The sequence below is a fragment of the Rhodococcus sp. 008 genome, assembly GCF_001682295.1.
Classification (GTDB): Bacteria; Actinomycetota; Actinomycetes; order Mycobacteriales; family Mycobacteriaceae; genus Rhodococcus_F; species Rhodococcus_F qingshengii.
The window spans coordinates 3,606,861-4,529,606 of sequence record NZ_CP012749.1 but is presented as its reverse complement, the minus strand read 5'-3'; the positions used below and the strand labels follow the sequence as shown (position 1 = coordinate 4,529,606).

Sequence of the window (922,746 nt, the reverse complement as noted above, 5' to 3'; positions counted from 1 at the left end):
GCGAAATCTACGGTGAGAAGATCGTCAAGGTCATGGACCTCGCGATCCGCACCGGACGGCCCCTCGTCGGCATCAACGAAGGTGCAGGCGCGCGCATTCAGGAAGGCGTCGTCTCGCTCGGCCTCTACGGCGAGATCTTCCACCGCAACGTCCAGGCCTCGGGTGTCATCCCCCAAATCTCACTGATCATGGGACCCGCCGCCGGCGGCCACGTGTACTCCCCCGCACTGACCGACTTCGTCGTGATGGTCGACGAGACCTCCCAGATGTTCGTCACCGGCCCCGACGTCATCAAGACGGTCACCGGTGAAGACGTCACGATGGAAGACCTCGGCGGCGCTCGCACCCACATGGTCAAGTCCGGCGTCGCCCACTACGTCGCTTCCGGCGAGCAGGACGCCCTCGACTACGTCAAGGACCTGCTCAGCTACCTGCCGTCCAACAACCAGGCAGCGGCTCCCCGCGGCGAGATCACCGACCCCATCGTCGGTTCGATCGAAGACAGCCTGACCGCCGAGGACATCGAACTCGACACCCTCATCCCGGACTCGGCCAACCAGCCGTACGACATGCACGAGGTCATCCGTCGCATCCTCGACGACGACGAGTTCCTCGAGGTCCAGGCCGAGCGCGCGATGAACATCATCGTCGGTTTCGGTCGCGTCGACGGACGCTCGGTCGGCATCGTCGCCAACCAGCCCACCCAGTTCGCGGGCTGCCTCGACATCGACGCCTCGGAGAAGGCCGCTCGCTTCGTGCGTACCTGCGACGCGTTCAACGTCCCGATCATCACGCTCGTCGACGTTCCCGGCTTCCTCCCCGGAACCGAGCAGGAATACAACGGCATCATCCGCCGCGGCGCGAAGCTCCTCTACGCATACGGAGAAGCAACGGTCGGCAAGATCACGGTCATCACCCGCAAGGCTTACGGCGGAGCGTACGACGTCATGGGCTCCAAGCACATGGGCGCCGACGTGAACCTGGCATGGCCGACCGCTCAGATCGCCGTCATGGGTGCATCCGGAGCAGTCGGATTCGTCTACCGCAAGCAGCTTCTCGAAGCCGCGAAGAACGGCGAAGACGTCGATGCATTGCGCCTCAAGCTGCAGAACGAGTACGAGGACACACTCGTCAACCCGTACGTCGCCGCTGAGCGCGGATACGTCGACGCTGTCATTCCTCCGTCGCACACCCGCGGACAAATCGTTTCCGCATTGCGACTGCTAGAGCGCAAGGCCGTTTCCCTTCCGCCCAAGAAGCATGGGAACATTCCCCTATGACCGCAACCACCGAGGACATTCTCAGCGAAGATGTCGCACTGGCGGAGACTGCACCGACCAACGGTGCGGTCGTCGAGGGAACCGCGACGGATGCTTCGCTCACGGAGCTGACCGAGACGTCGACCTCCGACGCGTCGGTCATCAAGATCGTCAAGGGTTCGCCCACGGACGTCGAGATCGCGGCACTGGTCAGCGTGCTTGCTGCGGCTGCCGGCAGCGGTCAAGCTCCCGAGTCGAACGTTCCCGCGGAGACCTGGGGCGATCCGACTCAGTTCCACCGCACGCGTGCGCCGTTCTCGCCGTACGCGTACCTGAACCCCGCGATCCGTCGCAGCTGACGATCACTCTGCTGACGTGACTCAACTGGTTCTAGCTTCAGCGTCCCCGGCTCGCCTCGCAGTTCTGCGGGCGGCCGGGGTTTCGCCGCTTGTGCGTGTCTCCGGCGTCGACGAGGACAAGATCGCCGACAATCTCGGACCCGACGCCGCCCCCGAAAAAGTCGTGACGGTACTGGCGGAGGCCAAGGCCGCCGAGATCGTTCCCGGTCTTGCCGCCGACAATCTCACCGACGTAGTCGTTGTCGGGTGCGATTCGATGCTCCTGATCGACGGGCAACTTCAAGGCAAGCCGGGCAGCGTCGATATCGCCCGAAAGCGATGGGCCGCAATGGCCGGACGCAGCGCCACTCTCTTGACCGGGCACTGTGTCCTACGCGTCGCCGACGGCCGCATCGTCCGCATGGCCTCGGATCACAGCGCAACAGTGGTTCATTTCGCGCAACCGTCCACCGAGGATCTCGAGGCATACCTGGCAACGGGCGAGCCGCTCCAAGTCGCCGGAGCATTCACGCTCGACAGTCTCGGCGGCTGGTTCGTGGAGAGGATCGAGGGTGATCCCTCGAGTGTCATCGGTATCGGATTACCTTTGGTACGAACACTTCTCGAGCGTGTCGGGGTTTCCGTCTCGGATCTCTGGCGCACGCAGAGCATCTTCTGACGCGTTTTCTCCAAGCACGTTTTCTCCAAGCACCAGTGACCAGCCCCGCATCGGGTCCATGCCGATGCGAAGCTGGTCGTTTTTGTTGTCACCGAAAAGGTTTGACCCTTCAGGTTTTGAAGGTGGTGTTCGCCGGCCTCGGTTGCTGTCCGGGGTCGATCGAGGGCGGCGGGACGAACCAGGGTTTGTTGTCGACTCCTATTCGGATTTCCCATTTCCCGACGAACCCGGATTTGAGGTGCATCAACCGATGGTGTGAACGGCACAGCAGGACCAGGTTGTTCATCACCGTCGGGCCACCGTTGGCCCAGTGCCGGATATGGTGCGCATCCGTCCACGCGGGCACGCATGTGCAGCCCGGGAAGGCGCAGCCTTTGTCTCGGGCGATGAGGGCGACGCGTTGTTCGGCGGTGACCAGCCTCTTTCCTGGTTTCGCATCCAAGGGCGCGCCGTGATCGTCGAGCAGGACGGTCGAGAGGAAACAATCACACCCGAGGAGCCTGGTCTGCGACACGGACAGCGGCCCCAGCCAGGGCATGTGCCCGACATCGAGATCCGACAGAGACTCTTCACCATCGGCGGGCGAGGCGGCGCAGTCCCGATGCTCAGCGAGATCACGCGCGTTGATGTGCACGTTCACGTGCGGTCGTTGACCACCATCTGTGCCAGTGTTGGCGCAGTCCAGGTAACGCCGGATCAGTTCGGTGAACCCGTCGGCAGTCCGCTTCGCTGCCGACCGAGCATCCGGCGTCCCGTCCGGTGCCTGGGTGGGCATCGTCAGATTCGACAGGGCCGAGAGCAGCATTTCTCCGGTGAGGGCGTCGAAATCCCCACGCACCACCACCCGACCATTGAGCGTCGACGCGATCCGCAACTCATTGAGATCGACATCTTCAGCGGGCGGAATCTCATCCGATTCGAACAACCGCTCCAACGTCGCGATCACGTTCCGCACCTTCGTCGTCGTCGCCTCCACACCCGACGCAGCAGCCAACAACAAATCGATACAGCGAGGGAGCGCCTCCTCCGGCATCCCCTTCGGCGGTGATTCACAGAACGCCACGATCAACACCGCGTGCTCGAACGAGCAATCCCCGCCATCGAACCGAGCCGCCACCGCCGGAAACGGCCGCAAAGCTGCACCGAGAGCGGCGATCTTTTTCCCGTCCCGAACCTGCAGCATCGTGTTGGCCGCCAACCACGCACCCACTCCGCGGCTGGCAATCACCTGATCATCCGGGCGCAACGACAACTCGTCCACCACCGCCACCCGCACAGCTTCCAGGCGCAGAATCTCCGCACTCGCCTCGACAGCAGCAGCACGCAACTCAGAAGCAGACAACCGCCACAACCGTCCGCGCAACCCCACCGCAGAACCAGACACCACATCCGACAACAAGACACTCATTGAATCCCCCGATCCCCTGCACACAGGGTACTCGAACACCCGTTCGAGTCAAGGGCAATTTTCAGACCGGCGAATTGACCCGCGGCAGAGCAGTCGACGCCAATCCGATACCGAGCGCAATTGCTGCGATGATCGCGAGCACACGGCGCTGCGCTTGGAGAAATGCTTCGCCGGCCGCCGCGCGAGTCGATGCGTACGCGGCATCAACTGCCACCTGAACGGATTGACCCCCGGCACCGGCGGAGCCGTCCCGGCGACATTCCGGCGCCACCTCCATCGGTGTTCCGGATGCCAATTGGCTTGTCGCGCAATCGACAAAGGCCTTTTCGGCGATGTCGATCAGACCGGGACCAACGCCGGCAGCTTCAAGGTTCGCAACGTACTCGGGCCGCTCCCCCTGCACTGCTTGCGGAGCTTGCCCCGCGACGAGCGAGAAGAACACCACTCCGATCAAGGCCAGTCCGATGGAGCTGCCAACCTGCTGAACGGTAGGAAGCAGTCCCGACACCGAACCCGCGTGCGCGGGTTCGACCGTCGCAAGGATCGCGGTTTGCAGTGGTGCCACGAACAGTCCGAGACCTGCGCCACCGAGAAGCAGCGGACCGGCGAGCGCGAGCCAGCGTGGATCGGTTCCTTCGCGTTCGAGGATGATCGACAGCGCGATCAGCGAGCCGGCAAAGACGACCATCCCCAGGATCAGAACACGGTTTCCGAGCATCCGGTACACCGCCGATGAGAGAACCGCCGCCACGCCCATTCCGACGGCCCACGGCAGCGTCATGACGCCCGCTCGCAATGCGGAGAACCCGAAGCCGAACTGAAGGGTGAGACTGATGGTGAAGATCAAGGAAGTCAGGGTTCCGAAGAAAACGAACGCAAGAACCGCGCCGATTGTGAAGGCTCGGTCGCGGAAAAGCTCGAGACGAAGGACCGGATCGCCGCCTCGTTTCGCCAAACGCGATTCGTAGAGCACAAACGCCACTGCCACCGGCGCCGACATCGCGAGCATTACGACAAGACCTGTGGGCCATCCGCGCGCCCTTCCCTCGGCCAGGGGAAGGATCAGCAGGAACAGCGCCAGTGATGACAGTGCGGCGCCGATGAGGTCCAGTGAGCGCACATGCTCAGCGCGAGCATCGACGAGATGGAAATATCCGAGAATCAAGGCGGCGATGCCGATCGGGATGTTGACGAAGAAGATCAGGCGCCAGCCCCAGTCGAACAGATTCCACTCGATCAGCAGCCCACCGATCAGAGGCCCGCTGACCGTTGCGAGCCCGATGGTCGCACCGTAGATCCCGAAGACTCGCGGATGCCTGGCCTTCGGAAACAGGCCCGAGATGATGGCAAACGTCTGGGCGGACATCGAACCGGCCGCCAATCCTTGCAGACCCCGGAAGACGATCAACATCGTCGCGCTCTGCGCGAGTCCGCACAGCAACGAGGCAACCACGAATACGGACAGGGCGGTCAGAAAAACAACTCTACGGCCGAACAGGTCCCCCAGCCGCGCTGCAGTGATCAACGAACACGCGAAAGCCAGGATGTACACGCTGACCATGAGCAACTGCGCCGATACGCCTGCTTGAAGATCGACGGCGATACTCGGAAGCGCGACGTTGACGATGGTCGCGTCGAGCAATTGCATGAATGCCGCCGCCAGACTCGTCGCCAACCCGAGCCAGGGCGTCAGAGAACCAGCTCGCCGCCCGCCCTTGTGGTCGGCGCCGACAGCGTCACCTAAAGGGTCCGGAAGCACCGAATGATCCTAATCGAACACAACGCTTCTAGAACCTGTTCTTGTTTAGATTGTAGTATTTCGGACAATTCAGTCCCCCAGATGGGATAGTTCGTCGTCTGCCCATTTTCAGAGCAGGCTTCTCGACGACACACGCAGGAGTTCTACTCGATGGATCTGAACTTGATCACCCATTGGCACCCGCTTCCTGGGCGGGTAATCGAATGGGGCGTCACGCATGCTTCCGCTCAACGAGCCGCCGAAGCCGAGATCGACCGAGAACTACCCCCGACCACGATGCAGGATCGCCACCTGCGACGCGCCCGCGTCACCGCAGAGAAGGGCGATCCGCAGTCTCCGTGGATCGGTATCGCCTTCGATTTCGCAGGAACACTGGACCGCGACGCCATGACGCGAGCACTTCAGCGCTACATCCGTCGCCACGACACGCTGCACAGCTGGTTCTCGTTCGACGAAGCAACCACCGACGCTGCGGACACCTCGTTCGAGGTCCGTCGACACGTGGTGCCGGTCGAAAGCATCGAACTCGAGTACCGCGTCGGCGACGACGTCTCCGAATCCGAGGCGATCCGCGCACTCGTCGCGACCAAGTTCGCCACCGAAACCAGCGCGCTGCAGTGGCCGGCATTCGTTTTCGGCGCCGTCGAGCACCACCATGCCGACCTCGAAGCCGATCCGAGCTTCACCCTGTTCCATGCAGTCGACCACGCCCATTCGGACATGAACTCGATGGTGTTGATGTACGCGGAATTGCGTCAGCTCTACGCCGCGGAAACGACCGGATCACATCCCGAACTGGGCCCCGCGGGAAGTTACGCGCAGTTCGGTCGCGTCGAGCGCGCACGGACAACCGAGCTGACGATGCAGTCACCCGAAGTGCACCAGTGGCTCGGTTACCTCATGCGTAGCGGCGGCTCGTTCCCCGGATTTCCGCTCCCTCTCGGGGCCGAAGACGCGCCCAAACCGGCTATCGGTTCACGCTTCGACCTGGCCGACGACATCGAGTGCGAGAAGTTCGGTGCGGTTTGTAAAGCTAATGGCGCCAACTTCATCGGTGGAATATTCACCGCGCTCGCGATTGCGGAATTCGAACTCGCCGGACGCGACAAGTACATCGCCCTCTCGCCGGTCAGCACACGAACCGAGGCCGACTCGTTTGCGCAGGGCTGGTACATCAACCTGATCCCGGTCGGCATCGACGTCGACGACAAGCGACGCTTCACCGAGTTGGCAAAGCTCGGGCAGCAGGGGTACCACGACGGCAAGGCACTCCTCGATGTCTCCGTGCAGCAGGTCATCGATCTGGTTCTGTCGAGCTTGGCCGAGTCGGATTCCGCACCCGGCGGACTGTCGAAGACGCTCACCCCGCCGCCGATCGTCTCGTACATCGACGGCCGACGCATGCCGGATCCATACAGTTACGCCGAGACGAAGGCAACGGGAATCGTCGGCGGCAAAGAGACTCAAATCGCGTCGATGTGGATCAACCGGATGCACACCGGAACCTGGATCGCCGTGTCTCACCCCGACACCCCCATTGCCCACGAATCGGCCACCCGCTTCGCCGAGCATGTCTCCAAGATCATCAAAACTGTTGCAGCTCAGGGCGACTACTCGTTCGCGGCACCAGAGGGAGCGGCCTGATGCATGTCACCTCGATCGATCGATACGGACTCGAGCCCGGAATCGTCACCGAATGGTCGCTCCAGCCCGCGGACGGCGCCGTCACCGAGTCGGAAGTACCACCGTCGTACAACCAGCATTTTCACCTCGAGACTGCGCGAACACACGGCATGGGCCGGAGTGTGTGGATGGCAGCCGCATTCGACCTTCCCGGAGAACTGAATCGGCCTGCACTCGATCTCGCGCTGCGCCTGTTCATCAGTCGCCATGACACTCTGCACACAGGATTCGAGGTGGGCGAGTTCACCACCACCCGAATGGGACTCGATCCAGACGGCACACACATCGAGACTTCGGAACCTCTGAAATTCGATTCGACCGAAGACCTCCGAGCGCATCTCAAGAAGCGATTCACGACGGTATGCGATCCACTGACCTTCCCTGCATACACGTTTGCCACGGTCGAACGCGAAGAGCATTACACGGTCCTGAGCGCGTTCGATCACACACTCGTCGACGGCTACTCGTTGGTCATCGCTCTCGGGGAACTGCGACAGATCTACGAGGGACTGATCGCCCTACCCGACCTGACCGACCACGAGGCCGTCGACGCAGTGATGAGCCGACTGGGTGACCCGGGAAGTTTCGTGCGGTACTGCGAACTGGAGGCAGACGCTCTGCTTCCCGTCGACAACGACCCTCGAATCCGAGAGTGGGCAAGGTTCTACGAGATCTGCGGTGGCACATCACCGAGTTTCCCCTTGGATCTCGGCGTCGAGGGCGGAAAGCCCGCGCCGCAGGGCGCCGATGTGCGCGTGCTGCTCGACGAGGAGTTGACGGCGACGTTCGACGAGATCTGCCTATCCGCCGGCGGTAGCGTGTTCACCGGAATCCTCACTGCGATGGGACTTTCCGTCCACTCGTACACCGGGCAGTCGACGCTTCCGCTGCAATTTCCGCTTCACATTCGCAAAGATCCGCGGTGGGCCGACGCGATCGGCTGGCTCACCACCAGCGCGCCGATCACGGTCCAGATCACTCCCGACGCGGATTTCGGTGCATCCCTTGCACATACGCACGCGTCGTTCCGAGTTGCGTTGACGCTCGAGGGCGTCACCATGGCCCAGGTTCGAGATGCTTTGGGCGACAAGATTCGACGCACGCGCACCGACGTCTTCATGGTGTCGTACATCGATTACCGCAAACTACCCGGCACAGACGATCATGATCTCCTCAACGCCCATCACATCAGCAATGTGACGGTCGCCGACGATGCCCAGTTCTGGATTTCGCGAACGAACCGTGGTCTCTCGCTGCGTTCACGCTTTCCCGATACCGAGACGGCAAACGAAACCATGGTGAATTTCCTCACCGAACTCGACCGGATTCTGAGAGAGGTCTGCGCCCGGGGCGTGACGCCGATCGGAAGTGTCACCGAACAATTGAGAGATTCGAGCGTCGGAGCAGGAACACCGAGGATTTAGGGTCGGCAACGGGCACGAGCAGGCAGAACCTGCTTCCGGGCGTCTCACCTTGCGCACAGCGCATAGAATCGATCAAGTCCGTGTTCGAACCGAACGATTCGTCTTCAGGAGTACGCCCGTGCCCGTTGCCCCCGATCCCTCAACCGCGTTTGCCGAGTTCGCGCATCCCGACCGGTTGGTCTCGACGGAATGGCTCTCGGCGAATCTCGGTGCGCCGGACCTCAAGGTTGTCGAATCCGACGAAGACGTGTTGTTGTACGACGTCGGCCACATCCCCGGAGCCGTGAAGATCGACTGGCATCTCGACCTCAACGATCCGGTCACCCGCGACTACATCGACGGTGCGAAGTTCGCAGAGTTGATGAACCGCAAGGGCATCGGCCGCGACGACACCGTGGTCATCTACGGCGACAAGAGCAACTGGTGGGCGGCCTACGCACTGTGGGTCTTCACTCTGTTCGGCCACGAGGACGTCCGTCTTCTCGACGGTGGCCGCGATGCGTGGATCGCCGAGAACCGCGACACCGCTTTCGACGTTCCCGACATCACGTCAACGGATTACCCGGTCGTCGAGCGCAACGACGCTCCCATCCGCGCATTCAAGGACGACGTTCTCGCGCACTTGGGCGACGGGCCGCTCATCGACGTGCGATCTCCGCAGGAGTACACCGGCGAGCGCACCCACATGCCCGACTACCCCGAAGAGGGTGCGTTGCGTGGTGGACACATTCCCAGCGCGCTCAGCATCCCGTGGGCGAAGGCAGCGGCACCGGACAGCCGCTTCCGCACCCGTACCGAACTCGGCGAGATCTACGGCGACCTGTCGGCCGACGACAACATCGTCGCGTACTGCCGCATCGGTGAGCGTTCCAGTCACACCTGGTTCGTGTTGACTCATCTTCTCGGCTACCCGAACGTTCGTAACTACGACGGTTCATGGACCGAGTGGGGCAATGCCGTGCGCGTCCCGATCGTCCAGGGCGAAGAGCCCGGAGCCGTTCCTTCCTCCGTATCGGCGTCATGAGCGCTCTTCCTTCGGCTCTGGCCGAGATCGTCGACGACTTCGCGGCCGTCGGCGCCTCGGACAAGCTCACCCTTCTTCTCGAGTTCAGCCGGGAGCTGCCGCCGTTGCCGGCGGAGCTCGAGCAGAGCGCGATGGAGCCGGTCCCCGAATGTCAGTCGCCGCTCTTCCTCTCGGTCGACGATTCGGATCGCGACAACGTTCGCCTGTACTTCAGCGCTCCCCCCGAGGCTCCCACGACGCGTGGTTTCGCATCGATCCTCGCGCAGGGGCTCGACGGCCACAGCGCCGACGAGATCCTCGGTGTACCCGACGACTTCTATTCGGCGCTCGGTCTCGCAGAAGCCGTGAGCCCGCTCCGTCTGCGCGGAATGTCGGCCATGCTCGCGCGCATCAAGCGGCACTTGCGGGGCTGAAAACATGGAGTTCACCGAACTGGCCGACTATGCGATTCCGGCCGGCGCACTCGTCGAATGGTTGCCGTGCGCAACCGGGCCCTGGGTTCCGGATCCGCGGCCCGTCTCCTACATTCACGAGGCACATCTCAACCGTTCCGCTGCAGGCGCAGGCGACACGTCTTGGCTGGGAACAGCTTTCGAGATTTCCGGCCCGCTCGACGTCGATGCGTTCCGAGTCGCTCTCGGCCGGTGGATCGACCGTCACGAAGTTCTGCGCTCGCATACCGTCCTCGAGCCCTCGAGCGGCGAGATCACCCGGCACACGGTCCCGCTCGGCGGAATCGACATCGGGGTCGTCAGCCACGGCTACGACGCGTCCAGCCAGGACAACTTCGACCACCTTCACCGCCTGTTCGACGATTACGCGTCCCCGCACAGTTGGCCGTCGTACGTCTTCGCGACGTTGACGCCCCGCGGTGGCGACGGTCCGTTCACCGTGTTCTTCGCGGCGGACCACTCGATCATCGACGGGTTCTCGATCGTGCTGGTCGCTCACGAGATCGCAGCTCTGTACCGCGAGGCCTCGACCGGTAGTGCTGCAAATCTGTTTCCGGTGGGCAGCTACGTCGATTTCGGTGCCGTCGAACGCGAGCAGATGGCCGACATGGAAGCCGAGAAGGCTGCGGTCGAGATCTGGCGAAAGGCTCTCGGCACGGACGGTCTACCCCAGTTCCCGCTACCAATCGGTGACCGTGGAACCGATTCTCAGAACGGCCTGTCGACCTGGCTGCTCGACGCCGACCAGTCCAAGGCCTTCAGTTCGACGTGTGCAGCCACCGGCGTGGGGTACTTCGCCGGACTTCTCGGCGGACTTGCCGCTGTAGGTCGCGAAGTCGCGGGATCCGATCGATTCGAGGTCGTGACGCCGGTTCACACCCGCAGCGCTCAGGAGTGGGCGGGCGCGCTCGGCTGGTTCGTCGGACTGTGCCCGGTCGAGTTCGCCGTTGGATCGGACTGTTCGTTCGGCGACCTCGCGACACGCGCCGCCGAATCCATCGCTTCGGTCAAGCCTGCCGCAGCTGTCCCGTTCGATCGGATCGGTGAGCACCTCGAAACCCCGATCCGACCGCGATTCGTCGTGTCCTACATGGACGTTCGCTTCGTGCCCGAAGCCGCACAATGGCCCGAATGGAACGCCAGAGCACTTCGAAGCAAGGCATATACGCACGACGTCTACATCTGGATCAACCGCACACCCCAGGGACTCAACCTCGCGGTCAGGTACCCAGGCAACGAGACGGCGAACGCCGCGGTTCACGCCTACGTGGCCGCACTGCGCCGGACCATCGAAGAAATCGTCACCGAACCGGACGCCGCCACCTCCGACAGCTACTCATCGGTAGTTTTCGAAACCGTTTCCTAAGCCGGAGTGGGCTTTAGCGATCCGGTTACAACCAGCGCCGAAGCGATGCATACACTCCGAAGTGATGCCAATCCCCCGATGGTGAAATCCCAGAGGAATACACCGCGGAGACAGACTATGCGAACCACAGGAGGCTCAGTGCCCAGTCATGCCAGCGCGCACATTACGAAGGTGCTTGTCGCGAACCGCGGTGAAATCGCGGTACGGGTCATCCGGGCGGCCAAGGATGCCGGCTACGGCAGCGTTGCCGTTTACGCCGAGCCCGATGCAGACGCGCAGTTCGTGAAGCTCGCAGACGAGGCATTTGCCCTCGGTGGACAGACGTCCGCCGAGTCCTACCTCGTGTTCGACAAGATCCTCGACGCAGCCAAGAAGTCCGGCGCCGACGCCATCCACCCCGGCTACGGTTTCCTCTCCGAGAACGCCGACTTCGCCCAGGCCGTCATCGACGCGAACCTCATCTGGATCGGTCCGTCACCGCAGTCCATCCGCGACCTCGGCGACAAGGTCACAGCACGCCATATCGCAGAACGCGCGAAGGCGCCGATGGCAGCCGGCACCAAGGATCCCGTCAAGGGCGCCGACGAGGTCGTCGCATTCGCCAAGGAATACGGCGTCCCGGTTGCGATCAAGGCTGCCTTCGGTGGCGGTGGACGCGGCATGAAGGTCGCCCAGACCATCGAGGAAATCCCCGAGCTGTTCGAGTCGGCCACCCGTGAGGCCATCGCAGCCTTCGGTCGCGGCGAGTGCTTCGTCGAGCAGTACCTGGACAAGGCCCGCCACGTCGAGGCTCAGGTCATCGCCGACCAGCACGGCAACGTCGTCGTCGCCGGTACCCGCGACTGCTCGCTGCAGCGTCGCTTCCAGAAGCTCGTCGAAGAGGCTCCCGCTCCCTTCCTGACGGACGACCAGCGTGCACGCATCCACGCATCCGCCAAGGCCATCTGCAAGGAAGCCGGCTACTACGGCGCCGGAACGGTCGAGTACCTGGTTCAGGGCGACACCATCTCCTTCCTCGAGGTCAACACCCGCCTGCAGGTCGAGCACCCCGTCACGGAAGAGACCGCGGGCATCGACCTCGTGCGTCAGCAGTTCCTCATCGCCAACGGCGAAGAACTCTCCATCAAGGAAGATCCCACCCCGCGTGGACACTCCTTCGAGTTCCGCATCAACGGCGAAGACGCCGGCCGCGGCTTCATGCCTGCCCCCGGCCCGGTCTCCGTCTACCGTGAGCCCACGGGCCCCGGCGTTCGCGTCGATTCCGGTGTCGTTGCCGGCGACGTCATCGGCGGACAGTTCGACTCCATGCTCGCCAAGCTCATCGTCACCGGCGCCACCCGCGAAGAAGCCCTCCAGCGGGCATCGCGCGCTCTGGCCGAGTTCGAGATCGACGGCCTCGCGACCGTTCTCCCGTTCCACCGCCACATCGTCGAGAACCCGGCGTTCATCGGTGACGGCGAGAAGTTCGACATCTACACCAAGTGGATCGAAACCGACTGGGTCAACCCCATCGAGCCGTACGCAGGCGCCGGTGCTCCCGTAGACGACGAGGACGAGGCTCTGCCGCGTCAGAACGTCGTCGTCGAGGTCGGTGGACGTCGCGTCGAGGTTTCCCTCCCGGGCCAGTTCTCGCTCGGCAACGGCGGCGGCGCTGCCTCCGGTGCGATCCGCAAGAAGCCGAAGGCGCGCAAGCGCGGCGGCGCCGGCGGAGGTGCAGCATCGGGTGACGCTGTCACGGCTCCGATGCAGGGCACCGTCGTCAAGGTTGCAGTGACCGAAGGCCAGGAAGTCGCAGAAGGCGATCTGATCGCCGTTCTCGAAGCCATGAAGATGGAAAACCCCGTCAACGCGCACAAGGCCGGTGTCGTCACCGGACTCTCCGTCGAGCCGGGTGCAGCAATCACGCAGGGAACGGTTCTCGCAGAACTGAAGTAGGGCCTCCGGCCCCGTGCGCCTTTCCGGTAGTCCCCACTACCGGAAAGGCGCACAGTCGTTTGAGTAGGCTGTAACGATGGCTGACGTCCCCGACATTCGCATCGGCACTGCAGAACGCGAGCAGGCACTCGATCTCCTGAGCGAGCACTTCGCCGCAGGCCGCCTCACCGTCACCGAGTTCGACGAGAGAAGCGGAATCGTCAGTGCCGCAACAACTCGCAGTGAACTCGTTCCGGTGTTCGCCGATCTTCCGGGCAACTACCAAGCCCCCGGCACCGCTCCCCTGTCTATGGTGACGCCTCCCGACGCACCGGCGGAGCGAGGCTTCAACCCCGACTGGTCCGGTCGCGTCATGGCCGTCGTCCCGATTCTCGCGGTGATCCTGTTCTTCGTCACCGGCACCTGGTTGTGGTTCCTCGCGATTCCCCTGGCCGGTGCACTGCTGTTCGGTACCGACCGGGAACGCAAAGCCAAGCGCCGCCGCGAGCGGGACTCCGACTGATGGAGCCGATCGAGATCAACGCAGGCGGCTGGTATCTACGCGCACTACGCGCAGACGAGCGTGTGGACGACCGCCCCGCCCTTGCCGATGGTGGTATCACCGACCCCGATTACGTGAGTCAGCGAAGCGCTCAGTGGCACGAAAACAGCGTCTACTCCTGGGCAGTGTGCCAACCCAACACCGGTGAGCTTCTCGCCGAGGTCGTTCTGACGCCTCTCGACTCCACCGCCCTGCTCACCGGCTGGGCCCGCGACGGGCACACCGAGGCGCTCACGACGGCCGCCGACGCCGTCACCAGATTCGCCGAAGGTGCACTCGGACTCGTCGTCGTCGAGGGGCAGACGAATTGAAGAACAACCGATACTGGCCGTTGGCGATCGCCGTGGTCATTGCCCTGATCATGCTCTTCTCCCCGGGTTCCACCGTGCCCTCGAGCCCGGAGAACACCGACAAGATCACTCACACGCTGATGTTCGCGGTATTGGCGATCACCTCGTTGCACGCGCGGATCCCGGTGTGGCTCACGGCTGTGTGGTTGTTGATCTTTGCCGCGACGTCCGAGGTTCTTCAAGCAGCGCTGCCCATTTCGCGTTCCGGTTCGATCTGGGACGGCAGCGCCGACCTGCTCGGCATCGCCATCGGGATCGGTATCGTCAGCCTCTTGACGAGGCGACGAACTTCCCGCCGAGACGAGCCGAGCAGGTCCTGATCAGCTGAGCAGGTTGCTCCGCAATTGGTCCTGGGTCGACGCGTCGATCTTCAAGCCGTCGGTGAAGTAGGCCTCGATGGATCCGTGTACCTGCGCGAGCTCTGCCATCGACGCCTCCAGGTACTCGCGCCTGACACCGAGGACACCCTCGAGCAGGGTCGGGTCGATCCCCTTGGCCTCGAATCGCTCGAGGAGCGGCGCGAACATCGGCAACAAAATCTTGTTGGTTTCGAGGTAGTCCGCGAAGACCGCGTCCTCGGAGGCACCCAGGAACAGCAGTAACGCGGCCGCTGCCCAACCCGTGCGATCCTTGCCCGTGGTGCAGTGAATGAGTGCCGGCGAGCTGGGCGGCTGCGCCAAGTCGACGAACAGTTGCCGGTACGACGCGACCGCACTCGGCAAGGTCACGAAATCGCGGTAACTTCCCTGAAAGTACTCGAGCGCCTGGCCGCTGCCCAACGCTTCGGCAGCAAACGCCGGGTCGGCGATCATCTGCTGCATCTGAGCCGGAATGGCGCGATACTGCTTGTCCGCCAATACGTCCAGGCCGATTTCTCGGATACCGTCCGGCGTCAGATCCGGTGCCGTCTCGCGTTCGGATTCGGTGCGCAGATCGTAGATCGTGACGATGCCCAGATCGGCGAGGGTCTGTGCGCCGTCCGCACTGAGCGATGCCAGATCGGTGGAACGAAACACGCTCCCGGTGCGGACGGTGCCACCGAAGCTCGATTCGGGGCCACCGATGTCTCGGAGGTTCGCCAGGGACGGTACGACGGAAGACAGCTTCGGAGTATCGGTCATACCTGAGAATGTATCGGTCGCCGAGAAACCGTGATCGGGGAAGAGCAGCCGGAGAAATAAGATCGAGACACATCATCTCCCGTAATTGCTGCGCTACAGATCCGTAACATGCTCAAGTAATCCTGTGGACATGCCTACAACGAATTCCAGTGGTCTCGGAGCCTTCGATGCGCTCGGTGACCACCAGGCAGTCGCGGCGCTGCTCGAGTGTTGCCATTCCGCCGTGTGGGCACAGGAAATCGCCTCGTCTCGCCCGTTCGCCGATCTGGAAGCTCTGTTCGACAAAGCAGATGCGGTGCTGGCCGAGCTTCCCGAGTCCGAGATCGACGACGCTCTCTCCGGCCACCCACGAATCGGTGAGCGAAGCGAGAGCGCGGCCTCTACCCGTGAACAGTCGGGAGTCTCGTCGGCGACAGAAGACGTACTCGCGGAACTTCGACGGAAGAACGCCGAGTACGAAGAGACATTCGGCCATGTCTACCTGGTCTGCGCGTCGGGGAAATCTGGAACGGAGCTCCTCGACATCCTTCGAGGTCGTCTCCGAAACGACCCGGCGACCGAGCGTTCCGTGCTTCGAACCGAATTGGCCGCCATCAATCGGATCAGACTCGCCCGTCTGATCGATGCACTCGCCGGAGGCACAGCATGAGCAAGACCCTCAGCACGCACGTTCTCGACGCGACGACGGGCAACCCCGCGGCGGGGATTCGCGTCGAACTTCGTGATCGAGACGGCGCCTCCGTCACCACTGCGGAGACCGACTCCGACGGCCGCATCCCCGAACTTGCTCCCGGTGGCCTGACCGCCGGTCACTACACCCTGACTTTCGACACCGGAACGTATTTCGAGACCAACGGACAAGAAAACTTCTACCCGGAAGTGACAGTGACCTTCCGGGTGGACGACACGGCACGGGGCTATCACGTCCCACTGTTGCTGTCTCCCTTTGCTTATTCCACCTATCGCGGGAGCTGAACACGTGACTACCGAAAACATCACGACCGGCAACATCACAACCGGCAGTACGAACACCGAACGGTTGAGCGGATCGATCGAACTATCGGGTCACCAGTACGGCAAAGCGGAAAATCGAGTAGTCCGAATCTATCGAGACACCCCCCGTCACGAAATTCACGACATCAACGTCTCCACCTGCCTGCGTGGAGATTTCGCCGACGCGTACCTCACCGGTGATCAATCGAAGGTTCTGCCGACCGACACGCAGAAACAAACGGCCTACTCCTACGCCAAGGAAAAGGGTCTGATCTCGATCGAGACGTACGGACTCGAACTCGCCCGTCATTTCGTCGACGACATCGAACCGGTCAGTGGCGCGCGGATCGAGATCGAGGAATACGCCTGGGAGCGTGCGATTGTCGACGGCAGCGAGCACGACTACACCTGGATTCGGAAGGGTCAGGAAGTTCGGACGGCGTCGATCACCATCGCCGATACCGGGACATGGGTGATCGGCGGCCTGAAGGACCTGGTGATCCTCAAATCGACCGGTAGTGAGTTCTCGGGTTTTCTCGAAGATCCGTACACCGTTCTCGAGCCGACCGACGACCGCGTCATGGCGACGACGTTGGTCGCCCAGTGGCGATTCGTCACCACCGACGTCGACTGGGAATCGGTCTACACGGGCATCAAGGCACAGATCGTCAAGCAGTTCGCACAGGTACATTCACTTGCCCTGCAGCAGACGCTCTTCCACATCGGCAAGGCAATCCTCGAGGAATTCCCGATCATCGCGGAGGTTCGACTGTCCGCACCCAACAAGCATCATTTCGAATATGCACTCGGCCGCTTCGGAGTGGAGAACGACAACGAGGTGTTCCACGCTGCAGATCGTCCGTACGGCCTGATCCAAGCTGCGGTCAGCCGATCCGACGCACCAGACGCGGGACCGTCGTGGACCACCTACGCCGGTTGGTTGTCGTGACCGAATCAGCTCTCGGGGCAACACTCGTCGTGGCGGGCGCTCATGTGGTCACGATGGACGGCGACCGCTCCGAGTACTCCGACGGCTATGTGGTGATCTCGGGCAACAAGATCGTCGACGTCGGCGCCGGAACGCCACCCGAATACCCGGGTGCGCAAGTGATCGACGGGAGTGGTTGCCTGATCACGCCGGGTCTGGTCAACACACATCATCATCTCTACCAATGGATCACCCGAGGCCTGGCCGCGGACTCGACGCTTTTCGAGTGGCTGACCACCCTGTACCCCGTCTGGGCGGGTATCGACGCCGACGCCGTCCACGTGGCGGCCACCGGCGGCCTCACGTGGTTGGCGAAAACCGGATGTACGACCACCACCGACCACCACTACGTCGTTCCCCGCGACGCCGGCGACGTTTTCGAGGCCGAGATCACCGCGGCTGCGCAGGTCGGCCTTCGATTCCACCCGTGCCGTGGGTCGATGGATCTCGGCCAGAGTTCCGGCGGCCTGCCACCGGATCACGTCGTGGAAAAACTCGATGACATCCTGACCGGCACGCAGTCGGTGATCGACCGTTGGCACGACCCGAATCCCGGATCGATGCTGCAGATCGCGGTAGCTCCCTGCTCACCCTTCTCGGTGACGGAGGCATTGCTCCGCGAGTCCGCGACGCTGGCCCGCGAAAACGGCGTGCGTATGCACACGCATCTGGCCGAGACACTGGACGAGGAGAGATTCTGCCGCGAGCATTTCGGTTGCACGCCGGTCGAATACATGGAACGAGTCGGCTGGGTGGGCCCGGACGTCTGGTACGCCCACGCAGTCCATCTCGACGACGCCGGTATCGAGACGATGGCGCGAACCGGAACTGCGGCGGCGCACTGCCCGACCTCCAATGCGCGCCTGGGAGCCGGTATCGCCCGTGCCGCCGATCTGGTGAACGGCGGGGTCACCGTGGGGCTCGGCGTGGACGGCGCGGCGAGCAATGAAGCTTGCAGCCTGATCGAGGAGTCTCGTCATGCACTTCTGTTTGCTCGCGCGAAGGGCGGACCGCAGACGATGACGGTGCGAAAAGCCTTGGAATTGGGAACGATCGACGGCGCACGAGTTCTGGGCCGCGAGGGCGAAATCGGATCGATCGAGGTCGAAAAACTTGCCGACCTGGCGGTGTGGAAACTCGACACCGTCGCGCATGCCGGCATCACCGATCCGGTGGCGGCGCTCGTACTCGGCTCGACTCCCCCGCTGAAGTTACTGCTCGTCAACGGGCGAATCGTAGTTGCCGACGGACGAGTCACCACCGTCGACGAGGACGTCGTGGCCTCGGATGTCGCACGCGCACACCGCGATCTACTCGGAAAGGCTTGAGGTCGCGATGGACCTGCACAGCGTCGACGAAGTTCTGGTGCCGCGGACCCGCGCCGAACTCCCCTGTGCGTCACCCGGCATCGGGTTCATCGGTGGCGGCACCTGGCTGTACTCGGAACCGCAGCCGCACCTGACCACCCTTGTCGACCTTGCGGGCTTCGACTGGGAAGCTGTGGCGGTCGGCGATCTCGGTCTCGAGATCGCGGCCACCTGCACCATCGAGGAACTGTGCCGCGCCGAACTTCCCGCATCCTGGCGCGCCGCAGCGCTGTTCCAACACTGCGCTGACGCACTGCTCGCATCGTGGAAGGTGTTGCGATACGCGACAGTCGGCGGCAACATCGCGCTCTCCTTCCCTGCCGGAGCGATGACGACTCTGTGTACCGCTCTCGATGCCGAACTGACGATCTGGCGTCCGGACGGTACCGAATACTCGTTCCCCGTAGTCGATTTCGTTATCGACGATTCTCGAAACGTACTCAGGTCCGGCGAGATCATCCGCAGTATTCGGATTCCCGTGCATGCATTGACTGCACGTACCGCGATGCGAAAGCTGGCTCAGACGTCACTCGGGCGATCGGCCGTAGCCGTGGCCGGACGCTGCGGCGCCGACGGTTTCACGCTGGCGATCACCGCCGCGACCCGCCGTCCGTACGCTCTCAAATTCGACGAACTCCCCGACGCCACTGCACTTGCGGATGCGTTGCGCAGCAGGATTCCGGAAGACGCCTACTTCACCGATGTCCATGGAACTGCGCCGTGGCGGAAGGCGATGACCGAGCTTCTTGCCGAAGAAATCCGAGGTGAACTGGAATGAAGTACTCGGTGGACGGAGTTCCGCGCGACGACCAGCCCCGCCCAGGACAGTGCCTGCGAACTTTCCTCCGCGAGCACGGAGCGAACTCCGTCAAGAAGGGGTGCGATGCCGGAGACTGCGGCGCCTGCTCGGTGCTGGTCGACGGACACCCCACCCATTCGTGCATATTTCCCGCCCATCGCATCGACGGCCGCGACGTCGTCACCGCCTCCGGTCTCGGAACACCGGAGAAACTTCACCCCATTCAACAGGCATTCGTGGACGCGGGCGGATTCCAATGCGGTTTCTGTACAGCGGGAATGGTAGTCACCGCATCAGCGTTGTCGGTCGAGCAAAAATCCGATCTCGCGTGCTCGATGAAAGGTAACCTGTGCCGCTGCACCGGTTATCGGTCCATTCGTGACGCTCTCGCCGGTACATCCAATACGGAGACTGCCAAAATAGGCGGGGCACAAGGGCGTTCGATCGCAGCACCGGCGTCCGCGCGCATCGTCACGGGAACCGAGCAGTACACCATGGACTTCTCCCCGGGTGAGAAGCCGGTCGACCTGCTTCACGTCGCAGTACTCGGCAGTCCGCACGCACACGCACACATAAGCCGGATAGACACGGCAGCAGCCGAAGCGGCGCCGGGCGTCACCGCGGTCCTCACTTTTCATGACAGTCCGGACGTGCTGTTCTCGACCGCCCGGCACGAGGACCGCAACGACGATCCGGACGACACGCGCGTGTTCGACAGCACCCTCCGTTTCCGCGGCCAGCGCGTAGCCGCGGTCATCGCCGAAACCCCGACGCAGGCGGAACGTGCACTCTCGCTGATCGAAGTCGACTATGAGGTACGCGACGCGGTATTCGAACCAGATCTGGCGCGTTCCCCCGGCGCTCCACTCCTGCACGGCGACAAGGACGAGAGCTCGCGGATCGCCGAGGCCCCCCGCAACGTGGTTGCCGCGCTTCACGATGGCGTCGGCGATCTGGACCGTGCGCTCGCAGATGCGACTGCAGTCGTCGAAGGTACGTGGAAAACTGCGCGAGTCCAGCACGTGGCCTTGGAAACTCACGGCGCAGTGGGGTGGCTCGACGAGGAGGGCCGTCTCGCCATCAGAAGCAGCACACAGGTGCCGTTTCTGGTTCGGGACGAATTGGCCCACATCTTCGATCTCGATCGCAGCCGAATCCGGGTGTTCGCAAAACGGGTAGGCGGGGGTTTCGGCGGGAAGCAGGAATTACTCACCGAGGATCTGGTCGCACTGGCCGTCTTGAAGACCGGCAAGCCCGTAGCCTACGAGTTCAGCCGAAGCGATCAGTTCACCATCGCACCGTCACGGCATCCGATGCGAGTATCGGTGCGTGCGGGAGCCGACGCCGACGGAACTCTCACTGCGCTCGCTATCGACGTGCTTTCCGACGCGGGGGCGTACGGGAACCATTCGATCGGAGTCATGTTCCATGGGTGCGCCGAATCCATGGCGGTCTATCGCGCTGCGACCAAACGCGTCGACGCCGAAGCGGTCTACACGAACAACGTTCCCTCCGGGGCCTTTCGTGGTTACGGGCTCGGCCAGATCATCTTCGCCGTCGAGTCGGCCATGGATCAGCTCGCGGATCGTCTCGGCATGGACCCCTTCGAGTTTCGGCGGCGCAACGTCGTCGTTCCCGGAGACGATTTTGTCGACTGGCACGTCGAGGACGGTGATCTCGAGTTCGGCAGCTATGGGCTGGACCAGTGCATCGACCTCGTCGACAGTGCACTGTCAAGCGGACGCGGAGAGGCTGCACCGACTGGGTCGCGTTGGCGGATCGGTCGGGGCATGGCAATTGCCATGATCGCGACGATCCCGCCGCGTGGTCACTTCTCCGACACCACCGTCGCGCTCGAGGCCGACGGTCGGTACGTCGTGAACATCGGCACCGCTGAGTTCGGCAACGGAACCACTACGATTCACCAACAGATCGCGGCCACCGAATTGCGGACGACAGTCGATCGCATCACGATTGTTCAATCCGACACCGATGCCGGCGGATACGACACCGGAGCGTTCGGGTCGACGGGAACGGTGGTCGCCGGAAAGGCGCTCCTGATCGCCTGCGAGCGCCTTCGCGAGCGGATACTGACCCGTGCGGTGCGATCGAGCGGTCGCGGCGCGCAGATCGACGACCTTTCGCCGGACGGTGTCGAAACGTCCCACGGTTTCCTCGATTTCGCGACGCTACTCGAAGGTGGCCCGCTCGCCGCTGACGGTCGCCACGACGGGACACCGCGCTCGGTCTCGTTCAACGTTCACGGTTTTCGCGTTGCCGTCGACACGAACACCGGCCGGGTGAAGATCCTGCAGTCGGTTCAGGCCGCCGATGCCGGCACCGTCATGAACCCGGCACAACTGCGAGGGCAGGTGGAAGGCGGTGTGGGACAAGCGCTCGGCGCTGCGCTGTCGGAGGAGATCGTCATCGAAGAAGGTCGGGTGATCAATCCGCAGTTGCGCAATTATCACGTTCCCCAGATCGGGGATCTGCCGATCACCGAAGTAATGTTTGCCGACACGTACGACAAGCTCGGGCCTTTCGGCGCGAAATCGATGAGTGAGGCCCCCTTCAATCCTGTAGCACCGGCGTTGGCAAACGCGATTGCCAACGCGTGTGGAGTGCGTATGTACTCCACACCGATGTCACCGGATCGAGTGTGGGAACAGCTGCAGAGGCCCTAGGTCTCGCGTGCGAGCACGCGCTCGACCGCGTCGACCGCGTCGTCCAGCTCACTGGTGGTCACCGTCAGCGCGGGCCGGAATCTGATTCCCCTCTTCCCGGTGGGCAGTATCATCACGTGCTCGTCTTCACGCAGTCGCTGTACGACGCGATCGCGAAGGTCACTGTCTTCCAGAGTGATCGCGCACATGAGGCCACGACCGCGCGGCTCGGTTGCCGCCGCGTACCGCCCGCAGACTTCGGTCAACCGGGCAAGGAGATGCGCACCCGTGAATCGCACGCGGTCGATCAGTCGGTCCTGCTCGACGACTTCGAGTATCCGCCGGGCACGAACCATGTCGGTGAGGTTGCCACCCCACGTCGAATTGATCCGAGAACTGACGTGAAACACGTTGTCATGCACTTCATCCACGCGCCCGCCGGCCATGATTCCGCACACCTGCGTTTTCTTGCCGAACGCCACCACATCCGGACTCAGACCCAATTGTTGGTAGGCCCAGGCAGTTCCGGTGATTCCGCAACCGGTCTGTACTTCGTCGAGAATGAAGAGGGCGTCGTTTTCGTGGCACAACTCCTGCATCGCCTGCAGAAATTCCGGCCTGAGGTGATGGTCGCCGCCCTCGCCCTGGATCGGTTCGGCGATAAAACAGGCAATGTCGTCGGGGTTGTCAGCAAAAGCTCGGCGCGCTTGATCGAGAGCTTGCCTCTCCGCAGCTTCGACATCGCGGCCGTCTGCCAGGTACGGCGAGTCGATACGTGGCCAGTCGAACTTGGGGAATCGCGCGACCTTGCCCGGTTCGGTGTTGGTGAGCGACATCGTGTAACCACTGCGGCCGTGAAAAGCCTCGGTCAGGTGCAGGACCTTTGTCCCCAGATCTGCTGACAACCCGCGGCTTTCGTTCCACCGACTCTTCCAGTCGAAGGCAACCTTGAGTGCATTTTCCACCGCCAGGGCTCCGCCGTCGACGAAGAACAAGTGTGGGAGTGCCGAATCCCCCAGTACCCGAGCGAAAGCCGCAACAAAGCGCGCCATGGGTTCGGTGTAGATGTCGGAGTTACTCGGCTTGTTGGAGGCCACGACAGCCAACTCCTGTTGAAACTCCTCGTCGCCTGCGATCGCAGGGTGATTCATACCCAGGGCCGAAGAGCCGAAGAAACCGAACATGTCCAGATACTCGGTTCCGTCTCGCAGGTCACGGAGATAGGAACCCCGCGACCCTTCGACGTCGAGAATCAGATCGAATCCGTCGACGAGGATGCTGGCCTTCAACACGTCGTAGACCGGAAAGAGCGCACTGTCACCGAAGTCTCGCATCGCAGTACTCATACGCGAAGGCTATGTCAATTTTCCGGGAGTGTCGATAGAGGACCGTAAAAGTTATTGAACAAGCGTCATTCGTCGTAAAAAGTTTGTAGGATGATGGTGCTTCGTGTGTTGACGTTGGCTGCCGTACGGATCTCCTGCAGCAATCGCTCCAACGCCCGAGGTGACGCCACCCGGACCAGGAGGACGTAGCTTTCGCTCCCGGCTACCGAGTGACACGAGACGACCGCCGGCAGATGACGCAAGCGGGCAGGCGCATCGTCGGGCTGCGAGGGATCGAGAGGAGTGATGGCGACAAATGCGGACAGATTGTGACCGAGTGCCTCCGGATCGATCTTCGCGGAGTACCCACGGATCACCTTGCGAGATTCCAAACGACGCACTCGCGACTGGACTGCGGAGATCGAGAGTCCAGCCTTCTCAGCAAGACTCGCGAGAGTGGCACGGCCGTCCAAGACCAATTCACGCATCAAGAGTCGATCGGTTTCGTCGACCGGAACACCGGCAACGTCACTGGTTTCTGTTTCTCGCACCTGCGCAGGCTAACGCAATCGGACATCCGTATGGTTGAAACCTGGGAGCTACGTGCACGGTTCGCAGCGGCCCTCGCCAAGATGTATGGCGACGAGGTCCCCGCTTACAACACCTTGGTAGATGTAACGATGCAGGTGAACCGTGATTTTGCCGCCGAACATCCGGATTCTGCGGAGCGCCTGGGCAGCCTGGCGAGAGTCAGCGCCGAGCGTCACGGCGCCATCAGACTGGGGACTCTCGACGAACTACGTGACGTAGCCACCGTCTTCGGCGGATTCGGTATGTTTCCGGTCGGCTATTACGACCTCCGGCTCACCGACTCCCCCATTCCCGTTGTCTCGACGGCATTTCGCCCCACCGATCCCGCCGAACTCGCCCAGAACCCGTTCCGCGTTTTCACCTCGGTGCTGACCAGTTCCGATTCCAGGTTCTTCGACACCGACCTCGAGCGTCGGATCACCAGGTTCCTGCGTCGCCGGACCCTGTTCTCTCCCGAACTTCTGCAGTGGGCACGGCAATCGAGTCGCGAGGGCGGGCTGACGGAGCCCGAGGCGACACAGTTCGTCGATGCAGCGACCTCGGCGTTTCGGCTCGGCACCGATCCCATCGACGCGGGCTGGTACCGCGAACTCGCCGCAATCTCGCCGGTCGCTGCAGACATTGCGGGGCAGGGCTCGACCCACGTCAATCACCTCACCCCGCGAGTGCTCGACATCGACGAGTTGTACCGCCGCATGACCGAGCGCGGTATCACCATGATCGACCGCATCCAAGGCCCGCCGAGATGGAGCGGACCACCACTACTTCTGCGGCAGACGTCGTTTCGTGCATTGGCCGAAGACAGACTCTTCCGTCAGCACGACGGATCGGTCACCACTGAGCCCGTCCGCGTCAGATTCGGCGAGGTGGAGGCACGCGGAATCGCGTTGACCCGCAGCGGGCGAGCGATCTACGACCGACTGATCGCCACGCCCGAGGACGCCGATTGGGACAGCGAATTTCCGCACTCCGAAAGCGAACTCGATGCCGCGGGGTTGGCGTACTTCACGTACCGAAACGAAGGAACTGTTGTCGTCCGCGACCCGATCGTCTACGAGGACTTCCTACCTGCCTCCGCGGCCGGGATCTTCGCATCCAATCTCGATTCCGTGACCGGATTCGTTTCCGATGCGCCCGGCGCCGAATACGGGCAGGATCGATTGGAGGGCGCCATCGACCGCACCATCGAAGATCCGTTCGAGCTGTACCGCGCACAACAAGAGGCGTCACGTGCCGTGCTGCCTCCCGCCCACAACAACAGAGGACTCCCCAGTGAACCTGCCTGATTCTTCGAGCCTCGCCGATCGCGCCGAAAGCGCCCTTGCCGCGTGCGGTGTCGAGTGGCCCGCCGGCGACCTGAGCGCACGAACCCCCATCACCGGTACGCAACTGCGTACCGTTCGGCAGCACTCCGGTAGAGAAGTCGACGACGCCGTCGACGCGGCGCATCGCGCGTTCCTCACCTGGCGCACCGTCCCCGCTCCGGCGCGCGGCGCGGTCGTGCGCCGGCTGGGCAGCCTACTGACCGAGCACAAGGATGACCTCGCGGAAATCGTGACGTTGGAGGCCGGGAAGGTCACCTCGGAGGCTCTCGGCGAGGTACAGGAGATGATCGACATCTGCGAGTTCGCCGTCGGTCTCTCCCGGCAGCTCTACGGACGCACCATGCCGTCCGAGCGTCCCGGACACCGGTTGACGGAAACGTGGCACCCTCTCGGCGTTGTCGGAGTCATCTCCGCGTTCAACTTTCCCGTCGCGGTGTGGTCGTGGAATACCGCCATTGCTCTCGTGTGCGGCGACGCCGTCGTCTGGAAGCCTTCGGAAACCACTCCGTTGACCGCGCTGGCATGTGACGCGCTCCTGCGACGCGCGCTCGCGGATTGTCAAGCACCGATCGACGTTCACCAGTTGGTCGTCGGCGGACGTGACGTCGGTGAGGCTCTCGTGGACAACCCACTCGTGGCCTTGGTCAGCGCCACCGGTTCCGTGAGGATGGGCCGCGCCGTGGCTCCGCGGGTCGCCGAGCGCTTCGGACGAAGTCTCCTGGAACTGGGTGGAAACAACGCCGCAGTCGTCACGCCGTCGGCGGATCTCGAGCTTGCCGTGCGCGGAATTGTCTTCTCCGCCGCTGGAACTGCCGGGCAGCGCTGCACCTCACTGCGCCGGCTCATCGTTCACGAGTCGATCGCCGACAACGTCGTCGACCGCGTTGCGTCCGCGTACGCGCAACTCCAGGTCGGTAGTCCCTTCGATTCCGGTGTTCTGGTCGGGCCGCTGATCAACGAAGCCGCGTTCGAGACGATGCAGAAATCGCTCTCGGCCGCACGCGCGGACGGCGGAACTGTGGTGTGTGGCGGGGACCGCGTCGGCGATTCCGGGTTCTACGTGACACCTGCCCTCGTTCGTATGCCCGCACAGACCGAGGTGGTGCGGGCGGAGACTTTTGCACCCATCCTCTACGTCTTGACCTACACCGACTTCGACGACGCCATTGCGCTGCACAACGGCGTACCTCAAGGACTTTCGTCCTCGATCTTCACACTCGACCAGCGAGAAGCAGAGCGCTTCCTCGCCGCCGACGGCTCCGATTGCGGCATCGCGAACGTGAACATCGGAACGTCCGGTGCGGAGATCGGCGGCGCATTCGGCGGGGAGAAGGAGACTGGCGGCGGACGCGAATCGGGTTCGGATTCGTGGAAGGCATACATGCGCCGAGCCACCAATACCGTCAATTACTCGGACCAGCTTCCGCTGGCTCAAGGGGTCGAGTTCGGCTGAACACCTGCCGGGCGAAATCGGTGATCGCGTCGATCAACTCCGGGAGCGCCGACAACTGCGGTGCATGGTCGGTGCCCAGGCTGACCACCTGGGCACCGGGGACAAGTCTCTGCATGGCGCGTTGAGCCTCGATCGGCACGGTTCGATCCAGCGTGCATTCGACATACAACCTCGGCACGGTTCCGAATCGCTCTTCCGTCCAGACCGGTGCCATCAGGCGGGCTGACTCCAGTTGTGGAACGAGCATGCGCGCGGCGAAGATCGCATCAGCCACCGGCGCTTCGTGGAAGAACACAGCGGCGCCGGCTTCGGGCGGTATCACCGTCGCATCCCCGTCGTCGGCGGGGACCAACCAACGTGAGATCCCGACCGGACTTTCCAGACCGAGTTCGATGCAGAGCATCCCGAAGTCCGTCTGCGATGGAAGCATCATCCCTGCGACGTACACAAGACCCGTTACCCGCGAAGGCAGCAACTCAGCCACCTGTGAGGCCACGATGCCACCGCCGGAGTGACCGACGAGGGCGCACTGCCCGTCCAAGGACTCGACAACTGCCACAACATGTTCGGCAACGACATCGAGATCGATCACGTCGTCTGAGTTCCAACTTCCCGAGCCGGGAAGCTCCACCACAACAGGATTGAAGCCGGCCGATTTCAGTGGGCCACACACACGATCCCAGACCCAACCGCCGGCCCATGCTCCGTGGATCAGGACGATGTTCCGTGCACTCACTGCTTGACCTCGAGCTCTGCAGCCGAAAGTACCCGAGCCGCCTCACGACCTGCGGCGGCGTTGGACTTCCCCTGCCTCGACCCGGCCAATTTGGCCTTGATGTGATCGCGAACGGTAATGGGTTCGTACTCCAAGCCGGAGTCGTCCTGAAAACTCGGCAAGGTCGCAATCACCGCGTCGACGTTTCCGTCATGGAAGAAGGCCGCCGATCGCCGGCGCTTGATGGTGCCGTTCACCACCGGAGGCGCAACTCGGTGCAGCGTGGACATCCACCTGTCGTTGGTCAGTCGCGCGGTGAGATCCCCGAGGTTGACCAGTAGCGCGCCGTCGTGCGGCCAGACATCGTGCCAGCGTCGGTCGCTCCCGAGTACTTGCAAACCTTCGACCTGATCCGCCCACAGCACGGTGACCAGCCCGAAATCGGTATGTTCGCCCATCCCCTTCAACTCACCGTCCAACGTCACCGTCCCTTCGGGTAACGCGTAGTTGTTCATCCGCAGTACGTCGATGGAGTGGTCGGTGATCGACTCGAAGAATCCTGGGGTCAGCCCGAGCGCGTCTTCGAAAATGGTGGTCAGTGTGCGTGCCACCCGCTCGCCATGGGCGTAGTAATTCTCCACCCGCGCCGTGAAACCAGACACTGCGGGCCACAGGTTGATTCCGTAATCGTCCTCCGACAGTTCGAGTTCGGTGAATGATCGGGCTTCGGTTCCGACGTTGAAGGCCTCGAAAAAGTCGTTCATTCTGGTCGCGGATTCGACGCCGAGGCTCAGGCTCAGCGACTCACTCTTGGGCGGGCTGTACCCACGATTCGCGCCCTCGATTCGGTAGCCCGACTTCGTCTCCATCGGCAGCCCGAAGAAGTCGTCCATCGCTTCGGCGAGGCCGGAAGAAACAGCGGCCGGAACACCGTGGCCCCGAATCTGCATGAAACCTACAGTCCGACAAGCATGGTCGACTTCGGCAGCCACTCGCGCCTTGTCCTGGTCGGCACCACCGAGCACGTAAGGCGAGATGTCGACGACGGGCACTTCGAAGGGATCAGACTGGGACTGTGACACTGGCGTCTCCTGCAGAGCTGGTGGCGGGTTCAGATTTTGCAGTGGCATGGAGGCTCTCTCGCGATCGCCTCGCGAGTTCACCGAGTCGGGTGTGATTGAACAGCAGATTGAGCGAAAAGGCCGAGGCCGCAGCCAAGGTGATGCCGCTACCGAGGAGGATCTGAGCCGAGGAGGGGAATCGCTCGAACATCCCTTCCGCAAATTCCGGAAGAATACCGATCCCCACCGATACAGCGGCGATCGTGGTGTTGATCGGGTCGCTGAGATCGACCTTGCGCAGCGTGTTGATTCCGACCACGGCGACAGTGGAGAACAAGATGATTCCGACGCCGCCGACCACCGGATCAGGCAGGGCTGCAACCACTTCACCCATTCGCGGGATGAGGCCGAGGACGATCAGAATGGCACCGCTGGTAGCGGTCACGTACCGGCTGTACACCCGGGTCGTGGCAACGGCGCCGACATTCTGCGAGAAAACGGTGTCGACAAAGGCATTGAAGATTCCGCCCAGAACTCCCGACATCCCGTCGGCCACCAGCCCTCGTGCGAGATCTGCTTTCTTCAAAGGCTTTCCGGTGATCTCGCTGACCGCCAGCATGCTCGCCGTCGACTCTGCGAAGACGACTGCCATGACGATACTCATCGCCACCACGGCGGTGACGGGAAACTCCGGAGCGCCGAAGTGGAACGGCATCGGGAAGCCCACCCAGGCCGAGCCGCCGACGCCACTCAGATCGATCAGGCCCATCGGGATGGCGATCACGGTGCCGATCACAAGCGCCATCAGTACACCGAGCTGCGTCCACATCCCGCGGCCGAGGCAGATGAAGGCCACCGCGACCACAACGACTGCGGCAGCCAGCGCCAGATTCTTCGGGTCGGCGAACGACGGGGAGGTGGGGTCGTTTCCGACGATCAGTCCTCCTGCGACACCGATCAACGAGATGCCGATCACTGTGAGGACGACGCCGGTAACCAGGGGTGGGAAGTATCGGACGATCTTGGCGAACGGCACGGCCAAGGCAATGCCGACTACGCCACCGACCAGCATGGACCCGTACACCGCCTGCAGGCCGTACTCCTTGGCGATCAGAATCATCGGCGTCAGCCCGGCGAAGGTCGCCCCGCAGACGATCGGCAGCCGGACACCGGCGACCTTCCCGACGCCCAGGCTCTGAATGATCGTGATGATGCCTGCAACGAGCAAGTCCGCGCTGATCAGCATCGCGACTGTGCTGCGGTCCAGCCCTACGGCGGCACCGAAAACCAGCGGAACCGTGATGCAGCCGGTGTACATGATGAGGACGTGCTGAAGAGCAAAAGCAGACTGGCGGGCAAATGGGAGCCGCTGGTCGACAGGATGGATGGCCATGCGCCGATCTCCGTCCGAAGCTGGAAGTGTTTCGTGTACGGGACTATTCAGCACGTCGATAATTTCTTACCGTGGTCGAATTTGTTTCGTCTGTGTAATCAAAACTTTCACCAGAGCACTGCTATCTTCGGCACATGGACGACGACCAGAAGGCGATAGCGACCGCAATCGGGGCTGCCGTGCGGACGGCGCGAAAAGAAGCCGGACTGACGTTGCGCGAGGTTGCCGTGAAGTCGGGCTTGTCCCAGCCCTTCCTGAGCCAGACCGAAAACGGCCACGCAGTACCCAGTGTCATGAACCTTCATCGCCTCGCGCAATCGCTCGGCACCACGGCGCACGCACTCTTGGCACAGGGTGAGCGAACTCCGTCCAGCCTCGTCCGCGCCGGCGAGGGGCGAACCTTCGAACTGGCACACGATTCGGTGATTCGATTCTGCTCCACCGGCTCACGGACCATGGAACCCAACGAGATCACGGCAGCACCTCATTCCGAGGCAGGTGAGCACACCGAGCACGCCGGCGAAGAGTTCATTCATGTTCTCGAAGGATCTGTCGAGGTCGAGGTGGGACTGGACGAGCATCACGTTCTCCACGTAGGCGACACCCTCCTCTACACCTCGACCATCCCGCACCGGTGGTTCAATCGCACCGATGCGGTCGCGAGGTTCCTCATCGTGAGTTCGCCGCCCTCGTTCTAGATGCGCGGCTGTAGTTCCACACCACAAACCCCGGCTCACGGCTTACCCTGACAGCGTGACCATGTGGCCGGAACTTGCGCGCGAAATCGCCGATACCGTTCTGTTTCCCGTCGCCGACAGCGTCGACGCCGACGGAGAAATCCCCAGCAGCCATTTCGACGCGCTCGCCGCCGACGGCTTCTACGGCATCGCTGCCCTCGGTGAGGGTGGCCCCAGCAGCGAAGAACTGGTCGAGGTCCTCGAAACCTTGTGCGGCGGTTGCCTCGCGACGACGTTCACCTGGATGCAGCATCACGGCGTCGTCGGAGCCCTGGCGGCGAGTCCCAATGCACCTCTGCGCGAACAATACTGGGACGGTCTGGTTTCCGGCACGATTCGCGGTGGGGTTGCCTATGCCGGCGCCATCCCCCGCCCACCGCTCCTGTGGGCGAAGCGGGTGAACGACGGCTACGTCCTCGACGGGATCGCACCCTTCGTCACCGGTTGGGGCATCGTCGATGTTCTCTTGGTGTCGGCGCGCGACGAGTTCGACAATTCCATCGTTCATTCCGTCGTACCGGTGGGCGAGGCCCCGGGTCTGACGATCGAGGAGCTTCCACTGATCGCGGCGCGCGGGAGCAACACCGTCCGAATCGTGTTCGACGCTTTCGAAATTCCCGATACCGACGTCTGTGCTGTCGTCAGCGACGAACAATTCCAGAGCACCCAGCTCCCCGGCTTGTGGCTCAACGGCGCGATGGCCATGGGCATCACCCGCCGTGCTGTCACCGAACTCGCGGATCTGGGAGTCGACACCGACGCGTTCGAGGAACAAGCCACCCGGGCGCGCGCCGATCTCGATGCAGCACTGCGCGACGGCGGCGACATGTCGGCCGCCCGCGCCCGAGCGTCGGAACTTGCGATACGCGCGTCGGCCGCACTCGTGACTGCGACCGGAAGCCGCGCTCTGGTCGGCAGCAACACCCCCGAGCGGCTCATGCGTGAAGCCACCTTCACTCTTGTCGCGGCTGGTCGCCCGGAGATCAAAACGGCTCTCGTGGAACGACTCACCGGATACTGAGTACGCAAGGTTGTACTCGATTACGCTGGGATTCATGACCAGTGGAGAACCAGTACTCATCCCGGCCGGAACCGTGTTCACGGCGGAGGACCTGACGTTCTATGCCGATCGTGACTCCCGCAGTCTCGACGACGCCATCGCCGACGCCGACCTTCTTGTCAGTTGCCCACACTCGGGTTCCGCGATTCCAGCAGAACTCTCACGCTTTCTCGCACCCGAGTTCACACAGCGGCTGCAGTTCGACTTCACCGACATGTCCACCAGTCCCATCGTGCGCCGTTGGGCCGAAATCGATTCGCGCATTGTGTACGTCGAGAATCCGCACCCTCGCATGATTCGCGATCCCAACCGTGCGAAGCCCGAAAACCTGGAAGCGTCACTGCGCGAGGCCTTCGCCCGCGTCCACGAGGCCGGTGCCGGCAACAAAGCGGACCTCGCCGGTGTCGACGCAGTTCGCCCTGTCACCTTCTCGTTCTACCCCCTGCTGCTCGAGCCTACCGACGACGCGGGTTGGAAGGACCTCGCCGAGACCTTCACCGAGACAGCTGAACACGGTTTGGGCGTCTACGAGAGAACTCGCGACGCACTGATCGAAGCCATGGTGGCGAAGAGCTTCGAACTCGGTCGATCGTTCACGACCTTGTCGTTCCACGACACGATGAACCACACCACCCGGCAGGACGGCGCCGTCAATGTCGAACGGCCGGAAGCAGATCGGCTCCCCGACGTCGTCGCGCTCTCCAATCGTGGCGACCACGACGGCAATCGACGCGGCGACAATCCCGTGACGATGGATCCGGAGCTCATACGCACACTTGCGATCTCACATCGCAAGGGATTTCAGGTCGATGATCCGGATGCCGTCGCTCTCAATCAGCCGTACCTCGGCAGTTTCGAAATCATTCGAGCCGGAGCCAGATTCGCCGAATTGAGCGCCCGCGCCGCCGAAGCCGGGATCACGTTGAGCGCGGTTCAGGCCGAATTCAAACGAGAATTCCTACTGGGAGACGAACTGGCCGCCTACATCATGGAACCCGGCGTCGACTGGCCGACACCCGACGCCGAACGGGTGGACCAGCTCGCCCACGCGTGCAAGGCGAGCTGGGACCACTACCGCAACAGCTGACTCAGCGCTGTCACTCAGGGCTGACTCAGCCGCAATACTCAACCGAGCACCACTCCGAACAACGCGCCGGCCGCAATCGTCGTGACGGCCAAGATGATGGTCGGCAGGAAGAACGAGTGGTCGACGAGCTTGGAACCGAGCTTCGTGCTGCCCGAGAGGTCGAAGTTCGCAGCCGCGATCTGCGAACCGTTTGTCGGCAACAGATAGACGCCGGCAAACGCTCCGGCCCACATTCCGCTCACCAGACCGGGTGCAATCCCGGCAGCGAGACCGATCGGCACGATGGTCCTCGTAGCGGTCGACTGACTGGTCGTCAGTACACAGACCAGGAAGACACCGAGCGCGAAGATCCACGGCGCGGCGTTGACCCAGTCGCCGACGGTGCTCGTGATCAGCTCGGAATGGGCGCTGATGAACGTGTCCGTCAGCCATGCCAGACCGAACAGCGCGATGGCCGAGACCATACCGGCACGGAACACCGTCGACGACGGCACGTCGGCGACATTCGGGCGGCACACCAGCAGGATCAACGTACCCACGACGAACATCAGCATTTCGATGATCGGTGTCATCCCCATCGGAGTACCGTCGGCAGCTTCGGGACGAATCCCCTTGAACAGGCCGAAGATCACGATAGCCAGGACGCCGGCCAGGAAGATCAGTGCCGCGTTTCGTCCGGTCTTCGTCGAGACGAGTTCGGTCTTGGAAGCTGCACCAGGTCCGGCCAATTCGCCCGACTTCATCTTCGCCTGTATCTCCGGGTCGTCGTCGAGATCTTTGCCGAGTCGGTTGACCGCGATTGAGGAAAGGACGATGCCGACAACAGCAGCCGGGAAGGTGATCTTGATGATGTCGATGAGTTCGAAATCGTAGGGCGGCACGTCGGTCAGCGTGACCATTGCCGCCATTGCCGCGGACACCGGACTACACGCCAGCGCCACACCGGTCGAGACAACTGACAGCGACAGCGGTCGTGACGGCCGCACACCGTTCTTGTACGAGACGTCGTAGATGACGGGGAGCAGCGGGTAGAGGATGTTGGACGTGCCGGCACCGACCGAGAACAGGAATGACACCAACGGCGCGATCAGCGTGATCTGTTTCGGGCGAGATTCGATCAACTTGGCCGCGATGGTGACCATCCAATCGATACCACCGGCCGCCTGCATCATCGACGACGCGAGGACGACGGACAGGACGATGAGGAGAGCGTCGACCGGCGGACTGCCGACGTCCTCTCCGAAGACGAACACGAGGACGGCAACACCTGCGCCGCCCCACAGACCGAGAGCGACACCGCTCGATCTGGTACCCATGACAATCGCCCCGAGCACTACCGCCAGCTCGAGGACAATCTTGACTGCTTCCATCAGGCACTCGCCTTCTCGATAACAAGAGAATCGCTATAACAGGGCAAATAGTATGCTCTGCGCTTCGGCTGCAGGCACGAACACGCTGTCGGTGGGAAGGGGCAATATGGTGGTCGTGACCAACGTCCTCGGTAGGTTCTCGCCCGCCACACGCGAGTGGTTCGGCGGCGCTTTCAGCGCTCCGACTGCTGCGCAGCTCGGCGCCTGGGAATCCATCGCGAGTGGCTCTCACACACTTGTCGTCGCACCCACCGGCTCCGGCAAGACATTGTCGGCGTTCCTGTGGGCCCTCGATCAACTCGCCGCCAAGGACGAAGGCGAACGCGCCACCAAAGTCCTCTACATTTCGCCGCTCAAAGCGCTGGGTGTGGACGTCGAGCGGAACCTTCGCGCGCCGCTGGTCGGCATCACGCAGACGGCGAAGCGTCTAGGCCTCACTCCGCCCGAGATCACCGTCGGTGTCCGTTCCGGTGATACGTCCCAGGCCGATCGGCGCTCGTTGATCAAACGACCCCCGGACATCCTGATCACCACGCCTGAGTCGTTGTTCCTGATGCTCACCTCCGCTGCCCGGGAAACACTGGTCGGTGTCGACACCGTGATCGTCGACGAGGTTCACGCGGTGGCGGGCACCAAGCGCGGCTCTCACCTCGCGCTCTCACTGGAACGCCTGGACGGCTTGCTCGAGCGTCCGGCGCAACGCATCGGATTGTCGGCCACTGTCCGTCCGCACGAGGAGATCGGGCGGTTCCTCGCCGGTTCGGCACCCATCCGGATCGTGGCACCGCCTGCCGCCAAGACCTTCGACCTCACGGTCCGTGTTCCCGTCGAGGACATGACCGAACTGGGGATCGCGACGCCGGACGACGGTTCCGAATCTCCCACCCCGCAAGCCGGTTCGATCTGGCCCCACGTCGAGGAACAGATCGTCGACCTCGTTCTCGACCACCGATCGTCCATCGTGTTCGCCAACTCTCGCCGCCTCGCCGAACGATTGACAGCCAGGCTCAACGAGATTCATGCAGAACGCATCGGTCTGGCCGTCGAGAAAACATCTCGCCCGCCCGCGCAGATCGGGGCTCCCACCGAGGTCAACTACGGCGCAGAACCCCTCCTTGCTCGCGCCCACCACGGATCGGTCAGCAAAGACCAGCGAGCCCTCATCGAAGACGACCTCAAATCGGGTCGATTGCGATGCGTCGTCGCCACCAGCAGTCTCGAACTCGGAATCGACATGGGCGCCGTCGACTTGGTCATCCAGGTGGAGGCACCGCCTTCGGTTGCCAGCGGCCTGCAACGTGTCGGCCGCGCCGGCCACCAGGTCGGTGAGATATCGCGAGGCGTCGTCTTCCCCAAGCATCGCACCGACCTGATTCATTGCGCGGTGACGGTCGAGCGCATGGTCGAAGGCAAGATCGAAGCGATGGCCGTTCCGGCCAATCCCCTCGACATCCTCGCTCAGCAAACTGTTGCGGCCACCGCTCTCGAACCGATCGACGTCGACGACTGGTTCGAGACCGTGCGCCGAAGCGGTTCCTTTGCAACGCTTCCCCGTTCGGCGTACGAATCGACTCTGGACTTGCTGGCGGGGCGGTACCCCTCGGACGAGTTCGCCGAATTACGTCCTCGCCTTGTCTGGGATCGTGAGTCCAACACGCTCACGGGCCGCCCGGGTTCGCAGCGTTTGGCCGTCACTTCCGGCGGCGCAATCCCCGACCGCGGCCTCTTCACCGTCTACATGGTTGGCGAGAAAGCGTCCCGCGTCGGCGAACTCGACGAGGAAATGGTCTACGAATCCCGGGTCGGCGACGTCTTCGCGCTCGGCGCCACCAGTTGGCGGATCGAGGAGATCACCTTCGATCGGGTTCTGGTCAGCCCCGCCTACGGCATGCCGGGTCGTTTGCCCTTCTGGCACGGCGACGGACTCGGTCGCCCCGCCGAACTCGGACAGGCGTTGGGGCAGTTCGTCCGCGAAACGGCTCTCGGCAACGAAGCCGACGTCGTCGAGCGTTGCCGCGTGGGCGGGCTCGATCACAACGCGACTACCAACCTGATCCAACTCGTCGGTGAGCAGAAGAATGCCACCGGGCAGGTGCCGTCGGATCGAACCCTGGTGGTCGAACGCTTCCGCGACGAACTCGGTGACTGGCGTCTGGTGCTGCATTCCCCGTACGGCCAACGGGTTCACGCACCGTGGGCCCTCGCCATCGGGGCGCGCCTGCAGGAACGATACGGCGTCGATTCCAGTCCGACGGCCTCCGACGACGGCATCATCATCCGTCTCCCCGACACCGAGAACGAACCTCCCGGCGCCGAACTGTTCACCTTCGACGTCGAGGACATCGAAGATCTGGTCACCCAAGAGGTGGGCGGCTCCGCGCTCTTCGCTTCCCGATTCCGCGAATGTGCCGCCCGCGCACTGCTTCTCCCCCGCCGCAATCCCGGAAAACGTGCACCACTGTGGCAGCAGCGTCAGCGGTCGGCGCAACTGCTGGACGTCGCCCGCAAGTTCCCGACCTTCCCGATCCTGCTCGAGACCGTACGCGAGTGCTTGCAGGACGTTTACGACCTGCCTGCACTGAAGGAATTGTTCGGCAAGATCGAGAAAAGGCAGATTCGAATCGTCGAGGTGGAGACGGCCTCTCCGTCTCCGTTCGCCAGTGCGCTCCTGTTCAACTACGTGGGTGCGTTCATGTACGAGGGCGACAGCCCCCTCGCCGAGCGACGCGCCGCCGCTTTGTCCTTGGACTCCACGCTGTTGGCCGAACTCCTCGGCCGCGTCGAACTGCGCGAGCTCCTCGACGCCGGAGTGATCGAGCAGGCCGAACGTGAACTGCAACGGCTCGTCCCTGACCGAAAGGCCAAGGACCTCGAGGGTGTTGCCGACCTCCTCCGCATGCTCGGCCCGCTGACCACCGAAGAAGTCACCGAACGCTGTCTCGAGGACCCGGTCTCATGGCTCGAGAAGTTGGTTACGGACAAACGCGCCCTCCACGTCTCGTATGCGGGCGAGAGCTGGTGGACCGTCGTCGAAGATGCAGCGCGGCTTCGCGATGGACTCGGCGTTCCCCTACCCATCGGCGTTCCGGCCGCGTTCATCGAGCCGGTCGATCAACCACTCGACGACCTCCTGAGCCGGTACGCCCGCACCCACGGTCCCTTCACTCTCGCCGACGCGGCTGCACGCTTCGGTCTCGGAGTATCAGTCGCGCGTGACGTTCTCGGTCGGCTCGCGCTCGAAAAGCGGGTCCTGGAAGGTGAATTCCGCCCGTCTGCAACCGGGAGCGAATGGTGCGACGCCGAGGTCCTGCGTCGCTTGCGGCGTCGCTCGCTCGCCGCGGCACGGCAGGAGGTCGAGCCGGTCAGCACCGCGACCCTCGGGCGATTCCTTCCCAGTTGGCAGCACGTGGGCGGCACGCTGCGAGGAATCGACGGTGTTGCAACGGTGGTCGATCAACTTGCCGGCGTTCCGATTCCGGCGTCCGCTCTCGAATCGTTGATCCTGCCGAGCCGAGTTGCCGACTACTCTCCCGCGATGTTGGACGAACTCACGTCGACGGGTGAAGTCCTGTGGTCCGGATCGGGAGCTATCTCGGGCAAGGACGGGTGGGTAGTGCTGCACCCCGCCGACCTGGCACCGATCACGCTCAATTCACCCGCCGACACCGACGTCTCGGAACTGCAGAAGCGCATCCTCGACCTGCTGTCCGGCGGCGGTGCCTACTTCTTCCGCCAGTTGGTCGACGCGTTGCGAACTACGGAGTCGGCTGCGGACACGGTCGACAGTGCGGTGACGACGGCGCTGTGGGAGTTGGTGTGGCTCGGACACATCGGTAACGACACCGTTGCACCGCTGCGCGCACTTCTCTCCGACACCACCAGAACAACAACCAGTCACCGATCACCTCGCCGTGTTCCGCGGGCCCGTCCGTACCGCGGAATGGCCCGCGCTTCCACGCCCGCGCGCACGGGACCGGCAACTGCCTCCGGTCGGTGGTTCCAGCTGCCAGGTATCGAACCTGACCCCACTATCCGGGCGCACGCCACGGCTGATCTGCTGCTCGAACGATACGGCGTCGTCACCCGCGGTTCGGTGATGAGCGAGAACGTGCCGGGCGGTTTCGCGTTGATCTACAAGGTACTGAGCACGTTCGAGGACAACGGGCGCGCTCGACGCGGATACTTCGTGGACACCCTGGGCGGCGCTCAATTCTCCACGCCTCCCGTGGTGGACCGCTTGCGGACGTTCGGTGATTCCATCGAGGGGCGCCACACCTCCTCGGCTGCAGTCACTCTCGCGGCGTGCGACCCGGCAAACCCGTACGGCGCGGCGCTGCCGTGGCCGGCGTCGGGGGGCGAAGAGTCACCAGGACACCGACCCGGACGAAAAGCCGGCGCACTGGTAGTTCTGGTGGAGGGTGAGTTGGTTCTGTTCGTCGAGCGCGGCGGTCGCACGATCCTGACATTCACCGACGACGGCGGAACGTTGCGCCTGGCAGCACTGTCACTTGCTCAGAAGGTGACTTCTCGCGCCATCGACAAGTTGGTAGTGGAGAAGGTCGACGGAGAGACCATCCACGGCAACGATTTTGCTCCGGTCCTGGTCGAAGCCGGCTTCGCGGCCACCCCTCGCGGATTCCGGTTGCGGTCATGAGGATTGGGGTCATGATGATTGAGATCGTGGAAGTTGAGATCCTGAAGTGTGGGTGCGGCGACCATGCCTGAGGGCGATACCGTGTGGCGGGCCGCCAATGAACTGCGCGCTGCCCTGGCCGAGAAGGTACTCACCACCTGCGACGTCCGCGTTCCTCGTTACGCCACGGTTGATCTCTCGGGCCACCGCGTGGATTCCGTCGCCAGCCGCGGAAAACATCTCCTGATCCGAGTGGGCGAAGCGTCCATTCACACGCATCTGAAGATGGAAGGTCAGTGGCAGATTTATCGCCCCGGCGAGCGCTGGCGCCGACCCGCCCATCAAGCGCGCATCATCTTGGCCACCGAAGACTCTGTAGCAGTTGGCTTTTCACTGGGAATCACCGAGATCCTCGAACTCGGGCAGGAACAGGAGGCCGTCGGACATCTCGGACCGGATCTGCTCGGGACCGATTGGGACAGTTCCGTGGCCGCCCGAAATCTACGGGCCGCCGACTCCGTACCGATCGGAATCGCGCTCCTGGATCAGCGGGTGATGGCCGGACTGGGCAACGTGTACCGAAACGAGATCTGCTTCCTACGAGGTATTCACCCGAAAACGCCGACACATCTCGCGGGGAATCTCGACGCGATAGTGGATCTGTCTTTTCGCACCATCAACGTCAACAAGTCACGTCGCATCCGGGTCACCACCGGCGACACCCGCCCCGGTAGGCAGACATGGGTGTACGGCAGACGCGGAAAACCATGCCGCCGTTGCGGAACTCGCATCAGAGAAGACACCCTCGGACCGGATCAGCTCACCGAGCGAAATATCTTCTTCTGCCCGGCCTGCCAGCCCTTCACGCCTGATTGGCGTTGATCAGCAGCCTGACGCAGTGGCGGACAAATCGATCACGGTCCACGACGATCGTGCCGTCCAGATAACCGATGAACAGTGTGAACAACGCCCCGACCAGTCCGACTGCCACCAGTTGCTTGTCCACGGGATCAGCGATCTCGGACAACTGGTCGTACACCAGGTCGACGAACGCCGGCATCGATTCGATACCGCGGCCGCTCAGGACGGGTTCCGAGAGCGGGGCGATCAGGAGCACTCTCCCCATCGCCGGATCGTCGACCATCAGCTTGACGAAAGCGTCGACCGCAGCGGTGGCGACGGCCTCGGATGTCGTCTCCGACTCCACTGCCGACGCAAGCGCCGACTGCGCGCGCTCGGCGACAAACGTGTGGACCGCGACAACGTACTGATCGCGATCGGTGAAGCTTTCGTAGAAGTACCGCTCGGTCAGACCGGCAGCCTTGCAGACCGCACGCACGTTGACGGCCGGACCGTCGACCGCACCGAGCAGTGTCACTCCGACGTCGAACAACGTCGCCTTTCGAGTGGCCCTGCGTTCTTCGATGCTCACAACTTCCCCACTTCGCCGACACTTGATCTTCAATGCACCCGGTATTCGATCCTTGACTACCGCTGTTGTCGATCCTAATCTGACAACATGCGTAGTCAACTTGACGACAGCAGCACCCCGGTTCCCCTCGGTCCGGATTCCCTGACGTGGAAGTATTTCGGCGACTGGCGCGGGATGCTGCAAGGCGTCTGGGCCGGTTCGATGCAGAACATGCACCCCGGCCTCGGCGCCGGAGTCGAGGAGCATTCGCAATTCTTCGACGAGCGGTGGGAACGGCTGTACCGCTCGCTGTATCCCATTGCAGGCGTGGTCTTCGACGGCGATCGCGCGCAGCAGACAGCCGAAGAAGTCCGCGGCTATCACACACGAATCAAGGGCGTCGACAAGTTGGGGCGTCGGTATCACGCACTTGATCCCGACACTTTCTACTGGGCGCACGCAACATTCTTCATGGGCACCATCGTCACTGCCGAGAACTTCTCCGGTGGCTTGACCGAGGCCCAGAAACGTCAGCTCTTCACCGAGCACATTCAGTGGTACCGCCTGTACGGGATGAGCATGCGCCCTGTTCCCGAGACCTGGGAAGCATTTCAGGAGTACTGGGACCACATGTGCCGCAACGTACTCGAAGACAACAAGGCGACCCGCGACGTCCTCGACCTGTCGGGACTCGGCAAGCCCCCGTACATGACGTGGCTACCCGATCCGTTGTGGCGGCTCGCCCGAATCCCCCTCGCCCGCGGATTCGTGTGGCTGACGGTCGGAATGTACGACCAACCGGTTCGAGACCTACTCGGCTACTCGTGGACCAGTCGCGATCAGAAAATTCACAACGCTGTCGGCCGCACCGTCAACGCCGTCTTCCGTCTGGTGCCGTGGCGATACCGGTATCAGCCACGTGCTCGCGCGGGATGGGATCGAGCTGACGGCCGAATCCCCGCCGATGCACCACTGGTCCACACACCGGCGCGCAACCTGCCCCCGCTCGAGCAGCGAGATAACCCGATGCACTACAGCCCCAGGGTCTGATCTGCCATGCTCTGAACATGGAGTGGGACCTGCGAACCCTGCTGAACCGTCCGATCACGTCTCACGGTGCGCCGCTGGGACAAGAACGTGTGGCGGCGAGGACCACCGCGTACATCTACGGCAACATTCTTGTCCTCGCCGCACTCATACCGGTGACGAAATCTCAGGAATCGCTCGGCGCCGCGATTGTGGTCGGCACGGCATTGTCGACATACATCGCCCACACATTTGCCGAGGGAGTCGGCGAGAGCATTCGCAACGATCGCCGACTGACGACCGCGGAGAGAATCGACTCTCTTCGCGATTCCGTCCCGATCCTCACCTCTGCGGTTGTTCCTGTCGTCATTCTCGCGACGGCGTGGTTCAACTTCCTGGAGCCACGGACGGCGCAGTTGATCGCGGAAATCGTCTTGATCCTGCGGATCGGTTCCACCAGTTACGTGATCAGCCGACTGCACGGCGAGAAAGTCAGTACGAACACACATCTGGCAGCCTTCGGCCTCGCTGCCGTCGCCACCCTCATAGTCGGCTTGAAGATAGTGCTCACTCATTGACGAGCCACAAGTGCAAAAGAAGTCAGACCGGTCGTATATAACTAAGACGGGCAATTCGCAGAAACCTAACAATCGGTAATTTCGATGTGCGGTGATCGACGACTAACTCGGCCCACTTCTATCAAGTAGGCAGAGGAGCAGCCCGCAATGACAACACCACAGTCGCCGTATCCCTGGAACAACGACCCCAACCACACGACACCTCTCCCTCCGCCCCCTCCTCCGCCGCCGGGCATCACACCCGGTCAGGCTCCGTACTCGGGACATCAGCCTGCTTACACCCCGCCCCGGCCCCCATACGGTCAAGGCACTGGATATTCGCCGATGCCTCCCCGCCCGCCGAAATCGTATGCATGGCTGTGGGTCCTACTGGGAGTTGTCACAGTCGCACTCGTCGCCGTCGTGGTCTACGTATGGGTTCTCCCTCTCGTCTTGAACAACAATTCCGACGAGAACACCGCACGCACGGAAACCGTGGTGATCACCTCACCTGCGGCCGCGCCGCAGAACGGCGTCGTCACACCCGCGCCCAACGAGTCGGTCCCTGCCAGCGCAGCGCGTTGTGGATCGGTGTTCTCGAACAACGAATTCACGACGTCCGCCGTCGGCACCAGCGTGACGTCCTGTGAGTTCGCCGAAGAAGTGCGCTACCAGTACGTGAGCCAGGGTCGACGCGGCGGCCCGGTCTCCATCAGCGCGGTCAGTCCGGTCACGGGAACTCGGTACTCGATGAACTGCGCCGGCAACAAAGTCGTCACGTGTACCGGCGGAAACAACGCGGTGGTCTATGTCTATTGAGCAGTGCGTCGAGGCTCGTAGCGGGACGCGCCGACGACTCCTGGCGGTTGCACTCGCCACTGCTTCTGCAGCAGCCCTCGCGGGCTGCACGATTCCGACGCGAGACGAGTCGTCGGAGAAGGTCGAGACGATCACCGAGATCGTCGTCGTTCCACCGGAGCCGACAGAGACTCCTGCCGCCCCGGGCAACGGTGTCGGCCCGCTCGCCGGATTCGAGGCCCTGGGCAACACCCTCGGCGGCGCCGTGGGTATCGCACTCGTGCCCGTCGGCGGAGGTCAGTCACTCGTTGCCGGCGAGTGGCAGAACGGAGTCGCCTGGTCCACCATCAAAGTCCCACTGTCCATCGCAGCCCTCCACGAACCCGACAACACAGAACTCACAACGGTCAAGCAGGCGATCACCACCTCCGACAACGAATCAGCCGAAGAACTGTGGCGAGGCCTCGGCGATCCGACCACTGCCGCAGCGAAGGTCGAGTCAGTCCTCGTGGCCTCCGGCGATATGTCCACCACCGTGGAATCACGCACGCTACGACCAGAATTCAGCTCGTTCGGTCAAACACAATGGCCACTTGCCGTCCAAGCGCAATTCGCCGCCACCCTGCCATGCCGGAGCGACGCCACCGAAGTCTTCGGGCTCATGGGCAGCATCAGCCCCGACCAACAGTGGGGCCTGGGAGTGATCCCAGCCGCTCGATTCAAAGGTGGGTGGGGGCCGGACGACGACGGCGGCTATCTGGTCCGCCAATTCGGGATCATCAGCAGCGGCACCGGACAACTCGCTGTCGCCATCGCAGCCAAGCCGGACTCGGGCACTTTCGCCGACGGTACTGCGATGCTCAGCGACATCGGCCGCTGGGTAGGCGAACGAGCGCAGGCTTTACCCATCGGCGGCACCTGCCACCCGAGCTGAAGTACTGCCGGTCGAGGGAGGTACTGCCGTTACCCGGCTGAGCAGTCACTCCCGCCGAACCCCCGGCCGCCGCTACCGTGGACGACATGAGCATCCCGAGTCTGAAACTGAACAACGGCGTCGACATCCCCGCGCTTGGCTTCGGGGTGTACCAGACGCCGCCGGACGAAACACTCGCCGCCGTCGAGTCCGCGCTGTCGACGGGTTATCGCCATATCGACACTGCCGCGGCCTACGGCAACGAGAAGGGAGTCGGTGAGGCGATCCGGCGATCCGGACTCGACCGCGCGGACATCTTCGTCGAGACGAAGGTCTGGATCACCGACTACGGATACGACGAGACTCTGCATGCCTTCGACAAGAGCGCAGGCAAACTCGGTGTCGAACAACTCGACCTCCTGATCCTCCACCAGGCGTTGCCGAGCGAGTTCGAGCGCACGATCGACGCGTACAGGGCGTTGGAAACGCTTCTGGACGACGGCAAGGTCCGCGCCATCGGAGTCAGTAACTTCATGCCGGATCACCTCACCCGACTCCTGGACGCAACGTCCGTGGTGCCGGCGGTCAACCAGATCGAGGTTCATCCGTACTTCAGGCAGTCGACTTTGCTCGAGGCCGACGCCGATCGCGGGATTCTGTCTCAGGCATGGTCACCGATCGGCGGAATCACGTTCTACCGCGACGGCTCCCACGGCTCGACCCTCGAGGACGCCACCATCGGCGCCATCGCGACCGCTCACGGCAAGTCGCCTGCACAGGTGATGCTGCGTTGGCACCTCCAGCAGGGCCGCCAGGTGATCCCCAAGTCGGTGACTCCCTCGCGGATCGCGGAGAACTTCGACGTGTTCGACTTCGAACTCACCGCCGAAGAACTCTCCGCAATCGACGCACTCGACACCGGAGTTCGCGGCGGTCCCGAACCCGAGGTCATCACCCGCGAGAAGTTCGGAATCGAGATTCCCGAAGCCTGAACCCGGCAGCTTGAACAACACAGCAGCCCCAGTGATCTAGCTGGCGCTCCACCCGCCGTCGATGGTGTACGAAGCCCCCGTCACCATCGACGCCTCGGGCGATGCCAGCCACCCCACCAGCGATGCCACTTCTGCGGGCTCGACCATCCGTTTGATCGCGCTCTCGGTGAGCATCACCTTCTCGACAACCTCGGATTCACTGATTCCGTGAACCTTTGCCTGGTCGGAGATCTGGGATCGCACGAGTGGTGTCAGGACGTAGCCCGGATTGACACAGTTGCTGGTGACACCGTGTGGGGCACCTTCGAGCGCAACAACTTTCGACAGCCCTTCGAGTCCGTGCTTTGCCGTGACGTACGCACTCTTGAATGCCGAAGCGCGGAGCCCGTGGACCGAGGAAATGTTGACGATGCGCCCGAATCCTTTGCGGTACATGTACGGCAGGGCCGCTCTGACCAGGAGGAACGGCGCTTCGACCATGAGGCGTTGAATCTTCCGGAAGTCCTCGACGTCGAAATCCTCGATGGGACTGACCCGTTGAATGCCGGCGTTGTTGACAAGTACGTCCGTCTCGAGTGCCAGATCCACGAGTTGGTCGGTGTCGAGGAGATCGACGGCCCACGCAGTGCCGTCGATCTCGTCGGCCAGCGCCTTCGCGGCGACGTCGTCGAGATCAGCGACGGTGACGTGGGCGCCGCGGGCGGCAAGGAGTCGAGCACACGCCTCGCCGATACCGCTGGCACCACCGGTGACCAGTGCCGTTTTGCCGGAGAGCGTCATGCGGAAACACCGGCCCGCTCGTCGGCGAGCACTCGTGCGTCGGCGGCATCGACGGACTCGAGCGAGATTCCCTTGGTCTCCCGCGCGAAAACGACTGCGACGATGGTGACCAGGGATGCCAACAGGAGATAGATCGCGATGGGGACCGAGGAGTCGAACTTGCTCAGCAGTCCGGTCGCGATGATCGGAGCCAGTGAACCTGCCACGATCGACGTGACCTGATATCCCAGGGAGACACCGGAATAGCGCATCCGGGTCGGGAACATCTCGGCCATGATCGCGGGTTGGCCGGCGTACATGAACGCGTGGAACACAAGCCCGATGATGATTGCCGACAAGATGACTGCATTGTGCCCGCTGTTCATCATCGGAAAGGCGAAGAATCCCCATGTTCCGGCGGTGACGGCGCCGATCATGTACACCGGGCGTCGACCGATCGTGTCGGACAGTTTGCCCACCAACGGAATCACTGCGAAGTGCACGGCATGTGCCATCAGCATCCACCAGAGGATGTGCGCCGTGTCCGCATGAACGACGACCTTGAGGTAGGTGATCGAGAAGGTCACCACGAGGTAGTACATGACGTTTTCGGCGAAACGCAGGCCCATCGCGGTCAACACTCCGCGCGGGTAACGCTTGACCACCTCGAAAACGCTGTACGAGGTTGCCTTGACCAGTTCTGCTTCCTTCTGCGCCGCAATGAAAATGGGAGCGTCGGTGACCTTGGTCCGAACGTAGTACCCGACCAGAACGATCACCGCGGAGAGCCAGAAGGCAACGCGCCAGCCCCAACTCATGAAGGATTCGTCCGAGAGCGTCGACGTCAGGATCAACAGCACGACAGTGGCCACCAGGTTGCCCATCGGCACGCCGGCCTGAGGCCAGGACGACCAGAACCCGCGAGATCGATTCGGGCTGTGCTCGGCGACAAGGAGTACCGCCCCACCCCATTCGCCGCCGACAGCAAATCCTTGGATGAAGCGCAGCGTGACCAGCAGTGCCGGCGCCCAGTAGCCGATCTGACCGTAGGTCGGTAGGCAGCCCATCAGGAAGGTCGCGGCACCGACCAGCAGCAAACTGAACTGCAACAACTGCTTCCGGCCGAACTTGTCTCCGAAATATCCGAAGACGATTCCGCCGAGTGGCCGGGCGGCGAATCCGACGGCGTAGGTGATGAAAGCCGCGATGATCGCATCCAGCTCGTTGCCGCCGCCAGGAAAGAAGACTTTGCTGAAGACCAGCGTGGCCGCCGTGCCGTACAGAAAGAACTCGTACCACTCGACCACGGTGCCCGCCATCGAGGCGCCGACCACCTTCTTCAGCCCCGATGGTGGGGCTTGGCTCTCGGGTTTCGGCATGTTGTCGACGCTCATCGTGGACTCCCTCGTCTTCAGTTCGCGATTCGCCTGCTCTTCACGATCAGGAATGTGACCGCTCGCACATTTTTTGTGACTCGATGAGTATCGGTGCAGATTCTTGGCACGACAATGACAAATCTCGCACCATACAGGTGCAAAAATGCAGATATGACACTCGGACTGAGCCCGGACGACCTACTGGTGCTTCTCGCGGTCGGTCGCACCGGCCGCTTCAACACCGCCGCCGACGACCTGGGCCTCAACCACACCACCATTTCGCGCCGCATCGCCTCGCTCGAGAAGAGCCTCGGCGGCCGTGTACTGGTCCGCTCGTCCGGCGGCTGGGAGTTGACCGACCTGGGCAGACAAGCCCTCAGCGCGGCCGAGCGCATCGAGGCCGCGGTGAACGAACTGGCACTCGACTCCACCGGTCAGCAGCAACTCGACGGCGTCGTGCGGGTCTCGGCCACCGACGGCTTCAGCGCATACATCGCGGCCCCCGCCGGCGCAGCGGTTCGCAGACGCCATCCTCGCGTGAGCGTGGAGATAGTCGTCGCGACCAGAAAGGCGTCGCAGATACGCTCGGGGCTCGACATCGAGGTTGTTGTCGGCAAACCTCAAGTTCACCGCGCCGAGGCCGTCCATCTGGCCGACTACGCGCTGGGTTTGTACGCCTCCCGAGAGTATCTACGTCAGAATGCTGTTCCCGAAAGTGCCGAAGAGCTGGCCGAACACTCGCTCGTGTATTTCATCGACTCGATGCTGCAGGTCGACGAACTCGATCTGGCTCGCAAGCTCACGGTTTCCATGCGCGAGGCCGTCACGTCCACCAACGTGTTCGTCCACATCGAGGCAACGCGCGCGGGTGCCGGCATCGGCTTGCTCCCCTGCTTCATGGCCGAGCAGCACGACGATCTGATTCGCGTGCTGCCGGCTCACATCGAAGTCAGACTTTCGTACTGGTTGGTGGCTCGTTCTGAATCCTTGCGCCGACCGGAAGTCGCAGCGGTGGTGACGGCACTTCGAGAGACGGTGGATCTCAAGCGATCTCAACTCCTCGGCTCGCCCGGGGCGAACGAAGCGCTCAGTCCAGAGTCGAACGATGCTGGACGATGACCTTGCGCGCCAACTCGGCGATCTTGACGTTCATGTTCTGCGAGGTTCGCACCAGAATGTCGAAGGCCTCGTCGTCGGACACCCGATGCAAAGCCATCAGCAGACCGACGGCCTGACCGATTTCGCGACTGCTCGCCAGGCCGCGCCGCAGCGAGTCGGCATCCTCTCCTCGGTTCAGCGCGGTGACGGCCACGGATGCAAACGATGCCAACATGATCGCGTGGTCGGCAACAGTTTCCGTGAATGCTCCCGGAGTGTCGGAGAAGAGGTTGAGGGCACCGAACTTCTGACGATCGACCATCAGTCGGAACCCCATCGAGCCACGAATGGGTGTCTCTGCCACGACTTTCCGAGCGAACTCGGGCCACTGATTCGGAGTGCGAAGATCTGACTCGAGCTGCGGCGCCTCCGTGTCGAGGGCGTCGATGCACGGCCCCTCGCCAGTCGCACGTTCGAGATCGTCTGCATACTCGGCGATCTCGTCGCTTGCCGCTACCGTGACGTTGGTGTTTCCCCGTCGCAGCATCAGGCTTGCGTGATCGCAACCGGGAATCAACTCGACAGCCGCCGAACAGATCGCGGAGTACACCTCGGCGCTGTCTGCTGCGGAGTAGAGGATCTCCGCCAACGCCGCGAACACTGCCGTGGGTTCTGTCAGTGCTTGGTCGCGCTCAGCCATCTCCATACACCTCGGGGTCTACCGTTCATCGAATTCTTCACCGAACGGTACAAACCTTACTTACTCGAGCGGATGGGGTCGCCGCCGCTCGCCGATTCCCGCCCGTCCGTCCCCTGAAAAGCTTCCGTGGCCGCGCGGTGATGCAGAGCCGTCACGGTGGTGATCTGCTTGGACACCAGGTCGTTGAGCTCGCGGTACTGCTCCTCCGTCTCCCCGGCCGGAATGTCTCTCAGGACCTCCCACATCGCACTCTTGCCGCACAGAGCGGTCCGCATGATCTCGAGAGTTGCCAGCTTCACGAGACGGTTGCGCCAGATGGCGTCGACATGGACGAGGCGCCTGATCCGATTGACCGTCGCGTCGATCTTGGAGTACCGCGGCAGAGATATGCCCTGGGTGTCCTCGATCAGTTGCAGCAGCTGCTCGATCTCGTACTCGAGCTCACCCGGCAACGAGTCCAGCTCACCGTCAGCCCAAGCGCCGTACGAGTCCGAGAGTGACCGCGAGAGTTGCAGCCCTACCATCGCTCCGCACAGGTGAGTGACCAGATAAGCAGTGGCTATGTGTTCCTCAGCAGATCTCGACCGACTACCGAACATTGGGATCCTCCTGGGCGACGCTCGACCGGTCTGTGCTGACACGGGTGGTGATTCGACATCCGCCTACCCGCGACAGACCGAGAACAAACGACGGGCGACTCAGACCCGATCCGGCACCACGACGACGGGTTCGAGGATCTCGGCCCGAGACTCCGGCGCTGCGGCGCGCAAGGCGTCGGCCGACTCGTCGTCCGGCTGGGTCTGCGACTCGATCTCCGCTTCGACGCGCGCTCGGTACGTGTCGACCTCGCGCTCGACGGTGGCGGCATCCCAACCGAGAATCGGGGCAACCAATCCGGCAACCTGTTGCGCACAGTTGACACCACGATGCGGGTACTCGATTGCGATGCGCATGCGGCGAGCCAGGATGTCGTCGAGGTGCAATGCACCCTCGGCCGCGGCGGCGTACACAGCCTCGACCTGAAGGTAATCGGGGGCATCTGTGATGGGCTGCAACAACTCCGGCGTCTGTCGGCCGAGTTCGAGGACCTCCGTGATGAGTGAACCATAGCGGTCGAGCAAGTGCTTGACGCGATACGGATGCAAGCCGTACTGCTCGCCCAGTTGCACAGTCTGATTGATCAACGCGAAGTATCCGTCGGCGCCGACGAGCGGCACCTTCTCCGTGATCGACGACGCCACTCGCGCCGGAATGTCTTCTGCTGCGACATCGACGGCGTCTTCCGCCATGACCCGATACGTCGTGTACTTTCCACCGGCGATGGCGACCAGGCCTGGAGCCACACGGGCAACGGCGTGCTCGCGCGAGAGCTTCGACGTCTCGTCGCTCTCACCGGCAAGCAGCGGACGCAGGCCTGCGTAGACACCGTCGATGTCGGCGTGCGTCAGCGGCGTGACCAGAACGGAGTTCACGTGGCCGAGGATGTAGTCGATATCTGCTTTGGTTGCCGCTGGGTGAGCGAGATCCAAGTTCCAGTCGGTGTCCGTGGTGCCGATGATCCAGTGACTGCCCCACGGAATGACGAACAGCACCGATTTCTCGGTACGCAGGATGATGGCGGCTTCACTGACGATGCGATCGCGCGGGACGACGATGTGTACGCCCTTCGACGCTCGCACCCGGAACCGTCCGCGCTGACGTGAGAGGGCCTGGATTTCGTCCGTCCAGACACCGGTTGCATTGATGACGACGTGACCCTTGACCTCCGCGGTACGGCCGTCTTCGCAGTCGCGAACACGAACTCCCGAGACCCGGTCCGCTTCACGCAGAAATCCCACGACCTGCGTCGACGTTCGGACAACCGCGCCGTAGTGGGCGGCGGTCCGTGCAACGGTCATGGTGTGCCGAGCGTCGTCGACGACGGTGTCGTAGTACTGGATGCCACCGGTCAGTGAACTGCGCTTGAGGCTCGGCGACATGCGCAGTGCGCCCGCCCGCGTCAAGTGCTTCTGGGAGGGGACCGATTTGGCGCCGCCCATCCGGTCGTAGAGGAAGATTCCCGCGGCCATGTACGGGCGTTCCCACACTCGGTGAGCCAAGGGGAACAGAAACTTCAGCGGCTTGACCAGGTGCGGAGCGAGCGTGGTCAGCGAGAGTTCGCGCTCACGCAACGCCTCACGAACGAGGCCGAATTCTAGTTGCTCGAGATAGCGGAGACCGCCGTGGAACATCTTCGACGAGCGACTGGACGTACCGGATGCGTAGTCACGGGCCTCGACCAACGCAACCTTCAGCCCGCGGGTGGCCGCATCGAGGGCCGCTCCGACACCGACGACACCACCGCCCACCACGACGACGTCGAATTGCTCGGTCTGAAGTTGTTCCCAAGCAGCTTCGCGCTGCTGCGGGCCGAGAAACTGCGCACCTTGCTGCTTACTCAACCCGGTCTCCTGTAAGTCGACGACGAATCCGTTTACAGGCTAGTAGCTTGATCCACATACTGCGACAGCGCACGGATTACTGCGAACACGCCCGAACCTAGGAGCACAGTGAATCAATACATCGCCGCCATCGACCAAGGCACGACGTCGAGCCGCTGCATGATCTTCGATCACGACGGCGCCGTGGTGAGCGTTGCACAGAAAGAACACGAGCAGATTTTCCCGCGAGCAGGTTGGGTCGAGCACGATCCGGCGGCGCTGTGGATCAACACTCGGGAGGTGGTGGCCGGCGCTCTCGCGAAGGTCGATCTCACGCGGGCCGACATCGCTGCCGTCGGAATCACGAATCAGCGTGAGACGACCGTCGTTTGGGAGCGTTCGACGGGTGAGCCGATCTACAACGCGATCGTGTGGCAGGACACGCGCACGGATCAACTGTGTGTCGAACTGGGCGGCGACGAGGGTCCGGACAAGTATCGAGACAAGACCGGACTACCACTCTCGACCTACTTCGCCGGGCCGAAGATCCGCTGGATTCTCGACAACGTCGACGGTGCGAAAGCAAAAGCGGAGGCCGGCGAATTGTGCTTCGGCACTGTCGACACGTGGATCGTGTGGAACCTGACCGAGGGCGTCCACGTGACAGATGTCACCAATGCGTCACGCACGATGCTGATGGATCTCGAGACCCTCCAGTGGGACGAATCGATCTGTGCGGACTTCGGAATCCCGATGTCGATGCTCCCGGAAATCCGTAGTTCCTCAGAGGTCTACGGCACAGGACGTCCACGCGGCAATCTCGCCGGTGTGCCGGTCGCCGGAATCCTCGGTGACCAGCAGGCAGCCACATTCGGCCAGGCCTGCCTCTCCGAGGGTGAAGCCAAGAACACCTACGGCACCGGCAATTTCATGCTTCTCAATACGGGCACGAAGCCGGTGCACAGCAAGCACGGACTACTGACGACCGTCTGCTACAAACTCGGCGAAGCCCCAGCCGTGTACGCACTCGAAGGTTCCGTCGCCGTGACGGGTTCCTTGGTCCAGTGGCTTCGAGACAATCTCGGAATCATTCAGAACGCCAAGGACATCGAGCCGCTCGCCGCAAGTGTCGACGACAACGGCGGCGCCTACTTCGTGCCCGCGTTCTCCGGGCTGTTCGCACCTCGGTGGCGACCGGATGCCCGGGGTGTCATCGTCGGTCTGACGCGGTTCGTCAACAAGGGACACCTGGCCCGCGCAGCGCTCGAGGCGACGGCATACCAGACCCGCGAGGTCATCGACGCCATGCGAGCGGATTCGGGAGTCGAACTGTCCGCACTGAAGGTCGACGGCGGCATGGTGGTCAACGAAACCCTGATGCAGTTCCAGTCGGACATCCTCGGAGTTCCCGTCATCCGCCCGGTGGTCAACGAAACGACAGCTCTCGGTGCTGCATACGCAGCGGGCCTCGCCATCGGTTATTGGGCCGACACCGAAGACATCCGCAACAACTGGGCCGTCGGCCAAACCTGGGAACCGGCGATGGACGAGTCCGAAAGGTCACGGCTGTACGCGGAGTGGAACAAGGCCGTCGAGCGGACGTACAACTGGTCCGAGTAATCACCCCGATCCTTCCATACCGGAAGAGCTGATCATGGTCGCCTATTGATACTCCTGAGGTATCAATAGGCGACCAAGTTGGTATTGGACGTGACCTACACCACTCTGCGAATCTCATTCAGGCACGCCACGTTTCGGCGCCGCGAATGTTGCAGAGAAAGGTCGCCACGCATGAGTTCACCCACTCGCAGTTCCGAGGAGATCAACGCCAAGGCGCGAAGAGCCGGTATCGCTTCGTTCATCGGAACCACTATCGAGTGGTACGACTTCTACATCTACGGCACTGCCGCTGCCCTGGTATTCGGCGACATCTTCTTCTCCGACACTCTCCCGAACGGAGTCGGAACTCTCCTCGCCTTCATCACACTCTGGGCAGGCTTCCTCGCCAGGCCGATCGGCGGGATCATCTTCGGTCACCTCGGCGACCGGATCGGACGCAAGAACACTCTCGTCATCACCTTGATGATGATGGGTGTCGCCACGGTAGGCATCGGACTCCTCCCCACCTACGCACAGGTCGGGATCTGGGCGCCGATCGGTCTGGTCACCCTTCGCGTCATCCAAGGAGTCGCGGTCGGTGGCGAGTGGGGCGGCGCAGTGCTCATTGCCAGCGAGAATGCACCGAAGGGCAAGAGCATCCTCTACTCCGCGTTCGCCCAACAGGGCTCACCCGCCGGAAATCTGTTGGCCACCATCGCGTTCTTCCTTCTGTCCTCGATGCCGACGCCGTCGTTCCTCCTGTACGGATGGCGCATCCCGTTCATCATCTCGGCGGTGCTGGTCATTCTCGGGATGATCATTCGCCTCAAACTCGAAGAGTCGGACGAGATGAAGGCCGTTCTCGCACGCAAGAAGGTCGTCAAGCTTCCGCTCGCCGAAGTCTTGCGCAAGCACTGGGTACTGGTTCTCCTCGGCGCCGGCGCACTCCCCCTCGCCCAGGTCACCTATTTCAAGAACACCTTCGCATTGTCCTGGGCTACAAAAGAACTCGGATACGATCGAGGAACCTTCCTGGCCGCCATCGCGATCGCGCTCGTCGTGCAGTTCATCGTCCAACCTTTCGGTGCCGTCCTGGTCTCCAAGATCGACATGCGAAAAGCCATGTGCCTGATGGTGATACCGGAGTTCGTCCTCATGCCCGCCATGTTCTTCGCGATCCGAACCGGGAACTTCACCATCGCAGTCGTCGCGATGTGTCTGGCCACGATCCCGCACTCGATGTTCTACGGCGCCATCGCCGGCGTTCTCGCTCGGGCCTTCCCCGCCAACATCCGTTACACCGGTCTGTCGACGGCGTACCAATTGTGTTCCCTTGTCGTCGGCGGCGGAACTCCCGTACTGGCGCAGTGGATGCTCAACACGTCAGGCAATATCGTCGGGGTCGCGATCGTATCCGGGCTGTACGCCCTTGTCTCACTGATCTGCACCCTGCTCCTGCTCCGACGTACAGGCTACAACGCGGGCGAACTCTCGACGGCCGAACAAGCGGACTACGACGAACTCGAACTCGAAAACACTCTTGTCGATATTGCGAACTCGCCGAAGTCCGAAGCGGGTGAGATTCCTACCGGTCGGGCAACCGTCTAGGCCAGGGACGGCAGCGCCTGCTCGGACAATTTCAACACTTCGAGAAGAGCAGGTCTGTCGTCTCCCTCTCGCCAGGCGATACGCAGTTGAAGAGGAGGAGGTGGGTCCATGACCGGAACAAAGACAACATCAGGATTCACGATGCTCTGGGCCACCGAGGAAATGGTCAACGAGCATCCGATTTCCGCGGACACCAGCGCGATCAACGACATCGAATCCGGTGCCGTCTGCACGATTCGAGCCAGGAACCCTGCGTTCTTCGAGGCAGTGAGCAGAGACTCCCGCAGAATCGAACCTGGCTCCGCCGGAAGCGTCACCCAATTCTCGGACTCCAATTCGATCAACCGAACCGAGTCCCTCGACGCCAACGGGTGGTCTTTGGACATGGCCACCAGAAAGTTCTCCTCGGCGATCAATCTCGACGTGATCCCGAGCGGCGGTACGGTCCACCGCACCATCCCGATGTCGAGTCGTCGATCGAGCAGCATCAACAACGCCTCGTTCGCGAAAGCAGAACTGTCGAGCACGAATTCGATACCGGGATTGGTCTTTCTCACCAATTTCGCCCACCGCCCGACGAGCAGATGCGAAGAAGTCCCCGCGAAACCCAGGCGAACGCGACCTGTCGTTCCCTTGCCTGCCGCAGAGACCGCGATCTCGGCCATCCGGCACGCGTCCAGAATCTCGCGCGCCGGAAGCAGCAGCGCTTCACCGGCAGCAGTGAGCCGCACAGTTCGAGTGCTCCGATCGAACAACGGCGAACCGAGCTGTTTCTCGAATTGCCTGATCGTTCGACTCAGCGGCGGTTGCGCAATCCGAAGCCGCTGCGCCGCACGGCCGAAATGTAGCTCCTCAGCCACCGCGAGAAAAGCGTTGATCTGATGAATTTCCACCCGACATTGTTGCGCCACACCGGCCGAACATGTCAAGTTCCGAAACCGACCGAGTGCGCGAAAGAACAAGAAGAGGTACACACGTGGACAAGACCCTCTCGATGAAAGAGGCCGTCGGCCGATACGTCGAAGACGGGATGACCGTTGCGCTGGAGGGATTTTCGCATCTCATTCCTTTTGCCGCGGCACACGAGATCATCCGGCAGGGCAGAAGGGACCTCACCCTCTGCCGGATGACGCCGGACATCGTTTCCGATCAACTCGTCGCCGCCGGCTGCGTCCGAAAGCTGGTTGCCTCGTTCTTCGCCAGCGGCTCCGCAGGTTCTCTGTACGAGTTACGCAGACGCATCGAGAACCAGGACCCGCTCCCCCTCGAAGTCGAGGAATACAGCCATTACGGCATGGTGTGCCGGTATCAGGCGGGAGCGGCCAGACTTCCCTTCTTCCCGCTGCGGTCGTACGCAGGTAGTGATCTACCCGCACTCAACCCACAACTGAGACTCGTCGAGGATCCGTACGGCGGCGGGAGCGTCTACGTTGTGCCGCCGTTGAATCCGGATGTGACGATCATCGGCGCACAGCGAGCGGACACGTCCGGGAACGCACAGATCTGGGGCATCGCCGGGGTGCAGCAAGAAGCCGTTTACGCCGCGGAGAAGGCGATCGTCGTTGTGGAAGAGCTGGTCGACGACGAGGTCATCAGGTCAGATCCGAGCCGAACTCTGATTCCCTCGCACGCCGTCGACGCGGTTGTCGTCTGCCCGCGCGGCGCGCACCCGTCGTACGCACAGGGATACTACGACCGCGATTGCGGCTTCTACCGACGCTGGACCGAGATTTCCAAAGACCCTTCGTTGCTGAGAAATTGGCTCGACGAATGGGTGTACACACTCGGCGATCACGACGAATATCTCGCCAAGCTCGGAGCTGACTACTGGTCGGATCTCAAGGTCGAATCAAAACTCTCCACACCTGTCGACTACGGGAGCAGACTGTGACCACCACGATTGTCAGCGGTAACACCACCTCCACCGAAACGATCGTCGCCGTCGCGGCACGCGAGTTGGCGGGTAAGCGCCGGGTTTTCGCCGGAGTCGGGCTCCCCACGCTCGCAGTCGATCTCGCGCGCCACACGTCGAATCCGGACGTAGAACTGATCTACGAATCCGGAGTGTGCGGCGCGCATCCGTCGGCGATGGCCGAAGGTATCGCCGACTCCGTCGTGGTCTCCGGCGCCGAATCCGTGCTCAGTATGGCCGCACTCTTCGGTTATGTCCTGCAAGGTGGCAACGTCGACGTCGGTTTTCTCGGGGCCGCTCAAATCGATCGAACGGGAAGCCTGAACACAAGTTTCATCGGTGACTGGAAGAACCCGACGGTCAGACTGCCCGGAGCAGGCGGGGCCGTCGAGATCATCGCGAACGCGGCCGAGATCTTCGTAGTGATGCGTCGCCACGACCTCAGTTCCTTTCCGGCCGCGCTCGACTTCTGCACCTCACCCAGCCCCGCCCGCGCCCACGCCAGCGGAAAGGGCATCATGCCGGCAGGTGCAGGAGTGACAAAGGTGTTCACCAACCTCGGTGTCCTGACACACCAGGGCCCCGGCGGCGAGTTGGAGCTGACCAGTGTCCACGAAGGCATCTCGGTCGATCAGGTGCGAGAGGCGACGGGATGGGATCTGGCCGTCGCCGACCACGTCACCGTCACCACCCCACCGTCCGGTACGGAGATCGATCTGCTCCGCAACACTATCGACAAAGTCAGGCTGTACCTGCGGTGACACTGTCCCGGAGCCTGCCGACGGCGTCGACCAGCACCGCTTCGGGATACGTCGCGAAACACAGTCGAGCGCTTCGACCAAGGTCCGCTTCGACCGCGAAGGCCGAACCTGGGACAAATGCCACGCCATGCGCGAGCGCGGCACCCAGGAGTTCGGTGGTGTCGACGTCGTCGAGGAAATCCATCCAACAGAACATCCCGCCGCGGACCTCGGAAAAGCGTGCACGCCCACTCAATTCCGTCTCGGCGGCCGTGACCAACGTCTTCGCCCTCGCGCCGTACCCCGCTCGAAGCACGTCGAGATGCGCGTCGAACCATTCGACGTCGGAGAAGAGGTCTGCGGCGATCTGCTGGGTGAGCGAAGACCCGCACAGGTCAGCGCCTTGCTTGATCAGTTCGACCGCCTCGCAGACCTTTCGGTCGCCGTGCAGCCAGCCGACGCGCAGCGCCGGTGCCAACACTTTGGAAGCACTGGACAGCCGAATCACCCTGTCCGACAACGCCGCCAGCGGTGCGGGCGGTTTCTCGCCGAAGTACAGTTCGCCGTACGGGTCGTCCTCGAGCACCCAGAACCCGTATCGGTCCGCCAGTGCCGCCAAGTGCGCTCGCCGCTGCGCCGAAAGCACCGCGCCGCGCGGGTTGTGGAAATTGCTCACGGTGTGAACAACTTTGGGCCGAAGACCGGCGTCGAGTTTCGTCTCGAGCGCGTCGGTGTCCATTCCGTCCTCGTCGAGCTGGACGGGAACGAGACGGGCCTGCGCCGTTCGAAAGACCTGCAGCGCACCGGTATATGCCGGTTCCTCCACGACCACGACGTCACCGGCGTCGAGGAGGACCTGCGCGAGCAAGCTCAAACCTTGCTGAGAACCGTGGGTGATCACGACTTCGGACACGTCGAGTGTCCGCCCGATCTTGGATGATTCGCGCTCGGCGATCACCTCACGGAGGCGCCGCAGGCCGGAGGTCTCGCCGTACTGAACGGACGAGGGGTCACCGAGTGCGTCGTGGGCTGCCTTCGAGATTCGCTCCCGCGGAATGAAATCGGGATCGGGCAGTCCGCCGGCCAAGCTGATGACGTCGGGCCGGGCAGTCAGGGTGAGCAGATCGCGAATTGCAGAACTACGGAGTCCGTCCATGCGAGCGGACAGCGCGGCGTGTGTCATATGAAGCTCCCAGGCACGCAGAATGAAGGTCAGAGGAAAAACACCCTGAGCCGTCCTGGGTCAACGGGGCGGGAGAGCGCCGAGATACCGACCCTTGATTCGGTCGGTATCTCGACTATCCCACCAATACTTCAGTATATGAAACAGAGTTCCCACATTGTAAGAAGACTCTGGTCGGTTGTCAGTCCAGGTCGTCGTGACGCATGAGCTGACGAGCAGCCTCGGTGATCGATCCGGTCAGCGACGGGTACACCGAGAACGTCTGCGCCAGGTCGTTGACCGTCAGGTTGTTCTGTACGGCGATCGCGATCGGCAGGATCAGTTCCGAAGCAGTGGGTGCGACCACAACACCGCCGATGACCACGCCGGTAGCCGGGCGGCAGAAAATCTTCACGAATCCGCGACGCAAACCGGACATCTTGGCGCGCGGGTTGGTGTTGAGCGGCAACATGACGGTGCGCGCAGGCACCTCTCCGTTGTCGATCGCTGCCTGCGAAACACCCACCGTTGCAATTTCGGGGCGTGTGAAGACGGCCGACGCGACGGTCTTCAACTTGATCGGGCTGACGCCTTCACCCAGTGCGTGGTACATCGCGATACGTCCCTGCATCGCAGCCACCGACGCGAGCGGGAGCAGTCCGGTGCAGTCACCGGCAGCGTAGATACCGGAAACCGTGGTGCGCGAGACCCGGTCGACACGCAGGTATCCACCCTTGTCCAACTCGATGCCGACCCGCTCCAGGCCGAGACCGTTGGTGTTGGGGACGGAACCGACGGTCATCAGAGCGTGGCTTCCTTCGACCGTGCGGCCGTCGGAGAGCTTGACGACGATGCCCTTCTCGGTGCGCTCGACGGCGTCCGCGCGGGCGTGCTTGACGAGGGTGACACCGCGCTCGGCGAGGGCGTCCTCGAGCACGAGCGCCGCATCGGCATCCTCGCCGGGCAGAACACGGTCGCGACTGGACACGAGCGTGACCTTGACGCCCATCTCGGTGTACGCGGAGACGAACTCGGCACCGGTGACACCGGAACCGACCACGACCAGGTGCTCGGGAAGCTCGTCCAAGTCGTAGAGTTGGCGCCACGTCATGATTCGCTCACCGTCGGGCTCGGCTCCCGGGATGATGCGGGGGCTGGCGCCGGTGGCGATCAACACGACGTCTGCGTCGATGGTCTTCTGCTCGCCGCTTCCGAGCGTCGCGCGAACCTGGTGTGCTGCCATGCCGAGGAGCGGATCGGTCAGTTCGGCGGTGCCGGAGAGAACCTCGACGCCTACCGTCTGCAACCGTGCGCGAATGTCCGAGGACTGGGACAATGCGAGACTCTTGACTCGGGAGTGGATCTTCGGCAGTGACACCGAAGCCTGCTCCGGATCCAGAGTGATGCCGAGGTCGGATGCACGACGCATGTCGGTGCGGATTCCGGTGGACGCGATGAACGTCTTCGACGGGACACAGTCGAACAGCACACACGCACCGCCGACGCCGTCCGAATCGACCAGGGTGACCGTGGCCCCGTGCTGCGCGGCTACCAGTGCCGCCTCGTAGCCGGCGGGTCCGCCACCGATGATCACGATCCGGGTCATGTGTCCTCCAAGTCCTCGCGTGGCCGGCAGGGGTCTCCCGTCGACCAGTGTCACGCTATTCGAGCACCACGTGTCGCGCAGTGCTTGTACCAGATTACTTGCGTCCGGTGGTCCGCTTCGCCACACCCTCGGACCACGGTTTAGGCTTGCGCCCGTGTCGATTTATGCCGCCTACGGTTCCAACATGCATCCCGAGCAGATGTTGTTGCGCTGCCCACACTCCCCCATGTCCGGGACAGGGTGGCTGCGAGGCTGGCGCCTGACCTTCAGCGGCGAGGACCTCGGCTGGGAGGGTGCTCTCGCCACCGTGGTCGAAGATCCCGATTCCAGTGTTTTCGTGGTGCTCTACGACGTCCCGGAAGAGGACGAAGTGAGTCTGGACCGCTGGGAAGGTGCCGAACTGGGTCTGCACCGCAAGATCCGCGTGCGGGTCGACACCGCCGGCGACGCGGTACTTGCGTGGCTCTACGTCATGGATGCGTACGAAGGCGGGCTGCCGTCGGCCCGCTACATCGGTGTGATGGCCGACGCTGCCGAGATTGCCGGAGCGCCGGCCGAGTACGTACGAGAGTTGCGGACGAGAAACAGCCGCAATGTCGGTCCGGGTAACGGTGTTACCGATTAGATAGCTGTCCTGCTCAAAGCAGCAGGAAATACGCGAGCACTGCCAGTGCTGCGAGCACCACCACAACCGTCACGCCGATGAGCACACGCTTGGAACCGCGCGACTCCGATTCGCCTGCGACAACTGCAGTTTCCGGCTCGGCGGTCGCCACCCCGGCAGCGGTTTCTGCCGCCACCTTCTCGCGTCCCAGGGTGTCGAATACCTCGGTCACGTCGTGTGAAGGCGGCAATCCGATCGGCACGATAGTGTGCGACGTCGAGGTGAATCCGGCAGCCAGAATTGCGGCTCCCAGCGCAGCCGACTGCTCAGGTCCGGGACCGAGTTCACATCTGACACCGAGCTTTTCGGCAATCCCGGCCGCTATGGACATCATGGCCGCTTTGTCTGTCGCCGGTTCGCCGTCACCGGTGACGACTACGGCGTCCAGGTTCTCCGGCATCCAACCGAACGCACCCAGAGCCGTCGCGAGGCGTGAACTCGGCGAACTCCCGTCGCCGGCAAAGCCGAATGCACGGCCGGCCGCGACACCAGAACGCACGAGGGTGACCGCTGCCCCGGTGTCGTCCACGTGATAGATGCCGATGAGCGTGCCGGCGAGTGCCGCGATTTCCGACTCGAACCACGCCGACACGGCCTCGGCATCCGAGACGAGTGTGACCCGTTCGAGGCCCGCGTAGACCAGCGAATCCTGCATGAGGGCCGCTGTCGACGAGTCCCAGCGTGACGGGTAGGTCGCGACGATGTCGGGCGCTCCCCCGCTTCGACCACCACGATCGGGCAGCGGCTCGCATTCCTGCAACAGACAGCGAATCGAGGTCGCCACCAAATCCTCGGCGCGGTAACGAGTATCGGCAGTTCCCGCGACGCCACTCGGGTCCCCGACGCGACCGACAAAGCCCGACCAGCTCTCGGCGAACTCACGGCCGGCACCCAGTTGCTCGGTGCCACCGAGCACCGTCGTTCCGTCCTTGCGTTGATTGAGGATCGTGTCCCGAACCAATACCACCGGATCGGCCGAACCCGGATCGTTCGACGCAACGACAGCCGTCGACACCAATGTGCCGATTCGCACTCCCACGCCTATGGACATGCCCGTACCTTCACTCGAACGACACGAAAAACGGTACCCCCGACGGGAACCGGAACTATCCCAGAACCAGGCTCGTCAGAACCTTCACACCGACGCCGAGTGCTCGCTCGTCGAGATCGAAAGTGGGTTGGTGGATGTCGAGCTGATCGCCCTCACCCGACCACACGCCGAGCCGCGCCATGGCACCCGGCACGGTTTCGAGGTACCACGAAAAGTCTTCGCCACCACCGGATTGCGGGGTGTCCGCCAAAGCATCTTGTCCGACGGTCGCGATGGCGTCCTCGAACATCCGAGTGGACACCTCGTCGTTGACGACCGGAGGCACTCCGCGACGATAGTTGAGTTGGTAGCGAACTCCGGTGGGTGCGAGCAGTCCGTGGACGATTTCTTCCACGAGCGGTTCGAGCAACTCCCAGGTGTCGTGATCGCCGGTACGTACCGTGCCCGTCATCATGCCGGTCTGCGGAATCGCGTTGGGCGCCTGACCTGCGCTGACCGCGCCCCACACCATGACGGTTCCGGTACGCGGATCGATACGACGGCTGAGCATTCCCGGCAGCCCGGTCACGACGGTGCCGAGCGCGTAGATCAGATCCGTGGTCAAATGCGGCCGCGACGTGTGCCCACCCGGAGAGTCGAGGACGACCTCGATCGTGTCGGCAGCAGAGGTGATCGCACCCAGGCGCATTCCCACCTGGCCTGCCTCGAGTCGCGGATCGCAGTGCAGAGCAAAGATTCTGGACACACCGTCGAGCGCGCCCGCGGCGATGACGTCGAGTGCTCCGCCAGGCATGACTTCCTCGGCGGGCTGGAATATCAGCCGAACCCCGACGGGAAGTTCGGGCAGCGTGGCCAGAGCCAGTCCGGCGCCGAGCAAGATGGTGGTGTGGGCGTCGTGCCCGCATGCATGGGACACACCGGGGACCGTGGACGAGTACGTCGCCCCGGTCGCTTCCTGCATCGGCAAAGCGTCCATGTCGGCGCGCAGTGCGATTCGTGGACCCTCCGGTCCGATATCGCACGTGAGACCGGTGCCACCGGGAAGGATCTTCGGCGACAATCCAGCGGCAGTGAGGCGGGTGGCGACGAATTCGGTGGTCGCGTATTCGCGGCGAGCCAACTCCGGGTTGGCATGGATGTGTCGACGCCACGCGACGAGGTCGTCGGTGTGCGCGTGAATCCACGTGTCGATTGCCGCGTTCACCGGCGATCTACCCCTTCCAACAGACGGGCGCGTTGTTCTGGATCGGACGCTACCCGGACAGCAGTGCGGGCCAACGCAATTGCACCGTCGACTACCGCTCGATCTGCGGAGGTGGTGATACACGCAGCCGCGAACTCCGGCTGATGTGTCACTGCCCCCGATGAATCCAAGCCTATGACCGGGTGAATTCCCGGAATCACATTGGTCACATTACCCATATCCGTACTACCCAGTGGACGGGAGCGCTCCCATTCCGCTGCCAGTGGCACCCGCCCGAGATCGACGATCTGTTCACGGTACGCCGCCGCCAGCCACGGATCGGGGGTCAGCTCGGTGTAGGTAGGCGATACCGTGCGGATTTCGTGGGTGCACCCGGTGCCGAGTGCACCCGAGGCGAAGCACGCGTCGGCACGCTCGGACAGATTGGCCAACGACGCGGCCGTTTCGGCACGCAGGTAGTAGAGCAATTCGGACCGAGCCGGAACGATGTTGGGAGCCGTGCCGCCGTCACTGACGATTCCGTGAATCTGCTGACCTGGCTGCAGGTGCTGACGCAACAGTCCGACCGCCACCTGAGCGAGCGTCGCTGCGTCGGCGGCGTTACGACCGAACTCCGGCGCAGCAGACGCATGCGCCTCGCGACCGTGATAACTCACGGCGATGTCCGCCAAGGCCAGCGAGGTCGCACCGATGATGTCGATCGGCCCTGGATGAACCATCATGGCCGCGCCGACGCCGTCGAATGCACCACGCTCGAGCATCAGGACTTTGCCGCCACCGGTTTCCTCCGCGGGAGTACCGATCACTCGGACGGTGATCCCCAGTTCGTCGGCCACGGTAGCCAACGCGATGCCGGCCCCGACCGCGGCGGCGGCAATGATGTTGTGCCCACAGGCATGACCGATCTCGGGCAGCGCGTCGTACTCGGCGCAGATCGCGATGACCAACTCTCCGCTGCCGTAGGTGGCATCGAAAGCTGTCGGCAGATCGACGATCCCGCGAGTGACCGCGAAACCGTGCTGCGCCAGCAGGTCCGACACTTTGGCAGCGCTGCGGAACTCCTCGAAGGCGAGTTCCGGGTCGCTGTGAATCGAATGCGACAGCGCGATCAGATCGGCCTCTACGGACCTGACTGCGCTGTCGACATTCTGGTTCACGCGATCATTGTCTCACCCGAAGGAGAAGTTGCTCTTGTCAGTCACCTGAGCGAGGTCTGCAAGAGCATCGCGGTGGATGCCTGCCTTGATTCCCGCCAAGTTCTTGCCGTGAGTCGACGTCAGTGCCGACGCCTTGGCCACAGCAGCGGCGAGTACTCCGTCGCCGTCGACCGTTTCCTGCACGATGCCGGCAGCGAGTGCGTCGGCGCCGCCGAAGCGACGCCCCGTCGTCATGGCATCGACTGCCGTCTGCTTGGGCAGACGACTGTTCAGCAGTGCAGACATCCCGACAGTGAACGGCATGTTCAGTCCCACCTCGGGCAGGCAGTAGAAGCCGCGGTCCGCGCGCATGATCTGGAAATCGTGCGAGGACGCGAGCATGGCGCCGGCGCCGAACGCGTGCCCCTGCACGGCCGCGACCGTGGCCATCGGGAAGGTCAGCAAACGGCTGTAGATGGTGTGGACCTTGTCCAGGTAGCCGGGGAGACCGTCGAGATTGCCGAAGATCCACGTCGTGTCCAGGCCGTTCGTGTAGAACTTGCCCGTCGCCGTCGTCACCAGGGCTGCGGGCCCCTCGTGCGCTTCGACCTCGTCCAACTTGCTGTGAACAGCGTCGATCCACTCAGGGCCGAAGCGGTTCTCGTTGTCCGTTTCGCCCTCGTTGCCGAGGTACAGGATGAATACGTCGCCGTCGCGTTCGAGATAAGGCATGGATGGGAGAGTAACGCCCGCCAACTCACCCGGCGAACCGACCCGACTCCTCAGTAGGGTTGCTCACATGGGAACGATCGCCGAGGCCGCCGCCGCTGCTCTGTCCGCCATGACTGGCTCTTCGTCACCGTCAGTCGCCATCGTGCTCGGGTCGGGGTGGACCGATGCCGCAGACGTGTTCGGCGACGCCGGTGCGGACGTGACAGCCGAAGTCTCGATGGCGGATCTTCCTGGCTTCGCCCCACCGTCCGCCCTCGGCCATGCGGGCACCATTCGTTCGGTGCGCGTCGGAAACACCGAAGTCCTGCTGCTGCTCGGGCGCGCGCACGCATACGAGGGCCACGATCTCGGTACCGTCGTCCACCCGGTCCGGACAGCCATTGCTGCCGGCGCCGACACCGTCATCCTCACCAATGCGGCCGGCGGTATCCGCGAGGACTACGCAGTGGGACAACCAGTGCTGATCAGTGACCACCTGAACCTGACGGCCCGCTCTCCCCTCGTCGGCGCAGAGTTCGTCGACCTGGTCGACGCCTACTCGCCGGAACTGCGGGCGCTGGCTCGCTCGATCGACCCGGACCTTGCCGAGGGTGTTTACGCCGGGCTTCCCGGTCCGCATTACGAGACTCCGGCCGAGATTCGAATGCTTCGTACACTCGGCGCCGATCTGGTCGGCATGTCGACGGTTCACGAGACCATCGCGGCCCGCGCGCTCGGCGCCCGCGTTCTCGGCATCTCCATGGTCACCAATCTGGCCGCCGGAATCACGGGCGCCCCACTGGACCATCAGGAGGTGCTGGCGGCAGGCAAAGCTTCGGCGGCCCGGATGGGAGTGCTGCTGCGCCAACTGGTCGAGCAGCTGTGACACCGCTGAACGTCACCGAGTGGATCGACGCCGATCCGGACCCAGTTACCCGCGCAGAATTAGCCGCCCTTTCCGAACATGAACTGGCCGAACGCTTTTCCTCACCGCTGACGTTCGGCACTGCTGGGCTTCGCGGGCCGGTACGCGGCGGACCCAACGGCATGAACCTCGCGGTCGTCATCCGGACCACGGCCGGTCTGGCGGCCTGGCTGACAGCTCGCTGCCAGGGCGGGTCCCGCGTTGTGGTCGGCCGCGACGCCCGGCTCGGTTCAGAGGCATTTGCTCTCGCCGCCGCCGAGGTCATGGCAGCGGCTGGGTTCGAGGTGACCCTGCTCCCCCGCCCACTGCCGACACCGCTGGTGGCGTTCGCGGTGCGCAGGCTCGGGGCAGCGGCAGGTATCCAGATCACCGCCTCCCACAATCCTGCCGCCGACAACGGTTACAAGGTGTATCTCTCGGGCGGAGCGCAACTCGTCTCCCCCGCCGATCGTGAAATCGAGAGCGAGATCGCCCGCATCGGTGGTGCCGCCGACGTCGCGCGGGCATCGGTGATTCCGGCCGACAACTCTCTGGTCGAGGAGTACATCGCCCGCATCGCGACCCTCCCGCACGGCGACGCACGCTCGATCCGGATTGCGCTCACGGCAATGCACGGCGTCGGCGGCGAGACTGCGGCCGCGACTCTGCGAGCAGCAGGATTCGAGGACCTGCACGTCGTGGCGGAGCAGTTCGATCCCGACCCCACGTTTCCGACCGTCGAGTTCCCCAATCCCGAAGAGCCCGGCGCCGCAGACCGCCTACTCGCCCTTGCCCGAAGTGTCGACGCGGATCTGGCGATCGCACTCGACCCGGATGCCGACCGCTGCGCCGTCGGAATTCGCGACGGTGATCAGTGGCGCATGTTGCGCGGCGACGAAACCGGGGTGCTCCTGGCCGACCACGTACTGAGCACGGCGCCCGAAGATTCGTTGGTGGCGACGACGATCGTCTCCTCGACCCTGCTCTCGAAGTTGGCGAAAGCCCGCGGAGCCAGGTTTGCGCAGACACTCACCGGATTCAAGTGGCTCACGCGCGCCGGCGACGGACTCGTCTACGCCTACGAGGAAGCGATCGGGCACTGCGTCGATCCGGATGTGGTGCTGGACAAGGACGGAATCTCGGCTGCCGTTCTGGTGGCCGACTTGGCTGCCACCCTCGCGGGCAGCAACAGAACCCTGTTGGACGTTCTAGGCGACTATGCCGTCGAATTCGGACTGCATTGCGGGGACCAAGTATCCCGCCGCGTCGAGGACTCGAGTGACATCGCGGAAATGATGAAACGGCTACGCGCCGATCCGCCAAGCCAACTCGCGGGCGAGCCGGTCACGACCGAGGACTTGTCCCTGGTTCGCGGTGGTATGCGCACCGACGCAGTGATATTCGACGGGCCGTCGATCCGCCTGGTGGTGCGACCGTCCGGAACCGAGCCCAAGCTCAAGTGCTATCTCGAAGTTGTCGTCCCGGTGGCGAACCGCGACGATCTCGCGAACGCAGTAGAGCAGGCGAAGGCCCGGCTGGCCGAACTCCGAAGCTTCGCCCTTTCGCTCTAGCGGGGTCCGAACTGCCGATCGCCGGCGTCACCGAGACCGGGGACGATGAAAGCGTTCTCGTCGAGTCCGTCGTCGATGCTCGCGATGACCAGACGAACCGGGTGGCCGGACGCTGCCAGCGCGTCGACGCCGGCCGGAGCGGCCACGACGCACACTGCCGTGACATCCGTCGCGCCACGCGCAACCAGCAAGTCGATGGTGTGCACCATCGAACCACCGGTGGCGAGCATCGGATCGAGCACGAACACCGGGATCCCGGACAGATCCGCCGGCAGGGATTCGAGGTACGGAACCGGCTGATGAGTCTCTTCGTCACGTGCCATTCCGACAAAGCCGACGCCGGCCGACGGAATCAGCGCACTCGCCTGTTCGACCATGCCCAGACCGGCCCGCAGCACGGGTACCAACAACGGCGGCTTCGCGAGCCGGATGCCCGTCGTCGCTGCCACCGGGGTGTCGACCGGGAACTCCTCGACCTCCGCGTCACGCATGGCCTCGTAGACCAGCATGTGCGTGAGCCTGCGAAGTGCGGAACGAAAAGTCGCGTTCTCACTGCGTGCATCACGCATTGTCGTCAAGAGGGCCGCCGCGAGCGGATGGTCGACTACGTGCGTTTGCATGACCATCAGAATAGTTCCTCGGGAACCGGAGCACCCCGCGCGGCGTCCAAGAAGGAGTAAGCGCAACGGGGGGAAGACAAGTTGACAAATCTGGATCTGGACACTGAAAGCATCGCGGAGTTCGCCACGCGGTTGGGCACTGTTGCCGACAACGTCGCGCAAGCTCGACAGGACGCAGCGGGTGGCGATCACATGGCTCTGTCCGCTGTGCTCGGGCTGATCGGCGGCGACTTCGTCGGCGTCGCGGGCCGGGCACAACAAGCGCACATCGACGACATCGATCGACTGTCCACTGTAATTTCCAGTGTCCGGTCGGCCGCCCTCGACGCTCATGCCGTCTATCTCGACTCCGAGGAATCGGTACGAAGGGCTCTCACCGAAGCCGCACGCTCATGATCGACGTCGACGCACTCGCACGACCGATCATCGATCTGGTCGACACTGTCGGGACTGGTGCCCCCAGCGCAAGTGGACCCGACGTCGGCATCCGAATCGCCACGGACGCCCTCGAGATCGCATACCAATTGGGAAGCGCTGCTCTGAGCGAACTGGCGTCCTCTCAGAGCTCGTCCACGGCACTCACCGCTGCGGTGACCAAAACCGAGCAGACGCAGACGTCGACGCGAAACCTCGCCGATCGTGGGACCGACATCGCCGGCGTCGTGGACGAAGCGACAACGTCCGTGTACGCGGGAATGACCGAACTCGGTGAGATTCTCCAGTCCTTTCTGACACTCGCGATCAAGGCCGGGCCGACGCTGATGACACCGACGGGCCAATTGATGTTGTTGTCGGCCGCGTTGGAGCACCTCGGACGCGCGGTATCGGTTATCGAGCGGGTACGCGGTGAGTTGGCCGGGTCGACCGACAAGATGTCCGCACTCGTCCCGTCCGTCCCGATACCCGATCCCGCACCTGGGGTCTCCGAGTCGGCGGGTGGTTCCGGTTCCGCAAGTGGTTCCGGTTCCGCAAGTGGTTCCGGTTCCGCAAGTGGTTCCGGTTCCGTCGGTGGCGTTGAGGTCGAACTTCCCGACGGCTCGATTGCCACCGCACCGAACGCCGAGGCCGCTGCTGCCGTACGCAACGCGCTCACTCAACAGGGTGTCCCGTACGCCTGGGGAGGCACGACGCCGGGAGTCGGTCTGGACTGCAGCGGGCTGACTCAATGGGCGTACGGCCAGGCCGGAGTCGATATTCCGAGGTTGGCTCAGGAACAGGGAATCGGGAACCAGGTCGATCAGAACAATCTGATGCCGGGCGACCTCGCGGTCTGGGACGGACACGTCGCCATGGTGATCGGCAACGGTCAGATGGTCGAAGCCGGCGATCCTGTCGAGATCAGCGCCATCCGAACCACGAACAGCGGCATGGGCTTTCACGGCTTCTACCGTCCGACGGAATGACAGGGAATCATGCCCGAGAACAAGCGCGAATCACCGCCGATCATCACAGCCGTAGCCGTCAACCGCGCCAGAACCATCGCGGTCCGCGCCACGGAGCACGCCGTGCCCGTGGACCTGCGGATCAGCCAGGACGAACTGCGGTACGGCGGGCAGCGGTTGGCGCAGCAGATACTCACGCTGTGCTCACATGCAGCAATCGAAGCCGGCGCCCGCCATCGTGTGGAGCTCGAGGAGACCGGAGTCCCGGCAGCGATCCTCGATCGGCTCGGTCTACCGACCCGAGACGAACTGGCCGATGTCGACGCCGCCGAGGGCCAGAACCTTCCGTCGAGCTGGATGCGTTCGATATGAGCGAGATTGATCGAATCATGGAGCTGGCGAAACACCGGACGGGACTCTTGCAGGACGCCGTCGACGGGGTCGGCGCTCTTCGGGTAGTCGTCTCGAGCGAGGGTGGGATAGTCACGGCGACTGTCGACGGGCTGGGCGCTCTGGTCGACCTACGGATCACCGACGCAATCACCGCGATGAATTCTCAGACGGTGGCCGCATTGACGGTGGCCACGATTCACCAGGCAGTTCAACAGTCCAACGACGAACGCGAGCGACTGGTCAGTGAGCTCCGAGTAGCCCTGAAACAAACGTGACGAACCCCCGCTATGCCTTTCGCGCTGCGGTGGATAGGCTTCCGCCCATGGCTGGAGACATCGTCCCTATCGAAATCGGACTCACCGACGGAGACCTCGTCACTTTGTGGGCACCTCGCTGGCGCGAGGGCGACGACGAGTGGGAAGCGTTTCTCGGCCATGAGGAAGACCTCTACGGGTTCTCCTCCGTCGCGGAACTCGCGGCCTTCATCCGAACGGACTCCGACAACGACCTGGTCGAGCATCCGGCGTGGGCCGTCGTCTCCGGACTGTCGGCAGCCGAGTTGGAACCGGAAGAGAACTTCACGTTCGACTTCGTCGGCGTGCCGGAACTGGCCGCAGGTGACCCTGAGGCATTGGTGGTCTCGGAACTCGAGGACACCCTGAACATGGCTCGCAACATCGGTGAGGTGTGCGAACTCGACGCGGTCATCCGCTTCTTCAGCGGCCATCCGGTACTCGGCGCGCTTGCCACCGGCGCCGGCACCTTCGAAGGCCGCGAAGGCCTGGAGCTGTGGGACCAGGTCGGCGCTGCGATCGTCAAGGACTGGGACGCCGTTCTCGACGCCATCGACAAGGTGGTCACCTCCCCGAAGGTCGATGCAGCTGCTGTGGCGGTCGCCGAAGCTGAACTGCTCGCTGCCGCCGAGAACACCGTCGACGCCGACGATGTCGCCGAGGAGGGCGAGGACGAGGAATTCGACGAAGACGACCTCGAAGAGGACGAAGACGAAGTCGAGACCTTCTGGGGTGAGGTCGGTGTCGACCCGATCCGCATCATCACCTCGGCCGAGACGTTCTACACTCTGCGCTGCTACATGGGAGATCAGGCGATCTTCCTCGGCAAGGACGGACTGATCACCGTCTTCCGTAGCGAGCGCGCACTCGCTCGCTACCTCGCCGACAACCACGAACACGATCTCTCGCAGGTCAGTACGTACGGCGAAATTCAGAATGCGGCCGTCGACGGTTCACTCGAAATCGAGGTCACGGACGAGAACGTCTACGTTCTGCCCGGTATCGCCGACGACCTCGCCCAGGGCCCGGACGTCGTAGATGCCGAGCAGCTGGAACTCGCAGTCGAATTGTTCACCGATGCAGCAGATTTCGCCGACGACGACTCCACCGAGGAGGCTCTGTCCGCGTCGAACGAGCTGGGTTGGTACGTCTCGTACCTCCTCAACCCCGATCCGTCGCGGATGGCTCCGAGTGCGCCGTTCACCAAGGAATCCGAGGCCTGGCGCGAACTCGAGCGCGAGTTCGAGGCCCGGCTTCGATCTGAGTAGTCGGGCGCACGTCATCTAGCCGATGAGCACGGCGTAGCCCGGCTTGATGACGTCGTCGATCAACGCGAGGCGCTCGTCGAACGGGATGAAGGCCGACTTCATCGCGTTGATGGTGAAGCGTTCGAGATCGGTCCATCCGTAACCGAAGGTCTCGACCAACGCGGCCATTTCCCGGCTCATGGTGGTGTCGCTCATCAGCCTGTTGTCGGTGTTGACGGTCACTCGGAAGCGCAAGTCCGCCAAGAGTCCGAACGGATGGTCCGCCAGGGCGGCTACGGCTCCGGTCTGCACGTTCGAACTCGGGCACAGTTCCAGGGGAATGCGCATGTCACGGACGTAGTTCGCGAGCCGACCCAACTCTGCCCCACCTTGCACGCCTACGTCGATGTCGTCCACGATCCGCACGCCGTGGCCCAACCGATCCGCTCCGCAGAAGGCGATGGCTTCGTGGATCGACGGCAACCCGAAAGCCTCACCCGCGTGAATCGTGAAGTGGGCGTTCGCGTCACGCATGTACTCGAACGCGTCGAGGTGCCGGCTCGGTGGGTTTCCGGCCTCGGCGCCGGCGATGTCGAACCCGACCACTCCGCGGTCCCGGAATCGCACCGCGAGTTCGGCGATCTCCCGCGACCGGGCGGCATGCCTCATCGCCGTCAGGAGACAGCCGATGCGGATCTCCCGTCCCGCGACCCTGGCAGCGGATTCGCCGGCCCGGAAACCTTCGAGAACGTGCTCGACGACCTCGTCCAAACTCAGGCCTTGTTCCAGGTGCTGCTCGGGCGCAAAACGGATCTCGGCATAGACGACGTTGTCGTCGGCCAGATCCTCGGCACACTCACGTGCCACCCGTGCGAGCCCTTCGGGGGTCTGCATCACGGCGACTGTGTGCGCGAACGTTTCGAGGTAGAGCTCGAGCGATCCACTGTCAGCGGCAGTTCGGAACCATTGCGCCAGTTCGGATGCCGTATTCGCCGGCAGCTCGTCGTAGCCACATTGCTCGGCCAGTTCGAGAACGGTCTCGGGTCGGAGTCCTCCGTCGAGATGATCGTGGAGAAGAACTTTGGGTGCGCTGCGGATCGTGGTCAACTCCGGTGCGTTCATTCGCCAACGCTAACGCGAATCACCCACAATTCGCTCGATGAGCAACGGTCGCGAAACGGTGTCGGAATCGGTCCCGATCGACCATCCACCGCCGAGGCTTCGTCGCGCTGCATCAAATCTCTCGGGAGTGTCGGTGTGCAATGTCATCAGCTTCTGCCCGGCACGGACCACGTCGCCAGGCTTTGCATGCATCTCGATGCCGGCACCGGCCTGAACGGCTTCGCCCTGCCGTTCGCGTCCGGCTCCCAGTTTCCAGGCCGCGATGCCCACCGCCATGGCGTCGAGTCGGGTCAGTACGCCGTCTCGGTCCGCGGTGACGACGTCGCTGTGCCGGGCCACCGGCAGCGTCGCGTGTGGGTCCCCACCTTGTGCGGCGATCATCGCGCGCCACCGGTCCATTGCCGTGCCGTCGGCCAGTTTGTCGGCGGGGTCGATACCGTCGATCCCAGCCGCGGACAGCATCTCCCGAGCCAGGACCAGGGTCAGCTCGACGACGTCCGACGGCCCGCCGCCTGCCAGCACCTCGACGGATTCACGTACCTCGAGGGCGTTGCCCGCCGTCAATCCGAGCGGGGTGTCCATCCCGGTGATGAGAGCGCTTGTACGCACGCCGGCGTCGTTGCCAAGCTCGACCATCGTGCGTGCCAACTCTCGCGCGTCGCCGAGGTCCTTCATGAACGCTCCGGAACCGACCTTGACGTCGAGCACCAGGGCGCCAGTTCCCTCGGCAATCTTCTTGCTCATGATCGAACTTGCGATCAGCGGAATGGATTCCACCGTTCCGGTCACGTCGCGCAGCGCGTAGAGCTTCTTGTCCGCGGGGGCCAGATTCGCTCCGGCAGCGCAGATCACCGCGCCGATTTTCGGATCCGAGAGAATGTCGACCATCTCCGTCGCCGTGAGCTCGGCTCGCCAACCTGGAATGGCCTCGAGCTTGTCGAGAGTTCCACCGGTGTGGCCGAGTCCGCGGCCCGACAACTGCGGGACTGCAAGACCACAGGCAGCGACGAGGGGTGCAAGCGGAAGGGTGATCTTGTCCCCCACTCCACCGGTCGAATGCTTGTCGACGGTGGGCAGCGGCAAGTCCGAAAAGTCCATCCTCCCGCCGGATTCGATCATGGCCTCGGTCCATCGGCCGGTCTCTGCTCGCGACATTCCGCGGAAGTAGATCGCCATCGCGAGCGCCGACATCTGCTCGTCGCCGACGATCCCCTGTGTGAACGCCTGAACTATCCAGTCGATCTCGGTTCCCGACAGCTCGCGGCCGTCACGCTTGGCGCCGATGATGGAAACTGCGTCAAACATGGCGGAGCCCCTCTGCTTGTTCCGGCCCGAAAGCATCAGGCAACAGCTCGCTCAGCGGCTTGAACCCACTGCTCGTGTCGACAAGCATCTCACCCCCGCCGTGCTCGAGGAGAAGCTGTCTGCACCGGCCGCACGGCATCAGAATCGAGCCCTTCGCGTCACAGCACGTGAAGGCAATCAGCCGGCCACCCCCGGTGGCGGCCAAGTTACCGACGAGTCCACATTCGGCGCACAGGCTCAAACCGTATGAGACATTTTCCACATTGCATCCTGAGACGATCCGACCATCGTCTACCAGGGCCGCTGCACCCACCGCGTACCCCGAGTACGGCGCATAGGCGTGCCGCATGACCACTTGCGCGTTGTGCCGCAACAACTTCCAGTCGATGTCACCCATGGTTCGTTATCCAATCACGCCGACTGAATGGATGCAGAAACCACGCCGAAACCGTCTCGGCGAGATTGGAAAGGCAAACCTTACAAAGAGTTTGGTACGCGTACGAATCCCGCATCTGATTAGTTCCCGGTTTCACATAGGTTTAGAGTCTGAGTCAAGTCGGTTCAGGATCCCGTCGAGCCCGGGCTGAGGTACATCGAAGCTCTCTGCAGGCTCGACGCGTCCACCAATGACGTTGGAGGCACAGCACTCGATGAGTACTACGACTGAAGCCGCTCCTCAGAAGGAGCGCACGAGGTCGCTTTACCGGGGCGACCCCGGAATGTGGTCCTGGGTTCTACACCGGATCACAGGCGTCGCTACTTTCTTCTTCCTATTCGTACACGTTCTCGATACGGCACTCGTTCGGGTCAATCCCGATACGTACGACGCCGTCATCGACACGTACAAGAACCCCCTCGTCGGCCTCATGGAGATCGGCCTCGTCGGCGTAGTCCTCTACCACGCCCTCAACGGCGTGCGCGTGATGTTGGTGGACTTCTGGTCGAAGGGCCCGAAGTACCAGCGCGTCATGCTCTGGACCATTCTGACGATCTGGTTCCTGGTGATGATCCCAGGCGCCGGACGCATCCTCATCAACATGTTTGCGGAGCACTGACATGGCGACTACTCACGGACCCGAAGCCAAGAGCCTGGGCACCTCATACGACCGTCCCGCAAGCCTGGACAACCCGCGGTCCCCGCGCGCGAAGGCTCGGAACAACTTCGAGTTGTACGCATGGCTCTTCATGCGCTTCTCCGGCGTCGCCCTGATCGTTCTGGTCCTGGGCCACATGTTCATCATGCTGATGCTCGACGGTGGCGTTCACCGTTTGAACTTCGCGTTCGTCGCAGGTCGCTGGTCCAGCCCGTTCTGGCAGTTCTGGGATCTGACGATGTTGTGGCTGGCACAGCTGCACGGCGGTAACGGTCTGCGCACGGTCATCGCGGACTACTCCCGCAAGGACTCCACGCGCTTCTGGCTGACCACGATCCTCGTTCTCTCGATGATCCTGATCATGGGCCTGGGCACGTACGTCATCTTCACCTTCGACCCCAATATCTCGGCGAGCTAGGGGAGCACAGACTTCATGCAGGAACATCGTTATGACGTGGTCATCGTCGGCGCCGGTGGCGCAGGCATGCGTGCGGCAATCGAAGCTGGCCCCCGTGCCCGCACGGCCGTACTGACCAAGCTCTACCCCACCCGCAGCCACACCGGCGCGGCCCAGGGCGGCATGTGTGCCGCACTGGCGAACGTGGAGGAAGACAACTGGGAGTGGCACACCTTCGACACCGTCAAGGGCGGCGACTACCTCGCCGACCAGGACGCCGTCGAGATCATGGCCAAGGAGGCCATCGATGCGGTGCTCGACCTCGAGAAGATGGGTCTGCCGTTCAACCGCACGCCCGAAGGCAAGATCGACCAGCGTCGATTCGGTGGCCACACACGCGACCACGGCAAGGCACCCGTCCGCCGTGCGTGTTACGCCGCCGACCGCACCGGTCACATGATCCTGCAGACGCTCTACCAGAACTGCGTCAAGCACGACGTCGAGTTCTTCAACGAGTTCTACGCGCTCGACATCGCCATCACCGAGACCGAGGACGGCCCGGTTGCCACCGGTGTCATCTGCTACGAGCTCTCGACCGGCGAGCTGCACATCTTCCACGCCAAGTCGATCGTCTTCGCGACCGGCGGCTCGGGACGCATGTACAAGACGACGTCCAACGCGCACACCCTCACCGGTGACGGCATGGGCATCATCTTCCGCAAGGGCCTGCCCCTCGAGGACATGGAGTTCCACCAGTTCCACCCGACAGGACTCGCCGGTCTCGGCATCCTGATCTCGGAAGCCGTCCGCGGTGAAGGTGGCATTCTCCGTAATGCCGACGGTGAACGCTTCATGGAGCGTTACGCACCCACCATCAAGGACCTCGCTCCTCGTGACATCGTGGCGCGTTCGATGGTCCTCGAGGTTCTCGAAGGCCGCGGCGCCGGCCCGAACAAGGACTACGTCTACATCGACGTGACGCACATCCCCGAGGAAGTTCTCGACGAGAAGCTCCCCGACATCATGGAGTTCTCGCGCACCTACCTCGGCGTGGACCCCGTCAAGGAGCCCGTGCCCGTCTACCCGACGTGCCACTACGTCATGGGCGGTATCCCCACCAAGATCAACGGTGAGGTGCTGCGCAACAACGACGAGATCGTGAAGGGTCTGTACGCGGCCGGCGAATGCGCCTGTGTCTCCGTACACGGTGCAAACCGTCTCGGTACCAACTCGCTCCTCGACATCAACGTGTTCGGCCGTCGCGCCGGCATCGCTGCCGCCGAGTACGCGAACTCCACCGAGTTCGTCGACATGCCGGAAACCCCGGCCGCGATGGTCGAAGACTGGGTCGGCGTCATCCTGTCCGATCACGGCCACGAGCGCGTTGCGGACATCCGCACCGAGCTGCAGCAGTCGATGGACAACAACGCCTCCGTCTTCCGCACCGAAGAGCGCCTCACCCAGGCTCTCAAGGATGTGCGTGCTCTCAAGGAGCGCTACAACCACATCACGGTCCAGGACAAGGGCAAGCGCTACAACAGCGACCTGCTCGAGGCCATCGAGCTGGGCTTCCTCCTCGAAATGGCAGAGGTCACCGTCGTCGGCGCCCTCAACCGCAAGGAATCGCGCGGCGGCCACGCTCGCGAGGACTTCCCGGATCGCAACGACGCCGAGTACATGAAGCACACGATGGCGTACAAGGAGGGTGACGGCCTGCTCTCCGACATCCGTCTGGACTACAAGCCGGTGATCCAGACCCGCTACGAGCCGATGGAGCGTAAGTACTGATGTCTGCGCCTGCTGTAGATGCACCCAAACTCCCCGCTGTTCCCGAGGGGGCCGTCATGGTCACTCTCAAGATCGCGCGGATGAATCCCGAATCGGGCGAGGGCCAGCACTGGGACAGTTTCCAGGTCCCGGCACTGCCCACCGACCGTCTGCTCAACCTGCTGCTGTACGTAAAGGGTTACCTCGACGGCACCCTCACGTTCCGTCGCAGCTGCGCACACGGTGTCTGTGGATCGGACGCCATGCGGATCAACGGTGTGAACCGTCTGGCCTGCAAGCTGCTGATGAAGGACATGCTGCCCAAGGACGGCAAGCCGGTCACCATCACGGTCGAGCCCATCAAGGGCCTGCCCGTCGAGAAGGACCTGGTTGTCGACATGGAGCCCTTCTTCGACGCATTCCGCGCCGTGAAGCCGTTCCTCATCACCAGTGGCAACGAGCCCACTCGTGAGCGCATCCAGAGCCAGCACGACCGTGCTCGTTTCGACGACACCACCAAGTGCATCCTCTGCGCATGCTGCACCACGTCGTGCCCCGTGTACTGGAGCGACGGCAGCTACTTCGGTCCCGCTGCCATCGTGAACGCACACCGGTTCATCTTCGACAGCCGTGACGAGGCCGCTTCCGAGCGTCTCGACATCCTGAACGACAAGGACGGCGTGTGGCGTTGCCGCACCACGTTCAACTGCACCGACGCGTGCCCCCGCGGCATCCAGGTGACAAAGGCTATTCAGGAAGTCAAGCGAGCACTGCTCTTCGCTCGATAGTCAGGCCTTCGGCCCTGTGCGCGGTTAGGGAGTCTCCGGACTCCTTAACCGCGCACAGCTATGTCGGGGGCATGTTGAGCGGTGTCACGACTTGAACCGGTGACGTCGTAAAGCCGAAGTGAGCGCCCATGGCGCCGTGTTCCTTCATGACCACCTGACAGGCAGTGCGAACATCCGCACGCAGATCGTGGTGGAGCACCGCTGATATTCGCCTCTCCCCCAGCAACTTTCGATTGTCACCGTCGAGATCGTGGGCGATGAAGACACTGCACTCCCGGTTCAGTTCGTCGAACGCGTCGACCGTGGCCAGGTTGCCACCACCGATCGAATACACGGCACGGATCTGCGGATCGGATTCGAGTGCCGCTCGCACCAGTTTCCTACTCGTCTGATCCAGACCGTCACTGTTCGGAATGTCGATCAACCGTCGATGCGGAGCTGAGACTCGCATGGCGGAGCGAAATCCCATCTCCCGTTCTTCCTCCCCGCGGAAGAACCCGCTGCTCATGATGACCAGCACGTTGCCTTCCCGATCCCCCAGCCACTGATCTATCAAGTACGCGGCGGTGGCCCCGGCGGCTCGGTTGTCGATGCCGATGTAGGCGGCTCGCCTGCTGCCGGCAACGTCGGTCACCAACGTGACGACCGGAATCCTTGCCGCCACCAACCGGTCGATCGCCGACACGACTTCCGGAGTGTCGGGAGCCTTGACGATGACTCCGTGGGAGCCGCGCCGGCGAATCTTGTCGAGCGTCGACGTCATCGCTTCTACCGAACCGGTTTCACGAAAGTGAAACCTGGAACGAACAACAGCGGGTGCAAGGGTGGGCAGTTCGGCCTCGAGCGCGTCACGGACGGCGTCGGAAAACCTTGCAGGAGTTTGCAACACGACGTCGACGACGAACGTGCGACCGACCAGTTTCAGTTGCGAGCGTTGACGTTCCAGGTCCGTGATCGCCTGGCGAACCTCCGATCGTGTGCCGTCGCGAACTCCAGGACGGTCGTTGAGCACCCGGTCGACGGTGGCCTCACTCAGGCCCGACTGCTGAGCGATCTCCCGTACTTTGAATCGATGCGCCACAACTACCTCACGATGATGGATATTTGATGGTTTTTTGCTGTTGCTCGAGGTCTTCGTCACAGCCAGACTAAACCCATGACTTCTACGCCGGGCGTAACCAGGCCCGCACTCCTGGCCGACACCGTCTTACTGGTCAGTGGCGGCTCGCAAGGCGTCGGCGCCGGAATCGTACGCGCCGCAGTCCGTGAGGGCGCTCAGGTGGCTTTCACCGGCCGACGCCCGGACGTCGGAAAGGCTCTCGAGACAGAACTTCCGGGAACTCACTTCATCGAAGCCGATGTGGCACAAACGGATTCCGCGCTCGACAGCGTGGCCGAGACGATCTCTCACTTCGGCCGCGTGGATGCTCTGGTCAATTCCGCCGGGCTCACTTCACGCGGAACGCTGCTCGACACCACCGAAGAACTCTTCGACCAGCACATCGCGGTGAACCTTCGCGGTCCGTTCTTCACGATGCAGGCAGCAGTCAAAGACATGCGCGAGCGTGCGGTCCCCGGGTCCATCGTCAACATCATCTCCACGTCCGAACTCGGCGGGCAGCCGTATCTCGCGCCGTACGTGGCAGCGAAGGCCGGGCTGGCGGGGCTGACCCGCAACGCCGCCCATGCGCATCGCTGGGATCGTATCCGGATCAACGGTCTCGACATCGGGTGGACACAGACCGAGGGTGAAGACCTCACGCAGAGAGCTTTTCACGACGCTGGTGACGACTGGCAGGAACGTGCGGGCAGCACCCTCCCCATGGGCAAGCTCGGACAGGTCGACGAAATCGCCGACTTCGTCGTCTTCCTGCTCTCCGATCGCAGCGGAGTCGTGACGGGTTCGATCATCGACTGGGACCAGAACGTCTTCGGAGGGCTGGACTGATGGGCGCTCGCATCGGAGTCGTCGGCCTCGGACGAATCGGCAGCTACCACGCCCGAAATCTACTGACGCTAAACGGCGTCGACGCACTGGTTGTCACCGATGTCGACGCACGTCGAACCTCGGACGTGGCAAGCGAACTCGACGTGGAGTCCGCTGCCGATCCCGACGCGCTTCTAGCGTCGGGCATCGACGGCGTTCTGATCGCCGCGTCGTCGAGTTCACATGCCGATTTGATCGAAGCCGCTGTCCGCCGAGACATCCCGACGTTCTGCGAAAAGCCGGTGGCAGACTCCATCGAATCCTCCGTTCGTGTACTCGCGACTGCCGAGCAGACGTCGGTGCCAGTCCAGATCGGATTTCAGCGCCGATTCGACCCGTCATTTGTGGCGGCGTACGACGCGGTTCGATCTGGAGAACTCGGTTGGATCCACACTCTCCGATCGACCACCCTCGACCCCGCTCCCCCGCCGATCTCGTACATCGAACACTCCGGCGGCATCTTCCGCGACTGCTCGATCCACGACTTCGACATCGTCCGGTGGATCAGCGGCCGCGAAGTCACCACTGTTTTTGCCACCGGCTCGAATCAGGGTGATCGCGGGATCGCCGATGCCGGTGACGTCGACACCGCCGCAACGGTTCTCACTTTCGAAGGCGGAACCATCGCGGTCGTGTCGAATACCCGCTACAACGGCCGCGGCTACGACTGCCGACTCGAGGTACTCGGCTCGGCGGACTCCGTCGTTGCCGGGCTGGACGACCGCTTGCCACTCCGCTCTCTCGACCCCGAAACATCGTTCCCCTCGAAGGAGCCGTACACGTTCTTCATGGACCGCTTCACGTCCGCCTACCGTGCGGAACTCGAAGCATTCCTCGGCGTTGTCGCCGGGCGTCGGGAATCACCGTGCACGCCCGCAGATGCGGTCGAGTCGGCCTGGATCTCCGAAGCTGCAACGCACTCTCTGCGCGAGGGTCGGCCCGTCACGATCACCGAAGTCAAAGATCTGTTCCTTCACGACAAGAATGAGGCACACACATGAGCACTCCTCGCATCGCCGGCGCACCGATCTCCTGGGGCGTGTGCGAAGTCCCGGGCTGGGGCTACCAGCTCGACCCTGCGCAAGTCCTCCGGGAAATGCGCGAAGTCGGTCTGGCGGCAACGGAAATCGGACCGGAGGGCTTTCTGCCGACTGCACCCGCCGAAATGGCCAAGGTGCTCGCGGATCACGATCTGAGCGCAGTCGGCGGGTTCGCACCGGTACTGCTGCATGATCGCGATCATGATCCGGTTCCCGGCATCTCCCCCATCCTCGATGGTTTCGTCGCCTCGGGTGCCGAAGTTTTGGTCCTGGCCGCCGCGACGGGTTCCGACGGCTACGATTCACGCCCGGAACTGGACGAGCAGAGTTGGAAAACCCTGCTGCACAATCTCGATCGCCTCACCGACGCCGCGGCCGAGCGCGGAATCAGGGCAGTTGTCCACCCTCACGTCGGAACGATGATCGAGCAGCGCGACGAGGTCCTGCGAGTGCTCGACGGCTCGGCCATCCCCCTGTGCCTGGACACCGGCCACCTGTTGATCGGCGGCACCGATCCGGTCGACCTGGCGCGTCAAGCTCCCGAGCGCATCACCCACGTGCATCTCAAGGACGTCGACGATGCCCTCGCATCACGCGTTCGCAGAGGTGAGCTCACCTACACCGACGGCGTGAAGGCGGGAATGTACCGTCCACTCGGTGGCGGCGACGTCGACATCGCCGGTGTCACAGCCATATTGCAGCGCCACGGTTTCGACGGGTGGTACGTGCTCGAGCAGGACACCATTCTGGCCGAAGCGCCGTCGGACGAGGGACCGGTGCGCGATGTGCGAGCGAGCGTCGAGTATCTGCGGTCGGTTCTGTGACACCTCCTACCCCGCTGCGGATAGGCATTCTGGGAGCCTCACGCATCGCCGAGAACGCGATGATCAAACCTGCAACGGCCACCGGGCACCGCCTGGTGGCCGTTGCCGCACGCGACCCCGAGCGGGCCAGAGCCTATGCGGCCCAGCATGGGATCGAACGGGTGGTCGGTTCGTACGCCGAGCTGATCTCGGATCCGGAGGTGGATGTCGTTTACAACGCGCTGCCCAACAGCCTGCACGGACCGTGGAATCTCGCCGCCGTTCAGGCCGGCAAGCACGTGCTGACGGAGAAACCGTTTTCGAGCAACGCGGTGGAAGCGCGTGCTGTAGCCGAGGCAGCACGCGTGAGCGGCGTGACGCTGCTCGAGGGGTTCCACTACCTCTTTCATCCGGTGAACCGGCGCCTGCTGGATCTGGTTCGAAGCGGCGCCGTCGGCGCGGTCACTCGGGTGGAAACCGTACTGCGGATGCCCACACCATCCGAGAACGACCCGCGGTGGGAGCTCGCCTTGGCAGGCGGGTCACTGATGGACCTGGGCTGCTACGGGTTACATGCTTCCCGGACGCTGAGTGACGTCTGTGGTGGTGCGCCAGTGGTGACCGAGACCCGCCACGAGGAATATGCTCCGAGGGTTGATTCGTGGTTCGACATCGAACTCGAATACCCCAGCGGCGCCACGGCATCCGTGGTGACCACGATGTTGGACGAGCGGTATCACTTCACCTTCCGAGTATTCGGCACTGAAGGAGACGTCCTGGTACACAACTTCCTGCAGCCGGACATCGACGACCGTGTCTCCGTCACGGCCGGTGGGCGCACGAGCGTCGAGCATCTGGGCACGAAGTCGTCGTACACCTATCAACTCGAAGCGTTCGCCGATCATCTGTCCGGGGTCTCGGCGCTGCCGATCGGGCCGGGCGACGCGGTAGCCAACATGACGATGATCGACGAGGCGTACATGCATTCCGGCCTCGGGGTTCGGCCGACGACCATCCTGTGACGAAACGACTACAGCCTCGGTTCGATTCGAACCGAGGCTGTAGTCGCGAGGTTTTGATCTAGCGGCGAAGCTCGTGGGTCAGCGTCTCGAGCTCGTCACCGCCCGCCATCTCCTTGGTCAGTTCTTCGAGTGAGATGTCGTCGTACTTGGCGTCGAGCTTCTGCCTGCCTCGGTTGAGGAGCACGAAGTGATCGCCGACCATGTACGCGTGGTGCGGATTGTGCGTGATGAAGATGACGCCGAATCCCTGTTCCTTGGCAGCGGTGATGTAGCGCAACACCATTCCCGACTGCTTGACGCCGAGCGCTGCTGTCGGCTCGTCGAGAATCAGCACGCGCGCGCCGAAGAAGATGGCGCGGGCGATGGCAACACACTGACGCTGACCGCCCGAGAGACTACCGATCGGTGCGTCGACGTCAGGTAGTTCGATGCCCATCTTCGACAGTTCCGAAAGAGTCGTCGCGCGCATGGCGTTGGCGTCGAGCGACTTGATCAGACCGCCCTTGCGCAGTTCCTGCCCGAGGAAGAAGTTGCGCCACACCGGCATCAACGCAACGACGGCGAGGTCCTGATAGACCGTCGCGATGCCTTTGCCGAGAGCTTCTTTCGGCGAGTGGAATGTTGTCGGTTCACCGTCGACGAGTAGTTCACCTTCGCTCTGTTGGTGCAGACCGGCGATGATCTTGATCAGCGTGGACTTGCCTGCGCCGTTGTCACCGAGCACGCCTGTTACTTCACCCGCACCGACGCGCAGGTTGATTCCCTTGAGCGCGATGATGTTTCCGTATTGCTTACCGACGTCCTTGAGCTCGATCAGTGGCACGTTGCCGCCCGAGTTCGAGAGAGCGGGAACTTCAGCTGTGGTACTCATGTGTCACCTTTTCGCAGCGTAGTTGCGGAATGCGTTGTTGGCGATGACCGCGAAGAGCAGCATGGCGCCGAGGAAGAACTTGAACCAGTCCGGGTTCCAGCCTGCGTAGACGATGCCCTGGTTGGTCATACCGAAGATGAATGCACCGATCGCAGCGCCGATCGCGGTTCCGTAACCACCGGTGAGCAGGCAACCGCCGATGACTGCGGCGATGATGTACAGGAACTCGTTACCGACACCCTGACCGGACTGAACGGTGTTGAACGAGAACAGCAGATGCATGCCCACGAACCAGGCAGCAAAGCCGACGGTCATGAACAAGCCGATCTTGACTGCGGTCACGGGCACACCGATCGCGCGGGCACTGTCCTGATTGCCGCCGACCGCGAAGATCCAGTTGCCGATCTTGGTCTTGAACAAAACAAATGTTGCAATCGCGGTGAACAGCAGCCACCACACGACCGTGATCTTGACGGACACCCCGAAGACCGAGAACGACGACGCGAATACCTTTTTGGCGGAATCGAATCCAGCCATGTCGGAGACGCTGGGTGTGGCCACCTGACCACTCACGAGCTTGGTGACGGCCAGGTTGATACCGGTCAACATCAGGAAAGAACTCAAGGTGATGAGAAAGCTGGGAATCTTCGTCTTCATGACGAGGTAGCCGTTGAAGAATCCGACGGCGAGCGAGACGACCAGCGCCAGAATCGCGCCCACCCACAGGTTGAGGTGCAGGTTGTAGGCGATCATCGACGCGGCGAGCGAGGACGTGGTGACTGCGACGCCGGCGGAGAGGTCGAACTCGCCGCCGATCATGAGCAGGGCGACCGCGCAAGCCATGATGCCGATCGTGGAGCTGGAGTAGAGCACTGTCGCAAGCGCTTCCGGCGTACGGAACGGTGCCGCGACGATACAGAAGAAGATGAAGATGGCGATGGCGCCGACAAGTGAACCCATCTCCGGGCGGAGCAGCAGACGCTGAATGCGCTTTTGCTCCTTCACCCGTTCATCGGTCACGACTTTATGGGCGGCAAGGTCGAGATCTGCCTGAGTGGACATGATTTCCCTTCCGTGCTGGACAGGCGCACGGAGGGCGGACTCTCAGCCCTCCGTGCGCCCGGATCAGCGAGTTCCGTTCTTGGCGTACTCGGCGACCGAGTCGATGTTGGTGTTGTCGATGAACGCGGGTCCGGTCAGGGTGGGCAAGCCACCACCGATCACGTTGCCGTTGTTGAGGTAAAGCCACAGCGAATCGATGGCGAGGTAGCCCTGCAGGAAGGGTTGCTGGTCCACTGCCCACTGCACGTCACCGGATTTGATGGCGTCGACGAGCGCCGCGTTGGTGTCGAAGGTGACGACCTTCGCCTTGCTGCCCGCATTGCCGACCGACGTCACGGACGTCAATGCGAACGGCGCACCGAGCGCGAGAACTCGATCGATTGCCGGGTCCTGTTGAAGTTTCGCGGTGATGGTCGACTCCACCGACGGCATGTCCTTGCCGTTGACGTTGAGAATCTCCGTCGTTCCCTTGAACGACTTCTTCACACCGGCACAACGTGATTCGAGGCTCACGTTGCCCTGCTCTTGAATGACGCACAGCACCTTGGTGGCTCCTTCGGTGTTGAGTCGCTCGCCCGCAGCTTCACCGGCAATCGACTCGTCCTGACCGAAGTACTCCTTGACGCCCATGTCCTTCCAGGTTTCGAGGCCCGAGTTGAGGGCGACCACCGGAATGCCCGCGGCGGTGGCACTTTGGACCGCGGCAACCATGGCGTCGGGCTTCGCGAGGGTAACGGCAATCCCGTCGACCTTGCTGTCGATCGCGCTCTGAACCAAGTTGGCCTGATTCGGTGCCTCGGGATCGGCGGAGTACCGAAGTTCGATGTTGTCCTTCGCCGCTGCGGTTTCGGCTCCCTTGCGCACCAGATCCCAGAACGTGTCACCGGGAACTTCGTGGGTGATCATCGCAATGGTGGCGCGGGGCGTGTCCGCCGTACCCGCGCCCATTCCGGATCCGGATGAATCCGGCTTACCGCCGGTGCTGGAACAGCCGGCCAGACCCAAGACCACGACTGAGGCTCCGGCCAGTACGGCAACGCTCTTGCGCCCCGTGAGAAACGACATGTGAACTCCCTCTCGACATCAACCAACGGCCCGCGAACGGATGGTGCTCGGTTGTATGTGAAAGATGTAATACCCGTCACAGTCGAATGTCAATAGTTTGTTCTGACATTAGGACTGCTTATCAAAGAACAGACAAACTGAAGGGAGTGGAAAGGCCAGGTCAACGCGCTGCAGGTCCAGTTGAACCTCGAACCACTAGTTGTGGTTGCGCGACTATGTCCTTGCCCAAGAGTCCACTTCCGGCGTCGAGACGTTCGGAGATTCGCTCCACCGCGGCGCCACCCAGAAACGCCGTGTCCTGCCCGACACTGGTCAGATCGATGTGCGCCAAACCTGCCAATGCACTGTTGTCGAATCCGATCACGGAGACGTCGCCGGGCACCGAGACTCCCGCACGCAAGAAGACGTCCAGGACTCCTAGCGCGCAACGATCATTGAAAGCGAAGACCGCACCGGGAATCCCTTGTTCGACCATCGACCGCGCGGCGTCCGCGCCGAACTCCTCCGTGAGGCCGCCGGGAAGTATCCGCGATTCCAGTCCGGCCGCCCGCATGGCCTTCCGGTAGCCCTGACGCCTCTCCTGGGCGCCCGGACCGCGTCCGCCGTCGACATGGACAATCGAGCGGTGCCCGAGTCCGACGAGATGATTCACGGCCATCACGGCGCCCGCCTCGTCGTCCGTGCGGACAACGTCCACCTGTGCTGAGGGCATCTTCCGGGCGAGCACGACGACGGGAACCTTGGCCGCCAGGTCGACGATCTCCGATTCCGGCGCCTGCGAACCCAACAGCAAGATCGCCTCGCATCGGTCGTCGAGCAGGGTGCGCACGGCGCGCGAGCCAGGCCTGCGGTCCGAGACGGCGCTGAGAACGACGTCGTAGCGCAAGCGTTCGGCTGCGTCGTAGATCTCGTCGAGCAGCTCCGCGTGAAAGGTTTGCGCGGCAACATAACTGACACCGATCAGGCGGCTGCGATGCTGGCGCAGCAGTCGCGCCGCGTTGTCGGGTCGATAGCCGAGTTCGTCCGCGGCCGCCTTGACCCGTACCCGCGTCGCATCGCTGGCACCCGGGACATCACGAATGACGATGGACACCAGTGCGCGTGACACACCGGCCAGGTCTGCTACGTCTTGCAAGGTGGGGCGTCGACTGTTCACCTCCACAGACTAGATCGTTCCAGCGAATACACGCCGAAACGTTGACGCACGAGGCAACCAGCGCTTTACTGACACGACTAGAACGATCTAGTTCCTCATCCTCACTCCGAACGGAGCCCCCATGTCTGCCTCTGTTGCAGTCGGTCTGATCGGCGCTGGATGGATCGGCCGTTTCCACGGCGAGTCCGTCGCGCTGCGTATCCCCGGCACCCGTCTCGTCGCCGTCGCCGATCCTGCGCCCGGCGCTGCGGCGTCGTTGATCGAACGTGTCAGTCCCGACGCCCGCGCGTACACCGACGCCCTTGAGCTGATTTCCGATCCGACCGTCGAAGCGGTGCTCATCAGTACGCCCGCATCAACTCACACCGATCTCGTGGTAGCAGCAGCGGAGGCCGGCAAGCATGTCTTCTGCGAAAAGCCGATGGCTTTGACACTCGAGGACGCCGATCGCGCAATCGGCGCATGCGCCGCGAACAATGTTGCGCTGCAGGTCGGTTTCAACCGGCGCTTCGCCGCCGACTTCGCCGCGGCACACGACGTGATCACCTCCGGTGGGATCGGGACACCGCAGCTACTTCGCTCTCTGACTCGCGATCCGGGAATCACCGCCGACGTCGCCTCTCGAGTCAAGCCGTGGACGATCTTCAACGAGACACTGATTCACGACTTCGACGCCCTGCTCTGGCTCAACCCGGGGGCACGCGTCGTCGAGGTGTTCGCGCAGGCCGATGCTCTCGTCCATCCGCAGTACAAGGAGCAGGGGTACCTCGATACGTCGATGGTTCAGTTGCGGTTCGACAACGGCGCCTTCGCGTCGGCCGAGGCCAACTTCCAGGCCACCTACGGTTACGACGTTCGCGGCGAGGTTTTCGGTTCCGGTGGAATGGTGAGTGCAGGCGAGGTCACGCGGACCGCGATGCGTCATTACAGCTCACCGGGCGTTCGGGCCGACACACCTCGGGTGAACATCGAACTGTTTCACGACGCCTATGTTGCCCAGCTAGCGCACTTCGCAGACTGCATCCGCTCCGGCAGCGCGCCGTCGGTCGACGGTCTCGATGCTCGCAACGCCCTGGAAATCGCACTGGCTGCAAAAGAATCCGTGGAAACCGGACTGCCCGTATCGCTGCTGTCGGTGCCGCAGTGAGCCCCTTCGATTTGGCAGTCTCTGCCGAGATGACGTTCACCGAACTCCCTGTCGTCGAACGCATTCGGCGGATCTCGGAGGCGGGGTTCGCAGCCGAGATCTGGAGTTGGCAAGACAAGGACCTCGATGCTCTGGTCGCCACCGGGGCTCGGTTCTCCTCGATGACCGGCTATCTTCACGGCGATTTGTTCGACGAAGCGGGCAGCGCCGAACTCGTACGTACAGCGGCGCTATGCCTCACGCCGGCAGCGAAACTCGGCGTTCCTCGGCTGAACTTCCATACCGGCGAGCTGATCGACGGACAGGCCGCGCGCCCGCAGTATCGAACTACGGGAGCGATGTGGCTGACGGCCCAACGCGCTCTCGAGAAGATCGCGCGACTGGGTGAAGACGCCGGAGTCGTCTTCTGCCTCGAGAATCTCAATACGATCGTCGATCACCCTGGCGTACCGATGGCCAGAGCCAAAGACACTCTGGCACTGGTGGAATCCGTCTCACACCCCAACCTCAAGATGATGCTCGACCTCTACCACGCACAGATCGGCGAAGGAAACCTCATCGAACTCGTGCGGCGTTGTGGTGACAACATCGGCGAGATTCAGGTGGCCGACGTACCCGGCCGATGCGAACCCGGAACCGGCGAGATCAACTACCCAGCCATCGCACGCGTTCTCGCCGAGCAGGGTTACACCGGCACGATCGGATTGGAGGGCTGGGCATCCGGAGACAGTGACACCGCACTCACTGCTTTCCGGAACGCCTTCACTCTCTAACTCTCACCCAGGAACGTGATCCCGTCGTAGCGCGCAGATCTTCCGTCACCGGTCGAGTCCACGGGGAGCGCTTCCTGAGGTCTTTTTGATGGATTTCAGGGGTAGTTTCGATGGCTTTTCCTTGGCAGTCTTTGAGTCACAGCACATCGTGAACTCCGCAGGAAGGCCCCCGAATGACTCCAGCACTGACCGACCACACCGTGCCGTTCGCGGGTAGATTGCACCGAGAAGATTGCAACATCGAAGACTTCGCCGCTCTGGTCGCACACGAGACAGACCCCGTCGATTACCCGTACGCCCATTCGGTGGCCGACGGCGTTCTTCTCTACCGCTCGGATGCTCTGGTCGACAAATTGTCGAATCCTGAAATCCGGGCCGAGATTCAGGACGAGATCGCCCGCGCGTTACTCACCGGTCCAGGCATCACGGTCTTCCAAGGCGCGTTCGACGCGGAGGTATTGGATCGCGCCAGTGCGGTCTTCCGCGAACTCATTGCGCGCCAACACGAATCCGGCGCGACGTCCGGGGATCACTTCGCCAAACCCGGAGCCAATGACCGGATCTGGGGAGCACAACTGAAGTTGGCGCTCGAAGATCCCAAGGCTTACGTCGACTACTACGCAAACAGCATTGTCGCTTTGGCTTCGGAAGCCTGGCTCGGCCCCATGTATCAGGTGACGTCGGACGTCAACGTCGTCAATCCCGGTGGCGCCGCACAGAATCCACATCGCGACTACCACCTCGGCTTCATGTCGAGCGACGTAGCTGCGAAGTTCCGGGCGCACGTTCATCGCTTGACCCCCGCCCTCACCTTGCAAGGTGCAGTCGCCCATGTGGACATGCCGGTCGAGACGGGCCCGACGAAATATCTGCCGTACTCCCAACAATTCGAATCCGGATACCTCGCGTTCGAGCGTCCCGAGTTCAAGGAGTTCTTCGAGGCCAATTACGTCCAATTACCTTTGGAGAAGGGAGATGCCGTCTTCTTCAACCCTGCACTGTTCCACGCCGCCGGCCACAACAAATCCGCCGACGTCCTGCGCATGGCAAATCTTCTTCAGGTGTCGTCAGCCTTCGGTCGCGCCCTCGGAACCATTGACCGGGACGCGCTCGTCAACGCGATCTATCCGGCACTGCTCGCCCTCAGCGAAGCAGGTTCCGACGAGTCCGTTCGCTGTGCCGTCGCCGCTTCCGCTGAGGGCTACGCCTTCCCGACCAATCTGGACCGAGACCAACCGATCGACGGCCTCGCGCCTCAGACGCAGGCCGAACTAGTGATGGAGGCGGTTCGCGAGCGGATCTCGCCTGACCATCTGGCCGAGTTGCTGAAGGCACAGTCCGAGAGACGAATGGCCTGAGGGACGACAGCGCTGACGAGACTCGGACCGCCCAATGCCGGTCAGTCGGTATGCTCGTGGCATGGGGTGGGACTTGTTAGTGCTGTTCGCCATGATCGGCCCGTTGGCGGTGTTCGGGTGGGCGGCTGTTCGGGCAAGGCGCCGCGGGCTTGGGGGGTCGTTCGTCGGGCCGTTTCAGGAGATGTTCGATCCCGGTGCGGCGCGAGCACAGACTGTCATCGAACAGATCGCGGAACTTCCGGATCCTGCGGACTCCGGCGACCCGGACAACGACGACGATGTGCCGTACACAGTCGCCTACGAGGGTGTTCGGCTCCACATCAACCCCGGTAAGGCTCGACAGCGCGGAGGCGACGGGACCACCAAGCGAGCTCAGTGAAAGTCGGACCGGATACAACGCGAGGGAGAACTGGTTCAGTCAGGGCCGGCGAAGTTGATAGGTGACACCGTTCTCCAACTCATCTGAGCTGAAGGACTCCGGAGAGAAGTGGCCCAAGCTCACCTCATAGTTTCTCTGGTTTGCGGGGACGGCATCAAAATGTGCGGTGTAGGAGCAGGTGCTCATTCCGTCGGGAAGTTGATCGATTGCCTCGACCTCGAGTGCCGACCTTGTGGATGCAGCGCCGCTGCCCCCGAAAATCTGAATCTGGTCGTTCGGAGCAACACGAATCATGTCGATCACGCACTCTCCAGAGACCGTCTCGGCCTGCTCTGCCTGACCGGTCACCGTTATCGTGGCGGCAAAGGTTTTCGGCACATCGACATTGGTCGTGCAGCTTGTCAGCATCAGCGCTCCCACAGAGCCCGCTGCCGCAGCCGCAACCTGTGCTGACCTTCGCCTCATAGTCGTCAACGGTAGTGCGTCCGAGTCGCCACGGTGCTCGGTTGCCGAATCCGAAGAGTCACACGGGGCCCGTCGCCGGCCGGCCGAACCACGTGGACAGCTGAGTATCCAACTCCGCCTGCGAATCCCCGACCCATGCCACATGACCGTCCGGCCGAAGCAGGACAGCCGGAGCGTCCAATTCAGTGCTTGTGTCAACGATGTGGTCGGCGCGATCGCTCCAACCATCGACGGACAGTTGGCCACCCTGGTCGAGAAGAAGTCCGCGGCCGGATCGCATCAGGTCGTACAGGTTGCCGCGCGTCAACGCGATGTTCCGCAGCCGCCGACCGAGTAGGTCGTCGCCTTCGCCGAAATCGTAGCGAATCGAGATCGCAGTGATCTTCTCGGTCAGATAGCGCTTGACGTCTTCGAATTCCATCAGCTCGGAGATCAAGCGCCGCACGGCTTGTGGACCGGCAGCGGTGGAGATCAGCTCCGCCTGCGCGCGCGTGTTGTCGAGAACGTCGGCAGCCACCGGACGCCGTTCCGATTCGTACGTGTCGAGCAGGACGTCCGGTGCCCAGCCGTTGATCTCGGCGGCGAGCTTCCAGCCGAGGTTGAAGGCATCTTGCACACCGAGATTGAGACCTTGACCGCCCATCGGTGGGTGGATGTGTGCGGCATCGCCGGCGAGGAACACCCGGTCGCGCCGGTAGTGCTCCGCTAGACGGGTGGCGTCGCCGAAGCGCGAGAGCCACCGCGGCGAGTGCACACCGAAGTCGGTACCCGCAATGGCCAGTAGCTGTTGTTTGATGTCGTCGAGGGTGGTCGGTGTTGCGCGACCGTCGGCAACTTCGGCCGCAGGGACCACGACACGAAAGCGCCGTTACCGGCGGGACCGACTCCGAATCGTTTGTGCGTTTCCCGGATTTCGGCGACAACGGCGGCCAGTTCATCAGCCGGCATGGTCACGTCCATTTCGCCGATCAACGTGTCGGCGCTCGACGGCTCGCCGGGAAACCCGACGTCGATCAGCTTCCGAACAGTGCTGCGGCCGCCGTCGCAGCCCACGAGATAACGCGCGTGAAGTGTTGTGCCGTCGGATAATTCCGCTGTGACGCTATCGGTATCTTGACGGATCGCGACGACGCGCTTCCCTCGCTGAATGTCCGCACCGACTTCGGTGGCATGTTCGGCAAGAATCCTGTCGATCTCGGGCTGAGGAATGCCCAGTACGTACCCGTGCGCAGTATCGAGGTGCGCCGGTGCCGGTTTGCTGATCCCCGCGAAGAATCCACCGAGCGAATACTTGCGGCCGTGCGCGAGGAACTTGTCCAGCAACCCGCGCTGCTCCATGATTTCGATGCTGCGCACATGGATGCCGAGGGCACGGACGAACTGAGTCGGCTCCTCGTCCTTGTCCACGACGACGACATCGACGCCCTGCAGCCGGAGCTCACCTGCCAGCATCAATCCAGTTGGTCCAGCACCGACAATGATGACGTCACTCATGCGATCCCCTCCTTCGGGCAAGGCTTTTGCTTGCTCGCAGCAGACGAGTGTGCACCATCACCGGGGCCTTGCCGCAAGCCCCGGGTCCCGCGTTATGATGAAGGTGGCGGAAGACGCTTCATCAGCGCACCAACACCACAGCACCCGTATCGCGTGGGAGCCGCCAACTCTCGATCACCGTCGGCACCAGCATGGCCCCGAGAACACCCAGCGTCAGAGAAAACGGCACTCCGCCGCTCAGATCCTCCGACTCCGCCAACGGTGTACAGAGCGTGATCACCAAAGCGGACAGTGCAATACCCAGACCGGACGCCAACTCTTGCAGCGTTGCATGCAGAGTATTGGCATCGGTCAGCTCACCCGAGTCGACGTCGGCGAACGCCAAGCTGTTGTACGCGGTGAACCCGATGGATCGCAACGCGCCACTGACAAACAGTGCGACAGCGATTACGACGTCCGGTGTCGTCGACGAGATCAGTACCAGCGCACCGAAGCACACCACCGACAGAACTCCGTTTCCCACCAGAACTAGTCTGATCCCGAACCTGCGCATGAGCGGAGTGGTGAGCGGTTTGATCGCGATATTCCCCGCGAACAGAGCCATCACCAGCAGACCGGCCTTGAACGCCGACATTTCGAATCCCACTTGGAACAACAACGGCAGCACAAACGGCACGCCCATGATCACGAGCCGGTACAGCGAGCCGCTCGACGCGACGAGCCGAAACGATCGAAGTCGGAGGACGCCGAGCGCGATGAGCGGATGATCCGACCGGACGAGGTGAATGACGGCCAAGCTCAACAAGATCAGAGCCGCAACGATCCCGAGGCCCACTCGTAGCCAGTCGGTTCCGGCACTGTGCACGCTGTCGAGCGCCACGACAAGCACTGCGACGCTTGCTCCGATCACCACCAATCCCAGCCAGTCGAGGCTCCGTTTCTGCGCCTCCCGAATGTCGGGCACCATGCGCAATGCCAGCAGAAACCCGACGATCCCGATCGGAACGTTGATCAGAAAGATCCAGCGCCACGAAGCGATCGACACGATGGCTCCACCCACAGCGGGCGCAAGAACCGGCGCTGTGAGCGCCGGCCACGTCAAGTAGGCGATAGCCCGTACGAGTTCCGCCTTCGACGTCACCCGCAATACTGCGAGCCGCCCTACCGGCACCATCATGGCGCCGCCTACCCCTTGTAAAGCACGCATTCCCACCAGCATCGGGAGGGAGGTGCTCAGTGCACATCCCACCGATGCCACCGCGAAAACAGCTATGGCAGAGATGAAGACACGTCGCGTTCCGAACCTGTCGGCCATCCATCCGCTCGCCGGGATCAGGACGGCCAACACCAGGAGGTACGAAGAAACGGCGACATTGACGTCGACGGCATCAACTCCGAAAGATTGGGCGATCGACGGCAGTGCCGTTGCGAGAATCGTCGCGTCCAGCATCTCCATGAACAGCGCTGCTGCCACGAGCAGCGCCAGTCCGCGGGGAAATGTCACTGCACCAGAGCCTTTCGGAGGAGCTGTGGATCAGCCGAGAGAAATCCAGCTGCCGGAGGTCACCGAGGCGACCATCGCGTCCAGGGCCTGTGCGGACGCGACTGCATCAGCGATGGTCGCGCCCTGCGGCGCTCCGTCCACGATCGAGGCGATGAAATTGCGAGCCTCGATCACTTTCAGGTCGTCGTAGCCCATCGCGTTGGCCGCGCCAGGCTGGAAGCGGCCGAACTCACCGGACTCGGGGCCGACCAGAACCGTCGTGACGGATTGGTCCTGATACTTCGAGCCGAGGCTGGTGCCCAGTTCACCCATCCGGCGGTAGTCCCAGAACACGGCACCCTTCGTGCCGTGAATCTCGAATCCGTAATTGTTCTGCTCTCCCACGGCGACGCGGCATGCTTCGAGGGTGCACCGGCCACCCGAGCCGAGGCGCAGCAGTGCGCTGACGAAGTCTTCGTTCTCAACAGCCCCCATCTCCCCACCGCTGGCCCGCGCATGTCCACTGGTAGCGGCGGACGGACGCGCACGCTCCGGGATGAAGATCGCAGTATCCGCAACGAGAGCGTCGACGTCACCGAGAAGATGACGAATCAGATCGATGCCGTGCGAGGCCAAGTCGCCCAGGACGCCGGCGCCGCCGCGCTCACGCTCGTATCGCCAACTCAAAGCACCTTCAGGGTGGGCCGCATAGTCGCTGAGGAAACGAAAACGCGAGTGCGTGATCGTGCCCAACTCCCCTGAGTCGATCAGGCTCTTTGCCAGGGCCACAGCCGGCGCGTTTCGGTAGTTGAAGCCGACGGTCGACTGCACACCGGCCTTCGAGACTGCTACGGCAACAGCTTTGGCGTCTTCCGTGGACAAGCCGACGGGCTTCTCGATCCAGATGTGTTTGCCGGCCTCTGCCATTGCGACGCCGATTTCACGGTGCAAGAAGTTCGGGGCCGTGATGCTCACCGCGTCGATGGCCGGATCGGCTGCGATATCGCGCCAATCCTGGGTGAAAGCTTCGAAACCGAATTGGTCCGCTGCTTCCTCCCCTCTGCCAGGCACCTCGTCGGCGACGGCGGCCAGGCGGATCACGGGAAGCTGCGGATAGTGCTGCCGCAGACGCAGATACGCCTGCGTGTGGACGCGGCCCATCCATCCGAATCCGGCAACTGCTACTGAAATGCCTGTCATGAGGCTCCGTTCGGGTCAAATGATCGAAGGATCGCAGAAATGCTGGGATCACAAATCACCCCCACTGACTCGGTCAGGCGGGTACTCGTGTCACCGGGATCGAGATCTAGCGGTCGACCACGGTGGTGTCGAAGTAGTAACGCGACGCTCGGTAGCAGTGGCTGCCGTACTCGACGGCGCTACCTGAATCGTCAAATGCAGTGCGGCTCATGGTCAAGAGGGCAGCACCCACTTTCTCGTCGAGCAATCCTGCTTCTTCGCGAGTCGCCGCCCGAGCGCCGATTCGCTGCCGCGCCACACGGATGTGAACGCCGCGAGTTCGCAAGGTTTGGTACAGCCCCTGCGTCTCCAACTCCTCGGGATCGGGTGCGATGTCCACCGGAATGTAGTTGGTCATCACGGCAAGCGGTTCGCCGTTGGTGCTTCGCAGACGCCTGATGGTGGCCACTTCGGCGTCAGGTTCGAGGTTGAGTTCCGCGGCAACGTCCTCGGCGGGAACTCCCACCGTGAACTCGAGCAGCTTGGTCGTCGGCGCCTGGCCGGCCCTCGCAAGGTCGTCGAACAGGCTGGTGAGCTCGACCGGGCGGTGCACCGGACTTTGCACCACCTGAGTTCCGACTCCCCGCTTACGAACAAGTAGTCCCTTGTCCACCAGCTCCTGGATCGCGCGTCGAGTGGTCGGACGTGAGAGATTGAGCCGTTTGGCCAACGCCAGTTCATTCTCGAAGCGATCACCTGGGGCAAGTTCGCCACCGAGAATAGCGCCCTCGATTGCCTGTGCCAGCTGAAAATACAGCGGCACCGGGCTCGAGCGGTCCAACTCGACGGCGAGTGCTGCGACCACGGCCAACTCCGATCTGTCTTGGGAAGGCGCCGTATCGACGCTACTTCTCTCGGCAGTGTATGCGAACACTAACATTCACTTGACCGCAAGTCATAATGTCCAGACAAACTATTGACAATCGCTGTGTCGCGGCGCACAGTTTCAGTCATACATCGGTGCCCTGCGTGGGCAACCCACCACGAACTCTCGGGAGTCAGTTTTGACAAGCATCAACACTCACCAGAGCGGGTCACACATCCCTGACGCACCCTTCGACGTGCTTGCCATCGGCCGATCGGGGGTGGACATCTACCCACTTCAGACCGGTGTCGGACTCGAGGACGTCGAGACGTTCGGCAAGTTCCTCGGCGGCAGCGCAGCCAATGTCTCGGTGGCGGCTGCACGCCTCGGCCGGCGAGCAGCACTGATCTCCGGCGTAGGCAGCGATCCTTTCGGGAAGTTCGTCACACGCGAGTTGGCACGTCTGGGCGTCGACAACAGGTTTGTCGTCACCAATTCCGAGTACCCGACACCGGTGACGTTCTGCGAGATCTTCCCTCCTGACGACTTTCCGCTGTACTTCTACCGCAAGCCGCACGCGCCCGATCTTCGGATCACCCCGGAAGACATCGACCTCGACGCCGTTCGAACAGCGTCCCTCTACTGGTCGACTGTGACGGGGCTGTCCGAAGAACCGAGTCGCAGTGCACACTTCGCGGCCTGGGAAGCCCGCGAACGACGCCCGCTGACGGTCCTCGATCTGGACTACCGCCCGATGTTCTGGTCGACGCCCCAAGAAGCAACCAATCAGGTGCAGCGCGCTCTGGCGCACGTGACAGTAGCCGTCGGAAACCGCGAAGAGTGCGAGATCGCGGTCGGTGAGACCAATCCGAACAAGGCCGCCGACGCGCTTCTCGACCTCGGCGTCGAACTGGCCATCGTGAAGCAGGGCCCGAAGGGCGTACTCGGCAAAACGCGAAAGCAGTCGATCACCGTGCCGCCCAACGCCGTCGACGTGGTCAACGGGCTGGGAGCAGGCGACAGCTTCGGCGGATCACTGTGCCACGGACTGTTGGCCGGGTGGCCGCTGGAGAAGGTACTGCGGTACGCCAACGCGGCCGGCGCGATAGTCGCATCTCGGCTCGAATGCTCCACTGCGATGCCGACCGCCGAAGAAGTCCACGATCTCGCCGAAGCCACAGCCACGGAGGCAGTCAATGTCTGACAAGCTCGCCGCCCGCCCCCTCGCCACCACCTACGCCGAAGTGACGGAACTGCGTGCGAGCGATCCGCAGATCATCGAAAAGGCCTGGGCAGCGCGAACTCCTCGCGCCACTGTTCGAGGCAATGGTCGACTGATGATCGTCGCTGCCGATCACCCGGCCCGTGGGGCACTGTCTGTCGGTGGCAAGCCGACAGCGATGAACAGTCGTACCGATCTGCTGGACCGGTTGCGCACTGCTCTCGACAATCCTGGAGTCGACGGCGTTCTCGGTACTGCGGACATTCTCGACGATCTGCTCCTCCTCGGCGCCCTCGACGACAAGGTCGTCTTCTCGTCGATGAACCGCGGCGGCCTGGCAGGCGCGAGCTTCGAACTCGACGACCGCATGACGGGATACACCGCGGCGGGCACCGCGAAGTTCGGAATGAACGGCGGAAAGATGCTGCTACGCATCGCACTCGACGACGCGGGCACACTGCCCACCATGACGGCATGTGCCGAAGCCGTGGACGAACTGGCCGCGGCCGGACTGATCGCGATGCTCGAGCCGTTTCTCTCCAGCCGCGTGAACGGCAAGGTCGTCAACGATCTCAGCCCCGACGCCGTCATCAAGTCCATCCACATCTCCCAAGGTCTCGGCTCCACCTCGGCGTACACGTGGATGAAACTGCCGGTCGTCGACGAGATGGAACGCGTCATGGATGCGACCACCCTCCCGACGCTCCTCCTGGGGGGAGATCCGCAGATCGCGCCGGAAGAAACGTACGCAAAGTGGGACGCTGCACTTCAGCTGCCGTCCGTGCGCGGACTGATCGTCGGACGCGCGCTGCTATACCCACCCGACGGCGACGTGACCGCGGCCGTCGACACCGCAGTCAAGCTCGTCCACTAGAACCGACCTGGCAGGAGCAAGATGTTCAGCAAGTACTACGTCCCCGCCGGATCGTCCGCCGACGGTGATTTCACGACAGTGGTCACGCCGGAGTCTGCCGGGTGGACCGAATCCAGCTTGTGGATACTCGAACTCGCCCCGGGTGCGAACGTCCACCTGCGGTCCGGCGAGAACGAAATCATCGTCGTTCCACTTGCGGGTTCGGCCGTGGTTGTTGCCGAGGGGACGGAGATTCCCCTCACTGGCCGCGCATCGGTTTTCGACGGCCCGAGCGATTTCGCGTACGTCGGTCGCGACGCCGACTACTCGGTCAGCAGCACGGGCGGAGGCCGCTTCGCCCTGTGCGGAGCGCGCGCCGGCGCCAAGCTCCCCCATCGCTACGGTCCGGCTTCAGGAGTTGCGGTCGAGCTCCGCGGCGCCGGGAACTGCAGCCGACAGGTTCACAACTTCGCCACTGCAGACACCTTCGAGGCCGACTCCATCATCGCGTGTGAGGTCATCACCCCCGGCGGGAACTGGTCGTCGTATCCCAGCCACAAACACGACGAGAACAGCGACGTCGAATCGGCCCTGGAAGAGATCTACTACTTCGAGATCGACAGAAGCCCCACCGGGACCGAAGGTTTCGGCTACCACCGCGTGTACGGAACCGCCGAGAGACCTATCGAGGTGCTCGAGGAAGTCTGCTCGGGCGACGTCGTCCTCGTGCCGCACGGCTATCACGGCCCGTCCATCGCAGCGCCGGGCCACCACATGTACTACCTCAATGTCATGGCAGGTTCGGGCGAGATCCGGGCGTGGAACATCTGTGACGATCCGCAACACACCTGGCTACGTGGAAGCTGGGATCACCAGGACATCGACCCTCGACTGCCGTTGCAGTCCCACAACTGACGGAAGTGAAAGCTGTGGCACCCACCAACAACGCAACCGGCAATCGTCTACCTCGCGACGAGCCGACCGTTCACCTCACCGTTTCTCAAGCTGTTGTCCGCTTCCTCGCCAACCAGTACACCGAACGCGACGGCCAGCGCACCAAGCTGTTTGCCGGCTGCTTCGGAATCTTCGGGCACGGGAACGTCGCCGGGTTGGGGCAGGCACTCTTGCAGGCCGAGATCCAGGATCTCGACGCCGGCCGTGAGCCGACACTCCCCTACGTGCTCGGCCGCAATGAACAGGCGATGGTGCACTCGGCTGTCGCGCACGCCCGCATGAAGGACCGCCTGCAGACGTGGGCGGTCTCGTCCAGCGTAGGCCCCGGTGCCACCAATATGATCACCGGCGCGGCACTGGCCACCATCAACCGTCTACCTGTATTACTCCTTCCCGCAGATACTTTCGCGACCCGCGCCAGTGCCCCCGTCTTACAGGAACTCGAACTCCCGTCGAGCGGCGACGTCACAGTCAACGACGCTTTCAAACCGGTCTCACGATACTTCGATCGGGTATGGCGCCCGGAGCAGTTGCCGAGCGCTCTGCTCGCCGGGATGCGCGTTCTCACTGATCCCGTCGAGACCGGCGCAGTCACCATCGCCATCCCGCAGGACGTGCAGGCCGAGGCTTTCGACTGGCCAGAGTCGTTCTTCGCCGAACGGGTGTGGCACGTGGCCCGCCCGCTCCCCGAGCGATCGGTGATCGAACGCGCCGCCGCGATCATCCGCTCGGCTCGCAAGCCACTGATCGTGGCCGGCGGCGGCGTGATCTACAGCCAGGCCAGCGACTCTCTATCAGCGTTCTGTGCGCAAACCGGAATCCCCGTGGGGCAGAGCCAGGCGGGGAAGGGTTCATTGGTCTACGACCATCCACAATCCGTCGGGGCGGTGGGGTCCACCGGCACTACGGCTGCAAACGCACTGGCCACCGAGGCTGACGTCGTCATCGGAATCGGTACGCGGTACAGCGATTTCACGAGCGCGTCCCGCACCGCGTTCACCAATCCCGACGTTCGCTTCGTCAACATCAACGTCGCATCACTGGACTCCGTGAAGCAGGGCGGAGTCAGCGTTGTCGCCGACGCACGTGAGGCACTCGACGCGCTGGCACTTGCACTGACCGACTACCGGGTGGACGACGAATACGCGTCCAGGATCGGTGACCTCGCTCGCGATTGGGATGCGATCGTCGAATCCGTCTACAACCCAGCTGAACCCGCTGCCGACAGGTCACTGAATCAAAATCAGGTGATCGGCCTGGTCAACACGCTGTCCGATCCACGTGACGTCGTGGTGTGCGCTGCCGGGTCCATGCCGGGTGACCTCCACAAGCTGTGGCGAACCCGTGATTCCAAGGGGTATCACGTCGAATACGGGTACTCGTGCATGGGATACGAAGTTGCCGGCGGTCTAGGCGTCCGCATGGCGTGCCCCGATCGCGACGTGTTCGTGATGGTCGGCGACGGTTCCTATCTGATGATGGCCACCGAATTGGTCACCGCCGTACAGGAACGCCTCAAGGTCATCGTCGTCCTGGTGCAGAATCACGGATTTGCCTCCATCGGTTCACTGTCCGAGTCGCTGGGTTCCCAACGCTTCGGCACGCAGTACCGCTACCGCTCGAATGACGGACGTCTCGACGGAGGGGTTCTCCCGGTCGATCTGGCCGCGAACGCCGCCAGCCTCGGTGTCGACGTCATCCGCGCCAACACCACTGCCGAGTTCGCCGACGCGATCAAGGTTGCCAAAGCAAGCGACACCAGCACCGTCATCCACGTCGAAACCGATCCGCTGATCGGCGCCCCGGACAGCGAATCCTGGTGGGATGTACCGGTATCGGCCACCTCCGAACTGGAGTCCACCAAGAAAGCACGGACAACGTACGAGTCCTGGAAGAAGATCCAGCGACCGTACCTCCGTCCATCCGAATGAAAATTCCGCACAACCACACCCCATAAAGCTTGCCCGCGAAAGGAATCTAGACATGAGCGCGATTCGCGTCGGATCAGCCCCCGACTCCTGGGGCGTGTGGTTTCCGGACGATCCACAGCAGACCCCTTACACACGATTCCTCGACGAGGTATCCGCGTCGGGATACGAATGGATCGAACTCGGCCCGTTCGGATACCTTCCGACCGATCCAGCCAAGTTGACGGACGAACTCGGCGCCCGCGGCCTGAAGCTTTCGGCCGGTACCGTTTTCGAACACCTGCACCAGGACGATTCCTGGGATGCCGTCTGGAATCAGATCAAGGACGTCGCCAAGTTGACCGCAGCCGTCGGCGGCAAGCACGTGGTGGTCATCCCTGAGATGTGGCGCGACCCTTCCACCGGAGCGGTACTCGAAGACCGCAATCTGACGCCCGAGCAGTGGCGTAAGAAAACCGACGGCATGAACGCTCTCGGGAAGGCAATGCTCGAGGAGTACGGCGTCATGGCGCAGTACCATCCTCATGCCGACAGTCACGTCGACATCGAAGACAACGTCTACAAGTTCCTCGAAGGGACCGACGAGCGTTTCGTGAATCTGTGTCTCGACACCGGCCACATCAGCTACTGCGGCGGCGACAATCTCGCAATTATCAACAAACATCCGGAGCGCATCGGGTACCTACACCTCAAACAGGTGGATCCGGCGATAGTCGCCAAGGTTGAGGCGGAGGACCTGCCGTTCGGTGAGGCCGTCAAACTCGGTGCCATGATCGAACCGCCGCGCGGAATCCCCGACATGCCGCCGCTTCTGGAGGCCATCGAGAAGCTCGGCATCGACGTGTTCGCGATCGTCGAGCAGGACATGTATCCCTGCCATCCCGACACACCGCTGCCCATCGCAGCGCGCACTCAGAAATACCTGTCCACCTGTGGCGTCCCCGCCGTCCGTTTCAACTGAGCAACACAATCGAGGAGTACCACCGCATGTCTGACAACCAGGATCTCCGGATCGCAGTGCTCGGCGTCGGCATCATGGGGGCCGATCACGTCGACCGCATCACCAACAAAATCGGCGGTGCCCGCGTCACCGTCGTCAACGACTACTCTCTCGCCCGCGCCGAGGAAATCGCAGCACTGACGCCAGGGGCGCGCGTCGTCGTCGATCCGTTCGATGCCATCGCAGCCGAGGACGTCGACGCCGTTGTTCTCGCAACCCCGGGCCCGACCCATGAGAAGCAGGTTCTTGCCTGCCTCGAAGCGGGCAAGCCTGTTCTCTGCGAAAAGCCGCTGACCACCGACGCGGACAGTTCGCTCACGATCGTCAAAGCCGAAGCAGCGCTGGGAAAAAGACTGATCCAGGTTGGTTTCATGCGCCGGTTCGACCACGAATACACCCAGCTCAAGGATTTGATCGACAGCGGCGATCTCGGTCGCCCTCTCGTTGTGCACTGCGCGCACCGCAATCCTGCGGTTCCGAACGGCTTCGACAGCGCGATGATCGTCAAGGACTCACTCGTCCACGAGGTCGACGTGACACGATTCCTGCTCGACGAAGAGATCACCTCGGTGCAGATCATCCGACCGGCCGCGAATTCGCTTGCTCCCGAGGGCATTCAAGACCCACAGATCGCGATATTCGAGACCGAGTCCGGCAGACACGTCGACGCCGAGGTGTTTGTCACCACCGGAGTTGCCTACGAGGTGCGCACCGAAGTTGTCGGCGAACTCGGAAGCGCGATGATCGGACTCGACGTGGGACTGATCCGAAAGACCAAGCCCGGCAACTGGGGTGGACAGATCACCCCAGGATTCCGCGAACGCTTCGGGCAGGCCTACGACACCGAGTTCGCCCGGTGGATCAAGGCAGTGAAGACGGGCGCCGGCACCGGCAACTACATCGACGGACCAGGTGCTTGGGACGGGTACGCCGCGGCCGCTGTCTGCGCCGCCGGTGTGAAGTCTCTGGAGACGGGTCAGCGCGTCGTCGTGGACATGGTTGCGCGCGACTCTGTGGCCGGAGCTTAGCGATGAAGGTCGCACTCGACCCCACACCTTTCCATCACGATTACTCACTACTCGAGCTACCTCAGGTTGTTGCCGATCTCGGGTACGAGTACCTGCAGCTCACACCGCACGTCGACATGATCCCGTTCTTCAATCACCCGAAAGCCGACGACGCGCTCGTCACCGAGTTCCGGAAGGCCTGCGCGAGTGCGGGAGTCGGCATCGCGTCGGTGCTTCCGGTCCTTCGGTGGTCCGGCCCGGACGAGGACGCTCGCGAAGCAGCCGTGCGCTACTGGAAGCGGGCCATCCAGATCACGGTCGATCTCGGTGTCAACGTCATGAACACCGAATTCTCCGGCCGCCCCGAAAAGGCCGAAGAGTCCGAGCGTGCGTTCTATCGTTCGATGGAGGAACTGGTTCCGATCATCGAACGCGAGGGAATCGACGTCCTGATCGACCCCCACCCGGACGATTTTGTCGAAGACGGACTAGCCGCGATCCGCACGATCCGTGGTGTGAACTCCAAGAACCTCGGCATGGTGATCGTGGCGTGCCACCAATTCCACATGGGTGGGGACCTTCCCGCCATCATGGAGGCCGCCGGCGACATGGTCCGACTCGTTCACGTGGCGGACACCATGGATCATCACCGTTCCCACGGACTGCGCTACATCACCAATCCGCCAGGCAATGCCGTTCGAGTGCATCAGCATCTCAAAATCGGTGACGGAGACGTCAACTGGGACGAATTCTTCGGCGGTCTCGGCAAACTCGGCTTCTACGAACGTGAGAACACCGTGATGGTGTCGAGCGTCTTCGCCGAGAACGAAAACGCGCACGAGGTTTCCCGGTACCAGCGCGAGACGATGAACGACTACGTCGCCAAGTACACCTCCCCGAACTCCTGAGTCACCAGACCACTAGGAAATACCATGACCAGCACTGATACTCGTGTCATCGCGCACTGGTTGGACGGCAAGCCGTTCGCCGGAACGTCCGAGGACACCGCCCCCGTCACCAACCCCGCCACCGGACAGATCACCGGCCGACTGGCCCTGGCGAACCTCGAGGACGCCCGCGCTGTCATCGACGCGGCTGCGGCGGCCTTCCCCGCCTGGCGTGACACCTCACTGGCCCGGCGCACACAGGTACTGTTCAGCTTCCGCGAACTCCTCAATGCTCGCAAAGGTGAACTCGCCGAGATCATCACAGCCGAGCACGGCAAGGTTCTCTCCGACGCCCTCGGCGAAATCAGCCGCGGGCAGGAAGTTGTCGAATTCGCTTGCGGAATACCGCATCTCCTCAAGGGCGGATACACCGAGAATGCATCGACCAAGGTCGACGTCTACTCCATCCGCCAACCCCTCGGCCCCGTCGGCATCATCTCGCCCTTCAACTTTCCCGCGATGGTCCCCATGTGGTTCTTCCCGGTCGCCATCGCCGCCGGGAACACCGTGATTCTCAAGCCCTCGGAGAAGGACCCCACCGCGGCGATCTGGCTCGCCGAACTCTGGGCCGAAGCCGGTCTGCCCCCCGGCGTCTTCAACGTCCTCCAAGGTGACAAGCTCGCCGTCGACGAACTTCTGGAAAACAAAGCAGTCAAAGCGATTTCGTATGTCGGATCCACCCCCATCGCCCAGTACGTCTATGCCACCGGCACCGCCAACGGCAAACGCGTGCAAGCACTCGGCGGCGCCAAGAACCACGCCATCGTTCTGCCGGACGCCGACCTCGACCTCGCCGCCGACGCAATGGTCAACGCGGGATTCGGCTCCGCGGGCGAACGATGCATGGCGATCTCCGCCCTGGTCGCAGTCGGCGACATCGCCGACGAACTGGTTGCCAAGATCGTCGAACGCACCACTCCCCTCGTCACCGGTGACGGCACCAAGAACTCCGACATGGGTCCGCTCGTCACCAAGGCCCATCGCGACAAGGTCGCGTCCTATGTCGATGCCGGCGAGAAGGACGGTGCCACGATCGTGGTCGACGGACGCACAGTTCAGGCCGATGGTGGACCGGACGGCTTCTGGCTCGGGCCCACCCTCATCGACCACGTCACCACCGACATGTCGATCTACACCGACGAAATCTTCGGACCTGTCCTGTCCGTCGTGCGTGTCGATACCTACGACCAAGCCCTCGAACTGATCAACAACAACCCGTACGGAAACGGCACCGCCATCTTCACCAACGACGGCGGCGCTGCCCGACGCTTCCAGAACGAGGTGGAGGTCGGAATGATCGGCATCAACGTCCCCATCCCGGTTCCCATGGCCTACTACAGCTTCGGCGGCTGGAAGAACAGCCTCTTCGGTGACACCCACGCTCACGGGACAGAAGGTGTTCATTTCTTCACGCGAGGTAAAGCCGTCACCAGTCGCTGGCTCGACCCCAGCCACGGCGGAATCAACCTCGGCTTCCCCGAGAACAGTTAGCCGGCAAGACATCTGTGGCCGAGACTCTCGAAGAGTCTCGGCCACAGATGTTTTCGAGAGGTCTACGTGACCGTGGGGTGGTACGTCAGTACTTGAACTCCGGATTCGTACCGACGATCGTCCTTCAACTCGAGGACGATCTTGTCGGCCGATTCGGGGAACACTCTCCCGCCGGACCCGAGAATGACCGGGAAGACCATCAGACGAAGCTCGTCGACCAGACCGGCCAGCAACAACGCGTGGACGAGCGTCCGACTTCCCGCGACCAGGATCTCGCCGTCGATCTGCTCCTTGAGCTTCGGGACAGATTCCTCGATGGGACCGTCGAGCGCCGTCGAGTTGTTCCATTCGAGCGGTTCGGTCGAACTCGTGACGACGTACTTGGGCATCTCGTTCATCTTGTCCGCAAAGCCTTGGTCGTCCTCGCGCTCAGGCCAGGCACCGGCGAAGCTCTCGTAGGTCCGCCGCCCGAGCAGAAGGACGTCCGCGGCGAGGGTTTCGTCGAGTTTGAACTTCATCTGATCGCCCTCCTGGTACGGAAAGACCCATCCAGTGTGCGCATAACCCGGTTCGCCACCGGGAGCTTCCATCACCATGTCCAAGGACACGAATTCTGTCACCACGATCTTGCCCATACCGATCCCCTGTCGTCAGTGCGTGTGCGCCATTCGAGTAGCCGACTACCCCACTGTTACAGACTCTGCGTGGTCGGGGAACTCATCGACGGCAATCGGCAACGTCAGCATCCGAAGACGTCAGCACACAACCCAGGCACCGTTCTCCTTGATCAACGTGATGTCCTCGCGCATCATCGCGGACGGATCCTCGGTGCTGTAATGACGAGTGTTGGCCGTCGCCGAATCCCCGTTCACCACGATGTTCTCCACTCCGTCCAGCCTCAGACTCGCAAGCGTGTCGTCGAACGGCGACTCCTCGGCCCGGGGGCTCTCGCTGCGCATCGAACTGCATTGAGTGCTGTCCACTGCCTCCCAGTCCCTTTCGGCCATGAATTCGAAACTCTGACCGACCACGGCAGAGATTTGGCTCTCGGCCGACGGTTCCGAATCGCCGGAGCATCCCACGACAGCGGCTGACGTTCCGATGAGTGTCACTGCGGCGAGCGTCAGGCGTCCACGCGTGCCTGCGAAGTTCATCCGTCCACTATGACCGATGTACAAACCGAATCGCCTGTTTTCGATCCCTCTGCTTGCGTGGCGATTCGGACGTTCCCTCACGTTCGCATACCCTCGTATATCGATGATGTGGCGTCGAAAGTGTGCAGTGGCAGTAGCCGGAACAGTGCTCTCAGGGAGCATTGCGTTTACCGGTGTCGTAGGGACCTCGGGAGTGGCCGGCGCCCAACCGGCCCCGCCGCCGCCCACCACCACCACCGAAGCGCCGTTCACAACACCCAACACCGACAGCTGCCCGTTCACGAGTAGCCCGGCACCGGCGATCGATCTCTCCGAAGCACCCGCGCCCGGATCCACGGCCCCGACTGCTGTCCCGATTCCGGAAAGCCCCGTCGGTGGAGACAAGCTCGGCGAGTGCGGTGTTGTGCTCCCTGACGGCGCTCCCCCGCTCCCGGCGGATATCGCGGCATCCGGATGGGTACTCGCGGACGCCGAAACCGGCGAGGTCCTCGCCGCCAAAGATCCGCACGGTCGCTACCGCCCGGCCAGCACCATCAAGATGCTGTTGGCTCTCGTCGCGCTCGACGAACTCGATCTCGACACCGAAATCACCGCAACGGCCGAAGACGCGGACGCTGAAGGTAGCGCTGTCGGCATCGGAAAGGGCGGCAAGTACACCAACCGGCAACTGATGCAGGGTCTGGTCATGGCGTCGGGAAACGATGCCGCGCATGCTCTCGCCCGCCAACTCGGCGGTGACGCTGCAGCCGTGTCGAAAATGAACGCGCTCGCGGCCGAACTCGGCGCCCTCGACACTCGCACGGCAACTCCATCCGGACTCGACGGCCCGGGGATGAGCAGCTCGCCGTACGACCTGGCCGTGATTTTCCATACCGCCCTGCAGAATCCGACGTTTGCCGGTCTGATCCATACCGAGACCGTCGAATTTCCCGGCTTCCCCAAGGATCCGACGATTCCCGACGATCAGGACCGCCCCGGATTCACTCTCGCCAACGACAATCAGCTGCTCTACAACTACGACGGCGCATTGGGCGGCAAGACCGGCTTCACCGACGACGCCCGCCACACGTATGTGGGTGGCGCGGAGCGTAACGGCCGGAAACTACTGGTGACATTGATGGGCGGCGAAGCCAAGCCGATCCGTCCGTGGGAACAAGCTGCCCGTCTACTCGACTACGGATATGCACTCCCCGCGAGCACAACCGTCGGCTCGTTGACGGACCGATCCACCGACGATGCCTCGCCCGAGGTCACTCGCACACCGTCTGCCGCTGCACCAGGCTCGATCTCGGCTGCACCCACCGCTACCGACGCCGAATCCGACACCACTGACCGCATACTCATCGGTGCGGTCGGCGGAGTAGTGGTGATCGCGCTGGTGGCGGGAGCCGTTGCCCTCAACCGTCGGAGGCGCTAGCGCGGCCGACGACGCATGAAGCCCGAAAGACCCAGGCCGGCAACCGCACCCGTGGCGATCAGCGCAGCCACGCGAGACGGTGAAGCACCGTCACTGACAACGATTCGCGGCGAGATCACTGCGGGATCCGGCGGCGGAACGAACGCCAGGGCCATACTTTCCTTGGTCGTCGCCGCCCACGCCGTGCAGAACAGCAGCATCCGTGACGCCGTGAACACGAACACGAGCAAACCGATGATCGGACCGAATGCCACGCCCGCTGGTCCGTTGGTGACGGCAGCGAGGTAGATCGCACCCACCTGCTTGAAGATCTCGAACACAATCGCGGCGATAACCGCTGCCTGCGCAGCGCTACGCAGCGTGACAGGCTCGCGCGGCAGCCGGGCGATCACCCACAGGAACACCGCCCACGTCGCCAGGAGTGAGAGCAACAGTGAAACAACTCTGAGCCCCACGCCGACACCGGTGATGTTCTCGAGGTTGAGCCATTTCACGATCTGAGTCGCAACCGGCCCACTGCTCAGCGCCGACATTCCCAGTGAGACGACCATGGCGAGAGCCAGACCGACGAGGGCCCCTGCGTCACCAAGTTTGGTACGTACGAACCCCTTGGGCTCGCGCTTGCTCTCCCACATCGCCGTCAGCGCGTCGCGAACATTTGCCATCCAACCGAGACCCGCGTACGCAGCACCCAGGAGGCCGAAGATTCCGACGCTCGCGCGCGAGTCGATGGCCGAATCGATCAGCGTGTTGATGGTGTCACCCAAGCTGCCCGGAATGCTCTTGGTGATCTGCTCCTGAATCGACTCCAGGTACTCGGGATGCCCGGCCAATACGAAACCGGCCACTGCAAACGCGACCATCATGATCGGAATCAACGCGAGAACGCTGAAGTACGTGATACCAGCAGCGTAATAGTCGCCTTTTTGCTCTTGAAACCGTCCGGCCGCGCGAACCAGATGATCGAGCCAGGGTCGCGCTGCCCGTTGCTTCTCGAGAAAGCTCGGTGCGTCGTCGTCCGTGTCAGCCATTGCCGTCCCCCTCATGTTCGGTCAGGCGTCGTGAGTCCGAACTCGCGTAAGTCAGCCCTTCGGTGCCAGGAATCCGACCTTGTCATAGACAGCGGCGAGAGTGCGTGAAGACACCTCACGGGCGCGGTGCGCTCCGGCCGCGATGATGCGATCCAGCTCTGCCTCGTCGGCGAGGTAACCGTCGACCTTCGCCTTGAGTGGGGTGACGAACTCGGTCAGCACGTCAGCGGTATCGGTCTTGAGGTCGCCGTACCCCTTGCCCTCGTAACCGGCCACCAGAGTCTCGATCGGTACTCCCGAGAGAGCCGACTGAATGGTGAGCAGGTTGCTGACGCCCGGCTTGGCCTGCGGGTCGAAACGAATCTCGCGCTCGTTGTCGGTGACGGCCGACTTGATCTTCTTCGCCGACACCTTCGGATCGTCGAGCAGATTGATCAGTCCGGCCGCACTGGCAGCGGACTTGCTCATCTTCGCGGTCGGATCCTGCAGGTCGTAGATCTTTGCCGTGCCCTTGATGATCTGCGGCTCGGGAACGACGAACGCCTTGCCGTAGCGGGTGTTGAACCGTCCGGCCAGATCGCGTGCGAGTTCGAGGTGCTGACGCTGATCCTCACCCACCGGAACTCGCTGCGGGCGGTACAGAAGGATGTCCGCGGCCATCAGAACCGGATACGTGAACAAGCCGACACTGGCGTTGTCGCTGCCTTGCTTGGCGGACTTGTCCTTGAACTGCGTCATACGGCTGGCTTCACCGAAACCGGTGATGCAGTTCAGGACCCACGCCAACTGTGCGTGCTCGGGAACCTGACTCTGTACGAACAGCGTCGCCCGATCCGGATCGATCCCCACCGCAAGGAGCTGAGCCACCGCAACCTTGGTGCGACGACGCAATTCCTTCGGGTCCTGCGTCACCGTGATGGCGTGAAGATCCGGAATGAAGTAGAAAGCGTCGAAATCGTCCTGCAACGGAACCCACTGCTGCAGCGCACCCAGGTAGTTGCCGAGGTGGAAAGAATCCGACGTCGGCTGGATTCCGGAAAGCACGCGAGGCTTTGCGGTGGGCTTCTGTTCTGCAGGGGTCGACATGGTTCCGATCTTTTCACGAGTGGAAATCAGTGCAGTGGCGTGGTGCCCGGGTAGTCGAGTTCGACGAGGTCTTCACCGTGGGCGGTGAGGTCCTCCGCACCGAACTGGTAGACGGTCCGGAAAACGACGGGTTCCCATTCTTCGGCGTAGAAGTCCATCGTTTCGCAGAACCACTCCAACTGATCCTGTTGCTCGGACAGTAGAGAACCCGCGCCTCGGACCACAACTACATATCCGGCGCCGAGTCCGAGGACGTCGTCGAGATCGCGCATGACATCGTCGAAAGCGTCTTTGTTTCGCCCGAAGTGGGACGGAAACTGGAAGGCTGCCGCAAACTCGTCGAAGACCTGCGCCGTTGTCCGCATGTTCTCTCCGCGAACCACCCGAACGACAAAATTCTCGGCACGGAGTTGACGTGCAAGATCATCTGCAACGGCCGGGTCGCTCTGCAGCGCCACCGAAGCCACATCCGAAGACGGATCCAGCCACTGCGCCACGCTGATCGTAGACGAATCGGACATCAGCGAATCCTCACAAACGTGTCGTAGTGATCGAGGGTGTACCACGCCGAACCGTCGTTGCCGGTGACGATTCGCTCGGCGTCGCGTCCTTGGCCGTTCTTCTTCGGGTTCACGTCCCATTCCTGATAGACGACACGTCCGCCACCGGCACCGACAGCGGGTAGACGTCCTTCGCTGTTGCGGAAGGTGATGCCGCCCTTGGTGCCCGGCGCATTGGCGGAATCCGGCCACCGTCCGGCGTCGATCTCCACCAGCGTGGCGAGCACTCGCGCCGGCGCATCGCTGTTCGTCTGCTGCGTTGGCTTGGCAGCGGAATTCGAGGGCGCGGAACTCGACGGCGAGGCCTTGGTGGTGGCGCCAGGCTTGGCTTGAACAGTCGAGGACTGGGCACTCGAGGACTTCGTCACCGACGACGCCGAACTGTCGGAGTCACGTGAAGAAAGGGTGACCGCCAGTACGAGCGCAACCACCGCCACCACGACGGTGATGATGGCGTTGCGCGTCTTTGCGCTCGGCATTTTCAGACCTTCAGACATACGCGTCTCTATCGGTACGAGACGGTGACAGGCGCATGATCCGACCAACGGAGGTCGTAGGACTCAGCGCGTTCCACGAGCGCGACCTTGGCCCTCTCGGCGTATCCGCGAGTGGCAACCTGGTAATCGATACGCCAACCCGAATCGTTGTCGAATGCCTTTCCGCGGTACGACCACCACGAGTACGGGCCGTCGACACCCGGATGGAGGGTGCGGAAGACGTCCACCCACGCGGAATCTTCGGCGAACAGCAGATCCATCCAGGCGCGCTCCTCGGGGAGGAATCCCGAGGACTTCTTGTTGGTCTTCCAGTTCTTGAGGTCGAGTTCGGTGTGCGCGATGTTCCAATCGCCGCTGACCACCACGTGACGATCGGCAGCCTCGGCCGCTGCAGCGGTGGAGGCGAGGTGAACTGCGAAGGATGCCATGAACCGCTCCTTCTCCTCCTGCTTCGGCGTGAGCGCCTCACCGGAGGGCAGGTACAGGCTCGCGACGGTCAGATCGGCGAAGTCGGCTTCGATGTATCGACCGGCGTCGAGAAACTCGTCGTCCCCGTGACCGATCCGCACCGCGTCAGGTTCCGTGCGTGAGAGCACCGCGACTCCGTTGCGTCCCTTCGCGGACGGCTCGGCGGAGACGAGGAACCATCCGTTGCCGAGTGCCGGCTCGAGGGTCTCGCGAAGCTGGTCGTCCGACGCACGCGTTTCCTGAAGGCAGATGAAATCCGCCGACGTCTTCTCCAGCCAGTCGAGCATGCCCTTGCGGGCAGCTGCTCGAACGCCGTTGACGTTCACGGACGTGATGGTGTGGGGCGCAAGAATGTGGGAGTCAGCAGTTTGTGGCACGGCAAGCACCGTAGCCGATTCCACCGACGCGGATGGGCGCCCAGGTCAGCGCGCGGCCCTACGCTGCAGAATCACCGCCACCGCCAGCACGACGAGACCCGCGACGGCCAGCAACGACCCCACCGCTGCCGGCGCGGTGTACCCGTAACCGGCTGCGATGACGACGCCGCCGATCCACGCTCCGAAGGCGTTGGCGATGTTGAGTGCGGCGTGATTGAGAGACGCGGCCAAGGTCTGAGCATCCTCGGCGACATCCATCAACCGTGCCTGGAGGCCAGGCACCATCGACGACCCGGCGAGCCCGATGAGGAAGACGAAGACGAGCGCCGTGTACGGATTGCGCACGGCGATAACGAAGACCGCGAGGATCACAACGAGGGATCCCATCGACAGGAACAAGCCCTTCATCAGTGCGCGATCCGCGAGGTATCCACCGACGAAGTTGCCGGCCACCATGCCCAGTCCGTACAGCATGAGTGCGAGGGGAATGAACGAAGCGCCAAGCCCGGACACGTCGGTGAGAGTCGTACTGATGTAGGTGTAGACGGCAAACATCCCGCCGAATCCGACCATGCCCACGATCAGGGTCATCCACACCTGAACGCGGCCCAGTGCCCCGAGTTCGGTGATCGGATTCGTCACCGGCATGCCGTCCAACCGCGGAATCCAGACGAAAAGCGAAGCAACCGTTGCCACTCCGATCACCGCAACCAAGGCGAAGGCGCTGCGCCAGCCGAGTGCCTGGCCGATCCAGGCCGCGACCGGTACCCCGATCACGTTGGCCACGGAAAGACCCATCATCACCATGGCGACGGCCTTCGCGCGTTTTCCCGGTTCGGCCAGGTGAGCTGCGACCAGTGCGGCGACTCCGAAATACGCGCCGTGCGGCAATCCGGCGACGAAGCGGGCCATCATCAGCGTCGTGTACGAGGGCGCGAAAACCGAGGCGGCATTGCCGACGGTGAACGCGACCATGAGTGCGATCAACAGGGTGCGGCGCGGTACTCGTGCGGTGAGTGCAGCGATCAGCGGAGCGCCGACGACAACTCCGAGCGCGTATGCGGAGATCACGTGACCCGCGACGGGTTCCGAGACGCCGAGTCCGGATGCCATTTCCGGGAGCAACCCCATGGCGACGAACTCGGTTGTGCCGATACCGAAACCACCGAGAGCGAGAGCGAGCATCGCCGGACCTCTGGCGGAACGAACCCCGGGTGTCGAGGTGTCAGAACGGGAGAGGGTAGACGAAGTCACTGATCAATTGTGGTCTCACACCTGGTTGAACTTCCAAGTGAGAGCGGGTGAGTTCACTCACGTGAGACCGCGAACACAAATGGGACGCCCGGTTTCCCAGACGTCCCATTTGACAGGTGAAGCGGTGAATCTACTTCGCGGCCATGGCCTTCTGCAGGTTCACGTCGAGCGCGCCGAGGAACTCCTCGGTGGTCAGGTAGCCCTGATCGCCGCCGACCAGCATCGAGAGGTCCTTGGTCATCTGGCCGCTTTCGACGGTCTTGATGACAACGTCTTCGAGCGCCTGCGCGAAGCCGATGACCTCAGGGGTGCTGTCGAGCTTGCCACGATGCTCGAGCCCGCGGGTCCACGCGAAGATGGACGCGATCGGGTTGGTCGAGGTGGGCTTGCCCTGCTGGTGCTGACGGTAGTGACGCGTCACGGTGCCGTGAGCAGCCTCTGCCTCACAGGTCTTTCCGTCCGGTGTCAGCAGAACCGACGTCATGAGGCCGAGCGAGCCGAAGCCCTGGGCCACGGTGTCGGACTGGACGTCGCCGTCGTAGTTCTTGCATGCCCAGACGTATCCGCCCTCCCACTTGAGTGCGGAAGCGACCATGTCGTCGATGAGGCGGTGCTCGTAGGTCAGACCTGCAGCATCGAACTCAGCCTTGAACTCGGTCTCGTAGACGTGCTGGAAGATGTCCTTGAAGGCACCGTCGTACGCCTTGAGAATGGTGTTCTTGGTGGACAGGTACACCGGGTAGTTCTGCTGCAGTCCGTAGGTGAGCGACGCGCGAGCGAAGTCACGGATGGACGTGGTGAAGTTGTACTGCCCCTGGACGACGCCGCCCTCTTCGGGGAAGTTGACCAGTTCGTGCTCGATCGGTGCGCTGCCGTCCTCAGGCGTGTAGGTGATCATCACCTTGCCGGGGCCGGGGACCTTGAAGTCTGTGGCGCGGTACTGGTCGCCGAATGCGTGACGGCCGATGATGATCGGCTTGGTCCAGCCCGGAACGAGTCGCGGAACGTTGGAGATGATGATCGGTGCGCGGAAGATCGTGCCGCCGAGAATGTTGCGGATCGTTCCGTTCGGGGAACGCCACATCTTCTTGAGACCGAATTCCTCGACACGTGCCTCGTCCGGCGTGATCGTGGCGCATTTGACGCCGACGCCGTGCTTCTGGATCGCGTGCGCTGCGTCGATGGTGACCTGGTCGTCGGTCTCGTCGCGGTACTCGATACCGAGGTCGTAGTACTCGAGGTTCACATCGAGATACGGATGGATCAACTTGTCTTTGATGAACTGCCAGATAATGCGCGTCATCTCATCGCCGTCGAGTTCGACGACGGTGCCCTCAACCTTGATTTTGGACATGGGTGCTTCGCGTCCTCCTAGGAAGTTTCCCTGGTTACACGGTTGCGGTCACACTTTGTGAGTGGGTCCGCGAACGGTTCGATTATCAAACCTAGACGGTGTGGACTGATCTCGGGAGATGAGTCCCAAACAAGACAAGCGTACTGCTAACCCGTGAGGCCGCAACCGGCAGGTCCACTCATCAGTCTCTACTCGCGAGTAACTTTTGCCTGCTAGTGGGCTGCGTCGCCCTGCCTCGCGTGCGGTTGCGGCTCACATTTCGCCCCGTGTCAGGACTGCGCTCACTTCCCGGTAGAATCCGACTTGGTCATGAGTGCCAGCGTCAAGCCCCGGCTCGCTGGACGGCAACCCTCCAACCGCGGTGGGGTGCCCCGGGTGATGACCAGGTTTCCCGACGTGGATCTGCTCGCGCAGTTCCACCGCAATTCGGGTGACAAGCGCGGGTCCGACAGGGACGGACCCCAGACCGGGCCGAGCCCCACGGAGGTATTTCAGTATGTGTCGCACTTGTAGATAGACCCCAGCACGGGGCGGCGATCATTCGCCCCCGTCCGACATCTATCCGTCAGACCACTGGAGTGAACAGATCATGACCGACAACACAGCCGACGCCGCAGCAACTTCGGATCCGACCGCCAACTGGTCGTTCGAGACCAAGCAGGTGCACGCCGGACAAACAGCGGACACCGCCACAAATGCGCGCGCTCTGCCGATCTACCAGACCACCAGCTACGTCTTCGACAGCACCGATCACGCTGCTGCACTGTTCGGCCTCGCCGAGCCGGGCAACATCTACACGCGGATCATGAATCCCACACAAGACGCCGTCGAGCAGCGCATCGCTGCCCTCGAAGGCGGAGTCGCCGCACTCCTCCTCTCCTCGGGTCAGGCCGCCGAGACCATCGCGATCCTCAACATCGCCGAGGCCGGCGACCACATCGTCTCCAGCCCGTACCTGTACGGCGGCACGTACAACCTCCTGCATTACACCCTTCGTAAGCTGGGCATCGAAGTCACGTTCGTCGAGGATCCCGACAATCTCGAGCAGTGGCGCGAAGCCATTCGCCCGAACACGAAGGCGTTCTACGGCGAAACGATCGCCAATCCGAAGAACCACATCCTCGACCTACCCGGTATCTCGTCACTGGCCCACGAGAACGGTCTTCCGTTGATCGTGGACAACACAGTCGCGACGCCGTACCTGCTTCGCCCACTCGAACACGGCGCCGACATCGTCGTTCACTCCGCCACCAAATACCTTGGTGGACACGGCACCGCGATCGCCGGCGTCATCGTCGACGGTGGCACTTTCGACTGGACGCAGGGTCGCCACACGAACTTCACGACGCCTGATCCCAGCTACCACGGCGTCACCTTCGCGGACCTCGGCGCGCCGGCGTTCGCACTCAAGGCCCGCGTCCAACTGCTGCGCGATCTCGGTTCCGCCGTGGCGCCGTTCAACGCGTTCCTCATCGCGCAGGGTATCGAAACCTTGAGCCTGCGCATCGAGCGCCACGTATCCAATGCACAGAAGGTCGCCGAATTCCTCGACGGTCACGTCGAGGTCGCCTCCGTTTCCTACGCGGGACTTCCCTCCTCGCCATGGTTCGAACGTGGAAAGCAGCTGACGCCCAAGGGAACCGGCGCAATCGTCACCTTCGAGCTGCCCGGCGGTATCGATGCGGGCAAGACGTTCGTCAACGCCCTGACGCTGCACAGCCACGTCGCCAACATCGGTGACGTTCGCTCACTCGTCATCCACCCCGCCTCGACGACACACTCGCAGCTCACCCCCGAAGAGCAGCTCGCCTCCGGTGTCACCCCCGGGCTCGTCCGCCTCGCGGTCGGCATCGAAGGAATCGACGACATCCTCGCCGATCTCACCGTCGGCCTGGCAGCGGTGGCAAACTCGTGACCGTGAACGAATTGGAGCCCAGGATCGACCTCCTGCCCCCACCCGACGGCCAGGTGGGGTTCGTCGACATCGGTGCCTTGGAACTCGAGAGCGGCGCGGCACTCCCATCGGTTTTGCTCGCCGTTCAGCGGTGGGGTGAGCTTTCCCCGAACCGCGACAACGTCGTACTCGTCGAGCACGCACTGACCGGAGACTCACACGTCACCGGACCGATCTCCGCGAATCAGCCCTCCCCCGGCTGGTGGAACGGGATGGTCGGCCCCGGCGAACCGATCGACACCGGCGAATGGTGCGTCATCGCAACCAATGTCCTCGGTGGTTGTCGCGGCACGACCGGTCCCAGTTCGCCGGCCGACGACGGCAAGCCGTGGGGCAGCAGGTTCCCGGAGATCTCCATCCGGGATCAGATCGCGGCGGAGAAGAAGCTCGTCGATCTCCTCGGGATCGACCAGTTGGCCTCGGTAGTCGGCGGATCCATGGGGGGCATGCGCACCCTCGAATGGGCAGTTACCTACCCGGACAGCATTCGCTCCGCGTTGGTTCTCGCAACCGGTTCACGGGCCACTGCAGATCAGATCGGCACCCAGACGACGCAGATCGCTGCCATCGTCTCCGATCCGGATTGGCAGGGCGGTGACTACCACGGAACGGGGCGGGCACCTCGCGCCGGACTCGGCATCGCCCGTCGCATCGCGCACCTCACGTACCGCACCGAGGCCGAACTGGACGCACGCTTCGAGAACTCCGCTCAGAACGACGAAAATCCTTGGAACGGTGGACGATACGCCGTACAGAGTTACCTGGAACATCAGGCAGACAAGCTGGTCGACCGCTTCGACCCGAGCACGTACGTCCTCCTGACCGAGGCCATGAACCGGCACGACATCGGTCGTGGACGCGGCGGTGTTGCGGCGGCGTTGGCATCGATCACGGCACCGGTCGTGGTGGGCGGCGTCGACTCGGATCGGCTGTATCCCCTTCGCTTGCAGGAGGAGATCGCCGACGGAATTTCCACGTGCAGCGGCCTCGAGATTCTCAAGTCCAAGGACGGCCACGACGGCTTCCTGACGGAGGCGGACGCCGTCGCCGGACTGCTTCGCCGAACGATGGAGTTCGCACGTACGGCTCGCTGATTCGGCACAGAGCCACGTTTTCAGGATTCGTCAATGTCGGGAAAACCACAGCTGATCTGCGGGTTTTCCCGACATTCTCATTGGCGAACGTGAGCCGGCGCGGCTAGCATCGGCGAACGTGAATCAGCCATGCTCGACGCGCCTGCAGGCTACGTACATTCCCGAGCACATGTCCTTCGCGTTCTGGGGTGACGCAGACCCGGCAGCGCGGCTGTCGGCACTGGGGATGCCGACCGGGTCGCCGGGCGTGTGCAGGCTTGCGATCCCGGTCGACGAGTCGATCACAGCAACCGACGTCGGAGCGCAACTGCTCGACCTCACCACCGCGATCGACGCGTTCCACAACCTCGATGCTGGTCGCGGCGACCTCGGATCGTCGCTGCTCGCGTGGAAGCGCGTCATCGACACCGGCGCACATGACATTCCGACCGCAGCGCATGCCGCTATCGAGCGCGACGACACGAAGATCCGAAGCGCCGCGTCCACGGTGCGGTTGTTCACGGAAGCGCGCGCGGCCATCGAGAGTCTTCGCCGAGCAAAGATTCAGGCGACTCTGCGCCCGTATCAAATGCAGGGAGTTGCCTGGCTGACGGCTCTGTCGGGTTCGGGTGGTGGGATCTTGGCCGACGAGATGGGTTTGGGTAAGACACTGCAAGCGATTTCGATGATCGCGATCCGCGCCGACGACGGTCCGCATCTGGTTGTGTGTCCCACCTCGGTGATAGGAAACTGGCGCCGCGAGATCGAGCGATTCGCTCCGCATCTGCCACTGCACGTTCATCACGGGGCCGCCCGTGCACTTCCCACTCGTATCCCCGCCGGCACTACGGTTCTGACCAGCTACAGCGTCTTGCGTTCCGACGCAGCCCAATTGGCCCCGGTTCATTGGAGTTCAGTGGTCTTCGACGAGGCGCAACAGATCAAGAACCCCGCTTCCCTCGCCGCGAAAGCAGCAATGCAGTTGTCGGCGGACGTCAAGGTAGCGATGACCGGCACGCCGGTGGAGAACCGCCTCGAAGAATTGTGGTCACTCTTTCGCGTCGCCAACCCCGACGTCCTCGGAACTCGCGCACGGTTTCGTCAACGCTTTGCCGTCCCGATCGAATCCGGTCGATCGGCCACCGCGGCGACCAGACTTGCCGCGGTGATCGATCCTTTCATTCTGCGCAGAACCAAAGACATAGTGGCCAAGGATCTTCCGCCCAAACAGTTCTCCACGGTCTCGTGCACTCTGACGTCGGAACAGGCGCGCATCTACCGGTCGGCAGTTGCCGATGCGTTCGACTCCGGATTGGGCACGGGAATTGCCCGGCGTGGCAACATCCTTGCGCTTCTGACCACTCTCAAGCAGGTATGCAATCACCCGGCGCAGGTCACCGGCGATACGGACGACCTCTACGGAAGATCCGGAAAGCTCGACCGCGCAACGGAAATGATCGCCGAGATCGTCGACGACGGCGATCGCGCGCTGATATTCACGCAGTACCGGACGATGGGCGAGATGCTCTCGCGACACCTGGGAGCCGAACTGGGAATCGGCGCCGTGCCTTTCCTCCACGGCGGCCTGAACACCGACAAACGAGACGCGATGGTCGACGCGTTCCAGAACGAGACGGATTCACCACCGGTTCTGATTCTGAGCTTGCGCGCCGCCGGCTTCGGCCTCAACCTCACGCGCGCAAGTCATGTCGTGCACTACGACCGGTGGTGGAACCCAGCCGTCGAGGATCAAGCAACCGACCGGGCACACCGCATCGGCCAGAAACGCACCGTCAACGTCCACACCTTGGTGACGGGCGGTACCGTGGAGGATCACATAGCAGCGATGCACGAGTCCAAACGAGTTGTGGCCGATGCTGTCTCCGGGAACGTCGAGGCCGCGCTGGCCGATCTCCCCGACACCGAACTGCGTGAACTTCTCGAACTCGACGGCGCAGTGATCATCTGATGGCCAACGAATTCGGCGTCACCGCTTGGGGTCGAGCGTGGCTGCGCACGGTGGAGCGGACCGCGGCGTCCGGTCCGAACCCGTCCCTGCCGACGGCTCGCACCCTGGCACGCAACGGTTCCGTGGAGTTCACCGTCGTCTCGTCGGGGACCGTCGTCGCCGAGGTGAGCACCAAGGCAAAAACTTCGTCAGTGACGATTGGTGTCCCGCTCTGGACCAAATCCGAGATCGCTGCAGTGAAGAGCCTTCTCCGTTCGGCTGGAAAGGCGAACAGATCCGTCTCCACCGGCGAACTGCCGGACAGCATCGTCACCGAACTGCAGGCTCGAAATATCGCAGTAGCCGTTGATCTTTCGGAGTGCACTGCCAGCTGCGACTGCTCAGGTCGACGCTCGCCGTGCGTTCACCATCTCGCCGCAATCTACGCCCTGGCCGGGCGAATCGACGAGGAACCGGTCCTCGCAGTGACGCTGCGAAGTGCACCGGACAAGGCCGGAAAGAAGTCGGCATCCACTCAGTCATCGGAGTGGATCCCCTTGAGCGACATCAACATCCGCTCGTTCTACGGGGACTGACCTTCTCAGTCGGTACCGAGCGGATCGATGGTCAGGGCGAGCGTCGCGATCAGCACACCCATAACGCCCATCGCCGCAGTGTCGAAGACCCTTCCACGCACCGCGAGCAACCCCACACGGTTCTCGGGAACGAACCACCGAGCGGCAGCTCCGATGATGACGGCAACACCGAAGACGAGGGCGCCGCGGCGCCACCGGTCGGCCAGCACGAGAACCACGGCCGCCGCGATCACGGCGAGGACCGCGAGCATGGGCAGATTCTTCTTCGCGAGGCCGACCAGTGAGGACATCGGACTCAGACTCCGGCCAGAACCCGCTCGGCGCGCTCGACCACGTTGGTGATCAGGAACGCGCGGGTCAGCGGTCCGACACCACCGGGGTTGGGTGAGACGAAGCCGGCGACCTCGCTGACGTCGGCTGCGACGTCGCCGCGCAGGCCGTCGTCGGTGCGACTGACGCCGACGTCGAGGACCGCTGCCCCGGGCTTGACCATGTCTGCGGTGATGAGGCCGGGAACGCCTGCGGCAGCGACGATGATGTCGGCGCGGCGAACCTCGGCCGCGAGATCGCGGGTACCGGTGTGGCAGAGCGTGACCGTCGCGTTCTCGCTACGACGCGTCAGCAGCAATCCGATCGGGCGACCGACTGTGACGCCTCGTCCGACTACCACCACGTGTGCGCCTGCAATAGGGACCTCGTAGCGGCGCAGGAGATGCAGGATTCCACGCGGGGTGCACGGCAGCGGGGCTTCCTTGCCCAACACCAGTCGACCGAGGTTGACCGGGTGCAAGCCGTCGGCGTCCTTGTCGGGGTCGATGCGCTCGAGGGCTGCGTTCTCGTCAAGGTGCTTGGGAAGCGGCAACTGCACGATGTAGCCGGTGCACTCGGGATTGGCATTGAGCTCGTCGATCGTCGCGTTGAGCTGCTCCTGCGTGATGTCGGCAGGCAGGTCGCGTCGCAAAGAATTGATACCGACCTTGGCGCAGTCGTTGTGCTTGCCGCGCACGTAAGCCGCGGATCCGGGGTCGTCGCCCACCAGGATGGTGCCCAAGCCGGGTGTGATGCCCTCTGCCTTCAGAGCGTTCACCCGCACCTTCAGGTCTTCGAAGATTTCGTCGCGGGTAGCTTTGCCGTCGAGGATCGTTGCAGTCACGGCGACCATTGTTCCAGGTTAGGGTCGATGAGTGACAACGGCTCCGGAACTACGCGGCCCGAGGGTGCTCCTCTCCCCCGTCGCGCCCGATCATCACGCCCGTCTGCGGGCAATTCACCTGCACCCGGACGTCGTGCACTGGTGGCAAAATCCCGACGACGACTGGCCTGCAGCGCCGGAGGCTGGCACCACGCGCTACAGCATCTTCCACGGCGACCACCTGATCGGCTTCATCCAGTGGTATGAGGCGGAGGACAACCCCGACTTCCGCCACGCCGGGCTCGACTTGTTCCTCGATCCCGACTTCCACGGCCGAGGGTTCGGTCGCGAATCGATTCGCGTGCTGTGTGCCCACCTGATCGACGACCTCGCATTCCACCGTCTGGTCATCGACCCGGAGGTCGACAACTCCGTCGCCATCGCGTGCTACCGATCGGTGGGGTTCAAAGACGTCGGGGTGATGCGCGAGTATTCGCGAGATCGCCATGGTGTGTGGAAGGACGGACTGCTGATGGATCTGCTCGCACGGGAATTCATCCGCTGATCGACTGGGACGAGTTCGAAAGGACCGACATCATGTTGCTGGACAAGGAATTCACGGCCACCCTGCAGAAGAGCGACGCCAAGGGCGGGTGGACTTATGTGATCTGGCCGGAGTCCGCCGAGTTCTTCGGCACCCGCGGCCTGGTCAAGGTACGCGGGACGATCGACGGACATCCGTTCCAGAGTTCGTTCATGGCGTTGGGAGACGGTAACCACAAGCTGCCGGTCAAAGCCGATCTTCGCAAAGCCATCGGCAAGGAGACCGGCGAGCTGGTGACGGTGCGCCTCGAGGAGCGCTTGGAGAGCTAGGCGCTGCTACTTCATGTCGACGACAAGACCGTGCGCCGACGCGTACGCCACCGCCTGCATCAACTCGATCTGCGCGTTTCCGACGGACGCGGACGTCCACAGGCTCGGATCGATCCGCGCACCGCGCAGATCTGCACCTTCGAGTTTGAGTCCACCCGTACGAGCACCGGACAGATCCGCCGACGCCAGCACCGCGCCCCGCATGTCGGCCCGAACCAGGTTCGCTTCACGGAATCGGCATGAGGTGAAGTCGATCTTCCTCAGGTCCGCCCCACCGAGTGAGGTCAACGAGAAGTCGACTTCGTCGAGCGTCAACGGCCGGATGCGGCAACCGTCGAACGTCGACCCGAGCAGACTGCAGTTTCGGAACGTGCTGTGCCACAGGCTGGTCCGAGCAAAATTGCACGAGCGAAACGCAGTTCCCGTGTGCACGGACTCCCCCAGATCGGTGCCGGTGAAATCACAGTCCGTGAACACCACCGACTCCGTCGTGAGTCCCGTGAGATCGGCATCTCGGAAATTGCAATTGGTGAAAGTGCGCTGACGCCACTTCTGCCCGGCCAGCCGCGCGTCTGAATAATCTTCGCCGACGACATCGTCGGATTCTTCGGGGAGCATGCCGTCCATACTGCCCCGCCGCACCGACACCGGTTCGATCGCCTAGGTCTCGCAGGCCACGCCGTCACCGTCACGATCAAGCTTGGACGAATAGCCGGGATCGCCGCGGTAGATCGGGGCAGCACCGGCCGCTCGCACGGCTGCACAGTTGGCGTAATACACCCCCGCGTCAGGCACCTTGGCCGGCGGCGGAACGTACGCCGGTTCTGTTGTCTTCGGCGGCGTGTAGGCCGGAGCGGGCGGAACGTACGGCGTTGTCGTGGTCTCCGGTACCTGAGGCACCAGCGGCACGATTGCCACGGTGGTTGTCGTCGGTGGCGGCACGATCGTTGTCGTCGTCGGCAAGAGGGACGAAGTCGTGGTCTTCGTCGTCGACGGGACAGTGCTCTTGGTTGTCGTCGCTGCAGCTGTCGTCGAAGAGGTCGCAGCAGGCGTCGTCGATTCTTCCGACTTGCCCGCTCCCGTCGCCGCGGCGATGGCAACCAGCCCCACGACTGCCGCGCCGGCGATCCACGGCCACTTACGCCGCGTCTTGCCTTCCTCGGCGTTAGTGTCCGGCACCGCCGATCCGGGTGCGCCGAAGACCTGCGTGGGAGTGCCGAAAGCCTGAGTGGGTGCGTCGACGCCCTTGGGCCGTGTCTGCGCGGTCCACTGCTGACCGTCCCAGTAACGGTCGATCGTGGGGTCGAAGGGGTCGGGGTTCCAACCGGCGGGAGGGTTCATGAAATGTCCGTTCTGAGAAGAGTACCGGAAATAGGTTCGCACGGACTGGCCGGTTTGTTACCAATTCGCCCACACTTCTCCACCGCTCTTCTCGCAGACGCGGGCACCGATATGCCGCCCGGTACAGTTCCTCGAGTGTTCCGAGTGATGTTCCACGAGCCCCGCATCCCACCCAACACCGGAAACGCGATCCGCATGGTCGCAGGCACCGGTTGCGAACTCCACCTGGTCAGCCCTCTCGGGTTCGACTTGTCGGAGCCGAAGCTCAAGCGCGCAGGCTTGGACTACCACGACCTGGCGACTGTCACGGTCCACGAAAACCTGACCGCTGCCTGGGAAGCCGTCACCCCCGCTCGCGTGTTCGCCTTCACCGCGCACGCGACCACGTCGTATGCCGATATCGCCTACCAACCCGGCGACGTCCTGCTGTTCGGGCCCGAACCCACCGGACTGTCCGAAGAAGTATTGGCGGACGAACACGTCACCGAGCGCCTGCGTATCCCGATGCTGCCCGGACGCCGGTCCCTCAACCTGTCCAACGCTGCCGCCCTCGTGACGTACGAGGCCTGGCGTCAGCACGGGTTCAAGGGCGCTGTCTGATCGACGTCAGTAGACGTCCCGGACATAGCGCTTCTCCGCCGAAAGAGCCTTCACGTACGCCTCGGCACTGCGAGGTGCCAGTTTTCCGTGCTGAGCGACCACCCCGTTGAGGGCACTGTCGACGTCCTTGGCCATCCGGTTGGCATCGCCGCAGACGTAGAAGTGCGCTCCCTTCTGCAACCATTCCCACAGCAGTGCACCCCGCTCACGCATCCGGTCCTGCACGTAGACCTTGTCGGCTTGATCCCGGGAAAACGCGAGGTCGAGTTCGGTGAGGAATCCGTCTTTCCGCAATTCTTCGATTTCTTCGCGGTAGTAGAAGTCGGTCGCGGCGTGCTGTTCTCCGAAGAACAGCCAGTTCGGACCCGTGTGCCCCAATGCCCGCCGCTCATGCAGGAAGGCACGGAACGGTGCAATGCCGGTCCCCGGACCGACCATGATCATCGGGGTCTCGGGATCGGAAGGTGGCCGGAAGTGGGTCGACTTCTGCACGTAGATACCGATGTCGTCATCGTGAGCGTGGTCGGCGAGGTAAGTCGAGCACACTCCACGCCGTGGGACACCCGCAACGTTGTATCGCACCGCGGACACCGTCAACTGCACTTCGCGTGGGTTCTCCTTCGGACTGGAAGATATCGAATACAGCCGCGGCTGAATCGGTTTGAGCAGCGAGAGCCATTCGTCTGTCGAGGCACGAACGGGCGACTGCGCAAGAATGTCGACGGACTGTCGTCCCCACGACCAGTCTTTGAACGTGGAGACATTCTCCGGCTTCAACAACTCGGCCAGGTCCGAATCGCGGGTTCGTTGATGCACGAATCGAATCATGTCGGTCGAGATTCGAGTGATCTCCAAGCGCTCGGTGAGCGCGGTACGCAGCGTCATTTCCCCGTACTGCCCCAGTTCGACGGTCTCGTCACCGTCGAGGCCGGTAAGGGTGAGCCACTCGTCGACAAACGGAGAGCTGTTTCGGGGCCAGACTCCGAGAGCGTCGCCGGCTTCGTAACTGACCGTGTCACCTGGAAGGTGAAAGCCCAACTGCCGCACGTCTTTGGAAGAACCCGGACGGTTGAGCACGACATTGCGCGTCAAGGCTGTGGTCAGTGGCGCCTTCTTGTTGTATCGCAGCGGCGGCGACATCGCCGGTGAAATCGGCGGGGTTGCAACGGTTGTCCCAGAATTCTTCTTTGCAACGAGGACGTCGGTCGTCTCGCCGGCCACCGAGCTCCGAAGCTCAGCCGTGACCGCCTCCAGCCATCCAGCAGCGGTGTCCTCGAAATCGGGCTCGCAGTCGGCGCGATCGACGATACGACTGGCTCCCAGTTCGGCAAGGCGGGCGTCGAGCTTTCGTCCGTGTCCACAGAAGTCGGCATAGTTCGAGTCGCCGAAAGCGATGACTGCATAACGTGTCTCGGACATGCGGGGCGCCGTGTCAGCAGACAACGCATCCCAGAAACCGCTGCCGTTGTCCGGGGATTCGCCGTCACCGGAGGTACTGGTGATCAGCAGGACCTCTCTGGTAGCTGCCAGGTCGGCGGCGGGGAACTCGTCCATCGCGTGCATCACCACGGGTAAGCCGATTCCCCCGAGACGAGTGGCGCACTCAGCAGCGAATTCTTCCGCGTTTCCGGTCTGCGATGCCCAGAGCACCACGATCGGCGCGCGCTCGGATCCAATACTCGGACTCGATGACAACGCAAGCCCGTCGGTGTCAGGAAGTGAGATCCGCGAGTACAGGCCGGCCAGAACACCGTCGACCCACATCCGCTTTTCGGCATCGAAGGGTGCCGTCGACGGCAAGGTAGGTACCCCGGCAGTGCGATCGGCGTCCGCACGCAACGCAGCGAGAAGGCCGGCCAGGTAGCTCTGTTGGAGCGGATCGAATACCACTGCAGGTGTTCCTGTTTGACCGAGGACGCCCGCGAGGACATCGGTTCGCGACAAAGCCCGATCAGCTGGCGCGGGAGCCACCAGCGCCGCCTCGGCGAGCACTGTTTCAGGTGTGTTCACGGCGACCTTCGTCATAGTGACAGCGCAGGCTTTGAACTCCGGTTGCTGCGAGGCAGGGTCGATGGCGTCGTTGGTGACGGCGTTGATGGACAGATATTCACCGAAGGCGTCGTTCCAGTGAAATGGGGCAAAGCAGTTCCCCGGACGCACTCGGTCGGTGACAACAGCCGGAAGCACAGCGCGACCTCGGCGTGAGGCAACCTCGATCGCATCCTGGTCGACGATGCCGAGCCTGGCGGCGTCGTCGGGATGGATCTCGACGAAGGGACCTGGGTTGAGCTTGTTCAACTTGGCCACCTTGCCGGTCTTGGTCATGGTGTGCCACTGGTGCGCCAGACGACCGGTGTTGAGCAGGAAGGGGTAGTCGTCGTCGGGCATTTCGGCGGGAAGCATGTGCGGCCGTGCGAAGAACATCGCACGGCCAGTGGCGGTGGGAAATGCGAGCCGCGGAGTGCTGCCGTCCTCGCGGATCAGGAGCCTTTGACTGACACCGTCATTGACGTATCGGATGGGATGACGGTCCTGATCACTGTCTGGCGGGCATGGCCACTGAATCGATGTCTTGCGGAGGCGCTCGTAGGTGACGCCGCGTAAGTCGTAGCCGGTCTTCGGATTCCAGAACTGCTTGATCTCTTCGAACACCTCTTCGGCACAGGTGTAGGTGAACGCTTCGGCGTACCCCATCTCGCAGGCGATCCGGGCGATGATCTGCCAATCAGGCAGCGCCTGCCCAACCGGATCCAGTGCCTGCTGAAAGAGCGTCAGGTTGCGTTCGGAATTGATCATCACTCCGTCGGACTCTGTCCACAGCGAAGCAGGCAGCAGAACATCGGCGTATTCGTTGGTCTCGGTGCCCAGGAAAGCATCCTGGGTGATGACGAGGTCGGCCTTCTCCAAGCCGTCGATGACGGTCTTGCGGTTGGCTACCGTCGCAACGGGATTGGTGCAGATGATCCAGCACGCTTTGATGTCGCCCGCCGCCATTCGGGAGAACATGTCGATGGTGCCACCGCCGATGTCGGTGCGCAGCGAGCCCTGCGGGATCCCCCATCGGTCCTCGACGAAGTCGCGATCGGCGTCGACCATCACGGCGCGCTGACCTGGCAAACCTGGCCCCATGTAGCCCATTTCACGCCCACCCATGGCGTTCGGCTGACCGGTCAACGAGAACGGACCGCTGCCGGGCTTGCAGATCGCACCGGTCGCAAGGTGAAGGTTGCAGATGGCGTTGGTGTTCCACGTGCCGTGGGTGCTCTGGTTCAAACCCATTGTCCAACAGCTCATCCAGTTGACGGCCTCACCGATCCACTGCGCTGCCGTGTGGATGTCGGCTTCGGAGATACCGGTGATCTCGCTGACCTTCGCAGGCGTGTACTCCGCGAGGAAACTGGGCATGACCTCCCAGCCTTCGGTGAAGTCGGCGATGAAGTCCGGATCTGTGTGGCCGTTTACGACGAGCAGGTGGAGTAGTCCGTTGAGTAGCGCGAGATCGGTGCCGGGAGCGATCTGCAGGAACAAGTTCGCCTTGTCGGCGGTGGCGGTGCGTCGAGGATCGACGACGATCAGCTTCGCGCCTGCCTTGACCCGCTCCTGCATTCGGAGGAAGAGGATCGGATGGCAGTCCGCCATGTTCGCGCCGGTCACGAAGAACACGTCGGCATGTTCGAAGTCCTGATAGGAACCGGGCGGTCCGTCAGCCCCGAGCGATTGCTTGTATCCGGTGCCGGCACTTGCCATGCACAGTCGGGAATTCGATTCGATCTGATTGGTCCCGATGAAGCCCTTGGCCAGTTTGTTCGACAGGTACTGAGCTTCGAGTGACATCTGCCCGGACACGTACAACGCAAACGCGTCGGGACCGTGCTCGTCGATTATTGCCCGCAGGCGCTGGGCGGTGTCAGTGATGACTGCGGCCATGTCCACCGCTTCGATCGCATCACCTCGGCGCGGACGGCGATATGCAGATTCCATGCGCCCCGGGCCGGCGAGCATGTCTGCGGTCGTGGTGCCTTTGGTGCACAGACGCCCGAAGTTGGTGGGATGTGTCTTCAGACCGGAAGACTTCGCAGCCTTCCGGCGTCCCGTCTCGGGATCGGTGATGATGTCGAGGACAAGACCACAGCCCACCCCGCAGTATGCGCAGAGTGTGTCGACACTGGTGGTGGTGAGTTGAGCGCCCATCGATTCATGCATCCCTTCGACCGAGGATCAAGGTCGACTTCTATCTTCGGATGCAGTTGTTTCGGGAGTTCATGCCCGATGTTGCGTATCAATCACTCTTTCCTCACCGCGACCTTCGGGCCGATGTGCGGTCCCGGGACCAGCGGTCGTCGACGTGCAGCTGTACGCGAATGCCCAGTTCTACGCTCTGCCGCCGAATCGAGCGATGTAGTGCCAAACCTTCTTGACGTCCTGCGGATCGAAGGATGCACCCCGTGCGAGCCCCAGTACGGCAGGCGTCAGCCGCCTGCCGTGCGCAATTTCTCGGGCAAGGTCGATCACGGCCGCTCCCCGGTATTCGGGATGTTCGGCTATCTCGTCGACATCGACCGCGTATCCCTCGTGCCACAGCACCGGGCACGTGAGCGAGTGCGCGATCTCTTCGATCAGTGTGCCCCGGTAACTCGGATCCAGAACGAGCGCCTCGACGTCCGTTCCGATGTCGACGGCGCCGTGGACGTGCGCCTCGATGTAGTGGTCGAGCGGATCGTCGAGCTCGGCAGCCCGTGCGGCGTCGACCAAGCTCATCGCTTCGGCCGTTCCGAAGAGATCAGGCTCGAAGACGCTGTCGGGAAAGCAGAAGGTGGTGCGGTCGAGTGTGTGCTCGGCAAGCCGGAAGTAGGACGAGCCGAACCGAGGGGATGCCCCGTAGGGATCGGCGGAGAAGTTCAACGCTCCGTACTTCGGCCGTTCCGAGGGCTCTCGCTCGTCGTAAGCTCCGCCGAATATCCGACTCTCCCAACGCCAACGATCGCCGCCGTGATGCGCCGTCAGTCCGCCGTTGCTCGTTCGAGTCTCGAACTGGGTCACATAGGTGCCTTGACGTGCGATCGAGGCCAGTGTCAGACCACGTTCAGACGGGAGGTCCGGATGAAAGTGCAACGTCACCCGGTGATTTCGATCCAACGGGCCGCCCTTCGAGAGACCGCTCACGTGCGCAATCGCGGCAGACCAAGGAGTGGAATCAACAGGCATTCGCCCATTATCCGGATATGGAAGCAGCGCCGGTGAAGAAATCGACCAGTGAATACGGTGTGCCTTCACCGAGGCAGAGATCAAGGATCACGTGCGAGTCCGCGGCCTCGGATGCGCTGCGCACGAACATCGCTTCTTCGTACTCGGCGAGTGCCCCTTCGATGTCGTCGGGGTGCGTGGCGATCGCCTTTCCCAGTTCGGCGCCGTCGAACATCGCCAAGTTCGCACCCTCACCGGACGGGGACATCAGGTGCGCCGCGTCACCGAGAAGCGTCACCCCAGGCACGCGATCCCATCGGTGCTCGTCGGGAAGTGCATGGATCGCGCGCGGAATCGGAGCGGTTTCACCATCGGTGATCAGCGCCGTGAGTTCCGGTGCCCAACCGTCGAACTCGGCCGCGACCCGCGCTGTCGCAGCGGCGGCGTCGGTGAAATCGATACCGGCAAACCACTCCGCCGGACGGTTCAGCTGAACGTAGGTGTGCACGATGTCTCCCGCCTCTCGATGCGCGGCGATCGCTTTTCCTGGTGCGGGCGCGTACATCGCCCCGTCCCCGACGGCTTCGGCTGCAGCCGAATGCTTCTCGTCGACGTCGTAGAGGTAGGTCTCGACGAACGTGGTGCCGACGTATTCCGGCTTCGCATCGGAGAGCAGCGGCCGGACCTTCGACCAGGCACCGTCTGCACCGACGAGAAAGTCGGTGGTCACTGTCGAACCGTCGACGAAGGTCAACTCGTGGCGATCATCTCCGAGCGAGCGCACAGTGTCGACTTTGCGTCCCCATTCGATCGTGTAGTCCGGAAGGGAATCAATCAGGATTCGACGGAGGTCGCCGCGCAGCACCTCGGGACGTGCTCCCGTGCCGTCGTCGGGTTCGTCGAGGAGCACGGCGGCGTGTTGATCGAGTACGCGCGACGCGGCGCCGCCCGCGTGGATGATCGCGCGGAACTCGTCGGTAAGGCCGGCAGCGTCGAGCGCGGCCTGACCGTTGTGTTCGTGGATGTCGAGTTGACCGCCCTGCGTGCGAGCTTCTGCCGACAGTTCCGCCTCGTAGATCTTCGACCGAATTCCATGAACGTGAAGGACACGCGCGAGGGTCAGACCGCCGAGGCCCGCCCCGATGATCGTTATCGAGTTGCTCATGTTTGTTTCCTTTCAGGCTTCGATTGGAACGTCGTTCCAATGACATCTTGGAACGGCGTTCCAGATATGTCAAGATGGTTCGCATGGCGACCAGGAATCAGCGGACCGAACGACGTACGGATGCGCTCTCGAAGGAGCGAATCGTCGAGGCTGCGATCGAGATCCTCGACGACGAGGGCGAAGCCGCGCTGACATTTCGCGCACTCTCCGCACGCCTGGCAACAGGTAGCGGGGCGATTTACTGGCACGTTGCCAACAAGAGCGAACTGCTCGCCGCGGCGACCGACGACGTCATCGCCCGCGTGACAACCGGTGCAACCGAAGGCGCAGCCCCACGGGAGGCGATCCGGACCATCACCCTCGGCGTGTTCGACGCGATCGACGCCCACCCCTGGGTCGGCACCCAACTCTCACGTGAACCGTGGCAATCAGCGGTGATGCAGATCTTCGAAAGTCTCGGCGAGCAACTCCAGGCGCTCGGCGTTCCCGAATCGGCACAGTTCGACTGCGCGTCCGCGCTCCTGAACTACGTGCTCGGTCTCGCCGGACAGTACGCCGCGGGCGCCCGTCTGCTCCCCCGTGAGACAGATCGGTCCGCTTTCCTCGCGGGCGTCGCCACGCGATGGGAAGAACTCGACTCTGCGAAGTACCCGTTCCTCAATCAGGTGACGGCGCAGTTGCGCGACCACGACGACCGAGAACAGTTTCTGGCAGGCATCGAGCTCATCCTCGCGGGGATCGACACCGTCCGATAGCGGCCGTAGCCGTCAGCGTGAATGAACAGCGGTGTTGGATCCGAGCGCTATATCGAGGAAATCTCTTGCCGCACCGCGCAATCCGCGATCGGGATCCCAGACGGCTTGGAGTCGACGCGGCATCCGCAAGCCGTCGACGTTGACCGCGACCAGTCGGCCGTCCGTCAGGTCGGCGGCAACTGCCAGCGACGACAGAACAGCCGGGGCGTTGCCTGCCACCACCGCAGCCTTGACAGCGGTACACGAGGTGAGCTCGAGCAGCGGCGGCACACAATCGGGAACAGCATTCTCGAGCGTCAGGCGCGTACCGGACCCTGATTCTCGCTGAATCAGCGGTGTGCGTGCGAGTTCCTCGACCGGAACGGGCACACCATTCGCCCAGTCGTGTCCCGGCGGCACAACCACGACGAGGTGATCACGCGCTACTTCGCACGACGCGAGCGCCGACGGCACATCCGGCCCTTCGACAAATCCGATATCGGCCTGGCCGGCCTGAACTTGAGCAGAGACGTCCGAGGAATTGTGCAAGCTCACCGACGCCACGACGTTGGGGAACTTGTGCCGCATCGCGACCGTCCATCCGGGAACCAGATACTCGGCGATGGTCATGCTGGCGGCAACCGTGACGGCAGCATCACGTTCACCGCGAAGTGCGGCAACTCCCGATGCCATTTCCTCGGCACTGACGAGGATGTGACTTGCCCACTCGAGAATCAGACCGCCCTCGGCGGTGGGACGAACACCGGTCGCCGCTCGATCGAACACCTTGATTCCGAGTTGGCGTTCGACCGAACGCACCCGGGCGCTGACCGCCTGCTGACTGAGTCCGTGCTCCCGGCCGGCAGCACCCATGCTGCCCAGACGCCCTACGGAAAGGAGGACGTCGAGGGCACTGAGTTCCGGCACCCGAGGAGACAACGACATAGTCCCAAGATTAGACCCACAAGGCGAGTTTGTGGGCATTCAAGAACAACCGGTCTACCGGTACGGACCGGATGAGACGACAGTGAAATACATGACCACCACAACGAGTTCCACCTTCGCCCACATCACTCCGAACTGGTTCGCGGCAGCGATGGGAACGGGAATCGTGTCGGTGGCCGCCGCTTCGCTCGAACCGGAGATCGAGGGCTTGAAACTGGTCTCCGAGATCTTCTGGGTTCTGGCGGTTCTCGTACTGTGCGCCTTGATCGGAGCATTTGCCACCCATTGGTCACAACATCGATGTCAGGCCCTCGCCTACCTGCACAGCCCCGCGATGTTCCCCTTCTACGGCGCCGTCGCAATGGCACTGCTGACCGTGGGATCCGCAACCGGCATCACCGGCCCGGACTTCCTCGGCCACGACGTGGCGATCACCGTGTCGCTGACACTGTGGACACTCGGCACGGCACTCGGCCTGGTCACCTACGTCGTGATGATGATTCGACTCGTTCGAGATGCCGGGATGGCGACGGCAATGCCGTTCTGGCTCATGCCCGTCGTACCTCCGATGGTCTCGGCCACCACCGGCGCAGCGGTCAGCACCCACATGCCCGAAGGCGCTCCACGCATCGCGGTACTGGTTTTCTGCTACATCCTGTTCGCTCTGGCGCTGACCGCCGCCATCGGCATTCTGGTAGCCGTCGCCAGGCAGTTCGCACGCAACCGTTCGGCCGGCGTCGACGTGATCCCGTTCAATGCCATTCCCTCACTGTGGATTCCGTTGGGCGTGATCGGACAGTCGATCGCGGCATCCAACCTGTTGGCCGCCGCCTCACGGCATGCACTCAGCCCCGAGCATGCCGACACCCTGCACGAATTCGGGATCGCCTACGGAACCGTCGTCGGAATCATCGGCGTGATCGCGTTTGTCACCGTCACCGTCGTCACCATCCACGCACTGCGCCGCGGCTTGGACTTCTCGCTCGGCTGGTGGAGCTTCACCTTCCCCATCGGAGCATGTGCCGTCGGAGCGAATGCCTTCGGAGTCGCCACCGGTTCCACCCTGATCCTGGGAATCGCACTTGCCCTGCTGACCGTACTGATCCCCATCTGGGCAACCGTCGCGGTCAGGACCGTCCGGTCGATCCGCAGTGGAGTTCTACCGGCGGCTGCATGAATTCGCACCGATGAGTTTTGGCTCGCCGTACGGTCTGTACTCACGTAGACCATTGTCGAGAGCAGGAGTACACGGTGAGTCAGTTATTGCGAGTGCAGAATTTCGGCGTTTCGAGTGACGGAATAGCCTGCGGTCCGGACCAGAGCTTCGAGAGCCCGTTCGGCCTGGACCACGGTGAAATGTTTGCGTGGGCAGGAGCTACGGCCAGCTGGCCCAATCGCACCGATCCCGGCGGCAGCCGAGGCCTCGACGACTATTTCACGCGGGACTTCTCCAACAACATCGGCGCCGAAATCATGGGCCGCAACAAATTCTCACCCTACCGCGGCCCTTGGGAGAATCTCGAGTGGCAGGGCTGGTGGGGCGACGAGCCACCGTTCCACACCCCGGTTTTTGTCTTGACCCACCACGTGCGGCCGTCGTTCACGCTATCGGACACGACATTCCACTTCGTCGACGCCGACCCCGCGACGGCCCTCGCGCAGGCACGTGAGGCAGCGCAGGGCAAGGACGTTCGACTCGGCGGCGGAGTCAGCACTATCCGTGAATTCCTCGACGCCGATCTGGTCGACACGATGCACATCGCTGTCTCCCCGATCGAATTCGGATCCGGTCTACGACTGTGGGAGACACCTGACGAGTTACTCGACCGCTTCAACCTCGACGTTGTGCCGAGCCCGAGCGGCGTGACGCACCACCTGTTCTGGCGGAAGTGACGTGTTGGGGCAGCTCCGTAAACGGGAGCTGCCCCAACAGTTACGCACTATTCGCCGGTTTCGACCTGGCGCCCCGACTGGTACCACGCCATCGTTCCACCGGCCACCGAAACGGCATTGATGCCGCGAGCCTGCAGATACTCAGCGGCTTGCAAGCTCCGACCACCGACGGCGCAGATGATGTACACCGTTTCCGCGTCCGGAATTTCACCCACGCGAGAGACGAATTCGCTGAGCGGAATGAGCGTCGCACCGGGAACTCGGACCTGAGCGAACTCGTCGGCCTCACGGACGTCGATCAACGGCTCACCCGCTGCCAAAGCCGTGTCCAGTGCATTCAAATCGACTTCCAACATTTCTTCTGCGCCTGCCTTCGTGTTCGCTGCTGTCCGAATAGACGGTACCCGGGCGTTTTCGTGCAGCTCCCTTTACGATCTGACAATGACCAATACGGTTCCCGAAAAGTCCGGTTTTTGGAGTCGCCCCACCGTGTGGAAAGTGCTCCTGCTGATCGTCGTCTACCTGGCGTTCTATCTTGCTGTCGGGCAGGTTACCTCCAGGGTTTTTGCAGACCAGATCGACACGGACAATGTCGTGGCAAGCGCCTCCAGCATCCTCCTCGGCGTCGCATTGCCCATCGCGATCGGCGGGATCGCCCTGCTGGTTTTCACGACAAAGGTCGGCTGGCTGCGCGGCGTCTTCGGCCCACAACCCATTCGTGGGCGGGGTTGGATGTGGATCGGTCCGATCATCGTGGTCGCCGCCATTGTTGCGCATCTGGCGGGAACCGATTGGAGCGCCTGGACCACCGGCGAGGTAATCGCCCTGCTGGTGCTCGGTGCGTGCGTCGGCCTGACCGAGGAATTGGCCACCCGTGGCCTGGCAGTGAAGATGTTGCGCGACGCCGGCCACCGGGAACGCTTTGTCGCCGTCGTGTCTTCACTGGTGTTTGCACTCATGCACACCGTCAACCTCATCGCCGGGATGAAGGCGTCAACCGTTCTGGTCACCGTGGTCTACACCTTCGGTTTCGGTATGTGCATGTACCTGACAATGCGTGTGACGGGCACGATCTGGGCCGCAATCGTGTTACACGGCCTCACCGACCCCACCACAATTCTCTCGACCGGCGGGCTGGACACTTCGGTGACCACGGAAGTGAGCGGCGCCGCCGCCATCACCTCTCTACTGACGGTCCTCTTGGTCGTCTTCGGGCTGATCGCCGTCTTCCTCATTCGAGATCGAATCGGCGAAGATCGGCACACACCCGTCTCGGCCTGACCGACCGCGACCGTACAAGACATACTTGTGCCCATGCCTTCTCGAACCACGTACTCGTTCGCCGTCGTGACTGCATCGTGTCTGCTGGCACTCTCCGGTGCCGTCACTCATGCCACCGCGGGGGTTCCGACAACTCCCGAAGTCGCGACCACCGAATCCATCGCGTCGGAATCGATCAGCGATCTGTATGCAGCCAAGGGTGCGCATGAAGTGGCTGCCGATTCAGTTCCCGGGTACCAACTGTTCTACCCAGCCGGCTTGTCGTCTGATGGCAATCGGCATCCCGTCGTCACCTTCGGCAACGGCAGCTATGCGACTTACGAAGAGTACGAAGCGCTCCTGCAGCATCTCGCTTCTTGGGGTTTTGTCGTTGTGGTGGCCGACAGCAGCGTCACCGGCGACGGGACGGAAATCTTGGGGGCTGCCCAGTACGTCGTCGATCAGAACACCAACGCTGAGAGCATTTTTCACCAGCGGATCGACACCGACAACATTGCCTCGGTCGGACACTCCCAGGGCGCCGGTGGCGCGATCAACGCGGCAACCCAGTCCGCGAATCTGATCACCGCCACGGCGGTACTCGATTTGCCTGACCCGTGGTGGGCCTCGCGACCTGTCGACGTGATCGACGTGGCCCAGTTGACCGGACCGACGTTCTTCATGACCGGCGCCGACGACCCGGTCTCCACCGCCGATCCGCAAGCTGAGTACTTCGACAAAACCGCCGGACCGGCGGTCCGCGGCAGACTGCTTGGCGTCGGCCACAATTGGGCCGCAGATGGCGAAGGATTCCGGGGCTACCTCACCGCGTGGCTGAGATTCACCCTGAGCGGCGACCAGACTGCCGCACGTGCATTTGTCGGCGACTCGGCGGAAATCCTCACCGATCCCCGTTGGGACCGGCAAGCGATCAAGGGTTTGTGATGACGATCTTGCCGTAGGCCTGCCCGGATTTCTGCTGCTCGAAAGCGTCAGCGAGGCGGTCGAGGCTGTAGGAAGAATCTATGACGGGACGAAGCGCCAGGCTCTCCAGCCCGGCGACCATCTCCTCCTGATGTGCACGACTGCCCACCAGAACACCTTCGATGGTGACCTGTTTGGTCAGTAGCGAAGTCAGGTCGATCGACGACGAGGGGCCGTTCATGATGCCAAGCGCGCAGATTCGCCCCCCTGGTCGGACTGCCGCCAGAGATTGGCCGAGGGTGGACGGCCCGCCGACGTCGAGGACGAGGTCGATCCCGCCGCTGAGCCGCATCGCTTCCGAACCCCAGTCCGGGCGCTCACGGTAGTTGACCACGTGATCGGCACCGAGCTCGACCAATCGTGCCATCTTGTCGGGGGCCGACGACGTTGCGATCACCTGAGCTCCAACAGCTTTGGCCAGCTGGACGGCAAACAGCGCCACCGTGCTGGTCCCAGGGATCAACACCGACGACCCTGGGATGATCGGGACTCCGGCAAATAGTGCGCGCCACGCTGACAAACCTGCGGTGGGCAAGGTAGCGGCTTCCTCGTAGGTGTAGTTTCGCGGCATCACTGTCACAGCAGATACCGGCACGGTGACGGTGTCGCGGGCGAACCCGTCGACACCGTCACCCGGCGAATTTCCGAATCCGTCGAAATCCGGTGTGCCGCTCCGCCAATGCGGCAAATAGGTGCTCATCACGCGATCTCCGACGCTGAACTGCGTTACGCCGTCTCCGACCGCAACGACCTCCCCGGCAGCATCGGACAACAGGATCCGCGGACCGTCGGTTGCTATCTCTCCGGTCGCCACGAGGTAGTCATGGTGGTTGAGCGAATTCGCGTGGATCGCGATCGTCACCTCACCCGCACCCGGGCCCGGGGTCTCGATCGTCCTCGATTCGAGGTTGTTCAATCCTCCAGGCGGGAGTACGTACACGGCGCGGTTGGTCATGGTGTGGATCCTCGCACGAATGGTGATCGGGTGACGTTCGGAAAGGGTTCTGCTGCTCAGAGGAGAGAAGCGGTGAACCCTCCGTCGAGAACCAGGCTGCTGCCGTTGCACCACGACGACTGGTCGCTCGCAAAGAACACTGCGGCGGCGGCAACTTCCTCGGTCCGGCCATAGCGCGTCTGCTTCGTGACCATCAAGTCGTCGAATCCCCCGGACTCGAGGCCGAGGGCATTCTCGAAATCCTGCTGGTGACTCTTGACCAGGTCGGTATCGATGAATCCGGGCAGCAATGCATTCGCGCGGATTCCGTGGAAGCGAAGTTCGGCTGACAGGGTTTCGGTGAGATTGCGAACTGCTGCTTTGGCGGCGGCATAGCTGCCGATCAAAGGCGAGCCGGTGGTCGACGAGATCGACGAGATGTTCACGATCGAACCGCCACCGGATGCGACGAGAGCGGGCAGCGAATGACGCACTGTCAAGAACACTCCATCGAGGTTGACCGACATCACTTTCCGCCAGTCCTCGAACGAGGTCTCGATCAGCGGGGTCGTGGTGGCGATACCGGCGTTGGGTACTACGACGTTCAGTCCGCCGAACTCTTCGACCGCTCTGGCGACGAGATCCTTGACCTGCTGTTCGTCGGTGACATCAGTTGTGACAGCGATAGCTCCGTCGATCGAGTCCGCCACTGCCTGTGCTGCGCCACCGTTGATGTCGGAGACCACGACCCTCGCGCCCTCCGCCCCGAACGCCCGGGCAATGGCGGCGCCGATTCCGGCACCTGCGCCGGTGACAATTGCAACTTTGTTCGCGAGAAGATCGGACATGTCAGCGTTCCCCTTCAATTCTCGGTCGGGACGTAGAAAAGCAATTCGGGTCCGGTGTCGCCGGTGGTCGCGATGGCCTCGGACATGTCGAGAGTTCCGTCGCCCAAAGCACTTCCCAACGCCTGCGCGGTGCCCGCGAGATCTTCCGTGTCGAGTTGATAGATGCTCAGGTAGCGGCGCGCGGGCAATGCATCCTCGGGCAGCAACTGCACATCCGCCAGGAAGAATCTGGAGGCGGAGACAACTCCGGGCACTCGTTCGACGACCTGCGGAATATGCACGTCGTCGTACCAGCGGTTGAACGCATCCTCCGAAGACGGATCGGCGGGGTGTACGTGTGCGACGAGAATCGCTGTGCTCATGAAGTTCCTCTTCGACTCGAAGTGCTTTTGGTTCAGCGCGTTTGGAAGGCGACGATATTCACGCGCAAGGCAACTGACCGCGGCTGCGTGTGGTGAATCGATCGCGCTCAAGCGACAACCCTAGGGAGCAAATGTGACCCGCACCATATGCTCGGAGGTCAGAGTTGAGCTCCACATTTGTCCTCTCGGCACAAAACTGTCTCTCGGCACTAACACGGTGGCCAGAATCAGGCGTTAACGGAAGTCTCGCGATTTGGCCGTGACTCGCAGATCCATCAGCTGCATCCGGTCTGCCACGACGGTGACAGCGCCTTCTGCATTCTGCACCTTCCCTCGAATAAGCAACGCCGGCGCCGTATTTGCCAATTTTCGGTACTTTGCCCACAACCCCACCGAACACACGACGTTGACCATGCCGGTTTCGTCCTCGAGGTTGATGAACGTGACGCCCGCAGCTGTGGCCGGACGCTGCCGGTGTGTGACTGCTCCCCCCACCAGCACACGGTCACCGTCCGGGATGTCGAGAAGTCTCGACGCCGGCACCACGCCGAGCGCGTCGAGCTGTGGGCGGAGGAATTGTGTCGGGTACGTGTCGGGAGATACTCCTGTCGCCCAGACATCCGCCGCCGCCAATTCGACGTCGCTCATGCCGGGCAAGGTGGGAGCTGTGACCGACGCACCGATACCGGGCAAGCGGTCGGGGCGCTCCCCCGCCGCAGCGCCCGCTGCCCACAGCGCTTCTCTACGCGAGATACCGAAGCTGGCTAGCGCACCGGCGGTCGCCAGCGATTCAGCTTGTGCGGTAGTCAGTTCCACCCGCCCGGTCAGATCGAGAAACGACGTGAACGGTCCACCGAGGTCGCGCTGTTCGACAATTTTCTCGGCGAGTGCATCGCCGATGTTGCGCACTTCCCCCAGCCCCAGCCGAACCTCGAATCCACCTGCCTCGACGGTGGCATGCGCGAGGCTGACATTGATGTCTGCACCGTGTACCTGCACTCCGTGCCGGCGCGCATCGGCAACCAAGGACTGCGGCGAGTAGAAACCCATGGGCTGCGCGCGCAGAAGTCCGGCGCAGAACGCAGCGGGATGATGAAGTTTGAACCACGAGGAGTAGAAGACCAGCGCGGCAAAACTCTGTGAATGGCTTTCCGGGAAACCGAAATTAGCGAATGCATACAGCTTTTCGTAGATCCGGTCGGCAACCTCGTCACCGATGCCGTGTAGGTCTCGCATGCCCTGATAGAACCTCGCGCGCAGTTGTTCCATCTTCTCGGTGGAGCGTTTCGATCCCATTGCCCGACGCAATTGATCGGCCTCGGACGGCGTGAAGCCCGCAACGTCGACGGCCATCTGCATCAACTGTTCCTGGAACAGCGGAACCCCCAACGTGCGTTCGAGTGCCTTCTCGAGCGACGGATGGTCGTAGGACACAGGTTCGAGTTTGTTGCGCCGACGAATGTACGGATGCACTGATCCGCCTTGAATCGGCCCCGGACGGATGAGCGCGACCTCGACTACCAGGTCGTAGAAGTTTCGAGGCTTCAGACGCGGCAGTGTCGCCATCTGCGCACGTGATTCCACTTGGAACACCCCCACCGAATCTGCCCGCTGCAGCATCTCGTACACCGCCGTTTCCGACAGATCGAGTTGCGCCAGATCGACTGTGATGCCTTTGTGTTCGGCCACCAGATCCATCATGTAGTGCAAAGCGGAGAGCATGCCGAGGCCGAGCAGATCGAATTTGACCAGCCCAGCGGCAGCGCAATCGTCCTTGTCCCATTGCAGGACACTACGATTGGCCATCCGCGCCCACTCCACCGGGCAGACGTCGGCGATGGGACGATCACAGATGACCATTCCGCCGGAGTGGATACCGAGGTGCCGCGGATAGCCTTCGATCTGCGCCGCCAGTTCGAGTACCGGACGCGGAATATCGGTATCCGCATTCTTGTCGATACCACCCCACCGGCCGACCTGCTTACTCCACGCATCTTGCTGGCCCTGCGAAAAGCCCAGCGCCCGAGCCATGTCCCGCACCGACGACTTTCCTCGATAGGTGATGACATTGGCTACCTGCGCGGCATACGTACGCCCGTACTTCGCGTACACGTGCTGGATCGCCTCTTCCCGGCGGTCGGACTCGATGTCCACGTCGATGTCCGGCGGGCCGTCACGTTCAGGCGCAAGAAACCTCTCGAACAGCAGTTTGTTGCGAACCGGATCGACATTGGTGATGCCGATCGCGTAACACACCGCCGAGTTCGCAGCGGAACCTCTTCCCTGACAGAGGATGTCGTTGTTCTTGCAGAACGACACGATGTCATGCACCACCAGGAAATATCCGGGAAAGTTCAATCCCTCGATGATGGCAAGTTCATGTTCGAGCTGTTCGTATGCCTTCGGTGCACCTTCCGGCGGTCCGTAGCGTTCCAGCGCCCCCACCATGGTGAGCTCACGCAACCACGACGCCTCGGTATGCCCGGCTGGCACGTCGAACGGTGGCAATTTGGGCGCGATGAGCTTGAGATCGAAAGCGCACTCACGACCAAGATCGGCGGCACCACTGACAGCCTCGGGATAGAGCGAGAACAGTGCCGCCATCTCCGCGCCGGACCGCAGGTGCGCTCCGCCGGTAGGGGCCAACCATCCTGCTGCCTCGTCCAAGCTTTGACGCGACCGCACAGCCGCCATTGCCATGGCGAGGCGTCGACGCGGAGGAGCGGCGAAGTGCGCGGCGGTGGTCGCCACCGTACGTAGTCCATGCTCTCTCGCCAATTCGGCCAGAACGGCATTGCGCTCGTCGTCCTCCGCCAACCCATGATGAGTGAGTTCCACCGACACTCGCTCCGCCCCGAAACGCTCGACCAGATCCCCCAAGGCATCCGCCGCTGCTTCGCGACCACCCGACGTCAAGGCTTGCCGCACATGACCTTTCCGGCACCCGGTCAGGATCTGCCAGTGGCCACCGGCCGCTTCGGTCAGCACGTCGTAGTCGTACTGCAGTTTGCCCTTCTCGCCGCCCGCCAGATGCGCGGCAGCGATCTCCCGCGAGAGCCGGCGATACCCTTCCTGCCCACGGGCAAGTACCAGGAGGTGCGTTCCACCGGGATCTGCCGTGCCGGTTCTGGGTACCGAATCCAGAGACAACTCGGCCCCGAACACGGTGCGCATTCCCCATTCACGTGCGGCTTCCGCAAACCTCACCACGCCGTAGAAGCCGTCGTGATCGGTGACGGCGATAGCTTCGAGCCCGAGACGCACTGCTTCCTCGACCAGCTCTTCCGGCGGTGATGCACCGTCGAGGAAACTGAAGGCCGAGTGAGCGTGCAGTTCTGCGTAAGGAATTACACCGGCACCACGGGTGAGCTCGCCCGCGTGGTACTCGCCGCGCTTTCTTGACCAGGCGGGGCTGTCGCTTCCATCGCCCGGAAACAAATCCTCATGTTCCACACGGCCGGGTCGTCCGGAAAGCACCCGTTCCATCTCGGACCACGTCGGCGGCCCATTTCCCCAACCCACGCTGACCTCGCACCTGATCGAGTCGGCCGTCAGGGACGACCGACTGCTCGAGGATGCCGAAAGGGAAGACGCACCACATGCATCGAACTGATGTTCGATGCAGATTCAGTCTGACAGGTCACTCACCCACAGTCAACAGAGCGAATCTCAACCCTCACCGTCTCGTCACATTCAGATGTACGCATGTCTGCACTCCGTTCACTTTCGCCCCAGATCATTAGCGGCGTTCATAATCTCCATCCATACTGTTTCCAGGAGTACTACTCGTATGTCGTTCTCGCGCAACACACGTAGGTTGACGGCCGTCGCCGGCGCCGTCGCCGTTCTGGCCGCTGCCGGCTGCAGCAGCAGCGCCGACGAGGCCACCGGCTCGAACGGCGCGACCGTCGATCGCGCCGCGACCGGCGAACTGTCCTCGAACGGTGGCGCTCGTCGCATCGACGGTGATCAGTCGGCCGCAGTGCGCGACGCCGTCAATGCCTCCGGCGCGAAGAACGTCATCCTCCTGATCGGGGACGGCATGGGCGACTCGGAGATCACCGCCGCACGCAACTACGCCGAAGGCGCTGCGGGCAGCTTCCCCGGCCTCGACGCCCTGCCGATCACCGGCCAGTACACGCACTACGCACTGACCAAGGACGGCAAGCCCGACTACGTCACCGACTCCGCAGCCAGCGGATCGGCATGGTCCACCGGCACCAAGACCTACAACGGCGCGATTTCCGTCGACATCAAGGGTCAGGCCCAGTCGACCGTCCTCGAGATCGCCAAGGCGAACGGCAAGGCCACCGGCAACGTCTCCACCGCCGAGGTGCAGGACGCCACCCCCGCAGTGCAGGTCGCGCACGTCAGTGGCCGCAAGTGCTACGGACCGGAGGCAACGTCCAAGTCCTGCCCGGAGAACGCCCTCGAGAACGGCGGCAAAGGGTCGATCAGCGAACAACTCCTCGACACCCGCGCCGACGTCACCTTCGCCGGCGGCGCCAAGTCCTTCGCTGAGACCGCGAAAGCCGGTGACTGGCAGGGCAAGACACTCAATGAGCAGGCCGCCGCCCGTGGCTACCAGCTGGTGAAGAACGCCGCCGAGATGAACGAGGTCGGCAAGGCCGATCAGGATGCACCCGTGCTCGGCTTGTTCGCCGACGGCAACATGCCCGTCCGCTGGGAAGGATCCGTCGCCACCCGCGACGGTTACCTGCAGCCCGCCGAAACCTGCGTCGACAACCCCAAGCGAACCTCCGACGTACCCAAGCTCGCGGACATGACTCAGAAGGCCATCGACCTACTGAAGGTCAACGACAACGGATTCTTCCTCCAGGTCGAAGGTGCCTCGATCGACAAGCAGGATCACGCAGCCAACGCATGCGGTCAGATCGGTGAAACCGTCGACCTCGACGAAGCTGTGCAGAAGGCACTCGAATTTGCGAAGACCGACGGAGAAACCCTGGTCATCGTCACAGCCGACCACGCTCACACCAGCCAGATCGTCACCAATGTCAGCGCCGACGACATCGCCACCATCGCCAAGGACCAGAACATCCCGGTCGAGCGCGCCCAGGAAATCGTCTACCCCGGACTGACCCGCAAGCTGACCACGAAGGACGGCTCGGAGATGACGATCAGCTACGGAACGTCCGAGGATCCGGCCGTCGAGTCCGAAGGACACACCGGAACTCAGTTGCGCGTAGCAGCTTTCGGCCCGCATGCGGCCAACGTCAGCGGTCTCACGGACCAGACCGACCTGTTCTTCACGATGACCGACGCGCTGGGACTCGACCGTTCCAAGGTCGCAGCTCACTGATCCGATAACACCTGAATCCGCCCACCCACAGTCACACCAGAGCAGCCAAGGCGCGCACCCGATCTTCGGGTGCGAGCTTCGGGCAACTGGTGCATTTGCCTTCACCGGGTACCTCGTAGATCAGGCAGCACGACGCCCGCTGCGTGAATCTGCGTCGCCCGAATGCCACCGGCGTCAATGGATTACTTACGCGCACAGCAGATTCTCCGCGATCCACGTCCACGAAACGCGGGACCGGAACGCCCGGGTTCTCACCGCGGAGAACTTCGATCAGACCGGCCGCAAATGCACTTCCGCGCTCCCCCGCATTACCGGCGGCATCGAGGCTGCGATTGGCGATGGAGTCCGTCGTGATCGCCCACAGCGCCTGCTGCCGAACGCCGGACACCTCGGCGAGTACCTCGATCACGGGATTGAGCGAGCGGAACATCGCGTGGCCCAACTCCGCCACACTCCGCGAGATCGGAATGACCGATCCGGCAGCAAAACCGCCCAGATAGCCGTTGTCACGCACGAAGATCCGCCCACCGTCCAACGATGGATCGGCCGCGAACCCGGTGACCATCCCGGTTCCGATCGGAATGCCGGTCAGCGTCGAGCTGGCCGAGTACCACCACAACGTGCCGTTCACTCGACTGTCCGCACTCCCCCATCGCTCTGCCGTATCGGCGACACGTGCTGCCAACCACTGGGGGTCGGTCATCAACACCGCGGGCACCGTATCCGGATACGCGCTCAGGTTGTCGAAGAACGGCACAGCTACTGCCATACGGGCGTAGATCCCGGCCACCGATTCCGTCATGCCAGCCCCAATATCTCCATCCGCGGACGTACTCCGCGTTCGACTCGCGCCCTGATGCCGAAAACCTCGGCCAACAACGGCTCGTCCAACACCTCGACCGTAGACCCACACGCGCGGAGTTCACCTTCGGTGAGCACGGCAAGGTTGTCGCAGTACTCGACTGCCAACCGTAGATCGTGCATCGTGACCACAACTGCGAGCCCCGCCGACGCAAGTTCGGTAAGCAGTTCCATCACGATCAACTGGTGACGAAGATCGAGATGATTGGTCGGCTCGTCCAACAACAGAACCTTGGGCTCCTGAGCCAATGCGCGAGCTATCGAGACACGTTGCCGCTCACCACCCGACAGGGTCGATACGTCTCGTCCGGCAAGCTCGACCAAACCGACCTGCTCGATGCACCGGTCCACGATGGCGGTATCGCGCTCCGTGCTTCGGTCCAACCAGCTGCGGTGCGGAGTTCGTCCGAGCGCGATCGATTCACGAACCGACAGTCCTGCCGAGACAGTGGGTTCTTGAACACTTGCCGAGACAGTTCGGGCGATGTCCTTACGCGAGAGCGTCGTCGAGTCGACTTGATCGATCAGAACTGCGCCACCTGTCGGCGTCAAAGCGTTGTAGCAGCAGCGCAGCGCCGTCGTCTTGCCACTGCCGTTCGGCCCGACCAAGCCCAATATTTCACCGGACTTGACTGCGAAAGTGATGCCGCGCAACACTTCGCGATTTCCGAGCCGCGCCCGGGTCTCGACGAGTTCGAGCAGGGGCGCAGTTTCGGAGTCTTTCGGGAGTGTCACTGTTCTGGCCTGTGTCACTGTTCGAGCCTCCGATACTGCCGGTAGAGCATCCAGACGAAGATCGGTGCACCCACGAGGGCCGTGATCACTCCGACCGGAACTTCAGTGGATTGTGCCACCGAGCGCGCAGCGGTATCCGCGGCAACCATCGCGACGGCGCCCAGCAGGGCTGCAGCAGGGAGCAGTCGAATTGCTCTGGTGCCGACGATGAAGCCGGCCAGATGCGGGATCAGCAGACCGATGAAACCGATTCCACCGGCAACGCTGACTGCTGCGCCCGCCAGTACGGAGACCGCGAGCAAGGACAACACACGGAACCGTCGGACGTTCATACCGAGTGCAGCAGCCCCGTCGTCACCGGTCTGCAAAACGTCCATCCATCGCGAACTGAACAGAAGGGCTGTGCCGACGACGGCCAGTGTGATCGTCGGGAAGATCAGCGTCGACCATCGTGCATCACCGAATCCGCCGGCGAGCCAATGCATAACTCCAGTGATGTGACGCTCGTCTGCAATCACCAAGAGACAAAAAGTGATCAATGCCGAAAATATCTGTCCGAGCGCAACACCCACAAGAATGATTGCAGTCGGCTGCGGATATCTACCACCAATCAGCAACGCGAGGAACAACGGAATCATCGCTCCGATGAACGCGGCAACAGGAATCGTGAATACGCCGAGCATTCCGGCTCCGATCCCCAGAACCGTAACCAAAACCACCATGAATCCTGCGCCCGACGAGACTCCGAGCAGATACGGATCGGCAAGCGGATTACGGGTGACAGCTTGAGCAACTGCACCTGCCATGGCCAACGAAGCACCCACTACCGCGGCAGTGAGTGCACGTGGCAGGCGGGAGTCGATCACGATCGACTCCCGCGCCGCGGTCCACCACGTCTCGAAAGTCCCTGGCGCCAAACGGGCTCCGACTATCGCCCAGACGTCACCGACGGGAATGCGAACCGATCCCAAGGAGACGGCCAACCCCAGGACGATCGCCAAGGCGACCGCCAAGCCGACAAGCAGGGCGCCGTACCCGTAACGCGTGCGGGTCACTTCGCCGCGTCAGCGCCTGGATGGAAGGCTGTTGCGATGGTCTGTGCCGAACGCACCAACCGTGAACTCTCGAACAGGTCAGCGAGAGGAACCACGACGAACCGGTTCTGCTGCACAGCAGGGGTGGTCGCCATCAACGGCTGGGCACGGAGGAAGTCGATCTTCTGCTCGGCGGTCTTGTCGCCGTAGTCGATGACCACGATTGCCTGGGGTGCACGCTCGGCAACAGCTTCCCACGATGCGTCGATGTAGGGCTTTGTCCCTTCGGCGAAGATGTTCGAGACGCCGGAGTATTCCGCGACCAATTGACCGACGCCGACTCCGCCGATGGTCGTCGGAACCTGGTCACCGCTGTCGTAGAAGAAGGTCGGTACCGGCGCCGCGTCTCCGACCGAAGCGCGGACGGAATCGAGACCATCGCTGATCTCCTCTGCGACCTCGCGGGCGGAATCTTCGACGCCCAGGACTCGACCGAGTTGCGTGTAGTCGTTCTCGAGCAATCCGATGTCGGGGAAACCGGTGCCACAGTATTCCGAGAAGAGGAAGGTGTTGATTCCGCGCTCGCCGAAAGCGTCTCGGGAACGGCCTTGCTTCTCGTTGAAGGCACTGGTCATTCCTCCGACCACGAAGTCCGGATCGACGTCGAGGACCTGCTCCATGCTGGGGAACGTATCGGAAAGGCTGGGAATCTTGTTGAATACATCGGCGGTCTCGGCAGTTGGCGGGTTGTCGCTGTACGCCCGCCCGACAATCCGATCACCCGCGCCGATCTCGATGAGGGCTTCGGTGACGTGTCCGTTCAAAGACACGATGCGCTGCGGCGGCGAATCGAAGGTCATCTCGCGATCGCAGTTGGTCACGGACACCGGCTGTGCGAAGGATTCCGCAGCAGACGCCGACTCTGATTCCTGACCTTTGGAACAACCTGCCGAAACCAAGGCGACCGCGATGAGAACAGCGGCGGCGCGGGACGGGGAGAACTGAAGTGACACGGGGACCTCGTAAGGGCTCTGAGCCACGAATGAGAATCCGACAGACAACTCCGCCCGCACGCTGATCCTCGGCCAGAGCTCCTGCTGGACTTCCTTTTCGTAGACCACGACGAATGGATGTCGCACACCGCGCGGCGGGTAATCGGGCTTGCCGACACTCGGTGACTACCGAGAATCGACCTACCGTTGCGGGTCAGCGCCGGATTCGGACCGGCTTCCCCCACACGCGTGGCTTGCAAGTGCTTCGAGCAGTATGCATGACGTTTCCGATTCAAGACCAAACGCCCACTACAGTCGATCTGGCCAGACGCCCCCACACACCGGAGTTGATACATGACACGCTGGGCCCAAACCGTCGTCGCCCGGAAATGGTGGGTACTGAGCCTGGCGGTTCTGATAGTTCTCATCAGTGGGGTGTGGGGACTCGGAGTGTTCGGCAAGCTCAGCCAGGGCGGCTTCATCGATCCGGGCAGCGACTCCGCGAAGGTCGCCGACATCATCGAAGACAATCTCGGACCGCAGACCCCGGACATCATCGCGATCTACTCGCCCACGGACGGCAAGACTCTGGACGACATCGGGCCGGCAGTGACAGCCGCCGTCGACCAGTTCAAAACCGAAGTGCCGACCGCTTCGGTGAAATCGTATTGGGGAACAGACGCCGCAGCGAAGGCCAGCCTGCTCTCGAACGACGGATCCATGGCGGCCGTTGCGATCACGTTGGCACCGGACTCGGGCGTCACGCCCGCCACTTTCGCCGATCTCCTGCCGAAGCTCGAAGTCGAAGGTGCCGAGGCACAATTCGCGGGTAACACCGTCGTCGGCGTCGCATTCAACACCAAGCTCGAGAAGGACCTGGTGGTCGCCGAAGCCATCGCCATTCCGATCACTCTGGTGCTGTTGGTCTTCATCTTCGGCGGCATCGTCGCTGCTGCCGTGCCCGTGTTCGTGGGTGTACTCAGTGTCCTGAGTGCTTTGGCGGTTCTGCGAATCCTCACGCTGATCACCGATGTGTCCTCGTTCTCGATCAACGTCGCTTCTCTTCTCGGGTTGGGACTGGCCATCGACTACGGACTGTTCGTGGTCGGTCGGTTCCGTGAAGAACTGAATTCGGGCTCGGACCCGGGAGCGGCTGCTCAGCGGACAGTTCTGACGGCGGGTCGCACCGTCATGTTCTCGGGTCTACTGCTGATCTGTGCGTTCAGCGGCATGCTCGTATTCCCCCAGGCCGTCATCCGGTCTCTGGGCTTCGGCGCGATCGCTGCGGTATTGAGCGCGGCCGTCCTGTCGCTGACCGCTGTGCCTGCGCTACTTGCCATTCTGGGGCATCGCATCAACGCCCTGACGTGGCGCAAGGATGCGGCGCAACGCGGCGAGGAACGCTCGCGCAAGTTCTGGGGCCGCGTCGTCACGTGGGTGATGAAGCGTCCGGTCGCAGTCTCGGTGACAATCGTGGCTGTGCTGCTCGTGATGGCCTCGCCGCTGCTCGGCGCCCGGCTGGGAGAGCTCTCGTACACCGCACTACCGGACAACGACCCCGCTCGCGTTGCAATGGACACGTTGGTCAACGACTTCCCGCAAACCGGAAACGGCGCAACGATGATCCTTCAGGCCGAGGACGGGAACACTCTCACCCCGGCCGAAGGTGCAGCGATCGCCGAGTCCGCCGGTCAAGTCGAGGGCATCGGTCAGGCGACCGTCGTCGCGAGCACCAATCAACTCGTCGCGGTTCAGGCTCTCTACAGCGAGGGCTCTACACCCCAATCACAGAGCGCCGCAGTGACAGATCTGCGTGCGATCTCCGCTCCCGACGGAACGGTGCTGCTTGTCGGCGGCGGTCAAGCCATGGTCGACGACGGCAACAACGCCGTCCTGCACTGGCTACCGGTGATGATCCTCATCATGGTCGGATCCACACTGATCCTGTTGTTCCTCGCGTTCGGTTCGGTGGTGCTGCCGATCAAGGCGGTGCTGATGGCAGCCCTGAGCCTCGCGACCACCTTCGGTGTCCTCACCTTCGTCTTCCAGGACGGACACGGCGTCGAACTCCTCGGGGTCAGTCAAACTCCGCTGGAGGCTACGTTTGTCGTGCTCATCCTGGCGGTGGTCTTCGGATTGTCCACGGACTACGAGGTTTTCCTGATGTCACGGATGGTCGAGGCCAAGAACGCGGGAGCGACGACAGAGGAAGCGGTCAAGTTCGGAACCGAGCGCACCGGCCGCATCGTGACGGCTGCCGCCTTACTCCTGATAGTGGTGACGGGGGCCTTCGCAATGTCAGGGCTGTCAGTGATGAAGTTCCTGGGCGTCGGCATGATCGTCGCGCTGATCGTCGATGCGACCATCATCCGCATGTTGCTCGTGCCCTCGCTCGTGAAGTTGATGGGCGAAGCGAACTGGTGGGCTCCTGTGTGGATGAAAAAGGTTCACGCGAAGGTCGGCATCGGCCACTGATCGCGACTGGATCATGTCGCTGAAGAGTGCCTGGGATCCTGCGGAGAGCCGTGTTTGACTAGGGGTCGTGGATGACTTACCTGAGAGTGTTGTGGTCGGCTCAGCAGTGTTTTCGCGTGTCGACTCGGACGATTCGTTGGCGTGCTGGACATCGATCATCGATGTCCAGGGGGTCGGTGACTCCAGGCCGGTGAGTCTGGTTATCGAGCCGGCCACCGTGCCGGAGTCTGCGGTGTGTGCGCTCGCTGCGACCGTGATGGCCCGGTTCGGTGAGTTTGCCGAAGTCGCCGCCGATTACCTGCGTCAACAGCTGCGTGGGCCACAGTTCGGCCTCCGCCACTCCGAACTCGTGGAGTTGGACGCCACGGAGTCACTGTTCGGCGAACCTGAGGCGGTGATCTGGGCTGACGGAACCTGGCTGCTGCGGTTCGCTGAGTCAAGGCTCGAGATGGCCGATCCTTTCGGGATCGGTGTTCTGTTCGAAGGAACGACCCCGTATGCGGTCGAGGACTTGTCGGGCGCTGAACCGGCCTAGGGTTTGCCGGCCTGGCCACTCCATCGCCTCGACGATGGTGCGCCGGTCTACTGGCGGACGGCGCATGGCCTTCACACCCTCGGAACAACGGCCGCCCACATCTCATCCGAAATCACGTCACGCGACGCAAGGACGAGCGCGCACCCCACTGCGCCCGAAACTCTTCAGCAACAGACCTAGTGGATTTCCCTGATCGGGCAGTCGTCCTCGAGGATGACTGCCCGATCGTCTAAATCGCTCCGCAGGGCGATGTTCTCCGAAGCTGATTTCGTCAGACTTGGAGCATGACAATTTTCGAATGGATCCTTGCAATCCCCGCTCTTGCGCTTGCCGTCGCGTTCTTGTTCTCCGGAATCATCTCCGCGGGCATCGACTTCGACGCCGAGGACGGGGTCATGACGCATTGATGTTCGTTTCCCTCTAGCCGCTGATCTTACTTTGGAGTAAGTTACCGACTATGGCCACATACATCGTCACTGGCGGTACCGGATTTCTCGGACGAGCTGCACTGCCACTCCTGCTCGAGCGTGATCAAACTGCTCAGATCCATGTGCTGGTCAGAGCCGGTTCTGTCGCCAAACTCGAAGAACAGGTGTCGGCAATTCCCGGCGGCGATCGCGTGCATCCGCTCATTGGAGATCTGACCGAGCCTGGGCTGGGCATCGATTCTCCCCCACCTGCCGACCACGTCCTTCACCTCGGCGCGATCTACGACATCACCGCCGGAGACGAGCAGGCTTCGACGAATGTCGAGGGCACACGCTCCGTGGTCGAACTTGCTGCGAAACTGGGAGCCACCCTTCATCACGTGTCATCGGTCGCAGTCGCAGGCGACTATCCGGGCACGTTCAGCGAGACCGATTTCGATTGCGGCCAAGGCTTTCCGACGCCCTACCACCGAACCAAGTTCGAGGCCGAGAAGCTCGTTCGAGAACGAGAAGGCCTCACCTGGCGTGTTTATCGGCCGTCTGCCGTGGTCGGCAACTCCGTCACCGGGGAGATGGACAAGATCGACGGTCCGTACTACTTGTTTCCAGGACTGGCGCTACTCGCGAAACTACCTGCAGCACTCCCCGTCCCGATCCCCAACCTCGGCGCAACCAATGTGGTGCCCGTCGATTACGTAGCCGCCGCCCTCGTCGAATTGATGCACGCGCCCGGCCACGACGGCGAAGCATTCCATCTCGTGAATCCGAAACCTCAACCGGTACGCGAAATCTATGCCGGACTCGCCAAGGCCGCCGGAGCGCCCCGGCCCGCACTCAGCCTGCCGGGCGTGATCGCCAAACCCTTTGTCTCGCCATTGCCGATGGATTCGGCAGAATCGGCGCGGAAGGTCTTCCTCGATCGCATCGGCATGCCTGCAGCATTCCTCGACAACATGACGATGGCGCCGACATTCACCTCCGCGAGAACCGTTGCCGCCCTGGCCGGATCAGGACTGGCGGTCCCCGAGTTCGGGTCGTACTCCACTGTGTTGTGGAAGTACTGGCGCGCAAACCTCGATCCCAATCGCGCACGACGTAACAGTCCCGAAGGACCACTCGTCGGTCGGATCGTTCTGATCACCGGAGGCTCTTCCGGAATCGGCAAGGCATCGGCCATTGCCGCCGCTCAGAAGGGCGCCACCGTTCTCCTGATCGCACGCCGCACCGACGAACTCGATGCCGCAGTACAGGAGATTCGATCAGCCGGAGGCAAGGCGTTCGGTTACCCCTGCGACATCACCGACGACGAGTCGGTCCAGCACACGATCAAAAGCATTCTGACAGAACACGATCACGTAGACATGTTGGTAAACAACGCCGGCCGATCCATCCGGCGCGGCATTTACCACTCCACTGATCGTTTCCACGACTACGAACGAACGATGGCCGTGAACTACTTCGGCGCTGTGCGATTGGTGCTCGCCTTGTTACCGACCATGCGTTCTCGCCGCTTCGGCCACATCGTGAACATCAGCAGCGCGGGAGTCCAGGCGGCAACGCCTAGATTCTCGGCCTACGTGGCGAGCAAGGCCGCCCTCGACGGTTTCTCGGACGTAGCCGCCTCTGAAACCCTGGCGGACGGAATCACTTTCACGACCATCCACATGCCCCTGGTCGAAACACCGATGATCGCTCCGACCGGCGAATACAACAACGGCCCGATCACCAGCCCGGAAAAGGCTGCGGCAATGGTGATCCGCGCGCTGATCGACCGCCCCAAACGCATCGACGTACCACTGGGAACCCTGGGTGATCTGGGAACCCTGTTCGCACCGCACACCAAGGACCGAATTCTCAACCAGATGTACCAGGCATTCCCCGACTCTCCGGCGGCAAAGGGTCAGGTAGACAAGGAAACTCCGGCAGACGCTCCGGCAACACCGACGCGACAGCACCACTCGCGCTCGCGCATCCGCAAACTCGGCCGTCGTGCCGCCCGACTCGTGCCCGGTACGCACTGGTGACCGGTGGTGTGACTTCGCCTCGGAGCGTTTCGGCAAGAGGAACGGATCTGTAGGTTCAGTCGGCGAATCCTCACCGGGTCACGCTGACAAAAGCAATCAACCGCCAGTTGCACAGGGTTCCGTATCGGTGCCTGACCCCGGGACCACCAGACCAGACTCGTAGGCGATGACGACAGCGTGCGTCCGATTCTGAGCACCGAGCTTTGCCAGCACGTTCCCGACATGCGTTTTCACTGTCTCCAGGCTCACAACCAGAACCTGAGCAATATCCGAGTTGCACAGCCCGGTGGCCATCAACCGCAATACCTCTTCCTCCTTTGCTGTCAGCGCTGCATTCGGGAACGCCTCAGCGGAGACCAACGGGCGGGGCGTAACCATCCGGCGTAGCGCGGCAGGGAACAGGATCACTTCGCCCGCCGCCACCACACGTACTGCCGCTGCGATCTGCGGGACTGGGAGCCGCTTCAGCACGAAGCCACTCGCGCCCGCACTGAGTGCGGCCGTGACGTAGCCATCGTTTTCGAAAGTGGTGATTACCAAGACTTTCGGCGGTTCGGTGCACTCGGCCTGGAGGTGCCGAGTTGCCTCTATTCCGTTGCGCAGCGGCATCCGCACGTCCATCAGCACCACATCCGGACGAAGTTGCCGCGAAAGCTCCACTGCTTCGATACCGTCGGAAGCCTCGCCGACGACCACAATCCCGGGCTGAGCTGCGAGCAGCATACGCAGGCCGCTGCGGGTAACGTCGTCGTCATCCGCAATCAGCAGGGTGACTGGCATGCTTGCAGGTTTGGCGGCGTCCTCACTCCAATTGGCTTCGGTCATCGTGCCACCCGTACCGGCAACTGAACACTCAATCGCCAGCCCTGGGCTCCGTCCGGTCCAGCCTTGAACTCACCGTTCAAGAGTCGCACGCGCTCGGCCAAACCTGCCAGGCCGCGCCCTGATCTTCGAACTACGTCTGCCTTTCCCCCGGTCACTGCCCCGATGCTGTTGACCACTCTGAGCTCGACGCTCTCCGAGCCGACTGCCACCGTGATTTCGATCGGCCCACTGTCCCCGTGCCGCAGAGCATTGGTCGTCCCCTCTTGCAGGATCCGGTACGCCGCGCGAGAGAGTGTCCCCTGGATCTGTGAAAGGTCACCCGACAGGTTCACCTCCACAACCGCCCCCGCATGCCGCAACCGATCAATTAACGCAGGCAAGTCCGACAGCGTCCGAGAAGGTACAGCCCCAGGCCTCTCCTCGCGAAGTACACCCAGTACGTAGTCCAGGTCCTCGAGCGCTGCCCGTGTCGACTCCTCGATGCTACGCATGGCGGCCCTCGCTGCGGCAGGATCGGAGGCAAGCACCTCGCCGGCCACCGCCGCCTGGATCGTGGCGGCGGTGAGCGTGTGTCCGATCGAGTCGTGCAACTCGTGAGCGACCCGATTACGTTCGGCCAGTTGCAGTTCACGTTCTTCCGCCAGCGCGAGCCGTTCAGCCGTGGACGGCCCCAACAGTCGTGGCGCCAGCCATCTCAGCAGTGTTGCCACCAGGACACAAATTCCTACCGCAAGCAGGAGGCAGCCGGCCGCCACGATCCAGGTCCATCCACCCGTCACGTCAACCGACGTATCGAACAGACTGATTCGCGCCGTGCCGCCGAGCCAGTTCCCCGGGAGCGAAATCCCCATGATGAAAAGGACGCTGGTCGCGAGCGCCGCCAGCCAACCCACCATGACATGCAGGACAATCCAGAGCGGGGCCCGCCAGCGATCAATCTCCGAGAGGTTAGGAGTACGGTGTCCGAGCGCTGGACTCGGCAGCGACACCTGCAGCAGTCGGCGGGCAGTAACGATGAGCGCGCGTCGCACAGGATGCACCAGGCCGAGTGCTCCTACCAAAGTCACCCATATGAGCAGGACCGAAAGCACCCGGACGAACTCGGGTGCGGATTGCCACGCGAGAGCAGGCAACATCGCAACCACCAGAAGTGGCAGGCTTGCCAACACACCACAAAAGGCGAAAAGTACAGCTGAGTATGTAGAGCCCCGCATCAGCGGTCGTAGTCCTGTGATCATGATTCGACAAGTATGACTGGGCCGCTCGGCGATGGCCTCCCCCGATCGAGGGAGATGGTTTTCCCGCGTCGGAGCGATGCGCGACCAATCCTCCAGCAGACAGGATCGTGTCCAGACCGATCAATCTCTCCAAGGAGTTCTACTGATGCGCCGCCACAGTCGACAGGGCCAACCTCCCTCACCCCAAAGACAAAGCCGGAAACGGCACCGCGCCCTCTGTTCCGTCGCAATGACTCTCAGCGTGGTCACCCTCGGTGCGTGCTCGTCGTCCGCCGATACCGTCGCTGCGCGGCACGATGCGGTTCAACACTCACTCGACGCACTGGTGAGCGAGGACGGACTAACCGCCGCCCTCGCAAGCATCCAAGACCGAAACGGCAACTCCCACAACTACACCGCAGGAGTCGGTGACCTGACCACCGGATCAGAGGTACCCCCCAACGGCCAGATACGAATCGGCAGCAACACCAAAACCTTCACCGCAGTAGTGGTCCTGCAACTGGTCGCCGAAGGAAAGATCGAACTCGACACCCCCATCGAGACCTACCTACCCGGACTCGTCCGCGGAGACGGGATCGACGGCCACAACATCACCATCCGCCAACTCCTCCAACACACCAGCGGACTCCCCAACTACAGCAACTACCTGGAAGACGAAGTCCGATACTACGACCCACGCGAACTTCTCGACATCGCGCTCGAACATCCTGCCGACTTCGCCCCCGGAACGAGTTGGAAGTACAGCAACACCAACTACGTCCTCGCTGGCCTACTCGTACAGAAGATCACTGAAAAACCCCTCGCCGAGGAGATGAACCGGCGAATCTTCGCGCCGATCGATCTGCAGCACACATACTTTCCTGAACCATACGACGAGAAGATCTCGGAACTTCACCCCCGCGGCTACTACCGGGAGTCATCGGACGCGCCTCCCGTCGACATCACAGAGATAGACCCCTCGTGGGGATGGGCCGCAGGGCAATTGATCTCCACCACCTCGGACCTCAACCAGTTTCTCCACGCACTCCTCGACGGACGACTGCTCCCCGCAGCCCAACTCGACCAGATGCGCACTACCGTCCCCGCGGAGGAAACCTTCGGACCCGATGCCCGCTACGGACTTGGATTGGTCAGCCGCCCGCTACCGTGTGGCGGCCTTTCCTGGAGCCACGGCGGCAGTTTCCCTGGATACGAGACACGCGGGGGCGCTACCGACGACGGACGCGAAGCGAACATCGCGGTCAGCATGCAAGTAGTCGACGACGCCACCCGGAGAAAACTCGAACACGCGGTGGATATCGCCCTTTGTCGCTGAGGCCTCCTGTCAATCACCAAAGGCCGCCTACTCCGAAATAGCTCGTCAAACCGACAGTATCGGCCGCGAGACGCCGGACTCCGAGGTGCAGCCGGCTACACCCCGTACGCTCCGGCACGCACCACCGAGAGACTGCACTTCGCACCATGGAGGACGCGTACGCACATCAATACTGTTCTCTGCATGTGGAACTCACCACGAGATTCGACGAACAGGAGACCACAACCAATGACCACCCTTCGACGTCGCCCCCTGCTCACCGTGCTTCCGGCAGTCACCGCTGCAGCCCTCATATTGGGCGTGAGCGGATGTGGTGACACCACTGACTCCACTGATTCCACTCGGCAAAGCGACGCTGCCGTGCAACAGGCGCTCGACGGCGTCATCGAGCAGGGGATCCCCGGCGCACAACTCGTGATCTCCGACCCGTCGCGGGGCACTCGCATCATTCGTGCAGGAATGGGAAACACCGCCACCGGCGAGCCTATCCCCGATGATGCGCGGGTCCGAATCGGCAGCAACACAAAGGCCTTCGTCTCGACCGTCGTCATGCAACTCGTCGACGACGGACTGCTCGACCTCGATATGAGCATCGAGCACTACCTGCCCGGAACGGTCGTAGGCAACGGGAACGACGGCAACCGAGTCACCATTCGAGATCTCTTGCAGCACACCAGTGGACTGACGGACTACCTCGCCGCCGGCGGAGCACGGCCGGAAGACATCAAGCCCGGCCAGCTGCTGGTGGGGACAAGCGCACAACCACCGGAGCACTTCTCCCCCACTGAACTGGTCGATATCGCGATGTCTCTTCCACCCGGCCCGGCAGCCAAAGACAAGGCTGTCTATTCGAACACGAACTACATTCTGCTCGGGATGCTCATCGAGAAGGTCACAGGACGCCCTGCCGCGCAGGAGATCACCACCCGCATAATCGATCCGCTCGGACTGATGGACACCTATTTTCCCGCCTCCCGCGAGACACAGATCCGCGGTTCTCATGCACAGGGCTATCACCCGATTGACGGCATTCAGGTCGATGTCACCGATGGCGACGTGTCGTGGGCCGACACCGCAGGTGCGATGGTCGCAACGGGCGCCGACCTCAACACTTTCTTCACGGCTTTGCTACGCGGCGATCTCGTCTCGAATGACAGGCTCGCCGAGATGAAACACACCGTGCCGTTCGACAGGAGCCCGCAGGACAGCTACGGACTCGGACTAGTCCGCGTGAACAGCTCCTGCGGGAAGGAGATCTGGGGTCACGGCGGCGGAATTCCCGGCTTCGGCACCTCGGGCGGAGTCGATACCACAGGACGCGCTGTGACTCTCACCCTCAATCACATCCCGATGAGCGAGGACGCCTTCGTAGCAGCACAGCGAGTTGTCGACGCAGCGATGTGCGAGAAGTGAAGGAAACATGTTCGTGCACGACTTCGCACGCAACATCGAACAACAATTCTTCCCGAGCGAACGATGTCCCGAACCTACCAATCCTCAGGAGTTCTACTGATGCGTAACAATATTCGAAAGGGCTTCCCTTCCTCAGATCGCCGGCAGGACCGCAAACGGCACCGGACCTTTTCGGTCGTTGCCGCGGCGGCCCTCGGTGCCATGACGCTGGCGTCCTGCTCGCCGTCATCCGCCCTCAGTCCCGATACCGTCGGTTCTTCCTCCACCGAGTCCGACGCGGTTCAACGCTCCCTCGACGCGCTGGTGAGCGAGGACGGACTACCCGCCGCCCTCGCAAGCATCCAAGACCGAAACGGCAACTCCCACAACTACACCGCAGGAGTCGGTGACCTGACCACCGGATCAGAGGTACCCCCCAACGGCCAGATACGAATCGGCAGCAACACCAAAACCTTCACCGCAGTAGTGGTCCTGCAACTGGTCGCCGAAGGAAAGATCGAACTCGACACCCCCATCGAGACCTACCTACCCGGACTCGTCCGCGGAGACGGGATCGACGGCCACAACATCACCATCCGCCAACTCCTCCAACACACCAGCGGACTCCCCGATTACGGAATACACGTCAATGACGAAGAGATCAGATACCGCTACGCCGACCCCCACGATTTGCTCGACGTCGCGTTCCAACACCCCGCCGGCGCACCGCCCGGAACGAGTTGGGGGTACAGCAACACCAACTACATTCTGGCCGGCCTACTCGTACAGAAGATCACTGAAAAACCCCTCGCCGAGGAGATGAATCGACGTATCTTCGCGCCGATCGGCCTGCGCGACACCTACTTCCCACCCCCGGGAGACATGACCATCCGGGGTCCCCATCCCAAGGGATACCACCGCACCGCACCAGACAGCCCACTGAGTGACGTCACAGAGATGGACCCGTCGTGGGGATGGGCCGCAGGGCAGCTGATCTCCACCACCTCGGACCTCAACCAGTTCCTCTACGCGCTACTCGACGGACGACTGCTCCCCGCAGCCGAACTCGACCAGATGCGTACCACCGTCCACGTCGGCGGGCCCACCGGACTCGAGTACGGCCTCGGCCTCACCAGCAGGACTCTCTCGTGCGGCGGGGTCTACTGGGGCCATGGCGGCGACATAGTCGGTTACGAGACCCGCGGCGGCATCACCGACAACGGGCGCGCCGTAAACCTTGCGGTGACTGCTCTTCCCACGACTGCGTCCGCCACGCAACACGTGGTAGACACCGTGGACAGAGCTTTGTGCAGTTAAAGCTCTGGTGACAGCGTCACCCGGAATCTCACCCGAGTGACGCTGTACCGCCCGACGAAACATTCGGTCGGTTATTGGCCGAACGGACCAATGCGGCCTACGTGTCCGCTGCCACACTTCATCAGTCCATGCGGCACAACGCAATTCAGGAGGCATGATGAAGTCGGAACGCGCCACAGTTGAGGAACCCTCGCATAGCGGCGGCAAGTCGATACAAAACATATTGGACAACAAGTCAATTCGTCGAACAACGACTATGACTGTTGGGCTGCTCAGTACGATCTGGATGATCGACATGATAGATCGCGTGATGATCGGGCTTGCACTGCCGATGATCGGAGACGAATTCTCCCTCAGTAATACGCAATTGGGCGGAGTCGTGTCGATCTTCGCCATCTTTTACATGCTCGGGCAGGTCCCCGGCGGCATGCTGGCCGACCGATTCGGACCCCGGCCACTGTTGATCGTTGCGTTGATCCTGTGGTCGGTGTTCACCGCACTGACAGGATTCGCCTGGGGACTCGTCTCGCTGATGGTCATGCGTGCGATGTTCGGGCTCAGCCAGGGTCTCTTCCCAGCAGCGTCGTTCAAAGCTCTGGCTGAGCGAACCCGTCCGAAAACTCGCGCCACGGCCATGGGCTTCATGATCGGTGCAAACAACCTGGGCCCCGGCATAGCACCATTGATCATCGCCCCAGTTCTCATGGCCGTCGGTTGGCGGGACGCATTTTGGCTGGTGGCCATAGTCGGCGCCGTGATCGGCACAGTCGTCTGGTTGGTGCTCCCGGCGCCGCTGGACACAGAGATCACGGAAGATCCGGAGGCCGCACTGCAACCGCTCGCCCGTGAACACTCACGCGCCGCGGTATTCAAGTCCGTTTCGGTCTGGAAGTTCGCACTTCTGTTCTGCCTGGCTAACATGGCCGGATATGGGCTGTTGACCTGGGTGCCGAGCTACCTCCTCAACGAAAAGGGGCTCTCGCTGATCGATACGGGAATCTTCGCGGCGATCCCGTTCATCGTCACGGCATTGGCCATCGTCGTCGGTGGACGTCTGGTGGACAAGTACTTTCACGACAGCGCGCGCATTCTGCTCGTTCCGTGCATGGCCACCTCCGCCATTCTGCTGTTCTTGATGACTACCACCGATACCGTCGCGATGTTCACGTTCTATCAAACCCTCGCGATGGGCGTCAGCGGACTGTGCTCGATGTCGATCTTCGCCCTCCCGTTGCGGGCATTGCCTGCCGAATTCCTCGGTTCCGGAATGGGTTTGATCAACGGTTGTGGACAGCTCGCCGGTTTCATCACCCCCCTCGTGATGGGATGGATGGTGGACCAGTTCTCGTACATGGCCGCGTTCGGAGTCCTGGTCGGCGCGACGGCTGCGGCGGCTCTGGTGGCCATGATCGTTCCGCAAACCCCGGCGAAATTCTGAGGGCTCTCAGGTGGTCCGGCGAAGTGGCCGCTGAAGGGTCGTTCCCGGCAGTGGCCGCTTCGCCGATCCGGAGCTGACCCCGGTGCCAGCTCGTCACCTCACTGCATCGAACCCGTTGCGCGAGCGCCGAAGTGCGCGCCCTGCAAGCATCCCCGTCGGCACCCCGTCCGACAGTGCCGGTTGCCCATTGACCACAACGTGCCGCATTCCGGTCGCATACACTCTTGGGTTGTCGTATGTCGCGAGATCCTCTACCTGCGAGGGGTCAAAGATCGCCAGATCGGCGTATCCCCCTGGCGCAATGTAGCCCCGCTTCGCCAAACCGAAGTTTTCAGCAGGAAGGCTGGTCATTCGGCGAACGCATTCCTCGACTGATTGCCCGCCAATGCCGCGGGTGTAGCGGCTCAGAATACGGGCGAAAGTTCCGAATGAACGGGGGTGGACGGGTTGCCCCGCGAAAAGGGTCTCCGTGCTTTGAGCATCGGCATCGGAACCAACCGAAACCCAGGGACGCTCGAAGGCAGTTCGCGTGTTGTCCTCCGACGCAATGAAATAGGCAGCCTCGGCTGTGGGGAGAGCGTCGAGAACAGCCAGTATGGTGTCTACCGGGTCGTGATGCCCCATCCTCCGAGCAATAGATCCCAGAGCTTCCCCCGCTCGGATCCCGAGTGCCGGTACCTCGGACAAGATCGTCACCCCATCGGCGCCTCCGGACGCAGCGTAGAGATTCTCCCAGTCCTCGTCCTCACGATGGATCCTCTCGCGGATCTGCTCTCGGACACCGATCGAGTTCAGGTGCGTGCGCCCGGCCGTCGTGTCACGACACCGAAACTCCGGTGGCAACGCGGCACTGAGCAGCGTGTTCCCCGCCTCGTACGGATATACGTCCGCGGTGATTCGCACACCGTCCTCGCGAGCCGACTCAACCAATTGCAAGGCCTCGGACATTTTGTGCCAGTGCGACTTACCAGCAACCTTGAGGTGGTAGATCTCCCCGCGCGCTCCTGTCGTTCGAGCGATATCGACCAGTTCCTCGATGCTTTCGAGAAACCTCTGCCCTTCGCTTCGGAGATGGCAGATATGGACGGCATCGTGTCTGGCGAGCACCTGCGAAAATGCTCGCAACTCGCCGGAATCCGCATAGCTTCCGGGTGGATAGATCAGAGCCGAACCCACTCCGAGAGCTCCATTTTCAAGCTCCTCGTCGAGCAGGGCACACGCTTCGGCCAGCTCTTGTTCACTCAACAGGCGATTGTCCACACCCGCAACCACCATGCGCAGATTCGCCGCGCCGACGAAGCTCGCCACGTTGAAACCGACGCCGTTCGTCTCCAAGGATTCGAGAAAATCATGCAACCTCGGCCAATGTGATTGCACCCCAGTTGGAATCGCGCCCAATCCGAGCATCGCCGGAGTCATCGAACCCGTGACCGGTCCGAGAGACACGCCTTCACCGAAGACCTGGGTTGTGACCCCCTGATACAAGTCCGACAATCCTCGTGGGTCTTGCTGCAGCGTGAGGTAACTATGGCTGAGCACATTCACAAAACCGGGAGCCACCATGCAACCGCGAGCATCGATGTCGATCGCCCCCGGCACAGCACCGATCGTTCCGACTTCCACGATCGTGTCACCGGAGATCGCAACATCCGCTTTCCTGGGCGGGCTCCCTCTACCATCGAGCACAGTCCCGTCCCGAACGACGATTGTCGGCAGCATCACGTCTCCTCCACGGTGGCCTTGCTGTCGCGAGATGCGACCCTGTTCACTTTGCTGAATCGTGGAAGCGAAATCTTGTTCCAGACACACATACGCGATGCAAAATTGGTGCCGCCCTACCAAACTGGCCCATGGTTCCGATCATGCCATCGGTCAGCCGACGACCCTGCGGATCTCATTCTCGGAGGCATTGGCGCCCGTGCAGACAACAGCAACGCGCTTGCCAGCGAAGGTGTTCGGATGCGCATAGACCGCAGCAAGTGCGGCCGCACCGGCGCCTTCGCTCAAAGTGTGAGCGTCGTAGAGCAACGCCCGCTGTGCGAGGGTGATGTCGTCATCCGTGACGAGCAGGAAGCCTCCTAGCCGTTCACGCAAAACACGTTGTGTCAGTGCGAACCCGGCACCGGTCGCAAGCCCCTCGACACGGGTGGTGTTCGGGCGCTCGACGCACGTGCCGGAACTCCACGAGTCATGTGCGGCTCGTGCGGCCTCAGACTGCACTGCGAACACCTCGAGGTGCGGTGCAAGCGCACTGGCGACGAGACACGCCGCCGCCGCACCGCTGCCGCCACCGACTGGGACCACCACCGCGTCCAGATCAGGTTGTTGTTCGAGGAGTTCGACGTAGGCCGTTGCAACACCGGCGAGGATTGCCGGCTCATTGGCGGCGCTCACGAGACGCAGGCCGTCACGTTCGCTGATGAAATCGGCATGAGCACGTGCCTCGTCGAAGTTCACACCGTGCTCGATGAGCTCGGCTCCGAGCATGCGGACAGCGTGAGCCTTGACTGGATTCGCCCCAACCGGCATGACGATCACACACCGCACGCCCGCACCCGCCGCGGCATACGCCAAGGATTGAGCATGGTTTCCGGTCGAGTAGCCGACAATCCCCCGCGCCCGCGTCGCCTCATCCAGTCCTGCCACCAGGTTCAGTCCGCCGCGAACCTTGAACGCACCCGTGGGGTGCACGTTCTCGTGTTTGACGAACAATTGGCTGCACGAGCCCGCACCCAAGGTCGGGTGCGATATCAGGGGCGTGACCGGTAGATGCCGACGGACGACCTGACTGGCACGCTCGATGTCTGCCCATACGGGTGGATGTAGCTGGTTTGATGCCGTGAGATCAGATGCCGGTGCCATGTGATTCACCCTGCCAAACACCGATTCATAGATCCAATACGTGTTTTCGTCCAAAGCATCGAAATCTTCTATGATTTTGGCATGCTCGATCCAATTCGGCTGAGGGTCCTGGTCGCTGTTGCACAGGAAGGGTCGGTGACAGCCGCCGCCGATTCTCTCGGTTACGCGCAGCCCTCCATCAGTCACCACCTTCGACAGCTCGAATCGGAAGTCGGGGTTCCACTGTTCCAGCGAGCGGGTCGTGGACTGCGCCTGACGGACGCCGGCGCAGTGCTGGTTCGGCGAGCCACCGAGATCCTCGGCCACGTCGACGCAGCGGTAGCCGAAGTCCAGACGTACGCAGGACTGAGGGCCGGGCGGGTACGACTGGCCGCATTCCCGTCAGCCCTGGCGAGTTTGATTCCGCAGGCGATGGCAGCGTTCACGTCCCAGTACCCCGATGTGTCCATCAGCCTCGTTGATGCAGAACCACCCAAAGCACTTGCACTGCTCCGTAACAACGATGTCGACGTAGCTGTTGTCTTCGCGCACGAGGACACCCCTGAAGTCGGGCTCAAGCATGTCGCGCAGACGGCTTTACTGGAAGATCCGTTGTACCTGATCACCTCTGCGCGGAATGCAGATGCCGCCAACGAGATCACGGACTACGCCGGTGAGACCTGGATTGCCGGTTGCCCGAGCTGCCGAGCCCACCTCCTCACCGCTTGCAATCGAGCTGGATTCATTCCGCGGATCGAGTTCGAGACCGACGACTACGTCGCCGTCCAAGCCCTGGTCGCCTCCGGAAGCGGGGTAAGCACCCTTCCGGCCCTCGCCCTCCAGGCACATCAGAACCCGAGTATCCGCGCACACCGCATTCCCGGCGAGCGACCCACTGTCTCCGTCGCAACCTACGGCAAACCTCCATTTGCTCCCGCGATCGACGCGTTCGTCAGAACTCTGACAGCGATATCCGAATCCATGCGTGAGCGCGTCGAATTGGATGGGCACCAAGATAACCGGTGACCTCAGGTCCGGCCGACCACCGCGACTATCAGTGCGGCAAGTTCGCTTCGAGCATCGTCGGGCGAGAGCGCTCCCGCTACCGCCGCATGCGAGAGTGCCTCTGCAGCACCGAATATTGCGGTCATCGAAGGTTGCGCAAGTCCTCCGCCCGCACCAAAGGGAGTCAGCACCTCCCGACATCGTTCGGAATAGGCGTGTTCCGATTCACGCTTGACCCGCTCCAGCTCGGGCGAACCCTCTAGCGCTGCAAGCACACCCGTCAGTTCACGCCCCTGCGCCAGCGAACATCCGACGTAGGAGTCGGCGATGGCATTCGCGCGTCCGTTCAGAGACTCATCCGCGGCATCGAGATACTCCTCGAGCATCACCGTCTGACGATCGTCGAATTCCTTGAAGAGGGCTGCCAACAACGCGGCGCGAGAGGCGAAATGGCTGTATACAACTGGCTTTGCAACGCCGGCACGTTCAGCCAACCGACCAAGGGTCAGCGCGTCCGCACCCTCCTCTCGCACCAACGCCCACGACACCTCCACGAGTTGTTCGTACCTGCCGGCTCGCGACAGTCTCGTACGTGCCATCGGACACCTCCTTGCGCTATATACCAATAGTAACCTACTCTTAGTACATAAGCGCACCATCTACCGAAGGACGCTCATGACCACACTCGTCGTAGTCTCCCACCCCGATCCCCAGTCACTTACCCAGCATGTCGCCCGTTCTACCGCCGACGCGATCCGCGACCTGGGCGGCGACGTCGACTTCGCGGACCTACATGCCGAGAATTTCGATCCCCGATTCGCCGAAGCCGATGTGAACCTGTTCCGCGGCAAAGGGACTCCCCCGGCCGACGTTGTAGCCGAGCAGGACCGAATCGATCGTGCAGACGATCTGATTCTCGTGTTTCCGATGTACTGGTGGTCGATGCCCGCACTACTCAAAGGTTGGATCGATCGAGTCTTCGTCAGCGGATGGGCGTACGAATTCACCCCGGGAAGCGAATTCGTGAAGAAACTGGACCGACTCACCGTCCACCTGATTCCAGTCGCAGGTGACGACGCCGAGAGTTTCGACCGACACGGCGTGTACGAGGCCTTCCGGACACAGATCGAACGCGGAATCATCGAATATTGCGGTGCCACACTGGGATCGACAACCTTCGTTCACGAGTCGGACACGAAGAGCCGAGACGTCCTCGCCGCAGAAATCCACGACCTCAGCGAAAGCATCGCGTCCCGTGTCGCCTACCCTGCGACCGCGACTTCCCGTTGACGGTCAAAAACGGTCAACTGGCGCTTGACCGGCCCGTGGCCGCCCAGTAGCGAAGCGTGTCTCCCGAATGGCCGAGGTTGCGCGACAACTGATCAGCTGGGCGCACGCTATCGAGAAGTCCCCCACACCCTTCGATAACATTACGCGAACCCGCGTTCGTTTCGTCGCAGGTAATCAGGACGCGACTGAGCCCCACCGGGTCGCCGGCATACGTGAGCACTTCCCGCAGAGCAGCCGACGCTATCCCTTTCCGCCGTTCCGACGGCCGAATCCCGTAGCCGATATGACCACCAAGATCAGCCAAGAACTCATTCAAGCTGTGCCGCAACTGGATAGCACCGAGATACCTGCCGTCTCGAACGATCCACCAGTTGGTTGCCGGGACAATGTCGGGCCCCGGCAACGCCTCGGGCTGCGCCAACAACTCCTGCACCCAGTGCCCGAACCCATCGCGGGAGGCAAGGTCGAGATCCAGACGTTGCGCAACTCCCAAGGCCGAGCCGGGCTGATCCGCCTGCGGTCCGCCCCACTCGTCACGCGACTCCAACCAGGACACCCACAAGGCCTCGTCAGGCGCAACCAAATCGACTGTCATAGCAGCGATGCTACGTCGCACCCGCAATGGTCGAGACTTCGCCTCAATCCATCGCAAAAGCACATAGTGTCGATGTATGAGTGGACGATTCACAGCTGGGGTCTTTATCGTCGTCGTCAGTGTCGTCGCCGTTGCGTTGGTTTGGACCGGCGTTCGAGACTATGAATCTTTCACTCCACCGGTCGCGACGGCGGTCGATCGGGCAGACTGCCTCGCCCCTGATATCACCGCCGCGCTCGTAGCCCCCGAGGCACGCGACAGCAGCATCGCACTTCGCCCCGAGGGAAGTGGTTACCCGCCTCCTGATTTCAGCCCCGTTGCCGTTGTTCGATGCGAACGCGGAGAAACGTCCGACGGTGGGTTGACCATCGACTCCATACGCCTCGAGGGGGACATCCACGCGGTGGACGATGCATTCCGCGAACAGTCTCGTCGATTTCCTGCCAACGTCCGGGCCGACTGCGCGTACCGTCTCGTCCCGCCAGCCGGTTTGTGGCTGGTAGACGAAGCAGGAGCAGCCATACGCCCTACCTGGCCGACCGCGCCCTGCGGACTGCAAGAGAAACCACACGCAGCCCTGAGCCAACTACATGAGATCAGCCGCGCGCAGCATCCGGTCGACGGCATCTCCTCCGATGACGCCGGAACCTGCGCGGAGTCGATCGGACAACCGTTCGCGACGACCACTGAAGCTGACATGAGTCGCATGGCAGAACACGAAGACACTCACGCGCGCCCACTGACGGAAACAGCTTTGGCTACACCGATTTCCGACGTCGGCAGACTACTGGTGTGCCGCTATTCCACCGAACCGCCGCTGCCCGAGTCCCGAATCCGCTTGTCACGCCAGCAGAGTACTGATCTGATGGAGGTTGCATCCACCGCGCCACCTGTAGGCCCATGCGATCTCGTCGCCCATCACATCGCTTCGATCGACGTACTTCGTCCCGACGGATCGGGCGGCACGCGGATGGCAGTCGAACTCGACGGATGCCAACGCGTAAACCTCCTCGGACAACGTCAATTACCGCCCGCAGTCATTGCGCTCCTGTTGCAGTAGCGATGACCCACACCCGAGTTCATCGAGACTGATCGTAGAAAACCGACGATGAAATCACAGGTCTCGAATCGACGTGACGACAACCGGCCTGACCGGCTTGGGCGCCGCGCCGCAACTCGGTGGACGCGGCGCGAGTTCGGAGACTGCAGTCTCCACGGCCCATTGCCGGCCGTCCACATGTGCGACGACGCATGTCCCGTCACTCGCCTGCTCGATGACAGCCAAGTCGTCGATTCCGCAGGTTATTTGCTGTCGCACAGCAATTTCCGAAGCCTGCCCCGCAGGAGACCAACAACTCCGTCCACGCAGGCCTGGCAAATGGACCTGATCTCGGGAAGCCACCTCCACGGCCGTGACACTCTCACTTGCCGACAGACGGCCGTACGTATTGCCGCTCGGCAACAGGATCATCGACGGCGCGAATCGGTGCCCGCCGGTATGCGAACACTCCCACACCTGGGGTCCGAAGGACGACATCAGCGCTGCGGCGATCGGCCTGCCGAATACAGCGCAGCACTGGTCGCGCTTGCCGTGTGCGCAAACCAATACGACTGGCTCGGTCACTTGCTCGCCCAGTCCTGGTGGCGGCCCATCCAACAAGAAGAAATCGACGTCGAGTAATTCCATCGGCGAATCGATGTGCAACCTTTCACACCATGAGTCGCTCGGATCGGAGCGCACAAGCAGGACGGTGTGTCCATCAGTCATCGGATCGGTGCGCCCGGGTCGCCGAACGAACATGATTCGTACGTTCGCTGCATCGGCTCGGCGGCTCAGCTCGGCGGCAAGCTCCTCCCCCAAGGCCGTACCGTCCAACACGTCACGACCCCACGCGGCATTGAATTCGAGGCATACCCAGCCCTGCACGACGGCAGCGCTGCCTGCCAGCGGCTCATCGACAGCAGACAGTGCGGAACAGGTTTCGGCTTCGATCACGAGGCCCATTGTGTCAGCCTCGCTGGGTGTCGATTCGCAAGTCCCTGTGGCCCAGTGACGCGGCAGCTCAATAGAACTTCTTGCCCTCCGCAAGCTGGTTCACGAACTTCTCGATCCGCCTGGCTCGCGTCTCCGGACGCTTTGCCTCCTGCAGTCGGTACGCGATGGTGAATCGGTTGGTGGAATTGAGCGTCGCGTAGAACTCACGAGCCTTCGGGTTTTCCGCGAGCGCATCGAGAAAGTCTTTCGGTACCTCGGCCTTGGCTGATCCCTCGTACGCGCGATCCCATCGACCGTCGGCCTTGGCCTTCTCGATCTCGGCGATGCCGGAAGGCTCGAGAAGTCCCGCAGCGTCGAGGCGGGCGACTATCTCGACGTTGCGTTTGGACCACGGACTCCGCGCGGTGCGTCGCGAAAACTTCTGTACGAAGAAATCGTCGTCGATTCGCCGTGCGAGGCTGTCGATCCAGCCGAAGCACAGGGCAACGTCCAACGCTTGGTCGTAGTCGATCGAACTGTGCGACGAGGTCTTCTTGGCCATTTTCAGCCAAAGGCCGGGGACCAACTCGTGGTTCTCGGACAGCCATCGACGGAACTCTTCTCCGTCAGCGAAGTATTCGGTGCCGAGTTCGACTGCCATCAGTGCTCCTCATTTTCGCGATACCCATACTCTGACAAAACCCTGCGACAAATATCCGAGAGTTCCGAGTGCGAGCACCCATTTGGCAATACTGACGGTCGAAGCGGCGCGAACCCTCGAGTCGGTGATCCTGTCGCGATGATCGAGGAAATGGAGTCCGACCACGTTCTCGACGTAGTCGCCGGCCGCCGATAGTACCGGCACTACGGCAAGGGCGCGCCGAGTTGCTGGGGAAAGGGGAACCCGCTCCCCGAGCCTCGTGCCCGCTGACCGCAAAGCCATCGCGTAGATCGCGGGATGTACGAAGTCGGGGTAGTAGTGACTACGAAATCGTGCCGTGGCCTCGTCGTCCATGGAGTCCAAGATCTCGACGTACCGGCGAGCGGAGAACGCCGTCTGCACTTCCAATACTTTGGGAGCCACCGGCCCGAGTAGGTGAGCAATATTCGCTTGTGAGACAACAAAAGCGGTGGTCCACAGTGCCATCGCCTTCGCAGGTCCAGTTGGTGCCATGCCACGATCGTGCCATCTTCGCACAACAGAACGGAACGGCCCGACGGAAGAGCTCGCCGAGAATGTGAATGAGGTTGTAAAAAGCGGGCATTCCGTATCGATCATCGGTCCGATAGCGGGGAGCGCGCATGTCGCCCAAGTCCAACCCGACTGTTCTGTTCATCCACGGACTTTGGATGCACCCGACCACCTGGGACCCCTGGGCGCAGGTTTTCAACGCGCAGGGATACCCCACGATGGCGCCGGGGTGGCCAGGGGACGCGTCGACCGTGGGTGAGACGCGTGAACACCCGGAAGACATCGCGGGACACGGCATCGAGGACGTGACGGATCACTACGCCAAGGTGATAGCCGATCTCGACGAACCACCGATCGTGGTGGGGCATTCGTTCGGAGGTTTGATCGCGCAGAAACTTCTGGGCCAGAAGCTGGCGACCGCGGCAATTGCCATCGACCCGGCTCAGCCCAAAGGGGTGTTGAAACTTCCCCTCGTTCAACTGGGCAGTGTTTTCCCGGTCCTGTCCAACCCCGGGAACTACCGGAAGGCGTACTCACACAACAGAGAGTCGTTCCACAAATCCTTTGCCAGCGCCGTGTCCAAGGACGAGTCCGACGCCTTGTTCGAGCAGTATGCGATTCCCGCCCCTGGTCGGCCCTTGTTCGAGGCAGCACTCGCCAACTTCGCGCCCCACAGCCCCGCTGCAGTAGATTTCAACGCCCGCCGCGGGCCACTCCTGATGATCGGCGGCGGCAAGGATCGCACAGTCCCGAAAGCCAGTTCGGACAGCTCGTTCAAGAAGTACGCCAAGGCCCCGACGATCAACGAATACAAGGTCTTCGGCGATCGAGGTCACTCGCTGACCATCGACCACGGCTGGCGTGAGATCGCGGACTACAGCCTTGCCTGGCTCGACAAGCAGGGCATGAGCCCGCCGCAAGGCAAGCACGAAAGTCAGTCTCAGCCGAAAGCTTGAAAACGACGGCGGTACACCTGCGGCGAGATTCCGAGATGCGTCGAAAATGCTCGTCGTAGGGATTCCGAACTGCCGAATCCCGCCAATTGCGCGGCTTCGGTCACCGAGTGGCCGGCATCGAGGAGCGCTTTCGCGGAGTCGAAACGGATCAACTCGACGTATTTGGCCGGCGTCGTACCGAGTTCTTCCCGAAAGAGCCTCGTCAGATGCCGTGGGCTCAGGTGCGCCAGGGCAGCCAGTTCGTCGACCGAGTACTCCCCCGCCGGATCGGCGGCCACCGCCTCGACCACTGCGCGAAGCGCGGGCACCCGGGGCCGCGGCCCGCTCAACGACGGCGAGAACTGTGACTGCCCACCTGGACGTTGGAGAAATACCACCAGAAGCTGTGCGACACGTCGGGCCATTTCTGCACCATGATCTCGCTCGAGCAATGCGAGCGCGAGGTCGATCCCGGCGGTCACACCCGCAGACGAGAACACCGTGCCGTCCTGGATGAAAATGGCGTCGGGAACTACCGTGATCTGCGGATAGGCGCGCGCCAGCGTTGCCGTGTGTTGCCAATGCGTCGTTGCGCGGCGTCCATCGAGCAGTCCACTCGCCGCCAGGATGAATGTCCCGGTACAGATCGAGGCAACCCGACCCGAACGTCCCGCAAGATCGCTCGCTGCCTCACGCAATTCCGGACTCACCGGCATCGACGGGAACACGTCGCCACCCATGACCAGCAACGTGTCGAAGGAACCGGAATCTGCGACGTCACAGTCGACCGGAATGCGCATGCCGGTCGACGAGTCGACATCGTGTCCACCCACCGAGCAGATCACCAACTCGTAGTTCGCTCCGCCGCGATTGGCCTCTGCGAACACCTCGCTCGGACCTGCGACGTCGAGCAGTTTGACGCCGTCGAACACCAGGACGGCAACTCGATGCACTGCGGTCACGATCGCTCCCCTTCGTCCTGATCTGTGGACAGTATGGCCGAGATCAGGGTGCGCCCGCGTGCGTGCTCGACCGACACTGGGACAGACCGAGAAATTCGCAGCAGCGACGAGCAGAGCAGGTACCGATGAACACGATCATTGCCGGTGTGAAAATCCCCGATTCGAAGATGGCTGCCGACGCCACCGAACTCGTCCGAGATACGGCGTCCGAGTTACTGTTTCACCACTCGCGACGCGTCTTCCTCTTCGGATCGCTGCAAGGCGCGCGTTTGGGACTGCACGCCGACCCTGAATTGCTATACGTCGGCGCCATGTTTCACGACCTGGGGCTCACCGAGAAATTCCGGGACAGTACGGCGCGATTCGAATTGGACAGCGCGGACGAAGCGCGGCGATTCCTCACCGGCTACGAAGTCGACGAAACCGACATCCGCAAAGTGTGGGAAGGCATCGCTCTACATACGACGCCCGAGGTCCCCTCGCGGCTGGAGCCCGAAATCGCCTTGGTGACAGCGGGTGTGGAGACCGATGTACTGGGAATCGGATACAGCGAACTCGACCGGGCCGACATCGACGCCGTCACCGCGGCCCACCCCCGTCCGGATTTCAAGAATCAGATCTTGAAGGCCTTCACCGACGGCTTCAAGCACCGTCCCGAAAGTACGTTCGGGACGGTGAACGCTGACGTACTCGAACATTTTGTGCCGGGATTTCGGCACATCGATTTTGTCGAGGTCATCCAGAACTCGGCTTGGCCCCAATAGAATTCGCAGTCATTTGGCCGCCTCACTCATCGCAGCGGCATCTTCTGCCCCGAACTTTTCCTCGAGGGTCTCCGGCGAATAGTCGAGGTCGATCTCGGCGACGTCGCGCCCGCGTGCAGACTCGACCGCCGAAAGTCGGCGCTGTGCACGGTCTGCGGCATACTCGAGGAACTCCTGATTGTCCAAACCGAACGGCTGCACCTCGAATTGATCGTTGACCCAGTTGATCATTCCGAGGGCCATGGGCATGAGTTCACCCATCCGCTGCTGGACGACGTCCCAGTTGTGATCGTCGGCGGCGACGTGCCTTCGGCAGGTGAACGTCCCCCAAGCCATGTGCCGTCGTTCGTCGTCACCGATCTTTCGCACCAATTGCTGCATGCCAGGGAGGATTCCGCGCGTCGCACAAACTTTCTGCCAGGCGTAGTAACCCGTCAGCGCCAGACTGCCCTCGATGACGTGGTTGTACGTGACGCTGGCACGCACCTGGTTGACCGGGCTGGGGTCTGTCTCGAGAATGCGTAGCGACGACGGCAGCTCCTCGTAGAACAGTTGCCGGTAGTACGGATTGTCAGCGACGTAGGAATGCAGGTCACTGGTCAATCCCACTTCGTCCATCCACAGCCGAAACACCTGGGTGTGCTTGGCTTCCTCGAAACAGAACTGCGTCAAGTACATCTCGTCGCCGAATCGTCCCTCGGTCGACATTGCTTTCATGAACGGTTGAATGTCTTCGGTGACGGCTTCTTCACCGGCGATGAACTGCGCACACAGGAAGGTGGCGCTGCGCTGTTGTTCGCTGGTCAGCTCCTGCCAGTCACGGGCATCCTGCGAAAAATCGAGGTCGGTTGGGTTCCAGAATTTGGCGTTTCCCTTGGTGAACAATCGGAGTGGGAACGAATCCCAGTTCAACCCTCCCGACCGAAGAGAACTGAAACCTTCTCGCCCCGGCGAGGTGACAGTCATGACATTCCTTCTTCCCGAACCGAAGACAGATGCCCCACCAGCATGCCCGCAGAACTGAAACGTGAATCAGTTTTGACGAAATTCGATCTATTCCTTCAGGGAAACACCCTTGGTCTCCATCACTGCGAAGAGCTTGGCGTTCATCTGAGCTGCCAGATCCGGCCGATACGAACCGATGTTGAGCGGATTGGCGAGATTGTTCAGTTCCAAGGGGTCGGCTTGTAAGTCGTACAGTTCGTATTGCGGCGCAGCAACTCCCGCAGGATCGAAGTACATCGTGTACTTCCAGCGGCTCTCGCGTATGCACCGAATGTGGTTGGGCTGCGTGACGATGTTCTGACCGTCGGGCGTCGCACAGTTCTGATCGTCGTAGGTGAACAGAATCGTGTCCTGAACCTGCGTGCTGGGACTTTGCGGATAAGCGGCAGCGTCGACGATGACCGGTGTCAGATCGGTACCCAGGAAGTTCCACGATTGACGCGCAGGCGCTTGGGCGAGCGTGGCGAGAGTGGGCATCACGTCGATCAACGACGCCAGGGCGTCGGTGCGAACGGGTTCGGGAAACAGCAAGGGGTTGCTGATGACCAGTGGAACGCGCAGTGTTTCCTCGTAGGCGTTGAACACTTTCTGCCGCAAACCTCCGTGGCTCATCCCCATCTCCCCGTGATCGGACATCCGAACGATCACCGTGTCGTCGAGCATCTGTGGAGTGGCTTCGATCGCGTCGAGCACGCTGCCGATGTGTTCGTCGACCACCTTGTGCATATAGGCGTAGAAGTTGATGTAGTTACGCGCCTGATCGGGTCCGAGCAGCGGCCCGAGCCCGGCTGCCAACAGCAGTTCCGACTGAACCTGGGCTGTCGGTTTGTGATTGAGCGCCAGGATCTCGTCGAAGGTGGGCGGCAAGTCGATACCCTGCTCGAAGGCGCCTGGCGCGTCCGATCCGTAGTTGTCGCACGTGCCGTTCATCGCGTTCCACGTCTGGGGGTACGCGAGGACATCGTGCGGGTTCACGAACGAGACGATCAGCGCCCAAGGCTGTCCGGATGCGACTGCGGGTCCGGAGAGAAACTCGACAGCTTCCTCGGCGACACGGCGATCATGGTCTGCGCACCCGCCACCGAAGTGATCCGGATTGGTGTCCTGGCCCGCGTCCGGCGGAATCCACCCCTCGAAGCCGAATCCTGCCACGTCCTCGCTTGTCGGATCACCACCCTCGACGCCTTTGCTCAGATGCCATTTCCCCCGGTACTGGACGTTGTAGCCGGCCGACGCCAGCAGCTTTGCCATGTTCTGTTCGGAGACCTGCAACTGTGGCTCGGTGGGTGAGACAGTGCCACCTTCGGTGAGCGTTCTGGTGACCCCGTGCTGCGCGGGGTAGAGGCCGGTGAAGAACGTACTGCGACTGGGCGAGCACATCGCGGTGTTGCACACTGCCTGGTCGAAACTCAGCCCGTGATCGGCAATCCTCTTGCGGTTGGGCAGATTCTGTTCAGCCCAGCCTTGTGGCCAGTACATCGGCCGGCGTTCCTGATCGGTGATGATGACAACGATGTTGGGTTTCTGCGGAAACCGATCGGCGGGTGCTGCTTGTACCGGCACCGCGCTCACCGCGCCGGCCGCGACGTCTGCCACTCCCGCGAGGACAAGGGCACCGACGCCACCTAGGAACGTCCGGCGCGGCAATGAATGACAATGCGGGGCTGGAACGTTCTCTGGGTTCACGGGCGTCGTCCTCTCGGAGGCGTTGTCGCCCCAGAGTTGACCGAATCACTCTTCGCTACACATGCTCGAGCAAACCGCCTGACTGATCAGCTCGATTACCCGATCCGCACAGCGCAGCGGATCCGGTGTCCGGCCGATGCCGAGAGTGTCGACTATCGAAATCGTCCTTCGCACATCAGCCTCCTCGACGCCCCACGACCAACCGAAGTCGTGATTCCAGAGCAGAACTGCGTTCTTCCCCGGATGGTTTCGGGCATGAACGGGGAGAACGATCACCGCATCCGTGCTCGGACCCTGCGGCCATCGAACTGTCTCACCGTGAACGGATCGTGCTACCGCGTCGACGTATTCGTGTGCGGACCAGTCGTTGCCGTTGGTATGCATGGAAGTACATTCGGTGCCACACACGTTTCGGATGGGTTCGTGGCATCACCGATCGAGTATTGCGCTTTCAGGAAATGAACGGCAACACAACGGATTCGAATTGGCGATGACCGTCGCGGTGGACACTGTGGCCGGTACGGAAAGAGACCAATTCGCAGCGTGCGACGGTGGCTGCAACAGCGTCGAGGCGAACAGGATCCACCATCCCGCCCAGACCTCCACGCAGGAACAACATGTCAGCCTCGATGAGCGGCAACCGATCCCACCACTGCGGATCCGGTCGGCGGAACTGCTCGAGCGCGGACCGCGTCATCGAGCGATCGAACGTCAACGCGGCTCGCGGATGCCGCACCAAACTTGTTGTGGCGTGCCACAGTTCTGGGACACTCGGCAATTTCCTCGCGAACACCTGTTCCGGGTCACCCGCGCGTAATGGTAACGGCGCTTCCTCGATGACCAACTTCCGCACCGCAGTGGGACGTTTCTGCGCGATCAACGACGCCGCGTGCCCGCCGAGCGAGTGGCCGACCAGATCCATCTGCTCGAGTTCGAGATGATCACACACGTCCATGACGTCGTCCGCGAACTCCTCGAACAGATACGACGACGCACGAGCGCTCCGGCCGTGGCCGCGAAGGTCGACCGAGACAACTCGCCGGTTGCGTGATCGCAAGGTCCGCGCGAACTTGTCCCAGGTACCGCTGTCGCCGCCCATCCCGTGCACGAGGACTACCGGAGGCAGATCGGCCACACTGGGATGCGAGCCGGAATCGCGGTAGCTGATCTGGACCCCGCCGGCACTTCGTACGTTAGCGACACTCACGAGTTCCCAGGATAGACCCGTCCTCGCGGATTGCTGACGCGGTCAGCCGAGGCTGCAACTCCCCTGGTCGCGTGACCTCGTCGTAGCGACCGAGTCCGATCCTCGCGATGTTTCGCAGCGACTCGCTTGCATCGGCGAAGTAGCCGCAATGCCCTCGAACGGCACCGGTACCGAAAACAATGGCTCCGTGCTGCGCCCGAACTGGAGACGGGCCGTGCCCGATGCGGCCGATCTTCACGCGTGGGAAGTAGCGGATCCAGTCCGACGGACCAAGCGCAGCCCAGAGATTTCCGGCAAAGCACAGGTCTTCGCGCGAACTGGTCCCCATCCCCGGACTACCCAGCACCACGCAATCGTCCACTCGCGCCGACGGGAGAGCGAGTCCGCACACCACGGCCCCGTAGCTGTGCCCGACGAGCGTCACATGCGCCGATCGCGGCAGGATACGAGTCAACCGCGCCAGATCTATCGCACCAACTTCTGCAAGTGTCCGGGAGAACGACTCGAGAAATCCCCACGGCGTCCGATAACCGACCCACACGATCACCGCGACGCGGTCGTTCGGCCCGAGCGTTCGGAGCATCCTTCCCAGTGTCCATCCGCTCGCGCGTGGTCCTGTCGGACGGTTCTCGTCGAAGTAGTTTCCCAGTCCGTTGTCGTTGCCTGGCACGAAGATCATGATGTGCTCGGCTGTGGCGACATCGCCGAACACCTCCACGATCCGGCCTTCGCCGGTCTCGTCGTACGCCAGAAGTTGTGCGTCGCGTAGCTCCATCGGCTCGTAGTGAAGTCGATCGGTTCCGGAAACGTCAGCTCGACCCGCCGTTTTCATGACACTCCTCGCGAAGAGTTGCAACGACGAGAATCATTGCAACAGTGAGTTTTTGAATGTCATCAACGCTAAGCGCCCGATGGCGTCAGTGCGATGGCGCCAGCGCCCCTACTGTTCGTACAGTCGACTCGACCATGTCCGGTACAGCTGGCTGTACCTGCGAGCTCATTCGTACACGCCCTCCACCGACCATCCACCGCCTTCACAGATCATCAGCAACGCCCGCGATTCCTCCAACAGCACCTGAGCCCGCGCGGCCGTGCGCGCCGAGGCTGCGTCCCACCATCGCTCGTCCACCGGCCAGGGCCCGGCCCATCCCTGCACTGCCCATTCCTTGCTCCCCCACTTCAGCCTTCCCGGCTGCGAGCTGAAGACACCGCGCTCAGTGACGTACACGGCGTTGCCGGCCACATCCTCCAGCCATACCTTGGGATTGTCGACGAAGATCGACCCCGGAGACGGCTGCGGCAGACGACCAGGCCACGGGGCTGTCGGATCATGAGCAGCTACCCGCTCGTCACCCAAGGGCAACAGGGTAATTCGCTCCGAGGGCCCTCGACCACCGCTCAGGACACCGACCTGAACCGATTCGCCGCCCAGAAGACCTTGCACGCGCACCAATGCTCGCCTGGCCCGCTCCTCCTCGTCGCCGACACCGCCCCACAGCCCCAACTGCAAAGCGCCGGCACTGACCACCTCCACCGGTTCCAGACGTAACACCGCTATGCCTGCGGTCGGCCGGGTCTCACTGCGCCCGGTGAGCCAGCCGTCCAGTTGCCATCGCACTCGATCGGCCGTTCCCTCCGGTGTCAGAGGTTCGGCGCAACGCCAAGTCCGAGAAAGATTTTCACCGTTACCCGTGCTGGCCGAAATCGACAGACGGGTGCACGCCACTGCGGCAGCCGACAATTTGTCGTGCAGGAGACTCGCCAAGGCGCGCCCGGCAAACGCTGCGGCATCCACCCGCTCGATCGACGGATCGTAATGCTGCTCCACTTCCAGATCCGGCGGAAGCGTCCGCGCCGACGGTGGCCGCTCGGGTTCACCGCGCGCCGCACGATGCGCGAGCACCGCATCGGCCCCGAAACGCGAAGCGACGTCCACTGCCGGTAAATCCGCGAAAGCACCGATGGTTCTGATCCCGAGCCTGCGCAGCAGATCCACCAACTCCCCGCGATGCGGCGCAGACAGACTGGGCTCGGCCGCCAACTCCGGCATGGGTAGCGGCGCCAGAAACCGTGCCCCCTCCCCCGGCGGCACCAGCGCTGCCCGGCGCGCGGCAATGACCGCTGTGGACAGTTGATCCGCCACACCCACCTGACTCTCGACGCCCGCAGCAGATGCCTGATCCACCAATCGTTCCGCCGCGGCTTCCTCCGAACCGAAGTACCGACTGACACCTCGCGCACTGAGCACCAACAAACCAGGACGAAGTACCTCGACGCCCGGTGCCACCGCATCGATGGCCGCGGCGACCGGCTCGAACAATCTGGCGTCGCGTTCCGGATCTGCCATCGCCACATACAGTTCCGGGCAGCGAGCCTGCGACTCGCGTCGGCGCAGGCCTCGTCGCACTCCCTCCGCGCGGGCCGTCGCCGAACATGCGATCACCCGATTACCCGAGGTGACCGCGACAGGATGCGTGGCAGGAAGATCGGCAAGCGCTGCCGCTGCCACCGCCGGCCAGTCCGGGCACCACAACGCCAGAACTCTGCTCACAGTGACACCACCCGCGACGACAACACCCGCGACGACACCACCTGCTCCGACACGGCCTCGACCGGCCGGGAAGGTACCCACTCGACCCGCCCGGCTGCACTGCAGATGTCCAGACGCGTGGTCCGGGGCTGGAACGAGCGCCCCCGAGCACGAACCGCGAGGCTCAGGGAACTGAGCCGACCACGCCCCAACTCACGGCCCTGACCGAACCCACCGTAACCATGAACCCGAGCGTCCAACCGAACTTCGGCCCCGTCCCAGTGACCTTCGGTGACAACAAGAGTCGAGCCCTTGCTCCGGGCGCGCGCCACCACCGCTCGCGCACGCGACGGGGATACCGACGCACCCGCCAATCCCAGAATCACCAGATCCATACCGTCGAGCAGCACAGCAGCGATCTCGACCGGATCCGGCCCAGGCGCCGGAATGAGCGCCAGACGTTCCAGTTGCGCACCCATCTCGTACGCCGCCAGCAATCCCAGTCGAGGTTGCCCGATGACTGCCACATGCCCCCCGGACGCCGTCACCGACGCGACCAATCCCAAGAGCAAGGAAGCAGCGCCCTCGACGGACACCACGGTTCCGCGCACCAAACCGCCCTGCGGTAGCAATGCCCCGATACCTTCCGGCACTGGGAGAACACCAGCCTTGTGCGCGCGGTTCACGACCGGTATGTCCCGGTCGGCAACACTCTCGAAGGCTGCTGCACTTGTCCCGGAAACACCAGCAACGGAAACACTCGGTCCCGAAAACGACGTATCGCCGCGAGAGGGAATGGACGCGATCTGTCGGCGGAGCTGTGCCAGCCGATCCTGACGGGACAACCCCGCCGCATCTGCCGACAGCTCCACCAACTCGGTCACCTCGGTCATCCCCATCCTCCGGAACACCGGAAAAACTCACTCGGCAGCAATCCATAACCAGCCGGCAAACCGCGGGGAAGTCGGGTCTGACATGCATCCAACGAACAGCAATTTCGAACATATTTTCGAACTGTTTTCAGTAAACCGTGTCACCCCCGACACGTCAAGCAGAGCAAAAAACCCAGTTCACAGGAGCCTCGAGCGTCACAGTGGCATCAATCCATTAACCTTGAGATGTGACAGCTCAGGAGCAGACCGGGAGGGGCATCGGGCCCGAATACCTGCTGGCGGGGCGGTACCGACTCCGCTCCAAGATCGGCGACGGAGGCATGGGCGCCGTCTGGCTGGCCCGCGACACCCTCCTCAGCCGTGACGTCGCGGTGAAACAGGTCACAAGCACGGAAGGCCTCGACACCGAAACGGCCGAAGAGGTCCGTGAACGTACATTGCGCGAAGGCAGGAACGCCGCAAAGCTCACCCACCCCCACTCCATCGCCATGTACGACGTCGCGATCGAGTCCGGTGAACCGTGGTTGGTCATGGAGTACTTCCCCGCCCGCAGCCTCGCCCAGGCGATGAACCTGGCCGACACGTTGCCACCGCTGGAGGTCGCGCAGATCGGCGCGCAGATCGCTGCGGCACTCACCGAGGCGCACGCCGCCGGCATCGTCCACCGCGACATCAAGCCCGGCAACATCCTGATCGCCGACCGAGGCAAGTCTCTCGGCACCGTCAAGATCAGTGACTTCGGCATCGCCCGCGCAAAGAGCGACGTATCCGACACCCAGGACGAGGTCATCACCGGCACTCCCGCGTACTTTGCACCCGAAGTTGCCCGCGGCGACGATCCCACCGAGGCCAGTGACGTCTTCTCACTCGGGTCGACGCTCTACACGGTGATCGAGGGTCAACCGCCCTTCGGCATCGACTCGGACGCCATCGCTCTACTGCATCGTGTCGCCAAGGCCGAGATCTACCGACCCACCAAGTCCGGACCGCTCACCGACGTTCTCCTTCAGCTCCTCGAGCCGGACCCCACCCGTCGGCCGACGATGGCTCAGGCACGCGACGCGCTCGCTGCAGCCGCGACGGGCGGTGGCACGATCGAGCAGTTGATCGACGCTCCCGTCTACTCGTCCGAAGGCGCCGTGCCGGCGTGGGCTCACCGCACCACACAACTCGCCGACCCACACCGCCGCAATCGCCTGACCGGCTCCACGATCACCGGACTGCCTGCAGTGCAACAGAACACGCCACTGCGGAACGTTCCCAGCCCCATGGACATGTTCTCCTGGCCGCCGCGGATACCGACCGGCCCCGCCGATGCCAGCACCCGCGACAAGGTAGTGGCTTGGGCTCCCCTCGCCATGACAGGCATGGTTGCCGTCATCATCTTGGCCGCACTGATCGTCGTCATCCTGGTGTTCACGGCCTGACCGGACGCTCTACGCGGGCAGAATGTTTGCGTTGAGGTGAAACACGTTGTCCGGGTCGTACTTCGCCTTGACGGCGGACAATCGCGCGTACTTCGCCGCACCGTAGGACGCTCGCACTCGGTCCTCGTCGACATCGGTCATGAAGTTGACGTACCCGCCTTGATTGGACGAGAACGGACGCAAGGCTTCCCAGGTCTCACGCACCCACGATCGATCCAATTCCAGTGTCCCGGCATCGGTGGCCGTAGCCGTCATGTTGCACACGTAATGTGGTGTGCGAGAACCACCGAACGCAGTGTCGTCCTCGCCGACGGAGGTGAAAGCTCCCTGCAGCGGAAAGATCGGCATGAAGGACATCGGCGACGATTTCTTGCCCGCTTGCTCGGTCAGAACATCGATCACGTCGTCGGAGAAATCCACCAGGTCCAAGGCCTTCTCATAGGCGTATGCACCCCATGGTTCCGATTCGTCGAGCATCGACTGTAAACCGATGTACGGGAGCGGGGTGACGAACTCGAACAGCGTCGGCACGCCCTCTCGAATCGGCGCAATCGCGTTCGAGTGTTCCTCTTCCGATCCGAAACCGGCTACCAGCAACGCGTATCCGGGCAGCAGGTGAAACTGATCCGGAACAAACGGTGCCGGAGGCGCGGACAAACCGACGGCAACCATCGCTCCGGCATTTCTCGGCAGGGCAGGCACCACTTCGCGGCACAGACGAAGCGCTGCGGGTCCGTCCTCCATCCCCCAGAAGAACAGTCCCAGATGCACTTCCGGACCGATCTCGCTCAGACGGTACTCGAACTCGGTGACCACTCCGAAGTTTCCGCCGCCGCCGCGCAGCGCCCAGAACAAGTCGCCGTGATCGTTCTCGGAGGCCCGCACGATCGAACCGTCGGCGAGCACCACCTCTGCCGACACCAGATTGTCGATCGCCAGTCCGAGCGTGCGCGTCAACCACCCCATGCCGCCGCCGAGGGTCAGGCCACCGACGCCGGTATCACTGATCACTCCACCGGTCACTGCCAATCCGTGTTCCTGCGTCGCGGCGTCGAGGTCGGCAATCGTCGCACCACCACCGACCCTGGCTCGCTTCGCGGACGGGGCGACACTGACTACGTTGATCGCACTGAGATCGATCATCACACCGCCTTCACACACCGATGTACCTCGGTAGGAATGCCCACCGCCTCTGACCGAAACCTCCAACGAATGGGCTCTGGCAAATGCAAGTGCCACAGACACATCCGACGCCGACCGGCACCTGGCGATCACCGCCGGACGATGATCGATCTGCCCGTTCCAGATCGACCTGGCGTCGTCGTACTCCGGATCTCGGGGGCTGAACACAGAACCCGTGATCGCCGATTTCAGTGGCGCGAACTCGACCGTCGTCATCATGCACCGCCCTCGTCGGGTGTCGCGGTGAGAAGCAGGTACTCCCACTCCATCACGAACGGCTCGCTTCCGCTGCCGTACTTCTTTGCCAACTCGAGCAGATCGCGATCGAGCGCCTGCGTGCGGTCAGGATCGCCGGCGATGTTCCGGTACACCGCGATGGTCGGGCCGTAATTCTTCTTGAAGAAATCGCGGAAATCTTCCGGCCCGCTGAATGTGTCCACACGAAGTACGTCTTTCCTCGCGGCAACATCGCCGAGCAGATCCCGAACATGGTTCTCGTCGCCCCACAAAGGCGCCGGCTGCGAACCAGGAGGCGGCGGCGGTGCATACGGCTTCATCGTTTTGAACATCTCGCCGATGAATCCCGTCGGAGTCCAACTCAGCACTCCGATCTTTCCGCCGGGTCGGCATACTCGCAAAAGTTCGTCCGCGGCGCGCTGATGATGCGGGGCAAACATCACACCGACGCACGAGAGCACTACGTCGAACTCGTTGTCGCCGAACGGAAGAGCCTCGGCATCGGCCTCCTGCCAATCGAGTTCGACACCCGCGAGCGCCGCGGCCTCCCGTCCTGCCATGAACAGTTCGGGAGCCAGGTCGGTGGCGATCACCTGCGCACCCAGCGCAGCCGCCGGAATGGCGGCGTTGCCGGACCCCGCCGCGACGTCGAGCACCCGATCTCCTTTCTGCACGCCGCATTCACGCACCAATACAGGTCCGAGTTCCGCGATGACCTGCGTCGCCACCGCCGGATAGTTACCGAGCCCCCACATTGCCCGGTGCTTGGCCTTCAGCTCCCGGTCCAACCCGAGAGTCCCCGTTGATTCACTCATTACCGTTCTCCTTCAATAATTTTCGTACTCGGAGCCTGACAGCGTTCATGCCGTTACTCCGACGCTACGACGACGGTTCGCTCCTCTCCAGTACGAAATCTGTACCGGAGCACCCCGGAGGCCTACGATCGAGAGATGGGGTCCTCGTACCACCAGTTCTGCCCCGTCGCCAAGGCGATGGAGCTACTCGACGAGCGGTGGACACTGCTTCTCCTCCGCGAACTGATCATGGGAAGCGAACATTTCAACGATCTCCGCCGCGGGCTGCCGCGAATGTCACCGACTCTGCTCTCGACCCGGCTTCACCAACTCGCGGTCGCCGGCATCGTGGAGCGAGAAGAAACCGACTGTGTCGTCAGCTATCGTCTGACCGACGCCGGCCGCGAACTGCGCCCTGTGGTCGAAGCTCTCGGCATCTGGGGTACCAGGTGGATCGGTGAACTGGGCGACGAAGATCTGGATCCGAAGCTGCTGCTGTGGGACATGCATCGCCGCGTGGATCATTCCGTGGTGCCTGAAGGCAAGACCGTGGTGCACTTCGCATTCTCCGGAGTACGTGGACATTCGCGGAACTGGTGGCTCGTCATCAATTCCGGTGAGGTGGACATGTGCGATATCGATCCGGGTTTCGACGTTGCAGTGTCGGTCTCTGCGGGCTTGCGACAGATGACCGAGATCTGGCGAGGTAACCTGACCTGGTCGGACGCCATACGGTCCGGTGACGTCACCATTTCTGGGCCTACTGCGTTGCGTCGTAGCTTGCCTTCGTGGTTCGAGCTGTCGACTTTCGCGTCGATCCCGCGCCCCGCGTAGCGCGCGCTCACCAGCCCCGTTCCGTCCTGTTACAGAGCTGTTGCAGACCGTGACACCGTCGACGAACGGTGACCACCTGCCGGTGACACTGACCGAGAAGTCTCTGTTGTATGCCCAGCCACCGCGGAATCATCCGCTTCGTCGCACTCGGTGCAGTCGTGCTCGGTGCGGTCGCGCTCAGCTCCTGCTCGTACACAGAAGAAGCACAACCGAAGAGCGGTAACTACCTTGCCACTCAGCCTGATTCAGGACCCTCAGGCGGCGAGATCGAGGACGGCATCAGCTTGCAGGACACTCATGTGCCCGCGCTTGCTCGTCTCGATTCCGCACTGCTCGCGGCGCTCCAGTCGGCAGCGGCCGACGCACAGGCATCCGGCGTGGACATGCACGTCACGTCGGGTTGGCGGTCCGCGGCATACCAGCAGCGACTGTTCGACGAAGCCGTCGTCAAGTACGGCAGCGTGGACGAAGCGTCCAAGTGGGTGCACTCGCCGAGCCTGTCCAAGCATGTCAGTGGACAGGCCGTCGACATCGGACCGACCGACGCCGATGACTGGCTCATTCAGCACGGCAGCGATTACGGCCTCTGCCAGACCTACGCCAACGAGATGTGGCATTTCGAATTGGCAACCACTCCTGGCGGGGAATGCCCGCCACAACTGAGCAACCCCTCGGACGAGAGAGCGGAAGGCTGATCATGACACGAGTCAAGCCAGCGAGACTGATTGCCGCACTGGCAGTCTTGATCCTCGGAGTCGTCGAATTCGAATTGGCGGTCAACACGACCGGTGGTCAGATCGTCGACCAACAACTCATGGTGGGCGCGGCCACCTCCGAACGCCTCAGCGTGTTCTCCGCCGAGTTCATCGGCCTCGTCACCCCGATACTGATAGTGGGAGGAGTGCTCGTGGCGCTCATGATCACATTGCGCAACAACCCGATTGCGCTAGCTTTACGCGTCGTCGTCGTGACCCTCGGCCCCATCACGACAGCCTGGGTTCTCAAACAATCGCTGAATCGACCGGACCTGAACGGCCTGGTGATGCACAATTCCTTCCCCAGCGGCACTTTGACGGCCATAGCTGCTCTGGTCTGCGCGATCGTGATCGTCACGCCCTCGAGGTGGCGGGCGGTCGTTGCGGTCAACGGTGCGCTGATCACCATCGGAACCGCGATCTCGGTAGTCGTGCTGCAATGGCACCGCCCGAGCGACGTGATCGGTGCACTACTGCTCGTCGGCTGCTACACCCTCGCTGTGTCGGCATTTCCCTTGAACACCAGCGTCGCCCGGCATGCGGTGCTGGCAGACTCAGGCAACGAGCGACTCTCGCGAGTGTGACCCCTGTACCCTTGACTGACCGAGATTTCTCCGACCGCAGAAGGCCCCTGATCATGGCGAGTCCAAGGTGAGCTCATGGTGAGCATTCTTTTCATAGAAGACGATCCAGCCGTGGCCGAGGCAATCACGTTGGGACTGAACCGACTCGGGCACGACGTCAGCCATCGCCCCGACGGTAACGGTGATTTCGACGACGCCCTGGGTGCCACGGACCTCGTCCTACTCGACCTCGGGCTGCCGGGTGCCGACGGTTACGAGATCTGCCGACGTATCCGCACACGAAGTTCGATCCCGATCATCATTCTGACCGCTCGATCCGACGACATCGACACCGTCGCCGGCCTGGAAGCCGGTGCCGACGACTACGTCGTCAAACCGGCCAGTCCGCGCGTCCTCGACGCTCGTATCAAAGCCGTCGTGCGGCGCTCGGCACCGGCAACGACGCGCCCGGATGCGACGCCGGGTGCAGAGACGTTCGGCGACCTGGAATTGGATCGGTCGTCGCTGCAGGTCTGCAAGGCCGGGATGCTGCTGACCCTCACCCCGACCGAACTCCGACTGATCCTGGCGCTGACCGAGAACCCCGGACAGGTCCTGAGCCGCCGACAGTTGTTGTCCGCAGCCTGGGACCAGGAGTATCTGGGTGATTCCAGAATCGTCGATGCAGCAGTGCAGCGGCTGCGCGGAAAGATCGAGGACGACCCGGCCGCACCGACCGTCATCGAAACGGTGCGCGGGTTCGGGTATCGCTTCAACACCAGCCCAGCCCGATGAGACCGACCTGGCTTCAGGTCGACGGTCTGCGAACCAGGCTCGTGCTCGTGTTCATCGCAATCGTCGTGATCATCGCCGGGGCAACCGCGGGTGTCGTCTCGTTCATGGCGCGGTCGTGGATCTATTCCAACGCTCAGGATGTCGCGACCGCACAATTTCGCGACGAACTGCAATACGTCAACGGAACACCGGTAGACGAGTTGACGCCTGCCAACCTCCAACAGATCTTCCAGTCCGACATGACGCTGATCGTCGACGGCGAAGTCATCCGTCAAGGATCCGTGGATGCGGCGACCATTCCGCCCAGCTTCGACGAAGGTTTGGACAGTCCGAAGCTGATCCGTTTCGAGAGGCTCGACTCCCAGCGCATCATGTTGGGAATGTCCGTCAATGTCGTGGACATGAGCGTGGACGACAGCTACGACAACGAGACATTGGTCAAAGCCGTCACCATCCGGCCGCTGGTAGGAGTGCAGGACAAGTTCGACGACCTGCTTCGAGCTGTCGGCCTCACCCTCGCCGCCGGTGTGTTGGTGAGCGGACTACTCGGGCTGTGGATCGCGTCGACGCTTGTCCGTCCGCTCAAACGCCTGGACAAGGCGGCCGCCCGTGCTGCCGACGGCGACCTCAGCGTCCGACTCCCCGAAGACGGAGTAGCCGAACTCGCCCAGGTCACAACAACGTTCAACAACATGGTCGCTCGCAACGAAGCGGTCATCCGAGGTCTGGAAGAATCGGAAGAGCAGTCGAGAAGGTTTGTCGCCGACGTCTCCCACGAGCTCCGGACGCCGCTCGCAGCACTGGTGCCGGTCAGTGAGATCCTCCGTGAAGAGATCCCCAATCTTCCGCCCGACGCCGCCGCTGCCGCGCGCATCGTGAGCAGTGAGATCGGCAAGCTCACTCGACTTGTCGAAGACCTCATCGAAATGTCTCGCCACGACTCTCAGCAAGCGCACCTCGTCCTCGACGACGTCGACCTCGTCGAATTGACCGAGCGCACACTCGAGAGCCGCGGATGGACAGATACCGTCGAACTGCGCGCACCCGAAAGTGTCAGCGCCAGAGTCGATTCGCGTCGGATCGACATTGTCGTCGCCAATCTCGTCGGCAATGCACTGCGCCACGGAGCGCCCCCGGTTCGCGTCGAGTTGAGCGTCGAATCCGGTTTCTCCGTCATCACCGTCGTCGACCACGGCCCCGGCATCTCACCCGAAGACCGGCAGGCGATCTTTCGGCGGTTCTACAAGGTCGACACCGCGCGCGGACGCAGCGAGGGCAGCGGACTCGGACTCTCGCTCGCCGTCGAGAACGTGCACTTGCACGGCGGCACCATCGGCGTGGACCAGGTGGATGGTCGCACGGTCTTCACGGTTCGCCTGCCCCGTCGCTGACCCCTTCCCGAGCGAACGTACCTTTCGGCGCACCCAAGGCGATCGTCGTACCGTTCGCTCGAAAAGGGGTGGGCACTTCGCACCCTGAACCGTCCGCGTTCGACCAAATAGTGGGATTCTGGTTTCAACATGTGAAACCACGCGAGTAGCGTCGGCATCGTCGAACAGCGTAGAGATCGGAGGGCACCATGACGCAGGCGTCGCGGCTGGAAAAGACGGCCGTCTCCCCGAAGGCGTGGACGATGCTCGGAATCGGCGTCGCAGCCCAGGCCGCAGGCACCGTCTTCGTCAGCACCCCCGCCTTTTTGATCCCGCTGCTGCATTCCGAGCACGGCCTCTCGTTGACGCAGGCCGGAACTCTGGCCGCTGCACCCACTTTCGGCATGGTTCTCACGCTGGTGGCGTGGGGAGCGATGGCTGACAGATTCGGCGAGAAATGGGTCATCTCCATCGGGCTCGGCCTGACGGCGATCGCCGCGCTGGCCGCGACCACCACCGACAACTACACCCTCCTCGGGATCGCATTTCTGCTGGGCGGAATGGCTGCGGCGAGCACCAACGCTGCCAGTGGACGTGTTGTGGTCGGCTGGTTTCCCAAGGATCGGCGCGGCCTCGCGATGGGAATCCGGCAGATGTCACAGCCCCTGGGCGTGACCATCGCGTCGCTGACCATCCCGACTCTCGCTGCGAACGTAGGAATCGGTTCGGCCGTCGGACTGTCGGTAGCTCTCAACGGCGTTCTCGCCCTGATCTGCGCCGTCGCATTGATCAATCCCCCGCGGCCGGCGGCGCGGCCCACAGACATCCCGGTCGAAACGGTAAATCCTTATCGCTCGAACTGGTTCCTATGGCGCATTCACGTCGTCTCGGCACTGCTGGTGTTTCCGCAGTTCACCCTCTCGACATTCGGTCTGGTCTGGCTGATCAGCGAGCAAGGATGGGACGCTGCGCCCGCTGGGCTCCTGATCGGGATCTCCCAGTTCGTGGGTGCACTCGGACGCATCGTTGTCGGCATCTGGAGTGATCGCGCCGGAAGCAGAGTAGGCCCGCTGCGGTTGGTTGCCGTCTCCGCGTCTGCGGTCATGTTGGCAATGGCGGCAGCCGGCGCAGCGCCTTGGGGCGTTCCCGCCTTGATCCTGCTGCTGGCAACCACTATCAGCGTCGCCGACAACGGTTTGGCATTCACTTCCGTGGCCGAAGCTGCCGGGCCGAAATGGCAAGGAAAAGCATTGGGCGCACAGAACACCGGGCAGTTCATTGCCGCGTCAGCAGTGGGCCCGGTGGTCGGTGCGCTGATCGGCGCGGTCGGCTACCCGCTCGCCTTCGCGATAGTCGCGGCATTTCCCGCCGCAGCAATTCCCTTGGTGCCCAGCCGCGATCGCGACATCAGCGTCTAGTCCCTCATCGGATTCGGTTGCACTGCAGGTCCCGTCAGATCACAATGCGGCTTGCAGGCAACCGAATCCGCTTCCTGAACAGGCTCTACTGTCGGAGTTCGGATCAGGGTCGCGGCGATCGCTGCACCGACCAACAGCAGTGCCACACAGATGTACATCGCGTACCGGAACCCGTCGGAGAAACTCGTCGGATCGACCAGACTTTCGGCGTCGATACCCACGAGGGCAGGCAAGGCCGCGACGGCAAGAAGTTGGCTCGTGCGAGCAACGGCATTGTTCACACCGGATGCGATTCCGGACTGCTCCACCGGTACCGAACCAAGCACCGCGGCGGTCAACGGCGCGACCATCACCGCCAGGCCGAGCCCGAACACCAGAACTCCCGGCAGCACGACGGTCAGGTACGACGCATCCGGGCCGATCCGCGTCATCAACACCAACCCCACCGCGGCAACGGCGGGCCCGACCGTCATCGGCAACCGCGGTCCGTGCGTCTGCGCGTAACTGCCCGCGCGCGAAGACAACAGCAGCAATGCCAAGGTGATCGGTACCGTTGCGACGCCGGCAGCCACCGGCGAGTACCCGGCAACCAATTGCAGTTGCAGCACGAGCAGGAAGAACACACCGCCCAGCGCCGCATAGACCGCAAGGGTCACCAGATTGGCCGCGACGAACATCCGCGAGCGGAACAGGGACGGCGGCACAAGGGCACTCGGTGAGCGTCGTTCCACCACAACGAACAGGCAGAGCGCAATCACTCCGATCAGCCCGACTATCGGGTTGACCTCGATCAGCCCGTACGTCAGTGCGCCGAGACCGACTACTGCGCAGGCAGATCCGACCACGTCCAGGTGCTCGGGCGGATGCGGGTCGCGGCTCTCCGGTACATGGCGCACCGCTGCCCACACCACGACGATCGCCAGCGGGATATTGAGCAGGAATACCGATCGCCATCCCGCCACTTCCACCAGCCAACCACCGAAAAGCGGTCCGATGGCGCCGGCAACACCACCTAAACCCGACCACAATCCGATTGCCGCGCCGCGGTCCTCCTCACGAAGTGACGCGGAGATGATGGCAAGGCTGCCAGGTGTCAAGAGCGCAGCTCCCACTCCCTGCAGGATTCGTGCAATCACCAGAAACGTGATGTCCGGTGCAATTCCGCAGAGCAACGACGCGACCGCGAACCAGACCGTCCCCCACACGAATACCCGTCGCCGACCCCAACGATCACCGAGGGCTCCCCCGAGCAGAATCAGCGACGCCAAGGCCAAGGTGTAACCGCTGAGCGTCCACTGCAGTCCGGCGACACCGGAACCCAGTTCTTCACCGATGTGAGGAAGAGCAATGTTGACGACGGTGCCGTCGAGGAGAGCCATGCTCGAGCCGAGAACGGTGGCGGCGACAACCCAACGCCCACGCTTCGACGCGAGCGCCAGTGGTTCCGTCATCGGTCCATGGTGCGCCTTCACACGCAATCGCGAAAGAGCGCGCGGGAATTCAGTCGATCTGGCGGCGATGTGCCCAACGCGTCAACGCATTGCGATTGGACTGCTGAGTCTTTCGCAGGACGTTCGATGCGTGAGTCTCGACCGTCTTCACGGAAATCACCAGGTCCTCGGCGATTTCACGGTAAGTGTACCCACGTGCCAGCAATCTAAGCACTTCGAGTTCTCGCGGAGTCAGCGAGTCGAGTTCCGGATCGAGTTGCGGCTCGGGTGCGTTGGAACGCCCGGTGAAGGAGTCCAGTACGAAGCCTGCCAGGCGAGGCCCGAACACTGCGTCACCACCGGCAACGCGTCGTACACCCTCGGCCAGTTCGGATCCCGAGATCGTCTTGGTCACGTACCCGCGCGCGCCGCCGCGGATCACCGCGATCACATCCTCGGCCGCATCGGAAACGCTGAGCGCCAAGCACACCGGGCCGGAATCGATTCCGCGCAGAACTGCCACTCCACCACCGTCAGGCATGTGGACATCGAGCAGAACGACATGCGGTTTCGTCGAGTTGATACCCGCGATCGCCTCAGCGACGCCACCGGCTTCACCGACTACGTCCATGTCTGCCTCGCGCGAGAGTTCCGCCCTCACCCCGGAGCGGAACACTGCATGATCGTCGACAAGAAATACGCGGTACGGGGGCGGCGCAAGCGAAGTCACTGGGGCTGTTCCTCGGGGTTGTCGACACGGTCAGCAGTCTGGTCCCACTTTAGAGCAGAGTCACCGAGCGGCATGTGCACGCGGATCTCGGTGCCCTTTCCGATGTCGGATCGAACCACGACGCGGCCACCCCGTCGCTCGATGCGACCACGAATCGACTTGGCCAAACCCTGACGGTCCTCCGGCACCGCATTGACGTCGAATCCAACTCCGCGATCACGAACGAACACACTGACCTGGTCGCCCTCGACCTCGGCGAAAAGATTGATTTCCTTCTCCCCCGAGTGCTTTGCCGAGTTCACGAGAGCTTCACGCGTCGCACCGAGGAGCGCGGTGAACGCTTCCTTGGGCAGACCGTTCTCGACGCCTTCGCCTTCGAGTTGTACGTCGCCGACCGTGACGGGGCGGACCGTGACGCCATGCTGGTCCTCCACTTCACCGGCGATGATCTTCAGACCTTCGGTCAGGCTCGTGTGGTCGATATCCCCGCCGCTGAACAACCACTTGCGCAGCTCGCGTTCCTGACCACGGGCCAGGCGCGCCACCTCTTGCGGATTGTCGGACTGCTTCTGAATCAGCGCCAACGTCTGAAGTACGGAGTCGTGCAGATGCGAGGCGATCTCTTCACGTTCGTCGTTGCGAATTCGGGCCGCACGCTCGGCGCCGAGAGCCCGCCACATCCGCAGCCACAGCGGCACCGTCAACAAACCGACACCGATCAGCGTCACAACCACGGCCAGCAGGGACGAGCGCAGTGCTTCGAGGTCGACCTGAGCGAGGACGACGACGCCGAGACCCAAGATGATCAACGTCGCTCCCCCGACCACCCGCGCCCACGTGAGAACGGTAGGCCGCTGCGGCAAGCCGATGACGGTCCGGGGACCGTCGGAGTCGAACTCGCGCCACACCAAAGCGGCACCGATCGCGACGACGAAGAACGGTGCGAGCACCGAACCCGCCGTGCCGCTGAACAGCCAGGACAACGCGGCTGCGCCGCCCAATCCGAGTGCGATCAAGCCGTACGCCCGCTGCCGCTCGGCCGCGGACGGCTTCTGGGTGTCCGTGCCGGCGGAGGTGAAGATCCAGAGGGCGCCGTAAATCACGATGCCGGATCCGGCCATCGCCGCCAGAATCGCGAAGGCGACTCGAACCTTCAGAACGTCGATCCCGAGATGATCGGCGATACCGCCTGCAACACCGGCGACGATGCGACCGCCGGAGCGCCGCTCCAGCTTTCGCAATGGAACACCGCCCGGAATGGGCACACCCTTCTTCATGGGTACGGCATGCACCGGTACCCCGTTGACGGGCGGGCCTCCCGTGAACCCGGGAGCGGGACCGCTCACGAACGGCGGATCTGACAGATATTGCACATAGTCGATACTGGCACGAACCACTCGCAGTCACATCAGGGTCCAACCCTGAATCAGGGCGGCGCCCCTGGCCCCGATCGTCACAAAGATCAGGGTTGGCCCTGATGCGCGGAGGCCGCCCCGGAAGCCAGGATTGATTCATGAACAATCCGACTTTCCAAGAACAGGTCCAGGATCTGTGGCGGACCCGCCCCGTGCGTCTGCCGGCACAAGGTCACGTGGCCGGGGTATGCGCCGGAATCGGATACCGGTACGGCATCGACCCCATTCTGGTACGTGTCGCGTTTGTGGCCTCCACTATTTTCGGCGGTTCAGGCATCCTTCTCTACCTCGCCGGGTGGTTGGTGCTCGCCCGCGCCGGTGACGGATCGTCCCCCGCACAGTCGCTGATGGGCCGCGGACACAGCTCCGATTCCAGTACCAAGACCATCGTCTTGTTGGTGGCTCTCGCCATCGCGGCTACGACCGTCGGGCCTGTCGGCGTCGGCCTGGGTGGTTCCGGTCTGATCGGGCTGATTCTGATGGTCGGAGGCCTGTGGCTGCTCTACCAACGAGCGCCGGTCCCGCCTGCGCTGCCGCAGAGCACGTCACCGTACGTCGGCGCGGGTACCGCGTATCCAGGCACGGGATTCACGCCCGGGCCGTTCACTCCCGGATACTTCGCACCCAATCAGCCGCCCGTGTACACGCCGTACACAAAACTCCCCGACACCTACGTGCCCGAGGAACGGCCGGCCGAACAGTCACCGCAATCTCAGGCCGATCATCCGACGATCAACCTGTCGAAGGACCCGAGCGCTTCAGCCGCCGCCAATCCGACCGAGGTGATCGGCGAGGCCGCCATCACACCGCCCTCCTGGGATCCGCTCGGTGTCGCTCCGTTCGCCTGGGATCTCCCGGACCCGGCAGTCAAAGCCACGCCGCTGCTGCCTTTGCCACCACGTAAGCGTCGCTCGCGATGGACGCTGACGGTGCTCGGACTCGCGATCATCGTCGCCGCCGTCACCGGGGCAGCGGGCGCGGCAACCGGCAACGAGTGGTTCACTCCCGGCCGAGTCGGTGCTGTCGGACTCGCCGTCATCGCGCTCGGCCTGATCCTCGGGGCATTCTTCCGCAAGGGGTACGGCCTGCTGGTCGTCACCGGACCGCTCGTGGGTTTCGTGCTTCTCGCCTCGTTGGTCTACCCGATTGATTTCGACGCCTCGGGTGAGCAAAGATGGACTCCGGCAACCGCTTCCGAGTTGGAGCCGTCGTACTCGGGAGCCTTCGGAAGCTTCACTCTCGACCTCAACGGGGTCAAGTTCACCGAGGACAAGACCATCGACGTCGCGGCGTCGTTCGGTGAGTTCGTCGTCATGGTGCCACCAACCGTCAACGTCAAGAACAGCTGCACCGTCGTCATGGGTGACGGATCCGGCTGCCTCGACGGCGGAGTACACCGGGGCCGCGAGGCGACACCGGATTCGCCCACACTGACCATCAACGCCAAAGCAACGTTCGGCAGTCTGAAGGTGACGCAATCATGAGCGAATACGACGAGACCACAGAGCACGACGAGACCCGAGAATCCAAGCGCCCCTCGGCACTTCTGCTGATCGCCGGACTGGCCGCACTTCTGGTCAGTGTGTGGGCGTTGGTCGGGCCGTTCTCCCTGGCGCCGGCAGCGAACATTCAATTCCGTTGGCTGTTCGTCGGTGCCGCCGTCGTGGCAGGACTACTGCTGGTGATTCTGCCGAATCGGCGCAACCGCAAGTAAAACTGCTGTGCGCCTTTATTAACCGCGGGGGGTTAATAAAGGCGCACAGTTGTTTTTACTCCCACTCGATAGTTCCCGGCGGCTTGCTCGTCACGTCGAGGACTACGCGGTTCACGTCCGCAACCTCGTTGGTGATTCGAGTCGAGATGCGCTCGAGGGTCTCGTACGGCAGACGCGTCCAGTCCGCGGTCATCGCGTCTTCACTCGAGACCGGACGCAGCACGATCGGATGACCGTACGTCCGGCCGTCACCCTGCACGCCCACGCTTCGGACGTCGGCGAGGAGAACGACCGGGCACTGCCAGATGGTTCCGTCCAATCCTGCAGACGTAAGCTCTTCGCGCGCAATGGAATCTGCCTGACGCAAGATCTCGAGGCGATCGCGGGTGACCTCACCGATGATGCGGATACCGAGTCCGGGACCGGGGAACGGCTGGCGTCCGACGATCTCTTCCGGCAGGCCGAGTTCGCGGCCCACTGCACGGACCTCGTCCTTGAACAGCAGACGCAACGGTTCGACCAACTTGAACTGCAGGTCTTCCGGCAGCCCGCCGACATTGTGGTGGCTCTTGATGTTTGCGGTTCCCGTGCCGCCGCCCGACTCCACGACGTCCGGGTAGAGCGTGCCCTGGACGAGGAAGTCGACGGTCGCACCATGAGATGCGTTCTCGCCCAGAACATCACTGACTGCGCCTTCGAAGCTGCGGATGAACTCGCGGCCGATGATCTTGCGCTTGGTCTCGGGATCGGTGACGCCGGCCAGCTCACCGATGAAGGTGTCCGCGGCATCCACGGTGATCAGACGAGCGCCGGTTGCCGCGACAAAATCCTGCTCGACCTGCGTGCGCTCACCGGCTCGCATCAAACCGTGATCGACGAAGACGCATGTCAACCGGTCGCCGATTGCGCGCTGAACCAAAGCCGCAGCGACAGCGGAGTCGACTCCACCGGACAGACCGCAGATGGCGTGTCCGTCTCCGACCTGCTCGCGAACCTGCTCGATCAGCGCATCGGCGATGTTCGACGCCGTCCACGCTGCCGGAATACCGGCAATCTCGTGCAGGAAGCGGCTCAGGACCTGCTGACCGTGCGGGGAATGCAGAACCTCAGGGTGGTACTGCACACCGGCGAGCTTGCGGGCGCGGTCCTCGAACGCCGCGACGGGAGCACCGTCGCTCGTCGCGGTCACCTCGAAGCCGGAAGGCGCTTCGGTGACGGCGTCACCGTGGCTCATCCATACCGGCTGCGTCGAGGGAAGACCGTCGTGGAGCAATCCGCCGGATACCGCGATATCGGTACGGCCGTATTCGCGGGTACCGGTCTCGGCGACGGTGCCGCCCAGGGCGCCTGCCATTGCCTGGAATCCGTAGCAGATTCCGAAAACCGGAATGTCGTGATCGAACAGTGCGGGATCAAGCTTGGGAGCACCGTCTGCGTAGACACTCGAGGGCCCACCCGAGAGCACAACAGCCAAGGGGTTCTTGGCCACGATCTCCTCGACGGTCGTGGTGTGCGGAATCACCTCCGAGTAGACCTTGGCTTCGCGAACTCGCCGTGCGATCAACTGCGCGTACTGCGCCCCGAAGTCGACGACAAGAACTGGTCTCTGCTGCTCGATATCTGCCACAGGTGCAGTCTAATCGCCGCAGCCAGCGCTTCTGCGCATGCATGGACTCAGCCCGCTACTCGGCCGAGCGAGCGCGAGGTACGTCACTACAAAGGCCGCCCCTCAGAACTGCGCGGCGACCTCGCGCGGATCTAGACCACCGTCCAGGTCAACGGCGCCCCAATCACCCGCACCTTAGCTTCGGCAATCAATTCGGCAGCATCATCGCAGGCCAGAGCCCGAAATGGACGAAGGGTGAATTTTCTGGACGTTTGACCGATTCGCCTGAACCAAACGTCCAGTAAAGGTAATCTCGCCCGTCAAGTGATCAGGATCACGATCGCAAACGGCCGGCGCCGCCGAACGGCGCTCACCTCGAGGAGGACCTGTGCGTCGATTCATACGACGACTCGCCATACCTGTCGCAGCTGTGACGGCTGCCGCCGGACTTCTAGTCCTCGGCACGCCGGCCACTGCTGACGAAGCCCCGCCGACCACTTTCACCGGCACGACCGACAACCTGATCTTCACGAAGAGTGTCATCGGGAACGCGGCAGTTCACCCAGGCGACACCGTCACGTACAAGACCGAGATCAAGCACAACGAAAGCGGCATCGAACGGTCGATCGCAAAGATCCGTGACATCCCGCCCGCAGGATTCGTCCTCGTGCCGGGCAGCGCCAAGGCCACCTACCTGGGGGTGACCAACCGGGCCACGATCAGCAACGAATCAGATGGCGGAGTCTCCGCGAAGTGCTCGAGCGGCTGCACCTTCCTGGTCGGTGGATTCGTCGTCAAGAAGAACCAACCCGTCACGCTGGAAGCGACCTACACGGTCCCCGTCGGCACAGCATTCGGGACGTACGACAGCGGCATGCTCTTCGACGTCAACGCCTTCAGCACACAGCAGGGTCTCAACCCGATCAACGTCAACGTCCAGGTAGTCGACCCGTCTGTCGCCACCGGAACCACACTGGTTGCACCGGCAACGGCGAAGGTCGGCACGCCGGTCGACCTGACCGCGACAGTTTCTCCGTCCGACGCGAGCGGCACCGTCCAGTTCAAGGACGGCGGCAACGACATCGGCTCGCCGGTCCCGGTCTCGGGCGGTAGCGCCACCCTCTCCCACACCTTCGACAGCGTCGGCGCCCACGACATCACCGCCGCGTACAACGCCGGTCCGGGATTCCACAGCTCGACCTCCGGAGTCCAGACCGTCGACGTCTCCGCGGACACCACCACCACGATCTCGGCCCCGAACGCCGCGCTGGTAGGTGACAGCATCACCGTGAGCGCTGTCGTCACACCGGCAAACGCCGTGGGCACGGTGCAGTTCAAAGACGGCGAGACCAACCTCGGCGCACCGGTGGCTGTAGTCAACGGGACGGCTTCCCTGACCCGCAGCTACGACGCTTCGGGCACCCACAGCTTCACCGCAGTGTTCACCGGCGAGGCCGGTTACGGCGATTCCGTCTCCACCGCAACCCAACTCGACGTCAGCGATCCCGACTGGGGAACCACGACCACAGTTGTCGAACCACTCACCGCTGTTGTCGGTGAACCGACCAACCTCTCGGCCACCGTCTCCCCCATCCCGAGCAGCGGAACCGTGACGTTCAAGGTCGACGGCGCCGAGGTCGGTACCGCACCGGTCGGCACGGGTGACGGCGTCGCGATCCTCCCGCACACCTTCGCATCAGCGGGCGCTGCAGCCGTGACGGCAGAGTTCTCCGGCGGAACCGGATTCATCGGCTCCACGTCCACGTCGTTCACTGTGAACGTGACCGATCCCGAACCCGCCCGCGCCGATACCACGACGTCTCTGACCGTCAGCGGCTCGGCTCAGGTCGGAAAGGCATTGCAGCTCAAGGCCACCGTCGCACCCGGAACAGCAAACGGAATGATCCAGTTCAAGTCCGGCACGACGCCCATCGGCGCACCCGTTGCCGTCGTCAACGGCGTCGCGACACTCACGCACACCTTCGACGACGAGGGAACGTTCGGCCTCACTGCCAACTTCGTCGGCGACGCCGGTTGGAAGAACTCCGTCTCCGGCCCGACCGTCGTGCAGGTCGGCACCGCACCGACCGACGGCGGCGGCACCGGAAGCGTGGACACCGGTTCGCTCAGCGGCCTCATCCCGCTCTTCGGAAGCTAGTCCCCCACATCAGCTTTGGACACCACTCCCGTACCCAGCTCAGGAGAATCCATGTTCGTGTACTCCAGACGTCGCATCGCGGCGCCGATCGCCGCCACGGCACTCGCCAGTGGCGTCATCCTCGCGGGAATCCCCGCATCAGCGGCCCCCGTGACAACAACCTTCGGCACGAGTTGCCTGGCAACCCCGTCCGCTGTCGCCGGTCCGACCACGCAGTCACAGTCCGGCTCGGTCATCGTCGACGCACCGGAATCCATCGGCGCCGGTGAAACCTTCGAAGTCACCATCCAACCCGGCCCGATCGCCTTTCCCGGCTCCGCTTCGGGGGCGACCGTCCAGAACGTCTCCCGCATCAAGGTCGACGTCGACGTTCCTGCGAACGCCACCCTGGTGGAAGCCACCATCGTCCCCGGCACTTCGGCGGGGCTCAGCGGTGTAGCGCCGAACATCCTGCGCGTCAACGAGAACGGCAACGTCGATCCCAACGGAACGATTCTGCGCCTCTCCGGAAACAACCAGGTCATCGGAAACAGCCCCAGCTCGAGCATCAACTCCGAGGGCGGCATCGTCGTCAAGGCGACCGGCAAGAACGTCGATGGTTCCAACAATGCCGACGGCTACACGCAGTTCCAGCTCCCCCAGGTCAAGGCAGTTCTCAAGGCCGGCGATTCAGGGGACGTCGCGATGAAGGTACGCACCGGCGGCAGCGCGGGAGCGTGGAACAACGATCGCAACTTCCTCACGTTCCTCCCCAAGGCCACCCTGGTCATCACCGCCTGGGCACCCACGCGATGCACCCCGCGTGACGCCGAGAACGGTCCGCTCAACAGCGGCGCAGGCCCCCTCGCCACGACGCGGATCATCGAGGCGGACAAGGCAACCACCACCACAGTCGTCGGACCGGCCAACGCCAAGAACGGAACTCCCGTCACCCTGTCAGCCAACGTGAGCGGCGGCGCAAACGGTGGAACCGTCCAGTTCTTCGACGGCGACAACCCACTCGAGGACGCCGTGCCGGTAACCGGAGGGTCGGCCAGCATCTCCCCGACCTTCACCGAGGACGGACCGCACTCCATCACCGCGAGCTACAGCGGAGCCCCCGGGTTCCTGGCGTCGACGTCGGCGTCGGCCAAGATCGTGACCGTCACGACCGATGCACCGCCGGACGCCGTGACCACTACCGCCACGGTGTCGCCGTCGACCGCGAAGGTCGGACAGGACGTCAACCTGACTGCCAAGGTCGATCCGCAGGGTACCGGCGGCACCGTCGATTTCATCGTCGACGGCACCGAAACGGTCAATGCTCCGGTCGGAACCGACGGAGTTGCCGTCGCTCCGTACACCTTCACCTCGACCGGAACGCACAAGGTTGTCGCGAAGTTCACGGGCTCACCAGGATTCGCGCCGTCCGCTGCCCCGGCATTCCCGGTCAGTGTGACGACGCCGGCTCCGGCTGACGTCGAGACGACCACGGTTCTCGACGCTGTCGGAACTGTTCAGAAGAACACCCCGGTGACGCTCAAGGCAACGGTCGATCCGTCCGGCGCCACGGGCAAGGTCCAGTTCAAGGTCGGTGACACCCTCATCGGTGGACCGGTCGACGTGGTCAACGGTGTCGCAACGGTACCGGCCACCTTCTACAACTCCGGGACCTACAGTGTCACCGCCGAATTCGTGGGCGCTTCGGGCTACACGGCCTCCGCATCCGCGCCGCAGACTCTGACCGTCCCCGGCGATACGGACGGCGGGCCCGGAGGCGGGACGGGCAGCCTCGACCTCGGCACTCTGTTCGGGTCACTAGGAGGCTGACACTCTGAAACAGAGATGGGGCGTGTCGTCGAATCCTCGACGACACGCCCCATCTTCGTTCGCGGCGAACTATCCGGCTGCCGGCTCCGCCGGAACAGCGGTAGCTGTCTTGCCGCCGGTGATCTTCACGATCGGCAGGACCAGCGCGGCCGGAGCCGACGCCGGCACCACAGGCGACTTGGGTGCAATCGGAGCCAAACGCTCGTAGCCGCTGCCCTGGGCGGGACGCAGGTCGGTCTCCCCCTTGTTCGGCCACAGCGAGGCGGAGCGCTCGGCCTGAGCGGCAATGGTCAGCGACGGATTAACTCCGAGATTGGCCGAGACCGCTGCGCCGTCGACGACGCTGAGCGTCGGGTAGCCGTACACGCGGTGGTACGGATCGATGACGCCGTGATCGGAATCCGACGCGATAGCGCAACCGCCGAGGAAGTGCGCCGTCAGTGGAACGTTGAAGATCTCGCCCCACGTGCCGCCCGCGACGCCGTCGATCTTCTCGGCAACTCGACGCGTCGCCTCGTTGCCTTCCGGGATCCACGTCGGGTTCGGCTGACCGTGGCCCTGCTTGCTGGTGACCTTGCGTCGACCGAACAGGCCCTTCTTCGTGTACGTGGTGATGGAGTTGTCGAGGTTCTGCATGACCAACGCGATGATCGTGCGCTCACTCCAGTCCTTGACCGTCAACATGCGCAACATCTGGTACGGATTCTTCGCAACCACACCGAGGAACTTGATCCATCGGGGCGTCTTGCCGCCGCCGTCCGTCATCAAGGTCTGCAACAGGCCCATCGCGTTCGATCCCTTGCCGTAGCGGACCGGCTCGATGTGGGTGTCGCTGCTCGGGTGGAACGACGAGGTGATCGCCACTCCGCGGGTCAGGTCGAGTGCGGGATCGACCTTGTACTTGCCTGCGCCGACAATGGATTCGGAGTTCGTTCGAGTCAGCTCGCCGAGCTTGTCGGAGAGCTTGGGCAGCGCTCCGGTGTCCTTCATGTCGAAGAGCAGATGCTGAGTGCCCCACGTTCCGGCCGCGAGAATGACGTTCGCAGCCGTGTAGGTGCGGCGGTTCTTTCGTCCGAATGCACCGGTTCGCTCGGTGAACACGTCCCACGAACCGTCGCGAGCCTCACGAAGCCCGGACACGGTGGTCATCGGAATGATCTCGGCGCCGGCTGTCTCGGCAAGGCCCAGATAGTTCTTGAGGAGCGTGTTCTTCGCTCCGTGACGGCAGCCCGTCATGCACTCGCCACACTCGATGCAACCGGTGCGCTCGGGTCCGACGCCGCCGAAGTACGGGTCCTTCGCCTTCTTGCCAGGTTCACCGAAGTAGACGCCGACGGGCGTCTGGATGAACGTGTCGCCGACACCCATGTCATCTGCGACGGACTTCATGATCTCGTCGGCGGGCGTCATGTGCGGATTCTGGACGACGCCGAGCATCTTCTGAGCCTGCTCGTAGTACGGCGTGAGCTCGCTGCGCCAGTCGGTGATGTGCGCCCACTGCTTGTCCTGGAAGAACGGCTCCGGCGGCTGGTACAGCGTGTTGGCGTAGTTCAACGACCCGCCGCCGACGCCTGCGCCCGCGAGAATGAGGCAGTCGCGCAACAGGTGCACGCGCTGAATGCCGAAGCACCCCAGCTTCGGAGCCCAGAGGAACTTCTTGAGATCCCAACTGGTCTTCGCGAAATCTTCGTCGGCATACCGTCGGCCGGCTTCGATGACGCCGACCTTGTAGCCCTTCTCCACGAGACGAAGCGCGCTCACGCTTCCGCCGAACCCGGATCCGACGATCAGTACGTCGTAGTCCGTTGCCCGTTGCTTGCCCATCAGGACACCTCCACCGTGAACCGTAGTTACCCGCCAGTATGCACCTATCCCTTGTGACTACCACCACAAGGGGCCCCATAAGCGTAACCGCAAGTATCAGGAACGGAAGAAAGTCCTGCACAACGAACTGTGGCCCCGGTTCACGAAGAACCGGGGCCACAGAAAGGTACAAACTACGCGCGGACTGTCAGCCCGACCTTCTGGAACTCCTTGAGATCGGAGTATCCGGCCTTCGCCATCGACCGACGGAGACCACCGACGAAGTTCAGCGAACCGTACGGATCGTCCGAAGGGCCGCTCAGAACCTGGTCCAGACTCGGACGCTCACCATAGGAAACCGGAAGAAGTGCTCCACGCGGTACCGAAGGATGAGCCGCAGCGGACGGCCAGTACCAGCCACCACCCGGCGCCTCGGCGGACACGGCCAGCGGCGTGCCCAGAACGGCAGCGTCGGCACCGCAGGCGATGGCCTTCGCCAGATCACCCGAAGTTGCGATGTCACCGTCGGCGATGACGTGGACGTAGCGTCCACCCGTCTCGTCGAGGTAGTCGCGCCTGGCTGCTGCAGCATCGGCAATGGCCGTGGCCATCGGAACGCCGATGCCCAGGACCTCACCGGTGGTGGTTGCACCCTCGGTAGACCCGTACCCGACGATGACACCGGCAGCGCCGGTACGCATCAGGTGCAGCGCGGTGCGGTGGTCACTGACCCCACCCGCGACAACCGGAACGTCGAGTTCCGAGATGAACGTCTTGAGGTTGAGCGGTTCCTGCTCGGTGTGCACGACGTGCTCGGCCGAGATGATCGTGCCGTGGACGACCAGGAGGTCGATTCCCGCCTTGATCAGCTCCGGCGTCAGTGCGCGCGCATTCTGCGGGCTGACGCGAACGGCAGTGGTGACCCCCGAATCACGGACCTGCGCCACCGCAGCTGCCAGAAGACCGGCCTGCAGCGGAGCCGCATGCAGCTCCTGCAGGTAGCGGATGGCCGCGTCGACGCCACCGTCCTTCTCGGCGATCTCGACGAGACGCCGGAGCTTCTCCTCGACATCGGGGTGACGGCCCCACAGGCCTTCACCGTTGATGACACCGAGGCCGCCGCGCTTACCCAACTCGATCGCGAAAGTCGGCGAGACCAACGCGTCGGTGGGATGTGCGAGGACAGGAATGTCGAACCTGTAAGCGTCGAGCTGCCAAGCAGTCGACACCTCCTTCGACGAACGAGTTCGCCGGGAGGGAACGATGTTCACATCGTCCAACTCGTAGGTACGTCGGGCCGTTCGACCCATGCCGATCTCAACGAGGTCGCGCACGCGCGCCCCTTTCTCGTGTACTGGTTGCTAACGAGCGGTGTAGTTGGGTGCTTCGACAGTCATCGTGATGTCGTGCGGATGGCTTTCCTTCAAACCGGCCGCCGTGATCTGGACGAACTGAGCGTTCTGCAGGTGCTCGATCGTCGCCGACCCCGTGTATCCCATGGCAGCGCGCAGACCACCGGTGAGCTGGTGCGTCACCTGCGAGAGCGGGCCACGGAACGGAACACGTCCTTCGATGCCTTCCGGAACCAACTTGTCCTCGGAAAGCACGTCGTCCTGGAAGTACCGGTCCTTGGAGTACGACTTGGCCTCGCCACGCGACTGCATCGCGCCGAGCGAACCCATTCCGCGGTAGCTCTTGAACTGCTTGCCGCCGACCAGAATCAGTTCGCCGGGCGATTCAGCGGTACCGGCCAGGAGTGAACCCAGCATGGCCGTCGACGCACCTGCGGCAAGAGCCTTCGCGATGTCACCGGAGAACTGGAGTCCACCGTCAGCGATGACGGGCACACCGAGAGGCTTGCACGCGGCAACCGCTTCCAGGATGGCCGTGACCTGAGGGGCACCGACACCGGCGATGACGCGGGTGGTGCAGATGGAACCAGGGCCGACTCCGACCTTGACGGCATCGACGCCGGCTTCGACCAGTGCCAGAGCACCCGCGCGCGTAGCGACGTTGCCACCGATGATCTGAACCCGCTCGCCCAGTTCACGCTTGAGCTTGGCGATCATGTCGAGAACGTTGGACGAATGCCCGTGCGCACTGTCCACCACGAGTACGTCCACACCGGCATCGGTGAGCGCCATCGCGCGCTGGAAGGCGTCATCGCCGGCACCGACTGCAGCGCCGACGAGCAGTCGACCGTCACGGTCCTTGGTGGCGTCGGGATGCTGCTCGGTCTTGACGAAGTCCTTGACCGTGATCAGACCGGTGAGCTTGCCGTTGCCGTCGACGATCGGCAGCTTCTCGATCTTGTGCCGACGAAGAAGACCCAGTGCCACGTCAGCGGTGACGCCTTCCTGAGCGGTGATCAGGGGCATCTTGGTCATGATCTCCGCGACCGGGCGGTTCTGGTCGACCTCGAAACGCATGTCCCGGTTGGTGACGATGCCAACCAGCTGGCCGGCGTCGTCGGTGACCGGCAGACCGGAGATGCGGAAACGAGCGCACTTCGCATCGACCTCACCCATCGTGTCGGTCGGCTTACACGTGACGGGATCGGTCACCATGCCGGCCTCGGAACGCTTGACCGTCTCGACCTGTCCTGCCTGGACCTCAACCGACGAGTTGCGGTGCAGAACACCCATGCCGCCGGCGCGTGCCATCGCAATTGCCATGCGCGACTCGGTGACGGTGTCCATCGCAGAACTGACCAACGGAATCCGCAGACGGATGTCGCGGGTCAGTTGACTGGACGTGTCGACCTGGCTCGGGATGACGTCGGACGCAGCCGGCAACAGCAGCACGTCGTCGTATGTCAGTCCCAGCATCGCGACCTTGTTGGGGTCGTCTCCTCCGGTGTGTACATGTCCTGCAGAACTACTCATGCGGTCAGGACCCTCCATGGACCTAGATTCGCCCAGGGCGACCGCTGTAGCAGCCGCCTCGAAACGGATTACGAAAGCTGGATATCGGATAGAAGGCGCCTGCACGGAAAGAAATTCCTGGCACCTTTTCCCGGCGTTGCACACCATGGTATCGGCTCACTCAAAGGTCCGAACCATCCCACCCACGCTGCGTGTACGCGTAACAAGTGGCGCTGACCCCCCTGACCTGCGTACCGTGGTGCTGTGCGTGATCAACTGCCCCCCGGTCTGCCGCCAGATCCCTTCGCCGGCGACCCAGCTGACCCCTCCGCGGCTCTCGATGCCATCGAGCCGGGCCAACCACTCGACCCCCACGAACGCCAAGCGGTCGAGGAGGATCTCGCTGACCTCGCTGTATACGAGGCACTCCTCGCTCACCGCGGTATCCGCGGTCTCGTAGTCTGCTGCGAGGACTGCCAACAGGATCACTACCACGACTGGGACATGCTGCGCGCAAACCTGCTGCAGCTGCTCGTGGACGGAACCGTCCGCCCCCACGAGCCTGCCTACGACCCGATGCCTGAGGCATATGTCACGTGGGACTACTGCCGTGGATACGCCGACGCGTCGATGAACGAGGCGATGCACGGCGACGGTTTCGACAGCTGAGCGAAACCTCACCCAAGCTCATACGAAAGTGGCCGACAAGCAATTGCTTGTCGGCCACTTTCGTATGAATTCAGATCGGAACGATGCCGATCAGAGCGGGTCTCAGGGCGGCGGAGACGAGAAATCACCGGACGGCGACGAGGCAGGCGCCAGAGACGTCGTCGTCGTGGTGGTGGTCGTTGTCGTCGTGGTTGTCGTCGGCAACGAGGTCGGAGGCGTCGAGGAAACCGACGTCGGCGGCAACTGCAGCTGCACTCCCGGATCTGGTTTGGTCGAACTTGTCGGTTCGCCAGGTCCCTGAGGATTGAGCGGTTTGACCGAGGAGCCCGGAATTGCCGTGATCGAAGTGGTCGGGCCGGCCGGCTGACCACTCGTCGGCGGCGGCGCTACGGGTGACGTGGTCTCCTGGACCTGCGTCATCAACTTGCCCCAACGCTCGACGAGGTCGGTCTTGTCCTGCGAGTCCTTGACCGCATCGGCACGGTGAGCTGCGTTGTCCAGCACCATCTTTGCCGCAGGAATGTCTCCGGCAGCCAACAGCCGCTCGGCCTTTTCCAGCTCGGAAGTCGTGTCGATCTTCGCAACTGTCGAGTTGGCCTCGTCGGCGAAGACGACCTGCTTGACGCCCCACAGGGCATCGCCGGGCTGGGCGTCGTACGCCATCGCCGTGGCGCCACCGAAGACCACTGCTGCAACTGCTGCAGCGGCGGCGATCGGACGAACCACACGCAATCGAGAACGGGAACGTGAACGCTGACGATCGGAGAAGCCGGACGGCGTCGCTGTGATTGCAGCGATGACATCGTCCAACAACGGACCCTCGGGCATCGGAGTCGCAACGACATCGTCACGCCATTGCGAGAGGATCAACGCAAGTTCGTACTGTTCGGTGCTATCGGTTGCTACCGGCCCACCATTCGAAATGGATTCGATCAGCGCATCGTCACGCCGAACCGCAGCCAAATCCACTGGCGTACCGTCGTCGGCGAGATCACCGAGATTCGAAGCGTCATGCCCCTCGTCTCTAGCCAAAGCTCTCACCTGCTTTCGTCACTTCTTTTTTCAGTTTCGCGATCGCTCTGTGCTGAGCGACTCGTACAGCTCCGGCGGTACTACCGACGGCGACGGCCGTTTCCTCGGCCGACATCCCGACCACCAGGCGAAGTATCAAGATTTCTCGATGCTTCTCCGGAAGTGTGCCGAGAAGTTCGTGCATCTGTCTGCTGGACTCCGAATCGAGAGCTCGCTGTTCGGGACCATCATCCAGTGCTATTACATCCGGTACTTCGGAAACGGGCTCCGACTTGTTACGGGCGGAGCTTCGATGTGCGTCCGCAACCTTGTGCGCGGCAATTCCGTACACAAAGGCCATGAACGGGCGTCCCTGGTCCTGATAACGCGGCAGCGCGGTCATCACGGCCAGACAGACTTCCTGTGCGACGTCGTCAGCGGACAGGTGTCCTCTCTCGGCCGCACCCACTCGACCGCGGCAGTAGCGCACCACCATCGGTCGGATGTTCTCCAGAACCAAAGCTAGAGCTGTACGGTCGCCCTGCGCAGCAGCGGCGACCGCGGTGTCCAACTCATCGCTCGTATTTGTCATCGTCAGCGAAAATCCTGGCGTTACAGTGGCACCTCCCGAGCGGGTGTGCTCCCGCTCTCAGCGGAACCCTCTAAGAGTAACCATCCGGACCGACTGGTCTCCGCATGCCTGCCCAGCAGTCGCGATATCGATACAGCTCCTTCTGGAATGTTCTCCGGAGACTTCGGTGGAGTGGTTACGACAAAGGTAGGAGTGATCCACCACGCATCGCAATCAGATCGCCGATCTCCCGGGCACTCGGTGAGGTTCTCTCACCGCTGACACCTTCGATCAACAGAGACGACGCCCAGGCCAGGGGCAGCAGACCGTATTGCCGGCACCGCGCGAACACATCTGCTGCCATCTTCACGGCTGCGCTCGCGTCTGTTCCGGTCAGCGCGGCGCTACGCAGCAGATCCGACTTCACGCGGTGCCGCACAGACTCCGATTCCGCTGACAATTCGACGGCGCGCTCTGCGTGTCTGCGGGCACGAGCGAAGTCGCCTCCCGCCAACGCCAATTCAGCAGAGACCCATTCGATCCGAATTTCCTGCCGCCACAGCCCGCCCTCGGCATCCAGACGCGCCCGACATTGCGCCAGCAGGCGCCAGCCGAGCGGGAGCCTGCCACAGCCGAGGGCGTCTGCGGCCAGACCGGTCAGAGCGTCACAGGCAGCCTCTGGATCGCCTGCCAGGCCGCCGACGATCGCCAGTGCGCGCCCGTCCCACGTGGACGCGAGTGCATGGCGTCCGCTCTGGCGAAGAAACGACGCCCTCGTGCTGGCAGACAGAGAGGCAAGAACCCGATCCGAGTGCGTCGAGAACCCGGCCGTGAGCCGATCGAGGACATCCAATGCAGCCCGCGCTCTTGCGTAGTGGCCCTGACCACCCAGCACTACTGCCGTTGTCCACCAATCTCGGGTAGAGCAAGGCGCCGGGAGGCGGTCGAGATCCGGATCCGCACCGAACGCGGCAGACTCGAGGGACCCTGGAAGTGCAGTTGTTTCGTTGGGCACAGGTGATTGAGGGCGCGCAGGTGTCGACACAGGTTGATCATCGCAGCAGCACGAGCAGACATTCGCACGACCGGCGTCACACCAACGATGCCAAAAGTCGCACGAAACACGAAAAGGCAAGTTTGTCGGAGTTAATCAGATATTCAACTGAGATTTGCCAAATGTACTCGTAATGATATTTAACGGGCATATATCCGTGACGTTAACTGCGCATTACTTATTGGACGGATGTCCTAGTTGAAACTTGGGCACTAAGTCCCGAAATGGAGTGCAACCCCGCCCACGCAATATCGGACAAATGACGCAAACCGAGCCGAATGACCGAGTGATTTCGCCGGGCGATCAGCCTCGAACATATCCCTGATCTGTGGGTTTCGCATCTCGAGCTGCCAGGCTTGCCGGCCGCCACCTCGATCGACCCAATTTCGACATCGGCGCAGAACAACGCACGAGGGGCCCGAAATGTAAATATATACTTCGTTAACTCTCGCATTTCGATATATGCCGATCGCCACTGAACGAGCCTATTGACGCGATTTACTCAGCACCCTTACGGTTAGCAAGCGTGAACGATTCAGAAGGCCCGGATAACCTCCGGGCAACTTGGTCCGCTCGTTGATCAACGCGAGCTTGCAGTAAGGAGTCAACATGCCTGCACCGAATCACCTTCCAGGCCCCAACGCAGACATCTGGGACTGGCAGATGCACGGTCTGTGCCGCGGAGTCGACTCCTCCATGTTCTTCCATCCCGATGGCGAACGCGGTAGAGCACGTGCCCAGCGCGAAACCCGCGCAAAAGAGATGTGCCGTCAGTGCCCGGTCCTGATGCAGTGCCGCAGCCACGCGCTGACCGTCGCCGAGCCGTACGGCATCTGGGGAGGAATGTCGGAAACCGAACGTGAACTACACGCGCGCCACCGTCGCACCACCCGCATAGCTTCCTGATACACGTAGGTAGAGCGCACTAGGCCCCCGAGAGTTTTCGGGGGCTTTTGCGTGTGGACGGGACACCGTCGAAAATGCGTGTGGACGGGACACCGTCGAAAATGCGTGTGGACGGGACACTGTCGAAAAGAATTTCCGACACGACCCATCCGACCGACGCCCGCCTCCGAATGCCTTCTGACAGTGCACCTCAGCACATCCCTTCAGGAAGGCAGACCCATGAACACCTCTACTCGAGTTCTGGCAGTCACCGCAGCAGCCTCTTTCGCCGTCTTCGGCGTGGTCGGTTGCTCCTCCGACGACAACGATTCGTCGACCGACACGTCCAGCGCCGCCATGACGTCTTCTGCCATGGGATCGAGCATGTCTCCCAGCAGCGCGATGGCGGAGCCTGCTTCCGATCTGGTCGGTGCCGGTTGTGCCGACTATGCAGCCGCAGTGCCGAGCGGCGCCGGATCGGTCAGCGGAATGGCCCAGGATCCGGTTGCCACAGCGGCGTCCAACAATCCGTTGCTCACCACCTTGACCGCGGCGGTCTCCGGCCAGCTCAACCCGGACGTCAACCTGGTCGACACTCTCAACGGTGGCGAGTTCACCGTCTTCGCACCGATCGACTCGGCATTCGCCAAGATCGACCCCGCCACGATCGACAGCCTCAAGACGGACAGCGCCACGCTGACCAAGATCCTCACCTACCACGTGGTTCCCGGCCAGATCGCCCCTGACGCGATCGACGGAACTCACCCCACCGCCGAGGGCGGAACGGTTACCGTCACCGGATCCGGTGACAACATCAAGGTCAACGACGCAACTGTCGTCTGCGGTGGAGTCAAGACCGCAAACGCCACCGTCTACCTCATCGATTCGGTGCTGATGCCGCAGTAGTCCCCACCTGCTGTGCGCCTTTATCAACCCCCCGCGGTTAATAAAGGCGCACAGCGGCCAACGGCGGGCCAAGAGAAAAGAACCGGACATGCACGCTACGGTTGTACGCGATGAAGCGAGACAACTCTTCGTGAGCGAGCCAGACCATGCGTCGGATGCGGCCGACGCATGCCCGACGGACAATTCTGCGGCCCGCACCGCGCGAATCGCGGAATCACGCGAGCTGGCAGTGATCCTCGCGAACGTCGCCGGTGGCGACCAGAGCGCCTTCGCCGAGTTCTACGACCGAACCAGCTCCCGTGTGTACGGCATGGTTCTTCGTGTACTCCGTGATCCAGGTTTCTCCGAGGAAGCGGTCCAAGAGGTCTACCTCCAAGCCTGGAAATCAGCCGACAGCTTCGACCCCGCCAAGGGGTCCGCGCTCTCCTGGCTCCTGACACTTGCCCACCGGCGCGCAGTGGATCGCGTGCGCTCCGAACAGTCGAGTTCGGATCGACAGGCTCTCTACGACACCACCAATGCCACTCCCGAATTCGACGTCGTCAGCGACGAAGTGACACGAAGAGACGAGCATCGTGCTGTCACCGACTGTCTCGAAACGCTGACGGACACTCAGCGCCAATCGGTGACTCTCGCCTATTACGGCGGCCGAACGTACCGCGAGGTGGCCGAAGATCTCGGCGTGGCGATTCCCACGATCAAGTCACGAATTCGCGACGGACTACTGCGCCTACGTGGATGTTTGGGGGTGATGTGAGATGGACGAAGAGCTGATCGACTACGCGTACGCCTACGCGATCGATGCGTTGGACCTCGACGAGCGCCGTGAGGTCGACAAACGACTTGCCGCTTCGGACTCCGCGACCCACGCCGAATTCGACGCCCAGGTCCGGCTCACCGCCGAAACCATGGCCGCGATGACCGTCGTCGACGCCGTCGAGCCCCCGCCGTCGCTGCGCAGCAGCGTCCTCGCCTCGATCGCAGAACAGACCGCGGCTCCCAACGCCCCGGTTTCGCTGGCCGAGCGTCGTAACCGTCGACGCCCGTGGACCATGGCTCTTGCGGCGGCCGCCGCAGTCGCAATCCTGGTCGGCGGCATCGGAATCGGACGCACGCTGTCCGACAACACGCCGCCGCAGAACGCCGCGTCCGAAATCATGGCAGCACCCGACGTTCATGCCACGACGCGTGAAATCCCGGGCGGCGGTAGTGCCACGACGCTGTTCTCGCCCTCCGAAGACGCCGCAGTCCTCGTGATGAACGATGTGACTCCCCCGAGTCCGGATACCGTCTACCAGATGTGGCTGGTGCCGGGCGACACCGACGACACCACGATGATCCCGATGGGGACGATGGCTCCGGGCGACGTCAAACCCACTACCCAGGTGGTGCTCGACGGCATCGGTCCGAATACGAAGTTGGCGTTCACTGTCGAACCGCCCGGCGGATCGCAGCAGCCGACGAGCGAGCCGTTCGCAACGATCCCGCTCATCTGATCGCCAGACGAAAAAAGATCCCCCACCGGAATCCGGTGGGGGATCTCTTCTTTGTCGAAACTACGAGCAGCGAGTCAGTGGCTGTGACCGTGTCCGGTGTCGGCAACTTCCTCGGTCGGCTTCTCGACGACGGCGCTCTCGGTCGTGAGGATCATGCGCGCGACGGAAGCGGCGTTGACCACTGCCGAGCGAGTGACCTTGACCGGGTCGACGACGCCGTCGGCAAGCAGGTTGCCGTAGGTGAGGGTGGCAGCGTTGAAGCCTTCGCCCTTGGTCATCTCGGCGACCTTGCTGACAACGACGGAACCGTCGATGCCTGCGTTGCTGGAGATCCAGAACAACGGGGCGTTGAGGGCTTCGCGGACCACGGCAACGCCGGTGGCCTCGTCACCCGTCAAGCCGAGGTTCCCGATCAGAGCCGTACCGGCTTGAACGAGAGCCGATCCGCCACCGGGGACGATGCCCTCGGAAACTGCTGCCTTGGCTGCGTTGACCGCATCCTCGACGCGGAACTTGCGTTCCTTCAGATCGGTTTCGGTGGCTGCGCCGACCTTGATGACGGCCACGCCGCCGGACAGCTTCGCCAGACGCTCTTCGAGCTTCTCGCGGTCCCAATCCGAATCGGTGTTCTCGATCTCGCGACGCAGCTGCGCAACGCGGGTCGCGATGTCGTCAGCGGTGCCTGCACCGTCGACGATGACCGTCTCGTCCTTGGTGACGACAACGCGGCGAGCGCTGCCGAGCAGGTCGAGGCCGGCTTCCTTGAGCGAGAGGCCGACGTCGGTGTTGATGACGGTGCCTGCCGTGACGACTGCGAGGTCGTCGAGGAATGCCTTGCGACGATCACCGAAGAACGGCGCCTTGACGGCGACGGCCTTGATGGTCTTGCGGATGGAGTTGACCACGAGGGTGGAGAGAACTTCACCCTCGACGTCCTCGGCGATGATCAAGAGCGGCTTGCCGGATTCGGCAACCTTCTCGAGCAGCGGAAGGAAGTCGGGAAGTGAGCTGATCTTCTCGCGGAAGAGCAGGATCAGCGCGTCTTCGTAGACGGCCTTCTGCGCATCGATGTCGGTGACGAAGTAGGGCGAGAGGTAGCCCTTGTCGAACTGAACACCTTCGGTGACAACGAGTTCGGTTGCAACGGTGGAGGATTCCTCGACCGTCACGACGCCGTCGGTTCCGACACGGGTGAGTGCCTCGCCGACGAGCTTGCCGATCTCTTCGTCACGTGAGGAGACGGTGGCGACCTGAGCGATCGACTTCTCGCCCTCGACGGGGGTGGCTGCGGCGAGCAGTTCCTCGACGACCTTGTCGGCTGCGGCGTTGATGCCGACGCCGAGAGCCATCGGGTTCGCGCCCGCTGCGATGTTCTTGAGTCCGCCGCGGACGATGGCCTGGGCCAGAACGGTCGCGGTGGTGGTGCCGTCGCCGGCAACATCGTTGGTCTTGGTGGCGACGCTCTTGACGAGCTGTGCGCCGAGGTTCTCGAAGGGATCTTCGAGCTCGATCTCACGGGCGATGCTCACACCGTCGTTGGTGACGGTGGGGCCGCCGAATGCCTTGGCGAGCACGACGTGGCGTCCACGCGGGCCCAAGGTCACCTTGACGGCGTCGGCAAGCTTGTCGACTCCGGCTTCGAGAGCGCGGCGTGCGGTCTCGTTGAACGCAATTTGCTTGGACATCTGTTCTGTCAGCTCCTGAATCTTCGGGGCGTGAACGCATTCCGCCCCGGGATCCTGTGTGGACTCCGGGGCGGATCACGTGTGTCTTACTTGGAGACGACAGCCAGCACGTCGCGTGCCGACAGGATCAGGTATTCCTGGCCGGCGTACTTGATCTCGGTTCCGCCGTACTTGGAGTAGATGACCGTGTCACCCTCCTTGACGTCGACCGGGATGCGGTTGCCCTGCTCGTTGACGCGGCCTTCGCCGACTGCAACGACGGTGCCCTCCTGGGGCTTTTCCTTGGCTGTGTCAGGAATGACCAGGCCGGAAGCCGTCGTCGTTTCAGCCTCGTTGGCCTGGACGAGGATCTTGTCCTCGAGCGGCTTGATGTTGACGCTCGCCACGATGAGCCCTCCACTTTGGGGTATGTGCGTCCGAGGCGATCCTCGGACAGCTGTTTGGGTATGCCGTTTACGGCGCGTCACTGCAGTCCCGTCGTCGCGGGTGCCGGAACTCGATCAGCGCCAATTGGCACTCTATACGTGAGAGTGCCAACCCTCAAGGACTGGGCGCATTTTTCTCTTCGTCCAGAGCGAAACAGGACAGCCGTCCACCACGTTCACCTATTGTTCACTTCGTGACGAACATCAATCGCCGTAGTTTTCTGACCTTCGCCGGACTCGGCGCCGTCGGCGCGGTCAGCCTTGGCAAGCCGTGGGGCCTGCAATATGCAGGCGCGTCGACCATTCCGACGTCAGGTCCTGGCACCACTCTCGAGTCCGTGTCCACCCCCGTCAGCAGCAGCGGCTACACCAAGCTCACCGCCGGACCCGGTTGGGCGAACATCGTGCGCAGCGAGTTGGCCGAGCCGAAGTCGGGACGCGAGGACCGACGCACCGCGCTCGCCTCACTCGTGCAGTTGACCGACGTCCACATCGTCGACGCCCAGTCCCCCATGCGATTCGAGTACGTCCACCAGATCACCGGCTCGGCGTTCCGTCCCCAGGAGACCCTGACAGCACACGGGCTGATTTCACTTGTCCGCCGGGTCAATTCGATCGGCAGTGGCCCGCACACGTCGCGACCCTTCGATGCCGTCATCACCACCGGCGACAACACGGACAACAAGGAATTCGCCGAACTCGACTGGTTCCTCACCTCACTCAACGGCGGAACCGTCGTCGCCAACACCGGTGCCAAGGACCGCTACGAGGGTGTACAGAACTCGGGTGCCGATCTCTACTGGAACCCCGAGTCACCGATGCTCGACATGTACAAGAAGGCCGGATTCCCGGAGATCCCCGATTTCTTCGGTGCCGCTTTCACGCCCGTGTCGAGCCCCGGCCTGAACACCCCTTGGTACTGCGTGTTCGGCAACCACGACGATTCGGTGTCCGGCACGGTGCCCAGCGGCATCCCGCCGCTCGAAGCGATGTACACGGGATCTCTCAAATTCGAGGTGCCCGGTTCACCGGAGCAGGCCAAGCAGATCGACGTCGCCACCAAGTTCGATCCCAGTGCGATACCCGGAATCCTGTCCGCCTTCACGACGCCGCCGCGCCAGGTCACCCCCGACCCGTCGCGCGCGCCGTTCACACCGCGACAGTTCATCGCCGCACATCTTGATCCCGCGCACACCGGTCCCGGCCCCGTCGGACACGGTTTCGCCCCCGACGCCGGCGACACCGGTATCGGTTACTACTCGTTCGAGATCGCACCGGGCGTCGTCGGCATCAGCATGGACTCCACCAACCGCGCGGGCCTCGTCGACGGTTCGCTGGGCGCCGCTCAGTTCCAGTGGATCGAGAACACCCTGCGCGCCGGCAGCAGCACCTACTACGACGCCGCGGGCTCTCGCGTCACCGAGTCGCGAGGTGACACGTATTTCGTGCTGTTCAGTCACCACACGAGCGACACGATGGACAATCTCATTCCCGACCCCGAGAACGTCCTCGAGCCACGCCTGCGCGGTTCACAGCTTCTCGACTTGCTGCATCGTTTCCCGAACGTACTTGCCTGGGTCAACGGACACACCCACGAGAACAAGATCACCCCGTGGCCCGGCGCGACCCCCGAGCAGGGCTTCTGGGAGATCAACACCGCCTCGCACATCGACTACCCGCAACTCGGACGCATCATCGAGATCGCGGACAACCATGACGGAACGGTGTCGTTGCTTGCGACGCTCTTCGAGGCGGAGAGTCCCAATTCCGTCGACTACAGCGACAAGTCGGCAGCCGGGCTCGCCTCGCTGTACCGCGAACTGTCGTACAACGACATCCACCGCGACCCGAAGCTGACGGGTACCGGCGTCGACCAGAACGTCGAATTGTTGGTCCACACCGGACGATGACTCCGATTGCCGCAGTGTCCTAGGTGATTTCAGGTCCGCTCGAAGGCGAGCGGTGCACTTTCGCCCACGACACTGCGGCAACGACGAATCGAACGCCGAATCCGATCAACACCAGATTGCAGACGATCTGAAGGCTCACGAGCCCCCGGGCAAGGTCCGTCTGCGCGGCGATGTCACCGAATCCGACTGTCGAGAAGACGGACAACGAAAAGTACAGCGCCGCCATACGCGACAGCGGTTCGGTGAAACTGCCAGGGCTTGCATGCTCGACCGAAAAATAAGTGATGGACACCAACAACAAGTACGTCGGCATCACCACCGCCACAGCTTCGACCGCCTGCAGAGATGGCACATCGGAACGCAGAATTCGCCACACCTGCCAGGTGGTCACGGCAAGTACCGCGGCGCCTCCACCGATCAAGAGGAAGATTGCACTGGCGGTATGTACATCGATCCACGGCAGAAAGAAATACGCGCATCCGAAGGCGATCACCGTCAGCGTGGGTCGAAGCACTGCACCACGGATCAGCGCGCGTCGTCGTTCCCGGTCGATGTGGGGAGAATCGCCTTTTTTCCGCATGAATCAATGATCGACAATTTCGCAGGTAAAACCACCCTTTCGGTCCGAAAAGGACGTCACGGAGACGAAAAGCACTGAGCAATCCTCACGAACCTTCTGTAACGTTCATATAACGGCGGTCGATTGAACATTGACCGGTATTGACTGTGAGGAGGTGTGCGATGAGTTGTTCACTGGGAATTTCCACTGGATCTTCCGGTGTCTATTCAGCACTCGTCGACACCGATACCAGCACAAACGCGCCAGGCGCCGTGCCTGCCGAGACTCGCTTCGTCTCGGCGGATCAGGCCAATTCCAACGTCGGTGACCTTGTCAGAGCATCCATCAAGCTGATGACGACGCAGGTAACGGACGGATCTGAAGCGCCGCGCTCGATCGGTGTCAGCTATCGCACGGACGATCAACTCGCGAGCATCAGGTCATCTCTTTCGCGCTCGCCGAAGCAGGTCCGTGCAATCCCCGAGCCTGCCGCCGTACACGCGTATCTCGCGGAGACAGGGAAAACCGAGCGGTACGACACGACAGCTCAGGTGGACGTCGGTGATCAAGGTCTGACGGTGTCCGTCGTCGACCACACCGGTGAAGTTCTGCACTCCGACCGTATCGACGCCCTCGCAGGGGCCGGAATCGACCGGGCATTGGTCGACTTCGTGACGGAGAAGGCTCCAGGGCACTTGCGCCGGTACACCGACGCGGAACTTCTTGCCGCCCGGTGCCATGTCGCCAAAGAGCAACTGTCCACGTCCACCAAGGTGACCGTCGACCTTCCGATCGACGCGATGGCGATCACGCGCGACGAGTTCGAGGCCATCATCGCCCCGGATATCGAGCGCGCCGTCACCTTCATCCGTGAAGTCGTGAAGGGCTCACCGCGGTCCGTCGGTGCCGTTGTACTCATCGGCGGTGGCGCACATATTCCGGCCGTGCGGTCCGCCGTCGCCGCTGCCGTCGACGTCCCCATGGTCGAGATCGTCGAGCCCGAGACTGCGGCAACCAAAGGTGCTGCACTCCTGGCAGATTCGATCACCGCAATTCGTTTCCCGCTGCTGGGCTCCGGAAGTGACCAGCGCTCCGGATCCACCGCCAAGGTATCGGGAGCGTTGATCGGTGCGCTCGTGGTCGGCGGACTGGTACTCGGTTACGGCGCAAAGGAATTGGTTCCGACCGACGACACCGCGGTCTCGCCCGTCGGAACCGGGTCGACCACGACGACGGTGAGCCCCGAAGCGACACCGAGCACCGGATCGACGATCATTCCGTCTCATGATCCTCTGCCTTCGGTAGCCGGCAGCACGTATCCTCGGTACGGGTATCCCACCACCCCGTTCGACTCGCAGCCTTACGACACGCACTCGTACACAACGCATCAGTACACACTTCCGCCTGCGCCGATCCCGGACACCTCGACGACAACCACGCCGCCGACCACGACAACGACCACTCCGAATTGGCCGACCATTCCCGGAATCACGCTGCCCGATCCACCGGCGTGGTGGCCGACGCTACCGGACACCGAGGCGACGCCCCCGGTCGATCCGACCGAGGCAAACCCCGGCGGCGGTCTCGGCCCGGGTGAGAGCGGCGGCGAGAACCCGACGACGCCGGAGACTCCTGGATCCGGTTCCACCGAAACCGAAATCACTACCCCTGGTGGTGGTGATCCGACGACGAAGCCCGGTGAACCGAATACCTCGATGCCCGAAAACGGTCCCGCGACCACACCGGATCGGGAACCGGCCCCGGTCGGCTGATTCTCAGTCGGCCGATTTTCAGTGCATCAGCTGGCTGACGGAGACCGACAGCCCCGGGTCCGTCGCAACACTCAATTCCGAAGGGCCTGCGCCGTTTCCGATCAGGTGAGCGGCCAACGATGCGATCATCACGCCGTTGTCCGTGCACAGTCGAGGTTTCGGAATGCGCAACGTGATGCCTGCTTCGGCGCAGCGCTGCTCGGCGAGTGAGCGGATGCGCGAATTGGCCGTGGCGCCGCCGCCGAGAACCAACGTGTCAACACCGACATCCTTGGCTGCACGCACTGCCTTCATCGTCAGGACGTCTGCAACCGCTTCCTGGAACGAGGCAGCGATGTCCGGGATCGAAAAGGTCTCGCCTGCGCGCTCTTTCGATTCGACATAGCGCGCGACGGACGTCTTGAGTCCCGAGAACGAGAAGTCGTGCCGCGAATCGCGCGGCCCCGTCATGCCGCGAGGGAAGGCGATTGCGTTCCGATCTCCCTCTTGCGCAGCAGCATCGAGTGCCGGTCCACCGGGAAAGCCGAGTCCGAGCAGTCTGGCCACCTTGTCGAAGGCCTCACCGGCGGCGTCGTCGACAGTCGTGCCCAGTTCGACAATGGGCTTGCCCAGATCTTCGACGTGAAGCAGGTGTGTGTGACCGCCGGAGACCAACAATGCGACGCACGAGGGCAACGGACCGTGCTCGAGAGTGTCCACCGAGACGTGACCGCCGAGATGATTGACCGCATAGAACGGGATGTTCCATGCTGCCGCATAGGCTTTCGCTGCGGCTACACCGACCAGCAGCGCGCCGGCCAGGCCGGGTCCGATGGTGACGGCCAGCGCGTCGGGCTTCTCGATACCGGCGGCAGCAAGGGCACGGCGCATCGTCGGCACGATCGCCTCGAGGTGAGCCCGCGAGGCCACTTCGGGAACCACTCCCCCGTACCTGGCGTGCTGATCCACGCTCGATGCCACCTCGTCGGCCAACAATTCGCAGGTTCCGTCACCGTTCCAGCGGACGATACCGACACCTGTTTCGTCGCAAGAACTTTCGACACCCATGACGATCATGCTTGCTGCTCCTCAATTTCGCGGACACCGAGCACGGCAGGCCGTCTCATCGTGTACGCATCTGCCCCACTGGGCTGGTAGTACTTCTTTCGTGTTCCGACGATCTCGAATCCTTCGCGCCGGTACAGCGCGATGGCAGGTTCGTTGTCGGTGCGCACTTCCAGGAACACCGGGCACTGCCGTGAATCCGCCAGAGTCAGAAGCGCATCGAGCAACGCGCCGCCGATTCCGAGTCGCTGAGCCGAGGGATCTGTACCGATGGTGTGAACCTCGGCCTCCATGTTGGGCGACGCCCCCAACAATGCGACTCCGGCGTAGCCGAGGACGTGACCGTCAGGCTCCCGGGCAACGAAGTAATGATTATGTGCGCCTGCAAGTTCCGAGACGAACGCTTGTGCGCTCCAGGGTCCGTCGCCTGCGAACAACGCGCGCTCCAACTCCGCGCACCGTTCGGCGTCATCGACGTTCATCGGCTCGATGCTGTACTTCATCTGCTCTGTCTCACTTGCCACGTTCTGCAAGGGTCTTCGCGTCCGGGCGTCGGAGGTACAGCGGCTCCAGCGGGGCCGGAACCGAGCCGGACAGGATCTCGCGAGCAGCGACTGTCACCAACCCGGCCGGTGAAGGTGTCTCCGCCGGGTCGACGGGTAGATCGAAGAAGTCCACGTGCGAAGCGGATCCGGCAATCAGCGTCGAAGGCGAAGGATCGACGTCGCCGGCGGAATTCACAGCCGGTCCTTCGACGCGCACTCCGCCGTCATAGCGCGCCCAGTAGATCTCGCGACGCCTCGCGTCAGTCACGACGAGCAGGCTCGGTGTGGTCGGTACCGCAGCCGCGATCGCATCGAGGCTGCACACGCCGTACACGGGAACACCGAGTGCGTCACCGAAGGCAGCGCCCGTCGCCATGCCGACACGCAGTCCGGTGTACGGCCCTGGCCCGACACCCACGACGACGGCGTTCAAGTCGGCCGGTGTGAGCCCTGCCTCGGCGAGGCATTCGAGGACGTGAGGGGTCAAGACCTCGGCGTGCGCACGAGGATTGACCGTGACACGCACGGCAAGCGTCTCCACTGTGTCCGGTGACTCTGTGTCCGGTGACACTGGGTCCGGTGACGAAGCCGACAGGGAGACAACTCCGGCAGTGACTGCCGGAGTGGAGGTGTCAATTGCGAGAACAAGCACGATTTCTCAGGGTACCCGCACGTGAAGAACTACTTCCGGCCCGGGAGGGTCACGACGTCTGTGACACCAAACTCCGTTTCACGACGTCCAGGACCAACTCGCAGTCCGCACATCCGATTCGGGTTCCCGATGAAGCTGCACTCGCAGGTGCCGTTCGACGAGCCTTTCCACGACGTCACCACCCCATTCGACCACCACTACTGCATCGGTGAGGTCGGTGTCGAGGTCGAGGGCATCGAGTTCGTCGAGCGCATGCGGTCCGCTGTCTCCCAGCCGGTATGCGTCGACGTGGATCATGCCGACGGGAACTCCGCCGCCGGGGCGGGTGCCCGGACGATGCTCACGAGCGATGACGAACGTCGGGGACGTCACCCGGCCCTGCACCCCGAGCCCGGCGCCGATTCCGCGCGTCAACGCGGTCTTGCCTGCCCCGAGTGGACCGTCCAGCACCACCAGGTCGCCGGCAACAAGTCCCGCCGCCAAGCGTCGGCCGAAAGCCTCGGTATCCTCGGCCGTTTCCAACGTGATCTGTCCGGACACGGGAAGTCCCGTGGAGTTCTCAGCCGACATCGGACCGCTCTTCTACCTGCGCTCGCTGCACCAACTTGTCGATTGCGTCCGTCACGATCGCCGGGAACTCGAGCTGCACCAGATGGCCGGCCCCGTGAACTCGCACGAGTTCGGATTCGGGGAGATCGGCGGCGAGACGCTTGGAGCTGATGAACGGAATCATCATGTCTTGATCGCCGCAGATCACGACTGCCGGTGTGTGCGCGAGGACCTCGAGAGAAGCGGACTCGTCGTGCAGTTCCAACGTCCGCAGGAAATTGACGATGGTCACAACCGAGGTGCGGTCGAGCATGCCGTCCGAGAGTTCATGCAGCCGTGGGCTGACATCGGTGCCGTACGAGGCCGCACGCAGGATCGGCGTGATCAATACTCGCGCAGCGCCCCGGGCATGCTGAACTACTCCTGGTGAGGTGCGCACTGCCAACCGGAATCCGTCGATGATCGGATTCTGCAGATTGCGGGTCAGGCCGGTCTCGGCCAGGCCTGCCGCCGTCGTCGCGACCAGCCCCACGCCGATGACTCGGCCCTCGAACCATTCGGGTCGCTGACCGGCGAGCGCGAGTACCGTCATGCCGCCCATCGAGTGACCGACCAGAACTATCGGTCCCTTGGGTACCTTGGCCTCGACGACGGTCGCGAGGTCGCGGCCGAGCTGAGAAACCGTACAACTCTTCGAACGCGGCATGCCCGAGTCTCCGTGTCCGCGCTGGTCGTAGAACACCATGCGAACCTTGTTGCCCCATCGCTCTTCGAGCTGGCGGCGCTGGAAATGCCAGGACAGCGCACTCAGGCAGTATCCGTGCACGAAAACGACTGTCAGCGGAGCGTCGTCCGGTCCCACTTCGCGAACTGCCAGCTCGACACCGTCCTCGGTGCGCACCGTGCTCTTGCGGTCGCGCGTCATGAGGTCGAAGTCCTCGTCCGCGTAGATTTCCCGGCCTGGACGCGTCGCGGTCTTGAATGCGTTCACGCCGGCCATCGAGCCGAGCGCCGCGGCGCTGAGCAGGCCACCGAGAATGCTCATCTTTCCTGCAGTCTTCATGACGTCTCTCCCCCGATGTACGTACGCACAGTGCGTCCACGTATCCCGGTCACGACCTCGTAGTGAATGGTGTCGAGTACGTCGGCCCAGGCCTGCGCGTTGGGTTCGCCGTGATCGCCGTTGCCGAAGAAGATCGCGGTGTCGCCTTCGCGAACTCCGTCACCGTCCGGACCCAGGTCCACCAATACCTGGTCCATGCAGATTCGCCCGACAGCCTGGCGACGCTTACCGCCCAACTGCACTTCGAACTTGCCACTCAGTGAGCGAGACAAACCGTCGGCGTAGCCGACGGGAAGCAGCGCAAGAGTGGTGTCGTGCGGTGCGACCCACTGATGCCCGTAGGAGACGCCCTCTCCGGCGGCTACCTTCTTCACCAGAATCACCTTCGCTCGCAGCGTCATCGCCGGTCGTAAACCGAAATCTCCGAGTTCGGGCACCGGAGACAATCCATATATCGCGATTCCGGGCCGAACCATGTCAAACCGCAGGTCAGGACGGGTGACTGTAGCAGCGGAGTTGGAAAGATGAACGACTTCGGGGTCGAATCCGCGAGCGCGGACGTCGGCAACCGCGTCGATCAAACGCTGCTTCTGCATGTCGATGACGTCGTGATGCGGTTCGTCCGAGTGTGCGAGGTGAGAGAACACTCCGCGCAGCCTGATCGTGCCCTCGTCCCGGGCAGTGGCGAGGTCGTCGAGCATCTGCGGCCACTCGGTTCTCGATACGCCGTTGCGATTGAGACCGGTGTCCACCTTGAGCGTCACCGTCGCCAGTTGTCCCAGAACCCGTGCCGCGTCGACGACAGCGGCCAGGTGTCGCGGGGAGGACACGCCGATCTCGACGTCCGATCTGATCGCCGAGGCGAAATCGGCGTCGACGCCGTGCAGCCAGGCAAGGACGGGAGCGGTGATGCCTGCCTCGCGAAGGACCAGTGCCTCCGCGATGGTGGTGACGCCGAGTTCCCGGGCTCCCGCCGAGAGCGCCGTCCGCGCCACCGCAACTGCGCCGTGGTTGTATCCGTCCGCCTTGATGACCGCCATCAACGCTGCATCCCCGGCAAATTCACGCAGAACACGCACGTTGTGCGCGATCGCGTCCAGATCGACGACTGCCTCCGTCTGCGGCCCTACGGCGTCGTCGAGTCGGCTCGCCTTCCCCTCCGCAGGCTCCTTCGGTGCTCTTCCCTGGGCAAGCGTCATGGCGACAATCCTGCCACCCACGCAGAATCGGACACGTGTTCGGGTTTGAACACCCTCAATCGAGGGCAAAAGAGCGAAGCACACGCACTGATTCCCGCAGACCTCCCAGCAGGGGTGAAGCCGAAATCGGTGCTCCGGCGACATCGCTCTGACCGCCGGCAGCGGCGATGTTCGCAGCCAACGCGTGAGCCCGCGCCCCGACGGCCCCGGCTTCGAGAGGGCTCAGACCCGCCGCCAGCAACGCACCGATCACACCGGAGAGGATGTCACCCGAACCTGCCGTCGATGCCCAGGAGCCGCCGGCGTCGTTGACCAGCACCTCACCGCCGGGATCCGAGATCACCGTCGTATGGCCCTTCAGCAGGACCGTGACTCCGAGGCGTGCGGCAAGAGCACGCGTGGCCGCGATCCTGTCGTCGCCAAGAGTTGTGAATCGAGCGAACTCGCCGGCGTGGGGCGTCAACAGTGTCGGCGCGGTCCGGGCTGCGACAAGTTCGGGACGCTGAGCGAGGAGGGTAAGTCCGTCCGCATCGACAACAACGGGTACATCAGTAGCCAGCACCGACGCCAGAAGTCGCGCGGCGTCGTCGTCGGTACCCATACCGGGGCCGACCACCCACGCCTGAACTCGCCCGGCGGCTTGGAAGGTCTCACTCGCAATCACCTCCGGGAACCGGGCGAGCACCTCGGTGGCGCCGTGCCCGGCGTAGCGGACCAGGCCGGCGGTCGCGGTAACCGCGGCACCGGTACAGAGCACGCCCGCGCCGGGATACTGCTCACTTCCCGCAACGATGCCCACCACACCCTGCGAATACTTGTCGTCCTCCGGACCGGGCACCGGCCACAGCGCACCGACCTCCGCCGGATCGAGCGAACCGAAGTCGGGTTCGCTGATGCTCAATCCGATGTCCACGAGTTCGACACGACCACACAGCGGAGCCGCGAGTACGTGTACCGGCTTGAGCGCACCGAATGTGACCGTCACATCAGCGGTCACCGACGGGCCGTCCACTGCGCCGGTGTTCGCGTCGACGCCGCTCGGAAGATCGACCGCCACGATCGGTGCATCCACCTGGCCGACGAGATCGGCCGCGTCAGGCCGTAGACCGCCGTGCCCGGAAATCCCGACGATGCCGTCGATCACCAGATCCGGCGACCCGACTTCGGCGGCGACTCGGCCGCCGGCCTTCAAGAGAGCATCGAGGCCCGCCCGATGAGCGCGCGCCGGATCGAGCAACACGGCCCGCACGCTCACACCTCGTTTGCGGAGCGACGCACCGGCCCACAGGGCATCACCGCCGTTGTCGCCCGTACCGACCAGCAGCGTCACCGACCGATGCGCGACCGACCCTGTACGGGAACGCAATTCGTCCGCGACTACTCGCGCAAGACCGTACGCCGCTCGACGCATCAGCACCCCGTCGGGCAGCTTGTCGAGCAGCGGCGCCTCAGCTGCTCGCACCTGATCGGCTGTGTAGTACCCACGCATGTCGGAACCCTTCAGTTGCCGTCGCTACCCTCGAAACCATGAAATCACGTCTTCGCCCGGCAATCGCGGGTCTCGTGCTCGCTCTCGGTCTGGTCGGGTGCAGTTCCGGCACCGACTCCACACCACCGGCTCCGGAAACGACGGCCAGCGGACCCGTGGTGACCATCTCCGGGATGGCGTACTCCCCCGCGTCCATCACCGTGAATGTCGGCGAGACGGTCACGTGGGTGTTCGACGACAACGGAATGGCCCACGACGTCAACGGCCTCGGGGACGCCAAGGGCAAACTCCGCAGTCCGCTCAAGAAATCGGGAACCTACACCTACACGTTCACCGAACCCGGAACCTACGACTACACCTGCACACCGCATCCCGAGATGCGCGGAACCGTCGTCGTCGAGACGCCGTAACGCGCTCGAGCCCCACAGTCTTGCGACTGCGGGGCCCGATTTTCTAGCGAAAGCTACTCGACCGTAACCGATTTCGCCAGGTTACGCGGCTTGTCGACGTCGTAGCCACGCGCCGCGGCAACCTCGGCCGCAAAGATCTGCAACGGAACCGTGGACAGCAACGGCTGCAGCAGAGTCGGTGACGCCGGAATCTCGATCAGGTGATCCGCGTGCGCCGCGGCGACGGTGTCGCCTTCCTCAGCGATGACGATAGTCGTCGCCCCGCGCGCCTTGATCTCCTGAATGTTGGACACCAACTTCGAGTGCAGGACAGCGCGGCCCTGCGGCGACGGCATGACGATGATGACCGGAAGGTCCTCCTCGATCAAGGCGATCGGGCCGTGCTTGAGCTCACCGGCGGCAAAGCCCTCGGCGTGCATGTACGCGAGCTCCTTGAGCTTGAGCGCACCCTCGAGCGCCACCGGGTAGCCGACGTGACGCCCCAGGAACAGCACGGTCGACGCGTGCGCGAACTGGCGCGCCAACGCGCGCACCGGTTCTGCCGTCTCGAGTACCTTGCTGACCAATGCGGGCATCGCTTCGAGGTCGGCGTACTCGCGGGCGACCTCGTCCGGATACTTGGTTCCGCGAGCCTGCGCCAAAGCCAAACCGACGAGGTAGTTCGCGGTCACCTGCGCCAGGAACGCCTTGGTGGAAGCGACCGCGATTTCCGGTCCTGCCCGGGTGTAGAGGACTGCGTCGGCTTCACGCGGGATCTGTGCACCGTTGGTGTTGCAGATCGCCAGGACGCGTGCCTTCTGGTCCTTGGCGTGCTTGACAGCCTCGAGCGTATCGGCCGTTTCCCCCGACTGCGAGATTGCGACAACAAGCGTCGAGCGATCGAGAACCGGGTCGCGGTAACGGAATTCGCTGGCGAGTTCGACCTCGACAGGTAGACGCGTCCAATGCTCGATCGCGTACTTCGCCAACAGACCGGAGTGGTAAGCGCTACCGCAAGCGACAACGAACACCTTGTCGACGTCGCGCAGTTCCTGATCGGACAACCGCTGCTCGTCGAGGACGATCTTCCCGTTCTCGAAGTGGCCGAGGAGCGTGTCGGCGACAGCGGTCGGCTGCTCTTCGATCTCCTTGAGCATGAAGTAATCGTGACCACCTTTTTCGGCGGCCGCGAGATCCCAGTCGATGCGGAACGGGCGTCCTTCTGCCTCGTTACCCGCGAAGTCGGAGATCCGGTAGCTGTCGGCAGTGATCACCACTGCCTGATCCTGTCCGAGTTCAACCGCATCGCGTGTGTGCTCGATGAATGCAGCGACGTCGGAGCCGAGGAACATCTCGCCCTCACCGACACCGACTACGAGCGGTGTCGAGCGGCGCGCGGCGACAATCGTGTCCGCGTGATCAGCGTGCGTGAAGACGAGCGTGAACGCACCTTCCAACCGACGAACCACCGACAGCGCACTCTCGATGAAATCACCTGCCGTCGGCCCCTGGGCGTACGCCCGGGCGACGAGGTGAACCGCGACCTCGGAATCCGTGTCGCTCTGCAGTTCGACGCCTGCAGCCTCGAGCTCCGCACGCAGCGGGGCAAAATTCTCGATGATTCCGTTGTGAACGACAGCCAGCTTGCCCGAGGCATCACGATGCGGGTGCGCATTGCGGTCCGTCGGACGCCCATGCGTCGCCCAACGGGTATGGCCCATACCGGACGTACCGACGAAGTGATCCGCACCGTACTCGCCGAGCTCCGCCTCGAGGTTGGCCAACTTACCGGCCTTACGCTCGATTTCGACCCCACCGGTTCCGTCGAGAATCGCGATTCCCGACGAGTCGTACCCGCGATACTCCATTCGTCGCAAAGCCTCCACCACAACGCCCAGAGCTGGGCGGTGGCCGACGTATCCCACGATTCCGCACATGGTGACTCAGGGTACTTGGACATCGGCGGTGGGCGCATTTTGCGGTTCCCGCACCTGGTTGCGGCGTCCGCTCCGCATACACGAGGCGGCTCATCGGATAACGTCTTCAACCGTGGCACCGAAACTGAAGACACTGACCCGTGAGCTGTCCAAGCGCGGCCCGCACCGAGTTCTCCGCGGCAACCTCGCCCTGGCCGGACAGCCGGGTGTCGTGTACACGCCGGAAACCGGTTTCAATCTCCCCGCCGTTGCCTTCGCGCACGGGTGGATGGTCGGGTCCCACAAGTACGAGCAGACACTCCAGCACCTCGCTTCCTGGGGAATTGTCGCAGCGGCGCCCGACAGCGAACGCGGTCCGGTCCCGTCACATCTCGGATTGGCTGCAGATCTTCGAGCGACGCTCGACATCTGCGTCGGCGTGCGACTCGGCCCCGGCCAGATCAGCGTCCAACCCGATCGGGTCGCCTTTGCCGGTCACGGCATGGGCGCGGGCGCGGCGGTACTGGCCGCAGCGCAGCGCGGGGATGTCGGTGCGGTAGCCGCACTGTTCCCGGCCCCGACAGCACCCAAGGCGGAGAACTACGCGTCGAAGATCACAGCGCCCGGATTGATCCTCGCCGGCGAAGACGACGTCGATTCCTTGACCAGCAATGCCCGGCCGCTGAGCGTGGAGTGGGGCGGTCCTGTCATCGCACGTACCGTGAACGACGCCCAAGACGCCGGACTGATCGAAGGCCGCCGACTCCTCGGCGCCCTGGGCCTCGGTGGATCCGAGCGCAAGACACAGGCCGCCACACGGTGCCTGCTCACGGGCTTCCTGTTGTTCCATCTGACCGGCGACAAGAAGTACAAGGATTTTGCTGATCCTGACGTCGAGATTCCGCACACGGCGCCGTTGCTGCCGGTCGAACCTCACTCCGACGCGCGGGCCAGCCAGCTGTTGCGTAAGTAGGGGTCCGTACTCGCCACCGACTCCGGCGGCGAGCACGGCGGCGTCGGCGTCGGCTCTGACGCGGATCGCAGATACGGGCCGGACCTGACCGGCCCATCCGTGTCATTCTCGGCGGATGTCGTTTCGGACGGCGGCTCCTGGCGCGATTCCGCGCTCGCTGCGGCCACTCTGCGCTCACGGAAGTCGTCGAGTTGAGAGTCGAGGGTTCGACGGATCGCTTCGAACGGCGCGTGAACGGACTTCACAGCGGACCAGCTCCGGCCAACTCAGCGCCCGTCTCTCCGTCGGGAGCCACGATCGACTCGTCGGGGACTGTGGAAGGCGGCTCCGGGTCCGGCGCGGGCGAGACTTCGGCGGTGGTTTCGACCGGCACCTCGTGCTCGCGAATCTCAGGGTCGGGAGTTTCGGGCTGGAGTGTCGCAGGCTGGGACGCTTCTTGCGGGCGCGCCTCGTGCAGCGACATCTCCGGATCGGCATCGAGCACTATTCTCGGCCAACCATTTTCGCTCAACTCCAGGGTGGCCGACACAGAGTTCCCGTCAGCACCTGCAACATCCAGACTCACCCCACGACCGTCGGACGCAATCGAGAAGCCCCAAGTGTTGCCGCCGATCGAGAAAGAGACAGGAGCGGCGGCGACACCGGATGCACTCGGCTCGGCGATCGGAAAGGTTGACGTGAACGCGTCTGTCACCCACTGGGTCGCGGCGTCAAAAGCATGACCAACCGCACTCGCGCACTCCGCACACGCCCTGTCGAATTCGTCGCGAGTATCCAGATACGCCGAACGAAAAACCGTGTCCAGCCATGGCGCCGAACCACGACCGGCGGAAGCGACGTGAGTCAGCTGGTCGATCTCCCCCGCACCCAGACCGCCGATCGTCGCCCGGTCGAGGCCGGCCACCTTGAAAGCCTTGTCTGCCAAAGCCGTTCGAACCGTCCGCGCGAATTCGTCGGCCAGCGTGATCAACAGTGGCGCCGAATCCGCATCGGACCGAGCTTCACGCCGCGCCGCGAAGGCCTGATCTACGACCGCACCCACGCCGGAAACATTCCACACTGCAGGAAGATTCTCCGCCAGGTGCGTCAGCATCGCGATCTCGGCGACCGAACCGTCCACCGCTGCGGCCATGTCCGACGCATCTCGCATTAGTGTCTCGAAATCGATACCAGCCTCCGCGCGATACGCATCCTCGTAGGACGTAAGCATCCGTTCTTCGAAGCCCAACCGAGAGGCCAGGTTGTGAAATCGATCGAAGAACTGCAATCCCCTCGCACCAGCATCCAGGATTTCGTCGGGATGCACGCGTGAATCACGCAGTGCAAGAATATCTTCGACGCACAAGGAGCCGTTTGGTACTGCCTGTGCGGTACCGCTCGTCGGTATCATGAGACCGACCCGCTGGAGTCGCGCAATCGCTGCGCACCCTGACCGTCCACCTCAGCGATCACCTCAGCCGAAGAGGAAAGCCGACGCGCCAACGCATCGAGAAGATCGGCACGGCCAGTCAAGCGAGAATTCAGGACCGCCAATGCCGACGCCAACGCGGCTCCATGCTCGGCGTAATCACGGCCCGAAACGGCACCGCTGAATCGCAAACGCCTGATCGGCTCGGCAGAATCGCGCAGAGCCTGGGCCACCGACACCGCTTGGCGTGCCAATTCATCTGTTCCAGCGCGGTCGACATCCACGAGCGCTCCCAAGTTTCAACGGAACCACTCGAACGTCGAGCGGCCTTTGACTCCTTGGACGCAGCAGGGCGCAATTACGTTCCCTCAAAACGCGAACGCGTAATGAGGGGCTAAACCGAACCGACGATCTCGGCCAACTCGTCGGCCAGCTTCTGCGCGAGCGGAAGTTCGGTGGCCTCGACCATGACGCGGACCAGTTGCTCTGTCCCGGACGGGCGCAGGAGCACGCGACCACCGTCACCGAGGACGCGCTCTGCGTCCGCGACTGCTGCGAGTACCGACGGCGATGCTGCGACTGTCGCCTTGTCCCCAACCTTCACGTTGATCAGAACTTGCGGGAGGGTTGTCATCGTTGCGGCCAGCGCGGATGCCGACTTACCCGTGCGAGCCATGCGTCCGAGCAGCCGGAGGCCGGTGAGAATCCCATCGCCCGTGGTGCCGAACGCCGGCAACACGACATGGCCTGACTGCTCGCCGCCGAGGCTGTATCCGCCCGCGCGCAGTTCCTCTAAGACGTAGCGGTCACCTACGGCAGCAGTCACGATGTTGATACCGGCCTCGCGCATCGCGATGTGCAAACCGAGATTGCTCATGACAGTCGCGACGAGAGTGTTCTCGACCAACTCGCCGGCGTCGTTCATCGCGATCGCCAGAACTGCCATGATCGCGTCACCGTCGACCACCGCTCCGGTCTCGTCGACGGCCAGGCAACGGTCGGCGTCGCCGTCGTGCGCGAGGCCTAGGTCCGCCCCGTGATCGACTACGGCTTTCTGAAGATTCTCCAGGTGCGTCGATCCGCAGCCGTCGTTGATGTTGAGGCCGTCGGGATCGGCGCTGATCGCGATGACGCGAGCGCCAGCTGCCGCGTAGGCAACCGGTGCGAGCGCGGAAGCAGCGCCGTTGGCGCAGTCGACCACAACGGTGAGTCCAGCGAGTGGCTCGCTCGCCGCGCTCGCCAGATGCGCAAGGTACAGCTGAGCGGCGTCGTCGACCGTACGGACGCGGCCGATCCCGGCACCTGTCGGTAGGACGGGCGGTGCAGTGCCGTCGAGTGCATCCTCGATCGCCACCTCGACAGCATCATCGAGCTTGTGTCCACCGGCTGCGAAAATCTTGATTCCGTTGTCCGGCATGGGATTATGCGATGCAGAGATCATGACACCGAGACTGGCGTCGAGCTTTGCCGTCAAGTATGCAACTGCCGGAGTCGGAAGAATACCCACGTCGAGCACGTCGACACCCGCGGAACTCAATCCTGCGGTCACCGCGGCTTGAAGCATCTCACCGCTGGCGCGAGGATCGCGGCCGATCACGGCGGTCGGACGTGCGTCCGAGGTGTCGGCTGTCAGTACGCTCGCCGCGGCAACTGCCAATCTCAATGCAAGATCTGCAGTCAGATCCGAATTGGCAAGTCCACGAACACCGTCAGTACCGAACAACCGACCCATAGAACGACTCCTGAATCCTGTGAACCTCGAGAAGGGAACTCGAGAAGGGAATTTCTCCGAGAAACACAAGAGCGAGCGTCCGGTAACGATGGACGCCCGCTCTTGTGGTGAACAGGTGCCGAAGCAGACCCGTCGGGTCAACCTCGGCAAAGCATCAGCGCTTGGAGTACTGCGATGCCTTACGGGCCTTCTTCAGGCCGTACTTCTTACGCTCGACCGCGCGGGCGTCACGCGTCAGGAAGCCTGCACGCTTGAGGGCCGGACGATCATCAGGGGTTACCTCGATGAGTGCGCGCGCGATAGCCAGACGCAGTGCGCCTGCCTGACCGGACGGGCCGCCACCGTGCAGCAGTGCAATGATGTCGAAAGACTCGGGACGCTCGACGAGCACCAGCGGAGCCTTGATCAGCTGCTGGTGAACCTTGTTGGGGAAGTAGTCCTCCAACGTACGACCGTTGAGCTTGAACTGACCGGTACCGGGAGCCATCCGGACGCGAACGACAGCCTCCTTGCGGCGACCGACGGTCTGGACCGGGCGATCGAGGACGATCGGTGCGAGCGTAGCTGCAGCAACCTCTTCGACGACCTCGACTGCGTCAGAGACAAGCTCTTCCACTGCTTCGATGTTCTCTTCGGACACGTTCTGCTCTTCCGGCGATGTCACTGTGCGACCTGCTTGATCTCGAACGGCACCGGCTGCTGCGCGGTGTGGGGGTGATTCGGGCCCGCGTAAACCTTGAGCTTGCTGCTCATTGCGCGGCCGAGCTTCGTCTTGGGGAGCATGCCGACAATGGCCTTCTCGACGAGACGATCGGGAGTCCTGTCGAGGACCTCACCGACAGTGCGGGACTTCAGGCCACCCGGGAATCCGGAGTGGTGGTAAACGTTCTTGCCCTGCAGCTTGTTGCCGCTGATGGCAACCTTCTCTGCGTTGATGATGACAACGAAGTCACCACCGTCGATGTGCGGCGCGTAGGTGGGCTTGTGCTTGCCACGCAGCAAGTTCGCTGCCTGAACGGCAAGACGGCCGAGCACCACGTCAGTGGCGTCGATGACGTGCCACGTGTGGGTCACATCTCCGGCCTTCGGGGTGTACGTAGACACAGATCTTCCTCGTCTTAATTCATTCCACTGCTGACCATGTGCGTATCGCGTAAACGATCCTCGGCGGCCAGTTGAGACCCGAGAACCGCCGGTCTCCACGCATTTCTGCCGGAGCCCTACGGCACGCCACCGATAGACGATACCGGTCTACCCGCTGCCAGGTCAAAGCGCAGCCATTCCTGCCAACAGCATCATCGTCCAGCACAGCGATGCGAGCGATCGACATGCGCCTGCCCCGGCAACCTGACGGTACCGGGGCAGGCGGGGTGTCATCACGGCATGGGATGTTGTCAGCGACCGAACCCGTTTGCGGCGATCCGATCAGCTTCCTGCATCTTCTCCGAGCCGCTCGCCGTCGCTCCGGCGATCTGCGCGAGAACCATGTTCAGTTCTTCGGAAGCCTGGGCCCAGCGACGCTGTGCGTCGTTCCACGCTTCGGAACCTGCCCCTTCCCAGCCTGCTTGCAGCTTGTCCACGACAACCTTGATGTCGCCCTGTTTGTCGTTGATCGCTTTGGCCTGCTGTTTCATCTGATCGGACAGCATTGCGAGGCCGCCGAAGTCGTACTTGATCCTGTCGGACATAACTGCTCCCGGTTCGGTGTGACTGGAGAGAACTTGTGAGAACTAACTTGTGAGAACTACTGGCTGAGGATTGCTTGATCGGACGATGAAGAGCTGGCGGTCAGGACATGTTCACCGTCGCGCCGCGAAGCGAGCTGACGTTGTCGTCTTCGGTCGAGTCGAAGGTTCCCGCGGCCTGTTTGATCTGCTCGCAGATGTCGGTCAGAGCTGTGTCCAACTTCAGGGCCGCGCTGTTGTATCGCTCCATGATTCCTGCGTATTCGACCTGCGCCGCACCGTTCCACGAATTGTGCGAAGCGTCGGCCTCCGACCGAACAGCGTTGACCAGCCCCCTGATGTCACCGAGATGTCCGTCGATGGTCCCCGCCGAATCGATCAATTCAGCGGTAGTTGCGGTAAAGCCCATGTCGTCCCCCTGGATTCGGTGAGTACCGTTCGGTATCGGCGATCACACACAACGGGCTTTGTCCGTCGGATGTGCACCGGGGTCGAGCGGAACTCCCTGATGTGCGCTACACATACTTTGACGCGACCTTCGTACCAACGGTTCCGGCCCGACCGAAGAATATTTTCAGAACCGACCGATCCGGTCACGGTGTGAATTCGACCGACTGCCACATCCGCAGGCAGTCCGCTTCGAGACTGCCCCACTCACCGACCAGATACTGGCAGCCGATACTCACTTGCCGTCCGTTGTCGACGTACACGCGCCAACGCACCTCGGAGAAATCGTCCGGAAACTCGACGTACACCACTGCCCGTTTTCCTGCGGCATCGTCGAGCACAGCAAACTCTGCGAACCGCAAGGGGTCCTCGAACGTCGAAAACTGCTGACGCAAAACAGCTTCGACGGAATCGAATCCCACACCTTCCGCAAGACGTTTCTCGATGACCACGATCTTGCGATCCGCACCCGAACCGGGTACCAAATCGGTACGCCCGCTCGAGGTCCCTCGCGACAGAAGCTTCCAATCGGAAGGCAATTCTGCCGCAACGCTTCCCACGTCCACACGAGTAAGTTCCGGCGTGGCCCCGGACTCGATCGACGAGATCGAAGTCTTCGGCGCAGGCGTTTCCTGCTCTTTCGACGCCTCCACGATCTCGACTTCGACTTCCGCCGTGGCTGCGACCGACCCCGCCAACCGAGAATCGCCTCGATCGCGAGTGGACACCACGACCGTTGCTGCGACCGCACCGGCGACGGCGACCACCGCAAGCGCCGCCGCGAACCATCGACGGCCTCTTCGCCGCCCGCCGACGCGACGCGGCGAAGAGGCATTCGAGTCCGCGCCAGAAATCGACTTCGCGCCATCCGTATCGCCTACCCACCCGGCGCCGAAAGCCGAATTGTCGACAATTCGTCCCGAACTGTCCCGCGCGGTTGTCTGGCGAACGAGCGTCTGAGGATCCACCAGAGACGCAGCCACCCGGCTCTCGTCCAGAATTCGGATGCTCGCGTGGCCGTGAACATTCGTCGACCCCCGTTCGAGCGAAGCCGCAACAGCATGAGAGCTCGGCCCGACCAACACCACAGCGTCCCGAACCGATAGATCCCCGATTGCGGAAAACAACCCCGCAACGTCTGCGATCTCCGAACTTTGTGTTCCGTCGATTCGGAGTTCACCGTCGACCTCAGCGACAACAGAAGCGACCACCGTTCCGCCTCGCAGTTCGAGGACGACACACCGCGATCGCCAAGCCGTATGAGCCGACCTCGCCGCCGCGATCGACGTCGGAACGAGTACGACGTCGTGCGCCACTCGACGTGCGGCATCGAGCAATCGCCGCCTGCGTGGGGCACCCCAATCCGAGGGATGACTGAGATGAAGAATGTCTGCGTCGACGATTCCGCACCCGTCCATCGCACTGGAGATCAGCCTGGCCACCTCCAAGACTGTCGGGACAACCCGACCATCCACGTCGACATAATCGTCGTCGATGTAATCGATCGCATTCTCGCCGGCCGCACCGGGGCCCGACGCCGGTTCGCGTCGGAGGTCTGCACTGCAACAGAATTCGCGTTGACCCGACACGACCCAGATATTCGATGCACCCCAATGTAACGAGACCGACACTGCGGACGGAGCGGTCACAGCGGTGGTATCCACGGAACTTGGACAAGTTGGGTTTGCGAGCGGGAAACGTAGACCCCACGGCCTGCCGGCATCGCCGACGCGCGGACAGTGCCGACGAGATTTCCCTCGTCACGGCTTCCGCTCATGATCAATCCGGCCGGCGCCATGTCGCGAATTCTCGCAATGACCGGCTCGTACAGTGCTCTGGCCGCACCACCGGAACGACGGGCAATAACCAGGTGCAAACCGATGTCCTTGGAGTGCGGAATGTACTCGAGCAACGGCGCCACCGGATTTCCACTCGGTGTGGCCACAAGGTCGTAGTCGTCGATCAGTACGTAAATCTCCGGCCCACTCCACCACGACCGTTCCCGCAATTGCTGCTGCGTTGTTTCGGCGTTCGGCATTCTGGCAGCGACGATCCGAGCCAAGTCGACCATCAACTCACCGAAGGTCGTCGACGACGCCGAGTACCCGCCGAGGTGATTCCCTTCGACCACGCCCAGCAGGGAATGCCTATAGTCACCGATGATCAGCTTGGCCTGGGCCGGTGTGTTCGACGCGATGATCCCTTCGGCTATTCCACGCAAGAGAGATGTCTTCCCACACGCGGTGTCGCCGAATATCAACAGGTGCGGGTGTTCCCGGAAGTCCATGTACACCGGGGCGAGGTCGGTCTCACAGAGCCCGATCGGCACGGTGAGGCACCGACCGTCGGCCGCACTCGGTGAGGGCCACCGGGTCCCGACAGCTTCGAGAAGTTCTGCGGCCGAGTAGGAATCCGGGAGCATCCGCACGGTGGGTGCCGGACGCGAATTCGACATGGCTGCAATACGTTCGACCGTCGCCACCACAGCCGTACTCGAGTTCTCACTACCCGGTAGGCCGTCGATTCGAGGTAGTCCGGTGAGAAGGTGGAGTCCGTCGCGAGTGATGCCACGACCCGGTCGACCTTCCGGCACCAGGCCGGCTTTCCGGCGACCCGCATCCGAATCTCCCGGATCACCCAAACGAAGTTCGATGCGAGTACCCAGTTGATCCTTGAGTGCCGGCCGGATCTCGGCCCACCTCGACGTCGTGACGATCACGTGTACACCGAAGGACAAACCTTGACCGGCGAGCATGTTGATCTGGGGCTCGAGTGATTCGAAATCCGAACGAACGCTTGGCCAACCGTCGACGACGAGGAAGACGTCACCGTACGGGTCCTCTCGGAGTCCCGCAGCCTCACCTTCCCCGGCGGGATCAACTGTTCGCAATCTACGGAAATCGGCCATCGATTCGATGCCGAGGTCACGAAACAGTCGCTCCCGTTTGGCGACCACACCGAGTACCTCGGCAACTGTGCGCCGGACGCGGTCGGAATCCAAGCGGTTTGCCACCGATCCGACGTGCGGCAGATCTTTCAATCCGAGGAGCGTTCCACCGCCGAAGTCGAGGCAGTAGAACTGAATCTGTTCCGGCGTGTGCGTCATGCTCAGAGACAAGATCAACGTGCGCAACGCCGTCGACTTTCCCGACTGCGGGCCGCCGACAATCGCGAGGTTGCCAGTCGATCCGTTGAGATCGGCGACGAGTAGATCGCGGCGCTGATCGAACGGCCTGTCGACTATGCCGAAGGGTGCGCTCAGATTTCCGCGAGGTTGATCACCGGTCGCCCACCGCGGCAACAACTGGTCAAGCGTCGGAGATGACTCGAGCGGCGGGAGCCACACTTCATGCGCACGTGGACCGTGACCGCGCATGCGGTCTACGAGGACTCCCATGAGAGTACGTGCATCGTCACCGATTTCACCCATGTCGACGACGTCGGGCTCGACGGGAACGACAACGGCCTCTGGTCCGATCACGGGCTTCGCGATAAACGGCAGCGGCGCCAGTTCGACGGGGGAATCGACCGAGAATCGAGTGGGCACGATCCGCTCGCCCTCGTACGGGCCTGACACGTACGCACCTTGGAAGCGAACGATCTCAGCAGAATCGGACTTCAGGTATCCCGCACCGGGTGTACCCGGAAGGTGATAAGCATCGGGAACGCCGAGGACGGAACGAGACTCGTTCGCCGAGAACGTTTTCAAACCGACACGATACGAAAGATGGCTGTCGAGACCCCGAAGCTTTCCTTCGTCGAGCCGCTGACTGGCCAGCAGCAGGTGAATGTGAAGTGACCTGCCCAATCGCCCGATGGCCACGAACAATTCGGCAAATTCCGGCTGCTGACTGAGCAGTTCGGAAAACTCGTCGACAACCACGAAGAGTGCCGGTAACGGATCGAGTGCAGCGCCGGCCAGCCTCGCCCTCTCGTAATCGGACACGTTTGCGAAGTTTCCTGCCGCACGCAACAGTTCTTGTCGACGATTCATTTCGCCGGCGAGCGCGTCCTTCATACGATCGACCATCGCCAATTCCTCGGCAAGGTTGGTGATGATCGCAGCAACATGCGGCGCCTCCTCGAGGCCGAGAAAGGTTGCACCACCTTTGAAGTCGATCAGGACGAGGTTCAGTGCGTTGGGAGAGTGGGTCGCGATCAGGCCGAGCACCAAGGTTCGCAGGAACTCCGACTTGCCAGAACCGGTGGCTCCGATACACAGCCCGTGCGGACCCATACCGTTCTCGGCCGACTCCTTCAGATCCAGTTCGACGGGGTTTCCGTCTTGTCCGACACCGATCGGCACACGGAGTCGGTCGCGCCCCTGACGTGGAAGCCAGCCATGCTCAGGATTGAACCTCGCAACGTTTCCTATCCCCAACATCTGGCTCCACGTCCGAATGGATCGGTCGTCGTCAGCTGCGTCGACGGCATTCTGCGATGCCGCACGGAACGGTGCGATGCGACGCCCGAACGCCTGCGCCAGGCTCGTCGTCGCAGCGTCGGGCCTCGCAAAGTTCTCAACTCCTGCGCTGCTCACCGCGCCGATCTGATCGCTACCGACGACCAGTCGCAACCCACGCGTCGCCACCAGCCGCGGGCAGAACCCGCACAGGTCGAGGACTGTCACCGAGTCGAGCCCGGATTCGGACAACAGGCCGGTGTCACCTTCGAGTAAGCCACCGTCCACGACCAGCACGAGATGCGGAACGCCCGCACTGGCTGGAGTGTTGCGAGCGAATCGAGCACGCATCGAAAGCGGTTCCCCGAGGGAACTTTCGAATTCGAGATACGAACCGAACACCATGCGTGCAGTGCCGGTGCCGTCCTGAGACTGCGGGTGTTGCACGTGTGGGAGCCACTTGACCCACTCCCACTCGGATTCGGTATCGGGACCGCACACCACCGCAACTTGGAGCGTGTCCGGACCGTGGAATGTGCACAGCTGCATCAACATCGAGCGGACAAGCGCACGAGCGGAATCTCTCTGCCCCTCGATGGACATCGCAGCAAATCCGCGAAGCGAGACGGCGGTCGGCAGGTCCTGCACAACCGAATGTGCACGGACGAATCGCCGAAGTGAGACAGCAGCGACGGGTTCGAGATCCTCGACCGGCCCGGTCTCCGGAGACACGAGTCTGGTGGCCAATCGCTGTGTACCCAGACCTACCCGAACGTGGCAGTAGTCCGAGTCGGTGATCTGACGCTCCCACATCCGCACAGTCCCGGCCAGTGTCCAGAGCAGCGACGGCTCGGGATTGCTCCACTCGAGAGCAGCACGCTGCGCACCAGTCGTCGCAGCAACATCACTACGCATCTGATCCAGGTACCGGAGGTAGTCCTTGCGGTCCTCGTTCGCTTCGGACGCTCTTGCTCCACCGCTACGACCGCCCCCGGCGAGCATTCCGAGCATCGACACCATCATCATGACCGGAAACAGCAGGGACATCGGATTGCGCGCCATGCCGGAAGAGAACATCAGCGCCACCATGCCGATCATGGCAACCACCATGATCACCGGAAGTAGTTTGGTCAGTAGGTTTCCCGGCGTGACGCGAGGTATCTCCGGTGGGGGCTGAAGCGTCACCTCGCCGCCCGGTGTGCGCGGCGATTCACGGCGTGCTCGACGCGCAAATCTGACAGTGCTCAATTCACCCACCCCCATCGGTGCTGCAGCTGTTGCCGCCAGACGCCTCGTCCGACTACCGCCGGCCCCCCAAGGCGTACTCGCGCAATTGCAAGAGAGTAGATCACAACACCGACACTCGGGTCGGTGCCACCTGTTGTCGGCGCTGTCTCCGATACAGGCGCGCAGTTCATGTCGTATTGTTCGGGTGAACTGGGGTGACGCGAAGGGGGAATCGCGTCATGGGAGGGGACAGATCTTGACCAGCACCACTACAACCAGCGCTGCGAACACCGGAAACGGACGAGGCGCGAGTCATTCTGCCGAACTGTGCAGGTTGACGGTACTTTCAGCCCATTCGCAGGTGGATCTTGCGGTGCCGCTTCGTGTTCCACTCACCGTGGTCATTCCGGGCATTGTGGACACAATTGTCAACCACAGCAATTTCAACGAGTTCGACCACACCACCGAACAATTCGAGCCCGTCGACTGGACTCTGTCGAAAGTCGGCAGGGCACCGCTGGCACCGACGCTGTCGCTGCACGAGCACGGAATCCGCGATGGAGAATTGCTCGTACTCGAGGCCTCGGACACCGCTGCCCCGCCCCCACTCTTCGACGACATCATGTACACCGTCGCGGCCACGGATGCGGACGTCTACCGACGCTGGACTCCGGTCACCGCGCGCATTGTCGGCTCGACCGCCGCCCTCGTCGCTGCGCTCGTCGCGGCCCTCGCCCTGGTCCTCGGCGACACGGGACTGATCGGCGCCGTCTGCGGCGGAGTGACGTCTTTGGTGCTCACCGTCGCCGCCGTCGTGGCAGCGCGGGTGTACGGAGACTCTGGAAGTTCCGTCACGCTCGGATGCGCTTCGGTGCCACTGGCGTTCGTCTCCGGCGCACTCTGCGTGCCCGGCACTGTTCTTTCGGCTCATCTGCTTCTCGGTTCGGCATTTGCCGCTGCGGTAACTCTGATCTGCTTCCGCTTGTGCGGCGCCGGATTAGCTGTCTTCACAGCACTTCTCGTCGTCCTTCTCGCGGCGGTGGGCACCTTTGCCGTCACTACCACGCTTCCCGAGGCGCGCACCGCGACCGTCAGCGGCGCGGTGATTGCCGCCGCATTGATCGTTCTCACGTTCACCGCTCGACTGTCGATGTTGTTCGCGCGACTACCGCTTCCTCCTGTTCCGACGCCGAGTAATCCCCTCGACGACGACCGCGACGGACTGCCCGAACCCGAACTACCCGGGCTGACCGAGTTGGCGGAAAGGGCAGGGCGGGCGCGTAGCTATCTGACCGGGCTGATCGTGGCCACGTCAGTGGTCGCGCTCGTCGCTGCCGTCGCACTCGCGTGGTCCTGGCCTGGTCAGGGGATCGTCTGGCCGAATCTTGCTCTCGCATTCGCGACGGCCGTCGTGCTGATGTTTCGCGGGCGCACCTACGCGGGCGCACAGCAGGCTGTGCCACTCATCGCGGCAGGCATCTCGGTGATTCTCGTTCTCCTGGGCGACATGGCATGGACCCATCGCGACCATGCATTGGTCGTCTTCGCCATCACGATGACCGTTCTCCTCCTGGCACTGGTTCTGGGAATCCTTGCCCCCCAGAACACATTCAGCCCCGTGATGCGACGCGCTGCCGAGCTGTTGGACCTCGCTGCGATTGCAGCAATCGTTCCGCTGATCTGCTGGGTCAGTGGCCTCTTCGCGCTCATGCGTGGCCTCTGAGCGATCGGTGATCGATGGTGATTCGACGGGCAACAAACATCTGCGCCAGTCTCGTGATCGTTGCCTTCAGCGTTCTCGCCGGGGCAGGTGGCGCATCGAGCGCGGTTCCCTCCCCCATCGATCCTGCAATGCTGCCCGAGGACGGTCCGCCTGCACCTCCACAACCCACCGAACAACGAACCCTGTGCGTCCCAGCCGTGGCAGGTGGTGACGGTGCGGACATTCCACGTTCTCAACGAGATCTGGGATTCGATTCTGTGTGGCCGATCACCAGAGGGGCAGGACAGCGAATTGCTGTCATCGACACCGGTGTCAGCAGACATCCCCGGCTGCCATCGCTCGACGGCGGCGGTGATTACGTCGGTACCTCCGACGGCACCGACGATTGTGACGCACACGGAACTGTCGTGGCCGGTCTCATCGCCGCCCAGCAAGTCGAGGGTTCCGGATTCTCCGGAGCTGCGCCTGACGCAAAGATAATTTCGATCAGGCAGTCCAGTGCCGCCTTCTCGGTGGCCGGCCAACGCGAAGACCCTGCTGTAGCCGAGAACTCATCCGGGTACGGAAACGTCGACACCATGGCATCGGCCGTCCGTCACGCTGCGGACATGGGTGCAAGCGTCATCAACATCTCCGAAGTCGCCTGCAAGCCTGCCGGGGACGGGATCAGCGACCAACGACTCGGCGCTGCAATCGAATACGCCACGATCGCGAAGAACGTCGTAGTCGTCGCAGCTGCAGGGAACGTCGGATCCGGAGGTTGCAAGAACCAGAATCCGCCGCCGGATCCCCTCAATCCCCTGGCCGATCCATGGAACTCGGTTGTGACGATTGCCAGTCCGGCTTGGTACGACGACTATGTCCTCACAGTGGGGTCGGTAGACCCCAATGGCGCCGCCAGTTCCTTCAGCCTCGGCGGTCCATGGGTCGACGTGGCGGCGCCCGGCACCGGAATCACCTCACTTCACCCGACGTCGCCCGGTCTGACCAACGGGGTGTACGGCTCCGACGGCGCCGTACAGTCGTTCAACGGGACCAGTTTCGCTGCGCCCCTTGTCGCGGCAACCGCCGCACTGGTCCGGTCGGTTCACCCGGAACTGACTGCGCTTCAGGTCATGCAACGTATCGAAGCCACCGCCCACGCTCCGGCGCAGGGTTGGAATCCCTACGTCGGTCACGGCGTCATCGATCCACTTGCGGCGGTGACGGGCGAATTGGCCCCAGGAGAACGCGTCAAGGTCAACCATCAGTCGGTGTCGATCGATCCCCTACCCACGCCGCCGACCCCCGACAACCGATCTCGCGACACGGCACTCGTCGGAGCCGGAACGGTCGGCACCCTCGCTCTACTGACGCTGTTGGCATCGATGCCTCTTCGTCGAGTAATTCGTCGGCATCTTCCCGAACGCCAGAACATCGATCCCTGAACCGTCAGCAGTGTTCAGTTCACCGGAGCGGCCGGCGCTGTATCGGGGGCGATTCCGTCGTGAGCTATCAGTGCATTGCTCTTCTCGAGCGCGGGGCCTGATGCAAGTAGGTCGAGCATCTGCCAAGGCGCGCGATCAGGCGTTCGCGTCAATCCGAGCGCGCGAGCGGAGATTTCGTCCGGTACGCCGTACTTCACACCGGTATCGGCTACGTAGAACACTCCGTCGCGCCTGGTGCTGTTCGTCTCGATTCCGGTCGCTTGAACAAATCCGCCGAATCCCTGTTCGACATGGACGTTGTCGAGATTGTCACCCGATCCGTCCGCCTGCGCCAAGGACACCAACTTGCCACCCTCCGGGATCGGAACCTGCAATCCAGCGACAAGTTTCAGCGTTGCAGAACTACTTTCGGCGCCCTCGACTGCAGGTGAGGGAGCCCATTCCAGACAGCCGACAGGTGCGCCGTGATCATCGACGATCTCCGGAACCACCCGCGGCAACAAGTCGACGGCCAGCTCACTCACCGAGGGAATACGACTGATGGCATCAGGGGTGACGCTCGCGATCCCGGTGGCGCCCTGCGAATCCGAGAAGTAGATCAGTTGGGCGAGCGCCGCACCGATCTTCTGGATCCCGTTCTCGAGTACCACGTAGTACTGCGGGTCTGCACCCACCGAAACCTGGATGACGGAGCCGACAGTCTTGTTCTGCAGAGGAAACCGGGGCGCCGATCCCAGTTGGCGGATTCGCGGAGCCTCGATGCGCGGAACTTCGGGAATCGAATTGAGGAATCCGATACTGATCGGTCGCGCCTGTGCTCCTTCCAGGCCCAAAGCCCGCATGATCGCCGGATCGTCCACATCGATTTCCGCTCGCTTCCCGTCGTACACGAGAAAGTGATCGGAACCCGACTTCACCAGGAATGCACGGTCATTCGTCAGATATGTCGTGTTTTCGCCGACATTGGACGAGCCGACCAGGACCGAAGTCGTCAACGATCTTCTCCCGTCGGATCCGACGGAATCGCACACCGTCCACGCGGCGTTGGTAGGGTCGGCCGATTCCGGCAGCGCGGACGGTGCGCCGGGAATGCCGACGAGCGCGCCCCGGGGTTTCGCCTCGACCTCGGATGCCTTGACTATTGCCGGTTTTCCTGGCGAACCCAGAATCAGTCGTGCGGAGGCCAAGTTCAGCACAGGGCGAAACGTACCCTCCATGGCGACGAACATCGCGCCCGATTCCTTTGCAACGACGATCTCTGCATCGCCGATTCTGTCCTGTGGCCGAAACAGAGCGAGTACAGCGCAACCCGCCAATCCCAGTGCAGCGAGGACTATTCCGACGGTGAACGCGCGCGACTGTGATCGCATCGGATCGTGAAGCATCCGCACGTCTCGTCTGACCAGCGCATGTTCCATCCGCCTGACCAAGAATCGGTACCCGTTGACCTGCCAGCGCGTGGTAGGTGTCGCAGCCATCATTCCCCCCGTGCCTTACATCCCCTTGCGAAGACACAGTACAGTTCCGCTGGGGCGGAAATTTTCGGGTAGTTCGCAGGTCAGGTATCGGGGAGGAACCGTGGACCGATCGCGGTTGAAGCATTGGCCGTCGTCACACAGGATTTCGACGCGCGAGTTCGTGCCGGCACAGATTTTCGGAATCGGTGCGGGCGGAATCGCGATGGCCAGTGGGCTCGATTGGTTCTGGGCGCTGGCAATCGGTTGTGTGGTTGCCGGATCAATGCTGCTTCATGTGGGCGGTTGGTCGGTAATGTCCTGGATTGTCAGGTACTTTCGCTATCTGCACCGCAAGGACGTCGACCGCAGCACGATCGTCAGTTTTCACACTCCCTCCGAGCAGTCCATCGGGCTCCGAGTGGACGGATCTTCGCTCGTCGCTGTCGTCGAGATCGCTCCCCCACGCGACTACCTGACCAGGATCGGCCGTCATTCGTTCGACGCTTCCCACCTTCTGCCCACGGCAGCCCTCGCCAATTGTCTCTATCAGCACGACATCTCACTCACCGGCATCGACATCGTCAGTCACGGATACCGCGCCGCGTCGGGAACGCCGGCCACCGAAGTCTACGAACGTCTCATCGGACCACTACCAGCCACCGCCACCAGAAGTGTTTGGCTTGCACTACGTTTCGACGCGCTGGAGGGTGGTGCAGCAGTCGAACGCCGGGGCGGGGGCGAACAGGGCGCCGGCCGCGCGATAGCTGTTGCCGCCAATCGTGTCATCCGGGTGCTCGATTCAGCGGGGTGCAAGGCGCGGATCCTGACCGCACCGGAGATCGCGTCGTCCACTGCCCAGGTGACAAGAGGAGTGGCCGGCCACGAGGTCACCGAAACGTGGCGAAGTACCCCCTTGCCTGGCGTGTCCAACGTCGGATTTGGGATCGAACCCCGTTTCATCACCACTGCGACCCTGACCCAAGTGTGGGCAGTGGCAACGGTCGGGACGTCCGTGACAATTCGGTTACGACCCACCGGACAACGCGGAGAGGCGAAGGTCAGTGCGACATGTCGCTTCACCACGCGCAATCCACCTGAGAACGCACCGCTGGCCGGTTTGGTCTCGCTACGTGGGCGCCAGCGCGACGGATTGCTGACCAATTTGCCAACCGCATTGGCCGCGCTGGACGGCATCACGCCGGGCGTTCGCATGGACGGGGGCACACTCGACTCACTCGCTCTACCCCTTGCCGGGTGCGGCCAACTCATCGGCTCGGACCGAAACGGGCACGGTGTCGCGGCCAGAATTTCGGGGCCGGGCGTCAACACCGTTCTTGTCGCCGGCGAACTCTATCTGGCTCAGCAGTTGATCTTTCGAGCCATCGCGACCGGCGCACTGGTACTCGTCCACACCGATCGACCGCAAGCGTGGACCGCGCTCACCGACTCGATGGGAGTGCCTGACCGACTCCGCGTGTCCGGGCAGGGCGGTGGGCCTGAGGGCGCCTTCAACACTGTCGTGTTCGACGGCGTCGAGGGGTTATCTCCGCGTGCCGACGTGACCGCAATCTATGTGTACGGACATCCACGCCAATGGCCTCGGGTCGACCCTGAAATCTCGATAGTCCAGCCATTCGCACTCGGTGACAAGATCACGGTCGAAACCGGCCGTACACGCGTCGACCTGACTCTGGTGACCATCGCTTCCGAGACATCGTTCATCGGCCGTCCACGAGCCGGCGACGCTCACCAGATGGCGTGATCGCGTATGTCCAAGATCAGCCGGGATAGGGATCACTTGCACGTTGCATCCGCAATCCGCTTCCCCACCAATCCAATTCACGAATCATCTTCTCGCTTGCATCGATCGCAATCGAATCGACGCCGTACGGCTCGTGTCCGAATTGCTTACGCACCCGGTGGATGGTCACGCTTTGACGCACCGAGACCATGTGCAACTCCGCCACCACTTGCCTCAGTTGCTCGACGGCCCGAACACCACCTGAAATCCCGCCGTAGGACACGAATCCGATCGGCTTGGCACGCCACTCGTGTTTCACCGAATCGAATGCGGTCTTGAGAGCAGCCGGATACCCGTGGTTGTATTCGGAGGTCACGGCGACAACAGCGTCGGCGCGCCCGATTCGCCGGCGGAAAACCTCCGTGGCAGGTGAATCCGAGAAATCCTGGGGCAACGACAGCTCTCTGAGGTCGATCACCGATACGTTCCACGACGGGTTCGCGGTTGCGCGCTCGACAAACCAGTCCGCCACTGCTCGTCCCATTCGCCCCTCGCGGACCGAACCTACGATGACTTCGACGTTCAAAGGTGCCATGAACGTCGATGCTAGCGACTGATCACGCAGTGATCCCGTCCGTGATAAGTGCTGCCAGTTCCCGATAAGCGCTGGCATCGTCCAGACCAGTTGCCCGGTAGACCGCGCGTTGCTGGATCCGAACCATCGTCGCCGCAGCGGCATCGGCGACAAATGATGCGTGTACCTGCCGGAATGCGCCCGAATCGACTCCCTCGACGATGAGCGATCGCACACGATCAGCAGCGATCGACGTGTTCTTCTCGTAGACCTGGCTCGCCGACACCGATTCGGCCAGGTCTTCCATGAACTGACTGGACGCCGCGGACAGCCGATCACCCACTGCTTCGAGATACACCGCGACTCGACGAGGCGGGGCCGTTTCGGCGGCGACTGCACTCTCCACTGCATCGGTCGCCGCCCGGAAGAAGTGCACTGTCACAGCCCGCACCAGATCCTCTTTGCCGGCCGCCACGGTGTACAAGGTGCTCTTGGAGCAGTGCAGACGAGCTGAGATCTCGTCGAGCGTGAGGTGGGCGAAACCCTCGCTCAAGAACAGTTCGACCAGTTGATCGAACAACTCTGCCCTGCGCGCAGTCGTCTTGTGAACCAGCCTTGCCATACCTACAACAGTACTGCAGTATCGTTCTCAGTACTATTACCTAGCTAGGAGCCGACCGTGCCCGTCGAACGCCTGATGCCCAGCCAAGAAGCTCGCGATCTCATCGAACTGACGCGTGATGTCGCGGACAAGGTACTCGCGCCCAAGGTCAACGAATACGAGAAGGCCGAGAAGTATCCAGACGGAGTGTTCCCCGCACTCGGACAGGCGGGTCTGCTGAGCCTTCCGTATCCCGAGGAGTTCGGCGGCGGCGATCAGCCGTACGAGGTGTATCTCCAAGTGCTCGAAGAGATCGCCTCACGCTGGGCAGCGGTTGCAGTGGCGGTGAGCGTGCACAGCCTGTCGTGCTTCCCGCTGTTCACCTTCGGCACCGACGAACAGAAGAACCGCTGGCTACCGGACATGCTGGGCGGCAACACCATCGGCGCGTACAGCCTTTCCGAAGCGCAGGCCGGATCCGACGCCGCCGCGTTGTCGTGCAAGGCGACGCCCACCGACGGTGGCTACCGCGTCAACGGTTCGAAAGCCTGGATCACCAACGGCGGCAAGGCGGACTTCTACAACCTCTTCGCACGCACCAGTGACGACGGTTCACGCGGCGTCTCCTGCCTCCTGGTGGACAAGGACACCGAAGGCCTCAGCTTCGGAAAACCCGAAGAGAAGATGGGGCTACGCGCGGTCCCCACTGCCTCCGCGAACTACGACGACGCCTTCATTCCTGAGGAGCGATTGATCGGTCAGCGCGGCCAGGGGCTGCCGATTGCCTTCAGCGCTCTCGACTCCGGCCGACTCGGAATCGCTGCCGTTGCCGTCGGAATCGCTCAAGGCGCGCTCGACGACGCGGTCGCTTACGCGAAGGAGCGCAAGGCATTCGGCAAGCGGATCATCGATCACCAGGGACTCGGTTTCGTGCTCGCGGACATGGCTGCCGCAGTCGACTCCGCGCGAGCCACCTACCTCGATGCAGCCCGCCGCCGCGACGCCGGAGTTCCGTATTCACGCAACGCGAGCGTCGCCAAGCTCGTGGCCACCGACGCGGCAATGAAGGTCACCACCGACGCCGTTCAGGTATTCGGTGGGTACGGATACACCCAGGACTTCCCCGTCGAGCGCTACATGCGCGAGGCCAAGATCACGCAGATCTTCGAGGGCACCAACCAGATTCAGCGATTGGTCATCGCGCGCCAACTGGCGGGATAGCCCCCCGATACGAATGCCCTCCCACACAGAGCGGGAGGGCATTTTGCATGGTGATGTTCAGTCGCCGCAGCATCCACCCGAAGACGGAATCTCGCGGGTCTCACGGGTAATCGCGTTGCGGGCAGCCAGTTCCGAGTAGTCGGGGTAGTCCACGCGGACCAACGAAAGTCCGTGCGCCGGCGCAACGAGGATGGAACTGGATCGCGACGTTTCGTCGAGCAACCCTGCCACCCAGGCGGCCGTGCGCCGTCCCTCACCGACGGAGAGGACTGCGCCGACGAGACTGCGAACCATCGACCAGCAGAATGCGTCAGCATTCACGTACGCCGTGAACACCGTGCCCTCTTGGGTCCAGTCGAAACGCTGCAGCTCCCGCACCGTCGTAGCGCCTTCTCGACGCTTGCAGAATGCCGCGAAGTTGTGCAGACCCAGCAGCCGATTCGACGCTTCCTGCATCGCTCCGAGATCGAGTGGTTTGGGATACGAGACGGTGTCGCGTGCGCGTAGTGGTTCCACTCCGAACGCCGCGTTGGTCACCCGGTACTCGTAATAACGTCGCATCGCGGAGAAGCGCGCATCGAAGTCACCCGGAACCACCGATATCTGTTTGACCCGAACGTCCTTGGGCAGAAATCGTGCAAGTCTGCGCACGAGTCGAGACGGATCGTCCGGGAGCAACTCTCCCGGAACGTCGACGTGCGCTACCTGACCGGTGGCGTGGACACCGGCGTCGGTTCGACCGGCAACGGTCAACTGAACCGGGCGTCGAAGCACCGTTCCCAACTTGTCTTCGATCTCACCGCACACGGTGCGCAGATCGGTCTGGCGGGCCCAACCCGAGAAGTCGGTGCCGTCGTAGGAGATGTCGAGCCGCAATCGAACGAGCCCGCCGTCCCCGATGGGGGCGGCGGGCTCGTTCGATTCAGCGTGTGCCGAAACCAAGGGAGACTAGTCCTTCTTGGCCTCTTCGGCCTCGGGAGCGTCGGCCGCAGTTGCGGTCTCGTTCTCGATGGCCTCGACGACTGCGTCAGCGTTCTCGACCTCAGCCTCGGTCGCGTCGGCCTCTACGGCCTCGACGACGTTCTCTGCGGCGGGAGCTTCCTGCGAGGACTTGACGCGACGAGCGCGGTCAGCCTCGGAGGTGACGGTCTTTTCCTTGACGAGCTCGATGATTGCCATCGGAGCGTTATCACCCTTGCGGGGGATCGTCTTGATGATGCGGGTGTATCCACCGTTACGGTCCGCGTAAAACGGGCCGATCTCGGCGAACAGGGTGTGAACGACATCCTTGTTGCGGATGACCTTCAGCACCTCACGACGGTGAGCCAGCGTGCCGGCCTTTGCGTGCGTGACGAGCTTCTCGGCGTAGGGGCGCAATGCCTTGGCCTTGGACTCGGTGGTGGTGATGCGACCGTGCTCGAAGAGCGCGGTAGCCAGATTGGCGAAAATCGCCTTCTGGTGGGAAGCCGACCCGCCGAAGCGGGCACCCTTCTTGGGCTTGGGCATGATGATCTCCTAGTAAAGGACCTGAGCTGCTACAGCTGTTCGGTCTCGGCGTAGTCCTCGGTACCTTCGGCATCGCCGAAGGAACCGGCATCAGTGTCACTCCACGTTCCGGTGGCGGCGTCGTAGCCGGCAACGGTGGTGGGATCGAAGGATGCGGGGCTGTCCTTGAGGGACAGGCCGAGCGAATGCAGCTTGACCTTGACCTCGTCGATGGACTTCTGTCCGAAGTTGCGGATGTCGAGCAGATCGGACTCGGTACGGCCGACAAGCTCACCGACGGTGTGAACACCTTCGCGCTTGAGGCAGTTGTAGGAGCGGACCGTGAGGTCCAGATCCTCGATGGGGAGTCCGAAGGAAGCGATGTGATCGGCCTCGGCAGGCGAGGGTCCGATCTCGATTCCTTCTGCTTCGACGTTCAGCTCACGGGCCAGGCCGAAGAGCTCAACCAGGGTCTTGCCCGCCGAAGCGAGCGCGTCCCGTGCGGTGATGGAGTTCTTCGTTTCCACGTCGAGAACGAGCCGATCGAAGTCGGTGCGCTGTTCGACGCGAGTGGCCTCCACCTTGTAGGTGACCTTGAGCACCGGCGAGTAGATCGAGTCGACCGGGATACGGCCGATCTCTGCGCCGGACGCCTTGTTCTGAACGGCGGGGACATAGCCACGACCGCGCTCGACTACGAGCTCGATCTCCAGCTTTCCCTTGTCGTTCAGGGTGGCGATGTGCAGATCAGGGTTGTTCACGGTGACGCCTGCCGGGGGCACGATGTCGCCCGCAGTAACAGCGCCGGGGCCCTGCTTGCGGACGTACATGGTGACCGGCTCGTCCTCTTCGGAGTTCACGACGAGGCCCTTGAGGTTCAGGATGATGTCGGTGACATCTTCCTTCACGCCCGGGACGGTGGTGAACTCGTGGAGAACGCCGTCGATACGGATGCTGGTGACAGCAGCGCCGGGGATCGACGAGAGCAGCGTGCGGCGCAGCGAATTGCCGAGCGTGTACCCGAAACCTGGCTCCAGGGGCTCGATGACGAACTTCGAGCGGTTATCAGCGATGACCTCTTCGGTCAGCGTGGGTCGCTGAGAAATGAGCATTGGTATTTCCTCCTGTACGGACGTCCACTATTTGACGCCCACGATGGGAAAGGGCCTGCGGCCCTGTGAGTGGTTGAGGAGTCCGGAGACTCCTCAACCACTCACGGGGTGCGAAGCGCCTTACTTCGAGTAGTACTCGACGATGAGCTGTTCCTGCAGAGCGATGTCGATCTGCGCGCGCTCGGGAAGCTGGTGAACCAGGATCCGCAGACGCGAGCCGACAACCTGCAGCCACCCGGGAACCGGGCGATCGCCGACGGTCTCACGCGCAACCTGGAACGGAAGCGTGGAGAGCGACTTCTCCTTGACATCGATGATGTCGTACTGCGAGACGCGGTAGCTCGGGATGTCGACCTTCTTGTTGTTCACGAGAAGGTGACCGTGCGTGACCAGCTGACGTGCCTGACGGCGCGTGCGAGCGAGGCCTGCGCGGTACACGACGTTGTCGAGACGCGACTCGAGGATGCGAAGCAGGTTCTCGCCGGTCTTGCCGGGGCGGTTGTTCGCCTCCTTGTAGTACAGGCGGAACTGCTTCTCCATGACGCCGTAGGTGAAGCGAGCCTTCTGCTTCTCCTGCAGCTGGAGCAGGTACTCGCTCTCCTTGATACGCGCGCGGCCGTGCTGTCCGGGCGGGTACGGGCGACGCTCGAATGCCTGGTCGCCTCCAACGAGGTCGACGCGCAGACGACGCGACTTGCGGGTGATGGGTCCGGTATAACGTGCCATTTTCTTCTACCTATCCTTCCCGCTATACCCGACGCCGCTTGGGCGGACGGCAGCCGTTGTGCGGCTGGGGGGTTACATCGGAAATGGTGCCGACCTCGAGGCCAGCGGCCTGGAGGGAACGGATTGCGGTCTCGCGACCGGATCCCGGTCCCTTGACGAAGACGTCAACCTTCTTGACACCGTGCTCCTGCGCCTTACGGGCAGCGCTCTCAGCAGCAAGCTGAGCGGCGAAGGGAGTCGACTTACGCGAACCCTTGAAGCCGACGTGTCCCGAAGACGCCCAGGAAATGACATTTCCGGCGGGGTCCGTGATGGACACGATGGTGTTGTTGAAGGTGCTCTTGATATGAGCGGCGCCGTGCGGGATGTTCTTCTTATCCCTGCGACGCGTCTTCTGGGTCTTCTTCGGACCGGTGCTACGTGACTTCGGGGGCATTACTTCGCCTTCTTCTTGCCGGCAATGGTGCGCTTCGGACCCTTACGGGTACGGGCGTTGGTCTTGGTGCGCTGACCACGCACGGGCAGACCACGACGGTGGCGCAGGCCCTGGTAGCAGCCGATCTCGATCTTGCGACGGATGTCGGCCTGAACCTCGCGGCGAAGGTCACCCTCGACCTTGAGCGACTCCTCGATGTACTCGCGGAGCTTTGCCAGGTCCTCGTCCGAGAGGTCCTTGCTCCGGAGATCCGGGCTGACGCCGGTGGCGTCAAGGATTTCCTTGGAGCGGGTACGGCCGATGCCGTAGATGTATGTCAGTGCGATCTCCATGCGCTTTTCGCGAGGAAGATCAACACCAGAGAGACGTGCCATGGTGGCATTTCCTTATCGGTGTGCGGAGGTCTGCTCCCAGCCCTTCCCCTGTGCCTCTTGCCGAGTACCGACGCCCGAAGGCGCAGATGATCTCATCAACTAACTCAGTGGGGCCCCGGCCTCCGTGCCGGGGGTGAACCATTGTCCGACCTTGGCGATCGGTGAACGATCGCGTGGGGTCTCGTCAACAATGGCTGGTACTGGGAGGTCTTCTTTGCTTGTTGCCAAGCAGATCTTCGAAAAGCTAGATCTAGCCCTGACGCTGCTTGTGACGCAGGTTCTCGCAGATCACCATGACTCGACCGTTACGGCGAATCACTTTGCACTTCTCGCAGATCTTCTTGACGCTCGGCTGAACCTTCACGTCTTCTGATCTCCTGTTTTGTCGCAGCCCGCCGCGATGAACCGCGGCAGACATACTTCTCCCTGACCCAGGTCAGGTCCGGGAAGTTCGTTACTTGTAGCGGTAAACGATGCGTCCGCGCGACAAATCGTAGGGCGAGAGCTCTACGACAACGCGATCTTCCGGGAGGATGCGAATGTAGTGCTGACGCATCTTTCCGCTGATGTGGGCGAGGACCTTGTGGCCATTCTCGAGCTCAATGCGGAACATCGCATTGGGCAGCGGCTCGACTACTCGTCCTTCGACCTCGATGGCCCCGTCTTTCTTAGCCATATCCTCCGCGATCCGTTTGGTTTGGCATGCTTCGTGCATCGGCTTCCGTTACATTGGCACGCGATGGAAAGATCGTCGGCAGTTCGAAAGCCCGATCCCGGAGCGATCCAGGCGTAGGCACACGAACTATCGACGCGCATAGCGCACCGCCTAGCCATGTTACGCGATGTAAACGACCAGGCCAAATGCGCCTCCGGTCAGGGTGACGACACACACCGCTCCCCCACCGAAAAAGTCCCAGCCTCGAAATGAGGCTGGGACTTCTCGAACATGAATCATGCTCGCTGCCAACACTTGTCAGCGACTGTGTCGACTACTCCGGCCGGAGTGTCAGAATCCGCGGACCGTCTTCGGTCACTGCGACAGTGTGTTCCCAGTGCGCCGCACGGGACCCGTCGGTCGTCACAACGGTCCAGTCGTCGTCGAGAATCACCGTGTCGGTGGTGCCGAGCGTGAGCATCGGCTCAATCGCCAGGCAAGATCCGACAACCAGTTCAGGACCCTTACCCGGGGCACCTTCATTGGCGAGGAACGGATCCATGTGCATTTCCCGGCCGATTCCGTGTCCGCCGTATCCGTCGACGATGCCGTAGGAACGACCGTGCAACTTCTCGGCGGCATGAGTACCGACCTCGATCGCGTGCGAAACATCCGTCAGACGGTTGCCGGCGATCATTGCCGCGATCCCGGCTTCCATGGAAAGCCGAGTGGCTTCGCTGAGCTCCTGATCGGCGACGCTGATCTCACCGACACCGAACGTCCAAGCGGAGTCACCGTGCCATCCGTCGAGGATCGCGCCACAGTCGATGGAAACCAGGTCGCCTTCAGCCAGGATGTCCTGAGCTGAAGGGATTCCGTGAACGACGCGATCGTTGACCGAAGAGCAGATCGAGCCGGTGAAGCCGTGGTACCCGAGGAACGAGGGCACGGCGCCGGCGTCACGAATGACGGATTCAGCGACCGCGTTCAATTCCAAAGTGCTGACACCGGGCTTCGCCGCAGCGCGAACCGCCACCAGCGCCGAACCCACGATCGCGCCGGCAGCAGCCATCGCGTCGAGTTCGCCCGCGGAGCGGAACGGAACAACCTTGCGTTTGCGCCCGAAGACCATTACTTACCCAACGCTGCCAGTGCGCGAGCGTTGACCTCTTCGACCTCGCCGATCGCGTCGACGGAGACGATGCTGTCCTTGTAGTAATCGAACAGCGGTGACGTCTCGTCGCGGTAGACCCGGAGTCGGTTGCGAATGACGTCCTCGGTGTCGTCTGCACGACCGCGGGCGAGCATACGCTCGACCACGATGTCCTCGTCGACGACGAAGGAGAGGACACCGTCGAGCTTGGTGTCGAGATCCTTCAAGATTCCCTCGAGTGCCTGAGCCTGTTCGACCGAGCGCGGAAATCCGTCGAGAAGGAAACCGTTTGCTGCGTCCGGTTCTGCGACGCGAGCCTTCACCATGTCGTTGGTGATCGAGCTCGGTACGAGTTCGCCGGCGTCGATGTACTTCTTTGCTTCCACACCGAGAGCGGTGGCCTGACCGATGTTCGCGCGGAAGAGATCACCCGTGGAGATATGGGGAACGCCGAACTTCTCGGACAAGATAGCGGCCTGGGTGCCCTTGCCGGCACCGGGAGGACCAAGGAGGACAAGTCTCACTTGAGGAACCCTTCATAGTTACGCTGCATTAGCTGACTCTCGATCTGCTTCACGGTGTCCAGGCCGACGCTGACCATGATCAGCACCGCGGTGCCACCGAACGGCAGGTTCTGCGCGCCGCCGCCATTCCCGATGTCGAGGAACAGGTTGGGCAGAACAGCAATGGTGCCGAGGTAAATCGCACCCGGAAGGGTGATGCGACTCAGCACGTAGTTGAGGTAGTCCGCGGTCGGCTGACCGGGTCGGATACCGGGGATGAAGCCGCCGAACTTCTTCATCTCGTCGGCGCGCTCTTCGGGATTGAAGGTGATGGCGACGTAGAAGTACGTGAAGAAGACGATCAGGCCGAAGTAGATCGCGATGTACACCGGGTTGGCCGGATTCACCAGGTAGGTGTTGATGAGGCGCTGCCACCAACTGGGGTCGACCGCTGTACTGGCCGAAGTCAGCTGTGCAATCAAGTTCGGGAGGTACAGCAGTGAAGACGCGAAGATCACCGGGATGACGCCGGCCTGGTTCACCTTCAGAGGCAGGTAAGTCGAGGATCCGCCGTACATCTTGCGTCCGACCATCCGCTTCGCGTACTGCACCGGGATACGACGCTGACCCTGCTCGACGAAGACGACACCGGCGATGATCAGCAGCGCTGCGAGGCAGACGAAGGCGAAGACCAGCGGACCACGGCTGTCGAGGATTGCCTTGCCCTCGCTCGGGATACGCGATGCGATACCGGCGAAGATGAGGAGGGACATACCGTTGCCGACGCCACGTTCGGTGATGACCTCGCCGAACCACATGACCATGGCAGCACCGGCAGTCATGACCAGCACGATGATGACAAGTCCGAAGATCGACTTGTCGGCGATGATGTCGTCACAGCCCTGGAGCAACTGTCCGCGTGCCGCAAGAGCGACGATGCCGGTCGACTGCAGGATTGCCAGAGCAATGGACAGGTAACGCGTGTACTGCGTCATCTTGGCCTGGCCGGACTGGCCTTCTTTCCGAAGTTCCTCGAACTTCGGAATCACCACGGTCAGGAGCTGCACGATGATGCTCGCCGTGATGTACGGCATGATGCCGATCGCAAAGATCGACATCTGCAGTAGAGCGCCGCCGGAGAACAGGTTGATCAGCGAGTAGATACCTGCTGAGTCACCGGAGTTGGCGATATCGATGCACTGACGCACACGGCCGTAGTCGACACCTGGGGACGGGATGAGAGCGCCGACCCGATACAGAGCCACCAAGCCGAGGGTGAAGAGGATCTTCCGCCTCAGGTCTGGGGTCCTGAGGGCCGAGACGAAGGCGGAAAGCAAAGATCCTCCTGGCACGACGGTAGGGAGACAGATCGTTTTGACCTGTCGAACTTTTGAACTCTAACAGTGAGCATTTGGGAACTAGGCGGGCAGACCACGAAAACCGGGTAAGCCGAAGATACATTTGCCACTCGGTGACCAGAATACTGGCCCGTCCGAGCATGCACGACCAATCTGTGACACGACCTCGTACCTGTGACACGACCTCGTAGACGCCGATGGCCGCACCGCAGCAAACGCTGCGCTGCGGCCATCGGACTAGCTACGCGTGATCACTCACAGCTCGGTGGCGGAACCACCGGCAGCAGCAATCTTTTCCTTGGCGGAACCGGTGAACTTGTCGACGGTCACCTGAACGGCAACTGTCAGTTCGCCGTCGCCCAGAACCTTGACGAGCTGGTTCTTGCGGACTGCGCCCTTGGCGACGAGATCCTCGACCGTGATTGCTCCACCTTCGGGGAACAGACGGGCGATGTCGCCGACATTGACGACCTGGTACTCGACGCGGAACGGGTTCGTGAAGCCCTTGAGCTTGGGCAGACGCATGTGAAGCGGCATCTGTCCACCCTCGAAGCCCACGCGCACGGTGTTACGTGCCTTGGTGCCCTTGGTACCGCGACCTGCGGTCTTACCACGCTTGCCGCCCTCACCGCGTCCAACACGAATCTTGTTGGACTTGGATCCCGGAGCGGGGCGCAGGTGGTGCAGTTTGATGGTCATGGTTAGACCTCCTCAACTGTTACGAGGTGGCGCACCACGTTGATCAGACCGCGGTTCTGTGCGTTGTCCTCACGAACAACGGTCTGACGGATGCCCTTGAGACCCAGCGTGCGCAGAGAATCCTTCTGGTTCTGCTTGGTCCCGATGATGCTCTTGATCTGAGTGACCTTGAGATCTGCCATTACTTCACACTCCCAGCAGCCTGTGCGCGAGCGCGAAGCATGCCGGCGGGTGCAACCTCTTCGAGGGTGAGGCCGCGGCGAGCCGCAACTTCCTCGGGACGCTGCAGACCCTTGAGCGCAGCAACGGTCGCATGCACGACGTTGATGGCGTTGTCGCTACCGAGCGACTTCGACAGGATGTCCGCGATACCAGCGCACTCCAGCACGGCGCGCACAGCGCCACCGGCGATAACACCGGTACCGGGGCTTGCCGGGCGAAGCATGACGATGCCGGCAGCAGCCTCACCCTGAACGGGGTGAGTGATGGTGTTGGCGATCATCGGGACGCGGAAGAAGCTCTTGCGAGCCTCCTCGACACCCTTCTGGATGGCCGCGGGAACTTCCTTGGCCTTTCCGTAGCCGACGCCGACCAGTCCGTTGCCGTCTCCGACGATCACCAGAGCGGTGAAGCTGAAGCGACGACCACCCTTGACGACCTTGGAAACGCGGTTGATCGTGACAACGCGCTCGATGAACTGTGACTTCTCCGCAGCGTTTCCGCCACGGCCACCGTCGCGACGGTCACGGCCGCCACCACGGTTGTCCCCACGAGCGTTGCTGTTGTCACCGCTGTTGGGGCCATTCTGTCCGGCGGGTCCGCTTCCGCCGTCACGCCTTTGACGTCCCGGCATCAGGCTGTCCTTCCGTTGAAAATGTTGGTCATCAGAACTTCAACCCGCCTTCGCGAGCCGCGTCTGCCAGGGCCGCGATGCGACCGTGGTAGCCGTGTCCGCCGTGGTCGAAGACAACTGCTTCCACGCCGGCAGCCTTGGCGCGCTCGGCGATCAGCTGACCGACCTTCGCGCTCGCAGCCTTCTTGTCGCCTTCTGCCACGCGCACGTCTGCTTCGATGGTCGACGCGGAGGCCAGGGTGTGGCCGGCCAGGTCGTCCACGAGCTGGACGTGGATGTGGCGCGAGGACCGGTTGACGACCAAGCGGGGACGCTCGGGCGTGCCGGAGACCTTCTTGCGGAGACGGAAGTGACGACGCGTCTTCGAGAGACGACGCTTGGTGGACGCATCCTTGCCCAGCGGAATCCGCTTGGCTTTCTGGTTTGCAGTCTGGCTCATATCACTTACCCGTCTTTCCGACCTTGCGGCGGATCTGCTCACCCTCGTAACGCACGCCCTTACCCTTGTACGGGTCCGGACGACGGAGACGACGGATGTTGGCCGAGATCTGCCCGACCTTCTGCTTGTCGATGCCGGACACCGAGAACCGGGTGGGCGACTCGACGACGAAGGTGATGCCTTCAGGAGCCTCGATCGGCACCGGGTGGCTGAAGCCGAGCGCGAACTCGAGGTCCTTGCCCTTCAGTGCCACACGGTAACCAACACCGTGGATCTCCATCTTCTTCGTGTAACCCTCGGTGACACCGGTGATGATGTTCGCAACCAGGGTCCGCGACAGACCGTGCAGCGCGCGGCTACGACGCTCGTCGTCGGGGCGCGTGACGCTCAGCGAGCCGTCCTCTGCCTTTTCGATTGCGATGGGCTCGGAGATGGTCAGCGCGAGGGTGCCCTTGGGACCCTTGACGGTGACATCCTGGCCGCTGATCGTGACGTCAACGCCCGCGGGGACGGTGACCGGAATCTTTCCAATACGCGACATTGTGGTGGCCTCCCTTACCAGACGTAGGCGAGGACTTCCCCGCCTACTCCTTGATTGGCCGCCTGGCGATCGGTGAGCAGACCGGACGACGTGGAGATGATGGCCACGCCGAGGCCTCCGAGGACCTTGGGCAGGTTGGTGGACTTCGCGTAAACCCGGAGACCGGGCTTGGAAACGCGACGCACGCCGGCGAGGCTACGCTCGCGGCTGGGACCGTACTTCAGATCGACGATGAGGGTCTTGCCGACCTCTGCGTCTTCGGTACGGAAATCGGAGATGTAGCCCTCGCGCTTGAGGATCTCGGCGATGTTCGCCTTGATCTTCGAGTGGGGAAGCTTCACCTCATCGTGGTACGCCGTGTTGGCGTTGCGCAGACGCGTCAAGAAGTCTGCGATGGGGTCAGTCATGGTCATAGGTCGACCTCGACACCTTTCTCGCTGTGGTTCCCATGCAACACCGGACGAATCCGATCGTGGGCCTCCAGCAATTCGGCTGGGCCGTCCGACTTGTGTCAGACGGCGTAAGTTACCGCACCGAGCTGAACGCATGCGTCAGCCACGGCAACCGCTCTAGTGTAGGGAACTTTGGCGCAAGTGTCCACCGGGATCCCATGTCGCCTCCCCCACTGCCGCCCGAAGGATGCGATCGGGAAGCTATCGACGCACCCCGAAATCTGAACTGCTCGTTCGGCACCGAAGAACGACACCGACGAACGATGATCGCTTTCAACCAGAGTCGCAGCGGGGCAGTTCTTTTCAGGATCGGCACGATTCACATCTCGATGAAAACCACGAATGGGCGTGGGTTCCAAAGGAACCCACGCCCATTCACATGCGTGGTGTGACGAAGCCCGAGGGCCTCAGATCACCAAGAGCTCTTGCGAACTCCGGGAAGCTCGCCGGCGTGAGCCATCTCGCGAACGCAGATACGGCACAAGCCGAACTTGCGGAACACCGAGTGCGGGCGACCGCACCGCTGGCAGCGGGTGTAGGCGCGAACCGCGAACTTGGGCTTCTTGTTGGCCTTGTTGACCAATGCCTTCTTAGCCATGCGCTCAGTTCTCCTTGAACGGGAAGCCGAGGTGCTTGAGCAGTGCACGGCCTTCTTCGTTGTTGGTTGCGGTGGTCACGACGGTGATGTCCATGCCGCGGGGGCGATCGATCTTGTCCACGTCGATCTCGTGGAACATCGACTGCTCGTTGAGGCCGAACGTGTAGTTGCCGTTGCCGTCGAACTGGTTGCCCGAGAGACCGCGGAAGTCGCGGATACGGGGCAGAGCGACAGACACGAGGCGGTCCAGGAACTCCCACATGCGGTCACCACGGAGGGTGACGCGTGCACCGATGGGCATACCTTCGCGGAGCTTGAACTGCGCGATGGACTTACGTGCCTTGCGGATCTCGGGCTTCTGGCCCGTGATCAGCGACAGGTCATGGACAGCGCCGTTGATCAGCTTGGCGTCACGGGCGGCGTCGCCGACGCCCATGTTGACGACAACCTTGACGACGCCGGGGATCTGCATGACGTTCGAGTAGTCGAACTCGCTGTTGAGCGCGTCCTTGATCTCAGCGCGGTAGCGTGCCTTGAGGCGCGGCTGGACCTTGTTTTCGGTGGAGGTCATGTCAGATGTCCTTCCCGTTCTTCCGGGAAATCCGAACGCGCTTGCCGGACTCTTCGTCGGTGCGGTAGCCCACGCGGGTGGGGTTTCCGTCCGAGTCGACGACTGCAACGTTGGAAACGTGGATCGGGGCTTCCTGCGTGACGATGCCGCCGGAGGATGCTCCGCGCTCGTTCGCGGAAACCGCGGTGTGCTTCTTGATTCGGTTCACGCCTTCGACGAGGACCTTGTCGGTCGCGGGGTAGGCCTGAATGACCTTGCCCTTCGCGCCCTTGTCCTTGCCGGCGATGACCAGAACGGTGTCACCCTTGTGCACCTTCATCACAGCACCTCCGGGGCAAGCGAAACGATCTTCATGAACTTCTTCTCGCGCAGCTCACGGCCGACGGGTCCGAAGATGCGGGTTCCACGGGGATCACTGTCAGCCTTGATGAGCACTGCAGCGTTCTCGTCGAACTTGATGTAGGAACCGTCCGGACGACGGCGCTCCTTGGTCGTGCGAACGATGACGGCCTTGACGACCTCACCCTTCTTGATGTTTCCACCGGGGATTGCGTCCTTGACGGTGGCGACGATGACGTCACCGATCCCGGCGTAGCGACGTGACGAACCGCCGAGAACGCGGATGCAAAGGATTTCCTTGGCACCCGTGTTATCAGCGACGCGAACTCGCGACTCCTGCTGAATCACTTGATCTCCCTAGACCTGGAATTTCGTGCGCAACGGATTACCGACCCGGTGCGCGCGGTCATTGTTGCCACCTGCGTCGTGTCTGAGCTGCAGTCCCACCGACTGACGTCGGGAGACGATCACTGCAAGCACCGTTCGAGCTGCGCACGTGAAGACACACCTCTGCCACAGGCAACCGTTCTATTGTAGGGAAGGGTTCGCCGAATACCAAATCAGCCGTACTCGACGCAACTCGAACCCTTCGCCCGGAAAGCCCCGAAAGCCCCCGGAAAGCCGAATGGCCCACTCCCCCAAGGGGAAGCGGGCCATTCGGTGATACTCGATCAGCTCGAGGATTCGATCAGGCTTACTTGGCCTTTTCGAGGACCTCGACCAGACGCCAGTGCTTCGTCGCGGACAGCGGACGGGTTTCCATCAGCTGAACGCGGTCGCCGACGCCGGCAACGCCGTTCTCGTCGTGCGCCTTCACCTTGGTCGTACGGCGGATGATCTTGCCGTAGAGCTTGTGCTTGACGCGGTCTTCGAGCTCGACCACGATCGTCTTTTCCATCTTGTCGGACACGACGTATCCGACACGGACCTTACGGCTCGCGCGCTCTTCTGTGCTCACTGCTTTTTCCTCACTCATGCCGCGTCACCTGCATCCGGACCCACAGCGAGTCCGAGCTCACGCTCACGCAGGACGGTGTAGATGCGCGCGATCTCGTGACGAACGGTGCGCAGTCGTCGGTTGTTGTCCATCTGGCCGGTAGCCATCTGGAAACGAAGGTTGAAAAGCTCTTCCTTCGACTCACGGAGCCGGGTGACCAGCTCGTCTTCACTGAGCTCGCGGAGCTCTGCTGCTGGGGTTCCAGTAGCCATCAGAACTGCTCCTCTCTGGTCACGATCCGGCACTTGCACGGGAGCTTGTGCATCGCGCGGCGCAGGGCCTCACGAGCAATCTCCTCGTTGGGGTATGTCATCTCGAACAGAACGCGTCCGGGCTTGACGTTGGCAATCCACCACTCGGGCGAACCCTTACCGGAACCCATTCGGGTTTCGGCCGGCTTCTTCGTGAGGGGGCGATCCGGGAAGATGTTGATCCAGATCTTGCCGCCACGCTTGATGTGCCGAGTCATGGCGATACGAGCGGACTCGATCTGCCGGTTGGTGATGTAGGCAGGCTCGAGAGCCTGGATGCCGTAGTCACCGAAGGTCACCTGGGTACCGCCCTTGGCGGCACCCGAACGGCTCGGGTGGTGCTGCTTGCGGTGCTTGACCCGCCGTGGGATCAACATGCGTCAGCCCTCCTGATTCTGTTCAGTTGCGGGAGCATCGGCGGTTGCGGTCGCTGCGCGGCCGGCCTCGGTGCTGGTCGCAGTGGTACCGGTGGCACCGGAACGACGCGGACGGCTCGGACGCTCACGACGCGGGCGATCCCCGGCCGGTGCGGCCGTGTTGGCGGCGAGCTCACGCTTGCCACCGACGATGTCGCCCTTGTAGATCCAGACCTTGACGCCGATGCGACCGAAGGTGGTCTTGGCCTCGTAGAGGCCGTAGTCGATGTCCGCACGAAGCGTGTGCAGCGGCACACGGCCTTCGCGGTAGAACTCCGACCGGGACATCTCGGCGCCGCCGAGACGACCGGAGCACTGAACGCGGATTCCCTTGACGTTGGGCTGACGCATGGCCGACTGGATGGCCTTGCGCATTGCACGACGGAAGGCAACGCGGTTCGAGAGCTGCTCGGCCACACCCTGTGCGACGAGCTGTGCTTCAGCTTCTGCGTTCTTGACCTCGAGGATGTTCAGCTGAACCTGCTTGCCGGTCAGCTTCTCGAGCTCGGAGCGGATGCGATCGGCTTCGGCGCCGCGGCGGCCGATGACGATGCCCGGACGTGCAGTGTGGATGTCCACGCGAACACGGTCACGGGTGCGCTCGATTTCGACCTTCGCGATTCCTGCGCGCTCCATGCCGGTGGCGAGGAGCTTACGGATCGCGACGTCTTCCTTGACGTACTCCGCGTACTGCTTGTCTGCGTACCAGCGAGACTTCCAGTCGGTGGTGATGCCGAGACGGAAGCCGTGCGGGTTGATTTTCTGGCCCACTACTGAGCACTTCCCTTCCGGCGATTACGGGTCGATGTTCCGGTCTTCGGCAGGCTCTCCACGATCACGGTGATGTGACTGGTGCGCTTGCGAATACGGAACGCACGTCCCTGTGCACGCGGCTGGAACCGCTTGAGGGTCGCGCCCTCGTCCACGAACGCCGTAGCAACGACAAGCGTGCTGGGGTCGAGGTCGAGGTTGTTCTCGGCGTTGGCTGCTGCGGAGGCGATCACCTTGGCGACCGGCTCGCTCGCTGCCTGCGGCGCGAACTTCAGGATGTTCAGGGCGTCTTCAACCGAGCGCCCGCGGACCAGGTCCACAACTCGACGTGCCTTCATCGGCGTAACGCGAACGTGCTTCGCTACAGCCTTGGCAGTCGGGTTGGCGGTTTCGGTGTTGCTCATCGCCTCTTCGCCTTCCGATCATCCTTGATGTGACCCTTGAACGTGCGGGTCGGTGCAAACTCTCCGAGCTTGTGTCCGACCATGGAGTCGGAAACGAACACGGGGACGTGCTTGCGGCCGTCGTGAACTGCAAACGTGTGGCCGATGAAGTCCGGGATGATTGTCGAACGACGGGACCAGGTCTTGATGACCTGCTTGGTTCCCTTTTCGTTCTGTACATCCACCTTCGCGAGGAGGTGGTCATCGACGAACGGGCCCTTCTTAAGGCTGCGTGGCATCCTTCACTCCCTCCTAGCGCTTGTTCTTGCCGGTGCGGCGGCGACGGACGATCATCTTGTCGCTTGCCTTGTTCTTGCGGGTACGGCCTTCAGGCTTACCCCACGGGCTGACCGGGTGGCGTCCACCTGAGGTCTTGCCCTCGCCGCCACCGTGCGGGTGGTCGACCGGGTTCATCACGACACCACGAACGGTCGGGCGCTTGCCCTTCCAACGCATACGGCCGGCCTTGCCCCAGTTGATGTTCGACTGCTCGGCGTTGCCGACCTCGCCGACGGATGCGCGGCAGCGCACGTCGACGCGACGGATTTCACCGGAAGGCATACGCAGCGTGGCGTAGCTGCCTTCCTTACCGAGGAGCTGGATACTGGCGCCTGCGGAACGAGCCATCTTGGCTCCGCCGCCGGGACGCAGTTCCACACCGTGGATGGTGGTACCAGTCGGGATGTTGCGCAGCGGCAGGTTGTTGCCCGGCTTGATGTCGGCGCCTGCACCGGACTCGACCGGTGAACCCTGCACCAGGCCCTTGGGGGCGATGATGTAGCGCTTCTCACCGTCTGCGTAATGCAGGAGTGCGATGTTTGCTGTGCGGTTGGGGTCGTACTCGATGTGAGCGACCTTTGCCGGGATGCCGTCCTTGTCGTTGCGACGGAAATCGATCAGTCGGTATGCACGCTTGTGTCCGCCACCCTTGTGACGGGTGGTGATACGACCGTGTGCGTTACGTCCACCGCGACCGTGCAGCGGGCGAACCAGCGACTTCTCGGGGGTCGACCGAGTGATCTCGGCGAAGTCCGAGACGCTCGAGCCACGACGGCCCGGTGTTGTCGGCTTGTACTTACGGATTGCCATGAGTCTTCTCGTCCTCTATGTCTCGTCAAGTCCCGGCGCTTACGCGACCGGTCCTCCGAAGATCTCGATGGGCTTGCTGTCAGCGGACAGGGTCACGAGCGCGCGCTTGGTGTCCTTGCGCTTGCCGTAACCGAATCGGGTCCGCTTACGCTTGCCCTGACGGTTGGCGGTGTTGACGCTGGTCACCTTGACGCCGAAGACCTTCTCGACGGCAATCTTGATCTGCGTCTTGTTCGAGTCCGGGTGCACCAGGAAGGTGTAGGTGCCTTCCTCGATCAGTCCGTAGGACTTCTCGGAGATGACCGGAGCGAGCAGGATGTCGCGGGGGTCAGCGATGGTGCTCACTTGGCGTCCTCCTTGTTCTGAGCGCTCTCTGCGGGCCCGTGGATGAACGCGTTGAGTGCCTCGACGCTGAACACGACATCGTCTGCATTGAGCACGTCGTAGGTGTTGAGCTGGTCGGGTGCAATGGGATGCACGCCTTCCAGGTTCTGCACGCTCTTCCAAGCGGCTACATCCTGGCGACCCACGACGAGCAGCAGCTTCTTGCGATCCGAAATCTCGCCGAGGAACGCGATTGCGCCCTTGGTCGAAGGCGTCTGCCCTGCAACCAGTTCGGTGATGACGTGGATGCGCTCGTTGCGTGCGCGGTCAGAGAGGGCTCCGCGAAGAGCGGCTGCCTTCATCTTCTTGGGGGTGCGCTGGCTGTAGTCACGCGGCTGCGGGCCGTGAACGGTTCCGCCGCCGACGAACTGCGGTGCGCGAGTCGAGCCCTGGCGTGCGCGGCCGGTGCCCTTCTGGCGGTACGGCTTCTTGCCACCGCCGCGGACGTCGCCGCGGGTCTTGGTGGAGTGGGTTCCCTGACGAGCAGCTGCGAGCTGCGCGACGACAACCTGATGGAGAAGCGCGATGTTGGCCGGAGCGTCGAAGATCTCAGCGGGGAGATCGACGGTGCCGTTGGTCTTGCCGCCGGCGACCTTGACGTCCAGGGTCAACTTGGTCTCGGTGCTGGTCATGCCCGTGCACCACCCTTCACTGCACTCTTGACGATCACGAGGCCGCCCTTGCGGCCGGGGATCGCACCCTTGATCAGCAGCAGGCCGTTCTCTGCATCCACCTTGTGGACCGAGAGGTTCTGCGTCGTGATGCGGTCGCTACCCATGCGTCCGGACATGCGCATGCCCTTGAACACGCGGCCGGGAGTTGCACAGCCACCGATGGAGCCCGGGCGGCGGTGAACAGCCTGGGTACCGTGCGACGCGCCCTGTCCCTTGAAGCCGTGACGCTTCATGGTTCCGGCGAAGCCCTTGCCCTTGCTGGTTCCGGTGACGTCGACGTATGCGCCGTCCTCGAAGACCTCGGCGGTGAGCTCCTGGCCGACCTCGTAGTCGGAGGTGTCCGCAACGCGGAGCTCCACTACGTGGCGACGCGGGGTCACACCAGCCTTGGTGAACTGGCCGGAAGTCGGCTTGTTCACCTTGCGCGGGTCGATGGCGCCGAACGCGAGCTGAACGGCGCTGTAGCCGTCACGCTCTTCGGTACGGATCTGGGTTACGACGTTCGGCCCAGCCTTCACGACGGTGACCGGGACAACCCGGTTGTTCTCGTCGAAGACCTGGGTCATGCCGAGCTTGGTGCCCAGGATTCCCTTGATCTTGGTATCAGTCATTGTTTTTGTCTCCGCCGTCACTGAATGTTCACGTCGACACTGGCCGGAAGGTCGATGCGCATGAGCGCGTCAACCGTCTTCGGCGTCGGGTCGAGAATGTCGATCAGCCGCTTGTGAGTACGCATCTCGAAGTGCTCGCGCGAGTCCTTGTACTTGTGCGGCGAGCGGATGACGCAATATACGTTCTTCTCGGTCGGCAACGGCACAGGTCCAACGACGCGGGCACCCGTACGGGTTACCGTCTCGACGATCTTGCGCGCTGACGCGTCGATCGCCTCGTGGTCGTAGGCCTTGAGCCTGATGCGGATCTTTTGTCCCGCCACGCTTAGTGTCCTTTTCTTGCCGCGTTTCGTAGCCCGCCTGGTCAGGCTCGAGCTACCTCGTCTGCACAGTCCTTGCCTGGACGATGACACGACGAACACTGAAGCGATCGGGACCAAGTCCAAGTTCTCGGGAGTACCGAGATTCGGATCGAGATCAGGATCTGCTGCCGCTGTTCGTTTGTCATTGTTCTCCGGTACACGCGGTCGGGCGTGTCGCCTTCTCACTCATCCTGCGCCGGACAATCTTTCGATTATCTGGCGCGTGATGCGTACCGGACGTGTTCGATGTCGAACACAAAGTAGGTACTGCTTCCGTCCTGCATTACTTCTCGTCTTGCATGGTCACAGTCGTTGACCCGATTACCCTGACGGGATCTGCGATCGATCGTCTGTGACGTCTTACCCTTACCCGATCACGGCCGCAATCGACCGCGTCCCGGACAAGGCAACCCGACCAGTATGCCGTACCTGGCCCAAATCCTCAACTCCCCCGAACTGCCTTTTCCGAGTGAGCTGCGCGACAACAACCTTACTCAGAAGTAAGATACGCCTATGACTACCTCCAGCCCTACCTATCGCGGATGGCAGAAATTGCCGGACAACGCCCTCGGACATGCAGTTTTCTCGGCGGCGATGTCCATTCGCGTGCCCTATTTCGCCTCTGTTCTCCCCCGGGTGACCAAGTTGGAACCAGGGCTCTGCGAGGTCCGCTCCCCCAAATGGTGGGGTGTCCACAATCATCTCGGCACTTTCCACGCGATCGCTGCCTGCAACCTCGCGGAGGTCGCGATGGGCATGCTGAGCGAAGCGACGGTTCCGAACTCCCACCGCTGGATCCCCAAGTCGATGAAGGTCGACTACCTCGCCAAGGCCGAGACCGGCCTGCGGGCGGTCGCCCGACTCGAGACTTTGCCGGACTTCGCGGCGATCGAGAGTGGCACGGAACTTCTCGTTCCCATCTCGATCTTCGACCGGGGCGGCAAGGAAGTAGTCCACGCCGAAATCACCACCTGGGTCTCCCCCAAGTAGGCACTCACGAACCCGCCTGCATCGCAACCTGATTCGCCCGCCAAACAGGTTTCGCAGAATTAGGCACCACCGCAGGTTTCGGCGAATGACGATCGTGGAACACCTCCCCGAACGGCGATGGTCGGTCGGGGTGCCGGTGTCCGGAGGTGGGTTGCGTTCCGGGCACCACATTGTCGACCTCGCGTCACGCCGAGCACCGGGAGGCCTCGTGGAAGAGTTCTTGACCACAACGAGTTCCGAAGCAGGCACGCAGACCTCGTCGTATCCGGACGAGGCCGAGGGATTGGACAGCTTCCGGCGCGACCTCGACGCCATCGACGCTCTACTTCTCGAGACGGTGCGGCAGCGGCTGGAACTCTGCCTGCGCATCGGCGAGTGGAAGCGCTCCCGCGAGGTTCCGATGATGCAACCCGGCCGCGTGCGCGTCGTGCAGGAGCGGGCGCGTGAATTCGCTCGTAGACACGACCTCTCTCCTGACTTCTTCAACGCCCTGTACGAGCTGATGATTGCCGAGACCTGTCGACTCGAAGACCTGGTGATCAACGCACCTGTTGAGGAGGAGGACACTGTTCGGGAATCCGTCGGACCGAGATCAGGATCATCGACATGAGTTCCCGCACCCTTCTGGTGGACAATTACGACTCGTTCACCTACAACCTGTTCACCCTGTTGACCGAGGTCAACGGGGTTGTGCCGATCGTGGTCCGCAACGACGCGGATTGGGATTCCCTCGATCTCGCGTCGTACGACAACGTGGTCATCTCCCCAGGTCCCGGCCGGCCGGATCGCGACCGTGATTTCGGAATCAGCCGCCGTTTCATCGAAGAAGCGCCTCTCCCACTTCTCGGTGTCTGTCTCGGCCACCAGGGCCTGTGCGAGTTGTTCGGCGCGGACGTGGTGGTTGCGCCCGTACCGATGCACGGCCGAATTTCGCTGATCGATCACGACGGCTCGGGCATTTTTGCCGGACTTCCGTCGCCGTTCCGAGCTGTTCGCTACCACTCGTTGACCGTCGAGAATCTGCCGAACGCCTTCGTTCGTACCGCGTGGACGTCCGACGGTCTGCTCATGGGTGTCCGGCACCGGACCAAGCCGATGTGGGGAGTTCAGTTCCATCCGGAGTCCATCAGCACCGAGTTCGGCATAGATTTGCTCGCGAACTTCCGCGATCTGTCCGTCGGACGCACTCTGGATTCGGTGATCCGACCCGAACCTGTTCCGCAAACACCCGACCTGCGGCCGGCGATCAACTACGACGTCGACGACGTGATTCTCGATTTTGCAGTGGACCCGTCGGCGGCCTATGCAGCACTGTTCGCCGACGGCCCGAACGCGTTCTGGCTGGACCGCGCGGCAACCGCAGAGCCGAGTGCGCGCTTTTCGATTCTCGGCGATTCGTCGGGGCCGCTGGCTGAGTTCATCACGTACGACGTGCAAGCCGAGGTACTGACTGTCAGCCGAAAAGGCTTGTCCGACGAGCACATTCGAGTTCCGTTCTTCGATTACTTGGACGCACAACTCGCGACGCGCTTCGTGCCCTCCCATCCGGAACTCGACTTCAACCTCGGCTACGTGGGCTACCTCGGCTACGAACTGAAAGCACAGACCGGAGGAAGGGCAGTCCATCCGGCACCCACTCCTGATGCTGCTCTGGTGTTTGCCGACCGCGCCGTCGTCATCGATCACACCGCGGGCCGCACTCACGTTTTGAGGTTGCGCGAGAAAGTCCGCGACGCCGGCTATGACGATTGGCTCGAATCGACCGTCGACACTTTGGCGCGGATCGGCGCGGACCTTCCGGAACGCACCCCGGTTCCGCTGATCAGCGACACCGTCTGGACGCAGGCTCGCCTTCGGCATGATCGCGATCAGTACCTGTCGTTGATCGGAACGGCCCTCTCGGAGATCCGGGCGGGTGAGTCCTACGAGGTGTGTCTGACCAACATGGCGAGCGTCGACGAGACGATCGATGCACAGCAGGCGTTCGAGTATCTGCGCTCGATCAATCCGACGCCGTACAGCGCACTTCTCGACTTCACCGGTATCTCGGTGGTCTCGGCCTCGCCTGAGCGGTTCCTTCGTGTCGACTCGGACGGCAACGTCGAGTCCAAGCCGATCAAAGGGACCCGCCCGCGCGGCGTCACCCGAGCGCGTGATGCTGCCCTACGGCAGGACCTGCTCGACAGCGAGAAGGACCGCGCCGAGAACCTGATGATCGTGGACCTCACCCGCAACGACCTCACCAAGGTCTGCGTTCCGGGAAGTGTCCACGTTCCGAGGCTGTTCGCGATCGAGTCGTACTCGTCCGTTCACCAAATGGTGTCGACGGTGCGCGGACACCTGAGTCCGGGGTCGTCGGCGGTGGACTGTGTGCGTGCCGCGTTCCCCGGTGGATCGATGACCGGCGCCCCGAAGGTACGGACGATGGAGATCATCGACCGTCTCGAATCCGGCCCACGTGGGGTCTACTCGGGATCGATCGGGTACTTCGCGCTCGGTGGCGCCGCGGACCTCTCGATCGTGATCCGGTCGCTGGTCTGCACCGAGAGCGGCGTGACCTTCGGAATCGGCGGTGCCATCACAGCGTTGTCCGATCCGGAAGAAGAATTCGACGAGACCACGGTCAAGGCGTCCACGCTGCTCCGTGCGCTCGATGCGGTGTCCTCGCGGGTCCTCGAGTACGGCGGGTAGATCCAGCCATGACGGCGGCATCAGGCACAGCGACGGTTGTCGGCGGGCTGGGTGCCGTCGGATCCATGTTCGTCGAACTGCTTCGCGCCGGGGGGTCGACCGTCACCGTCGTCGACCCAGCAGGCAGCGATCCCGACGGAGATGTAGTCGTCGGAGACATCACGAAACCCAGTGAGCAAGTCCTCGCGCACGTGGAGTCCTCGCGCATCATCGTGCTCGCGGTTCCCGAACGGGTCGCTCTAGCCGCACTACCGAGCCTTCGGACATCCGGCGCTCTCGTTGTGGACACGCTGTCGGTCAAATCGCGGATGGACGCAGCAATCGCCGACGCCGGCCGAGAAGGGGAGTTCCTCGGACTCAACCCCATGTTCCGTCCGTCGCTCGGGCCACGCGGTCGGGCCGTCATCGCAGTGCCGTACGTCGGCGGTCCGCAGTCCGACAGATTCCTCGACATCGTGCGCTCGTGGGGCGCGTCGGTCGCGGTGATGGACGCCGATCGTCACGACCGGTTGGCTGCGGCCACCCAGGTTCTGACACACGCGTCGGTGCTGGCTTTCGGCGTTGCCCTGGCTGAACTCCGAGTTTCCGCGGACGAACTCCTCGCGGTCGCCCCTCCCCCGCATCGGACCTTGCTCGCGCTCCTGGCGCGTGTAGCCGGCGGCGAGCCGGAGGTGTACTGGGACGTGCAAGCGGGCAATCCGTATGCAGGTGCGACACGAAAAGCACTGTTCGATGCCACCGCACAGGTGGACAGGGCGGCCGAAACCCTCGGCGACTTCACGACGCTGATGAAAACCGCCGACGCAGCGCTCGACAATCGCTCAGGCGAATTGAACGCGGAGTGCCAGAGCTTGTTCGATCGCATTGCCGAAGGGCACAGAGAGATCGCCGAAGGGCACAGAGAGTAGGGCACGATGAGACCTGGAGTGAGTCCGCCCAGCCTCCCGGAGTACGACGCCTCCGATCCGGTCGAGAGTGCAATCGTCCGCCGCCTTGCGAGCAATTGGGCGCGCCGGGCAACCGTGAAGAAGGCGGAACCGGAACTGGACGATCTCTTCGATTCGTCGCTGTCCGACTACCCCGAAGCACTTCTCCCGTTCGCGGAGCATCCGACCTACCTGGCATTGAGCCCCGAGCAGAAGCAACGCCTGCAAGCCTGGGCATGGATCGCGTTCAACAAGAACGTCATGGACATCGAGAAGTACGTCGTCAATCCCGGCTTCGACGTTCTCGCCGAAGACCGACTTAACGTCGGTCTCGGAGATTGGGCTGCAGTGGCGGTCAATCAGGCGATGGTCGACGAGCAATATCACACGCTCATGCACTTCAATGCCAGTTCAGCGACCCGTCGAGGCAGGGGCTGGGGGCTGCCGGCCAAGGCATTGCCCGACGTCCTGACGGTCCGCACGCGGGCGCAAGCCCTCGACGCAGCCGGTGATCCGCGCAAGATCGCGCTGACACAGTTGGCGTTCATGACCGTCGCCGAGGTGTCGATCACCGCATACCTCGACCTGATCTCGGACGATCCGGGCGTGCAGTCGATCAACCGCGCGACAATCCGGCTGCACGCTCGCGACGAGTACTGCCATGCCTCGATTGCCGGGGAATTGGCCGTCCTGGTCTGGGATTCCCTGGGTGGTGGAGATCGCAGCTATCTACTCGAAGGTTTCGAGGACGCAATGCGTGCGTTCAGCGGGACCGACTTCGGCGCGTGGCGAGCAATCATGGAAATTGAAGCCATACCTGGAGGACGGAAGATGCTCGACGATGTCGCATTGGAACCGCACAACGAACTGTTCGTGCAGGACTACAGTGGAATAACGTCCCTGCTCCAAAAGCTACAAGTTACACCAGAAGTAACAATCGCTGCAGATAAATATTCTGCCAGTTAATCCCGTGCAATAAAAGAAATAGTTCGCAACGAACGAGAACCAGCAATAGTCCGCAATTATCGGGCACTCCCGATTTTTCAGCTAGACACGAGCGTTCTCGAATCAATACCGGACGGATTTATCAAGAAAAGACGGGAAGATCCCGCGCCCGCTGCCTCCGACCCAAGACCCGAGACGAGAGTTGTCCGGAATCCTTGTCATAAATTCGATAAAGAGGCCACAAGATTGCATGCAGAATACTGTCTGCTGCAATCAAGAATGTTAACTTCCAATTCGATACACCATGATGCTCGAGGGTTTTCTTCGATGCTCGATTATATCGTGCATACACTCGCGGCGAACTAACTCCACGTCTACCCGAAACCTTTGCGGCCATGCTCGAGATCTGCCCCACTGCGCAACGAACATGCGCCATGCAGAGGGATAGATCGATATCCTCATGAATGTCGGTTCGATCGCTGACCGCACCCCTAACGGCCAACCAAGCCGACCGACGCATCGCCATGTTACTGCCTGGAACTGCAACAACGGGCCGAACCGCCCCCTGAGCCCCGCGACCGAGTCGCCAATTCGTCCATCGGCGCTGAAGGCCGGCGATCGGAGATTCATAAAGGTAAGTCAGGCCAGTTACGCCCGAGAAATCGTCGCGACGCTCGAAGAATTCGTGAACCGCAACGGCCCAGTCTTCCCCCACGATCGTATCCGCGTCGATACGTCCGATAATTTCTCCACTCGCCGCGTCAAACCCTTTGTTTCTCGCATGCACCACCCCGGGGCGGGATTCTTTGAGAAGCCGAACCTTGGGACAACTACTTTGATACTTCTCGATCAACTCGGAAGTGTTGTCCGAGGAATTATTGTCAACGATGATGATTTCGTCGACATATTCACCTTGAGCAATGAGCGCTTCGATGCACGTTTCGATGTATTCAGATTCATTAAAAGCCGGAACAACCACCGACAACGTCGCGTTCGCCATTTCCCAACGGTATCGCGAATCTCTCCACAAGACATCGAGCAGCGGGCCCAGGGGACCAACCGGAAGGAATCGGGGGACTTTCGTCACCGGTCAAATCAAAGACCTCCGGTCCGCGCAACCGAATACCCACCTGCGCAGATGCGCTGAAAATCTATTTGGTCATTCGTTCAATTAGAAGAGATCTTTACGTTACAAAGAATATTTGTGATTCTTGCCACAAGGTGAAATCGAAGGTGAGAGTTGCTGGCAGGAGCCACATACTCCCTCTCACGCGTCCGATTGCCCGAGTGTCGGTTTGACCCTCCGGTAACATCTGAGCGGAGATCACGGATAGAAGACAGAAGGCATCTGTGCGCCCGTCGGGAGCGCGTGCCCGTTCCGACAATGCAGACAGCGGAGTGTTGATGCCCTTTTCCACGGACGCAGCGGTACTAGTGGAGGACGTACACAAGTCCTTCAAGAACGTGCACGCGCTGCGAGGGATCAACTTCACCGCCCCACGTGGGACAGTGCTCGGCATCTTAGGTCCCAACGGCGCAGGCAAGACGACGACGGTGAAGGTCCTCTCCACGCTCATTCGTCCCACCAGTGGACGCGCGATGGTGGCTGGCTACGACGTAGTGCGCAATGCTCCCGAGGTTCGACGCTCCATCATGATGACCGGGCAGTTCGCCGCCCTGGACGATTCACTCACCGGCCGGGAGAACATCGAACTGTTCGGCAGGTTGATGGGTCTCGACCGAATGTCGGCGAAGGTGCGCGCTGCCGACCTGCTCTCTCAATTCGACCTCGTCGAAGCAGGATCTCGAGTAGTGAGGAACTACTCCGGCGGTATGCGCCGACGAATCGATATCGCGTGTGGCCTGGTTGTTCGCCCCGAGGTCGTTTTCCTCGACGAGCCGACCACCGGCTTGGATCCGCGCAGTCGGCAGAGCGTCTGGTCGCTGGTCCAGTCACTGAAGGAGCAGGGAATCACCGTGCTCCTGACAACTCAGTACCTCGAAGAGGCAGATTTACTGAGCGACAACATCATCGTCATCGACAAAGGCGCAGTCATTGCTGAGGGGACTGCTGACCAACTGAAGGCGCGAACCGGCGCAAGCTTCTGCGAGATTGTGCCCGCAGATCTCAAACAGCTGCCTCATGCGGTCCATGCCCTGGGCAATCTGGTCCCCCGCGACTTCAGATTCGATCTGGCACAAGAAAGCGGTCGCATCGCTATCCCCGCACCTGTCGGCGCAGGAACCCTCTCCGAAGCGCTGCGTCGTCTGGACCACGCACGGATTCCGCTTGCAGACATCGCGCTTCGTCGCCCGTCACTCGATGACGTCTTTCTTTCACTCACAGGTGAACAGCACGTAAGCGAGACGCCGTGACGACAACTACAAAATTCGGGGTCGATCAAGTGACTGTCCGCGGGGAAAGTCGCAGCAAGATTGCAGTCCCCGAGGCTTTAAGCGTTGGAAAGCACCGCCGACCGCATCCATCAGCGATCAATCAGTGGTGGGTGCTGACTGCACGCACCGTCAAATCGATGGTCAAGCGCTATGAGCTGCTCGTTGCAGTCATCGCACCGCTGATCTTCACGATCGGGTTCTACCTTCCCTTGAAGTTCGTCATGCAACTTCAAGGGATCAACTACGCGCAGTTCTTGATGCCGATCATTGTCCTGCAGGCGATGGCATTCACATCGATCTCGGCTGCTCAAATGTCTTCGACCGAATCGATCACCGGCTTCAGCAACCGGATGAAAACCATGCCGGTCGTCGGCCCGATCCCGCTGCTGTCCCGTCAATCCAGTGGGTTCGTCAGATCAACAGTCTCGCTTGCTGCCGCATTGGCGTTCGGCCACTTGATCGGTTTTCGATTCTCAGCCGGAGTCGGGCAGGCCGTCTTGTTCTGCGCTGTCGCCCTGGCGTTCAGCACCTGCCTGTCCTTCGCTGGTGACGCCATCGGCTCATTGTCGAAGAGCCCGCAGGCCACCAGTCAAGCGCTGACATTGCCACAGTTGATTCTGGGGATGTTGTCCTGCGGTTTTGCGCCCGAGACCGGCTTTCCCGAGTGGATTCGGCCGTTTGTACGCAATCAACCGGTATCGCAGTTTTCATTCGCCATGCGTGATCTTGCACAAGGCGGAGTCACCTGGAGCGTCCTGTTTCCCGTCGTTGCGTGGACTATCGGGTTGATCGTCGTGTTCGCGCCACTCGCGTTCTGGGCAAGTATGAGGCGGTCATGAACGAACCGACAGATCGATTCATGGCTGTAGTCCGCCCGGTCGAGGGGTTCAACTTCCCTTACCCGGATAAAGCGCTCCCCGAGAACTCGTTCAAGGCGCTGGTCGTGCACAGTGGGATTCAGGCTAAACGCCTGCTGCTCACCTGGCTGCGAGATCCGTCGACGGCCATTCAAGCCCTCATATACCCAGCATTCATGTTGCTCATGTTCCGGGTCGTATTGGGCAATTCGATTACAGCAGCAACCGGCCAGTCGAGTATTTTCGGGACAGTTCCACTGATCATCCTCGTAGGCGCTATGTTCGGGTCGATTGCGAGCGCCGTCGGCCTCAAAGGTGAACGCGCGTCCGGACTGCTGAGTCGATTCTGGACGCTCCCCGCGCATCGCGCCTCGAGTCTCGTCGGACGCATGATCGCAGAAGCAGTCCGAGTTCTTCTCACGTCAATCGTGATTCTCGGCGTCGGCTATCTGCTGGGGTTCCGATTCAATCAAGGTCCGCTGGCGGCCTTCGCGATCTTGGCGTTGCCCGTCATTTTCGGCGTCGGTTTTGCCATGATGGTGACGGCCCTGGCCACTGTCTCCGACAACTTGCCGCTCGTCGAAATCGTATCCATCTCGTGCACACTATTGATGTTCTTCAATTCCGGATTCGTCCCTGTGATGGCCTACCCGAAGTGGCTTCAACCAGTGGTGGCAGAGCAACCGATGTCCGTCGCTATCGACACGATGAGAGGGCTGTCGTTGGGCGGTCCTGTGGCGGAACCCCTCGTCAAGACGCTGATCTGGTCCATCGGCATGATTCTGGTCTTCGTCTACCCAGCAATTCGGGGATACCGACGCGCCGCGGCGATGTCGTAACGAATACAGACCGCAAACCGACTTCACAGTTCGAGAAACAAGTGGCACCAGGGATGAGCATCGATGTACCCGTGCCACGCAACGAGAGGTATCTAACTTGACGCGTACAAGGCAGTCCATGTGGAGGCGCGCTACCGGTGTCGCCGCGGTGACGATGGTGTGCGCTCTGGTTCCGGCCGGTATCGCAACTGCGTCGCCTGTCACTCACCAGGGCGGCGGAGATTCGGTGGAGCCCGTCACGAGTGGTTCTTACGTCGTCTCAGTCGAGCAAGTGAACGATCGCCAAAAGATCGTGAATGTATACGCGGCGTCGATGGACCGCGTTGTTCCAATTCAGGTCATCACTCCTGCCGATGACTCCGCGCCCCGTCCCATCCTGTACTTGCTCAACGGAGCCGGTGGTGGACAAGATTCCGCTACTTGGGAGTACCAGACCGATGTCGTCGACTTCTTCCAGGACAAGAACGTCAACGTCGCGACGCCAGTTGGTGGACGCCTGTCGTACTACACCGACTGGCAGAAGGAAGACCCGAAACTTGGTAAGAACATGTGGAGCACTTTTCTGGGTAAGGAGCTCCCCCCGTTGCTGAACAAGCAACTTGGCAGCAATGGCGAACAGTCGATTGCAGCAATCTCGATGTCGGGTACTTCTGTGCTCAACCTGGCGATCGAGTACCCAGGTTTTTACAACTCCGTTGCCGCATTCAGCGGGTGTGCTCAGACCAGCGATCCGCTCGGCCAGCAGTTCGTCAAGACCACCACGGAGTGGATCGGCGGCGTTGACGACGTGCAGAACATGTGGGGTCCGTTCGACGGCCCCGGTTGGCGGGAACACGACCCCCTTGTGAACGCTGAGAAGCTGCGTGGCACACAGATTTACATGAGCACCGGCAGCGGGCTCCCCGGTTTCCCCAATGACACCCCTGCTAATCCGCGCATCCAGGACGGCCGCGCTGCGATGTTCGACCAGATCGTTGTCGGCAGTCCGATCGAGCTTGCAACCAACCTGTGTACCTCCAACATGGCGAAGCGGCTCTTCGAACTGAATATTCCGGCAGTAGTGGATTTCCGACCAACAGGTACCCATTCATGGGGCTACTGGCAAGACGATCTACACAAGTCCTGGCCATTCATCGCACAGTCTCTGGGCGTCTGATTCAAGTGCCTCGTGCTGGCTTCAACTCCAGCACGAGGCACCGATTAGCTTCATAGGAGGAATCAGCGGTGCGGTTCATTCGGATCATGCTGGTCGTACTGGGAACGTGTTTCCTGCTGTCTGGCACCTCAGTTAGTGCCCTGGCGGATGATCGAGAACCCAGCCCTGGTTTCGCGACTATGGGTCCATCGCCGGCGGGCTCCAACAACTGGAATTGCGTTCCGAGCGCCGATCATCCTCGTCCGGTAGTTCTCATCCATGGAACAACCGCGAACATGGTTGATACCTGGGCTGAACTTTCCCCGCAACTTGCTGATCTCGGCTACTGCGTATTTGCTCTCAATTATGGAGGGGCACGGGAAATCTTCAATCCCAACGCTCTCCAATGGGGTATCAGGGACATTGCGACTTCAGCGAAAGAGCTTGCAACCTTCGTTGATTCAGTTCGCCGTCATACGGGTGCAGGCCAGGTGGATCTCGTAGGCCACTCCCAAGGGGGAGTCGTCGCTCGCCAGTACCTGAAGTTCGACGGTGGTTCGACTCCGGAAGATCCGTCGAAAAACGCCGTCCATTCTCTGGTCACCCTCGGCGCTACCAACCACGGAACGACCTTCGGCGGCTTGCAAGCAAACGCCAAACAACTCTCAGATATGGGGCTTCCTGGAGACCTCTTGGTTCAGGCGATTTGGGGACCAGCCGGTGTTCAACAACTTCAAGGGACACCGCTGTTGACTGAGCTCAATGCGGGCTCGGAAACCCAACCGGGAGTTACGTATACCGTAATCGCGACCGCTCACGACCAGATTTCAACCCCTCCGGAAGCTTCGTTCCTTACCGCAGGCCCCAATTCCGTTGTAAACAACGTCTGGGTCCAGGATGGATGCCCAGGCAACACTGCCTCGCATGCGGGGCTGGTTCGTGACGCGCATTCGTTGGACCTCGTAAAATCCGCGCTCGATCCGGAATTCACGCCGATCCCCTGCGCATAGCTGCCCCAGACGTCGAGATGGTCAGCCGCAGCGGTCGAAATCGCACGCTCGACAAACTCCGATCGACAAGCGTGCGCTGTCACGGGTGAACATGACCTCCTACAAGGCCAATCACGAAGAGCGAAGCATACGAGCCTGGCCGTCGCCCGACCAGGCTCGTATACGCCGGTTGATCAATCAGCGGCGCCACCGCGCAACACACGCTCAATGATCAGCCCGATAGCGCGAACGCCTTCAGGAGACATCATCTCCAGGTGGTGAACGTCGACCAATTCATCCGTCAGTTCTCCTTGCGCGTACGGACCCCAAACCTTATCGGCTTGCTTTGCGTCCGAACGATCCAACGAACTCACGAAGGTGATCGGCCCCCCGAACGACTGCGGCCGATGGGCGTTGATCAGCTTCGCCGAAATCGCAATGCTTGTGAGCAACCGCTTGATCGCAGACGCATCGAGTCCGATTCTCTCTCCGTCGACAGCCGTCAAGATCTCTGCAGACCTTTCGACCGACAATTCATCGAGCTCTTCGTTCTCGCCGAAGACAATCCCCATTGCAGCCAACTCAGCGCGCACCTGGACAGCGTGCTCTGATTCGTCGCGTGTTTCCGGCGAACCGTCCAGCAAGATCAACGCCTCAACGATCTCGCCTCGCTCCTCCATCTTCGCCGCAACCGCTTGAGCAATGATCGCGCCGAGCGACCAACCGAGAATTCGGTACGGGCCTGACTGCTGAACCCGGGTGATCTCATCCACGTAGCGATCCGCGTAATCGTCAAGGGATCGTCCTTGGAATGCCTCATCAGTCAGAACAGGGCTCTGCAATCCATAAAGCGGAATCGAACGGTCCACAACAGCCGCCAACGGCGCAAAAGGCCACGCCAGTCCAACGAGTGGATGAACACAGAACAACGGCACATCGCTCCCTGTCGTTCTCAGCGGCAGAAGCGTTCGTAGTGCATCATCGGTTTTCGCATCGAAGCCCACCCGAATTCCGAGTGCAATTCGTTCTGCAAGTTCGCTGACCGTCGAAGTAGCGAAGATGAGTCGCAGTGGGACCTCCACGGAAACTGCTGCGCTCAGCCGAGCAGCAACCCTCGCTGCGACCAATGAGTTGCCACCCAACTCGAAGAAGCTGTCGTCCGCTCCGATGTGCTCGACACCGAGAATCTCCGAAAAGACGCTTGCGACAAGTAATTCAGCTTCGGTAGTGGGAGCCCGGAACACCGCAACCTCGAACACCGGCTCCGGCAACAACTTCCGATCCAACTTCCCCGAAGCATTGAGCGGCAACGCATCCAACACCACAAACTGCGACGGCACCATATACGACGCCAACCGCTCCCCCACACCCACCTTCACCACATCAACATCAACCGAAGACCCCACCGCAGCAGTGACATACGCAACCAACTGATCACGCCACACCACCACCACAACAGAACCCACACCCACCTGATCCCGAACCGCAGCCTCGATCTCCCCCAACTCGATCCGCTGACCACGCAACTTCACCTGAAAATCACTACGACCGACATACTCGAGCTCACCCGACACACCGATCCACCGCACCACATCCCCCGTGCGATACATCCGCGAACCCACCCCACCGAACGGATTCGCCACAAACCGCTCCGCCGACAAATCCACCCGCCCGAAATACCCACGAGCGACCTGCACACCCGACAAATACAACTCACCCGCAACACCCACCGGCACCGGACGCAACCGCGAATCCAACACCAACACCGACGAATTCCACACCGGAGCACCCATCGGCACCACCACACCCACACCATCGAGCGGACCCGCCGCCGTCGCATGCACCGTGAACTCCGTCGGACCATACAAATTATGAACCTCAACCGACGGCAACACCGACAACACCCGACCCACCACCGACGCCGGCAACGCCTCACCCGCCGCGAAAATCACCCGCAACGAACCCAACCCACCACCACCGAGACGCGAAATCGTCGCCTCCGACGTGTCGACCAACTGATCGACGAACACCTCCAACATCGACGGCACAAACGAGACCATCGACACCGACTCCGCCGCCACCACCGACGCCAAATACCCCGGATCCCGATGACCGTCATGAGTAGCCACCACCAACCGAGCACCCACCGCCAACGGAACAAACAACTCCCACACCGACACATCGAACGTCACCGGAGTCTTGAACAACACCACATCAGAACCCGACACCGCATAACGCTCCGCCAACCACGACACCTGATTGACCACACTGCGATGACTGACCGCCACACCCTTCGGCCGACCCGTCGACCCCGACGTGAAAATCACATACGCCGTATTCCCCGACCGCAACGGCGAAACCCGATCCACATCCGAAACAGGAGCATCCGAAAAACCAGACACATCAACAACATCAACCTCGACCACCGGCACCACACCAGCATCGAAACCAACATCAGAAGTACTGACCACACACACCGGCGACGCCGCCGCCAACACATACCCATTACGCTCCGCAGGCTGATCCGGATCCACCGGAACATACCCACCACCAGCCCTGAGCACACCGTAAACCGCAACCAACAAATCAACCGACCGACGAACCGCAACACCCACCAACGACTCCGGCCCCACACCCACCGAAACCAAATACCTGGCAAAACGATTCACCCGAGCATCGAACTCCGCATACGACAGAGACACACCCTCGAACGAGAGCGCTACCGCATCCGGAGACGCCGCCACCTGCGCATCGAACCCGTCCAACACCGACACACCCGCAACCTCACGAGCCGTATCATTCCACCCCTCGAGCACCAACGAACGCTCAACAGAATCCAAAATATCAACGTCACCAACAATGGTTGACCGATCAGCAACGACGGCAGCCAGGATGCGTTCGAATCGGGTTGCCATCGAGGCCACCGTCGACTCGTCGAACAGATCCGTCGCGTACGTGAACGTCGCCGCCATCCCGGCCGGGGCACCGGACTCGTCGAACTGCTCGACCATGGTCAACTGCAGATCGAACTTCGCCGCCACCGCGCCGGTATCGACGCCCGCAACCGTCAGATCGCCCAACTGCAACCCGGTCTGGCGTGCGCTCTGGAACGAGAGCATCACCTGGAACAACGGATTACGCGCCTGCGACCGCGCCGGATTGAGCACCTCCACCAACCGCTCGAACGGCACATCCGCATGCGCAAACGCACCCAGATCACCCTCACGCACCCGACCCAACAACCCCGAGAACGACTCCGAAGAATCCACCTCCGTCCGCAACACCAACGTATTGACGAACATCCCGATCAAATCATCGAGAACCTGCTCACCACGACCCGCCACCGGAGTACCGATCGCAATATCGGACGTCCCCGACAACCGCGACAACAACACCGCCAACGCCGCATGCACCACCATGAACAACGACGAATTCGACTCACGCGCAGCGTCACTCAACGACACATGCACATCACGATCAATCACGAACGAATACGCAGCACCACGATTGGACGCCACCGCCGGCCGCGGACGATCAGCCGGCAAATCCAACTGATCCGGCAACCCCGCCAACGCCGACTCCCAGAACCCGATCTGACGCGAAATCAACGACCCCGCATCATCTTCCGACCCCAAAGTCTCCCGCTGCCACAACGCGTAATCCGCATACTGCACCGCCAAAGGCGCCCACCCCGGAACCTCACCCCGAGAACGAGCCTCGTACGCCACCATCACATCACGCGTCAACGGCCCCATCGACACACCATCACCACTGATGTGATGAACCACCATCGCCAACACGAACTCCGACTCCGACACCGCAAACAACCGCGCCCGAACCGGAACCTCCACCGCAACATCGAAACCAGCCGACAAGAACTCCGTCACCGCACCAACGACATCGGACTCCGACACCGCCACCGGCGACAAATCCAACCGCACCCGATCCGCAGACAACACCTCCTGGAACCCGACACCGTCGACCTCCGGATACACGGTCCGCAAAATCTCATGCCGACCAACAACATCCGACACCGCAGCATCCAACGCCGCCACATCCAACAACCCCGACAACCGAATCGCCACCGGAATATTGTCAACATTGGATCCCGGATCGAATCGGTTCAAGAACCACATCCGCTGCTGCGCCAACGACAACGGCACCCGCTCCGGACGCACCCGAGCAGTCAACGCCGCCCGCGCACCCGAACCAACCTCCGACTCCACCCGAGCAGCCAACAACTCCACCGACGACGCCTCGAACAACACCCGCACCGGAACCTGCGCATCGAGCGCCTGCCCCAACCGAGCCGCCACCCGAGTAGCAATCAAAGAATTACCACCCAAAGCAAAGAAATCATCATCCAACCCGACACGCTCGACCCCGAGAACATCCCCGAACACCGACGCGACGATCTCCTCCACCGCCGTCACCGGAGCCCGGAACACCGCAACCTCGAACACCGGCTCCGGCAACAACTTCCGATCCAACTTGCCGTTCGCATTCAGCGGCATCCGTTCGAGAGTGATCAATTTGGTAGGGACCATGTAGCGCGGTAGCCGCAACGAAAGATCCTGCAGGATCAATTCGGCGGATATTGAGGCAGAGTCGTCGCCGACCCCATACGCGACGAGGTGCGAGCCCCGATCTGCATCATCATGAAGTACAACCACGGCCTGGCGAACCCCTGGAATTTCAAGTAAGGCACGCTCGATCTCACCAAGTTCAATCCGGAGCCCGTGCAACTTCACCTGGAAGTCGCTACGTCCGATGTACTCCAACTCTCCCGACTTAGTCCATCGGGCAAGGTCACCAGATCTGTACATCCTCATGCCCGGCTGACTGAACGGATTGGCAACAAAGCGTTCGGAAGTCAGTTCACCCCTCGTCTCATACCCGCGGGCAAGCTGACCTCCGGCAAGGTACATCTCGCCCACTACACCAGATGGAACGAGTTGTAACTTATTGTCGAGCACATAGATATCGACACCGCCGGCGGGCGAGCCTATTGGAATACTCTGGTATTGCTCAGCTCTGACCGAATGACTGGATACCGAGACAGCCGACTCCGTCGGCCCATACTCGTTAAACAACTCTGCAAGACTCAAGTTACGGAAGCGATCCGCCAAATGCGGCGTAAGTGTCTCGCCACCGCAGAATACTTGACGAAGACTAACCAAGTCGTCCGGGCACGCTTGCTCCAGAATTTCGCCAAGAACTGATGGCACGAAATGGGCCGATGTAACTCGGTTTTCGCGGATCGCGCGAACCAAATAACCAGGATCACGGTGCCCATCAGCAGACGCAATCACCAATCGGGCACCAGACAACAGTGGCCACCAAAACTCGCGAACGGAAGCGTCAAAAGTGAAAGGGGTCTTCTGCAGTACAACATCTTCCGCGGTCAACCCATAGCGTTCCTGACGCCAATCCAAGGATCGCACTACAGATTGGTGTGGAACCGCCACGCCTTTCGGCCTTCCGGTCGAACCCGAAGTGAAGATGACGTACGCCGTATCTTCCGGATGAAGACTCCGGCCTCTTTCTCCCTGACGAACTGGAACCGACGAGTACCTATCGAGTTCGATCGAGTCCAGAAGAATTCTCGCGCCCCCGAAAGACTCGTCTAGATGGGTACCAGATGTCGTTAGGATACAAATTGGTGAGGATGTTTCGATGATGAACTGATTTCGATCAATCGGTTGATCCGGGTCCAATGGCACATAGGCTGCACCGCTCTTTGAAATCGCATACATTCCAACCACAAGTTCGATCGATCGCCGAACTGAGAGCACTACACTTGTACCGGGACCCGCGCCAATCTCGATTAGGAATCTTGCCAACCGATTTATGCGGCTATCCAACTCGCGATAGGTCAACGCGTTATCGCCGTCAGCTATGGCAATTAGATCAGGAGTCTTCGCAACCTGCCTATCGAATCGATCCGGTAGAAGATCCGCCGTCAACGGAGTTCGAACCGGCGCTTGGGACCAAGCCAGTATCGACTGTCTTTCAGCAGCACCAATGATGTCTATGTCGCCCAAACATATTGAATGATCGGCGACGACAGTACCGAGAATCCGTCCGAACCGAACCGCAAACCCTGCCACCGTCGACTCGTCGAACAGATCCGTCGCGTACGTGAACGTCGCCGCCATCCCGGCCGGGGCACCGGACTCGTCAAACTGCTCGACCATGGTCAACTGCAGATCGAACTTCGCCGCCACCGCGCCGGTATCGACGCCCGCAACCGTCAGATCGCCCAACTGCAACGCGGTCTGCTCCATGTTCTGGAACGAGAGCATCACCTGGAACAACGGATTACGAGCCTGCGACCGCGCCGGATTGAGCACCTCCACCAACCGCTCGAACGGCACATCCGCATGCGCAAACGCACCCAGATCACCCTCACGCACCCGACCCAACAACCCCGAGAACGACTCCGAAGAATCCACCTCCGTCCGCAACACCAACGTATTGACGAACATCCCGATCAAATCATCGAGAACCTGCTCACCACGACCCGCCACCGGAGTACCGATCGCAATATCGGACGTCCCCGACAACCGCGACAACAACACCGCCAACGCCGCATGCACCACCATGAACAACGACGAATTCGACTCACGCGCAGCGTCACTCAACGACACATGCACATCACGATCAATCACGAACGAATACGCAGCACCACGATTGGACGCCACCGCCGGCCGCGGACGATCAGCCGGCAAATCCAACTGATCCGGCAACCCCGCCAACGCCGACTCCCAGAACCCGATCTGACGCGAAATCAACGACCCCGCATCATCTTCCGATCCCAAAGTCTCCCGCTGCCACAACGCGTAATCCGCATACTGCACCGCCAAAGGCGCCCACCCCGGAACCTCACCCCGAGAACGAGCCTCGTACGCCACCATCACATCACGCGTCAACGGCCCCATCGACACACCATCACCACTGATGTGATGAACCACCATCGCCAACACGAACTCCGACTCCGACACCGCAAACAACCGCGCCCGAACCGGAACCTCCACCGCAACATCGAAACCAGCCGACAAGAACTCCGTCACCGCACCAACGACATCGGACTCCGACACCGCCACCGGCGACAAATCCAACCGCACCCGATCCGCAGACAACACCTCCTGGAACCCGACACCGTCGACCTCCGGATACACGGTCCGCAAAATCTCATGCCGACCAACAACATCCGACACCGCAGCATCCAACGCCGCCACATCCAACAACCCCGACAACCGAATCGCCACCGGAATATTGTCAACATTGGATCCCGGATCGAATCGGTTCAAGAACCACATCCGCTGCTGCGCCAACGACAACGGCACCCGCTCCGGACGCACCCGAGCAGTCAACGCCGCCCGCGCACCCGAACCAACCTCCGACTCCACCCGAGCAGCCAACAACTCCACCGACGACGCCTCGAACAACACCCGCACCGGAACCTGCGCATCGAGCGCCTGCCCCAACCGAGCCGCCACCCGAGTAGCAATCAAAGAATTACCACCCAAAGCAAAGAAATCATCATCCAACCCGACACGCTCGACCCCGAGAACATCCCCGAACACCGACGCGACGATCTCCTCCACCGCCGTCACCGGAGCCCGGAACACCGCAACCTCGAACACCGGCTCCGGCAACAACTTCCGATCCAACTTCCCCGACGCATTCAGCGGCAACGCATCCAACACCATGATCAACGACGGAACCATGTACGACGGCAACACCGCACGCAGCGAATCCGTAAGCGCTACAACATCAACCACCGCACCCGACGCCGGCACCACATACCCAACCAAGCTGTCACCCGACTTGGAGTCAGAGTGCATCACGACGACGGCGTCGTTGACGTTCTCATGCGTGAGCAGGGCTGATTCGATCTCACCCAGTTCGATCCGCTGACCACGCAACTTCACCTGGAAATCGCTACGGCCGATGTACTCCAGCTCCCCCGATTTGGTCCATCGAACCAAATCTCCGGTGCGGTACAACCTGGCGCCGGCTGATCCGAATGGATCGGCGACAAATCGCAGCGCCGTCATAGCAGGCTCACCGTGATATGCACGAGCCACCTGCGGTCCACCCAAATACAGTTCACCGGCCACACCCACCGGCACTGGCGCCAACCGGCCGTCAAGCACAACAGTGGACGCGTTAGCGACGGGCGTACCGATCGGGACGACCACCGCCTCAGGAGTCGCCTCCCAAGCTGTTACCACCTCGACCTCGGCAGGCCCGTACCAGTTGTGCAGGCTCGCCGAGGCGTACCCGCTGAATCGGCGTACGGTGTCGGCGCTCAACGCCTCTCCTGCGACAAAGACTCGACGCACCGATTCCGGCAGCGGCGCGGGCACCGCGGACATGAATGCGCTCAACATCGACGGAACGAAATGCACCGTCGTGACCCGCTCTTGAGCAATGGTTTTCGCAAGATAATCTGCGTCCCGGTGTCCATCGGGAACCGCGATGACCAGTTTCGCGCCAGTTTGGAGAGTCCAGAACAATTCCCAGACCGAAATGTCGAAGGTGATCGGCGTTTTGTGTAGTACCACATCCGAGCAATCAAGCCTGTAGGTCGCCTGAGCCCACACCAACTGGTTTACCGTTGCGCTGTGTGTAATGGCAACGCCCTTGGGTCGACCTGTCGAACCTGAAGTGAAGATCAGATACGCCGTGTTTTGCGATCGCAAAGGCGAATTGCGTTCAGAGTCGGCAATCCGGCGAGATGGGAACCCGTCCAAGTTCAGAGCCTCGACAGTCACCATCCGTCGACCCGTAGACGCGAACTGATCGCGAGCGGTAGTCAGAATCAGTACCGGATCCGCCGCCTCTACGACGTACTCGGTGCGTTCTGCTGGATGATCTGGATCGATAGGAACGTAGGCGCCCCCAGCCTTCAGAACGGCGTAGATCGCAACCACGAGGTCAATGCTCCGACGCATCGCCACACCGACCAACTGCTCAGGTCCGACTCCTTCGGAAATGAGGTGACGCGCGAGTTGATTGACCTTGGCATCGAACTCCGCATACGTAAGTTCAATTGCGTCCATGGCCAACGCGACAGAGTTAGGCGTCCGCGCAACCTGCTCGTCGAACAACGAGACCAGCGTCGCATTGTCCGAGCACAAAGATCCGGCCGAAACAGCTTGTGCCAGTACCTGTTCACTCTCGCTCTGTGAGAGTACGGGAATATCACCCACCAGTACGTCCGGAGTTGCGGACACTGTGCTCAGAATTCGCAACAGACGATCGACGAATTCCAGCACCGTTGATTCGTCGAACAGGTCGGTTGCGTAGTTGAACGACCCGTGTATCCCCGAGGGTTCTCCAGACTCGCTGATGACCTCGGACAGAGTGATCTGAAGGTCGTATTTCGCCGTTCCCGAGTCCGCTTCGATCCCGGAAATCGTGAGTTCTGGCAACACGAACTGCGTTTGCGCAAAGTTCTGGAACACCAACAAAACCTGGAACAGCGGTGAGTGCGCAGTAGAACGCACGGGGTCGATCTCATCCACCAACCACTCGAACGGCACATCCGCATTGGCAAACGCCGATAGATCGATTTCACGCACCTGCTCCAGGAACGAACCGAATCCCTCCGACGCTTCGACGTTCGTGCGTAAGACCAGCGTGTTGACGAACATACCAATCAGATCGTCGAGTTCGGCCTCCCCGCGTCCTGCGACAGGAGTACCAAGCACCACGTCCGTGGAACTGCTCAGTCTGGACATCAAAACAGCCACTGCCGCGTGAATGACCATGAAGACAGTGACGTTGTGACCCACTGCAAGCCTCGACAAGTCTGAATGAAGGCGTGCATCGATCGTGAAATTGACTGTCGCTCCGCGTAACGACTGAATCGCCGGCCTTGCACGATCCAAGGGGAGATTCAAAACGGGGGGGACGTCAGCCAACTGAGTTCGCCAATACGCAATTTGCTTCGACGCGATCGAGTCCGGGTCACCATCTGAGCCCAACATCTCGCGTTGCCACAACGCATAGTCCGCGTACTGCACTCCGAGAGGTGCCCACCCCGGAACCACGCCCCGAGATCGGGCCTCATACGCGACCATGACATCGCGCCCGAGTGGCCCGACTGAGGAACCGTCTCCGGCAACGTGGTGGATCACGACAACCAACACGTAGTCGCCAGAGCCAAGGCTGAACAGTTTCGCTCGAACGGGGACCTCAGCACCGACGTCGAATCCCTGTCCGACAACCTCTGCTACGCGCAGCATTACAGACTCGGCGTCGACCTCGACTGGACTCAAGTCCAGCACGACCTCTTCGGGTGGAACAATTACCTGCATTGGTCCATCTGGATCGCTTGGGTACAACGTTCTGAGCGACTCGTGCCGTGCCAGGACATCGGAAACAGCAGCTTTCAGCCCCGCCACGTCCAGCTTCCCTGAAAGCCGGATCGCGAGAGGAACATTGTAGACCGGCGACTCTGGGTCGAGTTGGTTCAGAAACCACATCCGTTGCTGTGCAAGGGACAACGGCACCCGCTCCGGGCGCACCCGAGCAGTCAACGCCGCCCGAGCACCCGAACCGATCTTGGTCTGAACCCGGGCAGCCACGCGCTCGACCGAGGACACCTCGAACAGCACCCGTACCGGAACCTGCGTATCGAGCGCCTGCCCAAGGCGGGCAACCATCCGAGTCGCAATCAGCGAATTGCCACCCAAAGCAAAGAAATCATCATCAAGCCCGACCCGATCCACACCCAACACCTCGGCGAAAACCGAGGCAACCGACTCCTCCACCGGAGTCACCGGAGCCCGGAACGCTGCAGCCTCGAACACCGGCTTCGGCAACAGCTTCCGATCCAACTTCCCCGAAGCATTCAGCGGGAACGCATCCAACACCATGATCTGCGACGGCACCATATACGACGGCAACACCGACCCCAACGAATCCACAAGCGCCGCAACATCAACCACCGCTCCCGACGTCGGCACCACATACCCCACCAACTGATCACCGGTCTTGGTCGACACCACCGCCACCGACGACACCGACACCGACACATCGGCCACCAGGGCCGACTCGATCTCCCCCAACTCGATCCGCTGACCCCGGAACTTCACTTGGAAATCAGTGCGCCCGATGTACTCGAGCTCCCCCGACCAGCCCCACCGCACCAAGTCCCCCGTGCGGTACATCCGATCGCCGACACTGCCATGAGTGAACGGATTCGCGACGAAGCGATCCGCCGACAAATCCGGACGAGAAACATACCCACGAGCCAACTGATCACCCGCAAGATACAACTCTCCCGCAACACCCGCCGGCACCGGACGCAATCGCGAATCCAAGACGAAAACCTGCGAATTCCACTGCGGCACACCAATAGAAGCCACACCACCGTGGACAGCATCCGTCACATCCGCGAACGTGATCGACACCGCGGCCTCGGTCGGACCATACAAGTTGTGAACCCGCGCGCTTGAAACAACACCGAAATCGCGCACCGTCTGCGCCGGCAACGCCTCACCGATGACGAACACATCACGTAGCGAATCCAACTGGCTGGCAGAGACTTCCCCCGCGAACACCGACAGCATCGTCGGCACGAAGTCCGTCACCGTCACGCGCTGATCAGCGATCACCGACGCCAAATACCCCGGATCCCGATGACCGTCATGAGTGGCCACCACCAACCGAGCACCCACCGCCAACGGCAGGAAGAACCCCCACAAAGACACGTCGAACGTCGTCGCAGTCTTCTGCAGATACACATCCGACCCGGTCAGAACATACTGCCCCTGCATCCACGCCATCTGATTGACGATCGCCGCATGCGAAACCGCCACACCCTTCGGCTTCCCCGTCGACCCCGACGTGAAAATCACATACGCAGCATTCGAAACACGCAACGGCGCAACACGATCCACATCAGAAACAGGCGCATCCGAGAATCCGGACACATCCAGCTCGTCTATCAACACCACATCGAATTTACTCGGCAACACCACACCGTCACCAGCAGTGGACAACACACAGACCGGTGCCGCGGTCTCGAGAATATGACCATTGCGCTCGACCGGATGATCCGGATCCAACGGCACATACGCCCCACCCGCAGCAACCACTGCATACATACCAACCACAAGGTCAACCGACCGGCGCATCGCCAACGCCACCAACGACTCCGGCCCCACGCCCACCGAAATCAGATACCGTGCAAGACGGTTCACCCGAGACCCGAACTCCGCATACGTCAGAGACTGCCCCTCGAACACCACCGCCACCGCATCCGGCGTCGCCGCCACCTGCGCAACAAACCCGTCGAGCAACAAAGCACCAACAGTCAACTCGTGAACAGTGTCATTGACCGCCACCAGCACCTGCGAACGCTCGCCCTCACCGAGCAACTCCACATCCCCGATAACCGAATCAGGCTCCGCCACCATTGCTTCCAGAACACGCACCAACCGCTCCGCAAACGAAACAACTGTCGACGCGTCGAACAGATCCGTCGCATACGTCAACGACATCGGCATCCCCACACCGACGCCGTCCTCCTCCAACGGCGTCACCGTCAACTGCAGATCGAACTTCGCGATCTCGACACCGGCGTCGAAACCGGCAATCGACAGTCCCGGCAACTCCACGACATCCTGCGCCATGTTCTGAAAGAACAACGCAACCTGGAACAACGGATGATGGGCCTGCGACCGCGCCGGATCAAGCACTTCCACCAAACGCTCGAACGGCACGTCCTCGTTGCCGAACGCCCCGAGATCGACCTCACGAACCCGACCCAATAACGCCGAGAAAGACTCCGAAGAATCCACCTCGGTCCGCAACACCAACGTATTGACGAACATACCAATCAGATCGTCCAGCTCCGGCTCACCCCGCCCTGCGATCGGAGAGCCCACCACAACGTCGTCACTACCGCTCAGCCGCGCCAACAACACCGCCAACGCCGCATGCACCACCATGAACAACGACACATTACGATCAAGCGCCAACTGCTCGAGCGCTCGATGTAACCGCGCGTCTATCGAAAACTGGTAACTCGCACCCTGATTGGATGCCACCAACGGCCGCGGGCGATCCGCCGGCAGCTCGATCCGCTCCGGCAACCCCGCCAACACCGACGTCCAATACCCCAACTGCTCAGACATCAACGACGACGGATCACCCTCGGACCCCAACACCTCACGCTGCCACAACGCGTAATCCGCATACTGCACCGCCAACGGCGCCCACCCCGGAACCTGTCCACCCGCACGCGCCACATACGCCATCGACACATCACGCACCAACGGACCCATCGACACACCGTCAGCAGCGATATGGTGAATCACCAACGCCAACACAAACTCCGACGAACCCGTCTGGAACAAACGAACCCGCAATGGCACCTCGACCGTGACATCGAACCCCTCTGCCACCACTGGCGTCAGCACACCGAGCAAGTCGGCCGCGTCGACAGTTTCGGGCAATACAGTTTCCACGAATTCGTCCACCGGAAGTACTTGTTGGAACCCGATGCCCTCGAATTCCGGATAGACGGTCCGCAACACCTCGTGCCGCGCAACAACATCCGACAGCGCTGCGGACAGTGCCGAAACATCGACGGCACCGGACAACCGCAACACGATCGGAATGTTGTTCACACCAGACACAGAGTCGAATCTCGACAAGAACCACATCCGCGACTGTGCAAGGGAAAGAGGTATCCGCTCCGGACGAGAGCGAGGGGCCAAGGCAATTCGCACACGCCCCGCTGAATCTGACAAAACAGATGCAAGACCGGAGACTGTCGAGTACTCGAAGAGCGTTTTGACCTGAACCCGCACATCGAAAGCCGCACTGAGACGCCCGGCCAATTTCGCAGCAATCAACGAGTTGCCGCCAAGTTCGAAGAAGTCGTCGTCAGCGCCGACTCGGTCCACCCCCAAGAGTTCTTCGAATATGCGCGCGACCACGACCTCACCATCGGAGGATGGCGCTACAAACTCTCGGGCCTCGAATACGGGATCAGGAAGTGCTGCTGAATCCAGCTTTCCTACTGGCGTCAAGGGGATCTCGTCGATGACAACGACAGCCGCCGGAATCATGTGACGGGGAAGATCCGTCTTGACCACTGCCAGGACGTCATCCCCGGACAGCACGGCTCCAACTGCAGGAAGCACATAAGAGATGAGAGCCGTTTCACCGCTGGGCAACACTCGCCCGAGCGTTGTCACGAACTCGACCCGTTCGTCGAGTGCGATGACCGCGTCGATTTCAGTCAACTCGATGCGGAAGCCACGGATCTTGACCTGGGAATCGGACCGTCCGACGTATTCGACGCTACGATCGCCGGCAGCACTTTCCGCCCACCGCACCACGTCCCCCGTGCGGTACATTCGTTCACCCTGTGCCCCAAAGGGATTCGCGATGAATCGATCGGCCGTCATACCTGCCAAATTGTGGTATCCGCGCGCAACCTGCGGCCCTGCAAGATAGAGCTCACCCGTAGTCCCCGTCGGTACAGGCTGCAAGCGGGCATCCAATACCAAAGACGCTGCACCACGAATCGGACCACCGATCGTGACGGGATCACCCGCGCCGAGTTCCGTCATGTTCGTGACGATCGTCATCTCGGTCGGGCCGTACGCGTTGACAAAGTGGCGTCCGGGCGCCCACTTCGCGACCAACTCTGGCGGACACGCTTCACCCGCGACCACGACGACAGCAACATCGTCGAGTCCAGATGGATCCACCGATGCGAGCACCGAAGGAGTAGCGCCGACATGCGTCACTCGCTCTGTCTTGATCAGCTCGGCTAGCTCGGGCCCACCGTAGATGCTCGATGGGGCAATCACCATGACGGCGCCCGCCCCGATCGTCTCGAGTAGTTCGAAGATCGATACGTCGAAGCTTGGAGTCGTGAAGTGCAAAACCCGCGAATTGCCGTCGAGCGACAGCATGCGAATTTGCTCTCGCTGCAGGACGGCTAGCCCCGAATGCGAAACAACAACACCCTTAGGTCTCCCTGTGGAGCCGGATGTGTAGATGACGTACGCGGCGTGCTGCTCACGCAGTGTCCTTACCCGCTCGTCATACGTCACTGGCGCGCCGGAGACAGCGGCCAACGACTCGACAGTGTCCGAAGCATCGATCGAGATCCACCCGACCGAGTCGGTTAACCCGGCGCGTGCACCCTCAGTGGTCAACCCGACCGAAACTCCAGAATCGCTGATCATGTAGGCCACGCGATCGGCTGGATAGTTCGGATCCACCGGGACGAAGGCGGCGCCGGACTTGGCGACTGCCCACAGTGCCAGAACGGACTCGATGGACCGCGGTATCGAAATTGCAACCCGATCCTCTGGCCCCATGCCGCCGGCGATCAACAATCTCGCCAAACGAGACGATTGCTCGTCCAACTCTGCGTATGACAGCGAACGTCCTTCGAACCGCAACGCCTCCCGCTCGGGCCCCAGCTCGACGGCCGCCGCCAGCAGTTGCGGAAGCAACGAGGTGCTGGCACGACGGCCGCGTGCCGGACGCTCTCGACGTGCCTTGCGAGCTACCGAAGTCCCTGGCGTCACACCATCGGAGCTCATGCGGTCACGACCTGCACTCGAACGGAATGCTGGAGGAACACGTGCTGCGTCAAGACAATTTCACCTTCGCTTTGGTACTGCAGTTCGATCAGTATTCGCAGGAATCCGATCACTTCCGAGGTTCTACCCTTGACCTGGGCAAATCGCGTTCGACGTCCCGGTAAAGCCCCAATAGTTGATCGGACACACCGAACCATTGTTACAGCTGTCGCGGAGTGGACATCATCGGACTGTTCGGGATATGGGAGTCCATCAACTTCGTGAACGGCGGCGTCAGCTCAGAGTCCACGTCGCGGGATCACACGCCAGGCGTAGATCTGGCAAAGCTCCTTCGACAACACCTGTGAAGACGTCTGTCGGACCAACCGCGTGCGAAACCCACTCCTCTGCAAGTAGCTCCTGTAACTCTGCGTCCTTCGCCGCTTCCGAGTACAGCAGTACGACGCCACCGACCGCTCCGCCAAGCAGAATAGTCAGAATCGATGTTTCGTCTTCCTCGGGACCGAAGTACATCAAACGCGATTCATAGTCGACATCGTGCTTCTGCGACATCGCGTCCAACTTCGCTGCGAGCTCTCCATGGGTGATCTGGCCAGGGTGCGAACCGGCAACCACGACCGCGATGTCGTCCGCGCTCAGCGGACGAAGCCGGTCCGTGTAGTTCACGGAACGACTCGAGTACGACGCCACCAACTCGATAACATCTGGCTGGTCCAAGTCGAGGCTCGTGTCCAGCGGTACGTCAGATTCGGCCTCACCCGAAATCAACGCCAAGGCCACACTCGGAGCCGTTTCTGTCCCACGTGCTGCTCCTGTAGCTCCTACCAGAGCTGCCGCGCCGGCTTTGGACAGCGCCCAGGCCGCCACCACCAGTTCGATGCCACGCAATCCTGTGATCCCCACCGTGTCGCCCGGACCGATCCCAAGATTGATCAGGTGGCGAGCGAGGCGAGATGATCGTGCATCGACCTCGTGGTAAGTCATTTCCTCCTCATCGCACACGACTGCGACAGCATCAGGATCAGCCTCTACGGAATTTGCCAATCGCTGTGGCACGAGTCGGCCCGTCGGAGCGCCAACGGCCGGGGGCGGCGTTGTGTCCACGGAGCCGAGGACTTCTGCTCGTTCGGAGTCGGTGAGCAGTCCGATGTCACCAATCGGACGTGAAGGATCCGAGGAGACCCGATCTAGAACGCGGACGAAGCGCTCGACATGTGCGTCGGCGGTTGCTTGGTCGAAAAGGTCCGCAGCGAAAACCAAATGGCCGAGCAACCCTCCCGTTACCGGATCTGAACTGAGATTGAGTTGGAGGTCGAACTTCGCAGTCGCCTCCACACCCTCGACAGCCGTGATCTTCAAATCCGGCAGACTGAACGAGGCTCCTGCCATCGGTTCGACCGACAGTGCAACCTGGAAGAGCTCGCTCGCTGACGCCGACAAGGCGCCGGTTACTTCCTCGAACGGGATGTCTCCGTTCGCAAATGCCTCGAGATCGACGTTTCGGACGAGCGAGACCAAGTCGCCGAATCCCGCTCCGAGATCCGGAGCGGTCCTGAGTGCAAGCGTGTTGACGAACATTCCGACTATGTCGTCCAGTTGCTGCTCACCTCGCCCGGCCACTACCGTTCCGATCGCGAAATCTCGGCTTCCACTCAACCGTGCGATGAGTACTGCAAGCGCAGCGTGCACAACCATGAACAATGTGGCGTTGTGTTCGCGCGCAATCTCGCTGAGCCGCGCCGCCGTCTCCGCGTTGACGGAGAACTCCGAGACACCGGCACGTGCAGACATCTGCGCGGGTCGCTGACGGTCGGAAGGCAATCCGGGCGTCGACGACACACCGTCCAACGTACGGCGCCAGAAGTCGAGTTGCCGTGCAGCCTGTGAGCCGACCTCGCCAGCGCTACCGAGTACTTCGCGCTGCCAGATCGCGAAGTCCGCGTACTGAACAGTCAACGGCGTCCACGACGGCGCGGTGCCGCGCACGCGAGCCTCGTAGGCGACCATCATGTCTCGGGCAAGAGGTCCCATCGATTCACCGTCAGCGGCGATGTGATGAGCGACCAAGACGAATATGAAGTCTGCCGGGCCCAACTCGAGCAACCCAGTGCGTACAGGTACCTCCTGAGCTACGTCGAATCCGGTCGTCACCAACTCCACGACGCGATTGAACGCCGCGGCCTCGTCGTCCACCTGAATCGTTTCGAGAGGCGAAAGGAGTTCGTCGATCGCGACGATTTTCTGAACCGGCCCTTCGATGTCACTCGGGTAGCTGGTCCGGAGCGACTCATGTCGAACCAAAACGTCGTGAAGAGCCTGGCGCAAAGCCGCGACATCCAAGTTCCCTGTCAATCGCAGAGCCAACGGAATGTTGTATGCCGCAGAACCGGGATCCATCTGGTTTACCAACCACATTCGCTGCTGGGCCAAGGACAGAGGAAGACGTTCTGGACGTTCCCGCGCCTCCAACTCCATCCTCGCACCGGAACCTGCGGTCTTTTGCGCTACTACAGCCAAACCTTCCACTGTCGAGTTCTCGAACAGCACGCGCACCGGGACCTGCGCATCGAGTGCCTGCCCCAATCTTGCTGCCAACCTGGTAGCGATCAACGAATTACCACCCAGCGCAAAGAAATCGTCATCCAGACCGACCCGCTCCGCGCCCAACACATCTCCGAACACCGACGCAACAATTTCCTGCACCGCTGTGACCGGCGCCCGAAACTCTGCTGCCTCGAATACCGGTGACGGGAGAGCCTTTCGATCCAATTTGCCCGACGCATTGAGTGGAAGCTCGTCGAGGACAAGAACCTTCGAGGGCACCATGTACGTCGGAAGCACGGCCCGGGCAGACTCCAGAACTTCCGACGCATCTACTGCAGTTCCCACGACATACCCGACCAGGCTGTCGCCGAACGTCGCATCGCTGTGCAGGACGACCACCGCATCTGAAACCGCCTCGTGCGAGATCAGAGCAGATTCGATCTCGCCGAGTTCGATACGCTGCCCCCGCAGTTTGACCTGGAAATCCGATCGGCCGATGTACTCGAGCTCGCCCCGACCGTTCCACCTGACGAGGTCGCCGGTTCGATACAACCTGCTGCCGCCATCTGAGGCGCCCCTTTCCCCGCCCGCAAAGGGGTTGGCGACGAAACGCTCCGCCGTCAACGCCGCTCGGTTTCCGTATCCGCGACCGACACCGACACCACCGACATACAACTCGCCGATCACGCCCGGCGGCACCATACCCAACGACCGATCCAGAACGAACAGATCCATGTTCGGCACCGGTGCACCGATCGGAACGCTGACGGTGTCATGCGCAGTCACCGCGTGGAACGAGACCACGTCCGACGCTTCCGTCGGGCCGTAACTGTTCACCACGCGTACTCCGCCTGACAACAAACTGCCAAGACGATTAAGCCGGATCGACTCGCCTCCAAGGAACACAACATCGAGAACGCTCAAAGCAGACTCCTCGTCGGAATCCACCACGGCTTCGAACGCGCTCGGCGACATGTTCGCCACTGCAACGTCACCGTGCCCGACGCGAGCAACGATCGCATCCGGATCGAAACCGTCCGAGGCAAGCACTACGCTCCGACCGCTGCTCAACGCTGCCCAGACGTTCTTCTGCGTCAAGTCGAAACTCGGTGACGACGCGATCAATAGACCACCAGTTTCGGGCAACTCGCTGCGGTACCAGGCCACCGTGTTCTCGATGCCGGCCATCGGCACCAACGTCGGCTTCGGACGACCCGTCGAACCGGATGTCGAAATGACATACCCCAAGCGGTCCCCCGCACCGAGTTCACGCCATCGATCCGTCGGCCTCTCCACCATCGGCGAATCGCGCATGATGCTGTCGAGGACGATCACGTCCACCGCCAGATCGAGAGTCGTCGTACTCACCGCGCATCGGGCACCGGTGTCGGCGATTATCGCTTCGATCCGATCCTGTGGGTACGACGGATCGATCGGCCCGTACGCAGCACCCGCCTTCCACGCCGCCAACATACCTACGACCCACTCGACCGACCTCGGCACGATCAACGCGACGACGTCATCCGGACCGACGCCGGCCGCCGTCAATCGCTCGGCCACCACGTTTGCGTAGGCGTCGAGCTGCCCATAGGTCAGCGCCTCGCCATCGCACTCGACGGCAAGAGAATCAGGCGTCCGCCCAACCTGTTCTTCGAACATCGCAGTCAAGGACGCGCCTGCCAACGCTGTGCGCCCACCAGCGGACCAGCTGAGAAGGTTGCTGCGCTCAGCAGCGGTAAGTACGTCGATATCACCCAACCGAACTGACGGATCAACAGTGATCTCAGCAAGGATGCGCCCGAACCTGCCGGCAAAGCCTGCCACCGTCGACTCGTCGAACAGATCCGTCGCGTACGTGAAATGCGCCGCCATCCCCGCCGGGGCACCCGCCTCGTCGAACTGCTCGACCATGGTCAGCTGCAGATCGAACTTGGCCGCCACCGTGTTGGCGTCGATTCCCGCAACTGTCAGATCGCCAAGTCGAAGCACCGACTGCTCCATGTTCTGGAACGACAGCATCACCTGGAACAACGGATTACGCGCCTGCGACCGCGCCGGATTGAGCACCTCCACCAACCGCTCGAACGGCAGATCTACGTGCGCAAACGCACCCAGATCGCCCTCACGAACCCGACCCAACAACCCCGAGAACGACTCCGAAGAATCCACCTCGGTCCGCAACACCAACGTATTGACGAACATCCCGATCAAATCATCGAGAACCTGCTCACCACGACCCGCCACCGGAGTACCGATCGCAATATCGGACGTCCCCGACAACCGCGACAACAACACCGCCAACGCCGCATGCACCACCATGAACAAGGACGAATTCGACTCACGGGCAATTTTTTTCAAAGAATGATGCTCTGGCGCGTCGATAACGAAAGCGTGTTTGGCGCCACGATTGGACGCCACCGCCGGCCGCGGACGATCAGCCGGCAAATCCAACTGATCCGGCAACCCCGCCAACGCCGACTCCCAGAACCCGATCTGACGCGAAATCAACGACGACGGATCATCTTCCGAACCGAGAGTCTCCCGCTGCCACAACGCGTAATCCGCATACTGCACCGCCAACGGCGTCCACCCCGGCACCTCACCCCGAGAACGAGCCTCGTACGCCACCATCACATCACGCGTCAACGGCCCCATCGACACACCATCACCACTGATGTGATGAACCACCATCGCCAACACGAACTCCGACTCCGACACCGCGAACAACCGCGCCCGAACCGGAACCTCCACCGCCACATCGAAACCAGCCGACAAGAACTCCGTCACCGCACCAACGACATCGGACTCCGACACCGCCACCGGCGACAAATCCAACCGCACCCGATCCGCAGACAACACCTCCTGGAACCCGACACCGTCGACCTCCGGATACACCGTCCGCAAAATCTCATGCCGCACAACAACATCCGACACCGCAGCGTCCAACGCCGCCACATCCAACAACCCCGACAACCGAATCGCCACCGGAATATTGTTCGCCGACGACAACGTATCGAAACGGTTCAAGAACCACATCCGCTGCTGCGCCAACGACAACGGCACCCGCTCCGGACGCACCCGAGCAGTCAACGCCGCCCGCGCACCCGAACCAATCTCCGACTCCATCCGCGCAGCCAACAACTCCACCGACGACGCCTCGAACAACACCCGCACCGGAACCTGTGCATCGAGCGCCTGCCCCAACCGAGCGGCCATTCGAGTAGCAATCAAAGAGTTTCCGCCGAGTGCGAAGAAGTCGTCATCCAGACCCACTCGCTCGACCCCGAGTACCGCCGAGAAAACAGAAGCGACAATTTGTTCTACCGGCGTGACCGGGGCCCGGAACACCGCAACCTCGAACACCGGCTCCGGCAACAACTTCCGATCCAACTTCCCAGACGAGTTCAGAGGCAACTCGTCCAAGACCATGATCGCGTTCGGAATCATGTAGACAGGTAGCGATTCAGGAAGCGCATTCCTCAAGACTTCTACGTCGATCACAGAATCCGGGACCGCGATCACATATGCGACCAGCTGATCGCCCATATCGGTGGATGCCACAGTGACCACACACTGAGCTACCGTCGAATGCGCCAGCAGAGCTGACTCGATCTCACCCAGTTCGATCCTCTGACCACGGAATTTGACCTGAAAATCGGTACGCCCGACATACTCGAGTTCGCCTGCGGTGTTCCACCACACCAGGTCCCCGGTGCGATACATCCGACTGACACCGGGATTGATTTCACCGTTCGTGTCGCTCGCCTCCACAAATGGGTTCGCGACAAAACGATCACTGGTGAGATCGGGTCGCGCGACGTAACCGCGCGCCAGTTGATCACCGGCCAGATACAGCTCACCTGCAACGCCTACCGGCACCGGCCGCAACCGACTGTCCAACACGTAGACCTGCGAGTTCCACTCGGGCACCCCGATCGGAATCCCTGTCGACTCCGATCCATCGACCTCGTAGTAGGTGATCGAGACCGCAGCCTCGGTTGGGCCGTACACATTGTGCAAGCTTGCAGACGACACCTGAGCGAATGCACGTACCGTCTCGACCGGCAACGCCTCACCGATCACGAAGACGTCCCTCAGCGACACCAATGCGCGCTCTGGAACCGAAGCCGCGAAGACGGTCAACATCGACGGAACGAAGTCCGTCAGCGTCACCCGATGATCTTCGATCAGACCAGCCAGATACGCGGGATCTCGATGTCCGTCGTGAGATGCCAGCACCACACTCGTACCGGACAGAAGCGCGGTGAAGTATCCCCACAACGAGACGTCGAACGTCGTTGCAGTCTTTTGCAGATAGACGTCTTCTGTGCCGATGGAGTACTGATCCTGCATCCACAGGACCTGGTTCACGATGGCGTGATGCGACACCGCAACGCCTTTGGGCTTGCCCGTGGAACCCGAGGTGAAGATCACGTAGGCGGCGTTCACATCATGCAGACGACCGCGACGATCAGCATCGGAAACGACTGAAGGCGAATAGCTCGAGAAATCAGCAGCGTCGATCAACAGCACGTCGGCGCCGTTCGGCGCTACGAAAGCGTCCCTCGTCGTCGACAGCACACAGACTGGATCGGCCGTCGTGAGGATGTGCCCGATTCGCTCGGCGGGGTGATCGGGATCCAAGGGCACGTAGGCTCCGCCCGCGGCGATCACCGCGTACATACCTACTACCAGATCGAGCGATCGACGCATCGCCAAGGCCACCAACGATTCGGGCCCGACACCATCTTCGATCAGCTTGCGTGCCAATTTGTTCACACGTTCCGACAACTCGCCATAGGTCAGCGACTGGCCGTCGAACACCACGGCAACAGCATCGGGTGCCAACGCAACGCGAGTGTCGAACAGCGAAGCCAATGTCTCACTGTTCCCGACGTCATGTGCGGTGGAGTTGCGCGCAGTCAACAGCGACTCGCGCTCGGCCTCGTCCAACAGCTCGATGTCACCCACGGTGATCGACGGATCCACGACCACCTGTTCGAGGATCCTGGTGAACCGATCGGCGAATCCACGAATCGTCGACTCGTCGAACAGATCTGTGGCGTATGCGAACTCGGCGAACATGCCGTCTTCGAGCGCATCTTCGACGCGGGGAGCGAGAGTAAGTTGAAGATCGAATTTCGCGATACCGGCATCGAACTCGACGCCTGAGACCTCCAATCCCGAAAGCTCCAAAGCATCCTGCGACATGTTCTGGAAGAACAACGCGACCTGGAACAGCGGGTGATGTGCCTGCGATCGGGTGGGATCGAGCACCTCGACCAGCCGCTCGAACGGAACATCGCCGTTGCCGAGCGCCTGAAGGTCTGTCCTCCGCGTTGCCGAGACGAGCGCACTGAACGAACTGGCGAGGTCAACAGGAGTCCGCAGGACCAGTGTATTCACGAACATACCGATCACATCGTCGAGCGCCTTTTCGCCTCGCCCTGCAACCGGAGTACCGATCACGATGTCACTGGTACCGGACAACCTTGCGAGAAGCACGGCGAGGGCCGAATGCACCACCATGAACAGCGATGCGTTCCGCTCGCGTGCGAGTGAGTCCAAGCTCGACCGAATCTCTTCGCTGACGGAGAAGCGATACGTAGCGCCACGATTCGAGGCGACGACCGGGCGGGATCGGTCAGCCGGTAACGCAAGCACTTCCGGAGAATCACGGAGGACGGAGCGCCAGTGGTCCAGCTGAGCCGAGATCAACGAATCCGGGTCGTCCTCGTCGCCGAGGACCTCCCGCTGCCAGAGTGCATAATCGGCGTACTGCACCTCGAGCGGAGTCCAATTCGGAACGCCGTTCGAAACCCGAGCGGTGTAGGCAACCATGACATCCCGAGTCAACGGGCGCATCGAGAAGCCGTCCGCTGCGATGTGGTGCACAACGAAGGCCAGAACGTACGAATCCTCTGCAAGTTCGAACAACCCGACTCGAACCGGAACGGTTGACGTCACGTCGAAACCCTGGAGCGCGAAACTCAGAAGTTCGTTGTGAATATGCGAGGCGTCGATGACCTTCGGTGTCAGTTCAACCGGCACCTCGGACGACGGGAGGACTACCTGGTGTCCTTGTCCACCTTGCTCCGGATAGACGGTCCGGAGCGACTCGTGGCGTTCGATTACATCAGAAATCGCATGCCTCAGCGCCGAAACATTCAGGACGCCTTTGATATTCAATGCGATTGGAATGTTGTTGACGGCAGAATCAGGATCGAAGCGGCTGAGGAACCACATTCGCTGCTGAGCTAGTGAGAGTGGGATCAACGCCGGCCGTGGGCGGGCCACTAGCGCGGTCCTCCCTCCTGCCCCTGCGATCAACTCAACCTGCGCTGCCAAACCTTCGACAGTCGAAGCATCGAACAACACCCTCACCGGAACCTGAGTGTCGAGCGCTTGACCTACGCGAGCCACCAACTGCGTTGCGACCAAAGAGTTTCCGCCGAGCTCGAAGAAGTCGTCATCCAGACCGACCTGTTCCAACCGGAGAACATCTCCGAAGACGCCGGCCACAGCGATTTCGGCGACACTCGACGGTGCCCGAAACTCGCGCGCCACGAACACCGGATCCGGAAGAAGCTTCCGATCCAACTTCCCCGACACACCCAACGGCAACTCTTCCAGCACCATCACCACCGCCGGCACCATGTAACCCGGCAGACGACCCGCAACAACTCTCTTCAACTCGTCAACGTCCACCACACCACCAGCGGCCGTAACGTACGCAACCAACACATCCTCACGCACAACCACAACTACCGACGACACCGACTCGTGCTCACGAATCACCGACTCGATCTCACCGAGCTCGATCCGCAAACCGTGCAACTTCACCTGAAAGTCACTACGCCCGATGTACTCCAACTCGCCCGACGCAGTCCACCGCACCACATCACCGGAGCGATACATCCGCCCACCATCACCCGAGAACGGATTCGCCACAAATCGATCCGACGACAAATCCGGCCGACCCACATACCCACGAGCCAGCTGAACACCCGCCAGATACAGCTCACCCGCAACACCTACCGGCACCGGACTCAATCGAGAGTCCAGAACAAACACCTGCGTATTCCATACCGGAGCACCGATCGGCACCCCCAGAACATCCGCCGGCACCACCTCGTGGAACGTCACATCCACCGCCGCCTCGGTCGGACCATACAAATTGTGCACCCCGACACCCGGCAACACAGCCCACACATCGGCAACAACACTCGCCGGCAACGCCTCACCTGACGCGAACACCCGAGTCAGCGAAACACACGCAGCCACAGACGAATCCGTCACGAAAACCTCGAGCATCGACGGCACGAAATGCACCGTCGTCACACCCTCCCCCACAATGACCGACGTCAAATACCGCGGGTCACGATGCCCATCCGGCACAGCCACCACCAACCGAGCACCAACCTGCAACGGCCAGAAAAGCTCCCACACCGACACATCGAACGTGAACGGCGTCTTCTGCAACACCACATCCGACGAATCCAACCCGTACTCGTCCTGCATCCACGCCAACCGATTCACAATCGCCGCATGCGAAACCGACACACCCTTCGGACGCCCCGTCGACCCCGACGTGAAAATCACATACGCCGCATTCCCCGACCGCAAAGGCGAGACCCGATCGATATCCGAAACAGGGTTATCCGAAAAACCAGACACATCAACGACATCAACCTCGACCACCGGTACCACACCGGCATCGAATCCAACGTCAGAGGTACTTATCACGCATACCGGCGACGCCGACTCCAACACGTACGCATTGCGCTCCGCAGGCTGATCCGGATCTACCGGAACATACCCACCGCCAGCCTTGAGCACGCCGTAAACCGCAACCAACAAATCAACCGACCGACGTACCGCCACACCCACCAACGACTCCGGTCCCACACCCACCGAAACCAGGTACCGGGCAAGACGATTCACCCGCGAATCGAACTCCGCATATGACAGCGAAACACCCTCGAACGACACAGCTACCGAATCCGGCGACGCCGCCACCTGAGCATCGAACACGTCCACCAACGACACATCCGCAACCTCATGCGCAGTGCCATTCCACGACTCGAGCACCAAAGATCGCTCACCCGAATCGAACATATCCACATCACCAACCCGAACCGAGGGATCGGCAACCATTGCTTCGAGAACTGAAATCAACCGCTTTCCGATTGATTTGGCAGACGACTCGTCGAACAGGTCGGTCGCATAGACCAGTGCGACGGTCAAACCACCGACCTTGTCCGCGGTATCAGATTCCCACACAGTGAATTGGAGGTCGAACTTCGCGGCCGACGACTCTACGTCCAGTCCGGAAATGCGCAGTCCCGGAACCTCCAGACTTTGCTGCATGCTCTGTCCCAGGTTCTGCAGCGAGAGCATCACCTGGAACAGCGGGTTCCGTGCCTGAGACCGGGCGGGGTTGAGTACCTCCACCAGTCGCTCGAATGGCACATCGGCGTGCCCGAAGCCGCTGAGGTCGGATTCGCGCGCCCGCGAAATCATGTCCCGTGCCGAAGCTTCGAGATCAACCTCCGTGCGGAGGACGAGTGTGTTGACGAACATTCCGATCAGGTCGTCGAGAGCTTGATCGCCTCGACCGGCGACCGGAGTGCCGATCACGATGTCCGAAGTCCCCGACAACCGCGCCAGCAGAATCGCCACGGCACTGTGCAACACCATGAACAGAGATGCGTTGTTGTCGAGCGCAATTCGATTGAGAGCCTGGTGAAGGTCAGGCTCGATCGTGAATGTGTGCCCGGCTCCCCGGTTCGACGCGACGCGCGGGCGCGGGCGGTCCGACGGAAGATCGAGCTGATCGGGAATACCGGCCAATGCGTGGCGCCAGTAGTCGACCTGGCGAGTGATCAGAGAATCCGGGTCGTCCTCACTGCCGAGAACCTCGCGCTGCCACAGTGCAAAGTCGGCGAACTGTACGGGCAGCGGAGCAAGATCGTGCGAAATTCCCTGTGTCCGAGACACATAAGACGAAACGATGTCCTTGGTCAACGGTCCCATGGAGAACCCGTCACCGCTGATGTGATGGACGACGAACACGAGGACGAATTCGTCGGCGGCGAATTGGAAGAGTGCCGCCCGAATCGGAACCTCGGTGGTCACGTCGAATCCCGGAGTCACGAAGTCGGTCACGCGCTCGACGATCGCCGACTCGTCCACCCGTATGGGAGTCAGGTTCGGTACCACGGCTGCAATGTCGACCAGGCGCTGATATCCGACGCCGTCGACCTCCGGGTACACAGTCCGAAGGATCTCGTGCCGCTCGATCAAATCCTCGAGTGCGCCTTGCAACGCATCGACATCGAGCGCTCCGCTGAGCCGCAGCGCGACCGGAATATGGTCGACTGCCGATTCTGGTTCGAATCGATTGAGGAACCACATGCGCTGCTGTGCCAAAGACAGCGGAACCAACTCGGGGCGCTCGCGAGGGATCAGGGGAACGTGAGCCTTGCGGTCTTCTGAGATTTTCGCTTCGTCGATGAAGACGGCAAGTTCTGCGGCGGTGGGTGCGTCGAAGAAGTTGCGCATGTCGATGGAGATGCCGTGTTCGGCATTGATCCGCGCAACCACGCGAGTGGCGAGCAACGAGTTGCCGCCCAGTTCGAAGAAGCCGTCATCTGCCCCTACCCGGTCCTGCCCGAGCAGATCGGCAAAGATCGCGACCACACCGGCTTCGGTGGGTGTCACGGGCTCGCGGTACTCAACCGTCTTCGACACGAATTCGGGTGTGGGCAAAGCCTTTCGATCCAGTTTGCCGCTGGCGTTGAGCGGAAACTCGTCCAGTTCGACGAACATGGCAGGGATCATGTAGTCGGGTAGCCGTTCGCCAAGCGACGACGTCAGATTCTCTGAATCGATACCCTCGGCGACGATGTAGGCCACCAAGTTGTCACCGATCGTTTCGTCCGAATGGACGATCACCACGGCTTGGGAAACACCTTCGCAATCGAGCAGTGCCGCCTCGATCTCACCGAGCTCGATGCGCAGACCGCGGAGCTTGACCTGAAAGTCGGTGCGACCGATGTATTCGAGCTGACGGTTCGCTCCGGCACCGCGCCAGCGCACCAGGTCTCCGGTTCGGTACATCCGGGATCCGTCAGTAGCGCCGGGCCGCGCCACGAAGCGGTCTGCCGTGAGATCGGGACGCGACACGTAACCCCTGGCCAGCTGAATCCCGGCAAGATAGAGCTCTCCTGCTACACCCGACGGCGAGGGCCGCAGCGCATCGTCGAGTACCAGGAGCTCGGTGTCCGCAACTGCTGCACCGATCGGCACCGACACCTGATCCTGCTCGCCGGTTTCGTAATAAGTCACGTCGACGGCGGCTTCGGTCGGGCCGTACAGGTTGTGGAGTCCAGCGCTGCTGACCTCGCGCAGACGTGCCGCCGTTCGAGCCGGCAACGCCTCACCGGAAGCGAACACGTAGCGAAGGGTTTTGACCTGCGCAACAAGGGGTTCGGCGACGAACACGGCGAGCATCGACGGCACGAAGTGCACCGCCGTCACTCCGCGCTCGATCATCGTGCGAGCCACGTACACCGGATCACGATGTCCGTCGGGTTCCGCGATCACCAGCGATGCACCGACCTGCAGCGGCCAGAAGAACTCCCACACGGACACATCGAAAGTGAAGGGTGTCTTCTGCAAGATCACGTCGTCGGCAGTGAATCCGTACTCGGTCTGACGCCATTGCAGGTTCGCGACGATGGCACGGTGAGAGACTGCAACGCCTTTGGGGCGTCCGGTCGATCCGGACGTGAAGATGACATACGCAGTGTTGGCCGCGCGCAGCGGCGTCAACCGGTCGGCGTCGGTGACAGTTGTCTCGGCACGACCCGACAAGTCGAGGGTGTCGACGTCGAGCGTGGGCGTACCGTGCGGCAGCACCACGGCATCGGACGTTCGTGTGAGCACAGCCGTGGGCTTCGCGATCTCGAGTACGTAAGCGAGACGGTCGGCAGGATGATCCGGGTCGAGTGGAACGTACGCGCCGCCGGCCTTGACGATCGCGTACATCGAGACGAGGAGATCGATCGATCGACGCATCGCGAGACCGACGAGGCTGTCCGGTCCGACACCTGCCGCGACGAGTTCACGGGCCAGGCGGTTCGCCCGCGCGTCGAACTGCGCGTAAGTGAGCTGCGTTCCGGCGTAATCCAGCGCGAGCGCATCCGGCGTCCGCTCGACCTGCTCGTCGAAGAGTCCTGCGAGGGTCACGTGTGCATCGGACTCCGACGCGACCTCCACGATCGAAGTGCCGTCGGTGATGAGACGGTCGACCACCGCGCCGAGACCGTCGGCCTCGCTGCCGATCAGCTCTGGCAGCACCGTGGAAACGACAACAGGAACCAGGGCATCCGCCCCCAATGCCCCACCCATCGCGGTGTCGAGAGTGACCAACTCGTCATTGAGTCGTCCGTAGCTGATTTCGGTTCCACCGTGGCTCAGAGCCACACGATCAGGATCTACCGCCGCAACTGCAGCCACCAACTTCGGCAGATCTTCGATCGTCAGCGACTGCGGTCCCGGAATACCGACGGACATCTACACTTCCTCCAACTGACTTTCGTGAAGTGCGCCCCGGTCGAGCACAGCGTTCTGCTCGGCCGGAGGCGTTCACTGGGCAAATACTGAATGTTACCCGGCCGTACCCCCACGGCCCGCTGACACCGACTGTGCGTCAGCTATCACCGAGCTCACAAGTGTGGCGAGACCGTCGACGCCAAGTGCCGGCAGGATGCCCGGAACAAGTCCGGCGAGCGACACAGAAACCAGAGCATCGGGGGCGAGAGCAGCCCCCATGGCGGTACGCATGGCAACGAGCTTGGTCGACAACTCACCGAAGGTGACAGCCTGATCACCGTGGGTGAACGCAATTGCCTCAGGATCGGCGGCCGCCGCTGCGGCTGCCAGTTCGGGTAGGTCTGCCGCGGACTTCGGCTCGGCAGCGCTCGCTTCCTCGCGTTCCTGCTCGGTCACGATGTCGATCGTGCGAATCACGACCCCGGGATCGGTCACCAGTTCTTCGAGCACCCGCCCGAATCGCGCCGCAAAAAGCGCGATGGTCGATTCGTCGAACAGGTCGGTCGCATAGGTGAAACGCATCCTCAGCCCGGACAGCACCCCGGCATCGTCGAATTGCTCGATACCGGTGAGCTGCAGATCGAACATCGCCTGGTCGAAACCGTTGTCGACCGCAGAGAGCTCGAGGCCCGGTAGCTGGAACGTACCGAGAGCCATGTTCTGGAAGGTGAGCATGACCTGGAAGAGCGGCGAGTATGCGTGAGAGCGCTCTCGCCCCAGTTCGTCGACCAACCGCTCGAACGGTACGTCGGCATTGGCGAATGCCGACAAGTCCTTGTCCTTCACGTGTGCCAGAACGTCGACGAACGTCGAAGCAGGCGCGATCTCCGTTCGCAAAACCAACGTGTTGACGAACATCCCGACAAGATCGTCAAGCGCCCGCTCACCTCGACCCGCGATCGGCGTACCGATTGCGATGTCGTTCGATCCACTCATCTTCGCCAACAGCACGGCCAGGGCAGTGTGAACCACCATGAAGACTGTCGAGTTCTGCTCCCGTGCGATCGTCGCGAGCCGGTCCGTGGTCTCGGAATCGACGGCAAACTCGAATTCCGCACCGCGCATGCTCGCCCGCGCCGGCCGCGGCCGGTCGGTCGGCAGTTCCAGAAGCTCCGGAGTGCCCTTGAGCTCGTTCACCCAGTACGCGAGTTGACGGCCCAGCTGACTGTCCGCGTCCTCCGGCGATCCGAGGACATCACGCTGCCACAGCGTGTAGTCGGCGTACTGCACCTCGAGCGGAGCCCACTCCGGCGTCTCCCCGCCGGTACGTGCGGTGTACGCAACCATGGTGTCTCTGATCAACGGAGCCATCGAGAAGCCGTCACCGCTGATGTGGTGAATGACAACGACGAGGACCCGCTCGGATTCGTCGACCTCGAAGAGACGGATTCGCAACGGAACGGCTGTCGTGACATCGAAGCCCTCGCGAACTGTGTCAGCCACCTGCTCGGCGACCGACGCTTCGTCGGTTGCGATCACCTCCAGTCCCACCGCCGCTGCGGAGCGAGGCAGGATCATCTGAACCGGTCCGTTGCCCTGGTCCGGGTATACCGTCCGGAGCACTTCGTGACGCTCGATCAGATCCGACACCGCTGAGTGAAGTGCGTCGACATCGAGTGCGCCGGACAGCCGGATCGCGACCGGGATGTTGTACGCACCCGAGGTCTTGTCGAACTGATTGAGCACCCACATACGTTGCTGCGCCAACGACAACGGAATCTCGTGCGGACGCACCTGAGCCACCAACGGTGGGCGGCCACCAGATCCCGCGTGTTCGAGAACCCTCGACGCCAATGCCCCGACAGTCGACGCCTCGAAGATCACGCGGACCGGAATCTGCGCGTCCAACGCCTCACCCAGCCTCGACACGACCTGCGTCGCGACGAGAGAGTTTCCGCCGAGCTCGAAGAAGTCGTCGTCGAGTCCGACCCTCGCCACACCGAGTACGTCAGCGAACACACCCGCCACGATCTCTTCGACGGGGTTGGTCGGCGCACGGAATTCGGTCGCCTCGAATTCGGGGTCGGGCAGGGCTTTGCGATCGACCTTGCCGTTGATGTTGAGCGGTAGTTCGTCCAAGACCATCAATGCCGCCGGCACCATGTAACTCGGCAACTCAGCCACAAGAGTCCGCTTCAAGGTTTCGACATCGATGCTTTCCCCGCTTTGAGGAACGACGTAGCCGACAAGTCGATCACCGGTACGCGCATCCGACTTGGCCACCACCACCGCGGAGTCCACGCTGGCCTGCTTGCGAAGAAGCGCTTCGATCTCACCGAGTTCGATGCGGTAGCCACGGATCTTGACCTGGAAGTCGGCGCGCTCCACGTAGTCGAGTTCGCCGTTCTCCGTCCACCGGACGAGGTCGCCCGTGCGGTACAACCGCGAACCCGCGTCACCGAAGACGTTGGCCACAAATCGTTCCGACGTCAGATCCGCGCGCCCGTGATAGCCGCGAGCAAGCTGGGCACCGGCGAGGTAAAGCTCCCCGGTGACTCCGACGGGGACCGGATGCAAACGTGTGTCGAGCACGAACACCTGCGTGTTCCATTCGGGGGCACCGATCGGCACCGAGGTCGTATCGTCCGAGCCGACGACGTGCGCTGTCACCGAGACTGCGGCCTCGGTCGGACCGTACAGATTCACCAACTGGGCGTCGCTGAGTTCTGCGAACTCGGTCGCGGTCGCGGCCGGCAACGCTTCACCGATCGCGAGCACCTGACGGAGGGATTCCGGAAGGCGATTTTCGGACGCCGACTGCAACATCGCGAGCATCGACGGCACCACGTGGAGCGTCGTGACCTTCTCCCGAGTCATCAGGTCGAGCAGGTAGCTCGGGTCCTTGTGACCTTCGGGTTCGGCGATGACCAGTCGTGCACCGGAAGTCAGTGCCGACCAGAACTCCCAGACCGAGAGGTCGAACGTTGCCGCGGTCTTGAGCACCATCGCATCGGATCGGTCCAGGCTGTACTGATCGCGCTTCCAGAGAATCTGGTTGACCACCGCCTGATGCGAGATCGCGACGCCCTTCGGTCGCCCCGTCGATCCCGACGTGAAGATCACGTAGGCGGTGTTGCCCACTCGCAGTGGAGCAATACGATCCGCATCGGTAACCGTCGCTCCCGGGTAGGACGCGAGATCGATCGTGTCCACTTCGATCACGGAATCACCGAACGCCGGATTCTTCGCAGTGGTCGAGGCAGTGAGGACGCAGACCGGATCTGCCATGGTCAACACGTACTCGATGCGGTCCGCCGGGTGGTTCGGATCGATCGGTACGTATCCACCACCTGCCTTCACCACCGCGTACATGGCGACCAGCAGTTCGACCGATCGCTCGATTGCCAACGCGACCAACGACTCCGGACCGACACCGGTTGCAATCAGATGGCGTGCGAGACGGTTGACACGTGCATCGAACTCGGCGTAGGTCAGCGACGTGTTCCCGGCGATCACTGCCACCGCACCCGGGTTCGAACCGACCTGCTCGTCGAACAGTTCGACCAGAGTGACTCCCGGGACGGAGTGATCGGTCTCGTTCCAGCGGTTCAGGATCCGGTCGCTCTCGGACGAATCCAGCAGCGCGAAGTCGCCGACGGTCAACGACGGATCGGACGCGATCTCCGCGAGCAATCGCACGAATCGATCGGCGAAGTCCTGCACGGTCGACTCGTCGAACAGATCATGCGCGTAGCTGAACATCGACGTGATGCCGGCTGCAGATCCGTTCGCGTCGTACCGATCACTGACGATCAACTGAAGATCGAACTGCGCGACCCCGTTGTCGATATCGACGCCCTTGACGGTGAGCCTCGGAAGCTCGAGCCCTCCGGTTTCCATGTTCTGGAAGAGGAAGCCGACCTGATAGAGCGGATGACGAGCGGTCGAACGCGGTGGGTTGAGCACCTCCACGAGTCGCTCGAAAGGAACGTCCGAATGTGCAAATGCTTGAAGGTCGGTCTCCCTGACACGTCCGAGCAGGTCGAGGAACGGCGCGCCGCTGTCGATCTGCGTACGGAACACCAAGGTGTTCACGAACATGCCGATGAGATCGTCGAGTGCCCGCTCACCACGTCCTGCAATGGGTGTACCCACCGCGATGTCCTCGGTTCCGGACAGTCGAGCCAACAACATCGCGAACGCAGTGTGCGTGAGCATGAACAGCGTCGAATTATTTGCCCTGGCAAGACCGCTCAACCGAGCATGCAACTCTGCATCGATATCGAAGTGCAGGTAACCGCCGCGGAAGGACTGCGTCGCGGGGCGCGGCCGGTCGGCGGGAAGTGCAAGCTGATCAGGCAGCCCGGCAAGAGCATTGCTCCAGTACGCAATCTGCTGCGAAGCAATAGATCCCGCGTCTTCCTCACTGCCCAGCACCTCTCGCTGCCACAGGCTGTAGTCGGCGTACTGAACGTCGAGAGGAGCCCAGGACGGTGTGTACCCGGCAACCCGCGAGGCGTATGCGGTCACGACATCCCGAGCGAACGGTGCCATCGAGGAACCGTCGGCGGAAATATGATGAATCGCGACACCGAGTACGTATTCGTCGGAAGCCAACTGGAACAACCGGATACGAATCGGAATCTCGCGTGTGACGTCGAAGCGCGTCGACGCCAGCGCGACCAACTCACCTTCGAGTTCGTCCACGCCAGTCGGTTCTGCGACGATTTCGTCCGACCAACTCGACACGGGCTTGACGACCTGCACCGGACCGTCTCCGATTTCCGGGTAGACGGTTCGAAGTGATTCGTGCCGCCCGATCACATCAGAAATCGCCGCGCTCAGCGCCGAGACGTCAAGATCGCCCTGAAGGCGCAGCGCCATCGGGATGTTGTATGCCGCTGCACTCCCGTCGAATCGGTTGAGGAACCACATACGCTGCTGCGCCAACGAAAGCGGAATCCGCTCTGGCCGCTCGACCGCGGTCAGCGCGACTCGCCCACCCGACCCGGTCCGGCTTTCGGCGTGCGCTGCGAGATCCTGCACCGTGGATGCTTCGAACAGAACTCGAACCGAAAGTTCGGTGTCGAGAGCATCGGCGATTCGTTTGATCGTGCGAGTGGCGTTGAGAGAGTTGCCGCCGAGCTCGAAGAAATCGTCATCGAGACCCACACGATCAACACCCAACACCTCGGCAAACACCGACGCAACGATCTCCTCCACCGCCGTCACCGGAGCCCTAAACACCGCAACCTCGAACACCGGCTCCGGCAACAACTTCCGATCCAACTTCCCCGAAGCATTGAGCGGCAACGCATCCAACACCACAAACTGCGACGGCACCATATACGACGCCAACCGCTCCCCCACACCCACCTTCACCACATCAACATCAACCGAAGACCCCACCGCAGCAGTGACATACGCAACCAACTGATCACGCCACACCACCACCACAACAGAACCCACACCCACCTGATCCCGAACCGCAGCCTCGATCTCCCCCAACTCGATCCGCTGACCACGCAACTTCACCTGAAAATCACTACGACCGACATACTTGAGCTCACCCGACACACCGATCCACCGCACCACATCCCCCGTGCGATACATCCGCGAACCCACCCCACCGAACGGATTCGCCACAAACCGCTCCGCCGACAAATCCACCCGCCCGAAATACCCACGAGCGACCTGCACACCCGACAAATACAACTCACCCGCAACACCCACCGGCACCGGACGCAACCGCGAATCCAACACCAACACCGACGAATTCCACACCGGAGCACCCATCGGCACCACCACACCCACACCATCGAGCGGACCCGCCGCCGTCGCATGCACCGTGAACTCCGTCGGACCATACAAATTATGAACCTCAACCGACGGCAACACCGACAACACCCGACCCACCACCGACGCCGGCAACGCCTCACCCGCCGCGAAAATCACCCGCAACGAACCCAACCCACCACCACCGAGACGCGAAATCGTCGCCTCCGACGCGTCGACCAACTGATCGACGAACACCTCCAACATCGACGGCACAAACGAGACCATCGACACCGACTCCGCCGCCACCACCGACGCCAAATACCCCGGATCCCGATGACCGTCATGAGTAGCCACCACCAACCGAGCACCCACCGCCAACGGAACAAACAACTCCCACACCGACACATCGAACGTCACCGGAGTCTTGAACAACACCACATCAGAACCCGACACCGCATAACGCTCCGCCAACCACGACACCTGATTGACCACACTGCGATGACTGACCGCCACACCCTTCGGCCGACCCGTCGACCCCGACGTGAAAATCACATACGCCGTATTCCCCGACCGCAACGGCGAAACCCGATCCACATCCGAAACAGGAGCATCCGAAAAACCAGACACATCAACAACATCAACCTCGACCACCGGCACCACACCAGCATCGAAACCAACATCAGAAGTACTGACCACACACACCGGCGACGCCGCCGCCAACACATACCCATTACGCTCCGCAGGCTGATCCGGATCCACCGGAACATACCCACCACCAGCCCTGAGCACACCGTAAACCGCAACCAACAAATCAACCGACCGACGAACCGCAACACCCACCAACGACTCCGGCCCCACACCCACCGAAACCAAATACCTGGCAAAACGATTCACCCGAGCATCGAACTCCGCATACGACAGAGACACACCCTCGAACGAGAGCGCTACCGCATCCGGAGACGCCGCCACCTGCGCAACAAACCCGTCCAACACCGACACACCCGCAACCTCACGAGCCGTGTCATTCCACCCCTCGAGCACCAACGAACGCTCAACAGAATCCAAAATATCAACGTCACCAACACGCACCGAAGGATCGGTGGCTACGGAGGAGAGCAGTCGAAGAACTCTGTCCAGCAACGCAGTTGCGTAGTCGGCATCGAAGAAGTCCGGTAGGTACCGCAGCGTCAAGTGCAACTGCTCGTCGAGTGCGATCAGCAGGGTCAACGGGTAGTTCGTGGAATCGTCCGAGGCGATGTCGTCGATCATCATTCCGTCGAGAACATCCGCCTGTGCGGCGAGGCCCTCACGGTCGACCGGGTACGACTCGAATACAACCAACGTGTCGAACAGTGTTCCGACGTCCGCTGCTTTCTGGACATCGGTCAAACCGAGATAGTGATGATCAAGCATTCTCGCCTGCTCGATCTGGACCCTGGCAACCAATTCTTCGACGGACTCCGCGGCGTCGAGGCGCACCCGCACGGGGAGGGTGTTGATGAACAACCCGACCATCGATTCGACGCCGGTGAGCGCCGGTGGCCGGCCGGACACTGTTGCACCGAAGACAACGTCGTCGGTTCCGGTCAACGCACCGAGGAGGACCGCCCACGCGCTCTGCACGATCGTGTTGGCGGTGACCCCGAGTCGTGCGGCCAGAGCGGTGAGCGCCGCGGTTGTCTCCGACGACATCGACACGTTCAGCTTCTGTGACAGCGCGGTGAATTCCTGTCCGCCTGTGACCTGAGCAAGCAGCGTCGGCTCTTCGACGCCGGAAAGCACATCCGCCCAGGTTGTGAGTGATCGATCACGATCCTGATCGACAAGCCACGCCAGGTAATTGCGATAGCTACGCACACGCGGAAGAACCGAGTCGTCACCACGCGTCGCGTACAGCGCCAACAGGTTCTGCAAGAGCAGTGGCACCGACCAACCGTCGAGAATAATGTGGTGATTCGCCACCACCAAGCGATAGTCCCCCTCCGCCATGGTGACGAAGGTGAACCGAATCAACGGCGGTGACGCCATGTCGAAGTGTGTCGCCTGGTCAGCCGTCAAAACTTCGTTCAGAGCTGCCTCACGGTCGACGGCCGCAATATCGCTGAGATCGATGTTCCGCCACGGGACTGGAACGTCTTCGAGGACTATCTGGACCGGCGTTCCGTCGTCGTCGGCCGTGAATGCCGTTCGCAGGTTCGCATAACGGTCGATGATTCCCTGTGCTGCAGTGCGCAAGCGGTCGGCATCCACCTTCCCGGACAGAGTGAGAATCATCTGCACCGAGTAGAGGTCGACGCTGGATTCTGCCAACATCGCGTGGAAGAGCAAACCGGACTGCAGCGGTGCCAGGGGCCAGATGTCGGTCACCGTACCGAATCGATTCTCGAAGCCGTCGATATCTCGTTGGCTCACGGAGACAAGCGGCACGTCGGACGGTGTGAGTCCACCGGCTCCGACGGAGCGAGAATGCTCCGCCAGGGCAGTCAGTGCTTCGACCCAAATCTGTGCAAATGTCTCGACACTCTCGCCGTCGATGGCACCGACGGGGTATGCGAAAGAGGCCTCCAGAACAGCACCGTCTGCGCCGTCGTTGACGATCGCATTGATGTCGACGACCTTGTTTGCGGGCATGTCGACGTCTTCGGGTGCCGACACGTTGGCGAAATCGCCGGCCGGCAGCCACCCGAGTCCCTCGACGCCTGCCGGAAGATCCTCGGCGACAACTCGTCCCAGGTAGTTGAAGCTGACCTGTCCCCCGGCGAAGCGAGAAAGCACTGCGCGCGTGTCTTCGTTCAGGTAGCGCAGCAGTCCGTACCCGACGCCCTTGTCCGGGATCGCCAGCAGCTGTTCCTTCACTGCTTTGATCGCGCGTCCCGCCGAATCACCTCCGGCGAAAGCGTCACCCAGATCTACCTCGGAAAGATCGAGACTGATCGGGAAGGCAGCGGTGAACCAGCCAACGGTCCTTGACAGATCCGCGCCAGGAATCACGGCTTCTTCGCGACCGTGGCCCTCGAGTTGCAGCAAAGCAGACGTCGAGTCGATTCCGGCTCGGCGACGCCACTCGATCAGCGCGAGTGCCAGTCCAGCGAGCAGGCCGTCGTTGGCGCCGCCGTTGAAAACCTCCGGCAGCGTGGTCAACAGAGTCTCCGTCACCTGAGTGGGAACCGTCACGCTTATCCGCTGAACCGTTGCCGCAACGTCGACGGCAGAGTCGTACGCCCTCTTACCCAGCACCGGGTCCGGTGTCTGCAACACCTTCCGCCACGTATCCAGCTCGGCCACACGCGAATCCCGATGGGCCTCTTCGGACAAAGCATGAGCCCAGCGTCGCATCGACGTACCGGTCGGCTCGAGAGCAACATCCCCCGTCGCTCCGCTCGCCCCGGCCATCTGAGCCGCAGCCGACACCAGATCCGGAACGATGATTCGCCAGGAAACCCCGTCGACGATCAGGTGATGTGCAGCAATGATCAAGCGCCCGGTGCGAGTGGGACCGAAGTCGACCCACACGAACTGAACCATTACGCCGTCCGCCGGATTCAACCGGCCGAGAGCCTCGTCGAGGCCCTTGGAAGCCGTGAGAACAATTGTCGACTCGTCCGCAGCCGCGTCGACATCGACGCGGCTGAGCAGCTCCTCGACGTCCACGGTTCCGGGCTCGGAGACCGACATCCCCCATCCGCGACCGTCGGAGATCAGCCGCGAGCGGAACATGTCGTGGTGGTCGACGACTGCAGCGAGTGTTCGCACGATGTCGGCTCGCTGCACTCCGAGTGGAAGCTCGAGAGTCATCGTCTGTGTGAATCGGTTGTAGCTGCCACCGCGCTCGACCATGAATCGTTCGATCGGCGTCAACGGCATCCAGCCGACTCCACCGCCCGGCAACTCCTCGAGCACCACCGTGGCCTCGACGTCGGCGGCATACTTCGCCACTTCGGCCAATGCCGCGACAGTCTTGCTCTCGAAGACGTCACTGGGTGCGAATACGACCCCACGTGCCTTCGCACGAGAGACGAGTTGGATGGACATGATCGAGTCGCCGCCCTGAGCGAAGAACGAGTCGTCGGTGCCGATGCGATCCAGGCCGAGAACGTCCGCGAAGATCTCGCTCAGGATTTGTTCCATCTCGGTGACCGGGGCGCGGAATTCCTTGGTCTCGAAAACCGGTGCTGGGAGCGCTTTTCGGTCCAGCTTGCCTGCCGGACTGAGCGGCATGTCCGAGGAGACCATGACCGAAGCCGGAACCATATGGGCCGGAAGGGTTCTGGAGACGAATTCGATCAATTCCGCCGAAGTGACCGAAGCGTGCTTTCCGGTGAACACGTACGACACCAGCGCCGGGGCACCCGACGGCAGGGTCGTACCCATCGTCGCAGCGAACTCGACCTCGGGGTGTGCCGTCAGCGATGCATCGATTTCGCCCAGTTCGATACGGAAACCGCGAATCTTGACCTGGAAATCGTTGCGGCCCACGTATTCCACGGCGTAGGTGGAGGGTGCCGTTCCAGCGACCCAGCGCACCACGTCACCGGTTCGGTACATTCGCTCGCCCGGATTACCGTGCGGGTTTGCCACGAATCGATCGGCACTCAAGCCTGGACGACGATGATAGCCGCGGGTCACCTGAGGACCGGACAGATACAGCTCGCCCGAGACTCCCAGTGGAACTGGATTGAGTCGTGTGTCCAGGACGAATGCTGCCATGTCACCGATCGTGGCGCCGATGTCCATTCGGTCACCGGGCAGAAGCGGAACGCTGACGTTCGTCACGATCGTCGTCTCGGTCGGGCCGTAGACATTCAGGAATGTCCTGGGAGCCGAAGCCGACGCGGCCGATCCGTCCCCTGTCGTCCACTTGCTGATCAGTTCCGGCGAATACGCTTCGCCACCCACGCCTACCACCGTCAGGTCGTCCAGGCCGCTCGGGTCCATCGACGCCAGGGCAGCGGGTGTGATGAACGCATGCGTGACTCGTTCGCTACGGAACACCTCAGCCAGTTCGTCGCCGCCGTACACGCCAGGCGGGACGATGACCATCGTCGCGCCGGTGGCCACCGCGAGGAACAATTCGAGCATCGACGCGTCGAAACTCGGTGACGCGAAGTGCAATGTCCGCGAGGTGGGCTTCACGAGGTAATGCGCGGCCTGCGTGACACTGAAGCTCGCCAGTCCCGCGTTGGTCGCGACAACGCCCTTCGGCAGTCCTGTCGTGCCGGAGGTGTAGATGACCCAAGCCGGATGAGCAGTCGTCAGTGGACGGACACGTTCCTCGGCATCTATTGGCGCTCCGGACACTCCGGCGATCATCTGTTCGCCGAGCGGTCCGTCCACGACCAACCACTCGACGTCGTCGGCGAGATTCGGACGTTCGACGTCGAGGGTCAGGCCAACCTTCGCACCCGAGTCGCTGAGCATGTGCGCGATACGGTCTGCCGGATAGTGCGGATCGATCGGAACGACCGCTGCCCCGGTCTTCGACACTGCCCAGACCGCGAGTACCGATTCGACGGATCTCGGAATCGACACCGCCACAAGATCTTCAGCCCCGAGACCACGGTTGATCAAAACGCGGGCCAGCCTCGACGACCACTCGTCGACCTCGCGATACGTCATGGACCTACCGGCCGCGGCCTGCGCCGTGCCGGGGTAGCGCAAAGCGACGTTGTCCGGGTAACGCGCAGCAGCGTCGGCAAGAATCTCGGCCAACGGCGCCTGCGCTACTCCTGACGAAGCCCTTTGACTCGTCAGAACCTCACGCTCGGACGCGTCGAGGATTTCGATGTCACCCACTGAAGTTGCGGGGTCCGTCGCAATTCCGTTCAGAATGCGCATCAATCGTGCGGCGAATCCGCGGACGGTCGATTCGTCGAACAGATCCGTCGCGTACGTGAACGTCGCCGACAGCCCTTCTGATACCTCACTGATCGTGAGCTGCAGGTCGAACTTGGCCACGGTCTCGTCGATTTCGAACTCGGCCGCCGTCAGACCGGGCAGAGCCAACGAGTTCTGCCCCAGGTTCTGAAATGCCAATGCCACCTGGAACAGCGGGTGATGTGCCCTCGACCGAACGGGATCCAGCACTTCCACGAGCCGCTCGAACGGAAGGTCCGAGTGCGCGAACGCCTGAAGGTCGGTTTCCCGAGCCGAGGCCAGAAGTGTTGTGAACGCCGCCGAAGGATCAACCTCGGTACGCAAAACCAGGGTGTTGACGAACATTCCGATCAAATCGTCGAGTTCGGATTCACCTCGCCCGGCCATCGGTGCACCGATGTTGATGTCCGTTGTTCCCGACAGACGAGCGAGAAGCGACGCCAGAGCCGCATGGACCACCATGAACATCGACGCATTGTGTTCCCGGCCCACGCTGATCAGCCGCTCATGCAATTCCTGACCGATCGAGAATTCGAATGTCGCTCCCTGACCGGAGAATACCGCCGGCCGAGCCCGATCCCCCGGAAGATTCAACTGTTCGGGCACGCCGTCCAGTGCTTGCGCCCAGTAAGTGATCTGTTGCGCGATGACGGACTGCGGATCGTCCTCGGACCCGAGAACCTCACGCTGCCACAACGAATAGTCGGCGTACTGCACCGGCAACGGCGTCCAGGTCGGAGCCTGGCCGTTGGTTCGGGCGTAGTAGGCGGTCATGACGTCGCGGGTCAACGGGCCCATCGAGAAGCCGTCGGTCGAGATGTGATGCACCACGAATACCAGAACGTGCTCGTCGGCCTTGATCTGGAAAAGCTTGGCGCGCAACGGCACCTCGGCCGTCACGTCGAAGCCTGCCGCTACGAAGTTCGTTACCTCGGAAACGATCTCCGAATCCGAGACCGAGGTTGCAGCGAGGTTCACGTCGACATCAGCCGGTGCAACGATCTTCTGGTAGCCGACGCCGTCGACCTCGGGGTAGACCGTGCGCAGAACCTCGTGACGGCCGATAACGTCGGCGACCGCTTGCTCCAGCCCCGAGACGTCCAGTTCTCCGGTGAGAGTTATCGCAACCGGGACGTTGTTCCCTGCCGAGCTCGTATCCAACTGGTTGAGGAACCACATGCGCTGCTGCGCCAACGACAACGGCACCCGAACCGGACGCACCTGCGCAGTCAACGCCGCACGTGAACCGCCACCGACATGAGAACCCAAACGAGCAGCCAACGCCTCCACCGTCGACGCCTCGAACAACTCCCGCACCGACACCGAAGCATCCAACGCCTGACCCAACCGAGACGTCACCTGCGTCGCAATCAGCGAATTACCACCGAGCGCGAAGAAATCATCATCCAAACCAACACGCTCGACGCCCAGAACATCCGCAAACGTCTGCGCAACAACCTCTTCCACCACCGACGTCGGAGCCCGGAACACCGCAACCTGCAACGACGGAACCGGCAACGCCCGACGATCCAACTTCCCGTTCACCGTCAACGGAATCGAATCCAACACCACAAACGCCGACGGCACCATGTACTCCGGCAACAACGAACCCACACCGGTGCGGACATCGTCGACCGAAACGCTCACACCCGCAGCCGGAACCACATACGCCACCAACCGCTGATCACCCGGAGAATCCTCACGAACAACCACCGCCGTCTGCGCCACCGACACATCCGCCAACACCGCAGACTCGATCTCACCGATCTCGATCCGGAAACCACGGATCTTCACCTGATCATCCGCGCGACCCAGATACTCCAAATCACCAGCACTGTTCCACGACGCGACGTCACCCGTGCGGTACAACACCTCGCCGGCATTGAACGGATTCGCCACAAACCGCGTCGACGTCAACCCCGCCTGACCCAGATAACCCCGAGCCAACTGAACACCAGAGACATACATCTCACCCGCGACACCAACAGGCACCGGAGCCAAACGCGTATCGAGCACGAACACCTGCAGACCCGAAATAGCCTGACCCACAACACTCGCCGACGCATCCGCCGCCAACGCACCATCCAACACACGATGGCTCACATGCACCGTCGTCTCCGTGATGCCGTACATGTTCACCAACGTCGGCGCGAAGTCACCGCGGCGGCCGTACCAATCCGACAAGCGACGCAGCTCGAGCGCCTCGCCGCCGAAAACAACCCACCGCAACGACAACTCAGCAGCCCGACCGGATTCCGACGCCAACCGATCAGCCTCGGCCAACTGATAGAACGCCGACGGCGTCTGATTGAGCACCGTCACCCGCTCAGCAGCAAGCAACTCCAAGAACTGCTCCGGCGACCGCGACGTCACATAATCCACAACCACCAACGTGCCGCCGTACAACAGCGGACCCCACAACTCCCACACCGAGAAGTCGAACGCATAACTGTGGAACATCGTCCACACATCGGATTCGTCGAACCCGTACACACCCTCGGTATTCGCAAACAACTTCGCCACCGTCGTGTGCGGAACCTGCACACCCTTCGGGCGACCCGTCGAACCCGACGTGTAAATCACATACGCAACATTCGACGACCGCAACGGCGCAACACGATCCGCATCCGAAACCACCGAACCATCGAACTCCGACACATCCACCGCGTCGATATCAACCACAGGCAAACCAGCGGGCAACACCAACTCACGCCCGGACCACGAAATCGCAGCCACCGGAGCAGCATCAGCCAACATGAACTCGACACGATCAGCCGGATACGACGGATCCACCGGCAAATACCCCGCACCGGACTTCACCACCGCCAACAACGCCACCACAAGATCCGCCGACCGCGGCAACGCCACCGCCACCAACGACTCCGGACCACAACCCTGAGCAATCAACCTGCGCGCCAAACGATTAGCCCGCACCGACAACTCACCATACGACAACGACTCGCCACCGAACCGCACCGCAACCCGATCACCAAACCGCGCAGCAGCATCATCGAACCACGCCGACAACGTCGAATCCACACCACTGTCGACACCCGTGTCGCTCCATGACAGAACGCGATCCAACTCACCGGCGGTCATAACATCCACGTCGCCAACGGCAGCGGCCGGATTCGCGACAACGCCACGGAGGACGGACACGAACCGATCAGCGAACTCGGCCGCTGTCGACGCGTCGAACAGATCCGTCGCGTAGGTCAGGGTGCCGGACATACCGGCGTCAGCGGCGTCTTCAAGTGTGAATTGCAGATCGAACTTGGCCAGTGCTGCGTCGAATTCCACAGCAGCGGCGGTGAGTCCGGGCAGTTCGAGAGCACTCTGTCCAAGGTTCTGGAACGTCAACGCCACCTGGAACAACGGATGACGAGCCTGCGAACGAACCGGATCGAGAACCTCCACCACACGCTCGAACGGAACATCCGCATGCGCGAACGCCTGCAAATCCACCTCACGCGCCGACGCCAACAACTCGGCAAACGACATCGACGGATCAACCTCGGTACGCAGCACCAAGGTATTGACGAACATACCGATCACGTCATCGAGCTCGGCTTCACCACGACCCGCGATCGGGGCACCGATCGCAATGTCGGTCGTCGCGGACAGTCGTGCCAACAGCACCGCCAGAGCCGAGTGAACAACCATGAACGGAGTTGCGTTCGTTGCCTTGCCCAGTTCGTCCAGCTCGGACCACAGCTGCGGTTCGATGGTGAAACTGTGATTGGCGCCGCGCCCTGAAGCAATCTCGGGACGCGGACGATCACCAGGCAGATCCAACTGCTCCGGAAGATCAGCCAACGCATCCGACCAGAACGCAATCTGCTTCGCGATCATGGACTGCGGATCGTCCTCGGACCCGAGAACCTCACGCTGCCACAACGAATAGTCGGCATACTGCACCGGCAACGGCGTCCAGGTCGGAGCCTGGCCGTTGGTTCGGGCGTAGTAGGCGGTCATGACGTCGCGGGTCAACGGGCCCATCGAGAAGCCGTCGGTCGAGATGTGATGCATCACGAACGACAACACGAAGTCGTCATCAGCGACCTGAAAAAGCTTGGCGCGCAACGGAACCTCGACAGTGACATCGAAGCCCTGGGCGAAGAACGAATACAGCTCCGCCTGGATTCGGTCGTCTGTGACGCGTTCTGCGCCGAGATCGATCGAGACATCTTCTACCGAGCAGATCTTCTGGTAGCCGACGCCGTCGACCTCGGGGTAGACCGTGCGCAGAACCTCGTGACGGCCGATAACGTCGTGAACTGCCGAATTCAGGGCCGCCAGATCGAGCGCACCCGTGAGCCGAACGGCAACAGGGACATTGTTGACAGCAGAATCGGTGTCGAATCGGTTGAGGAACCACATGCGCTGCTGCGCCAACGACAACGGCACCCGAACCGGACGCACCTGCGCAGTCAACGCCGCACGTGAACCGCCACCGACATGAGAACCCAAACGAGCAGCCAACGCCTCCACCGTCGACGCCTCGAACAACTCCCGCACCGACACCGAAGCATCCAACGCCTGACCCAACCGAGACGTCACCTGCGTCGCAATCAGCGAATTACCACCGAGCGCGAAGAAATCATCATCCAAACCAACACGCTCGACGCCCAGAACATCCGCAAACGTCTGCGCAACAACCTCTTCCACCACCGACGTCGGAGCCCGGAACACCGCAACCTGCAACGACGGAACCGGCAACGCCCGACGATCCAACTTCCCGTTCACCGTCAACGGAATCGAATCCAACACCACAAACGCCGACGGCACCATGTACTCCGGCAACAACGAACCCACACCGGTGCGGACATCGTCGACCGAAACGCTCACACCCGCAGCCGGAACCACATACGCCACCAACCGCTGATCACCCGGAGAATCCTCACGAACAACCACCGCCGTCTGCGCCACCGACACATCCGCCAACACCGCAGACTCGATCTCACCGATCTCGATCCGGAAACCACGGATCTTCACCTGATCATCCGCGCGACCCAGATACTCCAAATCACCAGCACTGTTCCACGACGCGACGTCACCCGTGCGGTACAACACCTCGCCGGCATTGAACGGATTCGCCACAAACCGCGTCGACGTCAACCCCGCCTGACCCAGATAACCCCGAGCCAACTGAACACCAGAGACATACATCTCACCCGCGACACCAACAGGCACCGGAGCCAAACGCGTATCGAGCACGAACACCTGCAGACCCGAAATAGCCTGACCCACAACACTCGCCGACGCATCCGCCGCCAACGCACCATCCAACACACGATGGCTCACATGCACCGTCGTCTCCGTGATGCCGTACATGTTCACCAACGTCGGCGCGAAGTCACCGCGGCGGCCGTACCAATCCGACAAGCGACGCAGCTCGAGCGCCTCGCCGCCGAAAACAACCCACCGCAACGACAACTCAGCAGCCCGACCGGATTCCGACGCCAACCGATCAGCCTCGGCCAACTGATAGAACGCCGACGGCGTCTGATTGAGCACCGTCACCCGCTCAGCAGCAAGCAACTCCAAGAACTGCTCCGGCGACCGCGACGTCACATAATCCACAACCACCAACGTGCCGCCGTACAACAGCGGACCCCACAACTCCCACACCGAGAAGTCGAACGCATAACTGTGGAACATCGTCCACACATCGGATTCGTCGAACCCGTACACACCCTCGGTATTCGCAAACAACTTCGCCACCGTCGTGTGCGGAACCTGCACACCCTTCGGGCGACCCGTCGAACCCGACGTGTAAATCACATACGCAACATTCGACGACCGCAACGGCGCAACACGATCCGCATCCGAAACCACCGAACCATCGAACTCCGACACATCCACCGCGTCGATATCAACCACAGGCAAACCAGCGGGCAACACCAACTCACGCCCGGACCACGAAATCGCAGCCACCGGAGCAGCATCAGCCAACATGAACTCGACACGATCAGCCGGATACGACGGATCCACCGGCAAATACCCCGCACCGGACTTCACCACCGCCAACAACGCCACCACAAGATCCGCCGACCGCGGCAACGCCACCGCCACCAACGACTCCGGACCACAACCCTGAGCAATCAACCTGCGCGCCAAACGATTAGCCCGCACCGACAACTCACCATACGACAACGACTCGCCACCGAACCGCACCGCAACCCGATCACCAAACCGCGCAGCAGCATCATCGAACCACGCCGACAACGTCGAATCCACACCACGATCGATCTGGCCGGCACTGAAGCGGGACAGCAGGTTTCGTTCTCCATCGACCAAGATGTCAACGTCACCCACCGCTACGGTGGGATCAGCAGTCACCGCACGGAAGGTCCTTACCAGCCGATCACCGAATTCCACAACGGTCGACTCGTCGAACAGATCCGTCGCATACGTCAAAGAGGCGGACATTCCGGCGGGTGCGCCGGCCTCGTCGGTTCGTTCGGTCAGGGTCAACTGGAGGTCGAATTTCGCCAGCGCAAGATCGGCACTTTCGATCGACACTTCGAGGTCGCCCAGTTCGAGCGTTGTCTGTTCGTGGTTCTGGAACGTCAATGCCACCTGGAACAGCGGATGACGAGCCTGCGAACGAACCGGATCGAGAACCTCCACCACACGCTCGAACGGAACATCCGCATGCGCGAACGCCTGTAGATCCACTTCACGCGCCGAAGCCAACAGATCCGTGAACGACATCGACGGATCAACCTCGGTACGCAACACCAAAGTGTTGACGAACATACCGATCAGATCGTCGAGCTGCGCCTCACCGCGACCCGCGATCGGTGTACCGATCGCGATGTCGGTCGTTGCGGACAAACGAGAAAGTACGACGGCGAGCGCTGCGTGAACAACCATGAATGGTGTCGAGTTACTGCTGTGCGCAATCGAATTGACAGCTTCGTGCAGGGTGGCGTCGATATCGAACTCGACCTCGGCTCCGCGCCCTGAAGCGACCTCGGGACGCGGACGATCGGCAGGCAGATCCAACTGCTCCGGAAGATCAGCCAACGCATCCGACCAGAACGCAATCTGCTTCGCGATCACGGACCGCGGATCGTCCTCGGACCCGAGAACCTCACGCTGCCACAACGAGTAATCGGCGTACTGCACCGGCAACGGCGTCCAAGCCGGCACCGACGCTCGTGTACGTGCTTCGTAGGCAACCATCACGTCACGGGTCAACGGACCCATCGAGAAACCGTCGGTCGAGATGTGATGCACGACGAACACCAGAACGTATTCGCTGTCGCCGACTTTGAAGAGCTTGGCGCGCAACGGGACTTCGGACGTCACGTCGAAGCCGACTGTCGCCAGCTCTGCGACGCCCGCAGCCAGGCGATCTTCCGTGATCGACACGGGGCTGAGATCGACGACAACGTCTTGGACGTCGAGGACGTCCTGATAGCCGACGCCGTCGACGTCTGGATACACAGTTCGCAGTGATTCGTGTCGGCCCACGACATCGATCACGGCGGCGTCAAGAGCTGCCACATCGAGGGCGCCCGAAATCCTGATCGCCGCCGGGACGTTGTTCACTGCCGACGCGGGTTCGAACCTGTTCAGGAACCACATGCGCTGCTGCGCCAACGAAAGTGGGATCCGAGCTGGCCGGGGCTGCTGCACCAGTGGGGCGGTGGCGCCCGAACCGGCGTGCAGCTCGAGCCGGACGGCGAGTGACTGCACGGTCGACGCTTCGAAGAGCGCACGAACCGGAACGCTTGTGTCGAGCGCCTCTCCCAGCCGAGCGGCGACACGGGTCGCGATCAACGAGTTGCCGCCGAGTTCGAAGAAATCGTCGTCGCGGCCAACCTGTGCGACTCCGAGAACTTCGGAGAACACCTGCGCGACAGTCTCTTCGACGGTCGTGATCGGCGCCTGGTACACCTTGGACTCGAACACGGGCGAGGGCAGAGCCTTGATGTCCGTCTTGCCCGCGGTGGTCAACGGAATCGAATCGAGTACCAGTACCGAGTCGGGGACCATGTAGCCGGTCAGGAACGTCGACACCGACTCGATGACCTGTGCGGGATCCACCTCGGCGCCGGCCTGCGGCACGACGTATGCAACGAGACGATCTCCGAAGTGATCGTCGGAACGAACGAGAGCAACAGCTTGCGCAACGCCCGCGCAACGGGTCAGCGCGGCCTCGATCTCGCCGAGTTCGATACGGAACCCACGGATCTTGACCTGGAAGTCACTGCGGCCCACGTACTCCACTGCGCCACCGTCGATCCACCGGACCACGTCACCCGTGCGGTACAACCGCTCTCCCGGCGCCCCGAACGGGTCTGCGACAAAACGACCCGCTGTCAATGCCGGCTGTCCCAGGTATCCACGAGCGACCTGAACACCCGACACGTACAACTCACCTGTGACACCAACCGGAACGGGCTGCAAGCGGCCGTCCAAGATCCGCGCGGCCATTCCCCGAATCGGGCCGCCGATGTTCATACGATCAAACGCGGTCAGCGTATCGCTGATGTTCGAGGCGACTGTCGACTCCGTCGGACCGTACGCATTGAAGAATCCACGCACACCGCCATCCGGAAGCGGCACCGCCCACTTGGCAACGAGAGACCGCGAACTGGCTTCGCCACCGACGACAACCACCCGCAACGCGTCGAGCCCGCTCGGATCCACTGATGCCAGCGCAGCGGGCGTCACGAACGCATGCGTCACGCCCTCCGAGCGCAAGATCTCGGCCAATTCCGCGCCGCCGTACACCGTCGTCGGCGCAATCACCATCGTCGATGCTGCGCCGAATGCCATCAGCAACTCGAGAACAGAAGCATCGAAACTCGGCGAGGCGAAATGCAGCGTTCGAGCATCCGCGGTCAGCGCATAGCGCTCGACCTGCTCGGCGCAGAAGTTCGCCACACCCGCATTGGTGACCACAACGCCCTTGGGCAGACCCGTGGTGCCAGAGGTGTAGATGACGTAAGCAGGCTGCCGCTCGTCGATCGCACTGCGTCGATCCGAATCACTCACCGGCGCGCAAGATTCTGCCGCGCACGCCGCCACTGTCTTCTCGTCGTCGAGAACAACCCACGTCAACGCCGACGGCAATCCTGCCTCGACGTCACTGAGCGCAAGACCCAGCACCGCACCGGAATCGGAGATCATGTGGGCGATACGGTCAACCGGATACGTCGGGTCGACGGGCACGAATGCAGCACCCGTTTTCACCACTGCCCACAGAGCGAGAACCGAATCGGCCGAACGCGGAATCGCGATCGCGACCCGATCCTCCGGCCCGACGCCCTTCGCAATCAGAACACGAGCGAGTCGCGACGACCGCTCGTCGAGTTCGCGGTAGCTGATCGACTGACCGTCGAAGCGAATCGCATCCGCCGACGGATCCACAGCGGCCGCCGCTGTGAGGATCTCGACCAGGGTTCCCGAGACCGACTGACCTCCATGAACATCGGCCAGCACACCCCGCTCGGCCGCATCGAGAATATCGATGTCACCGACGACAATCGAAGGAACCGACACGACAGTCTCGAGGATACGAACCAGACGCCGAGCAAACCCCTCGACCGTCGAAACGTCGAACAGATCTGCAGCAAACGTGAATTCGGCCGAGAGCCCTTGCTGGATCCCGTCTTCGCCGATCGACTCTGTTACTGCGAGTTCGAGGTCGAACTTGGCAGTGGTCGTGTCGATTTCGGCGGCCTTGATCGCCAGTCCCGGCAGTTCCAATGCCGTTTGCGCGAGATTCTGCAAGGACAGCACAACCTGGAAGAGCGGATGTCTGGCCTGCGACCGGGCGGGAGCCAAGACGTCCACCAACCGCTCGAAGGGCACGTCCGAATGAGCGAACGCTCCGAGCGCGGAATCACTCGCCGCAGCCAGCAGATCCGTGAATGCCTGGGCCTGGTCGACCTCGGTGCGCAGAACAAGCGTGTTGACGAACATACCGACGAGATCGTCGAGCGCCTCGTCCCCGCGACCGGCAACGGGAGTGCCCACGGCGATGTCCGAGGTCCCGCTCAGTCGGGCCATCAGAACGGCAAGCGCCGAGTGCAACGCCATGAAGAGCGTCGCGTTGTTCTCCCGTGCCAGCGCGTCCAATCGACGGTGCACATCCCCGGAGATCTCGAACGCAAATCGCTCGCCGCGCATCGACGCCACATCAGGCCGAGACCGGTCCGACGGAAGCTCGATCACATCCGGTAGGTCTGCCAGAGTCTCGGTCCAGTACGAGATCTGCTGCGAGATCAGTGATTCCGAGTCGTCTTCCGACCCCAGAACCTCACGCTGCCACAACGAATAGTCGGCGTACTGCACAGTCAACGGCTGCCACGCCGGCGCGGTCCCATCCTTGCGTGCCGAGTAGGCAATCATGACATCGCGAGCCAGGGGCGCCATCGACCAACCGTCAGCGGCGATGTGATGAACCACGATCGCGAGGGTGTGCTCGGTGTCGCTGACCGTCAACAGGCGGACACGGATCGGCACATCGACAGTGACGTCGATCGCTGAGGATCCGATTGCAGCGACTCGACTTTCGAGCTCGTCCGGATCCGAAACCGACTCCACGGTCAGCCCGCCGAACGCCTCCGAAAGCGACAGAATCGACTGCTTCGGTCCGGAAGCCCCGTCCGGATATACCGTTCGGAGCACCTCGTGCCGGGCCAGTACGTCCTCCAGCGCCATTTCCATCGCGGCAGTATCGAGATGACCAGTCAGGTGCAGAGCAAAAGTGATGTTGTAAGCAGCTGAGTCGGTGTCGAAGCGGTTCAGGAACCACATGCGCTGCTGCGCCAGCGACAACGGAATTTCCGCGGGACGCACCTGTGCGACGAGCGCCTTCTGCCCGCCGCTACCTACGTGCGACTCGATGTGTGCGGCGAGCGCCTCGACGGTGGAAACGTCGAATAGCGTTCGCACCGGCACCGTAGTGTCGAGCGCCCGCCCCAATCGGGAGGTGACCTGAGTGGCCACCAGGGAGTTGCCACCGAGTTCAAAGAAGTCGTCGTCGAGGCCGACTCGTTCCACTCCGAGAACATCCGCAATCACCTGCGCGACAATCTCTTCCACCGGCGTGGTGGGTGCACGAAACTCGCGGACCTCGAAAACAGGCTCCGGCAAAGCCCGGCGATCCAATTTGCCCACCGGGGTCAACGGAACCTCAGCGAGTTCCAAGATGACGGACGGAACCATGTAGCTCGGCAGAGCCTCCGCCACGAACGAGGCGAGCACGTCCCGATCGAAACTCGACCCGTCAGCCAGTTCGACGTAGGAAACGAGGGTTGTGACACCCGCCGCGCCTTCGCTTCCGACCGTCACCGCGAAGCGCACAGACTCGTGCGAGGACAGAACTGCGTCGATCTCACCGAGTTCGATACGGAATCCGCGAACCTTGACCTGGAAGTCACTGCGGCCGACGTATTCGAGAACCCCCGCGTCACCGCGCGCGTCTCCGCCGGTCCAGCGCACGACATCGCCGGTCCGGTACATTCGCTCGCCATCCGGCGAATACGGGTTGGCGACAAACCGTTCCGCAGAAAGGCCTCGCCGCTCATGGTAGCCGCGAGCCAATGCAGCGCCCGCAAAGTAGAGCTCTCCCCTGGTACCGACTGGAACAGGATGCAGACGCTCGTCGAGTACCAGTGCCGACATGCCCTCGACGGGACGCCCGATGTCGATCGATCGGCCGATCGCGAGATCGCCGAACGACGAGATGATAGTGGTCTCGGTCGGACCATACCCATTGAAGTAGGCGCGCCCTGGGGCCCATTTCGCCAGCAACTCGGGAGTGGTCACGTCACCGCCGACGGAGACGACTCGCAATTCAGGCAGCTCTGCCGGCTCCATGGTCCCGAGTACTGCGGGAGTGATGATCGCGTGTGTGACCTTCTCGGAATGAAGAAGATCCGACAACTCGTGTCCACCGATAATTGTCGACGGAACGATCACCAAAGTTGCACCCGCGGAGAAGGCGACCATCCATTCGAGTACCGACGGGTCGAAGCTCGGTGAACAGATATGGAGGAAGCGCGAGGACTGTTCTACCCCGTAGCGACGCTGTGCTGCGTCTCTGACGCCACGGAGTCCACCGTGAGTGACGCTGACACCCTTCGGTTTTCCCGTGGAACCGGATGTGTAAATGACATATGCAACGTGAGAACTGTGAATCGGAGCGATTCGGTCCTCGTCCGTGACCGGCGCTGAAGATTGCGCCGACAGTTCTCCGTTCAGCGCCTGGCCGTCAAGGACCAACCATTCTGTGACCGCAGGAAGCTGATCTACGAACTGTCCCGACGTGAGTCCGATCGCGGCCGAAGAATCGGCCAGCATGTGCCGGACACGATCTTCCGGATAACTCGGGTCGACTGGGACGTATGCCGCCCCTGACTTCGCCACCGCCCATACTGCACAGACCATCTCGTACGAGCGAGGAAAGGCGAGAGCAACAATGGTCTCGGGGCCGGCGCCACGTCCGATCAGAACCCGAGCGAGCTTCGACGACTGCTCATCGAGCTCTCGATAGGTGATCGATCGACCCTCGAAGCGCACAGCAACCGAATCCGCCTCAGCCGTGCCGGACAGGAAGATGTCGACGAGACTCTGCCGGGGCATCGTGTCATCCGCGGCTACGACCGTCAGATCGGTGCGCTCGGAGCGTGAGAGCAGTTCGATATCGCCGACGATCGTTTCAGGTCGGGTAGCCACGGCATCGAGGATGCGCACGAACCGAGTAGCGAAAGTGTTCACCGTGGCCGGATCGAACAGGTCCGTGGCATAGGTGAAGGTGGCGCTCAAGACGTCCGAGTCTTCGCTGCCTTCAGGATTCTCGGACACCATGAGCTCGAGATCGAATTTGGCGACCGGGACTTCCAATTCAGCTGCAACTGCTTTGACACCTGAGAATTCCAGTTCGCGTCGTCCACTGATCTCCGCAGTGAGCGCAACCTGGAACAGCGGGTGACGAGCCTGCGAACGCGCCGGACTCAGGACTTCGACCAACCGCTCGAACGGCACATCGGCATGCCCGTAGGCAGACAAGCCCGATTCCCTTACCCGAGCGAGCAACTCTTCGAATCGTTCGTTCGGATCGACCTCGGTGCGAAGCACCAGGGTGTTCACGAACATGCCGATCACGTCGTTGAGCGCTTGATCGCCTCGCCCGCCGATCGGGGCACCGATCGCGATGTCGGAGGTACCACTGAGCCGGCTCAACAGCGTTGCATATGCCGCCTGCAACACCATGAACAGCGAGACGCTCCTCGAGCGCGCCAACTCGTTCAACTTGCGCGTCGTGCGTTCGCTGATCTGAAAATGGTGCTTGGCACCGTGATTGGACGCGATGGCAGGACGAGGTCGGTCGGTCGGCAGATCCAACTGATCCGGCAGATCGGCAAGTGCCCGGCGCCAGAAGTTGATCTGGCGAGACGACTCCGAGCGCGGGTCTTCGTCGGATCCCAGTGCTTCGCGCTGCCACAGGGCGTAGTCGGCGTACTGAATCGGCAGCGGCGTCCACGCCGGCGCAGACTTCTCACTTCGCGCCGAGTAGGCGACGAGAAGGTCACGTGCGAGCGGACGGAACGACAGTCCGTCTGCAGCGATGTGATGGAGAACCATCACCAGGACGTAGTCCGTCGGAGACACCTCGAAGAGGGCAACCCGTACCGGGATTTCGAGCGTCACGTCGAAGCCGCGAGACGCCACGTCGAACAGCGCCGCGTCGAGATGCGAATTCCGAATCTTGACCGGATTCAACTCCACCGCGGCCCGGTCGACCGGCAGAACCAGCTGTTGCGCGGTTCCGTCGACATCAGGGTAGATCGTCCGCAAGGACTCGTGTCGCTCGAGAAGATCCATCACCGCGGCATGCAGGGCGGACGGGTCCACCGAACCGGTGAGCCGGACCGTGAACGGAAGATTGTAGGCGGGCGTCGACGGATCGAGACGGTTGATGAACCACATGCGCTGCTGCGCAAGCGAGAGCGGGACGACCTCGGGACGAGGCTTGGCGATCAGCGGGGTGAGCTGCCTGGCGTTGCCCGCCACCGACTCGGCGCGGGCCGCCAGGGTGGCGACCGTGGTGGATTCGAAGAGCTCTCGAACGCCGAGTTGCACTCCCAATGCCGAACCCACTCGCGTCACCAATTGTGTTGCAACCAGAGAGTTTCCACCGAGCTCGAAGAAGTCGTCATCGATACCGACGAGCTCGACACCGAGAACGTCGGCAAACACGTCCGCCACGATGCGTTCGATTTCGGTGCGGGGCTCGCGGTACTGCTTCGCACTCGCGAACACCGGCTCGGGCAACCCGGCACGATCCAATTTGCCACTCGTGTTGAGCGGCAACGCATCGAGCACCATCAACGCGGCCGGAACCATGTACGACGGGAGGCTTCGGCCGGCGAACTCACTGAGCACCGCAGCATCGATGTTTCGGCCTGGACCCGGCACGACGTAGCCGACCAATTGATCACCGGTCGGGGTGACGGTCACCAAAACGACAGCCTGCGAAACGTCGGGGTGTGCCAGAAGGACGGTCTCGATTTCGCCGAGCTCGATGCGCTGTCCACGGAACTTCACCTGGAAGTCGGTACGCCCGATGTAGTCGAGGTTTCCGTCCTCACGGCGGCGGACGAGGTCGCCGGTCCGGTACATACGCTCACCGGCCGTGCCGTACGGATTGGCTACGAACCGATCCGAGCTCAGGTCCGGTCGACCAACGTATCCGCGCGCGAGTTGAACGCCGGCGAGATAGAGCTCACCCGGCTGCCCGATGGGGGTCGGGCGAAGTTGTCCGTCCAGTACGTGCGCCTGAGTGTTCCACTGTGGCATACCGATCGGCACGGAAGTAGTGTCCGTGGCCACGGCCTCGTAGTACGTGACCGACACCGCGGCTTCGGTCGGACCATACAGGTTGTGCAGTCCGGCTCCACAGAGTTCGTGGAAGGCGGAAGACGTCTCGGGCGGTAGCGCCTCGCCGATGACGAACACGTGGCGCAACGAATCACAAGATCCGGCAGGTGCATTCGCAGTGAACAGCGTGAGCATGGATGGCACGAAGTCGGTGATCGTGACGCCGAGCTCCGCGATCTTGTTCGCCACGTAGATCGGGTCGCGATGACCGTCCGGAGTCGCGACGACGAGCGTGGCGCCGACCTGCAACGGCATGAAAAATCCCCACAGCGACACGTCGAATGTCGTAGCGGTCTTCTGCAGGTAGATGTCCGACGCCGAAAGCCCGTACTCGGCGTTCATCCACTGAAGCTGATTGTTGATCGCCGCGTGAGTGACCGCGACACCCTTGGGTCGACCGGTCGAACCCGAGGTGTAGATCACGTACGCAGTGTTCGAGAAATGCAAGGGAGACAGGCGATCCGCGTTGACGATCGGTCTGCTGTCGAGCTGCCCATAGTCCAGTGTGTCGATCTCGATGACCCGTGTGCCCGAGGGCAGATCCACGTCGTCCCGCGCAGTGGTCACAACACACGTGGGCTGCGCCGACTCGAGAATGTAGGCGGTGCGGTCGGCTGGGTGGTCGGGATCCACCGGTACCCAGGCTCCGCCGGCCTTGGCAATCGCGTACAGACCGACCATCAAGTCCAAAGACCTGCGGATCGACAGTCCTACAAGCGATTCGGGCCCAACACCCATGGCGATGAGTTGACGAGCCAAACCATTTGCGCGAGAGTCGAATTCGGCGTACGTGAGGCTGGCGCCTTCGAAAACGACAGCGGTGGCATCGGGAGTTCTCTCGACCTGACGCTCGAATGCTTCGGTGATGGTCTGCGAGGCAACGTGGAAGCCGGTGCGGTTCCACAAGGCAACCTTGTTTCGCTCCTCGTCGGTTGCGACAGGAAGATCCCAGACCTTGCGGCTCGTTTCGGCCGAGACGAACTTCTCGAGAAACTCCACGAACCGCGAGTGATTTCGCTGGGCGTCCGCGGGCGCATACAGATTGGGATTCGACTCGAAGTCGATGTGTGTGCGGGTATCGCCGACGCTCTGATACAGGTTGACACCGAGGTCTTCGATCAAACCCGTGGACAAGATGTGAAGTTCGCCGACGAGGGGCCCGAACGCCAACTCGGTGGAAAACATCATGATGTTGATCCAGGGGCCGAAGAATCCGCCCCGGCCCGGCCCGTCCCCGCCGCGAACCATGTCCTCGTGTCGGTATCGCTGGTGGCGCAGTGCGCCGGACATTTCGTTCCTGACATCGTCCAGAAGCTCCTGGACGGTGGTGTCCGCGGTGACGGTCAGGCGCAGCGGCACGACGTTGGAGACCATGCCTCCGGATCGACGCAGCACGGCTGTTGTTCGACCGGAAACGGGCAGACTCAGCGACACGTCCTCTCGTCCGGTCATCTGAGCGAGGTACGCCGCAAACGCCGCGACGACAGTGCCGGCAACAGTGGTCTTCTCGATGCGCTCGAGGAACCGCCCGAGCAGAGCCTCGACGTGGTTGGACAGCGCTGCACTGTCGATCCGACTGACTGGAGCCGGCGCGGCACTTCGACCCGCGAGGCTCGAGATCTCGTCGAGATTCTCGATCTTGTCTGCCCAGTACTTGCGATCGGTTTCGAAACGACTCGACTGGCGGTACTTGTTGTCCACCTCGTAGACGTTCCGGAGATCGGAGGCCTCACTCGGCTCCGGATCCCGGCCCTCCACGCGCGCCGAGTACAGCTCCGCCACACGAGTGACGAACGTCGACGCACCGAAACCGTCGAGAATTGTGTGATGGACCCGTGTGTACCAGTAGTAGCGATTCTCGCCGAGCCGCAGGATCGTGGCAGAGATCAAGCGGTCCGTGAGCATGTCGATCGGCCGGCTGCGATCTGCTCGCATCCACCGCATGGCAGCGTCGTGCGAGTCGTCTTCACTACGAAGGTCGACGTAACCGACCGAATCATCGAGTGTGGGGTCGATGATCTGGTAAGGCTGGGCGTCGATCTCGAAGATCCGGACGAAGGCCGACCCGATTTCGCGACCGGCGTCTGCGCAGGCCTGCCGAAGGGCGTCAAGTTCCAGAGCACCACGGAGTTCGACGTACTGAGCGATGTTGACCGGAACGGCGGGATCGAGGTGTTGCGCGAACCACATACCGAGCTGGGCCGCGGAAAGCGGGAATGCGTCGGATCGCTGAACGTCTTCCGGCGAGCTGCCGACCTCCGGCTTGCCGCTCCCCAGTTCTCCGTTACCCAGCGAATTCACGCCCACAGCCTCTCTTCCACACCATTGCGCACCCGTGCGAGCCGAACGTCCGATTCGCAGCAGCTACCGACCTCATCCAACCTCGACGAGCCAGAACCACCCATTGTCTCCGATACATAGGTGACAAGAGAAATCCATACCCCGGTGTATCGACGGTTTTGTTGCAATTCGTTACAAATCGCCCAGCTCATCTACCCCCCGATCGCATTGCCGAAACGCACCGTTCAGACGCGGCGCGCGACACCTCTCCCCCTGGGACAATCAATTGCAACCGACGATCTACACCCCAATCCACATCAGTCACCTCGGACAATTTACAGGGCCGCCGGGTACTGGGTGTCTGAGCTCGAACAAGATTCGACAGTCGCTGATCGAGACTATCGGTACTCGCCGACAGACCGACGAAAGAACGCGCCGACCAGCGGTCGGCGCGTTCTTCGATTTACGGTACGAAGCTTCAGGAAAAGCCCACACCAGTCACACTCTTCAGGTGCTCGCTGCTGACCCCTGGAGCCAGCTCCACAAGCTGCAGCCCGTCCGCGGTGACGTCCAGCACTGCCAGGTCGGTGATGATCCGGTTGACGACGCTCTGACCGGTAAGCGGCAGCGTGCAGGCCTCGACGATCTTGGGATTGCCGTCGCGGTCGGTGTGCTCCATCACGACGATGACGCGGCGGGCACCGTGGACCAGATCCATCGCCCCGCCCATACCCTTCACCATCTTGCCCGGCACCATCCAGTTGGCAAGGTCACCGGTCTTCGACACCTGCATCCCGCCGAGCACCGCGGTGTCGATGTGACCACCGCGGATCATGCCGAAGGAGAGAGCCGAGTCGAAGAACGCGGCGCCTGAATTGACGGTGACGGTTTCTTTACCGGCATTGATGAGGTCGGCATCGACCTGATCATCGGTCGGATACGGTCCGGTACCGAGGATGCCGTTCTCGCTGTGGAGGACCACCTTGACGCCCTCGGGCAGGTAACTGGGGATCAGAGTCGGCAGGCCGATGCCGAGGTTGACGTACTCCCCCGGCCGCATCTCGGCGGCAGCGCGAGCGGCCATCTCGTGGCGAGTCCAACCGATACGGGTTTCCTCTGCACTGGTCACTTGGTGCCTCCTGAGACGGTCCGCTTCTCGATCCGCTTCTCCTGTGGGCCTGTGTGCACGAGCCGCGCGACGAACACACCAGGTAGGTGCACGTGTGCGGGGTCGATGTCGCCCGGCTCGACGAGGTTCTCCACCTGCGCGATGGTGATCCGGCCGGCCATGGCAGCAAGCGGGTTGAAGTTCATCGCCGTCTTGTTGAAGACGAGATTTCCTTCGGTGTCGCCGTAGTCCGCGTGCACGAGCGCGAAGTCAGCCGTGATCGCCTCTTCCAATACATACGTGCGGCCACCGAACACTGCCGTCGCCTTCGGTGGCGACGCCACGGCGATCGAACCGTCCGCGTTGTATCGCCACGGCAAGCCGCCCTCGGCGATCGGGGTGCCGACGCCGGCCGGAGTGTAGAACGCCGGGATGCCGGTACCGCCAGCTCGCAGCCGCTCGGCCAGCGTCCCCTGCGGCGTCAACTCCACTTCGAGCTCACCGGCGAGATACTGGCGCGCGAACTCCTTGTTCTCCCCCACGTACGACGCCGTCACCCTGGCGATCCGGTGCGCGCCGAGCAGAATGCCGAGACCGTAGTCGTCGACACCGCAGTTGTTGGAGAACACCTCGAGATCGGTGGCGTCGCCGTCGGCGATCGCCGCGATCAGTGCGTCGGGAATACCGCACAGCCCGAAGCCGCCCACTGCGAGCCTGGATCCGCTCGCGATGTCGGCAACTGCCTCAGCTGCCGTATTCACGACTTTGCTCATCCGTTAGTTCTCCTTCTGCTGAAAGATTCCGGCTCGGTGAAGAAGCTTCTCGGCGTGACGGAGAACGGGAGCGTCGACCATCTTGCCCTCGAACGCGAACACACCACGTTCAGTAGACACCGCGGCAAGCACTCGTGTGGCCCAGTCGATCTCTTTTTCCGAAGGTGCGAAGGCCCCGCGGATGACCTCGACCTGACTCGGGTGGATCGCAACCTTCACGTCGAAGCCGACTGCGACGGCATCAGCGGACTCGACGCCCAGGCCGACGAGGTCCTTGATGTCGAGGTACACGGAATCGACAGCCAACCGGCCGTAGCTCTTCGCGGCCAGGAGAGACGTCGATCGGACATGCTTGGCAACGTCGCGGTACGAACCGTTCGGGTGCCTGCTCGAATTACCGCCGAGACCGGCCACAAGATCCTCGGCTCCCCACATGACACCGATGGCGTTCGCAGCAAGCGCGATGTCGGCCACGGCGAGGGCTCCTCGCGGGGACTCGACGAGCGCAACCACGTCCGCCGGTGCGAGCGAGAGGACGTCCTCGGCCGATTCGCACTTGGACAGCATGAGACGCGAATAGTGTGTGCCGTCCAGCGCGATCAGATCGAGTTCGTGATCAGGTGTACCGACCGGATTGACGCGCACGACCGTCCGCTCCGGATCGAGAGGCGTGTCGATCAGGGCTGCACGTGCGGCTTCCTTGTCGGCCGGAGCCACACCGTCTTCGAGATCGAGGATCACGACGTCGGCAACAGCCGCGGCCTTCGCATAGCGCTCGGGACGATCCGCCGGGCAGAACAACCACGCCGGCCCCGGCGGCGTCCACGTCATGAGGACACCTCTGCCGGACGCAGTTGCACCAGTGTCTTGCGCGTGGCCAGTGCGACGACGTCACCGTGCTGGTTACGCCCGGTGTGCACGAGCGTCACGATGCCTTCACCTGGACGGCTCTTCGATTCGCGCTTGTCCGCGATGAGCGTCTCGGCATACAAGGTGTCGCCGTGAAAGAGCGGCTTGGGGAAGCTGATCTCGGAGAAACCGAGGTTCGCCACGATGGTGCCCTGCGTCAACTGCGCGACGGACAGGCCGACGATGGTCGACAGGGTGAACATCGAATTGACCAGCCGCACACCGAATTGAGTGTCCTCGCTGTACGCGGCATCGAGATGCAACGCCTGCGTGTTCATCGTCAAAGTCGTGAACAGGACGTTGTCAGCCTCGGTCACCGTCCGGCCTGGGCGATGCTCGTAGATCGCGCCGACCTCGAACTCCTCGAACCAGAGCCCGCGCTGAGTGATCTTCTTGGGGTTCGTCACAGCCCTGCCTCACGAGCGATGAGCATCAACTGCACCTCGGTCGTTCCCTCACCGATTTCGAGGATCTTGCTGTCACGGTAGTGGCGCGCGACGGCGTACTCGTTCATGAAGCCGTATCCGCCGTGAATCTGCGTGGCGTCACGGGCGTTGTCCATGGCAGCTTCGGAGGAAATCAGCTTGGCGATAGACGCCTGCTTCTTGAACGGCTTGCCCGACAACATGAGTGCGGCCGCGTCGTAGTACGCGGTACGTGCGACGTGGGCACGAGCCTCCATACGCGCGATCTTGAACGCGATGGCCTGGTTGTGTCCGATGGGGCGACCGAACGCCTCGCGCTCCTTGGCGTACTTGATCGACTCGTCGACGCAGCCCTGGGCGGCACCGACGCTCAACGCGGAGATGGCGATGCGGCCTTCGTCGAGGATGCGCAGGAAGTTCGCGTAGCCGCGGCCGCGCTCACCGAGCAGATTCTCTTCGGGGACACGAACATCGGCGAACGTGAGCGGATGGGTGTCGGATGCGTTCCAACCGACTTTGTTGTACGCCGGTTCGGCCGTGAAGCCGGGCGTCGTGGTCGGCACGAGGATCGTCGAGATCTCCTTCTTGCCGCCGTCCTTGACACCCGTGACCGCGGTGACCGTCACGAGCTTGGTGATGTCGGTGCCCGAGTTGGTGATGAACTGCTTGTTGCCGTTGATGATCCACTCACCGCTGTCGAACTTCGCGGTGGTCTTGGTGCCGCCGGCGTCGCTACCCGCACCGGGTTCGGTCAGGCCGAAGGCAGCCAACGACTTGCCGCTGGTGAGCTGCGGAAGCCACTCCTGCTTCTGCGCCTCGTTACCGAAACGGTAGATCGGCATGGCACCAAGGGACACACCAGCTTCGAGAGTGATCGCGACGCTCTGGTCGACCTTGCCCAGCTCTTCGAGCGCCAGGCAGAGTGCGAAGTAGTCGCCGCCCATTCCGCCGTACTCCTCGGGAAACGGCAGGCCGAACAGTCCCATGTCAGCCATCCCGGCCACTACCTCGTACGGGAAGGTGTGGTTGGCGTCGTGCTCGGCAGCAACCGGTGCCACTACGGTCTTCGCGAAGTCCGCAACCGTCTTGGCGAGCTGCTGGTATTCGTCCGGAAGCGCTCCGGTGGCAAGGTAATCGGACATCAGGCGTCTTCCTTCTGCGTCGTATTCTCGGTCTTTACTTCTGCAGTCTCTTCGTCCGTGACAGGTACCACGCGGGCCAGAACCTGATCCACCATCACCTGATCGCCCTGACGGACAAGCACTTCCACGATCCCGTCGATCGGGGACGTCAAGGAGTGCTCCATCTTCATGGCCTCGACCACGACGAGTGGTTGTCCCGCGCTCACTGCCGCGCCGTTCTCGACGTTGACTGCGATGACGGCACCGGGCATGGGGCTGGCGATTTCGGCGTCACCGGCATGCTTGTCCTCACCGCGAACGCTGACTTCGGCTACCTCGCGCACGTGCCAGGTTCCGCCGCCTGCCAGCCACAGACCGCCATCGGTCTGGGCGACGACAAACGTGCGTCGACGTCCGTCGATCACCACCGCCAGTTCGGATCCCGTCAGGGTCGCGCTGAATGCGCGCGGCTGTGAACCTTCGACCTCGACCTTTGCATCCGCGGGAACGCCGACGATCGCAACGTGCGACGTTCGGGTGCCGGCGGCGAGCCTGATGCTGGTCGGAGCGGGAGTTCCGACGCGCCACCCACTCGGGACGTCCCAGGGATCAACGGATTCCGAAGTTGTCCATCGCGAGAGCCAGCGATACGCCGCGGCAGCAATGAGAACCTCGTCGGAGGCGTCGGCTGCGACAAAGTCTTCGACGCGACGATCGAGCAGACCGGTGTCGAGGTTGCCCGCGATCACATCCGGATCAGCGAGGAGGAACCGTGCGAATTCGATGTTGGTCACGACTCCGAGCACTGCGGTGTCACCGAGTGCGCGATCGAGCTTGCGCAGTGCGCCCGCGCGGTCGGGAGCGTGGGCGATGACCTTGCTGAGCATCGGGTCGTAGTCACTGCCGACGACGGTGCCCGCGAGCAGTCCGGAATCGACGCGCACGCCGGAACCTGACGGCTCGACCAGATCGACGACGCTGCCGCCGGTCGGCAGGAATCCACGGCCCGGATCCTCCGCGTACACACGAGCTTCGATGGCGTGCCCGGTCAGCGTGATGTCACTCTGGGAGAAGGCCAACTTCTCCCCTGCTGCCACACGGACCTGCCATTCGACCAGATCCAGTCCGGTCACCATTTCGGTGACGGGATGCTCGACCTGGAGGCGGGTGTTCATCTCCATGAAGAAGAACTCGTCCGGCTTGTCGGCGGAGACGATGAACTCCACGGTGCCGGCGCCGGTGTAATCGACGCTTCGAGCGGTGTTGCACGCTGCCGCGCCGATCCGGTCACGGGTCACCTGATCGAGCAGCGGCGAGGGAGCCTCTTCGATGACCTTCTGATGACGCCGCTGCAGGCTGCATTCGCGCTCACCGAGGTGAACGACGTTGCCGTGCTGGTCGGCGAGAACCTGGACCTCGATGTGCCGGGGCCGCAGGACGAATCGCTCGAGGAACAGGGTGTCGTCGCCGAACGACGACGCGGCCTCACGGCGGGCACTGCGAAGAGCCTCGGCCAGATTGGCCGGATCCTCGACCAGACGCATTCCCTTGCCGCCTCCGCCGGCCGAAGGCTTGACCAACACCGGGTAGCCGATGTCCTCGGCCGCTGCGATCAGTTCTTCGTCGGTCAGATTGGGGCGAGCGATACCCGGGACCACCGGCACGTCGAACGCGGCAACGGCGTTCTTCGCGGTGATCTTGTCACCCATCACCTCGATGGCGTGCTCGGAGGGGCCGAGGAAGGCGATTCCGGCAGCCGCACAGGCAGCCGAGAACGCCGAGTTCTCCGACAGGAAGCCGTAACCGGGGTGAATACCCTGAGCACCGGTGGACTTGGCAGCGTCGATGACCTTGTCGATGACGAGGTAGCTTTCACGCGCCGCGGCCGGTCCGATGTTGACGGCAGTGTCGGCCTCGCGGACGTGGCGAGCATTCGCGTCGGCGTCGCTGTAGACGGCGACGCTGCGAATTCCCAACTCACGCAACGTGCGGATCACGCGAACCGCGATCTCACCGCGGTTGGCCACGAGAACAGTATCGATAGTGCGCAACTCAGTCATTTCGCTCACATCCGGAAGACGCCGTAGGAGACCGGCTCGATCGGCGCGTTCGCGCACACCGAAAGGGCCAGGCCGAGAACAGTTCTGGTATCTGCGGGATCGATGACACCGTCATCCCACAGCCGCGCAGTGGAGTAGTACGGATTGCCCTGAGCCTCGTACTGCTCGCGGATCGGCGCCTTGAAGGATTCTTCGTCCTCGGCCGACCACGGATTACCCGCGCTGTCGAGCTGGTCACTACGAACCGTCGAGAGCACCGACGCGGCCTGCTCGCCGCCCATGACCGAGATGCGCGCGTTCGGCCACATCCACAGGAAGCGAGGTGAATACGCGCGTCCACACATGGAGTAGTTGCCGGCGCCGTACGAGCCGCCGATGACAACTGTCAGCTTGGGGACCCGTGCACACGCGACTGCCGTGACCATCTTGGCGCCATGCTTGGCGATGCCGCCGGCCTCGTAGTCGCGTCCTACCATGAAGCCTGCGATGTTCTGCAGGAACAGCAGCGGCACACTGCGCTTGTCACACAGTTCGATGAAATGTGCTCCCTTCATGGCGGATTCGCCGAAGAGCACGCCGTTGTTGGCGATGATGCCGACCGGGTGGCCCTCAATGTGCGCGAAACCGGTGACGAGCGTCTTGCCGTATTCAGCCTTGAACTCCTGGAACGCGCCACCGTCGACGAGCTTGGTGATGACCTCGTGCACGTCGTACGGAGTACGGGGATCAGTCGGAACGACGTCGTACAGCTCGCTCTGATCGGCGACGGGCGGAACCGTGGAGATGACGTCCCACGGGCGCTCGGAGCGGGGGCCGAGCGTGGCAATGATGTTGCGCACGATCCGAAGTGCGTCGCGGTCGTCCTCGGCCAGGTGGTCGGTGACGCCGGAAACCTTGGAGTGCAGGTCGCCGCCGCCGAGCTCTTCCGCCGTCACGATCTCACCGGTGGCAGCCTTCACGAGCGGCGGTCCGCCGAGGAAGATGGTGCCCTGGTTGCGGACGATCACTGCTTCGTCGCTCATCGCGGGCACGTAGGCGCCTCCCGCGGTGCACGAACCGAGAACTGCGGCGATCTGGGGAATCCCCTTGGCGCTCATGGTCGCCTGGTTGTAGAAGATCCGGCCGAAGTGCTCACGGTCCGGGAAGACCTCGTCCTGGCGCGGCAGGAAGGCGCCGCCGGAGTCGACGAGGTAGATGCAGGGAAGGTTGTTCTGCAGCGCAACTTCCTGCGCGCGCAGGTGCTTCTTCACCGTCATCGGGTAGTAGGTGCCGCCCTTGACCGTCGCGTCGTTGGCAACGATGACGCACTCGCGACCCGACACACGGCCGATACCGGTGATGACGCCGGCGCCCGGGCACTCGTCGTCGTACAGGCCGTTGGCCGCCAGTGGGGACAGCTCGAGGAACGGGCTGCCCTGGTCGAGCAGCGAGTCGACGCGATCTCGCGGCAGCAACTTCCCTCTGCTCACGTGGCGCTCGCGAGAGCGCTCGTTGCCACCCAGCGCTGCTTGCGCCAGTTTCTTCTTCAGTTCGTCCACCAGAACGGTGTGATCGGACCGGTAGCCCGATCCTTGCGTGATTCCACTGGGAGTCATCCCGCCGCCTTCGCCATGAGTTAATGCTCGATAACTGAAACTAGATTAACTATGATTAACTGAGTTGTCCAGAACACAAGCGAAGAAAGATCGAGAGAATGACCTCTGAGCAGGTAGCAGCTCCGACGCGACGCGATCAGATGAAGGCCGACCGTCGACGTCAACTCTTGGACGCCGCCGCACGGTTGATCGCCGAACGCGGATTCGTGAGTGTGCGACTCGAAGACCTCGGCGCGGCCGTCGGCATCAGCGGCCCGGCCGTGTACCGGCACTTTCCGAACAAGGACGCCGTCCTCGTGGAACTTCTCGTCGGCATCAGCACGCGCCTGCACGAAGGCGGCTCTGCGGCAGCGGAGGCAGCGGACTCACCGAGCGCCGCACTCGACGCACTGGTGGAGTTCCACCTCGACTTCGCGCTCGGCGAGCCGGACCTGATCCGCATCCAGGACCGCGACCTCGAAAGCCTGCCGGCCGACGCGCGTCGACAGGTACGCCAGACGCAGCGCAAGTACGTCGAGGTGTGGGTCGGGGTGCTCGAGCAACTCGATCCCCAACTCGATCAGGCGGACGCACGAATCAAAGCGCATGCCACCTTCGGTCTGATCAACTCGACCCCTCACAGCGCCAACCCCGCTTCGCCGGCACGCGCGCGTCGAGTCCTGCGGGATATGACGCTCGCCGCACTGCGCACCCACTGAAACCGGACACGGCACAATCGGTGGCAGACTGGTTACACCAGCTAACAGATGAGGGTGCCGAACGTGGAAGACAGCAGTGGGGTCAGCAGGGCCGATTTCGCCGAACTGCGGACCGAGTTCTCCCGCTTCATGATGTTGTACCAATTCGGAATCTCCGAACTGATGACCAAGGTGAACATCCTCAAGGACGAGTTCACTCACATCAATCAGTACAGCCCCATCGAACACGTCACGTCACGAGTCAAGTCACCGGACAGCATCCTGCGAAAGGCTCAACGCCTGAACGTCCCGCTGACGATCGACGACATCTCGAAGAACATCTTCGACATCGCTGGAGTACGAATCACCTGCAGCTTCATTTCCGACACGTACCGAATCGCCGAGATGCTCACCAGCCAGACGGACCTTCGGGTGATCGAGCGCGAGGACTACATCGCCGATCCGAAACCCAACGGCTACAAGAGCTTGCACTTGATCGTCGAGGTCCCGGTTTTCATGAGTGACCGCGTCAGGCACGTACCGATCGAACTTCAGATCCGCACGATCGCGATGGATTTCTGGGCGAGCCTCGAGCACAAGATCTACTACAAGTACAACCGCGAGGTTCCCGTCGAACTCCTCGACGAACTCACAGAGGCTGCAGCCGCGGCACACCGCCTCGACGTCAAGATGGAACGACTCAACGACGAGTTCGCGAAAATCAAAGCGCTGCCCCATCCTGATGACGAAATCCTCGAGCAGGATCTGCCGGCGCAGTTCCTCGAGGCGCTGCATCTTCAGCGACGGGCGCTCTGAATTCGGTCCCCTCCCCTGAGCGAACGCGCCTTTCGGCGCATCTGAGGCGACGAAAGTGCCGTTCGCTCACAACTGGGGTCGGACAACTAGGGCAAACCAAAAGTGCGCCCTCCCGAACTTCGGGAGGGCGCACTTCGCGAATTGCGTTGGCTTGCTATTTCTTGCCAGTGACGGCGCTGTAGCCGATCGAGAGCACGGCCGCCGCGGCGATGCTGATGATCCAGCGGATCCAGTCGATTCCACCCGTGTCGCCCTTGTCCGAGATCGCTCCCCAGACCCAGTACCCGATAAGCGCTCCGGCGATACCCAGCACGACGGTCACGATCATGCCGTACTGCTGCTTACCTGGCAGTACGAGACGAGCCAGGATTCCGATGACTGCGCCGAAAATGATGGTTCCGATAATTTGCCCCATGACAGCCCCTCTCACACGTCGTGCATGCACGCGGACGGAAGATCACCGCTCAGGGAAACAATAACCACAGTCACACACAACTGTCGCTTGTTGACCGAATTGTTGTCCGAGATGCAACCTCGACGCGTTACATCCACGACATTCGTGAGTTATTTTTTCGCAATCAAGCGGACCTACCGTTCCCATCCATGCCAACTTCCGTAAAACTGCCGAACAGCGAGCTCGCGCGACTCGCCAACAAGCCGCCCTGGTACCGATCACTGTTCGTGCAATTGATCGCCGCTATCGTCATCGGTGTTCTCATCGGCTGGTTGTGGCCGGAATTCGGCGCGAACCTCAAGCCCCTCGCCGACGGGTTCATCAAGCTGATCAAAATGCTGATCGCGCCGATCATCTTCTGCACCGTTGTGATCGGGATCGCCCACGTCGGGGATCTGAAGGCCGTGGGGCGTATCGGCGTCAAAGCACTCATCTACTTCGAGGTCGTGACCACCTTCGCTCTGTTGTTCGGGCTGCTCATCGGAAATCTGATGAAGCCGGGTGCGGGATTCGACATCGATCCGGAGACGCTGGCGAACGGTGCGGACGCCGTGGCAGCCAAGACCGGAAGTGGCGAACTTCCCCACACCGTCGAATTCCTGCTCAATATCATTCCGGTGTCGATAGTTTCGGCCTTCGCCGAGAACGCACTCCTCCAAGTCCTCTTCTTCGCCGTACTGTTCGGGCTCGCATTGGCCAAGGCGGGTGAGAGTGGACCACCGATCGTGTTCGAACTCGTCGATCGTCTGAGCCATCTGTTCTTCACGATCATCGGCTGGATCATGAGACTGGCGCCGTTGGGCGCTTTGGGCGCGATGGCGTACATCGTCGGTCAGTACGGGATCGCTTCGCTCGGAAGTTACGGAAAGCTGATCGCCGCATGCTATCTCGCCGCCGTCCTGTTCATCCTCATCCTGGCCGCGATAGTCAGGTACTTCGCGGGCGTGAACCTGTGGAAATTCGTCAAGTACATCAAGGACGAACTCTTCCTCGCTTTGGGAACGGCGTCGACCGAAGTAGTTCTGCCCCGAATCATGGTCAAGCTCACCAACGCCGGATGCTCGCGCACTACAACAGGATTGGTGGTGCCTACCGGCTACTCGTTCAATCTCGACGGCGCGACGCTGTACCTGTCGATCTGCATGCTGTTTCTGGCGCAGGCACTCGGCGTGGACCTGACACTCGGTGAACAGATCACTGCCGTCCTGGTTCTGATGCTCACCTCAAAGGGAATGGCCGGCGTGCCGGGATCGTCATTCCTGGCGCTGTCGGCCACCGTGGCCGCAATCGGTCACGGCGCAATTCCCGTCGCCGCAGTCGCTCTCCTACTGGGCGCCGATCGAATCATGGATTCGATGCGGGTGTCGGTGAACCTGCTCGGGAACTGTGTCGCAACCTTCGTGGTCGCCAATTGGGAGGGGCAGCTCGACAAGGAGCGCATGCGCCGAGTGCTCGACGGAGAAGACGTTCCACCGCTCGAGGAAGTCGATCCGATCGCGGGGAAAACCGTTCCGGCACCCGAAACCGAAAGCATCCTGACCCGATAGGTAGGTGCCGGCTGCTGTTTGCACATCGGAAATCGGTGCTGAAGAGTCGCGGGGGGCAGACTTCACTGGAAAATCCAGACCGACAGCTACAAAAGCAAATATTTGCAGATGGCGACAACCCGGCCGACGAGGGACCGTTGAATCTACAAATACGACGCTTGCGCTGCACTGACTCCACTTCACTGAAAAGCAACTTGCGACATCTAGATATTGCCCGGCGGTTGCCGCAGTGGCGATTCACAATTCAGCGAACGGGCAGCATTATATTTGCCGGAATTAGAAGGACTAAAGTCCGGTGTTCGACCGACGAATAGACTCGAGTGGGTAAAAATCAATCAGTTCCGAAAGCCTTATTCTGCATGCATTTACGCCGTGCCAGCTGCACTTATGCTGATAGTTTCCCGCAATAAGCTGTTGCGGGATTGATCATATGACCCTCGGTTCAAATTGTCCGAATGGTCACCTATTGCTATCGTAACCTTTGCGAAGGACTGGACCCGATTGCCCAGCAAAGGAATACAGTGACCGCATCCATGCAGGATATTGAACACTTGTCCACTAATCGACTTTCGGTGGTTGTTCCGGTATTCAACGAAGAGAACGCGGTTTCCGGCTGCATCGAGCGTCTACTGACCCAGTCGGAAATCGATGAGATTCTGATTGTCGACAACAACTCGACGGATGGTACTGCATCGATCATCCAGGAGTTCGCCGAGAAGTACGACAAAGTCAGATATGTCTTCGAGGCCCGCCAAGGCGTCGTACACGCCCGGAACGCGGGCTTCGACGCCTCGACCGGCAACATCATCGGTCGTATCGACGCGGACACACGGGTACAACCGGGATGGGCAGATGCGGTCAAGGGTTTCTTCCAACGCAGCACCGCTCATTCAGCAGTTGCCGGACTCACCTACCTCTTCGAATCGCCGTTTGCTCGAATCCACCGCTACGCACTGGACAGGCAGGTGAAGCAGGGGAAGTTCGATTGCGAACGTCAAGTACTCGCTGTCGCCGGAGCGAACATGGCGATCAGAAAAAGCGCATGGTTGTCGGTCCGCGAGCAAGTCAGTGACCGGCCGGACATCCACGAAGATATCGACCTTTCACTGTGCCTTCGGGAGGAAGGGATGACGATCGGTCAGATCGCCGACATGCGAGCAGAAACGTCCGGTCGACGCGGTGAAACCCCTCCGTTGGAGTACCTGAAGTACAACCAAGCATCCGAATCGGTTCTGCACCTTCACAACATCATGAATTGGCGCCTCAAACTGACCATCTGGGGCGACTCGATGCTCCACGCGCTCGTGTGGCCCGTCTACCGCATCTACAACTTCGAGCAGGAGCGCCTGGAGTTCAGGCGCTTGTTCGGCATGTCGAAAGGTCGAATCATGCCAGTTCACCAGTAAACCATCGAATTTCGCTAATCACCGAAGGTTCGCAGCCACCGAATTTCACGACAGTTTCAACGCCGTGATGCGGTCTTCACTGGAACGCAACAGCACCTTCTCCCCCGCCCACAGCTCGCGCGGCATCATCCAAGGCGTGAACTCGTCGTCCCCGTCCTGGACGACTTGGACCTCCCAACTACGTTGGCCGGTCCTGACATCTGTTCCGTAGACGTTTCCCTCGTCGATAACGACATCGCCGTGCCAGACAACCTCCCCGGCGCGCTCGGCGTTCGATCGCCACAGGACCTCACCGGTGAGCAGGTCCACGAACTGGACCTCGGGCTCGGAACCAGAACGGGTCACGGCAACCACGTTGCCGATCACCGCCAACGACTGTGCGGTGTCGAAGACTTCACTGTTGGACCACAACTTCTCACCCGAAGTCCGGTCGAAACCGCTGTGTCCCAGAATGATCGGAGTCGATCCTCCTGCGGGATCATCTCGGCTGTATCGCCCGCCGTAGTACGAGGACTCCGAGGGCAGTTCGTCTGTCCTGGCGAACTCGCGCCCGTTCTGATCGAGCGCGTACTCACTTGTCGGACGGCCATTGCCTTCGCAACCGCCATCCGACACCAATGTCACGCCGTCCGACGATGTGTGCGCGGTCGAGCAGGTGGAGTAACCGTGCACCCAGCGCTGTTCGCCCGTCTTCAGATCGAATCCCAGAGACTCGTCGAGAGTGATCACACCCAGATCGCCGTGCACCGACATCACCGGATCGACGTATCCGGCTTCCCACGATCCACCGACGTCGAACGCTTTGGACCAGTTCGCTTCCGGATCGTCGACGGTTCCGCTGTGCACGCGAACGTCGTTGCTCTCGATATCGCCCTCGAGCGCGAGGACCGTGTCACCCGAGACAACCGCGATGATCGGTGCCCACGGCGTCTTGATGTCTCGACGCTCTCCTGTCTCGATATCGAAAAGTGAGTACGAACCACCGGATACGTACGGCCCGGAGAAACACAGCACCGAACTGCCGAGCAGAGTCTCGGAGCAACCACCGATGTCGACCGCCGACGTGCGCCAACGAACTGTGCCATCTTCGGCGTCCAATCCGACCAATTCTGCGTCGTCCAACGAATACGCCTGACGATCCGGCATACCGATCATCGTGACCACGACTGATCCGGCGTCGATGAATCCGCCCATGTCCATGTTGAATTCGGTTCCAACAAGTGGGCTCCGGAAGATCGCGAACTCGCGCCCGAGAATCTCGGAGGCCTCGACGCTCCATAGCTGCGACGAGATCGCTGTCGGTTCGGAACTCGTCGACGTGACCACCGTGGCGATGGCGGCAGTGACGGTGACTACGGCTGCGGCGGCCGCGATCCGAAGGCGCGATTTCGGGGAGAATCTGGTGGTCATCGAATCTCCAAGCCTTCGGTCGTCGCGAGAAACTCCAACTGCTCGAACGTCATCGGCACGTTCGGGATCGCAGCCGACGACGAAACCGAGACTTGGGTCCCATTCGGGCGGCTGACGACCACCGACCTGCTCGTTTCCTGCGTCGATTCTGCTTTCGAGCCGTCATTTGTCATGGGTACGGTCGAGTAATCCCGTTCGTCTCGCTCGATCACGGATCCATCCGGTCGCGTCACGAACTCCAAGGGGTGCCCGTCGTAGGAAGGGTCGTATTTGTTGGGCTCCGTAGGGAGTGGTTGTCCGCCGGTAATTGTCATGTTGAGCGTCGATTCGCTGTCTCCCGTCCGGGTGAGAAGTCTCTGACATGCAGTGGACTTGTCATTCTCCGCCACCGTCAGAGTGCCCGGTCCGGTATCGAGAATCGGAAAACCCGGAGGTACAGCGCGCCATCTGACTTCGAGTACCGCGTTGAGACGTTCGATCGTCGCGCGATCGAGTTCGGCCACGTCGCCAGAGTCTCGGGGGATCCCGTGGCACCCGGGCGAAAGCGGTGCCGTACCCGGGGGAACTGGAGTAGTGATTCGCAGCTGTGGCATTTCGACAAGGGTTACAAGGTCGTCGAGCGTCAGTGGCACCGCGCCGGAACTCTCTGCGTCCCGACCTCCGTCGTTGTTAGTGTCGTTGACATACGCCTGAATACGGGTCCCGTCGACTCCGTACAACATCGCCGACCGACCAAGGGTGCGTACACCATTGGTTTCGCTCCACGTATCCTGCAGATCCACTACCGACTGGTCAGCCAGCACCCGACGTTCGACGAGCGACCCCGCAACACACGATGGGATCGGATCAGAACTCGAGTGCAGCATCAGGCTGAGCGCGCCGATCTTCCCGTCCCGAATCAGCGTCCCCGACGCAGTGGTGGACGCCAACTCCTCGAGCGAGAAACCCTCGGGCAGCCCATCTGTGTTCGAAGGTGCAGAGATCGGCCCGAACTGCAGCGAATTACCCGGGCTGGCGAACTTCAGCTCGACATCTTTCGGGAGCGCCTGCTTGACCGCTTCCGACATCGCGGCGGCCTTGACACTCGAGAACCACGGAAAGCGTGGATCGTCGTACGTATCAGATCCGTCGAGAATATAGGAGAAGAACGAATCCTCCTCCGGCGCTTCGACACTCTCACAACCCGGAATCGCGGTCGGGTACACCGCGCTCGGCGTGACGTACGAGAATTCAGGCACGTCCTCCGGCGAAATCTCCTCCGGTGTGGACGTAATGCTGATCGACGAAGTCGCAGCTACCGAGATGTCATCGGACGGCGAACTGCTCCACCGATCCACCAGCCCGGCAACCACTGTCCCACCGGCGATCAGGGAGACGACCGTCAGCGCGAAGGTCCACTTCTCGGCCCGCTTCAAATCGGTTTGCTCCTTCGACACGTACCCTCGCAGTCACCGTCACGGCTCGCCCCCGATGCGCGTCGCCTCTGGATGTCCTGTCGCGATCACAGCGATTTCTGTTACCAACCGGATGGTTTCCTATCGCGCGGGCTCCGTATGAACACAGAAGAACGGGGTGCCAGTTGCTGTGCAACCGGCACCCCGTTCTGACTGCCTGAGTGCTTACACCCTCACAGGCACCTGATTCGGGTCTGGATCGGAATCCGGATCCTGCTCGATCGGAATCCGCCGAATCGCTTCACCCTCGATGTCGACGTTCGGCAGGATCTTGTCGAGCCACGCGGGCAACTTCCACGCCGAATCACCGAGGATCGACATGACCGCAGGAATCACGATCATGCGGATGATGAAGGCGTCGAAGAAGACTGCAGCCGCGAGGCCGAAGCCCATCATCTTGCTTGTCGTCTCCGAGGACAGCATGAATGCGCCGAACACGGAGATCATGATGATGGCCGCCGACGCGACCACGCGAGCACCATGGGTGTAGCCGGAGATGATGGCGTCCTTGGCCGACAATCCGTGCACGTATTCCTCGCGCATTCGCGTCACGAGGAACACTTGATAGTCCATCGCCAACCCGAAGACCACACCGATCATGAAGATCGGCAGGAACGAGATGATGGGTTGTGTGTGCTCGATCAGCCCGAAGTCGCCCTCCTGGAAGATGGCCACCGTGGCGCCGAAGGTCGCACAGACGGAAAACAGGAATCCGAGAGTTGCGGTCAGCGGCACCAGGATCGAGCGGAAGACGACCATCATGATGATGAACGCCAGCCCCACAACCACGATGAGATACGGGATGAGCGCGGAACTGAGCTTCGACGACATGTCGGCTACGATCGCGGTTTGCCCCGCTACACCGAGTTCTGCGCCTTCCGATTTCACCGTCGATCCGTAATCCCGGATCTGATTCATCAGCTCGTGAGTTTCGGGGCCGCTCGGTGACATCTGCGGGGTGACCGCGATGAGCGCAGAGTTGGCGCCCGCCATCGGGTTTGCCGCGTCGGGTCCGTTTCCGACCCACATCAACTGATCCGGAGTTGCGACGTTGTCGAGGCCCTTGATGTGCGCGACAGTGCCTTCGGCAATCGCGGTGATATCGGTGCCGTCAGGCGCGTCGAGCACGACGAACAATTCGCCATTGACGCCTTCACCGAACCCACGTTGCAGCAGGGCAAGTGCCGGCCGCTCTTCGTCCTGAGTGAACGAGAGTCCGAGTTCGAGCTTCGTCATCGGAATAGCCGCGATCACCAGAAGCACCAGCGCAGCACCCGCGATCGGCCACGGGTACTTGGTGACTATCTTGGCCCAGCGATGTCCGTTGGATTCCATCGTCTCGGGCTCGTCACCGTGGCGAAGCCCGGGGATACGAGGCGAGAACGCGAATCTGCCGAAGATACCCAGGACAGCCGGGATCAACGTGATTGCGCCGAGGACGGCGATGATGACGGCAACCGCTGCAGAGATTCCCATCTGGGTGATCATCGGAACCCCGACCACCGCCAGGGCTGCCAGCGCGACCACAACCGTCAGGCCGGCGAAGACGACGGACGAACCGGCAGTACCCACTGCGCGCCCGGCAGCGGCTTCCCTCGTTCCGCCCAAATTGAGCTCACTGCGGTAGCGCGACACGATGAACAACGCGTAGTCGATCGAGACTGCGATGCCGATCATCGTGACGATTCCCGTGACGCCTTCGTTGATGTCGAAGAAGCCCGAACCGAGTGTGACCGTCAAAGTGGCCAGCGCAATTCCCAGAATTGCGGTGAACAGCGGAATAAAGGCCGCAATGAGCGCGCCGAACGCCACGATCATCACGATGAACGCCACCGCGAAGCCGAGCATCTCCGACAGACCACCTGCGGCCTGTACCTGCATCATCGAACCGGTGCCTTCGACTTGCAGGCCACCGGTGCGGAATTTTGCCATCAAGTCGAGGAACGCCGTCTTGTTGGCCTGTGTCTGATCCTCGATGCGAATCGACTGATTGAGCTGGATCAGCCCGACCTTGCCGTTGTCGCCGAGAACGGCCGACGCCACCGCCGGATTTGCCTCCGCGAGGGTCACCGGATTGACGATCTTCTCGGGATCGACGATATCCGGCAACGTCTTCGCCTGCGCGCTCAACTGGTCGATCTGATCGCTGTGTGCGGCAAGTCCGTCGTCTGCCGCGATGAGAATACTGGTCGACGCCTGAGTTTGCTGCTCCGCTGCAGCTGCAAAGTTCTCGTTCATCAACTCGGTCGCACGCTGTGAATCGGTGCCCGGAAGGTTGAATTCTTTGGAGAACGTCGGATTTGTGGCGCTGATAGCGCCCCCCACCACCGCGATCACGATAATCCACGCGGCCACCACAAGATACTTGTGGCGGAAAGCGAACTTCCCCAATCTGTAAAGATACGTAGCCAACGTAGGCCTCTCTCGCCGTGGACTGGTCTGTCCGAAGAACACGGAGTCTTTCGGTGCCAAGGTCATACGGTACGGACCGACCGGCTCGTTGGCACCTGGTATATCTGCGAAAACGGCATATCCGGCGCGCTCTCCGAGTCCTTTTCAGACCGCTCGGTACCGTGGACACGACACGGGCAGGCGCCTCACCAGAGCAGACGTCGCGTAGTACGAAAGGCAATCCCATGAATCACGGCCAGGCCGTCGATCGCGATCTCCTCCTTGCAGGCCAACAGCGACTCGACGCGCGGGGGCCACGATTGACGGGATCACCTTCACACCACGCGGTGGTGGAGGAAGTCGCGAACGAACTGACCGAACTGGGCCTCGAAGTCCGGCGTGATTCACACACTTTCGAACGCTGGGATCTGCCGGCGACACCTGACGGACTTCGCATCGAATTGCCCACGGGGCCGATCAAGGTTTCGTCCGCATTCCCCTACTCGGGATTGACCGGCCCTCAGGGAATCTCCGCTCCCCTGGTCCACGTCAGCGCGCGACGCCCCAAGTGGTCCTTGGCCAAGGGCGCGATCGCAGTGATCGAGGTCCCGCACATCGATCTTCCCCGCAAACTACTGGTCAGCGAGTGGGGTCCGATCGCCACCGACGAGACTCTTCGAAATCCGGTTCTCTCCGCGACTCTTCTTGGCCCGAAACTCGACAAGGCCCGCAAAGCCGGAGTGCTCGGCGTGATCGCGGTGTGGCGTGACATCGCTCCGGACAACGCGCTGGGACAATATCTTCCGTTCACGCAGCCGTACCACGACATCCCCGCCGTCTGGGTGGCCGGCGACGAGGGCAGGAAGGTTGTCGCTGCAGCTCGTTCCGGCCAGCGGGCCACTCTGGTTCTGGATGCAACTCTGCATCCGGACACCCGGACCGACACGGTGTGGGCGGTATCCCCGGGGACATCACCGGAAGAGACGATTCTGCTCATCACTCACAGCGACGGAACCAACGGCGTCGAGGAGAACGGGCATCTGGGCATGTTGGCCTTGGCGCGTCACGCCGTCGCGCAGCCGCATCGACGGTCGTACGTTTTTGTGCTGACGACCGGCCACCTTCGTATTCCAGCGGTGTCCAAGCACGGACAGGCAACGTCCACCTGGCTCGAAGCGCACCCCGAGATGTGGAACGGCGAAGACGGTCAGGCGCGCGCAGTAGCGGGGATCGCAATCGAACACCTCGGCGCACTGGGTGATACAGAGAACACCTCGACCGGCAGCTATTCGTTGGAGACCACTCCGGAACCGGAACTGCTCTACGCGACGAGTCGGGAAGTACACGACATCGTTGCACCGCTGTGGCGCGACATCGGGGCGGGCGATCGCCGAATCGTGGCGCCGGGACCGGTCATTCATTTCGGTGAGGGTGAACCATTGTTCGAGCGGAAGATACCGGCGGTCGCCTTGGTGACGGCGCCGCAGTACCTGCTCGCTCTGCGGGATGCCGCCGCCGTCACGCACGTCGATCTCGACGCGATGGTCAAACAGGTCGAAAGTTTCCGCGATCTGCTCGACGCCTTCGACGCAACCGACACCGCGGCTTTCGGTCCGGTGGTCTCGCGCTCGGTGTTCGCGAAGTTCTCGGCGCTACTTCAGTTGATGCAGATTTTGTCGAAAGCCAAGAAATAGTGCTGTGCGCCTTTATTAACCGCGGGCGGTTAATAAAGGCGCACAGCACTTGGGGTTACTTGTCGTGAATGATCACGCCACGGATGTTCTTGCCGTCACGTAGATCCTGGTAGCCCTTGTTGACGTCTTCGAGGCTGTAGGTGTTGGTGATCAGTTCGTCGAGCTTGAGCTGACCGGCATCGTAGAGACGCAGCAGTCGCACGATGTCGTACTGCGGATTCATGGACCCGAACAACGTGCCCTTGATCGTCTTCTGATTCAGCGTCAGGTCGGTACCCGACACGTGAACGGTCAGCTTGGCGGGGTCGGCGAGTCCCGTGATCACCACGGTGCCACCCTTGCCGATCACTGCCGTCGCTGCACTGACCACGTCCTCGTCGACGGTGCCGACAAGGATGAGCGCAGCGTCGGCACCCTGTCCCCACGTCAGCTCGTTGACCTTGGCAGCAGCGCTCTCGGCGTCTGCAAAGGCATGGGTTGCACCGAACTTCAGTGCGGTCTCACGCTTGAGAGCAACCGGATCGACCACAACGACGTACTTGCAGCCGGCCGAAACGGCGCCCTGGACGGCGTTGATGCCGAGACCACCGATGCCGTAGATCACAGCGGTGTCACCGGCGCGAAGGTTACCGGCATTTACTGCCGTTCCCCAACCCGAAGGCACGCCGCAGCCGACGACCACCGCTGTCTCCAAGGGAAGCCAGTCGTCGATCTTGACTACCGAGTGCTGAGAAATGGTGGCGCGCTCGGAGAACGTTCCCAACATGCACATTCCGCCGAAATCCATTCCGTTGCCGTGGAAACGGAAGGAACCGTCGGGCATCGAGCCTTCGAGGATGGTGGCACCCATGTCGCAGAGGTTCTGGCGACCGGTCGAGCAGTAGCGACAGGTGCCGCAGTTGGGGATGAAGCTACACACGACATGGTCGCCCGGCTTGACCTTCGTGACGCCTGGGCCGACCTCTTCGATGATGCCCGAGCCTTCGTGTCCGCCGACGATCGGGTAACGCGGCGGGAGATCACCGTCGGTCAGGTGCAGATCCGAATGGCACAGTCCGGCAGCGGTGTACTTGATCAGTACCTCACCCACACCCGGGCCGTCGAGGTCGAGTTCCATGATCTCGAAAGGCTTTCCGGGCTCGAGCAGTACAGCAGCTTTGGTCTTCACTGGTGATCTCCTTGATTGTCGGACGAGAGAATGAGCGATGGGGTCGGTCAGAGAGCGATGTTGACGGCCTTGGTCTGGGTGTAGAGATCGATAGCCGAAGCGCCGAGCTCGCGGCCCCAGCCGGACTGCTTGTATCCACCGAAGGGCATTGCAGTGTCGAAGCCGTTGTACTGGTTGATCCACACCGAACCGGCCTTCAAGCGCTTCGCCGTGCGGTGAGCCTTGGAAATGTCCCGGGTCCAGATGCCGGCGGCCAAGCCGTAGATGGAATCGTTTGCGGCAGTGATCGGTCCGTCGTCCGCGTTGAACGGCAGCGCCGCCACGACGGGTCCGAAGATCTCCTCCTGAACGATGGAGAATTCGGGCTTGACGTCAACGAAGACGGTCGGCTCGACGAAGTAGCCCTGATCGCCCCAGCGGTTGCCGCCCGTCAGTGCACGTGCGCCGTCGGCGATTCCCTCACGCAGGTAGCCGGTCACCTTGTCGAACTGCTCCTGCGAGACCAGCGGTCCGAGCTGGGTGGTGGGATCGAGGCCGGGTCCGATCTTGACCTGGCTCGCTGCGTGCGCGACGGCCTCGGTGAACTTCTCGAAGATGGTGTCCTCGACGTACAGACGAGTACCCGCAACGCAGCACTGTCCGTGGTTGAACAGCCACGCGTTGAGCGAACCCTCCACCGCGGAATCGAAATCGGCGTCGGCGAACACGATATTGGGGCTCTTGCCACCGAGCTCGAGCGTAACCTTCTTCAGATTGCCCTTGGCGGCGTCGACGATCTTCTTACCCACCTCGGTGGAACCGGTGAACGCAACCTTGTCCACGTCGTCGTGGCCGGACAGAGCAGCACCTGCATCGCCGAAGCCGGGAACGATGTTGACGACGCCGGGCGGGAAGCCTGCTTCTTCGAAGACCTCCGCGAGAAGCAGTGCGGTGAGCGGGGTCTGCTCAGCGGGCTTGAGGATCACCGTGTTGCCGGCGGCGAGCGCGGGGGCGAGCTTCCACGACGACATCAGCAGCGGGAAGTTCCACGGCACGATCAGTCCACAGACGCCGATTGCCTCACGCAGGGTGTAGGCGTGGAACTCGCCGCCCGGAGAGAAGGGCATCGACACGTTGACAGTGCTGCCTTCGATCTTGGTGGCCCAACCCGCGTAGTAGCGGAAAACGTCTGCGGCCCAAGCCACGTCGACGGCGGTGGCGATGGCAACGGACTTGCCGTTGTCGAGAGCTTCGAGCTGACCGAATTCCTCGGCACGAGCACTGAGAATGTCGCCGACGCGCCAGATCATCCGCTCGCGCTCGTTTGCCTTCATACGTGACCAGGGGCCGTCCTCGAAAGCCGTTCGAGCGGCCCGTACCGCGCGGTCGATGTCTTCAGCCTGGCCGTGTGCCACGTCTGCGAGCTTCTGTCCGTCAGCCGGGTTGTACGTCGCGAAGGTCTGACCCGAAGCGGCGTCGACGAATTCGCCGCCGATGTAGAGCTTCTTCGGTCCGTTCAGGAAACCCTGTACCGCGGAACTGATGGTGTGTTCGGCTACTGCCGTCATCGGAAACTCCCCTGAAGTAGTGAGGTGCGAATGTGATGCACGCCATACTTCCGCGCTTCCAGGGGTGCTAACTGTCCGAACTTTGTACAACTGAAGTCGGACAGCAAACTACACAGTAATGTCGAGCGCCCGCATCCGTGTATAGAGAGTGCTTCGGCTGATTCCGAGTTGCGCCGACGCGTGAACCTTGTTGCCGCCGCAGTCTTTCAACGCTCCGATGATCGCCTGGCGCTCGGCTTTCTCCCGCCCTGCCAACCGCGACACCTTGGTCGTGGTGCGATAGTCCTCGGGCAGATCAGCGACGTCGATGCGATTGCTCGAGCGTTCATCCGAAGCGCGATTCAACACGACGCGCAATTCGGCCAGGTTGCCCGGCCAGTTGGCCGCCGCGAGTGCTTCGGCAGCGCTGGCGGTCAACCTCAGTTCTGGCGAGATCCCCTCCAACATGACTTGTGCCAACTCGGCGATCTCAGCCTGTCGCTCGCGCAGTGGGGTGATGACAACCCGGGAGGCGCATCGTGAGAGCAGCGCGGCGATGGTCGGCGGAAGATCAACTGCCGCTCCGCTGGTCAGTACGATTTTCGGCCCCTCGGCGCTGGCGTCGATCAGGTCTGCGACCAGCGGCAACACCGAGTCAGGAAGGAGTTGTACCTGTTCGATCACGACCACGCCCGAACGCTTACGGGCTGCTCGCACGAGATCGGTGACCCACTGCTCACGGCCGTCGAACGCGATTCGCGTGGCATCGAGCCAACTCGCATCGACACTGCCGACGACATCCGATGCTGCCGAGGTTCGGCCGGATCCCGCTTCACCAGAGATCGCCACGGCGGCAGAGGTTGCCCGCGCCCGCATCAGGTCGCGCCGCAGTCGTTCGCCCGGAGACGGTGCCCGCTCGTGCGTTCTGCGGATCGGTGCCCGTTCCCGTTGGAGTGGTTCGACCAGGAAGAGCGCACCACCGTCAGCCCCGGAAATCCGGTCGGCTTGAACTCGCGCCAGAGCGCCGGACGCCAATTCGACTGTCACCAATCGTGATTGGTCCGGATTCAGGTCGGCAATCAAGGAACGGAGCGATACATGGTCTGCGGTGTCGAGCAAATCCAAAGCGGTTCGGTTGCTCAGCAGGATGTCGTCGCCGATGGCCGCGACGGCAATGTGGCGCTGATGTGAAACTCGCTGGAATGCGTCGACCAGCCGCTGCTCCGATGCTTTCGAGCCTTCGAGCAACCGTTTCTCGATGTCCGCTGCAGCACGCGCAAGGAAGGGCGCGAACAGTGGGTTGGCCTGCGAGACAACGCCGGTCATGTCGAGAATGCCCTCGACACGACGTGTGACGGGATGCAGGATCGGCTGTCCGTAGCAGCTCAAACCCTTGAGACTGTCGAGGAAATGCTCGTCACCGTGGATCACCACGCTTCGTCCGACCTCGAGGGGCGTACCAAGCGCGTTGGTGCCGGCGTGCTCTTCACCGAAGCGTGAACCGTTGACGACACCCAACCGCTCGATCGTTCGCTCGACGCGACTGTCGGAGTACACCGAAGCGACCACGCGGCATTCGCGATCAGCAAGCAGCACGCAGAAACCGGTGCCCGCGATCTGTTGCGAAACTTCGTCGAGCACGGGTGCGGCGGCCCGGAGCAGACGAGACTCACCGTCCTGCTCCTCGGTGTCCACGGCGATGGCCGACGACGGGTCGAGGCCACTGAGTCGAGAACGCTTCCAGGAGAGCGCGATCTCGGGGCGTACCGGCTCACGCTCCCCTGGGTTCGCGGACATACTCTCAGGCCTGACCGATCAATTCGATCGCCTGTTCTCGCATCGCGATCTTGCGGACCTTGCCCGTGACTGTCATCGGGAACTCGTCGACGACATGGACGTACCGCGGAATCTTGTAGTGCGCGAGCTTGCCGGTGCAGAACGCGCGGACCGAATCGGCGTCGAGATCGTCTGCACCTTCGCGCATCTGGACCCACACCATCAATTCCTCGCCGTACTTTGCGTCGGGTACGCCGATGACCTGCGCATCGAGAATGTCGGGGTGGGTGTAGAGAAACTCCTCGATCTCACGCGGATAGACGTTCTCGCCACCGCGGATGACCATGTCCTTGATGCGTCCCGTGATGGCGACGTATCCGGCCTCGTCCATGACTCCGATGTCTCCGGTGTGCATCCACCGGGCAGCGTCGATCGCCTCGGCGGTCTTCTCCGGGTTCTCCCAGTATCCGAGCATGACCGAGTAACCACGCGTGCACAGTTCACCCGGCTCGCCGCGGGGCACCGTCAATCCGGTTGCCGGATCGACGATCTTGATCTCGAGATGCGGCCCTACCCGGCCGACCGTTTCGGTGCGCTGCTCGATCGAATCGTCCGAGCGGGTCTGCAACGACACCGGCGAGGTCTCCGTCATGCCGTAGCAGATGGACACCTCCGACATGCCCATGCGATCGATGACCTGCTTCATCACCTCGACCGGGCAGGGCGAGCCCGCCATGATGCCGGTGCGAAGGGACGACAGATCGAAGCTGTCGAAGTCAGGCAACGCCAACTCCGCGATGAACATCGTCGGAACGCCGTAGAGGGACGTGCACTTTTCAGCCTGAACGGCTTCGAGCGAAGCACGCGGATCGAAAGCCGGACCCGGAATGACCATGGCAGCACCGTGACTGGTGCACGCAAGGTTGCCCATCACCATGCCGAAACAGTGGTAGAACGGCACCGGGATGCACACCCGATCGACCTCGCTGTAGTGGCACAACTCGCCGACGAAATAGCCGTTGTTGAGGATGTTGTGGTGACTGAGCGTCGCGCCCTTCGGGAAACCGGTAGTACCCGAGGTGTATTGGATGTTGATCGCGTCGTCGGCCGACAACGCGGCCTGGGCTGCGGCGAGCGGAGCCGGATCGCTTGCCTGCGCCGCCAAGCCGTCTGCAAGCACCGCGTCCCACTCGGGTGAACCGAGCAGGAGCACCGACGTCAGATCCGGGCACTGCGGCCGCACCGTCTCGATCATCGACGCGTAGTCCGAGGTCTTGAAGCTGGCCGCAGACACCAGCGTCGAGATCCCGGCCTGCTCGAGCACGTACTGCAACTCGTGCGAGCGGTACGCCGGATTGATGTTGACCAGGATCGCGCCGACCTTTGCCGTCGCGTATTGCGTGAACGTCCATTCCGGACAGTTGGGAGCCCAGATTCCTACCCGATCGCCCTTCCCCACACCACGGGAAAGTAGTCCGGCAGCGAGCCCGTTCACCTGCTCGGCGAACTCCCGGTACGTCCATCGTCGACCGCTGGCGTGGTCGATCAACGCATCGCGGTCGCCGTGTGCGGCAACCGTGCGATCGAGGTTGTCTCCGATGGTGTCGCCCAGCATCGGACCGTCCCATACTCCGGACGTATAGCTGGGCAGCGGCGTACTCATGTGTTCTGTCCTCTCCGGTTACCTGTTCAGGCACCTATGAGAGGGGCCGCCGCAGCGGACCCTCTCATCTACGAATTTACTCGATTCGGTGTGATGCACGACATACTTCCCGGTGCGGGGTGGCCGTAACTGTTCAGAGTCCGGACACCCCACCCGCCTGCTGTGCGCCTTTATTAACCGCCGGCGGTTAATAAAGGCGCACAGTGGTTACAGCGCGTGGTCCTTGGTCTCGACGAGCGCCCAGGTGCAGACCAGACTCACCACACCGAGGATTGCCAACATGATTCCGATGGCCATACTCCCGTAGGCCGAGGCCAGCGGTGCGGCGATCAGCGGCGGCACTGCGCCGCCGAGCACTCCGGCGAGGTTGTAGCCGAGGCCGGCACCGGTGTAGCGGTAGCGGGTCTGGAACATTTCCGGAAGTAGCGCACCGCAGGGGCCGTACGCGATTCCGAAGATCATCAGCGTGCCGAACATGCCGAGGATGAACGCGATCGGTGTTCCGGTGTCCAGGAGCGGGAACAGAATGAGCGCCCACACCACAGCCAGACCACAAGAGATCATGATGACCTTGCGACGCCCGATGCGGTCCGAGTACAGGGCGGAGACGATGATCGCGGCACCGAAGACGAAGGCGGAAGCGATACCGACCGACAGGACGAACGGGCGGGAGAAGCCGAGGGTCTTGGTTCCGTAGCTCGTGAGGAACGCCGTGCCCATGTAGAAGAACGCGAACAGGCAAGCGAGGGCGCCGGCCGAGAGGAGGATTTCCTTGGTCTGGAACCGCCAGGCATCCAGGAACGGGAGGGTGCGAGGTGCTTCGTTCTTCTGCTCTGCAACGCGCTCTGCCTGCTCCGCCTTGAAGACCGGGGTCTCCTCGATAGCGAGTCGCATGTAGAGGCCGATGCCGACCAACACGATGGAGAACAAGAACGGGATACGCCAGCCGTAGTCGAGGAAGGCCTGATTGGTGTCGCCGAGAACAGCGCCGGTGATGAGGAATGTACTGCTCGAGAGCACGAAGGCGATTGCGGGGCCGAGCTGCGGGAACATCGCATACAGACCACGTTTGCCCGGTGGGGCGTATTCCGCGGTGAGCAGAGTTGCGCCGGCCCATTCACCACCGACCGCGAAGCCTTGGCCGAATCGCAAGAGCACCAGGATGATCGGAGCCGCAACACCGATGGTTGCCGCACCGGGCAGCAAGCCGATCAGGAGCGTCGAGATACCCATGAGCAGGAGCGTCGAGATCAGCGTCTTCTTGCGACCGATGCGATCACCGAAGTGTCCGAACAACATTGCGCCGACGGGCCGGGCGATGAATGCGACTGCGAAAGTCGCAAACGATGCGACAGTTCCCGCAGTGGCACCGAGCGCGGGGAAGAACACCGTCGGAAAGACAAGTGCCGCAGCGGTTCCGTAGATGAAGAAGTCGTAGAACTCGATAGTCGTGCCGATACAACTCGCGATTGCGACGCGCCGCACACTGGTGGTGTTCTGCGGGGGCTGCGTCGCACCTGCGGCACTCGCACCCCCGGCGCCGGCGGCACTGGTGCCGCCTGTGGGAGAGACTGTGGTCACTCGATTCCTCCGTGGTCCCGTGGTGTCGCCCTGTGGGCATCACCGTCGATAGGAGGAAAGGTAGTGATGTGGCTCACCCCCGCACTACCCCCGAAAGGGGGTAGGAGTGATCTCGGTCACCACTTGTATGCAATGGTAACGAGTTTCACGACCCTCGACATGCCGCAGGCCGTCCGATTCGTTCTCACGAATCGGACGGCCCTCGAGAAACGGCGTCACGGTGCAACACTACGGATCAAGCCTTACCGGCAGCCCCGAACAGTTCCTGACGGATCTCGCCCCACACCGTGGCGTAGGAGTCGATGATCGGTTCGGAAATCCACTTGGACTCCCCGGCTTGCACTTTCGCGAGAGCATCCGAGAAGAGATCCTGGTAACGAGACAACCGCGGAACGAATGCCGACAGATCGTCGAACAGGTTTGCAGCCCGGCGATCCAACTCTGCAAGGGAATCCGAATCTGCGTCGTCGATGAGCGCGGCGAACTCCTCGTCCAAGGGAAGGAACGCCTCGTACACCTCAGCGATGGAGTCCTCGTCGATCGAGACGCGCTCGGCGTCCAACTGATCTTCGAGTTCTGCCAAACCTTTCTCGGTCAGGCTGATGGCGTTTTCCGCTTCGACCGCTTTGCCCTGCGCGACAAGTGCGTCGTACGCAGCTTGACCGGAAGCCGAGCTGACGCCCAGGTGCTCGGCCAGGACGACCGCTCCGACCCGCTCCTTGAGACGTACTGCTTGGAGCAGTGCCAACTCGTCCACATTGCCAGCGAAGGCCATCGATTTCTCCTACTCACGTGCCGCCTCTGCGGCTCCAGCATCACAGCGGACACCCGTGGGTTTCCGCAGCCCGACAAAGGGCTCGACAGAATCAGATCACACCCCGATCGATCGTTGTGAAGTCACCGCGACAAGTCGACCGTCACGCGACGGTATCGGCCTGATCGGGGATCACGCTGCCGTCTGCGCGAGTCACGGCACCTTTCTCCCCGGCCGCGTCGGTGTAAGCATCGGTCGAGCAGCGATAGGGAGCATCCGCCTGTGCTTTCGGTTCGATGAACATGGGGTTGACCAGCCATTTCCCGTCACTGTTGTCGTAGGCATTGCACATCAGTTCGGGATTGTTGCGGTTGATCACCAGGCGCGCGCCGGTCGCATCTCCGAGGAACGTCACGTCGGTGACAGAATCACCGGCAGCAAATACCTGACGTCGATCGGCGGCCAACTGCTCGAACGCCGTAGGCCCTTGAACCCCGTAGACAACCTCGTTGACCTGGCACCGTTTGCCGTCGATGTACGGAATGACCGAGTCGTCGCCGTCCGCAACGCCACCACACCCACGCAGGCGCCCGGTGAGAACCCCGCCCTCGACGATGGGCCGAACTCCCATCACGTGATCGGCGTCCAATCCCAGCTGTTCCGCCCAGACTCGAACGACCGGTTCGGCCGACGCGGAGATGATCCGCACGTCGAATCCATGAGCGCCGAGGGATTTCACCAAATCTTCGATTTGCGCGTAGTACCGCACCGAGCCGTCGACTTCCGTCGTACCGACGGTCTGATCGGATCCTTCTGCAGCAGCGAGATTCTCGGCACGCGCTGCGCGGGCGTACTCGGTGACCTCGTCCTCGGTGTGCCCTGCCATCAACTGCACGGCCCACGCGTATGCGGCTTTTGTCCGGCGGTGATCGTAACCGTCGAATGCGGCCTGCCCGTCGCGAGTCTTCTCTTCGAGTACCGCAACGATCTCGTCCGCGCAGTCCAAGTCGGTGCTGGTTGCCAACGGTTGCCCCGGCGCGGTCTCGGAGCCGCACGCGGCGGAAAGTGCGGCAGCGCCGGCTGGCGTCATGAAGCGGCTGGTGGTTGCCCAGTCCCCTCCGGCAGGCTGTAACACCTTGTTGTTCTTGATCATCCAGAATGCAGTGGCGCTTCCGATGTCGTTCTTGACAACTGTGTTGTCCCAGTCGAAGAGCGCCAACGGAGCTCCGTCATCGACATCACCTGCAGCTCCACACGTTCCGAACTCCGTCATCATGGCATCCAACGTCACACGGTTGTCGCCGTACCACGCAAGACTGGGATCCAACAACGCGCAGGATGAACCACTCTGCGCCACATCTTCTTTCGGGGCGCTCTCGGCCGAACTACATGCAGTTGCACTCAACAGGACACTACCTACCGCCAACGCGCACAGGGCGCGAGAATGCAGCGAACGGAACATCGATTCCCTCGTTTTCGTCGTGATTCGGGTACGACGGCATACCCGAGTGTCGATCGACCCGGGTATGCCGTGCAGTTGTCAATTAATCGAGCGTCAGCACTTCTCCCGACGCAACGGCGTCGGCGCGAGAGGTGTCCTTGAGGTCGACGCCGGAGCGGCCCAACTGGCGCGCTCCCGTCACCAATCCCAGGACGACACGAGCAGCCTGCTCGTATCCGAGGCCCTCGGGTGGGTGGACATTGGAAATGCAGTTTCGATCCGCGTCGGTACGACCGACGCGGGGAAGGTGAGTCAGATAAATCCCGACGCTGTCCGCAACGGAGAGCCCTGGACGTTCGCCGATCAGGACGATCGCCGTCTGCACTCCCATCGCGGCAGCAATGTGATCACCCAGTGCCACACGGGCATTCGTGGCGATCACGGGCGGCGCGATCGAGTACCGCTCCCCCAACACCGTGACCAACGCAGACAGTAATTGCTCGCCGTGGTCCATCAGTGCTCGCGGCGAGAGTCCGTCGGCGAGGATGAACCCGATTTCCTTGTCGGAACTCGCGATCGCACCCAGGTCAGCCGGTTGGCGCCCCAGGTCGGGTCTCCGGAGATACTCACTGCGGGTGGAGACGCTGCTCGCGACCACCACCGGCGCCCCGATGCCCACCCCTTCGACCCGACTGGCAAGCGTCTCGGAGTCGAGTGGCTCGTGGACCGCGTCGCGGGCTGCGGCGTGAGCTGCCTTGAATTCGAGAACCCGCTTGGTGGGCAACGAATCTCCGGCACGCCCCAGCCCGATACGCGATTGTGTGGTCTTGCGCAGTGGACCCCAGAAATCGAGGATCGGTGCCTGATCCTCGGTCATGAGTTCACCGTCAAAGCCCGCAACGGCGACATTTCGGCATCGATCGGAAGAACCCGACCGTTTGCGTCGGTCATCCCCAAGTTGTGGAGCCAGGTCTCGAACTCCGGGGCGGGCTGCAAACCGAGAACCTTACGCACATACAGCGCGTCGTGGAACGCCAGACTTTGATAGCCGAGCATCACGTCGTCGGCGCCGGGCACCGCGATCACGAACGCCGCGCCGGCGACGCCCAGCAAAGTGAGCAGGTTGTCCATGTCGTCTTGATCGGCTTCGGCGTGGTTGGTGTAGCAGACGTCCACTCCCATCGGCAGCCCGAGGAGTTTTCCGCAGAAGTGATCCTCCAAGCCCGCGCGAATGATCTGCTTGCCGTCGTAGAGATACTCGGGACCGATGAAGCCGACCACGGTGTTGACCAGCAGCGGTTCGAGATCACGTGCCACTGCGTATGCCCTGGTCTCGAGTGTCTGCTGATCGACCGGGGCTCCGCCGGTGCCGTAGTGGGCACCTGAGCTGAGGGCGGACCCCTGCCCCGTCTCCAGGTACATGACGTTGTTGCCGACCGTTCCGCGGTTCAAGGAGCGCCCGGCCTCGTTGCCCTCACGCAGGAGCGGAATGTTCACTCCGAAACCGGAATTGGCGCCTTCGGTACCGGCAATCGATTGGAAGACAAGATCGACCGGCACCCCCGATTCGATCAGTCCGATCGTGGTGGTCACGTGCGAGAGCACGCACGACTGAGTCGGGATCTCGAATCGCTGACGGATGTCGTCGAGCAGGTGGAGCAGATCCGAGGTGGCCTGGGGTGAGTCCGTCGCGGGGTTGATACCGATGACGGCGTCGCCACATCCCATCAGGAGACCGTCCAATGTGGCCGCCGCGATGCCGCGTGGATCGTCTGTCGGGTGGTTTGGTTGGAGTCGCGTGCTCAGCCGGCCGGGCAGTCCGATGGTCGTACGGAACCCCGCGGTCACGGTGATGGCCTTCGCGACGGCGATCAGGTCCTGATTGCGCATGATCTTGCTGACCGCCGCAACCATCTCGGGGGTGAGCCCGGGACTTACGGCGGACAACCGTGCGGAAGCTTCCGGCGCCGACGCGGTCTCGAGCAACCAGTCTCGTAGTCCGCCAACAGTCAGGTGGGCCACCGGCGCAAAGGCCAGGCGATCGTGGCTGTCGATGATGAGCCTGGTTACCTCGTCGTCCTCGTACGGAACCAACAGATCTTCGAGGAACACCGTCAACGGAAGATCAGCCAGAACCCATTGAGCAGCAGCACGTTCGGCGTCGGAGCTTGCCGCGCAACCGGCTAGTTCGTCACCCGACCGCAGTGGTGTCGCTTTTGCCATCAGATCGACGAGACCGTCGAACGAGTAGTTGGTTCCGGATACCTGCTGGTGATACTTGGCCATCCCGCGACTCATCCCAATTCTTCTTCCGCCTGTGCAAGTACAGCAAACTCCTCGTCCGGCGAGTTGGCAACAAGGTGGTGACGACTGTAGAGACCGAAGTACGCCATCAGAACTCCGAAGGCAACCAACGTCAGCAATGCCGCAACGGGATCGACCAGGAAGGTGGCCACCACCGACACTGCCGCGATCACGAGCGCAAACGAGGTGGTGGCGATACCGCCGGGCGTGCGGTACGGGCGCGGCATGTTCGGCTCACGCTTACGAAGAACGATGTGACTCACCATCATCAGGACGTAGCTTACTGCCGCGCCGAACACCGCCATGTTGAGCAACATTGCACCTTCACCGGTGAGTGAGAGCGCGAAGCCGATGATTCCGGGTACGACGAGCGCGAGAGTGGGGGCCTTGCGCTTGTTGGTCACCGACAGGTTCTTCGGCAGATAGCCGGCGCGGGAGAGCGCAAACGTCTGGCGTGAGTAGGCGTACATGATCGAGAAGAAGCTCGCGACCAGACCGGCAAGTCCGATGTAGTTGACGGCCTTTGCCGCTCCGCTGTCCCCCAGAGCCTCGACGAGCGGATTTCCGGAGGTGGACAGGGCGTCTGCGCCGAGCGCACCGGTGGCGAGGAAGAGAACCGTTGCGCCTGTGACGATCAGGATCAACATGCTGATGATGATGCCGCGGGGGACGTTCTTCTCCGGCTCACGTGCTTCCTCGGCGGCCAGCGGTACACCTTCGACCGCAAGGAAGAACCAGATCGCGAAGGGCACGGCGGCCCAGATTCCGAGCAGACCGAATGGCAGGAACGACGACGATCCGACTGCGCTGGTGTCGACGGCGATATCGGTGAGGTTGGACGAATCGAAAAGGCCGACAGCCGAAACCGCGAACACGACCAGGCCGACGAGTGCAATGGCGGTGATGATGAACATCGCCTTGAGTGCCTCACCGGCGCCGGTGAGGTGAATGCCGATGAAGATCGCGTACACCGCGAGGTACACCCACCAGCCGTCGGTGATCCCGAACAGGTTCAGGGACTCGACGTACGCACCGATGAAGGTCGCGATCGCTGCGGGTGCTATCGAGTACTCGATGAGAATTGCTGTGCCGGTGGCAAATCCGCCCCAGGGCCCTATGGCCCGTCTGGCAAACGTGTATCCACCACCAGCGGCAGGAAGTGCCGACGACATCTCGGCCATACCGAGCACCATCGCCAGGTACATACCCGCGATGACAACCGCCGCGATGAGAAGGCCACCGAAACCACCTTCGGCCAGACCGTTGTTCCAGCCGGCGTAGTCACCGGAAATCACATAGCTGACACCCAACCCCGCAAGCAGCACCCACCCTGCTGTTCCCTTTCGGAGTGTTCGTTTCTCCAGATACGAATTGTCTTCCGCATGGAAGTCTGCGCCGTCGTGGTGTGCACCCGCGGCACCGGCGTTTTTGCCGGTTGCGTGGTCGGAAAGAGACATGTCCATCCTCTGAATCGGTCAAGAATGAGACGACGCACGGTGGATGCGTCGCGTGAAATGAACGGTATGTGGGCGATGTACGGAGAAGGTCGCCTGGAGATGACCGTGCTGTTAACTGGCTGTCATGTGAGCGGCCCCGAGTCTGTTCAGATCTTCTTCAGGCTGCCGTTCTCAGGATCGGGCGGCCGCGCCCGGCACCGGGCAGGCGTCGACGGCCTCGGCGACCACCTGGGGAACCGTCGGGGGCAAAGGACGCACGCCCGCTTCCCAATCAGCGCCCACGAGAATGCTCGACGCGCCGAGTGCTTCGTTTTCGTCCGGTGTGAATGCCCTTGCTCGACTGAGGAATCTGAATCCTTCAGGAGACTCCAGGCTGAATCCACTGCCGCGGCCGGGCACGACGTCCAGTACCAACTGGGTGTGCTTCCAGGCTTCGAACTGTGATCCGGAAATCCAGACCTGTACAGCGTCGGTTCCGGTGGGAAGGTCTTCGGGAGTCTCTCCGACAGCAAGTCGGAGATCGACGATTCCGAGTAGTACGTCACGGTCCCCGACGATGAATTCGCCTGAGGGATAACACATCGGGGCCGAGCCGTCGCAGCATCCGCCGGATTGATGCATCATCAGTTCGCCGTGAGTCCCGCTGAGGCGGCGCAGGAGGTCAGCCGCCCCAGCGGTGGTCACCAACCGGGGTGGAACGGCGCCGGTATCGGGTGTGTCCGTGGCGCTCATTCCAACCTCCGTGTGTTTGTGCAGGTTTCGCGTGTTGCAGTCTTGCTCACCGGCACCCGCAGCGAGGGGCTCACGGGTGCCGGTGGGTAGATCAGAAGAAGCCCTGAGCCTTCTGGGCGTAGCTGACCAGGAGGTTCTTGGTCTGCTGGTAGTGCGAGAGCATCATCAGGTGGTTCTCGCGGCCGATGCCGGACTGCTTGTATCCACCGAAAGCTGCGTGTGCCGGGTACTGGTGGTACGTGTTGGTCCAGACGCGACCGGCTTGGATGTCGCGGCCTGCGCGGTAAGCAACTCCGCCGTCGCGGGACCAGACACCGGCGCCCAAACCGTAGAGCGTGTCGTTGGCGATTTCGATGGCCTCGTCGTAGTCCTTGAACGAGGTGACCGAGACGACGGGTCCGAAGATCTCTTCCTGGAAGATGCGCATCTTGTTGTTGCCGGTGAACACCGTCGGCTGGACGTAGTAGCCGCCGGACAGGTCTCCGCCAAGTTCGGCTCGCTCACCACCGGTGATGACCTTGGCGCCTTCGGCCTTGCCGATCTCGATGTACGAGAGGATCTTCTCGAGCTGATCGTTGCTGGCCTGGGCACCGATCATGGTGTCGGTGTCGAGCGGATCCCCTTGGCGCACAGCCTTGGTGCGGATGGCTGCCATCGCGAGGAACTCGTCGAAGATGTCTTCCTGGATCAGCGAACGTGACGGGCAGGTGCAGACCTCGCCCTGGTTGAGGGCGAACATCGTGAAGCCCTCGAGTGCCTTGTCCTGGTAGTCGTCGTTTGAGGCGAGAACGTCGGAGAAGAAGATGTTGGGGCTCTTGCCACCGAGTTCGAGGGTGACGGGGATAAGGTTCTGCGACGCGTACTGCATGATCAGGCGACCGGTGGTGGTCTCACCGGTGAACGCGATCTTCTTGATACGCGGGCTGGACGCGAGCGGCTTTCCGGCCTCGACGCCGAAGCCGTTGACGATGTTGAGAACACCGGCAGGCAGCAGGTCACCGATGATGCCGATGAGGTGCAGGATCGAGACTGGCGTCTGCTCGGCAGGCTTGAGCACGATGGCATTGCCGGCAGCGAGGGCGGGGGCAAGCTTCCACACGGCCATGAGGATCGGGAAGTTCCACGGAATGATCTGGCCGACTACGCCGAGCGGCTCGTGGAAGTGGTACGCCACGGTGTCGGAGTTGATCTCCGAGAGCGAACCTTCCTGTGCGCGAATAGCTCCCGCGAAGTATCGGAAGTGATCGATGGCGAGCGGAATGTCGGCGTTGAGGGTCTCGCGGATCGGCTTGCCGTTGTCCCACGACTCGGCGAGTGCGATGGATTCGAGGTTCTCCTCCATACGATCAGCGATCTTGTTCAAGATGATCGCGCGCTCGGCGACCGAGGTCTTGCCCCAGGCCGGAGCTGCTGCGTGCGCTGCGTCGAGAGCGAGTTCGATGTCTTCTGCGGTGGAACGAGCCACATCACAGAAATTCTGTCCGGTCACCGGTGTCGGGTTCTCGAAGTACTGACCCTTGACCGGAGCAACCCATTCGTTGCCGATCCAGTTGTCGTATCGAGACTGGAAGGACATGATCGCGTCGGCGGTACCTGGGCGGGCGTACACGGTCATTGCAAGCTCCTATGTAAACGTGTTCTTCCTGGGCGCACCCACCAAATCGGTGACTGCAATCCCACCCCCCGGTGGGGTGTGATTCACAACACTAGGAGTTGCAACGTTGCAAGTACGTTGCGTGCGAGAAACGCGGATGATTCTCAGATGCCCAATTGGCGGTCGAGGAGATCAATTCTTGCCTGGACCTGCGAATACAACGGAGATTGAGGATCCAACGTGGACAGGTAGGCCTCCCACACGACTGAGTCTTCGCGGCCGTGCACCGACGTGGTCCACCGGGCCAGAAGGTTGGCGTCACCTCCACGCAGCAGAGCTGCCTGGACCCTGGTGCGTAGTTCTTCCCGCACCTCTTCGATTCCCGGGGAGGCAGAGCCCGCCAGCACCGGGCCCGAATACAGTTTCATCGCCGTCGCTGCGTCGCCTCGGTCCAACGCTGCCCGCACATCGCCGACATCTGTCGTGAACTCCGTGATGATCCGATAGGGGCGCGAAGCCAGCCGGTCGGCGCCGAAAACCTTACGAAGCCGCGACATTTCCGCGCGAATGGTCACTGCGTCGAGTTCGCCCTCGTCGAGCAGGACCGCAAGGTGGTCGGAGCTGAGACCCTCCGGGTGTTCGGAAAGCAGAAGGAGAATCTCGGCGTGACGCTGCGAAATCGGGATGCGGTCACCGCCGCGAACCAGCGTCGGCCGGCCGGCACCGAATGTTTCGAGGCGCGGAGCCGTGGCACTGAGTGGGATGGGCGAGTTCAAGAGATGGAATCGCAATTCCGATTCGGCGGCCGCGACAGTTGCACGGATCAGTGACAGCACTTCGGGAACCGCAACCCTGGGACCACCGGTGATGTCGATGGCACCAAGGATTTGCCCAGTGGTGGGATCGTGGACGGGTGCGGCCGAACAACTCCAGTCGTGCACGGTTCGGTTGAAATGCTCGGATCCGAAAATCTGTACGGAGTGATCGAGAGCAAGCGCCGTTCCCGGCGCATTGGTGCCGACACGATCTTCGCTCCAATCGGCGCCTTCGACGAAGTTCATGGACAACGCCTTGTCCTTGGCCGAGTTGTCACCCTCCACCCAGAGCAATCGACCGTGTGCGTCACTGATCGCGATCAGTAGTCCGGTCTCGGCAGCATCTTCCACCAGGAGTTTCCGAATCACCGGACGGATCAGTGACATGGGATGCGCGGAGCGATATTTTTCGAGCTCCAACCCTTCGAGCATCTCAGGGTTGCCGACCACATCGGGATTTACCCCCTTGTTGCGGCTACGCATCCAGGACTCGAGTACGACCGAGCGGACATGGGAGTCGTCGGTCAGCCCCTGGCCGGGCACGCCGCGGGCATCGATGAACGACTGATGGGCAGACGAAAGTCGCCGCGCGAGTAACGCGACGTCATCGCCTGGCCTGACCGCCACCCACGGGTTGCCGGGCACAGCCTGTTCACGTGCCATATTTTGCGTTCCTCCGCTCCGTGGACCACTGTAACGCCGATCACAGCCCATAGGCGAGAACGACCATTCGGTATGACTGCCGACCCAGCCTGCTGCCCCTCGCGGTCACTCGTCGCCGAGCAGAATGGCGCTTGCTCGTTCCGCGACCATCACCGCGGTCGCATGCGGGCCGCGGGTCGGGATCGTCGGCAGGATTGACGTGTCAACAATACTGAGTCCTTGCGCGCCGATCACACGGCACCGACCGTCGACGACTGCGAACGGGTCCGCCTCGGCACCCATCACGCAACTACCGGACATATGCAGCGACGTTCCCAGGCGGGATTCGACCCACTCATCGGTGTACTCCATGACGGGGCGATCGATCAACCCCGTCTCGGCGATCGACTCGAGAAGATTCTCGGCGATCCGCATCCCTTCCCGAATGGCAGCTCGATCGTGCGCCGACGCGACGTAGTTGTACCGAATACGCGGCGCCCCAGCGGGATCCCCCGATGCCAGCTCGATGCTTCCCCGGCTGCGCGGCGCCATGAGGACCACTCCGACGCCGTGGTCCATGCGAGGCACACCGGGAACCAGGTCTGTGAAAGATGCGGTGTACGGACGGATTTCGATCTCAGCGAGGTTGAGGGCTGTCTCCAGCACCGGAGTCTGCGATCGAATCGTGCGGGGCTTCGAAAAATGGTACGGCAGCAGCACTTCCGGGTGGTCGACGAAGTTCTGTCCGACGCCCGGTCGATCGAGAACGACGGAAACTCCTTGCTCTACAAGTTGTTCCGCTGGACCAACACCGGAATTGAGGAGAATGTGCGGTGTCGCCACCGCACCCGAACACACGACCACATGGTCGGCACGAATGCGTCGGACATTGCCGTCGTCGAGAACGTCGACGCCGATCGCACGGGTACCCGAGAACGCGATACGAATGACGTTCACTCCGGATTCCACCCGCAGATTCGGCCGGTGCAGCGCCGGCATCAGATACCCGATCGCCGTACTGATCCGACGATGATCCGACACGTTCAGTGGCACTCGGCCCACCCCGAACGAGTCCGGCGCATTCTTGTCGACGTCGTCGGGAAAGCCTGCTCCGAGCGCTGCCGCATGAAACTCGCCGCTCAGTGGATGCAGTTGGTCCCACGCTCGACGCTCGACCGGGATCGGTCCGGCGGTCCCGTGGAACTCGCTCTCGAAATCACGATCCGTTTCGGACTTCTTGAAGTACGGCAAGACGTCGTCGTATCGCCATGAACTCGGCCAATTCTCGAAATCAGCACGGGTCGCGCGGGTGAAGTACGCACCGTTGACGGCTCCGGATCCACCGAGTGTCCGCCCCCGCGCAATTGTGGACGCCCGACGCGGCGTCAGTTCGACCGGATAGGTCCACGTGTATTCGCTCGCAGGTCCGACCGGCAGTCGGTACGGATCACCCAGGACGTCCGGGAGTTCGAGCGTCGATCGATATCCGCTTCCCGATTCGAGGAGCATCACCGTGGCGGATGGATCTTCACTGAGCCTGGCTGCGACCACGCAACCACACGTGCCACCACCGACAACCAGGAAATCTGCGTAGTCGGCTTCTGTCACTTGGTGATTCGAGGTTTCAGCGCCGCCCAGTCGCGGGCGTCGAAGGCGCCACGCCAGAGTCCGGCTCCATACGCGATGTCGTCGGCTCGTTTGAAGAAGACGTACCGAACCGGTCCCAGCCCGCCTGGCTCACGGTGGCGATACCAGTCCACCAAACCTTCGGTGACTGCTGCAGCGACGGCCAGCCGCCGAATTCGCCTGGAGGCGATCACCGCCAGGAGCGTCACGGGCCAGTAGTGACGACACATTGCCGAGGCGAGTTGCCAGAATCCGCCGACAACTCCCTGCGCGGTGAGGATCGCCGCGATCCGGGTGGGTTGACTCAGGCCGGTGAACATCTTTCGCAGCCGGTAAACGGTAAACAGCAAAGCGCCGAGTGCGCCGGCAAGACCGGAACGGGTCAGTGTTGCAGCGGCGATACACGCGAAGAGCGTCGAGAACGACATCGCCATCGGCGGAACCGAACCCTCGTGTCTTGCAGCCAACGGCGCCGCACCCGTGCCGTAGAACGCTCTCCTGGCGAACCACTTGTCGAACTGAACTCGATGATCGTGGGCGACATGCGCAACCGGTTCGTACCTCAGTCGCCAACCCGCAGCCTGCAGTCGCCAGCAGAAATCGACGTCCTCGGCTACTTCGAGACTCTCGTCGAAACCATTGCATTCGAGTGCCACGTCGCGCCGGACGATCACGGCGGCGCTGGGGACATAGGCGACCGGACTGCCCGACTTCACCGCAGCTTCCTTACGTCCGAGGTCGAGAGACGATCGCATGTTCTCGTACCGCGCCAGCGCCGTCCCGTACGGATCGAGGGCGACGATGCGGGGTGCAACAAGGGCAACCCCCGGATCGCTGAAGTGGCCCAACATCAACTCGAGCCAACCGGCACGCGGTATGACGTCGGAGTCCAGAAAAGCTACGAAACGTGTTTGGGCCGAACGCAATCCCGAGTTTCTCGCTGCCGAGGGTCCGCGGGCACTCTCGTGCCGGACCACTGTGATGGTGCCGGTGCCCGGGCAGGCGCGACGGGGCTCCACCGGCACTTCCGAACCGTCGTCGACAACGATGACGGTCAGATCCTTGAGGACGGGCAATAGGCGTTCGACGCCGGCCGGGTTGTCCTTGACCGGAATCACGACCGTGACATCGGCAGCGGACGGCGTCGACATCGGACGAGGATTCGCGACACCTGAATCGAGAAGGTGTCGCGCAACCGCAGCGCTCTGCTGATCGACCACCTCGAGGAAGCCGTCACCGATCATCGCCGCAGCCGTCGGCGCCAGCTTGAGCATCCGCGTCGGAGATCCGCCGATGAGTACCCGGCCACCCGAGTACGTGCGCACCTTGGGGTCCAACCGAATGCCGAAGCCGTCGGGGAGTCTTGCTGGTCGCATCAGATGATCGTAAGGGACGTAGCCCGTCGTGCTGCAACTCGTCGCAGCCTCGAAAGCCGTCGCAGGTGGACCGTCCGCCCCCACTCGGTCGTGGTCGTCACCGAAGCCTCCCATCTGGACCAGGCTCCCACCGGGCCAGTCCATCCGTCACGCGTCCTACCAACTCACCGAAGATGTATGCGCCGTCTTCGGCGGTAGCCCCGACTGGATTGCCGAGAACGCCGTTTTGCGACACAGCGACCATACCGCCCGAACGCATTCCTGGCATCAGGTCCGCGATAGGAGACAAATTTCCTGTCTCAGCAAGGCTCATGTGCACCAAATCGGGCGAAAGGTGCAGCAATAGGCTCGTTTCAGTGTGTCCGGCATGAGCGTCGGCACCCGCAACAGCGCACGGCACCCAAGCAGCATCACGCCCCTCATACCGCAGAAGTGCCACCGCTTTGGCCAATGCGGGACCATTTCCGCCGTGGCCGTTGACGAACAGCACCCGCTTCGTCCATCGGAACGCCGACCTTCCGTATTCGACGACGACGGTTTCCATGGCCTCGGCACCGATCGAAATCGTGCCGGCAAACCCTTCGTGTTCGCCGCTCGCCCCGTATTCGATGGCCGGGGCCACGACGACGTCGGGCAGAGCCTGTGCGACTGCTCTCGCGATCCGAGTGTCGGTATCGAGAGGCAGGTGCGGTCCGTGTTGTTCGAAAGAACCGACCGGGACCACGACGGTGAGCGCAGTGCCCTCGAGCGCAGGACTCGGGATGGCAGCAAGGTCACGCGGAGAACTCATCCCCCGATCGTATTGGTGCGGGCCCCTCCCACCGCAACACTGCATGCGGATACACCGGGGCATTGTTGTGCCCCGGCGTATTCGTCAGTTGTCGCGGTTCACGCCGCTGTCGGTGGGCTGTTCCCGCCGATCGGCTGTTGATACGGATCGATCGACATCGGTGGATAGAACACCGTTTTCCGATCCGGGCCGATCTCCACCCGCCACTCGGTGTGGTGCACCCACCGGAACGCCGTCCTCACGCTTGCCGTACTGCTTTCTCGATCCGCCGGATCGCCGCCCGCACCGCATCACAATCAGCGATGTTCTTCGACGCCAACCCCAACAGAATCCCGCGAGCCTTGTCCACATCCGCCAGGGTCATGTTCATCGGCGGATGCTGACAAAACGACGCCACCTGAAGGGCTTTCAACGCATCAACGTCACCGCGGTGAAACGCATCGCCGACAAGAGGTTCGAGCATCAACAACCGCGCCAACCCGACCAACAGACTGCACTCACCGATCTCCAAATTCGTCGAACCATTCAACCACTGCGCGATCGCCCGAAAACCCCTCCCGCCGAGAACCTCCCGGGAAAACATCTCCACGATCAACAACACCATCCGCGACTGCAACTCGTGCCGGACGCGCACCAGATCCAGAACCTCACCCTTGAGGCCCTCACCATCCAGCTGCCACGCATCCCGACTGTCCATGCTCAAAGTTTAATCGAACATACTTTCGATAACCAGAGACAAACCGGACGACTTATGTCGCCAACGCGGCCCGATGCCCCTCGATGACGGCCGCGTGCGAACGCCTCGGAGACAAGGCGTCACCGATGCGAAATTTCTCGAAACAGCTTCCCTGCAAGGTGTTCCACAACTCGTCGACAGGTTCCTGCTGTGTCGCGAAGACCACCCAGTCGACTGCAACTTCCTCGGTCACACCCGTCGGAAGGTGAACCAAGCTCACGAGCGGCGAGGCCCCAGCACTCACCGAAGTCACCATCAGATCTGTCCGTTGACCGATCGACTTCTCGAACGCCCGGCGGTTCCACCCCTCGAAATCCAGGGTGATGCTCAGGTCCTGCGCGACCACCATGCCGTTGGTCGCGATCGTGACGGCACAGCCTCGATCAGCGAGGAACTCAGCCACCGACGTACCTTGATGGAATCCCAGTTCGTCGTAGACGAGCACCGTTCCACTCGGCAGAATCTTGCCGTCGAGAACGTCTCGAACACCCACCACACGCTCTGATCCACCCGCCCACGCTGGGCGTAAAGGCCGCGCTCCGGTTGCAATCACGACCACCTCGGGCGCGCGCTCCTCCACGATCGCGAGATCAGCTCCAGCACCCAGCTCGATCGTCACACCGCTTCGGCGACACTCAGATTCGAGATTCCGGACGAGGTCGGCGAGCTCACGGCGAGCCGGTACCACCGAGGCGGTAAGAATCTGTCCCCCAAGTCTTCGTTCACGCTCGAACAGCGTCACCGCATGACCTAGCTGGGCCGCTGTAGCCGCAGCTTGCAGGCCGGCGGGGCCGCCACCGACCACCACCACCGTGCGGCCCCGTCGCCGCGGCATCGGCAGCGGTACCGATTCCCGACCGACGCGCGGATTTTCGGTGCACCCCAACCAACGTCCCAGACCCATCCGCCCGACGCATTCCTGGTTGCAGGACAGGCAGGTTCGCACCTGTACCGATTGACCAGCACGCGCCTTGTTCACAAAATCCGGATCGGCGATCTGCCCGCGAACTACTCCCACCAGATCGCATACACCGTCCTCGAGTGCGGCTTCGGCTTGCTCCGGCGTCTTGAAACGGCCGACTCCGACGACTGGAAGATCGACGACCTCCCTGATCGCAGACGGGACGAAGTTGGCGTAGCCGGTGGGTACAGCCATCGATGCTTCGACCAGATGCAGTGTTTCCGTGGCCATTCCGACGGTGGTATTGATGTAGTCGACGTGACCGTCAGCTTCGATGAGTTGAGCGGTGGCTACCGCGTCGGACAGTTCGATGCCACCCCGCGTTCCTTCGTATCCACTCAGGCGCACACCGAGGACACGATCCGGGCCGATGGCCTTACGCAGTACCCCGAGCACTTCGAGAAGGAACCGTGCACGATGTGCCACGCCCCCGCCGTAGCGATCAGTGCGCAGGTTGGTCGAGGGGGCGAGAAACGCGCGCACTATGGACGACTGCGACGCCTGCAATTCCACCCCGTCGAAGCCACCGGCAACGCAGTTGCGCGCAACAAGGGCGAACCCTGCGAGAATCTCGGCAATGTCCGCGTCGTCGACAGCCTTGGGCACCTCGCGGAACAACGGATCCGCAACGGCGCTCGGCGCCAACAGCGGCGATCGCGAATAGGTTCCAGCGCCCTGACCCCCATTGTGGTTGATCTGCGCGAGAATCGACGAACCATGCGCATGAACGGCGTCGGTGATCCGCCGGTATCCCTCGATCGCTTCCGGCCGATAGCCCGCAATCATCTTCTCGTACGGTCGATCCGAAGGATGCGTCGAGTGCTCCTCGGTGATGATCAGACCCGCACCGCCGCGTGCCCGCGCCTCGTAGTAGCTCGCGTGCTGCTCCGTCGGCAACCCGTTCTCCGCGTAATTGGTCAGGTGTGCGGAGAACACGACCCGATTGCGGAGTGTCAGGTTGCCCAGGCGCAGTGGCGCGAAGAGGCGCGGGTACGGCGTCATCAGACCTTGGAGTTTCCTTGATCGAGAGCGATATGACTTGCCGTGACGGTGCGGGAACCGTCACCGGCGAGCCACAGGACGGTATCGGCGATCTCGTCAGGTTCGGCGAAAGCGATGTCCGAGAGGATCGGAGTGAAGTTGGGAAGGTACTGCGGAAACTTTGCAAATACCTCGAGAGCGCCCTGGTCGACCCCCATCGGCGTATTCACTCCGTAAGGATGGATCGAGTTGACCCTGATCTTGTACTCCCCCAGTTCCTTTGCCGCGGCCTGCGTCAGACCGACGAGACCGAACTTGGCGCTCGCGTAGTGCGCCTGTCCGGGCAGCGCCTTGAGTCCGGCCACCGAACTGACCACGATGATCGATCCACCGCGCCCACCCTCGATGATCGCCGGCACCGAGGCCTTGAGGGTTTTCCAGACTCCGGTCAGGTTGATGTCGATCAGGGTTTCCCACTGCTCGTCCGACATTTCCCAGAATCGATTCCAGTTGCAGACCCCGGCGTTGGCGACCACGATGTCGAGACGTCCGAACTGTTCGACGCCGTCCTTGACCACCGCGGTGAGCGCTGCGCCGTCACGGACATCGACCTCACGGGCGAGGATCTTCCCGCCCTCCGCTTCCACCAGACGTATCGTCTCGGCAAAGTCCTCGGAAGTTGCTGCGTCGTAGGAATTGTCCGACGCCACCGACGCGCATACGTCGACCGCGATGATCGCTGCTCCCTCGCGCGCCATCTTGACCGCGTGCGCACGTCCTTGACCGCGCGCTGCGCCGGTGATGAAAGCAACGCGACCTTCGAGCGAACGAACTGAACCCTGTGTCATGAGATAGCCCTCTCTGCAGAATTGAAACTCGTTCTAGTAGTAAACCCTGCAAAGCGCCCTTCGCGGATGGATTCGAGAACAGTTCTCGGGGCAACCGAGTCGCCCACCTGAATGTCGGCCTCTTCCTTCAGCGTTTCGTTCGGCAGACGAGGCGAGCAGTCGATCACCACCTCGCACTCGAGCTGTGACCGCTCGCCGGTATGAATGTGTTCGACGCAGACGGCCCCTCGAGCGATTTCGGTGACACGTGACGCGAGCACCCTGGTGACCCCGGCCTGCTGGATGCGCGTGTTGGCGCCGACCAGATCCCCACTCGCACCGAGCCTCGAACCGACGATGCTGTCGGGAGTCACAATCGAGACGGAGATGCCATGGGCCGCGAGTGCTTCTGCGAGCGCCACCGCGATCGGTCCACCGAGGGGATCGATCAGCGCGACCGGACCCGGCCCCACGGTGCTCAACTTCTCGAAGGCTTCCGACGCATCCAACCATCGAACCGAATCGTCGACCGGATACGTCGGCGGCCTCGCAGCACTACCGGTGGCAACGACAACAAACTCGCCCCGGCTGCGTGCGTCACCCAGGTCTTGGGCGTCGAGCGCCGCCCCGGTCCGCATCGTCACGCCGCTACGACGGCATTCGTCCTCCAACCACTGCGCGAGGAGTGCGAACCGGCTACGGCCGTCACCTCGCGCAAAAGTTCGGATCATGCCGCCGAACTGCGATGAACTCTCGACGAGTGTGACCGAGTGCCCCGCCACCGCCGAGATCCGTGCGGCTTCCATCCCAGCGGGGCCACCCCCCACGACCAGCACGGCTCCCGGTGTCGAAATCTGCTCTCGCTCATCGGGGTCCACCGTCTCGAAACCCGCGCTCGGATTCCCGACGCACGTCACGACAGGATTGCGAGGATCACGCACGAGGCACGTCTGATTGCAGAGCACACACGGCCGGGGACGATCGCCGCGCGCGGCTTTCACAACCAGGTCCGGGTCTGCGATCTGGGCCCGGGTCATCTCGACGAACTCACCTACTTCCAGCGCCGCGTGAGCGTCGGCGATGTCCACGACGCTCCCCTGCACGACAACAGGAATCGACAGAGCGGCCTTGATCTCACGGCACAGATCGAGGTTGAAGTTCGGCGGGCAGTGAAAATCGGGGCGGTACCGGTCAGACGAATAGAGTCCGCCACGAACGACGACAAGGAGATCGAGGAACGGAGACACTTCACGCGCGATACCGATGGCAAGATCGGGCGTCAGACCCGCCCATGGAGCTTCCTCGTCACAGGACAACCGCAGGGAGACAACGTGATCCGACCCGACTTCCTCGCGCACTGCCGAGATGACCTCGCGAACAAGAGCAACGCGATCGCTACCGTATCGGTCTTGCCGAGTGTTGGTCAGACCCGAAAGGAATTGTCGCAGAATGCTTCGAGGACCGGCATCGAGTTCCACTCCGTCCATTCCCGAAGCGACGGCCAGCGCCGACGCCTCACGGAAGCCGACTATCAGCTGGTCGATTTCCGGCTGCCCCATTGCCATCGGCAACTCACGCGTCGCCGGGTCGGCCACTCTTGACGGTCCCCACAGCACCGACTGGGAGTATGCGCTCGATCCCTGCATGCCGGTATGACCGAGCCCGGCCAGAACCAGCGTTCCGTACGGAGCACATGCAGCCGCGATCGACTGCCACCCCGGGCCACATTGCGACGCCAACGGCGCCCGCTCGTACGGCCAGTCGTTCTCCGATACCGAGGCCACTTCGGTGACGACGATCCCGGTTCCGCCCTCGGCGCGGCGCTGGTAGTACGCACGGTGCCGATCGGAAAGCGAGCGTCCCACAGCAAGATTAGTCTCGTGCGGACCGAAAACAACCCTGGACCGGACGAGGCGTCCGGCCAGGGTCGTGTGTTCGTCGAGTGTCAACTCACAGCTCTATCGGAGCCGTAATCTCAGCTGGCACCCAATGTGCGTGTGAAGCCTTCCGGAATCACCAGGTCCGCCGGGCTCAGTTCGGTGATGGACGAGTGGCCGAGGCCCATCAGCCCCGAGTCGATGCCCATCCGCATGAGGTCGAGCACGTTCTCGACACCGGCCTGGCCGTTGGCCGAGAGGCCCCACAGGTAGGCGCGCCCGAGCATGACGGCCTTGGCTCCGAGTGCGAGCGCCTTGACGACGTCGCCGCCGCGTCGAATGCCGCCGTCGAGAACAACTTCCACCTGATCGCCCACGGCCTCGGCAATGCCCGGGAGCACACGGATCGGCGCCGGGGTGCCGTCGAGGTTGTTACCACCGTGGTTGGAGACCGAGATAGCGGAGACACCGGCGTCGACAGCTCGCTTGGCGTCGTCGATGCGCATGATGCCCTTGAGCATGAACGGTCCACCCCACTGCTCACGAAGCCAGGCGATGTCTTCCCACGTCGGAAGCGGAGTCTGCATCCACTCGCCGTATGCGCCGAAGAACGTCGGTGCAGGCAGGCCGGGAGCCGCGAGGTTGGGGGTGGTCAGGTCCGGGATCTTGCCGGTCTTGGCGAACTCGAGCAACCACTTCGGGCGCATGATTCCCTCGGGTGCGAACTGGAACATCGCCTTGAGGTCCATCTTTTCGGGGATGGACGGGCTGCCCCAGTCGCGACCGTACGAGAAGGACCAGTCGGTGGTGATGATCAGGCCCTTGGCACCGGCAGCGCGAGCGCGCTCCATACGCTGCAGGAGCACGTCGCGGCTGCCGACCCAATACATCTGGAAGAAGACCTGCGGGTTGGCCGCGGCAACTTCTTCGATGGACTTGCTGGCAAAAGAACTCAGTCCGATGGCTGTTCCCCGTGCTGCAGCCGCACGGGCTACCGCTACTTCACCGTCGGGGTGCACTGCCTGCACACCGGTCGGTGAAATCATGACGGGCAACGAAATGTCCTGGCCCATAATGGTGGTGGACATCTCGCGCTTGTCCGACAGCCCGGCAGCGTGGGGAGCGAAACCCAATTCGCTGAATGCCGCGACGTTGTCGTCGACCGTCAGCCCTTTCTCGGATCCCGCTACCAACGCCGCGTACACGGACTTGGGCAACCTCTTCTTCGCACGGCGCTGTGCTTCTGCCACCGTCTCGAAGAAAGCATTCTTAGCCATTGAACTGACCTCTCTGGGGTGCAGCTTTCGCCGCACTGTCGGTATCGCGCAGTAGTTACTGCATTCCCGCAAGCGGGTTTTCGTCACAAATCTTGGCGGGCGGACGCATCATCAGTGTCAGTGGCACCGATGCACGTGGGGTCTTACGTTGACCGGAACGGGAGTGGTCGACACTGGACTTCGGGACCTCTCCCGCCGACGCCAGTGCCATTTCACCGTTGCCGATGACGCACTCGGGGTCAGGTCCGTCCATCGGCAGTCCGGTGAAGAACTTGGCCGCCATGCAGCCGCCGCGGCAGGAGTCGTAGTGGTTGCACTTGCTGCAGGCGCCACCGGTTTGGGGCGATCGCAGCTCCTCGAACAGGTCCGAGTGCTGCCAGACTTCCTGGAATCCACCGTCTTTCACGATGTTTCCGGCGAGGAACTGCTCGTGAATCGCGAAGGGGCATGCGTACACGTCACCGACCGGGTCGATCAGGCACACGACGCGGCCCGCGCCACAGAGATTGAGACCGGGCAGTGCATCGCCGAAGGCGGAGAGGTGGAAGAACGAGTCGCCCGTCAGGACGCCTTCGCCATTGGCGACCAGCCAGTTGTAGAGCTCACGCTGCTGCTCCGGACGCGGGTGCAGGTCGTCCCACACGTCGGCGCCGCGGCCCGAAGGACGCAGTCGAGTGATGCGCAGGGTCGCGTCGTACTTGTCCGCGAGAGCCTTGAACTCGTCGAGCTGACTGACGTTGTGCCGCGTGACGACCACCGAAATCTTGGCGTCCTTGAAGCCGGCTTCCTTCAGGTTCGCGAGAGCGCGCTCGGCCATCGCGAACGAACCAGGCCCGCGCACAGCGTCATTGACCTCAGCGGTGGCACCGTCGATGGAAATCTGCACGTCGACGTAGTCACTGGCTGCGAGGCGCGCCGCGACCTTCTTGTCGATCTTCACGCCGTTGGTGGAGAACTTCACACCAACCTGGTGGTCGGTCGCGTAGTCGACGAGCTCCCAGAAGTCGGAGCGTACCGTCGGCTCGCCGCCACCGATGTTGACGTAGAAAACCTGCATACGCTGCAGCTCGTCGATGATGGACTTGCACTGTTCGGTGCTCAGCTCGTTGGGGTCACGACGACCCGACGACGAAAGGCAGTGCACGCAGGACAGGTTGCAGGCGTATGTGAGTTCCCACGTCAGGCAGATGGGGGCGTCGAGTCCGAGTTCGAACTGATCGACGAGGCGACCCACCTTGGCGGGCGGGGAGGGCTGTTCAAGAACTGAGGTCATGGCTGTGTCCTCGCGAAGAAATGAAGCGGGCGAACGTGCGGAAGGGCTGTTCCGCACGTGGGGGCGAGCGTCTGGCTCAGACAGGCACGATCATGTGCGAGTCGGCGAGAGTGCTCAGCGCGCGGGCATATTGGGGAGCCGCGTCATCTTCGATGCCTTGCGCACGTAGTGCGGACCGGACATCAGGATGGTCTGGCAACGCCTTGACCACCGCAACGATGGTCGTGTTCTTCAGGAACGACAGCTTGCGTGTTCCGAAGTGGTAGAGCAACGCCCCGAAAGGTTCGGGGCGAAGCGCTACCTGCGGGTGGAGTTTCCACCCCGCATCGAGATCCAAAGCAGACACGGTCAGTACACGCCGCACATGCCGTCGATGGAAACTTCCTCCACGAGGGATTCCTCGACGAGGTCGTTCTCGAGCGCCTTGTTGTCACGATCTGACATGGATTCCTCCTGCGGTCGCACTCCGTCTGGAAGTCTGTAGATCAGACTTCCAACCTGGGAGTTGGTGGTCACTAGTGGGACTTCACTGTGACTCGGTTCACCACTGTAATGGCATCGAGTGCAGAATGACACACATGGAGCGAAAAAAGTATGCGTAGCCGCAAGAAACCGTCCGCTCGGATAGGTCGTCGCCCCTCCACAACGAAGGAGGGAATCAGCACGATCGGGATCGAACTGTTCTCGACACTCGGCTTCAACGAGGTGAGCGTCGACCAGATAGCCGACGCCGCCGGCATCGCGCGTCGGACCTTCTTTCGCTACTTCCCGTCCAAGAACGCCGTCCCCTGGGGAGACTTCGACGGACATCTGGACGAGATGCGCGAGCACCTGGATTCACTGCCCGCTGATATTCCGTTGGTCGACGCACTCGAATCCGCATTGTTGACGTTCAACACCTTCCCACCGGAAGAGACTGCGGTACATCGCAAACGGATGGAATTGATCCTCGAAGTTCCGACGCTTCAGGCATACTCTGTGGTGATGTACGAAGGTTGGCGGCAGGTGGTCGCCGACTACGTCGCACGCCGAATGAATCTCGAGCCGACCGATCACGGCCCGCGCACGGTCGGCTATCTTCTGCTCGGGGTCGCGATGTCGGCGTACGAGCAGTGGCTCACCGACGATTCACTCGAGCTACCGGAACTCTTGAAAACAGGTACGCAGTCCCTGCGGACCGGTATCAGCACCTGAGAAAGCATCACCACCTGAGAAAGGCGATCATGTCCACCATCACGAACGAACCCGTCCTGGATTCCCTGGCGCCGTCGACGCCGGGCTTGTGGTCGTTCGGGCATGTCACCGTCGAACGCGTCGAGTCCGGTCCGATCTCGCTCGATCGCCGACGCGGTCGCCTCCACGTCAAGCACTCCCTCACTCCCGCCGATCTGAGTGAGCGACTCGTCGCCGGAGTCACCTCGTCGATCCAGGACGCGGAGTTCGGTCAGGACGAATTCGAGTTGACGATGGTCGGCCTGGTTCGCTCCACCGTGGACGGCGCTCTCGAATCCTGGACCACCTACTACCGGAACTCCCTTGCCGAACTACTGGACGGCACTGCAGATTTCGCGCCGATTCACGACAAAGCCGAAGAGCTGGTCCGCGGTTCCGTGCTCGATCTGGGTTCCTGCTTCGGTTTCCTGCCCCTGCGGCTCGCGCGCGCCGGAATGGACGTGACCGCCACGGACATCCTGCCCGGAACGATGATCCTGCTCGACGCGGTTGCCCCCGAACTCGGCATCACGATCGACACGGTGATCTGCGACGCGGGTGAAGTACCGGCACCGGACAACAGCGCCGACACCGTCACCGCGATTCATCTCCTCGAACACGTCGACGACGCAGTCGGCGAGGCCGTGATCGCGCAAGCACTCCGGATCGCGCGTCAACGGGTCGTCATTGCAGTCCCCTTCGAAGACGAAGCCACCGCGTGCCACGGCCACATCCGCACTTTCGATCTCGAGTCACTGCGTGCGGTCGGCCGGCAGAGCCGTGTGCCGTTCGAGGTATTCGAGCATCACGGCGGCTGGTTGGTGCTGGACGCATCGGCCGCCTGAAAAGAACTAGCCTTCTTTCAGTGTATGGGCGACAAGCGCATTCGCGTGCCCATGACCCATACCGTGCTCCGACTTCAACCAGTTGACCAATTCCATGTGCTTCGTGAGGTCTGAGCTTCTGATCAGCTCTTGCCATTCACCGATCGGCCGACCGTACTTCTTCTCGATCGACGGAAAATACGACGCCGGGCCTTTCACGGGTTCAGTCATGACCGGAATCTACCTCCACCGCCCGACAATATTCGCGCACCGGCGGCGCCCGCATGTCCGCACCTGCGGAATCGCTGGGTAGACACGCGACCATCGCATTATGGTCGAAGAACACCCACCCGAGAGCACAGGAGTTCAGCGATGCGACTGTCCACACGAAATCAACTCACCGGCACCATCACCGAGGTCAACCTCGGCACCGTCATGGCGACGGTCAAGGTGAAGTTGGACGGCGGGAATCAGATTGTGACCTCGTCGATCACCCGCGATGCCGCACTGGATCTCGATCTTGAACCAGGCCAAGCCGCAACGGTATTCGTGAAGTCCACCGAGGTGACGATCGGCGTCGAGTAACTGGCGAGCGATGTGATCAGGGCCGGGTGAGATGCGTGGTCATCGTGTAGTCCTTGCTCGGCCCCGTCACGGTCCAGACGACAGTCCAGGTCGATCGATCTCCGGCAGTGACGTCGATTCGCCCGCGGTAGGTATCCGCACCGCACAGGTGCTCGACTTCCTCCCCCGGCGCCCAGTCGTGGAACTCTCTGCCGTCTTCGAATGTCACGGCCCACTCGAGGCCGCGCTCGGCAATGAACAGAGTTCGGAACACGGGTAATTCCAGGTCGCCGTCACGCAGCGTGCCGCTCTCGTACCAGCGCATCAGACCGTCACCGGCGTCGGAGATAGTGGTCTCGCCGAATACATGCTTGGTGGAACCGGAAAGGCGGTCGACGATGTCCCGCTCGAAGTGCCACTTTCCTACCAGCGCCCTCGGCTCGATTTTCGCGTCGTCGACCATGTCGCGATTCTAGTGACCCTGCATTGCCCGACGACACCGGAGACCGACTCGAACACACTGCGAGAGTATGTTCCGAGTACACCCGGAACACGCAGGAGATTTTCACAACCATGAACGATTCGGCCGCCCTTCACAAACGCGCAGTGTTCGCCGAGGATCTCGAGATCGGCCAAGTGATCCCATTGGGTTCGTATTCGGTGACCGAAGAGGAAATCGTCGAGTTCGCAACTCAGTGGGATCCCCAGTGGTTTCACATCGACAAGGAAGCCGCCGAGTCCGGCGTCTTCGGCGGGTTGATCGCCAGCGGGCTGCACACCCTGTCGATCTGCCAGAAGTTGGTGGTCGCCAGTCTCTACGACCAGTGGAACGTGATCGCCGGGAAAACCATGCGCGACGTGAGCTTCCTCCGTCCGCTTCGCCCCGGTGACACCCTGAGCGGAAAGGTCACCGTCGACAACGTCGTGTTCGACAATCGCGCGCGAGGATTGGTGACCATCACAGCGAAATTGGTCGATGCGCATGGCAATCGCGTTCTCGACGTGGTCACTGACGCCTACCTGCACTGCCGCTCGACTCGCGGACAGTGAATTATCGGTAAATTTCGCACCACACTGTCCGAATTGCCGTACTTTCAGTGACGTTGCGACGCAACAATACCCATCCCTGCAATCAGGAGTTCCTCACACATGAGCAGCCTCGGCGAGATCAATCCTCTCGGCATTCTTCAGATCCTCATCTACATGCTCTTCGGTGGATCGTCCAGCACTCCCGAATAGACCCTAGCTTGCCATAGCCATAGTCAGCATCTAGGGTGCTGACTATGGCAATTACTAGTCAGGTATCAGTGGCGGCCGCGCCGTCGACCGACGCAGCGCGTCATCACACCGAATTCGACTCCAGTTGGCGGAGTTTCGACGGCATCCAGGGCGGACTCGCAATTGCACGGATGCTGCGAGTGGCGGCCGACGCGTCCGGAGCCGAACCGCTGGCAGTCACGGCGCACCTGGACCGCCCCGTTCCTCCTGGGCCGGCCGAGTTGACTGTCGGCGAGATGCGGGGCGGGCGGACCGTCAGTTGCCACGTCACGCTGACCGGTTCGGGATCCGCTCTCGTTCGGTTGGCCCGCGACATAGGAGCTACAACAATGTCCGCCCCTGTCGCCGAACCGGCTCCGGCCGACCCGTCAACCCTGCCGCCGCTGGAGATCCCGGTGGATTTTGTGCCGTTCGCCCAGCACCTCGACATCCGGCCGATCAATTCCGCGAGGCCGTTCGCCGGTGGCGACTCCCCTGAATTCGACGTCTGGATCCGCCTGCTCACAGACCTCGATTTCACGGCCCAAGAGCGTGCCGCGGTCCTTCTCGACGCGCTTCCGCCCGGACTGTTCGCGACACTGACGATGCCCGTGGCCATACCGACCATCGAGTTCACCGCGCATTTCACCCCGGAGCACCTCACGGCAGATCCCCGAACGCTGTCACCGTGGTATCGCCTACGCCACGGGACTGCCTGGGCGACGGACACTCTCTGTGTTGACGAATCCGAACTATTCGACTCGACCGGACGACTTGCTGCTCGGGCTCGCCAGCTTCGTCGAATTCTGAGTTGAGTTTCAGCTCTCCTACACCTGGAGGTCGCGAGCACGGAACGCAACAAGCGATGCTGTCGAAAGCACCACTGCCACAACGATCATTGCCAGCAGTGGCAGAACTGTCACCGGCTCGGCAGGGGCACCCGGCACGTGGGTGAAGGGCGACAGATCCAGCACTACCTGCGGAAGCTTCAGCAACGTGCCGAGTTGCCCGAGCACGATGCATGCCGCCAAGATTCCCCAGGAGAGCGCCGACGCGTACGTCGGAAACAGTCCGAAAGCCAACGACACCAACCCCACGACTACGAGCACCGCAGGCAGATAGGCCAACGCGGCGCCAGTCATGCGAAGTGTGTTGCCGCCGATGTCGTCCGTGACGAGCCCGAAGGCAAAACCGGTGAAGGCACCCATCAAGACGTGCGCGAGGATCACGCCGCCCACAACCACACCCAGGTGGGAAAGCATCCACCTCCACCGCGACAAAGACGTTGCCAGCAACGGTTCGAGCCGTCCCGATGTTTCCTCGCCCCGCATCCGGAGAAGACTCTGGACCGAATACGCCGCGATGACTATCGACGTGAGCCCCAGAGCAGTGGCCAAGTAGGAATCCACCAGATCCGATCCGCCGCCGCCAAGTTTCTCGAACATCTCCGCGGTCTGCTGCGACGATCCCACCATCGCGTCGATCTCGTTGCCCACAGCGCCGTACGCGAACCCGAGTATGACAACGGCAAAGATCCACCAGAACATCGTCATTCGCTGCATGCGCCACGCCAGGCCCCAAGCCGACGGTAGCCACGATGCCGCGACTGGCGGGCCGGGTCGGGGCTGAACGAGTCCCGCTCCCTGATCGCGATGGCCGATGAGAACAAAAGCCACCACCACGTGCACAGCCGCAAATCCGAGCAGCAACAACAGGATCCACCAGGCGTCGTCGTCGAAGGGTCGGATCTGTTGTGCCCACCCGATCGGCGAGAGCCACGACAACCAGCCACTGACCACGCGAGTTCCGTCGTCGACGACCGTACTGTTCACGTCGCCGATCGCCCGCAGCATGAAGGCAACGCCGATCGCGGCACCCGCCAGGCCGTTGGCCGTACGAGCACCGTCGGTGATCTGCGCCGTCACGGCTGCCACTCCGGCAAACGCGATTCCGGTCCCACCTATCGAGGCACCCAACGCGAACGAACCGACGACAGGCAAACCGACGGCGATCGATCCCAGTGCAATTCCCAGTGCCAGAACGACGTTCGCACCGACCGTTACGATCAGTGCGGAGGTCAGGAGCGCTCGTCTACCTACCACCGCTGCACCGATCATCTCGGCTCGGCCGGTCTCCTCGTTCTGTCGCGTATGGCGAACCACCGCGAGGGTGCTCATCAATGCGGCCACCAACGCGAACACGAGCACCGACTGGCTGGCGACTATCGCGCCCTGCGAATCACCGGACACGATCCCGTTGGTCGCCAGCGCGACCGGCGATACCGCGGAACTGACTGCGATGTTTCGTAATTCCTCGGGTGTCGAGTACAGCCCGGTCACACTGGCGACAACCAGCAGCATGAACAAGACGATGGAGATAACCCACACGGAGAGCTGAATTCGGTCCCGCCGCAAAGCCAGCCGAACCAGTCGGCGTGTGCCGGTAAATTGACTTGCCGAGGCCGGTACCGGTGGAGCGGCCTCGACAACAACGGTCACGGCCGTACTCCGGTCTCGGCTCGCAGGTGTACCGAAGTCTCCCTGGCCCGTTCGTCACCGTAATGCCGCAAGAAAAGTTCTTCGAGAGTCGGCGGAGTGGAAGTGAGCGCCACGATTCCGAATCCGACCAAGTACGTCATGAGTGGTCCGAGTTGCGCGCTGTCGACTTCGCAGGTGACGTGGTTACCGTCGATCACCGCGTCGTGGACACCGCCGAGTCCGTCGAGTCCACCGATCGGACGCTGCGTCTCCGCCGCGACGGACGTGCGCGTGAGATGCCTGAGTTCGGACAGTGTTCCCTCTTCCACCGTCCGCCCGTCGCGGATGATGCTCACACGATCGCACAGCGCTTCGACCTCGGCGAGGATATGGCTCGACAGCAGTACCGTCTTTCCGGCGTGAGCCACCTCCTCGACGCAGTCCTGGAATACCGCCTCCATCAACGGGTCGAGCCCCGATGTGGGTTCGTCGAGGACGTAAAGGTCGACGTCGGACGAGAACGCGGCCACGAGTGCAACCTTCTGCCGGTTACCTTTCGAGTACGTACGCGCCTTCTTGGTCGGGTCCAATTCGAAGCGATCGAGCAACTCGCTGCGGCGTTTTCGGTCCAAGCCACCGCGCAGGCCCGCCAACAGATCGATAGCCTCACCGCCGGTGAGGTTGGGCCACAGATTCACGTCGCCAGGCACATAGGCGAGACGTCGATGCAAAGTAACAGCGTCTCGCCACGGATCGCCGCCGAGAACGGTTGCGTCTCCGGAGTCCGAGCGGAGCAGGCCGAGGAGCACCCGAATAGTGGTGGACTTTCCGGAACCGTTCGGCCCCAGGAATCCGTGCACTTCACCCGTCGAGACGTCGAGGTCGAGGCCGTCCAGCGCGCGGGTGGTACCGAAGGTCTTGACGAGGCTTTTCACTGAAATTGCCGCACCCATGAATTTGACCGTACGCCGATTTCACAAATGTGTGAAGATAGAAAAGACGGAAAGATCGAAGGGTTCCGATGACCGACACCAGCCACACCGTTGCACCGGACGAGAGCCGACACTATGTCGAGCGACTCTCACTCGTACTGAGCGACATGGGTTTTCCGCCGATGCCCGCCCGCGTCTGGGCCGCGTTGATGACCAGCGAGACACCCTCGTCCACGCCAGGAGATCTCGGATCTCGGTTGGGAGTGAGCCCCGCCGCCATTTCCGGAGCCGTCCGATACCTCCAGCAAGTCGGATTGATCGAGCGTGTGGCCGTCCCCGGATCGCGGCGTCAGCACTACTGCGTCAGCGTCGACATGTGGGCCGACGCGTTTGTCACGAAACAGTCCTCGCTCTACCAGGTCTCGGCAGTTGCGGACGAGGGCATACGAGTCCTCGGTGAAGGAACAACCGCCGGCGATCGTATGGCAGATCTGCGCGACTTCTTCGACTTCATGGCCGCGGAAATGCCGCGAATGCTCGCGGACTGGCGCTCCCGGCGAAAAGACCGGACACCTGGCAGGTAACTTCAGGTTTACCCGCAATTTCGGCGGGGTACCTCAATTCTCGTTCCAGCATGGTCAGGTGCGGTGTAATCGAGGAGTTGCTGATGAAGCTGTCGATCAGGGGCGCGAACACTTCACCGACTCCACCCTTCGCGCGTACCGCTTCACCCGAAACCTGTGAACGATCGATTTCCCTGAATCGCACCGCCGCCGAGGCATTCGCCGGTGATCACCATGCACTGTCGAAACTACTGGCCCGGTTGCACCCTCGCGTCGTTCTCTACTATCGCGCCAGACTCCTCGGGACGCCCGTCGCGACATTCGCCGACGATCTCGCCCACCAATGCACCCTGGACGTCGTCACACGAATGTCCGACACGATCTCGGCCGACACACGCATCGAGACCTTCGCGTACGAGTTGGCCTCTCGACGAATTGCGTCAATTCCCCAGTCACGCAACATCGACGGACAATTCAAACGCCCGCGTCGCCTGACCGACGACCAACGTGAGGTTCTGGTACTACGAATCGCAGTGGGTCTGACTGCCGAGATGACCGCGTCGACTCTGCGCACAACTCGTTCGAGCGTGCTCCTCCTACAGCATCAAGCGCTGCGCGCCTGGACGGTCTCCGAGCAGAGCTAGATCAGACCTTGCTTACTCGCGGCATAGACGGCCTCTGCTCGACGGCTCACCTCGAGTTTGCGCATGATGTTGCTGACGTGAAACTTGACGGTGGTCGGTGAGATGAACAATCTCTCACCGATCTTGATGTTGGACAAGCCGTTTGCGAGGAGTCTGAGCACTTCGAGTTCGCGATCGGTCAATCGTTCTTTCGACGACGACTGCCCGTTGAGCGATCGCACGACAGCTGACGCGCTGCGCGAATCGAACGCACTCTCACCCCGCGAGACCGCCCTGATCGCACGCACCAATTCGGTGGTGTCGACGTCTTTGACGACATAGCCGCGAGCACCCGCGTGCACCGCTCGCACCACCAGTTGATCGTCGAGAAACGTGGTGAGAACCAACAGTCCGAGGCCGGGATGCGCCGAGGACAGCTGGCCACACAGGGTCAGTCCCTCGTAGTCCGAACTGGCGGAGAGTTTGAGATCCATCAGGACGATGTCCGGGCCGACCTTGTCGACCACGGCGAGTGCCTCGGCGAGGGACGACGCCTCCCCCACGATCTCGAGATCGCTTTCGCGCTCGAGAACCGAGCGGAGCCCTTGCCGCAGAATTGCATGGTCGTCGACCAGGACGATTCGAACCAATCCCAGAACCGGCGATGCTCCGCGGGTGATGACGGGACGCGCAGTAGTCATGATTCCTCGCTCTCGATTTCAGTGGTGGAGCAAAGGTTTTCCATGCCCGAGTCGAACGGCAGTGGTAGTCGCACGAGAATCTGAATCCCACCGATCCGCGCGCGCCGTACTTCGAGCGCACCACCCAACTCGAGTGTTCGCGCCTGCATGTTCGCGAGACCGCGATGGCGGCCGTCGACGTCGTTGGTGGCTGCGAGTTTGAGGATCAGACGCATTCGCGCAGGGTCGCCGTCACCGTCGTCGGAGACCGACAGCAACACGGAGTCCGCCCGATAGGTCAGACGAAGCACCGCCCGATTCGCGTGAGCATGGACCGCTGCATTGAAGAGCGCTTCCCCCGCGATCCGGAGAAGAGCGTGTTCGGCATCGCCCGGAAGTTCGGTCGGGGTACCGCCGACGCGAACGCTCACCGCCAACTCGTCCGGCATGTGAACCACGCCGAGCTGCTCGAGCATCTCGGGCAACGACGTCCGGTCCGCGTCCGACGAATGATTGAGCGCGTAGATCGCCGAACGAAGCTGCTCGACCGCCCTCCTGGTCAAATCCTTTGCCAAGTCCAGTCTTTCACTGCGTTCAGCCTCCGGGATGTCGCTCCGGCAGACCTCGATCTGCATGCCGGCCGACAACACCGCCTGTGTCACACTGTCGTGCAATTCGCGGGCGATCCGGTGACGTTCGTCGTCGACCACTTGGTGCCGGTGCGCCACTCCGAGTTGACGCTGAGTGGACTCCAATTCGCTGTTGCGCACCGCAAGGTCGGCTGCAGTACGATTGGCCTCCGCATACGCATCTTCGGCACGCTCGAGCAGTAGTTGTCCGCGCTGATAGAGCGCCGAATTCTGCAGAGCCACAGCAGTCTGGCTGGCCAGAATGCTGAGCACGGCTCCGTCCGTCGTGTCGAGGGTTCGGTTGGCCGGCGTCCAGGCTGCAAAGGCACCTACCACGCCGCCACCGAGCACGATCGGCACAAACGCGTAGTGCGCGTCGATCACCGAGTTGGATTCGATTCTTCCGTACCGGATGTCGTCGAGGCATTCGACGACATCCTCCGGAAGTGGCGGCCCCTCGACGTTGTCGACCAGAAAAGGGGTGGCGTCCGGGCCGAGAACCAGTCGCCGTGGTCCGGCGTCGGGCAAAGTTCCGTCAGCCAAGGCGAAGACTATCCAGTTGGCACTCAGATGCGCACGGGCAGCTTCCGCGACCGCGCAGACGAGGGTTTCCGGCCCCTCGACGGTGCGCACCAAAGCCCGCGAGATCAACTCCAAGGCATGCACGACGCGTTCGAGGCGCTCGGCCGCACCGCGATACTGCGGGTAGAACGAACTCTTACCCGATCGTAATCCGGTGAGCCGGGACAGGTCCGCGGTCATCGCCTGCACCAATTCACAGCGGCCCTCTTCACAGCGTCCATCTTCACAGCGTCCATCTTCACAAGGCACCTCGGAACAACGCCACCATCTGTTCCTGCGTCGCTTCCCTGGGATTGGTGGACATGCAGGCGTCGAGTAACGCGAAGCTGGCAAGTCGACTGAGGTCTTCCTCTCGAACACCCAACTCCCCCAGCCCCTTCGGCACACCGACCTCCCGGGCGAGACGTTCGACACGGTCGGCCACCGCCAGCGCTGCTTCCTCCGGGGTGCCGCGCTGCTCGGGAAGACTCAGTGCCGCAGCGATGGCGACAAAGGGGGCGGCGTCCGTGGTGGAATTGAACCGGATGACGTGGGGCAAGAGAATTCCGTTGATGACGCCGTGCGGAAGGTCGAGCATGCCGCCCACCTGATGGCTCATGGCGTGCGCGGCTCCGAGTATCGCGTTGGTGAACGCCAACCCGGCCTCGAGGCTCGCCTGCGCCATCACCGATCGAGCTTCCATCTCCATCGGGTCCTGGATCGTGTGCACCAGATTCTCGGTCACGAGGCCGACAGCGCGGAGCGCGTGATGATCGGTCAACGGATTGTGCGCCAGTGAGACGAAGGCTTCGATTCCGTGCGTCAGTGCGTCCAATCCTGTTGCCGCATTGAGCCACTCGGGCATCGTCGTGAGCAACCGCGGATCGATGACCGTCACATCTGGAACCAGCGCCCGGCCGATGATGGTGATCTTGGTGCCGCGGGTCGTGTCCGTGACGATGCAGAACTGCGACACGTCCGCGCCCGTGCCGGACGTGGTGGGAACCATCACCAACGGCGGGATCGGTTTGGTCGCCTGATCTACCCCCTCGTAGTCGAGTATGTTGCCACCGTTGGCAGCGAGGACGGCTACACCTTTAGCCGCGTCGATGACCGAACCGCCGCCGAGCGCGATGATGACGTCACACTCGCCTTCCTGGTACACCTCGAAACCGGCCGCGATCTCGAAGTCCTTGGGATTGGGCGTCAGCCCTGACCACACCGTCGCCGTCAATCCCTGCTCCGTGAGATGGTCTTCGAGTTCGCTGACCCACCCCGCGTCGATCAGACCGGGATCGGTGACCAGGAATGGCCGGAACCCGCCGAACCTCAGAGTCGCGTGTGCTGCCTCGACCAGGGAACCGATACCGAAGACGATCTCGGGGGCGTGAAATTTGACCAGTCGAGCAGCAGTGCCGCGGCGATGAACACCGTGGTTCACAGCATCCGGGTATGCCACGGACACGACCCCACTCTCCTCTCGCTGCTCTGAGATCTCCGGTCGGGATTTCGCATCCGTCGCTCTCAGCGCATCAACTCCCACGTGCACAAACTGGTGTGATCCACCTTACAATCGCTGGCCCCGAGCCTACGCGGACAGCAGTCGGGGCACACCCACCGAAGGAGAGGCGCTTACCTACCCGTTCGGGCAGGTAAGGCGTCTCGGGAAAATGAATGGCGCGGCGAGAAGGTCCCGCTGTACTTTCGGTTGCGGCCAGAGTGGCCCGTAGAACCGATTCAGAAGGTGTTTATGACCCAGCCCGCGCCGAGCGCGCCTCCCGCCCCTGCACTGCCGGCAACCTCGAGGGTCACATGCTGATCCTCGAAACGTCGGACTGACAGCCGCGAGGCCCCCTCGGCCTGCTCCTACTGCTTTGTTCACTCAGCTAGGAGTTCTCCAGTGCCTCAATCACACAATTCCATCTCGAAAACCGACACCTTCTCGTGCATTCAGTGCGGACTCACAGTCATGACCTACGGCCCCGATGGTGATCGCCGAAACCACTGCCCCAGTTGCCTGCATTCCCGACACCTGTTCGACCAGGTGGAAGGTGGACCGTCGGACTGCGGAATGCGGATGGCTCCCATTTCGATCGCAGTACTGCGCAGTGGCGATTGGATGATCATCCACCGCTGCGCACAGTGCCTCGAGCTCACCTCCAACCCCGTCAGCCGAGACGACAACCAGTTGTTGTTGATGAGAATGGCAGTGCGGCCGCTCGCGCAACCGCCCTTCCCGCTCGAAGCCTTCGGCGACTTGTGAAGGGGAATCAGATGCCACGTAGGAATCCCAGCACCCGCCCGCGGCGGGCACCGCAACGGGCCAAGCACGTACTGCACGGAATCGGCGGAGAACAAGGATCGAGCTTCCGTTGTCTCACATGCCGTTTAGACATCTCCACTGCGGCGCCGGGTACCGCTCATCGGAACCACTGCCCGAACTGTCTGGCCAGCCGCCACGTGGACGGTCGCGTTCCGGGCGACCGAGCACAACAGTGCCGAGGTGCCATGGCGGCGCTGTGCCTGTCGGTCCGGCAAGACGGTGAATGGATGCTCGTTCACCAGTGCGTCGAGTGCAATACGTTGAAAGTCAACAGGATTGCCGGCGACGACAACGTCTTGGTCCTGCTGCGCTTGGCGCTACGTCCGTTGGCAGACCCTCGCCTGCGCTCGCGCGCGTTGCTAGCGCTCTGATGATTCGTCCGGTGCAATCGTGCGGTTCTGCGCACGATTACACCGGACGAAGACCACGAACACGATCCCGGCGAGCAAGCCGACCACAGTCGGTCCGAGGACCAGTCCCGAGTACAACCACGGGGCAGGTTCTGCCGGAAAGAGGTCCATGAATATGGGTCCGGTGTATGTCGGTTCGGAAAACGGCTCCCGATAGGATCCTCCGGTGAGAATGTGCGGTGACGCCAACGACTTCCACCACCACTGAAACACGCCGAGCGCCACAACCCCACACACGGCGCCGAGCACTGTCAGCGCCGCGATCGGTCGCCAGATCGATCCCCTGATTTCGGACACGAGATCAAACTAGTTCACGACAGATCGCGCAGTGACATCGGTGAAGTGCACTGACATCAGCGAAGTGCGTGCCCCAGCTCGGCGGCCTTTGCCATCAGTTGCGCGGCATCTCGGGCAACAACAACCTCGTCGCAGATCTCCGAATACTCCGGCATCGCGCACGATGCCTGGTTCCAGTAACGCTGTGGTTCAGGCGTGATCCAGGCCAGACGGTGGACCTTTCGGCGGAGTTCCTCGAGCTTGTCCGCCTGCGGGGGCAACCCGTTGCACCGACCGTCGCCCACGATGATGACAGACGTCCGTGAGTTCAAGGTGTTTCCGTGCTCGTCCAACAATTCTGTGAGCACCCGCCCGTAATCGCTGCTGGCTTCCAGATCCAGAACCGGGTGCGCGAGTACCGCGGCCAGTGCGCCGTCACCACTACTGGCGAGAAGGGTGTCGGTCACGTCGACCGGACGATCGACGAAGGCGAGGACTTCACAACGATCTGCTCGGCGATGCATTGCCTGAGCCAAGCGCAGAGTGAACGCGGTGATGGGGCGCACGGACAGCGACACGTCGGCGATGAGAAGTAGTCGAACACGATCGGGGCGAGGAGCTTTCACGACGAGATGGAAGGGTATCCCGTCGGTGCGCAGGCTCGAACGCACCGTGCGCCGCATGTCGAGATGCCCACGAGAGCGCTCACGGGGCCGAGGTCTGGACGGTCCTCTCATCCGCCGAAGCACTTCGTGGCACGCGAGTTCGATGTCGTTGTGCGTTGCGCCCGCGGCAGATTCACTGTCGGGCGCATCGGGAGCGGTTTCGGCGAGTGCAGCTGCCGAGAGTGCTTGCACGAACGCTTCGACCGCCTCGACGAGCCGGTTCAATTGTGCTTGCGTCAACGGCCCGTCGTCGGAGACATCTGCATACGCTTTGCTCGGGTCGTAGGCATCCAACCAGGCGAGGATCGACGTCGGATCGTCCCAGGGCAGCGAGCCGACCACTGCTGCAGCAACACTGGTGCTCAGGTCACCGACCACCGCCGATGCTGCACGGTCCACGTCGACCGTGTAACTGACTCCGCGTCGACCGGTCTCCGAACCGGTATCGACCGACAGTTCGGCATCGCTCGACGTCATCGACACATCGTCGTCGTCCTTGTGCGGGTTGAAGCCCTTCTCCGCTTCCGGAGTGTCGAAGTAGTCGCCGACCTCGGCTGCACGCTCGTTGTACTCGGCGTACCGACCAACTTCTTGATCCTCGTCGATCCCCAGCGCGGTGGGCAGACCGTCCGCCACCTCGGCGCGCGACCCCATCCGCTCGCCGTGCGCTTTGCCTGCGGCCGGCCGGAACAGCGCGTCGAATGCCCGATCGAAACCGGCCTGCTCGTGAGAGTACTTGGCGCACACTGCCCGAAGACATGCTCGCAACGTCTCACGATCCGAAGCGCCGACCATCGCGAGAACACGCCGAACCTCGATGACCTCGGCCGGTGACGCGGAAACTCCGGCCGCCCTCAGCAATCGGCCGAAACTCGCGGACACCACGTCGAGAACAAACGACGGTTGCCACACGGCAAGGCCACCGAGCGTCGTCATCGCGTCGAACGGATTCCGCTGCCGCCGCGGATTCCCTGTTGATGAGGGTCACGTCCACCCGTGCCCCGGAACACGGCCGTCGTCGTGTTGGCGGGTTTGCTTGCCACCGTGGCCCGCTCGATCGGCTCGCCACCGTCACGCGACGATGATTCGAAACGCTTTCCGTCGAATCGTTCCTTGGCCAGCGTCACATCGGACGAGTACTTGAGCAACGCCGTGAGCAGGATGTCGCGCACCTTGGCGTCGGAAGCGGTGTCGAATCCGCCGGCCGCGAGCACTGTTGCCGCTCTGGCCGCGTCGATGACCTCCGAGATGGACGGGCTCTTGCGCAGCGGGAGATCACGCAAGATGCGAGCCAATTCGACGACCTCGGTGGCCGTAGCCGTATCCACCTCAGGCGCTCGGGCCGTGACGATCTCGCGTTCACGCTCCGATGTCGGATAGCCGAGATGGTAATGCAGACAACGACGCTTGAGCGCGGGTGAGAGCTCGCGGGTGTCGTTGGACGTCAGGATGACCCAGGGCTGCGAGCGGGCAACGAACGTACCGACCTCGGGAATGGTGATCTGCTGTTCGGCGAGAATCTCGAGGAGCAGTGCTTCCATCGATTCCTCGGTGCGATCTACCTCGTCGACCAGAAGCACTACCGGATCGGGTGAGAGGATTGCTTCGAGCAGCGGTCGTACGGACAGGAAGTTCTCGGAGTACAAACCGAAATCCTGATCGGCCAGAAACTTGGACGCTTCGGCGACGCTGTCGAATTCGGAAACCTGATCGCTGATCCGGTCGCGGAGCATCTGCACGTGCAGGAGTTGCTTCGCGTAGTCCCATTCGTACAGGGCGCGATTGTCGTCCAGCCCTTCGTAGCACTGCAATCGCACCAGTTTGCGGCCCCCGATCGCAGCCAGAGACTTAGCCAGTTCCGTCTTGCCGACACCGGCCGGCCCTTCGAGCAGGAGCGGACGCCCCAGCGCCGTCGCCAGATGAACGACTACCGCGAACTCGTCATCGGCAATGTAGTCCTGCTCTCGCAGAGCATCTTTCACTTCGATTCCGCTGGAGAAACTGCGACCGGGCATGGAACACCTTTCATGGGGGGGCAAGCCCCTGTGCGCCTTTTTGGTAGTGCGGGCTACCAAAAAGGCGCACGGGGCCGAAGGCCCTGCTAGAAGTACGACTTGTTGATCGCGTGATCGACAACCGGAATCATCGACTCCACGGTCACCTCACGGGGATTGCCCGGGGTGCACCAGTCGTCCTGAATGTGCTCGGAGATGGCGCGCACAGTCTTCTCGTCACCCTTGATGACATCACCACGGCCCTCGTACTTCTTGGTGTTCATCTGGTTCTTCGCGTACGAGTCGGTGCGAACCTGACCGAAGTTGTCGGGGATACCGACGTCCTTGGCCAGACGGATGGCAGCCTCGACGGCAGCATCTGCGGCCTGAACCGTGGTGAGGTTGCGAGTGTCGACACCGAGTGCGCCGGCCAACTGGGCGTAGCGCTCGTAGCGCGAAGGCAGGTTGTACTCCCACACACGCGGCAACGCGATGGCGTTGTTCAGACCGTGGTGGCTGTCGAAGAAGGCACTGACCGCGTGCGAGATCGAGTGAACGATGCCGAGGCCACCGGAGTTGAAGGCCTGCCCGGCAATGTACTGCGCGTTCATCATTCCCTCGCGGGCCTTGAGGTTGCGAGGCTCGAAGACGGCCTCGCGCAGGTTCTTCGCGACCAACTCGACCGAGTAGATCGCGTTACCGAGCGAAGGCGCGAAATCGAGACGAGACACGAAAGGCTCACTGCCGTGCGCGAGTACGTCGAAGCCGCAGTACGCGGTGAAATGCTGAGGGCAGGTGTAGTAGAGCAGCGGATCGTCGATCGCCAGGGTGACGATGGTCGCCTCGTCGAAGCCCACCCACTTGTGCGGGTTGTTCATGTCCGACGTGTCGGTGATGACGTACGCCCACGACGTCTCGGAACCCGTTCCGGCCGTGGTGGATACGGCGATATGGGGCGGGTTCTCCTTGTTGGTGGACTTGGCGAAGCCCTCGAACTCGTTGATGTTGCGACCGTCGTGTGCGATCACGACGCGAGCGCCCTTGGCGGCGTCGTGGCTCGAACCACCGCCGATCGAGATGATCGAGTCGCACTTCTCCTTCTGGTAGAGAGCCGCGGCCTCCATGACGTTGTAGTCCTTGGGATTCGACTCGACCTTGTCGTAGAGCACGACCTCGACACCCTGGTACTCGATCTTGCCGACGAGTTCCTCGATGATGCCCGAACCGCGCAGACCGGTCGTCATCAGAAGGGTGCGCTTGAAGCCGAGGTTCTTGGCCTCCACCCCGATGATGTCGTGAGCGCCCACACCCATCAGGGCGCGAGGGAAGGGGTGGAACTCCTTGATGGGAAAGTCCCAGATCTGGTTGAGCTCGATAGCCATCGGTATCTCCTCAGGGATGTGCACGAATGTGACTGCGGGACGGATTCGAGCCGAATCTTTGTGACCGGCGTCTCACCTGGTTCCCACTGTGTACCGACAAACAGCCCGTGCACAGACTTCGGCAGCTCAACCGCCCGGACGCCGCTCACGAACCGCCCGTTCGGGCAGGTCGACGCCACCCCGGACTGCCAGGACGGCTGGATCAGACCGCCGTGGTTCCCGCTGATCGGGAACGTGTTGCTCGGCGACTACGATCCCCAGTAGCTTTTCATCACTGCTAACATTGAACTAGAACACGTTCTAGATGTTGCACTTCACTGACCTGCGCTTTACCCAGCTTCACGAGAGGACTAGCTTCGCGATGACGACAGTCGAGGTACCGCACAGCTCGCGATCGGCGGTACTCACCGTGTCCGGAGTCATCGAAGAGACTTCCGACGCCCGGTCGCTGGTGTTCGAGATTCCCGCAGAACTGAAGGACAAGTTCGACTACAAGCCAGGTCAATTCCTGACCCTGCGCATCCCGAGTGATCAGACCGGCTCGGTCGCACGCTGCTACTCGCTGGCCAGTTCACCCTTCACCGACGACGCCCCCAAGGTGACCGTCAAGCGAACCGTCGACGGCTACGGCTCCAACTGGTTGTGCGACAAACTCCAGGTCGGCGACACCATCGAAGTGCTGCCGCCGTCAGGTGTCTTCACGCCCAAGTCGCTCGATCACGACTTCCTGCTCTTCGGTGCAGGCAGCGGTATCACTCCGGTGATCTCGATCCTCAAGTCCGCCCTCACGCAGGGCAGCGGCAACGTCGTGCTGATCTACGCGAATCGCGACGAGAAGTCCGTCATCTTCGGCGCCGAACTTCGCGAATTGGCAGCGCAACACCCCGGCCGCCTCACCGTTGTCCACTGGATCGAAACCGTGCAGGGACTCCCCGCCGTCTCACAGTTGGCGACACTGGCCAAGCCATTTGTCGCGTACGAGGCCTTCATGTGCGGTCCAGGACCCTTCATGGACGCCGTCCACAAGGCACTGGCAGAGGCCGGCATGCCCCGCACGCATGTTCACGCCGAGGTCTTCAATTCACTCGCGGGCGACCCGTTCCGTGACGTCGAGGTAGCCGAGGTCTCCGACGAGGAAGCAGCCGACGCCGCAACCGTCGAGGTCGAACTGGACGGTGAAACCCACACCCTCGTCTGGCCGCGCAAGCAGACGCTCGTCGACATCATGCTCGCCAAGGGCCTCGACGTGCCGTACTCCTGCCAGGAAGGCGAGTGCGGGTCGTGTGCCTGCACCGTCACCGAAGGCGAAGTTCAGATGGACAACTCCGAAATCCTCGACGCCGAGGACGTGGCGAACGGCTACATCCTCGGTTGCCAGGCGAAGCCGATCACCGATCACCTGAAGATCGAGTTCTGAACCCTGCTTCGATGCATGACGGCCCCTGATTCCCTGCGGAATCGGGGGCTTTGTCATGTTCGGAGTCTCCCGAGTCATCTTCCGAGTCCCGCCGCGAAACCCACACCGGCGCCGTTGTGGGCAACCGCCACAGCGCAAGAAACAGTGCGAGGGTCACGATCAGGAAACCCTCACGAAGGAGCAACCCGAACGGCAGCAGGAGCGGCGACGTCTCGATGAACTGCTGTCCCATACTCGGCCCGCAGTAGACGATGGCCAACCCCAGAGCGGCCGCACCGAACTGCAGCGGCGATCGAAGCCGAAAGAGAACCGTGACGGCAGCAGGCACGAGATACACCCAGTGGTGAATCCAGCTGATCGGCGAAAGAATCGGCGCGCTCAATCCGATCACCAACGCCGCATCGACCGCTCGCCCGACGCGATAGACATCTCGGGCGATCCATAGCGCTACCCCCGCGCACAGCACGGTCGACGGCATCGCCAGAGACGCTGTCCATGGGCCCAGCGCGGCAAGTCCGCCCTGCAGCGAACTGTTGCCGGCACTCGCGATCGCCTGCCCGCTCAAATCCACCCGGTCGCTGAGGTTCCAGACGACGTCCGACCAGAAGGTCCAGCTGACGGCCGGGTCCACCACTGCTGCGACGGCGGTCGCCGCGGCAAATCCGATCGAACTCCAGATCGCGAGTCGCCACTGCTTCGTGACGACGAAGTAGACGATGAAGAGAGCCGGAGTCAGCTTGATCGCGGCCGCGACGCCAATCAGCAGTCCTCGCGGAAACCACCGGCCGAATCTCGAATCCTCTCGGCGAGTCACGTCGAGCAGTACGAGCGCCATCAGCACCAAGTTCACCTGGCCGAATGAGATGTGCGCACTGACGATGGGAGTCACCGACACGGCCAGGACCAATGCCGCCATGACAAGCGGCCGCTTGGGGACGCGAGCGGGAGTGAACCTCGCAACCGTCCACACCAACGCCGCGATGCACAATCCCGACCACAGCAGATAGGCAGTCCACCAGTCGAAGAGGACAGTCGGCCAGAGGAAGATCACCGCGAATGGGGTGTAGGTGAACGGCATACCCTCTTCGACGATCAACGGGCCGGACAGATTGCCCTCGTAGATGTTCGATCCCGCTGCGAACGCCTGGGCAGCGTAGCGGTAGACGAGAAAATCAACGGGTTCGACGGCTCGAACGGAGTACACGAGATAACACAGAGCTGCGACGCCGGCAGCGATCAGTGAACCGATCGTCACAATTCGAGACGCCTCGACACGGGTGGCGGGCATACCGAGAATCGTCCCACAACCTACCGAGCGGTACTTCGCTAGCGGGCCGCCCGGAAGTGCGCTCGCTCGTCTGCGGTCAGGTGTTCGCACGCGTAGCTCAGTGCCGTGCGTCCCATGTCTGCTGCATTCTTCGCGAGGAAACCGGTCAACAAATCCCGGTCCACCCGCTTGCCCACCTCGCGGAGCATCCAGCCCATCGCTTTCTGGGTCAAGTCTCGTCGATCACCCAGCACCTGCGCGGCAAGCTCGAGCGTGGTCGACCCGTCGCCGCGAGTGATGAATCCGTACGTCGTCAGCAGCGCCACCCGTCGTCGCCACAGGTCACCCGAATCGGAAAGCTCGAAGATCAGCCGGCGATCTCGGTCGTACAGCCAGCCGCCGAGGATCTGTCCGGCGGACGAATCCACGAGATCCCAATTGTTCACCCGCCCGTCCTCGACAGCGCTGAGATAGAAGTCGGCGATGCGGGCGCGACTCTCGTCGTCGAAAAATTTTGGGCGACTGACCTTTTCGAATCGAGCAACCAGGATCAACAGACCGGCCAAGCGATGCTCGTGGACGTCGCTGTCGAGAAGGAGGCGTACCTGAGGCAACTCGAGACCGACATGCTTCTTCACCACCGAACGCGTCTTCGGTACTCGCACGCCGATGAAGACGTCACCCTCGCCGTACTCCCCCGGCGCTGTCTTGAAGAACTTCTGTAGCTGGACGGCATCCGCGGGATCCGCGAGGTCGGCCAACTGTTCGATCACGTCCTGAGCACTCGATTGCGTCACCCCAGAACCTTCTCACGGGTCGTCTGTGCGGACTCTTCGATTCTCTCAGCGTCCTCACACCGTGTGCCCTGCTCGGCCACAGGTCGGCAGACGACACTCGAGGACAGTCAGTGAAAGGACCACCCATGATCACCGCCGCTATCGCATTCACCACTCTCACCCTCATGGCACTCTCGGGACATATCGCGGCCAGCGCTCCGCGCGGGCTCGTGGCAATCCGGACGAATAGTCACAAATCTTGATATTCGAGCCTCCACATCGCCTCTAACTGCAACGCGAATGCAATTGGCGGAGAGTTGATCTCGATCTGCCGCGGGCGTGTACTACAGGTGGACACACTCTCGTCTTTGGAGGTCTCGTCATGAAGTCGTGGAATCGAATGCAAGATGCCGTCGCGGTGGTTCTCGGCGTCTTTGCGGCTCTCTCGCCGATGTGGCTCGACACCACCGATCGGGCAATGTGGTCACTCGTCGTCCTGGGTGTCCTGGTTGCACTGTCGGGTCTGGCGCACATGGCACGTCCGGACATGGCCATGGCGGATTACGCGATGGGCGTTTTCGGCGTCTTGATGTTCATTTCACCCTGGGTCATGAGCTTCGACGCTCTACGCGGTGCGTCGTGGACGGCCTGGGTGGTCGGGGTCCTGACCGTTGTGGTCGCGGTGAGTGCGATGCCGGTGATGAGTGCGCGGATGCATCACGGGGGTCACGGCGGAGTAGCCGCCCATTGACAGAGCGGAGTAGCCGCCCATTGACGGAGCGGAGTAGCTGCCCATTGATGAATGGCTGGCTGCAGGCTGGATCAGGCTTTGATCGCGCCCAACAACCGCCCGGCGTCGAAGGCTTCGGCGCTGGGCGGTAGCGCGCCCGGACGTCCACTCACGAAAACCTCGACGGTTCCCGATCCTTCACCCGCGTCACCGAGCCCGTCGATCCGCCGCAGGGTCTGTCGTGCAACGGCTTCGGCACTGTCGAAGAGTGTGACACCGGCGGGTAGCCGCGCTGCGATTTCGTCCGCGAGCAGTGGGTAGTGCGTGCAGCCGAGGACAACGCCGTTGACGTCGTCCGGCGTCCGGGCCACTGCGGATTCGATGGCTGCAAGTGCGGCTGCACGATCACCGAGGTCTATCGAATCGGCCAAGCCGTGGCACGGCACCCCGACGACTTTGGCGCCGTTGCCGAACTGTTCGATCAGATCGGCTTGGTACCGGCTGGCAGTCGTCGCGGCGGTAGCCCAGATCGCCACTGAATCGCACGCGGCGGCCGCGGGCTTGATCGCGGGCACCGTTCCGATGACCGGCACACCCGGTCCGACCAGTTCGCGGACGTGTGGGAGAGCGGTGACGCTCGCGGTATTGCATGGAAGAACGATGACCTGAGCCCCACGATCGAGGCTCCGCCGCACCGCACCGAGTACCCGGTCGACGACCCACGGCTCGGGCTTGGGCCCCCAAGGGGCGCCGTCCGGATCGAGGGACAGCACAAGATCGAGATCCGGGCGCAGGCGTCTGAGCCACGCAGAGGTAGGGAGCAGGCCCAGTCCCGAGTCGATGAGTGCAACGATCACCGCACAAATCTATCGCCTCGGAACCGGTCCTGCCTCATCCGTTCAGGCCGGTGTGGACTCCAACACGTCCGAGATGGGCGTGCCGGCTGCGATCTTCGCGCGCATCTTCATCACAGCTCCCGCGCTACCGCCGCCGACGACAGCTGCCAGCACACCGTCGCGCTCGTAGTAGGCGACGAACTTTCGGCCGTCGTCCTTCACGATGTGAACGGTGTCCGTGGGTGCGACGGTCCCCAATGCCTGGATCTTGACGTCGTACTGATCGCTCCAGAAGTACGGAACCTGCGCCGGCGCATCCGGATCACCCGTTCCGGTGATCGCTCCCGCCAGGATCTTGGCCTGGTCCCCAGCATTGGTCCAGTGTTCGACACGCTTGCGTCGATCTCCGATCTGCCAGGACGCGACGTCGCCGACCGCCCAGACGTGTTCGGTGCTGGTGCGGCCGACGCCGTCGCAGAGCACTCCGTTGTCGAGTTCGATCCCCGAACCGTCGAGCCATTCCGTGACCGGCACCGAACCGACTCCGATCGCGACCACGTCGACCGGGATTTCCGAACCGTCACTCAAGGTCGCAGCGGCAACCGCTCCGTCGCCGGACAACGAGGTCAAGCCCGTACCGACTCGGACGTCGATGCCCTCGTTCCGATGCAGACGTTCGACGAGGGCGCCGACGGTGGGGCCGAGCACCGACGCCAGCGGCGTCGGCTGGGGTTCGAGCAACACGACGTCGACGCCGTGAGACTTCATGCTCGCGGCCAGTTCGCAGCCGATGAAGCCGGCCCCGACGATCAGCGCACGCTTACCGGGAGCAAGGTCGGCGCGGAGGGCCAACGCTTCCTCGATGGAGCGCAGAACGTGCACTCCGGACAACTCCGGAAGGCCGGCGATGCGACGCGGAGTCAGTCCGGTCGCGATGACCAACTCGTCGTAGTCCAGGGTGGATCCGTCGGCGAACGCCACCGACTTGGCGACCGTGTCCACCGAGGTTGCCGGCGAACCGAGCTTGAGATCGACCTTGTTCTCGACGTAGAACTCGGCCGGACGCAAGGTCGTCTCGTCCTTGTCGCCGCGGATCACTTCCTTCGACAACGGAGGCCTGTCGTAGGGCAGATGCGTTTCCCCACCCGCGAGCGTCAATTCACCTTCGAAACCCGCTCGTCGCAGTTCCTCGACGGTCCGCAGTCCCGACAAACCCGCACCCACGATCACTATCCGTGCCACCACGTACCACCCTGTCCGACCCACGTCACTTGCAGCGCTCACTATGAACGCCGTCACTATTTGCCTCCGACTCTGCCATACCAAATGCCGGAGTAGGTGTGGTGCATCCCGCATGGTCACCTACCAGTCACTACAGTTGGAGGTACTTCAGACGCACGCACTGACACATGAGCAGGGAGCCCCCATGACCAGCGATTCCAGTGAAAAGAACAGCGTCCGATTCGGCGCCGACGGTGGCGCGGAACTAGTCAGCACCCAGGGTAAGACGATCATCGCCGACGCCGTGGTCGCCAAGATCGCCGGTATCGCGACCCGCGAGATCAACGGCGTGTACGACGTCGGCGGGGGCACAGCGCGTGCGGTGGGGGCACTTCGCGACCGCATACCGGGCGCCCGCGTCAACCATGCCCAGGGCGTGGCGGTGGAGGTAGGCGAGAAACAAGCCGCCATCGACATCGGCATTGTCGCCGAGTACGGCGTCGCACTCCACGAACTGGCGGTAGGTATCCGCCGCAACGTCATTGCCGCAGTGGAAAGCATGACGGGTCTCGAGGTCACCGAGGTCAACATCACCGTCTTCGACGTCATGCTCTTCGAGGATGCAGAGAGCGGCGGCAGTACCGATCCGGAAGCCAAGCCGAGGGTTCAGTGAGTACCGCCGACGCCGGCCGCGAGATCGACGCGGCCGAGGTAGTCGCCGACGCGGTTCTTGCCATCCCGGAAGTGGCAGATCTGCACGGAGGACAGTTCGGCGAAGTGGGAACCTACCTCCCCGGACGCCGCATCACCGGCGTCGTCGTCGACGAAAACTCCTGTGCTGTACACATTTCCGTTCACTATCCGGCAGACGTTCGCAGCGTCGCCGAACGCGTACGAGCGGTGGTGGCGAGATTGGTCGACGTACCGGTGAACGTGACCGTCGGCGACCTGTCGACAGCGGGATATCTACCCGTTGATTCCGAAAATGCAGTCACCGAGCCTGCCACCGTCACAGACATTGCACCGAACATTCGAGAAGGGAACTGACATGAACAGCACCACCGTCGGACTGCTGGTCGGTCTGCTCCTCGCACTCGCCGGAATCATGGGTGGGTTCAGCGGTTTCGTCTTCGCAGTCCTGCTCGGCGCCGCCGGTATGGCGATCGGAGCACACCGCGACGGACATCTCGACCTCGGCGCGATCCTCCGAAGCCGTGGCCGTGGCTGAGCCGTCCGATCCCAGCGCAGCGGACGATCCTGGCCTACGCGGCTCCTTGGTCATCAAGGACCGTGCGATGGCCAAGATCGCCACGGCCGCAGCGGTGAACGTCCCGGGGGTGGTCCGCCAGTCCGGTGGCTTGACTCGCCTGACCGGACGCGACCTTCCGCGAGCCGACATCTCGATGGGTAGCGACGCCGTCGCCATCAATCTCTTCCTCGCCGTGTCCTGGCCGTGTTCGGTCACCGAGTTGACCGGCCGGGTGCGAACGGAAGTCGGACGCAGCGTCGAATCGCTGACCGGGCTTCCACTCCACGACATGAACGTGATGATCGCGGCAACCGAGGGTTCTGACGACTCCTGTGTTTCCGGCGTCGAGATCGCGGAGGGCCCGGCACAGCAGGCACTCTCGGATCCGATTCCGCCGCGGGTCCCCTCTGCGAACCCGGCGGCCGCGGTTTCGGCCGTCGTCATCGCGTGTGGTCTACTCGCACTCGCCTTCGTCGTCTCGCGCGAATGGTTCATCAACCGTGGAACTTTCGAATCGGCACCCTGGATCCGAAATTCCGTGGAGTGGACGTCTCGTCTGCACTGGCAACCGTGGCTACTTCCGGTGGCGATCGCTGCCGTTGTCGCGGGTGTTGTCCTGATAATGTCGGCGATCAAACGCCGTGCGAAAACCCATGTCCCACTCGGGAACCCGAGCGCATCGACGGTGTGGATGCGGCCGACTGACATTGCACGTCTGTGCAGTAGCCACGCAGCGGTCGTTCCCGGCGTCGGCTCGGCTCACACCAGCGTCGACCGTAAACACGTCAAGGTCCACATCGAATCGACCGGTGGCGATCGAGCTGAACTTGCCGCAGCCGTCGACGCGGCGGTTCGGCCCCACCTCGCGATACTGCAGCGGCCACTGCAACTTTCGGTTGTCGTGCGAGAAACTGTAGTACGACGAAAGGACGCCTCGTGAACCGTTGGATCTCCGTGGTCGATCGGATCATCGTCCTCATCGTCGGAATCGCACTCCTCGCGGCGGGCGCATACGCCATCGCGTGGGACGCGGGCGCGTCGCTGATTCGAACCTGGGTGTCACGCCTCGATCGGGAGGTCCTCTTCGGCCTTCCGGAGGAGCCGTGGTGGCACTGGGTACTGTCGGGCACCTTCGTCCTCTGTGTCTTCGCCGGTTTCGGGCTGTTGTACCTGAACCTTCGCCGGCGCCGTACAAGCGCAGTCACATTGCGGCACAACGAATCCGGTACCGACGTCAGCGTGGATCTCGGACCCGTCGCAGACGGCGTAGCGGCCGAGCTCGCTCAGCTGACCGGCGTGCGGAGCACCAAGAGCAAAGCGACGGTCGATCGCGGATTGCCGACGCTGTCGATTGTCGTCACTGCAGATCCGTCGATCGACGTCGCCGGATTCACCGCTTCGGCCGAACGTATCGCCGGCGCAACCAGGCGCAGCCTCGACGGCTCAACCGTCGCAGTACAGGTTCTGCTGCACCTCGACCGGGTGGAAGCCAACAAGTAAGCAAGAACCACGCAGGCACCCGATCACCGAACACTCGATCACAGGCCAACCGATGGAAGACACAGAAAAGGCGCTCACTCCCCGAAGGGAATGAGCGCCTTTTTCAGTGCTGTGAATCAGCTAGCGAGACAAGAGTCTCACTTGATGATCTTGGCAACCTTGCCGGCGCCGACCGTACGGCCGCCTTCGCGAATTGCGAAGCGCAGGCCCTCGTCCATGGCGACAGGCTGGATCAGCTTGACGGACATCTCGGTGTTGTCACCGGGCATGACCATCTCGGTGCCCTCAGGCAGCGTCACGACGCCCGTAACGTCCGTGGTACGGAAGTAGAACTGCGGGCGGTAGTTGTTGAAGAACGGGGTGTGGCGGCCGCCCTCGTCCTTCGACAGGATGTATGCCTGGCCCTCGAACTCCGTGTGGGGAGTCGTGGTGCCCGGCTTGACGACAACCTGTCCACGCTCGACATCTTCGCGCTTGATGCCACGAACGAGCAGTCCGACGTTGTCGCCGGCCTGGCCCGAGTCGAGCAGCTTGCGGAACATCTCGATACCCGTGACCGTGGTCTTGGTCGAGGTTTCCTTGATGCCGACGATCTCGACCTCTTCGTTGACGTTGACAACGCCACGCTCGATACGACCGGTGACAACGGTGCCACGGCCGGTGATCGTGAAGACGTCCTCGACGGGCATGAGGAAGGGCTTCTCGGTCTCACGAATCGGGTCCGGGATGGACTCGTCGACAGCAGCCATCAGGTCGAGAATGGACTGCGTCCACTTCGGGTCACCCTCGAGTGCCTTGAGTGCCGAGATCGGAATGACGGGGGCTTCCTCGTCGAATTCCTGAGCGGCCAGCAGTTCGCGGACCTCCATCTCGACGAGCTCGAGGATCTCGTCGTCGTCAACCATGTCGGCCTTGTTCAGGGCGACGAGGATGTAAGGAACGCCAACCTGGCGAGCGAGCAGGACATGCTCGCGCGTCTGGGGCATCGGGCCGTCGGTAGCTGCGACGACGAGGATAGCGCCGTCCATCTGAGCTGCGCCGGTGATCATGTTCTTGATGTAGTCGGCGTGACCCGGTGCATCGACGTGCGCGTAGTGGCGCTTTTCCGTCTGGTACTCAACATGCGAGATGTTGATCGTGATGCCACGAGCCTTTTCCTCGGGAGCCTTGTCGATCTGATCGAAGGCCGAAGCCTCGTTCAGGTCGGGGAATGCATCCGCGAGAACCTTGGTGATGGCCGCCGTCGTCGTGGTCTTGCCGTGGTCGACGTGACCAATGGTGCCGATGTTCACGTGCGGCTTCGTCCGCTCGAACTTCGCCTTCGCCACTTTGTGTCCTCCTGGACTGTTGTTGCTTGCCGTATGCAGCAGTGCGGTTGGTTGTTACTAGGTCGTGCTTCGTGCCGGAAGAAACCGAGGTTACTTGCCGGCGCGGGCTGGGGAGCTCGCTGTGCTTACTCGCCCGTCGCCTTGGCGATGATTTCCTTCGAGACGTTCGCGGGAACCTCTGCGTAGGAATCGAACACCATGGAGAAGTTCGCTCGGCCCTGGGTCTTCGACCGCAGGTCACCGATGTAACCGAACATCTCCGAGAGCGGAACCAGCGCCTTCACGACACGGGCACCACTGCGTTCCTCCATGGCCTGGATCTGGCCACGGCGGGAGTTGAGGTCGCCGATCACGTCGCCCATGTACTCCTCGGGCGTTGTGACCTCGACAGCCATGAGCGGCTCGAGAATGACGGGGCCAGCCTTGCGGGCGGCTTCCTTCAGTGCCTGCGAACCGGCAACCTTGAACGCCATTTCCGAGGAGTCGACGTCGTGGTAAGCACCATCGAGCAGCGACAGCTTCAGGTTCACGAGCGGGTAGCCGGCGAGAACACCGTACTGCATCGCGTCCTGCGCACCGGCATCCACGGAGGGGATGTACTCGCGCGGGATACGTCCGCCGGAGACCTTGTTCTCGAACTCGTAGGTAGCACCGTCTTCGCCCACGAAAGGCTCCAGAGCGATGATGACCTTTGCGAACTGGCCCGAGCCACCCGTCTGCTTCTTGTGGGTGTAGTCGTGCTTCTCGACCTTCTTGGTGATGGTCTCGCGGTACGCAACCTGCGGCTTACCGACGTTCGCCTCGACCTTGAACTCGCGACGCATGCGGTCGACGAGGATGTCGAGGTGGAGCTCGCCCATACCGCCGATGACGGTCTGACCGGTCTCTTCGTCGAGCTCGACCGAGAAGGTCGGGTCCTCTTCGGCGAGCTTCTGGATCGCGACGCCCAGCTTTTCCTGGTCGGACTTGGTCTTGGGCTCGATGGAGACCTGGATGACCGGCGCGGGGAACGACATCGACTCGAGGACGATGGGGCTCGCCTGATCGCACAAGGTGTCACCGGTGGTGGTGTCCTTGAGGCCGATCATTGCGTAGATGTGGCCGGCTACGGCCTCGTCTACCGGGTTCTCCTTGTTGGCGTGCATCTGGAAGAGCTTTCCGATGCGCTCCTTCTTGCCCTTGGTTGCGTTGAGCACCTGAGCACCCGGATCGATACGACCCGAGTACACGCGGACGAAGGTCAGCTTGCCGAAGAACGGGTGAGCAGCGATCTTGAAGGCGAGAGCCGAGAACGGCTCGTCCTTGCTCGGCTTGCGAGTGATCTCTACTTCTTCGTCACCGAGCTTGTGGCCGATGACCTCGCCGATGTCCAGCGGGTTCGGAAGGTAGTCGATGACAGCGTCGAGCATGGGCTGAACGCCCTTGTTCTTGAACGCGGAGCCACAGAGAACCGGGTACAGCTCGGAGGCGACCGTCATCTTGCGGATGGCGCCCTTGATCTCCTCGATGGTGAGCTCTTCGCCGCCGAAGTACTTCTCCATGAGAGCTTCGTCGGACTCTGCAACCGTCTCGAGCAGCTTCTCGCGGTACTCGGCAGCCTTCTCGACGAGATCCGCGGGGATCTCCTCGATGGTCGGAGCGGTTCCCGTCGGGACCACGCCGCGCCAGGTGATGGCCTTCATCTCGACCAGGTCGACGACGCCGTCGAAGTCGTCCTCAGCGCCGATGGGCAGCTGGAGAACGAGCGGCTTCGCGCCCAAGCGGTCGATGATGGTCTGGACTGTGAAGTAGAAGTCCGCGCCCATCTTGTCCATCTTGTTGACGAAGCAGATGCGCGGAACGTCGTACTTGGCAGCCTGACGCCAAACCTGCTCGGACTGCGGCTCGACACCCTCTTTACCGTCGAAGACAGCAACTGCGCCGTCGAGCACGCGCAGCGACCGCTCCACCTCGACCGTGAAGTCGACGTGGCCGGGGGTGTCGATGATGTTGATCTGGTTGTTGTTCCAGAAGCAAGTCACGGCGGCAGACGTGATCGTGATGCCGCGTTCCTTCTCCTGCTCCATCCAGTCCGTCGTCGACGCACCGTCGTGCGTCTCACCGATCTTGTAATTGACACCGGTGTAGAACAGGATGCGCTCGGTGGTGGTGGTCTTGCCGGCATCGATGTGCGCCATGATGCCGATGTTGCGGACCTTGTTCAGGTCAGTCAGCACTTCCTGTGCCACAGGTTTCTTCCCCGCTCGTTGCTTGGTTTTCGGGTGTCGGCCTTATCGGTGTGTTCCACCGTCAGGGCCATGGTCTTTCAATTATGTCTCTGCCGAGGCGAACCTGGCCACCTGCGTCCGGAATCCGTCGCGATGATCAGGCCGCCAACGGCGACAAGCGTCGGAGCCCCACCCGATGGCAGTTGCTCCGACGCTTTACATCACCAGCGGTAGTGGGCGAATGCCTTGTTGGCTTCGGCCATCTTGTGAGTGTCTTCGCGACGCTTCACAGCTGCACCGAGGCCATTGCTGGCATCGAGGAGCTCGTTGGCGAGACGCTCGACCATGGTCTTCTCACGACGTGCACGCGAGAAGGTGACCAGCCAGCGCAGTGCCAGCGTGGTGGAACGACCGGGGCGAACCTCGACCGGCACCTGGTAGGTAGCGCCACCGACGCGGCGGCTACGAACCTCGAGTGCAGGCTTGACGTTGTCCAGGGCGCGCTTGAGGGTGACGACCGGATCGGTGCCGGTCTTCTCGCGTGCCTGCTCGAGAGCCTGGTACACGATTCGCTCTGCGGTGGACTTCTTGCCGTCCAGCAGGATCTTGTTGACGAGCTGCGTCACCAACGGGGAACCGTAAACCGGGTCGTTGATGAGCGGGCGCTTCGGAGCGGGGCCCTTACGTGGCATTAGCTCTTCTCCTTCTTGGCGCCGTAGCGGCTGCGTGCCTGCTTGCGACCCTTGACACCCTGGGTGTCGAGGGAGCCGCGGATGATCTTGTAACGGACACCCGGGAGGTCCTTCACACGACCGCCACGGACGAGCACCATGGAGTGCTCCTGAAGGTTGTGACCTTCACCGGGGATGTACGCGGTGACCTCGACCGAAGTCGTGAGGCGAACACGTGCGACCTTACGGAGCGCGGAGTTCGGCTTCTTGGGGGTGGTGGTGTACACGCGAGTGCACACGCCACGACGCTGCGGGCTGCCCTTGAGGGCTGCCGTCTTGACCTTGGCGGTCTTGTCGCGGCGACCCTTGCGGACCAGCTGGTTGATGGTTGGCATTTACCGGCTTTCTTGTGACGAACAGACTGCTCGAGCGAACTCGGGCCGTTCGAAAACGTGGCTGTTCTGAAATTAGGGATCTAGCAGTTGGAGCAAGAGAGCTGCTGCTCCTCACCCACCTCAGAGTCTGTACTCAGCACTTTCATGCCGCGCACTGCCCCCGAGGTCGGGCGTGTCGCATACCCCCACACAGGCAGCCGGATGCTCGTTCATCAGCAGTTTCTGCTCGAACGCGCGCACGGCAATACCTAGCTAGGCACACAGATCGGCCCGGGCATGCCGGACACGACCCATAACGATACCTGTCGGCGCGCCACGAGGTCAAAGCGAGGCCACGGTGATAGTGACCTCACGCTCTGACCAGAGACTCTGGCTGCACACTCAGACCACGCAGCCGGACCGGTCGCGATCAGATGCTGCGGTTCAACGTCAACGCGCCGAGCTTTGCCGCAGCCTCGCACGGATCCGCGCCGCCTTGCGGCTCGGTGACCCACCAACCGAACACTCCCCCGGCCGGTGCGCTCGCGCTCACCCCGCAGCTCTGCGGATCGGCCGGCTGGCGAACCTGGTACCCGCCACTGCCGTTGATGTCGATTTTCGCCACCACGTATCCCAGGTGCTCGAATGCAGCGCGCTCGTGATCGAGGGTGCCCGTCTCGAACCAGTTGAAGGTGATCTTGATCGGACCCGCGGCCCCGATGCCGTCCCAACGGCAGATGGCGCCGAAGAACCCACGCCCGACGGCGTCGGCACCCACCGCGCTGGCGATCTGCTCGTCGGTGACGGCTTCGCATTCTTGGAGGACGTTCGCGAATTCCTGGCTGTCACTACCGCCGTAGCTGCCCTCCGCACGAGGAGTCCCGGTGACCACGGAGCCGCACCCCGTGAGTAGAACCAGCGACCCAGCCAGGGCGAGCCCGATCCTTACGCGCTTCACGGCGCCCTCGAACTTCACTGTGCCCTCGAAACTGTTTTTTCCATCAGATCCCGCGCCACCGTGCATGGATCCGCGGTCGGTGGCAGCAAACCGTAGGTGATCGACCAGTGCACGAAGTCTCCGCCGAACGCGATACCCAACTCGCACAACGAACCTGCCGTGGACGCGATGAAGCCCTGGTGTCCACCGATCGTGATGTCGTCGGCAGGACGTCCGAGCAGGTCGGACCCGGCCCGTTCGCGGCCGATCGGGCTACCGCGGTACCAGGAGAAACTGACGCTCGGGCCGTTCGAACCGGCGACTTCCCACTGGCAACCGACGCCGTTGCGCGTCGTCGTCGCAAAAGCGCCGAGATTGAAGGCGTTGACAACTTCCTCGTCGGTCACCGAGCCGCATTCGGCGAACATCGGACCCGGATCCGTAGGTGCGAGTGCCTGCGAACCCGCACCGTCGCCCGGCTGATCGACGGACCCGTCGCCGGAGCTGCAGCCGACCACGGCCGAGAGCACGGCAGCCGAGACCAATACCGAAGTCCCGATCGAAGTGAGAGTGCGTGCGGCCATGGAGCCGACTGTACTTCTCGGTGGCCCCCGACACACGCCACGTGCGCGTCGAGAGCACCGGCGCCGGCCCCGCCGCTACCGATTCAGGGAGTTGCCACCGGTACCCGAACAAGCGTGGAATCCAATTGCGCCGCCCACTGTTTGACCACCTCGGTGCGTCGGCGCGAGTCGTCTGTCAAGACATCAGCCAGCCCCAGCCCGCGGGCCAGGTCCAGGGTCGCCTGTACCAAGCGGTGCGTCACCGGGTCGGAGTCGTCGACACCCAGACTCTCGACGGCCATGCGGTGCGCGATGCGCCCGAATCGTTCCTCGAGGGGCAGTACGCGGGCACGCAGGTCGGGGTCGGAGGCAGCGGCCGTCCACACCTGCAGTGCTGCTTTGAACAGAGTCCCGGTGTAGTACTCCACCAACCGCGAAATGATCGCCTCGGTTCGTCCGGCACCCACCGGAAGGTCGGTCGATTCCTTTCGTGCCTGATCCATCCGGGCGTCGAACATCACCTCGAGCGCCGCAGTGATGAGGTCCTCGCGGGTCGGGAAGTGATGCTGCATCGCGCCTCTGGACACCCCGGCACGCTGCGCGACGACGCTCATCGTCGTTGCGCTCCACCCGAGTTCGGCGAGACACTCCACAGTCACTTCGAGCAGGTGGGAGCGCGTGACTCGACTTCGGTCCTGCTTGGGCTCTCGAGTCATCGCGCCGCCATCCCTTCTACTTCTGTGTTCCAGCGCTTCTGTGTCCCAGCTGCGCAGTTTCTACTGCGCCCAGGCCGCTGGACGCTTCTGCAAGAAAGACATCATGCCCTCACGAGCCTCGTCAGAGGAAAACAGCCGAGCCGACTGCGCGATCATCTCCTCGCCGTCCCGGTCGAATCCAGCCAGGACCGAACGCGTCGTGATCCACTTCGATTCGGCAAGTCCCTGCGGTGAACATTGGCGCAAGGTGCCGAGCAGTTCGGTGATCGACTCCCCCGTGTCCTGCGACGCGGCGGTGACGAGTCCGATGGATTCGGCCTCGTGCTGGCCGAACTTCTCTCCGGTGAGCAGATAGCGGCTCGCAGATCGCTGGTCGAGCCTCGGCAGGACCGTGAGCGAAATGATGGACGCTGCCAAACCCAACCGTGATTCCGTCACCGCGAAGGTGCTCGCCGGTCCGGCGACGACGATGTCGCACGCCCCGACAAGACCCATGCCTCCGGCCCGGACGTGACCGTCGATCCGCCCGATCACCGGCTTGGGAAGCTCGAGAATGCTGCGCAAGAGTGTCAGCATCCCCCGTCCTCGCTCCTTGACGGCGTCCTCCGGTGATGCGGACGAACCGGAGGCCTCACTCAGATCGGCTCCCGCACAGAATGTTCCACCGGTGTGGGTGAGTACCACCGCTCGAACTGCCGGATCGGCGGCAGCCGCCGTCAACCCAGCCTGCAACTCCGTGACCAACCGCGTCGAAATCGCGTTGCGGTTGTGGGGTGAGTCGAGAGTGATCGTGGCAGCACCGCCCGATACTTCGTACCGTACGTATGGCTTGTCCTGATCCGTCATGAGTCGCCTCTTCCTAGTAGGACCGTGGCAGACCGAGGGAATGCTGTGAGACGAAGTTGAGGATCATCTCGCGGCTCACCGGCGCGACACGGGCGATACGAGCCGCACCGAGCATGGCGGCCAGTCCGTATTCCTTCGTCAGGCCGGCGCCGCCATGCGTCTGGATCGCCTGATCGAGCGCCTTGATGCTGGCTTCAGCGGCGGCGTACTTTGCCATGTTCGCGGCTTCGGCAGCACCGAAATCGTCACCGCTGTCGTAGAGCACCGCGGCCTTCTGCATCATCAGCTTGGCGAGCTCGAGTTCGATCTTCACCTGCGCGAGTGGATGCGAAATACCTTGGTGCGCACCGATCGGCGTCTTCCACACCGTGCGCTCGTTGGCGAACTTCACTGCGGCGTTCAGGGCGTAACGGCCCATGCCGATGGCCATCGACGCACCCAGGATGCGCTCGGGGTTGAGGCCGGCGAACAACTGCATCAAGGCGGCATCGGCTTCGCCGACCAGAGCGTCGGCCGGCAGACGGACGTCGTCGAGGAAGAGGATGAACTGGTGGTCCGGTTCGATGATGTCCATCTCCATCTGCGTCTTCACGAATCCCGGAGAATCCGTGGGGACGATGAACAGAGCGGGCTTGAGCTTGCCCGTCTTGGAGTCCTCGGTCCGCGCAACGACGAGGACCGCGTCAGCCTGATCGACACCCGAGATGTAGATCTTGTTGCCGCTCAGGATCCAGTCGTCGCCATCCCTGCGTGCCGTCGTGGTGATCTGATGAGAGTTGGAACCAGCGTCGGCCTCGGTGATTCCGAACGCCATGATCTTGGAGCCGTCGGCGAGGCTGGGTAGCCACTGCTGCTTCTGCTCCGCCGTGCCGTACTTGCCGATGATGGTGCCGCAGATGGCCGGGGATACGACAACCAGGAGCAGACCGGCACCCTGCGCCGCCAATTCCTCCTGCACCAGCGCGAGTTCGTAGATGCCTGCACCGCCGCCGCCGTATTCCTCCGGCAGGTTGACGCCCAGGAATCCGAGTTTGCCCGCCTCGTTCCACAATTCGGTGAGCGGCTCCCCCTTTCGCGCCTTGGGCAGCACGTAGTCGACGTAGTTGAAGCGCTCACCCAGTTTGGAAACGGATGCCCGCAGTTCCTTCTGCTCTTCGGTCTCGATGAAACTCATCATGCTTCCTCTTCTGTAGCGGGTTCTTCCACACGTGCGAGTACCGATCCGACCTCGACCTGCTGGCCGACGGCGACCGGAAGTTCCACCAGGACACCGGCAGTCGGCGCGGTGACGGTGTGTTCCATCTTCATGGCCTCCAGCCACAGAATCGGCTGGCCGGCGGTGACGGTGTCACCGAGTGCGGCACCGAGGCGGATGACCGATCCCGGCATCGGAGCGAGCAACGAACCGGCGGCGACTTCTGCCGACGGATCCACGAAGCGCGGTGCTGCCGTCAACGCGACGGGTCCGAGCGAGGAGTCGACAAAAATCTCACTCCCGTAGGCCGCAACGTCGAACGAGCGCTGTACTCCGCTCTGCTCGAGCACTACCCGGGTCGCAGTTGCCGATACCAGGCGCACGTCGTCGAAGCCTTCTGCACTCAGCACGCCGCTTCGGCTCAGGGAGTAGCGGACGTCGTAGTCGCCCGACGCAGTGGAATAGCTCTTGCTCTGCGGCTGCGACGGGAGGTTGCGCCACCCGCTGGGCAAGCGGCCGATGACGCGGGCCGACGCCCGGTTGTGCGCGGCATCGGCAAGTGCCGCCGCCAGCGCCGAGAGTTTTTCGGCGTCGGTATCGGCCAAGGGCGTAGACAGCTTCTCGAGGTCGTGAGTCTCGAAGAAGGCAGTGTCGGTGTCTCCGGCAATGAAGGCGGGGTGGGCCAGGACGTTGACGAGCAGGTCGCGGTTGGTGCGCAGCCCGTGAATCCTGGTGCGCGCCAGCGTCGATGCGAGCAGCCGGGCAGCTGCGGTCCGCGTCGGCGCGTACGAGATGACCTTGGCCAACATCGGGTCGTAGTGGACGCCGACAACACTGCCGTCGACGACGCCGGAGTCGAGGCGAACGCCCTGCTCACGCAGAACACTGAATTCTTGCGGGTCACCGGGCAACTCGATGTGGTGGACGGTTCCGCTCTGCGGCTGCCAGTTCTTGGCGGGGTCCTCGGCGTACAGGCGCACTTCGATCGAATGCCCACGGATCTCCGGCTGATCGTCCGGAAGTGCTTCACCTGAAGCGACCTGCAATTGCAGTTCCACCAGATCGAGTCCAGTGGTGCACTCGGTGACCGGATGCTCCACCTGCAAACGCGTGTTCATTTCCAGGAAGAAGAAGTCGCCTTTTTCGTCAGCCAGGAATTCAACGGTTCCTGCCCCCTCGTAACCGATGGCGTTGGCTGCGAGCCGCGAGGCGTCGAACAGCTTGTCGCGCATGGCGGGGATGCGTTGCACGAGCGGCGACGGGGCCTCTTCGACCACCTTCTGATGCCGACGCTGGATCGAGCACTCGCGCTCCCCCACCGCCCACACCGCACCGTGGCGGTCGGCCATGACCTGAACCTCGATGTGCCGACCGGTCTCGAGGTAACGCTCACAGAAGACTGTCGGGTCGCCGAAAGCGGACTGCGCCTCACGCCGCGCCGCTTCCAGTTCGCCGTCCAGCGCCGACAATTCACGAACGACACGCATTCCGCGTCCGCCGCCGCCCGCCGACGCCTTGATCAGCACCGGCAGATGAGCCTCGGTCACCGCGGCGGGATCGAGTTCGGAGAGCACCGGCACTCCGGCGGCGTCCATGATCTTCTTGGACTCGACCTTCGACCCCATGAGCTCGATGGATTCGACGGGCGGGCCGATCCACGTCAGTCCCGCGTCGATGACGCTGCGCGCGAACTCCGCGTTCTCGGAGAGGAATCCGTATCCGGGGTGAATCGCGTCGGCGCCCGAAGCCTTGGCGGCGGCGATGACGAGCTCACCCCGCAAGTAGGTCTCGGCAGGCGTGTTACCCGGCAGGCGAACCGAAGCATCGGCTTCGGCGACGTGCGGGCTGTCGGCATCTGCGTCGGAAAATACCGCGACCGTGCCGATTCCGTTCTTGCGGCAGGTTGCAAAGACACGGCGGGCGATTTCGCCACGATTGGCGACCAGTACTGAAGTGATTGTCACGGCGTGCCTCACATACGGAAGACGCCGAAGTTCTCGGTGCCTTCGATCGGGGCGGTGGCGATGGCCGACAGGCACATTCCCACCACGGTGCGGGTGTCTCGGGGATCGATGACGCCGTCGTCGTACAGACGACCCGACAGGAACATCGGAAGTGACTCGGCCTCGATCTGGTTCTCGATCATCGCGCGCATGCCGGCGTCGGCCTGCTCGTCGAAGACCTGGCCGCGGGCCTCGGCAGCAGCGCGTCCCACGATGGAGATGACGCCGGCGAGCTGCGCACCGCCCATGACGGCGGACTTGGAACTGGGCCACGCAAAGAGGAACCGCGGATCGAACGCGCGTCCGCACATACCGTAGTGACCGGCGCCGTACGACGCTCCGAGCAGGATCGAGATGTGCGGAACCTTGGAGTTGGCAACCGCATTGATCATCATCGATCCGTGCTTGATCATGCCGCCCTCCTCGTATTCCTTACCCACCATGTAGCCGGTGGTGTTGTGCAGGAACAGCAACGGCGTGTTGGAACGATTGGCGAGCTGGATGAACTGCGTGGCCTTCTGTGATTCCTCACTGAAGAGCACTCCACGTGCGTTCGCCAGGATGCCGATCGGGTAGCCGTTCAGCTCGGCCCACCCGGTCACGAGGGAGGAGCCGTAGAGCGGCTTGAACTCGTCGAAGTCGGAGCCGTCGACGATACGGGCGATGACCTCACGCGGATCGAACGGGATCTTCAGGTCGGCCGGAACGATGCCGAGCAACTCTTCCGGATCCTCGAGCGGTTCGATGATCTCCGCGCGCGGCGCCGGCCCCTTCTTGGTCCAGTTGAGCCGCTTGACGATCGAGCGCCCGATGCGGATCGCGTCCTGCTCGTCGGCGGCGAAGTAGTCGGCCAACCCGGACTTGCGAGCGTGCATTTCGGCGCCGCCGAGTGCCTCGTCGTCGGATTCCTCACCGGTGGCCATCTTGACCAGCGGCGGGCCTGCGAGGAACACCTTGGAGCGTTCCTTGATCATCACGACGTGATCGGACATGCCCGGGATGTACGCACCGCCGGCCGTCGAGTTACCGAAGACCAGTGCAATGGTGGGGATTCCGGCTGCGGACAGCTGAGTGAGGTCACGGAACATACGCCCGCCCGGGATGAACACCTCTTTCTGCGTCGGCAAGTCTGCGCCGCCGGACTCTACGAGGGAGATCACAGGGAGGCGGTTCTGCATGGCGATATCGTTGGCCCGGAAACCCTTACGCAGCGTCCACGGATTGCTGGTGCCGCCGCGCACGGTGGGATCGTTGGCGACGATCAGGCATTCGACACCTTCGACGACGCCGATACCGACCACGGTGCTGGCTCCGACCGGGAAGTCACTCCCCCACGCAGCGAGGGGACACAGTTCGAGGAACGGTGAATCCTGATCGAGCAGGAGTTCGATCCGCTCGCGTGCCAGGAGCTTTCCCCGCTTGTGGTGCCGCTCGGTGTACTTCTCGCCGCCACCCGCCAACGCCTTGGCGTGCTCGACCTCGATCTCGGCGAGCTTGGTGTTCATGGTCGATGTTGCGGTCTTGTACACCTCGGAATTGGTGTCCAGTGTTGACCGGATGACACTCATGACTGATACCCCAATCGCTTGGCCGCGAGGCCGGTGAGGATTTCGGTGGTTCCGCCACCGATTCCCAGAATTCGCATGTCCCGGTACTGCCTCTCCACTTCGCTTTCCTGCATGTATCCGAGGCCGCCGAACAGCTGAACAGCTTGGTTCGCAACCCATTCGCCCGTCTCGACTGCCGTGTTCTTCGCAAAGCACACCTCGGCGATCAGATCGCCGTCACCGGCCATGTACCGCTCGATCACCGAGTGCGTGTACACCTTGGCGACGTCGATCTTGCGGGCCATCTCGGTGACGGTGTTCTGGACGGCCTGCCGACTGATCAGGGGGCGACCGAAAGTCTCACGGGCGCGGCACCATTCGAGCGTCAGCTCCAGGCAACGTTCTGCACTGGCATACGCCTGCGCGGCGAGCGCTACCCGCTCGGAGACAAATGCCTGGGCGATCTGCGCGAAGCCGCTGTTCTCTGCACCGACCAGATTCTCCACCGGAACCCGGGCGTCGACAAAGGAGAGTTCCGCGGTATCGGATGCGCGCCAGCCCATCTTCTCGAGTTTGCGCGAGACGGTGAATCCCGGTGTGCCCTTCTCGATCACGAGCAGTGAGACACCACCCGCGCCGGGACCACCGGTGCGCACCGCTGTAACGACGAAGTCCGCTCGAACGCCGGAGGTGATGAACGTCTTGGCGCCGTTCACGACGTAATGATCGCCGTCGCGCTTGGCTGTAGTTGTCAGGTGCCCGACGTCGCTGCCTCCGCCGGGCTCGGTGATGGCGAGCGAGCCGATCTTGTCGCCGCGCAGGGTCGGCTTGACCCACTTCTCGATCTGCGCCTCGTCGCCGGCCGCGATCAGGTGCGGCACCGCGATGCCGCAGGTGAAGAGCGATGCGAACAGCCCGCCCGACGCACCTGCCTGATGCATCTCCTCACAGATCACGATGGAGTCGACGGCGTCGCCGCCCTCACCGCCGGCCGATTCGGGTGCGCTGGCCCCGAGGAGTCCGAGAGCGCCTGCCTTGCGGTGCAATTCGCGCGGAATCTCGCCGTCTCGCTCCCACTGCGTCAGATGCGGCAGAATCTCCTGGTTCACGAATCCGCGTACGGTCTCGCGAAGCGCAAGCCTTTCCGGTGTGGTCCACACGGTCACCGTGAATCCTCTTTCTCGTCAGTTACGGGGAGTAGCGAAATCGGGATGTCGATGTGGCGCGAACGCAGCCATTCACCAATTCCCTTGGCCTGCGGATCGAACCGCGCCTGCGAGGCGACACCCTGACCGAGAATTCCCTCGATCACGAAGTTGACGGCACGAAGGTGCGGAAGCTGGTAGCGAGTGACGTTCAGGTCTGCTGCTTCCGGTAGCAGTTCCTTGAGCATCTCGACGGTCAGTGTGTGCGCCAACCACTTCCACTGATCGTCCGTGCGAACCCAGACGCCGACGTTGGCATTTCCGCCCTTGTCGCCGCTACGGGCACCGGCGATCGTGCCGAGTGGTACTGAAAGCGACGTCTGTGGCGGCAACGGCTCCGGACGCTCCGGTTCGCCGACGGGTTCGAGGTCCTGCGTCAACGTGGACGGAGCGATGTCCACGCGCGTGCCGTCCGGCAGTACGGCCACGTGCGGCACCGATCCCGCGTCGACGTAGCCGGGGGTGAACACTCCGTACGGTTGGCCGTTGCTCGGCGGAGCCGTCAGCGAGAAGCCGGGGTAGCTGGCAAGTGCCATTTCCACCGCAACCGCGGAGAAAGGGCGACCGATCACCTTGGGGTCGGAATCGCGAACCACGCAGCGCAGCAACGCACTCGCGGTTTCCTCGGTGTCGGAATCCGGATGATCCGTGCGAGCGAGAGTCCAGACCAGTTCGGCGGGCTTCTTCGTCAGCCAGGATTCGAGCTGAGTCTTCGCCAGATCGGCCTTGGCCTCGATGTCGAGACCCGTGAGGATGAAGGTGGCCTCGTTACGGAACCCGGCCAGCGTGTTCAGGGAGACCTTGTACTGCGGCGGCGGAGCCTCGCCCGTGACGCCGCTGATCAACACCCGGTCCGGGCCTTCCTGGGTGAGCACTGCGTTGTCGATGCGGGTCGTCACGTCCGGGCCTGCATAGCGTCCACCGGTGATCTCGTACAGCAGCTGCGCCGTCACCGTGCCGACGCTCACCTCGCCGTCCGTTCCGGCGTGCTTGGTGATGACCGAGGTTCCGTCCGCGTTGATCTCGGCGATCGGGAAGCCAGGCCGGCCCAGATTGGGAATCTCTGTGAAGAACGCGTAGTTGCCGCCGGTGGCCTGGGTTCCGCACTCGATGACGTGGCCCGCCGCGACAGCACCGGCAAGCTGATCGAAATCATCTCGCTTCCAACCGAAATGGTGAGCGGCCGGACCGACGATCACCGACGCATCGGTGACCCGTCCGGTGACCACGACATCGGCGTCGGCCGACAATGCTTCGACGATGCCCCAGGCGCCGAGGTACGCATTGGCCGTCAGTGGGGAGCCGAGTCCGAGTTCGTCTGCCCGAGAGATCAAATCGTCGCCCTCGACGTGGGCGATCTTCGCGTTCAACCCCAGCTTGGTGTTGACCTCGCGCAACGCGTCGGCCAGTCCGGCGGGATTGAGACCGCCTGCATTCGCGACGATCTTCACCCCCTTGTCGAGCGCAAGGCCGAGCGTGTCCTCCACCTGCCGCAGGAACGTCTTCGCGTAGCCGAGCGACGGGTCCTTCATCCGATCCCGCCCGAGGATCAACATCGTCAGTTCGGCCAGGTAGTCGCCGGTCAGGTAGTCGAGTTCGCCGCCCTCGAGCATCTCGCGCATCGCCGAGACGCGGTCGCCGTAGAACCCGGAGCAGTTACCGATCCGTACCGAACTCATTTGCCCACCTTCGATGCTCGTCCCTCACCGCTGGATCCGACGGCGGCTCGTCCCTCACCGCTGGGTCCGGCAAAGGCCTGCGCGAACCCGAGCCACTCGTCCGCGTCGGCACCCACGGCGACCAGATCGAGATCGGCGCGATTGGCGCGCTGGGTGACCAGCAAGCAGAAGTCCAACGCCGGCCCGGTAACCTTCTGCGGCGCATCTTCCGGCCCCCAGGTCCAGAGCGACCCGTCCGGCGCGGTCAACTCAACCCGGAAATCGTCGGCGGGCGGCGTCTTCTCGTTGACCGAGTACGCGAAGTTTCGCGTCCGCACACCCAGGTGAGCGATGTTCTTGATGCGCGCCGTCGGAGCGCGTTCGACGCCGAGTGCGTCGGCAACGTCCTGCCCGTGCGCCCACGTCTCCATCAGTCGCGCGGTAGCCATGGAGACACCGCCCATGGGCGGGCCGTACCAGGGGAACTTGGTTCCGGCCAGGGCGGCGGTGAGCGCCTCGACGAGAGCGGTGCGCCCCGCTCGCCAATCGGCGAGCAACTCCGCCGGCTGGCGGGCCGCCTGTTCGGCAGCACCGTCGTCGACAAACCCTGCCGGGTTCACGAACGCCGCCTTCAACTGCTCCGCGAACCCGTCCGGGTCGGTGATCGCCAGGATCGCTGCACTGTCCGTCCAGTGCAGGTGCCCGATCTGATGTGCGATGGTCCACCCTTCCGCAGGCGTCATTGTCGCCCACTTCTCCTCGGGCAGATCCGCAACCAGGGCGTCGAGGCTCTCGCCTTCGGCCCGCAAGTCATCGATGAACGTCTGAAGTTCGGCCATGCGACCAGCATCACACTCACATCCATAAAAATCAAGCACGAATGATTGTTATTGCGAAATCCTGTGGTGAGAGACTGAGCTCAACTGCCATCGACAACCAGGAGCACCCATGAGCGACGCCGTACTGATCTCGCGAACCGGCGATGTGGTCACGTGGACCCTCAATCGCCCGGACACCCGCAATGCGATCTCCGAGATCGACATGATCGAGGCCCTCGAAGACGCAGTCACCGCGGTCAACCGAGATCAGAGTGTGCGCACGGTCATTCTGACGGGGGCCGGATCGGCCTTCTCCTCCGGCGGCAACGTCAAGCACATGCGAGACAAGGAGGGCATGTTCGGTGGCGCACCCGGCGAGATCCGCCAGGGCTACCGGCACGGCATCCAACGCATCCCGCTCGCGCTGTACACGTGTGAGGTGCCGACCATCGCGGCGGTCAACGGCCCGGCCATCGGAGCGGGCTGCGACCTCTCACTCATGTGCGACCTCCGTATCGCCTCGACCGCCGCGGTCTTCGCCGAGAGTTTCGTCAAGGTAGGACTCATCCCCGGCGACGGCGGAGCGTGGCTGCTCCCCCGCGCGATCGGCAACGCCCGCGCGGCCGAGATGGCGTTCACCGGTGAACCGATCGATGCTGCGAGAGCACTCGACTGGGGTCTGGTCTCGCAGGTGACCGAACCCGAGGAATTGCTTTCCGCAGCGCACGCTTTGGCAGCTCGAGTAGCCGCCAATCCCCCGCAGGTACTCCGCATGACCAAAAAGCTCCTCCGCGAGGGCCAGCACCAGAGCCTCGAGAGCCTGCTCGAACTCTCGGCCGCCATGCAGTCGATCGCCCACCACACCCGAGATCACCACGAAGCCGTCGCCGCGATGCTCGAGCGTCGAAGTCCCGAGTTCACCGGAGAATGAAGGCGGGCAGTCAGCTACTGCCGGTCGGAGCAGTCCTCACCTCGATACTGTCGCTCCAGTTCGGAGCGGCATTCGCGACGACATTGTTCTCGCAGATCGGGCCGGCCGGAGCCACGACGCTGCGGCTGACGATCGCCGCGATCATCCTCGGCGTCATCGTCCGCCCGCGATGGAGCAGATGGTCGAACCGGCAGCGCAAAGGCATCTTCGCACTGGGCATCGCCCTCGCCGTGATGAACGGCGCCTTCTACCTCGCCCTCGACACGGTGCCCATCGGAACGGCCGTCACCATCGAGTTCCTCGGACCGCTCACCCTGGCCGCAGTTCTGTCTCGTCGGTGGGCCGACGGAGCATGGGTGCTGCTCGCCTTCGGCGGAGTGTTGCTGCTCGGGTTGGGCGATCACGGCGAATCCGGTTTGGACCCGATCGGGGTGATGTTCGCGTTGATCGCCGCTACTGCGTGGGCCGGATACATCGTGGCCGGTTCCCACCTGGCCGCGACGCTCCCGAGCGCCGACGGGTTGGCAGGCGCAAGCATCGTCGCGGCCGTATTGACGCTGCCCTTCGGCGTCGTCTCGGGCGGAAGTGAACTGCTGGATCCGACGATGCTCGCCGCAGGCGCAGCCGTCGCCGTCCTCTCGTCCGTCATCCCGTACAGCTTGGAAATGTGGGCGCTGCGCTCTCTAGCCAAGAAAGTCTTTGCCGTCCTCATCGCCCTCGAACCCGCAGCGGCCGCACTGGCCGGAGTCCTCGTGATCGGGCAAACGCTCGACGCGTTCACACTCGTGGCCATCGCACTGGTGGTGGCCGCGGGCGTCGGCACAGTCGTCATGAATCGAAAACCCACAGCGAAGTAGTCCAGGTACCGTCAGAGCACGTCATTCCAACGCACAGGAGAACCATGACCAACCCGATCATCGCCACCGTTCTCGGTAACACCCCGCAGATCGACGAAAGTGCGTTCATCGCACCCAACGCCACCGTTGTCGGCGCGGTGACCATCGCTGCGGGAGCCAGCATCTGGTACGGCGCGGTTATCCGCGGCGACGCAGAATCGATCTCCATCGGCGCTGACACCAACATTCAGGACAACTGCACCGTGCACGCCGACCCGACGTTCCCCGCAGTGCTGGGCGAACGAATCTCGGTCGGCCACAACGCAGTGCTGCACGGGTGCACCGTCGAAGACGACGTTCTCGTCGGCATGGGTGCCGTGGTGCTCAACGGCGCACACATCGGCTCGGGGTCACTGATTGCAGCCGGCGCCGTCGTGTCTCAGGGGATGCAAATCCCGCCTGGATCACTGGTCGCCGGCGTGCCCGCCAAGGTCAAACGTGAACTCTCCGAAGGCGAAAAGGCCGGTATCACCGCCAACGGCGCCGGCTACATCATGCTCGCGAAGGCTCACCAGGACATCGAACAAGCCTGATCGAAACGACGCTCGCGGCCGGTAGCAGCAAGAGCAACGACTAGCCTCGGGGCCGCAACGTACTGTTCGGCAACTCGGGTGCCGGGAGCGCCGGACCGTCGTATCCCGGCACGACGCCGAAACGCCGGTCCGGGACGCTGCCGTTGAATCCGGAGGCAAGCTCGGCCTGCCACTTGCGTCGATACTCGACGATCTCTTCGTGTGTACGGCCCATGAAGTTCCACCACATGATGACCTGCTCGCCCAACGGTTTCCCGCCGAGAAGTAGCAGTCGAGCCGGTTCGGATCCCGGATTGCGCAAAGTCAGTTTTCCGAAACCCGGTGCTTGATAACCCAACTCGGCCCAGCCGACAGTGGTACCACGCAGAACAACCGATCCTTGATCGACGATCACGCCGTGCTCATGTGAACGATCGACATCGAGGGCGATCTCGGCCCCAGGATCGAGAATCACCTCGGCACCGAGTAATTCGGTGAAGGTAGACACCGGAGACGTTTCACCGGCGAGCGAACCGAGGAATACACTGAGCGTGACACCATCGGTGGTCACCGGCTCCGGTCGATAGTGAACGAACGCGGGTGCGGTATCGCGCGCCGCATCCGGCAGCGCCACCCACAACTGCATCCCGTGCAGAACCTTCGTATTCGGCGTCGACACCTCGGAGTGCGCGATCCCACTCCCGGCCGTCATCAGATTCAGTTCACCCGGCCTCACCATCGCATGGGAACCGATGCTGTCACGGTGCTCGATCTCTCCGGTGAACAGCCAACTCACCGTCTGCAAACCGGTATGCGGATGCGGCGGCACATGCATGCCCGGTCCTGAGCCGACGTCATCCGGACCGTAATGATCTGCAAAACACCATCCCCCGATCAGCGAACGCTCGCGTTGCGGGAGGGTGCGTCGCACTCGCATGGCCCGCGGGCCACCGAGCGGTACGTCGCGCGGGGTGAGGATCTGAATCTCGCTCTCCGCCGGATGGCCTTCGCATTCCTGCTCGACGGGCTGCGCTTCGAGGTTACTCATATCGTCCATCCTGCCTCCAGTCATGACTGCGCGAGACGCAGACGCGTGCACAATTCGGCCAACAGTCGAAGTTCATCAGCGTCCAGGGCCGGTCCGACGTGGCGGCGGATGCTCGCGGCATGACGGCGACCCACTGATTTCTGCAGCGCTGCACCCGTTTCGGTGAGTTGCACGATCGTCCCGCGGCGATCCTGTGGATCAACACTTCTCGTTACCAGACCTTCGCCCTCCAACCGTTCCACCAGGCGACTGAGCGAAGGCTGGCTCAGCAATATCTCCCGATTCAGGTCATGCAGGCGAAGGGAACTACTCGACGCAAGACTCAGCGTGAACAGCACGTCGTACTCGCGCATCGACACCTGATCCCAGACGTCGTCGGCAGAGAGCCGCCGCAGCACCGACACCTGGGCGCGAAACAAGGCTTCCCAGGCGTCGGTGGCGAGTTCGGTGGTGCTGACCGGAACCTCAGGCAGTTGCTCGTCAGGCAGTGACACTGCTTGCCTCACGAGCCGCCTTCATCGACGCGTGAGTGGGCGGGTTGTCCGGCACATGTGCTGGCCGCCTGGCCGCGAACTCACGGCGCAGAACCGGAACAACTTCCTCACCGAGCAGATCGAGCTGCTCGAGCACCGTCTTCAGCGGCAGTCCGGCGTGATCCATCAGGAACAGCTGGCGCTGGTAGTCACCGAAGAAATCGGCAAAAGCCAAGGTCTTCTCGATGACCTGTTCAGGGGAACCGACGGTCAGCGGCGTCTGCTCGGTGAACTCTTCGAGTGAGGGCCCGTGGCCGTACACCGGAGCATTGTCGAAATACGGACGGAACTCCTTGACCGCGTCCTGACTGTTCTTGCGCATGAAGACCTGACCGCCGAGGCCGACGATCGCCTGATCCGCGGACCCGTGGCCGTAGTGCTCGTAACGCCGGCGGTAGAGATTGATCAGCTCGATGTAGTGCTCTTTCGGCCAGAAGATGTTGTTCGCGAAGAATCCGTCACCGTGATACGCCGCGATCTCCGCGATCTCGGGGCTGCGGATCGACCCGTGCCACACGAACGGAGCGATGCCGTCCAGCGGGCGCGGAGTGGACGTGAATCCCTGGAGTGGTGTGCGGTACTCCCCTTGCCAGTTCACGACCTCCTCGTCCCACAGCCTGCGAAGAAGTTGATAGTTCTCGAGCGCCAACGGGATTCCGGCGCGAATGTCCTTGCCGAACCACGGGTACACCGGCGCGGTGTTTCCGCGTCCCATCATCAGGTCGACGCGCCCCTCGGCGAGGTGCTGGAGCATCGCGTAATCCTCGGCGATCTTCACCGGGTCGTTGGTGGTGATCAGCGTCGTGGACGTGGACAACGTGATCTTCTCGGTCTGAGCAGCGATGTATCCGAGCATCGTCGTCGGAGACGACGGAACGAACGGCTTGTTGTGATGCTCGCCGGTCGCGAAGACGTCGAGACCGACTTCCTCTGCATGCTTGGCGATGGTCGTCATGGCCTTGATGCGATCGTGCTCGGTGGGCGTGACCCCGGTCGTTGGATCAGTGGTGACGTCGCCGACCGTGAAGATTCCGAACTGCATGGTTGCTCCTCCGCGAACTAGATCCATGCGTTTGCATGTAACTGATCAAACATTCAACCATCCCGCTGTATTCCACGGCAAAAAGATGAGGGCGGCACACAAGATGTGTGCCGCCCTCACCTGGACAAACGATCTACTGAAAAGCGGTCAGTGCATAACGATCGGCGTTGCCGTCTCGCCCTCGGCCACCGGCCTGGTGGTCTTGCTACGCGGCAGGAAGAACGCCGGGATGAGGGTCAGGACGATCAGCACAGTGGCAACGAGGAAGGTGTTGCCGAAAGCGTCCGACGCCGCACTGAGAATCGAATTCGCAGCAGACTCCTGCGGACTTCCCGGCTCGGTCGGAATGTGCGACGCCGCACCGACCATCGTCGTATCGAGGCCACGATCGAGAAGCTGGTTGGTCAAGACCACCGACATCACGGCCGTACCGATCGAACCTGCGGTCTGCTGAACGATGTTCATCAGGGTGGAGCCGCGAGCGATCTGCTCGTTGGAGAGCGTCACGATAGCTGCGGTCATCAGCGGCATCATGGTGCAACCCATACCGAGGCCCATGACGAACAAGGCACCCATCAGCAGCCACGTCGGGGAATCAGAGGCAACCTGTGTGAACACACCCAAGCCGATCAGAATCAGCGGCAAACCGGTCAGGACGATCTTGCCCGGGCCGATCTTGTCGACCAGTCGACCAGCGATGGGCATGGTGACCATAGCGCCGAGACCCTGCGGAGCCATCAACAATCCGGCAGCGAGCGTGGTGTGACCGCCGACCTGGATGAAGTAGCTCGGGAACAGCAACCCGGCGCCCATGAACGCGACGATGAACAGCGACGTCGTGATGACGGCGGTGGTCAACTGACGGTTCTTGAACAGGTGCAGGTCGATCAGCGGGTGATCCTTGTTGAGCGCGTGGAACACGAAGGCGATGATCAGCGCCAGACCGATACCGGCCGACACCAGAACCCGAGCCGACGCGACGGTTCCCACCTCAGGGATGGACGACACACCGAACAGGAACAGCGCCAGGCCGGGCGACAGCAGGATCATGCCGAGGAAGTCGAAGGACTCCGAAGGCTTCGCCTTGTCGGACGGCAGAATGATGAACGCAGCAGCCAGAGCGATGATGCCGATCGGCAAGTTGATCAGGAAGATCCAGTGCCAGCTCGCGGCCTCGATCAGCCAACCACCGAGAATCGGGCCGCCGATAGGACCGAGCAGCATCGGGATACCGAGAACTGCCATGACACGACCGACACGGTCCGGACCGGCGGCCCGGGTCATGATCGTCATACCGAGCGGCATCAACATGCCGCCGCCGAGACCCTGGAGCACGCGGAAGCCGATGAGCGAGGTGATGTCCCACGCCATCGCACAAGCGACCGAACCGAGCACGAAGAGCACCAGGGCCGTCATGTAGAGGCGCTTGGTGCCGAAACGGTCGGCAGCCCAACCGGTAACCGGAATGACCGTCGCCAAAGCGAGGGTGTAGGCCGTCATCGTCCACGCGACGGTGGCGTACGAAGTTTCGAAGTCCTCGGCAAAGGTGGTGAGCGCGACGCTCACCACGGTTACGTCGAGAATCGACATGATGGCGCCGAGCACCACCACGGAAGCGATCTTGAGGACCGCCCCGTCAAGTTTGTCGGACGCCGGTGCCGGCGCGTTCGGCGATGTCATCGCGAAGTCTCCTGGTTAAGTGCTCGCAGATAGTCACCCGCGAGAATGGGCTTGAGAGCCTCGAACAAACGAATCCGCTCTGGCTCAGGAACACGCGACGCGAATTCGCGAAGCTGGCCGCGCTTGCACTCGATGTGGTTGGTCGTCACCTTACGACCGGCCTCCGACAAGGAAACCCGCTTGACGCGTCGGTCCCGCTCGTCTTCACGGCGATCGACCAGACCCATGTTCACGAGCTGATCGATGTTCCGCCCCGTAGCTGCCACCGAGAGCCGAAGCTCGTCGGCAACCTCGTTGATCGGGATCGCCGCATCACGTTGTGCAAGTACGAACAGCACACGCACCTGAGAGAACGAGAGATCCAGTTCGATCAACGCATCGATCGACTCCGAATCACCGGCGCTCATCAGGCGAGTGAACAACTCGTCGAGTGCTCCATACAGGTCATCAGAATCGGAAGCGATCACCTGGCAAATGGTAGTGCGGTTGCAACTATTGCCCAAATGAAAACATGTTGCAACTTATTATTTGGTGACCACCATCACGTTGCGAAGAATCATTCCTGCAGCAAGATGGCCTTTCCGAGAACTCTGCCGCTTTCGAGATCAGCCAGGGCAACTGCTGCGTCGGCAAGCGGATACCGTGCCTTGACCAGCGGACGCAAGCCGTTCCGGACGTGTTCTACCAGCGATGCGTGTACCTCGGCTACCGCCTCGGGATTGGTACGCGTGAACTCACCCCATGCCGCGCCGACAATGCTGATATTGCGAAACAGCACCCGGTTCACCTTTACCTCGGGAATACCGCCGCCGGCGAATCCGATCACCACGAGTCGTCCTTCGGGTGCCAGAACCCGGACCGCGTCGTCGAACGCATCGCCGCCCACCGGATCCACCACGATCTGAGCGCCGACGCCGTCCGTCAGTTCCCGAATCCGCTCTCCCCATCCCGGAGCCAGCGCGACCACCTCGTCGGCACCGAGCGCACGCAAGAAGTCATCGACGCCCTCGCGTCGTACCACGGCGATCACCCGGGCACCGTGCGCCTTGGCCAGCTGGATGGTTGCCGTTCCGACTCCGCCTGCAGCGCCCAGCACGACGACTGTCTCCCCCGCGACGATCTTCGCGCGACGAGCGAGCGCGAACTCCATCGTCTGATAGTTGATGATCAGCGAGGCCGCCTCGTCGAAGGCGAGTCCGTCCGGAATTCGGAGTACCTGCGCCGGGTTGACGGCAATCCGCTCTGCATACCCACCCAGATACGCGGCCGCCAGAACACGATCACCCGGAGCGAAACCCGACCCTTCCGGCGCGGAGACCACGACGCCCGATATCTCCGCTCCGGGAATGAACGGCGGTTCCGGGCGGATCTGATACTTGCCGTAGGTGATGAGCAGGTCCGGAAAGCAGACGCCACTTGCCTTCACATCGATGAGAACAAGACCTTCGGCTGCGGGCTCGGGAACCTCCTGCGCGACAATTCCTTCGGGACCGGACAGTTCCGTAACCACCATGGCGCGCACAGAAAGCTCCTCTTCGGGACATCTGAAGTCTGGACCGGTAACCCGGTTTTCTCGACTTTAACCCGGTACTCACGTCAGATCATCGTTCGCTCCCGATGTGCAGACGTTCGAGTCCGTCGAGAATCAGATCGAGACCGAAAGCGAATTCGGCGGCGTAGCTGTATCCCGGAGCAAGGACGTGCTCGGTGGTCAACTCGGCCAGGTGCGGATACTGACCGCTCTCGAACGAGCCCATGATCGCCTTCGCCAGTTCCGTCGTTTCCTGCGCTGTTTCGAACGGCAAGCTCACTTCTTGCAGCACGAAGCCGTAGATGTACGCATCCATGATCGAAAAGGCATGCGCAGCAAGGGCGACGGGAAAGTCGGCGGCGCGTAGCGTTCCGATGACGGCATCGTGGTGGCGCAGGGTCGCGGGACCAGGCGTCGTTCGGGACTCCATCAACGGAGTTGCCCACGGGTGCCTCCCCAACACTTCCCGCGTCGATACCGCTCGCACGTGAAGTTCCGTGCGCCACGGGCGTCCCGGCGTCGGCAGATCGATCTCCGCGAAGACCGCATCGACCATTCCGTCGAGCAGATCCCCTTTGTCCGAAACATGGTTGTACAGAGACATCGCTTCGACGCCCAGTTCGGTGCCCAGCTTCCGCATGGTCATCGAATCGATTCCGACGGAATCGGCAAGCGCGACAGCAGCGTGTACGACGTCGTCTCGGGTCAATCTTGCGCGCTTCTCCACGTTGACAGAACTTACACCGTAAGTGCAATACTTACGCTGTAAGTATTCGATGAACGGAGACTCGCATGCCGAAGGAACTGATGACCGCCGTCGTACAGGATCGCTACGGCGAGGCCGACATTCTCTACGTCGACCACATTCCGCGCCCCACTGTCGCCGACAACGAAGTGCTGATACGCGTCGAGGCCGCGTCCGTCGACCGCGGGGCATGGCATCTCATGGCCGGACTGCCATATCCGTTGCGCCTCGCGGGTTTCGGGCTGCGCAGACCTAGGAACCGAGTTCGCGGACTGGACGTGTCCGGCCGAGTCGAGGCCGTCGGCAGTTCGGTGACCCGCGTGGCAGTCGGCCAGGAGGTATACGGGATCGCGGTCGGTTCGTTCGCGGAGTACGCACGCGCACTCGAGACGAAGATTGCCGCAAAACCTGCCCGGTTGTCGTTCGCACAAGCAGCAGCGGTGCCGGTCTCCGCCCTCACAGCGTTGCAAGCCGTGCGCGACCACGGCCGCGTGCAGGCGGGCCAATCCGCCCTCGTACTCGGCGCATCCGGTGGCGTCGGGATCTACGCGGTGCAGGTGGCAAAAGCCATGGGCGCTCACGTCACCGGCGTGTGCAGCACCTCGAAAACCGATACCGTCCGCTCCATCGGTGCCGACGAGGTTCTCGACTACCGCGTCGACGACGCCACCGACGGATCGCATCGGTACGACGTCATCATCGACACCGGCGGCAACCGCCGACTGCGAGATCTTCGACGGGCGCTCACACGCACCGGAACGCTGGTGATCGTCGGCGGCGAGAACGGCGGACGGTGGCTCGGCGGAACCGATCGCCAGATACGCGCACAGTGCCTGTCTCCGTTCATATCTCAGAAAATGGGCACCTTCATCGCTTCGGAGAACGCCGACGATCTGGAGGTTCTGACGCAGATGATCAACGCAGGTGACATCACCCCGGTGATCGACTCCGTTCATCCCCTTGCCGACACCGCCGTCGCCGTGGCACGAATGGTCGACGGCTCCGGCTGCGGAAAGCAGATAATCGCCACTCGCTGAAAAGCCTGACAGAATCGGCTCACTCCAGCGAACAGGAATCTCACGTGAACCCAGATCTCACGCTCGCGCAACAGCCGGACCGAGGACCGATCTTCGTCAAGTCCCGCCCGGTCCGCACCGGCGACATCGACGTCGCCAAGCAGGTCAGGCTCGACGCCGTCGCCCGCTACCTGCAGGACATCGGCAACGACAACATCGAGGCCGCGGGAGCCATCGACACCCATCCGCTCTGGATAGTGCGTCGTACGGTCGTCGACATCGTACGCCCGGCGATCTGGCCGGAAGAGTTGACGATGACTCGCTGGTGCTCCGGCTTCTCCACGAGATGGGCGAACATGCGTGTGCGCTTCGACGGCAGCAACGGCGCGCTGATGGAAACCGAAGGCTTCTGGATCAACATCAGCGCCGAGTCAGGCATGCCCACCAGGATGAGCGACGACTTCATGCGGCCACTGGAGGAATCCACCGACGAGCATCGACTGAAGTGGAAGCGTGTCCTCGCCGAGAACGCACCGGAGGCAGACGACGCCGGTGTTCTGGACACGCCGTTCGCTCTGCGCGCCACGGATATCGACCCGTTCGACCACGTCAACAACGCCGTCTACTGGCAGGCAGTCGAAGAGGTCCTCAGCGCGCGCACCGAACTACGGACAGTTCCGCATCGAGCACTGATCGAGTACCTCTCCCCCATCGTCTCCAGCGACGACGTCGTCCTGCGCAGCCGCGTCGACGACAAGACCGTCACGGTCTGGTTCCTGGTCGGCGAAGCGCTCCGCGCAGTTGCGCAGGTGAGCGCCCTCTAACGCAGTTTCTGGGTCGCGACAGCCGCGACACCGAACACCAACGCAAGAAGAATCGCGGCCCAGAAACCGAAGAGCCACCACACCACGCCGAACACGACCACTGCCGGGGCAACGGTGATGAAAGCGATGGTGGGGCTTTCGCGTACCACCTCGAGTGCAGTACGGGCATTAGTTCGATCGAGCTTCTTACCGGCCATCGAAAACCTCCTTCAAGGTCCTGACCATCCAGAGTAACCGGACTGACGGGCACAAAGCGGATACCGTGAACGCATGGTCGACCACCGCACCCTCGTCCTCATGCGACACGGCAAGTCCAGCTACCCCGAGGGCATCCGTGATCACGAGCGTCCGCTCGCCGAACGGGGCCTACGCGAGGCCCGCATCGGCGGCGAATGGATCCGTGAAAACGTCCCGCCCGTCGACGCCGTTCTGTGCTCCACCTCCCGGCGGACCGTCGAAACCCTTGCCTCGACGGGAATCGAAGCTCCCGCCGGATTCGAGAAGTCCATCTACGGCGGCTCACCCGCAGACGTCATTGCAGCCGCGCGAACCACGTCCGACCACGTCAAGACGCTCCTGATCGTCGGACACGAACCCGGAATTCCCTGGACTGCACTCGATCTCGCATCGAACGAAAACTCCGAAGCGGCCCAACGTATCCGCGACAAGTTCCCCACTTCGGCGATCGCCGTCCTTTCCGTACCGGTACCGTGGACCGAACTCGACGACTCCGTCGCCACTCTGCTCGAGTTTCACGTGCCCCGTTAGATCAACCACACCGCTAAAGCACCTCACGTAGCAGGCGGTCCGAAAGTGTAAGCGCGTCACGGTCGTACGTCGATGTCGACGCCAGCACTTCGTCGGCACCGGTCCGCTCGGCGAGATCGTGAAGCTGTTGTTTCACCTCGACAGGTGTGCCGTGCAGCGCCGACGCCGTGAACGACTCGATACGCCTGGCATTTCGATCACTGCGCGGGGCGCGCCTGATCTCGTCCAGCGACGCGAGCGGCGGAAACTCCCCCGTCCGTGACGATTCTGCGAGCGCGTATGCCTCCGGGATCAGCAACTCACGCGCCGCGTCGGTGGAATCGGCAACCGCCACTTCGAGAGAAACCACCACATAGGGTTCGGGATGCGTGTCGGTGGGCCGGAAAGCTCGGCGGTACTCGTCCAACGCATCCACCCGGCCGGTACCCCCGATTCCGAGTATCGACCCACCCACGACCACCGGAAGCCCCAGTTGCGCTGCCACTTTCAGACCTGTGCGCGTCGCCAGCACGAAGATCGGGACTCCAGTCTGCGACGCCGGCCGTGCCGTCACTGCCGCGGATCCGTCCAGATAACGCCTCACCTCGTCCAGGTCCGACACAAACGTGTCCGGAGCGTCCTTGCTGCGTCGTAGTGCCTGACGTACGGGCTCCGTGAATCCCAGCGATCGGCCGAGGCCGAGATCGATTCGCCCCGGGTAGAGAGCCTCCAGCATCAGGAACTGCTCGGCGACGATCAGCGGTTGGTGATTCGGCAGCATGACCCCACCGCTGCCGAGTCTGATATCGCGCGTATGCGCGCCGATCGCGGCAAGCAGTACTGCCGGCGACCCGCTCCCGATCCCGGGCACCGCGTGATGCTCGGCGACCCAGAACCGGTGGTAGCCGAGAGCGTCGGCGTGCGCGGCACGTTCGACGGAATGCGTCAGAGCTGCGGAGTCGGGGTATCCGCTCCGGGTTCGGGATCGGTCGAGCAGTGAGAGAAGCACCCTCGGAGCAACAAGGAATTCGGAAAGTTTCATCCGGACGCCTAATGAGGACCGTTTCTGACCGCAATACCCGCAACACTGGACCTGTCGCCGGAATTCACCATCACATGAAGGGCACGTCATGGACATCAAGCTCGAACTGGTCGCCATTCCCGTCACCGACATCGACCGCGCCAAGGACTTCTACGTCCGCCTCGGATTCAATGCCGACCACGATCACACGGTCAGCGAAGACCTGCGATTCGTCCAGCTGACCCCTCCCGGTTCGGCCTGCTCGATCTGCATCGGCAAGGGAATCACCGACGCCGAGCCCGGCTCGGTCGTCGGCATGCAGGTAGTGGTCAAGGACATCGAAGAGGCTGAGCGCGAGTTCAAGAGCCGCGGCATCGACATCAGCCCGATCGACGACCAGGCCTGGGGGCGGTTCATCTACTTCGCCGACCCCGACGGGAACAAGTGGGCCGTCCAGGAGATCGTCATCCCGGACCTCAGCGGCAGCAACTCCTGAAAACGTCCCACTCCTGACATGAAAAATCCCCCCACCTCTTTCGAAGTGGGGGGATTTTCTACGAACTAACGCTTAGCGGTAGTCGTTGCTGAAGCCGTAGTCGTCCAGCGGAACTGCAGCACCGGTGTTCTGGCCGAAGCCGTCCGGGCTGTAGTACTGGTCGTCGTACGACGGCACTGCGTAAGCAGCGGCGCGTGCCTCTTCGGTGGGCTGAACCTGGATGTTGCGGTAACGGTTGATACCGGTACCGGCAGGGATCAGCTTGCCGATGATGACATTTTCCTTCAGACCGATCAGCTTGTCCGAGCGGCAGTTGATAGCCGCGTCGGTCAAGACACGAGTGGTCTCCTGGAACGATGCCGCGGACAGCCACGAATCCGTCGCGAGCGACGCCTTCGTGATACCCATGAGCACCGGACGGCCGGCTGCGGGCTCGCCACCCTCGGCGACAACGCGGCGGTTTGCCGACTCGAACTCGGCGCGCTCGGTGAGCGAACCGGGCAGGAACTCGGTGGCACCGGAATCGATGATCGTCACGCGACGAAGCATCTGGCGCACGATGACCTCGATGTGCTTGTCGTGGATCGACACACCCTGGCTCCGGTACACCTCCTGGACCTCGTTGACCAAGTGGATCTGAACCTGACGCGGACCCATGACTCGCAGGACCTCGTGGGGATCGGCAGCACCTTCCATGAGCTGCTGTCCGACCTCGACGTGGTCACCGTCAGCCAAGAGGCTTTCGCGACCGTCGGCATGCTTGAAGACGCGCAGACGCTGACGCTTGCTGAGCTTGTCGTAGACAACCTCTTCGCCGCCGTCGTCCGGAACGATGGTGATCTTGTAGAAACGATCGCCGTCTTCGAGCTGTACCCGACCGGTGACGTCCGCGATAGGAGCCTTGCCCTTGGGCACACGTGCCTCGAACAGCTCCTGGACACGCGGCAGACCGCCGGTGATGTCATCTCCTGCGACACCACCCTGGTGGAAGGTACGCATGGTCAGCTGGGTACCGGGCTCACCGATCGACTGTGCGGCGACGATACCGACAGCCTCACCGATGTCGACCAGCTTGCCGGTGGCCATCGAGCGGCCGTAGCAAGTGGCGCAAACGCCGGTGCCGGTGGTGCATGTCAGGACCGAGCGGACCTTGACCGTCGTGATGCCGGCTTCGAGCAGAGCATCGATCGCGGGGTCACCGAGATCGTGGCCACGCTCGACGATGACGGTGCCGTTCGCGTCGACTGCATCGGCCGCCAAGGTACGGGCGTACGTGCTGGTCTCCACGTGAGCATCGCGGATCATCGTGCCGTCGGCCTGCTTCTCGGCGATCGTGGTGACGATGCCGCGCTCTGTTCCACAGTCGACCTCGCGGACGATGACGTCCTGCGAAACGTCCACCAGACGACGGGTCAGGTAACCCGAGTCGGCGGTGCGGAGTGCGGTATCGGCCAGACCCTTACGAGCACCGTGCGTGTTGATGAAGTACTCGAGAACGGTCAGGCCTTCCTTGAAGGAAGACTTGATCGGACGCGGGATGAACTCACCCTTCGGGTTTGTCACCAGGCCCTTCATACCGGCGAGCGAGCGAACCTGAGTCATGTTGCCGGCTGCGCCGGACTTCACGATCATCGGGATCGGGTTGCTGTCGGGGAAGTGAGCCTCCATGGCCTTGCCGACCTTGTCGGTCGCTTCCTGCCAAATGGTGACCAGAGCGCTGTTGCGCTCCTTCTTGTCCAGAGCACCACGCTGGTACTGCTTCTCGATCTTGTCGGCCTGAGCCTCGAAGTCCTCGATGATGGCAGGCTTCTCCGGCGGCACGAGCACGTCGGAGATCGAGACCGTGACACCCGAACGGGTGGCCCAGTAGAACCCGACGTCCTTGAGCTTGTCGACGGTCTGAGCAACCACGATCATCGGGTACCGCTCGGCGAGATCGTTGATGATCGTCGCCTGGCGCTTCTTCGGCATCTGCTCGTTGACGAACGGGTAGTCCGCCGGAAGCAGCTCGTTGAAGAGCACACGGCCGAGTGTCGTGGTGGCGGTCCAGCCGTCACCGTAGTTCCAGCCCTCGGGGAACAGTTCGTTCTCGAGGTCGCGCGGCGGACGCTGCTGCGTCAGACGCACCTTGATCTGAGCCTGAACCGAGAGCGCGCCGCGGTCGACTGCCATCTGAGCCTCGGCGGGCGAGGAGTACACGCCCTGCTCTGCCTCGTCGTTGGTCGGAGCAACGAGCTCACCGGTGACACCCTCGTCGAGACGGGTCAGGTGGAACAGACCCGTGACCATGTCCAGACGCGGCATGGCGAGCGGGCGACCCGAAGCAGGCGAGAGGATGTTGTTCGAGGACAGCATCAGGATGCGTGCCTCGGCCTGAGCCTCTGCCGACAGCGGGAGGTGAACAGCCATCTGGTCACCGTCGAAGTCGGCGTTGAAGGCCTCACACACCAGCGGGTGGAGCTGAATGGCCTTGCCCTCGACGAGCTGCGGCTCGAATGCCTGGATACCCAGACGGTGCAGCGTAGGTGCACGGTTGAGCAGCACGGGGTGCTCGGCGATGACCTCTTCGAGGACGTCCCACACCTGGACGCGCTTGCGCTCGACCATGCGCTTGGCCGACTTGATGTTCTGCGCGTGGTTGAGATCGACCAGGCGCTTCATCACGAACGGCTTGAACAGCTCGAGAGCCATCAGCTTGGGCAGACCACACTGGTGCAGCTTGAGCTGAGGACCGACGACGATGACGGAACGACCCGAGTAGTCGACGCGCTTACCGAGCAGGTTCTGACGGAAGCGACCCTGCTTGCCCTTGAGCAGATCGCTCAGGGACTTCAGCGGGCGGTTACCCGGTCCGGTGACCGGACGTCCACGACGACCGTTGTCGAACAGGGCGTCGACCGACTCCTGCAGCATCCGCTTCTCGTTGTTGACGATGATCTCGGGAGCACCGAGGTCGATCAGTCGCTTGAGGCGGTTGTTGCGGTTGATGACGCGGCGGTACAGGTCGTTGAGGTCGGACGTCGCGAAACGTCCACCGTCGAGCTGAACCATCGGGCGAAGCTCCGGCGGGATCACCGGAACAGCGTTGAGGACCATGCCCATCGGCGAGTTGCCGTTGGTCTGGAATGCCGCAACCACCTTGAGGCGCTTGAGTGCACGCAGCTTCTTCTGGCCCTTGCCGCTGCGGATGGTCTCGCGGAGAGACTCTGCCTCGGCGTCGAGGTCGAAGTTCTGCATCAGGATCTGGATGGACTCTGCGCCCATCGCACCCGTGAAGTACTCGCCGTAACGGTCGACCAGCTCGCGGTACAGGAGCTCGTCGATGATGAGCTGCTTGACGCTCAGCTTGGTGAAGGTGGTCCAGATCTCGTCGAGACGATCCAGCTCACGCTGCGCGCGGTCACGGAGCTGACGCATTTCGCGCTCGCCGCCGTCCTTGACCTTGCGGCGGACATCGGACTTCGCGCCCTCTGCCTCGAGCTCGGCGATGTCGGCTTCGAGCTTCTGCGCACGTGCCTCGAGATCGGCGTCGCGCTGATCTGCGACGGTCTTCTTTTCGACCTGCATCTCGGCTTCGAGGGTGGACAGCTCGTTGTGACGGAGCTCCTCGTCGACACCGACGATGACGTAGGCAGCGAAGTAGATGATCTTTTCGAGATCCTTCGGAGCCAGGTCGAGCAGGTAACCGAGACGGCTCGGAACACCCTTGAAGTACCAGATGTGCGTGACCGGTGCGGCCAGTTCGATGTGACCCATGCGCTCACGACGAACCTTGGCGCGAGTGACCTCGACGCCACAGCGCTCACAGATGATGCCCTTGAAGCGGACACGCTTGTACTTACCGCAGTAGCACTCCCAGTCCCGAGTGGGGCCGAAGATCTTCTCGCAGAAGAGGCCGTCCTTCTCGGGCTTGAGCGTGCGGTAGTTGATGGTCTCCGGCTTCTTGACCTCGCCGTAGGACCAATTGCGGATGTCCTCTGCACTGGCCAAGCCAATGCGGAGTTCATCGAAGAAGTTGACGTCGAGCACGTAACTTCCTTTCCCCGTTGGGGTTACGGTTGCCGGTCACCCGGCAACCTGACTGCCAATTCAAATGTGAACTACGCCCCCGGGCCGCTCTCTCAAGAGCAACCCGGGGACCGAAACCTAGTTCGCGAGGTCGTCGACCGTCGCAGCTTCGTTCCTGGACAGGTTGATGCCCAGGTTCGCTGCGGCCCGCTCCAAGTCCTCGTCGTCGCCGTCCGCCATCGTGATGGCCGCGCCGTCCGAGGACAGCACCTCCACGTTGAGGCAGAGCGACTGGAGCTCCTTGAGGAGCACCTTGAACGACTCGGGGATGCCGGGTTCGGGGATGTTCTCGCCCTTGACGATGGCTTCGTACACCTTGACTCGACCGACCACGTCGTCAGACTTGATGGTCAGCAGTTCCTGCAGCGTGTAAGCCGCGCCGTAGGCCTGCATCGCCCAGCACTCCATCTCACCGAAGCGCTGGCCACCGAACTGGGCCTTACCACCGAGAGGCTGCTGCGTGATCATCGAGTACGGACCGGTCGAACGAGCGTGGATCTTGTCGTCGACCAAGTGGTGCAGCTTGATGATGTACATGTAACCGACCGAGACCGGGTACGGGAACGGCTCGCCGGAGCGGCCGTCGAACAAGGTGGCCTTTCCGTCGGGTCCGACCATCTGCTCGCCGTCACGGTTCGGCAGCGTCGCGCCGAGGAGACCGGTGAGCTCGTCTTCCTTCGCACCGTCGAACACCGGGGTGGCGATGTTCGAGTCGGCCGGAGCGGACAGCATCTCTTCCGGCAGGGTCGCAGCCCAGTCGGGACGAGAGCCGTCGGACGCGATCTGAACGTTCCAGCCGGTCTTGCCGATCCACCCGAGGTGGGTCTCCAAGACCTGACCGATGTTCATACGACGCGGGACGCCGTGCGTGTTCAAGATGATGTCGACAGGCGTGCCGTCCGAGAGGAACGGCATGTCTTCCTGCGGCAGGATCTTGCCGATGACGCCCTTGTTACCGTGGCGGCCGGCGAGCTTGTCGCCGTCCTGGATCTTGCGCTTCTGTGCCACGTAGACGCGGACCAACTCGTTGACACCGGGAGGCAGATCGTCGTCTTCGTCACGTGAGAACACGCGGATTCCGATGACCTTGCCGGTCTCACCGTGAGGAACCTTGAGGGACGTGTCACGAACCTCGCGAGCCTTCTCACCGAAGATGGCGCGAAGGAGGCGCTCTTCGGGGGTCAGCTCGGTCTCGCCCTTCGGCGTGACCTTTCCGACCAGCACGTCGCCGTCACGAACCTCGGCACCGATACGGATGATGCCGCGCTCGTCGAGGTCGGCGAGGACCTCGTCGGAGACGTTCGGGATGTCGCGAGTGATTTCCTCGGCACCGAGCTTGGTGTCGCGGGCATCGATCTCGTGCTCCTCGATGTGAATCGAGGTCAGGACGTCCTCTTCCACGAGACGCTGCGACAGAATGATCGCGTCCTCGTAGTTGTGGCCTTCCCACGGCATGATCGCGACGAGCAAGTTCTTGCCCAGCGCCATCTCACCGTTCTCGGTGCAAGGGCCGTCGGCCAGAACCTGGCCGGCCTCGACACGCTGTCCCTCGTCCACGATCGGACGCTGGTTGGCGCACGTGCCCTGGTTGGAACGCGCGAACTTGCGCATCCGGTACGTCTTGCGGCTTCCGTCGTCAGCCATCACCGTGACGTAGTCCGCGGAGATCTCCTCCACGACACCGGTCTTCTCGGTGATGATGACGTCGCCGGCATCCACAGCTGCACGCAGCTCCATGCCGGTACCGACGAGAGGTGCCTCGCTGCGAACCAGCGGGACAGCCTGACGCTGCATGTTCGCGCCCATCAGGGCACGGTTTGCATCGTCGTGCTCGAGGAACGGAATCATCGCGGTTGCGACGGACACCATCTGACGCGGCGAAACGTCCATGTAGTCGATGTCGGAGGACGCGACGAACTCGACCTCGCCACCCTTACGGCGGACGAGAATCTTCGAGTCGGTGAAGCGACCCTCGCGGTCGATGGCCGAGTTGGCCTGCGCGACTACGTGGCGGTCTTCTTCGTCAGCGGTCAGGTAGTCGACCTCGTCGGTCACCTGTCCGTCGACGACGCGACGGTACGGGGTCTCGATGAAACCGAACGGGTTGACGCGGGCGTAGACCGACAGCGAACCGATCAGGCCGATGTTCGGGCCTTCCGGGGTCTCGATCGGGCACATGCGGCCGTAGTGCGACGGGTGAACGTCGCGAACCTCGAGGCCGGCGCGCTCACGGGACAGACCACCCGGGCCGAGGGCGGACAGACGACGCTTGTGCGTCAGCCCCGACAGCGGGTTGTTCTGGTCCATGAACTGCGACAGCTGGGAGGTTCCGAAGAACTCCCTGATCGCAGCGACGACGGGACGGATGTTGATCAGCGTCTGAGGCGTGATTGCCTCGACGTCCTGCGTGGTCATGCGCTCACGAACCACACGCTCCATGCGGGACAGGCCCACGCGGATCTGGTTCTGGATGAGCTCGCCGACCGTACGCAGACGACGGTTGCCGAAGTGGTCGATGTCGTCGACCTCGACGGGAACCTCGACGCCGCCCGGAGCCGTCATCGAGGTGTCACCTGCGTGCAGACGCACGAGGTACTCGACGGTGGCGACGATGTCTTCTTCGGTGAGCGTGGATGCAACGATCGGCTGACCCGCGTTCAGGCCGAGCTTCTTGTTGATCTTGTAACGACCCACGCGAGCGAGGTCGTAGCGCTTGTCCTTGAAGAACAGGTTCTCCAGCAGGGTCTGCGCGCTCTCCTTGGTGGGGGGCTCGCCCGGACGCAGCTTGCGGTAGATGTCGAGCAACGCCTCATCGGTGCCGGCGGTGTTGTCCTTCTCCAGCGTGGCCATGAGGATCTCGGAGAAGCCGAAGCGCTCCGTGATCTGCTCGGTGGTCCAGCCGAGTGCCTTGAGCAGGACGGTGACAGGCTGACGACGCTTGCGGTCGATACGGACACCAACGGTGTCGCGCTTGTCGACGTCGAACTCGAGCCATGCGCCGCGACCCGGGATCACCTTGACGCTGTGCAGATCCTTCTCGGTGCTCTTGTCGACGCTCATGTCGAAGTACACACCGGGGGAACGCACGAGCTGCGAGACGACCACACGCTCGGTGCCGTTGATGATGAAGGTGCCCTTGTCGGTCATCATCGGGAAATCTCCCATGAAGACCGTCTGGCTCTTGATCTCACCAGTGTTGTTGTTGATGAACTCCGCGGTGACGAACAACGGCGCCGCGTAGGTCATGTCCTTGTCTTTGCACTCGTCCGTCGAGGCCTTGACCTCGTCGAATCGAGGGTCGGAGAAGGACAGCGACATAGTGCCGTTGAAATCCTCGATCGGAGAAAGCTCCGCGAGGATGTCCTCGAGACCACCGGACACTGCATTGTCGCCGAGTGCCGCTGCTCGTTCACGCCAACTCTGCGCGCCGATCAGCCACTCGAACGAATCTGTCTGTACGTCAAGAAGCCCGGGAACTTCGAGGGGTTCGCGAACTTTCGCGAACGAAACCCTCTTCGGGGCTCCGGGGATTCCGGAAACTGCCTTGGTCTGGCTAGAGACTGCCAAGATGCGTCCTTCCAGCACCTCACGCGGGCCGCTCCGTGCTGTTGCGACCGCCGCTGTATCTGCTTCGAATTTCGCTGGTTACAACCCGAACGAAACCCGTCGCAGAAAGCAAGAAGTACTTGACTTCGCAGCGGTTGAGACGAGGGGTGGACAGGAGGCAGCCAGCGCAACGTCCAAAAGTACACCCTTACTCTGGAAATGTCGAGTCGGGTGTAACTGAGGGTCGAATTCAGATACTGACGTGAGACTGCCGATCACTCGTCCGTGCATGTTCACCGATCAGAGTGGACCTTGCGGACCGCTCCGTCAAGGGCGAGAGCGCGTGTCGCAGCATTCGAACATTCGTGACGCGCATTCGAACACTGCCACCGGGAGTGTAGCCAGCAACGGCGTCACATACGAAAAATCTGGACCGACATCGTGCGTCGATCCAGATCTTCGCGCTGGTGCGCAGGTGCTACTGGTCGCGAATCTCCGAGCTACTGGTCGCGAATCTCCGAGATCAGCCAGTTTCCGTCCTGCTTCTCCAGACTCACGATGACCATTCCGGAGCGAGAGTCTGCCGCCACGCCGTTCTGCGTCGAGCTGACGTTCAGTTGGGCGAGCAACTGCGCCCGGTCCTTCTCTAGCCGTGTGATCCCGATCAGCGGGACATCAGCGGTCGTTGCCGTCTGGGTTTGTTCGACGCCGGCCTTCTGCGTGTCCTTGTACTGCGTCAGCTGATCGCGCATCGACTGGTTCAGGCCCTGGACACCCTTGTCGAAATCGGCGTCGAAGGTGTCGGGAGAAAACGTGAAGACTGCAGCCAACGCCGACGGCGTCACACGAAGAACTTCAGCCGTGGCGCCTTCGTCCACCCAGGCGATGTCGTCCGTCTTCGCGCCGACTTTGAAGAAGGCGATGCCGGCGAGGATCGCGACGATGACCGCTGCGGCCCCCAGGATCGCGACCAGGCGCCAACCGGCCTTGGATTGTGTAGGTGTTGTCGCCGACTCCCCCGCGCCCGTCTCCGGGGTAGCAGGGGCCTTGGGCTCGTCTGCGACGGTTTTCGCCGGTTTGGTCAGATCGGGGCCCGGTGTGGATTCCGGAGCGTCGGTTTCCGTCTTCGGCGGCTCGATTTCTCCGGACTCGGCCTTCGTGAGCGTCGGCTTCGCAACCTCCGGCTTCGCAACCTCCGGCTTCACAGCCTCCTGTGTTTCTTCTTCCGGCTGTTCGATCGTGGGCTCGACCGGATCCGAATCGGACGTCCCCGCGGGGACGTTGAGCGAGCGAGCGCTTCCCGCGATCTTCGGCCGACGGTTCTGCGGGGAGGACGGTCCGCCGGTACGACGTTTGGGTGGCATTACGCGCTTCTCCTTCGAGGGATGTCGGTGTGCAGGTTCGACGAACTACTGGCCACCGGAATCACCGCCCTCGGTTGTCGGTGCGGGAGCACCGGAGGCAGGTGCCTCGGTCCCCGAACCGGGTGCGGGCGTTGCGTCAGGAGCAGGCGTGGAGCCGTCGGTGGCCGGCAGGGTGCCGGAGCCGAGATCGAGCCGAGAGCCGATCGGATCAGCCGACTGAGCCTTCCAGACCCCGTCGACCTCGACCATGCCCAGCCGCATGCCGAGCTGATTCTTGACGAACTGGTTGCCCTGGGTCGTGGTGACTCGAACGACGACCAGTGCCGTGGCGGTCCGGTCATCGGTATTGAGCTCGGTCAGCGCGGACTGAACGACTTCGGTGTCAGCCTTCGAGCCCGAGTTACGCAACTCGTCTGTGATGGAATCCTGAACGGTCTGCAGATACGTCGTCATCTCGTCACCGGTCACCGAAGAACGCATGTTCTCGATCGACTGGTCGAGATTGGCCGAATCCGCGTTGTTGAGGTTGATCGCGACTTGCTGCGCACCGATCAACGCGTCGTCACGCATCTCGGCGGTGGTGCGGTCGGTGGTGAGCGCCCGAACGTACGGGACGCCGAACACACCGAGCGCAACCACTGCCGCCAGAAGCAAGACACCGACCGCAATCAGAGACGCTGTCAGCCCCTTCGGTCTACCGGTTGTCGGCGCTCCCGATTCGACTTGCTCGGGCCCGCCGGACTGCGGGGAACTGTTTCTCTGAATCACACTCACTACCCTACTTACCTGTTTTGCCCAGCCTCTGGCCGCGAATCGTCAACTGCCACAACTCAGTAGCCTGAACTGCACAAACTCGACCACATTCGGATCGGTCTACTTCGGTGTCACTCCGAGCAACGGCGCCAACTGCGTCGCGATCGGGTTGAGGTTCAACTTGTCCGGATCGACCTTCGGCTTGAAGTCCCAAGGCTGGATCGTGTCGGGATCGGCGTACACCACGCGGTTGGCACTGCGGACGCCCGTCTCGCTGCCCAGCGGCGTCTCACACGAGGCCGCGGTGTTGAGCGGGAAATCCTGCTGGGTGTCGTCGAAGTTGGGATTCTGACGCTTCATCTCGTCCAGGATCGCCATGGTGCCTTCGTAACCCACCGTGCACGAGAGCGGATTGTTGGTCTCGAGCACCAAGCCCTGATGGACCGTTCCGTCGCCGGGAGCAACCGTCGGTGCGGCAGCGGCCAGGCCGGGAAGGAAGATCAGGAACGGCTGCAGCGCGATCGTTCGGGGTGCAAGCGTCTTGGTGGTCGCGGCAAGATTGGTCAGGTCAGTCGTCAGGCTCGGGCCCGCCTCGTTGATGAGGGCACCGATCTGATCGCTGGCCGGGATGCCGTTGTCGATCAAGCGACGGATGTCCGGATCGCTGGTCCTCAACTGCGCCGTGACAGCATCGAGATCGGTACTGAACTGCTTGATCGCGGAGGACTGATCCGACTGCGTCGTCAGTACCGTCTCACTGTTCCGAATCAGCGCGAGCGTCTGAGGCAGAGTGTCGAGCCCGGACTGCGAGAGACCGGACAGCGAATCGGCCAGGACCTGAATGTCCTCGCCCTTGCCGTTGAACGCTGCACCGAGTTCGACGGCGACGGTGTGGAGCGCGTCGACGGGCACGGACTTGACCAAGCCGTTGGCACTGGTCAGCACATCCTCGATCGGGATCGGAGTTGTGGTGTCCCCCACCGCGATCACCGAGCCGTCCTCGAGGAACGGTCCCTGATCGGTATCGGGCTGAAGGTCGACGTACTGCTCACCGATGGCGGAGCGGTTGGCCACGACGGCACGGGCCGACGCGGGAATCTCCGGAGCACTGTTGTCGATCTTCAGGTCGACCTGAATTCCGTCCTCGGTCAACGACATGTCGCCCACTCGCCCGACCGGCACGCCGCGATACGTCACCTCGGCGTTGGTGAAAATTCCACCGGACGTGGCCAATTCGGTCTTGACCGTGTACTGACCGAACCCCATGAGGTTGTCCAGGCGCACGTACTTGGCGCCGACGTAGATGAGACCCAGGAGCGCAACCACGACAAAGCCGACGAGCTGCCATCTGACCAGAGCTGATCTCACTGTCCATCACCGCCGATTCCGAACTGTTCCAGCATTCCCTGGATGGGGTTGAGTGGGTTCGCCGCGGGCGCCGGCGTTGCCGGGTCACCCGCTGTTGTGGCGGGAAGGCCGGCGACAACGGGAACCTGCGGCAGGATCGGAGCGATCGGCAGCAGTGACACTGTCGGCCAGCCCGGTCGCGGTCCGTTGCCGTTGTAGTACGGGTTGGAGGGGTCGACCACCGGCTTGGGATTGCCGAACTTGGGCTGGCGGTATTCCGGTTCTCCCTGCCCGACACCGAGACCCGAGAGTGTATTGCCGATCTGCAGGTCGACACTCAGGAAGAGGTTGACGGAACCACCCTGTGCAATCTTCTCGACACCGTCCGGGAACGGGAACGTCGGAAGGAACGGAAGTGCCCCCACGAAGTCGTCACCGGAGTCTGCGAGCGCCTGCAGCGTCGGACGCAGAGCCTTAAGATCAGCGATCAGATCGTCCTTGGACTGTGTGAGGACGTCGGTTCCCACTGTTCCGAGTCGATCCACCTGAGCGAGCATCTGCGTCAGCTGCGGACGCTGCTCGTTGAGAACCTGTGTCGCAACGGGGAGTTCCTCGAGAATCTTCCCGATCTTCTCGTTCTGATCGTTGACGCGAGTCGAGAGCACATCCAGGCCGTCGAGCGCGCGTGTGATGTCGTCACGCTGCTCGTTGAGTCCACCGATGAGTGTGTTCGCCTGCTCCAGAAGACTTCTCGTCTTGCCTTCGCGACCGTCGAACGCGGCACCGAGTTCTTCGACGATGGGCTGCAACTGGCCCACACCGCCGCCATTGAGCAGCAGCGACAATGCGCCGAGAACCTGCTCGATCTCCGTGGCGTGGCGAGTGCGATCCAGCGGAATGAGATCACCGTCGGCCAGCTTCGTAGAGTCCGGTCCGGACGGCGGGGCCGACAGCTGGATGAACTTCTCGCCGAGCAGGTTGGTCTGCTCGACCGCGGCAATTGCGTTGGCGGGCAGATCAACCGACGAGTCGAGGATAATGCCGACATCCGCGGTCCATCCGTCCGGTCCGACCGACACGTCGTCGACGCGACCGACGGGAACGCCGTCGACCTTCACAGCGGACTGCGGAACCAAGTCGAGCACGTCGTCGAACTGAATGGTCAAGTGCATCGGATCGGAACCCACATCAGGACCGCCGGGAAGCGGGACAGCGTAGATCCCCTCGGACGAGCAGGCGGTTGCCGAGATCAGGACGGCGCACAATCCGGCGCCGACTATCAATGAACGCTTCACTCGCCCTCCCCGTTTCCACTGGTCAGTCGCGGTGACACGACGCCGGGCACAGTGCCCGGAACTACCTGCATCTGTCGTTCGGAACCGGCAAGGATGCCGAAGGGAAGGTTCAGGCCTGCAGCCTGATTGGCTGCGTCGGTCATCGCTGCGACGTTTGCGCACTGGTCGATAGCCGGTTGCATCTGCCTTCCCAATGCCTCGAACCGCGGATCACCGGGCAACAGCTTGCCGAGGTCCATCAACTTGCAGAGCACGCCGGCCGGGTTCTGAAGATCAGGGAACGCCAGACGTGAAGCCAGCACACCTGATTCGGCGTCGTACGAGTTGACCAAGTTGGAGATCGCCAGCGGAAGCATGGTGAGCGTGTTGGCCAGTGCTTCCTTGTTGTTCGCCAATGTCTGTGTCGGTTCGACGAGACCTTCGGTTGTCTGGACCAGTTGATCGCGGTTGTCGGCCACGAACTTCGCGACGTCGCCGAGCGCAATCGAGAGCTGGTTCAGAGCGGCACCGAGATCGTCGCGCTCACCTGCCAGGAATCCGGTCAGGTCCGACAACTGCGTGTTGAACTGGCGCACCTGCTGATCGTTGGCCGCGAGAGCGCCCACAAAAGTATCCAGGTTCTTGATGGTGAGCGAGATGTTGTCACGCGAATCGTTGAGCGTCCGTGCGGCATCCGAGAGGTTGGTGATGCTGTCTCCCAACGCTTCACCGTTGCCCTCGAGGTTGGCCGCACCTGTCTCGACGAAATCGGACAGTGCTCCGTTCTTGTTGGCACCTTCAGGACCGAGAGCCGACGCGAGTTCGTCGATGCTGGAGTACAACTGGTCGACCTCGACAGGCGTCGCCGTCTTCTCGATCGGAATTACTGCACCGCTGGCCATCTTGTCGCCGCCGGTGAAGACCGGTGTCAGCTGGATGTAGCGGTCGGCAACCACCGACGGCGTGATCTGAGCGGCACTGGCACCCGCGGGAATGTCGATCCCACGATCGACACGCAGCTCGACCTTGACCTGATCTCCCTGGGGTTCGACGGATTCGACGGTGCCGACCTTGACACCGAGGACACGAACGTCGGAACCGTCGTAGATACCCACCGACTTGTCGAAGTAAGCGGTGATCTTGGTGGTACCGGCGCGAGTGAACACCCACCACAGCGCGCCACCGATTACGAGTAACCCGATCAGAACAGCGGCGATGATCGCGACCGAGCGCTTCTTGGAGCCGCTTCCGGCTTCGGCAGTATCAGCCATCAGTTGCCTCCCAACGTACGAACGGGGTCACGGTAGCCCGGAATGTCCGGCAGACCCGGCGGAAGGAGGTTCACGACGACCTGGTCGAACCAACGGCCGTTGCCGACCACGTTGGCATACAAGCGAATGAAGGGTTCGTAGAGCTTCAGTGCCTTGTCCAGGTTCTCGTTGTTTGCCTTCAGGATGTCGATGACGCCGTTGAGCTGCGTCAGCGCCGGCCCGATTGCCGCCTCGTTGTCACGAACGAGACCGGTGAGCTGCTGAGAGACGCGCTGAGTTCCGGTGAGCAGCTGCGAAATCGCTTGCTGGCGATTGTTGAGCTCCTGCACCAGTAGTCCACCGTCTCGGATCAGCTGGGTGAATTCCTTGTTGCGGTCAGCAAGAATCTGCGACGTCTTCCCGGTGGCGGCGAAGAGCTTCTGCAAGTCCTGATCGCGGCTCGCGATCGTCTGCGACAGCCGACTGACACCGTCGAGCGAAGCGCGGACATCGCCAGGCGTCTCGGAGAATGCCTGGGACAACGTCTCCATGCTCTTCGCCAACTGGTCGGTGTCGATGTCGCCGACGGTGTCCGCCGCGGCCGAGAAGGCCTGAACGACGTCGTACGGAGAGGTGGTGCGCTCGAGCGGAATCCGATCCTTGGGATCGAGGTTGTCGGTTCCGCGCGGATCTAGTGCGAGGTACTTCTGTCCCAGAATGGTCTTGATCTGAATGGACGCAGAGGTTTGATCTCCCACCCACGCGTCACTGACCTTGAAGTCGACGAGAACACGGTCACCGTCGAGATCGACGGAAGTGACCTTGCCGACCTTCACGCCGGCGATACGAACCTCGTTACCAGGCTTGAGACCCGCGGCTTCGGAGAACTCGGCGGAGTAGGACGAGCCTGCTCCCACGAACGGAAGCGAATCGAGGAAGAACGCGGACAAAGTGGCCAGCAGCACCACGAAGATACCGATGGCTCCGGCCATTGCCGGACTGCGACGTTTACTCATCGACCTTGCAACTCCCTCATACCGTCTTGAGTGCATCGCGTGGCCGCGTTGGTGTAAATCGGCTGATTGACCGTCGGCAGGCCGGTGGGCAGATTCAGCGACGCAGACTGTCCTGGACCAGCAACGATGTCGATTCCGCACAGATAGAACTGGAACCAGGAACCGTAGCTCGCTACGCGTGCGAGCTTCTCGAGCTTGACCGGCAAGGTCTCGAGCACCGCGTTGACGTCGTCACTCCGACGATTGAGTGTGGTCGCCAGTGTGTTGAGCGCCGTGATCGAGCCCTGAATCGACGGCCGCGTCGGCTCGAGCAGGTCTGCCGTCGCGTCGGTCAGGCCGGCGAGTGAGGTGACGGCCGAACCGACCACCCCACGCTCGTTGGCCAACCCGGTGACGAGTTGCTGGGTGTTGACGATCAGTGAATCGAGGTTCTTGTCGTTCGCGTTGACGGTGTCGAGAACGTCGTTGAGGTTCTTGATCACCGCGCCGATGACCGCGTCCTTGTCCGCGACGGTGTTGGTCAGGCTCGCGGTGTTGCGCACGAGCTCACTGATGGTGCCCGATTCGCCTTGGAACACCTGGATGATCTGGTACGACAGCTTGTTGACGTCGTCCGCGCTCAGGGTGGTGAACAGCGGCTTGAAGCCGTTGAAGAGTGTCGTGAGGTTGACTGCCGGGCGCGTCTGAGACAGCGGCAGGGTATCGCCGCCGGTGATCTTCTTGCCTTGGCTGCCTTCACCTTGCGAGAGCGAGATGTACCGCTGCCCCACCAGGTTGCGGAACCGGATGGTGGCGATGGAACTGGCCGGCAACCAATCACGGTCGGATACCGAGAACTGGACCTCGGCCTGGTTGTCGTTGACGATGGCAATCTTCTCGACCTGGCCGACACGAACACCGGCAATGCGAACCTCGTCGCCCTCGTTCAACGAAGTGACGTCGGAGAAGACGGCGTTGAACTTGGTGCCGCCACCGCCGCCGAGGTTGGCGATACTGGCTGCCAGCAGTCCTGTCGCCAGGACCGTCACCACAACGAAGATGATGAGCTTTGTCAGCGGAGCTGCGAGTCCTCTCATTGGACGCTCACCTCCGCACCTGCGAATGCCGGAGCGCTGACCATCGTGGTCCACGCCGGAACATCGTCCGGCGCAACACCGTTGGCCTGTCCGTAGATCACCTTCAACGTATCCTCTTCGAGTTTCGAGCCCGCGTAGCCGGCCTGCTGAGCCGGACCGCTGTTGTTGGTCGAGAACAACTGAGGTCCGGAGCCCTCGGGTGCAGGCAGGAATTCCATGGTGGCGGGACCTGGATTGCGGGAAGGAACCTGGTAGGAACCGTCACCGTACGAACCGCCGGGGTACTGCGGGAACGGACGACCGGGCTCGGTGACGTTGTCGTAGCAAACCGGGCCGCGGTTATCGACGAGCCGTGGCTCGTCCTGGTTGGGCAGGTAGCGACCCTTGGGGTTCACGATCTGAATACTCGCACGCACACCAGGATTGGGCGCGTCGGTGGACAGGATCTTGGCAGCTTCCGGAGCGGTGTCCGAGAAGCCCTTGAACGTGCACCCGAAGGTCGGAGAGTACTGGGCCAGAAGCTGGAGAGCTTCCTTCGAATCCGCAGCGAGCGTGATGATCGAGGACGAGTTCGCTTCGAGGAAGGCTGCGGTGTCCGACGATGTCACGGTGAGCGACGCCAGCAGTGTCCGCAACTGGTCCTGCTTCTGCACCACCGTGTTACCCGTGGTCCGCAGATTGTCGAGAGCGTTGATCAGATCGGGCGCAGCGTCCGAGTACGTCTGGGAGAAGTCCGCGAACTTGCGCAGATCCTCTTGCACCGCGGGCAGTTCGGTATTGACGCCGCGGAAGATCTCCTCGAGACGATCGACCGTCAGACCGAGCTCGGCGCCGCGTCCCGTCAGACCCTGCGCGAGAGAACCGAGAGTGTTCGCCAGATCCTGCGGCGGAATCGCCTGCAGAAGTGGGAGCAGTCCGTCCAGAACGTCGCCGACCTCGACAGCATTGCCGCTCTTGTCCTGGTGGATCACCGTTCCCGCGGAAATCGGGGTCGCGGTGGTTCCCTCCGGAATGATCAGGGAGACGTAGCGCTCACCGAAAAGCGTCTTCGGGAGCAGACGCGCCGTGACGTTGGACGGAATGAGATCAGCCTTGTCCGGCTCGATCGCGAGGACCGAGGTGACCTGGCCGTCTTTCGTCGACGCGGATCGCACCTCGCCGACCAGCAGCCCACGGACCTTGACGTCCGCGTTGGGTGGCAACGCATTTCCGACTGTGTCGGTCACGAGGTCGATCTTCACGACGTCCTTGAACGTCTTGTTGAAGGTTCCGATGGTGAAGGCCAGGAACAATGCCAACACCACGAAGAACACGAGTCCGAGCACACGGCGGCGCAGGACTGACGGAGCCTCGATCATCCGGCCACCCTCACTGTCGTCGTGGTGCCCCAGATTGCGAGGCTGAGGAAGAAGTCGAGAACGGCGATCGTCACGATTGCGGCGCGAACAGCGCGGCCGACGGCCACACCGACACCTGCGGGACCACCTGAGGCATGGAACCCGTAGTAGCAGTGGATCAGGATCAGCACGAAGGCGAATACCAGGACTTTCGCAAACGAATACAGCACGTCCTGCGGTGGCAGGAACAGGTTGAAGTAGTGGTCGTAGGAACCCGTCGACTGCCCGTTGAAGACCGTGCTGATCACTCTCGAGGCGAGGTACGCCGCGAGTAGACCCACGATGTACAGCGGAATGACGGCGACGAAGCCGGCGATCATGCGCGTCGTGACCAGGAACGGCACCGACGGAACTGCCATGACCTCGAGCGCGTCGATCTCTTCGGAGATTCGCATGGCACCGAGTTGGGCGGTGAAGCCACAACCAACCGTGGCCGAGAGCGCAAGAGCCGCAACGATCGGAGCGATCTCACGGGTGTTGACGTATGCGGAGAGGAAGCCGGTCAGGACCGAGCTACCCAACTGCTCCAGAGCGGCGAAGCCCTGGAGGCCGACGACGACACCCGTGAATCCGGACATCATCGCGATGACGCCGATGGTTCCGCCGATCACTGCGAGCGCACCGCTACCGAAGGTCACTTCGGCGAGTAGTCGAAGCGTCTCCTTCCGGTACCGATGCAGGGTGCGCGGGGTCCACGCGATGGCGCGCGCGTAGAACGACATCTGCTCGCCCGCGCGGTCCAACGCGTTCACTGGAATTCTGGCTACTTTGCGACTCTTCAGCAGGAACTGATCGCCGCGGCCTCGTGCGATGGTCATTTAGGTCAAGATCCCTTCGCCGGCACGATCTGGAGGTACACCATCGTCAGAATCAGATTGGCGAAGAACAACAGCAGGAACGTGATGACGACAGCCTGGTTCACCGCCTCACCGACGCCCTTCGGGCCACCGGACGGGTGGAGTCCCTTGTACGCGGAGATCACACCAGCGATGACACCGAACACCGCGGCTTTGATCTCACCGCTCCAAATGTCCGGTAGCTGCGCAAAAGCTGAGAACGACGAGATGTAGGCACCGGGGTTACCGCCCTGCAGGATCACGTTGAAGAAGTAACCACCCGCGATACCGACGACGGACACCAGTCCGTTGAGCAGAACAGCGATCAGCACCATCGCGAGGACACGCGGAACCACCAGGCGCTGAATCGGATTGATTCCGAGGACTTCCATCGCGTCGATCTCTTCACGGATGGTTCGAGAACCGAGATCGGCCGTCACGGCCGATCCGGCCGCACCGGCGACCAGCAACGCTGTCACCAGGGGGCTACCCTGCTGGATCACCGCCAGGACGCTGGCAGCGCCAGTGAACGATTCTGCACCCAACTGCTTGATCAGCGAACCGGTCTGCAGTGAGACGACGGCGCCGAAAGGGATGGCTACCAATGCCGTCGGCAAAATTGTCACGCTGGCGATGAACCAGGCCTGCTCGATGAACTCACGGAACTGAAATGGACGCCGGAACGTATTCCTGACGACGTCGACAAACAGTTCGACGATGTTTCCGGCCTGAGTTAATGCTCCGTTGACCGGACTCAGAACCGAGTTGCGGGTAACCCCCATCCGATATGCCTACCCTTGCCCGTGTGTCGTGTTTCCGTAGGGATCGCCCTCGTATGCAGGAATGACCTGCGTGTCTTGCGAGTTGTCGTTCCACTCCCCCTGATAGCCGCTCGCTTCGGCGTACTGGGGATCGTACTGCCCAGTTCCGTCAACCTCGTCGAGGCTGTCCTGAATCGCCGCCTGTGCGTTAGCTGGGAGGGTGTGCATGATCTGACGGACGCGCTCCTGGCGACGACGAACAGCCTGACGCTCCGGGTTTCCGGGGGTGGCCTTCATCTGCGGCACGATGCCCTCGACGTCGTCGACACCACCGGCGTGGTGACCGGCGTCGACGAGCGCCTGCTCGTGCGCCATCTGAGCCTCGTCCTTCTCCTCCGACATACCGATCGGACCGATCATCGTTCCGTTGAGGAACTGCTTGACGACGGGCTCGTCCGAGGTGAGCAGCACCTCGCGAGGACCGAACATCACCAACTGACGACGGAAGAGCATGCCGATGTTGTCCGGCACCGTGCGTGCGAGGTTGATGTTGTGCGAGACGATCAGAATCGTCGCGTCCGACTGGGCGTTGATGTCGATCAGCGTTTGGCTGATGTACGTCGTACGCACCGGATCCAGACCGGAGTCGGGTTCGTCGACGAGGATGATCTCGGGATCGAGAACGAGTGCACGCGCCAGACCGGCACGCTTGCGCATACCGCCGGAGATCTCACCGGGAAGCTTGTCCTCGGCGCCGACCAGACCCGTGAGGTCCAACTTCTCCATCACGATCTTGCGGATATCGGATTCCGACTTCTTGGTGTGCTCACGAAGCGGGAAGGCGATGTTGTCGTACAAGTTCATCGAGCCGAACAGTGCGCCGTCCTGGAAGAGAACGCCGAACAGCTTGCGGATCTCGTAGAGCTCCTTGGAGGAGCACTGCAGGATGTCCGTGCCGTCGATGACGATGGAGCCTTGTTCAGGGCGGAGCAGTCCGATCAGGGACTTCAGGAACACCGACTTACCGGTACCCGAAGGCCCGAGCAGTGCGCTGACCTCACCCGCGGGAAGTGTCAACGACACGTCCTGCCAAATCCTCTGCGACCCGAAAGACTTTGTCAGTCCTTGTACCGCTACCTCGACTCCCACCATTACCTCCGCGACGTCCGTTGCATGCATGCACCCGTGTGGGTTGGGTCACTCTATCGCATGGGAGTGGTACCCGTGACTGCGAATACTACTAACGAGTAGGGAAGAAGCATAATTCAGATCACAGCCTAGTTCGGACACCCCTCCCACCTGCATGAATTCCGGCATATCACCCGCGAAAAAAGTTCAAAAAAAGAGGGCCACTCCCCGTGGGGAGTGGCCCTCTTCGTTACTACTCGCGAAGAGCAGCGGGAAAACCGTCTTACTTGATGACGATCTTTGCGCCGGCAGCTTCGAGCTTTTCCTTGGCAGCCTCTGCGGCGTCCTTGGCAACCTTCTCGAGGATGGCCTTCGGAGCGCTCTCGACGAGATCCTTGGCTTCCTTCAGGCCGAGGCCGGAAACGACCTCACGGACGACCTTGATGACCTGGATCTTCTTGTCGCCAGCCGACTCGAGGACGACGTCGAACTCGTCCTGCTCTTCAGCAGCTTCTGCGCCGGCAGCCGGTGCGCCTGCAGCGGCGACGGCGACGGGAGCAGCAGCGGTGACCTCGAAGGTCTCCTCGAATGCCTTAACGAACTCCGAGAGCTCGAGGAGGGTGAGCTCCTTGAACTGGTCCAACAACTCTTCGGTGCTGAGCTTCGCCATTGTGGCGGTCCTTCCTGTAAGTCCCATGTCGCTGATCCGCGACCGGGCGGGGTTATAGCAGTGATGCGCGGGTGCGGATCAGCTTTCGGCTTCGGCCTCGGCCGGAGCCTCGGTGGCAGCCTCTGCGGGGGCCTCTGCGGCTCCGCCTTCTGCAGCCTTCTTCTCCTGCAGGGCAGCGGCCAGACGGGCCATCTGCGAAGCGGGAGCATTGAACAGGCCTGCGGCCTTTGCCAAGTTGCCCTTCATCGCGCCGGCAAGCTTTGCCAACAGGATTTCGCGGGATTCGAGATCCGCGATCTTGTTGACCTCTTCCACGGACAGCGCAGCGCCGTCCATGTAGCCGCCCTTGATGATGAGCGCCTTGTTGTCCTTAGCGAAGTTCTTCAGAGCCTTCGCAGCGTCGACCGGTTCGCCCTTGATGAATGCAATGGCGGTCGGACCAACGAACAGGTCATCAAGGCCCTCGATGCCAGCCTCTGCGGCGGCACGCTTGACCAGGGTGTTCTTGGCGACGGAGTAGGTGGCACCTTCTCCGAGAGCGCGTCGCAGTGTCGTGATGTTGCCAACCGAAAGGCCACGGTATTCCGTGACCACAGCGGCGGTCGAACCCTTGAACTGCTCGGTGATTTCCGCAACTGCGGAAACCTTCTCAGGCTTTGCCATACTTCGCCTCCTCTCGTGACAGTCGTTGTCCCACTCAGGAACCGCTGCACCTCATCGGGGTGAACCCGAGAAGACACAGTCCGCGACATGCAAAACGCCCCGGCGCAAGCGCACGGGGCGTACAGAGGAAACATGAAGAAGAGGCTTACGAATCAGCGTAACGATGCAAAGCGAGGCAGTGCATAACCAGGCAAACTGTAGAACCACTACATCAAGCTATCCCCCTACCTCGTTCACCTACGTGGGCCGCCGGGCACTCCCGGACTTTCAACCACACCCATCACTGAGTGCAATCACCAACGGTCTTGGGTAGAACATGATTTTGGGGTGAAGTTCATATCCAGCACTGAACTCCGCCTCGAAGACTACCTGACTGCTCGCTGCACAACCAAATCGGGTTCGTCACGCACCCGATTCCTTCAAGCACCGATAGCCCTGGCGATCTTGTGTTCGATTGCTGCCCGAGCTCGGTCCGGCAACACCAGCAATCCATCGAGTTCCTTGTGGGCCTTCCGATACGCACTCTGACGTTCCTGTGGCGTCGCGCCCTCGTCCATGGCCAGTCGCAGCAGACGTTGCGCCCGTACCAGGCGTTCTTGTTCGTCGAGGGTGAATCCGCTCCGTCGGCGGCGCTTCGCCTCAGCTTCCGCGATTTCGAAGGCGATCGAGTAAGCGTGCACCGCCTCGCGGTACTCGGTTTGTGCCTGCTGGTTGCCGATCATCGTCTCCGGATTGCCTGGGCGAAGCAGATCGGCACGATATTTGGCTCGATGAAAATCGGCGGTCAAAGGCTCGCGCATGTCCGTCATCATCGGGGTGTCGAGCAGTGTGACCGGATCGAGTTCGTACGAGAACCATCGGGCGTCGACCGCATCGTGCTGCTCGATTGCCTTGGCCAGCTCTCGGCGCTGTGTTTCTTCGTCGGCGTGATGTTGTGCGTTGGCTTGCGCGATGGCGACCTTGGTCTGCTGCTTGAGCCGGAAGCGCTCTTGCCGGCGCTCGATCCGCCTTTCGTTGGCAACCGCGACACCCTTCAGCGCCCCACCGATGGTGCCGCCGAAAACGAAGATCAGCCACCAAAAGTTTCCGAGGAACTGGAACGCTTCGTGCATACCCCGATGATGCCACCGTTAGATCGATACCACCGTTGGACCGATACCACCGTTGGACCGATACCACCGGCAGGGATCACACTCTCCCGAAACGGCAAGAAGGCCGGCAGGGAGTGATCCCTGCCGGCCTTCTTGTTCGTATGCGGACTGCTTACGCGTCTGCAGCATCCTCGAGGAGGTTGCGAGTACGGTTCGGATCCACCGGGATGCCCGGACCGGTGGTGGTCGAGACCGTGATCTTCTTCACGTAGCGACCCTTGGCCGACGAGGGCTTCGCACGCAGGATCTCGTCCAGGGCTGCGCCGTAGTTCTCCACCAGCTTCTCATCGTCGAACGATGCCTTGCCGATGACGAAGTGCAGGTTGGCCTGCTTGTCGACGCGGAAGTTGATCTTTCCGCCCTTGATGTCGTTGACAGCCTTGGTGACATCCGCCGTGACGGTGCCCGTCTTCGGGTTCGGCATCAGGCCACGCGGTCCGAGGACACGGGCGATGCGGCCGACCTTGGCCATCTGATCAGGAGTCGCGATTGCGGCGTCGAAATCGACCCATCCACCCTGGATGCGCTCGATCAGGTCTTCTGCACCGACTACGTCAGCGCCTGCAGCCTCGGCTTCTGCTGCCTTCTCGCCAACAGCGAACACGATGACGCGAGCGGTCTTACCGGTGCCGTGGGGCAGGTTGACCGTTCCGCGGACCATCTGGTCAGCCTTACGGGGGTCGACGCCCAGACGAACTGCAACCTCAACGGTTGCATCCATCTTGGTGGACGACGTCTCCTTGGCGAGCTTTGCAGCCTGAAGCGGGCTGTAGAGCTTGTCTGCGTCGATCTTCTCAGCGGCGGCGAGGTACGCCTTGCTGCGCTTTGCCATTTGTTCTGTCCTTACTTGTCACTGCAGCGAATTACCTGTGCAGTGGTGAATGGTTCAGTTGTGGTCGGGGCCTGGCCGGCCCTCCCACGTAATGCTGTGGAGCGGACTATCAGCCCTGGACCGTGATGCCCATGGAACGAGCGGTGCCGGCGATGATCTTCGCGGCCTGCTCGATGTCATTGGCATTGAGGTCTTCAGCCTTGGTCTTCGCGATTTCGCGCACCTGATCCATGGTCACCGAGGCAACCTTGGTCTTGTGCGGTTCGCCGGAGCCCTTGGCGACGCCGGCTGCCTTGAGGAGCAGCTTGGCGGCGGGAGGGGTCTTCAGCTTGAAATCGAAGGTCCGGTCTTCGTAGACCGAGATCTCGACCGGCACAACGTTGCCGCGCTGGGACTCAGTCGCCGCGTTGTAGGCCTTGCAGAACTCCATGATGTTCACGCCGTGCTGACCGAGCGCGGGACCCACGGGAGGTGCAGGGTTAGCCTGACCTGCCTGGATCTGCAGCTTGATGAGCCCGGCGAGCTTCTTCTTCTTTGGGGGCATCTCTAGTTCCTAGTTTCTAGCTTGGGTGTGTGTCTTGCGTCGAACAAATTGCAAGTTTTGGGGTGGTCAGATCTTCGCGACCTGGTTGAAGTTGAGCTCAACCGGGGTTTCACGACCGAAGATCGACACGAGAACCTTGAGCTTCTGCTGCTCGCCGTTGACCTCGCTGATGCTGGCCGGAAGGGTTGCGAACGGGCCGTCCATGACGGTGACCGACTCGCCGACCTCGAAGTCGACCTCGATGAGGGGCTTGCCGAAGGACTCGGACGGTGCCTCGCCTGCTGCGACGGCGGCCGCTGCAGCCTGCTGCTTCTTCTGTTCCTGCTGCGGGAGCAGGAACTTGACGACCTCGTTGAGGGTCAGCGGCGAGGGACGCGACGTGGCACCGACAAAACCGGTGACACCAGGCGTGTTGCGCACGGCGCCCCACGACTCGTCGTTGAGCTCCATGCGAACGAGGATGTATCCGGGCAGAACCTTGCGGTTGACCTGCTTGCGCTGGCCGTTCTTGATCTCGGTGACCTCTTCGGTGGGAACTTCCACCTGGAAGATGTAGTCGCCGACATCGAGGTTCTGAACGCGAGTCTCGAGGTTGGTCTTGACCTTGTTCTCGTAACCGGCGTACGAGTGGATGACGTACCAGTCACCCGGGGCGCGGCGCAGCGCAGCCTTGAGTTCGGCAACGGGATCCTCGACCTCGAGCTCGGCGGCGGGAGCGGCCTCGTCGGAGTTCTCGGCATCGTCGGAGATGACGTCCTCGGTCGCTGCAGCGTCTGCATCAGTGCCTTCGGCAACGTCTGCATCGGTGCCTTCGGCAACCACGACGTCTACTTCGGCTGCCGCCTCGGCAGAAACACGCTCTTCGGCCAAAGCCTCATTCGTGTCGTTCTCGGGGGTGCTCACTGGGGCACTCGCTTCCTCTCGTTACTCGGACCCGGGTCGGGTCTTGTCGCGCTCGCAGGCAAAGACGCCCGACTGCTACGGCGATCAGCCGAACAGCCAGGTGACACCCTTGATCACAGCGATATCGACGCCGCTGATGAAAGCGACCATGAAGACCACGAACGTCAGCACGACGCTGGTGTAGGTGATCATCTGCTTGCGGTTCGGCCAGATGACCTTACGGAGTTCTGCGATGACCTCGCGGAAGAATTTGCGCAGGCGCTTGAAGATGTTGTCCTTCTTCGCCTTGGGCTTCTTGCCGGGGTTCGTTGCAGTCGGCTTGGCCGAAGATGTCCGGGATGCCGTCCGGGCCGGAGTCTTCACGGTGGACGCGCTGACCGAGGCGCCGCGTGCAGCGCGCTTGCCGGTCGGCTTGTTGGAAACCCCACTGGATGCGGAGGGAGCCTTCTCGGCACCGTCCTTGTCCAACGAAAGATCGGAACGCGTAGTCGCGTCAGCTGCAGTGTCGTCGACACCGGTCGAATCGGCAGACGGTGAAGTCTCCGCATCCGAAGTGTCGGCGTCGCGCTTGGCGCGCTCCTCGCTCACGTCGTTCCTCTCAGTCGCTGGCATCCGGGGGCAGGGGCGACAGGACTTGAACCTGCAACCTGCGGTTTTGGAGACCGCTGCTCTGCCAGTTGAGCTACGCCCCTTTGGTTGACCTCGACAGGTAGACCCTGCCTGAATCAACCGTTCTGCGATCACACAACATACGCGCTACCCGAGGTGAATGTCTTGCAACATTCAGGGCAGCGCGCAGCGCTGAGGAATCCCAGAAATCTCAGTGTACTTCAAAGCCCCGGAACAAACACAATCCGCCCTGCGATCAGGCTAGACGGACCGTGGCAGTGGCACGACCGAAGATCTTCTTACCTTCGGACTTGGCCACAATTGCCAGTACTGCGGTCTTGCTTTCTTCGTCGATCGACTTCACCTTGGCGGTGAACTCGATCTCGGCAGCCTTGTCGGCTGCCACGATCACCGGGCTCGTGAACCGTACGTTGTACTCGGTCACTGCGCCCGGATCTCCCAGCCATTCGGTGACGTAGCCGGCACCGATGCCCATGGAGAGCATGCCGTGCGCGACGACGTCCGGCAAGCCGGCAAGTCGTGCGACCTCGTCACTGAAGTGAATCGGATTGGGATCTCCCGAAACACCCGCGTAGTTGGCGAGGTTTCCACGCGTCAGGGTGACGGACTTCTCGGGGAGAAGTTCGCCGACACTCACGTCGGAAAATTTACGAAGCGACATGCATCATCACGTCCTTGACTGCGTGGGCGATGTTCTCGTCCACTTCCCCACCCGTTCGAGCAACAAGCGTCGTCCACGTGGTGACGACGGCTTCGTCGTTCTGATCGGTGATGATGTTCTTGGTCACGATGATGTCGCTACCTGCGGCCTGCCTGAACGAATCCAGGAAGACGTCGCAGAAGAGTCGGTCACCGACCTGCATGGGCTTGTGCAGCACCAAGCGCTGATCGGTCTGAAGAATCTGACTCAGGTCGTAGCCTGTGACGATCTCTTCGAACAGACGTCGCTGAGCAATGGCACCCACGATGGCGACGAACGTGATGGGAGCGATCAGGCCGTCATATCCGAGGCCCTTGGCTGCCGTCTCGTCGTAGTGCGCGGGATGGGCGTCCTGGACGGCGCGAGCGAACTCGCGTACCTTCTCGCGTCCGACCTCGTAGAAGTCTTCGACACGATAGTGGTGACCGACCATCTGGACGGCATGAGCGGCCGGGTCCGTAGGGACCTCGGCCGCTGCCTGGTTCTCTTGCAAATCTGTCACGCGGTGAGACTCTCTTCTAGCTAGGACCCGAAGACGCAGGCCCAGAGAGGGTCTTCCGCGAAAATCGTCGTCCTGTTAAGGACTTACTACTTCGACTCGCGATGCGACTGGTGGGTTCCGCAGTTGGGGCAGAACTTCTTGAGCTCCAGGCGATCGGGGTCGTTGCGCCGATTCTTCTTGGTGATGTAGTTGCGGTGCTTGCATACCTCGCAGGCCAAGGTGATCTTGGGCCGAACGTCGGTCGAGGAGGCCACGGGATGCCTTCTTTCGGGTGTATCTGATTACGAGCAATCAGGGTGGATCATGCATATTGTGTAGCGGTGACCGGACTTGAACCGGCGACGCAACGATTATGAGTCGTTTGCTCTACCAACTGAGCTACACCGCCTCGGTGTCGAGTGTCGCGCGGAAAGCACGGCACCACAATCCAGCGAGCCCCCTAACGGAATCGAACCGTTGACCTTTTCCTTACCATGGAAACGCTCTACCGACTGAGCTAAGGGGGCGTGGCTCAGGAGTGCGTTGCCGCTCTCTTGAAGCCTCCGAAAGATTACACACGAACGAGCGCCAGCACCAAATCCGCTGGTCATCGGGGCAAAAATGGTGCCGGAGCCCATTGTTGCACCGATCGGGGCCGCTGGCGAGGGCTTTGCGGGAACCAGCTCGACCCTGCACTCCCCCTGAAACCATCCCCCGGTGCCCATCCCGAGGCCCCTGAGCCCCCGACACCCCTGAGCCGAAGCCGGCGCCTGCGTCGCCAACGCGCGCTCGACCTCGGTACACGCACAAAAAAGTCAGCCCCGACTCTCGCGAAGAGAATCGGGGCTGACTTGGTGTGGCAGATGTAGGATTCGAACCTACGTAGGCATAAGCCGACGGATTTACAGTCCGCTCCCATTGGCCGCTCGGGCAATCTGCCGTGCTTGCACCAGGCTTCGATCCGGCGCATTCGCAAGTATATCGCGACGTGCGGCGGCCGAAAACGGCTTCCTCGGTGCGGTGAGAAGAATACAACGAACACACCCCCATTTTGCAAACCGGGTGGTAACGGGCGGTGCCGACCCGATAACGTCGAGGTGTCCACCGGTATGGAAGGTGGGCGGAACTCGATGTTCGTGAACTACCGGAAAGCGGGAGTGTGAAGTGGCTGATTCGTCCTTCGACGTGGTGAGCAAGGTTGACCGTCAAGAGGTGGACAACGCCCTGCATCAGGCTGCCAAGGAGTTGACCACGCGTTTCGACTTCCGAAACACGGGAGCGTCGATCGAGTGGTCTGGTGAAGAGACGATCACGTTGAACGCCGACACCGAGGAGCGACTGCTGGCCGCCCTCGACGTGTTCAAGGAGAAGTTGATCCGTCGCGACATCTCGCTGAAGGCATTCGATGCCGGCGAGCCGGCGCAGTCCGGAAAGATCTACAAGCTGTCCGGAACCTTGGTCCAGGGCATCAGCAGCGAGAACGCGAAGAAGATCACCAAGAAGATTCGCGACGAGGGCCCCAAGGGCGTCAAGGCGCAGATCCAGGGTGAGGAACTTCGTGTGAGCAGCAAGAAGCGCGACGACCTCCAGGGCGTCATCTCCCTGCTCAAGGGTGAGGACTTCGGGATCGCCCTGCAGTTCGTGAACTACCGGTAGTAGGGGCTGCGCCCCTGTGCGCCTTTTTGGTAGTTCCGACGACCAGAAAGGCTCACAGGGGCCGAAGGCCCCTACATCCCCGCCATCTTCTCCAAACGCTCGATCCGGTCCGCCATGGGCGGATGCGTCGAGAACAGCTTGCTGACCTTGTCCCCCGCTCTGAAGGGGTTGGCGATCATCAGGTGGGACTGCGCCGCGAGCTTGGGCTCAGGCGGCAACGGCGCGGCTGCGACGCCCGACTCGAGCTTGCGCAGCGCCGACGCCAACGCCAGCGGGTCACCGGTGAGCTCGGCTCCCGATTGATCCGCCTGGTACTCGCGAGAGCGCGAGACGGCCAGCTTGACCACGGTTGCCGCGATCGGTCCCAGTAGGGAGACGAGCAGCAGCGCGATCGGATTGCTTCCCTGCCCGTTCCCTCGGCCGCCGAAGATGCTCGCGTACATCGCGAAGTTGGCCAGGCCAGAGATGACGCTGGCCATCGCGCCGGCCACGGACGAGATCAAAATGTCCCGGTTGTAGACGTGGGAGAGTTCGTGCCCGAGCACGGCACGCAGTTCGCGTTCGTTCAGGATCTGCATGATGCCGCTGGTCACGCACACCGCGGCGTGCCGAGGGCTACGACCGGTGGCAAACGCGTTCGGGGCGTTCGTGGGGCTGACGTACAGCCTGGGCATCGGTTGGTGCGCCGTCGTGGCGAGTTCGCGCACGATCCGGTAGATCGCCGGTGCCTCGACCTCGGTGATGGGCTGGGCGCGCATCGATCGAAGCGCCAGCTTGTCGCTGTTGAAGTACACGTAGGCATTCATGCCGACGGCAAACAGAACGGATCCCCACAGAAGGAACGGGCTGTTGAACAGCGAGCCGATGAAGACGATCAGCGCCGACATCCCCACCAACAAGCCGAATGTCTTCGCACCGTTCGCGTAGCCGTGCAAACCGCTCACCTCTTGCCTCGCTGGAGCCGAAGGCTCACCCGAACTCCCCGGTGTATGCACCGGTTCTGTTAAGTCAACGAAGGACAGGGTCATCAGGGTTCCCACCCAGTGACTGTCGGGGTTTCCACCCGGTAGCCCCGATTCGCCGAGGTGTCAGCCGACTCGTTCGATCGTGTAATCGACGAGACGCACGAGCGCTTCGTTGGCCGGTCCCTGCGGGAGCTCAGCCAACTGTGCTTTCGCCGCGACGGCATACTCGCCCAGCTTTGCCTTCGCCTTGACCATGCCCGGCGAACGCTCGAGCAGTTCGAGGGCCTCTTCTACCAGGGCATCTTCGGTAACCGGGCCCGCGAGCAGCTCCCGCAGGCGATCTGCGTCGGCCCCTTCTTCGCGGAAGGCGTACAGGACGGGCAGGGTGTGGACTCCCTCGCGCAGGTCGGTGCCGGGCGTCTTGCCGGACTGCGCCGAGACGGACGAGATGTCGATGATGTCGTCGGAGATCTGGAACGCGGTGCCGACGGCGTCACCCAGGCGCTCGAGGCGCTCGATGTGAGCTGCGTCGGCGCCGGAGAAGGTGCCGCCGAAGCGTCCCGAAGCAGCGATCAGCGAACCGGTCTTCTCCCACACGACCTTGAGGTAGTGCTCGACCGGATCCTGCTCCTTCTTGACACCGATCGTCTCGCGCATCTGGCCGGTGACCAGTTCGGCGAATGTTTCGGCGATGATCCGAACGGCCTCGGGTCCGAGCGTCGACACCAGGCGTGATGCGTGCGCGAACAGATAGTCGCCGGCCAGGATCGCCACACTGTTTCCCCAGCGGGCGTTGGCGCTGGGTGCTCCGCGCCGCATGGACGCCTCGTCCATGACGTCGTCGTGATAGAGCGTCGCCAGGTGAACGAGTTCGGTGACAGTCGCTGCGGTAATGATCGACGGATCGTTCGGCACCGGTCCGAGTTGCGCGGTCAGGATCGTGAACAACGGACGGAAGCGCTTTCCACCAGCTCGCGCGAGATGCAGCGCGGCCTCGGTGAGGAAGTCTTCTCCGTCGGACAGCTCGCTGACCAACAACTCCTCGACATCGGAGAGTCCACCACGCACTACTGCGGCGAGCTGTTCGTCGCCCAGGTCGATGCCTGCAACGACGGTGCTCGATGCGGTTGCGTCGGCAGCAGTCTTTTCGGTGCTCACGATGTCAGTACCCATTCCTGTCGTCAGTGACGGCTCGGTTCCCACGGTAGTGAACCTAGCGGTTCGCACTCGGGACGGCCTCGCCACGGTGGCGATCGCGAGCCTGGGAAGATGTGAGTGTGTCCGTAGAAGAGCAGTCCCCCGTCGTCGATTCGCTTCCGAACGAAACCGACATTGTGGTCATCGGCGCAGGTCCCGCGGGTTCTTCGGCCGCGGCGTGGGCCGCCCGCAGCGGCCGAGACGTCGTGCTGGTGGACGCTGCCGTGTTCCCGCGAGACAAGACTTGTGGTGATGGACTCACTCCGCGCGCCGTGGCCGAACTGGATCGCCTCGGCCTCGGCGAGTGGGTTCGGTCACATACGACGAACAAGGGCCTGCGGTTGTCCGGCTTCGGACAAGAACTCGAACTCGAGTGGCCAGGGACGTCGTTCCCGCCGATCGGCAGTGCGATCCCTCGGACCGAACTCGACGACGCCATTCGCCGGTGCGCCGTCGAATCCGGCGCGGTCATGGTCGAGGGCACCAAGGCCGTCGACGTCGAACTCGACGGTGATCGAGTAGCCGCCGTCGTACTCGCCGGCCCCTCGGGACGAAGCACCCTTCGTTGTCGGACGCTGATCATCGCCGACGGCGTTCGCTCGACGCTCGGCAAGAAGCTGGGACGGCAGTGGCACCGGGACACTGCGTACGGCGTCGCGGCACGCGCGTATGTCGCGACGCCGCGCAGCGCCGACCCGTGGATCACCTCGCATCTGGAACTGCGGGACACCGAGGGCACGTTGCAGGCGGGGTACGGCTGGATCTTCCCGCTCGGTACCGGCGAGGTGAACATCGGCGTCGGGACACTGGCGACGTCCAAGCGCCCGGCACCAGGTGCCTTGCGACCCTTGCTGGACCTCTACACCGATCAGCGCCGAAGCGAGTGGCAGTGGAGCAGCGAAATACATTCCGTCGCTTCGGCTTTGCTACCCATGGGTGGAGCCGTTTCCAACATCGCCGGACGCAACTGGGCCGTGATCGGCGACGCCGCAGCGTGCGTGAACCCGCTCAACGGTGAGGGCATCGACTACGGCCTCGAAGGCGGACGTCTGGTGGTCGAACAGCTCGGCGCCGACGACCTCACGGAGCTGTGGCCGACCGTGCTTCGGGAGCATTACGGGCAGGCATTCTCGGTCGCGCGCCGGCTCGCAGGCCTGCTGACGGTTCCGCAATTCCTGCCCGCCTCGGGCCCGATTGCGATGCGCTCACGGGCACTGATGACGGTCGCCGTTCGGGTGATGGGGAACCTCGTCACCGACGCCGACGCCGATCTGACGGCGAAGGCATGGCGTGCGTCGGGGGCCGCGTCGAGAAAGATCGACTCCCGACCGCTGTTCGGTTGAGCAAGTGCTGTGCGCCTTTATTAACCGCCGGGGGTTGATAAAGGCGCACAGCAGTTCAGGCAGTGGCGTAATGCAGCGCCACGATGCCGCCGGTGAGGTTGCGCCACTTGACGTTCTTCCACCCGGCAGCCTCGATCTTGCGGGCCAACTCTTCCTGGGTCGGCCAGGCGCGGATCGATTCGGCGAGGTAGACGTAGGCGTCGGGGTTGCTGCTGACGGTGCGTGCGACCTGCGGGAGCGCCTTCATGAGGTATTCCATGTAGACCGTGCGGAAGGGCCCGAAGACGGGCGTCGAGAACTCGCTGACGACGAGACGTCCGCCCGGCTTGGTGACGCGGGCGATCTCACGCAGTCCGGCTTCGAAGTCGGAGACGTTGCGCAGACCGAAGGAAATCGTCGCGGCGTCGAACACGTTGTCGGCGTACGGCAGGTACATCGCGTCACCTGCGACCATCGGAACCTTGCGCGAGATTCCGGCCTTGAGCATTCCCTTGGAGAAGTCGGTGGCGACGCACCAGGCACCGGAGCGCCCCAGTTCGACGGTCGAGACTCCGGTTCCGGCGGCGAGGTCGAGTACCTTCTCGCCCGGCTTGAGGTCGAGGGCTTCGCGGGTGGCCTTGCGCCAACCCTTGTCCTGGCCGAAGGACAGCACGGTGTTGGTGAGGTCGTATCGCTCCGCGACGTCGTCGAACATCGACGCTACTTCGTGCGGTTGCTTCTCGAGAGTTGCTCGGGTTCCGTGTGTAGTGGCCACACCCGAAACGCTACCAACCCTCGGGCAGCGAGGGCGTTCAGGCTGCTCTGGCACCCGTTCGCCGCCCGAGGCCCTGCACATCCTCGTAGTGACGGAGCAACTCTTCGCAGATTGCCGGCCAGGTCCGGTGCAGCACCGAGCGCCTCGCCGCGGAGCCGAACTGCACCCGCAGATCACGCTGACGAAGAGCGTCCACGGCGCTTGGCAGGAGTTCGGTGAACCTGTCCGTCGGCAGGAGGTAGCCGTTGCGGCAATGCGAGATCAGGTCACGCGGTCCGCCGGCGTCCGGTCCGACGACAGGCACACCACTCGCGAGGGCTTCCTGAACCGCCTGGCAGAAGGTCTCGTGCTCGCCGGGGTGAACGAATACGTCCAGGCTCGCATAGGCGTCGGCCAGCGCGGTACCGCCCAGTTGTCCGGTGAAGATCGCGTCCGGCATCAGTCGTCGTAGGTTCTCGCGGTCCGGGCCGTCTCCGACGACGACGATCTGCACACTGGGATCGCCGGCCAGGGCCGCCAATCGTTCGACGTGCTTTTCGGGCGCGAGGCGACCGACGAAGCCGACCACCAACCGGTCGCTGTCGCCGATCCAGGACTGCCGCAACACCGAGCTACGACGCGAAGGCGCGAATCGTTGTGCGTCGACGCCGCGGGCCCATCGGTGCACGCGCGGAATGCCGTGCTCTTCGAGGGCGTCGACTGCCGACGTGGAGGGCGCGAGTGTCCTGTTGCAGCTCTTGTGGATTCGACGGGTCCACGCCCATGCGGCGCGGCTGGTGACGCCGAGCCCGTAGCTTTCGGCAAATCCGGCGACGTCGGTCTGGTAGACCGCGACGGTCGGGATCCCGAGCCGCTTCGCGACGGCCACTCCTCCGGCGCCGAGCAGGAACGGTGACGCCAGATGGACGACGTCGGGCGCGAAGGTCCGCACGGCCGTGGTCAATCGTGGTTGCGGCAGGCCGACGGGAAGTGAACTGACTTTGGGCACCATGACGGCTGGCACCCGAACCACCTGAACGCCTTCGTGTTCGGTGGCGGCAGAGGTGTCGGATCCGACAGTGTCCGGCGCAATGACCATGGCGTCGTGGCCAGTGCGATCGAGGTGTTCGAGCACGCGTAGTACCGAGTTGGTGACGCCGTTCATGTTGGGCAGGAATGACTCCGCAACGATGGCTACTCTCACACCGAGAACGGTGACAGGGCCAGGAAAAGTCCACGTCATGTTCGTGTGAAGTTCGGGCGAAGCGCGAACTAACTCGAGGCGACCGGCGCCGAACTTGCCGCCTGCGCTTCCCGCTTGCGCAGGTACCAGATCGACGGTCCAGCCAGGAGCCACGTCACGACGATCACCGATCCGGCCGGGATCAGTGCCACCGTCGCGTTACGTCCTGCTACCCGAACCAAATCGGGCTCGGTCTTGTAGTACTCCACCTCGATGCGCTGTCCCACAGTCAGATTGGTGGGGTAGAGAACGCCGAGTTCAGGGTTGTGATTCGCGCCGTCCGGTGTCACGAAGCTGATCGCCGAACGTAGCGAGCCCGCCGAGAGCACCTCGGCGGTTGCGGTCCCCATGTTCGATTCGATGGTCCGATCGTTGCGCCAGGCACCGAGAACCAGAATCACCGCGAGCACGGAAATGCCGACCGCAACCACCAGCACACCGATGCGGAGGCGACGCAGAACTGTTTGCGTCACAGCTGTGCCCGCACGGAAGCGTGGAGTTCGCGCAGCCCACTGCGATCCGTCGCGACCTCGAGCACACGAATGCCGTTGGCCGGTTGCGCCAGCGTCGTTGCCAGGGCGTCGACGGTGACCGCTGCGTGCGGCACGCGGTAGGCCGCGCACAGCGCAGCGAGGTCCATGCCGTGTGGTGTTCCGAACACTCGCTCGAAGACGCCGGCGTACTGCGGGTCGCCTTGTTCGAGGAGCTCGAAGATACCGCCGCCGTCGTCGTTGGCGACGACGATGGTGAGGTCGCTCGGCCTCGGCTCACCGGTCCCGATCAGCAGCCCGGAAGCGTCGTGCAGGAATGTCAGGTCACCCATGAGAGCGACGGTCCGGCCACCGTCGTACGCCAACGCAGCACCGACCGCCGCCGAGACGGTGCCGTCGATACCTGCGACGCCACGATTCGACAGCACCCGCACGGCGGGCTTGGGGTAGCTCACGAGGGCCGCGTCGCGAACAGGGTTGGATGCGCCGAGCAGAAGCTGGTCGCCGTCCGCGAGAGCATCCATCACAGCAGCGGCCACGTGCAGGCCGGTGGCCTTGGGGTGGGCGTCGAGTTGCTTGCGGACGGCAGTTTCGGCGTGTTCGGTCAGCGCGGCACATCGAGCGATCCAGGCGGGATCGGGAGTCCCGGTGACCACTGCTCTGGTTCCGGTGGCGAGTACGTTGCCGGATACGTCCGGCCAGCGCGGCCCGGTAGTCAGCGCGTAGACGTGGACGCCTGGGTCGGCCAGCACCTTCGAGACCTGACGATGCAACGTCGGGCGGCCGGTGATGATCGCCTGCTTGGGCTTGAGTTGCGAGAGCGCGAGTGGATGCAGTGCGATCCCGTGCATCGGAGCCGTCGGCTCGGCCACCGTCGGCAGGCCGGCCAGCTCAGGCCGAAGTGCGCTGCCGTGTCCGGAAATGACCACCGTATCTGCGGTCAGATCCAGATCGACGGGAACGTCGAGCGTCGCATTCTGGGTGGTGGTCCAGGCCGCACCGCCGGGACGGCCCTCCGGGACCGGTCCCTGCACGTGCACGTCCGGCACCAGCGGCTCACGAAGTGGAATGTCGAAATGCACCGGACCCGCGTTTCCGGATCGGGTTCCGCGGGCAGCGGCGAGGACCCGGCAGACCGCCGAGCGCCACTGGCTGTTCTGCGTCGAATCGTCCTCCGCCAGGCCCAGGCTGATGGTTGCGCGGACTTGACTGCCGAAGAGCCCGAGCTGCTCGACGGTCTGGTTGGCGCCGGTGCCGAGCATCTCGTACGGCCGGTTGGCGCTCAGGACCACCAGCGGCACTCGCGCGTAGTTGGCCTCGAGGACAGCGGGTCCGAGATTCGCGACGGCGGTCCCGGAAGTCATCACGATGGGGACCGGTCGTTTCCCGGCGATTGCCATTCCGAGTGCCAGAAAGCCTGCTGTCCGCTCGTCGATCCGCATGTGCAGACGCAACCGGCCGTCGAGATCGGCAGCCTGGAGGGCAAATGCGAGGGGCGCGTTGCGAGAGCCTGGACACAGCACGACTTCACGCACGCCACCACGAACCAGTTCGTCGACGACGGCTGTGGCTTGTGCAGTGGACGGATTCACGCCTTCAAGAGTGTCAGATGTTCGGGTGCAAGCATGCCCAGGGGCGGGGACAGCGGCATTATGTGTGGGTGCGCACACTCTTCGATCCAGCCGAGCTCGAACCCCGCCGGTTCTATCAGTTACTCACCGCTTCGGTGGTCCCCCGGCCGATTGCCTGGGTGTCCACCCTGTCGGCGGACGGCGTCGGCAATCTGGCTCCGTACAGCTTTTTCACCGTGGCAAGTTCGGCGCCGCCGATCGTGCAGTTCACGTCGGTCGGACGCAAGGACAGTCTGCGCAACATCGAAGCGACCGGCGAATTCGTGATCAACCTGGCGACTGCCAGGCTTGCCGACGTGGTGAACCAGAGTTCCGCCTTCTACGACGCCGAGGCCGACGAGTTTCTCGAGTTGAACATCCGTAGCGAGCCGAGCGAGCGGGTTCGCCCCGTCCGGGTCGCCGACTCCCCGATCGCCATCGAATGCACGCTCCACCAGGTCGTCGAGGTCGGCAATTCATTTGTCGTGATGGGAAATGTGGTGGCGGTCGCAGTACGTCCCGAGGCTGTCGCCGACGACGGCCTGCCGGACTTCGCGGCAATAGCACCGATGAGCCGACTTGGCCGAGCGCAGTGGGGTCTTCCTCCCGAAGTCGTCGAAAAGGACAGACCCACCACTCCACAGCTACCGTAAATCAGGTTAGGGTTACCTGATTAGGTACGAGTAACAGATAATCAGGGAGCAACCAGTCATGGCCAAGCGCGCCAAGTTCGTGAAACCGGCCTCACGCAGCATCGTGTCGGCGCAGGTCGTGGCGAACAAACGAATCAGCCCCAGCTTCATCCGGGTGACCATTGCCGGCGAAGAGCTGTCCACCATCGCTCCGATGGGTGCCGATCAGTGGTTCCGCATGTTCATCCCGCAGGTCGGCCAGAGTGAACTCCGGTTGCCGAGCGCGGCCAGCAATCTCTGGTATGCGCAGTACCTGTTGATGTCCAAGGACACGCGACCAGTCGTGCGCAACTACACGATTCGCGCCTACCGTGCTGCCGGATCCGGTCTCTTCGGCGAGACCACGGAGATCGACATCGACTTCGCTTATCACGGCGACATCGGCCCGGCATCCGCGTGGGCGGACACCGCGTCGGCCGGCGACGAGGTCGCCCTCTTGGACGAAGGCTGCATCTACAACCCCACACCCGAGGCCAAGTGGCAACTGCTCGTCGGCGACGAGAGTGCACTTCCCGCGATCATCGGCATTCTGGAATCCGCGCCCGCAGACCTGCGTGCCGAGGTCTTCGTCGAGATTCCGAACATCGAAGACAAGCAAGACATTCCGGAGTTGGCGAACGTCAACGTGCATTGGCTCGTTCGCGAGGACGAACACGCGACGCCGGGTGTTCTGACCCTCGAGACCGTCCGCGCCGCCGAACTGCCCGAGGGGCCGTCGTACACCTTTGTCGCCGGCGAACAGGCACTCACCACCGGGCTGCGTCGGCACCTCGTGAACGACCGGAAGTTCGCCAAAACCGACATCACCTTCACCGGCTTCTGGCGCCACGGACATTCGGCTCACTGACAAACGCACCGAAAACGACGAGTGGCCCGAGAGAAACTCCCGGGCCACTCGTCGTTTTACGTTCGCTTATGCAGCGTGCTTCTGGATCACATCGCCCAGACGCGGCAGAGCTGCAGTCACATGCTTCTTCGCCGAACCGCGCAGCTTCGAGTACATCGACTTGACGACGGCCTTGTCGCTACCTTCGATACGCTCGTCCGTCACCTCGAGGAGGGAATCGGCAACCGCGTCGCCGCGGGCGCTGATGAAATCGGCGAAGCTGCCTTCGCCGGAAGCCGAGAATTCCTGCCAGTACGGCTCGAGCTTTGCCACGAAAGCCGGCAGAAGCGCGGTGACGGCGTCCGGCACGATGGACGGGCTCACCTTCTTGACCGCGCCGTAGCCACCCTTGAGAGCCAGCCCTGAGGCCCCCGACTTATCCGAAACCTCTGCGTCGATCAAGGTCTGCACGTCCGCGACGACCGCGGGAACCCGTGATTCCTCGAGCAGGGTTTCGTTCAGAGCTGCAACCACTTTCGATCCCTTCATTCTTCACTGATGTTCATCAGGTCGCGCCCGAGACTATACGAAATTCGGCTGGTCCCTACTGCCGAGTATCCGATGGCAGCGCCTGGCCCTCTCCAACCACCAGTCGCGCCGGTCCGCGGGCGCGGCCAGCGTCTCGAGCAGAACCGGATCAGGCTCGACGGCACTCACCGACAAAGCACCGTCGACAGCTGCCCCGGTGACCGCGACATCCCGGACGAACAGGCCGCCCGTGCCGAGGCCGCAGGCAAACGGAAGCGAAGGCAACGCTGCCGCGGCCGCCAGTCCCGCGGACATCCCCACAGCCGTGTCCAGCGCACTCGAGACCACCACCGGCACCCCGTAGTCCGCCAGCTGCGCCGACAGCGCCACCACAGCACGCATTCCGCCCAGCGGGGGCACCTTCACGACGGCGACGTCCGCTCCCCCGGCTCGTACGACGCGCAGCGGGTCCTCGGCACGGCGAATGCTCTCGTCGGCAGCGATCCGCACACCGGTCCCCGCGGCGCGGACCCTGACCAGTTCCTCGACGCTTGCACACGGCTGCTCGGCGTATTCGAGTTCACCGGCATCGGTGATCGCTCGCAAGGCCGTGATCGCCTCGTCCACGCTCCACCCGCCGTTGGCGTCGACGCGCACGTTCGGGATGTGCCGACGCACCTCGTTCACCCGGGCGACGTCCTGCGCCAGCGACTGTCCCTTCTCGGCGACCTTGACCTTGGCTGTCCGGGCGCCGGGGAAGCGCTCCAGCAATTCCGGAACGGCAGACGCGTCGATCGCCGGCACGGTCGCGTTGACGGGAACTGCGTCACGAAGCGCAGGCGGCGGACCCAGCCACGCCGCTTCGATACCCGCGAGCAGCCACTGCGACGCCTCGTCGTCGTCGTACTCGACGAAGGGGGCGAATTCTCCCCACCCGGCCGGGCCGCGAACGAGCAGGGCCTCACGAGTCGTGATGCCGCGAAAGCGAACTCGCATCGGCAGCGCGAGAACCACGGCGTCCGCGATCAGATCGTCGAACGAGGGGAACATGTCAGGGCTGTCCCGGAAGCAGTTCGATCATGAGCGCCTCACCGTCGGCGAGGAGCTTGCCGTCGAGATCGGTCAGGCGCGCGCTGACAAAAGTCTTGCGACCCTCGACCCGATCCACCTGCCCCTCGATCACCAGTTGTTGATTGAGCGGAGTGATCGCGCGGTAATTGATGTGGAGGTAGCCGGTGCGGGAGATCGGACGGCCACCCGCGTGGACCGTCATCCCGAAGACGTCGTCGAACAGCAAGGGCAGGACACCGCCGTGAGCGGCGCCGTTGCCGCCCAGGTGGTAGCGACGGAAGACGCCGGTACTGCGGACTCCTTCGGTGTCGAACTTCTCGACCATCCACGGGAGCATGAGGAGGCTGCCGCGTCCGGGCAATTGGATGTTCGAGCCCGCGGGCGACTTGCCTTCCTGGACCTCGTACGGAGTCAACCGATCGGCAAGCTCCTCGGCTTGCGTAGCGATGTCTGCGAGTACGTCGTCGGGAACATTGGTCGAGACGGCAAGGTCCTGCAACCTGCGCATCGCTTCGACGAAGCGGCCGAAGTCCGGACCTGCGGGAGTGTGCCGGAACCGTGGAAATCCGCCCCGCTTCTCACCGTCTGTGACGATCTCCGTGCCGTCTGCGGTTTGTTCGCTCATGACCTGCACGTTAGCGCGCCCGGGAACGTGTTCTACCTCAGGTATCCGTTAGACGCGCGAGCCGTGCCTCTATCGTGGCTCAGGTGACCTTCAACCCGCAGCTCTGGCGCCCTGTCCCCGGATTCGAGAACCTCACCGACATCACCTACCACCGGCATGTCAGCCAAGGCACCGTTCGCGTCGCCTTCGACCGACCGGAAGTGCGTAATGCGTTCCGCCCGCACACCGTCGACGAGTTGTACCGCGCGCTCGATCACGCCCGGATGACCTCCGACGTGGGAGCGGTGCTCCTGACCGGCAACGGACCGAGCGAGAAGGACGGCGGTTGGGCGTTCTGCTCCGGCGGAGACCAGCGCATCCGTGGTCGCAGCGGCTACCAGTACGCCGAAGGAGAAACGGCGGACACCGTCGACAAAGCACGCGCCGGGCGCCTGCACATCCTCGAGGTCCAGCGCTTGATCCGCTTCATGCCGAAGGTCGTGATCTGCCTGGTCAACGGCTGGGCTGCGGGCGGCGGCCACAGCCTGCACGTGGTGTGCGACCTGACGCTCGCCAGCCGCGAGCACGCACGGTTCAAGCAGACCGACGCCGACGTCGGAAGCTTCGACGGCGGCTACGGCAGCGCCTATCTGGCAAAGATGGTGGGCCAGAAGTTCGCTCGCGAGATCTTCTTCCTGGGTGAGACGTACACCGCCGAGGAAATGCATCAGATGGGCGCGGTCAACAAGGTTGTCGACCACGCTGAACTCGAAAACGTCGCGATCGACTGGGCCGGCAAGATCAACGGCAAGTCGCCGCAGGCACAGCGGATGCTCAAGTACGCGTTCAACCTGCAGGACGACGGGTTGGTCGGCCAGCAGCTGTTCGCCGGTGAGGCAACACGTTTGGCGTACATGACCGACGAGGCCGTCGAGGGTCGTGACTCGTTCCTCGAAAAGCGTGATCCCGACTGGTCACCATATCCCTGGTATTTCTGACACAGTAGGTGCGAGAGGGAGGTCGGACGTGGAGATTCTGAGCAGTCGGACGATATTGCGCCCGAGCGAGTACGAACGAACGCTGAGCTTCTACCGAGACACCCTCGGTCTGGCGATCGCTCGTGAATATCCCGGCGGCACAGTCTTCTTCGCCGGCCAAGGGCTGATCGAAGTCGCTGCGCACGGCGGCACCGGCGAGGGCGGCTTTCGCGGCGCGATCTGGCTGCAGGTCCGGGACCTCACTGCCGTTCAGACCGAACTGGTTCTCGCCGGGGTCAAGATCGCGCGCGAGGCAAGACAGGAACCGTGGGGTCTACACGAGATGTGGATCGCCGACCCGGACGGGACACCGATCGTGATGGTGCAGATCCCGGAGGACCATCCCATCCGACGCGATTCCCGGCCACCGTCCGCGTAGTCGAGACACCGCTGTAGCCGAGCAATGACAGATGCCCGCCACGACTTTCGTGGCGGGCATCTGTCGGTTCTTCGCAGAGATCAGTTGCGCGTGCTCAGCGCCTGAGAGATCTGATCTGTCTGTGCCTGGCCCTCGAGCAGTTGGCGAACCAACCACAGCCGCAGCACCTTTGCCACCGATGCGGCCAGGAAGAGTGCGGCACCGACCACTGTCAGGGCGAGGAAAACCACGGTGAGGATCTGGTACGACACCAGATCCCGCAGGTCCGAGAGCGTCAGCGAAGAGATGTAGACGACGAAGGCGCCGACCACTCCGACGACCATGAGCACCAGGCCCGCGATGCGCGTCGCCGCGTCGCCGCCTGCCTGCTTCTTGTCCAGCTTCAACTCTGCGATGTTCTTCTTGAATTCCTCACGGCGATCTTCGGCGAGAGTAGTCATCGTCATCCTCCTAGATAACTGGTAGAAAGTTCGTTTTCGATGTCGTGTGGATCGCCGGTCTTGACGACGCGTCCCTGCAACATCAGTGCGGCCGAGGTCGCGATGGGCAGCACCGCTCGCGCGAACTGCTCGGCGACGAGAATGGAAATGCCTTCGGCTGCAAGCGAGCCGACGACGTCGTACATCTGCGAGACGATTCGAGGTGCGAGACCCATCGACAGCTCGTCGAGCAGGAGCACCGTCGGGTGAGTGCCGAGTGCCCGTGACAGCGCCAGCATCTGCTGCTCACCACCGGACATCGATCCGGCCAACTGTCCGCGCCGCTCCCCCAGGATCGGGAACCTGCCGTACGCAACCTCTTCGAGTTCGGCCAGCCCGACGCCCGTTCCGGTGGCGATCCACAGGTTTTCCCGCACAGTGAGGTTGGCGAAGATCCCGCGTCCTTCGGGGATGGAGCAGACCCCCAGCCGAGCCAACTCCGAAGGCTCGACTCCGTTCACGACCTGGCCCGCGAGCCGGAACTCGCCGCGGGTGACCGGAAGGACGCCCGAGCAGATCTTGAGCGTCGACGTCTTGCCGCCACCGTTGGGTCCGAGTAGCGCCACCACGGCGCCCGGTTCCAGAATCAGGTCCACCCCGTGCAGAACTTCGATGGATCCGTAACCGGCGCGGACACCGGACAGTTCGAGCAACGGTTCGGCGCGGTCGGGGCTGCGTATACCCTCGTCGATTTTCGCCTCGCCAATTTTCGCTGACGTCATACCGCCTCCTCCTCGGTCCCGATGTAGGCCGCGATCACTTCCGGATCCGTCCGGATCTTCTCCGGATCACCCGAGGCGAGGACTGCGCCGTAGTCGAGCACGTGGATGGTCGAGCACACTTTCATCACCAGCGGAATGTCGTGCTCCACCAGACAGATTCCGAGTCCACCCGCAGCAAGTTCGGTGAGCATCTCGGCAAAGACCTCGGTTTCCTGCTCGGTCTGACCCGAGGCCGGTTCGTCGAGCAGAAGCACTCGCGGGTCGGTCATGAGGGCTCGTGCAACTTCGACGACGCGAGCCCGTCCGGTGGGGATGTCCGCGACGTCCTTGTCCGCGACATCCGTGAGCCCGGTCAGCTCCAGCAGGCGATCGGTCTCGCCGTCCACGTCGATCTTGTTGCGGCCGTTCGCCTTGTGGATGTCTCCCGCGACGCGCAGGTTGTCTCGCACCGACAGCGAGACGAACAGTTCGAGCCGCTGGAAGGTACGTGCCAGCCCGCGCCCCGCCCGCTTGTGCGGCGGCAGCTTCGTCACGTCGACGCCACCGAGGAACACCTGACCGGAGGTGGGTTTCTGCAGCCCGGTGATTGTGTTGAAGAGCGTCGTCTTGCCGGCACCGTTCGGTCCGATGAGTCCTGTCACGGTGCCGGGTTGCACGGTGAGCGAAACGTCCTTGACCGCGACGTGTCCACCGAAACGAACGCTCACACCGCGCGTTTCGAGAAGTGGTGTATCAGACATGGACGGTCAACTCCTTCGGCGAGCCACCCTGGTACTGAGGAATCCCCAGTTCGCGGTCGATCTCGTCACGGATCTCGGGGCTGTACGGGACATCGATCCCGATGTCCTCGGGAACGACTGTCGCTTTGGCGGCCAGTTCCTCCGGAGTGAGAACCGCGCTGGGCATGACCATCTCACCGATCACCGGCAGCATGAACACCACCGCGATCGTGATGGACGCGAACCACCAGTTGCCGAGTACACCGGTCAGAGCAAGGACGTAGGTCAGCAGAACGACTGCGGCGCCGCCGATCAGAACAGGCTTGGCACCGGCGAGCCGTCGGTAGCCCTCGATCACGCTGTGGACCGTTCCGCTGGGGTTCGCGCCGACGCCGATACCGATCAGTGCCGGGCTGACTGCCGCGATGTTGCCGAAGAGCAGCCACATTCCCTCCAACTCCGGTTGCGCCGAAGCCAGATTGGTGAACGAGACCATGATGACCGCAAACCCGATTCCGGCCATCAGTCCACCGAACAGGGCGCCGGTGACGTATCCGATACCCGCGACGACGGTCAGCATGAGCAGCGAGAGGCTGACCATGATGGCAAAGCTCTCGCCCGAGACGGACCCCATGGCGCTCGACATCAGAATGCCGCCGAGACCGGCGATCCCCGAAGAGATCATGAAGACGCTCAGCTTGAGCCGAACCAGGCTCTGTCCGAGCATGGCCGAACCGGCCGGGCTGTCCTTCATCGCCGCGAGTCGGCGCCCGTAGCCGCTGTTACGCAACGCGATGACGCCGACGCCGAGTACCGAGAACAGCGCGGTCACGGTCATCAGGAACACCGTCTCGTTGCTCAGATCGAGCGGACCGATCTTCAGCGGAGGGAGGGCGATGTTCCCGTCCTTGAACAGCGAGTACTTCATGCCGAACATCTCGTGTTCGGTGGTGTCGCGAAGGACCATGTTGGAGAGGAACACTCCGAAGGCCATGGTTGCCAGCGCGAGATACAGCCCTCTCAGCCGCAGCGCCGGTAGGGCGACGAGGCCACCGATCACTGCGGTGACGAGGACTCCGACGACGATGCCCCACAGGTTGAGGTGCGCAGCCAACCCGGAACCGGAGATCCCGAAATGGAAGGCCACGATGGTCGCGATAGCGCCGAAAGACACCGGCGCCAAGTTCAATTCACCCGCGTAGCCGGTGAGGAGTGTGAGCGAGAGCGCGATGATCGCGAACGTCATTCCGATGGTCAGTGTGGTGACGGCGGAGGTCACCATCAGCAGACGGATCAGGTAGACGATGACGATCAGTGCCACGCCCCAGACGACGGCCTTGCGCACGCTCGGCACGTGGTAACGCTCGCGAGTACGGGTGACCGCTCCACGCAACCGGTCCTGTGGGAGCACGATCAGCACCACGAACAGCGCGATCATCGGCAGGGAGACACGGAAATTCGACGTCCAACTCCAACTCGTCGGGAAGTATGCCAATACGTACGTACCGGCAAGCCCGAGGACCACGGCGCCGACGAACGTGCGCGGAATGCTGCGCAACCGGCCGAACATGGCCGCGGCAAACGCGTCGATCACCAAGAGTGTCAACATGTTCGCCTCGAGTGTGCCGCCACTGATCGGGGTGATCAGGATGCCGGCCAGGACTGCGAGCGTCGAACCCATCGCCCAGGACAGTGCCGCAAGACGCTCCGGATTGTGGCCGTTGAGGCGCAACAGTTCCGGATCGTCGACGACGCCGCGCATCGCGACACCGGCGCGGGTGCGCGTGAACAGGATGCGCAGGCCGACGGCGATGGCGATCGCAACGAGGATGCAGATCAACTCGTGGTAGCGGATGCTCGCGCCGAACACCGTGATCTTGGACTGGTCGCCGAAGAACATCTGCATCGTCCGAGCGGTCTCGGGGTGCCAGAACCAGTGCGAGATCGAGAGCATTCCGAGCAGGATCGAGACCGTCACAACGATTTTGGTGACCTCGGCGGTATCGCGCAGACCCTTCATGATCAGGACGTAGAGGCCGAGGCCCATCAGTGGCCCGACCAGGACGAGTGAAATCAGCAAGGCGACGAAAGTGGGAAGTTCCCAGCCGTAGCGCAACTGCCAGTAGATGAACGCACCGAGCATTGCCTGTGCACCGTGCGCGAAGTTGAAGATGCCTGACGTGTTGTACGTGAGTACCAGCCCGGAGGCGGCGATCGCGTACACCGACCCCAGGACCAGGCCCAGGATCGTGAAAGTGACAAAAGTGTTCATGGCTGAACCCTCGTTAGGGACTCGGGCGGCGGTTGGCGCTCGCCGCCCGAGTCGGAAGAATCAGGACTGCGGCTTGATGACGTTGGCGTTCTGGTACTTCGTCGACACGCGGTCAGCGCCGAGTTCGGTTCCCCAGGTGCTCTTGTCGGTCGCGACGAGGTACTTGGGGTCACACTTGAATTCGCCCGCGGTGGACGGGAACGCCTGCGAGTAGGTACTGCCCTTCAGCGAGGTCATGAGTCCGCAGGTGGCCGGCATGTTCTTGCCGGGATCGGTGACGGCATGCAATCCGCCGCCGTCCCACTCGTGAATGTTCGAGAGTTCGTTCACCATGCACTGACGCGTCAGATCGCTACCGCACTCGTCCGCGGCGGCCGCCCACAGTAGGAACGACGACGCCGCCTGCATACCGAGGAGCGCGGTCTTGCCACCCTGCTCGGAGACCAGATCCACGTACTTCTTCACTGCGGGCACCTTGTCCGCGTTCTCGAGCATCTGGAAGGTCATGCCCGCGTTGAGGTTGTCGAGCAGTCCGGTGTCCTTGTTCCAATCGGAGACGGTCGCGCCGTACCAGGTGGCTTCACCGAAGAAGACGGGATCGATCCCGACCTGATCGAGCGCCTTCACGAAGTTCAGCTCCGACGGGCTTGCCGATCGTGACGTCCAGATCCCCTTCGCGCCGCACTCCTTGTACTTCTCGGCGAACGGCACATAGCTCGATTCCCCCTCGTAGTTGAGTGTGACGCCGCAATCCTTGAGCTTGAAGCCCGCAGCCTCGGCGATCGAGCGAATCTTCGTGGTGGAGCTGATGATCGTGGGCATCGTGCTGTTGACGACGTCGAAGTCGTTCACCAGATCGGGGTGCATCTCGGCCATCTGGAACCACTGCGAACCGTTCGCGTAGTCGACCGGGAACGGGACACCCTGGAATGTCATCGGTCCGTTGGCTGCGTCGGGTGACACGGTGAAGCCTGGCACGGACACCAGGTTGCACGCGACACGCGTCTGCTCGGCGGTCTGATCCATCGCGAAGCCGTAGCCGACCATCATGAACTGGCTCGCGCACGCTTCCTGCATGACCGAGTTGGCCTGCGTCATCGCGGCGTCGTAGTCGGTACCGACAACCTTGCGGCCGTTGATGCCGCCCTGATCGTTGCACCAAGAGATGAGCGCGTTCACCGCATCGCTCATTTCCTTGTTCAGCCCAGGAGACTTCACATAACCGCGGTCGTCACCGAACCCGATCTTGATCTCGGTGTCGCTGACGCCTTGATCGGTTGCGCCGGTGGCGTCGCCTTCACCACAGGGCGAATCGAGGGTGCCGAACTTCGCGTCGGATGTGCTCGACGCAAGGTCTGCGCTGACGCCGGGTCCGCCGACAGCGACGGCGTAGGGATCGTCACCACGATTCGATGCGCAGGCTGACGCCAGAACGGCGGTCGCGGCGAGTGCCACGATCAGCTTCGTGGACTTGTTGGGCTTCACGGTCGGAGCTCTCCTTCTCACTGACAGACACCGAGAAACAGGGGTGAAACCCCTGTTCCGGTGCGCTCGGTGCCCGTAGGTAATCAGCGTTTAAAACGGTCCGAATGTGCCTTCCCGGTGAGTGAGACCAAAAAGTGAGGTCCCACACAGGGTTCCGATTTCGTGGCGCTGAACACATCGCGAACGGCAGCGCCGCAGCCCACGCGCGGGGACGTACTCCGCGGAGCCCCTGTTCGCATCCCGTTCGCTGTACTTTTACGCGTTCGATACGCACAATTCACGTTGTGACCGCAGAGCTCGTAATCCTCCTGGTGGTAGTTGTCACCGCCCTCGCGTTCGATTTCACGAATGGTTTTCACGACACCGGTAACGCAATGGCCACCTCCATCGCGACCGGAGCACTCAAGCCCAAAGTTGCGGTCACACTTTCCGCGATCCTGAACCTGGTCGGTGCGTTCCTGTCCGTCGAGGTCGCTGCGACCGTGGCCAAAGGCGTCGTCAACCTCGGCGCGGTCAGTGGGCAGGATCTGCTGCTGATCGTCTTCGCCGGTCTCGTCGGCGGAATCATCTGGAATCTGGCGACCTGGCTGCTCGGATTGCCGTCGAGCTCCTCACACGCACTGTTCGGCGGATTGATCGGCGCCGCAATCGCCTCCATCGGTATGGGCGGCGTCGAGTGGGGTGGAGTTCTGACCAAGGTCGTCGTCCCCGCGATCCTCGCGCCGGTCGTCGCGGCCCTGGTCGCAGGCGTCGGTACCAAGCTCGTGTACCGAATCACCGCATCCGTCAAGGAAGACGAGCGTGAGCGCGGTTTCCGTTTCGGCCAGATCGGCACCGCCTCGCTGATCTCACTTGCGCATGGCACCAATGACGCCCAGAAGACTATGGGCGTCATCTTTTTGGCCCTGGTCGCTCACGGCACCATCACCGCCGAGACCGAGATGCCGTTCTGGGTGAAGTTCACCTGTGCCGTCGCGATCGCTCTCGGCACCTACCTTGGCGGTTGGCGCATCATCCGCACCCTGGGCAAGGGCCTTGTCGAGATCGCCGCGCCGCAGGGTCTGGCAGCCGAAGCGTCGTCCGCCGCCATCATTCTCACGTCGAGCCACCTCGGACTCCCCCTCTCGACCACCCACGTCGCCACCGGATCGATCCTCGGTACCGGCATCGGGCGCAAGGGCGCCGAGGTCCGCTGGGGCGTCGCAGGCCGGATGGCCGCCGCCTGGTTGATCACCTTGCCGTCGGCCGCAGTGGTCGGCGCCATCTGCTGGGCACTCGCGCATCTGATCGGCGGCCTGGCCGGCGTGCTCGTCGTCTTCGCTGCCCTCATCGCGTTCGCGATCTTCATGTACCTGCGTTCGCGTAAGGAACCCGTAGACGCCGCCAACGTGACCGCCGAATGGGACGAGAATCCGGATGCGACGGCTCGCGAGATTCCGACTGCTGATCCCACTCCGTCCACCGAACCCACTCGCAACTCCTGAAAGGGGCGCAAGAGAATGCATCTACTCACCGATACCCTCGATTCGCTCTGGCAGGTAGTGGCAGTCGGACTGCTCTTCGGAGCCGGACTGCCGGCGATCTTCGCCTTCGGCCTCAAGTCGCTGAGTCTGCCGAACGCCGACGGCACCGAAGGACCGTCCACCCTGGGTAAAATGGGTGCGTACCTCTGTTTTGCGGTCGTGCTCGTCACGATCTTCGCCGGAATACTGTTGTTGATGAAGAACTTCTTGGCCAGCACGTTCGGAATCCACGTCTTCTGAGTGGTCGTCGCGGCACACCACTGAAACCACCGAAACGAAAATGAGGCCGAGGATTTGAGCAAGTATTCATTGCGCAGCGTGCTCGACTGGCTGCGTGCCGGGTATCCCGAGGGCATCCCGGACAAGGATCATTTTGCGCTGCTCGCCGTTCTCCGTCGTCGTCTGACGGACGAGGAGATCGAGCAGGTCGTTTCGATGTCCATCGAGTCGGCACACGAAGTGCCGGACCGCCACGTCGACTACGACACCATCCGCGCCATCATCGAGGGAATCCTCAACGAGGAGCCGTCCGAGGACGACGTCGATCGTGTCACCGAAAGGCTGCGCGCAGGTGGGTGGCCGGTCATCGAAGACGTGGACACCGACAACGAAGTTCGAGACGTGAGCTGACGTCATGGCCCTTCCGCCCTTCCTCACGTCGATAGTCGGCTGGTTGCGGGCCGGCTATCCCAATGGCGTCCCCGAGCAGGACTACATCCCACTTTTCGCGCTCCTCACTCGCAGACTCTCCGAAACCGAGGTCGACGCCGTCGCCGACGCGTTGATCGAGGACGGCGATCTACCCATCGAGAAGACCGACATCCAGGTCCTCATCACGAAGATCACCAACGAGATGCCACTCGAAACCGACGTCGACCGCGTACGAAGCCATCTGGCTGCCGGTGGTTGGCCGCTGGCTGGACCGGACGTCCGGTGAAAGTTCTTCGCACACTGGCTGTTCCACAGGGTGAGGCGGTCTTCGAGGTACTGCCTGCCATCGCGCAGATCCTGGACGGCGTGCACGACGCCGTGCTTCCCGTCCCGGCGGCCGACGCACGCGAGACGGCCCGACTGAGCGACGCTCTGCACCCCGATCAGCCCATCGACGACGGCATCTCGCTGGTGGTCGCCACGTCGGGGACCACCGGAACCCCGAAGGGCGCGATGCTCACCGCGAGCGCACTGCGAGCCAGCGGCGACGCGACCCATGAACGCCTCGGCGGCACCGGATCCTGGTTGCTGGTTCTCCCCCCGCACCACATCGCCGGGATGCAAGTTCTGTTGCGCAGTGTCCTCGCCGAAACACAACCGGTGATCGTCGACGTCAGTGCGGGTTTCGACCCTGCCGCATTGCCGGGCGCTGTCGCCGCGATGAGCGGACCGCGCCGCTACACCTCGTTGGTGCCGACGCAGTTGGTCAAGGCACTCGGTGATCGCTCCGCGGTCGAGGCCCTGGCTTCGCTCGACGCGGTTCTGCTCGGCGGCGCTGCTACTCCCGCACCGGTACTCGCGCAGGCGACCGAAGCGGGCATCACCGTCGTCCGCACCTACGGGATGAGCGAAACGTCCGGCGGTTGCGTCTACGACGGAATCCCGTTGTCCGGAGCACAGATTCGTATCGACGACGGCCGAGTTCTGCTGGGCGGTCCGATGCTCGCGTCCGGGTACCGCGGGCTTCCCGACCACCCTGCCTTCGCCGAACCCGGATGGTTCCGGACCGACGACGCCGGATCAGTGGTCGACGGGGTCCTGCGCATCAGCGGCCGGTTGGACGAGGCAATCTCCACCGGTGGGCTGACCGTCGTACCGCAGGTGGTCGAGGCCGCGCTGGCCGATCACCCCGCCGTTCGCGAGTGCGCGGTGATCGGCATCAAGGACCCGCGGCTGGGGCAGCGGGTGGTGGCCGTGGTCGTACCCGAGGGCGAAGCTCCGACGCTCGACGAACTGCGCGCATATGCTCAGCGGACACTCGACGTCACCGCGGCGCCGCGGGAACTCTTCGTCGTGGACGCGCTCCCCCTGCGTGGACCGGGAAAGCTCGACCGCGCCGCCCTGGTGGCTCGGTTCAGCTAGCAGCCGCAGCACCGACCTCGCGCGCTGTGCAAGTAACCGCAAGTTCCACGCAAGGTCCATGCAAGATCGGTCTGCCAAGCTTCATCCCATGAACCACACAGCTTCGCCTCTTGCCATCGAGGCCGACGGACTCGTCAAGAAGTTCGGCGAGCACCGCGCGGTCGACGGCGTCAGCCTCACCGTCCCCACCGGCTCGGTGTTCGGCGTCCTCGGGCCGAACGGCGCCGGCAAGACCACCACCGTCCGCATGCTCGCCACTCTCCTTCGCCCCGACGGCGGTGAGGCGCGCATCTTCGGCCACGACGTCAGCCGTGAACCCACCGCGGTCCGATCCCTGATCGGCGTCACCGGTCAGTACGCCTCCGTCGACGAGGATCTGACGGCGACCGAGAACCTCGTGATCTTCTCGCGGCTGCTCGGCCTGAGCCGCCGCGATGCGCGCACCAAGTCCCTGGAACTCCTCGAGGAGTTCGATCTGGTCGAGGCCGCGACCAAACCGCTGAAGAACTTCTCCGGTGGCATGCGTCGACGCCTGGATCTGGCGGCAAGCCTGATCGCGCGCCCGCCGCTGCTGTTTCTCGACGAGCCCACCACCGGCCTCGATCCGCGCACCCGCGCCCAGATGTGGGTGACCATCCGGCGACTCGTCGCCGAGGGTTCGACGGTGTTGCTCACCACGCAGTACCTCGACGAAGCCGATCAACTGGCCGATCGCATCGCGGTGATCGACCGCGGCCGCGTGATCGCCAACGGCACCGCCGACGAACTCAAGGCTTCGGTCGGGATCTCCTCGCTCCAACTCAAGCTGGTCGATCGTGATCGCACCGAGGAGGCTCGCTCGCTCATCGCCGCTGCGCTGAGCGTCGAGGTGGGTGTCACTCCCGAGGTCGGGCGGATCACCGCACCACTGAGCGACCCATCGATCACGGCGGACCTGTTGATCCGTCTGCGTGAGCAAGGTATCGCCGTCGACGAGATCAACGTACAGAAACCCAGCCTGGACGAAGTGTTCCTGACCATCACCGGGCACCAGCCCGAAGACGGTGGACGCAACGACGCCCAGTCCGACAACGACTCCGATCGGAGCGTCGCATGACAACCACCCTCACCAAACCCCGGTCGCCGATAGCCCAGCCGGATGCCGCACCCCGCCGCATCAGCCTGCAGCAGAGCTTCGCGAACACGTTCACGATGGCGTACCGCGGAATTCTCAAGATCAAGCACAACCCCGAGCAACTGTTCGACGTCGTCATCCAGCCGATCATCTTCACGTTGATGTTCACCTACATCTTCGGCGGCGCGATCGCCGGTGACGTGACGGCATATCTGCCGACGATCATCCCCGGCATCCTCGTCCAGACCGTCATCACCGGTTCCATCGTCACGGGCACTCAGCTTCGTGAGGACATGGACAAGGGCGTGTTCGACCGCTTCAAGTCCCTTCCCATCGCTCGTATCGCCCCGCTGTCCGGTGCATTGCTCGCCGACGTCGTGCGCTACGGCATCGCCACGACCATCACGTTCATCGTCGGTTTCGCGATGGGTTACCGCCCCGCAGGCGGCGTGGTCGGCATTCTGTCTGCCGCGATCCTGGTCATGGTGTGCGCGTTCTCCATCAGCTGGATCTTCGCTCTCATGGGCGTGCTGATGAACAAAGCGTCCACGGTGCAGGGTGTTTCGATGCTCGTGCTGTTCCCGCTGACGTTCCTGTCGAATGCGTTCGTCGATCCTGCCACCATGCCGAGTTGGCTTCAGAAGTTCGTGAACGTCAATCCGGTCTCACACCTGGTGACCGCGGTTCGCGAGCTGGCCAACGACGGACACTTCGGTATCCACGTCGTATGGTCGCTGGTGGGCGCCGCGGTGATCGTTGCCGTCATGGCACCTTTGACCGTGCGGATGTACATGCGCAAGACATAAGTCCCGCACCATCGTCCAGACCTAGTCCAGCACCGGTCCGCGAAGCGCAGCCAACACTGCTTCGCGGACCGCTCTGCGTGAGTAACCCGATACCTTCTCGGTTTCCACAGACCACCTGTCGGCTCCGACCAGACCAACCGCGAAGTCGGAGAGGCGCGCGTGATGGAGCGAGACGAAGTCTTGTCTCCCCGGCATTTTCAACGACAAAGCCATCAGTTCGACTCCGCGTTCGATGTTGCCCGTGACAAGATCGAACGACCCGATCGCCGACGCCAACGAACCCGCGAGCGGCAGGTCCGCGTAACCGTTGGGATCGAGCTTGAGAGCACTCGACTCCTTCATCTGCAGAACGCGGCCCGCCACCAGTTCGTGCCGGCCGTGAACTGCGTGAGCGCACACAGCCGCGGCACCGAGCAGAACGACGAAGGGATCACCGAAGATGTTCTCGATCGCAGAACCCAACAGCTCCAGCGCTTCTCGATACCGAGCCAAGCCCTCGTCGATACGGCCGTCCGCGAGATCCGCCTCGGCGATACTCGCTATGAGCGCCGCGCGCCGTTGATCGGTTTCGATGGCCCCGGTCCCACCCGAATGCGCCAATGCCGGACGTGCACGATCGAGAAGCACCCGACCACCAGCGGTGTCACCGGCCGCGATCATTGCTCCGGCTTGAAAGCAGATGAGCTGCATCGCCTCGTCACGCGCACCGAGGCGTTCCATCGACGCCGCCGCGATCGCGTAGAACTCGATGGCCTCGCCATAGCGGGCGGATTGGCTGTGAACCGACCCGACATGTTGGGCCGCCATCGCCAGACCCCACTCGTCACCGATGCTGGTGGCGTAGTCGAACAGAGTCTCCCCGTCCAGCAACGCACCGCGCAGATCTCCGATGTTCTCCCGCATGTTCGAACGCGCGGACAGCGCCGCCATTCGGGTCTCGGGATCGGAACTGCGAACGCCTTCGGCCACCAACCGCGCAAGTTTGTGGTTGGCGATCCCACTCGTGGTCAGCTTGATCAGAAATGCGAACAACGGACCGAGATCATCGCGCTCACGCAACAGCTTTCGAAGTCGGATCCGCGCACGGGCATGGTTTCGATCGGCCTCTCCGAAGAAGAGATGCATCGCCACCAGGATGAACGTAGCGCCCACCAGTTCTGCATTCACGTCGCGCAGATCGTTGTCCGCGGTCGCCCCGACGATCTTCGACGCCCAGTTCGAGATTTCCGAGTTCGATCCTCGTACGGCCCACAGAATCGCAAGGACGGGGAAGACGTTGGCTACGGTCACCGCGTCGCCGCGTTCCACGGCCCAGCGAAGTACAGCCAGAAGGTTGTCGTGCTCGGCGTCGAGGTCGGCAATCAGACGGAGCTGATCCGTCCGTGCACGCACGACGGCATCCTCGGCGATCGCAATCGCCCAGTCGTCGAGGCGCCGAATCACTTCCGGTCCCTCCCCGGACGCGGCGAGTTGCTCCTCGCCGTATTCACGGACAGTCTCGAGCATGTAGTACCGAAGATCTCCCTGCCCGTCGCTGACGGAAAGAAGTGACTGATTCACCAGCGCTTCGACGGCACTTGCCACATCGGTCAACTCGCCCCACCCGGCAACGGCCTGCGCCGAAGAAAGGGTGAAGCCGGCCGGGAATCGGCACAATCGACGCAACGCAATCTGATCCCCGCTGCCCAACAGATTCCAGCTCCAGTCGATCACCGCGTGCAGGGTGCGATGCCGATCCGGAGACGTCGGATCATCGGAGCGCAACAACGCGAACCTGTCTCGCAGTCTCGAACCGATTTCGTCGACGCTCATGGTGCGGACCCGCGCGGCAGCGAGCTCGATCGCCAGCGGGAGTCCGTCGAGCGTCGTACACAGCTTGACTACCGCGTCGACGTCCAGATGAACAGACGGCCGCACCGCACGGGCTCTCGCCGAGAAGAGTTCGACTGCCGAGCCGGTTCCGTCTTCGATCGCCAACGGCGGCAACGGGTACACCGCCTCGGCACTGATCATGAGCGGAGAACGACTGGTGGTCAGAACCGTCAGCTGACGACCGGCCGCGATCATCTCGGCCACGATCTCCGAACACGCGCCGATCACGTGCTCACAATTGTCGAGGATGAGCAACATCGGACCGGCGGACAGCGCCTCTTTGAGTCGCTCTCTCGCCGAATGCGTTCGGCCGACGGTCAATTTGCCTGGCGCCAGATCGGATTCGCTGATTCCGAGGGTGCCTCCGATGGCCGCGATGACATCTTCGCTGCTGCGCAACGACGCCAACTCCACGAGGACCACCGAGACGCCCGGCTGGTTCACGGATCCGCGCAGGCCCAATTCGTGTGCGAGACGGGTCTTTCCGGCGCCACCAGGTCCGAGAATGGTGACGACGCGCGAGCGGGCGAGCAAGGATTCGATCTGGTCGATGTCGTTGTCGCGACCGAGCAAGGTGTTGGGGGCAGCGCGGAGACCGATCGCACGCGCGGCCCGCGGTGTAGCCGCAGGTGCCCCGAGAAGTTCCGCGTTGAGAGTCACCAGTGCGGGTGACGGATCAGCGCCCAGGCGATTGGCGAGGTGGTTGCGGAACTCCGCGAACACTTCGAGTGCCTCGTTGACTCGGCCTGCTCCGGCGAGTGCACGCATCAACGCCTCGGCCGCTGTGTCGTCGAATGGGCTCGCCAGATGGCGTCCGCGCACCAGGGGAATGGCTGCCGCGTACTCCCCCAATGTGAGCAACGCGTCGATCTGCGCCGTCTCCAGTTCGTCGTACACCCGGCCTGCGTCGAGCGCCAGACGATCTGCAACGTCGCCGACGACGTCACTCCCGGGGGTACCGCGCCACAGGCGCAATGACGCGGTCGTGACGGCGAGCGCTTCGGACGCTTCGGCGCCGACGGTGCGCAGACCACGGGCGGCGTCCGCTGCCCTGGCCAGGTCGACACGCTCCCGAGCGAGAGTGAGCCGGTATCCGGCCGCCGTGACTTCGAGGGCCCCGTCCGGGAGTGCAGATCGCAGGCGCGAGACCTGAGTGTGGAGGGCGTTCATCGGTGAGCGCGGCGGCTCCAGCCCCCAGACGTCGTCGATCAGGCTCTGCGCGGTACGTGGCTCACCCGGATTGCGAGCCAGCGCAACCAGCAGAGTTCGAGCTCGCGGACCCGGCAACGGAACCAGACGACCGCCCACTTTGGTCGAAACGGGTCCGAGCAAGGCAATGTCTGCCAGGTCTTCGCCCGACTGCGCGTACCTGGCGCGCTCACTCACGTCTCGAGTCATGTGCTGATCCACCGCGTTCGATCGTATTGCACAGTGCAAAGATCGTTGTATGGCAACAGCTGCTCAATGGATCGAAGGCGCGAGGCCGCGCACACTCCCGAACGCGATTGCGCCCGTGCTGGTCGGCACCGGAGCCGCGGCGTCCCTGGACCTCGCAGTGTGGTGGAAGGCGCTCCTGGCACTGATCGTCTCCTTGGCCTTGATCGTCGGGGTGAATTTCGCGAACGACTACTCCGACGGAATCCGCGGAACGGACGACGACCGCGTCGGGCCACTGCGCTTGGTCGGATCGAAGTTGGTCAGTCCCGGAGCCGTGAAGGCCGCGGCGATCAGCTGCTTCACCGTTGCCGCGGTAGCCGGGTTCGTTCTGGCGGCGACCACAGCCTGGTGGCTGGTTGCGGTCGGCGTGTTCTGCATCATCGGTGCCTGGTTCTACACCGGCGGCAAGAAGCCTTACGGATACAGCGGGTTCGGCGAGATCGCCGTGTTCATCTTCTTCGGACTGATTGCAGTGCTGGGAACTCAGTTCGTACAGGCCGAACGGGTGGATCTGGCCGGGCTGGCCGGCGCGATCGCCATCGGCTCGTTCTCGAGCGCGGTGCTCGTTGCCAACAATCTTCGAGACATCCCGACCGACACCGAGTCCGGAAAGATCACTCTCGCAGTCCGGCTCGGCGACGCCAAGACCCGCACACTGCACGTGATCCTGCTGGCCGTCCCGTTCGTCGCGACCCTGCTGCTGATCCTGCGCACTCCGTGGGCATTGCTCGGATTGCTGGCGTTGCCACTGGCAATCCGAGCCAACGCCCCACTGCGTTCGGGCGGGCAGGGTATGGCCCTGATCCCCGCGTTGCGCGACACCGGACTCGCCATGCTCGTCTGGGGTGCCGCGACCGCAGTTGCGCTCAGTCTCGCCTGAAAGTCGACGGACTCAACGGTTGTCCGGGACGAACGCGCTGAGCAGGAAGTTCACGATCGAGATGATCAGCGCGCCCCAGACTGCCGTCCAGAAGCCGTCGACCGTCAAGCCGTAGGACGTTCCGGACGAGATCCACGCCGTCAGCATCAGCATGAGGGCGTTGATCACGAGCGTGAACAATCCGAGAGTCAGGATGAGCAGCGGTAGCGAGAGAAGCTGCACTACCGGCTTGATGAACGCGTTGACCACCGTGAAGATCAAAGCGATCACCGCGATCACGAGAACCGTGCCCCAGGTGCCGTTGTCGTGGTTGGCGATCGTGATGCCGGTGACCCACGCCGACGCCAGCCAGATGGCTATGCCGTTGATGATGAGACGTGCCAGAAATGTCATGTCTGAATGCTGGCACATCCCGCCCCGTGCATGCGGAGCCGTGCCGAATCTAGGCGGCGCGATTCATCTTCGCTTCCAAGCGCTCACGGATCACCGACATCGTGACCTGCGTTTCGAGGGCCTGACGGCTAGGCCCGTCGGCGACACGCAGGATGCCGAGCAGGATGTGTTCGGCGCCGATGCGATTGTCCTTGTGCGCGAGCGCTTCACGGAGCGAGAGTTCCAACACCTTCTTGGAGTCCTTCTCGAATCGTGAACGAGGGAACCCGAATCGGCTCTTGCGAGAAGTGTCGACGCCGTCCGGCACAGGAGTCTCGTCCAGCACACCTTCGCCGAAGGACTGCTCGAGACTCTCCCGAACCGCATCGAGATCGATGCCGATCGACTTGAGTATCTCGGCGTCGTCGTCGAAATTGTTGGAGCTACCTTCGTTCGATCCGGCGCCGGCGTGGCGGATCACGTCGAGCGTGACACCAGACTCGGTGAGCACCTCGGTGGCGATGCCCCGATCAGAGGTGATCAGCGCGGTCAGAAGTTCCATCGGCGTGACAGGACCGGAGCCGGCGACAGCATCGACAACGACGCCTCGAGCCTGTGCGGAGAACCTTTCGAACATGGCAATTACCTGCCCTTCTCGCGCAGTGAACGCAGCATCGATTCCGACTGCGCGGACGCGTATTTCTTGTGGACGGCTTGACGGCTGACCTCGAGAGCTTCCGCGATCGCCTGCCAGGACCATCCGTGACGGCGCGCATTGGCGACCTGAATGGCCTCGAGTTTTTCGAGAAGACGACGCAGCGCTCGAACAGCACGCAATCCCTCGGTGGGATCCGGGCTACCGGCGGCAGCAGCGAGAGAGGTTGCTTCGGTCATGTTGTCAATTTAGGTTGACAACCGGAATTTGTCAACCAAAATTGACAGGCGCGCCTAGTACCCGGCGACGGCCCCGTCCACTGCCACCTGCAAGTCGGCCTGCACAGTTCGGGCGATATCCATCGGCTTGTCCGGAAGTTCGGTCACCGGCATTCCGACAAAGACACTCGCAGCCTTGACGTCGCCGGCCACTGGACCGTAATTGATGCCGATCGACACCAGTGCCGGTGAGCATCCCAACTTCTCGGCGCGCGCGACGATGTGGCCGATTCCGCTGTTGACGTGCTGCAGCCGCGTCGGATCTTCGGTGTTGCACGTCCCTTCCGGGAAAATCGCCAGACAGTCCCCGTTGCCCAGCCGCTCGGCCGCGACGTCCATCATCACTCGGCCGGCATCCGAAACTGCACGGAGGCCGTAGTTCTTGCTGCGAAAAACCGGGATGCTGCCCATCATGTCGACCTTCTTGCGCTGTGAAGGATCAACGAAGAGTTCGTCTTTGGCGAGGACCCGGGTCCGTCCGATCACTCGACGCAACGGAGTACGCCACGCGGTCGCGGCGAGCGTGAACTGGTCGCTCTCGGTCAGATGATTGACTGCCACGACCAACTGCGTCTTACGTTCCAGCAGAGTCTTCAGCGCACCTTCCGCACCCGGCGCGTACCTCACTCGCGGGCGGTACTTCAGCGCCAATGCGGCATAAGCGAGCTTCGCCACGAATCGGTTCTGCTGATGACTGCGGTAGTACTCGTACACAGCCTCGTAATTGTCGAGTGAAACTTCAGGATTGCCCATGATCCGCCCTCGCTGGAGAAGTGCCCCTTGACCAAACGATACACAACCTACGGTTGCGTAGGTTTGCGTTACAGAAGGCGTAGCGCTGGGAGAAACGCACTTCTCGAGGTAAAACGGTTTCTGTGATCCGCTCGGCCATATCCACCGACCTACCCGCACTGCAACAGATCGAGATCGCCGCGGGCGAACCGTTCCGAGACATCGGGATGGACGCCATCGCAGACGATCCACCGCCGACGCTCGACGAGTTGAACGATTTTCTCGCAGCCGAGCACATCTGGGTTCAGACCGACGCGAACGACGTACCCGTTGCGTACGCACTCGTCGAGATCGTGGACGGCGGCGCGCATATCGAACAGGTCTCCGTTCACCCCGATCATGCCCGGAAAGGCCTCGGAGCACAGCTGATCGACGCCGTCACCGAATGGGCGGCGGACCATCACCACGATCTCGTGACTCTGACGACGTTCGTCGACGTTCCGTGGAACGCGCCGTACTACGAGCGACTCGGGTTCGTGCGTCTGGCCGAGAACACGCTCTCCCCCGGCCTGATACGCATCAGAACGGACGAGCAGTCGTCCGGGTTGGACGCCTGGCCGCGCGTGACGATGAGCCGCCCGTCACACGGTCCGGCGCCGGCGATTCAGGAACTGGCCGTCCACGCACCCGAACGGACGAACTCGTCCAGCACTGTCGTCGGGCCGAGCAGGTCGATCCCTTCCGAAGCCACCCATTCGTCGTTGTAATACGTGCCTGAGTAACGCTCTCCGCCGTCGCACAGGAGGGTGACGACGCTGCCGCTGCGCCCGGCCGCCATCATTTCGGCAATCAACGCAAAAGCTCCCCACAGGTTCGTCCCCGTCGAGCCGCCCACTTTGCGCCCCAGGGCTGCGCTGGCGTGCCGGGCGGCCGCGATCGAGCCTGCGTCCGGCACCTTGATCATTCGGTCGACCACCTGACCGACAAACGACGGTTCGACGCGCGGACGGCCGATGCCCTCGATCCGGGAACCTCGAGTACCGACGATCGACGGATCGCTCGCTCGCCACGCGTCGAAAAACACGGAGTGCTCCGGGTCCACCACGCACAGCCCCGTGTCGAATTTCCGGTAACGAAGAAAGCGGCCGATCGTGGCACCGGTTCCGCCCGTCCCGGCTCCGACGACCACCCAGTCGGGAATCGGATGTTCCTCGTGTTCGAGCTGAGTGAAGATCGATTCGGCGATGTTGTTGTTTCCGCGCCAATCCGTCGCGCGCTCGGCGTGGGTGAACTGGTCCATGTAGTGACCGTTCAACTCACTCGCGAGCCGATGCGATTCCGAGTAGATCGACGACGGATCGCTCACGAAATGACAACGTCCCCCCTGCGCCTCGATCAACGCGATCTTGGCGGGACTCGTGCTCGCGGGCATCACCGCGACAAAATCCAGGCCCAGCAACTTCGCGAAATACGCCTCGCTGACAGCCGTCGATCCGGACGACGCTTCGATGACAGTGGTCTCTTCGGTAACCCAGCCGTTGCAGATCGCGTAGAGGAAAAGCGACCGTGCGAGTCGATGCTTGAGACTCCCCGTGATGTGGGTCGACTCGTCCTTCAGATAAAGCTGGACGGTCCAGTTACTCGGCAGCGGATAGCGCAGCAGGTGAGTGTCCGCGCTGCGTTGCGCGTCGGCTTCGATCAACCGCACCGCGTTGTCGACCCACTGGCGTGAGGTCCGACGGTCGACGTCGAGCGACCCCGTGGTCACCGCCCGTCTCCGCGCAGCTTGGAGCGAAGATCGTCACGATCGGACCGACGCTGGGCGTCGACCGCCGCAATGCCCGCATTAACACGCTTGCGCAGTTTCGCGAAGAGCAGCAACGACAGCGGCAGCGCGATCAGAACTGCGAACAGCGCCGCGACGATCAAGGGAACGTCCGTGCCGGCGAGCTTTCCGCCACCGATGATGACGGCACCGATCACGACGACAAGCAGCAGCCGAGCGACCGAGTACAGCACCACGTCGCGGGCTAGTTGACCCTTGGTCACCGGCCCGGAAGCCGACTTTGCTTGCCCAGAGTTTGCGGAAGGTTTACTGGCCTTGACCGGCTCAGAAGGAACATTTTCGGGGTTTTCAGACAACTGACTCACCCTCTCAGGTTACCCATTCCGAATACGGGTGGGACCGAGCCCGCTATATCCATTTTGTCCTTTACTTAAACATTACTTTTTCTTGAAAGATCGACTACCCGGCTATATCTGTGCAAACATTGCGCTACCACTCAGAAAACGGTCGAATGTGAGCGAAGGACTTCGAAACAAACTCGACGCAGGTTTTTGGCAACTGGTCGACACACCGGTTCGGAACCAAAGTTCGGAATCACTGCTCGGTTCGGAATCACTGTTCGTCAAACGTTCGACATCAACATGGAGGACCTCACAATGAGCGCACCAACCTTCAATACCGCCGCAGACGCACTCATGACGCCCGGACAGGTAGCGGCATTGTTTCATGTCGATCCCAAGACCGTGACCCGCTGGGCACACGCAGGACGACTGGGCTCGCTTCGCACGCCAGGAGGACATCGTCGATTCCGTGAGACCGAGGTCATGCAGCTTCTGCGCTCGCTGACCACCGAAGCAGACAACAACTGAGCAACTTCAGCTCACTTCGAAGCACTTTGCGGTACCCGAGAGATCTTGCAGTACCCGACAGATACAGCACTAGCGCACTGAGCCGAAACGCTTGTCCGCACCACTTCTGGTGAAGCGGGGCGGAGACTGAGTAGGCTCGACTTCAGTTCCCTGAGGAGGTGCGCCGTGTTGTATCTGTTGGCGTTGGTGGGTTTGGTGACATTGATCGTTCTGATGTGGAAGGCATTTGGGCCCGATCCGTCGACGCGCACCCCGGTGAGCGGTGTACGCGGGCCGGATGACGATCCCGAATTCCTGTGGAATGTGAACCAGCAAACACGACGCAAGCGCACGGAAGGTCCGGACGTACCGCCGACTGACGCGTCGACGTAGCGTCCGGGCTCACCCGGCTATCCGATTACCTCCCCGTCAACGCGAACGGGGAGGCCGGAAAGTCCTGGGCAACCACCGCAGCCAACTCCAGCACCGCTTCCCGAGTACCTGGACGCAGCCGGTCCAGATCGATTTCGGCGCCCTCTTCCAAATGCGGATCGAACGGAATCAGTTTCACCGCTCGACAGCGCTGCTCGAAGTGCTCGACGACCCGCGGCAGATCAACCTTGCCCGACCGAGACCGTACCGCGTTGATGACAGCTACGGACGTGGCGACCAGCCTGCTGTAACCGTGAGCGTCGAGCCAGTCAAGTGTTGCGGAGGCGCTACGTGCACCGTCGACGGAACCGGAACTGACGACGATCAACGAATCTGCACCTTCGAGAATGGCCTGCATCGCCGAGTGCATCAATCCGGTGCCGCAATCGGTCAGAACTATGCTGTAGAACTTCTCGAGCATGTCGACCGTGCGCGTGTAGTCCCCACCGCTGAAGGCCTCTGAAACTGCTGGATCGCTGTCGGAGGCAAGCACTTCGAGCCGGTGTCGATTTTGCGATGTGTAGCCACGGACGTCGCTGTACTTCTCGATGCTGTTCTCGTCGCGCAGCAGGTTTCGCACTGTTGCCGGAGTTTCGAGCGGGATCTTCTGGCTCAGCGTTCCCCGGTCGGGGTTTGCATCGACAGCGACGACGCGATCGCCGCGGATCGAGCCGAACATCGACCCCAGTGTCGCTGTGGTCGTGGTCTTTCCGACGCCGCCTTTGAGACTGAGCACCGCAACCTTGTAGCAGCCCTGCAGCGGCTGGTTGATCTGGCGCGTCAACTCGACGAGGTGCTGCTCTTTTGCACCGTTTCCGAGGTTCACCGATCGGCCGGACAACGTGTACAGCGCCTTGCGCCAGCCACCCACCGGGGCAGGCCGGACAGGCCGCTTGACGAGGAGCGCAGCCGAGAGATCTTGCGCAGTCATCGGGAGAGCGGACTCGAAGCGACTGTCCGGAGCCGAGGTGAGTCCGGTCTGCGGCATCGGAGCGCGAGTAGGTGGCGCCGTCGGCGGGGCCATCGGCACGGCCTGACCATTCTGGAGGGTGTGGCCGTTCTGCACCGGCGCAGCGCCGGGATGACCGAACTGCCGAATCGCGGGATTGGGCGGATGGACGCCGGGCGAAAAAGGTGCCTGCGGTTGCTGGAGCGGTCTCGGGGATGAATGCGCCGTCGGGCCGGGCTGCGAATTCTGAACAGGATGCAGGTTCTGAACAGGCTGCGAGTTCCGAACAGGCTGCGAATTCTGAACAGGCTGCGGAACGCCAGTTCGTGAATCCGGAAGCGACCCTCCACGATTCGTAGGTTCGTAGGTCTGCATCGGCATCGCAGGCGAGGTCGAGAACTGGCCGTTGATCGGGCCTGGCTGCGCTGCCGGATACTGGATGACCGGAGTCTTGGGACCTGGTACCGGAGCCGCTGGGGTCGTCGTCGGCGGCGGAGCGGCGGGTGCACTGGGCGCCTGGCCGGCGACTTGCTGGAGCGGCCCGGAGTCGACCGGGGCCACGAAGAGACTACGAACGTCGCTGGGAACCGAGTCCGATGACGGCTCGGGCGCGGATGCGCGCGGCTCGCGCCGCGTCGGCTCGGCAGGGCGCACCGGCTCCCACAATCCTGCTCCGGCGTCTTCAATCTTGTCGACCATCTCGCCGCTCCCCCTCGTCGATCCCACAGCTACCAGACAGCTAGTAATTCGCCAAGCTGCATCGTAACTGTTGCCCGCCCCTGACGTACCGACCGGTAATACCTACAGACCGGTCGGCAGCCACCCACGGTACCTCGAGAGGATCAGGTGAGTCCCGCGTAGGAGTGCAAGCCGGAGACGACCATGTTGATGATGAAGAGATTGAACAGCATCGCAACAAAACCGGCGATGTTGATCCAGGCGGCCTTCGTCTCCCGCCACCCGGACGTTGCCCTCGCATGCAGGTAGGCCGCGTAGATCACCCAGGCGATGAAGGACATCGTCTCCTTCGGATCCCAACCCCAGAAGCGTCCCCACGCAGCTTCCGCCCAGATGGCACCGAGGATGACGCCGGCGCCGAACAGCGGAAACGCGATGATCGTGCTCTTGTACGCCAAGCGGTCGAGAGTCTGGGCATCCGGCAGTCGCTCTGCGATCCGGCCACCGATGCTCGTGCCTTCCTCACCGGGCGGGAACTTCAGTCGCAGCAGGAACAGAAGGCTCGCGATACCGCCGATCATGAAGATTCCGGAGCCGACGCTGACGATCGTCACGTGAATCGGAAGCCAGTACGAGCGTAGCGCCGGCACCACGGGAGCCGCGTCGGCGTAGAGGACCGTGCCGGCGAGGAACATCAAGATCAGAACCGGCACCAGCAAGAAGACCCACATCGGACGGTACGCCGGCTTGATCAACAGGACGTGCCCGACCAGCAACGACGCCGCACACGCCATCGCCACGAATTCGTACATGTTGCCGAGCGGGAATCGTTCCGTCGCAAATCCGCGGAGCACGATCGACGCGATGATCAGCACCGTTCCGACGACCAGGACAGCTCGGCCCATTCCGCCGAATCGTTCCGAGAGCGACTTGCTCGGAGTCTCCGCGACCCTGCCAGGCACGGATGCGTCGACACCGCCGGCGGAGACCAGTTCCTTGTCCTGAACCGCCTTTGCTCTGGCCGACGCGTACTGCACGATGAGCAGCACAAACGCCAGCACGAGCACGGTGAAGGCGGACTTGAAGGCCCAGTCGCTGTACTGCGCGAGTGTCTCGTTCGTTGTCATCGGGCGTTCTCCTGCGCGTGCGGTTGGTTCACCGCGGTGGTCGGATTGCTTTTCAGCAAGCGGTCGGCGAGGCGGTCGAACTCGTCGCCCCAGCCTGCGTGGTCGGTGCGGGCAAGCCCACCAAGTTCTACTACAGTACGTCGTTCGTCATCTGGATAGATACGTGCCCAGACGCGGCGACGCTTGATCACGAGCGAGACGAGTAGGCCCGCCATCATGGTCAACGCCGAAACCAACACCCACACCTGAGCGGGATCGTGGGAGACCTGCAGGTTCACGAAGTCGACGGCACCATCGAATCGCACCTGGGTTCCGTCGGCAAGCGTCGCGCTCTCCCCCGGAAACAGATTGACTCGATCCTGCTTGACCAGTCGGCCCTGATTGATCAGTTCGGTGTTGAGTTCGAACAGCGATTGCGGGTTACCGGTATCGAGTCCGGTGTCGCCCTTGTAGATGTCGATGGCGACTGCCGGATCGTTCATCGCCGGGTAGCTCGACGACAGCAGGTTGCCGTGGAACAGCGCGGTGGGCGCGAACAATCCTTCGATGGCAATCTGATTCTTCCGACGCTCGTCCGCATCGGGATACATGCCGCCCGGCGGGTCGAAGCGCATCGCGCCACTGCTGAGGAACGTCGTGGCGTCGTCCGGACGCCACTGGAGCGTCTCGGTGCGGGTCTCACCGTTCGGGAACGTGACGGTGAATGTCGGCGCGTATCCGTGTCCCTGCAGGTACACACGATCGCCGGCGATCCGCAGTGGGTGGTTCACCTGGATGGTCGTGTCCCGCCAGGTATCGGACTCGAGGTCGTCGCCTGCCTGGTACGAGATGTCCGAGGTGAACATCTCGGCCTGACCGGTCTCGAGGTAGTCGGCCTGGAAATTCTTCACACGTACACACAGCGGGGTCATGCCGGTGCCGTCGAGGCTCAGACCGGCGACGAAGGAGTCGAACACTGCCGGCGAGGTCGTGCAGAACCCGGGGCCGTCGTTGGCGATGACGATGCGATTGCCCTCGTAGCCGAACAACTTGCCCGCGGCGATCGCGATCAACAATCCGACCAGCGAGAGGTGGAACACGAGGTTGCCGAACTCGCGGAGGTATCCCTTCTCCGCCGAGATGGTGATCTCGCCTTCGCGTCGTGATTTCGAATCGCCGCGACGCGTTTCGACGCGCCACCCGCGCAGTTCTTTCGACACCCGGGCAGCAAGTTCGTCAGGAGTCTCGCCGTCCACGACGCTCGTGGTGTGGTGCGGCAGGCGAGCAAGATTGCGCGGCGCATTCACCGGACGGGTGCGCAGCGCCTTCGCGTGCTCCACGCAACGCGGCAGGATGCAGCCGACCAGCGAGATGAAGAGCAATGCGTAGATCGCGGTGAACCAGAAACTGCTGAACACGTCGAACAATTCGAGGCGGTCCATCCACGGACCGAGCGTCGGACGCGCGGCGATGTAGTCGGTGACCTTGCCCTCGTTGAGGGTTCGCTGTGGCAGCAGGGCGCCGGGGATCGCAGCGAGCGCGAGGAGGAACAGCAGTACCAGCGCGGTCCGCATCGAGGTGAGCCCGCGCCAGGTGTTGCGCCCGAGTGCAACGACTCGACCGATCACCGACTGCTTCGGCAGCACGGGTTTCGGGTGGTCGTTATTGTCGTCAGCTGTCATATCGGCAGCGTCACCTCCGAGATAAATGCGTCGCGAACCCAGCCGACGAACTGGTCCCACGCGCCGGTGACGAGGGCGATTCCCACTGCCACCAACATGATTCCGCCGAAAATTTGAATGGTGCGTGCATTACGACGCAACCAGCCGACGCCGGTCAGCGCGCGCGCGGATCCCAGCGCCAAGATGATGAACGGCAGGCCGAGTCCGATGCAGTATGCGACGATCAACGTGACACCACGCGCGGCCGTCATCCCGTCGGTTCCCGCCGCTACGGACATCACGCCTGCCAATGTCGGACCGAGGCACGGCGTCCAGCCCAGAGCGAACACTCCCCCGAGCAGCGGCGCACCCACCAGTGACGACACGCGACGCGGTTCGAAACGAACGTCCTTCTGCAGCGCCGGAATCAGCCCGATGAAGACGAGACCCATTGCGATGGTGACGACACCGCCCACTCGCATCAGGACCTCGCGGTTGACGAGCAGCGTGGAGATTACGCCGAATACCGACGCGGTCGCGAGGACGAACACAACGGTGAAGCCCGCGACGAACAGTCCGGCCGCACCGGCCACCCTCAGTCGACTGCTCCGGGTGATCGTCCGCGTCTTCGCTTCTTCGGCGGTGATCGCGGGAGCGTCGGCACCGACGACGCCGGCCAGGTAGGACAGGTAGCCGGGAACGAGCGGCACGACGCACGGTGAAGCGAACGACACCAGACCGGCGAGCACACAGGCGCCGAGGGCGAGCAGAAGCGGACCGGACGACGCCGCGTTCTGAAACGCTTCGCCCACACCGGCACTCAATGTGTCGCTGCCGGCCAGCAGCGTAGTGGTCGTGGTTGTCATCTTTACTGCGCGTCTTCCTGAGCTACTCGCTGGACGACGGGCAGCAAATCCTCGGCGAGAAGTTCTTGGAGGAACACCGCGGCGACGCGATGCTGGCGGTCCAGGACGATCGTCGTCGGAATGACCGACGTGGGGTAGCCGTCACCGAGGGCGATCAGCGAACGCATCGACGGGTCGTAGATCGACGGGTACGAGACCTTGTTGTCGACCACGAAGTCCTGCGCTTTGTTCTTGGTGTCGTCGCGGACGTTGATGCCGAGGAACTGCACGCCCGAATCCTTGGTCTGCTCGTAGACCTGTTCCAGGTCGTCGGCTTCGGCGCGGCACGGTCCGCACCACTGACCCCAGACGTTGAGGACGACGACCTTGCCCTCGAAGTCCTCGACACCGACCTTCTGACCTTCGTTCATCAGATCGGGCCCGGAGAGCTTGCCGATGGTGCCTCGGTCGGACGGCGGATCGTAGAAGATCTTGGTTTGTCCGCCCGGTGAGACGAAGTCGAAAGTTCCGCCCTGTGCGACGGCGTCGTCGCCGGTCGCGCAGGACGAGAGAAGAAGCATCGCCGACGCAGCGGCTGCGAATGCTGCGGCGATGCGGCGCGAAATCATGCTCCTGTCACTCTCGGGTCGGAGGCGCCGGCAGGTTCGGAGTAGACGATGTCGACCAGGGTGTCGCCTTCGTAGACCAGTGACGTCAACGACGCCAGTCCACACTGACGGTGACGGGGATCGTGCCACAGACGCTCACCCTGCAGGAATCGACGCAGAGTCCAGACCGGAAGCTGATGGCTGACGACGACGGCTTCGTGTCCGACTGCCGCGACGCGTGCGGCATTGACGGCTGCGAGCATGCGATGCGCGATCTGCAGGTAGGGCTCGCCCCAGGACGGGGTGAACGGGTCACGCAGTTTCCACCAGTGACGCGGACGCGAGAGCGCACCGTCCCCGACGGCAACCTTGAGACCCTCGAACTCGTTGCCTGCCTCGATCAGGTTTTCGTCCGTGACGATGTCGAGCTTGTGTGCCTCGGCGATCGGAGTCGCGGTCTCTTGCGCCCGCTGCAGCGGCGACGCGACCACGTGGGTGATGTCGTGATCGGCGAGCACCGACGCGACCGCACGAGCCTGAGCTTCGCCCGCCACCGACAACCGGAAGCCCGGGAGCCGTCCGTAGAGGATCCCGCGCGGGTTGTGTACTTCGCCGTGGCGCAGGACGTGGACGATGGTGCGGGTGGACGTGTGGTCGGGGTGATCGGCGTCGGTCACAGTCGAGGGTCCTCGCTGAAGATGATGGATGTCGGAAGCGTGCGGGTGTTCTGGAATGGGAACTGGTCAGGGCTTGACGGCAGCAGCTGCGGCCTTGGCTGCGTGAGGCATGGCGTCGGCGATGATCGAGAAGGCTCGATCGTCGAGGGCTGCGGAGACGAACCACGCTTCGAACGCGCTCGGCGGCGGGTACACGCCGCGGGAGAGCAGTGCGTGGAAGAAGGCGGGGAATCGCCAGGTCTGCGCGGCTTTGGCTTCGTCGTAGTTGGTCACCGTGTTCTCGGTGAAGAACACGCTCACCAAGGTGCCTGCGTACTGCACTCGGTGTTCGACGCCTTCGGCGGTGAGTGCTTGGGTCATGAGGTCGCCGAGGGCGGTCGCGTTCCGGCCGAGCTTGGCGTACACCTCGGCGTCGGCGGCGCGCAGGCTCGCGAGTCCGGCGGCGACGGCTACGGGGTTACCCGAGAGGGTGCCTGCCTGGTAGACGGGACCGTCCGGTGCGAGGTGGCCCATGATGTCGGCGCGGCCGCCGAATGCTGCGGCAGGCAGGCCGCCGCTCATGACCTTGCCGAAGGTGTAGAGGTCGCCTGCGACGTTGTCGATGCCGTACCAACCCGAGGCACTGACGCGGAATCCGGTCATCACCTCGTCCATGATCAGGAGTGCGCCGTGCTCACGGGTGAGACGACGCAGACCCTCGTTGAAACCGGGAAGCGGTGCGACGGCGCCCATGTTTCCGGCGGCAGCTTCGGTGATGACGCACGCGATGGCGCCGGGATTGGCCGCGAAGGCCGCGGCCACCGCGTCGAGATCGTTGTAGCGCACGACGATGGTGTCTTCTGCTTGAGCGCCGGTCACGCCGGGAGAGGTCGGCAGCCCGAACGTCGCGAGGCCGGATCCGGCGTCGGCGAGAAGGGCGTCGACGTGGCCGTGGTAGCAACCGGAGAACTTGACGATCTTGGTCCGCCCGGTGAATCCGCGGGCGAGGCGGACTGCGCTCATCGTGGCTTCGGTTCCGGAGTTGACCAGGCGAACCTTTTCCACGGGCGCGACGCGGGCGACGATTTCCTCGGCGAGAGCGACTTCGCCTTCGGTCGGCGCACCGAAGGAGAGACCTCCGAGCGCGGCTTCGCGAACGGCTTCGACGACTGCCGGGTGAGCGTGCCCGAGAATCATCGGACCCCAGGACGACACCAGGTCGACGTAGTTGTTTCCGTCGACGTCGGTGAGGGTGTAGCCGGATGCTTCGCGAATGAATCGCGGTGTTCCGCCGACCGAACCGAACGCGCGGACGGGCGAGTTGACGCCACCCGGAATCACGTTGCCGGCACGTTCGAAGAGCCGAGCGGAGTTCGTTGCATGCACGTCGGGATCACCGGAAGACACAGTCACGGCTTCCAGTGTCCCAGTTCTGTCGAATCTGACAACGACAGGGTGTAGGACTTCGGTGCTCGAGGCGAGTTTTCCGGTCGAACCGGGCCCCGCGTGAGACGATTCCGGGCATGAAGCGACTGTTGACGACGCTGATGGTCTCGGCTGCGATTCTTCTCACATCGTGTGGTTCGGACGCTTCGAACGACGACAAGGCGACAGTTTCGTCGCCGCCGAGCGCCACCGACTCGGCTCGAACCACCGCGGCGACGAGCACCGACCCCGCGTTTCTCGGCGGGTGTTCGGCGGTGTCCGTCTACGTTCAGCAGCGTGTTCAGAGCGGCGACACGTCGACCCAGACGGCGGGCGCCGACTTCCTGAAGATCGTCGAGAACGACCCTTCGTACCAGGCTATGTCCGAGAGCGAGAAGGAACTCTTCCGCCAAGGAATCGAAGCGGGTGCCGCGGGCTCCTGCTGAATGTGAGGTTGGGATCGAACCGGGTTGCCCGCGGTGCGCTACGCGCTATCGTCGGTTCCATGGCCACCACAGCGGACCACCTCAGGACAACACTCGACGGACGCTGGCGGGAGGTGCGTGAGCGCGTTCGCGGCGAATTGAACGACGAACGTTTTGCTCCGCACTACACACCCAACACCGCCATTGCGCGCTCCAAGGCTCTCGAACAGATGCGGGTCCTCGCCGATCTCGGGTACGCCGCAAACGGTTTCGCCGTCTCTCACGGCGGAACGGGCGACGCGGGTGGCGCCGTCACCAGCATCGAGATGCTCGCGATGTCCGACCTCTCACTGATGGTCAAGGCCGGCGTCCAGTGGGGTCTGTTCGGCGGCGCCATCGAAAACCTCGGCACCGAGCGTCACCACCAGGCGTACGTCAAGCCGCTGATCGATCTGGACCTGCTCGGTTGCTTTGCGATGACCGAGACCGGTCACGGCAGCGACGTCCAGGAACTCGAAACCACGGCGACCTACGACGTCGAGACGGGCGAGTTCGTCGTCAACTCCCCCACTCCGTCCTCTCGCAAGGACTACATCGGCGGCGCTGCCCAGCACGCCACCGTCGCAGCGGTGTTCGCACAGCTGATCACCGGAGGCGAAAGTCAGGGCGTCCACTGCTTTGTCGTGCCGATTCGTGACGACGCCGGCAACGACCTCCCCGGCGTCACGACGTCCGACTGCGGGCTCAAGGGTGGACTGCCCGGAGTCGACAACGGCCGCATCGTCTTCGACCAGGTCCGCATCCCGCGTGAGAATCTACTCAACCGTTACGCCGACGTCGCCGAGGACGGCACGTACAGTTCGGCGATCGAGAACCCGAACCGTCGTTTCTTCACGATGGTCGGCACACTGGTTCGTGGACGTGTCACCGTCGGTGGTTCCGCGGCAGCGGCCGCCCGCGTCGGATTGGCCATCGCCGGTCGATATGCCCTGCAGCGCAGGCAGTTCAGTGCTCCGAAGAGTGACGACGAAGTCCTGATCATGGACTACCTCGTCCACCAGAAGCGCCTGCTACCGTTGATCGCCCGCTCGTACGCTCTGCAGTTCGCACAGAACGAACTCGTAGCCGCGATGCACGACATCCAGAGCAGCGACGACCCGGATCCGCAGGAGCAGCGCGAACTCGAAGGTCGCGCCGCCGGACTCAAGGCCGCCAACACCTGGCATGCCACTCGGGCCATCCAGGAGGCACGCGAAGCCTGCGGCGGCGCAGGCTATCTCGCCGAGAACCGCCTCACCGCACTCAAGGCGGACACCGACGTCTTCACCACGTTCGAGGGTGACAACCACGTTCTGACGCAGTTGGTCGCAAAAGAACTCCTCACCTCCTACGCCGACGAAGTCCGCGGCATGAGCCCTGTCGACTGGATGCGCTTCGCCGCTACGACGGTCTCCGACGTGGTCAAGAAACGCACGGCAGCGCAGCAGATCCTGCAGACGATCGTCGACACTCGCCAGGACAACGAAGAGGACGGCAGCCTCTTCAATCGCGGCACCCAGATGAAGATGTTCGAAGACCGCGAAGAGTACCTACTCGCCACTGCGGCAAGGCGATTGCAGGCAGCACAGAAGCGCGAGGAGAACCCGTTCGACGCGTTCAACTTCGTGCAGGACCACGTACTCAAAGCCGCTCAGGCGCACATCGAGCGCGTCATCCTGGAAGCATTCGTCGCCGGCATCGACTCGTGTGAGGACGAGACCGCAAAGGAACTCTTCGGCGAGGTGTGCGATCTCTACGCACTGTCCGTGATCGAAGAGGACAAGGCCTGGTTCATGGAGCACCGGCATCTGTCGGTGGAGCGTTCGAAGGCCGTGACGCGCGGAATCAACGAGCGTTGCCGCACCCTGCGCCCCCACGTCGAGACACTGATCGACGGGTTCGGCATTCCGGACATCCTGCTGGGGTCCGCGATGCTCGACGGACCGGGCACCGACGCGGTACGGCTGAAGTAAAGGGTTCGGGTGGGGTCGGCAATCGCCGGCCCCACCACACTCAGTGCGCTGCTGCCTTTTTCGACTGGCGAGAGGCGAGCAGTCCGGTCAGGCCGAGTGCCGCGACCAGCCAGATCCCCAGAACGAGCAGGTGCGGTCCGGCGCCGTTGCCACTGAAGTAGATGACGGAGCGGATGGGCTCCATGGCTGCCGATCCGAGCCAGAACGAATGGATGTGCTGCCAGAATCCCGGCAGGAACGACACCGGAATGGCACCACCCGAACTCGGGAAGTTGATGAAAACGAGCACCGTCAGCACCGCGAAGATCGCGGCTTGGCCGAGCAGTCGATTGAGCAGAATGCTCACCGCACCGACGGTGAACGTGTAAACCATCGAGATTCCCAGCAGTTGCAGGATCTGGCCGAACGACGCCCCGAAGGCGTGCATGAAGATGCTGGTGATGCCGAAGGCTATGAGCGGGGTGAGTATCGCCGCACCGGCCAGGATCGAATACTGCTCGCGCAACCGCATTCTCGGCGCAACCTGACTGAGCACCGTGATGGTCAGGTAGCCACCGAGGGTGCAGACGATCAGGAAGTAGAAGAGTCCGACAGTCGAGGAGTCGCGCGCCGTGACAGGCGCCGAGTCGATCACCGTGACCTGCTGCCCCGTCTGCTCCGCAACCGAATGCGCCAAGCTGCTCACCACGGAAACCGTCGAGGCGCCCGCGCCGGTGGCGATATGTGCGGTCACGGTGTCACCGATCTCGATGGCGCCGATCGCATCGCGGTTGTCGATCCGAGAGAGTGCGTCGGCGGCGTTGGCTGTGGCAACGATGTCGAACTTGTCACCCGTCGAAGCCTGGATTCCGTCGATCAGCGGGGCCGTGACGGACGGCGACCCGACCACCACGATCGGTGCCTGATTCGGCGTCGGCGCATGGAAGGCGCTGACGTAGCACAGGCAGAACATGATGACGAAGAACAACGGAAATGCGAGTCCACTGCCCACCATCTTCCAATTGGTCGGCGGATCGACAACTTCTTCGCTGGGTACTCGGACGTCGGTATCTGTCATATTCCACGCTCTCTTCACTAACCGCATCTAGCTGTCAACACCGTTGACAGACTCAACAGTCAACACCGTTGACACGTTATAGTCAACGCCGTTGACAACGCGGTCGGCGAGCGAGCACGGAGGTCGATGTCGTGACACCCACGAGGCACACGCCAGAGCAGGAGCAACCCTCGACATCCGAGGCGATTCGCGCGGCGGCGTTCCAACTGTTCGGCGAGCACGGGTTCGGCGGCACGTCAGTTCGCGCCATCGCCAAAGTTGCCGGAATCGATCCGGCCCTGGTCATCCGGCATTTCGGGTCCAAAGAAGCACTGTTCCTGGAAACCACGCCGGTTGCGGACTACTTCGAAGGCCAGTTCGACGGCCCACTCGACACCCTCGGTGAGCGAATCGCCGCCTTCGTCCTGGGCAAGGCCGACGCCCGGATGCTGTCGGTGTACACAGCGCTCATGCGAGCGTCGGACAGTCCACGCATCCGGGAGCGACTCAGAGACATGACCGGAGTATTCGCCACCAATCTCGCCGCTCGTCTAGACGGCGAAGACGCGTACACCCGCGCACTCCTGGTCTCCGCCCAGGTGTCCGGGCTGTTGAGCGTCCTCAGCGACGAGAGTATCCCCCAGTCCGCAGATCGCGACGAGTTGGCAAAACTCTACGGCCGGGCGATGCAGACGCTGATCGATCAGTACTGAGCGATGACCTCCTCGGCAAACCGCCGAACGGAGTCGAGTCGCCCCTGACGATCACCGGCGTCAACTCCGTAGCGATACCAGGGCAAAACTCTGATTTCCGTGACTCCGAGAGTCTCGAGTTCGCGATATCCGTCCAGATCACGAACATCCGTCGGCGAGACGTTGACGCCGAAAGGAACATCGGCACGACCGTACTCGACCCGCAATTCCGTGAGACAATCGATGGCGCAGGCTAATTCGGCTTTGGTCGTGTTCACCGACATCCAACCGTCAGCCAGCCTGGCTGCACGACGCAACCCCGGTTCGCTGTGCCCACCGATGTAGATCGGAACCGGAAGCTCCGGAGCAGGACTGATCATCAGAGCGTCGAAATCGTAGTGCTTGCCGTGGTATTCGACCCATTCCGGCCCACGTCCCGCACACACCGCCTTGATGATCTCGATGGCTTCGTCGGTACGCGCGCCGCGGGTGCGCATCTCGGTACCGGTGAAGGTGAATTCCTCGGGAATCCAGGACAAACCGACGCCGAGAGCGACGCGGTTCCTCGACATCACGGCCATGGTCGCGACCTGCTTGGCTGTCAACAGCGGATCGCGCAGTGGAAGTTTGAACACGTTGGTGTAGAACTGAATTCGCGATGTGACGGCCGCCATCGCCGCCATGGCAATGAACGGATCAGGCATCGGCGTCTCCGGCGCCCACATCCGCTTCCCGTCAGCAGTGTACGGGTACGGCGCCGACACCTGCTCCGGATAGAACACGGAATCCGGCATCGCGATTCCGTCGAACCCCACCTCTTCGGCGACCTGCGCCAACTCGCACAGTTCCAGGGCGTCGATCATCGCACCCGCCAAGGACCACTTCATCGTTCCACCGTTTCGCCGTTGGGCGAGATCCAAGCGCCGCCCAAGAACATGATGTCGGTGATGTTGCGTACGACGCCGTGAACGTTGCCGTCCCATGCGGTCAACACCGACGCCGGCCCCCAGATCACGTAAGGCACAGTCACGTTGGCGTACTCCTGCACCTTGCTGATCGCCTCACGGACAGCATCGTCCGTCGATGCCGTCTGCACAGCTGTGATCATCGCGTCCATCTCCGGGTCCGCGAAGCCGGACGGGTTGTTCTTCGAATCACTGGCCATACTGTTGTACAAATTGAGGTACGGCGCTTCTTCTCCGACCGGAGCGCCACCTCTGGTCATGTCGAAATCGTGGTCCTTGTATACCCGTCGAACCAGATCGGTCACATCGGTCGCGTAGTCGATGGTGACGTCGAAACCGATCGCGTTCAGCGACGCCTGAACCGTCAGTGCCGTCGCCTGTTGGCTCGGCTCCGAGGTGGTGAGGTAGCGGAGTTTCCCGTCGTACCCGTCGGACTTCGCTTGATCGAGCAGCGCCTTTGCCTTCACCTGATCGAACGGAATGCCTGCTGTGTTGTTGAACCAACGTGACGTCTGCGGGACCAGTTCGGAACTGGCGGTGCCCAATCCGTTGTTCGCCCGGGTATTGACCGCCGCCGGATCCACCCCGTAGGCGATCGCCTGACGGACGCGAACATCGGCCCCGGGCTTGCCCTCACGGTTGTTGATCGTGCCGATCCCGTTCTGTCCGGTCGGACTGAGGTAACCCGAGTATCCGTCGTCGAGAGCTTGTTCGATCACGGCCTCGTCGCGGAGAATGTACGTCATGTCGATCTGGCCGCTCTTCAACGATTCGTACTGAGACTGCGCACCCGACGTGGGAACAAACCGCACTGTGTCCAGTGGAGGTTTACCGCCCTGATAATCCGTGCGTGCGGCGAGTACCAGTTCTTCGTGCGGGGCGAACTTGGCCAAGGTGAACGGACCCGCCCCGATCGGTGTGAACGCTCTCTCCCCGGTTCCTGAAACCGACCCTGCCTCTCCCCCTGAACTTCGCGCAACGATCATTCCGGGCCCGAGCGACAACAGCGCCGGGAATTGACGCCAGGGCCGCTCGAGCACGAATTCGACTGTGGTGGCGTCGGGCGTCTCGATCCGATCCACGATGTTGAGCCAGGTCTGCGATACATCACCCTTGCCTGCCACGAATCGATCGATACTCCACTTCACCGCTTCCGCGTCGAGCGGACTTCCGTCGCTGAAGGTGAGGCCGTCAGCCAAAGTGACGGTGTACGAGGTGAAGTCGCTGTTGTTCGACAGTGTCTTCGCGAGTTGTGGCACGAAGCTCCCGTTTGTGGAGTCGCTGCGTACCAGCGTGTCGTAAATCGCGGCCATTTCGGTTCCGCCGGTCGAACCGGCGGCTTGCGTTCTCGTGGGGTCCAACGAGGAAGGGAACGAATAGGACCCGAAGGTGAGAACACCGCCGTCGATCCGCTCCCCCACATCTGGGGCGCCCACAAAACCAGCTGCGCCACTACTGCTCGGTGAAGCCGATCCCGAGTTGTCCCCACTGCTCGACGCGCAGCCGGCCAACATCAATGCACCGGCAAGCCCGAGCGCGACAAAGCGAGGGCCGAACCTAATCTTCCTGGTGTACATACGTTCCCAATCTCCGTCAGCGTGTCAGATCTTGACTACCTTCGACGTCGGGATCGGGTGCGAGTCCGCCTTGATCCAGCGCAGCGCCCATGTCCCCTCGGCATGCGAATCGGTGTCGATCCAGTTGCCATAACCCGGATCCTTCGCCGCCACGACGATTGTCATGGTGCCGTCGTCGTTGAGCTTCGCGGTGTGATTGTTGATGTAGATGTTCGTGCGGTTGTAGTCGAGGGACTCGACCCAGAAGTTCTGCAGCACGAAGTTGAAGTACTCGCAGTTCGGAACCTCGGTCTCGATGACCCACGCCTCGTCCTCGGCGAGCTTCCAGTAACCGTGGAAGTAGAAGATCGTCGGATCGCCGCCGGCATCCTGGAAGTAGTCCTGTCCCCAGTCGAAGATCTCGTTGGTGTGCGGCTGGAATTTGCGCGACCATTCCAGGAAGGTCTCCGCCATCCCCTTCACGATCCCGACGGACTTGGTGAGGCGCTCGCCGATCTCTTCCGGAGTCAACGGGACGAACTCCCCGTCCGGGTTCAGGCATTCGATGGTCAGATCACCGACAATCTCGTTGCGTCGATCCTGGTGAGTTTGCCGAACGGAGATGAGGTTGCTGTCGGGCGCCAAAGGCAGCCAAGCGCCCTCATCGGGCTTGTCGACGCTCGCGATGAACTCGAAACGGCCGTTCTCGTCGACCTCGAGGTCGTGGATATGCAGATCGCCGGTCTGCAGCATGGTGCCGTCGATGTGGTACCGATTTACGCGCGAGCCGAAGGTGATCAGCGGGACGGTGCCTCGGGTGCCGATGATCCGGTAGTTGTACTTACCGGAAATGTTGGCGCGCATGTAGACGTTGTCCGGGTTGTCGGCACCGATCTTCGTCATCATGTTCGGGTTCGGAGCCGACGAGAACTGCGGCCACCGTGGATCGGTGTACTCGACACAGTTGATCGTGCCGTACCGAAGCAACCGACTCAGGTAGCGGACGCCCTCGGCTTGAGTCAGCGGATCCTGAGGGACGATCTCGTCTTCCAGGACCTTTCCGACCTCGAGCAGATCTGCGCAGAACTTTTCCCAAACAGCATTCATGTGAATCTCCTTGTTTCGGTTGGGGCTTCGCCCTGTGCGCCTTTTTGGTAGTCGGCACTACCAAAAAGGCGCACAGGGCCGGAGGCCTTCAGGGTGTGGTGGAGAACTTCGCTTCGACGTCGGCAGCGCTCACGCCGAAATCCTCGAGCGAATAGCGATGCGACGGACGACGGTGCTCGGCAAGGCTGGCCTGATGCGACGCCTCCACCGCGGCGCGGGCGTCGTCTGTGAAGGGCAGGGCGAACTGTGCATAGATCTTCTCGACGGTGCCGACCGCATCGGCGATGAAGTCCTTGTAGTCGACGTCGATGAACTGATCGGGGTTGTAACGGCTACGGGCATTGTTGAAGTTCGCATTCCCTCGCGCCCACAACTCCAGTTGCGTGCGCCCGATGGCCGGACGATCGAAGGCCCTCGACATGTCGTGTCCGCCCTGCTCTACGAGGCTGAAGGTGGACGCCATCGATGTCAACGGGTCCCGGAAGGTCCGAACGAACAGTGCATCCGGATAGACCGACATGATCTCGTCGATCGCGAAGACATGGCTCGGGCTTTTGAGCACCCACCGTCTGTCCTGGTCGTGCAGCCCGATCAACTGCAGGTTCTTCTTGTGCCGCGCATATGTTTCGGTCCAGTCCTGCTCCGCCAGCCACCGGGTGTAACTCGGCACGTACGCCACCGTCTCGAACGCGGTCGAGAGCATCGTCTGCTGCAGCAGCCGCCAGCATTCCTCGACCTCCTCCGCCCCCATGAAATGAACCTTCATCAGGTCTGCCTCGTTACGCTGGCGAGCACGGTAGAAGGCGTCGGAGCGAACGTAATCTTCGTTCTCCGACCACTTGTCGCGCTCGGGGCGCGGCTGCGGCGTCTCGGCGAGCCACATCTCGGCGCCCTGATGCGCTGGGTCGGCACCGAGCAAACGGTGCAGCGCGGTGCTGCCGGTGCGGGTCAACCCGACCACGAAGATCGGGCGTTCGATCGGAACATCTACGTGCTCTGGATATTTCGCGAATCCGGCCTCACTGGTCAGGCGACCCGCGAGCGCTCCGACGATCATCTTGCGAGCGATCACCTTGCCGTGAGGAGTGAGGTCGGCCTCGTTCTGGAACGACTCGAGGAGAACTCGAAGTCCTTCGAGATAGCTTTCGCTGCCGAAGTTTTCGTACCCGGCCGCCTCGCGCGCAGCCTGGTGCAGGTCATCGATGGAACCGATGCCGTCGTAATCCTGTGTCATGGCTAGTCCTTGTATGAGTTGATCAGTGGTGCGTGTGACCGCAGTTGACGTCGAGACATTGCCCTGTGATGGCCCTCGCTGAATCGGACAGGAGGAAGACGACAGCGTTTGCGATGTCATCTGGCTCCGGCAATCGGCGCAGATCGGCGCCCGCTGCGATCTCGTCGTAGATCATCTTGGGGTCGACTCCTGCCGCCGCCGCCTTCTTCTCGAACATGTTCTTGACCGAGTCCGCCCAGATATAGCCGGGAGCAACCGAATTGACTCGAACGCCCTTGGGACCGAGATCGATCGACAAACTGCGTGCCATTGCCAGGAGCCCGGATTTCATGATGCGGTAGGCCCCGAACCCGGGAAGCTGGTTGCGCAACACCATGGACGTGACCATCACGACGGACCCGTGCGACTCGATCAATGCCGGAGCAAATTCTCTGGTGACGTTCAACGCCGCGAGCAAGTTGATGTCGATGCCCGACTGGATGGACACCACGTCGGCGTCCAGGAGCGGGACCTGCGCGGGTTGAACAAATGCGTTGTTCACCAAGCAATGCACCGCACCGAACTCAGCGACAGTTGTCTCCGCCAACGAAGCGATCGAATCGACGTCGGTGAGGTTCGTCGGGACGGCCAACGCGATTCCGCCGCGGTCTCGAATCTCCCTTGCCACCGATTCCAAGCGCTCGGGTGTGCGGGCAGCCAGAACAACCTTCGCTCCGGCCGCCGCACTCTGCAGCGCAATCGAACGACCCAGCGCCGGGCCCACTCCCGAGACGACGACAACCTTGCCTGCCAGCAGGCCCTGATGGGTCAGCACAGCGCCTGCGGATCGAGAACAACACTCAGGGAGATGATCTTGCCGTTCTCGTCGAACTCGAACACATCGGTGGCAGCGAAGTCAGGGATACCGGCGCGCTGCACCCGAAGCTGCATGGCTGCGTACTTTCCCGTCACCGAAATCGGACCGAGCAGGCTGACTGTGAAATCGACCTGCGCGTTCGCGGTATCGAATTCGCGAATCTCGTCGATTCCGCGGTAGGTCTGGACCCCCAGCGGTTCGTGTTGAACTGCGTCGAGCGCAAACAGCGCAACCAGTCCGTCGACGTCGTGACGTCCGAGACACTTGACGTAATCTTCTACGGCAGAAACTATTTCAGCCCTGTCAGGCATGGATGCTCCTCGTGTTCAGGCGGATCAAGAAATGGTTCCGCGGGCGCGGAGATGGTCGACGATCGCGATCGCAGCGTCCTCGGTCGTCGTGACACTGGTGTCGATGTGAATGTCAGGGTTCTGCGGCGGTTCGTACGGCGAATCGATGCCGGTGAAGTTCACCAACTCGCCCCGTCGAGCCTTCTTGTACAGCCCCTTGGGATCTCGCTCCTCTGCGACGGCAAGCGCGGTGTCGACGAAGATTTCGACGAACTGTTCGTCGCCGATCAATTCGCGGGCGGCATGACGCTCGGCCTCGAACGGTGAAATGAAGGACGCGAGCACGATCAGACCGGCGTCCGCCATCAGTCGGGTGACCTCGGTGACGCGACGGATGTTCTCGACGCGGTCGGCTTCGGTGAATCCGAGGTCTCGATTCAGCCCGTGACGGACGTTGTCTCCGTCGAGGAGGTAGGTGTGCGCGCCGAGTGCGTGCAGTTGACGCTCGACATCGTTCGCGATGGTCGACTTTCCCGAACCGGAGAGACCGGTGAACCACAGAACTGCGGGTTGATGTCCCTTGAGCCTGGTGTGCGCGGCCTCGTCGACGTCGACGGATTGCCAGTGAATGTTGTCCGATCGACGCAGCGAGTGCGTGATCATGCCCGCACCGACAGTGCCGTTGGTAAGGCGGTCGATGAGGATGAAGCTACCGGTGTCACGGTTGCCGACGTACGGGTCGAACGGGACCGGTCGATCGAAACTGAGGTTGCACACACCGATTTCGTTGAGCTCGAGAGTAGTCGTTGCGGTCTTCTCGAGAGTGTTGACGTTGATCTTGTGTTTCGGTTTGGTGATGCGCGCAGTGACTGTGACGGTACCGATCTGGCACAGGAACGGCCGTTCGGGCAGCATGGGAGCCTCACCCATCCAGACGATGCAGGCCTCGAACTGATCGGCTACGGCCGGCGGATTGTCGCCGATGGACAGCACATCACCGCGACTGATGTCGATCTCGTCGGCGAGCGTGATGGTGACCGAGCGGCCCGCACCGGCAACGTCGAGGTCGCCACCCATGGTCACGATGCGCTCGACTGTGGACGTCTTTCCACTGGGGAGCACGCGGATGGGATCTCCGGGAGATACGGTGCCGGAAACGATCTGGCCGGAGAATCCGCGGAAGTCGAGGTCCGGCCGGTTGACCCACTGCACCGGCATCCGGAACGGAGCCGCGGCGGCAGCATCGTCGATGTCCACGCTTTCGAGATGCTCGATCAGGCTTGGTCCGGAGTACCACGGGGTATTCGCACTGCGCTCGGTGAGATTGTCACCCATGTATGCCGACATCGGGATGGCGACGAACCCGTCCAGACCGATCTCGTGAGCGAACTCTGCGTAATCCGCGGTAATGGCATCGAAGACCTCTTGCGAGTAGTCGACGAGGTCGAGCTTGTTCACGGCAAGCACCACGTGCTTGATCCCCAGCAACGACACCAGATACGAGTGCCGGCGGGTCTGAGTCAGTATCCCCTTGCGGGAATCGACAAGGATCACAGCAAGATCGGCGGTCGACGCGCCCGTCACCATGTTTCGGGTGTACTGCTCGTGCCCCGGAGTATCGGCGACGACGAACTTGCGTCGCTCGGTCGTGAAGTAGCGGTAGGCGACGTCGATCGTGATGCCCTGCTCACGTTCGGCGGCGAGGCCGTCGACCAGGAGCGCGAAATCGAGCCCCTCCCCCTGGGTTCCGCTCTTGCGCGAATCGGCTTCGAGCGCCGTCAACTGGTCGTCGAAGACGAGTTTCGATTCGTAGAGCAGACGGCCGATCAAGGTGCTCTTGCCGTCGTCGACGCTGCCGCACGTGATGAATCGCAGCATGCTCTTGTTTGCATGACGTTCGAGGTACGCCTCGATGTCGTCAGCGATCAGATCCGAGGAAACAGTCATCAGAAGTACCCCTCTTGCTTCTTCTTTTCCATCGATGCGCTGGAGTCGTGGTCGATGACCCGTCCCTGGCGTTCGGAAGTGGTGGTGAGCAACATTTCCGAGATGATCTCGGTCAGGCTCGTTGCGGTCGATTCGACGGCTCCGGTCAGCGGGTAGCAGCCGAGGGTGCGGAAACGAACGCTCTTGAGTTCCGGGGTCTCTCCCGGCAGTAACGGCATCCGGTCGTCGTCGACCATGATCAGCGCACCGTCCCGCTCTACGACGGGCCGCTTGTCGGCGAAATACAGCGGAACGATCGGAATCTCTTCCTGGCGTATGTATTCCCACACATCCAGCTCGGTCCAGTTCGAGAGAGGGAAGACGCGCAGGCTCTCGCCCGGCGCTTTGCGGACGTTGTACATCCGCCACAGTTCCGGTCGCTGCCGCTTGGGATCCCAACGGTGCGCAGCTGATCGGATCGAGAAGATGCGTTCCTTGGCGCGGGATTTTTCTTCGTCACGGCGGGCGCCGCCGAATGCAGCGTCGAACTTGTAGTGATCGAGGGCTTGTTTGAGGCCTTCGGTCTTCCACATATCGGTATGGACAGCGCTGCCGTGCGTGAACGGGTTGATCCCCTGCTTCACGCAGTCCGGGTTGGTGTGGACGATCAGATCGAGATCGCCTGCAGCAGAGGTACTGTCACGAAGTTTGTACATTTCACGGAACTTCCACGTGGTATCGACGTGCAGAAGCGGAAACGGCAGCTTCGACGGATAGAAGGCCTTGCGCGCCAGATGCAGCATCACGGCGGAGTCCTTGCCCACCGAGTACAACATCACCGGGTTCTCGCTCTGGGCAACAGCTTCACGCATGATGTGAATGCTCTCGGCTTCGAGTCGTTCGAGGTGCGTCAGTGTCGCGGTCATCGGCCCAGTTCCTCCAGTGCTTTCGGGGCGAGTTCTGGTCGGCAGATCAGCAGATCCGGCAACCACGGGTTTTCCTGGTTGTAGCGCAGTTCGCTGCCATCGATACGCGAAACATGCAGTCCCGCAGCACGTGCGACAGCAACGGGCGCCGCCGAATCCCACTCGTACTGTCCGCCCGCATGTGCATAGATGTCTGCCTCACCCGAGACGACCGCCATTGCTTTGGCTCCGGCGGATCCCATTTCGATCAACTCCGCGCCCATCGAGTCGGCCATGCGCATGACCGGTTCCGGACGACGCGTCCGCGATACGACGACTCGAACCGGCGTCGCGGCATCCCGTTCGGTTCGATCATCGCTGCTCGAATAGGTGACGCCAAGGGCAGGCTTTGCGACCGCACCTGTTGTGAGGACACCGTTTTCGGTCAGTGCAACATGAACGGCCCAGTCCGATCGTCCGGCCTCGCCGTACTCACGGGTGCCGTCGAGAGGGTCGACGATCCACACCCGATCCGCAGCCAGCCTCGCGAGGTCGTCAGCCCCTTCCTCCGACAGCACTGCATCCGCAGGAAAGCGTCGGGCAAGTTCGGCGACGATGAATTCGTGACTGAGCCGATCGGCCGCGTTCTTGAAAGTCGCGACATCACCGTCGTTTTCGCCGAGGGATTTCCGATGGTCGAGCAGAAGTTCTCCAGCCGCAGCGGCGATGTCGATCGCCGCGCGTTCATCGTTAGTGCGTGTCATAGGTACTCCACAACTGTGTAGACCTCCCGATCGATACGGGAAGAAAGGTCAGGCCGACCGCAGAGTGTCCAGCACTTTGCACTGGCCTCGATGTGGTCTGCGCCATACCGTAACACCAGAATGAACGATGTTCATTCTATTTCGAACAATGTTCATTCTATGATCTGAGTCACATCGAATTCTGGACGGCGCTCGACAACGAACAGTGTTCGATGTGAATTGAGGATGCCGACCACCGCGACTACGGTGATCAAATGAGCAGTACCAGCAGCAAGTCGATCTACGGCGACGCCGAAGTGCGTCGACGCCGAACTCTCGACGCGGCGATCTCGCTTCTGGACGAAGGAGGCTACTCCGCGCTCACGATCCGCGCTGTCGCCAAACGAGCCGGCACCAGCACTGGCCTGATCTACCAGTACTTCGTCGACAAGCAGGACATCTTCGCCGCCCTCCTCAGCGAAAGTCAGCTGGAAATGGCGGACTTCGTGAACTCGCTCCCTCGCGAGCAGGGACTGAGCGCCTTACTCGAGTCCATGATTTCCGAGTTTGCTCGGCACTGGGCACGGGTGGGTCGACTCACCACCACTTGGCGCGACATCGAAGGCATGGCCGGGTCCGACCGAGAAAGCATGCGGGAACTTCACGCATCCGTAGCGGTCTACAACTCGGCATTGATTCGAGCGCTCACCGAATCTGCTGCAGCCGAAGGGAGCCGGTTGATCGACGACCCCGCGTTGATCCATCTCGTGCTCTCCGGACTCAAAGGCCTGTCGGACACCATCGTCATCAACATCGCCAAAGAAGTCACACCCGAGTACTTCGTGAGCTTCTCCGCCCGGGCGCTCGCGCGGTCCATCACGGAGTGACGGACCGACACCTTACGAACGAACGAGGCGAGCGATGGCCGCCTGAGCTTCCTTGATCTTGACGTCCGCTTCCGGACCACCCTGCTTGGCAGCTTCGACGACGCAACCCGCAAGGTGGGCGTCGAGAAGCTTCAGGGACACGGACTGCAACGCGCTCGTCGCGGCGGATACCTGGGTGAGCACGTCGATGCAGTACCGGTCGTCTGCGACCATGCGTGAAATTCCGGCTACCTGACCTTCGATACGACGAAGGCGCTTGAGCAGATCGTCCTGCTCGGGGCTGTAACTACTCATACCGCAACTATACCCCCTACCCGTATGAGGGCTACTGCGATGCGACGAAGCCCACCCGGACGCGGCGCACGACATCGATGGCCATCAGCCCCGCAACCAGAATCGACAACCCGGCGCCCGAGATCCAGAGACCGTCGTAGTGCGTGCTCTCGAACGGTGGAGCGCCCTCCAGTATCGGTCCGAAGTCGGACGTCGTCGTACCCGCTCGCCAGCACACGACCGCCAGAATCGTTGCGGCGACGATACCGAGTACACCGATCCACGTCTTCACGTCGACACGCGGGGATGGCTGTGGCTCAGTCATCGGCAGACCCGTCCGGTTCGACACCAACCACAACGACCTGACTCAACGCCTCGCGCAGTGCCTGATCGTCCTTTGCCCACGCCCGCACCAATCCCCCGGTGGTCAAACGTAAGCCGATACCGTGCCGACGCCTGGGCACTCCGGACAGCTCACCGAGCGCGCGTGCCGTTTCCCACGGTTCCATTTCGTCCTCGTAGGCAGCGTCGTCGGACTCCGGGAACACCTCGGCGATCTCGGTGATCGGCACCTCTTCGGTTCCCTGACGCAACGTGGTCGCGGTCAGAAGTACGCTCGCGTGCCGCCGTGCTGCGATCACCTGCACGTAGACCAATCCGGTGAGGATCACGGCGAACATCGCCAGACCGAACCAATGCACCACCGGGCCCGTGAACAGTTCGATGACCAAGGCGATCAGGCAGAAGATCGGACCGAACGCGATGGCCCACCACCGAGAACCCGGTTCGTAGTACAGAACGTCCGGGCCGATTTCCGGCGCGCGATCAGCCACGGGCAAACCAACTTCGGGTGGTGTCGCGGTAGATCGCGACGCAGGCACAGATCAGCATGACGGGAACAACCAGCGCGAGCACGGTACTGATCCCGGCGACGACCAGCGCGATCTGCAGCACCGCGAACACTCCGGACACGATCACCAGGATCCGTCGGCACAGCGCCCTTCCGGCGCGAGTGGGACCGGCGAGGCCGCCGATCGCGAGGCCGGTCAACAGCAGAACCAGCCCTGACACCCGCACGAAGGTGACGTAGATGTCGATGTTTCCGGCCGAAACGCCTTGATCGGTGAACTGCTCACGCAACGAATACGAAGCGCTGGTGACATTGATCAGGCCGAAGAGTATGAGCAGGAACGCGCTGGCGATCCACAGCCAGAATGCTGCCTCGACAGCCGTCGGGCGCCTGACCTTCGTAGAGATACTCACGGGTTCAAGTGTGCGCTATCCGCTGACGATGCCCGGAATCATGAGCATCAGGAGTGTCACCAGAACAGAGGCTCCGAGGATCGCGAACAAGATCACTTCGGTGCGTGAACCACGTTGGCGCAGTGGCGCGTCGTGGGTGCTTTCCGTACGCAGGGCTTCCTGAGAACTCATCGCGTCCGACCTCTCCCCTACTACTTCAGTGACCCGTTTCACAGTACCCCGAGCTACCTACCGGTTCCCCGCCGGGGGGAAACGAAGAAAGTACGGATTGGACTCTTTTCGGTGCATCATCACGATCGCCCCGACAGCAGCAACTGCCTGCAGGATTTCCGCTCCGCCGAACAGCAGAGTGGCCGCGCCGCCGTCTCCGCCGAGCCCGAAGATCACCGGGATCGCGGAGACCAGCATGAAGACGCCACAGAACGTCAGCAACATTCGAGCCCAGTTCTTGCCGCGACTCATCGCGCGCACGAACAGAAGGAACACCGCGGTGACGATCACGACCAAAACCGCAGAGAACACGATGACCAGTGGGAACATGCCCTCCACGTCGGAACGCGTCAGACCGGCGTCGACAGCTGCCTGATTTCTGAGCATCTCGTCGACGAACATCGACTTCTGCCCGAGCAGCATCCAGATCATCGCGCCGCCCTGGACCAACCCCAGCGCCGTCACAGCCCACCACAACTGAATCGCAGTCACGACGTCCGTCGGCGGCTCGGGTTTCGGCGCAGGTCCCGGGTATCCGTTGTAACCGGGGCCGTATCCCGGGATCTGACCCGTCGGCATCGGTCCGAGTTCGCGGTACGGCTGATTCTCGAACGGCTGGTTCTCGTAGGGAGGTTCCCGGCGGGGCGGTTCCTGGCGCGACGGCGGCCACTGCTCGGTCATGACACCAGCGTATCGGTCGATACCGGCGCAGCCACCATGCGTGACTCCGTCACAGCCATCCGGCAACTTCCGACGCCCAGTACGTGAGGACCACGTCGGCACCGGCGCGGCGAATGCTGATGAGCGATTCGAGAATCGCCGCGTCCCGATCGATCCACCCGTTCTGCGCGGCCGCAGTGATCATCGAGTACTCCCCCGAGATCTGGTACGCAGCGACCGGAACCGGGGACCGGTCGGCGGTCTCACGCAGAATGTCCAGGTAGGACATTGCAGGCTTGACCATCACCATGTCGGCGCCCTCGGCGACGTCGAGGTCTACCTCGCGCATCGACTCGCGGCGATTGGCGCCGTCCTGCTGATACGTACGACGGTCGCCTTGCAGTGAGGATCCGACGGCTTCACGGAACGGCCCGTAGAACGCTGACGCATATTTCGCGGCATAGGCGAGCTGGCCGACATCGACATACCCCGAAGCATCGAGTGCACCACGGATCGCAGCCACCTGACCGTCCATCATGCCGCTGGGTCCGAGCAGGTGCGCACCCGATTCAGCTTGCGCGAGAGCCATTTCGACGTATCGGATCAAGGTCGCGTCGTTGTCGACAGCGCCGCCGGCAGTCAACACGCCGCAGTGGCCGTGATCGGTGAACTCGTCGAGGCAGGTATCTGCCATGATGACCGTCGAATCGCCGAGTTCGTCTGCCAGAGCGCGCAATCCGACGTTGAGGATGCCGTCGGGATCGGAGGCACCGGACCCCTGGGGATCCTTGTCCTCCGCCTTCGGGACACCGAACAGCATCAGGCCACCGACGCCGGCTTCCACCGCTTCCACCGCTGCGGACCGCAGCGAATCGAGGGTGTGCTGGAAAACGCCTGGCATGGAACTGATCTCACGCGGTGCGTCGATGCCGTCGGCGACGAACATCGGCAAAACGAGGTGCCGGGGTTCGAGCGAGGTCTCTGCCACGAGTCGCCGGAGCGCAGGAGTGCGCCGGAGCCGGCGAGGGCGATGAGTAGGAAACACGAGAAGTAGCCCTCCTTCGTCGGAACCTGTGAGCGGTTGAGGAGTCCACAGACTCCTCAACCCCTCACGGGTGCGCTAGCGCCTTCGAGACTTCTTGCGCGGGGGCGGCAAAGCACCTTCGGCGCGCAGACGAGCAGCATGCTCGGCGAGAGCCTCCACCAGCGGTCCCACCTGCGAGGTCTCGGGCTGCACGTCGACGCGCAGACCGAACTCGATAGCGGTTTCGGCCGTCTTCGGGCCGATGCACGCGACCAACGTGCGGGCGTGCGGCTTGCCGGCGATGCCGACGAGGTTGCGCACGGTCGAGGACGAGGTGAAGCAGACGGCGTCGAATCCACCGGTCTTGATCATCTCGCGGGTCTCGGCCGGCGGCGGCGCTGCCCGGACGGTGCGGTAGGCGGTGACGTCGTCGATCTCCCAACCGCGTTCGCGCAGGCCCTCTGCGAGGGTTTCGGTCGCAATGTCCGCCCGCGGCAACAGAACCCGGTTGACCGGATCGAAAACGTCGTCGTACGGGGCGAATTCGGCCAACAGGCCCTCGCTGGACTGCTCACCGGTCGGGATCAGCTCGGGGTTGATGCCGAACGAGCGCACCTTGGCTGCGGTTGCTTCACCGATGCAGGCGATCTTCACACCGGAGAAGGCGCGAGCGTCGAGGCCGAACTCTTCGAACTTCTCCCACACTGCGCGAACAGCATTGGTGGAAGTGAAGACGACCCACTGGTAGCGACCGTCGACGAGTCCCTTGACCGAACGCTCCATCTGAGCCGGGCTGCGAGGCGGCTCGACGGCGATGGTCGGAACCTCGATCGGGATCGCTCCGTGAGTGACCAGACGGTCGCTCATCTCGCCGGCCTGATCCTTGGTGCGCGGCACGAGGACGGTCCAGCCGTACAGAGCGCGCGATTCCCACCACGACATCTTGTTGCGCTGCGCGACAACCTTGCCGACGGTGACGATGAGCGAGCCCACCAGTTCGGATCCGGCTTCGTTGAGCGTCGCGAGAGTTGCCTCGACGGTTCGCTGCTGACGAGTGGTACCGCGGACGGTGATCGCAGCAGGCGTCTGCGGGGCCAAGCCGTTCTCGACCAGCGCGCTGGCGGTCTCGGCGAGATGTCCGGACGTCGCGTGCAGGACAAGCGGTCCCGGTGCAGCGGCCAGAGCAGCCCAGTCGACTTCACCGCGAACGTCGGCCTCGGTGTGACCCGAGCCGAGCGCCATGCCGGCGTAGCTCGGCACAGCCGAACCCGAAGGCAGACCCGGGAGAACCTCGAACTGAACCTGCGTGCGGGCGACTGCGGTGACCTCTGCGATCACGGAATCCGTGGTCAGCGGGTCGCCGGAGACCAGACGCACGACGTCGTGACCGTTCTTGGCCTCGTGCACCAATGTCTTTGCAACCTCGGCAGGCTCGCCGAGTGCCGGACGCACGTCCGCGATCAGCTCGCCGGTCTCCTCGTCGCGGCCCATGTCGATGCCGACGAGTGCGACGACGCCCTTGTCGACATCCGGATCGGTGAATGCCATTGCGGCGCCGGTGAGGACGTCACGTGCGCGAACGGTGAGCAGGGCGGGGTCGCCCGGTCCCGATCCCACGAACAGGATCCGTCCGGGAGTGTTCTTTCGGACTCGGGTCATCGGTGATTCTCCAGTGCGCTGTATCGAAATGGGAACTTGGTGCAAGTGCAAAGTGCGGCGTCAAACATCGGCTGCCTCGCCTGTAGTCACGTTCATCAACTCGCGGGCGCCGAGTTCGAGTAACTCGCGCGCTACCGCTCGGCCGAGTTCCTCGGCCTTGTCCGGCGCACCCACGGCGCCGGTACGGATGACGTCCGAACCGTCGATCGCGGCTGCGCAGCCGCGTACCGACAGTTCGTCGAAGATTCTGCCGTCGTCGTCGAGGGATTCGACGATCTCCGCGATCGCTCCCACCGGAGCGGTGCAGCCGGCTTCCAACTCGGCGAGCAGGGCGCGCTCGGCAGTAACTGCCGCCCGGGTACCCGCGTCGTCGTGCTCGGCGAGGATCGCCGCCAATTCCGCATTGGCAGAAAGGCATTCGACGGCCAGGGCACCCTGCGCCGGAGCGGGGAGCATCTGCACGGGCTCGATATTCTCGGTGATGAGATCGAGCAGCCCGATACGGGACAGGCCGGCGCGAGCGAGGATCACGGCGTCGAGTTCACCGGATTCGACCTTGCCGAGACGGCGCTGCAGGTTGCCCCGCAACGGCACGATGTCGAGGCCGAGACCGAGTGCCTTCAGCTGCGAAACACGGCGCGGCGCGGAGGTTCCCACCTTGGAACCGGCCGGAAGCTCCCCGAGGACCAGACCGTCACGGGCGACGAGCGCGTCACGCGGATCTTCGCGTGGCGGAATCGCCGCGATGACGAAACGCGGGTCCTGCGCGGTCGGTAAGTCCTTGTAGGAATGCACCGCAACGTCGACGCGGTTGTCCAGCAAGGCTTCTCGAAGCTCTGCCGTGAACACTCCGACGCCGATCTGCTGGACGGGATCGGTGGACTGGTCGCCCTTGGTCTTGATGATGACCAACTCGGCGGGATGTCCGGCCGCAATGAGGGCATCGCGCACGGTACCGGCCTGCGTGGTCGCGAGAAGACTTCCGCGAGTGCCGATCCGCAGCGGGCTCCCCGATCGAGGGGTGGTGACGCTCATGCCTGCAGGTCCCTTCCAGTGCGGTCGCCGTCCACCAGATCGGTGGGTGTGGCCACGGCCGCGGGAGATCCGGGGCTGAGTTCGAAGAGTTCGCGCAGCGCTGCTGCGTAGGAGTCGCCGCCGGGGGCCGACGCCAGTTGCTTGACGCGCACGGTCGGGGCGTGGAGAAGCTTGTCCACGACGCGGCGCACGGTGCGCGCAACCTCGTCGCGCTGCGGATCGTCCAGGCCGGGCAGACGCGAATCGAGTCGCATCAGTTCGGCTTCGACGACGTCGGCGGCGCGCTGACGCAAAGCCGTGACGGTCGGAGTGACCTCGGCGAGACGCTGTCCCGCGAGGTACGTCGCAAGCTCACCGGCAACGATGGTGCGTGCGGCATCTGCGTCGGAAGCGGCGGCGCCTGCCGCTGGATCACGCTGCAGCGTCTCCATGTCGAGAACGGTCACACCCGGCAGGCCGGCGACGGCGGGATCGATGTCGCGCGGCAGCCCGAGGTCGCAGATGACGAGGTGCTTGGTGTTGTCGCGATCGGGCTCGGCGAGTGCGCGGTGCACATCCGCCAGGGTGACCACTGCCCCGACCGCGCCGGTACAGGTCACCATGACATCTGCCTGCGCCATCGCGGCCGAAAGCTGATCGAAGGCAACACCGTCGGCGTCGACGCCGTTGGAGCGTGCCGTCTCTGCCAGGTGCTCGGCGCGTTCCTGTGTCCGGTTGACGACGACGATGCGTGCGATTCCGGCGCGGGTGAGATGCGCAACCGACAGACCGCCCATCGATCCTGCCCCGACAACCACGGCAGTGCGGCCGACCAGGCCGCCCTCACCGATGATGCCCGCTGCACGATCGAGAGCCACGGACACGACTGATGCTCCGGCGGAGTCGATTCCGGTTTCGGAATGCACTCGCTTGCCGACGCGCAGTGCCTGCTGAGCCAGTTCGTGGACTACGCGTCCGGCGGCCTGCTGCGCATCCGAAGATGCGTAGGCCGAACGGATCTGGCCGAGGATCTGCTGTTCGCCGATCACCATGGAATCGAGGCCGCTGGCCACCGCGAAGAGGTGCTCGACGGCTGCTTCGCTGTAGCGGACGTACGCGTGAGCGTGCAGCGCTGTCAGGTCGAGACCCGAATGGTCGGCCAGGATTTCACCGACCTCGGTGAGTGCACCGTGGAACGCGTCCACCACCGCGTAGACCTCCACCCGGTTACAGGTGGAGACGATCATCGCTTCGGAGATGTGCGAAGACGCCAGAAGCTTGTCGATCAGCTTCGGACGATCGGTGTCGGTGACAGCTACTCGCTCGAGCACCGGGACGGGCGCGGTTCGATGCGAGACCCCGACAAGCAGAACACTCACGGCGCGATCACTGATCCGTTTCTTGTCGAACCTGCTCCGACCGGAGCGGGTGAACTGGTGGATGGGACTGACGAAGCGGATGCGGCGTGAGCCACTCGTACTCGCGGCGCGCTGGATGCCTGATCGGCATTGCGCGCACTGTTGAAGGAGAGAACCTGCATCTCGACGGCTAGATCTACACGTCGCAGTTCCACGTGATCGGGAACGTCGAGGGCGATCGGCGAAAAACTCATGATGCAGCGCAGCCCGGCGCTGACGAACTGGTCGCACACGCCCTGAGCTGCCTCGTCCGGTGTGGAGATGACGCCGATGGTCGCATTCAGTTCACGGCAGGCGACGGTCAGTTCCTCGGTGCTGCGCACGACGAGATCCCCGACTCTGCTTCCGATTCGATCTGCATCACTGTCGAAGAGTCCGACCATCTCGAAACCGCGGCGGCTGAATCCGCCGTAGCCGACCAGCGCCTTGCCGAGGTTTCCGACTCCGACGAGAACGACCTTGTGCCCACGATCGAGTCCGAGTGCACGCTCGATGCGGATGCGGAGCCTGTTGACGTCGTACCCGACGCCGCGGACACCGTTGGGTCCGAGGAACGACAGATCCTTACGCAACTTCGCTGATCCGACACCTGACGCCTGCGCGAGTTCCTCGCTCGAGACGATGGAGGTACCCCGGTCGGACATCACTCCGAGGACCCGCAGGTATGCGGCCAAGCGCGTCACCGTAGCCTGGGGGATGACGCGATCCTGAGCGATCGGGTCGGTAACCGAGGCGCTGGAAGCGTCGGTGACGGAAGAGCCCGCAGCGCCGGTGACGCGCTGAGCCACAGGCTCATGCGTCTGGTGCGGTTCGGTCACGTCGCTGGCTCCTCGTCCGGTCGACACGACTGTCGACCTCCACGATGCTCCGGGGGAATGTTCACACCACGGTAACCGCTTGTGAACCCATGCACAAAGTTGCTCGAGACGGGTTCGATGTGCCGTTCACCTGCAAAGCGGCTCCGCGGACAACTTTGAGGGTTGCCTTACTTGCGTAAATCGTCACGAAGGCGCTCCTCGTCGACTTCCCAGTAACCGTGCTCGCGTCCGTCGAGAAGAATGACGGGCAATCTGTCTCCGTACTCCGCTCTCAGCTCTGGATCCGTCGCGGCAGCTTCGTCCACGTCGATGCACGTCAATTCCAGCTCGAACTCGGAACAGACCCGTCGCAGGACCTCCGCCGCGCCGACGCAGGACGCGCATCCTGCGCGTGTCAACAGGGTCACTTCATGCGTAGCTGCAGTCATCGACGCATACCTTTCTTCTACGGGGACGCCATCTACTTGATCGGTCGAGTGTGCCTCCGGAGCCCCACTCGGTACCAAATCGGCGGAGAGGAACGTCACACACCACAGGGAAGGTCACCATCCAACCCATCGGGCCTCATCGCGGAGGATAGGCTGACTCGAAGAGTTCTCTGCTCGAGAATGCAACACGGGAGGTGCGGGTGCCTGCGCGATCACTACCGAACGGCTCCGGATTCGGATCAGGGCTTGCCGGGGTCATTCTCCCCGGACGTCGCCATGTGAAGAATCCGCTGGGCCCGAGTGAGTCGGAAGTTCGAGCCAATCTCGCCGGCGAGGCGAGCGCTGACGCAGCTCTGGCATTGCACGAAGCTGCCAACCCCACAGAACCGGAAACCGGCGAAGAGCCCCCGGCCGTTCCGCGCGACCTCACGGCCGCCGCATTCTTCGACGTCGACAACACCATGGTGCAGGGTGCGTCGATCATCCACTTCGCCCGTGGTCTCGCTGCACGAAAGTATCTCAAGACCTCGGATCTGGTGGATTTCGCGTGGAAGCAGATCAAGTTCCGAGTCACCGGCCGAGAAAGTAGCGACGACGTCGCCGAAGGCCGCGAGAAAGCACTGTCCTTCGTGGCCGGTCGATCCACCGCCGAACTCGCCCGCCTCGGCGAGGAGATCTACGACGAGGTCATCGCCGACAAGATCTGGCCAGGCACGAGGGCGTTGGCCCAGATGCACCTCGACGCCGGACAACAGGTGTGGTTGGTGACGGCAACTCCGGTCGAACTGGCTCAGGTCATCGCCGAGAAACTGGGATTGACCGGCGCCTTGGGCACTGTCGCCGAGAGTGAGGACGGCGTCTTCACCGGCCGACTCGTCGGCGACATCCTGCACGGCATGGGCAAGGCGCACGCCGTACGGACGTTGGCGGTGCGTGAAGGACTCAATCTCAAGCGCTGTTCCGCCTACTCCGACAGCCACAACGACGTTCCGATGCTCTCGTTGGTGGGGACACCGGTGGCGATCAATCCCGACGCAGATCTTCGTGAACTCGCGAAGAACCGCGGGTGGGAAGTTCGCGATTTCCGCACCGGACGAAAGGCCGCCAAGATCGGCGTACCGACGGCGCTGGTGCTCGGAGCGGTCGGCGGGGCGCTCGCGGCAATTCTCGCCAGGCGCAAAGAACAGAACGTCTGAGCGGGTTCGGTCCGGATCGAGCAGCGATCCGGACCGAACTCAGCCGAGAAAGACGTTGCGACGCTTGGCCAACAGTCGATACAGCGTCTGCTGAATGGTTTCCCGGACGTGGTCCGTGACCTCGAACAGGACCATCGGATCGTCGGCGGCACCGCTCTCGAAGGTGTCGGTGACGATGGGCTTTCCGAACTCGATGTACCACTTCGACGGCAACGGAACCAGGCCGAGCGGCCCGAAGTGTGGAAACAGCGGTGTCACCGGGAAATACGGAAGACCGAGAACGCGTGCGAGTGTGGTGAGATCACCGATTTTGGGATAGATCTCCTCCGAACCCACGATCGAGCACGGAATGATCGGAACACCGGTTCGCATTGCGGCCGACACGAAGCCACCGCGCCCGAACCGCTGCAACTTGTACCGCTCACTGAACGGTTTCCCGATGCCCTTGAATCCTTCCGGGAACACGGCCGCGACTTCACCGTCGTTGAGCAGACGCTCGGCGTCGGGGTTGCAGGCCAACGTATGGCCGGCTTTGCGCGCCAGTCCACCCACGACCGGCATCTCGAATGCCATGTCCGCAGCCAACATTCGCAGTGGGCGATGCGCTGGATGGTGATCGTGCACGGCAACCGACGTCATCAGTCCGTCGATCGGGATCACACCGGCGTGGTTGGCGACCACAAGCGCTCCCCCGGTGAGGGGAATGTTCTCGATCCCACTGACCTCGACGCGAAACCACTTCTCGAACAACGGGCGCAACATCGGCATGACGACGTTGTCCGCGAAATGCGGGTCGAACCCGAACTCGTCGACCTCGTAGTCGCCGGACACCCGACGTCGGAGGAATTCTGCTGCCGAGGCGATCTGGTCGACGATCGCCGACCTGGCCGAATCGACGAACGTGCTCTCACCGCCGTGGTCGGCCGCCGAGGACACTCCGGACGGATGCCGGCGCTCACTTTGTTCACGGATGTCACGCTCCGCACCGGTGACGGACTCACGCGAACGGGAAGTTGCCGACTTTCCGGTGTGAGTTGCGCTGGGCCGCAGGGGAATTACCTTCGCCACGTCAGTCACCCCTTCACCGCACTTCGTCCCGACAGCGGCATGTGCATCACGTCTGCACTTGTTGCCGCCGCGGCGGTGTCACCGCCGAGGATGGTGGTCAACGCATTCTCCGCCCGATCGATCCACTCGGACTTGATGATCCGGCGCGTCTGCATCGCACGCATGAAATCGTCGAGTGCTTGCATGGTGGTCCATCGCGGCTCGAACCCCAGCTCGCTGCGCATGCGAGTGGTGTCGAGTCCGCAGCCGAACCGGAAATACTCGAGTTGCTCGTCGGTGTACAGCCTCATGGACGACCCCACCAACGCGCTGCCGACACTACGGAACAGAGCGAGCGGCATCGGAACTTCCACCCTGCCTGCCCGGCGAATCGCCTGCGACATCATGACCACTCCGTCGCCGGCGATGTTGTACGTACCCGAAGCGTGTCCGATGGTCGCCTTCTCCAGCGCCGCGAGGGCATCCTCGACGTGGAGCAATTGCAGGCGCGCGTTGCGCCCGACGATGGTGGGCACGAGTGGGGCGGTGACGTAGTGCCCGACGGTTGCAGTCAGCTGAGGTCCGATCAACGGCGCCAACCGCAGAATCCCGACCGAGATGTCCGGGCGCCGACGCCCCATCCCGCGGAGGTATCCCTCGATCTCGAGGCTGTCGCGGGCATATCCGCCCGGCGGCCGGCGGCGCGCACTCATTTCTTCGGTGAACTGAGCGGGATCCTTGGCACTGCACCCGTAGACGACCGAAGCCGAACGCAGGACCACCTTGCGAACCGTCGGAGCTTTCTGGCAGACCGCGAACAGTTGCATGGCGCCGATGACGTTCATGTCCTTCATCGCGGCGCGGCTGCCGGCTTTGGGGGCTTTCTGAAGCGTCGACGCGTGCACGACGGTGTCGACCTCGGCGTTTCGGATCACTTTGCCGATCAGCGGATTGCGGATGTCTGCTCGCACGAATTCCGCGCGGCCCATTCTGCGCATCATGTCCTTGCTCGGACTGACGGCGTCGACGGCGATGACACGCTCGATCGACGGATTCTGCGCAAGCCTGGTCACCAGGTAGCCGCCGAGAAATCTGCTCGCCCCGGTCACCAGTACGACGCGAGGCGTCGTGCCCCCTGAAGTGTTGTCACCTTCAACCACCAAGTACCCCCATATCCAGTAGAAACGCGCTCTGCCGAAGCGTCCCTCCCGCGATTTTCCCCCACTTTACGGGCAGAGGGGGTCCCGCGCTGACTACCCAAATTTCGGCCATTCAAGACAAACCGCCCAGCCAATGAGACGTGGCACACATCGCTTCCCCCCGAATATGCTGATGCCCGCCACCCCGGAAGGGGTGGCGGGCATCAACAGGTACTGCTTATTTACCGAGTTTCCTGCGCTGTACTCGGGTACGACGAAGCAGCTTGCGGTGCTTCTTCTTCGACATGCGCTTGCGACGCTTCTTGATCACTGAACCCATAGCGGGTGTCCCTCACGTTCTTCTCTAGCGTTCCTGCGCACGCCGGTCACGTACGCCTGCGCCAAGCAATTGGCGCCTGGCCCTCGTTTTAACTAGCTCAGCGCCTTACGACACCAGCTTGCTGGTACGACAGTGACTCATCGTACCGGTGTGGAGTCACTCGGCATAAACCGAGCCTCCGGCACAGCAACCGCTGTGCCCGCGACTCGGCTCACGCCGAGGTCATCCTCTTCGAACCGGCTGGTCAGCCGGCATCGAAGTACGAGGTTTCGAGGTAATCGTGTACTGCCTTCGCATGTACACGGAACGAACGGCCCACTCGTACAGCAGGCAATTCGCCACTGTGTACCAACCGGTACACAGTCATTTTCGACACCCTCATCAAAGTTGCTACCTCAGCAACAGTGAGGAATTGCGTGCCGGCCACTGCCGGCTTTCCGTCGTGGGACGAACCCATGGACGGCTTGTTTGCAGACACCATTAATCCACATACCTCCAGCACGACTCGCGCCGCCGGCTTCCCCTCCGGCGGAACAGACACGTACGTACTAAGTCGAGCTTAGCTGTACTGGTGGGGTTAAAGCGACGGGTGTGGCTAAACGGACGACTAATCCGCAGCTGCACCCATCGCGGCCGAGCGCGACTTGGCGGCATCCAAGGCATCGAAGAACGCCGTCCGCAGGCCGCCCGCTTCGAGCTGACGCAGTGCCGCAGCCGTCGTTCCGCCCGGTGACGTCACCGCGGCGCGAAGATCCGTCGCGCTGTCGCCGGTGCGATCGAGCATCGCTGCGGAACCGACCATCGTCTGCACCACCAATTCGGTAGCGACCGGGCGCGTCAGGCCGAGACCGACTCCCGCGTCGATCATCGCTTCGGCGACCAGAAAGAAGTAGGCCGGGCCGGAACCGGAGACAGCCGTGACCGCGTCGATCTGCGATTCGGGAACCGTGACCACCTTGCCGACGCTGCCGAGGATGCCGCGTACGAGCTCGAGATGCTCGGCCTTGACGTGCCGTCCGGGCGAGAGCACGCTCACGCCCTCCCCGACCAACATGGGGGTGTTCGGCATGACGCGGATGACCGGGAACCCTGCGGGCAGACGCGTTTCGAAGAATCCCGTGGGGATTCCCGCCGCAAGGGAAACGATCAATTGTTCGAGGTCGCCGTCCAGATCGACCTTCGTCAACGCCGTGAGCGCTGGCTCGACGTCGTTCGGCTTCACCGCGATGACGATGACGTCCGCACCCTCGGCGGCATCGGCGACCGTGCTGACGCGGATGGAGTATTCGGCGATCAATTCGTCTGCGCGAGGCTGATATTGCTCGGCGACGACCAGATCCTTGATGGCGTGGCCGGCCTGCAACAGCCCGGAGATCAGCGCCTCGCCGATCTTGCCGCCACCGATAATCGCAATTCTTGTCATGGCGAACAGCCTGCCACGACCGCAGCGATCGACCCTAGCGGGGCATCATCGCCAATTGACGACTCTGGACGACGACTGCGCCCGTCGAATCGAGAACAGCATGATCCTCTTCGAACCACGTGCTGCCCAGAACATCCGAGCTCGCCCGCACGCGAAGCCATCCCGGCGTCGGCAGTCGGCGCAGGTACGTCGTCAACTGCACGGTCGGCGCCCACCCGAACAGGCCGCGGTTCATCGTCACCGGCGCGCTGATGTCACCCGCCATGATCGCGAACAGCACAGCGGTGTCGAGGTCGTTTTCGTCCTCGGGTCGAGGACGGACCCACATCCTGACCTCGGCCTCGCCTTGGCTGCCAGTCAGGAAGTGCGCCGAGGTGGTGTCGATTCGCATGTCGCAACCCTGACCGACATGCACGACCTGCGCCATCGGGTGATCGCCGATGACTGCCACCGCACTCTCCGGCGGTTCCGGTGACATGTCGTCGATCGACGAGGCCGTGACGAAGGTGGGGTCGCCGTCATCGGGGAATCCGAGCGTGACCGCCGCGCGAACAGCGCTGCGGCCCGCCTGGCTCAACTCGACGTCTAACAACGCGACCTGGCGTCCCTGCTTTCGGACGATCACCTCCAGTTCGACTTCACCCGGATCTGGGGCCGACAGATAGTTGGCGCTCACCGCGAGTGGCTGCATCTTCATAAGCGAGTCGTTCTCACCTGCGCCGTCTCGCAGACATCGACGCGCGGCAGCGGCGCACACAGCCATCATGGAACCGCCGTGCACTTTCGGCCCGATGGTCCAGATCGAATCGATCGTGCCGGTGTATCGCCCGTCGCCGAGCGAGGTGAGGCGATTGAGATCTTGAAAGGGACTGGTGCTCATCGATTTTCCTGTTCGGTGCTTTCTCGGTGTTGCGGGAAATGTCGTGCGGCCAAATCTTGGTGCGCCAGGCGTCGCAAAGCTGTCAGGACGGGTTCGTACATGGCGGTTCCGAGGACCGCATAGCGAATGCCGTCCTCGGTCGAACTGGTAGGCATCAGCTCGATTTCCACTTCGGCAATCCCTCGGATGTGGTCACCGTAGGCGCGCAGGCGCTCGTCCGAGAGACTCAGTCCGGCATCCTCGAGGCCGATCAGTGCCCGCTCGAGGTGCGCGACCGCCACGTACCTCGGCTCGAAAACCTGACCGAGAAACTCCAGAACCTTGCGAGCTCTGGGGAACTCTGGATCCGGTTCAGGTTCGACGTACGGGGGTAGTTGCGCGATTGCGCGGCCGAAAGTCTCGAATTCGGATCGCTCGTCAGTGTCCACCAGTTCGAGCACCGCGCGAATCCGTGGAATCGCGAGTCCCGCCCCGGCCAGGGCCCTGACCAACGCGAGTCGCCGGACGTGCTGTTCGCCGTACCTCGCTCCCGTTGCGCTGGTCGGCTCACCAGGCATCAGCAGACCTTCACGGAGGTAGTACTTGATAGTGGCCAGTGCAACGCCGGACTGTGCGGCCAGTTCGGAAACCTTCACCGCTCCTCCGTCCAACTCGCTCGACCCATTACTGGATAGTGATGCTATCCAATGATGGCCGAGCATCGGTAAGGAGGACACGCCTTGCGCTAGGGTTGAACCTTCTTTGCGCACATCACCAGAAATTTCCGAACGGAGCGAACAGGCGGAATGACGGATTTGCAGTCGGAGGCTCAGCCCGACGAACAGTGGCGCATCGTGGAACCACTGACGCTGACTCCCCTGCTCACCGCCGCACTCGAGGTGTTCCACGAACTCGGTTACCACGGAGCGTCGGTTCGTGACATCGCAAAACGTGCCGGTGTCACCGTGCCGACGCTGTATTACCACCACGGCAACAAACAGGGCATCCTCGTCGCGCTGATGGAACCGGGCATCGAGAACGTCACCGCACGCGCGAGCGCTGCGGTCGACGCTGCCGGACCGTCGCCGACGGCACAGTTCGGCAATCTCGTCGAGGCGTGTGTTCTGCACATGACCAGTCGCTCCGACATAGCCTTCCTCGATTCCGAACTGCGGTACCTCGAGGACGCGGAACGAAAGAGCTACGCCGCCAAGCGAAAGAAGCTCGAGAACCTACTCGTCGACGTACTGACGGCAGGCGTCGAGAGCGGTGAGTTCACGGTCCCGGACATCACCGGAACGGGCCGTGCACTACTGGGAATGTGTCAGTCCGTCGTCCTCTGGTATCGACTCGACGGGCCGCAGACTCCGCGCGAAGTCAGTGTTCTCTACCGCGAGATAGCCCTGAAAGCCGTCGGCGTCACTTCTTGAGCACTGAACTTCCCGGCATGTCCGATTAGCCCTTAACTGACGAACGTCACACCTGTCGGCTGACACCGAAACCGGGACGCGCCCACGGTCGCGGGTCCACACTTAGAAGCAGAGATGCGCGGGGTGGATCCGCAGACCGAGGGAGTTCTTGACGTATGGCCAACAGCAATCCATTTGTTCCTCCTAGCGCGGTCGACGTCGACCTTTCCGCGGTCGCCTGGGGGGCGAACCGCACGATGTCCGACTTCGAGACTGGAATGTGGCGGATGGAAGAGGCGCAGCCGCAACTGCGCTCACCGATCGTTGCGGTGGAGGTTCTCGATCGTGCCCCGGACTGGGATCGACTTCTCGACGCAGTCGAGTGGGCATCGCACGTGGTTCCGCGTATTCGTATGCGAGCAGTGGAACCGGCAATGCAGCTGGGCAATCCGGTGTGGTCCGTCGATCCCGAGTTCGACATCGGCTACCACCTACGACGCGTCCGCTTACCTGCACCGGCGGACTTCGATCACGCACTGCGCATGTGTCGTCACCTTGCGACGGAACCTTTCGACAAGGCTCGACCGCCGTGGAGCGCGCTGCTCATCGAAGGTCTCGACGACGGTCGCGCCGTGTTCGTGGTCAAGACTCACCACTCCATCACCGACGGCATGGGCGGCATCCAGATGATGACGCTCCTGCACAGCAGACGCCCGGACCCCACTCCGAACAAGCCCGACCGCACACCGCCTGCTCCTGAGCATCTGTCATCGGTGGGCGCCTTCGGCGAGGAGGTCGTCAGCGAGATCCGGCGTGCGCCCTCGCGTATCGCCAAGCTGGTCCGCGGTGCCACCAATGTTGCGACCACGGCGATCTCGAGTCCGATCACGACAGCTTCCGAGGTCCTCGGTTACGCCAATTCACTCCGCAAGATCGTCACTCCCCCAGCTCGTTCCGGTTCCCCTCTGCTCCACGATCGTGGTCTCGGACGATGGTTCGGAACTCTCGAGGTGGGTGTCCCCGAGCTCAAGGCCGGGGCGAAAGCTGCCGGTGGCTCACTCAACGACGCGTACGTCGCCGCTTTGCTCGGCGGCTTCCGTCGCTACCACGAAGCCTTCGGACAGTCCGTCGACAGCATTCCGATGGGTATGCCGATCAGCATGCGTACGGGCGCAGACGCCAACGGCGGCAACAGGTTTACAGCCGTTCGCTTCAACGGCCCGGTCTCCGAAACCGATCCGGCCAAACGCATCAGGCAGGTGCGAGAGATCGTACTGGGTCTCCGGGAGGAGCCCGCGTTGGACGCTCTCGACGTCGCCGCCCCGATCCTCGCCCGCCTGCCGAATTATCTACTCGCGAACTGGTATCTGTCACAGTCGACGGGTCTGGACCTGCAGGCCAGCAACGTCGCCGGCGTACCGGTACCGGTCTATCTCGCCGGAGCGAAGATCGAGCGGATGTTCCCGTTCGGCCCGGCGCCCGGTTGCGCGGCAATGGCGACACTGGTCTCCCACGTCGGGGTGTGCTGTATCGGAATCAATCTCGACACCGCCGCGATCACAAAACCCGCGCTGCTGATGCAGTGCTTGCAGGAGAGCCTGGACGAGATCGTCGCTCTCGGAGTCACAACGGAAGGTGCGTGAGTCATGAGCGAGAACACGACCAACCCGCGCGTGTACCTCACCGAAACCATGACAGAGGCCGAAGCCGGCGTGCTGCGAAAGTGGCTTGCCGACAAGGCAAGCTCATCCGAAACTCGGCCGGTCACCGTCAACATCACCGACAAGACCCTGGCAGAACTGGCGGCACGGACCGACGACCCGATGCTCGCACCGCTTCGCGTGGTGTGGATTCCGGACACCCACACCAAGCACAACGTCGCGGTGCGACTACGTGATGCGCTGGCACCACGCGATCCTCTCCACCCCGGACGCGGCGCACAACGCAGAACCCTGCGCACCGACCCCTCACGGTGCCAGGTCATCGAAGGTGAACCCGCACCACTGAGCGATCTCGAGCGTCGCCTCGAAAAGAGCGGTGGCGGTTCGCTACCGGAGTTCATCCGACGGCAGGCCGCTCTGGCACTCGAACGCGCCGAATTGGGCCTTCTGGGTGGCCAGTACAAGGTGTCACGGTTCGTCGTCGACGAGATCACCGACACCCGCCGATTCGCCACCGAGGTCATGGCTTTGGCCGACCGGTTGAACATCGCCGTCGCCGAAGTCGATCGCCGCGCACGTGAAGCTCTCGAAGAAATGGTTGCCACCCAGAGTCGCCAAGCCATCGCGGTGTGGGATCGCCTGGGCCGCTACTTCGCTCGCGCCTACAAGCTGGACGTGGACACGAGCCGCTTCGAGGAACTCCGTGAGCTGAACAAGGAACACTCACTGGTCTTCCTCCCGAGTCACCGTTCGTACCTCGATCCCCTCGTCCTGCGTCCGGCGTTGATCGCGAACGGCTTGCCGCTCAATCACGTCATGGGCGGCCTCAACATCAGCTTCTGGCCCATGGGCTCGATCCTCAAGCGCAGCGGCACCGTCTTCATTCGTCGAAGCATCGGCAACGACGAGGTCTACAAGTGGTCGATGCACGAGTACATGCGCTACCTGCTCACCAAACGCTTCAATCTGGAGTGGTACATCGAAGGTGGACGCGGGCGTACCGGGAAACTACGCCCACCGCGCTTCGGTCTCCTGACCTACCTGACCAAGGCCTTTCAGGTCAGCGGCGCATCCGACGTGTACCTCGTCCCCGTCGCGCTGAGCTACGACCAGCTCTACGAGGTCGGGGCAATGGCTGCCGAGGCACTCGGCGCCGAGAAGACACCGGAAGGCCTGCGCTGGATGGTGGGTTACGTACGCGCCCAGGGAAAACGCAACGGTGTCGCGCACGTGACCATCGGCCGGCCGCTCTCACTCGCGGACGCACTCAGCCAGGAAACCGATCAGCGCCTCGCCATTCAGAAGGCCGGCATCGAGGTGTGTCACCGCATCAACGAGGTCACCCCGGTGACCGTGTCTTCACTGGCGATGTTGGCGTTCCTCGGAATCGAAGACCGGGCGTTGACCGTTCGTGAACTCACCGCGATTCTCACGCCGCTGTTCGGCTACATCACCGCGCGAAATCTTCCGATCGCCGGCGACGTCGAACTGTCCGATCCGCGTGTCATCGAGAAGGCATTGCAGACACACGTCGATTCCGGGGTGCTCGAGCGCTTCGATCGGGGCGGCGAGCAGGTCTTCTACCTCGGCAAGGACCAGCATCTTGTCGCTGCCTTCTACCGCAACAACACGATTCACTTTCTCGTCGTGCGTGCCATCACCGAACTCGTACTTCAGGCAGCCGTCGAAGAGCGGTTCGAGGACCCCATCGGGGACGGGTGGGCAGAGGCCAAGCGCATCCGAGATTTGTTGAAATTCGAGTTCTTCTTCAGTGACCGGGACACGTTCGAGCAGGAGATGCGGACCGAGCTGACGCTGATCGACCCCGAGTGGGAAACCGTCATGGCCGACGACAAACGAACCGAGCACATGATCGAGACGGTTCGCCCGTACCTCGCGCACCGCGTGCTCCAACCGTTCCTCGAGGCGTACCAGGTTGTCGCCGATCAGCTTGTGCTCGCGCCGATTTCGACATCGTTCGACGAAAAGTCGTTCATCAGCAACTGCATCGACGTCGCACATCAGCGTCGACTGCGGCAGCAGATCGCCAGCAACGAATCCGTCTCCGGCGAATTATTCGCCACCGCACTGAATTTGGCGCGCAACCGTAACTTGATCGAAGTCGACGACGACGGAGTCCGGGCCCGGCGCCTGGCATTCGCTGCCGAGATCAAGGTTCAGGTCGAGCGCCTGCGTCACCTTCGCGCACTCGCGCATGCACGACTCGATCAGGTGGCGATGCCGGTACCGGACGCCGCTGCGGTAGTGACCATTCCAGAAGCAAACCGAGCGCCCGCCGCGAACGAGGAAGTAGGACTGTGACCGGACTCGAGCGTCTGCACTCCGCCATCGAAGCCGCCCCGCCCGGGCCCGAAACGATCGCCGCCTTCGACCTCGACGGCACCTTGATCAGCGGGTACTCGGCCAGCGTTGTGTACCGAGACCGCCTGCGACGCTTGGATATCAGCGTCGGCGAACTCTTGCGCACCACCGGTGCCGCGATCGACACCCAATTCCGCGGCGCTGACGTCGGAGCACTGATGGACATCGGCGTTCGAGCCTTGGGCGGCCGTACCGTCGAGGAACTCAACGACTGGGGCCGACGGCTGTTCAAGCAGGAGATCGCCGCGATGATCTACCCGGAAGCCCGCGGGCTACTGGCGGCACACCGGCGAGCCGGCCACACGATCGTGATGGCTACGTCGGCGACTCCGTTCCAGGCCAAGTACGTCGCCGAAGATCTCGACATCGAAGACGTGCTGTGCACCGAGCCCGAAGTCGTGGACGGCATGCTCACCGGCGAACTGTCTTCGCCCGCACTGTGGGGGCCGGCCAAGGCCAATGCCCTTGCAGGCTATGCCGAGAAGATGGGCGCCGATCTGAAGAACGCGTTTGCGTACTCCAACGGTGTCGAAGACGTCTTCATGCTCGAGGCTGTCGGGCGACCTGTCGCGTTGAATCCCGATCGTGGTCTGGCCAAGATCGCGTTGCGCAATCACTGGCCTTCGGTCAGCCTGCGTAAACCGCAACGAGGCGCAACACCGATCTCCACGATCCGAACGGCGACGGCCATGGGCGCGCTTGCTGCCACCGCCGCCCTCGGTGCGTCGGCAGGCATTGTCACCGGGAACCGTCAACTGGGTGCGAACCTGGTCGGCACGTACGGCCCCGACATCTCGCTCTCACTGCTGGGCATCGACGTCGAGATCGACGGCGAGCACAACGTGTGGGATCACCGCCCGGCGGTGTTCATGTTCAACCATCAGAGTTCCCTGGACATGTTGGTCCTGGGCACCGTGATCAAGCGTGACGTGACCGGCGTCGCGAAGAAGGAAGCGGCAAGCGATCCGCGGTTCATGCCCGTCGGTGCACTGCTCGACGTCGCCTACATCGACCGCACCGACACCACGAAGGCGAAGGCTGCACTGCAACCGGCAGTCGACAAGCTGAAGAATGGTGTCTCGATAGTCATAGCTCCGGAGGGCACCCGTTCTCCGACGCCACGTCTGGGCTCTTTCAAGAAGGGTGGATTCCACTTGGCGATCCAAGCCGGTGTGCCGATCGTGCCCGTGGTGATTCACAACGCGGGTGAACGGATGTGGCGCAATTCGCTTGTCGCCCATCCAGGCCCGGTCTATGTCTCGGTGCTCGATCCCATCTCGACCGAAGGCTGGGAGACCAAAGACCTCGACGCACACGTCGAGAAGGTACGCGCGCAGTTCGAAGCTGCGCTACTTGCCGGCCACCGCTGAGCGTGCCAGGTGCTCGCGTGCAAACGCGAGCGCCTGCGCCAGCATCGACGACCGCTCCCGCCGGGTGCGCGCGTTCTGCGTGTTGATCTCGATGACTGCCTGGCCGCTGAATTCGCTCGCAGCCAATTGCTGACACAACTCCGCGCACGGCTGTGAGCCGTGCCCCGGAATCAGGTGCTCGTCCATCGACGCCCCGCGACCGTCGGCCAGGTGCAGGTGCTCGAGCCCCTTGCCCATACGGGAGGCCAACTCCAGGGCATCCATGCCCGCCGTCGCGGTGTGCGACAGGTCGAGTGTGTAGTGAGCATGATCGGAATCGGTCGGGTCGTACGACGGACTGAACGCGGACAACGCTGCCCCTGGACCGCCACGTTTACGCAGACGCTCCGCGGACTTGTCCTTGCCGCCGAAGAAGCTGTCGGCGCGCATGGGGAACATGTTCTCCACCGCCACCACGACGCTGCTCTTCGATTCGAGATCGACAACCTGTTCCGCGAAGCCTTCGGCGTACTTGCGCTGCCACCGGAACGGCGGGTGGACGACCACCGTCGTCGCTCCCAAGGTTTCGGCGGTGCGCACCGAACGCTCGAGTTTCTCGACCGGATCGGAACCCCACACGCGCTGCGAAATCAGCAGACACGGCGCATGCACCGCCTGCACCGGAATGGCGTACTTGCGAACGAGGGCGGCAACAGCACCGACGTCCTGACTCACGGATTCGGCCCACACCATCAGTTCGACACCGTCGTATCCGAGATCAGCGGCGTAGCGAAATGCCGCTTCCGTGTTCTCCGGATACACCGAAGCCGTCGACAGGCCGACGGCTATCGGCCGACGAACCATGCGCTGCGATCCCCCGATCATCGTCCGATCAACCCGAGGTCAACAAGAACGCCAGTGGACCGAGCGTCACGATCATGCCGACGACCACCGCGATCACGAAACTCGTGATGTCGTCCGTCTTCCGCAGAACCCGCACGACGGCAACCAGGCCGACGATCACGATCAGCGCGAGCACCAACGCCACCCACGGCAGCATGTCCCACAGCTTCTCGAAGCCCTTGAACATCGCGCCGCCGACGATCAGTGCAACAACCACCTGACCGGCAAGCACTGCCCATTCACGGATCGAGTTACGCTCGCCTGCCTCTTCCGCTGCCGGTTCGGCTTCGACATCGGACTCCGCGGCGGCACTGGTCTTTTTTGCACCGTCATCGACAGCCGGCGCCTTGACCAGATCGACCACGGCGGTGGATTCGGCCTCGCCGGCATCCGCGTCTGCGATCTTGTCGATCAGTTCGGTGCTCTCTTCCGGCGCGGCCGGAGCAGGAGCAGTCGGTGCAGGTGCCTTCACGACTGGAGTGGGGACACGCGGCGGCAGGATCGGCGGACGCAACGACGGCGACTGCGTTGCGGCGCGCTCCTGACGCATCAGGTCGCCCGCCAGGGTCTGACCCGACAGCAGGGCTGGTTCCTGCGTTACCTGCGTCGGTGACGAGGAGTTGAGCGGTGCCCGGCTCACCCACTGCCCGGGCGAGGACTTCGAGGTCTGTCCCGGCGAAGGTGTGGAAGTCGGCTTCGGAGTGGTGACCGGCGGCGCAGCAACCGGCTTCGACTCGCCCTTGGGTGCCTGCGGCTCGTCATCGTCATCGTCGTCGTCGAACGAGACGGCGAAGGCTGCGGTGCGATCGGCGGGAACCTTCGGTGCCGGTTCGGCTGACTTGGCGGTTTCCGCGACAGCCTCGGCCGGCGCTGAAGGTGCAGAGTTTTCCGGCGCAGCGGCTTCGGGCTGGGCTGCTGGTTCGTCGGACTCGGGCTCGGCGGCCGCGCGCGATCCCGACTGGCGAACGATCGGGATCTCACCCGTCAGTTCGGCGACGGAGATGCCACCGGCTACGCCGCGCCGGCGTCGTCCACCTCGGGATTCGACGCTCTGACCGTTCCGCTTGAGCAGTTCCGCTACGGAAATCTGCTGACTGTCCTCGGTCATCAAGCACTCACCACCAATTCACCGCCCATTTCTGTGTCGAGCTTTCGCAGAATCAGACCCTCACGCAGTGCCCAGGGACAAATTTCCAGTTCGTCCACTCCGAGCGCCCGCATGGTTGCCTCTGCGATGAGCGCGCCGGCCACAATCTGCTGTGACCGATCCGAGCTCACTCCTTCCAATTCTGCACGGTCCGCCGCCGTCATCCTGGATATGAAGGCTATGAGTTGCCTGAGTCCGCTGGAAGTCAGGGTCCGTTTTGCCCGGGGGCCTGCGGCAGAAGGGGCCGCGCCGGTGAGCCGAGCCAACGATCGGAAGGTCTTCGAAGTCCCGACCGTGCGGTCCCAGTCGCCGGCGGCGCGCAGTTCCTTGGCTGGTCCGACCAACTCCGCGTCCAGCCAGTCACGCAATACAGCGACCCGGCGCTTGCCCGGCGGATCGGCCTGTAGCCAGTCGCGCGTCAACCGTCCGGCACCGAGTTGCAGTGAGAAGGCGACGTCCGGATCCTCGTCACCACCTGCTGTGAGTTCGAGCGAGCCGCCGCCGATGTCCAGGTTCAGGATGCGTCCGGCGCTCCAGCCGTACCAGCGGCGCACGGCCAGAAAGGTCAAGCGGGCTTCGTCGACCCCGGACAGAACCTCGAGGTTGACTCCGGTCTCGGCGCGGACGCGGGCGAGTACGGCTTCGGAATTGTTGGCGTCACGGACCGCGGAAGTGGCAAAAGCCATCATTTCCTCGCACCCGGACGTCTTGGCGATACCGGCGAATTCGGAAACCGTCGACACCAACCGATCGGCTCCTGACGTGGTGATATCGCCACGGTCGTCAGTGTTTTCTGCCAGCCTCAACGTGGACTTGGTCGAGCTCATGGGTGTTGGGTGGCCGCCCCGATGGGCGTCCACAACCAATAGATGGACGGTATTGCTTCCGACGTCGAGTACCCCTAGTCGCACATCGCCACGTTACTGGGTCTACGGTCGGCCCTTGTGACAGCAGGTAACCCAGACCGGTCCCACAAGATGACTCCGAGCCCCGAGGTCGATCTCGATTTCCCGCGCGAATGGGTCGAATTTGTCGATCCGGATAACTCCGAACACCTCATTTCCGCTGATATGACGTGGTTGCTCTCGCATTGGACCTGCGTGTTCGGCACGCCGGCGTGTCAGGGCATCATCGGAGACCGCCCGGACGACGGTTGCTGCTCGCACGGCGCTTTCCTCTCCGATCAGGAAGATCAGGACAAGCTCGATGCGTCAGTGAAAATGCTCACAGCCGAAGACTGGCAGTTCATGGAAAAGGGTCTCGGCAAGAAGGGCTACGTCGAAGAAGACGACCTCGAGGACGAGCCCGCGCTGCGCACCCGCCGCTACAAAGGAGCGTGCATCTTCCTCAACCGGCCGGGTTTTGCCGGGGGCGAGGGCTGCGCTCTGCATTCCATGGCGCTCAAGAAGGGCATCGAGCCGCTCGAGGTGAAACCGGACGTGTGCTGGCAGCTACCGATCCGCCGCACCCAGGACTGGGTCGACCGGCCGGACGGCGTCCAGATCCTCAAGACCACGATCACCGAGTACGACCGCCGCGGCTGGGGTGAGGGCGGCGACGACCTCGCCTGGTACTGCTCCGGCTCCCCCGACGCTCATGTCGGGGAGCGGCAGGTCTGGCAGTCCTACGGGCCCGAGTTGACGGAACTTCTCGGAAAGCGCGCGTACGACGAGCTGGCTCGCCTCTGCAGGCGTCGCGCGGGCCTCGGCCTCATCGCAGTCCATCCGGCGACCACGATCGCTCAGAACAAAGCTCAGGGCTGACTCCGCCTGAACAAAAAGAATTCAGCCGCTCACACGATCGTGTGAGCGGCTGAATTCTTCTCGACATTTCTTCTCGACGAGGTTCGATCACGCTTCGAGCTTGTAACCCAATCCACGGACCGTGACCAGATGTTCCGGCTTGGCCGGATCCGATTCGATCTTCGAACGCAACCGCTTCACGTGTACGTCAAGGGTTTTGGTGTCACCGACGTAGTCGGCGCCCCAGACGCGGTCGATCAACTGTCCGCGGGTCAGCACCCGACCGGAGTTGCGGAGCAGGTACTCGAGGAGATCGAACTCCTTGAGCGGCAACGTCACCGGGTTACCCGCGACCTGCACGACGTGGCGCTCGACGTCCATCCGTACCGGTCCGGCCTCGAGCACCCCGTTGTCGGAGGCGAGGTCCGCCTCGTTCTCCACCCCGCGGCGCAGCACCGCACGGATGCGAGCGATCAGCTCACGCGCCGAATACGGTTTGGTCACATAGTCGTCCGCACCGAGTTCCAGTCCGACGACCTTGTCGATCTCACTGTCACGCGCCGTCACCATGATGACGGGGACGCCGGAGCGCGACCGCAGCGCCTTGCAGACGTCCGTGCCACTCATGCCGGGCAGCATGAGGTCGAGCAGGACGATGTCCGCTCCGGAGCGATCGAATTCCGCCAACGCCGACGGTCCGTCGTTGACGATGGTGGTCTCGAAGCCTTCCTTGCGGAGCAGGAACGCCAGCGGGTCCGCCAAGGACTCCTCGTCCTCCACGATCAGCACACTCGTCATCGTTTGGCCTCCATGCCGTTTTCTCTACTGCCTTGTTCTCGTCTGCCGATCCGCGTGGAACCGGCGGTTCCCGCGTCGTCAGAGTCGATGTCGTCGTCCGACTCCACGTGTGCCGGTATCTGCAACGTGAAGGTAGACCCTGTACCCGGTTTGCTCCACAGTTCGATGGAGCCGTTGTGATTGGCCGCGACGTGTTTGACGATCGCCAGCCCCAGACCGGTTCCACCGGTCTGCCGTGACCGCGCCTTGTCCACGCGGAAGAATCTCTCGAACACTCGCTCCTGGTCCGCTTTCGCGATGCCTTCTCCTCGGTCGGTGACTGCGATCGCGACATTGTCGCCGCGTACCGACCGACTGACGGAAACCGGAGAACCCTTGGGCGAGTATGCAATAGCGTTCTCGATGAGGTTGGACAATGCCGTGACGAGGAGAGTCTGATCCCCGAGTACTTCCAGCCCACTCGGATGGTCGGTGGTGACCGTGATCCCGGCGGCCTCGGCCGACAGATTCGACCTCGACAGTGCTTCGGACACCACGGTGTCGACGTCGACCACGTCGAGATCCGGCAGCTTCTCGGCACCTTGCAGACGCGAGAGTGCGATCAACTCGGTGACCATCTTGCCCAGACGAATCGACTCACCGAGCACCCGTTCGCCGAAGTGGCGCACCGATTCCGGGTCGTCAGCGGACTCGAGCAGCGCCTCCGCGAGCAGGCTCATCGCACCGACCGGCGTCTTGAGTTCGTGGCTGACGTTCGCGACGAAATCGCGTCGGGTCGCCTCCATGCGGACCTGCTCGGAATCGTCGTCGGCGAACAGGACCACGAAGTTGCGATCGTCCTTGCTGAGCAACCGGGCCGTGCCACGTACCGCGATCTTGTCGCGGCCCCGCTGAGCGGTCTGCGCCGTCAGATCGACCTCGACGGGTTGACCCGTCCGCAGAACTTCCTGAGCAGCCCGCCAAGCTCGCTCGTCGACCAGACGATTCTTGACGAGACCGAGTTCCTCGGCGCGAGGATTGAAGAGCACGACGTCGTGAAAACCGTCGACGACGGCGATACCGCTTTCCGAAGCCAACACGATGAGGTCGAGAACCTGGGACATCGTGAGCCCGGTCTGTTCGTCCGAGCGCTGACTCTGGCGCGACGACAGCCTGGGTACCAGCACCCCGCCGACGAGGTAGCCGACCAAGCCGGCGACCACGACCAGCAGCACTGCAATCACGACACTCACGGCGCAATCGTACGTTCGCGCGAAGAGTCGGTTACGGCGGGTTCGGACGTTCCCACCCGTGTAATCCGCCAGGTGGACGGCGTTGGTTCGTCGTTCATCTGCTGTTGGCCGAGGCCCCCCGAAATCACTGTTCGGGGGGCCTCGACGCACATCATCGGGTTGCTACTTTCCGCCCTGATTCGCCACCGCGGCGGCGCCGGCAGCTGCGGCCTCCGGATCCAGGTAGGTGCCGCCGGGATTGAGCGGCTTCAGGTTCTCGTCGAGGTCGTAACGCAGCGGGATTCCGGTCGGGATGTTCAGGCCCGCGATGTCCTCGTCCGAGATGCCGTCGAGGTGCTTGACCAACGCACGCAGCGAGTTGCCGTGCGCGGTGACCAGCACGTTCCGACCGGCGAGCAGCTCCTGGGAGATGGTGTCCTCCCAGTACGGGATCAGACGCTTGACGACGTCGAGCAGGCACTCGGTCAAGGGAACCTCGTCGAGGTTCGCGTACCGGGGATCGGTGTCCTGGCTGTACTCGCTGCCGGCTTCGATGGCGGGCGGCGGGGTGTCGTAGCTACGACGCCAGAGCATGAACTGCTCGTTTCCGTACTCTTCCTTGGTCTGCGCCTTGTTCTTGCCCTGCAGAGCGCCGTAGTGACGCTCGTTGAGACGCCAGTCGCGCACTACCGGGATCCAGTGGCGATCGGCGGCGTCGAGCGCGAGGTTGGCGGTGCTGATCGCGCGGCGCAGCAGAGACGTGTAGAGAACGTCGGGCAACAGGCTGTGCTCGGCGAGCAGTTCGCCGGCGCGCTTGCCCTCGGCCATGCCCTTGTCTGTCAGGTGTACGTCCACCCAGCCGGTGAACAGATTGAGTGCATTCCATTCGCTCTCGCCGTGGCGGAGCAGGACCAGGGTTCCGATACTCATGGCGTTCATCCTGGCACGAGTACCAGAACCCTTCTTGATCAACCCTGTCCGGAAATCAGCTCGGGGCTACTTCCGCAGTTCGCAGATCCTTGCGGAGGATCTTTCCGGCCGCGGATTTCGGCACGGTGCTGATGAACGAAACCTGGCGAACCTTCTTGTGCGGCGAGACGCGCTCGGCGACGAAGGTGATCACGTCGTCTTCGGTCAACTCGGCGCCGTCCTGGAGCACGACGAATGCCTTCGGAACCTCTTCGCCCTCGGCGTCGAGCACACCGATCACTGCGGCGTCGGCGATCTGCGGATGGGTCAGCAGCAAGGCCTCGAGTTCCGCCGGGGGAACCTGGTAGCCCTTGTACTTGATCAGTTCCTTGAGGCGGTCGACGATCTTGACGACGCCGTCGCCGTCGACGGTCGCGATGTCACCGGTGTGCAGGTAACCGTCGTCGTCGAGGGTGTCCTTGGTGGCCTGGTCGTTGCCGAGGTAGCCGAGCATGATGTTCGGGCCCTTGCACCACAGTTCGCCGGGCTCGCTGACGCCGTCCGAGCCGAGAGCCGGGTACGCGACCTCTTCGCCCGTTCCGGGGTCGACGAGCTTGCATTCCATGTTGGCGATGGTCGGACCGCAGGTGTCGAGCGCGATGTCGTCGCGGTCGAACGGAATCGCGTGCGAGACCGGGCTCATCTCGGACATGCCGTAGCCCTGGCGGACGTGGCAGTTCAACCGGTCGGCGACGGCCTTGCCGAGCGCCGCGTCGAGCGGGGCCGCACCGGAGAAGATGGTGTGCACGCTCGAGAGGTCGTACTGATCGACGAGCGGATGCTTGGCCAGCGCGACGGCAACGGGCGGTGCGACGAAGATGTACGTCGACTTCTGCTCGGCGACGATCCGCAGGAACTCGACGAGATCGAACTTCGGCATCGTGATGAGGCTCGCGCGGCGATAGAGCGCAGCGTTGAGCAGGACAGTCATGCCGTAGATGTGGAAGAACGGCAGGACCGCGAGAATCTTGTCGTCGGTCTCGATGCCCATCCGCGGAATGATCTGGCAGACGTTGGCCACGAGGTTCCGATGGGTGAGCATGACCCCCTTGGGTCGGCCGGTGGTGCCCGAGGAGTACGGCAGCACCGCGAGTTGGGTGGCCGGATCGAAGGAGACCTCGGGCGCCGCTGCACCCTCGCCGAGCAGATCACGCAGCGAGAGGTGGCCTTCGGCCCCGTCGAGTACGAACACGTTCTCGGCCGGGATACCGACCAGGTCAGCAGCGGCCTTTGCCTGCGGCAGGAGCGGCGAGACGGTGAAGAGGAACTTGGCCTTGGAATCGGTGAGTTGCTTGGCGATGTCCTCGGCGGTGTAGAGCGCGTTGATCGTGGTCGCGACGCCACCGGCACGAAGGATGCCGTGGAAGACGGAACCGAAGGCCGGGACGTTGGGCGAATGCAGCCCGACCACGTCGCCGACGCTGAGTCCGCGCGCTGCGAGAGCGCCTGCAACGCCGTTGATCTGTGCGATCAGCGAAGCGTATGTGGTGACTGCGCCCGAACTGCCCTCGACGAATGCCGTCTTGTCGAGGTCTGCGGGGTCGGTGTTTCCGAACAGGAAGTCGTAGACGCTGAGGTTGGGGATTTCAACGTCGGGGAACGGACTCTTGAAGCTCACTGTGCTCCTCGAAAAGTTGCGCGGCGGGGTGGTGTGACCAACTTACTGTGACTCACGGGAACAGTATTATTCCGTGACGACAGTCACAAGTAAAGGTCACTTTACGTGACACATCCGCGATGTGTCTCACCCCGCTCGATCAGCTCTGCGCGGGCTCCTCCTCGATGAGGTGCTTGAACGGTTCGAGATTCGCCAGCGACTCGCCTCGCGACACCCGCCACGCCCACTCACGCTTGATGGACGAGGAGAAGCCGAGTTCGAGGATGACGTTGAAATCGCCGTCGGCGGCTTCGAGAACCTGACCGAGCACTCGGTCGAGTTCATCGCCGGTCACGGCATGCTCCGCGATCTTGCCGACCAGGTAGATGTCCCCGACCTTGTCGAGTGTGTACGCCACCCCGTACAGACGGCGGTTGCGCTTGAGCAGGAACTTGTAGACGCCTTCGAAGTTCTCGTCCACCTTGCGGCACACGAAGGCCTCGACCCGCACACCGTGATTGCCAACGGTGAGCAGAGTCGACGTCTTGAGTTTGTGTTCACCGGGAAGTTCGACGATGAAATGCGCGTCGTCTTTTCTGGTGAAGTCGAGTTCACGCTCGGTGAGGGCCTGCTCGATGGTGTCCGAAATGCTGCTCATGTACGCACTCCCCCGGTCCGGCGCAGACGCCACAGACCCCGCGCACGGCGGGGCGAGAAGTCGCTGGGACCGGTTCCGTTGTTGTAGTTGACTGCGGCTTTGCGATAGCTCTCGAGCAAACCGTCCGCGGTGTGTTCCCACGAGAAATTTTCGGCGTGACGCGGTGCCTGCGCGGCGAGTTCGGCCAAGCGCGTCGGTGCTGTCACCAAAGATTCGAGGGCGCCGGCCCAGTCTTCGGTGCGGTGTCCTTGAACCAGCAGGCCTGTCTCCCCGTTGCGTACGGCTACTCCCAGTCCGCCGACGTCGGCGGCGATCACGGGAGTTCCGCAGGCTTGAGCTTCGATGGCGACCAATCCGAAGGACTCCGAATAGCTCGGCACCGCAACCAGATCCGAGGCACGGTAGACATCGGCGAGACGCTCCGGTGCCTGCGGCGGCAAGAACGTCACCTGCGCTGTGATGCCGAGTGAGCGTGCCAGTTCGATCAGCACGTCCGGCCGCGCGAGGCCAGTTCCGGACGGCCCGCCGACGACGAGGATGCGCAACGGCAACTCGGGGCGACGGCTGATCACTTCGGCGGCAGCACGCAGCAGAACGTCCGGCGCTTTCAGAGGTTGGATCCGGCCGACGAAAGTCACGACGATCTCGCCCGGGTCCAACCCCAACGACGCGCGGGCGGAATCGCGATCGCCCGGTCGGTAGCGGGTGAGATCGGCGCCGGGAGCCACGACGTCGATACGCGTGGGGTCTGCGCCGTACAACTCGTGCAGCGCCTTGGCTTCGTCGGTGGTGTTGGCGACCAGGCGATCGGACTCGGCGACTACTTGCTGCTCGCCGATCTGACGTGCTGCCGGCTCCGGGGTGTCTCCCTCGGCAAGCGAAAGATTCTTCACCGCCGCGAGGGTGTGGGCGGTGTGTACGAGGGGCACGCCCCAGCGGTCGCGGGCCAGCCAGCCTACCTGACCGGACAACCAGTAGTGCGAGTGAATCAGGCTGTAGTACCCGGGCTCGTGGCGCGCTTCCTCCCGCAGAACTCCTGCGACGAAGGCACACAGTTGAGTCGGCAGATCCGCCTTGTCCAGCCCTTCGAAGGGACCAGCAGCAATGTTCCGAACCCGCACTCCGGGAGCGGCGTCCACCACGGGTGCGTCGGCCGAGGACGTCGCGCGGGTGAATATCTCCACCTCGACGCCACGTTTGGCGAGCTGAATGGCGGATTGCAGAACGTAGACGTTCATCCCACCCGCGTCACCGGTGCCGGGTTGTGCCAATGGCGAGGTGTGGACCGAGAGAACGGCCACCCGGCGAGGGCGCGAAATGTGCATGGGCGTCACGACTCCATACTGCCCCCTCACCGGGCGCGAACTCTAACCGAGGCTCGAGATGAAGGTTCGCACTTCGGACACGAATCGTGTCGGATCCTCCACGAACGGGCCGTGATTGCAGCCTTCCCAGTACGACGCCTGGGACTTGGGAATCAGTTCCTCGGCGTGCTTACCTGCGCTCACGTCGACGACGGAGTCGTCGGTTCCGTGCAGAACGAGGACCGGGATGTCCAGGTTGCGAAGCAACTCGTCGTGACCGACAGCACGGTTGAACAGTGCTGCGCGCACCCGCGGACGCGTCGAGAGGCTGTACCCGAACAAGGCCTGCGACGCTGCACCCTTGCCCTCGGGTGGGCCGGTGAGAGCATTGCCGAAAGCGCCGAGTGCACGGATCGCCTCGCGGGGATCTTCGGACATCGCGCCGGGAACTGCGCTACGCATCGCCGAGCCGACCTTGCCACCTTTTTCGCCGCGCCCGATGCTGGTGATCGCCCCGACCAGAACCGCGCCCGCCACCGCGCCGGTGCCGTGCGCTGCCAGGTAATCGCAGATCACCAGACCGCCGTACGACCAGCCGAGCAGGATCGCGTTCTCGGTGACGCCTTCGGCCGCAAGAACAGCCGCGACGTCGCCGGCCCAGTTCGCGGAATCGTCGTATCCGGATTCGGGCGCATCTGAGTAACCGTGGCCGCGCAGATCGACGGCGATCAGCCGATAGTCCGCGGCCAGGTCCGCGAGGACCTGCTCGCCCCAGCACTGCGAGGACTGAGCCCAGCCGTGCAGCAACACCAGCGGGGTCCCCGCCGAATTTCCGGTTACTCGATAGACGATGGACGTGCCGTCGACGCTGACGGCTTCACGAATAGACATGCCGTCACGATAGAGGCTGCGACTGCGGCGCCGACGGCGAGCATGTAGGCCGACGGGACGCCGTAGCGATCGATCAGCTGTCCGGCCAGCGCAGACCCGAGCGCCACGCCGACGCCGAGGCCGGTAACCGTCAGGGTCATTCCCTCGGTGAGCTTTTCCGGTGGGACGATCTGTTCGACCAGGGCTGTCGCGATGATGAGCGTCGGTGCGATGGTCGCGCCCGCCAGCACGTAGGCACCCGCAAGTGCGGCCACGTTTCCGACCAACAGAAGCGGGACGCTGAGAACGGCGACCGCCGAGGACGCGATCATCAACTGCCCGCGCAGCGATCGCGCCGGGTGCATCGACCCGAAGATCAGTCCCGCGATTCCCGAACCGCCGGCGAACAGCGCGAGGACCAGCGTCGCCGACCCCGGCGAATTCTGTTCCTTGGTGAACGCGATGGCGCCGACGTCGATGACGCCGAAGATCGTTCCGAGCATCACCATGATCACGATGACGATCCACATCACGTGGTTACCGAGAACCGATCGTCCGCGGCCGGGTCGACGCGGATGCACCTTCGGTTCGGTTCCGCGCTGTATGACCAGCAGCAGGGTTCCGGTGACCAGCAGGATCAACCCTGCCAGTGGTCCAGCCTCGGGGAAGAGCCCGATGCTCAGACCTACCGATATGACCGGGCCCGCCACGAAGCAGAGCTCGTCCACCACCGATTCGAAGGCGAAGGCGGTGCGCAGCTGAGGTTTTCCGACATAGATCGCCACCCACCTGGCGCGAATCATCGCGCCGATCGTCGGAGTGGCGCCGCCGGGGACGACCAGAACGAACAGCAGCCAGTCGGGAGCTTCCATCCGGACTGCGAGCAGGAGCGCCCCGATCGCGGTGACGCTCACGGCTGCGGCAATCGGCAGGACCGCTCGCTGTCCGAAGCGGTCGACCGCACGCGAGACCGCGGGCGCGATGATCGCCGACGAGAGCGCAAAAACCGCGGCGAGCGCGCCGGCGAGCGCGTAGTCACCACGAAGTTGCGAGATCATCGTCACGATTCCGATACCGATCATGGCGATCGGCAGCCTTGCGACAAATCCGGCGGCCGAGAAGGCGACCGATCCGGGGGCGGCAAAGATCTCGCGGTAGGCGCTCAGCAGGCCTTTGTTGGTGGATTCGCTCATGTCAGCTTCTCGTGCACTGAACAAGGTTCACAGAGCCGAGGCCGACTCGACAAATCGTTTTCACTGTGCGCTCGGGTTGACCTGTCGGTAACTTGCCTTACGATTGCGCGAATGAGTGTCCTGGTGTGTTTCCACGCCCATCCCGATGACGAAGTTTTCACTACGGGCGGCGTGATGAGAATGGCCGCCGACGCAGGTCACCGCGTCGTAGTCGTCACCGCTACCGACGGTGCTCTCGGTGAATTCCCCGACGGACTGTTGGACGAATACGAGACGTTGGCTCAGCGCCGCAGCCGTGAGCTCGAGGCGTCCACCGACGCGTTGGGTGCCAGTCGCGTCGTGTCCCTGCACTACCCGGATTCGGGGATGGTGGGTACGCCCGAGAACGAGAATCCGGAAGCGTTCTGCAACGTCGACGTCGAGAAGGCCGCCGAGCGTCTGGCCGAGGTTCTTCGTGAAGAGAACGCCGATGTCCTGACCATCTACGACCCCAACGGCGGATACGGCCACCCGGATCACATCCAGGTCCACCACGTCGGCGTTCGTGCTGCAGAACTCGCGGGCACGCCGTTCGTCTACGAGGCGTCCACCAACCGCGATCACATGAAGATGCTGATGCAGGCCAACCCCGAGTGGACCGAGGAGGCGCAGCCGCCGGACATCGAATCGTTCGGGCTTCCGGCTGACCAACTCACCACCGCGGTCGACGTCAGTTCGGTGATCTCGTCCAAGCGCGCGGCCATGTACGCGCACGCAACGCAGGTCGGCGATTTCGGCCCGTTCCTCGAAATGCCGACGGAGCAGCTCGCCGCGGCATTCGGCACCGAGTGGTTCCGTCGTCGCAACGCGCCGGAAGGGCTGTCGGAAACCGCCCTGCCCCTGTGAGTCACCGCCCTCGATAAACCGAAGTCCCGACGGAGGTTTCGGCGGCTCGTTAACATCGGTAGGCATGGACCTCGAACAACTTGTCGCGAGCATGCCTTTTGCAGTTCACACCGGAATTCAGTTGGACAGCGCGGCACCCGAACAGGTTGTCGGCCATCTGGATTGGGACAGCCACCGCACCACCGCCGGCAACGGAATGCACGGCGGCGCCTTGATGACGCTGGCAGACAGCGTCGGCGCCGTCTGTGCATTCCTCAATCTGCCGCCCGGCGCAAGTACGTCCACCACCAGTTCGTCGACCGTCTTCACTCGCGGCGTGCGCAAGGGCACGGTCACCGCCACCGCCCGGCCACTGCACGCGGGGCGCAGCACCGTCGCGGTGGTGACCGAGATCCGCGACGACGAGGGCCGCCTCGTCGCTCAGGTCACCGCATCACAGGCAGTACTGGGATCGTGAAGCTTCCCGCGTACCGCGCCTCGGGTGCCACCCTGCCGTACGGCAATCTGCTTGCCTCCCATGACGTTGCGATGGAGGGTTACTTCTGGCGATTCACGATGCCAGACAGCGGACGGGTGGTGATCGCGCTCGCCGGAATCAACAAGGCCGACGGCGGCAGCTGGTCGACGCTCGGTCTCGCGGCACACCCAGGCGGATTCCTCCGCACTGCTGAGCATCCGAATGGATCGGCCGATCCCCGTATCCTGGGGGCCTACGCCGACAACGCTTTCCGCGGCAATGCCGATCGACTCCAGGTCGATTTCGGCGACAGTCATCTCGACGTACGCATCAGCAATCAGCGATTCTGGCCGCACCGCCGCTTCGGGGGGTCGAGTTACTTCCAATCAGTTCCCGCACTCAATCAGTACTGGCATCCGTGGCTGCTCGGCGGCCGGGTCGAGGGAAGCGCCGTCATCGACGGACAGAGCTGGGATCTCACCGGAGCGCAGGTGTACGGCGAGAAGAACTGGGGAAAGGGAGGATTCCCGGAATCCTGGTGGTGGGGACAGGCACAGGGGTTCACCGATCCTCGAGCCTGCGTGGCGTTTGCCGGCGGACAGGTCAGCGCCGGACCTCTGCGCACCGAAGTCACCGCCGTCGTTGCCGCGCTACCGGACGGAACGGTGTTGCGGCTGGGTAATCCTCTGACGTCACAGGTGGAGACGACGGTGTCCGACGATCGCTGGACGCTTCGGGGTTACAGCCGGAAGTGGAGCGTCGACATCGACGGGACCGCACCCATCGCCGACGCACACATACTTCCTGTTCCGATACCTGCCGAGCGTCGAAACGTGCCAGGAGCGCTCGAGCATCTCGGTGGAACGATGTCGGTCATCGTCCGGCGACGCGGCACCATCGTCTGGAAGGACAGGTCGAGGTTGGCTGCTCTCGAGCACGGCGGATTGGATCGGGCGCAGGCCGAACTCACTCGGCGGGAACAGCTCTCGCAAGATCGATGAGAGCAGAGGCCGCCGGATTCTTGCCGCCCGACGAACGCCAGACCAATTCCAGCCGAGATCGTGCTTCCGGTTCGAGATCGATCCGATGCAACTCCCCCACTGTCGACTCCGGAAGCACGGCCATTCCCAGCCCCTGCGCTGCCAATGAAACGATGATGCCGAGGTTGCTTGCCTCGAGCGCAACCGTCGGCTTGGTGCCGGCTGCGGCGCACGCGAAGTCCAGACACGTTCTGATGCCGGTTCCCTCCGGCAGACAGATGACCGATTGCGTCGCGAGTTCGGCAAACGGCAGAGACGACACCTCGGCCAGCGGATGATCCGCCGCCACTCCGGCCACCAGTCGTTCGTCGGTGATCACCCTCGATTCGAGCCCTTCCGGCAGCTTGCCCGCCACCCCGATGACGGCTATGTCGAAGGTTCCGTCCGACACTCCGGCAAGCAGACTGCGCGAATCGTCCTCGGCCAGCGAAATGTCCAGTCCGGGGTGTTTGTTGTGCAACCGACTGAGCAGATCTGTGAGGTCGGCGGAAGCGCAGGCGGTAACCATCCCGACCGAAACGGAACCCCGAACCAGTCCGTTCAAGGCATCGACAGCGTCGCGGGTGCTCTGAACGGAAGCGAGTGCAGCGTAGGCGTGCGGGAGGACAGCTCGCCCGGCGTCGGTCAGACAAACGGTTCGACCACTACGATCGAGCAATTCCTGCCCCAACTCACGTTCCAGCCGTTTGACCTGCGCACTCACACCCGGTTGGGCTACGTGAAGCCGCTCGGCGGCGCGAGTGAAGTTGGCTTCCTCCACTACCGTGACAAAGTATTCGAGCTGCCGAAGTTCCATAACTGCTGATTCTAGCTGCGAGACAAACTAGATCTTGGACTTATCGCCGGAGTACTAGAACGATGGAAGCATGACAACAACAGATGACGTTCAGAAGGCCGGAACCCCGGAAGACATCGCGAAGCTTTTTGTGCAGTTCGCCAACGCTGGTGACGCAGACGCCGTCGCCGCACTTTACGAGGAGGATGCGGTGATGGCCTTCCCTCCCGGATCCCTCACCGTGGGCCGCCAAGCCATCCGCGAGGTGATCTCTCAGATGCTGGCAGCTGCACCGAGATTCACCGTCGAGGAATCTCTACCGACGGTGATCAGCGGCGACCTGGCCATGACCTCGACCAAACCTTCCGACGGAACCGGCGGGCGCACGCAGGTCGCGCGCCGCCAGCCCGACGGATCATGGTTGCTAGTCTTGGATCGACCGGAACTCTGACTGCCCTCTTCGCAGTCAGACGGCCGACGCGCGGCGCATAGCCGCAGCGGGATCAGCAAACAGTGAGCTCAGTGACACGACCGTGGAAGCGTATTCCTGAACCCGATTGCCGAAACCGGTAATTCGAATGTCCTTACGCTCCAAGGAGGATGCCGTCGAGAAAGCCTCGGCGACATGGGGCACCCCGGCCGGATAGTCGGTGAATGCCTGACCACCCAGAATCACACGATCCGGGTTGAACAGGTCACGCAGCATCGCCACTGTCCGGCCGAGGACGCGTGCTCGATCAACCAGAAGCTCGTGTGCCGGAATGGAACCCGACGACGCGGCCCGGTAGACGTCCGCGATCGTGACACGCTCGCTGCCCTGGATCACGGCGCCCGAAGACAAAGCCTGCGCGACTACGGCGCGGTCACTGATCGTCGCTTCAAGGCAACCCACGGCTCCGCAGGTGCACCGTGCGGACGAACCGGTGGGGAGGTGCGCGATCGAACCGGGTCCGCTGGACGGCGTGTGCACTCGCCCTTCGAAAGTGATTGCGATGCCGGCAGTTTCACGAGCGTAGAAGTACAGGCCGGTAGTGCCCGGCGTCGGGGCTTCGGCACGGTCGGTGCTGAGCAGTAGTTCCGACGCGGCCATCGCCTCGACGTGGGCGGCTACCGATACAGGGAGATCCAAGCCGGCTCCGATGATGGACCCGACCTTGGCGCCCTTCCATCCCAGACGCGGGTGATCGACGACTCCGGTCGCTGAATCGACGCGACCGCCGATGGCCACGCCGACGGCGAGCGGACGACGCTTGTGCCACCGCGAGGCAAAGGATTTGGCCGAGCGCGCAATGGTGGCAAGCGCGACAGCAGAATTGGTGGCAGGCGTCGGAATCTCGACGGCGCCGAGCACCTTTCCACGAATGTCGCTGGCGATGATGCTGGTGACGACGGCACCGATGTGGATGCCGACTGTCAGATAAGGCTCGTGGTTGACCTCGAACGGAACTCGCGGACGCCCGATTGCTCCGGAGGCCGTCAGGTCCGCGCGTTCGCGCAGGATCCCGAGGTCCAGCAGGCTCGTGACCTGCCGGTTCACGGTGGCGATGCTCAGCCCTGATGCCTTTGCCGCAGTGTCACGTGAGAGCGGCCCACGGGATCGAGCAATGCGCAACACAGTCGCGGACGGACCGTCGGCGATGCGTAGTTCGGGCGCAACTATCTGGGTACGGGTCCGGGTTCCCGAGAGCGCGGTTCGCGATCGGATGTTCGGAATGGCGGAGATTGTGGGTGTCGACATGGCTGTCCCTTGCAGAAGGAGGAGAAGGCGCATATCTCTGTCGACCGAGAAATCAGCGTTTCCACTGGTCACACGAAGAAATAGACAGAAAAGGCGCAGAAATTAGCTGCAGAAAGAACGGCGGCGACAACACAGCTCTCGCGCCAGAGGCAGACGCGAACCAAGCGCAGCGGTCACATAGGTGACCCGCAAAGCGGCAGGCTGGTCGGTCGACATGGCTCCAAAAGTAGCAGCTTCACCGAGATTCACAAATCAGGTGCGGTAACGATCACACTGAACGCAACCCTGTCGGGGCGAAATCTCGCGTGTTTGGGTGGGCACACTCCCCACGAAAGGTGCACCATGTCTACAGCTTTCGCCAAGCCGACCCTCACGAATTCGGCATCAACGAACGGAGCGGCCGTTGACGCCGCTCGCGGCACTGTCACCACCCTCGGCGCGCATATCGGCGCCCGAATCGACGGAATCACTCTCGGCGGGCATCTCGACCCGGCGACGATTTCCCTCATCCGGCAAGCACTTCTCGAACACAAGGTGATCTTCTTTCGCGGGCAAGACCACCTCGACAACGATTCGCAGTACGAGTTCGCCCAGCTGCTGGGTACCCCGACCACTGCCCACCCCACCGTGAAGTCGCACGGCGCAAAAGTTCTGCCCATCGACTCGGACCTGGGCAAGGCCAACAGCTGGCACACCGACGTCACCTTCGTCGACCGCATCCCCAAGGCTTCGATCCTGCGCGCGGTGCAGCTACCCGAATACGGCGGTTCCACGACGTGGGCGTCGGGGGTAGCCGCCTACAACGGACTGCCGGATCCGCTCAAGGCGCTCGCGGAGAACCTCTGGGCTCGCCACACGAACGTCTACGACTATGCGGCAACCAGCGCCGAGCGGCTCACCGAAGATCGCACGGCCGCCTACCGCGAGGAGTTCCAGTCCACGTACTTCGAGACGGAACACCCGGTGGTGCGGGTCCACCCCGAAACCGGAGAACGCACGCTCGTCCTCGGACATTTTGTCAAGAACTTCGTCGGGTTGAGCACCGAACAGTCGAACGGTGTATTCAAGCTCTTGCAGGATCACGCCATCAAGCTCGAGTACACGACGCGGTGGAACTGGGAAGCGGGTGACGTCGCGATCTGGGACAACCGCGCCACCCAACACTACGCGATCGCCGACTACGACGATCAGTACCGGCGTCTGGAGCGCATCACCCTTGCCGGCGACATCCCGGTCAACATCCACGGGGAACGAAGCCGCAGCATCGCCGGCGACGCTTCCGAATACTCGATCATCGAAGGCGCCTCGACTCTCCCATGACTTCACCGGATTCCGCCCCTCCTCCGCACGCCCGCGGATACGAAGGCTTCGAGGGTCGAATCGGCCGCACCGCAGCCGATTCGACCCCGTCGTGGCCCACCTCCACGACCCCGATTCCCGGATCACCCAACATCGTCGTGGTTCTGATCGACGACATGGGGTACAGCGACATCGGGCCGTTCGGCTCCGAGATCGAGACTCCCACCCTCGACCGCCTTGCCGCGCAGGGCATTCGGATGACCAACTACCACACGACGCCCCTCTGCTCGCCGTCGCGCGCAGCTCTTCTCACCGGCCTGAATCCGCACCGCGCCGGGTACGGTTTTGTCGCCAACGCCGATCCGGGCTACCCCGGACTGCGTCTGGAATTGGCCGACGACGTCCAGACACTCCCCGAAATCCTCCGCGGCGCGGGCTATGCGACCTATGCCGTCGGCAAGTGGCACCTCGTACGCGACGCCAACCTGGCCCCGGGACGAAGTCGTGACTCCTGGCCGACGCAGCGCGGTTTCGATCGCTACTACGGCTCACTCGAAGGCCTCAACTCCTTCTACTATCCCAATCAACTGATCTCCGACAATTCTGTGGTCGACGTGGACGAGTACCCCGAGGGGTACTACCTCACCGACGATCTGACCGACAAAGCGGTCGGGTACATCAAGGACCTCCGCGCCCACGATCAGGACAAGCCGTTCTTCCTCTACTTCGCACACGTCGCCATGCACGGACCGTTGCAGGCCAAGCCTGCCGACCAGGAAAAGTACCGCGGCCGCTACGACGAAGGGTGGGATCGAATCCGCGAGTCGCGGTTCGCCTCTCAGCTCGTGCAAGGCCTCTTTCCGGAAGGTACGCAACAAGCACCGCGAAACTCCGAACCCGGCTTCGACGTCCCCGAATGGGAATCACTCACGCCGGAAGTGCAGTCCAGGTTCGCCCGCTACATGGAGGTGTACGCGGCGATGGTCGACTCGATCGATCAGAGCGTCGGACGCATCGTCGACACCCTGGACGAACTCGGCGAGCTCGACAACACGATCATCGTCTTCACCTCCGACAACGGCGGCACCGCCGAGGGCGGTTCGGACGGGACCCGAAGCTACTTCGCACAGTTCGCGCATATTCAGGATCCGGACTGGGTGGGCGATGTCCCCCACGACGAATCCCTCATCGGCGGACCTGAATTGGGCGTCCACTATCCACGTGGATGGGGACAGACGTCCAACACCCCGTTCCGGTTCTACAAAGGGCAATCCTTTGCCGGCGGGATCCGTGTTCCTTTTCTCCTGTCCTGGCCCGCTGGATTGAAACCCGGAGCAGACGACAACGGGATTCGCGACCAGTTCGCGTACGTCACCGACCTGACCCCTACGCTGCTCGAACTGGCCGGAATCGACGCACCCAGTGTGCGAAACGGGCTCCCGGTGAAAGAGTTCGACGGGGTGTCTTCCGCGTCCGTTCTGCGTTCGTCTGCCGCTCCGAGCACTCACACCGAGCAGTACACCGAGATGACCGGCAACCGTGGCTACTACAAGGACGGCTGGAAACTGCTGGCTCTCACCCCGGCGGACATCGACAAACCGCACTGGCAGTTGTTCGACGTCCGCACCGACCCGACCGAGCTCGACGACCTGGCATCACGGTTTCCCGACAAGGTTCGCGAACTCGCCGAGGCCTGGGACCACTCGGCGTGGGCGAACACCGTGTTTCCTCTACTCGGCAATACCGTCGGCGCGGTTCGCCGTCCGGAGGAAGGAGCACTCTCACGCCCGGTGCGACTACTTGCCGGAACGCCCCCGCTGGAGCGCTACCGCTCATCCAAGCTGATCGGGTTCCGCGACTTCGACATCACGGTCGAACTCGACGGTTACCGCGAAGGTGACGCCGGTGTCCTTGTCGCCCATGGCGATCCGCAGGGTGGGTACCTTCTCTACGTCGAGGACGGGCACCAGCATCTCGGGTACAACGCGTTCGGTTCCTACTCCGTTGTCGACGCCGGACCGCTGGCGCTCGGCACCGAACGCATCGAGCTGTCGGTGACGGTGGTACCGCGGTTGCGTTGGGATCTCCACGTCAGCGTCGACGGCATTCACGCGGGCCAGCTGCTCGGGCAAGTACAACTGGTGGGAATGGCGCCGTGGACCGGTATCTCGGTCGGTGTCGACGCCAGGGGACCTGTGTCGTGGGAGGTACGACGACGCCATGGTCCCTTCCGGTACAGCGGCGCGCTGCGCGCCGTCACCTACACACCCGGTCGGATACAAGTACCGCGTCGTCACATCGAATCCATCGAACGGGAAGCAGAGTATGCCGCCGACTAGCCCTACGATTGCATCATGACCATTTCTTCCGATGCCCGCATCGCCGTAGTCACCGGAGCCAGCTCCGGAATCGGTGAGGCCACCGCCCGCACCCTGGCAGCTCAGGGATTCCACGTCGTGATCGGTGCTCGCCGCGTCGATCGTCTCGAGAAGATCGCCGAGGAAATCGGTGGTACCGCTCTCGAACTCGACGTCACCGACGAGGATTCCGTCGACGCGTTCGCGGCCGTGGTCCCCCGTGTCGACGTGTTGGTCAACAACGCGGGTGGTGCAAAGGGTCTGGCAACAGTCCTGGACGCCGATCTGGACGACTGGCGGTGGATGTGGGAGACCAATGTTCTGGGCACGTTGCGTGTGACGAAGGCACTGCTGCCCAAGCTGATCGATTCGGGTGACGGTCTGGTCGTGACCATCACCTCGGTGGCCGCGCTGGAGGCATACGACAACGGCTCGGGCTACACCACCGCCAAGCACGCTCAAGCCGTCCTTCATCGGACATTGCGTGGTGAACTGTTGGGCAAGCCCGTTCGACTGACCGAAATCGCGCCGGGAGCCGTCGAGACGGAGTTCTCACTCGTCCGGTTCGAGGGCGATCAGGACAAGGCCGACAAGGTGTACGAGGGAATCACACCGTTGGTGGCGCAGGACATCGCCGAGATCATCGGTTTTGTCGCGTCGCGGCCGTCACATGTGAACCTCGATCAGATCATCGTCAAGCCGAGGGATCAGGCAAGCCCCGGTCGGTTCCACCGCACCACCAGCTAGTTCGAATCGTTCTGACTAACCAGTGCGAATCACCCGGTGCAGGACGAGGCCGAGATTGCGTGCAATCTCGGCCTCCGTCATTTCCGTGGAAGCGCTACGGGCACTTACGGTTTCACCAGCGGTGACGATGTACCGACCATCTCCGGCATAGTCGTACCAGTGGAACGTTATTCCGTCGTCTGTCGGTCTGCTGTCCACCGCTCCTCCCGGGTATGTGGTGACTTCACCTATCGAGGTCCGCTCTCGGCCGAAGAATCTGCTCACTTCCTCGCTCCCGCGCGCACCGGCAGCACTGCTCAGAAAGCTCGCTCTACCGGAAGTTTTCGGCCTTTCGATGCTCACACCACGCTCCGATCCAGCGGGGCAGGTCGGCAGGTGATCGACGAGCATCCGTGGAATTGCCGATGGGCGTACCACGGTGAAAACCACGTCGGAGCCACAGTCGACAGTCCTGCCGGGCAGTTGAGTCAGGAGCACCCCCAGGTCGCCGGCAACAACGCCGTGCAATCGCGTCACCGTACTCATGTTCTGCCCGTGAAAACCGGAAACCTCCACGCGAGCATCAGGATTCGCAAGAGCACCGAGAACGTGATGCAGCCGATCGTCGAGCAACCAAGCCAGGTGTGCTCCCGCTCGACGTCGCTCTTCTGTCAGCTCGTTCATGGTTTCGGCCGTCGGACGAAACCGCAGCGGGTACGGGAGTCGGTCACGTCCGACCGCTTCCCAGAGAATCTGGAATTCGAGGCCGGTGAACTGCCACTGCATGGTGGTCATTCGCCCAGCACCGCCGGGGAGACCATCGGTAGGTCGCCGACCAGGGCATTGCCGTTCTCGACGGTGACGAGGTAGCCGGGGGTGTCGTGAACGTTGTCTTCGTCTTGCCCTTGCCCTCGTCCCGGTGCCATGCCGCCGACGCCACCCATCGCGCCCCGACCGCTCTGCGCGCCCGTCGCCGAGGTACCGCCAGTTCCGTTGACGCCCCCACGCCCGCCACCGGCGAGGCCACCGGTGCCGCCAGGGCCGAGGGCTCCGACTCCGGTTCCGCCTGGCCCGAAGCCTCCGGTACCGATTCCACCAGCAGGACCACCACCCGAACCGCTACCTACCAGGCCTGACGGCGTTCCGGAACCAAGCTGAGCGCCATTCGGAGTTGCACCTGCCAGGCCACCTGGCGCTGCACCGGCCGGCAGTGGGCCGGCATGTGCCGCCGTGGTCCCGGCCGGGTCGGAATCGGTTCCGGATCGAACTGCATCGACGTTCGGATTCCCTTGGGCATCAACGCCGCTACGGTTGTCACCATTTCCGGAATCGGTGCCGGATGGATTCTGACCGGAACCGTCTCCGGCCGGGTTTGCACCGCCGGAGTTTCCACCGTCCGCTCCCCCACCGACTCCGCCACCCGATGTAGATGGCGTGCCGAGCCCGTTTCCTGGACCCGAAAAGTTCCCGCCGTCGGCACCACCACCACCGAATGCACCGCCACTTCCAGCCCCGCCACTTCCAGCCCCTCCACCGCCGGTGACCGGATTGAATGCGGCCGGGAGGATCGGCACCTGATCGTCCGCACGCTTCATGGACGGCAGATACACGTCCTTCATCACCTGGCGCGCTTGACGTTCGGCTTCTTCCGCTTCGTATTGGGCCTGCTTCCATGTAGCCCCGGGAACCATGCTGAGAAACCTCTCGACCGTCGAGGCGCCGTCGGGTGCCGGAATCGAGCGTTTTGCCTCGTCGAGTGCGATCTTCGCCTCCTCGATCTTGTTCGAGATCAGATCGACCCGCACCTTCAGCTCACCCGCATCAGCCGAGTAGGCCAGCACTGCTTCCAGCGCAGCCGAGCCGCCGCGCCCCTGCCAGCCTTCGGTGATCGCACCGTTCACGTCGTTCTGGAACTTCCCGATGCCGGCTTCGACCCGGCCTGCAATGGCCTTCCAAGCCTCACCGATCGCACTCAGGGTTGCCGGATTCATCTCGTTGACGTGGTCGAAGATTTCGGAGTGCGACATCGCATCGAACGGATCGTCGTCCACGATTGCGTGTTCGCTGTACTCGAGCGACGACGTCTGAGCGGTGAGGGCATCGCGCTCACCCCAGGCTCGTGCGCGCTCCACATCGGCGTCGACGGTCGCAGCAGCCATCTCGTCGTCGAACGCGCCGCGGTCGTCGGTTATGGATTGCACCAGAGCAGATGTAGCGATTGCGCTCGCGATGGGAGTGCCGACAACTGGCAATGCCGCCACGCCAGGAGGCACGGCCTGCGTCGCATCGGAGATTCTTCCCAGCACGTCTTCCAGAAATGGAATGCCCACCGCTGTCCCCCTGAAGTCGAAAACCCCCGTCGGACTCCCCCGAGCCGACAGCACTTACCTGTACAGACGCAAGCAGAGCCCGGACGGTTCCCTCATCCACGGATTTACCGCAGTACAGAGTTACGGCAGTGCCGACATCGACTTCCAGGTCGGCAGATCGATTGCCCAGTCGTAGATGTCGCCGTCCGCAGGAGACAGGTCGATCGACGTGCCGGTCACCTCTACGGGGTCACCGTAGAGGGCGGTTCCGAAGTATTCCTGCGCGTCGGATGTCGACAGGTTGATGCAACCGTTCGTGACGTTCGACGAGCCCTGCACCCCGGTGGTCTCAGGATTGGCGTGGATGAATTCGCCGTTGTTGGAGATGCGCACCGCCCAACGCTCACGCACGTTCTCGTAGAACGGCGGATTGGACATCATGAAGTCTTCGTACTTCTCCGTCACCATGTGAATGCCGCTGCGCGTGACGTTTCGAGGTTCGTTTCCCTCGCCGTAGCTGACGGGAATGTCCATGATCGTCTGACCGTCGCGCACCACCTGCATGCGGTGGCTCGGCGCATTCGCCTTCACGATCTGGCTGCGACCGATCGTGAAGTCGAGCGTGAGATCCTGGTCGCCGAAGGCGCCACCGCCGTAGTTCAAGCCGTAGAGCTTGGCGTCCAGATGGACAGTCGTGCCCGGCACCCAGTAATCGGCCGGACGCCAATGGGCCCGCGATCCGCCGTTGTCGTCGGCCAGCCAAGCCCACGATCCGGCGGTGGGCGGCACGGTGGTCACGACAAGAGCCTTCTCGACGGCCGCCTTGTCGACGACGGAGTTGTCGAACTGCAACGTGATCGGTGCCGCGATACCAACTTCTTGGCCGTCGGCGATGTTGAGGGTGGCGCCGGTGGTCGACTCCGGGGCAACCGTCGTAAAGCTCCCTTGGACTGGCACGGATTTACCGTCGGTCCCGGTTGCCGAGCCCGACCACGAATACGTGGTGCCGTAGCCGAGTGCCTCACTGACGGTGAACGATGTCTTGTCAGGCGACAATTGTCCTGCAACGGCTTTACCGGCCGCATTGCTGAGGCTGACGTCGGACAGCGTTCCCTGGGTCACCGCCACCGAGACGGGGGCGACCGGGCTGACATCTTTGGTGCCGGGCGCCGGCGTCGACACCACGGTCGCCACCGGTGCTGGCTCGGCGGCCGCCGCGCCGCCCTGTCCGTCCTTGCCACCGATCGTGCAGCCGACGACGGCCACCATCAGAGCGAGCAATACAGCTACCAACGCAACAAGACGCGAACGACTTCTCCTACCACCCAGCTCATGCACTTCAACAGGCTACCTGCGGGCTCCGTCAGGAATCAGATGGTGCAGCCCACAGTTACCGGTTCCGGTTCCAGGTGGACACCGAACGCGGCCTCGACTCCGTCGCGCACTGCCCGCGCGAGCGAGACCACATCCGCACTCGTTGCGGACCCTCTGTTGGTCAACGCCAAGGTGTGTTTGGTCGACAGCCTGGCCGGTGCATCTTCGCCGGGATAACCCTTGGAGAATCCGGCCCGTTCGATCAACCATCCGGCCGAGAGCTTGGTTCCACCACTGCCGGGGAACTGCGGCACGGTGACGTCGCCGAGCTGTTCGGCGATGGCTGCGAGCACGGCAGGCAGCTTGTCGTCGGGCACCACGGGGTTGGTGAAGAAGGAACCCGCGCTCCAGGTGTCGTGGTCGTACGGATCGAGCACCATCGCCTTACCCGTCCGAAGTCCCAGAACTGCCTCGCGGACCTGCGACGCAGGTAACCGCTCGCCTTCTTCTGCCCCCAGTGCGGTGAACAGTTCGCGGTACGCGAGCGGGGCGCTCAATCCGTCGGTCGACGCGTCGAATTCGACGGCGAGAACCAGTGCTGCGTCCGAATGCTTGAGGACGCTCGACCGGTAACCCAATTCGAGTTTCGACGGTTCGACCCACGACACTTCGCCACTGCGCCGGTCGAGCAATTGAACCCGCCGGAGCCGCGAGCCCACCTCGACGCCGTACGCGCCGACGTTCTGCACCGGCGTCGCACCGGTCGAGCCCGGAATCCCGGACAGGCACTCGAGGCCACCCAGTTCCGCGGCGACGGATTGGCCGACTACTTCGTCCCACACCGCGCCCGCTTCGGCAACGACGCGGTCCGTGTCGAGGCTCACGGTGGTGTTGGCCACACGAACGACAACTCCGTCGAATCCCGAGTCGGAGATCACGAGATTGGATCCGCCGGCGAGAATCAGCGTCGGGATCTGCTCGCGATCGAGCAGCGTCACGACGTCGATCAACGACTGCGTCGTCGGGCATTCGGCGAGCAGCCGCGCCGGTCCCCCGATTCGGAGCGTCGTCAATCCTGACAAGTCAACGTTCTCGGACACGAAAGCGCCTGATTCCACGACGCGTCTGCCAATGGTTACGTCCCACACATCGATAAACGGTAGCCTCCACAATCGTGAGCCGTCGCATCGAGCATTCGTCGAAGTACACAGTCCCCGCCGAGAAGGTCCATGAGGCGGTGACCTCCGAGCAGTACTGGCGCGACCGAATCGTCGCTGTCGGTGGTCCCGGCGCGGCGATCGAAGAGCTGACCGTTCGCGACGAGACCGTCGCGGTCACGATGTCGCAGATCATTGCCGCAGAGCACCTCCCCAGCATGGTGTCGAAAGTCGTCAACGGCGACATCGTCATCAAGCGCAGTGAAACGATGGCGCCTTTCAAGGATGGCAAGGCCACCGGCACCTTCTCCGCCCACGTCGACGGCGTTCCCGCCCGTGTCGAGGGCACGCAGGTGCTGACAGGTGACGAGAACTCCGCCACTCTCGAGATCGACGGTGAGGTCGAGGTCAAGATCCCGTTCCTCGGCGGAAAGATCGAAAGTGCGATTGTCGACGAGGTTGTCCGGCTCATCCAGGCCGAACAGGACTTCACCCGGGAGTGGATCACGAAGTAAAATCCTGCGGGCGGCGATGGTTGTGGATACAGCCAATTTGGCTTGTCACAGCGCGTAACAGGTATTCTTTCCGATCATGGCTCGCCGCATCGACTACTCCGCCCGCTATCAGCACTCCCCCGAGCAGGTCTATGCGGCACTGGCGGACCGCTCGTACTGGGAGGCCCGTGTCGAGGAGATGCGCAAGCATTCCGAGAACCATGTGGAACATTTCGAGGTCACCGATTCCGGAATCGATCTCGTGCTGCACCACATTCTCCCGCGCACCGATTTGCCGGACATTGCTCAGACGGTGATGAAGAAGGATCTGGTCATCACTCGTAAGGAGTCGTACGGCGCCTTCGGTGACACCGTGACCGGAACGTACGAAGCGTCCATCCCGGCCGGGCCGGGGAGTTTGTCCGGCACCATGGAGTTGTTCGCGACCGATACCGGGTCCACGCTGCGAACCACGTCCGAGGCCAAGGTCTTCATACCGTTCATCGGCGCGAAGTTGGAGCAACTGATGCTCATCAACCTCGTAGATCTGTTCCGCACCGAAGCTCAGGTCACGGCGACCTGGCTCGCCGCACGCTGAAGCCGGCGTGAAGAAGGCTCCACCCCCGAAGATCGAGGGGGTCATCACCCGTGGCACGACGGGGATCAACAGACTGCGACGTAGTGACCGGTGGATCGTGCACAACCGCACTATCGCGCACGCCCTGAACAACGCGACCGATCCGTTGATCGTCGACCTCGGGTACGGGGCGAGGCCCGACACCACCTTCGAGATGGCAAGCCGCCTCACCGCTGTCCGGCGGGATCGACGCGTCATCGGGCTCGAGATCGACCCCGCCCGCGTGGTCGAGAGTCGTGACGGTGTCAGCTTCGCCCGTGGTGGATTCGAACTTGCCGGTCTCACACCCGTCTTCGTACGCGCCTTCAACGTGCTCCGGCAGTACCCGGAGGAGGCTGTGGACTCTGCGTGGTCACACATTCAGTCCGGTCTCGCACCGGGCGGGCTGCTACTCGACGGAACCTGCGACGAACTCGGAAGGCGTTGCGCTTGGGTGCTTCTCGACGCTGATCGTCCATTGACCCTGACACTGGCCTGGGACCCCTTCGACATCGAGCGTCCTTCCGACATCGCGGAACGTCTCCCGAAGGCTCTCATCCACCGCAACGTTCCCGGTGAGCCGATCCACGCGTTGCTCAGCGCGGCCGATCGAGCCTGGGCCACCGCCGCGCCGCACGCCTCGTTCGGACCTCGCCATCGTTGGGCTGCCGCATTGGAAATTCTTCGGGCGCAAGGAATTCCCGTGCAGCCCGCGCGGCGACGTCTTCGTGACTGCATCCTGACCGTGCCCTGGCACGTCGTAGCGCCGAATCCCTGAACTCATAGACGGGAAACGCCCTGCCGCGGAGGTGTTCTCCGCGGCGAGGCGTCTGTGTGCAGGCGTCGGGCTAGGACCCGAAGATGTTTTCCAGGCTTCCCAGTGAACCGGTCGAACTGCCGCCGTTGCCGGGATCCCCGCCGTCGGACGCTGCCGTTACCCTGACAGTGACTGCGGCCTGGGTCTCGGAACCGAGATAGCCGTCAGTTCCACTGAACACCGCGGTGATTCGGCGATCTCCGAGTTCGGTGAAGGTGTGCGAGAGCGTGGCCTTACCGTTCACCACGGCAACCGGTCCACCGATCGGGGTGGTTCCGTCCATGAACTGGACCGTTCCTGCGCTGAGCGTAGGTACCACTGCCGCAACGAGATCAACCTTCGCGCCCTTGACCGCTGACGCCGGAGCGCTCACGGTGATGGACGTTTCCTGATCCTCCGCGGCCGGAGCCGTGACCGAAACCGACTGAGCGGCCGAGGTAGAGGTGAGGAATCCTGTTGCACCCGAGTAGACGGCCGTGATGTCGTGCGTACCGACGCTCGCGAACTCGTGCATGATCGACGCCTTGCCCTCGACGACCGGCACCGGCGAGCCGAGATTGCCCGAGCCGTCCTTGAACTGCACTGTGCCGCCCACCGGCGTCGGCGTAACGGTTACGGACAGACCAACTGCCGTACCGGTTTTTGCATCCGCCGGAACGGTCAAGACCGTCTGGGTCTGCTGGTCGGTGGGAGCCGGCGCCTTGACGTTCACGGTCTGGGCGTTCGATGTCGAGCCCAGGTAGTTACCCGAACCCGAGAACACTGCGGTGATGCTGTACTCACCCGCCACGTTGAAGATCGGCGTGGTTGTCGCTTTTCCGGTTGCGTCCACGGGAATCGGGGAGCCCAGATCCCTGCCACTTTCCTTGAACTGCACGGTGCCACCTGCAACACCGGTCGAGACCGAGGCAGTGAACGACAATGTCTCTCCGGTCGAAGCGGTCGACGGGCCGACGAGGGTGGTCGTTGTGTTCTCCTCGACCACCACCGGAGCGACTGTCAGCGCATGCGGCGCTGACGTCGAAGTCTGGTAGACACCGGAACCGGAGTACACCGCCACGATCGAATGCGCTCCGACTGCATAGGAATTCGTCAGCGAGGCTTTGCCGTTGGCATCGACGGTAACGGCGCCGCCGAGGTCGGTTGCACCGTCTTTGAACTGCACCGTGCCACCCGCCGGAGTGGGCGACACCGTAGCCTCGACGGTCACGGACTCACCTGCAACTGCACTTGCGGGACCGGTGATCGCGGTTGCAGTGCTCTTGTCCGCTTCGGACACGACGACGTCGACAGCCGACGACGTGGAGGTCGCCACCTTTGCATTACCGAGATACTTGGCCGTCACGCTGTGGGTTCGGACGTCAGCCGGTGTCCAGGCAAGCGTTGCAACACCATTGGCGAGCGCGCCCGCACCGACCTTGGTGGCACCGTCGAAGAACTCCACCGAATCACCGTCGGCACCACCGGTCACCGTCGCGCTCAACGGAACAGGTTGTCCCAACTTCACGCCACTGGTCGGTGACAGCGTCGTCGTCGAGACGTTCTTCTGAACGTTGATCGACGGACCACGACCATTCGTCGTGTCGTCAACGAACACCGTGCCGTCGAAATGCACCGTCGTCGACAAATCAGTACCACGAGCACAATCCGCACCGACGCGATACTGGAATTCGAACGTCTTGACGTCACCACCCCACATCGGCCATTCCGTAGCACCCGCACTCAAACGAACAGAATCAGTAGCCACCTCGTTGACACGGAACGCACTACCGTTCACCGTCGCCGAACCATCGACATACGTCATACACGCCGGATGAAAATCGCGCACCGCATACAGATTGTGAACCGCGGCAGTTCGCTTGAACACCGTCTTCGACGTGATCACATCACCCTCGGACGGCGTCCCGTTACTGATCGTCCGAGTCACCTTGTACCCGTCGGAATTGAACTCCGCCGTCACCGGAGCCGCACCAGCAACCCCGACACCCGCAACCACCGCGAAACCCGCAGCAACAGCAAACACACTCAGACCTGCAACTGCACGACGTGCAGAACCTACAGACATAGATTTTCCTTCTCGAGAAGTGAGGGATATGGGTGATGCCCCACCACCTGAAGCGGGCGGGGCATCACCGGGTATCGATTGCTAGGAGCCGAAGATGTTGCCGAGGCTGCCGAGCGAACCGGTGCCGTTGCCTGGTTCTTCACCGTCGACGGGTGCGGCGATCTGGACGGAGACCTGATCGGACGATGCCGTCACCGTGCCGGCGCCCGAGTACTCCGCCGCGACAACTCGCTGCCCTTGAGTTGCGGGCTTCCACGAAAGGCTGGCCTTTCCGGATGAATCGACCGTGGCCGTGCCGATGACGGTCTCGCCGTCCTTGAAGGTGACTGTGCCACCCGCATTGGCGGGGCTGATTTGAGCGGAGATCGTCTGGGCAACGCCGACCTGGCCCGCTACTACGCTGAGATCTGTTGTGGAGCTTGTTGTTCCGGCGGGCTGTTCGGCGACTGTCACATTCGCGGTGGTACTCGACCCGGTGACACCGGATCGACCGGCGAATACGGCTTCCACCGTCTGTGCACCGGCGACCGTCGGAACCCAGGCATAGGTCGCTTCACCGTTGCCTGCCACCGGCACCGAAGCGAGCACCGTTCCGCCGACCTTGAACGTGACCGTTCCACCGGTGCCCGACGCGGACACAGTCGCTTTGAGATTGGTCGACTTGCCGACCTGCGCGCCCGAGATCGGCGCCAGAGTCGTGCTGGACTGAGCATCGGCCTGCGAAACGTTCACGATCAGCGCTGCCGAAGCGGAGCCGACGGCACGCGCCGTGTCGGCGAACTTCGCTGTGATCGAGTGGTCTCCACGGGTGGTCGGTGTCCAGGCAAGTGTTGCAACACCATTGGCGAGGGTACCCGCACCAATCTTGGTGGCGGCGTCGAAGAACTCCACCGAATCACCGTCGGCACCACCGGTCACCGTCGCGCTCAGCGTCACCGGTTGCCCCACCTGAGCGCCACCGACGGGCGCAAGTGCTGTCGTCGAGACGTTCTTCTGAATGTTGACCGAAGGACCACGACCATTTGTCGTGTCATTCACCCAAGCCGAACCGTCGAAATGCACTGTGCTTGCCAGATCGGTCCCGCGCTCACATCCTGCGCCGACCCGATACTGAAACTCGAACGACTTCGTATTGTTCTGATACAACGGCCAATCCGTGATGCTCGCGCTCACACGCACAGAATCAGCGCTCACCGGCGTTTCCGGGGAATAGGCCTTCCCGTTCACCTTCGCCGAGCCCTCGACATACGTCATGCACGACGGATGAAAATCCCGAACCGCGTAGAGGTAATTGACCACAAAGTCGGTCCGCTTGAACACTGTCGTAGAGGTGATCACATCACCTTCCGACGGCGTCGCGTTACTGATCGTTCGTGTGATCTTGTAACCACTCGAATTGAACTCCGCCGTCACCGGAGCCGCACCAGCAACCCCGACGCCCGCAACCACCGCGAAGCCCGCAGAAACAGCAAAAACACTCAACCCACCGACAACACGACGAACACCACTCACGGACATCCAGATCCCTCTCGACAACGGGGCAGACAGGCGTCCAGGACAAGCGTCCGTCTGCTTTCGATGCCGTGACGTTATCCCATTGACTGTAAAGTAACTACGCTTTTCGCAGATTTAGTTCATCGGCGACATCGCCGAACTGCAATAACAGTGGGCTGAACGTCCCGAACCGCACATCTGGATGCGTTCTTACCTGCGCTAAAGACAAAACAGTCGCCCGAAAATAGCGATTTACAAATCTCTGATATCGGCGTCATATTCGATTTCGGGCGTGATGCCAGAAGGTCGCAGGAGCCTCGAAGATCTCTCTCGGCTACAGGCTTGCGGCCAGAGCCAACTCGACCCGAACAGCAACGTCGACGCTCGCGTTCTCACACGAGAGATACAGCTCGTGCGCGTCCAGTCGACCTATCGCGACCGCATCGGCGACTACTTCGTTGAGCAGGACTTGAGAAATTCCACCGGAAGCGAGGTCGTGCACGGTACGCAAAGGCGTGGTGATGCGGATGGGCCCGATCTGTTCACACTCGTCGTCCGCGAGCGGCAGTCGGTGCAGCGCTACCTGGCGGGTCGGCGCCGCGAGAGGGTGCGCAACGGAGAGGTGAATGAAGCGAGGTTGCAGGTGCCCGAGGCCATGCAGATCTGCGGCACTGTAGTGCGAGACGGTGGCGCTACCGGCGAACCACGTGCACCACTTCGCGAACTCGTCCAAGGCGGTATGTCTGACGCGTTCGAGGCGAAAAAGCCCGCGGCACTCACATGTCCATGTTCCGGATTCCGTCATTTCTTCCATCAACGCCAGACCGAAACCCAGTTCGGATGCCTGGAGAGCCGTGACAAATCCGCACTGTCGCAGCGCCAGCAACTCGAGTGATTCGTAGTCCGAAGCCATGACCACCTCCGGTGACCGTCGAAAACGCCGTTTCGAACAGACTACGGGCGAGTGTGTCGCGCATCACAGGAATGAGGAAGTGCGTATTCACAGAGTTCGTTCAGACTCGTCGGGAAGAATCTGGCGAATGACTGTCGCAGCGAACAACCCTCGTCCGCGCAACCGAGTGCTCATCATCCTTCTCGTGGTGATCGCCGTACTCGTCGCGGCGCTCGTCGGTGGAGAACTGTACGTACGCAACCAGGTGAAGACCTGCATGGCCGATCAGTTCCAGAGCGAACTGGGATCCCAGGTCGACGTCGGGTTGAGCTGGAAGCCCGTACTCCTGCAGGCAGTCGACAAGAAGGTGCCGTACATCAGCATCGACAGTGACGACTCTTCGTTCGGCCCCGCAACGGGAATGCAGGTTCACGCGAAGGTGAACGACATCAACTTGCAGCCCTCGGCGGGCAACAGCGGCACCATCGGCAGCTCCAGCGCCGACGTCACCTGGTCTACCGCAGGCATTCTCGCCACCTTGCAGGAACAGACCTTCGGCGGGCTCGTCTCCGGCGTCACCGCCGACTCGAGCGCCGGCACACTCGCGTTCGACGTCGGTCCGGTCGGGCTCGCGAAGCTCACGGTCAAGCCCACCGTCACCAACGGTGTGGTCGACGTCCAGACCGTCGGCGCCGAGATTCTCGGATTGGGTCTGCCGACCGATCTGGTCGACGGCATCGTCCAGACACTCACCGACAGCCTGCAGACCTACCCGCTGGACATGAAGCCCACGAAGCTGACCGTCACCGACGACGCTATCCAGATCTCGTTGGAGGGCGGCGCTTACGCCATGCCCGTCGCCGACGCGAACAACCAGAACACCTCGGCGGTTCCGGACAGCTGCGGCCTGCTGACCTAGTCGGCCAGACCGTCCAATACTGCTCGACTTCCGGATAGTCCGAGGCGGGTGGCGCCGGCCGCGATCATGTCGAGCGCTGCCTGCGTCGTACGTATTCCGCCACTGGCCTTGACTCCCACGCCCGGGCCGACCGTCTGCGCCATCAGTGCGACGGCCTCAACCGTCGCTCCACCCGCGGGGTGGAAGCCGGTCGAGGTCTTGACGAAGTTCGCCCCGGCATGCACAGCTGCGCGGCAACATTCGACGATGGCCTCGTCGGACAGCGCTGCGGTTTCGAGGATCACTTTGAGGATCGCACTCTCCCCCATCGCCTCGCGGACGGTGAGGATATCGGCCAACACCGCGCTGTAGTCGCCGGCGACCGCCGCTCCTACGTCGATGACCATGTCGATCTCGGCTGCGCCTTGATCGACGGCCAGTCGCGCTTCAGCACCCTTGACCAGCGAATGATGTTTCCCCGACGGGAATCCGACGACGGCCGCCGTCACAAGTCCCTCGGCGCGAATCGGCAACATCGACGGCGAGACGCAGACAGCCAGCACACCGAGGCTGCGTGCTTCGTCGATCAGGGCGGTCACATCGGCCGCGGTGGCTTCGGGTTTGAGGAGAGTGTGGTCCACCATCGCGGCAACCTGGGAACGAGTGAGTGCAGCTTCAGACATGTTGGAAAGCTTGGCACACCACCACGCGACCGTCGCTGCAGCCGCACCTGAGAGACTAGGCCGCATGACCGCTGCACCATCGATCGATGATCGTCGCTATGTTCTGTCCCTCGGCTGCCCCGACACCACGGGCATCGTCGCACGCATCTCGACCTTTCTCACCGACGTCGGTGGATGGATCGTGGAGGCTGCATACCACGCCGATGCCGACACCGGATGGTTCTTCACGCGTCAGGCGGTCCGTGCATCGTCGGTGAGCATGAGCATCGACGAGCTTCGTGAACGGTTCAAAGCTGTTGCGGCCGAGATCGGTCCGGAAACCGAGTGGACTCTTCACGACTCCGGCGCACCCAAGAAGATCGTGTTGCTCGTGAGCAAGGAAGGTCACTGCTTGCATGACCTCCTTGGCCGCGCCGCGGGCGGGGAACTCCCGGCAGAAATCAGCGCCGTCATCGGAAACCACGAAGATCTGCGCAGTGTCACCGAGCGCCACGGGATCGACTTCCACCATGTTCCGTTCGCCAAGGACCCGGCAGAACGGGGACCGTCCTTCGAGAAGGTCCGCGCCCTGGTCGACGCTCACAATCCCGACGCCGTGGTGCTTGCCCGATTCATGCAGGTGCTGCCCGAATCACTGTGCGAGCACTGGGCCGGGCGCGCGATCAACATCCACCACAGCTTCTTGCCGTCGTTCATCGGTGCCCGCCCCTATCACCAGGCTTTCGCCCGCGGCGTGAAGTTGATCGGCGCCACCTGCCACTACGTGACCGCCGAACTCGATGCCGGTCCGATCATCGAGCAGGACGTGATCCGTGTGGACCACGCCGACGATGTCGCCGACATGGTCCGTCAGGGTCGAGACATCGAAAAGCTCGTACTCTCCCGCGGACTGCGCTGGCACCTCGAGGATCGTGTGCTGGTCCACGGGCGCAAGACGGTCGTCTTCAGCTAGAGCTGCGTTGCGCTAGAGATTGCGCAGTCGCACGATTTCCTTGTCGAACTCGTCGATGTTCTCGATCGACGACATGTGACCGACGCCCGGCAACACGATCAACCGTTCGAGGTTGCCGGCGTCGTCGAGGACCTGCGCAAGCTTGCGCGCATGGACCGGCGGAGTGAGCCGATCGAGCGAACCGACGAGCACGGTGGTCGGCACTTCGAGATTGTCGAGTCCCTCGTGAATGTCGAGGGTGCTCAGCGCTGCTCCCCAACCTCCACGGATGCGGGGCTTGCACTCACGAACGATGTTCTCGCAGAACTGAATCTCGGCCTTGGTCGCGTTCGGTGACATCGAGACGTACTGGATCGCCTTCGTCATGGCGCCCGAGGAGACGAACGGAACGGGCGAACTGAGGATGGCGCGGCCCACGGGGACCGGCACGCGAGGGAAACGATTGGGCAGTGGGATGACCGTGGTCTCGGCGATCAACCTTTCGCTCGCGGTGCTCGCGAGCATGACCGCCGACGCGTACTTCTTGACCTCGTCGGGGTGACGACCCGCCCAGGCGATGATGCTCATCCCGCCCATGCTGTGACCGACGATGACGGCCTTCTTGTCCTCGCGAACCGTGGCCGCCAGCACTGCAGAGAGATCGTCGGCAAGGACGTCCGGGCCGAGCGGAAGATTGCCGACGGTGCTGCGGCCATGACCGCGCTGATCGTAGGTGATGACGCGATATTCGCCGGCAAGCGCATTGACCTGCGGGTACCAGAATTCGGTGGAGCACGTCCAGCCGTGACTGAGAACGATCGGATCGCCGTCGACGGGACCGTAAGCCCGGACATTGATGATCGCACCGTCGTCGGTGGTCAGTTCGCTGATGTCAGCTTTGAGAGTCGGAGTCTTCAGGAGTGCATTGGGCTCGACGTCGCTCGAAAGAGTCAACCCACGCGTGGATCGCCGATGACGGATCCCAGCGACGGCCGCGACGAGTGCTCCCACTCCGACGGCGCCTGCCAGTACTCGAAGCTCTGTGGTGCGCGAACGACTGGACATGCATTTACCCCTGACTGCTGCTGACGACAGACGGATGCAATCTATGTGTGACTGCCGTTAACCGACACTATCACTCGAACAACGCCCGTTGTCAGCGTTGGAGAGAAGAGTGGGGCAGCACACCATGAGCCGGGAACCACGGCTCGGAATGAGCGGGAGTGCGGCAAACTACCAGCGAGAACCGCCGTGCTGAATGTCGTCCACCCGCGGGCGAACGTCGACGAGATACACGCACACTGCAACGACCGCGATGATGCCCAGGAGCCCGACAGGGGACGTCGCCAAGAGGATCAACGCCGCGACGATCAGAATTCCCAGCCAGATCGGCTTGGTCAATTTGTTGACCGCGGTGAAAGCGTCAGGACGCTGCCTGACGGCATGAACGATCGCGTAGACAGCACCCACCAATGCGAGCACTTTGAGTGCGAGAAAGATCAGACCGACTAGCCCATCGACTTGAGTCACAACTACATCCTAAGTTCTCATCCGGTTCCCGACGAACACGAAGGCTCCCACACTCGGCTGAGCGCGGGAGCCTTCGTCAGGTGGAGCTGGGCAAATCAGGCCTTCTTGGCCGGAGCAGCCTTCTTGGCCGGAGCCGGTGCGGTGGCCTTGGCCGGAGCAGCCTTGGCGGGTGCAGCCTTGGCCGGAGCGGCCTTCTTCGCGGCGGTGGTCGCGCGCTCCTGGACGTCGGAAGCAGCAGCGGTCACGCGAGCGGCAGCTTCCTTGGAAGCCTCGTCAGCCTGGTCACCGAGGTCGAGGACCTTCAGTGCAGCCTCGTCGCCTGCGTCGGCGATCTTCTCACCGGCGTCAGAGATCTTCTCGCCGACCTCTTCTGCGGTGTCGGAGATGCGTCCGGCAGCGCGGCCGGCCAGCTTGGCAGCCTGCTCGCCTACGGCGCGCGTCTGACGAGCAACGGTTCCGAGTGCGTCTTCGGTCAGCTCGACGGCGTCGCCGAGTGCCGACTCTGCAGCAGCGATGCCTTCTTCGACTGCGGGCTGCTTGCGGATGCGCTCGACTGCGTCTTCGCCACGTTCTGCGAGGGAGTTGTACAGATCTCCGGCAACCTTGAGGTATGCCTCGGCGACCTTGCGGAGTTCCTCGGGTGAGAACTTCTCGCGCAGCTCGGCGAGCTCTTCGGGCAGCTCGGACGGCAGGCCGGCGAGACGCTCGCGCAGCGCATCGACGCTCTCGGCAACGTCACCCTGGACGGAAGCGAGCTTCTCGCGAGCACCGTCGACACGGCCGTTGACATCGCCCTGGGTGTTCTCGGCGCGCTCACGAACCTGAGCAACTACATCGGCCACGGCCTGGACAACCAGGTCGCCTGCGCCGACGGCGGCGTAGAGCGAGGTCTTGACGCTGTCGATGGCGTTCTTGTCAGTCATCTTGTTCTCCTAGTGAAGTCTCGGTGTCTGGAATTGCGGCCGATTCAGCGAAATCGGGCGCTGCGGCTGGTCTTGACGACTCGTTCTCGCGACAGAACGAGTCGTAGATTTCGAGCAGTACTTGCTTCTGCCGTTCGTTGATGGCCGTCTCGGCCAACACCGCGTCCCTGATGGGACTGTGCGGGCGTTGCTCGAGATATCCCGCTTGGACGTACAGCACTTCTGATGAGACTCGAAGGCCCTTGGCGATTTGCGCCAGTACGTCCGCCGACGGTTTGCGCAATCCGCGTTCGATCTGACTCAGATACGGATTGCTGACGCCGGCGAGTTGAGCGAGTTGGCGCATCGAAACTTGGGCGGCTTCCCGCTGTGCACGAATGAACCCCCCGATGTCGTGTGCCGCAGAGCTGACGACGCGAGCTGCCAAGTCGCTTGCTCCGGCTGCGGCACCGGATGATTCACGATCTCCGTCATCGGAGTTCGTCGACTTCGCTGGCATTGCGTCCTCCCTTTCCAGTGGACATTTCCCAGGATAGGAGAGGGTGCTAACTATTGCAAGCACTACTGCTAGCACTCGTGGTGGACGTCACATACCGGACAGCTCAGCCGAAGATGAGCGTCGAAATCGTGTAGATCAGCAGTCCGGCGATCGAGCCCACAACGGTGCCGTTGATACGGATGAACTGAAGATCTCGACCGACCTGCAACTCGATCTTCTGGCTCGCTTCGTCGGCGTCCCACCGCTCGACGGTGTCACTGATGACTCCAGTGATCTCGTCGGTGTAGTTCTCCGCGATGTACTTGGTGCCCTGCACCAGCCAGCCGTCGACCTTCTCACGCATGGACTCGTCGTCACGCAGCCTGACTCCGAAGCCGGCGACGTTCTCGGCGACCTTGGTCCGCAGGGTGCTGTTCGGATCGTCGACGGACTCCATGATGAGCCGCTTGGCAACCTGCCATGTCGACGACGCCAGACCCGTCACTTCCTCGCGACCCATGATCTCGGCCTTGATCCCCTCGGCCTTCTTGATGGTCTCCGGGTCGTTCTGCAGATCATCGGCGAAGTCGATCAGGAAGCGGTTGGCGGCGAGGCGTACCTCGTGTTCGGGGTTGGAACGGACCTTCCAGGTGAACTCGACGAGTTCCTTGTAGATCTTCTCCCCCAGCATGGCGTCGACGAACTTCGGCGACCACGCGGGCGAATCGCGAACGATCACACGATCGATCGTCTCCTGGCTGCCGAGAGCCCACTGATGTGCCCGCTCGGCAAGCAATTCGATGATCGGCAGTTGCTTGTTGTCCTTGAGAAGTTCACCGAGCACTCGGCCGATCGGCGGTCCCCACATGGGCTCGGCCAGACGCTTCACGATCGTGTTGTCGATGATCTGGGCGATGTCCTCGTCGCGAAGAACCTCGACCATGCCACGCAAGACCGTCGACGTCTCGGCGGCGACGCGAGCGGCGTTGGCAGGTTCGGCCATCCACGTGCCGAGCCGCAGCGGAATCTGCGCCTGCTGCACCTTGGCCGACACAACCTCGGGAGCCAGGAAGTTTTGACCGACGAATGAGCTCAGGCTGGCTCCGAGCTGGTCTTTCTTACGCTTGATGATGGCAGTGTGCGGGATGGGAAGGCCCATCGGATGACGGAAGAGCGCGGTGACGGCAAACCAGTCGGCAAGCGCGCCGACCATGCCTGCCTCGGACGCGGCCCGGACGTACCCGACCCACTCTCCGGCGCCGCGGGATTCCTGCCACCGGCAGAAGATGTAGACCACCGTCGCGAAGCCCAGAAGGCCAGTAGCGAAGACCTTCATCTTGCGAAGGTCCCGACGCTTGGCGGCGTCGTCGAAGGCGGAGAGGCTCAGTTGCTGCACCCTCGCCATTGTGCCGAAAGGTGTGACGCGGCGTAGCGCGAGCGACACGAAGTCCGATTCTGCAGGACCTAATCCCCCGAACTGCGGATGTGAGTGCCCGAGATAAAGGCGCGGACATTAAGCTGGACCGGAAAGTAGACCGATCGGACGTGGCTCGCACCACAGATATGAGATGACTCGTGGCCAAGAATGCCGTGCAGGACAACGAGCAGGTAGACGGCCCAGTCGTTGCTGATGCGAAGCCCGAGAAATCCGACGGTCGTAAGCGTCGTTGGCGTGAGCACAAGATCGCTCGCCGCGAGGAACTCGTCGACGGCACCATCGCCGCCATCCGCGCGCGCGGCCGTGAGATCGGCATGGACGAGATCGCGTCCGAGATCGGTGTCTCCAAGACCGTGCTCTACCGATACTTCGCCGACAAGAGCGACCTCACCACCGCCACGATGATGCGGTACGTCGAGACCATCCTGTCGCCGCGTATCTACGAAGCGATCAGTGGCGATCTCGACGATTTCGAACTCACCCAGGCGAGCATCACCGCATACGTCGAGACGGTGGCATCCGACCCCGACATCTACCTCTACGTCATGGCCAACGGCGCCGGCGCCAACCGCGACGTCGTTGCCGATTCCGAGCGCATGATCGCCGAATTGCTCTCCACGGTGTTGGGCAATCGTCTTCGCGAGATGGAGATGGATTCCGGCGGTTCGCTGCCGTGGGCGTTCGGGATCGTGGGCGGAATTCAGCTCGCGACGCACTGGTGGATCTCCAACAAGTCGATGTCCGCGGAATCGCTGATCGACTACCTCACGATGATGACGTGGGGCGGCATCACCGGCATAGCTGCGGTCAACGGATCACCGGCCAAGTTCAAGTCGGTTCCGCATCCCCTCGTCAAGCCTGCCGAGGACTGACTCGCCCGAGACCGAACTTTCGGGCCACCGGGCGCGATCCTGTGGCACTCTTTCGGCATGGCACAAGACTCGCTGTGGGAAACACCGGCCGCCAAGACCCTGCGGGCGGAGCCCGGGTTCGAACTCGATCAACTCGATCGCAACAGCACTCCGGGATTCACCGGAAACAAAGCTGACGGCGAACGTCTGCTCGAGGAGCGCGGCGCGGTTCTGTCCGACCTGCAGGAGTTGCTGTACGCCAACGGCCGGTCCGGGGACAGTCGTTCAGTCCTGCTGGTTCTGCAAGGAATGGACACCGCAGGCAAGGGCGGCATGGTCCGACACGTGATCGGTCACGTGGATCCTTCGGGAGTTCAGCACGTGGCCTTCGGCGTCCCGACCGAAGAGGAAAAGCAACATCACTACCTTTGGCGGATCAAGAAGGAACTCCCCCGCGGCGGCTATCTCGGTGTGTTCGATCGCTCCCACTACGAGGACGTCCTGGTAGTGCGCGTCCACGATCTTGTCCCGGAGGATGTCTGGAGCAAGCGCTACGACGAGATCAACCGGTTCGAAAAGGAACTCGTCGACGCCGGAACCACCATCGTGAAGGTCGCGATGTTCGTCTCGCTCGACGAGCAGAAGAAGCGACTCGAAGAACGTCTCGACCGCCCGGACAAGTACTGGAAGTACAACCCCGGCGACGTGACCGAACGCGGTTTGTGGCCTGCATATCAACAGGCGTATCAGGCAATGCTCGACAAGACGTCGACCGAGCACGCGCCGTGGTACGTCGTGCCGTGTGATCGGAAGTGGTACAGCCGCATTGCGGTCACGGAGCTACTGATCGACGCTCTGGAAAAGCTCGATCTCGACTGGCCCCCTGCCGACTTCGACATCGAGGTGGAGAAGGCACGACTCGCACAGTCTTGATCAGAAGCAGGCCCGATCAGAACAGGTGTGGGGATTCGCGGTGCACTTTGTGATCGTGACGCACAGTACTGGCGTACAGGGCTACCGCGAGGCCGATGCACGCGACGCCGGCGAGGCCGGCGATCAATGCCCAACCACCCTGGCCTGAACCTGCCGCCACCAGAAAACTGCCGAGGCAGACCACTGTGGCCAGCACCAGGAAATACGACGCCCACGCTGCAAAGAGATTGAGCTTCATCGTTCGCTCCTCCGGTCGGATCTCTTTCGTTTCGACCGTACGCCGGAGCATGACGGTCGACAAGACACCGCCGTCGCGAGGTTTCCCGACGTCTACGCCGGGTAGCCGAATTACATGGACATCGGAACTCTTTATCGCGGAATCGAATCCGCTCGCGGACTGGACGGTCCGTCCACTGGCATCAGGCGCAGAATCCTCGAGATCACGGAGCGATCCGACCGATCGCGCACTGTCGCCGCACTTCTGCGCGGCGCCGCCGTCGGGCACCCCATCCATCCTGCACTCGTGACCATTCCCGCGGGCGCGTGGACGGCTTCGCTGATCTTCGATGTTCTAGGCGATCCGCAGACTGCACGACGGCTGATCGGGCTCGGATTGGTTTCGACTCCGCCGGCTTTGCTGACGGGATGGCTGGACTGGTCCGAACGTGGCGACGTCGCACGCCGAGTGGGGCTGGTGCACGCGGCGTCGAATGCAGTGGGGATCTGGTCTTTTGCGGCGTCGTACAGGCTACGCGGAAAGGACTCACTCGCGCTGGCGCGAGTGCTGTCGGTGCTGGGGCTCACCGCGGTCGGTGTCGGTGGCGCGCTCGGTGGTCACATCGTTTTCAAGCTCATGGACGATCCGGCCGTCGAGGCTGCAGCGACTCCGGTTCTCGATCCCATCCTGGATGTAGTCAACTGAGCCGATCGGACCTCGATACTGTTCAGGCGTAAGCACTTCCGGAGTAGCTCCGCAGTTCTCGCGCGGTCTCGTCCGAATCCGCCAATGGTCTGTTCATGACCCAGTGTGGGCTGCGCGTACCCAGTGTCGCGGCAAAATCGGCGACGGCGTCCGGGGTCGGCACTGCGTGTTCGCCCAGATATCCGAGAACGATGAGGTCCTCCCCTGATCTGGTCTCCACGGCCAGGGCCCAACCGCACGTCTCCTCCCACAGCAAAGCCACCTCGCGCCCGGGGAAACGCGGCACAGTTCGGTCCAATGCGATGTAAGCCTCCAGAGGGTGCTCGCGCCTGCAACACCACTGCTCGATGCCGGCCCCCACACCGACCGCCACCCGTTGTACGTACCGCTCGAACCCGAGTCCGACGGTTGCGTCGACCAGCATTTGTTCTGTCATCGAACCTCACTCCTCGCCATCGTGTTTGGAATGTGCCCAGCGCTGACCGCGTCGAAACCCGGTTCAGATCACGGACTCCGGGTATCCCCAGACGAACCGATCAAGTGGAGAGGGGACCCGATGAAGTACTCGCCCGCTATGGCTCCCGGACGAATGCTGAAGATCTCCATGGTGTCGGTGAACGCCGATCCACTCGCACCGGTGGGCTGCTCGGCAGCCGGTGCACAGAACCTGCACGTCGACGAACTGTCTGCCGCCTTGGTTCGTGCCGGACACGACGTCACCGTCTTCACCAGGCGTGCCCACGTCGGTGGGCCGGACCGCGTTCGCGCCCGCGCCGGGTACTCCGTCGACTATCTCGAGGCCGGCCCGACGCAGGCTCTCCCGGATGCCGACATCCTCCCTCACCTGGGAACCTTTGCCAGCATTCTGCGCGCTCAGTGGAGTACCGACCGACCCGATGTGGTGCACTCGCACTTCTGGATGTCCGGTGTGGCAACGGAACTCGCGACCCGATCGCTCGGCATCCCCGTACTCCAGACATTCCATTCCCTGGGATCTGCGGCGCACCGCCACCTCGGAGCAGCCGACGACAGCCCCTCGGAGCGGACTCACCTGGAACCGTTGATCGCCAGGGGCGCAACCCATGTCATCGCGACCAGTTCGGACGAAATCTTCGATCTGGTCCGGCAGGGATCACCACGATCACGGACCACGATGGTGCCCTCGGGCGTGGACACCGAAGCATTCACCCCGGAGGGACCCGCCGCGAAGAAAACCGCACCGCATCGATTGATCTGCGTCGGAAGACTGGTGGAGCAGAAGGGCTTCGATGTTGCCGTCGCCGCGCTGGCTTCGCTGCCGGATACGGAGTTGGTGGTGATCGGCGGGCCACCCGTCGCGCAACTGAGCACCGACGAAGTGGCGATCCGCTTGGTCAAGCTCGCCGAGCGCCTCGGCGTCGCAGATCGAGTCCAATTGTTGGGACGGGTTCCGCACCGCCAACTACCGAAACTGATGCGATCGGCCGACGCCCTCGTGTGCACCCCTCGATACGAACCGTTCGGAATCGCGGCACTGGAAGCAATGGCGTGCGGAGTTCCCGTAGTCGCGACTCCTGTTGGCGGACTGCGGGATACGGTGATCGACGGACTCACCGGGCGTCGGGTCCCGGTCAACAACCCGGTGGAAACCGCTCGCGCAGTCCGCCATCTTCTCGACGACGAGGACGAAGGCGCGGCGTTTGCACGGCAGAGCCGGGCCCGAGCGTGCGAATCGTATTCGTGGGATCACGTCGCCACCGAAGTGGTCCGCACCTACGGCCGCTGCGTCACAGCACCGCCGAGAGCCCGCCAACACAAGGGCACTCACCGAAGTGAAGTGCACTGACGCTGACGGGCTCTACGAAACTGAATTCACGAAGGTGATTTCACGAAGCTTGGACTGAAACTGCGTGATCAAGCGGGGAAACGTCGGGTCTCTTCGAGTCCGATTGCATGATCGAGCGACTCGTAGCAGGCAAACATCGACTCCTGACCAGCTGCTTTGAGCAACCTTTGCACCGGGCGGGCGCAGACGAGCGCGAGTGTGCCGCCCACGTCGCGTGATCGCGTCGACAGGACCGACAGTACGGACAAGCCGCACGTCCCCATGAATTCGAGTTCGGATAGATCGACGACCAGCGTCCGGTCCGCGGCCACGTGGTACGTCAAGAAGTCACGAAAAGCATTGGCGCTCATCAGATCGATCTCACCACGAACTTTGATCACAGCGGTGTTTGCACTGATGCGGTGCGCGTGAAACGATGCGGTCGCTGTCCCGGTCGCGGGAGGTCCGTAGTCTACCGATCCCTTCGCCGCGTTCGTAAAGCCTGAAATAGATGATCCTGGAACAACAGTCATGGTTCTCCCATCCCGCAACGGTTTACACTCTGCAAAAGAGAAGGGACCTCCGAAGGAGACGCACGATGAACGGGTCTCCAGAAATACGGATAAATCCCTCATCGGCTGTGTGCTCAACCTCGGTTTGAAACAGTACGCCAGCATGACGGACGTCACAAGTGCGTTGCGACCATTCGTTTCGGTGTTCCGAACAAAAATGTGGTTTGGTCTGCGGTTCCGCGAGGTAATCCGATGTTGCGATCGCCAACGGTCGTGAGCAGAATCGTGTCGTTTACCCCGGCACCACCATCGACCAAATTTCGTGTTCGGGGGCCACTGTGAAGGTCGGGATGGGTATCGTTCTCGGCACCAGACTTCACCGCGACCCCTGGTACGACGATCCGGAGAACTTATGGCACACCTCAGCGCACTCGAGCCCGATCAGGATCAGACTCAGCCAGTTGTGGAGTTGAGGATTCAAGCGACTCTCGATCAGCTGTCGATTTTGCGTGCACTGGCCGCCACCGTTGCCATTCAGGAAAACTTCGACCTCGACGCCATCGCCGACATCAAACTGGCCATGGACGAAATCTGTACGCATCTGATCGTTCGCGCTGCGCCTGATTCGGTTCTGGTGTGTCGGTTCGTCTTCACGCCGCCGCAATTGCACGTGTCCGTGTCCACGACGACCACGGAGTACGAGGACAGCAGTCAGCGTTCGTTCGGGTGGCACATCCTCACCGAACTCACCGATTCGATTTCGCTCGACCAGGAAGAGAACCTCGGCGGCGTCGGCTACATCACCACCATGAAGTTCACCAAGGCCCTCAGCGGGCGCCTGTGACCGCTTCCGCAGACGGCCCGTCACGCCCGCGTCGGCGGTCCACCGACGAATATCGGGACGTAATACCAGTTTTCGAGGAACTGCGGACCCTCGAGCCCCACAGCCCGGAGTACGAACGAGTGCGCACTGCACTCATCACCAGATGCCTACCGTTGGCCGAGCACATCGCCAGACGATTCGACGGTCGTGGCGAGGCACACGACGATCTGGTTCAGGTGGCGCGTCTCGGTCTGGTCAACGCCGTCGACCGTTTCGATTCCACGCGCGGATCCGATTTCGTCTCCTTCGCAGTTCCCACCGTGATGGGCGAGGTTCGACGACACTTCCGCGACACCGGTTGGGCATTGCGGGTTCCCCGCCGGATGAAGGAGTTGCACTTCCAACTCGGGCAGGCCATCAGCGAGCTGTCACAACAGCTCGGGCACGCGCCGACCGTCGACGAGTTGGCCGAGACGTTGGGGATCGAACGCGAAGAAGTTGCCCAGGCCTTGATCGCCGGCAACGCGTATCAGACGGTCTCGGTCGACGGTGCCGCGTCCAATCACACCGACGATCTCCCGCTCGTGGAAACACTCGGTGACTACGACGCAGCACTCGAGAACGTCGAGAATCACGAGGCGTTGCGTCCGCTTCTCGACAAGCTTCCCGAGCGAGAGCGGACGGTGTTGATGCTCAGATTCTTCGGAAACCTGACGCAGACACAGATCGCCGAGAAAGTCGGTGTGTCCCAGATGCACGTGTCGAGGTTGCTCGCGAAGACATTGAGTAATCTTCGCGAGCAACTCGACTGAGCTCCGCGAACAATTCGACTGAGCAGGACCGGGCGGGTCAGATCGTTGCGGTGTCGATCACGAATCGGTATCGGACGTCGCTCTTGATCACGCGCTCGTAAGCGTCGTTGATGTCGCTCGCCGGGATCAGTTCGATTTCTGCGCCGATGCCGTGCTCGGCGCAGAAGTCGAGCATCTCCTGTGTCTGCGGGATACCTCCGACCATGGAACCGGCGAGGCTACGACGGTTTGCGGCGAGCGAGAATGCTCGAACTTCGATCGGCTTCTCGGGCAGGCCGAGTTCGACGAGAGTGCCGTTGATGGCAAGCAAGGACATGTAGGCGTCGATGTCGAGGTTGACCGAGACCGTGTTGAGGATCAGGTCGAACTCGCCGCGAAGAGCCTTGAACGTCTCACGGTCGTTGGTCGCGTAGTAGTGATCGGCGCCGAGGCGAAGCCCGTCGTCTTTCTTGCCGAGCGTCTGGCTCAGGACGGTGACTTCCGCTCCGAGCGCCTTGGCGATCTTCACGCCGACGTGCCCGAGGCCGCCGAAACCGATGATGGCGACCTTCTTGCCGGGGCCGGCGTTCCAGTGCCGCAGCGGTGAGTACAAGGTGATGCCCGCGCACAGGAGCGGCGCTGCAACGTCGAGTTCGATGCCCTCCGGGATCGAGAGCACGAAGTGCTCGGTGACGACGATGTGCGTCGAGTAGCCACCCTGAGTGCGCTCGCCGTCGCGGCCGGTGGCGTTGTACGTACCCGTCACACCCTTGCGGCAGTACTGCTCTTCACCGGCGGTGCAGGCGTCGCACTCCCCGCACGAGTCGACGAAGCAGCCGACGCCCACGCGGTCGCCGACCTTGTGCTTGGTGACATCGGACCCCACGGCGGCGACGACGCCGGCGATTTCGTGTCCGGGGACGATCGGGTACTTGGCTCCGCCCCACTCGTTGCGAGCGGTGTGGATGTCGGAATGGCAGATGCCGGCAAATTTGATGTCGATGAGAATGTCCAGTGGACCGAGCTCGCGGCGTTCGACAGTGGTCTTCTCGAGGGGACCGTCAGCGGACGTCGCGGCATAAGCAGCAGCAGTAACCATGCACACATGCCTACCCGTGCATGGAGGGACCTGCAACTCGCAGGCCCCTCCATGACTTGTTCTTTACGTGACTTACCCGGCGTCGCGCTCGGCTTGCTCCGCCCGACGACGCAGGCGCCTCGCGGCCGCAACCATATTGCGCAGCGAAGGCTCGAGTTGCCACGGATGGCGGGTCTTGAGGCCGCCGTCCGGATTTGCCCACAAGCGATCGAGAGAGATCGATTCGCTTGCCTCGGTGAGCAATTCGTCGAGTTCGTCGATGTCGGGAATCCGAGCCGAGCGAGATTCGTAGACACCGGGGCCGACGCCGTGCGTGAGCGCGCCTTCCTTGAGTGCTTCGAGAACCCACGTGATGGAGCGGGTCGCGACGATAGCCGTCACATCGGCGTCCAACCGTTCGATGGCGTCGACCACCGACGACCGAGCGGAGTACGTCAGATGTGTGTGGATCTGTGTTTCCGGCTTCGCTCCACCTGTTGCCAGACGGAACGCGTCGACGGCCCACTCCAGGTAGGCCTCCCGGCCGTCCTCACGCAGTGGCAGCAGTTCACGAATTGCCGGTTCGTCCACCTGGATGATGGCGATTCCGGCAGCTTCGAGATCCGCGATTTCGTCTCGAATGACAAGTGCCAGTTGCTCTGCCGTTTCGTAGAGCGGCTGATCCTGGCGAACGAACGAACGGGCGATCATGGTGACCGGACCCGTCAGCATTCCCTTGACCGGCTTGTCGGTCAGCGACTGCGCGTACGCAATCCACTCGACCGTCATCGGCTTCGGACGTGCGATGTCGCCGTAGAGGATCGGCGGACGCGTGCAACGAGATCCGTAGGCCTGAACCCAACCGTTGTGCGTGAAGGCATAGCCCTCGAGCAGTTCGGCGAAGTACTGGACCATGTCGTTGCGCTCGTGCTCGCCGTGCACGAAAACATCGAGACCGATGTCCTCTTGCAGACGGATTGTGCGCTCGATCTCTTCCTGGATGCGCTTGTAGTAGTCGTCCCACTCCAAACGCCCCTGGCCGAGTTCGTAACGCGCCTGGCGAATCGCGTCGGTCTGCGGGAACGAACCCAGTGTCTGGGCCGGCACCAAGGGCAGATTCAACCGTTCCTGCTGAGCCTTACGACGCTCCTCGTACGGTGCACGCACACGATCTTCGGGCTTGATCGCGTTCACCCGAGCACGGACAGCGTGCTTGAGCTTGAAGTGCACCTTCGTCGGACGCTTACGCCACTTGTCCGAAGGACCTTCGGTGAGCGCCTTCGCCAGTGAGACGACTTCGCCGACCTTCTGCTTCGCAAAAGCCAGACGGTCTGCGACGTCTCCCGGAATGTCGTACTCGGAGAGCACGTCGTACGGCACGTGCAGCAGCGACGACGACGTGGAGACGACGAGGTCAGGCACAACGTCTTTGAGTTCGTTCAGGTACGTCAAGGTGTTGAACCTGTCGACGCGCCAGACGTTGCGACCGTCGACGACGCCCGCGTAGATGCGCTTGCGCTTGATGTTCGGCACCGCGGCCAGTTCCTCGGCCGTGATCTTGCCGTGCACCAGGTCCAGACCGAAGGCTTCGATCTTGGTGGGCGCCAAGATGTTGAGGGCTTCGCCGAACTTGCCGTACGGACCCGTCACCAACAGGCGCGGGCGCAGCGGGGCCGTCGAAAGCTTCTCGTACGCACGTCCCAGAGCGGCTAGCTCCTCGGGGGTGCGGTCCTCGGTGACCGAAGGCTCGTCCAACTGAACACAGGTCGCACCGGCCTTGGCGAGCTGCTCGAAGAGCTTCTCGTACTCGGGCAGGAGCGCGTCCAACAGGTCGAGCGGGGTGAAGTTCGGATCGGACTTCTCGGTGGCAGGTCCGACCTTCGAAAGCAGAAGCAGCGAGACGGGCCCCATGATGACGGGGCGCAATTCGATGCCGCGCGCCTTCGCACGTTCGAACTCGTCGAGAAGTGCATCCGAGTTGAGCGAGAACACTGTGTTCGCGTCGATCTCGGGCTGACGGTAGTAGTAGTTCGTACCGAAGAAGCGCACCAGCTCGAGAGGCGGGAAGTCCGGGCGGCCGCGGGCCATCGTGAAGTAGAAATCGAGCGGCTCGAGGGCGCCCTCGAGCGGCTTGAACCGCTCCGGCACTGCGCCGAAGAGCAGCGCATTGTCGAGCACGTGATCGTAGAAGGAGAAGGTGTTGCCGGGAACCTGGCTCAATCCCGTCGCAGCCAATTCGCTCCAGGTCGATTCCTGGAGTTCCTTGGCGACCGCGAGAAGTGCGTCCTTGTCCGAAGTGCCGTGCCAGTAGGACTCGAGGGCGCGCTTGAGCTCACGGCGCGGCCCGATGCGCGGATACCCCAGGACGCTGGAGCCGAATGCTGCAGTGCTGCTGGACATGCGGTCGACCTTTCTAACCGAGGGGCGCGAGCGCCCTGTGCGCCTTTGTGGTAGCCGGAACTACCAGAAAGGCGCACAGGGGCGTTGGGCCTTAGCTTGCCTGCTTGGTGGAGCGACCGTTGTCGGCGTACTCGTAGAAGCCCGCGCCGGACTTCTTGCCGGTCAAGCCGGCTTCGACCATACGCAGGAGCAGCGGCGGAGCGGAGTACAGCGGCTCCTTGAACTCTTCGTACATGGAGTCGGCGATGGACTTGACGGTGTCGAGTCCGACCAGGTCCGTCAGAGCCAGCGGACCCATGGGGTGCGCGAGGCCGAGAACCGTCGCCTTGTCGATGTCTTCCTTGGTCGCGAAGCCCGACTCGACCATGCGGATCGCCGAGAGCAGGTACGGCACCAGGAGTGCGTTGACGACGAAGCCGGAGCGGTCGGCACTGCGGACGACCTGCTTGCCGAGGATGTCGCTGGCAAAAGCCTCGGCGCGCTGCGAGACGGAGGCACTGGTCTTGAGCGTCGTCACCAATTCGACGAGCGGCAGAACCGGAACCGGGTTGAAGAAGTGCATGCCGATGACTCGCTCGGGACGCTTGGTCGAGATGCCGAGCTTCATGATCGGGATCGACGACGTGTTGGACGCGAGAACCGCATCCGGGTCCGTCACGACCGCGTCGAGCTCGGCGAAGATTTCGCTCTTGATCTTCTCGTCTTCGACGACGGCCTCCACGACGAGCTGGCGGTCCGCGAAATCTCCCAGATCGGAGGTGAAACGCAGACGCCATGCGGCCTGCTCACGCTCACGTTCTGTGATCTTTCCGCTGCTCACGCCGCGGTCGAGCGAACGCAGGATGCGTGAACGCCCGGCTGCTGCAAGCTCGCGAGTCTGCTCGAAGACCAGAACATCGACATGTGCGCGGGCGCACACCTCGGCGATTCCGGCACCCATGATTCCGGCGCCGATAACGCCGACGCGCTGAATTTTTTCGCTGGTCACGTCAGCTCCTTGTTTGTCTCGTGGAGTTTGTCTGGTGAAGGTGTTGCAAAACACGCACTTCGAACTGCGTCGACGCTGGTGGCCGACGCAATCGGAACTGCCTTGAAGACGAGAGAAAGTAGTGCGGTGATACAAGCAGGGGAGAGACCCGAAGCCGAGCCTCTCCCCCACCCGAAGTCAGTTCTTAGTGGAACTGTCCCTCTTCGGTGGAGCCCTTGAGAGCTGCCGTCGAGGTGTTGGGGTCAACGGTGGTGGCGATGGTGTCGAAGTAGCCGGCGCCAACCTCACGCTGGTGCTTGATGGCGGTGAAGCCACGCTCTTCGGCAGCCTTGAACTCGCGCTCCTGCAGGTCGACGAATGCCGTCATGCCTTCGCGGGCGTAGCCGTAGGCAAGGTCGAACATGCCGTAGTTGAGCGAGTGGAAGCCGGCCAGCGTGATGAACTGGAACTTGAAGCCCATTGCGCCGAGCTCCTTCTGGAACTTCGCGATGGTCGCGTCGTCCAGGTGCGCCTTCCAGTTGAAGGAAGGGGAGCAGTTGTAGGCCAGGAGCTGGTCCGGGAATTCGCTGCGAACGGACTCGGCGAACTTCTTTGCAACCTCGAGATCCGGCACGCCGGTCTCCATCCAGATGAGGTCTGCGTACGGTGCGTAAGCCTTGGCGCGAGCGATGCAGGGCTCGATGCCGTTCTTGACGCCGTAGAAGCCTTCAGCCGTGCGGGTTCCGTCGAGGAACGGGCGGTCACGCTCGTCTACGTCGGAGGTGATGAGGGTTGCGGCCTCAGCGTCGGTGCGGGCGATGATGACGGACGGAACGTCCGCGACGTCGGAAGCCAGGCGAGCCGAGGTCAGGGTGCGGATGTGCTGCTGCGTGGGGATGAGCACCTTGCCGCCGAGGTGGCCGCACTTCTTCTCCGAAGCGAGCTGATCCTCCCAGTGGACACCGGCAGCGCCGGCGCCGATCATGGCCTTCTGCAGCTCGTAAGCGTTGAGAGCGCCACCGAAGCCGGCTTCGGCGTCGGCAACGATCGGAGCGAGCCAGTTGCTGACGGAGGTGTCACCCTCGGTCTTGGCGATCTCGTCGGCGCGCAGCAGTGCGTTGTTGATGCGACGGACGACGGTCGGAACCGAGTTGGCCGGGTAGAGGCTCTGGTCCGGGTACGTGTGGCCCGAGAGGTTCGCATCGCCGGCAACCTGCCAACCGGAGAGGTAGATGGCCTTCAGGCCGGCGCGAACCTGCTGCACAGCCATGTTGCCGGTAAGTGCACCGAGGGAGTTGATGTAGTCCTCGTTGTTCACGAGATCCCACAGGATCTCGGATCCGCGACGAGCGAGGGTCTGCTCCTCGACGACGGTGCCCTGGAGCTTGACGACCTGATCGGCCGTGTAGTTACGAGTAACGCCCTTCCAGCGAGGGTTGGTGTCCCAATCCTGCTGGAGCTCAGCTGCGGTCTTCGGGGTGCCGGTGGTCGACATCAAGACTCCATCTCTTTGATCTGCTGGTCCGGCCTGTTGTGAGCAGTACGTGCGTACTACTTCACATACTTGCCAGGCCCTTCTTGTGTACTTACCGAGGATGGCACATCGAAAAAGTGCCGTCTACCTGTTGCTAATGCCAATCTTCGCTACCTTTTCAACACACTTTGCTAAGTCTGTGAAGATTCCTACGCGACTGGTACTACCCAATCGGACAGGTTCCGTACTGGCGAGTAGGAAAGAAACCGCAGGCTGTGAACGAAATGCACTCAACTCCGCCGCTTGCGAATTCCGGCAGTTCGCATGGAACTCGGAACAGGCCCTTCCGCTACTTCGGAGCCAACTTCGCTACCTGCGAGTGACCGCAATCACTCCCCGGCAACAGGCTTCGCTCGGGCAATTCCAGGGATCTACCCGCCAGAAAGCCACAGACAACCCGTTCGCCGGCCATATGCTGTCGAACCATGACTTGTCGTTCGACGCCCCCGACCGGGCGATAAAGCGGTGCCGGACAACTATCAGCGGCCACCGAACAACCAGGCATGGTCGCAATCCGGTCCACAGCCGCCGCAGTTGGGCTACCGAGCCGCGCCGCAGTCGTATCCCCCGCCCCAGGGATTCCCGCCTGCACCGCCACGTGGAAATCCGCCGCCGCGTCGGCCCGGCTGGGTGATTCCGGTATCCGTAATCGGAGTCATCACTGTGTTGGCTCTCTTCGGCGGGCTTGCCTGGGTCCTCTGGCCGAAGGACGTCCCCAACTCGGCCGCCGGTGGCGCCGCCCACACCACCATCGGCGCCGCGAACACACCCGGCACCACGACAACCGCTCCCAGCACGACATCCCCGACGACCACACGCGCCGCGAACTTCCCGGCCGGTGCGTCCGCCTGCCCCGGCGGGCAGCCGGCCGGAAGTTACAAGGAGTCCGCGACAAGTGGGGGCAAAACTTCATGTGAGTTTGCCGAGGCGGTTCGGATCGCCTACGGGAACTCCGGTGCAATCGGTGCATCCAGCACCGTGTCCGCACGTAGTCCGGTGACCGGCAAGGAGTACACGATGGCATGCAAGGTGACCTCCGGCATCGTCACCTGTACCGGCGGAGACAACGCGGTTGTGTACTTGCGCTGACGGGCGCAATTGCGGCATCGACAACCCGGTGCGTGTCGTTCCAGTGTCGCACTTACGGATCCTCCGATAGCGTGACCGCATGCCTCTGTACGAGTTTCGCTGTACCGGCTGCGGCCCGCTCGAGCGGTCGTTCGCGATGGCCGAAGTGCCCCAGTCGATTACTTGCCCCCAGTGCAGTCTCGAGTCCAAGCGGGTGGTCTCGTCTCCCCGGTTGAGTCACGCGTCGTCGGCCGCGATGGGTCTACTGGACAGCACTGCTCGATCGGCTCACGAGCCTGCCGTGGTCAGTGGGTCGCTACCCGGCCGCGGCCGGCAATCTGCGCCGACGACATCCAATCCGTTGCACCGCAAGCTACCTCGCCCCTGAGCGTCCTCACCGCGCGCCCTCGCCGTGAGTCCCGATCCGACACGAAAGTCCTGCCGCCACGAGTTTTCCGTTTCTTCGAGAATGAGGAGTGCATATGCCTGAACTGCTGTTTCCACTCGATTCCGCCAAGAAATTCACCGACCAGGCAATCGTCGGCCACAATCGGTGGCACCCGGACATCCCAGCGGCGGTGACAGTGAAACCCGGTGATGCGTTTCGTGTCCATTGCCGCGAATGGTTCGACGGCGCAATACACAACGACGACTCGGCCGACGACATTCTCAATGCACCACTGACCACGGTCCACACGCTGTCCGGCCCCTTTGCCGTCGAAGGCGCGAAGCCCGGCGACCTCTTGATCGTCGACATCTTGGATATCGGGCCTATCCCCCAAGAAGATTCGGGTCCGTTGGCCGGCCAAGGCTGGGGGTACACGGGCATCTTCCCTCGGAACAACGGCGGCGGCTTCCTCACCGAACAGTTCCCCGATGCGTACAAAGCCGTCTGGGATTTCTCCGGCCAAACGGCGACGTCGCGTCACATTCCGCACGTCTCGTTCACGGGCATCGTCCACCCGGGACTCATGGGCACGGCTCCGTCGGCAGCCTTGCTCGCCAAGTGGAATGCCCGCGAGGGCGCCCTCATTGCCACCGATCCCAATCGGGTTCCCCCGCTTGCACTTCCGCCCGAGCCCCGCGATGCAGTACTGGGAACCTTGACCGGTGACGAGTACACACGCGTGGCCGGCGAGGCGGCTCGTACCGCTCCCCCGCGTGAGAACGGCGGAAACCAGGACATCAAGAACCTCACCAAGGGCAGCCGAATCTTCTATCCGGTATTCGTGGACGGTGCGAATCTGTCGGTCGGCGATCTTCACTTCTCCCAGGGCGACGGAGAGATCACTTTCTGCGGTGCCATCGAGATGGGCGGCTTCATCGATCTTCGTGTGGACATCATCAAGGGCGGAATGGATACCTACGGTGTTTCCGAGAACGCCATCTTCATGCCGGGCAACACGGATCCGCAGTATTCCGAGTGGCTTGCGTTCTCGGGCACTTCCGTCACGTTGGACGGCGAACAGAAGTACCTGGATTCACATCTGTCCTACCAGCGTGCGTGCCTGCATGCGATCGAGTATCTGACCAAGTTCGGGTACGCGCCAGAGCAGGCGTACCTGCTACTCGGCGCGGCGCCGATCGAGGGCCGCCTGTCGGGTGTCGTGGATATCCCCAACTCGTGTTCGACGGTCTATCTCCCGACTGCGATCTTCGACTTCCCCCTTGCACCCTCGTCGAGCGGGCCGTTCCAGATCGATCCCGGAATCGGCGCCCCGCGTTCGGAGAACAGGGTCTAGGCCTCCGGCCCCGTGAGTGGTTAGGGAGTGCCGAGGCTCCTCAACCACTCACGGGGGCGGAGCCCCTGTGCGAAGACTGCGAACCCACCTTTGCGAAGCCGGACTGTCACTCGTATCCTGGGAAAATGTCGAAAACCTTTGTCGGTGTCCGGCTCCGCCAACTGCGGACCGAGCGCGGGTTGAGTCAGGCTTCGCTGGCCAAGACGCTCGAGATCTCGGCAAGCTATCTCAATCAGATCGAGCACGACGTCCGGCCACTCACCGTGCCGGTGCTCCTGCGAATCAGTGAAGTCTTCGGTGTCGACACCACCTTCTTCTCCCCGCAGGACGACACACGCCTGATCGCGGAAATGCGTGAAGTTGCCCTCGATCAAGAGATGGGTATCGACGCCGACGCCCACGAAATCGCGGAGATGGTCTCCACCCACCCGGGCCTGGCCAAGGCGATGGTGAACATGCATCGCCGCTTCCGGAACACGACGGCGCAGCTCGCCGCAGCCACGGAGGACCGTTTCTCCGACGGCAGCGGCAGCGGTTCGATCACCATGCCGCACGAGGAAGTGCGCGACTACTTCTATCAGCGACAGAACTACATCCACGATCTCGACACCGCGGCCGAAGAACTCACTGCCCGGATGCGCTTTCACCGTGGCGACGTCGCCGGCGAGATCGCCAGACGCCTCGAGTCCGTCCATGACGTGCAGATCGTTCGACGAGTCGACTTGGGCGAGAACATACTTCATCGCTACGACCCGGACACCAGGGTCCTGGAAATTTCCGCACGACTCTCCGGCGGGCAACAGGTCTTCAAGTTCGCGACAGAACTCGCATACCTCGAGCATGGCGACCTGCTCGACTCGTTGGTGGCCGAGGGCAACTTCACCAGCGAAGCGTCGGTTTCCCTGGCGAAGCTTGGTTTGGCCAACTATTTCGCCGCGGCCACCGTGCTGCCCTACAGCCAGTTTCACGAGGTTGCCGAGGACTTCCGGTACGACATCGAGCGTATGTCCGCCTTCTATTCCGCGAGCTACGAGACGATCTGCCACCGCCTCTCGACCCTGCAGCGCCCCAAACTTCGCGGGGTTCCGTTCATGTTCGTGCGTGTCGATCGTGCCGGAAACATGTCGAAGCGTCAGTCCGCCACCGGATTCCACTTCTCCACCAGCGGCGGTACGTGTCCGCTGTGGAACGTCTACGAGACGTTCTCGTATCCGGGCAAGATCATGCCTCAGATCGCACAGATGCCCGACGGCCGCCGATACCTATGGGTTGCTCGCACGGTCGAACGTCGAGCGGCTCGATACGGACAGCCCGCAAAGATCTTCGCCATCGGATTGGGATGCGAGATTCGACACGCCCACCGACTCGTCTACAGCGACGGTCTGGATCTGGACGAGTCGAATCCGGGAACGCCGATCGGCTCGGGCTGCCGTGTCTGCGAACGCCTCAATTGTCCGCAGCGTGCCTTCCCTCCGTTGGGTAAAGACCTCGACATCAGCGAGCACCGGAGTTCGATTTCGCCGTACGTGATTCGCTGACCGCGCTAACGCACGTGGTCGCGTAGGAACGCGACTGTGCGATCGAACGCGATCACCCCGTCGACGGTGTCGAGGTCGAACTGATATTCGTGGTCGAGTGCAGGCTCGTGATCGTCCGGGTAGAACAGTGCATCGACCTCGACGCCCAGATCGGCGAGCCGTTCTGCCATGGGTTTCGACTGGCTGGCGGTCAGTGGGTCGACATTTCCGCCGGTGATGAACGTCGCTGGAAAGTCCGAGGTCACATGACCCAGTGTCGACATCTGACGCACTGCAGTCGACCCGTCGAAGTCCCTCGTTCCGAGGTACCCCCACAGCGATTGCTTGTCGACGCCCCAACCGAAGTACTTCCCCTGTGACAGCAGCGGTTTCAGATCGAAGACCCCACAGTCGAGGACAACTCCGCGTATCTGCTCGGGACGTAATGCCGGCTCCACACCCATTTCCGACGCGTAGTCAGGGCTGGTCATGACGGTCGCCATCTGACTGGACAACTGCGCGCCTGCCGAATCTCCGGCAAGAAAGAGGTTGTTCGAATCGACATGCAACCTGTCCGCATGGCTCACGATAAATCGATACGCGTCGTTCAGCTGATTCACTGCGGTGGGGTAATACGCGTCCGGCCCCAGTGAATAGTCCACCGAAATCACAGTGAAACCTTGATTTGCCAACAGTTTGTAGTAACCGTCGGCATCAGTTCTCGACCCTGATATCCAGCCACCGCCGTGCACCCAGACCACCGTGGGTAGCGCCGAAGTGGACTCCGACGGGTAGTACACGTCGAGTTGTGCATCGTCGTCGCCTTCGCGGTACGACTGATCGAGAATCGAGACGATTCCTGACGGTGCATGCCTGTCGAGTTGTGCGTGAGTCGATTCGGAGCCACCCGCCGACATCCACCGTACGAGGAGAACTCCTGGCCACGGACTGACGAGTGCCGCGGTTACCCCGGACAGCAGAATGACGACGAATACCGCCGCGGTTCCGACAATGCGCCTTCGCCGTCTGTCGGGGGAAGACGCGCGCACAACAACTCCTGGGGTCGGATCGGATTCACCCAGGCTAGACCAAAAGGACTAGTTGAGAATTCCCTGGCAACGCACCCGCGGAGCTTTGTCCACAATGACCATTTTCGCAGTGGTTCACCACAATCCGACATTTAGCCGGTATGAGCCTCGAGAAACTGAACCGTGCGATCGAGCGCAGTGAGACCGTCGGCATTGTCCAGATCGAACTGATACTCGTGCCCGAGCGCCGGAACGTGATCGGCCGGATAGAACAGTGTGTCGACCGCAACTCCCAACCCGGTCAATTTGTCAGCCATCGGTTTCGACTGAGAATCCGTCAACGGATCGGCGTTGCCGCCGCTGATGTAGGCAGGCGGAAATCGATCGGTGACGTAGTTCAAGGTCGACATCTGATCCGCTGCGTCGGTACTCATGAAGTCACGCACGCCGGTATACGCCCAGAGGGACCGATCAACTCCCCAACCGATGATGCCGGGTCCGCCGACCATGTTCCCGACGTCGTAGATTCCACAGTTCAGGATTACTCCACGTAACTGATCCGGCCGCAGCGACGGGACCACGCCCACACGGTTCGCATAGGCGGGATCAGTGATGAGAGTGGCGAGCTGACTCGAGAGTTGCGCTCCCGCAGAATCACCGGCCAGAACGACCGTCGTCGGATCAACATGCAGCCGTTCCGCATTCGCGACGACGTACGCGTGAGCGTCGTTGAGCTGCCGCACTGCCGTCGGATAGTAGTGCTCGGGTCCGAGTGAGTAGTCCAGGGACACAACGGTGTAGCCACGCGAGGCCAGCAACTCGTAGTACGGCGCGTAGTTGGACTTGCTTCCCGAGATCCAGGCACCGCCATGAGTCCAGATCACCGTAGGCAATTCGGTCGTCGTCGCTGCGGGAAAGTAGACATCCAGGTATGCGTCGTCGTCATCGGCGCGGTACTGCTGGTCCTTGATCGAGTCGACGCCTTCGGGCGCGTGCTTCTCGAGCGCCTCGGTGACTTTCACCGCATCACGATCGAAGACCCATCGCACGGTGAGTGCGCCAGGTCTCGGGCTCAGAACGAAGGCCAGAACCACGGCTCCGACGAGAACGAACACAATTGCCAGAGCCCACAGCAAGCGCCTGCGCCACCGATGCGGTGAAGGGTTCGTCATCGGGTTTCCTTCACTCTCGGCACAATGTCCGGATCAGCGTAACGCGAAGCCGGTACCGCCAAGTGCGATCAGCCGAGTTCAGCGATCCGCCTCTGCGCGAGTGCCTTGACTTCACCCTTGGCTACTTTGCCGCCTGCCGCCATCGGCAATTCGGCGACCGTCATCACATACTCGGGTATGTACTCGCGGGTCACTCCTCGGCTCTGCAGCCAGGCGGTCAGATCCTCCGAACTCAGATCGTCATCGGCGGACACGACGACCGCACAGACCTTCTCACCGAACAGCGGATCGTCGACCCCGACCACGGCGACCAACTCCACCGAAGGGTGCGCGCGCACGTACTCCTCGACTTCGACCGCGGAGATGTTCTTGCCGCCACGAATGATGATGTCGGCCTTGCGCCCGACCACACGCACCCGTCCTGTCTCGTCGATCTCGACGATGTCGCCGAGAAGCATCCAACCGTCATCGGTGTACAACTCGTCGTTCGCATCGGTGTCCCCCCAATAGCCCTGACACATCAGCGGTCCGTTCACCCCAGGCTGACCGCGGCGGACGGAGCCGGTCATTTCCTTTGCCGCATCGTCGAATACACGAACTTGCATGCGATCGATGACGTGGCCGCACGTCTTCAGTCGGGTGTCGGAATCGTCCGAAACCGTCGTCACCGAGACGGCGCCGGTTTCGTTCGATCCGTAGAACTGCAGGACAGCCGCTCCGGTACGTTGTTCGAATGCCAGCGCCTCCGAATAGGGCACGGCTTCACCACCGGTGAACATGAAACGAAGTGACGAGAGATCGGCCGATTCCGCGGCCTCCGAACGCAACAGCATCTTGAATTGTGTACTCACACAATTCAAAGCAGTCACCCGTTCGCGCTCGATCAACTCGATCATCACCGAAACGTCGAAGCGTTCCATGACGACATTGCGAGCACCGAGTAGTGCCGGCAGGAAATGCGAAGTCCAGAGGCCGAATCCGAAAGGTGCTGGAACCGCGCCGAGGAACACCTCATCCGAACCGATCGCCGCCGCCTCGGCGGCAATCTCGGAGAAACCAACCCAACGATCCTCGGTTTGTGTGACCAGTTTGGGTAGGCCCGTTGTGCCGGAGGTCGAGTTCAGCATCGAAACGGCTGACGTGACAAAACACGGACTGGTTGCGGGGAACTGCTTTGGCTCGACCGGCAACGAGGTGAGTTCGCCGTTTGCGCTCACGCGTTCGAAACTCACGTCGGCGCGTTCGTCGGCGAAGACGACGTCCAGTCCGGGATGCTCTGCCCGCAGACTCGCCACGAGTTCGGCGGTATCGACGCCGCGCAGCGTGCGAGTGGTGACGAGTACGGAGGCTTCCGAGCGGGCGATCAGATGAGAGATCTCGCGAATGCCCGAGCGCGAACCGATTCCGACGGCGACGCGGCCGGTACGAAATGCTGCGCAGAGAGCCGCATGGAATACAGCGGTGTCGGGGAGCAACACGGCTACATGTCCGTATCCCTCACCAGCTAGATCCAGCGCCGACGCGATCGCATCGGCAGCCGCGTCGTACTGCTTCCACGACACCCTCGATTCCGGAGTGACAAAGGCGGTTTCGTCCGGGATGGTCTCAGACCAATGCCTGACCATTTCGCTGATGCTGACGCCGGCGAAGCGGTCCGGATTCGTGGCGAATTCACCGACGGTGAAGTCGAGTGTCTTCGTTTCAAGCATGATCGTCGATCATCTCCCGTCGGCGCTGAGGACGCCCATCGATTGTTTGTACGCGTTGTCCAGTGTCGCTGCGGAATCGCATTCGCGGACGAGTTCGCCGCGCTGCATGACATATCCGCGGTCGACAACCGATTTCAGTGCAGTAAGTGCCGGTTCCGTCACGATGACGGTCACACCCTCGGCGGCCAGACCCCCGACCAATGCTCGCAGCTCCGCGACGATTTTCGGTGCCAGTCCGGTCATCATCTCGTCGAGTAGCAACACCTTCGGGGTTTCCAGAAGGGCCCGCCCCAGAACCAACATCTGTTGCTCACCACCGCTGAGGACCCCGGCATAACTCTCCGAGCGTTCACGCAGGATCGGGAACCTCTCGAAAGCTGTTTCCACGGCTTCGGCTTTCAATCCCAGCAGGTCTGCGCCCACGCGTAGATTCTCGCGAACGGACATTCGCATGAACAGTTGCCTGCCTTGGGGAACGTAGGCAAATCCGCTGCGGACACGATCCAGTGCCGATAATTTCTGGATCTCTCGACCATCGAATTTCATTGTCCCGGTGGCGGGAACCGAGCCGTAGATGGATCCCGCCAAGCTGGTCTTGCCTGCACCGTTCGGCCCGACGATCGCTGTCACTTCACCGGCGGGAGCGGCAAGGGAGACTTCCCGGACGGCGACAGCGGATCCGTATCGAACTGTGACTCTGTCGAGTTCGAGCATGTCAGGCGCCTTCCTCGTATTCGGAACCGAAATAGACTTCTCGCATCGCGTCGCTGGCCAAGCACTCCTGCGGTGGTCCGTAGAACGCCACTGATCCGAAATTGAGCAGCACGATCTTGGTTGCGAGCGCCGCGATGAGATCGACGTTGTGATCAACCAGGACTACTCCTTTGCCCTGCGCGGCAATCGATCGCACGGCACCGGAGATGGCAGCGATGCCGTCGTGATCCGCGCCGGCAAACGGTTCGTCCAACAGGAGGACTTCGGGTTCGGTCGCCATCGCCCGCGCCACCTCGACCAGACGCTGCGCCCCCAAACTGAGATCCCCGCAAGCACTCTCGACGTCGGTGACCGAGTATCGCGCAGCAATCTCCCGGGCCCGCTGTGCTGTCCGGTCCCAGTTCTCGAAAGGTCCTTTGATCGCCCACCACAGCGAGTGCAGAGGTGAGGTGATCTTGTGCCCGTACAGTCCCGGGATGATGTTGTCGACGGCGTCGAGTTCCGCCGCGAGCTGCGGATGTTGAAACGTGCGCGAGAGCCCTTGCCGTGCACGGCGCTCCGACGGCCCGGTCAAGGGAGCACCCGCGAGCGCGACGGTTCCGGAGTCTGCTTGCTGAGTGCCGAAGATGCAGTCCACCAGTGTGGTCTTGCCTGCCCCGTTCGGGCCGACCAGTCCGATCACCTCTCCCGGTCCGACGCTGAACGAGACATCGTCGACAGCGCGGACGCCGCCGTAGGACTTGTGGAGCCCGCTCACTTCGAGTAGCCGAGTCATCGATTGCCACGCTCCTTGTACAGACGGTTCATTCGACCCAGAACGTTCTGACTCCACCCGATCACCCCACCAGGCGCGACGATGAGGATCACCAGGACGGCTCCGGCAAGCAGGAGTTCGCCACTTCCCTGGTACCCGGGCATGTTCAGCGTCACGATCACCACGATCAATGCACCGAGCGGAGCACCCCACGCCGAACTGCGACCGCCGATGATCGGCATGAAGATCGCAAGGAAAACAATACTGAGAGTGAAGGTTTCAGGAGTGACAGCTTGCACCGACACGGTGAACAGCGATCCGCCGGTCGACGCGATCGCGGCACCGATCGCCAGCGCCACAACGGTCAGGTGCGCAGGATTGACGCCGGAAGACCGTGCGACATTACGATTGTCGCGGGCAGCTTGCAACATCAGCCCCCACACCGATTTCCGGAGTCGATCGACAGCGACCGCGATCAGACACACGAACAAGATCGCGAACACGACCAATGCGTAGCGCGGTGGCTCCCAGCCGAACATCGTCACAGTCTCGACGCCCGAGATCCCGGCCGATCCGCCGGTGAAACTCGGCCCGTCGATCAACCAGTGCTCGAAAGCGATACCGAACAACAAGGTCACCGCGGCAAGGTAGAAGCCGGAGAGTTTCTGCGTTGCCAAGCTGAGGAGTACTGCAACCGCTGCAGCGGCGAGGGCGCCGAGAATCCATCCCCACCACATCGACAACCCGGTCCGAACCGAGATCAGCGCAACGGCATACGCGCCGATCGCCGCATACGCGCTGTACGCCATCGACAGTGATCCCGCGAGCACGAATGGCACGTACATGCCGAGTGCGATCAGCGAATACGTCGCAGCGAGGAACACCAGATCCTGCCGGTACAGACTCGGCCCCATCCACAGCAGCACGGCAGCAACCACGACCACGGTGATCAGCGCTTCTCGTGACAGGGCGAGCATCCTCGTCCGGGAACGGCCGGATGTAGCGGGCGGATTTGACGTCAGCGGACTGGTAGAAAGCGAGGCCATCAGACGCGAACCTTCCTCGAGAGCAAGCCTTCCGGACGGAAAGCGAAGAACACCAGGGCAATCAACAGAATCGCGGTTTGCGCAGCACTCGCACCGAAGTAGTACGGGGCGAATACCTGGACGACGCCCAACACCATTCCGCCGATCAGCGGAGCCCAACTCCGGCCGGTACCACCGATGACGAGTGCGATGAATGCCGTCAGCGTCCAGGACAGACCGCTCGTGAACTGAACACCGGCCTTGGGAGCGAACAGAAGTCCGGCGACGGCGGCGATCACACCCGCGAGGGTGAACGCGATGAGGCGTACCCGATCCACCGGCAAGCCCAGGACGCGGGCGGCATCCGGATTGTCGCCGACGGCGCGAAGCAGACGGCCCGAGGTGGACCGGTTCAGCCACAGTCCGATACCGACGAAGATCACGGCAGTTCCGACGACGAGTACAACGGTCGAACTGTCGACGGTGGCACCGAGCACCGATATCGGATCGAAGTCGAAGATCTTCTGTCCGGGAAGTGGTGTTCGGCCGAAGACCGTGCCGGCGAGCTGCTGGATCCCGAACAGTACTGCGGTCACCGCCACCAACGCCGGTAGTTCCCCACGACCCGAACGCTTCTGAACCTGTTTGACCACAAGCTTTTCCGTCAGGATCGACAGCGCCACCGCTACCGCGATCCCCAGCGGCATGGCAATCCAGAGAGCGAGCCCGTAATTGATCGCGACCCAACTCGACGCCATGGCCGCAGCCATCGCGTACGGGCCCATCGCAAAGTTGAAGAAATCGGCGCCGACCACCACGAGATACATTCCGAGGGCTATCAGTGAGAAGAATGCACCGATCTCGATGGCTGCGAGCCACAGTTGTGCGTCTGTCATGTCAAGGCTCCTCGGTTATCCGCACGGGGGTTGGTAGGAATCCCACGGATGGGCCGGCTTGTTGTCCTCACCGAATTCGACGAGCACCAGTCCGCAGAGGCTGTCAGGAGCCAGGTGATCCTGCGAAGAAAACGACAGTGTCAATCCGTCCTGGCCGAAGCTGGCGGGAAGTGCCGAAACCTGTTGAAGAGCATCACGAACGGCCGTCCGATCTCGGTGGTCGCCGGCAATTTCGATTGCCTCGGCCAACATCATGACGGCGTCGTACGCCTGTGCGTCGTAGGCGGTCAGTTGATAATCAGGCCCCTTCACCGCCTGCACCTTGCGACGCAGTTCGGCGGTTCTCGGGTTGTTCTCACTGAGCGAGCCCATGTACACCATGCCGCTCAACGCCTTCGAGTCCGCCAAAGCCCAAGATGCGGGCTGGTTTCCGATGGAAGCGAGTGAGAAGCGTTGCGTCTGCGGGGTGACCTTCGACAAGGTGTTGTGCGCGAGGATTTCGAAGTGCCCGCCGATACTGGCGACCAGAATCGCGTCCGGTTCGGTTTCCGCGAGACGTGAGACCTGTGCGGTGATGTCCGCGGCATCGACCGGCGCCTTTTCGACGCCCGTCACTCTCGCGCACTTCTCGAGCGCCGGCCGCAGGGTCTTGATGATTCCGTCGATGGACGCACTCGCGTCACCGAGAATTCCCAGGGACTTGTACCCCATCTTCTCGAAAGCCCCGCAGTACACCTGGGCGTACTGCTTCAACGAGTTCGGAATCATGAACGAGAAGTCGTTGTCGGGCGCCGAGGCAAAGGCGTCGCTGAGAACGACCGGAGCTATCGCAGGAATCTTCGACTGCTGGAGAATCGACTTGGCCTGCAGCACCGACCCGCTGCCCGTGGCGAGGATGACCGCACTGGACCCGTGATCGACCAACTTCCGAATGATCGACGGGGTCTTGGTGGGACTGCTCTCGTCGTTCTCGACAACCAATTCGACTTGCTTACCGTTGATTCCGCCCGCCTGGTTGATCAGGTCGACGGTCATCCGCACCGTCTTGCCGGCGATCGTGCTGTACGACGCACCGGGCCCGGTGGAGTCCTCGTCCAAACCGATGACGATGGTGTCTTCGGGAATGACACCGGCAGATGCGCACGCGCTCGCCCCGAGGACCACTGCCGCGCAGACGGCGATCGCCTTTCCGAGTCTCACATCGAACTCCCGTCCAAACTGTGCTTGGTAAATCAAACAAGCGCTTGATTTACGAGTGTGGACAGAAGTATGCACTGGGTCACACTGATAGTCAAAATCCGAACTACACGCGCAGGAACTGCGGTGTTACGGCTTCTGCAGCTGCCGGATCGACGAGCTGAGTTCGCGAATGACGGACTTCAATTCGTCGACATCAGAGCGGAGTTCGGCAAGGTCCGAGTCGGGAGATTCGGTCTGCGCTTCCTTCTTCGCCGTGCGCCGCGCAATGCGTGCCACCGGCTCGCCGTCGACGGAACGTGCGGCAAAGCCGTCCAGGAAAACCGAAATCAGATTGCGCTGCAGATCTTCGGCCAATTCGGAAAGCTGCGGGCGATACTGCGCGACGGTGGACCAGACGGATTCACGCAGGAGACGGTGAAACTGTTCGGGATCGATGTCTTCCCGAAACTCCGCGTCGGCAATTCCGCGAGCGATAGCCGATCGCCAGTAGCTGTGTGCCTTCTGAACCAGGATGGTGATGGGCGCGTCCGCCGGTTGCGACGAAAGTATGGCTTCTCCCTGATAGACCTCCGTGGCATACGGGTGATCCACCGCCGAGGCAAAAGAGACCGACACCATCGTGGCCAGGCGATTTCGAGCCGAACCTTCCGGTTCGATCGAGTCCTCGTACCGGACGTTGAGATCTTCGAGGAACCGGACGACGATCTCGTTGGCTATCGCATCCTTGGAGTCGAAGTAGTGATAGAGGCTGCCGGAGAGGATCCCGACTTCGTCGGCGATGTCTCGCACCGTCGTCGCGGCGATCCCCCGCTCACTGAACAGCTTGGCCGCATGAGCGAGTATTTCGTCCCGTCGGGTCGAGCGCATGAGAAGATCCTTCCGACGTTCCGATCGTCAAGCGAGTGCTTGATCAATTTCTCGTCGATGCTAACACCGCACCCTCGCTGACCTGCGGTGTGAGGTCCTGGACACCCAATCGAAACACCGGACACACACTTGTCACCGACAGTCATTCCACCGCAACAACTTCCACCTACTCTGTGCACTCGACGAATACAGCGTTGTATACGCACTCCGGATACAGATCTGTCAGAGCCATTGTCTGCCAGAGCCATCGACACGAAAGGCCCGTACATGCGAACCTTCTCGAAGCGCACCCTTGCCGCGCCGGCCGCTCTCGCCGCGCTGGGCTTGGTTCTCACCGGCTGCGGAAGCAAGGCAACAGACACCGCATCGGGAGATTCGACGGCTACGTCGTGCGTCGACACCTCGGGGGACACGATCAAGGTCGGTTCCCTGAATTCACTCTCGGGCACCATGGCCATCAGTGAAGTGACGGTCCGCGACTCCATCTCGTTGGCGGTGCAGGAGATCAACGATTCCGGCGGTGTACTGGGTAAGAAGATCCAGATCGTCGCAGAGGACGGTGCGTCGGAGCCGACAGTGTTCGCCGAGAAGGCCGAGAAACTGATCAGCAGCGATTGCGTCGCAGCAGTTTTCGGTGGCTGGACCTCCTCGAGCCGCAAGGCCATGCTGCCCGTGTTCGAGGACAACAACTCTTTGCTCTACTACCCGGTCCAGTACGAGGGACTGGAAGATTCGAAGAACATCTTCTACACGGGCGCAACGACCAACCAGCAGATCATCCCGGCGCTGGATTACCTGAAGGAGAAGGGCGTCAAGTCGCTGTATCTGGTCGGCAGCGACTACGTGTTCCCGCAGACCGCCAACCGCATCATCAAGGCGTACGCGGCAGCGAACGGCATCGAGATCAAGGGCGAGGATTACACGCCTCTGGGTTCGACCGACTTCTCCACCATCGTGAACAAGGTCCGCACAGCCGACGCCGATGCCGTGTTCAACACACTCAACGGCGATTCCAACGTTGCGTTCTTCCGTGAATACTCGAATGTCGGCCTGAAGCCCGCCGACATGCCCGTCGTCTCCGTCTCCATTGCGGAGGAAGAGGTCGGTGGTATCGGAGTCCAGAACGTCGAAGGCCAGCTGACGGCGTGGAACTACTACCAGACCATCGACTCCCCCGAGAACAAGAAGTTCGTCGCGGCGTACAAGGCGAAGTTCGGCCAGGACAAGCCCACGTCCGATCCGATGGAAGCGGCATACACCTCCGTCTACCTCTGGAAGAACACCGTCGAGAAGGCCAACTCGTTTGCGGTCAAGGATATTCAGGACAACGCCGACGGTGTGACCTTCCAGGCGCCCGAAGGACTCGTCACCATCGACGGCGACAACCACCACATCACCAAGACTGCCCGGATCGGCGAAATCCGTTCCGACGGACTGATCTACACGGTCTGGGATTCGGGACAGCCGATCGAGCCGGATCCGTACCTGAAGAACTACCCCTGGGCTGAGGGGCTCGGTAGCTGATCGACAAAAGGCGGAATTGACGGAATCGACGAGTAGAGAGGTGGAGCGTCTGTCATGGATGTTGTGATCGGGCAGTTGTTCACGGGTTTGAGTATCGGATCGATTCTCCTGTTGGCAGCGTTGGGGTTGTCTCTCACGTTCGGGCAGATGGGTGTCATCAACATGGCACACGGCGAGTTCATCATGGCCGGCTCGTACACCGCATACGTAGTGCAGCAGGTGATCTCGAATGCAACGGGATCGTTGATCATTTCTCTGCTCGTCGGTTTCGTCGTCGGCGGACTGATGGGTGTTGTGCTCGAAGTGGTCCTGGTATCGCGGATGTACCACCGACCCCTCGACACCCTGTTGGTGACATTCGGCGTCGGATTGATCCTTCAGCAGTTGGCGCGCGACATCTTCGGCGCGCCGGCAGTCAATGTTTCGGCGCCGAGCTGGCTTTCGGGCGGGGTCGATATTTTCGGCGCCGTGGTGCCGAAAACCCGCATCTTCATTCTGGTGTTGGCGATCGCAGCAGTGATCGCACTTTCGGTCGCACTGAAGCAGTCGTCGATGGGTAGACGCATCCGGGCCGTCGTCCAAAATCGCGATCTGGCCGAGACGAGCGGAATCTCCTCTCGTCGTACGGACATCACGACCTTCTTCCTCGGTTCCGGGCTCGCCGGCGTCGCGGGTGTCGCGTTGACGCTCATCGGTTCCACCAGCCCGACCATCGGCCAGTCCTATCTGATCGACGCCTTCCTGGTTGTTGTCGTCGGCGGTCTCGGTCAGATGAAGGGAGCCGTGATCGCAGCCTTCGCCCTCGGCATCTTGAACTCGTTCATCGAGTACTCGACGACAGCGTCGATCGCGAAGGTGATCGTGTTCGTCATCATCGTCGTCTTCCTTCAAGTTCGGCCGCAGGGCCTGTTCGCAGTCAAGACGAGGAGCCTCGTATGAGCATCCTGAACAATTCCCGAATTCGGGTGTGGGGCGGTTTTGCACTCGCCGCCATCGTGCTGTTCGCCGTCGCTCCGGCTGTGCTCTCGGACTTCAGGCTGTCACTGTTGGCCAAATTCCTGTGCTTCGCCATAGTCGCTGTCGGTATCGGTTTGGCTTGGGGCAGAGGCGGAATGCTCACGCTCGGCCAGGGGGTGTTCTTCGGGATCGGCGCATACGTGATGGCGATGCACCTCAAGATCGCCGATGCCGAACTCAAGGGTGACGCGGTCCCGGACTTCATGTCCATCGCCGGCAAGACCGAACTGCCGGGATACTGGCAACCGTTCGCCTCGCCATTCGTGGCGATCTTCGCCATCCTTTTCCTGCCGGCCGCTGTTGCCTTTCTCCTCGGACTCGGTGTGTTCAAGCGGAGAGTCAAGGGCGCGTACTTCGCGATCCTCTCGCAGGCACTCGCCGCGGCTTTCGCAATCCTCTTGATCGGCCAGCAGTCGATCGGTGGCAGCAACGGCCTCAACCGCTTTCGCACGTTCTTCGGTTTCAACCTCAACGATCCGGCGAACAAGCAGATGTTGTTCTTCATCGCCGCCGGAGTTCTTCTCGCATCGGTCGCTCTGATTCGCCAGCTGATGAACTCCCGATACGGCGAACTCCTCGTCGCCGTCCGTGATCAAGAGGAGCGAGTACGTTTCCTCGGATACGATCCGGCGAACATCAAACTGGTCGCCTACGTGACCGCGGCGTTCCTCGCCGGTATCGCCGGTGCGCTGTTCGTTCCGATCGTGGGCATCATCTCCCCCGCCGACGTCGGGATCGTTCCGTCAATCGCCTTTCTCATCGGGGTCGCGATCGGTGGCCGCGCAACGCTTCTCGGTCCGGTACTCGGTGCGATCGGCGTCGCGTGGGCGCAGTCGACATTCTCGGAGAAACTCCCTTCGGGATGGATCTACGCACAAGGGTTGATGTTCATCGTCGTGGTCGGGTTCTTCCCGGCAGGTGTGGCCGGATTGTTCGCCCTGATGCGCCACCGCAAGAAGCGTGAGGCCCCGGCCGACCCGCCGGTCAAGGTCTCCCAACCCGAACCAGTGGAGGTGTCGTCATGACCAACACAACCGCCACCAGCGAACCCACACCGGCACTGGGTGGCAACGCCGGAATGTCGTCCGAGTACCTCGAAGTACGAAATCTTTCGGTCAGCTTCGACGGTTTCAAGGCCGTCGACGGCGTCGACTTGACCCTCATGCAGGGCGACCTGAGGTTTCTCATCGGCCCGAACGGGGCTGGAAAGACAACGTTGGTCGACGCCATCACCGGACTCGTTCCCGCGACGGGTTCCATCACGAAGTCCGGCGAGCAACTGCTCGGCAAGAAGGTTCACAAGATCGCCCGCCTCGGCGTCGGGCGAACCTTCCAGACGGCAAGCGTCTTCGAAGAGCTCTCGGTGCTGCAGAATCTCGACATCGCGGCCGGAGCCGGCCGATCACCGTGGAACCTGCTCAGAAAACGCAAAGGTGTGCTTCCCGAGATCGAAGAGGCGCTGGAGACAACCGGGTTGGAGCACCTCAGGGACACCGCCGCAGGCATTCTGGCGCACGGACAGAAGCAGTGGCTCGAAATCGGAATGTTGTTGGTACAGAACTGTTCCGTGCTCCTGCTCGACGAGCCCGTCGCAGGCATGAGCCTCGAGGAGCGCGAGGAGACCGGGAACCTTCTGCGGCGCATCGGCGGTGCGCGAACCGTCGTCGTAGTCGAGCACGACATGGACTTCATGCGATCCTTCGCCACGTCCGTCACAGTGCTCGCCGCTGGGAAAGTGCTTGCCGAAGGAACTGTGGCGGAGGTCCAAGCCGACCCCAAGGTGCAAGAGGTCTACCTCGGCACCGCCGCTGCCGGAACCGATCTCGGCGCCGACACCGAACCGACCCCGGAGGACTGAATCATGCTCGAGCTCGTCGACATCCGCGCCGGCTACGGACGCACCGAAGTGATCCACGGCGTATCCCTGCTGGTTCCCAGCGACGGAGTTGCGGCAGTCATGGGTCACAACGGTGCGGGTAAAACCACCTTGCTGCGCGCCGCCGTCGGTCTGATCAAACCTACACGGGGAAAGGTACTTCTGAACGGTGAGGACATCACCGGTCTACGGCCGAGCGCCCGCGTCGCTCGCGGACTTGCCTACGTACCCCAGGGTCAGCAGTCGTTCGGACAACTGACAACTGCCGAGAATCTTCGGGTGGTCGCCGACGGGCGCAAACGCGGAAAGGCACTCATCGCAGAGGCATTGGATCTGTTTCCCGCACTCACCACGCTCCTCGACCGTCGCGCGGGACTTCTCTCCGGTGGGCAGCGACAACAGCTTGCCATCGCTCGCGCCCTGATCACCGAGCCCAAGATCCTCATTCTGGACGAACCAACCGAGGGCATTCAACCCAACGTGGTCGCCGAAATCGAAAGGACCGTCATGGAACTCACCGAACGCGGCGATCTCGGTGTCCTCCTCGTAGAGCAGCACATCGGTTTCGCGCTCCAATCTGCGCAGCATTACAGCATTCTCGCGGCGGGACACGTGACCTCGACCGGTGAGGGCGGCACCACGTCCACCGAGGCGGTTCGTCGAGCGATGGCAATCTGACATGAGTGTGCGGCCGCCGCTGCGCGAGCAGGTTTACCGGTCGATCCGGAACGATCTGATGTCCGGTCAGATCGCGCCATCCGAACGACTCGGCGAAGAACGGTTGGCTCATCTCTACGGTGTCTCGCGAACACCGGTGCGCGAAGCGCTCGCGAAGTTGGAATCCGACGGGCTGGTCGAGCGCGACGAACACGGCCTCTTTCCGTACCGACCGCACCTCGACGAGTTGGGTGGCCTCTACGAGCTGCGCATACTCCTCGAGGTACACGGACTTCGGCGGGTACTCGACGGTGAGGCCCCCGCTCATGATCGAGACGCGCTCGGTTCCGAACTCGACAAGTGGTACGCATTTCTCAAACAGATGCCGGTACCGGACGCCGGTTTCGTGACGCTCGACGAGGAGTTCCACATCGCGCTCCTCGCCTCGTCCGGAAACCACGCGTTGGTCGACGCTCTTCAGGCCGTCAACTCGAAGCTGCGCCCCGTGCGGATGTTCGACTACCTGACTCCCGACCGTATGAAGGCCACGGTGGAGGAACATATCTCCGTCGTCGAACTGGTGCTGGACGGCAAGATTCCGCAAGCACACGAGGCACTGGTGTCGCACATCGACATCTCTCGTGCGGTTGTCCTCGACCGCGCTCGGCAGGCCCTCTCGTTGGCCGCCATGGCCAACGCTGTGCGGAACTGATCAGCGTCGTGTCGCTGACTTCAGGGTGAAGACTTCGGTGACGTGGTCTCTCGTCAGGGGGATCCTGAGGTACTCCCCCGGTACGGTTGGCTTCGGGCCGAGTACAGAACCGGGCACCGTACCCGTTGTGCCGTCCGAGCATTCGACTGCAACTTCGCTCGTGTAGTCCGCATCAGGAGCAACCTCGCAGGAGAGTCCGGTATCCGTGGTGAAGGCGGAGATGCTCGAATCGGCAGGGCCGTGGATCGCTGTCCCGATTGGATCTGCCGGAGCCGGTGTGCTCGTAATTGGTGTGGCTGTCGTTGTCGGGGTGATTGCAGCCACACTGGTAGTTACAGCCGCGCTGGTCGTCATCCCTGCCGTGTTCTCAGCTGCCGTGGTCTCAGCTGCCGTGTTCTCAGCTGCCGTGTTCTCAGCTGCCGTGGTCTCAGCTGCCGTGGTCGAAGAAGTCGTCGATGACGGGGGTTCGCTCACCGAAGTAGACGTCGGGCTGACCGCACGCGCAGCAAATCCGGTTGGGAGGCTCAGCGGCGTGACCGGGTATGTCGCGCTGCCAATTCCGCATTGGGCCGTTACAAGATTGAATGTCACGTTTGTGGTGCCCAGTATCTGCGCCCCCAGAATCGCAAAAGCTGCCATCGAAAGACTCACGCTCAGCGTCGATTGCGCCGTTGTTGCCGTGGACGTTCGCGTGCTCACGAGCTTGATGTTCGTGTATTGAATCGTCGCCAAGCCAGCGGCGTTCACAGTGGCGTCCGCCCCTGTTACCGTCACCGATGCGTTCTCGGCAGGCTGTGGAATCGTGAGGACGCGAGATCCCACCGTCACCTGATTCGTGGGGCTAATCGCCGATACCGATGCCCTGTTCGAGGTATCGCACGCAGCCCCTGCCGTAATCGGCGATGCCACAGTGACTATCGGCGCACTGACCAGATCAACCCCCAGTAGAGACAGCAAGTTCACTGTCACGGTCATCGAGGTGAGTGTCGACGTCGCATCGGTATCCGAAACAATTGCCGACTGGCAGCGGCCGCTCGCTGGCTGCCCGACCGAGTAGGCAGCGCACGACGAGATCGATCCGGTCCGGGACAACGAGTTGACGCCCAGTAGCTTTGCAACCACCAGATTGGTTGTGTCTAGGTCCTTTCCAATCGTGTTCTGTTGTGAGACACCTTCGAACATCGAACTGCCGAAAAGATCTATCACGATTCCGCCACTGGACAACCCGAGCCCGCCGGCGCCTCTGCCGTACCCACTCGTCGTCCATGAACCGGTGGAAATCGGGCCGGTAACGTACTCGGAGTCTGTCCACGCCGCTTCTGTCTCTCCGAGGAGTGGGTGAGACGAGAAACCAGAGCCCAAAACAACCGCAACTGCCAATACGATGACTGAAAACAGGTGGCGACGCTTCATTGTCTACCGCCGTCTGGCGGTAGAAGAACCTGGATGGGTTCGGTTTTCGGGTCGTCCGAGTCGGCATCATCGTCGTCATCGGTATTGCGCGGCCAGAATACCGCGACCACCAAAGCGGCCATGGTCAGCGTGATCGCCCCCAGAACAAGAGGATTCGAGAAGTAGACGATCACCCGCGCCAATCCCGGAACGTGCCAGAGCACCTTTCGGACCGTGGTGACCTCGTATACCGCGGGATCAGCCGAAGCGTTGGCATCACCCTTGAGATCGAGAATCGTGATGCCGTTGTCCTGGGTACGAGCGGAGACGACCCGGTGGGTCACCGGCAGTTCGGACACTCCCCGATCGACGGTGACGACGTCGCCCACCTCGACGGAATCTGCCGGTACTTCCCGCACAACTGCCAGAGATCCGGTTGGAATGGTCGGCGACATCGATCCGGTCTTGAACATGATCAGTGTGATGTCGAAAACGAAGGCACAGATCACCAAAGCGATACAGATGACCCCACCGACTGCAAGAACCTGAAGGATGCAGTCCCCGATGATCGTGGGGACCGAACGCTTCTTCGTCCGGGCATGTGTTGCCCGGGCATGTGTTGGCATTGCAGCTCCTTCAGGGTGTTGCACTGAACTGCCAAGTGGGAGTTGCCGTTTTACCGGTCAGCGCCGAGTTGCTCCAATTAGCCGAGGTTGCGGGCAGCGAAATCTCGAAGCACAGCGCCACCGCGGCGCCCGGGGACGCTCCACCGGTGGGTAGCGCGATGGCCCCGACTGCGGAACCAGTTGAGAGCGACGGAAACACCGTCGCACTTCCCACCACGAATTGTGGTGTTCCCGTGGAGAAGGCCGACGCATCACAGGTCGTCGACTTGACCACCCGATACCGCAGCGCCGACGCCAGAGTGGAGTCGCCGGCAACCGTGGCCGCCTGCAGAGTGACGGATGCTGCCGGCGAGACCGGCACTGTTCGAAGAGATATCGGGCCGTACGAGAACGCACCGGGGCGAATCAGGAGCGCCGAGGGCGTGTACGTGAAAACGCCAGGGGCACTGGATGAATGCGACGACCATCCGCCGCCGACGTTCGACTCGATTCCGAATGTTCCGGTGCGAAACGATGCATCGCCCATCGTGCTGTCCACCCAACTGGCCGCCACGGTGGTTGCACCGATACCCAGGACGAGTCCCGAGGCCGCCAGTGCGTACACCTGACGCATTCGCCGTGTGACCACGCAGGCGTCAGGGGGTGGACTGGCCGGTGAACTGCCAGAGCAAGCGCCCGGTGTTCTTGCCCGACACGATCGAAGGGTCGACTCCGGCAGGCAGCGTGACCGCGAAGCACAGTTCCACCGGCACGCCCGTGCCTAGCAAGGTGACATCCGAACCCGAACCTGCCGTCAAGGCCACCGGACTGGCTGTCGTGCCTACCCATGCTGTTCCTGCTCCAATTCCCGCTGCCGTGCAGGTCGTGGAGGGGACACCTCGATACACCGAGTACCGCAGGGCGGGTTTGAGGTCGGTATCACCGCCCGTTGCACCGAGTAGTTGTACCGTCGCGCCGGAAGTGCTGGCCGTGGGACCGATCCGAAGCGCTACCGGCGCGTATACCGTCGTTCCGGGTGAGAGTGCGTCGAATCCCGTGCTGAATTGGAAGTGGCCGGCGGAAGCGTCCACTTGATACTCACCCCAGGTCGTCAGTCCGTCGAAGCTGCCCTGGAGATTCCAACTTCCCGTCTTGAACTGCGCGTCGCCGAAAACGTTGTCTGTCCACGCCGCCAAGGTGACAGCGGCGCCGATACCGAGGACAAGTCCTCCGGCAAGTAATGCACGTACTTTGCGCTTGTTTACAGCCTTCCGATCAGTGGCCATGCTGGTCTCGATTCACTTGGAATGCGAAAGAACCTCCGATTCGGGAAATCTAGCCCCCAATTTCATCCGAAATATCCGAAATGACCGAAATCGAGACAAGAACTTCACGCCTTGTCCGCCTCGCCACCATCCGTGGGCGCTGACCAGGCGGAAATAGGAAAGCCGGCCAGATGGTTGCACCTTCCAACGACGTTTGCGTTCTATTCGCTGAGAAAGGCACCACATTCATGGCCGTCCCACTTTCCATCCTCGATCTCGCCCACATCGGCGACAACGAAACCGCCAAAGACAGCTTCGACGCCAGCGTGACCTTGGCGCAGCGTGCCGAGGAGTGGGGTTACAAGCGAATCTGGTATGCCGAGCACCACAACATGGGTTCCATCGCGTCTTCGGCCACCAGCGTTCTGATCAGCCACGTCGCCGCGCACACCAGCAAAATCCGCCTCGGCGCCGGTGGAATCATGCTGCCCAACCACGCGCCGCTGACGATCGCCGAGCAGTTCGGCACCCTCGAGACTCTGCACCCGGGTCGCATCGATCTCGGTCTCGGTCGCGCGCCCGGTAGTGATCAGAAGACGATGCAGGCTTTGCGACGCGACCCGAGTTCTTCGGACAGCTTCCCGCAGGACGTACTCGAGCTTCAGGGCTACCTCGGCGACACTTCGCGCGTCCCCGGAATCAATGCCGTTCCCGGTAAGGGCACTCACGTTCCGCTCTACATTCTCGGATCGTCATTGTTCGGAGCCAAGCTCGCCGCGATGCTCGGCCTGCCGTATGCATTTGCCTCGCACTTCGCCCCCAACGCCCTGCGCGACGCCGTCGCGATCTATCGACGCGAGTTCAAGCCGTCGGAGCAGTTGGCGGAGCCGTACGTCATCGCGGGCGTCAACGTCATCGCCGCCGACACCCATGAGCAGGCTCAGCAGGACTTCCTCGCGGCCAAGCGTTCGCGCGTCAGCCTTCTTCTCGGACGCGGACGCAAGTTCACGGACGACGAAGCGGACATGCTGCTCGACTCCCCCGCGGGTCAGCAGGTTCTGCAGATGACCAAGTACAGCGCCATCGGCACGCCCACGGAGGTCCGCGCCTACCTCGACGAGTTCACCGAGCATGCACAGGCCGACGAGCTGATCACGGTGTCGACCGGCACCAACCGCGAGGCTTGGTTGCGCACGTTCGAACTCCTCGCCGACGTGAGCGATCTGGTACCCGCCTAAGCTGCCGGTATGGGCGATCCATCCCGTCGCGGGTTCATCTCGGTACTGGCAGTTCTACTTTCGACGGGTTGGGCCGCCAACCACTTTGCTTCGCTCATCCCGGTTCTCCGGGTGGACGAGGGTCTTTCGCATACCGTGCTCGACGGTGTTTTCGGTATCTACGCGCTCGGACTCCTACCCGGCCTGTTGACCGGTGGAGCACTGTCGGATCGCGTCGGCCGAGCTGTAGTCGTCCTGCCCGGAACGCTCATAGCCTCGCTCGGAACCTTGATTCTTCTTCTCTGGCACGACGCGCCCGGGCTCATGGTCGGGCGCCTCGTTGTCGGTATCGGTGCCGGTCTGGCAATCGGCGCCGGTACCGCGTGGGCGGCTGACCTTCGCGGCAAGTCCGGAACCGTGATGGCGGGCGTAGTACTCACCTCGGGTTTCGCACTGGGACCACTGTTTTCGGGTCTGTTGGCACAATTTGCCGCCTTCCCACTCGCTACGCCCTTTGTCGTCTCGGCCTTCTTGTCGGTGGGTTCGGTTACCGCGGCAGCTGTGTGGAGTCGTACACCTGTTTCCGTAGAAGCCGCGACCATCACACCCGTCCCAGACGGCGCGGAGCGCTCCGTCGCAAATGCGCCAGACGGCGCGGAGCGCTCCGTCGCAAATGCGCCAGACGGCGCGGAGCGCTCCGTCGCAAATGCGCTGCTCTGGGCACTTCCGTTGGCGCCGTGGGTGTTCGCCAGCGCAACAGTCTCTTTCGTGACCATGACGGCCAGGCTCGGGGACCGCTACTCAGGTCCTCTCCTTCCGGGTTTCGCGGCGGCGCTGACTCTGGGTGCTGGAATCCTGGTTCAAACCGCTGCGCGCCATCGCAATTGGGGTCCTCAGGCCGGCACGGTCGGCGCCGCACTGGCGGCGCTCGGATACTGCCTGGTCGCCGTCGGCGGCGCGCACCCCGCGCTCGGGTTGTTCATCGTCTGCGCGCTCGTCCTCGGTACGGCCTACGGACTGTGTCTACGCGAGGGACTGCTCGACCTCGAGTCGCTGGCTCCCCCCGCCTCGCGGGGCGCCCTGACCGGGATCTTCTACGTCGGCACCTATCTCGGATTCGGACTGCCGGTGCTACTGGTTGTCATCGAACCCACGATGGGTCCGTCGCTGCCGTTGGTGATCCTCGCCGCTGTTGCCGCCGTCGTTGCCGTGGTCCGATTCCGTCGATTGCGGTCGACCCAGGCTTCCTCGTCACATCCGCGTCTCGAAGCCGCATCGGTCTGAACACCCGTTCGGACGGAGTTGGCGGTACTTGCAGTCGCAGCTACCCGGCGGTGTTAGCGTCGGAGGACCAGAAGGTCACTGCGTAGGGACACAGCAATGGGCAAGAGCGAGGCGGGCAAGGCCGAATCGGCCAAGAGTAGTGCGGACGACCTGACGGGTCGGCGCATCCTGATCACCGGCGCTGCCCGCAATATCGGTTCTTCGCTGGCCAGACGCCTGTACGACCGTGGTGCGTCCGTGGGACTGCTCGGCCTCGAGCCGGAACTTCTCGAGCAAGTCGCTACTTCCTGCGGCCGCGCGCCCTGGCAGTTGTGCGATGTCGCCGACCTCGAGCAGGTATCTCGCGGCGTCGACTACATCGCTGAGAAGCTGGGAGGCATCGACGTCGTCGTCGCCAATGCCGGGGTCGAGGCGAACTCGTCGATCCTCGGCGGCGACCCTGCGGACATGCGCCGCGCCGTCGAAGTCAACCTCATGGGCACGTACTACACCCTGCGCGCAGCCGGTCCGCACATCAGTCACGAAAACGGTTACGCCCTGGTGGTCGCCTCGGCTCACGGCGCCGCCAAGCATCCGTTTCGCGGACCGTTCGGTGCTTCGCGCGCCGGCGTCGAAGCCTTGGGTGACGCGTTGCGCTTGGAAATGAAACACCTCGGCACCAAGGTGGGCGTCGCGTATATCGGCGACATCGACACCGATACCACCGCACTGTCGTTCGACGGAGCACGCGGAACCCTCGCCAGCGCCGGCACCACGACCGTCGCTGACGCCGTCGACGCGTTCGAGCGCGGTATCGTCGGCCGGAAGTCACGCGTACACGCGCCCCGCCGCAGCGCCGCGGTTCGCCACATCGCGCAACGAGCTATAGACCTCCGTCCCTCTCACATCCGTGGAGTCGCATGAACCCCCGCATCCCGCCCGGCCGATTCAAGGACCTCGGTCCGATCAACTGGGGAATCTGGCGTGTCCTGTCGAAGGCTGCCGGAGCACCCGATGCGCATCTGTTCAGCACCTTGGGGCGCACGGGTGGACTCTTCCGCGGTTGGCTGCACTACTCCGGCTCACTCATGCCCGGCGGCAAGATCTCTCGCCACGACACCGAACTGATCATCCTGCGGGTCGCGCACCTGCGGGACTGCGGTTACGAGATGGATCACCACATCAGGCTCGGCCGCAAAGCCGGAATCGACGCAGAAGAACTGGCCCGAATCATCGAGGGCCCTGGCGCTTCCGAGTTGAGTCCGCGTCACCGTGCGATCTTGACTGCGGTCGACGAGTTGGTCACCACCAAGGACGTCACCGACGACACGTGGGGAACGCTCTCGCAGCATCTCGACGATCGTCGGTTGATCGAATTCACCTTGTTGGTCACTCAGTACGACGGCCTGGCCACCACGATCGGAACCTTGCGGGTTCAGCGCGACTTCTCCTGAAGTTCCGCGGCGGCCGTAACTCAGCTCTAACCCGAAGACATCTGGACGAAACACCTGATCAATAGCGTATACAGGTATGTCGACAGGGATGAATACGGCGCCGGAGCCACTGCGTGAGGTGGTCTACCGGGAACTACGCACCGAACTGGTCAACGGGACTATCGGGTTCGATCAGCGCCTGACGGAACCGAAACTCTCCACGCGTTTCGGCATTTCTCGCACACCAGTACGGGAAGCGTTGACGATGCTGTGCGCCGATGGACTCCTGCGCCGGGAAGAGTACGGGTTCTCCGCCGTGCGCCCGAGTATCCCGCGGATCCGAGATCTGTATGAACTCCGAATCACTCTGGAACTACAAGGAATTACCCGGGCGATCGCAGATCCGACGATCCGGCACGACCGAACAATCCTCGACGACGAATTGGTGCGGTGGCGTGCCCTGGCTCTCGATCCGCCCGCTCAGGAACCGGGGTTCGTCGAACTGGACGAGGAATTCCACGTCGCCGTACTGAGGGCGTCGGGAAACAATGAACTGGTCGCGTCGCTGCTGTCGGTGAATTCCCGTATCCGGCACGTTCGGATGTACGACTTCATGGTCAACGGCCGCATCGACACCTCGATCGCGGAGCACATTCGAATCCTCGAAGAACTACGTGCCGGCAATCTGCCCGAGGCCCGCACGCTTTTGCACCAGCACATCGGCGAGTCTCTCGACGTCGTCCTCGACCGGGTGACCCGCGCGATCACCGCGCTCTCACTCGCCAACATCACGGACTGATCGGAGCAGTACACACCATGACCATCGCAGCAGAAGTTTTCACCCCGACAGCCCGGGTCGAGCAGGCATTCCAGCGGATCGAGGAAGTAGATCGCCCCGAAGTCTGGATCACGTTGCGCCGCAAGGAAGATGTGCTTGCCGATGCCGCTTCGGTCGAAGCCAGAATCGCCGCGGGCGAGCATCTTCCTCTGGCTGGGCGTCTGGTCGCCGTCAAGGACAACGTCGACGTCGCCGGTCTGCCGACCACAGCGGCGTGCCCCGAATTCGCGTATTCGCCGGACGAAACCGCCAGTGCCGTTGCGCGGTTGATCGAGCACGGGGCTGTTGTTCTGGGGAAGACCAATCTGGACCAGTTCGCCACCGGACTGGTCGGAACGCGCAGTCCGTACGGAGCCGTTCGCTGCGCCTGGGACGAAGAGTTGATCTCGGGCGGTAGTAGCTCCGGATCTGCCGTCGCTGTCGCGCTGGGAATTGCAGACATCGGAATCGGCACCGACACCGCCGGTTCCGGCCGGGTGCCGGCAGCGTTCCACGGGATCTACGGACTCAAGCTCTCGCTCGGCGTCATCCCAGCCCACGGAGTAGTGCCCGCCTGCGTCGACTACGACGCTCTGACGGTATTTGCCGACGACCTCGAATCGGCAACCGCGGCAGCGGCAATCATGATCGGCCACGAACCTCGAGATCCCCGCAGCCGCGTCTGGCCTTCCGACGTTCGTCTCGCGGCGGCGCCGAATCCCCGCGTCGCCGTCCCCCGAATCGAGGATCTCACTCAACTGAGCCCGTCGTATACAGCAGCATTTCAGGACACTGTGGCAGCTCTGGTAGCCGGCGGCGCCGAGACCGAGACCGTCGACATATCCGGACTGCTCGACGCGGCCCGATTGCTCTACGACGGCGCCGTAGTGGCGCAGCGGTACGCCGCTGCCGGCGAGTTCCTCGAAACTCGTCCTGCCGGAGCAGATCCCGCGGTGTCCGACATCGTGCTCGGTGCGAAGCACCCCACCGGATACCAGCTAGTCGACGATCTCGATGCTCTCACCCGCGCCAAGGCTGCCGCCCGGGAACTCCTCGCCGGGTTCGACGCCCTACTGCTTCCCACCACCACCGAACACCCGACGATTGCCGCCGTGACCGAGGATCCGTTCGGAATCAACCGCCGGATGGGAACTTTCACCAACTTCTGCAACCTGCTCGACATGGCGGCCGTCGCGGCGCCCGGACACCGCACTGCCGAAGATCACCCGTTCGGCGTCATGTTCGTCGTACCCGCTTTCGACGACCAGATCGCCATCGACCTCGCTGCGCGACTCGGCGGTGTGCCTTCACCCACCCTCGTCGATACAGGAATCGACCTCGCAGTATTCGGCGCTCACCTGCGCGGGCAACCCCTCAACACACAGTTGGTCGACCTCGGCGCGCGGTACGTCGAAACCGTCACGACCTCGGATGCCTACCGGCTCTTCGCTCTCGACACGACGCCACCGAAGCCCGGCCTGGTACGCCGTGGCCCTGGACTCGGCGCACCGGTCGTCGGCGAGATCTTCCGAATCTCACCGGCCGGGCTGGGAACGTTCCTCGCCGCCTTGCCTGCACCGATGGCGCTCACGAGCGTCGAGTTATCCGACGGCAGAACGACAGTCGGTTTCAGCTGCACTCATGACGCCGTAAACGGCGCAGCTGACATCACCGACTACGGCGGTTGGGCCGCGTACCTCTCTCGCTGACAGTCACGGCTTGCAGATTCGAGTGACGGCCTCGCGCACCACTTCACGGCGGCGCGCGATCTCGTCGGCGTCGACGTTCTGGTTGTCGGCCACACCGGGGGCCACCACCCAGCCGAACACGAGGCCGAACAGCATCGTGATCAGGTCCTGGGGGTCCCAGTGCTTCGAGATGAGGCCGTCTTCTTGAGCCTTGCGGATCGTGGCCATTCGCGGAACCCAGCTGGAATGTTCCTCGGCCAACTTCTTCATCCGTGGTGCCTCACCCTGCAATTGACCCCAGATCATCATCCGTTGAATCTGTGGTTTGCCGAGCATTGCGTCGAACAGTTCGACAGCATGCGCGGGCATGTCTTCACCGGTGAACTCGACGGATTCCATCGCCTGCTCGAAGTCGACGTCGAGCACCGCGTGGAACAACGCGACCTTGTCACCGAAATAGGCGTAGAGGCGCTCCTTACTGGCGTTTCCGTTCTTCGCAATCCGATCGATGCGCGCACCGGCAAGCCCGTAGGTGCCGAATTCTTCTTGCGCAGCGTCGAGGATTCGCTGTTTCGTCGCGGTCACGTCAGTGGGAGCCATAGTGATGATGGTAACCGAACGAACTATTTCGTTTGACTCACCCGAGAAGGCTGGAATACCTTTTTCCAATGACCACCACGTCCCACGTCGACGGCGGCACTCTGCCACCGATCCCGGCTGTCTCCGAGAATCCGAATCATCAACGTCGCTGGCTGGTGCTCTGCATCGTCGCGTTCGCTCAACTCATGGTGGTGCTCGACGGCACCATCGTCTCCATCGCCCTACCGGCAGCCCAGGAGGAACTGGGCATCAGCGACCTTGACCGCGCGTGGGTGGTCACGTCGTACGCCTTGGCGTTCGGTGCGCTGCTGCTCCTCGGCGGACGTATCGCGGACTACTGGGGCCGAAAGCGATCCTTCATCGTCGGCATGGCGGGCTTCGCGGTTGCCTCCGGCATCGGCGGCATCGCGCAGAGCGGTATCGAACTGTTCATCGCTCGCGCCGGCCAGGGCGTCTTCGCAGCACTGCTCGCGCCCGCTGCGCTGTCGATGCTCACCACCACCTTCATCGGAGAGAAGGAGCGCGCCAAGGCTTTTGCCGTCTACGGCGCGATCTCCGGCGGTGGCGCTGCCATCGGCCTGCTCCTCGGTGGAGTGCTGACGCAGTACGTCGACTGGCGTTGGTGCCTGCTCGTCAACATCCCGATCGCGCTGATAGCCATCGCTGCAGCCGTCCCGATCGTCAAGGAAACCAAAGCGCACGGCGACACGAGCTACGACCTTCCCGGCGCTGTCCTCATCGCCCTGGGGCTCGGCTCACTGGTCTACGGATTCACACGCGCCGAGCACGGCTGGGGTCAGGCGGACACTTTGCTGTTCATCGCACTGGGCCTGGTCTTCCTCGCCATCTTCGTGGTCGTCGAGAGCCGCAGCAAGAATCCGCTTCTACCGCTGAGCGTTCCGTGGCATCGTGATCGCGGCGCTGCTCTGATCGGCTCCATGCTGGTGGGCGCCGCCCTGCTCGGCGGCACGTTGTACCTGACGTTCTACCTGCAGATCGTGCTCGGATTCAGCCCGGTCATGGCCGGCGTCGGATCGCTGCCGATGGCGTTCTTCATCGTCTTGGCGTCGACCATCGCAGCGCAGTTGTCCACCAAGATCGGCCCCAAGCCGCTCATGGTCGCCGGCCCACTGGTGGCAGCGGTAGGACTGCTCATGCTGACCCAGATCGAGGTACACAGCTCCTACTGGACGCACGTGTTCCCCGGCCTCGCCATCTTCGGCTTCGGACTCGGTCTGCTGATGGTGCCGATGCAGAACCTCGCACTGATCGGTGTCCCCGACCACGACGCCGGCGCTGCCAGTGCCCTGGTCAACGCCACCCTGCAGATCGGCGGCGCACTCGGGACCGCACTGTTCACCACGATCTACGCTTCGGCAAAGTCGGCCTTCACCGCCGACAACGCGGCGCCGATCCCGCCGGAAGGCATTCCTGTCGACATGTCGAATGCGACCATCCCGACCGGCGATCAATTGGCACTACTCCCCCAGCCGGTGCAGGACTTCGTCGCCTCGATGACGGACTACTTCTTCGGCGCCGAGGTATCCGGATACTCGGCCGCATTCGGTTGGGCGGCAATCCTGTTGGCGATCATCGCACCGGTAGTGCTGGTTCTGGTCCGCGCCAAGAAGGGTGATCTGCCCGCCGAGGGTGCAGTCCACATGGGGTAACCCCTGTGCGCCTTTATTAACCGCCCGCGGTTAATAAAGGCGCACAGCAGGTCAGGCCTTCTTCAACACCTCAGTCACCGGAGTGCTGCTGCGGCCGATCAACTTCTGCAGGTCACCCGACTCGGTGTCCAACGCCCCCTTGGCAATTGCAGCATCGGAATCGGCGAGGATCTGCGCAACCGGTGCAGGCAGTCCGACGCTCTCGAGAATGCCTTCGTATGCCTCCGCGTCCACAAACTGGTACGCGACGGGCTTGCCGGCAAACTCGCTGATCTTCTCGGCCAATTCGGCATAGGTGAGCCTCTCGTCACCGCCCAACTCGTACACTGCACCTTCGTGGCCATCGGTGGTCGCGACTACTGCTGCGGCGTCGGCGTAATCCGCACGCGCCGCAGCCGCGATCTTGCCTTCCGCTCCCGCACCGACCAGTGCGCCGCGTTCGATCACACCGGCAAGGTCGTTGGTGAAGTTCTCCCAGTACCAACCGTTGCGCAACAGCGCGAACGGAATACCGCTCCGAGTGAGCACGTCCTCGGTCGCCTTGTGCTCGGCAGCAAGCTTCATCGGCGTGTCCTGAGCATTCAATATGCTCGTGTAGGCGATGAATCCGACGCCGGCAGCCTTCGCCGCGTCGATGATGTTGGTGTGTTGCGCGAGCCGTGACCCCACTTCACTTCCCGAGATCAGCACCAGCTTGTCGACGCCCGCCAATGCGGTTTCCAACGCCGAGGCATCGGCGTAGTCCGCTTGGCGTACAACTACTCCGCGGGCGGCGAGGCTTTCCGCCTTCTGTGGATTGCGGACCACTGCGACGATGTCGGACGCGGCGGCTCCCCGCTCGATCAACGACTCGACTACCAGTTGTCCGAGGTTTCCGGTTGCGCCGGTGACTGCAATGCTCATGCGAACTCCCGATCCAGGTTGAAGCGTAAATGCGTTCTGCAACCATCATGCACTTATTTTTCGTAAGTGCAACACGCCGAGTTAGCGCTATCGGATCGTGCAGTAGTAGCCTGGGTTCATGACCAGCACCGACTCACCTTCACGTGCTGCCCAGACTCCTGATCCGAATGCCGACGTCGTGGACCCAACCCTCGAGGCTGACGTCTTCGCTCGCGGGTGCAACTCTCGGGCGGCATTGCAGAATGCAACCGGACGCTGGGGCGCACTCGCACTGGCAGCACTGAACGAGGGTCCGTACCGGTTCAGTGCCCTGCGCCGACGCGTCGACGGAGTCAGCGAGCGCATGCTCTCGCAGACCCTGCAAACACTCGAGCGGGATGGCCTCGTGCACCGTGAGGTACTCGAAACCATCCCGCCCAAAGTGGAATACAGCCTGACCGAACTCGGCGCCGACGTCGCCGCAAAGATCACGGCCCTGATCGAACTACTCGAATCGCAGGTGCCGAAAATCGTTGCGTCACAAGCGTCGTACGACGCCCGGAATCAGCTCAACTTGTCCGAGAGCTGAGCGATGAACTCGTCGAATGCGTAGGGAACGCTCAGCACCGTCGGAGCGGACGTAGCCATCGCGTAGTCCATTCCGACCAGACGAACCAGACGGCCGTTCGACACCGAGGTCATGTTCGCGAACGGACCGAAGGACATCAGCTTGTCCAGGTTGGTGCCGTCGGCGTCGACGAGAATGAAGACGTCGGCGTCGAGTGTGTCGATGGATTCCATGCCCACGGACACCGAACTGTCGCCGGAAGTGCACACTGCGTCGACACCGGGCGAGGTCTTCACCCCGAGCTGGCCGAGAAGACGGATCCGCGGGTCGGTGCCGCAGAAGACGATCAGGCCCTCGTCGGTGCGCATTGCATACGTTGCGGTTTTGCCCTGGAACTGTGGGTGATCAGCGGCCTGCTTCTCGAAGTACGCCCCGGTCTCGTCGATCAGCGTCTGAGCCTGCTCCGGCTGTCCGAGCGCTGCACCGATCATGCTCATCTGCTTGTCCCACGCCGTATCCCACGGCTGGTCGGGGAACGCGACGGTCGGCGCGATGTCACTGAGACGCTTGTACTCGCCCTCGTCGATGCCGGAGTACACGGCGAGGATCACGTCGGGATCGAGCCCGAGGATCTGCTCGAACGGGATATCGGGATTGGTCGTCATGAGAACAGGCTTGGCACCGTTCAGACGCGAAGCGTCCCAGGGCAGGATGTTGTTCTCGATGCCGGCGCCGGAGAAGCTCTCCATGGCGACCGGAACCTTGTTCAGTGCGATCACCGCATCCTGGCCACTCCATCCGATGGTCACGATGCGCATAGGCTCCGCGTCGATCGTCGTCGAACCGTAGGCGTGGTCGACGGTCACGGGGAACGCCCCCGCCTCGGCGGCACCCGAAGCTTCGGCGTCCGATCCGGAGTCACCTGAGGTTCCACAGGCGGAGAGCGTCAGCGCGACGCAAGCCGCGAGCAGTACGGAACGAGTTTTCATGAGTGGTCCTTCGAAAGCCGAATGGTCGACTCGGGACGCTAATGCGTTGCGCGCCTACACCCCGACTCGAAGGCCTCAGATGGCGGTTTCGCAACACAACTCGACACAAAAGACGAAAAACCCCGTGTGCCTTTCCGGTAGTGCGAACTACCGAAAAGGCGCACGGGGCCGAAGGCCCTGCCGTCAGAGGTTGATCATGTGGCCGGCGAGGCCGTGGATCGCTTCCTGCAGTGCCTCACTGAGCGTGGGGTGGGTGTGGACGTTGCGTGCCAACTCGTTGACCGTGAGGTCCCACTTCTGGGCCAAGGTCAGCTCGGGCAGCAGTTCCGAAACGTCCGGTCCGATGAGGTGCCCGCCGAGCAGTTCGCCGTACTTCTTGTCGGCGATCAGCTTGACGAAACCGGTCGGGTCACCGAGACCGTGTGCCTTGCCGTTGGCAGCGAACGGGAAATTCGCGACCTTGACGTCGTAGCCCTCGGCCTTGGCCTGCTCCTCGGTCAAACCGAACGAGGCGACCTGCGGCTGGCAGAACGTCGCACGCGGCATCATCCGGTAGTCACCGAGTGTCTGCGTCTCCGCGCCGCCGATGGTCTCGGCAGCAACGACAGCCTGAGCTTCTGCGACGTGCGCGAGCTGCAGTTTGGCGGTGACGTCACCGATGGCGAAGATGTGCGGGACGTTGGTGCGCATGTAGTCGTCGATCGCGATGGCGCCGCGATCGGTCAACGCGACACCGGTGTTCTCGAGACCGAAGCCCTCCACGCGCGGTGCGAAGCCGACGGACTGCAGAACCTTGTCGACGACCACGGTCTCGATCTCGCCGGACTTGTTGTCCTTGATCGAGACGGTGACCTTGCTGCCGTCGTCGCTGATGGACTGCACAGCGGCACCGGTCTTGATGGTGACGCCGAGCTTCTTGTACTGCTTGGCGATTTCCTTCGAGACGTCGGCGTCCTCGTTGGGCAGTGCCCGATCGAGGAACTCGACGATCGTGACGTCGACGCCGTAGTTCTTGAGGACGTAACCGAACTCCATGCCGATCGCGCCGGCACCGACGATGAGGATCGAACCCGGAAGGTCACGGGTGAGGATCTGCTCTTCGTAGGTCACGACGTTCTCGCTCAGCGAGGTGCCGGGCAGCAACTTGGTGTACGAACCGGTCGCGATGATCGCGTTGTCGAACGTGATCGTCTCGGTGCCACCCTTGCTCAGCTCCACGCTGATGGTGTTGGCGTCGACGAACGTGCCCTTGCCGTCGTACTCCGGGATCTTGTTCTTCTTCATCAAGAAGTGAATGCCCTTGACTCGCCCGTCCGCGACCTTGCGGCTGCGATCGAAAGCGGAGCCGAAATCGAAGGACACGTCTCCGGACATGCCGAACGTCTTCGCTTCTTTCGTGAAGATGTGCGCGAGTTCGGCGTTACGGAGAAGCGCCTTGGACGGAATGCAGCCGACATTCAGGCATACACCGCCCCAGTACTTCTGCTCGATGATGGCGGTGCTCAGGCCCAGTTGTGCCGCGCGGATAGCAGCGACGTACCCACCGGGGCCGGCTCCGAGGACAACGACGTCATAGTGTGAGGTCACGATTCACCAGGGTAGTCCTGCATCGTTTCGCTGTCCCCAGATGGTCGTATTACCCGTCGGTAGCCCACACTTCTCGGGCAACTCGGGCGAAATTTCCGCCGTACACGGCCTCGATCGACGGCTCGTCGAAGCCCCGCTCACGCAATACCTGATCAAGTGTCAGCACCTCCTCCGGAGGAGTCCACTGCAGTGGCCCCCACGCGGTGTACGCCTCGGAGAACGACGACGGGTTCTGCTCGATCTCTTCGCGGAAGTCGTCGGCGTCGAAGGAGAAGTCGGAGCCGATCCCGACATGATCGATGCCGACGAGTCCCACAGCCTCTTCGATGTGGTCGGCCATCGCGGACAGCCGAGCCTGGTCGTCATCCGGTCCGTTGACGCCGAGGAATATGCCGACGCCGTTGATCCCGATGACGCCGCCAGTCTCCGCACACGCCCTGGCCTGATCGTCGGTGATGTTGCGCGGATGCTCCCACAACCTTCGGAGATTCGAGTGGCTGTAGATCATTGCTCGCTGGGTGATAGCTGAGATGTCCAACCCCGTCTGTACCGAACAATGTGAGCCGTCGACCGTCATTCCGACGCGATTCATCTCGGCAACCAGGTCACGGCCGTATCCACTCAACCCCGTGTCCGCCAGGTCCAAGCAGCCACAGCCGGCAGCGTTCATGTAGTTATACGTCGGCAACATCGAGCGGACTCCGAGGTCGCAGAAGTACGAGACGTTGGCCAGGTCTCCCTCCAGCGGATTCGAGTCTTCCAGGTCGAAGGCCAGGGCGATTCCGCCGGAGTCCTGAATCTCCACGACGCCGTCGACGCTGAAGACAGGGGTGATCTCCGGGAACTCGACCCGCGCCTGCCACGCGTAACTCTTGGCGATTGCCGTCGAGTCCGCGCGAGTCTGCGGCGAGTAACCGACGTTCACCGAAACGTAACTCCCCGCTGGGCGCTGATATCGGAGAAGATCTTCGACAGACGCGTTCGACTGCAGAGGTAGGCAACAATGTTGTTCCCATAGTGGATATGTCCGGTTCACTCACTAATCCCGTCGATGATCAGGGAAATTCACCTGAAACTGGTCGTACGTTCAGCAAATCTCTGGTTCACTGGCGGATAACGCACCGATGCGGTAGAACTTACAAGACTCACACGCCCTGTACCTATCGACAGAGCATGTACCCAGCATGAATTCCCGTACGGGAACAGCAACAAAGGACCGTTCACTCCTGGGCGGATTCGAAGGAATTTTAGGTGGAGGTTTCTGAACGTATGCGTGCTCGCACTTTCAAGCGTGGCCGTCTGGTCGCCGCTGTAGCCGCAGTATCCGTGCTGCCGATGCTGATCAGCCCTGCAGTGTCGTCCGCAGGCGGAGATCCGTCGACCACCACGGCAACTGTTGCCAAGGCAAACACAACGGGTTCCAAGCTCTCGAGCCGCACGGACAACGGGCGCATCGCCACCATCAAGGTGTACTCCCCTTCCATGGAACGCGATATTCCGCTCGAGGTCATCCTCCCGGCAGACGGCAGCGAACCCCGCCCGACCCTCTACCTGCTCAACGGTGCAGGCGGCGGCGAAGACCGGGCGACGTGGCAGCGCCAGACCGACGTCAACGAGTTCTTCGCTGACAAGAACGTCAACGTCGTCACCCCGCTCGAAGGTGCATTCAGCTACTACACCGACTGGGTGAACGACGACCCGTCCCTCGGCCGTCAGAAGTGGCAGACGTTCCTGACCCAGGAACTCCCGCCCGTCATCGACGCCGAGTTCAACACCAACGGCGTCCAGTCGATCTCCGCGATCTCGATGACCGCGACCTCGGTCCTCAACCTCGCCATCGCAGCTCCGGGCCTCTACAAGGGCGTCGGTGCATACAGCGGATGCGCCGAGACCAGCACACCGGTCGGCCAGTCCTCCATCGAACTGGTTGTGGGCATGCGCGGCGACGCTGACGTGACCAACATGTGGGGCCCCCTCGACGGCCAGGGCTGGATCGACAACGACCCCGTCGTCAACGCCGAGAAGCTCCGCGGCACCGAGCTCTTCATCTCCACCGGCTCCGGACTCCCCGGCCCGCACGACACCCTGAACAACGAGGCGATCAACGGACAGGTCGGCACACTCGCCAACCAGGTGATCGTCGGCGGCGTCATCGAGGCAGCAGTCAACTACTGCACCCACAACCTCGCCTACCGCCTCAACGATCTCAAGATCCCGGCCACCTTCGACTTCAAGCCGACCGGCACCCACTCGTGGGGCTACTGGGAAGACGATCTCCACAACTCCTGGCCGATGCTCGCTCGTTCGATGGGCATCTGACCGAAATCGTTCCGACTCGACCCCGCTCCCTGCACTTCCGGGAGCGGGGTCGAGTGCTTGTCTGGGCCGATTCGGGGGTTGATTCGGGGGTTAATTCCGGGGCCAATTCAATTGTCAGGCAATCGAATCGCGTCACTTTCTGCGCCCGCTCTGCTTTACTGACACATAACAAAAAGTGAACCTGTTCCGGTAAGGGCTCACAGGCACTTCGATCCGTTCCGGATCCGAAGACATTCAGGTGGAGGATCCGAACGTATGCGTGCTCGAATTTTCAAGCGTGGCAGTGTGATCGCAGCTCTCGCAGTGGCCACGGTGCTGCCGATGCTGATCAGTCCGGCGACAGCTTCTGCGGGCGGTGACACGTCCGGATCCCACGTCGTGAGCAACACCAAGACCGGCGACCGCAAGGTCACCATCTCGGTCTTCTCCCCGGCGATGGATCGCAACATCCCGCTCGAGGTCATCCTCCCCGCAGATGGCAGCGAACCCCGCCCGACGCTCTACCTGCTCAACGGTGCAGGCGGCGGCGAAGACTCGGCGACCTGGCAACGCAAGACCGACGTCATGAACTTCTTCCAGGACAAGAACGTCAACGTCGTCACTCCACTCGAAGGCGCGTTCAGCTATTACACCGACTGGGTGAACGACGATCCGGTTCTCGGTCGCCAGAAGTGGCAGACGTTCCTGACCAAGGAACTCCCGCCCGTCATCGACGCCGAGTTCAACACCAACAAGGTCCAGTCGATCTCCGCGATCTCCATGACCGCGACCTCGGTCCTCAACCTCGCCATCGCGGCTCCCGGCCTCTACAAGGGCGTCGGGGCGTACAGCGGATGCGCTGAGACCAGCACCCCCGTCGGTCAGAGTGCGATCGAACTTGTCACAGGTACCCGCGGCGGAGCTGACATCACCAACATGTGGGGCCCGCTCGACGGTCAGGGCTGGAAGGACAACGATCCGGTCCTCAACGCCGAGAAGCTCCGCGGCACCGAACTCTACGTCTCCACCGGCTCCGGACTCCCCGGCCCACACGACACTCTCGCCAATCCCGCGATCAACGGTCAGGTCGGTGCGCTCGCCAACCAGGCAATCGTCGGCGGCGTCATCGAGGCAGCGGTCAACTACTGCACCCACAACCTCGCCTACCGCCTGAGCGACCTGAAGATCCCGGCCACCTTCGACTTCAAGCCGACCGGCACCCACTCGTGGGGCTACTGGCAGGACGATCTCCACAACTCCTGGCCGATGCTCGCTCACTCCCTGGGCGTCTGACCCGATTCGTTCTCACTCGACCCCGCTCCAGTGTTTCGGGAGCGGGGTCGAGTGCTGTCGGGAGCGAGCAGTAAGAATGGACGTATGACTTCCGATCAGCAGCCCACCACCGGCGACGACCCCTACCTCTGGCTCGAAGACGTGACCGGTGAGTCTGCACTCGATTGGGTCCGTCAGCACAATGCCGTGACCGAGGAGCAGCTCACCGACAACGAGCGCTTCGATCGACTGCAGAGCGACGTGCGCGAGATCCTCGATACCGACGCGCGAATTCCCTACGTCCGCCGTCGAGGTGAGTTCCTCTACAACTTCTGGCGCGACAGCACCCACGTTCGCGGATTGTGGCGACGCACGACGTTCGATCAGTACTTCACCGACGACCCGGAATGGGACGTCCTCGTCGACCTCGACGCCCTGGCCGAGGCCGAGGGCGAGAACTGGGTCTGGAAGGGCACGCAACTTCTACGGCCACACCGCAACCGTGCATTGATCAGCCTCTCCCGCGGTGGGGCAGACGCGGCGGTCGTTCGCGAGTTCGACATCGACAAGCGCGAGTTCCTCGCTCCCGAGGGCGAGAATCCCGGCTTCTATCTTCCCGAGGCCAAGACCGACATCGACTGGATCGACATCGACACCGTCTACGTCGGAACGGATATCGGACCGGGGTCGCTCACCGATTCCGGATATCCCCGTCTGGCCCAGCGGTGGAAACGCGGCACTCCCCTCTCCAGCGCCGAGACCGTCTACGAGGGCCAGGCCACGGACGTGGCGATCTCGGCTTCGCACGATCCGACGCCCGGGTTCGAACGAGACTTCGTCACTCGCTCGGTCGATTTCTACAACTCTCAGCATTTCGAAGTTCGCCCCGACGGTGAACTGGTGCTCGTGGACGTCCCCGAGGACGCCGGGATCTCGATTCACCACGAGTGGTTGTTGATCCGCACCAAGTCCGTGTGGGCCGTCGAGGACACCGAATATCCGACCGGCGCACTGCTTGCCATCCGTTACGACGATTTCCTTGCCGGCTCACGAACACTGACATCGATCTTCGAACCCGACGCACATTCCTCGCTCGAGCACTACACCTGGACACGCGATCATCTGATTCTGGTGGTCCTGACCGACGTGCGCACGACGCTGCGAATCCTGACGCCGGGCGAAAACGGCTGGGAGGATCGACCTTTCGAAGGGCTTCCAGAACTGACCAGTATCGAAATTCTCGACACCGACCCTGATGTCAGCAACGAGTACTTCGTCAATTCGAGTGGATACACCTCCCCTGCAACTCTTTTGCACGGCGTGATCGGCGAAACCGAACCCACTGCCCTCAAGCAGGCTCCCGCGTTCTTCGACGCCGAGGGCATCACCACGGAGCAGTTCTTCGCCACCTCTGCCGACGGCACCCAAGTTCCGTACTTCGTGGTGCGCAGTCCGCGTAGCGAGCCCGGCCCTACCCTGCTCTACGGGTACGGCGGATTCGAGATCTCGCTGACACCGTCGTACAGCGGTTCTCTGGGCCGTGCCTGGCTGACGCAGGGCGGAACCTATGTGGTTGCGAACATTCGTGGTGGCGGCGAGTACGGACCCGGTTGGCACACACAGGTTCTCAAGGCCGGGCGCCACAAGGTGCACGAAGACTTCGCTGCCGTCGCGAGAGACCTCGTCGATCGCGGAATCACGACCCCGGATCTTCTGGCAGCTCAGGGCGGTAGCAACGGCGGCCTGCTGATGGGCATCATGCTGACCAAGTACCCCGAGCTCTTCGGCGCCATCGTCTGTCAGGTCCCGCTGCTGGACATGCGCCGATTCCATCTCCTGCTGGCCGGCGCTTCGTGGATGGCCGAATACGGTGACCCCGATGTCCCGGAGGAGTGGGCATTCATCTCGGAGTACTCGCCGTATCAGAACATCGACGCCGCCGCGTCGTACCCACCGATCCTGATCGCGACGTCCACCCGCGACGACCGCGTCCACCCCGCGCATGCCCGCAAGATGGCCGCACGGCTGGAAGAGCTGGGCAAGCCGGTGCTGTATTTCGAGAACATCGAGGGTGGCCACGGCGGCGCCGCGGACAATGCTCAGCTGGCCTTCAAGACTGCGCTGACCTACGAGTTCCTCTGGCAGAAACTCGCCTGATCTTTCAGCGGTCGCGCAACCACGCGACGACGCGCTCGCTCACAGCGGTGGGATTGCGTATCCAACCGTTGTGACCGAGTGGTTCGTCGATGTGCGTCATCGTCACTTGGGCCCCGGAGAGCTTGTCCACCAGGTTCTTTGCCGACCGGCGTGGAGCGAGATCGTCCCCTTCGATCGTGATCGACAGAACCGGCAAGGTCAGGCGAGCGATCCGCTCCTCGTAGTCGATATCCGCACCGACGGGTTCCATGCGACCGGTCCTGGCGAACCGGGCCCAATCGGTGATCAGTACTTTCGACTGTCGACCGAAGCCGCCGACGTTGACCCGGTCTCCAGGCCAGAAGCCGGCGATGTTGGCTGTCACCGACATCGCGGACGAACCCAGATAGAGTCCGGGCGCACGGATTCCGGGGAATCCGCGGTGATACGGCGATCCGGAGGCAACCAGGATCAGTCCGCCGAGCCGGCCCCGAATCCTCGACGCGTACATGACCCCGATCTGGCCGCCCATGCTGTGCCCCATCAGAAATGGTGTGCTGGCCGGAAACCGCTCACGCACCACCTCGAACGTCGCCGGACAATCGATCGAGACCAGTTCCTGATATCCGAAAACACTCGACGCGCTCGGGCGCGGTTTGCTGTCACCTTGGCCACGCAGTTCACCGATGGCCGCATTGAAGCCGGCTTCGACCAGGGCCTGCGCCACCGGATCGTAGAACCCGGCGGGAACTCCGAGCCCGGGCAACATCACCACCACGGGTGCGTCGTCGTTCGGTCCGGGAAACAGACGGATCGGGGTCACGGTGCCGTCGGGGAGTTGGATCGGTACGGTCTCCATTCAACTCACACTAACCACCCACGCCGCGGATGGGCAGAGCCCACGCGCCGACTATTCGAGGCTTCCCACGATCAGCGGATCCGGAGTACCCACGATCTCGTAATCCTTGTTGTCGTAATCGAACTGACTGAGCACGTGACGCATCGCGTTTATCCGTGCGCGTTTCTTGTCATTGCTCTTGATGACGGTCCACGGAGCGGTGTCGGTATCGGTGAACCGGATCATCTCTTCCTTCGCCGCCGTGTACGCATCCCACTTGTCCAGAGAAGCGATGTCCATCGGCGAAAGCTTCCACTGCCGCACGGGATCGACCTGTCTGATCGCGAACCGCGTGCGCTGCTCCAGCGGGGAAACCGAGAACCAGAACTTGATCAAGCTGATGCCGTCGTCGACGAGCATCTGCTCGAACAACGGCACCTGGCGCAGAAATCGCTCATGCTCCTCGTCGGTGCAGAAACCCATGACCCGCTCGACCCCGGCCCGGTTGTACCAAGATCGATCGAACATCACCAGTTCCCCGGCGGCGGGAAGGTGCTGCACGTAGCGCTGGAAGTACCACTGCGTCGACTCGCGAGCCGACGGCTTCTCCAGCGCGACGACGCGAGCGCCACGAGGATTGAGGTGCTCCATGAATCGTTTGATCGTTCCGCCCTTACCGGCAGCGTCGCGTCCTTCGAACACGATGGCGTGCCGTGCGCCGGTTTCTTTCGACCAGTTCTGCAGCTTGAGGAGTTCGATCTGCAGCAGACGCTTGGACATTTCGTACTCGTCCCGAGGCATCCGTGCGTCGTACGGGTAGCCCTCCCGCCAGGTGTCGACCTCGAAACCGTCCGGCGACGTCAGCAGCACCGGATCGTCGTCGTCATTGTCGTCGACGGTGAAGGCGGCGGTGTCGGCCAGATCGACGGCGGTCGAGAGATCCGCGAAGGCGCTGAGGAACGGTCGGCGTTCTGCTAAATCGGTCACCGCCGACAAGGTAGTCTCCCGCAGCAACCGTTCGGTGAAGCTGGGATGAACTACCGGGGTATGACACGACGGGCTCAAAAGATCAGGGTGCAGATGGGGGTCGTCCCCGATGGTGCCTGATGCGATCTCGCTTCAGAATTGAAGCATGACATTCGAAAGCAACACACCTCGCCCCTTCACCCGTTCCAACGACAAGAAAATGTTCGCCGGAGTGTGCGGCGGAATTGCAGATTACTTCGGCGCCGACGTAAATCTTGTCCGTCTACTCGCCGTTATCGCGGCTATTTGCACGGGTGGAACCGCGGCTTTGGTATATCTCGCCGCCTGGATGCTCATGCCGTTAGGTTGAGAATTCCGGCACTTGACATGGCGAGAATTACGCGCCGACAAAAGGTATTTCGGGGCCTACGCGCCAACACGAGCAGGCCCCGAAATCGACAATCTACTTGGCGGCCTTCAACTCTCCACCGCTGAGCGCAGCGAGGGCCTCGAGACCCTTGACGGCCAGGCCACTGACGCTGCCCAACCAAGATGTTCAGTGGTTCACTTGGGACGAGCAAATGACGCCGATCAGAAAACTCAGGGAACGACAGGCGGCGTAAAGCTGAGGTGTCGAGAGATTATCGTTCGACCAACTCACGATTTTGGTCGGAAACTGCCTGCAGAAGCGCCGTGAACCCCACCCGCAATAATTCGATGTAGTGCTCGATATCTGGCATCGTCTCTCGCGAGACAATGACATTGAGCGTCAGAGAACCTCCACGCGCAGCAATGAGGAAGTGGCGCAGAATGTCTCCGTCGACCGGCGCCTGCCCGCCGAGAACTGCCACCGCCGGCGCACCTTCGAAGACATTGCCGTCGACCGATACCGGGACATTGCTGATCGTCGTGTTCTGAATGACCTTGTGCGAAGGGTCAAGCTTGTTGATCCGACGCGAGAGACCGGTGAGTCTGAGCAGAGCCGCGGGCGACGTTTCGATGCGTGTGCCGTATCGACGGACGGCTGGGTGCAAACTCCGCCCCTTTGCCATCAGCGCCGAATCCCTGATTCGTGTCAGCCGCTCGACCGGATCTTCGACGTCCGTGTGCAGATCGACCGTCAACAGCGCCAGTTGGTTGGCCGATTCCCATTCGGCGATCTGCCGCATCGATCGGGGAACCATCGCCGCCAACCCACTGCCTGATTTCTCGCCCTTCTCCGACAGGTATGCGTCGAGAGCGCCGGCGACGACGGTCAGGAAGATGTCGTTGACCGTCACGTCCGGAACGGCCGCTCGGATCGCTTTGATGTCTGCGCCGTCCAGCGTCAGGAAATCGATCGTGATGTCTCCGCCCAGCATGCCGTTGAATCGGGTCGGCAGGCGGTCGGCCGAGTACGTAGGCAGCTCTCCGGCCTCTTCCGCCTCCCGAACCGTCTCGGCCGCAACCTTTGTCACGGACAGACCCCGGCCGAAACGGATCGCCTGGCCGGGCAAACCCACGACCGTGCGCCCGATCAAATTCAGCGACGAAAGCCCCGAACCGGCACGCTTCGTCTCCGGCTTCGGCGGACCGGAGAACAGAAGGTTGGTCAGATCGCGGATCGCCAGACCGTCACCGGCCCCGTGGTGGGTCTTGAGCATGATCAGCGTCAGATTGCCCGGTAGCTCGTCGATCCCGTGCACTCCGGTCATGACGTGCAACTCCCAGGGCGGCCGGGACAAGTCCATCGGCTCACCGAGCGAGCGCCCGAGCAATTCACGAACCGGCGCCCACCCGGCAACCGGGGCACGATGGACGTGCACGTGATCACCGACGTCGAAATCGGCCGGGACCCAATAGGGATAGTCCAGATCCAGCGGAACTCGCTGGAGTCGACTCGTGAACAGTGGCCAGTATCCGAATCTTTCGGTGATCCACCGAACCGCGTCGTCGTGCGTCATCTCTGCGAGCGGATGGCCCGTCGTGTCGAAGAAGTAGGCGCAGACCATGTGGCTCAGATGTCCGCCGGACTCGTTGTAGACGAACTCCGCGTCTCGCGGCCCCATCTGAGATACCGCGGCTGGCAACGAGTTCCGAAAGATCATGCATGCCCCTCAATTCCGACGCTGAACGAATGTCCGAATTGTAGCGAGCTGACATGCCGATCCTCTGGGTTCTGCTCGGAATCGTTGGGTATCACCGGATCCAGCAATCGGAAAAGGTGCCTGTGATTCCGATCGATCAGGAGGCAACCTCTTGGTTAGGTGAATCCGCAATCTGCATCGCGGCTGCCGCTGCCAAGTCATCGAAACTTGCCTCCCCCGCACGAGCAAAAGCCCGGCCCACCGAATGGTGGGCCGGGCTCTAGGAGCTAGGTGGAGATGGACTCAGAAGTCCATGCCGCCCATGCCGCCGGTCGGATCGCCTGCAGGCGCTCCGGCCTTCTCGGGCTTGTCAGCGACAACGGCTTCGGTCGTCAGGAACAGAGCCGCGATGGACGCTGCGTTCTGCAGTGCCGAGCGGGTGACCTTGACCGGGTCGTTGATGCCTGCAGCGAGCAGGTCGCCGTACTCGTTGGTCGCAGCGTTGAGGCCGTGACCTGCGGGCAGGTTGGAGACCTTGTCCGCAACAACGCCGGGCTCGAGGCCTGCGTTGAATGCGATCTGCTTGAGCGGAGCGGACAGTGCAACGCGAACGATGTTCGCGCCGGTTGCCTCGTCACCTTCGAGCTTGAGGTCGTCCAGTGCGGGAGCTGCCTGGAGAAGTGCAACGCCACCACCGGCGACGATGCCCTCTTCGACGGCTGCCTTTGCGTTACGCACTGCATCTTCGATGCGGTGCTTGCGCTCCTTGAGCTCGACCTCGGTAGCAGCGCCGGCCTTGATGACTGCAACGCCGCCGGCCAGCTTGGCCAGACGTTCCTGCAGCTTCTCACGGTCGTAATCCGAGTCGCTGTTCTCGATCTCGGCGCGGATCTGGCTGACACGACCGGCGATTGCGTCGGCGTCGCCGGCACCCTCGACGATGGTGGTCTCGTCCTTGGTGATGACGACCTTGCGTGCCTGGCCGAGGAGCTCGAGGCCTGCGGTCTCCAAGGAGAGTCCGACCTCTTCGCTGATGACCTCGCCACCGGTGAGGATGGCGATGTCGGCGAGCTGAGCCTTACGACGGTCACCGAAGCCGGGAGCCTTGACGGCAACAGACTTGAAGGTGCCACGGATCTTGTTGACCACGAGGGTGGAGAGAGCTTCGCCCTCGACGTCCTCGGCGATGATCAGGAGCGGCTTGCCGGACTGGATGACCTTCTCCAGCAGGGGCAGCAGGTCCTTGACCGTGGAGATCTTGGAGCTGACGAGCAGGATGTACGCGTCTTCGAGGACGGCTTCCTGACGCTCTGCATCGGTGGCGAAGTACGCCGAGATGTAGCCCTTGTCGAAGCGCATGCCCTCGGTGAGCTCGAGCTGCAGGCCGAAGGTGTTGGACTCCTCGACCGTGATGACGCCTTCCTTGCCGACCTTGTCCATAGCCTCGGCGATGAGCTCACCGATGGACGGGTCGCCGGCGGAAATACCGGCGGTAGCAGCGATCTGCTCCTTGGTGTCGATCTCCTTGGCGGTCTCGAGCAGGCGAGCTGTGACAGCCTCGACAGCCTTCTCGATGCCGCGCTTGAGGCCGAGCGGGTTCGCGCCGGCTGCGACGTTGCGCAGACCTTCACGGACCAGTGCCTGTGCGAGAACGGTAGCGGTGGTGGTGCCGTCGCCAGCGACGTCGTCAGTCTTCTTGGCGACCTCCTTGACGAGCTCGGCGCCGATCTTCTCGTACGGGTCGTCGAGTTCGATCTCCTTGGCGATGGAAACACCATCGTTGGTGATCGTGGGGGCGCCCCACTTCTTTTCGAGAACGACGTTGCGACCCTTGGGGCCCAACGTCACCTTGACAGCGTCGGCGAGGGCGTTGAGGCCTCGCTCGAGGCCACGACGTGCCTCTTCGTCGAACGCGATGATCTTTGCCATTGCGAAGTGATCCTCCGGATAGGGGGTGACACACAAGGTGACCGCTCGTCGGGTCACCTCATCGGCACAAGGCGACCGTTTGACCGGTCACCTCATTACACGGGCGACCGATTTGCCTGGTCACCCATCTACGCCTGTGGTCTAGTCAGTGCCCGCGACGGACGACCGGGGGTGTCTATGGTTCCCGGTCTCACTGCCTCGACCTGGCACTCACGGTTCGCGAGTGCCAACTGCATTTTTAGCACTCGAGCGTGCCGAGTGCAAGGTTGAGCCTCAGCCCGCGATGCAGAACTGTCCGTTACTCAAATTGACCGCGAACGAGAGCACTCCGACGCAGTCGACGCCATTGGCATCGGCTGTAGCGCCCGCCCCGTAACCGGCGATGGCGAAGGTGACATTTCCGTCAGCCGCCCCGGCCCGCGCGATACCGCCGCCGAGCGCGAATGCCTGCGCCTGACCGTTACCGCGAGACGCCCCCAGCGCGGTTCCGAAGCCGTTGGCATATGAATTGGAGTAGCCGTTGTCGGCGGCGACGCTCACTGCCGTACCGCTCTCGGCGGCACCGGCCTGCGCGCGGCCGGCTCCGACGGACTGCGCGCCGCAGCTCGCGGTCTCGGAGACCTGGATGTCATTTGCCGACGGCGGCGAGACACACGCGACGGGCGCCGCGGAAGCAGCTCCCGCACCGGTCAGCGCCAGCCCGGCGGCGAGCCCCATACCTACAGTCATCACAGCCCCTGTTCTCGCCAGGCGGCCCCCCAACCGACTACTGGAAATTCCGCTGACTCGAGAGTATGAGCGACGGAACCAGACTGACGAGATCAAGGGCATAGAAACTCCTTCGTGGAACAAGTTCATTGGATTCGGGCGCGAGAGTACCCGCTCGAGTGAAGTCCGTCACCCCCGCCTGGTCAAGCCTCGAGGACGACCCCGAGAAGGGCCGGGAGATCCGCGACCGAATCGATGACATGATCGGGCTTCTGAACCGAGAGGTCGAGCACTGTTTGCCGAAACTTGCCTGTGCGCACCAGAACTCCGGTCAGGCCGACCCGCTGCGAGGAGAGGACGTCCCCGATCAGATCGTCGCCGACCATCACCGTCGCCTCAGGTTCGACATGCATCAACTCCGTGGCTGTCAGGAACCCCGTGAGAGACGGTTTACCCACTGCGGCGATGTTTACACCCGCCACTTCCTCGAAGCCGGGCAAGTACGTTCCGGTGTCGATCCGAAGGCCGTCTACGGTCTCCCACATCATCCCGCGGTGCATCGCGACGACGGGCACTCCGGCGAGCAATAGTTCGAGCACTCGGCTCAGCGCCTCGTGGGTGAACTCCGGGCCGGCGCCGCCGAGAATCACGACCTCGGGATCGGCGTCGTCGAACTCGATTCCCTCGAGATCGGCGGACACGTCACCGTGATTGAGTACCCACGCCCTCGCGTCCGGGTACGTCGCCCGCACGTACTCCCCCGTGAGCCTGGCGGCAGTAACTATCTGGCTCGCCTCCACCTCGATACCGGCGTCGCACAACCCCTGCGCGATGAGTGTCGAACTGCGCGAGGTGGTGTTGGTCAGAAACCCACAGGCCAATCCGCGCCGCCGAACTTCGCGTACTGCTTCCCCTGCTCCCTCGATCGGCTGCCAGGACGTGAGCAGGACTCCGTCGATATCGAACAGAACACCTTCGATGTCGGCCATTGCACCAGCCTATATTCGCCATCGAGGTCCTGCCGAGGCGTCGAAACCCGAAATCCGTCCATCGCTCAGTAGGCTCCCACCCATGGACCTGCGCGACGACGACCTCTTCTCCGTTGCCGGTTCTCTGGCCGAATTGCTCGGCGCTCCCGTCACGATCGAGGACGAGAACTCGACGGTTCTCGCGTACTCCGGCGGCGAGCAGGCCGTAGACGAAGCTCGCATCGGCACGATCCTCGGTCGGCAGGTACCCAGCCGATTCCGCCAATTACTCTCCGATGCAGGAGTATTCGATCGGCTTCACCGAGAGAGCGATCCCATCTACGTCGACCTCGAAGACCCCGCGATCACGCCGCGACTGGTTATCGCAGTTCGCGAGAACGATCACCCCGTCGGCTCGATCTGGGTCGCACTGGCCGGAACACCGACGCCCACACAGGAATCGATACTTCGTTCCGCGGTATCTGTCGTGGCCGAGAGAATCGCCTCGGAGCGTGACCGGGTCGACAGCACACGTCGTCGCCAATCCCAGCGCGTCCAAGCACTGATCGGCGGTGGCGAACCCGCATTCCGCGCCGCCGACGACTTGCGGTTGGCAGGTCCGCTCACGGTGGTCGCGGTCGGAACCGTCACGGGACCACTGCCGGCGGGGTTGGTCGCCTCCTTGAGCTTGTACCTGGACACTCTGGCCGTCGACGCCGTGATCGCACAGTTGATCGACTCGACGTACCTTGTTGTCGGCGCTGACGAAGCGAACGCCCGCCGACTGTTGGAGGACTTCCTCAGCCGCGCCCGCACACGAGCACAACTTGCCGTTGCGGTGGGCCGCACCGTGAAATCAGCCAGCGAATGCCATTTGTCACGCGCCGACGCCGACCATGTTCTGGGCGCGCTGCGACACAACCGGTCCGGCGGGATTGTCGCGGGTATGAACGACACCTTGGCGTCGGTACTGGCCTTACATGTTGCCGACATATTCGACGGACTGAGCACCGCCACACCTATGCACGCCCTGGAAGGGTACGACCGTCGACATGGAAGCGAACTCGTCGCAACGGCCCACACCTTCCTCGACAAGGGCGGTGATGTCGCGAGTTCCTCCGCAGTATTGCATGTTCACCCCAACACTCTCCGCAATCGATTACGCCGCTGCAAGGAGATGTGCGGGGTTGACCTGAGCGACGCGGACACTCGACTGATCCTGATGCTTCAGTTCAAACTACGAAGTTCCTGAGCCGGCGAAGAAGGTATCGGAGCATCTCCCGTGCCGCTCCACTTTGGGGGGTATTCGACAAAATATCACCCAAAAGTATTAACGACCAGTCCGCCAAAAGTCATAATTACCGGCCACGATTCCCAAAACCCAGCAATTCGGCAATCATCAATCTTGCAATCTGGTTAGCGTTCCGCAAGATCTTCCTCTCACGGCCCAAATAGGCCATTTTGGTTGCCTGACCAGCACAAATGAAACACGTTTCAGTTTGGTTCTACAAATTCCTAGTCAAAGTGGACTTGCTCGAGCTAACCTCATTCCCGTCACGCCACATAAGACCCCGAACGCCACACGGATCTCTCAGCAGAACGATCGCAAGGGTCCGTGCACTAGTCGAACCTGCTCTTTGTGGAATGCAACAAGCATGCGCCGATGTACAAAAAGTCTTCCAGATCTATCGAAAGGATGGAACTTCATATGATCGCAATGTTCCTTCAAGCAACGGCTGCGTTGTTCACCGGATTACTGGACAATGTATGGAGCGGATCCCTAGTGCCCGGCATCGAGGGCGCCACCGGCTCGCTAGCCGGATTAATCGAGACCGGCTCATCGCAACCCTGATCCATTTCAGAACATCACCCAACGACAGGAGTAAACGATGGATCTAGGATCGATGGTGCCTTACCTCAAGGAACCGATAATTTTGCAGATCATTTCATTGCTCGTATACAGAGGCTCCATGGCGTCAGTCGACTTCGACTGGCAACCCCCACTCGGCTGACTTCAACAGAATTTCCTACCGTGATAAAAATCTACCGCAAGGAGCGTTAGCATAGTGGATACAGCAAGTATAATCGACGCAGTCACGAGCATTGATTCGCAATCATTGCTACCCCCGTTCGTTTATGTGCAGGCAATAGTCGACGGCATCTTCAAGTCTATCTCCGCAGCCATCAACCTAATGGCTAGCGGTTCTGCAGGTATTGGTGGAAGCATTCAGACCGCCCTCGGCTCGACCGTTGCCCCGTAGTCGGGAGAGGAGACAATAATGTTCGATCTTTCAATGAGCTATCTGTCGGATCTGGTGGGATTTGGCTCAATCGACCTAGTAGGTACGTTCGCGAAGTATCTCAACACCCTGTCCGCGTACACGCCGACGCCGCTCTAAGGAAAGGTGATTTACAATGCTGCAAAGATATATCACCAGTTTGATCGCCTGGGCTACTGGGACCATAGAGTTGACCGGCCTGGGAAGTACCATTCTGCAGAAGTAAATTCTCTGGTGCAACTTCTCTACTCTGAACTTCGATGATCCCCGAGGCTCCAATTCGCCTCGGGGGTCATTTCGCGTTCCAAGCACGAGAGTTTTCCAGGCACGAGAGTTCCGGGCCACGAGAGTTCCGGGGCACGGACACTTTGATCCGGCACCCGCCACGTGAGGAGTTCGACATGAGACTGCCCAACCTGCTGGATGCGGCTGTCACACAGGTGAATCCGCGAGACGCGGACTTCGTCTACAACGAGTCCGCCGGCCACCTGAAGCATCTGGTCGGCGTGTACTTCTTCGAAACATCTCAGCACCCAGCCGCAGAATTCACGCAGGCGCAAGCCGTCGATTGGGTCACCGCCAGGCTCGGACACAATCGCATGTTCACCCACCGAATCCAGCACACGCCACTGGGACTCGGCCATCCGTACTGGGTTCCAGACCCCAACCTGGATGTGGGCGACCACGTGCGGGTCAACGCGATTTCCGAGCCGGGTTGGGCACCATTTCAAGAAATGCTCAGCGCCCTGCTGACCTCGAGAATGGATCTCAGCCGCCCACCCTGGGAACTGCACTTTTTCACGGGGATCGAGGGGCTTGACGCTCTACCCGGCAGGCTGACGGCGGTTGTGCTCAAGTCTCATCACAGCGCGGCCGACGGAATCGCGATCCGAATGCTGGGTGAAGCCATATTTTCGGATGCGCAACGGCCGAGGAAATCAGCACCTGCAATACGGTTCCTACGGGGACGTCTCTTCACGCGATCAGTGCTGAGTTTCCCCGGCCAACTTATCCAGTTCGCCAAGAGCATTCCGGGCAATCGGGCTGCTGCCCGTGCGGTAGTCGAGGCGAAGAGTGCTGGAGAATGGGACGAGTGCATCTACGAAAGTACTAGCACCCGCTTCAACTGCAAGGTAAGCGGGTCGGCATTGGTGGAGCCGATCATCCTCGCAGGCAACGAGGTTCGGCATGTGAAGAACGCAGTCCCCGGAGCGACTGTCAACGACGTCCTTCTGGCTGTGGTCGGTTGCGCGATGGCGCGATACCTTACCGAGAAGAGCGAAGCGCCTCGAGGTTCTCTGTTCGCGATGGTTCCGCGGTCCATGCGCAAGCAAGAGGAGTGGGAGTCCGCAAACCAATTGGTGAATCTGTCCGTGAACATGCACACCACGATCACGGATCCGCTGAAGAGACTCGCTCTCATCGCAGAGTCTGCACGCTCGGAGAAGGCCCGTACGTCCCACACAGCGGTCCGGCGGATGAGCACAGTGTTGGAGACCCTACCCGCTCCGATAGCGCGGTTGATGGCATATTCACGTCACCATGACGACTACAAGCCGGATGGGCCGCGGTATCAGCACACGATGGTGAGTAACATTCCGCTCTCGGTCAACGGACTGACCCTGAACGGGGCATCTGGCACTGCCGTACTCGCTAATCAAGCACCGGTCGACGGTGACGGGCTGCGGCACTTCATGGTAGCTGCGAGTGGCGGCAACCTAACGCTCAACGTGATTGCAGACGCCGCAACGATGCCAGATCTAGGCCACTACCTGGAGTTGCTTCGCGCGAGTTTCGAGGAACTGAAGGAAGCCGCAAAGACGCGTGAGCTCGAGAGCAACTCGACCGTCATCGCATCCTGATCCCTTATTCACCAAGACATTACGAGCCCGGCCTACCACTGCGGTAGGTCGGGATTCTTGTCGAGCGGGTAATTCTGCACGTAACTCGCATCCACATGGTCTGGAAGCGCCTCCCGGCACACACTTCTGGCACTCACGCACAAGACTACGCAAAACAGCGCTGCCTGAGTGGGGTGTCAGGCAGCGCTGCTAATCACCGGGGTCCGGATTGACTATGGATGCAGAACGCCCGCACCCGAATTCAGTGCCGGGTAACTACCGGTCGCACCCACCGCATTGGCGGGAATGCATGAGGTCGGCGCACTGACTGTCCCGAAGATAGGCACTGACGCCTTCGATGTGAAACGGAAGTAATTCGCCGAGAAGTTATACATCTGGGCCGCGGTGCCCTGAGTGTCGAACTTCACGTCCAACGCACTGTTCCGAGTTTGGAAACTAATCTTCGGAAGCTGGTATGTCACGCCTACGCCGACATCCGCACCGTCCACGATCAGTTGCGATCCGGTATCGGTGAGAGTGACCGTGCCTGTGTAGCCCGAACCGGAACCGGCCACCAGTGCGGCCGATCCTGCGACGAACGTCGCTGGGTCATAGCGGTAGACAAGCCTGACGTCATCAATGCCGAGGAATGTGACACCCGAGACGCCAGAACTGCTGGGCGTCGTCGCTGAACCGGGCTGAAGGGTGTATGAATTTACCCCGGGCGTGGCATTCACAGTGACGTGGTTAGCCGTGACCGAGGTTGGAACTACCTGATCCACGGTCTGCCCAACACTTACAGCGCGGCACGCCTGGTTATAGCTCGTCACCGTCGTACCTGCAGTTGCCGACGCCGGTGCAACTGCTGCGAATACCATGCCCGCCGAAGCAGTTGCTACTGCTAGAGCGGCCACCGTACGTTTTGCCGTTGAAACATGCATATCTTCTACTCCTCATTCCCTTTCGGGATCGGTTTTTAGCGTTGATAGCACTTCCTGCCAAAACGCAGTTCGAGTAAAGTTGAACTACTGCATTGACAGCCTCCGCATCACCGGAATTTTCGCGGCGAAGGGGAAGTCTTTGAGGCCGTGCGCAGCACGATAGGATTTGTTCACTACCGATGCACGACCGAAATCTTGACAACGGAGATTAGCGATACGACATCACCCGGGAATCATGTCTCGATTCCGAAAAAGATGACGTCCGACCGTGAGAAACCACCTCCAATCAGCTGGTTTGGTAGCACCCATTCCACTGGATGCTCACACCGAGCGGTAAGTTGGAACAGCTGATCGACGATTGAAGGCCATTCACGATTTGCCGTTTATGTGATGACCGTCACCATACCTCAATTACTAGAACTTGTAACAGTTTTTGAAAGAAATCTCTCGACAACTTGAAATGGCGCCCCCACTTACATCCAGGATTTGCACGCGACTAATACCAAGGAACTAACATTCAGCGAAACATTAATACTAAAGTATTAACAACGCAGCTCATTCGAGAGATGGTTAATACTTTAGTATTAATTCAAAAGTTCCAGCGCATTTACGAACCGACTCACTGTGATTCGCTTCCCAAGCGAGGGCTGTGCACTCGCACAACGCATTCCCCGAAGCTGTGGCCGAACGGCCAGTCCTTTTGCCGCCCCCGCGATTCATGCTTGGGAGAAGAGCCGGATGTGACCGGCGTCTCGGTTCGAGCAGAGTCTGTAGAAGGAGTGCGTCATGGGAACTCGTCAAAGCCCCGATCGTGTGGTCGTGGTCGGTGCGGGTGTTGTCGGATTGTCGACGGCCTGGTTCTTGCAGGAACGTGGAGTCGAGGTCACCGTCGTCGATCGCGACGGCGTCGCAGCCGACGCGAGCTGGGGCAACGCCGGTTGGCTGGCCCCCGCATTGACGCTTCCGCTGCCCGAACCCGCAGTGCTCCAATACGGCTTGCGCGCGATGCTCAGCCCGTCGTCCCCGGTGTACGTGCCACTCACCACCGATCTGAAGCTGATTCGGTTCCTGGTCGGGTTCGCGCGCCACTGCACGCCGTCGAAGTGGCAGGAAGCGATGTCGGTCTACACCGAGGTCAACCGAACAGCCTTGGGCGCGTACGACGAACTCGCCGACGGTGGCGTCAAAGAGCTGACCCGCCTGGCCGATCCTTTCCTCGCCGCGTTTGCGTCCGAGAAGGACCGACAGACCTTGGTGGACGAGTTCCATCACGTCGAAGCTGCCGGCGGAGAAGTCGACTTCGACCTCCTCGACTACGACGCGATTCACTCGCTCGAGCCTTCACTCGGCCAGGGTGTGAAAGCCGGTTTGCGTCTGCGTAATCAGCGTTTCATCGATCCCCCGTTGTTCGTGAACTCGTTGGCGGACGCGGTTCGTGAACGCGGTGGAGAAATCGTCAGCGGTTTCGACGTCACGCAGATCGACGATCGGGTCGGCGGAGTCACTGTTCGCAGTGCACACGGTGATTCACGCGACGGCGACGCCGTGGTCATCTCGAGCGGTGCCCGCTTGAACAAGCTCGCAGCACCGTTCGGTGTGCGCAAACTGGTGCAGGCCGGACGCGGATACAGCTTCAGTGTCAAGCCCGAGCACCTCCCCAAGAACCCTGTGTATTTCCCCACCCAGCGCGTCGCATGCACTCCGTTGCACGATCGCTTCCGAGTGGCCGGAATGATGGAATTCCGCAGCCCTGACGCGCCGCTGGATCCGCGCCGCGTGCAGGCGATCATCGATGCGGCCAAGCCGATGCTCAGCGGCATCGACTGGACTGCGCGGGAAGAGGAGTGGGTGGGATCACGACCGTGCACTACCGACGGCTTGCCGTTGATCGGAGCCACGAAGTCGCCGCGGGTGCACGTCGCCGGTGGTCACGGGATGTGGGGAATCGCCCTGGGTCCGTTGACCGGAAAGATGGTGGCCGACTCGATGACCGGCGCTCAGACGCCGACCGTCATGCGCCACTTCGATCCGCTGCGCTGACAGCCGGTTTCACCCACTTGTAGTACGCGCCCGTCAGCAGAACCAGCCATCCGGCACCGACGAGCAAAGCAACTCGGGTATCGGCGATGACGCCGAGCAACACGATGACAAAAGCCAGGAACACGATCGCGAAGATCTGACCGTACGGCCACAGCGGCACTGGAAACTTCAGTGCCGCTGTTTCGTCTGCACTCATCTGAGCGCGGGAACGGAACTGCGAGAGCAGGATCATGATCCAGACGAAAATCGTGGCGAAGGTGGCCAGCGAGGCGATGACGAGGAACACCTGGTCCGGGATCAGGTAGTTGAGCAGGACTCCCACCAACAGGGCACCGGTCATGATGACAACGGTCATCCACGGAACACCGTTGGCGGAGACTCTCTTCATCACCTGCGGGGCCTGACCGGCATGCGACATTCCGAACATCATGCGACCCGCACCGAAAACGTCGCTGTTGATGGCCGACAGGGCTGCGGTGATGACGACGATGTTGAGGATCGAAGCGGCCGTTCCCAATCCGAGGTTCTCGAAGATCTGGACGAACGGGCTGTTGTCGGAGTTGATGGCCTGCCACGGAATGATCGCCATGATGACGGCGAGGGTGCAGATGTAGAAGAGAATGATGCGCACCGGCACCGTGTTGACGGCTTTCCTGATGGTCTGCGCCGGATCCTCGGCTTCGCCCGCGGTGATACCGATGATCTCGGTGCCGCCGAACGCGAACATGACGATCGCGAAACACGCGACGAATCCGCCGAAGCCCGTCGCGAAGAACCCGCCGTCCGACCAGAGGTGGCTGATTCCGGCATCGGTGTCGTGAACGCCGAATCCGAACACGATGATCGCGATGCCGCCGGCGATCATCGCGATGATGGCGGTGATCTTCACGAGCGTGAACCAGAATTCCAGTTCGCCGAACACCTTGACGCTCAACAGGTTTATCGCGCCGATGAAGAAGACGACAGCCAGAACCCAGATCCATCTCGGTACGTCCGGGAACCAGAACTGCATGTACAGGCCGAAGGCGGTGACGTCGGCGAGGCACACGATCACCATCTCGAACGTGTACGTCCACCCGGTCATGAAACCGGCGAGTGGTCCGAGGTGCTTGTTCGCGTACTCGCTGAACGAACCGGAAACCGGGTTACGGACCGCCATCTCGCCGAGCGCTCGCAACACCAGGTAGACCGCGATACCGCCGATCAGGTAGGCCAGGAGCACCGACGGGCCGGCTCGTTTGATGGCCTCGGCGCTGCCGTAGAACAGTCCGGTTCCGATGGCTGATCCGAGGGCGATGAAGCGGATATGGCGCGCTGTCAGCCCTCGCTTGAGGCCATCCTGCGTCGCTGCGTCGCTGTTCACTTCTCGGTACTCCAGTCGGATGGATCGTCATACGTGCGCGAACCATTGTCCGCTACCACCGCGCGTGTTCCCGCACGACCCTGTTGGACGGCCGTACAGTGACCTGACACACATGGTCCATTGACGGATCGCTTACGATCGACAAAAGTGTTTGTAACTTTACGTAGCATCAACTCGACTGGAGAGACTGTGTCCAACACCCTCGAAGCAAGCATCGACATCGACGCATCACCGCAGGATGTGTGGGCAATCGTCGCCGACCTGCAGCGCATGGGCGAATGGAGCCCCCAGTGCAAGGTCATGAAGGTGATCGGCGGGACCGTGCGTGAGGGTGCCAAGACGATCAACGTCAACCGCAAGGGCCTGCTGGTCTGGCCGACGTCGTCGAAGGTCGTTCGCTTCGAGCCCAACAAGTCGGTGGCGTTCCGCATCGCGGAGAACCGCACGATCTGGTCCTACGAACTCGAGCCGACCGCTACCGGCACCAAAGTGACCGAGCGTCGCGAGGCTCCCACCGGAACGTCGAAGGTCTCGCAGTTCCTCGTCAAGACCGTCCTGGGCGGAAACGCCGACTTCGAGGTCGAGCTCGTTGAAGGCATGAATGCCACCTTGAAGCGTGTGAAGAGCGAGGCCGAGGCGGCTGCACGCACCTCTGCTTGACCCTCGACCTGGTCGAGGCATCAGGATCCGTTCCATGGATCCCGTGATGACACAGATAGCGCAGGCACAAGAATTGGCGAGCTCCGGCGATCGAGCCGGGGCTCGCTCTGCGTTCGAGAAGGTGTGGGAAGAGATCAGCGCCGCCCCCGATGCGCTCCACATCCTCTCCCTCGCGCACTACATGGCCGACGTTCAAGACGATCCGGCTCAAGAGCTCTGCTGGGACCTGCGCGCCCTCGACGCTGCAGATTCGTTGACCGACGCGCGAGCCCAGGAACACCACGCATCGCTGCAGGTCGCCGGTTTCTATCCATCGCTGCACCTCAACCTGGCTGCCGACTACCGCAAACTCGGACGCGACACCGAGGCCGTCGAGCATCTGACGAAGGCCGAGGCGTCGGTCGGCACACTCGCCGACGACGGTTACGGCCGGATGATCAGGGGCGCCATCGAGCGACTGCGGGCAGAATTGATCCGTGACCACTAGTTCCGCCCTCTTGACGATCGGCGAGATGTCCAGGGCGTCGGCGCTCCCGATCAGCGCGCTGCGGTTCTACGACAAGGAAGGCGTGCTCGTCCCGCATTCCGTCGATCCGCACACCGGTTACCGCTGGTACACCGACGATCAGCTCCGCGACGCCCGCATGATCGCCGGTATGCGACGCGTCGGTGTTCCGATCCGCGACATGATGGCCGTCCTGACCGGGCCGGAACCGCATTCGTGCCTGGACGCCCATCTGCGCAACCTCGAGGACGGTCTCGCCGACGCCCGCGCCGAACTGGGGCGAATTCACCGGCTGATCGATTCGCTACCTGCCTCCGGCGGCGTGGACATCGACTCGTGGGATCTACGACGCGCACTCGACGCCGTGCTGTTCGCAGTGAACGAGGAATCGGAGTTCCCGATACTTCGCGGCGTCCACCTCGACATTCACGACGGCGTCGCTGCGTTTGTCACCACTGATCAGTTCCGGCTCGCGGTCGCCGAGGTGACAGTTCACTCCGCTCTGACGGTGTCCGCTGTCGTTCCCGTCACCTTCGCGCGATTGTTACGCGACGTCGCCGGCGTCGTGACGTTGACTTTCTCCGCGCGCACGGTGACTGCGTCGTATCCGGGAGGTGAGGTGTCCAGTCCCCTGATCGAGGACGGAGAGTTCCCTGATCACCGAATCCTGCGCGAGCACCACAACGCCGTCGAACTGAGCGGCGACCACCTTGCTGCCCTGCTCAACGGCACCGAGGACAGTGCCGTCGTCAGCGTCGGCGAAGACGGTGGTGCCCGGGTGGATCCGGGCGGAACAGATCCCCGTGAGAAGTTCCGAGTACTGGTCGACCGGCAGCGACTGCGCGACGCCGCCGCAGCCCAACCGGGGCGGCAACTGGTGATCCGAGTAAGCGGTGCGACGCTCCCGCTGGCGATACGCACCGGCGACTGTGTCGGGTACTACTCGTACTTGATGCCACTACAGCCTGTAGGAGAGAAGGCGTTCACGTAATCTATGGATGCTCTACCACCCCGTACTGTCAGTGCGACCAGCAGAAGACCTACCGAGTAGTTAGAGGAGCCTGTGGCACGCCGACCCACACCCCCCGGAACCCCGCAACCCACCGGGATCGGACATATCGTCGATCTGGTTCGCCATGCGATTCCGCCACTTCATCCCGCCGGCCTGCCGTTCGTGCTGGCCCCGCTGGGAGTTGCAGCTCTGGGCCGCAACCGTAAGTGGGTGCGCCGAGCCGGTCTGACCACCGCCGCCGCATGCGCCACGTTCTTCCGTCACCCGCACCGGGTGCCGCCCAACCGCATCGGCGTCGTCGTCGCACCCGCCGACGGCGAGGTGGCGTTGGTCGACAACGCCGTTCCGCCCGCCGAGCTCAATCTCGGAAGCGAGCCGCGCCCGCGCGTCAGCATCTTCCTGTCGGTTCTCGACGTGCATGTCCAGCGCAGCCCTGTCGGTGGAACGGTCAAAGAGGTCGTTCACCAGGCAGGCAAGTTCCTCTCCGCAGATCTCGCCGACGCCAGCGAGGTCAACGAGCGCAACAGCATGCTGATCGAAACCGCCGATGGTCACGACGTTGCGGTTGTCCAGATCGCGGGACTGCTTGCACGCCGCATCGTCTGCTACGCCGGTGTCGGTGACGTCCTGCCGATCGGCGACACGTACGGACTGATCCGTTTCGGCTCACGCGTCGACACCTATTTCCCCGCCGGAACCACACTCCTGGTCGAGCCGGGACAACGCACGATCGGTGCTGAAACAGTTATCGCGCAACTGCCGTGAAGACGCCGAAGATGAAGTCAGCCGTGAAGAAGCCGGGAGCAGCCCAACCCGGCGCGAAGATGCCCAAACGCACCCAGGCGGTGCGGTTGCTGCCGTCCGTCATCACCATCCTGGCGCTGTGCGCCGGGCTGTCCGCCGTCAAATTCGCTCTCGACGGACAACCCGGTACCTCGCTCGCGATGATCGGCGCCGCTGCCGTCCTCGATTCACTCGACGGCCGCATCGCGCGACTGCTCGACGCCACCAGCAAGATCGGCGCCGAACTCGACTCACTGGCCGACTCCATCTCCTTCGGCGTCGCCCCGGCCCTGGTCCTGTACGTGACCTTGCTGGACGGCACCAGCATCGGCTGGATCATCGCGTTGATCTACGCGGTCAGCATCGTGTTGCGACTCGCACGTTTCAACACTCTGCTCGACGACGACGACGTCCCCGCGTACGCACGTGAGTACTTCGTCGGCGTTCCGGCTCCGGCCGGCGCACTCATCGCCCTCACTCCCCTGGCCGCGACGGCTCAGTGGGGTGACGGCTGGTGGTCTTCGCACTTCGTCGTCATCGTGTGGACGCTCTTCTCGGCTGCACTGATCGTCAGCCGCATCCCGACGCTGGCGATGAAGTCGGTATCCGTGCCGCCGCACATGGCGGCCGGCCTGCTCGTCCTGGTGACGTTGGCTGCGGCCGCACTCATCACCTACCCGTACATCCTGCTGATCGTTCTCATCGCGATCTACCTGGTGCACATCCCGTTTGCCGTGCACTCGAAGCGGTGGGTGGCAGCACGTCCCGAAACCTGGGACATCAAGCCTTCCGAACGCCGCGCGATCCGACGCCAACCCAACGTCGGTGGTCGCCGCTCGGCCGCTCGTCTCGGATTGCGGCGACCCCGCTAGTCCACGACGTACTCTCGAGAGGTGACTTCGCCGGAACTCGCCCTCACCGTTCGACTCAACACCTCTGCCGCCGACCTACGCCGCGGGGTAGTGCGCTTGCACCCCGAAGCGTTGGCGGCGTTGGGCATCCGCGAATGGGATGCCATCGCACTCATGGGAGCCCGCGGCACCGCGACCGTCGCGGGCCGTGCGCCCACCGGAACCCCGGCAGGCACGATCCTTCTCGACGACGTCACCATGTCGAACGTCGGCCTGACCGAGAACTCATCCGTCGTGGTCGGTCCGGTGGCGGTGTACGGAGCGCGATCCGTCTCCGTCACCGGCTCGTCCATGGCGACAAATTCGATCAGCTCGACGGTTCTGCGACAAGCCCTTCTGGGCAAGGTCGTCAGCGTCGGCGACACGGTCTCGCTCCTCCCCCGCGATCTCGGTCCGGGTACGAGCACTTCCGAAGCCACCCAAGCGCTTTCCCGTACCTTCGGCGTCGCGTGGACATCCGAACTGCTCACCGTCACGGCCGTCGAACCTGCCGGTGGTCCGGTCAGCGTCCAGCCGAATTCGGCAGTCAACTGGGGTTCCGGCTCGGCGGGCACACTGACACCGAGTGCGCTTGTTTCCAGTCCGGCCGCCGTCGCGATCGAGCCTGCACCGTCGGTTCCGCTGGATCACCTCGTCGGCGCGCAAGCGCAGGCAGCCAAGCTGACCGAGTGGCTCGGCCTGGCACTCGACGAACCAGAACTGCTCCGTACGCTCGGCGCCTCACCGCACCTCGGCGTCCTCATCACGGGCCCCGCCGGCGTAGGCAAAGCCACGTTGGCCCGCTCGGTCCTGTCCTCGCGCAAACTGGTCGAACTCGACGGCCCGGGAGTCGGTGCCACCGAGGCGAATACCCGCCTGCAGCGAATCGTCGACGCCGTTGCTGCCGTGCGCGGCGGTGGCGTACTGCTGATCAGTGACATCGACGCTCTGCTTCCGGCCACCGCGGAACCGGTGTCCGCACTGATCCTCGAACAACTGCGCAGCGCCGTCGCAACCCCGGGCGTGGCATTCGTCGCGACCTCCGCCCATCCGGAGACCGTCGACGCGCGCCTTCGCGGCCAGGATCTCTGCGATCGAGAACTCGCACTTACCCTGCCGGACGGCGCAACTCGCAAGGCATTGCTCGAACTCCTGCTCCGCCGAGTGCCCACCGGAACCCTCGAACTCGACGCCATCGCCTCGCGCGCACCCGGATTCGTGGTCGCCGACCTCGCGGCGCTCTGCCGTGAAGCTGCCTTGCGAGCGGCGACGCGGGCGTCCAAATCCGGTGATTCTCCGGAGATCACGCAGGAAGATCTTGTCGGTGCCCTCGAAGTGATTCGGCCACTGTCCCGTTCGAGTACCGAAGAACTGTCGATCGGCAGCGTCACCCTCGACGACGTCGGCGACATGGTCGAAACCAAACAGGCGCTCACCGAGGCGGTGCTGTGGCCGCTACAGCACCCCGACTCCTTCGCACGCCTCGGTGTCGACCCACCCCGCGGCGTGCTCCTCTACGGCCCTCCCGGCTGCGGTAAGACGTATCTCGTTCGCGCCCTTGCCAGCTCGGGGCACCTCAGCGTTCATGCCGTGAAAGGCGCAGAGCTGATGGACAAGTGGGTCGGCGCCTCCGAAAAGGCCGTAAGAGAGTTGTTCCAGCGCGCACGCGATTCGGCGCCCTCGTTGATCTTCCTCGACGAAATCGACGCCCTTGCCCCGCGTCGTGGTCAAAGTTCCGACTCCGGGGTGTCGGATCGCGTCGTAGCCGCGTTGCTGACCGAACTCGACGGCGTCGAACCGCTACGCGACGTCGTGGTGTTGGGCGCCACCAACCGACCGGATCTGATCGACCCGGCTCTTCTGCGCCCCGGCAGACTCGAACGTCTCGTATTCGTACCGCCGCCGGATGCGGAGGCCCGCAAAGCGATTCTGCGTGCTTCCGGCAAGTCGGTACCGCTCGCCGAAGATGTCGATTTGGACATTCTGGCCGTCGATCTCGAGGGATACTCGGCAGCAGACTGCTCGGCTCTCCTGCGTGAGGCTGCACTCGCCGCCATGCGTCGGAGCATGGACGCGGCCGACGTGACGGCCGCGGACGTGGCAACCGCCCGTGAGAAGGTACGTCCCTCACTCGATCCCGAGCAGGTGGCACACCTACAGGCGTACGCGGACAACCGATAAGGACTGACCATGGCTGCTGATCTGGTTCTGTACGGCGACATCGTGACCATGCACGAGGAAGCACCACGCGCCCAGGCGCTCGCCGTGACGGGCGGCCGGATCACAGCCGTCGGCGCGCGCACGGACGTCGAGGAACTGGTGGGGCCGGATACCCGCGTCGTCGACGTCGGAGGTGCCACTGTTCTGCCGGGGTTCATCGAGCCACACGGTCACCCTTTGGAAGAAGCCATCGTGCTCGGGCCTGACGTCGTCGACATCCGGCCTGTCACGATCGCCGAGGCGGACGCCGTAGTTGCTGCCGTCGTCGACACTGTTCGTTCGCGAGGTGCTGCCGGCGCTTCTCTGAACGGTTGGGACCCGTTGCTGCAGAAGGGCCTACCCGACCCGACCATCGACTGGCTGGACTCCGTAGCGCCGGAGTACCCCCTCGTGATCATGCACAACTCGGGACACGTCGCGTATTTCAACACGGCGGCAGCAGTGCAGGCCGGCATCACCCGCGATACCCCCGATCCGATCGGCGGATCGTACGGCCACGACGCGACGGGCGCACTCGACGGAGCCGCGTACGAAATGCCTGCGGTGTTCGCAGTCGCGGGCCACGCAGTCACTATCGGTGACGACTTCCCCGCACTGGTGGCGGCCGAATGCGCCCGAATGAACGCCGCCGGAATCACCACCATCGCCGAATTGTCGTTCGACCCCAAGATGCGGCCCGCCCTGGCCGCAATAGCCGACGCCGGACTGCTCACCACCCGCCTGCGGCTCTACGAAATGTCCAACGACGCACGCACTACCGAGGCGTCGCCGGGCGACGGAAACGACCTGGTGCGCCAGATCGGCATCAAGGTCTGGTCCGACGGTTCGCCGTGGGTCGGCAACATCGCCACCAGTTTCCCGTATCTCGATACCGAAGCCACCCGTGCGCTCGGGATCGCCTGCACGCACGGGCATGCCAACTACACCGGCGAACAGATCCACGACATCAGTTCCGCTTACTTCGCCAAGGGGTGGCAGATGGCGTGCCACGCCCACGGCGACGACGCGATCACCATGGTTCTCGACGCGTGGGAGCAGCTTCTGAAGGAGCACCCCCGGCCCGATCACCGGTTGCGCCTCGAACATGTCGGCGCGATGCGTCCGGATCAGTTCGCCCGCGCAGCGGAACTGGGCGTCACGGTCAGCATCTTCATCGACCACTTGCACTACTGGGGTGACGTTCTGGTGGATGACCTGTTCGGCCCCGAATACGGATCCGTCTGGGCCGCAGCAGGATCTGCACTCGCGGCCGGGCAACGGTTCACCTTCCACAACGACGGTCCCGTCACCCCCGCCAATCCGCTACGGAATATGCAGGACGCCGTCACCAGACTTTCGCCCAGCGGCCGCGTCGTGGCACCCCAGGAACGGATCCCCGTGGACGCCGCCGTGCGCGCCCATACGGTCAACGCCGCTTGGCAGCTGTTCAGCGAAGATCACATCGGGTCCATCTTTCCCGGCGCCTACGCGGATTTGGTTGTGCTGTCGGCAAATCCCCTCGACGTCGAGCCGGCCGAGCTGGCCGACATCACGGTGCTCGCCACCGTCCTGGAGGGCCGGACGGTGTACGGGGACCTGAGCGCGATCGACTGATCGGTCGCCGCGGACAAGACTGTTGCCCTCCCTGCTCGAGTTCCAAGGATCGTTGCGAGAACGGAAACGACGCTGGGTGGTCTCAGAGTTCGGTGTGGACGTCGTCAACGACCTGGGCAATCGCATGTTTCGCCCAGGCCGTGATCTGCTCGTTCGTGTCGCGGTAGTACGGCAAGGCAACCAATGCAATCGACAGAGCCCATGCGCGGCCACGCGTCCAAGTGCCCTCGTCCACGTCAACATGAAGCCGGAATGTATGCCGAGTGCTCGGCGTCAGCAGAGTCCATGCAATGAGGTAGTCGAGATTGCCTGCCGCAAATCGAATGAAGATCCGAAAAGTCCCAAAAATCGGAATTGTCGAAAATTATTGCATAGGAACAGTTTTCGAGATTCAAGTCTTGTGTTCGAAACTTTGTTCGATTAGACTTTGAGCATGGACAGTCGGGAAGCGTGGCAGCTGGATGGTGAGGGCCTCAAGAGTGAGGTTCTGGATCTGGTGCGCGCCCGGCACGAGTTGCAGTCGCGGATGGTGTTGCTGATCGTCGAAATGTTTTCCCGGGACGTTCTCGGCGGGAAGGGTTTTCGGGCGATCGCACAGTGGTTGCACGGGTCGACGAATCTGGAGATCGGCGAATGCAGCCTGCTGGTCGGGTTGGCGCGGTTGCTGATGCTCGAACCCGTGGTGGGCGATGCGTTTCACCGCGGTGACGTTGATGCGTTGAAAGCCCGTCAGGTGGCGTCGTTTTGTCAGCATCCACCGAAGAACATGACGCCGGCGGATGTCGACAAGGCCCGCGGGATCTTGTTGGGGTTGGCGTCGAAGAACATCGTGGATTGCGATGCGGTGCGGGCGGCGATCCGGCGGATCGAGAAGCAGTACGGCAAGCGTGAGGACGGCGTTCCGGTGGGTGAGGATTCGGAGCGTAACGAGTTCTACGCCTCGAAAGGCTTGTACGGGCGGGTGACCGTGAAGGGTGATTTGGATGCGGTGAACGGGGCGCGTCTGATCACGTTGTTGTCGAGCCTGTCTGCGCCGATACCGGAGAAGGACGGCGTGAAGGACACCCGTACTCCGGCGCTGCGGCGTGCGGACGGGTTCTGCGAACTACTGCGGCGGTACGAGCGGGCGGGGTTGGGCCCGATCGAAGGCGGGGTGAAACCGCACATCACGGTCACCGCGTCCGCGAAAGACATGACGGATCTGCAGGCTTTGAAAGACCTCCTGCCGTCGACGGAGGAACTCGGGTTTGCGTGGGCGGATTGGGTGGGTCCGATCAGTATCGATACTGCGCGGATGTTGGCGTGCGACTGCACCGTGACGCGGATTTTGTTGGATGAGAATGGTGTTCCGCTCGACTGCGGTAAGGAAGCGAGAACAGCGACGGTGCCGCAGAGGCGGGCGTTGGCGGTTCGTGATGGTGGGTGTGCGTTTCCGGGGTGCGGAACGCCGTCGGGGTGGTGCGATGCTCATCATATTGTTCACTGGAACGATGGTGGCCCAACAGATCTCGACAATCTGATCTTGTTGTGCGGTCATCACCACCGGACACTGCACCACACCGAATGGCGGGTGGAGATCGGGCCGGATCGCAAAACGGTGTTCTACCCGCCGATGTCTGTTGATCCGTATCAGCAGCCGATCGGCGGGAACGGCCCACCGACAGCAGCCTGAAGTGAAACAACTCGAGACGCGAGCACCGGGGCACGATCATGCCCCGGTGCTCATGCTGCGTTCCGTCATCTTCGCGGAGACGTACGGCCTACCAGCGGTTCCGAACCTCCTCGGCAAATCCGAGGAGATCTCGAACCACCACGGAGGTACCGTCGTCGAGGATCACTGTGCCGGAGAACTTTCCGAACACCTGATGCTGAATCGAACGCAGCACCCCGACGTCGAAAGTCGCGGCACGGTCGATGATCGGCTCGAAAGTCATCTCGAAGCGACCATCGTTGCTCGAGAAGTTCCACGGAGCGCCGTCGTACGTTCCCTGCGGGATGCCGAAGTCGATCCTGTCCAGTTTGTGTGCCCGCCCTCCGACAAACACGATGTTCTCGCTGGCCGCCGTAGTATCGCCGAAGCCGTAACCGATGTTGAATCCGAACCGCTCGCCGTTCACCACTCCGGATGCAGAACCCCAGTACCAGGTGTTGTCGTAAGTCCAGACTCCCCTGCCCCAATCGAGAACGCCGAACGAGTCCTCCGAGCGAAATGTGAAGTCGTCGCTCCCGATTCGCACGGTCCCGGCAGCGGGCAGGCAGTTGATCTTCTGGTTGTAGTAAAACGATCGGGACGCCTTCGGAAACGGTGTGGCGATCACCATCCGGTCATCGGCAGGACTCGCCAGGAACAAATCGGCATGAAGACCTCGTCCACCGTCGAAAGCCGGGTAGTCGACGATCAGGTGGCGCCCACCGTCCACATGGCGAAACTCGAAGCGAGCTTTACCTTTCGACACCACCACATCACCGTCGTCCGCGCTTTCGGGCAGACCGAGCCTTCCCATCGGGAACGGCAGCATCACGTTTTCGGTAATCTCGTGTGGTGTTCGGAAATCGAGCCAGGAGACTCCGAGCAAGCCCATGTACCCGTTGTCGGCGACGGTCAACGCGATGCCGTAATCCGCAGTAAGAACGCAGTAGTAGTCCCACTCCTTGATCCGGAACTTCGGAGCGGCGATCGCAGAGCGTCGATACTTGCGAATCTCCGATGGGGCCCAACCCGTCTCGACCAAATGTCCGCCATCGTCGAGAAGCGGGCCGGGCGACATCAGTGTCTGCATTCTTACTTCCAGCGTCCCAAGATCTCGTTCGCACGGTTGGCCAATGCCATCTGGAAGAACGGACCGAAGCTCACACGTGCCACTCCGAGCGGACCGAAACTTGCCGGGTCGTCCTGATCCGGGATTCCGATCGCATTGATCGGAAGTGGAAGTTCGGACGTCAGGCGGCGCTGGGTCGCGTCGTCATGCCGCCCGACGGGGTAAAGAACGTCGGCGCCGGCGTCGGCCGCCAGCTTGAGGCGTGCGATGGCGCGATCGACGCGATCGGACTCGTCACCGACCTGCTTCACGAACAGGTCGGTGCGCGCGTTGACGACAACGTGAACTCCGGCTGCGTCGGCGGCCTGACGAAGCCCACCCACGAAGTCGGCGTGCTCCTGCGCCTCGCGCAAGCGTCCGCCTTCACTGTGAACGGTGTCCTCGATGTTGAGTCCGACAGCGCCGGCATCGATCAACCCGTCGATGAGAACTGCCGGCTCGAGCCCGTAACCACCCTCGATGTCCACCGAGATCGGGGCGTCGACCGCACCGGTGATCTGCTTGATCCGGTGCAGAAGTTCGTCGAAGGTGATGCCCTCGTTGTCCGGCTTGCCGATGGAATCGGAAACCGGGTGGCTGCCTACCGTCAGGGCTGCAAAACCTGCAGCCACCGCAAGATTCGCCGACCACGCGTCCCATACCGTCGGGAGAATGACCGGGTTGCCTGGCTGGTGCAACGCCAGTAGAGCTGTTGCCTTGTCGTTGATCGAAGTCATGCGGTGGCTCCTCGAGATCGTGGGGTGTACCTCTCACCTACCGACTCTAGTGAGCGACCGGGCAGCCTGTGCTCTTGTAATCGACCTGGAACTCCTTGATGCCGTTGATCCAACCCGAGCGCAGACGGCGCGGATCACCGATCTTGGTGATGTCCGGGACGTTGTCGGCGATCGCGTTGAACATCAAGTCGATCTCCATACGAGCGAGGTTGGCACCGATGCAGAAGTGCGCGCCCGTTCCGCCGAAGCCCAAGTGCGGATTGGGGTTACGAGTGATGTCGAACGTCATCGGGTTCTCGAAGACGTCCTCGTCGAAGTTCGCGGAGCTGTACAGCATCACCACGCGCTGCCCCTTCTTGATCGACACTCCTGCCAATTCCGTGTCCTCGAGCGCGGTGCGCTGGAAGGCGGTGACGGGTGTCGCCCAACGGACGATCTCGTCGGCCGTCGTCTTGGGACGTTCCTTCTTGTACAGCTCCCACTGCTCGGGGTTGTCCAGGAACGCGATCATTCCGTGCGTGATGGCGTTGCGGGTGGTCTCGTTTCCTGCGACCGCCAGGATGAGCACGAAGAACCCGAACTCCTCCGGGCTCAAGGAGTCGCCGTCGATGTCGGCCTGGACCAGAGTGGTGACGATGTCGTCTGCCGGGCAGGTACGACGTGCGTCTGCCATTTGGTACGCGTATCCGAGGACCTCGGTGGACGCGACTGCCGGATCACCCTGGTATTCCGGGTCGTCGTAGCCCATCATCTCGTTGGACCACTTGAACAGCTTGTCTCGATCGTCCTGCGGTACACCGATCAGATCCGCGATCGCCTGGAGCGGCAGCTCGCTGGCAACCTGCTTCACGAAGTCGCCCGGGCCTTCGCTCACAGCGGTGTCGACGATGCTCCGTGCACGACGATCCAATTCGTCGCGCATGCCGTTGATCGCGCGAGGCGTGAACAGCTTCGAAATCAGCTTGCGGAGCTTGGTGTGCTCCGGTGCATCCTTGTTGAGCAGAAGATGACGGAGCATCTCGACGGCCTCACGTGGCATGTCGTCGGCGAAACGCGCGATCGCGGTGTTCTCCCAGCTCGAGAACACATCGCTGCGCTGGCTGACCTCTTTGACGTCAGCGTGACGCGAGACCACCCAGTAGCCCTCGTCCTGGAATCCACCGACCGTCGGCGGCTGCTCACACCACCACACGGGTGCGTTGCGACGCAGTTCGGCGAATTCCTCGAAAGGGATCCGCTCCCCGAGGACAGCAGGATCGGTGACGTCGAATCCGGCCGGCAGGTCAGGCGTGCGTGTTGTGTCCGAGATGGTCATGGCGTCCTCTGATCGGTCGAATGTGCGCTACACCACAGAGTAGCTTTCACTAACGGACTGTCAAGTGAAAGACGGAGAGTCTCGTGCAACTGACCCGTGAGAGCCCCCGCGGCACTAGGATCCTGGTAATGACAGATACCTCCGGCAGACTGACGCTGCGAGAGAAGCAGAAGCAGCGAACCCGCGCAGACCTCGTGGATGCCGCCGGCGCGCTCTTCACCGAACGCGGATACGCGGCTGTCACCGTCGAGGACATCGCCGGCCGGGTCGGTTGCAGCCGAGCCACCTTCTACCTGCACTTTCCCGGAAAGATCGACATCCTCAAGGCGCTCGGCTCGAACACCGTCGTATCCAGCACCCTCGCCATATTCCAGGATCTCGACCACGTACTCGATTCCGGTTCGCGCGAAGAATTCGCCGGCTGGATCAACCGCGCTCTCGACTGGTGCCGCGATCACCACCACATGATGCGGGCGTGGGACGAGGCCATGGTCCTCGAACCCGAGTTCCGCACACTGGCCCGCGAAGGCATCTCTGCACTGCCCAACGCGATGCCGTCGTACCTCGCCCGTTGGCCGCAGAATCGACACGACGAGGCGAAACTCCGGGTCGAACTCCTGCTGACACAGGTCGAGCGCTTCTTCATTCGCTGGGCGGAACAGGGCGCGATCACCGCGGGTGCGGACGTCGCAGCAGACGTTCTCACCGACATCTGGTTTCCGGCACTCACGCCGCCCACGACCGATGTCGCGGCGCCGCGATAGGTTGGCCCGATGCCACTCGATCTTCGAGCGATCCTCACCACCGTCGCTGCGCTCCTGTCCGGGATACTCGCTGCGCTGGCCCTGACCAATCCGGTTCTCCGTGACTGGGCCATCGTGGCCTCTCCGTCGGAAGTAGATCGCTGGATCAGCAGTGGACCCACCGCTGTCGGGCTCGGCGCCGTGGTTGCCGTGCTTGCCTGCGCACTCTCACAGCGTCGCGGCTCCCGTCGGGCAGCCTGGATCGCGATCACCGTCGGGGTCGCCGTCATCGCGATCATTCGGGCAGTCGTGCCCGAGGTTGCGTCACTGGACCTGCTGATCGCCGTGATCATCGTCAAAAGTGTTGCAGCCGGTGCGATTCTGGGTTGTGTGGTTGCCGTCAGTTGGGATCGCACCGCCACGAAGAACGCCACCCTCCTCGGCGTGCTTGCCGCCTTCCTCACGGTTCGCACGTTCGCCGGCGGGACGGGCCGGATGAGTACGTCTTCGGTAGGTGAGCCGTCGTGGTGGCTGATCGGCGCCACGGCCGCAGCAGCAATCGCCTGTGCAGTGACCGCGCAATCCGGCTTCCGGATCCGCATGCCCGACGCGGGCGAAATCCGCATAGCGCTCGTGGTGATCGCCGCGCTGGCGATCGGGCATCGAGTGCTCGGCGCCGTGATCGATCGCCAGCAGTACGCGTCCGAGGCAACTGCCTGGATCGTCATGGTCTTGGCAGCGGGCGCTGCGCTCGCGTTGACATGGATCGCCGCCTACCGTCTCGGCGACACCTCCGGTGCTGGTGGCAAGTTCCTCTGGGCCGCAACCGCTCTGGCCGCTGCGTCGGCTCCGCTGTTCGTCGACATCGCGAAGGGTTCCGGCCACTGGGGAGACCTGAAGTCCCCCTGGGTACTGGTGCTTTTCGCAGCCCTGCCGGTCGCCGTCGGATTGCGACTGCACAAGCAGGTGCCAAACCTCGTTCCCATCGCCGTTCTCGTTGCGGTACCGCTGTCAGAACTACTGCCCTTCGACTCCGCGCACGGTGTCTGGTCAATCGCACTGAAGATCACCTCGCTGGGTCTCGCCGCCGGATTGCTGTTCGGTGCCCTGGCTCCCGGCAGCCTGGTCGACGCCACACTCGGACTCGCCATTCCCTTTGCCGCAATGACCTTCTCGTCGATCGCCATTCTCACCGATCAGCTCACCGCGCCGCCAGAGTTGACAGCGGCAGACATTCAGCGATTGATGGAACTTCCCATCCCGGCGCACGTCAGCGCCAACGGAGGACTATTCGGACGCGGAATAGGCATCACCATCGACTACGTCACCCCTCAGACCGTCGGCGCTGCAATCCTCTTCGCCTTGATCATCGGCTTCTGCGGTGCAGCGATCCTCCGACGATCCCATCCACCCGTCGACACCACGGAATCTCGGATCGAACCGGAGCCAGTCGACTGACACACCGTCACCGGACTGAGACCTGCTATTGCGGTGCAACTGGTACCGGATTGACTATTTTGGAGCAGTGCCCATCGCCCGCAGGACGCTGCTCGTCGCGCTGAGTGGTGTGACGGCATTCGTCGTCACCGTCGTCGCCTTGGCACCGTTCGTGAACAGCCAGTCGACGTCGATTTCGACGGGCGACCGATTCTGGTCCATCTCGACCATCGGCGCCGGCGTCTTGGCTGTCGTCGCGGTCGGGACAGCCGCGATGATGGCCCGCTGCCGGTTGCGGACCGCGGCCATGACGGTCTTCGGTGGACTCCTACTCGAACTGCCCGGGCTCTACGATCACAACTTCGAGGCACTCTCACCCGTCGGTGCGGGAGTCGCTGTCGGCGCGGTCACGGTTGCTGCCGCTCCCCGGGTCCGAGCCGCTTCCGTCGCGGGAACGATTGTTGCCGTGCATGTCTCGGATTCACTCCTCGACGAAGACGCTATTCCTCGGCGGTACGCAGACTACATCGCCGACAACACCAACCAGTTTCAACCACCAGTGTTGGGGGCAACACTGCTCGCGCTGGCATTGGCCGCCGCCTGCGTCGCCGCGTTCTGGTTCCACGACTTCGACAAGGACCACCCCAAAGAACGGATGGCCGTTCGACCGGTGACTATCGCGGCGGTGCTCACTCTCTTCGGGGTCGCTGCGAATTGGTGGTTCGAGATCACCACCGTCACGGCGGCGGTGCCTCTACTACTCGTCGCGCTGGTGATCACGGTGATCTGCGCGCGGGTGCTGGGCGACGGCAGTCGTATCCTGCTGATGTGTACCGCTGCCGTCGCAACTCTGGCGGCGGTCTCGGCGAACCGTCCCGCAACCGAAGCTATGGAATGGTCGAAAACCCCCGCCTCCACCGCCGTCGTGATCGGACTCGTCATCGTCGCCGCGGCAGCGATCGGCGCGATCGCTCCCTCGCGAGTCGTCGGCTACGGATTGCTCCTGACGGTCACGGTCGCCGGGATCGTCAGCTACGCCACGTCGCCGTCGCCGAAGATCGGTGACGTTCTCACGATCAGCGATCTTCTTGTCGCCTTCACCGCTGCGGTCGTCACATACGCGATCGCCAGCGCGATGTACCGAGAGCCACCGCGGACCGGAGCGTCGCGAGCACTCGTCGGACTCGGTGTCATCTTCGGCCCGACGGCGCTGGCCCTGCTCGTCTATCCGCAGTTCGACTACGGATGGACGGCGTACACGCCGCTCGACGAGAACAAGCCCTTCAACGGCATCACAACGGTCGGCCCGTTCGAAATCTCGACCGACATTCTGATACTCGACGCCGTGGCGCTGATCATCGTGGCCGTCTGCGCCTACGTGAGTCTCCGATTGGGGCGGATCAATCGATCCGTTCCTCCGCCGATCAGTCGATCAGATCCATCGACGCCAGGCGATGGAACACTTTGAGCGATCCGGGCGCCACCTCGTCCATCGCTGCGTACTCGGCGAGCGTGAAGTAGCGGAACTCGGCGATCTCGCTGGTCGGGTGCGGGTCTCCGGCCATCTCCGCCAGATAACAACTCATGTGCAGGCCCGTGTCCGCGGAATGTCCGAAAGCGTGAGCCTCGAAGACGTCGAGGAACGTGACCGTCCCGTCGACCAGATCGACGTCGAGTTCCTCCCGAATTTCGCGGTGCAGTGCCTGCTCGGGCGTCTCCCCCGGGTCGATCTTTCCGCCGGCCATGTAGAACGCCGTCTTGCCCACGGAGCGGGTCTGGATCAGCTTGCGGTCACGAATGTGTGCAAGGGCGGCGGTACGGATGATCGTGGTGGGTGTCGACGAATTCACGTCGTCCAACCTACGTGTATCAGCGAGTGCCGATGATGTCCGAATCGACTCGCTGCACATCGAAACTGCCACGCCCGGTAATATGTACGCAAAGACAACCTCTCCGACAAGGTGAATTGTCTCGTTAATCCGATAGGTTCGATTTTGTTCGGACACCCCGCCGCCCGCTGACAACACGACGGAGTGCCTTTTGCTCGCTATCTTGCTTGCCCATGCCGTTGCCGCCCTCTTGGCTCCGCTTGTGGTGCGCAGGTTAGGGCGAAACGGCTTCTTCCCCCTCGCGATAGTCCCCCTCGCCGGCCTCGGCTGGGTCATCGACAAATGGGGCACCGTCGAGACGCTGCACATCACCTGGGTTCCAGGGCTGTCGATGGACATCGACTTCAGGTTCGACGCGCTTTCGGCCATCATGGCCGTGCTCGTCCTGGGTGTCGGCACGCTCATCCTGGTCTACTGCGCCCGCTATTTCACCGACGACGAACCTCGACTCGGTATCTTCGCCGCCGAGATGGTCGCCTTCGCGGGTGCCATGTTCGGGCTAGTGACCAGCGACAACATGCTGCTTCTCTACGTGTTCTGGGAACTGACAACGGTCCTGTCGTTCCTGCTCGTGGGTCACTACGCCGAACGCGCCACCAGCCGCCGCGCCGCGACCCAGGCACTGCTGGTCACCACCGCGGGTGGTCTGGCGATGTTGGTCGGCATGATCATCCTCGGCCAGGTCGGCGGCAGCTACAACCTGTCCGAACTGGTCGCGAACCCGCCGACGGGGTGGCTCCCGTCCGTCGCGATCGTCCTGATCCTGATCGGTGCGCTCTCCAAATCGGCAATCGTGCCCCTGCACTTCTGGCTTCCCGGTGCAATGGCCGCGCCAACCCCTGTCAGCGGTTATCTTCACGCTGCTGCAATGGTCAAGGCCGGTATCTACCTCGTCGCGCGCCTGGCTCCCGGGTACGCCGATTCGCCGCCGTGGCGCATCACCATCATCAGTTTGGGTCTGCTGTCGATGATCCTCGCCGGTTGGCGAGCCATGCGCGCGTACGACCTCAAACTCGTCCTCGCCTTCGGAACCGTCAGCCAACTCGGCTTCATGATGGTCCTGGTCGGCATCGGCACGCGTGACGCCGCCCTGGCCGGCATGACGATGGTCGTGGCGCACGCGATGTTCAAGGCCGCACTCTTCATGGTCGTTGGCATCATCGATCACACGACCGGTACCCGTGACCTGCGCAAACTTGCTCACCTGGGTAAAGCGGCACCCGCTCTCGCGATCATCGCGAGCCTCGCTGCCGCCAGCATGGCCGGTCTGCCACCGCTACTCGGATTCGTCGGCAAGGAAGCCGCACTCGAATCGGTGCTCGAAACGAACGCGCTCGGCCACTGGTCGTCCATCGCCGTCGTCACGGTGATCGTGTTGGGCTCGATCCTCACCGTCGGCTACAGCGTCCGCTTCATCTGGGGCGCCTTCGGACGTAAGACCCTGAGCAAGCCCAGCCCAGCCGTGAGCAAGATGCACAAGCCGGGTTGGCTGTTCCTGTTCGCGCCCGGCCTGCTCGCTGTTCTCGGTCTGGCCGCCGGCATTCTCTCGCCCCAGCTCGAGAAGCTGCTGACCCCGTACTCCACCACACTGGCCCCCGGACCTCACGCCGACTACCACCTCGCGCTGTGGCACGGATTCAACACTCCGCTGCTGCTCACCTGCATCGTCATCGCCGGCGGCATCGCGCTCTACATCGCGCAGCGTCAGATCAGCCGACTGCACTTCGAGCACCCGCCGCTCGGCAACGCCGACCGTATCTACGACGCGACCCTGCGCGGCATGGACACCATCTCGATGCGCCTGACCGGTGCCACTCAGCGTGGTTCGCTCCCCCGCACACAGTCGACGATTCTCGCGACGCTGGTCGTTGTGCCGCTGTTCCTGCTGATCATCGACACCGATGGCGGCGGAGTCGACCTTCGGATGTGGGATTCACCCATCCAGTTCACTATCGCGCTGATGATGATCTCGGCCGCCATCGCCGCGACGCTGATGCGCAACCGACTCGCCAGCGTCATCCTCGTCGGACTCACCGGCTACGGCTGCGGCGTGTTGTTCGCGCTGCACGGCGCACCCGACCTCGCGCTGACCCAGTTCCTCGTCGAGACACTGACACTGGTGATCTTCGTGCTCGTGCTCCGGAAGTTCCCCGCCGAAGTCGACGAGAGCAAGGCGATCGGCTTCAAGTGGCCGCGTGCCGCACTCGCTGTCGCCGTCGGTATCACCGTCACCACCATCGCGGCCTTCGCGACCAATGCCCGAAACACTCGTCCGATCTACGAGCTGCTTCCCGACGCTGCCTACGACCTGGGCAACGGCAAGAACGTCGTCAACGTCCTACTCGTCGACATCCGCGCATGGGACACCCTCGGTGAGATCTCGGTGCTGCTGGTAGCTGCGACAGGCGTCGCCAGCCTCGTCTTCCGCAACCGCCGGTTCGGTATCGCGCCGCGCGTCGCGGACGCCCCCTCCGTCATCGTCGACAAGGCAGCTGCCAACTCGGACACGACGTGGTTGCGCGGCGGAGACCTCATCGATCCTCGACACCGTTCGCTGGTTCTCGAGGTCACCACGAGGTTGATCTTCCCGACCATCATGGTGTTGTCGATCTACTTCTTCTTCTCCGGTCACAATGCCCCCGGTGGCGGTTTCGCCGGAGGCCTGACGGCGGGCCTGGCGCTGGTACTTCGGTACCTCGCCGGCGGACGCTACGAACTCGGTGAAGCCGTACCCATCGACGCGGGCAAGATTCTCGGCCTCGGTTTGGCGCTGGCCGCGGGCACCGCCCTGGTGTCGCTGTTCCTCGGCGCCCCGGCGCTCTCGTCCGCCGTCTTCGAGTTCACACTCCCGCTCATCGGCCACGTCAAACTGGTCACCGCACTGTTCTTCGACCTGGGCGTCTACCTCATCGTGGTCGGCCTGGTCTTGGACGTACTCCGAAGTCTCGGCGCCCGCCTCGACGCAGAAATCGAGGTGAAAGCACCATGAGCGCAAATATCGGAATGCTGATCCTGATCGGCGTCCTCACGTCGGCCGGTGTCTACCTGCTGATCGAACGAAGCATCACCCGGATGCTCCTCGGACTGCTCCTGTTCGGCAACGCCATCAACCTCTTGATCCTCACTGTTGGTGGATCGGACGGGAATCCGCCCATCGTCGGCCGAGATTCGGTCCACGAGGAGATAGCGGATCCGCTCGCCCAGGGCATGATCCTGACGGCCATCGTGATCACGATGGGTATCGCCGGCTTCGTTCTGGCACTGGCGTACCGGTCTTACAAGATCAACACCGCCGACGCCGTCGAGGACGATCCCGAGGACACCAAGGTTCTCAAGCGTCGCCTGCCTGCCGACGCTCCCGACCACGACCGCTCCGACGACCCGGTCACCGGTGCCCCGAGCATCGGCGGCGACGCATTCGACAAGGACGGCAACCCTATTCCCCTCGAACAACTGGTCAACCTCGAGGACATCGAATGCTACGACGACCTCCACGACGGCGACTTCGAGGACGAACCGGTACCCGACTGGGCCACCGACCTTGCTCGTAAGAAGGAATCCGAGAAGCGGCGCAAAGACGCTCGCCAGACCAAGATCGAGGGAGGTGGAGGCGCATGACCATCTCGGACAACCTGATGGGAGCCCTTGCGCCCCTGCCCGTCTTGATCCCGATGCTGGCCGCAGCTGCGACGCTGGTCGTCGGCCGACGTCCTCGTTTTCAGCGCGTGATCACACTGATCGCGCTCGTCGGCGTCGTCGCGGTGTCGGGCTTGCTGCTCTACCTCGCCGACCGCGACGGTACGACGGCCGTTCAGGTCGGCGGCTGGGACTCCCCCATCGGCATCACACTCGTGGTCGACCGTCTCTCGGCGATGATGCTCGTGGTCTCGTCGGTGGTGTTGCTCGCCGTCATGATCTACGCGATCGGTCAGGGTATTCGCGACGGCAGCGAGGCCCAGCCGGTCTCGATCTTCCTGCCGACCTATCTCGCATTGACCGCCGGTATCTCCAACGCGTTCCTCGCCGGTGACCTCTTCAACCTCTACGTCGGATTCGAGGTTCTGCTCGCCGCGAGTTTCGTGCTCCTGACGCTCGGTGCCAGCGCCGACCGCGTCCGGGCCGGTGTCTCGTACGTGATGGTCTCGATGGTGTCCTCGCTGATCTTCCTGGCGGGCATCGCTTTCGCCTACGCGGCGACCGGCACCCTCAACATGGCCGACATGGCCCTGCGCTTCGACAACATTCCGCCGGGCACACGAACCGCCATCTTCGCTGTCCTGCTCGTGGCGTTCGGCATCAAGGCCGCGGTTTTCCCGCTGTCCGCGTGGCTACCGGACTCGTATCCGACCGCGCCCGCACCGATCACCGCCGTCTTCGCCGGGTTGCTCACCAAGGTCGGTGTGTACGCGATCATCCGCGCACACTCACTGCTGTTCCCGCAAGGAGAACTCGACAACGTACTGATGGTGTGCGGCCTGCTCACGATGGTGGTCGGCATCATGGGTGCCATCGCGCAGAGCGACATCAAACGTCTGCTCTCGTTCACACTGGTCAGCCATATCGGTTACATGATCTTCGGTATCGCACTGTCCACGACGTCCGGGCTGTCCGGCGCGATCTACTACGTCGCCCACCACATCATCGTGCAGACGACGCTCTTCCTCGTCGTGGGTCTGATCGAACGACAAGCCGGGTCGTCGTCGCTGCGCCGTCTCGGCGGTCTGGCGGCGGCCAGCCCGATCCTCGCGATCGTCTTCCTGATCCCGGCGCTGAATCTCGGTGGTATCCCGCCGTTCTCGGGCTTCATCGGCAAGGTCGCGCTCCTTCAGGCCGGTGCGGCCGACGCCAGCGCGTTGGCTTGGATCCTCGTTGCCGGCGGCACGATCACCAGCTTGCTGACGCTCTACGCCGTCGCCCGCGTGTGGACCAAGGCTTTCTGGCGAGCCCGGGCCGACGCGCCCGAAGGTGACCTCGCCGACGTCAGCCCGTCAGCGTTGATCGACGAGTCCGAAGAGGACATCGCGTTCGTCGACCGCGAGGATGTCGGCAAGATTCCGCTCTTCATGCTGATTCCGACGGTCGGACTTGTCATCGTCGGTCTGGCACTGACGGTGTTCGCGGGCCGGATCATCGACATCAGCGACAGAGCGGCGAAGGACCTGCAGGACCGGTCCATCTACATCGACGCGGTTCTCGGCAACCACCGGCCCGTGCCGGTCGACGAAGCTCCCGTCGCTGCAGACGACCCTGCTGTAGCTCCCAGTACCGATGTCCCGAATACCGAGGCCCCGAACACCGACGTCCCGAATACCGAGGAGGCTCCGCGATGAAACGCGAACAGGTACTCCGCGTCGGGATCCTGCTGTGGCTGATGGTCGTATGGATCCTGTTGTGGGGCAACATCAGTTTCGGCAACATCTTCGGCGGACTCGCCGTCGGCCTGATCATCATGGTCCTGCTTCCCCTCCCCCGCGTACCGGTCGAGGGTCGGGTACATCTGCTGTCGATTCTGCGTCTGTTGTGGATGATCGTGTACTACGCGATCCAGTCGAGTATCCAGGTCGCGTGGCTGGCGATCCGTCCGTCGCCGCCGCCGGTCACCGGAGTTCTGCGGTACCAACTCGGGATCAAGTCCGACCTGGTTCTCACGCTGTGCATCGACGTTCTCAACCTGATCCCCGGCACGATGGTTCTCGAGATCGACCAGAACCGACGCATCGTCTACGTCCACGTGCTCGACGTCGGCTCGCAGAAAGCCGTCAGCGCGTTCTACCGCTCGGTGGAGGACCTCGAGCGGTTGTTCATCGCGTCGTTCGAACGTGATTCGGACTGGCAACCCAGCCCATGGCACCAGCGCGACTACGAATTCGATGCACCCCGGCAGGAGGACCAACCATGAACGGGTTCATCACCACGATCTTGATCATTTCCGGAGTGATTCTGCTGATCGCCGCCGTACTGACCACGTTCCGATTGCTCGACGGTCCGAGCTCACTCGACCGCCTCGTCGCCCTGGACACGATCATCGCGGTCTCGATGTGTGGACTCGCGGTCTGGGCCGCGTACAGCAAAGACACGACCATCGTTCCCGCGATCGTCGCGCTGGCGCTGGTCGGCTTCATCGGTTCGGTGTCCGTCGCGCGCTTCCGGGTGAGTGACCAGTGATCGGCAACATCCTCGACACGATCGGGGCCATCTCCATCTTCCTCGGCGCGCTGCTCGCGCTGACCGCCGCGGTGGGAATCGTTCGCTTCCCCGACACTCTGCGTCGTATGCACGCGGCCACGAAACCTCAGGTGGTCGGACTGATCTTGGTCCTGATGGGCGCCGTGTTCCTGCTTCGTGGGAGCGTCGACATCTGGATGTTGGTCCTGGTGGGCATCTTCACGCTGCTGACGGCGCCCGTGATCGCGCACAGCGTCGGCCGAGTCGCCTACCGCGAACAGCGCGAAGAGGACGACCTCATGAAGATCAACGAGCTGGAAGACCCGGACTCTCTCCTGTAACGGCATCCCACTCGCCGTCGCGCTCGCCCCACACCGCAAGAGCAGTGCCGGGGCGGGCGAAGAAGGTGGCGAAGTACGCCACCGACATGAGAACCAGGACAGCCATCAGCAGCGGCCCGAAGATCGCCGGGTACTCGGCCATCTGCACCGCAGCGAACCGGTACGAGAGCAACAATCCCGCCAGGAGTGCCGAGCCACCGATCAACAGACGCACTCGGAACCACCCCCAGCCTCGCTCCGGATCCCGTAGCGCCGCATCGAGGGTCAAGCACAGGACGGCACCGGCAATGAGGTCGACGCCGTAGTGGAATCCGAAACCGAGCGTCGCGGTCAGGGTCGCAACGAGCCAGAACGATCCCAGGCTGCGAATCCACCACGGCCCGCTGCGCGAGTGGATAAACAATGCGACCGCCCACGCGGTGTGCAGGCTCGGCATGCAGTTTCGCGGTGCGGCGTCGTCGAACGGCAGCGACGACGGTGATGCGAAGTCGAAGTTGGGCACGATGTTCGGCCAGTAGTCACCGATCTGGAATCCGAACCCACGCGGACCGAAGGCGAACACCGGGCCGACCACCGGGAACAGGACGTAGAAGATCGGGCCGATCAGCCCGATGAGCAGGAACGTGCGCAGCAGGTGATGCGACGGCCATCCCTTACGTACTTGATAGAGAGCAACCACGATCACCGCGACCGGCAGTTCGACGTAGATCCAGTCGAGGGCTGCTGCACCGACGGGGCCCATGGCGTCGACGATCTGGCCCATCACCCACGACGGATTCCCGAGAGCCTGGTCGGCGAGGAACACGTACTCGTCCCACACGTCGGTGCCGACGAGAATGGTGATCTCCAGCCACGTCTCGGCAACCTTGGCCGCGATGATGAGCAACGCGCCCAGCGCGACGCCGTGCAGAACGCTGAGTCGACGCTCACCGGACAACTTCCACACCGCGTACACCGCGATGGCCGTCAGCACCCAGGTGCCGCCGGTGCCCATAGTCAGCGGTCCACCCGAGAACCAGCGGATCGCGCCGACGACCACGTCGATCACGACGGCCGCGGATACCGCGTAGATGCGTTCTTTGTTGTTCAGTCCGACGAGCGCGAGAGCGAGGCCCACCCAAGGCATGGTCGCGGAGCGGGGAACGAGGAAGTAGTCACCAAACAGGCTTTCCACCGGACCGAGATAGCCCTTGTACGACGCGAACGCCTGCACGCCCAGGACCAGCACGGTCAATGCTGCTGTGCCGATCAGAAGGAGTCGGTGAGAACTCGACCACGAACGGTCCGACTGTCCGGGTGCGCCCCCTCGTTGGGACCAACTGTCTATCAACACCGGACAATAGTAAACGGCGTGTGAACTGAATATGGACACCCACTGGACAAACGGTTGGTATGCCCGGATTTCCAGTCCGCGAAACAGCCATTCGCACTGTGAACCTGCTAGGTGCCCAACTCTGCGACCAAGGCGTCGACGACCGCAACCAGATCGCCGCCCGTCGCTTCCGCGACACGACGTTGCCGCTGGTAGGACGCGCCGCGACGGGGAATGTCCGCCACCGACGCCAACTCGTCCGCGCAGCCGAGTGAGACCGCAATCGGCGCCAAGTCGTCGAGCAGGCGATCCAGATCGTCAGTGACGAGGCACTCGTTTGCGTCGGAGTCGAGGATGATCTCGGCGTCCAGTCCGTATCTCGCTGCGCGCCACTTGTTTTCCTTGACGTGCCACGGCTGCATGTTCGGCAGAGTCTCACCGGCGCTCAGTCTGCGGTCCAGATCGACGATGAGGCAGTGGACCAGAGCAACGAGGGCACCCAGTTCGGCGCGTGTCGAGACGCCGTCGAACACCCGGACCTCGATGGTTCCCCACTTCGGCGCGGGACGGATGTCCCAGTGCATGCCACCGATCTTGGTGATCACACCGGTCTTCATCTGGTCGTCGATGAACGACTCGTATTCGGCCCAGTTCTCGAACTGGTACGGAAGACCTGCGGTGGGGAGCTGCTGGAACATCAACGCTCGATTGGACGCATAGCCGGTGTCGACACCGGCCCACATCGGCGAGGATGCCGACAGCGCCAGCAAATGCGGATAGCGCTGCAGCAGTGCGTTGATGATGGGGAAAACGCGGTCCGCGGACGAGACACCCACGTGGACATGCACGCCCCAGATCAGCATCTGCCGACCCCACCACTGCGTGCGTTCGATGAGCTCGTCGTAGTCGGGCGTCCGGGTGACCAACTGAGTCGACCATTGCGCGAACGGGTGCGTGCCCGCGCTGATGAGGTCGACGCCCAGCGGATTCGCAGCGCGACGCAGCAGATCCAGTGACCTGTCGAGATCACTCATCGCCTCGCCGACCGTCGAATGAATACCCGTGACGAGTTCGACGGTATTTCGCAGTAGTTCCTTGGTGATGTGCGGGGTTTCGGAGCCGGCAAGCTCTTCGACCGCCGAAAACACCTCGGCTGCTGTGTTGGAGAGATCTCTGGTCTTGCGATCGACCAGCGCGATCTCCCACTCCACGCCCAGCGTCGGGCGCGGCGAACCTGGAAATGGAACTACCACGCAGAGAATCCAATCACAGTGTCGGTAAAAACACCGTGCTGGCTACTGCGTGGTAGTCGCCGGAAGTGATGCAAAACTCAGGTGAGTTTGTCAGCTCTTGGTGATGACACCGCAAGCAACGCGTCCGCCTGCGTCACCGGTGTCGAGGGTCTGCTGGTCCGGTGCCGGCGCGTAACGCGTCGGGATGTTGCCGAAGTTGTCCGCTCCGGCGTGGATCATGACGGATGTTCCACCGTTTGCGACCAGTTCGTCGACGGTGAATGCATCGGTGGTGGTGACCAGCGTGGCGGTGCCGTCTTCGAGGACCTGAACCGAAGTGAGGTCGCCGCTCGCCGGGTGGCCCGTGTGACCCTCGGCCTGGAAGTGTCCGCCTGCCGAGAGGAAGTTACCCGGCTCTCCGCCGCTGGGGGCAACGGAATTGGTCTCGCACTTGGCGACCTGGTGGACGTGGAATCCGTGGAAGCCGGGGGTGAGGCCCTTGGCGTCGAGGGTGACCTTGACGTCGCTACCTTCCTGCGCGAACGTGACCGTTCCGACCTTGGCGCCGTCGGTGCCGTTCAGCGTTGCGGTGACCGTTTCGGCAGAAGCGCCGGCGTGAGCCGTCTCGGAACCGTGGCCGCCCGCGCTTTCGTGCGCGCTGGGATCGGCTGCACCGGTCCACACCGGAGGAGTCGTGCCGGGGACGCTGCTGGGCTCTTCGCTGTTACTGCAAGCGGTCAAGCCGAAAGCGGCAATCGCGACTACAGGGGCAACGACGCGCCAGGACATACGCCGGGTGCTGCTGGGGGCCATCGAACCGCTCCTTTGAGGTGGCGAGAAAGTGCTTCTGATCATAACGGCGCGTGTAGTAGCTGGAACCGACGGGTCAGTTCCACCTTCACGACCGGTCAGTTGGAGGTCACGATCACGATCACGCCAGGTGACGCGTTCGCGATGCCGGCGAATCGAGGCTCTGCGGAGACTCCGAGTTCAGCCGCGATCTTCTGCGCCGCTGCCTTCTCCGCCGCGGACGATCCGTAATACACCGTCGTCGTACTGACGGTGCCCTCGCTGTAGTTACCCGTCTCCTCGACGTTCCAACCTGCTGCCGTCAATTCCTCGGCGGTACCTGCTGCCAGACCCGAGACGGTGCTGTTGTTGAGAACTCGAACGCTGACATTCGACGTGTCGGTGCCGCTCGCGGAGCTGGAAGTCGTGGTCGTCGCAGTTCCCGAGGGACGCGAGGTAGTGGTGGTATCGCCCGAAGCGGGTTGCGTCGTCGCTGCCGGCTTGGAAGTGGCAGGTGCCGGCGCGGGGGCGCTCGTCGTGGCAGGCGCCGAGGATTCGGTCTGCTCTGCTGCGGTGTTCTCGTCGCTCGATCCACCGAGTGAGGCTGCTCCGAGACCGATGAACACGATCGCCAACGCGATCAACACCATGGCGATTGCGCGAAGCGGAGGTCCGGACGGCTGCTCTTTCGGGGTACTCACGATGTCGACCTTATCGCCAGTGCGTGGACAGCCCGATCATATGTACGCGTGATTCAGGTGACCTCGAAGCCGAGGCGACGCGCGGCCCTGGCCTTCTGACGGCTGGCGCGCAGACGACGCAGGCGCTTGACCAGCATGGGATCAGCCGCCAAGGATTCGGGGCGATCGACCAAGGCATTGAGAACCTGGTAGTAGCGGGTTGCCGACATGTCGAACAACTCCTTGATGGCTTCTTCCTTCGCACCGGCGTACTTCCACCACTGACGCTCGAAGGAGAGGATGTCGTGCTCCCGGCGGGTGAGGCCGTCTTCGCCGACCTCGTGCATGCCTGCTGTATCTACTACCGAATCGTCGGCGCCAGTGCCTTCGGACTGGTTCCGACTACGCGCGGTTGCGCCGTCCATGTCACTCCTCGACTGCTGTGCTCGGCGTCAGCGAGACTCGTATGCCCGGTGTTCTTTTCCGACCGATATTCTCGCGGCCGTGAGTTTCCCGGTCCCCTGGCCCGAAGGTAACTCACAATTTCCCCCGCGGCCCACGTTCCGACCGAGCAACGAATTACATCGCTGTTCTTCAGCAACCATTGAACCATGATCGAGTGTGCGGGCCGTGATAACTACGCGGGCGCGCCGCACTATCCTTGTCCGCATGGCTATCCTCCCCATCCGAATCGTCGGCGACCCGGTACTGCACAAGGCGACAGAGCCGGTCACTCAGTCCCCGGCCGAGATCGCCGAACTGGTCGCAGACATGTACGAGACGATGGACGCTGCCAACGGCGTCGGTCTGGCGGCCAATCAGGTCGGTGTTCCACTGCGAGTCTTCGTCTACGACTGCCCCGGCGACGACCGCAGCAGCGAGCGTCGACGCGGCGTCGTCGTGAACCCGGTACTCGAGACGTCCGAAATCCCCCAGACGATGCCCGACCCGGACGAAGACTTCGAGGGTTGCCTGTCCGTTCCGGGCGAGCAGTTCCCGACGGGTCGCGCCGATTGGGCGAAGGTCACCGGCACCGACGCCGACGGCAACCCGATCGAGGTCGAGGGCACCGGATTCTTCGCACGGATGCTCCAGCACGAGACCGGGCATCTCGACGGTTTCCTCTACACGGACGTACTCATCGGCCGCAACGCGCGTGCTGCCAAGAAGATCATCAAGCGTTCCGGTTGGGGCAAGCCCGGTCTGACCTGGACGCCGGGGACCGTCGACGATCCGTTCGGTCACGACGACGACGATTACGAAGACTGAGAATTCTGCTCTGAACGGCAACATTTCGATCGGTAGCCGGGTGGTTTTGCGATACAAGCTCCCACCCGGCTATTCGCATCCCATGACCGACGTCATCGGCATCCTCGAGGGCGCCGATCCCATCGCCGTCCGCGCCGGCGACGGTCGGCTGGTCCAGGTCTCCGCCGATCAGGTGATCGCGCTCAAGAGTCTCTCGGCCCGCCCGATTCGCATCGGCGAGATTCGAAACCTCGAAACGGCTGCTGCGGCGGCGTGGCCGGGTGTCGAGCAGGCGTGGATCGACGGTTGGTTGCTGCGCGCCGGTCACGGTGTCACCGGCCGCGCCAATTCGGCTTTGCCGCTCGGTGGTGCGGGGGCGGTTGCCGGCTTCGACGCGAGCACCATCGAGCGGATACGCCAGTGGTTCGGTGACCGCGGCCTGCCGACCCTGCTGCTCCTCCCCGATCGACTCGGCACCGCTCCGGACGGGTGGACCAGCAAGAAGGAAACCATCGTGATGGCCGCCGATCTGGACAATGTCACGCTGCCGCTCGGTCCTCCGGTCACCTCGTTCGCCGACCACCCCAACCACAACTGGCTGTCGATGTACGACGCCCACGGCGATCCGGCGTACGTCGAGGCGGTCCTCACGGCTGTCGTGGGCACTGCAACTTTCGGCGCGATCGGAAACACCGACACGACGCTTGCCATCGGGCGCGCTGCGCTCACCGAGGCGCCCGACCACAAACGCTGGGTAGGACTGACCGGCATTCACGTCGCCCCTGAACACCGTCGTCACGGAATCGGGTCGCTGATCTGCGGAGATCTACTCTCCTGGGGTCGTGAGAACGGTGCGACGCACGCGTACCTCCAGGTTTCGGCGGACAACTTCGCGGCGATCGCGCTCTACGAGCAGCTCGGATTCGTCGAACACCACCGCTACCGATACGCCACCGATCCTGTCGGCGGCTGACGCTAGGCTTGCCCTCGTGCGCATCGCTACCTGGAACGTCAACTCCGTCCGTGCCCGTACCGACAGGATCATCGACTGGCTCGGTCGATCCGACGTCGACGTCCTGGCAATGCAGGAAACCAAGTGCAAGGACGAGCAGTTTCCGTACGAACGCTTCAAGGAAATCGGCTACGAGGTCGCCCACGTCGGGTTGAGCCAGTGGAACGGTGTCGCCATCGCTTCCCGCGTCGGCTTGGACGACGTGCAGATCGGATTCGAGGATCAGCCCGGATTCGACAAGGATCCCGAGGCAGACCCGGTCCGCGAGGCACGTGCGATCGGTGCGACCTGCGGCGGTGTGCGGGTGTGGAGCCTGTACGTCCCCAACGGCCGTGAGCTGGAAGACCCGCATTACGCCTACAAGCTGGATTGGCTGGCCAAGCTGCGCGACGACGCGGAGGGCTGGCTCAAGCAGGATCCCGACGCGCAGATCGCCCTGGTCGGCGACTGGAACGTCGCTCCCACGGACGACGACGTGTGGGATCCCGCTTTCTTCGAGGGCAAGACCCACACGTCGGAGCCGGAACGAGCTGCGTTCACCGCCTTCACCGAGTCCGGGTTCGCGGACGTAGTTCGCCCGTACACACCCGGTCCCGGCGTGTACACGTACTGGGATTACACGCAGCTTCGCTTCCCGAAGAAGCAGGGCATGCGAATCGACTTCATCCTCGGCTCACCGGCATTCACAGCTCGCGTCGAGGCGGCCGAGATCGATCGAAACGAGCGAAAAGGCAAGGGCGCCAGCGATCACGCTCCGGTGATCGTGAATCTCGGGTGATCGTGAATCTCGGAGCCTGATCGTCTGTTTGCACCCTCGGGCTTCTAGTCCTCGACGAGCAGTTCCAGATACTCGGGATGCTCGCCGAGGTACCGCTGAACATAGGTACACACGGGCCGTACCGACCATTCACGTTCACGGGCGCAGTCCATTGCGAACTGCACGAGTACGGCTGCCAGTCCCTGCCCGCCGTACTCCTCTTTGACAACGGTATGCATGTACGCAACCACGTCGCCCGCTTCGGCTCCGCTCCCCGAAATCTCGTCTTCGTCGCGGTATCCGAGGATGCCGACCAACTCGTCGTCGGAGAGCAGTTCGAATCGTTCGTGCGACGGATTGTCCACGAGCGTGACTTCCGGTGAGGTTCCGGTTTTCGAATTTTCGATGTCGTTCATTGCGGCGACCTCCACGGCACGATGTGCACCTGCGCGATCGGCGACAGCTGCGTTCGCACGCTCTCCATAACTGTGATCCATGCCACTCATAGAATCAGCTACCGACGACGCTGTCCCGGGTTCGACCAATTTTTGCACCGGGAACGACCGGATCGCAATCGCAGTTCGCGCCGTCGTTCCCGCGAGAGGTGGGACCGAGCTGCCGTTTCCCCAGGTCCGATCGGTAGGCTCGTCGTCGTGAAGCTGCTGCCCCTGACCCCCGCCGGACAGACCCCGATTCGGGCATTGACCATCGCCGGAACCGACTCCGGTGGCGGAGCCGGCATTCAAGCCGATTCCCGCACGATGGCGATGTGCGGAGTGCACGCCTGCGTGGCCGTCGCCGCAGTGACGGTCCAGAATTCGGTGGGAGTCAGCGGATTCCACGAGATTCCGCCGGAGATCGTCGCCGACCAGGTGCGCGTCGTGGTCTCGGACATCGGCGTCGGTGCGGCGAAGACGGGAATGCTCGCGTCGACGACGATCATCGAAGCGGTGGCCGCGGTTGCCGCCGAGGTTGGGATCGGCCGCGACCGTCCGATTCCGCTCGTGGTCGACCCGGTGTGCGCGTCGATGCACGGCGATCCGCTGTTGCACGAAGAAGCTCTCGACGCGGTCCGCAACACCTTGATTCCGGCAGCCACGGTGGTCACTCCGAACCTCGACGAGGTTCGGTTGATCACCGGTATCGAGGTCGTCGACGACAAGAGCGCCCGCCAAGCGGCAGAAGCGCTGCATGCGCTCGGCGCTCAATGGTCCATCGTCAAGGGTGGCCACCTTCGTACTTCGGAGTTGTCTACCGACCTGTTGTTCGACGGCGACCGTTTCCTCGAATTCAGCAGTGCCCGGATCGACACCGGCAACGATCACGGCGGCGGAGACACGCTGGCTGCTGCGATCACTTGCGCTCTCGCACACGGCTATTCCGTTCCGGACGCGGTGGCGTTCGGCAAAGAGTGGGTGACCAAGTGTCTCGAGGCGTCGTACGACCTCGGCGCGGGACATGGTCCGGTGTCCCCGCTCTGGCGGCTCCAGGTTTAGTGCGCTAGTTCCGGCGCACGCGCCAGATTCCCAGGTCGACGGGAACTCCGTTGGGCGTGGTCGCGAAAAACCCTCGCCGCCATGGCCGGATCGTGAGATCGAGATCCTCGAGGGTGCCGGCTTCGAGTTCCTCGAGAGTTGTCGCCGACATCATGACGTTGCCGTCGCCGCCCAAGCCCATCATCCGGGCGGCGATGGTCACGTCGACGCCGAGCCAGTCGTCACCGATCTGACGCGGGGTACCCGTGTGTAGGCCGACGCGCATGCGCGGGGTGTATCCGTCGAGATCGACTTCCGCGAGCGCGTCCTGCGCGGTGAACACCGCCTTCAAAGCCGCATCCGGGCGAATGAACACTGCCATCAGACCGTCGCCCATCCGTTTGACGACGTGTCCGCCGTTGTCGGTGATCGGAGTTTCCACGGCCTGCGCCACCGCACGCAGAAGGGTCAGCGTCGCGCCGTCACCGGCTGCGAGCGACCAGGTGGAGAAGCCCACCAGATCGGTGAAGACGATGGTCAGTTCTTGATCCCCGCGGCCGCGGCCCATCTTTTCCAGCGCTGCCTGCCAGACCTGCAGTGCTCCGAGGCTCACTTCGCGAGTGGCTGCCGGTTTCTGATCGAGCAATCTGTCAGCGACGCGGGCCACGGCGCGGGCACCGCCAGGGCCGGCGAGCGAGAGCGGGTCCCCGAACCCGGGATCGCCGGGTAATGCCCGCCTGAGCCGCCGTAGCGCATCGATGAGCTGCTGTCGACGGTTCAGTTCTGCCGCAGAATTCAAGACGACGTCGACGACGCCTCGAACCGAGGAGGAAGAAGCACCTGTCGTGTCGGTGTTCTCCGGGGACAGATCAGCCATAACTCAAGCGTAACTCAGAGTTACAGACAGTGTGCTGCCGCGGTTCTCGCACAGTGGCCTCCTGGTCGCTCGCGCAGTCGATCATTCGGTCAGTCGATCATTCGGTCAGTCGATCATTCGGTTCTGGCCTGTGTCCGGGCATCGCCGACGGGAACTCCGTTCGGCCCGCTCAAATCCTGGGCATACGTCGCAACTCCGAAGGCTACTGCAGAAGCGTTGGCAGCGAGCGCTTCGCGATCGATGTTCGCGAGGTTGTCCTGGGCACTGTGGTAGTTCGGGTCGAAGGTCTCCTCCGCTTCTCCGCCCCACTTCTCGGCCTGTGCCGGCGTCTTGCGCTCGTCCGCGCCGCTGAACACTCCGCCCGCCGGGATTCCGATCTCGATGAACGGGCCGTAGTCGGAACGCCCGTCGAAGTCCGTTCCGTCCGCCGCAATCCCCCGATCGGCAAGGAAGTCGACGAAGGTGCGCTCGATGCCCGCCGACCCCTCGGGCCCGGGCCCCTCCCCCACGGCGTCCGAGTTGTCGCCGTCGTAAGCCAGGTATCCGGCGTTGGGCGAACCGAGCATGTCGAAATTCAGGTACAGGGCGATGTCGGCCCGTTCCTGATCGCTCAGACCCTCGACGTAGCGGGTGGAGCCGACCAATCCCACTTCTTCCGCTCCCCAGAAAGCGAAACGCACGGCATTTTCGATGCTCGGTGAGCTTCCCATCTGCAGCGCGGTTTCCAGCACGGCTGCGGTGCCGCTTCCGTTGTCGTTGATTCCGGGACCTTCCGGCACACTGTCCAGGTGGGCGCCCACGACAACCACGTTGTCGGTCGCGCCGGTCTTGGTCTGTGCAATCACGTTGCGCGACTTCGTCGTTTCCGTCGACGTGTCGAGAATCAGCGTGAGGTCTCCGGGCGCTGCGGCAAGAGCCTCGCCCGACGCCTTACTCACCCCGCCGGTCGGAATGCGGGCGTCTTCGGGTTCACCCAAGGTAGCCCCGCCCAGCATTGCGTCCTCGTTGTTGGCAACCAGCAACGCCGCCGCGCCGCGATCAGCGGCGATCTTCTGCTTGTCGCCGAACGGGCACACTCCACGGGTGACCAGCACGATGGCACCGTTCACGTCGCGGCCGTCGTAGTCGGTGGCCTCGCAACCGGGGGTCTCGTCGGCGGGAATCGCCACCAGACGCGCCGTGATTCCGGTCGGTCCCGTGGAGGTGGAATATGTCAGCGCCCGCACCGGAACATCGGAGCCGTCAGCGGCTTTCAGGGATTCGGTGCCGGGATCGAAGGAGCTGAAGTCGAATTCCGGGGTGCTGACCTCGAAACCCTTGTCTTCGAGCAGGTTTGCCACGTAGTCGACACTGGCGTCGTAGCCGGGGGTACCGGCCGATCGATTGCCCTCGTTGTTGGCGGCGATCTTCTCGAGTTGCTCCAGATGCCCGGTCACGGCGTCGACGGTGACGGTCTCGGAGAATGCAACCGGGTCTGTCGGGACGGCCGCTTCACTTCCCGACGAGCATCCACTCACCACGAGTGCTCCAGCCATTGCGACCACAACCACACCGAAGAGTCTCATCTTCGGAGGATATCGGCCGAAGCACAGGAAAGGGACCCAGTACGAATGGTTTTTCGTACTGGGTCCCTACTCTGCTGTCACTCCTGGTTCTCGGTAGGTCTCCCGACAACACCTACCGAGGGAGCGACAAGATCAGGCGTCGCGACGATTCACGATGACAATACTTGCTCCGAAAATCACCAGAACGAAGGCCGCGAAGTAGATCAGGCTGCCCCAGGGTCCCCAGTGGAAGTCGACGCCACCGCTGCTCGCACTGAGGAAGTGGTTTGCATTCGCGAACGGCAGGAACGGGGTGATCTTCTCGCCGAAGCTGCCGAACAGTCCGAACAGGCTCTCGATGAGCAGCGGCCAGAGCAGGAGCAACGCAATAGCGCCGGCCGACTGGCGAATGATCGATCCGACGCCGACAGCGAGAATCACGCACAGGAAGGCGTAGATCGGGATGCCGTAGATCGCGCGCCAGTCACTGCCGCTCGACAGGGTCAATCCGGCACTCGCCTCGGTACCGGCGATGGCCTTGGCCATGGCGTACGCGCCGAAGGCGAGAACAAATGTCAGTACAGCACCGAAAGCACCGATGAGGCCGGCTTTGGCGATCAGAACCGAGGCACGGTTCGGAACGGCCTGGAAGGTGGTGCGGATGGTCCCGAAGCGGTACTCACTGGTGACCGCGAGGGCCGCCATGATCATGAGAACCATGATTCCGAAACCCGAGATGCCGGCCGTGGCGACGGCGGTGTCGAGGTCGGGTGCTCCCTGGACGTCGGAGGACGTCAGAGCCGACTTGGCAACGGCGCCCATGATGGCCGCGAAGCCGAGCGCGAGCACGACGATGATGACCGAGCACCACAGCGGCGACTTGGTCGTGGTGATCTTGATACGTTCAGCACTGAGAACAGCCATTACAGTGCACCTCCCATAGCCTGCTGCGTGTTTGCCTGCTGTGTATTTGCGTGGTGGGCTCCGGCACCCGGATCGACACCGGATGCGTGGTACTGGACATCGTCCCCGGTCAACTTCATGAACGCATCCTCGAGCGACCCCTGCTGAGAAGCCAACTCGTACAACACGATCCCCTGCGAACCAGCCAAACCACCGATCACATCAGTGGTCGAATCCACCACCACCAAAGCCGGGGCAACACCGGAACCGTCCTCACGCACCGTCAACCCCTGCGAGAGCAACACACTGCGCAACGCATCGAGCTGAGGACTACGCACCCGCACCGTCGACTCCGACGAACGATCCACGAACTCCGCAACCGTCGAATCCGAAATCAACCGACCCCGACCGATCACCACCAACTGCTCCGCCGTGAGCGCCATCTCCGACAGAAGGTGACTCGACACCAACACCGTGCGGCCCTCGGCCGCCAACCGCTGCATGAACTTACGAATCCAGACGATGCCCTCCGGATCGAGACCGTTGACCGGCTCGTCGAACAACAACACCTTCGGATCCCCCAACAACGCACCCGCCAACCCCAGACGCTGCGACATACCCAGCGAGAACCCGCCGGCCTTCTTGCCCGCCACCTCGGACAACCCGACCAACCCGAGCACCTCGTCGACGCGGGACTTCGGGATCCCGTTCGAAGCAGCCATCCACTGCAGATGCGCACGCGCACTGCGATTGGGATGCACCCACTTCGCATCCAGCAACGCACCCACCGTCCGCAACGGCGTCTTGAGCTCTCGATACGGCTTGCCCTCGATCAACGCCGCACCCGACGTCGGCTGATCCAAACCCAGGATCATCCGCATCGTCGTCGACTTACCTGCACCGTTCGGGCCCAGAAAGCCCGTCACGATGCCCGGCTTGACCGTGAACGACAAATCGTCCACCGCTTTCGTCGGTCCGTAAACCTTGGTCAATCCCCTCAGTTCAATCATGAGGAGAACTTTGCCCTACCGGCAATGACCAGCACATCGGCCACAGGTCTAGTTCCGAGTGGTACTCAGGTAGGACACGAAGCCGGACAATCCGGGCGTAACCCTGAGAAAACACCCAGAAATGGTCCGTCAGGACGATGCTTGGGCCCAGAACCGCTTGGGAATCCGGCCGGCGTGACGCGCTTCGAAACCTGCTACCACTGCGTGCCGCATCGCCGACGCCATCAACGCGGGATTCTTGGCCCGCGTCACCGCTGTCGCAAGCAGGACGGCGTCGCAGCCCAACTCCATGGCAAGGGTGGCGTCGCTGGCCGTTCCGATTCCGGCGTCGAGGATGACGGGCACACCGGCGCGCTCGACGATCATCTCGATGTTGTGCGGATTCGCGATACCCAGCCCTGTCCCGATGGGTGAACCGAGCGGCATGACTGCCGCGCAGCCGACCTCTTCGAGGCGAAGCGCCAGCACCGGATCGTCCGTCGTGTACGGCAGGACGGTGAATCCGTCGTCCACCAATTGTTCTGCGGCGGAGACGAGTTCGATTGCGTCGGGCAGCAGAGTCCGCTCGTCGGCGATGACTTCGAGTTTGACCCAGTTCGTCTCGAGCGCTTCGCGTGCCAACTGCGCCGTCAGGACCGCTTCGGCGGCGCCTCGACACCCGGCGGTGTTCGGCAACGGTTCGATTCCGAGGCGACGAAGCAGGTCCAGAACGCCGGTGCCGCCGGCCGCGTCGACTCGCCGCATCGCGACGGTGGTCAGTTCGGTACCGGAGGCGACAAGCGCTTCCTCGAGCACCGCAAGGTTGGCGGCGCCGCCTGTCCCCGTGATGAGCCGGGAACCGAAACTGCGGCCCGCGATAGTGAGAAGGTCCTGCTCAGCCACCCTGCACCGCCGTGAGGATCTCGATTTCCCAACCACGTCCGACGGATTCGTCCCAACGCCCGCGAGGAAAGAGCGCACCGTCGACGGCGACGGCGATGCCTTTGCTCGGCAACTCGAGGTGCGTCAGAAGTTCGGTCACCGTGACTGCTCGATCGAACTCGAGATCTTCGCCGTTGACGGTGATCCCGATCGGGACCTGCTCACTCATGAATTTTCCTTAGCTACTGCGAACCGCTCGGGTTCGGTTCCTTTTACCTCGACCAAAGATGTGCCGTTCAGCAACGCGACCGTCGCATCGGCGGTGACGGGCGTCAGCAGGACTCCGTTGCGGCCGTGCCCGGTGGAGACGACAACACGATCGGACACGCGCCCGATCAACGGCAGGTTGTCCGGCGTCATCGGACGCAGACCTGCCGCGCACTCGTACAGTTCGTATTCGCCGATCGCCGGCATCAGGGCCTCGGCATCGTTGATCAAGTCCCGTACGCCGGCCATCGTGACCTGTGTGTCCTCACCAGACTCGTATTGTGTTGCGCCGACGACGATTCCGTCACCGCGCGGGACGAGGTAGGCGGGCCGCCCGTGGACGCTTCCGCGGATGGTGCGGCTGGGCGCCGGGGTGACTCCAGGCCTACTGCGCAAGCGAAGGATTTCGCCCTTGACCGGGCGTACCGGTAGCCCGGGCCACAGCTTGGGTGAGGCGATACCGGCGGTGAGCACTATCTGATCGGTATCGAGTTCGGCGAGGTCGTCGACGGCCCGCGCGATCAATTCGACGCCGGATTCCGCACAGGCCTTCTGCAACGCCGCCAGCAGAAGTCTGTTGTCGACGGCGGGCTCACCAACAGCCATCAACCCCGACCGGATGCCCCGGCCCAGCATCGGTTCGAGTTCACGGATGCGCGCGCGACCGAGAACTTCGAGTTCGTGCCCCTGCGAGCTCACCCACTCGGCGATGGTCTGCAGGTCCTGCGCGTCGGCAGCGTCGAGTGCAACCGTCAGCGAGCTGTCCGCGGTGAAGACCGATTGCCCGAATTTTCCGAGCTCCTCACCGAACGTCGGCCACCGTTCCAGGGACGCTGCACCGATTGTCAACGCGGTTTCTTCACCCGGCCAGCCTTCGGAAAGCGGGGCAAGCATTCCGCCCGCCACCCACGAAGCACCTGATCCAATGGACGGGTCGTACAACCGAACGGCCCACCCGTCGCGGGCTACTCGCCACGCGATAGCGAGACCGATGACACCGCCGCCGACAACCGACACCGTACGAGCGTGTGTACTCACGAAACTCCACCTCCACTTCCTGCGCCGGCATGATCCGGGTCAGGTCTGACGGTCGGGATCTGGTCGCGATCCCCTCTCAGCCCTACGAACCTCGCAGTCACGACAAAAAGTGACGACGACGTTTCAGGACTCCCGTGTCGAACCTTGCTCCCTAGAGGCTACCGTTTGCTCCGTGCACCCCACACATCCCAGTAACGACATCGACCGGCGCGAGCGCCTGGCAGCAGCACGGCTGTACCTGTGCACCGACGCGCGCCGCGAGAAAGGCGACCTCGCGCAGTTCGCCGAGGCAGCATTGTCCGGCGGAGTCGACATCATCCAATTGCGTGACAAAGGCTCTGCCGGTGAGCGCGAGTTCGGCCCGCTCGAGGCCAAGGACGAACTGGTGGCGCTGGGCATTCTCGCGACCGCAGCGCGACGCCACGGCGCATTGTTGGCCGTCAACGATCGCGCGGATCTCGCGATGGCTTCCGGCGCCGACATCCTCCACCTCGGCCAGAACGACATTCCCGTCCCCTACGCGCGAACCGTTGTCGGTGAAGACGTAGTCATCGGCCGTTCGACGAGCAGTCGCGCGCAGGCGAGTCTGGCCGCCATCGAAGAGGGCGTCGACTACTTCTGTACCGGGCCGGTCTGGGCGACACCGACCAAACCGAATCGAAGTGCGTCCGGTTTGGAACTGGTTCGATCGACCGCCGACGCCGCACCGCCGCGGCCCTGGTTCGCGATCGGCGGCATCGACGAGGAACGTCTGCCAGAGCTGCTCGACGCCGGCGCCACGCGCATCGTCGTCGTGCGTGCAATCACGCAAGCATCGGATCCCCAGGCGGCCGCGCAACGCCTCGCCGCAGCCGTCGCTGGGCGCTGAAAGCCGGTAACTGGCGTTCGTCAAGTGTTTGCCGGGCGATTTCCGCACAGTTACGGGTCAGCACGCCTGACTCGAATTATGAACGGAAGTTGTCCGATCAGACAACAAACTCCCAGTTCCTAGGTGCGATTGGATGTCCGAAAAGTCGGATTAAGTGATCTTACTCACAGCTGCTTCGATTGCGTGTCACATCCCATTCGGTTTGTTGTAGTTTACCTCCAGTTACTAACTGAACCTAGGAGCACTAAATGGGATCCCTCGACACCGGCTCGCTCAGCACCGAATCGCTCGAAGACCTGAACCTCGGCAAGATCAGCGAGCTGCTCAAGCTCGGTATCACCGCGGTCAGCTTCATCACGGCGCTGAACTCGCTCAGCTGAGCCTCGTTTCGGTCGACGACCGAAACACCGAAGGGCCGGACTCCCGCGGAGTCCGGCCCTTCTGCTGTGTATGAACTGTGAAGACTCGAGTGCTACGACTGCGTACTCGACGCCTCGGACAGGTTCTGGTCACTGCCTGACTGCTCACTGCCTTGGTGGGAACTACCCGACAACCATCCGAATCCGCCGTCCTCGAGCACGACGGTGTGCGGATCGCCGTCCACGGCCACAACAGGCTCGGTCCGGAGGTCGGGCCATGAGGAACCGAAGCCCGGATGCAGCGGCAGTGAGTCGACGTCGGCTTCGCGTACCCACCGCAACTCGGTGCTCTCACCATTGGCAACCGTCGACAGTGGATGCGCCGCGTCAGCCACGACGGTGGTGTAAGTCCACCCGCTCTCGGCGCGCATCGTCACTACTTCCCCGCGAACACGGACGGCGTCCTCGGCGATACCTGCTTCTTCGTGTGCTTCCCGGACGGCAGCGTGCGTCGTGCTCTCGTGTGAGTCCCGCGCACCGCCGGGCAGTGCCCACGTTCCGCCCTGATGGCTCCACGCCGCACGATGCTGCAGCAAGACCATGGGTGATCCGTCCGAATCGGGGGCACGCAGAAGCAGTCCTGCAGCTCCGTGTTTACCCCAATGCCGAGTACCGTCCGATCCGATGGACCAACCGTCACCGTCACCACGCATCGACTACCTCGCTCCGCCCGCTCTCGCCGTTGTCCCACACTAACCGTTTCAAACTGCTCCAGGTGTAGGTGATGCTTATATGCTCGCGAAGATGCCCTGAATCATTTCTCGGCGGCATCATTTCTCGGTAGCCCGCCTACAGCGAAGTGAGGTGCTCGATGGTCGACCGTGTCGTCCCGTCCATCGAACCCCGGTCGCTGCCGCCCTCCGAGGCCACATCAGTGTCGGCGGAGGACGAGCAGGCACTTCTGCGGCGCGAACTGCAGGCCTTCATGTCCTCGACGCCTGGCCGGTTGACCGTCGTCGGACTGATCCTGATCGCGATCACTTTGATCGCCGGACTCCTCGCCACCGCAGCGATCGAGAACCGCCAGGCGAACCTCGACCTCCTCCTCGTCGAAACCGAGCCTCTCGCCAACTCGGCCCAGAATCTCTACAGTGCGTTGTCCTTGGCAGACGCCGCCGCGGCCACCGCCTTCATCTCCGGCGGCCTCGAACCCGCCGAAGTCCGCGACCGATACACGCAGTCGATCGGTGAGGCCTCTGCGGAGATCGTCCAGGCGTCGGCCGGTCTCGACTCGACCGATCTTGCCGGTCACAGCGCGTTGACCACCATCTCGACCGACCTCTCGGTCTACACCGGGCTGGTCGAAACTGCACGGGCGAACAATCGCGTCGGAAACCCGGTCGGGGCAGCATATTTGAGCGAGGCCTCGCAGTTGATGCAGACCTCGCTGCTGCCGATGGCCCAGCAACTGCACGCCTCGCAGGAGACGCTGGTCTCCCAAGTACAGCGCGATTTCGAGACTCCACCGTGGTGGCCGATCGTGGCGTTCGTCTTCGTGCTGTGCGCGCTGGTGGCGACACAGATGTACTTCTCCCGCAAGAGTCGCCGACGCTTCAATCTCGGGTTGATCCTTGCCTCGCTCGCGGTCGCTGCAGCTCTGCTGTGGCTGCTCACGGTCGGACTGGTCTCCGCGCTGGCCACCGGGCGCGCGCTCGACGCCGGGGCCGAGCCACTGCACGAACTGACCGAGGCACGAATCATGGCGCAGCAAGCACGCACCGTGGAAACCCTCACGCTGGCGAGGCGGGATTCGACCGCCGAGGACAACGTGACGTTCACCCGCAAGGTCGATGCTCTGCGGGACATCCTCGAGGGCCTGCAAAGCGACGAACGCGCCCGAGTGAACAGCGAAGTGCTGACCGCCGCACTCGACTCGCGCCAGCAGTGGGTGGCTGCGCACACGCGCATGTACGACCGTCTCGGAAACGGCGACTTCACGTCCGCCGCAGCCATCACCATCGGCGCCGGAGAACAGGATTCGGCCGCGGAGTACGGAAAGCTCGATCACGAACTCTGGCAGGGAATCGTGGATTCGCGCACGAATCTTCGGTCCGACGTCTCGTACGCCTCCCGGGTGTTGGCTGCCTCTGCACCGGGCATGTCTGTATTGGCAGTTCTCGGAGTTGCCGGAATCTTCATCGGATTCTGGCCTCGACTGCGGGAGTATCAGTGACGGGAGTACCGGTGATGCGGAGGAAGAGCCCGGCCGTATGTGTCGCGGTTCTGGCAGCGGCCATGCTGGTGCTCGCCGGTTGCGGTGCGGATCGAGCCGAAGACTTGGACAACGCAGGCGCCACGTCGTACACGGAACCGCCGCTGCCGGCCGAGGCCACCATCGCTCCCAGCCCGACACCGACGACTACCGCGTCGTGCACCAACCTCACCGCGAGCCTGCGGCCCACCCCCGCAGACGCATCTCCGCAGCCACCCACGCCGAGCCTCGACGCCATCCGCGCCCGCGGGCGGCTGATCGTGGGCCTGGACACCGGTTCCAACCTCATGAGCTTTCGCGATCCGGCCACCGGGCGCCTCGAGGGTTTCGACGTGGACATCGCCCGCGAAATCGCCCGAGATCTGCTCGGTGACCCGGAGAAGATCGAGTACCGAATCCTGACGTCGGACGATCGGATCGCCGCACTCCAGGAATCGATGGTCGACGTGGTCGTCAAGACCATGACCATCACGTGCGAGCGGCGCGAGAAGGTCGACTTCTCGACGCAGTACTTCTCCGCTGAACAACGAATTCAGGTCTTGCAGGGGTCATCCGTCCGCGGCATCGACGACCTCGCAGGCAAGCGGGTCTGCGCGGCCCGGGGAACGACCTCGGCGACTCGAATCCAGCAACTCCAACCCGAAGCCACCGTCGTCACCGTCCCGATGTGGTCCGACTGCCTCGTCGTCCTCCAGCAGGGGCAGGTGGACGCGATCAGCACCGACGACACGATCCTCGCGGGCCTCGCCTCGCAAGACCCGTATCTGATGATGGTCGGTGGCTCACTGGGCGTCGAACCGTACGGAATCGGAGTGAACAAGGACAACCCCGACTTGGTCCGATTCGTCAACGGAACCCTGGATCGGATCCGGAGCGACGGGACCTGGAACCGTATCTACGACCGCTGGCTCAGCGTCCTCGGTCCTTCGCCCGGTCCCCCGCCGGCCGTCTACCGGGATTGAGGCTGACATGACCGAAGAAACCGGCCCCGAGCCCGACGCCACGCAGGCTTCCATGCGTCCCGAACCCGAAGCCACCGGCGCCTACGAGCGGCCCGAGCCCGAAGCCACCGGCGCCTACGAGCGTCTCGAGCCGACTTCAGCGCAGATACGGGGTACCACGCCCTCCGCATCCTCCTCCCCGACCGGCCGCTCCACTCGATCCCGCCGCAGCCGGTCGGGGCGAAAGCTACGTCTCGGCGGCGGCCTGGTCGAGGTTCCCCCCGTCCCGCAGATCGACCCCGCATCTGCGGTGATGAGTGACCCGACCGTCCCCGAGCGGAAACGGTTCTGTTGGAAATGCAACGAACCAGTCGGTCGTAAGAGCGCAAGCACCAAGGCAACTCAGCACGGCACCTGCCCCAAGTGCGGTTCCACTTTCGACTTCCGTCCACTCCTCGAAGAGGGCGAATTGGTGTCCGGTCAGTACGAGGTTCAAGGGCCCATCGCGCACGGCGGCCTGGGATGGATCTACCTCGCGATCGATCGCAATGTCAGCGACAGGTGGGTAGTTCTCAAGGGGCTCTTGCATTTCGGTGATTCCGAAGCGCAAGCCGTTGCGGTGGCCGAGCGTCAGTTCCTCGCCGAGGTCGCCAACCCCAGCATCGTCAAGATCTTCAACTTCGTCGAGCATCCGCGCCCGGACGGCACACCCATGGGGTACATCGTCATGGAGTACGTGGGTGGGCGATCATTGCGCGAGGTGCTGGCCGAATTCCCGGACGGCAAGCACATGCCGATCGAGCAGGCAATCGGCTACGTACTGGAAATCCTTCCGGCGCTGAGCTATCTGCATTCTACCGGCCTGGCCTACAACGACCTCAAACCCGAGAACGTGATGGTCACCGAGGATCAGTTGAAGCTGATCGATCTCGGCGCCGTGTCCGGAATCGAAGACTACGGGTACCTGTACGGTACCGCCGGCTATCAAGCACCCGAGATCATCGAGACCGGTCCGACCATCGCCTCCGACATCTTCACCGTCGGAAGAACACTCGCGGTTCTCACCCTCGACATGCCCTCGAAGCACGGACGGTACCTCGACGGCCTTCCCGAACCGGAGGACGAGCCACTATTGCGCGACCACGAGTTCTTTCACCGTCTACTGCTACGCGCCACCGACCCGGATCCGAAGAAGCGATTCCAGTCCGCCGAGGAAATCGCGGGACAACTCACCGGCGTTCTGCGAGAAATCCTCGCCGAGCAGACCGGGCAGGAGAATCCCGGACTCTCGCTCGTGTTCAGCAGGCAGCGAACGTCTTTCGGCACCGATGAATTGGTCGGGCAAACCGATGTGTACGTGGACGGTGTCAGCCACGACGCCGCTCTCGATCCGCGCGAAGTTGCGCACGCACTTCCCATTCCGTTGGTCGACCCCACCGATCCCAGCGCGCCGTTGCTGGCAGCGGCGGTGCACAGCGAACCGTCTCAGACTCTCGATGCTCTCAAGCATGCCCGCGAGAACGGAATCGACCGAATGTCAGGCACACCGGCGGCCGCCGTCTCGGGCGAAGTTCGACTGGCCGAGGCCAAAGCTCATCTCGATCTCGGTGATCCGGAAACCGCACTGACAGTTCTGGGCGAACTCCAGCAGAACATCGGGGACCACTGGAAGATCGAGTGGTATCGAGGACTTGCGGCGTTACAACTGGACCGATTCGAGCCCGCTTTCAGTCACTTCGAGACAGTTCTCACCGCACTGCCCGGCGAGGCTGCACCAAAGCTGGCGTTGGCAGCGACGGCAGAACTGATCCTCCAGCACTGGGAGAGCGACGACCCGGACCAATGGTGCCGCTTCTCCGAGAAGTACTACCGCACCGTCTGGCGGACCGAACGGAACTACGTCAGCGCAGCATTCGGGCTCGCCCGACAACTCGCCGATCACGGCAACAAGAAGGCAGCCATCGCCGCCCTCGACGAAGTACCCACGTCTTCCCGGCACTACAACGTCGCACGGATGTCCAGCGCTCTGACGATGCTGTCCGGCGTTCCGATCGCCGAACTCGACGAATCGACTCTGCGGGAAGCCGCCCGTCGTGTTCGGGCGCTGCCTGCTGAAGAGAGCCGAAGCCTGCAGATGCGAACCCTGGTGTTGGGCACGGCACTCGATTGGATTCGCTACGGCAATCGCTCGCACACCGAACTCGAACCCATCCTCGACCTGCCCTTCACCGAGCAAGGTCTGCGCACCGGAGCCGAAGCCTGCCTTCGCGCCCTCGCTCGCGCCACGACCTCCCGCACGCACCGCTACGCCCTCGTGGACCGGGCGAATGCGGTGCGTCCGCGCAGCAATTTCTGACGGACGCCCCGAGGTTTACAGTGCTGCAGAAACCTACAGTGCGGCCACCAAAGCCTTCGCCGCGCGGGCGATCGCCAACTCCTCGTTGGTGGGGACCACCAGCACCTCGACGGCCGACGAGGATGCGGAGATACGACGCTCGTCGCGACTCTTCGCCTCGTTGAGAGCCGGATCGACCTCGATACCGAGACGGGAAAGCCCGGCCAGGCTGTCGCGTCGTACGTCGATGTTGTTCTCGCCGACGCCACCGGTGAAGGTGATGACGTCGACGCCACCGAGTTGAACGATGAAGGCGCCGATGTACTTACGGAGCATGTGTACGTAAACGTCGTACGCAAGTTGTGCGTCTTGGTCGCCGCCCTCGATCAGTGCGAGCAGGGCACGGAAATCGTTGACTCCCGACAGTCCCTTCAAACCGGAGCGCCGGTTGAGGAGGTCGTCGATCTCGTCGACCTTCATTCCCGAGTTGCGGTTGAGGTGCAAGATGATGCCTGGGTCGATGTCGCCGCTGCGGGTGCCCATGACAAGACCCTCGAGCGGGGTGAGGCCCATCGTGGTGTCGATGGCCTTGCCGCTCTTGATTGCCGAGGCCGAAGCGCCGTTTCCGAGGTGCAGGACTATCTGATTCAGCTCGGCCGGATCCTTGCCGAGGAACTCCGCGACCCGTCCAGACACGTATTCGTGTGAGGTCCCGTGGAAACCGTACCGGCGAATCTGGTTGGCCTTGGCCACATCCCGATCGATCGCATAGGTGGACGCCGCCGCGGGCAGTGTGTGAAAGAAGGCAGTGTCGAACACTGCGACGTGCGGAACGTCGGGCAGTTCCTCGCCCGCCACCTCGATACCGATCACGTTGGCGGGATTGTGCAGCGGCGCAAGGTTCGACAGATCTTCGATGGCTTTCACGACGCCGTCGTCGATGAGAGTCGGCGAATAGAAGATGTCACCACCGTGCACGACTCGGTGACCGACTGCGATGATTCCGGCCTCACTCAGCGGCCGTCCGACCTCGGCGACGATGTCGAGCACCATCTTCAGACCTGCGCGGTGATCGGCGATCGGAAGGCTCCGGTCTTCGACTCCGGTGCGGTGGTTGTAGACGATGTGGCCGTCGGGCTCACCGATGCGCTCGATGAGACCGTGCGCCACCGATTCCGCCGTATCCGGATGCACGAGTTGAAATTTGATGGATGACGAGCCGGAATTGATGACCAGTACGGTGCCGTCGCTCACGCTTGCGCTCCCTGTGCCTGTATTGCCGTGATAGCCACGGTGTTGACGATGTCCTGGACCAACGCTCCACGCGAGAGGTCGTTGACCGGCTTGTTCAGTCCCTGCAGAACCGGCCCGACGGCGATAGCGCCGGCGCTACGCTGCACTGCCTTGTACGTGTTGTTGCCGGTGTTCAGGTCCGGGAACACGAACACCGTTGCTTTGCCCGCCACCAGAGAATCCGGCATCTTCTTGTCGGCGACACTCTGCTCGACGGCGGCGTCGTACTGAATGGGCCCTTCCACCAACAGATCCGGTCGACGCTCGCGCACCAAAGCGGTCGCGGTGCGAACCTTGTCGACGTCGGCTCCGCTGCCCGAATCCCCGGTGGAGTACGAGAGCATCGCGATGCGCGGATCGATCCCGAACTGCGACGCCGTCTGTGCGGACGAGATCGCGATGTCCGCCAACTGCTCCGACGTGGGGTCCGGAACCACGGCGCAGTCACCGTAGGAGAGAACGCGGTCGGCCAGGCACATCAGGAAGATGCTCGAGACCGTCGAGACACCGGGGGCGGTCTTGATGATCTCGAACGAGGGTCGAATCGTGTGAGCGGTGGTGTGCGCAGCGCCGGACACCATGCCGTCGGCAATTCCCAAGTGCACCATCATCGTTCCGAAGTACGAGATGTCGGCGATCACCTCGCGGGCCCGCTCGATGGTCATGCCCTTGTGAGCACGCAGCGCGGTGTATTCCTGTGCGAAGCGCTCGGTGTACTCGGACTGCGCGGGTGCGAGTACCTGCGCGCCACTGATGTCGACGCCGAGTTCCGCTGCGCGTCGACGCACACTGGGTTCGTCACCGAGGATCGTCAGGTCGGCAACCTGGCGCTGCAGCAACCGGCCGGCCGCGCGCAGGATCCGGTCGTCGTCACCCTCAGGCAGGACGATGTGCTTGCGATCGCGTCGAGCGCGGTCGATCAGCTTGTACTCGAACATCTGTGGGGTCACGACGGACGGGATCGGCAGTGCCAGTCGGTCCATCAGGACGTCGGCGTCGACGCGCTGTTCCATCAAGCTCAACGCGGTGTCCACCTTGCGCTGCGAACCGACTGCCACGCGTCCGCGGGTTTGGGCTGCGGCGCTTGCGGTGTCGAAGGTACCGAGGGTTGTCGTCAGGATCGGAAGACGCTGTTTGAGGCCGGCCATCAACGCTGCGATGGCTGGGTGCGGTGTGATTCCGCCGTTCATGATGATGCCCGCGAGCGACGGAAATCCTTCCGCCTCATGTGCATTGAGCAATGCGAGCAGTACGTCCGAGCGATCGCCCGGTGCGATGACGACCATGCCCTCGACCAGACGCTCGAGGATGTGCTCCGCGGTCATGCCGCCCACCATCACCTTGAGCGCTTCGCGGTGCAGCAGTTCCGGGTCACCCGAATACAACTCGCCGCCGGTGGCCTCCATCAACTCGGCCATCGTGGGCGAGACGAGCAACGGAATCTCCGGCAGGCTCCACGTCGGAACACCGATGTCGGACAGCGCTGCGGTGACCTCGTCGAGCTTGTCGGGATCGCAACGATTGGCGACGACCGCGAGCAGATGAGCGTGGTTGGCGGCCAACTCGGCGGCGCATAGATGCGCGAGCTGGGCGACCTCCTCGACACTGCGCCGAGCGCCTCGAACCGCCAGCAGAACCGGCGCGCCGAGGTTCACGGCGATGCGGGCGTTGAAGCTCAGCTCGCTCGGGCTTGCTACGTCGGTGTAGTCACTTCCGATGATGACGACGGCGTCGCACTGCTCGGCCACGGTGTGGTACTTCGCGACGATGTCGGCCAGCGCGGCTTCAGGATCGGCGTGAACCTGCTCGTAGGTGACGCCGAGTGCGTCGGCGTAGGAGAGATCGGCGGTGGTGTGCTCGAGCAGCAGTTCGAGGATGTAGTCGGTTTCCTCGGTAGAGCGGGCGATCGGGCGGAAGACACCGACCCGGGCGACGGTCGCGCACAGCATCTGCAGCACGCCAAGCGCGATGGTGGATTTTCCGGTGTCACCTTCAGGAGAGGCAACGTAGACACTCGACACGGCAGCGGGCGCTTCTGGCATGCCCAACAGCCTAGTGTGGGCCGCCGCCCACCTTGCCACTGATCGTGGTCACGCTCACGCTCGTGCCGACAACCGGCGGCTACGAGAAAGACGAACGGTGCCTGCCACACGTCGAGTGGCAGACACCGTTCAGTTGATCTCGAGGATCAGCCCAGAGCACGCAAGCGAGGCGCGAGGTCACGCTCGAACAGTTCGAGGAACCGGCGCTGATCATGGCCCGGTGCGTGGAACACCAGGTGATTGAGACCGGCATCGACGTAGGCCTTGACCTGCTCGACGGCGTCGTCCGGATCGGAAGCGACGATCCAGCGCTTGGCCACCTGCTCGATGGGCAGAGCGTCGGCAGCGGCTTCCATTTCGATCGGATCCTCGATGCTGTGCTTCTGCTCCGGCGTCAGGGACAGCGGAGCCCAGAAGCGGGTGTTCTCGAGTGCAGCCTCCGGATCGGTGTCGTAGCTGATCTTGATCTCGATCATCTTGTCGATGTCGGCGACGTCGCGCTCGGCTTTGGCTGCGCCCTCGGCAACGGCTGGAAGCAGCTTCTCGGTGTAGAGCTCCATGCCCTTTCCGGAGGTGCAGATGAAGCCGTCACCGGCGCGTCCCGCGTACCGGGCGACAACGGGTCCGCCGGCCGCGATGTACACGGGAATCCCACCCTCGGGAACGTCGTAGATCGACGCGCCACGAGTGGTGAAGTACTCGCCTTCGAAGTCGACACGATCGCCCAGCCACAGCTCACGCATCAACCGCACGGACTCACGCAGCCGCGCGAAGCGTTCCTTGAACTCGGGCCACTCGCCCTGGAAGCCGGTGGCGATCTCGTTGAGAGCCTCACCGCTGCCGACGCCGAGCATGATGCGTCCCGGGTAGAGACATCCCATCGTCGCGAACGCCTGAGCGATGACTGCCGGGTTGTAGCGGAACGTCGGCGTCATCACGGACGTGCCGATCTGCACGCGCTCGGTGCGCTCACCGACGGCGGTCATCCAGGCGAGCGAGAACGGTGCGTGGCCACCGTTGTGACGCCACGGCTGGAAATGATCGCTCACCGCAACGGAATCCATGCCGTGCTGCTCTGCCAGAACTGCCAGCTCTACCAGTTCGCGAGGGCCGAATTGCTCAGCCGATGCCTTGTATCCGAGCTTGAGTTCCTGCGCCACCGTGCACTCCCTTGTCGTCTGTTTCGTTTACTTCTCTGACATGCTTCACGTTCTTTGCAGACTATCCAGACACCGCTCGGACTTCTCTGCGTATCTCAGCGAGCGAGGCTGGTGACCACCGTTGCCACGCCGGCTGCGACGGCAACCCCGGCCAGTGCCAGTGCAAACAGCCACAAAGCGTGCGGTTCCGGCATCGCCGCTCCGTCCTCGAGCGCCTTCTTCACCTGTAGCCAGCGTCGCATACCTACCAGTGCGGCCGCCGCCGCGAGTGCGATCAGGGTCAGACCGAGAGTCGTGCGAACCCACCCTGTACTCCATTCCGGTACCAATTGGACGACGGCGATGCCTCCGGCCAGCAGGGCGAGTGAGCTACGCATCCAGGCGAGGAAGGTGCGCTCGCTGGCAAGGGTGAAGCGCTCGTCCGGGCGGTTCGGTTCACTCATGCGTGCTCACCTCCGTGCGGTGCCACCAGATCCGGGTCCTGACGCCAGTCGTAGACGACCTCGGTGCGCAGAACGATGTCCTGCAACGAACGTCGTCGTCGATCGACCGCCGACCACAGCAATCCGAAGGCGAAGAGCACGCAGAGCACCGCACGGATGAAGGCCAACGGCCAGCGCACGAGGCGATGCCCGGACGTGATCACCCGCAGCCCCATCACGAGGGACCCGACGGTCCGACCGGTGGTCGCCCAGCAGGCGGTCAGATACGCCACCGAGACACCGAGAAATGCCGTCGTGGACAGGAAGATTCCCGGTTCCGAGAAAGTGAAACTCTGTGGCGAGAAGAGCAGTCGGACGAAGGCGAAGCCCACGTACACGGAACCCATCAGGAGCAGGACGACGCCCAGGTCGATCAGTCCGGCGAGTCCACGGGTGACGATGCCGGCTGGGCCGGAACTCTCCTGGGCCACTAGCGTTCGCCTGCGTTCGTCTTCGGATCGGTCTCTATCGACGGTTTTTCTTGTGACGGTTTATCTGATGACGGTGCGTTGTCGCGGCCGAAGAGTCGCCCGACGAAGCCGGCGACAGCGTCGTCCGCCTGCATGCCCTGCACTCGAGCTCCGTGCACGGCTTCCGTGGAGAGTGAACCGGTCGATTCACGAATCATCTGGGGCAGGTCGACGCCCTCGATGACCTGGTCGGCGATCTTGACGAGGTCGATGCGGTTGACCTGGCGTTCGAGGTCGACCGTGTCGACTATCCCGTCGAGATCGAGGCGATCGATCACCGCTTTGACGTCGAGGCGGCTTGCGATCTCGTCCACGTCGACCCGGTCGATGATCGGTTCGAGCGAGACCCGTTCGGCAATCTTGTCCACGTCGATGTTCTCGGCGATCTTGTCGATGTCCACGTGGTCGACGACGATCTTGGTGATGTCGACTTCGGACAGAGCAGCGTCGACGACAGCTTTGATCACCGTCCGCAAGGTCGAGTCGGCGAACTCCACGGTCGAGTGCATCGCTTCCGTGCCGCGAGTGGTGACCTGGGTGATCGCGCCGTCGAGTGCGTCACCGACGACAGGGATCCGCTGCACGGAATCAAGTGCGAGACCAGCGGTTCTGCGCGCCGCACCAGCCGTGATCGCGGCCAGCCCGAAGGCCAGCCGAATCACGTCGGATTCGGGGTGGTGCGACTGCGATCCCACGCAATTGTCTCCATCTTCTTATACGACTGTTACCCGGACATTCGTCACTCCTCTTCGCATTGTGCCACTGTTGGAAGGCACAAATACGCTGTCCGGCTTGCGCCTGGGGGGGAAATATGAAGACACGTCGTTTCACGGTTCGGCTGACGATGGCGGTGGCCATGGCCGCCGGCTTTCTCGGCCTCAGCGCGCCGACCGCGAGCGCGGATTCCGTGGTCAGTCGCATCGACGTCTACTCCCCCTCGATGGACCGCTGGATCGCCAACGACGTGATTTCGCCGGCCGGAGGAGGCCCGGCCCCGACCTTCTATCTGTTGACCGGTGTCGGCGGCGGCGAGGACGGGATCTCGTGGTTCAACAACACCGGAGTTCGTGACTTCTTCGACGACAAACACGTCAACGTGGTCATGCCGGTCGGCGGCAAGTTCAGCATGTACACCGACTGGAACGCCGACGATCCGGTGCTGGGCCGTAACAAGTGGCAGACGTACCTCACCAAGGAACTACCGGCGGCGGTCAACGCTCGGTACAACACGACCGGTGTCAACGCACTCGGCGGTGTGTCGATGGCCGGCGGACCGGTTCTGGACCTCGCGATCCAGTCGCCGGGCACCTACCGCGCAGTCGGCTCGTACAGCGGCTGTCCGCGCGCCGGCGACCCGCTCGGCCAGGCAGCGGTGCGCTCGATGGTCGAGATACTCGGCGGCGGCAACGCGGCCAACATGTGGGGGCCGTGGGGTAGCCCGCAGTGGGCGGCGCACGACCCGTTGATCAACGCCGAGAAACTGCGTGGCACAGCGCTGTTCATCTCGACCGGCAACGGCCTCCCCGGCCCGGTGGACGGAATCAACTCGCTGGCTATGGCCGCCGGCGTCGTTCCCGGCGCGGTCCTCGAAGGCATCACCAACATGTGCACCGCTGCCCTGCAGGGGCGATTCGGTCAGCTCGGCATTCCCGCGACGTTCAGCTTCCGACCCGAAGGCACCCACACCTGGGGGCTCTTCGAAGCCGACATGCGCGCGTCGTGGCCGATGATCGCGGGCGCTATCGGGGCGTGAGCCTCACGGCCCTCCTTACAAGCCATGGCGTCAGGTGAGACTGCGCGCCCAGTCCCGCATCCCGGCGGGGCCAGTGCCGGTGGCGTATTCAGCGAACAGATTTCGCGCTTCGTCACGGCGGATGCCGCCGAGGACTTCACGCGGCTTACGGAAAAACGGAAGTTCCACAGGCGGCGCCCACAGCTGCACGAGTTCCGCCGCACCGTCGTTCGGGGATTCGAGAGCGAACCACACCCGGGTCACACCGAGCGTGATCGCGGCACCCATACACATGAGACATGGTTCGAGATTGACCGCCAATGTCAATTCACCGGACGCTCGAGTGAATCCGAGAGCCTCGTCGGCCTGCAAGAGCGCTTGAAGGTCCGCATGGACTACCCGTCGGCCGAGTGCCCGTTCTTGCGTATACGCCCGCCCGAGCACACGGTCGTCGTCGAACACGACTGCGCCGATCGGCATTTCCCCGAGCTCCATGCCCTCACGCGCTACGTCAAGAGCAACCGCAAGGGCATCTCGAGGTGAAAACATCACTCGACACTAATGGACCAAGGCAAACTCACGCTGCCAGTAGTGCGGGTAGTCCCCATTCCTTGGCAAGCAGCTCGTACGAGCGCAGACGATCCTCGTGCCGATGGGTCACCCCGGTGATTACCAATTCGTCCGCTCCGGTGAGCTTCTGCAAACTGTCGAGCCTGTCGGCGACGGTAGACGGTGAACCGACGAACTGCGTGATCAGCCGATCCTCCACCACTGCTTCGTCGGCGTCGGAAAGTGGGAGCGCTGTCGCGGGATCGGGGTACGGGATGGCGCCGTGCCCGCTGCGAATGCTGTGCGTCCAGTGCCCGAACGTAGACGCCAACTCTCTCGCCGTCGCATCGTCTTCCGCAGCAACAACATCCGCGGAGACGACGACATACGGCTCCGACAGGACGTCCGACGGACGGAATGCTGTGCGGTATGCCTCGACGGCATCGAGCGTACTCGACGGCGCCACATGGTAATTCGCACCGAACGGCAATCCGAGTCGTCCGGCGAGCTCGGCACTCGGGCCCGCACTGCTTCCGAACACCCACAGTTCGACGTCGGCATTCTCGCCGGGACTGGCGTGCAATTCGATGCCGTCGCGGGTTCTGTAGGTACCGTTCAGGAGCGAGCGTATGTCGTCGACCTGCTGCTCGAAATCGGGCGCCTGCGCGCCCGGAAACGCCAATGCCTCGAACGACGCCTGCAATCGCGGTGACGTGAGAAGACCGGTTGGATCGAAGGGCGCCGGGATCACGACGCCGTCGCGTACGACGTTCTCTCGCTTCGATTCTGTCGGCGCAGGCGTTCCGGCAGCGACCGCGCGAAGTGCCTCCACCCGACGCTGTCCGCTGCGCCCGATGCCGAGATCGATACGACCCGGATACAACGCTTCGACGGTACCGAAGGCCTCGACCACCTGAGCCGCCGTGTTGTTGCCCAGCAGCACGGCGGCCGAGCCGACGCGAATGGTGTTGGTTGCGGCCGCGATCAGCCCGACAAGCACTGCTGGCGACGAAGAGGCAACACCGACGAAGTGGTGTTCGGCGACCCAGTAACGCTTGTATCCCCACGCTTCGGCAGAACGAGCGAGGTCCAGCGAGTTCCGCAAAGCCTGGCGGGCCGTTCCGCCCTCACTGATCGGCGAGAGGTCGAGTACGGACAGCGGCGCGCTCACCTCGGTCCGCTTTCGGAGCGGGTGTCCGGTGTCTTCTCGCCGGCTTCCACCGCGAACGCCAGGCGGTTCTCGGCGGGGGCCACCGGGCACGTCGCGTAATCGGTGAACGCGCAGGGCAGGTTCGACGCCCGATTGAAATCGAGGACTACCGCGCCACCGGGTTCAGGTGCGCTCACGTGCAGCGAGCGGGCGGCCGGGTAGGTGGACACACCACTGGTCGCGTCGGTGAACAGGATGTGAAAGCCGTTGTCCCTGCCCGCGAACGCAATCAGCGTATGCGTTGCACCGTCGTGTTCGAAGCTGATGGTTCCGCGGGCGTCGTGATGATGCTCGAGGCGCTCGACGACCGCACCTGTCGTCACCGTGCGAGCCTCCTCGAAGGCTGTGAAGACACCCTCGATGCGCCACTGCGGGTTCGGCTCGAAGGTCGGGATACCACTGAATTGCGCCAATGCCGGGGCCGACGAATCGTGGATCCGCAGAGCGACCTCGCCGGTGCGGCGGATGACCTCGACCAACCGCGCGCCCTGCTTGACGATCAGTCCCGGCGCCCCCTCGATCGGATTCAGAGTGGCCGAACCGTCCACTGCGACGCCGTCGATCGAGAGGTCGTCTGCGGGCGTCGCGGTGACGACAACGGCATTCGCGTCGGCGCGCCATGCACCGGGCAGGTCCGCGAAGGTGGAATCGGTGTCCACCAGCCAATGCAACGCAGTCAGGCTCAGCCAGCCGAGGGGTTCGCCGAAGGTGGCGTCGCGCGAGGCGTGCCAGGCATTCCAATCGCCGGTGAAGGTGCTGGTGGAAGTGTCGGTAACGGTCATGATGCGCGGACTCCTTCAGCCTGCTCGTGCGGGTGACGCAGCCCGAGATGGCTGCGCAGGGTGGTTCCTGAGTACTCGGTCCGGAAACTGCCGCGGTCCTGTAGTTCCGGTACGACGGTGTCGATGAACTCGTCGAGGCCCGCGGGGGTGATGTGGGGAACGAGGATGAATCCGTCGCTTGCGTCGCCCTGGACGTAGCTGTCGATCTCGGCAGCGACCTCGGCGGCGCTACCCACGAACTGTTGGCGGGCAGTCACTTCGATGATGAGTTCACGGATGCTGAGGTTTTCGGCCTCGGCCTTGGCACGCCACTGATCTGCGACCGCTCGTGGATCCTTGACGTGGCGGACGCGTCCACGGGTGATGTTGACGTCGTCCGACGGATCTTCCTTCGGCAACGGGCCGTCGGCGTCGTACTGGGAAAGGTCTCTGCCCCAAACCTGTTCGAGAAAAGCGATGGCAGTCTGGGGTCCGACCTGCTGCCGCCGGATGTGATGTGCCTTCTCCTGTGCGTCCGCGGCGTTGTCACCGAGGACGAAGGTGGCGGCGGGGAGAATCTTGAGGTCTGCGTGCGTGCGTCCGTACTTGGCCAAGCGTCCCTTCACGTCGGCGTAGAACGCCTTGCCTGCTTCGAGCGTTCCGTGCCCGGTGAAGATGGCATCGGCCTTGGCCGCGCCGAACTCGCGTCCTTCGTCGGAGTCACCGGCCTGCAACAGAACTGGGTGCCCCTGCGGACTCCGTGGAACTTCGAAGCGTCCGGCGATGTCGAACTGCTTACCGGAGTGCTGGAACTGGCCGACCTGCTGGTCGGTGGCGAAAACACCGCGCTCACGGTCGACGATCGGACGGTCGACGCTCCAGCTGTCCCACAGCGTCCGTACTGCGTCGACCAACTCGTTGGCGCGTGCATACCGCTCGGAATGCTCCAGATAGCCACCGCGGCGGAAGTTCTCGCCGGTGAAGGCGTCCGAGGAGGTGACCAGGTTCCAGGCGGCGCGGCCGTCGGAGAGATGATCGAGCGTCGAGAACTGCTTGGCCAACTCGTACGGTTCGTTGAATGTGGTGTTGATCGTCCCGGCCAGGCCGAGATGCGTTGTCACACCGGCAACCGCATTGAGAATGCTGAAGGTGTCCGGGCGACCGACTACGTCGAGGTCGTGAATTTTGCCCTGATGCTCGCGTAGGCGCAAACCCTCTGCGAGGAAGAAGAAGTCGAACAATCCGCGTTCGGCACTGCGGGCGAGATGCTCGAACGAGCTGAACTCGATCTGACTCTTGGACGCCGGATCGGTCCACACCGTGGTGTTGTTCACGCCGGGAAAGTGAGCGCCCAGATGGACTTGCTTGCGAATCCTGTTCTGTGTCATCGGTGTTCCTGTTCTCTACTCGCGCTACGCGAACTGATTGACGGGCAACTGGAAGCCCAACCGCTCGCGCAGCGTCGGGGCGGTACTCGGTCGCGGATTGAGAGTTGGCACTACGTCCGTCGCGATCTTCTCCACGGCGGCGGCCAGCGCCAGTGGACGCAGAACCACACCGTCGATCCCGGCGAGCCCACCGATCTCACGCAGCAGCGCAGTCAAACCCGCGCTGTCACCGCGATAGAACAGCGAGTGCGGGGCATACGGCGCTCCCGCCCATTCCTCGAGTTCCGCCAAAGCGTCGTCGGCGGCACCGCGATCGGCGCCGAGGAGCACGTCGACGTCGAGGAGAACCCGCACGCTGCGCCCGAGGGCGGCGGCACTCGCGTGGACCAGCTTGGCCGTAGTTTTGGCCTCGGCGAGATCGGTTGCCGAGATCCGAATCAGATCTCCGCGCGCAACCGCGAGTTCGCGAGCCTCCGGCCTGCTCGCGTCGACGGCGATCAGCGGCTGCCCCTGCGGGGAGCGCGGCGTGATGGACGGGCCCTTGACGGAAAAGTTCTTTCCCTCGAAGTCGATGTAGTGCAGCTTGTCCCGATCGATGAATCGTCCGCTCGCAGCGTCACGTATCTCGGCGTCGTCCTCCCAGCTGTCCCACAGCCGACTGACCACCTCGACAGCCTCGGACGCTTCCTCCCACGCAGACTCAGGACCCTGCACTGTCTTTCGGCCGAACAACGCCGCCTGCTCGGCGGTGTCGGACACCGCGACCTGCCAACCGGCCCGCCCAGCAGACGAGTAGTCGATACTCGCGACGGCCTTGGAAATGTGGAACGGCTCGGTGTGCGTGACTGTCGCAGTGGGGATCAGACCGATGCGCGAGGTCACGGCACTCAGCCGCGCCGCAGTTGCCACCGCCTCCAATCTCCCGCGCACTGCGTGCCGGCCTTCGGATTGCAGTCCGAACGAGTCAGGGAGGAACGCCAGATCCACCCCACCCCGATCCGCGGTGGTCACCAGGTCCACCCAGTACGACGGTGTGAACAGATCTTCGGCGCGTGAGTCCTCGCGTCGCCAGGAGTACGGATGAGCTCCGGTGCCCTCGAATTCGAGACCGACCAGGAATGCTCCGGAACTACGCTCGGACATGTTCGGCCTTTCGTGTCGAATGATCCCGCCCGGGGATCGCCTCGAGAAGTGTGCGTGTGTACTCGTTTCGGGGATTGTCGAAAATCTCGGTGGTAGTGCCGATTTCGAGCAATCGCCCGGCCTGCATGACGCCGACGACGTCGCTGATCTGGCGAACAACCGCCAGATCGTGGGAAATGAAGAGATAGGTCAAGCCCAGTTCTCGCTGCAACTCGTCGAGTAGCGCCAGAATCTGCGCTTGCACCGAGACATCGAGAGCGGAGACGGGTTCGTCGAGAACGAGCAGATCCGGCTTCAACGCGAGCGCACGAGCGATCGCCACCCGTTGACGCTGGCCGCCCGAGAGTTCGGCCGGTTTGCGGCTCAGGAACTGCTCGGGAAGTGCAACCTGATCGAGCAACTCTGCCGCACGAGTCTGCTGCTGGCTGCGTCCACCAACCTTGAAGGCCCGCAGCGGCTCCGCAACGATGTCCTGGACCGACAATTTCGGGTCGAGGGATGCATAGGGGTTCTGATACACGAGCTGGATCCTTCGGCGCAGCTCACGCAGGTCGCTGCCCTTGACCTTCGTGATGTCCTGGCCGTCGAAGGTGATGGTGCCTGCGTCCGCCTGCTCCAATCGCACGACAATGCGTGCGGTGGTCGACTTGCCGGAGCCCGACTCCCCCACCAGCGACACCGTCTGACCCCTCGGAACGGTCAGCGATACCTCGTTCACCGCGGTGATCGAACTCCCGTGTCCGACGTTGAAACGCTTGGTGATTCCGGTCAACGTCAGCAGCGGGCTCGTATCCTGACGGACCGGCCGATCGACCGGTCCCGAGGACAGGCTCGGCGCAGAGCTCAGAAGTTTCTTCGTGTACTCGTCTCGCGGGTTGTCCAGAATATCCGCGGTGCGGCCGGATTCGACGATCCTGCCGCCCTGCATCACCAGGATCCGGTCCGCGCGGTCTGCGGCCACACCCAGGTCGTGCGTGATCAGGAGCACGGCGGCACCGGATTCGGCGATTCGCTCGTCCAAGTGGTCGAGGATGCGTCGTTGAACCGTGACGTCCAGAGCACTGGTCGGCTCGTCGGCGATGACGAGGGCCGGGTTCGCGACAAGCGCGATACCGATCAGAACTCGTTGCCGCATACCGCCGGAGAGCTCGTGTGGGTACTGGCGTGCTCGGATTTCCGGCCGGTCGATACCCGCACGCTCGAGCACCTCGACGGCGTCCAACCGGGCTTTGCGGCGGTCTGCGAGGCCGTGGATCCGCAGGACTTCTGCAACCTGGTCGCCGATCCGGGTCACCGGGTTGAGCGAGGTCGTCGGATCCTGCGGCACCAAACCGATACGCGCGCCGCGGATTCGCTGCCACGCACGGTCGGAATACGAGTCGATCTGTTCACCCTCGAACTCGACGGTCCCGCCGGTGACGTGGCCACTGCCGGCGAGCAGACCCAATATCGCGTGGGCCGTGGTCGACTTACCGGAACCCGATTCCCCGACCACCGCAACTACTTCGCCCCGACCGACGGTGAAGCTCACGCCGGATACCGCGGGCTCGGCGCCGTAGGCGATCTGTAAGTCGGTGACGGAAAGCAACTGTTCCTCGGTCGTGCTCATCGCCGGTTGTTCCTTTCGATCTCGTGGCCGATACGGTGTGCCGAGATGACCACGGCGACAATCGCGAGACCGGGAAGTGTGGTCATCCACCAGGCATTGGCGAGGAAATTACGTCCCTCGGATACCAGCGATCCCCATTCCGGGGTAGGCGGAACGGCGCCGAATCCCAAGAAGCTCAGAGCCGACACCGCCAGTACTGCCTGCCCGAACTCGACAGCGGACAGCGCGACCACCGGCGCGTAGGAGTTGGGAAGCACGTGCCGACGCAGGACACCGAGCCACCGCACACCCGAACCGAACGCGGCCTCGACGTACTGAGCGCCGCGCACCCGCATCACTTCGGCACGCATCACTCGCGCAAAGTTCGCGACCATGCTGACGCCGACCGCGATGGCGACGTTGATGGTGCCGAAGCCGAGTGCGGTCACCAGTGCCAACGAGAGCAGCAGCGCCGGAATGGACAGCAGCACGTCGACGATACGCATCAGCACGGCGTCGACGACGCCACCGACAAAGCCCGCGAGCAAACCGATTATCGATCCCGCCACCAATGCGATTCCGACCGCCACCAAGGTTGCGGTCAGGGACAGCGCGGCGCCGTGCACGAACCGTGTGTACAGGTCACGTCCGAGATTGTCGGTTCCGAACCAGTGAGCCAGGCTCGGGCCCTGCAGTTTGTCCGCCGGGACACCGGACAACGGATCGCCGCTGGCAAAGAATCCGGGTGCGACGGCAAAGCCGATGGCAAGCAACACGATCAACACCGGAATCACCAAGCCGGGCTTTCGGATCCAGCCGATGGCCGTGGACTTTCGGCGCGAAACAACAGGTGCCTTCGCCTCGACGCTCGGATCGAGGAGTAGGGGTTCGATCAATGTGTCAGACATGAGCCGGCTCCAGATCGGTCGAGCTTTCGGTATTCGACTTTTCGGTGTGACTCTTCTTCGTCTGGATGATCCGTGGATCTATCAAGGGGTAGAAGAGGTCGACCGCGAGGTTGACGAGCACGAACACGAGAGAGGCGAACACAACGACTCCCTGCACCACCGGGATGTCCTGCGCCATCACCGACGTCTGTGTCAGACGGCCGACGCCCGCGCGGGAGAACACCGTTTCCACAACCACCGAGCCCGCCAGCAGCGTGCCGACCAGCACACCGGCAATGGTGCATGCCGGAATGCTCGCCAGTCGCAACGCGTGACGGGTCTGCACGCGCCAACGGCTTGCGCCCTTGGCGTACGCAGTCTCCACGTGCGGCGAACGTAGCGTCGACTGCAGGCTGGTCGTGAGCACCTGCGCGATCACCGCGCCGGTCGGGATCGCCAAGGTGATCGCCGGAAGAATCACCGTTGCGAATCCCTTGTCTCCGAATGCCGGGAAGATGTGCAGACGGAACGAGAAGAGTTGCAGAAGAATCAGGCCCACCCAGAAAGTGGGCACTGCCACACCCAGCGGCGGCAGCGAGAACAACAGGTTCGCGAGCCACCGCCTGCGGGTGTAGGTAGCGAAGAACGCGATCGCCACTCCGAACAACACGGCCAGAACCAAAGCGGTGGTTGCCAAGACCAGAGTGCTCGGCAGCGCCGAGAAGATGGCATCCGTCACCGACTGACCGGTGGAGATGGACGTTCCGAAATCGCCGCGAAGAGCATTCGTCAGCGATGTCCAGTACTGCACCCACACCGACTGGTCCAAGCCGTACCGTGCCCGAAGCTGATCGAGCGCAGCCTGATCCACTGCAACACCCTGACCGGACGAGTCGGCAGCCATGCTGACGGGATCACTGGGCAGGAGGAACAGAATCACGAACGAGATGGTGAAGGCGGCCCACAGAACCACTGCGGCCTGGCCCAGTCGGGTGAGTACGTATCGAGTCATGATTACTTACCCGACAACCATGCGTCGTAGAACTGCAGGCGCGAGGAGGCTTCGAAGTTCAGGTCCTGCACACTCGATCCGGCGCCGATGGCCTGCGAGAGCTCGATGGTGGGGATGGAGAGTCCACGGTCGAGGATCAATTCCTGTGCGGTGGATACCAGTTCGCCGCGTTGGCCGTTGTCCGTGGCTGCAAGCTGGTCTGTGAGTACCTTGTCGAGCTCCGGATCTGCGCCGCGACGGTTCAGGTTGCGGCCTTCGGTGCTGAACGATGCCCGCAAGATGTCGGCGTCCGCGCGAGTGCTGTTGTAATACAGCGAATCGTAATCACCCGATACTCCCTTCTCGGTCCATTCACCGTTCGAGACCAGGTTGAGCTGCAGATCGACGCCGACCTTCTTGAGCTGCTGCTGCACGAGCTCGAGGATGGCCTGGTTACCCGAGAACACCGGACTGAAGGTGACGCTGAAAGTGAGCTTCTGCCCGTCCTTCTCGCGGATACCGTCGCTGCCGGTCTTCCAACCAGCCGCGTCGAGGAGTTTCGCCGACTTGTCGGCGTCGTACGTCACGACACTGGATTCGTCGCTGTAGAGCGGAGTGGTGTGAGCCAGCGGGCTCGTGGCCGGGAAGAACGACGGATCCAGAACGGTGTCGACGAGTTCTTGGCGGTTGATCGCGGGAATGATGGCCTGACGAACAGCCTGATCAGCGAGAACGCCGCGACTGACGTTGGGCTGGAAGAAGAAGCTCACACCCGGGTTCGGCCTTGTGAGGATTCGTCCACCCGCGCCCTCGATCTGCGGCGCATCCTGCGGAAGCGCATCGCTGACCGCATCGAGCTGGCCGGAGGCCACGCTGCCCGCCCGCACACCGGATTCGGGAACCACCGTGAAGTCGACGCCATCGAGGTACGCCTCGCCCTGATGCGCGACCGCATCCGAGGCCCAGTTGTATCCCGCACGCTTGGCGATCTTGACGCTCTTGTCCTGCTGCCAGTCGGTGTACACGAACGGTCCGGAGGCGATCACCGCTGCACCGGGGCAGCGCTGCTCGGATGCCAGCGCGGTGGTGGAATCGGCGAGGATTCCGAGCTGTGGCGTCGAAGTTGCTTGCAGGAACTGAACATTGGGTCCGGAGAAATTGATCTTCGCCGTGTGAGCATCTACGACGTCGGTACCGGTGTACGAGGACAGGTAACTCTTCGCCAACGACGCGTTCGGTCCCAGGTTCTTGACCGAGTCGAAGGTCTTCTTCACCGAATCCGCCGTCACCGGTGTGCCGTCACTGAAGGTGGCGTCGTCGCGAAGGACGAACGTGAAGCTCGCGGCGTCGGGGCTGATCTCCCAGCTCTTGGCGAGCCACGGGGTGATCTCTCCGGTGTCGGGATTTTGATCGGTAAGCGAATCCACCACTGTCCGAGTGACATACACGGTCTGGTTACTGCCGGCCTGGGCCGGATCGGCGCACGTCGGCGCCTGCGACAGACCGTAGCGAAGGGTTCCGCCGGACTGGGCGGGGCCTGCGTCGGCAGCACTGTCACTCCCGCTGCTGCAGCCGGCGAGGACGGTGCCGAGAACCGAGACAGCACCGATACCGGCGATTACGGTCGCGCGTTTGCGGGCACCGAATGAGGGCGAAGACACCAAGAACTCCTAAAGAGGCATGCCGAAGAGCGCACCCGTCGCCTGAGACGAGAAAGGCGATCGAGCACGAATCACTTGTGAGAGAAGAGAAAACAGACTTGTCGACGACTCGTCTGAGTGTGAATGACTGACCGAGGTCAGTTGGTACAGAAAGATCCCGCGGTGCGGCACAGGTCTACGTGACGACGCGACCAGGCGGTATCGAAACCGCCTTCGACTGCCTTCATTTCGTGTTCCTCCATCGGTCCTGGCGGTAGCACCCGCACCCGATCACTCGGGGGGTTGCTGCGACTTCAATGAGCCAGGTCTCTCGGTCGCTCTGGATGGTCGTTCGCAAGTCTACGAGGTTAAACCCGGGTGTTGTCAACCCGGTCGGTAGGAATTGCTGCTCGAGTCACATTTTCGAGGACCCGAAGTTGTTTCTCGAACGGGTGGATGCCCACCTCTTCGGGCGAGAGTGACGCGTCGTAAAGCGGTGTGTATCCACTGGACAGATACAGCGCGACGGCCTCGGGTTGCCGAGGACCCGTCGTGAGAAACACCCGGTTGTATCCACGAAGTTCGATCTCTCGTTCCAACTCGCGAACGACGGCCTTGCCGAGGCCGCGCTTCCGATGGTCGACCGATGTCCAGATTCTCTTCAGTTCGGCAGTGGTGGAATCGAATTGACGAAACGCACCACCGGCGATCGGCAGACCGTCGTGGGTGAGCACCAGAAGCGCACCCTGCGGGTAGGCAAATTCTTCTGCCGGATACGTCGTGAGATCCTCGAGCATCGCTTCGTGAGTCCCGCCGTAACGCGAACTGTATTCGAGTGCCAACTCCGCGATCAGTGGAGCTGCCAAGGGATCGTCCTGCGATACCGAATAGACCTCTACCGCTCCGACACCCTCGAGCTGTCGAGTTCCGAGCTCCAGTGCCACAACACTTTCCTCCATGAATCTGGTCAACGCTCCCCCAGCCTGAAAACTTCCGGAGCGAGGGTGGTTCCGTCGACGAGGTCCGCCACAAGTTCACCCAGGGCCGGACCGAACTTGAACCCATGCCCCGAGAATCCCGCTGCCACCGTGACGGCGCCGACTCGGTCGATGACGAAGTTACTGTCCGGCGTGCTCGTGTACAGGCAGGTGAGCGACTCGACACGGGTGGTGTCGACACCGGGTAACCACGACTCGGCGTACTCCACCAATCGCTGCTCTCCGTCGACACCAGGGGTGTAGTCACGGGTCTGCGGAGTCACCACCGGCCCGGTCGCGTGTTCGCCGATCTTGATCCCGTCCTCGGAACCGAGCCCGTAGATCCCCGCGGTCTCCAATTCTGCGCCGGTGTGGTGAACGAAACTCGGCCACTCGACTCCGGGATCGAGCGGTGCGAAGTGTGCCGGTTGTTCCTGTGTCGTGCGCAATGTCGGCAGTACGATCTCGGAGCCGAGACCGCTGTCTGCGATCAGATCTGCAGTCCACGCACCGGCCGCGATCACGACCTGACGAGCTGCGAGCGTTCCACTGTCCGTCACCACGTCCACGCCGTAGGACGCCCGCGCGAGTGCCAACACCCGAACATCGTGACGGACCTCGGCGCCCGCAAACACCGCTCCTGCCTTCAGAGCGGTCACTGCGCGGTCCGCGTGCAACCGGCCTGCGTCGGGATGATGGAGCACCGTGGTGTCGAATCGCAGCCCCGGCCAACGGGCGGACGCCTCGGCAGGAGTGAGGATCTCACCCTTGATGCCCGCCTCGCGAAGTATCTTCGCCTTGGACTGCACTGCCTGCGGCAGGCCGTGATCGACGGCACCGGTGAGTTCCAGGAACCCGATGTCCGTCGTGGTCTCCAACTCCCGCCACAGCGGCAGCGCGCCGGCCGCCAAACCTGTGTACAGGTGATTGTCGTACGCCTGCCGATAGATGCGCGAAGTACCGTGCGACGCACCGTGCTTGTGCCCCGGCCCGAACTGTTCCAGCTGAACGACGCTACGTCCGCGTGCCGCGAGCCGCCAGGCGGCGGAGGACCCGACGAGTCCTCCGCCGATGACGATCACATCGAAAATCTCACTCATGGACGAGAGCTCACTTGGTCTTCGGAAGGCCGGGCGGGTTGATCAGGGACGTGTCGACGGCTTCGCTGGTGATGTTCCAGCGCTCGAGGATCTGCTGGTACGTGCCGTTCTCGATCGTGTGGTTGATCGCGTCGTTGATCGCCTTGATCAGGCCGTTGTCCTTCTTCACCAGCACCGCGATCTGCCCCTGCAGGGTGTCGCCGGCCCCGGAGAACTCACCGACAACCTCGGTCTCCCCCGACTGCTTGGCGTGGAACTGCGACGACGGGTTCGGGCCGAAGTAGGCGTCGATCCGGCCGGACTGCAGCGGGAGGTAGTAGTCGGTGGTGTTCTGGTAGTAGGAGATGTCGGTAGGCGCCAGGCCGGCCGCGACGTTCTGCTCACTCCACTTGACCAGCAGCGCTTCCTGATTGGTGCCCGAGGAGACGGCGATCTTCTTGCCCGCGACGTCCTTGGGTTCCTTGATGGAGATTCCGGCACCCTTCTTGGCTTCGAAGGCGAGGGTGTCGAGACGGTAGGTCGCGAAGTCGTACTTCTCCTTACGCTCCTCTGTGACAGTCACATTGGAGAGGAAGGCGTCGGCCTCACCGGAGTCGATCCGGACGAAGTTCTGTGCCCAATCTGCTGTCTGCAGGTCGACCTTCAAGCCGAGAACGTCACCGATCAGATAGGCGAAGTCGGTCTCGGAACCGATGAGGGTGGTGTCGTCGTCGGCGTAGAAACGGAGCGGCGGAGCGGAACCGGCACTACCGGTGACGCGCAGCGTGCCACGATCGCGGATGTCCTGAGGTAGCTCGGCGGCGATTGAATCCACCTTGTCGGTGGTGATGCGGTTCTGATCGGCCGTGAGGTTGTAACCCGCAGCAGCGGTGACCTGGGCGCCGTCGGACTCGGCGTCCGCGCTGCTGCATGCAGCGCTGAGCAATCCGACGGTGGCAAGCGCCGAGATCAGAAAAGTCGCGCGACGGGATGTGGAGAACATCAATTTTTCCTTCCGGGAATGAGTCTGGGTCGCGTCAGAGGACGCGGGAGAGAAAGGCTTTGGTCCGTTCGTGGACCGGATTGTCGATCACCTGCGAAGGCGGGCCCTGTTCGACGATGACGCCGCCGTCCATGAAGACCGCAGTGTCCGCCACTTCCCGAGCAAATCCGACCTCGTGTGTGACGATCACCAAGGTGGCGCCGTCACGGGCCAGCTGAGCCAGGACTTCGAGAACCTCGCCCACCAGTTCCGGGTCGAGCGCCGACGTCGGCTCGTCGAAGAGAATGACCGCCGGCCGCAGTGCCAGCGCTCGCGCTATCGCGACGCGCTGTTGCTGGCCACCGGAGAGTTGGCGGGGATACTCGTCCGCCTTGTCCCCCACTCCCACTCGCTCGAGCAGTGCGCGGGCCTCGCGGTACACCTCGTCACGATCACGCTTCTGGGCCGAGAGCGGCGCTTCCACCACGTTTTCCAACGCGGTCAGGTGCGGAAACAGGTTGAAGTTCTGGAACACGAATCCGATGTGCGAACGCTGTTTCAGGATCTCGCGGTCACGCAGTTCGTGGAGCCGATTTCCCTTGCGCCGGTACCCGATCAGTTCTCCGTCGATCCGTACGGTCCCGCGGTCGACCTTCTCGAGGTGATTGAGGGTGCGCAGCAAGGTGGACTTACCGGAACCCGACGGACCGAGAATGACGGTCACTTCGCCCTTGCGAACCAGGAGATCAACGCCGGCAAGTACTTCCAAGGCACCGAAAGACTTGTGAATTCCGCGTGCTTCGACGGCATACACCGTATCTTCGGCCAGTTCTGCGGTCATCGGGTAGCACCTCTCGGAATATCGAGACGCGCATCGCGAATCTCTTCGAACTTCTTGCGCGCCTTCTGTACCGGAGTCAACGGAAGAGCACGAGCGGATCCTCGTGCATAGTGGCGCTCCACGTAGTACTGACCGATCGAGAGCAACGTCGTGAGGATGATGTACCAGATCGTGGCGACCATCAGCAGGGGCACGACTCGTCCGTTGCGGCCGAAGATGACCTGCACCTGGTAGAACAGTTCGGCGATTGCCATGGTGGAGACGATCGACGTTCCCTTGAAGAGTCCGATGACCTCGTTGGCGGCGTTGGGGAGGATCGCCCGCATTGCCTGCGGGAGAACGATCTTGAAGAACTGGCGACTGCGCGGAATACCGAGCGAGTGAGCAGCTTCGATCTGACCGTGATCCACCGAGATGATTCCGGAGCGAATGATCTCGGCCGAGTATGCAGCCTGGTGCAGCGCCAAACCGATGACTGCTGCGGTGAATCCGCCGATCACACCGCTGACCTGGAAGGTGAAGAACTCGGGACCGAAAGGTATTCCGAGAGAAAGCGTCTGGTACAGGTATGTGATGTTGAACCAGAAGAGCAGCTGCACGATGAGTGGAATCGAGCGGAAGGCCCAGATGTAGGTCCAGGCGATCACCTGCAGGACCGGATTCTTCGACAACCGACCGAGCGCCAGGAAGACACCGAGACCGAAACCGAGGATCGTCCCCCACAAGGTCAGTTTGATCGTCATCCACAGCGCGGCGAGCACTGATTTCGCGGTGAAGTACTGCGCGAACGTCGGCCAGTCCCAGCCGGGGTTGACGACGAGCCCGTGGATGAACTGAGCAAGCAGGACCAGCACGACCGCACTGATCACCCAGCGCAGCGGGTGCCAGGTGCGAGCGACGACAAGCTCCGAGTCGGGAAGTTGCGACTCGGACACCGACTTTTCGGGGCGGACATCGGTGGGCGCGCTCACGGCGCGCTACCTGACGGAGTGGACATCACGAATAGACCTTTCGGGGAAATGGGAACGCAGCTGTGTCCTCGAGTTGGTGCGCTCGAGTTGCGAAGACGACGAGAGTTCGGTCAGCGACAGTGACACGAAGCGGTGCGGCACAGATCGATGTGACGTCGCTTGTGCGCAGCGTGCGAAGTGGTACCCATGTGATGCCTTCCATCGGTCCTGGCGGTAGCACCCGCTCCCGATCACTCGGGGGGTTGCTGCGACGTCGACGAGCCAGGTCTCTCGGTCGCTCTGGATGGTGAGCAAAGACTAGACGCGAAATGTCGAGTCGTCAAATGTTGTATTTCCCTGCACTGCAAGGGAAATGAAGGGTCCACGATGTTGAAATCGCATTGATTCCAACGGTGTCCGAAGCCGCGTTCGGCGTGTTGAATGGAGCGTTCGAATGAAGACCGGGACCGCCGTCCGGACTGACTTTTCCTCTGCCGTACCGTCTGCGGAGTGAGTGGACTCGACGCTTTCTTCATCTTGTTGGCCGGTATCGGCGCGGGCGCGATCAACGCCGTGGTCGGCAGTGGAACGCTGATCACGTTTCCCACCCTGGTCGCCTTCGGCATGCCGCCCGTGACCGCAACCATGTCCAACGCGGTCGGGCTCGTCGCCGGCGGAGTTTCGGGTACCTGGGGCTACCGACGTGAGCTGTCCGGACAGTGGGACCGACTGAAGTGGCAGATTCCGGCGTCCCTCGCCGGAGCACTACTCGGTTCGTGGTTGCTCATGCACCTACCCGAGAAACTGTTCGAGACCATCGTTCCGGTGCTCTTGGTCCTCGCTCTCGCGCTCGTCCTCCTCCAACCACGCATCCAGGCGTGGGCCAAGAAGCGTTCCACCGAAGAAACGACGCTGTCCACCAAGAGGCTGATGCTCCTGACCGCCGGCACTTTTGCAGTCGGCATCTACGGCGGATACTTCACTGCCGCGCAGGGCATCCTTCTCATCGGTGTGATGGGTGCCATCCTCCCGGAAACCCTCCAGCGCATGAACGGCGCGAAGAACCTGCTGTCGCTGCTCGTCAACATCGTTGCAGCAGGGATGTACATCACTCTGGCATTCGATCAGATCAATTGGGCAGCAGCCGGTTTGATCGCCGTCGGCTCACTCGGTGGTGGCGTCCTCGGCGCCCGCTACGGACGGCGCCTGTCCCCCACTGCATTGCGCTACACGATTGTCGTCGTCGGCCTGATCGGCCTGTGGCGCCTTCTCGCTTGACCGCCCACATCGGGCGCCACCCGCACATACTGGAGTAATGACCAGTACAGAAGATCAGACCGGTTGGACCTACCTCATGGACATGGACGGGGTTCTCGTCCACGAGGAGCACTTGATACCTGGAGCGGACACGTTCCTGGCAGAGCTGGCGTCGAACGACATCCCGTACATGGTGCTCACCAACAACTCCATCCGCACCCCGCGTGACCTGCGAGCACGCCTGCTCAATTCGGGACTCGACATCCCGGAGAAGTCGATCTGGACGTCAGCGCTCGCAACCGCGACGTTCCTGGCCAACCAGCGGCCAGGCGGCAGCGCCTACGTGGTCGGCGAATCGGGCCTGACCACTGCCCTGCACGACATCGGTTACGTCCTGACGGACAGCGACCCCGACTACGTCGTCCTCGGCGAGACGCGAACGTACTCCTTCGAGGCAATCACCACCGCCATTCGCCTGGTCGAGCGTGGATCGCGGTTCATCGCCACCAACCCGGACGCCACCGGGCCGTCGCGTGACGGCTCGCTGCCGGCCACCGGCTCGGTCGCGGCACTCATCACCAAGGCAACCGGACGCGATCCCTACTACGTCGGCAAGCCCAACGCCTTGATGATGCGCTCAGCCCTGCGGTCCATCGGCGCTCATTCCGCCAATACGTTGATGATCGGCGACCGCATGGACACCGACATCGTCTGTGGCCTCGAAGCCGGACTGCAGACGATTCTGGTGATGACCGGGATCTCGACCCGCGCGTCGGTAGAGCTCTATCCCTACCGCCCGACCATCGTCCTCGAGTCGGTCGCCGATCTTGTGGGAACAACAACCGATCCATTCCGTAGCAACACAAACAATTGATTCAAATTGCAAGACAAAACCGAAACTCGGTAATTAACTGGTAAAAAACAGCAGATTTGCCAAGTTCCGACTCGTCCGCTTTGTCCAACTGAACAAACCAACGGTTTTATTCGCACCAAACTTACAAACGAGTAGTTAGACGCAGGTCAAAGATCATTTCGACACCGAGTGACAGTTGGACTCCAGTCGTAAAATTGATTTTTCGAAAAGTGGTAACGAATCGTTTGCCGTGTCTGATACTCATGTCTGAATGGCCCCATTTCGGGTCCCAGACATGAAATGAGATTTTCATGAAGAAGCAGACCAAGGGTGCGATCGCTGCTGCGGCGGCCGGTGCCCTCCTCCTCGGCGGTGCCGGCTCGCTCGCAGTCTGGAGCGATTCGGCCGACGTCAGTGGCGGCGGGCCCGTCACGTCCGGCGCCCTCGACCTGAGCTCTTGCGCACCGGTCGGTGGCGGGTGGAACTCCCTCAACCCGACGAAGACCGCGATCACCAACATCTCGGCTTACCGAATAGTCACCACCGAGAGCATCGAATACACCTGCGACGTCACTGTGACCGCAGTGGGCGATCGTCTCGCGGCTGTTCTGACCGCTGATACGGCCGGAATCGTTCCGGGTGCGAACAGCGCCGAGCTTGCCGCTGCTGTCGTGCCCGTGACGACAATCAAGGACACTGGCGGCAACCCGATTTCGCAGATCACCAAAGCCCAGAACGGAACGATCGTCCACGTCGGAGTCCGGCTGAACTTCAACGAGGTGGCCAATCAGGTCGCGCAGAACCAGTCGCTGAACTTGTCGGCGATGAAGTTGGTCGTCACTCAGACAGCACTGACACCGGCCCCGTAATTTCATGAGGAAAAAGGTCTGGGGAGCGATCGCAGTCGCGGTGGCTGCTGTAGCGGTGTTTGCATCGTCACAGCAGTCGCTCGCGCTGTGGTCCGATTCGGCGAGCGCGAATGGCGGTACGGCGACAGCCGCCAGCGTCAACCTCACGGTTGGTACAACTGCCGGAACCAGTGCGGCGTACACCCTGGCGAACTTGACGACGGCCGCGACGCCCGTTGTCCCGGGAAACACGGTGCAAGCACCGCTCACCGTCAAGAATTCGGGGACTGATCCTCTGCAATGGCGAATGCAGTCGACGACCGCACTTACGGGATTCACGTTGACCACGTACGGAGTCGCCAACGAAGGCGCCTGCCCGACCGGCGTGAACACGGCAGCTCCTGCCGTTCCATCCCTGATGTCAGCACCGATGACCGCGTCGCTGCAGCACCCGGTTTCACCGGCGTACATGCCGGATCCGCTCGTGCCTGGCGGCACCTACGTCTTGTGTCTGCGGCTCGCGGTGGACTCTGGTGCGGTCTCCGGTCAAACGAACAAGGCCACCTTCACGTTCCAGGCAGGTCCGGTATGACAAAACACTCGACCAAACGCGGTGAACGTACCGGCCCTCTGTGGTGGGTCACCTCGATTGTCAGCTGGACACTGCTGCTGGCAATTTCGGCAGTCATCGTCGCAACGATTGTCGTTCCCTTCTTTGCCGGAGCACAGCGCTTCACGATTCTGACCGGTTCGATGCGCCCGACGTACAACCCTGGATCACTGGTAGTGGTCAAACCTGTCGATCCGTCCGAACTGGGGATCGGTACACCTATTACGTACCAGCTGGAATCGGGTCAGCCGACCGTCGTCACGCACCGGATCATCGCCACAAGTGAAAACCAGAAGGGTGAAAGAACTTTCATCACCCAGGGCGATGCGAACGGTGAGCCTGACGAGAAGGAAGTGCGGCCGGTGCAGATCCGGGGAAAGGTCTGGTACAGCCTGCCTTATCTCGGTTACGTGAACACCTGGCTGACGGGAGAGCAGCGCACCGTGATCGTGGTGATCGTAGTGACCGCTCTACTGCTGTACGCGTCGTACATGATGATCAGCGGCATCCGTGACGGCCGGAAGGAGCGAGCTCGCGCCCGATTGGCTGCTGACCCTGCACCTTTCGAGCCCGCAGACAACGCCCAGATCGAGAAAGGCCAGCACGATGCCCTCGCGCCCTGACCGTCCGGCTCACCGGATTCGTCACCTGTTGACCAGCACGCGCTTTCGCGCGCTGCTCGCTTTGGGGATGGTACTGGGTGTCGGCGGCGTGACCACACTCGCGGCCTGGACGTCTTCCGCCACGGCAACCTCGGGCAACATCACGACGGGTTCCATCAATCTGCAGTTGAACAGCATTGCCCAGCCCATTCTGACCAGGTCTCTGAATTTCAGTGAGCTTGGCAAGTCCGGAATGATTCCCGGCGATTCGAATACCGCTCTGATCAAGGTCAACAACCTGGGCACAGGGACAACTGTCCCGCTGAAGTACACGATCACGTCTACGAGTAGTGGTGCGTTGACGACCTCTCTACGAATGACGGTTTCCTCCAACGGAACTGTTGCCAACAAGTGCACTGACGGCGCCAACGTTGTGTCCTCGCTCGCGCTGACACTCACCGCGAATCAAGCCATCGGTAGCCCCGACCGCCCACTGGCGGTCGGGGCTACCGAGAATTTATGTGTCTCGGTGCAGCTTCCGACAACACCGACACCGCCGACGAACAGCACGTCGAACATCGTCCTGACCTTCACGGCAAAGGTGTGATGGCAATGGCTCGACACACGAAAAAACATGCAAAGGCCTCGATGCCGAACCGGGTACGGGAAGTCCTGCTCAGTCTGGGAGCCCTCGCAGGCTTGGTATCCATCATCATTTTCATCGCCGGTCTGGCTTTCGGTATCACCCCGCTGATCTTTCGGAGTGGATCGATGTCACCCGCGATCGATACCGGTGCTCTCGCATTCGCGCGCACCGTGCCTGCTTCGGAAGTGCTGGTCGGTGACATCGTCAGCGTCTCCGACAGCCAAGGCACGCGCATCACCCATCGTGTGGAATCAATAGATCAGCAGGGCAACAACCTTGCCGTCGCACAACTACGTGGTGATGCAAATCCGATCGCCGATCCCGATCCCTACGTCATCACCGAAGCCGATCGCGTCTTCTTCAGCATCAACCGCCTCGGATACGTGGCAGTCTGGCTGTCCGGACCGAGTGGGCTTGTGCTTGGTGCGATTGCCGTCGGTGGGCTCCTGTACATCGCGTTCCGTCGACGTGAGGCTTCCGACGCGGAGGAACCTCAGCGGGATCGTCAGGACATACGCGGCGACTCCCATGCCCTCAAGGCCATCGTCGCCTTGGCTACGGTCGGTCTCACGATGGTCGGTGTGTCCCAGATCGGTGGTACCAAGGCGGGGTACACCGACACAGCCACGGCAACAAGCATTCAGTTCGGCACTGCTGCAACCTTTCCCACGTCTCCAAGCACAGCCAGTTGCGCAGTGAATTTTGCGGTCGCAGTAACGATCACTTGGCCAGCGACGGTCGGAAGCTCATACCGTCTCATTGCCCGCGATAGCAACGGATCCTTGTTGGGATCGAATGACTACACCGCAACGTCTACTACAGGCTCCATGAGATACGGCTCGGGCGGTACAACAGTCGCGTTCCCGCTCATCGTCGGCACCTACAACATCGAAATCCATGGACTGAGCGGCACGTCGGTCACGCCGTCGTACTCCGGCTACCAATTCAGCATTCTCGTCGGCCTGCTCTACTCGTGTGGCGGTCCGATCAGCGGGACATCTGCTCTCAGTCGATCGGCAGCGCCGGCACTGGCGGCAGACGCTCCGAGCACTCCTACCACGGCCGTCACTTCCACGGCCGTCACTTCCACGACCGCCTCATCCACCACGCCCACCACGACATTGGCGCCGGCTGTGACAACCACCAGCACAACTGCACCGTCGACAACCACCAGCACAACTGCACCGTCGACAACCACCTCGTCACCGGCTACAACTACGGCGCCCCAGACGACGACCGCTACAACGACAACGACAACGGTGCCACCAACTACGACCACCCCGAGCGAGGTTCCCGTCGACGCCCCGGTGACCACTACCGGTCACAGTGCACAGAAGCTCTCGACTTCCGCTGGAACCGTTGTGTCCGTGTCGAATTCATCAGGTACTGAAGTCTATCGAGGTACCGTCGACAGCGACGCTGTCCTGCATTGGCTCACCGGTACCGATCAGCTATACGTAATCACCCCTTCCGGAGTCACCGTCATCGACACGTCAACGGGAGTCTGGGCCGAATCTCCTGCCCCGAGCGAACTGCCGGACGAGATCAAGGCGCTGGTGCCGTGATGAGAAAGACAACGAAAGCTGCCATGGCAGTTGCCGCGGCCGGAGCCGTATTGCTCGGCGGTTCGGGCACATTGGCGAAGTGGACCGACAGTGCGACCCTGACAAGCGCCGCTGTCCAGTCCGGGACCCTGGATCTGGGAGCGTGCGTGACCACGAGCGGCGGGGGCTGGTATTCGCAGGTCTACGTCAACGCGCCCACCAATCCGAATCCACTCGTATATATCCCGGACATCACTACCTACCGGCTCAAGCCCGGATTCAACTACACGTATTTCTGCGATTCGAAGGTGATGACCACCGGCCCACGTCTGAAAGCGAACGTGACAGTCGACAAGACCAAGTTGAGCGGCGGGCTCGCGGCCGCCAACATCGACCTTCGCACGTACGTCACGGATCAGAGCAACAATCTGCTGTACGACAGCACAGCACCGACGCCGAACCTCATCGCGGTCACGTCGGCCCTGAACAACACCAATCTGACGGCGCAGGTGTTGTTCACGATCTACCCCACCGACACGACAAGCTCAGGTCTCACACTGAATACGACGGCGTTGACGATCGACGTCAAACAACTGGGTCTCACGCCCGCACCGTAGAACGCCTTGCCGTCGGAAGTTCGAGGCAAGGCGCTCCAGCGATTCAGCCGAGTGCTCGCTTCAGATCAGCCAACAGATCAGCCGTGTCTTCGAGACCGACGGACAGACGGACAACGCCGTCTGTAAGACCCACTGCTGCACGGCCTTCCGGACCCATGGCCCGGTGCGTCGTCGTGGCGGGGTGAGTGATCAACGACTTGGAATCTCCCAAGTTGTTGGAGATGTCGATGACGCGCAGACCGTTGAGAACCTCGAACGCCCGCTTCTTGCCCTCTCCGTCAGGCGCATCGAGCTCGAACGTGACAACCGTTCCGCCACCGCTCATCTGAGACTTCGCGAGCTCGTGCTGCGGATGCGACGTCAGGTACGGATACTTGACCCACTTGACGCCGGAGTGTCCTTCGAGGAATTCGGCGATCTCGAGTGCCGAAGCCACGGAGTGCCGAATACGGACCGGCATCGTCTCCAGGCCCTTGAGCAGAGTCCACGCATTGAATGGACTGAGCGCAGGACCGGTGTGCCGCATCAGTTCTCGAACGGGACCGCTGATGTATTCCTCGGTACCGAGGATCGCGCCACCAAGCACGCGGCCCTGACCGTCGATGTGCTTGGTGCCGGAGTACACCACGACGTCGGCACCCAGATCGAGGCTGCGCTGCAGAAGCGGCGTCGCGAAGACGTTGTCCAGCACTACCTTTGCACCGGCTGCATGAGCAAGCTCCGACACCCGTCGAACGTCGACGAGAGATTGCATCGGGTTGGACGGCGTCTCGAAGAACACTGCCGTGGTAGGCACGGACAGCGCCTCTTCCCACTGCGCGTTGTCCTCACCGTCGACGAAGACGACCTCGACTCCCCAGCGCGGAAGAATCTCGTTGCACACGACGAAGCAGGATCCGAAGAGGCTGCGCGCAGCCACCAATCGGTCGCCGTTGGCCAACAGTGCGCCCAACGCCGTGAAGACTGCCGACATTCCGCTGGCAGTCGCAAAGCAGGCTTCCGCGCCTTCGATGAGACGCAGACGCTCTTCGAACATCTTGACGGTCGGGTTGCCGTAGCGGGAGTAGACAAAATGATCCACCTCGCCGGTGAAGGCTTGTTCGGCGGCTTCTGCACTCTCGTAGACGAATCCGGAGTTGAGGAACAGCGCTTCGGAAGTCTCCTCGAACCCGGTACGCATCAGTCCGCCGCGAACACCGAGAGTGCCGAGACCGACGTCGTCCGGCAGCGCTCGTTGAAATGCGCCACCCTGGGGAATTCCGCTCACTGCTGCCTCCATGGCAAGCCGATGGCCCGCCAACCTACAAGTCCGCGATGTCCGTCGGCACCCAATGCGCCTTCGAACCCGTCGAGCACGTTGTACGACGGGCCGATGCCCGCCGCAGTCGCAGCTTCCGCCGCACCGATGGAACGCTGTCCGGATCGACACAGGAAAATCACCGGACGCTCCGACCCGGAGGAATCAGCAGTGATGCCGGCTTCCTTCAACTGGTCGACGAAGTTGTCATTGCGCGCGCCGGTCGGGTGGCTCACCCATTCGATCAGTGCGGCCTGCTTGCCGAGGGAGGACACATCGGGGACACCGACGTACTTCCACTCCGCATCGGTCCGCACGTCGACCAGCACGGCGTCGGGGTTTTCGCGGAGCAGCTCCCAGGCTTGCTCCGGCGTCAGATCGCCTGCGTAACTCACGTAGTCCATGTTTTCACAAGACTGCCGTGAGCGCCTGAGCGGGCCGTCAGTTGCAGACGACCCAACGGTTGCCGTCACGGGTCAGGGCCCAGGTCGAGACTCGCTCGCCCGCTCCGCCACCGGTGATCGTCACGTCGGCCCGGGCGCGATCGCCGTTGACCGCGACCCCGTCCACACCCTTCAGCTCGACCGTCCCGTCGACGCCGGCCATAGGACCGTTGCTCGAATTGAAGCTCGCGCAGGTCAGGGTCTTGATCGTCTCCGCGTCATTCCGATTCTCGGCATCGACGTAGTCGGTGACGGAGCGGCTCACGCGGTCCGACTCGGTGACGTTCTCCTCGGCCGGCGAGATCCACGATGCGACGAAGATTCCACCCAGGATCAAGGCGACGATGGCGACAGCCAAGAGGAACGGCCCCGCAGACGCCTTCTTGCCATCGATGTTGTCGGATTCGCGCAGCTCGTCACTCATAACGCCAATAGTCCCCCACAACTTGAAATTGTGGCCCGTCAAGGATCAGGCCCCTACCCCGGATACCCGAGACAACAGGAGAATGGGAGGAAAGAATAGGTTTACCCACAACCGATCGAGTGAGAGTGTGGATCCGTTCGGCCGCAACCGAGGCACTGTGCTTAGGTTCGGCTAAATTGGATACTTGTCGATATGTTGTCCGAACTTCGAAGAAGGTAGCTGTCCTCACGATGACTGACTCCAACCGCCCACTCCGGGTCGCGATCGTCGGCGCCGGCCCCGCCGGCATCTACGCCGCCGACGCCCTCATGAAATCCGACACCGCAGTTTCCGGCCGCGGCGTCAGCATCGACCTCTTCGAGCGCATGCCCGCGCCCTTCGGCCTGATTCGTTACGGCGTCGCGCCTGATCATCCGCGCATCAAGGGCATCATCACCGCCCTGCACAAGGTGCTCGACAAGCCTCAGGTACGCCTGCTCGGCAACATCGACTACGGCACCGACATCACCCTCGACGACCTGCAGTCGTTCTACGACGCGGTCATCTTCTCCACCGGCGCCAACGCCGACCGTGCGCTCGGCATCCCGGGCATCGAACTCGACGGCAGCTACGGCGCGGCCGACTTCGTCTCCTGGTACGACGGCCACCCCGACGTACCGCGTACGTGGCCGCTCGAAGCCGAGAAGGTCGCCGTCCTCGGCGTCGGCAACGTTGCCCTCGACATCGCCCGCGTTCTCGCCAAGACCGGCGACGAACTGCTGCCGACCGAGATCCCCGCCAACGTCTACGAGGGCCTCAAGAACAACAAGGCCGTCGAGGTTCACGTCTTCGGACGCCGCGGCCCGGCCCAGGCCAAGTTCACCCCTCTCGAACTGCGCGAACTCGACCACTCGCCGACCATCGAGGTCATCGTCGACCCCGAGGACATCGACTACGACGAGGGTTCCGAGCAGGCTCGCCGCAACTCCAAGCAGGTCGACATGGTTGCGAATACGCTGCAGGACTGGGCAATTCGCGACGTCGGAGCCCGTCCTCACAAGCTGTTCCTGCACTTCTTCGAATCTCCCACGGAGATCCTCGGTGAAGACGGTAAAGTCGTCGGCCTGCGCACCGAGCGCACTCAGCTCGACGGCACCGGCAACGTCAAGGGCACCGGCACGTACAAGGACTGGGATGTCCAGGCCGTGTACCGCGCCGTCGGTTACCTCTCGCAGAACATCACGCAGTTGCCGTTCGACGACCAGGCCGGCACCGTCCCCAACGACGCCGGACGCGTCGTCGCCGACGACAACGCCGAGGGCGCAGCCCGGTTCATGCCGGCCACCTACGTCACCGGCTGGATCAAGCGCGGCCCCGTCGGCCTCATCGGCCACACCAAGGGTGACGCCAACGAAACCGTCGCGAATCTTCTCGAGGATTCCGTCGACTTCGCGGGCGCCGCGAACCCCGACGAGAACGCAGTCATCGAGTTCCTCGAAGGCAAGCAGGTTCCGTACACGACCTGGCAGGGCTGGTACCGCCTCGACGCGCACGAGCGCAGCCTGGGCGAGCCCGAGGGCCGTGAGCGCATCAAGGTCGTCGAGCGTCACGACATGCTGAAGGCATCCGAGCCCGACCGCGCGAACTGAGTGCGCGGAAGTAACTGAACAGAAGCCCTCCACCGGCCCGACGCGACCCAGGTCACATCGGGCCGGTGGTGTGTGCAGGGACCCAGGGCAACAGGGCAAAATAGACCCCGTGTTTGACGCCCATGTGCATATCATCGACCCGCGCTTCCCGCTGGTCGAGAATCACGGGTACCTGCCTGAGCCCTTCACCGTGGCCGATTACCGGGCCCGGATTGCCTCGCTGAAGGGCCTCAGCGTTGACGGCGGCGCGGTGGTGACCGCGTCGTACCAGGGCAATGACCAGGAATACCTGAAAGCTGCCTTGTCCGAACTCGGTGAAGGCTGGGTGGGCGTCACTGCTTTGCCGCTCGATGCGACGGATGAAGACATCGTTGCTCTGGACGCACTGGGAGTACGTGCCGTCCGGTTCAACCTGCGCCGCGGCGCCACCGACCTGCGTCTGCTTGCCGATCTTGCCAACCGCGCATTCGATCTGGTCGGCTGGCACGCCGAGTTCTACGTCGATGCCACGCTGTTGCTGTCGTTGGAACCGGTCTTCGCCAAATTGCCCGCGGTGAGCATCGACCATTTGGGAATGTCCACCCGCGGACTGCCGTATCTCCTCAACCTCGTCGACCGCGGAGTGCGCGTCAAAGCCACCGGGTTCGGCCGCACAAGCATCTCCGACGTCAGCGATGTGCTGCGCCAGATCCACGCGGTCAATCCCGCTGCGCTGATGTTCGGCACCGATCTACCCGGTACACGGGCACGTCGAGCGTTCGAGGTCCACGACCTGGACGTGATCGCCGACGCTGTCGGCGACGACCTGCCCGCGGTCATGTGCGACAACGCCCGCTCCTGGTACCGCTGCGCTCAGGTGAACGCAACGGCTCCCAGCCACAGCCCCGCCGCGACCAGCGCTCCGAACAGTTCCACCAGCATGGACAATCCGACTGCCTTCACCGCGTGAAGCGTCGACGACCAAGCGATGTCGTAACGGCGCAGCCGCGCTAGTTCCGCGAAATACGTTCCGACGATGAATCCCAGGAACAAGCCCACGACCGGAATCACGAAGAACCCGATGATGCCGACGACGCCGCCGACCACCACCGACAGGTTGGGCACTCCCCCGGACTTCATCCGCTTGCCCGGCCACGTGTACTTCACGATCCCGGTGACCACCAGTGCCAGCGTGGACAGCGCGAACACCGTCCACGCCGTGGCACCACCGGTCATGATCGCCCACACCAGAATTGCACCGAAAACGAGAAGCGTCCCCGGGAGAATCGGAACGACGACACCGATCAGACCGACCAGGATGACCAGCCCGACGAGGACCTCGGCCGCTGGACTCATCCGACGGGACGCACCTTCGACGCAGCCTCGCGAGCACGGTCGCGTGCAGTAGGCACATCGGCGGCCGTCGACACTGCAACACCCATGCGACGACGCGTAAAGCTCTCCGGCTTGCCGAAGAGCCGCAGGTCCGTCTCGGGAACCGCGAGCGCCTCGGCGACGCCGTCGAATCCGATCCCCTTTGCCTCCACTCCGCCGTAGATCACTGCCGATGCTCCTGGAGACGTGAGCGTCGTGTCGACCGGCAAGCCCAGGATCGCGCGGGCATGCAGTTCGAACTCCGAAAGTCGCTGCGTCCGCAGAGTCACCAATCCGGTGTCGTGCGGCCGTGGGCTCACTTCGGAGAAGAAGACGTCGTCGCCCTTCACGAATAGCTCGACGCCGAAGATGCCTCGCCCGCCCAGAGCCGTGGTCACCTTCTCGGCGACGTCTCGGGCCGAGGCGAGGGCAACCGCGGACATCTGCTGCGGCTGCCACGATTCGATGTAGTCTCCGGCCTCCTGCAGGTGCCCGATCGGTTCGCAGAACGACGTCTCGACCTGACCGCTCTCACCGACGGCTCGAACTGTCAATTGCGTTATCTCGTAATCGAAATCGACAAAGCCTTCGACGATCACCCGGCCGTGATTCACACGACCTCCGGCCATCGCGTAATCCCATGCGGCGTCGAGATCTTCGGCGGATCGAACCGTCGACTGTCCCTTCCCCGACGAGGACATGACTGGCTTGATGACGCACGGGAAACCGATTCGGTCTGTCGCTGCCTGCACTTCGGCAAGCGAGTCCGCGAAGGCGTACGGCGAAGTGGGCAGGCCCAACTCCTCGGCCGCGAGCCGACGGATTCCCTCACGGTTCATCGTGAGCTGGGTGGCTCGGGCGGTCGGAATGACCACCGCACCCCCGCGTTCTTCGACGAGTGCAAGCGCATCCGTCGCGATGGCCTCGATCTCGGGAACCACGAAGTGAGGCTTTTCCAACTCGATGACGGCAAGCAGTGCTTCCGGATCGGTCATGTCGACGGTATGAGCACGATGAGCCACCTGGTGCCCAGGGGCATCGGGATACCGATCCACCGCAATCACTTCGACGCCCAGACGCTGCAGCGCGATGACAACTTCCTTACCCAACTCGCCTGATCCCAACATCATCACGCGGATGGAGTTCTCGGTCAGTGGGGTTCCGAATCGGAGCGGAAGCGTCGGCAGGGGCGAAGGCGTCGAATCAAGCTGCATGGGTGCGACTATATGCCAATCCCGATGCAGGTCAGCGCGGTTATCGGCCGTCCACCACACCTTCGCGGCCAAATCCTCGCCGGATCGTTCGGGGTAGCGCAGGTTTGCGATAGGTGCGGGTGGCAGTGTCCGGCTCGGAATTCCGTTGCGGCACGGTGTCGTTGCCGACGCGGTGCACTTTCACGAGGTTGCGCCCAGCACGCTTGGCGTCGTACAGAGCCTCGTCTGCGACGCTCATGAGGGTCGACAGCGCCGGCGTCGCATGATCGACCCACGCGACGCCGACGCTGACGGTGCTCGTCACATCTGATTCGGCCGAGTACTCGACTTGCGCGCCGCGGACCGCCTCGGCGACATCGATTGCTCGCGCGTAGCTGCAGTCCGGAAGCAGAACGGCGAACTCCTCGCCGCCGAGCCTTCCGATCAGATCGCCGTCCGACAATCGGTCAGCGGCCCGCTCGGCAAAGTTCGCGAGAACGCTGTCACCGGTCATATGTCCATGCGTGTCGTTGATGCTCTTGAAGTGGTCCAGGTCGAGCATCAGCAGGCCGACCGGAGATTGTGTGCGAGCCGCGTCGGCAAGTTCCGCTTCCGCGTGGCCGAGGAACGCACCGCGCGAGAGGACCCCGGTCAGATGGTCGAATTCGACGGCAAGGAAGAGCTCACGCTCGACAGCACGGCGTTCCTCGGTCGCACAGGCAACCGCTATCGGCCCCAACGCGATCAGCGTGACCGCTATGGATGTGATGACGTCCTCGTTCCACGTCGAGGCGGCTTGATCTCCGATGTCGAGTCGACCGCTACCCGCCATCATGAGTGACCACACCGACCAGACCACTGAAACGAAGGCAGTGCTCGGAACCGAGATGCGAGTGGCACACCAGAGGAGAGCTGGAATCGGCAAGACCAGCGCAATCGGCCCTTCGATACTGAGGGCGATCGGCACGCAGGCTGCAGTGGCGAGTAGCGGAACGCTCAGAGCGGCGACAGTTCTGGCGGTCAGTCTCCTGCGGAACTCGGCAAGGCTCGACGGGATGGTGAGAGTGAGAATGAGAGGAAGGACCAGCAGGTACGCCATGACCTCGGTGGCACCCCAGTGGAAAAACGTGTCGGCAAAGGACTGACCGCGTAAGAGCCGGTCCAAGGCGCCGGCCGTGGCCGCGGTACCAGTCGCCGCGACGAACGAAACGAAGACCATCCATACCAGCGACTGCGAATCGACCAATCGGAACGGTGTGCGCTTCAAGTAGTACAGAACGAGAACACCGAGCGTCACTCCGGCGAGGTTGGCCCCGTTCAGCTGCAGGGCAAGCGACAGCGAGTTGCCCGTAATCAGGTCAGCGCAGACGTATCCGACGGCCGCGGCGATCCACGTCCGCCATTCGATCAGGACCGGCCATCTGACCATCATTCCCAGCAGAATGGCGTTGGCGCACCAGAAAGTCGCGAGCAAACCTGGTGGGCGCGTGAGGATGCCGATCAACGATGCCGCAAGTACGACGGCCAGCACTAGGAGAAGGCGCAGAAAGCGACTCGTCCCTACCATGCGTCACCTCGCGGTCGGCTACCTCTGAATTCGGGAGCACCGGACGTCGCGGTGACCGTATGCCGATGTCGTCGAACCATCGTACGCAGGTGCTGCCACTCGCAGTTCTGTGTTCACATGCCAAAACGGCAGCTGCGACCATCTCCGCAAACGCGAGTGCCCTCCGGCCACGACAGTGGACAGAGGGCACCTGCATGCAATCCGATCGGCAGAGCCGAATGGACCTGCCGGAAGGGATGACTACTCGGCGGATCCGCTGGACAGACCCGAGAGTGAACCGGTGGACGAGCCCTCGCCCTTGCCGGACAGCGATTCGGTGGGAACGGACTTGAGGAAAGCTCCGAGCGCGGTGAGCAGGGGTCCGAGGGTGCTGAGTGATCCGAACATAGGAGGTTCTCCTGTATGTGAGGTGGTGTGATGTTCCAGCGCCATTCCGGCCGCAGGCGGTGGCCGAGATGGTTCGGGAACTTCTGCCGCACGGATGGCTGAACCGCCCCCCGAACAACATCCCGAGCTGTGATGTAGCGCACTTACTTGGCGCTGCCTGCATTTATAGACCGGCTTTCCACACTTGTCTAGCTACCTAATAGCTATCAATACGGACTTTCGGTCACACCTTTACGGATAATTGCAGTTCAAAGCGCAAATTCACCCTCTAGAATGTCCCATAATGTGATTTAGCTCACAGTGAAAAGCCGAAAAGTGTGACCCGCAGACAACTGCGAGCCACACTTTCGGACAAACTGGACTTACTTATCGGCCGCCGATCCCGTCCCAGGGGTGAGAGAGCCACCACCGAGTGCCGTGAACAGGTCCTTGAGCACCGGAATGAACGTCTTGACGACGCCGCTGAAGTCTTCGAATGAACCCATGTCGGGCCTCCTTTTGTCGGAATGCAGTTGAGATGAAGTGAGGACCGAGAACTACTCGGCGGCCGAACCGGCCGAACCCGAGCCGTCTGCCGATCCCGCGTTCAACTTGGTCACGAATGCAAGAACGCTCTTGAGGAAGGCGTCGAGATTCTGAATCGAGGTCATGCGACTACTCCTGTGTTGTTTCGGAAGATTTCTCGAGGTCGAACGTCAGGAGTTCGAGCTCGCGGTGTCCAGCCCCTGAAGGGTTTTGAGCATGTTGACCAGGGGCAGAAGCTGGAGAATGCCCCAGCCCATACCGTTGGCCTTGAGGAGGTTTCCGAGGGATCCCATATGTGACTCCTTGCATGAATATCTATGACGCGGCGCACGTTTTGTTCGCTGCACGTCTTTGTAGCCAAGCTAAATACGTACGTCCAGTTTGTTTCTGTCCAATCGAAAACGTGACACATTGGATGAATATGTAAACCTGCAGTTCAGGTGCTGTGACCTGAATCCAATCTCGAATTCGAGTGTGTTCGAGATCACAGTCAATTAGGACAAAAGGATGCAATCGTCAGAGTCGGTGCCAACCTCGACCGCGATCTGTCATACCGTGTGCGTGTGATCAATCGCGAACGAGCGGCAACCGAGGCAACTCACCGGGAACCGTCGTGCTAGCAAAACTCCTCAAGACGTACCTGCCGCCGTACCGCTGGTTGCTTGCCGGGGTCCTCGCACTGCAACTCTTCGGGGCCATCGCGTCGTTGGTCCTCCCCACACTCAACGCGCGGATCATCGACGACGGCGTCGCCCGAGGCGACACCGGATTCATCATGTCCACCGGCGGGATCATGCTCCTGGTCTCGCTTGCGTCGATCATCGCGTCGGTCGCATCGACCTATCTGGCTGCAAAATCGTCGATGGGCTTCGGCCACGACGTTCGAGGCGCCTTTTACAAGGCAGTCGGCAGTTTCTCGGATCGCGAATTCAACAGTTTCGGTGCGCCGACGCTGATCACACGCAACACCAACGACGTCCTGCAGATCCAGGCCCTGGTCATGCTGACGTCCTCGATGCTCGTCAGCGCCCCACTTATGTGCATCGGCGGCGTCATCATGGCTCTGCGCGAGAACCTGCAGATGTCCTGGCTCCTGACGATTTCGGTACCACTGCTCGGCATCACCGTCTCGGTCGTGGTGGCCAAGCTGATCCCGCATTTCCGGACGATGCAGACGCGGATCGACAACATCAATCGATCACTGCGCGAACAGCTCACCGGTATGCGTGTCATTCGCGCCTTCGTTCGCGAACCCGACGAAACGATCCGCTTCGACAAGGCCAACAAGGAACTGACCGACACTTCGCTCCTCATCGGCCGGTACCAGGCGGTTCTGCTGCCCACCGTCATGTTGATCGCCAACCTGTCGAGCGTGGCGGTCCTGTGGTTCGGCGCGCATCTGGTCGATACCGGAGACATGCAGATCGGACAGATCAGCGCCTTCCTCGCCTACGTCATGCAGATCCTGATGTCGGTGGTCATGGCGACCATGTTGGCCGTCGTGATCCCCCGCGCCGCCGTGTGCGCCGACCGCATCACCGAAGTACTCGACACCGAGGCGACCGTGCCCGCGCCGGCCCAGCCCCTTCGCCCGACCAGCCCATACGGCGTGGTCGAGTTCGGTGGAGCCGGATTCACGTATCCAGGAGCAGAAACGCCGGTTCTGTCGAATGTTTCGATGCGATGCATGCCAGGCACGGTCACCGCGATCGTCGGCAGTACGGGCAGTGGCAAATCGACCCTCGTCTCACTCATCCCCCGGCTCTTCGACGTCACAGCCGGCGCCGTCCTGGTCGACGGCTTGGACGTCCGTGGCTGGGATCAGGACGAACTCTTCGCCAACTTCGGATACGTGCCCCAGAAGGCCTATCTGTTCGCCGGCACGATCGCGAGCAATATCCGCTACGGAAACCCGACCGCCACCGACGACGACATCTGGGCAGCCCTCACCATCGCCCAGGCAGACGACTTCGTCCGGGAGCTGTCCGACGGTCTCGAGTCACCGATCGCCCAGGGCGGCGGCAATCTCTCGGGCGGACAAAAACAACGTCTCGCCATCGCCAGAGCGGTGGTCCGCAGACCCCGGATCTTCGTCTTCGACGATTCGTTCTCCGCTCTCGACATGCATACGGACGCCGCGGTCCGACGCGAACTCCGGACGGTTTCGACTCATTCGACGGTCATCATCGTGGCTCAGCGCGTCGCATCCATCATCGATGCCGACCAGATCATGGTCCTCGAAGACGGTGCGCCGGTCGGCCTCGGCGACCATCAGTTCCTTCTGGCCAACTGTCCGACGTACCAAGAGATCGTGGCTTCCCAGATTCCCGCGGAGATGAGCGCATGACCAGCCCGCAGGACCCGACATGGGGCGGCCCCAACAGCCAGTACTTCGACGATGCCCCGACGGTGGTGTTCGCCAAGATCCCGAGCGAACCTGAATCCGCGGACGGGGATGCGAAGTCGAGTAACCCCGAGACCCCCGACAAAGAGCCGAAGCCCGCGCTGACCGCGACGGACACAAAACCTCGCCACTTCAAGGCGACGATGAAGCGGCTTCTCTCGCTTCTGCAGCCGCACAAGTTTGCGGTCTTCTGTGTCGTCGTTGCGACGATCGCCAGCATCGCGCTGTCGGTCGCAGTGCCGAAAATCCTCGGTCACGCGACAGACCTCATCTTCGCCGGGTTCATCGGCAAGAGCCTGCCCGCCGGACTCACCCGCGAGCAGGCCGCAGACGCCATCCGGGCATCAGGGAATTCGACGTTCGCCGATCTTGTCGCCAACTCGACCGACGTCGTTCCCGGTGTGGGTCTGAACTTCGACGCCATCGGCAAGGTCGTCATGCTCGCGATCGGCGTGTACTTGCTCTCGTCGCTGCTTGCCTGGTTGGAAGCATTCCTCCTCAACATCATCGTCCAGAAGACCATCTACAACCTGCGTGCCTCGGTGGAGGCGAAGCTTCACCGTCTCCCCCTTCCGTATTTCGACAAGACACCGCGCGGCGAGATCCTCAGCCGCGTCACCAACGACATCGACAACATCTCGTCGACGCTGTCGTCGACGTTGACCTCGCTCCTGACGTCGGTGCTCACCGTCCTCGGCGTCCTGACGATGATGTTCGTCATCTCTCCGATGCTCGCCCTGATCGCACTGATCGCGGTGCCGGTATCGGTGCTCCTCGTTGCCAGGGTCGCCAAGCGAGCACAGGTGTTGTACAAGGCTCAGTGGACCGAGACGGGCAAGATCAACGCGCAGATCGAGGAGAACTACAGCGGTCGCGACCTGGTACGCGTGTACGGGCATCAGGCCGAAGCCGAGCGTGAATTCGCCGAGCAGAACAAGAAGCTCCTCGACGCGTCCTTCGGCGCACAGTTCCTCTCCAGCCTGATCATGCCGGTCATGAACTTCGTCGGAAACATCACCTACGTGCTGCTCGCTGTGGTCGGCGCTCTCAAGGTCGCCAGCGGCAACATGTCACTCGGTGACGTTCAGGCCTTCATCGTCTATTCGCGCCAGTTCAGCCAGCCACTGACGCAGATCGCGTCCATGTCGACCAGCCTGCAGTCCGGAGCCGCGTCGGCGGAGCGGGTCTTCGAGCTTCTCGACGAACCCGAGCAGTCGCCCGACATCGACGTGCCGCTTCTCCCCGAGCCCGCCGGACGTCATCGCAACGTCGGTCACATCGAGTTCGAGAACGTCTCGTTCCGGTACGAGCCGGACAAGCCGTTGATCGAGAACGTGTACCTCACGGCCCGGCCCGGGCAGATGGTCGCCATCGTCGGGCCCACCGGTGCCGGCAAGACCACCTTGGTCAACCTGCTCATGCGCTTCTACGAAGTCGACTCCGGCCGAATCACTCTCGACGACGTCGACATCTCGCAGATGCGCCGCTCCGACTTGCGCAAGCACGTCGGCATGGTTCTGCAGGACACCTGGCTCTTCGGCGGCACGATCCGCGACAACATCGCATACGGCCGACTCGACGCCAGCGAATACGAGATTCACGAAGCCGCACGCGCTGCCTTCGTCGACCGCTTCATCCACACGCTCCCGGACGGTTACGACACCGTGCTGGACGAGGAGGCGTCGAACATCAGCTCCGGCGAGAAGCAGCTCATCACGATTGCCCGAGCATTCCTGTCGGAGCCGTCGCTGCTGATTCTCGACGAGGCGACGAGCTCGGTCGACACACGTACGGAACAGCTTGTGCAGCAAGCAATGTCCGCGTTGCGCGTCGGGCGGACCAGCTTCATCATCGCGCACCGGCTCTCCACCATCCGTAACGCCGATCTGATCGTCGTGATGGAGTCGGGCAAGATCGTCGAGCAGGGCACACACGACGAACTCATCGCAGCGGCGGGCGCGTACTTCCGTCTCTACAACGCTCAGTTCGAGGGTGCCGCCGTCTAGTGATCGGCGCCTCCCTCGGTGGACACAGTGCCCCGGAGCACACCTGATCGATTCGACACGTTACCGTCGGGTCAGAAGTGTTGTCACCGTCTGAATTGGGAGTGCGTGTGTCTGCAGAAGCTGTGGAGAAGAAGGGCCCGCTCGCGGGCATTCGGATCGTGGAATTCGCTGGATTGGGACCGGGCCCGCACGCCGCGACACTGTTGGCGGACATGGGCGCCGACATCGTCATCGTGCAGCGCGCAGGGCAGATTCCGCAAGACTCGAACGCAACCGACCAGATCAAGCGCGGCCGCCGCATCGTCGAGGCCAACCTGAAGGACCCGGCCGACGTCGCGAAAGTGCTCGATCTCCTGGGCCGCGCCGACGTCCTCATAGAGGGTTTCCGCCCCGGCGTCATGGAACGCATGGGACTCGGACCCGACGTGGTCTCGGAGCGCAATCCGCGCCTCGTCTACGCCCGTATGACGGGCTGGGGACAGGAAGGACCGCTCGCCAACGCCGCCGGTCACGACATCAACTACATCTCACTGACCGGTGTCCTCAACGCCATCGGACGCAAGGGTGAACGTCCCGTCCCGCCGCTCAACATGGTCGGCGATTTCGGCGGCGGTTCCATGTTCCTGATCTTCGGCATTCTGTCGGCTCTCGTCGAGCGCTCGACGTCCGGTAAGGGCCAGGTCGTCGACGCGGCAATGGTTGACGGAACCCTCGCGCTCTCCCACATGATGTGGGCATTCCGCGGTCGCGGCGTCTGGTCCGACGAGCGCGGCGTCAATCTCCTCGACACCGGCGCTCCGTTCTACGACACCTACGAGACCTCCGACGGCAAGTACATGGCCGTCGGATCCATCGAACCCCAGTTCTACGCATTGCTGCTCGAGGGCCTCGAACTCGATCCCGCGACGCTCCCTCACCAGATGGACACGTCCAAGTGGGACGACATGAAGAAGCTCTTCACCGAAAAGTTCCTGTCCAAGACTCGCGACGAGTGGGCCAAGATCTTCCTCGGCACCGACGCCTGCGTCTCCCCTGTCCTGACTTTCGCCGAGGCTCCGTCCAACGAACACATCGCGGCTCGCGGTTCGCTCATCGAACTGGACGGCGTCACCCAGCATGCTCCCGCACCGCGCTTCTCGCGTACGCCCACCACGACGCCTGCTGCGCCGGCGCGTGAGGCGACGGATATCGATACGGTCTGGACCTAGGGCCTTCGGCCCCTGTGCGCCTTTTTGGTAGTTACTGCAACCAAAAAGGCGCACGGGGCGTCAGCCCAACCTGTAGAACCTGAACATCTCGTGCTCGATCGGCAGCACGTCCACCCGCTCGAAACCTGCCGCCTTGGCATAGCTTTCGAGTGTCGAGTGCCTCATCACCGTCCCGGTGGCAATGCTTCCCGGATGCGAAAGACTGTCCGGTAAGCAGCAGGTCAGCGAAAATCCGTACAGCAATTGCTCGATCGGACCCGCCTCGGGATCGAACTCATCCGCCGTTCGTTCGTCCATCACGATCACCGGAGCGCCCGGCTGGGCAATCGCCCGAGCCGTGGAAAGAAAACCCACCGGATCCGGAACGTCGTGAAGGCACTCGAAAGCGAAGACGGCGTCGTAGGTCCCGGCATCGGCTCGCCCGGCCTCAGGAGCCTGTCCGGCGACGTCGACCAACGAGAAATGCACGCGGTCGTCCACCCCCCGATCATGAGCGTTACGACGGGCAGCGTTCACCGACGCCGCGTCGACGTCGAAGCCGTGCACTTCGATCTTCGGGTATCCGAGGGCGAGCGCGATCGACGACCAGCCCTCCCCCATCCCGAGATCAGCGACCTGCCCGCCGTCCGAAAGTGTGGCGTGCAGGTCGGTGACTACCGGCAGAAACTGCTGACAGAGCTGATGGAGATACATCGGCCGATTCAGTAGCGCCTGACCCTCGCGAGCATCGGGGCCCATCGATTCCCACGTGACTCCCCCACCGTGACGATAAGCGTCGAGTAGACGTGGCATCGACGACGTCGTCGCGACGAACAGCCTCGCCAACGGCGCCAGGAAAAGAAGGTTCTCGTCGTCGACCAGAACATCGGCGTGGGCCTGCGGCAGGCTGTACCGGCGATCGGCATCCGAATTGACGTCCACATAACCGGCGACGGCCTGCTGCTCGAGCCACTCCCGCGCATATCTTTCGACGGTCCCTGTCCGGTCCGCCAGCTCCGTCGACGTGAGCGGGCCGTGATCGCTCAGCGCGCGGTACCAGCCCAACCGGTCGCCCAGATACACGGCCTGCAGCTCCGATGCCCCGAGCGTGGCCGCGAACAATCGTTCTGCGAGCGCTTCCGCCGCACTGGTTCCCGCTGCGCCTGTACCGTCTACCGCCGTCATGCCCTACCTCCTGGTTTCACACCACTTTCAGGGTGTGTACCCAGTTCTCAGACGACGACCATTCGTTGGTCTGCCGTGTCGCGATCCGTCGCGAGAGTGTCGTACGCAGCGGCGATGGATGCAACGCCGCGAATGAGGTCCTCGGGAGAACGTGCGTACGGCACGCGGATGAATCGTTCGAACGCACCTTCTACGCCGAAACGGGGGCCGGCGGCAAGGAGTACGCCGAAGTTGGGTGCCACCGCCGCCAACGCCGTCGAGACGGGCGCGGACATTCGCATCCAGACCGACATTCCGCCGGAACCGATGGTGGGACGCCAGTCCGGCAGATGCTCGGCCACCGCACCGAGGAGTACCGCACGCTGTTCTCGCAGAACTTCGCGACGCTGTTCGAGCAACGAGCGGTCGTCGGCGAGCAAGTAAGCGGCTGCCAACTGATCCATGACGGGAGTACCGAGGTCGACCGCGGCACGCGCCCCCACCAACTGGGTGATGAGCGCGGCATCGGCGCGAATCCAACCGACACGTAGCCCGCCCCACAGCGACTTCGCGGTCGAACCGAGCGTCACCACTTCGGTTTTCGCTGCGCCTCGCCCATGTGAGGCGACCGGCGCCGGCGGTGGTGCGTCGAGCCACAGATCCACCATCGTCTCGTCGACGACCAGAGTCATTCGCGTTTCGTGCGCAATCTTCGCAAGCTCGGCGCGGCCGGAAGAGTCCATGCAGAGGCCGGTCGGGTTGTGAAAGTCAGGGATCAGGTATGCCATTCTGGCTGCGGTTTGCCTTGCTGCACTTCGAATCCCGTCGAGATCCCAGGCTCCGGCTGCCGCGAACTCCGGTCGGACCGGAACCGGTACGGGCCGAGCGCCGTTTCGCCGAATCGCTTCCAGCGCATTGGGATACGTCGGATGATCGACCAGCACTCGCTCGCCGGGTGAGGTGAGCACCGACAGCAACAATCGAAGCGCGTGCTGCGCACCCGAGGTCACCATGATCTGTTCGGCGGTGGTGGGAAGACCCCGCGCCGTGTAGCGCTGCGCGATCACGTCACGCAAGTCGGCGATCCCGACCGGTTCCATCCCGTGTGTGGGAAGGAAGTTCGGAAGTTCCTGCAGCGCAGACGCATACGCCAGTTCGACCTGAGCGGCGGGAGCTGCCATCGCCGCGTAACTGAGGTCGACGACGGGTCCACTCGGCCCGGGTTGATGGGAGCGGAACATCAACCCGTTCGGCCGCGCGCCGGCAGGCAATGCCACGGTGCTTCGCGACCCCTGCCTGCTGATCAGGTACCCCTCGTCTCGCAGCACCGAGTACGACGACGTGATCGTGGTTCGACTGAGTTCGAGTACCGCCGCAAGTTCACGCTCACTCGGCAGTGCGACTCCCAGCGGAACGCGACCGTCGTGCACGAGCAGGCGGATACCGTCGGCAAGCGCACGGTACGCGGGCCTGCGTCCGGACTCTTCCTGCCAGGATCCCAGATCGCGAGCAAGCGAACGGGCACCGAGAACTCGAGTCATCATGCAGTCCAGTATCGACAACTTGGCTATGTAACTCAATACCAGTCGAGTTGATCATATGTCCATGACTACCTTCGCAACCCTGATCGGCATCGGACTCTTCGTGGCACTCGTCTACTTCTTCGCGCCCGCCGAAGGTGAAGGTACATACATTCGGTTGGAGCAGTTTCGCCTGGCAGCACCCCTCGGCGGCATCTTCCACGACAAGACTTCAGACCGCGAGAACGACGCTGTCAGACCCCCGTGCGATTGTGATCAGGGGGAAGAATTCACTGATCTCAGTCCAGTTGGGTAAAACTGGACTCTTTTCGCACTCAGAAAGTCTCCAGAGAGGGTTCCCATGCCGGCTTCCAAAAAGATTCTCTATATCGATCTCGACAACACCTTGGTCAACTTCCAGTCGGGCATCGATCGCCTGACCCACAGCGTCCGAGAGAAGTACCAGAACGACCTCGACGAAGCGCCGCACATCTTCTCTCGCATGGATCCTCTCGACGGCGCTATCGACGCCTACCACCAACTGGCACAGCAGTTCGACACCTACATCCTCTCGACAGCGCCGTGGAAGAACGCCACAGCCTGGCACGACAAGGTTCTGTGGGTCCAAGAGCACCTCGGAATGGAGGAAGGCAGCGTCGCATACAAACGTCTGATCCTCTCGCACCACAAACACCTCAATCGTGGCGACTACCTCGTCGACGACCGCGGAGCAAACGGAGCAGATCGATTCGAGGGCGAGTGGATCAAGTTCGGCAGCACCAAGTTTCCCGACTGGAAGACCGTCACCGCACACTTGTCGAAGCTGGCTTGAAACACGAAATCCCCGCTCATGCTTGCATGAGCGGGGATTTCGAGGGAACAAACTAGCGGACGATCTCGCGCCGGACGATCGTTTCGTCGCGGCCGGGGCCGACACCGATGCAGGAGATGAACGCACCCGAAAGCTCTTCGAGCCTAAGCACGTAGTTCTGCGCATTCTGCGGCAGTTCCTCGAAGGTGCGAGCCTCCGAGATGTCTTCCCACCAGCCGGGCATCTCTTCGTAGATGGGCTTGGCGTGGTGAATGTCGCTCTGTGACATCGGCATTTCGTCGTGGCGGACACCGTCCACCTCGTACGCGACACAGATCGGCACGGTGTCGAGGCTGCTCAGCACGTCCAGCTTGGTGAGGAAGTAGTCGGTGATGCCGTTGACGCGCGTCGCGTAACGCGCGATGACAGCGTCGAACCATCCCGTACGACGAGCGCGTCCGGTGGTGACACCGACCTCGCCGCCCTGCTTCGCCAGGTATGCGCCGTGATCGTCGAACAGCTCCGTCGGGAACGGACCGGAACCGACACGCGTCGTGTACGCCTTCAGGATGCCGAGCACTGTGGTGATCTTGGTGGGACCGATTCCCGAACCGACCGCCGCACCACCCGAAGTGGGGTTGGACGAGGTCACGTACGGGTACGTGCCGTGGTCGACGTCAAGCAGAGTGCCCTGCGAACCTTCGAGCAGAACGGTCTCGCCGCGCTCGAGGGCGAGGTTGAGTTCCAGGCGCGTGTCCGAGATGCGGTGCTTGAAACCCTCGGCCTGCGTCAGTACCTCTTCGACGACCTGCTGCGGGTCGAGTGCCTTGCGGTTGTAGATCTTGACCAGCACCTGGTTCTTGAATTCGAGTGCTGCTTCGACCTTCTGGGTCAGGATCTTCTCGTCAAGGACGTCCGCGGCACGGACACCGACACGGGCGATCTTGTCCTGGTAGCACGGGCCGATACCGCGGCCGGTCGTGCCGATCTTCTTCGCTCCCAGGAAGCGTTCGGTGACCTTGTCGATGGCCACGTGGTACGGCATGATCAGGTGCGCATCAGCAGAAAGCAGCAGGCGGGACGTGTCCACGCCGCGCTCTTCCAGGCCTGCCAATTCGGTCAACAACACACCCGGGTCGACGACGACACCGTTACCGATGACGTTGTTGACGGCGGGGGTGAGGATTCCGGACGGGATGAGGTGCAGTGCGAACTTGTCACCGTTCGGCAGAACCACGGTGTGTCCGGCGTTGTTACCGCCCTGGTATCGCACGACCCACTGAAGCTGCTCGCCCAGTAGATCTGTAGCTTTGCCCTTACCTTCGTCGCCCCACTGGGCGCCGATCAGGACGATTGCCGGCATGACGTTGTCTCCTACGGTCGACGTGCAGCAGTTGTCCCGCCGCATTGGTACTGCCTGGCTTCCGCGCACATGATGCAGCGCCGAACTGTTGCAGTGACCGAAGGAGCAGTCTAGCCCAGAGCATCAGACCAGACCTGACGGTCCAGAATTTGGCCGGTGACCATCACGATTGCGAGTCGACACAGACACTCGCACTAAGATCGTCGGCAGTGATTCGGACGGCCATTTCGGGGAAGGGTGGCGAGGTCCCACTACCCGTGAAGAAGTCTTGATCGAGCTAGGAGTGGCTTTGACCCCTGTGGTGCTCAAATGTGGCGATTCGCCGGTTCCACTCCCCCTGGGTGAACTCACGTCGTTCACCGTCCCTGAACTTCCGGAGAAGCAAGACTTCGACGAGGCCCTGTCCCAACTGCAGGTCGTCACGGAACCTCGCTTGATCGTCGTGGGTAACGACGGCGCGTTTGCCGCGGCATTGACGCGGTTGATGCGATTGGAGCGACTCAACGTCGAACTCGCCTACGTCACCGAGAACAGGTCCGACGCAACCGACGCGTACAAACTCGCGACCGGTGCAAGAGCTGCGCGCGCGGCCTTGAAAGGCACAGTCCACACCGTGCCGCTCATTCGCGACGACGCTGGAATCGCGCTGGTAGGCGCAGCAACTGTCACGGGTCCGGCGGATGCAGACGAACTGATCGGCGAGGCCTACGTCGACGACAACAAGCTGTTCTCCGGCACAGTCCCCGGCATCCGGATAGTGCCGAGCCCCAAGCTCCCCGGGATCAAGGCATCAGTCGACCGCAAGAGCCGCTGGAGCGGGCGACGCTGGCTGGAAGGCCGAGCCATTCAACTGGGCTCGCCGGCAGCGCGACTGGTTCGCGATGGGGTGGCCAACCCACGCGATCTCAAGCGTTCGACCTTCTACCGGCACGACAAGACTTGGTTGTTGGTCAGGTGAGAACCGGAGCAGCACGGTCGGCGGTTCGGCCGAGCCCTGTCTTCCTCGGCGTAGTTGCGATCACTGTCATCGCCGGAATCGTCGCTTGGAACTCGACGTGGGGTTCCATCGCGGGCCGCGCGGGTGTTTTTGTCCTCGTGGTTGCCGGCTGGGTGGTCACGCTCTGCTTGCACGAATTCGCGCATGCCTATCTGGCGTGGCGTCATGGAGACACCGACGTCGAGGCTCGTGGCTACCTGACGCTCAACCCGCTCAAGTACAGCCATCCGATGCTCTCGATCGGTCTGCCGGTGCTGTTCATCGCATTGGGCGGCATCGGGCTTCCCGGCGGCGCCGTGTACCTGCGCACCGGGATGTTCCCGCCCAAGGTGCAGGCCCGAATATCGCTCGCCGGTCCGTTCACGAATGCCGTCGCCGCCGTGATCCTCCTCGTCGTCATACGTACGTACGGCTCATCGGCCGAGCATCTGACGTTCTGGGCCGGCCTCAGTTTCCTGGCTTTCTTGCAGGTCATGGCAACAGTTTTGAACCTGCTCCCAGTCCCGGGTCTGGACGGTTACAACGCGCTGGAGCCCTACCTCGCACCCAATACACGGCACCAACTCGACCAGTTCAAGCCGTACGGACTGCTCCTGCTGGTTGCGCTCCTGTTCGTCCCACAGATCAATGTCGTCTTCTTCGACGCGATCTACTGGATCTTCGAATTGAGCGGTGTGTCCGACTACTACGCCATGCTCGGTAACGCCCTCATGCGTTTTTGGACGTGATCGAGTGCGCTGGAGGAGACTCGTGAGAGTCTGACATTTCAGACATTCATTCTTCTTCAGGGGAGCATCGATGATTGCGACGTCATTTCAGTCCGGCGGAGTGGAGTACACCCTCACGCGGGCCGAGATTCGACACGTGGAGGCACTGATCGACTTGCTCGCCGACGACCCGATCGGCAGCACCCGGGAGACGACCAACCCCGAAGCCCGAACGATCTACGAGGACGCGTTCAAGCGAATCGACGAGGATCCGGCTCAACTTCTCGTCACCGTTCTGGTCGGCGACGCGGTAATCGGCACAATGCAATTGACCTTCATTCCGGGTATGAGCCGGATGGGTGCCACGCGACTGCAGATCGAAGCTGTTCGCGTCCACGAGGACTACCGAAGTAAAGGCATCGGCAGTTCGATGATCCGATGGGCCTGCGAAGAAGGTGCCCGGCGCGGCGCGTTTCTGGCGCAGCTCACCTCGGATCAAACTCGCAAGGAAGCTCACGACTTCTACGAGCGACTCGGATTTGTGGCCTCCCATGTCGGGTTCAAGAAGTCACTGAGCTGACGCCCTGCCACAAAACTCCCAAACGCGGGGACTCCCAAACGCGAGCTCGAGCACCGGGGCGTAGAGGTGCCCCGGTGCTCACGTCTTCAGTTGTCGCGGTTCACGCCGCTGTGGGTGGGCTGTTCCCGCCGATCGGCTGTTGATACGGATCGATCGACATCGGTGGATAGAACACCGTTTTCCGATCCGGTCCGATCTCCACCCGCCATTCCGTGTGGTGCAGCGTCCGGTGGTGATGACCGCACAACAAGATCAGGTTGTCGAGATCCGTTGGGCCACCATCGTTCCAGTGAACAATATGATGGGCATCGCACCACCCCGACGGAGTTCCGCACCCCGGAAACGCACACCCACCATCCCGAACCGCAAGAGCCCGCCGCTGCGGCACCGTTGCTGTTCTCGCTTCCTTACCGCAGTCGAGCGGAACACCATTCTCATCCAACAAAATCCGCGTGATCGTGCAGTCGCACGCCAGCATCCGTGCGGTATCGATACTGATGGGGCCCACCCAATCCGTCCACGCGAAACCCAGTTCCTCGGTGGACGGCAGGAGGTCTTTCAACGCCTTGAGGTCTGTCATGTCTTTTGCGTTGGCGGTGACCGTGATGTGTGGTTTCACTCCGCCTTCGATCGGACCCAACCCCGCCCGCTCATACCGGCGCAACAACTCGCAGAAGCCGTCCGCCCGCCGCAGCGCCGGCGTACGCGTGTCCTTCACGCCGTCCTTCTCCGGCGTCGGAGCCGACAAACTCGACAACAACGTGATCAACCGGGCCCCGTTCACCGCATCCAAATCACCCTTCACCGACACCCGCCCGTACAAGCCTTTCGAGGCGTAGAACTCGTTACGCTCCGAATCCTCACCCACCGGAACGCCGTCCTCACGCTTGCCGTACTGCTTCTCGATCCGCCGAATCGCCGCCCGCACCGCATCACAATCGGCAATGTTCTGCGACGCCAACCCCAACAGAATCCCGCGAGCCTTGTCCACATCCGCCGGCGTCATGTTCTTGGGTGGATGCTGACAAAACGACGCCACCTGCCGCGCCTTCAACGCATCCACGTCACCACGATGAAACGCATCGCCCACCACGGGTTCGAGCATCAACAACCGCGCCAACCCGACCAACAGACTGCACTCACCGATCTCCAAATTCGTCGAACCATGCAACCACAGCGCGATCGCCCGAAAACCCTTCCCACCGAGAACCTCACGGGAAAACATCTCCACGATCAACAACACCATCCGCGACTGCAACTCGTGCCGGGCGCGCACCAGAACCAGAACCTCACTCTTGAGGTCCTCGCCATCCAGCTGCCACGCTCCCCGACTGTCCATGCTCAAAGTTTAATCGAACATACTTTCGATAACCAGAGACAAACCGGACAACTTCAAGAAGACCTACACTCGAGAGCTGTTGAGATGCATCGCTATTCGCGCAACCGCCGACGCGATTCGTTGACAGAGACTCGCAACTCCCCCAAAGGCACTTCACGACCCGACTCACTGCGCACCTCGACGCGAACGCGCTCACCAGTAGCGTCGTCGGCCACCTCCAACGGTCCACCTTTTCCGCCGTGCAGATACTTGTCGCCCCACTGCATCAGCGCGAGAACCGCCGGCAGCAGGTCACGGCCCTTCTCGGTGAGCACGTACTCGTGCCGCGTCCGCCTTCCAGGCTCCTTGTACGGCACACGCTCGAACAGTCCCGCCTCAGTGAGTTCTTTCAGCCTCGCCGACGCAACCGCCTCGGTGATGCCGACGCGCGACGCGAAGTCGTCGAAACGCGTTGTGCCGTAATAGGCCTCTCGCAGAATGAGTATCGCGGATCGAGTGCCGACCACTTCCATGGCCCGCCCGATCGAACAGTGCGTGGCCCGCCAGGCGTCGCGATCTTCGAGCACTCCGGTCAGTCGTACAGCGTCCATGCAATTCACCATACCCCCTGGCTTGCCATAACCATAGCCAGAGTCTAGATTGCTGACTATGGAACTTCATAGCCAGCCGGTGCGGACCGGACCCCTGCTCGCGATACTGTCGGGGGCGCCGTTTGTCGCCAGCCTCGATCTTTTTGTGGTCAACGTGGCCTTCGGCGACATCGCCAAGAGCTACCCGGGTCACTCGCTCGGCGAGTTCAGTTGGATCCTCAACAGCTACGCGATCGTCTACGCCGCACTGTTGATACCCCTCGGACGCTGGGCGGACAGGATCGGGCACAAGCGCGCCTTCATCGCCGGCCTCGCACTGTTCACCCTCGCCAGCGCCGCCTGTGCCTTCAGCCCGTCCTTGTGGGCACTGGTGGCCTTCCGTATCGTCCAGGCAGTCGGTGCCGCTGCGCTCACCCCGGCCAGTCTCGGGCTTCTGATCAATGCGCTTCCCGCCGCGAAACGTCAATCCGGCGTTCGCATCTGGGCAGCCGCCGGCGCTGCAGCAGCTGCATTCGGCCCTGTCGTGGGCGGCATCCTCGTAGAGGCCTCGTGGCGCTGGGTCTTCCTGATCAATGTTCCAGTGGGCATCGTGTTGCTCTACTTCGCAGTCCGACTCGTACCGGATACAACACACAAGGACCCCGATGCCGGTATCGACTTCGTCGGCGCTGCCCTCCTCACCGTCGGAATCGGCTCTCTCGCCCTGGCACTCGTCCAGGGTCCGGACTGGGGATGGACCGACAATCGCGTTCTGATCGCCTTCGCCGTGGCCGCCGTGACACTACTCTCGTTCTGGTGGAGCAACTCTCGTCACCGGACTCCGTTGATTGCTCCGGATCTTCTGAAGATCCGCTCGTTTGCCTGGTCCAACGTCACCGCCATCCTGTTCAGCGCAGCATTCGCCGCGGGTCTTCTCTCGAACATCCTGTGGCTCCAGGAAGCCTGGGGATACTCCGCTCTGCGAACCGGTTTCGCCGTCTCACCGGGTCCGCTTCTCGTTCCGCTGTTCGCCATCGCCGGCGGATCGCTGACGCGCAGGTACTCGGCGGGACGCGTCGCCGCACTCGGCAGCCTTCTGTGGGCAGTCGGAACCGTACTCGTTCTCGTCTCGGTTGATACGACGCCCAACTACGCGACCGGACTCCTACCAGGCTGGATCATCGCCGGGATCGGTGTCGGTCTTGCCCTGCCGACCATTCTGTCGCAGGCCACGGCGGATCTGGCACCTGCCAGATCGGCCACCGGTAGTGCAATCGTCAGCATGAGCCGACAGATCGGAACCGTTCTCGGCGTGAGCGTTCTGATCGCGGTTCTCGGCTCTGCTGTCGACTACGACACCTTCCGCCAGGCCTGGTGGGTGATCTTTGCCGTCGCGCTTGTGTCTGCCCTGGCATCACTGGGAATGACACCTGCGACCACACCCACCCCGGTTGTCCCTGTTGAATCCGCCATCCCTGAAAGGAATTTGTCATGAGAGACGCAGTTATCGTCGAAGCCGTTCGCACTCCGATCGGCAAGGGAAAGGCGAACGGCGCCCTGCACGGCATCAACGCCGTCGACCTCCTCGCCCACAGCCTCAAGGCGGTAGTCGAACGCACTGGAATCGATGCAGCACTGATCGACGACGTCATCGGTGGAGCGGTAAGCCAAGTCGGTGAACAGAGCCAGAATGTCACTCGCACTGCCCTTCTCGCCGCAGGCTACCCTGAGTCGGTACCGGGAACCACCGTCGACCGACAGTGTGGAAGTAGCCAACAAGCAGTTCATTTTGCCGCTCAGGGCGTCATTGCCGGTGCGTACGACATCGTTGTCGCTGCCGGAGTCGAGTCGATGAGCCGAGTCCCTATGGGCTCGAGCAGCATCGGGCGCGAATCACTCGGCGTGGGTTTCGAAGAGCGCTATCCGGACGGTCTGGTACCGCAGGGCATCAGCGCCGAATTGATCGCTGCCAAGTGGGGACTGAGCCGCACCCAACTCGACGAGTTCTCGGCGTCGAGCCATCGGAAAGCCGCGCTGGCAACCGAGAGTGGTTACTTCACCAAGGAACTCGCCACGCTCCCGCAGCTGTCGGTCGACGAGGCCATCCGCCCCGGCACCACGGTCGAGACCCTGGCCGGCCTACGGACCGCCTTCGAATCCGACTACTACGCACAGCGATTCCCACAGATCGACTGGTCCATCACCGCGGGCAACAGCAGCCCGCTTTCGGACGGCAGTTCGGCGGTGATGATCACGACCAGTGAGATCGCCGCGAAACTCGGCCTCACCCCGAAGGCACGATTGCACAGCTTCGCAGTTGCCGGCGACGATCCGCTCTACATGCTCACCGCGGTCATCCCGGCTACGCAGAAGGTCCTGGCCCGTGCGGGATTGACGGTCTCGGACATAGATCTGTTCGAGGTCAACGAGGCCTTTGCCCCCGTCGTCCTCTCGTGGGCAGCGGACACCGGCGTCGACCTGTCCAAGGTCAACGTCCACGGCGGCGCCATCGCGCTCGGCCACCCACTGGGCGGCAGCGGAACGCGGATCATGACCACCCTGGTCAACGCGATGGAGCAGCGCGGCGCGCGCTACGGACTCCAGACCATGTGTGAGGCAGGTGGGTTGGCCAACGCGACCATCCTGGAGCGCCTGGGCTGAGCAATCCCCGATGGACGGCATTCCGACATCAGTGACCGAGTGCCGTCCATTCGGGATCCGGCTTGCGCGCAACGACCCGAAACACGATTCCGCCCCGGCCGCTGCGCTGCACCTCGTCGATCAGGAAACCGGCGTTTTCGAGGTATTCAACCGGTTCACGGGTGAGATGATCGGCACCGAACCGAACAAAAAGCGGTTCGACGACCTTCATCAACGTACGAGCAACAACGTTCTTGCTCGGTCCGTGCTCGGCGAGGACGAATCGACCACCGGGTACCAGGACTCGAAATGCTTCGTTCGCAACTCGGTCCGGATCGGGGATCGTGCAAAAGGCGTAGGTCGAGACCAACGTGTCCACGCACTCGTCGGGAACATCGAGTGCTTGCACGTCTCCGAGTCGTAGGTCGACTTCGGTCTTCACTCCCTCGGAGACCTTGAGCCTGGCCTGATCGAGCATCGCAGTCGAGATGTCCACGCCGATGACGTAATCGACGTCGTCTCCGTAGAGAGGCAGGTTCAGTCCGGTACCCACGGCGATCTCGACCACGCGGCCATGCGCCTGGTCCACGGCCCATTTCCGGGCGTCACCGAGCACAAAGCGTTCGAAGCGCCCGATCTGTCGGTCGTAGTGCGCCGCCATTGCGTCGAAAGTCTTGGCGACCTGTGCAGTGTCTGGTTCACGCATAGTGCCCCGTTTCGATCGATCTTCTGTGCAGTCTTACACGCGAGCACCGGGTCGGGAAGACCTTTCGTGACGAAGGGCAACCGACCTCGCGAGGTCGTCCCTGACGGATGCCCCCGGTATCGTTCCAGGTGACCTGACCTCACCTACGACGATCATGGATAGAGACCTCGTGCGATCAAGTAACTGCGTCACCGGTTCGGTCCGGCCACCTTTTTCCACTGATTCCACTGGAGGTCTGTGATGGCCGGCGGACTCTTCGCCCTGCTCGACGACGTCGCAGCCCTGGCTCGTATGGCTGCCGCCTCGATCGACGACGTTGCCGCCGCAACCGGTAAGGCGACCGCCAAAGCGGCCGGCGTCGTCATCGACGACGCAGCCGTCACGCCGCAGTACGTCCGTGGGCTCGCAGCCGAACGCGAGTTGCCCATCATCAAGCGCATCGCCATCGGATCGCTGCGCAACAAGCTGCTGATCATCCTTCCGATCGCTCTGCTGCTGAGTCAGTTCCTCCCCTGGCTGCTGACGCCACTGTTGATGGTCGGCGGCTGTTACCTCAGCTACGAAGCGGTTCACAAGATCTGGGGTGCAATCTTCGGCCACGGTGACCACCACGAGGCCGCTGACGAGCATCCTCGCGACGAAGAAGCAGTGGTTTCGGGCGCCGTCCGCACCGACCTGATCCTGTCCGCCGAGATCATGGTGATCGCACTCAACACCATCGCAGGCGAAGGCTTCTGGAGCCGATTGGTGATCCTTGCCGTCGTGGCGGTCGTCATCACCGTGGTCGTCTACGGCGTCGTCGGACTGATCGTGAAGATGGACGACATCGGATTGAAGATCGCCGAGACGTCGTCTGGCTTCACCCACAAGGTCGGCCGAGGCCTCGTTCGCGGCATGCCTCACGTGATGTCAGTGCTCTCGGTCGTGGGTACCGCCGCGATGCTGTGGGTCGGTGGCCACATCCTGTTGGTCGGCATCGACGAACTGGGCTTCCACCCGCTCTACGACGCCGTTCATCACGGCGAAGAAGCAGTCAGTGACATCGCTGGAGTCGGTGGCGTGCTGGCGTGGATCGTCAACACACTTGCCTCGGCAGCACTGGGCCTGGTGGTTGGCGCCGTTATCGTCGCCGCTCAACTGGGTATCACCCGCATGCTCGCAAAGCGTTCTGCGACGGCTTAGCTGTCGTGCCCGTGGCGGAGCACCATCTGCTCCGCCACGGTGCGTATCCCTTCACGCAAAGACGAGGGTTCGAGCACCTCGACGTCGGCTCCCAGCCCGATCAACTGCGAGAGAGCGACAGCTTCGCTCTCGAGTTTCAGCTCGGCACTGACCCATCCGTCGTTGTCCTCTGGCCCCACTTCGACTGCAGCGGCAAGCTCGCCCACCACATCGGGGAGCCGGCGCCTGCCCTCTGGTGACAATCGCACGCGACACTCGAAGCGAAGCAGCGAACGGTCGAACTCGGCCATCGACGCCGCCCACCACGACGGCAGGTCGAAATCCACCGGCCGAGTGAACGAATCATCTTCTACCACGGCATTTTTGATGCGGCCGACTCGAAACGACAGCGTTCGACCGTTCATCCCCGCCACCAGATACCAAACACCGGCTTTGATGACCAGACCCAGCGGTTCGACCGTCCGCTCGCGATCGCGATAGACGAAGCGCAGTCGACGCGAGTCCAGCACAGCGGATGTGACGATCGGAAGCGCAGAGATGTCGTCGACGCCGCCGAACCAGCCCGGAACGTCCACGAGAATGCGGTCCTGCCACAGTCGTGCACTCTCGCGCAGGGGACCGGGCAGGGAGCGGAGCAGTTTGGCCCCCGCCGAACCGACGGCGTCGGATCGCCCGAGATCTGCAGCGATGGACGGCACGCCCAACAGCATGAGTGCGGACGTCTCGTCGTCGGTCATACCGGACAGCTTGGATTGCCAACCGTCGAGCAGACGGATGCCACCACCGGGGCCGCTCTCGGTCCAGATCGGCACACCGGCAGCCGACAACGAGGCCACGTCGCGGTAGATCGTCCGCACTGACACACCGAACTCGTCGGCCAACTGCTCGGCGACGACGCCGCGACTCCCCTGCAAACGCAGCATGAGTTGGAGTAACCGCGCGGATCTCATGGACCGAACATTACCGAGAATCACTGACAGAAGTTGTCAGGAATAGGGGTGCACAATGACCGTCATGGTCACCTGGAAGCAGTTCTCCGAAGAAGTACCCGCTCTTGCCGACGCGGTCCTAGCGCGGTTCAAAGCCCACAAGCATCACGTCCTCGCAACGCTGCGCAAGGACGGCTCACCACGGGTCAGCGGCACCGAAGTCGAAATCCTCGACGGGCGTCTGGTGCTCGGTTCGATGTTCGGCGCACTCAAGGCGAAGGATCTCATCCGTGACGGGCGCTACGCCCTCCACAGCAATCCCGGCGAGCACACCATGGAGGGCGGTGACGCGAAGATCGCCGGAATCGCACGCGAGGTGGCCGGCGACGAGTTCGAAGCCGTGCTCGCAAGCTACACCTACGAGGTTCCGAAACCCCTGCACCTCTTTGTGCTCGACATCGACGAGGTGGTGCACACGACGGTCGACGACGAGCACATGTACGTCGATCTCTGGAAGCCGGGCAAGGAGATCACCCGCTTCACCAAGTGACGTTCTTCTCGCAATGCTCGCCGTTGGCACACGATTCCACCTGAACGGTGGCGTGGGAAAGACCGTGACTCTCGAGGACGGTGCGCGCGGATTCCAGAACGTTCGACGAATTCGCGTCACTGGTCAGGTGGACCGTGGCGACATCCATGCCGGTGGTGAGAGTCCAGACATGTAGGTCGTGGACACCCATCACGCTCGGCAGCGCGGCCAGGTCGGCCTCGACTGCCTCGACGTCGACGTCGGCCGGCGAAGCCTGCGTCAGAATGCGCAGCGATGCTGCGGCCAGTTTGATCGCGCGCGGCACCACCCAGAGCGAGATGAGAACACCGACGACGACGTCTGCCCACGTCCAGTTGAACAGCAGGACAAGGCCACCGGCGATCAGAACGCCGACGCTACCGACGGCGTCGGCAAGCACTTCGAGGTAGGCACCACGCACGGCCAGGCTGTCCTTGGAATCGCCGCGCAGCATCAGCATCACGACGATGTTCGCGGCCAGGCCGGCGGCCGCCGTGATGATCAGGGCGCCGCCCGGGATCTCGGGTTCGTTACCGATGCGGCCGATTGCCTCGTAGAAGACCCAGGCGGCGACAGCCAGCAGCATCACCGCATTGGCCATGGCGGTCAGCACTTCGGCGCGGTGCCAACCGAAGGTCCTGGCCGCGGTGGTGCTGCCCCTCTTCGCGAGCAGCAGCGCCGTCAGTCCCATGGCCATACCCACCACGTCTGTGAGCATGTGACCGGCGTCGGCAAGCAGAGCCAACGAGTTGATCAGGATGCCGACCGTGGCCTCGAGTACGAGGAACGCAACGAGGATCGCAAGCGCGATCGCCATTTTTCTGATGCGTTGCGGTGACGGTCCTACGCCGACCGAATCTGCTGCCGAGTGGCCATGTGAATGACCGTGCCCTGCTCCCATTTGTCCTGTTCCCTCCCAAGTCCTTCTCAGAGCATATGCATACATTCGCATACATACAATGAGTTGCTCAGTGAGCGGGAAACGGCAGAGGTCAGTGATCCGGCTCGTAGGCGGGATGAGGCACGGTGGGCGGCAGAGTGGCGATCGACGAGATTCGCTTCATGCCCGCGACCTGCAACAGGTCGACGACCAGCGATCGAATCTGGGCGAACACCACCGTCGAGGACAGGCCCGCGTTCTCCACTATCGCCGGTTTCAGTTCCTTCGCGACCGAGCGCAGGACGCGCGCTGCTTCGGCCTGATCAGGCTGCTCCCCCGGCTCCGCCAGGATCATGTCCTCGAGAACTTCGACGGCTTTCGACAAGCGCTCGACCTGAGCCACCAGACGCGGATCGAGGATCTCGTCGTCCCTGACCAACGTCAACGAACGACGCGCGAGCACTCGAATGTTGCGCATCGCGTTGTCGATGGGATCGGCTGTCGCCATGAGCCTTTCGAGGCGAGGCCGACTGTTCCAGTACAGCGGGGAGATTCGGCTGATCTCGCGCCCGCCGAGAAGGTTACTGCGCAACCCGTCGATGGCACCCTGAGTTGCGCGCGCCTTCTGCAGTGCCTTCACGATCGGGTCCGGGTCATTCGCGACGAGGCCGTCTGCCACCAATTGCAGTACCTCGGAAGCGGTTCCGAGGATCGATGCGGCATCCTTGCGCGCGCGTCGTACCGGGTGGGTGGGGATGATCGCGACCACCGCGATACCCACCAGACCACCGACAAGGGCATCGATCATGCGATCGGGACCGCCGCTGCCGCCCGGCGGGATCAGCGTCGCCACCAGCACAGCCGAGTTTCCCGCCTGCATGGAGAAGATCGGCCCGCTGTTGAGAAGCACCGCGACGGACATCGCCAGCACGACAACCAAACTGATCTGCCACGGTCCGCTCCCGATACCGGAGATGATCAGATCACCGATTCCGATACCGACCGTGACTCCCGCAACCAACTCGAACGAGCGTCGTAGTCGTGCACCCAACGACAGACCGAGCGAGACCACAGCGGCAATCGGCGCGAAGAACGGCGCGTGGTGCCCGATCACCGTGGTGGCAACCCACCACGCCAATCCGGCCGCCAAGGCACATTGAATGATCGGTAGCGCCGACGTCTGAAGTCGACGCACCGATTTGCGAGCCCGGTCCTTGATGCCGGCCCGGCTCGGACGGAAACTGCTAACCGAGGCCAAGCGCTTCGGCGGCGTTGGGATCGCAGTCTTCGAGCAGATCGAGGCAACGCGCGTACTCGTCGGCTTCACCGATCGTCTTCGCGGCCTTGGCCAGGACTGCGACGCAACGCAGGAAACCACGGTTCGGTTCATGGCTGTAGGGCACGGGACCGAAACCCTTCCAACCGTTGCGACGCAGTTGGTCGAGTCCGCGGTGGTATCCGGTACGCGCGTAGGCGTAGGCCGTGATGGTTTCGCCCTTGTCCAGGGCAGCCTCGGCCAGGTAGGCCCACGCAATGGAGGCAGTGGGGTGGTCGGCCGCTACCTGGGCCGGTTCAGCGTGGTTGAGCAGTGCCGATTCCGCGTCGTCGTCGCCGGGAAGCAGAGTGGGCTTGGGTCCGAGCAGGTCACCGAATTGGGTCATGCGCTCATTGTGCCCGCTACGCCTTTCTGCCACAGGACCGCCTCGCCGACGGTCGGAGTTATGCAGGCTACATACCGGTCGTTACCCTGACATGGTCATTGCTGCATAAGACCGAAGGGTTACCCGTGCCGGACTCGAAAGACGACAACTCGAAAAAGAGCGCAGCACCGAAGGGTGCGCCCGAGAAGTCGGCCCCGACCGAACCTGCGACTGTGGCGATCCAGAAGACAGACAAGGCCTCGAAAACGGACGGCGACGCCAAAGCTGCCAGCGCACCAACCGTCGCGATCCCCAAGGCAACTCAGGCACCCACAGCAGCACCGACACCCCAGCCCAAGCCGGAGCCCGCCACCGTCGCGATTCCGAAAGCCACGCAGCCGACACCACCACCCCGGCAGGCTCCGACCCCACCACCACCGCAGCGCGCTGCGCCTCAACCGCAGCAGCGCGCCGCGCCTCAACGTGTGGGTGTCGCAGCGACCCCACCGCCGGCTCAGCCGATGCCGACTCGCATCGAGCCCGCCGCGCCGGAGAAGACCAAGCGCAGCGGCAAGGGCTGGTACATCGCGGCAGCAGCGGCCGGCGTCGCCGTCCTCGCGGCGATCGGCGTCGCCGTATTCGTCTCGTCCAACAGCGGTAGCGGTGAAAGCTCACCCGAAGCTCAGGTCCAGACCGCCATCTCGACGTACGTCGACGCTCTGCAGACCGGCGATCTGGCAACGCTGCGAACGTCGACCTGTGGGGCGTTGGGCGAGTACTACCGCACCATTCCCGACGCAGCGTTCGCGCAGGTCCACGACAATGCCGTCGCGCAGAAGACGATCCCGCAGGTCGGAGCCGTCGACGCGGTGCGCATCACCGACGACACCGCGATCGCTCAGGTCCAGGCGAGTTTGCCGAGCACGGGCGAGCAGTCGTGGCGCACGTTCGACCTCGAGCGCCAGGACGGCACGTGGAAGGTCTGCGATCCCAGCAAGTAGGTACCTGAACAGAAAATGCGCGCCGGCGAGAATTTCGCCGGCGCGCATTTTGTTCTGTGAAGCGCAGTTGTGAAACCGATCAGCCTGCCGACACCGAGCGTCCGGCCGACTTCAGGTCGTTGCACGCCTCGACGACGCGAGCCGTCATGCCGGCTTCGGCCTTCTTGAGGTAGCTGCGCGGGTCGTATGCCTTCTTGTTTCCGACCTCGCCGTCGACCTTGAGGACGCCGTCGTAGTTGGTGAAGAAGTGTCCGGCGATCGGACGGGAGAACGCGTACTGGGTGTCGGTGTCGACGTTCATCTTGACGACGCCGAAGTTCAGCGAGTCCTCGATCTCCGACTTCAACGATCCCGATCCACCGTGGAAGACGAAGTCGAAGGGCTGCGAACCGGAAGCCAGGCCGAGCTTGGCAGCGGCGACCTTCTGGCCCTCTTCGAGAACCTCGGGCTTGAGCTTGACGTTGCCCGGCTTGTAGACGCCGTGGACGTTGCCGAAGGTGGCGGCAAGGAGGTACTTGCCCTGTTCGCCGATGCCCAGAGCATCGACCGTCTTCTCGAAGTCTTCGCTCGAGGTGTAGAGCTTGTCGTTGATCTCGGCTTCGACGCCGTCTTCTTCACCGCCGACGACACCGATCTCGACCTCGAGGATGATGCGTGCAGCCTTCGAGAGGGCGAGCAGTTCCTTGGCGATGGCCAGGTTCTCGTCGATCGGGATAGCCGAGCCGTCCCACATGTGCGACTGGAACAGCGGGTTACGACCGGCGTCGACGCGCTCCTGCGAGATCGCGAGCAGCGGACGCACGTAGGTGTCCAGCTTGTCCTTCGGGCAGTGATCGGTGTGCAGCGCGATGGTGACGTCGTACTTTGCCGCGATCACGTGTGCGAACTCGGCGAGCGCAACAGCGCCGGTGACCATGTCCTTGACGCCCAAACCGGAACCGAACTCGGCGCCGCCCGTCGAGAACTGGATGATGCCGTCACTGCCGGCGTCCGCGAAGCCCTTGATGGCTGCGTTGATGGATTCGGAGCCGACACAGTTGATGGCGGGGAAGGCAAAGGAATGCTCCTTGGCCCGACCAAGCATCTCGGCATAGACCTCGGGAGTTGCGATAGGCACGGCGGGAGTCCTCCATATACGTGTCGTTCGGAGCGCTCGGCGATGTGAAAGCGCTTCGTGTGGTCCTAGCAGTATGGCAAGTCCGACTCGTCACGTCTCTTTGCGGTCTCGGCCCGCCGCCACCGACGCGATGACCTGCGGTGGTGGGAAACACTCAGATTCGGCCGGTACTCTGGCCACCGTGAATGTGCAGGCAGCAACTGAATCCGTGACGAACCTGGCCTTGCTGCCCGGCTTCCTCGATCCCGTGAACCTCTTGAATTCCTTCGGAACGTGGGTTCTGGTGGGATTGCTTCTGGTGGTCTTCATCGAATCAGGCCTGCTGTTTCCGCTCTTGCCCGGCGATTCGCTCCTCTTCACCGCAGGGCTGATCGCGGCGTCCAAGTCCACCGAGATCGAACCGTTCGCGCCGCTGTGGGTGCTCCTGGTGACCATTCCGATCGCCGCGATTCTGGGTGACCAAGTCGGGTTCTACATCGGCGCCAAGGGCGGAACTGCCCTGTTCAAGACGGACGACGCGCGGTTCTTCAAGAAGAAGTACATCGACGAGTCACACGCCTTCTTCGAAAAGCACGGCCCGATCACCATTATCCTGGCTCGGTTCGTGCCGATCGTGCGTACTTTTGCTCCGGTTGTCGCCGGCGCTTCGAAGATGAAGTACTCACTGTTCCTGACGTACAACATCGTCGGCGGCATCCTGTGGGGTGCCGGCGTGACTTTGCTCGGCTACCTCCTGGGGCAGATCGAATTCATCCGCGACAATGTCGACTACATCTTCATCTTGATCGTACTGGTGTCGGTTCTGCCGATCGTCTTCGAAATCGGGAAGCGAATTCTGGCGTCGAGACGTGGTGAAACGGCGAATACTTCCACTACGGACAATTCGACGGTGACAGTCCCCGAAGACCCCACCCCCTGATTGCAGAACGAGGCGAAGAACTGACGACGATGACGCTCGCATCCGGCAGTTTCTCCCCGCTCGAGACTGCCGGGCCTCTGTTGGTCTGGATCATCGTCGTCACGTTCGTCTTCATCGAGTGCGCGATCATCCTCGGGTTGTTTCTCCCCGGTGATTCGCTTCTGATCACAGCCGGAATCGTTCTTGCCGGCCACGAATCCGGCGCGGGCCACGTGTGGGCGTTGTCTGTCGGTGCGATGATCGCGGCCATTGCCGGCAACCAGGTCGGGTACGTCATCGGCCACCGGACCGGCAATCACATCAAAGCCCGTAAGGGCGGCAAGTACTTCACCGAGAAGAACCTGCATCGCGTGAACATCCTGTTGGAAAAACACGGGTTCTGGGCGGTCCTGATTGCTCGCTGGGTTCCGTGGGTGCGCACCCTGTGCCCGATGGTCGCGGGCGCAGCCAAGATGAACCACACGCGCTACACCATCGCGAGCACCATCGGCGCGATCATCTGGGCGCCCGTGCTCCTGCTACTCGGTTTCTACGGTGGCTCGTTCCTCGATCGCGTGCCATGGTTGCTGCCCGCCGTGCTGATCGTGATGATGGTCAGCTTGGTCATCGGTACTGCGCTGGGAATCTGGCAGTACCGCAAGGAGATGGCCCGACCGGCCGAAGACGTCGAGGTCGAAGAAGTCCTCGACTAGAAGCTGTCTGCTCAGTGCAGGTGGCTCTGGTCCCACGCCGGAAGCGGGTCCTCGTAGCGAGTCCAGGCCCGCGGACCTTCGCGTAGTTCGTCGTCGGTCAGCAGAGCCGGATCGAGGATTCGTGATGGCGCCGCCGGGTCGAGTTTCACTCCGATGAACACGATCTCCTGCCCTGGCACCTCCGCTGCCGACGCCCACAGTTGCGCCGGTTCGATGACGAGGTTGGGGCCTGCCTGCGACCAGATCGCGGCGAACTCGGGCCGACTGGCGATCCAGCAGAAGCCTTTGCTTCGCAAGAGTCCCGCGAACTGACCGAGCGCAGCCTCGAGTCGCGCCGGATGAAAGGGTCGCGAGGCTCGATACGTGACGCTGCGTATTCCGTATTCCTCGGTTTCCGGGGTGTGCCCGCCGGCCAGCTCCTCGTCCCAACCGGGTACTTGCGCAGCCAGTTCCGGGTTGTAGAGACCGGTTTCGAGGACGCGATCGAGGGTGACTTTTCCGTGGTCGGTCCGAATCAGCTGAGCAGTGGGGTTGAGCCTTCGAAGCGTCGCCTCGACGGTTCCCGCCGCCCGCGGGCTCACCAGGTCGGTTTTGTTCAGCAAGATGACGTCGGCGAACTCCACCTGATCGACCAGGAGATCGGAGATGCTGCGTCCGTCCCCCTCCCCGGCTTCGAGGTTGCGCTCGTCCAGTCGTTCGCCTTTTGCCAGTTCGCCGAGGAAGGTCGACGCGTCCACCACGGTCACCATGGTGTCGAGCTTCGCGAGCGAGCCGAGGCTGAATCCGTCCTCGAATTCCCAGTCGAAGGTGGCCGCCACCGGCATCGGTTCGGAGATGCCGGTGGACTCGATCACCAACTGATCGAACCGTCCTTCTCGCGCGAGAGCGCCGACGGCGTCGATCAGATCTTCACGCAGCGTGCAGCAGATGCATCCGTTGGTCAGCTCGACCAACTTCTCTTCCGTGCGGTCGAGATGACCCTGGCCCGCGACGAGGGCCGCGTCGATGTTGATCTCGCTCATGTCGTTGACGATGACGGCGACCCTCCGGCCATCGCGATTGGCGAGAATGTGGTTGAGGAGTGTGGTCTTGCCTGCGCCCAGAAATCCGGACAGCACGGTTACCGGTAGCTGCTTCATTCCTTAATGGTAACCATTGTCATTATCGACAACAGCGGGCGGGCCTACTGCACTGCAGAGGCACTACCCGAGAACTGGCTCTCGGGCCTCGGCAAACCGAAATGATCACGAAGGGTCGTACCCGAGTATTCGGTCCGGAAAAGACCGCGATCCTGCAGGATCGGGACCACACGCTCGGTGAAGATCTCGAGTCCACCCGGGTAGTACGGCGGCATGACGTTGAAGCCGTCAGCAGCACCGCTGGTGAACCATTCCTCGATCGTGTCAGCCACCTGCTCGGCGGTTCCAGCAAACACCCGGTGTCCGCGCGCACCCGCCAAACGATGAAGCAGTCCCCGAACCGTCGGACGCTCACGCTCGACTATGCCGGCGATCACCTGCAATCTGCTTTGCTTGTTGTCGGTGACATCACCTGCCGCCGCGAACAATTCGACAGGAACCGGTGCATCCAGTTCCAGATTCCGAACATCGGTCCCGGTGAGTGCACCGAGTTGCGCGAGCCCGTACTCCGGCGAAGTCAACTCGTTGAATTCTCGCTCGAGCGCCTTGGCTTGTTCCTCGGTGTCACCGATGAACGGGCTGATTCCGGGCAGGATCTTGACATGATCGGGGTTGCGCCCGAACTGAGCAGCCCTCGACTTGATGTCGGTGTAGAACGCCTGCGCATCGGAAAGTCTCTGGTGCGCTGTGAAAATCGCCTCCGCATACTGACCGGCAAACGCGCGACCGTCGTTGGACGCCCCGGCCTGCACCAGCACCGGGTATCCCTGCGGCGTTCGCGGTGCGTTGAACGGTCCCCGCACCCGAAGATGCCGGCCGACGTAGTTGATCTCGTGAATCTTGTTTCTGTCCGCGTAGATTCCGTTCTCCCGGTCCAGACTGATCGCGTCGTCCTCCCAGCTGTCCCACAACCGCACCACCGCGTCGACGAATTCCCTTGCACGCGAATACCGGTCGCCGTGGTCCGGATGCTTGGCCAGCCCGAAGTTCGCGGCAGCCAGATCCGTACCCGTGGTGACGATGTTCCACCCAGCACGTCCGTTCGAGATGTGGTCGAGCGAGGCGAACAGCCGAGCCAGGTTGTACGGCTCGTAGTACGTGGTCGACGCCGTCGCGATCAATCCGATCCGCTCGGTTGCCACTGCAATGGCCGTCAACAAGGTGATCGGCTCCAACGTTCCTGCAGGACCGTGCTCGACGTCGCTGCGCAACGCGGGACCGTCGGCGAAGAAGATTCCGTCGAACTTCGCCGCCTCAGCAGTGCGAGCGATCTCCTGGAAATACGTGACGTCGAACAGACGTTCCGGTGTTGTCCACGGATGACGCCACGCCGCTTCGTGATGACCGGCGGGGTGGATGAACGCGTTGAGGCTCAGTTGGCGCGGAGAATCAGACATGCCTGAATGCTGGCAACTGCCGCCGCAGTCCGACAGGGTTAGGGTTCGCGTGATTCCAACTCGGGGTTGGCAGCTCGGTATCGTCACATGGGTGAGCCGCGTAGTCGTAGCCGAGTTCGTACCGTCCGGATCGACAGCATCGGTTCTTCACCAGTGGTGTGAGGTCTTCGCCGAAGGCCAGCGTCACCTGTCCGGAACTGCGCCGACAGCGACGGCGCTGATGGAAATGATCGAGGCCGAGGACAATTCGGCCGATGTATGGCGTTGGATCGCACGCGACGGTGGAACGGACGAAGTCCTCGGCATCGCCCAGGCGCGACGCAACTCGGCGGAACCTGATCTCGCAGAGTTTCGGATGTACGTGACACCCCACGCGCAGCGACGAGGGGTAGGACGAGCGCTTGCCGAACTCGTCGAAGTCGACATCGCCGGGTTCGGCGTGCGAAGAATCAGAGTGACGGCGCTCGTCGGAAGCGCAGCCGAGCATTTCCTGCGATCGTTCGACGGTCACCGCGTGTTGCTTCGGTTGGCCAACCAGGTTCAGCACCTCAGCCCTCCCACCGCACACAGCACCCGCCCCGGCTATCGAATCGTCAGTTGGCGCAACCGAACCCCGGACGAGCTGGTCCACTCCTTCTCGGAGGCATTGAACCGACTCCTCGACGCGCCCGGCGCCGAACTGCAGATACCCGAACGTAATTGGGGAGCCGACGAGGTCAGATCGTGGGAACAGAAGATGACGGACGGCTCTCAAGTCCTCCTGGTGTGCTGCGCGGTCGACGACGGCATCGGCGAAGTAGCCGCAGCAACAGTGGTGACGGTGGACGAACATGACAGCACCCACGCATCGCAGCACGACACCGTGGTACTTCCGCAGCACCGCGGGCACGGTCTCGCTCAGTGGGTCAAGGAGCAACAAGCGTCTGTATTGGCAGCTGAATTTCCCTCCCTGCGAAAGATTTACACAACGGTGAACGCGGAGAATCACCCGATGCTGACCGTCAATCGGAGCCTGGGGTACCAGACCGTCGCGGAGCGGATCCTGGTGGAAATCAGGAGAGCCGAGAGTGCGCCGCACAAGCCTCGGTGACGATCTTCCTCCACAGGAGCGGGTGAGACTGCCAGAAGTTGTGCGCGACACCGTCGACGACCTCGAAACTACCGTTAGGCACGAGCTCGGCCAGTTGCTGCAACGGCCACGACGGGCGAATGTCGTCGGCCGCCGCGAGAAATGTCATGGGCACTGGTGAGTCGGCCAACTGCCGAAACAGCTGTGGTTCATGGATCCATTCGATGAACGATTCTTGAAGCGATTGCCAGACAACAGGTTCCCAAGGTATCTGCGGGTCCGGCTCGATTCCCGCTTCGTACTGCTTCGACCATGTCCGGTCCTTGTGGAGGCCGTGCCCCGCGATGCCGACGACGCCGGACACCGATTCCGGACAGTCGAGTGCGTACCGCACCGCCAAGTCGGATCCCCACGAGTGCCCCAGCACGACCCAACTGTCGATCTCGAACGTGCGTCGGACGAGTTCGAGGTCCGCAACCGCCTGCGCCATCGTATGAGCGCCGCCACCGGACCGGCCGACTCCGCGTGGCTCAGGGCACCACGCGCGCATTCCTTCCGGAACCAGCTCGTCGTGAGCAAGATAGTGAACGCATCCCGGGCCGCCGGAGAGAACCAGAACGTCCGCCCCTGCCCCACCGACATCGACGTGAAGACGTACGCCGTCCGTGTCGACCACGTACCGGGATTCCATGAGGAAAAAGCCTAACGCTTACGCGGGTATCCAGCCGCCGAGACGACAAAGGCCGCCTCCATGAGCATCCACCCACCCACCTGCACCGAGAGGTCTCGCTCGGGCACGCTCGACGAGCGCACCGTTCCGGCGGCGAAGGTGGCGATGTCGCCGGACAGACTCGGCAACTGAGCATCCTTGGTCCAGTCGTGCCCGAACAGCGGCAGGCCTTCGATCTGCAGTCTGTTGTTCCAGGCAGCTTCCGCGGAGGAGAGAACGATCTGCGCTGCGAGTTCGCGCGCTCGCAGGTCCTCGTGAGTCTCCCAGGACAGGTTCACCACCACGAACGCGAGGTAGCGAGCCAGGATTGCGTTGAACAGTCCGCCGTCGCCTCCGCCACCGCCCGTGATAACTCCGTACTCGGTCATGCCGTCGTACACGGCGTCGACGAGTTTGTGGACTCGCTCGCGGTGGCGCGGTTCGCCCAATCGTGTCGACAACTCGGTTTCCAACCCCAGCGTGACGCCCTGACAGTACGAATAGATCGCGCGCTCGAGGGTGCCGTCGCGGCGGATACCGTCGAAGATCAGTCCGGAGTCCGGATCCCGCAGCGTCTCGTCGATCCAGTCGGCCGTTGCCTGCGCACGCCAGAGTTTTCCGGTGCGCGCCAGCATGATTCCGGCGGGTCCGTTTGCCGGCGTGTTGTAGAAATCGGAGCCTTTGCACCACGGAATACCGCCGCCGTCGGCCGGGGACCACGAATCGAAGAGTTGCGATTCGAGCGCCTGAACCGCGGTTCGGTGATCGACCGAGAACATGCGTTGCGCACGTTCGAGCGAGAGGCCCAGCCACGCCATGTCGTCGTAGTAGTTGTTGGTCCACGCCGAGACGTTGCGGACCCGCACACTGCGGGCAACCTTCGCGACCCGGCGACGACGCTTGGGGGTCGGGTCACGTTCGAGTGCGTCGATCGCAGTATCGAGCAGGTGTGCTTGCCACCAGTAGTGCCACGGCTTGAACATCCGCTCGCGTCGAACAGCAGGCCAGGCAACCACGCCGAGTGCTGTCCGGGGCATTCCCCACAGGCGCCGAAGGTGACGACTGACTATCGCGCCCTCAGCCGCATCGGCCCGCTCTGCCCACACTTCCTGCATAACTACCTATCCTGTCTGGTCGAGGCGCTACACGCTAGCCGGAATTCGCGAGCGAGATCAGCGGGAATCGGCGAGATCGGCGTGCTCACGTACCCACGCGTGCATCGCGATGCCGGCCGCGACACCGGCGTTGATGCTGCGAGTCGAACCGAATTGTGCGATCGAGACCGTCATGGACGCAACCTCTTTCGCATGATCGGTCACTCCGGGGCCTTCTTGACCGAACAGCAGGATGCACTCCCGCGGCAGGCTTGCCGTTTCCAGCGGCACCGACCCCGGGGTGTTGTCGACGGCCACGATCGTGAGTGAATTCTCACGGGCGTACTCGACGAGTTCGCCGATGTCTGCATGGTGAACGATGTGTTGGTATCGATCGGTCACCATGGCGCCCCGCCGATTCCAGCGCCGACGCCCCACGATGTGGACCGCGGCCGCGGCAAACGCGTTGGCCGTGCGGACCACCGTGCCGATGTTGGCGTCGTGCGCGAAGTTCTCGATGGCGACATGCATCGTGTGACGGCGCGAGTCGATATCCGCGACTATCGCTTCCCGCGTCCAGTACCGATACTCGTCCAAGACGTTTCGACGATCACCCTCGGCCAGAAGTACCGGGTCGTAGCGCGCGTCGGTCGGCGGTTCCGTGTCGTGCTCCTCGGCCCAGGGTCCGACGCCGTTGGGATTCTCGCCCCACTCGGTGGGTCCCGGTTCACCGGCTCCGCCGGACACGTCGTCGGCTGCGACTTCGGTCATCAGAACACCTCGTTGGAATCTGCAGCCACGGTGAAGCCGTGCGTGGTCTGATCGTTGACACACGAGACGTCTGTCGCGGTGGTCGTACAGGTGAAACCCAGTTTGCTCAGCGGTTGACCGGCCGCCAGCACCGGATCGGCGTCGGGGCCGCCAGAGGTGTACACCTCTCCGCCCGAACACATGAAAGCACCCTCACCCTCGTCGGTGACGCGAATACCGTTGCCCCAGTTGACCATGCAGCTCTCCGGCCGCGGCGGAACGGGAGTGGTCGTTCCCTCGCACCCGGCTTCGATTCTGGTGGGCAACTTGATGATGCCGCACTGGAAGTTTCCGTCGGGAGTGGTGAAGTAGTACGACTCGTTGCGCTCGAACTGCACGTCCGTGAGTGTCGTCGTCGGTGGCAGCGTCGTGGTCGGTGGTTCGGTGGTCGTGGGGACGACGGGCGCGACGGTGGTGGTTGTCGTCGGCACTGCGGTAGTGGTGGACGAACTGGGCTGCGCCGCTACGGTCGGCGCTGAATCCGCCTCCCCGCTGCACCCTGCGAGCACGAGCGCCGACCCGACGCCCAACAAGACGAACCCCACCCGAACACGAACCACCCGACTACCTCCACACACGTCATCTTGGCCCAGCAACAGCCGACAGTGCACTCTATCGTGTGGTCGACTAAGTGCTGGTGACGCGCTTGTTCATCAGCCGTGAGAGCCACGCGGGCGAGAAGCGCGACGCGCTGAGGAAGAGCTTCGCCTGAGTTCCGACCGGGTAGTGAACCTTGTGCATCCGTCCGGCGCCGCGTGTGGCCGCCCACAGTTCCTGCGCGACGTCGGTTGCAGTCAGCTTGATACCCAACGATCTGGTGGCTCCGGTGTCCATTCCAGTGACCATCGCGGTCTGGACGAACAACGGCCAGAGCGCGAGAACACGGATGTCGTGCTGTGCCCATTCCAGATCGAGCGCCTCGGTCAGGCCGCGGATCGCGAACTTGGTTGCACCGTACGTCGCCAGTTCGGGCTGGCCGTAGATCGCCGAAGCGGAGCACAGATTGACCACCTGAGCGCCGACGGTATCGCGAAGGTACGGGAAAGCCGTGTGCGTGCCGTTGAGGGTGCCGGTGATGTTGATGTCGACCATTCGGCGATGCGCCGCAAGAGAAATATCCTCGAACCGTCCCGAGGAGAGCACGCCCGCATTGTTGATCAGGATGTCCAGACGCCCGGACTCCCCGGCAAAATCGGCCAGACACTGCGCCCATCCCGCCGGATCGGTGACATCCAGGACACCCGTCACGACGCTCCCACCGAAACCGTCGATCTCGGCCTTCAAGGAGGCAAGGCCGGCGTCGTCGATGTCGAACGCGCCGACGCGGTATCCGTTGCGCGCGAACAACAGCGACGTCTCCCGCCCGATTCCAGCCGCAGCACCGGTGATGAAGACGTTCGGTTCGCTCATCCGGTCAGGCTATCCTGGATGTGGAGGAAATCTGATGAATCACCGTCGCGTCGTACACACCGTGTGTTTCATCGCGGTGGGGTATCTGATCGTGCTCGCCGTGTGGCTCGGATGGCTGGTCGAGCACACCCCACCTGGCACGCTGCCCTATCAGATCGGCGGGCTGCTCGCCGCTTTCGGCTCGGTTCTCGGATTCGGAATGGCATGGGCCAACCGCCCGACCCGCGCCGAGCGCAAACTCGAAAAGCACGGCCTCGAAGGGTGGGCACGAATCGACACCGTCACACCCCTGCGCCGAACTGTCGACGGCGAATTGGCCAAGCTCGCACTCCACCTCACGGTTCCAGGTTCCGATTCGTACTCGGGCCGGATCGAGTACGAGATCCGACCCGAGTACAAAGACAAGATCACTCCCGGATCCACGGTCACCGTCATGGTGGACCCGAAGAACCGAGACCGAATCATGCTGTGCCCGTGAAAGACTAGACGCTCTTCTTGCGCCCCAGCGCCAACATGCCCTCCACCAGCATCAGCTGCGCTCCCGCGTACGACGCCAGGATCACACCCTCGGCAGCAGCGCGGCCGGCGGTCCCGCGGATGAACAGACGACGCACCACGATCAGTCCGTCGGATGCGGTGAAGAGCACTCCGCCCAATCCGAGCCAGGAGCGTCGATCCTTGTTCGGGACGACCACGTCGAGCACGGCCTTTGACTGCGGTGCCAGAGCGGGGTCCGCCGACAACGTCGAGGTGGTTCCCAACATCAATCCGTATCCGGTGAGCGGCGTCGACACGCTCGGGGCCTTGGCACGGAGCAGTCCGGACGCCGTCGACCAACCGCTGATGCGGGGCCGCAGGGCAGCGCGGGTCGGCCGAGCGCCGCGCCGCAGCAGGAGCGCCGAGTAACTGGCCTGCATCACCGCGAACGAGGACGCGCCCTTGATCAGACGAGCATCGTTGTCCGGGTCGATCATGAACACGTCGCCGACAGTTGCAGCGGCGAGACCGGCCAGAAGCAGTGCGGTATCGGCAGTTTCCGTCTCCGAGCGCTTGCGCAGCACTCGGGCGGCCAGAGCGGGTGCGATCAACGGCTTCGCGATCTGCTGAACCCGCTCGTTACCGACTACTGCCCCGAACACTGTCGCTGCCGTCGCCGCCGCAAAAACTGCGTGCTCGATGCCCCACTTGCCCGCCATCACAATCCTCCTGTTGGTTACACGTCCAACAGCGACCGTACTGGGTCACTCAGGCGGCATCGCCGGATTTGACGTCCGCGCCGTAGACATCGACGTATTCCTGCCCCGACTGGTCACAGAGCACTGCCATCAATTCGTCCGTCGCCGCACGCACGACGGCCTGGTAGCCACGAAGTTCGCGGTACCGAGAGAAGTCGATCGGCTCCCCTACCGTGATCCGGACCTTGCTGAAGCGCCACATCCGCGTACCCGGCGGGTTGACTGCGTCACCGCCGTGTACGACGACGGGAATGACCGGCGCCCCGGTTTCCAAGGCAACTCGAATCGCTCCGGTCTTTCCCTTGTACAGGCAACCGTCAGGTGATCGTGTTCCCTCGGGGTAGATCCCCCAGACACCACCCTTGTCGAGAATCCCGATGGCCGTGTCCAACGCCGCACGGGAGGCGTCGGCGCCGCTACGGTCGATCGGCACCTGACCGGCCCCACCGAAGAACCAGCGCTGCATCGCGCCCTTCACACCGGTCCCGGTGAAATATTCACTCTTCGCGACGAAGGTGATGCGTCGGCGCACCATGAGAACCAGGAAGAACGAGTCGACGACTGCCCGATGGTTGCCGGCGAGAATCACCGGCCCTTTCTTGGGGATGTGGTGCTGACCCTCGATCGTCGGCCGCCCGAACAGCCAGAGGACCGGGCCGATCAGGACGTATTTGAACAGCCAATAAAGCACAGGGCATCACCTTTTCCGTCTAGTAGACAGTGTCTACGACGAGAATAGTAGACACTGTCTTCCATGACTGTCAGCAGCCTTCGCGAAACACTCGTCGCCACCGGCGTCGAGATTCTCGATGCCGACGGCGCCACAGAACTGACGCTACGGGAGATAGCGCGTCGGGCGGGCGTGTCGCACGGCGCCCCGCGGAGATACTTTCCGACCCACAACAGCCTGCTAGCCGCAATTGCCTCACACGGCCTGCGCGATCTCGCCGACAGACTCGATCCCGTCCTCGCCGGCAAACAACCCGCTCGTAGCCGATTGATCTCGGCAGCAATCGAATACGTGTCATTCGCCCAGGAGCGACCGGCGATGTTCGAGTTGATGTTTCGCCACGACCTCCTCGAGGGCGCAGGCAGCAACCTCCGAGAGTCTTCTCTCCCACTCTTCGCCGCCCTGCAATCCCTGACCGAAGAGGCCGACGCCTCCGATCCCACCACATCTGCGTTGAACATCTGGACCGGAACCCACGGCATCGCAGTGCTGGCGGCAAATCGAAGCCTCACACTCGTCGCACCCGACCTCGATGTGCCGTCGCTGGTAGCCACCGCCGTGACGGACCACCTTCCACGGACTCGTTGATTTACATAGTTAACCTATGCAATAATATTCTTCGTGACAGACGAAGAACAGCAACTGCACGAACTACTCGTCGACCTCGTGAGCAATACGCACCGCTTCGCGAAGCTGGCAGGCTCCTTCGCGTCCGATCAGTACCCACGTGCCTGGCTGCGCGCACTCTCGTTACTCGAGGAATACGGCGAAATGCGGATCAGCGACTTCGCTCGACTCGACAGAAGCTCGCAGCCCTCTGCCACTGCACTACTGCGCAAACTCGGCGAGAACGGTTACGTCGAACGCCGCGCCGACCCCGAGGACGCCCGGGCAGTTCGAGTGGCCATGACGGACAAGGGACGAAAGATCTTGAACGACGGTCGAAACGAGATCGCCGACGCTCTAGTCCCCCACTTCGTCGAACTCGGGCCCGAGCAGATCAAGAAACTGGCCGACGGATTGGCCGAATTGCGGTCCATCATCAAGACTTCCGATCCCAGCTGAAACACCCACCACTGAAAAAGGAGGTGGCCGTGAGCAACACGACCGCGACATCAACGCACCAGAACGAGGCTCCGCCGAGCCTCCTGAAACAACCGAAAGCGGTGTGGGCGGTAGCCTTTGCCAGCGTCATCGCCTTCATGGGCATCGGATTGGTCGATCCGATCCTCAAACCGATCGGCGAACAACTCGACGCCACACCGTCGCAGGTTTCGCTGCTGTTCACCAGCTACATGCTCGTCACCGGCGTGGCCATGCTCATCACCGGTGTGGTGTCCAGCCGCATCGGCGCCAAGAAAACACTTCTTGCAGGCCTTGCCATCATCATCGTGTTCGCTTCTCTGGCAGGCGCTTCCAGCACCATCGGCCAGATCGTCGGATTCCGTGCGGGCTGGGGACTCGGCAATGCACTGTTCATCGCAACGGCGCTCGCGGCAATCGTCGGCGCGGCCAGCGGCGGCGTGGCACGGGCGATCATCCTGTACGAGGCTGCACTGGGCATCGGTATCGCAGTCGGACCGCTGGTCGGCGGAGTTCTCGGTGACATCAGCTGGCGCGCACCGTTCTTCGGCGTCGCAGCCCTGATGGCGGTCGCCTTCATTCTCATCGTCGTGATGCTTCCGAGCGCACCCAAGCCCGAACACCACACATCCATCGCTGCGCCCTTCCAGGCGTTGCGGCACCGCGGGCTACTCACCGTTGCCATCACCGCGCTGCTCTACAACTACGGATTCTTCACGCTGCTCGCGTACACGCCGTTCCCCCTCGACATGGGGGCGTACCCGATCGGATTCATCTTCTTCGGTTGGGGCCTGATGCTGGCGATCTCGTCGGTTTTCCTCGCCCCTCGCCTGCAACGACGCTTCGGCACCCTGCGGATGATGATGCTGGCACTGACCCTGTTCGCACTCGACCTGGGCATGATGGCGCTGTTCACCGAGAACAAGATCGTATTGATCGTCGGTGTCGTCCTCGCCGGTTTGTTCCTCGGCGTGAACAACACACTCATCACCGAAACCGTCATGATCTCAGCTCCCGTGGAGCGGTCGACCGCCTCGGCTGCTTACAGCTTCGTTCGATTCGTCGGCGGCGCCGCTGCTCCGTGGGTAGCCGGCAAGCTCGGCGAATCCAACGTCCACATGCCGTTCTGGGTCGGCGCGGTGCTCACCCTTGCCGCCGTATTCGTCCTGTCGAGCGGACGTAAGGTTCTCGCTCACGTCGACGACCACGATCCCGCGCCGCACAGCGTCGACGAAGCACTCGCCGTCACCGTAGGCGACTGACCCCTGTGAGTGGTTGAGGAGTGCAGGGACTCCTTAACCACTCACGGGGCGTCAGCTCAGGTTCAGATCTTCCAGGCCCAGCAGCGAGCGGTACTCGACGCCCTCGGCACCGATCACCGCATCCGCACCCGTCGCGCGATCGACGACCGTAGCGACTCCGACCACGGTGGCCCCTGCCTCGCGCAGGGCCTTCACTGCTGTCAACGGCGAATTGCCCGTCGTGGTCGTGTCCTCGACAACCAGGACACGCTTGCCGACGATGTCCGGGCCCTCGATCTGGCGCTGCATCCCGTGGGCCTTCGCGGCCTTGCGGACGACAAACGCATCGATCGGTCGGCCGGGAGCGTGCATCACTGCCATAGCGACCGGATCGGCGCCCATCGTCAAACCGCCGACGGCGTCGAAATCCCAGTCCGCGACCAGTTCACGCAGCAGCGAGCCGATCAGCGGCGCTGCCTTGTGGTGAAGTGTCGCGCGGCGAAGGTCGACGTAGTAATCGGCTTCCTTGCCCGAGGACAACGTCACCTTTCCGTGTACAACAGCCAATTCGCGCACCAGCGCAGCCAAATCCTCACGATCGCTCATGAGTGCTCAGCCTACCGACCACTGCCTTGTGTTCGGCTTCTGCCTCTGGGCTACGTCCGGCTTCCGCCTCTGGGCTACGTCCGCCCGCGGCCACGTCCGACGATGTTGGTCAGCCGGCGAACCAGCCCCTTGGGAACGAGACGCCCGGCCGTCGTGAGGACCTTGTACTGGAATCCCGGAATACTGATGACCTTGTCGTCACCGAGATCCTTCATCGACGCCGCAACCACCTGGTCGACGCTCAGCCACATCGGCTTGGGGATCGTGGACATCTCGATGCCCGCGCGCTCGTGGAACTCGGTGCGAATGAAGCCCGGGCACAGCGCCTGCACGCGCACTCCCGTCCCGGCCAACCCGCCGGACAGCCCTTCGGTGAACGAGATGACATAGGCCTTGCTTGCCGAATACGTCGAACCCCGCCCGGACAGCAGGCCCGCGACGCTCGCCACGTTGACAATCGTTCCGTGCGCCGACGCGATCATGCTGGGCAGCGCCGCACGGGTCAGCCGCATCACGGCGGTGACGTTGACGTCGAGTTGAGACTGAAGAAGCGCCGGATCGGCGGTCCAGAACTCGCCGGAGGTACCGAATCCGGCGTTGTTCACCAACACCTCGACGCCCTTCTCCAAACGAAGCGCGACCGTGTCGCGTCCGGCCTCCGATGCGAGATCGGCAACCAGAATCTCCGACTCGGTGCCGAACATCGTCTTCAACTCGGACGCGAGGTCGTGCAATCTGACCTCGTCACGTGCGACGAGAACCAGGTCGTATCCGAGGGAGGCGTATTTCTTGGCGAAACCGGCGCCGAGACCAGAGGTGGGTCCGGTCACCAGGGCAACGGGACGCACAGGGCGATCCGAGTGGGAAGTCGACATACCGGCCACGCTAGTGGTTATCGCGCCTGGACGGGAACCTTAAAGGTCAGTCGACCGGGCGAATTGTGCCCGAGCGCTGCGACGCCGGGCGCTGAGCCGGCTTGTCAGCCGCCTCGGGCTTGCGCAGCGATTGATCCGGACGTGGCGCAGATTCCCGCGGTGCGGGCTCACGCGGTGCGGACTCACGCGGGGCAAATTCACGCGGCGGAGCGTCACGGGGCGGCTGCTCTTGACGCGAACGGGGCTGTTCTACCGGATCCGGAGTTGGGCGAGACTTCTCGGCGCCCGGCCGCGGGCGGCTCGGATCGTGATCGACCTCGAGTTCGTTGGGATCGGTGACGGGAGGCAGGACATGCAGAATGCCGGACAGGCGCGCAACCGACTCGATTGCCGCGTCCCAGTCCCGGCCGTTACTGGTCACCGGAAGCGAACCGAGCGTCCACTGCCCTTCGCTCCACAGCATGCTGATCGACGGCGGAACCGATTCGGTGAACGCCACCATGCGCTGATCACAGACACGACGTGCGATCTCGAGATCGGTCGCGAAGACGACTCGTGAACCGATCGCGCCCAACAGGTTCAGGTCGCCGTCCTTGGGCGGAGCCGTCGACTTCAACCGAAGATCGATGTCGACGTCCGACCCGATCTCGCGGCGAACAGCCACGATGGTTGCGGTCTCCTCCAGGTCGAACAGCACGAACTGCTCTCCGCGACGGCGGCCGCGGACGACGTCGGTAGCAGTGAGGTAGTCCTGCTTGGCCATGACCGCGCGGTGCCATTCGCCTGCCAGCTGATCGTCAGTGGCCGTGTACGTGTAACCCTGCGCCTTGGCCCAGATCTGACGCACTCGCCCGGATTGATCTCGCCTCGTCCTGTCGACGTACAGAAGCGCACCCGCGCCTGCGAGTGCAATTGCTGCCAGTCCGAACCACATTCCAGTCATCACCCTCCAGGGTAGCGACTCGCGGCCTCAACCTCCCGCGACACCCTGGTGGACTCGCCCGATGTGTCGTGAACGACTCAGTTGCCGAACTTCGGCAGCGACGTACTCAGAATCGTGTTGGCGGTCATCGTGCCGTTCTCCACCGGCGTGCCGTCGACGACGATGTTGTCTCCCGGTTGCAGATCGGCGATGGTGGCGCGGTTGAGCGCGATGAGCGTGGTGTCCGCGGTGGTCAGAATCGTCACCTGCGAACCCCCGATCGAATCGATGACCAACGTGCCGCCGTCGTTCGACTTCACGGTGCCGACGGCTCCCCCGGCGTCACCGATGACTTCGCCGAGCCCGCCTGGAAGCTGGCTGAGCGGAGAATCCGTCGTCGGAGTCGGCGCCGTGGTGCTGGCCTTCGGCGGTGTCGTGGTCGGCGCCTGCGTCGTGGTGGTCGGGGGAACGAAAGCGGTCTGGGTGCCCTTGTCGTTCGAGCCGAACGCCGAGAACGCGATGATCGCGATCACGGCGACCAGGATCCCGACCACACCGGCGGCCACCCACGTCGCGAGCTTGCGCTTCTTACCGCCGCCCGACGATCCATCGTCGATGAACGGCTGTTCCGGCGGAACTCCACCGCCACCACCGGCAACCGGATACTGCTGTGTATTTCCGTACTGCTGCGTGTTCCCGTACTGATCCGGGTTCCCGTACTGCTGAGCGGTGTACGGCGGATAGGCCTGCGTCGCACCAGGCGGCGGCGCCTGCGGATCGAACTGCGGGTTGTAGGCAGGGAACGCCTGAGTGGGATTCGGCTGCTGCCCCTGCTGCCCCAAGTACTCCGTGTTCTGATCCGGTCCGCCGTAGGGATACTGCTGTGCCCCCGGATACTGCTGTGCCCCCGGCTGCTGACCGAAATACTCCGTCGGCTGGTTCGGATTCTGGCCGGACACCGTCCCGTACTGCTCCGTCGGCTGGTCGGGCGTACGCCCCCACACCTCGGTGGCCTCGGGATCCTCACGGCGCGGCCCACCCGAGTTACGCGGATCGTTCTGATCGGTCATGCCTGGCTCACCTTCGGTTGGGACGAAAGAGCGTCGAAGTCGTTCGGAGAGGCGCGGGTGCACTCGTCCCCGGTTCGAGCATCCAGCCATCCAGGGTAGAACAAAATGCGAATGCCCCGCCGATCCAAGTGGATCGACGGGGCATTCCGCTTACCGAATCAGGAGAGAACCAACTGATCCGCGTCCTCGCTGACACCGACGTGCACGGTGTCGCCGTCCTGGACCTTGCCGGCCAGGAGCAGCTTGGCGAGCTGGTCGCCGATCGACTGCTGAACGAGTCGACGCAATGGCCGAGCGCCGTACAGCGGGTCGTAGCCGCGCACTGCGAGCCACATCCGAGCCGCACCGTTCACCTCGAGGGTGAGACGACGCGCAGCCAGACGCTTCTGCAACTGCTCCAGTTGGATGTCCACGATGTGCTCCAACTGCTCCTCGGAGAGCGAGTCGAAGATGACCACGTCGTCGAGACGGTTGATGAACTCCGGCTTGAACGCGTGGCGTACCGCATCCATGACCTGCTCCCGCGTGCCACCGGATCCCAGGTTGGAGGTCAGGATCAGGATGGTGTTGCGGAAGTCCACCGTGCGGCCTTGACCGTCGGTCAGTCGGCCTTCGTCGAGCACTGCGAGCAAGACGTCGAACACGTCGGGGTGTGCCTTCTCGACCTCGTCGAAGAGGACCACCGAGTACGGGCGTCGCCGAACTGCTTCGGTGAGCTGGCCACCGGCTTCGTAGCCGACGTATCCCGGAGGAGCACCGACGAGTCGGGCCACCGAGTGCTTCTCACCGTATTCGCTCATGTCGATGCGGATCATCGCGCGCTCGTCGTCGAAGAGAAAGTCCGCCAAGGCTTTGGCGAGCTCCGTCTTGCCGACGCCGGTCGGGCCGAGGAACAGGAACGAACCGGTGGGCCGATTGGGGTCGGCGACACCTGCTCGGGCGCGGCGAACCGCATCCGAGACGGCGACGACGGCGTCGGTCTGGCCGACGACGCGCTTGCCGAGTTCGGACTCCATGCGGAGTAGCTTCTCGGTTTCGCCTTCCATCATCCGGCCGGCGGGGATTCCGGTCCAGGCTGCGACCACGTCTGCGACGTCGTCGGGCCCGACCTCTTCCTTGAGCATCACGTCACCGTCGGAGGCAGCTCCGGAAGCGGCTGCTGCCTCTTCCAGTTCCTTCTCGAGCGCCGGGATACGGCCGTAGCGCAACTCGGCTGCCTTGCCCAGATCGCCGTCACGCTCAGCGCGTTCGGACTCTCCTCGCAGGGTTTCGAGCTGTTCCTTCAGCACGCGCACCGAGTCGATGGCCTGCTTTTCGTTCTGCCAGCGGGTGCTGAGCTGATTGAGCTTTTCGCGGTCGTCCGCGAGTTCCTGACGCAGCTTCTCGAGCCGAGCCTTGGACGCGTCGTCGGTTTCCTTCTCGAGTGCCACTTCTTCGATTTCGAGTCGGCGAACCGTGCGTTCCACCTCGTCGATCTCGACGGGACGCGAGTCGATCTCCATACGAAGTCGCGATGCGGCTTCGTCCACGAGGTCGATGGCCTTGTCCGGCAGGAACCGCGACGTGATGTAGCGGTCCGACAGCGCGGCAGCCGCCACCAACGCGGAGTCGGTGATGCGCACGCCGTGGTGCACCTCGTAGCGCTCCTTGAGGCCGCGCAGGATACCGATGGTGTCCTCGACCGAGGGCTCACCGACGAGCACCTGCTGGAAACGACGCTCGAGTGCTGCGTCCTTCTCGATGTACTTGCGGTACTCCTCGAGTGTGGTCGCACCGACCAGCCGCAGCTCACCACGGGCGAGCATCGGCTTGATCATGTTGCCTGCGTCCATCGCGGATTCACCGGTGGCTCCGGCGCCGACGATGGTGTGCAACTCGTCGATGAAGGTGATGACCTGTCCGGCACTGTTCTTGATGTCGTCGAGGACAGCCTTGAGGCGTTCTTCGAATTCACCGCGGAACTTGGCACCGGCGACCATGGACCCGAGATCCAGGGACACGACGGTCTTGCCTCGCAGCGATTCCGGGACGTCACCCGCGACGATGCGTTGGGCAAGGCCCTCCACGATCGCGGTCTTGCCGACGCCGGGCTCACCGATGAGTACCGGGTTGTTCTTGGTACGACGCGAGAGCACCTGCACGACACGGCGAATCTCGGTGTCGCGACCGATCACCGGGTCGAGCTTGCCGCTACGTGCAGCTTCGGTGAGGTCGGTGGAGTACTTTTCCAGCGCTTGGTAGGTGCCTTCGGGCTCCGGGCTGGTGACGCGAGCGCTACCGCGGACGGTGGTGAAGGCTTCACGCAATGCGTCCTGGGTGGCGCCGTGCCGTACGAGCAACTGTGCGACGTCGGAGTCGCCGCCGGCCAGTCCGTAGAGGACGTGCTCGGTGGAGACGTATTCGTCGTCCATCTCGGTGGCGAGGTGCTGAGCAGCAGTGAGTGCCGCGAGTGCCTCACGCCCGAGTTGCGGGGTGGAGCTTGCGCCGGTTGTCTTGGGTAGGCGATCGACGATTGCCTGTGCTTCACGGTGTACGACCGTGGGGTCGACGCCTACAGCTTTGAGTAGTGGGGCAGCGATGCCGTCGGTCTGGTCGAGCAATGCGACCAGCAGATGGGCAGGCCGGATATCGGGGTTACCCGCCGACGACGCCGACTGCAGTGCAGCCGTCATCGCAGCCTGGGTCTTGGTTGTTGGTGTGAACGAGTCCACTTGTCACCTTTCTGGCGAAGTCGAACGGGAAGAGCCGCGACCGGTTGGTATTGCGACTGTGTCAATATGCTCAACGCGGACAAACTTGAGTCTATTCCGCTCAAGTTTGTTTTCGCCAGGCCGAGTTGGTTTCGTAGGTCACATTTTCAGCCGTACTAGAATTGTGGCGAGAGTTGCAGCTGGTGCGAAAGGGGGATGGATTGGATCCGACAGTGATCGCCCGTCTGCAATCCAGCCTCGATTCTCTGACCGACGACGAAGAGAGCCGTGCGCACTTCTCGGCAGTGTTCTACACCGGCCTCTTTGCGGAACATCCTCTGTACCGCTCATTGTTCCCCGCCGGGATGGAATCGCAGGGCCACCGTTTCTTCAGAGCCATCGAGTTCGTCGTGAAGAATCTGCCCCAGCATCGCCGAATCCGGAAGTTCCTCACCCAACTCGGCCGCGACCACCGTCGCTACGGCGTCGAGCGTGAGCACTACGAGGCCGCCGGCGTCGCTCTGAAGCGTGCGGTTCGGTCGATGTACGGCACGAGCGCGCACAGCCGCTACAAGTGGACGCCGGATCTGGACGAGGCCTGGTCTCAGTTCACCGACCTCGTCGTCGGCACGATGGCCGACGGCGCCGAATCCGATACGACCCCGGCGCTCTGGGGCGCAACCGTGGTCAGTCACGAACGAGTCCTCGACGATCTGGCGATTGTTCGCCTCGAAGCCGACCCACCCATTCCGTACGGGGCGGGGCAATACGTAGGTGTTCAGATTCCCCAGCGCCCGAAAATGTGGCGGTACTACTCACCGGCGATTCCGACCAACCCTTTCGGTCAGCTCGAGTTCCACATCCGCAAGGTGTCGGGAGGATGGGTCAGCCCCGCGATCGTCAGCGAAACCAACGTCGGTGACCGCTGGGTCATGTCCACTCCCCTCGGCGGTCTCGAGGTCGACTTCACCAGCGACCGTGACGTTCTCATGATCGGGTCCGGCACCGGTATCGCTCCACTGCGGGCACAGGTGATGGAAATGTCTCAACGCGCGCACAACCCGCGCGTGCACCTGTTCGTCGGCGGCCGCTATCCCTGCGATCTGTACGACCTCGAAACCCTCTGGCACATCTCGCTCAGCAACCCGTGGTTGACCGTCGTACCGGTTTCCGAAGAACCCGAAAACCCTTGGTGGCACAACGGACCGGTGCTCGAACCACCGTTCGGAATGCACAGCCGGCTGATCGGACCGATCGGAAAAGTGGTCGCGCAGTTCGGTTCGTGGGCCGACCGTCAGGTGCAGATCTCGGGGTCACCGTCGATGATCAAGACAACCGTCTACGCCTTGCGTGCCGGCGGAACTCCGCTCGACCAGATCCGGCACGACCCGCTCTACTGACTACAGGAGAACTTTCATGGCCCAGCGAACCTGGTCGAGCACAGTCGTCGAACATCACCGTCTCCGTGAGGATCTGGCGGTTGTTCGTCTTGTCGGCGACGTCGTCCCGTTCCGACCGGGCCAGTACGTCGACGTCAGCGTCCCGCAGAATTCGCGGTTGCTCCGTCGACTCTCCCCCGCACTGCCTCCCTCACACGACGGGAAGTTGGAGTTTCACGTCAAGACGGTTCCCGGTGGTTGGGTCAGCGGTTCGATAGTCAAGGACACCCAGCCTGGTGACGTCTGGCAGATCCTCGACCCGCGCGGCAACCTGTCCGTCGACGAGAACGGCCCCACCGTCATCATGGTCGCGGGCGGAACCGGTTTGGCCCCACTCCGGTCGATCATTCTCGATCTGGCTCAGACCCCGAACCCGCCGCAGGTGTACCTCTTCTTCGGTGGCCGAACGCTTCGTGATCTCTACGCTGCGGACATGCTGTGGCTGCTCGCCGACCAGTTTCCGTGGTTGCAGCCCATTCCTGTCGTCGAAGATCTCTCCGACGGCGGCCCGCCCGACGGATGGTTCGACCGGTTGAACGTCGACATCGGATTCGGCGACGATCATCTCATCGAAGGCACGCTCGCCGACGTCGTCGCGTCGTACGGTGCATTCACCGAACATCAGGTCCTGGTGTGCGGATCGGCGGCCATGGTTCGGTCGACGCGTGATCGATTGATCGAGGCCGGAACGCCGGCCGAGGTCATTCAGTTCGATCCGTACTGACGGTCAGTACGTCGGATCATTGCGAACGGTGTCGACGTCGATGCCCACCGCGCGAAGCCTGAATTTGGTGCTGTTGACCATGGATTCGCTGCCGACGACCTGGATGTCGTAGCCCGCCCAGTCCCCGAACGAGGTCACGACCTTTCCGACCTTGCCGACGATGCGCCTTGCCATGCCGATCGGCGGCAGCGGTTCCGACTCGGTGTGCCACCACGGATTCTCGTCTTCTTCCGAGACCGGGATGATCGTGAGCCACGGGTGCTTCTCGGCCAGCTTCCACAGATGCGGAAGGTCGTAGAGATCGCACGGATGCTGTCCGGAGTAGAACAGTTGGACCTTGCGAGTGTTGCCGCGTCGGATCAGCTCGAGTATCTGAGCGCGCAGCGGAGCCACTCCGGTTCCCGACGCGATCATCAGAAGGTCCTTGGAGTTCTCCGGAATCCCCAAGGCACCGATGGGCGAACCAACCACCCAGGTGTCACCGACAGCGGTCTGGTTCACCATGACCGGGCTGACCCACCCGCCGGTGACCTGGCGGATGTGGAACTCGAGGATTCCGGTCCCGTCGTACGGCGTGGCCGGAGAGAGGTAGCGCCACATCCGTGGCCTCGCGGCGACCTGCACGCTGACGTACTGACCGGCGCGGTACTCCATCGTCTGGTCGAGTTGCAGCCGCACGACGGCGACGCCCTTGATGACCGGGCGGCATTCGATGACCGTGGCACTCCACGCGGGCGGACCGTCTTCCGCGTTGGCGGCGTCCATCATCGCTGCCGAGATGATCGCGAGCGCGTTGCGCCACGCGCTGTCGACCTCGTCTGTCCACATTTCGGCGCCACCGAAAGTCTCGAGTGCTTCGATCAGGGCATTGCCGACTGCCGTGTAGTGCTCGTCGGTGACGCCGTACTTACGGTGATCGCGGCCGAGCTGCGCGAGGTACTCGAGTATCGCGTCGGACTCGTCGAGGCGTTCGACGACGTGAGCGATAGCGCTGACAAGCCGGTCACGCTGCACATCCATCGCTGCCGGAAAGAACTCCCGGGTTTCGGGCGATCGAGCGAACAGGATCGAATAGAAGGTACGGGCGAGCCGTTCCGGACCATCTTCTACCGCAGCGACGGATTTGAAGCTCGACCGGACCAGAGAGATTGCTTGCGAATCCACGCTCATCCTCGTCCCGACTAGACGCGGCAAGACCCGCCGCGGAATTTCGTCTGCAGCTTATGTCACAAATGTCTGACTCGTAAATCATTCTGGACAAGTGTCACAATGCGACCCCATTTCGCGGTGTGACCGTCCCTTTCTTATTCTTGCGTGCAAGATAAACAAGAGCTTCGACACTCTCGATCGCCGAGCTAACGTTCAGCGAAATCTCAACCAGCCAAACAGGAGTCGTGCCGTGGATTTTGTTCGACAGGACGAATTGCCCACCGATAGCGGGCTTACGTCCCAGATCGCCTCCACTACCCCGACGCTGACCGAGCTTCAACGTCGGGAACTCGAGTGCGTCGAATTTTTCGACTCTCCGGAACTGGGCCACCTCCCGACGTCTCGGCGGCGTGAGGCCTTGCGTGAACTCCATCGGACCGGCACCTACACGCACACAGCGGAGGAATTGCTCGTCGGCGCCAAACTCGCGTGGCGAAACCACGCCAGGTGCGTCGGTCGCGCGCATTGGCGGACCCTCAAACTCATCGACGCGCGCGATGCCGTCACGGCTTCCGCTCTCGCCGAAGCATGCTGGGAGCACCTGCGACTGTCGACCAACGGCGGCGCTCTGCAGTCGGTCGTGACGGTCGGACCACTCCCCCGCGAGGACGGTCAGGAGTACCGAATCCTCAGCCCGCAACTGATCCGCTACGCCGGCTACCGGCAGCCTGACGGCACCATTCTGGGCGACCCGTGGCACGTCGATCTGACTGCTCAGGTCACCGCGATGGGGTGGAAGGGCGCCGGTACGCCGTTCGACGTTCTCCCCGTACTGATTTCGGTTCCCGACGAACCCCTGCAGTACTTCGACGTCCCGACCGACCTGGTTCTCGAGGTCGAGATCGAGCACCCCGAATACAGCTGGTTCGCTGATCTGGGGCTTAAATGGCATGCCGTCCCTGCGGTCTCGGACATGAACCTCGACATCGGCGGAATCGTTTATCCCTGCACGCCGTTCAGCGGTTGGTACGTCAGCACCGAGGTAGGCGCACGCAACTTCAGCGACACCGATCGCTACAACATGTTGCCCACCATCGGAGCGATGATGGAGCTCGACATGAGCCACGACCGCACGCTCTGGAAGGACCGCGCACTGGTCGAACTGAACCGTGCAGTTATCCACAGCTACCGCAAGGCCGGCGTCATCATGGTCGACCATCACACTGTCGCAAAGCAATTCATCGATCACATCGCGCGTGAGGACAAGGCCGGGCGCAAGTGCCCGACCGACTGGTCATGGGTGAACCCGCCCATGTCCAGCTCGCTCACGCCGACGTTCCACCGCCTGTACGACGAGCCCGATCTCGACATCCGGCCCAATTTCGTGACAAAAAAGAAGAAGGGCACCGACCAAGGCCGGTGCCCCTTCCACAACTGATCGCGCTCAGAAGGGGATCTGCCCCAATCCGACGCCGACCACGAGCATCGTGATCGAGATCAGGCCCGCTCGCCACAGAACCTTCTTGTGGTGATCCGCCAGAGAAACACCGGCGAGTGTGACCAGTAGCAGGATCGCCGGGACCAGCGGGCTCTGCATGTGCACGGCCTGCCCGGTGATCGAGGCGCGCGCCATCTCCACCGGCTCGATGCCGTACTGCGCTGCAGTCTCGGACAGCACCGGCAGCACACCGAAGTAGAACGCGTCGTTGGTCATGAAGAACGTGAGCGGGATACTCAGGACGCCCGTGATGACGGCGAGGTGCGGGCCCATCGCGTCGGGGATGACCTGAAGCAGCCACTCTGCCATCGCCTCGACCATGCCGGTTCCCTGGAAAACGCCGGTCAGCACCGCTGCTGCCAGCACCATCGCGACCACCGAGACGATGCTCGACGAATGGCGTGCGATTGCTTCACCCTGATCCTTGACCGCCGGGAAGTTCACCGCGAGGGCGATCGACGACGCGATCATGAACAGCACCGGGATGGGCAGGATGTCCATCACGAGTACGACGAGAAGGATCGTCGTCAGCGCAGCGTTGAACCAGAGCAATTTCGGCCGCAAGGTGTCCCGCTTGGGGTCGAGGCCGTCGATGAATCGTCCGGTGTCGCCGCCGTCGTCCTCGGAGTCGTTCGAGCCGCCGGTGCCGGCGCTACCGGTGCTGGAACTTCCACCGTTTCCGACCTTTTCGAGGATGCGCTCAGAAGTCAGGACCAAAGTCCCGATCCTGCGGCGCTCCATGATCCCGAGGTGAATCGCGAATCCGAGCACCATGATCAGGCCGACGATCAACGACGGCACCATCGGCACGAACACGTCGGAGGGCGAGAGTCCCAGCGCGCTCGCGGCCCGGACGGTCGGGCCGCCCCACGGAATGATGTTCATCGTCGCGTTGGACAGGCCGGCGATCACCGTCAGAACGACGGGACTGACACCGAGTTTGAGGTAGAGCGGAAGCAGCGCCGAGGTCACGATGATGAAGGTCGTCGAACCGTCTCCGTCCAGCGAGACCACCATCGCGAGCACTGCGGTTCCGACCACGAGCCTCATCGGATCGTCTCGCACCATCCGCAGGATGAGCTTGACCAGCGGATCGAAGAGGCCGACGTCGATCATGATTCCGAAGAAGATGATCGCGAAGAACAACAGCGCCGCGGTGGGTGCGAGCGACTTGATGCCGTCGGTGATCATGTCGCCGATTCCGAGGCCGGCCCCGGCAAGTAGTCCGAAGGCCACCGGAACCAGAGTCAGTCCCACCACCGGGGTCGCGCGTTTGGTGAGGATCAGGAACATGAACACCGCAACCATGAGAAAGCCGAGTGTGACGAGCATGATGAACTCCTTTAGTGCTGAATTGCCGAGAAAAACGGCACGGCAAATCGAGCCGGTGACCTTCGTGGAGGTGAAACGAAACTTCGGTAGTGCTCAGTTGATGCCGGGCGGATCGAGTGTTGCGTCGACGAACCGGGATTGATCGGTGAGGAATGCGGAGAACTCGGGTTCGGTGAGAACTGCACTGTTCCAACCGTTTCGGCGAGACAGCTCGTTCCAGCGCGGGCTTGCCGCCAGATCCCGCACCAAATTCTGCAAGTGCTGACGCTGATCGTCCGTCAGGCCCGGCGGCGCCATGAGACCCCGCCAATTGGTGAACGTGACGTCGACGCCAGACTCCGCCATCGTGGGCGCATCCACCGCCGGGGTACGGGCCGGCGAACTGACCGCAAGGACCCGAACCGTGCCTGCCGCAATCTGATCGAGGTATTCACCGATACCGGTGGCGGCTACGTCGACCTGCCTCGTGAGCAGTGCGGGAAGCAGTTCGCCGCCGCCGTCGTAGATGCGGTACGGGGAGCGCGACGGATCGACGCCGACCGCCCGTGCGAACAGAAGGCGGAACAACCCGTCCGGTCCACCTTCACTCGAACCACCGCCGATCGAGATCGACGACGGATCCGCCACCCAGGCCTGCGTCAGATCGGCGAGAGTTTTGTACGGTGAATCTGCTGGAACCAGTAGCGCTTCCGGTTCTTCGACGAGTCTCGCAATCGGTGTCACGTCGGCAAGTGTGTGCTCGGACGGCAGTATCTCGAGCGAACCGAGAACTCCGAGCCCCATGACCATGAGTAGGTCGGGATTCCCGCTTTCGAGAGCCAACCGGTTGAGTCCGACGATGCCGCCCGATCCGGGCAGCACAACGACGTCGGCGTCGACGGTCCCTTCGTCGGCCAGTGCCTGCACCATGGTCCGGGCGGTCAGGTCGTAACCACCACCGGCCACCGAGGGCACCAGTACGCGCAGTTCTTCGGAACTCTCACCCGCTCGGCCACCGGCGAAGAAGGACTCGACCGGAGTGCATCCGGTCGAGAGCACGAGAGTCATCGCGCAGGCACCGAGCAGGGCGATATGCCTGCTCAGCCGCTTCGATGTGCTCATGGCTTCGTCCTTGTCTGCCGGTACCGATGTGTGAACAGGTTTCATACTGACGCACTTTGTGACTGGGGTCACCATTGGGAAAGCAAATTGATTTGTGCTCATTGTGCTCACGAACGACCGCTTTCCCGGCATCGAACTGAAGGCTAGGGTCTGGCTGGTGTCCTCAGGAAACGAGCAGGCGGAGCGAGAGAGCAAGTCGTCCCTGTTTGCCCGGCTGGTTCGCCGCCGGCACACTCTGGCGACACAACTTCTCGAACTGCAACTTCTGATCGTCGTTGCAGTTCTCGTGTGCGTCACCGCCCTCTCCCTCGCGCAGTCGTCCGCGAGTTTCCAACGCGAGGAGGGACGTCGCGCACTCTCGGCAGCGGAATCGCTCGCAGCCAATCCGGCAGTACGCGAGCTACTCCCCCAGGCGCAGACCCGTCTCCGCTCCGGACTACAAGGTTCGGTCGACTCGGTACGCGCCATCTCGGGCGTCACCTACGTCTCGCTTGCCGACGCTGACGGCAGTGTCGTCATTTCGACGCGTCCCGGTGATGTCGGCATCGACGCACGTCAGACGGAGGATCGGTCGTGGACGGGTTTGGTCGACACGCCCTCCGGCAAGGCCGTGGAGGCGCACGTTCCGATTCTCGGCAGCGAAGGAGCGATTACCGGAACCGCGATCGTCGGCATCGAGTACCCCTCGATCTGGACACGGCTGCTGCAATCTGCACCGAATCTCCTGGTATACCTCGCGGTGGCATCCCTTCTCGGCGGCGTCGGGTCGATCCTGTTGGCCCGCAGGGTAAAACGGCAAACCCTCGGCATGGAAGCCGGCGAGATCCTGGACCTGGTTCGCCAACGTGAAGCAATGCTGCGCGGTCTCAAGGAAGGCGTCATCGCATTCGACGCGCAGGGAAAGGTGGTGCTGATGAGCGACAGTGCCCACCAACTCCTCGACATCCCACGCGGCAGTGCCGGCAGATCGGTGCGGGACCTCGGTCTCGACGACCGCCTCCAGAGTGTACTGACCTCCGGCACAACCGAATCCGATCAGTTGGTTCTTGTCGGCGATCGCCTGCTCGTCCTCAACACCGTCTTGATCGAATCGAAAGGCCGCACCATCGGGTCGGTCACCACTTTCCGCGACCGCACCGAATTGCGCTCCGTGGAAGAAGAACTCGACGTGACCAAAACCAGCACCGACGCACTACGCGCCCACATCCACGAGTTCGACAATCAACTGCACACCATCTCCGGCCTCATCCAGCTCGGCGAATACGACGAGGTGGTCGGCTACGTCGAGGGTCTGACCATGGAGCGCGCGCAGGTCAGCGCGACCGTGACCGAGAAGATCGCCGACGTCGGCACCGCCGCACTCGTGATCGCCAAGATAGGTGCTGCTGCACAGGGGTTGGTCACGGTCGAGCTGGCGGCGGACACGCATCTGGAACCGGTGGACCGCAGACTCGGACGAGATCTCGTGACAGTGGTCGGAAACCTCGTCGACAATGCCGTCGACGCCGTCGGTGAGATGCCGGAAGCCGCGCGCCGCAAGGTTCGGTTGTCGATTCGGGGCCGTGGCACCGCGGTCGAAGTGCGGGTCGAGGACGCCGGCCCCGGTATCGCGCCGGAGAATCGCGACAGGGTGTTCGGCCAGGGTTGGAGCACCAAGGGACAATCGAGTGACGGACACGGTTTCGGTTTGGCGCTGGTGCGCCTGACGTGTCGTCGGCGGGGCGGCGACGTCACCGTGAGCACTCGTTCGGCAGAGGACATCGAGTGGACTGTCTTCAGCGCAGTCCTACACGACGGAGAGGGCGCATGATCCGGGTACTGGTGGTCGACGACGACTTCATGGTGGCGAAGGTGCACAGCGGATTCGTCTCACGGATAGACGGTTTCGAAGTGTGCGGCGTTGCCCATTCGGCCGAGACCGCACTGGCCGCAGTCGGTGAGTTGCAACCCGACCTGGTTCTTCTCGACGTCCACCTGCCCGGCACCACCGGACTCGATCTGATCGCCCCGTTTCGCGAGCTGGCACCGGAGCTGGATGTTCTTGTCATCACTAGTGAGCGTGAGGCCGGCTCGGTCAAGAAAGCGCTGCGCAGCGGCGTCGTGCATTACCTGATGAAGCCCTTCACGTTCGAGGTTCTCCGTGAGCGTCTCGAGCGGTACCGATCGACATATGCGAATCTCGACAGCTCCGGCGAAGCAGAACAGACAGCAGTGGACGAGGCCTTCGGTGTGGCAGGTGGCGCGCCCGGGGCGTCGTCCCACAAAGGTTTGCCCAAAGGACTCAGTCCTGAGACCCTTCAGCTGGTCGAGGCAGCACTACGAGACGAAACCGAACCCGCCTCGGCCACAGATATTTCCGAGAGGGTCGGCATCTCACGCGCGAGCGCGAGGCGCTACCTCGAATACCTCTACGAAACCGGGCGGTCCACCACTTCGCTGAAATACGGAGTGGTGGGCCGCCCGGAACGTCGTTACGTCTGGAAACGCTGACCCTTCGCTACCCGACGCTGGTTCCTAGACCGCGCGGGCGCTGGTCTCCCAGTACCGCGCACGCAGCGCCTTCTTGTCCAGCTTGCCCAGCGGTGTCAGCGGAAGGGAATCCACGAAGTCGATGCTCTTGGGAGCGTGAACCGAACCCTTGGCCGCCTTCACCTTGTCGACCAGTTCCTCGGTGTCGACGGTCAGTCCGGCACGAAGTACGACACAGGCCTTGACGGCTTCGCCCCACTTGTCGTCCGGCACACCGACTACCGCCACCGACGCGACGGACGGATGCGCCGAGATCACGTCTTCGATTTCGCGGGGGAACACGTTGAAACCACCGGTCACGATCATGTCCTTCTTGCGATCGACGATGGACATGAACCCGTCCTTGTCCTTGCGCGCGATGTCGCCGGTGTGCAGCCAACCACCCCGGAACGCCTCAGCGGTTTCGGCCGGCTTCTTCCAGTAGCCCTTCATGATCAGCGGGCCACGGACGCAGATCTCACCGAGTTCTCCCTGCGGCACCTCGTTGAGGTCGTCGTCGAGCAACCGGACGTCGAGCCACGGCACCGGACGCCCACACGTGGCGAGGCGGGCCGGATCGTCGGCGAGGTGTTCTTCCTTGCGCAGCACCGAAATAGTCATGCCGCACTCGGTCTGACCGTAGAACTGGAAGAAGATCTGACCGAACTTCTTGATGCCCTCCTGCAGTCTGGCGGGAGACATCGCGGACGCTCCGTAAAACAGCGTCTGCAAACTCGAGACGTCCCGCTTGGGCAGATCGGGGTGGTCCATGAGCATGTAGATCATGGTGGGCACCAACATGGTTGCCGTGATCTTGTGCTTCTCGATCGCTTCGAGCACAGCACCTGGCTCGAAGGCAGGCAGGACGATCAACGCACCGCCGCGCAGCAAGGTCGGGATGAAGAACGCTGCACCTGCGTGTGAGAGTGGCGTGCAGATGAGGAAGCGGTTGTCCTCGGGCCACTGCCACTCCGACATCTGGATCTGATTGAGCGCAGCACCCGAACGGAAGGATCCGACAACACCTTTGGGCTTGCCGGTCGTTCCACCGGTGTACACCATGCTGCTGGCGTCTTCTGCGTCGACGTGCGCTGCCTTCAGCGGCGCGGGCTCGAACGTTGCAGCCAGCGCGAGGATGTCGATTCCCACCTCGGACGGACCCATCGAGAGCACGTTGGTCAACGAGGGTGACGACGCCTTCAACTCGGCGGCACGCTCTTCGAAGGCATTGGGATCGAAGATCAGCGTCTCGATCTCGGCGTCGTCGACGATGTACTTGTGGTCGTCGAGCGATCCCATCGGGTTCAAGGCGCTCGCCCGGCAGCCGGTGATCATGGTCGCGCCCATACTGATCAGAACCTCGGGGCGATTCTTCGACAGCATCGCGGTGCTGGTGCCCTGAGTGATTCCCAAAGACGCGAGCGCCTGGGCGAAGCAGCTGATCTGATCGCGCATCTGACCGCCGGTGAGGATCACGTCGCCGAGGTACAGCGCGGGCTTGTCGTGATTGCGTTCCAGAGCGGTGATGAGCAGGTCCGGACCGTATACCGGTCGGTGCAGGTCAGCGAACTCGTCTGTCATCTGGTCTTCCTTCTGCTCGGCGCGTGCAGTCATCGAGATGTGCTCCCGGTCACGGATACGATATCCAGAATTGCACAAAACTGGAACAGGTTCCACCTCTTCGATCGAATCCGAGAATGCTCCCGATCAGCGGGAAGCCCGTCGTCACCCGCGAGAGCGGTGGTTAGCGTCGATGTACCCACCGAGACGACAGCGTCTCGGTCGCGTCCAACGGAGAGTGTCATGACTACCAACCTCGGTACCGCCCACTTCACGGCAACTGCTCCGCGTACTGCCACCACGCTCCTCTCCGATTTCGACTCGTTGTACGGCACCGTGCGCTCGGCACCCGACGGGGCCGTCGTCGAGCAGGACGTCGTGTTCTTCGGACGCCCCGATCCCGGCGCACTGCTCACCGGATCCGTGAGGGCGCTGAGTTCGACACTCGAGCGGATCACCGAATACCACGACCAGACCGGGCATCTGGTGGCCGAGGTCTTCGTCCGGGAAGCCCCGACAGCGGGCACCGGAACCGATTCCGTTGCCGCCCTTGCTGATTTCGCTGCTCGTCGTTACGGCTCGGCGTCACTACGACGCTTCCGCGGACGTTGCACCGCGACTTCCACGGGAACAGATCTGCACTGCTCCGTGACAGTGCTCGCGACGTACGAGAAGGACCACGAGAGCGTGGCCGACGTAGCTCTGGTCGCCACCGATCCCGCTGGGGTCGTCACTGCCCGGGCCTGGGCGACTTACGCGATCGACGATGTGGCGACACTCGCGAGCTGAATCTCTGCAGGTCACCGAGTAGGCGTTCCATCCAGCGGGAACTGCCGTATCTCCAGCGGACGCTTCGTCGTTGTATGAGACGGATCACATCACTGGAGCGTCGCAAGACGCGGCTCGGAGGAAGACATGGCACTCGGAACCGGCCCACTCACCACTACGGACACCCCGACGCAGACGGGCGCCGGCGAGGAAATTCGAGAAATCGAAGCGGCAGCGCCTCCCGCACGGTTCGCACGTGGATGGCACTGCCTCGGACTGAGCAATACCTATCGCGACGGTCAGCCCCACCAGATCGAGGCATTCGGCACCAGCCTTGTCGTCTTCGCCGACAGCAAGGGCGACATCAAGATTCTCGACGCATACTGCCGCCACATGGGTGGCAACCTTGCTCACGGAACCGTCAAGGGCGATTCGATCGCCTGCCCGTTCCACGACTGGCGTTGGGGCGGTAACGGAAAATGTACGGCGATCCCCTACGCACGACGCGTTCCGCCGCTGGCCAAGACTCGGGCATGGATCACTCTCGAGAAGAACGGTCAGCTGTTCGTCTGGCACGATCCCCAGGGAAATCCCCCGCCCGCCGAGGTCACGATCCCCGACATCGAGGGCTTCGGAAGCGATGAGTGGAGCGACTGGAGCTGGAACACGCTCACCATCGAAGGCTCTCATTGCCGCGAGATCGTCGACAACGTCGTGGACATGGCCCACTTCTTCTACGTTCACTACTCGTTCCCCAAGTACTTCAAGAACATCTTCGAAGGTCATGTCGCGAGCCAGTACATGGAATCGGTGGGACGTGAGGACGTCATCAGCGGCACCAACTACGGCGATCCCAACGCTGTGCTCCGTTCGGATGCTTCATATTTCGGACCGTCGTACATGATCGACTGGATCAAGAGCGAAGCCAACGGGCAGATCATCGAGACCGTCCTGATCAACTGCCACTACCCGATCTCGAACAATGCGTTCGTCCTGCAGTACGGCGCGATGGTCAAGAAGCTACCCGGTATGGACGACGAGTCCACTGCCGCGATGGCCGCGCAGTTCACCGAGGGCGTCGAGATGGGATTCCTTCAGGACGTGGAGATCTGGAAGAACAAAGCTCCGATCGACAACCCCCTGCTCTCCGAGGAGGACGGCCCGGTTTACCAGTTGCGTCGCTGGTACAACCAGTTCTACACCGACGTCGAGAATGTCACGGAAGACATGACGAAGCGCTTCGAATTCGAGATCGACACCACCCGCGCAGTGGAGAGCTGGAAGCGGGAAGTCGCCGAAAACGTTGCCGCACGCGACGCCCAGGCACTCGAGACAACCTCCTGATCCGCAGTCGAAAACACTGCTGAGACAACCAGACTGGATGCAAGGAACAACATGACGTACGAAGTGCTCGAACAGATCAACGCGATGGCCGACGACATCTTCGCCGAAGGCATCGAGGCCGAGCGGATCGGCCGGGTGGCCGACGACACCGCCAAGAAGATGAAGGCAATCGGTTCCATCCGCATGCTGCAGCCCAAGGAGCATGGCGGCATGGAGGCGCATCCGCGCGAATTCGCCGAAACCGTCATGCGCATGGCTTCACTGAACCCGTCGGCCGGCTGGGTCCACGGGATCGTCGGAGTTCACCCGTGGCAACTCGCGTTCGCGGATCCCAAGGTGCAGCAGGAGATCTGGGGATCCGATCCCGACACCTGGATGGCATCGCCGTACATGCCCGGCGGAATGTGTATCCCCACCGACGGCGGCTACAAGTTCTCCGGTCGCTGGCAGTTCTCCTCCGGTACCGACCATTGCGACTGGGCATTCCTCGGCGCGATGGCGTGCGACAAGGACGGCAACATGGAGATGCCGCCGCGCATGCTCCATGTGATCATTCCGCGCACCGACTACGAGATCATCGAAGACTCGTGGGATGTCATGGGACTTCGCGGCACCGGCTCCAAGGATCTCGTAGTCAAGGATGCGTATGTCCCCGATTACCGCGTCATGGACTGCGACGAGGTCATCGACGGCACGGCAGTGCGCAAGTACGGGCGCACCGAGACGCTGTACCTCATGCCGTGGTCGAACATTTTCCCCCTCGGAATCACCGCCGCCACGATCGGCATCTGCGAGGGAATGCTCTTCCACGCCAACGAGTACCAAGCCGATCGCATCAACGCGCAGGGCACGGCGATCAAGGACGACCCGTACACCTTGTTCGCCATCGGTCAGGCAACCGCCGACATCCGGGCTGCGCGCGACACCCTGCTTGCCAACGTCGACCGCATGTGGGATCGAGTGGACGCCGGCAAGGAAGTGACCTTCGAGCAGCGCGCGGAGGGACGTCAGACTCAGGTACAGGCCGCCTGGCGCGCCGTCAACGCAATCGATCAGGTCTACCCACGCTGCGGTGGCAACGCATTGCGGATGGACAAGCCGCTTCAGCGATTCTGGCGCGATGCTCATGCTGGACAGCATCACGCAATTCACGTGCCGAGCACCGTTTTCCACGCCGCATCACTGAGCCGTCTCGGCGCAGACCCGCAGGGTCCGCTGCGGGCGATGATCTGATCAGACTTCGACACAAGAAATCGACAGGAAAAAGACACGATGACACGCACTGACATCAAGGGACTTGGCTACGTCAAGATCTCGACCAACGACATGGCACGTTGGCGCACTTTCGCTTTCGACGTTCTCGGCTTCGCCAAGGGCAGTGGGCCGGACGAGAACGCGCTCTACCTACGACTCGACGAGCGTGCTGCTCGCATCGTCGTCGTCGAGGGTGAGCGCGACGAGATCGTCAACATCGGTTGGGAGGTCGCCGACCACGCCGCACTGCGCCGCGTTCAAGAAGCACTCGAAAAGAACGGCACCGAGGTCGAGCAGCTTTCGCTCGCCGAAGCAGATGCTCGACGGGTCGAAGAGGTCATCGCCTTCACCGATCCCGGCGGAGCAGCCATCGAGGTCTTCCACGGAGCGATCCTCGACCACAGCCCCGTGGTGACGCCCTTCGGCGCTCGATTCGTCACCGGCTCACAGGGTCTCGGCCACGTCGTACTCCCCGTCATGGACAGTGCTGCGAGCTTCGACTTCTACACCGAGGTGCTCGGCTTCTACCCGCGCGGCGCCTTCCGCCTGCCGGCCCCGCCTGAATTCGGGCCGCTGCGAATCCGTTTCATGGGCGTCAACGAGCGTCACCACAGCTTGGCCCTGTGCCCGGCACCGCACGGCGGCGCACCCGGCCTGATTCACATCATGGTCGAGGTGGACACCCTCGACGCCGTCGGCCAGGCACTCGACCGCGTGATGAAGGACGGATTCTCCGTGTCGTCGACCCTGGGTCGTCACACCAACGACAAGATGATCTCCTTCTACGTCCGCGCACCCGGCGGCTGGGACATCGAGTTCGGCACCGAGGGCGCGAGGGTGGATCAGGACTCGTACTCCTCCGAGGAGATCACCGCTGACAGCTACTGGGGCCACGACTGGTCCGGAAGCGAACCACTGGCAGCTATGTAGTACCCGCCGGTGGCGATGTAATACCTGCCGGTGGCGATGTAATACCTGCCAGTAGTTAAACGACGAGGGGGTTTGCGCGAGCATTCGCGCAAACCCCCTCGTCGTTTCCACCCGCGACGCGCCCGAAAACAGACCGGTGATCCACTTCACAAATCCGTAACTCTATGACACTATTTCTAATTGAAATAGCCAGTTCACTGGTTGTGGAGCTCTAAGAGAAGTGAGGTACACGATGACACTGCAGGCTGTGGATGCTTTAGGCGCCGATTCGGCCCCGACAGCAATTCTCGATCGCGTCTCGCTGGTTCTCGACGCCTTCGACGGTCCCGGCAGGTTGACGCTCGCTCAAGTCGTTCGGAGCACGGGCCTTCCCCGCTCGTCTGCCCACCGCATGCTCGAACGTCTTGTCTCGATGCGTTGGCTGCGTCGCGACGGCCGTGACTACGAACTCGGTATGCGCCTCGTCGAACTGGGATCGCTCGCGGTTCATCAGGACCGCCTCCACGCTGCAGCCATGCCCCTTCTCCATGAGCTCTACCGAGTCACCGGATTCGTGGTTCACCTCGGCATCCTCGACGGGCCCGATGTGGTCTACATGGAGAAGATCGGCGGACGCCTCGCCGCCGCAGTGCCGACGCGTGTCGGTGGTCGACGCCGCGCCGAGACCACTGCGATCGGTCAGGCACTGCTCGCGTTCGGTTCGCCGAAGTCCTCGGGCTACGCACTGCCCCACCTCGCCAGAATCCGCGAGTCCGGGGTGGCCTTCGAATCCGGAAACGGCCTACCGGGATTCAGCTGTCTTGCGGCACCGATCGGCCCCATCGGCCGCGCCGTCGCCGCGGTATCCATCTGCGCGCCGTCGAAGGCCCTCCGCCTCGACCACGTCAGCGCAGCGCCGGTCCGTATGGCGGCCGCTGCCATTTGGCGAGGCATCGACGGCGGATCGCTGAGCGTCACTCCGACTTTGCAACGTCGTCATCTGCTGCGCAACATGCCGACCGCAGCCGGGGCCTGACTCAGATACTCGAACCGTTGCCGGTGAGCCCGGCTTGCTCGAGCGCCAACACATACTCCTCGACGTTCTTCCATTTGCCAGGCGTCGAGGGCAACGGTGATCCCAGTCGGTCGTGCTCGGCGACGTTCGCGAACTCGGCGGTCGCACGATCGATGTCGTCGAGCAGTTCGCGAGCAAGTTCGATCTCGGCTCGGAAGTACCGTTCCGACCATCGCAACGTCATGACCGGGAACGACCAGGCCGGCTCGTTCTCGGCATGATCTGCGTGGAGTTTCGCGCGTCGAATCTGCTCTTCGACATTGGCGATGTGGGCTTCCACCAGCGCCTTCAGTCGCTCGGGCTCGTTGAGGTGTCCCATCCACAGACGCAACATCACACCGTGCTTGAGCACCGGAACTTCCACCGGTGCCTCCCGTGACCACGTCCGGACGGCGTCGGTTCCTGACTGAGTAATGGAGTAAAGGCGCTTGCCTCGCACCCCTGGTTCGGAGACGACCCGGGACTCCACGAACCCGATGCTTTCGAGCTTCTTCAGTTCTGCGTACACCTGGCTGATGGACGGGCTCCAATAGAAGAAGCCGACACTCCAGTCAGCCCACTTCTTCAAATCGTTTCCGGTCAGCTCCTCCCCGAACGTCAGCATCCCGAGCACTGCCCAGCTGGTAGCGGGAAGTCCTCGGGACACGTCATCAGGTTCGGACATGCCCGAAGTCTAACAATCACTGGTCATTTGCTGGTTTCGTAGAATCCGAACGGACCGCTGAGCGGGATCAAATTTGCTCGAAACCCCTCCACCTGCCACTCGGTCGGTCCTGACCCGTGCCGAGAAGCCATTGCTGCCATTGAGTGGGACTGCCGCTGGATTACGTCCGCGGCGCCACACATCGTTGCTTCTGAAGCTGTTTGCAGAGTTTTGAACAAAAGATTTGAACAAGGAGACGACATGACCGTGGAAAACGCCGAGCCACCAGTTCTGGACGGACGCACACTTCGCAACGTGATGAGCAATTTCTGCACCGGCGTCACCGTCATCACCGCTCACGACGGAAATTCACCCCTCGGTTTCACCTGCCAGTCCCTGGTCTCGGTATCGCTTGATCCCCCGTTGCTCTCGTTCTGCCCGGCGAAGACGTCGACAAGTTGGCCGAAGCTTCGCGAGACGGGAACTCTCTGCATCAATGTTCTCGCCCACGATCAGCAGGACATGTGTTCGGCGTTCGCTCGCGGCGGGACGGACAAGTTCCTCGGCGTCGAGTGGGATGCCGCCGGCAACGGTGCTCCGGCGCTGAGCGGCGCGCTCGCCCGCATCGAAGCAACGGTCGAGCAGGAGCACGACGCCGGTGATCACACCATCGTCGTCGCACGCATCACCGATCTGAACGTGCTGCGCCACGACGGTCCGCTTCTGTTCTACCGCGGCGGGTTCGGACGCTTCGACGCCTGAGTGCTCAGGCTGTCCCGCTGCGTGGGAGATGCCGGCGCCGAATCGAGCCCGCACCGATAGCGTCCGAAGTAGTTGTCAGACCCTGAACTTCTCGACTGATCGGACTAACTCGATGACCACTCTCGAACCAGACACCACGGCCGCGATCACGGCGACGGTTACCACCTACCTTGACGCCGTGGCTCGCGGATCGTCAGCGGACATCGCCGCCCTCTACGCCGAGAACGCGACGCTCGAAGACCCGGTCGGCAGCGAACCCCGCGTCGGCAAGGCCGCGATCACCGAGTTCTACGGCGCTCTCGAGGGCGGTTCGCAAGAGACGGAACTGCTTACCTTGCGGGTGAGCGGATCCAGCGCGGCCTTCCACTTCCGCGTCGTCACACCGGTGGGCGATCAGGTCTACGAGGTCGAACCGATCGACGTCATGACTTTTGACGAGGACGCCAAGATCACGAGCATGCGCGCCTTCTGGTCACCGGCCGATCTGATTGCACGCTGATGCGTCAGGTCAGTTGCCGCAACTGCGGAAATCGCGTCCTCGTCGAGAAGTACAGCGAAGCGCACACCAGCGTCCAATGGCTCGAAGAGTCGCAGGAAGTGTGCCCGGAGTTGGGTCGCGTGAACAGCCGTGCCAACGCTCAACGGACGTGTGGCGCTCTGCGCCAGACGATCAACGACCTTGCCGACGCCGGTGAGCTGGAGATGAGCCTGCGCAGCTACCCGGTGCCGGGCAAGCTGTCCTGAACGCTTCCGCGTAGCATTTCGGCGAACATGCGCGCCGATTCCAGGTCGTCGGCGTTCGGCCGCCCCTTCCGGATACCGCCGAACGGCTTGAACGGGAGATAGGTATCCCACGCACGGGACGAGAAGGCTGCGACCACATCGAAGCCCTTCTGTTCGAGCAACTGAACCAGTGGACGCGAGAAGCGATGAATCCCCTTGTCAGGAAAACCACTGGTGGCGAAGACAAAAGCCTTGGATCGCCGTTCTTCGGGGAGTGCCTCGACGAACGAGCGTAAATCTGCGTGGTATGAGCGTAGGTAGATGCCGGAGCCGAACCCCACGAGGTCGTAGTCGGCGAGCTGCGCGGCGTCGATGTCACCGGGCTCGACCACGCGAGCATCGAGAACTTCTCCGATGACGTCGGCGATCAGCTTCGTATTGCCATGGGAGACAGAGGTACACACGATGATTGCTTTCATCGGCTGAGTTCTCTCATTTTGGACATACGCATCCCTCCGCCTGGTTTGTCACTGACAGTTCCAGGATAGAGGTCCGGGCGAAGCTACGGAGAGGGTGGCGATGGGGAATGATGCCGGTATGTCAGCACGATTGAAGGGGCGAAGACGTGCGGTGAACGCGCTGCTCGTCGACGTCGAACGATGGGCCGCTGAGCACGATGACGTCAAAGCTGTAGCGCTGGTCGGGTCCTACGCGCGCGGCGCGGAGCGTATGGCGAGTGATCTTGATCTGATGATCCTGGCCGACGACGCGAACGCGCTCGCAAATGAAGACTGGTTCGACCGGCTCCGCCCCGACGCGCGATTCATCAGAGCCGCCAACTGGGGGCCAGTCCGAGAACGACGCTTCCGCCTACGGTCCGGCCTCCTCGTCGAACTGAATTTCGCGAGCGAGAGCTGGGCCGACCTTCCGCTCGACGCGGGCACTCGACGCGTCCTCGAAGACGGCCACCGAATCCTGTACGACACCGGGCCTCTTCGCGTCGCTACGAGCGAGGGAAGAACTGCTCGATGAGCACCAAGACGGTCTTCGAGACCTTGGCCGCCGAAATAAACGCGCTGCGCGGCTCTCCCGTCGTCGCGATCGACGGCGTCGACGGGAGCGGCAAGACGACATTCACGAAAAGTCTTGCAGCACAGCTGAATGAACGCCCCGCCATTGTGATTCACGTCGACGACTTCCTCAATCCGCCGGAGATTCGCCATCGCAGAGGTCGGCTGTCACCGGAAGGCTTCTGGCTCGACAGCTACGACTACGACGCCCTCGAGCGTCATGTTCTCGCCCCTCTGAGACCGGGAGGTAACCGCGAGTACCGACCACGACGGGACAGCGACGCGTACTTGCATGCAGCCGACGGAGCCGTAGTCCTCGTCGAGGGACTCTTTCTGCATCGGGACGAACTTGCTTCCCGATGGGACTATTCGATCTTTCTCGACGTGCCCTTCGAGATCACCGCCGAGCGAATGAACCTTCGCGACGGAACGAACGCGGATCCGGAACACCCGTCGATGAACCGTTATGTCGGCGGCCAACGTCTGTACTTCGCGGCTGCAGAGCCCTGGACCCGCGCGGACAGTGTCATCGACAATTCAGACCCGAAACTGCCTCGAATCACGACACATGCCGCCCACTAGAGTTGGCAGTCCGCATCGCCGGCCCCGCGTTTCATCGGTGCGCTGTGGATGTGAATTGGAAGGTTGCGGCATCCACGATCTCAGCGGGCGTGATGTCGATTTCGCCGTTGAGCCAGGCCGTCACCAATTCGGCCAGGCCGCCCACGAACAGTAATCCGTTGATCTCACCCTGATGGGGAGGCCAAGCTCGATCGCCGTACAAGAGCGCAGCCTCGTCGGCCACCATCTGCGCGAACCCACGCAGCGCTCCCCGCCGGTGAGTGCGCAGCGGCTCGTAAGCCACCGACTCGACCATCGCGACACGCCCTTTTCGAGGATCGTCCGTCAGGATGTTGACGAACGAAGCAATGGCGCTCCGCACGCGCTCCTCCCGTGTCCCCTCGGTCGTTCGGAGTGCAGCCATTCCGGCCACGCGCACCTCGTCGACGATTCCGTCGAAAACCTGCTGGAGGAGTTCGTCCCTGCTGGCGAAACTCTCGTAGAAATATCGCTCTGTCAGCTTGGCATGCGCACAGATGGCGGTCATGGTGGCACCCTGCCTGCCCGCGGCCGCAAACACGTCCAGTCCTGCTGCGAGCAAGCTTTCACGCCGAAGCGCGGCCCGCTGCTCACCACTCAGACCGGCATATCGACGGGGTGTGGGAGAAGCCATGAGTCGATCTTGACAGACGACGCGACTGTGACGCAGACTACCCCCATCTGACAGGCGCCACTGTCAGATGCAAACGGAAGGCAGGTACGTGATGTCGAAAATCCTGGCCGCTCCACCCATCCGGTCGCAGTTGCGTCCCATCTCAGGCAACTCGGGACTACCCGGAATAGGGCAAACTTTCGAATACATCCGCGACCCTCTCGCTCTGATGCAAAAACGCTGGGATCGTTACGGCGAAGTCTCGTGGTTCTCGATGGCCGGTAGACGATGGGTCGCAGCCCTCGGGCCCGACGCATGCCAAGAAGTTCTCCAGAACAAGGACCGCGCTTTTGTCAACAGCGACGGGTGGTCAGTGCTCATCGGTCCCTTCTTTCACGGGGGTCTGATGCTTCTCGACTCCGAAGAGCACCTACGACAACGACGCATCATGCAACAAGCCTTCACGAGATCGCGTCTCGAAAAGACCGTGGACGTGCTGAATCCCGCGATCGCCTCCGCGCTCGACGCCTGGACTCCGTCCGATGGCTTCCGCGCCTACACCGCTCTCAAAGCTCTCACACTCAACCTCGCGACCGACATCTTCATGGGCGGCGCGGAAGGGACCACTGAAAGCGAAATCGACTCTGTGAAAAAAGCTTTCGTCGATTGCGTGCAAGCTGCAACCTCGGTGATCCGTTATCGAGTTCCCGGCACCAGATGGAAGCGCGGCCTCGACGGGCGCCGAACCCTCGAAAACTTCTTCCGCCGCTACCTACCTGCGCGCCGTTCACGCGAAACCGACGACCTGTTTTCCGTTCTCTGTCACATCGAATCAGACACCGGACAGCGCTTCAGCGACGGCGAGGTGATCGATCACATGATCTTCCTGCTGATGGCCGCACATGACACCTCCACCATCACCATCTCGACAATGATGCAATATCTCGGCCAGAATCCTCAGTGGCAGAACAGATGTCGGGCGGAATCACTCGCACTGAGTACGTCGACGCCGAGCTATGCCGAACTCGACCAACTCGCAGGCTTGGACCTGGTGATGAAAGAATGCCTCCGACTCGTCGCTCCCGTGCCGGTCATGGCTCGCCGAGCGGTGTGTGACACCCAGATACAGGACCACTTCGTACCCGCTGGGACCTACGTGTCAGTGGTGCCACATTTCACTCACCACATGCCGCAGTACTGGCCCGACCCCGAACATTTCGATCCCGAACGTTTCGCGGACCACCGACGTGAAGACAAGGTGCACCGGTATGCCTGGGAACCGTTCGGTGGAGGCGTGCACAAATGCCTCGGCATGCACTTCGCCGGCGTCGAAATCAAAGCGATCATGCACCACCTGCTCACACGCTTCGATTGGCAGGTCGCGCCCGGCTACACCGCCCCTCTCAACTACATGTCCTTGCCGTTCCCCTCCGACGGACAGCCGATCGATCTGAAACCACTCACGACTTCTCATGACCGGTAGCGACCGAACAGACGTCAGGATCAACTCGCACATGACTACCGGCACAGACGCTTTCGAAATCCAGAGGAAAACATGAGCACTCGGCCCGCCCGAAACCGGCATGCACGCGCTGCTCCGAAACCAGAGGTCGTCTCAGCGGCGGAGTTCCTACTCGCAGAATCCGACGCCCATGTCTTCCGTCGCCGCTATCTCGAACTGCTCACCCACACCACAGCACCGGATGGCGCAACCGTCACGGACTACACGGTCGCCGAAAGGTATCTACTCAACTCTGCAGCAAAGAGACGTGCTGCGCGGCGCCCGGCCAATCCTTAGCCACGATCGCCGGTCGGGCAGCGCTCGCGGCGAACGTCGAGAACCTCGGCACCGGTTTCACGAATTCGTCGTGGGGTAACGACGAAGAATAGAGTGCGCTGCCTGGGTGACGGCGGTGCGATCGTAGGTTTGCACGAAGTCGAAGGTCCGCTCGAGATCTGGACCGTTGTCATGAAGATCTCGCGCCGACAGCATCGCCGCATGGTGCGGTCCCAGAGTGACGACCGTCCACTCGTTGACGAGATCATCACCCGGGTCGAGCGGCGCGTGTTGAACTTTACCGTCGAGCATCACGGACAGTCCGACACCGTAGACACCGGCAAACCCTACGGTGTCGGCGAGGTGACGCCACCGTGCTGTTGTGGATGCGGTGAAATGCTCGGCTTGTTGAAAGGTGCCCAGAACAAGCATCGAGGAACCCGATGTGGCGGCTTGCGCTTCGAGGGACTTGCTCAGTTGGATCAACAGACGCTTGGTACCGCGCCGGATCCGGCTGTGAGCAGACACGATCGAGTAGGGAGTGCCCACCTCGGGGATGGGATCACTCCACACCGGACTGTCGGGCATCGCGACGACCGGTTCGGACAACAGTGAACTCGGATCGTCGACTGCGGGATACAACTCACCCGTTCCGTATGTGGCTCCGATGGTGATTGCGGCAAGACGGGACGATTCCGAGTCGACACCCTCGGCAAGGATAATCGCGTTCGATCGCTCGACGTAGGCGCCGAGCGCGTGCACCGTCGTTCCCACTTCGAAATATGCCGCCTTGGAAAGCAATTCAGCGGAAGTGATAATGATGTCGGGTTCGACCAAAGACAGAAGTGTCGCCGAGTGCCTGTCGATGCCGACACCGTCGAGTGCAATCAGACGCCCGCCCGCGCGGGCTTCTCTGATCACTGCCAGAGAGTTGTGGGGATCGGTAAGCACCGATGCGCTGTCAACCGTGATGACGATCCGTTGCAGATTTCTCGTCGCTCCTTCGATACCAGGAGCGTTCAGAGCTGCTCGGGAAACCGAGTCGACTGCCACCAGCAACGGCAGGCGATCCGCGACGGTGCATGCGAGTGCAGTACGGGACATGGCCAGTTTGTGACTGTCGAATTCCGAGCGTTGCTGCATCAATTGCGAGGCGCGACGAAGGGCATGCGCCGAACACAGAGAGGAATTGTCAGGCCCACGCAATTGCAACTCGGCGCCTGCAAGTGCGTGGTCGTCGAGGCGGCGTATCGGTGCGAACTGCATGCTTACTTCCAGACCAATCACATCGGAGAACTGGGTGATCGGAGAATTCGACGATGTCGAACCGTTGCTGGTGTCATACGCCATGGTGTGGCTCTTCACTACGAGTCGGGACCACCAAGCGTTCATGCGGCCGGACGCGTCGATGGCAGCGCCGGCTGCTCGACACCGAACGAGACTACCGCAAATCTCGGCGCAACCCGGTGACGACAACCTGACCCCGCGCCGCAAAGTGCACATCGACACGCAGATCAGACCAGAAACCAAGTCAACGCGTATCGAGCACTGCTCACTTCACATCGTTCGTGGGAGTTGTTTCCGGCTCAAGCACCGAGAGCATCAGCGGTCGACGTGGCAACGCCCGAAATGAGTTCGGAGGCGCCGAGAGCCTGAAAGATCATGGAGACCGCTCGCGTCGGGGCAAACAAGCGAATGCGGTTGTTGCCACGCCCCGCAGCATCGACAACGGCATTCGCCACTCCGGACGACATGAAGGTCACGCCGGAGAGATCGACGTGAATATCGGTGCCGACCAGGAGAAGTCGGTCGAGCGCGTGCACCAATTCCACCCGCTGACCCATGTCCAATTCTCCGGCAAGTCTCAGTACCGCATACGAAGGGGTGTAGCTTTCCACGTCGATACTGTACCGATGCCCTTCTCGGCCGGCGCTGTCAAAGAGATCGAGAACATTTGCAGCTGAAGAACGTTCGTTGATCGTAGTCATGAAAGCCTCTTGTCTGGACTCGGCGTGCCCCACCGCTCGAATCAGCGATGAATCACTGTGCGTCGGATAACCAACCGTGTCGGTCACTGCGTTCCAGACGAACTCTGCCACCGGCAGGTTTCGCCGACACAACCACATCTATAACGCTAGGGTCTCGAAAACGTCACAGCGCGATATCGCACTTTTGGCGCCACCCCCGACGCACTGAACCGCTACCTCGCCTGGCCCCCGACGTGCCTGCGGGGCGACGTCTCTGCGGCGTCGACCACTGGCTTTCTCGCTCATCGGGAAGGTGGGTTCGCCGCACCACCATTCCGCAATACCTTCTGTGACATGGATAACATTGTCGACGTACTCGTCATCGGATCGGGCGCTGCCGGATCGGCCGCAGCGCTCCAAGCGCACGCCGACGGCGCATCGGTCGTGATTCTGGAAAAGAGCGGACCTGATTCCGCGGGCGGCAACACTCGACTGTCCGGCAGTGGATGGTTCGTCAACCAGGACCCCGCTGCCGCCCGAACCTTCCTGCGTTCGTTGAACGGGGAGTTCCCCGTTGCCGAGGACGTCATCGATGCCTGGGCCGAGAACACTCACGGACTGTCCGACTGGATCCGCAGTCTGGGTGCAACTGTAGCGATGACCGGCGATTTCCATTCCGCGGCAGAGTTCGCCGAACTTGACGGAAGTTCTTGTTACGCAGGGATGGACACCGTCGAAGGGAAGATGGGCAATGAACTTCTCTACCGGTTCCTCGTCTCCGCTCTCGCTGAACGCGGCGTCACAACACTATTCGACACCGAAGCCACCGGACTGCTGACGGATGAATCCGGAGCGGTGACCGGAGTCGAGATCCGTTCGGGTGAAAAGACTTCGCAGATCAAGGCACGCCGGGGCGTCATCCTTGCCACCGGAGGATTCGAAGCAAATCCGACGATGGTGCGCGACTACTTGCGTCTGGAGAATCCGAAGATCTGGGGCTCACCATCGGCAACCGGCGACGGTCACCGCATGGCACAGGCCGTGGGCGCCGATCTGTGGCACATGAACAACATGATGACCATTACGGGAATTCCCGGCGACCTCGAGAATCCGACTGGATTCTTCCTCGCACTGTGGAACGCGCACAACTATGTGTTCCTCAGCCGGGAAGGTAGACGCTTCACCGACGAGTCAGCCGAAATGCGGCATGGTCATGTGTTCAGAGAGGGTTCTTACCAACACTTTCCGGTGCAACCGATGAACGTCGTCTTCGACGAGACGATGAGGTTGGCCGGACAGCTGAGCCCCGGCCGCGACGCACTGCCCGTCGGCCACAGGGTTCTCGACGAAGGGTACGAGTGGAGCTCGGACAATCAAGCCGAGATCGACAAGGGATGGATCCTAAAGGCGGACACGCTCGCCGAACTCGCCGAGAAACTCGGACTGGACCCAACAGTCGTGGAAACGAGCGTGCGACGCTACAACGAGGCGTGCGCGGACGGCATCGACCATTCGTTCGGCCGCAATCCCGAAACTTTGGCCCCGGTGGCTACCGCTCCGTTCTACGCCGTCTCCGGGTCGCCACTGCTCGGATGGAGTAGCGGTGGGCCGCGCCGCGACGGTCATTCCCGCGTACTCGATACTGCCCGCAATCCGATTCCTGGCCTCTACGCCGCGGGCGCGGTCAGTTCCACCTACAGCGCGGCGAAGGACGGCGGATTCCACATTGCCGACGCCTTCGCATTCGGCCGTGTCGCCGGGGCCCATGCCGCCGCGCGTAAAGCTTGATATCGCCGGCCTTTCGACTGACTAGCCACGCACGATTACGTGGCTGGTCAGTTGTGGTCGATCGTCACGCAGATGAATCCTCTGCGCTGGATGAAACCGGGATTCGTACCGGGACGCTATCGCCTCGGCCGTCCCGTAATAGCTCACATCGCGCGGACGTCCCTTCGCACGCCGCAAGGACTCGTCGAAGCTTGCTTCAACCCAGATTCGTAGGTCGAACTGATCTCGCATCAGTCCGCGAAAAAGCAGCACTCCCTCGACGATCACAATGGCGCGATCCGGGACTCGTGGCTTCGACACCACCGATTCGTCTGTCTCCGGATCAGTCGAGACGTAGGAAATTTCGGTAACTTCGGCCAACCGTAGCGGCACCATCACACGGCTACTCAGGTTCGAATAGTCGTACGCATCCTCGAGATACCCACGCACCGTGTCAGGATCTTTGTTCCGTACCGCTTTCGCAGTCGAGAACTCGTCCCCATGGATCATGATGAAGTCATGGCCCGACTTCGAGATACCGGCAGCCAACTCGTCCGCGATCGTCGATTTTCCGGAAGCCTCGATTCCCGAGATCCCGACAAAAGTGCGTCCGGCCCGATCTTCGTGGCAGCGCACGACGTGCTCGACTAGAGAACCCGAATCATCCGCGCCGAAGGTCTTCTGCCGATTCACACCCGAGCAGCCTTGACCTCGTCGAAGAACGCGATGACGGCTGCCTCGTTCTCCGGCGGAACAGTCAGCGATGCCCGTGGACCCGCTACCGCGATCGAGTCGTCGGCGAGCCTGTTCCCGATGGTGAGTTTCAGTCCCGACTTCGACGGTTTCGCCTTCACCGCAATGTGTTCGACATGCCAACGAGCCACTTCGCTCGTGCTCGCGGCGGTGCGGTCGAAGACCTCCACCGTGCGGTGGTCGAGGACCATCACGATGTTGGTCCCGACGGTGACTTCCAGATAGCGCCGTTCCGCCACGGTGTACGCCTTTCGGTTAGGTGAAACCGACGCTACACACCGTGGCGGAACTCAGCGTGTCAAAACCTCAGCTGTTCAAGATTTCAGCTGTTCGAAACCTCAGCGGGACGAACTTCCTGCATCCACCGGCAGGGCGACCGACGTGATGTAGCGAGCCTCGTCGGAAGACAGGAACAGAGCAGCGTTCGCTACGTCCACCGGTTCGATCCACGGAATGGCGAGCATGTTCATCGTCATCGCTGCGGCAGCAAATTCTTCGCGCGTCGGGTTCTCGAGATCGGGGCGGAACTTGCCGCGCACCAACGAATTTTGAATCATGAGGGTGTCGACGTTGGTGGGATGGACCGTATTGACGCGTACGTTGTGCGGAGCCAGTTCCTTTGCCAGCGAACGCATCAGACCAACGACTCCATGCTTGGCTGCGGTGTAGTGCGCGACTCCGACCAGCCCCCGAAGTCCGGCGATGGAGCTTGTGAGTGTCATCGATCCCCCGCCCCGCGCGATCAAGTGCGGAGCCGCGACGGTCGTGGTGTGCCACACGCCGGTCAGATTGACGTCCACCATGGTCTGCCACATCGTTTCCGACATGGTCAGGGCCCCGTCGGAGGACGTGATACCAGCTGTAGCGCAGACGATGTCGAGACCACCGAGCGTTCCGACGGCCGAGTCCACGGCACTGCGTAGTGCCTCGAGATCCCGAACGTCCACTACCGCAGATTCGACCTTTCGCCCCAGCGCCCGGATCTGCGCCACTGTCTCATCGAGATCGGCCTCCGTCGCGGGCGGCGTGACTGTGGTTTCCACCGAGGTGCACACGTCGACCGCGATGATGTCCGCGCCCTCTTCGGCAAAACGCACGGCCTGAGCCCGCCCGATTCCTCGTGCCGCACCCGTGATCAGCGCGATCTTGCCTTCCAATCGAGAAGTCATCAATTCACACTTTCTGGGTCAGGCCGGCGTCGACAACCAACTGACAGCCGGTCATGTAGCGGGACTCCGCGGATGCGAGGAACAGGACCGCATTACTGACGTCCACCGGATCGACCCAGGGAACGGGCAGCAAGTTGCGAGCGCTGAGCACTGCAGCAGCGTCTGCTTCGGTGGGATTCTCGATGTCCGGGCACAGGTTCGCGAACACTCGCTCGTTGATGATCATCGGGGTACGTACCGAACCCGGATGCACGGAGTTGACGCGGATACTCTGCGCCCCCAACTCGTTGGCCAGCGTTCTGGCCAGGCCCACCACGGCATGCTTGGCTGCGCTGTAATGACTTGCTCCGGCAATACCTTTGATTCCCGCTGTCGAGCTGACCAGAACGACGGATCCACCGTCGCCGAAGTGCGGAACGCAGGCCTTGACGGTGTGCCACGCCCCGGTCAGATTGACGTCCAGCGAGCGGTTCCACACTGCAGGATCGATGGTCCACGACGGTCCCGGCGTGTCGTAGACGCCTGCATTCGCGACCACGACGTCCAACCCGCCGAGTTCGGTAACGCACTCGGCCACGACGGCGGCCAGACCGTCGAAGTCCCGAATATCCGCCACACCGGTGACCGCGACACCGCCTCGATCACGCACTGCCTGAGCGGTTTCCGCCAACCCCGATTGCGCCTGTTCGACATCCAACGCGATCACGGACGCGCCTTCCTCGGCGAGCCGCTCACAGTGTGAGCGTCCCATTCCGCCGGCCGCACCCGTCACGAGTACCCGCTTGCCCTCCAGCCGGCTCATGCGTGCACCGCGCTGTTCAGCTCGAAGCCTCGGTATCCCGCTGCTGCCACGTCTGCACAGATGTCGGAGTAGACACCGAAGCCTCCGATGAAGGGCATGAATATCCTCGGCTTTCCCGGGATGTTGGCTCCCATGTACCAGGAGTTCGCGGATGGGAACAATGTTGCCGACGCCCGGCGTGAGCACTCCTCGAGCCAGTTGTCCACGGCTTCGGCACTCGGCTCGATGGTGTCGATGCCCGCCGAATCGAGGTGGTTGATCGCGTCGGCGATCCAGTCGACGTGCTGTTCGGCAGCGAGAATCATGTTGGACAGCACACTCGGGCTGCCCGGCCCGGTGACGATGAACAGGTTCGGGAAGCCGTGAACTCCCAAACCAAGATAGGTTCTCGGACCCGCATGCCAGTTCTCTCGCAAGGTCTCGCCGTTGCGGCCACGGATCTCGATGCGATCGAGTGCCCCGGTCATCGCATCGAAGCCGGTGGCGAACACCAATGCGTCGAGTTCGTAGTGCGAGTCGGTCGTCTTGATCCCGGCCTCGTCGATTGCCTCGATCGGTGCGCTCTTGAGATCGACCAGGCTCACGTTGTCACGGTTGTAGCTCTGGTAGTAGTCGGTGTCCGTCACGATCCGCTTGGTCCCGATGGGGTGGTCGTTCGGGATCAGCAGGTCGGCGATGGCCTGATCTTCGACCACCGATCTGATCTTGGCCTCGGCAAATGCGGCCGCCGTCGCGTTGGCGTCGATGTTGCTGGTCTGGTCTGCGAAGGTTTTGGCGAACAGAACACCGCCGAGCTTCCACCGCTCCTCGTAGGCCGCGTTCCTCTCGGCCTCGGACACCTCGAGCGCGCTGCGAGGATCCGAAACGAACGGAGATCCACCGCCACTGCGCTTGGACAGCGCTCGACGCTCGGCGTAGTCGGCCTTGATCTCTGCGCGTCGTTTGTCATCGAGAGGCGTGTTTCCCGCCGGCACACTGTAATTCGCGGACCGCTGGAACACGAAGAGGTGATCGGCCTGCTCGGCGATCAACGGAACGGACTGGATGCCCGACGATCCGGTGCCGATCACTCCCACTCGCTTGCCGGTGAAATCGACGCCCTCGTGCGGCCAGAAGCCGGTGTGGAAGACCTCACCGCCGAAAGTCTCGCGACCTGCAATGTTCGGAACGTTCGCGGTCGAGAGGCTGCCCGTGGCGCACACCACGAACCGCGAGGTGACGTCATGACCACCGTCGGTGTGCACTCGCCACGTCGACGAGTCCTCGTCGAACTGTGCGCTCAGGACACGGGTATCGAAAGTGAACCCACTGCGTAGGTCGAAGCGATCGGCGACGTGATCGAGGTAGGACAGGATCTCCGGCTGCGCGGCGTACTTCTCGCTCCAGTCCCAATCCTGTTGCAACTCTTCGGAGAACGAGTAGGAGTAGTCGAAACTCTCGACATCGCAGCGTGCGCCCGGGTAGCGGTTGAAGTACCACGTGCCGCCCACTCCGGAGCCCGCCTCGAAGCCGTGGACACGCAGCCCCTGCTCGCGAAGTCGGTGCATGGCGTACATGCCGGCGACGCCGGCGCCGATGACTACGACGTCGAGTGGTGCGGTGGAGAAGTCAGGATCGGTCATGGTGGCCACGCTACGAGTGGGTTGAATGGTAGAGGAACAGGTTCTCCCGCTGGGTGGGCGAAGCCTCCACCCCATGACACTGGGTGGGCGGAGAGCGCTGTGTCCACCGATCGGGGGACAGCGATGTCGTCCAGCACTCGGACCCGTAGGTGGACAGACCCGAAGGGATTTCGGGGCCATAGTTGTCTCATCACAGAAACACACGGTCACCGAGACCGACAAATCGAGGAGAACATGATGAGCACCAACACAATTCGACCTGAAGCACTTTCCTTCTCCGGCCTCAGCATGGCAGCTCTGGTTGCCCGCTCCGCCGGTGCGAACACGGTGAAGTCGATGACCGACACATCCGTCACGACGGCGATGATCAGCAATTCGGGTCGCGGGGCCCTGTATCTGGTCGACGCATCCAACCCGAACGGCGACTGGGTCGTCCCGCCGGCGGACTACATCCTCCCCAACATGAACGTGAACGTTGTGGCCACGAGCAAGAACCAGAACGACTTCCCCATCGTGCTCACGTACCGCTCCGACGACGGTGGAGTGTTTGTCTTCAGTGCTACCAACTCGAAGACCAGGGCGGATGCCGGAGGTACGTACGCCCCCGACAGCCACGACGTCACGGTGACGATGACCTCGGGTTACCCGGCCATGAACGTCACGTACGTGCTTCGGTGACGCTTGCTCACTCCAACAATCCCTGCCGCATTGCAGCGGCGACGGCGGCGCCTCGATCGTTGACTCCGAGTTTCTCGTAGAGGCGCTGCACGTGGGTTTTGACGGTGGAGGGCGCAAGAAAGAGTTGTGAGGCGATGACCGGGATGCTGGCGCCCTGCGCGATCAATCCGAGAACCTCACGTTCGCGCGCGCTGAGCGTCGGACCGGACGGTTCACTACGACGCCGAACCTCTCCTACCAATCCGGCGGCGATACTGGGCGGCAACACATCTCGTCCCGCAGCACAGTCGAGCACGGCACTCACGATCTCGGCGCGAGTCGATTCCTTCGGCAGGAATCCGGCAGCACCGGCTTGCAGGGCCTGGTACACGACAGACGATTCGTCGTGAGCGCTGAGCAGAAGCACACGCGTCGGAAGCTCGTCTCGAACGACTGCGGCGGCGACCTGAGTTCCATCCAGGTGCGGCATCCGGAAGTCGAGCAGCGCGACCTGCGGGCGTAGTTCGCGGATCATTGCGAGCGCTGCTGCGCCGTCGTCGGCCTCGCCCAGGACGTCGATGCTGTCACTGCCGGTCAGAGCCCGAACCACGCCCTCACGGAACAGTGGGTGATCGTCGCCGACCACCACGGAAACCTTGCCGGCCAGCGGCTTCGTGCCTTCGCGCATTGCTCACTTTCTCACGCCCGTACCAGCAATGCGAGCACTTACGCCTCCCCCGATCGGGGGACAAGAGATTCAACCCCGCCACGGCCCCGTCGGCGGACATACTGCAGCACTCATTCGCGACAAGATTGATTCATCGCCGAGAACGGCAACCACACACCATCCCAGGAGCAGACATCATGCGTACCAACACCACTCGCTTCGTAGCAGTCACCGCAATCGCCCTCGCTGTCGGCGGAACCGCACTGGGAACCGCAGCGATCGCCAACGCCGGCACCATGCCCACCGACGGCCCGACGGTTGCCATGACCATCACCAACAACACCGACAACCCGATGCTGCTGGACAGCGCGTCCAACCCCTACGGACAGTGGATCAACGGCCCGCGCTCCTACCTGGCCCCGCACACCACCGAGATCGTCACCGCCTACAGCAGCGATCCCCGCGGTATCGGTGTCGACGTCACCTACAACGTCGCCGACGGCGTCCAGACGGTCATGGCTGCCAACAACTACGTCGGCAACCCCACCCTCGACGGGACTCGCATCATCGGCGACCCGACGCACGTCATCCTCACCGACTACATGGCCACCGGCTACCCCACGATGAACGCCTCCTACGACGTCTTCACGCAGAACTGAACCAAGCGTTGATGCAACCACGAACTTGATCCGCTACGGCCCACGACCCGGTATCCGCATGGATGTCGGGACGTGGTGTGCGCTGACCAGCTCAGACGCGTTCGACCAACACGCAGCGGGCGCCACTGAAGATCGTGGGCATGCACTTGTTGCAGTGGATGCACAGTGATTGGGTATCGGATTCGGCCGCGATCCGATTGATCAGATCCGGTTCTCTGAGCAGCGCCCGTGCCATGGCGACGAACTCGAACCCTTCCGCCATTGCGGTATCCATGCCCGCTTTGTCCGTGACACCCCCGAGCAGCACGAGCGGCAACTTCACCGCAGCACGAATCTGCCGAGCCTCTTCCAGCATGAACAACGGCTTGTACGGATAGGTATGCAACATGCTCTTACCCACCAATTGCACACCGAGTCGAACAGGTTGCGGCATCGCGGCGGCGAACTCGCGGATCGGCGCATCGCCCTTGAACAGGTACATCGGGTTGAGCAGTGAACTGCCCATCGTCAACTCGAGCGCGTCGACGCTTCCGGATGCTTCGAGCCACTGCGCCACCTGGATTGCTTCGTCCACCCAGAATCCGCCTGGCACACCGTCGTCCATGTTCAGCTTGGCCAAGATCGCGATCTTGTCACCGACGGCATCGCGCACACTGCGTGCAGTTTCGAGTACGACGCGAGCCCGGTTCTCCAGCGATCCGCCGTAGGAGTCCTTACGACGGTTGAGTTTCGGGCTCAGGAACGAGCTCGCGAAATAGTTGTGACCGAAGTGGATCTCGACGGCGTCGAATCCTGCCTCGACGGCAAGTCGCGCAGCGCTCCCGTGCGCGGCCGCAATTCTGATGATGTCCGCTGTCGTGGCAGTGCGAATCATCCTCATGCTCAACGGATTGAACGAACTCGACGGTGCCAGCGCGGGCAGTCCGGTCGACTTCTGATTCGCCACGGGACCGGCATGGCCGAGCTGCGCCGACGCAGCAGCACCTTCGGCGTGAATGGCATCGGTGAGCCGCCGAAGCCCGGGGAGGGCATCGGGCCGCATCCAGAGCTGGCCGTATTCGGTGCGCCCTTCCGGTGCGACGGCGCAATACGCGACGGTGGACATCCCGACTCCGCCGGCGGCTGGGCGACGATGGAACTCGATCAGCTCGTCGGTGACCAGGGCGTCGGGAGTTTTGCCTTCGAATGTCGCGGACTTGATGATTCGATTTCGAAGGGTCACCGGGCCGAGCTTCGCCGGGGCGAGCACGTCGGGAGCAGTGGTCATCGAGTTTGCCTCTCGCGGGAGTTGTTTGCAGGACGGTAGATCGATGGCCCCGAGCCGGCTAGGGCCCGTGCCACGGAGCGGGAAACGGCTTCAGCCCGGCCGAGGTGGCCGGGCTGAAGCCGTCATTGCCGTTCAGACGCGTCCGAAATACGCATCCTTGAGCACTGCCAGGTCGTCGATGTCCTTGGCGTCGGCGTCGAGAACCACCTTGCCGATGTCGAGGACCGTCACATGATCGGCGACGCTCATCGCGGCCTCGACTGCCTGCTCGACCAGTAGAACAGCCAGGCCGGTTTCCTTGAGTTGTTGGACGCGGTCCATCACCTCACCGACGATCACGGGAGCGAGACCGCCCGAAGGTTCGTCGAGAAGGAGCAACCTAGGCTGCGCCATCAGCGCTGCGCCGATCGCGAGCATCTGCTGCTGACCGCCCGACATGGAACCGGCGGGAAGCGAACGCTTCTCCCCCAGGATCGGGAACATCTCGTACATCGATTCGACGGATTCCATAAGCTCGCCGCGCTTTGCCTTGCGGGTGTACCCGCCCAGCAGGAGGTTCTGCTCGACGGTCTGCTTGTGGAAGACCCGCTTGCCCTCCTGCACGTACGCCATCCCCTGTCGTACCCGTTTGTGCGCGGGGACTCCGGTGATGTCGGCGCCGTCCATCTCGACGGTTCCGGAGGCCACCTTGTTGAGGCCGGACAGGGCACGGAGCGTGCTCGTCTTGCCTGCGCCGTTGCGTCCGAGCAGGGCGGTCACCTGACCGGGATAGACGTCGAACGAGACATCCCAGACGACGCGCAGATCGCCGTACCCGGTCTGCAAGTTTCGGACCTTCAGAATCGGTTCCATCACTTCACCTCACTGGTCTGATGGTCTACCGCGCCGATTTCTTCGAGAAGTGCTTCTTCGTCACCGGACTTGACTCCGAGGTACTCGCTCAAGACGCGTGGGTGATGTTCGATGGTTGCCGCATCGCCGGTGGCGATCACCTGCCCTTGCGCCAGCACGACTATCTCGTCCGCCAGCGAGAGGACGAGGCGGAAGTTGTGCTCCACCAACACCACTGTCGCCCCGGCATCTCGCAGTACCCGGATCAGATCTGCCAGGCGTTCGAGTTCGTCCTCGTCGAGTCCGGATGCCACCTCGTCGAAGAGGACGACCCTCGGTTCGGCGATGACGGCGCGAGCAACCTCGAGCATGCGACGCATCCCCAGGGGCAGCGACGTCGCGATCTCGTTGCGCAAGTGCGACATCCCCACGAGTTCGAGGACACGCTCGGCCTCGACGATGTCGGCCTTCGCGATCCTGCGGAAGCTGGGCAGGCGAAGCACAGCCGACGCCATCGACGCTCGGTGCACCGAATAACGTCCGGATGCAACAGCTTCCAGAACCGTGATGTTTTCCGGAATCGTCGGAGTTTGGAACGTGCGCGCCACACCCACGCGCGCCACCTTGTGCGGCGACGACTGCGAGACCACCGTGTCACCGATCGTGATCACGCCCGCATCTGCGGTGTAGAAGCCGCAGATCATGTTGAGCATGGTCGTCTTACCCGAACCGTTGGGCCCGATCAACGCGGTGACCTTACCGGCCTCTGCGGTCAGGGTTGCCGCATTGAGCGCCTGGTTGCCACCGAACGCTTTGGACACTCCGTCGACCACCAACCGTGCTCCGTTGATCGGCGCCAGTTCCGGTGTCCCACCGCTGTTTTCCTTTGCAGTGACTACGCCCAGGCCGGCCTTGCGATCGAGTTTCGAGACGATCGCTCGCCCGACCTTGGTCAAACCCCCGGAGAGAAGCACACCGCCGATGATCAGGAAGCCGCCGTAGAAGATCAGCGAATACTCCTGGAACGCCGTCGACTGGTTGGGACCGAGCTGCATGATCGCGGCACCGACCACGGCGCCGTACACACTTGCCGCACCGCCGAGGATCGACGCCGCCAGAACTGCTGTGGCAAAGGTGAACCCGAAGGCTTCCGGCGAGATGAACAGGTCGGTGTTGGCGAACAGCGCACCCGCCAGACCGGCGGGGAACGCACCGATGGCATAACCGAGCAGCTTCATCCGGAACACCGATACACCCTGCGACGACGCCAGAACCGGCGACTGCTTGAGCGTGCGGAACGCGATGCCGTGCCGCGAGACCACCAGGTTACGCATCACCGCGAACCAGAGCACGGTCACGACGACGACCACCATGTAGTACTGCTGGGTGTCGAGTTCGGAACCGAAGAACGTCGGCGGCTCCATACCGGTAAGGCCGTTTCGGCCGCCGGTCTTGCCACCGAAGATCGCCAGTACGTCCGGTACCAGCAGAACCAGGAAGAACGACGTCATCGCCAGGGACCAGTTGCCCAGGCGCAGACCGGGAACACCGGTCAGGATTCCGACCGCCAGTGCCACTGCTCCGGAGGCAGCAAGCTGAAGCAGAATGTCGGTGTGACCTGCCTGGGACATCAGACCCGCGGTGTAGGCACCGGCCGCGTACATCGCTGCCTGGCCGAGTGCCAGTTCACCGGCAAAGCCGAGGCTCAAGTTCAGGCCACTGACCACAAGTGCCAGGATGCAGGCCAATTGAATCTGACGTGATGTCGACAGGTCGAGTCCCATCACGGGCAGCAGCAGGATCACCACGGCCAGGACGAGTGGGATGATCCAGCTCGGTAGGGAACGGAAAGTCCGCCACGCACTTACCATCTCACACCACCCGTTCTCGGACATTGCCGAACAGTCCAGCCGGTTTGACCATCAAGATGACGATCAGCACCGTGAAGACGGCGATATTGCTGTACTGACTTCCCGCCCACAGGGCGGTGAACGATTCCACCAGGCCGACGGTCAGACCGCCGATCAAAGCGCCAGGCAGAGAGCCGAACCCGCCGATCGCCAACGCCACGAATCCCTTGAGGGCCAACGCTGCACCCAACGTCGCAACTGCAAACGTCTTGGGGCCGACGAAGAGTCCGAGGACACCGGCCAAGGCACCCGAGAAGGCAAACGCTCCCAGTGCCAACCGTCGTACGTTGACTCCTCGCAGCATCGCCGCTTCACGATCCTCGGAGATGCCGATCAGAGCCAGACCCGTCATCGTTTTCTTCGAGACGTAACTCAACCCGACGACCAGTGCGATCGCCGCAACCAGCAGAGCGATCTCGACCGGGTAGGTACGGCCGCCGAGCAGGGTGATCGGTTCGTTCGATCCGAAGAACGGAACCGTGAGAGGTTCACTACCCCAGATCAATTGAGTGGCGCCGTTGAGCAGAGTTGCGACACCCAACGTCGTGACCAACTGGTTCTGGTGATCGGCCACCGGTCTGATCGCGACGATCTCCTCGACCGAGGCGAGGAGCATCACGGTCACGGTAGCCATGACGGCCACCACGAGAACGGGAAGTTTCAGGGTCACCAAACCCGTGTAGGCGACAAAGGTGCCCACCATCATCAGCTGAGCTTGAGCGAAGTTGAAAGTGTTGGAGGAAACGAAAACGATGTTGTACCCGATGGCAACCAGCACGTAAACCGCGCCGAGCGCCAACCCGGACCACAGAATGGTCATGACGCAGCCGGGTTTCCGAACTGACCGTTGAGGATCTTCGTCGGGCTGATGAACTTCAGCTCGCTGGTGTCCGGGTTCGGGCCGTGGTTGTCGGAGCTGAAGTTGTAGCGCGAGAGGAATGCGGTCTTGGCATTCTCCTGGACCTCAGTGGTTTCCAGTGCTTCGGCGAGCTTCTTCGGATCGGTCGAACTGCCGACCTTCTCCGCTGCCGCCGCGACGAGGGGGAATGCGTCGTAGTTGTCTGCGAGGATCAACGTCGACGGGATGGAGCCCAGCGAAGCCATCGTGTCCACCATCGTGTTGACGAGTGCGTTGTTCGGATCGAACACCGTGCTGCTGAACACCTGCGTCACCAGGTTCTTCACCTGCGGGGTGCCGAGCACACCGGCCGGCGGATCATTCGCGATCAGGTTGGTGGCAGACACCGAGGTGTTTCCGACCAGCGGCACGTCCCAGCCGAGTCGCTCGAGGCTTTGCAACACGTATCCGAGAGGAGCGCCGTACGCATCCAAGGCGATTGCCGCGGCACCCGAATTCTTGAGCGACTGCAACTGCGCCGTCATGTCCAAAGCGGCGGCGTCGTACTCCTCGTTACCGGCGGCCTTCAGACCTGCGGATTGCAAAGCACTGGTCATTTCTTCGCCGAACAGCTCACCGTAAGCGGTGCTGCCGTGCAAGACTCCGACGCTGCTGTAACCCTTGGACTTCGCGTACTCGGAAATTCCGCGAGCGGTATCGGTCGCACCCGGAGCCAGATCGAAGTTGAGCGGGAACTTCGAGGGGTCCGTCGAATCGGGCGAGGGAGCCATGCTCATCGAGAGAATGTTGTTCTGCTTGAGGATCGGCAGAACCGCAGCCGCGATCGACGACGGACCCGAGTTCAGGTAGAGGTCAGGCTTGTTCCCCGAATTGATGGCTTCGCGCAGCTTGGTGACGGCGATGGTTGCGTCACCCGCGTCGTCCACCGTAGTGAGCTCGATCTGACGGCCACCGATCCCCCCGGCTTCGTTCTGGACCTGAACGCCCGCCTTGGTGGCGAGCAGCGAGGTCTGCGAATTAGCCGCGAGGACTCCCTGTGCACTGATCCCGCCGGTCAGCAGCACACGGTAGGGCGAGTCCGCACCTCCGTCGGACTCCGAAGAACCACTGCACCCTGCAAGAGCCAGAGCCGTCACGGCAACTGCCGCAACAAGAATGGGCCGACGATTCATGTCTGCACTCCTAGAACACATGTATGCACCGAACGTCAGGCGAATACCTGACGAAAGAATGATCGGCCGGTGGACGTGCCTGATTTCGAGCACCAGCCAACCAAGCACCCGCTTGACGATCTAGCAAGCAGTTGCTTGGGATGGAGCATAGAATGTGATCTGGATAACGTCAAACGCTGAAAAGTGGAATCATGGAAGCGGACGCTATGCACATTGAGGCGGCGTCGACAGATCTCTTCCCGCTGGGTGGAAACGCCGAAACGGCTCCACGCCCTGGCGGATTCGACGAAATGAATCCGACAGGGCGTGGAGCCGTTTGTGTAAAGGTCCGACTATCGCTGGTTGCGGGGCTTCCAGACCACCAACGCGTTGTTGCGCGGAATCGGCACGAGATCCCGGCGATAGCCCGCATGGACTTTCGCGATCTCCTCGGCCAATTCGCGGACGCGATGCTGCAGAGCCTCGACCTGGTTGGTCAGTTCGATGATTCGTTTGATTCCGGCAAGGTTGACTCCCTCGTCCTGCGAAAGCCGTTGTACTTCACGAAGAAGCGCAACATCGCGCGGGGAGTAGCGTCGTCCGCCACCGGTGGTTCGATGCGGGGTGACCAACCCGAGTCGGTCGTAGTTACGCAAAGTCTGCGCGTGCATTCCGGCCAACTCGGCTGCCACCGAGATCACGAAGATCTGAGCGTCAGGATCGACCGTCGCATCCCATTGATTCTGCGGTCGCTCTGTCATCATGCACCGGCCCACCCGGCCCGTGGATCGAACCCGCTCGCCTTCTCGGCTTCGAGATAGGTTTTCAGCGCTTCGATCGCCGGGTCGTCCAACTTCTGCGGAACGGATACCTTGACCGTGACCAGAAGGTCACCGGCACCGTCCGGCCGCTTGGGGATACCGCGTCCGCGAACTCGCAGAATGCGTCCGTCCACCGTTCCAGCCGGAACCTTCACTCCGACACGGCCTTCCAAAGTCGGCACGGACAGTGTCGTTCCCAGCACCAGCTCGCCGTAGCTCACCGGAACCGTCAGTGTCAGGTCGTCGCCGTTGCGTCCGAAGACACTGTCCGGCTTGACGCGGATGTTGACGAACAGGTCGCCGGCCGGAGCGCCGCGGAGTCCCGCTTCGCCCTTGCCCTTGAGTCTGATCTTCTGACCGTCGCTCACACCGGCAGGCACGCGAACCGTGATGGTCCGTGTGCGATTGGTGACGCCGCTACCGTGGCAGTCTTCACACGGCGAGTCGATGATCGAGCCGGTTCCCCGGCAATCGTCACACGGCTCACTGAATCCGAAGGCGCCCTGGTTCCGGCTGACCACGCCGGTTCCGTTGCAATGTGGGCACACTCGCGGGCTGGTGCCTGGCTTTGCGCCGCTGCCGTGACACGTGGTGCACGACGTAGGGCTGGTCAGACGAAGAGGGACGGTGACACCGAGCGCTGCTTCACGGAAGGCGAGCGTCGTCTCGGTCTCGAGATCCTTGCCTCGACGCGGGCGGTTGGGCGCAGCTGTTCGCTGACCCGCTCCCCCGCGGTTGAACAATCCGCCGAAGATGTCTCCGAGACCCGAGTCCTGCCCACCGGCCCCGCCGCCGAACAGGTCGTTGATGTCGAAACCACCAGCGCCGGGGTTGAATCCGCCGCCGCCCTGCGCGCGGGGGCCGAAGCCGCCGCTGGCAAAGAGGCGCCGAGCCTCGTCGTACTCCTTGCGCTTGTCCGGATCAGACAGAACGGCATGAGCTTCACTGACGGACTTGAAACGCTCTTCGGCCTTCGCATCGTCAGGGTTGGCGTCGGGATGAAGATCCCGAGCCAGCTTGCGATACGCCTTCTTGATTTCGTCGGCCGTCGCGGTGGACGAGACGCCCAGCTCCTTGTAGAAGTCCTTCTCGATCCACTCCCGTTGACTCACTGGGCGTCTCCTCCTCTCACTGTTACTTCGCTTCTTGTTCTGAACCGTCTGCAGGCTTGTCGCCTACCCGGTCCGTCACGGCCACCATTGCGGTCCGAAGGACCCGGTCGCCGAGCTTGTATCCCTTGCGCATGACCGTCCCGAGTACCGGGTCGTGGCCTTCGCCTTCATGTTGCACCGCTTCGTGGAGTGCGGGATCGAAATCGTCACCCTCGCTACCGAAGTCGGTCAAACCCAGACCCGTCAGGGTCGTGTTGAGTTTGTCTGCGAGTGCACGCAGTGGACCCGATTCGAGGTCACCGTGTGCCCGAGCGCGATCCAGGTCGTCGAGAATTCCGATGAGCTCGGTGATGACCGAAGCCCGCGCGGTTTCCTTGATGACCTGCTTGTCACGCTCGACGCGACGACGGTAGTTGGTGAACTCCGCCTGAAGTCGCTGCAGATCCGCAGTCCGTTCGGCGAGCTGATCGGTGGCGGATGCTTCCTCCACGATCGACTCTGCTTCCTGAACTACCCCTGTGTCTTCCGAGTCGAGCGGCGGCAGGGATTCCCCCGCCGCCTCTCCCTGTGCACCGGTCTCGGGGTCGACCGGGTTGTTCTCGGGGTTGTCCGAGGTCACTTCTTGTCCGAGTCGGTGGGCTCGTCGACAACCTCGGCGTCGACGACGTCGTCGTCATTGCCTGCGCCGTCGGTGTTTCCGGCCTCGTTTGCAGCGGAAGCCTCGTAGATGGCCTGGCCCAGAGCCTGCGACTCGGTGCCCAGCTTCTCCACTGCGGTCTTCACTGCAGCGATGTCGGTGCCTGCCAGGGCGTCGTTGACGTCCTTGACCGCTGCCTCGACCTTGGTCAGGATCTCCTCGGAGACCTTGCCCGCGTTCTCACCTTCACGCTGCTCCTTGACGAACTTCTCCGTCTGGTGGACCAGCGACTCGGCCTGGTTGCGAACCTCTGCCTCTTCGCGACGGGCCTTGTCTTCCTCGGCGTGAGCCTCGGCGTCCTTGACCATGCGCTCGATCTCTTCCTTGGACAGACCGGAGCCGTCCTGGATCTTGATCGTGTTTTCCTTGCCGGTGCCCTTGTCCTTCGCCGTCACGTGCACGATGCCGTTGGCGTCGATGTCGAAGGTGACCTCGATCTGCGGAACGCCACGCGGGGCGGGCGGCAGATCGGTGAGCTCGAAGGAGCCGAGCAGCTTGTTGTGCGAAGCGATTTCGCGCTCACCCTGGAAGACCTGGATCTGCACCGAAGGCTGGTTGTCGTCAGCGGTGGTGAAGGTCTCGGAACGCTTCGTGGGGATCGTGGTATTGCGCTCGATGAGCTTGGTCATCACGCCACCCTTGGTTTCGATGCCGAGGGAAAGCGGCGTGACGTCGAGGAGCAGAACGTCCTTGACCTCACCCTTGAGCACACCGGCCTGGAGTGCGGCGCCGACGGCGACGACCTCGTCCGGGTTGACGCCCTTGTTGGGCTCACGGCCACCGGTCAGTTCACGAACCAGATCGGAGACGGCCGGCATACGGGTGGAGCCACCGACGAGCACGACATGGTCGATGTCCTTGACGGCGATTCCGCTGTCCTTGATCACTGCCTGGAACGGCGCACGAGTGCGATCGAGCAGGTCCGAGGTGATCTTCTGGAACTCGCTGCGGGTGAGCTGCTCGTCCAGGAAGAGCGGGTTCTTGTCCGCGTCGACCGTGATGTACGGGAGGTTGATGGAGGTGCTCTGCGAGCTGGAGAGCTCGATCTTCGCCTTCTCCGCAGCCTCACGCAGACGCTGCAGGGCCATCTTGTCCTTGGTCAGATCGATGCCGTTCTGAGCCTTGAACTTGTCGACCAGCCAAGCGACGACGCGCTCGTCCCAGTCGTCGCCACCGAGGTGGTTGTCACCGGAGGTTGCGCGAACCTCGACGACACCGTCGCCGATTTCGAGCAGGGAGACGTCGAAGGTGCCGCCACCGAGGTCGAAGACCAGAATGGTCTGCTCGGTGTCACCCTTGTCGAGTCCGTATGCCAGTGCAGCCGCGGTGGGCTCGTTGACGATACGAAGGACGTTGAGGCCGGCGATCTGGCCGGCTTCCTTGGTTGCCTGACGCTGTGCGTCCTCGAAGTACGCGGGGACGGTGATGACGGCGTCGGTGATGTCTTCGCCGAGGTAAGCCTCCGCGTCACGCTTGAGCTTCATGAGCGTGCGGGCGCTGATTTCCTGCGGCGTGTACTTCTTGCCGTCGATTTCCACGTTCCAGTCAGTGCCGATGTGGCGCTTGACGGAGCGGAGGGTGCGGTCGACGTTCGTGACTGCCTGGTTCTTCGCGGGCTGACCGACGAGAACCTCGCCGTTCTTGGCAAATGCGACCACCGAGGGGGTGGTACGTGAGCCTTCGGCGTTGGCGACCACTACGGGCTCGCCGCCCTCCAGCACTGCAACTACCGAGTTGGTCGTACCGAGATCGATACCGACTGCACGAGCCATAGTGTTCCTACCTTTCGTTCTGCGGTTCTCTGCCCGAGTGGTTGATCTCGAACATGACCGCGAGTTTTTCGCTTGGTGAGCGTCCTCCGCTCAAGTTTGCCTCCGACCGTGGCCGGGAGTCAACTTGAAGTTGAGCCGAGGGCGCTCAAGCTTGTCGAAATGGTCAACTACAGCCCACGTAGATTTGTTCCCGCCTTCCCCGAAAAGCCGGAAAAGTGCGCCACATCACTTCCGTATCCCTCCGAATGGCTACGATCGGCCGGTGACCGATCCCGACAATTCTCCCGCGCGACCTCCTCGCCCGTCACCTCCACGCCCGGCACCCGAGCGACCCGACGTCTCGGTTCGGCCGCTCCGACCTGCAGCGAGCGACGAGACACCCAAAGCCGTGACATTGTCCACCTCTGCCTGGATCGGCTCGTTCGTCGTCCTGGCCGGAATCGCCGGAGTGGTAGTCACCAGCCTCGACGACGTCCGGTCGGCTCTCGAAGAATCGACTGCGCGCGACAATCCCGGATACTCGTCCACCGACATCTCCGATGCCGTGACCGTCGTACTCGCCGGCAGCGGCGGCGGCGCTCTCGTCCTGGTCCTGCTCGCACTCATGAGCCTTCAACTCCTCCGCGCACGCAAGAACGCCGGGCGGGTGATGACGGCGATCGTGGGAGTCGTGAGCATCGCGGCCGGACTCGGCTTCATGTCTCTGGTCGACGGCGCAGCAGACATCGGCGCCGGAGTTCTGAGATGGGGTCCGATTCTCTACTGCGCCCTGGTCGCGGTGGCGGCGATCGCTCCGTTCGCTCCCGGTGTCAGCACCTGGCTGCGGGGACGCCGATGAAGGTTCACGTACAACTGGACTCCGCGCCGGGCGCGGGCGCTGCTCGTAGCCGTGAACTCGCGGAGACCGGCGCCGGTGGCCTGTTCACGTTCGAGGGACCACACGACGTGTTCTTCCCGCTCGTCGAAGCAGCATCGGCCGTCGACCTCGACCTGATGACCAACGTCGCCATCGCATTCCCCCGCAGTCCCATGCATCTGGCGCATTCGGCCAACGACCTGCAGTTGCTCAGTCGCGGCCACTTTCGACTGGGTCTCGGATCGCAGATCAAACCGCACATCGAAAAACGCTACAGCGCAACGTGGTCGCGTCCGGCGGCCCGCATGAAGGAGACGGTCGCAGCGGTCAAGGCGATCTTCACTGCGTGGGAGAACACCTCGACGCTGAACTTCCGCGGCGAGTTCTTCACCCACACGTTGATGCCTCCGACGTTCGATCCCGGCCCCAACCCCTATGGGCCGCCGCCCATCCTGATGGGTGCGCTCGGACCGGTGATGACCAGGACGGCTGCCGAGGTGGCCGACGGACTACTGGTCATGCCGTTCCACACGCAACGTCATTTCCTCGAACGAACACTTCCGGCCGTCGATGCCGGTCTTCGCGAATCCGGCCGCACCCGAGACGAATTCACGATCATCCCGCAGGTCATCGTCGGCGTCGGCCGCGGCGACGATCAACTTGCCGCGGCCGCCAGAGGCGTCCGAGCCCTGCTCTCTTTCTACGGTTCGACGCCCGCATACCGTCCGGTGCTCGACGTCGAAGGGTGGGGCGAGGTCCAACCGGAACTCAATGCCCTGTCGAAGCGAGGTGGCTACACCGAGATGGCGTCGCTGATCACCGATCCGATGCTGACCACACTCGCCGTCGTCGGCACTCCCGAAGAGTGCGCCACCGAGATTCGGCGGCGGTTCGGCGAACATGCCGACGAAGTGTGCTGCTATTTCCCCGGTTACGACGTAGAACCGTCAGACGTGGCGTCGATGATCTCGTCTCTCACCTGAACCCGGTCGAACTTCTTGATCAGGCCCCCAAGGCACGGGCCAGCTCGGTCAACGACTCCCGGGCAGCACGCAGGCTCGCGTCACCCTGCTCGACCAGAGGTGCCATCGCCGGAATACGTTGCGCCAAAGTCAGTTCCGCGGTGATGACGGAGACATCCATTCCCATCGACACCCCGAGCACCTGAACGAGTGGCGGGACGGTGTGATCGTTGGCCTCGTTTCCCGAGCCCGGCGCATAGGTGTTTCCGCGGCTGGAGACGATCACCACCGGCTTACCTGCCAGAGGCTGAGTACGCGTGTCGAAAGGGACCGTAGTCCCCAGGACGTGTACGTAGTCGATCCACGCCTTCAACGTGGACGGGATCGACCAGTTGTACATCGGCGCACCGATCACGACGACGTCTGCAGCGGTAAGTTGCTCGATGACCCGAGCCTGGAGTGCTTCCGCTGCGGGATCCGGAATCTCGCCCTCGACTCGCAAGCGTGGTGCATAGTGCAGGGCCGCGTCCGCGAGGTGCGGCAAGGGATCCCGGTGCAGGTCCAACGTCACCGTCGTGTGATCCGGACTGTTCTTCGACCACTGCTGAGCGAACAGTGCGGTCAGATCACGTGAGGTCGAGTGGTGGAGTTCGGCGGACGAATCGATGAGAAGTAGCTGTGGCATCCCTCATCACTACCAGAGCGCGCTCAACTCTTCTCCGCGGCTAGATCGGATTCCGCCGCGTACTGCGCCAGCAGGACTCGTTCGCGCTCGCGACGCGGATAGAAGAACGTCACCACCGCGGCACCGGCACACACGATGATGATCGCCGCGATGTAGGCGTTTGTATCCCCGTCCAGGAAGGCGTTTTTGGCGGCGGTCATGATTTGCTCCGCGTATTGCGGGTAGCGTTCCGCCAGAACTTCGGCGCTGGAGAAGGATTTGGTGAGCGCGGCCTGAGTTTCGGGAGTCACTTCGGATGCGTTCGGCGAGGACGAGATCGCATTTCCCAACGATTTTGCGTACCCGGCCGTGAGTATTCCGCCGAGAATCGACTGCATGATGGCGCCGCCCAGGTCGCGTTGCAGGTCCGAGGTTCCCGACGCCATACCAGCGCGGTGCACGGGAACGGATCCGGTCAGCGAACGCGATGCCGGTGTGCCGGCCAGACCGACGCCGATGCCGACAAGCGCATAGGCCAACGCGACCTGCCAATACTGTGTGCTTTCGTTCCACAGGAACAGCGCGACGAACAACCCGAGAACCACGAACAGGTAGCCGGCGAGCAGCGTGACGCGGGCGCCGTACCTTTCGATCATGGTCGCCGAGCGCGGCGCAACGATCACCATCGCCAGCGCAGCCGGAATGATCGCCGCACCGGCTGCCAGCGTCGAGTACCCGAGGACGTTCTGCAGGAACTGCTGGCCGATGAACATCGCGCCCATGAGCGAACCGAACACGACCAACCCACCCACCGCCGCGACCCAGAAGGTCGGGCGCGCAGCTACGTGAAGATCGAACAGCGGATTGACCGCGCGTCGCTGTTGCAGGAAGAACCCGATACCCGCGACAACTGCTATCGCCCCGAGCACCAGAGCCAACGTGCCCGAACCCTTCACCGGCGCAAAGTTGATGGACAATACCAGCGCCCCGATGAAGACGATCGACACTATGCCGCCGAGGTGATCGACTCGCTCGGTCGTCTCGTTGACGTGAGCGGGAACCAACACCAGGGAACAGATCAGTGCCACAAGGGCCAAGGGAAGGGTGACGAAGAAGACCGAACCCCAGTGAAACTGCTCGAGCAGCGCCCCCGAGACGATCGGACCGAGTGCTGAAATCGCGCCACCGATTGCCGACCACATGGCAATCGCCTTGGTTCGTGCCGGTCCGGCCCACAACGCCGTGATGATTGCCAGCGTGGTCGGGAACGCCAGACCTGCCGAGACGCCTCCGACTATCCGAGCGAGGAACAGCACTTCGAAGTTCCCGGCGAATCCCGCCACGATCGACGCCGGAATGGACAGCGCCATGCCGGTGACCAGCAACATCTTGCGGCCGTATCGGTCTCCCAAGGCCCCCAGGTAGAGCACCGTTCCGGCCAGGCCCAGCGAGTAGCCGACCGCGATCAGGTTCAGTTGCGTCTGACTGGCGTCGAAAGCCCGCCCGATATCGGGCAAAGCGACATTCGCGACCGAGAGATTGAGGTTCGCGACCGCAGCGACCAGGATGAGCGTCCCCAGGACGAGGGTGGCTCGATCCGGTGAAGCGGACTTGATGTCACTCGCCATGCGCGTGCTCCCATCGAGGTGGGACCCGAACCTGGGAGTTATGTCCGGATCATCCCGAACTCAAGATAGAACCCTCGTCCGGCGCTCGCATAGTGAACGGGTCCCTATTCGGGCACAATTTCAGCCAGGACGCCCTCGGCGCTGCGGGCGGCGACCAGGCAGGCGCGCGAGGTGAACCTGTCGAAGAGCGGATGTCTGGACAACTCGCGCCATCTGCGGACAGCCGCCGTGGCCCGCGCACGCTGCACCTCCGGCGATTCTTCCGGTTCGCAGCCCAACCGGTCACTGGCCCGGATTCCGTAGCCGCCGATCAGTCTTTGCAGTTGTGCCAGGTCGTCGGGTGGCAGATCCGTGTGTACCGAACGAAGACGCCCGAGCAGGCGAAGTTCGTGAAAGCCGTGAACATCGGCAAGCAACCGTTGCGCCTCCGCCGCGATCTGATCGCCTTCCTCGCTCGGATCGGCTTCGAGGATTCTTCCCAGCGTCACCAGCGCCGTGTGCGATTTGAGCTGATCTGCCCGCTGCCCGAATTGAACGTCGATCACCTGACGCAGTTCGTCCAGGCCGCTGCGCTCCAACAATTCGGCCGCCAGGGACGGTGAATCGGTCGCCCCCAACTTGATCGACGTCACGGCGAGGCGAATTCCGAAGAGCCCGAACCGATCGGCCAATTGCGCCCGCATCGCCGCATCGACCGGCAGCGGACTGTCCTGCCTGGCAAAGCGATCCGCGGAGAGCAGTGCAAGGCTCAGATCCTCGGCCGGAACCTGCGCGAGCGCCGAGAAGGCCGCGAACTCGCTCTGCCTCATCGTCCGAGCAGCGAGCGCGAGCAGGCCTGCCACCGGAACCACCGACTGGCACAGGCCGGTTCGCTCCAACTCCTCGGCAAATCGCGCCGCGACGTCCTTCGCCGAAGACAACGCGTCGAGCCTGCCTGCGCCGACCTCATCGGCACGCGAGAGAACTCCGATCACTCCGAGTGGCCCGGATTCTCCGCCCACGTGATCCGCGATCTTCCCGAGGAACTGCATGTCACTGGCGTTGAGAGCCCGCAGGAGGTAGACCACTGCATCCGCGCCCGGTGCCTCACCGTCGGGAACGAGCATGTCCCAGGTGCGGGCCGAGACCTCGGTCGAGAGCGACGAGGTGCCCGGTGTGTCGATGATCGTCGTACGAGCCAATGCCGAAGACGGCCAGTCGACGTCGATGCGGTCCACCGAGTCTGCGGTGTACTCCCCCAGATCGAACGTGAGCCTGCCGTCGCGGCGCGTCACCGGCACGTTGAACTTGGCACCGTTCTCGGCGGTCGCGGTCACCTGCGGCGTCGTCCCGTTCCGATACCAGGTGACGACGCGTGTGCATTCCGTCGCGTCGGTAGGCGCTATATCCTGTCCGACAAGCGAATTGAGCAGCGTCGACTTACCCGCTTTGAGGGAGCCGGCGAGCGCCACCCGGAGTGGCTCGTCGAGCCTGGCCGCACATTCTTCCAACTGGGCGCGCGTCTGCGGCTGATCGGCGTAGGCACGTCTGGCGTAGTCGATCAGGGCGTGTGCCGACTCCACTGCGGTCACGGTGGTCGTGGCATTCATGCGTTGGTCACCTTTGCCGAGGCAGGAGCGGGAGTTTCGCCGATCAGCGTTCCGGCAACGGCGTCGAGCTCCGCGACGACGCGCATGTCGGTCTCCAGACGCTTGATCCGAGCGGCATGTTCACTCGATTCCAACTGCGCGGCTTCCTGAGTGGCGCGGAGGGATTCGTTGATCGAGCGCAACGCCTGCTCGGCGATGTCGGTGAAGTGATCCCGCAGGAGTCGCTGCACCAGGCGCAGGCGGTCCTTCGACTCCTTGCCAACCTGGAAGCTGACGTCGTCGGCAAACCGTCGGATAGCCGCTTTCGCCTCAGCGCGACGCTTGAGCACCTGAGCCTGCTTGTCTTCACGATAAGCCTTGGTGCCCAGCAGAACCCCGGCGCCGATGGAGATCGGGTTGACCAGAGCCATGCCCATCATCGTGGTGATCAAGCCGAACATGAGCACGCCGCCGTACGAGCCGCGCATGCCGACCAGGACTTTCTGAGTGATGCCGATTCGGCCGGATTCGAGGTCCGCCAATGCACCGACCGGTTCCAGGAAACCGTCGGTGTCGGCGACGTCGAGATGCGGGAGCGCGACGTCACCGGTCTCCGCAAAGTGCTGCGCCACAACTTCTGCCAGCCACTGTGCGCGATCATGCGCCCACACGAAGTTGTCACCGATCGCGGTGGCGATCTCCTGTTCGAGCCACTCCCCCACGACGTCCCAGTCCTTACCGGGATCGCCTTCGTCGACCGTCTCCTCGGCCTGGCGGGTCACCCGGCGCAACCGGTCCCGGAGGTCGTGATCGATGTCGGCGGCGAGGTCTGCGATGCCGTCACCGAGGCTCTGCTGCCACAGTGAGGTCTTCTTGTGCAGTTCCTCGGCCGCTGCCCGGGCACGCTGCAGTCCCGCGACCGCTGCCTGAGCGGTCGACGGATCCTTCAGCGCCGCAAGCTCACTGCCCATCTCCAACGTCAGATGCGCTGCCGCAGAACGCACATCCATAGCAACTGCGCGTCGAGTATTCGATTCGGCACGCGCAACGACGTTGTCCCGCAGGAACTGATAGAGGTCCAGAAATCCGGATTCCGCTTCGAGTTCCTTGTCCCCCAGCCTCAGCGCGTGCGAGCGCAGTACCGAGGAGATCGGAATGAGCGGCAGATCCAACCCGGCACGCTGGAGATGTCCGCGATCGGCGTCGAGGATCTGCCGCCAGTGCGGGTACAGATCGGTCTTGCTGATCAGCCCGGCTACCGCAGGACACAGATTGACGACCTGGCGGATGAATCCCAGCTCCGGTTCGGTGAACTCCTGGCTGGAGTCCGACAGAACCAACACTGCATCGGCCGCAGTGATCAATCCCAATGTTCCTGCAGCATGAGGATTTCCATGACCGCCGACACCAGGGGTGTCGATCAGAACCAAACCGTCGGCCAACAGCGGACTGGGAACACCCACTTCCACACGCAGAACCTCACGCCCTTCGGCGCGAGGCGTGGCCGGGGTGATCCCCATCAGTTCCTCGAGCGGGAGGGGCACCCGAATGGGCGCCGCACCCGGATCGGCGAGAATCAGTTCGGCGACCGCGGTCTCCGCGTACTGAACTACCGTCGCCACGGCCGTGGTCTCGTCGTCACCGACCGAGCACACGTCGATGCCTAGCAGAGAATTGACGAACTGGCTCTTGCCCTGCTTGAGGGGTCCGACCACCACGATGCGAATACGCGGGTCGTTGACTCTCACCTGAGCGTTCTCGAGTCGGCGCACCAGATCCGTGCGCCCGAAATCCTTCGCCACGACGGCTGTTCGTTCGAGCAACGACGCCGTCGACGACGCGACGCGCGCCTTCCGGCTGCTTACCTGACTCGCTGAATCACTCATGAGCTACGTTGACCCGCAATTCTTCCCGACTCGAATATCCGGCCCTGCGAACGCATAGCGCACGCAGGGCCGGATTTGTTACATCAGGTCATTTTGACCGATTTCAGTTCCTGCGTCAGCAGATCAGGGATGCAGGTGATCGACAACCGCAACCGGGTCGATGTGATCGACCGGCGCTGCAACCGAATCCTCGGCGAAGAGCGAGTGTTCGGTATCGGCGCTCAGACCCGAAGTGGAACCCGAACCGAAAGCATCGGTCGCATCGATCGACGACCACGGGTTCAGCGCACCGGTCAACGAACTCGTCAGGTCGGACACTCCGCTCACTGCTCCACCGAGGGATCCGCCCAGGTCAGCGACTCCGCCGCCGCCAACGGTACCGCCGCCGTCGACTGTGCCACCGGCAGCTGCGGCTGCGTCGGCACCGATCGAACCCGTCACGTCGGTGACTGCTCCGACAGCCCCGCCGAGCGATCCACCGAGATCGGTGACGCCGTTCAGTGCGCCGCCGAGCGACCCACCCAAACCAGCCGCAGCGTTCGTGGCCGCGTCGAGACCTGCTGTTGCGTCGAGACCTGCGGTTGCGTCCAGCGCGCCGCCCACAGTTGCTCCGAGGTCGCCGGTCACACCGCCGAGGTTCAGGCCTTCTGCCGCGATGCTTCCGAGGTCGACGGAAGGCAGTTCAGCGGAGATCGGGCCGAGGTTCACAGCGCCGAGGTCGACGGAGGGCAAGTCGGCACCGATCGAACCGGTGTCGATTCCGCCGAGGTTCAGTGCCGTGTCCAGCGCTCCACCGAGTGCACCTTCGGCACCGAGAACGCTGTCGAGAGAGCCCCCCAGCCCGAGGCCTGCGCCCAGCGCACCGTCCAGCGCGCCGGTCAGGTCCGTGCCCACGGAACCGACAGCACCCAAGCCGCCTGCACCTGCGAGAGCGGTGTCGAGAGCCGCAGCGACACCGGCTGCCAAGCCTGCTTCACCGCCCAGACCGAGTGCACCACCGAGGTCGATTCCGGTAAGTCCGCCTGCGCCCAGCGCTGCGTCGAGAGCGCCGCCGAGACCGCCCGCGAGCCCGGCATCGACGCCGAGTGCCGAACCGAGAACACCCTCGAGGGCCGTCGACAGATTCGCGCCTCCGCCCAGAGCTGCCGCGAGGTCTGCGCCGAGACCACCTTCGAGGTCGAGTGCTCCCCCGAGCAGTCCACCGAGTGCGCCACCCAGGTCGGCTCCGACCGTTCCGCCGGCACCGAGGGCGCCGGAGAGTGCCGCGCTGAGCTGCGCGCCGAGGTCTGCGCCGCCGCCGAGTACGGCGTCGAGGTCGAGTCCGCCGCCGAGACCCAGTGCTGCGTCGAGTGCGCCGCCCAATGCAGTTTCCAGACCGCCGCCGACGCCGAGTGCTCCGCCGAGGGCGCCACTCAGGGCAGCACCGAGATCGAGGCCGCCCGCGATATCGGTGAGAACGCTGACATCCGTGATCGCGCCGAGGACGCCGCCGAGCGATGCACCCAGATCGGCGCCGATCGTGCCGCCGGCTCCCAGGACGCCCGAGAGCGCGCCGGACAATGCCGTGCTGAGGTCACCTGTCAGAGCGCCGGCAAGATCCAGGCCGCCGCCGAGTGCAAGAGCGGATTCCAGTGCGCCGGTCAGGCTCGCGCCCAGTTCGCCGCCGATGTCAAGGAGACCGCTGAGGTCTGCTGCGCCGCCGAGGAGTCCACCGAGAGCCAGGCCGAGATCGGCTCCGAGGTCACCACCGATGGCGAAGACGGGTGCGAGAGCTCCGCTGAGCCCTGCCGTCAGGTCGAGTCCGCCGACTGCGCCGATCGCGGCGTCGAGGGCTGCTCCCAGCTCCGCAGTCAGACCGCCGGTCACACCGAGGGCGCCGCCCAGAGCCGCGCTGAGCTGTGCGCCCAGATCGAGAGCTCCTTCGAGATCGAGTGCGCCGCCCAAACCGAGACCGGCTTCGATCACAGCGCCGAAGGCTGCGCCGAGTTCGGCACTGATCTCGCCACCGATGGCAAGCGCAGCGCTGAGGGCTGCTGCGAAGTCGCCGACCAGGTCGAACTGGCCGCCGAGGGCGCCTCCGACTCCGATTCCTGCACCGGCGCCGAGACCCAGGCTGCCGCCGAGGCCACCACCGAGACCACCGGTGAGTCCACCACCGAGACCACCGCCGAGTCCGAGACCGCCGCCGATTGCACCGGCAGCGGACGCACCGGCGTTGACGATCGCGGACAGGTCGGCGCCGCCACCGGCAAAGAGTCCGGACTCGGCGACCAGCGGAGCGACCGCGACGATGTCGGCGGGGCTGACGTCGCACAGACCGGCAGCATCGAGTGCCGCGGTCGGGTTGGCGCAGTAGTTGGCAGCTGCCTCGTCGTCACGAAGTAGCCCGAGGATGAATTCGAGTACGGCGTTCGTTGCCATGGCGGGTTCTCCTGAAGTTCGTTGACCGGGTTGTTGCCGGTGGGTAGTTGCCGGTGGTCCGGAAACTGGTGCGCTGCCAGAGGTAGCGAGTGGAATCAACGCTAAGAACTTTTGCGACTGGGGCCAACGGGGAGCACCCCCCTCTTCTCCAGGGACAGGTGGGGAAGCCCCCCCATTGGGCTACGCCCGGTCGGAATAGGGGATTTGCCCCGATTAGGGGATCGGTCCCCTACTTCGTCGCGACGCCTCCGATCCGGTAACGATCTAGGTCCTGAAACCGACATCGCAGACAACCGCGACAGTCCTTCTGTCGCCCACGACCAGGGGAGTTCGTTCATGGCGGCAGGGCTCGGCATCAGCATCGGTTCGGCCACTCTCGTAGCTGTCACCGACGGCTCGACCGGTGAAACGCAACAGGTCCGCTTACCCAGTGCGCTGCAATTGGACGACGGATCCGTCATCACCGGATTTGTCGAGCGCGTCGGGGACCCGATTCCGATACTTGCCGCCGACGGTACCGAGTACCGCGGCGAGGCTCTCGCGGCGACAGCGGTCGGCGCACTGGTAGACCAGGCAGGCGGTAACGAAGGGCCAACTGTCGTCCTGGCTCACCCGGTGGGGTGGAACCGCCACACGGCACGCACCATGGAGTCCGCTCTGGACCACGTCGGAATTCACGGGGCGACTCTCGTCGCCGAACCCGCAGCCGTCATGGCGTGGCTCGCCGCTTCCGGAACTGTCGTCAGCGACGGTCTGACCGTCGTCTACGACCTCGGTGCTCGCTCGCTCGACGTCACGATGATGTCCACGACCGACGGACGAAGCGAGATCTTCGGTAAGCCGCTGCGCAGCGAGGACATCGGCGGCGACGAATTCGATCACCTCGTCACCGTTCACCTGCTCGATGCGGTTTCCGACCAGTTCGCAACCCTTGATCCCTTTGCACCCGAGACGATTGCAGCGCTGGAAACTCTGCGCGAGCATGCCCGCGCAGCCAAGGAGGAACTTTCCACCGAGACGGAAACCGTTGCCCGCGTGGCGCTTCCCGGTGCCGTCAGCGACGTTCGACTCGTTCGTTCCGAACTCGAAGATCTGATCCGGCCCGCCCTCACCGAATCGGTGGCATTGGTTCGCGAAAGCCTGCGATCTGCCGGCGTCGAGTCCAGTGACGTCAATCAGGTTGTCCTGGCCGGCGGAAGCTCGTCCATTCCCCTTGTCGCCGAACTACTGTCCGCGGAGCTTCGTGTCCCGGTGATCGCCGACGCCGATCCAGCGTCGTGCGCGGCGTCCGGCGCCGCGGCCCTCGCACTCGACGCCAGAGACTCGCAAGTGCCGGCCGCTGCCACTGCAGTGATTCCCGCCGAGCCGTCTCGCAAGCCCGCACCGGTTCCCGCCTTCTCCACTCCGTTGCTTGCCGAGCCGACCGAAGAAGAGAACACGGCGACTCGACGCTCGTCGAGGGTCGGCGTAGTTGCTGCAGTGGTGGGAGCATTCATCGTGCTCGCCGCAGGCGGGCTCGGAATCGGAACTGCCATGGACAAGATCAACGTTCCGTCCAGTTCGGCGAACACCACCAGCGAGTCCACCTCCTCGACCGCATCGACCACCGCGGGCTCTACTCCCGGCAGCACCACGGCAGCGGAAGCGGCAGGCACCGGATCCACGACTGCGAACAACGGCACTCGAAGCAATCAGCCCGGTTCTCCTGCTGCCGCAGGCGGCTCTACGACGGCGCCGGGGGCAGTTCCGGTTGCCGGCGCACCGGCGGGATCCTCGCCCGCACCGGGCGAGACCGCTCCGTCGGCGCCTGCACCTGCCGCACCCGGCGCCCCGGCGCCCGCACCTGCTCCCGCCCCGGCACCAGCACCCGCACCCGCGCCTGGAGCCGGCGTCGGGACCGGTGTCGGTGACGCTGCGACCGGCATCGGAAACGGAGTCGGCGGTCTGGTCGACGGTGTCGGCAACGGAGTCGGCGGCGTGGTCGGAGGTCTCGGTAACGTCGTCGGTGGTGTCGGAAACGTGGTCGGTGGTGTCGTCGGCGGCGTCACCGCACCGATCCGCTGACCGGCGGTCTTTCGATGAACCGTGACAACTGCACCGAATCGTCGTTCATCGCAGGACTTTTGCGCGACGTCGACCTGACTGCATCGCCACTGCGCCTGTTCGTCACCGGGACCGATGCCAGCGCTCGGCCCCAAGTGACGAGGGTTGTACGGAAGCGAATCGAATCGGGTGACAAGCCCGTGGTCACCGCAGTCACGCATGACGTCCCCGCCGACGCGATTGTGGTGATCGCGGACGCGCAAGCTCTGACCTCCGATGAAATCCGTGCCCTGAAAGAGCTTGTCCAACGTGACGACCTCGGAGTTGTCGTAACCTCCGATCGGATCGATCCACCACTCGCACCGATCTACTCGAACATCTCGAGTTTCGGCACCGTGTTGCATCTGAACCCGTTGAACCGAAACGATATTCGGAAGATCGCGGCCGAGCGAAGAGTCCCGCTCGACGACCGCGCCGTGGTGGCGCTCGAGCATCTGTCCGGTGGTTCCTTCGGGGCGATCGAAGCGTACTTCGCCGCCGCCTCGGCAGGCCGCCCGGAAATGCCGAACGCCATACGCACACACATCCTCCACCAGGTCACCGCTCTGCATCCGATCGAGCGCGAGATCCTCGAAGTTTCACTCGCCGTCCCGGACATCGACGCCTTCGAGCTCGATCTGGGACAGGAGAAGTTCAGCCTCACAGCTGCATTCGACCGGGCACTGGCGACCGGACTGTTCGGTTCGCGATCACCACTCGTCGCGAGCGTGCTCGCCGAGTCGACGAGCACCGGGCGTATCCGCAGCGAGCTGATCAGAATCGTCGAATCACGCGCACACACGAGAACCCTCGATATCGACACAGCACGAAGACTTTTCGACTCCGGAATCCGCCACCGCGATCTCACGGGTGTACTACGAGACGCCGTCGAGGCGAGCACGCCGGCGGTCGCGGCAGATCTCTTTCGCCGCGTGAATTCGATCGAGCCTCTCGGCGTGGCCGACACGCTGCTGTACGCCCAGGTCTCGGCTCGCAGTGGTGACCTCGACACTGCCTGCCGTCTGGCCGATTCCGTCATCGCCGCACCCGATCTCGACGACGCGAGATTGGCTGCGGCGGTGCGAATCCGCGCAGCTTCGTCCGCAGCATGCGGCCAACTCGGCGCCGCTGCAGATCTCTACACCTGGCTGGGGCCAGGGCGCACCGGAAACGAATCCCCCTTCGCCGCAATCACTTTCCTCGGCATCGGCAAGGTCGATGACGCGAACGCGGCGCTCACCGGACACACCGGATCACCGTCGAGCTCGACGGTCGGCGCTACCACACTGGCCAACGGACTGATGCAATCGGTCACCGGGAGCGCACCGAGTGCGCTCAACACGATGTCGCGCGCACTCTCGCTCCCCGGCGGAGCCGACACATCTGAATTCCAGCCTGATTCCGCCCCGGCGCTGGTAGCTCTTGCACTCCTGCACAACGGCGCCCATGAACGGGCCGCCGCTGTCGTCACGGCCGCGATCGCCGCCGACGACGCAAGCAGCCACACGTGGGCGCGACTTCACCTTCTCGGCGCCTGGATCGCGATGGTCCGCGGGCAGGACGCGATTCTCGAAGACCTACCGCAGGAGGTAGTCCGCGGCCCCCTCCGCGAGCGTGACGCACTGTTTCTGCATGCTCTGATCGTGGGTCTCGCTCGGCGTTCCGGCGATCTCGCCCAGCTGCGTCGAGCTTGGTCGGGCGCGGCAGGCACCCTCTCGTCCTGCAGCGTTGATCTGTTCAATCTGCTTCCCATCGGCGAACTGTGGCTTGCGGCAGTACGGCTCGAGGAGACCGAGCAGGTCGAGCATCTCGTCGACGACGCGCGCTCACTCCTCCGCGCGCTCGGCGAGCCGCCGCTGTGGTCGTCGCCGCTGCATTGGTACGGCGTCCAGGCGTCGATCCTCTCGCAGTCGCCGGCCGATCTCCTCCCACACGCCCATACACTCGCCGAATCAGCCAAAACTCACACTTACGCAGCCGGTTTGGCGATCGCCGGACGCCAGTGGCTCCTACTGATGCAAGGCAACGTCGACGCAGACGGTGTCGAAGCCGCCGCACGAACGCTCAGTCGGATCGGACTCCCGTGGGACGCCGCTCGCCTCGCCGGCGAAGCAGCGCTGCGCACCCCGGACACCAAATCGGCCACGGCACTGCTCCACGTTGCGCGCTCGCTACGCACAACGTCGACGGCCGAGACAAGTGCAACCGATACCGCCACAAGTGCGGCGCCACCGTCGGTGTTGACCGAGCGCGAACAAGAAGTTGCCGAACTCGTCGTCGTCGGACTGACGTATCGGGAAATCGGCGAACGCCTCTACATCTCCGCTAAAACCGTCGAGCACCATGTCGCACGCATCAAGCGGCGCGTCGGGGCGCAGTCTCGTTCGGAACTGCTCACCATCCTTCGCAGCATGACACCGCCGAACAAGTAGTTAGCTGCATATTGTCCAGAGGGTTGCGTATATCCGTTTAAGTGATAGTTTTCACAGGAATCAGGACATGCCTGCCGAGCAAAGTTCGGTAACTGTGAAACGGGGATCGCTATGAAGTGGGGAGTCGGACTCGCCGTCGGCAACAAACGAAGCATTGCTGCGATCGCGAGACCTGACTCGGAGCTGGTGACCCTCGAACGCGAATCGGTTCTGCACCACGCCCCCGACGGCACCGTGCAGCTAGGCGGAACCGCGGCGGGGTCCACCGGGTTGCGCGGGTTCCTCGACAGGGTCGGCACCGACGATACCGACAACTTCTCCGAGCACATGACGCGAGGGGAGGAACTGGTAGCGACAGCAATGTATTGCCTGGTCAAGGAAGTCCGAACACTCACCGATCAGAACCTGAACATCTCTGCGGTGATCCCCGCAGGTTGGTCGAGCGATTCCGTCGACGTACTGCGCGGCGCACTCGACAGCATGAATCTCGACGGCGTCGAACTGATTTCAGAAGATGAAGCCTCTGCGGCTTGGCTCGCGGATCCTGACGCCGACGACCGTGCTGCTCGCGGAGCCGCAGCGTTGGCCGCACCCTTCTCGATCACCTCTACCTGTCCCGAACCCCAGCCAACCGATTTTGCCGAGCCAGAGGACACCCCCGAAGAGTTTCCGCCGTTCGTTCTGATCGAACCGGAGCCGGAATCCGGCGTGGAGGCACCGGTCACGAAAGAACCGAGCATCGACGGTTGGCTGAATCGCCAGTGGCGGTCGGAGCGCCGACCGATCATCGCCGCAGCAGCCGCCGCAGTCTTTCTGACGGTGTCGGGTTGCGCGGCAGCGGTCATCATCGGACACACTCCGACCATTTCAGCACCCAGGATTCTCGACGCACAATCTTCCCTGTCCCCCGGGACGGACACAGCTGCCACCCCGACGAGTTCATCCGGGACAGGCACGCAATCAGCGACCTCACCCCCACCGGAAGTACCCGCTCTCGGCGCGCAGCCGACGGCGCAGTCGTGGGCATCCGAAGCGGAATCGACCTCATCCGAATCCCAGCCCATTCCGGTGAGTCCGGGCACCGGTACAGAGAAATCCACTACGGCGAACGTCCCCGCGCAACAGGGATCGCCGATCACCATCCAGATCGATCCCCTTCGGATCGAGAACCTGCCGCCGGTCGTCGGACCGCTGGATCCGGTCGATCCGGATACCCCGGACACTCCCGCCGTGACCGACCCCACTGATACACAGACAACGCCGACGCAGCCGTCCAACCCGACCGACACAACCGATCCGGTGGTTCCGAATCCCGACATGCCCGTCATGCCATTGGCCCCGAGACCCGGAATGCCAAGTTAGACAGAATAATTCGACTTGCCGACAACAGGCACATATTCCTCGTCGAAACTTTTCCCCTATGGTGGGTGCGGTACCTACCGGCTCGGTGCCGGGGACTTGAAGGGATTTCATGCGTAACTCGTTGGCGATCCGCACCGCTGTGGTCGGCGCCTCGGCACTACTGCTCGCAGCTCCATTCACCACGACGGCATCGGCAGAGCCCGCCTCCGACACGCATGTCGAACAGCTCGGGGCAGATCAGCTTCCGGCTGAGCTGATCGAAGCGATCACACGCGATCTGAAGATCTCCCCACAGGAGTATCTGGACCGCGCTGCCAAAGCTCAGGAACTCGGTGCATACGCCCAGGAATTCAAGTCCGAGCGCCCTGGCGACTACGCCGGCTCGTGGATGGGACTCGACGGTCAACCCGTCGTAGCCGTCACCACCACCGAAGCTGCACGCATCGCGGCCGACGACGGTTACCGCACGCACGTCGCCCCCGTCTCCGCCGACACCCTCGAGAAGACGCTGGCCGACGTCAACGGATGGATTGCCGGGCTGCCCAAGGAAATCTCACGCGCAGTCAATTCGGCGACTATCGACGTCCTGAACAACCAGGTCGTCATCGACGTCGCGAACAGCCCCGTCGGGCAGGCGCTCAATCTTCCGACCCTGCTCGAGAACACCAAGATCGTTCTCAGCCCGGATGGCGGCGGATCGGTTGATCCCGGAGCACTCGGCGGCGACACCTACATCACGTCGACAGGCCCCATTCGCGAGACACCGACCGAGAACATCTCGGTCTGCTCGTTCGGGTTCAACGCCGTCGACGATCAGAACAATGCTCTCAATATCAGTGCCGGACACTGCAATCCGGCCGAGGGTTCGAAGTCGCCCGTCTACCTGCCGAATCACGCGAACGTCGACGACAGTCAGTTGATCGGAGCATTCTCACAGTCTTCCGTCGGCAACAACGCCGGCGATCTCGATTACTCGGTCATCAAGTTCGACCAGTCCGGCATCGACGCGGGCCTCGACCGTGCTGCCGTCCGCGGTGCCAACGGGACCACCCTCGCGATCACCGGAACAGCACGTCCCGTGATCGGCGCTCCCATCTGCAAGTCCGGCCAGACGTCGTCCTTCACCTGTGGTGTCGTGGCAGCCGATCGCGTCGAAACTCAACTGGTCATGGCGGACGGTGATTCACGAACCGTTCGCGGATTCGCCGGCACCGCGTGCACCCTCGCCGGGGACAGTGGCGGCGCCATCGTCTCCGGAACCTTGGCTCTGGGCATCACCAGCGGCTCCAACAGCAGCGGAGCACCCAGTTGCAACGAAGCGAACCTGGTACTGGCGACCTCCGGTGGAACCTCGAATCTGGGTATTCCGGTCGGAGACATCCTCGACGCGGCAGATCGCGCTTCCGGTGGCGGTGTCGGTGCCGGAATCCGCGTCCGCACTGCAGGTTGACCAACCACTGATTCACGCACTGTGCCCGCCGATCCGTTTCGCGATCGGCGGGCACAGTGCTGTTGTCGGTCGGGGTCAGCGCTGTCTGCTCTTGTAACGGGTGGGAATAGCGCGTTCGAACCCATATAGTCATGGTCGACTGTGATCGGCTCACCACAAGTCCGTGAGCCGTATCCGTGTGCTCCCAGGGGGGTGGTACGCGGTCAACGAAGTGGAAAGGCCCACATGCGAAGCTCCATCGCACGTCGCGCCGCAGTGTTCGGTTCGGCCGCGCTGCTGCTCCTCGGACCGATTACCGCGGTCGCGAACGCAGAACCGAACGAATCCGGGGTATCCGATCAGGCAGCCCATCTGCCCGTCGAACTCGCCGAAGCCCTACAGCACGACTTGGCGCTGACGCCCGACCAGTTCGTCTCGCGTTCCGAACTCGCGCAGAAGCTCGCGGAGTTCGCCGCCATCGCGCGCGTCCAGTTTCCCGACTCTTTTGCCGGAGTGTGGCTCGACGACCTCGGCAAGGGCATCGTCGCTCTCGCTGACGGTCGCGACAAGGATGCTGCCCGCGAGGCCGCCGAGAAGGCCGGTTTCGAGGTCAAGGACGTCGCGCAGAGCGAGCAGGCTCTGCAAGGTCAACTCTCGGCACTCAACACCTGGCTCGATTCGCAGCCTGCCGAGGTCGCAGACCTCGTGCGTGGCATCGCCGTCGACGTCGTCGGCAACGGAGTCGCCCTCACGGCCGATCCTGCCGCCGGCATCGAATTGCCTGAATTCCTGAAGCGGACCGTCGTCCATACCGCTGCTCCGCTACTGGTTCCCCCGATCGTCGCGGACCTCATCCCCGCAACCGGATCCGCAACCGGCGACGCTGCACTGGGCGGAGACGCCTTCGGCGCAACCTCCGGTAACACTGGACTGCGTTGTTCATTCGGCTTCAACGGCACCGACGGTTCAGGACGCACAGTCAACATCAGCGCCGGTCACTGCGATCCCAACCGTGCCGCTGCCGGCACCTCGAACTCCAGCCAGGTCTTCCCAATGGTGAACAACCAGACCGGGCCCCGCGTCGGGTACTTCGCCAAGAGCAGCTTCGACGGGCGCGACTACTCGATCATCAACATCGACGACAACGCGAAGTACCGCTTCGAGAACAACAGCGTGCGGGTCCCGTTCAACCGCTCGGTCAACATCACCGGTACCGCCGATCCTGTCGTGGGCGCCCCGGTCTGCAAGGCAGGATCGACCACAGGCTTCAGCTGCGGCGTCGTCACCGGCGTCAACCGCGTCGCAAAGGTTTTGGATCACACCCTCGACAACGGCTTCACCACCAACATCTGCGTCCTGCAGGGTGACAGCGGTGGCCCGATCGTCTCCGGAACGTTGGCAGTGGGCATCACGAGTGCGTCCAACGTCGCCACCTCTCCCCTGTGCGAGATCGCTCAGGCAGAGACACTGTTCGGGCAAGAAGCCCCGACCCAGTACGCGACGCCGATCAACGACATCCTCGCCGCCAACCCAGGCCTGAAGGTTCGCGACTACTGATCACACGCATTACTCGAGACAGCAAAACGGGCGCCACACCTTCTGAAGGTGTGGCGCCCGTTTCGGCGTTCGTGACGTTCTACTGGAAGAGAGTTGTTCCAGCCGGAGCGTTCAGAACCTTGATCAGGTCCAAGCCCGCGACGACGGCAGTTCCGCCGCCGGCGAGGATGGTACCGGCGACTCCACCGATACCGGCCCCTGTGACCATGCCGGGCAGGCAGCCGACGACCAGGCCGGGCAGACCCACGATGCAACCGATGACCGCCCCGACGATCGTGCCGGTGAGGCTACCGATCTGCGTGGCAAGCCCGAGCTGTGACTGGAACTTCTCGATTGCCTTCTGATCCTCGTCAGGCGAAGCAACCGGGGTGAACTCGGCAGCGACCGGCTTCGGCTTGGAGCTGGCCGGGTCCAGGTTCGGCTTGAGGGTGAGGGTCTTGCCGTCCTCACTGACGGTCTCGTCGAACGGGAACTGAACGTCGCCGAGGTTGAACGCGAGCGGAAGGCTCACGAGAGTTGCGCCCTGGCTGTTCTGCAAGTCGACGTGAGTTCCGTCGCCCGAGACCCGGAATGCTCCGGCGTCGATGGTGGTGACAACGGCCTGGTCGACGACCTCGGCGGTGTACGAAACGTCGGGTGACGTCTCCGGAGCTGCGTAAGAAGTACCTGCAGCGATGCCCGTAGCGGCAATGGTCATCGCTGCGACGGCCGCAGCTTTTCGAATGAACATTTTTGATCCTCCCCGGGATCGGGCGGGCGTCAGTCGATGACTCACACCACCCGTTTCCCCTGTGCGTGACGGGCGTAACGATAACAGCCGGTCGGTTGTTCTCACCTGCTCGGAACCCGACTTAGGGCTGCCTGACAGATGGACACCTGACGGGCACCGCCTAACGTGACGACCAGACATGTCTGCGTCTGGCCCAGCCCGTCCGACGCAGAAGATCGATCTCTCCAGGCCACGAGCGGTTACCAGCCGGTACCTACAGGCTGGTAATGCTAGTTACTGGCGGGTAACATAACGCAGGTTAGTATCAGTGGGCTGTCCCGAGGTGGCCGACGCGTCGCCCTGAAACGAAAGGCCGCGACATGAATGCCCTGACGATTACGTTGGGCACGATTGGTGCTCTGCTGAGCTTGGTGTGTTGGTACATCTTCCTCTCAGGCGCGCTGAGGATGTTCAACACCGTGCGCATCGGCCAGTCGGCACCCGATCGATGGCGCCCGTTCTTCCCTCGCTTCAAGCAGATGATCATCGAGTTCATCGCGCACACGCGCATGAACAAGTTCCGCAGCGTCGGCTGGGCCCACTGGCTCGTCATGGTCGGCTTCCTCGGTGGGTTCCTGCTGTGGTTCGAGGCCTACGGCCAGACGTTCAACCCCGAGTTCCACTGGCCCATCTTCGGTAACACGTGGGCGTGGCACCTGTGGGACGAGATCCTCGGCCTGGGCACCGTCATCGGTATCACCACGCTGATCGTGATCCGTCAGCTCAACCACCCGCGTCTGCCTGCACGCCTGTCCCGTTTCGGCGGCTCCAACTTCAAGGCCGCCTACGTCATCGAGGGCATCGTCCTGCTCGAGGGCCTGGGCATGATCATGGTCAAGGCAGGCAAGATCGCGACCTACGGTCACGCCAACCCGTGGACCGACTTCTTCACCATGCAGGTCGCGAAACTGCTTCCCGCCAGCCCCGTCATGATCTCGGTGTTCGCATTCGTGAAGCTGATGACCGGCATGATCTGGCTCGCGATCGTGGGCCGCAACATCACCTGGGGCGTCGCGTGGCACCGCTTCTCGGCGTTCTTCAACATCTACTTCAAGCGTGAAGACGACGGCACCGTCGCCCTCGGCGCGGCAAAGCCCATGATGTCCAAGGGCAAAGTCCTGACGATGGAGAACGTCGACCCCGACACCGACACTCTCGGCGCCGGAAACATCGAAGACTTCTCCTGGAAGGGCTGGCTCGACTTCACCACCTGCACCGAGTGCGGTCGTTGCCAGTCCCAGTGCCCCGCGTGGAACACCGGAAAGCCGCTCTCGCCCAAGCTGCTCATCATGTCGCTGCGTGACCACGGCTACGCCAAGGCCCCGTACCTGCTCGCTGGTGGACGCAAGGACATGGGCGGCGACGAGATCGGTCTCGTCGACAGCGAAGGCAATGTCAAGGAAGGCGCCCTCGCAGCCATCCCCGAGGCGGCACGCCTCGAGGCCGACCGCAAGCTCGTCGGTGAAACCGTCGAAGGCGAGATGGCCCCGGTCATCGACGCCGAAACCTTGTGGAGCTGCACCAACTGCGGCGCCTGCGTCGAACAGTGCCCCGTCGACATCGAACACGTCGACCACATCATCGACATGCGTCGCTACCAGGTCCTGATCGAATCGGAGTTCCCCTCCGAGCTCGCCGGCCTGTTCAAGAACCTCGAGAACAAGGGCAATCCCTGGGGTCAGAACTCGAAGGATCGCCTCAACTGGATCAACGAGATGGACTTCGAGATCCCCGTCTTCGGCAAGGACGCCGACAGTTTCGAGGACTACGAGTACCTCTTCTGGGTCGGCTGCGCCGGCGCCTACGAAGACCGTGCCAAGAAGACCACCAAGGCCGTTGCCGAACTCCTCGCCACCGCGGGAGTGAAGTTCATGGTCCTCGGCGCCGACGAAACCTGCACCGGCGACTCCGCACGTCGTGCCGGCAACGAGTTCTTGTTCCAGCAGCTCGCGATGCAGAACATCGAGATGCTCAATTCGGTCTTCGACGGTATCGAGCAGAAGAAGCGCAAGATCGTCGTCACCTGTGCGCACTGCTTCAACGCCCTCGGCAACGAGTACCCGGAGGTGGGCGGCGACTACGAGGTCGTGCACCACACTCAGCTGCTCAACCGTCTGGTGCGCCAGAAGAAGCTGATCCCGGTTGCGTCCGTGAGCGAAGACGTCACCTACCACGACCCGTGCTTCCTCGGACGCCACAACAAGGTTTACGACGCTCCCCGTGAACTCATGGAAGCCTCAGGCTCCAAGCTCGTCGAAATGCCGCGTCACGGCGAACGTTCCATGTGCTGTGGTGCCGGTGGTGCTCGCATGTGGATGGAAGAGAACATCGGCAAGCGCATCAACGTCGACCGCGTCGACGAAGCGCTCTCGACCAACCCCAAGAAGATCGCCACGGGTTGCCCGTTCTGCCGCGTCATGCTCACCGACGGCGTCACTGCCCGCCAGGAGCAAGGCCAGGGCGAAGGCGTCGAGGTCGTCGACGTCGCGCAGCTGATGCTGAACTCCGTCACTCGTCTCGATCCCGCCCAGCTCGGCGAGAACATCAAGGTGATCCCACGCGAGAAGGCACCGGTCGCTGCTGAGGCAAAGGCCGAGACCGTCGAGCAGGATCGGGTCGCCGAAGTCGAGGAAGCTGCCGCGACTCCGGAAGCCAAGGCTGCACCGGCAGGCAAGGGTCTGGCCATGAAGGGCCTCGCCAAAGCACCAGGTGCAAAAGCTCCCGGTGCCAAGGCACCCGGCAAGGGGCTCGGAATGGCCGGCGGGGCAAAGGCTCCCGGCGCCAAGAAAGCGGCTCCCGCCGCAAGCGCGGAAGCTCCCGCTGACGAAGCTGCTGCACCGGCAGCACCTGTCGCAAAGCCCAAGGGTCTCGGCTTGGCAGGCGGGGCCAAGGCTCCCGGCGGCAAGGGACTGCAGATGAAGGGCGCCGCCAAGGCACCCGGAGCAAAGGCCGCTGCCGCGCCGGCAGCGGAAGCTCCGGCTGCTGAGGCTGCTGCACCCGAAGCTGCTGCACCCGTCGCCAAGCCGAAGGGTCTGGGCCTGGCGTCCGGCGCCAAGGCACCCGGCGGCAAGGGACTGCAGATGAAGGGCGGGGCCAAGGCTCCTGGAGCAAAGGCTGCTCCTGCTTCTGAAGCACCTGCTGCTGCTCCGGCAGAGGCTCCGGCCGCACCGGTAGAGGCTCCGGCCGCCGAGGCGGAAGCCCCGAAGGCTCCGCCTGCCGCCAAGGCCGGCGGACTCGGATTCAAGTCGGGCGCAAAGGCTCCCGGCGCTCGGAAGGCAGCTCCCGCTGCGGCCCCGGCGCCGGCTGCTGAGGCCCCGGCTCCCGAGGCCGAACCTGTGAAGGCAGAACCCGCCGAAGCACCTGAGGCGTCCGCACCCGCGGAAGCTCCGGCGCCTGCTGCCGCGCCGCCCGCCCCCAAGGCAGGCGGACTCGGATTCAAGGCCGGCGCGAAGGCTCCTGGCCGCAAGAAGTAAGCGCACCACACGCGAATGCCCTCACCGTCACGGTGAGGGCATTCGTGTTTGTGCGGGAGCCTTTGCCGACCGAGCACCCTTTCCCTCGACCCAACACACCGTCCAGCACACGGAAACCGGTGCTCGCCCTATGCAAGTGGTGCCCACTCCCCGCCAACTCGAGGCCGGCGTGTCAGTCGGCGACAAGCATCACCGCACCGCGCGCACGCCCGACGCCCCTTTCCTGCTGCCGGCCGATGACGTATCGTCCCTGAGCGATGCCGGTCGCGCCGTGCTCCGGGTGGATGAGGTACGCGGTCACTCGGGTGTCGAGCATGCCGAGTGCAAGGCCCCGAGCATCTTTCACCGGCGTCGACCACGTGCACTCCCCTTCGTCTGCAACCAGACTGTGGGGGTTCCCTCCCGCCGCACTTCGCAGCAGTTCCACGCCGGAGAGCGGCACTCTCACAGAGCGTGTCCATGGCAGAGGCGCCACGATATTTGCGAGCAGCGAAAACGGGATCACGATGAGATCGCCTTGCGCCTGAAGTCCGTCGATCACAGGAATGGACACTTCCTGGTCCAGGTAGTCGAAGACATCGAGGCCGGTGAGGCTGGTGAGAGCGGACAAGGTCATGTTCGAGTTCATAAGTATCACCCAAGGTTTGAGGATTGAGGGTAGAGGGTTCGAGATTCAGGTTCGACGAACGAGACGGGAATAGTCGGTACCGGTGATGCCGTAAGTCCATCCGGCGGCATCCAACGCGGAGGTAAACCATCCGGGTACGTGAAGGCCGTATCGACGCCGATGCCCGTCGCGTTCGAGAGAACCGTTGACCGCGAGGAGAATCCGTCCACTTCGACCCCAGCCCTCCGGCGACGCGTAGAGCTGCAGCAGGCAACCGGCGTTACCGGGATCGTCGGTTTGGTCGACCAGTGTCAGGCCCGCCAGCTCGATGTAGGAATCCCACCCGATCCGCTCGATTGCACATCGACGGATCTCTACATTGCGCTCGTGTGCGATGCGTTCGGCGGTGGGGTCGAGCACTACCCAGTCTGGAACGATCGCTCCGTGTAGAACGAACGCCTTTGTACCGTCTACAAATTCGATTGCGGGGGAATCAGAATGATGCAAGCGCCGTGCTCCCTGCGCGCTGCCCGGAATCGGTTCGGCATGTAAGGCGGTGGGTCGTTCCGCCATGATGCACACGTCGTCGAACGCCCACCACCACCCGGTCGAGTCGGCCAGTGCGGTCTGCACGTCGAGGAGTTCACGGTCTTCCGAGCGGAAGGTCGCAAGACCGAATCGATGGCATGTGTCGTAGTACGCGATTCGATGTGCGTCCTGCTGCCCGTACCAGGTCACTTCCCCGGCCACCGGAGTCGACATCGTTCGTATCGCAGCTGCGACGCCGTCGAACAGCGTGGTGTGCAACGATTCCCAAATGGACGCCCTGATCAGGCGCTCCCCCTGCCGGCGTTCCATCTGCCAGCCAGTTCTCCGACATTCGATTCGCGCGTCCATGCGTCGGCGCGATGCCGCAAACATGCTCGCGATATACCCGGAAGCGCAGTCGAGGCCGGTGCCGTCCAATGACATCTTGGTCGACAGTCCTTCGGTGACGATCAGGTCCGAACCAGCAGACGGCGACGGGACCCAGACGAACTCCGGTTTCGGGAGCCCGGAGCGTCGATACAGTTGCGCGACAGAGGCTTCTGCGGTGTTTCGATCAGCAGGACGAGTACACAATCCGCGTTCGAGCCACACGTCGCGGATCTTTTCCAGGGCCAGACTGTCTTCATCGAAGAGATTGAAGTTCTCGGGCAATGTCGCTCGATGTGATGCCGACGAGCGAATCGGTGCGGCGCTCACGCGACGGTGGCGGTGTCCGCCTTTCCTGTAGTCATAGTTGAACAGCCTGGCACGCGAACGCTCCGGACTCAAGGGTTTCCTAGAGCGCGACACCGGGAACCTGCCACCGTTTCCCATACCGAACACCCTCTCCAGCGACGCGAAACCGGTTCGAGCTGTGGACAAGTGGTGTTCACTCACGGCTATCCACACCCCCGGGGTCACGGCTTCCTTTCCAGCGCCGGGCACAGCAAGATCGATCGACATGGGGGAACAGACACATATCATCCGCAGGCCGGACCAACTGTCGATCGGTCGCACCGATGCCGAGATCCGACAGGCCTGCGCTAGTGGAACCTGGGCCAGAATCCATCGTGGTGCGTACGTGGACAGCGGCCACCTGTCCCGCCTCGACGCATACGGACGACATCGATTACGGGCAGAGGCCGTGGCCTGCGCCGCTTCACCCGGTGCCACTGTCAGCCACGTCTCGGCTGCGGTTCTGCACGGTTTCGAACTCTGGAACACTCCGCTCGAGGTCGTTCACCTGTCCCGGAACCGGCGAGGTGGTGGCCGAAAGTCCGCTCGACGTCACGTGCACTCGACATGGCTGGCGGACAACGAGATCACCGAAGTCGATGGGCTGCGCGTCACGACTCCGGCACGAACTGTTGCGGATCTCGCGAGGACACTCACTTTCGAACAGGCTCTCGTCGTGGGCAATTCAGCGTTGCACCGTTCAAGGTTGCCCAAGGACGCGGTTGCAGCATCGCTGGCACTCAGCCCGAACGATCCGCGCCATCGACATGCGCTCCACGCGCTCACCGCGATGGACTCCCGTATCGAAAGCGTCGGTGAATCACGGAGCCTCGCATTGTTCCTGCACGAACACTTACCGCTCCCCGAACCCCAGGTCGACATCCACGACGCTCGAGGGTTCGCCGGCCGCGTCGACTTCCTGTGGCGTGAGCAGCGCACCATCGGAGAGTTCGACGGCCGCATCAAGTACGGCCGACTGGTGCCCGCCGGTCGCAGCCCCGAGGACGCGCTCTGGAACGAGAAGCTCCGCGAAGACCGACTCCGTGACGCAGGGTGGGAGGTCGCGAGGTGGACGTGGGCCGACCTGTCGACCCCGTCACTGGTGGCAAGCCGGATCCTGGCGGCCTTCGCGCGCAGCCACGGGGCCGTCAGCTACTGATCGCAGGCTTCCACAGCTCGAGCGTCGGAATGCCGGGTGGAGTGAATCCGAGCACCTGCCCGTAGAAGGACAGCTCGGCGTTGCGTGAGCTGATGATGGTCGACTGCTTGCGGAATCCGTGAGATTCACCCTCGTAGGCCAGGTACGCGTGCGGAATGCCCTTGGCCACCAGAGCATCCCGGAATCGCTCCGCCTGCGAGGGTGGCACGATCGGATCGTCGAGACCCTGGAGAAGCAACACCGGGCAGTTCAACCCGTCGACGTTGTTGAGTGGAGCACGTTCCGCGTACAGGTCGGCAGATTCCGGCAGCGGGCCGATCAAACCGTCGACGTAACGCGATTCGAAATCGTGAGTTTCCTGCACGAACAGGTCCAGTTCAGCCACGCCGAAATAGGAAGCACCACAAGCGAACACGTCGGACGTCGTCAGTGCGGCCAGAACGGTCCAACCACCGGCGGATCCGCCTTCGATGGCAAGGCGGGCCGGATCGGCAAGCCCCTGCTCGGCCAACCCGTTGACGGCGGTGACGACGTCCTGCACGTCGACGACACCCCACTGACCACGCAATCGATTACGGTACTCACGTCCGTAACCGGTCGACCCGCCGTAGTTCACGTCGACGACGCCGATTCCGCGGCTGGTGAAGAAGGCGTAGACGAGGTTGAGGGCCGGTGCGACGTGCGCCGTCGGCCCACCGTGAACAAACGCGACATACGGCGGCAGTTCATCGTCGGGCCCTTTGTATCGCGGACTGCGCGGCGGATAAGCAACGGCGTGAACTTCTCGCCCGTGTCCGTGAGCCACGACGGCTCGCGCTTCCGGAAGATAGGCAGACTCGGGCAATTCTTCGACCGACGAACGGATTTCGGTGAGTTCGCCGGTACCGAGGTCCAGTTCACGTAGCGCGCCCGCCAGTTTCGCGCCTCCCGAGATGAGCAGTAACCGATCTCCGCGAACCTGCATGAGGCCGATGCTGGTGACACCCGGGATCGTGATGTCGCGCAGTTCCCCCGACGCCGGGTCGAGTACCGCCAGCGTGTCGGTTCCGACGGTGCGTGCGGTGAGCAGGTGCCCGTTGCCGAGTTCGACGAACCAGCGCCCACCGAAGCGCCACTGCGGGCCACCGAAATCCGCGTTCACCGGGCAAATCGGGCTGATCTTGCCGCCGACGCGATAGATGTTCCACCAGCCGCTGCGATCGCTGATTGCGTAGAGTTCGTCGTCGGTGATCCACTCCGGCTGCAGGACGGACTCTTCAAGTCCGCCGATCAGCACGGAATACGCCTGAGCGACGCCGTCGACGAGTGGAGCTACCCGCAGTTCGGTACCGTCCCAGGGCATTTGCGGATGGTTCCATGCGATCCAGGCGATCTTGGTTCCACTCGGCGAAAGCCTCGGTGACGAGAGGAAGTCCGAGCCGCCGACGATCGAGCGGATGTTGCCGGAACCGTCCAGCGGAATCGCGCAGATATCGCGAGTGATCGCCCCGTCCTCCGCGTGCACTTCCCGAACCGCCCACACCTCGCCGTTCACGATCTGCAGGTCTGCGTATCGCCACGCGGCCGGCGACGCCGGTTCGGGCGTCAACGCCCGTGGAGTGACTCCTTCGAGGATGTACACCCGTTGATCGGAGAATTCACTGAAGACCAGTTTTCCGGACTCGGTGACCGTCCAGGCGCCACCGCCGTACTCGTGAACCCTGGTACGCGCGTTCCACGGCGCGGGGAGGATGTCGACGGGTTGGTTGTCGAGACCAGATCGACGGATCGAGGTCCGACCACCCTCGGTCGGACGAAGTTCAGCCCACCAGATCTCGTCACCGACGTATCGTCCACCCTCGACAGGGTGCCCACCTGCAGCCAGATCAGCTGCTCCGATCGGAGAAGTCCACGATCCGTACGGGGCTGCAATCTGCTCGCTGGGGGTCATCGCTCGACAATAGCCAACGGGGCGTGCGACACGGTCCCCGACAATGCACTTGCACAGTGGTGGAATCATGTAACTCGTGAGCACACCAGAACCCGTCCGCCACCGTCAGCCGCAGCGCGAGCTGGAGCAGTCGTCGAAGCTCCAGAACGTCCTGTACGAAATCCGTGGACCGGTACACGCGCATGCCGCCCGGTTGGAGGCGGAAGGACACCGGATCCTCAAGCTCAACATCGGCAACCCGGCACCGTTCGGATTCGACGCCCCCGATGTGATCATGCGGGACATGATCGCCGCCCTGCCCTATGCACAGGGCTATTCGGAGTCGAAGGGCATTCTGTCGGCGCGGCGCGCAATCGTGACGCGTTACGAGCTGGTTCCCGGCTTCCCCGAGCTCGACGTCGACGACATCTACCTCGGCAACGGTGTTTCCGAACTGATCACGATGACCATGCAGGCCCTCCTCAACAACGGCGACGAGGTTCTGATCCCAGCACCGGACTACCCCCTGTGGACTGCGATGACGAGCTTGTCCGGAGGCACGCCCGTCCACTATCTCTGCGACGAGGCCAACGACTGGAATCCCGATATCGCCGATATCGAATCCAAGATCACCGACAAGACCAAGGCTCTCCTCGTCATCAACCCGAACAACCCCACGGGTGCGGTGTACTCGATGGAGGTTCTGCAGCAGTTGGTCGATCTGGCACGCAAGCATCAGCTTCTGCTGCTCGCCGACGAGATCTACGACAAGATCCTCTACGACGACGCCAAGCACATCTCGCTGGCAACACTTGCCCCTGATCTGCTGTGCCTGACGTTCAACGGCCTCTCGAAGGCCTACCGCGTCGCCGGCTACCGCTCCGGCTGGGTGGCGATCACGGGCCCGAAGGATCACGCGGCCGGCTTCCTCGAGGGACTCGATCTCTTGGCGTCGACCCGTCTGTGCCCCAACGTCCCCGGACAGCACGCCATTCAGGTCGCCCTCGGCGGTCACCAGAGCATCGAAGACCTGATCCTGCCCGGCGGCCGCCTGCTCGAGCAGCGCGACGTCGCTTGGGAGCGATTGAACATGATTCCGGGCGTTTCGTGTGTGAAGCCTCGCGGCGCGCTCTACGCGTTCCCTCGTCTGGATCCGAACGTCTACGAGATCCACGACGACGAGAAATTGGTTCAGGACCTGCTTCTCCAGGAGAAGATCCTGATGGTTCAAGGCACCGGGTTCAATTGGCCGAATCACGATCACCTTCGGATCGTCACCCTTCCGTGGGCCCGAGATCTCGCCGTGGCCATCGAGCGATTCGGCAACTTCCTCACCAGTTACAAACAGTAGATTCTCACGCTGAATCCGGCTGAAATCGAGTAAACAATTCGTTGTACAAATGCCCCGTAAACGTAAAACTGCGGGGCATTTGTGCGACCTTGGTCACATTTTTCGCAAACCAGGCGGTTTGATTGACTCTTTAACTATTTAGTGACCTGCCCCGATGTGAAAACGGTCCAACCGGTACGTGATTCGTTGTGAAATTGGTAGTTGGACAACGCGCCAAATCGGTTTGAAATTGGGTACATTAGTTAGCAGCACTTCGGTGCCGCGAGCACCTGGTATCCCTCCCCCCCTGTGGATACCAGGTTGGTGGCGGGGACAACCCCCCCTGTTCCCCGCCACCCAGCTCGACCAATCCCAGTTTCACAACCCCTCATCGGTAGCACCGGTTTTCGCCGACTCTGCCTTGCAGCGACACTGCCTTTCACCGACACTGCCGTCAGAAGCTGACCATTCGCTTCGGAGCCGATAACATTGCACCGGTGCAAATCCCCAGTCCGACACTCAGTTTCCGATGAGTCACGGCCATGGCCACGGTGGCCCCATTCAGATCGGCCCCACCGCATCACGCGTCGTCATCGGGTTGCTCGTCGTCATCGGCATGGTCGTCGTCGCGGCAGCTGTCGCACTGTGGCCGGACAAGAGCACCATTCCCGTCCCACTCCCCTTCCAGAATGCCGACGGCAGCTCGGTGGAAACCGAGGCGGGCACCGTCACGATGCAGGATCTCGGTGACTGCGGAAGTTCCTCCGCCGGAAGGGTATTCGTCGGTGCCCCGCAACCGCCGCCTACCTCCGCCTACCAGTGCCAGCGAAGTATCGTCGATATCGAATCCGGGCGGAATGCCGGAACGAAGACATTGCTCGAGGTCATTCCGGGCGCCGGTCAGCCGGACCTTCGCGTGGGTGACCACATTCGCCTGGTGCGTCAGACCGACCCGAACGGAAACACGCAGTACTCCTTCGAAGACTATTCGCGTGGGCTCCCGCTGGCGTTGATCGTCATCGCGTTCGCCGTCGTCATCATCGCAGTCGCACGGTGGAGAGGGCTGCGCGCACTCGTCGGCCTGGTGATCGCCTTCGGCGTAGTCGTCGGGTTTCTCCTACCCGCTCTGCTCGACGGCAAGCCTGCGATACCGGTTGCGCTGGTCGCCGGGGCGGTGATCTTGTACGCGGTTCTCTATCTGGCGCACGGGGTCTCGCTCAAGACCAGTTCGGCTTTGCTCGGCACCCTCGCCGCCATGGTGCTCGCCGCGGTTCTCTCCTACCTCTGCATTGAACTGACACACCTCACCGGTTTGTCTGAAGAGCAGAACACCAATGTTCAGACCTATATCGAGCACATAGACATCACCGGCCTGCTGCTGGCGGGCTTCATCATCGGCTCGCTCGGCGTTCTCAACGACGTCACCATCACCCAGGCATCCTCGGCATTCGAGTTGGCCGAACTCGACAAGCATGCGTCCCGTCGAAAAGTCTTCGGCGGTGCGATGCGGGTCGGACGTGATCACATCGCCAGCACGGTCTACACCTTGGTTCTCGCGTACGCGGGTGGGGCGCTGCCACTGCTACTGCTCTTCAGCGTCAGCGGGCGCCCACTTCAGGACGTCCTGGTCGGTGACGCCGTCGCAATCGAGATCGTAAGGTCCGCTGTCGGCGGAATAGCCCTGGCGCTTTCGGTTCCACTCACCACTGCCATCGCCGTGATTCTCGCCCGTCCGCCCGGTAGCGCGGTCAAGGCCGGCCCCACGTCAGGTGGCCGACACTCCAAACGCTGAAAGCGAGCCTCAGAGTCCGGGAATCGGTGGGAGAACCGGCAGCAGAATCGGCGGAAGCCCCGGGATGTAGATCGCCGGCGGTGGCGGCGCGGGCGCGGGCGCGGGAGGCACGTAAGTGTCCTGCACGACTGGCGGAGCCTCGACGACCGGAGGGGCTTCCTCCGTCGTCGTCGGGGGCGCGGTCGTTGTGGTCGTAGGCGGCGGGGTAGTCGTGGTCGTCGGTGCCGTCGTGGTCACCTCGGTTGCCACGGGTCCGGCGTCCTCGGAATCGAAGACCTTTCCTCCGTAGCCCAATCCCAGCCCCACGATCACGATCGCCGCGATCACACCGGCGCCGAGGCCCGCGAACCGTAGCGGGTTTCTCGGCTCTTTGGATGTCGATTCAACGGGTTGTGTCCCGGCGAGCCAGGACGGGTGTGCGGTTCCTGCTCCGGGTCCCTCGCCTTCGTACATCGCCGAGTACGCCTGGGCGTCAACCATCACGGCCTCGGTGTCTGCGTCACGTTCTGTGCCGAATCCGTCCGTGGCCTGGTCGCTGTCGGCGACCACGAGATCTGCGGCCGGATCGAATCGTTGCTCGTGTCGGTTCGGTCGCGGCTGAGGCAGTTCCGCCGCGTAAGGGCTCGGCACCTGTTCTTGCGGAACGGACTTCGTGCCGGAAGCGGCTTCGGACAAGGCATTCGGCCGCTCCGATTCCGCGAGCGTTGCGACCCCTCCGTGGCTGAACGCTTGAACCGGAACGGGTACCTCCGCCGGGGTGTGGATCGGATACGGCGCAAAGATCGGCGCTACAGCCGGAACCTGAACCGGGGCAGATACCGCGCGCGCCGATGGCGTCATCGACGACTCCGCGATCAGCGCAGCGCCTTGAGCAGTCACGAGTTCCGGCTGCTCGGGCGCGATGAGGGGGCACTCCAGCCACGCGGCGAGGGTCGCCCGCACGATCGGAATGCGTGCACCGCCACCGATCAGGAGAATCGCGTCGGGGTTACGGCCGGACGTTGCGATGACCTCTCGTATCTCGCGTGCGAAGGCCTCCACCGACGTGACGACCAACGAATCGAAAACTTCCCGCGACAGCAGGAGAAGCCCGCCGGGGCCGGGCAGGCACACCGCACTTCGTGAGGACAGCTGTTCCTTCGCGAGTCGGCATCGCGCCTGCAGTTCGGCATCGCCGCCCGGGTCGGCCGGCGTAGCTATACGGCGACGCACGGTCTGATCCGAGTAGACGAGCTCGTCGAAGTGATCTCCACTGACCCGCGTCGACCGGGCGGTGACGACGGTAGACCGCATCTGCCTGTCCACAATGCTGATCGTCGATCCAGAACTACCGATGTCGACGACGACGAGTGTGCTCCGGTCGGTCAACGCACCGGACTCCTCGAGCATTCGAAGCGTCGCGACTACTTCGGGAACCAGCTCGAAGTTGTCGATGCCCTTCTGTTCGAACGCTGTTTGGAGTGCTCCGGCCTGCGCTTGATCCCGGCAAGCGACGACCGTATTGCTGCCGAGGTCGGCATTCTCGGTCAAGGCCACGCCGGTTGCCTCCGCTGCGACTTCCTCGGGAATCTCGCGGCCTCGATCGACCGCTCTGGATCGGAACACCGGACCACTGTGGTCGGGCGTCCCCGGGCGCGCCAAACGCACAGCGCTGGCTCCCACCGTCACACCCAAAACCAAGTTCATGATCCACCTTCGTCGACCGTCGACGGGTTCCGTCACCAGACCCCGTCATTCCCCGGCCGGAAGTCTACCCACTGGGCATGGTCTGCGAGGTTCGCGCATCTCACCTAAGGCCTTCTCGCAGCTATTTTTTCGCTACCTGGACGTTCGACCTACCGCCCCAATCCGCGATAGTTCCAACCGGCGGAGCGCCACAGGTCCGGATCGAGGCAATTTCTGGCGTCAACGATCGCCCGCCGCCGAACGAGTGGTTCCAAATCGGCGGGCACGAGTGAGGCGAACTCGTCCCATTCAGTGGCGATCAAGACCACATCAGCATTCCTGCAAGCTTCTGACGTGGAGGTTGCGTAGTGAAGGGTGGGAAACAGTCGGCGAGAATTATCCATTGCCTTCGGATCGAAAACGGTGACCGCCGCCCCGTGCAACTGCATCATTCCTGCAACGTTGAGCGCAGGCGAATCGCGCACATCGTCGGATTCGGGCTTGAACGCAGCTCCCAGCACCGACACGTTAGCTCCCAGCAAACTGCCATCGCAGGCTGCCGTCACCAGTTCCACAGCTTTTGTCCGTCGTCGCATGTTGATGCTGTCGACCTCGCGGAGGAAGTACAGCGCCTGGTCGACACCCAACTCCCCGGCGCGTGCCATGAACGCCCGAATGTCCTTCGGCAGGCAACCACCGCCGAACCCCAAGCCCGCATTGAGGAACCGTCTACCGATCCGAGCGTCGTACCCGAGAGCGTCGGCCAACATCGTGACGTCGGCCCCGGTCGCCTCGCACACCTCCGCAATCGCATTGATGAAGGACACCTTGGTCGCGAGAAACGCATTCGCAGATCCTTTGACCAACTCGGACGTCGCCAGATCGGTCACGAGGAAGGGCACCCCCGCGTCCAGTATCTCGGCATACACCTCGCGAAGAAGGCCTTCGGCGTTTCCCGGCCGGTCACGATCGATCCCCAGAACCAACCGGTCAGGGCTCAAGGTGTCCGCGATCGCGTGTCCTTCACGCAGGAACTCCGGATTCCAGGCCACCTCTACCGAGCCACCCGCCGGCGCAGTCGCTCGGAGCCGCTCGCCGAGAGCCGCTGCCGTGCCTACCGGCACCGTCGACTTCCCGACTATCAGCGAAGGCTTTCGCAACAACGGCGCCAACATGTCGATCACCGAATGAACATGACTCAGATCTGCGGCGTACTCCCCCTTCTTCTGAGGCGTCCCCACACCGACGAAATGGATGTCCGCAAAATCCGCGGCATCGGAGTAGGAAGTCGTGAACTGCAGCCGACCCGACGCCAGATTCTTCTCCAGCATTTCGGTCAGACCCGGCTCGAAGAACGGGACCTCCCCACGAGACAACTTGTCGACCTTGGACTGGTCGATGTCGACTCCCAGCACGTCGTGGCCAAGTTCGGCCATACACACTGCGTGGGTCGCCCCCAGGTATCCCGTTCCGAACACGGTCATCTTCATGTGTTGTTGGTATGCGTCCGAACTTTCCGAAACGCGTACGCCAGGTGGGCGCGAAACCAACATCGGGCGTACGACGAGTGCGTCGCGTGTGCAACCTATGCTTCTGCCATGCACGTTCTCTTCGTTTGTACGGGAAACATCTGCCGATCACCCACGGGCGAACGCCTTGCACGTGCTTATGCCGCCGAAGCCGGGGTCACCGGATTCACCGCCTCGAGTGCCGGAACCCGGGCGATGGTCGGACACCCGATCGAGCCGACTGCTGCGAGGGTTCTCGCGGGGCTCGGCGGCGACCCCACGGAGTTTCAAGCCCGACGCATGACAGCAGCGCTGGCCTCGGACGCCGACCTCATTCTCACGATGACCGAAAGTCAGCGAGACAAAGTCCTGGCGATGGCTCCGGCGCGGCTCAAGCGCACGTTCACACTTCGAGAAGCCGCACGGTTGGGCTCGCTCGCAGATGCAGGAACTGTCGAGGACCTCGCCGCCGCCAGACCCCGATTTCGTGCCACCGAACCCGAGGACGTCATGGATCCGATGGGTAAGGAAGAGAACGTGTTTCACGAGATCGGACTCGAGATCGCCGATCTCCTCGGCCCGCTGCTCAGCCGACTTCGCTTCGGTGAGCGTTGAGCGCGGGCACCGCGGTCAACTGCGGTAGCGACTTGTCCGACTCGTAGTAGTAGCTGTACTCGTACGCATTGCGTCCGCGAGACGGCGTCATCGTGATGACAGTGCCCAGGACGTGCGCACCCACACTCTGTAGGTTTCCGACCGCGCGCGCCAGTTGATCGCGTTTCGTGGAGCCGTGTCGGGCGATCACCAGGGCACCGTCCGACATCGCGGCCAGGACCGCGGCATCCGTGACGGGTAGCAACGGCGAGGCGTCGATGATGACGTAGTCGTATCGCGCCCGCAGTTCCTCGAGAACATGTTTGGCCGTGTCCGTGCCGAGTAGTTCGCTCGGGTTCGGCGGGATCGGTCCGGAGGCGAGCACTGTCAGCCCGTCGAACTCGGTCGACTGAAGCACATCGTCCAGCGTCGCTTGACCGGAGAGCACCGAACTGACGCCGACACTTCCGAGCAATCCCAAATACTTCGATACTCGCGGCTTCCGGAGGTCGCCTTCCATCAGGCACACTGATTTGCCGGCCTCCGCCAAGACGAGAGCGATGTTCACGGCCGTGGTCGTCTTACCTTCGGAGGGAAGCGAACTCGTGACGACGATGACACGCGGTGGATGGTCCACCTCGAGGAACTGAAGGTTGGTGCGCAACTCACGGAAGGCTTCGGCACTCACGGAACTTCCGTCACTGAAAGCGATCGCGTGATTGACTTCGACGTCCTTGTCGAACGGGATCGTGCCCACCATCGCCGAACCCGCGATCTCTTCTACAGTTCGACGATCTTTCACCGTGTTGTCGAGTCGATCACGAATCAACGCAAGCGCGATCCCCACAACCAGTCCCGCCACCGCGCCGAGCGCGAGGTTGCGCGAAGTCTTGGGTGACACCGGAACAGTCGGCTGTTGAGCCTGCTGTTCGACGACCACACGTGCAGGCGGTGTTCCGCCGTTCTCGGGTGTCTCCAGTTCCTTTGCCAATGCCACGAATTCGGATGAGAGAGTGTTTGCGATCTCGCGTGCGAGTTCCGGTGACGCGTCCTTGACTGCGAGGTCGATCAATACAGTGTCGGGCGCCGACGTCGCAGTGACCTTGGAGGCCAACTCGTCAGCCGACATCCCGCCGACCACCCTCGGTCCCAGTTCGTCGATCGTCCGCTGTGCGAGTGTTCGGCCGGTCAGGAGTTTTGTATAGGACAGAACTCGCTGCTGTGAAAGTTGACTGCCCTGCAGTGCCTCGTTGACCGAGGTACCCGCCGACGTCGAAACGAACAGCCTCGTCGAGGCCTGGTAAACGGGCGTCGAAAGAAGAGAAGCGCAAAGGGCTCCCAGGATTCCGAGCACGGTTACAGCAGCGACTATTCGCCATCTGGCTTGCAATATCTTCAGGTAGTCGACAATTTCCATCTTGATGTCTCCTTCGGCTCACGCATGTCCACTGCGGGTCTGAGCGGTCTTTGCCGGTCGGACCGCGAGGGCGAACCGGGCTTTCTCATTTCGATATAGATCAGCTGCGACGGACGAGACGTCCTGTGCTCACGGGCGTCCCAGTCCGCGGTAGTTCCAACCTGCGCCTCGCCACTCGTCGGGGGAAAGGCAATTGCGCCCGTCGACGATCACTTTCTTGCGAACCACCGAATCGAGATCGGACGGCTGCAACTTCAAGAATTCGGGCCACTCGGTCAATACCAGGACGACATCGGCACCTTCGCAGGCCTCCAATGCATTTGCCGAGTAGGTCAGCGTCGGGAACAGCGCGCGCGAATTGTCCATGGCCTTTGGGTCGTACACGTTCACTGCAGCACCTTGGAGCTGAATCTGACCCGCGACGTTGAGCGCCGGCGAATCACGAACGTCGTCCGAGTCCGGTTTGAACGCGGCACCCAGAACTGCGACTCTCGCACCGAGAAGCGATCCGCATGCCTCCCGCGCCAGTTCGACCATGCGTGTACGTCGGCGCATATTGATATTGTCGACTTCGCGCAGGAACGTCAGTGCTTGGTCGGCACCGAGTTCACCGGCGCGAGCCATGAAGGCCCGGATGTCCTTCGGCAAACACCCTCCGCCGAAACCAATTCCCGCGTTGAGGAATCGACGTCCGATCCGAACGTCGTGCCCGATCGCGTCGGCGAGCACTGTGACGTCGGCGCCCGCAGCCTCGCACACTTCGGAGATGGCGTTGATGAACGAGATCTTGGTGGCCAGGAAAGCGTTCGCTGACGCTTTCACCAACTCCGCCGTCGCAAGGTCCGTGACGAGAAACGGAATCTCCGCATCGATGAGCTCTGCATAGACTTCGCGCGCAACAGATTCCGCTCGACCGCGGACATTTCGATCGACTCCGAGCACAAGTCGGTCCGGGTGCAACGTGTCCTGGACGGCAAATCCTTCACGCAGAAACTCGGGATTCCACGCGACTTCGACGCCGCCACCGATCGGTGCCAGTTCGCGCGCGCGCTTACCGAGCCGTTCCGCGGTGCCCACCGGTACCGTGGACTTGCCGAAGATGACCGAGGGCTTGGTGAGCAGCGGCGCCAAAGTCTCGATCACGGCATCCACGTAGACCATGTCCGCGGCGAACTCACCCTTTTTCTGCGGCGTACCGACCCCGAGGAAGAACACGTCCGCAAATTCTGCGGCTTCCTCGTACGACGACGTGAACTTCAGTCGCCCTCGATCGATGTTGTTTCGTAGGACCTCGCCCAACCCTGGCTCGTAGAACGGAACTTCACCTGCTGCCAGTTTCTCCAGCTTTGCCGCGTCGACATCCACTCCGAGGACCTCGTGACCGAGTTCGGCCATACAGGCCGCGTGTGTCGCGCCCAGGTATCCCGTGCCGAATACTGCTATGCGAGTGCTCATGTTGCTCGATCTGCTTTCTCGAGAGTGTGCGAAGTGTGTTGATGGGAAAAGCGATTCAGGTACGTACGGCACCGATGTTGTCGCGGTACCACGAGATCGTCGACGCGATTCCTTCGCGCAATCCGATTGTCGGCCGCCATCCGAGTTCTCGAATCATGCTCACGTCCAGCAGTTTCTGCATCGTTCCGTCCGGCTTCGAGGTGTCCCACCGCGTCTCTCCGGTGTATCCGACCTCCGTGGCGACTATCGAAGCGATCTCACGAATTGTGTGGTCCTCGCCGGTTCCGACGTTGACATGCGATGCACCGTCGTAGTTGTCGAGCAGATGCAGACACGCCGACGCCAAGTCGTCGACATGCAGGAATTCACGTCGCGGATTGCCACTCCCCCAGTTGACAACCGACTGGACTGCCGACGACTGCGCCTCGTCGTAACGCCGAACGAGTGCGGGAAGTACGTGCGATCCGTGCGGCGAAAAATTGTCTCCCGGGCCGTACAGGTTGGTGGGCATAGCTGAGATCCAGGGGCGACCATACTGCCGCCTGGCAGCTTGAACATGGAGTATTCCCGCGATCTTTGCTATTGCATAGGCGTCGTTGGTCGGCTCGAGATGCCCGGTGAGCAGGTATTCCTCCTTGATCGGTTGCGGTGCCAATTTCGGGTAGATGCAAGATGATCCGAGGAACAGGAGACGCTCGACGCCGTGTGCGAGGGCAGCGTCGAGCACGTTCACCTGGATGCGCAGATTCTCCGACAGGAAGTCGACGAGGAAAGTGCTGTTCGCCGCAATCCCACCAACTTTTGCTGCTGCGAGGATCACGTTGGTCGGCTTTTCGCGGGCGAAGAAATCGAAAGCAGCTTCCCGGTCACGTAGATCGAGTTCGGCCGAGGTCTTTCCGAGCAACCTGGTGAAGCCCGCAGATTCCAGGTGTCGCCACACCGAAGAGCCGACCAGACCTCGGTGGCCGGCCACGTAGAACGGTGCGCCTCGATCGAGTGGTCGCGCTGCGAATGAATCACTCATCGCGTCGCCGACCAGTCGGGAAGTGCCGGAGTGTCGATCCACGGCCGCCCTTCGTGTTCGAGCGCTTCGATGTCTGCCTCGACCATGATCCGGGCCAGTTCGGGTGTGTGCGCGCCGGCCTTCCAACCGAGTTTGCGCTCGGCATGACTCGGATCCCCGATCAGTGCGTCCACCTCGGTCGGCCGAAGATACCGTTCGTCGAATCGAACGTGGTTTTCCCAGTTCAGACCTGCATGTTCGAACGCGACGGTCAGGAAGTCGCGCACCGAGTAGTTGCCACCGGTGGCGAGCACAAAATCCTCAGGCTCGTCGACCTGCAGCATGCGCCACATTCCCTCCACGTACTCCGGCGCATATCCCCAGTCGCGAATCGCATCGAGATTGCCCATGTACAGATGATCCTCGATACCTGCCTGGATGCGTGCGACCGCGCGCGTGATCTTCCGCGTCACGAATGTCTCACCACGCCTAGGGGACTCGTGATTGAACAGAATTCCGTTCACAGCGAAGATCCCGTATGCCTCACGATAGTTCTTGGTGATCCAGTACGAGTACACCTTCGCCGCACCGTAGGGCGAACGTGGGTAGAACGGTGTCTCCTCGTTCTGCGGTGGCGGTGTGGCACCGAACATCTCGGAACTCGACGCCTGGTAGAACCGGCAGTCGAGTCCGGCCATCCGAACCGCTTCGAGTAGTCGGATCGACCCGACGCCAGTGGTGTTCCCGGTGTGTTCGGGTTCGTCGAAGCTGACCCTGACGTGAGACTGCGCAGCGAGGTTGTACACCTCGTCCGGATTGATCTGCGCGAGTAGTGTCACCAGGCGCGCTCCGTCACTGAGGTCACCGTAGTGAAGAAAAAGTCGGGCATCCGCATCGTGCGGGTCAACGTAGATGTGGTTTATCCTCGAAGTGTTGAACGTCGAGGATCGACGGATCAGTCCGTGAACCTCGTAGCCTTTGGAGAGCAGCAACTCGGCAAGGTAAGAGCCGTCCTGCCCCGTGATTCCGGTAATCAGTGCGCGTTTCATCCTGCGTTCCTTCCGTTGCGGGACAGCCCGCCTGATAGTTGCGAAACCACGGTTGTGGTCCGTAGTCCTCCGAATCGCTCGGCAGTCTTGATCTCGCTCATGCGCGTCCCCCCAAACGGCCGAAGACTTTTCGTATGTCACGTGATGCCAGCCGTACGAATGTCGAGTTACCGAACAGGTAGCGCCGCCACAGACGTTTGGGTTCGGATACAAGTCGATACAACCACTCGAAACCCGAGTTCTGGACGAAAGATGGCGCCTCCGAAACAGTTCCGGCCAAGAAGTCGAAGGCCGCGCCGACACCGACGGCCACGTAGTCGGTTCGATCCGCTATCGCCTTCGTGACAAAGTCCTGCTTCGGCGCACCCAGACCGACCCACACGATGTCCGGTGACGTCGGATCGACCTTCGTGATGATGTCGTCGACGAACTCCTTGCTGAACGCGGCAAACGGCGGGGCATATGTGCCGGCCACCTTGATTCCCGGGTATAACTCCTCGACTCGATCCGTCAAGAGATTCAACGTCTCTTCTGTCGTGCCGACAAAATGGTGACGAAGGCTGTAGCGGCGTCCCTTGTCCAGGGTGGCCTCGAAGAACGACGGACCCCGGACTGGTCGAACACCGACGTGATCGGCGGTGCCGCCGATCAGGCGCATCACCCAGCTGACCGGGGTTCCGTCTGCGAAGTTCACACCCGGACCCTTCAAAACCGCGGAGTAGTCGCGATCACTGTGCGCCGCCGACACGCAGTAGGAATTCGACAACCTCACGGAGACTCCGGTTCCTGCTCCCTCTCGTCTGTCGTTGACTACCCAATCGGTAGCTCTCTCGAGATTGGTCGCGGCAAACGGAATGCCACCCACCTCGATGACCTCGAACGGACTGCTCATCTGTCTCAACACTTTTCCGAGTTCGTATGTCGACGTTCATTGCACTGGCCGTAGCTGCGCGACAAGACCGATGTCAACCGGGACCGAGTCCAATCACGTTGCGGTTCAAAGAGAGAAAGCTCGGTCTCGACAATCGATCGAGCGATACGAGAGGAGAGAGTCGACGCCGGAGCAACCTGGATCGTCACGGCGTTCCTACCTGCCAGTGTCGGCACACCGCCGAGATCCAAACAGACCACCGGCAGGCCCACCGCAGCCGCTTCGGCCGCCACCCAGCCGCCCGAATCGTGCATGCTCGGGAAGAGCAGAGCGGAGGAGGCCCCCATCTCGCTTACCACTTCCGATCTGTCGCGCCATCCGCGAAGCGTGACCTGACCGCGCCGATACGGAAGCGACTTCTCGATCCGCCCGCGGGCGGGTCCCTCCCCGACAAAGGTCATGGACCAATCGGTGCCCAGCTGCTCGAGCGCATCCAGAATCAGGTCGATTCCTTTGTATTGCAACAGTCTTCCTACGAACAAGAGTCTTCGTTTCGGTCTGGGTACCGCTTGCTTCTCGATTCCGTCGTAGTCCAGAACACAATTGGGTTGGACGACGACATTGCGTGCCCGCGGTGCGCCTCGTCCGCTGTCGGAGTTCATCGCGATGAAAGTGTCGACTCGTCCGGACATGAAGATGTGTGTCAGTGACCGAACGGCTTTCGTGGAGCAGGTCCGAACTGCCGTGGTTGCCAGGTACCGCATACCGATGCGCCTGGCGAGCGGCATCGGCGGGTAGGTGTTGCCCCCGGCAGGCCCCCATACCAGTCGTACTCCGCCGGCTCCACCGAACAGCACCGGTGGGGGCAACCAGTCGGAGGCGAACGTTGCATGATGCAGGACGTCGAAGTTTGCCGCTTCACGCCGAACGAACAGTGAAGTGTGCCAGAGCCATCGGAGGTATCGACCGTACGATCCGGCTTCTTCCGCGGGCAAAGTCGCTATTCGCACGACACGAACCTCGCAACCGAGCTGTTCACACTCTGATTCCAATGCGGGAGCCTCACCGGAGCGAGTCACCACCGTGATCGACTCACACAGTTCGGAAGCCGCCGAGAGAAGCGCCCAACCCGCACCGGATTCACTCCCCTGATTCGGATCGCAGGCGTATGCCGTCATCAACAACCGTGTCATCGCGCTACCACCAGCCTCTTTGCGCGCGGCGTCCGAGAATCGCTGCGGCTGAATCGCTCTGAGAACCAACCGATGTTGCGTGCACCGTTGTCGAGAACCACGCGCTTGATCCGTGGACTGATCAAGGCAACGGGGATCAACGTCGCCGACGCGAGTACGAGCAGAGCGCGTTTGGCACTCTGAGCCGCCAACAGTGGCAGCTCGAGCTGTCCCTGACAGACCGCGAGGATTCGTCCGTTGTTGACATACCGGGCGAAGAGCCAGGAATCCCGACGCCGATCCTCGCCTACGGGTTCGTACGCAAGCGCCTCGTCGCACCACAACAACCGGACACCGCCGGCGCTCATCCTGAGCGTGAACTCGGTGTCCTCGCCGCCAGGTAGATCCCAGTCGTCACTGAAGTTCAAGCCGTTCAAAGCCTTCAGGTCCAACAACAGATTTCCAGCGCCTGCAGACGCAACCGGGGTGCCGGTCGAATGGCGAACGCGAGTGTGCAATGGAAGTTCCGAGGCAGGCAGACCCACCGGAATCACAGGACCGGCCACAGCACCTGCGTCGAAATCTGCTGCGCAGGTGAGGAGATTCGACAGCCAGTCGACATCGACGTACTCGTCGTCGTCGACGAAGACGATGTAACGACGATCTCGTGCACGGGCGAGATCGACGAGCGCACGTCGCGCCGGAGATACCCCGCCGAATCCGAGATGCAGTCGTTCGATCCCGTCGGCAACATACGTCGGCGTGGTGGATTCCGGATCGTTGTCGCCTACTACGACCTGGGCGGAGGCACCGGAATCCTGGATCGATGCCCGGACGCTGTCGATGCAGACAGCCAGTTCCGATTCACGACGGAAGGTCAGAATCGCCACTACGACGCCGCTGGGATTCTTCATGAGAGGTCAACTTTCGGTCGGGCGTCACGGTTCATCGAAACCAGAAGTGCGACGCTCGCGCTGACGCACGCCGACGCGGCCAATGCTCCTGCGACGGGTACGGCGCTGTCGGTCAGTCCCGCCCCGAGAACGATCAGAAACTGCAGAGGTAACAGCAAGGCGCGAAATCTGTTGAGGTTTCCCGTCTTGTCCACGACGCGGATCGACGTGCCGACTCCCAGCAGAATCCCGTTGAACGCCACCGCTAACCCGCACAGCAGAATGACCGGTATCAAGTTCGGAAAGTGCGGCCCGACCAGATGATCCATCAATCGCACTCCCGAGAATCGAATCTCGAGCGTGAGACAGATCAGCGAAACGCAGATGATCGAAACCCAGAAGATCTGCAAGCCCACTCGGCGGCCGAGTGCCATGCACTCGCTCGGGCTCATCGCTTCGACACCACTGCCGAACTTACGCATCAGAATTGGCGAGATGCCCGCGAACATCAAGGACAGCGGACCGAGCAGTGTCTGGGCAGTTCTGATCTCACCGATCATCGAGATCGACGCCACCACAGTGAGTATCAAGAACATCGCCTGCTGCGCAGCTGATCCCATCAATATCTCGATCGCAAACGGCACGGATCTATATCGGTGAGTGCGCGAGTACCTGATCGACGGTACCGGCGGTACCAGACGCATGGATGCGTGACCGAGAGCGAGCGCGACGAAGACACCGACCGTATAGGTCACGAGTGCAAGTGTCAGATTCTCGACCAGGAAAGCTGCAATAAGGACGAACGAGAGTGTCACGATCTGTATCGACGCAGAGATCCAACTCGCTCCGTCGTGCATCAGCATCGTGCGTATCACGTCTAAAACCACGAAACCAGCTGCAGCCAAGGCGTATACCGTGAGATTCATCGAGTCCGAGCCGGCGATCAGGAACAGTGCCCACACCGATGTCACCGATACCGCCGCCAGCACGATCGTGGGCGCCAACGCCGGTCCACGCTCGTCGGACCCCGCCCCTCGCGACAGCCAGACGTCGACGCCGATCGCTCTCCCCAGTGCCAGTGCCAACAGACCCGCCGATTGAATCACGGCAATCTGGCCGACTTCGATCGGACCACCGAGTCGTGCCACCGAGGTGAGAACGACAAAAGTGAGGACGCTCGAAAGCCCTTGATCGGCCATGAATGTCACATGCCGAGTGCGATCTTTCACGATCTCACCTCGTCGATGAGCTCACGCATCGACGTCGCCGCTTTGCGCGATGTGAAGCGATTCGAGTAGTGACGATAAGCGGATCTGCGTATCGCCGATCGATCGTCCGCTCCGAAGATTCGATCGAGGGCCTCGCGTATCGACGACTCTTCCAAGGTATGGAGAGGCGTTCCGCCCGGTCCGACGATGTCCGCGAGTGCACCGTTGGTTGCGTAGATGACCGGGGTGCCAACCGACATCGATTCGATCGCAACGCGTCCGAACGGTTCTGCCCATTGAGACGGCACCACGGACGCCGCACTGTCGCGAAGTATCTCGATCACATCTTCGTGCGAAGTGAATCCGGCCAGCGTGACGTTGTCGAGAGCTGCGCTTATGCTGGAGATCTCGCCGTACTGCGGTCCGTCACCGAGAACTGTGAGCGAGGTACTTCCAGCGCCCTGCGGCCAGTTGCGCACCAAATCCAGGACGCCCTTCTCCGGTGTCAGTCGGCTGACGCACACAACCGAATCAGTGCTCCGAAACTCGGGTTCATTTTCTTCGAATCCGAAGTTCGGACGAACCACGACGCGGCCAGAACTGATCAGTCGTCCTTCGACCAGACGTGCTGTCATCGCGCTCGTTGCGACGAACCTGTGCTGCTTCCACCCAAAGACGCTCAGCTTGACCGCCGTAGCGCTCAGGTAGCAGACAAGGCTCTGCAGTCGGCTGTTTCCGTAGCATCCGTTGCGGACACAACTCGTGAAGTATTTGGTGGAACCGCATTCGGTGCACGTGCCATCTGCGCGCAACTTGGCTGACGGTGTGGCGAGGCGATAGTTCCGAACCGCCTGCAACGTAGGAATTGCGGCGGCTCTTGCGGCCACGAGCAACGAAGCCGAGAACGCCGGCCAGAGATTGTTCACGTAGATGACGTCGGGGCGCTCCGAACGGATGATGCGCAACGCATCGACGAGTACGCGAGGACTGAACACTGCGGTGACTGCCGCCCACGGTCCCCGGGAGATCTTGGAATTCTCGGTGGTGCACTGAACCGTCTCGTATCCGATCGATTTCAGGAGCTTGGATTCGTTGGCGAAGCTCTGCTCCTCACCACCCGGATTCCGATAGATCGCATGGAACATCAAGGCTTTCGGCGGCGTGAATCCACCGACGGACGTCGGGTTCACTTCAGGCTTCGAACGCGCTACATCGAACGACTTGTACATCTCAGTGACCTCCTCTTCGCTCCGGAGCGAACCTGTACGCGTCGTTCTTGTCGGCACGAACGCCACGGATCGACAACTCGGCGTTGCCCGCACTGTGGGAGCGGTGGGTCGAGGGTCCGTACGGCGCCAGGAAGACCCATGCGATCAGCCACATGGCGCCGAAGAAGAGCGTCGACTCCGTCAAGTCCATCGAGAAGACGAGAACCATGATCGCGACGACGGCGATGTACTCCGTTCTGCTGCGGGCTCGCCCGAGCACCGTGCTCAGAAGCAGGTAATAGCCGGCCAACAGCAGCAGGAATCCGATCCAACCGATCTGCAGCCGAATGTCGAGCATTCCGTTGTGTGCGCTGGTCGCCGGAAAGGACAGCTTTGACCGAATCATCTGCCCCACTGCACTGTCCGGCGCCCACACCGAGCCGAAGCCCCATCCGAGCAGAGGCCGCTGTTCGGCGTAGTAGTCGGATACCGTCCAGAGATGTAACCGGCCGGTCAGCGTGACATCTCGCGAGAGTAGCGCCGCGACATCGGGTCCGAGCACCTTCATCGCGCCGGACACCCCGAGGTACAGGCCGATGATCACAGTCGAGGCGAGGTGAGCGTTCGGTGTCCGTCGAAAGCACCTCAGAGCAAGCATTGTCGCCAGCGCAATCCCCGCAGCGACGAGACCGGTCTGGCTCCGGGCCTCGAACAACACGATGCCGGCGACAGCAAGCGCCGCCACCCACGGAATACGCTTGATGTCGGGAAGCATGAGCGTGACACCGACAAGTACAACTTCGATGGCAGCCATTCGTCCCAAAGTGTTTTTGTGCGTGAAGATTCCGCGATAAGCAACGGCGCGGGTGTCCACGTCGATGCCAGTCGAAGGATCGAGGAACACGACCATCAGCGACAGCACGAGAAGTACCAGCAAGGTGAGGGCAACAGTCCGCACTCGCACCGCGAAGGTCAACTCACGGGCGACGATGATTCCCGTGATCGCCAGGCACACGACGACGATGCCGGCGACGGCGGAGTTCCGGGGCAGTGTCGACCAGTACCAGCTGGTTGCCGGGACGCCGGCCGAGATCATAAGCGTGAAGACAGGCCACGTCGTATTGCGTGAGTATCGCCGGTCGAGGAAGTAGACCAACGCAAGTGTCGCCGAAAGAACGGCCGAACCGTGTACGAGCAACGATCCGAGCGCTGTCCTCTGCGTGTACGCCTGAAAGGCTCCGCTCGCGCCGATGACCGCGATCACCAATGCCGTTCGCAAGATCAGCGGATTGTTCGGTGCCTCATTTTCGCAAGGCGCCGGTACCGCCTTCTTGTCAGTAGGCGCCATCACTTCCCACCACCGCCTTGAGCGTCTTCGCGACGATCATGACGTCACCCATCATCGACCAGTTGTCGACGTAGGAAAGGTCCAGGCGGACAGTGTCTTCCCACGAAAGATCAGAACGTCCACTGACCTGCCACAGGCCGGTGACACCGGGCTTGACCAGTAGCCGACGACTGACCGCGTCGTCGTACATCTCGACCTCGCGCCGAAGCGGTGGCCGCGGTCCTACAACACTCATCTCTCGCCGGAGAACATTGACGAACTGGGGCAACTCGTCGATCGAGTATCGGCGCATGAATCGACCTACCGTCGTCACACGCGGATCGTCTCGCATCTTGAAAAGCACTCCGGCGCCTTCGTTCTCCTTCATCAGTGCCGTGACCTGTGAATCCGCATTCTGGACCATCGAGCGGAACTTGAGCATGGGGAACGGCTGACCGTCCAACCCCATCCGCTCCGACTTGTACAGAACCGGACCCTTGCTCGTGAGCTTGACGGCGATCGCAGCCGCCAGAAGCACCGGACTGATCACGGCCAGCACGAGCGCGGCGAAAGCAACGTCGAAGGTCGTCTTCGAGAACTTCTGTGCGCCGTGATAGCGCGGACGCTCGACATGAATCAGCGGAAATCCTGCGACCGGGCGCATCGAGAGCCTCGGCCCGGACACATCCAGAATCCCCGGTGCGACAACAAGGTCCACATGATCGCGCTCGAGATCCCAGGCCAGCTTGCGCAGCCCTTCCGGTCCGAGTCGCTCCGACGCCGTCACCGCCACCGTGTCGGCACCGACCTGTTCGAGTGCGTCGGTGACACTGTGCTCGTCTCCGAGCACCGGAATGTCCCGACCGTTCACTGTGACAACTTCGCCCACGTCTCCTCCGTAGCCGGGTACGCAGACTCCGACAACTCGGTATCCATGGGCATCGTCGCGCTCGAGGTTGCGTGCAAGATCGACAACCGCCCCTCGCACACCGACCACAAGTACGGCAGTTCGAAATTCACCTCGGGCTCGCTCACGAGCAATCACCCGTCGCCAGATCCAACGACTCGCGATCAAGGCGGTCAATCCCATCGGAAACGCCACGGCAAGGTACAGGCGCGCGATCTCCAGGTGAAGGAGAAGGCTGGCGATCGCAATCAGTCCGAACAGGCGGAGCGTTCCGACAGCGATCAATCGGTACTCTTCAGGGCCGCTTCCGATCACACGAGGAGATCTGGTCCGAAATACCCTCAGTACGGCAAACCAGCCGATAATCAGGGCGAAAGACAGTGCGGTGTAGCTGAAATGGCCGAATGCTTCACCGTCGACGACATCCGCGTCGCTACCGAATCGCCACCATTGAGCCAGAAACACAACTGCCGCAACGATGATCGTGTCGGTGATCGCCAGACGACGAAGATACGCAGATTGCCATTTCCTGCGTGCGGAAACTCCACCGGCCCTCTCCGGCGTTACTCGTCGGTGTTGTTGTGGCCGCTCTTTCGTGGGCGCGGCCATCTCGAGAACCGTCATGTGTTCAGAAACCTTTCCCCATGCACAGAATTCGGCCTGAAGATGTTCACCGGCCGAGGTCCATCGGACCGCCTTGCCGATTCCCGAAACTTCGACAGCGAAGCAACTGCTCCGCATTGCTGCGTTCAGTGCGTATGGTCGCATTACGTGCGCCTTGCAGTTAACCCGGCGACTATTGTCAGGCCTCGGCCCAACTGTCGACTATTGCGGCATTGCCGCAGCTCACACCCCATGATTGAAGCAGAGTCCACTAACAACCCAAACACAGGACGATCGGCGATTTCTCCTCGCCCGCTGACGTCGCCGGCCTCGATATTGCCAGGACTCACATCTTGGCAACTCTTCGGCTAGCTGGTCAGTACCAGTGAGGAGTTTGCCACATTCCGGACAGCGTGGCAATAGCGCTTTCCGAAGTTCTTCCCGACGCCAGCATTGACGTCAGTTATTCACCCTCCGACAAGAAGGAGTGAACATTGCTCACCATTACCATTGCGTACCTATAGTTTTCATCGCCTAGCCCATTTGGGCTCCGCGTTTGGACGGAAACCAGCACGCGGTTGGTAAACACTCTGCAATCCATACTTTGATGCGCTCAGCGTCGACTCAGCCCTGGACGATTGTTCGACACTTCGCCTCTGGGCGTCTTACCTACTCCTGGCCGGCATTGCGCGAACCTACGATCGGGCGACACCGAGAATTCAGACATGCAAAAGGAGGAGTGTGGACCGCCAGCGATCGCCGGTGATGTCCTGAAATAGTTGCAGCACAGCCCAATTAGGGACACGCGAGTTGCGCAGCCGCTCGGCTGCAAAGCGGGGCGACTGCTACCGATGGCTATGGCCATGGCAAACGTGTGTGGCCGTGTAGGGTCAACGGACGCTCGACACGCTCGTTCGCACCCAGTAGCGGAGCGTGTCTCTCGAACAACCGACATTGCGGGACAACTGATCAGCTGGGCGCACGCTCTCGAGTAAACCCCCGCACGCTTCGATTGCCTTACGCGAAACCGGGTTCCTTTCGTCGCAGGTAACCAGGACGCGACTGAGCCCCACCGGGTCGCCGACATACGCGAGCGCCTCACCCAGAGCAGTCGACGCTATCCCTTTCCGGCCCTCCGACCGACGGACCCGTGGCCGATATGACCACCGACATCGGCCAAGAACTCGTTCATGCTGAGTCGCAGCTGGCCGACAACCCCCGCACCCGCTGTCCAAATCCATCGAGGGATGCCAGATCGACATCTAGGCGTTGCGAAACTCTCGAGGCCGAATCGGGCTGGTCCGCCTGCGGTCCGCCACACTCGCTACGCGATTCCAACCAAGACGCCCAAGGCCCCGTCGGGCGCAACCAGATCGACAGTCATAGAGGCACTGGTCAAGCAGGGACAGCTCAGACCGCAGCGTCACATCCCGCATGCCCGTGCCTACCCGATTACTGCGACGGCCGATGAACCCGTATTCCGCACTGCGCGTCGCAGACTCAGAGGACCCGACTAGAGAATTGCGTCCGATTCACCACACAGAGAAGGGCCCTCGAGCTTTGCTCGAGGGCCCTGTGAGGCGTCGGGATTTACCGTACGACCAGGTCAGATGACTGTCGACGTGACCTTTCGTTCGCCGACTGGATTGCTGTCCACGGACCCTTCCACGGCCACGTCAGCGACAACCGGATCGGAATCGTAGTAGTACTTGTACTCGTAGACACCACGACCGTTCAGCGGGGTCATCGTGATGACAGTACCGAGAATCGTCGCGCCCACACTGTGGAGATTGCCGACCGCCCTGCTCAGCTGTTCCCTCTTCGTCGTGCCGTGACGAGCAATCACTAGCGCACCGTCCGCCAGCGCTGAAAGAACTGCAGCATCCGTAACCGGAAGCAACGGCGAGGCGTCGATGATGACGTAGTCGAACCTTCTGCGGAGATCGGTAAAGACCGCATGGGCAGTGTCAGTGCCCAGAAGTTCGCTCGGGTTCGGGGGAATCGGACCTGAGGCAAGAACCGTCAGGTCAGCATTGCTCGTGACTTGAAGTACGTCGTCGAGATCTGCTTGCCCGGCCAGGACCGAGCTCAGACCAACGCTTCCGATAAGTCCCAGATACTTCGAAACGCGAGGCTTACGGAGGTCACCTTCGACGAGACACACCTTCTTGCCTGCCTCGGCCAACACGAGTGCGATGTTCACCGCAGTCGTGGTCTTTCCCTCGGAGGGAAGAGAACTCGTAACGACGATGACACTCGGTGGGCGATCCACGGCCAGGAACTGCAGATTGGTTCGCAGCTCGCGGTACGCCTCGGCACTTGCGGAGTTGCCCTCGTGGAAGTTGATCGCTTGATGAACTTCGCGTTCCTTGTCGAACGGAATTGTTCCCACCATCGCCGCGCCGGCGATGTCTTCGACCACCTTGCGCTCTTTGACGGTGTTGTCCAGGCGATCACGCACCACAGCCAACCCGATCCCCAGCAGAAGCCCGATCGCGGCACCGAGCGCCACGTTCCGCGAAGTCTTCGGCGACACCGGTTCCGCGGGAGTTTGTGCTCGCTGTTCGACAACGACGCGCGCAGGTGCTGTGCCACCATTTGCGGGCGTACCCAGATCTTTGACCATCACGACAAACTCGTCCGAGAGCGCATTTGCGATTTCACGTGCCAGTTCAGGCGACGCATCTTGCACGCTCAAATCGAGCAGTACTGTATCCGGCGCCGATGTGGCGGTCACCTTGGACGAAATCTCCGCAGCGGAAAGCCCGCCGAGTCGATCGGGCCCGACTGAATCGATCGTTCTCTGTGCCAGTGTCTCGCCGGTAAGGAGCTTGGCGTAGGAAGTGACCAACTGCTGTGAGAGCTGGTTACCTTGGTAAGCCTCGTTCACGGTTGTTCCGGTAGAAGTCGACACGAACAGGCGCGTGGAAGCCTGGTAGATCGGCGTGGCAATCAACGAGGCGCCCAATGCGCCCAAGATCACGACCACAGTGACGACAGCGACTATCTTCCACCGTGCCTGCAAAATCTTCAGGTAGTCCCGTACATCCATCGTCGAATCTCCTTCGGCTCGAACACGTATCACGTCTTCGAGTAGTAATCGACAGCCGCTGTCGAGCCGCTGCACTCAATGCAGGCTGAACGAGGCAGCCAATCTTCTATCGCGTGTCCCTGCGTCACAGCGCGAGGTATTTGCCGAAACAGCCAGGGGGGAGAGGCCTTCACGGCATCTCACACATCTCACTTCCTGGCCGATGCATGATCGGGAAGTGGCGAACACGCGACACTGACAAACCCGCGACACTGACATCGGGCCCACTCACACATCGCGCAGAGCAGACACAACGTGCAGCCAGGCTGAACTCTACTGCGTCATTGGTCTTTTCACCACCGCAACGGAGCCTCGAAACTTCCTAGACATCGTCAGTCGACTGTGCCGACCATGAAAGGGTCACATACCACCGCGGGCCGTAGGACCAACGTCCGTCGACGACCAACTACGCAACTTGCCGCCGGAAGTTGATGCATACCAACCGAACAAGGCAACATGCCCCTCACCCTGTGATGCACGAGCGGCTATCCCAGCATCTCCCCCGGCCACAGCTCGCTCGCTGACGGACTTTGGTCCCGGGCACACGGCCACTTCCCCTCGATGCCTACAACACCCACCCTCCGTGAAGGTTTCACCGGTTTACGGCCTTCCGAGACCTCGGTAGGTCCACCCTGCGTCGCGCCAGGTGGTCGGTTCCAGACAGTTACGTCCGTCGATGATGACCTTCTTGCGGACGACAGGTTCGAGGTCCGACGGCAACAACTTTCGAAACTCGGCCCACTCGGTCAGAACCAAGACGACATCAGCGCCTGCACACGCTTCAAGTGCGCTCGAAGTGTAAGTGAGGGTGGGGAACAACGCCTTCGAGTTTCCCATCGCCTTCGGGTCATAGACATTGACGGCAGCGCCTTGCAGCTGAATCTGCCCGGCAACGTTCAGCGCAGGTGAGTCGCGCACGTCGTCGGAGTCAGGCTTGAAGGCTGCCCCGAGAACCGCCACATTGGCTCCGAGTAGAGAACCACACGCTTCTCGAGCCAGTTCGACCATCCGAGTACGACGACGCATGTTGATATTGTCGACTTCGCGTAGGAATGTGAGTGCTTGATCTGCTCCCAGCTCACCAGCACGTGCCATGAAAGCACGGATGTCCTTCGGTAAGCAGCCCCCACCGAAACCGATTCCGGCGTTGAGGAATCGCCTACCAATTCTCTCGTCATGGCCGATGGCATCGGCAAGAACGGTCACATCCGCACCTGAAGCCTCGCACACCTCCGAGATCGCATTGATGAACGAGATCTTCGTTGCCAGAAATGCATTGGCTGATGCTTTGACCAACTCCGAAGTCGCAAGGTCGGTCACAACAAAGGGAATACCTTCGTTCAAGAGTTGCTCGTACACTTCACGCGCAATCGATTCCGCACGTCCGGGTCGATTGCGGTCGACCCCGAGCACGAGCCGGTCCGGGTGAAGCGTGTCTTTCACCGCGTAGCCTTCCCGGAGAAATTCCGGGTTCCACGCCACCTCCACGTCTTGTCCGGCAGGCGCCAGTTCCCGTGCCCGCGCACCCAATCGCTCTGCTGTACCGACTGGCACAGTTGATTTCCCGAAGATTACGGTCGGCCTGGTCAAGAGGGGTGCGAGTGTCTCGATCACCGAATCGACAAAACGCATGTCGGCCGCGAACTCCCCCTTCTTCTGCGGCGTACCGACGCCGAGGAAGTGGATGTCGGCGAACTCTGCGGCCTCCTCGTAGGAAGCCGTGAATCGAAGACGTCCCGCGGCTATGTTGCGGCGCAGTACTTCCTCGAGTCCCGGTTCGTAGAAAGGAACCTCCCCAGCTTCGAGCATAGCGAGCTTGTTCGGATCAACATCCACCCCGAGAACCTCGTGACCCAACTCGGCCATGCAAGCTGCGTGTGTCGCCCCGAGGTAGCCTGTGCCGAATACCGCAATACGAGAAGTCATAACGATGTCTGCCTGTCGAAGTCGAGTTTACGTCGAATAATGCTGTAGTACTTCATGTCCTGATCGAATCGACGTTCTGTCGATACCACTCCACGGTCGATGCGATCCCCGCACGAAGATCAATCTTGGGCTGCCACCCCAAATCTCGAAGCTTCCCGATGTCAAGCAACTTCCGCGGCGTCCCGTCAGGTTTCGAATGATCCCATTCGATCTCGCCGTCGAACCCGATCTCGTCCGCCACGATCGCAGAGATCTCCGCGATGCTCTGGTCCTCGCCTGTACCAACATTGACGTGTTCTGCTCCGTCATAGTGGTCGAGCAAATGAAGGCAGGCATCCGCCATGTCGTCGACGTGGAGAAACTCGCGCCTCGGCGTCCCGCTGCCCCAGTTCACGACTGAAGCAGCTCCATCACGGCGCGCGTCGTCGAAGCGTCTGATGAGGGCTGGCAGCACATGAGAGCCCTTGGCAGAGAAGTTGTCACCCGGGCCGTAGAGATTGGTCGGCATCGCGGAGATCCACGGACGCCCGAACTGCTTTCGAACAGCCTGTACCTGCAGGATTCCCGCGATCTTGGCGATGGCATATGCATCGTTCGTCGGTTCCAAATGACCGGTCAGCAAATATTCTTCGCGAATCGGTTGAGGAGCGAACTTCGGGTAGATGCAGGATGATCCGAGGAACAGCAGGCGATCTACGTCGAACTCGGCCGCCGCGTCCATCACGTTCACCTGGATGCGAAGGTTGTCGGAGATGAAGTCCACCGGCAGTGTGCTGTTCGCCAGTATCCCGCCCACCTTGGCTGCCGCGAGGACCACGTTCTTCGGCCTCTCGGCGGCGAAGAACTCGAACACGGCACCGCGGTCGCGAAGATCGAGTTCGGCGGACGTGCGACCGACAAGGCGATTGAAACCGTCGGCCTCCAAACGACGCCAGATCGCTGAACCCACGAGTCCACGATGGCCCGCGACGTACACCGCATCGTTCCGATCGAGGGACTTCTGCGCGTACTCCCCCGTCATCGAGCGTGCTCCCAATCCACCAGGTTCGGGCGGTCGATCCAGGGCTTGCCCTCACACTTCAGAGCCTCGATGTCCGCATCGACCATGATTCGAGCCAGCTCGGGAGTATGTACAGTCGCCTTCCAGCCGAGCTTCTGCTCCGCCTTACCTGCATCTCCGATCAACGCATCTACTTCCGTCGGCCGCAGATAGCGCTCGTCGAAGCGCACATGATCTTCCCAGTTCAAACCGGCGTGCTCGAAGGCCACCGTCAGGAAATCCTTGACCGAGTAGTTACCGCCTGTCGCGAGCACGTAATCGTCCGGCTCGTCGGCCTGAAGCATCCTCCACATTCCCTCCACGTACTCCGGCGCGTAACCCCAGTCGCGGATTGCATCGAGATTACCCATGTACAAATCGTTTTCCAGGCCGGCCTTGATCCGCGCCACCGCTCGCGTGATCTTGCGAGTTACGAATGTTTCGCCTCGCCGCGGAGATTCGTGGTTGAACAGAATTCCGTTCACGGCAAAGATCCCGTACGCCTCGCGGTAGTTCTTGGTGATCCAGTACGAGTACACCTTCGCCGCACCGTACGGCGATCGCGGATAGAAGGGAGTCTGCTCGTCCTGCGGAGGCGGTGTCGCACCGAACATCTCGGAACTGGACGCCTGGTAGAACCTGCATTCGAGACCAGCCATCCGGACTGCTTCGAGCAACCTGATCGACCCGATTCCCGTCGTGTCTCCGGTATGTTCGGGCTCGTCGAAACTTACCCGTACATGTGACTGCGCTGCGAGGTTGTAGACCTCGTCCGGGCGTATCTGTGCGAGAAGAGTGACCAAACGCGCCCCGTCGCTGAGATCTCCGTAATGAAGGAACAGTTTTGCATCCGGCGTGTGGGGATCCACATACATGTGATCGATTCGAGCCGTATTGAACGTGGACGATCTACGAATAAGTCCGTGGACCTCGTATCCCTTGCTCAACAACAGCTCGGCCAGGTATGAACCGTCTTGGCCTGTAATTCCGGTAATCAGTGCACGTTTCACTTGAAACTCCGTCCTCGAAGCAGATACTTGTCTGCGAGTAGTCATCGGCCGAATTGTGTTGTGTGGGAGCAGCGAACCCACAACCAGAACTGAGAAACCCTCACGGCATTACTGCCTCCTTGATCCGCGATCTCAGATCCTCCAGTTCCGCGGCAGCGGAGTCCATTCCGCGAGAGATTCGGGTAGATTCGTCGTGCCCTAGATTCAAGCTGCCACCCGTCGCATCGTCCATCCAGGAGGCCTGCGGTGCGAGTACCGGTTCCAGCGAATCCCTCAGCTTCGGTACCGAACTACTACCCGACATCACCGGTATCGATCCGCCTCGAGCGCTCAGGATCAAAACATGGAGGCGGTCACTGACGGTTACGGCGGCGCGCTCGTACAGGGCGCGGACAGCCGACTCCTGTTGCCGATGGGTCGTGTCATCGTCCCATCCCACGTAGGGAATACCCAGCGTCGCAGCAACTTCGCGGTTGTGGCTGTCGTCCTCGACAACCTGGCAACAGGCCATCAAATCCAAACCATTTGCCGAGAACTGACTTTGGATCGACCGAAGGGACGCGTAGTTCACCGGTCGGTCATGCCGAAGTGAAAGCAAGGCTATTTCTCGGCGCGCAGATTCTCGGCCAGCAGACTTCGCTCCGTCGGATACACCGGCCCCGAACGCGAGATCGGGATAGAACCGACTCTTACCTCGCAGGTACTCACACGTCCTTTTGTCACGTGCCGCGTAGACGTCGGCTACGCCGACGAGGATCTTCTCGGGTACTGCCGCCATTGGGCTTCGTACCTCGATCGACCGTCCCAAAACGAGGACTCGTGTACCGAACATGCGAAGCACCGCAAAGACTGTCACCAACAACGAGTGCTTGACGACGCTTGCTGCTGATGCCCCCAGAACCGCCGGCCCAGGTGCCATCACGATCACTGCCCGCTTTCGGCGCACTGTATCGGACAAAATCGCTCGCCAGAAGTTGATACCCGAATCCATCACCTCGTCGGTTGGTTCCCAATCGAAGGCATCGACGTACTCCGCGCTCATACTGCCCGAAAATACAACGGGTCTGAACCCCAGTTCACGCATGTAGTCGACTGCTGTTCGGCGTATCTCGATGTCACCCAGATTGCCCTGAGCTGCTGCGATACTCATGAAGAACCTACGCATGGGGATCCCTCCTCATTGCAACGACAACGACACAGGTCAGCAATGCGGTTTGAAGTACATAGCTGAGCGAGAGCGACCACCCCGCTCCGAGCGCCCCGTAACGGGGGGCAGCCAGCACGATTCCGACGAGGCAGATCAAGGTGCTCACAACCGTTATGTAGGAGACGATTTCAACTCTGCCCGTACCTTGCAGGATCGCATTCAATTGGGACGAGATCGCTGCGAAGATCAAACTGAAGCAGACGACCTGCATTACCGGTACCGCGTCTACGTACGCATCGCCCAAAATCGGTGGAACGAGTACAGGGATGACAGCTGCGATCACACCGAAGATCACCGCGCTTGCGATGCATACGTACATCGCGGGTCGCAGAATGCCCTGGGTGATTCGCCCGGTCGTCGAGCGCGCCGCCGCAGGCATGAGAACTGCCGCAAACGATGTGGGAATCAGCCGCAACGGAGTGGTGATACGACTCGTCACGCCGTAGATTCCGGAGACGGCCGGTGACGTGACAAGTCCAACCAGCAGTACGTCGAAGTTGCGCGTCTGAGTAGCAACGGAATTCAACCAGAAGTGCGAGGACTTGCCGATGATCGACTTGTACGAGCGTCTCGATCTGACACGAGTGATCGCCGGTCCGAGCCGAATGGCCACGAAGACAGCGATCATCGAAGAGAACGCGAGGCCCACGGAATACCAGAACACTGCGTCGACTCCTGCGAGCCAAGCGGCCGCAACAAAAACGAGAGCAAGTGCTCGCCGGAGGAGCAACGACACCGCGTTCTGCCAGGTATTCCCGTCAGCGAGTGGTAGCGAGAGCAGCGTCTCGACGTAATTGTCCAGAACAACCCAAGCTGTCAACGGCACTACGAACCAAAGCTTCGGCTCGAAGACCGCGGCTACCGCCGCGGTAAATGCCAGCAATGCACCGACGGCCAGGTTGGCGCGGCGCGAGAACTCCAAGGTCGACGCGATGAGGGGTTCCTGGTCACCCAACGCACGGATCCGAACCAGAAATGGGGTGAACCCGAAGTTCAGAATGGTCTGAAGCACCAGTCCGACACCATAAGCCGCAGCGAAGATTCCAAAGCCGGACGGACCGGAGATACGCGCGAGTAGGACCATACTCAGTGCCTGAATCAACGCACCGACAAGACGTCCGCCGGCGATTCCCGTGAACTGAACCACCAAGGGGTTCGTCATCACCTTCATGTTCCACCACCCGGGCACTCGAACGCGTGCGGAACCCCGGCGCAGCGCGGTCGTGCGCCCTTCATGGTCGTCCGATCGACGAAACCGGGGCGCGGACGATCGAACTCGCCGGAACATCGGATGTAACAAGGCAATTTGCGCCGATAACCGAGTGGTCACCGACCGACGTGCCGCGGAGAATTGTGGACCTGGCCGCAATCCACACTCCGTTGCCGATGACGATCGGTCCGTTGTCGAACTCGAAAGTCCGTGACTGTCTGCTGTGACTGCCCGCGCACAGAAAGACGTCCTGCGAGACACAACTGTTCGACCCGATACTCACCGGTTCGAGATTGAGGATCCATGCTCCCTCACCCACCCAAGTGTTATCACCGATCGACAGTTTCCACGGCCAATGGATCTTCACGCCGTGCCGAATCAGGACTCCATCACCGATCTCAGCGCCGAACAGTCTGAGAATGGCAACTCGTATGCGTGCCGGCACGAACCAGGCCCGGAACAGTGGTGCCACCGCGAGCCAGGCGACCTGCACTGATGCCGGACGTCCCTTGTCGTATCCTGCCCCGGTGAATTCGCCGAGGGAGAGCTGCGGGTGTGTCATCGCGCTCGGGCTTGCGTCGGTCGAGTCGGCAAACTGTCTCGATTGATGAGTCCGTCGAAGAGGTCACCGAACGCGGTGGTAGCAGAGCCGGGAGACAAGGTTTCGTGCACGTACTCCCCCCCGTTTCGCGCGAGTTGAGCGGCACGGACGGGGTCGGAAACCAGCATCTCTATTTCACGTACCAATGCTTCCGGATTTCCGGCGTCAACACGTACTCCCGCCCCGGACAGGGCGATCTCCTCGCCGGAGGCACTGTCCGAAGATGTAGCCGCGACGACAGGTACCCCTGAAGCGAAATACGATGTAAGTTTGCTCGGAACGGCCATACTGCGAAGATCGGCCAACTCGTTGAGAAGTAATGCGTCCGCTGCTCGCAGCACATCGGTGAAGTCCTCGCCGCCAACAGGATCCATGAATTCGATCCCGGTGCATCCCTCGGACAGCTCTTCGAGATGGGCCCGCTGATTCCCATCCCCCATCAGTACGAATTTGATGTCGGACTGGCGCGGCCCAAGTAAATGCGCGGCGTTCACCACGTTCTCGAGCCCTTGCTTTGCACCCATATTGCCGGCATGCAGAACTATCTTCTGTTCCGGCCCCCAGCCCAATCGCTTTCGCGAATCTTCTCGGGTGCAGGCAGACTGGGAGAGATCCAGGTGGGTCCAGTTCCTGATGACTGTGACGCTGCTCGAGTCGACTCCGAGGTTGTCCTGCGCATGCTTCGCGAACCGCGGGTGGATCACGACGACGTGATCGGACTTTCGCAAGATCCAGGATTCGGCTCGATCGACGAGAGACGACAGGCCTCCGCTCAGCTGACCGGTCTCGGACGCGCCCAGTCCGTAGAAGTCCTGCACCCACAGCACCACGGGTGTGCGCGATCGAAGGAGCCTGGTCCTGATGACAAATGCCGCCGAGGACAAAAGTGTAGGACTTAAACACAGTATGAGGTCTGCTCGATGGAAAAGAGTCGCCCAGGTCGCCCTCAAAGCGAAACTTGCCTCCATCAGAATTCTTCGCAGGAAGCTGGGATTCCGGGGGATGTAATGACGAAGTCTTTGAACCGTCAGATTTTCTGACTGCTCTACGGAAGACAGACCTGAGAAGCCATCCATCTTTCGCCAGAATGGATAGTGCGGATACCCTGTCACTACCCTGACGTCAGCACCGGCATCCGCTATCGCATTTGCCAAACCCTCCGTGTACGGAGCGATACCGGTTGGCTCAGGAGAATAGTTGATTCCCACGATCAGGATTTTATTTCCCTGATTATCCATCGTGCTCATTTCCCTTTTCAGCTAACTCAGGACGGCAGTCCGTGCACAGCTTGCAGGTGTGCACTTCTCTGCGTGTCACTCTCGAATCGTTCGGCGACTTTCCGTGCCGGAACTCCGACATTCACCGAGAAACTCTCGACGTCGTTCGTCACGACCGAACCGGCTCCGATAACCGCACCGTCACCGATCTTCACACCGCTCAATATCACCGAACAGGCGCCTATCCATACGTCTGTTCCAATTTCGACAGAATCGCGTGCACCAGGCTGACGGTCCCCCACCCACGTCGACGCGAGCATCGGAATACCCACCTCGTCGATCGCGTGGTCTTCGCGCCCCACGATGTAGACGTTCATTCCGATCATGACGTGGGATCCGATGGAGCCGTCTACCTGAATAACGGTTCGGGGTCCGACGCTGACATTATCGCCGATATTCAGCCGGTGAGGCGCACTGATGATGGCTCCACGGCCGGCGTTGAAGTCGCGCCCTACTGAAACATTCCCGTTCGATATTGCGAGTCCATTCATTATTCCGCGAAGGGCTCGCCTGACACCTGACGGTAGGCGTGATCGGTTGCTCATCGTACGACCATCTCCTTGGGCCATCCCTCATTGTCGAATTCGACGACCTGACCTCGCAACGCAGCAGAGATCCCCGATGCCATGGTTTCGGCGGAATAGAGATCCCCTACCTTCGCTGAAACTTTCTCCGCTGGAACGGGATTGGAGACAAGATGCAAGAAGTAGTCTCGCAGCGCCGCAGCCAGCGACTCCTCGGTCGTCGGTGAGTAACTCTGCATAGGACCGACAGCAGCAAGTTCGATCTCGGGGGCGTGCGGGGCGTCCTCGGGGTACAGCATCGGGACTCCGAATCCCAAACTCTGAGTGACACTCAACCCGACGTATCCGGGAGAGATCGACATGATTGAGCGTGCGTAGATTTCAGCAAGTTCGATCGGACTTTCAATGCGTCCGTGTACCACAACGGACTCTTCCAGACCTAAATCGAGAATTTGCCGTTCTATCGTTTCCACCGCATTGCCGAAACCCACGATTTCCAACACGGCACCCTCGTCGACGAGGCCTGATTGGTGGAAAGCCGGAACCAATTGATCGACGTTCTTCTCGGCAACCAATCGGCCGACATAGACAATTGATTTACGCGATTCACCGGTGTTACCAGCGTTGATGTCAGCGCGTTTGTACAAAGAATTGGGTGCAACCCAAACTGGTTGGCCTGGAACCTCGAGCTTGGCTGGGACCACACTGGCGTACCCGTAAAGAATGGTCCCCTGAGACAAGCGGCGCATCGTTCTCCGAAGGAAAGCCGTCTTCGACGAAGAACCTTGCCTGGGATGCAAATGGCCCCAAAGAAGAGTACGGCGACGCGCTATTCGTCGAAGGACCAAAATACTCCACGATGTGAGACTACGGGGGTTCAAATCCAGGATAGTCACGGACGCTGAAAGCGGATTTTTCCAAGAACCCACCTGAAGAAGAACCTTGTCACCGAAGATTCCGATCCGTCGAACGCGGTCGTAGAAATCCGTGTCGATGCCAGTTCGTACCGTGGAATCCAACCCGTAGTCCGAAGCCAGAATATCGAGATTTCCTTCCTCCATCTCACGCAACACCTCGATGCACGGATTCCGATACGTTGGAATCACCGCCAAATACATCGAGTATTTTTTTGATGACATCGAGCCTGCTCCCCCAAAGTTCTCATCGAGCACCACCGATTGGCCAGTGTGCATTGCGCAGTTCCCTTACTTCGGATCCCAGGCAGGGTTCGCCGGGAATGGCGAATCGGATTCGCGATACGAATACGAATACGAAAGACTGACTGACTGACTGACTGAACGGATCAGTATGCGCCGTCACTAGCCATTACGGCTTTGAGCGTCTTCACGACGATCATCACGTCCCCGACCATCGACCAGTTGTCGACATAGGACAGATCCAGCCGAACGGTTTCTTCCCACGAAAGATCCGAGCGCCCGCTCACCTGCCACAAACCGGTGATACCCGGTTTGACCAGCAGTCGCCTTTTCACGGCCCCGTCGTATGCCTCTACCTCACGCCTCAACGGCGGTCTCGGACCAACTACGCTCATCTCGCGCCGGAGCACATTGACGAACTGAGGCAACTCGTCAATCGAAAACTTTCGAATGACGCGCCCCACCTTGGTAACCCGAGGATCGTCACGCATCTTGAACAGGACACCGGCGCCCTCGTTATCCGACAGCAGGCTGTCGACCTGCGTATCTGCGTTCTGAACCATCGATCGGAACTTCAGCATCGGAAAGGGAACCCCGTCCAATCCCATTCGCTCCGACCGATAGAGCACAGGACCCCGACTGGTGAACTTGACTGCCAACGCCGTCACGATCAAAACGGGACTGATCAAAATGAGAATTACAGATGCGAAAACGACGTCGAAGGCTGTCTTGGCGAACCGTTGAGCACCGTGGTATCGCGGACGTTCGACGTGAATCAGTGGAAGGCCCGCCACCGGCCGCATCGACAGTCGCGGACCGGAAACATCCAGGATTCCCGGTGCCACAACAAGATCGACGTCCTTACACTCCAGATCCCAGGCCAGTTTCCGCATACCGTCGTAGCCGAGGTGTTCCGTCGCCGTAACCGCCACCGCATCGGCTCCGACCAAGTCGAGTGCGTCGGTCACATCGTGCTCGTCCCCGAGGACCGGTATTTCGTTGCCGTCGACCACGATGACTCTGTCGCGACGACCTAGTTGACTGGGTTGGCAGACGCCCACGACCCGGTACCCGTCACCGGGAGCTCGTTCGAAGGTTTGGGCCATTTTCTTGACTGCAACCGGGCTTCCCACGACTAAGACGGACGTCTGGAAATCGCCGCGCGAGCGCTTCCTCGCAATCACCTTTCGCCAGATCCAGCGGCTCGCCATCAGCGCGGTCAGACCGACAGGAAATGCGAAGGCCAGATAGAGCCGCGCGATGTCCAACTGCAACAGCAAGCTGACAATCGCAATGAGTCCGAAGAGGCGAACTGTCGCGACGAAGATTCGCCTGTACTCTTCGGGTCCGCTGCCGATCACACGAATCGAGCGAGTGCGAAAGATCCCCAACGACGATAACCACATCGCCGCCAATGCAATTGACACACCGGTGTAGCTGAGTTGCCCGAGGATTCCGGGGCTCACTGCGCGGCTGTCTCCACCGAATCGCAGCCATTGAGCCAGGAAAACCGTCGCCACGATGATCACCGAATCGCCCAGGAACAGCCTTCTGCGGTACGCCGTTTCCCATTCCCTCCGAGAAGTCGATCCGCGGCGGAGGTCGGGCACTGCGCGGGGAAGCGTGTGCTTGGTCTTGCCCAGTGTGGACACGTCGAGCGCCGTCACGTGATCAGTCCCTTCCTCATTCGTGGAATCCGTGTGTCGTTGAATCCGTGTGTCGTTGACAGGTGTTGAGCGTGATTCACCAGATTTGAGCAATCCACTGGAACAGCAAATTGCTCGCTTCGATCCGAAGAGTGCAATTGTTCGAGAATCGGAACGCTCTCACGCTCCGAGTGGATTACATTTCAGCACTGTCCGCGCGCAGGATCAAACGCAAAGTCGCCCCAGTTCAGGCCTGTAGTCGCCCGCACCCCTACCTATTCCAATGTGGCCGCAACGCAAGCGCTTTGCCTCTCACCGTTCGGAGGCGGAGCGCCTGGAACAACAGAACGAAAGATCGATTCAGAGGCAACTATCGCGTTACTTCGACGAAAGTGCGGCAAAGCGAAGGACCTTACTCGTCAGTAGGCGGTTGCCACAGGGCAACGCATTACCGATACGGCCTGAATAGAGGATCATTTCCATTGGTAACCAACGCAATGACTTTCGCCGACATAAGGTGCCTGCGCCGTTGGGGACCTACGTCCCCGGCAGGGATCTTGGTCCCTATTGCCGATTCGATGTGCAATTCGAAGGCGAATAGCCCTACAGCCCTTGCTGATACAGGCTTCAACATCGAAACAAGATCAGGTCACTCGTCCAGTTCGCAACAAGCAAGCTCCGAAAAGAAAATTTTCCTTCGTCTCAATATGTGGGATTTCTGCCCCGCTTCGGCCGTTCCGCAGCGGCCGGTGCTCGGATTCGCACCTTGTGATCGATCACGTAAGGTCGACCAAAGTCGGGTTCGCTGACACAACCTCGCTGCAGCCGACACAGCCGGAGTGGACGACCAGTTCGAATAGGACTACATATCTTGAAGATTCGCGACCTACGCACGCAGTCGGGAATTATCCCCCGCCTCACAGTACGTTGGCTGATGATTGCAGCCGCGACAATCTTTGCTTTCTGGCCCACCTGGACCAATTTGTGGAGGAGCACCGCGAGCGGTACCGCCATCGGATACGTTTTTGTCCTCCCTTTGCTCTGCCTGATAGCCGCCGTCGGAACAGATTTGCGACGCGGCCCGGACCTTCCGATCCACGACCGTGAGACGGACAAGATTGTCGGTGGTATCGGCTTACTTGTTTCTCTGGGTTTACAGGCACTCCTCATGCCACGTTTTGCCGAGAACTATGAATTGATGCATATCGATGTAATCGCGGCATGGGTATTTGTCTGGAGCGCAGCGGTTCTCATGTTCGGGCTGCGTCCGGTGAACCGCTACTGGGCAATCTGGGTTGTTCCGATCGTCCTGGCGCCGCTCATCTACCGCACGCTGGCGACCGAACTCGGCGGCACGCGATTCGACTACAGCATCATCATGGTGCTGGTCGCCTCGGCCGCAACGACGATCGCCGTCAGTAGGACCTGGAGACGGGGATTCGCCGGGTTCGTCGCTTCGTCCGTCCTGGGTGCTGCCTTGGTCTACTACCTCTCGCGGCAGTACCCGACTGCACCCTTGTTCAGCGTCCAGCTGCTACCAGCAATAGGTAGTGCGTTACTGGTAGGCGGGTTCTTCTACCTGTACGAGCGACGTGGAAGGTCATGGAAGCCGTTCGACCGTCCGCTCCGGAATCCCTCGACGTCAACCAGCAACTGGACGATCCTGGTGGTGTTCGCCGCGGCAATCGTGATGTTTTTTACGCCAGTGCCCACCACTCAGAGCGTTCCGGTCTCAGTAGGTCCGCCGGCGACTGCTGATCCACGCCTCATCGTCCCCGCCGGTTGGCGTGAGATCTCAACCGACGAATACGATTGGCCGAGAAAATACTTCGGTTCCACCTCGGCACTCACTCGCCAGACAATTCGTGCTGACACACCCAACCCTGCCTGGGACACCCAGATGCGACCACGCACCGTCCAAATGGACGTTGTTCAAGTGCGTCGCCCGTCTACTCTGTCTGTCTATCCGAGCAATACAACCTATGATCTCCAGAACGCACGTGTCAGCCCCACCGTACGAGTTGAGTTGACTCGTGGAGTTGTCGCGGAAATGTACACAGTTGTCGACGACTCCCTCCTACTCACCTGGAGCAACCTCAATTTCGTGTGGACACGCGGCGACGGTGCCGCACAACGCGTCACACTCTTGACAGTGGACAATCATGAACCGAATGCCTTGTTCCCCGAACCGAAACCATCGATGGCTTCGAATGGAAGCAACACCTTGGCAGTTCTACTCAGAGGCAGGATATCTACTGTCGACAGCGAATCTCAGTACAAGGATCTAGGTATGCTCCAGTCCCTCGGAAGGCTTGTCGTGGAGGCACAGAAGTGGTAGATCCCGATCTCTCGGTTGAGGACGAAAGCTCGGAAGAATTCAAACGAGTTGCACTTCACGATGCTGTGAACGGACTGCGTGAACGTAAACCGATTTCGTCGGCATCAGTTGCGTTCTATCCGTGGCAGCGCAACATCCTGTTCCTGATTCTCGTGATCACCGTTGTGTGTCTGGTCTTCTTCCTTACTCCCACGCTCATCGTTCTCACATTGGCATGCACGCTCGGGTACGTATGGGCGATGGTGGATCGCCTAGTGCTGTTCACACGAGGTCTGGATGCCTCCTCGATCGTGACGATCAGCGATCAGGAGGCAAGCTCGCTTTCCGATGAAGAACTACCGCACTACACAATCCTTGTGCCGGCGTACAACGAGCCGGAAGTAGTCGGAGACCTGATTTCCGCTATGCGTGCGATCGACTACCCCTCGAACAAATTGCAGGTGCTGTTGCTCCTCGAAGAGGATGACACCGTCACCATCGACGCGGCGACTGCCGCCGGAGTCGATGCCGTGGTGAGTATCTTGAAGGTCCCTGCTGCAGATCCGCGCACCAAACCCAAAGCCTGCAACTACGGATTGCACTTCTCTACGGGCGAGATAATCACCATCTACGACGCCGAGGACTCACCGGATCCGCTCCAGTTACGCCGTGTGGTGGCAACCTTCGCGAAGCTTCCATCGAATACCGCGTGCGTTCAGGCGAAACTCGCATTTCACAACGGGACTCAGAATTTGTTGACCGCGTGGTTCACGGCCGACTACGCCCTCTGGTTCAATTTCATCCTCCCAGGACTGATGCGCAGTCAGTCACCGATTCCCTTGGGAGGCACGTCCAATCACCTTCGACGAAGTGTGCTCGACGAGATCGGCGCCTGGGACCCCTTCAACGTCACGGAGGACGCAGATCTCGGAGTTCGCATCGCGGAGAGCGGCTACCGGACCGCTGTTCTGAACTCGACGACGCTGGAGGAGGCCAACAGCGACACGATCAACTGGATCCGACAACGCTCACGCTGGTACAAGGGTTACCTGCAGACTTGGTTGGTTCACATGCGTCAACCTGTGAAACTGTGGCGCGGACTCGGCACAGTCGGATTTCTACGCTTCACCATCTTGATGGCGGGGACACCCATTGTGGCGACACTGAACATGGCGTTCTGGCTGATCAGTCTGGGTTGGATTCTCGGCCAGCCCGAGGTCATCCACGACGTGTTTCCCAACTACGTCTATTTTCCCGCCCTCGTGTCACTCGTATTCGGTAACGCCGCAGTCCTTTACATGAACCTGGTGGCATGCCGAGAGACGCGAAATCCTATGCTGCTGATAGCTTGCCTGACCGCTCCGCTTTACTGGGTCTTGATGAGCATCGCAGCCATCAAAGGCACATATCAGTTGATACGCAACCCGTCTTACTGGGAGAAGACCTTCCATGGCTTGAACACGTAAGCTCAATTCCCGATCAACTCTTGTTGCGCGGGTGAGCTTTGAAGCTTGCGGTCCGATCACTGCCGGCCGAAAGACATGCAAACGCGAGTACGACCGGTAGCCAGTAGTACGCCTGCTCGAAAAATGCCGAGGTCAGTGCGAATGTCATCATCGCGACCAGCACGCCGGCCGCGGCGGCGTTCTTGCCGGACTTCATCGATCTGAACGCAACCAATGCCGTCGCGCAGATGATGAGTCCCACAGCCAGGGCAAGCACCACCCCGCCTTGGTACCAAGACCGTAGAAACACATTGTGGACGACTGTGACGTTGTCGAACGAGGCCGCATTGGCAGCGTTCAGACCCACCCCGGACAGCGGATGCGCGCGAATAGCATCCCAAGCGAATCCGTAAGTGTCGTTACGGATCTCGAGTGTGCTGACGGCTTTGGTCTGCCCTGTGACCTGAAGGTATCGATCGGCCGGCGTCTCCAGGTGCTTTCCGAACTCGGTGTAGGTGATTGCGACCCAGAAGAGAACAGAGGCGCCGACAAAACTCTTGACGATGGTGGTGATCTTCACTCGCGAAGAAATCGCCACGACGATCAATCCGATCGCGCATGCCGACAACGAACTCAAACTACCGGTTGCCAGCAGTCCCACCGCGTTCACAATCGATATCAGCACCAGAACGACCCGATTTCCTACCTTTCGCACTGCAGCCCCCAGGCACAGAATCAGCGCAAGTGAGGACATGATGCCCAGAACGTTCGGGTGACCTGCCAGACCTGGAGCACGACCGTTCACAACACCGAAACCGAAGACGGATGAACCGGCCAATTGGATAGCGGCGGCCAGAGCAGAAACCGATTGGCTTGCTATGAACGCAATGCATACACGCCTGACAAAACCCGGATCACGCCGGACATTGGCGACCATCACAAATATTCCGAGCCCGAGAACTATGAAAAGTTGGATTCCAACATAAAGATTTCCGCCGATATCATTGCCACGCGTCGCTGTTACCGTTGCGACGAGAGCGGCGTAGCCGGCGGTCAACCAGACGCCGACAAACTGCGGCCGAGCAACTCGTCCCAGCGCTACTGACGCCACGATGACCGCAAGCACTGCCATCGCCCACAACTGCGTGACGGCGCCGGGCAACAAGCGGTATATCGGAACTGCGATCGCGATCGCCATCCACACAGCGGTAGTCGGCGACAAAGGAATTCTGCCTGTTCGCCCTGCCGTCGAAGCGGCATCATTCCGAAGACCTTGAGGTCTGACTTGACTCGGCGTTGTCATTGAGTTCCTGCTTCCGACAATCGAATTTTTTGCATTTCACCCTCGATTTCACCCTTCGCCGACGCCGGGCTGAATAATCCCCGCTCAGCGCAGAAGTCATCCTCTGTCGGCAACGTCGCGTAACTGCAAATAAGCGAATCGTCGACGCAAAACTTTGCCACGACATGGCAGATATCCAATTGTCCTCGACTCGTGGCCGAAAGGAAGTGGCATATACGTCTCGGCTCAGGCAATATGACCGCTATGAGTGGTTTCTCCGCATGGGTCGAGAATCAACTGGAACTTCGCTCGTTCGGCGACATCCAGGAAGCTGCGCGTGCGCTGAAGATTCGACCTTCCGAGCTGAGTCGATGGCTGTCGGCTAAACGCCCTCCCACGCAGGACACGATGCGGACGGCATGTCAGGTCTTCGACGCTCCGATCATGGAGGTCCTCGTAGCCGCCGGTTATCTGACCTCTGAGGAAGCGGAGCCGGGGATGACTCCACCGTCGATCGTCGCGACGATTTCGACTCAGTCCCTGGTGGACGAACTCACCCGACGCGGTATCGACCGACAAAGTGAATGAATCCGGGCTACCGACATTCACATACGCGCTAGCCGAACATGGTGCAGATTCTCGTGCACCAAAACATATTTCGACCTCAGCTGTCATGGACGGCATTATTCAGTACGTCAACTGCGGATCCGGCTGATCCAATCGTTCCTTGAGCCAGACTCGCAACTCCGGTCCGTACTCGGTGCGACTGAGCGCATGGTCGAGAGATGCTCGCAGAAAGCCTCCCGGGTTACCAAGATCGTGGCGGGTTCCGTGATGGACGACGACGTGAACCGGATGCCCCTCCGCGATCAACAGCGCTATCGCATCCGTCAGTTGTAGTTCGCCACCCTGCCCGGGTGAGATTCGTCTGAGCGCGTCGAACACGGCGCGATCGAGAAGGTATCGTCCGGCCGCGGCGAGAGTGGACGGAGCATCCTCAGGAGCCGGCTTCTCGACCATGCCGACGACGGCAAGTACATCGGGATCGCTGCCCTCCACAGGTGTTTGGACGTCGAATACTCCGTAGGCCCCAACACGATCGGGCGCGACGTCGAACGCGCACAGCACAGAACCACCACGCTCGACACGTACCTTCGCCATCGCGTCGAGAATGCCGCAGGGGTGGACCAGATCGTCGGGAAGCAGCACCGCGAACGAGTCCTCGTCCGCATCCAGCACCGATTCGACCAGACCGACAGCGTGTCCCAATCCCAGCGGAGACTCTTGCACAACCGGCTCCACCGAGATCAGGCCCGGGGCCCGACGCACACGCTCGAGTAGATGGTGCTTCCCGCTGGCGGCGAGCTTGCCCTCGAGCACCAGGTCCTCGACGAAATGCCCGACGACCGATGCCTTGCCCGGCGCAGTGACAATTACCAGACGTTCCGCGCCTGCTTGCGCCGCTTCGCTTGCGACCAGCTCGATCCCGGGTGTATCGACCACGGGGAGCAACTCTTTCGGAACCGTCTTGGTGGCCGGGAGGAAACGAGTCCCCATCCCGGCAGCCGGCACCACAGCAGTCTTGAAAGGCCGTTCAGCGCACCCAGTCATCGTTCACCTCTCCGCTCACACGATGCTCCACACACTTACCGTTACGCGCATGCAGCGGTCGTCCCCTCATTTCGACGACCGAAAGCTCACATCGCATGTACAGCCTGCGCACAAGGTCTACCGGGCGGCCGATGCCGCCGCAAGTTGACTCGAACTCGGAATTCGTTGCGCGCGAGAGCTACACACCACCCCTCGATGTCACTTCCACGAGGGGCACGCCGCACTCCGCGCACTACCCGTTACCGCGGCGAACGGTTGTGATCGTATTTCGACGTTGACCACGGCGGGACGTAGCAACTGGCCAAAGAGACAGGTACGACACAACTTCCGAACTCAGCACCTCAACCGGACCGTCCCCAGCCGACCCGGACGAAGGTCCTGGAAGCGTCGCATCGATGGTCCCGTGCGACTTCACCCGTCTTCAAGTTCGGTTATCCACAGGTGAATGCCACTGAATACCATTGAATACGAACGAAATACGGTCATCACGCCACAACACCAGATTCAGGTTGTTATCAAATCGTGACCATACTCCCACTGGATGGAACTCCCAGTGGACTACTAGCAGTGTCCTAACTTGCCAGTGAAGCAATCACGTCGAAGAGTGGATCGTCAGGCCCGATATCCATTGTGCATTCGTTCGGCCGTGGATCCGGCACGAATGCCCACAGGAGAGCTCCGGCCGTACCGGCCACCTTCTGCCCCGTCAGCTTCGTCTCGATATTCGTGGCTCTGGTCGCCAGTGATTCACAACTGCCTGCCAATTCGCCTGTCTCGGCGACCAACAACGGCTTCCCGACGTTCGCGGCCTGTTCGATGCGACGCGCCAGTCCGTTCCACTGGTCGCCCGGAAGCGGAACCCCGTCTGCTCCGTAGTCGTGATACTGCAGAACGTCGACGAAGTCGGACTCGCTCACGTACTGGTAGTCGTCACCCGCAGTGCCGCACTGACCGCCCCCGACGTATCCGGCCGTGATCAGGGTGTTCGGATCGATCGCCCGAAGTTCGGCGCCTGCCGTGTCGAAGAACTCCCGCAACACCTGCGCGGAATCAGACGGGCACGTTCTTGTCCACCAATTGCAGGCGGCATCGGTACACAGGCTCGGTTCCGGCTCCCCCACCAATTCCCACGCCGCGACGGAAGGCTCGTTCTTCCAACGGTCGACGGCGGTGTGCATCCAGTCCTGGAAGCTCATGGTGGCTCGACCTGGGATCAGGTTCGCGACCTTCCACTCGTCGGTGTACCAGTCCCTGGATTTGAACAGCCCGTCATCACACCCGCTGTCCTGGGGTGAGAGCACCGGAATCGTGAACTGATTGTGTCGCGCCGCAGCGTCGAACACCGCGTCCATCGGGCCGAAATCCATCTCCCCGGACACCTTGTTCACCGCGAGCGCCTGGAACGCGTTGAAACGCGTGACGGAGTTCGGTGGCAGAGAACCGAAGTAGGCATCGAGATCGACCATGGCGCCACAGCCGAAGTTCACCGACCAATCAGTGGCCAGTTGATAAGCATTCAGCCCGGTAGGCCACCATGGCTGTCCGTCGAGCGTCAGTCCGCTCGACGACGCTCCCACCCGAACCGTCTTGGGCGAATCGGCAACCACCGGCGTCGTGAACATTCCTGTCACCACCGCGACGGTTGCAAAGCTGACTACAGCGGCAGCGATACGGCGACGCACTGTGCCAGGCACACGCGGACGCACTTCTTCAGAAGACATCTACAACCATCCACGTCATACGGACAATCCTCCCACACGAATTGCCTCATCGACCCGTTTGCCGTTCACCGGTGACGCGATACAAACGCCAGGCCGAAGGGTCCATGCCGCCGTCGTTGGGAACCTCGAGTACCAGCGCTCCCACACCGCCGGCCCCGGTGTCGTACATCGTCGGATAGCGCCGATTGACCGCGTCCGACACACCGCGACCGGTGTTCGGCACCGACAGGATGTATTCGACGTGATGTTCGGCGGGGTTGTTCAGTACGCGCACGAAGTCCGCATCGGAAGGCACGACGAATTGCCGAGGGTTGTTCGACGACGCCACGACGGCATAGCTCTGCACGGTGTCGAGCAGAACCGACCCCTCCGGCAGAGCCAAGTCGTCCAGGTATCTGGCGATGCGACGCTCGGCCGCAAACGTGCGCAGATTCGTCTGCTCCTCCAGGTTCTGCCGGCCCGGAATGATCGCACTGGCAATGGAATGCTCGAGCACTGCGATCCGCGCATTACCCATCGCGACAAACGTGACCAGCGTCGACCCGACCAGCAAGCACAGAGAGATCACAAGGGGCAGAGAGGGCCCCGACTGCTCGGGGTACGTCGATACCGAGCGTGACGCAGCAGCCCCCGGTCGACGCGTGACGACCGGCGCACCGCGAGGTGCGATCAGGACGACCAACACGAAACACAGCGGAATGATCGAAATGTAGAAGCGCAGAAGGGGAAACGTCGATCCCATCACGTAGAGCAAGGTTTGGGCACCGAGGATGGCGCCGAACAACACAAGAGGCACGACCACTTCGGTGTCGCGCCGCCGAAGTGCGTAGATGATTGCAAGGACCGCGAGCACCGGGAGCGCCGGGCCGAGTACGGCCATTTCGGTAATCGAGAACGCAAGACGGGCGATCGGTGAGTCGGTTCCGGCACCAGCCTGCTCCAGGATGGAACTGTTCCCGTAGACCGACGAGAACTGTTGGAACGCTTGACCTGTGATGAGCCAACTGGCAAACGACCACAAGGCGAAGGCAAGGAATCCCGGCATCAGCACTACGGCACCGTCGAGGGCTGCTGCCCAGAGCCGCAAGCCAGGCCCCGCGCCCTCGCCGCGCTCGTCAGCAGTCGGGCGGAAACGAAGCCAACTCACCACGGTCACCAGCACCACCGCGACGAACAGCGGGGCCAATGCGTCGTATCTGGTGAGGTACGCCAGAGCGAAAGCGAGGCCGGCACCGATGAGGTCGTGTACGTCGTCGCTTCGCATCCACCGAATCAACCGACGTGTCGCCCACAGAACGAAGAAGAGGAACGGAGCTTCGCTCATTCCGCTCGCCGCGTACATGATGATCATCGGGTTGACAGCGAACAGCACGGTCAGGACGACGGTGACCCATCGCGCACACCCACGGTCGCGGCTGATCCCACGTACCTGAATCACAGCACCAGCCATGAAGGCCGCGGACATCACGACCGCAGTGATGTTCCACCGCAGCAGATCCGGCCACCAATGACCCATCAGGCCCATCGGAATCTGGACTGCCGCCGTCAACGGGGTGAACACGAACCCGATCGCCGCGAAGTGCGGATCACGGCTGAGCAGCATCGCCGACACCGCGGCGACGCGGCTGAGCGAATCGGTGAAGATGAACCCGATACCCGCGTTCATCCACACGCCCAACGCGGTGTAGATCGCGAAGAGCGCGACGAACATCCGCCATGGCTTGCGGCCCGGTAGATCGTGGACCGCGACGGACAGGGCCGGGCGATCGGTGACGGTCACTGTCCGCGACGCCGAGCTACGAGCACACCACCGACGGCAACAGCGATCAGAACCACGGTCCCGAATCCGATCCAGCCGATCGTGACCGCGCTCAGTCCGGTCTCCTCTTCGGCCGAGGCCGCGGTGCCCAACGGGGCGACGTTGACTCCGACATCGAAGGGCTCACTTCCCCGAGGCGCGACCAGGAGATCGCCGGTCAGTTCTGCGAACCGGTCCTTCCCACTTTCCAACCAGTTGAGCAGACCGTCGGCATCGGCCGCATCACCCTCAGAGGTCAGCGCCACCACTTCGTTGTGCGAACCCGAAACCACCTGCAAGGCACCGTATTGTCCACCGAATTCAAGACCCTGCAAGCGCAGGAGCCCTTGATCTGCTGTGTCCATGGGTAGAGCCACCGGAGTGGGAAGCTTCCCGTCCGCCGCGATCAACAACGCCGGCAGCGAACTGGTCGCCGCGTCGCCGAAGGGGAGCACACGCGGTTGCAGCGGCAGATAGCTCAACCGCTGCATCGCGACAACGAGGCGCTGCGCGCGAACGAGATCTGCGAAATCACCGTGACTCAAACCGACATCGAGTGTGGGCAGCATCGACTGCGGTAATGCCTGGAATCCTCCAGGCGTCGGCGGGAATCCGGTAGTGGACGTGATGGTGCTTGCCGGATCGACAGTGAGCGAAGACGGGCTACTGGTGCCGCATTGGAAGTCGCCGGTCACATCCATCGAGACTTCGAAGGTCAGGTCGCGACGCAGGAGTTCGTTCGGAACATCGACGCCGATGTCGAAGCGCCCTGTCTCGTTCACCGTCTGCGAAGCAAGCCGTGAGTCCCCCAGCGAAATCGACAGTTCTCCGTTGCGTGAATTCGGCAGCGGTACATAGGAACCGATCATTCGGATCGACACGTCCTTCATCGGACGCCCCAGTTGCGACTGGCTGAACGGGACGTCGACCTCGATGTGATTGAGACCGGAAGCCGTCAACGTTCCGAGCTTCAGCTCACCGACGGTGATGGCGTCCTGGGAAATCTGGGCAACTGTGTTGTCCGGTGACGCGAGCGCCCTGCTCGCCGCCCAGTAGCCGTCGAAGTTCGCCGCCAACAGACTGACCTGAGGAACGAGGGTCTTGTCGTCCCCTGAAATTCGCAGCACTGGTGCACCATTCGGAGCAGCCGCGAGATCGATGCCGGCGTCCCCACTGTTGCCGAGTACTACAGCTCTCTCGAACAGTCCCGGCTCAGCGGACGGCAGACTCTGGCCGTTCGGCAGTTGTTCCACCACCACGGCGTCAGGCTGACTTCCGTACTTGTTGACAATCGCTGCACTCAGCTGCAGAGCCGCACTCTGCTGTGACCGTGACGAACCATCCGTGACGTAGATGGTTGCCTTCCTCAAAATCGGCGGAAAGAAGGTTGCAACAGTCGTGGGCTGCTGCTCGGCACCGTCGTAGGCGACAAAGGCATCCCGGAGCGCAAGGGGCTGGTATCTCGTTCGGTCGTAGCAGCGGTCGTCGACGGGAACGAGGTGAGCGATCATCGACACGGTCACGCTCCGGTCGACCACTTCGAGACCTTGCAACGGAACCGAAATCGGTAGGCCGGTTCCGGCCTGCCCGGCGTCGAAGTCGACGCGGCTCACCAATCTGCCGTCCGCAGTCACTTCGAGCCAACCCCTACTGAAGTCGGTCGGGGCGGTCAGGATTCCGGTCACGGCTGTTGCGGTGAGTCCGTCCGGCACCGGCACGGTCACCAAGACGGGTGCGTCATCGGAGGAGAACACGATGTCTGTTCCTCGTCCGAGTTCGGTGAAGGAGATCGGAGTTGTGGCTGCGGCGGCCACCGAAGTATCTGCGTCGTCCTCGAAATCCTGGGCGGAGGCGACACTGCCGAGCGGAAGCAACAAAGTGACCGCGACAGCCACCGGCATTGCCAGCGCGCGCGTCAGCCAGGTTCGAGAGTGGCCCATCAGCGTGTCTCCTCGACATTTCTTGTTTCCGCGCAATCACCAAACACAAATCACGAGTAGCAATCTCGCCAGTTCGCGACGGTCGCAGGTCCGATCGCACCGTTACGGACAAACAAACCATAACGACCAATTTATGCGTTTGGCTAATTATCCCGGCGGGCGAGACTTTTGTTACGGCATGTCACATGATTAGCAATCACCACCACTGGGAAGTCGAAAGACGCCACTGAAAAGCCCGTCAATACGCCTGAACGTCCGTCCAGTCCGGGCGCTTCACGGGCGGAGAATTCTCAGATAAAGGAAGCTGTGACGATCAATTCGATCATCCCCGCCGGCAGGAGTGCGATCGGGAAGCTGGTCGGTGCGCCGTTCCACTTCGCATCATCGCTGCGCATGGCCAGGGTTTTTCACCCTCACGGGATCGAACTGAAGGGAACATTGAAGCCGGCCACCCCATGGTGGCCGGTATCGGAGTCGTCGACGATTACCGTCACCGCTCGAATGTCGAAAGCCCTCGGAACACCCGGAGACCTACCCGACGTACTCGGCCTGGCGCTTCGGTTGCACGATGTCGGCGCAGATGAAAACCCGTGGGACATTCTTCTCGCAACATCAGGACTTTCTACCTTCTCGAAAATGTTTCCAGCTCCGGCTTTCTCGTGGAACGGCGCGAGATACAGCACACTGGTTCCTTACTCACGCGCGGGCGGTGCCGCGGCGTGGCTGATCGTGACACCGCGCGGTGTCCATCCGGCCGGCACTTCTTTGTCTGCATTGAAAGCTGCGGTCGATCATTCCCCGCTGCACTTCTCCGTGTACCTCGCGAGAATTCAACTTCAGTTGATACCGATCGGGCATCTCTGTCTCGACGAGGTCGAGGACCACCCGGATTGCCTCCAGCCGTCCTTCGATCCGATTCTGAACACACCGGCCCACATGCGCATGCTTCCGGAGTGGCTCGCAGAAACGCGCAAGTTCGCGTATCGCGGTAGCCGCAACGGCCGAGGAGGCACACAAAAGCGCGGTTGACCGGACGTGCCGATCAACCGCGCCGAAGCTCACTCAGCTTGTGAACTTGTCCTTGATATCCGAGACCTTGTCACTGACAGTGTCTCCGGCCTTCTTGACCTTCGCCTCGCCCTGATCGGCAACACCCTCGGCAGCCAGATCATCGTTGCCCGTGGCGTTTCCGAACTTTTCCTTCGCTTCGCCGATGAGATCCTCAGCGCGGTGCTTTGCCTTGTCGATGAAGTCAGACATGTATTTCTCCTTCTTGAATTCGGTGTGGATTCGGTCGTGCGTTCGGCCGTGGAATTCGGTCGTGGATTCAGTCGAACTCGAACTGCGTGGACAAATGCGTGTCAGCGTTTTCCGGTGACTGCCTTGACCAGGAACAGCAAGATGACAGCGCCGAGGAGGCAAGTGAGGAAGCTGAAGATCCAGCCCGCGCCCTCGACATCGACGCCGAAGACTCGAAGCAGGAAACCACCGATCAGACCGCCGATGACACCGACAACGATGTTGAGGAAGATCCCCTGCTGCGCATCGGTTTTCATGATCTTACTGCCGATCCAACCCGCCAGTCCACCGATGATGATCCAGGCGATGATACCGAGAGGAAGCATTTGGACTCCTTAGAGTAAAGAGGGGCGGCGCAATGAGAGACTGCCGGTAAAGGGAGAGTTCCGAGCGATCGGCCCGCGCAACTAGACCGTGATCGCGGGTAGTGTTTGTACACAACCGGACTCTCCGCCGCACGACGCGGGGGATCGCGCACTCAGTAGCAGCCACATTGTCTGCTTACCTTTCTATCAGGTGTTCACGACAGAACCAAAATGACTGGCGATTCACCACATACGAGAAACGACACTCACCGACGCGCACATGATCAGCGTCACTACGATCGCGATCGCCATCGAAGTGACGGTCGCCAGGAGCACCGTGACGCACAGTGCCACAGCAACATCCATGACTCTGTGCACGATCGGGAGGTCTACCAATACCCGGCCGTCGGGAGGCTCAAACCTCGATTGATCAGAGAGTTCTCGGCTCATCGTGTTTCGCGCTTTCCACGGCGATGTGAGTTCTGGTCGCGACGGATGGATCACCGACCACCGCAGCGACTTGATCCCCCGTGTCGGTGACGCGAGAAATCAGCTCGGACAACGTTTCCGATCCGGATACGACGCTACGTCTCAATGTCACTCGCAAATCGATCGTGCGAACTCCACGATCGAGCAACGCTTTTCCTCGGACACGCGACACTTCGTCGAAGCCCTCCAGTGATGCGCTCGCCCCTTCCGCCACCGCACCCAGATCCGCGGTGATGGAATTGTGTGAGTTCGACCCATGGACGGCGATCTCCTTCACCCGACGCAGCGGCACATGCGCGATCAACCACCGCAACGCGAGGAGGACTAGCAATACTCCCCCAGCTCCGACAGCCCATGGCCACCACGAGTGATCGACAAGATCTTCAGCCCACGGGATCTCGATACGCGCCGGGAAATCCTTGATCACGTCGCGATTCCACAGGATCGCTGCAACTCCCAGCGCTATCGCGAGCATCCCCACGACGCATGTCGCCACGCGATCCATCGCCGTCGCCGTCCGAGTCATGACAGCGATCCCGTCTGGATACGAACCTTGATTCGCGGCGATGGTGACAGCGACCCGGCCAAGTCCCCCAGCACCGCACGGATTTCAGATTCAGCGGTGGCGGCTCCATCGGGCGTGACCGAGGCCTTCACTTCCAGCTTGCGCCGGGTCGCGTGTGACGAAGCGGATCGAACCTGGGCCAGTGACTCGACGCGAACAGACGCTATCGCCGCTACATCGGCGGGATCGATCCACGTATTCGCGACTCCGACCAAGGCATTGGCAGTCTTTCGTCGCGGTTTGAGTCCGAGGATGACGAACCACAGGCCGAGAACGACGGCTGCGATCCCCGCCGGCAACATCCAACCCTCGTACGCGAGCCCGTCCACATATGCGGCAGCACTTGGTATCCACTGCGACCCGGTAATCACGCCGGTATCCACCAGCGCGTCGCGGACGCCGACCACGCCGAGCGCAAGTAGCGCCGCGGCGATGAGGAATCCCGTGACGGCCGATCCCGGCGCCGCAAGGGGAACAGGAGCAGCAGCCCTCGAGGCAGTGGGTGGTGCGACCTTGTCGGCGGTCATCGCACTTTCCTTCCCGCGTCACGCTTGGTCGATGCCGGGAGAACGCTCACGATCGCCACGTCCACGCCGTCTACGTCCAGGCCCGATACAGACTGCAACTGGGTTGTCACGTTCTCTCGCACCGCGGTACCGATGACCGACAAGGATCCGGGCCACTCGATCGCGATGTCCACCTTGGCCCGTACCCGCTTGCCGGATACCAGCACTCGCGCCCTCGGCAATTCGCGCCCGGTCAGTTTGTCCATGCCGCCGGCGTGATGACGCACCCCCGGGGTCCCGCGCGTCGCCTCGAGAACCAACTTCTGCGCGACTCTGTCTCGAATCGTCAGCGTTCCACGATCGCCCGGCTCGGCAAGCACAGACGACTCCGGTCGAGCTGTCTCAGCCACGTCCGCGACCCTTCAGCATCACACCGAGATCGAACTCGCCGTCACGCTGACCACCGACGAGGTATCCGATCACACCGAGAACCAGAGCGATGAGGAATCCGGTGAAACCGCCTGCAGCAGCTGCGACTCCGAGAAGTAGTCCTGCCAGTAGGCCGACAGTCGAGGTGGTCATGTGAATCCTCCGTTGTGGATGATGTTCGTTGGTGCGAGTCAGATCTCGGTGTAGGTCTTGGCACCCGGAAACCGAGCGCGCAAACGCGTGTACTGGGTCCGAGCGGGTTTCGCTATCTGCCGCATCGTGCCGCGCAGTGTCCTGCGCACACCCACACCGATCGGGGACGCGAAGTCCCGGTCGACGCGTTCGAGCGCTCGATTGAGCGCGTCAGCAGATCCGCCCACGTCGGGGTGGTAGCTCCTGATCGCCTCTCGGCGTGCGGATCGGCGATCAGGAACTGAACCCCGAGAGTGCTCAGGCATCGTGCGCACGACCGACTACGTCTTCCACTGTCACGTTCACGGGGCCTGTAACGAGTCCTGAAACCGCTTGGCGGATACGTAAAGCCGTATCTCGAACGGCGGCGTCGGAGAAGATGCACACATGGATGTCTGTCGACGACTCCGTCACCCGCACGCCGACGACGCGGCGACCGGGGAGGTACGTGCCAACCTCGCCGAACATTCCGGCATGAAGCGAGGCGACCCCAGGTATCCCCGTCACAGCCGCCGCGATGGTGTCGGCGATTTCGGAACTCACTGCACCCGTGCAGTCTTGGGCTCGCCGGTTTCGTCGTCACTGCCCTCGTCGAGGTGAACGTCGTGAACCGTGATGTTCACCTCGGTCACTTCGAGACCCGTCATCCGTTCGAGCGCCGCAATGACGTTGCGGCGAATGCCGGTGGCCAGATCGGCGAGCGATACGCCGTACTCGGCCACGATGTCGATGTCGACCGCTGCCTGCTTTTCGCCGACCTCGACCGATACTCCCTGGGAGTGGTTGACACTCGCGCCGGGGATCCGCTCGCGCAGTGCCCCGACAACCCGCGACGCTCCGCCGCCGACGTCGTACACGCCGCTCACCTCTCGCGTGGCGATGCCGGCAATCTTCGAGACAACGGTGTCGGCGATCGACGTCTTTCCTTGCGAACTCACGAGAGCCGAGTCGTTCGATGATGCAACATCCTTCGTAGATGCTGTCGCAACCTGCGTGCTGACCATTGTCATCTCCTCCTGTTGATCGATCTACCTGTGTAGTCGTCACTCGAAGGCAAAACCGAATGCCCCAGTCAGGTGACGTGCATCACTGACACTTGTTAGTTACTGTCCGTAACATTCAACGCCCCGGCCGGGCGAACAATCTTCGAACGCAGCCGAGTTTTCCGCATTTCCGCGAGAGGAGCGACTGTGGCGTTACCGCATACACAGGGGCTCACCGAAGCACCTGACGGTTTGGACACCGCGACAGTGAACGCTGCGATACTCGGCGACCGAGAAGCATTCGAGTCACTGGTGCACTACTACGGACCTGCACTTCACCGCTATGCGCGTCGCATGCTCGCAGACGAAGGTGACATTCTCGAGGTAGTCCAGGACACCTTCGTGGCCGCCTGGCGTCGACTCGATTCGTTTCGTGGCGAATCGTCGATGCGAACATGGCTTTTCGCGATCTGTTCCCGAAAGATCGTGGACAGCTATCGAATCAAGAGAGCTCAACCGATCGACGACAGATTGCTCGATCCTCTCGTGCCGTCTCCCGAGGCCGGCCCGTTCGACACGACCTCGAACTCCGCGTTCCTCGAGGCACTGGAAGAAGCGTTGGGTGAACTGCCTTATCGCCAGCGTGCGGCATGGACGCTGCGAGAGGTGGAGATGCTCACGTTCGTTCAAATCGGCAAGATTCTAAGACTCACCCCGGATGCGGTGCGCGGGCATCACCATCGTGCACGGGCTAACCTGAGTGAACGAATGACGAGGTGGCGATGACTGAATCACGAACCGACGCATTGATGGCGCACGCATCCGACGTCCTGCGGAACGCTCCCGAGCCGGGCTGGGATCGAATCAGCGACAAGGTGATCCGGGCGCTACGGTCGACCTCGGCGTCCGGTTGGCCGCTCGACGCACACGCGTCGGAAGGTCCACATCTAGGCACTGTGTCGGTGAGCGATCACGTACTCCGCACCCACTTGGCCGCCGAGATACGTTCTCGGCACCACTGCTCGCCGAGCAGCATCGAGTTCTTCGTCGACGGCCACGAAATACGTTCACTACGTATCGAACTGGCAGCGCCATACGGAGTGGATCTGGCCGAACTGTCGGACCGGGTTCGGTTCACCGTCGTGGACGTCGTTCACCTGATCCTCGGCGACACGGACCCACCGGTCTCTGCAGAGAGCATCCACGTCGCCGTAGTCGACATCGTCGATGATCTACCTGCCGAAGGGAACACCAAAAGCCACTCCGAACACTAGGTGTTTGTTCGGCAAGTGTTTGGGAACCCGGCACTCATGACCACTCCCCCACCACCGGATCCGGGCCCCGCCCCCGACCCGGGGCCGCCGACACCACCGGCGCCGACACCACCCGATCCGATGAATCCGCCGCCCGTGCCACCGACTCCGACGCCACCGAACCCGTACCCTCCGGATCCGATCCCGCAGATCTGACGTCGGCTGCCCCGAACTTCGGAGTTCAACCGCCGAGTTCGGCGATCATCTCGCTCAACGATTCTGCGGCGATACGTAGTTCACCTTCGTCGGGGTTGTCGGGTGAGGACGGTAGACGTTCGGCCAACTGCTCGCGAGTGACAAGCGAGATACCCTCGAGACCGAACCCTTCTTCATCGGGGACGTAGATCTCGATCTCGCCCCCGACCGCTACCAGTTCCGAATGGGGGCCACTGCCCAGCAGTGCACGCAGGTGTTCGGTCGTCACGGTCATATGGTTCACGTGAAATCTCCTGCTTCGGTGACAGCTGACTTTGCCGGTATGGACTCGACGTGACGTACTGGCTCGACGTGACGCACTACCCCCTACTGAGTACCCCTCGCGGGTGAGCGAGCAATGATCAGAACCTGTGGATGGTTCTCGGCGAGGCGGCGTGAGTGGGCGCACCTTCCCGGGAATGATCTGAAATTCCATCAGCTCTGATCAGGACCGGCGTTGGCGCGCTGGTTCGGGAAGGTACGCCCATGCTCACGGTAGTTCAGGATCAGCAATCCTCCAACGACGACAGCGGTGTTGGTCGGTCGTTGCTTGACGAGATCGTTCGCGACGGTGCCCGGCAGATGCTCGCGGCGGCGTTGGCCGCCGAAGTCGCCGCATACATCGAGCAGTTCGCCGAGCATCTCGATGAGCACGGCCGGCGGCTGGTGGTCCGCAACGGCTATCACCACGAGCGTGACGTGCTCACCGCGGCGGGGGCGGTGACGGTGACCGCACCGCGGGTCAACGACCGCCGTGTCGACGCCGAGACCGGTGAACGGCAACGGTTTTCCTCGGCGATCCTGCCGGCGTGGTCACGCAAGTCCCCGCAGATGACCGAGGTGTTGCCGCTGCTGTACCTGCACGGGCTGTCCAGCGGCGACTTCGGTGCGGCGTTGGAGCAGTTCCTCGGCACTGGTGCCGGGCTGTCGGCCTCGACGATCACCCGGCTGACCGCGCAATGGCAGGACGAGGCGAAGGCCTTCGCCGACCGGGATCTCTCGGGCACCGATTTCGTGTACCTATGGGTCGACGGCATCCATCTCAAGGTCCGCCTGGAGCAGGAGAAGCTGTGCTTGCTCGTGATGATCGGCGTCCGCGCCGACGGCCGCAAGGAGCTCGTCGCGCTCACCGATGGGTTCCGGGAGTCCACAGAGTCGTGGGCTGATCTGCTGCGCTCATGCCGACGCCGCGGGATGACCGCCCCGGTGCTGGCCGTCGGTGATGGGGCGCTGGGGTTCTGGAAGGCACTGCGGGAGGTGTTTCCGGATACCCGTGAACAGCGCTGCTGGTTTCACAAGCAGGCCAATGTGCTTGCTGCGCTGCCCAAGTCGGCTCATCCAGGTGCGACCGCGGCGATGCGGGAAATCTACAACGCCGAGGACATCGACAAGGCCCAGGTCGCGATCAAGGCCTTCGAGGTAGATTACGGCGCGAAGTACCCCAAGGCGGTCGCCAAGATCGTCGACGACGCCGACGTGCTCCTGGAGTTCTACCGGTACCCGGCCGAGCACTGGATCCACTTGCGCACTACGAATCCGATCGAATCGACGTTTGCGACCGTGCGGTTGCGAACCAAGGTCACCAAGGGCCCTGGGTCACGCGCAGCGGGGATTGCCATGGCCTACAAGCTGATCGACGCCGCACAAGCCCGCTGGCGGGCGGTCAACGCCCCCCATCTGGTCGCGCTGGTCCGTGCCGGCGCGGTGTTCCACAAAGGCAAGCTGCTCGAACGACCCATCGACATCTCACCCGCTGAGCCCGACGAATCAAGCGAAACGGAGGTCGCCTGAAACACCCTCATCCACAGGTCTTGACAATATCTCCGGGTGAGCAGGAAACGACAAGTACATGAACAACGACTTCCCGAAGGAAACGCACACCATGAGTGAACAGAATTCCACCGACCGCACGGATCAGACGGACGAGCCGCAGACCACCGGCACCGACCACGGTCCGGGAACCGGCTCCGACACCGCACCCAAGGACGTTCAGACCGATCCGTCGGGCGAACGTACGTGGGCCGACGAGGGCGGAGCCTCGAGCACCGGCCCGGCGACTGACACCGACTGATCCCGGAAGGTCTGAACCATCGGGACCAAGGTCCCGTGGGCCGACGCTCACGGGACCTTGAAATCCGTACGGATCTAACGCTTTTCACCTGGGTTTTCGCGATGCGGTAAGGTAGGCACTCAGCACGGTTGAGTACCCAGCCGTTGAAGACGAGCACGGTTCGTGCGTTGCTTCCCGTGCCGTTTCCCGGTTTCGAACGAAACCGTTTCGAACCAGACCGTTCGAACGAACCGTTTCGAGCAATCCGTCAGGAGTTTCGATGAACGAGTTTTCGAGAACTACAGATGAGCGTACGGACAGTCCCCCCACCTTCACGACGACCTGTGCCGAAAACATTCAGTCGCTCGTGGTCAGCGGCGAGATCGACGTCCGGTCCCGAGCTGATTTCGCTGCCTGCGTGGACGACCTGATCGGTGAGCGACACCCGTTCGTACTCGACTGCTCGGACGTCCAGTTCATCTCCGTCGGAGGTCTTTCCATCATCGAGACTCTGTCGGCCAAGGCACGGAGGCTCGGCGTGCCGTGGACGCTCGTCGCAGCGCACCCTGTCAGGCGTCCGCTGTCTCTTCTGAAGATGGACACCGACATCGTGTACACCGACTCGACAGCCGATGCAGTCGCGTACCTGTCCTCGACCTCCGTCCTGGACGAGACCCTGGCGGAGCCGATGTCGGCGTGAGTACCGATCTCGAAAAGCTCTCCGAATTCGTCGTCGTCGCAAACCGACTGCCGGTCGATCTCGAAACCGACGAAGACGGAAGCAAGAACTGGAAGCGAAGTCCGGGTGGGCTCGTCACTGCGCTCGAACCCATCCTCCGACAGCGGGATGGCGCCTGGGTCGGCTGGCCGGGGGTCGCGGACGAGAAGGTCGATCCGATAGTGGTTGACGGCCTTCGTCTGTTTCCCGTCGAGCTGACCTCTCAGGACCTCGCCGAGTACTACGAGGGGTTCTCCAACGACACGTTGTGGCCGCTCTACCACGACGTTCTGGTGGCTCCGACGTTCGAGCGGTCGTGGTGGCACACCTACGTCGCAGTCAACCAGCGGTTCGCCGAGGAAACCGCGCGTTGCGCCGCGGACGGAGCGACTGTCTGGGTGCAGGACTATCAGTTGCAACTTGTGCCGGCGATGCTGCGCGAGCTGCGGCCAGATCTGACGATCGGGTTCTTTCTTCATATCCCGTTCCCTCCGGTCGAGCTCTTCATGCAGCTTCCGTGGCGCAAGGAGATCGTCAGGGGAATGCTGGGCGCCGATCTGATCGGCTTCCACTTACCTGGTGGCGCAAACAATTTCCTGTTCTTGGCCCGCAAACTTCTCGGCCTCAAGACGACGACCGCGGGCGTCGGTGTTCGAAGTGCGCTCGGGCATGTGGATTTCGATTCTCGCGTCGTCAAGGTGGGCGCCTTTCCCATCTCCGTCGATTCTGCCGAACTCGAGCGCCAGTCGAAAAGCGATTCGGTCCTGCGTCGCGCGCGCGAATTGAAGGAAGAGCTGGGAAATCCCGAGAAAATCTTGCTGGGAGTCGACCGGCTGGACTACACCAAGGGTATCGACCTGCGGCTTCAAGCCTTGAAGGAACTCCTCGACGAGGATCGTCTGGATCCGGAGAAGTACACGATGGTGCAGCTCGCGACGCCCAGTCGTGAACGCGTGCAGCACTACATCGACCTGCGTAGCGTCATCGAAGAGCAGGTGGGCCGCATCAACGGTGACCACAGTCAGATCGGCCGCCCCGTCGTTCACTACCTGTATCAGCCGGTCGACCGTGAAGAACTGATCGCACTGTTCGTCGCTGCCGACGTCATGCTCGTGACGCCGATGCGCGACGGGATGAATCTGGTGGCCAAGGAGTACGTGGCCTGTCGTGGCGACCTCGGAGGTGCTCTCGTTCTCAGCGAGTTCACCGGTGCCGCAATGGAATTACGACAGTCATACCTGGTCAACCCGCACGATTTGGACGGCGTGAAGAATACGATCCTGACCGCAGTTCATCAGGATCCGAAGGAAGGCCGTCGCCGTATGGCTGCGCTGCATCGACAGGTCATGACACACGATGTGCATCAGTGGGCCGAGTCGTTCCTGACTGCGCTTGCCCCACCCGGACCGCTTCCGGACGATCAGTTCGTCACGGAGCGTGAGTCGAACTTTGCGCGCAACAACTGACCCTCACGGGCTTGCGTCAGTGCGCTCGGAGACTCGAGCTAGGATTGGTTTCAGTTCATCGTCAAGCAGCGGCTGCGAACTGATCTCCTCGACATAGCCGTGCAATGCTGCATCGGCCCAGAAAGACAGGCCGACCATGCCCCTCACGATGAAGTACTCCGAAACCTACAACGACGCTCTCATTGCGCTCGCTGCCGCTACTCATCGGCCGGCCAACGTGGTGAACCTGTTCGGCGAGTACGCCATTCGTGTTGACCTCGAATACAACCGGTTCCTTCTGGCGACCAATACCGCGGCTGGACTCTCCGATCGACCCGACAACGGAGAATCATGGCTGGTGCGGTTCTTCCAATCCGAGAACACCGACACTCCGGATCGCCTCCTCGCGGAGGCGTCGCATCAATGGTTGGTCGATGCGTTGGACGCCGCGCTCGAACAGATCGCAGCGGCAGGGAACAAGATCTCCGCCGACGCGGACTTCGGCGACCCTACCCGCACCGAAACTCCATCCTGAACGGCATCGTCTCGAGCAGCACCACTAGTCCCCCTCGGCGGTCAACTGGCTGATTCGAGCCGCTAAGACTGCATTCTCGGCCTCGAGGGACAGAATCAGACGAATACCGACGAGATTGACTCCGTCGTCGATCAGCGCGGTGATTCGTCCGAGCGTCTCCAGGTCGGCCTCGCTGTACCGGCGCGTACCGCCATCGGTACGGGTTGGTGTGAGCAAGCCCCTTCGCTCGTAAAGGCGCAGCGTCTGAGGTCCTACCCCGGACAGTTCAGACATCACTGAGATCCCGTACACGCCGCGCAGCGCCCGGGTCTGGGATTCCGACGTCACTGGAACCTCCTAGTTCGGTGTCGGCTGTCTCAATCGGCGTCACCCGACCTTAGCACCATCACGCAGTGAATCTGACGCCCAGGACATAGATTCAAGCGTGTCCAGGACCACTGACAACAAGAATCGTCGAGCAGAAAGGGCGTGAAATGGCAGATCAAAGCCGATTTCGACAAGATTGCACAATGCGCTTTCCTTCGCCCGCGAATCGAAGTAGCCTTGCCAATTATCTACATCGGCTGATATAGATTTTGTAGCACCCGAAAGCGCCATAACTGGAGCTCGAAGGCGCAGAACACCCAGACGTCGGAGTCGGTGGTTCAGCCGACTCCCTCACGGCACACTCTTCACCGGGAGCAAGATGACGACGATCGACATCCCGCCCACACAGGGCGAGAGCACCACCGGCATCGGAATCACTGTCGCAAGTGCGACTTTGACAACCGAAGAGGTCAAGCGCCGAATCGCGATGATGTACGGCGACCCGGTGACAGAGGAGCCAGTAGCACTCGCGCACTGAACCTGACCGACACGCGATCCGATTGACGATGGCGCGAGACCGCCCCACTGGAGGGCGATCCCCATCAAGACGAGAGGAAAACATATGTCCGAGTTCACCGTACCGGGACTGAGCAGCGCAGACGGTTCGTCCGTCGCCGATATTCTGCAGGAACGCCTCAGCGCCTACAACGATCTTCACCTCACGCTCAAGCACGTTCACTGGAACGTCGTGGGCCCCAACTTCATCGGCGTGCACGAGATGATCGACCCCCAGGTGGAGTTGGTTCGCGGCTACGCCGACGATGTGGCCGAACGTATCGCGGCACTGGGTAACTCGCCCAAGGGCACCGCGGGAGCAATCGAGCGCGATCGAACGTGGGACGACTACTCCGTCGGCCGCGACGACGCTCGTGCGCACCTCGCTGCGCTCGACCTCGTCTACACCGGGATCATCACCGACAGTCGCACCGCAATCGACAGCGTCGGCAAGATCGATCCGATCACCGAGGACATGTTGATCGGCCAGACGGCGCAGTTGGAAAAGTTCCAGTGGTTCGTTCGTGCTCACCTCGAGAACTCGGGTGGCAGCCTCGTACACGAAGGCGCGTCCACCGAGCAGGATGCCGCAAATGAGGCGCGTCAGAACTGACGCACCGTCCGCGGTTTCGGCCGATCGGGGGTCGGCCGAAATCGCACTCCCCACAACAGGAAAGGGCAAGAGCATGTCTGCGGACTCGCGCGGCACGTCGACACAAACACGTCGCGAGTATCAGATGTTCGTGTTGCAGCAGCGTTTGTTGTTCGGATCGATCGTGGCAGGCACCGCCCTCGGAGTTCTCGCGATCACCTACTTCTGAAATATCAGGGGCCGCAACCGTCGAAGACAGGACAGAAACGACACAATCATGAGTTCGAGCACTCTCCGCTCGATCGTTCGTAGCGATCGATTTGCGGCAAGCAGTTCTTCTCTTCTGCTCGTGGACAGCGATTTTCGTATCCAGGGCGCAAACGACGAATACCTTGCCGTATCCGGTCGCAGCCTCGATCAATTGCACCGAGTGGAAGTGTTCGAAGCCTTCCCCGACAATCCCGACGACTCGTTTGCCGATGGAATCTTCTCGTTGACAGCGTCATTCGAGCGCACGATGCGGTCCCGAACTCGGGACGCACTGCCGACTCAGCGTTACGACGTGCGCGACGAGCGCGGGAGCGGGATGTTTGTCACCCGCTATTGGAATACGGTGAATTCCGCCGTCACCGATGATGACGGCAGGGTCATCGGTGTGCTTCATCGTGTATACGAGGTTCAACGACCGCTGGCTCAGCAGTCCAGTTCGGCGTCAGACGTCCTCACCCGCCTTCGCGCGGAAAATGACGAACTGAGAAGAGCTTTGGATTCTCGGCCCTTGATCGAGCAGGCCAAGGGATTACTGATGGCCGAGCGTGAGTGCTCGGCCGACCAAGCCTTCGACTTTCTGGTCCAGATGTCGCAGGAATGGAACGTCAAGGTGCGCGACATCGCCGGTGGTCTTGTCGCCGCAGCAGAACGACGTGCCGTGGATCGAAAGAATTCCTGACGACCGGGATTCAAAAGTTGTACGGCTGGGTAATGACCGACCAGAGGTACCCCCGAAATCTTCCCCCTCGAGGGAGGAGCCTCGAAGGTCCCGCCGGTTCAGGCCGGCGGGACCGAGCTTTGCCTTAACACCCGACCTGGATCCGCGATCCGAGTCGAGTTCGTCACGCAGCGAAGGGAACGTCCATGTTCATGCGCTCCTACACATCTCCCAGGCCCCTTGCCGACGAGTGGGATTGGCAACTGTCCGGCACCTGCCGCGACACCGACCCCGCTCTGTTCTACGACGACACGAACGAGCGCGGCTCCAGGCGAGCGAAGCGCGAGAGTTCGGCGAAGCTGGTGTGCGCCAGATGCCCTGTCGTGCAGAGATGCCTGGTGCACGCCATCCAGACCGGGGAACCCCACGGAATCTGGGGCGGCATGACGGCGACCGAGCGAGAATCGTTGCGCAAAGCTCGAACTGAACCACTGATCAGTGCCGCGACGAGCTCACGAGAGTAGATAGGAACCTCAGGGCCTGGCCTCGTGGTGCCGCAAACCGTGCGTGCGGCGTCGCTCCTTCATCTCGGCTTCGAAGAGGTGCGGCACTCCGCCTGCCAGCTTGTCGCGCACCACTTTCTCGCATTCACGAAAAAACGACCAGTAGTTCTCGTCGAACTCTTCGACCAACTGGAAAGTCCAGCGCCCCTCGACCACGTTCCGGCCCATCAACTCGCCCTCGACCTGATCGGCCAGGTCGTCGTTGCCGCTGGATCGCAGTAGCTCGACGACCTCGTCGAGCATCAGATCGGCATGCCCTATCAGCTGATGGAAGTCGTACAGAGCACCGCGTGCCCGTTCCACCGTTTCAAGGGCGTTCGACAGCACTCCTGCCGCCTTCACCTCGTCATCAGTGACACCTTCCGGTCGTATGTGTACGGGGATCTGTCTGTCCGAATGGGTGTCCATGAAGCGGCTGTACCCGAACGACGCGAAAATGAAAGATGAGGATTCGGTACGTCCGCACCACAGGTGATGTGTCTCACAATTCATCCTCTAGTTCGGGTAAAGAGGGTTAGTTCGCCGGGCGAAGGGTAATCCAAGGCCATGAATACTTCCGGGGTAGAGATGGCTGGCACGCACGGCCGGTACCGGTCCTTGCCTCGGTCCGCCGGAATTACGCCACATCTACCTACAGGAAGCCCCTTGATCCCTCTGTCGAGTCCGACCGAAACCGAACTAACTCACGACTCCATCGCCTCGCTCCGCGTCCGCGCGTCGTACTCTCAACTTCCCACTCTGCGCGGAATCACCCGAACGGTTGCCAACAACACCGGACTCGATGTCGACGGAACAGCCGACCTTGCTCTGGCGATGGACGAAGTCGCGAGCATCCTCATCGGCCACGCGATACCGTCCAGCGACTTGACTTGCCGATTCGACACCGTCGGCCGCACACTTCGGACTGTCGTGTCCGTGATCGCGCACTCCGAGATACCCGACAAGTCGCACAGCTTCGGATGGTTCGTTCTCGAAGCGCTGGTCGATTCCGTCCGCTTGGAACAGTCGGAAATCGACGCGGACGGTCACATCACCCTGACGATGACGCTTGAAAAGGGCTTGCCCCAGGAGCGTGCGTGACCGCTGTCCCACCGGACAAGAAGGACCAGTACGAAACAGCTGTCGAACTGTTCGTCTCGATGGCCTCGCTTCCGCCGAATGATCCCAGCCGAGAAAAAATAACCACCTCGATCATCGAACTGTGCCTACCCCTGGCCACACACGTCGCTCGCCGGTACCAGGGGCGTGGCCAGCCTTTCGAGGACTTGGAGCAAGTTGCTCGCGTCGGGCTCATACAGGCCGTGCAGCGATTCGACGTCGACAAAGGATCGGATTTCCTCTCGTTCGCCGTCCCGACCGTCATGGGTGAGGTTCGCAAGCATTTTCGCGATCACGGCTGGTCCGTGCGAGTGCCTCGTAGCCTTCAGGAACGGCACCTTGCCCTCAACCGGGCGCTCACGACTTTGTCCCAGACGCTCGGCCGTGCACCGACAGTCGCGGAACTCGCCAAGGAACTCGACATCGAACCGGACGAGGTCGAACAAGGTTTGACCGCCGGTAATTCGTACCGAACCACACCGCTCGACACCGCGTCCGCCGGCGACGGGAGTGGTCTGACTCTGATAGACACTTTGGGACAGTACGACGAAGCGATCAGTCGGATCGACAATCACGAAACCCTGCGGCCCGCGCTCCTGGCACTACCGGAGCGCGAGCGCACGATCGTCGTTCTCAGATTCTTCGGCCATCTCACCCAATCCCAGATTGCCGAAAAGGTCGGCATCTCTCAGATGCATGTATCCAGAATCCTCACTCAGTCACTGAAGCAGCTACGCACCGAGATGGGTGAAATCTTCTGAAGGTACGTCTCGAGGATCAGATGTATTCCTGCGCAAGACGTTCCAGCTCGTCTCGATCAATGAGACCGGGCTGGCCGATGTCGAGGGCCTCGAGATACTTGTTGGCGAGGCGGTAATCGTGCCCCCACCGGCCGTGCTCGCCGTCCTGCTCGGTGCGCTGCACACTGGAACCGGGCGGAACCTCGTCCCGCAAACCGTTGGTCTCCGCGCCGATCAGTGTGTCGAGCTTGGTCGAGATGGCCGTGAGTGCATCGCGGTCGTTCATCTGATTCCCTTCGTCCGGTGACGCTGATCTTCCACCATACCGAAGCGTCGACCAAAAACATTGCACCGCTTAATATTCGACCTCTCACCTGGACCGATTCACGCCCTCGAGCTACACTGAACGGTACCGAGGTTGAGAATACAGCCGGGGTTGAAGCCACTGGCGCTCGGTTCGCATCAAGGCTCTGGATCAGGTGAGCATTTCCTGCGCACATCTGTATTGTTCATTTCCATTGAGCTCTAAAGCTTTCCACGCCTGGACGCATTAACTTTCCGCGCCGCCAGATCGGTCGTCAGCCTTTCGATGAAAGCACACAGACCGGATCTGCCATGAATCTGAATGAACTCGACCACACACCGATCGATTCCATCGATCCCTCAACACAATTGGGGCCGATCGTGGAAACGCATGGTTTCGCGGCCTGGCGGATAGCGCCCTCGACAGTCCTGATCCAGGTCGAGGTCGACCTCGACAAACTCTCCGCCCCAGCACTACGAGAACTTCTCAACTCGTACGCTGCGGAGTGGTCTCGCGTCATTCTGGACTTGTCCAACTCACTGTTCGTCGGTGCGGTCTGCCTCGAACTGTTCGCCGAGCTGAACTCCCGTTCGCGAGCCAACGACTTCCAGTGGGCCGCGATCGGGTCACACCCGCTTCGACGCTTGCTTCGCGCGGCGCGGGCGGAAGAGGAATTCCCGGTCACCAACTCTGTCGAGGGAGCAATGCGCGCGCTCGACGAAGCAGAGAAGTCACTCGAAGCCTCCTGACGCGACGGCTGCACCGGCGTCGAGCGCCGGGCGCTCGCAGCGACTAAGGTTCGTCGGGCTGTCCGACGAGCTGAGAGAGACCGAGAATGACAATCGCCAAGCGCCTCGATGCCTTGCAACAGAAGCATCCGGCCCTGGGGTTCCCGATAGCGGTCCTCTACAAGTTCCTCGACGATCAAGGTGTTTATCTAGCCGCGCTGATCGCTTACTACGGCTTCGTCTCGCTCTTTCCTCTTCTTCTGTTGCTCTCGACCATTCTCGGCTTCGTGCTGTCGGGCAACCCTGAGCTTCAGCAACAGATCTTGGACTCCGCGCTGCATCAGTTTCCGGTGATCGGTGACGACCTGGGCAATGCGCAACAGATCGGCGGCGGTGTCACGGGTCTGGTGATCGGAATCGTCGGTGGTCTCTACGGTGGCCTCGGTGTCGCTCTGGCTTGCCAGAACGCGATGAACACGGTGTGGTCGGTGCCCCGAAACATGCGACCGGATCCCATCCGCGGGCGTCTCCAAGGGCTACTACTCCTCGGCACGATCGGTCTCGCGATCTTGGGGACCACCGCTGTCTCCAACATCGGCGGTGCGCTTCATCTGGGCGGTTCGTTCAGCTTCCTACTGACCCTTGCGGTAGTCGTCTTGAATGCGGGCATCTTCATCGTCGCTTTCCGGCTCACCTGCGCCCGCCCGCTCTCGGTAGCCGATGTGGCACCTGGAGCGATCGCCGCTGCTGTTCTCTGGCAAGCACTTCAGTCCTTCGGTGCCCTCTATGTGACCTCTGTGGTGCGGGGTGCCTCCACCACCAATGGCGTCTTTGCCATCGTTCTGGGTTTGTTGGCCTTCTTGTTCCTCGCTGCAGCCTCGATCGTCATGTGTGCGGAAATCAACGTCGTGCGAGTCGACAAACTCCATCCGCGGGCGTTGTTGGCTCCGTTCACCGACAACACCGAACTCATCGAAGGCGATCGGCGCACCTTCGCCGATCAAGCAAAAGCACAACGCGCGGTTCCCCACGAGAACATCCATGTGACGTTCGACGGGCACACCAAACCCGACGATTCGGACTGATCTCGACCCCGATCGAGTTGGGTATTTGGTCCCCTCCTCGGTATCGGGGTGGCATTCTGCGCCGCGAATCCAGATTTAACACAGGTGTTGTCATTTCGCGCTGCATCGAAGGGACGAATACATCACAGCAGGTAAACGCGCATAGTTGAACAATCACCTGCTTCCGACGTGGTCCCGGAACGGGACAAAGCCGTCAAATACTGCAACTCGCCATGCATGTAATTGGAGACAGAAAAAGAAGAGCATGGCAGGATCAGGTGTGAGACCGGACTCTCGATGGGAGGGCTCGGCTCGATGGATCCAGGAGAATTTGGTTATGGCTCAGGGCAGTGTCAAGTGGTTCAACGGTGAAAAGGGCTTCGGATTCATCGAGCAGGAAGGTGGCGGACCGGATGTGTTCGTTCACTACTCGGAGATCCAGGGCAGCGGCTACAAGTCCCTCGACGAGGGCCAGAAGGTCGAGTTCGAGATCGGACAGGGCCAGAAGGGCCCCCAGGCTCAGAATGTTCGCGCCATCTGAGTTCGATCCCAGTCTGACTTCAGACTGAAAAGGCTGGACGCTGCACCGCATGGTGCCGGCATCCAGCCTTTTCTTGGTTTCCGGGTCGTCTTGGTTCACGGGTCGGGCTTGTTCCCAATTGGCACCGGTTACGTCGCTCGCGCCCGCTTCTTCTTGTGGGAGCTGTCGCAGAACGGCGCGATGCCGGTCCGCCCACATCGACACAATGCAACCGTAGAGCGCTTGTTCTCTATCGGAGTGCCGTCTTCACGGAGCAACTCGAAGTCACCACGCACCAGCAGCGGGCCGTCCGTGCAGGCGGTTATGGTGGTGTTGTTACCGGGAACACTCGGTGTTTCGGCAGATGACGATTCGGGAAACGCGGTCATATGTCCTCTTCAGTTCTCGATTCGGCCACTGGTGTGCCCACTTCCATGCCTGTTCCACAGGCCCGCGGCCCATTGAGCGCCACTCTCGTTTCCATTCTGCGCTCCTCGGCCGATCCGAGGGAGATTACGGCTGCCGCTGACGCGTACGAGGATGCACAGTCCACCGACCTCACCTACGACATTCTTCGTGACGACGACGCTCAGCTGACCCTGACGCTCCTCTACGAGCTTCATTTGCAGGGAATCGAGAACGTCTCGGACAAATGGGAGTGGAATCCGGACCTGCTCGCGGTGCGGTCTCGGCTCGAAGAGCGTTTCGAGTCCGCCATCGCGCAACTCGTGGGGACAGTGGAGTCGTCTGGCGACGTCGTGGCCGACCTCTGGTCGATGACCGCCCCCAGTGCAGGCCCAGGTCTTGCGTCCTTCATGGCGAAAGATGCAACGATCGATCAGTTCTCGGAGGTGCTGATTCACCGTTCGCTCAATCAGCTCCGCGAGGCGGATGTGCACACCCTCGGAATTTCGCGCCTCTCCGGTGCCGTCAAGGCCGCCCTCGTCGAAGTGCAGAGCGACGAGTACGGAGGCGGCCGCGCAGAGCGAATGCATTCGCGTCTTTTTGCCGACACCATGCGGGCTGTGGGTCTTTCGGACCGCTACGGCCACTACATCGATTCTGTTCCCGCGGTAACGTTGGCGTCGTTGAATGCTCTCTCGCTCTTCGGTTTTCATCGCCGCCATCTCGGAACGCTGGTCGGGCACCTGTGCGCTGTCGAGACCACGTCTGCGCTGCCGAGCAAACGATACAGCGCAGGACTGCGCCGACTCGGATTCGGTTCGGGCGCGACACTGTTCTACGACGAGCACGTGGAAGCGGATTCCGTTCACGAACAGATCGCCGTTCGGGAACTTGCCGGCGGTCTCGCTTCTTCGCAGCCGCACCGCACTGATGACATCTTGTTCGGCGCCGCAGCGTGCCTGGCGTTCGACGATCTTCTCGGCGATCACCTCACATCGAGTTGGGAGAAGGGCAAGACTTCGTTGCGCGAATGATCACGAGTTGTTCGATTTCCTGACCGGTGGTGATCAACCCTCGTGCCTCGAGCATGGTGCGCCTCTCGCGCATCACGGGCCCGAAGGGAACGTACTTCCGGGCTGAAATCTCTACGGCCATACCGTGTTCTTCGAGTATCGCCTCGGTCTTGTCGACCCCACACAGCACCGATTGCAGGAGAAGCAGTGTGCCGCCCGGGACGAGCACCTCGTGAACGGTGGCTGCGATCCTGTCGATGAGGGCGCGTCCGTCCTTGCCTGCGTCCCAAGCACGTTCGATTCCAGCGGTAGGGAGATCATCTGCAAGAGCAGGGACGTACGGCGGGTTGGAGATCACCAGATCGAAGAGTTCGCCGTGCACCGCCTCGGTGAGGTCGCCACGACGGGAGTCGATCGAGGTTCCGTTGAGGATCCCGTTGAGACGAGCATTGGCACACGCTCGGCGAGATATGTCGACCGCGACGACGTGGCCTGCGCCTGCCGCGGATGCCGCGACAGCGAGGGCGCCGGTCCCCGTGCAGAGATCCAGCACCCGACTGCGAGCGGTGAGGCGCTCGAACAGCAGCGCATCCGCCAGTAACGACGTGTCGTGTTGCGGTGGATACACACCAGGTAAACGCAGGATCATCATCGGCTCCTCTTTTTCAGGCGACATCGCACATCGCTGCGTGCGGCTACCCAGGAACCTCGGATTTCATGCAACATCGAAGCAAAGACCGCCTGGAACGGTTACATCGCCGCAATTTGCGGAGTAGACCTGAATCATGACAGGCAATGCGGACACCCCACAGGGAGCCGCGGCGTTTGCTTCCGCAGCAGATTCGCTCGACACCCTCGCCGAAGCGATTGCCGGACTCCGGTCCACTCTGAACACGGACGCGCATCTCGACTCCATGCTCCAACGTCTGGCCGAGACGGCGGTCAAAGCGCTGCCGGATGCCGATGCTGTCAGCGTGACGGTGCTGTCCGCCGATGGCCCACGAACTGCTGCATCTACCGCGGACTACCTTTCCGCGATAGACGATGCCCAGCATTCCGCCGATCGTGGTCCGTGCGTTGACGCCGCGCGCACCATGTCGTCGGTTCGGTCGAAGGTGGGTGATCACGACGACAAATGGCCGGAATTCACCGCCGAGGCCCGGAAACAAGGTGTCCGGTCCTACTTGTCCGTGCCGCTCACCATGGGCGAAGGAAGCACCGAACTTCTCGGCGCGTTCAACGTCTACGGATTCGCCTCGACAGAGTTCAAGCCCTTCGACGAAGAGTTGATGAAATTGTTCACCGCCGGTGCGGGCGCGGCGATCGCAGATTCACGACGCTGGCGTCGGGCACACGAGCACATCGAACAGTTGCACTGCGCCATGGAATCTCGTGCCGAGATCGAACAAGCCAAGGGCGTGCTGATCGCCATCCACGGCATCGACGCCGACGAAGCATTCAGCCGGCTCGTTCAGCAATCGCAGCACACCAACGTGAAACTGCACGAGGTGGCCCGGATGCTCGTCGATTCGGTGCGCCACCGCCGGTTCTGAAGATTCTTCGGTGCGAAACCCCGTTTTGCACCCAAAACCCCGTCTTGTACCCCGCCGGCACATCTCTCAAACGTATCCAGAGATGTTTCACCGAAACAGTTTTCGACCTGCACGGCTGCTGGCGGTCGCGCGGCGGCCCCCGTCCGAAATGTGGTTATCTGTTGAGAACCGGGACGAAAGAAGACCCGACCGTACCAGGGTGAGGAAAGGATCGTCACTGTGCCAATCGACCAGGTTCTTGTCGTAGTTCCCGCCCACAACGAAGCCGAAGACCTCCCCAATTGCCTTCGTGCACTCGCAACAGCGGCGTCTGCTTGCGTTGTCCCCGTCCGAGTGGTTGCCGTCCTCGACAACTGTTCGGACGGAACCGCGGGGGTCATCCCCGACGGGGTGGAAGTACTCCGCGTCGAGCATCAGAACGTCGGCCGTTCGCGAGCGACGGGTTTCTCTGCGTTCGGCTCGGATTTGGGGGCCTCAGCGTGGTTCGCCACGACCGATGCCGATTCGGTGGTCGGCCCCACCTGGATTGCGCGCCAATTGGAGTATGCGCGTACTGCGGACGTCGTCGCGGGCACCGTTCGCATCGCGGACTGGGAAGGCCATCCGCACTCCGTTCGCGAACGGTACGAACGTATGTACCACGCACATCCCTATGGTCGACACGGTCACGTCCACGGTGCCAACCTCGGTGTCCGCGCCGATATGTACTGGGACGTCGGAGGATTCTGCGATCTCGAAGAAGACGAGGATGTCGATCTCGTCCGGCGGTTGAGCGAGGCCGGTGCCTGTATCGCGTGGGCAGAGGACATTGCGGTCACCACGTCTGCGCGTCTCGACGGCCGAACTCCGGGCGGCTTTGCCGGACATATCCGTAACCTGGGTGGTACGACCGCCGATAACGAAGAAGCGGAGCTGGCACGATGAAACGACTACACACACTCCTGGACGCAGGTGGACTGTACTTGCCGCTGCCCGGCGGCGGCGCGACGGCCGCACGGTGGACCTCCCTGGCAGAGCTCACACGGGAGAATGTGGTTCTCGGCCGGATGGCTGAGGCTCACACCGATGCCGTCGCGATACTCACCGAACTCGACGGACCGGATCCCGAACCCGGGCAGCTGTGGGGAGTGTGGGCGGCCGAGCCACCCCAACCTGTGGTGAATGCGTCTGAGCACGTGGGGATCTGGACGCTCACCGGTCGCAAGTTGTGGTGTTCCGGCGCCAACACCTGCACGCATGCACTGATCACCGCCTTGGTCGACGGTGTCCCCTCCCTCTTCGCGGTCGAGCTCGGACTACCTGGGGTGCATCCCGTTCCCGATTCGTGGAAGGCCGTCGGTATGGCCGAAAGCGACTCCAGCGCGGTCGACTTCGACATGGTTCCGGCCATACCGGTCGGGACGGCAGGCGACTACCTGAGCCGCCCGGGGTTCTGGCACGGCGCGATCGGCGTGGCTGCATGCTGGTACGGCGGCGCCTGCGGCGTCGCTGATCCGTTGTACGACAAGGCTGCAAGCAGCGAAGACCCCTACGTACTCGCACACCTCGGTGCGGTCGATGCAGCG

At 62.4% G+C, this 922,746-nt stretch carries 851 protein-coding genes, 4 tRNA genes, 2 pseudogenes and 5 riboswitches (2 of these 862 running past the window's edge); of the genes and pseudogenes, 337 read left to right on the top strand and 520 right to left on the bottom strand.

What is annotated here, in order from left to right:
• The 3 genes in view from AOT96_RS21010 to AOT96_RS21000 are tightly spaced (at most 16 nt apart) and all read left to right on the top strand, a layout consistent with a single transcriptional unit that may run on beyond the window.
• Positions 1-1,280, top strand: partial view of an acyl-CoA carboxylase subunit beta gene (locus AOT96_RS21010; RefSeq protein ID WP_003940853.1) — the 3' portion only. 361 nt of this gene lie to the left of the window's left edge; the window shows 1,280 of its 1,641 coding nt (coding positions 362-1,641); the start codon falls outside the window, past its left edge; it ends in the stop codon at positions 1,278-1,280.
• The gene (locus AOT96_RS21005) at positions 1,277-1,618 is read left to right on the top strand and encodes an acyl-CoA carboxylase subunit epsilon (protein ID WP_007731147.1); all 342 of its coding nucleotides are present in this window, start codon (positions 1,277-1,279) and stop codon (positions 1,616-1,618) included. The genes AOT96_RS21010 and AOT96_RS21005 overlap by 4 nt, the downstream gene beginning before the upstream one ends.
• Before the next feature lie 16 nt (positions 1,619-1,634).
• Entirely contained in the window at positions 1,635-2,276 is a 642-nt protein-coding gene (locus tag AOT96_RS21000; RefSeq protein ID WP_007731146.1) for a Maf family protein, read from the top strand.
• Positions 2,277-2,385: 109 nt separating this feature from the next.
• Here AOT96_RS21000 and AOT96_RS20995 read toward each other — a convergent pair whose 3' ends face one another.
• Positions 2,386-3,684 (bottom strand): HNH endonuclease signature motif containing protein, encoded by a 1,299-nt coding sequence (locus AOT96_RS20995; protein ID WP_065352219.1) that lies wholly within the window; start codon positions 3,682-3,684, stop codon positions 2,386-2,388.
• Between the two features lie 61 nt (positions 3,685-3,745).
• A complete protein-coding gene (locus AOT96_RS20990) occupies positions 3,746-5,443 on the bottom strand; it encodes an MFS transporter (RefSeq protein WP_003940674.1) in 1,698 nt (565 codons plus the stop codon).
• A 150-nt stretch (positions 5,444-5,593) separates the two neighbouring features.
• Between AOT96_RS20990 and AOT96_RS20985 the strand changes: the two genes are divergently transcribed.
• The 9 genes from AOT96_RS20985 (at position 5,594) to AOT96_RS20945 (ending at position 14,538) form a co-directional block, all read left to right on the top strand.
• Positions 5,594-7,087, top strand: coding sequence for a condensation domain-containing protein (locus tag AOT96_RS20985; protein WP_065352218.1), 1,494 nt, complete (start codon positions 5,594-5,596; stop codon positions 7,085-7,087).
• Positions 7,087-8,550 (top strand): condensation domain-containing protein, encoded by a 1,464-nt coding sequence (locus tag AOT96_RS20980; protein WP_030535028.1) that lies wholly within the window; start codon positions 7,087-7,089, stop codon positions 8,548-8,550. The genes AOT96_RS20985 and AOT96_RS20980 overlap by 1 nt, the downstream gene beginning before the upstream one ends.
• 118 nt (positions 8,551-8,668) lie before the next feature.
• Positions 8,669-9,574, top strand: coding sequence for a sulfurtransferase (locus AOT96_RS20975; protein ID WP_065352217.1), 906 nt, complete (start codon positions 8,669-8,671; stop codon positions 9,572-9,574).
• On the top strand, positions 9,571-9,987 hold the full coding sequence (locus AOT96_RS20970) for a SufE family protein (RefSeq protein WP_003940804.1): 417 nt from the start codon (positions 9,571-9,573) through the stop codon (positions 9,985-9,987). Before AOT96_RS20975 ends, AOT96_RS20970 begins: the two co-directional genes overlap by 4 nt.
• 4 nt (positions 9,988-9,991) lie before the next feature.
• Positions 9,992-11,392 carry a condensation domain-containing protein gene (locus AOT96_RS20965; RefSeq protein WP_065352216.1) on the top strand — a complete coding sequence of 467 codons (1,401 nt, stop codon included), beginning with the start codon at positions 9,992-9,994 and terminating at the stop codon, positions 11,390-11,392.
• Positions 11,393-11,530: 138 nt separating this feature from the next.
• Entirely contained in the window at positions 11,531-13,327 is a 1,797-nt protein-coding gene (locus AOT96_RS20960) for an acetyl/propionyl/methylcrotonyl-CoA carboxylase subunit alpha (RefSeq protein WP_030535031.1), read from the top strand.
• A 76-nt stretch (positions 13,328-13,403) separates the two neighbouring features.
• On the top strand, positions 13,404-13,829 hold the full coding sequence (locus AOT96_RS20955; RefSeq protein ID WP_003940708.1) for a DUF1707 SHOCT-like domain-containing protein: 426 nt from the start codon (positions 13,404-13,406) through the stop codon (positions 13,827-13,829).
• Positions 13,829-14,179, top strand: coding sequence for a hypothetical protein (locus AOT96_RS20950; RefSeq protein WP_003940792.1), 351 nt, complete (start codon positions 13,829-13,831; stop codon positions 14,177-14,179). The genes AOT96_RS20955 and AOT96_RS20950 overlap by 1 nt, the downstream gene beginning before the upstream one ends.
• Positions 14,176-14,538 carry a VanZ family protein gene (locus tag AOT96_RS20945; protein WP_003940977.1) on the top strand — a complete coding sequence of 121 codons (363 nt, stop codon included), beginning with the start codon at positions 14,176-14,178 and terminating at the stop codon, positions 14,536-14,538. The genes AOT96_RS20950 and AOT96_RS20945 overlap by 4 nt, the downstream gene beginning before the upstream one ends.
• Here the strand turns inward: AOT96_RS20945 and AOT96_RS20940 are convergent, their stop codons facing one another.
• Positions 14,539-15,339 carry a tyrosine-protein phosphatase gene (locus AOT96_RS20940; RefSeq protein ID WP_007727222.1) on the bottom strand — a complete coding sequence of 267 codons (801 nt, stop codon included), beginning with the start codon at positions 15,337-15,339 and terminating at the stop codon, positions 14,539-14,541.
• Positions 15,340-15,469: 130 nt separating this feature from the next.
• Between AOT96_RS20940 and uraD the strand changes: the two genes are divergently transcribed.
• From uraD to AOT96_RS20910, 6 genes are all read left to right on the top strand, one after another.
• Positions 15,470-15,988, top strand: a complete 519-nt coding sequence (uraD, locus tag AOT96_RS20935) for a 2-oxo-4-hydroxy-4-carboxy-5-ureidoimidazoline decarboxylase (RefSeq protein WP_030535033.1) — start codon at positions 15,470-15,472, stop codon at positions 15,986-15,988.
• Positions 15,985-16,314, top strand: coding sequence for a hydroxyisourate hydrolase (gene uraH, locus AOT96_RS20930; RefSeq protein WP_007727227.1), 330 nt, complete (start codon positions 15,985-15,987; stop codon positions 16,312-16,314). Before uraD ends, uraH begins: the two co-directional genes overlap by 4 nt.
• A 64-nt stretch (positions 16,315-16,378) precedes the next feature.
• Entirely contained in the window at positions 16,379-17,281 is a 903-nt protein-coding gene (pucL, locus tag AOT96_RS20925) for a factor-independent urate hydroxylase (protein ID WP_065352890.1), read from the top strand.
• Positions 17,282-17,334: 53 nt separating this feature from the next.
• A complete protein-coding gene (locus AOT96_RS20920) occupies positions 17,335-18,648 on the top strand; it encodes an 8-oxoguanine deaminase (RefSeq protein ID WP_231917462.1) in 1,314 nt (437 codons plus the stop codon).
• A 7-nt stretch (positions 18,649-18,655) separates the two neighbouring features.
• A complete protein-coding gene (locus AOT96_RS20915; protein WP_030535037.1) occupies positions 18,656-19,465 on the top strand; it encodes an FAD binding domain-containing protein in 810 nt (269 codons plus the stop codon).
• Positions 19,462-22,170, top strand: coding sequence for a molybdopterin-dependent oxidoreductase (locus AOT96_RS20910; RefSeq protein WP_065352215.1), 2,709 nt, complete (start codon positions 19,462-19,464; stop codon positions 22,168-22,170). Before AOT96_RS20915 ends, AOT96_RS20910 begins: the two co-directional genes overlap by 4 nt.
• Here AOT96_RS20910 and lat read toward each other — a convergent pair.
• Positions 22,167-23,495, bottom strand: a complete 1,329-nt coding sequence (lat, locus tag AOT96_RS20905) for an L-lysine 6-transaminase (RefSeq protein WP_047271731.1) — start codon at positions 23,493-23,495, stop codon at positions 22,167-22,169. The genes AOT96_RS20910 and lat overlap by 4 nt on opposite strands.
• Positions 23,496-23,560: 65 nt before the next feature.
• Positions 23,561-24,025 carry an Lrp/AsnC family transcriptional regulator gene (locus tag AOT96_RS20900; protein ID WP_003940830.1) on the bottom strand — a complete coding sequence of 155 codons (465 nt, stop codon included), beginning with the start codon at positions 24,023-24,025 and terminating at the stop codon, positions 23,561-23,563.
• Positions 24,026-24,055: 30 nt separating this feature from the next.
• Between AOT96_RS20900 and hglS the strand changes: the two genes are divergently transcribed.
• Positions 24,056-25,351 carry a 2-oxoadipate dioxygenase/decarboxylase gene (gene hglS / locus AOT96_RS20895; RefSeq protein ID WP_030535040.1) on the top strand — a complete coding sequence of 432 codons (1,296 nt, stop codon included), beginning with the start codon at positions 24,056-24,058 and terminating at the stop codon, positions 25,349-25,351.
• Positions 25,338-26,843, top strand: a complete 1,506-nt coding sequence (gene amaB / locus AOT96_RS20890; RefSeq protein ID WP_042922141.1) for an L-piperidine-6-carboxylate dehydrogenase — start codon at positions 25,338-25,340, stop codon at positions 26,841-26,843. Before hglS ends, amaB begins: the two co-directional genes overlap by 14 nt.
• Here the strand turns inward: amaB and AOT96_RS20885 are convergent.
• From AOT96_RS20885 to AOT96_RS20875, 3 genes are read right to left on the bottom strand one after another with little or no spacing between them, the layout of a single operon-like run.
• Entirely contained in the window at positions 26,794-27,579 is a 786-nt protein-coding gene (locus AOT96_RS20885; RefSeq protein ID WP_064074931.1) for an alpha/beta fold hydrolase, read from the bottom strand. The two genes, amaB and AOT96_RS20885, sit on opposite strands and share 50 nt — an antisense overlap.
• Positions 27,576-28,640, bottom strand: coding sequence for an isopenicillin N synthase family dioxygenase (locus AOT96_RS20880; RefSeq protein WP_065352214.1), 1,065 nt, complete (start codon positions 28,638-28,640; stop codon positions 27,576-27,578). The genes AOT96_RS20885 and AOT96_RS20880 overlap by 4 nt, the downstream gene beginning before the upstream one ends.
• Positions 28,621-30,012: a uracil-xanthine permease family protein gene (locus tag AOT96_RS20875; RefSeq protein ID WP_007727244.1), complete on the bottom strand. Its 1,392-nt coding sequence runs from the start codon at positions 30,010-30,012 to the stop codon at positions 28,621-28,623. Before AOT96_RS20875 ends, AOT96_RS20880 begins: the two co-directional genes overlap by 20 nt.
• A gap of 134 nt (positions 30,013-30,146) precedes the next feature.
• Here AOT96_RS20875 and AOT96_RS20870 point away from each other — a divergent pair, with 134 nt between their 5' ends.
• From AOT96_RS20870 to AOT96_RS20860, 3 genes are read left to right on the top strand one after another with little or no spacing between them, the layout of a single operon-like run.
• Positions 30,147-30,710 carry a helix-turn-helix domain-containing protein gene (locus tag AOT96_RS20870; RefSeq protein WP_007727247.1) on the top strand — a complete coding sequence of 188 codons (564 nt, stop codon included), beginning with the start codon at positions 30,147-30,149 and terminating at the stop codon, positions 30,708-30,710.
• Between the two features lie 55 nt (positions 30,711-30,765).
• The gene (locus AOT96_RS20865; protein WP_083197652.1) at positions 30,766-31,770 is read left to right on the top strand and encodes an acyl-CoA dehydrogenase family protein; all 1,005 of its coding nucleotides are present in this window, start codon (positions 30,766-30,768) and stop codon (positions 31,768-31,770) included.
• Between the two features lie 34 nt (positions 31,771-31,804).
• Positions 31,805-32,896 carry an N-formylglutamate amidohydrolase gene (locus AOT96_RS20860; protein WP_047271740.1) on the top strand — a complete coding sequence of 364 codons (1,092 nt, stop codon included), beginning with the start codon at positions 31,805-31,807 and terminating at the stop codon, positions 32,894-32,896.
• A 38-nt stretch (positions 32,897-32,934) separates the two neighbouring features.
• Here AOT96_RS20860 and AOT96_RS20855 read toward each other — a convergent pair whose 3' ends face one another.
• Positions 32,935-34,266, bottom strand: a complete 1,332-nt coding sequence (locus AOT96_RS20855; protein WP_003940851.1) for an anaerobic C4-dicarboxylate transporter family protein — start codon at positions 34,264-34,266, stop codon at positions 32,935-32,937.
• 106 nt (positions 34,267-34,372) lie between these two features.
• Here AOT96_RS20855 and AOT96_RS20850 point away from each other — a divergent pair, with 106 nt between their 5' ends.
• Both AOT96_RS20850 and AOT96_RS20845 read left to right on the top strand, forming a co-directional pair.
• Positions 34,373-38,920 (top strand): ATP-dependent helicase, encoded by a 4,548-nt coding sequence (locus AOT96_RS20850; RefSeq protein WP_042449813.1) that lies wholly within the window; start codon positions 34,373-34,375, stop codon positions 38,918-38,920.
• A 63-nt stretch (positions 38,921-38,983) separates the two neighbouring features.
• Positions 38,984-39,781, top strand: a complete 798-nt coding sequence (locus AOT96_RS20845) for a DNA-formamidopyrimidine glycosylase family protein (protein WP_064074959.1) — start codon at positions 38,984-38,986, stop codon at positions 39,779-39,781.
• Here AOT96_RS20845 and AOT96_RS20840 read toward each other — a convergent pair.
• Positions 39,762-40,331, bottom strand: coding sequence for a TetR/AcrR family transcriptional regulator (locus AOT96_RS20840; RefSeq protein WP_007727263.1), 570 nt, complete (start codon positions 40,329-40,331; stop codon positions 39,762-39,764). The two genes, AOT96_RS20845 and AOT96_RS20840, sit on opposite strands and share 20 nt — an antisense overlap.
• An 87-nt stretch (positions 40,332-40,418) precedes the next feature.
• Between AOT96_RS20840 and AOT96_RS20835 the strand changes: the two genes are divergently transcribed.
• The 5 genes from AOT96_RS20835 to AOT96_RS20815 all read left to right on the top strand — a co-directional run bounded on the left by AOT96_RS20835 (position 40,419) and on the right by AOT96_RS20815 (position 44,596).
• Positions 40,419-41,360, top strand: a complete 942-nt coding sequence (locus AOT96_RS20835; protein ID WP_042449607.1) for an oxygenase MpaB family protein — start codon at positions 40,419-40,421, stop codon at positions 41,358-41,360.
• Positions 41,361-41,377: 17 nt separating this feature from the next.
• A complete protein-coding gene (locus AOT96_RS20830; protein WP_003940745.1) occupies positions 41,378-41,914 on the top strand; it encodes a hypothetical protein in 537 nt (178 codons plus the stop codon).
• Positions 41,915-42,061: 147 nt separating this feature from the next.
• Positions 42,062-42,712: a serine/threonine protein kinase gene (locus tag AOT96_RS20825; RefSeq protein ID WP_231917272.1), complete on the top strand. Its 651-nt coding sequence runs from the start codon at positions 42,062-42,064 to the stop codon at positions 42,710-42,712.
• A complete protein-coding gene (locus AOT96_RS20820) occupies positions 42,702-43,625 on the top strand; it encodes a hypothetical protein (RefSeq protein ID WP_156778957.1) in 924 nt (307 codons plus the stop codon). The genes AOT96_RS20825 and AOT96_RS20820 overlap by 11 nt, the downstream gene beginning before the upstream one ends.
• 86 nt (positions 43,626-43,711) lie before the next feature.
• Positions 43,712-44,596: an aldo/keto reductase gene (locus tag AOT96_RS20815; RefSeq protein ID WP_065352887.1), complete on the top strand. Its 885-nt coding sequence runs from the start codon at positions 43,712-43,714 to the stop codon at positions 44,594-44,596.
• A 36-nt stretch (positions 44,597-44,632) separates the two neighbouring features.
• Here AOT96_RS20815 and AOT96_RS20810 read toward each other — a convergent pair whose 3' ends face one another.
• Positions 44,633-45,376, bottom strand: a complete 744-nt coding sequence (locus tag AOT96_RS20810) for a 3-hydroxybutyrate dehydrogenase (RefSeq protein WP_030535050.1) — start codon at positions 45,374-45,376, stop codon at positions 44,633-44,635.
• The gene (locus AOT96_RS20805) at positions 45,373-46,749 is read right to left on the bottom strand and encodes an MFS transporter (RefSeq protein ID WP_003940819.1); all 1,377 of its coding nucleotides are present in this window, start codon (positions 46,747-46,749) and stop codon (positions 45,373-45,375) included. The genes AOT96_RS20810 and AOT96_RS20805 overlap by 4 nt, the downstream gene beginning before the upstream one ends.
• A gap of 153 nt (positions 46,750-46,902) precedes the next feature.
• On the opposite strand from AOT96_RS20805, the gene AOT96_RS20800 reads away from it, so the two are divergent.
• Positions 46,903-47,850 carry a LysR family transcriptional regulator gene (locus AOT96_RS20800; RefSeq protein WP_058226453.1) on the top strand — a complete coding sequence of 316 codons (948 nt, stop codon included), beginning with the start codon at positions 46,903-46,905 and terminating at the stop codon, positions 47,848-47,850.
• Here the strand turns inward: AOT96_RS20800 and AOT96_RS20795 are convergent.
• From AOT96_RS20795 to AOT96_RS20785, 3 genes are all read right to left on the bottom strand, one after another.
• Complete coding sequence (locus AOT96_RS20795; RefSeq protein ID WP_030535052.1) at positions 47,819-48,535, bottom strand: GAF and ANTAR domain-containing protein; 717 nt, start codon at positions 48,533-48,535, stop codon at positions 47,819-47,821. The two genes, AOT96_RS20800 and AOT96_RS20795, sit on opposite strands and share 32 nt — an antisense overlap.
• A gap of 50 nt (positions 48,536-48,585) precedes the next feature.
• Positions 48,586-49,053 carry a hypothetical protein gene (locus tag AOT96_RS20790; protein ID WP_228232568.1) on the bottom strand — a complete coding sequence of 156 codons (468 nt, stop codon included), beginning with the start codon at positions 49,051-49,053 and terminating at the stop codon, positions 48,586-48,588.
• A 174-nt stretch (positions 49,054-49,227) separates the two neighbouring features.
• Positions 49,228-50,970, bottom strand: coding sequence for a glycerol-3-phosphate dehydrogenase/oxidase (locus AOT96_RS20785; RefSeq protein WP_003940825.1), 1,743 nt, complete (start codon positions 50,968-50,970; stop codon positions 49,228-49,230).
• 108 nt (positions 50,971-51,078) lie between these two features.
• Between AOT96_RS20785 and glpK the strand changes: the two genes are divergently transcribed.
• Both glpK and AOT96_RS20775 read left to right on the top strand, forming a co-directional pair.
• Positions 51,079-52,569, top strand: coding sequence for a glycerol kinase GlpK (glpK, locus tag AOT96_RS20780; protein WP_058039065.1), 1,491 nt, complete (start codon positions 51,079-51,081; stop codon positions 52,567-52,569).
• A 171-nt stretch (positions 52,570-52,740) separates the two neighbouring features.
• A complete protein-coding gene (locus AOT96_RS20775) occupies positions 52,741-54,156 on the top strand; it encodes an MFS transporter (RefSeq protein WP_042449618.1) in 1,416 nt (471 codons plus the stop codon).
• On the opposite strand, the gene AOT96_RS20770 is transcribed toward AOT96_RS20775, so the two are convergent.
• A complete protein-coding gene (locus AOT96_RS20770; protein ID WP_030535055.1) occupies positions 54,153-55,049 on the bottom strand; it encodes a LysR substrate-binding domain-containing protein in 897 nt (298 codons plus the stop codon). The two genes, AOT96_RS20775 and AOT96_RS20770, sit on opposite strands and share 4 nt — an antisense overlap.
• Positions 55,050-55,132: 83 nt before the next feature.
• Between AOT96_RS20770 and AOT96_RS20765 the strand changes: the two genes are divergently transcribed.
• On the top strand, positions 55,133-56,047 hold the full coding sequence (locus AOT96_RS20765; RefSeq protein WP_231917270.1) for a CoA transferase subunit A: 915 nt from the start codon (positions 55,133-55,135) through the stop codon (positions 56,045-56,047).
• Positions 56,044-56,829, top strand: coding sequence for a 3-oxoadipate--succinyl-CoA transferase subunit B (locus tag AOT96_RS20760; RefSeq protein WP_003940707.1), 786 nt, complete (start codon positions 56,044-56,046; stop codon positions 56,827-56,829). Before AOT96_RS20765 ends, AOT96_RS20760 begins: the two co-directional genes overlap by 4 nt.
• On the opposite strand, the gene AOT96_RS20755 is transcribed toward AOT96_RS20760, so the two are convergent.
• Together AOT96_RS20755 and AOT96_RS20750 are read right to left on the bottom strand one after the other, a co-directional pair.
• Entirely contained in the window at positions 56,810-57,991 is a 1,182-nt protein-coding gene (locus AOT96_RS20755) for an aminotransferase-like domain-containing protein (RefSeq protein ID WP_065352211.1), read from the bottom strand. The genes AOT96_RS20760 and AOT96_RS20755 overlap by 20 nt on opposite strands.
• 181 nt (positions 57,992-58,172) lie before the next feature.
• Positions 58,173-59,576 (bottom strand): NAD(P)H-quinone dehydrogenase, encoded by a 1,404-nt coding sequence (locus AOT96_RS20750; protein ID WP_003940987.1) that lies wholly within the window; start codon positions 59,574-59,576, stop codon positions 58,173-58,175.
• 154 nt (positions 59,577-59,730) lie between these two features.
• Here AOT96_RS20750 and AOT96_RS20745 point away from each other — a divergent pair, with 154 nt between their 5' ends.
• Positions 59,731-60,201 carry a gamma-glutamylcyclotransferase gene (locus tag AOT96_RS20745; protein ID WP_003940753.1) on the top strand — a complete coding sequence of 157 codons (471 nt, stop codon included), beginning with the start codon at positions 59,731-59,733 and terminating at the stop codon, positions 60,199-60,201.
• Between the two features lie 13 nt (positions 60,202-60,214).
• Here the strand turns inward: AOT96_RS20745 and AOT96_RS20740 are convergent, their stop codons facing one another.
• From AOT96_RS20740 to AOT96_RS20725, 4 genes are read right to left on the bottom strand one after another with little or no spacing between them, the layout of a single operon-like run.
• Positions 60,215-61,291 carry a hypothetical protein gene (locus tag AOT96_RS20740; RefSeq protein ID WP_030535059.1) on the bottom strand — a complete coding sequence of 359 codons (1,077 nt, stop codon included), beginning with the start codon at positions 61,289-61,291 and terminating at the stop codon, positions 60,215-60,217.
• A gap of 55 nt (positions 61,292-61,346) precedes the next feature.
• Positions 61,347-62,495 (bottom strand): M20 family metallopeptidase, encoded by a 1,149-nt coding sequence (locus AOT96_RS20735; protein ID WP_003940741.1) that lies wholly within the window; start codon positions 62,493-62,495, stop codon positions 61,347-61,349.
• Complete coding sequence (locus AOT96_RS20730; protein ID WP_050654878.1) at positions 62,492-63,652, bottom strand: M20 family metallopeptidase; 1,161 nt, start codon at positions 63,650-63,652, stop codon at positions 62,492-62,494. Before AOT96_RS20730 ends, AOT96_RS20735 begins: the two co-directional genes overlap by 4 nt.
• 12 nt (positions 63,653-63,664) lie before the next feature.
• Positions 63,665-64,363: an enoyl-CoA hydratase-related protein gene (locus AOT96_RS20725; protein WP_003940710.1), complete on the bottom strand. Its 699-nt coding sequence runs from the start codon at positions 64,361-64,363 to the stop codon at positions 63,665-63,667.
• A 67-nt stretch (positions 64,364-64,430) separates the two neighbouring features.
• Here AOT96_RS20725 and AOT96_RS20720 point away from each other — a divergent pair, with 67 nt between their 5' ends.
• Together AOT96_RS20720 and AOT96_RS20715 are read left to right on the top strand one after the other, a co-directional pair.
• Positions 64,431-65,228, top strand: a complete 798-nt coding sequence (locus AOT96_RS20720; RefSeq protein WP_007727315.1) for a purine-nucleoside phosphorylase — start codon at positions 64,431-64,433, stop codon at positions 65,226-65,228.
• Positions 65,225-66,817 carry a phospho-sugar mutase gene (locus tag AOT96_RS20715; RefSeq protein ID WP_065352210.1) on the top strand — a complete coding sequence of 531 codons (1,593 nt, stop codon included), beginning with the start codon at positions 65,225-65,227 and terminating at the stop codon, positions 66,815-66,817. The genes AOT96_RS20720 and AOT96_RS20715 overlap by 4 nt, the downstream gene beginning before the upstream one ends.
• Here the strand turns inward: AOT96_RS20715 and upp are convergent.
• Positions 66,814-67,437 carry a uracil phosphoribosyltransferase gene (upp, locus tag AOT96_RS20710; protein ID WP_007727319.1) on the bottom strand — a complete coding sequence of 208 codons (624 nt, stop codon included), beginning with the start codon at positions 67,435-67,437 and terminating at the stop codon, positions 66,814-66,816. The genes AOT96_RS20715 and upp overlap by 4 nt on opposite strands.
• An 81-nt stretch (positions 67,438-67,518) precedes the next feature.
• On the opposite strand from upp, the gene AOT96_RS20705 reads away from it, so the two are divergent.
• The 5 genes from AOT96_RS20705 to AOT96_RS20685 are packed head-to-tail and all read left to right on the top strand — an operon-like array spanning position 67,519 to position 70,773.
• Positions 67,519-67,833 (top strand): type VII secretion target, encoded by a 315-nt coding sequence (locus tag AOT96_RS20705; protein ID WP_042449627.1) that lies wholly within the window; start codon positions 67,519-67,521, stop codon positions 67,831-67,833.
• Entirely contained in the window at positions 67,830-68,840 is a 1,011-nt protein-coding gene (locus AOT96_RS20700; RefSeq protein ID WP_065352209.1) for a C40 family peptidase, read from the top strand. The genes AOT96_RS20705 and AOT96_RS20700 overlap by 4 nt, the downstream gene beginning before the upstream one ends.
• A 9-nt stretch (positions 68,841-68,849) precedes the next feature.
• Positions 68,850-69,191 carry a hypothetical protein gene (locus AOT96_RS20695; RefSeq protein ID WP_065352208.1) on the top strand — a complete coding sequence of 114 codons (342 nt, stop codon included), beginning with the start codon at positions 68,850-68,852 and terminating at the stop codon, positions 69,189-69,191.
• Positions 69,188-69,487 (top strand): YbaB/EbfC family nucleoid-associated protein, encoded by a 300-nt coding sequence (locus AOT96_RS20690; RefSeq protein WP_007727324.1) that lies wholly within the window; start codon positions 69,188-69,190, stop codon positions 69,485-69,487. Before AOT96_RS20695 ends, AOT96_RS20690 begins: the two co-directional genes overlap by 4 nt.
• A gap of 47 nt (positions 69,488-69,534) precedes the next feature.
• Entirely contained in the window at positions 69,535-70,773 is a 1,239-nt protein-coding gene (locus tag AOT96_RS20685; protein ID WP_003940713.1) for a hypothetical protein, read from the top strand.
• A 15-nt stretch (positions 70,774-70,788) separates the two neighbouring features.
• Here the strand turns inward: AOT96_RS20685 and AOT96_RS20680 are convergent, their stop codons facing one another.
• From AOT96_RS20680 to AOT96_RS20670, 3 genes are read right to left on the bottom strand one after another with little or no spacing between them, the layout of a single operon-like run.
• Entirely contained in the window at positions 70,789-71,874 is a 1,086-nt protein-coding gene (locus tag AOT96_RS20680; protein WP_065352207.1) for an adenosine deaminase, read from the bottom strand.
• Positions 71,875-71,883: 9 nt separating this feature from the next.
• The gene (locus tag AOT96_RS20675) at positions 71,884-73,179 is read right to left on the bottom strand and encodes a thymidine phosphorylase (protein ID WP_003940738.1); all 1,296 of its coding nucleotides are present in this window, start codon (positions 73,177-73,179) and stop codon (positions 71,884-71,886) included.
• Complete coding sequence (locus AOT96_RS20670; RefSeq protein ID WP_007727326.1) at positions 73,172-73,576, bottom strand: cytidine deaminase; 405 nt, start codon at positions 73,574-73,576, stop codon at positions 73,172-73,174. The genes AOT96_RS20675 and AOT96_RS20670 overlap by 8 nt, the downstream gene beginning before the upstream one ends.
• Before the next feature lie 322 nt (positions 73,577-73,898).
• On the opposite strand from AOT96_RS20670, the gene sdhC reads away from it, so the two are divergent.
• Genes sdhC through AOT96_RS20650 form a run of 4 tightly spaced genes read left to right on the top strand, consistent with a single transcriptional unit; the run spans position 73,899 to position 77,225 of the window.
• On the top strand, positions 73,899-74,234 hold the full coding sequence (sdhC, locus tag AOT96_RS20665) for a succinate dehydrogenase, cytochrome b556 subunit (protein ID WP_007727327.1): 336 nt from the start codon (positions 73,899-73,901) through the stop codon (positions 74,232-74,234).
• Position 74,235: 1 nt separating this feature from the next.
• Positions 74,236-74,691, top strand: a complete 456-nt coding sequence (locus AOT96_RS20660; protein WP_003940699.1) for a succinate dehydrogenase hydrophobic membrane anchor subunit — start codon at positions 74,236-74,238, stop codon at positions 74,689-74,691.
• Between the two features lie 15 nt (positions 74,692-74,706).
• On the top strand, positions 74,707-76,458 hold the full coding sequence (sdhA, locus tag AOT96_RS20655; RefSeq protein ID WP_003941011.1) for a succinate dehydrogenase flavoprotein subunit: 1,752 nt from the start codon (positions 74,707-74,709) through the stop codon (positions 76,456-76,458).
• Positions 76,458-77,225: a succinate dehydrogenase iron-sulfur subunit gene (locus AOT96_RS20650; protein WP_003940925.1), complete on the top strand. Its 768-nt coding sequence runs from the start codon at positions 76,458-76,460 to the stop codon at positions 77,223-77,225. Before sdhA ends, AOT96_RS20650 begins: the two co-directional genes overlap by 1 nt.
• 58 nt (positions 77,226-77,283) lie before the next feature.
• Here the strand turns inward: AOT96_RS20650 and AOT96_RS20645 are convergent, their stop codons facing one another.
• Positions 77,284-78,306, bottom strand: coding sequence for a LacI family DNA-binding transcriptional regulator (locus AOT96_RS20645; RefSeq protein ID WP_065352206.1), 1,023 nt, complete (start codon positions 78,304-78,306; stop codon positions 77,284-77,286).
• A 75-nt stretch (positions 78,307-78,381) separates the two neighbouring features.
• Here AOT96_RS20645 and AOT96_RS20640 point away from each other — a divergent pair, with 75 nt between their 5' ends.
• The 4 genes from AOT96_RS20640 to AOT96_RS20625 are packed head-to-tail and all read left to right on the top strand — an operon-like array spanning position 78,382 to position 82,077.
• On the top strand, positions 78,382-79,173 hold the full coding sequence (locus AOT96_RS20640) for an SDR family oxidoreductase (protein ID WP_003940964.1): 792 nt from the start codon (positions 78,382-78,384) through the stop codon (positions 79,171-79,173).
• Entirely contained in the window at positions 79,173-80,213 is a 1,041-nt protein-coding gene (locus tag AOT96_RS20635; protein ID WP_030535066.1) for a Gfo/Idh/MocA family protein, read from the top strand. Before AOT96_RS20640 ends, AOT96_RS20635 begins: the two co-directional genes overlap by 1 nt.
• Positions 80,210-81,076, top strand: coding sequence for a TIM barrel protein (locus AOT96_RS20630; RefSeq protein WP_007727332.1), 867 nt, complete (start codon positions 80,210-80,212; stop codon positions 81,074-81,076). Before AOT96_RS20635 ends, AOT96_RS20630 begins: the two co-directional genes overlap by 4 nt.
• Positions 81,077-81,135: 59 nt before the next feature.
• On the top strand, positions 81,136-82,077 hold the full coding sequence (locus AOT96_RS20625) for a Gfo/Idh/MocA family protein (RefSeq protein ID WP_007727334.1): 942 nt from the start codon (positions 81,136-81,138) through the stop codon (positions 82,075-82,077).
• Positions 82,078-82,135: 58 nt separating this feature from the next.
• Here AOT96_RS20625 and AOT96_RS20620 read toward each other — a convergent pair whose 3' ends face one another.
• The 4 genes from AOT96_RS20620 to AOT96_RS20605 all read right to left on the bottom strand — a co-directional run bounded on the left by AOT96_RS20620 (position 82,136) and on the right by AOT96_RS20605 (position 86,237).
• Positions 82,136-82,948 (bottom strand): ATP-binding cassette domain-containing protein, encoded by an 813-nt coding sequence (locus tag AOT96_RS20620; protein ID WP_007727336.1) that lies wholly within the window; start codon positions 82,946-82,948, stop codon positions 82,136-82,138.
• Between the two features lie 3 nt (positions 82,949-82,951).
• Positions 82,952-84,010, bottom strand: a complete 1,059-nt coding sequence (locus AOT96_RS20615) for an ABC transporter permease (RefSeq protein ID WP_003940759.1) — start codon at positions 84,008-84,010, stop codon at positions 82,952-82,954.
• Positions 84,011-84,073: 63 nt separating this feature from the next.
• Positions 84,074-85,075 carry a substrate-binding domain-containing protein gene (locus AOT96_RS20610; RefSeq protein ID WP_042449647.1) on the bottom strand — a complete coding sequence of 334 codons (1,002 nt, stop codon included), beginning with the start codon at positions 85,073-85,075 and terminating at the stop codon, positions 84,074-84,076.
• Positions 85,076-85,235: 160 nt separating this feature from the next.
• Entirely contained in the window at positions 85,236-86,237 is a 1,002-nt protein-coding gene (locus AOT96_RS20605; RefSeq protein WP_042449649.1) for a LacI family DNA-binding transcriptional regulator, read from the bottom strand.
• A 115-nt stretch (positions 86,238-86,352) separates the two neighbouring features.
• Between AOT96_RS20605 and AOT96_RS20600 the strand changes: the two genes are divergently transcribed.
• From AOT96_RS20600 to AOT96_RS20585, 4 genes are all read left to right on the top strand, one after another.
• On the top strand, positions 86,353-87,378 hold the full coding sequence (locus AOT96_RS20600) for a Gfo/Idh/MocA family oxidoreductase (protein ID WP_065352205.1): 1,026 nt from the start codon (positions 86,353-86,355) through the stop codon (positions 87,376-87,378).
• Positions 87,375-88,151, top strand: coding sequence for a TIM barrel protein (locus AOT96_RS20595; RefSeq protein ID WP_080726629.1), 777 nt, complete (start codon positions 87,375-87,377; stop codon positions 88,149-88,151). The genes AOT96_RS20600 and AOT96_RS20595 overlap by 4 nt, the downstream gene beginning before the upstream one ends.
• A 173-nt stretch (positions 88,152-88,324) precedes the next feature.
• Positions 88,325-89,509, top strand: coding sequence for a phytanoyl-CoA dioxygenase family protein (locus tag AOT96_RS20590; protein ID WP_042449653.1), 1,185 nt, complete (start codon positions 88,325-88,327; stop codon positions 89,507-89,509).
• A gap of 61 nt (positions 89,510-89,570) precedes the next feature.
• Positions 89,571-89,888 (top strand): hypothetical protein, encoded by a 318-nt coding sequence (locus AOT96_RS20585; RefSeq protein WP_037125592.1) that lies wholly within the window; start codon positions 89,571-89,573, stop codon positions 89,886-89,888.
• Between the two features lie 39 nt (positions 89,889-89,927).
• On the opposite strand, the gene AOT96_RS20580 is transcribed toward AOT96_RS20585, so the two are convergent.
• From AOT96_RS20580 to AOT96_RS20560, 5 genes and pseudogenes are all read right to left on the bottom strand, one after another.
• Positions 89,928-90,353, bottom strand: coding sequence for a hypothetical protein (locus AOT96_RS20580; RefSeq protein WP_100245418.1), 426 nt, complete (start codon positions 90,351-90,353; stop codon positions 89,928-89,930).
• Positions 90,354-90,411: 58 nt separating this feature from the next.
• Positions 90,412-91,847, bottom strand: a pseudogene (iri, locus tag AOT96_RS20575) (rifampin monooxygenase Iri).
• A 121-nt stretch (positions 91,848-91,968) separates the two neighbouring features.
• On the bottom strand, positions 91,969-93,351 hold the full coding sequence (locus tag AOT96_RS20570; protein ID WP_080726630.1) for an MFS transporter: 1,383 nt from the start codon (positions 93,349-93,351) through the stop codon (positions 91,969-91,971).
• Positions 93,352-93,381: 30 nt separating this feature from the next.
• Positions 93,382-94,530, bottom strand: coding sequence for a Gfo/Idh/MocA family protein (locus AOT96_RS20565; protein WP_021332507.1), 1,149 nt, complete (start codon positions 94,528-94,530; stop codon positions 93,382-93,384).
• A 106-nt stretch (positions 94,531-94,636) separates the two neighbouring features.
• Positions 94,637-95,374 (bottom strand): GntR family transcriptional regulator, encoded by a 738-nt coding sequence (locus AOT96_RS20560; RefSeq protein WP_003941006.1) that lies wholly within the window; start codon positions 95,372-95,374, stop codon positions 94,637-94,639.
• Between the two features lie 199 nt (positions 95,375-95,573).
• On the opposite strand from AOT96_RS20560, the gene iolC reads away from it, so the two are divergent.
• Genes iolC through AOT96_RS20520 form a run of 8 tightly spaced genes read left to right on the top strand, consistent with a single transcriptional unit; the run spans position 95,574 to position 104,776 of the window.
• Positions 95,574-96,578 carry a 5-dehydro-2-deoxygluconokinase gene (gene iolC / locus AOT96_RS20555; protein ID WP_193604587.1) on the top strand — a complete coding sequence of 335 codons (1,005 nt, stop codon included), beginning with the start codon at positions 95,574-95,576 and terminating at the stop codon, positions 96,576-96,578.
• A complete protein-coding gene (locus AOT96_RS20550; protein WP_021332504.1) occupies positions 96,571-97,470 on the top strand; it encodes a Cgl0159 family (beta/alpha)8-fold protein in 900 nt (299 codons plus the stop codon). The genes iolC and AOT96_RS20550 overlap by 8 nt, the downstream gene beginning before the upstream one ends.
• Positions 97,471-97,491: 21 nt before the next feature.
• Entirely contained in the window at positions 97,492-98,364 is an 873-nt protein-coding gene (gene iolB, locus AOT96_RS20545; protein WP_065352204.1) for a 5-deoxy-glucuronate isomerase, read from the top strand.
• 14 nt (positions 98,365-98,378) lie between these two features.
• Complete coding sequence (iolD, locus tag AOT96_RS20540; RefSeq protein WP_058226433.1) at positions 98,379-100,334, top strand: 3D-(3,5/4)-trihydroxycyclohexane-1,2-dione acylhydrolase (decyclizing); 1,956 nt, start codon at positions 98,379-98,381, stop codon at positions 100,332-100,334.
• A gap of 52 nt (positions 100,335-100,386) precedes the next feature.
• Entirely contained in the window at positions 100,387-101,292 is a 906-nt protein-coding gene (locus AOT96_RS20535; protein WP_007727370.1) for a sugar phosphate isomerase/epimerase family protein, read from the top strand.
• 26 nt (positions 101,293-101,318) lie between these two features.
• Positions 101,319-102,359: a Gfo/Idh/MocA family protein gene (locus AOT96_RS20530; RefSeq protein ID WP_007727372.1), complete on the top strand. Its 1,041-nt coding sequence runs from the start codon at positions 101,319-101,321 to the stop codon at positions 102,357-102,359.
• A 2-nt stretch (positions 102,360-102,361) separates the two neighbouring features.
• Positions 102,362-103,246, top strand: a complete 885-nt coding sequence (locus AOT96_RS20525; RefSeq protein ID WP_054188146.1) for a sugar phosphate isomerase/epimerase family protein — start codon at positions 102,362-102,364, stop codon at positions 103,244-103,246.
• Between the two features lie 24 nt (positions 103,247-103,270).
• Positions 103,271-104,776, top strand: a complete 1,506-nt coding sequence (locus tag AOT96_RS20520) for a CoA-acylating methylmalonate-semialdehyde dehydrogenase (RefSeq protein WP_065352203.1) — start codon at positions 103,271-103,273, stop codon at positions 104,774-104,776.
• Between the two features lie 62 nt (positions 104,777-104,838).
• On the opposite strand, the gene AOT96_RS20515 is transcribed toward AOT96_RS20520, so the two are convergent.
• Both AOT96_RS20515 and AOT96_RS20510 read right to left on the bottom strand, forming a co-directional pair.
• Positions 104,839-105,411: a dihydrofolate reductase family protein gene (locus tag AOT96_RS20515; protein WP_003940686.1), complete on the bottom strand. Its 573-nt coding sequence runs from the start codon at positions 105,409-105,411 to the stop codon at positions 104,839-104,841.
• Positions 105,412-105,531: 120 nt separating this feature from the next.
• A complete protein-coding gene (locus AOT96_RS20510; protein WP_065352202.1) occupies positions 105,532-105,930 on the bottom strand; it encodes an Rv0361 family membrane protein in 399 nt (132 codons plus the stop codon).
• 103 nt (positions 105,931-106,033) lie between these two features.
• Between AOT96_RS20510 and AOT96_RS20505 the strand changes: the two genes are divergently transcribed.
• Entirely contained in the window at positions 106,034-107,347 is a 1,314-nt protein-coding gene (locus AOT96_RS20505; protein WP_083197715.1) for a D-alanyl-D-alanine carboxypeptidase family protein, read from the top strand.
• On the opposite strand, the gene yhjD is transcribed toward AOT96_RS20505, so the two are convergent.
• From yhjD to AOT96_RS20470, 7 genes are all read right to left on the bottom strand, one after another.
• A complete protein-coding gene (gene yhjD, locus AOT96_RS20500; RefSeq protein WP_007727380.1) occupies positions 107,344-108,378 on the bottom strand; it encodes an inner membrane protein YhjD in 1,035 nt (344 codons plus the stop codon). The genes AOT96_RS20505 and yhjD overlap by 4 nt on opposite strands.
• A gap of 51 nt (positions 108,379-108,429) precedes the next feature.
• Positions 108,430-109,464 (bottom strand): tryptophan--tRNA ligase, encoded by a 1,035-nt coding sequence (gene trpS / locus AOT96_RS20495; RefSeq protein WP_003941025.1) that lies wholly within the window; start codon positions 109,462-109,464, stop codon positions 108,430-108,432.
• A 26-nt stretch (positions 109,465-109,490) separates the two neighbouring features.
• Complete coding sequence (locus AOT96_RS20490; RefSeq protein ID WP_065352201.1) at positions 109,491-109,985, bottom strand: barstar family protein; 495 nt, start codon at positions 109,983-109,985, stop codon at positions 109,491-109,493.
• Positions 109,985-110,503, bottom strand: coding sequence for a ribonuclease domain-containing protein (locus AOT96_RS20485; RefSeq protein WP_065352886.1), 519 nt, complete (start codon positions 110,501-110,503; stop codon positions 109,985-109,987). The genes AOT96_RS20490 and AOT96_RS20485 overlap by 1 nt, the downstream gene beginning before the upstream one ends.
• Before the next feature lie 26 nt (positions 110,504-110,529).
• Positions 110,530-111,276: an exodeoxyribonuclease III gene (locus AOT96_RS20480; protein ID WP_044480104.1), complete on the bottom strand. Its 747-nt coding sequence runs from the start codon at positions 111,274-111,276 to the stop codon at positions 110,530-110,532.
• A gap of 135 nt (positions 111,277-111,411) precedes the next feature.
• Positions 111,412-112,620 carry an MFS transporter gene (locus AOT96_RS20475; protein WP_442978592.1) on the bottom strand — a complete coding sequence of 403 codons (1,209 nt, stop codon included), beginning with the start codon at positions 112,618-112,620 and terminating at the stop codon, positions 111,412-111,414.
• Between the two features lie 130 nt (positions 112,621-112,750).
• The gene (locus AOT96_RS20470) at positions 112,751-113,974 is read right to left on the bottom strand and encodes an NADP-dependent isocitrate dehydrogenase (protein WP_003940772.1); all 1,224 of its coding nucleotides are present in this window, start codon (positions 113,972-113,974) and stop codon (positions 112,751-112,753) included.
• A gap of 305 nt (positions 113,975-114,279) precedes the next feature.
• Positions 114,280-114,420: riboswitch (SAM riboswitch) on the top strand.
• A gap of 143 nt (positions 114,421-114,563) precedes the next feature.
• On the opposite strand from AOT96_RS20470, the gene AOT96_RS20465 reads away from it, so the two are divergent.
• The 4 genes from AOT96_RS20465 to AOT96_RS20450 all read left to right on the top strand — a co-directional run bounded on the left by AOT96_RS20465 (position 114,564) and on the right by AOT96_RS20450 (position 119,545).
• A complete protein-coding gene (locus AOT96_RS20465; protein ID WP_007727392.1) occupies positions 114,564-115,889 on the top strand; it encodes a bifunctional o-acetylhomoserine/o-acetylserine sulfhydrylase in 1,326 nt (441 codons plus the stop codon).
• On the top strand, positions 115,886-117,022 hold the full coding sequence (gene metX, locus AOT96_RS20460) for a homoserine O-acetyltransferase MetX (protein ID WP_065352199.1): 1,137 nt from the start codon (positions 115,886-115,888) through the stop codon (positions 117,020-117,022). Before AOT96_RS20465 ends, metX begins: the two co-directional genes overlap by 4 nt.
• Before the next feature lie 118 nt (positions 117,023-117,140).
• Entirely contained in the window at positions 117,141-118,970 is a 1,830-nt protein-coding gene (locus AOT96_RS20455) for a DEAD/DEAH box helicase (RefSeq protein ID WP_230691749.1), read from the top strand.
• Complete coding sequence (locus tag AOT96_RS20450; RefSeq protein WP_047271790.1) at positions 118,970-119,545, top strand: swim zn-finger; 576 nt, start codon at positions 118,970-118,972, stop codon at positions 119,543-119,545. The genes AOT96_RS20455 and AOT96_RS20450 overlap by 1 nt, the downstream gene beginning before the upstream one ends.
• Before the next feature lie 5 nt (positions 119,546-119,550).
• Here the strand turns inward: AOT96_RS20450 and AOT96_RS20445 are convergent, their stop codons facing one another.
• Positions 119,551-119,835: a DUF3017 domain-containing protein gene (locus tag AOT96_RS20445; RefSeq protein ID WP_003940740.1), complete on the bottom strand. Its 285-nt coding sequence runs from the start codon at positions 119,833-119,835 to the stop codon at positions 119,551-119,553.
• A gap of 5 nt (positions 119,836-119,840) precedes the next feature.
• Positions 119,841-120,698 carry a bifunctional methylenetetrahydrofolate dehydrogenase/methenyltetrahydrofolate cyclohydrolase gene (locus tag AOT96_RS20440; RefSeq protein WP_197523598.1) on the bottom strand — a complete coding sequence of 286 codons (858 nt, stop codon included), beginning with the start codon at positions 120,696-120,698 and terminating at the stop codon, positions 119,841-119,843.
• Positions 120,699-120,729: 31 nt separating this feature from the next.
• On the opposite strand from AOT96_RS20440, the gene AOT96_RS20435 reads away from it, so the two are divergent.
• Complete coding sequence (locus AOT96_RS20435; RefSeq protein ID WP_063836256.1) at positions 120,730-121,242, top strand: GNAT family N-acetyltransferase; 513 nt, start codon at positions 120,730-120,732, stop codon at positions 121,240-121,242.
• Positions 121,243-121,274: 32 nt separating this feature from the next.
• A complete protein-coding gene (locus AOT96_RS20430; RefSeq protein WP_007727403.1) occupies positions 121,275-121,550 on the top strand; it encodes a DUF1905 domain-containing protein in 276 nt (91 codons plus the stop codon).
• Positions 121,551-121,556: 6 nt separating this feature from the next.
• Here the strand turns inward: AOT96_RS20430 and AOT96_RS20425 are convergent, their stop codons facing one another.
• Positions 121,557-122,177: a pentapeptide repeat-containing protein gene (locus tag AOT96_RS20425; protein WP_003940770.1), complete on the bottom strand. Its 621-nt coding sequence runs from the start codon at positions 122,175-122,177 to the stop codon at positions 121,557-121,559.
• Positions 122,178-122,210: 33 nt separating this feature from the next.
• Complete coding sequence (locus tag AOT96_RS20420; protein ID WP_042923481.1) at positions 122,211-122,891, bottom strand: excalibur calcium-binding domain-containing protein; 681 nt, start codon at positions 122,889-122,891, stop codon at positions 122,211-122,213.
• A 135-nt stretch (positions 122,892-123,026) separates the two neighbouring features.
• Between AOT96_RS20420 and AOT96_RS20415 the strand changes: the two genes are divergently transcribed.
• Complete coding sequence (locus tag AOT96_RS20415) at positions 123,027-123,491, top strand: tRNA (cytidine(34)-2'-O)-methyltransferase (protein ID WP_065352197.1); 465 nt, start codon at positions 123,027-123,029, stop codon at positions 123,489-123,491.
• Between the two features lie 6 nt (positions 123,492-123,497).
• Here AOT96_RS20415 and AOT96_RS20410 read toward each other — a convergent pair whose 3' ends face one another.
• The 3 genes from AOT96_RS20410 to AOT96_RS20400 form a co-directional block, all read right to left on the bottom strand.
• On the bottom strand, positions 123,498-127,682 hold the full coding sequence (locus AOT96_RS20410) for a bifunctional nitrate reductase/sulfite reductase flavoprotein subunit alpha (RefSeq protein WP_065352885.1): 4,185 nt from the start codon (positions 127,680-127,682) through the stop codon (positions 123,498-123,500).
• Positions 127,683-127,862: 180 nt separating this feature from the next.
• Complete coding sequence (locus AOT96_RS20405) at positions 127,863-128,696, bottom strand: DUF3626 domain-containing protein (RefSeq protein ID WP_007727410.1); 834 nt, start codon at positions 128,694-128,696, stop codon at positions 127,863-127,865.
• A gap of 7 nt (positions 128,697-128,703) precedes the next feature.
• Positions 128,704-129,840, bottom strand: a complete 1,137-nt coding sequence (locus AOT96_RS20400; RefSeq protein ID WP_007727411.1) for an FAD-dependent oxidoreductase — start codon at positions 129,838-129,840, stop codon at positions 128,704-128,706.
• 74 nt (positions 129,841-129,914) lie between these two features.
• On the opposite strand from AOT96_RS20400, the gene AOT96_RS20395 reads away from it, so the two are divergent.
• On the top strand, positions 129,915-130,595 hold the full coding sequence (locus AOT96_RS20395; protein WP_007727412.1) for a TetR/AcrR family transcriptional regulator: 681 nt from the start codon (positions 129,915-129,917) through the stop codon (positions 130,593-130,595).
• Between the two features lie 12 nt (positions 130,596-130,607).
• On the opposite strand, the gene AOT96_RS20390 is transcribed toward AOT96_RS20395, so the two are convergent.
• On the bottom strand, positions 130,608-131,519 hold the full coding sequence (locus AOT96_RS20390; protein WP_030535095.1) for a LysR family transcriptional regulator: 912 nt from the start codon (positions 131,517-131,519) through the stop codon (positions 130,608-130,610).
• Positions 131,520-131,610: 91 nt separating this feature from the next.
• Between AOT96_RS20390 and AOT96_RS20385 the strand changes: the two genes are divergently transcribed.
• Both AOT96_RS20385 and AOT96_RS20380 read left to right on the top strand, forming a co-directional pair.
• Positions 131,611-132,696 carry a TDT family transporter gene (locus AOT96_RS20385; RefSeq protein ID WP_042449826.1) on the top strand — a complete coding sequence of 362 codons (1,086 nt, stop codon included), beginning with the start codon at positions 131,611-131,613 and terminating at the stop codon, positions 132,694-132,696.
• Between the two features lie 74 nt (positions 132,697-132,770).
• Positions 132,771-133,412, top strand: a complete 642-nt coding sequence (locus AOT96_RS20380; protein WP_003940771.1) for a dihydrofolate reductase family protein — start codon at positions 132,771-132,773, stop codon at positions 133,410-133,412.
• A gap of 47 nt (positions 133,413-133,459) precedes the next feature.
• Here the strand turns inward: AOT96_RS20380 and AOT96_RS20375 are convergent, their stop codons facing one another.
• Positions 133,460-133,768, bottom strand: coding sequence for a rhodanese-like domain-containing protein (locus tag AOT96_RS20375; protein ID WP_003940684.1), 309 nt, complete (start codon positions 133,766-133,768; stop codon positions 133,460-133,462).
• A gap of 85 nt (positions 133,769-133,853) precedes the next feature.
• On the opposite strand from AOT96_RS20375, the gene AOT96_RS20370 reads away from it, so the two are divergent.
• Entirely contained in the window at positions 133,854-134,693 is an 840-nt protein-coding gene (locus tag AOT96_RS20370) for a CPBP family intramembrane glutamic endopeptidase (RefSeq protein ID WP_065352196.1), read from the top strand.
• 33 nt (positions 134,694-134,726) lie between these two features.
• Entirely contained in the window at positions 134,727-135,617 is an 891-nt protein-coding gene (locus tag AOT96_RS20365) for a dienelactone hydrolase family protein (RefSeq protein WP_007727417.1), read from the top strand.
• On the opposite strand, the gene AOT96_RS20360 is transcribed toward AOT96_RS20365, so the two are convergent.
• From AOT96_RS20360 to AOT96_RS20345, 4 genes are all read right to left on the bottom strand, one after another.
• The gene (locus AOT96_RS20360; protein WP_007727420.1) at positions 135,604-136,611 is read right to left on the bottom strand and encodes a zinc-dependent alcohol dehydrogenase family protein; all 1,008 of its coding nucleotides are present in this window, start codon (positions 136,609-136,611) and stop codon (positions 135,604-135,606) included. The genes AOT96_RS20365 and AOT96_RS20360 overlap by 14 nt on opposite strands.
• A 56-nt stretch (positions 136,612-136,667) precedes the next feature.
• Entirely contained in the window at positions 136,668-137,438 is a 771-nt protein-coding gene (locus AOT96_RS20355) for a glucose 1-dehydrogenase (RefSeq protein WP_003940866.1), read from the bottom strand.
• A gap of 14 nt (positions 137,439-137,452) precedes the next feature.
• Positions 137,453-137,800 carry a hypothetical protein gene (locus tag AOT96_RS20350; protein WP_007727425.1) on the bottom strand — a complete coding sequence of 116 codons (348 nt, stop codon included), beginning with the start codon at positions 137,798-137,800 and terminating at the stop codon, positions 137,453-137,455.
• Positions 137,801-138,034: 234 nt separating this feature from the next.
• A complete protein-coding gene (locus tag AOT96_RS20345; RefSeq protein ID WP_007727426.1) occupies positions 138,035-141,322 on the bottom strand; it encodes an error-prone DNA polymerase in 3,288 nt (1,095 codons plus the stop codon).
• 268 nt (positions 141,323-141,590) lie between these two features.
• On the opposite strand from AOT96_RS20345, the gene phoA reads away from it, so the two are divergent.
• Positions 141,591-143,123, top strand: coding sequence for an alkaline phosphatase (gene phoA / locus AOT96_RS20340; RefSeq protein ID WP_003940796.1), 1,533 nt, complete (start codon positions 141,591-141,593; stop codon positions 143,121-143,123).
• Positions 143,124-143,154: 31 nt separating this feature from the next.
• Here phoA and AOT96_RS20335 read toward each other — a convergent pair whose 3' ends face one another.
• Genes AOT96_RS20335 through AOT96_RS20320 form a run of 4 tightly spaced genes read right to left on the bottom strand, consistent with a single transcriptional unit; the run spans position 143,155 to position 146,766 of the window.
• The gene (locus AOT96_RS20335; RefSeq protein WP_065352195.1) at positions 143,155-143,925 is read right to left on the bottom strand and encodes a (2Fe-2S)-binding protein; all 771 of its coding nucleotides are present in this window, start codon (positions 143,923-143,925) and stop codon (positions 143,155-143,157) included.
• A complete protein-coding gene (locus tag AOT96_RS20330) occupies positions 143,922-144,737 on the bottom strand; it encodes an ABC transporter ATP-binding protein (RefSeq protein ID WP_372450864.1) in 816 nt (271 codons plus the stop codon). Before AOT96_RS20330 ends, AOT96_RS20335 begins: the two co-directional genes overlap by 4 nt.
• Positions 144,734-145,774 carry a FecCD family ABC transporter permease gene (locus AOT96_RS20325; protein WP_065352194.1) on the bottom strand — a complete coding sequence of 347 codons (1,041 nt, stop codon included), beginning with the start codon at positions 145,772-145,774 and terminating at the stop codon, positions 144,734-144,736. Before AOT96_RS20325 ends, AOT96_RS20330 begins: the two co-directional genes overlap by 4 nt.
• Positions 145,771-146,766 (bottom strand): ABC transporter substrate-binding protein, encoded by a 996-nt coding sequence (locus AOT96_RS20320; RefSeq protein ID WP_029254958.1) that lies wholly within the window; start codon positions 146,764-146,766, stop codon positions 145,771-145,773. The genes AOT96_RS20325 and AOT96_RS20320 overlap by 4 nt, the downstream gene beginning before the upstream one ends.
• 116 nt (positions 146,767-146,882) lie before the next feature.
• Positions 146,883-147,028, bottom strand: a riboswitch (cobalamin riboswitch).
• Between the two features lie 71 nt (positions 147,029-147,099).
• Here AOT96_RS20320 and AOT96_RS20315 point away from each other — a divergent pair.
• The 4 genes from AOT96_RS20315 (at position 147,100) to AOT96_RS20305 (ending at position 152,207) form a co-directional block, all read left to right on the top strand.
• A complete protein-coding gene (locus tag AOT96_RS20315; protein ID WP_003940878.1) occupies positions 147,100-149,220 on the top strand; it encodes an MMPL family transporter in 2,121 nt (706 codons plus the stop codon).
• A 67-nt stretch (positions 149,221-149,287) separates the two neighbouring features.
• Positions 149,288-149,755, top strand: a complete 468-nt coding sequence (locus tag AOT96_RS20310) for a hypothetical protein (protein ID WP_231917264.1) — start codon at positions 149,288-149,290, stop codon at positions 149,753-149,755.
• Positions 149,756-150,039: 284 nt separating this feature from the next.
• Positions 150,040-150,162, top strand: a complete 123-nt coding sequence (locus AOT96_RS36370; RefSeq protein ID WP_003940840.1) for a hypothetical protein — start codon at positions 150,040-150,042, stop codon at positions 150,160-150,162.
• 50 nt (positions 150,163-150,212) lie between these two features.
• Complete coding sequence (locus AOT96_RS20305) at positions 150,213-152,207, top strand: SDR family oxidoreductase (RefSeq protein ID WP_065352192.1); 1,995 nt, start codon at positions 150,213-150,215, stop codon at positions 152,205-152,207.
• Between the two features lie 96 nt (positions 152,208-152,303).
• Here the strand turns inward: AOT96_RS20305 and AOT96_RS20300 are convergent, their stop codons facing one another.
• Positions 152,304-153,032: a response regulator transcription factor gene (locus tag AOT96_RS20300; protein ID WP_007727444.1), complete on the bottom strand. Its 729-nt coding sequence runs from the start codon at positions 153,030-153,032 to the stop codon at positions 152,304-152,306.
• A complete protein-coding gene (locus tag AOT96_RS20295; RefSeq protein ID WP_231917257.1) occupies positions 153,029-154,201 on the bottom strand; it encodes a sensor histidine kinase in 1,173 nt (390 codons plus the stop codon). Before AOT96_RS20295 ends, AOT96_RS20300 begins: the two co-directional genes overlap by 4 nt.
• A gap of 298 nt (positions 154,202-154,499) precedes the next feature.
• Between AOT96_RS20295 and AOT96_RS20290 the strand changes: the two genes are divergently transcribed.
• From AOT96_RS20290 to AOT96_RS20275, 4 genes are all read left to right on the top strand, one after another.
• The gene (locus tag AOT96_RS20290; protein ID WP_231917251.1) at positions 154,500-155,585 is read left to right on the top strand and encodes a serine hydrolase domain-containing protein; all 1,086 of its coding nucleotides are present in this window, start codon (positions 154,500-154,502) and stop codon (positions 155,583-155,585) included.
• A gap of 228 nt (positions 155,586-155,813) precedes the next feature.
• Entirely contained in the window at positions 155,814-156,998 is a 1,185-nt protein-coding gene (locus AOT96_RS20285) for a serine hydrolase domain-containing protein (protein ID WP_007733647.1), read from the top strand.
• Positions 156,999-157,097: 99 nt separating this feature from the next.
• Positions 157,098-158,294 carry a serine hydrolase domain-containing protein gene (locus AOT96_RS20280; RefSeq protein ID WP_231917249.1) on the top strand — a complete coding sequence of 399 codons (1,197 nt, stop codon included), beginning with the start codon at positions 157,098-157,100 and terminating at the stop codon, positions 158,292-158,294.
• 286 nt (positions 158,295-158,580) lie between these two features.
• Positions 158,581-159,732 carry an MFS transporter gene (locus tag AOT96_RS20275; protein ID WP_228232544.1) on the top strand — a complete coding sequence of 384 codons (1,152 nt, stop codon included), beginning with the start codon at positions 158,581-158,583 and terminating at the stop codon, positions 159,730-159,732.
• 93 nt (positions 159,733-159,825) lie between these two features.
• On the opposite strand, the gene AOT96_RS20270 is transcribed toward AOT96_RS20275, so the two are convergent.
• Together AOT96_RS20270 and AOT96_RS20265 are read right to left on the bottom strand one after the other, a co-directional pair.
• On the bottom strand, positions 159,826-161,451 hold the full coding sequence (locus AOT96_RS20270; protein ID WP_065352882.1) for an N-acyl-D-amino-acid deacylase family protein: 1,626 nt from the start codon (positions 161,449-161,451) through the stop codon (positions 159,826-159,828).
• Between the two features lie 153 nt (positions 161,452-161,604).
• Positions 161,605-162,594: a threonine ammonia-lyase gene (locus AOT96_RS20265; RefSeq protein ID WP_050656871.1), complete on the bottom strand. Its 990-nt coding sequence runs from the start codon at positions 162,592-162,594 to the stop codon at positions 161,605-161,607.
• 81 nt (positions 162,595-162,675) lie between these two features.
• Between AOT96_RS20265 and AOT96_RS20260 the strand changes: the two genes are divergently transcribed.
• Entirely contained in the window at positions 162,676-163,599 is a 924-nt protein-coding gene (locus AOT96_RS20260) for a LysR family transcriptional regulator (protein WP_065352191.1), read from the top strand.
• A 2-nt stretch (positions 163,600-163,601) separates the two neighbouring features.
• Here AOT96_RS20260 and AOT96_RS20255 read toward each other — a convergent pair whose 3' ends face one another.
• On the bottom strand, positions 163,602-164,177 hold the full coding sequence (locus AOT96_RS20255; RefSeq protein ID WP_042449699.1) for a TetR/AcrR family transcriptional regulator: 576 nt from the start codon (positions 164,175-164,177) through the stop codon (positions 163,602-163,604).
• Positions 164,178-164,253: 76 nt separating this feature from the next.
• Here AOT96_RS20255 and AOT96_RS20250 point away from each other — a divergent pair, with 76 nt between their 5' ends.
• Entirely contained in the window at positions 164,254-164,868 is a 615-nt protein-coding gene (locus tag AOT96_RS20250) for an NAD(P)H-dependent oxidoreductase (protein ID WP_003940783.1), read from the top strand.
• A 13-nt stretch (positions 164,869-164,881) separates the two neighbouring features.
• On the opposite strand, the gene AOT96_RS20245 is transcribed toward AOT96_RS20250, so the two are convergent.
• Positions 164,882-165,463 (bottom strand): GNAT family N-acetyltransferase, encoded by a 582-nt coding sequence (locus AOT96_RS20245; RefSeq protein WP_065352190.1) that lies wholly within the window; start codon positions 165,461-165,463, stop codon positions 164,882-164,884.
• A gap of 76 nt (positions 165,464-165,539) precedes the next feature.
• Between AOT96_RS20245 and AOT96_RS20240 the strand changes: the two genes are divergently transcribed.
• Positions 165,540-166,523, top strand: a complete 984-nt coding sequence (locus AOT96_RS20240) for a hypothetical protein (protein ID WP_065352189.1) — start codon at positions 165,540-165,542, stop codon at positions 166,521-166,523.
• Positions 166,524-166,577: 54 nt separating this feature from the next.
• Here AOT96_RS20240 and AOT96_RS20235 read toward each other — a convergent pair whose 3' ends face one another.
• From AOT96_RS20235 to AOT96_RS20225, 3 genes are read right to left on the bottom strand one after another with little or no spacing between them, the layout of a single operon-like run.
• Positions 166,578-167,468, bottom strand: a complete 891-nt coding sequence (locus AOT96_RS20235; protein ID WP_058226415.1) for a sucrase ferredoxin — start codon at positions 167,466-167,468, stop codon at positions 166,578-166,580.
• Positions 167,469-167,526: 58 nt separating this feature from the next.
• Positions 167,527-168,099: a YdeI/OmpD-associated family protein gene (locus AOT96_RS20230; protein WP_042923448.1), complete on the bottom strand. Its 573-nt coding sequence runs from the start codon at positions 168,097-168,099 to the stop codon at positions 167,527-167,529.
• 9 nt (positions 168,100-168,108) lie between these two features.
• Positions 168,109-168,612 carry a hypothetical protein gene (locus AOT96_RS20225; protein WP_065352188.1) on the bottom strand — a complete coding sequence of 168 codons (504 nt, stop codon included), beginning with the start codon at positions 168,610-168,612 and terminating at the stop codon, positions 168,109-168,111.
• Positions 168,613-168,740: 128 nt separating this feature from the next.
• On the opposite strand from AOT96_RS20225, the gene AOT96_RS20220 reads away from it, so the two are divergent.
• On the top strand, positions 168,741-169,586 hold the full coding sequence (locus AOT96_RS20220; RefSeq protein WP_042923446.1) for an alpha/beta hydrolase: 846 nt from the start codon (positions 168,741-168,743) through the stop codon (positions 169,584-169,586).
• Here AOT96_RS20220 and AOT96_RS20215 read toward each other — a convergent pair.
• Positions 169,571-170,527 (bottom strand): GlxA family transcriptional regulator, encoded by a 957-nt coding sequence (locus AOT96_RS20215; protein ID WP_030535113.1) that lies wholly within the window; start codon positions 170,525-170,527, stop codon positions 169,571-169,573. The two genes, AOT96_RS20220 and AOT96_RS20215, sit on opposite strands and share 16 nt — an antisense overlap.
• Before the next feature lie 125 nt (positions 170,528-170,652).
• Between AOT96_RS20215 and AOT96_RS20210 the strand changes: the two genes are divergently transcribed.
• The gene (locus tag AOT96_RS20210; RefSeq protein WP_030535114.1) at positions 170,653-171,291 is read left to right on the top strand and encodes an HD domain-containing protein; all 639 of its coding nucleotides are present in this window, start codon (positions 170,653-170,655) and stop codon (positions 171,289-171,291) included.
• A 9-nt stretch (positions 171,292-171,300) separates the two neighbouring features.
• Here AOT96_RS20210 and AOT96_RS20205 read toward each other — a convergent pair whose 3' ends face one another.
• The 7 genes from AOT96_RS20205 to AOT96_RS20175 form a co-directional block, all read right to left on the bottom strand.
• Positions 171,301-172,257 (bottom strand): R2-like ligand-binding oxidase, encoded by a 957-nt coding sequence (locus AOT96_RS20205; RefSeq protein WP_065352187.1) that lies wholly within the window; start codon positions 172,255-172,257, stop codon positions 171,301-171,303.
• 87 nt (positions 172,258-172,344) lie between these two features.
• Positions 172,345-173,982 (bottom strand): sulfatase-like hydrolase/transferase, encoded by a 1,638-nt coding sequence (locus AOT96_RS20200; protein ID WP_058226414.1) that lies wholly within the window; start codon positions 173,980-173,982, stop codon positions 172,345-172,347.
• A gap of 45 nt (positions 173,983-174,027) precedes the next feature.
• A complete protein-coding gene (locus AOT96_RS20195; protein ID WP_064443375.1) occupies positions 174,028-174,366 on the bottom strand; it encodes a DUF6292 family protein in 339 nt (112 codons plus the stop codon).
• 67 nt (positions 174,367-174,433) lie between these two features.
• Positions 174,434-175,189, bottom strand: coding sequence for an alpha/beta fold hydrolase (locus AOT96_RS20190; protein ID WP_065352186.1), 756 nt, complete (start codon positions 175,187-175,189; stop codon positions 174,434-174,436).
• On the bottom strand, positions 175,176-176,021 hold the full coding sequence (locus tag AOT96_RS20185) for an alpha/beta hydrolase (protein WP_065352185.1): 846 nt from the start codon (positions 176,019-176,021) through the stop codon (positions 175,176-175,178). The genes AOT96_RS20190 and AOT96_RS20185 overlap by 14 nt, the downstream gene beginning before the upstream one ends.
• A gap of 165 nt (positions 176,022-176,186) precedes the next feature.
• A complete protein-coding gene (locus AOT96_RS20180) occupies positions 176,187-177,740 on the bottom strand; it encodes a DNA polymerase Y family protein (RefSeq protein ID WP_003940966.1) in 1,554 nt (517 codons plus the stop codon).
• Positions 177,737-178,612, bottom strand: a complete 876-nt coding sequence (locus tag AOT96_RS20175; RefSeq protein ID WP_065352184.1) for a hypothetical protein — start codon at positions 178,610-178,612, stop codon at positions 177,737-177,739. The genes AOT96_RS20180 and AOT96_RS20175 overlap by 4 nt, the downstream gene beginning before the upstream one ends.
• 227 nt (positions 178,613-178,839) lie before the next feature.
• Between AOT96_RS20175 and AOT96_RS20170 the strand changes: the two genes are divergently transcribed.
• The gene (locus tag AOT96_RS20170; RefSeq protein WP_003940952.1) at positions 178,840-180,039 is read left to right on the top strand and encodes a serine/threonine-protein kinase; all 1,200 of its coding nucleotides are present in this window, start codon (positions 178,840-178,842) and stop codon (positions 180,037-180,039) included.
• A gap of 9 nt (positions 180,040-180,048) precedes the next feature.
• Here the strand turns inward: AOT96_RS20170 and AOT96_RS20165 are convergent, their stop codons facing one another.
• Both AOT96_RS20165 and AOT96_RS20160 read right to left on the bottom strand, forming a co-directional pair.
• Positions 180,049-181,440, bottom strand: coding sequence for an FAD-binding oxidoreductase (locus tag AOT96_RS20165; RefSeq protein ID WP_030535121.1), 1,392 nt, complete (start codon positions 181,438-181,440; stop codon positions 180,049-180,051).
• On the bottom strand, positions 181,437-182,273 hold the full coding sequence (locus AOT96_RS20160) for a class I SAM-dependent methyltransferase (RefSeq protein WP_030535122.1): 837 nt from the start codon (positions 182,271-182,273) through the stop codon (positions 181,437-181,439). The genes AOT96_RS20165 and AOT96_RS20160 overlap by 4 nt, the downstream gene beginning before the upstream one ends.
• 135 nt (positions 182,274-182,408) lie before the next feature.
• Between AOT96_RS20160 and AOT96_RS20155 the strand changes: the two genes are divergently transcribed.
• The 6 genes from AOT96_RS20155 (at position 182,409) to AOT96_RS20130 (ending at position 187,987) form a co-directional block, all read left to right on the top strand.
• A complete protein-coding gene (locus AOT96_RS20155; RefSeq protein WP_003940889.1) occupies positions 182,409-183,086 on the top strand; it encodes a winged helix-turn-helix transcriptional regulator in 678 nt (225 codons plus the stop codon).
• Between the two features lie 110 nt (positions 183,087-183,196).
• Positions 183,197-183,781: a M15 family metallopeptidase gene (locus tag AOT96_RS20150; protein WP_003940687.1), complete on the top strand. Its 585-nt coding sequence runs from the start codon at positions 183,197-183,199 to the stop codon at positions 183,779-183,781.
• Positions 183,782-183,783: 2 nt separating this feature from the next.
• On the top strand, positions 183,784-184,425 hold the full coding sequence (locus AOT96_RS20145) for a phosphatase PAP2 family protein (RefSeq protein WP_003940956.1): 642 nt from the start codon (positions 183,784-183,786) through the stop codon (positions 184,423-184,425).
• Positions 184,426-184,500: 75 nt separating this feature from the next.
• Complete coding sequence (locus AOT96_RS20140) at positions 184,501-185,199, top strand: response regulator transcription factor (RefSeq protein WP_030535123.1); 699 nt, start codon at positions 184,501-184,503, stop codon at positions 185,197-185,199.
• Positions 185,196-186,590 (top strand): sensor histidine kinase, encoded by a 1,395-nt coding sequence (locus tag AOT96_RS20135; RefSeq protein ID WP_065352183.1) that lies wholly within the window; start codon positions 185,196-185,198, stop codon positions 186,588-186,590. The genes AOT96_RS20140 and AOT96_RS20135 overlap by 4 nt, the downstream gene beginning before the upstream one ends.
• A gap of 188 nt (positions 186,591-186,778) precedes the next feature.
• Entirely contained in the window at positions 186,779-187,987 is a 1,209-nt protein-coding gene (locus tag AOT96_RS20130; RefSeq protein ID WP_030535124.1) for an MFS transporter, read from the top strand.
• Here AOT96_RS20130 and AOT96_RS20125 read toward each other — a convergent pair.
• The 3 genes from AOT96_RS20125 to AOT96_RS20115 are packed head-to-tail and all read right to left on the bottom strand — an operon-like array spanning position 187,984 to position 191,424.
• Positions 187,984-189,438, bottom strand: coding sequence for an MFS transporter (locus tag AOT96_RS20125; protein WP_042449833.1), 1,455 nt, complete (start codon positions 189,436-189,438; stop codon positions 187,984-187,986). The genes AOT96_RS20130 and AOT96_RS20125 overlap by 4 nt on opposite strands.
• Positions 189,439-189,487: 49 nt before the next feature.
• Positions 189,488-190,147, bottom strand: a complete 660-nt coding sequence (locus AOT96_RS20120) for a response regulator (RefSeq protein WP_003940972.1) — start codon at positions 190,145-190,147, stop codon at positions 189,488-189,490.
• Complete coding sequence (locus AOT96_RS20115; protein ID WP_037125680.1) at positions 190,144-191,424, bottom strand: ATP-binding protein; 1,281 nt, start codon at positions 191,422-191,424, stop codon at positions 190,144-190,146. The genes AOT96_RS20120 and AOT96_RS20115 overlap by 4 nt, the downstream gene beginning before the upstream one ends.
• 236 nt (positions 191,425-191,660) lie before the next feature.
• On the opposite strand from AOT96_RS20115, the gene AOT96_RS20110 reads away from it, so the two are divergent.
• Together AOT96_RS20110 and AOT96_RS20105 are read left to right on the top strand one after the other, a co-directional pair.
• Positions 191,661-193,046: a PspC domain-containing protein gene (locus AOT96_RS20110; protein WP_065352182.1), complete on the top strand. Its 1,386-nt coding sequence runs from the start codon at positions 191,661-191,663 to the stop codon at positions 193,044-193,046.
• Positions 193,043-193,276, top strand: a complete 234-nt coding sequence (locus AOT96_RS20105) for a hypothetical protein (RefSeq protein ID WP_003940832.1) — start codon at positions 193,043-193,045, stop codon at positions 193,274-193,276. Before AOT96_RS20110 ends, AOT96_RS20105 begins: the two co-directional genes overlap by 4 nt.
• Before the next feature lie 55 nt (positions 193,277-193,331).
• Here the strand turns inward: AOT96_RS20105 and guaA are convergent, their stop codons facing one another.
• Positions 193,332-194,903 carry a glutamine-hydrolyzing GMP synthase gene (guaA, locus tag AOT96_RS20100; RefSeq protein WP_007727510.1) on the bottom strand — a complete coding sequence of 524 codons (1,572 nt, stop codon included), beginning with the start codon at positions 194,901-194,903 and terminating at the stop codon, positions 193,332-193,334.
• Between the two features lie 367 nt (positions 194,904-195,270).
• On the opposite strand from guaA, the gene AOT96_RS20095 reads away from it, so the two are divergent.
• Positions 195,271-197,040 (top strand): Ig-like domain-containing protein, encoded by a 1,770-nt coding sequence (locus AOT96_RS20095; RefSeq protein WP_063316691.1) that lies wholly within the window; start codon positions 195,271-195,273, stop codon positions 197,038-197,040.
• 51 nt (positions 197,041-197,091) lie between these two features.
• Positions 197,092-198,849 (top strand): Ig-like domain-containing protein, encoded by a 1,758-nt coding sequence (locus AOT96_RS20090; protein ID WP_065352181.1) that lies wholly within the window; start codon positions 197,092-197,094, stop codon positions 198,847-198,849.
• Positions 198,850-198,918: 69 nt separating this feature from the next.
• Here the strand turns inward: AOT96_RS20090 and AOT96_RS20085 are convergent, their stop codons facing one another.
• From AOT96_RS20085 to guaB, 3 genes are all read right to left on the bottom strand, one after another.
• Entirely contained in the window at positions 198,919-200,673 is a 1,755-nt protein-coding gene (locus AOT96_RS20085) for a GMC oxidoreductase (RefSeq protein WP_003940689.1), read from the bottom strand.
• A gap of 173 nt (positions 200,674-200,846) precedes the next feature.
• Positions 200,847-201,986, bottom strand: a complete 1,140-nt coding sequence (locus AOT96_RS20080; RefSeq protein ID WP_003940976.1) for a GuaB3 family IMP dehydrogenase-related protein — start codon at positions 201,984-201,986, stop codon at positions 200,847-200,849.
• Positions 201,987-202,013: 27 nt separating this feature from the next.
• Positions 202,014-203,537 carry an IMP dehydrogenase gene (gene guaB / locus AOT96_RS20075; RefSeq protein ID WP_003940903.1) on the bottom strand — a complete coding sequence of 508 codons (1,524 nt, stop codon included), beginning with the start codon at positions 203,535-203,537 and terminating at the stop codon, positions 202,014-202,016.
• Between the two features lie 243 nt (positions 203,538-203,780).
• Between guaB and AOT96_RS20070 the strand changes: the two genes are divergently transcribed.
• Complete coding sequence (locus tag AOT96_RS20070) at positions 203,781-204,185, top strand: DUF5319 domain-containing protein (protein WP_003940777.1); 405 nt, start codon at positions 203,781-203,783, stop codon at positions 204,183-204,185.
• 102 nt (positions 204,186-204,287) lie between these two features.
• Here AOT96_RS20070 and AOT96_RS20065 read toward each other — a convergent pair whose 3' ends face one another.
• The 3 genes from AOT96_RS20065 to AOT96_RS20055 form a co-directional block, all read right to left on the bottom strand.
• On the bottom strand, positions 204,288-205,226 hold the full coding sequence (locus tag AOT96_RS20065) for an anti-sigma-D factor RsdA (protein WP_231917247.1): 939 nt from the start codon (positions 205,224-205,226) through the stop codon (positions 204,288-204,290).
• Positions 205,210-205,788, bottom strand: coding sequence for a sigma-70 family RNA polymerase sigma factor (locus tag AOT96_RS20060; protein WP_003940953.1), 579 nt, complete (start codon positions 205,786-205,788; stop codon positions 205,210-205,212). The genes AOT96_RS20065 and AOT96_RS20060 overlap by 17 nt, the downstream gene beginning before the upstream one ends.
• Before the next feature lie 175 nt (positions 205,789-205,963).
• Positions 205,964-206,662, bottom strand: coding sequence for a hypothetical protein (locus AOT96_RS20055; RefSeq protein WP_080961146.1), 699 nt, complete (start codon positions 206,660-206,662; stop codon positions 205,964-205,966).
• 768 nt (positions 206,663-207,430) lie between these two features.
• On the opposite strand from AOT96_RS20055, the gene AOT96_RS20050 reads away from it, so the two are divergent.
• The 4 genes from AOT96_RS20050 to AOT96_RS20035 all read left to right on the top strand — a co-directional run bounded on the left by AOT96_RS20050 (position 207,431) and on the right by AOT96_RS20035 (position 210,108).
• The gene (locus AOT96_RS20050; RefSeq protein WP_003940939.1) at positions 207,431-207,727 is read left to right on the top strand and encodes a WhiB family transcriptional regulator; all 297 of its coding nucleotides are present in this window, start codon (positions 207,431-207,433) and stop codon (positions 207,725-207,727) included.
• A gap of 219 nt (positions 207,728-207,946) precedes the next feature.
• Entirely contained in the window at positions 207,947-208,612 is a 666-nt protein-coding gene (locus AOT96_RS20045; protein WP_007728616.1) for a fasciclin domain-containing protein, read from the top strand.
• A gap of 88 nt (positions 208,613-208,700) precedes the next feature.
• Positions 208,701-209,369, top strand: a complete 669-nt coding sequence (locus tag AOT96_RS20040; protein WP_007728615.1) for a sigma-70 family RNA polymerase sigma factor — start codon at positions 208,701-208,703, stop codon at positions 209,367-209,369.
• Position 209,370: 1 nt separating this feature from the next.
• Positions 209,371-210,108, top strand: a complete 738-nt coding sequence (locus tag AOT96_RS20035) for an anti-sigma factor (RefSeq protein WP_065352179.1) — start codon at positions 209,371-209,373, stop codon at positions 210,106-210,108.
• Between the two features lie 74 nt (positions 210,109-210,182).
• Here the strand turns inward: AOT96_RS20035 and groL (AOT96_RS20030) are convergent, their stop codons facing one another.
• Positions 210,183-211,793 (bottom strand): chaperonin GroEL, encoded by a 1,611-nt coding sequence (groL, locus tag AOT96_RS20030; protein WP_065352178.1) that lies wholly within the window; start codon positions 211,791-211,793, stop codon positions 210,183-210,185.
• A gap of 86 nt (positions 211,794-211,879) precedes the next feature.
• Positions 211,880-212,179 (bottom strand): co-chaperone GroES, encoded by a 300-nt coding sequence (gene groES / locus AOT96_RS20025; RefSeq protein WP_003940763.1) that lies wholly within the window; start codon positions 212,177-212,179, stop codon positions 211,880-211,882.
• A 233-nt stretch (positions 212,180-212,412) separates the two neighbouring features.
• On the opposite strand from groES, the gene AOT96_RS20020 reads away from it, so the two are divergent.
• A complete protein-coding gene (locus AOT96_RS20020; protein WP_065352177.1) occupies positions 212,413-214,128 on the top strand; it encodes a TIGR03767 family metallophosphoesterase in 1,716 nt (571 codons plus the stop codon).
• Between the two features lie 19 nt (positions 214,129-214,147).
• On the opposite strand, the gene AOT96_RS20015 is transcribed toward AOT96_RS20020, so the two are convergent.
• The gene (locus AOT96_RS20015; protein ID WP_063316696.1) at positions 214,148-214,708 is read right to left on the bottom strand and encodes a potassium channel family protein; all 561 of its coding nucleotides are present in this window, start codon (positions 214,706-214,708) and stop codon (positions 214,148-214,150) included.
• A 161-nt stretch (positions 214,709-214,869) separates the two neighbouring features.
• Here AOT96_RS20015 and AOT96_RS20010 point away from each other — a divergent pair, with 161 nt between their 5' ends.
• On the top strand, positions 214,870-216,459 hold the full coding sequence (locus tag AOT96_RS20010; RefSeq protein ID WP_065352176.1) for an Hsp70 family protein: 1,590 nt from the start codon (positions 214,870-214,872) through the stop codon (positions 216,457-216,459).
• Between the two features lie 18 nt (positions 216,460-216,477).
• On the opposite strand, the gene tsaD is transcribed toward AOT96_RS20010, so the two are convergent.
• The 7 genes from tsaD to AOT96_RS19975 form a co-directional block, all read right to left on the bottom strand.
• Positions 216,478-217,515, bottom strand: a complete 1,038-nt coding sequence (gene tsaD / locus AOT96_RS20005; protein ID WP_007728610.1) for a tRNA (adenosine(37)-N6)-threonylcarbamoyltransferase complex transferase subunit TsaD — start codon at positions 217,513-217,515, stop codon at positions 216,478-216,480.
• On the bottom strand, positions 217,512-218,006 hold the full coding sequence (gene rimI / locus AOT96_RS20000; protein WP_003940971.1) for a ribosomal protein S18-alanine N-acetyltransferase: 495 nt from the start codon (positions 218,004-218,006) through the stop codon (positions 217,512-217,514). The genes tsaD and rimI overlap by 4 nt, the downstream gene beginning before the upstream one ends.
• A 10-nt stretch (positions 218,007-218,016) precedes the next feature.
• Positions 218,017-218,700 carry a tRNA (adenosine(37)-N6)-threonylcarbamoyltransferase complex dimerization subunit type 1 TsaB gene (tsaB, locus tag AOT96_RS19995; protein ID WP_065352175.1) on the bottom strand — a complete coding sequence of 228 codons (684 nt, stop codon included), beginning with the start codon at positions 218,698-218,700 and terminating at the stop codon, positions 218,017-218,019.
• 78 nt (positions 218,701-218,778) lie between these two features.
• A complete protein-coding gene (gene tsaE / locus AOT96_RS19990) occupies positions 218,779-219,270 on the bottom strand; it encodes a tRNA (adenosine(37)-N6)-threonylcarbamoyltransferase complex ATPase subunit type 1 TsaE (protein WP_003940673.1) in 492 nt (163 codons plus the stop codon).
• The gene (locus tag AOT96_RS19985) at positions 219,260-220,312 is read right to left on the bottom strand and encodes an alpha/beta fold hydrolase (RefSeq protein ID WP_007728607.1); all 1,053 of its coding nucleotides are present in this window, start codon (positions 220,310-220,312) and stop codon (positions 219,260-219,262) included. The genes tsaE and AOT96_RS19985 overlap by 11 nt, the downstream gene beginning before the upstream one ends.
• Positions 220,309-221,511, bottom strand: a complete 1,203-nt coding sequence (alr, locus tag AOT96_RS19980) for an alanine racemase (protein WP_065352174.1) — start codon at positions 221,509-221,511, stop codon at positions 220,309-220,311. Before alr ends, AOT96_RS19985 begins: the two co-directional genes overlap by 4 nt.
• A gap of 55 nt (positions 221,512-221,566) precedes the next feature.
• Complete coding sequence (locus tag AOT96_RS19975; RefSeq protein WP_065352173.1) at positions 221,567-223,000, bottom strand: NAD(P)H-hydrate dehydratase; 1,434 nt, start codon at positions 222,998-223,000, stop codon at positions 221,567-221,569.
• A gap of 38 nt (positions 223,001-223,038) precedes the next feature.
• Between AOT96_RS19975 and AOT96_RS19970 the strand changes: the two genes are divergently transcribed.
• Positions 223,039-223,410: a plastocyanin/azurin family copper-binding protein gene (locus tag AOT96_RS19970; protein WP_003940908.1), complete on the top strand. Its 372-nt coding sequence runs from the start codon at positions 223,039-223,041 to the stop codon at positions 223,408-223,410.
• 53 nt (positions 223,411-223,463) lie between these two features.
• Here AOT96_RS19970 and glmS read toward each other — a convergent pair whose 3' ends face one another.
• Positions 223,464-225,326: a glutamine--fructose-6-phosphate transaminase (isomerizing) gene (gene glmS, locus AOT96_RS19965; protein ID WP_003940837.1), complete on the bottom strand. Its 1,863-nt coding sequence runs from the start codon at positions 225,324-225,326 to the stop codon at positions 223,464-223,466.
• 112 nt (positions 225,327-225,438) lie between these two features.
• Here glmS and AOT96_RS19960 point away from each other — a divergent pair, with 112 nt between their 5' ends.
• Complete coding sequence (locus AOT96_RS19960; protein ID WP_003941000.1) at positions 225,439-226,278, top strand: poly(ethylene terephthalate) hydrolase family protein; 840 nt, start codon at positions 225,439-225,441, stop codon at positions 226,276-226,278.
• On the opposite strand, the gene AOT96_RS34770 is transcribed toward AOT96_RS19960, so the two are convergent.
• The 10 genes from AOT96_RS34770 to eccCa all read right to left on the bottom strand — a co-directional run bounded on the left by AOT96_RS34770 (position 226,239) and on the right by eccCa (position 237,200).
• Positions 226,239-226,523, bottom strand: coding sequence for a hypothetical protein (locus AOT96_RS34770; RefSeq protein WP_083197651.1), 285 nt, complete (start codon positions 226,521-226,523; stop codon positions 226,239-226,241). The genes AOT96_RS19960 and AOT96_RS34770 overlap by 40 nt on opposite strands.
• Positions 226,520-227,623 (bottom strand): hypothetical protein, encoded by a 1,104-nt coding sequence (locus tag AOT96_RS19955; protein WP_231917246.1) that lies wholly within the window; start codon positions 227,621-227,623, stop codon positions 226,520-226,522. The genes AOT96_RS34770 and AOT96_RS19955 overlap by 4 nt, the downstream gene beginning before the upstream one ends.
• 41 nt (positions 227,624-227,664) lie before the next feature.
• A complete protein-coding gene (locus AOT96_RS19950) occupies positions 227,665-227,970 on the bottom strand; it encodes a hypothetical protein (RefSeq protein ID WP_007728600.1) in 306 nt (101 codons plus the stop codon).
• A 110-nt stretch (positions 227,971-228,080) separates the two neighbouring features.
• Positions 228,081-229,418, bottom strand: coding sequence for a phosphoglucosamine mutase (gene glmM / locus AOT96_RS19945; RefSeq protein WP_065352171.1), 1,338 nt, complete (start codon positions 229,416-229,418; stop codon positions 228,081-228,083).
• Between the two features lie 154 nt (positions 229,419-229,572).
• Complete coding sequence (gene rpsI / locus AOT96_RS19940) at positions 229,573-230,082, bottom strand: 30S ribosomal protein S9 (protein ID WP_007728596.1); 510 nt, start codon at positions 230,080-230,082, stop codon at positions 229,573-229,575.
• Entirely contained in the window at positions 230,079-230,522 is a 444-nt protein-coding gene (gene rplM, locus AOT96_RS19935; protein ID WP_003940842.1) for a 50S ribosomal protein L13, read from the bottom strand. The genes rpsI and rplM overlap by 4 nt, the downstream gene beginning before the upstream one ends.
• 290 nt (positions 230,523-230,812) lie before the next feature.
• Positions 230,813-231,106, bottom strand: a complete 294-nt coding sequence (locus tag AOT96_RS19930; RefSeq protein ID WP_003940975.1) for a WXG100 family type VII secretion target — start codon at positions 231,104-231,106, stop codon at positions 230,813-230,815.
• A gap of 100 nt (positions 231,107-231,206) precedes the next feature.
• The gene (locus AOT96_RS19925; protein ID WP_003940986.1) at positions 231,207-231,512 is read right to left on the bottom strand and encodes a WXG100 family type VII secretion target; all 306 of its coding nucleotides are present in this window, start codon (positions 231,510-231,512) and stop codon (positions 231,207-231,209) included.
• Positions 231,513-231,696: 184 nt separating this feature from the next.
• Positions 231,697-233,139 carry a type VII secretion-associated protein gene (locus tag AOT96_RS19920; protein WP_231917240.1) on the bottom strand — a complete coding sequence of 481 codons (1,443 nt, stop codon included), beginning with the start codon at positions 233,137-233,139 and terminating at the stop codon, positions 231,697-231,699.
• 56 nt (positions 233,140-233,195) lie between these two features.
• Positions 233,196-237,200 (bottom strand): type VII secretion protein EccCa, encoded by a 4,005-nt coding sequence (gene eccCa / locus AOT96_RS19915; protein ID WP_065352880.1) that lies wholly within the window; start codon positions 237,198-237,200, stop codon positions 233,196-233,198.
• A gap of 235 nt (positions 237,201-237,435) precedes the next feature.
• On the opposite strand from eccCa, the gene eccD reads away from it, so the two are divergent.
• Entirely contained in the window at positions 237,436-238,902 is a 1,467-nt protein-coding gene (eccD, locus tag AOT96_RS19910) for a type VII secretion integral membrane protein EccD (RefSeq protein WP_065352879.1), read from the top strand.
• Between the two features lie 14 nt (positions 238,903-238,916).
• Positions 238,917-240,329, top strand: a complete 1,413-nt coding sequence (gene mycP, locus AOT96_RS19905) for a type VII secretion-associated serine protease mycosin (RefSeq protein ID WP_065352170.1) — start codon at positions 238,917-238,919, stop codon at positions 240,327-240,329.
• Positions 240,330-240,343: 14 nt separating this feature from the next.
• Here the strand turns inward: mycP and eccB are convergent, their stop codons facing one another.
• Positions 240,344-241,810 carry a type VII secretion protein EccB gene (gene eccB, locus AOT96_RS19900; RefSeq protein WP_083197649.1) on the bottom strand — a complete coding sequence of 489 codons (1,467 nt, stop codon included), beginning with the start codon at positions 241,808-241,810 and terminating at the stop codon, positions 240,344-240,346.
• Between the two features lie 157 nt (positions 241,811-241,967).
• Between eccB and eccE the strand changes: the two genes are divergently transcribed.
• Positions 241,968-243,548 (top strand): type VII secretion protein EccE, encoded by a 1,581-nt coding sequence (eccE, locus tag AOT96_RS19895; RefSeq protein WP_231917239.1) that lies wholly within the window; start codon positions 241,968-241,970, stop codon positions 243,546-243,548.
• A 16-nt stretch (positions 243,549-243,564) separates the two neighbouring features.
• On the opposite strand, the gene AOT96_RS19890 is transcribed toward eccE, so the two are convergent.
• Together AOT96_RS19890 and AOT96_RS19885 are read right to left on the bottom strand one after the other, a co-directional pair.
• Positions 243,565-244,122 (bottom strand): NADPH-dependent FMN reductase, encoded by a 558-nt coding sequence (locus tag AOT96_RS19890; RefSeq protein WP_003940967.1) that lies wholly within the window; start codon positions 244,120-244,122, stop codon positions 243,565-243,567.
• Positions 244,123-244,144: 22 nt separating this feature from the next.
• Positions 244,145-244,723: a TetR/AcrR family transcriptional regulator gene (locus AOT96_RS19885; protein ID WP_007728583.1), complete on the bottom strand. Its 579-nt coding sequence runs from the start codon at positions 244,721-244,723 to the stop codon at positions 244,145-244,147.
• A 57-nt stretch (positions 244,724-244,780) separates the two neighbouring features.
• Between AOT96_RS19885 and AOT96_RS19880 the strand changes: the two genes are divergently transcribed.
• The gene (locus AOT96_RS19880; protein ID WP_007728582.1) at positions 244,781-245,923 is read left to right on the top strand and encodes an acyl-CoA dehydrogenase family protein; all 1,143 of its coding nucleotides are present in this window, start codon (positions 244,781-244,783) and stop codon (positions 245,921-245,923) included.
• Positions 245,924-245,980: 57 nt separating this feature from the next.
• On the opposite strand, the gene truA is transcribed toward AOT96_RS19880, so the two are convergent.
• The 32 genes from truA to rpsJ form a co-directional block, all read right to left on the bottom strand.
• Positions 245,981-246,865, bottom strand: a complete 885-nt coding sequence (gene truA / locus AOT96_RS19875; protein WP_019747557.1) for a tRNA pseudouridine(38-40) synthase TruA — start codon at positions 246,863-246,865, stop codon at positions 245,981-245,983.
• 6 nt (positions 246,866-246,871) lie between these two features.
• Positions 246,872-247,429, bottom strand: a complete 558-nt coding sequence (gene rplQ, locus AOT96_RS19870) for a 50S ribosomal protein L17 (protein ID WP_003940748.1) — start codon at positions 247,427-247,429, stop codon at positions 246,872-246,874.
• Between the two features lie 29 nt (positions 247,430-247,458).
• Positions 247,459-248,520 carry a DNA-directed RNA polymerase subunit alpha gene (locus AOT96_RS19865; protein ID WP_003941016.1) on the bottom strand — a complete coding sequence of 354 codons (1,062 nt, stop codon included), beginning with the start codon at positions 248,518-248,520 and terminating at the stop codon, positions 247,459-247,461.
• Positions 248,521-248,640: 120 nt separating this feature from the next.
• Entirely contained in the window at positions 248,641-249,246 is a 606-nt protein-coding gene (gene rpsD / locus AOT96_RS19860) for a 30S ribosomal protein S4 (RefSeq protein WP_003940769.1), read from the bottom strand.
• A gap of 22 nt (positions 249,247-249,268) precedes the next feature.
• Entirely contained in the window at positions 249,269-249,682 is a 414-nt protein-coding gene (gene rpsK / locus AOT96_RS19855; protein ID WP_003940683.1) for a 30S ribosomal protein S11, read from the bottom strand.
• Entirely contained in the window at positions 249,682-250,056 is a 375-nt protein-coding gene (gene rpsM / locus AOT96_RS19850) for a 30S ribosomal protein S13 (RefSeq protein WP_003940834.1), read from the bottom strand. Before rpsM ends, rpsK begins: the two co-directional genes overlap by 1 nt.
• A 250-nt stretch (positions 250,057-250,306) precedes the next feature.
• Positions 250,307-250,420: a 50S ribosomal protein L36 gene (rpmJ, locus tag AOT96_RS34765; protein WP_003938068.1), complete on the bottom strand. Its 114-nt coding sequence runs from the start codon at positions 250,418-250,420 to the stop codon at positions 250,307-250,309.
• Positions 250,421-250,510: 90 nt separating this feature from the next.
• Complete coding sequence (infA, locus tag AOT96_RS19840; RefSeq protein WP_003418601.1) at positions 250,511-250,732, bottom strand: translation initiation factor IF-1; 222 nt, start codon at positions 250,730-250,732, stop codon at positions 250,511-250,513.
• A 313-nt stretch (positions 250,733-251,045) separates the two neighbouring features.
• A complete protein-coding gene (map, locus tag AOT96_RS19835; RefSeq protein ID WP_003940806.1) occupies positions 251,046-251,843 on the bottom strand; it encodes a type I methionyl aminopeptidase in 798 nt (265 codons plus the stop codon).
• Positions 251,843-252,388 carry an adenylate kinase gene (locus AOT96_RS19830; RefSeq protein WP_003940868.1) on the bottom strand — a complete coding sequence of 182 codons (546 nt, stop codon included), beginning with the start codon at positions 252,386-252,388 and terminating at the stop codon, positions 251,843-251,845. Before AOT96_RS19830 ends, map begins: the two co-directional genes overlap by 1 nt.
• Positions 252,385-253,704: a preprotein translocase subunit SecY gene (gene secY, locus AOT96_RS19825; RefSeq protein ID WP_003940773.1), complete on the bottom strand. Its 1,320-nt coding sequence runs from the start codon at positions 253,702-253,704 to the stop codon at positions 252,385-252,387. The genes AOT96_RS19830 and secY overlap by 4 nt, the downstream gene beginning before the upstream one ends.
• Positions 253,705-253,980: 276 nt before the next feature.
• Positions 253,981-254,424 (bottom strand): 50S ribosomal protein L15, encoded by a 444-nt coding sequence (gene rplO / locus AOT96_RS19820; RefSeq protein ID WP_003940829.1) that lies wholly within the window; start codon positions 254,422-254,424, stop codon positions 253,981-253,983.
• Between the two features lie 2 nt (positions 254,425-254,426).
• The gene (gene rpmD / locus AOT96_RS19815) at positions 254,427-254,606 is read right to left on the bottom strand and encodes a 50S ribosomal protein L30 (protein ID WP_003940751.1); all 180 of its coding nucleotides are present in this window, start codon (positions 254,604-254,606) and stop codon (positions 254,427-254,429) included.
• Entirely contained in the window at positions 254,606-255,277 is a 672-nt protein-coding gene (rpsE, locus tag AOT96_RS19810) for a 30S ribosomal protein S5 (protein WP_003940718.1), read from the bottom strand. Before rpsE ends, rpmD begins: the two co-directional genes overlap by 1 nt.
• 31 nt (positions 255,278-255,308) lie before the next feature.
• Positions 255,309-255,716 carry a 50S ribosomal protein L18 gene (gene rplR, locus AOT96_RS19805; RefSeq protein WP_003940996.1) on the bottom strand — a complete coding sequence of 136 codons (408 nt, stop codon included), beginning with the start codon at positions 255,714-255,716 and terminating at the stop codon, positions 255,309-255,311.
• Position 255,717: 1 nt separating this feature from the next.
• Positions 255,718-256,257, bottom strand: coding sequence for a 50S ribosomal protein L6 (gene rplF, locus AOT96_RS19800; protein ID WP_003940970.1), 540 nt, complete (start codon positions 256,255-256,257; stop codon positions 255,718-255,720).
• A gap of 14 nt (positions 256,258-256,271) precedes the next feature.
• Positions 256,272-256,670 carry a 30S ribosomal protein S8 gene (rpsH, locus tag AOT96_RS19795; protein ID WP_003940873.1) on the bottom strand — a complete coding sequence of 133 codons (399 nt, stop codon included), beginning with the start codon at positions 256,668-256,670 and terminating at the stop codon, positions 256,272-256,274.
• A gap of 451 nt (positions 256,671-257,121) precedes the next feature.
• Positions 257,122-257,307 carry a type Z 30S ribosomal protein S14 gene (locus AOT96_RS19790; RefSeq protein ID WP_003940698.1) on the bottom strand — a complete coding sequence of 62 codons (186 nt, stop codon included), beginning with the start codon at positions 257,305-257,307 and terminating at the stop codon, positions 257,122-257,124.
• A 4-nt stretch (positions 257,308-257,311) separates the two neighbouring features.
• Positions 257,312-257,878, bottom strand: coding sequence for a 50S ribosomal protein L5 (gene rplE, locus AOT96_RS19785; protein WP_003940924.1), 567 nt, complete (start codon positions 257,876-257,878; stop codon positions 257,312-257,314).
• A 1-nt stretch (position 257,879) separates the two neighbouring features.
• On the bottom strand, positions 257,880-258,197 hold the full coding sequence (rplX, locus tag AOT96_RS19780) for a 50S ribosomal protein L24 (RefSeq protein ID WP_003941019.1): 318 nt from the start codon (positions 258,195-258,197) through the stop codon (positions 257,880-257,882).
• A complete protein-coding gene (gene rplN, locus AOT96_RS19775) occupies positions 258,197-258,565 on the bottom strand; it encodes a 50S ribosomal protein L14 (protein WP_003940951.1) in 369 nt (122 codons plus the stop codon). Before rplN ends, rplX begins: the two co-directional genes overlap by 1 nt.
• Positions 258,566-258,911: 346 nt before the next feature.
• On the bottom strand, positions 258,912-259,193 hold the full coding sequence (gene rpsQ, locus AOT96_RS19770) for a 30S ribosomal protein S17 (RefSeq protein WP_003941020.1): 282 nt from the start codon (positions 259,191-259,193) through the stop codon (positions 258,912-258,914).
• Positions 259,190-259,426 carry a 50S ribosomal protein L29 gene (gene rpmC, locus AOT96_RS19765; RefSeq protein ID WP_003940734.1) on the bottom strand — a complete coding sequence of 79 codons (237 nt, stop codon included), beginning with the start codon at positions 259,424-259,426 and terminating at the stop codon, positions 259,190-259,192. Before rpmC ends, rpsQ begins: the two co-directional genes overlap by 4 nt.
• Entirely contained in the window at positions 259,426-259,842 is a 417-nt protein-coding gene (gene rplP, locus AOT96_RS19760; RefSeq protein ID WP_003940899.1) for a 50S ribosomal protein L16, read from the bottom strand. Before rplP ends, rpmC begins: the two co-directional genes overlap by 1 nt.
• A 3-nt stretch (positions 259,843-259,845) precedes the next feature.
• On the bottom strand, positions 259,846-260,652 hold the full coding sequence (rpsC, locus tag AOT96_RS19755; RefSeq protein WP_003941003.1) for a 30S ribosomal protein S3: 807 nt from the start codon (positions 260,650-260,652) through the stop codon (positions 259,846-259,848).
• Positions 260,652-261,056 carry a 50S ribosomal protein L22 gene (gene rplV, locus AOT96_RS19750; protein ID WP_003940717.1) on the bottom strand — a complete coding sequence of 135 codons (405 nt, stop codon included), beginning with the start codon at positions 261,054-261,056 and terminating at the stop codon, positions 260,652-260,654. Before rplV ends, rpsC begins: the two co-directional genes overlap by 1 nt.
• Positions 261,053-261,334: a 30S ribosomal protein S19 gene (gene rpsS, locus AOT96_RS19745; protein ID WP_003940820.1), complete on the bottom strand. Its 282-nt coding sequence runs from the start codon at positions 261,332-261,334 to the stop codon at positions 261,053-261,055. Before rpsS ends, rplV begins: the two co-directional genes overlap by 4 nt.
• Positions 261,335-261,347: 13 nt before the next feature.
• Entirely contained in the window at positions 261,348-262,184 is an 837-nt protein-coding gene (gene rplB / locus AOT96_RS19740; protein WP_003940895.1) for a 50S ribosomal protein L2, read from the bottom strand.
• 39 nt (positions 262,185-262,223) lie between these two features.
• On the bottom strand, positions 262,224-262,529 hold the full coding sequence (rplW, locus tag AOT96_RS19735; protein ID WP_003940990.1) for a 50S ribosomal protein L23: 306 nt from the start codon (positions 262,527-262,529) through the stop codon (positions 262,224-262,226).
• The gene (gene rplD, locus AOT96_RS19730) at positions 262,526-263,200 is read right to left on the bottom strand and encodes a 50S ribosomal protein L4 (RefSeq protein WP_003940723.1); all 675 of its coding nucleotides are present in this window, start codon (positions 263,198-263,200) and stop codon (positions 262,526-262,528) included. Before rplD ends, rplW begins: the two co-directional genes overlap by 4 nt.
• Positions 263,197-263,853: a 50S ribosomal protein L3 gene (gene rplC / locus AOT96_RS19725; RefSeq protein WP_003940826.1), complete on the bottom strand. Its 657-nt coding sequence runs from the start codon at positions 263,851-263,853 to the stop codon at positions 263,197-263,199. The genes rplD and rplC overlap by 4 nt, the downstream gene beginning before the upstream one ends.
• 17 nt (positions 263,854-263,870) lie before the next feature.
• The gene (rpsJ, locus tag AOT96_RS19720; RefSeq protein WP_003938093.1) at positions 263,871-264,176 is read right to left on the bottom strand and encodes a 30S ribosomal protein S10; all 306 of its coding nucleotides are present in this window, start codon (positions 264,174-264,176) and stop codon (positions 263,871-263,873) included.
• Positions 264,177-264,728: 552 nt separating this feature from the next.
• Here rpsJ and AOT96_RS19715 point away from each other — a divergent pair.
• The 5 genes from AOT96_RS19715 to AOT96_RS19695 all read left to right on the top strand — a co-directional run bounded on the left by AOT96_RS19715 (position 264,729) and on the right by AOT96_RS19695 (position 269,788).
• Positions 264,729-265,205, top strand: coding sequence for a hotdog fold domain-containing protein (locus tag AOT96_RS19715; RefSeq protein WP_003940943.1), 477 nt, complete (start codon positions 264,729-264,731; stop codon positions 265,203-265,205).
• Positions 265,206-265,290: 85 nt separating this feature from the next.
• Entirely contained in the window at positions 265,291-265,815 is a 525-nt protein-coding gene (locus AOT96_RS19710; RefSeq protein ID WP_042922406.1) for a chorismate mutase family protein, read from the top strand.
• Entirely contained in the window at positions 265,812-267,896 is a 2,085-nt protein-coding gene (gene pabB, locus AOT96_RS19705; protein WP_065352168.1) for an aminodeoxychorismate synthase component I, read from the top strand. The genes AOT96_RS19710 and pabB overlap by 4 nt, the downstream gene beginning before the upstream one ends.
• Before the next feature lie 8 nt (positions 267,897-267,904).
• On the top strand, positions 267,905-268,804 hold the full coding sequence (locus tag AOT96_RS19700) for a prephenate dehydrogenase dimerization domain-containing protein (RefSeq protein WP_065352167.1): 900 nt from the start codon (positions 267,905-267,907) through the stop codon (positions 268,802-268,804).
• 6 nt (positions 268,805-268,810) lie between these two features.
• Positions 268,811-269,788, top strand: coding sequence for a diiron oxygenase (locus AOT96_RS19695; RefSeq protein WP_065352166.1), 978 nt, complete (start codon positions 268,811-268,813; stop codon positions 269,786-269,788).
• A 121-nt stretch (positions 269,789-269,909) separates the two neighbouring features.
• On the opposite strand, the gene AOT96_RS19690 is transcribed toward AOT96_RS19695, so the two are convergent.
• Positions 269,910-270,767: a glycosyltransferase gene (locus tag AOT96_RS19690; RefSeq protein WP_064073940.1), complete on the bottom strand. Its 858-nt coding sequence runs from the start codon at positions 270,765-270,767 to the stop codon at positions 269,910-269,912.
• A 404-nt stretch (positions 270,768-271,171) separates the two neighbouring features.
• On the opposite strand from AOT96_RS19690, the gene AOT96_RS19685 reads away from it, so the two are divergent.
• The 5 genes from AOT96_RS19685 to AOT96_RS19665 all read left to right on the top strand — a co-directional run bounded on the left by AOT96_RS19685 (position 271,172) and on the right by AOT96_RS19665 (position 276,005).
• Positions 271,172-272,143 carry a daunorubicin resistance protein DrrA family ABC transporter ATP-binding protein gene (locus AOT96_RS19685; protein ID WP_020969036.1) on the top strand — a complete coding sequence of 324 codons (972 nt, stop codon included), beginning with the start codon at positions 271,172-271,174 and terminating at the stop codon, positions 272,141-272,143.
• The gene (locus AOT96_RS19680) at positions 272,140-273,003 is read left to right on the top strand and encodes an ABC transporter permease (protein WP_054781949.1); all 864 of its coding nucleotides are present in this window, start codon (positions 272,140-272,142) and stop codon (positions 273,001-273,003) included. The genes AOT96_RS19685 and AOT96_RS19680 overlap by 4 nt, the downstream gene beginning before the upstream one ends.
• Positions 273,000-273,860: an ABC transporter permease gene (locus tag AOT96_RS19675; protein ID WP_058039006.1), complete on the top strand. Its 861-nt coding sequence runs from the start codon at positions 273,000-273,002 to the stop codon at positions 273,858-273,860. The genes AOT96_RS19680 and AOT96_RS19675 overlap by 4 nt, the downstream gene beginning before the upstream one ends.
• 118 nt (positions 273,861-273,978) lie before the next feature.
• Complete coding sequence (locus AOT96_RS19670) at positions 273,979-275,016, top strand: alpha/beta hydrolase (protein ID WP_058039005.1); 1,038 nt, start codon at positions 273,979-273,981, stop codon at positions 275,014-275,016.
• A 275-nt stretch (positions 275,017-275,291) separates the two neighbouring features.
• The gene (locus tag AOT96_RS19665) at positions 275,292-276,005 is read left to right on the top strand and encodes an esterase/lipase family protein (protein WP_231917233.1); all 714 of its coding nucleotides are present in this window, start codon (positions 275,292-275,294) and stop codon (positions 276,003-276,005) included.
• Between the two features lie 173 nt (positions 276,006-276,178).
• Here AOT96_RS19665 and AOT96_RS19660 read toward each other — a convergent pair whose 3' ends face one another.
• From AOT96_RS19660 to AOT96_RS19615, 10 genes are all read right to left on the bottom strand, one after another.
• A complete protein-coding gene (locus AOT96_RS19660; RefSeq protein ID WP_065352165.1) occupies positions 276,179-291,574 on the bottom strand; it encodes a non-ribosomal peptide synthetase in 15,396 nt (5,131 codons plus the stop codon).
• 273 nt (positions 291,575-291,847) lie between these two features.
• A complete protein-coding gene (locus tag AOT96_RS19655) occupies positions 291,848-305,698 on the bottom strand; it encodes a non-ribosomal peptide synthetase (protein ID WP_065352164.1) in 13,851 nt (4,616 codons plus the stop codon).
• Positions 305,699-305,791: 93 nt separating this feature from the next.
• On the bottom strand, positions 305,792-334,537 hold the full coding sequence (locus AOT96_RS19650) for a non-ribosomal peptide synthase/polyketide synthase (protein WP_156778956.1): 28,746 nt from the start codon (positions 334,535-334,537) through the stop codon (positions 305,792-305,794).
• Positions 334,538-334,994: 457 nt separating this feature from the next.
• On the bottom strand, positions 334,995-335,600 hold the full coding sequence (locus tag AOT96_RS19645) for a 3-oxoacid CoA-transferase subunit B (RefSeq protein WP_039973146.1): 606 nt from the start codon (positions 335,598-335,600) through the stop codon (positions 334,995-334,997).
• Positions 335,601-335,641: 41 nt separating this feature from the next.
• Positions 335,642-336,397 (bottom strand): CoA transferase subunit A, encoded by a 756-nt coding sequence (locus AOT96_RS19640; protein WP_065352162.1) that lies wholly within the window; start codon positions 336,395-336,397, stop codon positions 335,642-335,644.
• Positions 336,398-336,400: 3 nt separating this feature from the next.
• A complete protein-coding gene (locus AOT96_RS19635; RefSeq protein WP_003942031.1) occupies positions 336,401-337,228 on the bottom strand; it encodes an HpcH/HpaI aldolase/citrate lyase family protein in 828 nt (275 codons plus the stop codon).
• Entirely contained in the window at positions 337,225-337,713 is a 489-nt protein-coding gene (locus AOT96_RS19630) for a MaoC family dehydratase (protein WP_003942078.1), read from the bottom strand. The genes AOT96_RS19635 and AOT96_RS19630 overlap by 4 nt, the downstream gene beginning before the upstream one ends.
• On the bottom strand, positions 337,710-338,873 hold the full coding sequence (locus AOT96_RS19625; protein WP_007730190.1) for an acyl-CoA dehydrogenase family protein: 1,164 nt from the start codon (positions 338,871-338,873) through the stop codon (positions 337,710-337,712). The genes AOT96_RS19630 and AOT96_RS19625 overlap by 4 nt, the downstream gene beginning before the upstream one ends.
• Positions 338,873-340,912, bottom strand: a complete 2,040-nt coding sequence (locus AOT96_RS19620; protein WP_065352878.1) for an acetyl-CoA carboxylase biotin carboxylase subunit — start codon at positions 340,910-340,912, stop codon at positions 338,873-338,875. Before AOT96_RS19620 ends, AOT96_RS19625 begins: the two co-directional genes overlap by 1 nt.
• A gap of 5 nt (positions 340,913-340,917) precedes the next feature.
• Entirely contained in the window at positions 340,918-342,507 is a 1,590-nt protein-coding gene (locus tag AOT96_RS19615) for a carboxyl transferase domain-containing protein (protein ID WP_042453308.1), read from the bottom strand.
• Positions 342,508-342,605: 98 nt separating this feature from the next.
• On the opposite strand from AOT96_RS19615, the gene AOT96_RS19610 reads away from it, so the two are divergent.
• Positions 342,606-343,205, top strand: coding sequence for an SACE_7040 family transcriptional regulator (locus AOT96_RS19610; RefSeq protein ID WP_003941968.1), 600 nt, complete (start codon positions 342,606-342,608; stop codon positions 343,203-343,205).
• A gap of 48 nt (positions 343,206-343,253) precedes the next feature.
• Positions 343,254-344,000, top strand: a complete 747-nt coding sequence (locus AOT96_RS19605; protein WP_024487832.1) for a GTP pyrophosphokinase — start codon at positions 343,254-343,256, stop codon at positions 343,998-344,000.
• Positions 344,001-344,154: 154 nt separating this feature from the next.
• On the opposite strand, the gene AOT96_RS19600 is transcribed toward AOT96_RS19605, so the two are convergent.
• Positions 344,155-344,415, bottom strand: a complete 261-nt coding sequence (locus tag AOT96_RS19600) for a GlsB/YeaQ/YmgE family stress response membrane protein (protein WP_003942027.1) — start codon at positions 344,413-344,415, stop codon at positions 344,155-344,157.
• Between the two features lie 188 nt (positions 344,416-344,603).
• Between AOT96_RS19600 and dctA the strand changes: the two genes are divergently transcribed.
• Complete coding sequence (dctA, locus tag AOT96_RS19595; RefSeq protein WP_065352161.1) at positions 344,604-346,001, top strand: C4-dicarboxylate transporter DctA; 1,398 nt, start codon at positions 344,604-344,606, stop codon at positions 345,999-346,001.
• Between the two features lie 551 nt (positions 346,002-346,552).
• On the top strand, positions 346,553-347,407 hold the full coding sequence (locus AOT96_RS19590; protein ID WP_230359663.1) for a glycosyltransferase: 855 nt from the start codon (positions 346,553-346,555) through the stop codon (positions 347,405-347,407).
• A gap of 45 nt (positions 347,408-347,452) precedes the next feature.
• On the opposite strand, the gene AOT96_RS19585 is transcribed toward AOT96_RS19590, so the two are convergent.
• The 3 genes from AOT96_RS19585 to AOT96_RS19575 all read right to left on the bottom strand — a co-directional run bounded on the left by AOT96_RS19585 (position 347,453) and on the right by AOT96_RS19575 (position 352,683).
• Positions 347,453-348,817: an outer membrane protein assembly factor BamB family protein gene (locus AOT96_RS19585; RefSeq protein ID WP_065352160.1), complete on the bottom strand. Its 1,365-nt coding sequence runs from the start codon at positions 348,815-348,817 to the stop codon at positions 347,453-347,455.
• The gene (locus AOT96_RS19580; protein WP_065352159.1) at positions 348,814-350,253 is read right to left on the bottom strand and encodes a hypothetical protein; all 1,440 of its coding nucleotides are present in this window, start codon (positions 350,251-350,253) and stop codon (positions 348,814-348,816) included. Before AOT96_RS19580 ends, AOT96_RS19585 begins: the two co-directional genes overlap by 4 nt.
• A 183-nt stretch (positions 350,254-350,436) precedes the next feature.
• Positions 350,437-352,683, bottom strand: coding sequence for an MMPL family transporter (locus AOT96_RS19575; protein WP_065352158.1), 2,247 nt, complete (start codon positions 352,681-352,683; stop codon positions 350,437-350,439).
• Positions 352,684-352,907: 224 nt separating this feature from the next.
• Between AOT96_RS19575 and AOT96_RS19570 the strand changes: the two genes are divergently transcribed.
• Positions 352,908-354,356 carry a hypothetical protein gene (locus tag AOT96_RS19570; protein WP_065352157.1) on the top strand — a complete coding sequence of 483 codons (1,449 nt, stop codon included), beginning with the start codon at positions 352,908-352,910 and terminating at the stop codon, positions 354,354-354,356.
• A 55-nt stretch (positions 354,357-354,411) separates the two neighbouring features.
• On the opposite strand, the gene AOT96_RS19565 is transcribed toward AOT96_RS19570, so the two are convergent.
• The 24 genes and pseudogenes from AOT96_RS19565 to mftA all read right to left on the bottom strand — a co-directional run bounded on the left by AOT96_RS19565 (position 354,412) and on the right by mftA (position 383,977).
• Positions 354,412-355,524: an NDMA-dependent alcohol dehydrogenase gene (locus tag AOT96_RS19565; protein WP_003942086.1), complete on the bottom strand. Its 1,113-nt coding sequence runs from the start codon at positions 355,522-355,524 to the stop codon at positions 354,412-354,414.
• A 47-nt stretch (positions 355,525-355,571) separates the two neighbouring features.
• Positions 355,572-357,071, bottom strand: a complete 1,500-nt coding sequence (locus tag AOT96_RS19560) for an aldehyde dehydrogenase family protein (protein ID WP_019744236.1) — start codon at positions 357,069-357,071, stop codon at positions 355,572-355,574.
• Between the two features lie 108 nt (positions 357,072-357,179).
• Positions 357,180-358,847 (bottom strand): sigma-54-dependent Fis family transcriptional regulator, encoded by a 1,668-nt coding sequence (locus AOT96_RS19555; RefSeq protein ID WP_003942072.1) that lies wholly within the window; start codon positions 358,845-358,847, stop codon positions 357,180-357,182.
• A gap of 4 nt (positions 358,848-358,851) precedes the next feature.
• Entirely contained in the window at positions 358,852-360,489 is a 1,638-nt protein-coding gene (locus tag AOT96_RS19550) for an AMP-binding protein (protein WP_039973143.1), read from the bottom strand.
• A gap of 207 nt (positions 360,490-360,696) precedes the next feature.
• The gene (locus AOT96_RS19545) at positions 360,697-361,974 is read right to left on the bottom strand and encodes an MFS transporter (RefSeq protein WP_020906868.1); all 1,278 of its coding nucleotides are present in this window, start codon (positions 361,972-361,974) and stop codon (positions 360,697-360,699) included.
• Positions 361,975-362,305: 331 nt separating this feature from the next.
• Positions 362,306-362,845, bottom strand: coding sequence for a hypothetical protein (locus AOT96_RS19540; protein ID WP_054827683.1), 540 nt, complete (start codon positions 362,843-362,845; stop codon positions 362,306-362,308).
• Positions 362,846-362,987: 142 nt separating this feature from the next.
• A complete protein-coding gene (locus AOT96_RS19535) occupies positions 362,988-364,286 on the bottom strand; it encodes an HAD family hydrolase (protein ID WP_065352156.1) in 1,299 nt (432 codons plus the stop codon).
• A gap of 82 nt (positions 364,287-364,368) precedes the next feature.
• Positions 364,369-365,142, bottom strand: coding sequence for an ethanolamine ammonia-lyase subunit EutC (gene eutC / locus AOT96_RS19530; RefSeq protein WP_054827682.1), 774 nt, complete (start codon positions 365,140-365,142; stop codon positions 364,369-364,371).
• Complete coding sequence (locus tag AOT96_RS19525) at positions 365,139-366,563, bottom strand: ethanolamine ammonia-lyase subunit EutB (protein WP_019744243.1); 1,425 nt, start codon at positions 366,561-366,563, stop codon at positions 365,139-365,141. Before AOT96_RS19525 ends, eutC begins: the two co-directional genes overlap by 4 nt.
• Complete coding sequence (gene eat / locus AOT96_RS19520) at positions 366,560-368,032, bottom strand: ethanolamine permease (protein WP_156778955.1); 1,473 nt, start codon at positions 368,030-368,032, stop codon at positions 366,560-366,562. The genes AOT96_RS19525 and eat overlap by 4 nt, the downstream gene beginning before the upstream one ends.
• Before the next feature lie 165 nt (positions 368,033-368,197).
• Complete coding sequence (locus tag AOT96_RS19515) at positions 368,198-368,758, bottom strand: DUF779 domain-containing protein (protein ID WP_003942021.1); 561 nt, start codon at positions 368,756-368,758, stop codon at positions 368,198-368,200.
• Positions 368,759-368,849: 91 nt separating this feature from the next.
• Positions 368,850-370,373, bottom strand: a complete 1,524-nt coding sequence (adh, locus tag AOT96_RS19510; protein ID WP_007730158.1) for an aldehyde dehydrogenase — start codon at positions 370,371-370,373, stop codon at positions 368,850-368,852.
• Positions 370,374-370,516: 143 nt separating this feature from the next.
• Positions 370,517-371,830: a helix-turn-helix domain-containing protein gene (locus tag AOT96_RS19505; RefSeq protein WP_007730155.1), complete on the bottom strand. Its 1,314-nt coding sequence runs from the start codon at positions 371,828-371,830 to the stop codon at positions 370,517-370,519.
• A 105-nt stretch (positions 371,831-371,935) separates the two neighbouring features.
• A complete protein-coding gene (gene mftG / locus AOT96_RS19500; RefSeq protein ID WP_065352155.1) occupies positions 371,936-373,417 on the bottom strand; it encodes a mycofactocin dehydrogenase MftG in 1,482 nt (493 codons plus the stop codon).
• Entirely contained in the window at positions 373,414-374,811 is a 1,398-nt protein-coding gene (gene mftF, locus AOT96_RS19495; protein ID WP_065352876.1) for a mycofactocin biosynthesis glycosyltransferase MftF, read from the bottom strand. The genes mftG and mftF overlap by 4 nt, the downstream gene beginning before the upstream one ends.
• 97 nt (positions 374,812-374,908) lie before the next feature.
• Positions 374,909-375,601, bottom strand: a complete 693-nt coding sequence (mftE, locus tag AOT96_RS19490; protein ID WP_042922382.1) for a mycofactocin biosynthesis peptidyl-dipeptidase MftE — start codon at positions 375,599-375,601, stop codon at positions 374,909-374,911.
• Between the two features lie 219 nt (positions 375,602-375,820).
• Positions 375,821-376,298 (bottom strand): annotated as a pseudogene (locus tag AOT96_RS19485) (HNH endonuclease signature motif containing protein); the annotation flags it as partial.
• A gap of 52 nt (positions 376,299-376,350) precedes the next feature.
• On the bottom strand, positions 376,351-378,300 hold the full coding sequence (locus AOT96_RS19480) for a mycofactocin system FadH/OYE family oxidoreductase 2 (RefSeq protein ID WP_065352154.1): 1,950 nt from the start codon (positions 378,298-378,300) through the stop codon (positions 376,351-376,353).
• Positions 378,300-379,127 (bottom strand): mycofactocin-coupled SDR family oxidoreductase, encoded by an 828-nt coding sequence (locus AOT96_RS19475; RefSeq protein ID WP_003941966.1) that lies wholly within the window; start codon positions 379,125-379,127, stop codon positions 378,300-378,302. The genes AOT96_RS19480 and AOT96_RS19475 overlap by 1 nt, the downstream gene beginning before the upstream one ends.
• Entirely contained in the window at positions 379,124-381,055 is a 1,932-nt protein-coding gene (locus AOT96_RS19470) for a mycofactocin system FadH/OYE family oxidoreductase 1 (RefSeq protein WP_065352153.1), read from the bottom strand. Before AOT96_RS19470 ends, AOT96_RS19475 begins: the two co-directional genes overlap by 4 nt.
• A gap of 26 nt (positions 381,056-381,081) precedes the next feature.
• On the bottom strand, positions 381,082-382,260 hold the full coding sequence (mftD, locus tag AOT96_RS19465) for a pre-mycofactocin synthase MftD (RefSeq protein ID WP_065352152.1): 1,179 nt from the start codon (positions 382,258-382,260) through the stop codon (positions 381,082-381,084).
• Positions 382,261-382,315: 55 nt separating this feature from the next.
• Positions 382,316-383,533, bottom strand: a complete 1,218-nt coding sequence (mftC, locus tag AOT96_RS19460) for a mycofactocin radical SAM maturase (RefSeq protein WP_003942089.1) — start codon at positions 383,531-383,533, stop codon at positions 382,316-382,318.
• 76 nt (positions 383,534-383,609) lie between these two features.
• A complete protein-coding gene (gene mftB, locus AOT96_RS19455; RefSeq protein ID WP_007728309.1) occupies positions 383,610-383,897 on the bottom strand; it encodes a mycofactocin biosynthesis chaperone MftB in 288 nt (95 codons plus the stop codon).
• A complete protein-coding gene (gene mftA / locus AOT96_RS19450) occupies positions 383,882-383,977 on the bottom strand; it encodes a mycofactocin precursor MftA (protein ID WP_063836238.1) in 96 nt (31 codons plus the stop codon). Before mftA ends, mftB begins: the two co-directional genes overlap by 16 nt.
• A 150-nt stretch (positions 383,978-384,127) precedes the next feature.
• Here mftA and mftR point away from each other — a divergent pair, with 150 nt between their 5' ends.
• Both mftR and mftM read left to right on the top strand, forming a co-directional pair.
• Positions 384,128-384,727, top strand: a complete 600-nt coding sequence (gene mftR, locus AOT96_RS19445; RefSeq protein WP_065352151.1) for a mycofactocin system transcriptional regulator — start codon at positions 384,128-384,130, stop codon at positions 384,725-384,727.
• A gap of 29 nt (positions 384,728-384,756) precedes the next feature.
• On the top strand, positions 384,757-385,590 hold the full coding sequence (mftM, locus tag AOT96_RS19440) for a mycofactocin oligosaccharide methyltransferase MftM (RefSeq protein ID WP_065352150.1): 834 nt from the start codon (positions 384,757-384,759) through the stop codon (positions 385,588-385,590).
• 6 nt (positions 385,591-385,596) lie between these two features.
• Here mftM and AOT96_RS19435 read toward each other — a convergent pair whose 3' ends face one another.
• Complete coding sequence (locus tag AOT96_RS19435) at positions 385,597-385,800, bottom strand: DUF4287 domain-containing protein (RefSeq protein ID WP_007728313.1); 204 nt, start codon at positions 385,798-385,800, stop codon at positions 385,597-385,599.
• Between the two features lie 141 nt (positions 385,801-385,941).
• Here AOT96_RS19435 and AOT96_RS19430 point away from each other — a divergent pair, with 141 nt between their 5' ends.
• Complete coding sequence (locus AOT96_RS19430) at positions 385,942-386,154, top strand: TOBE domain-containing protein (protein ID WP_003942061.1); 213 nt, start codon at positions 385,942-385,944, stop codon at positions 386,152-386,154.
• 16 nt (positions 386,155-386,170) lie between these two features.
• On the opposite strand, the gene AOT96_RS19425 is transcribed toward AOT96_RS19430, so the two are convergent.
• On the bottom strand, positions 386,171-386,596 hold the full coding sequence (locus AOT96_RS19425; RefSeq protein ID WP_058038124.1) for a DUF6314 family protein: 426 nt from the start codon (positions 386,594-386,596) through the stop codon (positions 386,171-386,173).
• Positions 386,597-386,706: 110 nt separating this feature from the next.
• Between AOT96_RS19425 and AOT96_RS19420 the strand changes: the two genes are divergently transcribed.
• On the top strand, positions 386,707-387,183 hold the full coding sequence (locus tag AOT96_RS19420) for a MaoC/PaaZ C-terminal domain-containing protein (RefSeq protein WP_050656084.1): 477 nt from the start codon (positions 386,707-386,709) through the stop codon (positions 387,181-387,183).
• 233 nt (positions 387,184-387,416) lie between these two features.
• A complete protein-coding gene (locus AOT96_RS19415) occupies positions 387,417-388,205 on the top strand; it encodes a thioesterase family protein (protein ID WP_065352149.1) in 789 nt (262 codons plus the stop codon).
• 12 nt (positions 388,206-388,217) lie between these two features.
• Here AOT96_RS19415 and AOT96_RS19410 read toward each other — a convergent pair whose 3' ends face one another.
• Positions 388,218-389,888, bottom strand: a complete 1,671-nt coding sequence (locus AOT96_RS19410) for an ABC transporter permease (RefSeq protein WP_007728318.1) — start codon at positions 389,886-389,888, stop codon at positions 388,218-388,220.
• A complete protein-coding gene (locus AOT96_RS19405; protein WP_003942009.1) occupies positions 389,885-390,820 on the bottom strand; it encodes an ABC transporter ATP-binding protein in 936 nt (311 codons plus the stop codon). Before AOT96_RS19405 ends, AOT96_RS19410 begins: the two co-directional genes overlap by 4 nt.
• Positions 390,821-390,888: 68 nt before the next feature.
• On the opposite strand from AOT96_RS19405, the gene AOT96_RS19400 reads away from it, so the two are divergent.
• Together AOT96_RS19400 and AOT96_RS19395 are read left to right on the top strand one after the other, a co-directional pair.
• Entirely contained in the window at positions 390,889-391,383 is a 495-nt protein-coding gene (locus AOT96_RS19400; protein ID WP_007728322.1) for a GbsR/MarR family transcriptional regulator, read from the top strand.
• A gap of 83 nt (positions 391,384-391,466) precedes the next feature.
• Positions 391,467-392,006 carry a hypothetical protein gene (locus tag AOT96_RS19395; RefSeq protein WP_007728324.1) on the top strand — a complete coding sequence of 180 codons (540 nt, stop codon included), beginning with the start codon at positions 391,467-391,469 and terminating at the stop codon, positions 392,004-392,006.
• Here AOT96_RS19395 and AOT96_RS19390 read toward each other — a convergent pair.
• The 3 genes from AOT96_RS19390 to AOT96_RS19380 are packed head-to-tail and all read right to left on the bottom strand — an operon-like array spanning position 392,003 to position 395,320.
• The gene (locus tag AOT96_RS19390) at positions 392,003-392,686 is read right to left on the bottom strand and encodes a MadR family response regulator transcription factor (protein WP_042453153.1); all 684 of its coding nucleotides are present in this window, start codon (positions 392,684-392,686) and stop codon (positions 392,003-392,005) included. The two genes, AOT96_RS19395 and AOT96_RS19390, sit on opposite strands and share 4 nt — an antisense overlap.
• The gene (locus AOT96_RS19385) at positions 392,683-394,056 is read right to left on the bottom strand and encodes a MadS family sensor histidine kinase (RefSeq protein ID WP_003941844.1); all 1,374 of its coding nucleotides are present in this window, start codon (positions 394,054-394,056) and stop codon (positions 392,683-392,685) included. The genes AOT96_RS19390 and AOT96_RS19385 overlap by 4 nt, the downstream gene beginning before the upstream one ends.
• Before the next feature lie 58 nt (positions 394,057-394,114).
• Positions 394,115-395,320: an iron-containing alcohol dehydrogenase gene (locus AOT96_RS19380; RefSeq protein ID WP_003942060.1), complete on the bottom strand. Its 1,206-nt coding sequence runs from the start codon at positions 395,318-395,320 to the stop codon at positions 394,115-394,117.
• 504 nt (positions 395,321-395,824) lie between these two features.
• Here AOT96_RS19380 and AOT96_RS19375 point away from each other — a divergent pair.
• Together AOT96_RS19375 and AOT96_RS19370 are read left to right on the top strand one after the other, a co-directional pair.
• Positions 395,825-396,118: an RNHCP domain-containing protein gene (locus AOT96_RS19375; protein WP_230359893.1), complete on the top strand. Its 294-nt coding sequence runs from the start codon at positions 395,825-395,827 to the stop codon at positions 396,116-396,118.
• 11 nt (positions 396,119-396,129) lie between these two features.
• Positions 396,130-396,549 carry an RNHCP domain-containing protein gene (locus AOT96_RS19370; protein ID WP_037129880.1) on the top strand — a complete coding sequence of 140 codons (420 nt, stop codon included), beginning with the start codon at positions 396,130-396,132 and terminating at the stop codon, positions 396,547-396,549.
• On the opposite strand, the gene AOT96_RS19365 is transcribed toward AOT96_RS19370, so the two are convergent.
• The 4 genes from AOT96_RS19365 to mdo form a co-directional block, all read right to left on the bottom strand.
• Positions 396,538-396,885: a hypothetical protein gene (locus AOT96_RS19365; RefSeq protein ID WP_042921001.1), complete on the bottom strand. Its 348-nt coding sequence runs from the start codon at positions 396,883-396,885 to the stop codon at positions 396,538-396,540. The two genes, AOT96_RS19370 and AOT96_RS19365, sit on opposite strands and share 12 nt — an antisense overlap.
• Positions 396,886-396,941: 56 nt before the next feature.
• Complete coding sequence (madC, locus tag AOT96_RS19360) at positions 396,942-398,465, bottom strand: MadC family VWA domain-containing protein (RefSeq protein WP_065352148.1); 1,524 nt, start codon at positions 398,463-398,465, stop codon at positions 396,942-396,944.
• Positions 398,462-399,544, bottom strand: a complete 1,083-nt coding sequence (locus tag AOT96_RS19355) for a MadB family AAA-type ATPase (RefSeq protein ID WP_065352147.1) — start codon at positions 399,542-399,544, stop codon at positions 398,462-398,464. The genes madC and AOT96_RS19355 overlap by 4 nt, the downstream gene beginning before the upstream one ends.
• A gap of 86 nt (positions 399,545-399,630) precedes the next feature.
• Positions 399,631-400,905, bottom strand: a complete 1,275-nt coding sequence (mdo, locus tag AOT96_RS19350) for an NDMA-dependent methanol dehydrogenase (RefSeq protein WP_003942095.1) — start codon at positions 400,903-400,905, stop codon at positions 399,631-399,633.
• 361 nt (positions 400,906-401,266) lie between these two features.
• Between mdo and AOT96_RS19340 the strand changes: the two genes are divergently transcribed.
• Positions 401,267-402,322 carry a ferredoxin--NADP reductase gene (locus AOT96_RS19340; protein WP_065352875.1) on the top strand — a complete coding sequence of 352 codons (1,056 nt, stop codon included), beginning with the start codon at positions 401,267-401,269 and terminating at the stop codon, positions 402,320-402,322.
• Here the strand turns inward: AOT96_RS19340 and AOT96_RS19335 are convergent.
• Positions 402,294-403,610, bottom strand: coding sequence for a glycosyltransferase 87 family protein (locus AOT96_RS19335; protein WP_065352146.1), 1,317 nt, complete (start codon positions 403,608-403,610; stop codon positions 402,294-402,296). The genes AOT96_RS19340 and AOT96_RS19335 overlap by 29 nt on opposite strands.
• Positions 403,611-403,648: 38 nt before the next feature.
• Positions 403,649-404,386, bottom strand: a complete 738-nt coding sequence (locus AOT96_RS19330; protein ID WP_058038130.1) for a DNA alkylation repair protein — start codon at positions 404,384-404,386, stop codon at positions 403,649-403,651.
• A gap of 361 nt (positions 404,387-404,747) precedes the next feature.
• Here AOT96_RS19330 and AOT96_RS19325 point away from each other — a divergent pair, with 361 nt between their 5' ends.
• Complete coding sequence (locus AOT96_RS19325) at positions 404,748-405,116, top strand: SPW repeat domain-containing protein (RefSeq protein WP_003941901.1); 369 nt, start codon at positions 404,748-404,750, stop codon at positions 405,114-405,116.
• A 71-nt stretch (positions 405,117-405,187) separates the two neighbouring features.
• On the opposite strand, the gene AOT96_RS19320 is transcribed toward AOT96_RS19325, so the two are convergent.
• The gene (locus tag AOT96_RS19320) at positions 405,188-405,952 is read right to left on the bottom strand and encodes a glutamate racemase (protein WP_003941981.1); all 765 of its coding nucleotides are present in this window, start codon (positions 405,950-405,952) and stop codon (positions 405,188-405,190) included.
• 42 nt (positions 405,953-405,994) lie between these two features.
• Positions 405,995-407,173, bottom strand: coding sequence for an NAD(P)/FAD-dependent oxidoreductase (locus AOT96_RS19315; protein ID WP_228232526.1), 1,179 nt, complete (start codon positions 407,171-407,173; stop codon positions 405,995-405,997).
• A 184-nt stretch (positions 407,174-407,357) separates the two neighbouring features.
• Here AOT96_RS19315 and AOT96_RS19310 point away from each other — a divergent pair, with 184 nt between their 5' ends.
• The 5 genes from AOT96_RS19310 to AOT96_RS19290 are packed head-to-tail and all read left to right on the top strand — an operon-like array spanning position 407,358 to position 409,901.
• Positions 407,358-407,825, top strand: coding sequence for an Asp23/Gls24 family envelope stress response protein (locus AOT96_RS19310; protein ID WP_003941912.1), 468 nt, complete (start codon positions 407,358-407,360; stop codon positions 407,823-407,825).
• Positions 407,822-408,199, top strand: a complete 378-nt coding sequence (locus AOT96_RS19305; RefSeq protein ID WP_003941945.1) for a hypothetical protein — start codon at positions 407,822-407,824, stop codon at positions 408,197-408,199. The genes AOT96_RS19310 and AOT96_RS19305 overlap by 4 nt, the downstream gene beginning before the upstream one ends.
• Position 408,200: 1 nt before the next feature.
• The gene (locus AOT96_RS19300) at positions 408,201-408,380 is read left to right on the top strand and encodes a hypothetical protein (RefSeq protein WP_003942043.1); all 180 of its coding nucleotides are present in this window, start codon (positions 408,201-408,203) and stop codon (positions 408,378-408,380) included.
• Positions 408,367-409,341 (top strand): Asp23/Gls24 family envelope stress response protein, encoded by a 975-nt coding sequence (locus tag AOT96_RS19295; RefSeq protein WP_007728390.1) that lies wholly within the window; start codon positions 408,367-408,369, stop codon positions 409,339-409,341. Before AOT96_RS19300 ends, AOT96_RS19295 begins: the two co-directional genes overlap by 14 nt.
• Positions 409,338-409,901 carry a hypothetical protein gene (locus tag AOT96_RS19290; RefSeq protein ID WP_042921019.1) on the top strand — a complete coding sequence of 188 codons (564 nt, stop codon included), beginning with the start codon at positions 409,338-409,340 and terminating at the stop codon, positions 409,899-409,901. The genes AOT96_RS19295 and AOT96_RS19290 overlap by 4 nt, the downstream gene beginning before the upstream one ends.
• Before the next feature lie 137 nt (positions 409,902-410,038).
• On the opposite strand, the gene tuf is transcribed toward AOT96_RS19290, so the two are convergent.
• From tuf to AOT96_RS19220, 14 genes are all read right to left on the bottom strand, one after another.
• Positions 410,039-411,229 carry an elongation factor Tu gene (gene tuf, locus AOT96_RS19285; RefSeq protein ID WP_003941926.1) on the bottom strand — a complete coding sequence of 397 codons (1,191 nt, stop codon included), beginning with the start codon at positions 411,227-411,229 and terminating at the stop codon, positions 410,039-410,041.
• A gap of 125 nt (positions 411,230-411,354) precedes the next feature.
• The gene (gene fusA, locus AOT96_RS19280; protein WP_007728394.1) at positions 411,355-413,457 is read right to left on the bottom strand and encodes an elongation factor G; all 2,103 of its coding nucleotides are present in this window, start codon (positions 413,455-413,457) and stop codon (positions 411,355-411,357) included.
• Between the two features lie 200 nt (positions 413,458-413,657).
• Entirely contained in the window at positions 413,658-414,128 is a 471-nt protein-coding gene (gene rpsG, locus AOT96_RS19275) for a 30S ribosomal protein S7 (RefSeq protein WP_003941856.1), read from the bottom strand.
• A complete protein-coding gene (gene rpsL / locus AOT96_RS19270) occupies positions 414,128-414,502 on the bottom strand; it encodes a 30S ribosomal protein S12 (protein WP_003941908.1) in 375 nt (124 codons plus the stop codon). The genes rpsG and rpsL overlap by 1 nt, the downstream gene beginning before the upstream one ends.
• A gap of 409 nt (positions 414,503-414,911) precedes the next feature.
• Positions 414,912-415,457, bottom strand: coding sequence for a DUF3558 domain-containing protein (locus tag AOT96_RS19265; RefSeq protein ID WP_054187811.1), 546 nt, complete (start codon positions 415,455-415,457; stop codon positions 414,912-414,914).
• Entirely contained in the window at positions 415,454-416,002 is a 549-nt protein-coding gene (locus AOT96_RS19260) for a DUF3558 domain-containing protein (protein WP_003941874.1), read from the bottom strand. Before AOT96_RS19260 ends, AOT96_RS19265 begins: the two co-directional genes overlap by 4 nt.
• A gap of 83 nt (positions 416,003-416,085) precedes the next feature.
• Entirely contained in the window at positions 416,086-416,697 is a 612-nt protein-coding gene (locus AOT96_RS19255) for a TetR/AcrR family transcriptional regulator (RefSeq protein WP_003942008.1), read from the bottom strand.
• Positions 416,698-416,757: 60 nt separating this feature from the next.
• The gene (locus AOT96_RS19250) at positions 416,758-417,543 is read right to left on the bottom strand and encodes an enoyl-CoA hydratase family protein (protein ID WP_047268915.1); all 786 of its coding nucleotides are present in this window, start codon (positions 417,541-417,543) and stop codon (positions 416,758-416,760) included.
• A 13-nt stretch (positions 417,544-417,556) separates the two neighbouring features.
• On the bottom strand, positions 417,557-418,717 hold the full coding sequence (locus tag AOT96_RS19245) for an acyl-CoA dehydrogenase family protein (protein WP_003942033.1): 1,161 nt from the start codon (positions 418,715-418,717) through the stop codon (positions 417,557-417,559).
• Positions 418,717-420,702 carry an acetyl/propionyl/methylcrotonyl-CoA carboxylase subunit alpha gene (locus tag AOT96_RS19240; protein ID WP_054187846.1) on the bottom strand — a complete coding sequence of 662 codons (1,986 nt, stop codon included), beginning with the start codon at positions 420,700-420,702 and terminating at the stop codon, positions 418,717-418,719. The genes AOT96_RS19245 and AOT96_RS19240 overlap by 1 nt, the downstream gene beginning before the upstream one ends.
• A gap of 8 nt (positions 420,703-420,710) precedes the next feature.
• Complete coding sequence (locus tag AOT96_RS19235) at positions 420,711-422,309, bottom strand: acyl-CoA carboxylase subunit beta (protein WP_003941989.1); 1,599 nt, start codon at positions 422,307-422,309, stop codon at positions 420,711-420,713.
• Positions 422,306-423,454 carry an acyl-CoA dehydrogenase family protein gene (locus tag AOT96_RS19230; protein WP_007728404.1) on the bottom strand — a complete coding sequence of 383 codons (1,149 nt, stop codon included), beginning with the start codon at positions 423,452-423,454 and terminating at the stop codon, positions 422,306-422,308. The genes AOT96_RS19235 and AOT96_RS19230 overlap by 4 nt, the downstream gene beginning before the upstream one ends.
• Entirely contained in the window at positions 423,451-425,172 is a 1,722-nt protein-coding gene (locus AOT96_RS19225) for an acyclic terpene utilization AtuA family protein (RefSeq protein WP_047268913.1), read from the bottom strand. Before AOT96_RS19225 ends, AOT96_RS19230 begins: the two co-directional genes overlap by 4 nt.
• Complete coding sequence (locus tag AOT96_RS19220) at positions 425,169-425,990, bottom strand: TIGR03084 family metal-binding protein (protein ID WP_054187813.1); 822 nt, start codon at positions 425,988-425,990, stop codon at positions 425,169-425,171. Before AOT96_RS19220 ends, AOT96_RS19225 begins: the two co-directional genes overlap by 4 nt.
• 109 nt (positions 425,991-426,099) lie before the next feature.
• Between AOT96_RS19220 and AOT96_RS19215 the strand changes: the two genes are divergently transcribed.
• Genes AOT96_RS19215 through AOT96_RS19205 form a run of 3 tightly spaced genes read left to right on the top strand, consistent with a single transcriptional unit; the run spans position 426,100 to position 428,329 of the window.
• On the top strand, positions 426,100-426,900 hold the full coding sequence (locus AOT96_RS19215; protein WP_003942035.1) for a crotonase/enoyl-CoA hydratase family protein: 801 nt from the start codon (positions 426,100-426,102) through the stop codon (positions 426,898-426,900).
• A complete protein-coding gene (locus AOT96_RS19210; protein WP_007728407.1) occupies positions 426,897-427,757 on the top strand; it encodes an EamA family transporter in 861 nt (286 codons plus the stop codon). The genes AOT96_RS19215 and AOT96_RS19210 overlap by 4 nt, the downstream gene beginning before the upstream one ends.
• 44 nt (positions 427,758-427,801) lie before the next feature.
• Positions 427,802-428,329, top strand: coding sequence for a gamma carbonic anhydrase family protein (locus AOT96_RS19205; RefSeq protein ID WP_003941993.1), 528 nt, complete (start codon positions 427,802-427,804; stop codon positions 428,327-428,329).
• Positions 428,330-428,369: 40 nt separating this feature from the next.
• On the opposite strand, the gene AOT96_RS19200 is transcribed toward AOT96_RS19205, so the two are convergent.
• The 7 genes from AOT96_RS19200 to AOT96_RS19170 all read right to left on the bottom strand — a co-directional run bounded on the left by AOT96_RS19200 (position 428,370) and on the right by AOT96_RS19170 (position 434,869).
• Positions 428,370-429,356, bottom strand: coding sequence for a pirin family protein (locus AOT96_RS19200; protein WP_065352874.1), 987 nt, complete (start codon positions 429,354-429,356; stop codon positions 428,370-428,372).
• A 20-nt stretch (positions 429,357-429,376) separates the two neighbouring features.
• Positions 429,377-429,850: a MarR family transcriptional regulator gene (locus AOT96_RS19195; RefSeq protein WP_083197648.1), complete on the bottom strand. Its 474-nt coding sequence runs from the start codon at positions 429,848-429,850 to the stop codon at positions 429,377-429,379.
• Positions 429,837-430,931 (bottom strand): LLM class flavin-dependent oxidoreductase, encoded by a 1,095-nt coding sequence (locus tag AOT96_RS19190; RefSeq protein ID WP_003941891.1) that lies wholly within the window; start codon positions 430,929-430,931, stop codon positions 429,837-429,839. The genes AOT96_RS19195 and AOT96_RS19190 overlap by 14 nt, the downstream gene beginning before the upstream one ends.
• A 147-nt stretch (positions 430,932-431,078) precedes the next feature.
• Positions 431,079-432,611 (bottom strand): DHA2 family efflux MFS transporter permease subunit, encoded by a 1,533-nt coding sequence (locus AOT96_RS19185; RefSeq protein WP_003942006.1) that lies wholly within the window; start codon positions 432,609-432,611, stop codon positions 431,079-431,081.
• A complete protein-coding gene (locus AOT96_RS19180; protein ID WP_003941890.1) occupies positions 432,608-433,078 on the bottom strand; it encodes a MarR family winged helix-turn-helix transcriptional regulator in 471 nt (156 codons plus the stop codon). Before AOT96_RS19180 ends, AOT96_RS19185 begins: the two co-directional genes overlap by 4 nt.
• 89 nt (positions 433,079-433,167) lie before the next feature.
• Complete coding sequence (locus AOT96_RS19175; RefSeq protein ID WP_065352145.1) at positions 433,168-434,133, bottom strand: NADPH:quinone oxidoreductase family protein; 966 nt, start codon at positions 434,131-434,133, stop codon at positions 433,168-433,170.
• A 79-nt stretch (positions 434,134-434,212) separates the two neighbouring features.
• The gene (locus tag AOT96_RS19170) at positions 434,213-434,869 is read right to left on the bottom strand and encodes a TetR/AcrR family transcriptional regulator (RefSeq protein WP_003941871.1); all 657 of its coding nucleotides are present in this window, start codon (positions 434,867-434,869) and stop codon (positions 434,213-434,215) included.
• A gap of 65 nt (positions 434,870-434,934) precedes the next feature.
• Between AOT96_RS19170 and AOT96_RS19165 the strand changes: the two genes are divergently transcribed.
• Both AOT96_RS19165 and AOT96_RS19160 read left to right on the top strand, forming a co-directional pair.
• A complete protein-coding gene (locus AOT96_RS19165; protein ID WP_065352144.1) occupies positions 434,935-435,924 on the top strand; it encodes an NAD(P)-dependent alcohol dehydrogenase in 990 nt (329 codons plus the stop codon).
• A 44-nt stretch (positions 435,925-435,968) separates the two neighbouring features.
• The gene (locus AOT96_RS19160; RefSeq protein WP_083197647.1) at positions 435,969-436,727 is read left to right on the top strand and encodes an acyl-[acyl-carrier-protein] thioesterase; all 759 of its coding nucleotides are present in this window, start codon (positions 435,969-435,971) and stop codon (positions 436,725-436,727) included.
• Here AOT96_RS19160 and AOT96_RS19155 read toward each other — a convergent pair.
• Positions 436,724-436,924 carry a hypothetical protein gene (locus AOT96_RS19155; protein WP_003941897.1) on the bottom strand — a complete coding sequence of 67 codons (201 nt, stop codon included), beginning with the start codon at positions 436,922-436,924 and terminating at the stop codon, positions 436,724-436,726. The genes AOT96_RS19160 and AOT96_RS19155 overlap by 4 nt on opposite strands.
• A gap of 73 nt (positions 436,925-436,997) precedes the next feature.
• Between AOT96_RS19155 and AOT96_RS19150 the strand changes: the two genes are divergently transcribed.
• The gene (locus AOT96_RS19150) at positions 436,998-437,495 is read left to right on the top strand and encodes a SixA phosphatase family protein (protein ID WP_003941929.1); all 498 of its coding nucleotides are present in this window, start codon (positions 436,998-437,000) and stop codon (positions 437,493-437,495) included.
• Positions 437,496-437,508: 13 nt separating this feature from the next.
• On the opposite strand, the gene AOT96_RS19145 is transcribed toward AOT96_RS19150, so the two are convergent.
• On the bottom strand, positions 437,509-438,516 hold the full coding sequence (locus tag AOT96_RS19145) for an LLM class flavin-dependent oxidoreductase (RefSeq protein ID WP_065352142.1): 1,008 nt from the start codon (positions 438,514-438,516) through the stop codon (positions 437,509-437,511).
• Between the two features lie 88 nt (positions 438,517-438,604).
• Between AOT96_RS19145 and AOT96_RS19140 the strand changes: the two genes are divergently transcribed.
• The gene (locus AOT96_RS19140) at positions 438,605-438,991 is read left to right on the top strand and encodes a glyoxalase superfamily protein (protein WP_003942070.1); all 387 of its coding nucleotides are present in this window, start codon (positions 438,605-438,607) and stop codon (positions 438,989-438,991) included.
• Between the two features lie 72 nt (positions 438,992-439,063).
• On the opposite strand, the gene AOT96_RS19135 is transcribed toward AOT96_RS19140, so the two are convergent.
• From AOT96_RS19135 to AOT96_RS19005, 27 genes are all read right to left on the bottom strand, one after another.
• Positions 439,064-443,020 (bottom strand): DNA-directed RNA polymerase subunit beta', encoded by a 3,957-nt coding sequence (locus AOT96_RS19135; RefSeq protein ID WP_003941914.1) that lies wholly within the window; start codon positions 443,018-443,020, stop codon positions 439,064-439,066.
• 117 nt (positions 443,021-443,137) lie between these two features.
• Positions 443,138-446,644 (bottom strand): DNA-directed RNA polymerase subunit beta, encoded by a 3,507-nt coding sequence (gene rpoB / locus AOT96_RS19130; RefSeq protein WP_003942068.1) that lies wholly within the window; start codon positions 446,642-446,644, stop codon positions 443,138-443,140.
• 461 nt (positions 446,645-447,105) lie between these two features.
• On the bottom strand, positions 447,106-447,969 hold the full coding sequence (locus AOT96_RS19125) for a hypothetical protein (RefSeq protein WP_065352141.1): 864 nt from the start codon (positions 447,967-447,969) through the stop codon (positions 447,106-447,108).
• A 45-nt stretch (positions 447,970-448,014) separates the two neighbouring features.
• Complete coding sequence (locus AOT96_RS19120) at positions 448,015-448,743, bottom strand: hypothetical protein (RefSeq protein WP_007728440.1); 729 nt, start codon at positions 448,741-448,743, stop codon at positions 448,015-448,017.
• Positions 448,744-448,842: 99 nt separating this feature from the next.
• Positions 448,843-450,090 carry an MCE family protein gene (locus AOT96_RS19115; protein ID WP_003942085.1) on the bottom strand — a complete coding sequence of 416 codons (1,248 nt, stop codon included), beginning with the start codon at positions 450,088-450,090 and terminating at the stop codon, positions 448,843-448,845.
• A complete protein-coding gene (locus AOT96_RS19110) occupies positions 450,087-451,364 on the bottom strand; it encodes an MCE family protein (RefSeq protein ID WP_065352140.1) in 1,278 nt (425 codons plus the stop codon). The genes AOT96_RS19115 and AOT96_RS19110 overlap by 4 nt, the downstream gene beginning before the upstream one ends.
• A complete protein-coding gene (locus AOT96_RS19105) occupies positions 451,361-452,614 on the bottom strand; it encodes an MCE family protein (RefSeq protein WP_003941941.1) in 1,254 nt (417 codons plus the stop codon). Before AOT96_RS19105 ends, AOT96_RS19110 begins: the two co-directional genes overlap by 4 nt.
• A complete protein-coding gene (locus AOT96_RS19100; protein WP_003942053.1) occupies positions 452,614-453,609 on the bottom strand; it encodes an MCE family protein in 996 nt (331 codons plus the stop codon). Before AOT96_RS19100 ends, AOT96_RS19105 begins: the two co-directional genes overlap by 1 nt.
• Positions 453,606-454,685: an MCE family protein gene (locus AOT96_RS19095; protein ID WP_003941932.1), complete on the bottom strand. Its 1,080-nt coding sequence runs from the start codon at positions 454,683-454,685 to the stop codon at positions 453,606-453,608. The genes AOT96_RS19100 and AOT96_RS19095 overlap by 4 nt, the downstream gene beginning before the upstream one ends.
• On the bottom strand, positions 454,682-456,043 hold the full coding sequence (locus tag AOT96_RS19090) for an MCE family protein (protein WP_003942007.1): 1,362 nt from the start codon (positions 456,041-456,043) through the stop codon (positions 454,682-454,684). The genes AOT96_RS19095 and AOT96_RS19090 overlap by 4 nt, the downstream gene beginning before the upstream one ends.
• Positions 456,040-456,900 (bottom strand): MlaE family ABC transporter permease, encoded by an 861-nt coding sequence (locus AOT96_RS19085; RefSeq protein ID WP_003941894.1) that lies wholly within the window; start codon positions 456,898-456,900, stop codon positions 456,040-456,042. Before AOT96_RS19085 ends, AOT96_RS19090 begins: the two co-directional genes overlap by 4 nt.
• Before the next feature lie 5 nt (positions 456,901-456,905).
• Positions 456,906-457,700 (bottom strand): MlaE family ABC transporter permease, encoded by a 795-nt coding sequence (locus AOT96_RS19080; RefSeq protein ID WP_003942038.1) that lies wholly within the window; start codon positions 457,698-457,700, stop codon positions 456,906-456,908.
• Positions 457,701-457,709: 9 nt separating this feature from the next.
• Positions 457,710-458,831, bottom strand: coding sequence for an ABC transporter ATP-binding protein (locus AOT96_RS19075; RefSeq protein ID WP_007728450.1), 1,122 nt, complete (start codon positions 458,829-458,831; stop codon positions 457,710-457,712).
• Between the two features lie 259 nt (positions 458,832-459,090).
• Positions 459,091-459,477, bottom strand: a complete 387-nt coding sequence (gene rplL, locus AOT96_RS19070; RefSeq protein ID WP_003941857.1) for a 50S ribosomal protein L7/L12 — start codon at positions 459,475-459,477, stop codon at positions 459,091-459,093.
• Between the two features lie 78 nt (positions 459,478-459,555).
• Entirely contained in the window at positions 459,556-460,140 is a 585-nt protein-coding gene (rplJ, locus tag AOT96_RS19065; RefSeq protein WP_003942074.1) for a 50S ribosomal protein L10, read from the bottom strand.
• A gap of 419 nt (positions 460,141-460,559) precedes the next feature.
• A complete protein-coding gene (locus AOT96_RS19060) occupies positions 460,560-461,252 on the bottom strand; it encodes a hypothetical protein (RefSeq protein WP_042453090.1) in 693 nt (230 codons plus the stop codon).
• A 151-nt stretch (positions 461,253-461,403) separates the two neighbouring features.
• The gene (rplA, locus tag AOT96_RS19055) at positions 461,404-462,123 is read right to left on the bottom strand and encodes a 50S ribosomal protein L1 (RefSeq protein WP_003941982.1); all 720 of its coding nucleotides are present in this window, start codon (positions 462,121-462,123) and stop codon (positions 461,404-461,406) included.
• A 109-nt stretch (positions 462,124-462,232) separates the two neighbouring features.
• Positions 462,233-462,667: a 50S ribosomal protein L11 gene (rplK, locus tag AOT96_RS19050; protein ID WP_003941896.1), complete on the bottom strand. Its 435-nt coding sequence runs from the start codon at positions 462,665-462,667 to the stop codon at positions 462,233-462,235.
• 66 nt (positions 462,668-462,733) lie between these two features.
• On the bottom strand, positions 462,734-463,570 hold the full coding sequence (nusG, locus tag AOT96_RS19045) for a transcription termination/antitermination protein NusG (RefSeq protein WP_003942049.1): 837 nt from the start codon (positions 463,568-463,570) through the stop codon (positions 462,734-462,736).
• 84 nt (positions 463,571-463,654) lie between these two features.
• Entirely contained in the window at positions 463,655-464,158 is a 504-nt protein-coding gene (secE, locus tag AOT96_RS19040) for a preprotein translocase subunit SecE (RefSeq protein WP_003942030.1), read from the bottom strand.
• 31 nt (positions 464,159-464,189) lie between these two features.
• Positions 464,190-464,262, bottom strand: a tRNA-Trp gene (locus tag AOT96_RS19035).
• A gap of 173 nt (positions 464,263-464,435) precedes the next feature.
• The gene (gene hadB, locus AOT96_RS19030) at positions 464,436-464,861 is read right to left on the bottom strand and encodes a (3R)-hydroxyacyl-ACP dehydratase subunit HadB (RefSeq protein WP_003941909.1); all 426 of its coding nucleotides are present in this window, start codon (positions 464,859-464,861) and stop codon (positions 464,436-464,438) included.
• The gene (gene hadA, locus AOT96_RS19025) at positions 464,848-465,402 is read right to left on the bottom strand and encodes a (3R)-hydroxyacyl-ACP dehydratase subunit HadA (RefSeq protein WP_007728457.1); all 555 of its coding nucleotides are present in this window, start codon (positions 465,400-465,402) and stop codon (positions 464,848-464,850) included. The genes hadB and hadA overlap by 14 nt, the downstream gene beginning before the upstream one ends.
• An 86-nt stretch (positions 465,403-465,488) precedes the next feature.
• Complete coding sequence (gene rpmG, locus AOT96_RS19020; RefSeq protein ID WP_003941903.1) at positions 465,489-465,656, bottom strand: 50S ribosomal protein L33; 168 nt, start codon at positions 465,654-465,656, stop codon at positions 465,489-465,491.
• Between the two features lie 61 nt (positions 465,657-465,717).
• Positions 465,718-465,790: transfer RNA gene (locus AOT96_RS19015), tRNA-Met, on the bottom strand.
• A gap of 45 nt (positions 465,791-465,835) precedes the next feature.
• Positions 465,836-465,908 (bottom strand) — tRNA-Thr (locus tag AOT96_RS19010).
• A 330-nt stretch (positions 465,909-466,238) separates the two neighbouring features.
• A tRNA-Tyr gene (locus tag AOT96_RS19005) sits at positions 466,239-466,321 on the bottom strand.
• Positions 466,322-466,545: 224 nt separating this feature from the next.
• Here AOT96_RS19005 and AOT96_RS19000 point away from each other — a divergent pair.
• The gene (locus tag AOT96_RS19000) at positions 466,546-467,037 is read left to right on the top strand and encodes a YajQ family cyclic di-GMP-binding protein (RefSeq protein WP_003941854.1); all 492 of its coding nucleotides are present in this window, start codon (positions 466,546-466,548) and stop codon (positions 467,035-467,037) included.
• Positions 467,038-467,108: 71 nt separating this feature from the next.
• On the opposite strand, the gene htpX is transcribed toward AOT96_RS19000, so the two are convergent.
• Positions 467,109-467,972 carry a zinc metalloprotease HtpX gene (gene htpX, locus AOT96_RS18995; RefSeq protein WP_007728460.1) on the bottom strand — a complete coding sequence of 288 codons (864 nt, stop codon included), beginning with the start codon at positions 467,970-467,972 and terminating at the stop codon, positions 467,109-467,111.
• A 153-nt stretch (positions 467,973-468,125) separates the two neighbouring features.
• On the bottom strand, positions 468,126-469,175 hold the full coding sequence (locus AOT96_RS18990) for a polyprenyl synthetase family protein (protein WP_037129929.1): 1,050 nt from the start codon (positions 469,173-469,175) through the stop codon (positions 468,126-468,128).
• 104 nt (positions 469,176-469,279) lie between these two features.
• On the opposite strand from AOT96_RS18990, the gene AOT96_RS18985 reads away from it, so the two are divergent.
• Positions 469,280-470,542: a geranylgeranyl reductase family protein gene (locus AOT96_RS18985; RefSeq protein WP_416309275.1), complete on the top strand. Its 1,263-nt coding sequence runs from the start codon at positions 469,280-469,282 to the stop codon at positions 470,540-470,542.
• 55 nt (positions 470,543-470,597) lie between these two features.
• Here AOT96_RS18985 and AOT96_RS18980 read toward each other — a convergent pair whose 3' ends face one another.
• From AOT96_RS18980 to menD, 4 genes are all read right to left on the bottom strand, one after another.
• On the bottom strand, positions 470,598-471,236 hold the full coding sequence (locus tag AOT96_RS18980) for a demethylmenaquinone methyltransferase (RefSeq protein ID WP_153212777.1): 639 nt from the start codon (positions 471,234-471,236) through the stop codon (positions 470,598-470,600).
• Positions 471,237-471,333: 97 nt separating this feature from the next.
• Positions 471,334-472,479 (bottom strand): glycosyltransferase family 4 protein, encoded by a 1,146-nt coding sequence (locus tag AOT96_RS18975; protein ID WP_197523597.1) that lies wholly within the window; start codon positions 472,477-472,479, stop codon positions 471,334-471,336.
• Between the two features lie 68 nt (positions 472,480-472,547).
• Entirely contained in the window at positions 472,548-472,991 is a 444-nt protein-coding gene (locus AOT96_RS18970; protein WP_042453078.1) for a DUF3592 domain-containing protein, read from the bottom strand.
• Positions 472,988-474,601 (bottom strand): 2-succinyl-5-enolpyruvyl-6-hydroxy-3-cyclohexene-1-carboxylic-acid synthase, encoded by a 1,614-nt coding sequence (menD, locus tag AOT96_RS18965; RefSeq protein WP_065352138.1) that lies wholly within the window; start codon positions 474,599-474,601, stop codon positions 472,988-472,990. The genes AOT96_RS18970 and menD overlap by 4 nt, the downstream gene beginning before the upstream one ends.
• A 68-nt stretch (positions 474,602-474,669) precedes the next feature.
• Here menD and AOT96_RS18960 point away from each other — a divergent pair, with 68 nt between their 5' ends.
• Both AOT96_RS18960 and AOT96_RS18955 read left to right on the top strand, forming a co-directional pair.
• Positions 474,670-475,272, top strand: a complete 603-nt coding sequence (locus AOT96_RS18960) for a flavin reductase family protein (RefSeq protein WP_065352137.1) — start codon at positions 474,670-474,672, stop codon at positions 475,270-475,272.
• Positions 475,273-475,330: 58 nt separating this feature from the next.
• Complete coding sequence (locus tag AOT96_RS18955; protein ID WP_042453072.1) at positions 475,331-476,158, top strand: siderophore-interacting protein; 828 nt, start codon at positions 475,331-475,333, stop codon at positions 476,156-476,158.
• A gap of 66 nt (positions 476,159-476,224) precedes the next feature.
• Here AOT96_RS18955 and AOT96_RS18950 read toward each other — a convergent pair whose 3' ends face one another.
• The 3 genes from AOT96_RS18950 to AOT96_RS18940 are packed head-to-tail and all read right to left on the bottom strand — an operon-like array spanning position 476,225 to position 478,361.
• Positions 476,225-476,671: a DUF6918 family protein gene (locus AOT96_RS18950; RefSeq protein WP_003941973.1), complete on the bottom strand. Its 447-nt coding sequence runs from the start codon at positions 476,669-476,671 to the stop codon at positions 476,225-476,227.
• Between the two features lie 48 nt (positions 476,672-476,719).
• Positions 476,720-477,715 carry an o-succinylbenzoate synthase gene (locus AOT96_RS18945; protein ID WP_065352136.1) on the bottom strand — a complete coding sequence of 332 codons (996 nt, stop codon included), beginning with the start codon at positions 477,713-477,715 and terminating at the stop codon, positions 476,720-476,722.
• 1 nt (position 477,716) lies between these two features.
• Positions 477,717-478,361, bottom strand: coding sequence for a PaaI family thioesterase (locus AOT96_RS18940; protein WP_065352872.1), 645 nt, complete (start codon positions 478,359-478,361; stop codon positions 477,717-477,719).
• A gap of 83 nt (positions 478,362-478,444) precedes the next feature.
• Here AOT96_RS18940 and AOT96_RS18935 point away from each other — a divergent pair, with 83 nt between their 5' ends.
• Both AOT96_RS18935 and AOT96_RS18930 read left to right on the top strand, forming a co-directional pair.
• Positions 478,445-479,338: a 1,4-dihydroxy-2-naphthoyl-CoA synthase gene (locus AOT96_RS18935; protein ID WP_024487301.1), complete on the top strand. Its 894-nt coding sequence runs from the start codon at positions 478,445-478,447 to the stop codon at positions 479,336-479,338.
• Between the two features lie 28 nt (positions 479,339-479,366).
• On the top strand, positions 479,367-479,756 hold the full coding sequence (locus AOT96_RS18930; RefSeq protein WP_003941917.1) for a VOC family protein: 390 nt from the start codon (positions 479,367-479,369) through the stop codon (positions 479,754-479,756).
• A gap of 80 nt (positions 479,757-479,836) precedes the next feature.
• On the opposite strand, the gene AOT96_RS18925 is transcribed toward AOT96_RS18930, so the two are convergent.
• From AOT96_RS18925 to AOT96_RS18905, 5 genes are read right to left on the bottom strand one after another with little or no spacing between them, the layout of a single operon-like run.
• Positions 479,837-480,196, bottom strand: coding sequence for a hypothetical protein (locus AOT96_RS18925; RefSeq protein WP_003942018.1), 360 nt, complete (start codon positions 480,194-480,196; stop codon positions 479,837-479,839).
• A 2-nt stretch (positions 480,197-480,198) separates the two neighbouring features.
• Positions 480,199-480,957, bottom strand: coding sequence for an ABC transporter ATP-binding protein (locus AOT96_RS18920; RefSeq protein ID WP_003941866.1), 759 nt, complete (start codon positions 480,955-480,957; stop codon positions 480,199-480,201).
• Positions 480,954-481,697 (bottom strand): ABC transporter ATP-binding protein, encoded by a 744-nt coding sequence (locus AOT96_RS18915; protein ID WP_003942056.1) that lies wholly within the window; start codon positions 481,695-481,697, stop codon positions 480,954-480,956. Before AOT96_RS18915 ends, AOT96_RS18920 begins: the two co-directional genes overlap by 4 nt.
• The gene (locus AOT96_RS18910; protein ID WP_065352135.1) at positions 481,690-483,948 is read right to left on the bottom strand and encodes an ABC transporter permease; all 2,259 of its coding nucleotides are present in this window, start codon (positions 483,946-483,948) and stop codon (positions 481,690-481,692) included. Before AOT96_RS18910 ends, AOT96_RS18915 begins: the two co-directional genes overlap by 8 nt.
• A 60-nt stretch (positions 483,949-484,008) precedes the next feature.
• Positions 484,009-485,433, bottom strand: coding sequence for an ABC transporter substrate-binding protein (locus AOT96_RS18905; RefSeq protein WP_064443322.1), 1,425 nt, complete (start codon positions 485,431-485,433; stop codon positions 484,009-484,011).
• 284 nt (positions 485,434-485,717) lie between these two features.
• Between AOT96_RS18905 and AOT96_RS18900 the strand changes: the two genes are divergently transcribed.
• The 7 genes from AOT96_RS18900 (at position 485,718) to AOT96_RS18870 (ending at position 490,949) form a co-directional block, all read left to right on the top strand.
• Positions 485,718-486,917, top strand: coding sequence for an inorganic phosphate transporter (locus AOT96_RS18900; RefSeq protein ID WP_007728486.1), 1,200 nt, complete (start codon positions 485,718-485,720; stop codon positions 486,915-486,917).
• Positions 486,918-486,932: 15 nt separating this feature from the next.
• Positions 486,933-487,196, top strand: a complete 264-nt coding sequence (locus AOT96_RS18895) for a hypothetical protein (RefSeq protein WP_003942079.1) — start codon at positions 486,933-486,935, stop codon at positions 487,194-487,196.
• 54 nt (positions 487,197-487,250) lie between these two features.
• On the top strand, positions 487,251-487,586 hold the full coding sequence (locus AOT96_RS18890) for a DUF3349 domain-containing protein (protein ID WP_003941853.1): 336 nt from the start codon (positions 487,251-487,253) through the stop codon (positions 487,584-487,586).
• A gap of 4 nt (positions 487,587-487,590) precedes the next feature.
• Positions 487,591-487,893, top strand: a complete 303-nt coding sequence (locus AOT96_RS18885; RefSeq protein WP_003941976.1) for a DUF3349 domain-containing protein — start codon at positions 487,591-487,593, stop codon at positions 487,891-487,893.
• Complete coding sequence (gene menE / locus AOT96_RS18880) at positions 487,890-489,029, top strand: o-succinylbenzoate--CoA ligase (protein ID WP_065352871.1); 1,140 nt, start codon at positions 487,890-487,892, stop codon at positions 489,027-489,029. Before AOT96_RS18885 ends, menE begins: the two co-directional genes overlap by 4 nt.
• An 88-nt stretch (positions 489,030-489,117) precedes the next feature.
• Complete coding sequence (locus AOT96_RS18875; RefSeq protein ID WP_003941960.1) at positions 489,118-490,125, top strand: daunorubicin resistance protein DrrA family ABC transporter ATP-binding protein; 1,008 nt, start codon at positions 489,118-489,120, stop codon at positions 490,123-490,125.
• Complete coding sequence (locus tag AOT96_RS18870) at positions 490,122-490,949, top strand: ABC transporter permease (RefSeq protein ID WP_003941848.1); 828 nt, start codon at positions 490,122-490,124, stop codon at positions 490,947-490,949. The genes AOT96_RS18875 and AOT96_RS18870 overlap by 4 nt, the downstream gene beginning before the upstream one ends.
• A 21-nt stretch (positions 490,950-490,970) precedes the next feature.
• Here AOT96_RS18870 and AOT96_RS18865 read toward each other — a convergent pair whose 3' ends face one another.
• Positions 490,971-494,219, bottom strand: coding sequence for a BTAD domain-containing putative transcriptional regulator (locus AOT96_RS18865; protein WP_065352870.1), 3,249 nt, complete (start codon positions 494,217-494,219; stop codon positions 490,971-490,973).
• 49 nt (positions 494,220-494,268) lie between these two features.
• Between AOT96_RS18865 and AOT96_RS18860 the strand changes: the two genes are divergently transcribed.
• On the top strand, positions 494,269-495,138 hold the full coding sequence (locus AOT96_RS18860; RefSeq protein ID WP_019744341.1) for a 1,4-dihydroxy-2-naphthoate polyprenyltransferase: 870 nt from the start codon (positions 494,269-494,271) through the stop codon (positions 495,136-495,138).
• A gap of 12 nt (positions 495,139-495,150) precedes the next feature.
• On the opposite strand, the gene AOT96_RS18855 is transcribed toward AOT96_RS18860, so the two are convergent.
• From AOT96_RS18855 to AOT96_RS18840, 4 genes are read right to left on the bottom strand one after another with little or no spacing between them, the layout of a single operon-like run.
• Positions 495,151-495,531 carry a phage holin family protein gene (locus tag AOT96_RS18855; RefSeq protein WP_003941998.1) on the bottom strand — a complete coding sequence of 127 codons (381 nt, stop codon included), beginning with the start codon at positions 495,529-495,531 and terminating at the stop codon, positions 495,151-495,153.
• A 49-nt stretch (positions 495,532-495,580) separates the two neighbouring features.
• Entirely contained in the window at positions 495,581-496,147 is a 567-nt protein-coding gene (locus AOT96_RS18850; RefSeq protein ID WP_065352134.1) for a Clp protease N-terminal domain-containing protein, read from the bottom strand.
• Between the two features lie 5 nt (positions 496,148-496,152).
• Positions 496,153-496,404 (bottom strand): HTH domain-containing protein, encoded by a 252-nt coding sequence (locus AOT96_RS18845; RefSeq protein ID WP_003941869.1) that lies wholly within the window; start codon positions 496,402-496,404, stop codon positions 496,153-496,155.
• A 54-nt stretch (positions 496,405-496,458) separates the two neighbouring features.
• A complete protein-coding gene (locus AOT96_RS18840; RefSeq protein ID WP_065352133.1) occupies positions 496,459-497,196 on the bottom strand; it encodes a lysophospholipid acyltransferase family protein in 738 nt (245 codons plus the stop codon).
• 122 nt (positions 497,197-497,318) lie between these two features.
• Between AOT96_RS18840 and AOT96_RS34760 the strand changes: the two genes are divergently transcribed.
• Positions 497,319-497,942 carry a GNAT family N-acetyltransferase gene (locus tag AOT96_RS34760; protein ID WP_054187825.1) on the top strand — a complete coding sequence of 208 codons (624 nt, stop codon included), beginning with the start codon at positions 497,319-497,321 and terminating at the stop codon, positions 497,940-497,942.
• Here AOT96_RS34760 and AOT96_RS18830 read toward each other — a convergent pair.
• The gene (locus AOT96_RS18830) at positions 497,840-498,943 is read right to left on the bottom strand and encodes a PLP-dependent cysteine synthase family protein (RefSeq protein WP_003941980.1); all 1,104 of its coding nucleotides are present in this window, start codon (positions 498,941-498,943) and stop codon (positions 497,840-497,842) included. The genes AOT96_RS34760 and AOT96_RS18830 overlap by 103 nt on opposite strands.
• Positions 498,940-499,326: a DUF4229 domain-containing protein gene (locus AOT96_RS18825; protein WP_030535490.1), complete on the bottom strand. Its 387-nt coding sequence runs from the start codon at positions 499,324-499,326 to the stop codon at positions 498,940-498,942. Before AOT96_RS18825 ends, AOT96_RS18830 begins: the two co-directional genes overlap by 4 nt.
• 291 nt (positions 499,327-499,617) lie before the next feature.
• Here AOT96_RS18825 and AOT96_RS18820 point away from each other — a divergent pair, with 291 nt between their 5' ends.
• On the top strand, positions 499,618-499,830 hold the full coding sequence (locus tag AOT96_RS18820) for a BldC family transcriptional regulator (protein ID WP_003942029.1): 213 nt from the start codon (positions 499,618-499,620) through the stop codon (positions 499,828-499,830).
• Between the two features lie 165 nt (positions 499,831-499,995).
• Complete coding sequence (locus tag AOT96_RS18815; RefSeq protein ID WP_003941996.1) at positions 499,996-500,202, top strand: hypothetical protein; 207 nt, start codon at positions 499,996-499,998, stop codon at positions 500,200-500,202.
• A gap of 25 nt (positions 500,203-500,227) precedes the next feature.
• Here the strand turns inward: AOT96_RS18815 and AOT96_RS18810 are convergent, their stop codons facing one another.
• The 7 genes from AOT96_RS18810 to hemL all read right to left on the bottom strand — a co-directional run bounded on the left by AOT96_RS18810 (position 500,228) and on the right by hemL (position 508,157).
• Positions 500,228-501,889 (bottom strand): MinD/ParA family ATP-binding protein, encoded by a 1,662-nt coding sequence (locus tag AOT96_RS18810; protein WP_065352131.1) that lies wholly within the window; start codon positions 501,887-501,889, stop codon positions 500,228-500,230.
• Positions 501,890-502,032: 143 nt separating this feature from the next.
• Entirely contained in the window at positions 502,033-502,995 is a 963-nt protein-coding gene (ccsB, locus tag AOT96_RS18805; RefSeq protein ID WP_047268895.1) for a c-type cytochrome biogenesis protein CcsB, read from the bottom strand.
• Positions 502,992-504,656 carry a cytochrome c biogenesis protein ResB gene (gene resB, locus AOT96_RS18800; RefSeq protein ID WP_042453041.1) on the bottom strand — a complete coding sequence of 555 codons (1,665 nt, stop codon included), beginning with the start codon at positions 504,654-504,656 and terminating at the stop codon, positions 502,992-502,994. Before resB ends, ccsB begins: the two co-directional genes overlap by 4 nt.
• Positions 504,653-505,501 (bottom strand): cytochrome c biogenesis CcdA family protein, encoded by an 849-nt coding sequence (locus AOT96_RS18795; RefSeq protein WP_007735278.1) that lies wholly within the window; start codon positions 505,499-505,501, stop codon positions 504,653-504,655. The genes resB and AOT96_RS18795 overlap by 4 nt, the downstream gene beginning before the upstream one ends.
• Before the next feature lie 2 nt (positions 505,502-505,503).
• Entirely contained in the window at positions 505,504-506,109 is a 606-nt protein-coding gene (locus AOT96_RS18790) for a TlpA disulfide reductase family protein (protein WP_007735280.1), read from the bottom strand.
• Positions 506,106-506,765 carry a histidine phosphatase family protein gene (locus AOT96_RS18785; RefSeq protein WP_003941868.1) on the bottom strand — a complete coding sequence of 220 codons (660 nt, stop codon included), beginning with the start codon at positions 506,763-506,765 and terminating at the stop codon, positions 506,106-506,108. Before AOT96_RS18785 ends, AOT96_RS18790 begins: the two co-directional genes overlap by 4 nt.
• A gap of 66 nt (positions 506,766-506,831) precedes the next feature.
• Positions 506,832-508,157 carry a glutamate-1-semialdehyde 2,1-aminomutase gene (gene hemL, locus AOT96_RS18780; protein WP_037129903.1) on the bottom strand — a complete coding sequence of 442 codons (1,326 nt, stop codon included), beginning with the start codon at positions 508,155-508,157 and terminating at the stop codon, positions 506,832-506,834.
• A gap of 110 nt (positions 508,158-508,267) precedes the next feature.
• Between hemL and AOT96_RS18775 the strand changes: the two genes are divergently transcribed.
• Entirely contained in the window at positions 508,268-508,615 is a 348-nt protein-coding gene (locus AOT96_RS18775) for a hypothetical protein (RefSeq protein WP_007735283.1), read from the top strand.
• A 59-nt stretch (positions 508,616-508,674) separates the two neighbouring features.
• Positions 508,675-510,606 (top strand): acyl-CoA dehydrogenase family protein, encoded by a 1,932-nt coding sequence (locus AOT96_RS18770; protein ID WP_024487810.1) that lies wholly within the window; start codon positions 508,675-508,677, stop codon positions 510,604-510,606.
• A gap of 40 nt (positions 510,607-510,646) precedes the next feature.
• On the opposite strand, the gene AOT96_RS18765 is transcribed toward AOT96_RS18770, so the two are convergent.
• Positions 510,647-511,663: an ABC transporter permease gene (locus tag AOT96_RS18765; protein ID WP_065352130.1), complete on the bottom strand. Its 1,017-nt coding sequence runs from the start codon at positions 511,661-511,663 to the stop codon at positions 510,647-510,649.
• Between the two features lie 131 nt (positions 511,664-511,794).
• Here AOT96_RS18765 and AOT96_RS18760 point away from each other — a divergent pair, with 131 nt between their 5' ends.
• Positions 511,795-512,355: a TetR/AcrR family transcriptional regulator gene (locus tag AOT96_RS18760; RefSeq protein WP_003941925.1), complete on the top strand. Its 561-nt coding sequence runs from the start codon at positions 511,795-511,797 to the stop codon at positions 512,353-512,355.
• Here AOT96_RS18760 and AOT96_RS18755 read toward each other — a convergent pair.
• The 9 genes from AOT96_RS18755 to AOT96_RS18715 all read right to left on the bottom strand — a co-directional run bounded on the left by AOT96_RS18755 (position 512,346) and on the right by AOT96_RS18715 (position 521,937).
• The gene (locus tag AOT96_RS18755; protein ID WP_065352129.1) at positions 512,346-513,221 is read right to left on the bottom strand and encodes a TIGR03619 family F420-dependent LLM class oxidoreductase; all 876 of its coding nucleotides are present in this window, start codon (positions 513,219-513,221) and stop codon (positions 512,346-512,348) included. The two genes, AOT96_RS18760 and AOT96_RS18755, sit on opposite strands and share 10 nt — an antisense overlap.
• Complete coding sequence (locus AOT96_RS18750; protein ID WP_065352128.1) at positions 513,218-514,876, bottom strand: ABC transporter substrate-binding protein; 1,659 nt, start codon at positions 514,874-514,876, stop codon at positions 513,218-513,220. Before AOT96_RS18750 ends, AOT96_RS18755 begins: the two co-directional genes overlap by 4 nt.
• 24 nt (positions 514,877-514,900) lie before the next feature.
• Entirely contained in the window at positions 514,901-515,962 is a 1,062-nt protein-coding gene (locus tag AOT96_RS18745; RefSeq protein ID WP_042925645.1) for a DUF1214 domain-containing protein, read from the bottom strand.
• An 88-nt stretch (positions 515,963-516,050) separates the two neighbouring features.
• Positions 516,051-517,196, bottom strand: coding sequence for a sulfotransferase family protein (locus AOT96_RS18740; RefSeq protein WP_065352127.1), 1,146 nt, complete (start codon positions 517,194-517,196; stop codon positions 516,051-516,053).
• Between the two features lie 22 nt (positions 517,197-517,218).
• Entirely contained in the window at positions 517,219-518,010 is a 792-nt protein-coding gene (locus AOT96_RS18735; RefSeq protein WP_054187831.1) for an SDR family oxidoreductase, read from the bottom strand.
• The gene (locus tag AOT96_RS18730) at positions 518,004-518,363 is read right to left on the bottom strand and encodes a nuclear transport factor 2 family protein (RefSeq protein WP_042925649.1); all 360 of its coding nucleotides are present in this window, start codon (positions 518,361-518,363) and stop codon (positions 518,004-518,006) included. The genes AOT96_RS18735 and AOT96_RS18730 overlap by 7 nt, the downstream gene beginning before the upstream one ends.
• A gap of 24 nt (positions 518,364-518,387) precedes the next feature.
• Positions 518,388-520,289 carry a sulfate adenylyltransferase subunit CysN gene (gene cysN / locus AOT96_RS18725; protein ID WP_065352126.1) on the bottom strand — a complete coding sequence of 634 codons (1,902 nt, stop codon included), beginning with the start codon at positions 520,287-520,289 and terminating at the stop codon, positions 518,388-518,390.
• The gene (gene cysD, locus AOT96_RS18720; RefSeq protein ID WP_065352125.1) at positions 520,289-521,194 is read right to left on the bottom strand and encodes a sulfate adenylyltransferase subunit CysD; all 906 of its coding nucleotides are present in this window, start codon (positions 521,192-521,194) and stop codon (positions 520,289-520,291) included. Before cysD ends, cysN begins: the two co-directional genes overlap by 1 nt.
• Positions 521,191-521,937, bottom strand: a complete 747-nt coding sequence (locus AOT96_RS18715; RefSeq protein ID WP_065352124.1) for a 3'(2'),5'-bisphosphate nucleotidase CysQ — start codon at positions 521,935-521,937, stop codon at positions 521,191-521,193. Before AOT96_RS18715 ends, cysD begins: the two co-directional genes overlap by 4 nt.
• 254 nt (positions 521,938-522,191) lie before the next feature.
• Here AOT96_RS18715 and AOT96_RS18710 point away from each other — a divergent pair, with 254 nt between their 5' ends.
• Positions 522,192-522,803, top strand: a complete 612-nt coding sequence (locus tag AOT96_RS18710) for a TetR/AcrR family transcriptional regulator (RefSeq protein ID WP_003942004.1) — start codon at positions 522,192-522,194, stop codon at positions 522,801-522,803.
• Positions 522,804-522,815: 12 nt separating this feature from the next.
• Here AOT96_RS18710 and AOT96_RS18705 read toward each other — a convergent pair whose 3' ends face one another.
• From AOT96_RS18705 to AOT96_RS18655, 12 genes are all read right to left on the bottom strand, one after another.
• Entirely contained in the window at positions 522,816-523,097 is a 282-nt protein-coding gene (locus tag AOT96_RS18705) for a metal-sensitive transcriptional regulator (protein ID WP_003942012.1), read from the bottom strand.
• Between the two features lie 31 nt (positions 523,098-523,128).
• A complete protein-coding gene (locus AOT96_RS18700) occupies positions 523,129-523,401 on the bottom strand; it encodes a hypothetical protein (protein WP_007735305.1) in 273 nt (90 codons plus the stop codon).
• Positions 523,394-523,909 (bottom strand): hypothetical protein, encoded by a 516-nt coding sequence (locus AOT96_RS18695; protein WP_003941872.1) that lies wholly within the window; start codon positions 523,907-523,909, stop codon positions 523,394-523,396. The genes AOT96_RS18700 and AOT96_RS18695 overlap by 8 nt, the downstream gene beginning before the upstream one ends.
• Positions 523,902-524,339, bottom strand: a complete 438-nt coding sequence (locus tag AOT96_RS18690) for a hypothetical protein (protein ID WP_003942066.1) — start codon at positions 524,337-524,339, stop codon at positions 523,902-523,904. Before AOT96_RS18690 ends, AOT96_RS18695 begins: the two co-directional genes overlap by 8 nt.
• A gap of 15 nt (positions 524,340-524,354) precedes the next feature.
• Entirely contained in the window at positions 524,355-524,510 is a 156-nt protein-coding gene (locus AOT96_RS35770) for a hypothetical protein (protein ID WP_003941930.1), read from the bottom strand.
• 57 nt (positions 524,511-524,567) lie between these two features.
• Complete coding sequence (locus AOT96_RS18685) at positions 524,568-525,230, bottom strand: hypothetical protein (RefSeq protein ID WP_003942024.1); 663 nt, start codon at positions 525,228-525,230, stop codon at positions 524,568-524,570.
• A 49-nt stretch (positions 525,231-525,279) separates the two neighbouring features.
• Positions 525,280-526,254, bottom strand: coding sequence for a porphobilinogen synthase (gene hemB / locus AOT96_RS18680; RefSeq protein WP_007735309.1), 975 nt, complete (start codon positions 526,252-526,254; stop codon positions 525,280-525,282).
• Positions 526,255-526,329: 75 nt separating this feature from the next.
• Positions 526,330-527,892 (bottom strand): uroporphyrinogen-III synthase, encoded by a 1,563-nt coding sequence (locus AOT96_RS18675; protein WP_003941969.1) that lies wholly within the window; start codon positions 527,890-527,892, stop codon positions 526,330-526,332.
• Between the two features lie 60 nt (positions 527,893-527,952).
• Positions 527,953-528,927 (bottom strand): hydroxymethylbilane synthase, encoded by a 975-nt coding sequence (gene hemC, locus AOT96_RS18670; protein WP_064113996.1) that lies wholly within the window; start codon positions 528,925-528,927, stop codon positions 527,953-527,955.
• Positions 528,924-530,285 (bottom strand): glutamyl-tRNA reductase, encoded by a 1,362-nt coding sequence (locus AOT96_RS18665; RefSeq protein ID WP_003941867.1) that lies wholly within the window; start codon positions 530,283-530,285, stop codon positions 528,924-528,926. The genes hemC and AOT96_RS18665 overlap by 4 nt, the downstream gene beginning before the upstream one ends.
• Positions 530,282-531,169, bottom strand: coding sequence for a redox-sensing transcriptional repressor Rex (locus tag AOT96_RS18660; protein WP_007735314.1), 888 nt, complete (start codon positions 531,167-531,169; stop codon positions 530,282-530,284). The genes AOT96_RS18665 and AOT96_RS18660 overlap by 4 nt, the downstream gene beginning before the upstream one ends.
• Before the next feature lie 140 nt (positions 531,170-531,309).
• Positions 531,310-531,570 (bottom strand): glutaredoxin family protein, encoded by a 261-nt coding sequence (locus tag AOT96_RS18655; RefSeq protein ID WP_003941953.1) that lies wholly within the window; start codon positions 531,568-531,570, stop codon positions 531,310-531,312.
• A gap of 200 nt (positions 531,571-531,770) precedes the next feature.
• Between AOT96_RS18655 and AOT96_RS18650 the strand changes: the two genes are divergently transcribed.
• Positions 531,771-532,766: an HAD family hydrolase gene (locus AOT96_RS18650; protein ID WP_003941873.1), complete on the top strand. Its 996-nt coding sequence runs from the start codon at positions 531,771-531,773 to the stop codon at positions 532,764-532,766.
• A gap of 39 nt (positions 532,767-532,805) precedes the next feature.
• Here the strand turns inward: AOT96_RS18650 and AOT96_RS18645 are convergent, their stop codons facing one another.
• The 7 genes from AOT96_RS18645 to AOT96_RS18620 all read right to left on the bottom strand — a co-directional run bounded on the left by AOT96_RS18645 (position 532,806) and on the right by AOT96_RS18620 (position 538,230).
• Positions 532,806-533,843, bottom strand: a complete 1,038-nt coding sequence (locus AOT96_RS18645) for a lysophospholipid acyltransferase family protein (RefSeq protein WP_007735315.1) — start codon at positions 533,841-533,843, stop codon at positions 532,806-532,808.
• Positions 533,840-534,973, bottom strand: a complete 1,134-nt coding sequence (locus tag AOT96_RS18640) for an NAD-dependent epimerase/dehydratase family protein (RefSeq protein ID WP_003941967.1) — start codon at positions 534,971-534,973, stop codon at positions 533,840-533,842. The genes AOT96_RS18645 and AOT96_RS18640 overlap by 4 nt, the downstream gene beginning before the upstream one ends.
• Positions 534,974-535,190: 217 nt before the next feature.
• Positions 535,191-535,292, bottom strand: a complete 102-nt coding sequence (locus AOT96_RS34755) for a 30S ribosomal protein bS22 (RefSeq protein WP_003402602.1) — start codon at positions 535,290-535,292, stop codon at positions 535,191-535,193.
• A 244-nt stretch (positions 535,293-535,536) separates the two neighbouring features.
• Entirely contained in the window at positions 535,537-535,773 is a 237-nt protein-coding gene (locus AOT96_RS18635) for a helix-turn-helix domain-containing protein (RefSeq protein ID WP_003941845.1), read from the bottom strand.
• Between the two features lie 126 nt (positions 535,774-535,899).
• Positions 535,900-536,715, bottom strand: a complete 816-nt coding sequence (gene proC / locus AOT96_RS18630) for a pyrroline-5-carboxylate reductase (RefSeq protein ID WP_065352123.1) — start codon at positions 536,713-536,715, stop codon at positions 535,900-535,902.
• 34 nt (positions 536,716-536,749) lie between these two features.
• Entirely contained in the window at positions 536,750-537,595 is an 846-nt protein-coding gene (locus AOT96_RS18625) for a thioesterase family protein (protein WP_065352122.1), read from the bottom strand.
• Positions 537,592-538,230, bottom strand: a complete 639-nt coding sequence (locus tag AOT96_RS18620; RefSeq protein WP_054827857.1) for a MerR family transcriptional regulator — start codon at positions 538,228-538,230, stop codon at positions 537,592-537,594. Before AOT96_RS18620 ends, AOT96_RS18625 begins: the two co-directional genes overlap by 4 nt.
• 150 nt (positions 538,231-538,380) lie before the next feature.
• On the opposite strand from AOT96_RS18620, the gene AOT96_RS18615 reads away from it, so the two are divergent.
• The 4 genes from AOT96_RS18615 (at position 538,381) to AOT96_RS18600 (ending at position 544,396) form a co-directional block, all read left to right on the top strand.
• On the top strand, positions 538,381-539,004 hold the full coding sequence (locus tag AOT96_RS18615; RefSeq protein ID WP_003942051.1) for a TetR/AcrR family transcriptional regulator: 624 nt from the start codon (positions 538,381-538,383) through the stop codon (positions 539,002-539,004).
• A gap of 155 nt (positions 539,005-539,159) precedes the next feature.
• Complete coding sequence (locus AOT96_RS18610; protein ID WP_065352121.1) at positions 539,160-540,626, top strand: wax ester/triacylglycerol synthase domain-containing protein; 1,467 nt, start codon at positions 539,160-539,162, stop codon at positions 540,624-540,626.
• A 3-nt stretch (positions 540,627-540,629) separates the two neighbouring features.
• A complete protein-coding gene (locus tag AOT96_RS18605; RefSeq protein WP_007735324.1) occupies positions 540,630-542,966 on the top strand; it encodes a glycerol-3-phosphate 1-O-acyltransferase in 2,337 nt (778 codons plus the stop codon).
• Positions 542,963-544,396, top strand: a complete 1,434-nt coding sequence (locus tag AOT96_RS18600; protein WP_065352120.1) for an HAD-IB family hydrolase — start codon at positions 542,963-542,965, stop codon at positions 544,394-544,396. Before AOT96_RS18605 ends, AOT96_RS18600 begins: the two co-directional genes overlap by 4 nt.
• On the opposite strand, the gene AOT96_RS18595 is transcribed toward AOT96_RS18600, so the two are convergent.
• The 3 genes from AOT96_RS18595 to AOT96_RS18585 are packed head-to-tail and all read right to left on the bottom strand — an operon-like array spanning position 544,376 to position 547,336.
• The gene (locus AOT96_RS18595) at positions 544,376-545,260 is read right to left on the bottom strand and encodes a sugar phosphate isomerase/epimerase family protein (RefSeq protein ID WP_003941889.1); all 885 of its coding nucleotides are present in this window, start codon (positions 545,258-545,260) and stop codon (positions 544,376-544,378) included. The two genes, AOT96_RS18600 and AOT96_RS18595, sit on opposite strands and share 21 nt — an antisense overlap.
• Positions 545,261-545,267: 7 nt before the next feature.
• Positions 545,268-546,386, bottom strand: coding sequence for a hypothetical protein (locus AOT96_RS18590; protein WP_065352119.1), 1,119 nt, complete (start codon positions 546,384-546,386; stop codon positions 545,268-545,270).
• Positions 546,386-547,336, bottom strand: a complete 951-nt coding sequence (locus AOT96_RS18585; RefSeq protein WP_003941975.1) for a Ppx/GppA phosphatase family protein — start codon at positions 547,334-547,336, stop codon at positions 546,386-546,388. The genes AOT96_RS18590 and AOT96_RS18585 overlap by 1 nt, the downstream gene beginning before the upstream one ends.
• A 66-nt stretch (positions 547,337-547,402) precedes the next feature.
• On the opposite strand from AOT96_RS18585, the gene AOT96_RS18580 reads away from it, so the two are divergent.
• A complete protein-coding gene (locus AOT96_RS18580) occupies positions 547,403-548,188 on the top strand; it encodes a hypothetical protein (protein WP_003941928.1) in 786 nt (261 codons plus the stop codon).
• Between the two features lie 87 nt (positions 548,189-548,275).
• Here the strand turns inward: AOT96_RS18580 and AOT96_RS18575 are convergent, their stop codons facing one another.
• The 8 genes from AOT96_RS18575 to AOT96_RS18540 form a co-directional block, all read right to left on the bottom strand.
• A complete protein-coding gene (locus AOT96_RS18575) occupies positions 548,276-548,965 on the bottom strand; it encodes a response regulator transcription factor (protein ID WP_003942020.1) in 690 nt (229 codons plus the stop codon).
• Complete coding sequence (locus tag AOT96_RS18570; RefSeq protein ID WP_003941938.1) at positions 548,962-550,197, bottom strand: sensor histidine kinase; 1,236 nt, start codon at positions 550,195-550,197, stop codon at positions 548,962-548,964. Before AOT96_RS18570 ends, AOT96_RS18575 begins: the two co-directional genes overlap by 4 nt.
• Before the next feature lie 162 nt (positions 550,198-550,359).
• Complete coding sequence (locus AOT96_RS18565; protein ID WP_197523596.1) at positions 550,360-551,115, bottom strand: phosphoglyceromutase; 756 nt, start codon at positions 551,113-551,115, stop codon at positions 550,360-550,362.
• A 46-nt stretch (positions 551,116-551,161) separates the two neighbouring features.
• Positions 551,162-552,763, bottom strand: a complete 1,602-nt coding sequence (locus tag AOT96_RS18560; RefSeq protein ID WP_042923257.1) for an AMP-binding protein — start codon at positions 552,761-552,763, stop codon at positions 551,162-551,164.
• Between the two features lie 139 nt (positions 552,764-552,902).
• The gene (locus AOT96_RS18555; RefSeq protein ID WP_047268888.1) at positions 552,903-553,400 is read right to left on the bottom strand and encodes a YbjN domain-containing protein; all 498 of its coding nucleotides are present in this window, start codon (positions 553,398-553,400) and stop codon (positions 552,903-552,905) included.
• Positions 553,397-554,725, bottom strand: coding sequence for a D-inositol-3-phosphate glycosyltransferase (gene mshA / locus AOT96_RS18550; protein ID WP_065352118.1), 1,329 nt, complete (start codon positions 554,723-554,725; stop codon positions 553,397-553,399). Before mshA ends, AOT96_RS18555 begins: the two co-directional genes overlap by 4 nt.
• 42 nt (positions 554,726-554,767) lie before the next feature.
• A complete protein-coding gene (locus tag AOT96_RS18545) occupies positions 554,768-555,595 on the bottom strand; it encodes an alpha/beta fold hydrolase (protein ID WP_042452989.1) in 828 nt (275 codons plus the stop codon).
• On the bottom strand, positions 555,541-556,767 hold the full coding sequence (locus AOT96_RS18540) for an MFS transporter (RefSeq protein ID WP_003942019.1): 1,227 nt from the start codon (positions 556,765-556,767) through the stop codon (positions 555,541-555,543). The genes AOT96_RS18545 and AOT96_RS18540 overlap by 55 nt, the downstream gene beginning before the upstream one ends.
• A gap of 111 nt (positions 556,768-556,878) precedes the next feature.
• On the opposite strand from AOT96_RS18540, the gene AOT96_RS18535 reads away from it, so the two are divergent.
• From AOT96_RS18535 to AOT96_RS18525, 3 genes are all read left to right on the top strand, one after another.
• The gene (locus AOT96_RS18535; protein ID WP_003942001.1) at positions 556,879-557,652 is read left to right on the top strand and encodes a PIG-L family deacetylase; all 774 of its coding nucleotides are present in this window, start codon (positions 556,879-556,881) and stop codon (positions 557,650-557,652) included.
• Positions 557,653-557,716: 64 nt separating this feature from the next.
• Positions 557,717-558,109 (top strand): PaaI family thioesterase, encoded by a 393-nt coding sequence (locus tag AOT96_RS18530; protein WP_058227471.1) that lies wholly within the window; start codon positions 557,717-557,719, stop codon positions 558,107-558,109.
• Positions 558,106-559,110 carry a tocopherol cyclase family protein gene (locus AOT96_RS18525; RefSeq protein WP_007735336.1) on the top strand — a complete coding sequence of 335 codons (1,005 nt, stop codon included), beginning with the start codon at positions 558,106-558,108 and terminating at the stop codon, positions 559,108-559,110. Before AOT96_RS18530 ends, AOT96_RS18525 begins: the two co-directional genes overlap by 4 nt.
• Here AOT96_RS18525 and AOT96_RS18520 read toward each other — a convergent pair.
• Positions 559,076-559,945, bottom strand: a complete 870-nt coding sequence (locus AOT96_RS18520) for a LysR family transcriptional regulator (RefSeq protein ID WP_065352117.1) — start codon at positions 559,943-559,945, stop codon at positions 559,076-559,078. The two genes, AOT96_RS18525 and AOT96_RS18520, sit on opposite strands and share 35 nt — an antisense overlap.
• Before the next feature lie 70 nt (positions 559,946-560,015).
• On the opposite strand from AOT96_RS18520, the gene AOT96_RS18515 reads away from it, so the two are divergent.
• Complete coding sequence (locus tag AOT96_RS18515; RefSeq protein WP_065352116.1) at positions 560,016-560,375, top strand: YybH family protein; 360 nt, start codon at positions 560,016-560,018, stop codon at positions 560,373-560,375.
• Positions 560,376-560,390: 15 nt separating this feature from the next.
• Here AOT96_RS18515 and AOT96_RS18510 read toward each other — a convergent pair whose 3' ends face one another.
• Positions 560,391-561,662: an ROK family transcriptional regulator gene (locus tag AOT96_RS18510; protein WP_074447122.1), complete on the bottom strand. Its 1,272-nt coding sequence runs from the start codon at positions 561,660-561,662 to the stop codon at positions 560,391-560,393.
• A gap of 342 nt (positions 561,663-562,004) precedes the next feature.
• On the opposite strand from AOT96_RS18510, the gene AOT96_RS18505 reads away from it, so the two are divergent.
• From AOT96_RS18505 to AOT96_RS18495, 3 genes are read left to right on the top strand one after another with little or no spacing between them, the layout of a single operon-like run.
• The gene (locus AOT96_RS18505) at positions 562,005-562,982 is read left to right on the top strand and encodes a TauD/TfdA dioxygenase family protein (protein WP_042452972.1); all 978 of its coding nucleotides are present in this window, start codon (positions 562,005-562,007) and stop codon (positions 562,980-562,982) included.
• Positions 562,979-565,300 carry an arylsulfatase gene (locus AOT96_RS18500; protein WP_065352115.1) on the top strand — a complete coding sequence of 774 codons (2,322 nt, stop codon included), beginning with the start codon at positions 562,979-562,981 and terminating at the stop codon, positions 565,298-565,300. The genes AOT96_RS18505 and AOT96_RS18500 overlap by 4 nt, the downstream gene beginning before the upstream one ends.
• 15 nt (positions 565,301-565,315) lie before the next feature.
• Positions 565,316-566,065 carry an SDR family NAD(P)-dependent oxidoreductase gene (locus AOT96_RS18495; protein WP_003942076.1) on the top strand — a complete coding sequence of 250 codons (750 nt, stop codon included), beginning with the start codon at positions 565,316-565,318 and terminating at the stop codon, positions 566,063-566,065.
• A 15-nt stretch (positions 566,066-566,080) separates the two neighbouring features.
• Here the strand turns inward: AOT96_RS18495 and AOT96_RS18490 are convergent, their stop codons facing one another.
• The 4 genes from AOT96_RS18490 to AOT96_RS18475 form a co-directional block, all read right to left on the bottom strand.
• A complete protein-coding gene (locus tag AOT96_RS18490) occupies positions 566,081-566,839 on the bottom strand; it encodes an ESX secretion-associated protein EspG (protein ID WP_007735346.1) in 759 nt (252 codons plus the stop codon).
• Complete coding sequence (locus tag AOT96_RS18485; RefSeq protein ID WP_064114008.1) at positions 566,836-568,374, bottom strand: hypothetical protein; 1,539 nt, start codon at positions 568,372-568,374, stop codon at positions 566,836-566,838. Before AOT96_RS18485 ends, AOT96_RS18490 begins: the two co-directional genes overlap by 4 nt.
• 120 nt (positions 568,375-568,494) lie before the next feature.
• Positions 568,495-569,691: a L,D-transpeptidase gene (locus AOT96_RS18480; RefSeq protein ID WP_064114009.1), complete on the bottom strand. Its 1,197-nt coding sequence runs from the start codon at positions 569,689-569,691 to the stop codon at positions 568,495-568,497.
• A 32-nt stretch (positions 569,692-569,723) separates the two neighbouring features.
• A complete protein-coding gene (locus tag AOT96_RS18475) occupies positions 569,724-570,767 on the bottom strand; it encodes a UDP-N-acetylmuramate dehydrogenase (protein WP_064114012.1) in 1,044 nt (347 codons plus the stop codon).
• 74 nt (positions 570,768-570,841) lie between these two features.
• On the opposite strand from AOT96_RS18475, the gene AOT96_RS18470 reads away from it, so the two are divergent.
• The 3 genes from AOT96_RS18470 (at position 570,842) to AOT96_RS18460 (ending at position 572,712) form a co-directional block, all read left to right on the top strand.
• Entirely contained in the window at positions 570,842-571,339 is a 498-nt protein-coding gene (locus tag AOT96_RS18470) for a DUF2505 domain-containing protein (RefSeq protein WP_054826635.1), read from the top strand.
• Between the two features lie 76 nt (positions 571,340-571,415).
• The gene (locus AOT96_RS18465) at positions 571,416-571,916 is read left to right on the top strand and encodes a DUF2505 domain-containing protein (RefSeq protein ID WP_007735352.1); all 501 of its coding nucleotides are present in this window, start codon (positions 571,416-571,418) and stop codon (positions 571,914-571,916) included.
• A gap of 7 nt (positions 571,917-571,923) precedes the next feature.
• Positions 571,924-572,712 (top strand): hypothetical protein, encoded by a 789-nt coding sequence (locus AOT96_RS18460; RefSeq protein WP_003941937.1) that lies wholly within the window; start codon positions 571,924-571,926, stop codon positions 572,710-572,712.
• Positions 572,713-572,782: 70 nt separating this feature from the next.
• Here the strand turns inward: AOT96_RS18460 and AOT96_RS18455 are convergent, their stop codons facing one another.
• The 3 genes from AOT96_RS18455 to AOT96_RS18445 form a co-directional block, all read right to left on the bottom strand.
• Positions 572,783-574,816 carry an Ig-like domain-containing protein gene (locus tag AOT96_RS18455; RefSeq protein WP_065352114.1) on the bottom strand — a complete coding sequence of 678 codons (2,034 nt, stop codon included), beginning with the start codon at positions 574,814-574,816 and terminating at the stop codon, positions 572,783-572,785.
• 81 nt (positions 574,817-574,897) lie between these two features.
• The gene (locus AOT96_RS18450) at positions 574,898-576,334 is read right to left on the bottom strand and encodes an Ig-like domain-containing protein (protein WP_042923274.1); all 1,437 of its coding nucleotides are present in this window, start codon (positions 576,332-576,334) and stop codon (positions 574,898-574,900) included.
• A gap of 310 nt (positions 576,335-576,644) precedes the next feature.
• Positions 576,645-577,223 (bottom strand): type IV toxin-antitoxin system AbiEi family antitoxin domain-containing protein, encoded by a 579-nt coding sequence (locus AOT96_RS18445; protein ID WP_003941523.1) that lies wholly within the window; start codon positions 577,221-577,223, stop codon positions 576,645-576,647.
• A gap of 127 nt (positions 577,224-577,350) precedes the next feature.
• On the opposite strand from AOT96_RS18445, the gene AOT96_RS18440 reads away from it, so the two are divergent.
• Complete coding sequence (locus AOT96_RS18440) at positions 577,351-578,121, top strand: LmeA family phospholipid-binding protein (protein WP_007735358.1); 771 nt, start codon at positions 577,351-577,353, stop codon at positions 578,119-578,121.
• Here the strand turns inward: AOT96_RS18440 and deoC are convergent.
• Entirely contained in the window at positions 578,118-578,783 is a 666-nt protein-coding gene (gene deoC / locus AOT96_RS18435) for a deoxyribose-phosphate aldolase (protein ID WP_007735361.1), read from the bottom strand. The two genes, AOT96_RS18440 and deoC, sit on opposite strands and share 4 nt — an antisense overlap.
• 64 nt (positions 578,784-578,847) lie before the next feature.
• On the opposite strand from deoC, the gene purU reads away from it, so the two are divergent.
• Positions 578,848-579,735: a formyltetrahydrofolate deformylase gene (purU, locus tag AOT96_RS18430; RefSeq protein WP_003941509.1), complete on the top strand. Its 888-nt coding sequence runs from the start codon at positions 578,848-578,850 to the stop codon at positions 579,733-579,735.
• 12 nt (positions 579,736-579,747) lie between these two features.
• Here the strand turns inward: purU and AOT96_RS18425 are convergent, their stop codons facing one another.
• The 5 genes from AOT96_RS18425 to AOT96_RS18405 all read right to left on the bottom strand — a co-directional run bounded on the left by AOT96_RS18425 (position 579,748) and on the right by AOT96_RS18405 (position 584,050).
• Complete coding sequence (locus tag AOT96_RS18425; RefSeq protein WP_021333908.1) at positions 579,748-580,779, bottom strand: alpha/beta fold hydrolase; 1,032 nt, start codon at positions 580,777-580,779, stop codon at positions 579,748-579,750.
• Positions 580,780-580,947: 168 nt separating this feature from the next.
• Positions 580,948-581,244 carry a DUF2516 family protein gene (locus AOT96_RS18420; RefSeq protein WP_003941505.1) on the bottom strand — a complete coding sequence of 99 codons (297 nt, stop codon included), beginning with the start codon at positions 581,242-581,244 and terminating at the stop codon, positions 580,948-580,950.
• A gap of 95 nt (positions 581,245-581,339) precedes the next feature.
• Complete coding sequence (locus AOT96_RS18415; protein ID WP_003941552.1) at positions 581,340-582,167, bottom strand: heparin-binding hemagglutinin; 828 nt, start codon at positions 582,165-582,167, stop codon at positions 581,340-581,342.
• Entirely contained in the window at positions 582,160-582,666 is a 507-nt protein-coding gene (locus AOT96_RS18410) for a helix-turn-helix domain-containing protein (protein ID WP_003941483.1), read from the bottom strand. The genes AOT96_RS18415 and AOT96_RS18410 overlap by 8 nt, the downstream gene beginning before the upstream one ends.
• Positions 582,667-582,769: 103 nt before the next feature.
• Positions 582,770-584,050, bottom strand: coding sequence for a DUF445 domain-containing protein (locus AOT96_RS18405; RefSeq protein WP_020968906.1), 1,281 nt, complete (start codon positions 584,048-584,050; stop codon positions 582,770-582,772).
• 170 nt (positions 584,051-584,220) lie between these two features.
• Between AOT96_RS18405 and AOT96_RS18400 the strand changes: the two genes are divergently transcribed.
• Positions 584,221-584,955, top strand: coding sequence for a TetR/AcrR family transcriptional regulator (locus AOT96_RS18400; RefSeq protein ID WP_003941527.1), 735 nt, complete (start codon positions 584,221-584,223; stop codon positions 584,953-584,955).
• A 57-nt stretch (positions 584,956-585,012) separates the two neighbouring features.
• Complete coding sequence (locus AOT96_RS18395) at positions 585,013-585,867, top strand: polyphosphate kinase 2 family protein (protein ID WP_065352113.1); 855 nt, start codon at positions 585,013-585,015, stop codon at positions 585,865-585,867.
• Between the two features lie 16 nt (positions 585,868-585,883).
• Here the strand turns inward: AOT96_RS18395 and AOT96_RS18390 are convergent, their stop codons facing one another.
• Entirely contained in the window at positions 585,884-586,105 is a 222-nt protein-coding gene (locus AOT96_RS18390; protein ID WP_039973486.1) for a hypothetical protein, read from the bottom strand.
• Between the two features lie 114 nt (positions 586,106-586,219).
• On the opposite strand from AOT96_RS18390, the gene AOT96_RS18385 reads away from it, so the two are divergent.
• Positions 586,220-586,789 (top strand): DUF2231 domain-containing protein, encoded by a 570-nt coding sequence (locus tag AOT96_RS18385; RefSeq protein ID WP_065352112.1) that lies wholly within the window; start codon positions 586,220-586,222, stop codon positions 586,787-586,789.
• A 22-nt stretch (positions 586,790-586,811) separates the two neighbouring features.
• Here the strand turns inward: AOT96_RS18385 and AOT96_RS18380 are convergent, their stop codons facing one another.
• Positions 586,812-587,225 carry a DUF6292 family protein gene (locus AOT96_RS18380; protein WP_003941464.1) on the bottom strand — a complete coding sequence of 138 codons (414 nt, stop codon included), beginning with the start codon at positions 587,223-587,225 and terminating at the stop codon, positions 586,812-586,814.
• A gap of 120 nt (positions 587,226-587,345) precedes the next feature.
• On the opposite strand from AOT96_RS18380, the gene AOT96_RS18375 reads away from it, so the two are divergent.
• On the top strand, positions 587,346-588,614 hold the full coding sequence (locus AOT96_RS18375; protein ID WP_003941555.1) for a glycosyltransferase: 1,269 nt from the start codon (positions 587,346-587,348) through the stop codon (positions 588,612-588,614).
• 68 nt (positions 588,615-588,682) lie between these two features.
• Here the strand turns inward: AOT96_RS18375 and AOT96_RS18370 are convergent, their stop codons facing one another.
• Positions 588,683-588,994 carry an STAS domain-containing protein gene (locus AOT96_RS18370; RefSeq protein WP_003941528.1) on the bottom strand — a complete coding sequence of 104 codons (312 nt, stop codon included), beginning with the start codon at positions 588,992-588,994 and terminating at the stop codon, positions 588,683-588,685.
• Between the two features lie 523 nt (positions 588,995-589,517).
• Here AOT96_RS18370 and AOT96_RS18360 point away from each other — a divergent pair.
• Positions 589,518-589,949, top strand: a complete 432-nt coding sequence (locus AOT96_RS18360; protein WP_003941553.1) for an ATP-binding protein — start codon at positions 589,518-589,520, stop codon at positions 589,947-589,949.
• Positions 589,946-590,740, top strand: coding sequence for an RNA polymerase sigma factor SigF (locus AOT96_RS18355; protein WP_003941515.1), 795 nt, complete (start codon positions 589,946-589,948; stop codon positions 590,738-590,740). Before AOT96_RS18360 ends, AOT96_RS18355 begins: the two co-directional genes overlap by 4 nt.
• Positions 590,741-590,777: 37 nt before the next feature.
• Here AOT96_RS18355 and AOT96_RS18350 read toward each other — a convergent pair whose 3' ends face one another.
• The 4 genes from AOT96_RS18350 to aceA all read right to left on the bottom strand — a co-directional run bounded on the left by AOT96_RS18350 (position 590,778) and on the right by aceA (position 596,659).
• Positions 590,778-591,818: an NAD(P)-dependent alcohol dehydrogenase gene (locus AOT96_RS18350; protein ID WP_003941488.1), complete on the bottom strand. Its 1,041-nt coding sequence runs from the start codon at positions 591,816-591,818 to the stop codon at positions 590,778-590,780.
• A 72-nt stretch (positions 591,819-591,890) separates the two neighbouring features.
• Positions 591,891-594,197: a 5-methyltetrahydropteroyltriglutamate--homocysteine S-methyltransferase gene (gene metE, locus AOT96_RS18345; protein WP_003941510.1), complete on the bottom strand. Its 2,307-nt coding sequence runs from the start codon at positions 594,195-594,197 to the stop codon at positions 591,891-591,893.
• Between the two features lie 91 nt (positions 594,198-594,288).
• The gene (locus tag AOT96_RS18340; protein WP_003941541.1) at positions 594,289-595,185 is read right to left on the bottom strand and encodes a 3-hydroxybutyryl-CoA dehydrogenase; all 897 of its coding nucleotides are present in this window, start codon (positions 595,183-595,185) and stop codon (positions 594,289-594,291) included.
• Between the two features lie 184 nt (positions 595,186-595,369).
• On the bottom strand, positions 595,370-596,659 hold the full coding sequence (gene aceA, locus AOT96_RS18335; RefSeq protein ID WP_003941533.1) for an isocitrate lyase: 1,290 nt from the start codon (positions 596,657-596,659) through the stop codon (positions 595,370-595,372).
• Positions 596,660-597,163: 504 nt separating this feature from the next.
• Between aceA and AOT96_RS18330 the strand changes: the two genes are divergently transcribed.
• From AOT96_RS18330 to ramB, 4 genes are all read left to right on the top strand, one after another.
• Positions 597,164-597,787, top strand: a complete 624-nt coding sequence (locus AOT96_RS18330; RefSeq protein ID WP_231917228.1) for a serine/threonine protein kinase — start codon at positions 597,164-597,166, stop codon at positions 597,785-597,787.
• A 79-nt stretch (positions 597,788-597,866) separates the two neighbouring features.
• The gene (locus AOT96_RS34745) at positions 597,867-598,154 is read left to right on the top strand and encodes an FmdB family zinc ribbon protein (RefSeq protein WP_037129638.1); all 288 of its coding nucleotides are present in this window, start codon (positions 597,867-597,869) and stop codon (positions 598,152-598,154) included.
• A gap of 94 nt (positions 598,155-598,248) precedes the next feature.
• Positions 598,249-599,508: a formamidase gene (gene fmdA, locus AOT96_RS18325; protein ID WP_042923284.1), complete on the top strand. Its 1,260-nt coding sequence runs from the start codon at positions 598,249-598,251 to the stop codon at positions 599,506-599,508.
• A 125-nt stretch (positions 599,509-599,633) separates the two neighbouring features.
• Complete coding sequence (ramB, locus tag AOT96_RS18320) at positions 599,634-601,046, top strand: acetate metabolism transcriptional regulator RamB (protein ID WP_003941547.1); 1,413 nt, start codon at positions 599,634-599,636, stop codon at positions 601,044-601,046.
• Positions 601,047-601,051: 5 nt separating this feature from the next.
• Here ramB and AOT96_RS18315 read toward each other — a convergent pair whose 3' ends face one another.
• The 9 genes from AOT96_RS18315 to AOT96_RS18275 form a co-directional block, all read right to left on the bottom strand.
• Positions 601,052-602,074: an alpha/beta hydrolase gene (locus AOT96_RS18315; RefSeq protein WP_064114018.1), complete on the bottom strand. Its 1,023-nt coding sequence runs from the start codon at positions 602,072-602,074 to the stop codon at positions 601,052-601,054.
• A 131-nt stretch (positions 602,075-602,205) separates the two neighbouring features.
• Positions 602,206-603,225: an alpha/beta hydrolase gene (locus AOT96_RS18310; RefSeq protein WP_064114019.1), complete on the bottom strand. Its 1,020-nt coding sequence runs from the start codon at positions 603,223-603,225 to the stop codon at positions 602,206-602,208.
• Between the two features lie 68 nt (positions 603,226-603,293).
• Complete coding sequence (locus AOT96_RS18305) at positions 603,294-604,934, bottom strand: class I adenylate-forming enzyme family protein (protein ID WP_065352110.1); 1,641 nt, start codon at positions 604,932-604,934, stop codon at positions 603,294-603,296.
• Positions 604,935-604,943: 9 nt separating this feature from the next.
• Positions 604,944-605,648 (bottom strand): ABC transporter ATP-binding protein, encoded by a 705-nt coding sequence (locus AOT96_RS18300; RefSeq protein ID WP_047268870.1) that lies wholly within the window; start codon positions 605,646-605,648, stop codon positions 604,944-604,946.
• A 1-nt stretch (position 605,649) separates the two neighbouring features.
• On the bottom strand, positions 605,650-606,423 hold the full coding sequence (locus AOT96_RS18295) for an ABC transporter ATP-binding protein (RefSeq protein ID WP_007735383.1): 774 nt from the start codon (positions 606,421-606,423) through the stop codon (positions 605,650-605,652).
• Entirely contained in the window at positions 606,420-607,448 is a 1,029-nt protein-coding gene (locus AOT96_RS18290) for a branched-chain amino acid ABC transporter permease (protein WP_039973479.1), read from the bottom strand. Before AOT96_RS18290 ends, AOT96_RS18295 begins: the two co-directional genes overlap by 4 nt.
• On the bottom strand, positions 607,448-608,323 hold the full coding sequence (locus AOT96_RS18285) for a branched-chain amino acid ABC transporter permease (protein WP_003941557.1): 876 nt from the start codon (positions 608,321-608,323) through the stop codon (positions 607,448-607,450). Before AOT96_RS18285 ends, AOT96_RS18290 begins: the two co-directional genes overlap by 1 nt.
• A 15-nt stretch (positions 608,324-608,338) precedes the next feature.
• A complete protein-coding gene (locus AOT96_RS18280) occupies positions 608,339-609,523 on the bottom strand; it encodes an ABC transporter substrate-binding protein (RefSeq protein ID WP_065352109.1) in 1,185 nt (394 codons plus the stop codon).
• A gap of 126 nt (positions 609,524-609,649) precedes the next feature.
• The gene (locus AOT96_RS18275) at positions 609,650-610,390 is read right to left on the bottom strand and encodes a TetR/AcrR family transcriptional regulator (RefSeq protein WP_003941474.1); all 741 of its coding nucleotides are present in this window, start codon (positions 610,388-610,390) and stop codon (positions 609,650-609,652) included.
• Positions 610,391-610,657: 267 nt separating this feature from the next.
• On the opposite strand from AOT96_RS18275, the gene urtA reads away from it, so the two are divergent.
• The 7 genes from urtA to AOT96_RS35330 all read left to right on the top strand — a co-directional run bounded on the left by urtA (position 610,658) and on the right by AOT96_RS35330 (position 616,897).
• Complete coding sequence (urtA, locus tag AOT96_RS18270) at positions 610,658-611,914, top strand: urea ABC transporter substrate-binding protein (RefSeq protein ID WP_007735391.1); 1,257 nt, start codon at positions 610,658-610,660, stop codon at positions 611,912-611,914.
• 54 nt (positions 611,915-611,968) lie between these two features.
• Positions 611,969-612,853: an urea ABC transporter permease subunit UrtB gene (gene urtB, locus AOT96_RS18265; RefSeq protein WP_003941514.1), complete on the top strand. Its 885-nt coding sequence runs from the start codon at positions 611,969-611,971 to the stop codon at positions 612,851-612,853.
• The gene (gene urtC / locus AOT96_RS18260) at positions 612,850-613,956 is read left to right on the top strand and encodes an urea ABC transporter permease subunit UrtC (RefSeq protein WP_047268868.1); all 1,107 of its coding nucleotides are present in this window, start codon (positions 612,850-612,852) and stop codon (positions 613,954-613,956) included. Before urtB ends, urtC begins: the two co-directional genes overlap by 4 nt.
• Complete coding sequence (gene urtD / locus AOT96_RS18255; RefSeq protein WP_003941545.1) at positions 613,953-614,789, top strand: urea ABC transporter ATP-binding protein UrtD; 837 nt, start codon at positions 613,953-613,955, stop codon at positions 614,787-614,789. Before urtC ends, urtD begins: the two co-directional genes overlap by 4 nt.
• Positions 614,790-614,792: 3 nt before the next feature.
• Positions 614,793-615,485 (top strand): urea ABC transporter ATP-binding subunit UrtE, encoded by a 693-nt coding sequence (urtE, locus tag AOT96_RS18250; protein ID WP_003941544.1) that lies wholly within the window; start codon positions 614,793-614,795, stop codon positions 615,483-615,485.
• 1 nt (position 615,486) lies between these two features.
• Positions 615,487-616,176, top strand: a complete 690-nt coding sequence (locus tag AOT96_RS18245) for a GntR family transcriptional regulator (RefSeq protein ID WP_020906727.1) — start codon at positions 615,487-615,489, stop codon at positions 616,174-616,176.
• Between the two features lie 205 nt (positions 616,177-616,381).
• The gene (locus tag AOT96_RS35330; protein ID WP_156778954.1) at positions 616,382-616,897 is read left to right on the top strand and encodes a hypothetical protein; all 516 of its coding nucleotides are present in this window, start codon (positions 616,382-616,384) and stop codon (positions 616,895-616,897) included.
• A gap of 688 nt (positions 616,898-617,585) precedes the next feature.
• Here the strand turns inward: AOT96_RS35330 and AOT96_RS18235 are convergent.
• From AOT96_RS18235 to AOT96_RS18225, 3 genes are read right to left on the bottom strand one after another with little or no spacing between them, the layout of a single operon-like run.
• Positions 617,586-618,194 carry a signal peptidase I gene (locus AOT96_RS18235; RefSeq protein ID WP_065352107.1) on the bottom strand — a complete coding sequence of 203 codons (609 nt, stop codon included), beginning with the start codon at positions 618,192-618,194 and terminating at the stop codon, positions 617,586-617,588.
• 10 nt (positions 618,195-618,204) lie between these two features.
• Positions 618,205-618,822 carry a hypothetical protein gene (locus AOT96_RS18230; RefSeq protein ID WP_230359616.1) on the bottom strand — a complete coding sequence of 206 codons (618 nt, stop codon included), beginning with the start codon at positions 618,820-618,822 and terminating at the stop codon, positions 618,205-618,207.
• 7 nt (positions 618,823-618,829) lie between these two features.
• Entirely contained in the window at positions 618,830-619,459 is a 630-nt protein-coding gene (locus AOT96_RS18225) for a SipW-dependent-type signal peptide-containing protein (RefSeq protein WP_007735401.1), read from the bottom strand.
• 227 nt (positions 619,460-619,686) lie between these two features.
• On the opposite strand from AOT96_RS18225, the gene AOT96_RS18220 reads away from it, so the two are divergent.
• The 6 genes from AOT96_RS18220 to atzF all read left to right on the top strand — a co-directional run bounded on the left by AOT96_RS18220 (position 619,687) and on the right by atzF (position 625,877).
• Positions 619,687-620,676 carry an LLM class flavin-dependent oxidoreductase gene (locus AOT96_RS18220; RefSeq protein ID WP_039973481.1) on the top strand — a complete coding sequence of 330 codons (990 nt, stop codon included), beginning with the start codon at positions 619,687-619,689 and terminating at the stop codon, positions 620,674-620,676.
• Between the two features lie 9 nt (positions 620,677-620,685).
• Positions 620,686-621,939, top strand: a complete 1,254-nt coding sequence (locus tag AOT96_RS18215; protein ID WP_065352106.1) for an MFS transporter — start codon at positions 620,686-620,688, stop codon at positions 621,937-621,939.
• Between the two features lie 96 nt (positions 621,940-622,035).
• A complete protein-coding gene (locus AOT96_RS18210) occupies positions 622,036-622,842 on the top strand; it encodes an SDR family NAD(P)-dependent oxidoreductase (protein WP_042923321.1) in 807 nt (268 codons plus the stop codon).
• Positions 622,839-623,372 (top strand): carboxymuconolactone decarboxylase family protein, encoded by a 534-nt coding sequence (locus AOT96_RS18205; RefSeq protein WP_003941526.1) that lies wholly within the window; start codon positions 622,839-622,841, stop codon positions 623,370-623,372. The genes AOT96_RS18210 and AOT96_RS18205 overlap by 4 nt, the downstream gene beginning before the upstream one ends.
• A gap of 76 nt (positions 623,373-623,448) precedes the next feature.
• Positions 623,449-624,150, top strand: coding sequence for a GntR family transcriptional regulator (locus AOT96_RS18200; RefSeq protein WP_019744458.1), 702 nt, complete (start codon positions 623,449-623,451; stop codon positions 624,148-624,150).
• 17 nt (positions 624,151-624,167) lie between these two features.
• Positions 624,168-625,877, top strand: a complete 1,710-nt coding sequence (gene atzF, locus AOT96_RS18195; protein ID WP_065352105.1) for an allophanate hydrolase — start codon at positions 624,168-624,170, stop codon at positions 625,875-625,877.
• Positions 625,878-625,880: 3 nt separating this feature from the next.
• On the opposite strand, the gene AOT96_RS18190 is transcribed toward atzF, so the two are convergent.
• Entirely contained in the window at positions 625,881-626,456 is a 576-nt protein-coding gene (locus AOT96_RS18190; protein WP_003941498.1) for a TetR family transcriptional regulator, read from the bottom strand.
• Between the two features lie 68 nt (positions 626,457-626,524).
• Between AOT96_RS18190 and AOT96_RS18185 the strand changes: the two genes are divergently transcribed.
• Positions 626,525-628,126, top strand: coding sequence for an MFS transporter (locus AOT96_RS18185; RefSeq protein ID WP_003941517.1), 1,602 nt, complete (start codon positions 626,525-626,527; stop codon positions 628,124-628,126).
• A 51-nt stretch (positions 628,127-628,177) separates the two neighbouring features.
• On the opposite strand, the gene AOT96_RS18180 is transcribed toward AOT96_RS18185, so the two are convergent.
• Entirely contained in the window at positions 628,178-629,029 is an 852-nt protein-coding gene (locus tag AOT96_RS18180; RefSeq protein ID WP_065352104.1) for an SDR family oxidoreductase, read from the bottom strand.
• Positions 629,030-629,147: 118 nt separating this feature from the next.
• Between AOT96_RS18180 and AOT96_RS18175 the strand changes: the two genes are divergently transcribed.
• Positions 629,148-629,597, top strand: a complete 450-nt coding sequence (locus AOT96_RS18175; protein WP_007735410.1) for a winged helix-turn-helix transcriptional regulator — start codon at positions 629,148-629,150, stop codon at positions 629,595-629,597.
• On the opposite strand, the gene AOT96_RS18170 is transcribed toward AOT96_RS18175, so the two are convergent.
• From AOT96_RS18170 to AOT96_RS18160, 3 genes are all read right to left on the bottom strand, one after another.
• On the bottom strand, positions 629,573-630,565 hold the full coding sequence (locus AOT96_RS18170) for an iron-siderophore ABC transporter substrate-binding protein (protein ID WP_063314797.1): 993 nt from the start codon (positions 630,563-630,565) through the stop codon (positions 629,573-629,575). The genes AOT96_RS18175 and AOT96_RS18170 overlap by 25 nt on opposite strands.
• 183 nt (positions 630,566-630,748) lie before the next feature.
• On the bottom strand, positions 630,749-632,152 hold the full coding sequence (gene lpdA / locus AOT96_RS18165) for a dihydrolipoyl dehydrogenase (RefSeq protein ID WP_047269781.1): 1,404 nt from the start codon (positions 632,150-632,152) through the stop codon (positions 630,749-630,751).
• 49 nt (positions 632,153-632,201) lie between these two features.
• Entirely contained in the window at positions 632,202-633,188 is a 987-nt protein-coding gene (locus AOT96_RS18160; protein ID WP_065352103.1) for a dipeptidase, read from the bottom strand.
• 233 nt (positions 633,189-633,421) lie between these two features.
• Between AOT96_RS18160 and AOT96_RS18155 the strand changes: the two genes are divergently transcribed.
• The 3 genes from AOT96_RS18155 (at position 633,422) to AOT96_RS18145 (ending at position 637,879) form a co-directional block, all read left to right on the top strand.
• Positions 633,422-634,471, top strand: coding sequence for an alpha/beta hydrolase (locus tag AOT96_RS18155; protein WP_007733735.1), 1,050 nt, complete (start codon positions 633,422-633,424; stop codon positions 634,469-634,471).
• Positions 634,472-634,726: 255 nt separating this feature from the next.
• Complete coding sequence (locus AOT96_RS18150) at positions 634,727-635,743, top strand: alpha/beta hydrolase (RefSeq protein ID WP_003941485.1); 1,017 nt, start codon at positions 634,727-634,729, stop codon at positions 635,741-635,743.
• An 84-nt stretch (positions 635,744-635,827) separates the two neighbouring features.
• Complete coding sequence (locus tag AOT96_RS18145) at positions 635,828-637,879, top strand: prolyl oligopeptidase family serine peptidase (RefSeq protein ID WP_065352102.1); 2,052 nt, start codon at positions 635,828-635,830, stop codon at positions 637,877-637,879.
• 4 nt (positions 637,880-637,883) lie between these two features.
• Here the strand turns inward: AOT96_RS18145 and AOT96_RS18140 are convergent, their stop codons facing one another.
• Positions 637,884-638,717, bottom strand: a complete 834-nt coding sequence (locus AOT96_RS18140; RefSeq protein WP_020906717.1) for an alpha/beta hydrolase family protein — start codon at positions 638,715-638,717, stop codon at positions 637,884-637,886.
• 51 nt (positions 638,718-638,768) lie between these two features.
• The gene (gene ppk2 / locus AOT96_RS18135) at positions 638,769-639,683 is read right to left on the bottom strand and encodes a polyphosphate kinase 2 (protein ID WP_024487730.1); all 915 of its coding nucleotides are present in this window, start codon (positions 639,681-639,683) and stop codon (positions 638,769-638,771) included.
• A 145-nt stretch (positions 639,684-639,828) separates the two neighbouring features.
• Here ppk2 and AOT96_RS18130 point away from each other — a divergent pair, with 145 nt between their 5' ends.
• Positions 639,829-640,032, top strand: coding sequence for a PspC domain-containing protein (locus AOT96_RS18130; protein WP_003941534.1), 204 nt, complete (start codon positions 639,829-639,831; stop codon positions 640,030-640,032).
• 271 nt (positions 640,033-640,303) lie between these two features.
• Here the strand turns inward: AOT96_RS18130 and AOT96_RS18125 are convergent, their stop codons facing one another.
• The 4 genes from AOT96_RS18125 to AOT96_RS18105 all read right to left on the bottom strand — a co-directional run bounded on the left by AOT96_RS18125 (position 640,304) and on the right by AOT96_RS18105 (position 645,354).
• The gene (locus tag AOT96_RS18125) at positions 640,304-641,749 is read right to left on the bottom strand and encodes a wax ester/triacylglycerol synthase domain-containing protein (RefSeq protein ID WP_007733729.1); all 1,446 of its coding nucleotides are present in this window, start codon (positions 641,747-641,749) and stop codon (positions 640,304-640,306) included.
• A gap of 282 nt (positions 641,750-642,031) precedes the next feature.
• Positions 642,032-643,657, bottom strand: coding sequence for a chaperonin GroEL (gene groL, locus AOT96_RS18115; RefSeq protein WP_003941476.1), 1,626 nt, complete (start codon positions 643,655-643,657; stop codon positions 642,032-642,034).
• Positions 643,658-643,930: 273 nt separating this feature from the next.
• Positions 643,931-644,488: a DUF6764 family protein gene (locus AOT96_RS18110; protein ID WP_039973364.1), complete on the bottom strand. Its 558-nt coding sequence runs from the start codon at positions 644,486-644,488 to the stop codon at positions 643,931-643,933.
• An 80-nt stretch (positions 644,489-644,568) separates the two neighbouring features.
• On the bottom strand, positions 644,569-645,354 hold the full coding sequence (locus AOT96_RS18105) for an HAD-IIA family hydrolase (RefSeq protein ID WP_003941506.1): 786 nt from the start codon (positions 645,352-645,354) through the stop codon (positions 644,569-644,571).
• Positions 645,355-645,436: 82 nt separating this feature from the next.
• Between AOT96_RS18105 and AOT96_RS18100 the strand changes: the two genes are divergently transcribed.
• Positions 645,437-646,585, top strand: coding sequence for a PucR family transcriptional regulator (locus tag AOT96_RS18100; RefSeq protein ID WP_065352101.1), 1,149 nt, complete (start codon positions 645,437-645,439; stop codon positions 646,583-646,585).
• Between the two features lie 1,428 nt (positions 646,586-648,013).
• The gene (locus AOT96_RS18095) at positions 648,014-649,474 is read left to right on the top strand and encodes a wax ester/triacylglycerol synthase domain-containing protein (RefSeq protein WP_007733717.1); all 1,461 of its coding nucleotides are present in this window, start codon (positions 648,014-648,016) and stop codon (positions 649,472-649,474) included.
• Positions 649,475-649,686: 212 nt separating this feature from the next.
• On the opposite strand, the gene AOT96_RS18090 is transcribed toward AOT96_RS18095, so the two are convergent.
• Entirely contained in the window at positions 649,687-650,190 is a 504-nt protein-coding gene (locus AOT96_RS18090) for a hypothetical protein (protein WP_042450431.1), read from the bottom strand.
• A gap of 990 nt (positions 650,191-651,180) precedes the next feature.
• Here AOT96_RS18090 and AOT96_RS18085 point away from each other — a divergent pair.
• Positions 651,181-652,434 carry an NAD(P)/FAD-dependent oxidoreductase gene (locus tag AOT96_RS18085; protein ID WP_007733715.1) on the top strand — a complete coding sequence of 418 codons (1,254 nt, stop codon included), beginning with the start codon at positions 651,181-651,183 and terminating at the stop codon, positions 652,432-652,434.
• Here AOT96_RS18085 and AOT96_RS18080 read toward each other — a convergent pair.
• Complete coding sequence (locus AOT96_RS18080) at positions 652,406-653,797, bottom strand: amino acid permease (RefSeq protein ID WP_007733714.1); 1,392 nt, start codon at positions 653,795-653,797, stop codon at positions 652,406-652,408. The genes AOT96_RS18085 and AOT96_RS18080 overlap by 29 nt on opposite strands.
• A 189-nt stretch (positions 653,798-653,986) precedes the next feature.
• Here AOT96_RS18080 and AOT96_RS18075 point away from each other — a divergent pair, with 189 nt between their 5' ends.
• The 7 genes from AOT96_RS18075 (at position 653,987) to AOT96_RS18045 (ending at position 661,460) form a co-directional block, all read left to right on the top strand.
• The gene (locus AOT96_RS18075; RefSeq protein ID WP_003941500.1) at positions 653,987-654,457 is read left to right on the top strand and encodes an SRPBCC family protein; all 471 of its coding nucleotides are present in this window, start codon (positions 653,987-653,989) and stop codon (positions 654,455-654,457) included.
• A 34-nt stretch (positions 654,458-654,491) separates the two neighbouring features.
• Complete coding sequence (locus AOT96_RS18070) at positions 654,492-654,944, top strand: hypothetical protein (protein ID WP_065352100.1); 453 nt, start codon at positions 654,492-654,494, stop codon at positions 654,942-654,944.
• Entirely contained in the window at positions 654,934-655,953 is a 1,020-nt protein-coding gene (locus AOT96_RS18065; protein ID WP_065352099.1) for a DNA polymerase III subunit beta family protein, read from the top strand. Before AOT96_RS18070 ends, AOT96_RS18065 begins: the two co-directional genes overlap by 11 nt.
• A gap of 72 nt (positions 655,954-656,025) precedes the next feature.
• Positions 656,026-656,739 carry a phosphatidylserine decarboxylase gene (locus AOT96_RS18060; protein WP_003941540.1) on the top strand — a complete coding sequence of 238 codons (714 nt, stop codon included), beginning with the start codon at positions 656,026-656,028 and terminating at the stop codon, positions 656,737-656,739.
• 59 nt (positions 656,740-656,798) lie between these two features.
• Positions 656,799-657,629: a CDP-alcohol phosphatidyltransferase family protein gene (locus tag AOT96_RS18055; RefSeq protein WP_029254795.1), complete on the top strand. Its 831-nt coding sequence runs from the start codon at positions 656,799-656,801 to the stop codon at positions 657,627-657,629.
• Positions 657,630-657,650: 21 nt separating this feature from the next.
• Entirely contained in the window at positions 657,651-659,828 is a 2,178-nt protein-coding gene (locus AOT96_RS18050; protein WP_065352098.1) for an AAA family ATPase, read from the top strand.
• 9 nt (positions 659,829-659,837) lie between these two features.
• On the top strand, positions 659,838-661,460 hold the full coding sequence (locus AOT96_RS18045) for an amidohydrolase (protein ID WP_065352097.1): 1,623 nt from the start codon (positions 659,838-659,840) through the stop codon (positions 661,458-661,460).
• A gap of 82 nt (positions 661,461-661,542) precedes the next feature.
• Here the strand turns inward: AOT96_RS18045 and AOT96_RS18040 are convergent, their stop codons facing one another.
• Positions 661,543-661,695, bottom strand: a complete 153-nt coding sequence (locus AOT96_RS18040; RefSeq protein WP_007733703.1) for a hypothetical protein — start codon at positions 661,693-661,695, stop codon at positions 661,543-661,545.
• A gap of 198 nt (positions 661,696-661,893) precedes the next feature.
• On the opposite strand from AOT96_RS18040, the gene AOT96_RS18035 reads away from it, so the two are divergent.
• Positions 661,894-663,132, top strand: a complete 1,239-nt coding sequence (locus AOT96_RS18035; RefSeq protein WP_064075625.1) for an HNH endonuclease signature motif containing protein — start codon at positions 661,894-661,896, stop codon at positions 663,130-663,132.
• 88 nt (positions 663,133-663,220) lie between these two features.
• On the opposite strand, the gene AOT96_RS18030 is transcribed toward AOT96_RS18035, so the two are convergent.
• Genes AOT96_RS18030 through AOT96_RS18020 form a run of 3 tightly spaced genes read right to left on the bottom strand, consistent with a single transcriptional unit; the run spans position 663,221 to position 666,310 of the window.
• Positions 663,221-664,240, bottom strand: coding sequence for a DUF2804 domain-containing protein (locus AOT96_RS18030; protein ID WP_007730095.1), 1,020 nt, complete (start codon positions 664,238-664,240; stop codon positions 663,221-663,223).
• A gap of 2 nt (positions 664,241-664,242) precedes the next feature.
• Positions 664,243-664,995, bottom strand: coding sequence for an isocitrate lyase/PEP mutase family protein (locus tag AOT96_RS18025; RefSeq protein WP_007730096.1), 753 nt, complete (start codon positions 664,993-664,995; stop codon positions 664,243-664,245).
• Positions 664,996-665,041: 46 nt separating this feature from the next.
• Positions 665,042-666,310 (bottom strand): cytochrome P450, encoded by a 1,269-nt coding sequence (locus AOT96_RS18020; protein ID WP_003945041.1) that lies wholly within the window; start codon positions 666,308-666,310, stop codon positions 665,042-665,044.
• A gap of 128 nt (positions 666,311-666,438) precedes the next feature.
• Between AOT96_RS18020 and AOT96_RS18015 the strand changes: the two genes are divergently transcribed.
• The 3 genes from AOT96_RS18015 to AOT96_RS18005 all read left to right on the top strand — a co-directional run bounded on the left by AOT96_RS18015 (position 666,439) and on the right by AOT96_RS18005 (position 669,958).
• On the top strand, positions 666,439-667,074 hold the full coding sequence (locus AOT96_RS18015) for a TetR/AcrR family transcriptional regulator (RefSeq protein ID WP_003945046.1): 636 nt from the start codon (positions 666,439-666,441) through the stop codon (positions 667,072-667,074).
• A gap of 9 nt (positions 667,075-667,083) precedes the next feature.
• Positions 667,084-668,511, top strand: a complete 1,428-nt coding sequence (locus tag AOT96_RS18010; protein ID WP_065352096.1) for a hypothetical protein — start codon at positions 667,084-667,086, stop codon at positions 668,509-668,511.
• Positions 668,512-668,578: 67 nt separating this feature from the next.
• Complete coding sequence (locus AOT96_RS18005) at positions 668,579-669,958, top strand: hypothetical protein (protein WP_223304380.1); 1,380 nt, start codon at positions 668,579-668,581, stop codon at positions 669,956-669,958.
• Here AOT96_RS18005 and AOT96_RS18000 read toward each other — a convergent pair.
• Positions 669,915-670,340 (bottom strand): NUDIX hydrolase, encoded by a 426-nt coding sequence (locus tag AOT96_RS18000; protein WP_007730102.1) that lies wholly within the window; start codon positions 670,338-670,340, stop codon positions 669,915-669,917. The two genes, AOT96_RS18005 and AOT96_RS18000, sit on opposite strands and share 44 nt — an antisense overlap.
• 190 nt (positions 670,341-670,530) lie before the next feature.
• Here AOT96_RS18000 and AOT96_RS17995 point away from each other — a divergent pair, with 190 nt between their 5' ends.
• Genes AOT96_RS17995 through mnhG form a run of 6 tightly spaced genes read left to right on the top strand, consistent with a single transcriptional unit; the run spans position 670,531 to position 676,885 of the window.
• Entirely contained in the window at positions 670,531-673,368 is a 2,838-nt protein-coding gene (locus tag AOT96_RS17995; RefSeq protein ID WP_007730104.1) for a Na+/H+ antiporter subunit A, read from the top strand.
• Positions 673,365-673,997 (top strand): Na(+)/H(+) antiporter subunit C, encoded by a 633-nt coding sequence (locus AOT96_RS17990; RefSeq protein ID WP_003945054.1) that lies wholly within the window; start codon positions 673,365-673,367, stop codon positions 673,995-673,997. Before AOT96_RS17995 ends, AOT96_RS17990 begins: the two co-directional genes overlap by 4 nt.
• The gene (locus tag AOT96_RS17985; RefSeq protein WP_054827818.1) at positions 673,994-675,709 is read left to right on the top strand and encodes a Na+/H+ antiporter subunit D; all 1,716 of its coding nucleotides are present in this window, start codon (positions 673,994-673,996) and stop codon (positions 675,707-675,709) included. The genes AOT96_RS17990 and AOT96_RS17985 overlap by 4 nt, the downstream gene beginning before the upstream one ends.
• Positions 675,706-676,278 carry a Na+/H+ antiporter subunit E gene (locus AOT96_RS17980; protein ID WP_003945063.1) on the top strand — a complete coding sequence of 191 codons (573 nt, stop codon included), beginning with the start codon at positions 675,706-675,708 and terminating at the stop codon, positions 676,276-676,278. Before AOT96_RS17985 ends, AOT96_RS17980 begins: the two co-directional genes overlap by 4 nt.
• Positions 676,275-676,544: a monovalent cation/H+ antiporter complex subunit F gene (locus AOT96_RS17975; RefSeq protein ID WP_003945061.1), complete on the top strand. Its 270-nt coding sequence runs from the start codon at positions 676,275-676,277 to the stop codon at positions 676,542-676,544. The genes AOT96_RS17980 and AOT96_RS17975 overlap by 4 nt, the downstream gene beginning before the upstream one ends.
• Positions 676,541-676,885 carry a monovalent cation/H(+) antiporter subunit G gene (gene mnhG, locus AOT96_RS17970; protein WP_003945045.1) on the top strand — a complete coding sequence of 115 codons (345 nt, stop codon included), beginning with the start codon at positions 676,541-676,543 and terminating at the stop codon, positions 676,883-676,885. The genes AOT96_RS17975 and mnhG overlap by 4 nt, the downstream gene beginning before the upstream one ends.
• Here the strand turns inward: mnhG and AOT96_RS17965 are convergent.
• The 5 genes from AOT96_RS17965 to AOT96_RS17945 all read right to left on the bottom strand — a co-directional run bounded on the left by AOT96_RS17965 (position 676,851) and on the right by AOT96_RS17945 (position 681,323).
• On the bottom strand, positions 676,851-678,218 hold the full coding sequence (locus tag AOT96_RS17965) for a phosphatase PAP2 family protein (RefSeq protein WP_003945056.1): 1,368 nt from the start codon (positions 678,216-678,218) through the stop codon (positions 676,851-676,853). The two genes, mnhG and AOT96_RS17965, sit on opposite strands and share 35 nt — an antisense overlap.
• A gap of 107 nt (positions 678,219-678,325) precedes the next feature.
• Complete coding sequence (locus AOT96_RS17960; RefSeq protein WP_003945034.1) at positions 678,326-679,450, bottom strand: glutamate--cysteine ligase; 1,125 nt, start codon at positions 679,448-679,450, stop codon at positions 678,326-678,328.
• Positions 679,451-679,540: 90 nt separating this feature from the next.
• The gene (sodC, locus tag AOT96_RS17955; RefSeq protein WP_007730117.1) at positions 679,541-680,242 is read right to left on the bottom strand and encodes a superoxide dismutase[Cu-Zn]; all 702 of its coding nucleotides are present in this window, start codon (positions 680,240-680,242) and stop codon (positions 679,541-679,543) included.
• Between the two features lie 95 nt (positions 680,243-680,337).
• Positions 680,338-680,919, bottom strand: a complete 582-nt coding sequence (locus AOT96_RS17950) for a LytR C-terminal domain-containing protein (protein ID WP_064443285.1) — start codon at positions 680,917-680,919, stop codon at positions 680,338-680,340.
• A gap of 53 nt (positions 680,920-680,972) precedes the next feature.
• Positions 680,973-681,323 carry a DUF3263 domain-containing protein gene (locus AOT96_RS17945; RefSeq protein ID WP_007730120.1) on the bottom strand — a complete coding sequence of 117 codons (351 nt, stop codon included), beginning with the start codon at positions 681,321-681,323 and terminating at the stop codon, positions 680,973-680,975.
• Positions 681,324-681,567: 244 nt separating this feature from the next.
• Between AOT96_RS17945 and AOT96_RS17940 the strand changes: the two genes are divergently transcribed.
• From AOT96_RS17940 to AOT96_RS17930, 3 genes are read left to right on the top strand one after another with little or no spacing between them, the layout of a single operon-like run.
• Positions 681,568-682,167 carry a peptide deformylase gene (locus AOT96_RS17940; RefSeq protein ID WP_065352095.1) on the top strand — a complete coding sequence of 200 codons (600 nt, stop codon included), beginning with the start codon at positions 681,568-681,570 and terminating at the stop codon, positions 682,165-682,167.
• 10 nt (positions 682,168-682,177) lie between these two features.
• The gene (locus AOT96_RS17935; RefSeq protein WP_442978621.1) at positions 682,178-683,119 is read left to right on the top strand and encodes an N-acetylglutamate synthase, CG3035 family; all 942 of its coding nucleotides are present in this window, start codon (positions 682,178-682,180) and stop codon (positions 683,117-683,119) included.
• Between the two features lie 16 nt (positions 683,120-683,135).
• Complete coding sequence (locus AOT96_RS17930; RefSeq protein WP_065352094.1) at positions 683,136-683,936, top strand: exodeoxyribonuclease III; 801 nt, start codon at positions 683,136-683,138, stop codon at positions 683,934-683,936.
• A gap of 44 nt (positions 683,937-683,980) precedes the next feature.
• On the opposite strand, the gene AOT96_RS17925 is transcribed toward AOT96_RS17930, so the two are convergent.
• The gene (locus AOT96_RS17925) at positions 683,981-684,331 is read right to left on the bottom strand and encodes a GNAT family N-acetyltransferase (protein ID WP_003945052.1); all 351 of its coding nucleotides are present in this window, start codon (positions 684,329-684,331) and stop codon (positions 683,981-683,983) included.
• A 237-nt stretch (positions 684,332-684,568) separates the two neighbouring features.
• Here AOT96_RS17925 and thiD point away from each other — a divergent pair, with 237 nt between their 5' ends.
• Positions 684,569-685,411: a bifunctional hydroxymethylpyrimidine kinase/phosphomethylpyrimidine kinase gene (thiD, locus tag AOT96_RS17920; RefSeq protein WP_003945044.1), complete on the top strand. Its 843-nt coding sequence runs from the start codon at positions 684,569-684,571 to the stop codon at positions 685,409-685,411.
• A 4-nt stretch (positions 685,412-685,415) separates the two neighbouring features.
• On the opposite strand, the gene AOT96_RS17915 is transcribed toward thiD, so the two are convergent.
• From AOT96_RS17915 to thiO, 7 genes are all read right to left on the bottom strand, one after another.
• Positions 685,416-686,267, bottom strand: a complete 852-nt coding sequence (locus tag AOT96_RS17915) for an adenylate/guanylate cyclase domain-containing protein (protein ID WP_047268851.1) — start codon at positions 686,265-686,267, stop codon at positions 685,416-685,418.
• Between the two features lie 113 nt (positions 686,268-686,380).
• Positions 686,381-687,832, bottom strand: a complete 1,452-nt coding sequence (locus tag AOT96_RS17910) for a M20/M25/M40 family metallo-hydrolase (RefSeq protein ID WP_192712084.1) — start codon at positions 687,830-687,832, stop codon at positions 686,381-686,383.
• Between the two features lie 132 nt (positions 687,833-687,964).
• Complete coding sequence (locus AOT96_RS17905) at positions 687,965-688,735, bottom strand: ABC transporter permease (RefSeq protein WP_047268852.1); 771 nt, start codon at positions 688,733-688,735, stop codon at positions 687,965-687,967.
• The gene (locus AOT96_RS17900) at positions 688,735-689,724 is read right to left on the bottom strand and encodes an ABC transporter ATP-binding protein (RefSeq protein WP_065352093.1); all 990 of its coding nucleotides are present in this window, start codon (positions 689,722-689,724) and stop codon (positions 688,735-688,737) included. The genes AOT96_RS17905 and AOT96_RS17900 overlap by 1 nt, the downstream gene beginning before the upstream one ends.
• A gap of 129 nt (positions 689,725-689,853) precedes the next feature.
• Positions 689,854-690,606: a thiazole synthase gene (locus AOT96_RS17895; protein WP_007726857.1), complete on the bottom strand. Its 753-nt coding sequence runs from the start codon at positions 690,604-690,606 to the stop codon at positions 689,854-689,856.
• Positions 690,599-690,814 (bottom strand): sulfur carrier protein ThiS, encoded by a 216-nt coding sequence (gene thiS / locus AOT96_RS17890; RefSeq protein WP_003944402.1) that lies wholly within the window; start codon positions 690,812-690,814, stop codon positions 690,599-690,601. Before thiS ends, AOT96_RS17895 begins: the two co-directional genes overlap by 8 nt.
• Positions 690,811-691,890, bottom strand: a complete 1,080-nt coding sequence (gene thiO / locus AOT96_RS17885; protein WP_065352092.1) for a glycine oxidase ThiO — start codon at positions 691,888-691,890, stop codon at positions 690,811-690,813. Before thiO ends, thiS begins: the two co-directional genes overlap by 4 nt.
• Positions 691,890-692,036, bottom strand: a riboswitch (TPP riboswitch). Its footprint overlaps the gene before it by 1 nt.
• A 26-nt stretch (positions 692,037-692,062) precedes the next feature.
• On the opposite strand from thiO, the gene thiE reads away from it, so the two are divergent.
• Positions 692,063-692,758, top strand: coding sequence for a thiamine phosphate synthase (thiE, locus tag AOT96_RS17880; RefSeq protein ID WP_003944422.1), 696 nt, complete (start codon positions 692,063-692,065; stop codon positions 692,756-692,758).
• Positions 692,759-693,006: 248 nt separating this feature from the next.
• On the top strand, positions 693,007-693,138 hold the full coding sequence (locus tag AOT96_RS36365; protein ID WP_003944354.1) for a hypothetical protein: 132 nt from the start codon (positions 693,007-693,009) through the stop codon (positions 693,136-693,138).
• 92 nt (positions 693,139-693,230) lie between these two features.
• Here AOT96_RS36365 and AOT96_RS17875 read toward each other — a convergent pair whose 3' ends face one another.
• Positions 693,231-693,830 (bottom strand): NUDIX hydrolase, encoded by a 600-nt coding sequence (locus tag AOT96_RS17875; RefSeq protein WP_042925897.1) that lies wholly within the window; start codon positions 693,828-693,830, stop codon positions 693,231-693,233.
• Positions 693,831-693,988: 158 nt separating this feature from the next.
• Between AOT96_RS17875 and AOT96_RS17870 the strand changes: the two genes are divergently transcribed.
• The 3 genes from AOT96_RS17870 to AOT96_RS17860 are packed head-to-tail and all read left to right on the top strand — an operon-like array spanning position 693,989 to position 698,686.
• Positions 693,989-695,350: a hypothetical protein gene (locus AOT96_RS17870; RefSeq protein WP_042452116.1), complete on the top strand. Its 1,362-nt coding sequence runs from the start codon at positions 693,989-693,991 to the stop codon at positions 695,348-695,350.
• A 14-nt stretch (positions 695,351-695,364) separates the two neighbouring features.
• Positions 695,365-696,351, top strand: a complete 987-nt coding sequence (locus tag AOT96_RS17865; protein WP_003944406.1) for a glutamate ABC transporter substrate-binding protein — start codon at positions 695,365-695,367, stop codon at positions 696,349-696,351.
• A 7-nt stretch (positions 696,352-696,358) separates the two neighbouring features.
• Complete coding sequence (locus tag AOT96_RS17860) at positions 696,359-698,686, top strand: serine/threonine-protein kinase (RefSeq protein WP_065352091.1); 2,328 nt, start codon at positions 696,359-696,361, stop codon at positions 698,684-698,686.
• 33 nt (positions 698,687-698,719) lie between these two features.
• Here the strand turns inward: AOT96_RS17860 and AOT96_RS17855 are convergent, their stop codons facing one another.
• The 6 genes from AOT96_RS17855 to AOT96_RS17830 form a co-directional block, all read right to left on the bottom strand.
• Entirely contained in the window at positions 698,720-699,919 is a 1,200-nt protein-coding gene (locus tag AOT96_RS17855; RefSeq protein ID WP_065352090.1) for an acetate kinase, read from the bottom strand.
• Positions 699,916-702,000, bottom strand: a complete 2,085-nt coding sequence (pta, locus tag AOT96_RS17850; protein ID WP_042452123.1) for a phosphate acetyltransferase — start codon at positions 701,998-702,000, stop codon at positions 699,916-699,918. Before pta ends, AOT96_RS17855 begins: the two co-directional genes overlap by 4 nt.
• Before the next feature lie 146 nt (positions 702,001-702,146).
• A complete protein-coding gene (fgd, locus tag AOT96_RS17845) occupies positions 702,147-703,160 on the bottom strand; it encodes a glucose-6-phosphate dehydrogenase (coenzyme-F420) (protein WP_003944371.1) in 1,014 nt (337 codons plus the stop codon).
• A gap of 95 nt (positions 703,161-703,255) precedes the next feature.
• A complete protein-coding gene (locus tag AOT96_RS17840; RefSeq protein ID WP_003944317.1) occupies positions 703,256-703,603 on the bottom strand; it encodes a YidH family protein in 348 nt (115 codons plus the stop codon).
• On the bottom strand, positions 703,600-704,073 hold the full coding sequence (locus AOT96_RS17835) for an RDD family protein (protein WP_003944375.1): 474 nt from the start codon (positions 704,071-704,073) through the stop codon (positions 703,600-703,602). Before AOT96_RS17835 ends, AOT96_RS17840 begins: the two co-directional genes overlap by 4 nt.
• A complete protein-coding gene (locus AOT96_RS17830; protein WP_065352089.1) occupies positions 704,073-704,807 on the bottom strand; it encodes a hypothetical protein in 735 nt (244 codons plus the stop codon). Before AOT96_RS17830 ends, AOT96_RS17835 begins: the two co-directional genes overlap by 1 nt.
• A gap of 116 nt (positions 704,808-704,923) precedes the next feature.
• Here AOT96_RS17830 and AOT96_RS17825 point away from each other — a divergent pair, with 116 nt between their 5' ends.
• Complete coding sequence (locus AOT96_RS17825) at positions 704,924-705,865, top strand: alpha/beta hydrolase (protein ID WP_003944347.1); 942 nt, start codon at positions 704,924-704,926, stop codon at positions 705,863-705,865.
• 30 nt (positions 705,866-705,895) lie between these two features.
• Here AOT96_RS17825 and AOT96_RS17820 read toward each other — a convergent pair whose 3' ends face one another.
• From AOT96_RS17820 to AOT96_RS36590, 16 genes are all read right to left on the bottom strand, one after another.
• Entirely contained in the window at positions 705,896-706,393 is a 498-nt protein-coding gene (locus AOT96_RS17820) for a nucleoside deaminase (protein ID WP_073513513.1), read from the bottom strand.
• Between the two features lie 28 nt (positions 706,394-706,421).
• A complete protein-coding gene (locus AOT96_RS17815; RefSeq protein ID WP_065352088.1) occupies positions 706,422-707,564 on the bottom strand; it encodes an LLM class flavin-dependent oxidoreductase in 1,143 nt (380 codons plus the stop codon).
• On the bottom strand, positions 707,561-708,385 hold the full coding sequence (locus AOT96_RS17810; protein ID WP_042452128.1) for a DUF1684 domain-containing protein: 825 nt from the start codon (positions 708,383-708,385) through the stop codon (positions 707,561-707,563). The genes AOT96_RS17815 and AOT96_RS17810 overlap by 4 nt, the downstream gene beginning before the upstream one ends.
• On the bottom strand, positions 708,382-709,752 hold the full coding sequence (locus AOT96_RS17805) for an NtaA/DmoA family FMN-dependent monooxygenase (protein WP_065352087.1): 1,371 nt from the start codon (positions 709,750-709,752) through the stop codon (positions 708,382-708,384). The genes AOT96_RS17810 and AOT96_RS17805 overlap by 4 nt, the downstream gene beginning before the upstream one ends.
• 24 nt (positions 709,753-709,776) lie before the next feature.
• Positions 709,777-710,895 (bottom strand): LLM class flavin-dependent oxidoreductase, encoded by a 1,119-nt coding sequence (locus tag AOT96_RS17800; protein ID WP_063314817.1) that lies wholly within the window; start codon positions 710,893-710,895, stop codon positions 709,777-709,779.
• On the bottom strand, positions 710,882-712,504 hold the full coding sequence (locus AOT96_RS17795; RefSeq protein ID WP_065352086.1) for a dipeptide ABC transporter ATP-binding protein: 1,623 nt from the start codon (positions 712,502-712,504) through the stop codon (positions 710,882-710,884). Before AOT96_RS17795 ends, AOT96_RS17800 begins: the two co-directional genes overlap by 14 nt.
• Positions 712,501-713,391 (bottom strand): ABC transporter permease, encoded by an 891-nt coding sequence (locus AOT96_RS17790; protein ID WP_047269463.1) that lies wholly within the window; start codon positions 713,389-713,391, stop codon positions 712,501-712,503. Before AOT96_RS17790 ends, AOT96_RS17795 begins: the two co-directional genes overlap by 4 nt.
• Positions 713,384-714,382, bottom strand: coding sequence for an ABC transporter permease (locus tag AOT96_RS17785; protein ID WP_065352085.1), 999 nt, complete (start codon positions 714,380-714,382; stop codon positions 713,384-713,386). The genes AOT96_RS17790 and AOT96_RS17785 overlap by 8 nt, the downstream gene beginning before the upstream one ends.
• A 2-nt stretch (positions 714,383-714,384) precedes the next feature.
• Entirely contained in the window at positions 714,385-716,022 is a 1,638-nt protein-coding gene (locus tag AOT96_RS17780; protein WP_003944291.1) for an ABC transporter substrate-binding protein, read from the bottom strand.
• Between the two features lie 137 nt (positions 716,023-716,159).
• Positions 716,160-716,249, bottom strand: coding sequence for a putative leader peptide (locus AOT96_RS36450; protein WP_310504006.1), 90 nt, complete (start codon positions 716,247-716,249; stop codon positions 716,160-716,162).
• Between the two features lie 8 nt (positions 716,250-716,257).
• A riboswitch (SAM riboswitch) is annotated at positions 716,258-716,352 on the bottom strand.
• A 17-nt stretch (positions 716,353-716,369) separates the two neighbouring features.
• Positions 716,370-716,960 (bottom strand): GNAT family N-acetyltransferase, encoded by a 591-nt coding sequence (locus AOT96_RS17775; protein ID WP_039972708.1) that lies wholly within the window; start codon positions 716,958-716,960, stop codon positions 716,370-716,372.
• Positions 716,961-716,968: 8 nt separating this feature from the next.
• Complete coding sequence (locus AOT96_RS17770) at positions 716,969-718,078, bottom strand: FAD-dependent oxidoreductase (RefSeq protein ID WP_007726834.1); 1,110 nt, start codon at positions 718,076-718,078, stop codon at positions 716,969-716,971.
• A gap of 10 nt (positions 718,079-718,088) precedes the next feature.
• Complete coding sequence (locus tag AOT96_RS17765; protein WP_007726832.1) at positions 718,089-719,060, bottom strand: ABC transporter substrate-binding protein; 972 nt, start codon at positions 719,058-719,060, stop codon at positions 718,089-718,091.
• 34 nt (positions 719,061-719,094) lie between these two features.
• On the bottom strand, positions 719,095-719,880 hold the full coding sequence (locus AOT96_RS17760) for an amino acid ABC transporter ATP-binding protein (RefSeq protein WP_003944418.1): 786 nt from the start codon (positions 719,878-719,880) through the stop codon (positions 719,095-719,097).
• On the bottom strand, positions 719,877-720,851 hold the full coding sequence (locus tag AOT96_RS17755; RefSeq protein WP_003944440.1) for an amino acid ABC transporter permease: 975 nt from the start codon (positions 720,849-720,851) through the stop codon (positions 719,877-719,879). The genes AOT96_RS17760 and AOT96_RS17755 overlap by 4 nt, the downstream gene beginning before the upstream one ends.
• Before the next feature lie 110 nt (positions 720,852-720,961).
• Entirely contained in the window at positions 720,962-721,039 is a 78-nt protein-coding gene (locus AOT96_RS36590) for a putative leader peptide (protein WP_350318888.1), read from the bottom strand.
• Positions 721,040-721,046: 7 nt separating this feature from the next.
• A riboswitch (SAM riboswitch) is annotated at positions 721,047-721,141 on the bottom strand.
• A gap of 199 nt (positions 721,142-721,340) precedes the next feature.
• Between AOT96_RS36590 and AOT96_RS17750 the strand changes: the two genes are divergently transcribed.
• From AOT96_RS17750 to AOT96_RS17715, 8 genes are all read left to right on the top strand, one after another.
• Positions 721,341-722,108: a sulfite exporter TauE/SafE family protein gene (locus tag AOT96_RS17750; RefSeq protein WP_003944404.1), complete on the top strand. Its 768-nt coding sequence runs from the start codon at positions 721,341-721,343 to the stop codon at positions 722,106-722,108.
• A gap of 37 nt (positions 722,109-722,145) precedes the next feature.
• A complete protein-coding gene (locus tag AOT96_RS17745) occupies positions 722,146-722,961 on the top strand; it encodes an HAD-IIA family hydrolase (RefSeq protein WP_003944345.1) in 816 nt (271 codons plus the stop codon).
• 290 nt (positions 722,962-723,251) lie between these two features.
• A complete protein-coding gene (locus AOT96_RS17740; protein ID WP_047269467.1) occupies positions 723,252-723,809 on the top strand; it encodes an alternate-type signal peptide domain-containing protein in 558 nt (185 codons plus the stop codon).
• A gap of 4 nt (positions 723,810-723,813) precedes the next feature.
• The gene (locus AOT96_RS17735) at positions 723,814-724,380 is read left to right on the top strand and encodes a hypothetical protein (RefSeq protein ID WP_064443278.1); all 567 of its coding nucleotides are present in this window, start codon (positions 723,814-723,816) and stop codon (positions 724,378-724,380) included.
• Positions 724,377-725,021 (top strand): signal peptidase I, encoded by a 645-nt coding sequence (locus AOT96_RS17730; RefSeq protein ID WP_065352084.1) that lies wholly within the window; start codon positions 724,377-724,379, stop codon positions 725,019-725,021. Before AOT96_RS17735 ends, AOT96_RS17730 begins: the two co-directional genes overlap by 4 nt.
• Positions 725,005-725,607, top strand: a complete 603-nt coding sequence (locus AOT96_RS17725; protein WP_082920554.1) for a SipW-dependent-type signal peptide-containing protein — start codon at positions 725,005-725,007, stop codon at positions 725,605-725,607. The genes AOT96_RS17730 and AOT96_RS17725 overlap by 17 nt, the downstream gene beginning before the upstream one ends.
• 5 nt (positions 725,608-725,612) lie before the next feature.
• Positions 725,613-727,211: a hypothetical protein gene (locus AOT96_RS17720; RefSeq protein ID WP_156778953.1), complete on the top strand. Its 1,599-nt coding sequence runs from the start codon at positions 725,613-725,615 to the stop codon at positions 727,209-727,211.
• Positions 727,211-727,807 (top strand): alternate-type signal peptide domain-containing protein, encoded by a 597-nt coding sequence (locus AOT96_RS17715; protein ID WP_065352082.1) that lies wholly within the window; start codon positions 727,211-727,213, stop codon positions 727,805-727,807. The genes AOT96_RS17720 and AOT96_RS17715 overlap by 1 nt, the downstream gene beginning before the upstream one ends.
• Before the next feature lie 43 nt (positions 727,808-727,850).
• Here AOT96_RS17715 and AOT96_RS17710 read toward each other — a convergent pair whose 3' ends face one another.
• The 3 genes from AOT96_RS17710 to AOT96_RS17700 are packed head-to-tail and all read right to left on the bottom strand — an operon-like array spanning position 727,851 to position 729,971.
• The gene (locus AOT96_RS17710) at positions 727,851-729,074 is read right to left on the bottom strand and encodes an O-succinylhomoserine sulfhydrylase (RefSeq protein ID WP_172403504.1); all 1,224 of its coding nucleotides are present in this window, start codon (positions 729,072-729,074) and stop codon (positions 727,851-727,853) included.
• Positions 729,071-729,499: a rhodanese-like domain-containing protein gene (locus tag AOT96_RS17705; RefSeq protein ID WP_007726822.1), complete on the bottom strand. Its 429-nt coding sequence runs from the start codon at positions 729,497-729,499 to the stop codon at positions 729,071-729,073. Before AOT96_RS17705 ends, AOT96_RS17710 begins: the two co-directional genes overlap by 4 nt.
• Before the next feature lie 46 nt (positions 729,500-729,545).
• A complete protein-coding gene (locus AOT96_RS17700; RefSeq protein WP_007726820.1) occupies positions 729,546-729,971 on the bottom strand; it encodes an Rv0361 family membrane protein in 426 nt (141 codons plus the stop codon).
• Positions 729,972-730,201: 230 nt separating this feature from the next.
• Between AOT96_RS17700 and AOT96_RS17695 the strand changes: the two genes are divergently transcribed.
• Both AOT96_RS17695 and AOT96_RS34730 read left to right on the top strand, forming a co-directional pair.
• On the top strand, positions 730,202-731,599 hold the full coding sequence (locus tag AOT96_RS17695; RefSeq protein WP_003944405.1) for an FAD-dependent oxidoreductase: 1,398 nt from the start codon (positions 730,202-730,204) through the stop codon (positions 731,597-731,599).
• 109 nt (positions 731,600-731,708) lie between these two features.
• A complete protein-coding gene (locus AOT96_RS34730; protein ID WP_231917227.1) occupies positions 731,709-732,548 on the top strand; it encodes an amidohydrolase family protein in 840 nt (279 codons plus the stop codon).
• On the opposite strand, the gene AOT96_RS17685 is transcribed toward AOT96_RS34730, so the two are convergent.
• The 6 genes from AOT96_RS17685 to AOT96_RS36355 all read right to left on the bottom strand — a co-directional run bounded on the left by AOT96_RS17685 (position 732,452) and on the right by AOT96_RS36355 (position 736,917).
• On the bottom strand, positions 732,452-732,934 hold the full coding sequence (locus tag AOT96_RS17685) for a DUF456 domain-containing protein (RefSeq protein WP_065352080.1): 483 nt from the start codon (positions 732,932-732,934) through the stop codon (positions 732,452-732,454). The genes AOT96_RS34730 and AOT96_RS17685 overlap by 97 nt on opposite strands.
• Positions 732,931-734,166, bottom strand: coding sequence for a formate-dependent phosphoribosylglycinamide formyltransferase (gene purT, locus AOT96_RS17680; protein WP_003944342.1), 1,236 nt, complete (start codon positions 734,164-734,166; stop codon positions 732,931-732,933). Before purT ends, AOT96_RS17685 begins: the two co-directional genes overlap by 4 nt.
• A 40-nt stretch (positions 734,167-734,206) precedes the next feature.
• Positions 734,207-735,712 (bottom strand): GGDEF domain-containing protein, encoded by a 1,506-nt coding sequence (locus tag AOT96_RS17675; RefSeq protein ID WP_231917226.1) that lies wholly within the window; start codon positions 735,710-735,712, stop codon positions 734,207-734,209.
• Between the two features lie 240 nt (positions 735,713-735,952).
• The gene (locus AOT96_RS17670; RefSeq protein ID WP_007726811.1) at positions 735,953-736,099 is read right to left on the bottom strand and encodes a hypothetical protein; all 147 of its coding nucleotides are present in this window, start codon (positions 736,097-736,099) and stop codon (positions 735,953-735,955) included.
• 362 nt (positions 736,100-736,461) lie between these two features.
• Positions 736,462-736,584: a hypothetical protein gene (locus AOT96_RS36360; protein ID WP_019749478.1), complete on the bottom strand. Its 123-nt coding sequence runs from the start codon at positions 736,582-736,584 to the stop codon at positions 736,462-736,464.
• 210 nt (positions 736,585-736,794) lie between these two features.
• Positions 736,795-736,917 (bottom strand): hypothetical protein, encoded by a 123-nt coding sequence (locus AOT96_RS36355; RefSeq protein ID WP_003944443.1) that lies wholly within the window; start codon positions 736,915-736,917, stop codon positions 736,795-736,797.
• A gap of 320 nt (positions 736,918-737,237) precedes the next feature.
• Between AOT96_RS36355 and AOT96_RS17665 the strand changes: the two genes are divergently transcribed.
• The 3 genes from AOT96_RS17665 to AOT96_RS17655 all read left to right on the top strand — a co-directional run bounded on the left by AOT96_RS17665 (position 737,238) and on the right by AOT96_RS17655 (position 742,242).
• Positions 737,238-738,971, top strand: a complete 1,734-nt coding sequence (locus tag AOT96_RS17665; protein ID WP_058227530.1) for an ABC transporter ATP-binding protein — start codon at positions 737,238-737,240, stop codon at positions 738,969-738,971.
• Positions 738,968-741,034: an ABC transporter ATP-binding protein gene (locus AOT96_RS17660; RefSeq protein WP_042924214.1), complete on the top strand. Its 2,067-nt coding sequence runs from the start codon at positions 738,968-738,970 to the stop codon at positions 741,032-741,034. The genes AOT96_RS17665 and AOT96_RS17660 overlap by 4 nt, the downstream gene beginning before the upstream one ends.
• 107 nt (positions 741,035-741,141) lie before the next feature.
• Positions 741,142-742,242, top strand: coding sequence for a CaiB/BaiF CoA transferase family protein (locus tag AOT96_RS17655; protein WP_042924245.1), 1,101 nt, complete (start codon positions 741,142-741,144; stop codon positions 742,240-742,242).
• A 60-nt stretch (positions 742,243-742,302) separates the two neighbouring features.
• On the opposite strand, the gene AOT96_RS17650 is transcribed toward AOT96_RS17655, so the two are convergent.
• Entirely contained in the window at positions 742,303-743,406 is a 1,104-nt protein-coding gene (locus AOT96_RS17650) for a class I SAM-dependent methyltransferase (RefSeq protein ID WP_003944389.1), read from the bottom strand.
• A 47-nt stretch (positions 743,407-743,453) separates the two neighbouring features.
• The gene (gene yczR / locus AOT96_RS17645) at positions 743,454-744,929 is read right to left on the bottom strand and encodes a MocR-like transcription factor YczR (RefSeq protein ID WP_019749471.1); all 1,476 of its coding nucleotides are present in this window, start codon (positions 744,927-744,929) and stop codon (positions 743,454-743,456) included.
• Positions 744,930-744,990: 61 nt separating this feature from the next.
• Between yczR and AOT96_RS17640 the strand changes: the two genes are divergently transcribed.
• Both AOT96_RS17640 and AOT96_RS17635 read left to right on the top strand, forming a co-directional pair.
• Entirely contained in the window at positions 744,991-745,221 is a 231-nt protein-coding gene (locus AOT96_RS17640) for a hypothetical protein (RefSeq protein WP_042924212.1), read from the top strand.
• A gap of 45 nt (positions 745,222-745,266) precedes the next feature.
• Positions 745,267-745,737, top strand: a complete 471-nt coding sequence (locus AOT96_RS17635; protein WP_042924209.1) for a 5' nucleotidase, NT5C type — start codon at positions 745,267-745,269, stop codon at positions 745,735-745,737.
• 52 nt (positions 745,738-745,789) lie between these two features.
• Here AOT96_RS17635 and AOT96_RS17630 read toward each other — a convergent pair whose 3' ends face one another.
• Entirely contained in the window at positions 745,790-747,079 is a 1,290-nt protein-coding gene (locus tag AOT96_RS17630) for an adenylosuccinate synthase (protein ID WP_003944351.1), read from the bottom strand.
• Between the two features lie 283 nt (positions 747,080-747,362).
• On the opposite strand from AOT96_RS17630, the gene AOT96_RS17625 reads away from it, so the two are divergent.
• The 3 genes from AOT96_RS17625 (at position 747,363) to AOT96_RS17615 (ending at position 749,363) form a co-directional block, all read left to right on the top strand.
• Entirely contained in the window at positions 747,363-748,037 is a 675-nt protein-coding gene (locus tag AOT96_RS17625) for a hypothetical protein (RefSeq protein WP_080726714.1), read from the top strand.
• The gene (locus tag AOT96_RS17620; RefSeq protein WP_003944319.1) at positions 748,034-748,804 is read left to right on the top strand and encodes a site-2 protease family protein; all 771 of its coding nucleotides are present in this window, start codon (positions 748,034-748,036) and stop codon (positions 748,802-748,804) included. Before AOT96_RS17625 ends, AOT96_RS17620 begins: the two co-directional genes overlap by 4 nt.
• A gap of 70 nt (positions 748,805-748,874) precedes the next feature.
• A complete protein-coding gene (locus tag AOT96_RS17615; RefSeq protein WP_007726792.1) occupies positions 748,875-749,363 on the top strand; it encodes a GNAT family N-acetyltransferase in 489 nt (162 codons plus the stop codon).
• A 100-nt stretch (positions 749,364-749,463) separates the two neighbouring features.
• Here the strand turns inward: AOT96_RS17615 and AOT96_RS17610 are convergent, their stop codons facing one another.
• Together AOT96_RS17610 and AOT96_RS17605 are read right to left on the bottom strand one after the other, a co-directional pair.
• Complete coding sequence (locus AOT96_RS17610) at positions 749,464-750,702, bottom strand: HNH endonuclease signature motif containing protein (protein WP_065352078.1); 1,239 nt, start codon at positions 750,700-750,702, stop codon at positions 749,464-749,466.
• A 92-nt stretch (positions 750,703-750,794) separates the two neighbouring features.
• On the bottom strand, positions 750,795-751,292 hold the full coding sequence (locus AOT96_RS17605; RefSeq protein ID WP_065352868.1) for a winged helix-turn-helix transcriptional regulator: 498 nt from the start codon (positions 751,290-751,292) through the stop codon (positions 750,795-750,797).
• 58 nt (positions 751,293-751,350) lie between these two features.
• Here AOT96_RS17605 and AOT96_RS17600 point away from each other — a divergent pair, with 58 nt between their 5' ends.
• Both AOT96_RS17600 and AOT96_RS17595 read left to right on the top strand, forming a co-directional pair.
• Positions 751,351-752,766, top strand: coding sequence for an MFS transporter (locus AOT96_RS17600; RefSeq protein ID WP_042452157.1), 1,416 nt, complete (start codon positions 751,351-751,353; stop codon positions 752,764-752,766).
• On the top strand, positions 752,763-753,932 hold the full coding sequence (locus AOT96_RS17595; protein WP_042452159.1) for a thiolase family protein: 1,170 nt from the start codon (positions 752,763-752,765) through the stop codon (positions 753,930-753,932). The genes AOT96_RS17600 and AOT96_RS17595 overlap by 4 nt, the downstream gene beginning before the upstream one ends.
• Positions 753,933-753,960: 28 nt before the next feature.
• Here AOT96_RS17595 and AOT96_RS17590 read toward each other — a convergent pair whose 3' ends face one another.
• Positions 753,961-754,617 carry a class I SAM-dependent methyltransferase gene (locus AOT96_RS17590; protein WP_042452162.1) on the bottom strand — a complete coding sequence of 219 codons (657 nt, stop codon included), beginning with the start codon at positions 754,615-754,617 and terminating at the stop codon, positions 753,961-753,963.
• Positions 754,618-754,857: 240 nt separating this feature from the next.
• Between AOT96_RS17590 and AOT96_RS17585 the strand changes: the two genes are divergently transcribed.
• Positions 754,858-755,799 carry a DUF808 domain-containing protein gene (locus AOT96_RS17585; RefSeq protein ID WP_007726787.1) on the top strand — a complete coding sequence of 314 codons (942 nt, stop codon included), beginning with the start codon at positions 754,858-754,860 and terminating at the stop codon, positions 755,797-755,799.
• On the opposite strand, the gene AOT96_RS17580 is transcribed toward AOT96_RS17585, so the two are convergent.
• A complete protein-coding gene (locus AOT96_RS17580) occupies positions 755,796-756,749 on the bottom strand; it encodes a helix-turn-helix transcriptional regulator (RefSeq protein ID WP_065352077.1) in 954 nt (317 codons plus the stop codon). The two genes, AOT96_RS17585 and AOT96_RS17580, sit on opposite strands and share 4 nt — an antisense overlap.
• 64 nt (positions 756,750-756,813) lie before the next feature.
• Between AOT96_RS17580 and AOT96_RS17575 the strand changes: the two genes are divergently transcribed.
• Positions 756,814-757,278: a pyridoxamine 5'-phosphate oxidase family protein gene (locus AOT96_RS17575; RefSeq protein ID WP_065352867.1), complete on the top strand. Its 465-nt coding sequence runs from the start codon at positions 756,814-756,816 to the stop codon at positions 757,276-757,278.
• On the opposite strand, the gene AOT96_RS17570 is transcribed toward AOT96_RS17575, so the two are convergent.
• From AOT96_RS17570 to AOT96_RS17560, 3 genes are all read right to left on the bottom strand, one after another.
• On the bottom strand, positions 757,268-758,197 hold the full coding sequence (locus AOT96_RS17570; RefSeq protein ID WP_007726784.1) for a cation diffusion facilitator family transporter: 930 nt from the start codon (positions 758,195-758,197) through the stop codon (positions 757,268-757,270). The genes AOT96_RS17575 and AOT96_RS17570 overlap by 11 nt on opposite strands.
• Positions 758,198-758,288: 91 nt before the next feature.
• Complete coding sequence (locus AOT96_RS17565; RefSeq protein ID WP_003944297.1) at positions 758,289-759,434, bottom strand: FUSC family protein; 1,146 nt, start codon at positions 759,432-759,434, stop codon at positions 758,289-758,291.
• A complete protein-coding gene (locus tag AOT96_RS17560) occupies positions 759,421-759,837 on the bottom strand; it encodes a DUF3151 domain-containing protein (protein WP_007726781.1) in 417 nt (138 codons plus the stop codon). The genes AOT96_RS17565 and AOT96_RS17560 overlap by 14 nt, the downstream gene beginning before the upstream one ends.
• A gap of 125 nt (positions 759,838-759,962) precedes the next feature.
• On the opposite strand from AOT96_RS17560, the gene AOT96_RS17555 reads away from it, so the two are divergent.
• The gene (locus tag AOT96_RS17555) at positions 759,963-760,817 is read left to right on the top strand and encodes an Rv0361 family membrane protein (RefSeq protein WP_065352076.1); all 855 of its coding nucleotides are present in this window, start codon (positions 759,963-759,965) and stop codon (positions 760,815-760,817) included.
• 79 nt (positions 760,818-760,896) lie between these two features.
• Here the strand turns inward: AOT96_RS17555 and fbaA are convergent, their stop codons facing one another.
• A complete protein-coding gene (gene fbaA, locus AOT96_RS17550) occupies positions 760,897-761,934 on the bottom strand; it encodes a class II fructose-bisphosphate aldolase (RefSeq protein WP_007726777.1) in 1,038 nt (345 codons plus the stop codon).
• A gap of 181 nt (positions 761,935-762,115) precedes the next feature.
• Between fbaA and AOT96_RS17545 the strand changes: the two genes are divergently transcribed.
• Together AOT96_RS17545 and AOT96_RS17540 are read left to right on the top strand one after the other, a co-directional pair.
• On the top strand, positions 762,116-762,853 hold the full coding sequence (locus AOT96_RS17545) for a VTT domain-containing protein (RefSeq protein WP_003944390.1): 738 nt from the start codon (positions 762,116-762,118) through the stop codon (positions 762,851-762,853).
• Positions 762,854-762,882: 29 nt separating this feature from the next.
• The gene (locus AOT96_RS17540) at positions 762,883-763,545 is read left to right on the top strand and encodes a DedA family protein (RefSeq protein ID WP_003944306.1); all 663 of its coding nucleotides are present in this window, start codon (positions 762,883-762,885) and stop codon (positions 763,543-763,545) included.
• Positions 763,546-763,556: 11 nt separating this feature from the next.
• Here the strand turns inward: AOT96_RS17540 and AOT96_RS17535 are convergent, their stop codons facing one another.
• Both AOT96_RS17535 and AOT96_RS17530 read right to left on the bottom strand, forming a co-directional pair.
• The gene (locus AOT96_RS17535) at positions 763,557-764,684 is read right to left on the bottom strand and encodes a GTP-binding protein (RefSeq protein WP_003944416.1); all 1,128 of its coding nucleotides are present in this window, start codon (positions 764,682-764,684) and stop codon (positions 763,557-763,559) included.
• Between the two features lie 44 nt (positions 764,685-764,728).
• Positions 764,729-766,081, bottom strand: a complete 1,353-nt coding sequence (locus tag AOT96_RS17530; RefSeq protein ID WP_063314834.1) for an LLM class flavin-dependent oxidoreductase — start codon at positions 766,079-766,081, stop codon at positions 764,729-764,731.
• 91 nt (positions 766,082-766,172) lie between these two features.
• On the opposite strand from AOT96_RS17530, the gene AOT96_RS17525 reads away from it, so the two are divergent.
• On the top strand, positions 766,173-767,171 hold the full coding sequence (locus AOT96_RS17525; RefSeq protein WP_231917225.1) for a GNAT family N-acetyltransferase: 999 nt from the start codon (positions 766,173-766,175) through the stop codon (positions 767,169-767,171).
• Here AOT96_RS17525 and AOT96_RS17520 read toward each other — a convergent pair.
• The 5 genes from AOT96_RS17520 to AOT96_RS17500 form a co-directional block, all read right to left on the bottom strand.
• Positions 767,134-767,841: an alpha/beta fold hydrolase gene (locus AOT96_RS17520; protein WP_065352074.1), complete on the bottom strand. Its 708-nt coding sequence runs from the start codon at positions 767,839-767,841 to the stop codon at positions 767,134-767,136. The genes AOT96_RS17525 and AOT96_RS17520 overlap by 38 nt on opposite strands.
• Before the next feature lie 11 nt (positions 767,842-767,852).
• Entirely contained in the window at positions 767,853-768,974 is a 1,122-nt protein-coding gene (locus AOT96_RS17515) for a glycoside hydrolase family 76 protein (protein WP_003944321.1), read from the bottom strand.
• A 57-nt stretch (positions 768,975-769,031) separates the two neighbouring features.
• The gene (locus tag AOT96_RS17510; RefSeq protein ID WP_064443268.1) at positions 769,032-769,724 is read right to left on the bottom strand and encodes a TrmH family RNA methyltransferase; all 693 of its coding nucleotides are present in this window, start codon (positions 769,722-769,724) and stop codon (positions 769,032-769,034) included.
• Positions 769,724-770,323, bottom strand: a complete 600-nt coding sequence (locus AOT96_RS17505; protein WP_003944380.1) for a DUF6636 domain-containing protein — start codon at positions 770,321-770,323, stop codon at positions 769,724-769,726. Before AOT96_RS17505 ends, AOT96_RS17510 begins: the two co-directional genes overlap by 1 nt.
• Positions 770,324-770,390: 67 nt before the next feature.
• Positions 770,391-771,173 (bottom strand): SDR family oxidoreductase, encoded by a 783-nt coding sequence (locus AOT96_RS17500; RefSeq protein WP_003944309.1) that lies wholly within the window; start codon positions 771,171-771,173, stop codon positions 770,391-770,393.
• Positions 771,174-771,207: 34 nt separating this feature from the next.
• Here AOT96_RS17500 and AOT96_RS17495 point away from each other — a divergent pair, with 34 nt between their 5' ends.
• A complete protein-coding gene (locus AOT96_RS17495; protein ID WP_007726759.1) occupies positions 771,208-771,651 on the top strand; it encodes a hypothetical protein in 444 nt (147 codons plus the stop codon).
• A gap of 4 nt (positions 771,652-771,655) precedes the next feature.
• Here AOT96_RS17495 and AOT96_RS17490 read toward each other — a convergent pair whose 3' ends face one another.
• Positions 771,656-772,369: a lysoplasmalogenase gene (locus AOT96_RS17490; protein WP_064443267.1), complete on the bottom strand. Its 714-nt coding sequence runs from the start codon at positions 772,367-772,369 to the stop codon at positions 771,656-771,658.
• Positions 772,370-772,418: 49 nt separating this feature from the next.
• Positions 772,419-773,099: a lysophospholipid acyltransferase family protein gene (locus AOT96_RS17485; protein ID WP_003944312.1), complete on the bottom strand. Its 681-nt coding sequence runs from the start codon at positions 773,097-773,099 to the stop codon at positions 772,419-772,421.
• A 63-nt stretch (positions 773,100-773,162) separates the two neighbouring features.
• On the opposite strand from AOT96_RS17485, the gene AOT96_RS17480 reads away from it, so the two are divergent.
• The 3 genes from AOT96_RS17480 to AOT96_RS17470 are packed head-to-tail and all read left to right on the top strand — an operon-like array spanning position 773,163 to position 775,483.
• Positions 773,163-773,726, top strand: coding sequence for a TetR/AcrR family transcriptional regulator (locus tag AOT96_RS17480; RefSeq protein WP_047269489.1), 564 nt, complete (start codon positions 773,163-773,165; stop codon positions 773,724-773,726).
• 33 nt (positions 773,727-773,759) lie between these two features.
• A complete protein-coding gene (locus tag AOT96_RS17475; protein WP_003944339.1) occupies positions 773,760-774,203 on the top strand; it encodes a MarR family winged helix-turn-helix transcriptional regulator in 444 nt (147 codons plus the stop codon).
• 23 nt (positions 774,204-774,226) lie between these two features.
• Positions 774,227-775,483: an MFS transporter gene (locus tag AOT96_RS17470; RefSeq protein ID WP_047269490.1), complete on the top strand. Its 1,257-nt coding sequence runs from the start codon at positions 774,227-774,229 to the stop codon at positions 775,481-775,483.
• 51 nt (positions 775,484-775,534) lie between these two features.
• On the opposite strand, the gene pyrE is transcribed toward AOT96_RS17470, so the two are convergent.
• The 5 genes from pyrE to clpB all read right to left on the bottom strand — a co-directional run bounded on the left by pyrE (position 775,535) and on the right by clpB (position 781,646).
• Complete coding sequence (gene pyrE, locus AOT96_RS17465; RefSeq protein WP_003944385.1) at positions 775,535-776,068, bottom strand: orotate phosphoribosyltransferase; 534 nt, start codon at positions 776,066-776,068, stop codon at positions 775,535-775,537.
• A gap of 74 nt (positions 776,069-776,142) precedes the next feature.
• Positions 776,143-776,943, bottom strand: coding sequence for an SDR family NAD(P)-dependent oxidoreductase (locus AOT96_RS17460; RefSeq protein ID WP_037131478.1), 801 nt, complete (start codon positions 776,941-776,943; stop codon positions 776,143-776,145).
• Positions 776,944-776,989: 46 nt separating this feature from the next.
• On the bottom strand, positions 776,990-777,877 hold the full coding sequence (locus tag AOT96_RS17455) for a hypothetical protein (RefSeq protein ID WP_003944407.1): 888 nt from the start codon (positions 777,875-777,877) through the stop codon (positions 776,990-776,992).
• Between the two features lie 86 nt (positions 777,878-777,963).
• Positions 777,964-778,935 (bottom strand): hypothetical protein, encoded by a 972-nt coding sequence (locus AOT96_RS17450; protein ID WP_042452195.1) that lies wholly within the window; start codon positions 778,933-778,935, stop codon positions 777,964-777,966.
• Between the two features lie 158 nt (positions 778,936-779,093).
• Positions 779,094-781,646, bottom strand: coding sequence for an ATP-dependent chaperone ClpB (clpB, locus tag AOT96_RS17445; RefSeq protein WP_007726750.1), 2,553 nt, complete (start codon positions 781,644-781,646; stop codon positions 779,094-779,096).
• Between the two features lie 182 nt (positions 781,647-781,828).
• On the opposite strand from clpB, the gene AOT96_RS17440 reads away from it, so the two are divergent.
• Entirely contained in the window at positions 781,829-783,025 is a 1,197-nt protein-coding gene (locus tag AOT96_RS17440) for an FAD-binding oxidoreductase (protein ID WP_042453449.1), read from the top strand.
• Positions 783,026-783,041: 16 nt separating this feature from the next.
• Entirely contained in the window at positions 783,042-783,788 is a 747-nt protein-coding gene (locus AOT96_RS17435; RefSeq protein ID WP_003944435.1) for an FAD-binding oxidoreductase, read from the top strand.
• 3 nt (positions 783,789-783,791) lie between these two features.
• On the opposite strand, the gene AOT96_RS17430 is transcribed toward AOT96_RS17435, so the two are convergent.
• On the bottom strand, positions 783,792-784,952 hold the full coding sequence (locus AOT96_RS17430) for a globin domain-containing protein (protein WP_063315133.1): 1,161 nt from the start codon (positions 784,950-784,952) through the stop codon (positions 783,792-783,794).
• Between the two features lie 235 nt (positions 784,953-785,187).
• Between AOT96_RS17430 and AOT96_RS17425 the strand changes: the two genes are divergently transcribed.
• On the top strand, positions 785,188-786,375 hold the full coding sequence (locus tag AOT96_RS17425; RefSeq protein WP_042924169.1) for a nitric oxide synthase oxygenase: 1,188 nt from the start codon (positions 785,188-785,190) through the stop codon (positions 786,373-786,375).
• 6 nt (positions 786,376-786,381) lie between these two features.
• Here the strand turns inward: AOT96_RS17425 and AOT96_RS17420 are convergent, their stop codons facing one another.
• Both AOT96_RS17420 and AOT96_RS17415 read right to left on the bottom strand, forming a co-directional pair.
• Positions 786,382-787,767, bottom strand: coding sequence for a CitMHS family transporter (locus AOT96_RS17420; RefSeq protein ID WP_003944372.1), 1,386 nt, complete (start codon positions 787,765-787,767; stop codon positions 786,382-786,384).
• Between the two features lie 93 nt (positions 787,768-787,860).
• Positions 787,861-788,913 (bottom strand): Bug family tripartite tricarboxylate transporter substrate binding protein, encoded by a 1,053-nt coding sequence (locus AOT96_RS17415; protein WP_058038573.1) that lies wholly within the window; start codon positions 788,911-788,913, stop codon positions 787,861-787,863.
• Positions 788,914-789,025: 112 nt separating this feature from the next.
• Between AOT96_RS17415 and AOT96_RS17410 the strand changes: the two genes are divergently transcribed.
• Both AOT96_RS17410 and AOT96_RS17405 read left to right on the top strand, forming a co-directional pair.
• Positions 789,026-790,678 carry a sensor histidine kinase gene (locus AOT96_RS17410; protein ID WP_231917224.1) on the top strand — a complete coding sequence of 551 codons (1,653 nt, stop codon included), beginning with the start codon at positions 789,026-789,028 and terminating at the stop codon, positions 790,676-790,678.
• Complete coding sequence (locus AOT96_RS17405; protein ID WP_042452198.1) at positions 790,675-791,358, top strand: response regulator; 684 nt, start codon at positions 790,675-790,677, stop codon at positions 791,356-791,358. Before AOT96_RS17410 ends, AOT96_RS17405 begins: the two co-directional genes overlap by 4 nt.
• Before the next feature lie 24 nt (positions 791,359-791,382).
• Here the strand turns inward: AOT96_RS17405 and AOT96_RS17400 are convergent, their stop codons facing one another.
• A complete protein-coding gene (locus AOT96_RS17400; RefSeq protein WP_031332006.1) occupies positions 791,383-792,957 on the bottom strand; it encodes an AMP-binding protein in 1,575 nt (524 codons plus the stop codon).
• Positions 792,958-793,179: 222 nt separating this feature from the next.
• Here AOT96_RS17400 and AOT96_RS17395 point away from each other — a divergent pair, with 222 nt between their 5' ends.
• From AOT96_RS17395 to AOT96_RS17375, 5 genes are all read left to right on the top strand, one after another.
• Complete coding sequence (locus AOT96_RS17395) at positions 793,180-793,725, top strand: hypothetical protein (RefSeq protein ID WP_003944299.1); 546 nt, start codon at positions 793,180-793,182, stop codon at positions 793,723-793,725.
• 126 nt (positions 793,726-793,851) lie between these two features.
• Complete coding sequence (locus tag AOT96_RS17390) at positions 793,852-795,048, top strand: Rieske 2Fe-2S domain-containing protein (protein WP_003944428.1); 1,197 nt, start codon at positions 793,852-793,854, stop codon at positions 795,046-795,048.
• A 51-nt stretch (positions 795,049-795,099) separates the two neighbouring features.
• On the top strand, positions 795,100-796,281 hold the full coding sequence (locus AOT96_RS17385; protein WP_003944352.1) for an acyl-CoA dehydrogenase family protein: 1,182 nt from the start codon (positions 795,100-795,102) through the stop codon (positions 796,279-796,281).
• 39 nt (positions 796,282-796,320) lie between these two features.
• Positions 796,321-797,232 carry a biphenyl-2,3-diol 1,2-dioxygenase gene (gene bphC, locus AOT96_RS17380; protein ID WP_007726736.1) on the top strand — a complete coding sequence of 304 codons (912 nt, stop codon included), beginning with the start codon at positions 796,321-796,323 and terminating at the stop codon, positions 797,230-797,232.
• 232 nt (positions 797,233-797,464) lie between these two features.
• Entirely contained in the window at positions 797,465-798,247 is a 783-nt protein-coding gene (locus AOT96_RS17375; protein WP_007726735.1) for an IclR family transcriptional regulator, read from the top strand.
• 1 nt (position 798,248) lies between these two features.
• Here the strand turns inward: AOT96_RS17375 and AOT96_RS17370 are convergent, their stop codons facing one another.
• Complete coding sequence (locus AOT96_RS17370) at positions 798,249-798,950, bottom strand: PadR family transcriptional regulator (protein WP_003944324.1); 702 nt, start codon at positions 798,948-798,950, stop codon at positions 798,249-798,251.
• A gap of 240 nt (positions 798,951-799,190) precedes the next feature.
• Between AOT96_RS17370 and AOT96_RS17365 the strand changes: the two genes are divergently transcribed.
• The 3 genes from AOT96_RS17365 to AOT96_RS17355 all read left to right on the top strand — a co-directional run bounded on the left by AOT96_RS17365 (position 799,191) and on the right by AOT96_RS17355 (position 800,435).
• A complete protein-coding gene (locus tag AOT96_RS17365) occupies positions 799,191-799,691 on the top strand; it encodes a flavin reductase family protein (RefSeq protein WP_007726733.1) in 501 nt (166 codons plus the stop codon).
• 112 nt (positions 799,692-799,803) lie between these two features.
• Positions 799,804-800,190, top strand: a complete 387-nt coding sequence (locus AOT96_RS17360) for a nuclear transport factor 2 family protein (RefSeq protein WP_003944423.1) — start codon at positions 799,804-799,806, stop codon at positions 800,188-800,190.
• Positions 800,190-800,435 (top strand): hypothetical protein, encoded by a 246-nt coding sequence (locus tag AOT96_RS17355; RefSeq protein WP_003944366.1) that lies wholly within the window; start codon positions 800,190-800,192, stop codon positions 800,433-800,435. The genes AOT96_RS17360 and AOT96_RS17355 overlap by 1 nt, the downstream gene beginning before the upstream one ends.
• Here the strand turns inward: AOT96_RS17355 and AOT96_RS17350 are convergent.
• The gene (locus tag AOT96_RS17350; RefSeq protein ID WP_003944338.1) at positions 800,408-800,893 is read right to left on the bottom strand and encodes a flavodoxin family protein; all 486 of its coding nucleotides are present in this window, start codon (positions 800,891-800,893) and stop codon (positions 800,408-800,410) included. The two genes, AOT96_RS17355 and AOT96_RS17350, sit on opposite strands and share 28 nt — an antisense overlap.
• A gap of 118 nt (positions 800,894-801,011) precedes the next feature.
• Between AOT96_RS17350 and AOT96_RS17345 the strand changes: the two genes are divergently transcribed.
• Both AOT96_RS17345 and AOT96_RS17340 read left to right on the top strand, forming a co-directional pair.
• A complete protein-coding gene (locus AOT96_RS17345) occupies positions 801,012-801,446 on the top strand; it encodes a nucleotidyltransferase domain-containing protein (protein WP_039972698.1) in 435 nt (144 codons plus the stop codon).
• Positions 801,443-802,066, top strand: a complete 624-nt coding sequence (locus AOT96_RS17340) for an AAA family ATPase (RefSeq protein WP_065352073.1) — start codon at positions 801,443-801,445, stop codon at positions 802,064-802,066. Before AOT96_RS17345 ends, AOT96_RS17340 begins: the two co-directional genes overlap by 4 nt.
• A 31-nt stretch (positions 802,067-802,097) precedes the next feature.
• Here the strand turns inward: AOT96_RS17340 and AOT96_RS17335 are convergent, their stop codons facing one another.
• Positions 802,098-802,718: a TetR/AcrR family transcriptional regulator gene (locus AOT96_RS17335; protein WP_054827522.1), complete on the bottom strand. Its 621-nt coding sequence runs from the start codon at positions 802,716-802,718 to the stop codon at positions 802,098-802,100.
• A gap of 91 nt (positions 802,719-802,809) precedes the next feature.
• Between AOT96_RS17335 and AOT96_RS17330 the strand changes: the two genes are divergently transcribed.
• Complete coding sequence (locus AOT96_RS17330; protein WP_080726744.1) at positions 802,810-804,180, top strand: cytochrome P450; 1,371 nt, start codon at positions 802,810-802,812, stop codon at positions 804,178-804,180.
• Between the two features lie 72 nt (positions 804,181-804,252).
• On the top strand, positions 804,253-804,495 hold the full coding sequence (locus AOT96_RS17325; protein ID WP_065352072.1) for a hypothetical protein: 243 nt from the start codon (positions 804,253-804,255) through the stop codon (positions 804,493-804,495).
• A gap of 57 nt (positions 804,496-804,552) precedes the next feature.
• On the opposite strand, the gene AOT96_RS17320 is transcribed toward AOT96_RS17325, so the two are convergent.
• Both AOT96_RS17320 and AOT96_RS36065 read right to left on the bottom strand, forming a co-directional pair.
• Positions 804,553-805,824 (bottom strand): EAL domain-containing protein, encoded by a 1,272-nt coding sequence (locus AOT96_RS17320; protein WP_083197710.1) that lies wholly within the window; start codon positions 805,822-805,824, stop codon positions 804,553-804,555.
• A gap of 236 nt (positions 805,825-806,060) precedes the next feature.
• Complete coding sequence (locus AOT96_RS36065) at positions 806,061-806,372, bottom strand: STAS domain-containing protein (protein WP_231917223.1); 312 nt, start codon at positions 806,370-806,372, stop codon at positions 806,061-806,063.
• 423 nt (positions 806,373-806,795) lie between these two features.
• On the opposite strand from AOT96_RS36065, the gene AOT96_RS17310 reads away from it, so the two are divergent.
• Positions 806,796-808,229, top strand: a complete 1,434-nt coding sequence (locus AOT96_RS17310) for an FAD-dependent oxidoreductase (RefSeq protein ID WP_054827521.1) — start codon at positions 806,796-806,798, stop codon at positions 808,227-808,229.
• A gap of 21 nt (positions 808,230-808,250) precedes the next feature.
• On the opposite strand, the gene AOT96_RS17305 is transcribed toward AOT96_RS17310, so the two are convergent.
• From AOT96_RS17305 to AOT96_RS17285, 5 genes are all read right to left on the bottom strand, one after another.
• Complete coding sequence (locus tag AOT96_RS17305; RefSeq protein WP_003944437.1) at positions 808,251-808,901, bottom strand: hypothetical protein; 651 nt, start codon at positions 808,899-808,901, stop codon at positions 808,251-808,253.
• Positions 808,898-809,200, bottom strand: a complete 303-nt coding sequence (locus AOT96_RS17300) for a hypothetical protein (protein ID WP_007726715.1) — start codon at positions 809,198-809,200, stop codon at positions 808,898-808,900. Before AOT96_RS17300 ends, AOT96_RS17305 begins: the two co-directional genes overlap by 4 nt.
• A 99-nt stretch (positions 809,201-809,299) precedes the next feature.
• Positions 809,300-810,130: a mycofactocin-coupled SDR family oxidoreductase gene (locus tag AOT96_RS17295; protein WP_065352070.1), complete on the bottom strand. Its 831-nt coding sequence runs from the start codon at positions 810,128-810,130 to the stop codon at positions 809,300-809,302.
• Positions 810,131-810,134: 4 nt separating this feature from the next.
• Positions 810,135-810,932 (bottom strand): mycofactocin-coupled SDR family oxidoreductase, encoded by a 798-nt coding sequence (locus AOT96_RS17290; protein WP_058038555.1) that lies wholly within the window; start codon positions 810,930-810,932, stop codon positions 810,135-810,137.
• On the bottom strand, positions 810,929-812,554 hold the full coding sequence (locus AOT96_RS17285; RefSeq protein WP_007726712.1) for a flavin-containing monooxygenase: 1,626 nt from the start codon (positions 812,552-812,554) through the stop codon (positions 810,929-810,931). Before AOT96_RS17285 ends, AOT96_RS17290 begins: the two co-directional genes overlap by 4 nt.
• Before the next feature lie 237 nt (positions 812,555-812,791).
• Between AOT96_RS17285 and AOT96_RS17280 the strand changes: the two genes are divergently transcribed.
• Positions 812,792-813,232, top strand: coding sequence for a hypothetical protein (locus AOT96_RS17280; protein WP_047269511.1), 441 nt, complete (start codon positions 812,792-812,794; stop codon positions 813,230-813,232).
• Positions 813,233-813,239: 7 nt separating this feature from the next.
• On the opposite strand, the gene AOT96_RS17275 is transcribed toward AOT96_RS17280, so the two are convergent.
• Complete coding sequence (locus AOT96_RS17275) at positions 813,240-813,899, bottom strand: response regulator (RefSeq protein ID WP_003944425.1); 660 nt, start codon at positions 813,897-813,899, stop codon at positions 813,240-813,242.
• A 176-nt stretch (positions 813,900-814,075) separates the two neighbouring features.
• Here AOT96_RS17275 and AOT96_RS17270 point away from each other — a divergent pair, with 176 nt between their 5' ends.
• Entirely contained in the window at positions 814,076-814,537 is a 462-nt protein-coding gene (locus AOT96_RS17270) for a hypothetical protein (protein WP_007726708.1), read from the top strand.
• A gap of 91 nt (positions 814,538-814,628) precedes the next feature.
• On the opposite strand, the gene AOT96_RS17265 is transcribed toward AOT96_RS17270, so the two are convergent.
• The 9 genes from AOT96_RS17265 to dnaK form a co-directional block, all read right to left on the bottom strand.
• Complete coding sequence (locus AOT96_RS17265; RefSeq protein WP_064074636.1) at positions 814,629-815,804, bottom strand: NADH:flavin oxidoreductase; 1,176 nt, start codon at positions 815,802-815,804, stop codon at positions 814,629-814,631.
• A 132-nt stretch (positions 815,805-815,936) separates the two neighbouring features.
• Positions 815,937-816,656 carry an ABC transporter ATP-binding protein gene (locus AOT96_RS17260; RefSeq protein WP_003944438.1) on the bottom strand — a complete coding sequence of 240 codons (720 nt, stop codon included), beginning with the start codon at positions 816,654-816,656 and terminating at the stop codon, positions 815,937-815,939.
• Positions 816,656-818,506 (bottom strand): branched-chain amino acid ABC transporter ATP-binding protein/permease, encoded by a 1,851-nt coding sequence (locus tag AOT96_RS17255; RefSeq protein ID WP_003944379.1) that lies wholly within the window; start codon positions 818,504-818,506, stop codon positions 816,656-816,658. The genes AOT96_RS17260 and AOT96_RS17255 overlap by 1 nt, the downstream gene beginning before the upstream one ends.
• Before the next feature lies 1 nt (position 818,507).
• Positions 818,508-819,365, bottom strand: a complete 858-nt coding sequence (locus AOT96_RS17250; protein ID WP_007726703.1) for a branched-chain amino acid ABC transporter permease — start codon at positions 819,363-819,365, stop codon at positions 818,508-818,510.
• On the bottom strand, positions 819,362-820,576 hold the full coding sequence (locus tag AOT96_RS17245; RefSeq protein ID WP_007726702.1) for an ABC transporter substrate-binding protein: 1,215 nt from the start codon (positions 820,574-820,576) through the stop codon (positions 819,362-819,364). The genes AOT96_RS17250 and AOT96_RS17245 overlap by 4 nt, the downstream gene beginning before the upstream one ends.
• A gap of 332 nt (positions 820,577-820,908) precedes the next feature.
• Positions 820,909-821,319 carry a heat shock protein transcriptional repressor HspR gene (locus AOT96_RS17240; protein ID WP_003944355.1) on the bottom strand — a complete coding sequence of 137 codons (411 nt, stop codon included), beginning with the start codon at positions 821,317-821,319 and terminating at the stop codon, positions 820,909-820,911.
• Positions 821,316-822,488, bottom strand: a complete 1,173-nt coding sequence (gene dnaJ, locus AOT96_RS17235) for a molecular chaperone DnaJ (protein WP_003944329.1) — start codon at positions 822,486-822,488, stop codon at positions 821,316-821,318. The genes AOT96_RS17240 and dnaJ overlap by 4 nt, the downstream gene beginning before the upstream one ends.
• Positions 822,489-822,510: 22 nt before the next feature.
• Positions 822,511-823,107 (bottom strand): nucleotide exchange factor GrpE, encoded by a 597-nt coding sequence (grpE, locus tag AOT96_RS17230; protein ID WP_003944430.1) that lies wholly within the window; start codon positions 823,105-823,107, stop codon positions 822,511-822,513.
• A complete protein-coding gene (gene dnaK, locus AOT96_RS17225) occupies positions 823,104-824,957 on the bottom strand; it encodes a molecular chaperone DnaK (protein WP_003944365.1) in 1,854 nt (617 codons plus the stop codon). The genes grpE and dnaK overlap by 4 nt, the downstream gene beginning before the upstream one ends.
• Positions 824,958-825,219: 262 nt before the next feature.
• Between dnaK and AOT96_RS17220 the strand changes: the two genes are divergently transcribed.
• The gene (locus tag AOT96_RS17220) at positions 825,220-825,795 is read left to right on the top strand and encodes a hypothetical protein (protein ID WP_039972689.1); all 576 of its coding nucleotides are present in this window, start codon (positions 825,220-825,222) and stop codon (positions 825,793-825,795) included.
• Positions 825,792-826,796, top strand: coding sequence for a TIGR03617 family F420-dependent LLM class oxidoreductase (locus AOT96_RS17215; RefSeq protein ID WP_042452226.1), 1,005 nt, complete (start codon positions 825,792-825,794; stop codon positions 826,794-826,796). The genes AOT96_RS17220 and AOT96_RS17215 overlap by 4 nt, the downstream gene beginning before the upstream one ends.
• A gap of 19 nt (positions 826,797-826,815) precedes the next feature.
• Here AOT96_RS17215 and AOT96_RS17210 read toward each other — a convergent pair whose 3' ends face one another.
• The 5 genes from AOT96_RS17210 to AOT96_RS17190 form a co-directional block, all read right to left on the bottom strand.
• The gene (locus AOT96_RS17210) at positions 826,816-827,460 is read right to left on the bottom strand and encodes an FMN-dependent NADH-azoreductase (protein WP_065352069.1); all 645 of its coding nucleotides are present in this window, start codon (positions 827,458-827,460) and stop codon (positions 826,816-826,818) included.
• A 23-nt stretch (positions 827,461-827,483) separates the two neighbouring features.
• Entirely contained in the window at positions 827,484-829,067 is a 1,584-nt protein-coding gene (locus AOT96_RS17205; RefSeq protein WP_054187123.1) for an MFS transporter, read from the bottom strand.
• Between the two features lie 104 nt (positions 829,068-829,171).
• A complete protein-coding gene (locus tag AOT96_RS17200) occupies positions 829,172-830,656 on the bottom strand; it encodes a dynamin family protein (protein WP_065352068.1) in 1,485 nt (494 codons plus the stop codon).
• Positions 830,653-832,521: a dynamin family protein gene (locus tag AOT96_RS17195; RefSeq protein WP_007726689.1), complete on the bottom strand. Its 1,869-nt coding sequence runs from the start codon at positions 832,519-832,521 to the stop codon at positions 830,653-830,655. The genes AOT96_RS17200 and AOT96_RS17195 overlap by 4 nt, the downstream gene beginning before the upstream one ends.
• 123 nt (positions 832,522-832,644) lie before the next feature.
• Entirely contained in the window at positions 832,645-834,942 is a 2,298-nt protein-coding gene (locus tag AOT96_RS17190) for an IniB N-terminal domain-containing protein (RefSeq protein ID WP_042452232.1), read from the bottom strand.
• Positions 834,943-835,278: 336 nt separating this feature from the next.
• On the opposite strand from AOT96_RS17190, the gene AOT96_RS17185 reads away from it, so the two are divergent.
• The 5 genes from AOT96_RS17185 (at position 835,279) to AOT96_RS17165 (ending at position 843,804) form a co-directional block, all read left to right on the top strand.
• Positions 835,279-837,006 (top strand): Hsp70 family protein, encoded by a 1,728-nt coding sequence (locus AOT96_RS17185; protein ID WP_065352067.1) that lies wholly within the window; start codon positions 835,279-835,281, stop codon positions 837,004-837,006.
• A gap of 14 nt (positions 837,007-837,020) precedes the next feature.
• Complete coding sequence (locus AOT96_RS17180) at positions 837,021-839,456, top strand: LuxR C-terminal-related transcriptional regulator (RefSeq protein ID WP_083197643.1); 2,436 nt, start codon at positions 837,021-837,023, stop codon at positions 839,454-839,456.
• A gap of 111 nt (positions 839,457-839,567) precedes the next feature.
• Complete coding sequence (locus tag AOT96_RS17175) at positions 839,568-840,818, top strand: hypothetical protein (protein ID WP_065352066.1); 1,251 nt, start codon at positions 839,568-839,570, stop codon at positions 840,816-840,818.
• A 109-nt stretch (positions 840,819-840,927) separates the two neighbouring features.
• On the top strand, positions 840,928-842,268 hold the full coding sequence (locus AOT96_RS17170) for a S1 family peptidase (protein WP_054187118.1): 1,341 nt from the start codon (positions 840,928-840,930) through the stop codon (positions 842,266-842,268).
• A 225-nt stretch (positions 842,269-842,493) separates the two neighbouring features.
• The gene (locus tag AOT96_RS17165) at positions 842,494-843,804 is read left to right on the top strand and encodes a S1 family peptidase (protein ID WP_054187117.1); all 1,311 of its coding nucleotides are present in this window, start codon (positions 842,494-842,496) and stop codon (positions 843,802-843,804) included.
• A 79-nt stretch (positions 843,805-843,883) separates the two neighbouring features.
• On the opposite strand, the gene AOT96_RS17160 is transcribed toward AOT96_RS17165, so the two are convergent.
• On the bottom strand, positions 843,884-844,534 hold the full coding sequence (locus AOT96_RS17160) for a glycine zipper family protein (protein ID WP_003943407.1): 651 nt from the start codon (positions 844,532-844,534) through the stop codon (positions 843,884-843,886).
• A 359-nt stretch (positions 844,535-844,893) separates the two neighbouring features.
• Between AOT96_RS17160 and AOT96_RS17155 the strand changes: the two genes are divergently transcribed.
• Positions 844,894-848,046, top strand: a complete 3,153-nt coding sequence (locus AOT96_RS17155; protein WP_065352065.1) for a (Fe-S)-binding protein — start codon at positions 844,894-844,896, stop codon at positions 848,044-848,046.
• A gap of 172 nt (positions 848,047-848,218) precedes the next feature.
• Here AOT96_RS17155 and AOT96_RS17150 read toward each other — a convergent pair whose 3' ends face one another.
• Positions 848,219-848,674 carry a hypothetical protein gene (locus AOT96_RS17150; RefSeq protein WP_065352064.1) on the bottom strand — a complete coding sequence of 152 codons (456 nt, stop codon included), beginning with the start codon at positions 848,672-848,674 and terminating at the stop codon, positions 848,219-848,221.
• A 45-nt stretch (positions 848,675-848,719) separates the two neighbouring features.
• Positions 848,720-849,898 (bottom strand): DUF6745 domain-containing protein, encoded by a 1,179-nt coding sequence (locus AOT96_RS17145; RefSeq protein WP_065352863.1) that lies wholly within the window; start codon positions 849,896-849,898, stop codon positions 848,720-848,722.
• 244 nt (positions 849,899-850,142) lie between these two features.
• Between AOT96_RS17145 and AOT96_RS17140 the strand changes: the two genes are divergently transcribed.
• The gene (locus tag AOT96_RS17140) at positions 850,143-851,075 is read left to right on the top strand and encodes a hypothetical protein (protein WP_065352063.1); all 933 of its coding nucleotides are present in this window, start codon (positions 850,143-850,145) and stop codon (positions 851,073-851,075) included.
• On the opposite strand, the gene AOT96_RS17135 is transcribed toward AOT96_RS17140, so the two are convergent.
• Positions 851,065-853,005: a S9 family peptidase gene (locus AOT96_RS17135; RefSeq protein WP_065352062.1), complete on the bottom strand. Its 1,941-nt coding sequence runs from the start codon at positions 853,003-853,005 to the stop codon at positions 851,065-851,067. The two genes, AOT96_RS17140 and AOT96_RS17135, sit on opposite strands and share 11 nt — an antisense overlap.
• 76 nt (positions 853,006-853,081) lie before the next feature.
• On the opposite strand from AOT96_RS17135, the gene AOT96_RS17130 reads away from it, so the two are divergent.
• Positions 853,082-854,335 (top strand): pyridoxal phosphate-dependent aminotransferase, encoded by a 1,254-nt coding sequence (locus tag AOT96_RS17130; protein ID WP_003943683.1) that lies wholly within the window; start codon positions 853,082-853,084, stop codon positions 854,333-854,335.
• Between the two features lie 508 nt (positions 854,336-854,843).
• On the top strand, positions 854,844-856,106 hold the full coding sequence (locus AOT96_RS17125; protein WP_065352061.1) for a YibE/F family protein: 1,263 nt from the start codon (positions 854,844-854,846) through the stop codon (positions 856,104-856,106).
• 9 nt (positions 856,107-856,115) lie between these two features.
• Here the strand turns inward: AOT96_RS17125 and AOT96_RS17120 are convergent, their stop codons facing one another.
• Entirely contained in the window at positions 856,116-857,792 is a 1,677-nt protein-coding gene (locus tag AOT96_RS17120) for an Hsp70 family protein (protein WP_231917222.1), read from the bottom strand.
• A 149-nt stretch (positions 857,793-857,941) separates the two neighbouring features.
• Positions 857,942-859,261 (bottom strand): UDP-glucose dehydrogenase family protein, encoded by a 1,320-nt coding sequence (locus tag AOT96_RS17115; protein WP_065352059.1) that lies wholly within the window; start codon positions 859,259-859,261, stop codon positions 857,942-857,944.
• 108 nt (positions 859,262-859,369) lie between these two features.
• On the opposite strand from AOT96_RS17115, the gene AOT96_RS17110 reads away from it, so the two are divergent.
• On the top strand, positions 859,370-859,894 hold the full coding sequence (locus AOT96_RS17110) for an arsenate reductase/protein-tyrosine-phosphatase family protein (RefSeq protein ID WP_003943651.1): 525 nt from the start codon (positions 859,370-859,372) through the stop codon (positions 859,892-859,894).
• On the opposite strand, the gene AOT96_RS17105 is transcribed toward AOT96_RS17110, so the two are convergent.
• The 23 genes from AOT96_RS17105 to AOT96_RS16995 form a co-directional block, all read right to left on the bottom strand.
• Positions 859,866-861,290, bottom strand: coding sequence for a polysaccharide biosynthesis tyrosine autokinase (locus tag AOT96_RS17105; protein WP_065352058.1), 1,425 nt, complete (start codon positions 861,288-861,290; stop codon positions 859,866-859,868). The genes AOT96_RS17110 and AOT96_RS17105 overlap by 29 nt on opposite strands.
• A gap of 129 nt (positions 861,291-861,419) precedes the next feature.
• Entirely contained in the window at positions 861,420-862,745 is a 1,326-nt protein-coding gene (locus AOT96_RS17100; RefSeq protein ID WP_065352057.1) for a UDP-glucose dehydrogenase family protein, read from the bottom strand.
• Between the two features lie 55 nt (positions 862,746-862,800).
• Complete coding sequence (locus AOT96_RS17095; protein WP_037131034.1) at positions 862,801-863,769, bottom strand: GDP-L-fucose synthase family protein; 969 nt, start codon at positions 863,767-863,769, stop codon at positions 862,801-862,803.
• Positions 863,766-864,797 carry a GDP-mannose 4,6-dehydratase gene (gene gmd, locus AOT96_RS17090; protein ID WP_065352056.1) on the bottom strand — a complete coding sequence of 344 codons (1,032 nt, stop codon included), beginning with the start codon at positions 864,795-864,797 and terminating at the stop codon, positions 863,766-863,768. The genes AOT96_RS17095 and gmd (AOT96_RS17090) overlap by 4 nt, the downstream gene beginning before the upstream one ends.
• Positions 864,798-864,894: 97 nt before the next feature.
• Entirely contained in the window at positions 864,895-865,689 is a 795-nt protein-coding gene (locus AOT96_RS17085; protein WP_003943701.1) for a WecB/TagA/CpsF family glycosyltransferase, read from the bottom strand.
• Positions 865,690-865,694: 5 nt separating this feature from the next.
• Entirely contained in the window at positions 865,695-866,861 is a 1,167-nt protein-coding gene (locus AOT96_RS17080) for a glycosyltransferase family 4 protein (protein WP_065352055.1), read from the bottom strand.
• Positions 866,858-867,754, bottom strand: coding sequence for a glycosyltransferase family 2 protein (locus AOT96_RS17075; RefSeq protein WP_065352054.1), 897 nt, complete (start codon positions 867,752-867,754; stop codon positions 866,858-866,860). Before AOT96_RS17075 ends, AOT96_RS17080 begins: the two co-directional genes overlap by 4 nt.
• Positions 867,751-868,962 (bottom strand): hypothetical protein, encoded by a 1,212-nt coding sequence (locus tag AOT96_RS17070; RefSeq protein WP_003943723.1) that lies wholly within the window; start codon positions 868,960-868,962, stop codon positions 867,751-867,753. Before AOT96_RS17070 ends, AOT96_RS17075 begins: the two co-directional genes overlap by 4 nt.
• The gene (locus AOT96_RS17065) at positions 868,959-870,170 is read right to left on the bottom strand and encodes a glycosyltransferase family 4 protein (RefSeq protein ID WP_065352053.1); all 1,212 of its coding nucleotides are present in this window, start codon (positions 870,168-870,170) and stop codon (positions 868,959-868,961) included. The genes AOT96_RS17070 and AOT96_RS17065 overlap by 4 nt, the downstream gene beginning before the upstream one ends.
• Position 870,171: 1 nt before the next feature.
• Positions 870,172-871,497 (bottom strand): O-antigen ligase family protein, encoded by a 1,326-nt coding sequence (locus tag AOT96_RS17060; protein WP_065352052.1) that lies wholly within the window; start codon positions 871,495-871,497, stop codon positions 870,172-870,174.
• Positions 871,484-873,007 (bottom strand): sugar transferase, encoded by a 1,524-nt coding sequence (locus AOT96_RS17055; protein ID WP_047269061.1) that lies wholly within the window; start codon positions 873,005-873,007, stop codon positions 871,484-871,486. The genes AOT96_RS17060 and AOT96_RS17055 overlap by 14 nt, the downstream gene beginning before the upstream one ends.
• Before the next feature lie 869 nt (positions 873,008-873,876).
• Positions 873,877-874,227 carry a GNAT family N-acetyltransferase gene (locus AOT96_RS36585; protein WP_075832471.1) on the bottom strand — a complete coding sequence of 117 codons (351 nt, stop codon included), beginning with the start codon at positions 874,225-874,227 and terminating at the stop codon, positions 873,877-873,879.
• 365 nt (positions 874,228-874,592) lie between these two features.
• Positions 874,593-876,038: a polysaccharide biosynthesis tyrosine autokinase gene (locus AOT96_RS17050; RefSeq protein WP_007726623.1), complete on the bottom strand. Its 1,446-nt coding sequence runs from the start codon at positions 876,036-876,038 to the stop codon at positions 874,593-874,595.
• A gap of 639 nt (positions 876,039-876,677) precedes the next feature.
• Positions 876,678-878,003, bottom strand: a complete 1,326-nt coding sequence (locus AOT96_RS17045; RefSeq protein WP_007726621.1) for a UDP-glucose dehydrogenase family protein — start codon at positions 878,001-878,003, stop codon at positions 876,678-876,680.
• Between the two features lie 52 nt (positions 878,004-878,055).
• Complete coding sequence (locus tag AOT96_RS17040) at positions 878,056-879,024, bottom strand: GDP-L-fucose synthase family protein (protein ID WP_054187555.1); 969 nt, start codon at positions 879,022-879,024, stop codon at positions 878,056-878,058.
• Positions 879,021-880,052, bottom strand: a complete 1,032-nt coding sequence (gene gmd, locus AOT96_RS17035) for a GDP-mannose 4,6-dehydratase (protein WP_181991934.1) — start codon at positions 880,050-880,052, stop codon at positions 879,021-879,023. Before gmd (AOT96_RS17035) ends, AOT96_RS17040 begins: the two co-directional genes overlap by 4 nt.
• A gap of 100 nt (positions 880,053-880,152) precedes the next feature.
• Positions 880,153-881,217: a polysaccharide pyruvyl transferase family protein gene (locus AOT96_RS17030; RefSeq protein WP_064443238.1), complete on the bottom strand. Its 1,065-nt coding sequence runs from the start codon at positions 881,215-881,217 to the stop codon at positions 880,153-880,155.
• Positions 881,210-882,421 carry a lipopolysaccharide biosynthesis protein gene (locus AOT96_RS17025; RefSeq protein WP_158170310.1) on the bottom strand — a complete coding sequence of 404 codons (1,212 nt, stop codon included), beginning with the start codon at positions 882,419-882,421 and terminating at the stop codon, positions 881,210-881,212. Before AOT96_RS17025 ends, AOT96_RS17030 begins: the two co-directional genes overlap by 8 nt.
• Before the next feature lie 70 nt (positions 882,422-882,491).
• Complete coding sequence (locus tag AOT96_RS17020; RefSeq protein ID WP_064443236.1) at positions 882,492-883,031, bottom strand: DapH/DapD/GlmU-related protein; 540 nt, start codon at positions 883,029-883,031, stop codon at positions 882,492-882,494.
• Complete coding sequence (locus tag AOT96_RS17015; protein WP_164490553.1) at positions 883,028-884,308, bottom strand: glycosyltransferase; 1,281 nt, start codon at positions 884,306-884,308, stop codon at positions 883,028-883,030. Before AOT96_RS17015 ends, AOT96_RS17020 begins: the two co-directional genes overlap by 4 nt.
• Before the next feature lie 26 nt (positions 884,309-884,334).
• On the bottom strand, positions 884,335-884,892 hold the full coding sequence (locus tag AOT96_RS36425; protein WP_020968744.1) for an acyltransferase: 558 nt from the start codon (positions 884,890-884,892) through the stop codon (positions 884,335-884,337).
• A complete protein-coding gene (locus AOT96_RS17005) occupies positions 884,889-886,064 on the bottom strand; it encodes a glycosyltransferase (RefSeq protein WP_082661466.1) in 1,176 nt (391 codons plus the stop codon). Before AOT96_RS17005 ends, AOT96_RS36425 begins: the two co-directional genes overlap by 4 nt.
• Positions 886,065-886,174: 110 nt before the next feature.
• Positions 886,175-887,695 (bottom strand): sugar transferase, encoded by a 1,521-nt coding sequence (locus tag AOT96_RS16995; RefSeq protein WP_064443494.1) that lies wholly within the window; start codon positions 887,693-887,695, stop codon positions 886,175-886,177.
• An 850-nt stretch (positions 887,696-888,545) separates the two neighbouring features.
• Here AOT96_RS16995 and AOT96_RS16990 point away from each other — a divergent pair.
• The gene (locus tag AOT96_RS16990) at positions 888,546-890,012 is read left to right on the top strand and encodes a hypothetical protein (protein ID WP_231917221.1); all 1,467 of its coding nucleotides are present in this window, start codon (positions 888,546-888,548) and stop codon (positions 890,010-890,012) included.
• A complete protein-coding gene (locus tag AOT96_RS16985; protein ID WP_058038950.1) occupies positions 890,006-891,457 on the top strand; it encodes a glycosyltransferase in 1,452 nt (483 codons plus the stop codon). Before AOT96_RS16990 ends, AOT96_RS16985 begins: the two co-directional genes overlap by 7 nt.
• A gap of 13 nt (positions 891,458-891,470) precedes the next feature.
• Here the strand turns inward: AOT96_RS16985 and AOT96_RS16980 are convergent, their stop codons facing one another.
• Positions 891,471-892,634, bottom strand: a complete 1,164-nt coding sequence (locus tag AOT96_RS16980) for an O-antigen ligase family protein (RefSeq protein WP_065352049.1) — start codon at positions 892,632-892,634, stop codon at positions 891,471-891,473.
• Positions 892,635-892,982: 348 nt separating this feature from the next.
• Between AOT96_RS16980 and AOT96_RS16975 the strand changes: the two genes are divergently transcribed.
• Complete coding sequence (locus AOT96_RS16975; protein WP_223304618.1) at positions 892,983-893,306, top strand: helix-turn-helix domain-containing protein; 324 nt, start codon at positions 892,983-892,985, stop codon at positions 893,304-893,306.
• 99 nt (positions 893,307-893,405) lie between these two features.
• Here the strand turns inward: AOT96_RS16975 and AOT96_RS16970 are convergent, their stop codons facing one another.
• The 4 genes from AOT96_RS16970 to AOT96_RS16955 all read right to left on the bottom strand — a co-directional run bounded on the left by AOT96_RS16970 (position 893,406) and on the right by AOT96_RS16955 (position 899,788).
• On the bottom strand, positions 893,406-894,329 hold the full coding sequence (locus tag AOT96_RS16970) for a UTP--glucose-1-phosphate uridylyltransferase (RefSeq protein ID WP_058038947.1): 924 nt from the start codon (positions 894,327-894,329) through the stop codon (positions 893,406-893,408).
• 572 nt (positions 894,330-894,901) lie between these two features.
• Positions 894,902-896,050 (bottom strand): cellulase family glycosylhydrolase, encoded by a 1,149-nt coding sequence (locus AOT96_RS16965; RefSeq protein WP_054187559.1) that lies wholly within the window; start codon positions 896,048-896,050, stop codon positions 894,902-894,904.
• Between the two features lie 46 nt (positions 896,051-896,096).
• Positions 896,097-897,830: an ArnT family glycosyltransferase gene (locus tag AOT96_RS16960; protein WP_065352048.1), complete on the bottom strand. Its 1,734-nt coding sequence runs from the start codon at positions 897,828-897,830 to the stop codon at positions 896,097-896,099.
• On the bottom strand, positions 897,827-899,788 hold the full coding sequence (locus tag AOT96_RS16955) for a hypothetical protein (RefSeq protein ID WP_065352047.1): 1,962 nt from the start codon (positions 899,786-899,788) through the stop codon (positions 897,827-897,829). The genes AOT96_RS16960 and AOT96_RS16955 overlap by 4 nt, the downstream gene beginning before the upstream one ends.
• Positions 899,789-900,094: 306 nt before the next feature.
• Between AOT96_RS16955 and AOT96_RS16950 the strand changes: the two genes are divergently transcribed.
• The gene (locus AOT96_RS16950) at positions 900,095-900,817 is read left to right on the top strand and encodes a hypothetical protein (RefSeq protein WP_065352046.1); all 723 of its coding nucleotides are present in this window, start codon (positions 900,095-900,097) and stop codon (positions 900,815-900,817) included.
• A 33-nt stretch (positions 900,818-900,850) separates the two neighbouring features.
• On the opposite strand, the gene AOT96_RS16945 is transcribed toward AOT96_RS16950, so the two are convergent.
• The 10 genes from AOT96_RS16945 to AOT96_RS16905 form a co-directional block, all read right to left on the bottom strand.
• The gene (locus tag AOT96_RS16945) at positions 900,851-901,048 is read right to left on the bottom strand and encodes a CsbD family protein (protein WP_007726588.1); all 198 of its coding nucleotides are present in this window, start codon (positions 901,046-901,048) and stop codon (positions 900,851-900,853) included.
• Between the two features lie 101 nt (positions 901,049-901,149).
• Positions 901,150-901,413 (bottom strand): GlsB/YeaQ/YmgE family stress response membrane protein, encoded by a 264-nt coding sequence (locus tag AOT96_RS16940; protein WP_003943661.1) that lies wholly within the window; start codon positions 901,411-901,413, stop codon positions 901,150-901,152.
• 222 nt (positions 901,414-901,635) lie between these two features.
• Positions 901,636-901,758: a hypothetical protein gene (locus AOT96_RS36350; RefSeq protein WP_003943707.1), complete on the bottom strand. Its 123-nt coding sequence runs from the start codon at positions 901,756-901,758 to the stop codon at positions 901,636-901,638.
• A gap of 64 nt (positions 901,759-901,822) precedes the next feature.
• Complete coding sequence (locus tag AOT96_RS16935) at positions 901,823-902,407, bottom strand: hypothetical protein (RefSeq protein ID WP_065352045.1); 585 nt, start codon at positions 902,405-902,407, stop codon at positions 901,823-901,825.
• Positions 902,404-902,973, bottom strand: coding sequence for a DUF6286 domain-containing protein (locus AOT96_RS16930; protein WP_007726582.1), 570 nt, complete (start codon positions 902,971-902,973; stop codon positions 902,404-902,406). Before AOT96_RS16930 ends, AOT96_RS16935 begins: the two co-directional genes overlap by 4 nt.
• Positions 902,970-903,362, bottom strand: a complete 393-nt coding sequence (locus AOT96_RS16925; RefSeq protein ID WP_051649755.1) for an Asp23/Gls24 family envelope stress response protein — start codon at positions 903,360-903,362, stop codon at positions 902,970-902,972. The genes AOT96_RS16930 and AOT96_RS16925 overlap by 4 nt, the downstream gene beginning before the upstream one ends.
• Positions 903,355-903,534, bottom strand: coding sequence for a hypothetical protein (locus AOT96_RS16920; RefSeq protein ID WP_003943629.1), 180 nt, complete (start codon positions 903,532-903,534; stop codon positions 903,355-903,357). The genes AOT96_RS16925 and AOT96_RS16920 overlap by 8 nt, the downstream gene beginning before the upstream one ends.
• Before the next feature lie 38 nt (positions 903,535-903,572).
• Positions 903,573-903,761, bottom strand: coding sequence for a hypothetical protein (locus AOT96_RS16915; RefSeq protein ID WP_007726577.1), 189 nt, complete (start codon positions 903,759-903,761; stop codon positions 903,573-903,575).
• 70 nt (positions 903,762-903,831) lie between these two features.
• The gene (locus tag AOT96_RS16910; protein ID WP_042925714.1) at positions 903,832-904,116 is read right to left on the bottom strand and encodes a hypothetical protein; all 285 of its coding nucleotides are present in this window, start codon (positions 904,114-904,116) and stop codon (positions 903,832-903,834) included.
• Positions 904,113-904,577, bottom strand: a complete 465-nt coding sequence (locus AOT96_RS16905; RefSeq protein ID WP_003943699.1) for an Asp23/Gls24 family envelope stress response protein — start codon at positions 904,575-904,577, stop codon at positions 904,113-904,115. Before AOT96_RS16905 ends, AOT96_RS16910 begins: the two co-directional genes overlap by 4 nt.
• A gap of 186 nt (positions 904,578-904,763) precedes the next feature.
• Between AOT96_RS16905 and AOT96_RS16900 the strand changes: the two genes are divergently transcribed.
• Together AOT96_RS16900 and AOT96_RS16895 are read left to right on the top strand one after the other, a co-directional pair.
• A complete protein-coding gene (locus AOT96_RS16900; protein ID WP_007726571.1) occupies positions 904,764-905,342 on the top strand; it encodes an RNA polymerase sigma factor in 579 nt (192 codons plus the stop codon).
• A complete protein-coding gene (locus AOT96_RS16895) occupies positions 905,339-905,830 on the top strand; it encodes a hypothetical protein (RefSeq protein ID WP_231917220.1) in 492 nt (163 codons plus the stop codon). The genes AOT96_RS16900 and AOT96_RS16895 overlap by 4 nt, the downstream gene beginning before the upstream one ends.
• Before the next feature lie 220 nt (positions 905,831-906,050).
• Here AOT96_RS16895 and AOT96_RS16885 read toward each other — a convergent pair whose 3' ends face one another.
• A complete protein-coding gene (locus AOT96_RS16885) occupies positions 906,051-906,299 on the bottom strand; it encodes a hypothetical protein (RefSeq protein WP_007726566.1) in 249 nt (82 codons plus the stop codon).
• 251 nt (positions 906,300-906,550) lie between these two features.
• On the opposite strand from AOT96_RS16885, the gene AOT96_RS16880 reads away from it, so the two are divergent.
• The 5 genes from AOT96_RS16880 to AOT96_RS16860 all read left to right on the top strand — a co-directional run bounded on the left by AOT96_RS16880 (position 906,551) and on the right by AOT96_RS16860 (position 910,812).
• Positions 906,551-907,855, top strand: coding sequence for an IS256-like element ISRer3 family transposase (locus tag AOT96_RS16880; RefSeq protein WP_042927240.1), 1,305 nt, complete (start codon positions 906,551-906,553; stop codon positions 907,853-907,855).
• 91 nt (positions 907,856-907,946) lie between these two features.
• Positions 907,947-908,135: a PI-type proteinase gene (locus AOT96_RS16875; RefSeq protein WP_136472457.1), complete on the top strand. Its 189-nt coding sequence runs from the start codon at positions 907,947-907,949 to the stop codon at positions 908,133-908,135.
• A 259-nt stretch (positions 908,136-908,394) separates the two neighbouring features.
• Positions 908,395-908,814, top strand: a complete 420-nt coding sequence (locus AOT96_RS16870) for an STAS domain-containing protein (protein WP_007726563.1) — start codon at positions 908,395-908,397, stop codon at positions 908,812-908,814.
• Entirely contained in the window at positions 908,811-910,298 is a 1,488-nt protein-coding gene (locus AOT96_RS16865) for an alpha,alpha-trehalose-phosphate synthase (UDP-forming) (protein ID WP_064075809.1), read from the top strand. The genes AOT96_RS16870 and AOT96_RS16865 overlap by 4 nt, the downstream gene beginning before the upstream one ends.
• 136 nt (positions 910,299-910,434) lie before the next feature.
• Positions 910,435-910,812: a hypothetical protein gene (locus tag AOT96_RS16860; protein ID WP_007726560.1), complete on the top strand. Its 378-nt coding sequence runs from the start codon at positions 910,435-910,437 to the stop codon at positions 910,810-910,812.
• 24 nt (positions 910,813-910,836) lie between these two features.
• Here AOT96_RS16860 and AOT96_RS16855 read toward each other — a convergent pair whose 3' ends face one another.
• On the bottom strand, positions 910,837-911,139 hold the full coding sequence (locus tag AOT96_RS16855; protein ID WP_058227578.1) for a MerR family transcriptional regulator: 303 nt from the start codon (positions 911,137-911,139) through the stop codon (positions 910,837-910,839).
• Between the two features lie 358 nt (positions 911,140-911,497).
• On the opposite strand from AOT96_RS16855, the gene AOT96_RS35765 reads away from it, so the two are divergent.
• The 5 genes from AOT96_RS35765 to AOT96_RS16835 all read left to right on the top strand — a co-directional run bounded on the left by AOT96_RS35765 (position 911,498) and on the right by AOT96_RS16835 (position 913,717).
• Positions 911,498-911,656 (top strand): hypothetical protein, encoded by a 159-nt coding sequence (locus AOT96_RS35765; RefSeq protein ID WP_003943664.1) that lies wholly within the window; start codon positions 911,498-911,500, stop codon positions 911,654-911,656.
• Positions 911,657-911,740: 84 nt separating this feature from the next.
• On the top strand, positions 911,741-912,286 hold the full coding sequence (locus AOT96_RS16850) for a Dps family protein (RefSeq protein WP_003943731.1): 546 nt from the start codon (positions 911,741-911,743) through the stop codon (positions 912,284-912,286).
• A 73-nt stretch (positions 912,287-912,359) separates the two neighbouring features.
• Entirely contained in the window at positions 912,360-912,494 is a 135-nt protein-coding gene (locus AOT96_RS36345; RefSeq protein ID WP_256082897.1) for a hypothetical protein, read from the top strand.
• A 48-nt stretch (positions 912,495-912,542) separates the two neighbouring features.
• Entirely contained in the window at positions 912,543-913,214 is a 672-nt protein-coding gene (locus AOT96_RS16840) for an ANTAR domain-containing response regulator (RefSeq protein ID WP_042925720.1), read from the top strand.
• Positions 913,215-913,399: 185 nt separating this feature from the next.
• Complete coding sequence (locus AOT96_RS16835) at positions 913,400-913,717, top strand: WhiB family transcriptional regulator (RefSeq protein WP_003943622.1); 318 nt, start codon at positions 913,400-913,402, stop codon at positions 913,715-913,717.
• Positions 913,718-913,726: 9 nt separating this feature from the next.
• Here AOT96_RS16835 and AOT96_RS16830 read toward each other — a convergent pair whose 3' ends face one another.
• Complete coding sequence (locus AOT96_RS16830; protein ID WP_039972685.1) at positions 913,727-914,164, bottom strand: hypothetical protein; 438 nt, start codon at positions 914,162-914,164, stop codon at positions 913,727-913,729.
• Between the two features lie 237 nt (positions 914,165-914,401).
• Here AOT96_RS16830 and AOT96_RS16825 point away from each other — a divergent pair, with 237 nt between their 5' ends.
• Both AOT96_RS16825 and AOT96_RS16820 read left to right on the top strand, forming a co-directional pair.
• A complete protein-coding gene (locus tag AOT96_RS16825) occupies positions 914,402-914,836 on the top strand; it encodes an ATP-binding protein (RefSeq protein ID WP_003943620.1) in 435 nt (144 codons plus the stop codon).
• Positions 914,833-915,615 (top strand): SigB/SigF/SigG family RNA polymerase sigma factor, encoded by a 783-nt coding sequence (locus tag AOT96_RS16820; RefSeq protein ID WP_003943639.1) that lies wholly within the window; start codon positions 914,833-914,835, stop codon positions 915,613-915,615. Before AOT96_RS16825 ends, AOT96_RS16820 begins: the two co-directional genes overlap by 4 nt.
• Before the next feature lie 16 nt (positions 915,616-915,631).
• Here AOT96_RS16820 and AOT96_RS16815 read toward each other — a convergent pair whose 3' ends face one another.
• Positions 915,632-915,880: a hypothetical protein gene (locus AOT96_RS16815; RefSeq protein ID WP_003943680.1), complete on the bottom strand. Its 249-nt coding sequence runs from the start codon at positions 915,878-915,880 to the stop codon at positions 915,632-915,634.
• A gap of 329 nt (positions 915,881-916,209) precedes the next feature.
• On the opposite strand from AOT96_RS16815, the gene AOT96_RS16810 reads away from it, so the two are divergent.
• From AOT96_RS16810 to AOT96_RS16800, 3 genes are all read left to right on the top strand, one after another.
• Positions 916,210-916,647 carry an STAS domain-containing protein gene (locus tag AOT96_RS16810; RefSeq protein WP_054187566.1) on the top strand — a complete coding sequence of 146 codons (438 nt, stop codon included), beginning with the start codon at positions 916,210-916,212 and terminating at the stop codon, positions 916,645-916,647.
• Between the two features lie 86 nt (positions 916,648-916,733).
• Positions 916,734-917,711 (top strand): YihY/virulence factor BrkB family protein, encoded by a 978-nt coding sequence (locus AOT96_RS16805; protein ID WP_003943713.1) that lies wholly within the window; start codon positions 916,734-916,736, stop codon positions 917,709-917,711.
• A gap of 316 nt (positions 917,712-918,027) precedes the next feature.
• Entirely contained in the window at positions 918,028-918,231 is a 204-nt protein-coding gene (locus tag AOT96_RS16800; RefSeq protein WP_003943666.1) for a cold-shock protein, read from the top strand.
• A 128-nt stretch (positions 918,232-918,359) separates the two neighbouring features.
• On the opposite strand, the gene AOT96_RS16795 is transcribed toward AOT96_RS16800, so the two are convergent.
• Positions 918,360-918,599, bottom strand: a complete 240-nt coding sequence (locus tag AOT96_RS16795) for a CDGSH iron-sulfur domain-containing protein (protein WP_064075807.1) — start codon at positions 918,597-918,599, stop codon at positions 918,360-918,362.
• Between AOT96_RS16795 and AOT96_RS16790 the strand changes: the two genes are divergently transcribed.
• Complete coding sequence (locus AOT96_RS16790) at positions 918,600-919,649, top strand: iron-containing redox enzyme family protein (RefSeq protein ID WP_058038939.1); 1,050 nt, start codon at positions 918,600-918,602, stop codon at positions 919,647-919,649.
• Here AOT96_RS16790 and AOT96_RS16785 read toward each other — a convergent pair.
• Positions 919,606-920,304 (bottom strand): HemK2/MTQ2 family protein methyltransferase, encoded by a 699-nt coding sequence (locus AOT96_RS16785; protein ID WP_037131016.1) that lies wholly within the window; start codon positions 920,302-920,304, stop codon positions 919,606-919,608. The genes AOT96_RS16790 and AOT96_RS16785 overlap by 44 nt on opposite strands.
• A gap of 109 nt (positions 920,305-920,413) precedes the next feature.
• Between AOT96_RS16785 and AOT96_RS16780 the strand changes: the two genes are divergently transcribed.
• The 3 genes from AOT96_RS16780 to AOT96_RS16770 all read left to right on the top strand — a co-directional run.
• Positions 920,414-921,181, top strand: a complete 768-nt coding sequence (locus AOT96_RS16780) for a GAF and ANTAR domain-containing protein (protein ID WP_054801039.1) — start codon at positions 920,414-920,416, stop codon at positions 921,179-921,181.
• Between the two features lie 219 nt (positions 921,182-921,400).
• Positions 921,401-922,105 (top strand): glycosyltransferase, encoded by a 705-nt coding sequence (locus AOT96_RS16775; protein WP_042452319.1) that lies wholly within the window; start codon positions 921,401-921,403, stop codon positions 922,103-922,105.
• A protein-coding gene (locus AOT96_RS16770) for an acyl-CoA dehydrogenase (protein WP_054826873.1) crosses the window boundary here: on the top strand, positions 922,102-922,746 show its 5' portion. It continues 294 nt past the right edge of the window; the window shows 645 of its 939 coding nt (coding positions 1-645); the start codon lies at positions 922,102-922,104; its stop codon lies beyond the right edge, outside the window. The genes AOT96_RS16775 and AOT96_RS16770 overlap by 4 nt, the downstream gene beginning before the upstream one ends.

Excerpts from the sequence above, each read along its gene's own strand:
- AOT96_RS21005 (WP_007731147.1), top strand. The coding sequence starts at position 1,277 with ATGACCGCAACCACCGAGGACATTCTCAGCGAAGATGTCGCACTGGCG.
- AOT96_RS20995 (WP_065352219.1), bottom strand. The coding sequence starts at position 3,684 with ATGAGTGTCTTGTTGTCGGATGTGGTGTCTGGTTCTGCGGTGGGGTTG.
- AOT96_RS20985 (WP_065352218.1), top strand. The coding sequence starts at position 5,594 with ATGGATCTGAACTTGATCACCCATTGGCACCCGCTTCCTGGGCGGGTA.
- AOT96_RS20980 (WP_030535028.1), top strand. The coding sequence starts at position 7,087 with ATGCATGTCACCTCGATCGATCGATACGGACTCGAGCCCGGAATCGTC.
- AOT96_RS20970 (WP_003940804.1), top strand. The coding sequence starts at position 9,571 with ATGAGCGCTCTTCCTTCGGCTCTGGCCGAGATCGTCGACGACTTCGCG.
- AOT96_RS20965 (WP_065352216.1), top strand. The coding sequence starts at position 9,992 with ATGGAGTTCACCGAACTGGCCGACTATGCGATTCCGGCCGGCGCACTC.
- AOT96_RS20955 (WP_003940708.1), top strand. The coding sequence starts at position 13,404 with ATGGCTGACGTCCCCGACATTCGCATCGGCACTGCAGAACGCGAGCAG.
- AOT96_RS20950 (WP_003940792.1), top strand. The coding sequence starts at position 13,829 with ATGGAGCCGATCGAGATCAACGCAGGCGGCTGGTATCTACGCGCACTA.
- AOT96_RS20940 (WP_007727222.1), bottom strand. The coding sequence starts at position 15,339 with ATGACCGATACTCCGAAGCTGTCTTCCGTCGTACCGTCCCTGGCGAAC.
- uraD (WP_030535033.1), top strand. The coding sequence starts at position 15,470 with ATGCCTACAACGAATTCCAGTGGTCTCGGAGCCTTCGATGCGCTCGGT.
- uraH (WP_007727227.1), top strand. The coding sequence starts at position 15,985 with ATGAGCAAGACCCTCAGCACGCACGTTCTCGACGCGACGACGGGCAAC.
- AOT96_RS20920 (WP_231917462.1), top strand. The coding sequence starts at position 17,335 with ATGGACGGCGACCGCTCCGAGTACTCCGACGGCTATGTGGTGATCTCG.
- AOT96_RS20915 (WP_030535037.1), top strand. The coding sequence starts at position 18,656 with ATGGACCTGCACAGCGTCGACGAAGTTCTGGTGCCGCGGACCCGCGCC.
- AOT96_RS20910 (WP_065352215.1), top strand. The coding sequence starts at position 19,462 with ATGAAGTACTCGGTGGACGGAGTTCCGCGCGACGACCAGCCCCGCCCA.
- lat (WP_047271731.1), bottom strand. The coding sequence starts at position 23,495 with ATGAGTACTGCGATGCGAGACTTCGGTGACAGTGCGCTCTTTCCGGTC.
- hglS (WP_030535040.1), top strand. The coding sequence starts at position 24,056 with ATGGTTGAAACCTGGGAGCTACGTGCACGGTTCGCAGCGGCCCTCGCC.
- AOT96_RS20875 (WP_007727244.1), bottom strand. The coding sequence starts at position 30,012 with ATGGCCATCCATCCTGTCGACCAGCGGCTCCCATTTGCCCGCCAGTCT.
- AOT96_RS20870 (WP_007727247.1), top strand. The coding sequence starts at position 30,147 with ATGGACGACGACCAGAAGGCGATAGCGACCGCAATCGGGGCTGCCGTG.
- AOT96_RS20860 (WP_047271740.1), top strand. The coding sequence starts at position 31,805 with ATGACCAGTGGAGAACCAGTACTCATCCCGGCCGGAACCGTGTTCACG.
- AOT96_RS20855 (WP_003940851.1), bottom strand. The coding sequence starts at position 34,266 with ATGGAAGCAGTCAAGATTGTCCTCGAGCTGGCGGTAGTGCTCGGGGCG.
- AOT96_RS20850 (WP_042449813.1), top strand. The coding sequence starts at position 34,373 with ATGGTGGTCGTGACCAACGTCCTCGGTAGGTTCTCGCCCGCCACACGC.
- AOT96_RS20845 (WP_064074959.1), top strand. The coding sequence starts at position 38,984 with ATGCCTGAGGGCGATACCGTGTGGCGGGCCGCCAATGAACTGCGCGCT.
- AOT96_RS20835 (WP_042449607.1), top strand. The coding sequence starts at position 40,419 with ATGCGTAGTCAACTTGACGACAGCAGCACCCCGGTTCCCCTCGGTCCG.
- AOT96_RS20830 (WP_003940745.1), top strand. The coding sequence starts at position 41,378 with ATGGAGTGGGACCTGCGAACCCTGCTGAACCGTCCGATCACGTCTCAC.
- AOT96_RS20825 (WP_231917272.1), top strand. The coding sequence starts at position 42,062 with ATGACAACACCACAGTCGCCGTATCCCTGGAACAACGACCCCAACCAC.
- AOT96_RS20820 (WP_156778957.1), top strand. The coding sequence starts at position 42,702 with ATGTCTATTGAGCAGTGCGTCGAGGCTCGTAGCGGGACGCGCCGACGA.
- AOT96_RS20815 (WP_065352887.1), top strand. The coding sequence starts at position 43,712 with ATGAGCATCCCGAGTCTGAAACTGAACAACGGCGTCGACATCCCCGCG.
- AOT96_RS20810 (WP_030535050.1), bottom strand. The coding sequence starts at position 45,376 with ATGACGCTCTCCGGCAAAACGGCACTGGTCACCGGTGGTGCCAGCGGT.
- AOT96_RS20805 (WP_003940819.1), bottom strand. The coding sequence starts at position 46,749 with ATGAGCGTCGACAACATGCCGAAACCCGAGAGCCAAGCCCCACCATCG.
- AOT96_RS20800 (WP_058226453.1), top strand. The coding sequence starts at position 46,903 with ATGACACTCGGACTGAGCCCGGACGACCTACTGGTGCTTCTCGCGGTC.
- AOT96_RS20795 (WP_030535052.1), bottom strand. The coding sequence starts at position 48,535 with ATGGAGATGGCTGAGCGCGACCAAGCACTGACAGAACCCACGGCAGTG.
- AOT96_RS20790 (WP_228232568.1), bottom strand. The coding sequence starts at position 49,053 with ATGGTAGGGCTGCAACTCTCGCGGTCACTCTCGGACTCGTACGGCGCT.
- AOT96_RS20775 (WP_042449618.1), top strand. The coding sequence starts at position 52,741 with ATGAGTTCACCCACTCGCAGTTCCGAGGAGATCAACGCCAAGGCGCGA.
- AOT96_RS20755 (WP_065352211.1), bottom strand. The coding sequence starts at position 57,991 with ATGACACACGCCGCGCTGTCCGCTCGCATGGACGGACTCCGTAGTTCT.
- AOT96_RS20750 (WP_003940987.1), bottom strand. The coding sequence starts at position 59,576 with ATGACCCGGATCGTGATCATCGGTGGCGGACCCGCCGGCTACGAGGCG.
- AOT96_RS20740 (WP_030535059.1), bottom strand. The coding sequence starts at position 61,291 with ATGTCCATAGGCGTGGGAGTGCGAATCGGCACATTGGTGTCGACGGCT.
- AOT96_RS20725 (WP_003940710.1), bottom strand. The coding sequence starts at position 64,363 with ATGCCTTATCTCGAACGCGACGGCGACGTATTCATCCTGTACCTCGGC.
- AOT96_RS20720 (WP_007727315.1), top strand. The coding sequence starts at position 64,431 with ATGGGAACGATCGCCGAGGCCGCCGCCGCTGCTCTGTCCGCCATGACT.
- upp (WP_007727319.1), bottom strand. The coding sequence starts at position 67,437 with ATGCAAACGCACGTAGTCGACCATCCGCTCGCGGCGGCCCTCTTGACG.
- AOT96_RS20700 (WP_065352209.1), top strand. The coding sequence starts at position 67,830 with ATGATCGACGTCGACGCACTCGCACGACCGATCATCGATCTGGTCGAC.
- AOT96_RS20695 (WP_065352208.1), top strand. The coding sequence starts at position 68,850 with ATGCCCGAGAACAAGCGCGAATCACCGCCGATCATCACAGCCGTAGCC.
- AOT96_RS20690 (WP_007727324.1), top strand. The coding sequence starts at position 69,188 with ATGAGCGAGATTGATCGAATCATGGAGCTGGCGAAACACCGGACGGGA.
- AOT96_RS20685 (WP_003940713.1), top strand. The coding sequence starts at position 69,535 with ATGGCTGGAGACATCGTCCCTATCGAAATCGGACTCACCGACGGAGAC.
- AOT96_RS20680 (WP_065352207.1), bottom strand. The coding sequence starts at position 71,874 with ATGAACGCACCGGAGTTGACCACGATCCGCAGCGCACCCAAAGTTCTT.
- AOT96_RS20675 (WP_003940738.1), bottom strand. The coding sequence starts at position 73,179 with ATGTTTGACGCAGTTTCCATCATCGGCGCCAAGCGTGACGGCCGCGAG.
- AOT96_RS20670 (WP_007727326.1), bottom strand. The coding sequence starts at position 73,576 with ATGGGTGACATCGACTGGAAGTTGTTGCGGCACAACGCGCAAGTGGTC.
- sdhC (WP_007727327.1), top strand. The coding sequence starts at position 73,899 with ATGTGGTCCTGGGTTCTACACCGGATCACAGGCGTCGCTACTTTCTTC.
- AOT96_RS20660 (WP_003940699.1), top strand. The coding sequence starts at position 74,236 with ATGGCGACTACTCACGGACCCGAAGCCAAGAGCCTGGGCACCTCATAC.
- sdhA (WP_003941011.1), top strand. The coding sequence starts at position 74,707 with ATGCAGGAACATCGTTATGACGTGGTCATCGTCGGCGCCGGTGGCGCA.
- AOT96_RS20650 (WP_003940925.1), top strand. The coding sequence starts at position 76,458 with ATGTCTGCGCCTGCTGTAGATGCACCCAAACTCCCCGCTGTTCCCGAG.
- AOT96_RS20640 (WP_003940964.1), top strand. The coding sequence starts at position 78,382 with ATGACTTCTACGCCGGGCGTAACCAGGCCCGCACTCCTGGCCGACACC.
- AOT96_RS20635 (WP_030535066.1), top strand. The coding sequence starts at position 79,173 with ATGGGCGCTCGCATCGGAGTCGTCGGCCTCGGACGAATCGGCAGCTAC.
- AOT96_RS20630 (WP_007727332.1), top strand. The coding sequence starts at position 80,210 with ATGAGCACTCCTCGCATCGCCGGCGCACCGATCTCCTGGGGCGTGTGC.
- AOT96_RS20625 (WP_007727334.1), top strand. The coding sequence starts at position 81,136 with ATGATCAAACCTGCAACGGCCACCGGGCACCGCCTGGTGGCCGTTGCC.
- AOT96_RS20620 (WP_007727336.1), bottom strand. The coding sequence starts at position 82,948 with ATGAGTACCACAGCTGAAGTTCCCGCTCTCTCGAACTCGGGCGGCAAC.
- AOT96_RS20615 (WP_003940759.1), bottom strand. The coding sequence starts at position 84,010 with ATGTCCACTCAGGCAGATCTCGACCTTGCCGCCCATAAAGTCGTGACC.
- AOT96_RS20610 (WP_042449647.1), bottom strand. The coding sequence starts at position 85,075 with ATGTCGTTTCTCACGGGGCGCAAGAGCGTTGCCGTACTGGCCGGAGCC.
- AOT96_RS20600 (WP_065352205.1), top strand. The coding sequence starts at position 86,353 with ATGTCTGCCTCTGTTGCAGTCGGTCTGATCGGCGCTGGATGGATCGGC.
- AOT96_RS20590 (WP_042449653.1), top strand. The coding sequence starts at position 88,325 with ATGACTCCAGCACTGACCGACCACACCGTGCCGTTCGCGGGTAGATTG.
- AOT96_RS20585 (WP_037125592.1), top strand. The coding sequence starts at position 89,571 with ATGGGGTGGGACTTGTTAGTGCTGTTCGCCATGATCGGCCCGTTGGCG.
- AOT96_RS20580 (WP_100245418.1), bottom strand. The coding sequence starts at position 90,353 with ATGAGGCGAAGGTCAGCACAGGTTGCGGCTGCGGCAGCGGGCTCTGTG.
- AOT96_RS20565 (WP_021332507.1), bottom strand. The coding sequence starts at position 94,530 with ATGACAGGCATTTCAGTAGCAGTTGCCGGATTCGGATGGATGGGCCGC.
- AOT96_RS20550 (WP_021332504.1), top strand. The coding sequence starts at position 96,571 with ATGTCTGACAAGCTCGCCGCCCGCCCCCTCGCCACCACCTACGCCGAA.
- iolB (WP_065352204.1), top strand. The coding sequence starts at position 97,492 with ATGTTCAGCAAGTACTACGTCCCCGCCGGATCGTCCGCCGACGGTGAT.
- AOT96_RS20535 (WP_007727370.1), top strand. The coding sequence starts at position 100,387 with ATGAGCGCGATTCGCGTCGGATCAGCCCCCGACTCCTGGGGCGTGTGG.
- AOT96_RS20530 (WP_007727372.1), top strand. The coding sequence starts at position 101,319 with ATGTCTGACAACCAGGATCTCCGGATCGCAGTGCTCGGCGTCGGCATC.
- AOT96_RS20525 (WP_054188146.1), top strand. The coding sequence starts at position 102,362 with ATGAAGGTCGCACTCGACCCCACACCTTTCCATCACGATTACTCACTA.
- AOT96_RS20520 (WP_065352203.1), top strand. The coding sequence starts at position 103,271 with ATGACCAGCACTGATACTCGTGTCATCGCGCACTGGTTGGACGGCAAG.
- AOT96_RS20515 (WP_003940686.1), bottom strand. The coding sequence starts at position 105,411 with ATGGGCAAGATCGTGGTGACAGAATTCGTGTCCTTGGACATGGTGATG.
- AOT96_RS20510 (WP_065352202.1), bottom strand. The coding sequence starts at position 105,930 with ATGAACTTCGCAGGCACGCGTGGACGCCTGACGCTCGCCGCAGTGACA.
- AOT96_RS20505 (WP_083197715.1), top strand. The coding sequence starts at position 106,034 with ATGATGTGGCGTCGAAAGTGTGCAGTGGCAGTAGCCGGAACAGTGCTC.
- yhjD (WP_007727380.1), bottom strand. The coding sequence starts at position 108,378 with ATGGCTGACACGGACGACGACGCACCGAGCTTTCTCGAGAAGCAACGG.
- trpS (WP_003941025.1), bottom strand. The coding sequence starts at position 109,464 with ATGTCGACCCCTGCAGAACAGAAGCCCACCGCAAAGCCTCGCGTGCTT.
- AOT96_RS20490 (WP_065352201.1), bottom strand. The coding sequence starts at position 109,985 with ATGTCCGATTCGTCTACGATCAGCGTGGCGCAGTGGCTGGATCCGTCT.
- AOT96_RS20485 (WP_065352886.1), bottom strand. The coding sequence starts at position 110,503 with ATGCCGAGCGCAAAGACGCGCAACGCCATCATCACCGTCGTGGTGGCG.
- AOT96_RS20480 (WP_044480104.1), bottom strand. The coding sequence starts at position 111,276 with ATGCTCGACTGGCTGGAGAAGACGTCGGCGGATTTCATCTGCCTTCAG.
- AOT96_RS20470 (WP_003940772.1), bottom strand. The coding sequence starts at position 113,974 with ATGTCCAAAATCAAGGTTGAGGGCACCGTCGTCGAACTCGACGGCGAT.
- AOT96_RS20465 (WP_007727392.1), top strand. The coding sequence starts at position 114,564 with ATGACCGACAACACAGCCGACGCCGCAGCAACTTCGGATCCGACCGCC.
- AOT96_RS20450 (WP_047271790.1), top strand. The coding sequence starts at position 118,970 with ATGGCCAACGAATTCGGCGTCACCGCTTGGGGTCGAGCGTGGCTGCGC.
- AOT96_RS20445 (WP_003940740.1), bottom strand. The coding sequence starts at position 119,835 with ATGTCCTCACTGGTCGGCCTCGCGAAGAAGAATCTGCCCATGCTCGCG.
- AOT96_RS20430 (WP_007727403.1), top strand. The coding sequence starts at position 121,275 with ATGTTGCTGGACAAGGAATTCACGGCCACCCTGCAGAAGAGCGACGCC.
- AOT96_RS20425 (WP_003940770.1), bottom strand. The coding sequence starts at position 122,177 with ATGGACGGCATGCTCCCCGAAGAATCCGACGATGTCGTCGGCGAAGAT.
- AOT96_RS20420 (WP_042923481.1), bottom strand. The coding sequence starts at position 122,891 with ATGAACCCTCCCGCCGGTTGGAACCCCGACCCCTTCGACCCCACGATC.
- AOT96_RS20410 (WP_065352885.1), bottom strand. The coding sequence starts at position 127,682 with ATGGGCGCTCAACTCACCACCACCAGTGTCGACACACTCTGCGCATAC.
- AOT96_RS20405 (WP_007727410.1), bottom strand. The coding sequence starts at position 128,696 with ATGCCTGTTGATTCCACTCCTTGGTCTGCCGCGATTGCGCACGTGAGC.
- AOT96_RS20400 (WP_007727411.1), bottom strand. The coding sequence starts at position 129,840 with ATGAGCAACTCGATAACGATCATCGGGGCGGGCCTCGGCGGTCTGACC.
- AOT96_RS20395 (WP_007727412.1), top strand. The coding sequence starts at position 129,915 with ATGGTTCGCATGGCGACCAGGAATCAGCGGACCGAACGACGTACGGAT.
- AOT96_RS20390 (WP_030535095.1), bottom strand. The coding sequence starts at position 131,519 with ATGTCGTTGTCTCCTCGGGTGCCGGAACTCAGTGCCCTCGACGTCCTC.
- AOT96_RS20385 (WP_042449826.1), top strand. The coding sequence starts at position 131,611 with ATGACCACCACAACGAGTTCCACCTTCGCCCACATCACTCCGAACTGG.
- AOT96_RS20375 (WP_003940684.1), bottom strand. The coding sequence starts at position 133,768 with ATGTTGGAAGTCGATTTGAATGCACTGGACACGGCTTTGGCAGCGGGT.
- AOT96_RS20370 (WP_065352196.1), top strand. The coding sequence starts at position 133,854 with ATGACCAATACGGTTCCCGAAAAGTCCGGTTTTTGGAGTCGCCCCACC.
- AOT96_RS20365 (WP_007727417.1), top strand. The coding sequence starts at position 134,727 with ATGCCTTCTCGAACCACGTACTCGTTCGCCGTCGTGACTGCATCGTGT.
- AOT96_RS20360 (WP_007727420.1), bottom strand. The coding sequence starts at position 136,611 with ATGACCAACCGCGCCGTGTACGTACTCCCGCCTGGAGGATTGAACAAC.
- AOT96_RS20355 (WP_003940866.1), bottom strand. The coding sequence starts at position 137,438 with ATGTCCGATCTTCTCGCGAACAAAGTTGCAATTGTCACCGGCGCAGGT.
- AOT96_RS20350 (WP_007727425.1), bottom strand. The coding sequence starts at position 137,800 with ATGAGCACAGCGATTCTCGTCGCACACGTACACCCCGCCGATCCGTCT.
- phoA (WP_003940796.1), top strand. The coding sequence starts at position 141,591 with ATGTCGTTCTCGCGCAACACACGTAGGTTGACGGCCGTCGCCGGCGCC.
- AOT96_RS20335 (WP_065352195.1), bottom strand. The coding sequence starts at position 143,925 with ATGACGGAATCGGTGGCCGGGATCTACGCCCGTATGGCAGTAGCTGTG.
- AOT96_RS20315 (WP_003940878.1), top strand. The coding sequence starts at position 147,100 with ATGACACGCTGGGCCCAAACCGTCGTCGCCCGGAAATGGTGGGTACTG.
- AOT96_RS36370 (WP_003940840.1), top strand. The coding sequence starts at position 150,040 with ATGACAATTTTCGAATGGATCCTTGCAATCCCCGCTCTTGCGCTTGCC.
- AOT96_RS20305 (WP_065352192.1), top strand. The coding sequence starts at position 150,213 with ATGGCCACATACATCGTCACTGGCGGTACCGGATTTCTCGGACGAGCT.
- AOT96_RS20300 (WP_007727444.1), bottom strand. The coding sequence starts at position 153,032 with ATGACCGAAGCCAATTGGAGTGAGGACGCCGCCAAACCTGCAAGCATG.
- AOT96_RS20290 (WP_231917251.1), top strand. The coding sequence starts at position 154,500 with ATGACTCTCAGCGTGGTCACCCTCGGTGCGTGCTCGTCGTCCGCCGAT.
- AOT96_RS20285 (WP_007733647.1), top strand. The coding sequence starts at position 155,814 with ATGACCACCCTTCGACGTCGCCCCCTGCTCACCGTGCTTCCGGCAGTC.
- AOT96_RS20280 (WP_231917249.1), top strand. The coding sequence starts at position 157,098 with ATGCGTAACAATATTCGAAAGGGCTTCCCTTCCTCAGATCGCCGGCAG.
- AOT96_RS20275 (WP_228232544.1), top strand. The coding sequence starts at position 158,581 with ATGATCGACATGATAGATCGCGTGATGATCGGGCTTGCACTGCCGATG.
- AOT96_RS20270 (WP_065352882.1), bottom strand. The coding sequence starts at position 161,451 with ATGCTGCCGACAATCGTCGTTCGGGACGGGACTGTGCTCGATGGTAGA.
- AOT96_RS20265 (WP_050656871.1), bottom strand. The coding sequence starts at position 162,594 with ATGGCACCGGCATCTGATCTCACGGCATCAAACCAGCTACATCCACCC.
- AOT96_RS20260 (WP_065352191.1), top strand. The coding sequence starts at position 162,676 with ATGCTCGATCCAATTCGGCTGAGGGTCCTGGTCGCTGTTGCACAGGAA.
- AOT96_RS20255 (WP_042449699.1), bottom strand. The coding sequence starts at position 164,177 with ATGGCACGTACGAGACTGTCGCGAGCCGGCAGGTACGAACAACTCGTG.
- AOT96_RS20250 (WP_003940783.1), top strand. The coding sequence starts at position 164,254 with ATGACCACACTCGTCGTAGTCTCCCACCCCGATCCCCAGTCACTTACC.
- AOT96_RS20245 (WP_065352190.1), bottom strand. The coding sequence starts at position 165,463 with ATGACAGTCGATTTGGTTGCGCCTGACGAGGCCTTGTGGGTGTCCTGG.
- AOT96_RS20240 (WP_065352189.1), top strand. The coding sequence starts at position 165,540 with ATGAGTGGACGATTCACAGCTGGGGTCTTTATCGTCGTCGTCAGTGTC.
- AOT96_RS20235 (WP_058226415.1), bottom strand. The coding sequence starts at position 167,468 with ATGGGCCTCGTGATCGAAGCCGAAACCTGTTCCGCACTGTCTGCTGTC.
- AOT96_RS20230 (WP_042923448.1), bottom strand. The coding sequence starts at position 168,099 with ATGGCAGTCGAACTCGGCACCGAATACTTCGCTGACGGAGAAGAGTTC.
- AOT96_RS20225 (WP_065352188.1), bottom strand. The coding sequence starts at position 168,612 with ATGGCACCAACTGGACCTGCGAAGGCGATGGCACTGTGGACCACCGCT.
- AOT96_RS20220 (WP_042923446.1), top strand. The coding sequence starts at position 168,741 with ATGTCGCCCAAGTCCAACCCGACTGTTCTGTTCATCCACGGACTTTGG.
- AOT96_RS20210 (WP_030535114.1), top strand. The coding sequence starts at position 170,653 with ATGAACACGATCATTGCCGGTGTGAAAATCCCCGATTCGAAGATGGCT.
- AOT96_RS20205 (WP_065352187.1), bottom strand. The coding sequence starts at position 172,257 with ATGACTGTCACCTCGCCGGGGCGAGAAGGTTTCAGTTCTCTTCGGTCG.
- AOT96_RS20195 (WP_064443375.1), bottom strand. The coding sequence starts at position 174,366 with ATGCATACCAACGGCAACGACTGGTCCGCACACGAATACGTCGACGCG.
- AOT96_RS20185 (WP_065352185.1), bottom strand. The coding sequence starts at position 176,021 with ATGAAAACGGCGGGTCGAGCTGACGTTTCCGGAACCGATCGACTTCAC.
- AOT96_RS20175 (WP_065352184.1), bottom strand. The coding sequence starts at position 178,612 with ATGACCGAGGTGACCGAGTTGGTGGAGCTGTCGGCAGATGCGGCGGGG.
- AOT96_RS20165 (WP_030535121.1), bottom strand. The coding sequence starts at position 181,440 with ATGATGACGACGGTCGAGTTCGCGCCACTGAAATCGGCGATCACGGGT.
- AOT96_RS20160 (WP_030535122.1), bottom strand. The coding sequence starts at position 182,273 with ATGAGTGAATCAACGGGGACTCTCGGGTTGGACCGGGAGCTGAAGGCC.
- AOT96_RS20155 (WP_003940889.1), top strand. The coding sequence starts at position 182,409 with ATGGGGTCCTCGTACCACCAGTTCTGCCCCGTCGCCAAGGCGATGGAG.
- AOT96_RS20150 (WP_003940687.1), top strand. The coding sequence starts at position 183,197 with ATGCCCAGCCACCGCGGAATCATCCGCTTCGTCGCACTCGGTGCAGTC.
- AOT96_RS20145 (WP_003940956.1), top strand. The coding sequence starts at position 183,784 with ATGACACGAGTCAAGCCAGCGAGACTGATTGCCGCACTGGCAGTCTTG.
- AOT96_RS20140 (WP_030535123.1), top strand. The coding sequence starts at position 184,501 with ATGGTGAGCATTCTTTTCATAGAAGACGATCCAGCCGTGGCCGAGGCA.
- AOT96_RS20135 (WP_065352183.1), top strand. The coding sequence starts at position 185,196 with ATGAGACCGACCTGGCTTCAGGTCGACGGTCTGCGAACCAGGCTCGTG.
- AOT96_RS20130 (WP_030535124.1), top strand. The coding sequence starts at position 186,779 with ATGACGCAGGCGTCGCGGCTGGAAAAGACGGCCGTCTCCCCGAAGGCG.
- AOT96_RS20125 (WP_042449833.1), bottom strand. The coding sequence starts at position 189,438 with ATGACGGAACCACTGGCGCTCGCGTCGAAGCGTGGGCGTTGGGTTGTC.
- AOT96_RS20115 (WP_037125680.1), bottom strand. The coding sequence starts at position 191,424 with ATGAAGAAGGGTGTGCCCATTCCGGGCGGTGTTCCATTGCGAAAGCTG.
- AOT96_RS20110 (WP_065352182.1), top strand. The coding sequence starts at position 191,661 with ATGAACAATCCGACTTTCCAAGAACAGGTCCAGGATCTGTGGCGGACC.
- AOT96_RS20105 (WP_003940832.1), top strand. The coding sequence starts at position 193,043 with ATGAGCGAATACGACGAGACCACAGAGCACGACGAGACCCGAGAATCC.
- AOT96_RS20090 (WP_065352181.1), top strand. The coding sequence starts at position 197,092 with ATGTTCGTGTACTCCAGACGTCGCATCGCGGCGCCGATCGCCGCCACG.
- AOT96_RS20085 (WP_003940689.1), bottom strand. The coding sequence starts at position 200,673 with ATGGGCAAGCAACGGGCAACGGACTACGACGTACTGATCGTCGGATCC.
- guaB (WP_003940903.1), bottom strand. The coding sequence starts at position 203,537 with ATGAGTAGTTCTGCAGGACATGTACACACCGGAGGAGACGACCCCAAC.
- AOT96_RS20060 (WP_003940953.1), bottom strand. The coding sequence starts at position 205,788 with ATGACAAATACGAGCGATGAGTTGGACACCGCGGTCGCCGCTGCTGCG.
- AOT96_RS20050 (WP_003940939.1), top strand. The coding sequence starts at position 207,431 with ATGCCTGCACCGAATCACCTTCCAGGCCCCAACGCAGACATCTGGGAC.
- AOT96_RS20045 (WP_007728616.1), top strand. The coding sequence starts at position 207,947 with ATGAACACCTCTACTCGAGTTCTGGCAGTCACCGCAGCAGCCTCTTTC.
- AOT96_RS20040 (WP_007728615.1), top strand. The coding sequence starts at position 208,701 with ATGCACGCTACGGTTGTACGCGATGAAGCGAGACAACTCTTCGTGAGC.
- AOT96_RS20035 (WP_065352179.1), top strand. The coding sequence starts at position 209,371 with ATGGACGAAGAGCTGATCGACTACGCGTACGCCTACGCGATCGATGCG.
- groL (WP_065352178.1), bottom strand. The coding sequence starts at position 211,793 with ATGTCCAAGCAAATTGCGTTCAACGAGACCGCACGCCGCGCTCTCGAA.
- AOT96_RS20015 (WP_063316696.1), bottom strand. The coding sequence starts at position 214,708 with ATGCGGAAAAAAGGCGATTCTCCCCACATCGACCGGGAACGACGACGC.
- AOT96_RS20010 (WP_065352176.1), top strand. The coding sequence starts at position 214,870 with ATGAGTTGTTCACTGGGAATTTCCACTGGATCTTCCGGTGTCTATTCA.
- tsaD (WP_007728610.1), bottom strand. The coding sequence starts at position 217,515 with ATGATCGTCATGGGTGTCGAAAGTTCTTGCGACGAAACAGGTGTCGGT.
- rimI (WP_003940971.1), bottom strand. The coding sequence starts at position 218,006 with ATGAAGTACAGCATCGAGCCGATGAACGTCGATGACGCCGAACGGTGC.
- tsaE (WP_003940673.1), bottom strand. The coding sequence starts at position 219,270 with ATGTCGGCTGAGAACTCCACGGGACTTCCCGTGTCCGGACAGATCACG.
- AOT96_RS19985 (WP_007728607.1), bottom strand. The coding sequence starts at position 220,312 with ATGAAGACTGCAGGAAAGATGAGCATTCTCGGTGGCCTGCTCAGCGCC.
- alr (WP_065352174.1), bottom strand. The coding sequence starts at position 221,511 with ATGACGCTTGCCCAGGGAAGAGCACCGAAGGAGCCTGCGGAGGGGAAG.
- AOT96_RS19975 (WP_065352173.1), bottom strand. The coding sequence starts at position 223,000 with ATGCGTGGGTACTACACAGCCGATCAGGTGCGAGCAGCTGAGGCGCCG.
- AOT96_RS19970 (WP_003940908.1), top strand. The coding sequence starts at position 223,039 with ATGAAATCACGTCTTCGCCCGGCAATCGCGGGTCTCGTGCTCGCTCTC.
- glmS (WP_003940837.1), bottom strand. The coding sequence starts at position 225,326 with ATGTGCGGAATCGTGGGATACGTCGGCCACCGCCCAGCTCTGGGCGTT.
- glmM (WP_065352171.1), bottom strand. The coding sequence starts at position 229,418 with ATGGGTCGGTTGTTCGGTACTGACGGTGTTCGTGGACTTGCCAATTCG.
- AOT96_RS19930 (WP_003940975.1), bottom strand. The coding sequence starts at position 231,106 with ATGTCCGACAGGATCAAGTACGACTTCGGCGGCCTCGCAATGCTGTCC.
- AOT96_RS19925 (WP_003940986.1), bottom strand. The coding sequence starts at position 231,512 with ATGGGCTTTACCGCAACTACCGCTGAATTGATCGATTCGGCGGGGACC.
- mycP (WP_065352170.1), top strand. The coding sequence starts at position 238,917 with ATGGTGATTCGACGGGCAACAAACATCTGCGCCAGTCTCGTGATCGTT.
- eccB (WP_083197649.1), bottom strand. The coding sequence starts at position 241,810 with ATGATGGCTGCGACACCTACCACGCGCTGGCAGGTCAACGGGTACCGA.
- AOT96_RS19890 (WP_003940967.1), bottom strand. The coding sequence starts at position 244,122 with ATGGCACCTTTGAACGTCGAAGTCATCGTAGGTTCGGTCCGCGAGGGG.
- AOT96_RS19885 (WP_007728583.1), bottom strand. The coding sequence starts at position 244,723 with ATGGCAAGGCTGGTTCACAAGACGACTGCGCGCAGGGCAGAGTTGTTC.
- rplQ (WP_003940748.1), bottom strand. The coding sequence starts at position 247,429 with ATGCCCAAGCCCAAGAAGGGTGCCCGCTTCGGCGGGTCGGCTTCCCAC.
- AOT96_RS19865 (WP_003941016.1), bottom strand. The coding sequence starts at position 248,520 with ATGCTCATTTCTCAGCGACCCACGCTGACCGAAGAGGTCATCGCTGAT.
- rpsD (WP_003940769.1), bottom strand. The coding sequence starts at position 249,246 with ATGGCACGTTATACCGGACCCATCACCCGCAAGTCGCGTCGTCTGCGC.
- rpsK (WP_003940683.1), bottom strand. The coding sequence starts at position 249,682 with ATGCCCCCGAAGTCACGTAGCACCGGTCCGAAGAAGACCCAGAAGACG.
- rpsM (WP_003940834.1), bottom strand. The coding sequence starts at position 250,056 with ATGGCACGTCTCTCTGGTGTTGATCTTCCTCGCGAAAAGCGCATGGAG.
- infA (WP_003418601.1), bottom strand. The coding sequence starts at position 250,732 with ATGGCTAAGAAAGACGGGGCCATCGAGGTCGAAGGACGAGTAGTCGAG.
- map (WP_003940806.1), bottom strand. The coding sequence starts at position 251,843 with ATGGTCTTCGGGCGCAAACGCAAGGTTGTTCCGTTCCGCTCCGCGGGC.
- rplO (WP_003940829.1), bottom strand. The coding sequence starts at position 254,424 with ATGACCATCAAACTGCACCACCTGCGCCCCGCTCCGGGATCCAAGTCC.
- rpmD (WP_003940751.1), bottom strand. The coding sequence starts at position 254,606 with ATGGCAGATCTCAAGGTCACTCAGATCAAGAGCATCATCGGGACCAAG.
- rpsE (WP_003940718.1), bottom strand. The coding sequence starts at position 255,277 with ATGCCGGGACGTCAAAGGCGTGACGGCGGAAGCGGACCCGCCGGACAG.
- rplR (WP_003940996.1), bottom strand. The coding sequence starts at position 255,716 with ATGAGCCAGACTGCAAACCAGAAAGCCAAGCGGATTCCGCTGGGCAAG.
- rplF (WP_003940970.1), bottom strand. The coding sequence starts at position 256,257 with ATGTCGCGTATTGGAAAGATTCCGGTCACCGTCCCCGCGGGCGTTGAC.
- rpsH (WP_003940873.1), bottom strand. The coding sequence starts at position 256,670 with ATGACCATGACTGACCCCATCGCAGACTTCTTGACGCGTCTGCGCAAC.
- AOT96_RS19790 (WP_003940698.1), bottom strand. The coding sequence starts at position 257,307 with ATGGCTAAGAAGGCATTGGTCAACAAGGCCAACAAGAAGCCCAAGTTC.
- rplE (WP_003940924.1), bottom strand. The coding sequence starts at position 257,878 with ATGACCTCCACCGAAAACAAGGTCCAGCCGCGCCTCAAGGCACGCTAC.
- rplX (WP_003941019.1), bottom strand. The coding sequence starts at position 258,197 with ATGAAGGTGCACAAGGGTGACACCGTTCTGGTCATCGCCGGCAAGGAC.
- rpsQ (WP_003941020.1), bottom strand. The coding sequence starts at position 259,193 with ATGAGTGAGGAAAAAGCAGTGAGCACAGAAGAGCGCGCGAGCCGTAAG.
- rpmC (WP_003940734.1), bottom strand. The coding sequence starts at position 259,426 with ATGGCTACTGGAACCCCAGCAGCAGAGCTCCGCGAGCTCAGTGAAGAC.
- rplP (WP_003940899.1), bottom strand. The coding sequence starts at position 259,842 with ATGTTGATCCCACGGCGGGTCAAGCACCGCAAGCAGCACCACCCGAGC.
- rplV (WP_003940717.1), bottom strand. The coding sequence starts at position 261,056 with ATGAGCAACACCGAAACCGCCAACCCGACTGCCAAGGCTGTAGCGAAG.
- rpsS (WP_003940820.1), bottom strand. The coding sequence starts at position 261,334 with ATGCCACGCAGCCTTAAGAAGGGCCCGTTCGTCGATGACCACCTCCTC.
- rplB (WP_003940895.1), bottom strand. The coding sequence starts at position 262,184 with ATGGCAATCCGTAAGTACAAGCCGACAACACCGGGCCGTCGTGGCTCG.
- rplD (WP_003940723.1), bottom strand. The coding sequence starts at position 263,200 with ATGACCAGCACCGAGACCAAGTTGACCCTGGACGTCAAGGTCGCCGGC.
- rplC (WP_003940826.1), bottom strand. The coding sequence starts at position 263,853 with ATGACTGATACCAAGATCAAGGGAATCCTGGGCACCAAGCTCGGCATG.
- AOT96_RS19715 (WP_003940943.1), top strand. The coding sequence starts at position 264,729 with ATGACTACCTCCAGCCCTACCTATCGCGGATGGCAGAAATTGCCGGAC.
- AOT96_RS19710 (WP_042922406.1), top strand. The coding sequence starts at position 265,291 with ATGACGATCGTGGAACACCTCCCCGAACGGCGATGGTCGGTCGGGGTG.
- pabB (WP_065352168.1), top strand. The coding sequence starts at position 265,812 with ATGAGTTCCCGCACCCTTCTGGTGGACAATTACGACTCGTTCACCTAC.
- AOT96_RS19700 (WP_065352167.1), top strand. The coding sequence starts at position 267,905 with ATGACGGCGGCATCAGGCACAGCGACGGTTGTCGGCGGGCTGGGTGCC.
- AOT96_RS19695 (WP_065352166.1), top strand. The coding sequence starts at position 268,811 with ATGAGACCTGGAGTGAGTCCGCCCAGCCTCCCGGAGTACGACGCCTCC.
- AOT96_RS19690 (WP_064073940.1), bottom strand. The coding sequence starts at position 270,767 with ATGGCGAACGCGACGTTGTCGGTGGTTGTTCCGGCTTTTAATGAATCT.
- AOT96_RS19685 (WP_020969036.1), top strand. The coding sequence starts at position 271,172 with ATGCCCTTTTCCACGGACGCAGCGGTACTAGTGGAGGACGTACACAAG.
- AOT96_RS19675 (WP_058039006.1), top strand. The coding sequence starts at position 273,000 with ATGAACGAACCGACAGATCGATTCATGGCTGTAGTCCGCCCGGTCGAG.
- AOT96_RS19670 (WP_058039005.1), top strand. The coding sequence starts at position 273,979 with ATGTGGAGGCGCGCTACCGGTGTCGCCGCGGTGACGATGGTGTGCGCT.
- AOT96_RS19665 (WP_231917233.1), top strand. The coding sequence starts at position 275,292 with ATGGTTGATACCTGGGCTGAACTTTCCCCGCAACTTGCTGATCTCGGC.
- AOT96_RS19660 (WP_065352165.1), bottom strand. The coding sequence starts at position 291,574 with ATGAGCTCCGATGGTGTGACGCCAGGGACTTCGGTAGCTCGCAAGGCA.
- AOT96_RS19655 (WP_065352164.1), bottom strand. The coding sequence starts at position 305,698 with ATGTCCGTCGGTATTCCGGGACCGCAGTCGCTGACGATCGAAGATCTG.
- AOT96_RS19645 (WP_039973146.1), bottom strand. The coding sequence starts at position 335,600 with ATGGCCGCTCGCGCTGCCGCCGAGATGCGGCCGGGGGAGTACGTCAAC.
- AOT96_RS19640 (WP_065352162.1), bottom strand. The coding sequence starts at position 336,397 with ATGAGCAAAGTCGTGAATACGGCAGCTGAGGCAGTTGCCGACATCGCG.
- AOT96_RS19635 (WP_003942031.1), bottom strand. The coding sequence starts at position 337,228 with ATGACGTGGACGCCGCCGGGGCCGGCGTGGTTGTTCTGCCCGGCGGAT.
- AOT96_RS19625 (WP_007730190.1), bottom strand. The coding sequence starts at position 338,873 with ATGTCCGATTACCTTGCCACCGGAGCGCTTCCGGACGAATACCAGCAG.
- AOT96_RS19620 (WP_065352878.1), bottom strand. The coding sequence starts at position 340,912 with ATGACTGAGTTGCGCACTATCGATACTGTTCTCGTGGCCAACCGCGGT.
- AOT96_RS19615 (WP_042453308.1), bottom strand. The coding sequence starts at position 342,507 with ATGACTCCCAGTGGAATCACGCAAGGATCGGGCTACCGGTCCGATCAC.
- AOT96_RS19610 (WP_003941968.1), top strand. The coding sequence starts at position 342,606 with ATGACCTCTGAGCAGGTAGCAGCTCCGACGCGACGCGATCAGATGAAG.
- AOT96_RS19605 (WP_024487832.1), top strand. The coding sequence starts at position 343,254 with ATGAGGGTGCCGAACGTGGAAGACAGCAGTGGGGTCAGCAGGGCCGAT.
- AOT96_RS19600 (WP_003942027.1), bottom strand. The coding sequence starts at position 344,415 with ATGGGGCAAATTATCGGAACCATCATTTTCGGCGCAGTCATCGGAATC.
- dctA (WP_065352161.1), top strand. The coding sequence starts at position 344,604 with ATGCCAACTTCCGTAAAACTGCCGAACAGCGAGCTCGCGCGACTCGCC.
- AOT96_RS19585 (WP_065352160.1), bottom strand. The coding sequence starts at position 348,817 with ATGACCACCAGATTCTCCCCGAAATCGCGCCTTCGGATCGCGGCCGCC.
- AOT96_RS19570 (WP_065352157.1), top strand. The coding sequence starts at position 352,908 with ATGAATCACGGCCAGGCCGTCGATCGCGATCTCCTCCTTGCAGGCCAA.
- AOT96_RS19560 (WP_019744236.1), bottom strand. The coding sequence starts at position 357,071 with ATGACGGCAGTAGCCGAACACACCATCAGTTCCGCGGTACAGGGTTTC.
- AOT96_RS19555 (WP_003942072.1), bottom strand. The coding sequence starts at position 358,847 with ATGTCCGCGAACCCAGGGGAGCGTGAGCCGGTACGCCCCGAGATCGCG.
- AOT96_RS19550 (WP_039973143.1), bottom strand. The coding sequence starts at position 360,489 with ATGAGTACGCCGCTGCCCAGCTATACGTCCGGAGTATGGGACGGTCCG.
- AOT96_RS19540 (WP_054827683.1), bottom strand. The coding sequence starts at position 362,845 with ATGGCCTTCGCTGGCAATGTGGACGAGTTGGCACTGCTCCAAGCAGTA.
- AOT96_RS19535 (WP_065352156.1), bottom strand. The coding sequence starts at position 364,286 with ATGTTCCGTTCGCTGCATTCTCGCGCCCTGTGCGCGTTGGCGGTAGGT.
- eutC (WP_054827682.1), bottom strand. The coding sequence starts at position 365,142 with ATGACCGAGGATCAGGCACCGATCCTCGATTTCTGGGGTCCACTGCGC.
- AOT96_RS19525 (WP_019744243.1), bottom strand. The coding sequence starts at position 366,563 with ATGAGTCGCGGGATGGCCAAGTATCACCAGCAGGTATCCGGAACCAAC.
- eat (WP_156778955.1), bottom strand. The coding sequence starts at position 368,032 with ATGGACATGTCTCTTTCCGACCACGCAACCGGCAAAAACGCCGGTGCC.
- AOT96_RS19515 (WP_003942021.1), bottom strand. The coding sequence starts at position 368,758 with ATGAGCGCCACGGACACACCCGATACCGGCGCCGTTCCACCCCGGTTG.
- adh (WP_007730158.1), bottom strand. The coding sequence starts at position 370,373 with ATGACCGTGTACGCCCGCCCAGGTACCGCCGACGCGATCATGTCCTTC.
- AOT96_RS19505 (WP_007730155.1), bottom strand. The coding sequence starts at position 371,830 with ATGGCACGTGAACAGGCTGTGCCCGGCAACCCGTGGGTGGCGGTCAGG.
- mftF (WP_065352876.1), bottom strand. The coding sequence starts at position 374,811 with ATGCGACCAGCAAGACTCCCCGACGGCTTCGGCATTCGGTTGGACCCC.
- mftE (WP_042922382.1), bottom strand. The coding sequence starts at position 375,601 with ATGAGTTCTCCGCGTGACCTTGCTGCCATCCCGAGTCCTGCGCTCGAG.
- AOT96_RS19480 (WP_065352154.1), bottom strand. The coding sequence starts at position 378,300 with ATGACGCCGTACCCGCGCCTCTTCGCGCCACTGCGCCTGGGCAACCTG.
- AOT96_RS19475 (WP_003941966.1), bottom strand. The coding sequence starts at position 379,127 with ATGACACAGGGTTCAGTTCGTTCGCTCGAAGGTCGCGTTGCTTTCATC.
- mftD (WP_065352152.1), bottom strand. The coding sequence starts at position 382,260 with ATGGCTAAGAATGCTTTCTTCGAGACGGTGGCAGAAGCACAGCGCCGT.
- mftC (WP_003942089.1), bottom strand. The coding sequence starts at position 383,533 with ATGACCTCAGTTCTTGAACAGCCCTCCCCGCCCGCCAAGGTGGGTCGC.
- mftA (WP_063836238.1), bottom strand. The coding sequence starts at position 383,977 with ATGTCAGATCGTGACAACAAGGCGCTCGAGAACGACCTCGTCGAGGAA.
- mftR (WP_065352151.1), top strand. The coding sequence starts at position 384,128 with ATGCGTAGCCGCAAGAAACCGTCCGCTCGGATAGGTCGTCGCCCCTCC.
- mftM (WP_065352150.1), top strand. The coding sequence starts at position 384,757 with ATGTCCACCATCACGAACGAACCCGTCCTGGATTCCCTGGCGCCGTCG.
- AOT96_RS19435 (WP_007728313.1), bottom strand. The coding sequence starts at position 385,800 with ATGACTGAACCCGTGAAAGGCCCGGCGTCGTATTTTCCGTCGATCGAG.
- AOT96_RS19430 (WP_003942061.1), top strand. The coding sequence starts at position 385,942 with ATGCGACTGTCCACACGAAATCAACTCACCGGCACCATCACCGAGGTC.
- AOT96_RS19425 (WP_058038124.1), bottom strand. The coding sequence starts at position 386,596 with ATGGTCGACGACGCGAAAATCGAGCCGAGGGCGCTGGTAGGAAAGTGG.
- AOT96_RS19420 (WP_050656084.1), top strand. The coding sequence starts at position 386,707 with ATGAACGATTCGGCCGCCCTTCACAAACGCGCAGTGTTCGCCGAGGAT.
- AOT96_RS19415 (WP_065352149.1), top strand. The coding sequence starts at position 387,417 with ATGGCAATTACTAGTCAGGTATCAGTGGCGGCCGCGCCGTCGACCGAC.
- AOT96_RS19405 (WP_003942009.1), bottom strand. The coding sequence starts at position 390,820 with ATGGGTGCGGCAATTTCAGTGAAAAGCCTCGTCAAGACCTTCGGTACC.
- AOT96_RS19400 (WP_007728322.1), top strand. The coding sequence starts at position 390,889 with ATGACCGACACCAGCCACACCGTTGCACCGGACGAGAGCCGACACTAT.
- AOT96_RS19395 (WP_007728324.1), top strand. The coding sequence starts at position 391,467 with ATGAAGCTGTCGATCAGGGGCGCGAACACTTCACCGACTCCACCCTTC.
- AOT96_RS19390 (WP_042453153.1), bottom strand. The coding sequence starts at position 392,686 with ATGACTACTGCGCGTCCCGTCATCACCCGCGGAGCATCGCCGGTTCTG.
- AOT96_RS19385 (WP_003941844.1), bottom strand. The coding sequence starts at position 394,056 with ATGACCGCGGACCTGTCCCGGCTCACCGGATTACGATCGGGTAAGAGT.
- AOT96_RS19375 (WP_230359893.1), top strand. The coding sequence starts at position 395,825 with ATGACCTACGGCCCCGATGGTGATCGCCGAAACCACTGCCCCAGTTGC.
- AOT96_RS19370 (WP_037129880.1), top strand. The coding sequence starts at position 396,130 with ATGCCACGTAGGAATCCCAGCACCCGCCCGCGGCGGGCACCGCAACGG.
- madC (WP_065352148.1), bottom strand. The coding sequence starts at position 398,465 with ATGACGACGCTCGGTGGCCTTGCCGTGTGGCAACCGTCGTTTGTTCTC.
- AOT96_RS19355 (WP_065352147.1), bottom strand. The coding sequence starts at position 399,544 with ATGCCCGGTCGCAGTTTCTCCAGCGGAATCGAAGTGAAAGATGCTCTG.
- mdo (WP_003942095.1), bottom strand. The coding sequence starts at position 400,905 with ATGGCTATCGAGCTCAACCAGATCTGGGACTTTCCCATCAAGGAGTTC.
- AOT96_RS19340 (WP_065352875.1), top strand. The coding sequence starts at position 401,267 with ATGACGACAGTCGAGGTACCGCACAGCTCGCGATCGGCGGTACTCACC.
- AOT96_RS19335 (WP_065352146.1), bottom strand. The coding sequence starts at position 403,610 with ATGCCCGCCACCCGTGTCGAGGCGTCTCGAATTGTGACGATCGGTTCA.
- AOT96_RS19325 (WP_003941901.1), top strand. The coding sequence starts at position 404,748 with ATGAAGTCGTGGAATCGAATGCAAGATGCCGTCGCGGTGGTTCTCGGC.
- AOT96_RS19310 (WP_003941912.1), top strand. The coding sequence starts at position 407,358 with ATGACCAGCGATTCCAGTGAAAAGAACAGCGTCCGATTCGGCGCCGAC.
- AOT96_RS19300 (WP_003942043.1), top strand. The coding sequence starts at position 408,201 with ATGAACAGCACCACCGTCGGACTGCTGGTCGGTCTGCTCCTCGCACTC.
- rpsG (WP_003941856.1), bottom strand. The coding sequence starts at position 414,128 with ATGCCACGTAAGGGCCCCGCTCCGAAGCGCCCGCTCATCAACGACCCG.
- rpsL (WP_003941908.1), bottom strand. The coding sequence starts at position 414,502 with ATGCCAACCATCAACCAGCTGGTCCGCAAGGGTCGCCGCGACAAGACC.
- AOT96_RS19260 (WP_003941874.1), bottom strand. The coding sequence starts at position 416,002 with ATGGCCGCACGCACTCTCACTTCGATCGGGACTTCGGTATTGGTCTCG.
- AOT96_RS19255 (WP_003942008.1), bottom strand. The coding sequence starts at position 416,697 with ATGACTCGAGAGCCCAAGCAGGACCGAAGTCGAGTCACGCGCTCCCAC.
- AOT96_RS19250 (WP_047268915.1), bottom strand. The coding sequence starts at position 417,543 with ATGACGGATCAGGACAAGCCATACGTACGGTACGAAGTATCGGGCGGT.
- AOT96_RS19245 (WP_003942033.1), bottom strand. The coding sequence starts at position 418,717 with ATGAGTTTCATCGAGACCGAAGAGCAGAAGGAACTGCGGGCATCCGTT.
- AOT96_RS19235 (WP_003941989.1), bottom strand. The coding sequence starts at position 422,309 with ATGAGTGTCATCCGGTCAACACTGGACACCAATTCCGAGGTGTACAAG.
- AOT96_RS19225 (WP_047268913.1), bottom strand. The coding sequence starts at position 425,172 with ATGAGTTCGGTACGGATCGGTAACTGCTCCGGGTTCTACGGCGACCGC.
- AOT96_RS19220 (WP_054187813.1), bottom strand. The coding sequence starts at position 425,990 with ATGGCCGAACTTCAGACGTTCATCGATGACTTGCGGGCCGAAGGCGAG.
- AOT96_RS19215 (WP_003942035.1), top strand. The coding sequence starts at position 426,100 with ATGAGCGACGCCGTACTGATCTCGCGAACCGGCGATGTGGTCACGTGG.
- AOT96_RS19210 (WP_007728407.1), top strand. The coding sequence starts at position 426,897 with ATGAAGGCGGGCAGTCAGCTACTGCCGGTCGGAGCAGTCCTCACCTCG.
- AOT96_RS19205 (WP_003941993.1), top strand. The coding sequence starts at position 427,802 with ATGACCAACCCGATCATCGCCACCGTTCTCGGTAACACCCCGCAGATC.
- AOT96_RS19200 (WP_065352874.1), bottom strand. The coding sequence starts at position 429,356 with ATGAGTAACCTCGAAGCGCAGCCCGTCGAGCAGGAATGCGAAGGCCAT.
- AOT96_RS19190 (WP_003941891.1), bottom strand. The coding sequence starts at position 430,931 with ATGCAGTTCGGAATCTTCACGGTCGGCGACGTCACCACTGATCCAACG.
- AOT96_RS19185 (WP_003942006.1), bottom strand. The coding sequence starts at position 432,611 with ATGACATCGCCGAACGCGCCGGCACCGGCGTCCGACAAACTTGACGGG.
- AOT96_RS19165 (WP_065352144.1), top strand. The coding sequence starts at position 434,935 with ATGCCGAAGGAACTGATGACCGCCGTCGTACAGGATCGCTACGGCGAG.
- AOT96_RS19155 (WP_003941897.1), bottom strand. The coding sequence starts at position 436,924 with ATGGCCGGTAAGAAGCTCGATCGAACTAATGCCCGTACTGCACTCGAG.
- AOT96_RS19150 (WP_003941929.1), top strand. The coding sequence starts at position 436,998 with ATGGTCGACCACCGCACCCTCGTCCTCATGCGACACGGCAAGTCCAGC.
- AOT96_RS19145 (WP_065352142.1), bottom strand. The coding sequence starts at position 438,516 with ATGAAACTTTCCGAATTCCTTGTTGCTCCGAGGGTGCTTCTCTCACTG.
- AOT96_RS19140 (WP_003942070.1), top strand. The coding sequence starts at position 438,605 with ATGGACATCAAGCTCGAACTGGTCGCCATTCCCGTCACCGACATCGAC.
- AOT96_RS19125 (WP_065352141.1), bottom strand. The coding sequence starts at position 447,969 with ATGCCACCCAAACGTCGTACCGGCGGACCGTCCTCCCCGCAGAACCGT.
- AOT96_RS19105 (WP_003941941.1), bottom strand. The coding sequence starts at position 452,614 with ATGGCTGATACTGCCGAAGCCGGAAGCGGCTCCAAGAAGCGCTCGGTC.
- AOT96_RS19100 (WP_003942053.1), bottom strand. The coding sequence starts at position 453,609 with ATGAGTAAACGTCGCAGTCCGGCAATGGCCGGAGCCATCGGTATCTTC.
- AOT96_RS19095 (WP_003941932.1), bottom strand. The coding sequence starts at position 454,685 with ATGAGAGGACTCGCAGCTCCGCTGACAAAGCTCATCATCTTCGTTGTG.
- AOT96_RS19090 (WP_003942007.1), bottom strand. The coding sequence starts at position 456,043 with ATGATCGAGGCTCCGTCAGTCCTGCGCCGCCGTGTGCTCGGACTCGTG.
- AOT96_RS19085 (WP_003941894.1), bottom strand. The coding sequence starts at position 456,900 with ATGACCATCGCACGAGGCCGCGGCGATCAGTTCCTGCTGAAGAGTCGC.
- AOT96_RS19080 (WP_003942038.1), bottom strand. The coding sequence starts at position 457,700 with ATGGGGGTTACCCGCAACTCGGTTCTGAGTCCGGTCAACGGAGCATTA.
- AOT96_RS19075 (WP_007728450.1), bottom strand. The coding sequence starts at position 458,831 with ATGGTGGGAGTCGAGGTAGCGGTACAAGGACTGACAAAGTCTTTCGGG.
- rplL (WP_003941857.1), bottom strand. The coding sequence starts at position 459,477 with ATGGCGAAGCTCAGCACCGAAGAGTTGTTGGACCAGTTCAAGGAGCTC.
- rplJ (WP_003942074.1), bottom strand. The coding sequence starts at position 460,140 with ATGGCAAAGCCTGAGAAGGTTTCCGCAGTTGCGGAAATCACCGAGCAG.
- AOT96_RS19060 (WP_042453090.1), bottom strand. The coding sequence starts at position 461,252 with ATGCACGAAGCGTTCCAGTTCCTCGGAAACTTTTGGTGGCTGATCTTC.
- rplA (WP_003941982.1), bottom strand. The coding sequence starts at position 462,123 with ATGGCAAAGCGCAGCAAGGCGTACCTCGCCGCCGCTGAGAAGATCGAC.
- rplK (WP_003941896.1), bottom strand. The coding sequence starts at position 462,667 with ATGCCCCCAAAGAAGAAGAAGCTCGCCGGGCTCATCAAGCTGCAGATC.
- hadB (WP_003941909.1), bottom strand. The coding sequence starts at position 464,861 with ATGTCGCTTCGTAAATTTTCCGACGTGAGTGTCGGCGAACTTCTCCCC.
- AOT96_RS18990 (WP_037129929.1), bottom strand. The coding sequence starts at position 469,175 with ATGGGTACTGACATCGTGAGCACCGAAAAGACTGCTGCCGACGCAACC.
- AOT96_RS18980 (WP_153212777.1), bottom strand. The coding sequence starts at position 471,236 with ATGTTCGACGACGTCGCGGAGCGATACGACCTCACCAACACCGTGCTG.
- AOT96_RS18955 (WP_042453072.1), top strand. The coding sequence starts at position 475,331 with ATGGCCAAGCGCGCCAAGTTCGTGAAACCGGCCTCACGCAGCATCGTG.
- AOT96_RS18945 (WP_065352136.1), bottom strand. The coding sequence starts at position 477,715 with ATGTTCCCCTCGTTCGACGATCTGATCGCGGACGCCGTGGTTCTCGCG.
- AOT96_RS18940 (WP_065352872.1), bottom strand. The coding sequence starts at position 478,361 with ATGAGCGAACAAACCGCAGACGGCACGGAGATCGTCACAGACGGTGAG.
- AOT96_RS18925 (WP_003942018.1), bottom strand. The coding sequence starts at position 480,196 with ATGACTACTCTCGCCGAAGATCGCCGTGAGGAATTCAAGAAGAACATC.
- AOT96_RS18920 (WP_003941866.1), bottom strand. The coding sequence starts at position 480,957 with ATGACGTCAGCGAAAATTGGCGAGGCGAAAATCGACGAGGGTATACGC.
- AOT96_RS18915 (WP_003942056.1), bottom strand. The coding sequence starts at position 481,697 with ATGTCTGATACACCACTTCTCGAAACGCGCGGTGTGAGCGTTCGTTTC.
- AOT96_RS18910 (WP_065352135.1), bottom strand. The coding sequence starts at position 483,948 with ATGAACACTTTTGTCACTTTCACGATCCTGGGCCTGGTCCTGGGGTCG.
- AOT96_RS18895 (WP_003942079.1), top strand. The coding sequence starts at position 486,933 with ATGCATCTACTCACCGATACCCTCGATTCGCTCTGGCAGGTAGTGGCA.
- AOT96_RS18885 (WP_003941976.1), top strand. The coding sequence starts at position 487,591 with ATGGCCCTTCCGCCCTTCCTCACGTCGATAGTCGGCTGGTTGCGGGCC.
- AOT96_RS18875 (WP_003941960.1), top strand. The coding sequence starts at position 489,118 with ATGAACCACACAGCTTCGCCTCTTGCCATCGAGGCCGACGGACTCGTC.
- AOT96_RS18870 (WP_003941848.1), top strand. The coding sequence starts at position 490,122 with ATGACAACCACCCTCACCAAACCCCGGTCGCCGATAGCCCAGCCGGAT.
- AOT96_RS18865 (WP_065352870.1), bottom strand. The coding sequence starts at position 494,219 with ATGACTCGAGACGTGAGTGAGCGCGCCAGGTACGCGCAGTCGGGCGAA.
- AOT96_RS18860 (WP_019744341.1), top strand. The coding sequence starts at position 494,269 with ATGGCAACAGCTGCTCAATGGATCGAAGGCGCGAGGCCGCGCACACTC.
- AOT96_RS18855 (WP_003941998.1), bottom strand. The coding sequence starts at position 495,531 with ATGACATTTCTGGCACGTCTCATCATCAACGGCATAGCCATCTGGCTG.
- AOT96_RS18850 (WP_065352134.1), bottom strand. The coding sequence starts at position 496,147 with ATGTTCGAAAGGTTCTCCGCACAGGCTCGAGGCGTCGTTGTCGATGCT.
- AOT96_RS18845 (WP_003941869.1), bottom strand. The coding sequence starts at position 496,404 with ATGACCGAAGCAACCTCTCTCGCTGCTGCCGCCGGTAGCCCGGATCCC.
- AOT96_RS18840 (WP_065352133.1), bottom strand. The coding sequence starts at position 497,196 with ATGGGCAATCCTGAAGTTTCACTCGACAATTACGAGGCTGTGTACGAG.
- AOT96_RS18820 (WP_003942029.1), top strand. The coding sequence starts at position 499,618 with ATGAGCGCACCAACCTTCAATACCGCCGCAGACGCACTCATGACGCCC.
- AOT96_RS18810 (WP_065352131.1), bottom strand. The coding sequence starts at position 501,889 with ATGGTCGACAAGATTGAAGACGCCGGAGCAGGATTGTGGGAGCCGGTG.
- ccsB (WP_047268895.1), bottom strand. The coding sequence starts at position 502,995 with ATGACAACGAACGAGACACTCGCGCAGTACAGCGACTGGGCCTTCAAG.
- resB (WP_042453041.1), bottom strand. The coding sequence starts at position 504,656 with ATGACAGCTGACGACAATAACGACCACCCGAAACCCGTGCTGCCGAAG.
- AOT96_RS18795 (WP_007735278.1), bottom strand. The coding sequence starts at position 505,501 with ATGACAACCACGACCACTACGCTGCTGGCCGGCAGCGACACATTGAGT.
- AOT96_RS18790 (WP_007735280.1), bottom strand. The coding sequence starts at position 506,109 with ATGATTTCGCGCCGCATCGCCGCAGCATTCGCAGCCGCTGCGTCGGCG.
- AOT96_RS18775 (WP_007735283.1), top strand. The coding sequence starts at position 508,268 with ATGAAGCGACTGTTGACGACGCTGATGGTCTCGGCTGCGATTCTTCTC.
- AOT96_RS18770 (WP_024487810.1), top strand. The coding sequence starts at position 508,675 with ATGGCCACCACAGCGGACCACCTCAGGACAACACTCGACGGACGCTGG.
- AOT96_RS18765 (WP_065352130.1), bottom strand. The coding sequence starts at position 511,663 with ATGACAGATACCGACGTCCGAGTACCCAGCGAAGAAGTTGTCGATCCG.
- AOT96_RS18755 (WP_065352129.1), bottom strand. The coding sequence starts at position 513,221 with ATGAAGTGGTCCTTGGCGGGTGCGATGATCGACGCCCTGGAACTGTGC.
- AOT96_RS18750 (WP_065352128.1), bottom strand. The coding sequence starts at position 514,876 with ATGTACACCAGGAAGATTAGGTTCGGCCCTCGCTTTGTCGCGCTCGGG.
- AOT96_RS18745 (WP_042925645.1), bottom strand. The coding sequence starts at position 515,962 with ATGAATGCTGTTTGGGAAAAGTTCTGCGCAGATCTGCTCGAGGTCGGA.
- AOT96_RS18740 (WP_065352127.1), bottom strand. The coding sequence starts at position 517,196 with ATGACACAGGATTACGACGGCATCGGTTCCATCGATGACCTGCACCAG.
- AOT96_RS18730 (WP_042925649.1), bottom strand. The coding sequence starts at position 518,363 with ATGCCTGACAGGGCTGAAATAGTTTCTGCCGTAGAAGATTACGTCAAG.
- cysN (WP_065352126.1), bottom strand. The coding sequence starts at position 520,289 with ATGACTGTTTCCTCGGATCTGATCGCTGACGACATCGAGGCGTACCTC.
- cysD (WP_065352125.1), bottom strand. The coding sequence starts at position 521,194 with ATGACCGCGACACTGACGCACCTCGAACGACTCGAAGCCGAGAGCATT.
- AOT96_RS18715 (WP_065352124.1), bottom strand. The coding sequence starts at position 521,937 with ATGACACGCACTAACGATGAACGCGCGGCGATCGACATCGCCGCTGCG.
- AOT96_RS18710 (WP_003942004.1), top strand. The coding sequence starts at position 522,192 with ATGAGCAGTACCAGCAGCAAGTCGATCTACGGCGACGCCGAAGTGCGT.
- AOT96_RS18705 (WP_003942012.1), bottom strand. The coding sequence starts at position 523,097 with ATGAGTAGTTACAGCCCCGAGCAGGACGATCTGCTCAAGCGCCTTCGT.
- AOT96_RS18700 (WP_007735305.1), bottom strand. The coding sequence starts at position 523,401 with ATGACTGAGCCACAGCCATCCCCGCGTGTCGACGTGAAGACGTGGATC.
- AOT96_RS35770 (WP_003941930.1), bottom strand. The coding sequence starts at position 524,510 with ATGAGTTCTCAGGAAGCCCTGCGTACGGAAAGCACCCACGACGCGCCA.
- AOT96_RS18685 (WP_003942024.1), bottom strand. The coding sequence starts at position 525,230 with ATGACCGAGCAGTGGCCGCCGTCGCGCCAGGAACCGCCCCGCCGGGAA.
- AOT96_RS18675 (WP_003941969.1), bottom strand. The coding sequence starts at position 527,892 with ATGACCCGAGTCCGAAAGAACACTCCCGGACGGATCCTGTTCGTGGGA.
- hemC (WP_064113996.1), bottom strand. The coding sequence starts at position 528,927 with ATGAGCGTCACCACCCCTCGATCGGGGAGCCCGCTGCGGATCGGCACT.
- AOT96_RS18655 (WP_003941953.1), bottom strand. The coding sequence starts at position 531,570 with ATGACTGCAGCTACGCATGAAGTGACCCTGTTGACACGCGCAGGATGC.
- AOT96_RS34755 (WP_003402602.1), bottom strand. The coding sequence starts at position 535,292 with ATGGGTTCAGTGATCAAGAAGCGTCGCAAGCGCATGTCGAAGAAGAAG.
- AOT96_RS18635 (WP_003941845.1), bottom strand. The coding sequence starts at position 535,773 with ATGGTGTCTGCAAACAAGCCGTCCATGGGTTCGTCCCACGACGGAAAG.
- proC (WP_065352123.1), bottom strand. The coding sequence starts at position 536,715 with ATGACAAGAATTGCGATTATCGGTGGCGGCAAGATCGGCGAGGCGCTG.
- AOT96_RS18625 (WP_065352122.1), bottom strand. The coding sequence starts at position 537,595 with ATGAGCACCAGTCCCTTTCAAGATCTCAATCGCCTCACCTCGCTCGGC.
- AOT96_RS18615 (WP_003942051.1), top strand. The coding sequence starts at position 538,381 with ATGACGGATTTGCAGTCGGAGGCTCAGCCCGACGAACAGTGGCGCATC.
- AOT96_RS18610 (WP_065352121.1), top strand. The coding sequence starts at position 539,160 with ATGGCCAACAGCAATCCATTTGTTCCTCCTAGCGCGGTCGACGTCGAC.
- AOT96_RS18605 (WP_007735324.1), top strand. The coding sequence starts at position 540,630 with ATGAGCGAGAACACGACCAACCCGCGCGTGTACCTCACCGAAACCATG.
- AOT96_RS18595 (WP_003941889.1), bottom strand. The coding sequence starts at position 545,260 with ATGATCGGGGGATCGCAGCGCATGGTTCGTCGGCCGATAGCCGTCGGC.
- AOT96_RS18590 (WP_065352119.1), bottom strand. The coding sequence starts at position 546,386 with ATGACCGAGGACAGTCAGCAGATTTCCGTAGCGGAACTGCTCAAGCGG.
- AOT96_RS18580 (WP_003941928.1), top strand. The coding sequence starts at position 547,403 with ATGACTCCGAGCCCCGAGGTCGATCTCGATTTCCCGCGCGAATGGGTC.
- AOT96_RS18575 (WP_003942020.1), bottom strand. The coding sequence starts at position 548,965 with ATGACGAGTGTGCTGATCGTGGAGGACGAGGAGTCCTTGGCGGACCCG.
- AOT96_RS18565 (WP_197523596.1), bottom strand. The coding sequence starts at position 551,115 with ATGAACGCCATGAGTATCGGAACCCTGGTCCTGCTCCGCCACGGCGAG.
- AOT96_RS18555 (WP_047268888.1), bottom strand. The coding sequence starts at position 553,400 with ATGAGCAGCATTTCGGACACCATCGAGCAGGCCCTCACCGAGCGTGAA.
- mshA (WP_065352118.1), bottom strand. The coding sequence starts at position 554,725 with ATGCACATTTCGCGCCCTCGCCGGGTGGCCGTTCTCTCGGTCCACACC.
- AOT96_RS18545 (WP_042452989.1), bottom strand. The coding sequence starts at position 555,595 with ATGTCTATTCGTGAAGCCGTCAGCGTCGACGGCACGTCCATCGTCTAT.
- AOT96_RS18540 (WP_003942019.1), bottom strand. The coding sequence starts at position 556,767 with ATGAGCGAATCCACCAACAAAGGCCTGCTGAGCGCCTACCGCGAGATC.
- AOT96_RS18535 (WP_003942001.1), top strand. The coding sequence starts at position 556,879 with ATGAGTGTCCTGGTGTGTTTCCACGCCCATCCCGATGACGAAGTTTTC.
- AOT96_RS18530 (WP_058227471.1), top strand. The coding sequence starts at position 557,717 with ATGGACCTCGAACAACTTGTCGCGAGCATGCCTTTTGCAGTTCACACC.
- AOT96_RS18520 (WP_065352117.1), bottom strand. The coding sequence starts at position 559,945 with ATGGAACTTCGGCAGCTCGAATACTTTGTCACGGTAGTGGAGGAAGCC.
- AOT96_RS18515 (WP_065352116.1), top strand. The coding sequence starts at position 560,016 with ATGACAACAACAGATGACGTTCAGAAGGCCGGAACCCCGGAAGACATC.
- AOT96_RS18510 (WP_074447122.1), bottom strand. The coding sequence starts at position 561,662 with ATGTCGACACCCACAATCTCCGCCATTCCGAACATCCGATCGCGAACC.
- AOT96_RS18505 (WP_042452972.1), top strand. The coding sequence starts at position 562,005 with ATGTCTACAGCTTTCGCCAAGCCGACCCTCACGAATTCGGCATCAACG.
- AOT96_RS18500 (WP_065352115.1), top strand. The coding sequence starts at position 562,979 with ATGACTTCACCGGATTCCGCCCCTCCTCCGCACGCCCGCGGATACGAA.
- AOT96_RS18495 (WP_003942076.1), top strand. The coding sequence starts at position 565,316 with ATGACCATTTCTTCCGATGCCCGCATCGCCGTAGTCACCGGAGCCAGC.
- AOT96_RS18490 (WP_007735346.1), bottom strand. The coding sequence starts at position 566,839 with ATGACCACCATGCAGTGGCAGTTCACCGGCCTCGAATTCCAGATTCTC.
- AOT96_RS18465 (WP_007735352.1), top strand. The coding sequence starts at position 571,416 with ATGGCTCGCCGCATCGACTACTCCGCCCGCTATCAGCACTCCCCCGAG.
- AOT96_RS18455 (WP_065352114.1), bottom strand. The coding sequence starts at position 574,816 with ATGTCTGTAGGTTCTGCACGTCGTGCAGTTGCAGGTCTGAGTGTGTTT.
- AOT96_RS18450 (WP_042923274.1), bottom strand. The coding sequence starts at position 576,334 with ATGTCCGTGAGTGGTGTTCGTCGTGTTGTCGGTGGGTTGAGTGTTTTT.
- AOT96_RS18445 (WP_003941523.1), bottom strand. The coding sequence starts at position 577,223 with ATGGCTTCGGACTACGAATCACTCGAGTTGCTGGCGCTGCGACAGTGC.
- AOT96_RS18440 (WP_007735358.1), top strand. The coding sequence starts at position 577,351 with ATGACTGTCGCAGCGAACAACCCTCGTCCGCGCAACCGAGTGCTCATC.
- deoC (WP_007735361.1), bottom strand. The coding sequence starts at position 578,783 with ATGTCTGAAGCTGCACTCACTCGTTCCCAGGTTGCCGCGATGGTGGAC.
- purU (WP_003941509.1), top strand. The coding sequence starts at position 578,848 with ATGACCGCTGCACCATCGATCGATGATCGTCGCTATGTTCTGTCCCTC.
- AOT96_RS18425 (WP_021333908.1), bottom strand. The coding sequence starts at position 580,779 with ATGTCCAGTCGTTCGCGCACCACAGAGCTTCGAGTACTGGCAGGCGCC.
- AOT96_RS18415 (WP_003941552.1), bottom strand. The coding sequence starts at position 582,167 with ATGACTGACAAGAACGCCATCGACAGCGTCAAGACCTCGCTCTACGCC.
- AOT96_RS18410 (WP_003941483.1), bottom strand. The coding sequence starts at position 582,666 with ATGCCAGCGAAGTCGACGAACTCCGATGACGGAGATCGTGAATCATCC.
- AOT96_RS18405 (WP_020968906.1), bottom strand. The coding sequence starts at position 584,050 with ATGGCGAGGGTGCAGCAACTGAGCCTCTCCGCCTTCGACGACGCCGCC.
- AOT96_RS18395 (WP_065352113.1), top strand. The coding sequence starts at position 585,013 with ATGGCACAAGACTCGCTGTGGGAAACACCGGCCGCCAAGACCCTGCGG.
- AOT96_RS18390 (WP_039973486.1), bottom strand. The coding sequence starts at position 586,105 with ATGAAGCTCAATCTCTTTGCAGCGTGGGCGTCGTATTTCCTGGTGCTG.
- AOT96_RS18385 (WP_065352112.1), top strand. The coding sequence starts at position 586,220 with ATGGACATCGGAACTCTTTATCGCGGAATCGAATCCGCTCGCGGACTG.
- AOT96_RS18380 (WP_003941464.1), bottom strand. The coding sequence starts at position 587,225 with ATGACAGAACAAATGCTGGTCGACGCAACCGTCGGACTCGGGTTCGAG.
- AOT96_RS18375 (WP_003941555.1), top strand. The coding sequence starts at position 587,346 with ATGAAGTACTCGCCCGCTATGGCTCCCGGACGAATGCTGAAGATCTCC.
- AOT96_RS18360 (WP_003941553.1), top strand. The coding sequence starts at position 589,518 with ATGGCACACCTCAGCGCACTCGAGCCCGATCAGGATCAGACTCAGCCA.
- AOT96_RS18350 (WP_003941488.1), bottom strand. The coding sequence starts at position 591,818 with ATGGTTACTGCTGCTGCTTATGCCGCGACGTCCGCTGACGGTCCCCTC.
- metE (WP_003941510.1), bottom strand. The coding sequence starts at position 594,197 with ATGTCCAGCAGCACTGCAGCATTCGGCTCCAGCGTCCTGGGGTATCCG.
- aceA (WP_003941533.1), bottom strand. The coding sequence starts at position 596,659 with ATGTCGACCACCGGCACCCCGAAGACCGCAGCTGAGCTCCAGCAGGAT.
- AOT96_RS34745 (WP_037129638.1), top strand. The coding sequence starts at position 597,867 with ATGCCTCTGTACGAGTTTCGCTGTACCGGCTGCGGCCCGCTCGAGCGG.
- fmdA (WP_042923284.1), top strand. The coding sequence starts at position 598,249 with ATGCCTGAACTGCTGTTTCCACTCGATTCCGCCAAGAAATTCACCGAC.
- ramB (WP_003941547.1), top strand. The coding sequence starts at position 599,634 with ATGTCGAAAACCTTTGTCGGTGTCCGGCTCCGCCAACTGCGGACCGAG.
- AOT96_RS18310 (WP_064114019.1), bottom strand. The coding sequence starts at position 603,225 with ATGACGAACCCTTCACCGCATCGGTGGCGCAGGCGCTTGCTGTGGGCT.
- AOT96_RS18305 (WP_065352110.1), bottom strand. The coding sequence starts at position 604,934 with ATGCTTGAAACGAAGACACTCGACTTCACCGTCGGTGAATTCGCCACG.
- AOT96_RS18300 (WP_047268870.1), bottom strand. The coding sequence starts at position 605,648 with ATGCTCGAACTCGACAGAGTCACAGTTCGATACGGATCCGCTGTCGCC.
- AOT96_RS18295 (WP_007735383.1), bottom strand. The coding sequence starts at position 606,423 with ATGACTCGGCTACTCGAAGTGAGCGGGCTCCACAAGTCCTACGGCGGC.
- AOT96_RS18290 (WP_039973479.1), bottom strand. The coding sequence starts at position 607,448 with ATGGCCTCGCTTTCTACCAGTCCGCTGACGTCAAATCCGCCCGCTACA.
- AOT96_RS18285 (WP_003941557.1), bottom strand. The coding sequence starts at position 608,323 with ATGACAGACGCACAACTGTGGCTCGCAGCCATCGAGATCGGTGCATTC.
- AOT96_RS18275 (WP_003941474.1), bottom strand. The coding sequence starts at position 610,390 with ATGCGCTCGACCCGACGGGACGAAATACTCGCTCATGCGGCCAAGCTG.
- urtA (WP_007735391.1), top strand. The coding sequence starts at position 610,658 with ATGCGAACCTTCTCGAAGCGCACCCTTGCCGCGCCGGCCGCTCTCGCC.
- urtB (WP_003941514.1), top strand. The coding sequence starts at position 611,969 with ATGGATGTTGTGATCGGGCAGTTGTTCACGGGTTTGAGTATCGGATCG.
- urtC (WP_047268868.1), top strand. The coding sequence starts at position 612,850 with ATGAGCATCCTGAACAATTCCCGAATTCGGGTGTGGGGCGGTTTTGCA.
- urtD (WP_003941545.1), top strand. The coding sequence starts at position 613,953 with ATGACCAACACAACCGCCACCAGCGAACCCACACCGGCACTGGGTGGC.
- urtE (WP_003941544.1), top strand. The coding sequence starts at position 614,793 with ATGCTCGAGCTCGTCGACATCCGCGCCGGCTACGGACGCACCGAAGTG.
- AOT96_RS18245 (WP_020906727.1), top strand. The coding sequence starts at position 615,487 with ATGAGTGTGCGGCCGCCGCTGCGCGAGCAGGTTTACCGGTCGATCCGG.
- AOT96_RS18235 (WP_065352107.1), bottom strand. The coding sequence starts at position 618,194 with ATGCCAACACATGCCCGGGCAACACATGCCCGGACGAAGAAGCGTTCG.
- AOT96_RS18225 (WP_007735401.1), bottom strand. The coding sequence starts at position 619,459 with ATGGCCACTGATCGGAAGGCTGTAAACAAGCGCAAAGTACGTGCATTA.
- AOT96_RS18220 (WP_039973481.1), top strand. The coding sequence starts at position 619,687 with ATGGCCGTCCCACTTTCCATCCTCGATCTCGCCCACATCGGCGACAAC.
- AOT96_RS18215 (WP_065352106.1), top strand. The coding sequence starts at position 620,686 with ATGGGCGATCCATCCCGTCGCGGGTTCATCTCGGTACTGGCAGTTCTA.
- AOT96_RS18210 (WP_042923321.1), top strand. The coding sequence starts at position 622,036 with ATGGGCAAGAGCGAGGCGGGCAAGGCCGAATCGGCCAAGAGTAGTGCG.
- AOT96_RS18205 (WP_003941526.1), top strand. The coding sequence starts at position 622,839 with ATGAACCCCCGCATCCCGCCCGGCCGATTCAAGGACCTCGGTCCGATC.
- AOT96_RS18200 (WP_019744458.1), top strand. The coding sequence starts at position 623,449 with ATGTCGACAGGGATGAATACGGCGCCGGAGCCACTGCGTGAGGTGGTC.
- atzF (WP_065352105.1), top strand. The coding sequence starts at position 624,168 with ATGACCATCGCAGCAGAAGTTTTCACCCCGACAGCCCGGGTCGAGCAG.
- AOT96_RS18190 (WP_003941498.1), bottom strand. The coding sequence starts at position 626,456 with ATGGCTCCCACTGACGTGACCGCGACGAAACAGCGAATCCTCGACGCT.
- AOT96_RS18185 (WP_003941517.1), top strand. The coding sequence starts at position 626,525 with ATGACCACCACGTCCCACGTCGACGGCGGCACTCTGCCACCGATCCCG.
- AOT96_RS18180 (WP_065352104.1), bottom strand. The coding sequence starts at position 629,029 with ATGAGCATTGCAGTCACCGGCGCAACCGGAAACCTCGGACAACTGGTA.
- AOT96_RS18175 (WP_007735410.1), top strand. The coding sequence starts at position 629,148 with ATGACCAGCACCGACTCACCTTCACGTGCTGCCCAGACTCCTGATCCG.
- AOT96_RS18170 (WP_063314797.1), bottom strand. The coding sequence starts at position 630,565 with ATGAAAACTCGTTCCGTACTGCTCGCGGCTTGCGTCGCGCTGACGCTC.
- AOT96_RS18155 (WP_007733735.1), top strand. The coding sequence starts at position 633,422 with ATGCGTGCTCGCACTTTCAAGCGTGGCCGTCTGGTCGCCGCTGTAGCC.
- AOT96_RS18150 (WP_003941485.1), top strand. The coding sequence starts at position 634,727 with ATGCGTGCTCGAATTTTCAAGCGTGGCAGTGTGATCGCAGCTCTCGCA.
- AOT96_RS18145 (WP_065352102.1), top strand. The coding sequence starts at position 635,828 with ATGACTTCCGATCAGCAGCCCACCACCGGCGACGACCCCTACCTCTGG.
- AOT96_RS18140 (WP_020906717.1), bottom strand. The coding sequence starts at position 638,717 with ATGGAGACCGTACCGATCCAACTCCCCGACGGCACCGTGACCCCGATC.
- AOT96_RS18130 (WP_003941534.1), top strand. The coding sequence starts at position 639,829 with ATGACATTCGAAAGCAACACACCTCGCCCCTTCACCCGTTCCAACGAC.
- AOT96_RS18125 (WP_007733729.1), bottom strand. The coding sequence starts at position 641,749 with ATGATCTTTCGGAACTCGTTGCCAGCCGCGGTATCTCAGATGGGGCCG.
- groL (WP_003941476.1), bottom strand. The coding sequence starts at position 643,657 with ATGGCAAAGATCATCGCGTTCGACGAAGAGGCACGTCGTGGCCTCGAG.
- AOT96_RS18110 (WP_039973364.1), bottom strand. The coding sequence starts at position 644,488 with ATGCCCTTGATCTCGTCAGTCTGGTTCCGTCGCTCATACTCTCGAGTC.
- AOT96_RS18105 (WP_003941506.1), bottom strand. The coding sequence starts at position 645,354 with ATGGCCGACATCGAAGGTGTTCTGTTCGATATCGACGGAGTCCTGCTC.
- AOT96_RS18100 (WP_065352101.1), top strand. The coding sequence starts at position 645,437 with ATGGACCTGCGCGACGACGACCTCTTCTCCGTTGCCGGTTCTCTGGCC.
- AOT96_RS18095 (WP_007733717.1), top strand. The coding sequence starts at position 648,014 with ATGAGACTGCCCAACCTGCTGGATGCGGCTGTCACACAGGTGAATCCG.
- AOT96_RS18085 (WP_007733715.1), top strand. The coding sequence starts at position 651,181 with ATGGGAACTCGTCAAAGCCCCGATCGTGTGGTCGTGGTCGGTGCGGGT.
- AOT96_RS18070 (WP_065352100.1), top strand. The coding sequence starts at position 654,492 with ATGGATCCCGTGATGACACAGATAGCGCAGGCACAAGAATTGGCGAGC.
- AOT96_RS18055 (WP_029254795.1), top strand. The coding sequence starts at position 656,799 with ATGCCCAAACGCACCCAGGCGGTGCGGTTGCTGCCGTCCGTCATCACC.
- AOT96_RS18045 (WP_065352097.1), top strand. The coding sequence starts at position 659,838 with ATGGCTGCTGATCTGGTTCTGTACGGCGACATCGTGACCATGCACGAG.
- AOT96_RS18035 (WP_064075625.1), top strand. The coding sequence starts at position 661,894 with ATGGACAGTCGGGAAGCGTGGCAGCTGGATGGTGAGGGCCTCAAGAGT.
- AOT96_RS18030 (WP_007730095.1), bottom strand. The coding sequence starts at position 664,240 with ATGCAGACACTGATGTCGCCCGGCCCGCTTCTCGACGATGGCGGACAT.
- AOT96_RS18025 (WP_007730096.1), bottom strand. The coding sequence starts at position 664,995 with ATGACTTCGATCAACGACAAGGCAACAGCTCTACTGGCGTTGCACCAG.
- AOT96_RS18020 (WP_003945041.1), bottom strand. The coding sequence starts at position 666,310 with ATGACCATCTCGGACACAACACGCACGCCTGACCTGCCGGCCGGATTC.
- AOT96_RS18015 (WP_003945046.1), top strand. The coding sequence starts at position 666,439 with ATGACAGATACCTCCGGCAGACTGACGCTGCGAGAGAAGCAGAAGCAG.
- AOT96_RS18010 (WP_065352096.1), top strand. The coding sequence starts at position 667,084 with ATGCCACTCGATCTTCGAGCGATCCTCACCACCGTCGCTGCGCTCCTG.
- AOT96_RS17990 (WP_003945054.1), top strand. The coding sequence starts at position 673,365 with ATGAGCGCAAATATCGGAATGCTGATCCTGATCGGCGTCCTCACGTCG.
- AOT96_RS17985 (WP_054827818.1), top strand. The coding sequence starts at position 673,994 with ATGACCATCTCGGACAACCTGATGGGAGCCCTTGCGCCCCTGCCCGTC.
- AOT96_RS17980 (WP_003945063.1), top strand. The coding sequence starts at position 675,706 with ATGAAACGCGAACAGGTACTCCGCGTCGGGATCCTGCTGTGGCTGATG.
- AOT96_RS17975 (WP_003945061.1), top strand. The coding sequence starts at position 676,275 with ATGAACGGGTTCATCACCACGATCTTGATCATTTCCGGAGTGATTCTG.
- sodC (WP_007730117.1), bottom strand. The coding sequence starts at position 680,242 with ATGGCCCCCAGCAGCACCCGGCGTATGTCCTGGCGCGTCGTTGCCCCT.
- AOT96_RS17945 (WP_007730120.1), bottom strand. The coding sequence starts at position 681,323 with ATGGACGGCGCAACCGCGCGTAGTCGGAACCAGTCCGAAGGCACTGGC.
- AOT96_RS17940 (WP_065352095.1), top strand. The coding sequence starts at position 681,568 with ATGGCTATCCTCCCCATCCGAATCGTCGGCGACCCGGTACTGCACAAG.
- AOT96_RS17925 (WP_003945052.1), bottom strand. The coding sequence starts at position 684,331 with ATGAACGACATCGAAAATTCGAAAACCGGAACCTCACCGGAAGTCACG.
- AOT96_RS17915 (WP_047268851.1), bottom strand. The coding sequence starts at position 686,267 with ATGGCTGATCTGTCCCCGGAGAACACCGACACGACAGGTGCTTCTTCC.
- AOT96_RS17910 (WP_192712084.1), bottom strand. The coding sequence starts at position 687,832 with ATGAGACTCTTCGGTGTGGTTGTGGTCGCAATGGCTGGAGCACTCGTG.
- AOT96_RS17905 (WP_047268852.1), bottom strand. The coding sequence starts at position 688,735 with ATGGCTGTTCTCAGTGCTGAACGTATCAAGATCACCACGACCAAGTCG.
- AOT96_RS17900 (WP_065352093.1), bottom strand. The coding sequence starts at position 689,724 with ATGATTGAACTGAGGGGATTGACCAAGGTTTACGGACCGACGAAAGCG.
- thiS (WP_003944402.1), bottom strand. The coding sequence starts at position 690,814 with ATGAGTGAGCAGGTCCCGATCGGGATCACCGTCAACGGCGAAGATCTC.
- AOT96_RS36365 (WP_003944354.1), top strand. The coding sequence starts at position 693,007 with ATGGGATCCCTCGACACCGGCTCGCTCAGCACCGAATCGCTCGAAGAC.
- AOT96_RS17875 (WP_042925897.1), bottom strand. The coding sequence starts at position 693,830 with ATGCGTGGTGACGGTGACGGTTGGTCCATCGGATCGGACGGTACTCGG.
- AOT96_RS17870 (WP_042452116.1), top strand. The coding sequence starts at position 693,989 with ATGGTCGACCGTGTCGTCCCGTCCATCGAACCCCGGTCGCTGCCGCCC.
- AOT96_RS17865 (WP_003944406.1), top strand. The coding sequence starts at position 695,365 with ATGCGGAGGAAGAGCCCGGCCGTATGTGTCGCGGTTCTGGCAGCGGCC.
- AOT96_RS17860 (WP_065352091.1), top strand. The coding sequence starts at position 696,359 with ATGACCGAAGAAACCGGCCCCGAGCCCGACGCCACGCAGGCTTCCATG.
- pta (WP_042452123.1), bottom strand. The coding sequence starts at position 702,000 with ATGCCAGAAGCGCCCGCTGCCGTGTCGAGTGTCTACGTTGCCTCTCCT.
- AOT96_RS17840 (WP_003944317.1), bottom strand. The coding sequence starts at position 703,603 with ATGAGTGAACCGAACCGCCCGGACGAGCGCTTCACCCTTGCCAGCGAG.
- AOT96_RS17825 (WP_003944347.1), top strand. The coding sequence starts at position 704,924 with ATGAAGACACGTCGTTTCACGGTTCGGCTGACGATGGCGGTGGCCATG.
- AOT96_RS17820 (WP_073513513.1), bottom strand. The coding sequence starts at position 706,393 with ATGTTTTCACCTCGAGATGCCCTTGCGGTTGCTCTTGACGTAGCGCGT.
- AOT96_RS17810 (WP_042452128.1), bottom strand. The coding sequence starts at position 708,385 with ATGACCGTTACCGACACTTCCACCAGCACCTTCACCGGCGATTGGAAT.
- AOT96_RS17805 (WP_065352087.1), bottom strand. The coding sequence starts at position 709,752 with ATGACACAGAACAGGATTCGCAAGCAAGTCCATCTGGGCGCTCACTTT.
- AOT96_RS17800 (WP_063314817.1), bottom strand. The coding sequence starts at position 710,895 with ATGTCCGAGCGTAGTTCCGGAGCATTCCTGGTCGGTCTCGAATTCGAG.
- AOT96_RS17795 (WP_065352086.1), bottom strand. The coding sequence starts at position 712,504 with ATGAGCACGACCGAGGAACAGTTGCTTTCCGTCACCGACTTACAGATC.
- AOT96_RS17790 (WP_047269463.1), bottom strand. The coding sequence starts at position 713,391 with ATGTCTGACACATTGATCGAACCCCTACTCCTCGATCCGAGCGTCGAG.
- AOT96_RS17785 (WP_065352085.1), bottom strand. The coding sequence starts at position 714,382 with ATGACTCGATACGTACTCACCCGACTGGGCCAGGCCGCAGTGGTTCTG.
- AOT96_RS36450 (WP_310504006.1), bottom strand. The coding sequence starts at position 716,249 with ATGAAGGCAGTCGAAGGCGGTTTCGATACCGCCTGGTCGCGTCGTCAC.
- AOT96_RS17775 (WP_039972708.1), bottom strand. The coding sequence starts at position 716,960 with ATGGAGGAAAGTGTTGTGGCACTGGAGCTCGGAACTCGACAGCTCGAG.
- AOT96_RS17770 (WP_007726834.1), bottom strand. The coding sequence starts at position 718,078 with ATGAGTGAGATTTTCGATGTGATCGTCATCGGCGGAGGACTCGTCGGG.
- AOT96_RS17765 (WP_007726832.1), bottom strand. The coding sequence starts at position 719,060 with ATGTTCTCCACATCCCGTCGCGCGACTTTTCTGATCTCGGCGCTTGCC.
- AOT96_RS17760 (WP_003944418.1), bottom strand. The coding sequence starts at position 719,880 with ATGACCGCAGAACTGGCCGAAGATACGGTGTATGCCGTCGAAGCACGC.
- AOT96_RS36590 (WP_350318888.1), bottom strand. The coding sequence starts at position 721,039 with ATGGGTACCACTTCGCACGCTGCGCACAAGCGACGTCACATCGATCTG.
- AOT96_RS17745 (WP_003944345.1), top strand. The coding sequence starts at position 722,146 with ATGACCAGTACAGAAGATCAGACCGGTTGGACCTACCTCATGGACATG.
- AOT96_RS17740 (WP_047269467.1), top strand. The coding sequence starts at position 723,252 with ATGAAGAAGCAGACCAAGGGTGCGATCGCTGCTGCGGCGGCCGGTGCC.
- AOT96_RS17735 (WP_064443278.1), top strand. The coding sequence starts at position 723,814 with ATGAGGAAAAAGGTCTGGGGAGCGATCGCAGTCGCGGTGGCTGCTGTA.
- AOT96_RS17730 (WP_065352084.1), top strand. The coding sequence starts at position 724,377 with ATGACAAAACACTCGACCAAACGCGGTGAACGTACCGGCCCTCTGTGG.
- AOT96_RS17725 (WP_082920554.1), top strand. The coding sequence starts at position 725,005 with ATGCCCTCGCGCCCTGACCGTCCGGCTCACCGGATTCGTCACCTGTTG.
- AOT96_RS17720 (WP_156778953.1), top strand. The coding sequence starts at position 725,613 with ATGGCTCGACACACGAAAAAACATGCAAAGGCCTCGATGCCGAACCGG.
- AOT96_RS17715 (WP_065352082.1), top strand. The coding sequence starts at position 727,211 with ATGAGAAAGACAACGAAAGCTGCCATGGCAGTTGCCGCGGCCGGAGCC.
- AOT96_RS17700 (WP_007726820.1), bottom strand. The coding sequence starts at position 729,971 with ATGAGTGACGAGCTGCGCGAATCCGACAACATCGATGGCAAGAAGGCG.
- AOT96_RS17695 (WP_003944405.1), top strand. The coding sequence starts at position 730,202 with ATGACTGACTCCAACCGCCCACTCCGGGTCGCGATCGTCGGCGCCGGC.
- AOT96_RS17685 (WP_065352080.1), bottom strand. The coding sequence starts at position 732,934 with ATGAGTCCAGCGGCCGAGGTCCTCGTCGGGCTGGTCATCCTGGTCGGT.
- purT (WP_003944342.1), bottom strand. The coding sequence starts at position 734,166 with ATGCAGCTTGATTCGACGCCTTCGCCCCTGCCGACGCTTCCGCTCCGA.
- AOT96_RS17675 (WP_231917226.1), bottom strand. The coding sequence starts at position 735,712 with ATGGTAGGGACGAGTCGCTTTCTGCGCCTTCTCCTAGTGCTGGCCGTC.
- AOT96_RS17670 (WP_007726811.1), bottom strand. The coding sequence starts at position 736,099 with ATGTTCGGATCACTCAGCACCCTCGGACCCCTGCTCACCGCGCTCGGA.
- AOT96_RS36360 (WP_019749478.1), bottom strand. The coding sequence starts at position 736,584 with ATGGGTTCATTCGAAGACTTCAGCGGCGTCGTCAAGACGTTCATTCCG.
- AOT96_RS36355 (WP_003944443.1), bottom strand. The coding sequence starts at position 736,917 with ATGGGATCCCTCGGAAACCTCCTCAAGGCCAACGGTATGGGCTGGGGC.
- AOT96_RS17660 (WP_042924214.1), top strand. The coding sequence starts at position 738,968 with ATGACCAGCCCGCAGGACCCGACATGGGGCGGCCCCAACAGCCAGTAC.
- AOT96_RS17650 (WP_003944389.1), bottom strand. The coding sequence starts at position 743,406 with ATGACGGCGGTAGACGGTACAGGCGCAGCGGGAACCAGTGCGGCGGAA.
- yczR (WP_019749471.1), bottom strand. The coding sequence starts at position 744,929 with ATGATGACTCGAGTTCTCGGTGCCCGTTCGCTTGCTCGCGATCTGGGA.
- AOT96_RS17640 (WP_042924212.1), top strand. The coding sequence starts at position 744,991 with ATGACTACCTTCGCAACCCTGATCGGCATCGGACTCTTCGTGGCACTC.
- AOT96_RS17635 (WP_042924209.1), top strand. The coding sequence starts at position 745,267 with ATGCCGGCTTCCAAAAAGATTCTCTATATCGATCTCGACAACACCTTG.
- AOT96_RS17630 (WP_003944351.1), bottom strand. The coding sequence starts at position 747,079 with ATGCCGGCAATCGTCCTGATCGGCGCCCAGTGGGGCGACGAAGGTAAG.
- AOT96_RS17615 (WP_007726792.1), top strand. The coding sequence starts at position 748,875 with ATGATTGCGACGTCATTTCAGTCCGGCGGAGTGGAGTACACCCTCACG.
- AOT96_RS17610 (WP_065352078.1), bottom strand. The coding sequence starts at position 750,702 with ATGGACAGTCGGGGAGCGTGGCAGCTGGATGGCGAGGACCTCAAGAGT.
- AOT96_RS17605 (WP_065352868.1), bottom strand. The coding sequence starts at position 751,292 with ATGGACGCTGTACGACTGACCGGAGTGCTCGAAGATCGCGACGCCTGG.
- AOT96_RS17600 (WP_042452157.1), top strand. The coding sequence starts at position 751,351 with ATGGAACTTCATAGCCAGCCGGTGCGGACCGGACCCCTGCTCGCGATA.
- AOT96_RS17595 (WP_042452159.1), top strand. The coding sequence starts at position 752,763 with ATGAGAGACGCAGTTATCGTCGAAGCCGTTCGCACTCCGATCGGCAAG.
- AOT96_RS17590 (WP_042452162.1), bottom strand. The coding sequence starts at position 754,617 with ATGCGTGAACCAGACACTGCACAGGTCGCCAAGACTTTCGACGCAATG.
- AOT96_RS17585 (WP_007726787.1), top strand. The coding sequence starts at position 754,858 with ATGGCCGGCGGACTCTTCGCCCTGCTCGACGACGTCGCAGCCCTGGCT.
- AOT96_RS17580 (WP_065352077.1), bottom strand. The coding sequence starts at position 756,749 with ATGAGATCCGCGCGGTTACTCCAACTCATGCTGCGTTTGCAGGGGAGT.
- AOT96_RS17575 (WP_065352867.1), top strand. The coding sequence starts at position 756,814 with ATGGTCACCTGGAAGCAGTTCTCCGAAGAAGTACCCGCTCTTGCCGAC.
- AOT96_RS17570 (WP_007726784.1), bottom strand. The coding sequence starts at position 758,197 with ATGGGAGCAGGGCACGGTCATTCACATGGCCACTCGGCAGCAGATTCG.
- AOT96_RS17560 (WP_007726781.1), bottom strand. The coding sequence starts at position 759,837 with ATGACCCAATTCGGTGACCTGCTCGGACCCAAGCCCACTCTGCTTCCC.
- AOT96_RS17540 (WP_003944306.1), top strand. The coding sequence starts at position 762,883 with ATGACGCTCGCATCCGGCAGTTTCTCCCCGCTCGAGACTGCCGGGCCT.
- AOT96_RS17535 (WP_003944416.1), bottom strand. The coding sequence starts at position 764,684 with ATGAAGCAGCTACCGGTAACCGTGCTGTCCGGATTTCTGGGCGCAGGC.
- AOT96_RS17530 (WP_063314834.1), bottom strand. The coding sequence starts at position 766,081 with ATGTCTGATTCTCCGCGCCAACTGAGCCTCAACGCGTTCATCCACCCC.
- AOT96_RS17520 (WP_065352074.1), bottom strand. The coding sequence starts at position 767,841 with ATGGAATCCCGGTACGTGGTCGACACGGACGGCGTACGTCTTCACGTC.
- AOT96_RS17515 (WP_003944321.1), bottom strand. The coding sequence starts at position 768,974 with ATGCAGGAAGTGTGGGCAGAGCGGGCCGATGCGGCTGAGGGCGCGATA.
- AOT96_RS17510 (WP_064443268.1), bottom strand. The coding sequence starts at position 769,724 with ATGACCGAAGTCGCAGCCGACGACGTGTCCGGCGGAGCCGGTGAACCG.
- AOT96_RS17500 (WP_003944309.1), bottom strand. The coding sequence starts at position 771,173 with ATGAGCGAACCGAACGTCTTCATCACCGGTGCTGCGGCTGGAATCGGG.
- AOT96_RS17495 (WP_007726759.1), top strand. The coding sequence starts at position 771,208 with ATGAATCACCGTCGCGTCGTACACACCGTGTGTTTCATCGCGGTGGGG.
- AOT96_RS17490 (WP_064443267.1), bottom strand. The coding sequence starts at position 772,369 with ATGGCGGGCAAGTGGGGCATCGAGCACGCAGTTTTTGCGGCGGCGACG.
- AOT96_RS17480 (WP_047269489.1), top strand. The coding sequence starts at position 773,163 with ATGACTGTCAGCAGCCTTCGCGAAACACTCGTCGCCACCGGCGTCGAG.
- pyrE (WP_003944385.1), bottom strand. The coding sequence starts at position 776,068 with ATGAGCGATCGTGAGGATTTGGCTGCGCTGGTGCGCGAATTGGCTGTT.
- AOT96_RS17460 (WP_037131478.1), bottom strand. The coding sequence starts at position 776,943 with ATGTCGACTTCCCACTCGGATCGCCCTGTGCGTCCCGTTGCCCTGGTG.
- AOT96_RS17455 (WP_003944407.1), bottom strand. The coding sequence starts at position 777,877 with ATGTGGTTCGGACTGGCAGCAATTGCACTCGCAGGCGCGGGTGCGCTT.
- AOT96_RS17450 (WP_042452195.1), bottom strand. The coding sequence starts at position 778,935 with ATGACCGATCAGAACGATCCGCGTAACTCGGGTGGGCCGCGCCGTGAG.
- AOT96_RS17435 (WP_003944435.1), top strand. The coding sequence starts at position 783,042 with ATGGCCCAGCGAACCTGGTCGAGCACAGTCGTCGAACATCACCGTCTC.
- AOT96_RS17420 (WP_003944372.1), bottom strand. The coding sequence starts at position 787,767 with ATGCTCGTCACACTCGGCTTTCTCATGGTTGCGGTGTTCATGTTCCTG.
- AOT96_RS17415 (WP_058038573.1), bottom strand. The coding sequence starts at position 788,913 with ATGAAACCTGTTCACACATCGGTACCGGCAGACAAGGACGAAGCCATG.
- AOT96_RS17405 (WP_042452198.1), top strand. The coding sequence starts at position 790,675 with ATGATCCGGGTACTGGTGGTCGACGACGACTTCATGGTGGCGAAGGTG.
- AOT96_RS17400 (WP_031332006.1), bottom strand. The coding sequence starts at position 792,957 with ATGACAGACGAGTTCGCTGACCTGCACCGACCGGTATACGGTCCGGAC.
- AOT96_RS17395 (WP_003944299.1), top strand. The coding sequence starts at position 793,180 with ATGACTACCAACCTCGGTACCGCCCACTTCACGGCAACTGCTCCGCGT.
- AOT96_RS17390 (WP_003944428.1), top strand. The coding sequence starts at position 793,852 with ATGGCACTCGGAACCGGCCCACTCACCACTACGGACACCCCGACGCAG.
- AOT96_RS17385 (WP_003944352.1), top strand. The coding sequence starts at position 795,100 with ATGACGTACGAAGTGCTCGAACAGATCAACGCGATGGCCGACGACATC.
- bphC (WP_007726736.1), top strand. The coding sequence starts at position 796,321 with ATGACACGCACTGACATCAAGGGACTTGGCTACGTCAAGATCTCGACC.
- AOT96_RS17375 (WP_007726735.1), top strand. The coding sequence starts at position 797,465 with ATGACACTGCAGGCTGTGGATGCTTTAGGCGCCGATTCGGCCCCGACA.
- AOT96_RS17370 (WP_003944324.1), bottom strand. The coding sequence starts at position 798,950 with ATGTCCGAACCTGATGACGTGTCCCGAGGACTTCCCGCTACCAGCTGG.
- AOT96_RS17365 (WP_007726733.1), top strand. The coding sequence starts at position 799,191 with ATGACCGTGGAAAACGCCGAGCCACCAGTTCTGGACGGACGCACACTT.
- AOT96_RS17360 (WP_003944423.1), top strand. The coding sequence starts at position 799,804 with ATGACCACTCTCGAACCAGACACCACGGCCGCGATCACGGCGACGGTT.
- AOT96_RS17355 (WP_003944366.1), top strand. The coding sequence starts at position 800,190 with ATGCGTCAGGTCAGTTGCCGCAACTGCGGAAATCGCGTCCTCGTCGAG.
- AOT96_RS17350 (WP_003944338.1), bottom strand. The coding sequence starts at position 800,893 with ATGAAAGCAATCATCGTGTGTACCTCTGTCTCCCATGGCAATACGAAG.
- AOT96_RS17345 (WP_039972698.1), top strand. The coding sequence starts at position 801,012 with ATGTCAGCACGATTGAAGGGGCGAAGACGTGCGGTGAACGCGCTGCTC.
- AOT96_RS17340 (WP_065352073.1), top strand. The coding sequence starts at position 801,443 with ATGAGCACCAAGACGGTCTTCGAGACCTTGGCCGCCGAAATAAACGCG.
- AOT96_RS17335 (WP_054827522.1), bottom strand. The coding sequence starts at position 802,718 with ATGGCTTCTCCCACACCCCGTCGATATGCCGGTCTGAGTGGTGAGCAG.
- AOT96_RS17330 (WP_080726744.1), top strand. The coding sequence starts at position 802,810 with ATGTCGAAAATCCTGGCCGCTCCACCCATCCGGTCGCAGTTGCGTCCC.
- AOT96_RS17325 (WP_065352072.1), top strand. The coding sequence starts at position 804,253 with ATGAGCACTCGGCCCGCCCGAAACCGGCATGCACGCGCTGCTCCGAAA.
- AOT96_RS17320 (WP_083197710.1), bottom strand. The coding sequence starts at position 805,824 with ATGGCGTATGACACCAGCAACGGTTCGACATCGTCGAATTCTCCGATC.
- AOT96_RS17310 (WP_054827521.1), top strand. The coding sequence starts at position 806,796 with ATGGATAACATTGTCGACGTACTCGTCATCGGATCGGGCGCTGCCGGA.
- AOT96_RS17295 (WP_065352070.1), bottom strand. The coding sequence starts at position 810,130 with ATGACTTCTCGATTGGAAGGCAAGATCGCGCTGATCACGGGTGCGGCA.
- AOT96_RS17290 (WP_058038555.1), bottom strand. The coding sequence starts at position 810,932 with ATGAGCCGGCTGGAGGGCAAGCGGGTACTCGTGACGGGTGCGGCCGGC.
- AOT96_RS17285 (WP_007726712.1), bottom strand. The coding sequence starts at position 812,554 with ATGACCGATCCTGACTTCTCCACCGCACCACTCGACGTCGTAGTCATC.
- AOT96_RS17280 (WP_047269511.1), top strand. The coding sequence starts at position 812,792 with ATGAGCACCAACACAATTCGACCTGAAGCACTTTCCTTCTCCGGCCTC.
- AOT96_RS17275 (WP_003944425.1), bottom strand. The coding sequence starts at position 813,899 with ATGCGCGAAGGCACGAAGCCGCTGGCCGGCAAGGTTTCCGTGGTGGTC.
- AOT96_RS17270 (WP_007726708.1), top strand. The coding sequence starts at position 814,076 with ATGCGTACCAACACCACTCGCTTCGTAGCAGTCACCGCAATCGCCCTC.
- AOT96_RS17265 (WP_064074636.1), bottom strand. The coding sequence starts at position 815,804 with ATGACCACTGCTCCCGACGTGCTCGCCCCGGCGAAGCTCGGCCCGGTG.
- AOT96_RS17260 (WP_003944438.1), bottom strand. The coding sequence starts at position 816,656 with ATGGAACCGATTCTGAAGGTCCGAAACTTGCAGACCGGGTACGGCGAT.
- AOT96_RS17255 (WP_003944379.1), bottom strand. The coding sequence starts at position 818,506 with ATGGTAAGTGCGTGGCGGACTTTCCGTTCCCTACCGAGCTGGATCATC.
- AOT96_RS17250 (WP_007726703.1), bottom strand. The coding sequence starts at position 819,365 with ATGACCATTCTGTGGTCCGGGTTGGCGCTCGGCGCGGTTTACGTGCTG.
- AOT96_RS17245 (WP_007726702.1), bottom strand. The coding sequence starts at position 820,576 with ATGAATCGTCGGCCCATTCTTGTTGCGGCAGTTGCCGTGACGGCTCTG.
- AOT96_RS17240 (WP_003944355.1), bottom strand. The coding sequence starts at position 821,319 with ATGATGACAGAGCGACCGCAGAATCAATGGGATGCGACGGTCGATCCT.
- dnaK (WP_003944365.1), bottom strand. The coding sequence starts at position 824,957 with ATGGCTCGTGCAGTCGGTATCGATCTCGGTACGACCAACTCGGTAGTT.
- AOT96_RS17215 (WP_042452226.1), top strand. The coding sequence starts at position 825,792 with ATGAAGGTTCACGTACAACTGGACTCCGCGCCGGGCGCGGGCGCTGCT.
- AOT96_RS17210 (WP_065352069.1), bottom strand. The coding sequence starts at position 827,460 with ATGCCACAGCTACTTCTCATCGATTCGTCCGCCGAACTCCACCACTCG.
- AOT96_RS17205 (WP_054187123.1), bottom strand. The coding sequence starts at position 829,067 with ATGGCGAGTGACATCAAGTCCGCTTCACCGGATCGAGCCACCCTCGTC.
- AOT96_RS17200 (WP_065352068.1), bottom strand. The coding sequence starts at position 830,656 with ATGAATGCCACGACCACCGTGACCGCAGTGGAGTCGGCACACGCCCTG.
- AOT96_RS17195 (WP_007726689.1), bottom strand. The coding sequence starts at position 832,521 with ATGAGTGATTCAGCGAGTCAGGTAAGCAGCCGGAAGGCGCGCGTCGCG.
- AOT96_RS17190 (WP_042452232.1), bottom strand. The coding sequence starts at position 834,942 with ATGGCAACGAACGCCGTACTCGAATTCATCCTCGGGCTACTTCGTGAC.
- AOT96_RS17185 (WP_065352067.1), top strand. The coding sequence starts at position 835,279 with ATGGCGGCAGGGCTCGGCATCAGCATCGGTTCGGCCACTCTCGTAGCT.
- AOT96_RS17180 (WP_083197643.1), top strand. The coding sequence starts at position 837,021 with ATGAACCGTGACAACTGCACCGAATCGTCGTTCATCGCAGGACTTTTG.
- AOT96_RS17175 (WP_065352066.1), top strand. The coding sequence starts at position 839,568 with ATGAAGTGGGGAGTCGGACTCGCCGTCGGCAACAAACGAAGCATTGCT.
- AOT96_RS17170 (WP_054187118.1), top strand. The coding sequence starts at position 840,928 with ATGCGTAACTCGTTGGCGATCCGCACCGCTGTGGTCGGCGCCTCGGCA.
- AOT96_RS17165 (WP_054187117.1), top strand. The coding sequence starts at position 842,494 with ATGCGAAGCTCCATCGCACGTCGCGCCGCAGTGTTCGGTTCGGCCGCG.
- AOT96_RS17160 (WP_003943407.1), bottom strand. The coding sequence starts at position 844,534 with ATGTTCATTCGAAAAGCTGCGGCCGTCGCAGCGATGACCATTGCCGCT.
- AOT96_RS17155 (WP_065352065.1), top strand. The coding sequence starts at position 844,894 with ATGAATGCCCTGACGATTACGTTGGGCACGATTGGTGCTCTGCTGAGC.
- AOT96_RS17150 (WP_065352064.1), bottom strand. The coding sequence starts at position 848,674 with ATGAACTCGAACATGACCTTGTCCGCTCTCACCAGCCTCACCGGCCTC.
- AOT96_RS17140 (WP_065352063.1), top strand. The coding sequence starts at position 850,143 with ATGGGGGAACAGACACATATCATCCGCAGGCCGGACCAACTGTCGATC.
- AOT96_RS17135 (WP_065352062.1), bottom strand. The coding sequence starts at position 853,005 with ATGACCCCCAGCGAGCAGATTGCAGCCCCGTACGGATCGTGGACTTCT.
- AOT96_RS17125 (WP_065352061.1), top strand. The coding sequence starts at position 854,844 with ATGAGTCACGGCCATGGCCACGGTGGCCCCATTCAGATCGGCCCCACC.
- AOT96_RS17120 (WP_231917222.1), bottom strand. The coding sequence starts at position 857,792 with ATGAACTTGGTTTTGGGTGTGACGGTGGGAGCCAGCGCTGTGCGTTTG.
- AOT96_RS17115 (WP_065352059.1), bottom strand. The coding sequence starts at position 859,261 with ATGAAGATGACCGTGTTCGGAACGGGATACCTGGGGGCGACCCACGCA.
- AOT96_RS17110 (WP_003943651.1), top strand. The coding sequence starts at position 859,370 with ATGCACGTTCTCTTCGTTTGTACGGGAAACATCTGCCGATCACCCACG.
- AOT96_RS17105 (WP_065352058.1), bottom strand. The coding sequence starts at position 861,290 with ATGGAAATTGTCGACTACCTGAAGATATTGCAAGCCAGATGGCGAATA.
- AOT96_RS17100 (WP_065352057.1), bottom strand. The coding sequence starts at position 862,745 with ATGAGCACTCGCATAGCAGTATTCGGCACGGGATACCTGGGCGCGACA.
- AOT96_RS17095 (WP_037131034.1), bottom strand. The coding sequence starts at position 863,769 with ATGAGTGATTCATTCGCAGCGCGACCACTCGATCGAGGCGCACCGTTC.
- gmd (WP_065352056.1), bottom strand. The coding sequence starts at position 864,797 with ATGAAACGCGCACTGATTACCGGAATCACGGGGCAGGACGGCTCTTAC.
- AOT96_RS17085 (WP_003943701.1), bottom strand. The coding sequence starts at position 865,689 with ATGAGCAGTCCGTTCGAGGTCATCGAGGTGGGTGGCATTCCGTTTGCC.
- AOT96_RS17080 (WP_065352055.1), bottom strand. The coding sequence starts at position 866,861 with ATGACACGGTTGTTGATGACGGCATACGCCTGCGATCCGAATCAGGGG.
- AOT96_RS17075 (WP_065352054.1), bottom strand. The coding sequence starts at position 867,754 with ATGAAGAATCCCAGCGGCGTCGTAGTGGCGATTCTGACCTTCCGTCGT.
- AOT96_RS17065 (WP_065352053.1), bottom strand. The coding sequence starts at position 870,170 with ATGTACAAGTCGTTCGATGTAGCGCGTTCGAAGCCTGAAGTGAACCCG.
- AOT96_RS17060 (WP_065352052.1), bottom strand. The coding sequence starts at position 871,497 with ATGGCGCCTACTGACAAGAAGGCGGTACCGGCGCCTTGCGAAAATGAG.
- AOT96_RS17055 (WP_047269061.1), bottom strand. The coding sequence starts at position 873,007 with ATGACGGTTCTCGAGATGGCCGCGCCCACGAAAGAGCGGCCACAACAA.
- AOT96_RS36585 (WP_075832471.1), bottom strand. The coding sequence starts at position 874,227 with ATGGATTTGGACAGCGGGTGCGGGGGTTGTCGGCCAGCTGCGACTCAG.
- AOT96_RS17050 (WP_007726623.1), bottom strand. The coding sequence starts at position 876,038 with ATGGATGTACGGGACTACCTGAAGATTTTGCAGGCACGGTGGAAGATA.
- AOT96_RS17045 (WP_007726621.1), bottom strand. The coding sequence starts at position 878,003 with ATGACTTCTCGTATTGCGGTATTCGGCACAGGCTACCTCGGGGCGACA.
- AOT96_RS17040 (WP_054187555.1), bottom strand. The coding sequence starts at position 879,024 with ATGACGGGGGAGTACGCGCAGAAGTCCCTCGATCGGAACGATGCGGTG.
- AOT96_RS17030 (WP_064443238.1), bottom strand. The coding sequence starts at position 881,217 with ATGCGTAGGTTCTTCATGAGTATCGCAGCAGCTCAGGGCAATCTGGGT.
- AOT96_RS17025 (WP_158170310.1), bottom strand. The coding sequence starts at position 882,421 with ATGACGAACCCCTTGGTGGTTCAGTTCACGGGAATCGCCGGCGGACGT.
- AOT96_RS17020 (WP_064443236.1), bottom strand. The coding sequence starts at position 883,031 with ATGACACACCCGCAGCTCTCCCTCGGCGAATTCACCGGGGCAGGATAC.
- AOT96_RS17015 (WP_164490553.1), bottom strand. The coding sequence starts at position 884,308 with ATGGATAATCAGGGAAATAAAATCCTGATCGTGGGAATCAACTATTCT.
- AOT96_RS36425 (WP_020968744.1), bottom strand. The coding sequence starts at position 884,892 with ATGAGCAACCGATCACGCCTACCGTCAGGTGTCAGGCGAGCCCTTCGC.
- AOT96_RS17005 (WP_082661466.1), bottom strand. The coding sequence starts at position 886,064 with ATGCACACTGGCCAATCGGTGGTGCTCGATGAGAACTTTGGGGGAGCA.
- AOT96_RS16980 (WP_065352049.1), bottom strand. The coding sequence starts at position 892,634 with ATGGCGATCGCGATCGCAGTTCCGATATACCGCTTGTTGCCCGGCGCC.
- AOT96_RS16975 (WP_223304618.1), top strand. The coding sequence starts at position 892,983 with ATGAGTGGTTTCTCCGCATGGGTCGAGAATCAACTGGAACTTCGCTCG.
- AOT96_RS16970 (WP_058038947.1), bottom strand. The coding sequence starts at position 894,329 with ATGACTGGGTGCGCTGAACGGCCTTTCAAGACTGCTGTGGTGCCGGCT.
- AOT96_RS16965 (WP_054187559.1), bottom strand. The coding sequence starts at position 896,050 with ATGTCTTCTGAAGAAGTGCGTCCGCGTGTGCCTGGCACAGTGCGTCGC.
- AOT96_RS16955 (WP_065352047.1), bottom strand. The coding sequence starts at position 899,788 with ATGGGCCACTCTCGAACCTGGCTGACGCGCGCGCTGGCAATGCCGGTG.
- AOT96_RS16945 (WP_007726588.1), bottom strand. The coding sequence starts at position 901,048 with ATGTCTGACTTCATCGACAAGGCAAAGCACCGCGCTGAGGATCTCATC.
- AOT96_RS16940 (WP_003943661.1), bottom strand. The coding sequence starts at position 901,413 with ATGCTTCCTCTCGGTATCATCGCCTGGATCATCATCGGTGGACTGGCG.
- AOT96_RS36350 (WP_003943707.1), bottom strand. The coding sequence starts at position 901,758 with ATGGATGTTGCTGTGGCACTGTGCGTCACGGTGCTCCTGGCGACCGTC.
- AOT96_RS16935 (WP_065352045.1), bottom strand. The coding sequence starts at position 902,407 with ATGACTCGGACGGCGACGGCGATGGATCGCGTGGCGACATGCGTCGTG.
- AOT96_RS16930 (WP_007726582.1), bottom strand. The coding sequence starts at position 902,973 with ATGACCGCCGACAAGGTCGCACCACCCACTGCCTCGAGGGCTGCTGCT.
- AOT96_RS16920 (WP_003943629.1), bottom strand. The coding sequence starts at position 903,534 with ATGACCACCTCGACTGTCGGCCTACTGGCAGGACTACTTCTCGGAGTC.
- AOT96_RS16905 (WP_003943699.1), bottom strand. The coding sequence starts at position 904,577 with ATGGTCAGCACGCAGGTTGCGACAGCATCTACGAAGGATGTTGCATCA.
- AOT96_RS16895 (WP_231917220.1), top strand. The coding sequence starts at position 905,339 with ATGACTGAATCACGAACCGACGCATTGATGGCGCACGCATCCGACGTC.
- AOT96_RS16885 (WP_007726566.1), bottom strand. The coding sequence starts at position 906,299 with ATGACCGTGACGACCGAACACCTGCGTGCACTGCTGGGCAGTGGCCCC.
- AOT96_RS16880 (WP_042927240.1), top strand. The coding sequence starts at position 906,551 with ATGCTCACGGTAGTTCAGGATCAGCAATCCTCCAACGACGACAGCGGT.
- AOT96_RS16875 (WP_136472457.1), top strand. The coding sequence starts at position 907,947 with ATGAGTGAACAGAATTCCACCGACCGCACGGATCAGACGGACGAGCCG.
- AOT96_RS16870 (WP_007726563.1), top strand. The coding sequence starts at position 908,395 with ATGAACGAGTTTTCGAGAACTACAGATGAGCGTACGGACAGTCCCCCC.
- AOT96_RS16860 (WP_007726560.1), top strand. The coding sequence starts at position 910,435 with ATGCCCCTCACGATGAAGTACTCCGAAACCTACAACGACGCTCTCATT.
- AOT96_RS35765 (WP_003943664.1), top strand. The coding sequence starts at position 911,498 with ATGACGACGATCGACATCCCGCCCACACAGGGCGAGAGCACCACCGGC.
- AOT96_RS16850 (WP_003943731.1), top strand. The coding sequence starts at position 911,741 with ATGTCCGAGTTCACCGTACCGGGACTGAGCAGCGCAGACGGTTCGTCC.
- AOT96_RS36345 (WP_256082897.1), top strand. The coding sequence starts at position 912,360 with ATGTCTGCGGACTCGCGCGGCACGTCGACACAAACACGTCGCGAGTAT.
- AOT96_RS16840 (WP_042925720.1), top strand. The coding sequence starts at position 912,543 with ATGAGTTCGAGCACTCTCCGCTCGATCGTTCGTAGCGATCGATTTGCG.
- AOT96_RS16835 (WP_003943622.1), top strand. The coding sequence starts at position 913,400 with ATGTTCATGCGCTCCTACACATCTCCCAGGCCCCTTGCCGACGAGTGG.
- AOT96_RS16830 (WP_039972685.1), bottom strand. The coding sequence starts at position 914,164 with ATGGACACCCATTCGGACAGACAGATCCCCGTACACATACGACCGGAA.
- AOT96_RS16815 (WP_003943680.1), bottom strand. The coding sequence starts at position 915,880 with ATGAACGACCGCGATGCACTCACGGCCATCTCGACCAAGCTCGACACA.
- AOT96_RS16810 (WP_054187566.1), top strand. The coding sequence starts at position 916,210 with ATGAATCTGAATGAACTCGACCACACACCGATCGATTCCATCGATCCC.
- AOT96_RS16805 (WP_003943713.1), top strand. The coding sequence starts at position 916,734 with ATGACAATCGCCAAGCGCCTCGATGCCTTGCAACAGAAGCATCCGGCC.
- AOT96_RS16800 (WP_003943666.1), top strand. The coding sequence starts at position 918,028 with ATGGCTCAGGGCAGTGTCAAGTGGTTCAACGGTGAAAAGGGCTTCGGA.
- AOT96_RS16795 (WP_064075807.1), bottom strand. The coding sequence starts at position 918,599 with ATGACCGCGTTTCCCGAATCGTCATCTGCCGAAACACCGAGTGTTCCC.
- AOT96_RS16790 (WP_058038939.1), top strand. The coding sequence starts at position 918,600 with ATGTCCTCTTCAGTTCTCGATTCGGCCACTGGTGTGCCCACTTCCATG.
- AOT96_RS16785 (WP_037131016.1), bottom strand. The coding sequence starts at position 920,304 with ATGTCGCCTGAAAAAGAGGAGCCGATGATGATCCTGCGTTTACCTGGT.
- AOT96_RS16780 (WP_054801039.1), top strand. The coding sequence starts at position 920,414 with ATGACAGGCAATGCGGACACCCCACAGGGAGCCGCGGCGTTTGCTTCC.